This is a genomic window from Gemmobacter fulvus, assembly GCF_018798885.1.
In the GTDB taxonomy this organism is placed as follows: domain Bacteria; phylum Pseudomonadota; class Alphaproteobacteria; order Rhodobacterales; family Rhodobacteraceae; genus Gemmobacter; species Gemmobacter fulvus.
Map to the genome: position 1 here is coordinate 734655 of NZ_CP076361.1, position 847846 is coordinate 1582500.

Annotated in this window: 832 protein-coding genes, 11 tRNA genes, 2 rRNA genes, 1 other RNA gene, 3 pseudogenes and 2 riboswitches (2 of these 851 only partly in view); of the genes and pseudogenes, 416 read left to right on the top strand and 433 right to left on the bottom strand. The window is 64.7% G+C overall.

The window, feature by feature from the left end:
- The 6 genes from KM031_RS03595 to KM031_RS03620 all read right to left on the bottom strand — a co-directional run.
- A protein-coding gene (locus tag KM031_RS03595; protein WP_215503191.1) for an Rne/Rng family ribonuclease crosses the window boundary here: on the bottom strand, positions 1-2257 show its 5' portion. 557 nt of this gene lie to the left of the window's left edge; the window shows 2257 of its 2814 coding nt (coding positions 1-2257); its start codon is at positions 2255-2257; its stop codon lies off the left edge, out of view.
- Positions 2258-2749: 492 nt separating this feature from the next.
- Positions 2750-4075 (bottom strand): sigma-54-dependent transcriptional regulator, encoded by a 1326-nt coding sequence (locus tag KM031_RS03600; protein WP_215503192.1) that lies wholly within the window; start codon positions 4073-4075, stop codon positions 2750-2752.
- 7 nt (positions 4076-4082) lie between these two features.
- Positions 4083-5870, bottom strand: coding sequence for a sensor histidine kinase (locus KM031_RS03605; protein WP_215503193.1), 1788 nt, complete (start codon positions 5868-5870; stop codon positions 4083-4085).
- A gap of 48 nt (positions 5871-5918) precedes the next feature.
- Complete coding sequence (gene purQ, locus KM031_RS03610) at positions 5919-6587, bottom strand: phosphoribosylformylglycinamidine synthase subunit PurQ (protein ID WP_215503194.1); 669 nt, start codon at positions 6585-6587, stop codon at positions 5919-5921.
- 171 nt (positions 6588-6758) lie between these two features.
- Positions 6759-6998, bottom strand: coding sequence for a phosphoribosylformylglycinamidine synthase subunit PurS (gene purS, locus KM031_RS03615; protein WP_215503195.1), 240 nt, complete (start codon positions 6996-6998; stop codon positions 6759-6761).
- A gap of 12 nt (positions 6999-7010) precedes the next feature.
- Entirely contained in the window at positions 7011-7772 is a 762-nt protein-coding gene (locus tag KM031_RS03620; RefSeq protein WP_215503196.1) for a phosphoribosylaminoimidazolesuccinocarboxamide synthase, read from the bottom strand.
- A 196-nt stretch (positions 7773-7968) separates the two neighbouring features.
- On the opposite strand from KM031_RS03620, the gene KM031_RS03625 reads away from it, so the two are divergent.
- Positions 7969-8283 carry a DUF1476 domain-containing protein gene (locus KM031_RS03625; RefSeq protein WP_215503197.1) on the top strand — a complete coding sequence of 105 codons (315 nt, stop codon included), beginning with the start codon at positions 7969-7971 and terminating at the stop codon, positions 8281-8283.
- 193 nt (positions 8284-8476) lie between these two features.
- Positions 8477-9487, top strand: coding sequence for a betaine--homocysteine S-methyltransferase (bmt, locus tag KM031_RS03630; RefSeq protein ID WP_215503198.1), 1011 nt, complete (start codon positions 8477-8479; stop codon positions 9485-9487).
- Positions 9488-9538: 51 nt separating this feature from the next.
- On the opposite strand, the gene KM031_RS03635 is transcribed toward bmt, so the two are convergent.
- A complete protein-coding gene (locus tag KM031_RS03635; protein ID WP_215503199.1) occupies positions 9539-11110 on the bottom strand; it encodes a bifunctional metallophosphatase/5'-nucleotidase in 1572 nt (523 codons plus the stop codon).
- A gap of 163 nt (positions 11111-11273) precedes the next feature.
- Here KM031_RS03635 and KM031_RS03640 point away from each other — a divergent pair, with 163 nt between their 5' ends.
- Entirely contained in the window at positions 11274-11612 is a 339-nt protein-coding gene (locus tag KM031_RS03640; protein WP_215503200.1) for a DUF952 domain-containing protein, read from the top strand.
- Entirely contained in the window at positions 11609-12670 is a 1062-nt protein-coding gene (locus tag KM031_RS03645) for a quinone-dependent dihydroorotate dehydrogenase (protein WP_215503201.1), read from the top strand. Before KM031_RS03640 ends, KM031_RS03645 begins: the two co-directional genes overlap by 4 nt.
- A 22-nt stretch (positions 12671-12692) precedes the next feature.
- Here the strand turns inward: KM031_RS03645 and KM031_RS03650 are convergent, their stop codons facing one another.
- Positions 12693-13247 carry a YqgE/AlgH family protein gene (locus KM031_RS03650; RefSeq protein WP_215503202.1) on the bottom strand — a complete coding sequence of 185 codons (555 nt, stop codon included), beginning with the start codon at positions 13245-13247 and terminating at the stop codon, positions 12693-12695.
- A 165-nt stretch (positions 13248-13412) separates the two neighbouring features.
- Between KM031_RS03650 and KM031_RS03655 the strand changes: the two genes are divergently transcribed.
- The gene (locus KM031_RS03655) at positions 13413-14207 is read left to right on the top strand and encodes a protein-disulfide reductase DsbD domain-containing protein (RefSeq protein ID WP_246566772.1); all 795 of its coding nucleotides are present in this window, start codon (positions 13413-13415) and stop codon (positions 14205-14207) included.
- Here KM031_RS03655 and coaBC read toward each other — a convergent pair.
- A complete protein-coding gene (coaBC, locus tag KM031_RS03660; RefSeq protein WP_215503204.1) occupies positions 14173-15384 on the bottom strand; it encodes a bifunctional phosphopantothenoylcysteine decarboxylase/phosphopantothenate--cysteine ligase CoaBC in 1212 nt (403 codons plus the stop codon). The two genes, KM031_RS03655 and coaBC, sit on opposite strands and share 35 nt — an antisense overlap.
- 81 nt (positions 15385-15465) lie before the next feature.
- Complete coding sequence (locus KM031_RS03665; protein WP_215503205.1) at positions 15466-16341, bottom strand: RNA polymerase factor sigma-32; 876 nt, start codon at positions 16339-16341, stop codon at positions 15466-15468.
- Positions 16342-16408: 67 nt separating this feature from the next.
- Between KM031_RS03665 and cobU the strand changes: the two genes are divergently transcribed.
- The 4 genes from cobU (at position 16409) to KM031_RS03685 (ending at position 20048) form a co-directional block, all read left to right on the top strand.
- Positions 16409-16972, top strand: coding sequence for a bifunctional adenosylcobinamide kinase/adenosylcobinamide-phosphate guanylyltransferase (gene cobU, locus KM031_RS03670; protein WP_260692100.1), 564 nt, complete (start codon positions 16409-16411; stop codon positions 16970-16972).
- Positions 16969-17529, top strand: coding sequence for a histidine phosphatase family protein (locus KM031_RS03675; protein WP_215503207.1), 561 nt, complete (start codon positions 16969-16971; stop codon positions 17527-17529). The genes cobU and KM031_RS03675 overlap by 4 nt, the downstream gene beginning before the upstream one ends.
- Positions 17530-17601: 72 nt before the next feature.
- Positions 17602-18471: a glutathione S-transferase gene (locus KM031_RS03680; RefSeq protein ID WP_215503208.1), complete on the top strand. Its 870-nt coding sequence runs from the start codon at positions 17602-17604 to the stop codon at positions 18469-18471.
- Positions 18472-18533: 62 nt separating this feature from the next.
- On the top strand, positions 18534-20048 hold the full coding sequence (locus tag KM031_RS03685; RefSeq protein WP_215503209.1) for a YifB family Mg chelatase-like AAA ATPase: 1515 nt from the start codon (positions 18534-18536) through the stop codon (positions 20046-20048).
- On the opposite strand, the gene gshB is transcribed toward KM031_RS03685, so the two are convergent.
- The 3 genes from gshB to rsmI are packed head-to-tail and all read right to left on the bottom strand — an operon-like array spanning position 20045 to position 22268.
- Complete coding sequence (gene gshB / locus KM031_RS03690; protein ID WP_215503210.1) at positions 20045-20986, bottom strand: glutathione synthase; 942 nt, start codon at positions 20984-20986, stop codon at positions 20045-20047. The two genes, KM031_RS03685 and gshB, sit on opposite strands and share 4 nt — an antisense overlap.
- A 53-nt stretch (positions 20987-21039) precedes the next feature.
- Positions 21040-21393 carry a YraN family protein gene (locus tag KM031_RS03695; protein ID WP_215503923.1) on the bottom strand — a complete coding sequence of 118 codons (354 nt, stop codon included), beginning with the start codon at positions 21391-21393 and terminating at the stop codon, positions 21040-21042.
- A gap of 8 nt (positions 21394-21401) precedes the next feature.
- A complete protein-coding gene (rsmI, locus tag KM031_RS03700) occupies positions 21402-22268 on the bottom strand; it encodes a 16S rRNA (cytidine(1402)-2'-O)-methyltransferase (protein WP_215503211.1) in 867 nt (288 codons plus the stop codon).
- 109 nt (positions 22269-22377) lie between these two features.
- Between rsmI and KM031_RS03705 the strand changes: the two genes are divergently transcribed.
- The 3 genes from KM031_RS03705 to murJ are packed head-to-tail and all read left to right on the top strand — an operon-like array spanning position 22378 to position 27880.
- The gene (locus KM031_RS03705) at positions 22378-23559 is read left to right on the top strand and encodes a penicillin-binding protein activator (RefSeq protein ID WP_215503212.1); all 1182 of its coding nucleotides are present in this window, start codon (positions 22378-22380) and stop codon (positions 23557-23559) included.
- 24 nt (positions 23560-23583) lie between these two features.
- Positions 23584-26328 carry a [protein-PII] uridylyltransferase gene (locus KM031_RS03710; RefSeq protein WP_215503213.1) on the top strand — a complete coding sequence of 915 codons (2745 nt, stop codon included), beginning with the start codon at positions 23584-23586 and terminating at the stop codon, positions 26326-26328.
- Between the two features lie 10 nt (positions 26329-26338).
- Positions 26339-27880 (top strand): murein biosynthesis integral membrane protein MurJ, encoded by a 1542-nt coding sequence (gene murJ / locus KM031_RS03715; RefSeq protein ID WP_215503214.1) that lies wholly within the window; start codon positions 26339-26341, stop codon positions 27878-27880.
- A 9-nt stretch (positions 27881-27889) separates the two neighbouring features.
- On the opposite strand, the gene KM031_RS03720 is transcribed toward murJ, so the two are convergent.
- On the bottom strand, positions 27890-28576 hold the full coding sequence (locus KM031_RS03720) for a rhomboid family intramembrane serine protease (RefSeq protein WP_215503215.1): 687 nt from the start codon (positions 28574-28576) through the stop codon (positions 27890-27892).
- Between the two features lie 103 nt (positions 28577-28679).
- On the opposite strand from KM031_RS03720, the gene trpS reads away from it, so the two are divergent.
- The 17 genes from trpS (at position 28680) to KM031_RS03805 (ending at position 42915) form a co-directional block, all read left to right on the top strand.
- The gene (gene trpS / locus KM031_RS03725) at positions 28680-29723 is read left to right on the top strand and encodes a tryptophan--tRNA ligase (protein ID WP_215503216.1); all 1044 of its coding nucleotides are present in this window, start codon (positions 28680-28682) and stop codon (positions 29721-29723) included.
- Complete coding sequence (locus KM031_RS03730) at positions 29723-30787, top strand: hypothetical protein (protein ID WP_215503217.1); 1065 nt, start codon at positions 29723-29725, stop codon at positions 30785-30787. The genes trpS and KM031_RS03730 overlap by 1 nt, the downstream gene beginning before the upstream one ends.
- A gap of 251 nt (positions 30788-31038) precedes the next feature.
- Positions 31039-31539, top strand: a complete 501-nt coding sequence (locus KM031_RS03735; protein WP_215503218.1) for a VOC family protein — start codon at positions 31039-31041, stop codon at positions 31537-31539.
- A gap of 94 nt (positions 31540-31633) precedes the next feature.
- A complete protein-coding gene (locus KM031_RS03740) occupies positions 31634-32497 on the top strand; it encodes a branched-chain amino acid aminotransferase (RefSeq protein ID WP_215503219.1) in 864 nt (287 codons plus the stop codon).
- A gap of 60 nt (positions 32498-32557) precedes the next feature.
- Positions 32558-33013, top strand: a complete 456-nt coding sequence (locus KM031_RS03745; RefSeq protein WP_215503220.1) for a universal stress protein — start codon at positions 32558-32560, stop codon at positions 33011-33013.
- Positions 33014-33088: 75 nt separating this feature from the next.
- Positions 33089-33592: a DUF2867 domain-containing protein gene (locus tag KM031_RS03750; protein ID WP_215503221.1), complete on the top strand. Its 504-nt coding sequence runs from the start codon at positions 33089-33091 to the stop codon at positions 33590-33592.
- Between the two features lie 95 nt (positions 33593-33687).
- A complete protein-coding gene (locus KM031_RS03755) occupies positions 33688-33858 on the top strand; it encodes a hypothetical protein (RefSeq protein ID WP_215503222.1) in 171 nt (56 codons plus the stop codon).
- Between the two features lie 74 nt (positions 33859-33932).
- A complete protein-coding gene (locus KM031_RS03760) occupies positions 33933-34496 on the top strand; it encodes a NifU family protein (RefSeq protein ID WP_215503223.1) in 564 nt (187 codons plus the stop codon).
- On the top strand, positions 34486-35106 hold the full coding sequence (gene tsaB / locus KM031_RS03765; RefSeq protein WP_215503224.1) for a tRNA (adenosine(37)-N6)-threonylcarbamoyltransferase complex dimerization subunit type 1 TsaB: 621 nt from the start codon (positions 34486-34488) through the stop codon (positions 35104-35106). The genes KM031_RS03760 and tsaB overlap by 11 nt, the downstream gene beginning before the upstream one ends.
- The gene (locus tag KM031_RS03770; protein ID WP_215503225.1) at positions 35103-35528 is read left to right on the top strand and encodes a GNAT family N-acetyltransferase; all 426 of its coding nucleotides are present in this window, start codon (positions 35103-35105) and stop codon (positions 35526-35528) included. The genes tsaB and KM031_RS03770 overlap by 4 nt, the downstream gene beginning before the upstream one ends.
- Before the next feature lie 174 nt (positions 35529-35702).
- Positions 35703-36698, top strand: coding sequence for a BMP family lipoprotein (locus tag KM031_RS03775; RefSeq protein ID WP_215503226.1), 996 nt, complete (start codon positions 35703-35705; stop codon positions 36696-36698).
- Positions 36699-36703: 5 nt separating this feature from the next.
- Positions 36704-38272 carry an ABC transporter ATP-binding protein gene (locus KM031_RS03780; RefSeq protein ID WP_215503227.1) on the top strand — a complete coding sequence of 523 codons (1569 nt, stop codon included), beginning with the start codon at positions 36704-36706 and terminating at the stop codon, positions 38270-38272.
- Entirely contained in the window at positions 38272-39366 is a 1095-nt protein-coding gene (locus KM031_RS03785; protein ID WP_215503228.1) for an ABC transporter permease, read from the top strand. Before KM031_RS03780 ends, KM031_RS03785 begins: the two co-directional genes overlap by 1 nt.
- Positions 39366-40331 carry an ABC transporter permease gene (locus KM031_RS03790; protein WP_215503229.1) on the top strand — a complete coding sequence of 322 codons (966 nt, stop codon included), beginning with the start codon at positions 39366-39368 and terminating at the stop codon, positions 40329-40331. Before KM031_RS03785 ends, KM031_RS03790 begins: the two co-directional genes overlap by 1 nt.
- Position 40332: 1 nt before the next feature.
- The gene (locus KM031_RS03795) at positions 40333-41130 is read left to right on the top strand and encodes a purine-nucleoside phosphorylase (RefSeq protein WP_215503230.1); all 798 of its coding nucleotides are present in this window, start codon (positions 40333-40335) and stop codon (positions 41128-41130) included.
- A 91-nt stretch (positions 41131-41221) separates the two neighbouring features.
- Positions 41222-42142, top strand: a complete 921-nt coding sequence (locus KM031_RS03800) for a sulfite exporter TauE/SafE family protein (RefSeq protein ID WP_215503231.1) — start codon at positions 41222-41224, stop codon at positions 42140-42142.
- On the top strand, positions 42139-42915 hold the full coding sequence (locus KM031_RS03805; protein ID WP_215503232.1) for a TIGR02186 family protein: 777 nt from the start codon (positions 42139-42141) through the stop codon (positions 42913-42915). Before KM031_RS03800 ends, KM031_RS03805 begins: the two co-directional genes overlap by 4 nt.
- Here KM031_RS03805 and KM031_RS03810 read toward each other — a convergent pair.
- The 3 genes from KM031_RS03810 to KM031_RS03820 are packed head-to-tail and all read right to left on the bottom strand — an operon-like array spanning position 42905 to position 45164.
- The gene (locus KM031_RS03810; RefSeq protein ID WP_215503233.1) at positions 42905-44224 is read right to left on the bottom strand and encodes an MATE family efflux transporter; all 1320 of its coding nucleotides are present in this window, start codon (positions 44222-44224) and stop codon (positions 42905-42907) included. The genes KM031_RS03805 and KM031_RS03810 overlap by 11 nt on opposite strands.
- A 1-nt stretch (position 44225) precedes the next feature.
- Complete coding sequence (locus KM031_RS03815; RefSeq protein WP_215503234.1) at positions 44226-44738, bottom strand: PaaI family thioesterase; 513 nt, start codon at positions 44736-44738, stop codon at positions 44226-44228.
- A 3-nt stretch (positions 44739-44741) separates the two neighbouring features.
- On the bottom strand, positions 44742-45164 hold the full coding sequence (locus tag KM031_RS03820; RefSeq protein ID WP_215503235.1) for a PaaI family thioesterase: 423 nt from the start codon (positions 45162-45164) through the stop codon (positions 44742-44744).
- A gap of 181 nt (positions 45165-45345) precedes the next feature.
- Here KM031_RS03820 and KM031_RS03825 point away from each other — a divergent pair, with 181 nt between their 5' ends.
- From KM031_RS03825 to KM031_RS03860, 8 genes are all read left to right on the top strand, one after another.
- Positions 45346-45711 carry a MerR family transcriptional regulator gene (locus KM031_RS03825; protein ID WP_215503236.1) on the top strand — a complete coding sequence of 122 codons (366 nt, stop codon included), beginning with the start codon at positions 45346-45348 and terminating at the stop codon, positions 45709-45711.
- A 225-nt stretch (positions 45712-45936) separates the two neighbouring features.
- Positions 45937-46353, top strand: coding sequence for a MerR family transcriptional regulator (locus tag KM031_RS03830; RefSeq protein WP_215503237.1), 417 nt, complete (start codon positions 45937-45939; stop codon positions 46351-46353).
- Positions 46354-46378: 25 nt separating this feature from the next.
- On the top strand, positions 46379-48154 hold the full coding sequence (locus KM031_RS03835; protein ID WP_215503238.1) for an acyl-CoA dehydrogenase C-terminal domain-containing protein: 1776 nt from the start codon (positions 46379-46381) through the stop codon (positions 48152-48154).
- A gap of 59 nt (positions 48155-48213) precedes the next feature.
- Entirely contained in the window at positions 48214-48426 is a 213-nt protein-coding gene (locus tag KM031_RS03840; RefSeq protein WP_215503239.1) for a hypothetical protein, read from the top strand.
- Positions 48427-48555: 129 nt separating this feature from the next.
- Positions 48556-49191: a glutathione S-transferase family protein gene (locus tag KM031_RS03845; protein ID WP_215503240.1), complete on the top strand. Its 636-nt coding sequence runs from the start codon at positions 48556-48558 to the stop codon at positions 49189-49191.
- 134 nt (positions 49192-49325) lie between these two features.
- Positions 49326-50537 (top strand): acetyl-CoA C-acetyltransferase, encoded by a 1212-nt coding sequence (locus KM031_RS03850; RefSeq protein ID WP_215503241.1) that lies wholly within the window; start codon positions 49326-49328, stop codon positions 50535-50537.
- Complete coding sequence (locus KM031_RS03855) at positions 50537-51016, top strand: cupin domain-containing protein (RefSeq protein ID WP_215503242.1); 480 nt, start codon at positions 50537-50539, stop codon at positions 51014-51016. The genes KM031_RS03850 and KM031_RS03855 overlap by 1 nt, the downstream gene beginning before the upstream one ends.
- 87 nt (positions 51017-51103) lie before the next feature.
- Positions 51104-53290 (top strand): 3-hydroxyacyl-CoA dehydrogenase NAD-binding domain-containing protein, encoded by a 2187-nt coding sequence (locus KM031_RS03860; RefSeq protein WP_215503243.1) that lies wholly within the window; start codon positions 51104-51106, stop codon positions 53288-53290.
- Positions 53291-53340: 50 nt separating this feature from the next.
- Here KM031_RS03860 and KM031_RS03865 read toward each other — a convergent pair whose 3' ends face one another.
- From KM031_RS03865 to KM031_RS03880, 4 genes are all read right to left on the bottom strand, one after another.
- Positions 53341-53658: a ribonuclease E inhibitor RraB gene (locus KM031_RS03865; RefSeq protein WP_215503244.1), complete on the bottom strand. Its 318-nt coding sequence runs from the start codon at positions 53656-53658 to the stop codon at positions 53341-53343.
- 51 nt (positions 53659-53709) lie between these two features.
- Complete coding sequence (locus KM031_RS03870; RefSeq protein ID WP_215503245.1) at positions 53710-55047, bottom strand: 8-oxoguanine deaminase; 1338 nt, start codon at positions 55045-55047, stop codon at positions 53710-53712.
- A 222-nt stretch (positions 55048-55269) separates the two neighbouring features.
- Entirely contained in the window at positions 55270-56073 is an 804-nt protein-coding gene (locus KM031_RS03875; RefSeq protein WP_215503246.1) for an inositol monophosphatase family protein, read from the bottom strand.
- Between the two features lie 101 nt (positions 56074-56174).
- The gene (locus KM031_RS03880; RefSeq protein ID WP_215503247.1) at positions 56175-56537 is read right to left on the bottom strand and encodes a helix-turn-helix domain-containing protein; all 363 of its coding nucleotides are present in this window, start codon (positions 56535-56537) and stop codon (positions 56175-56177) included.
- A 352-nt stretch (positions 56538-56889) separates the two neighbouring features.
- Here KM031_RS03880 and KM031_RS03885 point away from each other — a divergent pair, with 352 nt between their 5' ends.
- Positions 56890-57861: an NADPH:quinone oxidoreductase family protein gene (locus KM031_RS03885; protein WP_215503248.1), complete on the top strand. Its 972-nt coding sequence runs from the start codon at positions 56890-56892 to the stop codon at positions 57859-57861.
- 14 nt (positions 57862-57875) lie between these two features.
- Here KM031_RS03885 and KM031_RS03890 read toward each other — a convergent pair whose 3' ends face one another.
- The 6 genes from KM031_RS03890 to KM031_RS03915 form a co-directional block, all read right to left on the bottom strand.
- Complete coding sequence (locus KM031_RS03890) at positions 57876-58856, bottom strand: Gfo/Idh/MocA family protein (RefSeq protein WP_215503249.1); 981 nt, start codon at positions 58854-58856, stop codon at positions 57876-57878.
- A 123-nt stretch (positions 58857-58979) separates the two neighbouring features.
- Positions 58980-59600: a class I SAM-dependent methyltransferase gene (locus KM031_RS03895; RefSeq protein ID WP_215503250.1), complete on the bottom strand. Its 621-nt coding sequence runs from the start codon at positions 59598-59600 to the stop codon at positions 58980-58982.
- Complete coding sequence (locus tag KM031_RS03900) at positions 59590-60360, bottom strand: CDP-alcohol phosphatidyltransferase family protein (RefSeq protein ID WP_215503251.1); 771 nt, start codon at positions 60358-60360, stop codon at positions 59590-59592. The genes KM031_RS03895 and KM031_RS03900 overlap by 11 nt, the downstream gene beginning before the upstream one ends.
- Positions 60361-60363: 3 nt before the next feature.
- Positions 60364-61056, bottom strand: coding sequence for a phosphatidylserine decarboxylase (locus KM031_RS03905; protein WP_215503252.1), 693 nt, complete (start codon positions 61054-61056; stop codon positions 60364-60366).
- Positions 61057-61245: 189 nt separating this feature from the next.
- On the bottom strand, positions 61246-62142 hold the full coding sequence (gene rpoH / locus KM031_RS03910) for an RNA polymerase sigma factor RpoH (RefSeq protein WP_215503253.1): 897 nt from the start codon (positions 62140-62142) through the stop codon (positions 61246-61248).
- 222 nt (positions 62143-62364) lie between these two features.
- Positions 62365-63426, bottom strand: a complete 1062-nt coding sequence (locus KM031_RS03915) for an RluA family pseudouridine synthase (RefSeq protein ID WP_215503254.1) — start codon at positions 63424-63426, stop codon at positions 62365-62367.
- On the opposite strand from KM031_RS03915, the gene KM031_RS03920 reads away from it, so the two are divergent.
- The 7 genes from KM031_RS03920 (at position 63425) to KM031_RS03950 (ending at position 70718) form a co-directional block, all read left to right on the top strand.
- Complete coding sequence (locus tag KM031_RS03920) at positions 63425-63724, top strand: DUF6476 family protein (protein ID WP_215503255.1); 300 nt, start codon at positions 63425-63427, stop codon at positions 63722-63724. The genes KM031_RS03915 and KM031_RS03920 overlap by 2 nt on opposite strands.
- Before the next feature lie 86 nt (positions 63725-63810).
- Positions 63811-65262, top strand: coding sequence for an amidase (locus KM031_RS03925; protein ID WP_215503256.1), 1452 nt, complete (start codon positions 63811-63813; stop codon positions 65260-65262).
- Positions 65263-65341: 79 nt separating this feature from the next.
- Positions 65342-66409 (top strand): ABC transporter ATP-binding protein, encoded by a 1068-nt coding sequence (locus KM031_RS03930; RefSeq protein WP_215503257.1) that lies wholly within the window; start codon positions 65342-65344, stop codon positions 66407-66409.
- A 2-nt stretch (positions 66410-66411) separates the two neighbouring features.
- Entirely contained in the window at positions 66412-67320 is a 909-nt protein-coding gene (locus KM031_RS03935; RefSeq protein ID WP_215503258.1) for an ABC transporter permease, read from the top strand.
- Entirely contained in the window at positions 67313-68116 is an 804-nt protein-coding gene (locus KM031_RS03940) for an ABC transporter permease (protein WP_215503259.1), read from the top strand. Before KM031_RS03935 ends, KM031_RS03940 begins: the two co-directional genes overlap by 8 nt.
- A gap of 59 nt (positions 68117-68175) precedes the next feature.
- The gene (locus KM031_RS03945) at positions 68176-69201 is read left to right on the top strand and encodes an extracellular solute-binding protein (RefSeq protein WP_215503260.1); all 1026 of its coding nucleotides are present in this window, start codon (positions 68176-68178) and stop codon (positions 69199-69201) included.
- Between the two features lie 89 nt (positions 69202-69290).
- Entirely contained in the window at positions 69291-70718 is a 1428-nt protein-coding gene (locus KM031_RS03950; protein WP_215503261.1) for an amidase, read from the top strand.
- Here KM031_RS03950 and KM031_RS03955 read toward each other — a convergent pair.
- A complete protein-coding gene (locus tag KM031_RS03955) occupies positions 70696-71205 on the bottom strand; it encodes a hypothetical protein (protein ID WP_215503262.1) in 510 nt (169 codons plus the stop codon). The genes KM031_RS03950 and KM031_RS03955 overlap by 23 nt on opposite strands.
- Before the next feature lie 147 nt (positions 71206-71352).
- On the opposite strand from KM031_RS03955, the gene KM031_RS03960 reads away from it, so the two are divergent.
- Positions 71353-72606, top strand: a complete 1254-nt coding sequence (locus KM031_RS03960) for a 3-deoxy-D-manno-octulosonic acid transferase (RefSeq protein WP_215503263.1) — start codon at positions 71353-71355, stop codon at positions 72604-72606.
- Here the strand turns inward: KM031_RS03960 and thpR are convergent.
- From thpR to KM031_RS03975, 3 genes are read right to left on the bottom strand one after another with little or no spacing between them, the layout of a single operon-like run.
- Positions 72591-73133 (bottom strand): RNA 2',3'-cyclic phosphodiesterase, encoded by a 543-nt coding sequence (thpR, locus tag KM031_RS03965; protein ID WP_215503264.1) that lies wholly within the window; start codon positions 73131-73133, stop codon positions 72591-72593. The two genes, KM031_RS03960 and thpR, sit on opposite strands and share 16 nt — an antisense overlap.
- Positions 73130-74287 carry an arginase family protein gene (locus KM031_RS03970; protein WP_215503265.1) on the bottom strand — a complete coding sequence of 386 codons (1158 nt, stop codon included), beginning with the start codon at positions 74285-74287 and terminating at the stop codon, positions 73130-73132. Before KM031_RS03970 ends, thpR begins: the two co-directional genes overlap by 4 nt.
- Positions 74271-74789, bottom strand: coding sequence for a glutathione peroxidase (locus KM031_RS03975; protein ID WP_215503924.1), 519 nt, complete (start codon positions 74787-74789; stop codon positions 74271-74273). The genes KM031_RS03970 and KM031_RS03975 overlap by 17 nt, the downstream gene beginning before the upstream one ends.
- Positions 74790-75030: 241 nt before the next feature.
- Here KM031_RS03975 and KM031_RS03980 point away from each other — a divergent pair, with 241 nt between their 5' ends.
- From KM031_RS03980 to KM031_RS03990, 3 genes are all read left to right on the top strand, one after another.
- Positions 75031-75561, top strand: coding sequence for an NUDIX hydrolase (locus KM031_RS03980; RefSeq protein ID WP_260692101.1), 531 nt, complete (start codon positions 75031-75033; stop codon positions 75559-75561).
- 77 nt (positions 75562-75638) lie between these two features.
- Positions 75639-76061, top strand: a complete 423-nt coding sequence (locus KM031_RS03985; protein ID WP_215503266.1) for a DUF1178 family protein — start codon at positions 75639-75641, stop codon at positions 76059-76061.
- 1 nt (position 76062) lies between these two features.
- On the top strand, positions 76063-76728 hold the full coding sequence (locus tag KM031_RS03990; RefSeq protein WP_215503267.1) for an SDR family NAD(P)-dependent oxidoreductase: 666 nt from the start codon (positions 76063-76065) through the stop codon (positions 76726-76728).
- A 56-nt stretch (positions 76729-76784) separates the two neighbouring features.
- On the opposite strand, the gene KM031_RS03995 is transcribed toward KM031_RS03990, so the two are convergent.
- Complete coding sequence (locus KM031_RS03995) at positions 76785-77108, bottom strand: 2Fe-2S iron-sulfur cluster-binding protein (protein ID WP_215503268.1); 324 nt, start codon at positions 77106-77108, stop codon at positions 76785-76787.
- 174 nt (positions 77109-77282) lie between these two features.
- Here KM031_RS03995 and KM031_RS04000 point away from each other — a divergent pair, with 174 nt between their 5' ends.
- Both KM031_RS04000 and KM031_RS04005 read left to right on the top strand, forming a co-directional pair.
- Entirely contained in the window at positions 77283-77822 is a 540-nt protein-coding gene (locus KM031_RS04000; RefSeq protein WP_215503269.1) for a peptidoglycan-binding domain-containing protein, read from the top strand.
- A gap of 3 nt (positions 77823-77825) precedes the next feature.
- Complete coding sequence (locus KM031_RS04005; protein ID WP_215503270.1) at positions 77826-78464, top strand: HD domain-containing protein; 639 nt, start codon at positions 77826-77828, stop codon at positions 78462-78464.
- 63 nt (positions 78465-78527) lie between these two features.
- Here KM031_RS04005 and KM031_RS04010 read toward each other — a convergent pair whose 3' ends face one another.
- The 3 genes from KM031_RS04010 to hflK all read right to left on the bottom strand — a co-directional run bounded on the left by KM031_RS04010 (position 78528) and on the right by hflK (position 82271).
- Positions 78528-79976, bottom strand: coding sequence for a Do family serine endopeptidase (locus tag KM031_RS04010; protein WP_215503271.1), 1449 nt, complete (start codon positions 79974-79976; stop codon positions 78528-78530).
- A gap of 233 nt (positions 79977-80209) precedes the next feature.
- On the bottom strand, positions 80210-81097 hold the full coding sequence (gene hflC / locus KM031_RS04015) for a protease modulator HflC (protein WP_215503272.1): 888 nt from the start codon (positions 81095-81097) through the stop codon (positions 80210-80212).
- A gap of 1 nt (position 81098) precedes the next feature.
- Positions 81099-82271 (bottom strand): FtsH protease activity modulator HflK, encoded by a 1173-nt coding sequence (gene hflK / locus KM031_RS04020; protein ID WP_215503273.1) that lies wholly within the window; start codon positions 82269-82271, stop codon positions 81099-81101.
- A 223-nt stretch (positions 82272-82494) separates the two neighbouring features.
- Between hflK and KM031_RS04025 the strand changes: the two genes are divergently transcribed.
- A complete protein-coding gene (locus KM031_RS04025) occupies positions 82495-83949 on the top strand; it encodes a calcium-binding protein (protein ID WP_215503274.1) in 1455 nt (484 codons plus the stop codon).
- Positions 83950-83996: 47 nt separating this feature from the next.
- Here the strand turns inward: KM031_RS04025 and gor are convergent, their stop codons facing one another.
- On the bottom strand, positions 83997-85355 hold the full coding sequence (gene gor, locus KM031_RS04030; RefSeq protein WP_215503275.1) for a glutathione-disulfide reductase: 1359 nt from the start codon (positions 85353-85355) through the stop codon (positions 83997-83999).
- Between the two features lies 1 nt (position 85356).
- A complete protein-coding gene (rpiA, locus tag KM031_RS04035; RefSeq protein ID WP_215503276.1) occupies positions 85357-86145 on the bottom strand; it encodes a ribose-5-phosphate isomerase RpiA in 789 nt (262 codons plus the stop codon).
- A 245-nt stretch (positions 86146-86390) separates the two neighbouring features.
- On the opposite strand from rpiA, the gene KM031_RS04040 reads away from it, so the two are divergent.
- Together KM031_RS04040 and KM031_RS04045 are read left to right on the top strand one after the other, a co-directional pair.
- On the top strand, positions 86391-87764 hold the full coding sequence (locus tag KM031_RS04040; protein WP_215503277.1) for an L-serine ammonia-lyase: 1374 nt from the start codon (positions 86391-86393) through the stop codon (positions 87762-87764).
- Between the two features lie 30 nt (positions 87765-87794).
- Positions 87795-88724, top strand: a complete 930-nt coding sequence (locus tag KM031_RS04045; RefSeq protein ID WP_246566776.1) for a DMT family transporter — start codon at positions 87795-87797, stop codon at positions 88722-88724.
- Here KM031_RS04045 and KM031_RS04050 read toward each other — a convergent pair.
- Positions 88704-89417, bottom strand: coding sequence for a thiamine diphosphokinase (locus KM031_RS04050; RefSeq protein WP_215503278.1), 714 nt, complete (start codon positions 89415-89417; stop codon positions 88704-88706). The two genes, KM031_RS04045 and KM031_RS04050, sit on opposite strands and share 21 nt — an antisense overlap.
- A gap of 138 nt (positions 89418-89555) precedes the next feature.
- On the opposite strand from KM031_RS04050, the gene KM031_RS04055 reads away from it, so the two are divergent.
- Positions 89556-91886: a hypothetical protein gene (locus KM031_RS04055; protein WP_215503279.1), complete on the top strand. Its 2331-nt coding sequence runs from the start codon at positions 89556-89558 to the stop codon at positions 91884-91886.
- A gap of 111 nt (positions 91887-91997) precedes the next feature.
- On the opposite strand, the gene KM031_RS04060 is transcribed toward KM031_RS04055, so the two are convergent.
- Positions 91998-92243, bottom strand: coding sequence for a DUF2842 domain-containing protein (locus KM031_RS04060; protein WP_215503280.1), 246 nt, complete (start codon positions 92241-92243; stop codon positions 91998-92000).
- Between the two features lie 4 nt (positions 92244-92247).
- Positions 92248-93540 carry an adenylosuccinate synthase gene (locus tag KM031_RS04065; RefSeq protein WP_215503281.1) on the bottom strand — a complete coding sequence of 431 codons (1293 nt, stop codon included), beginning with the start codon at positions 93538-93540 and terminating at the stop codon, positions 92248-92250.
- Positions 93541-93683: 143 nt separating this feature from the next.
- Here KM031_RS04065 and KM031_RS04070 point away from each other — a divergent pair, with 143 nt between their 5' ends.
- A complete protein-coding gene (locus tag KM031_RS04070; protein ID WP_215503282.1) occupies positions 93684-94079 on the top strand; it encodes a DUF6524 family protein in 396 nt (131 codons plus the stop codon).
- On the opposite strand, the gene pdxR is transcribed toward KM031_RS04070, so the two are convergent.
- Positions 94064-95476, bottom strand: coding sequence for a MocR-like pyridoxine biosynthesis transcription factor PdxR (gene pdxR / locus KM031_RS04075; RefSeq protein WP_215503283.1), 1413 nt, complete (start codon positions 95474-95476; stop codon positions 94064-94066). The genes KM031_RS04070 and pdxR overlap by 16 nt on opposite strands.
- 61 nt (positions 95477-95537) lie before the next feature.
- Here pdxR and KM031_RS04080 point away from each other — a divergent pair, with 61 nt between their 5' ends.
- The 16 genes from KM031_RS04080 (at position 95538) to KM031_RS04155 (ending at position 111482) form a co-directional block, all read left to right on the top strand.
- Positions 95538-96248, top strand: a complete 711-nt coding sequence (locus KM031_RS04080; RefSeq protein ID WP_215503284.1) for a pyridoxamine 5'-phosphate oxidase family protein — start codon at positions 95538-95540, stop codon at positions 96246-96248.
- A gap of 115 nt (positions 96249-96363) precedes the next feature.
- Positions 96364-96825, top strand: coding sequence for a preprotein translocase subunit SecG (gene secG, locus KM031_RS04085; protein WP_215503285.1), 462 nt, complete (start codon positions 96364-96366; stop codon positions 96823-96825).
- Positions 96826-96985: 160 nt separating this feature from the next.
- Complete coding sequence (pyrG, locus tag KM031_RS04090; RefSeq protein WP_215503286.1) at positions 96986-98629, top strand: CTP synthase; 1644 nt, start codon at positions 96986-96988, stop codon at positions 98627-98629.
- A gap of 80 nt (positions 98630-98709) precedes the next feature.
- On the top strand, positions 98710-99489 hold the full coding sequence (locus KM031_RS04095) for a 23S rRNA (adenine(2030)-N(6))-methyltransferase RlmJ (protein WP_215503287.1): 780 nt from the start codon (positions 98710-98712) through the stop codon (positions 99487-99489).
- The gene (locus KM031_RS04100) at positions 99486-100385 is read left to right on the top strand and encodes a PhzF family phenazine biosynthesis protein (protein WP_215503288.1); all 900 of its coding nucleotides are present in this window, start codon (positions 99486-99488) and stop codon (positions 100383-100385) included. The genes KM031_RS04095 and KM031_RS04100 overlap by 4 nt, the downstream gene beginning before the upstream one ends.
- Positions 100386-100474: 89 nt before the next feature.
- Positions 100475-100915, top strand: a complete 441-nt coding sequence (locus KM031_RS04105) for a tellurite resistance TerB family protein (protein WP_215503289.1) — start codon at positions 100475-100477, stop codon at positions 100913-100915.
- On the top strand, positions 100912-101679 hold the full coding sequence (locus tag KM031_RS04110) for a phosphate/phosphite/phosphonate ABC transporter substrate-binding protein (protein ID WP_215503290.1): 768 nt from the start codon (positions 100912-100914) through the stop codon (positions 101677-101679). The genes KM031_RS04105 and KM031_RS04110 overlap by 4 nt, the downstream gene beginning before the upstream one ends.
- Before the next feature lie 136 nt (positions 101680-101815).
- Entirely contained in the window at positions 101816-102616 is an 801-nt protein-coding gene (locus KM031_RS04115; RefSeq protein ID WP_305798388.1) for an ABC transporter ATP-binding protein, read from the top strand.
- A gap of 52 nt (positions 102617-102668) precedes the next feature.
- Positions 102669-103391, top strand: a complete 723-nt coding sequence (locus KM031_RS04120; protein WP_215503291.1) for a transporter substrate-binding domain-containing protein — start codon at positions 102669-102671, stop codon at positions 103389-103391.
- Positions 103392-103450: 59 nt separating this feature from the next.
- The gene (locus KM031_RS04125) at positions 103451-104332 is read left to right on the top strand and encodes an ABC transporter permease (RefSeq protein WP_215503292.1); all 882 of its coding nucleotides are present in this window, start codon (positions 103451-103453) and stop codon (positions 104330-104332) included.
- On the top strand, positions 104329-105156 hold the full coding sequence (locus tag KM031_RS04130) for an ABC transporter permease (RefSeq protein WP_215503293.1): 828 nt from the start codon (positions 104329-104331) through the stop codon (positions 105154-105156). The genes KM031_RS04125 and KM031_RS04130 overlap by 4 nt, the downstream gene beginning before the upstream one ends.
- A gap of 204 nt (positions 105157-105360) precedes the next feature.
- Positions 105361-106698: a glutamine synthetase family protein gene (locus tag KM031_RS04135; protein WP_215503928.1), complete on the top strand. Its 1338-nt coding sequence runs from the start codon at positions 105361-105363 to the stop codon at positions 106696-106698.
- Positions 106699-106770: 72 nt separating this feature from the next.
- The gene (locus KM031_RS04140) at positions 106771-107451 is read left to right on the top strand and encodes a type 1 glutamine amidotransferase (protein WP_215503294.1); all 681 of its coding nucleotides are present in this window, start codon (positions 106771-106773) and stop codon (positions 107449-107451) included.
- A gap of 53 nt (positions 107452-107504) precedes the next feature.
- Positions 107505-108860, top strand: coding sequence for a glutamine synthetase family protein (locus KM031_RS04145; RefSeq protein WP_215503295.1), 1356 nt, complete (start codon positions 107505-107507; stop codon positions 108858-108860).
- A gap of 7 nt (positions 108861-108867) precedes the next feature.
- Positions 108868-110169: an NAD(P)/FAD-dependent oxidoreductase gene (locus KM031_RS04150; RefSeq protein WP_215503296.1), complete on the top strand. Its 1302-nt coding sequence runs from the start codon at positions 108868-108870 to the stop codon at positions 110167-110169.
- A gap of 116 nt (positions 110170-110285) precedes the next feature.
- Positions 110286-111482 (top strand): DegT/DnrJ/EryC1/StrS family aminotransferase, encoded by a 1197-nt coding sequence (locus tag KM031_RS04155; protein WP_215503297.1) that lies wholly within the window; start codon positions 110286-110288, stop codon positions 111480-111482.
- Here KM031_RS04155 and KM031_RS04160 read toward each other — a convergent pair.
- From KM031_RS04160 to phaC, 4 genes are all read right to left on the bottom strand, one after another.
- A complete protein-coding gene (locus tag KM031_RS04160) occupies positions 111469-112431 on the bottom strand; it encodes a LysR family transcriptional regulator (RefSeq protein WP_215503298.1) in 963 nt (320 codons plus the stop codon). The genes KM031_RS04155 and KM031_RS04160 overlap by 14 nt on opposite strands.
- 28 nt (positions 112432-112459) lie before the next feature.
- On the bottom strand, positions 112460-113020 hold the full coding sequence (gene phaR / locus KM031_RS04165) for a polyhydroxyalkanoate synthesis repressor PhaR (RefSeq protein WP_215503299.1): 561 nt from the start codon (positions 113018-113020) through the stop codon (positions 112460-112462).
- 159 nt (positions 113021-113179) lie between these two features.
- On the bottom strand, positions 113180-113638 hold the full coding sequence (locus KM031_RS04170; protein WP_215503300.1) for a Phasin: 459 nt from the start codon (positions 113636-113638) through the stop codon (positions 113180-113182).
- A 157-nt stretch (positions 113639-113795) separates the two neighbouring features.
- A complete protein-coding gene (gene phaC / locus KM031_RS04175; protein WP_215503301.1) occupies positions 113796-115589 on the bottom strand; it encodes a class I poly(R)-hydroxyalkanoic acid synthase in 1794 nt (597 codons plus the stop codon).
- 109 nt (positions 115590-115698) lie between these two features.
- Here phaC and phaZ point away from each other — a divergent pair, with 109 nt between their 5' ends.
- Entirely contained in the window at positions 115699-116985 is a 1287-nt protein-coding gene (gene phaZ, locus KM031_RS04180) for a polyhydroxyalkanoate depolymerase (protein ID WP_215503302.1), read from the top strand.
- Here phaZ and KM031_RS04185 read toward each other — a convergent pair.
- Both KM031_RS04185 and KM031_RS04190 read right to left on the bottom strand, forming a co-directional pair.
- Positions 116977-117678 carry an alpha/beta fold hydrolase gene (locus tag KM031_RS04185; protein WP_215503303.1) on the bottom strand — a complete coding sequence of 234 codons (702 nt, stop codon included), beginning with the start codon at positions 117676-117678 and terminating at the stop codon, positions 116977-116979. The two genes, phaZ and KM031_RS04185, sit on opposite strands and share 9 nt — an antisense overlap.
- A 134-nt stretch (positions 117679-117812) precedes the next feature.
- Positions 117813-118577 carry an alpha/beta hydrolase gene (locus KM031_RS04190; RefSeq protein ID WP_215503304.1) on the bottom strand — a complete coding sequence of 255 codons (765 nt, stop codon included), beginning with the start codon at positions 118575-118577 and terminating at the stop codon, positions 117813-117815.
- Positions 118578-118727: 150 nt separating this feature from the next.
- Between KM031_RS04190 and thrS the strand changes: the two genes are divergently transcribed.
- On the top strand, positions 118728-120674 hold the full coding sequence (gene thrS / locus KM031_RS04195) for a threonine--tRNA ligase (RefSeq protein WP_215503305.1): 1947 nt from the start codon (positions 118728-118730) through the stop codon (positions 120672-120674).
- 211 nt (positions 120675-120885) lie between these two features.
- A complete protein-coding gene (locus KM031_RS04200; protein WP_091300087.1) occupies positions 120886-121092 on the top strand; it encodes a cold-shock protein in 207 nt (68 codons plus the stop codon).
- 57 nt (positions 121093-121149) lie between these two features.
- Here KM031_RS04200 and KM031_RS04205 read toward each other — a convergent pair whose 3' ends face one another.
- The 4 genes from KM031_RS04205 to thyX form a co-directional block, all read right to left on the bottom strand.
- The gene (locus tag KM031_RS04205; protein ID WP_215503929.1) at positions 121150-121476 is read right to left on the bottom strand and encodes an arsenate reductase family protein; all 327 of its coding nucleotides are present in this window, start codon (positions 121474-121476) and stop codon (positions 121150-121152) included.
- Positions 121477-121515: 39 nt separating this feature from the next.
- Positions 121516-121914, bottom strand: coding sequence for a DUF2177 family protein (locus tag KM031_RS04210; RefSeq protein WP_215503306.1), 399 nt, complete (start codon positions 121912-121914; stop codon positions 121516-121518).
- A gap of 229 nt (positions 121915-122143) precedes the next feature.
- On the bottom strand, positions 122144-122641 hold the full coding sequence (locus KM031_RS04215; protein ID WP_215503307.1) for a PLAT/LH2 domain-containing protein: 498 nt from the start codon (positions 122639-122641) through the stop codon (positions 122144-122146).
- 32 nt (positions 122642-122673) lie between these two features.
- Positions 122674-123579, bottom strand: coding sequence for an FAD-dependent thymidylate synthase (thyX, locus tag KM031_RS04220; protein WP_215503308.1), 906 nt, complete (start codon positions 123577-123579; stop codon positions 122674-122676).
- Positions 123580-123771: 192 nt separating this feature from the next.
- On the opposite strand from thyX, the gene KM031_RS04225 reads away from it, so the two are divergent.
- From KM031_RS04225 to KM031_RS04250, 6 genes are all read left to right on the top strand, one after another.
- On the top strand, positions 123772-124713 hold the full coding sequence (locus KM031_RS04225) for a thymidylate synthase (protein ID WP_215503309.1): 942 nt from the start codon (positions 123772-123774) through the stop codon (positions 124711-124713).
- Between the two features lie 16 nt (positions 124714-124729).
- Complete coding sequence (locus KM031_RS04230; protein WP_215503310.1) at positions 124730-126124, top strand: hypothetical protein; 1395 nt, start codon at positions 124730-124732, stop codon at positions 126122-126124.
- A gap of 66 nt (positions 126125-126190) precedes the next feature.
- A complete protein-coding gene (locus tag KM031_RS04235; protein ID WP_215503311.1) occupies positions 126191-126619 on the top strand; it encodes a VOC family protein in 429 nt (142 codons plus the stop codon).
- A gap of 117 nt (positions 126620-126736) precedes the next feature.
- Positions 126737-128482 (top strand): single-stranded-DNA-specific exonuclease RecJ, encoded by a 1746-nt coding sequence (recJ, locus tag KM031_RS04240; protein ID WP_215503312.1) that lies wholly within the window; start codon positions 126737-126739, stop codon positions 128480-128482.
- A 66-nt stretch (positions 128483-128548) separates the two neighbouring features.
- Positions 128549-128623 (top strand) — tRNA-Glu (locus KM031_RS04245).
- A 183-nt stretch (positions 128624-128806) separates the two neighbouring features.
- Positions 128807-129535: a hypothetical protein gene (locus tag KM031_RS04250; protein ID WP_215503313.1), complete on the top strand. Its 729-nt coding sequence runs from the start codon at positions 128807-128809 to the stop codon at positions 129533-129535.
- Positions 129536-129555: 20 nt separating this feature from the next.
- On the opposite strand, the gene irrA is transcribed toward KM031_RS04250, so the two are convergent.
- Positions 129556-129972, bottom strand: a complete 417-nt coding sequence (irrA, locus tag KM031_RS04255) for an iron response transcriptional regulator IrrA (protein WP_215503314.1) — start codon at positions 129970-129972, stop codon at positions 129556-129558.
- 196 nt (positions 129973-130168) lie between these two features.
- On the opposite strand from irrA, the gene fabA reads away from it, so the two are divergent.
- The 4 genes from fabA to KM031_RS04275 all read left to right on the top strand — a co-directional run bounded on the left by fabA (position 130169) and on the right by KM031_RS04275 (position 134098).
- Entirely contained in the window at positions 130169-130678 is a 510-nt protein-coding gene (fabA, locus tag KM031_RS04260) for a bifunctional 3-hydroxydecanoyl-ACP dehydratase/trans-2-decenoyl-ACP isomerase (RefSeq protein ID WP_215503930.1), read from the top strand.
- Positions 130679-130700: 22 nt separating this feature from the next.
- On the top strand, positions 130701-131930 hold the full coding sequence (fabB, locus tag KM031_RS04265) for a beta-ketoacyl-ACP synthase I (RefSeq protein WP_215503315.1): 1230 nt from the start codon (positions 130701-130703) through the stop codon (positions 131928-131930).
- 40 nt (positions 131931-131970) lie between these two features.
- Positions 131971-132759 carry an enoyl-ACP reductase FabI gene (locus tag KM031_RS04270; RefSeq protein ID WP_215503316.1) on the top strand — a complete coding sequence of 263 codons (789 nt, stop codon included), beginning with the start codon at positions 131971-131973 and terminating at the stop codon, positions 132757-132759.
- 253 nt (positions 132760-133012) lie between these two features.
- Complete coding sequence (locus tag KM031_RS04275; protein WP_246566778.1) at positions 133013-134098, top strand: calcium-binding protein; 1086 nt, start codon at positions 133013-133015, stop codon at positions 134096-134098.
- 30 nt (positions 134099-134128) lie between these two features.
- Here the strand turns inward: KM031_RS04275 and KM031_RS04280 are convergent, their stop codons facing one another.
- Complete coding sequence (locus KM031_RS04280) at positions 134129-135352, bottom strand: DegT/DnrJ/EryC1/StrS family aminotransferase (RefSeq protein WP_215503317.1); 1224 nt, start codon at positions 135350-135352, stop codon at positions 134129-134131.
- 109 nt (positions 135353-135461) lie between these two features.
- Here KM031_RS04280 and KM031_RS04285 point away from each other — a divergent pair, with 109 nt between their 5' ends.
- The gene (locus tag KM031_RS04285) at positions 135462-135812 is read left to right on the top strand and encodes a hypothetical protein (RefSeq protein ID WP_215503318.1); all 351 of its coding nucleotides are present in this window, start codon (positions 135462-135464) and stop codon (positions 135810-135812) included.
- Here the strand turns inward: KM031_RS04285 and KM031_RS04290 are convergent.
- Positions 135805-136467, bottom strand: coding sequence for an HAD-IA family hydrolase (locus KM031_RS04290; RefSeq protein WP_215503319.1), 663 nt, complete (start codon positions 136465-136467; stop codon positions 135805-135807). The two genes, KM031_RS04285 and KM031_RS04290, sit on opposite strands and share 8 nt — an antisense overlap.
- Before the next feature lie 96 nt (positions 136468-136563).
- Between KM031_RS04290 and glmU the strand changes: the two genes are divergently transcribed.
- From glmU to KM031_RS04310, 4 genes are read left to right on the top strand one after another with little or no spacing between them, the layout of a single operon-like run.
- On the top strand, positions 136564-137916 hold the full coding sequence (gene glmU, locus KM031_RS04295) for a bifunctional UDP-N-acetylglucosamine diphosphorylase/glucosamine-1-phosphate N-acetyltransferase GlmU (protein WP_215503320.1): 1353 nt from the start codon (positions 136564-136566) through the stop codon (positions 137914-137916).
- Between the two features lies 1 nt (position 137917).
- Complete coding sequence (glmS, locus tag KM031_RS04300) at positions 137918-139747, top strand: glutamine--fructose-6-phosphate transaminase (isomerizing) (protein WP_215503321.1); 1830 nt, start codon at positions 137918-137920, stop codon at positions 139745-139747.
- Positions 139747-140307, top strand: coding sequence for a pyridoxamine 5'-phosphate oxidase family protein (locus KM031_RS04305; protein ID WP_215503322.1), 561 nt, complete (start codon positions 139747-139749; stop codon positions 140305-140307). Before glmS ends, KM031_RS04305 begins: the two co-directional genes overlap by 1 nt.
- A complete protein-coding gene (locus tag KM031_RS04310) occupies positions 140304-140999 on the top strand; it encodes a DNA alkylation repair protein (protein WP_215503323.1) in 696 nt (231 codons plus the stop codon). Before KM031_RS04305 ends, KM031_RS04310 begins: the two co-directional genes overlap by 4 nt.
- Before the next feature lie 42 nt (positions 141000-141041).
- Here KM031_RS04310 and KM031_RS04315 read toward each other — a convergent pair whose 3' ends face one another.
- A complete protein-coding gene (locus tag KM031_RS04315) occupies positions 141042-141509 on the bottom strand; it encodes a hypothetical protein (protein ID WP_246566779.1) in 468 nt (155 codons plus the stop codon).
- Positions 141510-141615: 106 nt separating this feature from the next.
- Between KM031_RS04315 and moaA the strand changes: the two genes are divergently transcribed.
- Positions 141616-142620: a GTP 3',8-cyclase MoaA gene (moaA, locus tag KM031_RS04320; RefSeq protein WP_215503324.1), complete on the top strand. Its 1005-nt coding sequence runs from the start codon at positions 141616-141618 to the stop codon at positions 142618-142620.
- Between the two features lie 90 nt (positions 142621-142710).
- The gene (locus tag KM031_RS04325; RefSeq protein ID WP_215503325.1) at positions 142711-143433 is read left to right on the top strand and encodes an HPP family protein; all 723 of its coding nucleotides are present in this window, start codon (positions 142711-142713) and stop codon (positions 143431-143433) included.
- Between the two features lie 4 nt (positions 143434-143437).
- On the opposite strand, the gene KM031_RS04330 is transcribed toward KM031_RS04325, so the two are convergent.
- Positions 143438-143806 carry a response regulator gene (locus tag KM031_RS04330; protein WP_215503326.1) on the bottom strand — a complete coding sequence of 123 codons (369 nt, stop codon included), beginning with the start codon at positions 143804-143806 and terminating at the stop codon, positions 143438-143440.
- A 109-nt stretch (positions 143807-143915) separates the two neighbouring features.
- Between KM031_RS04330 and KM031_RS04335 the strand changes: the two genes are divergently transcribed.
- Positions 143916-144644, top strand: a complete 729-nt coding sequence (locus KM031_RS04335; protein ID WP_215503327.1) for a Crp/Fnr family transcriptional regulator — start codon at positions 143916-143918, stop codon at positions 144642-144644.
- 29 nt (positions 144645-144673) lie between these two features.
- Here the strand turns inward: KM031_RS04335 and KM031_RS04340 are convergent.
- The 4 genes from KM031_RS04340 to pdxH all read right to left on the bottom strand — a co-directional run bounded on the left by KM031_RS04340 (position 144674) and on the right by pdxH (position 146526).
- Positions 144674-144750 (bottom strand) — tRNA-Pro (locus KM031_RS04340).
- Positions 144751-144791: 41 nt separating this feature from the next.
- Entirely contained in the window at positions 144792-145292 is a 501-nt protein-coding gene (locus KM031_RS04345; protein WP_215503328.1) for a DUF192 domain-containing protein, read from the bottom strand.
- The gene (locus KM031_RS04350) at positions 145259-145798 is read right to left on the bottom strand and encodes a cold-shock protein (RefSeq protein ID WP_215503329.1); all 540 of its coding nucleotides are present in this window, start codon (positions 145796-145798) and stop codon (positions 145259-145261) included. The genes KM031_RS04345 and KM031_RS04350 overlap by 34 nt, the downstream gene beginning before the upstream one ends.
- Positions 145799-145914: 116 nt before the next feature.
- Entirely contained in the window at positions 145915-146526 is a 612-nt protein-coding gene (pdxH, locus tag KM031_RS04355) for a pyridoxamine 5'-phosphate oxidase (RefSeq protein WP_215503330.1), read from the bottom strand.
- A 203-nt stretch (positions 146527-146729) separates the two neighbouring features.
- On the opposite strand from pdxH, the gene fabI reads away from it, so the two are divergent.
- The 6 genes from fabI to trpE all read left to right on the top strand — a co-directional run bounded on the left by fabI (position 146730) and on the right by trpE (position 153402).
- Positions 146730-147551, top strand: a complete 822-nt coding sequence (fabI, locus tag KM031_RS04360; RefSeq protein ID WP_215503331.1) for an enoyl-ACP reductase FabI — start codon at positions 146730-146732, stop codon at positions 147549-147551.
- Positions 147548-148162, top strand: a complete 615-nt coding sequence (locus KM031_RS04365) for a LysE family translocator (RefSeq protein WP_215503332.1) — start codon at positions 147548-147550, stop codon at positions 148160-148162. Before fabI ends, KM031_RS04365 begins: the two co-directional genes overlap by 4 nt.
- 11 nt (positions 148163-148173) lie before the next feature.
- A complete protein-coding gene (gpt, locus tag KM031_RS04370) occupies positions 148174-148677 on the top strand; it encodes a xanthine phosphoribosyltransferase (protein ID WP_215503333.1) in 504 nt (167 codons plus the stop codon).
- A 47-nt stretch (positions 148678-148724) separates the two neighbouring features.
- Positions 148725-149918, top strand: coding sequence for an aminotransferase (locus KM031_RS04375; protein WP_215503334.1), 1194 nt, complete (start codon positions 148725-148727; stop codon positions 149916-149918).
- A gap of 100 nt (positions 149919-150018) precedes the next feature.
- Positions 150019-151884, top strand: a complete 1866-nt coding sequence (locus KM031_RS04380) for a peptidyl-prolyl cis-trans isomerase (RefSeq protein WP_215503335.1) — start codon at positions 150019-150021, stop codon at positions 151882-151884.
- A 9-nt stretch (positions 151885-151893) separates the two neighbouring features.
- Positions 151894-153402 (top strand): anthranilate synthase component I, encoded by a 1509-nt coding sequence (gene trpE, locus KM031_RS04385; protein WP_215503336.1) that lies wholly within the window; start codon positions 151894-151896, stop codon positions 153400-153402.
- 45 nt (positions 153403-153447) lie between these two features.
- Here trpE and KM031_RS04390 read toward each other — a convergent pair whose 3' ends face one another.
- From KM031_RS04390 to KM031_RS04410, 5 genes are all read right to left on the bottom strand, one after another.
- On the bottom strand, positions 153448-153684 hold the full coding sequence (locus KM031_RS04390) for an Lrp/AsnC family transcriptional regulator (RefSeq protein ID WP_215503337.1): 237 nt from the start codon (positions 153682-153684) through the stop codon (positions 153448-153450).
- 52 nt (positions 153685-153736) lie between these two features.
- Positions 153737-155281, bottom strand: a complete 1545-nt coding sequence (locus KM031_RS04395) for an ATP-dependent DNA helicase (protein WP_260692103.1) — start codon at positions 155279-155281, stop codon at positions 153737-153739.
- A gap of 45 nt (positions 155282-155326) precedes the next feature.
- Positions 155327-155518 carry a hypothetical protein gene (locus KM031_RS04400; protein WP_215503339.1) on the bottom strand — a complete coding sequence of 64 codons (192 nt, stop codon included), beginning with the start codon at positions 155516-155518 and terminating at the stop codon, positions 155327-155329.
- 165 nt (positions 155519-155683) lie between these two features.
- The gene (gene ccrA, locus KM031_RS04405; protein WP_215503340.1) at positions 155684-156976 is read right to left on the bottom strand and encodes a crotonyl-CoA carboxylase/reductase; all 1293 of its coding nucleotides are present in this window, start codon (positions 156974-156976) and stop codon (positions 155684-155686) included.
- Between the two features lie 132 nt (positions 156977-157108).
- Positions 157109-157636 carry a PhnA domain-containing protein gene (locus tag KM031_RS04410; protein WP_215503341.1) on the bottom strand — a complete coding sequence of 176 codons (528 nt, stop codon included), beginning with the start codon at positions 157634-157636 and terminating at the stop codon, positions 157109-157111.
- Between the two features lie 238 nt (positions 157637-157874).
- Between KM031_RS04410 and KM031_RS04415 the strand changes: the two genes are divergently transcribed.
- On the top strand, positions 157875-158081 hold the full coding sequence (locus tag KM031_RS04415; protein ID WP_107663139.1) for a cold-shock protein: 207 nt from the start codon (positions 157875-157877) through the stop codon (positions 158079-158081).
- A 100-nt stretch (positions 158082-158181) separates the two neighbouring features.
- Here KM031_RS04415 and KM031_RS04420 read toward each other — a convergent pair whose 3' ends face one another.
- Positions 158182-158619 carry a hypothetical protein gene (locus KM031_RS04420; protein ID WP_215503342.1) on the bottom strand — a complete coding sequence of 146 codons (438 nt, stop codon included), beginning with the start codon at positions 158617-158619 and terminating at the stop codon, positions 158182-158184.
- Between the two features lie 177 nt (positions 158620-158796).
- On the opposite strand from KM031_RS04420, the gene KM031_RS04425 reads away from it, so the two are divergent.
- On the top strand, positions 158797-159708 hold the full coding sequence (locus KM031_RS04425) for an alpha/beta hydrolase (protein ID WP_215503343.1): 912 nt from the start codon (positions 158797-158799) through the stop codon (positions 159706-159708).
- 37 nt (positions 159709-159745) lie between these two features.
- Here the strand turns inward: KM031_RS04425 and KM031_RS04430 are convergent, their stop codons facing one another.
- The 5 genes from KM031_RS04430 to KM031_RS04450 all read right to left on the bottom strand — a co-directional run bounded on the left by KM031_RS04430 (position 159746) and on the right by KM031_RS04450 (position 166856).
- The gene (locus tag KM031_RS04430) at positions 159746-161371 is read right to left on the bottom strand and encodes an ABC transporter ATP-binding protein (protein WP_215503933.1); all 1626 of its coding nucleotides are present in this window, start codon (positions 161369-161371) and stop codon (positions 159746-159748) included.
- Between the two features lie 19 nt (positions 161372-161390).
- Positions 161391-162209 (bottom strand): ABC transporter permease, encoded by an 819-nt coding sequence (locus KM031_RS04435; protein WP_215503344.1) that lies wholly within the window; start codon positions 162207-162209, stop codon positions 161391-161393.
- On the bottom strand, positions 162206-163162 hold the full coding sequence (locus KM031_RS04440; protein ID WP_215503934.1) for an ABC transporter permease: 957 nt from the start codon (positions 163160-163162) through the stop codon (positions 162206-162208). The genes KM031_RS04435 and KM031_RS04440 overlap by 4 nt, the downstream gene beginning before the upstream one ends.
- 8 nt (positions 163163-163170) lie before the next feature.
- Positions 163171-164757 (bottom strand): ABC transporter substrate-binding protein, encoded by a 1587-nt coding sequence (locus tag KM031_RS04445; protein ID WP_215503345.1) that lies wholly within the window; start codon positions 164755-164757, stop codon positions 163171-163173.
- 101 nt (positions 164758-164858) lie between these two features.
- Positions 164859-166856, bottom strand: a complete 1998-nt coding sequence (locus tag KM031_RS04450; RefSeq protein WP_215503346.1) for a CocE/NonD family hydrolase — start codon at positions 166854-166856, stop codon at positions 164859-164861.
- A gap of 96 nt (positions 166857-166952) precedes the next feature.
- Between KM031_RS04450 and betC the strand changes: the two genes are divergently transcribed.
- Complete coding sequence (betC, locus tag KM031_RS04455) at positions 166953-168485, top strand: choline-sulfatase (RefSeq protein ID WP_215503347.1); 1533 nt, start codon at positions 166953-166955, stop codon at positions 168483-168485.
- Positions 168486-168611: 126 nt separating this feature from the next.
- Here betC and metK read toward each other — a convergent pair whose 3' ends face one another.
- The 8 genes from metK to miaB all read right to left on the bottom strand — a co-directional run bounded on the left by metK (position 168612) and on the right by miaB (position 176696).
- Positions 168612-169778 (bottom strand): methionine adenosyltransferase, encoded by a 1167-nt coding sequence (gene metK / locus KM031_RS04460; RefSeq protein ID WP_215503348.1) that lies wholly within the window; start codon positions 169776-169778, stop codon positions 168612-168614.
- Positions 169779-169785: 7 nt separating this feature from the next.
- A riboswitch (SAM-SAH riboswitch) is annotated at positions 169786-169834 on the bottom strand.
- Between the two features lie 12 nt (positions 169835-169846).
- Entirely contained in the window at positions 169847-171355 is a 1509-nt protein-coding gene (gene lnt / locus KM031_RS04465; protein WP_215503349.1) for an apolipoprotein N-acyltransferase, read from the bottom strand.
- A gap of 2 nt (positions 171356-171357) precedes the next feature.
- Positions 171358-172293 carry a transporter associated domain-containing protein gene (locus KM031_RS04470; protein ID WP_215503350.1) on the bottom strand — a complete coding sequence of 312 codons (936 nt, stop codon included), beginning with the start codon at positions 172291-172293 and terminating at the stop codon, positions 171358-171360.
- A gap of 65 nt (positions 172294-172358) precedes the next feature.
- Complete coding sequence (gene ybeY / locus KM031_RS04475; protein ID WP_215503351.1) at positions 172359-172862, bottom strand: rRNA maturation RNase YbeY; 504 nt, start codon at positions 172860-172862, stop codon at positions 172359-172361.
- A gap of 129 nt (positions 172863-172991) precedes the next feature.
- The gene (locus tag KM031_RS04480; RefSeq protein WP_215503352.1) at positions 172992-174065 is read right to left on the bottom strand and encodes a PhoH family protein; all 1074 of its coding nucleotides are present in this window, start codon (positions 174063-174065) and stop codon (positions 172992-172994) included.
- A 192-nt stretch (positions 174066-174257) separates the two neighbouring features.
- Positions 174258-174620, bottom strand: a complete 363-nt coding sequence (locus KM031_RS04485) for a hypothetical protein (protein WP_215503353.1) — start codon at positions 174618-174620, stop codon at positions 174258-174260.
- 5 nt (positions 174621-174625) lie between these two features.
- Positions 174626-175162: an OmpA family protein gene (locus tag KM031_RS04490; protein WP_215503354.1), complete on the bottom strand. Its 537-nt coding sequence runs from the start codon at positions 175160-175162 to the stop codon at positions 174626-174628.
- 208 nt (positions 175163-175370) lie between these two features.
- Positions 175371-176696 (bottom strand): tRNA (N6-isopentenyl adenosine(37)-C2)-methylthiotransferase MiaB, encoded by a 1326-nt coding sequence (miaB, locus tag KM031_RS04495; protein WP_215503355.1) that lies wholly within the window; start codon positions 176694-176696, stop codon positions 175371-175373.
- A gap of 154 nt (positions 176697-176850) precedes the next feature.
- Here miaB and KM031_RS04500 point away from each other — a divergent pair, with 154 nt between their 5' ends.
- From KM031_RS04500 to KM031_RS04515, 4 genes are all read left to right on the top strand, one after another.
- Positions 176851-177723 (top strand): hypothetical protein, encoded by an 873-nt coding sequence (locus KM031_RS04500; protein WP_215503356.1) that lies wholly within the window; start codon positions 176851-176853, stop codon positions 177721-177723.
- A 98-nt stretch (positions 177724-177821) separates the two neighbouring features.
- Positions 177822-179240 (top strand): FAD-binding domain-containing protein, encoded by a 1419-nt coding sequence (locus KM031_RS04505; RefSeq protein ID WP_215503357.1) that lies wholly within the window; start codon positions 177822-177824, stop codon positions 179238-179240.
- On the top strand, positions 179241-179411 hold the full coding sequence (locus tag KM031_RS04510; protein ID WP_215503358.1) for a DUF2256 domain-containing protein: 171 nt from the start codon (positions 179241-179243) through the stop codon (positions 179409-179411).
- 112 nt (positions 179412-179523) lie between these two features.
- A complete protein-coding gene (locus tag KM031_RS04515) occupies positions 179524-181680 on the top strand; it encodes a malate synthase G (protein WP_215503359.1) in 2157 nt (718 codons plus the stop codon).
- A gap of 152 nt (positions 181681-181832) precedes the next feature.
- Here KM031_RS04515 and KM031_RS04520 read toward each other — a convergent pair whose 3' ends face one another.
- Entirely contained in the window at positions 181833-182084 is a 252-nt protein-coding gene (locus tag KM031_RS04520; protein ID WP_215503360.1) for a BolA family protein, read from the bottom strand.
- Between the two features lie 73 nt (positions 182085-182157).
- Here KM031_RS04520 and KM031_RS04525 point away from each other — a divergent pair, with 73 nt between their 5' ends.
- Positions 182158-182787: a J domain-containing protein gene (locus KM031_RS04525; RefSeq protein WP_215503361.1), complete on the top strand. Its 630-nt coding sequence runs from the start codon at positions 182158-182160 to the stop codon at positions 182785-182787.
- Between the two features lie 54 nt (positions 182788-182841).
- Here KM031_RS04525 and msrB read toward each other — a convergent pair whose 3' ends face one another.
- Entirely contained in the window at positions 182842-183300 is a 459-nt protein-coding gene (gene msrB / locus KM031_RS04530) for a peptide-methionine (R)-S-oxide reductase MsrB (protein WP_215503362.1), read from the bottom strand.
- A gap of 196 nt (positions 183301-183496) precedes the next feature.
- On the opposite strand from msrB, the gene cobS reads away from it, so the two are divergent.
- From cobS to KM031_RS04545, 3 genes are all read left to right on the top strand, one after another.
- Positions 183497-184483, top strand: a complete 987-nt coding sequence (gene cobS / locus KM031_RS04535; protein ID WP_215503363.1) for a cobaltochelatase subunit CobS — start codon at positions 183497-183499, stop codon at positions 184481-184483.
- Positions 184484-184636: 153 nt separating this feature from the next.
- Complete coding sequence (gene cobT, locus KM031_RS04540) at positions 184637-186511, top strand: cobaltochelatase subunit CobT (protein ID WP_215503364.1); 1875 nt, start codon at positions 184637-184639, stop codon at positions 186509-186511.
- 76 nt (positions 186512-186587) lie between these two features.
- Positions 186588-188399, top strand: a complete 1812-nt coding sequence (locus KM031_RS04545) for an aminopeptidase P family protein (protein WP_215503365.1) — start codon at positions 186588-186590, stop codon at positions 188397-188399.
- 82 nt (positions 188400-188481) lie between these two features.
- Here the strand turns inward: KM031_RS04545 and KM031_RS04550 are convergent, their stop codons facing one another.
- A complete protein-coding gene (locus tag KM031_RS04550; protein ID WP_215503366.1) occupies positions 188482-188901 on the bottom strand; it encodes a SufE family protein in 420 nt (139 codons plus the stop codon).
- Between the two features lie 125 nt (positions 188902-189026).
- On the opposite strand from KM031_RS04550, the gene KM031_RS04555 reads away from it, so the two are divergent.
- Entirely contained in the window at positions 189027-189482 is a 456-nt protein-coding gene (locus KM031_RS04555) for a hypothetical protein (protein ID WP_215503367.1), read from the top strand.
- A 66-nt stretch (positions 189483-189548) separates the two neighbouring features.
- Here KM031_RS04555 and KM031_RS04560 read toward each other — a convergent pair whose 3' ends face one another.
- The 3 genes from KM031_RS04560 to KM031_RS04570 all read right to left on the bottom strand — a co-directional run bounded on the left by KM031_RS04560 (position 189549) and on the right by KM031_RS04570 (position 192431).
- Complete coding sequence (locus KM031_RS04560; protein ID WP_260692104.1) at positions 189549-190031, bottom strand: gluconokinase; 483 nt, start codon at positions 190029-190031, stop codon at positions 189549-189551.
- On the bottom strand, positions 190028-191188 hold the full coding sequence (rnd, locus tag KM031_RS04565) for a ribonuclease D (protein ID WP_215503368.1): 1161 nt from the start codon (positions 191186-191188) through the stop codon (positions 190028-190030). Before rnd ends, KM031_RS04560 begins: the two co-directional genes overlap by 4 nt.
- A gap of 130 nt (positions 191189-191318) precedes the next feature.
- Positions 191319-192431 (bottom strand): NADH:flavin oxidoreductase, encoded by a 1113-nt coding sequence (locus KM031_RS04570; protein ID WP_215503369.1) that lies wholly within the window; start codon positions 192429-192431, stop codon positions 191319-191321.
- Positions 192432-192560: 129 nt separating this feature from the next.
- Here KM031_RS04570 and KM031_RS04575 point away from each other — a divergent pair, with 129 nt between their 5' ends.
- Entirely contained in the window at positions 192561-192965 is a 405-nt protein-coding gene (locus tag KM031_RS04575; protein WP_215503370.1) for a winged helix-turn-helix transcriptional regulator, read from the top strand.
- Between the two features lie 6 nt (positions 192966-192971).
- Here KM031_RS04575 and purN read toward each other — a convergent pair whose 3' ends face one another.
- Positions 192972-193562, bottom strand: coding sequence for a phosphoribosylglycinamide formyltransferase (gene purN, locus KM031_RS04580; protein WP_215503371.1), 591 nt, complete (start codon positions 193560-193562; stop codon positions 192972-192974).
- Positions 193559-194605, bottom strand: a complete 1047-nt coding sequence (gene purM / locus KM031_RS04585) for a phosphoribosylformylglycinamidine cyclo-ligase (protein WP_215503372.1) — start codon at positions 194603-194605, stop codon at positions 193559-193561. Before purM ends, purN begins: the two co-directional genes overlap by 4 nt.
- A 159-nt stretch (positions 194606-194764) precedes the next feature.
- Between purM and KM031_RS04590 the strand changes: the two genes are divergently transcribed.
- Together KM031_RS04590 and KM031_RS04595 are read left to right on the top strand one after the other, a co-directional pair.
- Positions 194765-194840: transfer RNA gene (locus KM031_RS04590), tRNA-Ile, on the top strand.
- A gap of 239 nt (positions 194841-195079) precedes the next feature.
- Positions 195080-195472 carry a GFA family protein gene (locus KM031_RS04595; protein WP_215503373.1) on the top strand — a complete coding sequence of 131 codons (393 nt, stop codon included), beginning with the start codon at positions 195080-195082 and terminating at the stop codon, positions 195470-195472.
- Between the two features lie 28 nt (positions 195473-195500).
- Here KM031_RS04595 and rimO read toward each other — a convergent pair whose 3' ends face one another.
- A complete protein-coding gene (rimO, locus tag KM031_RS04600; protein WP_215503936.1) occupies positions 195501-196901 on the bottom strand; it encodes a 30S ribosomal protein S12 methylthiotransferase RimO in 1401 nt (466 codons plus the stop codon).
- Between the two features lie 162 nt (positions 196902-197063).
- On the opposite strand from rimO, the gene KM031_RS04605 reads away from it, so the two are divergent.
- Both KM031_RS04605 and KM031_RS04610 read left to right on the top strand, forming a co-directional pair.
- Entirely contained in the window at positions 197064-199037 is a 1974-nt protein-coding gene (locus tag KM031_RS04605; RefSeq protein ID WP_215503374.1) for an AsmA family protein, read from the top strand.
- 139 nt (positions 199038-199176) lie between these two features.
- Positions 199177-200775, top strand: coding sequence for a GMC family oxidoreductase (locus KM031_RS04610; protein ID WP_215503375.1), 1599 nt, complete (start codon positions 199177-199179; stop codon positions 200773-200775).
- Between the two features lie 24 nt (positions 200776-200799).
- Here KM031_RS04610 and ribD read toward each other — a convergent pair whose 3' ends face one another.
- The 11 genes from ribD to KM031_RS04665 all read right to left on the bottom strand — a co-directional run bounded on the left by ribD (position 200800) and on the right by KM031_RS04665 (position 214114).
- Positions 200800-201885: a bifunctional diaminohydroxyphosphoribosylaminopyrimidine deaminase/5-amino-6-(5-phosphoribosylamino)uracil reductase RibD gene (gene ribD / locus KM031_RS04615; protein ID WP_215503937.1), complete on the bottom strand. Its 1086-nt coding sequence runs from the start codon at positions 201883-201885 to the stop codon at positions 200800-200802.
- A gap of 14 nt (positions 201886-201899) precedes the next feature.
- Positions 201900-202370 (bottom strand): transcriptional regulator NrdR, encoded by a 471-nt coding sequence (gene nrdR, locus KM031_RS04620; RefSeq protein WP_215503376.1) that lies wholly within the window; start codon positions 202368-202370, stop codon positions 201900-201902.
- Positions 202371-202545: 175 nt separating this feature from the next.
- Positions 202546-202926: a hypothetical protein gene (locus tag KM031_RS04625; RefSeq protein WP_215503377.1), complete on the bottom strand. Its 381-nt coding sequence runs from the start codon at positions 202924-202926 to the stop codon at positions 202546-202548.
- Between the two features lie 203 nt (positions 202927-203129).
- Positions 203130-205121: an RNA polymerase sigma factor RpoD gene (rpoD, locus tag KM031_RS04630; protein ID WP_215503378.1), complete on the bottom strand. Its 1992-nt coding sequence runs from the start codon at positions 205119-205121 to the stop codon at positions 203130-203132.
- A 91-nt stretch (positions 205122-205212) separates the two neighbouring features.
- Positions 205213-207153: a DNA primase gene (gene dnaG, locus KM031_RS04635; protein WP_215503379.1), complete on the bottom strand. Its 1941-nt coding sequence runs from the start codon at positions 207151-207153 to the stop codon at positions 205213-205215.
- 104 nt (positions 207154-207257) lie between these two features.
- Positions 207258-208403, bottom strand: coding sequence for an amidohydrolase (locus KM031_RS04640; protein WP_215503380.1), 1146 nt, complete (start codon positions 208401-208403; stop codon positions 207258-207260).
- On the bottom strand, positions 208403-208942 hold the full coding sequence (locus KM031_RS04645) for a sarcosine oxidase subunit gamma (protein WP_215503381.1): 540 nt from the start codon (positions 208940-208942) through the stop codon (positions 208403-208405). Before KM031_RS04645 ends, KM031_RS04640 begins: the two co-directional genes overlap by 1 nt.
- Positions 208935-211865, bottom strand: a complete 2931-nt coding sequence (locus tag KM031_RS04650) for a sarcosine oxidase subunit alpha family protein (protein WP_215503382.1) — start codon at positions 211863-211865, stop codon at positions 208935-208937. Before KM031_RS04650 ends, KM031_RS04645 begins: the two co-directional genes overlap by 8 nt.
- The gene (locus KM031_RS04655; protein ID WP_215503383.1) at positions 211862-212131 is read right to left on the bottom strand and encodes a sarcosine oxidase subunit delta; all 270 of its coding nucleotides are present in this window, start codon (positions 212129-212131) and stop codon (positions 211862-211864) included. Before KM031_RS04655 ends, KM031_RS04650 begins: the two co-directional genes overlap by 4 nt.
- Positions 212132-212318: 187 nt before the next feature.
- Positions 212319-213569 carry a sarcosine oxidase subunit beta family protein gene (locus tag KM031_RS04660; protein ID WP_215503384.1) on the bottom strand — a complete coding sequence of 417 codons (1251 nt, stop codon included), beginning with the start codon at positions 213567-213569 and terminating at the stop codon, positions 212319-212321.
- A gap of 116 nt (positions 213570-213685) precedes the next feature.
- On the bottom strand, positions 213686-214114 hold the full coding sequence (locus tag KM031_RS04665) for a MerR family transcriptional regulator (RefSeq protein WP_215503385.1): 429 nt from the start codon (positions 214112-214114) through the stop codon (positions 213686-213688).
- A gap of 86 nt (positions 214115-214200) precedes the next feature.
- Between KM031_RS04665 and KM031_RS04670 the strand changes: the two genes are divergently transcribed.
- Positions 214201-214839 (top strand): cation efflux transmembrane domain-containing protein, encoded by a 639-nt coding sequence (locus tag KM031_RS04670; RefSeq protein WP_215503386.1) that lies wholly within the window; start codon positions 214201-214203, stop codon positions 214837-214839.
- On the opposite strand, the gene KM031_RS04675 is transcribed toward KM031_RS04670, so the two are convergent.
- The gene (locus tag KM031_RS04675; RefSeq protein ID WP_215503387.1) at positions 214830-215234 is read right to left on the bottom strand and encodes a hypothetical protein; all 405 of its coding nucleotides are present in this window, start codon (positions 215232-215234) and stop codon (positions 214830-214832) included. The two genes, KM031_RS04670 and KM031_RS04675, sit on opposite strands and share 10 nt — an antisense overlap.
- 80 nt (positions 215235-215314) lie before the next feature.
- Entirely contained in the window at positions 215315-216745 is a 1431-nt protein-coding gene (locus KM031_RS04680; RefSeq protein WP_370879083.1) for a Glu/Leu/Phe/Val family dehydrogenase, read from the bottom strand.
- Positions 216746-217180: 435 nt separating this feature from the next.
- On the opposite strand from KM031_RS04680, the gene KM031_RS04685 reads away from it, so the two are divergent.
- The 3 genes from KM031_RS04685 to KM031_RS04695 are packed head-to-tail and all read left to right on the top strand — an operon-like array spanning position 217181 to position 219877.
- Positions 217181-218728, top strand: a complete 1548-nt coding sequence (locus KM031_RS04685; protein WP_215503388.1) for a VWA domain-containing protein — start codon at positions 217181-217183, stop codon at positions 218726-218728.
- Positions 218725-219276, top strand: a complete 552-nt coding sequence (locus KM031_RS04690) for a TadE/TadG family type IV pilus assembly protein (protein ID WP_215503389.1) — start codon at positions 218725-218727, stop codon at positions 219274-219276. The genes KM031_RS04685 and KM031_RS04690 overlap by 4 nt, the downstream gene beginning before the upstream one ends.
- Positions 219277-219283: 7 nt before the next feature.
- Positions 219284-219877, top strand: a complete 594-nt coding sequence (locus KM031_RS04695; RefSeq protein ID WP_215503390.1) for a TadE/TadG family type IV pilus assembly protein — start codon at positions 219284-219286, stop codon at positions 219875-219877.
- 12 nt (positions 219878-219889) lie between these two features.
- On the opposite strand, the gene KM031_RS04700 is transcribed toward KM031_RS04695, so the two are convergent.
- Positions 219890-220489: a TetR/AcrR family transcriptional regulator gene (locus tag KM031_RS04700; RefSeq protein ID WP_215503391.1), complete on the bottom strand. Its 600-nt coding sequence runs from the start codon at positions 220487-220489 to the stop codon at positions 219890-219892.
- A 123-nt stretch (positions 220490-220612) separates the two neighbouring features.
- On the opposite strand from KM031_RS04700, the gene KM031_RS04705 reads away from it, so the two are divergent.
- The 3 genes from KM031_RS04705 to glpX all read left to right on the top strand — a co-directional run bounded on the left by KM031_RS04705 (position 220613) and on the right by glpX (position 223394).
- A complete protein-coding gene (locus tag KM031_RS04705) occupies positions 220613-220903 on the top strand; it encodes a hypothetical protein (RefSeq protein ID WP_215503392.1) in 291 nt (96 codons plus the stop codon).
- A gap of 86 nt (positions 220904-220989) precedes the next feature.
- Positions 220990-222285, top strand: coding sequence for a homoserine dehydrogenase (locus KM031_RS04710; protein ID WP_215503393.1), 1296 nt, complete (start codon positions 220990-220992; stop codon positions 222283-222285).
- Between the two features lie 143 nt (positions 222286-222428).
- Positions 222429-223394, top strand: a complete 966-nt coding sequence (glpX, locus tag KM031_RS04715; RefSeq protein ID WP_215503394.1) for a class II fructose-bisphosphatase — start codon at positions 222429-222431, stop codon at positions 223392-223394.
- Between the two features lie 130 nt (positions 223395-223524).
- On the opposite strand, the gene KM031_RS04720 is transcribed toward glpX, so the two are convergent.
- The 3 genes from KM031_RS04720 to KM031_RS04730 form a co-directional block, all read right to left on the bottom strand.
- Positions 223525-224148: a GcrA family cell cycle regulator gene (locus tag KM031_RS04720; protein WP_215503395.1), complete on the bottom strand. Its 624-nt coding sequence runs from the start codon at positions 224146-224148 to the stop codon at positions 223525-223527.
- A 118-nt stretch (positions 224149-224266) separates the two neighbouring features.
- Positions 224267-224530: a DUF167 domain-containing protein gene (locus KM031_RS04725; RefSeq protein ID WP_215503396.1), complete on the bottom strand. Its 264-nt coding sequence runs from the start codon at positions 224528-224530 to the stop codon at positions 224267-224269.
- 3 nt (positions 224531-224533) lie between these two features.
- Complete coding sequence (locus tag KM031_RS04730) at positions 224534-224998, bottom strand: transglycosylase SLT domain-containing protein (RefSeq protein ID WP_215503397.1); 465 nt, start codon at positions 224996-224998, stop codon at positions 224534-224536.
- 199 nt (positions 224999-225197) lie between these two features.
- Here KM031_RS04730 and KM031_RS04735 point away from each other — a divergent pair, with 199 nt between their 5' ends.
- A complete protein-coding gene (locus tag KM031_RS04735) occupies positions 225198-225776 on the top strand; it encodes a nitroreductase family protein (protein ID WP_215503398.1) in 579 nt (192 codons plus the stop codon).
- Between the two features lie 7 nt (positions 225777-225783).
- Positions 225784-226476 carry an EI24 domain-containing protein gene (locus tag KM031_RS04740; protein WP_215503939.1) on the top strand — a complete coding sequence of 231 codons (693 nt, stop codon included), beginning with the start codon at positions 225784-225786 and terminating at the stop codon, positions 226474-226476.
- Between the two features lie 26 nt (positions 226477-226502).
- On the opposite strand, the gene KM031_RS04745 is transcribed toward KM031_RS04740, so the two are convergent.
- The gene (locus tag KM031_RS04745; RefSeq protein WP_215503399.1) at positions 226503-226793 is read right to left on the bottom strand and encodes a DUF1467 family protein; all 291 of its coding nucleotides are present in this window, start codon (positions 226791-226793) and stop codon (positions 226503-226505) included.
- 3 nt (positions 226794-226796) lie between these two features.
- Positions 226797-227201, bottom strand: a complete 405-nt coding sequence (gene mce, locus KM031_RS04750) for a methylmalonyl-CoA epimerase (RefSeq protein ID WP_215503400.1) — start codon at positions 227199-227201, stop codon at positions 226797-226799.
- A gap of 198 nt (positions 227202-227399) precedes the next feature.
- Here mce and KM031_RS04755 point away from each other — a divergent pair, with 198 nt between their 5' ends.
- On the top strand, positions 227400-228116 hold the full coding sequence (locus KM031_RS04755) for a response regulator (protein ID WP_215503401.1): 717 nt from the start codon (positions 227400-227402) through the stop codon (positions 228114-228116).
- A gap of 18 nt (positions 228117-228134) precedes the next feature.
- Here KM031_RS04755 and KM031_RS04760 read toward each other — a convergent pair whose 3' ends face one another.
- From KM031_RS04760 to KM031_RS04795, 8 genes are all read right to left on the bottom strand, one after another.
- Complete coding sequence (locus KM031_RS04760; RefSeq protein WP_215503402.1) at positions 228135-228488, bottom strand: MliC family protein; 354 nt, start codon at positions 228486-228488, stop codon at positions 228135-228137.
- An 81-nt stretch (positions 228489-228569) separates the two neighbouring features.
- Positions 228570-229280, bottom strand: a complete 711-nt coding sequence (locus tag KM031_RS04765; RefSeq protein WP_215503403.1) for a GNAT family N-acetyltransferase — start codon at positions 229278-229280, stop codon at positions 228570-228572.
- Between the two features lie 63 nt (positions 229281-229343).
- Positions 229344-230567 (bottom strand): DUF1501 domain-containing protein, encoded by a 1224-nt coding sequence (locus KM031_RS04770; RefSeq protein WP_215503404.1) that lies wholly within the window; start codon positions 230565-230567, stop codon positions 229344-229346.
- 10 nt (positions 230568-230577) lie between these two features.
- Positions 230578-231945: a DUF1800 domain-containing protein gene (locus tag KM031_RS04775; RefSeq protein WP_215503405.1), complete on the bottom strand. Its 1368-nt coding sequence runs from the start codon at positions 231943-231945 to the stop codon at positions 230578-230580.
- 136 nt (positions 231946-232081) lie between these two features.
- Entirely contained in the window at positions 232082-232588 is a 507-nt protein-coding gene (locus KM031_RS04780; RefSeq protein WP_215503406.1) for a DUF1993 family protein, read from the bottom strand.
- Positions 232585-234555, bottom strand: a complete 1971-nt coding sequence (gene aspS, locus KM031_RS04785) for an aspartate--tRNA ligase (protein WP_215503407.1) — start codon at positions 234553-234555, stop codon at positions 232585-232587. The genes KM031_RS04780 and aspS overlap by 4 nt, the downstream gene beginning before the upstream one ends.
- A 106-nt stretch (positions 234556-234661) precedes the next feature.
- On the bottom strand, positions 234662-235285 hold the full coding sequence (locus tag KM031_RS04790; RefSeq protein WP_246566782.1) for an aminotransferase class IV family protein: 624 nt from the start codon (positions 235283-235285) through the stop codon (positions 234662-234664).
- Complete coding sequence (locus KM031_RS04795; protein ID WP_215503409.1) at positions 235243-236379, bottom strand: aminodeoxychorismate synthase component I; 1137 nt, start codon at positions 236377-236379, stop codon at positions 235243-235245. The genes KM031_RS04790 and KM031_RS04795 overlap by 43 nt, the downstream gene beginning before the upstream one ends.
- A 224-nt stretch (positions 236380-236603) precedes the next feature.
- Here KM031_RS04795 and carB point away from each other — a divergent pair, with 224 nt between their 5' ends.
- The 3 genes from carB to murD all read left to right on the top strand — a co-directional run bounded on the left by carB (position 236604) and on the right by murD (position 242770).
- Positions 236604-239933, top strand: a complete 3330-nt coding sequence (carB, locus tag KM031_RS04800; protein ID WP_215503410.1) for a carbamoyl-phosphate synthase large subunit — start codon at positions 236604-236606, stop codon at positions 239931-239933.
- A 308-nt stretch (positions 239934-240241) separates the two neighbouring features.
- Positions 240242-241282 carry a fatty acid desaturase gene (locus KM031_RS04805; protein WP_215503411.1) on the top strand — a complete coding sequence of 347 codons (1041 nt, stop codon included), beginning with the start codon at positions 240242-240244 and terminating at the stop codon, positions 241280-241282.
- A gap of 87 nt (positions 241283-241369) precedes the next feature.
- Positions 241370-242770 carry a UDP-N-acetylmuramoyl-L-alanine--D-glutamate ligase gene (gene murD, locus KM031_RS04810; protein WP_215503412.1) on the top strand — a complete coding sequence of 467 codons (1401 nt, stop codon included), beginning with the start codon at positions 241370-241372 and terminating at the stop codon, positions 242768-242770.
- 150 nt (positions 242771-242920) lie between these two features.
- On the opposite strand, the gene mraY is transcribed toward murD, so the two are convergent.
- The 8 genes from mraY to KM031_RS04850 all read right to left on the bottom strand — a co-directional run bounded on the left by mraY (position 242921) and on the right by KM031_RS04850 (position 252384).
- Entirely contained in the window at positions 242921-244003 is a 1083-nt protein-coding gene (mraY, locus tag KM031_RS04815; protein ID WP_215503413.1) for a phospho-N-acetylmuramoyl-pentapeptide-transferase, read from the bottom strand.
- Complete coding sequence (locus KM031_RS04820; protein ID WP_215503414.1) at positions 244003-245448, bottom strand: UDP-N-acetylmuramoyl-tripeptide--D-alanyl-D-alanine ligase; 1446 nt, start codon at positions 245446-245448, stop codon at positions 244003-244005. The genes mraY and KM031_RS04820 overlap by 1 nt, the downstream gene beginning before the upstream one ends.
- Positions 245448-246929 carry a UDP-N-acetylmuramoyl-L-alanyl-D-glutamate--2,6-diaminopimelate ligase gene (locus KM031_RS04825; protein WP_215503415.1) on the bottom strand — a complete coding sequence of 494 codons (1482 nt, stop codon included), beginning with the start codon at positions 246927-246929 and terminating at the stop codon, positions 245448-245450. Before KM031_RS04825 ends, KM031_RS04820 begins: the two co-directional genes overlap by 1 nt.
- Before the next feature lie 15 nt (positions 246930-246944).
- Entirely contained in the window at positions 246945-248735 is a 1791-nt protein-coding gene (locus KM031_RS04830; RefSeq protein ID WP_215503940.1) for a peptidoglycan D,D-transpeptidase FtsI family protein, read from the bottom strand.
- A gap of 11 nt (positions 248736-248746) precedes the next feature.
- Positions 248747-249094 (bottom strand): cell division protein FtsL, encoded by a 348-nt coding sequence (gene ftsL / locus KM031_RS04835; protein WP_215503416.1) that lies wholly within the window; start codon positions 249092-249094, stop codon positions 248747-248749.
- Positions 249094-250092: a 16S rRNA (cytosine(1402)-N(4))-methyltransferase RsmH gene (gene rsmH / locus KM031_RS04840; protein ID WP_215503417.1), complete on the bottom strand. Its 999-nt coding sequence runs from the start codon at positions 250090-250092 to the stop codon at positions 249094-249096. Before rsmH ends, ftsL begins: the two co-directional genes overlap by 1 nt.
- 3 nt (positions 250093-250095) lie before the next feature.
- Positions 250096-250623 (bottom strand): division/cell wall cluster transcriptional repressor MraZ, encoded by a 528-nt coding sequence (gene mraZ, locus KM031_RS04845; RefSeq protein WP_215503418.1) that lies wholly within the window; start codon positions 250621-250623, stop codon positions 250096-250098.
- Between the two features lie 687 nt (positions 250624-251310).
- On the bottom strand, positions 251311-252384 hold the full coding sequence (locus tag KM031_RS04850; protein WP_215503419.1) for an Mrp/NBP35 family ATP-binding protein: 1074 nt from the start codon (positions 252382-252384) through the stop codon (positions 251311-251313).
- A 269-nt stretch (positions 252385-252653) separates the two neighbouring features.
- Here KM031_RS04850 and KM031_RS04855 point away from each other — a divergent pair, with 269 nt between their 5' ends.
- Positions 252654-252869 carry a DUF1127 domain-containing protein gene (locus tag KM031_RS04855; protein ID WP_215503420.1) on the top strand — a complete coding sequence of 72 codons (216 nt, stop codon included), beginning with the start codon at positions 252654-252656 and terminating at the stop codon, positions 252867-252869.
- Between the two features lie 548 nt (positions 252870-253417).
- Positions 253418-254569, top strand: coding sequence for a benzoate/H(+) symporter BenE family transporter (locus KM031_RS04860; RefSeq protein WP_215503421.1), 1152 nt, complete (start codon positions 253418-253420; stop codon positions 254567-254569).
- Positions 254570-254577: 8 nt separating this feature from the next.
- Here the strand turns inward: KM031_RS04860 and KM031_RS04865 are convergent, their stop codons facing one another.
- Complete coding sequence (locus tag KM031_RS04865; RefSeq protein ID WP_215503422.1) at positions 254578-256998, bottom strand: ATP-dependent helicase; 2421 nt, start codon at positions 256996-256998, stop codon at positions 254578-254580.
- Positions 256999-257210: 212 nt separating this feature from the next.
- On the opposite strand from KM031_RS04865, the gene KM031_RS04870 reads away from it, so the two are divergent.
- The 10 genes from KM031_RS04870 (at position 257211) to KM031_RS04915 (ending at position 267038) form a co-directional block, all read left to right on the top strand.
- Positions 257211-260651 (top strand): pyruvate carboxylase, encoded by a 3441-nt coding sequence (locus KM031_RS04870; RefSeq protein WP_215503423.1) that lies wholly within the window; start codon positions 257211-257213, stop codon positions 260649-260651.
- A 149-nt stretch (positions 260652-260800) separates the two neighbouring features.
- Positions 260801-260875: transfer RNA gene (locus KM031_RS04875), tRNA-Gly, on the top strand.
- Positions 260876-260998: 123 nt separating this feature from the next.
- A tRNA-Gly gene (locus KM031_RS04880) sits at positions 260999-261073 on the top strand.
- A gap of 223 nt (positions 261074-261296) precedes the next feature.
- The gene (locus KM031_RS04885) at positions 261297-262262 is read left to right on the top strand and encodes a metal ABC transporter solute-binding protein, Zn/Mn family (protein ID WP_215503424.1); all 966 of its coding nucleotides are present in this window, start codon (positions 261297-261299) and stop codon (positions 262260-262262) included.
- Positions 262259-262978 (top strand): metal ABC transporter ATP-binding protein, encoded by a 720-nt coding sequence (locus KM031_RS04890; protein WP_215503425.1) that lies wholly within the window; start codon positions 262259-262261, stop codon positions 262976-262978. The genes KM031_RS04885 and KM031_RS04890 overlap by 4 nt, the downstream gene beginning before the upstream one ends.
- Position 262979: 1 nt before the next feature.
- Complete coding sequence (locus tag KM031_RS04895) at positions 262980-263849, top strand: metal ABC transporter permease (RefSeq protein WP_215503426.1); 870 nt, start codon at positions 262980-262982, stop codon at positions 263847-263849.
- Positions 263846-264757, top strand: a complete 912-nt coding sequence (locus KM031_RS04900; RefSeq protein WP_215503427.1) for a metal ABC transporter permease — start codon at positions 263846-263848, stop codon at positions 264755-264757. Before KM031_RS04895 ends, KM031_RS04900 begins: the two co-directional genes overlap by 4 nt.
- Positions 264758-264817: 60 nt before the next feature.
- Positions 264818-265405, top strand: a complete 588-nt coding sequence (gene hisB, locus KM031_RS04905) for an imidazoleglycerol-phosphate dehydratase HisB (protein WP_215503428.1) — start codon at positions 264818-264820, stop codon at positions 265403-265405.
- Between the two features lie 80 nt (positions 265406-265485).
- The gene (gene hisH / locus KM031_RS04910; RefSeq protein WP_215503429.1) at positions 265486-266127 is read left to right on the top strand and encodes an imidazole glycerol phosphate synthase subunit HisH; all 642 of its coding nucleotides are present in this window, start codon (positions 265486-265488) and stop codon (positions 266125-266127) included.
- Positions 266127-267038 carry a glutaminase gene (locus KM031_RS04915; protein WP_215503430.1) on the top strand — a complete coding sequence of 304 codons (912 nt, stop codon included), beginning with the start codon at positions 266127-266129 and terminating at the stop codon, positions 267036-267038. Before hisH ends, KM031_RS04915 begins: the two co-directional genes overlap by 1 nt.
- A gap of 33 nt (positions 267039-267071) precedes the next feature.
- On the opposite strand, the gene KM031_RS04920 is transcribed toward KM031_RS04915, so the two are convergent.
- Positions 267072-267470, bottom strand: coding sequence for a DUF2147 domain-containing protein (locus KM031_RS04920; RefSeq protein ID WP_215503431.1), 399 nt, complete (start codon positions 267468-267470; stop codon positions 267072-267074).
- A 135-nt stretch (positions 267471-267605) separates the two neighbouring features.
- On the opposite strand from KM031_RS04920, the gene hisA reads away from it, so the two are divergent.
- The 3 genes from hisA to KM031_RS04935 all read left to right on the top strand — a co-directional run bounded on the left by hisA (position 267606) and on the right by KM031_RS04935 (position 269490).
- Positions 267606-268325 carry a 1-(5-phosphoribosyl)-5-[(5-phosphoribosylamino)methylideneamino]imidazole-4-carboxamide isomerase gene (gene hisA / locus KM031_RS04925; protein ID WP_215503432.1) on the top strand — a complete coding sequence of 240 codons (720 nt, stop codon included), beginning with the start codon at positions 267606-267608 and terminating at the stop codon, positions 268323-268325.
- 95 nt (positions 268326-268420) lie between these two features.
- Positions 268421-269182 (top strand): imidazole glycerol phosphate synthase subunit HisF, encoded by a 762-nt coding sequence (gene hisF / locus KM031_RS04930; protein WP_215503433.1) that lies wholly within the window; start codon positions 268421-268423, stop codon positions 269180-269182.
- Entirely contained in the window at positions 269179-269490 is a 312-nt protein-coding gene (locus KM031_RS04935; protein WP_215503434.1) for a phosphoribosyl-ATP diphosphatase, read from the top strand. The genes hisF and KM031_RS04935 overlap by 4 nt, the downstream gene beginning before the upstream one ends.
- Before the next feature lie 289 nt (positions 269491-269779).
- Here the strand turns inward: KM031_RS04935 and KM031_RS04940 are convergent, their stop codons facing one another.
- Entirely contained in the window at positions 269780-270922 is a 1143-nt protein-coding gene (locus KM031_RS04940; protein WP_215503435.1) for an alpha-D-ribose 1-methylphosphonate 5-triphosphate diphosphatase, read from the bottom strand.
- Positions 270923-271015: 93 nt separating this feature from the next.
- Here KM031_RS04940 and KM031_RS04945 point away from each other — a divergent pair, with 93 nt between their 5' ends.
- Complete coding sequence (locus KM031_RS04945) at positions 271016-271702, top strand: DUF1045 domain-containing protein (RefSeq protein ID WP_215503436.1); 687 nt, start codon at positions 271016-271018, stop codon at positions 271700-271702.
- On the opposite strand, the gene phnN is transcribed toward KM031_RS04945, so the two are convergent.
- The 8 genes from phnN to phnG form a co-directional block, all read right to left on the bottom strand.
- Positions 271684-272226: a phosphonate metabolism protein/1,5-bisphosphokinase (PRPP-forming) PhnN gene (phnN, locus tag KM031_RS04950; protein WP_215503437.1), complete on the bottom strand. Its 543-nt coding sequence runs from the start codon at positions 272224-272226 to the stop codon at positions 271684-271686. The two genes, KM031_RS04945 and phnN, sit on opposite strands and share 19 nt — an antisense overlap.
- Positions 272223-272906, bottom strand: coding sequence for a phosphonate C-P lyase system protein PhnL (phnL, locus tag KM031_RS04955; RefSeq protein ID WP_215503438.1), 684 nt, complete (start codon positions 272904-272906; stop codon positions 272223-272225). The genes phnN and phnL overlap by 4 nt, the downstream gene beginning before the upstream one ends.
- Positions 272903-273865 carry a magnesium transporter CorA family protein gene (locus KM031_RS04960; protein WP_215503439.1) on the bottom strand — a complete coding sequence of 321 codons (963 nt, stop codon included), beginning with the start codon at positions 273863-273865 and terminating at the stop codon, positions 272903-272905. Before KM031_RS04960 ends, phnL begins: the two co-directional genes overlap by 4 nt.
- A 1-nt stretch (position 273866) precedes the next feature.
- On the bottom strand, positions 273867-274634 hold the full coding sequence (gene phnK / locus KM031_RS04965) for a phosphonate C-P lyase system protein PhnK (protein WP_215503941.1): 768 nt from the start codon (positions 274632-274634) through the stop codon (positions 273867-273869).
- 65 nt (positions 274635-274699) lie between these two features.
- Positions 274700-275575 carry an alpha-D-ribose 1-methylphosphonate 5-phosphate C-P-lyase PhnJ gene (locus KM031_RS04970; protein ID WP_215503440.1) on the bottom strand — a complete coding sequence of 292 codons (876 nt, stop codon included), beginning with the start codon at positions 275573-275575 and terminating at the stop codon, positions 274700-274702.
- A gap of 93 nt (positions 275576-275668) precedes the next feature.
- On the bottom strand, positions 275669-276751 hold the full coding sequence (locus tag KM031_RS04975; RefSeq protein WP_215503441.1) for a carbon-phosphorus lyase complex subunit: 1083 nt from the start codon (positions 276749-276751) through the stop codon (positions 275669-275671).
- On the bottom strand, positions 276751-277320 hold the full coding sequence (gene phnH, locus KM031_RS04980; protein WP_215503442.1) for a phosphonate C-P lyase system protein PhnH: 570 nt from the start codon (positions 277318-277320) through the stop codon (positions 276751-276753). The genes KM031_RS04975 and phnH overlap by 1 nt, the downstream gene beginning before the upstream one ends.
- Positions 277317-277757, bottom strand: a complete 441-nt coding sequence (gene phnG, locus KM031_RS04985) for a phosphonate C-P lyase system protein PhnG (protein ID WP_215503443.1) — start codon at positions 277755-277757, stop codon at positions 277317-277319. Before phnG ends, phnH begins: the two co-directional genes overlap by 4 nt.
- A 132-nt stretch (positions 277758-277889) precedes the next feature.
- Between phnG and phnF the strand changes: the two genes are divergently transcribed.
- Together phnF and KM031_RS04995 are read left to right on the top strand one after the other, a co-directional pair.
- Positions 277890-278615, top strand: coding sequence for a phosphonate metabolism transcriptional regulator PhnF (gene phnF, locus KM031_RS04990; RefSeq protein WP_215503444.1), 726 nt, complete (start codon positions 277890-277892; stop codon positions 278613-278615).
- Between the two features lie 148 nt (positions 278616-278763).
- Positions 278764-279915 (top strand): alpha-D-ribose 1-methylphosphonate 5-triphosphate diphosphatase, encoded by a 1152-nt coding sequence (locus KM031_RS04995; protein ID WP_215503942.1) that lies wholly within the window; start codon positions 278764-278766, stop codon positions 279913-279915.
- Between the two features lie 60 nt (positions 279916-279975).
- Here the strand turns inward: KM031_RS04995 and KM031_RS05000 are convergent.
- Positions 279976-280059: transfer RNA gene (locus tag KM031_RS05000), tRNA-Tyr, on the bottom strand.
- A gap of 120 nt (positions 280060-280179) precedes the next feature.
- Between KM031_RS05000 and rlmB the strand changes: the two genes are divergently transcribed.
- The 3 genes from rlmB to KM031_RS05015 all read left to right on the top strand — a co-directional run bounded on the left by rlmB (position 280180) and on the right by KM031_RS05015 (position 282473).
- A complete protein-coding gene (gene rlmB, locus KM031_RS05005) occupies positions 280180-280968 on the top strand; it encodes a 23S rRNA (guanosine(2251)-2'-O)-methyltransferase RlmB (RefSeq protein WP_215503445.1) in 789 nt (262 codons plus the stop codon).
- 188 nt (positions 280969-281156) lie between these two features.
- Positions 281157-281588, top strand: coding sequence for a CoA-binding protein (locus KM031_RS05010; protein ID WP_215503446.1), 432 nt, complete (start codon positions 281157-281159; stop codon positions 281586-281588).
- Between the two features lie 90 nt (positions 281589-281678).
- On the top strand, positions 281679-282473 hold the full coding sequence (locus KM031_RS05015; RefSeq protein ID WP_371879011.1) for a dimethylarginine dimethylaminohydrolase: 795 nt from the start codon (positions 281679-281681) through the stop codon (positions 282471-282473).
- A gap of 7 nt (positions 282474-282480) precedes the next feature.
- On the opposite strand, the gene KM031_RS05020 is transcribed toward KM031_RS05015, so the two are convergent.
- Complete coding sequence (locus KM031_RS05020) at positions 282481-282888, bottom strand: hypothetical protein (RefSeq protein ID WP_246566784.1); 408 nt, start codon at positions 282886-282888, stop codon at positions 282481-282483.
- Between the two features lie 87 nt (positions 282889-282975).
- Between KM031_RS05020 and KM031_RS05025 the strand changes: the two genes are divergently transcribed.
- Complete coding sequence (locus KM031_RS05025; protein WP_215503448.1) at positions 282976-283977, top strand: GT-B fold glycosyltransferase domain-containing protein; 1002 nt, start codon at positions 282976-282978, stop codon at positions 283975-283977.
- Here the strand turns inward: KM031_RS05025 and KM031_RS05030 are convergent, their stop codons facing one another.
- Positions 283978-284571, bottom strand: coding sequence for a LysE family translocator (locus KM031_RS05030; RefSeq protein WP_215503944.1), 594 nt, complete (start codon positions 284569-284571; stop codon positions 283978-283980).
- Positions 284572-284647: 76 nt separating this feature from the next.
- Here KM031_RS05030 and KM031_RS05035 point away from each other — a divergent pair, with 76 nt between their 5' ends.
- The 3 genes from KM031_RS05035 (at position 284648) to KM031_RS05045 (ending at position 288151) form a co-directional block, all read left to right on the top strand.
- A complete protein-coding gene (locus tag KM031_RS05035) occupies positions 284648-285100 on the top strand; it encodes an Lrp/AsnC family transcriptional regulator (RefSeq protein WP_215503449.1) in 453 nt (150 codons plus the stop codon).
- Between the two features lie 7 nt (positions 285101-285107).
- On the top strand, positions 285108-286772 hold the full coding sequence (locus KM031_RS05040) for a prenyltransferase/squalene oxidase repeat-containing protein (RefSeq protein ID WP_215503450.1): 1665 nt from the start codon (positions 285108-285110) through the stop codon (positions 286770-286772).
- 86 nt (positions 286773-286858) lie between these two features.
- Positions 286859-288151 (top strand): O-acetylhomoserine aminocarboxypropyltransferase/cysteine synthase family protein, encoded by a 1293-nt coding sequence (locus KM031_RS05045; protein ID WP_215503451.1) that lies wholly within the window; start codon positions 286859-286861, stop codon positions 288149-288151.
- A 136-nt stretch (positions 288152-288287) separates the two neighbouring features.
- On the opposite strand, the gene KM031_RS05050 is transcribed toward KM031_RS05045, so the two are convergent.
- The gene (locus KM031_RS05050) at positions 288288-288992 is read right to left on the bottom strand and encodes an SIMPL domain-containing protein (protein WP_215503452.1); all 705 of its coding nucleotides are present in this window, start codon (positions 288990-288992) and stop codon (positions 288288-288290) included.
- 176 nt (positions 288993-289168) lie between these two features.
- Between KM031_RS05050 and KM031_RS05055 the strand changes: the two genes are divergently transcribed.
- The gene (locus KM031_RS05055; protein ID WP_215503453.1) at positions 289169-292237 is read left to right on the top strand and encodes a translation initiation factor 2; all 3069 of its coding nucleotides are present in this window, start codon (positions 289169-289171) and stop codon (positions 292235-292237) included.
- A 93-nt stretch (positions 292238-292330) separates the two neighbouring features.
- Positions 292331-294184 carry a monovalent cation:proton antiporter-2 (CPA2) family protein gene (locus KM031_RS05060; protein ID WP_215503945.1) on the top strand — a complete coding sequence of 618 codons (1854 nt, stop codon included), beginning with the start codon at positions 292331-292333 and terminating at the stop codon, positions 294182-294184.
- 6 nt (positions 294185-294190) lie between these two features.
- Here the strand turns inward: KM031_RS05060 and cobT (KM031_RS05065) are convergent, their stop codons facing one another.
- Entirely contained in the window at positions 294191-295201 is a 1011-nt protein-coding gene (gene cobT / locus KM031_RS05065) for a nicotinate-nucleotide--dimethylbenzimidazole phosphoribosyltransferase (protein WP_371879005.1), read from the bottom strand.
- An 81-nt stretch (positions 295202-295282) separates the two neighbouring features.
- On the opposite strand from cobT (KM031_RS05065), the gene KM031_RS05070 reads away from it, so the two are divergent.
- Complete coding sequence (locus tag KM031_RS05070) at positions 295283-296056, top strand: adenosylcobinamide-GDP ribazoletransferase (protein WP_215503455.1); 774 nt, start codon at positions 295283-295285, stop codon at positions 296054-296056.
- Between the two features lie 46 nt (positions 296057-296102).
- Here KM031_RS05070 and KM031_RS05075 read toward each other — a convergent pair whose 3' ends face one another.
- From KM031_RS05075 to KM031_RS05095, 5 genes are all read right to left on the bottom strand, one after another.
- Entirely contained in the window at positions 296103-296612 is a 510-nt protein-coding gene (locus KM031_RS05075) for a CarD family transcriptional regulator (protein WP_215503456.1), read from the bottom strand.
- A 302-nt stretch (positions 296613-296914) separates the two neighbouring features.
- Entirely contained in the window at positions 296915-297253 is a 339-nt protein-coding gene (fdxA, locus tag KM031_RS05080; RefSeq protein WP_215503457.1) for a ferredoxin FdxA, read from the bottom strand.
- Positions 297254-297305: 52 nt separating this feature from the next.
- Complete coding sequence (locus KM031_RS05085) at positions 297306-297632, bottom strand: RNA-binding S4 domain-containing protein (RefSeq protein WP_246566785.1); 327 nt, start codon at positions 297630-297632, stop codon at positions 297306-297308.
- A 21-nt stretch (positions 297633-297653) separates the two neighbouring features.
- Positions 297654-300590, bottom strand: coding sequence for a helicase-related protein (locus KM031_RS05090; RefSeq protein WP_215503458.1), 2937 nt, complete (start codon positions 300588-300590; stop codon positions 297654-297656).
- 12 nt (positions 300591-300602) lie between these two features.
- Positions 300603-301160, bottom strand: coding sequence for a tetratricopeptide repeat protein (locus KM031_RS05095; RefSeq protein WP_371879006.1), 558 nt, complete (start codon positions 301158-301160; stop codon positions 300603-300605).
- 89 nt (positions 301161-301249) lie between these two features.
- Between KM031_RS05095 and KM031_RS05100 the strand changes: the two genes are divergently transcribed.
- Both KM031_RS05100 and KM031_RS05105 read left to right on the top strand, forming a co-directional pair.
- Positions 301250-301534 carry an SCP2 sterol-binding domain-containing protein gene (locus KM031_RS05100; RefSeq protein WP_215503460.1) on the top strand — a complete coding sequence of 95 codons (285 nt, stop codon included), beginning with the start codon at positions 301250-301252 and terminating at the stop codon, positions 301532-301534.
- Positions 301534-302472, top strand: coding sequence for an alpha/beta fold hydrolase (locus tag KM031_RS05105; RefSeq protein WP_215503461.1), 939 nt, complete (start codon positions 301534-301536; stop codon positions 302470-302472). Before KM031_RS05100 ends, KM031_RS05105 begins: the two co-directional genes overlap by 1 nt.
- A 135-nt stretch (positions 302473-302607) precedes the next feature.
- On the opposite strand, the gene KM031_RS05110 is transcribed toward KM031_RS05105, so the two are convergent.
- From KM031_RS05110 to KM031_RS05125, 4 genes are read right to left on the bottom strand one after another with little or no spacing between them, the layout of a single operon-like run.
- The gene (locus KM031_RS05110; protein ID WP_215503462.1) at positions 302608-303333 is read right to left on the bottom strand and encodes a proteasome-type protease; all 726 of its coding nucleotides are present in this window, start codon (positions 303331-303333) and stop codon (positions 302608-302610) included.
- A gap of 33 nt (positions 303334-303366) precedes the next feature.
- On the bottom strand, positions 303367-304176 hold the full coding sequence (locus KM031_RS05115; protein WP_215503463.1) for a transglutaminase family protein: 810 nt from the start codon (positions 304174-304176) through the stop codon (positions 303367-303369).
- Positions 304176-305126, bottom strand: coding sequence for an alpha-E domain-containing protein (locus KM031_RS05120; protein WP_215503464.1), 951 nt, complete (start codon positions 305124-305126; stop codon positions 304176-304178). Before KM031_RS05120 ends, KM031_RS05115 begins: the two co-directional genes overlap by 1 nt.
- 4 nt (positions 305127-305130) lie before the next feature.
- Entirely contained in the window at positions 305131-306522 is a 1392-nt protein-coding gene (locus KM031_RS05125) for a circularly permuted type 2 ATP-grasp protein (RefSeq protein WP_215503947.1), read from the bottom strand.
- A 349-nt stretch (positions 306523-306871) separates the two neighbouring features.
- Here KM031_RS05125 and KM031_RS05130 point away from each other — a divergent pair, with 349 nt between their 5' ends.
- The 3 genes from KM031_RS05130 to KM031_RS05140 all read left to right on the top strand — a co-directional run bounded on the left by KM031_RS05130 (position 306872) and on the right by KM031_RS05140 (position 311431).
- Positions 306872-307882, top strand: coding sequence for a ligase-associated DNA damage response exonuclease (locus KM031_RS05130; RefSeq protein WP_215503465.1), 1011 nt, complete (start codon positions 306872-306874; stop codon positions 307880-307882).
- Positions 307883-307925: 43 nt separating this feature from the next.
- Positions 307926-309521, top strand: a complete 1596-nt coding sequence (locus KM031_RS05135) for an ATP-dependent DNA ligase (RefSeq protein ID WP_215503466.1) — start codon at positions 307926-307928, stop codon at positions 309519-309521.
- An 83-nt stretch (positions 309522-309604) separates the two neighbouring features.
- The gene (locus tag KM031_RS05140) at positions 309605-311431 is read left to right on the top strand and encodes a M3 family oligoendopeptidase (protein WP_215503467.1); all 1827 of its coding nucleotides are present in this window, start codon (positions 309605-309607) and stop codon (positions 311429-311431) included.
- A gap of 8 nt (positions 311432-311439) precedes the next feature.
- Here the strand turns inward: KM031_RS05140 and KM031_RS05145 are convergent, their stop codons facing one another.
- Complete coding sequence (locus KM031_RS05145) at positions 311440-312291, bottom strand: LysR family transcriptional regulator (protein ID WP_215503468.1); 852 nt, start codon at positions 312289-312291, stop codon at positions 311440-311442.
- A gap of 119 nt (positions 312292-312410) precedes the next feature.
- Here KM031_RS05145 and KM031_RS05150 point away from each other — a divergent pair, with 119 nt between their 5' ends.
- Positions 312411-312626, top strand: coding sequence for a YjiS-like domain-containing protein (locus KM031_RS05150; protein WP_215503469.1), 216 nt, complete (start codon positions 312411-312413; stop codon positions 312624-312626).
- A gap of 145 nt (positions 312627-312771) precedes the next feature.
- On the top strand, positions 312772-313494 hold the full coding sequence (locus KM031_RS05155; RefSeq protein ID WP_215503470.1) for a Bax inhibitor-1/YccA family protein: 723 nt from the start codon (positions 312772-312774) through the stop codon (positions 313492-313494).
- A 146-nt stretch (positions 313495-313640) separates the two neighbouring features.
- On the opposite strand, the gene rpmG is transcribed toward KM031_RS05155, so the two are convergent.
- The 7 genes from rpmG to gatC form a co-directional block, all read right to left on the bottom strand.
- The gene (rpmG, locus tag KM031_RS05160; RefSeq protein WP_008027883.1) at positions 313641-313808 is read right to left on the bottom strand and encodes a 50S ribosomal protein L33; all 168 of its coding nucleotides are present in this window, start codon (positions 313806-313808) and stop codon (positions 313641-313643) included.
- Positions 313809-313938: 130 nt separating this feature from the next.
- Positions 313939-314649, bottom strand: a complete 711-nt coding sequence (locus KM031_RS05165; RefSeq protein WP_215503471.1) for a DUF533 domain-containing protein — start codon at positions 314647-314649, stop codon at positions 313939-313941.
- A 230-nt stretch (positions 314650-314879) separates the two neighbouring features.
- An RNA gene (gene rnpB, locus KM031_RS05170) (RNase P RNA component class A) lies at positions 314880-315286 on the bottom strand.
- Between the two features lie 12 nt (positions 315287-315298).
- Entirely contained in the window at positions 315299-315976 is a 678-nt protein-coding gene (locus KM031_RS05175; protein ID WP_215503472.1) for an N-acetylmuramoyl-L-alanine amidase, read from the bottom strand.
- Positions 315977-315985: 9 nt separating this feature from the next.
- Positions 315986-316672: a hypothetical protein gene (locus tag KM031_RS05180; RefSeq protein WP_246566786.1), complete on the bottom strand. Its 687-nt coding sequence runs from the start codon at positions 316670-316672 to the stop codon at positions 315986-315988.
- A gap of 64 nt (positions 316673-316736) precedes the next feature.
- Positions 316737-318227, bottom strand: coding sequence for an Asp-tRNA(Asn)/Glu-tRNA(Gln) amidotransferase subunit GatA (gene gatA, locus KM031_RS05185; RefSeq protein ID WP_215503473.1), 1491 nt, complete (start codon positions 318225-318227; stop codon positions 316737-316739).
- A 2-nt stretch (positions 318228-318229) separates the two neighbouring features.
- Positions 318230-318517, bottom strand: coding sequence for an Asp-tRNA(Asn)/Glu-tRNA(Gln) amidotransferase subunit GatC (gatC, locus tag KM031_RS05190; protein ID WP_215503474.1), 288 nt, complete (start codon positions 318515-318517; stop codon positions 318230-318232).
- Positions 318518-318654: 137 nt separating this feature from the next.
- On the opposite strand from gatC, the gene KM031_RS05195 reads away from it, so the two are divergent.
- Positions 318655-319350, top strand: a complete 696-nt coding sequence (locus tag KM031_RS05195) for a metal-dependent hydrolase (RefSeq protein ID WP_215503475.1) — start codon at positions 318655-318657, stop codon at positions 319348-319350.
- On the opposite strand, the gene KM031_RS05200 is transcribed toward KM031_RS05195, so the two are convergent.
- A complete protein-coding gene (locus tag KM031_RS05200) occupies positions 319340-319789 on the bottom strand; it encodes a nucleoside deaminase (protein ID WP_215503949.1) in 450 nt (149 codons plus the stop codon). The two genes, KM031_RS05195 and KM031_RS05200, sit on opposite strands and share 11 nt — an antisense overlap.
- A 126-nt stretch (positions 319790-319915) precedes the next feature.
- Between KM031_RS05200 and KM031_RS05205 the strand changes: the two genes are divergently transcribed.
- The 9 genes from KM031_RS05205 to dtd all read left to right on the top strand — a co-directional run bounded on the left by KM031_RS05205 (position 319916) and on the right by dtd (position 329194).
- Complete coding sequence (locus tag KM031_RS05205) at positions 319916-321034, top strand: pseudouridine synthase (protein ID WP_215503476.1); 1119 nt, start codon at positions 319916-319918, stop codon at positions 321032-321034.
- Between the two features lie 208 nt (positions 321035-321242).
- Positions 321243-322142, top strand: a complete 900-nt coding sequence (locus KM031_RS05210) for a 5-bromo-4-chloroindolyl phosphate hydrolysis family protein (RefSeq protein ID WP_215503477.1) — start codon at positions 321243-321245, stop codon at positions 322140-322142.
- Between the two features lie 41 nt (positions 322143-322183).
- Positions 322184-323368, top strand: a complete 1185-nt coding sequence (locus tag KM031_RS05215; RefSeq protein ID WP_215503478.1) for a toxic anion resistance protein — start codon at positions 322184-322186, stop codon at positions 323366-323368.
- Positions 323369-323380: 12 nt separating this feature from the next.
- Positions 323381-324349, top strand: a complete 969-nt coding sequence (locus KM031_RS05220) for a DUF2927 domain-containing protein (protein WP_215503479.1) — start codon at positions 323381-323383, stop codon at positions 324347-324349.
- Positions 324350-324507: 158 nt separating this feature from the next.
- Positions 324508-325620, top strand: a complete 1113-nt coding sequence (locus KM031_RS05225; RefSeq protein WP_215503480.1) for an SPFH domain-containing protein — start codon at positions 324508-324510, stop codon at positions 325618-325620.
- Between the two features lie 3 nt (positions 325621-325623).
- The gene (locus KM031_RS05230) at positions 325624-326709 is read left to right on the top strand and encodes a TFIIB-type zinc ribbon-containing protein (protein WP_215503481.1); all 1086 of its coding nucleotides are present in this window, start codon (positions 325624-325626) and stop codon (positions 326707-326709) included.
- Between the two features lie 99 nt (positions 326710-326808).
- Entirely contained in the window at positions 326809-327774 is a 966-nt protein-coding gene (locus KM031_RS05235; RefSeq protein ID WP_215503482.1) for a phosphoribosylaminoimidazolesuccinocarboxamide synthase, read from the top strand.
- Positions 327775-327836: 62 nt separating this feature from the next.
- Positions 327837-328757, top strand: coding sequence for a carbohydrate kinase family protein (locus tag KM031_RS05240; protein ID WP_215503483.1), 921 nt, complete (start codon positions 327837-327839; stop codon positions 328755-328757).
- Complete coding sequence (dtd, locus tag KM031_RS05245) at positions 328754-329194, top strand: D-aminoacyl-tRNA deacylase (RefSeq protein ID WP_215503484.1); 441 nt, start codon at positions 328754-328756, stop codon at positions 329192-329194. Before KM031_RS05240 ends, dtd begins: the two co-directional genes overlap by 4 nt.
- Before the next feature lie 23 nt (positions 329195-329217).
- Here dtd and KM031_RS05250 read toward each other — a convergent pair whose 3' ends face one another.
- The 4 genes from KM031_RS05250 to KM031_RS05265 form a co-directional block, all read right to left on the bottom strand.
- A complete protein-coding gene (locus KM031_RS05250; protein WP_215503485.1) occupies positions 329218-329751 on the bottom strand; it encodes a hypothetical protein in 534 nt (177 codons plus the stop codon).
- Between the two features lie 77 nt (positions 329752-329828).
- Positions 329829-331721: an acyl-CoA synthetase gene (locus KM031_RS05255; protein WP_215503486.1), complete on the bottom strand. Its 1893-nt coding sequence runs from the start codon at positions 331719-331721 to the stop codon at positions 329829-329831.
- A 210-nt stretch (positions 331722-331931) separates the two neighbouring features.
- The gene (gene lysM, locus KM031_RS05260) at positions 331932-332384 is read right to left on the bottom strand and encodes a peptidoglycan-binding protein LysM (protein ID WP_215503487.1); all 453 of its coding nucleotides are present in this window, start codon (positions 332382-332384) and stop codon (positions 331932-331934) included.
- Between the two features lie 129 nt (positions 332385-332513).
- Positions 332514-334298, bottom strand: a complete 1785-nt coding sequence (locus KM031_RS05265; protein ID WP_215503488.1) for an ABC transporter transmembrane domain-containing protein — start codon at positions 334296-334298, stop codon at positions 332514-332516.
- Between the two features lie 369 nt (positions 334299-334667).
- Between KM031_RS05265 and KM031_RS05270 the strand changes: the two genes are divergently transcribed.
- The 8 genes from KM031_RS05270 (at position 334668) to KM031_RS05305 (ending at position 342456) form a co-directional block, all read left to right on the top strand.
- A complete protein-coding gene (locus KM031_RS05270) occupies positions 334668-335492 on the top strand; it encodes an alpha/beta fold hydrolase (protein ID WP_215503489.1) in 825 nt (274 codons plus the stop codon).
- Positions 335489-336466, top strand: a complete 978-nt coding sequence (locus KM031_RS05275; RefSeq protein WP_215503490.1) for a threonine ammonia-lyase — start codon at positions 335489-335491, stop codon at positions 336464-336466. The genes KM031_RS05270 and KM031_RS05275 overlap by 4 nt, the downstream gene beginning before the upstream one ends.
- A gap of 3 nt (positions 336467-336469) precedes the next feature.
- Complete coding sequence (pcaD, locus tag KM031_RS05280; protein WP_215503491.1) at positions 336470-337258, top strand: 3-oxoadipate enol-lactonase; 789 nt, start codon at positions 336470-336472, stop codon at positions 337256-337258.
- A gap of 69 nt (positions 337259-337327) precedes the next feature.
- Positions 337328-337999: an alpha/beta fold hydrolase gene (locus KM031_RS05285; protein ID WP_215503492.1), complete on the top strand. Its 672-nt coding sequence runs from the start codon at positions 337328-337330 to the stop codon at positions 337997-337999.
- A gap of 27 nt (positions 338000-338026) precedes the next feature.
- Positions 338027-339244 (top strand): TCR/Tet family MFS transporter, encoded by a 1218-nt coding sequence (locus KM031_RS05290; protein WP_215503493.1) that lies wholly within the window; start codon positions 338027-338029, stop codon positions 339242-339244.
- 77 nt (positions 339245-339321) lie between these two features.
- Positions 339322-340566 (top strand): mandelate racemase/muconate lactonizing enzyme family protein, encoded by a 1245-nt coding sequence (locus KM031_RS05295; RefSeq protein WP_215503494.1) that lies wholly within the window; start codon positions 339322-339324, stop codon positions 340564-340566.
- 78 nt (positions 340567-340644) lie between these two features.
- On the top strand, positions 340645-341532 hold the full coding sequence (locus KM031_RS05300) for a DMT family transporter (RefSeq protein WP_215503495.1): 888 nt from the start codon (positions 340645-340647) through the stop codon (positions 341530-341532).
- Positions 341533-341595: 63 nt separating this feature from the next.
- A complete protein-coding gene (locus KM031_RS05305; protein WP_246566787.1) occupies positions 341596-342456 on the top strand; it encodes a calcium-binding protein in 861 nt (286 codons plus the stop codon).
- A gap of 7 nt (positions 342457-342463) precedes the next feature.
- Here KM031_RS05305 and KM031_RS05310 read toward each other — a convergent pair whose 3' ends face one another.
- Positions 342464-343327 (bottom strand): MurR/RpiR family transcriptional regulator, encoded by an 864-nt coding sequence (locus KM031_RS05310; protein ID WP_215503496.1) that lies wholly within the window; start codon positions 343325-343327, stop codon positions 342464-342466.
- 160 nt (positions 343328-343487) lie between these two features.
- Here KM031_RS05310 and KM031_RS05315 point away from each other — a divergent pair, with 160 nt between their 5' ends.
- From KM031_RS05315 to KM031_RS05355, 9 genes are all read left to right on the top strand, one after another.
- On the top strand, positions 343488-344264 hold the full coding sequence (locus tag KM031_RS05315; RefSeq protein ID WP_215503497.1) for an N-formylglutamate amidohydrolase: 777 nt from the start codon (positions 343488-343490) through the stop codon (positions 344262-344264).
- 2 nt (positions 344265-344266) lie between these two features.
- Positions 344267-344824 carry a TRAP transporter small permease subunit gene (locus tag KM031_RS05320; protein ID WP_215503498.1) on the top strand — a complete coding sequence of 186 codons (558 nt, stop codon included), beginning with the start codon at positions 344267-344269 and terminating at the stop codon, positions 344822-344824.
- Positions 344824-346149: a TRAP transporter large permease gene (locus KM031_RS05325; protein ID WP_215503499.1), complete on the top strand. Its 1326-nt coding sequence runs from the start codon at positions 344824-344826 to the stop codon at positions 346147-346149. The genes KM031_RS05320 and KM031_RS05325 overlap by 1 nt, the downstream gene beginning before the upstream one ends.
- A gap of 59 nt (positions 346150-346208) precedes the next feature.
- A complete protein-coding gene (locus tag KM031_RS05330; RefSeq protein WP_215503500.1) occupies positions 346209-347246 on the top strand; it encodes a TRAP transporter substrate-binding protein in 1038 nt (345 codons plus the stop codon).
- A 217-nt stretch (positions 347247-347463) separates the two neighbouring features.
- Entirely contained in the window at positions 347464-348828 is a 1365-nt protein-coding gene (locus KM031_RS05335; RefSeq protein WP_215503501.1) for a glutamine synthetase family protein, read from the top strand.
- Positions 348829-348905: 77 nt separating this feature from the next.
- Positions 348906-350291 (top strand): aldehyde dehydrogenase family protein, encoded by a 1386-nt coding sequence (locus KM031_RS05340; protein WP_215503502.1) that lies wholly within the window; start codon positions 348906-348908, stop codon positions 350289-350291.
- The gene (locus tag KM031_RS05345; protein ID WP_215503503.1) at positions 350288-351448 is read left to right on the top strand and encodes an iron-containing alcohol dehydrogenase; all 1161 of its coding nucleotides are present in this window, start codon (positions 350288-350290) and stop codon (positions 351446-351448) included. Before KM031_RS05340 ends, KM031_RS05345 begins: the two co-directional genes overlap by 4 nt.
- 47 nt (positions 351449-351495) lie before the next feature.
- Positions 351496-352740 (top strand): NAD(P)/FAD-dependent oxidoreductase, encoded by a 1245-nt coding sequence (locus KM031_RS05350; RefSeq protein ID WP_215503504.1) that lies wholly within the window; start codon positions 351496-351498, stop codon positions 352738-352740.
- A gap of 67 nt (positions 352741-352807) precedes the next feature.
- Entirely contained in the window at positions 352808-353809 is a 1002-nt protein-coding gene (locus KM031_RS05355) for an NAD-dependent epimerase/dehydratase family protein (RefSeq protein WP_215503505.1), read from the top strand.
- Between the two features lie 59 nt (positions 353810-353868).
- Here the strand turns inward: KM031_RS05355 and KM031_RS05360 are convergent, their stop codons facing one another.
- Complete coding sequence (locus KM031_RS05360) at positions 353869-354855, bottom strand: 2-hydroxyacid dehydrogenase (RefSeq protein ID WP_215503506.1); 987 nt, start codon at positions 354853-354855, stop codon at positions 353869-353871.
- Between the two features lie 186 nt (positions 354856-355041).
- Between KM031_RS05360 and KM031_RS05365 the strand changes: the two genes are divergently transcribed.
- The 3 genes from KM031_RS05365 to KM031_RS05375 are packed head-to-tail and all read left to right on the top strand — an operon-like array spanning position 355042 to position 357235.
- Positions 355042-355677 carry an SH3 domain-containing protein gene (locus KM031_RS05365; protein WP_370879065.1) on the top strand — a complete coding sequence of 212 codons (636 nt, stop codon included), beginning with the start codon at positions 355042-355044 and terminating at the stop codon, positions 355675-355677.
- A 46-nt stretch (positions 355678-355723) separates the two neighbouring features.
- A complete protein-coding gene (locus tag KM031_RS05370; protein WP_215503507.1) occupies positions 355724-356617 on the top strand; it encodes a cation diffusion facilitator family transporter in 894 nt (297 codons plus the stop codon).
- Positions 356618-356620: 3 nt separating this feature from the next.
- Positions 356621-357235, top strand: coding sequence for a flavin reductase family protein (locus KM031_RS05375; protein ID WP_215503508.1), 615 nt, complete (start codon positions 356621-356623; stop codon positions 357233-357235).
- Here the strand turns inward: KM031_RS05375 and KM031_RS05380 are convergent.
- The 8 genes from KM031_RS05380 to bcoG all read right to left on the bottom strand — a co-directional run bounded on the left by KM031_RS05380 (position 357232) and on the right by bcoG (position 366357).
- Positions 357232-358845: a GMC family oxidoreductase gene (locus KM031_RS05380; protein ID WP_215503509.1), complete on the bottom strand. Its 1614-nt coding sequence runs from the start codon at positions 358843-358845 to the stop codon at positions 357232-357234. The genes KM031_RS05375 and KM031_RS05380 overlap by 4 nt on opposite strands.
- Positions 358846-358964: 119 nt before the next feature.
- Positions 358965-359435, bottom strand: a complete 471-nt coding sequence (locus KM031_RS05385) for an OsmC family protein (RefSeq protein WP_215503510.1) — start codon at positions 359433-359435, stop codon at positions 358965-358967.
- A gap of 18 nt (positions 359436-359453) precedes the next feature.
- Positions 359454-360254, bottom strand: a complete 801-nt coding sequence (locus tag KM031_RS05390; protein ID WP_246566788.1) for a carnitinyl-CoA dehydratase — start codon at positions 360252-360254, stop codon at positions 359454-359456.
- Complete coding sequence (locus KM031_RS05395; protein WP_215503511.1) at positions 360251-362239, bottom strand: acetate--CoA ligase family protein; 1989 nt, start codon at positions 362237-362239, stop codon at positions 360251-360253. The genes KM031_RS05390 and KM031_RS05395 overlap by 4 nt, the downstream gene beginning before the upstream one ends.
- 123 nt (positions 362240-362362) lie before the next feature.
- Positions 362363-362662, bottom strand: a complete 300-nt coding sequence (locus tag KM031_RS05400) for an Rdx family protein (protein WP_215503512.1) — start codon at positions 362660-362662, stop codon at positions 362363-362365.
- 39 nt (positions 362663-362701) lie between these two features.
- The gene (locus KM031_RS05405; RefSeq protein ID WP_215503513.1) at positions 362702-363865 is read right to left on the bottom strand and encodes an acyl-CoA dehydrogenase family protein; all 1164 of its coding nucleotides are present in this window, start codon (positions 363863-363865) and stop codon (positions 362702-362704) included.
- A 1-nt stretch (position 363866) separates the two neighbouring features.
- Positions 363867-365330, bottom strand: a complete 1464-nt coding sequence (locus tag KM031_RS05410; RefSeq protein ID WP_215503514.1) for a carnitine 3-dehydrogenase — start codon at positions 365328-365330, stop codon at positions 363867-363869.
- A gap of 112 nt (positions 365331-365442) precedes the next feature.
- Positions 365443-366357 (bottom strand): 3-dehydrocarnitine:acetyl-CoA trimethylamine transferase BcoG, encoded by a 915-nt coding sequence (bcoG, locus tag KM031_RS05415; protein ID WP_215503515.1) that lies wholly within the window; start codon positions 366355-366357, stop codon positions 365443-365445.
- A gap of 72 nt (positions 366358-366429) precedes the next feature.
- On the opposite strand from bcoG, the gene KM031_RS05420 reads away from it, so the two are divergent.
- The 3 genes from KM031_RS05420 to KM031_RS05430 all read left to right on the top strand — a co-directional run bounded on the left by KM031_RS05420 (position 366430) and on the right by KM031_RS05430 (position 368811).
- A complete protein-coding gene (locus KM031_RS05420; protein WP_215503516.1) occupies positions 366430-367401 on the top strand; it encodes a GlxA family transcriptional regulator in 972 nt (323 codons plus the stop codon).
- Between the two features lie 184 nt (positions 367402-367585).
- Complete coding sequence (locus tag KM031_RS05425; RefSeq protein ID WP_215503517.1) at positions 367586-368122, top strand: hypothetical protein; 537 nt, start codon at positions 367586-367588, stop codon at positions 368120-368122.
- Between the two features lie 53 nt (positions 368123-368175).
- Complete coding sequence (locus KM031_RS05430; protein ID WP_215503518.1) at positions 368176-368811, top strand: hypothetical protein; 636 nt, start codon at positions 368176-368178, stop codon at positions 368809-368811.
- Positions 368812-368814: 3 nt separating this feature from the next.
- Here the strand turns inward: KM031_RS05430 and KM031_RS05435 are convergent, their stop codons facing one another.
- Genes KM031_RS05435 through KM031_RS05445 form a run of 3 tightly spaced genes read right to left on the bottom strand, consistent with a single transcriptional unit; the run spans position 368815 to position 371203 of the window.
- Positions 368815-369459, bottom strand: a complete 645-nt coding sequence (locus KM031_RS05435; protein ID WP_215503519.1) for a response regulator — start codon at positions 369457-369459, stop codon at positions 368815-368817.
- 14 nt (positions 369460-369473) lie between these two features.
- Positions 369474-370898, bottom strand: a complete 1425-nt coding sequence (locus tag KM031_RS05440; protein WP_215503520.1) for a sensor histidine kinase — start codon at positions 370896-370898, stop codon at positions 369474-369476.
- Positions 370899-370957: 59 nt separating this feature from the next.
- Positions 370958-371203: an accessory factor UbiK family protein gene (locus tag KM031_RS05445; RefSeq protein ID WP_215503521.1), complete on the bottom strand. Its 246-nt coding sequence runs from the start codon at positions 371201-371203 to the stop codon at positions 370958-370960.
- A gap of 147 nt (positions 371204-371350) precedes the next feature.
- Between KM031_RS05445 and lgt the strand changes: the two genes are divergently transcribed.
- The 4 genes from lgt to KM031_RS05465 all read left to right on the top strand — a co-directional run bounded on the left by lgt (position 371351) and on the right by KM031_RS05465 (position 374451).
- A complete protein-coding gene (gene lgt / locus KM031_RS05450) occupies positions 371351-372235 on the top strand; it encodes a prolipoprotein diacylglyceryl transferase (protein WP_215503522.1) in 885 nt (294 codons plus the stop codon).
- Positions 372222-373292 (top strand): class I SAM-dependent methyltransferase, encoded by a 1071-nt coding sequence (locus KM031_RS05455; RefSeq protein ID WP_215503523.1) that lies wholly within the window; start codon positions 372222-372224, stop codon positions 373290-373292. Before lgt ends, KM031_RS05455 begins: the two co-directional genes overlap by 14 nt.
- 8 nt (positions 373293-373300) lie before the next feature.
- A complete protein-coding gene (gene pgeF, locus KM031_RS05460) occupies positions 373301-374056 on the top strand; it encodes a peptidoglycan editing factor PgeF (protein ID WP_215503524.1) in 756 nt (251 codons plus the stop codon).
- Between the two features lie 251 nt (positions 374057-374307).
- Positions 374308-374451, top strand: a complete 144-nt coding sequence (locus tag KM031_RS05465) for a hypothetical protein (protein ID WP_215503525.1) — start codon at positions 374308-374310, stop codon at positions 374449-374451.
- Positions 374452-374878: 427 nt separating this feature from the next.
- On the opposite strand, the gene KM031_RS05470 is transcribed toward KM031_RS05465, so the two are convergent.
- Positions 374879-375379: an Lrp/AsnC family transcriptional regulator gene (locus KM031_RS05470; protein ID WP_215503526.1), complete on the bottom strand. Its 501-nt coding sequence runs from the start codon at positions 375377-375379 to the stop codon at positions 374879-374881.
- Between the two features lie 207 nt (positions 375380-375586).
- Here KM031_RS05470 and trxB point away from each other — a divergent pair, with 207 nt between their 5' ends.
- The 3 genes from trxB to KM031_RS05485 all read left to right on the top strand — a co-directional run bounded on the left by trxB (position 375587) and on the right by KM031_RS05485 (position 379653).
- The gene (gene trxB / locus KM031_RS05475) at positions 375587-376525 is read left to right on the top strand and encodes a thioredoxin-disulfide reductase (RefSeq protein WP_215503527.1); all 939 of its coding nucleotides are present in this window, start codon (positions 375587-375589) and stop codon (positions 376523-376525) included.
- A 194-nt stretch (positions 376526-376719) separates the two neighbouring features.
- Positions 376720-378426, top strand: a complete 1707-nt coding sequence (locus tag KM031_RS05480; protein WP_215503528.1) for a bifunctional sulfate adenylyltransferase/adenylylsulfate kinase — start codon at positions 376720-376722, stop codon at positions 378424-378426.
- A 210-nt stretch (positions 378427-378636) separates the two neighbouring features.
- Positions 378637-379653 carry a Hint domain-containing protein gene (locus KM031_RS05485; RefSeq protein ID WP_215503529.1) on the top strand — a complete coding sequence of 339 codons (1017 nt, stop codon included), beginning with the start codon at positions 378637-378639 and terminating at the stop codon, positions 379651-379653.
- A 19-nt stretch (positions 379654-379672) separates the two neighbouring features.
- Here the strand turns inward: KM031_RS05485 and KM031_RS05490 are convergent, their stop codons facing one another.
- Together KM031_RS05490 and KM031_RS05495 are read right to left on the bottom strand one after the other, a co-directional pair.
- Positions 379673-379900, bottom strand: a complete 228-nt coding sequence (locus tag KM031_RS05490) for a DUF1150 family protein (protein ID WP_215503530.1) — start codon at positions 379898-379900, stop codon at positions 379673-379675.
- Between the two features lie 13 nt (positions 379901-379913).
- Positions 379914-380375 carry an Hsp20 family protein gene (locus KM031_RS05495; protein WP_215503531.1) on the bottom strand — a complete coding sequence of 154 codons (462 nt, stop codon included), beginning with the start codon at positions 380373-380375 and terminating at the stop codon, positions 379914-379916.
- Between the two features lie 222 nt (positions 380376-380597).
- Here KM031_RS05495 and KM031_RS05500 point away from each other — a divergent pair, with 222 nt between their 5' ends.
- The 3 genes from KM031_RS05500 to KM031_RS05510 all read left to right on the top strand — a co-directional run bounded on the left by KM031_RS05500 (position 380598) and on the right by KM031_RS05510 (position 382445).
- Positions 380598-380816 (top strand): YdcH family protein, encoded by a 219-nt coding sequence (locus KM031_RS05500; protein WP_215503532.1) that lies wholly within the window; start codon positions 380598-380600, stop codon positions 380814-380816.
- A gap of 80 nt (positions 380817-380896) precedes the next feature.
- Entirely contained in the window at positions 380897-381382 is a 486-nt protein-coding gene (gene purE, locus KM031_RS05505; protein ID WP_215503533.1) for a 5-(carboxyamino)imidazole ribonucleotide mutase, read from the top strand.
- The gene (locus tag KM031_RS05510; protein WP_215503534.1) at positions 381375-382445 is read left to right on the top strand and encodes a 5-(carboxyamino)imidazole ribonucleotide synthase; all 1071 of its coding nucleotides are present in this window, start codon (positions 381375-381377) and stop codon (positions 382443-382445) included. The genes purE and KM031_RS05510 overlap by 8 nt, the downstream gene beginning before the upstream one ends.
- A gap of 8 nt (positions 382446-382453) precedes the next feature.
- Here KM031_RS05510 and KM031_RS05515 read toward each other — a convergent pair whose 3' ends face one another.
- The 3 genes from KM031_RS05515 to KM031_RS05525 form a co-directional block, all read right to left on the bottom strand.
- Positions 382454-382858, bottom strand: a complete 405-nt coding sequence (locus tag KM031_RS05515; protein WP_215503535.1) for a low affinity iron permease family protein — start codon at positions 382856-382858, stop codon at positions 382454-382456.
- A gap of 116 nt (positions 382859-382974) precedes the next feature.
- Positions 382975-384618, bottom strand: a complete 1644-nt coding sequence (groL, locus tag KM031_RS05520) for a chaperonin GroEL (RefSeq protein WP_215503536.1) — start codon at positions 384616-384618, stop codon at positions 382975-382977.
- 81 nt (positions 384619-384699) lie between these two features.
- The gene (locus KM031_RS05525) at positions 384700-384987 is read right to left on the bottom strand and encodes a co-chaperone GroES (protein ID WP_215503537.1); all 288 of its coding nucleotides are present in this window, start codon (positions 384985-384987) and stop codon (positions 384700-384702) included.
- A gap of 215 nt (positions 384988-385202) precedes the next feature.
- On the opposite strand from KM031_RS05525, the gene KM031_RS05530 reads away from it, so the two are divergent.
- Entirely contained in the window at positions 385203-386246 is a 1044-nt protein-coding gene (locus KM031_RS05530; RefSeq protein WP_215503538.1) for a TraB/GumN family protein, read from the top strand.
- 111 nt (positions 386247-386357) lie between these two features.
- Positions 386358-387275 carry a manganese-dependent inorganic pyrophosphatase gene (locus KM031_RS05535; RefSeq protein ID WP_215503539.1) on the top strand — a complete coding sequence of 306 codons (918 nt, stop codon included), beginning with the start codon at positions 386358-386360 and terminating at the stop codon, positions 387273-387275.
- A gap of 59 nt (positions 387276-387334) precedes the next feature.
- On the opposite strand, the gene KM031_RS05540 is transcribed toward KM031_RS05535, so the two are convergent.
- From KM031_RS05540 to KM031_RS05565, 6 genes are all read right to left on the bottom strand, one after another.
- Entirely contained in the window at positions 387335-388351 is a 1017-nt protein-coding gene (locus tag KM031_RS05540; RefSeq protein ID WP_215503540.1) for a GGDEF domain-containing protein, read from the bottom strand.
- Positions 388351-388944, bottom strand: coding sequence for a heme NO-binding domain-containing protein (locus KM031_RS05545; protein WP_215503541.1), 594 nt, complete (start codon positions 388942-388944; stop codon positions 388351-388353). The genes KM031_RS05540 and KM031_RS05545 overlap by 1 nt, the downstream gene beginning before the upstream one ends.
- 58 nt (positions 388945-389002) lie before the next feature.
- Complete coding sequence (locus KM031_RS05550) at positions 389003-390739, bottom strand: DUF4153 domain-containing protein (protein WP_215503542.1); 1737 nt, start codon at positions 390737-390739, stop codon at positions 389003-389005.
- Positions 390740-390814: 75 nt separating this feature from the next.
- The gene (locus KM031_RS05555) at positions 390815-392374 is read right to left on the bottom strand and encodes a trimethylamine methyltransferase family protein (protein ID WP_215503543.1); all 1560 of its coding nucleotides are present in this window, start codon (positions 392372-392374) and stop codon (positions 390815-390817) included.
- A 136-nt stretch (positions 392375-392510) separates the two neighbouring features.
- Entirely contained in the window at positions 392511-393206 is a 696-nt protein-coding gene (locus tag KM031_RS05560; RefSeq protein ID WP_215503544.1) for an HAD family hydrolase, read from the bottom strand.
- An 80-nt stretch (positions 393207-393286) separates the two neighbouring features.
- On the bottom strand, positions 393287-393568 hold the full coding sequence (locus KM031_RS05565) for a DUF3572 domain-containing protein (RefSeq protein WP_215503545.1): 282 nt from the start codon (positions 393566-393568) through the stop codon (positions 393287-393289).
- A 130-nt stretch (positions 393569-393698) separates the two neighbouring features.
- Here KM031_RS05565 and KM031_RS05570 point away from each other — a divergent pair, with 130 nt between their 5' ends.
- Positions 393699-395084: a diguanylate cyclase gene (locus KM031_RS05570; protein ID WP_215503546.1), complete on the top strand. Its 1386-nt coding sequence runs from the start codon at positions 393699-393701 to the stop codon at positions 395082-395084.
- 12 nt (positions 395085-395096) lie between these two features.
- Here KM031_RS05570 and KM031_RS05575 read toward each other — a convergent pair whose 3' ends face one another.
- The 4 genes from KM031_RS05575 to KM031_RS05590 form a co-directional block, all read right to left on the bottom strand.
- Positions 395097-395582, bottom strand: coding sequence for a periplasmic heavy metal sensor (locus KM031_RS05575; protein ID WP_215503547.1), 486 nt, complete (start codon positions 395580-395582; stop codon positions 395097-395099).
- Between the two features lie 3 nt (positions 395583-395585).
- Positions 395586-395930 carry a dihydroorotate dehydrogenase gene (locus KM031_RS05580; RefSeq protein ID WP_215503548.1) on the bottom strand — a complete coding sequence of 115 codons (345 nt, stop codon included), beginning with the start codon at positions 395928-395930 and terminating at the stop codon, positions 395586-395588.
- Positions 395931-396033: 103 nt separating this feature from the next.
- The gene (locus tag KM031_RS05585; RefSeq protein ID WP_215503953.1) at positions 396034-396639 is read right to left on the bottom strand and encodes an RNA polymerase sigma factor; all 606 of its coding nucleotides are present in this window, start codon (positions 396637-396639) and stop codon (positions 396034-396036) included.
- 132 nt (positions 396640-396771) lie between these two features.
- The gene (locus tag KM031_RS05590) at positions 396772-397335 is read right to left on the bottom strand and encodes an EF-hand domain-containing protein (protein WP_246566789.1); all 564 of its coding nucleotides are present in this window, start codon (positions 397333-397335) and stop codon (positions 396772-396774) included.
- A gap of 233 nt (positions 397336-397568) precedes the next feature.
- Here KM031_RS05590 and KM031_RS05595 point away from each other — a divergent pair, with 233 nt between their 5' ends.
- On the top strand, positions 397569-397958 hold the full coding sequence (locus tag KM031_RS05595; RefSeq protein WP_215503549.1) for a DUF983 domain-containing protein: 390 nt from the start codon (positions 397569-397571) through the stop codon (positions 397956-397958).
- On the top strand, positions 397936-398622 hold the full coding sequence (locus KM031_RS05600; RefSeq protein ID WP_215503550.1) for an NUDIX hydrolase: 687 nt from the start codon (positions 397936-397938) through the stop codon (positions 398620-398622). The genes KM031_RS05595 and KM031_RS05600 overlap by 23 nt, the downstream gene beginning before the upstream one ends.
- 59 nt (positions 398623-398681) lie before the next feature.
- Here the strand turns inward: KM031_RS05600 and KM031_RS05605 are convergent, their stop codons facing one another.
- Positions 398682-399581, bottom strand: a complete 900-nt coding sequence (locus KM031_RS05605; protein WP_215503551.1) for a fatty acid desaturase — start codon at positions 399579-399581, stop codon at positions 398682-398684.
- A gap of 109 nt (positions 399582-399690) precedes the next feature.
- On the opposite strand from KM031_RS05605, the gene KM031_RS05610 reads away from it, so the two are divergent.
- Positions 399691-400539: a helix-turn-helix domain-containing protein gene (locus tag KM031_RS05610; protein WP_246566790.1), complete on the top strand. Its 849-nt coding sequence runs from the start codon at positions 399691-399693 to the stop codon at positions 400537-400539.
- Here KM031_RS05610 and KM031_RS05615 read toward each other — a convergent pair.
- The 3 genes from KM031_RS05615 to KM031_RS05625 all read right to left on the bottom strand — a co-directional run bounded on the left by KM031_RS05615 (position 400536) and on the right by KM031_RS05625 (position 402647).
- Positions 400536-401057, bottom strand: coding sequence for a lipocalin family protein (locus KM031_RS05615; protein WP_215503553.1), 522 nt, complete (start codon positions 401055-401057; stop codon positions 400536-400538). The two genes, KM031_RS05610 and KM031_RS05615, sit on opposite strands and share 4 nt — an antisense overlap.
- Positions 401045-401527 (bottom strand): hypothetical protein, encoded by a 483-nt coding sequence (locus KM031_RS05620; protein WP_215503554.1) that lies wholly within the window; start codon positions 401525-401527, stop codon positions 401045-401047. The genes KM031_RS05615 and KM031_RS05620 overlap by 13 nt, the downstream gene beginning before the upstream one ends.
- 85 nt (positions 401528-401612) lie before the next feature.
- Positions 401613-402647, bottom strand: coding sequence for an aldo/keto reductase (locus KM031_RS05625; protein ID WP_215503555.1), 1035 nt, complete (start codon positions 402645-402647; stop codon positions 401613-401615).
- 155 nt (positions 402648-402802) lie between these two features.
- Here KM031_RS05625 and KM031_RS05630 point away from each other — a divergent pair, with 155 nt between their 5' ends.
- The 10 genes from KM031_RS05630 (at position 402803) to phoB (ending at position 413543) form a co-directional block, all read left to right on the top strand.
- Positions 402803-403318 carry a ClbS/DfsB family four-helix bundle protein gene (locus KM031_RS05630; protein WP_215503556.1) on the top strand — a complete coding sequence of 172 codons (516 nt, stop codon included), beginning with the start codon at positions 402803-402805 and terminating at the stop codon, positions 403316-403318.
- Between the two features lie 117 nt (positions 403319-403435).
- The gene (locus KM031_RS05635) at positions 403436-404665 is read left to right on the top strand and encodes an MFS transporter (protein ID WP_215503557.1); all 1230 of its coding nucleotides are present in this window, start codon (positions 403436-403438) and stop codon (positions 404663-404665) included.
- Positions 404666-404811: 146 nt separating this feature from the next.
- Positions 404812-406530 carry a methionine--tRNA ligase gene (gene metG, locus KM031_RS05640; RefSeq protein ID WP_215503558.1) on the top strand — a complete coding sequence of 573 codons (1719 nt, stop codon included), beginning with the start codon at positions 404812-404814 and terminating at the stop codon, positions 406528-406530.
- Positions 406531-406573: 43 nt separating this feature from the next.
- Positions 406574-407158, top strand: coding sequence for a L,D-transpeptidase family protein (locus tag KM031_RS05645; RefSeq protein WP_246566791.1), 585 nt, complete (start codon positions 406574-406576; stop codon positions 407156-407158).
- A gap of 248 nt (positions 407159-407406) precedes the next feature.
- Positions 407407-408447, top strand: a complete 1041-nt coding sequence (locus KM031_RS05650; RefSeq protein ID WP_215503559.1) for a substrate-binding domain-containing protein — start codon at positions 407407-407409, stop codon at positions 408445-408447.
- Positions 408448-408510: 63 nt separating this feature from the next.
- On the top strand, positions 408511-409971 hold the full coding sequence (gene pstC, locus KM031_RS05655; protein ID WP_215503560.1) for a phosphate ABC transporter permease subunit PstC: 1461 nt from the start codon (positions 408511-408513) through the stop codon (positions 409969-409971).
- The gene (pstA, locus tag KM031_RS05660) at positions 409968-411296 is read left to right on the top strand and encodes a phosphate ABC transporter permease PstA (protein WP_215503561.1); all 1329 of its coding nucleotides are present in this window, start codon (positions 409968-409970) and stop codon (positions 411294-411296) included. Before pstC ends, pstA begins: the two co-directional genes overlap by 4 nt.
- Positions 411297-411308: 12 nt before the next feature.
- Positions 411309-412106: a phosphate ABC transporter ATP-binding protein PstB gene (gene pstB / locus KM031_RS05665; protein ID WP_215503562.1), complete on the top strand. Its 798-nt coding sequence runs from the start codon at positions 411309-411311 to the stop codon at positions 412104-412106.
- A gap of 12 nt (positions 412107-412118) precedes the next feature.
- Positions 412119-412847, top strand: coding sequence for a phosphate signaling complex protein PhoU (phoU, locus tag KM031_RS05670; protein ID WP_215503563.1), 729 nt, complete (start codon positions 412119-412121; stop codon positions 412845-412847).
- A 3-nt stretch (positions 412848-412850) separates the two neighbouring features.
- On the top strand, positions 412851-413543 hold the full coding sequence (gene phoB / locus KM031_RS05675) for a phosphate regulon transcriptional regulator PhoB (RefSeq protein ID WP_215503564.1): 693 nt from the start codon (positions 412851-412853) through the stop codon (positions 413541-413543).
- A gap of 30 nt (positions 413544-413573) precedes the next feature.
- Here phoB and KM031_RS05680 read toward each other — a convergent pair whose 3' ends face one another.
- Positions 413574-413885 (bottom strand): DUF2218 domain-containing protein, encoded by a 312-nt coding sequence (locus KM031_RS05680; protein ID WP_215503565.1) that lies wholly within the window; start codon positions 413883-413885, stop codon positions 413574-413576.
- A 172-nt stretch (positions 413886-414057) separates the two neighbouring features.
- Here KM031_RS05680 and KM031_RS05685 point away from each other — a divergent pair, with 172 nt between their 5' ends.
- From KM031_RS05685 to KM031_RS05705, 5 genes are all read left to right on the top strand, one after another.
- Positions 414058-414525: an Rrf2 family transcriptional regulator gene (locus KM031_RS05685; RefSeq protein ID WP_215503566.1), complete on the top strand. Its 468-nt coding sequence runs from the start codon at positions 414058-414060 to the stop codon at positions 414523-414525.
- Positions 414526-414596: 71 nt separating this feature from the next.
- The gene (locus tag KM031_RS05690) at positions 414597-415385 is read left to right on the top strand and encodes a hormone-sensitive lipase (RefSeq protein ID WP_215503567.1); all 789 of its coding nucleotides are present in this window, start codon (positions 414597-414599) and stop codon (positions 415383-415385) included.
- 62 nt (positions 415386-415447) lie between these two features.
- Positions 415448-416404 carry an efflux RND transporter periplasmic adaptor subunit gene (locus KM031_RS05695; RefSeq protein ID WP_215503568.1) on the top strand — a complete coding sequence of 319 codons (957 nt, stop codon included), beginning with the start codon at positions 415448-415450 and terminating at the stop codon, positions 416402-416404.
- Positions 416401-419589: an efflux RND transporter permease subunit gene (locus tag KM031_RS05700; protein ID WP_215503569.1), complete on the top strand. Its 3189-nt coding sequence runs from the start codon at positions 416401-416403 to the stop codon at positions 419587-419589. Before KM031_RS05695 ends, KM031_RS05700 begins: the two co-directional genes overlap by 4 nt.
- A gap of 77 nt (positions 419590-419666) precedes the next feature.
- Positions 419667-421427 (top strand): M10 family metallopeptidase C-terminal domain-containing protein, encoded by a 1761-nt coding sequence (locus tag KM031_RS05705; RefSeq protein ID WP_215503570.1) that lies wholly within the window; start codon positions 419667-419669, stop codon positions 421425-421427.
- A gap of 9 nt (positions 421428-421436) precedes the next feature.
- On the opposite strand, the gene KM031_RS05710 is transcribed toward KM031_RS05705, so the two are convergent.
- The 4 genes from KM031_RS05710 to KM031_RS05725 form a co-directional block, all read right to left on the bottom strand.
- Positions 421437-424928, bottom strand: a complete 3492-nt coding sequence (locus KM031_RS05710) for a calcium-binding protein (RefSeq protein ID WP_260692113.1) — start codon at positions 424926-424928, stop codon at positions 421437-421439.
- Positions 424929-425160: 232 nt separating this feature from the next.
- Positions 425161-426465: a UDP-glucose dehydrogenase family protein gene (locus tag KM031_RS05715; RefSeq protein WP_215503572.1), complete on the bottom strand. Its 1305-nt coding sequence runs from the start codon at positions 426463-426465 to the stop codon at positions 425161-425163.
- A gap of 119 nt (positions 426466-426584) precedes the next feature.
- Positions 426585-427445, bottom strand: coding sequence for a DMT family transporter (locus KM031_RS05720; RefSeq protein ID WP_215503956.1), 861 nt, complete (start codon positions 427443-427445; stop codon positions 426585-426587).
- A 110-nt stretch (positions 427446-427555) separates the two neighbouring features.
- The gene (locus KM031_RS05725) at positions 427556-428158 is read right to left on the bottom strand and encodes a LysE/ArgO family amino acid transporter (protein ID WP_215503573.1); all 603 of its coding nucleotides are present in this window, start codon (positions 428156-428158) and stop codon (positions 427556-427558) included.
- 87 nt (positions 428159-428245) lie between these two features.
- On the opposite strand from KM031_RS05725, the gene KM031_RS05730 reads away from it, so the two are divergent.
- Together KM031_RS05730 and KM031_RS05735 are read left to right on the top strand one after the other, a co-directional pair.
- A complete protein-coding gene (locus KM031_RS05730; protein WP_215503574.1) occupies positions 428246-429142 on the top strand; it encodes a LysR family transcriptional regulator ArgP in 897 nt (298 codons plus the stop codon).
- Between the two features lie 70 nt (positions 429143-429212).
- The gene (locus KM031_RS05735) at positions 429213-430187 is read left to right on the top strand and encodes a calcium-binding protein (RefSeq protein ID WP_246566793.1); all 975 of its coding nucleotides are present in this window, start codon (positions 429213-429215) and stop codon (positions 430185-430187) included.
- 62 nt (positions 430188-430249) lie between these two features.
- Here the strand turns inward: KM031_RS05735 and KM031_RS05740 are convergent, their stop codons facing one another.
- From KM031_RS05740 to KM031_RS05750, 3 genes are all read right to left on the bottom strand, one after another.
- The gene (locus KM031_RS05740; protein WP_215503575.1) at positions 430250-430993 is read right to left on the bottom strand and encodes a YebC/PmpR family DNA-binding transcriptional regulator; all 744 of its coding nucleotides are present in this window, start codon (positions 430991-430993) and stop codon (positions 430250-430252) included.
- Positions 430994-431083: 90 nt separating this feature from the next.
- On the bottom strand, positions 431084-432868 hold the full coding sequence (locus KM031_RS05745; RefSeq protein WP_215503576.1) for an SLC13 family permease: 1785 nt from the start codon (positions 432866-432868) through the stop codon (positions 431084-431086).
- 258 nt (positions 432869-433126) lie between these two features.
- The gene (locus KM031_RS05750) at positions 433127-433939 is read right to left on the bottom strand and encodes a TIGR00282 family metallophosphoesterase (RefSeq protein WP_215503577.1); all 813 of its coding nucleotides are present in this window, start codon (positions 433937-433939) and stop codon (positions 433127-433129) included.
- Positions 433940-434055: 116 nt separating this feature from the next.
- Between KM031_RS05750 and KM031_RS05755 the strand changes: the two genes are divergently transcribed.
- The 3 genes from KM031_RS05755 to pdeM are packed head-to-tail and all read left to right on the top strand — an operon-like array spanning position 434056 to position 437613.
- Positions 434056-436449, top strand: a complete 2394-nt coding sequence (locus KM031_RS05755) for a ligase-associated DNA damage response DEXH box helicase (protein WP_215503578.1) — start codon at positions 434056-434058, stop codon at positions 436447-436449.
- 13 nt (positions 436450-436462) lie between these two features.
- Positions 436463-436876, top strand: a complete 414-nt coding sequence (locus tag KM031_RS05760; RefSeq protein WP_215503579.1) for a PaaI family thioesterase — start codon at positions 436463-436465, stop codon at positions 436874-436876.
- Between the two features lie 47 nt (positions 436877-436923).
- On the top strand, positions 436924-437613 hold the full coding sequence (pdeM, locus tag KM031_RS05765) for a ligase-associated DNA damage response endonuclease PdeM (RefSeq protein WP_215503580.1): 690 nt from the start codon (positions 436924-436926) through the stop codon (positions 437611-437613).
- Here pdeM and KM031_RS05770 read toward each other — a convergent pair.
- The 21 genes from KM031_RS05770 to KM031_RS05870 all read right to left on the bottom strand — a co-directional run bounded on the left by KM031_RS05770 (position 437577) and on the right by KM031_RS05870 (position 456672).
- Positions 437577-438374 (bottom strand): LytTR family DNA-binding domain-containing protein, encoded by a 798-nt coding sequence (locus KM031_RS05770; protein ID WP_215503581.1) that lies wholly within the window; start codon positions 438372-438374, stop codon positions 437577-437579. The two genes, pdeM and KM031_RS05770, sit on opposite strands and share 37 nt — an antisense overlap.
- A 111-nt stretch (positions 438375-438485) precedes the next feature.
- Complete coding sequence (gene folD / locus KM031_RS05775) at positions 438486-439376, bottom strand: bifunctional methylenetetrahydrofolate dehydrogenase/methenyltetrahydrofolate cyclohydrolase FolD (RefSeq protein ID WP_215503582.1); 891 nt, start codon at positions 439374-439376, stop codon at positions 438486-438488.
- Between the two features lie 12 nt (positions 439377-439388).
- Complete coding sequence (locus KM031_RS05780) at positions 439389-440267, bottom strand: bifunctional 5,10-methylenetetrahydrofolate dehydrogenase/5,10-methenyltetrahydrofolate cyclohydrolase (RefSeq protein ID WP_215503583.1); 879 nt, start codon at positions 440265-440267, stop codon at positions 439389-439391.
- A 19-nt stretch (positions 440268-440286) separates the two neighbouring features.
- Positions 440287-440580 carry a chorismate mutase gene (locus tag KM031_RS05785; protein WP_215503584.1) on the bottom strand — a complete coding sequence of 98 codons (294 nt, stop codon included), beginning with the start codon at positions 440578-440580 and terminating at the stop codon, positions 440287-440289.
- 76 nt (positions 440581-440656) lie between these two features.
- Positions 440657-442333 carry a formate--tetrahydrofolate ligase gene (locus tag KM031_RS05790; RefSeq protein ID WP_215503585.1) on the bottom strand — a complete coding sequence of 559 codons (1677 nt, stop codon included), beginning with the start codon at positions 442331-442333 and terminating at the stop codon, positions 440657-440659.
- Positions 442334-442603: 270 nt separating this feature from the next.
- Entirely contained in the window at positions 442604-443329 is a 726-nt protein-coding gene (locus KM031_RS05795) for a methyltransferase domain-containing protein (RefSeq protein ID WP_260692114.1), read from the bottom strand.
- Positions 443330-443386: 57 nt separating this feature from the next.
- On the bottom strand, positions 443387-445303 hold the full coding sequence (ftsH, locus tag KM031_RS05800; RefSeq protein ID WP_215503586.1) for an ATP-dependent zinc metalloprotease FtsH: 1917 nt from the start codon (positions 445301-445303) through the stop codon (positions 443387-443389).
- Positions 445304-445383: 80 nt separating this feature from the next.
- Positions 445384-446577 carry a tRNA lysidine(34) synthetase TilS gene (gene tilS, locus KM031_RS05805; RefSeq protein ID WP_260692115.1) on the bottom strand — a complete coding sequence of 398 codons (1194 nt, stop codon included), beginning with the start codon at positions 446575-446577 and terminating at the stop codon, positions 445384-445386.
- 76 nt (positions 446578-446653) lie between these two features.
- Positions 446654-447475 (bottom strand): tol-pal system protein YbgF, encoded by an 822-nt coding sequence (ybgF, locus tag KM031_RS05810; protein WP_215503960.1) that lies wholly within the window; start codon positions 447473-447475, stop codon positions 446654-446656.
- A gap of 5 nt (positions 447476-447480) precedes the next feature.
- Positions 447481-448014 (bottom strand): peptidoglycan-associated lipoprotein Pal, encoded by a 534-nt coding sequence (gene pal / locus KM031_RS05815; protein WP_215503587.1) that lies wholly within the window; start codon positions 448012-448014, stop codon positions 447481-447483.
- Between the two features lie 86 nt (positions 448015-448100).
- Positions 448101-449432: a Tol-Pal system beta propeller repeat protein TolB gene (tolB, locus tag KM031_RS05820; protein ID WP_215503588.1), complete on the bottom strand. Its 1332-nt coding sequence runs from the start codon at positions 449430-449432 to the stop codon at positions 448101-448103.
- 112 nt (positions 449433-449544) lie between these two features.
- Complete coding sequence (tolA, locus tag KM031_RS05825; protein WP_215503589.1) at positions 449545-449949, bottom strand: cell envelope integrity protein TolA; 405 nt, start codon at positions 449947-449949, stop codon at positions 449545-449547.
- On the bottom strand, positions 449946-451142 hold the full coding sequence (gene tolA / locus KM031_RS05830; protein WP_215503590.1) for a cell envelope integrity protein TolA: 1197 nt from the start codon (positions 451140-451142) through the stop codon (positions 449946-449948). Before tolA (KM031_RS05830) ends, tolA (KM031_RS05825) begins: the two co-directional genes overlap by 4 nt.
- Before the next feature lie 11 nt (positions 451143-451153).
- Entirely contained in the window at positions 451154-451669 is a 516-nt protein-coding gene (gene tolR, locus KM031_RS05835) for a protein TolR (RefSeq protein ID WP_215503591.1), read from the bottom strand.
- A 3-nt stretch (positions 451670-451672) separates the two neighbouring features.
- Positions 451673-452368 (bottom strand): protein TolQ, encoded by a 696-nt coding sequence (gene tolQ, locus KM031_RS05840; protein ID WP_215503592.1) that lies wholly within the window; start codon positions 452366-452368, stop codon positions 451673-451675.
- Between the two features lie 133 nt (positions 452369-452501).
- Entirely contained in the window at positions 452502-452900 is a 399-nt protein-coding gene (gene ybgC / locus KM031_RS05845; RefSeq protein ID WP_215503593.1) for a tol-pal system-associated acyl-CoA thioesterase, read from the bottom strand.
- Positions 452887-453528 carry a hypothetical protein gene (locus KM031_RS05850; RefSeq protein WP_215503594.1) on the bottom strand — a complete coding sequence of 214 codons (642 nt, stop codon included), beginning with the start codon at positions 453526-453528 and terminating at the stop codon, positions 452887-452889. The genes ybgC and KM031_RS05850 overlap by 14 nt, the downstream gene beginning before the upstream one ends.
- A gap of 502 nt (positions 453529-454030) precedes the next feature.
- Positions 454031-455056 carry a Holliday junction branch migration DNA helicase RuvB gene (ruvB, locus tag KM031_RS05855; RefSeq protein WP_215503595.1) on the bottom strand — a complete coding sequence of 342 codons (1026 nt, stop codon included), beginning with the start codon at positions 455054-455056 and terminating at the stop codon, positions 454031-454033.
- Between the two features lie 102 nt (positions 455057-455158).
- On the bottom strand, positions 455159-455836 hold the full coding sequence (ruvA, locus tag KM031_RS05860) for a Holliday junction branch migration protein RuvA (protein ID WP_215503596.1): 678 nt from the start codon (positions 455834-455836) through the stop codon (positions 455159-455161).
- Complete coding sequence (gene ruvC, locus KM031_RS05865; RefSeq protein ID WP_215503597.1) at positions 455833-456351, bottom strand: crossover junction endodeoxyribonuclease RuvC; 519 nt, start codon at positions 456349-456351, stop codon at positions 455833-455835. Before ruvC ends, ruvA begins: the two co-directional genes overlap by 4 nt.
- 93 nt (positions 456352-456444) lie before the next feature.
- Positions 456445-456672, bottom strand: coding sequence for a hypothetical protein (locus tag KM031_RS05870; protein ID WP_215503598.1), 228 nt, complete (start codon positions 456670-456672; stop codon positions 456445-456447).
- Here KM031_RS05870 and KM031_RS05875 point away from each other — a divergent pair.
- Positions 456671-456886 (top strand): DUF1127 domain-containing protein, encoded by a 216-nt coding sequence (locus KM031_RS05875; RefSeq protein ID WP_215503599.1) that lies wholly within the window; start codon positions 456671-456673, stop codon positions 456884-456886. The genes KM031_RS05870 and KM031_RS05875 overlap by 2 nt on opposite strands.
- A 123-nt stretch (positions 456887-457009) precedes the next feature.
- Here KM031_RS05875 and KM031_RS05880 read toward each other — a convergent pair whose 3' ends face one another.
- From KM031_RS05880 to KM031_RS05900, 5 genes are all read right to left on the bottom strand, one after another.
- Positions 457010-457351 (bottom strand): hypothetical protein, encoded by a 342-nt coding sequence (locus KM031_RS05880; protein WP_215503600.1) that lies wholly within the window; start codon positions 457349-457351, stop codon positions 457010-457012.
- An 82-nt stretch (positions 457352-457433) separates the two neighbouring features.
- A complete protein-coding gene (locus KM031_RS05885; RefSeq protein WP_215503961.1) occupies positions 457434-458321 on the bottom strand; it encodes a 50S ribosomal protein L11 methyltransferase in 888 nt (295 codons plus the stop codon).
- A gap of 376 nt (positions 458322-458697) precedes the next feature.
- Positions 458698-459357, bottom strand: coding sequence for a peptide-methionine (S)-S-oxide reductase MsrA (gene msrA / locus KM031_RS05890; protein WP_215503601.1), 660 nt, complete (start codon positions 459355-459357; stop codon positions 458698-458700).
- Positions 459358-459426: 69 nt separating this feature from the next.
- Positions 459427-460671: an MFS transporter gene (locus KM031_RS05895; protein WP_215503602.1), complete on the bottom strand. Its 1245-nt coding sequence runs from the start codon at positions 460669-460671 to the stop codon at positions 459427-459429.
- Positions 460672-460754: 83 nt separating this feature from the next.
- On the bottom strand, positions 460755-462944 hold the full coding sequence (locus tag KM031_RS05900) for a primosomal protein N' (protein WP_215503603.1): 2190 nt from the start codon (positions 462942-462944) through the stop codon (positions 460755-460757).
- Positions 462945-463035: 91 nt separating this feature from the next.
- Here KM031_RS05900 and fsa point away from each other — a divergent pair, with 91 nt between their 5' ends.
- Positions 463036-463689, top strand: a complete 654-nt coding sequence (fsa, locus tag KM031_RS05905) for a fructose-6-phosphate aldolase (RefSeq protein WP_215503604.1) — start codon at positions 463036-463038, stop codon at positions 463687-463689.
- Between the two features lie 24 nt (positions 463690-463713).
- Here the strand turns inward: fsa and KM031_RS05910 are convergent, their stop codons facing one another.
- Complete coding sequence (locus KM031_RS05910) at positions 463714-464592, bottom strand: asparaginase domain-containing protein (RefSeq protein ID WP_215503605.1); 879 nt, start codon at positions 464590-464592, stop codon at positions 463714-463716.
- 147 nt (positions 464593-464739) lie between these two features.
- Between KM031_RS05910 and KM031_RS05915 the strand changes: the two genes are divergently transcribed.
- The 3 genes from KM031_RS05915 to KM031_RS05925 are packed head-to-tail and all read left to right on the top strand — an operon-like array spanning position 464740 to position 467120.
- Positions 464740-465432: a DUF484 family protein gene (locus KM031_RS05915; RefSeq protein WP_215503606.1), complete on the top strand. Its 693-nt coding sequence runs from the start codon at positions 464740-464742 to the stop codon at positions 465430-465432.
- Positions 465429-466376 (top strand): tyrosine recombinase XerC, encoded by a 948-nt coding sequence (locus KM031_RS05920; RefSeq protein ID WP_215503607.1) that lies wholly within the window; start codon positions 465429-465431, stop codon positions 466374-466376. The genes KM031_RS05915 and KM031_RS05920 overlap by 4 nt, the downstream gene beginning before the upstream one ends.
- 39 nt (positions 466377-466415) lie before the next feature.
- Complete coding sequence (locus tag KM031_RS05925; RefSeq protein ID WP_215503608.1) at positions 466416-467120, top strand: CDP-alcohol phosphatidyltransferase family protein; 705 nt, start codon at positions 466416-466418, stop codon at positions 467118-467120.
- Positions 467121-467135: 15 nt separating this feature from the next.
- Here the strand turns inward: KM031_RS05925 and KM031_RS05930 are convergent, their stop codons facing one another.
- The 3 genes from KM031_RS05930 to ileS form a co-directional block, all read right to left on the bottom strand.
- Positions 467136-467972 carry a DMT family transporter gene (locus tag KM031_RS05930; protein ID WP_215503609.1) on the bottom strand — a complete coding sequence of 279 codons (837 nt, stop codon included), beginning with the start codon at positions 467970-467972 and terminating at the stop codon, positions 467136-467138.
- A gap of 100 nt (positions 467973-468072) precedes the next feature.
- Entirely contained in the window at positions 468073-468519 is a 447-nt protein-coding gene (locus KM031_RS05935) for a methylated-DNA--[protein]-cysteine S-methyltransferase (RefSeq protein WP_215503610.1), read from the bottom strand.
- 57 nt (positions 468520-468576) lie between these two features.
- Positions 468577-471492, bottom strand: coding sequence for an isoleucine--tRNA ligase (gene ileS, locus KM031_RS05940; protein ID WP_215503611.1), 2916 nt, complete (start codon positions 471490-471492; stop codon positions 468577-468579).
- 246 nt (positions 471493-471738) lie between these two features.
- On the opposite strand from ileS, the gene KM031_RS05945 reads away from it, so the two are divergent.
- The gene (locus tag KM031_RS05945; protein ID WP_215503612.1) at positions 471739-472920 is read left to right on the top strand and encodes an FAD-dependent oxidoreductase; all 1182 of its coding nucleotides are present in this window, start codon (positions 471739-471741) and stop codon (positions 472918-472920) included.
- Positions 472921-472989: 69 nt separating this feature from the next.
- On the top strand, positions 472990-473394 hold the full coding sequence (locus tag KM031_RS05950; protein WP_215503613.1) for a group III truncated hemoglobin: 405 nt from the start codon (positions 472990-472992) through the stop codon (positions 473392-473394).
- On the opposite strand, the gene KM031_RS05955 is transcribed toward KM031_RS05950, so the two are convergent.
- The 8 genes from KM031_RS05955 to gltX all read right to left on the bottom strand — a co-directional run bounded on the left by KM031_RS05955 (position 473371) and on the right by gltX (position 486244).
- Entirely contained in the window at positions 473371-476091 is a 2721-nt protein-coding gene (locus tag KM031_RS05955; RefSeq protein WP_215503614.1) for a DUF2339 domain-containing protein, read from the bottom strand. The two genes, KM031_RS05950 and KM031_RS05955, sit on opposite strands and share 24 nt — an antisense overlap.
- A gap of 58 nt (positions 476092-476149) precedes the next feature.
- Positions 476150-477187: a YcjF family protein gene (locus KM031_RS05960; RefSeq protein WP_260692116.1), complete on the bottom strand. Its 1038-nt coding sequence runs from the start codon at positions 477185-477187 to the stop codon at positions 476150-476152.
- The gene (locus KM031_RS05965) at positions 477184-478599 is read right to left on the bottom strand and encodes a YcjX family GTP-binding protein (protein WP_371879007.1); all 1416 of its coding nucleotides are present in this window, start codon (positions 478597-478599) and stop codon (positions 477184-477186) included. The genes KM031_RS05960 and KM031_RS05965 overlap by 4 nt, the downstream gene beginning before the upstream one ends.
- Before the next feature lie 140 nt (positions 478600-478739).
- Entirely contained in the window at positions 478740-481580 is a 2841-nt protein-coding gene (gcvP, locus tag KM031_RS05970) for an aminomethyl-transferring glycine dehydrogenase (RefSeq protein ID WP_215503615.1), read from the bottom strand.
- 80 nt (positions 481581-481660) lie between these two features.
- Positions 481661-482020, bottom strand: coding sequence for a glycine cleavage system protein GcvH (gene gcvH, locus KM031_RS05975; protein ID WP_215503616.1), 360 nt, complete (start codon positions 482018-482020; stop codon positions 481661-481663).
- Between the two features lie 15 nt (positions 482021-482035).
- A complete protein-coding gene (gcvT, locus tag KM031_RS05980; protein ID WP_215503617.1) occupies positions 482036-483157 on the bottom strand; it encodes a glycine cleavage system aminomethyltransferase GcvT in 1122 nt (373 codons plus the stop codon).
- 150 nt (positions 483158-483307) lie between these two features.
- Positions 483308-483411: riboswitch (glycine riboswitch) on the bottom strand.
- Between the two features lie 78 nt (positions 483412-483489).
- A complete protein-coding gene (locus KM031_RS05985) occupies positions 483490-484815 on the bottom strand; it encodes an MATE family efflux transporter (protein ID WP_246566794.1) in 1326 nt (441 codons plus the stop codon).
- Between the two features lie 103 nt (positions 484816-484918).
- Positions 484919-486244 carry a glutamate--tRNA ligase gene (gene gltX / locus KM031_RS05990; RefSeq protein WP_215503618.1) on the bottom strand — a complete coding sequence of 442 codons (1326 nt, stop codon included), beginning with the start codon at positions 486242-486244 and terminating at the stop codon, positions 484919-484921.
- Positions 486245-486343: 99 nt separating this feature from the next.
- On the opposite strand from gltX, the gene KM031_RS05995 reads away from it, so the two are divergent.
- Both KM031_RS05995 and KM031_RS06000 read left to right on the top strand, forming a co-directional pair.
- Positions 486344-486754, top strand: coding sequence for a metallopeptidase family protein (locus tag KM031_RS05995; RefSeq protein ID WP_215503619.1), 411 nt, complete (start codon positions 486344-486346; stop codon positions 486752-486754).
- A 71-nt stretch (positions 486755-486825) separates the two neighbouring features.
- Complete coding sequence (locus tag KM031_RS06000) at positions 486826-487755, top strand: MBL fold metallo-hydrolase (RefSeq protein ID WP_215503620.1); 930 nt, start codon at positions 486826-486828, stop codon at positions 487753-487755.
- 61 nt (positions 487756-487816) lie between these two features.
- Here the strand turns inward: KM031_RS06000 and wrbA are convergent, their stop codons facing one another.
- On the bottom strand, positions 487817-488413 hold the full coding sequence (gene wrbA / locus KM031_RS06005) for an NAD(P)H:quinone oxidoreductase type IV (protein ID WP_215503621.1): 597 nt from the start codon (positions 488411-488413) through the stop codon (positions 487817-487819).
- Between the two features lie 175 nt (positions 488414-488588).
- Here wrbA and KM031_RS06010 point away from each other — a divergent pair, with 175 nt between their 5' ends.
- Together KM031_RS06010 and KM031_RS06015 are read left to right on the top strand one after the other, a co-directional pair.
- Positions 488589-489545: a 1-phosphofructokinase family hexose kinase gene (locus KM031_RS06010; protein ID WP_215503622.1), complete on the top strand. Its 957-nt coding sequence runs from the start codon at positions 488589-488591 to the stop codon at positions 489543-489545.
- Positions 489546-489556: 11 nt separating this feature from the next.
- A complete protein-coding gene (locus KM031_RS06015; protein ID WP_215503623.1) occupies positions 489557-490201 on the top strand; it encodes an alpha/beta hydrolase in 645 nt (214 codons plus the stop codon).
- Here the strand turns inward: KM031_RS06015 and KM031_RS06020 are convergent.
- Positions 490198-490533 carry a YnfA family protein gene (locus tag KM031_RS06020; RefSeq protein WP_246566850.1) on the bottom strand — a complete coding sequence of 112 codons (336 nt, stop codon included), beginning with the start codon at positions 490531-490533 and terminating at the stop codon, positions 490198-490200. The genes KM031_RS06015 and KM031_RS06020 overlap by 4 nt on opposite strands.
- Complete coding sequence (locus KM031_RS06025) at positions 490515-492173, bottom strand: NAD+ synthase (RefSeq protein ID WP_215503625.1); 1659 nt, start codon at positions 492171-492173, stop codon at positions 490515-490517. The genes KM031_RS06020 and KM031_RS06025 overlap by 19 nt, the downstream gene beginning before the upstream one ends.
- A 102-nt stretch (positions 492174-492275) precedes the next feature.
- On the opposite strand from KM031_RS06025, the gene KM031_RS06030 reads away from it, so the two are divergent.
- Entirely contained in the window at positions 492276-493781 is a 1506-nt protein-coding gene (locus KM031_RS06030) for an MORN repeat-containing protein (protein ID WP_215503626.1), read from the top strand.
- A gap of 7 nt (positions 493782-493788) precedes the next feature.
- Here the strand turns inward: KM031_RS06030 and KM031_RS06035 are convergent, their stop codons facing one another.
- Positions 493789-495135, bottom strand: coding sequence for an ATP-binding protein (locus KM031_RS06035; RefSeq protein ID WP_215503627.1), 1347 nt, complete (start codon positions 495133-495135; stop codon positions 493789-493791).
- Complete coding sequence (locus KM031_RS06040; protein ID WP_215503628.1) at positions 495132-495680, bottom strand: heme NO-binding domain-containing protein; 549 nt, start codon at positions 495678-495680, stop codon at positions 495132-495134. Before KM031_RS06040 ends, KM031_RS06035 begins: the two co-directional genes overlap by 4 nt.
- A 145-nt stretch (positions 495681-495825) precedes the next feature.
- Between KM031_RS06040 and KM031_RS06045 the strand changes: the two genes are divergently transcribed.
- The gene (locus tag KM031_RS06045; protein ID WP_215503629.1) at positions 495826-496860 is read left to right on the top strand and encodes a lysine-2,3-aminomutase-like protein; all 1035 of its coding nucleotides are present in this window, start codon (positions 495826-495828) and stop codon (positions 496858-496860) included.
- 6 nt (positions 496861-496866) lie between these two features.
- Here KM031_RS06045 and KM031_RS06050 read toward each other — a convergent pair whose 3' ends face one another.
- The 3 genes from KM031_RS06050 to KM031_RS06060 form a co-directional block, all read right to left on the bottom strand.
- The gene (locus KM031_RS06050; RefSeq protein ID WP_215503630.1) at positions 496867-497331 is read right to left on the bottom strand and encodes a copper chaperone PCu(A)C; all 465 of its coding nucleotides are present in this window, start codon (positions 497329-497331) and stop codon (positions 496867-496869) included.
- A gap of 73 nt (positions 497332-497404) precedes the next feature.
- Positions 497405-497752, bottom strand: a complete 348-nt coding sequence (locus tag KM031_RS06055; protein ID WP_215503631.1) for a hypothetical protein — start codon at positions 497750-497752, stop codon at positions 497405-497407.
- 106 nt (positions 497753-497858) lie between these two features.
- Positions 497859-498533 (bottom strand): SDR family NAD(P)-dependent oxidoreductase, encoded by a 675-nt coding sequence (locus KM031_RS06060; protein WP_215503632.1) that lies wholly within the window; start codon positions 498531-498533, stop codon positions 497859-497861.
- Between the two features lie 273 nt (positions 498534-498806).
- Between KM031_RS06060 and KM031_RS06065 the strand changes: the two genes are divergently transcribed.
- The 8 genes from KM031_RS06065 (at position 498807) to KM031_RS06100 (ending at position 508265) form a co-directional block, all read left to right on the top strand.
- Positions 498807-500384, top strand: coding sequence for a 2-isopropylmalate synthase (locus KM031_RS06065; RefSeq protein WP_215503633.1), 1578 nt, complete (start codon positions 498807-498809; stop codon positions 500382-500384).
- Between the two features lie 341 nt (positions 500385-500725).
- On the top strand, positions 500726-501763 hold the full coding sequence (locus KM031_RS06070) for a rod shape-determining protein (protein ID WP_215503634.1): 1038 nt from the start codon (positions 500726-500728) through the stop codon (positions 501761-501763).
- Between the two features lie 35 nt (positions 501764-501798).
- A complete protein-coding gene (gene mreC, locus KM031_RS06075; protein ID WP_215503635.1) occupies positions 501799-502737 on the top strand; it encodes a rod shape-determining protein MreC in 939 nt (312 codons plus the stop codon).
- A complete protein-coding gene (locus tag KM031_RS06080; protein WP_215503636.1) occupies positions 502730-503269 on the top strand; it encodes a rod shape-determining protein MreD in 540 nt (179 codons plus the stop codon). The genes mreC and KM031_RS06080 overlap by 8 nt, the downstream gene beginning before the upstream one ends.
- The gene (mrdA, locus tag KM031_RS06085; protein WP_215503637.1) at positions 503266-505209 is read left to right on the top strand and encodes a penicillin-binding protein 2; all 1944 of its coding nucleotides are present in this window, start codon (positions 503266-503268) and stop codon (positions 505207-505209) included. Before KM031_RS06080 ends, mrdA begins: the two co-directional genes overlap by 4 nt.
- Positions 505210-505221: 12 nt before the next feature.
- Positions 505222-506361: a rod shape-determining protein RodA gene (gene rodA, locus KM031_RS06090; RefSeq protein ID WP_215503638.1), complete on the top strand. Its 1140-nt coding sequence runs from the start codon at positions 505222-505224 to the stop codon at positions 506359-506361.
- Between the two features lie 40 nt (positions 506362-506401).
- Complete coding sequence (locus KM031_RS06095) at positions 506402-507328, top strand: 2-hydroxyacid dehydrogenase (RefSeq protein WP_215503639.1); 927 nt, start codon at positions 506402-506404, stop codon at positions 507326-507328.
- Positions 507329-507395: 67 nt separating this feature from the next.
- A complete protein-coding gene (locus KM031_RS06100) occupies positions 507396-508265 on the top strand; it encodes an urea carboxylase-associated family protein (RefSeq protein WP_215503640.1) in 870 nt (289 codons plus the stop codon).
- Here KM031_RS06100 and KM031_RS06105 read toward each other — a convergent pair.
- Positions 508262-509242 carry an aldo/keto reductase gene (locus KM031_RS06105; protein ID WP_215503641.1) on the bottom strand — a complete coding sequence of 327 codons (981 nt, stop codon included), beginning with the start codon at positions 509240-509242 and terminating at the stop codon, positions 508262-508264. The two genes, KM031_RS06100 and KM031_RS06105, sit on opposite strands and share 4 nt — an antisense overlap.
- Positions 509243-509322: 80 nt before the next feature.
- Positions 509323-510642 carry a serine hydroxymethyltransferase gene (glyA, locus tag KM031_RS06110; RefSeq protein WP_215503642.1) on the bottom strand — a complete coding sequence of 440 codons (1320 nt, stop codon included), beginning with the start codon at positions 510640-510642 and terminating at the stop codon, positions 509323-509325.
- 91 nt (positions 510643-510733) lie between these two features.
- Between glyA and KM031_RS06115 the strand changes: the two genes are divergently transcribed.
- Positions 510734-511606 carry a LysR family transcriptional regulator gene (locus KM031_RS06115; RefSeq protein ID WP_215503643.1) on the top strand — a complete coding sequence of 291 codons (873 nt, stop codon included), beginning with the start codon at positions 510734-510736 and terminating at the stop codon, positions 511604-511606.
- On the opposite strand, the gene KM031_RS06120 is transcribed toward KM031_RS06115, so the two are convergent.
- The 5 genes from KM031_RS06120 to KM031_RS06140 form a co-directional block, all read right to left on the bottom strand.
- The gene (locus KM031_RS06120) at positions 511603-512352 is read right to left on the bottom strand and encodes an amino acid ABC transporter ATP-binding protein (RefSeq protein ID WP_215503644.1); all 750 of its coding nucleotides are present in this window, start codon (positions 512350-512352) and stop codon (positions 511603-511605) included. The two genes, KM031_RS06115 and KM031_RS06120, sit on opposite strands and share 4 nt — an antisense overlap.
- Positions 512349-513023 (bottom strand): amino acid ABC transporter permease, encoded by a 675-nt coding sequence (locus KM031_RS06125; protein ID WP_215503645.1) that lies wholly within the window; start codon positions 513021-513023, stop codon positions 512349-512351. The genes KM031_RS06120 and KM031_RS06125 overlap by 4 nt, the downstream gene beginning before the upstream one ends.
- A gap of 4 nt (positions 513024-513027) precedes the next feature.
- Complete coding sequence (locus KM031_RS06130; RefSeq protein WP_215503646.1) at positions 513028-513780, bottom strand: amino acid ABC transporter substrate-binding protein; 753 nt, start codon at positions 513778-513780, stop codon at positions 513028-513030.
- Between the two features lie 178 nt (positions 513781-513958).
- Positions 513959-514603, bottom strand: a complete 645-nt coding sequence (locus KM031_RS06135) for a GntR family transcriptional regulator (RefSeq protein WP_215503647.1) — start codon at positions 514601-514603, stop codon at positions 513959-513961.
- Between the two features lie 33 nt (positions 514604-514636).
- A complete protein-coding gene (locus KM031_RS06140; protein ID WP_370879071.1) occupies positions 514637-515326 on the bottom strand; it encodes a M48 family metallopeptidase in 690 nt (229 codons plus the stop codon).
- 163 nt (positions 515327-515489) lie between these two features.
- On the opposite strand from KM031_RS06140, the gene KM031_RS06145 reads away from it, so the two are divergent.
- Both KM031_RS06145 and KM031_RS06150 read left to right on the top strand, forming a co-directional pair.
- Positions 515490-515822 (top strand): TIGR02300 family protein, encoded by a 333-nt coding sequence (locus tag KM031_RS06145; protein ID WP_215503649.1) that lies wholly within the window; start codon positions 515490-515492, stop codon positions 515820-515822.
- Positions 515823-515945: 123 nt separating this feature from the next.
- Positions 515946-516021, top strand: a tRNA-Ala gene (locus KM031_RS06150).
- 83 nt (positions 516022-516104) lie between these two features.
- On the opposite strand, the gene KM031_RS06155 is transcribed toward KM031_RS06150, so the two are convergent.
- Entirely contained in the window at positions 516105-516875 is a 771-nt protein-coding gene (locus tag KM031_RS06155; protein WP_215503650.1) for a DeoR/GlpR family DNA-binding transcription regulator, read from the bottom strand.
- Positions 516876-517093: 218 nt separating this feature from the next.
- Between KM031_RS06155 and KM031_RS06160 the strand changes: the two genes are divergently transcribed.
- The 5 genes from KM031_RS06160 to KM031_RS06180 are packed head-to-tail and all read left to right on the top strand — an operon-like array spanning position 517094 to position 524406.
- On the top strand, positions 517094-518035 hold the full coding sequence (locus tag KM031_RS06160; protein ID WP_215503651.1) for an ABC transporter substrate-binding protein: 942 nt from the start codon (positions 517094-517096) through the stop codon (positions 518033-518035).
- Between the two features lie 60 nt (positions 518036-518095).
- Positions 518096-519124: a quaternary amine ABC transporter ATP-binding protein gene (locus KM031_RS06165; RefSeq protein WP_215503652.1), complete on the top strand. Its 1029-nt coding sequence runs from the start codon at positions 518096-518098 to the stop codon at positions 519122-519124.
- Positions 519121-521082, top strand: coding sequence for an ABC transporter permease (locus tag KM031_RS06170; protein ID WP_215503653.1), 1962 nt, complete (start codon positions 519121-519123; stop codon positions 521080-521082). Before KM031_RS06165 ends, KM031_RS06170 begins: the two co-directional genes overlap by 4 nt.
- Entirely contained in the window at positions 521079-521960 is an 882-nt protein-coding gene (locus KM031_RS06175; RefSeq protein WP_215503654.1) for a choline/ethanolamine kinase family protein, read from the top strand. The genes KM031_RS06170 and KM031_RS06175 overlap by 4 nt, the downstream gene beginning before the upstream one ends.
- Positions 521961-521967: 7 nt before the next feature.
- On the top strand, positions 521968-524406 hold the full coding sequence (locus tag KM031_RS06180) for a GcvT family protein (protein WP_215503655.1): 2439 nt from the start codon (positions 521968-521970) through the stop codon (positions 524404-524406).
- 40 nt (positions 524407-524446) lie between these two features.
- Here the strand turns inward: KM031_RS06180 and ade are convergent, their stop codons facing one another.
- Positions 524447-526147, bottom strand: coding sequence for an adenine deaminase (gene ade, locus KM031_RS06185; RefSeq protein WP_215503656.1), 1701 nt, complete (start codon positions 526145-526147; stop codon positions 524447-524449).
- A gap of 117 nt (positions 526148-526264) precedes the next feature.
- Here ade and KM031_RS06190 point away from each other — a divergent pair, with 117 nt between their 5' ends.
- Positions 526265-527194: a DMT family transporter gene (locus KM031_RS06190; protein WP_215503657.1), complete on the top strand. Its 930-nt coding sequence runs from the start codon at positions 526265-526267 to the stop codon at positions 527192-527194.
- A gap of 133 nt (positions 527195-527327) precedes the next feature.
- Here KM031_RS06190 and KM031_RS06195 read toward each other — a convergent pair whose 3' ends face one another.
- Positions 527328-528137, bottom strand: coding sequence for a uracil-DNA glycosylase (locus KM031_RS06195; protein WP_215503658.1), 810 nt, complete (start codon positions 528135-528137; stop codon positions 527328-527330).
- A 140-nt stretch (positions 528138-528277) separates the two neighbouring features.
- On the opposite strand from KM031_RS06195, the gene KM031_RS06200 reads away from it, so the two are divergent.
- Genes KM031_RS06200 through plsY form a run of 4 tightly spaced genes read left to right on the top strand, consistent with a single transcriptional unit; the run spans position 528278 to position 531632 of the window.
- Complete coding sequence (locus KM031_RS06200; protein ID WP_215503659.1) at positions 528278-529240, top strand: aspartate carbamoyltransferase catalytic subunit; 963 nt, start codon at positions 528278-528280, stop codon at positions 529238-529240.
- Positions 529237-529746, top strand: coding sequence for a hypothetical protein (locus KM031_RS06205; RefSeq protein WP_215503660.1), 510 nt, complete (start codon positions 529237-529239; stop codon positions 529744-529746). Before KM031_RS06200 ends, KM031_RS06205 begins: the two co-directional genes overlap by 4 nt.
- The gene (pyrC, locus tag KM031_RS06210) at positions 529743-531017 is read left to right on the top strand and encodes a dihydroorotase (RefSeq protein ID WP_215503661.1); all 1275 of its coding nucleotides are present in this window, start codon (positions 529743-529745) and stop codon (positions 531015-531017) included. Before KM031_RS06205 ends, pyrC begins: the two co-directional genes overlap by 4 nt.
- A 3-nt stretch (positions 531018-531020) precedes the next feature.
- The gene (plsY, locus tag KM031_RS06215) at positions 531021-531632 is read left to right on the top strand and encodes a glycerol-3-phosphate 1-O-acyltransferase PlsY (RefSeq protein ID WP_215503662.1); all 612 of its coding nucleotides are present in this window, start codon (positions 531021-531023) and stop codon (positions 531630-531632) included.
- A 74-nt stretch (positions 531633-531706) separates the two neighbouring features.
- Here plsY and KM031_RS06220 read toward each other — a convergent pair whose 3' ends face one another.
- The 3 genes from KM031_RS06220 to KM031_RS06230 all read right to left on the bottom strand — a co-directional run bounded on the left by KM031_RS06220 (position 531707) and on the right by KM031_RS06230 (position 534388).
- Positions 531707-533053 (bottom strand): glutamate--cysteine ligase, encoded by a 1347-nt coding sequence (locus KM031_RS06220; RefSeq protein WP_215503663.1) that lies wholly within the window; start codon positions 533051-533053, stop codon positions 531707-531709.
- 61 nt (positions 533054-533114) lie between these two features.
- A complete protein-coding gene (locus KM031_RS06225) occupies positions 533115-533663 on the bottom strand; it encodes a hypothetical protein (RefSeq protein WP_215503664.1) in 549 nt (182 codons plus the stop codon).
- Positions 533660-534388 carry a 16S rRNA (uracil(1498)-N(3))-methyltransferase gene (locus KM031_RS06230; RefSeq protein ID WP_215503665.1) on the bottom strand — a complete coding sequence of 243 codons (729 nt, stop codon included), beginning with the start codon at positions 534386-534388 and terminating at the stop codon, positions 533660-533662. Before KM031_RS06230 ends, KM031_RS06225 begins: the two co-directional genes overlap by 4 nt.
- A 15-nt stretch (positions 534389-534403) precedes the next feature.
- On the opposite strand from KM031_RS06230, the gene ubiA reads away from it, so the two are divergent.
- The 4 genes from ubiA (at position 534404) to KM031_RS06250 (ending at position 539363) form a co-directional block, all read left to right on the top strand.
- On the top strand, positions 534404-535378 hold the full coding sequence (gene ubiA, locus KM031_RS06235; protein ID WP_246566795.1) for a 4-hydroxybenzoate octaprenyltransferase: 975 nt from the start codon (positions 534404-534406) through the stop codon (positions 535376-535378).
- A 61-nt stretch (positions 535379-535439) separates the two neighbouring features.
- Complete coding sequence (locus KM031_RS06240; RefSeq protein WP_215503667.1) at positions 535440-537401, top strand: OmpA family protein; 1962 nt, start codon at positions 535440-535442, stop codon at positions 537399-537401.
- Positions 537402-537437: 36 nt separating this feature from the next.
- The gene (locus KM031_RS06245) at positions 537438-537767 is read left to right on the top strand and encodes a hypothetical protein (RefSeq protein WP_215503668.1); all 330 of its coding nucleotides are present in this window, start codon (positions 537438-537440) and stop codon (positions 537765-537767) included.
- A gap of 117 nt (positions 537768-537884) precedes the next feature.
- Positions 537885-539363 carry an NAD-dependent succinate-semialdehyde dehydrogenase gene (locus KM031_RS06250; protein ID WP_215503669.1) on the top strand — a complete coding sequence of 493 codons (1479 nt, stop codon included), beginning with the start codon at positions 537885-537887 and terminating at the stop codon, positions 539361-539363.
- Between the two features lie 110 nt (positions 539364-539473).
- Here KM031_RS06250 and KM031_RS06255 read toward each other — a convergent pair whose 3' ends face one another.
- A complete protein-coding gene (locus KM031_RS06255) occupies positions 539474-540040 on the bottom strand; it encodes a DUF1190 domain-containing protein (protein ID WP_215503670.1) in 567 nt (188 codons plus the stop codon).
- Positions 540041-540044: 4 nt separating this feature from the next.
- A complete protein-coding gene (locus KM031_RS06260; RefSeq protein ID WP_215503671.1) occupies positions 540045-541232 on the bottom strand; it encodes a glutathionylspermidine synthase family protein in 1188 nt (395 codons plus the stop codon).
- Positions 541233-541340: 108 nt separating this feature from the next.
- Between KM031_RS06260 and KM031_RS06265 the strand changes: the two genes are divergently transcribed.
- Together KM031_RS06265 and KM031_RS06270 are read left to right on the top strand one after the other, a co-directional pair.
- Positions 541341-541880, top strand: a complete 540-nt coding sequence (locus KM031_RS06265; RefSeq protein WP_215503672.1) for an RNA polymerase sigma factor — start codon at positions 541341-541343, stop codon at positions 541878-541880.
- Positions 541877-542683, top strand: a complete 807-nt coding sequence (locus KM031_RS06270; RefSeq protein WP_215503673.1) for a hypothetical protein — start codon at positions 541877-541879, stop codon at positions 542681-542683. The genes KM031_RS06265 and KM031_RS06270 overlap by 4 nt, the downstream gene beginning before the upstream one ends.
- Positions 542684-542742: 59 nt before the next feature.
- Here KM031_RS06270 and KM031_RS06275 read toward each other — a convergent pair whose 3' ends face one another.
- The 5 genes from KM031_RS06275 to KM031_RS06295 all read right to left on the bottom strand — a co-directional run bounded on the left by KM031_RS06275 (position 542743) and on the right by KM031_RS06295 (position 548125).
- Positions 542743-543222 carry an Hsp20 family protein gene (locus tag KM031_RS06275; RefSeq protein ID WP_215503674.1) on the bottom strand — a complete coding sequence of 160 codons (480 nt, stop codon included), beginning with the start codon at positions 543220-543222 and terminating at the stop codon, positions 542743-542745.
- Positions 543223-543356: 134 nt separating this feature from the next.
- Positions 543357-544166 (bottom strand): trypsin-like serine peptidase, encoded by an 810-nt coding sequence (locus tag KM031_RS06280; RefSeq protein ID WP_215503675.1) that lies wholly within the window; start codon positions 544164-544166, stop codon positions 543357-543359.
- Positions 544167-544225: 59 nt separating this feature from the next.
- Positions 544226-545509, bottom strand: coding sequence for a glycolate oxidase subunit GlcF (gene glcF, locus KM031_RS06285; RefSeq protein ID WP_215503676.1), 1284 nt, complete (start codon positions 545507-545509; stop codon positions 544226-544228).
- 42 nt (positions 545510-545551) lie between these two features.
- Positions 545552-546625, bottom strand: a complete 1074-nt coding sequence (locus tag KM031_RS06290; RefSeq protein ID WP_215503677.1) for an FAD-binding protein — start codon at positions 546623-546625, stop codon at positions 545552-545554.
- Positions 546626-546691: 66 nt separating this feature from the next.
- Positions 546692-548125 (bottom strand): FAD-linked oxidase C-terminal domain-containing protein, encoded by a 1434-nt coding sequence (locus tag KM031_RS06295; RefSeq protein WP_215503678.1) that lies wholly within the window; start codon positions 548123-548125, stop codon positions 546692-546694.
- A gap of 103 nt (positions 548126-548228) precedes the next feature.
- Between KM031_RS06295 and KM031_RS06300 the strand changes: the two genes are divergently transcribed.
- The gene (locus tag KM031_RS06300) at positions 548229-548936 is read left to right on the top strand and encodes a DUF599 domain-containing protein (RefSeq protein ID WP_215503679.1); all 708 of its coding nucleotides are present in this window, start codon (positions 548229-548231) and stop codon (positions 548934-548936) included.
- Here KM031_RS06300 and KM031_RS06305 read toward each other — a convergent pair.
- The 5 genes from KM031_RS06305 to KM031_RS06325 all read right to left on the bottom strand — a co-directional run bounded on the left by KM031_RS06305 (position 548922) and on the right by KM031_RS06325 (position 556921).
- Complete coding sequence (locus KM031_RS06305; protein ID WP_215503680.1) at positions 548922-550151, bottom strand: flavin monoamine oxidase family protein; 1230 nt, start codon at positions 550149-550151, stop codon at positions 548922-548924. The two genes, KM031_RS06300 and KM031_RS06305, sit on opposite strands and share 15 nt — an antisense overlap.
- 71 nt (positions 550152-550222) lie before the next feature.
- Positions 550223-552307, bottom strand: coding sequence for a glutamine amidotransferase (locus KM031_RS06310; RefSeq protein WP_215503681.1), 2085 nt, complete (start codon positions 552305-552307; stop codon positions 550223-550225).
- Positions 552304-555054, bottom strand: coding sequence for a DUF4159 domain-containing protein (locus tag KM031_RS06315; protein WP_215503682.1), 2751 nt, complete (start codon positions 555052-555054; stop codon positions 552304-552306). The genes KM031_RS06310 and KM031_RS06315 overlap by 4 nt, the downstream gene beginning before the upstream one ends.
- A complete protein-coding gene (locus tag KM031_RS06320) occupies positions 555054-555926 on the bottom strand; it encodes a DUF58 domain-containing protein (protein WP_215503683.1) in 873 nt (290 codons plus the stop codon). The genes KM031_RS06315 and KM031_RS06320 overlap by 1 nt, the downstream gene beginning before the upstream one ends.
- A complete protein-coding gene (locus tag KM031_RS06325) occupies positions 555923-556921 on the bottom strand; it encodes an AAA family ATPase (protein ID WP_215503684.1) in 999 nt (332 codons plus the stop codon). The genes KM031_RS06320 and KM031_RS06325 overlap by 4 nt, the downstream gene beginning before the upstream one ends.
- 84 nt (positions 556922-557005) lie before the next feature.
- Between KM031_RS06325 and KM031_RS06330 the strand changes: the two genes are divergently transcribed.
- The 4 genes from KM031_RS06330 (at position 557006) to KM031_RS06345 (ending at position 558893) form a co-directional block, all read left to right on the top strand.
- A complete protein-coding gene (locus tag KM031_RS06330) occupies positions 557006-557575 on the top strand; it encodes a DUF1285 domain-containing protein (RefSeq protein ID WP_215503685.1) in 570 nt (189 codons plus the stop codon).
- A gap of 118 nt (positions 557576-557693) precedes the next feature.
- Entirely contained in the window at positions 557694-557930 is a 237-nt protein-coding gene (locus KM031_RS06335) for a DUF2798 domain-containing protein (protein ID WP_215503686.1), read from the top strand.
- Positions 557931-558005: 75 nt separating this feature from the next.
- Positions 558006-558191, top strand: a complete 186-nt coding sequence (locus KM031_RS06340) for a zinc-finger domain-containing protein (protein WP_215503687.1) — start codon at positions 558006-558008, stop codon at positions 558189-558191.
- Positions 558192-558233: 42 nt separating this feature from the next.
- Positions 558234-558893 (top strand): DUF2459 domain-containing protein, encoded by a 660-nt coding sequence (locus tag KM031_RS06345; protein ID WP_215503688.1) that lies wholly within the window; start codon positions 558234-558236, stop codon positions 558891-558893.
- On the opposite strand, the gene KM031_RS06350 is transcribed toward KM031_RS06345, so the two are convergent.
- Positions 558890-559087 (bottom strand): hypothetical protein, encoded by a 198-nt coding sequence (locus KM031_RS06350; protein WP_215503689.1) that lies wholly within the window; start codon positions 559085-559087, stop codon positions 558890-558892. The genes KM031_RS06345 and KM031_RS06350 overlap by 4 nt on opposite strands.
- 91 nt (positions 559088-559178) lie before the next feature.
- On the opposite strand from KM031_RS06350, the gene polA reads away from it, so the two are divergent.
- Both polA and KM031_RS06360 read left to right on the top strand, forming a co-directional pair.
- Positions 559179-561992 carry a DNA polymerase I gene (polA, locus tag KM031_RS06355; RefSeq protein WP_215503690.1) on the top strand — a complete coding sequence of 938 codons (2814 nt, stop codon included), beginning with the start codon at positions 559179-559181 and terminating at the stop codon, positions 561990-561992.
- A gap of 14 nt (positions 561993-562006) precedes the next feature.
- Entirely contained in the window at positions 562007-562375 is a 369-nt protein-coding gene (locus KM031_RS06360; RefSeq protein WP_215503691.1) for an MmcQ/YjbR family DNA-binding protein, read from the top strand.
- 6 nt (positions 562376-562381) lie between these two features.
- Here KM031_RS06360 and KM031_RS06365 read toward each other — a convergent pair whose 3' ends face one another.
- Together KM031_RS06365 and KM031_RS06370 are read right to left on the bottom strand one after the other, a co-directional pair.
- On the bottom strand, positions 562382-562765 hold the full coding sequence (locus KM031_RS06365) for an HIT domain-containing protein (protein WP_215503692.1): 384 nt from the start codon (positions 562763-562765) through the stop codon (positions 562382-562384).
- Between the two features lie 5 nt (positions 562766-562770).
- A complete protein-coding gene (locus tag KM031_RS06370; RefSeq protein ID WP_215503693.1) occupies positions 562771-564348 on the bottom strand; it encodes a DUF5928 domain-containing protein in 1578 nt (525 codons plus the stop codon).
- A 148-nt stretch (positions 564349-564496) separates the two neighbouring features.
- Between KM031_RS06370 and KM031_RS06375 the strand changes: the two genes are divergently transcribed.
- Positions 564497-565315, top strand: coding sequence for a sulfotransferase family protein (locus KM031_RS06375; RefSeq protein WP_215503694.1), 819 nt, complete (start codon positions 564497-564499; stop codon positions 565313-565315).
- A 40-nt stretch (positions 565316-565355) separates the two neighbouring features.
- Here KM031_RS06375 and KM031_RS06380 read toward each other — a convergent pair whose 3' ends face one another.
- Both KM031_RS06380 and KM031_RS06385 read right to left on the bottom strand, forming a co-directional pair.
- On the bottom strand, positions 565356-567584 hold the full coding sequence (locus KM031_RS06380; protein ID WP_215503695.1) for a Hint domain-containing protein: 2229 nt from the start codon (positions 567582-567584) through the stop codon (positions 565356-565358).
- Between the two features lie 222 nt (positions 567585-567806).
- Positions 567807-568556 carry a DUF1013 domain-containing protein gene (locus tag KM031_RS06385; RefSeq protein ID WP_215503696.1) on the bottom strand — a complete coding sequence of 250 codons (750 nt, stop codon included), beginning with the start codon at positions 568554-568556 and terminating at the stop codon, positions 567807-567809.
- 125 nt (positions 568557-568681) lie between these two features.
- Here KM031_RS06385 and KM031_RS06390 point away from each other — a divergent pair, with 125 nt between their 5' ends.
- Complete coding sequence (locus KM031_RS06390; RefSeq protein WP_215503697.1) at positions 568682-569320, top strand: ribonuclease T2 family protein; 639 nt, start codon at positions 568682-568684, stop codon at positions 569318-569320.
- A gap of 166 nt (positions 569321-569486) precedes the next feature.
- On the opposite strand, the gene KM031_RS06395 is transcribed toward KM031_RS06390, so the two are convergent.
- Positions 569487-570470 (bottom strand): adenosine kinase, encoded by a 984-nt coding sequence (locus KM031_RS06395; RefSeq protein ID WP_215503698.1) that lies wholly within the window; start codon positions 570468-570470, stop codon positions 569487-569489.
- Positions 570467-571111, bottom strand: a complete 645-nt coding sequence (nth, locus tag KM031_RS06400; RefSeq protein ID WP_215503699.1) for an endonuclease III — start codon at positions 571109-571111, stop codon at positions 570467-570469. The genes KM031_RS06395 and nth overlap by 4 nt, the downstream gene beginning before the upstream one ends.
- A gap of 102 nt (positions 571112-571213) precedes the next feature.
- Here nth and KM031_RS06405 point away from each other — a divergent pair, with 102 nt between their 5' ends.
- From KM031_RS06405 to KM031_RS06415, 3 genes are all read left to right on the top strand, one after another.
- A complete protein-coding gene (locus KM031_RS06405; RefSeq protein ID WP_215503700.1) occupies positions 571214-572101 on the top strand; it encodes a methylated-DNA--[protein]-cysteine S-methyltransferase in 888 nt (295 codons plus the stop codon).
- 118 nt (positions 572102-572219) lie between these two features.
- Positions 572220-572873 (top strand): YiaD family glycine zipper/OmpA-like lipoprotein, encoded by a 654-nt coding sequence (locus KM031_RS06410; protein ID WP_215503701.1) that lies wholly within the window; start codon positions 572220-572222, stop codon positions 572871-572873.
- Positions 572874-572990: 117 nt separating this feature from the next.
- Positions 572991-573758 (top strand): FCD domain-containing protein, encoded by a 768-nt coding sequence (locus tag KM031_RS06415; RefSeq protein WP_215503702.1) that lies wholly within the window; start codon positions 572991-572993, stop codon positions 573756-573758.
- A 59-nt stretch (positions 573759-573817) separates the two neighbouring features.
- Here the strand turns inward: KM031_RS06415 and KM031_RS06420 are convergent, their stop codons facing one another.
- The 5 genes from KM031_RS06420 to KM031_RS06440 form a co-directional block, all read right to left on the bottom strand.
- Positions 573818-574375, bottom strand: a complete 558-nt coding sequence (locus KM031_RS06420; RefSeq protein ID WP_215503703.1) for a F0F1 ATP synthase subunit B — start codon at positions 574373-574375, stop codon at positions 573818-573820.
- A 4-nt stretch (positions 574376-574379) separates the two neighbouring features.
- Positions 574380-574919, bottom strand: a complete 540-nt coding sequence (locus KM031_RS06425; RefSeq protein WP_215503704.1) for a F0F1 ATP synthase subunit B' — start codon at positions 574917-574919, stop codon at positions 574380-574382.
- 78 nt (positions 574920-574997) lie between these two features.
- On the bottom strand, positions 574998-575243 hold the full coding sequence (locus KM031_RS06430) for a F0F1 ATP synthase subunit C (protein ID WP_091296151.1): 246 nt from the start codon (positions 575241-575243) through the stop codon (positions 574998-575000).
- Between the two features lie 47 nt (positions 575244-575290).
- Positions 575291-576082 (bottom strand): F0F1 ATP synthase subunit A, encoded by a 792-nt coding sequence (locus tag KM031_RS06435; protein WP_246566796.1) that lies wholly within the window; start codon positions 576080-576082, stop codon positions 575291-575293.
- Positions 576079-576429 (bottom strand): AtpZ/AtpI family protein, encoded by a 351-nt coding sequence (locus KM031_RS06440; RefSeq protein ID WP_215503706.1) that lies wholly within the window; start codon positions 576427-576429, stop codon positions 576079-576081. The genes KM031_RS06435 and KM031_RS06440 overlap by 4 nt, the downstream gene beginning before the upstream one ends.
- 227 nt (positions 576430-576656) lie before the next feature.
- On the opposite strand from KM031_RS06440, the gene KM031_RS06445 reads away from it, so the two are divergent.
- The gene (locus KM031_RS06445; protein ID WP_215503707.1) at positions 576657-577034 is read left to right on the top strand and encodes an ArsR/SmtB family transcription factor; all 378 of its coding nucleotides are present in this window, start codon (positions 576657-576659) and stop codon (positions 577032-577034) included.
- Between the two features lie 20 nt (positions 577035-577054).
- Here KM031_RS06445 and KM031_RS06450 read toward each other — a convergent pair whose 3' ends face one another.
- Complete coding sequence (locus KM031_RS06450) at positions 577055-578563, bottom strand: malonate--CoA ligase (protein WP_215503708.1); 1509 nt, start codon at positions 578561-578563, stop codon at positions 577055-577057.
- A gap of 186 nt (positions 578564-578749) precedes the next feature.
- Here KM031_RS06450 and KM031_RS06455 point away from each other — a divergent pair, with 186 nt between their 5' ends.
- Positions 578750-578917, top strand: a complete 168-nt coding sequence (locus tag KM031_RS06455; RefSeq protein ID WP_215503709.1) for a hypothetical protein — start codon at positions 578750-578752, stop codon at positions 578915-578917.
- Here the strand turns inward: KM031_RS06455 and KM031_RS06460 are convergent.
- From KM031_RS06460 to KM031_RS06520, 13 genes are all read right to left on the bottom strand, one after another.
- A complete protein-coding gene (locus KM031_RS06460) occupies positions 578886-579695 on the bottom strand; it encodes a division plane positioning ATPase MipZ (RefSeq protein ID WP_215503710.1) in 810 nt (269 codons plus the stop codon). The genes KM031_RS06455 and KM031_RS06460 overlap by 32 nt on opposite strands.
- 183 nt (positions 579696-579878) lie before the next feature.
- Positions 579879-580100, bottom strand: a complete 222-nt coding sequence (gene rpmE, locus KM031_RS06465) for a 50S ribosomal protein L31 (protein WP_215503711.1) — start codon at positions 580098-580100, stop codon at positions 579879-579881.
- Between the two features lie 11 nt (positions 580101-580111).
- Entirely contained in the window at positions 580112-580486 is a 375-nt protein-coding gene (gene rplS, locus KM031_RS06470; RefSeq protein WP_215503712.1) for a 50S ribosomal protein L19, read from the bottom strand.
- A 49-nt stretch (positions 580487-580535) separates the two neighbouring features.
- The gene (gene trmD / locus KM031_RS06475) at positions 580536-581399 is read right to left on the bottom strand and encodes a tRNA (guanosine(37)-N1)-methyltransferase TrmD (RefSeq protein WP_215503713.1); all 864 of its coding nucleotides are present in this window, start codon (positions 581397-581399) and stop codon (positions 580536-580538) included.
- Positions 581400-581407: 8 nt separating this feature from the next.
- Positions 581408-582253: a sulfotransferase gene (locus KM031_RS06480; protein WP_215503714.1), complete on the bottom strand. Its 846-nt coding sequence runs from the start codon at positions 582251-582253 to the stop codon at positions 581408-581410.
- Entirely contained in the window at positions 582231-583169 is a 939-nt protein-coding gene (locus KM031_RS06485; RefSeq protein WP_215503715.1) for a hypothetical protein, read from the bottom strand. The genes KM031_RS06480 and KM031_RS06485 overlap by 23 nt, the downstream gene beginning before the upstream one ends.
- Before the next feature lie 62 nt (positions 583170-583231).
- Entirely contained in the window at positions 583232-583735 is a 504-nt protein-coding gene (gene rimM, locus KM031_RS06490) for a ribosome maturation factor RimM (RefSeq protein WP_215503716.1), read from the bottom strand.
- The gene (gene bluB, locus KM031_RS06495) at positions 583735-584367 is read right to left on the bottom strand and encodes a 5,6-dimethylbenzimidazole synthase (protein WP_215503717.1); all 633 of its coding nucleotides are present in this window, start codon (positions 584365-584367) and stop codon (positions 583735-583737) included. The genes rimM and bluB overlap by 1 nt, the downstream gene beginning before the upstream one ends.
- Before the next feature lie 13 nt (positions 584368-584380).
- A complete protein-coding gene (gene rpsP / locus KM031_RS06500; RefSeq protein ID WP_215503718.1) occupies positions 584381-584734 on the bottom strand; it encodes a 30S ribosomal protein S16 in 354 nt (117 codons plus the stop codon).
- A gap of 59 nt (positions 584735-584793) precedes the next feature.
- Positions 584794-585090 (bottom strand): chorismate mutase, encoded by a 297-nt coding sequence (locus tag KM031_RS06505; RefSeq protein WP_215503719.1) that lies wholly within the window; start codon positions 585088-585090, stop codon positions 584794-584796.
- A complete protein-coding gene (locus KM031_RS06510; RefSeq protein WP_246566797.1) occupies positions 585087-585668 on the bottom strand; it encodes a GNAT family N-acetyltransferase in 582 nt (193 codons plus the stop codon). The genes KM031_RS06505 and KM031_RS06510 overlap by 4 nt, the downstream gene beginning before the upstream one ends.
- 29 nt (positions 585669-585697) lie before the next feature.
- Positions 585698-587203 carry a signal recognition particle protein gene (ffh, locus tag KM031_RS06515; RefSeq protein WP_215503720.1) on the bottom strand — a complete coding sequence of 502 codons (1506 nt, stop codon included), beginning with the start codon at positions 587201-587203 and terminating at the stop codon, positions 585698-585700.
- A gap of 182 nt (positions 587204-587385) precedes the next feature.
- Positions 587386-589050, bottom strand: coding sequence for an alpha/beta hydrolase (locus KM031_RS06520; protein WP_246566798.1), 1665 nt, complete (start codon positions 589048-589050; stop codon positions 587386-587388).
- 128 nt (positions 589051-589178) lie between these two features.
- Here KM031_RS06520 and KM031_RS06525 point away from each other — a divergent pair, with 128 nt between their 5' ends.
- The 3 genes from KM031_RS06525 to KM031_RS06535 all read left to right on the top strand — a co-directional run bounded on the left by KM031_RS06525 (position 589179) and on the right by KM031_RS06535 (position 592090).
- The gene (locus KM031_RS06525) at positions 589179-590060 is read left to right on the top strand and encodes a LysR family transcriptional regulator (protein ID WP_215503721.1); all 882 of its coding nucleotides are present in this window, start codon (positions 589179-589181) and stop codon (positions 590058-590060) included.
- Positions 590057-590956 (top strand): DMT family transporter, encoded by a 900-nt coding sequence (locus KM031_RS06530; protein WP_215503722.1) that lies wholly within the window; start codon positions 590057-590059, stop codon positions 590954-590956. Before KM031_RS06525 ends, KM031_RS06530 begins: the two co-directional genes overlap by 4 nt.
- A 93-nt stretch (positions 590957-591049) precedes the next feature.
- Positions 591050-592090: an LLM class flavin-dependent oxidoreductase gene (locus tag KM031_RS06535; RefSeq protein ID WP_215503723.1), complete on the top strand. Its 1041-nt coding sequence runs from the start codon at positions 591050-591052 to the stop codon at positions 592088-592090.
- Between the two features lie 108 nt (positions 592091-592198).
- On the opposite strand, the gene KM031_RS06540 is transcribed toward KM031_RS06535, so the two are convergent.
- Positions 592199-592275: transfer RNA gene (locus KM031_RS06540), tRNA-Arg, on the bottom strand.
- Between the two features lie 68 nt (positions 592276-592343).
- Positions 592344-593228: a LysR substrate-binding domain-containing protein gene (locus KM031_RS06545; RefSeq protein ID WP_215503724.1), complete on the bottom strand. Its 885-nt coding sequence runs from the start codon at positions 593226-593228 to the stop codon at positions 592344-592346.
- Positions 593229-593333: 105 nt separating this feature from the next.
- Between KM031_RS06545 and KM031_RS06550 the strand changes: the two genes are divergently transcribed.
- Positions 593334-594038: an SDR family oxidoreductase gene (locus KM031_RS06550; protein WP_215503725.1), complete on the top strand. Its 705-nt coding sequence runs from the start codon at positions 593334-593336 to the stop codon at positions 594036-594038.
- Here KM031_RS06550 and KM031_RS06555 read toward each other — a convergent pair whose 3' ends face one another.
- From KM031_RS06555 to KM031_RS06565, 3 genes are all read right to left on the bottom strand, one after another.
- Complete coding sequence (locus KM031_RS06555; protein WP_215503967.1) at positions 594039-595391, bottom strand: sensor histidine kinase; 1353 nt, start codon at positions 595389-595391, stop codon at positions 594039-594041. It abuts the gene before it with no gap.
- Positions 595392-595546: 155 nt separating this feature from the next.
- A complete protein-coding gene (locus KM031_RS06560; RefSeq protein WP_215503726.1) occupies positions 595547-596962 on the bottom strand; it encodes a dihydrolipoyl dehydrogenase family protein in 1416 nt (471 codons plus the stop codon).
- The gene (locus KM031_RS06565; RefSeq protein WP_215503727.1) at positions 596959-597687 is read right to left on the bottom strand and encodes a TVP38/TMEM64 family protein; all 729 of its coding nucleotides are present in this window, start codon (positions 597685-597687) and stop codon (positions 596959-596961) included. Before KM031_RS06565 ends, KM031_RS06560 begins: the two co-directional genes overlap by 4 nt.
- Before the next feature lie 290 nt (positions 597688-597977).
- Between KM031_RS06565 and rpmH the strand changes: the two genes are divergently transcribed.
- From rpmH to yidD, 3 genes are read left to right on the top strand one after another with little or no spacing between them, the layout of a single operon-like run.
- On the top strand, positions 597978-598112 hold the full coding sequence (gene rpmH / locus KM031_RS06570; protein WP_215503728.1) for a 50S ribosomal protein L34: 135 nt from the start codon (positions 597978-597980) through the stop codon (positions 598110-598112).
- A gap of 38 nt (positions 598113-598150) precedes the next feature.
- A complete protein-coding gene (gene rnpA, locus KM031_RS06575) occupies positions 598151-598606 on the top strand; it encodes a ribonuclease P protein component (RefSeq protein ID WP_215503729.1) in 456 nt (151 codons plus the stop codon).
- Positions 598603-598857, top strand: a complete 255-nt coding sequence (gene yidD, locus KM031_RS06580; RefSeq protein WP_215503730.1) for a membrane protein insertion efficiency factor YidD — start codon at positions 598603-598605, stop codon at positions 598855-598857. Before rnpA ends, yidD begins: the two co-directional genes overlap by 4 nt.
- An 8-nt stretch (positions 598858-598865) precedes the next feature.
- On the opposite strand, the gene KM031_RS06585 is transcribed toward yidD, so the two are convergent.
- On the bottom strand, positions 598866-599816 hold the full coding sequence (locus KM031_RS06585; protein ID WP_215503968.1) for an L-threonylcarbamoyladenylate synthase: 951 nt from the start codon (positions 599814-599816) through the stop codon (positions 598866-598868).
- A gap of 114 nt (positions 599817-599930) precedes the next feature.
- On the opposite strand from KM031_RS06585, the gene KM031_RS06590 reads away from it, so the two are divergent.
- The 5 genes from KM031_RS06590 to KM031_RS06610 all read left to right on the top strand — a co-directional run bounded on the left by KM031_RS06590 (position 599931) and on the right by KM031_RS06610 (position 604012).
- Positions 599931-601631, top strand: coding sequence for an acyl-CoA dehydrogenase (locus KM031_RS06590; RefSeq protein WP_215503731.1), 1701 nt, complete (start codon positions 599931-599933; stop codon positions 601629-601631).
- The gene (locus KM031_RS06595) at positions 601628-602653 is read left to right on the top strand and encodes an MBL fold metallo-hydrolase (RefSeq protein ID WP_215503732.1); all 1026 of its coding nucleotides are present in this window, start codon (positions 601628-601630) and stop codon (positions 602651-602653) included. The genes KM031_RS06590 and KM031_RS06595 overlap by 4 nt, the downstream gene beginning before the upstream one ends.
- Entirely contained in the window at positions 602650-603138 is a 489-nt protein-coding gene (locus KM031_RS06600; protein ID WP_215503733.1) for a DUF6173 family protein, read from the top strand. Before KM031_RS06595 ends, KM031_RS06600 begins: the two co-directional genes overlap by 4 nt.
- A gap of 47 nt (positions 603139-603185) precedes the next feature.
- Complete coding sequence (locus KM031_RS06605) at positions 603186-603320, top strand: aa3-type cytochrome c oxidase subunit IV (protein WP_215503734.1); 135 nt, start codon at positions 603186-603188, stop codon at positions 603318-603320.
- 62 nt (positions 603321-603382) lie between these two features.
- Positions 603383-604012 carry a hypothetical protein gene (locus KM031_RS06610; protein ID WP_215503735.1) on the top strand — a complete coding sequence of 210 codons (630 nt, stop codon included), beginning with the start codon at positions 603383-603385 and terminating at the stop codon, positions 604010-604012.
- On the opposite strand, the gene KM031_RS06615 is transcribed toward KM031_RS06610, so the two are convergent.
- Entirely contained in the window at positions 604013-604342 is a 330-nt protein-coding gene (locus KM031_RS06615; protein ID WP_215503969.1) for an AzlD domain-containing protein, read from the bottom strand.
- A gap of 15 nt (positions 604343-604357) precedes the next feature.
- Complete coding sequence (locus tag KM031_RS06620) at positions 604358-605056, bottom strand: AzlC family ABC transporter permease (protein WP_215503736.1); 699 nt, start codon at positions 605054-605056, stop codon at positions 604358-604360.
- A gap of 93 nt (positions 605057-605149) precedes the next feature.
- Here KM031_RS06620 and mobA point away from each other — a divergent pair, with 93 nt between their 5' ends.
- From mobA to pheT, 4 genes are all read left to right on the top strand, one after another.
- Positions 605150-605746 carry a molybdenum cofactor guanylyltransferase MobA gene (mobA, locus tag KM031_RS06625; protein ID WP_215503737.1) on the top strand — a complete coding sequence of 199 codons (597 nt, stop codon included), beginning with the start codon at positions 605150-605152 and terminating at the stop codon, positions 605744-605746.
- The gene (locus KM031_RS06630; protein ID WP_215503738.1) at positions 605743-606591 is read left to right on the top strand and encodes a molybdopterin guanine dinucleotide synthesis; all 849 of its coding nucleotides are present in this window, start codon (positions 605743-605745) and stop codon (positions 606589-606591) included. The genes mobA and KM031_RS06630 overlap by 4 nt, the downstream gene beginning before the upstream one ends.
- A complete protein-coding gene (locus KM031_RS06635; RefSeq protein ID WP_215503739.1) occupies positions 606588-607190 on the top strand; it encodes a GNAT family N-acetyltransferase in 603 nt (200 codons plus the stop codon). The genes KM031_RS06630 and KM031_RS06635 overlap by 4 nt, the downstream gene beginning before the upstream one ends.
- A gap of 304 nt (positions 607191-607494) precedes the next feature.
- Positions 607495-609912 (top strand): phenylalanine--tRNA ligase subunit beta, encoded by a 2418-nt coding sequence (gene pheT, locus KM031_RS06640; protein ID WP_215503740.1) that lies wholly within the window; start codon positions 607495-607497, stop codon positions 609910-609912.
- A gap of 213 nt (positions 609913-610125) precedes the next feature.
- Here pheT and KM031_RS06645 read toward each other — a convergent pair whose 3' ends face one another.
- From KM031_RS06645 to KM031_RS06670, 6 genes are read right to left on the bottom strand one after another with little or no spacing between them, the layout of a single operon-like run.
- On the bottom strand, positions 610126-610782 hold the full coding sequence (locus KM031_RS06645) for a DUF1523 family protein (RefSeq protein WP_215503741.1): 657 nt from the start codon (positions 610780-610782) through the stop codon (positions 610126-610128).
- An 11-nt stretch (positions 610783-610793) separates the two neighbouring features.
- On the bottom strand, positions 610794-611060 hold the full coding sequence (locus KM031_RS06650; RefSeq protein ID WP_215503742.1) for a hypothetical protein: 267 nt from the start codon (positions 611058-611060) through the stop codon (positions 610794-610796).
- The gene (locus KM031_RS06655) at positions 611057-612427 is read right to left on the bottom strand and encodes a DUF6638 family protein (protein WP_215503743.1); all 1371 of its coding nucleotides are present in this window, start codon (positions 612425-612427) and stop codon (positions 611057-611059) included. The genes KM031_RS06650 and KM031_RS06655 overlap by 4 nt, the downstream gene beginning before the upstream one ends.
- A complete protein-coding gene (locus KM031_RS06660; protein WP_215503744.1) occupies positions 612424-614349 on the bottom strand; it encodes an AAA family ATPase in 1926 nt (641 codons plus the stop codon). Before KM031_RS06660 ends, KM031_RS06655 begins: the two co-directional genes overlap by 4 nt.
- Positions 614350-614351: 2 nt before the next feature.
- Positions 614352-615497, bottom strand: coding sequence for a hypothetical protein (locus KM031_RS06665; protein WP_260692121.1), 1146 nt, complete (start codon positions 615495-615497; stop codon positions 614352-614354).
- Complete coding sequence (locus tag KM031_RS06670; protein WP_215503745.1) at positions 615498-616571, bottom strand: coiled-coil domain-containing protein; 1074 nt, start codon at positions 616569-616571, stop codon at positions 615498-615500.
- 167 nt (positions 616572-616738) lie between these two features.
- Here KM031_RS06670 and KM031_RS06675 point away from each other — a divergent pair, with 167 nt between their 5' ends.
- Positions 616739-618031: an acetylornithine deacetylase/succinyl-diaminopimelate desuccinylase family protein gene (locus KM031_RS06675; RefSeq protein WP_215503746.1), complete on the top strand. Its 1293-nt coding sequence runs from the start codon at positions 616739-616741 to the stop codon at positions 618029-618031.
- A gap of 12 nt (positions 618032-618043) precedes the next feature.
- Here the strand turns inward: KM031_RS06675 and panC are convergent, their stop codons facing one another.
- Positions 618044-618883 carry a pantoate--beta-alanine ligase gene (gene panC / locus KM031_RS06680; protein ID WP_215503971.1) on the bottom strand — a complete coding sequence of 280 codons (840 nt, stop codon included), beginning with the start codon at positions 618881-618883 and terminating at the stop codon, positions 618044-618046.
- On the bottom strand, positions 618880-619719 hold the full coding sequence (gene panB, locus KM031_RS06685) for a 3-methyl-2-oxobutanoate hydroxymethyltransferase (RefSeq protein ID WP_215503747.1): 840 nt from the start codon (positions 619717-619719) through the stop codon (positions 618880-618882). Before panB ends, panC begins: the two co-directional genes overlap by 4 nt.
- A gap of 177 nt (positions 619720-619896) precedes the next feature.
- Here panB and KM031_RS06690 point away from each other — a divergent pair, with 177 nt between their 5' ends.
- The gene (locus KM031_RS06690; protein ID WP_215503748.1) at positions 619897-620238 is read left to right on the top strand and encodes a cupin domain-containing protein; all 342 of its coding nucleotides are present in this window, start codon (positions 619897-619899) and stop codon (positions 620236-620238) included.
- Positions 620239-620315: 77 nt separating this feature from the next.
- Here KM031_RS06690 and KM031_RS06695 read toward each other — a convergent pair whose 3' ends face one another.
- A complete protein-coding gene (locus KM031_RS06695; protein ID WP_215503749.1) occupies positions 620316-621125 on the bottom strand; it encodes a L,D-transpeptidase in 810 nt (269 codons plus the stop codon).
- Between the two features lie 160 nt (positions 621126-621285).
- Positions 621286-623448: an esterase-like activity of phytase family protein gene (locus tag KM031_RS06700; protein WP_215503750.1), complete on the bottom strand. Its 2163-nt coding sequence runs from the start codon at positions 623446-623448 to the stop codon at positions 621286-621288.
- 159 nt (positions 623449-623607) lie between these two features.
- Between KM031_RS06700 and KM031_RS06705 the strand changes: the two genes are divergently transcribed.
- On the top strand, positions 623608-623967 hold the full coding sequence (locus tag KM031_RS06705) for a hypothetical protein (RefSeq protein ID WP_215503751.1): 360 nt from the start codon (positions 623608-623610) through the stop codon (positions 623965-623967).
- A 58-nt stretch (positions 623968-624025) separates the two neighbouring features.
- Positions 624026-624718 (top strand): L,D-transpeptidase, encoded by a 693-nt coding sequence (locus KM031_RS06710; protein ID WP_215503752.1) that lies wholly within the window; start codon positions 624026-624028, stop codon positions 624716-624718.
- A 54-nt stretch (positions 624719-624772) separates the two neighbouring features.
- Here the strand turns inward: KM031_RS06710 and KM031_RS06715 are convergent, their stop codons facing one another.
- Entirely contained in the window at positions 624773-625978 is a 1206-nt protein-coding gene (locus tag KM031_RS06715; protein ID WP_215503753.1) for an aminopeptidase P family protein, read from the bottom strand.
- Positions 625979-626305: 327 nt separating this feature from the next.
- Here KM031_RS06715 and KM031_RS06720 point away from each other — a divergent pair, with 327 nt between their 5' ends.
- The 3 genes from KM031_RS06720 (at position 626306) to KM031_RS06730 (ending at position 628827) form a co-directional block, all read left to right on the top strand.
- Positions 626306-627304, top strand: coding sequence for a Hint domain-containing protein (locus KM031_RS06720; protein ID WP_215503754.1), 999 nt, complete (start codon positions 626306-626308; stop codon positions 627302-627304).
- Positions 627305-627399: 95 nt separating this feature from the next.
- Entirely contained in the window at positions 627400-627735 is a 336-nt protein-coding gene (locus KM031_RS06725; RefSeq protein ID WP_215503755.1) for a TFIIB-type zinc ribbon-containing protein, read from the top strand.
- Between the two features lie 93 nt (positions 627736-627828).
- Positions 627829-628827, top strand: coding sequence for a P1 family peptidase (locus KM031_RS06730; protein ID WP_215503756.1), 999 nt, complete (start codon positions 627829-627831; stop codon positions 628825-628827).
- A gap of 7 nt (positions 628828-628834) precedes the next feature.
- Here KM031_RS06730 and KM031_RS06735 read toward each other — a convergent pair whose 3' ends face one another.
- The 4 genes from KM031_RS06735 to pgsA form a co-directional block, all read right to left on the bottom strand.
- Complete coding sequence (locus KM031_RS06735) at positions 628835-629635, bottom strand: hypothetical protein (protein ID WP_215503757.1); 801 nt, start codon at positions 629633-629635, stop codon at positions 628835-628837.
- A gap of 113 nt (positions 629636-629748) precedes the next feature.
- Positions 629749-630189 (bottom strand): molybdenum cofactor biosynthesis protein MoaE, encoded by a 441-nt coding sequence (locus KM031_RS06740; protein WP_215503758.1) that lies wholly within the window; start codon positions 630187-630189, stop codon positions 629749-629751.
- A gap of 1 nt (position 630190) precedes the next feature.
- A complete protein-coding gene (moaD, locus tag KM031_RS06745; RefSeq protein WP_215503759.1) occupies positions 630191-630442 on the bottom strand; it encodes a molybdopterin converting factor subunit 1 in 252 nt (83 codons plus the stop codon).
- Positions 630439-631107 carry a CDP-diacylglycerol--glycerol-3-phosphate 3-phosphatidyltransferase gene (pgsA, locus tag KM031_RS06750; RefSeq protein ID WP_215503760.1) on the bottom strand — a complete coding sequence of 223 codons (669 nt, stop codon included), beginning with the start codon at positions 631105-631107 and terminating at the stop codon, positions 630439-630441. The genes moaD and pgsA overlap by 4 nt, the downstream gene beginning before the upstream one ends.
- Before the next feature lie 122 nt (positions 631108-631229).
- On the opposite strand from pgsA, the gene KM031_RS06755 reads away from it, so the two are divergent.
- A complete protein-coding gene (locus KM031_RS06755; RefSeq protein WP_215503761.1) occupies positions 631230-632474 on the top strand; it encodes an Hsp70 family protein in 1245 nt (414 codons plus the stop codon).
- Positions 632475-632478: 4 nt separating this feature from the next.
- On the opposite strand, the gene KM031_RS06760 is transcribed toward KM031_RS06755, so the two are convergent.
- The 6 genes from KM031_RS06760 to KM031_RS06785 all read right to left on the bottom strand — a co-directional run bounded on the left by KM031_RS06760 (position 632479) and on the right by KM031_RS06785 (position 639379).
- Positions 632479-632718, bottom strand: a complete 240-nt coding sequence (locus KM031_RS06760) for a formate dehydrogenase subunit delta (protein ID WP_215503762.1) — start codon at positions 632716-632718, stop codon at positions 632479-632481.
- A complete protein-coding gene (fdhD, locus tag KM031_RS06765; protein WP_371879008.1) occupies positions 632708-633529 on the bottom strand; it encodes a formate dehydrogenase accessory sulfurtransferase FdhD in 822 nt (273 codons plus the stop codon). Before fdhD ends, KM031_RS06760 begins: the two co-directional genes overlap by 11 nt.
- Positions 633526-636408: a formate dehydrogenase subunit alpha gene (fdhF, locus tag KM031_RS06770; RefSeq protein ID WP_215503764.1), complete on the bottom strand. Its 2883-nt coding sequence runs from the start codon at positions 636406-636408 to the stop codon at positions 633526-633528. The genes fdhD and fdhF overlap by 4 nt, the downstream gene beginning before the upstream one ends.
- Entirely contained in the window at positions 636405-637928 is a 1524-nt protein-coding gene (locus KM031_RS06775; protein ID WP_215503765.1) for a formate dehydrogenase beta subunit, read from the bottom strand. Before KM031_RS06775 ends, fdhF begins: the two co-directional genes overlap by 4 nt.
- Complete coding sequence (locus KM031_RS06780) at positions 637928-638398, bottom strand: formate dehydrogenase subunit gamma (RefSeq protein ID WP_215503766.1); 471 nt, start codon at positions 638396-638398, stop codon at positions 637928-637930. The genes KM031_RS06775 and KM031_RS06780 overlap by 1 nt, the downstream gene beginning before the upstream one ends.
- 87 nt (positions 638399-638485) lie before the next feature.
- Positions 638486-639379, bottom strand: coding sequence for a LysR family transcriptional regulator (locus tag KM031_RS06785; RefSeq protein WP_215503767.1), 894 nt, complete (start codon positions 639377-639379; stop codon positions 638486-638488).
- 85 nt (positions 639380-639464) lie between these two features.
- On the opposite strand from KM031_RS06785, the gene KM031_RS06790 reads away from it, so the two are divergent.
- The 5 genes from KM031_RS06790 (at position 639465) to uvrC (ending at position 644351) form a co-directional block, all read left to right on the top strand.
- On the top strand, positions 639465-640265 hold the full coding sequence (locus KM031_RS06790; protein ID WP_215503768.1) for a S49 family peptidase: 801 nt from the start codon (positions 639465-639467) through the stop codon (positions 640263-640265).
- A 1-nt stretch (position 640266) separates the two neighbouring features.
- Positions 640267-640446 (top strand): hypothetical protein, encoded by a 180-nt coding sequence (locus KM031_RS06795; protein WP_215503769.1) that lies wholly within the window; start codon positions 640267-640269, stop codon positions 640444-640446.
- A gap of 12 nt (positions 640447-640458) precedes the next feature.
- Positions 640459-641391 (top strand): calcium/sodium antiporter, encoded by a 933-nt coding sequence (locus KM031_RS06800; protein WP_215503972.1) that lies wholly within the window; start codon positions 640459-640461, stop codon positions 641389-641391.
- Positions 641388-642167 carry an SDR family oxidoreductase gene (locus KM031_RS06805; RefSeq protein ID WP_215503770.1) on the top strand — a complete coding sequence of 260 codons (780 nt, stop codon included), beginning with the start codon at positions 641388-641390 and terminating at the stop codon, positions 642165-642167. The genes KM031_RS06800 and KM031_RS06805 overlap by 4 nt, the downstream gene beginning before the upstream one ends.
- Positions 642168-642476: 309 nt before the next feature.
- A complete protein-coding gene (gene uvrC, locus KM031_RS06810) occupies positions 642477-644351 on the top strand; it encodes an excinuclease ABC subunit UvrC (RefSeq protein ID WP_215503973.1) in 1875 nt (624 codons plus the stop codon).
- 11 nt (positions 644352-644362) lie between these two features.
- On the opposite strand, the gene KM031_RS06815 is transcribed toward uvrC, so the two are convergent.
- The 4 genes from KM031_RS06815 to mnmC2 all read right to left on the bottom strand — a co-directional run bounded on the left by KM031_RS06815 (position 644363) and on the right by mnmC2 (position 647397).
- Positions 644363-644845 (bottom strand): GNAT family N-acetyltransferase, encoded by a 483-nt coding sequence (locus KM031_RS06815; RefSeq protein WP_215503771.1) that lies wholly within the window; start codon positions 644843-644845, stop codon positions 644363-644365.
- Positions 644846-644913: 68 nt separating this feature from the next.
- Positions 644914-645810 carry a DMT family transporter gene (locus KM031_RS06820; protein WP_215503772.1) on the bottom strand — a complete coding sequence of 299 codons (897 nt, stop codon included), beginning with the start codon at positions 645808-645810 and terminating at the stop codon, positions 644914-644916.
- The gene (locus tag KM031_RS06825) at positions 645807-646709 is read right to left on the bottom strand and encodes a DMT family transporter (protein ID WP_215503773.1); all 903 of its coding nucleotides are present in this window, start codon (positions 646707-646709) and stop codon (positions 645807-645809) included. The genes KM031_RS06820 and KM031_RS06825 overlap by 4 nt, the downstream gene beginning before the upstream one ends.
- A gap of 13 nt (positions 646710-646722) precedes the next feature.
- Positions 646723-647397, bottom strand: a complete 675-nt coding sequence (gene mnmC2, locus KM031_RS06830; protein WP_215503774.1) for a tRNA (5-methylaminomethyl-2-thiouridine)(34)-methyltransferase MnmC2 — start codon at positions 647395-647397, stop codon at positions 646723-646725.
- 50 nt (positions 647398-647447) lie between these two features.
- Here mnmC2 and KM031_RS06835 point away from each other — a divergent pair, with 50 nt between their 5' ends.
- Positions 647448-648488: an NAD(P)/FAD-dependent oxidoreductase gene (locus KM031_RS06835; RefSeq protein ID WP_215503775.1), complete on the top strand. Its 1041-nt coding sequence runs from the start codon at positions 647448-647450 to the stop codon at positions 648486-648488.
- Between the two features lie 66 nt (positions 648489-648554).
- Here the strand turns inward: KM031_RS06835 and KM031_RS06840 are convergent, their stop codons facing one another.
- Both KM031_RS06840 and KM031_RS06845 read right to left on the bottom strand, forming a co-directional pair.
- Positions 648555-649175: an MlaC/ttg2D family ABC transporter substrate-binding protein gene (locus KM031_RS06840; protein ID WP_215503776.1), complete on the bottom strand. Its 621-nt coding sequence runs from the start codon at positions 649173-649175 to the stop codon at positions 648555-648557.
- A 1-nt stretch (position 649176) separates the two neighbouring features.
- Positions 649177-649917 (bottom strand): MlaA family lipoprotein, encoded by a 741-nt coding sequence (locus tag KM031_RS06845; protein ID WP_215503777.1) that lies wholly within the window; start codon positions 649915-649917, stop codon positions 649177-649179.
- A gap of 218 nt (positions 649918-650135) precedes the next feature.
- Here KM031_RS06845 and KM031_RS06850 point away from each other — a divergent pair, with 218 nt between their 5' ends.
- The 7 genes from KM031_RS06850 (at position 650136) to KM031_RS06880 (ending at position 656941) form a co-directional block, all read left to right on the top strand.
- On the top strand, positions 650136-651884 hold the full coding sequence (locus KM031_RS06850; RefSeq protein ID WP_215503778.1) for a type I secretion system permease/ATPase: 1749 nt from the start codon (positions 650136-650138) through the stop codon (positions 651882-651884).
- Positions 651885-652063: 179 nt separating this feature from the next.
- Positions 652064-653335 carry an HlyD family type I secretion periplasmic adaptor subunit gene (locus KM031_RS06855; RefSeq protein WP_246566863.1) on the top strand — a complete coding sequence of 424 codons (1272 nt, stop codon included), beginning with the start codon at positions 652064-652066 and terminating at the stop codon, positions 653333-653335.
- 83 nt (positions 653336-653418) lie between these two features.
- Complete coding sequence (locus KM031_RS06860; RefSeq protein ID WP_215503780.1) at positions 653419-653877, top strand: RidA family protein; 459 nt, start codon at positions 653419-653421, stop codon at positions 653875-653877.
- Between the two features lie 4 nt (positions 653878-653881).
- The gene (locus KM031_RS06865) at positions 653882-654649 is read left to right on the top strand and encodes a glycerophosphodiester phosphodiesterase family protein (RefSeq protein WP_215503974.1); all 768 of its coding nucleotides are present in this window, start codon (positions 653882-653884) and stop codon (positions 654647-654649) included.
- Between the two features lie 129 nt (positions 654650-654778).
- Positions 654779-655930: a GNAT family N-acetyltransferase gene (locus tag KM031_RS06870; RefSeq protein ID WP_215503975.1), complete on the top strand. Its 1152-nt coding sequence runs from the start codon at positions 654779-654781 to the stop codon at positions 655928-655930.
- A gap of 46 nt (positions 655931-655976) precedes the next feature.
- Positions 655977-656588, top strand: coding sequence for a glutathione S-transferase family protein (locus KM031_RS06875; protein WP_215503781.1), 612 nt, complete (start codon positions 655977-655979; stop codon positions 656586-656588).
- On the top strand, positions 656585-656941 hold the full coding sequence (locus KM031_RS06880) for a 4a-hydroxytetrahydrobiopterin dehydratase (protein ID WP_215503782.1): 357 nt from the start codon (positions 656585-656587) through the stop codon (positions 656939-656941). Before KM031_RS06875 ends, KM031_RS06880 begins: the two co-directional genes overlap by 4 nt.
- A gap of 3 nt (positions 656942-656944) precedes the next feature.
- On the opposite strand, the gene KM031_RS06885 is transcribed toward KM031_RS06880, so the two are convergent.
- The gene (locus tag KM031_RS06885; RefSeq protein WP_215503783.1) at positions 656945-657799 is read right to left on the bottom strand and encodes a fumarylacetoacetate hydrolase family protein; all 855 of its coding nucleotides are present in this window, start codon (positions 657797-657799) and stop codon (positions 656945-656947) included.
- Between the two features lie 118 nt (positions 657800-657917).
- On the bottom strand, positions 657918-658406 hold the full coding sequence (locus KM031_RS06890; protein ID WP_215503784.1) for a peroxiredoxin: 489 nt from the start codon (positions 658404-658406) through the stop codon (positions 657918-657920).
- 114 nt (positions 658407-658520) lie between these two features.
- Here KM031_RS06890 and KM031_RS06895 point away from each other — a divergent pair, with 114 nt between their 5' ends.
- The 4 genes from KM031_RS06895 to KM031_RS06910 all read left to right on the top strand — a co-directional run bounded on the left by KM031_RS06895 (position 658521) and on the right by KM031_RS06910 (position 663047).
- The gene (locus KM031_RS06895; protein ID WP_215503785.1) at positions 658521-659729 is read left to right on the top strand and encodes an NAD(P)/FAD-dependent oxidoreductase; all 1209 of its coding nucleotides are present in this window, start codon (positions 658521-658523) and stop codon (positions 659727-659729) included.
- The gene (gene rsmD / locus KM031_RS06900; protein WP_215503786.1) at positions 659726-660298 is read left to right on the top strand and encodes a 16S rRNA (guanine(966)-N(2))-methyltransferase RsmD; all 573 of its coding nucleotides are present in this window, start codon (positions 659726-659728) and stop codon (positions 660296-660298) included. Before KM031_RS06895 ends, rsmD begins: the two co-directional genes overlap by 4 nt.
- Positions 660295-660942: an HAD family hydrolase gene (locus KM031_RS06905; RefSeq protein ID WP_215503787.1), complete on the top strand. Its 648-nt coding sequence runs from the start codon at positions 660295-660297 to the stop codon at positions 660940-660942. The genes rsmD and KM031_RS06905 overlap by 4 nt, the downstream gene beginning before the upstream one ends.
- A gap of 95 nt (positions 660943-661037) precedes the next feature.
- Entirely contained in the window at positions 661038-663047 is a 2010-nt protein-coding gene (locus KM031_RS06910; protein WP_215503788.1) for an NADPH-dependent 2,4-dienoyl-CoA reductase, read from the top strand.
- Between the two features lie 16 nt (positions 663048-663063).
- On the opposite strand, the gene KM031_RS06915 is transcribed toward KM031_RS06910, so the two are convergent.
- Entirely contained in the window at positions 663064-663705 is a 642-nt protein-coding gene (locus tag KM031_RS06915; protein WP_215503789.1) for a TetR/AcrR family transcriptional regulator, read from the bottom strand.
- A gap of 171 nt (positions 663706-663876) precedes the next feature.
- Here KM031_RS06915 and KM031_RS06920 point away from each other — a divergent pair, with 171 nt between their 5' ends.
- From KM031_RS06920 to KM031_RS06945, 6 genes are all read left to right on the top strand, one after another.
- On the top strand, positions 663877-665460 hold the full coding sequence (locus tag KM031_RS06920; protein ID WP_215503790.1) for an ABC transporter substrate-binding protein: 1584 nt from the start codon (positions 663877-663879) through the stop codon (positions 665458-665460).
- Between the two features lie 36 nt (positions 665461-665496).
- Positions 665497-666534 (top strand): flavin reductase, encoded by a 1038-nt coding sequence (locus KM031_RS06925; RefSeq protein ID WP_215503791.1) that lies wholly within the window; start codon positions 665497-665499, stop codon positions 666532-666534.
- A gap of 15 nt (positions 666535-666549) precedes the next feature.
- Positions 666550-667581, top strand: a complete 1032-nt coding sequence (locus KM031_RS06930; RefSeq protein WP_215503792.1) for an LLM class flavin-dependent oxidoreductase — start codon at positions 666550-666552, stop codon at positions 667579-667581.
- A 36-nt stretch (positions 667582-667617) separates the two neighbouring features.
- Entirely contained in the window at positions 667618-667815 is a 198-nt protein-coding gene (gene thmT / locus KM031_RS06935; protein ID WP_215503793.1) for a 2-hydroxymuconate tautomerase, read from the top strand.
- 1 nt (position 667816) lies between these two features.
- The gene (locus KM031_RS06940) at positions 667817-668587 is read left to right on the top strand and encodes an alpha/beta fold hydrolase (protein WP_215503794.1); all 771 of its coding nucleotides are present in this window, start codon (positions 667817-667819) and stop codon (positions 668585-668587) included.
- Positions 668588-668774: 187 nt separating this feature from the next.
- On the top strand, positions 668775-669680 hold the full coding sequence (locus KM031_RS06945; RefSeq protein ID WP_215503795.1) for a LysR family transcriptional regulator: 906 nt from the start codon (positions 668775-668777) through the stop codon (positions 669678-669680).
- A gap of 24 nt (positions 669681-669704) precedes the next feature.
- Here KM031_RS06945 and KM031_RS06950 read toward each other — a convergent pair whose 3' ends face one another.
- The 3 genes from KM031_RS06950 to KM031_RS06960 all read right to left on the bottom strand — a co-directional run bounded on the left by KM031_RS06950 (position 669705) and on the right by KM031_RS06960 (position 672101).
- The gene (locus KM031_RS06950) at positions 669705-670571 is read right to left on the bottom strand and encodes an OmpA family protein (protein WP_215503796.1); all 867 of its coding nucleotides are present in this window, start codon (positions 670569-670571) and stop codon (positions 669705-669707) included.
- A gap of 106 nt (positions 670572-670677) precedes the next feature.
- Entirely contained in the window at positions 670678-671385 is a 708-nt protein-coding gene (locus KM031_RS06955; RefSeq protein WP_215503797.1) for a GNAT family N-acetyltransferase, read from the bottom strand.
- Entirely contained in the window at positions 671382-672101 is a 720-nt protein-coding gene (locus KM031_RS06960) for a competence/damage-inducible protein A (RefSeq protein ID WP_215503798.1), read from the bottom strand. The genes KM031_RS06955 and KM031_RS06960 overlap by 4 nt, the downstream gene beginning before the upstream one ends.
- A 124-nt stretch (positions 672102-672225) precedes the next feature.
- On the opposite strand from KM031_RS06960, the gene map reads away from it, so the two are divergent.
- A complete protein-coding gene (gene map, locus KM031_RS06965; protein WP_260692122.1) occupies positions 672226-673035 on the top strand; it encodes a type I methionyl aminopeptidase in 810 nt (269 codons plus the stop codon).
- Between the two features lie 32 nt (positions 673036-673067).
- Here the strand turns inward: map and KM031_RS06970 are convergent, their stop codons facing one another.
- The 4 genes from KM031_RS06970 to ilvD form a co-directional block, all read right to left on the bottom strand.
- Entirely contained in the window at positions 673068-673442 is a 375-nt protein-coding gene (locus KM031_RS06970; RefSeq protein WP_215503799.1) for a hypothetical protein, read from the bottom strand.
- A 9-nt stretch (positions 673443-673451) separates the two neighbouring features.
- Positions 673452-674225: a DUF6478 family protein gene (locus tag KM031_RS06975; protein ID WP_215503800.1), complete on the bottom strand. Its 774-nt coding sequence runs from the start codon at positions 674223-674225 to the stop codon at positions 673452-673454.
- A gap of 131 nt (positions 674226-674356) precedes the next feature.
- On the bottom strand, positions 674357-675007 hold the full coding sequence (locus KM031_RS06980) for a cation transport ATPase (RefSeq protein ID WP_215503801.1): 651 nt from the start codon (positions 675005-675007) through the stop codon (positions 674357-674359).
- Positions 674988-676721, bottom strand: coding sequence for a dihydroxy-acid dehydratase (gene ilvD, locus KM031_RS06985; RefSeq protein WP_215503977.1), 1734 nt, complete (start codon positions 676719-676721; stop codon positions 674988-674990). The genes KM031_RS06980 and ilvD overlap by 20 nt, the downstream gene beginning before the upstream one ends.
- Positions 676722-676952: 231 nt before the next feature.
- On the opposite strand from ilvD, the gene accD reads away from it, so the two are divergent.
- Both accD and KM031_RS06995 read left to right on the top strand, forming a co-directional pair.
- Positions 676953-677867 carry an acetyl-CoA carboxylase, carboxyltransferase subunit beta gene (accD, locus tag KM031_RS06990; RefSeq protein WP_215503978.1) on the top strand — a complete coding sequence of 305 codons (915 nt, stop codon included), beginning with the start codon at positions 676953-676955 and terminating at the stop codon, positions 677865-677867.
- Complete coding sequence (locus KM031_RS06995; protein ID WP_215503802.1) at positions 677864-679138, top strand: bifunctional folylpolyglutamate synthase/dihydrofolate synthase; 1275 nt, start codon at positions 677864-677866, stop codon at positions 679136-679138. The genes accD and KM031_RS06995 overlap by 4 nt, the downstream gene beginning before the upstream one ends.
- Positions 679139-679195: 57 nt before the next feature.
- Here the strand turns inward: KM031_RS06995 and KM031_RS07000 are convergent, their stop codons facing one another.
- The 6 genes from KM031_RS07000 to rsfS all read right to left on the bottom strand — a co-directional run bounded on the left by KM031_RS07000 (position 679196) and on the right by rsfS (position 684670).
- Positions 679196-679681 carry an RNA pyrophosphohydrolase gene (locus tag KM031_RS07000; RefSeq protein WP_370879055.1) on the bottom strand — a complete coding sequence of 162 codons (486 nt, stop codon included), beginning with the start codon at positions 679679-679681 and terminating at the stop codon, positions 679196-679198.
- A gap of 57 nt (positions 679682-679738) precedes the next feature.
- The gene (locus KM031_RS07005; RefSeq protein WP_215503980.1) at positions 679739-681079 is read right to left on the bottom strand and encodes a S41 family peptidase; all 1341 of its coding nucleotides are present in this window, start codon (positions 681077-681079) and stop codon (positions 679739-679741) included.
- Positions 681080-681098: 19 nt separating this feature from the next.
- Positions 681099-682253, bottom strand: a complete 1155-nt coding sequence (locus tag KM031_RS07010) for a murein hydrolase activator EnvC family protein (protein ID WP_215503803.1) — start codon at positions 682251-682253, stop codon at positions 681099-681101.
- The gene (gene gpmI, locus KM031_RS07015; RefSeq protein WP_215503804.1) at positions 682250-683770 is read right to left on the bottom strand and encodes a 2,3-bisphosphoglycerate-independent phosphoglycerate mutase; all 1521 of its coding nucleotides are present in this window, start codon (positions 683768-683770) and stop codon (positions 682250-682252) included. Before gpmI ends, KM031_RS07010 begins: the two co-directional genes overlap by 4 nt.
- A gap of 96 nt (positions 683771-683866) precedes the next feature.
- Entirely contained in the window at positions 683867-684337 is a 471-nt protein-coding gene (gene rlmH, locus KM031_RS07020; RefSeq protein ID WP_215503805.1) for a 23S rRNA (pseudouridine(1915)-N(3))-methyltransferase RlmH, read from the bottom strand.
- 3 nt (positions 684338-684340) lie between these two features.
- Positions 684341-684670: a ribosome silencing factor gene (gene rsfS, locus KM031_RS07025; RefSeq protein ID WP_215503981.1), complete on the bottom strand. Its 330-nt coding sequence runs from the start codon at positions 684668-684670 to the stop codon at positions 684341-684343.
- Between the two features lie 489 nt (positions 684671-685159).
- Here rsfS and leuC point away from each other — a divergent pair, with 489 nt between their 5' ends.
- The 8 genes from leuC to KM031_RS07065 all read left to right on the top strand — a co-directional run bounded on the left by leuC (position 685160) and on the right by KM031_RS07065 (position 692554).
- Positions 685160-686581 (top strand): 3-isopropylmalate dehydratase large subunit, encoded by a 1422-nt coding sequence (leuC, locus tag KM031_RS07030; protein WP_215503806.1) that lies wholly within the window; start codon positions 685160-685162, stop codon positions 686579-686581.
- 12 nt (positions 686582-686593) lie between these two features.
- The gene (gene leuD, locus KM031_RS07035; RefSeq protein WP_215503807.1) at positions 686594-687199 is read left to right on the top strand and encodes a 3-isopropylmalate dehydratase small subunit; all 606 of its coding nucleotides are present in this window, start codon (positions 686594-686596) and stop codon (positions 687197-687199) included.
- 423 nt (positions 687200-687622) lie between these two features.
- The gene (locus tag KM031_RS07040) at positions 687623-688459 is read left to right on the top strand and encodes a hypothetical protein (RefSeq protein WP_260692124.1); all 837 of its coding nucleotides are present in this window, start codon (positions 687623-687625) and stop codon (positions 688457-688459) included.
- Positions 688459-689493: an endonuclease/exonuclease/phosphatase family protein gene (locus KM031_RS07045; protein ID WP_260692134.1), complete on the top strand. Its 1035-nt coding sequence runs from the start codon at positions 688459-688461 to the stop codon at positions 689491-689493. The genes KM031_RS07040 and KM031_RS07045 overlap by 1 nt, the downstream gene beginning before the upstream one ends.
- A gap of 78 nt (positions 689494-689571) precedes the next feature.
- Positions 689572-690678, top strand: a complete 1107-nt coding sequence (leuB, locus tag KM031_RS07050) for a 3-isopropylmalate dehydrogenase (protein WP_215503809.1) — start codon at positions 689572-689574, stop codon at positions 690676-690678.
- Between the two features lie 147 nt (positions 690679-690825).
- Positions 690826-691791, top strand: a complete 966-nt coding sequence (locus KM031_RS07055; protein ID WP_215503810.1) for a DMT family transporter — start codon at positions 690826-690828, stop codon at positions 691789-691791.
- 93 nt (positions 691792-691884) lie between these two features.
- A tRNA-Pro gene (locus KM031_RS07060) sits at positions 691885-691961 on the top strand.
- A 158-nt stretch (positions 691962-692119) separates the two neighbouring features.
- The gene (locus KM031_RS07065; RefSeq protein WP_215503811.1) at positions 692120-692554 is read left to right on the top strand and encodes a c-type cytochrome; all 435 of its coding nucleotides are present in this window, start codon (positions 692120-692122) and stop codon (positions 692552-692554) included.
- A 44-nt stretch (positions 692555-692598) separates the two neighbouring features.
- On the opposite strand, the gene KM031_RS07070 is transcribed toward KM031_RS07065, so the two are convergent.
- The 3 genes from KM031_RS07070 to KM031_RS07080 all read right to left on the bottom strand — a co-directional run bounded on the left by KM031_RS07070 (position 692599) and on the right by KM031_RS07080 (position 693669).
- Positions 692599-692904, bottom strand: a complete 306-nt coding sequence (locus KM031_RS07070) for an I78 family peptidase inhibitor (protein WP_246566802.1) — start codon at positions 692902-692904, stop codon at positions 692599-692601.
- 28 nt (positions 692905-692932) lie between these two features.
- A complete protein-coding gene (locus KM031_RS07075; protein ID WP_215503812.1) occupies positions 692933-693211 on the bottom strand; it encodes an I78 family peptidase inhibitor in 279 nt (92 codons plus the stop codon).
- 98 nt (positions 693212-693309) lie between these two features.
- Entirely contained in the window at positions 693310-693669 is a 360-nt protein-coding gene (locus KM031_RS07080; protein WP_246566803.1) for an I78 family peptidase inhibitor, read from the bottom strand.
- A 73-nt stretch (positions 693670-693742) separates the two neighbouring features.
- On the opposite strand from KM031_RS07080, the gene KM031_RS07085 reads away from it, so the two are divergent.
- Positions 693743-694873, top strand: coding sequence for an S-(hydroxymethyl)glutathione dehydrogenase/class III alcohol dehydrogenase (locus KM031_RS07085; RefSeq protein WP_215503813.1), 1131 nt, complete (start codon positions 693743-693745; stop codon positions 694871-694873).
- A gap of 46 nt (positions 694874-694919) precedes the next feature.
- Positions 694920-695390: a YbaK/EbsC family protein gene (locus KM031_RS07090; RefSeq protein WP_215503814.1), complete on the top strand. Its 471-nt coding sequence runs from the start codon at positions 694920-694922 to the stop codon at positions 695388-695390.
- A 7-nt stretch (positions 695391-695397) separates the two neighbouring features.
- Here KM031_RS07090 and KM031_RS07095 read toward each other — a convergent pair whose 3' ends face one another.
- Together KM031_RS07095 and KM031_RS07100 are read right to left on the bottom strand one after the other, a co-directional pair.
- On the bottom strand, positions 695398-695829 hold the full coding sequence (locus KM031_RS07095) for a PACE efflux transporter (RefSeq protein ID WP_215503815.1): 432 nt from the start codon (positions 695827-695829) through the stop codon (positions 695398-695400).
- Positions 695830-695950: 121 nt separating this feature from the next.
- The gene (locus tag KM031_RS07100; protein ID WP_215503816.1) at positions 695951-696844 is read right to left on the bottom strand and encodes a DMT family transporter; all 894 of its coding nucleotides are present in this window, start codon (positions 696842-696844) and stop codon (positions 695951-695953) included.
- Between the two features lie 180 nt (positions 696845-697024).
- On the opposite strand from KM031_RS07100, the gene KM031_RS07105 reads away from it, so the two are divergent.
- Complete coding sequence (locus tag KM031_RS07105; RefSeq protein WP_215503817.1) at positions 697025-697783, top strand: NYN domain-containing protein; 759 nt, start codon at positions 697025-697027, stop codon at positions 697781-697783.
- A 95-nt stretch (positions 697784-697878) separates the two neighbouring features.
- Positions 697879-698595, top strand: a complete 717-nt coding sequence (locus tag KM031_RS07110) for an NYN domain-containing protein (RefSeq protein WP_215503818.1) — start codon at positions 697879-697881, stop codon at positions 698593-698595.
- Here KM031_RS07110 and KM031_RS07115 read toward each other — a convergent pair.
- Together KM031_RS07115 and KM031_RS07120 are read right to left on the bottom strand one after the other, a co-directional pair.
- Positions 698567-699193 (bottom strand): TetR/AcrR family transcriptional regulator, encoded by a 627-nt coding sequence (locus tag KM031_RS07115; RefSeq protein ID WP_215503819.1) that lies wholly within the window; start codon positions 699191-699193, stop codon positions 698567-698569. The genes KM031_RS07110 and KM031_RS07115 overlap by 29 nt on opposite strands.
- Before the next feature lie 63 nt (positions 699194-699256).
- A complete protein-coding gene (locus KM031_RS07120) occupies positions 699257-699427 on the bottom strand; it encodes a hypothetical protein (protein WP_215503820.1) in 171 nt (56 codons plus the stop codon).
- A 152-nt stretch (positions 699428-699579) separates the two neighbouring features.
- Here KM031_RS07120 and mbfA point away from each other — a divergent pair, with 152 nt between their 5' ends.
- From mbfA to KM031_RS07155, 7 genes are all read left to right on the top strand, one after another.
- A complete protein-coding gene (gene mbfA, locus KM031_RS07125) occupies positions 699580-700557 on the top strand; it encodes an iron exporter MbfA (RefSeq protein ID WP_215503821.1) in 978 nt (325 codons plus the stop codon).
- A gap of 101 nt (positions 700558-700658) precedes the next feature.
- On the top strand, positions 700659-701585 hold the full coding sequence (locus KM031_RS07130) for an AEC family transporter (protein WP_215503822.1): 927 nt from the start codon (positions 700659-700661) through the stop codon (positions 701583-701585).
- Positions 701586-701594: 9 nt separating this feature from the next.
- The gene (fghA, locus tag KM031_RS07135; RefSeq protein ID WP_215503823.1) at positions 701595-702425 is read left to right on the top strand and encodes an S-formylglutathione hydrolase; all 831 of its coding nucleotides are present in this window, start codon (positions 701595-701597) and stop codon (positions 702423-702425) included.
- Positions 702418-702879: a YaiI/YqxD family protein gene (locus KM031_RS07140; protein ID WP_215503824.1), complete on the top strand. Its 462-nt coding sequence runs from the start codon at positions 702418-702420 to the stop codon at positions 702877-702879. The genes fghA and KM031_RS07140 overlap by 8 nt, the downstream gene beginning before the upstream one ends.
- 49 nt (positions 702880-702928) lie before the next feature.
- Positions 702929-703870, top strand: coding sequence for a DMT family transporter (locus KM031_RS07145; RefSeq protein WP_215503825.1), 942 nt, complete (start codon positions 702929-702931; stop codon positions 703868-703870).
- A complete protein-coding gene (locus KM031_RS07150; protein WP_215503826.1) occupies positions 703867-704490 on the top strand; it encodes an HAD family hydrolase in 624 nt (207 codons plus the stop codon). Before KM031_RS07145 ends, KM031_RS07150 begins: the two co-directional genes overlap by 4 nt.
- Positions 704487-705401, top strand: a complete 915-nt coding sequence (locus tag KM031_RS07155; RefSeq protein ID WP_215503827.1) for an ornithine cyclodeaminase family protein — start codon at positions 704487-704489, stop codon at positions 705399-705401. Before KM031_RS07150 ends, KM031_RS07155 begins: the two co-directional genes overlap by 4 nt.
- Before the next feature lie 263 nt (positions 705402-705664).
- On the opposite strand, the gene KM031_RS07160 is transcribed toward KM031_RS07155, so the two are convergent.
- From KM031_RS07160 to dapE, 4 genes are all read right to left on the bottom strand, one after another.
- Complete coding sequence (locus KM031_RS07160; RefSeq protein WP_215503828.1) at positions 705665-706927, bottom strand: lytic murein transglycosylase; 1263 nt, start codon at positions 706925-706927, stop codon at positions 705665-705667.
- A 105-nt stretch (positions 706928-707032) separates the two neighbouring features.
- On the bottom strand, positions 707033-709282 hold the full coding sequence (gene rnr / locus KM031_RS07165; protein WP_215503829.1) for a ribonuclease R: 2250 nt from the start codon (positions 709280-709282) through the stop codon (positions 707033-707035).
- Between the two features lie 129 nt (positions 709283-709411).
- Positions 709412-709846 (bottom strand): GNAT family N-acetyltransferase, encoded by a 435-nt coding sequence (locus KM031_RS07170; protein WP_215503830.1) that lies wholly within the window; start codon positions 709844-709846, stop codon positions 709412-709414.
- Positions 709843-710985, bottom strand: a complete 1143-nt coding sequence (dapE, locus tag KM031_RS07175) for a succinyl-diaminopimelate desuccinylase (protein WP_215503984.1) — start codon at positions 710983-710985, stop codon at positions 709843-709845. Before dapE ends, KM031_RS07170 begins: the two co-directional genes overlap by 4 nt.
- 363 nt (positions 710986-711348) lie before the next feature.
- Between dapE and KM031_RS07180 the strand changes: the two genes are divergently transcribed.
- Together KM031_RS07180 and KM031_RS07185 are read left to right on the top strand one after the other, a co-directional pair.
- A complete protein-coding gene (locus KM031_RS07180) occupies positions 711349-712944 on the top strand; it encodes a Hint domain-containing protein (protein WP_246566804.1) in 1596 nt (531 codons plus the stop codon).
- Positions 712945-712955: 11 nt separating this feature from the next.
- Complete coding sequence (locus tag KM031_RS07185) at positions 712956-713969, top strand: Hint domain-containing protein (RefSeq protein ID WP_215503832.1); 1014 nt, start codon at positions 712956-712958, stop codon at positions 713967-713969.
- A gap of 3 nt (positions 713970-713972) precedes the next feature.
- Here KM031_RS07185 and KM031_RS07190 read toward each other — a convergent pair whose 3' ends face one another.
- The 13 genes from KM031_RS07190 to KM031_RS07250 all read right to left on the bottom strand — a co-directional run bounded on the left by KM031_RS07190 (position 713973) and on the right by KM031_RS07250 (position 725644).
- Positions 713973-714347 (bottom strand): DUF8846 family protein, encoded by a 375-nt coding sequence (locus KM031_RS07190; RefSeq protein ID WP_215503833.1) that lies wholly within the window; start codon positions 714345-714347, stop codon positions 713973-713975.
- 59 nt (positions 714348-714406) lie between these two features.
- Complete coding sequence (locus KM031_RS07195; protein ID WP_215503834.1) at positions 714407-715102, bottom strand: DUF421 domain-containing protein; 696 nt, start codon at positions 715100-715102, stop codon at positions 714407-714409.
- 66 nt (positions 715103-715168) lie between these two features.
- A complete protein-coding gene (gene lpxK, locus KM031_RS07200; RefSeq protein WP_215503835.1) occupies positions 715169-716131 on the bottom strand; it encodes a tetraacyldisaccharide 4'-kinase in 963 nt (320 codons plus the stop codon).
- Entirely contained in the window at positions 716131-717255 is a 1125-nt protein-coding gene (locus KM031_RS07205) for a 3-deoxy-D-manno-octulosonic acid transferase (RefSeq protein ID WP_260692125.1), read from the bottom strand. The genes lpxK and KM031_RS07205 overlap by 1 nt, the downstream gene beginning before the upstream one ends.
- Before the next feature lie 72 nt (positions 717256-717327).
- The gene (locus KM031_RS07210) at positions 717328-717573 is read right to left on the bottom strand and encodes a DUF4170 domain-containing protein (RefSeq protein ID WP_215503837.1); all 246 of its coding nucleotides are present in this window, start codon (positions 717571-717573) and stop codon (positions 717328-717330) included.
- A 109-nt stretch (positions 717574-717682) separates the two neighbouring features.
- Positions 717683-718843, bottom strand: a complete 1161-nt coding sequence (locus tag KM031_RS07215) for a CaiB/BaiF CoA transferase family protein (RefSeq protein ID WP_215503838.1) — start codon at positions 718841-718843, stop codon at positions 717683-717685.
- A 1-nt stretch (position 718844) separates the two neighbouring features.
- Positions 718845-719483, bottom strand: a complete 639-nt coding sequence (locus tag KM031_RS07220; protein ID WP_246566805.1) for a DsbA family protein — start codon at positions 719481-719483, stop codon at positions 718845-718847.
- 11 nt (positions 719484-719494) lie between these two features.
- On the bottom strand, positions 719495-719980 hold the full coding sequence (locus tag KM031_RS07225) for a DUF721 domain-containing protein (protein ID WP_215503840.1): 486 nt from the start codon (positions 719978-719980) through the stop codon (positions 719495-719497).
- Between the two features lie 159 nt (positions 719981-720139).
- Positions 720140-721327, bottom strand: a complete 1188-nt coding sequence (locus KM031_RS07230) for an MFS transporter (protein WP_215503841.1) — start codon at positions 721325-721327, stop codon at positions 720140-720142.
- A 2-nt stretch (positions 721328-721329) separates the two neighbouring features.
- Positions 721330-722799, bottom strand: coding sequence for a carboxypeptidase M32 (locus KM031_RS07235; RefSeq protein WP_215503842.1), 1470 nt, complete (start codon positions 722797-722799; stop codon positions 721330-721332).
- Entirely contained in the window at positions 722799-723953 is a 1155-nt protein-coding gene (gene ctaA, locus KM031_RS07240) for a heme A synthase (protein ID WP_215503843.1), read from the bottom strand. The genes KM031_RS07235 and ctaA overlap by 1 nt, the downstream gene beginning before the upstream one ends.
- A gap of 110 nt (positions 723954-724063) precedes the next feature.
- Positions 724064-724801 (bottom strand): calcium-binding protein, encoded by a 738-nt coding sequence (locus KM031_RS07245; protein ID WP_215503844.1) that lies wholly within the window; start codon positions 724799-724801, stop codon positions 724064-724066.
- A 72-nt stretch (positions 724802-724873) separates the two neighbouring features.
- Positions 724874-725644 (bottom strand): RNA methyltransferase, encoded by a 771-nt coding sequence (locus tag KM031_RS07250; protein WP_215503845.1) that lies wholly within the window; start codon positions 725642-725644, stop codon positions 724874-724876.
- A gap of 153 nt (positions 725645-725797) precedes the next feature.
- Between KM031_RS07250 and KM031_RS07255 the strand changes: the two genes are divergently transcribed.
- The 4 genes from KM031_RS07255 (at position 725798) to KM031_RS07270 (ending at position 733246) form a co-directional block, all read left to right on the top strand.
- The gene (locus tag KM031_RS07255; RefSeq protein ID WP_215503846.1) at positions 725798-726418 is read left to right on the top strand and encodes a thiamine phosphate synthase; all 621 of its coding nucleotides are present in this window, start codon (positions 725798-725800) and stop codon (positions 726416-726418) included.
- A 161-nt stretch (positions 726419-726579) separates the two neighbouring features.
- Complete coding sequence (locus KM031_RS07260) at positions 726580-729996, top strand: transglutaminase family protein (RefSeq protein WP_215503847.1); 3417 nt, start codon at positions 726580-726582, stop codon at positions 729994-729996.
- 3 nt (positions 729997-729999) lie between these two features.
- The gene (locus KM031_RS07265; RefSeq protein WP_215503848.1) at positions 730000-732363 is read left to right on the top strand and encodes a circularly permuted type 2 ATP-grasp protein; all 2364 of its coding nucleotides are present in this window, start codon (positions 730000-730002) and stop codon (positions 732361-732363) included.
- Positions 732364-732373: 10 nt separating this feature from the next.
- Positions 732374-733246: a transglutaminase family protein gene (locus KM031_RS07270; protein ID WP_215503849.1), complete on the top strand. Its 873-nt coding sequence runs from the start codon at positions 732374-732376 to the stop codon at positions 733244-733246.
- 72 nt (positions 733247-733318) lie between these two features.
- Here KM031_RS07270 and KM031_RS07275 read toward each other — a convergent pair whose 3' ends face one another.
- Genes KM031_RS07275 through KM031_RS07295 form a run of 5 tightly spaced genes read right to left on the bottom strand, consistent with a single transcriptional unit; the run spans position 733319 to position 739002 of the window.
- Entirely contained in the window at positions 733319-734278 is a 960-nt protein-coding gene (locus tag KM031_RS07275; protein WP_215503850.1) for an ABC transporter substrate-binding protein, read from the bottom strand.
- Positions 734279-734317: 39 nt separating this feature from the next.
- Positions 734318-735319: an ABC transporter permease gene (locus KM031_RS07280; RefSeq protein ID WP_246566806.1), complete on the bottom strand. Its 1002-nt coding sequence runs from the start codon at positions 735317-735319 to the stop codon at positions 734318-734320.
- Positions 735312-736808: a sugar ABC transporter ATP-binding protein gene (locus KM031_RS07285; RefSeq protein ID WP_215503851.1), complete on the bottom strand. Its 1497-nt coding sequence runs from the start codon at positions 736806-736808 to the stop codon at positions 735312-735314. Before KM031_RS07285 ends, KM031_RS07280 begins: the two co-directional genes overlap by 8 nt.
- A complete protein-coding gene (locus KM031_RS07290; protein ID WP_246566807.1) occupies positions 736805-737947 on the bottom strand; it encodes a Gfo/Idh/MocA family protein in 1143 nt (380 codons plus the stop codon). The genes KM031_RS07285 and KM031_RS07290 overlap by 4 nt, the downstream gene beginning before the upstream one ends.
- On the bottom strand, positions 737944-739002 hold the full coding sequence (locus KM031_RS07295) for a sugar phosphate isomerase/epimerase family protein (protein ID WP_215503852.1): 1059 nt from the start codon (positions 739000-739002) through the stop codon (positions 737944-737946). Before KM031_RS07295 ends, KM031_RS07290 begins: the two co-directional genes overlap by 4 nt.
- 139 nt (positions 739003-739141) lie before the next feature.
- Between KM031_RS07295 and KM031_RS07300 the strand changes: the two genes are divergently transcribed.
- Complete coding sequence (locus KM031_RS07300) at positions 739142-740143, top strand: LacI family DNA-binding transcriptional regulator (RefSeq protein ID WP_215503853.1); 1002 nt, start codon at positions 739142-739144, stop codon at positions 740141-740143.
- A gap of 31 nt (positions 740144-740174) precedes the next feature.
- On the opposite strand, the gene clpB is transcribed toward KM031_RS07300, so the two are convergent.
- Complete coding sequence (gene clpB / locus KM031_RS07305; protein ID WP_215503854.1) at positions 740175-742790, bottom strand: ATP-dependent chaperone ClpB; 2616 nt, start codon at positions 742788-742790, stop codon at positions 740175-740177.
- Positions 742791-743103: 313 nt separating this feature from the next.
- On the opposite strand from clpB, the gene KM031_RS07310 reads away from it, so the two are divergent.
- Complete coding sequence (locus tag KM031_RS07310; protein ID WP_215503855.1) at positions 743104-743481, top strand: hypothetical protein; 378 nt, start codon at positions 743104-743106, stop codon at positions 743479-743481.
- A 6-nt stretch (positions 743482-743487) separates the two neighbouring features.
- Here the strand turns inward: KM031_RS07310 and KM031_RS07315 are convergent, their stop codons facing one another.
- Genes KM031_RS07315 through KM031_RS07330 form a run of 4 tightly spaced genes read right to left on the bottom strand, consistent with a single transcriptional unit; the run spans position 743488 to position 746761 of the window.
- Positions 743488-744330: a TolB family protein gene (locus tag KM031_RS07315; protein WP_246566808.1), complete on the bottom strand. Its 843-nt coding sequence runs from the start codon at positions 744328-744330 to the stop codon at positions 743488-743490.
- 9 nt (positions 744331-744339) lie between these two features.
- A complete protein-coding gene (locus tag KM031_RS07320; RefSeq protein WP_215503856.1) occupies positions 744340-745113 on the bottom strand; it encodes a hypothetical protein in 774 nt (257 codons plus the stop codon).
- A gap of 50 nt (positions 745114-745163) precedes the next feature.
- Entirely contained in the window at positions 745164-745871 is a 708-nt protein-coding gene (locus KM031_RS07325) for a copper homeostasis protein CutC (RefSeq protein ID WP_215503857.1), read from the bottom strand.
- Positions 745865-746761: an ROK family protein gene (locus KM031_RS07330; protein WP_215503858.1), complete on the bottom strand. Its 897-nt coding sequence runs from the start codon at positions 746759-746761 to the stop codon at positions 745865-745867. The genes KM031_RS07325 and KM031_RS07330 overlap by 7 nt, the downstream gene beginning before the upstream one ends.
- Positions 746762-746893: 132 nt before the next feature.
- Between KM031_RS07330 and pyrF the strand changes: the two genes are divergently transcribed.
- Entirely contained in the window at positions 746894-747598 is a 705-nt protein-coding gene (pyrF, locus tag KM031_RS07335; protein ID WP_215503859.1) for an orotidine-5'-phosphate decarboxylase, read from the top strand.
- Positions 747599-748087: 489 nt separating this feature from the next.
- Here the strand turns inward: pyrF and KM031_RS07340 are convergent.
- The 10 genes from KM031_RS07340 to KM031_RS07385 form a co-directional block, all read right to left on the bottom strand.
- Positions 748088-748163: transfer RNA gene (locus KM031_RS07340), tRNA-Thr, on the bottom strand.
- Between the two features lie 320 nt (positions 748164-748483).
- The gene (locus tag KM031_RS07345) at positions 748484-748945 is read right to left on the bottom strand and encodes a flagellar basal body-associated FliL family protein (RefSeq protein WP_215503860.1); all 462 of its coding nucleotides are present in this window, start codon (positions 748943-748945) and stop codon (positions 748484-748486) included.
- A 5-nt stretch (positions 748946-748950) separates the two neighbouring features.
- The gene (gene flgH, locus KM031_RS07350) at positions 748951-749670 is read right to left on the bottom strand and encodes a flagellar basal body L-ring protein FlgH (protein ID WP_215503861.1); all 720 of its coding nucleotides are present in this window, start codon (positions 749668-749670) and stop codon (positions 748951-748953) included.
- Between the two features lie 11 nt (positions 749671-749681).
- Entirely contained in the window at positions 749682-750101 is a 420-nt protein-coding gene (gene flgA, locus KM031_RS07355; protein WP_215503862.1) for a flagellar basal body P-ring formation chaperone FlgA, read from the bottom strand.
- On the bottom strand, positions 750101-750886 hold the full coding sequence (gene flgG / locus KM031_RS07360; RefSeq protein ID WP_215503863.1) for a flagellar basal-body rod protein FlgG: 786 nt from the start codon (positions 750884-750886) through the stop codon (positions 750101-750103). Before flgG ends, flgA begins: the two co-directional genes overlap by 1 nt.
- A gap of 9 nt (positions 750887-750895) precedes the next feature.
- The gene (locus tag KM031_RS07365) at positions 750896-751609 is read right to left on the bottom strand and encodes a flagellar hook-basal body complex protein (protein ID WP_215503864.1); all 714 of its coding nucleotides are present in this window, start codon (positions 751607-751609) and stop codon (positions 750896-750898) included.
- Between the two features lies 1 nt (position 751610).
- Positions 751611-751877, bottom strand: a complete 267-nt coding sequence (locus KM031_RS07370) for a flagellar biosynthetic protein FliQ (protein ID WP_215503865.1) — start codon at positions 751875-751877, stop codon at positions 751611-751613.
- Positions 751874-752164 (bottom strand): flagellar hook-basal body complex protein FliE, encoded by a 291-nt coding sequence (gene fliE, locus KM031_RS07375; protein ID WP_215503866.1) that lies wholly within the window; start codon positions 752162-752164, stop codon positions 751874-751876. Before fliE ends, KM031_RS07370 begins: the two co-directional genes overlap by 4 nt.
- Before the next feature lie 11 nt (positions 752165-752175).
- Positions 752176-752556 (bottom strand): flagellar basal body rod protein FlgC, encoded by a 381-nt coding sequence (flgC, locus tag KM031_RS07380; RefSeq protein ID WP_215503867.1) that lies wholly within the window; start codon positions 752554-752556, stop codon positions 752176-752178.
- 2 nt (positions 752557-752558) lie between these two features.
- Complete coding sequence (locus KM031_RS07385; RefSeq protein WP_215503868.1) at positions 752559-752948, bottom strand: FlgB family protein; 390 nt, start codon at positions 752946-752948, stop codon at positions 752559-752561.
- 83 nt (positions 752949-753031) lie between these two features.
- Here KM031_RS07385 and KM031_RS07390 point away from each other — a divergent pair, with 83 nt between their 5' ends.
- The gene (locus KM031_RS07390) at positions 753032-754342 is read left to right on the top strand and encodes a FliI/YscN family ATPase (RefSeq protein WP_215503869.1); all 1311 of its coding nucleotides are present in this window, start codon (positions 753032-753034) and stop codon (positions 754340-754342) included.
- Positions 754343-754347: 5 nt separating this feature from the next.
- On the opposite strand, the gene KM031_RS07395 is transcribed toward KM031_RS07390, so the two are convergent.
- Positions 754348-755316: a LysR family transcriptional regulator gene (locus KM031_RS07395; protein ID WP_307742830.1), complete on the bottom strand. Its 969-nt coding sequence runs from the start codon at positions 755314-755316 to the stop codon at positions 754348-754350.
- A gap of 45 nt (positions 755317-755361) precedes the next feature.
- Between KM031_RS07395 and KM031_RS07400 the strand changes: the two genes are divergently transcribed.
- The 4 genes from KM031_RS07400 (at position 755362) to KM031_RS07415 (ending at position 759504) form a co-directional block, all read left to right on the top strand.
- Positions 755362-756432, top strand: a complete 1071-nt coding sequence (locus KM031_RS07400; protein WP_215503871.1) for a 4-oxalomesaconate tautomerase — start codon at positions 755362-755364, stop codon at positions 756430-756432.
- A gap of 71 nt (positions 756433-756503) precedes the next feature.
- The gene (locus tag KM031_RS07405) at positions 756504-757475 is read left to right on the top strand and encodes a Bug family tripartite tricarboxylate transporter substrate binding protein (RefSeq protein WP_246566809.1); all 972 of its coding nucleotides are present in this window, start codon (positions 756504-756506) and stop codon (positions 757473-757475) included.
- 3 nt (positions 757476-757478) lie between these two features.
- Positions 757479-757997, top strand: coding sequence for a tripartite tricarboxylate transporter TctB family protein (locus KM031_RS07410; protein WP_215503872.1), 519 nt, complete (start codon positions 757479-757481; stop codon positions 757995-757997).
- 1 nt (position 757998) lies between these two features.
- Positions 757999-759504: a tripartite tricarboxylate transporter permease gene (locus tag KM031_RS07415; RefSeq protein ID WP_215503873.1), complete on the top strand. Its 1506-nt coding sequence runs from the start codon at positions 757999-758001 to the stop codon at positions 759502-759504.
- A 91-nt stretch (positions 759505-759595) separates the two neighbouring features.
- Here KM031_RS07415 and KM031_RS07420 read toward each other — a convergent pair whose 3' ends face one another.
- The 4 genes and pseudogenes from KM031_RS07420 to KM031_RS22680 all read right to left on the bottom strand — a co-directional run bounded on the left by KM031_RS07420 (position 759596) and on the right by KM031_RS22680 (position 761043).
- A complete protein-coding gene (locus KM031_RS07420) occupies positions 759596-760057 on the bottom strand; it encodes an RbsD/FucU family protein (RefSeq protein WP_215503874.1) in 462 nt (153 codons plus the stop codon).
- A gap of 139 nt (positions 760058-760196) precedes the next feature.
- Positions 760197-760406: a hypothetical protein gene (locus KM031_RS07425; RefSeq protein ID WP_215503875.1), complete on the bottom strand. Its 210-nt coding sequence runs from the start codon at positions 760404-760406 to the stop codon at positions 760197-760199.
- A gap of 4 nt (positions 760407-760410) precedes the next feature.
- Positions 760411-760844 (bottom strand): annotated as a pseudogene (locus tag KM031_RS07430) (deoxyribose-phosphate aldolase); the annotation flags it as partial.
- Positions 760816-761043 (bottom strand): hypothetical protein, encoded by a 228-nt coding sequence (locus tag KM031_RS22680; RefSeq protein ID WP_371879010.1) that lies wholly within the window; start codon positions 761041-761043, stop codon positions 760816-760818. The pseudogene KM031_RS07430 and the gene KM031_RS22680, both read right to left, overlap by 29 nt.
- 28 nt (positions 761044-761071) lie before the next feature.
- On the opposite strand from KM031_RS22680, the gene KM031_RS07435 reads away from it, so the two are divergent.
- Entirely contained in the window at positions 761072-762106 is a 1035-nt protein-coding gene (locus KM031_RS07435; protein ID WP_215503876.1) for an AbrB family transcriptional regulator, read from the top strand.
- Between the two features lie 16 nt (positions 762107-762122).
- Here the strand turns inward: KM031_RS07435 and KM031_RS07440 are convergent, their stop codons facing one another.
- The gene (locus KM031_RS07440) at positions 762123-763343 is read right to left on the bottom strand and encodes an acyl-CoA dehydrogenase family protein (protein ID WP_215503877.1); all 1221 of its coding nucleotides are present in this window, start codon (positions 763341-763343) and stop codon (positions 762123-762125) included.
- 435 nt (positions 763344-763778) lie between these two features.
- On the opposite strand from KM031_RS07440, the gene KM031_RS07445 reads away from it, so the two are divergent.
- The 8 genes from KM031_RS07445 to KM031_RS07480 all read left to right on the top strand — a co-directional run bounded on the left by KM031_RS07445 (position 763779) and on the right by KM031_RS07480 (position 771951).
- Entirely contained in the window at positions 763779-765047 is a 1269-nt protein-coding gene (locus KM031_RS07445; protein WP_215503878.1) for an SfnB family sulfur acquisition oxidoreductase, read from the top strand.
- A gap of 247 nt (positions 765048-765294) precedes the next feature.
- Positions 765295-765855: an NAD(P)H-dependent oxidoreductase gene (locus tag KM031_RS07450; protein ID WP_215503879.1), complete on the top strand. Its 561-nt coding sequence runs from the start codon at positions 765295-765297 to the stop codon at positions 765853-765855.
- Between the two features lie 30 nt (positions 765856-765885).
- Positions 765886-766980 carry a dimethylsulfone monooxygenase SfnG gene (gene sfnG, locus KM031_RS07455; RefSeq protein ID WP_215503880.1) on the top strand — a complete coding sequence of 365 codons (1095 nt, stop codon included), beginning with the start codon at positions 765886-765888 and terminating at the stop codon, positions 766978-766980.
- A 31-nt stretch (positions 766981-767011) separates the two neighbouring features.
- Positions 767012-767863, top strand: coding sequence for an ABC transporter ATP-binding protein (locus tag KM031_RS07460; protein WP_246566810.1), 852 nt, complete (start codon positions 767012-767014; stop codon positions 767861-767863).
- A complete protein-coding gene (locus tag KM031_RS07465) occupies positions 767863-768759 on the top strand; it encodes a branched-chain amino acid ABC transporter permease (protein WP_215503881.1) in 897 nt (298 codons plus the stop codon). Before KM031_RS07460 ends, KM031_RS07465 begins: the two co-directional genes overlap by 1 nt.
- A 1-nt stretch (position 768760) precedes the next feature.
- Entirely contained in the window at positions 768761-769792 is a 1032-nt protein-coding gene (locus KM031_RS07470) for a branched-chain amino acid ABC transporter permease (protein WP_215503882.1), read from the top strand.
- 27 nt (positions 769793-769819) lie between these two features.
- Complete coding sequence (locus tag KM031_RS07475; RefSeq protein WP_215503883.1) at positions 769820-771145, top strand: ABC transporter substrate-binding protein; 1326 nt, start codon at positions 769820-769822, stop codon at positions 771143-771145.
- Between the two features lie 53 nt (positions 771146-771198).
- Entirely contained in the window at positions 771199-771951 is a 753-nt protein-coding gene (locus KM031_RS07480) for an ABC transporter ATP-binding protein (RefSeq protein ID WP_215503884.1), read from the top strand.
- A 67-nt stretch (positions 771952-772018) separates the two neighbouring features.
- On the opposite strand, the gene KM031_RS07485 is transcribed toward KM031_RS07480, so the two are convergent.
- From KM031_RS07485 to gabT, 4 genes are all read right to left on the bottom strand, one after another.
- Positions 772019-772948, bottom strand: coding sequence for a phosphate acyltransferase (locus tag KM031_RS07485; RefSeq protein ID WP_215503885.1), 930 nt, complete (start codon positions 772946-772948; stop codon positions 772019-772021).
- On the bottom strand, positions 772927-774018 hold the full coding sequence (buk, locus tag KM031_RS07490; RefSeq protein WP_215503886.1) for a butyrate kinase: 1092 nt from the start codon (positions 774016-774018) through the stop codon (positions 772927-772929). Before buk ends, KM031_RS07485 begins: the two co-directional genes overlap by 22 nt.
- Before the next feature lie 4 nt (positions 774019-774022).
- Positions 774023-775456, bottom strand: coding sequence for an aldehyde dehydrogenase family protein (locus KM031_RS07495; RefSeq protein WP_215503887.1), 1434 nt, complete (start codon positions 775454-775456; stop codon positions 774023-774025).
- Positions 775457-775529: 73 nt separating this feature from the next.
- Positions 775530-776828, bottom strand: coding sequence for a 4-aminobutyrate--2-oxoglutarate transaminase (gene gabT, locus KM031_RS07500; protein ID WP_215503888.1), 1299 nt, complete (start codon positions 776826-776828; stop codon positions 775530-775532).
- A 122-nt stretch (positions 776829-776950) separates the two neighbouring features.
- Here gabT and KM031_RS07505 point away from each other — a divergent pair, with 122 nt between their 5' ends.
- The gene (locus KM031_RS07505; protein ID WP_215503889.1) at positions 776951-777532 is read left to right on the top strand and encodes a cupin domain-containing protein; all 582 of its coding nucleotides are present in this window, start codon (positions 776951-776953) and stop codon (positions 777530-777532) included.
- 45 nt (positions 777533-777577) lie between these two features.
- Here the strand turns inward: KM031_RS07505 and KM031_RS07510 are convergent, their stop codons facing one another.
- From KM031_RS07510 to capB, 7 genes are all read right to left on the bottom strand, one after another.
- Complete coding sequence (locus KM031_RS07510) at positions 777578-778753, bottom strand: ABC transporter substrate-binding protein (protein ID WP_215503890.1); 1176 nt, start codon at positions 778751-778753, stop codon at positions 777578-777580.
- 28 nt (positions 778754-778781) lie between these two features.
- Positions 778782-779831: a branched-chain amino acid ABC transporter permease gene (locus tag KM031_RS07515; protein ID WP_215503891.1), complete on the bottom strand. Its 1050-nt coding sequence runs from the start codon at positions 779829-779831 to the stop codon at positions 778782-778784.
- A gap of 1 nt (position 779832) precedes the next feature.
- On the bottom strand, positions 779833-780744 hold the full coding sequence (locus tag KM031_RS07520; protein WP_215503892.1) for a branched-chain amino acid ABC transporter permease: 912 nt from the start codon (positions 780742-780744) through the stop codon (positions 779833-779835).
- The gene (locus tag KM031_RS07525) at positions 780738-781463 is read right to left on the bottom strand and encodes an ABC transporter ATP-binding protein (RefSeq protein ID WP_215503893.1); all 726 of its coding nucleotides are present in this window, start codon (positions 781461-781463) and stop codon (positions 780738-780740) included. Before KM031_RS07525 ends, KM031_RS07520 begins: the two co-directional genes overlap by 7 nt.
- Positions 781463-782191: an ABC transporter ATP-binding protein gene (locus tag KM031_RS07530; RefSeq protein WP_215503894.1), complete on the bottom strand. Its 729-nt coding sequence runs from the start codon at positions 782189-782191 to the stop codon at positions 781463-781465. The genes KM031_RS07525 and KM031_RS07530 overlap by 1 nt, the downstream gene beginning before the upstream one ends.
- Before the next feature lies 1 nt (position 782192).
- Positions 782193-784277 (bottom strand): caprolactamase subunit alpha, encoded by a 2085-nt coding sequence (capA, locus tag KM031_RS07535; RefSeq protein ID WP_215503895.1) that lies wholly within the window; start codon positions 784275-784277, stop codon positions 782193-782195.
- Positions 784278-784364: 87 nt separating this feature from the next.
- Positions 784365-786113, bottom strand: a complete 1749-nt coding sequence (capB, locus tag KM031_RS07540) for a caprolactamase subunit beta (protein WP_215503896.1) — start codon at positions 786111-786113, stop codon at positions 784365-784367.
- Between the two features lie 332 nt (positions 786114-786445).
- Here capB and KM031_RS07545 point away from each other — a divergent pair, with 332 nt between their 5' ends.
- The 8 genes and pseudogenes from KM031_RS07545 to KM031_RS07580 form a co-directional block, all read left to right on the top strand.
- Complete coding sequence (locus KM031_RS07545; protein ID WP_215503897.1) at positions 786446-787411, top strand: AraC-like ligand-binding domain-containing protein; 966 nt, start codon at positions 786446-786448, stop codon at positions 787409-787411.
- A 160-nt stretch (positions 787412-787571) separates the two neighbouring features.
- Entirely contained in the window at positions 787572-788531 is a 960-nt protein-coding gene (locus KM031_RS07550; RefSeq protein ID WP_215503898.1) for a DNA cytosine methyltransferase, read from the top strand.
- 65 nt (positions 788532-788596) lie between these two features.
- Positions 788597-789496, top strand: coding sequence for a NaeI family type II restriction endonuclease (locus tag KM031_RS07555; protein ID WP_215503899.1), 900 nt, complete (start codon positions 788597-788599; stop codon positions 789494-789496).
- A gap of 122 nt (positions 789497-789618) precedes the next feature.
- Entirely contained in the window at positions 789619-790296 is a 678-nt protein-coding gene (locus KM031_RS07560) for an SOS response-associated peptidase (RefSeq protein ID WP_215503900.1), read from the top strand.
- Positions 790286-790873 (top strand): ImuA family protein, encoded by a 588-nt coding sequence (locus tag KM031_RS07565; protein WP_215503901.1) that lies wholly within the window; start codon positions 790286-790288, stop codon positions 790871-790873. Before KM031_RS07560 ends, KM031_RS07565 begins: the two co-directional genes overlap by 11 nt.
- On the top strand, positions 790800-792260 hold the full coding sequence (locus KM031_RS07570) for a Y-family DNA polymerase (protein ID WP_215503902.1): 1461 nt from the start codon (positions 790800-790802) through the stop codon (positions 792258-792260). Before KM031_RS07565 ends, KM031_RS07570 begins: the two co-directional genes overlap by 74 nt.
- Positions 792260-795694, top strand: a complete 3435-nt coding sequence (locus tag KM031_RS07575) for an error-prone DNA polymerase (protein ID WP_215503903.1) — start codon at positions 792260-792262, stop codon at positions 795692-795694. The genes KM031_RS07570 and KM031_RS07575 overlap by 1 nt, the downstream gene beginning before the upstream one ends.
- A 73-nt stretch (positions 795695-795767) precedes the next feature.
- Positions 795768-796130, top strand: a pseudogene (locus KM031_RS07580) (transposase domain-containing protein); the annotation flags it as partial.
- Between the two features lie 267 nt (positions 796131-796397).
- On the opposite strand, the gene KM031_RS07585 reads toward KM031_RS07580, so the two are convergent.
- A complete protein-coding gene (locus KM031_RS07585) occupies positions 796398-797018 on the bottom strand; it encodes a WYL domain-containing protein (protein WP_260692126.1) in 621 nt (206 codons plus the stop codon).
- Positions 797019-797336: 318 nt separating this feature from the next.
- Between KM031_RS07585 and KM031_RS07590 the strand changes: the two are divergent.
- Positions 797337-797577, top strand: a pseudogene (locus KM031_RS07590) (ParB/Srx family N-terminal domain-containing protein); the annotation flags it as partial.
- Positions 797578-797683: 106 nt separating this feature from the next.
- Here KM031_RS07590 and KM031_RS07595 read toward each other — a convergent pair.
- The 9 genes from KM031_RS07595 to KM031_RS07635 form a co-directional block, all read right to left on the bottom strand.
- Positions 797684-798873, bottom strand: a protein-coding gene (locus KM031_RS07595) for an IS3 family transposase (RefSeq protein ID WP_260691981.1) whose coding sequence is annotated in 2 segments (ribosomal slippage) — positions 797684-798615 and positions 798615-798873 — 1191 coding nt in all. Because the reading frame shifts where the segments join, the coding sequence is not laid out codon by codon here.
- A 51-nt stretch (positions 798874-798924) separates the two neighbouring features.
- Positions 798925-800493, bottom strand: coding sequence for an IS66 family transposase (tnpC, locus tag KM031_RS07600; protein WP_215502983.1), 1569 nt, complete (start codon positions 800491-800493; stop codon positions 798925-798927).
- 54 nt (positions 800494-800547) lie between these two features.
- On the bottom strand, positions 800548-800742 hold the full coding sequence (gene tnpB, locus KM031_RS07605; RefSeq protein ID WP_260692135.1) for an IS66 family insertion sequence element accessory protein TnpB: 195 nt from the start codon (positions 800740-800742) through the stop codon (positions 800548-800550).
- Positions 800743-800780: 38 nt separating this feature from the next.
- Positions 800781-802871: a recombinase family protein gene (locus KM031_RS07610; RefSeq protein WP_035714956.1), complete on the bottom strand. Its 2091-nt coding sequence runs from the start codon at positions 802869-802871 to the stop codon at positions 800781-800783.
- The gene (locus KM031_RS07615) at positions 802849-803052 is read right to left on the bottom strand and encodes a hypothetical protein (protein ID WP_035714909.1); all 204 of its coding nucleotides are present in this window, start codon (positions 803050-803052) and stop codon (positions 802849-802851) included. The genes KM031_RS07610 and KM031_RS07615 overlap by 23 nt, the downstream gene beginning before the upstream one ends.
- Before the next feature lie 284 nt (positions 803053-803336).
- Complete coding sequence (gene tnpB, locus KM031_RS07620; protein WP_215507579.1) at positions 803337-803522, bottom strand: IS66 family insertion sequence element accessory protein TnpB; 186 nt, start codon at positions 803520-803522, stop codon at positions 803337-803339.
- Positions 803519-803929: a transposase gene (locus KM031_RS07625; protein WP_260692076.1), complete on the bottom strand. Its 411-nt coding sequence runs from the start codon at positions 803927-803929 to the stop codon at positions 803519-803521. The genes tnpB (KM031_RS07620) and KM031_RS07625 overlap by 4 nt, the downstream gene beginning before the upstream one ends.
- A 631-nt stretch (positions 803930-804560) precedes the next feature.
- The gene (locus tag KM031_RS07630) at positions 804561-805466 is read right to left on the bottom strand and encodes a reverse transcriptase family protein (RefSeq protein WP_215507711.1); all 906 of its coding nucleotides are present in this window, start codon (positions 805464-805466) and stop codon (positions 804561-804563) included.
- Between the two features lie 112 nt (positions 805467-805578).
- Positions 805579-805905 carry a helix-turn-helix domain-containing protein gene (locus KM031_RS07635; RefSeq protein WP_089386176.1) on the bottom strand — a complete coding sequence of 109 codons (327 nt, stop codon included), beginning with the start codon at positions 805903-805905 and terminating at the stop codon, positions 805579-805581.
- Positions 805906-806496: 591 nt separating this feature from the next.
- Here KM031_RS07635 and KM031_RS07640 point away from each other — a divergent pair.
- A complete protein-coding gene (locus KM031_RS07640) occupies positions 806497-807438 on the top strand; it encodes a lysozyme inhibitor LprI family protein (RefSeq protein ID WP_089386175.1) in 942 nt (313 codons plus the stop codon).
- A 39-nt stretch (positions 807439-807477) separates the two neighbouring features.
- On the opposite strand, the gene KM031_RS07645 is transcribed toward KM031_RS07640, so the two are convergent.
- Positions 807478-808074, bottom strand: a complete 597-nt coding sequence (locus tag KM031_RS07645; protein WP_089386174.1) for a hypothetical protein — start codon at positions 808072-808074, stop codon at positions 807478-807480.
- Positions 808075-808381: 307 nt separating this feature from the next.
- Between KM031_RS07645 and KM031_RS07650 the strand changes: the two genes are divergently transcribed.
- Positions 808382-809653 carry a tyrosine-type recombinase/integrase gene (locus tag KM031_RS07650; RefSeq protein ID WP_215507737.1) on the top strand — a complete coding sequence of 424 codons (1272 nt, stop codon included), beginning with the start codon at positions 808382-808384 and terminating at the stop codon, positions 809651-809653.
- 3 nt (positions 809654-809656) lie between these two features.
- On the opposite strand, the gene KM031_RS07655 is transcribed toward KM031_RS07650, so the two are convergent.
- Positions 809657-810214 carry a hypothetical protein gene (locus tag KM031_RS07655; protein ID WP_260692127.1) on the bottom strand — a complete coding sequence of 186 codons (558 nt, stop codon included), beginning with the start codon at positions 810212-810214 and terminating at the stop codon, positions 809657-809659.
- A 670-nt stretch (positions 810215-810884) separates the two neighbouring features.
- Between KM031_RS07655 and KM031_RS07660 the strand changes: the two genes are divergently transcribed.
- The 11 genes from KM031_RS07660 to KM031_RS07710 all read left to right on the top strand — a co-directional run bounded on the left by KM031_RS07660 (position 810885) and on the right by KM031_RS07710 (position 819970).
- Positions 810885-811133, top strand: coding sequence for a helix-turn-helix transcriptional regulator (locus KM031_RS07660; protein WP_074556286.1), 249 nt, complete (start codon positions 810885-810887; stop codon positions 811131-811133).
- Positions 811130-811369 carry a hypothetical protein gene (locus KM031_RS07665; protein ID WP_215507713.1) on the top strand — a complete coding sequence of 80 codons (240 nt, stop codon included), beginning with the start codon at positions 811130-811132 and terminating at the stop codon, positions 811367-811369. Before KM031_RS07660 ends, KM031_RS07665 begins: the two co-directional genes overlap by 4 nt.
- On the top strand, positions 811366-811761 hold the full coding sequence (locus tag KM031_RS07670; protein WP_215507715.1) for a VRR-NUC domain-containing protein: 396 nt from the start codon (positions 811366-811368) through the stop codon (positions 811759-811761). The genes KM031_RS07665 and KM031_RS07670 overlap by 4 nt, the downstream gene beginning before the upstream one ends.
- A complete protein-coding gene (locus tag KM031_RS07675; protein ID WP_215507717.1) occupies positions 811758-812765 on the top strand; it encodes a helix-turn-helix domain-containing protein in 1008 nt (335 codons plus the stop codon). Before KM031_RS07670 ends, KM031_RS07675 begins: the two co-directional genes overlap by 4 nt.
- Positions 812762-813430 (top strand): hypothetical protein, encoded by a 669-nt coding sequence (locus tag KM031_RS07680; RefSeq protein ID WP_215507719.1) that lies wholly within the window; start codon positions 812762-812764, stop codon positions 813428-813430. The genes KM031_RS07675 and KM031_RS07680 overlap by 4 nt, the downstream gene beginning before the upstream one ends.
- 247 nt (positions 813431-813677) lie before the next feature.
- Entirely contained in the window at positions 813678-814751 is a 1074-nt protein-coding gene (gene dcm / locus KM031_RS07685) for a DNA (cytosine-5-)-methyltransferase (RefSeq protein ID WP_215507721.1), read from the top strand.
- Positions 814744-815253, top strand: coding sequence for a very short patch repair endonuclease (locus tag KM031_RS07690; RefSeq protein ID WP_246567418.1), 510 nt, complete (start codon positions 814744-814746; stop codon positions 815251-815253). Before dcm ends, KM031_RS07690 begins: the two co-directional genes overlap by 8 nt.
- The gene (locus tag KM031_RS07695) at positions 815250-816878 is read left to right on the top strand and encodes an ATP-binding protein (protein WP_215507722.1); all 1629 of its coding nucleotides are present in this window, start codon (positions 815250-815252) and stop codon (positions 816876-816878) included. The genes KM031_RS07690 and KM031_RS07695 overlap by 4 nt, the downstream gene beginning before the upstream one ends.
- Before the next feature lies 1 nt (position 816879).
- Entirely contained in the window at positions 816880-817716 is an 837-nt protein-coding gene (locus tag KM031_RS07700) for an HNH endonuclease (protein ID WP_215507724.1), read from the top strand.
- On the top strand, positions 817713-819533 hold the full coding sequence (locus KM031_RS07705) for a DEAD/DEAH box helicase (protein ID WP_215507726.1): 1821 nt from the start codon (positions 817713-817715) through the stop codon (positions 819531-819533). The genes KM031_RS07700 and KM031_RS07705 overlap by 4 nt, the downstream gene beginning before the upstream one ends.
- Entirely contained in the window at positions 819530-819970 is a 441-nt protein-coding gene (locus tag KM031_RS07710; RefSeq protein WP_215507727.1) for an EcoRII N-terminal effector-binding domain-containing protein, read from the top strand. The genes KM031_RS07705 and KM031_RS07710 overlap by 4 nt, the downstream gene beginning before the upstream one ends.
- 133 nt (positions 819971-820103) lie before the next feature.
- On the opposite strand, the gene KM031_RS07715 is transcribed toward KM031_RS07710, so the two are convergent.
- Positions 820104-822218, bottom strand: a complete 2115-nt coding sequence (locus KM031_RS07715) for an AIPR family protein (protein ID WP_215507729.1) — start codon at positions 822216-822218, stop codon at positions 820104-820106.
- Between the two features lie 553 nt (positions 822219-822771).
- Here KM031_RS07715 and KM031_RS07720 point away from each other — a divergent pair.
- From KM031_RS07720 to KM031_RS07730, 3 genes are all read left to right on the top strand, one after another.
- On the top strand, positions 822772-824034 hold the full coding sequence (locus tag KM031_RS07720; protein WP_215507731.1) for a DNA methyltransferase: 1263 nt from the start codon (positions 822772-822774) through the stop codon (positions 824032-824034).
- A complete protein-coding gene (locus tag KM031_RS07725) occupies positions 824031-825362 on the top strand; it encodes a site-specific DNA-methyltransferase (RefSeq protein WP_215507733.1) in 1332 nt (443 codons plus the stop codon). The genes KM031_RS07720 and KM031_RS07725 overlap by 4 nt, the downstream gene beginning before the upstream one ends.
- A 68-nt stretch (positions 825363-825430) precedes the next feature.
- Positions 825431-825949, top strand: a complete 519-nt coding sequence (locus tag KM031_RS07730) for a hypothetical protein (RefSeq protein ID WP_215507735.1) — start codon at positions 825431-825433, stop codon at positions 825947-825949.
- A 177-nt stretch (positions 825950-826126) separates the two neighbouring features.
- Here KM031_RS07730 and KM031_RS07735 read toward each other — a convergent pair whose 3' ends face one another.
- From KM031_RS07735 to KM031_RS07745, 3 genes are all read right to left on the bottom strand, one after another.
- Positions 826127-826948, bottom strand: a complete 822-nt coding sequence (locus KM031_RS07735) for an IS3 family transposase (RefSeq protein WP_260691892.1) — start codon at positions 826946-826948, stop codon at positions 826127-826129.
- The gene (locus KM031_RS07740; RefSeq protein WP_246567524.1) at positions 826945-827250 is read right to left on the bottom strand and encodes a DUF1153 domain-containing protein; all 306 of its coding nucleotides are present in this window, start codon (positions 827248-827250) and stop codon (positions 826945-826947) included. The genes KM031_RS07735 and KM031_RS07740 overlap by 4 nt, the downstream gene beginning before the upstream one ends.
- A gap of 209 nt (positions 827251-827459) precedes the next feature.
- Positions 827460-828026 carry a thermonuclease family protein gene (locus KM031_RS07745; RefSeq protein ID WP_215508069.1) on the bottom strand — a complete coding sequence of 189 codons (567 nt, stop codon included), beginning with the start codon at positions 828024-828026 and terminating at the stop codon, positions 827460-827462.
- A gap of 917 nt (positions 828027-828943) precedes the next feature.
- On the opposite strand from KM031_RS07745, the gene KM031_RS07750 reads away from it, so the two are divergent.
- A complete protein-coding gene (locus tag KM031_RS07750) occupies positions 828944-830650 on the top strand; it encodes a hypothetical protein (RefSeq protein ID WP_215507836.1) in 1707 nt (568 codons plus the stop codon).
- A gap of 122 nt (positions 830651-830772) precedes the next feature.
- On the opposite strand, the gene KM031_RS07755 is transcribed toward KM031_RS07750, so the two are convergent.
- Complete coding sequence (locus KM031_RS07755; RefSeq protein ID WP_215507843.1) at positions 830773-831876, bottom strand: site-specific integrase; 1104 nt, start codon at positions 831874-831876, stop codon at positions 830773-830775.
- 133 nt (positions 831877-832009) lie between these two features.
- On the opposite strand from KM031_RS07755, the gene KM031_RS07760 reads away from it, so the two are divergent.
- The 5 genes from KM031_RS07760 to KM031_RS07780 all read left to right on the top strand — a co-directional run bounded on the left by KM031_RS07760 (position 832010) and on the right by KM031_RS07780 (position 837672).
- Positions 832010-832465: a MerR family transcriptional regulator gene (locus KM031_RS07760; protein ID WP_215507844.1), complete on the top strand. Its 456-nt coding sequence runs from the start codon at positions 832010-832012 to the stop codon at positions 832463-832465.
- 25 nt (positions 832466-832490) lie between these two features.
- Positions 832491-832736: a hypothetical protein gene (locus tag KM031_RS07765; RefSeq protein WP_050525695.1), complete on the top strand. Its 246-nt coding sequence runs from the start codon at positions 832491-832493 to the stop codon at positions 832734-832736.
- Entirely contained in the window at positions 832733-834946 is a 2214-nt protein-coding gene (locus KM031_RS07770; RefSeq protein ID WP_215507853.1) for a virulence-associated E family protein, read from the top strand. Before KM031_RS07765 ends, KM031_RS07770 begins: the two co-directional genes overlap by 4 nt.
- Before the next feature lie 421 nt (positions 834947-835367).
- A complete protein-coding gene (locus tag KM031_RS07775) occupies positions 835368-835889 on the top strand; it encodes a hypothetical protein (protein ID WP_215507855.1) in 522 nt (173 codons plus the stop codon).
- On the top strand, positions 835879-837672 hold the full coding sequence (locus KM031_RS07780) for a phage terminase large subunit family protein (RefSeq protein ID WP_215507857.1): 1794 nt from the start codon (positions 835879-835881) through the stop codon (positions 837670-837672). Before KM031_RS07775 ends, KM031_RS07780 begins: the two co-directional genes overlap by 11 nt.
- Position 837673: 1 nt before the next feature.
- Here KM031_RS07780 and KM031_RS07785 read toward each other — a convergent pair whose 3' ends face one another.
- A complete protein-coding gene (locus KM031_RS07785) occupies positions 837674-840007 on the bottom strand; it encodes a YecA family protein (protein ID WP_215507859.1) in 2334 nt (777 codons plus the stop codon).
- 280 nt (positions 840008-840287) lie between these two features.
- Between KM031_RS07785 and KM031_RS07790 the strand changes: the two genes are divergently transcribed.
- The 5 genes from KM031_RS07790 (at position 840288) to KM031_RS07810 (ending at position 845202) form a co-directional block, all read left to right on the top strand.
- Positions 840288-841697 carry a phage portal protein gene (locus KM031_RS07790; protein WP_246567455.1) on the top strand — a complete coding sequence of 470 codons (1410 nt, stop codon included), beginning with the start codon at positions 840288-840290 and terminating at the stop codon, positions 841695-841697.
- Complete coding sequence (locus tag KM031_RS07795) at positions 841690-843492, top strand: prohead protease/major capsid protein fusion protein (RefSeq protein WP_215507867.1); 1803 nt, start codon at positions 841690-841692, stop codon at positions 843490-843492. Before KM031_RS07790 ends, KM031_RS07795 begins: the two co-directional genes overlap by 8 nt.
- A complete protein-coding gene (locus KM031_RS07800; RefSeq protein WP_104493564.1) occupies positions 843492-843701 on the top strand; it encodes a phage head-tail joining protein in 210 nt (69 codons plus the stop codon). The genes KM031_RS07795 and KM031_RS07800 overlap by 1 nt, the downstream gene beginning before the upstream one ends.
- A 2-nt stretch (positions 843702-843703) precedes the next feature.
- On the top strand, positions 843704-844048 hold the full coding sequence (locus tag KM031_RS07805; protein WP_215507869.1) for a DUF2190 family protein: 345 nt from the start codon (positions 843704-843706) through the stop codon (positions 844046-844048).
- Between the two features lie 107 nt (positions 844049-844155).
- A complete protein-coding gene (locus KM031_RS07810) occupies positions 844156-845202 on the top strand; it encodes a hypothetical protein (protein WP_260692128.1) in 1047 nt (348 codons plus the stop codon).
- Positions 845203-845311: 109 nt separating this feature from the next.
- Here the strand turns inward: KM031_RS07810 and KM031_RS07815 are convergent, their stop codons facing one another.
- From KM031_RS07815 to KM031_RS07830, 4 genes are all read right to left on the bottom strand, one after another.
- Entirely contained in the window at positions 845312-845527 is a 216-nt protein-coding gene (locus KM031_RS07815) for a hypothetical protein (protein ID WP_215507873.1), read from the bottom strand.
- A 247-nt stretch (positions 845528-845774) separates the two neighbouring features.
- A tRNA-Met gene (locus tag KM031_RS07820) sits at positions 845775-845851 on the bottom strand.
- A gap of 73 nt (positions 845852-845924) precedes the next feature.
- Positions 845925-846039: ribosomal RNA gene (gene rrf / locus KM031_RS07825) — 5S ribosomal RNA — on the bottom strand.
- Positions 846040-846145: 106 nt separating this feature from the next.
- Positions 846146-847846 (bottom strand): 23S ribosomal RNA (locus KM031_RS07830); it runs 1143 nt beyond the window's last position.

Consider the following 847846-nt stretch of genomic DNA (forward strand, 5'->3'; position numbering starts at 1 on the left):
GCGCAGTCACGGCATCGGCTGCGGGGGCCTCCACGGCCTCTGCCTCGTCCTCTTCCCCGTCCAGATCGTCTTCGTCCTCGTCGTCCGATCCGGTTTCATTGCCATTCTCGTCCCGATACTTGGACGAACCACCGCGGCCCCGACGGCGACGGCGACGTTTTTTCTTCGATCCGTTGCCGCCTTCGCCGTTGCCCTCACCGTCGGCATCACCCCGGGCTTCGGCCTCGGCCTCGTCAGCCTCGTCTTCTTCCTCGTCCAGCGGCAGATCGGGATCTTCCTCTTCTTCCGCCACAGGTGCGCCCATCAGCGCCGCATTGCCGGAAATCACCGCCGACATATCCGGCACAACCCGCACCGCCGTCTTGAACTTCTCGATGCTGAAATCGGGGCTGATCATATGCGGATCGGCCTCCAGCCGCACCGCCATGCCATAACGCGCCTCGATCAGCGCGATATGTTCGCGCTTGTTGTTGATCAGATAGTTGATCACCGCAACCGGCGCTTTCAGCAGCACCTCTTTGGAGCGTTTGCGCGTGCCCTCTTCTTCCAGCGCGCGCAGGATTTGCAGCGCGAGACTGTCATCCGAGCGGATCAGGCCAGTGCCATGGCAATGCGGGCAAGGCTGCGTGGTGCTTTCCAACATGCCGGGGCGCAGGCGCTGGCGGCTCATCTCCATCAGGCCAAAGCCCGAGATGCGCCCCACCTGAATCCGCGCACGGTCGGTTTTCAGCTTGTCTTTCAACCGCTTCTCGACCGAGGCATTGTTGCGGCGCTCTTCCATGTCGATGAAGTCGATCACGATCAGGCCGGCCAGATCGCGCAGGCGCAACTGGCGCGCCACCTCATCCGCCGCTTCAAGGTTGGTCTTGAGCGCGGTTTCTTCGATCGAGCCTTCCTTGGTGGCCCGACCCGAGTTCACGTCGATCGCCACCAGCGCCTCGGTCACACCGATCACGATGTAACCACCGGATTTGAGCTGCACTACCGGGTTGAACATGCCTGCCAGATAGCTCTCCACCTGATAGCGCGCGAACAGCGGCATAGGCTCGGCATAGCGCTGCACCACCTTGGCGTGGCTGGGCATGATCATGCGCATGAAGTCCTTGGCGGTGCGGTAGCCGCCCTCGCCTTCGACCAGCACTTCGTCAATCTCGCGGTTATAAAGGTCGCGGATCGAGCGTTTGATCAGATCGCCTTCCTCATAGATCGGCGCGGGCGCGATGGAGCGCAGCGTCAATTCGCGGATCTGTTCCCACAGGCGCATGAGGTATTCATAGTCGCGCTTGATTTCCGGCTTGGTGCGTTTGGCCCCGGCCGTGCGGATGATCAGGCCGGCACCTTCCGGCACCTCCATCTCGCCCGCGATTTCCTTCAGCTTCTTGCGATCCGCCGCCTGGGTGATCTTGCGCGAAATGCCGCCCCCGCGCGCGGTGTTCGGCATCAGCACGCAATAGCGCCCGGCCAGCGACAGATAGGTGGTCAGGGCCGCACCCTTGTTGCCACGCTCTTCCTTCACCACCTGCACCAGCATGATCTGGCGCATCTTGATGACTTCCTGGATCTTGTAGCGCCGGGCGCGCGGCTTGCGCGGGGCCCGGATTTCTTCGGCCACATCCTCTTCGGCGACGGATTCGATCTCGTCATCGACATCGGCGGCGTGATCGACCGCTTCGTAATGCGCTTCGGACTGGCTGCGCTCCGAGGCGATTTCGGCACGGTCGGCGTTGCGGCTGACAAACAGCGCATCGGCGCCGGTTTCTTCACCCAGATCAACGACATCCATGCCCTTGATTTCGGGCGCTTCTGCGTCCGCCACCTCGGCGCTGATCACCGCATCATCAGAGGCCACCGCCTCGGCCTGAGCATCGGACCGGCCATTGCCATTGCCGTTCGGGCGCGGTTTCTGCCCGTTGCGATTGCCGCCCGACCGCGAACGCGAACGGTTGTCCTCGTCCTCTTCGGCGCGTGCCAAGGCCCGCTCTTCATCCAGCAGGGCTTTGCGATCCGCGACGGGGATCTGGTAATAATCGGGGTGAATTTCGGCAAAGGCGAGAAAACCGTGGCGGTTGCCGCCGTAATCGACAAAGGCCGCCTGAAGCGAAGGCTCCACGCGGGTCACTTTGGCGAGGTAGATATTTCCTTGCAGTTGCCGTTTGTTTACGGTCTCGAAATCGAATTCCTCGACCTTGTTTCCGTCGACCACGACCACCCGAGTTTCCTCGGCGTGGGTGGCATCAATAAGCATTTTCTTGGCCATTGTGTTCCATTGCGCCACGGCAATCCGCGCCCGTCGGGGCAAGCCCCGATGCGTGTGCAGCGTTGCGGTTGGCGGCTTGTTCGGGCGAGGCTGCGGGATGCAGACAGTGCAGCGCGGGCCAGAAGCCCCCTGTCACCTGTCTTCACATCTGTCACGCGGCTCATCGCGGTTCTATATCCCAGGCACCAAGGGTACCTATCCTGAACGCCAGCACTCCTGAGGGCTTACCCCCGGCTTGACGGCAAAATTGCGGCCTCGCGGCCAGTGAAATCTGCGGCAGGCGCTGCTTTCGGACCAGTGGTCCGTTCCGCGCGCCCGGCAGCGAAACTGATGCACGCGGTGCGGTTTTGTAACCGCAATACCCACGTCTGATGACAATAAGGGCAGCGGGCGCGAAAACACAATGACTAATTGGCGGTCCGCAGGGGGCCAGAGGCCTGCAAGGGCCGCCCCAGCCAGCCAAACCGGCGTAGCGGGCGGCCCTTGCGCTGTTTAAACGTAGTCAGACCGGCTCAGGCCGTATTTCGCCATCTTTTCGTTCAGCGTGCGGCGCGGCAGGCACAATTCTTCCATCACCGCGACAATGCTGCCCTTGTGGCGGCGCATCGTGTTGTCGATCAACATGCGCTCAAACGCATCCACATAGTCTTTCAGCGGCTTGCCTTCGGTGGTCAGCGCCGGCCCCGAGGCCTCGTTATCCGCCATCAGCAGCGAGGCGATGGAGCCGGAGCCACGGCGGTTTTGCAGCACGGCGCGTTCGGCGATATTGACCAGCTGGCGCACATTGCCGGGCCAGGGGGCTTGCAGCAGTTGCGCCGCCTCCTGTGCCGTAACGGCCGGGGCGTCACAGCCATATTCTTCGGAAAACTGCTCTGACATGCGGGTGAACAACGTCAGGATGTCTTCACCGCGCGACCGCAGCGGCGGCAGCAGGATCATCATCGCGCCCAGCCGGTAATACAGATCCGGGCGCAGAATATCCTCCAGCGTCTTGTCAGGCGCGTGTTCGTTGACAATGGCGATGATGCGGGTTTCCGGCGGCGTGCCCTGATCGTTGATCAGCGTCAGCAACCGCGATTGCAGCGCATGCGACAGGCTTTCGATATCCTCAAGGCAAAGCGTGCCGCCCCGCGCCTCTTCCACCAGCGGCACACCGTCTTCGGTCGGGCCAAACAGCTTGGCGGCCAGTTGATCCTCCGACCAGGCGGCGCAGGAGATCGTCACGAATTTCTTCGACGCGCGCGGCCCCACGGCATGCAGCGCATGGGCGACCAGCGTCTTGCCGGTGCCGGTTTCGCCGTCAATCAGCACATGGCTGTCGGCCTGCCCGAGATCGAGAATATCCTCGCGCAGCCGTTCCATCACCGGGCTGGTGCCGATCAGCTTTTTCATCAGGATCGAGCCATCGCTCAGCTCGCGGCGCAGGGCGCGGTTGTCCAGCGTCAGGCGGCGCGCATTGGTGGCGCGTTTGGCAAGTTCGGTCATCCGGTCAGGGTTGAACGGCTTTTCCAGAAAATCGAAGGCGCCGATCCGCATCGCCTCCACCGCCATCGGCACATCGCCATGGCCGGTGATCATGATCACCGGCAGGCCGGAATCCATGCTCATCAACCGTTTCAGGAACGCCATGCCATCCATACCCGGCATCTTGATGTCACTGACGACGACGCCCGGAAATTCGGCGGTGATACCGGCCAGGGCCTCTTCGGCGCTGCCATAGGTTTCCGTATCGAAGCCGGACAATGCCAGCCACTGGCTGATGGATTGCCGCATATCCGCCTCGTCATCGACGATGGCGACTTTCATAGCTCGGGCCATGTGGTCCTCATTCTGCTGCTTTGGCTGCTGCCGTGTCGGTGGTGCCCGCCGTTGCGCCCAATATGGGGAGCTGCACTTCAAATACAGCCCCGCCCCCTTCGGCATTGCGCGCGGTCAGACGGCCACCCAGATCGGTGACGATGCCGGACGAGATGGCAAGGCCAAGCCCGATCCCCTCGCCCGGCTTCTTTGTGGTGTAGAAAGGTTCAAAAAGATTATCGAGATCAATGATGCCATGGCCGTTGTCGCGCACCGTCAGCGTCGCGGTTTCACCCGCCGACAAGATCAGGTCGATCTGCGGCTTGATGGTGTCTTTGGTGGCGTCGAGTGCGTTGCGCAGCAAGTTGATGATCACCTGTTCCAGCCGGATGCGATCCGCCATCACCATCACCGGCTGGCGGGGCAAGGCCCGTGTGATACGCACAACGCGCGCCTTGAGCTGCGGTTCCATCATCGACAGCGCGGTCGAGACCGAGGCGCGCACATCCACCGGCTCGAACGCCTCGCCGCCCTTGCGGGCATAGGATTTCAGCTGCCGGGTGATCGCGCCCATCCGTTCGATCAGATCGTCGATCCGCTGGAACGACGACAGCGCCTCTTCGGGACGTTTGCGCTGCAACAGCAGCCGCGCGCCCGCCAGATAGGTTTTCATCGCGGCAAGCGGTTGGTTCAGCTCGTGGCTGACCGCTGCCGACATTTCGCCCAAAGCGGCCAGCTTGGACGATTGCGCCAGCGTCAGCTCGGCCACTTCCAGGTTTTTCTGCACCTTTTCGCGCTCGGCAATCTCGCGTTGCAGCCTTGCGTTCAGCAGGCGCAACTCGGCACTCTCGCGCTGAAAGCTGACACTTTGCGACCAGGCGCGCCGCGACAACAGATAGAAGGTCACGGCCAGCAGGATGGCAAAGCCCATGATTTCCAGCGCCAGCACGCCGTTCACCCGCTCGCGCACCGAATCATAGGCGGTGAAAGTCACCATGCGCCAGCCGCGAAACGCCACGCGGCTTTCGGTTTTCATCACCGCCTCGCCGCTCACATAGGCATCGGGCGGTTCCTGCGCCCAGTCGGCAGCCCCCTGCAAGGCCCGGCGGATCGCCGAAGGCGCATCGCGCGCCTCCAGCGCCGCGCCCAGCGGCAGGCCACGCCAGCGCGGCTCGGTTGCCAGAAGCACCAGCCCTTCGCTGTCGGTCACCAGCACGGCATCCTGCAACCCCGCCCAGGCGCGTTCGTATTTCATCAGATCAACGGCCACGACGATCACGCCAAGCAGCTGATTCTCCACCCGGATTGCGCGGGAATAGGTAAAATCGAATCCCATCGCCTGTTTGGGCGCCACGGTAAAGATGGTGTCATTCAACCGCTGCGCATCAATGAATTGCGGCGCATTGCGCAGGTTGCTGCCCAGCTGCGTGCGGTTCGTCGCACCAACAATGCGCCCCTCGCCATCCAGCAGGATGATCGAGGCCGCGCCGATTTCGGCCTGAAACGAAATCAGCCGCGCCGAGGTGGTGGAATACTCCTTGCGCTCCAGCGCGCCGATCAGCTCGGGGTCGCGCGCCAGCAGCAGCGGCACCACCGAAGTGCGCTGCAATTCCGAGATCATGTTGCCCGAATAAAGCGCCAGCCGCAGTTCGGCGCGGTTGCGGGTCACTTCGGTAAACCGCTCTGACAGCCAGCGGTTGGTGACCAGAACCACCCCGATGGCCAGCAGCACCAGCAGGGCCACAACAAGCTTCACCCGCCAGGTGATGCCCGGCTCACGGGGGTCGGTGTCGGAAAGGGGCGGCGCGTGCTGCATGCGCTGCAGTCTAGGCTGCGCGCCCTGCCGCCTCAAGGGCTGCGCGGCTCAGGCCAGCGCCATCTTGCCGATCAGCCCGGCAAACAGCGTGGCCCCGTCGGTGCCGCCCTGCACCGGATCCACCACCCGCTCGGGATGCGGCATCATGCCCAGCACCCGACGGTTTTCCGACAGGATGCCCGCAATATCGGCCATGGAGCCATTGGGGTTGGCGGCATAACGGAAGGCGATACGGTCTTCGCCCGCCAGACGCGCCAGCGTGTCAGCATCGGCGGTGTAATTGCCATCGTGATGCGCCACCGGCACCCGGATCACCTGCCCCTTGGCATAGCCCGAGGTATAATCCGATCCGGTCGAGGCCACTTGCAGATCCACCGATTTGCAGATGAACTTCAGCCCGGCATTGCGCATCAGCGCGCCCGGCAGCAGCCGCATCTCGGTCAGCACCTGAAAGCCGTTGCAGATACCCAGAACATACCCGCCGCGTTCGGCATGGGCCTTGACCGCCGCACCGATGGGCGATTGCGCGGCAATCGCGCCGCAGCGCAGGTAATCGCCGAACGAAAACCCGCCCGGAACCCCAACGATATCGGTGCCTTCAGGCAGGGCCGAATCCTTGTGCCAGACCCGGACCACCTCGGCCCCCGCACGTTCAAAGGCAACGGCAAGATCGCGGTCGCAATTGGAACCGGGAAAGGTGATGACGGCGGCTTTCATGGGTGATCCTTTCAGGGCGCTGAGGATGCCCCGCCCTTAGCGCAAAGCCCGCGCCGCTTCCAGCCCCCAGCGTCACCTGAACCGGATTTTCCGCATAACCGCCCGCCGCAGCGCATATGAAAACGCCGCCGGTTTTCACCAGCGGCGCATCCTCTGACAGCCGCGTGGGCGTCAGGCGATTTCGACGGTGTATTTTTCGATCACCGTATTGGCCAGCAGCTTTTCGCACATGGCCTTGACCTCGGCCTCGACCGCTGCCGCGTCGGTTGCGGTCAGATCCAGCTCGATCACCTTGCCCTGACGCACAGCGGCCACACCGGCAAAGCCCAGCGTGCCAAGGGCATGGCGCACCGCTTCGCCCTGCGGATCGAGAACGCCGTCTTTCAGCATCACATGCACACGCGCTTTCATGGGTCTGGCCTTTCAGTTGATCAGGGTCGGCTTGGTGGTATGGGTGACATTCGAGGGCAGCACCCCAAGGCGCCGCGCCAATTCGGTATAGACATCGGCCAGCGGGCCCGGCTCGCGCACCAGACCTTCGCGGTCCGGGGCCTCAAGCCCGCGCATGTCCCACAGGCGGCAGCTGTCCGGGCTGATCTCGTCGGCCACGATCAGGCGCATGAAATCGCCCTCCCAGATCCGGCCCACCTCGATGCGGAAATCGACGAGCCGGATGCCCACGCCCATCATCACGCCGCTGAGAAAATCATTCACCCGCAGCGCCAGCGCCACCATATCATCCAGATCCTGCTGGTTGGCCCAGCCAAAGGCGATGATATGCTCTTCCGCGACCAGCGGATTGCCCAGCTTGTCGTCCTTGTAATAATATTCGACGATCGGGCGCGGCAGCGGCGTGCCTTCGGGGATGCCCAGCCGTTCGGTGATGCCGCCGGCGGCAAAGTTGCGCACGACAACCTCGACCGGGATGATTTCGGCCATGCGCACCAGCTGTTCGCGCATGTTGATGCGGCGGATGAAATGCGTCGGCACCCCGATGGCATTCAGCCCGGCCATGAAGAATTCGGACAGGCGGTTGTTCAGCACCCCCTTGCCTTCCACCGCAGCCTGCGGCGGCGTGACAGAGGTGGAGCCGTCGTCTTTGAAATACTGGATCAGCGTGCCTGGCTCCGGCCCTTCGTACAGGATCTTCGCCTTGCCTTCGTAGACCTTCTTGCGACGTGCCATGAACTTTCCCGAATCACGATGAGGACGGGAAGCCTGCGGCATCCGTCCTGTTAGCGCGGCTATAGTCCAAGCCCGGCCCTGCTGCAAGGTCGGCCCCTTGCCGCGCTTTCCCGCGCGCATGCTGCCGAAACCCTTGCAGGGCGGAACGCGGGCGGGCATATGGAGGGAAACCGGAACCAGCTTTGGGGGCCTTGCCATGACCAGCTTCGACGACCGCGAAAAAGCGTTTGAATCCAAATTCGCGCATGATGCCGAGATGCAGTTCCGGGCCGAAGCCCGCCGCAACAAACTGGCAGGTCTCTGGGCCGCCGATCTGCTGGGCAAGACCGGCGATGCGGCTGCCGCCTATGCGATGACCGTGGTCGAAGCCGATTTTGAAGAGGCAGGCATCGAGGATGTGGTGCGCAAGCTTTCCGCCGATCTGGGCGACAAGGCCTCGGCCGATGCGATCCGCGCCAAGCTGATCGAGCTGCTGCCGATTGCCAAAGCCCAGCTGATGACGGAAATCTGATCCGCAACGGCGGCGATGTGTCCTGCAGGGCCGCCCCTTCGGGCGGCCTTTTGCTTAGGGGCTGCGCAATCCCCCCGCAGGTCGCCCACAGGCGACCCCATGACGATTAAGAATTTGCCTGATCCTGCCACCCATGGCACAGGTGGACAAAGCAAAAGGGCCGCATGTGCAGCCCGTTTCCCCGTGAGGCGATATGACCGACGCACTTTCCAAACTGCTTGCCACCCGCGACTGGGTTATGGCCGATGGCGCAACCGGCACCAATCTGTTCAACATGGGCCTGTCCTCGGGTGACGCACCGGAATTCTGGAATGTCGATGAGCCCGACAATATCCGTGCCCTCTATCGCGGCGCGGTGGATGCGGGATCGGACATCTTCTTGACCAACACCTTTGGCGGCAATGCCAGCCGGTTGAAGTTGCATGGCGCGCAGGGCCGCGTGCATGAGCTGAACCGCGTCGGCGCGGCGCTGGGGCGCGAGATTGCGGATGCGGCAGGCCGCACCGTGGTGGTGGCTGGCTCGGTTGGCCCGACGGGCGAGATCATGGCCCCAATGGGCACGCTGACCCATGAAATCGCCGTCGAGATGTTTCACGAACAGGCCGAAGGTCTGAAGGCGGGCGGGGCCGATGTGCTGTGGGTGGAGACCATCTCTGCCCCCGAGGAATTCCGCGCCGCCGCCGAAGCCGCGCGTCTGGCCGATATGCCCTGGTGCGGCACCATGAGCTTTGACACCGCCGGGCGCACGATGATGGGCGTGACCTCTGCCGATCTGGCGACGCTGGTTGAAAAGCTGCCGAACCCGCCGCTGGCCTTTGGCGCGAATTGCGGCGTCGGCTCGTCCGATCTGCTGCGCACCGTGCTCGGCTTCTTTGCCCAGGGTTCGGAGCGTCCGGTGATCGCAAAGGGCAATGCGGGCATCCCGAAATACAAGGATGGGGCCATCCACTATGATGGCACGCCGGAACTGATGGGCGATTACGCCGTGCTGGCCCGCGATGCCGGAGTGCGTATCATCGGCGGCTGCTGCGGCACCATGCCTGAACATCTGCGCGCCATGCGCCACGCGCTGGAAACCCGCCCGAAAGGCGCGCGCCCCTCGCTGGAGGATATCTCGGGTCAGTTGGGGGCGTTTTCTTCGGCCTCGGATGGCACTGGTGACGATAGCGGGGCACCGCGCCGCGAACGCCGTCGCGGGCGGTAACTCTCTGATCTGAAAACGGGGCGCGGGACAAATCTCCCGCGCCCCTTTTGGTTATTTGCGGGTGATGCGCCCGTCCACGAAGGGCGTATACGGTGCGTTTGCCGCCAGATACTCGGCCGTCACATCCGCCAGATCCGGGCCGAAGTCATAGGCATTCCTGGCGTCGACAAACATCTTGAACCCGTCGCCGCCGCCCCGGACATAGTTGTTGGACACGGCAAGATACTCTTTCGCCGGGTCCAGCGGCACGAAGGCCCCGCCCTCTTGCACCATCACGTCGGAAATCCGGCTGCCCACCGCCGCTGCAGGATCAAAGCTGTATTTCAGCCCCGCCACCTGCGCGAACCGCCCGGCGTTTTCCTCGATCTGGCTGACGCCGTTTTCCAGCGCGGCCTGCACCTGCGCGCCGGTGACGGTAAAGGTGGACAGCGTGTTCTGGAACGGCAGCACCGTCAGCACCTCGCCCATGGTCACCGGCCCCGCGTCGATCGAGGCGCGCAGGCCGCCGCCATTGGTCAGCGCGATGGTCACACCCTGATCCTTGACGCGGGCCAGCATTGCCTCGGCCACCAGCGTGCCCATCGCACATTCCTGGACCCGGCAGGTTTCGCGCGATCCGTCGATGGCATCGGTGGTTTCGGCCACCACCTTCTGCCGGATCTCTTCCAGCGGTTTGGCCAGATCCGCGATCCGTGCCACCGTTTCGGCATCTTCGGCCACGGCGGCATCCATGATCAGCGGCTCGCCCACCGCCGAGACCACTTCGCCCGCGTCGTTGAAGGTCACGTTCAACTCGCCCAGAAACTTGCCATAGGCATAGGCCGAAACGATGGCCACCTGCCCCACCATGGTCGGATAAGGGCCTTCGGCATCCTCGCCGCTGTTGGACAGATAGGTGTTGGTATGGCCGCCGACGATCACATCCACGCCGGTCGTCTCTGCGGCCACCCGCTTGTCGACGCCATAGCCGGAATGGCTCAGCACGATGATCTTGTTGACGCCTTCGGCAGTCAGCCGGTCCACCTCGGCCTGCACCGCCCCGACCGGATCGGTGAAGATGATGTTCTTGCCGGGGCTGGCCAGTTCATCGGTATCCTGCGGCGTCAGCCCGATCAGGCCAAGCTTTTCGCCGCCCCGCTCGATCACCACCGATTTCGCCAGCTTGTCCTTCAACAGCGGCTCGCCCGACACATCGGCATTGGACATCAGCACCGGAAACTGCACCGCGTCCATGAAGCCGCGCAGCACCTCTGGCCCGTCGTCGAATTCGTGGTTGCCCACGGTCATCGCATCATAGCCCAGCTTGTTCATGAACTCGGCCGACATCGCGCCCTTGTAATAGGTGTAGAATAACGTGCCCTGAAACTGGTCGCCGCCATCCACCAGAATGGAGTTGTTCGACCGCGCCCGCGCCTCGGCCAGCGCACTGACCAGCCGGGCGGTGCCGCCGAAACATTCGCCCTTGCCGCTTTCTTCGGCGGAACAGCCGCTGTCGAACTTGTTGATCGGCTCGAAGCGCGCGTGGAAATCATTGGTGTGCAGAATGGTCAGCGCATAGTCCGCCGCCGCCGCCCCGCTCAGCAAGGCAAGGGCTGCCGCCGATTGCAACAAACGTGCGATCATCTGAAAACTCCCTTTCTGGTTGATCCTGCCAGAGTGCGGCGCGCCGCCGCACCTGTCAAAGACAGGCTGGTGCCCTGTCGTAACGTCAGTGTGACCTTGCGCAATCTTCCGCCGATCCTCGCAAACCATTGACCAAAACGCTTGCACGGTGCATGGAAGCCTCATGCTGATCTATAAGATCTTCCGCCGCCCCGAATGGGATGCGTTCCGCGCCGCTGGGGAAACCGAGGGCGCCCCGATTGATGTGGCCGATGGCTACATCCATTTTTCCACCGCAGCACAGGTCACCGAAACGGCCGCGAAATGGTTCGCCACCGAAAGTGATCTGGTGCTGGTCGCCGTGCGCTCTGCCCCGCTGGGCAGCGCACTGAAATGGGAGGCGTCGCGCGGCGGGGCCTTGTTCCCGCATCTTTATCGCCGCCTGCACATGGCCGATGTGGTCTGGGACAAATCCCTGCCGCTTGGCGTCAGCGGCCATATCTTCCCCGAGGGCGTGATTTGAGCCTGACTGAATCTCTGGGCCTGTGGGCCCTGCACAAATGTGATCCCGAGCGGGCGCATGGCCTGTCGCTGGCGGCGCTGCGCGCCGGGCTGGTGCCGCTGCCGGGGGTGATCACCTCGCCGCGTCTGGCCTGCACGCTAGCCGGGATGGCGCTGCCCAACCCGGTGGGCCTTGCCGCAGGTTTTGACAAGAACGCCGTGGCGCTTGGCCCGCTGATGCGGTCGGGCTTCGGTTTTCTGGAGGTGGGGGCCGCGACGCCGCGCCCCCAGCCGGGCAATCCGCAGCCGCGGCTGTTCCGCCTGACCGAAGACCGCGCGGCGATCAACCGCTTCGGCTTCAACAACGAAGGGGCCTGTGCGATTTCGGCCCGGCTGGCGCTGCGCCCGAAAGGCCCGGTGCCGGTGGGGCTGAACCTTGGGGCCAACAAGGATTCGACCGACCGCTCTGCCGATTTTGCCGAGGTGCTGGCCACCTGCGGCCCGCATATCGACTTTGCGACGGTCAATGTCAGCTCGCCCAATACCGAAAAGCTGCGCGATCTTCAGGGTCGCGCCGCGCTGACGGCGCTGCTGTCGCGGGTGATGGAGGTGCGCGCCGGGCTGGAGCGTCCGGTGCCGGTGTTCCTGAAGATCGCGCCTGATCTGACCGAAGCCGATCTGGCGGATGTGGCCGAAGTGGCGCTTGCCTCGGGCATTTCGGGCGTCATCACCACCAACACCACACTGTCCCGCGAAGGTTTGAAATCTGCACATAAAGGCGAAATGGGCGGGCTTTCGGGTGCGCCATTGTTCGAAAAGTCCACACGCGTTCTGGCGCGTCTGTCGCAGCTGACCGATGGCAGGCTGCCGCTGATCGGGGTCGGCGGCATTTCTGACGCCGATCAGGCCTGGCAAAAGATCCGGGCCGGGGCTTCGGTTGTGCAGATCTATACCGCCATGGTCTATCAGGGCCTGTCGCTGGCCGCCCGCATCGTCGAGGGGCTGGAGGCGATTGCGGCGCGGGAAGGCTTTGCCACGGTCAGCGATGCCACCGGCACCGGCCGGGGCGACTGGCTGTAAGACGGCACATCAAGATCGGCCCTCAAGCCCTTCCAGATGTTGGAGAAAGCGTCAACGGATCTATGCCCATGCCGCGCAGGGCAGCGCCCCATTTGGTGCTATCCTGCGCGCCAAAGATCAGATCCTGCGCCGGGGTTGCGGTCAGCCAGTCATTGCGCGCGATTTCGGATTCAAGCTGCCCCGGCCCCCATCCGGCATAACCCAGCGCCAGCAGCGCATCGCGCGGCCCGGCCCCCAGCGCCAGCGCTTGCAGAATATCAAGCGTGGCGGTCATGCCATAGCCGCCCGCCACCTCCATCGTGCCGCCTTGGGCATGGTAATCGCCGGAATGCAGCACAAAGCCGCGCCCCCGCTCCACCGGCCCGCCCAGATGCACGCGGATGTCACGGCCCTGCGGCGCGCGCGGAATCTCCAGATGCTCCAGCAGGCCGGAAAAGCTCAGCTCCGTCGAGGGCTTGTTGATGATCAGCCCCATCGCCCCCTCGGGCGAATGGGCACAGATCAGAATCACGCTTTTTTCAAAGCGCGGGTCGCCCATGCCGGGCATGGAAATGAGGATCGAGCCGCCAAGGTCCATGTTGCGCTCCTTCATGGGGCAAATATGGCATGGGTCAAATATGGCGTGGCGGGCGCTGCGCCTCAAGGGCAGGCGTGCAACATCACGAAACCGCAGGCGGCGCTTCGCTTGAATGTGATTTTGCATTTCCGCCCATCTGCCTATTTTGCAGCCATGACCCGATATTTGCTTGCCCTTCTTCTGCTGCCCCTGCCCGTCACCGCGCAACCTGTGACTCAGGCCGATGTGTTACAGGCCGAACTGCGCTCCGGTTGGCGCGCGGCGGATGGCAGCCATGTGGCGGCGCTGCATCTGCAACTGGCGCCAGAGTGGAAAACCTATTGGCGCGCGCCGGGCGATGCGGGCATCCCGCCGGAGTTTGACTGGACCGGATCGGAAAATCTGGGCCAGATCACCGTGCATTGGCCGCGCCCCGATGTGTTCGATTTTCAGGGGATGCAGACGATCGGCTACAAGCAGGATGTGGTGCTGCCGCTGACCGTGACGCCGCTGGACCCGTCGCGGCCGGTGATTCTTCGCACCTCTGTGTCAATGGGCGTGTGCAAGGACATCTGCATGCCCGCCAGCCTGACCCTGTCTGCCGATCTGGCCGATCAGGGCGCGCCCGATGCGCTGATTTCGGCGGCACTCGCGGATCAGCCGAAGGTCGGCCTTGCCGCCGGGCTGACCGCGATTTCCTGTGATCTGACGCCGCTCAAGGATGGCACCCGCGTCACCGCCCGCCTGATGCTGCCGACCGAGATCGGTGCCGAAACCGTGGTGATGGAGCCGGACGCGCCAGTCTGGGTATCGGACAGCATGGTCAGCCGCGACGGCGCGGTGCTGACCGCGATTGCCGATATGGTGCCCTCGCCCGGCACCGATTTCACGCTGGATCCGGCCAGCCTGCGCCTGACCGTGCTGGCGGGCGATCAGGCGATGGAGGTCACGGGCTGTCCGCTGCGCCAAGCGTCGCGCTGATCCGGGCGGCAAGCTGCCGCGCCACCGCATCCTTGCCCATGCGCGGCCAGTGCTCTGCCCCCTCGGCGGTGATCAGCGTCACCGCATTTTCGCTGCCGCCCATGATGCCGGTGGCCGGGCTGACATCATTCGCCACGATCCAGTCACAGCCTTTGCGGGCACGTTTCGCCGTGGCATGGGCCTCGACCTGTTCGGTTTCGGCGGCAAACCCCACCACCAGCGCCGGGCGCCCCACCGCCATCCGTGATACGGTTGCCAGAATGTCGGGGTTTTCGGCAAATGACAGCGCCGGGGCCTGACCGCTGCCATCCTTCTTCATCTTCTGCCCTGCCGCATTGGCCACCCGCCAATCGGCCACAGCGGCGGCAAACACCGCCACATCGGCGGGCAGCGCGGCCTGCACCGCCACCAGCATCTGTTGCGCCGTCTCCACCCGCACCACCGTCACGCCTGCGGGCGGCGGCACGCTGGCCGGGCCGGTCACAAAGGTGACATTGGCCCCCAGATCGCGCAAGGCGATGGCCAGCGCCGTGCCCTGCGCCCCGGAGGAGCGGTTGGCGATATAACGCACCGGGTCGATCGGTTCATGCGTCGGGCCAGAGGTCACCAGCACATGCCGCCCGGCCAGCGGCCCCTGCGTCAGTGCCCCCTGCACCGCCGCCACGATCTCCAGCGGTTCGGCCATGCGGCCCGGACCGAATTCGCCGCAGGCCATATCGCCGTCATTGGGGCCGACAAACAGCACGTCATCGGCGCGCAGTTGGGCAAGGTTGCGTTGTGTCGCGGCATGGGTCCACATGCGCACATTCATCGCCGGGGCGACCAGAACGCGGGTGTCGGTCGCCAGCAACAGGGTCGAGGCCAGATCATCCGCCCGCCCCTGCGCCATCTTTGCCAGAAGATCCGCCGTCGCCGGGGCCACCACGATCAGATCCGCCACCCGGCTGAGCTGGATATGGCCCATTTCGGCCTCGGCGGTCAGATCGAACAGATCGGAATGCACCGTCTCACCGGCCAGTGCGGCCACCGACAACGGAGTGACAAATTCCGCAGCCGCCCGCGTCATCACCGGCGTCACCGAAGCGCCGCGTTCGCGCAGCCGACGGATCAGATCAAGCGCCTTGTAGGCGGCAATGCCACCACCGATGATCAACAGAATACGCTTGCCCGCCAGCATGACACCCTCTTTGCAACCTGTCACAGGTGTAAGGGCCGGACTGCGGCAACGCAACGCCCCGCCCGCATTGCGGCGGGGGCGTTACAGGAAGTGCCGCACCTCGGGGGCCTGGGTTTCCAGATTGCGGCGCAGTTTGGTAAAGGCCGCGGCCTCCAGCTGTCGCACGCGTTCTTTCGACAGGCCAAGCTCGGTGCCCAGGCTTTCCAGTGTGCGCCCCTCGCCGCGCAGTTTGCGTTCGGTCACGATATAGCGTTCGCGCGGGTTCAGCCCGGCCATCGCCTGCACCAGCCAGCCGCGCAATTGCGCACCGTCATGGCTGCCCTCGACCTGTTCCGCCGCCTGTGGTCCATCATCCTCCAGCGCGTCGATCCATTCGCGGCCCTCATCTTCGGAGGATTGCGTGGCATTGAGCGAAAAGTCAGAGCCGGACAGCCGCCCCTCCATCATCTCCACATCCGCCAGCGGCACGCCCACTTCGGTGGCAATGCGGGCGCGCAGCTGGTGCTGGTCCAGCCGCTCTCCCGCCGCCTCAGCCTCGCGCTCCAGCTTGGCCTGCACCCGGCGCATGTTGAAAAACAGCGCCTTCTGGCTGCTGGTCGATCCGGTCCGCACCATCGACCAGTTGCGCATCACATAGTCCTGGATGCTCGCCTTGATCCACCACACCGCATAGGTCGAAAAGCGCACACCGCGATCCGGGTCGAACTTGTCGGCGGCCTTCATCAACCCCAGTGACGCTTCTTGGATCAGATCGTTCATCGGTGCGCCATAACGGCGGAACTTGGCCGCCATCGAAATCGCCAGCCGCATATAGGCGGTGATCAGGCGGTGCAGCGCCACCTCGTCGCGCTGGTCGCGCCAGGCATAGGCCAGCCGCGCCTCGGTTTCCGCATCCAGCAATTCTGCCTTCATCGCTTGGCGTGACATGCGTTGATCGTTATATCCATCGAGCGCCATGAGACTCCCCATCTGCCTGTTGGCCGTCTGTCAGTCGGTGCTGTTGATCGGAATACGAGGCAAAGCCGTGGCTGGATCACTGAAAAATACCGAACGGCCAAAAGCTGACTCTTTACCACAGGTTTCAGTGGTGATCGGCGGGGCGCGTTCGGGCAAATCACGATTTGCTGAGGGCCTGCTGCGCCAGACAGCCCGCCCGCGCAGCTATATTGCCACGGCACAGGCCTGGGATGACGAGATGCGCGCCCGGATTTCGGCGCATCAAAGCGACCGGGGCGCGGATTGGCACACGCTGGAAGCGCCGCATGATCTGTGCGGGGCCTTGGCGCAGATTCCGGCAGGCCATGTTGTGCTGCTGGATTGTGCGACGCTCTGGCTGACCAACCGGATGCTGGCCGAGGCCGATCTGGAGACGGAAAGCGCCGCAATGATCGCCGCGCTGCAAAGCTGCGCCGCCCCGGTGGTGGTGGTGACGAACGAACTCGGCTGGTCCATCGTGCCGGAAAACGCGCTGGCGCGGCGTTTCCGCGATGCGCAGGGGCGGCTCAACCAGCAGCTTGCGGCAGCGGCAGGGCTGGTGGTCACCGTCATCGCGGGCCTGCCCCTTGTGCTGAAGGGCCGTCTGCCATGACCCGGCTGTGGCTGGTGCGCCATGGCCCCACCCATGCGCGCGAGATGATCGGCTGGACCGACCGCGCCGCCGACCTGTCTGACCGCGCAAAGATCGCCCGGCTTGCCGCCGCCCTGCCCGGCGGGGCGCGGCTGGTGTCTTCGGATCTCAGCCGCGCGGTACAGACCGCCGACACCCTGCCGGGCCAGCGCCTGCCCCATGACGCCCGGCTGCGCGAAATCCATTTCGGGGCCTGGGAAGGGCGGCGCTTTGCCGAAGTCGAGGCCGATACCCCCGATCTGATCCGCGCCTTCTGGGAACAGGCGGGCGACGTGGCGGCCCCCGGTGGCGAAAGCTGGAACGCCATGGCCGCGCGGGTCTGTCAGGCCGTCGACGGGCTGTTGACGGGCGGCGACCTGATCATCGTGGCGCATTTCGGGCCGATCCTTGCCCTGCTGCAACGCGCGCAAGGCGTGGATGTGCAGACGGTTTTTGCCCAGAAGATCGAGCCTTTGTCCCTTACGCAGCTGCGCTTTGATGGCACATGGCAGGTTGGTCCGATCAATCACGATCCGTGATGGATGTCCCGACAAAACGCTGTTTTGCATTCCGGCGCCCGCCCGCTAGCCTGCGGTCAAAAGGAGTGTCCCATGACCTATGACCTTGTGATCGGTGACCGTGGCTATTCCAGCTGGAGCCTGCGCGGCTGGCTGCTGCTTGATGCCTTCGGTATCCCGGTGCGCACGATTTCGGCCCGGCTTTATACCGACGAATTGCCCAATCTTCTGAAAGACTTCCACCCGGCCAGAACCGCGCCAACCCTGCGCACCCCGGATGGCGTGGTGGTGCCCGAAAGCCTTGCCATTGCCGAGGAGCTCGCCTCGCGCCACCCCGAGGCCGAGATCTGGCCGACCGATCCGAAAGCCCGCGCGATTGCCCGTGTTCTGGCGGCAGAAATGCACGCAGGCTTTGGCGCGCTGCGCAGCTATTGCCCGATGAACCTGCGCGTCAGCTATACCGACTGCAGCCCGCCGCCCGAGGTTCTGGCCGATCTGGACCGGCTGCAAGTGATCTGGGATTGGGCGCGGGCGCAAACCGGGGCCGAGGGTGACTGGCTTTGCGGTGCCTATTCGGCGGCGGATGTGTTCTTTGCTCCGGTTGCGGCCCGGATTGCAGGCTACAACCTGCCGGTGGGGGCCGCCGCACAGGCCTATGTTGCCGCACATCTGGCGCACCCGTCCTTCCGGCGCTGGCGGGCGATGGGTCTGGTGGATGGTGCCGATCAGGAGTTTTACCGCCGCGACTATCCGCAACGCCCCTGGCCCGGCCCTGCCCCCTTGCCCGCCCGGGCCGTTGACGGCAGCGCCACAGAAAACGCCGCCTGCCCCTATTCCGGCAAACCCGTCACGCATGTGCTGGAACTGGCAGGCCGCCGCTTTGGCTTTTGCAACGCCTTTTGCCGCGACAAGACCGCGGCAGACCCCGAGGCCTGGCCGAAATTCCGCGCGCTTTTGGCGTAAGCCTTTACCAATCATAAACCATTCCCCTGCTACCCCGTTAACAATGATAAACGGGGGCGGGGATGGTCGCGCGGGCCTATACGGTGGCGTTTGAAGGGATCGAGGCCCGTCTGGTCGAGGTGCAATGCGCCGTCGCGGCGGGCCTTCCGGCCTTTGCCGTTGTGGGCCTGCCCGACAAGGCGGTGTCCGAGGCGAAAGAGCGGGTGCGCGCGGCGCTTGCCGCCATGTCGATCGCCCTGCCCTCCAAACGTATCACGGTGAATCTTTCCCCTGCGGATCTGCCGAAAGAGGGATCCCATTTCGATCTGCCGATCGCGCTGGCCTTGCTGGCGGCCTTGGAGATTATCCCGAAAGACGAGGTGGAGGCGACGGTGGCCCTGGGCGAGCTGTCGCTTGACGGGCGGCTGATGCCGGTCATCGGCGCGCTGCCCGCCGCGATGGCCGCCGCCGAGGCGGACCGGGCGCTGCTCTGCCCCAAGGCCTGCGGGGCCGAAGCGGCCTGGGTCGGGGCCACGCAGGTGCTGGCCGCCGCCTCGCTGGATCAGGTGGTGCGCCACTACACCGGGCAGGCCCCGATCACCCCCGCCGAGGCGGGCGAAGTGACCCGCGCGCGCCTGACCAAAGACCTGCGCGAGGTGAAGGGGCAGGAACGGGCAAAACGCGCGTTGGAGATTGCCGCTGCTGGCAGGCACCATCTGTTCCTGGTGGGCACGCCCGGTTCGGGCAAATCCATGCTGGCGGCGCGGCTGCCCGGCATCCTGCCGCCGCTTTCGGCGGCAGAAGCTCTTGAAACCTCGATGATCCATTCGCTCGCGGGTCTGCTGTCCGAAGGCGGCATCTCACGCGACAGGCCCTTCCGCGAACCGCATCACACCGCCTCGATGGCGGCGATTGTCGGGGGCGGTCGCGGCGCGAAACCGGGCGAGATCAGCCTGGCCCATCATGGCGTGCTGTTTATGGATGAATTCCCAGAATTTCCCCGCGCCGTGCTGGAAACCCTGCGCCAACCGATTGAAACCGGCGATGTGGTGGTGGCGCGTGCCAATGCGCATGTGCGCTATCCTTGCCGGTTTTTGCTGGTGGCAGCCGCAAACCCCTGCAAATGCGGCTATATGACCGATCCGGCCCGCGCCTGCGCCAAGGTGCCCATCTGTGGCGAGGATTATCTCAGCCGGATTTCCGGCCCGCTGATGGACAGGTTCGACCTGCGGGTGGATGTGCCGCCCGTTGCCTATACCGACCTCGATCTCCCGCCCTCCGGCGACAGGTCGGCCACGGTGGCGGCGCGGGTGATCGCGGCCCGCGCGGTGCAGACGCAGCGCTTTGCCGCCCATCCCGGCCTGCGGGTGAATGCCGATGCTGAAGGCGCCATTCTGGACGAGATCGCCAGCCCCGATGCCGAAGGGCGCGCGCTGATTTCCCGCGTGGCCGACCGCTTTGGCCTGTCGGCGCGCGGCTATCACCGGGTCTTGCGGGTGGCCCGCACCATCGCCGATCTGGCCGGATCCGCCGAGGTGCGCAGCCCGCATATTGCCGAAGCGGTCAGCTTCCGTATCAACCTGGGCCAGCGCGCCTAGGCGCGCTTGGCTTCGATCACCTCCCAGATCCGGGCGGCAGTATTGGTGCCGTCAAACCGCTCCAGCTCCTGAATCCCGGTGGGCGAGGTGACGTTGATCTCGGTCAGGTAATCACCGATCACATCAATGCCGACAAAGATCTGGCCCTTTTCCTTCAGGACAGGCCCGATGGTGGCACAGATCTCCAGATCGCGCTCGGTCAGCCCGATCTTTTCTGGCCGCCCGCCCACATGCATGTTGGACCGGGTCTCACCCGCCTGTGGCACGCGATTGATCGCGCCGACCGCTTCACCATCCACCAGAATCACCCGCTTGTCGCCCTTGGCCACATCCGGCAGGAATTTCTGCACAATCAGCGGCTCACGGCTCATCGAGGTGAACAGCTCATGCAGAGATGACAGGTTGCGGTCATTCGGATCCAGCCGGAACACCCCAGCCCCCCCATTGCCATAGAGCGGCTTGAGGATGATGTCGCCATGCCGCGCCTTGAAGTCGCGGATGGTCTGCAAATCGCGCGCAATCGCCGTGGGCGGAATCAGCTGCGGGAAGCGCAGCACCAACAGCTTTTCAGGGCTGTTGCGCACCCAGAACGGATCATTCACCACCAGAACCTTCGGGTGAATCATCTCCAGAAGATGCGTCGTGGTGATATACCCCATGTCGAAGGGCGGATCCTGACGCAACCAGATCACATCGAAATCACCCAGATCCACCTCGACCTCGGCACCATAGCTGACGTGATTGCCCTGCTCGCGCCGCACTTCGATGGGCCAGCCCCGCGCAATCACCCGCCCTTCGACGAAGGCCAGACGGTCGGGTGTGTAAAAGAACAGCTCATGCCCCCGCGCCTGCGCTTCAAGCGCAATGCGGAACGTGCTGTCGGCATTGATATTCACGGCCCCGATCGGGTCCATCTGCAAGGCAACCTTGAGGCGCATCGGAAATCCTCCTGCTATGCTCCCTCAATGCCCGAGCCTCCCGTCCGATGCAATCAGGCGGCAAAGGCGTTTTCAAGAATCTCGATCCGGCCCTGCTCATCGACCAGCGCCACATCGAAGCGCGACGGGGTCAATTGCCCCAACGGCTCCCCGGCAAGGAACTCGGCTGCGGCGTGATAGATGCGGGCCATCTGCCGCACCGTCAGATGCTCAGCGGCCTGCGCATGGCTGCGGCTTTGCTTCACTTCGATGAAGATCACATCCGCCCCGTCCCGCGCGATCAGATCAATTTCCCCGGATTGGCCGCGCCAGCGCCGGGCCGCAATGCTGCGCCCGCCCCCTTCATAAGCACGTGCCACGGCGGCTTCGGCGGCACAGCCGGCGTGATATGCAACCGCTCCCTTGATCTTGCGCATCATTCCTCCGACAGGCGCAGGGCCCGTTGATATACATCCCGCTTCGGCAGGCCGAAGGATTCGGCCACCATCGTTGCCGCATCCTTGACCCGGTTGTCGACCAGCGCCCGGCGCAGCGCTGCATCCAGATCCACCACACTTGCCACCACATCGGGAGCCCGATCCAGCAGCACGACAATCTCACCCTTCACCTCGCGTTCCGCGAAGGCCGCCTGAAGTTCCGCCAGCGTGCCGCGCGTGGTTTCTTCGAATCGTTTGGTCAGTTCCCGGCACACCACCGCTTTGCGTTCTGCTCCGAAGCTTGCCACCAGATCCCCTAATAATTTCTGAAGACGTTTGGGCGATTCATACAGGATCACCGTCGCGCTCATCGGTGCCAGATCCTGCAGGAAGCGCAGCCGGGCGGCGGCGGTGGCCGGGGCAAACCCGGCAAACAGGAAGCGGTCGCTCGGCAAGCCCGAGACGGTCAGTGCCGCCAGCACCGCCGAGGGGCCGGGGGCGGCCAGCACAGTATGCCCCGCCTCGATGGCCGCGCGGCCCAGCTGAAACCCCGGATCGGCCACCAGCGGCGTTCCCGCCTCCGAGGCATAGGCGACGGATTTGCCCTCTGCCAGCGCCGCCAGCAGCTTGGGCCGCGCCGTCTCGCCATTATGGTCATGATAGGCGATCAGCGGCCGCCCTCCGAGGGCGACGCCGTGAATTTCCATCAGATGCCGCAGGGTGCGGGTGTCTTCGGCGGCCAGCACATCGGCGCTGGCCAGAATATCGAGGGCGCGCAAGGTGATATCGCGCGCGGCGCCGATCGGCGTTGCGATGAAATGCAGGCCCGGTGGCACCTGCCCCCTCTGCGGCTTGGTTTCGCTCATGGGCTGGTCCGCTCCTGCACGCAAGTTTACTTCCCGGACGCCGCGCCCTATTCTGCGGGCAGATTTCTGCGCCCCGGTCTGCTGCGCCCCTGAGAAAGAGGAAGCCTGTATGTTGTCTGTTTTCGATCTGGCCCGCAAGTCACTGGCGCGCGCCGCGGCCGTGCTGGCCACCGTGGCGCTGAGCGCCTGTGTGCCCTCCGCCGGTCCGGGCGGCGGCTCCGGCCCCAAGATCGACCCCGGTGCCCCGGTGCCGGTGGCGCTGCTGGTGCCCTCGGGATCGGGGCAGGCAAGTGACGAATTGCTGGCGCGCAGTCTGCAGAATGCTGCGCGGCTGGCGATTTCCGATCTGGGCAATGTGAAGATCGACCTGCGCGTCTATCCGACCGCTGGCCAGCCTGCGCAGGCCGGGGCGATGGCGACCAAGGCGGTGGATGAAGGCGCCAAGATCATCCTCGGCCCGGTCTATGCGCAAGAAGCCAATGCGGCCGGTCTGGCCGTGGCCGGGCGGGGCATCAATGTGCTGTCCTTCTCGAACAACACCGACATTGCGGGCGGCAATGTCTTTGTTCTGGGACCGACGTTCCAGAATACCGGCGACCGGCTGGGCCGCTATGCGGTGCGGGCCGGCAAATCGCGCGTGATGATCGTGCATGACCAGAACCTTGGCGGCGAGGCCGGGCGCAATGCGATTCAGCGCGGCGTGTCGGCGGCAGGCGGCCAGGTAGTGGGCATCCAGTCCTACGAGTTTTCACAGAATGGCATCGTTGCCGCCGTGCCGGCGATTGCCGCCGCCGCGCGCAACACCAATGCGCAAGCCGTGTTCCTGACCGCCGATACCGCAGGTGCCCTGCCGCTGGTCACCCAGTTGTTGCGTGACAATGGTGTCAGCCCCCCCAACACCGCCTTCATCGGCCTGACCCGCTGGGATATTCCTTCGGCCACCCTTGGCCTGCCCGGCGTGCAGGGCGGCTGGTTCGCGATGCCCGATCCCGCGCTTTATAACCAGTTCCAGTCGCGCTATCAGGCCGCGTTCGGCGAGCCGCCGCTGCCGATCTCTGGTCTGGCCTATGATGGCATTGCGGCCATCGGCGCGCTGGTCAAACAGGGCAAGAGCAATGCCCTGTCCACCTCGGGTCTGACGCAGGGCTCCGGCTTCGTCGGCGTCGGCGGCATCTTCCGGCTGCGCCCCGATGGCACAAACGAACGTGGCTTGGCCGTCGCCTCGATCCAGAACAACCAGCTTGTCGTGCTGGATCCGGCACCGCGCAGCTTTTCCGGGGCAGGATCCTGACATTTGCACCGCGCGGCCATTTCCATGCAAGACATGCTGCTGCCGGGGGTCGAGATCATCGACCCCCGCGCCCTTTCCGCCGCCATCAGCGCCGATCTGACGACAGAGCCTGATCCGCGGGCCGCCCGAGCCCTGGTGGTGCGCCATCTGGCCGAGGCCAAGGCGGCAGGCAACGCCGCCCTCGCCGCCGCCTTTGCCGCCCGCCCGATGGAGGCCCGCGCGCTGACACGGGCGCAGAGCCATCTGACCGACGGGCTGGTGAGCGTGGCCTTCGATCTGGCGCGCAATCATTTCCATCCGGCCCATAATCCGACCGAATCCGAACGGCTGACCGTTCTGGCCGTTGGTGGCTATGGCCGCGCCGAAATGGCACCCCATTCCGATGTCGACCTGCTGTTCCTGACCCCGTGGAAGATCACCCCCTGGGCGGAAAGCGTGATCGAATCAATGCTTTACATGCTGTGGGATCTGAAGCTGAAGGTCGGCCATTCGTCGCGCACCGTCCGCGATTGCCTGCGGCTGGCGCGCGACGATATCACCATCCGCACCGCCCTGCTGGAGCATCGGTATATCACCGGCGATGCCGCTTTGGCGCGCGAGCTGGATGACGCGCTCTGGTCGGATCTGTTCCGCAATTCGGGGCCGGAATTCATCGAGGCCAAGCTGGCCGAACGCGCCGAACGGCACAAACGCCAGGGCGGGCAGCGCTATGTGCTGGAGCCGAACATCAAGGAAGGTAAAGGCGGGCTGCGCGATCTGCAAACCCTGTATTGGATCGGCAAATATCTGCACCGGGTGCCGGATGCCGCCGGTCTGGTGGCGGCAGGGCTGCTGACACAGGAGGAATATGCCACTTTCAACCGCGCCGAAAACTTTCTCTGGGCCGTGCGCAGCCATCTGCATTACATCGGCAAACGCGCCGTCGATCAGCTGACCTTCGACATGCAGGTCGAGGTGGCCGCCCGCATGGGCTATGCCGACAGTGGCGGCAGGCGCGCGGTCGAGGTGTTCATGCAGGATTACTTTCGCCACGCCACCCGCGTGGGAGAGCTGACCCGCGTGTTCCTGACCCAGCTTGAAGCGCGCCACGCCAAACCCGAAGCCGCAATCATCGGCCTGTTCCGCCGCCGCAAGAAGGTGCGCGCCGGGTTCAAGCTGGTTCAGGGCCGGATTGACGCGCTCGACCCGAAACGGTTTCTGGCCGACAAGCTGAACATGCTGCGCGTGTTCGAAGAGGCACTGCGCACGGGCTATCTGCTGCATCCCAATGTGATGCGCCTGATTGCCGCCAACCTGCATCTGATCGACGACGAGATGCGCGACGATCCCGAAGCCAAGCAGATCTTCCTGGATCTGCTGCTGAAACACGGCAATCCCGAACGCTCGCTGCGTCGGATGAACGAGCTGGGCGTGCTGGGGGCCTTTATCCCGGAATTCGAGCCCATCGTCGCGATGATGCAGTTCAACGTCTATCACCACTACACGGTGGACGAGCATATCATCCAGTGCATCTCCACCCTCGCCCAGATCGAACGGGGCGAGCTGGTCGAGGAATTACCGCTGTCCTCGTCGATTCTGGATGCCGGGATCAGCCGCCGGGTGATCTATGTCGCGCTGCTGCTGCATGACATCGGCAAGGGCCGCCCCGAAGATCATTCGATCCTGGGCGCGCAGATCGCGCGGCGGGTCTGCCCGCGGCTGGGGCTGAATGACGAGGAATGTGAAACCGTCGAATGGTTGGTGCGCTATCACCTGCTGATGTCCGACATGGCGCAGAAGCGTGACATCGGCGATCCGCGCACGGTGCGCGATTTTGCCAAGGCGGTCAAAACCCGCAAGCGGCTGGATCTGCTGACGGTGCTGACGGTCTGTGACATTCGCGGCGTTGGCCCCGGCACCTGGAACAACTGGAAGGCCATGCTGCTGCGCCAGTTGCACCGCGACACCACCGAGGCGCTGGAAGGCGGTCTGGAAAACGTCAACCGCGAACGCCGGGCCGACGAGGCCAAACGCCAGCTGCGCGAGGCGCTGCCCGATTGGGACGCGCGCGAGGTGCGGGCCGAACTCGCCCGCCATTACCCGCCCTACTGGCAGGGCCTGCTGACCGAAACCCATCTGGTCTTTGCGCATCTGCTGCGCGATCTGCCCGATCACGAAATCCGCATCGACCTGCATCCCGATCCCGGCCGCGATGCCACCCGCGCTGCCTTTGCGCTGGAGGATCATCCGGGCATCTTTTCGCGGCTGGCGGGGGCGCTGGCGCTGGTCGGGGCGAATGTGGTCGATGCGCGCACCTATACCTCGAAGGATGGGTATGCGACGGCGGTGTTCTGGGTGCAGGACAGCGATGGCCACCCCTATGAGGTCGCCCGCCTGCCCCGGCTGCGCCAGATGATCGAAAAAACCCTGCGCGGCGAGGTTCTGCCGCGCGAGGCGCTGGCCGACCGCGACAAGGTGAAGAAGCGCGAACGCGAATTCCGCTTTCCGACCCATATCACCTTCGACAACGAAGGCTCTGAAATCTATACGATTGTCGAGGTGGATACGCGCGACAGGCCCGGCCTGCTGTATGATCTGACCCGCACGCTGGCGGCCAACAACATCTATATCGCCAGCGCCGTGATTGCGACTTTCGGGGCGCAGGTGGTGGATACCTTCTATGTGAAGGATATGTTCGGCTTGAAGCTGCATACGAAACCAAAGCAGGACGCCTTGGAAAAGAAGCTGCGTCAGGCGATTGCCGAAGGCGCGGAACGGGCGCAGGCATAGAGGCAGAGCAATGGGTATCCGGCTGGTAAAGAGCTTCCTCACCGTGGGCGGCTGGACGCTGGGCAGCCGCGTCGTGGGCTTTGTGCGCGACGTGATGATGGCGGCCTATCTGGGCGCGGGGCCGGTGGCCGAGGCGTTTCTGATCGCCTTTTCTCTGCCCAACATGTTCCGCCGCTTCTTTGCCGAAGGCGCCTTCAACATGGCCTTCGTGCCCATGTTCTCCAAGAAGCTGGAGGGAGGCGAGGATGCGACCGAATTTGCCCGCGATGCCTTCAACGGGCTGGCGGCAGTGCTGCTGGTGTTCACGCTGATCGGCACACTGGCGATGCCCTGGCTGGTCTGGGCGATGGCCTCGGGCTTTGTTGGCGATGCGCGCTTTGATCTGGCGGTGCTGTTCGGGCGGATCTCGTTTTCCTATATCCTGTTCATCAGTCTGGTCGCGCTGCTGTCGGGCGTGCTCAATGCCTTTGGCCGCTTTACCGAAGCCTCTTTCGTGCCGGTGCTGATGAACCTGATGTTCATCGCCGCCATGCTGATGGCCGACCGGGCCGGATGGGATATGGGGCTGACCCTGGCCTGGACGGTGCCTGCGACCGGCATCGCGCAACTGGCCTTCACCTGGTGGTCCGCTGACCGCGCCGGGGTGAAGATCCGCCCCCGGATGCCAAAACTGACGCCCGAGCTGAAACGCCTGGCCATCATCGCAGGCCCTGCCGTGCTGGCGGGCGGGGTGGTGCAGATCAATCTGCTGGTCGGGCGACAGGTGGCCAGTTTCACCGAAGGTGCCGTGGCATGGCTTTCCTATGCCGACCGGCTCTATCAGTTGCCGCTGGGCGTGGTGGGCATTGCCATCGGCACCGTGCTGCTGCCCGAATTATCGCGGCGGCTGCGCGCAGGCGATCTGGCGGGCGGGCAAAGCGCCTTCAACCGGGGTGCGGAATTTGCGCTGGCGCTGACCATCCCGGCGGCGGTGGCGCTGGTGGTGATTGCCATGCCGCTGACCCAGGTGCTGTTTCAGCGCGGCGAATTCGGTGCGGATGATACCGCCAATACCGCGCTGGCGCTGGCGGCCTATGGGCTGGGGCTGCCCGCCTTCGTGCTGCATAAGGTGTTGCAGCCGCTGTATTATGCGCGCGAAGACACCCGCAGCCCGTTCCGGTTTGCCCTGTGGTCGATGCTGGTGAATGTCGCCTTCGCCGTGGGCATGATGCCGGTCATCGGCTTTCTGGCCGCCGCCCTCGCCACCACCGTGTCGGGCTGGGTCATGGTCTGGCAACTGTGGTATGGCTCGCGCCGCATGGGCGAGGCGGCGCAGTTCGACGCCCGCTTCAAAAGCCGCCTGCCCCGGATCCTGCTGGCCGCTGCGGTGATGGGCGGGGTGCTCTGGGCCATGGCGGTGGCACTTGGCCCGGCGCTTGATGCCCGCGCCTGGCGCTGGCTGGCGCTGAGCGCGCTGGTCGGGGCCGGGATCGTCAGCTATTTCGGCGCAGGCGCGCTCATCGGCGCGTTCCGGCTGGGCGAGTTCAAGGCCGCGCTGCGCCGCAAGGCGTGAGGCGGGCGCTCAGCGCGTCCGCAGCCGCGCCAAGGCCCGCCCGATGCCACCGGGGCTGACCACGAAGCTGAGCAGAAAGCCGGTGGCAAATCCGGCAATATCGGCAACCCATTCGGTGCCGCCGCCAAACAGCAGCCCGAACAGCAATTGCGCGCCGAGCAGGAAGCCGATCATCGTGAAGGCGCGCCATTGGTTGTCGCCGCTGCCGGTCAGCCGCACCCAGAGCAGGAAGGTAAAGGCACCGATCAGCCCATAGGTCGCGGGATAGCCGCCGACCAGCGGAGCCTGCATCATCGGGATGGCCGAATAGACCAGCGCCGCCACGATGCCGGAGCCAAAGAACACCAGCGCCACCGCCCACCAGCGGAAGATCTCGCCCACCATCTTGCCCAGGGCCAGCAGGATCACCACCACGAACAGCGCATGGGTAAAGCTGCCATGCACAAACGGATAGGTGATCAGCCGCAGCATCGCCTCGGGCGGGTAGATGCCGTTTTCCACCATATAGCGCATCAGCTCGGGCGAGAACGCCATCCGCTCCATCGCATCCAGCCGCCAGCCGATCGCCGTGGGGCCGCCGACGACCCCGCGCGCGCCAAGGCTCACCACCACCTCAAGCGCTATGATCGGCAGGGCGATGGCCCAGACGATCCAGGGCAAAGGGTTCACGGGCGGGGCGTTCAGGTTGTCTCGCATGGCTGCCTCTGGTTTGGGGCCGCTTGATTGACGCCCCTTTGCGGCAAGGGTAAGCGAGTGGGGCTGGCTTTTCCAGCCTTACCCTTTCCAGACGGAGTTCCCCATGTCCGAGCCGGTCCAAACGCCTCAGACCTTCACCAAACGGATCTTTTCCGGCATCCAGCCCTCGGGTGGGCTGACGCTGGGCAATTATCTGGGCGCGCTGAAACGATTTGTCGAAAAGCAGGAGGATGGTATCGACACCATCTATTGCCTGGTCGACATGCACGCGATCACCGTCTGGCAAGACCCGGCCAAACTGCGCCATCAGACGCGCGAAATGGCGGCGGGTTTCATCGCGGCGGGCATTGATCCGGTGCGTTCCGTGCTGTTCAACCAGAGCCAGGTCAGCGCCCATGCCGAACTGGCCTGGATCCTGAACTGCGTCGCGCGCATGGGCTGGATGAGCCGGATGACCCAGTTCAAGGACAAGGCCGGCAAGAACAGCGAGAATGTCTCGCTCGGGCTTTATGCCTATCCCGCGCTGATGGCTGCCGATATTCTGGCCTACAAGGCCACGCATGTGCCGGTGGGCGAAGATCAGAAACAGCATCTGGAGCTGACCCGCGACATCGCGGCGAAGTTCAACAATGATTACGGCGTGACCTATTTCCCGATCACCGAGCCGGTGATCGAAGGGGCCGCCGCCCGGGTGATGAGCCTGCGTGACGGCACCAAGAAGATGTCGAAATCCGATCCCTCGGATGCCAGCCGCATCAACCTGACCGATGATGCCGACACCATCGCCAGCAAGATCCGCAAGGCCAAGACCGACCCCGAGCCGCTGCCCGACAGCATCGAGGGCCTGAAAGACCGCCCGGATGCCCGCAATCTGGTGAACATCTTCGCCGCGCTGTCGGACCGCACGGTCGAAAGTGTGATCACCGAATATGCCGGGGCGCAGTTCGGCACGTTCAAACCGGCGCTGGCGGAACTGGCCGTGTCGAAACTGTCTCCGATCACCACCGAGATGTCGCGTCTGATGCAGGATCCGGCCGAGATTGACCGCATCCTCGGGGCCGGGGCTGAACGGGCCAATACCATCGCGCGGCCCATCGTCGATCAGGTCTATGACATCGTGGGGATGATCCGCTCGCGGCAGGTCTGATGCTGCGCCGCCTGCGCCTGCTGGGGCTGATGACCCTGCTGCTGGCCTCGCTGGCGGCAACCTGGCAGGCGGCACGCGAGATCCATGACAACCCGGCGCTGCGCCCGATCATCGCGCGCAGCGCCGCAGAATACCGCGCCGCAACCGACCGCGCGCTGGCGCAGACCGCCACCACCGGCCACATGGCCGGGTTGCTGAGCGCCCGTCTGGCCGAAAGCCCACGCAACTGGCTGGCGCTGGATGCCCTGCTGTCGGTGGCCGCCGAGCGGGGCCTGCCGCTGCACCCCACCGTGATCGGGCGGATCGAGGCGGCGCGGGTCGCCGACACCAGCTATCTCGCCCTCGCCACCGAATGTGCGCAGTGTGTGGTGGATGCGGCCAGCTGTTCGCTCAACACCGCGCTGATCTGCAACGCCCCGGTCACGCTGTCGCCGGTGGGGGATGTGATCGGGCTGGGGCGGCAGGGCGTCAATTATCTGACCGGGACCGAGGTGGATGACCTTGATCTTGCGCTGTCGGCCATCGGGCTGGGGGCAACGGCGCTCGCGCTGGCCTCGGGTGGCAGTTCGGTGCCGTTGAAGCTCGGGGCTTCACTGCTGCGCCTGTCGCGCAAGATGGGGGTGATGACCCCGGCGCTTGCCCGCTCGCTGACCCATATGGGCGCTGCGGCCTTTGACCTGCGCGCCCTGCGCAGCGGCAAGATCAGCGATCTGCGCCATGTGCTGCGCGTCGATGCGTTCCGCCCGCTGGGCGCGATGGTGCAGGATCTGGCGACGGTGCAGACCCGTGTCGGCACCAAGGGCGCGCTGCATCTGCTGACCCATGTCGATGACGCCACCGATGCCCGCCGCCTTGCCCGCAGCGCCGAGGTGCTGGGCGCGAAAACCATTGGCCGGGCCGAGGTGTTGGGCAAGACTCGGCTGTTCCGGCTGGGGCTGCGCCTGTCGGATCTGACGCTGCATCTGTTTGCCGGGCTGGCCGGGCTGCTGGCCGCCGTCACCGCGCTGGCCGCCGGGCTGGCGCAATCGCTGGCACTGCGCATGGCGCGGGGCCTGTTGCGCTGACCGTCACGCGGCTGTTGCGCAGCGCCGCTTAACTGGCCGGGCGTGCTAAACGCGATTCGGGGCTGCCTGTCCCCCAGACATCCTGCGCGTGCCTTCTCCGCTTGCGCCCGTGGCCCCTGCCTTGCCTCCCGGATCGGTCCCCTCTCGGTCCGGGAGGTTTCTGACAGTTTCGCGCAGACCCTGTGCGGCGCTGCGCCTTATCGACGGCGGCCTTCCTGCGTATCTTTGCTGCAAAGGAAAGGACATCTCCCATGACCAATGCCGCTGCAAAACCCGTCTTGCCCGCCGAAACCCGGATCGGCCACGTTCACCTGAAAGTCTCGGATCTGGATCGCGCCATTGCGTTCTATTCCGGCGTTCTGGGGTTCGAGATCACCCAGCGCTATGGGCCGCAGGCCGCGTTTCTGAGCGCGGGTGGCTATCACCACCATATCGGGCTGAACACCTGGGAAAGCAAAGGCGGCAAGCCGCCCGCCCCCGGCACCACCGGCCTCTATCACACCGCCATCCTGTTTCCTGACCGGGCCAGCCTTGGCGCCGTGCTGAAACGGGTGATCGAAGCGGGCATCCCGCTGGACGGTGCCGCCGATCACGGCGTCAGCGAGGCGCTGTATCTGCGCGATCCCGATGGCAATGGCGTGGAGTTGTACCGCGACCGCCCCGAAGCGGAATGGCCCCGCGATGCGCAGGGCAATCTGGCCATGGTCAATGCGCCGGTGGATCTGCACGCGCTGCTGGCCGAAGCGGCCTGAGCGGGCAGAGGCGGGCGGGCCGGTGCGGGCCCGCCCGCTCTGGACCCTACCCCGGAGCTGTGGTTGAGTGCCCGGAACATCGGAGGGCAAAGCCATGGCATTCGGCAAGAATATCCGCACCTGGTTTGAAGGGCGCTGGCATGAAGGCGATGTGGCCGTCATGCGCGCGGCAGATCACGGCATCTGGCAGGGCACATCGGTCTTTGACGGCGCGCGCCTGTTCGATGGCCTGACCCCCGATCTCGATCTGCATTGCGCGCGGGTCAACCGTTCGGCCGAGGCGCTGATGATCACCCCGACGATGGACGCCGCCACCATGGTCGATATCGCGCGCGACGGGCTTGCCGCCTATGGCCCCGATCAGGCGGTCTATATCCGCCCGATGTATTGGGCCGTCGACGGCTCGGATCTGGGGGTTGCCCCGATGGAAAACTCCACCCGCTTTGCGCTCTGCCTGGAAGAGGTGCCGATGCCACCCGCCTCGGGGGCGACGACGCTGACCCGGACCCGTTTCCGCCGCCCGGTGCTGGAGGACAACGTCTGCAACGCCAAGGCGGGCTGCCTCTATCCCAACAACGCCCGGATGCTGGTCGAGGCGAAATCCAAGGGCTTTGGCAATGCGCTCGTTGCCGATGCGATGGGCAATGTGGCCGAAAGCGCCACGGCCAATGTGTTCATGGTCAAGGATGGCGTGGTGTTCACCCCCATCGCCAATGGTACCTTCCTGTCGGGCATCACCCGCGCCCGCCACATCGCCAATCTGCGCGCCGATGGCGTGGAGGTGCGCGAGGCCGTGCTGAGCTTTGACGATTTTCATGCGGCGGATGAGGTGTTCCTGTCGGGCAACTTTGCCAAGGTCACGTCGGTCAGTGCCTTTGACGACACCCGCTATGCCAGCCGCAAGATGACGGATCATGTGCGCAGCCTGTATATGGACTGGGCACATTCGGCCCGCTAAGCCCCCCTTGCCAGCCGGGGGTGGGATCGGGGATGATCGCCCGCCACTGGAGGATATGTGATGCGCAAGTTTCTGGTTGTGCTGGATGAGAGCCGCGAATGTCTGAACGCGATGCGCTATGCCGCATTGCGGGCCGCCCATACCGGCGCGGGGGTGCAGATCCTGTCGATCATCCCGCCCGAAGAATATCAGCACTGGATGGGTGTGGCCGATCTGATGCGGCAAGAGGCCCGCGAACGGATCGAGGCGCATTTCGAGGTTTTCGCGAAATGGATGCGCGACAAACAGGGGGTGAACCCTGAGCTGGTGATCCGCGAAGGCGATCCCGCTGCCGAAATTCTGGCGCAGGTGCGCGAGGATGGCCAGATCGGCGTTCTGGTGCTGGGGGCCGGCACCGAAAAATCCGGTCCCGGTCCGCTTGTTACCTCAATGAGCCGCAACTCCGGCAACTTGCCGATCCCGATCACCATCGTGCCCGGCGACATGTCGAAAGAGCGGTTGGAAGCGATCACCTGAGCACTGCGACAAAACGGCGGCTGTTGCGCGGCGGGCGGCTGTCCTAGGCAGGGCGGGACAGAGGAGACAGGCCGGATGACAGCCATCGACCGTTCAGGCGCAACCCTAGTTGCGCCGCGTGCTGCGCTGAATTTCTTTGATGCGCAAACTGTTGCGCTGCCCCGGCCCGTGACGCCGCTGGCCGCCTGGAATCACCTTATGGCGCATCCGCTGCCACTCATGGCCACCGCGTTCCGGCTGCGCGATGCGATTTCGGCCCGGTTCGGGGTGAAACGCATTGGCGGCTTTTCCGGCGCGCCGCGTGACCATGTGCAACCGGGGGACATGCTGGATTTCTTCCGGGTCGAGGCGGTGTCGGATCACGAACTGGTGCTGACCGAGCGGGACCGGCATCTGGATGTGATGACTTCGGTCATGGTGCGGCAGAACCGGCTGTGTATCACCTCGTCTGTTGTCACCCACAATCTGTTCGGAAAACTCTATATGTTGCCGGTCGGCCCGGCACATCGGCTGATCGTCCACCAGATGTTGCGCCGTCTGAGCCGTAGCCTTGCCGCCGCTGCCCCGCCTGTGCAGTAACGTCATATCGGCATTGCCTGCTGTGGAGGGTGGCATTTTGCTGCAATGCAGCATATATAGGATGCGGGGAGGATGACGTTGCAAAGGTAAAACCGATGTTCATGCGCTTCAAAAAACCGCAGTCCCCCCTGCCCGCCACCCCGGCCCCTGTGGCCGCCCCGGACGAGACTATGGCGTATTATGTGCCTGATACTGCATCGAAAAGCACGGACACGCCCAGCCCGCTGGATCAGATGTATGAATATTACAGCTATGATCCCGCCTAAGATTTAGAATAGTTCCAAACTTGACTTTCCGCCCCGCAAGGCGCATATCCGACGACAACTGTCGGAGATACCAGATGTTCATCCAGACCGAATCCACACCAAACCCCGCCACGCTGAAATTCCTGCCCGGCCAGACCGTGCTCGATCTTGGCACTGCCGATTTTCCCAGTGCTGACGCGGCCTCGGCCTCGCCGCTGGCAAGCCGCATCTTCACGGTGCCGGGCGTGCAGGCCGTGTTCTTCGGCACGGATTTCGTGACGGTGACCAAGGCCGATACCGCCAATTGGGATCACATCAAACCGGCCATTCTGGGCGCGGTGATGGAACATTACCAATCCGGCGCGCCGGTGATGGCGGGCGAAGGCAAGGCTGCGGGCGGCCATGCCGAACACAGCGGCGAAGATGCCGATATCGTCAAACAGATCAAAGAGTTGCTGGATACCCGCGTGCGGCCTGCCGTGGCGCAGGATGGTGGCGACATCACCTTCCACGGCTTTGATCGCGGTGTGGTTTACCTGCATATGCAGGGTGCCTGCGCCGGATGCCCCTCGTCGACGCTGACCCTGAAAATGGGTATCGAAAACCTGCTGCGCCACTATATCCCCGAAGTCACCGAGGTTCGCCCTGTTGCGGCCTGAGACGGTTCTGGGATTCGACACATCGGCCGCGCATTGCGCGGCCGCTTTGCTTTTGCCGGATGGCCGTGTGATCCAGCGGCAGGAGGCGATGGACAAAGGTCAGGCCGAACGCCTGATGCCGCTGCTGGAAGAGCTGCTGGCCGAGGCGGGCCTTGTCTGGGGCGACCTGACGGCGCTGGGGGTCGGCACCGGCCCCGGCAATTTTACCGGGGTGCGCATTTCCGTGGCGGCGGCGCGCGGGCTGGCACTGGGGCTCGCGATCCCCGCCCATGGGGTGACCCGGCTGGAGGCGCTGGCCCATGGCCTGCCCCGGCCCGTGCTGGTGGCAGAAGATGCCCGGCGGGGCGAGGCCTATGTGCAGGGTTTCGGCATTTCGGCACAGGCAGAGCCGCATCTGGCCTTGGTGGCCGAGCTGCCGTCGCTGCCCCCCGGCACGCATCTGACCGGCAGCGCGTTTGCGGCCGCCCTGCCCCCCGCCATGCCGATTGCCGAAGCGATTGCGCGCATTGCCGCGACGCGCCCCCCCACGCCACAGCGCCCTGCCCCCTTCTATCTGCGCAGCGCCGATGCGGCCCCGCCCGCCGATCCGCCGCCCGTGATCCTGCCATGACACCCGAGGCGATGGCGGCCCTGCATGCCGCCTGCTTCACCACGCCAAGACCCTGGACGCCTGCGGAATTTGCGGGCTTTCTGGCCGATCCGCTGTGTTTTGCCGTGCAGGCCCCTGCGGGCGTGCTGATCGGGCGCGCCGTCGCGGGCGAGGCCGAATTGCTGACGCTGGCCGTCGCGCCCGCGGCCCGCCGCGCCGGGCTGGGCAGGCATCTGGTGGCGGGCTTTCTGACCGAGGCGCGCGCCCGCCATGCCGACAGTGCGTTTCTGGAGGTGAGCGCCGAAAATGCCGCCGCCATCGCACTTTACACCGCCACCGGCTTTGCTGTCGCAGGCCGCCGCAAGGGCTATTACCAGCATCCCGATGGCCACAGGGCCGACGCCCTGCTGATGGCGCAGGCGCTTTCCGCAACGTCGCCCTGACGTCATGGCGAAGATTTGATCGAAAGATCAAACCGCTTCGGGCGCTGCCGCGATTCCATCTTGACCGAATGGTCCAAACCCGCCCTAAATCGGTCAGGAGCGGCCCGGCACCCTCCACCGAATCCGGTGGAAAAGACTGGCGCATAAAAACTTAACGATAACCGGGAGATTTCCATGACCCTGATGAAAACCCTGCTCGGCGCGGCAGCCACGCTCGCCCTGTCGACGGCACTGGCCACGGCCGAGCCTGCGGTCATCTATGACATGGGCGGCAAATTCGACAAATCCTTCAACGAGGCGGCTTTCAACGGTGCCGAACGCTGGGCCAAGGAAACCGGCGGCACCTACAAGGAACTGGAAATCACCGCCGAAGCACAGCGCGAACAGGCGCTGCGCCGTCTGGCGGAATCGGGCGCCAACCCGGTTGTGACCACCGGCTTTGCCATGAGCGACCCGATTGCCGCCGTCGCGCCGGACTTCCCGGATACGAAATTCGTCACCATCGACGGTTATGTCGAGGCGCCGAACGTGCTGACCATCGGCTTTACCGAACATGAAGGCTCGTATCTGGTGGGCATGATGGCCGGTCTCGCCTCGAAAACCAACACCGTGGGCTTTATCGGCGGGATGGACGTGCCGCTGATCCGCAAGTTCGGCTGCGGGTATGCGCAGGGCGTCAAGGCCGTGAAACCGGATGCCACCGTGATCCTGAACATGACGGGCACCACCCCCGCCGCCTGGAATGACCCGACCAAGGGGGCCGAGATCGCCAAGGCGCAGAAATCGCAGGGCGCGGATGTGATCTTTGCCGCAGCGGGCGGCACCGGCATGGGTGTGCTGCAAGCGGCAGCGGATGAAGGCATCCTGTCGATCGGCGTCGACAGCAACCAGAACCACCTGCATCCGGGCAAGGTGCTGACCTCGATGCTGAAACGCGTCGATGTGGCCGTCTACAATGCCTTCACCGCCGGCGCCGGGCTTGAGCCGGGCATTCAGACGCTCGATCTGACCGCCGAAGGCGTGGGCTATGCGCTGGACGACAACAACGCAGCGCTGGTGACGGCAGACATGAAGGCGGCAGTGGATGCGGCGGCCGAACAGATCAAGGCCGGCACCCTGAAAGTGCATGATTACATGGCAGATGATACCTGCCCGGCGGCGACGTTCTGATCCCGATGACCGGGGCAAGTGATCCGGGGCGGCAGGTTTCTGCCGCCCCCTTCGCCATCGAACTCAAAGGCATTTCCAAGGCCTTTGGTCCGGTTCAGGCCAACAAGGACATCTCGATCCAGGTTGCCAAAGGCTCGATCCACGGGATCATCGGCGAAAACGGCGCCGGCAAATCGACGCTGATGTCGATCCTCTATGGCTTTTACAAAGCCGATAGCGGCGAAATCCTGATCAATGGCAAAGTGACCGCCATCCCCGACAGCCAGAGCGCGATCCGCGCGGGCATCGGCATGGTGTTCCAGCATTTCAAGCTGGTGCAGAATTTCACAGTGCTGGAGAATATCATTCTCGGTGCCGAAGAGGGGCGGCTTCTGGCCCCGTCGCTGTCCAAGGCGCGCAAGGTGCTGAACGGGCTGGCGAAAGAATACGAGCTGGATGTGGACCCGGATGCGCTGATCGAGGATCTGAGCGTGGGCCATCAACAGCGGGTCGAAATCCTCAAGGCGCTGTATCGGCAGGCCGATATCCTGATCCTGGATGAACCCACCGGCGTGCTGACGCCCGCCGAGGCCGATCACCTGTTCCGCATCCTGCGCGGGCTGAAGGATCAGGGCAAGACCGTGATCCTGATCACCCACAAGCTGCGCGAGATCATGGAAATCACCGATACGGTCAGCGTGATGCGCCGGGGCCAGATGACCGCGACGGTCAAGACCGCCGAAACCAGCCCCGAGCAACTGGCCGAGCTGATGGTGGGCCGCAAGGTGCTGTTGCAGGTCGAAAAGACCCCCGCCACGCCAGGTCGCACCATTCTGGAAGTGGAAAACCTGCGCGTTCGCGATGAACACGGGGTGGAGCGGTTGAAGGGCATCAGCCTGACCATCCGCGCCGGTGAGATTCTGGGCATCGCGGGCGTGGCCGGCAATGGCCAGTCGGAACTGCTGGAGGTGCTGGGCGGCATTGCGCGCGGCACCGGGGCCGTGCGCATGAATGGCGTGGCGCTGGATCTGACCGGCAAGTCCTCGGATGGTCAGAGCCGCCGCACCCAGGGCATTGCCCATGTGCCGGAAGACCGGCAGGTGCTGGGGCTGATCATGGATTTCACCGCCTGGGAAAACGTCGCCTTCGGCTATCACCATGCGCCGGAATTTCAGAAATCCGCCCTGCTGATGGACAATGCCGCGATCAAGGCGGATACCGAGGCGAAGATGGCCCGCTTCGACGTGCGCCCGCCGATCCCGACGCTGGCCGCCAAGAATTTTTCGGGTGGCAATCAGCAGAAGATCGTGGTCGCGCGCGAGATCGAGCGCAATCCCGACCTGCTGCTGATCGGCCAGCCGACGCGCGGGGTGGATATCGGGGCGATTGAATTCATTCACAAACAGATCGTTGCCCTGCGCGATGCGGGCAAGGCCGTGCTGCTGGTGTCGGTCGAGCTGGACGAGATCATGTCGCTGTCCGACCGCATCGCCGTGATGTTCGATGGCCGGATCATGGGCGAACGCGATCCCGCCACCACCAATGAACGCGAGCTGGGCCTGCTGATGGCCGGTGTCAGCGGGGAGAACGCGTGATGGGCAAGATGCCGACCTGGGCCGATGCGATCCTCGTGCCGCTGATCAGCCTGCTGATCGCCTTTGTCATTTCCGGTCTGGTGATCCTGGCCATTGGCGAAGACCCGATTGCGGCGCTGAACATCATGGTCACTGGCGCGCTGGGGTCGACCTATGGCTGGGGCTACACGCTCTATTATGCCACCAATTTCATGTTCACCGGGCTGGGCGTGGCCATCGCCTTTCATGCCGGCCTGTTCAACATCGGCGGCGAGGGACAGGCCACGTTGGGCGGTCTGGGCGTGGCGTTGGCCTGCCTCCTGGTGCCCTGGCCGCATTGGAGCCTGGCGGTGCTCGCGTCGGTCGTGATGTCGGCGGCTTTTGGCGCGGCCTGGGCGGCAGCGCCCGCCTGGCTTCAGGCCAAACGCGGCAGCCATATCGTGATCACCACGATCATGTTCAACTTCATCGCGGCGGCGGCGCTGAACTATCTTCTGGTCAATGTGCTGCGCCCGCGCGGCCAGATGGATCCGGCCTCGGCCCGGTTTCCGGTGGAAACCAACCTGCCCGACCTGCATGCCATGCTGGGCTGGATCGGTATTCCCTTTGCCAAGGGCACGCCCGCCAATGTCAGCCTGTTCATCGCGCTGGCGGCCTGTGTGCTGGTCTGGGGCCTGATCTGGCACACCCGGCTGGGCTATCAGATCCGCGCCTTTGGCAAATCGGAAAAGGCCGCCGTCTATGCCGGCATCTCGCCCGTGCGCATCACCATGTATGCCATGCTGATCTCGGGCGCACTGTCGGGCATGATGGCGATCAATTCGGTGCAGGGCGAGGCGAACCGGCTGCTGTTGAACAGCGTCGAGGGCGCAGGCTTCATCGGCATCGCCGTGGCGCTGATGGGGCGCAGCCATCCGGTTGGCGTGTTTTTCGCCGCGATCCTGTTCGGCTTTCTGTATCAGGGCGGGGCGGAACTGGCACTGTGGACCAAGATCCCGCGCGAATTGATCGTGGTCATTCAGGCGCTGGTGATCCTGTTCACCGGGGCGCTGGACGATATGGTGCGCCGCCCGGTGCAGCGTGTGTTCAACCTGCTGGGCAAGGGGGCGAAGTGATGGATTTCGCAACGATCATCCAGCTGCTCGATTCCACCGTGCGACTGGCCACGCCACTGCTGTTTGCCTGCCTTGCGGGGCTGTATTCCGAACGCTCGGGCGTGTTCGACATCGGGCTGGAAGGCAAGATGCTGATAGCCGCCTTCGCCTCGGCCTCGATTGCGGCGGTCAGCGGTTCGGTCTGGGTCGGGCTGCTGGCGGGCATTGCCGCCTCGGTGGCCTTCGCGGGCATTCACGGGCTGGCCTCGATCACCTTTCGCGGCAATCAGCTGATTTCCGGGGTGGCGATCAACTTTCTCGCCTCGGGGCTGACGGTGCTGCTGGGCCAGAAATGGTTCAATCTGGGCGGGCGCACCCCGTCGCTGGAAGGGGCGGCGCGGTTCGAGCCGATCACCCTGCCCTTTGCCACCGCGCTGGCCGATGTGCCGGTGCTGGGCCCCATCTATGCCGAGCTGATTTCCGGCCATTCGATCCTTGTCTATGTGGCGGCGGCCTGTGTGCCGACCTCGGCCTGGCTTCTGTATCGCACCCGCTTTGGCCTGCGGCTGCGCGCGGTGGGTGAAAACCCGGCGGCGGTCGATACGGCGGGCGTGTCGGTTGTCGGCATCCGCTTTGCCGCCGTGGCGATCACCGGCGTCTTGTGCGGGCTGGCCGGGGCCTATCTGGCCACCGCCCTGTCAGCCGGGTTCGGGCGCGAGATGACGGCAGGCAAGGGCTTCATCGCGCTGGCCGCGCTGATCTTTGCCAAATGGCGGCCCTGGTATGCGCTGGGGGCCTGTCTGCTGTTCGGCCTGCTGGAGGCCATCGCCATCCGCTATCAGAACATCGACCTCGGGGTTCTGGTGATCCCGGTGCAGTTCACCCAGGCCCTGCCCTATATCCTGACCGTCGTTATCCTTGCGGGTTTTGTCGGCAAGGCGATCCCGCCGCGGGCGGGCGGTCAACCCTATGTGAAGGAACGCTGATATGGCCCCGGATGTTTTGTCGCTGGTGCAGGCGCGGGCAGGAGCGGCCCCGGTGCGGCTGGGCCTGATCCTCGGTTCGGGGCTTGGCCATCTGGCGCAGGCGGTGGATGGCGTGGCGATCCCCTATGAGGATCTGCCGGGCTTTCCCCATGCCAGCGTGTCGGGTCACAATCCCAATCTGGTGATCGGCACGCTGGAAGGCGTGCGGGTCGCGGTGTTCGGCGCGCGCGAACATTATTATGAAAAGGGCAATCCGGCAGCGATGCGCCCGGCTCTGACCCTGCTCAAGGCGCTCGGGGCCGAGGCGCTGATTGCCACCAATGCCGCAGGCAGCCTGCGCGCGGATATTCCGCCCGGCAATCTGATGCTGCTGAACGACCACATCAACTTCTCGGGCCTGAACCCGCTGATCGGCGAGCCGACGGATGCGCGCTTCGTGCCGATGACCGATGCGCATGACCCCGATCTGCGCAACGGCCTGAAGGCGGCGGCGGCGGCAGAGGGCGTGGCCCTGCCGGAAGGCGTCTATACGTGGTATTCCGGCCCGTCGTTTGAAACCCCGGCAGAAATCCGTGCCATCAGGATCCTGGGCGGCGATGCGGTTGGCATGTCCACCGTGCCCGAGGTGATCCTGGCGCGGTTTCTGGGGCTGAAAGTGGCGGCAATCTCGACCATCACCAATATGGCGGCGGGCATGTCGGACGAGCAGATCAGCCACGAACATACCAAAGCCATGGCCCCGCTGGGCGCGGCCAAGCTGGAACGGGTGCTGCGCGCCTTCCTGCGGGGGCTGAAATAGCCCCCGACGGCCCAAGCCGGGGACAAGCGTTTGACAAGCCAAGCGGAACCGCGCAAGTCTTGAAGCCCGAACCGCTTTTCAGACGGCCCCCATGCAGTTGTTCCTTCCCATTGCCGAAGTCTCGGTCAACGCCTTCCTGCTGATCGGGATTGGCGGGGTTGTGGGATTCCTGTCGGGCCTATTCGGCGTCGGCGGCGGGTTTCTGATCACGCCTTTGCTGTTCTTCATCGGTATTCCGCCTGCGGTCGCCGTGGCGACAGGGGCCAATCAGGTTGTGGCCTCCTCCGTCTCGGGTGTTCTGGCACAGCTGAAACGCAAGGCGGTGGATTTCCGCATGGGGCTGGTGCTGCTGGCGGGCGGTATGGCCGGATCGGGTGTGGGCATCTGGGTCTTTGCGCTGCTGAGCGCGGCGGGGCAGATCGACCTCTTCGTGCAACTGTCCTATGTGCTGTTTCTGGGCCTTGTCGGCGCGCTGATGTTGCAGGAAAGCCTACGCGCCATGCTGCGCGCGCGCAAGCCGGGGGCGGCCGTGCGCCGGTCGCATGTCCATACATGGGTGCATAAACTGCCGCTGAAGATGAAGTTCCGCGCCTCGGGCCTCTATATCAGCGTCTTGCCGCCCCTGCTGGTCGGGGCCTTTGTCGGCTTTCTGGCAGCGGTGATGGGGGTCGGCGGCGGCTTCATCATGGTGCCCGCGATGATCTATCTGCTGGGCATGCCGACCAAGGTGGTGATCGGCACCTCTCTGTTCCAGATCATCTTTGTCACCGCCTTCACCACGGTGATGCACGCCGTCTCCAGCCAGACCGTCGATATGATGCTGGCGCTGCTGCTGATCCTCGGCGGAGTGATCGGCGCGCAGATCGGCGCGCGTGTGGGGGTGCGGCTGCGGGCCGACCAGCTGCGCATCCTGCTAGCGCTGATGGTGCTGGCGGTGTGCCTGCGCGTGGCGCTGGACCTGCTGCTGACCCCGCAGGAGTTTTATTCGATCACGGCGGGGCGCCTGCCATGAGGGGTGTCGCCGCCATCGCGCTGGTAATCAGCGGCCTGCTGACAGCGCCGCCCGCCTTTGCGGCGGCGGAAAAGATCGTGGCCGGGTTGAGCCAGTCTTCGGTATCGATCACCGCCGATTTCGACGGGTCTGAGATACTGATCTACGGCGCGGTCAAGCGTGATGCGCCGATCCCCTCGGGGCCGCCGCTGCGGGTGATCATCACCGTGCAGGGGCCGGATACCGCGCTGACCGTCTGGCGCAAGGACCGGCGTTTTGGCATCTGGCTGAACAATGCCGCCGTGCTGATTGATCGCGCGCCCAGCTTCTATGCCGTGGCCAGTTCTGGCGTGATGGCCGAAAGCCTGACTGAGACCGAAGATCTGCGCCACCGCATCACCCTGCCCCGCGCCATCCGCGCCGTGGGCATCGCCGCCGAGGCGGATGGTGCGCCGCTGTTTGTGGAGGCGCTGCGCCGGGTGCGCGAAACCGAGGGGCGTTATTCGCTGCGTGAAGGCTCCGTCTCGCTGACGCAGGAAACGCTTTTCCGCGCCGATGTGGCGCTGCCCGCCGCGCTGACCGAAGGCGATTACAAGGTGCGCATTTTCCTGACCCGCGAAGGTCAGGTGATCGACGCGCTGGAACGCCGCATCTGGGTGCGCAAGGCCGGGCTGGAGCGGTTCTTCTATCAATCCGCCCATGAACAGCCGCTGCTTTATGGCCTCGCCTCTCTGGTGCTGGCGGCACTGGCCGGCTGGGGGGCCTCGGTGATCTTCGCCCGCGTCAGGTGGTGATGCGGGCGGCGATGGCAGGCCAGCGCCACGCAAGTGTCAGCCCCCGCGCCGCGTTCAGCACCATCAGCGCCGCCCACAGGCCATGGTTGCCAAAGGCGGGCAGCAGAATGGCCAGCGATAGCACATAGATCGCCACGGCCAGGATCATCGCCTGCCGCATGTCGCGCGTCGCCGTCGCCCCGATATAGATGCCGTCATACATCCAGCTTGCCACACCGATCAGCGGGGCCGCGACCAGCCACCAAAGATAGCTGTGCGCCATGGCCCGCACTTCGGGGGCCGTGGTCATCAGATCAATGATGGCAGGCCCCGCCAGCGCAAAGATCAGCGACAGGCCGACAGCCCCGCCCACCCCCCATTTCGCTGCAATCACCGCCGAGCGATGCAGCGCCGGGCGCGACCGCGCCCCGACCGCCTGCCCCACCAGCGCCTCGGCGGCAAAGGCAAACCCGTCCAGCGCATAGGCGGTGATTTCCAGAAACTGCAACAGCACCTGATTGGCGGCCAGCGTCACATCGCCCAGCCCCGCGCCAAAGAACAGGAAGGCGGTGAAGCTGCCTTGCAGCAGCACCGAGCGCAGCATGATGTCGGAATTGACCGAGGCCATGCGGCGCAGCGCCACGCTGTCCCAGATCCGCGCGCGGGCGGCGGCCAGCGCCGCGCCAAAGGCATCGCGGCAGAGCCAGAGCCCCAGCGCCAGCCCGGTCCATTCCGCGATCAGCGTGGCCACGGCCACGCCGGGCACGCCCCAGCCAAGGCCGATCACGAACCACAGATCCAGCCCGATGTTCAGCCCGTTCATCCACAGTTGCAACACCAGCACGCCGCGCGTGCGCTCCAGCGCGATCAGCCAGCCGGTCACGGCGTAAAGCGCGATGGTGGCCGGTGCCCCCCAGATCCGCAGCGCCAGATAGCTGCGGGCCAGTGTCTCGACCTCGGCGCTGGCCGGGGCCACGCGGAACGCCGCCCAGAACAGCGCGCCCTGCATCAGGATCAGCGCAAAGCCCGCGCCAAAGGCGATCAGCAGCGCGCGCAGCAGCACCGCCGTCCGCTCTGCCGTGTCGCCCGCGCCATGGGCCTGCGCGGCAAGCCCGCTGGTGCCCATGCGCAGAAAGCTGAAAATCCAGTAAAAGCTGACCAACACCACCGCGCCCAGCCCCACCGCGCCAATGGGGGCCGCCTGCCCCAACTGCCCGACCACGCCGGTATCCACCGCGCCCAAGAGCGGCACCGTGGCATTGGACAGCACGATCGGCAGCGCGATCTTCAGCACCCGCCGATGCGTCACGGGAACGGCCGCAGCCTGCATGTCAGCCCGCACGCTCGGGCATCAGGAAATGCCCGGTGGCCTGCGCAAACAGCCGCGACCGGTTGTCCTGCCATGCCTCGACATGCACCGAGGCATAGCGCCGCCCCGAACGGTTGACCCGCGCCCGCGCATAGGCATCGCGCGGCAGGCCGGAGCGCAGATAATCCACCGTGAAATCAATCGTCTTGGGCAGGCGCGGCAAATGCGCGGCATCCACCGCCGCCGGATCGAGCCTGCCGCTTTCCATATCTTCCCATAGCAGCGACCAGCTAAGCTCGATGATCGCCGTCACCTCCAGAAAGGCCGCCGTCGCCCCGCCATGCAGCGCGGGCAGGAAGGGATTGCCGATCAGCCGCTCCTGATAGGGCATGAGCGCCGTCAGCTCATCCCCCCGGCGGTCGAATTCAATGCCCAGAAAGCTGATATAGGGCACCCCTTCCACCAACCGGCGCAGGGCACTGTCGCGGCGCTGTTTCACCACCTGAACGGGTTCGGGTTTGGGACGGGTCGCCATGGCTCAGGCCCCTTTCGGCTGTTCAACGGTGAATGCGCCGGTGGCGGTGGCCACCGGGCGGGATTCGTCTTCGTCGGTGGCTGTGACGCGCACGAAGGCGACCGACCGGGTGACGTGGTAACATTCCGCCCGCGCGCGGATGCGCTGGCCGGGGGTGGCCGCGCGCATGTAGTCGATCCGCAGATCCAGCGTGGCCGTCGCCGCCGCCGACAGGGTGATCACCGCAGCCCCGCTGGCCGTATCCATCAGCGCCGACACCGCGCCACCATGGATGACCCCGGTCGCGGGATCGCCCACGAACCGCGTGTCATAGGGCATGGAGATGGTGGCCGTGCCATCGCCCATGCTTTCCAGCTCCATCCCCAGGGCGCGGCTGTGGGGGATTGCTTCGATGAATTGCCGCGCCTGTTTCAGTGCATCGTTCATGGCATCCTCGGTCGCCCCGCCGGGGCTGTTAACGCCCCGCCATGTGACACTGCCGCCGCCGCAGCCGCAACCCCCGAAGCGGCAGCGCTGCGTCACTTGGCCCAGCCGTGCTGCGATGCCGCGCAGGATGATTGCACCCGCCGCCGCTTTCCCCTTAGGGTAAGCCGCAGGAGGACCACACATGACCGAGACGAAACTGACCTTCAAGGAAATGTGTGCAAGGTTCGATGTGACCCCCCGCACCCTGCGCTATTACGAATATATCGAACTGCTGTCGCCCGAGAAGGAAGGCCGCGCCCGGTTTTATGGCCCGCGCGAGATTGCCCGCATGACACTGGTGCTGCGCGGGCGGCGTTTCGGCTTTTCACTGGAAGAGATCCGGCAATGGCTGCTGATCTATCAGCAGAAGGGCACCAAACCGCAGCTGGAGGCCTGGATCGCCATGGCCGACCGGCAGCTGGACGCGCTGGCGCAGCAAAGGGCGGAGCTTGATACCGCCATCGAAGATCTGCGGGCGCTGCGCGAAACCGCCGCGCGCGAGCTGTGACGCGCGGCCGCTGACATCTCCGAATCTGGCTTCCGATCCTGCGTTGCGCGCCCCGACGCGGCTGACGCCGGGTCATATTATTGCGTTTCCCTTGCGTCATTCGCACTGACATTACGTCATGGTTTTTCTGACGTGACGTTACATTTACGTTAACGTCACCTACTCTGGTATCACTGGGTCAGACCTCACATCTATCTTGCAGACCCCGTTCTGCGAGAGACCCACATGACCCTGAACCCGACCCCGGATAAGACGGAGCTGCTGACCATCCGCGAGATGTGCGAAGCCTATGAGGTGACGCCGCGCACCCTGCGCTTTTATGAACAGAAGGAACTTCTGTTCCCGAAACGCCAGGGCACCAAACGCCTGTTCACCCGCCGCGATCAGGCACGGCTGAAGCTGATCCTGCGGGGCAAGCGCTTTGGCTTCTCGCTCGAAGACATCCGCCAGCTTCTGGATATGTATGACCGCGAGGATACGAAAGAAGCGCAGCTGAAGCGCACCTACGAACTGGCCCGCGCCCGCCTGTCCGAAATGGAACAGCAGCGCGACGAGCTGAACGAAGCGATTACCGACCTCAAGGCCCAGATGGCCTGGGGAGAAGACATGCTGGCGAGCTTCCGCAAACAGGCCGCCAAATAACCGAACCCATCAGAGGGAGAGACTGATGCCCGCCTATACCGCCCCCGTCAAAGACATGCAGTTCCTGTTGCAGGATGTGCTGAACGTCACCGCAACCGGCGTGCCGGGTTATGAGGATCTGGACGCGGGCTTTACGGCGGCGGTGCTGGAAGAGGCGGGCAAGGTGGCCTCGGATGTGTTGGCCCCGCTGAACGCGGTGGGTGACCGCATCGGCTGCGTGCTGGAAAACGGCGTGGTGCGCACGCCTGACGGGTTCAAGGCGGCCTTCGCGGCGATGAAGGAAGGCGGCTGGACCGCGCTGGATTGCGACCCCGACTATGGCGGGCAGGGCCTGCCCTATCTGATGGGCACGGCGGTGGGCGAGATCTTCGTGTCGGCCAACATGGCCTTCAACATGTATCAGGGCCTGACCCATGGCGCCTATTCCGCGATCCATGCCCATGGCACCGAGGCGCAGAAGGCGATGTATCTGCCGAAGATGGTCTCGTGCGACTGGACCGGCACGATGAACCTGACGGAACCGCATTGCGGCACCGATCTGGGGCTGATGCGCACCAAGGCCGAACCGCAGGCCGATGGCAGCTATCTGATCACCGGGCAGAAGATCTTCATTTCGGCGGGCGATCACGATCTGGCGGAAAACATCATCCATCTGGTGCTGGCCAAGGCCCCCGGCGGCGGCGAGGGCACCAAGGGTGTGTCGCTGTTCATCGTTCCCAAGCTTCTGGTGCAGGAGGATGGCAGCCTTGGCGCCCGCAATGCGGTGTCGGTCGGCAAGATCGAAGACAAGATGGGCATTCACGGCAATGCCACCTGCGTGATGAATTACGATGGTGCGAAAGGTTGGCTCCTCGGCGATCTGCACAAGGGCATGCGCGCCATGTTCACCATGATGAACGAGGCGCGTCTGGGCGTGGGCCTGCAAGGCTATGCCGTGGCCGAAGCCGCCTATCAGAATGCCGTCGCCTATGCCAAGGACCGCCTTCAGGGCCGCGCCGTGACCGGGGTTGCGAACCCTGCGGGCCCGGCAGACCCGCTGATCGTGCATCCAGACATCCGCCGCAATCTGATGGAGCAGAAAAGCTTTGTCGAAGGCGCGCGCGCGCTGACCTTCTGGGGCGCGCAACTGATCGACCGCTCTGTCCGGCAGGGCGATGCGGCGGCGGAGGGGCTGATCTCGTTGCTGACGCCGGTGATCAAGGGTTTCCAGACCGACAAGGGCTTCGAGATGGCGGTGCAGGCCCAGCAGATCTATGGCGGGCACGGCTATATCGAAGAACAGGGCATGAGCCAGTTCGCCCGCGATGCGCGCATTGCCATGATCTATGAAGGGGCCAATGGCGTGCAGGCGCTGGATCTGGTGGGGCGCAAGCTGGCACAGGACGGCGGCAAACACGTCATGGCCTTCTTCGAGATGGTGAAGGCCGAATGCAAGGCGCATGACGGGGACGCCCGCATGGCAGGCTTTGTGGAGCCGCTGAAACAGGCGTCGAAACAGCTTCAGGCGGCGGGCATGTTCTTCATGCAGAACGGCATGAAGAACCCCAATGCCGCGCTGTCCGGCTCGTATGATTTCATGCACCTGATGGGCCATGTCTGCCTTGGTCTGATGTGGACGCGCATGGCAAAGGCCGCTTATCTGGCGCTGGAGGCGGGGGCCTCCGACACCGGCTTCTACGAGACGAAGATCGCCACCGGGCGCTATTACATGGCGCGACAATTGCCCGCCTGCGGCATGCACCTTGCCCGGATCGAAACCGGGGCCGATACGGTGATGGCATTGGCGGCAGAGGCGTTCTAAGCTGGGCAGGATCGCGGTTTTTCACCGGAAAAACCGCCCCCGCCGTCAAGGACTGCCCGATGCCCAAACGCTTTCGCCTGACCCGCCGCTTTCCCGTCGCGATGACAGAAGACGGCTATCGCCGCCTGAAACGCTTTGCACAGAAGGCGGGTCTGGACGAGGGCGAGGCGCTGTCGTTCCTGTTTGAAAACTGGTCCAGCGTGATCGACGCCGAAAATCTGACCCATCGTTTGCGGCTGTTCAATTCTGAAATCGACAGCCGCAAACGCTGACCCAAACGGCTTCGGCCGGGGGCAGCAAAAGACGGCTCCCGCCCCCTTGCCGCGTGACGAGCCTACCCCGCCCCGGGCGGGGGCGCGCAGCCCCCACGGGTTGCGGCACACACAGGAAGGAAAGCCCGAATGACCGCGAAACTTTACTGCTTTGGCGAAAGCGGCAATGCCTACAAGGCGGCGCTCACCCTGACGCTTGCCCAGATGGAATGGGTGCCGGTGTTTGTCGATTTCTTCAACGGCGAAACCCGCCAGCCTCCTTTCCGGGCGCTGAATGAAATGGGCGAGGTGCCGGTGCTGGTCGATGGCGACACCGTGCTGACCCAATCGGCGGTGATCCAGGATTATGTCAGCTCCAAGACCGGCAAGCTGGGCGGGCGCTCGGCGGCGGAACGGCGCGAGGTGCTGCGCTGGATGTTCTGGGACAATCACAAACTGTCCGGGCAGGTGGGGGCCACGCGGTTCCTGATGAACTTCCTGCCGCCCGAAAAGCGCCCCGCCGAGGTGATCGCCTTTCAGCAGGGCCGCCTGAAGGCCACCTATACCGTGCTGAACGATCATCTGGCCAGCCGTGACTGGATGGTGGGCGATCAGGTCAGCCTCGCCGATACCGCCTGCTGCGGGTATCTGTTCTACCCCGAGCCGTTCGGCTTTGACCGCAAGGACTGGCCGCATGTCGACCGCTGGCTGGACCGCATCGCCGCCCTGCCCGGCTGGCAGCCCCCCTATGACATGATGCCCGGCAACCCGTCCGACCGGGCCTGACGCAGCGTCGTGACGCACCGCCGACGTGACGGCACAGCGGAAATCTGCGGGACAGGCTGCTAGGCTTTCGCAAAGACATCCGGCGCAGGGCGGCATCAGCCCCGCGCCGCAGCAAGACCGACCGGAGGAGAGACATGACCGAGGCCTATATCTATGACGCGATCCGCAGCCCGCGTGGCAAGGGCCGTCCCGATGGCGCGCTGCATGAGGTGACGGCCGTCAACCTCTCGGCGCAGATGCTGAATGCCGTGCAGGCCCGCAACGGGCTGACGGGGCACGCGGTCGAGGATGTGATCTGGGGCAATGTCACCCAGGTCGGCGAACAGGGCGGCTGCCTTGCGCGCAGCGCGGTTCTTGCGTCCGAGCTGGATCAGTCGATCCCAGGGCTTGCCATCAACCGTTTCTGCGCCTCGGGCATCGAGGCGGTGAACCTTGCCGCCAATCAGGTGAAGGGCGGTGCCGGACAGGCCTATATCGCGGGCGGGGTCGAGATGATGAGCCGCGTTGCCATGGGCAGCGACGGCGCTGCGATTGCGGTCGACCCGACGCTGGCGATGCGCAGCTATTTCGTGCCGCAGGGCATCAGCGCCGATATCATCGCCACCGAATATGGCTTTAGCCGTGAACAGGCCGATGCGCTGGCGGTGGAAAGCCAGCGCCGTGCGGTTCAGGCCTGGCAGGAAGGCCGCTTTGCCCGATCCATCGTGCCGGTGCGGGATCGCAACGGCCTGACCATTCTGGACCATGACGAATATATCCGCCCCGGCACCGATCTGGCGGCGCTGGGCGCGCTCAAACCCGCGTTCAAGGAGATGGGCGAGGTGATGCCCGGCTTCGACAAGGTGGCGTTGATGAAATATCCGCATCTGGAGCGGATCGCGCATATCCACCACGCGGGCAATTCCTCGGGCATCGTCGATGGCGCGGCGGCCATTCTGATCGGCAGCAAGGAGTTTGGCGTGGCGCATGGCCTGACGCCCCGCGCGCGCATCCGCGCCACCGCCAAGATCGGCACCGATCCCACCATCATGCTGACCGGGCCGGTGCCGGTGACGGAAAAGATCCTGCACGACAGCGGCATGGCCATCACCGATATCGACCTGTTCGAGGTGAACGAGGCCTTTGCCAGCGTCGTGCTGCGCTTCCAGCAGGCCTTCGACATTGATCCGGCGCGGGTCAACGTCAATGGCGGCGCCATCGCCATGGGGCACCCGCTGGGCGCGACCGGCGCAATCATCATCGGCACCCTGCTGGACGAGCTGGAACGCAGCGGAAAATCCACCGGGCTTGCGACGCTCTGCATCGCCAGCGGCATGGGCGTGGCCACCATCATCGAGAGGGTCTGATGCCGGTCATTGATCTTGCAGGATGCCCGGTCAAGACCGGCTCCATCTATCCCGAACCCTATGCCACCATGATGGCAGGGCGGTCGTCGCTGCGGCTGGGCGATGCGGGCGGGCTGACGCAGTTCGGCGTCAATCTGGTGACGCTGCAACCGGGTGCGCTGTCCTCGCTCCGCCACTGGCATATGGCCGAGGATGAGTTTGTGATGGTCACGCTGGGCGAATGTGTGCTGGTGCAGGACGCGGGCGAGACGGTGATGCGGGCGGGCGATTGCGCCGCCTTTCCGGCGGGCGATCCCGACGGGCATCACTTCCTCAACCGCTCGGGCAGCGTGGCGCAGTTTCTGGTGGTGGGCAGCAAGGCCCCGCGCGAAGTGGCCACCTATTCCGACGTGGATCTGCGGATCGAGATCAAGGCAGGCCGCGCACGCTTTACCTACAAGGATGGCACCAATTGGGCGGGGGTGCGCGATGAACCCTGACACCACTCCCCTTCCCCACAAGACCGGCAGCGCCCGGCGCGATCAGCGCCGCGATGGCAGGGCTGCCCAAACCGACAGGAGAACCGCATGACCGATTTCACCTATGCCGTTGACGCCGATGGCGTGGCCACCATCACCTGGGATGTGGTGGCAAAATCCATGAACGTGATGTCGCTGGCCGGATTTGCCGAGCTCAGCGCCCATATTGATACCGCGCTTGCCGATCCGGCGGTGAAAGGCGTGATCCTGACCTCGGGCAAGAAGGACTTTGCCGGGGGCATGGATCTGAACGTCATTGCCCGCATGAAGGAAGACGGCGGTGCGCAGGGCATCTTTGATGGCGTGATGATGATGCACGGCGTGCTGCGCAAGATCGAACGTGCCGGGATGGATCCGAAAACCCTGAAAGGCGGCAAGCCGATTGTCGCCGCCCTGCCCGGCACCGCGCTGGGGATCGGGCTGGAGCTGCCGCTGTCCTGCCACCGCATCATTGCCGCCGACAATCCGAAGGCGAAGATCGGCCTGCCGGAAATCATGGTCGGCATCTTCCCCGGCGCAGGCGGCACCACCCGGCTGGTGCGCAAACTGGGGGCGATGATGGCCGCGCCCTTCCTGCTGGAAGGCAAGTTGTCGGATCCGAAGGCGGCAAAGGCGGCGGGCATCATCGACGAGGTGGTCGCACCCGATGATCTGCTCTCCCGCGCGAAAGACTGGGTTCTGGCGGCGAAAGAGGCCGATCTGGTGAAACCCTGGGATGCCAAGGGCTACAAGATGCCCGGCGGCAGCCCCTATCAGCCTGCTGGGTTTATGACCTTTGTCGGCGCCTCGGCCATGGTGCATGGCAAGACGATGGGCGTTTACCCGGCCGCCAAGGCGCTGCTGGCCGCCGTCTATGAAGGCGCGCTGGTGCCGTTTGATACCGCGCTGAAGATCGAGGCGCGGCAGTTCACCTCGGTGCTGATGAACCCCTCGTCCGGCGCGATGATCCGCAGCCTGTTCATCAACAAGGAAGCGCTGGAAAAGGGCGCGAACCGGCCCAAGGTCGCTGACCAGACCGTGCGCAAGCTCGGCGTGATCGGCGCGGGCATGATGGGGGCAGGAATCGCTTATGTCGCGGCCAATGCGGGCATCGAGGTGGTGCTGATTGATGCCGCCCAAGACGCCGCAGACCGGGGCCGCGCCTATTCGGAAGGCTTGCTCGACAAGGGCATCCAGCGCCGCAAGGTGACGCCCGAGAAGAAGGCCGAAGTGCTGGCCCGCATCACCGCGACCACCGATTACGCCGCCCTTGCCGGGTGTGACCTGATCGTGGAGGCGGTGTTCGAGGATCCGAAGGTCAAGGCCGAGGTGACAGCGAAGGTCGAGGCCGCCGTCGGCCCCGATTGCATCTTTGCCACCAATACCTCGACCCTGCCGATCACGGCCCTGGCCCGCGCCAGCGCCCGGCCCGCACAGTTCATCGGCATCCACTTCTTCAGCCCGGTTGACAAGATGATGCTGGTCGAGATCATCCGTGGCAAGGAGACCGGCGATGTGGCTGTGGCCAAGGCGCTGGATTTCGTGCGCCAGATCCGCAAGACGCCAATCGTGGTCAATGATGCGCGGTTCTTCTATGCCAACCGCTGCATCATCCCCTATATCAACGAAGGCATCCGCATGGTGGCCGAAGGCGTGGAACCGGCGCTGATCGAAAACGCCGCCAAGCTGGTCGGCATGCCGCTGGGGCCGTTGCAGCTGGTGGATGAAACCTCGATTGATCTGGGTGTCAAGATCGCCAAGGCCACCAAGGCGGCGATGGGCGATGCCTACCCGGACGGCGCGGTGGATGAGGTGATCTTCTGGATGGCCGATCAGGGGCGACTGGGTAAAAAGGCCAATGCCGGGTTCTATGCCTATGATGCGGCGGGCAAACGCGAGGGCCTGTGGTCTGGCCTTGCCGCGCAATATCCGGTGGCCGACACCCAGCCCAGCCTGACCGAGGTGCAGCACCGCCTGCTGATGGCACAGGTGCTGGAGGCCGTGCGCGCGCTGGAGGACGGCGTGCTGACCGACATCCGCGAAGGCGATGTGGGGGCGATTCTGGGCTGGGGTTTTGCGCCCTGGTCGGGCGGGCCGTTCTCGTGGCTGGACATCATCGGCGCCCCCCGCGCGGTAGAGATCTGCGAGGCGCTGACAGCGGCGCATGGCGCGCGCTTTGCCACCCCGGCGCTGCTGCGCGAAATGGCCACCACCGGCGCAGGCTTCTACGGCCGTGCTGCGGCGCAGGCCGCCTGAGGCACCAGAACCGCCGCCTGAAAGGGCGGCGGTTCTCCGGCAGAGGGCGCTCAGTCCTCCAGCAGCCCCCAGCCATCCGGGGTGAATTCAAAGGTCAGCGCGATTTCGGTGGCCATCTTCTCATAGGTCCAGATCGTGTCGGGCGTCACCTTCACCGGGCCGATCATCGCATCCAGCAATTCCGCCTCGTCATCGCGCGCCGTGCGAAAGCCTTTGGCCTGCAAGGCTTTCTCCAACCCATCCCAATCCGCATCCACCTCTTCGGGATAGAATTGATAGGTGATAGTGGCCGTGGCCGGCGCGTCTTTGGCGAAAGCCTCGAAGCTTTCAAAGGTTTCCGCTTTCTGGGCTTTGTAATCGTGGCTCATCGCACCCTCCGTTTTCTGTGTGATGCCTTACTGCGCGGCGCGGAGCAAGCCTCAGCCCCCGGCCAGACGCTGCGCCAGCCGGTTTTGCCGGGCGATCACCGCAGGCAGATCCAGCGTGACCATCTGCCCGCCAGCGACCACGCGCCGCCCCTCAACGAACAGATCCCGCACCCGCGTCGGGCCACAGAGCAACAGCGCCGCCACCGGATCCCAATTGCCCGCCGCCTCGATGCCGCGCATGTCCCAGATGGCGATATCCGCGCGTTTGCCGGGGGCAAGGCTGCCGCAATCGTCGCGGCCCAGCACCTGCGCGCCGCCCAGCGTGGCAATCTCCAGCGCTTCACGCACGCTCATCGCATCGGCCCCCCGCGCCACGCGCTGCAATAGCAGGGCCTGACGCGCCTCTGCCACCAGATTGCCCGCGTCATTCGAAGCCGATCCATCCACCCCCAGCCCGACCTTGCCACCCGCATCGCGCAGCGCACGCACCGGTGCTATGCCCGATCCGAGGCGGCAGTTGGAACAGGGGCAATGCGCAACCCCGGTGCCCGAGCGCGCAAACAGATCAATCTCTGCCCCGTCCAGCTTGACGCAATGCGCGTGCCAGACATCAGCGCCGGTCCAGCCCAGATCCTCGGCATATTGGCCCGGACGGCAGCCGAAGGTCGCCAGGGAATAGGCCACATCCTCGTCATTCTCGGCCAGATGGGTGTGCAGCATCACGCCCTTGTCACGGGCCAGCAGCGCCGCCTCGCGCATCAGATCGCGGCTGACCGAAAACGGCGAACAGGGCGCGATGCCCACCCGCACCATCGCCCCGGGGCGCGGATCGTGAAAGGCATCCACCACCCGGATGCAATCCTCGAGAATCGCCGCCTCCGGCTCGACCAGGCTGTCGGGCGGCAGGCCGCCCGACGTCTCACCAATGCTCATCGCGCCGCGCGTGGGATGAAAGCGCAGCCCGACCTCCGCCGCAGCAGCAATCGTGTCATCCAGCCGCGCGCCATTGGGGTAAAGATAGAGATGATCCGAGGTCAGGCTACAGCCCGACAGCGCCAGTTCTGCCAGACCGACCTGCGCCGAGGTAAAGATCTCCTCCGGCCCAAAGCGCGCCCAGATCGGATAGAGGGTTTTCAGCCAGCCGAACAGCAGCGCATCCTGACCGCCCGGCACCGCGCGGGTCAGCGTCTGATACAGGTGGTGATGAGTGTTCACCAAGCCGGGTGTGACCACACATCCCGCCGCCTCCAGCACCGTGCCGGTGGTTGTCAGCCCCTGCCCGACCGCGACAATCTCGCCCTGCCGGATCAGCACATCGCCGCCCGCAATCTCGCGCCGCGCCCCGTCCATCGTCACCACGACAGCGGCGCCCCGGATCAATGTTTCCATGCCAATAGCCCCCATGTTCCACACCCCTTCGGTGGAACCCATGGACGCGCGACAGAAGGGGGAAGGACTCGGCAGCGTCGCCTGTCAGCATAGCCTTGCCCGGCACGGTCCGGCAAGCCGATTTGCCGCTGCCGCATTAGACTGGCTGGGGGGTGCCTGACGCCACCGCCCGCCATGGCAATGCCGCCCGAGGGGGCTCGATGCCTCCGAGGGCGGCCCGTCTCAGGCCAGAGCCAGCACCGCCAGCGCCGCCGCATGAACCTCGGGGCTGGAGGCGGCCAGAACCCGCCCGCCCTGATGCGCAGGCGCGCCGGTCCAATCGGTCACGATGCCGCCTGCCGCCTCGATCACCGCAATCGGTGCCTGCACGTCATAGGCTTGCAGCCCCGCCTCCACCACCAGATCGACATGGCCCGCTGCCAGCAGCGCATAGGCATAGCAATCGGTGCCATAGCGGGTCAGGCGGCATTGCTTGGCCAGACGGTGAAAGGCCGCGCCCTCTTCGGCGGTACCCACTTCGGGGAAGGTCGACAGGATCAGACAGTCTGCCATCGGCCGCGCCGCCCGCGTCTGCAATGCCCGTTCCCACTGTGGGCCGACCATGCGGGCGATGCCAAACCCGCCCTCGAACCGCTCGCCGATATAGGGTTGGTCGATCAGCCCATAAAGCGGCCCCGTCGCATCCGCGACCGAGATCAGCACCCCCCAGGTGGGCGTGCCCGCCAGAAAGGACCGCGTGCCGTCAATCGGATCCAGCACCCAGGTCAACCCACTGGTGCCCGGCTGTGCGCCCATTTCCTCGCCCAGAATGGCGTCCTGCGGGCGGCGACGCGCCAGAATCTCGCGCATCCGCTGTTCCGACAGCCGGTCGGCCACGGTCACCGGATCAAAGCGGGCGACTTCCTTGTTATCCGCCGTCAGATCCGCCGAACGGAAATGCGCGAGAGTTGCCTCCCGCGCAGCCTGAGCAAGGTCATGTGCGACAGAAATCAGTTCTGCCTGCGTCTGTGCCGAAAGCTCCGCCATCATTCACCTGTTTAAGCTGCCATTCCAACGCGCTACCGCGCGCGGCGCAAGGCGTCAAGCAAGGTGACGGTCCCCGCAGGGTCCGCCGGGCGGTGTCTCTTTCAGGCGACGTCGCTCAGCACGCGCGCCAGATCGAACAGGCGGCGGCGCTGCGCTTCGGGAATGGCGTAGTAGGACCGCACCAGCTCCAGCGCTTCTTTATCCGCCAGAATATCCCCTTCGACCGGGGTCGGGGCTTCACGGGCCTCGTCGATGCCTTCAAAGAAAAAGGCGATATTCACGCCCAGCGTGTCGGCAATGTCCCACAGGCGCGAGGCGCTGACCCGGTTCATCCCCGTTTCATACTTCTGGATCTGCTGGAACTTGATGCCCACCTGATCCGCAAGTTGTTGTTGGGTCATACCAACCATCCAGCGCCGGTGCCGGATCCGCTTGCCAACATGCGCATCAACGGGGTGCTTCATTTCCGTATTCCCTCTCAAAAACTACAATCGCCTCTGCCGGGCGTGGCCTTACGCAGCCATGACGCGAAACATTAGGGCAGGTTACACTTCTTTTCCATGCCACATATAATCGGGAAAGCTGTCTTTTTGTATATGTCCTATTATACGAGCGTAGAATTCATGCCAAACTGGCAACACTCACCCCAAGGATGTGCCGATTATTCCGGTTCCGCTCCCGGCTGCGATGCAGCAATGCCACGGGCTTCGCACAAAAAACAGGCAAATTCGTTTCGCACCTGCAGCAATGTCTGGACAGGAGAATCAGTGCCGCTAGGTTAGCCGCGACAGAACGCCCCCGAACAGGACGAAACCGATGCGCGCCTTTCAGCTTTCCACCCTCGGTCAGGCCCCCGCCTTTCAGGATGTCACCCTGCCGCCGCCCGGTCCGGGCGAGGTGCGGCTGGCCATTGCCGCCTGCGGGCTGAACTTTGCCGATCTGTTGATGGTGGATGGCAAATATCAGGAAAAACCGGCCCTGCCCTTCACCATGGGCATGGAGCTTGCCGGGCGGATCACCGCAGTGGGGGCCGGGGTCAGCGGCTTTGCCCCCGGAGACCGGGTTGCGGTGTTTGCCGGGCAAGGCGGGCTTGCCGCTGAGGGCAATTTTGTGGCCAACCGCTGTCTCAAGCTGCCCGATGGCATGGATTTCCGTCAGGCGGCGGCCTTCCAGATTGCCTATGGCACCTCGCATCTGGCGCTGGATCACAAGGCGCGGCTGCAACCGGGCGAGACCCTGTTTGTCAGCGGGGCCGCCGGGGGCGTTGGCCTGACGGCGGTAGAGATCGGCAAACGCATGGGCGCCCGGGTGATCGCTTCGGTGCGCGGGCCGGCAAAGATGACGGTCGCCACAGCCGCTGGCGCCGATCATGTGATCGACAGCGATGCGCCGGATCTGCGCGGCCAGTTGAAGGCACTGGGGGGCGTGGATGTGGTATATGACACCATCGGCGGCCCGGGATTCCTGGACGCCCTGCGCGCCACCAAACCCGAAGGGCGACTGCTGGCCATCGGCTTTGCCGGGGGCGAGGTGCCGCAGGTGCCCGCCAATCTGCTGCTGGTCAAGAACCTGAGCGTGATGGGCCTTTATTGGGGCGGCTATCTGGCCTTCCGCCCCGAGGTACTGACGGCCAGCCTTGCCACGCTGGCAGGCTGGATCGCAGAGGGCGCACTGACCCCGCATATCAGCCACAGCTTCCCGCTCGATCAGGTGGCCGAGGCCATGGCCTGCCTGCGCGAGCGGCGCTCCACCGGCAAGGTGATCGTGGAGATGCCGGAGGCGGGCTGAGCCCGCCTGCCGGTTCAGATTTCTGTCGCCACCGAAAAGATCGTGTCGATCATCGCCTGCGTGCCCTTGGAAAACTCCAGCGGGCAGCCAAACGGCACGCCATCGCGCAACGAGCGCCCGAAGGCCTCGACCTGCAGGACATATTGGTTCACCGCCGGAAAGCGCAGGATTTCGGCCAGCGCGCCCTTGCGGTGCAGCTCGATCGTGGCCTCGCCGAACAGCCCGGCATTGAAGGGCGCTGTCAGGCGCAGCAGGCCGGTTTCGCCCTGAAACACCACCTCCTGCCGGGCGATCAGCCGCATCGAGGTCATGGCCGAATAGGTAAAGCGGCCCATCGGCCCGGCCATTTCGCCCACCACCTGCGCCCAGGTGTCCACGCCGTTTTCGCGGCGGAGGCGGGCCTCAAGCTGCAGCGGTTCGGCCCCGGCGGCAAAGCGCACCGAGCCATAGGTATAGACGCCGATGTCGCGGATGCCGCCGCCGCCGGTTTCGGGGCGGTTGCGGATATTTCCCGGATCGGCGCGGTTGTCATAGCTGAACGCTGTGTCGACATGCTCCAGCCGCCCGATGGCCCCCAGCGCGATCAGATCCCGCGCCTTGATCCATTGCGGGTGATGCACGATCATATAGGCCTCGGCCACCAGCAGGCCCGCGGCATCGCGGGCGGCGATCAGGCGGTCGAACTCCGGGGCGGCCATGGTCATCGGCTTTTCTGTCAGCACATGCTTGCCGGCGGCAATCGCCTTCAGCGACCATTCCAGATGCAGATGATTGGGCAGCGGGATGTAGACGGCATCAATCGCCGGATCGGCCAGAAGCGCCTCGTAACTGTCGTGCAGGCGCAACTTGGGACAAAAGGCCTGAAACGGTGCCGCCTTGTCGGGGCTGGAGGTGGCCAGCGCCACAAGTTCCGCGCCCTGTGCCGCGTGGATTGCGGGGGCCATATGTTCGGCGGCAAATTTCGCCGCGCCCAGAATTCCCCAACCAATTGTCATGCAGACCTCCCCTTGCGGCATCTGGCAAGACGCTAGTCCGCAGGGGGCTTGGGTGCAATGGCCGATGTTCGCGCTAACGGCACGCCCCCGCCCGGTCAGGGGCAGGGTTTGGCCTGCGCGGGATCAGCCGACGCGGCGCAGACGCAGATAGGTCATCAGGCCCAGCGGCGGCAGCGCATCCTCTTCCACCAGCTTGAGCCGGGCATCGCCCAGCACGCGGCTGCGGGCAAAATCGCTGTGCCAACCCAGAAGATCCGACAGCGGCGCAAACAGCCGCTCCATGCGCGCCAAGGCACCAGTGCCCTCCGCCGCGAAATGGTTGACGATCACCACATGCCCGCCCACCCGGCAGACGCGCGCCATTTCGGCCAGCACCTGTTCGGGTTCCGGCACCACCGACATGATGTGCATGGCACAAACCGTGTCAAAGGTGCCCGCACTGAAATCAAGGCTGCGGGCATCCATCTGGCGCAGTGCCCGCACATGGGTCAGCTGTTGCTCGCTGACCTTTTCGCGGGCCTTGGCCAGCATTTCTTCAGAAAAGTCGATGCCTGTCACCGCCATATGCGGCGCATAGAACGGCAGCGCCAGCCCGGTGCCGACCCCCACTTCCAGCACCTCACCCCCCACGTGATTGGCAAACCCGGTGGCGCGCCTGCGGCCCGCATTGGTCACGGCACCAAAAGTGCGGTCGTATACCGGCGCCCAGCGCGCATAACTTTTGGCAACGGCTTCAAGCTCCATCCGATGGCTCCTCTTCCACTTCGGGGGCGCGCCGGGCAGAGCGTAGCAAGCTCACCACCACGACACAGGCATAGATCAGGTCCAGCACGACCAGCGTGACCCAAGGATAGGCCAGCAACGCGGCAATCAGCGCGACAAAGCCCAGAAAGATGTAACGGACATATTCGGCCTGAAAGCTGATCTTCTTGAACGACGGGGTGCGAAACCGCCCGATCATCAGCGCGCCGACAAAGGCCATGTAAAGCGCCACCAGCCCAGCCGGAAACGGCTGCGCCGCATCCATGGTGAAGGCCGCGAACATCGGCAGGAAACACAGCATCGCCCCGGCGGGGGACGGCACGCCCTGAAAGCCGGTCTTTTCGGCGGTGGTATCAATCGCGCGGTTGCCAAGGTTGAACCGCGCCAGACGCAGCAGGCAGGATACAGTATAGATCAGCACGGCAATCCAGCCCGCCGCCTTCATGTCCTGCAAGGCCCACAGCCAGATGATCAGGCCCGGGGCCACGCCGAAATTGACGAAATCACAGAGGCTGTCGAGCTCGGCCCCGATCTGGCTTTCGCTTTGCAGCAGCCGCGCCAGACGGCCATCCAGCCCGTCCAGCACCGCCGCCAGCAGGATCAACCCGATGGCCAGCTTGAAATGCCCTTCAACCGCAAAGCGAATCGCGGTGACACCGGCACAGAGCGCCGCAACGGTCAGGAAGTTCGGCAACAGCCGGGCGAGAGGAAGCTTGCGCCCTGTGGGTTTCTCTGCCGCCATCCGTCACACCAGCTTGGCAAAGCGTTGCGGCAGATCGCGGCCCAGTTCCGCGATGACGGTTTCCCCCGCCACCATGGTCTGACCCAGCGCCACCAGCGGCACCACGCCGTCGGGCAGATAGACATCGACGCGGCTGCCAAAGCGGATCAGGCCAAAGCGTTCGCCGGTTTTCAGCCCCTGCCCTTCGCTGACAAACGGCACGATGCGGCGCGCGACCAGCCCGGCAATCTGCACCACCGCAATCTGGCGACCATCGGCCAGCTCAAGACACAGGCTGTTGCGTTCATTGTCCACGCTGGCCTTGTCGAGCGAGGCATTGAGGAATTTGCCCGGACGATAGGCCATTTTCACCAGCCGCCCGGCGATGGGCGCGCGGTTCACATGGCAGTTCCAGACCGACATGAACACCGACACTCGCAGCAGCGCCTCCGGGCCCATGCCCAATTCGGCGGGCGGCACGGCGCGTTCGATCAGCGAAATCACCCCATCCGCAGGCGAGACCATCAGCCCGTCGCCCTGCGGCACGGCGCGTTTGGCGTCGCGGAAGAAATAATAACACCAGACGGTCAGGCCGGTGCCGATCCAGCCCAGCGGCGTCCACAGCCAGAACAGCAGCAGCGTGATCGCGGCAAAGATGCCGACGAATTTATAGCCTTCGGGGTGCATCGGTTTGAGGAAAGTGCCCAGCATCGTCATCTTCGGTCGTCCTTCAAAAAGCGTTGCACCGTAGGTAACGACAGCAGCCCGCAGGATCAACCGAAGCGGCGCCGGAATACGACGCTTTGGACAGCAGAAGCGACGCAAAGTAAAGAGGCGGCGCGCATTTCCTGCGCACCGCCTGCAATTTCATCAGCCGAAAGCTGCCGGTCGGGTCACGTCGTCGGGTCAGGCCGGAACCAACATGCCCTTGCCTTTGGCCAGATCGCGCATCCGGGCCTGAAGCTTTTCAAAGGCGCGCACTTCGATCTGGCGGATGCGTTCGCGCGACACGCCATAGGATTCCGAAAGGTCCTCCAGCGTCACAGGCTCGTCCGACAGGCGGCGCTGCACGAGGATGTCTTTCTCGCGGTCATTCAGCACGCCCATGGCCTGCATCAGCAATTCGCGGCGGATGTCCAACTCGTCGCGTTCGGCGTAAGCCCCGGCCTGATCGCTGTCTTCATCTTCCAGCCAGTCCTGCCATTGCGTCGTGCCCTCGCCATCGCTGCCCACCGTGGCATTGAGCGAGGCATCCGAACCGGAGAGGCGGCGATTCATCGCGATCACCTCGTCTTCCGACACCGACAGATCCTTGGCGATGCGGGCGACGTTTTCAGGGCGCAGATCGCCTTCTTCCAACGCGCCGACCTTGGCCTTGGCCTTGCGCAGATTGAAGAACAGCTTTTTCTGTGCCGAGGTCGTGCCCAGCTTCACCAGACTCCACGACCGCAGGATATATTCCTGGATCGAGGCGCGGATCCACCACATCGCATAGGTGGCCAGACGGAAGCCCTTTTCGGGATCAAAGCGTTTCACCGCCTGCATCAGACCGACATTCGCCTCAGAGATCACTTCGGCCTGCGGCAGGCCATATCCGCGATAGCCCATGGCGATCTTGGCCGCCAGACGCAGGTGCGAGGTGACAAGCTTGTGGGCCGCAGGCGCATCCTGATGGTCGACCCAGCGTTTGGCCAGCATGTATTCCTGTTCCGGCTCCAGCAGCGGAAACTTGCGGATTTCCTGCATATAGCGGTTCAGCCCCTGTTCCGGGCTCGGTGCGGGAAGATTGGTATAGGTGCTCATTGTCTGACCCCCTTCTGCGCCCTGCGGATGTTCCCCCGCGCGGGCCATTGTTCTATCAAGCGTATCGGCGTGCCGCACCCTCGTGCTGCGCTACCACAAAAGACTTAACGTCAAATGGCGATGATCCGTCGCCGTTACGAGATTTATGTCACTACACTCACACAACTGTGTGGTGGCGCTAACGGTTCCCTCCGATTGTCGCCTCAGGCGTGGTGCTGCGGCTCAGCCCACAGCGCGCAGGGCATCGACCAGCGCCTGCATGTCGGCGGGCAAAGGTGCCTCGAATTGCAGCTCTTCCCCGCTCAGCGGATGGATGAAGCCCAGTGTCGCGGCATGAAGCGCCTGACGCGGGAAGCCATTGGCCAGATCGGCAGCAGCCTCGCCCACCGCCTTGGGGGCCACCTTGCGTTTGCCGCCATAGGTCTGATCGCCGATCAACCCGTGCCCGGCATGGGCCATATGCACGCGGATCTGATGGGTGCGCCCGGTTTCCAGCCAGCAATCGACCAGGCTCGCCACCGGCGGCGTGCCATATTCCTCGACCACGCGGGCGCGGGTGATGGCATGGCGGCCTTCGTTCCAGACCACGGCCTGCCGCTGCCGGTCGGTCTTGTGGCGGGCCAGATGGGTGGCGATGCGCAGGATGCCCCCGGTCTCGAAGCTCGCCCCCTTGACGCCGCGCAGACGCGGATCCGCCGCCGAGGGCGCGCCATGCACCAGCGCGATGTAATGGCGGTTCACGGTATGCGCCTCGAACTGCGCGGCCAGCCCGTGATGCGCACGGTCGGATTTGGCCACCACCAGCAGGCCCGAGGTGTCCTTGTCGATCCGATGCACGATGCCGGGGCGCTTTTCGCCGCCCACGCCCGACAGGGTATCGCCGCAATGATACAGCAGCGCATTGACCAGCGTGCCGGTATAGCTGCCCGGTGCCGGATGCACGACCATGCCCACCGCCTTGTTGACCACGATCAGGTCGGCATCTTCCCAGATCACCTCCAGCGGGATGTTTTCCGGCAGCGTGTCCACCTCGACTGCCTGCCCGATCACCAGATCGAACACCTCGCCTTCGCTGACTTTGGTCTTGGGGTCGGTGACGGCGGTGCCGTCGCGCAGCACCTTGCCCTCGGCAATCATCTTCATCAGCCGCGACCGCGACAGCGCCGCTTCCTCTGGCACCTCGCGCGTCAGCGCCTTATCAAGGCGGTCAGGCGGGGCCTCGCCGATCACCACACGCAGGGTGCCTTCGGGCAGGTCATCATCATCAGAAGGCAGGTGCGGCATGGACGATACTCCCGAACAGATCGAGCTGCCGCCCGGCCTGCGCTGGCTGAAAACGCTGGTGACGATCCTGACCGCCACCTTGATAATTGGCGTCATAACCATCGTAGGCCTGCTTGTCACGCGGCTGCCGGGGGCAAGTGGCGTGGTGTTCCCCGAGGCGCTGGCGTTGCCCGCAGGCGTCACCGCTGAGGCGATCACCCATGGCAAGGGCTGGATCGGCGTGGTGTCCACCGATGGCCGCCTGTTCATCTTTGCCCCTGACGGCAGCTTGCGGCAGGAAATTTTGATCAAACCTTAAGGCGTTTGCGCCATGCGCATGGCGTATTCAGCACAGCCCTTTCGGCGCGGCCCGGTCAGCATGGCGAAAACCCGAAAGGATGTGCCATGCTTGAAACCTATGGGGCGCAAGACGCCACGGATCTGGCCGCGCTGGTGGCTTGCGGCGCGGTGACGCCCACCGAATTGCTGGATGCCGCCCTTGACGCCTGCGCGACGCTCAACCCGCAGATCAATGCCGTGGTGCTGCCGCAGGAGGCTGTAGCCCGGCAGGCAATCTCGGCGGGTCTGCCGCGCGGCCCGTTTCACGGCCTGCCCTTCCTGCTGAAGGATCTGGGCTGCGAGGCGGTGGCCTTTCCGTCGCACAATGGCTCTCGCCTGCTGGCCAATACCACCTATGACCGTGACAGCGCGATCTATGACCGTATCCGCGCGACGGGGGTGGTGACATGGGGCCGCACCACCAGCCCCGAAGGTGGCGTCGGTGCCGCCACCGAAGCGGCGGTCTATGGCGGGCCGACGCGCAACCCCTGGCATCTGGACCATACGCCGGGCGGATCGTCGGGCGGGGCCGGGGCGGCGGTGGCCGCCGGGATCGTGCCCTTTGCGCATGGCTCGGATGGCGGCGGCTCGGTGCGGATCCCGGCAAGCTGCTGCGGCCTGTTCGGGTTCAAACCCACACGGGCGCGGCTGCCGGACGGGCCCTATGTCGGCGAAGGCTGGGCCGGCATGGCGATTGACGGCTTTCTGACCCATTCGGTGCGCGATACCGCCACGCTGCTGGATGCCTGTGCCGGGGCCGATGCAGGCGCGCCCTATCATGCACCGCCGCTGCTGCGCAGCCATGCCGATGCCATCAGCCGCCCGCCACGCCGGTTGCGGGTGATGCTGGTGGAGGGCACCTTTACCGGCCAGGCGATTCACCCCGAGGTGGCGCAGGCGGTGCGCGAGGCCGCGCATCTGCTGGAACGCCTCGGCCATCAGGTGACGCCCGCCCTGCCCCAGGCCGATGTAGCGATGATGATGCGTGCCTGGACCGATATCGTCGGCGTCGGCACCGCCCTTGGCATCCGCAAGGCGCTCAAGGGGCGGGCACTGACCGAGGATCTGGTCGAAGGCATCGGACGCGGGGCCTGCGCCCATGCCGAAACGCTGCACCCGACCCGCTATCTGGAGGCGGTCGGCCAGATCCACAGTTTTGGCCGCCAGATGGCGGCGGTGTTCGATCCCGAACAGGGCGCAGGGTTTGACATCCTCCTGTCGGCCACGCTGGCCGAGCCGCCCGCCCGCATCGGGCGCTTTGCCCATCACAGCGACGATTACGTTGCTTATCGCACCGGGCCGGGCGGCATCTTTGAATATTCGCCCTTCTGCGCGGTGTTCAACGCCTCGGGACAGCCCGCCGCCTCGGTGCCGCTGGGCATGAGCGCCGCAGGCCTGCCGATCGGCGTGCATCTGGCCGCCCGCTTTGGCGCGGATGAGGAATTGATCGCGCTTTGTGCAGAACTGGAAAAAGCCGCCCCCTGGACCGCCCGCAAAGCACCGCTTCGGGTAAAATGACTTGCTTCGCAGGAATAAGCCGGAAAATATGATCAAAAATAGCCTGTGAATCACCACAGCGCAGCAAGGGGGACCGGCTTTGACGGAAATCGCGATTGAGGCCCGCAATGCGGTAAAGGCCTTTGGTCAGGGTGGCGTGGCGGTGCGGGCGCTGGATGATGTGTCGGTGCAGATCCGCAAGGGCGAGTTCTTTACCCTGCTCGGCCCCTCGGGCTGCGGCAAGACCACGCTCTTGCGGCTGATCGCCGGGTTTGAAACCCCGACCTCGGGGCAGATCCTGCTCGACGGGCAAGACATCACCCATCTGCCGCCGAACAGGCGCCCGGTGAACACGGTGTTTCAAAGCTATGCGCTGTTTCCGCATCTGACCGTGGCGCAAAATATCGGCTTTGGTCTGGAAATGCAGGGCAAACCCCGCGCCGAGGTGAAGGCCACCGTGGCGCGGATGCTGGCGCTGGTACGGCTGGAGCCGATGGCCGAGCGCAAGACCTCGCAGCTGTCGGGCGGGCAACAACAGCGTGTGGCGCTGGCCCGCGCGCTGGCCCCGCAACCGAAGGTGCTGCTGCTGGACGAACCGCTGTCGGCGCTGGATCTGAAGCTGCGCAAGGAAATGCAGGTGGAGCTGAAGCGCCTGCAAACCGAAACCGGCATCACCTTCATCTTCGTGACCCATGATCAGGAAGAAGCCCTGACGATGAGCGACCGTATCGGCGTGATGAGCGCGGGCAAGATCCAGCAGATCGGTGCCCCGCGCGAAATCTATACCCGCCCCACCAACCGCTTTGTCGCTAGTTTCATCGGCGAGACCAACTTCCTGCCCGCCACCGTGTCGCATGGGCATGTGACCCTGAAGGCCGGCAGCCGGATCCACGCCGGCAATGCCCATCGCCACAGCGGTGATTTCACGGTGGCCGTGCGCCCGGAGCATGTGCGCATCGTCGCCGCCCATACCGAGGGCGCGATCCCGGCGACCATCCGCAATCTGGTCTATTTCGGCACCGACACGCATTACCACATGGAGCTGAGCGACGGTTCCGAAGTGGTGGCGCGGCTGCAAAGCCAGAGCGCGGACGAGGCCGGGCTGTCGCCGGGCAGCGCAGTGGGGCTGACCTTTGCCGAAGGCTCGGCCCGCGTGCTGGAGCATTGAGCATGAGCGCAGAATCCGACGCCCGCGCGGCGAAAACCCGCAATGCCTGGGCGCTATCGGCCCCGGCGCTGATCCTGCTGACGGTTGCCGCCGCCGGGCCGCTGCTGATCGTTCTGACCTATTCGTTTCTCAGCCCCGGCAAATACGGCAATGTGGAATGGGTGTTCAGCCTCGATGGCTGGCGCGGCATCCTCTATACCAAGGACATCTTCGACGAGACGCTGAAACTCGCCGATGCGCATCTCACGATTTTCTGGCGCTCGGTCAAACTGTCGCTGCTGACCACGCTCATCACCTTTGCCGTCGGCTTTCCAACCGCCTGGTTCATCGCCACCCGCCCGCCAAAGGCCCGCGCGCTGTGGCTGTTTCTGATCACCATCCCGTTCTGGACCAATCTGCTGATCCGCACCTTCGCGATCAACGAGGTGATCCGCAACGAAGGGCTGATGAACACCGTTCTGATCTGGTCGGGTCTGATCGACCGGCCCATCGCCATCATCTATACCGATGTCGCGGTGCTGATCGGCATGGCCTATGTCTATCTGCCGCTGATGGTGCTGCCGCTGTTCGCCGCGATTGACCGCTTCGACATGCGGCTGCTGGAGGCAGGCTATGATCTGTATGCCAGCCGTCTGGCCGTGCTGCGCCGGGTGATCCTGCCGATTGTGAAGCCCGGTATCGTGGCCGGGTCGATCCTCGTGTTTGTGCCCAGCCTCGGGGCCTATGTCACCCCGCGGGTTCTGGGGGGTGGCAAGAACATGATGATCGGCAATTTCATCGAATTGCAGTTCGGGCAGGGGCGCAACTGGCCCTTGGGGGCGGCGCTGTCGATGACGCTGCTGATGATCGTGATGGTGGCGCTGCTGGTCTATGTGCGCGCGGCGAACAAGGGGAGCAACCCGCATGGCTGAGCGCAATTTTTCGGCCACGCGCCTGCCCGGCTTTGGCCTGATCGCCGTCATGGCCTTTGTGGCGCTCTATCTGCCGATCTTCACCCTGGTGGCCTATGCTTTCAACTCCGGCACCTCGATCGCTGTCTGGGAAGGCGTGTCGCTGCACTGGTTCAGCAAGGCCTGGGAGAATGAGGCGGTCAAGGCGGCGACGCTGCGCTCGCTGGGCATTGCCTTCTGTGCCAGCGTGATCGCCACCTCTGCCGCCACGATGGCCGCCCTTGGCACCACCCGGCGCGCCGCCTTCAAGGGGCAGACCTTCATCTATGTGATGATCAACCAACCGCTGATGGTGCCCGAAATCGTCACCGCCGTGGCGCTGCTGATCTTTTTCGGCGTGGTCAAGGCCTGGACCGGCTATCAGGGGCTTGGGTATCTGATCCTCGCCCATTCGGCCTTCTGCATCCCCTTTGCCTATCTGCCGATCCGCGCGCGGCTGGAGGGGATGGACCTGAGCCTCGAGACGGCCGCCGCCGATCTTTACGCAGGCAGCTGGCAGACCTTCCGGTTTGTCACCCTGCCCTTGCTGCTGCCGGGTATTCTGGCAGGGGCGATGCTGGCCTTCGTGATCAGCCTTGATGATGTGGTGATCACCGAATTCGTGAAGTCCGGCGGGCAGGATACCTTGCCCACCTATATGCTGGGCCAGATGCGCCGGGCCATCACCCCCGAGGTCAACGCCATCTCCACCGGCCTGCTGGCGCTGACCGTGCTGTTGCTGACCGCCTTTTTCCTGCTGACCCGCAAGAAGGGCTGACCCCGATCCTACCCAAAAAGACTGCCACCAAAGACAACAAAACCAACAAGGAGAGTATGATGAAACATCTGTTGAGTGCCGCCGCCGTGCTGCTGGCCACCACCAGCCTCGGCCATGCCGAAGGCACGCTGCAACTGTTCAACTGGGGCAATTACACCAGCCCGGAACTGCTGGCGAAATTCGAAAAAGAGACCGGGATCAAGGTCACTGTCACCGATTACGACAGCAATGATACCGCGCTGGCCAAGATCGAGGCGGGCGGGCATGGGTTCGACATCGTGGTGCCCTCGGCCAATTATGTGCCGATCTTTGTCGAAAAGGGCCTGCTGCAAGAGCTGGATCTGACCAAGCTGCCCAATCACGGCAATATCGCGCCGGAATGGCAGAACGTCGATTGGGACGCCGGGCGCAAATTCACCATTCCGTGGCAATGGGGCTCGACCGGGATTGCCGTCAACACCAAGGTCTATGGCGGCGACATCCACACCTCGGCGGTGTTTCTGGAGGTTCCGGCAGAGTTGAAGGGCAAGATCAACGTCGTGCCCGAAATGAACGATATCGTGAACCTTGCGGTGATGTATGCGGGCGGGCAGCCCTGTTCTGAAGATACCGAAGTGCTGAAAAAGGCGCGGGATCTGCTGCTGGCGGCCAAGCCCGACTGGATCAGCATGGATTACGGTGCCACCGAGAAACTGTCGAACAATGACTGGGCGGCCTCGGTCAACTGGAACGGATCGACCATGCGTGCCCGCCTTGCCAATGCGGATGTGGCCTATGGCTATCCGAAAGAGGGTTATCCGCTGTTCATGGATTCGGCAGGCATCCTGAAAGACGCGCAGAATGTGGAAGAGGCCTACAAGTTCCTCGACTTCGTGATGGTGCCGGAAAATGCCGCCATGATTTCGGCCTTTGCGCGCTATGCCAATGGCATTGCCGGATCGGAAGCCTTCATGCCGGAAGACATGAAGACCGCGCCCGAAGTGGTGATCCCCGAGGAATTCAAGGCCTCGGGCGTGTTCCTGCCCACCTGTGCGGGCAAATCGCAGGAATACATCACTGCGATCTGGACCGAGTTGCAGAAGTAAGTGGCACAGGGTCGCGTCACGGACGCGGCCCTTGGGCGGGGGGCATTGCCCCCTACCCCCCAAATATCCCGATCAGAGGCAAGGGCACTATGGCAGAGCTTTCGGACCTGAGCGCCTCTGATCTGGCGCGCAAGATTGCGGCCCGGCAGGTTTCGCCGGTGGAGGTGATGGTAACCTGTCTGGCGCGGATCGCTGAGGTGAATGGTGCAGTGAATGCGGTGGTCAGCCTGCGCGATACCGAAGCGCTGATGGCCGAGGCGCGCGCCGCAGAGGCCGCCCCGGCACAGGGCTGGTTGCACGGCATACCCTTCGCGGTGAAGGATCTGGTTGCGGTCAAAGGGCTGCGCAGCACCTATGGCTCGCCGCTGTTTGCCGATTTCGTGCCTGCGGCAGATGATCTGGTGGCTGCCCGGCTGCGGGCCGCCGGGGCGATTTTCATCGGCAAGACCAATACACCGGAATGGGGCCATGGCAGCCATTCCTTCAATCCGCTGTTCGGGGTGACGCGCAACCCCTATGACCTGACGCGCACCGCAGGCGGATCGTCGGGCGGGGCGGCGGCGGCGCTGGCCGCGCGCATGGTGCCGGTGGCCGATGGCAGCGACATGATGGGCAGCCTGCGCAACCCGGCGGCCTTCTGCAACATCTATGGCTTCCGCCCGACCTGGGGCCTCGTGCCCGGCGATGCGGTCGGCGACACCTTTCTGGCGACGCTCGCCACCGAAGGGCCGATGGGCCGCACGGTGGAGGATGTGGCGCGGCTGCTGACGGTGCTGGCGGGTGAAAATCCCGAAGTGCCGTTCGGGCGCCCGGCGGAGGACTATGCCAGCCAGCTCCACACGGATCTGCGCGGCAAGCGCATCGGCTGGCTGGGCGACTGGGGCGGCGCCTATCCTTGCGAGCCGGGCATTCTGGCGCAATGCGAGGCGGGCCTGCGGGTGCTGGAGGATCAGGGCGCGGTGGTGGAACCGCTCGCCCCGCCCTTCCCGGCGGAAAAGCTGTGGGAGGCCTGGGTGACGCTGCGCGCCATGCTGAACGCCGGGGCCAAGGGCATGTGGCGCGACGATCCGGCAAAATGGGCGCTGCTTAAACCGGAAACCCAGTGGGAAATCGAACAGGGCATGGGGCTGTCGGCGGTGGCGGTCCATGCGGCCAGCGGGATCCGGTCACGCTGGTATGCCCGTGCGGCCAAGCTGTTCCGGCAGTATGACGCGCTGGTGATGCCCGCAGCGCAGGTCTGGCCCTTTGCCGCAGACTGGCGCTGGCCCGAGACGATCAATGGCCGGGCGATGGACAGCTATCACCGCTGGATGGAGGTTGTCGTGCCGGTCAGCCTGATCGGCCTGCCCAGCCTTGCCGTGCCCTGCGGCTTTGGCCCGCAAGGCCTGCCGATGGGGATGCAGATCATCGGCCCGACCGGCGCGGACGCGCGGATTCTGGCGATGGGCCAATGTTATCATCAGGCAACCGACTGGCCGGGCCAGCGCCCGCCGCCTAGCCCTGCGGCGCGCAGGTGAAGGTGGTGAACAGGTTCGGCCCCGACAGGATCAGCCCCGTGCCATCCAGCTGTGCCTGCGCAGAATTGAGCGGGCCTTGGGTAAAGCTGATCACATCGGCACTGTGGCGCAGCCAGGTGCCGCTGATGCCATATTGATCGCGGTAGGTGCCGCCTTCGGTGATCTCCACCGGGAAACCATCCGCCACGCCTTGCGGATCGGTGCAGGCATAGGTGCCCAGCGCCACCATCTCGCCCGCCCCGCCCGCATCGCTGGCCCGCGTCAGGATCTCGACCGGGGCCACCGTCATATCGCCATCCGGCAGGCGCACGATGCACATGCCTGCCGCATCAGCCTCGATCACGCCCGGCTGCGGCGTGCCGCCCGCCACGATCACCTCGACTCCGACCTCGCAGGCGGTCAGCGGCCCGATGCCGGGGGTTGCAAGCCCAGGCAGCGGCAGCAGGCCAAGGGTCAGCGCAAACGCGCAATGGCGATACAACGTCATGAAAAAGGCTCCGTCCCTACTCTATACGCGGAAAGGATGCCAAGCAGGCCCGCGTTTGACCAGAGCAAAACCGCCAGTCGGGCGACCGGGCTTGCCTGCCTGCGCAGCCGGGCCTATGCACATGCGCAGAATGTGAAAGGATGATCCGTGAAGCTGTACCGCACCGCCCTGCGGCTTGCCTTGCCCCTGCTGGTGGGAATGACCGTCTGGCACCGCTGGCGCGGGCGACAGGGGCCGGGGGCCGTGGCAGAGCGGCTTGGGCTGGCGGCAGGCACCGACGCCGATCTGTGGCTGCATGGCGCATCGAATGGCGAGCTGACCTCGGCCCGCTGGCTGATCGCGCAGATATTGGCGGCAAGGCCGGCGCTGCGCCTCATCATCACCTGCAACACCGCCTCGGCGCGGGCGATGGTGGCGGGCTGGGGGCTGGAAAGGGTGCAGGCCCGGCTGGCCCCGTTTGACAGCAAGGGCAGCGTCGCGCGGTTTCTGGCGCGCTGGCAGCCCCGCGCGCTGATCATGCTGGAAAACGAGCTGTGGCCGGAGCGGATCGCCCAGGCCGCCGCACGGGGGCCAGTAATCTGCCTTGGTGCGCGGCTGTCCGAAGGATCGGCCCGCAACTGGGCGCGGGTCGCCCCCCGGCTGATCGGCGACACGCTGCGTCGCTTTGCACTGATCTCGGCACAGGATGCCGGATCCGAGGCGCGGCTGGTCGGACTGGGCCTGCCACAAACCCGGCTTGGCCCCCGCCTGATGCTCAAATCAAGGGCGGCCACGATGGAGGCACCCACCGCCGCCGTGCCGCCCTTTGCCGCCCCGGTGGCGCGGGCGCGCATCCTGCTGGCCGCTTCGACCCATGAGGGCGAAGAGGCGGTGATCCTTGCCGGCTTTGCGGCAGCCCGCGCGGCGGGGGCGTTTGATCTGCTGATCCTCGCGCCGCGCCACCCGCGCCGCAGCGCGCAGGTGGCCGCCCTGATCGCCGCCGAAGGCCTGCCCTGCGCCATCCGATCGACCGGCGCGGTGCCGGGGCCGGAGGTGGCGGTCTATCTGGCCGATACGCTTGGCGAGATGGCGCATTGGTATGCGATGGCCGGGGCGACGGTGATCGGCGGCACCTTCAGCGATGCGGGCGGGCACACGCCGTTTGAGCCTGCCGCCTTTGGATCGGCCCTGCTGCACGGGCCTTCGGTCGCCAATTTTGCCGAGGTGTTTGCCGCCCTAGATGCGGCCGGGGCGGCGGTGCCCGTGGCGGATGCGGCGGGGCTGGCCACGGCGCTCTGCGGGCTTGATGCAGCCGAACAGGCCCGCCGCGCCGCGCTGGCCAGCGATGTGCTGCGCCCGCAAGAGGATGAAGCCGCGCTCTGGCAGGTGCTGGAGCCGCTGCTGCCTCAGCCCAGCGGGTAACTGGCCAGCAGATCATAGCGCGGACCCTCCGCGCCCGGCATCGAGGCGTAAAGCCCGATCTCCTCCACCAGCCATGGCCCGGCGTGAAAGCCCTGGTCCGCCACCACCGCGCGTTCCAGCCGCATCGCCTGTTCGGGCGGCGGCGGCGCAAACCGGCCCAGCGTGACATGCGGGGTAAAGCCGCGCGCCGCCACCGGCACCCCTGCCACCGCAGCCACCCGCGCCACCTTGGCCTGAAGATGGATCAGCGCGGGGGCTTCGGCCACAGCGGCCCAGACCGCGCGCGGCTTGTCGCCACCAAACAGGCCCAGGCCCCGCAGCGACAGCGCAAAGGGCGCGGCGTGCAGCGCCATCATGCCATCATCCACCGCCTCCAGCACCGCGTCGGGCTGCGTGTCCAGAAAGGCCAGCGTCAGATGAAAGCTGTCGGGCGGCACGCGGCGGGGCAGCGGCAACAGGAATTGCAGCAGGCGCAGGCGGCTTTGCACCTGTTCCGGGATCGGCAGGGCCAGAAAGGCGCGGATCATCGGGCGGCCAGACGGGCAAGGCGGTCGCGGATCTCCGGGCGGACCGGGCCGTCGCGCGGGGCATCCAGCAATGTGGTCAGCAGGTGTTCCGCAGGGGGCGGGCGGCTGCCGCCGTTCCAGCTCAGCCCGCGCAGCACCGCCTGTGCCGGGCGCGGCAGAACATCGGGCAGATCCTGCCCCGACAACAGCCCCCAGATCGCCGTCCAGAGCCGCCCCACCGACCACGGGTTATAACCACCGCCGCCGGTGACGATGAGCCGGGGCGCCAGCGGGCGCAGCGCCGCCACCACCGCCAGATGCGCCCGGTTGGACAGCGCCAGCCGCGACAGCGGATCTTCCTCCAGCGCATCCGCGCCACATTGCAGCACGATCGCTTCGGGCCGGTGGGCGGCCACGCGCGGCAGGATCAGTTGATCGCGCACCAGCGCCATTTCGCTGTCATTGAAGCCGCGCGGCACCGGCAGGTTGAAGCCATTGCCCCCCGCATCATCCTGCACCGCGCCGGTATGCGGCCAGCGCGCCTCTTCATGGACCGAGATCATCAGCACATCGGGCTGGCTTGCAAAGGCCACCTCCACCCCGTCGCTGTGATGGGCGTCAATGTCGATATAGGCAAGGCGGCGCAGCCCGGCCCGCTGCAACGCCTTCAGCCCCAGTACCACGTCGTTCAGGTAACAGAACCCGTTGGCGCGCCCAGCCATGCCGTGATGCGTGCCGCCGCCCGGCACATGCAGCACCCCGGCGGGAGCTGCCGCCAGCGCCTCTGCCGCCCAGAGCATACCGCCTGCCCCGGTGGCGGGGCGGCAGAACATCTCGGGGAACAGCGGGTTGGACAGCGTGCCCAGCCCGTAAAGCTGCGGCCAAGCCGCCGGGGCGGGCAAACCGGCCTGCGCCAGACGCTCTGCCTCGATCAGTGCCGCGATATAGTCCGGCCTGTGCCACAGGTGCAGCGCCGGGGCCTTGGCGCGGGGACTGGTGCGATACCGCTCGGGCGGCAGCCAGCCCAAGGCGCGGCCCAGGTCGATCACGGTCGACACACGCGGCACCCGCAACGGATGCAGCCCGCCATAGGACGAGCCGCGATAGATGTCGGATCCCAGAAACAGCGGACCGATGGCCGCGCCGGATACGGGCCGGTCAGCCAAGGGCGGCATCAATCGCGCCGGTGATCCTGTCCGACAGCGGATTGACCGGCGCGCCCCAGGTGCCGCGTGGCTGGCCATCGCCGCCCAGCAGCACCTTGTTGAAATTCCAGCCGGGCCGGAAGCCATGCGCCTCGGCCATCCAGCGGTAGAACGGATGGGCCTTGGCCCCCTTCACATGGCTGATTTCGGTCATGCGCAGCGTGAGGTCGAAGTTGATCGCGCAATATTCCTTTACCGCCGCCGCATCGGCCAGCTCTTGCGCGAAATCATCCGAAGGCACGGCCAGCACGATCAGGCCGCGCGGCGCATACCGATCCTGCACCGCCTGCAAATCATCGAACTGTGCGGCAAACCCACAGAGCGACGCGGTATTGACGATCAGCACAGGCTTGCCGCGCCAGTCGGCGGTATCATAGCGGCCCCCGTCAATGCCCGCGAAGGTGAAGCTGGGCACGGCAGCCGCCCGCGCCCCGCCCGTGCCTGCCAGCAATGCCGCCATGCTGCCCACCATCATCCGGCGTCGCCCGATCTGCATGGATTGCTTCTCCCTGTTGCCTCATGAACAGATAACGCAGCGGCAGCTGTCGTCAATTGCCGCGCAACTGCCGCTTTCCCCCGCCGGATCTTCGGTTTTGCAGTAGCCAGAGGGCGTTTGCGACCCTATCATTGGACTGTGATCTTTCTGTGCCAGTGTCGACCTTTCACCGGCCCGGCGCAGAGGATCGCGCGGCGATGGGGACCGCAGAAACAGCGTGGCACAGAACCACGCCGGAGTGACGGGCAGACAGGGTGTGACGATCGAAGCCGACATCAGTGCCGCCCCCCTTCAGGGCGATGAACTGCGCACCCAATACGGGGCGCTGTGCTGGCGCGCTGCGGGTGACGGCATTGAGGTTCTGCTGATCACCAGCCGCGATACCGGGCGCTGGGTCATCCCGAAGGGCTGGCCGATCAAGGGTCTGCCGCCCGAAGCCTCTGCCGCGCGCGAGGCCTGGGAAGAGGCCGGGGTCGAAGGTCAGGCCGATCCGCATTGCATCGGGCTTTATTCCTATGACAAGGGCCTGGGTGTCGCTCCCGGCCCAAGGGTGTTCGTGCCCTGTGTGGTCGCGGTCTATCCGCTGCATGTGGAGGGGCTGGCACAGCGCTTCCCCGAGGTGAAACAGCGCCGCCGCAAGTGGTTTGCGCCGCGCAAGGCCGCCCGCAAGGTGGCAGAGCCGGAATTGCGCGCGCTGCTGGCCGGGCTGGAAGATCGCAGCAGCGCCACATTGATCCCGGGCGCGTGACGCCGCTCTCTTGATTTCCGGGCCGCTGCGGGCCATGTCTGACAGAGTGTTCCCGTTTCGCTGCCATGGGCAATCCGATGATCCGCTTCTCGCTCCACTGTGCGCAAGGCCATGATTTCGACAGCTGGTTCGCCTCTGGCACCGCTTTCGACGATCTGAAACTGCGCGGATTGGTTGCCTGCGCGATCTGCGGCGACACCTCGGTGGAAAAGGCGCTGATGGCCCCGGCCGTCGCCCACAAGGCGCAGGCGGCACCCGGCGCGCTCAGCACCCCCGCCTCACCGATGGAAGAGGCGATGGCGGCGCTGCGCCGCGAGGTCGAGGCGAATTCCGAATATGTCGGCATGAATTTCGTGACCGAGGCGCGCCGCATCCATGCCGGAAACGCCCCCGAACGCGCCATTCACGGCGAGGCGAAGGCGGATGAGGCGCGCAAGCTGATCGAGGATGGCGTGCCGGTGGCGCCGCTGCCGTTCATGCCCAGCCGCAAGGCGAACTGACATGCCGCATCTGCTGATCACCGGGGCGGGCCGGGGCATCGGTCTGGCCCTGGCGCAGGCCGCGCACGATGCAGGCTGGCGCGTCACAGGCACAACGCGCGGCCCTGCCCCCGCGATTGATGGCATAAGCTGGCAGCATCTGGAAGTGACCGATCCTGCCGCGCAGGCGGCGCTTGCCGCGCGTCTGGCGCATGATCCGGTCGATGCGGTGATCTGCAATGCCGGTGTGCTGCTGGACCGGGGGCAGGATCTGGCAACCGGCTATGCCCCGGCGCTCTGGGCCGAAAGTTTTGCAGTGAATGTCACCGGATGTTTTCTGACCGTGCAGGCGCTTCTGCCGCAATTGCGTGCGGCCCGCCGGGGTCGGGTGATGATCCTGTCATCGCAGATGGCCTCGCATCAGCGCGCGCCCGGCGGCAGTTATGCCTATCGCGCCTCGAAGGCGGCGGCGCTCAATCTCGGGCGCAATCTGGCCACCGATCTGCGCGCAGACGGCATCGCCGTCGGCATCTATCATCCCGGCTGGGTGCAAACCGAAATGGGCGGGGCCGGGGCCGAAATCAGCGCCGAAACCGCCGCGTCAGGCCTGCTGGACCGGCTGGAAGCCTTGACACTGAACACCACCGGCTGTTTCGAGACATGGGATGGGCATCCCCATCCCTACTGACAGCACCGTCAGGGCCGAACCGGCGACACGCGCGGTGCGGCCTGACGGCACCCGGATCAGATCTGTTTTTCCGGCATCTGCACGACAAGCCCGTCCAGCGCATCGCTGACTTTCAGTTGGCAGGTCAGCCGCGAGCGGACCGGATCGGGCTTCCATGCGAAATCAAGCATGTCCTCTTCCATCGCGTCTTTCTTCGGCAGCTTTTCCACCCAGTCGGGTGCGACATAGACATGGCAGGTGGAACAGGCGCAGGCCCCGCCGCAATCGGCCTCGATCCCCGGCACGCCATTGTCGCGCGCGCCTTCCATGACCGTCAGGCCGTTTGCGACCTCGACGACATGCTGTTTGCCATTATGCTCCACATAGGTGATTTTTGCCATTTGCCGGGCCTCATAAATCCATCGCTGCGGCAGACATAGGCGAAATCCGGGCGCGCTTCCAGTGCAACAGCGACATGGGGCTTAGCCCCTTCCGCCACACGCGCTTTGCCGCTATGCTGCACACGCACACCGGGTAAGCCGGTGGCAGAAGCCAAGGCAGAACCGGCAGGCAGGATGATCAGACCCCTCGCATTTTGCAGCGCGCTGATGCTCGCAGCCTGCCAGCAGGCCTATACGCCCGAAGCCCCTACCACCGCCAATCTGGCCGCCGGTCTGATCCGTGCCAAATCGCCGGATGCACCACCGCCAAAAGGCGGGCCGGGCAAATGCTGGGCCACCGACATCACCCCCGCCGTGATCGAGACCACCTCGGAACAGGTGATCGTCACGCCGGAGCAACGCGATGCCACGGGCCGGGTGATCGCGCCTGCCAGCTATCGCAGCGACACCCATCAGAAGATCATCAAGGATCGGCAGGCCGTGCATTTCCGCACCCCCTGCCCCGAGGCGATGACGGTCGATTTCATCGCCACGCTGCAACGCGCGCTCAAGGCGCGGGGCTATTATCTGCTGCCGGTCAATGGCGCGCTGGATGCCCCGACCCGTGACGCCATCCGCCGCTTTCAGGAACCGCTGGGCCTGGACAGCCCGGTGATCTCGTTGGGTGGCGCGCGGGCGCTGGGGATTGTCGCCGCCGATCTGGAGGATCTCTGACCCATGTCTGCCCATCGTCAGGCGGCCTACGAGGCCGAAGTGCTGCGCCATTGGCACGGCAACCCGGATGGCGCGCATGATCTGGCGCATCTGCGCCGGGTCTGGCGCAATTGCCAGAAGATCGCCCGTGCCGAAGGTGGCGCGGATCTGGAGGTGCTGCTGGCGGCGGCCATCTTCCATGATGTCGTGAACCTGCCGAAGGATGCGCCGAACCGCGCCGAGGCCTCGCGCCTGTCGGCGGAACTGGCCGCGCGCTATCTGGCGCAGACCGATTTCCCGGCTGACAAGATCGCCGCCGTCGCCCATGCCATCACCGCGCACAGCTTTTCGGCGGGCATCGCCCCGGAAACACCCGAGGCGCGCATCCTTCAGGATGCCGACCGGCTGGAGGCTCTGGGTGCGCTGGGGCTGGCGCGCATGTTTTATGTGGCAGGGGCTTTGGGCGGCGGGCTGTTCGATGCGCAAGACCCGCTCGGGCAGAACCGCCCGCTGGATGACCGCGCCTTTGCGCTGGACCATCTGGAGGTCAAGCTGTTCCGCATTGCCGAAACGATGCAGACCGCCGAGGGCCGGGCGCTGGCCGAAGAAGGGGCAGACTGGATGGCCTCGTTCCGCACCCGGCTGCTGCGCGAAATCGGCTGACGACCATGCAAAAAGCGCGCAGCTCTCGCTGCGCGCTTTTCGGTCATACGGACTCCGCCCCGCTTATTCGATGCTCAGCGCCACGAAGCGCGGATCGCCACCGCGACGGATCAGCAGCAGGATGGATTTGCGCCCTGCGTCTTTCGCCTCGGTCACGCGGTCTTTCAGATCCTGAACCCGCACCACCTTTTGCTGGCCGGCTTCGGTGATCACATCGCCTTCGCGCAGACCTTTGGTGAAGGCCTCCGAAGTGCCATCGACCTTGGTCACTACCAGACCTTCGGCCCCCACCGGCAGGCCAAGCTGTTCGGCCTGCTCTGCCGTCACCGGGGCGACGGTCAGGCCCATCAGCTGGGCTTCGGCGGGTTCATTCGCGCCGGGTTTTGCGGCAGTTTCAATCGCCTCGGCCTCTTCGCGACGGCCCAGCGTCACCGACAGGGTTTCGGTCTTGCCTTCGCGCAGCACCAGAACCTTGACCGCCTGCCCCACAGGCGCATCGGCCACACGGCGGGTCAGATCGCGCACATCCTTGATTTCCTTGCCATCAAAGCTGGTGATCACATCGCCTGCCAGCATGCCGCTGTCCTTGGCCGGGCCATCCGGCACATCGGTGATCAGCGCGCCCTTCACATTGCCAAGGCTCATCGCTTCGGCCACATCCGGTGTCACGTCCTGAATCCGCACACCCAGCCAGCCGCGCCGGGTTTCGCCGAATTCGCGCAGTTGCGCCACAACCTTGGTCACCACATTCGACGCCATCGAAAAGCCGATGCCGATGGAGCCGCCGGTGGGCGACAGGATCGCGGTATTCACGCCGATCACCTGACCATCCATGTTGAACAGCGGACCACCCGAGTTGCCCTTGTTGATCGCCGCATCGGTTTGCAGATAGTCGTCATAGGTGCCCGACAGCGCCCGGTTGCGCGCCGACACGATGCCCGCGCTGACCGAGAAGCCCTGCCCCAGCGGGTTGCCCATCGCCACGACCCAATCGCCCACGCGCATCAGATCGCTGTCGCCGAAATTCACGAAGGCGAGCGGCTTTTCGCTTTCCACCTTCAACAGAGCGATGTCGGTTTTCGGGTCGGTGCCGACCAGTTTCGCGGGCAGACGGTCACCCGAGAAGAACTCGATCTCGATCTGATCTGCGCCTTCGATGACGTGATTGTTGGTGACGATATAGCCGTCTTCCGAGATCACGAAGCCCGAGCCCAGCGCCTCGGACCGGCGCGGCTCGCCATTGCCATCGGGATTGGAGAACTGGTCGAAGAAATCCTGAAAGGGCGAGCCTTCCGGCAGGCGTGGCACGTCATCGGTCGCGGCCTCGACCACCGCCGATGTGGTGATATTGACCACTGCCGGGCTGATCTGTTCGGCAAGATCGGCAAAACTTTCAGGCGCGCCCCGCGCCTCCAGCATCGCTGCCGGGCCGATGGCCACCGCCAGCCCCAACAGCATCGCACCCATCAGCCGCAGCGCGCCGTGACGCGCCCCCAGTGGCTGAGCTTCCATGGAAATGGCTCTCGATTGCACCGCAAGACTCCTTTTCGGTCGCAACACTCCCGCCCGGATCTTGACCGGGCCCGGATCACACAGAAACAGGTAAGCATCGCACTGCGCAATGCAAACCCTGTCGCGGCGCGTCAACAGGATGTGATTCATTGTAGCAAAAGGGGATTGGAAAAACCGCAGGGCCGCTGTCCGGCCAGAGGGGGGTGCGCGACAGGCGCGCACCCCTTGATGGCTCAGGGCTGCGGTGCGGCGACCGGGGCCTGTTCGCTGCGCAGATAGGTGAAGAAATCGCTGTCGGGGTTCATCACGATGGACGAATTGCCCTCTTTCAGCGATCGTTCATAGGCCGTCAGAGACCGGGTGAAAGCAAAGAACTCCGGGTCGCGGCCAAAGGCCTCGGCATAGATGCCGTTGCGGGCCGCGTCGGCCTCACCGCGGATCACTTCGGCCTGTTTGCGCGCCTCGGAGGTCACTTCGACCACCGTCCGGTCGGCGCTCGCGCGCACCCGGCTGGCTGCCTCGTTACCGCGCGCCACCTCGTCCGCCGCCTCGCGTTCGCGCTCTGCCCGCATCCGGGCGAAGGTGGCCGCAAGGTTCTGTTCGGGCAGATCGGTCCGGGTCAGCCGCACGTCGATCACATCCACGCCCAGGCTTGCCGCCTCGGCCTTGGCCAGATCGCGGATGCGGTTCATCAGGCCGGTGCGGTCTTCGGACAGCACAGCGCCCGAGGGCACCGAGCCCAGCACCTGACGGATGGCGGTATTGATGATCCGGTCCAGCCGCGCCTGCGCGCTTTCGGTGCCACCGGCCCCGACAGCTTCGCGGAAGTCGACCAGATTGACGATGCGCCAACGGGCAAAGGCATCCACCACAAGGCGGCGGTCATCCAGCGGCGTCACCTCGATCGGCTGCGTCGGCAGGCCCAGAATACGGTCGTCATAGCGCACCACATCCTGAATCAGCGGAATCTTGAAGCCGAGACCGGGGGTGTTGATCTCTTGCTTCACCTGACCGAATTGCAGCACCAGCACCTTTTCGCGTTCATCCACGATGAACACCGACGACAGGGCAACCGCCCCCGCCACGAACAGGACGGGAAGGATAAATCCAGCTTTGGCCATCTCAGTTGCCTCCCTGGCTTGCGGCGGCGGCAGGTGCCGGTGTCATGCGGTTCAGCTCGTTCAGCGGCAGGAAGGGCACCACGCCCTGACCGCCCTCGCCCGAGCTGACGCCATCAAGGATCACTTTGTTGATCCGGCCCAGCACGCCCTCCATGGTTTCCAGATACATGCGCTTGCGCGTCACTTCGGGGGCTTTCACATATTCGGTATAGACGGCGAGGAAGCGGCTGGCTTCACCCTGGGCGGCGTTCACCACCTGGGCGCGATAGGCCTCGGAATCCTCGACCAGACGCGCGGCTTCACCGCGTGCGCCTGCCGTCACCCGGTTGGCATAGGCATCGGCCTCTTTCTCCAGCCGGTCACGTTCCTGCTGGGCGGCCTGCACTTCGCGGAAGGCGTCGATCACGTCGCGCGGCGGGTCGGCACGGTCAAAGTTGACACGGACGACATTGATGCCCGCTTGATAGCTGTCCAGCGTCGATTGCACATTCGCCCGCAGATCCGAGGCAATGGCACCCCGGTCGCGGTTCAGAATGGGCGAGAGTTCAGACCGGGCGATGATGTCGCGCATCGCGGATTCCGACACGGCGCGCATGGTGTCGCTGGGGTCGGCCAGGTTGAACAGATATTGCGCCGGATCCGACACGTTCCAGACCACCTGGAATTCGATGTCCACGATGTTCTGATCGCGGGTCAGCATCAGCCCGCTGTCCATCTCGCCATTGCGGCCAGTGCCGATGTCGGTGGTCCGTTCGCCCGTCACCTGCACGATTTCGGCGGTCACGAAGGGCCAGGGCGCAAAATTCAGGCCCGGATTTCCGACGGTCGAGAATTCACCCAGAAACAGCTCGACCGAGCGTTCTTCGGGTTTCACCGTGTAGAAGGACATGAAGGCCCAAAGACCCACCGCCGCAACCGCGCCGATCAGCAGACCCTGACGGGAAAACAGCGGCCCCATCGGGTTGCCACCGCCACCGCCGCCGCCACCATTGCCGGTGCGCCCACGCCCGCCCATCAGCACGCGCAGCTGCTCTTGCCCTTTTTTCACGATCTCGTCGATCTCAGGGATCTGGGGCCCCTCACCGCCCGGCTTGCGCGGGCCGCGCCCATCGTTGCGACCATCGCGGCCATCATTGCCGCCTCCGCCGCCGCCCCAAGGACCTCCATTCGACATCGACTTTTCCCTATCTTGTTATCCCACAAGCTAACTGGTGATTTTTGCGCGAAAATCAAGCCTGATCCGGCACAAGTGACGCCGTGCCGCGCAGGGTTTTGGCCGAATATCCGAAATGACGGCGGCACCCGGCTTTCGGACCTTTCTCCCTCATTCGGGGGATAGCTCTGCGCCCCCCGCCATGGTGATAACAGATATTCCCTGCCCCGACCCGAGGATCCCCATGCCACGTCGCATCACGATTGCCCAGTTTCAGGCCGATTTCAACATTTTCGACCTGTCCCGAAGCGCCGGGGATACGCTGGTCACGCTTGTGTCAGAGGCGCTGCGCCAGCCGGGATCGACGGCGCAAAAGGCGATCCTTGTGGTTGCGGATGGCGACTTCGAGGGTTATCGCGTCACCCTCACCGGCACGGGGCTGCGCTTTGACGCCGCAGGTCTGCTGACCGGCGGCACGATTGCCGCGATCAGCTTTCACACCGATGCGGGCGTGCTTGCGGGCCGGATCACCGGCCCCGGCAGTGCGGGCATAGGCCTGGCCGCGGCGGCGCTGGTGGCGCCCGGAGCCGATCCGGCGGCGCTGTTCGCAGACTGGCAGACCCGGTATTCCGCCGCCAGCGTGCCCGGCAGCCCCCTGCCCTTCGTGATCGGCGTAACCGCCGAAACCGGCAGCGGCGCAGACCAGCTGACCGGCAGCGTGCTGGCCGATTTTCTGGATGGCGGTGACGGCCATGATCTGTTGCGCGGCGGCGATGGCGCGGATCAGCTGCGCGGCGATCACGTCGGGCCGCAGATCAACGACATCAGTCAGGGCCGCGACACCCTGCATGGCGAGGCGGGGTCGGATTCGCTGCTGGGCAATGGCGGGGATGACCGGCTCTATGGCGGGCGGGATGCCGATGTGCTGCGCGGCGATGACATCATCAACAGCGGCAATGACCTGCTTTATGGTGGCGCGGGCAGCGACATCCTGACCGGCGGGCGGGGCCGTGACAGCCTATATGGCGGCGCGGGCGATGACCGGGTGGAGATGCAGGATGTGCAAGACACCACTGAGCGGTTCACGATCAACCTGCTGACCGGCCACACGACGGGCTATGGCAATGACCGGCTATTTTCCATCGAACATGCGACCGGCGGGCGCTGGCACCGCACCGAGATCACCGGATCGGGCCGCGCCAACAGCCTGCTGGGGGGCGAACGGGCCGATACGATCCGGGGTGGCGGCGGCAATGACCGGGTTCACGCCGGGGGCGATGCCGACCGGGTGGAGGGCGGCGCGGGCCACGATCTGATCGGGGGAGGCGAGGGCCGGGATGTGCTGCGCGGCGGCGCGGGCCGCGACACCTTTGTGTTTGAATATGCCGGGGCCGAGGATGCCGACCGGATCAGCGATTTCCGCGCGACGGATGACACGATCTATCTGACCGGCGCGGCGATGTCGGGGCTGTTCCTGTCCGGCGCTCTGGCCGCCTCGGCCTTCCACCGCCTTGGCACCGGCGCGCTGGATGCCGATGACCGTATTCTTTACAACAGCCGCAGCGGGCAGGTGTTTCTGGACAGCGACGGGTCGGGCAGCGACGAAGCCGAGCTGCTGTTCACCCTGTCGCGCGGCACGGCGCTGAGCCATGCCGATTTCGAGGTGCAGCCGTTTTTCAGCATCTTCAGCTTTTACTGAGCGCGGGTTGCGGCGGGGGCCGCCTGCGCCGCCCCCGGCCTATCGGATCAGTCGCGCCGCACCGGGTTGCGCATCGTTACCAGCTCTTCCGAAATGGTGGGATGCACCGCAACGGTGCGGTCGAAATCTTCCTTGGTCGCGCCCATCTTCACCGCAATCGCGGCAAGCTGGATCATCTCTCCGGCACCGGGGCCGACGATATGGCAGCCCAGAACCTTGCGGCTCGCCTGACTGACCACCAGTTTCATCAGCACGCGGTCCTGCCGTCCGGCAAACAGCGACTGCATCGGGCGGAAGCTGGCGGCATAGACCTCGATCGGTTCCTGCGCCCGCGCCGCCTCTTCACCAAGGCCCACTGTGCCAAGCTCCGGCTGGGTGAATACCGCACTGGCCACCAGGTCGTGATCGGCCTGACGTGGCAGGCCCCGGAACACGGTATCCGCGAAGGCATGTCCCTCGCGGATCGCCACCGGCGTCAGGTTGATCCGGTCGGTCACATCGCCCACGGCATAGATCGAGGGCACCGCCGTCTGGCTCCAGCCATCCACCAGAATCTCGCCATTGCGGCCAAATCCCACGCCCAGCGGCTCCAGCCCCAGACCGGCGCTGTTGGGTTTGCGCCCGGTGGCATACATCACCAGATCGAATTCGCGCACCGTGCCATCCTGCGCCACCACGCTGATGCCGGTTTCGCCCTGCTCCAGCCGCTGCACATCGGTGCCGCAATGGATGGCGATGCCATTGGCCTGCATCGCCGTCGCCACAAGGCCGCGCGCCTCGTCATCAAAGCCGCGCAGGATCTGCGCGCCCCGGTAATATTGCGCAACTTCGGCCCCGAGGCCCTTGAGGATACAGGCAAATTCCGATGCGATATAACCGCCGCCCACCACCAGCGCGCGTTTGGGCAAGGCGGCCAGATGGAAAATGTCATTCGAGGTGATGGCAAGCTCTGCCCCCGGCACGTCGGGCACGAAGGGCCGCCCCCCGGTGGCGATCAGGATGTGTTTCGTCGTCACCTGCCGACCGTCGGCCAGCGCCACGGTATGCGCATCCACCACCGTCGCGCGCATGTCGAACACCTCGACGCCCGCCGATTTCAGCGTGCCGCGATAGGCATTTTCCAGCCGCGTCAGCTCCACCTCCAACTGGCCCCGGAACTGCGCCCAGTCAAAGGCCCCCGGCTGCACCTGCCAGCCATAGGCGCGCGCATCCGCGATCAGGCCCGGATATTCCGACGCATAGACCATCAGCTTTTTCGGCACGCAGCCCCGAATCACACAGGTGCCGCCCATGCGGTATTCTTCGGCCAGCGCCACTTTCGCCCCGCCTTCGGCACTGGCGATCCGCGCAGCGCGCACGCCGCCAGAGCCGCCGCCGATCACGAACAGATCATAGTCAAAGGTCATGTCAGTCATCCAGATCGGCAAAGATGTTGTCCGTAGCGGCAAACTCGATCCGCTCGTCCGAGGTTTCGCCCGAGTTGATGTCGCGCAGCACCACGCGGCCATCGCCATGGCCAATCACCACCTTGTCGCAAATGTCGATGAACAGCCCGTTTTCCACCACGCCGGGGATCTGGTTCAGCACCAGCGCCAGTTGCCGCGGGTTGCCGATCCGTTTCAGATGCAGGTCGATGATGTAATTCGCCTCATCCGTCACCAGCGGCGCATCGCCGTTCATGCGCAGCGTGCAATCGCGGCCCAGCACATCGAGGCTGACCAGCATTTCCTCGATCAGCGCCTTGCTGGTCTGCCAGCCAAAGGGGATCACCTCGACCGGCAGCGGAAACGCTCCCAGCTGCGCCACATCCTTGGCGGCATCCGCGATCACGATCATCTGGTCGGAAGCGGTTGCCACGATCTTTTCCTGCAACAGGGCCGCGCCGCCGCCCTTGATCAGGTTCAGCTGCGGGTCGATCTCGTCGGCGCCATCAATCGTCAGATCCAGCCATTTCGCCTCGTCCAGCGACATGATCGGCACGCCCACCTGCCGCGCCAGCTCTGCCGTGCGGGTCGAGGTCGGGACACCAACGACCTTCAGCCCCTCTTCGCGGATCCGCTCACCCAGACAGCGCACCATCCATGCGGCGGTGGAGCCGGTGCCAAGGCCCAGCTTCATCCCCGATTCCACGAACTCCACCGCACGTTTGGCGGCAACGAATTTGGCCTTGTCGATGGGCGACAGATCGGCGGGCATCGGCATCTCCTTGAACTGGATGCGAGGATTGGAATGCCTGCGCTTATAGGCAAAGCCTTGCTGCTCTGTAAGGGCGAAATGTGCGCGGGGCTTTGGTCCAGCCCTGTGGATTTCGTTGCTCTGTCCTCTTTCGGGCGCATCCCGTCGCATTTCGTCTGGCCTGTGCCCATTTCCGCGCCATAGTGGGCCCGCGACAGGAGAGCCAAAATGACCCAGCCCACATCCCATCACGGTCGGATCTGACCATGTTCCTTTCCGTTTTCGACATGTTCAAACTAGGCATCGGCCCGTCATCCTCGCATACGATGGGGCCGATGGTCGCCGCCGCGCGCTTTCTGGACACGCTGCGCGGCAGCCCGTTCCACGCCCATGGGCTGCGCGCCTCGCTGCATGGCAGTCTGGCCTTTACCGGCGTCGGCCATGCGACCGACCGCGCCACCATTCTGGGTCTGGCCGGGTTCGAGCCCGCCACCTTTGACAATGACCGCGCCGAAGCCGCGATGGCCGAGATCATCGCGACCAAGGTCATCACCCCGCCGGGCCTTGGCCCGCTGCGCTTTGATCCGAAAACCGACATGCTGTTCGATTTCGGCCCGCCGCTGCCCGGCCATGCCAATGGTATGGTGCTGCGCGCCACCGATGCGCAGGGCGACGTGATCCTTGAAGAAACCTATTATTCCATCGGTGGCGGCTTTGTTCTGACTGCAGCCGAACTTGCGGCTGGCGACAGCGCCAAGGCCAAGGCCAACTGCCCCTACCCGTTCGAGACGGCCGAGGCGATGCTGGCCATGGCCAAGGCCTCGGGCCTGTCGATTGCGCAGATGAAACGTGCGAACGAGCTGTGTTTCCGCAGCGCCGCCGAGCTGGATCAGGGCATTGCCCGGATCTGGGAGGTGATGAACAACTGCATCAATCGCGGCATGGCGGGCACGGGCATCCTGCCCGGCGGGCTGAAGGTGCGCCGCCGCGCCAAGGGCATCCATGATGCGCTGATCGCCGAACGCGGCCTGAACATGACCGCGCCGCATACGATCAATGACTGGATGAGCCTCTACGCCATGGCGGTGAACGAGGAAAACGCGGCGGGGGGGCAGGTCGTCACCGCGCCCACCAATGGTGCGGCGGGTGTGGTGCCGGCGGTGCTGCGCTATTACCTCGACCATGTGCCGGGGGCCTCGGTGTCGAAGATCCCCGACTTTCTGCTGACGGCGGCGGCGGTTGGCGGGCTGGTCAAACACAATGCCTCGATCTCGGGCGCGGAATGTGGCTGTCAGGCCGAGGTGGGCTCTGCCGCAGCGATGGCGGCGGCGGCCATGGCCGCCGTGCTGGGCGGCACGGTGGAACAGGTGGAAAACGCGGCGGAAATCGCGCTGGAACACCATCTTGGCATGACCTGCGATCCGGTGAAGGGTCTGGTGCAGGTGCCCTGCATCGAACGCAACGGTCTGGGCGCGATCAAGGCGGTTTCGGCGGCCAGCCTCGCGCTGCGCGGCGATGGCATCCATCTGGTCAGTCTGGACGCCTGTATCGAAACCATGCGCCAGACCGGCCAGGACATGCACGAGAAATACAAGGAAACCTCGCTCGGGGGGCTTGCCGTCAACGTGCCGAACTGCTGAATGGCCTGAGTCCGCACAAAGAAAAGCCCGATGACCCAAGACCGTATCCTGCCCGGCGTGCTGTTGATGCTTGCCTTTTGTGTGCTTGCGCCCTTGCTGGACGTGGCCTCGAAACTGGCTACCGCAACGATCCCTGTCGGGCAGGTGACGCTGGCGCGGTTTGTGGTGCAGGGCGCCCTGATGCTGCCCATCGCCCTGGCCCTGCGTAGCGAGTGGCGGATGAGCGGGCGCATGGCGGGGCTTGTCACGCTGCGCGCGCTGTTTCTGGTGCTGTCGACCTATTGTTTCATCGCGGCCATCGCGGTGATGCCCATCGCCGATGCCCTGGCGATCGTGTTTGTCGAGCCGTTCATCCTGCTGATTCTGGGCCGCTTCCTGTTCGGCGACGAGGTGGGGCCGCGCCGCATCGCCGCCTCTTGCGTCGGGTTTGCCGGGGCGCTGCTGGTGATCCAGCCCGCCTTTGCCACCTTTGGGCTGGTCACGCTTTATCCGCTGGGCACGGCGTTCTTGTTTGCCTTCTACATGCTGGTCACGCGTGCCATGTCGGCGCAGATGCACCCGGTGGCGATGCAATTGCACACCTCGCTCGCCGGGATTGCGCTGTGCCTGCCGGTGATCTGGCTGGCTGACGGTTCGGGCATCACCGAGCTTGACCCGGTCATGCCGCAGGGACGGGCCTGGCTCTGGCTGTTCGGGGGCGGCTTTTGGGCGGGCGTCAGCCATATGTGCATGACCTATGCGCTGAAATTCGCCCCCTCGGCCACGCTGGCCCCGCTGCATTACAGCGAGATCGTGGTGGCGGTGGCGCTGGGGTATCTGGTGTTCAGCGATTTCCCCAATGCGATGACCTGGGCCGGGATCGGCGTGATCACCGCCTCGGGGCTTTATGTGATCTGGCGCGAACAGATCACCGCCCGCCGCCGCCGCGCGACCGAGTCGCTAACGGATGCCAGCTTCTGACCGTCTGGGCAGGCGAAACCCCGGCACCAGTGCGCGCAGCGCCGCATCCAGACGGGCGCGCGGCAGCATCACCAGCATGTTCGGCGCATCAAAGCGCAGCTGCACCTCGGCCTGCGTCACCGTGTTCGAGGTGCCGATCCGCCCGTCCGGCGCGAAATTCAGGCCGGTGATCGGCCAGCGCAGCCCGACACTGTCGCCCGTCACCCGGCCCATAGGAAACAGCGACAGCCGATCCCCGACGCGCAGGCGCAGCGTCAGTTCGGGCGGTGCGGCAAAGATCACATCCTGCACCCCGATCAGCAGGCAGGGCACCGCCCGCCCCGCCGCCTGATGCTGCACCAGCGCGTTCAGCACCGCCAGTTCGTGATCAATCCGCCCGCCCGCCACGCCCAGCGCCAGCACGAAGGGCGCGGCCACCGAGCGCAGCGCCTTGTCGAAATCGGTCGTTTCCTGTTCGGCAATCCGGTGCAGCCGCGCCGGGCCCAGCCGCTGCCGCGCCGCCTCTGACAGGGAATCGAAATCGCCGATCACCGCCACTGGCTCTGCCCCCAGCGCCAGCGCCCGGTCCGCGCCGCCATCCACCGCAACGATCACAGGGGCGCGACGCCGGGCCAGCGCCAGATCCGCGCGGGTGCAGGGGCCTCCGGCGATCAGGGTAATCGCATCGCAGGATTCGACAATCGGGTGATTCATGGGGATACTGTTCTCGAATTAAGGCAAACCACCCTGCCACGGGCCATAATCAATCCTTCAAATTACCCCTATCTGTCCACGGAATTGATCCGCCAAGGGGTAAAGTAGCAGTGTGGTTTTGTAGAAGGCGAGCATCCGATGATCGGAGCCAGTAAAATTCTTACGGTGTCCTACGGCACATTCTCCTGCACCTTGGAGGGGTTTGACGACCCTTTCAACACGATGAAGGCGATTGCCGAGTATTTCCGGGATCTGGCGGCTGAAGATCGCTACTTCGGGGCGGAACCTCCGACGCCGGATGCGGCGATGTTGCACAAGATTGCGGAACGCGAGATCCAGCGCCGGGTCGAAGCGAAGATACAGGATAACGGGGTGATTCTGCGGGCGGGCGAGGCCAGGGAGCAGGCGCCCCGCAGCCAGATTGCGCCACCCGCGCAGACGGAAACGCCCGCCGTTGCGGCGCAGCCCGTGGCCGCCCCAGCCCCCATTGCCGCCCCAGCCATGCCGATGCCCGAAACCACATCGGACAGCGTGGCGGCAAAGCTGATGCGGATCCGCAGCGCGGTGGCCCAGACCACCGCCTCGCAGGCCAAGCCTGCCCCTCTGCCCGTGTCGGCGGTGCAGGATTACAGCGAGGATGACGAGGCCGAGGCCCTGCCGACCGCTGTGGCCGCCCCCGTGCAGGACGACAGCGCAGACCACAGCCCGAGCGCACCTGCGCCGACCATGATCGACGAGCCCTTGGCAGAGGCGGAAACCGCTCTGACCGAGGAAGAGCCGGTTCTGGCCGAGCCGGAAGCCGATTTCGGTGCGGAAATCGTGCTGGCCGACACCGTGGAAACCGTCGCAGAAGCGGAACCCGTTGCAGAGACCGACGCAGTTGCGTTTGACGATGATGCGCTTCTGGCCAGCCTCGCCACGCTTGAGGCCGATCAGGATGCCGTCGCGGAGTTGCCCCCTGCCGACGCGGCAGCCGCCGCGCTGCCCGAAGCAGAGGTAGTGACCGGCCCACCCCCGGCAGATGATGAGGATACACTGACCTCGCTTCTGGCCAGCCTGACGGCCGATCCCGTGCCCGTGGCCGTGGCCGATCCCGCGCCCGTGGCCGAGGAAATTGCCGCTGAAGAGACCGAGGCCAGCGACGCCGATCTGATGGCCGATATTGCCGAAGCCGAGGCCCTGCCGCCCGCCGATCTGGCCGGGCTGGACATGGCCGATGCGGCGCTGGCCACGCTGGAAGAAACCGCCAGTGCGCCCGAGGATTTCGCAGCGGACCTGGACGAGGCGGCAGAGGCGGCATTGCAGGACAGCCTTGCCGAAGACGCCCCCGCAGCGGCGGCAGAACCGGAAATGGCCGACAAGGCGCAGCGCGCCCGCGCCCGCGTGATCCGTATTCGCCGCGCCCCCGCCGCCCCTGCCGAACTGGCGGAAACCCTGCCCGCGCTGGACCATGTGGCGACCGAAGCGCTGGCCGACCCGGCACCCGAAACGGTTCTGTCGCCCGAGGCCGAAGCCGATCTGATGCGCGAGCTGGCCGAAGTGCAGGCCGAGGCAGAGCTGACGCCTGCCGCCCCGGTGCGCCCGCAACGCCCCGTGCGCCCGGTGCGCAGCCTGCGCCCGACAGCGGCTCCCGCCGCCGAGGCCCCGGCGGCACCGCAGCCCGAACCGGAAGTGCAGCCCGAGCCAGAGCCTGTGGCCGAGCCGCGCAACCGCCTGCCCGAAGCGGAAGGCGAAGCTGCCGTCTCGCGCCTGCTGGCAGAGACCAACACCCAGATGCAGGGGCCGGAAAACCGCCGCCGCCTGTCGGCCATCGCCCATCTGAAAGCTGCCGTTGCCGCCACCGTGGCGGACCGCCGGATCGGGGCGAAACCGCCGCAATCGGAAACTGAACGCACCGACCCTTATCGCGCCGATCTGTCGCGCATGGTGCGCCCGGCCAGTTCTGCCCCGCGCTCGGCCCCGCTGGTGCTGGTGTCCGAACAGAGGGTGGACCGCCCGGCGGAGCCCGCGCCGATGACAGCGCCCGCCGCCATGGCCCCGGCACGCAGCATCGACACCGGCCCGGTGCGCCCGCGCCGGGTATCGGGCAACGGTGCCGCCGCGGCCGCCGTGCCGCAGGACTTCGAGGATGATGTCGAAGATGACAGCGACGTTGACGAGAATATCTTCAACGACAGCAAGGGCTTTGCCGAATTTGCCGAACGGCTGGGCGCCGAGGGCCTGCCCGCCCTGCTGGAGGCCGCCGCCGCCTATGCAGCCTGTGTCGAAGGGCGTCCGCATTTCTCGCGCCCGCAACTGCTGCGCCAGGTCGTGCCGCTGACCGAACACAGCGATCTGTCGCGCGAAGACAGCCTGCGCAGCTTTGGCACGCTGTTGCGCAATGGCAAGATCGTGAAGGTCAAGCGCGGTCAGTATACGCTGACCGACGCGTCGCATTACCTGTCGGAAGCGCGCAAACTCGTGGGGTAAGGCTGCCACCTGACCCCGATGGCCGGGTCGCAGGGCTGCCACCCGCCCCGGCATGAAAAAGGCGGAAGGGATCTCCCTTCCGCCTTTTTCCTATATGATGTCCCGCGCGGCTCAGTCGGTGCTGTCGCGCCGGGCCGCCGGATCCGCTTGGCCCACGCCCTTGAACAGGCGTTTGAACGGCAGCGCCCACAGGAAGCCCAGCCCGACATAGACCGCGAATTCCGCCCAGATCGGCAAGCGGCCAAAGCGGCCATCGGCCCAGTTCACCAGACTGACCGCCGCCACGATGTAAAGCGGCATCCCGATGATCAGCACCAGAAGCGACAGCCGCCTGCGGGCCTTGTAGCTCAGCGCCATCCGATCAATCCGCGAAGGGATCGGTGACGAGAATGGTATCGTCCCGTTCCGGGCTGGTGGACAATAGGGCGACCGGGCACTGGATCAGCTCTTCGATCCGGCGCACATATTTGATCGCGGCCCCGGGCAGATCGGCCCAGCTGCGCGCGCCGGCGGTCGATTCGCTCCAGCCTTCCATCTCTTCATAGATCGGGATGCAACGGGCCTGAGCATCCGCCGCCGTCGGCAGATAATCCAGCCGCGTCCCGTCGAGTTCATAGCCGACACAGATCTTCAGCACCGGGAACCCGTCCAGCACGTCGAGCTTGGTCAGCGCGATACCCGACACGCCCGAGGTGGCGCAGGTCTGGCGCACCAGCACCGCATCGAACCAGCCGCAGCGGCGCTTGCGTCCGGTGACGGTGCCAAACTCATGGCCGCGCTCGCCCAGACGGTCGCCATCGGCATCGAACAGTTCCGCCGGGAACGGGCCTTCACCGACGCGGGTGGTATAGGCCTTCACGATGCCCAGCACGAAATCAATCGCCGTCGGGCCAAGGCCCACGCCCGTCGCGGCCTGACCGGCGATCACGTTGGACGAGGTAACGAAGGGATAGGTGCCGAAATCAATGTCGAGCAGCGCGCCCTGCGCCCCTTCGAACAGGATGCGTTTGCCCGCGCGGCGGGCCTCGGTCATCACTTTCCACACCGGCGCGGCATAGGGCAGCACCTGCGGCGCAATCTCTTTCAGTTGCGCCAGCAGCGCCGCACGGTCCAGCGGCTCCATGCCCAGCCCGCGACGCAGCGCATCGTGATGCGCCATCAGCCGGTCGATCCGCAGCTCCAGCGTTTTCTCATCGGCCAGATCGGCCACACGAATCGCGCGACGACCGACTTTATCCTCATAGGCCGGGCCGATGCCGCGCCCGGTGGTGCCGATCTTGGCCACGCCGGTATTGCCTTCGCGCGCGCGATCCAGCTCGCCATGCAGCGGCAGGATCAGCGGGGCGTTTTCGGCGATCATCAGGTTTTCGGGCGAAATATCGACCCCCTGCCCGCGCAGCTTTTCGATCTCGGTCACCAGATGCCAGGGATCCAGCACCACACCATTGCCGATCACGCTCAGCTTGCCACCGCGCACGATGCCCGAGGGCAGCAGCGACAGCTTGTAAACCTTGCCGTCAATGACCAGCGTATGGCCTGCATTGTGACCGCCCTGAAAGCGCGCGATCACATCGGCGCGTTCGCTGAGCCAGTCAACGATCTTGCCCTTCCCCTCATCGCCCCATTGGGCGCCGACGACGACGACATTGGCCATGTCCGATCCTTTGGCAGAGTTCAAACCCGCGTCCGTATAGCGATGCCCCGCCGCCGGGGATAGCAGAAAATCACCGCGACCGCCGCGCGGCACTGGACAGGATGCGCGCGGCAGGGCACCAAGATCCCAAAACGGGGGCGATCATGGGTATCTTTCTGCGCTGGCTCGGGGCGTTTGTGCTGCTGTCGGCCACCTTCAATCCGACCGACTGGAACTATATCCGCTGGGCCGAGGCGAATTTTGCCAGCCAGATGCCGCTGGCCATCCTGCTCGGGTTGCTGCTGGCGCTGGGATACATGATCTATATCGCCGCCACGCTGCGGTCGATCGGCGTGATAGGCATTGCCTTCATCGCCGCGATCTTTGGCGTGGCGGTGTGGTTTTTCAGCGATCTGGGCTTTCTGACGCTGAGCAACCGCGATCTGAACCTGTGGTTGGGTATTCTTGCGCTGTCGCTGATCCTCGGGGTCGGGCTGAGCTGGTCTATCCTGCGGCAGAAGCTGTCGGGGCAGGCCACCGTCGATCAGGTGGATGAATAGGGCGCAACGCCCCAGACCGCACTGCCGCGCCGGGCCGCCTGTGCCATAACCTCGGGCGCAAAGCCGGAAAAGCCGATCACCAGCCCGCTTTGCGCCGCCGCCAGATACATCGGAGACAGCGCCCGCACACCGAACCCCTGCAGCCGCGCCGCCTGTGCCATCGCGCGGTCATCGCAGCCGTCAGGCAGCGGCAGCAGCAGATGCAGCCCCTGCTCCGGTGGCTGCACCGCAAACCCGGCCCCGTCCAGCGCCGCCACAAGTGCGTCCCGCGCCGCCCGCACGCCGCGCCGCGCCCGGCGCAGGTGGCTGGCAAAATGGCCTTCGCGCAGAAATTCGGCCAGCGTCGCCTCGGCCAGCACCGGCGGATAGCGGTCCACCCGACGCCGCAGCGCGATCACCGGCGCCAGCAGCGCCTCGGGCAGCACCAGATAACCAATGCGCAAACCGGGGAACAGCGCCTTGGAAAAGGTGCCGACATAGATCACCCGTCCTTGCCCATCCATGCCTTGCAGCGCCGTCAGCGGTGGCCCGGCATGGCGGAACTCGCTGTCATAATCATCCTCGATGATCCAGGCCCCGGCCTGCGCCGCCCAGTCGAGCAGCGCCAGACGGCGTGGCATCGACAGAGCCACCCCGGTCGGAAACTGGTGTGACGGCGTGACATAAGCGGCCCGCGCGCCCGCACAGGCGATGATCCCCGCCGCGACATCCAGCCCCTGCGCATCCACCGGCACCGGGATCAGACGCATCTCGCACAGTGCCGCCTTGGCCATCGGATAGCCCGGATCCTCGACCCAGACCGCATCGCCCGGCCCCAGCACCACCCGCGCGATCAGGTCCAGCGCGCCCTGCGTGCCATTGGTCAGCAGGATCTGGTCGGCATGGCAGCGCACCCCGCGCGCCATGCGCAGATACTCTGCCACCTCGGCCCGCAGACCGGCATCGCCGCGCGCATCGCCATAGGCGAATTGAGCGGCGGGCGGGCGGGCCATCTGCCGGTGCAGGATGGCGCGGAACTGATCCAGCGTGCGCCGGTCGGCCAGCGCCAGCCCCAGATCGCCGGGCAAGGCGGCGGGTTCCGGCAGGGGCGCCGCCACCGGCCCCACCACCGGCACATGTGGCACCGCCCCGGCCACGAAGGTACCCGCCCCCACCCGCGCCTCGGCAAACCCATCCGCCACCAGCATCTCGAAGGCCGCAACCACCGCACCGCGTGCCAGCCCAAGCCGTGTCGCTAGGTCGCGTGACGGTGGCAGTTTGGCCCCCGGCGGCAGGGCCCCGCTTTCGATCAGTCGCCGCAGTTCAGCATAAAGCGCCCGCCGCCGTGGCCCGCCCTGCGGCAAGACCGGGATCAGCGCCGACCAATCCGGCACATTGGTCTGATTTATCTGCGCCATATTGGACCTCTTTCAAACCAATATTCTGCGATAGGCAGGCCGGACACAAGCGAGAACAGCCATGACCGATGCAAGCTACCCCGTTTCCCCCCGCAACCGCGCCAAGCGCCGCCACGACCGGGCGCAATATGATCACGAGGCCGTCCATGCCGTGCTGGACGCCGGGTTTCTGTGCCACGTCGCCTATGTGATCGACGGCCAGCCCTATTGCACCCCCACGATCCATTGGCGCGAGGGCGACATGCTGTATTGGCACGGCTCCTCGGCCAGCCGGATGCTGCGCAATCAGAAAGGCGGCACGCCGGTCTGTGTGACAGTCAGCCATCTGGACGGGCTGGTGCTGGCGCGCTCCGGCTTCAACCATTCGGCCAATTACCGATCGGCCATGTGTTTCGGCACGGCGCAGATGGTCGATGATCCGGCCGAAAAGATGCAGCAACTGCATGCCGTCACCGACCGCTTCTTTCCCAACCGGGCCAGATCGCTGCGCGCCATCACGCCGCAAGAGGCAAAGGCCACCATGGTCATCAAGATGAGGATCGAGGAGGCCAGCGCCAAGGTCCGCGATGCGGGCGTGGGCGATGAAGACGAAGACCTCGGCCTGCCGATCTGGGCCGGGGTGATCCCGGTGGAGACGGTGATCCGCGCCGCCACCGACAGCCCGCATCTGCCCGCAGGCGTGACGCGCCCCGCCGAGCTGGATCTTTACGCCCCCGGCAGCCGTCTGGACGTGGCACTGCTGGCCGCCCAAAAGCTCTATCAGCCCGAGTGACAGCGCCGCTTGCGCAGGGGCCATCTTGCGCAAGCGCCCGGATCTGGTGGCAATGGGCTTGCGCCCCTGCCCCCATCCGCCTAGATAGGCGCGTCAGCACATATACGGCGGCCCCATGGAAAACGTCATTCTCACCATCCACCTGATCCTCGCGCTTCTGCTCATCGGCGTCGTGCTGTTGCAGCGCTCCGAAGGCGGCGGTCTCGGCATGGGGGGCGGCGGTGGCGGCAATGGCGTGATGTCCGGCCGTGCGGCAGCGACCGCGCTGACCAAGCTGACCTGGATCTTTGCCGCCGGTTTCATCGTGACCTCGGTCACGCTGACGATCATCGCGGCCCGCAGCGCCGATGGCGGCTCGGTCGTCGATCAGTTCGGCGGCACCGCACCGGCAGCCCAGCAGCCCGCAGCGCCGCTTGGGTCGGATCTGCTGCCGCCCACAGGCACCGATGCCCCGCTGGCCCCGCCGCGCGCCGATCAGGGCACCGCCCCTGCACAGGGCACGGCCCCGGCAGAAGGCACGGCTCCGGTCGAAGGCACTGCCCCGGCAGCGCCCGCAGCCCCCGCGACCAACAACTGATCTGACCACAAAAACTTGTTTGCCTGTCGCGGACAGCGACAGCATCTAGCGGGTCTGTTGCGCTTTGCCGAAAACTCGGCTAAGGCTCAACTCCCGTGATGCTGCGTTGCCTGAAGGGCGAATCGACAGCTTGATTTCGACATTCACGGGGGTCCACCGCATGGCACGTTATATCTTCATCACCGGCGGCGTGGTGTCCTCCCTCGGCAAGGGGCTTGCCTCTGCCGCCTTGGGTGCCCTGCTGCAAGCGCGGGGTTATTCGGTGCGGCTGCGCAAGCTTGACCCCTATCTGAACGTCGACCCCGGCACGATGTCGCCCTTTGAACATGGCGAAGTCTTTGTGACAGATGACGGCGCGGAAACCGATCTCGACCTTGGCCATTACGAACGCTTCACCGGCGTGTCCGCCCGCAAGACCGACAGCGTGTCCTCGGGCCGCATCTATTCCACCGTGCTGGAAAAGGAACGCCGGGGCGACTATCTGGGCAAGACCATTCAGGTCATCCCGCATGTGACCAATGAAATCAAAGACTTCCTGCGCATTGGCGAACAAGAGGTCGATTTCATGCTGTGCGAGATCGGCGGCACCGTCGGCGATATCGAAGGCCTGCCCTTCTTCGAGGCAATCCGCCAGTTCATTCACGAACGCCCGCGCGGCGAATGTATCCTGATGCACCTGACGCTGTTGCCCTATCTGGCGGCGAGCGGAGAGTTGAAAACCAAACCCACCCAGCATTCGGTCAAGGAATTGCAGAGCATCGGCCTTGCCCCTGACGTGCTGCTGCTGCGGTCGGAACATCCGATCCCGGAAAAAGAGCGCGAAAAGATCGCGCTGTTCTGCAATGTACGCAAGGATGCGGTGATTGCGGCCTATGACCTGAAAACCATCTACGAGGCCCCGCTCGCCTATCATCGCGAAGGTCTGGATCAGGCGGTGCTGAACGCCTTTGGCATCGAACCCGCGCCCAAGCCGAACATGGCGCGCTGGGAAGATGTGATGGACCGGCTGGTCCACGCCGAAGGCGAAGTGCGGGTGGCGATTGTCGGCAAATACACCCAGCTGGAAGATGCCTATAAATCCATTGCCGAAGCGCTGACCCATGGCGGCATGGCCAACCGCACCCGCGTGAAGGCCGAATGGATCGACGCCGAGATCTTTGAACGCGAAGACCCCGCGCCGCTTCTGGAACGCTTTCACGCCATTCTGGTGCCGGGCGGTTTTGGCGAACGCGGCACCGAAGGCAAGATCAAGGCGGCACAATATGCCCGCGAAAAAGGCATCCCCTATCTGGGCATCTGCCTCGGGATGCAGATGGCAGTGATCGAGGCTGCCCGCAATCTGGCCGGTCTGACCGATGCGGGATCGGAGGAGTTCGACCACGAATCCGGCGCGAAGCGCTTTACGCCGGTGGTCTATCACCTGAAGGAATGGATTCAGGGCAATCACGTCGTCGCGCGCAAACTCGGTGACGACAAGGGCGGCACGATGCGGCTGGGCGCGTATAACGCCACGCTCACCCCCGGATCGCGGGTGGCGCAGGTCTATGGCAGCACCCAGATCGAGGAACGCCACCGTCACCGCTATGAGGTCGACACCCGCTACAAGGCACAGCTTGAAAGCTGCGGCCTGATCTTTTCCGGCATGAGCCCCGATGGCCGCCTGCCGGAAATCGTCGAGGTGAAGGACCATCCGTGGTATATCGGCGTGCAGTTCCACCCCGAGCTTAAATCCAAACCCTTCGCCCCGCATCCGCTGTTCGCCGATTTTGTGCGCGCCGCGCTGGAAGTGTCGCGCCTGGTGTAAGGGCGCGACAAACAGGCACAGGAAAACCGGCGTAAGAACAGGCTCTTGCGCCGCCGCCTGTGCCTCGTTACGCCTATGCCATGCTGTCGTATCAACATATTTATCACGCCGGAAATCTCGCAGATGTGCAAAAGCATGCGTTGCTTTGCCAGGTGCTTGATTACCTTACGCAAAAAGACAAGCCGCTCAGCTATATCGAAACCCATTCGGGGCGCGGCCTCTATGATCTGGGATCAGACGAGGCGCTGAAAACCGGCGAGGCGGAGTCGGGTATTTCGGTGCTGGAGCGGGCTTTCGCACCGGGGCATCCCTATCGCCAGCGCCTGTCGGAAGTGCGCGCCCGCTATGGCGATGCCGCCTATCCCGGCTCGCCGCTGCTGGCGGCGCTGTGCCTGCGGCCGCAGGACACGCTGCATCTGGCCGAGTTGCATCCGCAGGAACACAAGGCGCTGGCCGAAACGCTGTCGGACTGGGGCGCGCATGTCTACAAGCAGGACGGATTTCAGACCGCCCTCGCCCTCACCCCGCCGACCCCGCGGCGCGGGCTGATGCTGGTGGATCCGTCCTATGAGGTGAAAGAGGATTACGTCACCATTCCCAAGCACCTGCTGGCCGTGTCGCGCAAGTGGAACGTCGGCATCCTGGCGCTGTGGTATCCGATCCTGACCTCGGGCGCGCATGTGCAGATGCTGGAGACGCTGGAAGGCAATCACCCGGATCACCTGCGCCACGAAGTGCGCTTTCCGCCGGTGCGCGACGGGCATCGCATGATCGGATCGGGCATGTTCATCGTGAACCCGCCCTGGGGCACGGCAGAGGCGGCGGCAGACATCACCCGTATTTTCAAAGGCTTGAAATGACATCGCTTCAATTTCATACGCTTGATGTCTTTACCGCCACGCCCTATTGCGGCAATCCGCTTGCGGTGGTTCTGGGGGCCGATGATCTTTCGGCGCAGGACATGCAGACCATGGCCCGCGAATTCAACCTGTCGGAAACGATCTTTGTGCAGGCGCCGGTCAATCCGGCCCATACCGCCCGCGTGCGCATCTTTTTTCCGACAGCCGAGATCCCCTTTGCCGGCCATCCCACCATCGGCTGCGCCATTCTGCTGGCCACCTCGACCCAGCCCGAGGGCGATTTTTCCACCGAGATCCTGCTGGAAGAAGAGGCCGGACTGGTGCCGGTGCGCGTGGTGCGGCGGCGCGAGGAGATCGAGGCCGAGTTCACCGCCCCGGTTCTGCCCAGCGCGGCCCCGGGCACGGCAGCGCCAGAGCTGATCGCGCAGGCACTGGATCTGGTGCCGCAAGACCTTGGCTTTGCCAGCCATCAGCCCGGCATCTGGCAGGGCGGGCCGTCGTTCCTGTATGTGCCCGTCGCGGATCTTGAGGTGCTGGCCCGCGCCCGCCCGATCGAACCCTTCTGGTCCGAACTGATGGACCGCGCTGGGGTGGACAGCGCCTATCTTTACACGCCCGGGGTGGAGTGTGACTTTCAGGCGCGGATGTTTTCGCCCACGGCGGGCATTCCCGAAGATCCGGCCACCGGCTCTGCCACCGCGATTCTGGCCGCGCAGTTGCGCGCGGCCCGTGTGCTGCGGCCCGGCACGCAAAGCTTCACGCTGCATCAGGGGGTCGAGATGGGGCGCCCGTCCACCCTGACCTTGACGGTGGATTACGCGGCGGAGGGCATTACCGCGATGCGGATCCGTGGAACAGCAGTGCATATCTCGCAAGGGCAGATGCGCCGCCCCTGACTGGGCTGCGCGGGGCTCCTGTCCTGTTCACGGCAAGATGAGGTCGCCGCCGGTTGGACAGACCTGCCGCTGCGGGTTAGGCTGCGGCCATGTTTGACGCATTGCTCCGCCGTTTGCTGGCCCCCGCCCCCACCGCCCTTGCCGCCCCCGAGGCGCATCTGGCCCTTGCCGCGCTTCTGGTGCGCGTGGCCCGTGCCGATGGCACCTATGATCCCACCGAGGCGCTGCGGATCGACCGTGTTCTGGCGGCTCTGTATCAGCTGTCGCCCTTTGCCGCCGCGCAGCTGCGCGCCGAGGCCGAACAGCTGGAGACCGAGGCCCCCGATACCGTCCGCTTCACCCGCGCCTTGAAAGAGGCGGTGCCGCTGGACCAGCGGGCCGCCCTGATGGAGGGCCTGTGGTCGGTGGCGCTGGCCGATGGTGGCCGGGGCGATGAAGAGGATCAGATCATCCGGCTGGTCGCCAATCTGCTGGGCCTCACCGACCGCGACTCGGCCCTGGCCCGGCAAAGGGTGGAGCGCGGCGCATGATTGCCGCGCTTGGCATGTATGACCGGGCCGAACTGACCGCGACCACTGACCGGTATTGGGCGTTGATCCGGGATCACCTGCGCGCCGATGGCATTGCCGCGCCCGACGGGCTGACCCGCGATGCCCGCGCCTGGTGGGACGGTTGGCAATCGCCCGATCTGCTGCTGTCGCAGACCTGCGGATTTCCCTATCGCGCGCGGCTGCATGGGCAGGTGACGCTGATCGGCACCCCGGATTATGGCATCGAAGGCTGCCCGCCCGGCCATTATTACAGCGTCTTCATCGCCCGGCGCGATGATCCGCGCAGCGGTCTGGCGGCCTTTGCGCAGACGGGCTTTGCCTTCAACGAAGACCTGTCGCAATCGGGCTGGGCGGCGGCGGCGAATCATGTGGCGGCGCTTGGCCTGCCGCTGACCCCGGTGCTGCGCAGTGGCGGCCATGTGCTGTCGGCGCAGGCGGTGGCCGCCGGGCGGGCCGATTGGGCCGCGCTGGATGCGGTGACATGGCGGTTGCTCTGCGCCCATGATCCGGCCCTTGCCACGCAGCTGCGCGTGATCGGGCACAGCGCACCGACGCCCGGCCTGCCCTATATCACCGCAAGATCGCGCGACCCGGCCCCGCTGTTCACCGCCATTCAGGCCGCCATTGCAGCCCTGCGGCCAGCGGACAGGGCTGCCCTTGGCCTGCGTGGATTGGTGGCGATTCCGCCCGACGCCTATCTTGCCATTCCGATCCCGCCTGCGCCCGTTCTGGCAGCCGATTGATCACTTTGCGCAAGGTCACTGCTCGTTTTGCAGGCAGCGCTGATTGTTTCGACACAAATGCCGTTGCAAAGCGCCGGAATTTCGTCCCTACTTCGTCGTCAGGGAGCCTTCTGAGGCCAACGATAAGCGAGAAACCGTGACTGCCGACCGTATTGCCAGAACCCCGGACTCCGACGTGCCGGTGATTGAAATTCGTGACCTCCACAAGAGCTATGGCCAGTTGGAAGTGTTGAAGGGCGTGGACCTGAAGGCACCGAAGGGGAATGTGATTTCCCTCATCGGCTCGTCCGGGTCCGGCAAATCGACCTTGCTGCGCTGCTGCAACCTGCTGGAGGACAGCCAGCAGGGCGAGATCCTGTTTGAAGGCGAAGCGGTGCATTGGAAGGGCAGCGGCCTTCACCGGCACCCTGCCGACAAGGCGCAGGTCTTGCGGATCCGCACCAATCTGTCGATGGTGTTCCAGCAGTTCAACCTGTGGTCCCACCTGACCATCCTGCAAAATGTGATGGAGGCGCCGGTGACCGTTCTGAAACGCGATCCCGCCGAAGTGGAAGCCAAGGCGCGCGAATATCTGGCCAAAGTGGGCATTGTCGAAAAATGCGATGCTTGGCCCGCCCAACTGTCGGGTGGCCAGCAGCAACGCGCGGCAATTGCGCGTGCCCTGTGCATGGAACCCCGTGCCCTGCTGTTTGATGAACCGACCTCTGCGCTTGACCCCGAGCTGGAACAAGAGGTGGTCAAGGTGATCAAGGCGCTGGCCGAAGAGGGGCGCACCATGATCATCGTGACCCATGACATGAAACTGGCGGCGGATGTATCCGATCACACGATCTTCCTGCATCAGGGCAGGATCGAAGAGGAAGGCCCGCCAGGAACCCTGTTCGGAAACCCGCAGACCGAGCGTCTGCGCGGCTTCCTGTCTGCGACGATGGCCTGAAACAGGCTCCAAAATACCACAGCCACCAACAGCTATCCAACGGGAGACCATAATGAAAAAGCTGATCCTGGCCACCGCGCTCATGGCTTTGTCCACCGGCATGGCGGCGGCGCAGACCGTGCGTCTGGGCACCGAAGGCGCCTACCCCCCCTTCAACTTCATCGACGATGCCGGCAATGTGGCGGGCTTTGAGCGTGAAGTGGGCGACGAGCTGTGCAAACGCGCCGGGCTGACCTGCGAATGGGTCACCAACGAATGGGATTCGATCATCCCGAACCTGCAATCGGGCAATTATGATGTGATCATCGCCGGGATGAGCATCACCGACGAGCGTGAAGAAGTGCTTGATTTTTCGGAAAACTACTTCCCGCCGGCCGCTTCGGCCTATGTCGGGCTGACGGCTGATGCCGATATCAAGGGCGGCGTCGTCTCGGCGCAGACCGGCACGATTCAGGCAGGGTATGTGGCTGAATCCGGGGCCACGCTGCTGGAATTCGCCACCCCCGATGAAACCATCGCCGCCGTGCGCAATGGCGAATCCGTGGCGGTGTTTGCCGACAAGGACTTCCTGAAACCCTATGTCGACCAGTCGAATGGCGAGCTGACCTTCGTGGGCGAAGAAGTCGCTCTGGGCGGCGGCGTCGGCATGGGCTTCCGTGACAGCGATGACGAGCTGCGCGGCAAGTTCGACGAAGCGATCAAATCCATGAAGGCCGATGGCACGCTCAATGCCGCCATCGAAAAACACTTCGGCGCAGAAACCAAGAAGTTCTGATGCTTTGACCCGCCCCTGCCGTATTGTCGGCAGGGGCATTTTATATCCCCGGACCGCCCATGTTCAGCTCCTGCGCCGACCCCAAGACACTTGAGGGCCTATCCTGGCTCATATGCTATCTGACCACCGGAAAACACATTGATTTCTATTGGTCTTTCCTGACGGTGCTGACGCTGCTGGCGGTCACGGCCCCCGTGGCCATGGCCTTCGGCTTTGGCGGGGCGATGGCGGCGCGCAGCCATGTGCTGCCGATCCGGCTGTTCGGCAAGGGCTATACCGCGATGGTGCGCGGTGTGCCCGATATCGTGTTTTTCCTGTTTTTCGTCATCGCGCTCGATCAGGGGATCGAGTGGATGAAACATCAGGTGGTCTGCCCGGACTGGACGCAACCGATCCGTCAGGGCATGGAATTCCGCGTCTGCCCCGAAGCCAAGGTGCCCTTGGGCAATTCGGCGCAGATCTGGCATCAGCTCTATGGTTTTGCGCTGGCGGTGTTCACCTTTGCCATCGTGTTCGGTGCCTTTGCCGCCAATGTGCTGTATGGTGCGATGGGGGCTGTGCCGCGGGCGCAGCTTGAAACCGCCGAAAGCTATGGCATGACGCCCCGGCAGGTGTTCCGCCGCATCCTTGTGCCGCAGATGTGGGTCTATGCCCTGCCCGGCCTGTCGAATCTGTGGATGATCCTGATCAAGGCCACGCCGCTGCTGTTCCTGCTGGGGGTCAAGGACATCGTTTACTGGGCGCGCGAGCTGGGCAGCGCCAAGACGCAGGCCTATGCCTTTCCGCACCCGGACTGGCGCCTGTGGTATTTTCTGTTCCTGCTCGCGGTCTATCTGGTGATGACGCGCTGTTCGGAAATCGTGCTGGGGCGGCTGTCCGCCCGGCTCAGCAAAGGACAGGCCACCGCCGCCGGTGAAGCCCAGCGGAGGGTCGTGCAATGAGCTGCCTTGAAACCATCGGTCAATATGCCTTCCGAAGCCTCGGTTATGGCGAAAAGCTGTTGCCGCGCACGGACTTCACCCTGTGCCAGCAATTCACGCTCATCGGATCGGGCCTGATCTGGAACATCTATTTCGGCGTGCTGGCGCTGACCTTCGGCTTCTTTCTGGCCAATGCGCTGGCCATGGCCAAGGCGGCGCAGAATCCGTGGATCCGCAAGCCTGCGGAGTGGTTCATCTTCGTGTTCCGCGGCTCGCCCTTGTTCATCCAGTTCTTTCTGGCCTATGCGGCGCTGGTGATGCTGCCACGCGGCGGCATCGACCTGTTCGGCCTGCATATTCCCACGGCCTGGCTCACCTCGGCCTGGGCCGGGGCGCTGATCGTGCTGTTCCTGAATACCGCCGCCTATACCGCCGAAATCTTCTATGGCGCGCTGCGCTCGATCCCGAAGGGCGATCTTGAGGCGGCCGAGGCATACGGGCTGACCGGCTGGGCCAAATATCGCCGGATCCAGTGGCCCACCATGCTGAGGCTGGGCTGGCCCGCCTATACCAACGAGGCGATCTTCCTGTTCCACGCCACCACATTGGTATTCTTTTCCGGCTTTCCGGCGTTCCAGCAGCGGGGTGACGCGCTCTATTACGCCAATTACTTTGCGGACAAGACCTTCAACCCCTTTGTGCCCTATCCGATCGTCGCCTTTTATTTCATCCTTCTGACCTTCGCGCTGATCGGTGTGTTCGGTTTTGTGAACAGACGGCTGAACCGGCACCTGCCAAGCAACACCCGCAGCAAAATTCGCTTGCGTCCACAGCTGATCCGATAGTAGGCTATATTTGATCAAATTCTTCGGGCCGTCGCCCGGACCACACCACGTGGCGTCCCCTGCCCCAACGGGCGGGTGCGGACGGAGACAGGATCGAAAAAGGGAGAAAGGACCAAGGGCATGGTCCTCATACCCGCCCCGTTTCAGGCTGATGGCCTGCTGTGGCGCGGTGTGATCCGTGCCAAGGCCTTCACGTGTGAGAGAATGAAAGACTGGCTGAGAAAGCACCCCGAGGTGCGCACGATCCGTGTGGCGGCTGCCGATCTGAATGGGCAGGCGCGCGGCAAGCGCATCCCGGCACGCTTTGCCGAAAATGTGGTCAAGAACGGGACGCGCTTCCCCTTCTCTGTCCTCAACCTCGATATCTGGGGCGAAGACATCGACGACAGCCCGTTGGTGTTCGAACAGGGCGACCAAGATGGCGTGCTGAAACCCACCGAACGCGGCTTCATGCCGATGCCCTGGCTGGAAGCGCCAACCGCGCTGCTGCCGATCTGGATGTTCCGCGAAAACGGCACCCCCTATGAAGGCGACCCGCGCCATGCGCTGCGCGCCGTGGTGGACCGCTACAAGGCCAAGGGGCTGACCCCGGTCTGCGCCATGGAGCTGGAGTTCTTCCTGATCGACGATTCGGGCAAATCGCTGCAAGTGCCGCCCTCGCCCCGGTCGGGCAAGCGGCGCAAGGCGTCGGAAACCCTGTCGATCCGGGCGCTGGACGCCTTTGATACTTTCTTTACCGATCTCTATGACGCCTGCGAGGCGATGGACATTCCGGCCGATACTTCCACATCGGAAACCGGCCTGGGCCAGTTCGAGGTCAATCTGATGCATTGCGACGACGCCCTGCGCGCCGCCGATGATGCCTGGCTGTTCAAGATGCTGGTGAAGGGTCTGGCGCGGCGCCATGGCTTTGCCGCCAGCTTCATGGCGAAACCCTATCCGGAATATTCCGGCTCTGGCCTGCACACGCATTTTTCGGTGCTGGATGCCAAGGGCGAGAACATCTTTGACAGCGGTGGGCCGAAAGGCACGGCGGTGCTGCGTCATGCGGTGGCGGGCTGCCTGAATGCGATGCACGATTCCACGCTGATCTTCGCGCCCCATGCCAACAGCTATGAACGGCTGGTTCCGGGCAAACACGCGCCCACCGCGATCAGCTGGGGTTATGAGAACCGCACCGCCTCGATCCGCATCCCGGCGGGCAGCCCTTCGGCGCGGCGGATCGAACACCGGATCGCGGGCGGCGATGTGAACCCCTATCTGATGCTGGCCGCCATTCTGGGTGCGGCGCTGAACGGCATCGAGGATGCGCAGGAACCGGCGGCCCCGATCACCGGCAATGCCTATGCGATGGAGGGTCTGCCGCAGATCCCCGAAAGCTGGGAAGCCGCAATCGAGGCCTTCGATTCCTCGGATACGCTGTCGCGGTTCCTGCCCAAAGAGCTGATCCGCAACTATGTGCTGACCAAGCGGCAGGAGCTGCATTATCTGGCCGAACTGACGCCGGAAGAACAGGTCGAGCTTTATCTCGACACCGTGTGACGCGACACCGCCCCCCTTGCCGACAAGGGGGGCGGGTTGCTACATTTTCCCTGCATCAATAGCGGACCTTCCATGCTGATCGGCATCCTGCAAACCGGCCTCGCGCCCGACACTCTGGCAGCAGAGATGGGCGATTACCCCGATATGTTTGCGCGCCTGCTGCGCGACGAGGGGTTCACCTTCCGCACGTATCGTGTGGTGGACATGGAATTTCCCGCCGATGTGCATGAATGCGACGGCTGGCTGATCACCGGCTCGCGCCATGGGGTCTACGAAGATCACCCTTTCATCAAGCCGCTGGAAGCGCTGATCCGCACGGCCTATGCCGAGGCGGTGCCGCTGGTCGGCATCTGCTTTGGCCATCAGATCATTGCGCAGGCTTTGGGTGGCAAGGTGGAGCGCTATGAAAAAGGCTGGTCGGTTGGCCCGACCGACTATGATTTCAACGGCGAAACCCTTACGCTGAATGCGTGGCACCGCGATCAGGTGGTGGAAAAACCCGCCATGGCCGATGTGGTGGCGACAAACGGCTTTTGTGAAAATGCGGCGCTGGTCTATGGCGACCGTGCATTCACAGTGCAGGCCCACCCTGAATTCAAGGATGAATTCGTGGACGGGCTGATCAAGACGCGGGGCAAGGGCGTTGTCCCCGATGCGGTGATGCAGGCGGCCGGCGCGCGTCTGGGCACACCGATCCATGACCAGACGATTGCGCGCCGGATTGCGGACTTTTTCAGAACCCCGCGCGGGTAGCTTCCGCGCTGGACATCCCTCATGGCCATTGGCCAAAACCAAGAGTGTGACTCATGTCCGATTGGACAAGCAAGCTGCCCGAGGCAGCCCGGACCTATATTGCCAGCCGCCGTGTGGATGAGGTTGAATGCGTGATCGGCGACATTGCCGGTGTGGCGCGGGGCAAGGCGATGCCCGCCGCGAAATTCGGCAAGCAGACCAGCTATTTCCTGCCGAATTCGATCTTCCTGCAAACCATCACCGGCGAATGGGCCGATAACCCGTTTGATGCCTTTACCGAACCGGACATGATCCTTGTGCCGGATTTCAGCACCGCAACCGCCGCGCCCTGGACCGCGGATGTGACGTTGCAGGTGATCCATGACGCCGAGGATCAGCAGGGCAATCCGGTGCCGTTCAGCCCGCGCAACGTGCTGCGCCGGGTGGTCGATCTGTTCAAGGCTCAGGGCTGGACCCCGGTTGTTGCCCCGGAAATGGAATTTTTCCTGACCGCCCGCAACATCGACCCCAATATGCCGATCGAACCGCCGATGGGCCGCACCGGGCGGCGCGCTGCCGCGAAACAGGCTTATTCAATGTCGGCCATTGATGAATATGGCAAGGTGATCGACGATATCTATGACTTTGCCGAAGCGCAGGGGCTGGAGATCGACGGTATCCTGCAAGAAGGCGGCGCGGGCCAGATCGAGCTGAACCTCGCCCATGGCGATCCGGTGCGGCTGGCGGATGAGGTTTTCTTCTTCAAGCGGCTGATCCGCGAGGCGGCACTGCGCCACGATTGTTTTGCCACCTTCATGGCGAAACCGATTGCGGGCGAACCCGGATCGGCCATGCACATTCACCATTCGGTGGTGGACAGCAAGACCGGCAAGAACATCTTTTCCGACAAGAAGGGCGGCGAGACCGAGGCGTTTCTGCACTTCATCGCAGGGATGCAGAACCACTTGCCCGCCGCCATCGCGCTGCTGGCCCCCTATGTGAACAGCTATCGCCGCTACGTTCCCGATTTTGCCGCACCGATCAATCTGGAATGGGGCCGCGACAACCGCACCACCGGCCTGCGCGTGCCGATTTCCGGCCCCGAGGCGCGGCGGGTGGAAAACCGCCTGCCCGGCATGGATTGCAACCCCTATCTGGGCATCGCAGCCAGCCTTGCCTGCGGGTATCTGGGCCTGATGGAAGGCAAGTTGCCGCGCGCCGAATGCACGGTGAACGCCTATATCGACAGCGACGACATCCCCTATAACCTCGGTGATGCGCTGGACCTGCTGGAAGAGGACAGCGCCTTCCGCGGTGTGCTGGGCGAGACCTTCTGTGGCGTCTACAATTCGGTCAAGCGCAACGAATACAAAGAGTTCCTGCAAGTCATCAGCCCGTGGGAGCGTCAGCATCTGTTGCTGAACGTCTGATACCCTCATGAATTTGCTGTTTGCCAATGACAGGCCGGGGGAATACCCGGCCTCCTATTATGCCGCAACGGCTGCGCCGCTGGCCGAGTTTGCGCCGCTGCAAGGCGATACACGCGCCGATGTCTGCGTGATCGGCGGCGGTTATACCGGCCTTTCGGCGGCGCTCCATCTGGCGCAGGCCGGGCGCCGGGTGCTGCTGCTGGAGGCGCATCGCGTCGGCTTTGGCGCCTCGGGGCGCAATGGCGGGCAGGTCGGCTCGGGTCAGCGGCTGGATCAGGATGCGATGGAACGCATCGCCGGGGTTGAAAATGCCCGGCGCTACTGGGCTCTGGCCGAAGAGGCCAAGGCTCTGGTGCGCACGCTGATCACCGATCACGCCATGCCGGTGCGCTTTCATCCCGGTGTGGCCCATGCCTGTTGGTCGGCGCGGGAAGTGCGCGATGCCCATGCCTATGCCGAAAAGCTCCACCGCGAGTATGGCTACGATCAACTGGAACCGCTGGACCGAAACGGCATCCGCGATCTGATCGGATCCGAAGCCTATCATGGCGGCGAGATCGACTGGGGCGCCGGCCATGTCCATCCGCTCAATTACGCCATCGGGCTGGCGCAGGCGGCGACCGGCGCCGGGGCGGTGATCCACGAGCGCAGCCTTGTGCACAGCATCACCCATGGCACCAAGGTTGTGGTGCAGACCGATCAGGGCCGGGTGACGGCGGATCAGGTGATCCTGGCCTGCAACGGCTATCTGGGCGGGCTGGAGCCGAAAGTGGCTGCCAAGGTGATGCCGATCAACAATTTTATCGTGGCAACCGAACCTCTGGGTGATCGCGCCGCCGACCTTCTGGCACAGCCGGTGGCGGTGGCCGATACCAAATTCGTGGTGAATTACTGGCGGCTGTCCGAGGATAACCGGCTGCTGTTCGGCGGCGGTGAAAGCTATGGCTGGGCCTTCCCCGACATCGTTAAAACCGTGCGCAAACCGATGCTAGAGGTCTATCCGCAACTGCGCGACGCCCGCATTGATTACGCCTGGGGCGGCACCCTGGCGATCACCATGAACCGCCTGCCCTGCTTTACCCGTGTGGCACCGAATGTCCTGTCGGCCTCGGGTTATTCCGGGCATGGGGTGGCGATGGCGACATTGGCGGGCAAGCTGATGGCCGAGGCGATGCGCGGCCAGTCGGAGCGGTTCGATCTGATGGCCGCCCTGCCGCAACCGCGTTTCCCGGGCGGCGTGGCGCTGCGCTGGCCGCTGCTGGTGCTGGCGATGACGTGGTTTTCTCTGCGCGACCGTCTGGGGGTCTGACCCCGTTGCAGCGGGCGGAAATCCCCGCTGCGACGCTCCGTCATGAACTTGTTGCTGGAAAATCGGGCAGCGGGCGCTTACAGCTTTCCTGAAGAGACTTTTCAGGAAAGCCGAAAATGGCCGCTGACGGACCGATCACCGCCCCCAATGTCTATGATGCCGAACCGATCCCCGAGGCCGCACGGGCCGAGATTGACCGGCTGCTCGCCTCGGGCGATCTGTTCCGCTACACCGCCCCCGAAGGCGCACCCGTCGCGCTGCTGGAGGCCGAATTTGCTGAACTTCTGGGCGCGCGTTATGCGCTGGCTGTCAGCTCCTGTTCGGCTGCGCTGTTCCTGTCGCTGAAGGCGCTGGACCTGCCGCGCGATGCGCGGGTGCTGATCCCGGCCTTTACCTTTGCCGCCGTGCCCTCGGCGGTGATCCATGCCGATTGCGTGCCGGTTCTGGTCGAGGTCGGCGCGAATTACCGGGTGGATATGGCGGATTTCGCCGCCAAGCTGCCCGGGGCTGCCTGTGTGCTGATCAGCCATATGCGCGGCCATACTTCGGATATGGATGCGATCATGGCGGCCTGCGATGCCGCAGGCGTGCCGGTGGTTGAAGATGCGGCCCATTCGCTTGGCACCACATGGCATGGCCGCAATATCGGCACGGTCGGGAAGATCGGCTGTTTCAGCTTTCAGTCCTACAAGATGATCAATGCGGGCGAAGGCGGCATCCTGATCACCGATGATCCCGAACTGGCCGCCCGCGCCGTCATCATGTCGGGCGCCTATGAGCATAACTGGAAAAAACATGCCGGGCTGCAAAACAGCTATATGCTGTGGCAGAACCGGCTGCCGCTCTACAACATGCGGATGCAGAACCTGTCGGCGGCGGTGATCCGCCCGCAATTGCCGGAACTCGCGCGGCGCGTGGCGCAGGGCCGGTTCAACCACGATCATGTCGCAGCCCGGCTGAACAGCAGCCCCTGGCTGGAGGTGCCCGCTCCGCTGGCCCCGGAACAGCGCGCCCCGGATTCGATCCAGTTCAATCTGACAGGCTTTGCCTCGGATGATCAGGCCCGTGCCTATCAGGCCGCCGCCAAGGCGCGCGGCGTGTCGGTGCAGATCTTCGGGCTGAACGATGACAACGCCCGCGCCTTCTGGAACTGGCAGTTCCTCGGGCCGCAAGCGGATCTGCCGCAGACCCGGGCGATGCTGATGCGCGCCTGCGACGTGCGGCTGCCCACCCGGCTGACGCTGGCGGAACTGGATTTCATCGCCACCGCTCTGGTCGCCGCCGCCACTGATGTGCAGGCTATCGCAGCCTGATCTGCCCCGAAAGCCAGGGCCAGCTGGCGCAGGCGGGGGTGACAACCTGCGCCTGCAACAGCCCACGCAGCCGGTCGGCCACCTGAGCAGGCATATCCTGCAAGGCACCGGCCCGCGCGCTGAGCGTGATGACCCGATCCAGCGCGCCGAATGGCAGGGGCAGCACCTGCACCGCATCGCGGAACCGCGCCGCGTGATGCAGCGCCAGCGGCGTGAGGATCGACCAGCCCTGCCCCGCCGCCACCATGGCCAGAATGGCATGATAGCTGTCCAACTCGAACCGGGTCGACAGCACGAGGTTTTGCCCCGCCAGATGCGCCGCGACCTGCCGCCCCATGAAATGCCGCGCCGAATAGCGGATCAGCGGCAGCGCCCGCAGCGCCGCAGCGGTGCCTCCCACCCCCGGTGGTGCGACCACCACAAAGGGTTCGGTCAGCAATGGATGGATTTCCAGCCCCGCCTCGCTGGGCTGCGCCGCCCCCAGATCGGCGGCCACTACCATGTCCAGCGCCCGCGCCTCCAGCAGATCATGCAGACGATGGCTGGCCCCAGTTTCCAGCAGAAAGCGGCAACTGCGCAGATCCTGCGCCAAAGCTTCGAGCAGGCGCGGGGTGACATCGGCATCCAGATCCTCGATCACGCCCAGACGCAGCGTGGTCAGGCCTGACAGATCGGCCATTGCCAGTTCCGCCTGCGCCTCTTGCGCCGCATCGCGGATGGTCTGGGCATGGCGCAGGAACATCGCCCCTGCAGGCGTCACCCGGATCGGGCGCGCACCCCGGTCCAGGAGGGTTGTGCCCAAGGCCGCCTCCAGCCCGGACAGCTGCTGGCTGACCGCCGAAGGGCTGGCCCCCAGCCGCCGCGCTGCAGCGGAAATCGCGCCCTCCCCGACGGTGGCGAGGAAAACTTCGATCCCCCAGAGCGTGACCCGCCCCGAAGGCTCCGTCATGGTGCGGGCCGCATGGTCTGCGCCCGGATCAGAGCTTGGAAAGTTTGGATTGCAGATCGGCGAGCTGTTTCTTGATCTGCGCCAACTCGTCCCCCTTGGCGGCGGGTTTGTCGCCCTCTTCCTTTTCGGGACCAGAGCCGGACCAGCCCGGCAGGCCGCCCATCATGGTTTTCATGAAAACTTCCTGCTGCTTGCGCATCGCCTCGAACCCCGGCACGGCGGCAATCGGGTTCGGGAAAGTTGTCAAGTTTTCCAACATCTTGGATTGCCCGTCGCGCAGCATTTCAAACGACGCGGCCAGAAACTGCGGCACCACGCTCTGCATTTCGGTGGTGTAGCTGCGCACCAGATCGGTCAACACGCCGATCGGCAAGACATTCTCGCCCTTGCTTTCATGCTCTGCCACGATCTGCAGCAGATACTGGCGCGTCAGATCATCGCCGGATTTCAGATCGACAATCTGCACCTCGCGCCCGGCGCGGATGAAGCCTGCAATATCCTCCAGCGTGACATAATCACTGGTTTCGGTGTTGTAGAGACGGCGGCTGGCATAGCGTTTGATCAGCAGCGGCTTGTCGGTATTGGCCATGGCGGCGCCCTCCCAATTCTTTGCGCTTGCAGAGAAGCTTAGGGCAGCAGCGCAGCAAAAGGAAAGCAAAAAGAAAGGGCGGACCAAAGGCCCGCCCCACGCATCCATCCTTCAGGGAGGAGGAAGACAGATGCGTCCGTCTCCGGTTCCGGTCTCAGCTCACTTCGCAGCGGTCGCAGCGGTGGTGGCTTTTTTCGCAGCGGTGGTCACGTCGGCGGTCGCTTTTTTCACGGCAGCCTGGGCTTCTTCCGAAACGTCCTTGCCAGCGGCAAGCATCAGCTCGACGGTTTCCATCTGAACTTTTTTGGCGATTTCAGCGAAAGCAGCCAGGTTTTCAGCGGCCATTTCAGCAGCAGCCGAAGCGAAATCGGTGGCAGCTTTGGTGTATTCGGTCGGCTCGGCCTTGGCTTTCGACGCATCTGCCAGCTTGGAGATAGTGTCTTTTGCCCATTTCGACGAGATCTCGGTCGATTTTTCAGCAGCTTCCAGAGCCACTTTCGACAGTTTCTCGCCCATGGCAGCCTGGGTCTTGAATGCGTTCTGGAACGCCGAAGCGTCAACCGGGAAGGACGCCATCATATCTTGCATGACTTTGGCAAAGTCGGGGGTCTTGGTCATTTCAATTCGCTCCATCTGACAGGCGACTGAGGTATCTATCCGCCCGTTTCCTATGAAGGGAATATAGATGCTGCAGTGCAGCAAATCAAGTGAAATTTCTGCGACGCAGCAAAACTCGAGGTTGAGCAAGCTGCGTCGCAGAAATTGTCACAACGGATCAAACGCTTGGCACGGCGGTCACATAAGTGCCCGGTGCAGGTGCCAGAACCGGATTGGTCGAATCACCCGGAACCCGCGCCGTCACCTGCTTGCCGGACCGCTCTGCCAGCCATTCGCCCCAGCGCGGCCACCAGCTTGCCTTGGTAAAGGTGGCCCCCGCCATCCACTCTTCCGGCGAGGTCATCGGGCCGTCATTGGTGTAATGGCCATACTTGCCTTTGGCCGGCGGATTGACGATGCCCGCAATGTGGCCGCTTTGCGAAACGATGAAGGTCTTGTTCTTGGACCCCATCTGCCGCACGCCGTTGAAGCTGCCCTTCCAGGCGGCGATATGATCGGTTTCGCAGGCAACGGCACAGACCGGCACCTTCAGATCGTTCAGGCTGACCGGCTCGCCAAACACGCGGAATTCGCCCTTGGCCAGCCCGTCGCCCTGACACAGGCCGCGCAGATATTCGACCGCCATCTTTGCAGGCAGGTTGGTGCCGTCGCCATTCCAATACAGCAGATCAAAGGCGGGCGGCGCCTCGCCCATCATGTAGCTTTTGATCGCGGGCTGATAGATCAGGTCGTTGGAGCGCAGAAAGCTGAAGGTGCGCGACATGAAGGATTTGTCGAGCACACCATCCACGGCGACCTGCCGTTCGATCCCGTCCACGAAATCATCATTCAGGAACACCCCCACTTCGCCCTGATCCGAAAAATCGGTCAGGGTGGTGAAGAAGGTCGCGGATTTCACCGACGTGTCACCCGCCTTCTGCAAATGTGCCAGCGTCAGCGACAGGGTGGTGCCCGCGATGCAATATCCCACGGCATTGATCTGCTTTTCGCCGGTGATGCGACGCACCTCGGCCATCGCCCGGATATACCCGTCGCGGATATAGTCATCCATGCCGACATCGGCATAGCTCGCATCCGGGTTGACCCAGCTGACCACGAACAGCGTGAAGCCCTGATCGACGATCCATTTGATCAGGCTGTTTTGCGGCTTCAGATCGAGGATGTAGAATTTGTTGATCCACGGCGGAAAGATCAGGATCGGCGTCTGATGCACGGTGGGTGTCGTCGGCATGTACTGGATCAGTTCCAGCATCTTGTTGCGATAGACCACAGCCCCCGGCGTGGTGGCGATGTTTTCGCCCACCCGGAACGCCTGTTTGTCGGCCAGCGTCACCATCAGGTCGCCCCGGTTCGCCTCGATGTCGCGCACCAGATTTTCCAGCCCCAGCACCAGGCTTTCGCCATCCGTTTCCACCGCGCGTTCCAGCGCATCGGGATTGGTGCCCAGAAAATTCGTCGGCGAAAACATGTCGACGATCTGGCGCGAAAAATACTCGACCCGCTTCTTGTCGCCGGGGTCCAGCGTCTCCAGACCGGACACCGCATCCGTGATCGCGGCCGAATTCAGCAGATACTGTTGCTTGAGGTAATTGAAGAAAGGATGGGTTTCCCAAAGCGGGTTTGCGAATCGCTTGTCAGAGGGGCCGGGATCCGGCGGGGCCTTCAATTCGCCCTTCGACAGGGCCTGCTGGGCCTCGACATAGTGCTTGAGGCTCTTGCCCCAGTAGCTGATCTGGTGTTCCAGAATTTTCGACGGGTTCTGCATCATTTCGGCCACATAGGCCGCCGCAGCCTTCAAATAAACGTCCTGAGAGGGGCCATGCAGGGCCGGATCGGCCGTTTTGCGCTGTGTTAGCGCCGCCGTCAGCCTTTTTGACAACTCCTCTACCTTGACCAGATTGGCATTCAGGCGGTCGAGACGCACATCCGAGTCCTTGGTCTCAGTTGTCATGTTAATAAATCCCCCCTACAATTTTCGCAGATGCAGCATTCCGCCTCCCCCTCCGAATGCCGGGCCGGGTGCGCAGCATGGCCACGGCCCCGACGGGCAAGGAGACGCAATGAAGTATATGGCGACTTATGACCTGATGGAAACTGCCCGCAATACAAATGAGTGGCTTGGTGCCACCGCGCGGGCAATGGCGTCTTATCCGGCTTTCGCCCTGTCGATGAATCCGCTGCTGCAAGTGACCGCAGCCTGGGGCGAAGTCACCGAACGCACGTTCGGACGCATGGTTGCAAAACCCGATTGGGGCATCCGTTCCATCGTCGGCCCCGATGGTCAGGACCATCTGGTGGATGTGGTCCCGGTGGTGCAGCGCCCCTTCGGCGATCTGGTGCAGTTTTCCGTCCGCCGTCGCGCACCGATGGCCCGCAAGATCATGGTCGTGGCACCGATGTCCGGCCATTATGCAACGCTGCTTCGCTCGACTGTGGCCAGCCTACTGCCCGATGCTGACGTTTATGTGACAGACTGGCACAACGCCCGCGACATCCCGGTCAGCGCTGGCAAATTCGATGTCGAGGATTACACGCTTTACCTCGTCGATTTCATGCGCGCCCTTGGCCCCGAGGTGAACGTGATCGCGGTGTGCCAGCCGGTGCCGCTGACGCTGGCCGCCACTGCCTATCTGGCGGGTGAGGATCCTTCGGCGCAGCCCCGCTCGCTCACCCTGATCGGTGGCCCGGTTGACCCGGACGCCGCTGATACCGAAGTCACCGATTTCGGCCGCCGCGTGACCATGGGCCAGCTGGAGCAATGGGCGATCCAGCGCGTCGGCTTCAAATACAAGGGCGCGGGGCGTCTGGTCTATCCGGGGCTGTTGCAGCTGCAAAGCTTCATCTCGATGAATGCGGAACGCCACAGCAAGGCCTTCTCGGATCAGATCATGCGCGTGGCGCGGGGCGAGGCCTCGGATCACGATGCGCATAACCGCTTTTACGACGAATACCTTGCCGTGATGGACATGACGGCAGAATTCTACCTGTCGACCGTCGAGCGCATCTTCAAGAACCGCGAGATTGCCCGCAACGAATTTGTGGTGGCGGGCAAGAAGGTTGATTTCGGCGCGATCACGCAGGTGGCGGTGAAGATCGTCGAAGGCGCGAATGACGATATCTCGGCCCCCGGCCAATGCCTTGCCGCGCTGGATCTGCTGACCAACCTGCCCGACAGCAAGAAGGCGGCTCATCTGGAGCCGGGTGCAGGCCATTACGGCATCTTTGCCGGGAAAAGCTGGCGCCTGAACATCCGTCCGCTGGTGTTGAACTTCATCGACGCCAATTCCGGTGCGCCGAAGAAAAGCGCAACGCCGATCAAGCTGGCAACGTCGCAAGCGTCAGCGTAACAGCATCGGGCCGCGCAGGAAGGTTTCCAGCGCGGCCGTCACCGCCTCTGGCTGCTCCAGCGGCAGCAGATGGCCAGCCCCCTCCTGCATGTGCAGCGTTGCAAAGGGCATCAGCCCCGCCACGAAGTCATGCCGACGCCGGGGCACCAGCGTATCCTGCATCCCGCCCATGATCAGCGCCGGCACATTGGCCCGGCGCATCGTCTTTTGCTGATCCGGGCGGCGCTGCATCGCCCGCGAGTGCGCCAGATACACGCCCTCGCCCAGATGATCGGCCATGCCGCGCAGGGTCGTTTCAATCTCGGCCCGGCGCGGCCCCATGTCGGCAGCGGGGTATTCCCCGGCCACGGCCTGAAACAGCCGCCCGCTGCGCGCCGCCACCATACGCGCCTCGCGGGCGGCGGCCACGGCGGGGGCCTCGGTCATCGGATCGGTAGACAGCAGCGCGATGCGCGTCACCCGGTCCATCGCCCGGCGCAGCAGATCCAGCGCCACATCGCCGCCAAGCCCCATGCCAATCAGCGCGAATTTCGGCGGGGCATGGGCCAGCAGCGCCGCTGACATCTCTTCGACGGTTGCGCCCTTGGGCTGGGCCAGCATCACCGGGCGGTGCAGCGACAGATGCAGGATCTGATGCGCAAACAGCCGTGCATCACAGCACAGCCCCGGAATGAGTATCACCGGCTCGTTCATCCTGCCCCCGCCTTCCGCCTGCCCTGCCCTGGGCCGGTCTTGATTGCGGGCAGCCTAGCCCGCCGCGCCGGATCATGCCAGCAAGCCCCGGCGCGCCACGCGCGGAGCGGGCCTTTTCGCCACAGCGGGGCGGGTCAGCCCGCCTGCCCGGTGCCCTCGGCCCGCGCCAGCACCTCTGCGATGCTGGCCGCGATCAGCGCCAGACAGTCCGGCGTCGAAAAGCGGTGATCGGCGTCCTTGACCAGCGTCAGTCGCAGATCCGGGCCAGTCGCATGATCGAGCAGGCGCAGCGCAACAGCGGGCGGCACATCCACATCCGCCGTGCCCTGCAACAGCCGCACCGGAAACGGCAAGGACAGCGGGCTGCGCAGGACCAGCTGTTGCCGCCCGTCGTCGATCAATCTGCGGGTGATGACATAGGGGCTGTCGGCGTAGTCAGAGGGCAAGGCGACCTGCCCCTGCGCCAGTTCCGCGCGCTGCGCATCGGTGAACTGCGCCCACATGCTGTCTTCGGTGAAATCCGGGGCCGCCGCGATGCCGACCAGCCCCGCCACCCGCGCAGGCAAGGCCCGCGCCACCAGCAGCGCGATCCAGCCGCCCATGGACGAGCCGACCAGAACCTGCGGCCCCTCGGTCAGCGCCGCAATCGCCGCGATGGCATCCGCCGCCCAATCCCCGATGGCCCCGTCCAGAAAATCCCCGGACGACTGGCCATGGCCCGAATAATCAAAGCGCAGAAAGGCCCGCCCCTGCGCCTCGGCCCAGTCTTGCAGATACAGCGCCTTGGTGCCGGTCATGTCGGATTTGAACCCGCCCAGAAACACCACGCCCGGCCCCTGCCCCGGCGTCCGGTGATAGGCAATGCGGCGGCCTTGCGGTGTTTCCATGTAGTCTGGCATCAGCGTCCCCCATTTTGCGCCTGTTCTAGCGCAGAGGCGGCGCTTTGTGCCAGCCCCGGTTGACTTTCACGCAAGCGCCGCGCAAAACGCCCTCGCATATAACCCGCAACCGGGCGTTCCGTGGGCGCCAAACTGACGAGGAGGACAGCCATGTCCCAGATTTCCCTCACCTTTCCCGATGGTTCGGCACGCAGCTATGCGGCGGGCATCACCCCTGCCGAAGTGGCATCCGCCATTTCCACCAGCCTTGCCAAGAAGGCGATCTCTGCCACGGTGAACGGCGCGCATTGGGATCTGCAATGGCCGATCCCCGCAGATGCGACGATTGCCATTCACACCATGGCCGATGACGCGCAGGCGCTGGAACTGATCCGCCATGACCTTGCACATATCATGGCGCGGGCCGTGCAAGAGATCTGGCCGGATGTGAAAGTGACCATCGGCCCGGTGCGCGACCATGGTTGGTTCTATGATTTCGACCGCAGCGAACCCTTCACCCCCGAAGATCTGGGCGCGATCGAAGCCAGGATGAAGCAGATCATCAACGCCCGTGACCCGGTGAAAACCGAAGTCTGGGATCGTGCCCGCGCCATCGCCTATTACGAAGAGCGCGGCGAGCCGTTCAAGGTGGAGCTGATCAACCGCATCCCCGAAGGCGAAGACCTGCGCATGTATTGGCATGGTGCCTGGCTGGACATGTGCCGCGGGCCGCATCTGCAACACACCGGGCAGGTGCCCGCCGATGCCTTCAAGCTGACGCATGTGGCCGGGGCCTATTGGCTGGGCGATGCCACCCGCCCGATGTTGCAGCGCATCTATGGCGTGGCCTTCAAGAACCGCGATGACCTCAAGGCGCATATGACCATGCTGGAAGAGGCCGCCAAGCGCGACCACCGCAAGCTGGGCCGCGAGATGGACCTGTTCCACCTGCAGGAAGAAGCGCCCGGCATGGTGTTCTGGCACCCGAATGGCTGGATGATCTACCGCACGCTGGAAGATTACATGCGCGGGCGGCTTCAGGCGGCGGATTACAAGGAAATCAAGACACCGCAGGTGGTTGACCGGGTGTTGTGGGAAAAGTCCGGCCATTGGGAGGCCTACCGCGAGAACATGTTCATCGTGGAGGTCGACGAGGATGGGGCCAAGGAAAAGCGCATCAACGCCCTGAAACCGATGAACTGCCCCTGCCATGTGCAGGTGTATAATCAGGGGCTGAAAAGCTACCGTGACCTGCCGCTGCGTCTGGCGGAATTCGGCTCGTGCCACCGCTATGAATCCTCGGGCTCCATGCACGGGCTGATGCGGGTGCGCGGCTTCACGCAGGACGATGCGCATATCTTCTGCACCGAGGATCAGATCGAGGCGGAATGCGCGGGCTTCATCGCGCTGCTGTCCAGCGTCTACAAGGATCTTGGCTTCGAGAAGTTCGACATCAAGCTATCCACCCGCCCTGACGTGCGGGTCGGATCGGACGAGGTGTGGGACAAGGCCGAAACCGCGCTGCAAAAGGCCATCGAAGGTCTGGGCCTGCCCTATGAGATCAACGAAGGCGACGGCGCCTTTTATGGCCCCAAGCTGGATTTCAAGCTGACCGACGCGATTGGCCGCGAATGGCAATGCGGCACCTTCCAGGCCGATTTCAACCTGCCGGTCCGGCTGGATGCAGAATATGTCGGTGAGGATGGCATGAAGCACCGCCCCGTCATGCTGCACCGCGCCGTGCTGGGCTCGTTTGAACGCTTTATCGGCATCCTGATCGAAAACTACGCAGGCAAGCTGCCGTTCTGGCTTGCGCCGCGTCAGGTGGTCGTCGCCTCCATCGTGTCGGATGCGGATGGCTATGTGCAGGAGGTTGTGTCGGACCTGCGCAAGATCGGCGTGCGGGCCGAGGCGGATGTGCGCAACGAGAAGATCAATTACAAGGTCCGCGAACATTCGGTCGGCAAGGTGCCGGTGATCCTCGCCATCGGCATGAAAGAGGTCGAAGAGCGCACGGTTTCGGTGCGCCGGCTGGGCGAAAACCGCACCGAAACGGCCACTCTGGACGCCATTCTGGCACAGCTTTCGGCCGAAGCGCGGATGCCCGACGGGCAATAAATCCAGAAGTTCCTTGCGAAAACAATTGGTTGAACAGGCGCCCCCTGTTCAACCAATTTTCTTGCTTTTTGCAAAAGCCATGGCATGATTTTCGATGTGACAACAGACTTTCGACCGCCTCCTGTTCCCAGGCAGCCGGACTAAATGGAAGACCCTGGCTGCACGGCCCGTGGCAATCGCGCCACGGGAGGACTGATGAAGGAGTGGCGGAATGCCGACGGGCACCGTGAAGTGGTTTAATGCGACCAAAGGCTTTGGCTTCATTGCGCCGGATGACGGCGGCAAGGATGTCTTCGTGCATATCTCGGCGGTGGAACGCGCCGGGCTCAAAGGGCTGAATGACAATCAGAAAATCGGCTACGAACTGCAATCGGGCCGCGACGGTCGCGCCTCGGCCAGCGATCTGCGGCTTCTGTAACGCCGTCCATCCGGCAAGAACGGCCCCTTCGGGGGCCGTTTTTCATGGCGGTAGGGCTCAGGCCAGCACCGCCGCCTGCGTCGCCTCGTCCCACCCAAGGAAAAAGCGCCCCTCCGCCTCGATCACCGGGCGTTTCATCACCGTGGGCTGCGCCGCGATCTGATCCTCGGTATCCGAGGCTTTCAGAAAATCATTGAAGGCGCGGTAGGTGGTGGATTGTTTGTTGATCAGGCGATCCCCGAATTCGCCCACCAGCCGGGCAATCTCGGCCTCGCTCAGCGGGGTCTTGCGCACGTCACGGAAAGTAACGGGTTTTCCAGCCGCCTCAAGCGCCTTCAGCGCCTTCTTGCAGGTGTCACAGGTGGGAATACCATAGAGGATCATCAGCTTGCCTTTCATGTCCGCGCGCGCAGGATAGCTGCCTCAGCCGTCAAGGCCAAGCGCGCGCGTGGCGGCAACTCCGGCCCAGGCGGCCACAGCCGTCAGGCAGGTGCCCCAGATCACATCGGTGGCCACCATCGACCAATGCCAGTTGCGCATCACGGCATAGCTGGTGAATTCATAGGTGCCATAGGCCATGAAACCGATGACCGCCGCAGGCAGCAGCAGCGGCCCGCCCCGTAGCGCAGGCCACGACACCAGATAAACCAGCCCGGCGATATAGGCCGCATAGAACAGCACCGCAGGCGCCAGCCGGATCCCCTCCAGCAAGGCCCCGCCAAGGTGACGCTGGAACAGCGGCTGCATGACAAAGCGCAGCATCAGCGCATCCAGCGCCAGAAAGGTGATTGCGGTGATGATGTAGAGGCTGAGAATGGGCATGGCGGCTCCTTTTACCACAGATAGGACGCAACACACCTTCGGGAAGGGCAGAACAGTTCTGAGAGGCGAGAGGGGGGGCGCGGGCAAAGCGCCCAAACCGGCCAAAGGCACCAAAATCCGTGTAAAGATCAGAGGAAGGAAAAAGGGGCAGATCAAACCTGCCCCTCTTTCAACTGAAAACCTCACTCCCGCATATGGCCAGAAACTGCAAAATCGGAAGGATTGATGGTCACTTGCATTTCGCCAAATCTAGGGACTTGGGAACGATTCTGCTTCGTGCCCGGTTATGGCTCAACCAATCGCCGTCGCCCCCGAACTGAAAGCAGAAAACTTCACCCGTTTGTCTATTCTTGATAGTTACCCATTCAGGCAACCATCCAGGCTTACGCCCTTCTGGAATGAACTGAAGCTCCAAGCTCACAACATCGCCCGACAGAACTTCCGAGAAATACTCTTCCGTCTTTAGCCCTCGTTCAAGACGTTTATCACTCTCGCCAGCCCCACCCGAGACCATCACCCGATCAGATCGGCCGTCAAAGTTGTTGATAATGAGAGTAAGGCTGCCATCCGTACCGGCGTCTTGCTTTGCTGAGGTCTTAATGACCACATCAATATCTGCCCTTACCGGCGGCAAGTTCAACCAGTATGTAAAAAGCGCCACAATCACACCAGATACAAGCCCGATTGCGACGCCCTCAACGATTTTGAGCTTCAAAATTTCACGCACCATTTTACCCTATAAGTTAATATACGATGGCACTATCGCCAAATCCCTTCAAACTCCCGCCATTCGCCCTTGCTCATGCCGGATTGCTCCTGCGTCACCACTTCCCCGGCCAGACGGCGCTTCAGCACGTCGATTGCCTTTGCGCTCAGCGTCACGCCGCCCATGCGGTAATCCTCGAAGGCGCCAAAGGCGATGGGCAGCCAGTCGGCCACGACCTTGGCGATAGCTTCGGCATAGACGCGGATTTCGTATTGGGCGTGGGGGTCGGCGCGCAGGCGCAGGAAGTGGAACAGGTTGTGCAGATCCACCTTCCAATACCATTGGGTATAGATATTGGCGGGCAGGTTCATCCGCGCCAATTCGCGGGCAAGGCCCTGCTGGCCATCCTGGCTCAGCATCGCTTCGTAATTGTCATAGCTGCGGCTGGCGTCGGATTTCAGCATTTCCAGCACGCGGGCGGCCTCGGCGCCTTCCAGAACGGCCCCCCGCCCCTGATTGTTCACCGTCGATTGCGCGGCCAGATGTTCGGGCTGCGGAATATAGAATTCGCGGTCCATGATCGAATAACGCGCAGAGTATTCGTTCACATTGGCGGTGCGGTGGCGGATCCACTGGCGGGCCACGAAGATCGGCAATTTTACGTGCAGCTTGATTTCGCACATCTCGAACGGGGTCGAGTGCCAATGGCGCATCAGATAGCGGATCAGGCCTTCATCGTTCTGAACATGTTTGGTGCCGGCACCATAGCTGACCCGGGCGGCCTGCACGATGGCGGCATCATCGCCCATATAGTCGATCACCCGGATAAAGCCGTGATCCAGCACCTCATGCGCGCGATAGAGATGTGCCTCCATGCCTTCGGACACGGCGCGCAGCGTCGGGCGCGGGGTGGCCCGCAGGGCTTCGATCTCGGCTTTCTGGTCGGGGGTAAGCGGCATGGCGTCATCCTTATGAGTCGGGGCGACTATATCTTGCGGCGCGCGCCCATGCACCTGCGAGATGCAGGGCGATGCCCGGCGGGGCGCGGCATCGGGGCCACGCAGCCGCAGATTAACCGGCAATCCGTTGACTTGTGGGGCCAGAGCGCGGACACTTGCCCGCAACAAAAAAGCAAAATTGCGGGCAGTCTCATGGATTTCAGGTTGGCAATGACGGCAGCGCTGCTGCTTGCGGCATGCAGCGGCAACCCCTTTGTCGAAGGCGAGGGGGATGGTGGCGGCGGCGGTGGCGAGGGTGAAACGATCACCGTGCCGGAAAATCTCGCGGTCAATGTCAAGGGCGCGGCCTATGACGCCGACAAAGAGGTGTTGCAGCTCGCCCTGTCGGGGATCGACACCACGCCGGTTCTGGCCACCTATCAGCGCTATAAGAAACTGGATGTGCCCGGCTACAAGGCCTTCAAGGCGCAGGAAGATCCGCTGGACCGGATGTTCGTGGCCCTGGCCGCCGAAAGCAAGGATGGCTCGGTGCGCGCGGTGACGGCGGCGGATGGCGGGCAGTTCACCGTTGCATTTGGTGGCGGCCATTACGAGCGGGACGGCAAGTTTGACCGCCCGACCATCGGCAAGGGGCCGGGCGCAGGCCAGGTGACCTATGCCGGACGGTATGGTGGTGTGACGAACATCGACGCGCCCGGCAACCCGGACATTCTTCCCGTGCCCGACGGCACCGATCCGGTCCTGCTGCCAAGCCAGCCCAGCCGGGTGAAGGGCGATGCCTTCCTCAACGTGAACTTCGCCGACAATCTGGTGAACGGGGTGATCTACAACCGGGTTCTGGTCGATCACAAGATGTCGCTGGACGACGTGATCCTTGTGCCCACCAGCATTGCCGAGGACGGCACCTTTGCCGGAAACGTATCCGAGGATATCCGCAACGAGGATACCACCACGGTCAGCGGCAGCTATGGCGGCATCTTCGGCGGCAAGGATTCGGCGGCGGTTGCGGGTCTTGTCCATCTCGACAGCTTTGATGACAACGTCGATCTTGAAGAAGAGCATGGCGTCTTTGTGCTGACGCAATGCGGCAAACCGGGTGATGCCAAGATCTGCGATGGCGTGGCACCGAACTGACGCAGGCGGTGGCGCGATGCGGCATCGCCTGAGCGGCGGCTGGCGGGCGGGGCTGTTCAGCCTCGCCGTCGCCTTGTGCCTGTATACGCCGCTGCGCGCCGAACAGGGCGTTGCGATCCCGGTGGATCAGGCCCGTGCGGCGGCGGTTCTGGCCTGGCAGCACGGCGATCTGGAAACGGCACAGGCGCTGACCACGCGCCTGCTCGCCGCCGATGCGCAGGATCCGCTGGCCCATCATCTGACGGCGCTGATGGCGCTGGCAGAGGGCGATCTTGGCACCGCGCAACAGGCGGCACGCCGGGCCTATGGCGCGGCGCGCAGCGATCTGCAACGGCGCAATGCCGCTCTGGTGGCTGCCAATATCGCGGCCCGGCAGGAACGCGGCGTGGCGCTGCGCTATTGGTTGCGGCAGGCGACCGAGGCCGCAACCACCCCCGAAGACCGGCAGAGCGGCCAGCGCGCCTTGGCCCAACTGCGCCAGATCAGCCCGTGGACGGCGACCCTGCGCTTTTCAGCCAGCCCCTCGAACAACGTCAACGGTGGCGCAGACAGCCCGTTCAACGAAATTGATGGCGTGCCGGGTTTTGGCACGCTGGACGGCGATCTGCAGGCGCTGTCGGGCTTTGTCGCCGTCGCCAATGCCGATCTGAGCTATCGGCTCCGGCAAAGCGCGCAATCGGAAACGCGGCTGACCGCCGGGCTGTATCTGAAACGGGTCAAGCTGAGCGATGCGGCAGAGCGGCAGGCCGTCACCCTGTCCGGCAGTGATCTGGCGTCAAACGCGCTGGATCTGGGCCTGTCTCATGCAATGCGCCCCGCAGGATTGCCCGGCACGCTTGATGTCGATCTGGGCTTTGGTCTGGGCGAGGATGGCGACAGCGGCACCCGCACGACGCGGATCGGCCTGCGCCACAGCCTGCCGGTCAGCGATGCCACCGAACTCAGCTTCGGCATGGGCTGGGACATGGAGGAGGAAACCATCGCGCGGGGCCGCACGCAGCGGATGCCGCAGATCAATCTGTCGGCCAGCCATCTGCGGGCCAACGGGGATCGCATCGGGGCCTCCGCCTCGGCCTACAAGGTGGACAGCGTGAATGGCCAGCAACGGCGCAGCGGCGGCATGTTGCGCGCCAGCTATGCCCTCGGCGCGCCGGTCGGGCCGTTCCGGCTGAGCGGCAGTCTGGGCGGCAGTCTCGCCCATTACGAGGATTACATGGTCGGCCTGATACAGCCCCCCGGCGGGCGACGCGACCAGACCTTGTTCGGAGAGGTCAACCTGATGATGCCAGAGGTCAGTTGGGCCGGTTTCGCGCCGCAGATGACGGTGCGCGCCAGCCGGACGGATTCGAATATCTCGGCCTTTGACAGCACGCAGGTCGGCATCGTCTTTGGCCTGAAATCCCTGTTCTGAGCCGCAGCCCCCCTCGCCTTTCCCCCACCACTGCCTATGTTGGAGGGAACCGCGAAGGAGACTGCAATGACGATCCGTTATCTTCACACCATGGTCCGCGTGCTGGATCTTGAAAAATCCATGGCCTTCTACCGCCTGCTCGGGCTGGAAGAGACCCGGCGCCATGACAGTGAAAAGGGCCGGTTCTCGCTGGTGTTCATGGCCCCGCCCGGCCAGCCTGAGTGCCCGGTGGAGCTGACATGGAACTGGGATGGCGACAGCGGCCTGCCCAGCGACAGCCGCCATTTCGGCCATCTGGCCTATGCGGTGGATGACATCTACGCCACCTGCGCCGCCTTGCAGGCACAAGGCGTGGTGATCAACCGCCCACCGCGCGATGGCCACATGGCCTTTGTGCGCAGCCCCGACAATGTGTCGGTGGAGTTGTTGCAGGCAGGCGAGGCCCTGCCCCCGGCAGAGCCCTGGGCCTCGATGCCCAATACCGGCCATTGGTAAGCCGATGGGCCGGAGGCGAGCCCCGTCCTCTGGCCCGCGCTGCCGAATGGCGCATTTCATCCCCCGCACATGGATCGTGTGCTTGCGTCTGCGCGCAGGCTGCGGCATCCCGAAGGAATGATTGAAAGAGCTTTCCTGAATGTCGAGGCCTCGCTGACCGGGCGGCGCTGGGTGGGGCCGGGCCTCGAAGCAGAACGCCTGTCCGAGGCGATGGCGCAGATGACGCGCCTGCCGCTGGCGCTGTGTCATACGCTGGTCAAGCGCGGCGTCGCCCCGGCCGAGGCGCAGGCCTATCTCGCGCCCGCGCTGCGCGATCTGCTGCCCGATCCGATGGGGCTGCGCGACATGGGTCCGGCGGCTGACAGGTTTCTGGCGGCGGTCAAACGCCGCGAACGTATCGCGGTCTTTGCCGATTACGACGTGGATGGCGGCGCCTCGGCGGCCCTGCTGCTGATCTGGCTGCGCGCGATGGGGCGGCAGGCCACGCTCTATATCCCCGACCGCATCGACGAGGGCTATGGCCCCAATGTGCCCGCCATGCAGGCGCTGGCCGCAGCGCATGACCTGATTATCTGCGTCGATTGCGGCACCCTGAGCCATGAGCCGATCGCCGCCGCAAAGGGCGCTGATGTGGTGGTGCTGGATCACCATCTGGGCGGCGAAACCCTGCCTGACGCGCTGGCGGTGGTGAACCCGAACCGGCAGGACGAGGATGGATCTCTGGCGCATCTCTGTGCCGCATCGGTGGTGTTTCTGATGCTGGTCGAGGCCAACCGCCGCCTGCGGGCCGAGGGCGTGGCCGGGCCGGATCTGATGGCGCTGCTCGATCTCGTGGCGCTGGCCACCGTGGCCGATGTTGCTCCCCTGCTCGGGGTCAACCGCGCTTTCGTGCGGCAGGGGCTGAAGGTGATGGCGCGGCGCGAGCGGATCGGCCTGCGCGCGCTGGCCGATGTGGCGCGCATGGACAGCGCCCCCACCCCCTATGCGCTGGGATTCCTGCTGGGGCCACGCGTCAATGCCGGCGGGCGGATCGGACAGGCCGATCTGGGCGCGCGGCTGCTGGCCACCGAGGATGCCGCGGAGGCGGCAGCCCTGGCGGAACGGCTGGACCAGCTGAACACCGAACGCCGCGACATCGAGGCCGCCGTGCGCGCCGCAGCCCTTGCGCAGGCCGAAGCGCGCGGGTTGGACGGGCCGCTGGTCTGGGCTGCCGGGGAAGGCTGGCATCCGGGTGTGGTCGGCATTGTCGCCGCGCGGCTGAAAGAGGCGACCCATCGCCCGGCTGTGGTGATCGGGCTGGAGGGCGGCATCGGCAAAGGCTCTGCCCGCTCGGTCAGCGGTGTGGATCTCGGCGCGGCGGTGCAGCGGGTGGCGGCAGAAGGGCTGCTGCTGAAAGGCGGCGGGCACAAGATGGCCGCTGGCCTGACCGTGGCCGAAGATCAGCTGGAGGCGGCCATGGCCCGGCTGGGCGAATTGCTGGCCAAACAGGGAGCGGGCCTTGGCGGGCCGGGTGATCTGCGGCTGGATGGCCTGCTGTCGCCAGCGGCGGCCACGCTGGCGCTGGTGGAGCAACTGGAAGAGGCCGGCCCCTTCGGCGCCGCCTCGCCCGCGCCGCGCTTTGCCTTTGCCGATCAAGCTGCGCAGGGGCGGCGGATCGGCGAAAACCATCTGCGGATCAGCTTTGGCGACGGCATGGGGGCCAAGCTGGAGGCGGTGGCCTTTGGTGCCTTCGACGGACCACTCGGCCCGGCGCTGGAGACTCCGGGCCATCAGCGCTTCCATCTGGCGGGCAGGCTGGAGCTGAACACCTATGGCGGCCGCACCAAGGTACAGCTGCGGCTGGAAGATGCGGCACGCGCATGAAAGATTTGTGCATTTTTCCTCTTGCGCATCAGATACCTGCCCGTTAGATACCGCCGCACTGACCACGGCCCGTTCGTCTATCGGTTAGGACACCAGGTTTTCAACCTGGGAAGAGGGGTTCGACTCCCCTACGGGCTGCCAGTTCTCCCTGTAGATCTGATGTGAATTCAAAGGCCTAGGCCTTTGATCGCCTGCAGCTTCCTGCACACAAGGCTTCCCCCTTTACCTGCCCGCCCGCGCTCTGTTAACTTTGCCGCCATAAGGGCCGCAAAGGCCCGGCAGAGCAGTAAGGGGCCGCGGCCCGTCATGTATCAGGAGCCAGTCATGTTCACCCCCCACCCGGCGGGCGCGCTTTGCGCCGTGGTTTCGATGATCTGTGGCGCGGCGCTTAGCCCCGCTCAGGCCGAGGTTCTGGGCGGGCGGCTGTCGCTGGCGCATTCGGCCTTTGTCGATGACACAAGCATGGCAAAATCCGCCGCTGTCGGCTCCATCGAACTGCCGATGGGCGAGCGGTTTTCGATGCAGTCGGATCTGGGTCTGGCCGGGCTGCATGCGCTGGATGACAAGACGGTCAATATCACCACCCATGCCATCCTGCATTTCGGCGCGGACTCGGCGGCGGGGCTGTTTTATGGCGTCGACATGATGAATGGCGGCAGCGACGATTTTCTCGGGCTGGAATATGGCCGCAACCTCGGTGCGGCGCAGGTCGAGGCCTATGTGGCCGGGATCGATTCTGCCGAAGGCAGCGCCACCCTTCTGGGGCTTGCGGGGGAAATGCCGCTGTCGGGCGGGCCGTTCAGCCTGGGTGCCGCGCTGGATCATGCCTCGGTGGGTGGCGGGCGCTCTGCGACGCGCTTTGGCCTGACCGGCGGCTATGCAGTGGGGGAAAGCACCCGGCTGGTGGCCGAGATCGGCACGCTGGGCGGCGGCATCGGCGTCGATGACACCTCGGGTGGCTATGTCAAAGTGGGGGTGGATTTCACCTTTGGCCGCAATGCCGGAACCACTTTCGGGCAGCGTTCGGTGTTCAACAGCATTCCGGGCCTTTAGGCCCGGCGACCCAAAGCGCCTCAGCGGCGGCGCAGCCGGATCACCACATCTACCTTGGCAATCTCCATCCCATCCGGCGCATCGGGCAGGCGCAAGATTTCCAGCTGTTCGGCAGGCGCATCGGTCAGGCTGGCGCTGTCTTCCCAATAGAAATGCGGATGGTCATCCATGCGGGTGTCGAAATAGCTTTTCGACCCGTCCACCACCACTTCCTGCATCAGCCCCGCTTCGCAAAAGGCGCGCAGCGTGTTGTAGACGGTGGCAAGGCTGACTTTCTCTTCGCCGCTGACAGAGGCGGCATAAAGGCTTTCCGCCGTCACATGGCGGTTCTCGCCATCCCCGACCAGCAGCGCTGCCAGCGCAACACGTTGCCGCGTCGGGCGCAATCCGCCCCGCGCCAGCCATTCCGTGCCGCGTTCTGTTTCTGTCTGAGCCATGGGCCTGCGTTTATCCCCGTGATCTGATCCCTGACCTGCAATAATAGGGTGCAGACCTGTCGGTTTCAAACGCAATCGCAAATCAATTGTATTTGCCCTCCCTTCTGCGGCCCCGCCAGCCCCCTTGCCCGCCCTTGCCATGCCCAAGACCGGGATGTTACAGGGAGCAAAATGGATGCGGGGGAGCGAAAGCCTGATGGCGGCATATCCGACGAGTTTCGACCGGGAAGACCTTCTGAAATGCGCGCGCGGCGAGCTGTTCGGCCCCGGCAATGCGCAGCTTCCTGAGCCGCCGATGCTGATGATGGATCGCATCACCGAAATTTCCGAAGATGGCGGCGCCCATGGCAAGGGCCATGTGGTGGCCGAATTCGACATCACGCCCGATCTGTGGTTCTTTTCCTGCCACTTCCCGGGCAATCCGATCATGCCCGGCTGCCTTGGCCTTGATGGCCTGTGGCAGCTGACCGGCTTCAATCTGGGCTGGCGCGGCTGGCAGGGGCGCGGCTACGCACTCGGTGTGGGCGAAGTCAAGCTGACGGGCATGGTGCGCCCCGATCGCAAGATGCTGCGCTATACCGTCGATTTCACCAAAGCCGTGCAGACCCGCCGCCTGACCATGGGCGTGGCCGATGGCCGCGTCGAGGCGGATGGCGAGGTCATCTATCTGGTCAAGGACATGAAGGTCGCGCTCTCCGCGAGCTGATCTGGATTTAGGAGGAACGCCCATGCGTCGCGTCGTCATCACCGGGATCGGCATCGTCTCCCCCATTGGCAATACCGCAACCGAAGTCGAAGCCTCGCTGCGCGCCGGGCGCTCGGGTATCGTGTTTTCGCCCGAATATGCCGAACATGGCTTCCGCAGCCAGGTTCACGGCATGCCGCAGATCAAGCTGGAAGACGAGATCGACAAACGCGATCTGCGCTTCATGGGGCCGGGGGCTGCCTATAACTTCATCGCCATGCGGCAGGCCATCGCGGATGCGGGCCTGACCGAGGCCGAAGTCTCGAACGAACGCGCGGGCCTGATCATGGGCTCGGGCGGGCCATCGACCTCCAACTTCTTCCTCGCGCATCAGACCGTGATCGAAAAGGGCGCACCCAAGCGCATGGGGCCGTTCATGGTGACGCGCTGCATGTCCTCGACCAATTCGGCCTGCCTTGCCACGCCGTTCAAGATCAAGGGCGTGAACTACTCGATCACCTCTGCCTGCTCCACCAGCGCCCATTGCATCGGCAATGGCACCGAGCTGATCCAGATGGGCAAGCAGGACATCGTGTTTGCCGGCGGTGGCGAGGAACTGGACTGGACTCTGTCCTGCCTGTTCGACGCGATGGGGGCCATGTCGTCGAAATACAATGACGCACCGGCCACGGCGAGCCGTGCCTTTGATGCCACCCGCGACGGGTTCGTGATTGCAGGCGGCGGCGGTGTGGTGGTTCTGGAAGAGCTGAATCACGCGCTGGCGCGCGGGGCCAAGATCTATGCCGAAGTCACCGGCTATGGCGCGACCTCGGACGGGCATGACATGGTGGCCCCCTCGGGCGAGGGCGGCGAACGGTCGATGCGGCTGGCGGTCTCCACCCTGCCCGCAGATCGCAAGATCAGCTATATCAACGCCCATGGCACCTCGACCCCCGCGGGCGACGTGACCGAGGTGAAAGCCATCCGCCGCGTGTTCGGCGAGGGCAGCGTGCCGCCGATCTCGTCGACAAAATCGCTGACCGGGCACAGCCTGGGTGCCACCGGCGTGCATGAGGCGATCTATTCGCTGCTGATGCTCCAGGGTGATTTCATCACCGCTTCGGCCAATGTGACCACGCTGGACCCGGAGCTGAAGCCCGAAGAAATCGCCACCACCTACCGCGAGAATGTCGGCATGGATTCGGTGCTGTCCAACAGCTTCGGCTTCGGTGGCACCAATGCGACACTGGTGATGAGCAAATACCGGGGCTGAACCGCCCCGGCCTTCCACTGACATTTCAAGGAGAGCCCGTATGGCCGATCTGATGAAGGGCAAACGCGGCCTCGTGATGGGCGTGGCCAATGAACGCTCGATTGCCTGGGGCATTGCCAAGGCGCTGGCCGATGAAGGGGCAGAGCTTGCCTTCTCGTATCAGGGCGAGGCCTTCGGCAAACGGGTGGAGCCGCTGGCCGCCTCGGTCGGCAGCGATTTCCTCGTCGATGTCGATGTGACCAATGATGACAGTCTGGATGGCTGCTTTGCCGCGCTGAAAGACCGCTGGGGCACGCTCGACTTTCTGGTTCATGCCATCGCGTTTTCCGACAAGAACGAGCTGACCGGCCGGTTCATCAACACCAGCCGTGGCAATTTCAGCCATTCGCTGAACATCTCGTGTTTCAGCTTCATTGACGTCAGCCGCCGCGCGGCAGAGATGATGCCCGATGGCGGCAGCCTGATCACCCTGACCTTCCAGGGGTCCAACCGTGTCACCCCCAATTACAACGTGATGGGCGTGGCCAAGGCGGCACTGGAAAGCGCCACGCGCTATCTGGCGAATGATCTGGGGCCGCAGAAGATCCGCGTGAACGCGATTTCCCCCGGCCCGATGAAAACGCTGGCCGGTGCGGCCATCGGTGGTGCCCGCGCCACCTATCGCCACACCGAGGCCAATGCACCGCTGCGCTCCAACGCGACGCTTGAGGCTGTCGGCGGCACGGCGGTCTGGCTCTGCTCGGATTACGGTGCCTTCACCACCGGCGAAGTGGTCCGCGTCGATGGCGGCTTTCATGTGCTGGGCATGCCGCAGGCCGACAACCTCTGAGGCCCCTTTACGCCTGATCCCTGCACAAGCCCCGGCCCCGCACCGGGGCTTTGTCATATAGACCGATGGTTTAGACAGGCCCGCCTGTGCCGCTCTGGTATAAACCAATCGGTCAAAATCCGCCTAAACCTCGGGCAGGTAAGGATTTACTTACTTTGAAACTCAGATTTGCCTTCTTAGGGTTTCCCCCGTCCCTGCCCCGACGGTGCCGCCCCGGCCCTGAGAGGCATCCGTGATATTGTGAGGAGCGAAGATGCGCATCATTACCGAAACCCCCCGGCGCGATACCAGCGGCAACAGCGGCACCTACGACCACATCGACGACCTGCTGACCATTCCCGGCGCGCAGATCAGCACCATCAAGATCGGCGGCACGGCGCAGGGCTTTGCCCATGTGGGCGGCTCCACCTTCACTGACTATGACACCTTCCGCACCAATCTGACGGCAGGCGAGAAATACCGTCTGGTCTTTACCCCCGAGAATCCCGAAAAATTCTATTCCAACGCGATCATCTGGTCGCAGAACCCCAATGGCGACGACACCGAGCTGCTGATGAACGCCATCGGCGCGCCCAATACCTATATCCGGGGCTCGCTCTATTCCGATATTTTCGAGGTCGGCGCCTCGGGCACGCAGTATTTTTCGTTCCAGATGGGCGTGTCGGGCAATGTGATCCTCAACCCGAACATTTCGCAGCTGGGTTATACCCTGACGCTGGAGCGGATCGGGCCGTCGATCATCAATGGCACCGCCCGCAACGACAACCGCAGCGGCGACAGCGGGTCGAACAAGATGTTCGGCTTTGGCGGCAATGACACGCTGAATGGCCTCGGCGGCACCGATACGCTGGAAGGCGGCACCGGGCAGGATGTGCTGTCGGGCGGCAAGGGCAATGATCAGCTGCTGGGCGGCAGCGGCAATGACCGGCTGACCGGCGATTCCGGCGCGGATCGTCTGGATGGCGGGGCCGGCAAGGATACGCTCAGCGGTGGCACCGGCAAGGATACCCTGATCGGTGGCGCGGGCGACGATGTGTTCCAGTTCAAGGATCGCCCCGGCAAGACCACTGCCGATACGATCCGCGATTTTGGTCAGGGCAATGACCGGATCGCGCTGGATGACGCCGTGTTCACCGGCTTTGACGACACCGGGCGGCTGGATGCCGATGCCTTTGTGATCGGCAAATCGGCCCAGACCGAAGATCACCGCATCATCTATGCCCGCTCCAGCGGCGAGATCTACTACGATGCTGACGGGGTTGGCGGCGCAAGCCGCGTGCTGATCGCCCGCGTCGAGCCGGGCCTGACGCTGAGCGCCGACGATTTCATGGTGTTCTGAGGCCGTCTTGGCCCTTGGCCTGCGCGGCGGTCAGTCCGCGCGGGCCTGCCCCTCAGGGGCGCTCAGATCGCCCTGAAACACCGCCGAGACTTCGGCGCGGATGATGCGGGCAATCTGCGCACAATCGTCAAGGCTGAAGGTCAGCGGCAGCCGCATGTCCAGAATGGCATGCAGCACCCTGTCACTCGCGGGCATCGGTTCTGACGGGGCATAGGCCCAGTTTTCATAACGCGAGGTGAAGGCGACCGGATCGGGCGCGCCGAACCATTTAAGCTCCACCCCCCGCGCGGCACAGCGCGCCACCACGGCGCGGATCGCCTCGGGTGCCCAATCCAGCAGCAGGAACTGATAGGACGAGGCCACGAACCCTTCGGCCTCGGGGCGGGCAATCCGGGTCAGGCCGGGGGTCTGCGCCAGCCCGTCATCCACCACCTGATAGCGCGCATTCCAGCGGGCGCATTGCGTCGCCAGATCCGCCAGTTGCGGGCGCAGGATCGCCGCGCGCAGATTGTCCATCCGGCCCGAAATATTCGGCGTGACCAGCCGCAGATCGGCAAAGGCCTCGGGCGGCGGGGCGGCGCGGTGCCGGTCATAGAGCATGTAGCTGCCCGACAGCAGGATCGCCCGCGCCATCGCCTGCGCATCATCCGAAATCAGCAGACCGCCCTCGCCGGAATTGGCGTGTTTGTATGTCTGCGTCGAATAGCAGCCCATCGCGCCCCAGCGCCCGGTCAGGCGGCCCTGCCAGGCCGCGCCCATAGTATGCGCGCAATCCTCGATCACCGTGATGCCCCGCGCGTCACACAGCCGCATCAGGGCCGCCATGTCGCAGATATGGCCGCGCATATGGCTCAGCATCAGCACCCGCGCCTGCCCGGCCTTGGCGGCCAGATCGTCGAGGTCGATCACCAGCCCTTCGGTGACACCGACAAACACCGGCACCGCCCCCACGCTGGCAATCGCGCCGGGCACCGGGGCCAGCGTGAAGGCATTGGTCAACACCCGGTCGCCCGGCCCCACGCCGTAGGCGCGCAGGGCACAGGCCAGCGCATACCCGCCCGAGGCCACGGCGAGGCAATAACGCGCGCCGGTCTGGGCGGCGAATTCCTCTTCCAGAAGCGCCGCCTCGGCGACTTCGCCCGCTGCGGTGTTGTAACGATGCAAACGCCCCGATTGCATCACCCGCAGGGCTGCGGCAATCGCGGCCTCGGGGATCGGGTCTTGCTGGGTGAAGCTGCCGGTAAATCGTTCCATGCCGGATACATGATGCGCAGGCGCGCGCCTGTCAACGCAGCGGCGCAACAAGGCCTTGGCACCGCCCGGTCAACATGCAACCAAGGGATGTCCCAGCCGGAGCTTTGCCATGCGTCTGACCGCCCTGTTGTTTGCCGCCGCGCTTGCGGCATTTGCCCCCGGCAGCGCCCGCGCCGATCTGGTGATCACTGGGCGCGATGCCCAGAAACTGCATTGCGCGGGCCTGCTCTGGGTCGTGTCGGAACGGCTGGATCGCGGCGGTTTGCTGCCGCCGGAAAGCCTGATGCAGGCGCGCACGGCGGCGCTGATGATCCTGTCGCAGTTGCCGGGCAGCGAACGGGATCGCGCGCGGGCTTTGGCCCAGCGGGCGGCGCGGATCGGCCAGAACCGCGACACCGTGGCACTGATGGAGGAATTTGACCGCAACGCGGCCTGGTGTCAGCGCAATTTCCTCAACTGAGCATCTGCGCGGCAAGGCCCGGCAGATCGGCAAACCGGTGCAGCAGCGCCTCGGGGGCCAGACGCGCCACATCCGACCCTTCGGGGCCAAAGCTGACCAGCACGCAGGGCACGCCCACGGCGGCGGCAGTCTTGCGGTCAGTCTCGGTATCACCGATCAGCATGGACCGCCTGACCACGCCCCCCGCCTGCTCCACCGCCGCAACATAGGGGGCCGGATCTGGCTTGCGGGTCGGCAAGGTATCGGCGCCGATCAGACTGCCGAACAGCCCGCGGATGCCCAGCCGCTGCACCAGCATTTCAGCCAGCGCTTCGGGTTTGTTGGTACAGATGGCGGTGGCAAAGCCCGCCGCGCGCAACGCCTCCACCGCCGCCGCCGCGCCGGGATACAACCGGGTATGCGTGTCGATCCCCTCGGCATAGGCCGCCAGCAGAACCGGATATTGCGCGGCGACCAGTTCCGGATCCTGTTGCCCCAGCCGCGCCAGACCCGCCGTCAGCATCGCCCGCCCGCCCTGAAAGGCGATCAGCGCATCCTGCACCGGATCCAGCACATCGCCATGGCCCAGCCCGCGAAAGCAGGCATTCGCCGCCGCGATCAGATCAGCCGAAGTATCGGCCAGCGTGCCGTCGAGATCAAAAACAACTGTGCGCATCTTGATGAAACCTGCCGTAAGGATGTGTGAAGCCGCATGGCTTGCGCCCCGCCCGATCCCGGTTAAAACGGGCGCAACAAGAAGGAAAGGGGCACCATGCCTGTCTCGCTCGTCATTCTGGCCGCCGGTCAGGGCACGCGGATGAACTCCGAACGGCCCAAAGTGCTGCATCACATCGCAGCCGCCCCGATGCTGCACCACGCCATGCAGGCGGGGCAAGCCCTGTCGCCCGACCGGGTGGTGGTGGTGGCGGGCCATGGGGCCGAGGCGGTGCGCAAGGCGGCACTGGCCTTTGATGACAACTGCGAGGTGGTGGTGCAGGCCGAACAGCTGGGCACCGGCCATGCCGTGGCGCAGGCGGCCCCGCTGCTGGCGGGGGCGGCGGGCGATACCGTGGTTCTTTACGGCGACACGCCCTTCATCCGCGCCGAGACGCTGGAGGCGATGCTACTGGCGCGGGCGCGGCACGCCGTGGTGGTGCTGGGCTTCGAGGCGCGTGACCCGGGCCGTTATGGCCGCCTGATTGCCGAGGGCGACGCCTTGCAGCGCATCGTGGAATACAAGGATGCAACAGATGAAGAACGCGCGATAACGCTTTGTAACTCTGGCGTTATCTGCGCCGACAGCGCCACGCTGTTCGATCTGGTCGCGGCGCTTGGCAATGACAATGCGGCGGGCGAATATTACCTGACCGATATTGTGGAGCTGGCCCGCGCGCGCGGCCTCTCGGCCGGTGTCGTCACCTGCCCCGAGGCCGAAACCATGGGTATCAACACCCGCGCGCAACTGGCCGAGGCGGAAGCCGCCTTCCAGAGCCGCGCCCGCGCCGAGGCGTTGGAAAACGGCGTGACGCTGACCGCGCCGGACACCGTGTTTTTCGCGCTGGATACCCATATCGGGCGCGATGCGATCATCGGAGCCAATGTGGTGTTCGGCCCCGGTGTGACCATTGAAAGCGAGGCGGAAATCCTTTCCTTCTGCCATCTGACCGGCTGTCATGTGTCGCGCGGCGCCAGCGTCGGCCCCTTTGCCCGGCTGCGCCCCGGCGCCGAGCTGGCCGAGGATGTGCATGTCGGCAATTTCGTCGAAATCAAGAATGCCATTCTGGATGAAGGCGTGAAGGTTGGCCATCTGACCTATCTGGGCGATGCCGATGTGGGCGAGTTCACCAATATCGGCGCGGGTACCGTGACCTGCAATTATGACGGCGTGAACAAGCACCGCACCCGCATCGGCAAACGTGCCTTCATCGGATCGGACACGATGCTGGTGGCGCCGGTTTCGGTTGGCGATGGCGCGATGACCGGCTCTGGCTCGGTCATCACCCAGGACGTGCCGGGGGATGCGGTGGCGCTGGGGCGGGCCAAACAGGTGAACAAACCCGGCCTCGCCCCGAAATTGTTCGATATGTACAAAGAGATTAAGGCAAAACGCCAGAAAGGCGCGTAAAATGTGCGGTATTGTTGGGGTTCTGGGCAACAACCAGGTCGCGCCGCTTTTGGTTGAGGCGCTGAAACGGCTGGAATATCGCGGCTATGACAGCGCAGGCATCGCCACGGTGAACGACGGCGCGCTGGATCGCCGCCGCGCCATCGGCAAGCTGGTGAACCTGTCCGACCTTCTGGTGCATGAACCGCTGGCCGGACGTGCCGGGATCGGCCATACCCGCTGGGCCACGCATGGGGCGGCCACGGTGGCCAATGCCCATCCGCATCGCGCCGGCAGTGTGGCCGTGGTGCATAATGGCATCATCGAAAACTTCCGCGAGTTGCGGGCCGAACTGACCGGCGCTGGCTATCACTTTGAATCCGAGACCGATACCGAAGTGGTGGCCCTTCTGCTGCGCCACGAGCTGGCGCAAGGCAAATCGCCGCGGGATGCCGCCGAAACCGTGCTGCCGCGGCTGCATGGCGCCTTTGCGCTGTGCTTCCTGTTTGAGGGCGAGGATGATCTGCTGATCTGTGCCCGCAAAGGCTCGCCGCTTGCCATCGGCCATGGTGACGGCGAGATGTTCGTGGGCTCGGATGCCATTGCGCTGGCCCCGATGACCGACCGCATCACCTATCTCGAAGAGGGCGACTGGGCCGTTGTCACCCGCGCCGGGGCCGAGATCTTTGATGTGGCCAACCGTCGGGCCAACCGCGCCGTGCAGCGGATCCAGGTCGATGCGACCCGCATCGAAAAGGGCGGCTACAAACATTTCATGGCCAAGGAAATTGCCGAACAGCCGGTGGTTCTGGCCGATGCGCTGAAACATTATGTGGAAAACAGCGGCGGCGCGCATCCGACCCTGCGCCTGCCCGAAGGCGTGGATTTCACCGGCGTCGACCGTCTGACGCTGGTGGCCTGTGGCACCGCCTCTTATGCCTGCCATGTGGCGAAATACTGGTTCGAGCAACTGGCGGGCCTGCCCTGCGACATCGACATCGCGTCAGAGTTCCGCTACCGCGAACCGCCGCTGTCAGACAGGTCCTGGGCGCTGTTTGTCAGCCAGTCGGGCGAAACCGCCGATACGCTGGCCGCCCTGCGCTATGCCAAGGACAAGGTGGCGAAGGTGCTGTCGGTGGTCAATGTGCCCACCTCCTCCATCGCGCGGGAATCCGATCTGGCGCTGCCGATCCTGGCCGGGATCGAGGTCGGCGTGGCCTCGACCAAGGCCTTCACCTGCCAATTGGCCGTGCTGGCGCTGTTGGCGCTGAAAGCCGCGCAGGATCGCGGGCGGCTCACCCCGGCAGAGCTGGCCGCACATCTGGCGCAGTTCCGGCTGCTGCCCGGCCTGATGAACCACGCGCTTGGCCTTGCCGGTGACATCGAAAAACTGTCAGAGCAACTGGCCGAGGCGCAGGACGTGCTGTTCCTTGGCCGGGGCCCGATGTTCCCACTGGCCCTGGAAGGGGCGCTGAAGCTCAAGGAAATCAGCTATATCCACGCTGAAGGCTATGCCTCGGGCGAGCTGAAACACGGCCCCATCGCGCTGATCGACGCCCGCGTGCCGGTGATCGTGCTGGCCCCGCGCGACCATCTGTTTGAAAAGACCGTCTCCAATATGCAGGAGGTCATGGCCCGCCATGGCAAGGTGCTGCTGATGTCGGATGCGGCGGGGGTGGCCGAGGCGGGCATGGGCTGCTGGAAAACCCTGACCCTGCCGCAGGTGCCCGATCTGTTTGCGCCGATCCTCTATGCGATCCCGGCGCAGCTGCTGGCCTATCACACCGCGATTGCCAAAGGCACCGATGTGGATCAGCCGCGCAATCTGGCCAAATCCGTGACGGTGGAGTGATGGCAAAACAGTTTGACGCCTTCAGCGACGATCACCGCAGCTTCATCGCGGCCCAGCCGATCTATTTTGTGGCCACCGCCGCGCCCGATGCCCGCATCAACCTCAGCCCCAAGGGCATGGACAGCCTGCGCGTGATCGGCCCCAACCGGCTGATCTGGCTGAATGTCACCGGATCGGGCAATGAAACGGCGGCGCATCTGGCGCAGGATGCGCGCATGACGGTGATGTGGTGCAGCTTCTCGCAGCGCCCGCTGATCCTGCGCGCCTATGGCACGGCGCGCGTGCTGCATCTTGCCGATGCCGACTGGCCAGAGCTTGCGGCGCTGCTGCCCGATCTGCCGGGTGCCCGGCAGATTTACGATCTGACGGTCGATCTGGTGCAGACCTCTTGCGGCTACGCCGTGCCCTTCATGGAGTTCAGCGCCGAACGCCCGGTGCTGCGCAACTGGGCCGAAGGCAAGGGCCCTGACGGGCTGCGCGACTATTGGTCGGACCGGAACCGCCAATCCATCGACGGGCTGCCCACCGGCATCGCCGCCAATCTCGGAGAGACAGAATGACCCCGACCGAGGCTCTGGCCCAGATCGAAGCCGCCGCCCTGCCCGGAAAAGCCGCCGAAATGGCCGCCTATCACAAGGCCGAACGTCGGTATCTGGGCACCGCAAACCCCGAGATCGACGCACTGACCAAAGCCTGGCGGGCGGAACTGACGCTTGAGGATCGCCTTGCGCTGGCCGAGGCCCTGTGGGTCAGCAATATCCATGAAGGCCGCATCGCCGCCGCCAAATTGTTGACGCAAGCCCGCATCCGCCCGGATGACAGCGCCGCCTGGCAGCTGATTCAAGGCTGGGTGCCGGACTTTGACGCCTGGGCCATTGCCGATCATGCCACCATTGCGGGGCAGAAGCGCGTGATGGCCGACCCAGAGCGGCTGGACGCGGTCGAAGCCTGGATCACCGCCCCGAATATGTGGGTGCGCCGTGCCGCGCTGGTCATCACCCTGCCCTTCGCAAAGCTCGCCTTTCCGAAACCGGCAGAGCTTGCGGCACGCGAACGCGCCTTGGGCTGGGCCGCCGCTTATGTGGGCGATCGGGACTGGTTCATCCAGAAGGCCATCGCAAGCTGGCTGCGCGATCTGTCAAAGCATGATGCCGCCCGCGCCGCGCAGTTTCTGGCCGAACATGGGCCTTACCTGAAATCCTTTGCCCGCAAGGAAGCGGCGCAATACCTGCCCGCCTCCGACGCGTCGTGACCGTGCCGCCGGGAGGGCTTTTGCCCTCCCGGCGCATGGGGATCAGCGCGGGAATACCTCGACCTGCGGCAGATCGGTCAGGCCAAGACCGGCCGCCCGAAACGCCGCGAGCGACAGTTGCGCCGCCCCGTCGCCCGGCAACAGATCCACCTGCACCGTCTGCCCGCCTGCGGTCTTGACAAGCCCCGGCACCGGCGCGCTAACCAGCGACGATTTCAGCCAGAAGCCCGGCACCGTCACATCCCCCAGACTGACCACCACCTTGCCCAAAGGCGCCACCTGCACCGGAACCGTGGCCGCTGTGGCCGCCGCCCGTTGTGCTTCGGTTGTGGTATCCAGCGTCTCGGCGGTTCTGGCCCCGGCGCTGGGGCGCGGTGCCGTCAGCGCAGGGCTGGGGGCGGCAGCGACGGGCGCAGCCGTCCGCGTCTCCTCGCGTTTCAGAAAATCCGGCATCGCCCCGCAGCCCGCCAGCAGCGCGGCGCATAGCCCAAAACCCATCCAGCGCAGCATGATATTCTCCTCTGCAATCTTGGGGATACGATAGTCGGGGGGGAACGGCGCAGCAACCGTCGCTTTCGCGCTTGCTGCACCGGGGGCAAAGGCTTAGAATCATTCCATGAACGCTCCATTGATCGACCCCTTCGCCCGCGCGATCAGTTACTTGCGCGTCTCGGTCACTGACCGCTGCGATTTCCGCTGCGTCTATTGCATGTCGGAAAATATGACCTTCCTGCCCAAGGCCGACCTTCTGACGCTGGAAGAGCTGGACCGCATGTGTTCCACCTTCATCGGGCTTGGCGTCGAAAAGCTGCGCATCACCGGCGGCGAGCCTTTGGTGCGCAAGGGCATCCTGACCTTCTTTCAGGCGATGAAACGGCATCTGGACCGTGGCGCGCTGAAAGAGCTGACGCTGACCACCAATGGCAGCCAGCTTGCCCGCTATGCGGCGGATCTGGCCGCCTGTGGCGTGCGGCGGATCAATGTCTCGCTCGATACGCTGGATGCGACGAAGTTCGCGCAGATCACCCGCTGGGGGCGGCTGCCGCAGGTTCTGGAGGGCATAACTGCCGCCAAGGCTGCGGGCTTGCGCGTCAAGATCAACACCGTGGCGCTGAAAGGCTTCAACGAAGATGAACTGTTCACGCTGGTCGACTGGTGTGCGCAGGAAGGCCATGACCTGACCTTCATCGAGGTGATGCCGATGGGCGATCTGGGCAATGAGGATCGGCTGGACCAGTATTGGCCGCTGTCCGACCTGCGCGCCCGCTTGGCCACGCGCTTTACCGTCACCGATCTGGCCGAGCGCACGGGTGGCCCCGCCCGCTATCTGCGGCTGGAACAGACCGGGCAGAAGATCGGCTTTATCACGCCCCTGACCCATAATTTCTGCGAAAGCTGCAACCGCGTGCGGCTGACCTGCACCGGCGAATTGTATATGTGCCTTGGGCAAGAGGATATGGCCGACCTGCGCGCGCCGCTGCGGGCCAGTGCCGATGATGCCGTGCTGGTGCAGGCCATCCGCGATGCGATCCTGAAAAAGCCGAAAGGGCATGATTTCGATTATTCCCGCCAGAAAGTCGCGGGGCAGATGACCCGCCACATGAGCCATACGGGTGGCTGAGCGGGATCAGAACAGGATCCGCAGGGGTCTTTCTGATGGCGGAGCCCTGCGGCTGTCTTTTGAAAACTGTGTCATGCAGGGCCGATCCGAATGAATATCTCGTCTGACTCCGGCCTGTTTCTGCGGGCGCTTGCGCATCTTCTGCCCGCCATGGCCCGCCCGCCGCTGCGCGAGGCGCTGCGCGCCGGGTTGGGAGGGGCCTTGGCGCTCGGGCTGATGGCCGTGCTGCTGGAACGGTTCCGCCCCGAGACGGCCGGCATGATGCTGATCGCGCCGCTGGGGGCGACCGCGTTTTTGCTGTTTGCCGTGCCGAACAGCCCGCTCGCCCAGCCCTGGCCCGCTCTGGTCGGCAATATGCTGTCGGCCCTTGTCGCCACAGCGGTGGTGATGGCGGGCCTACCGCAACCGATTGATATCATTCTGGCAATTGGTGGATCCTTTGTCGCCATGGCGCTCGCCCGTGCCATGCACCCGCCCGGTGCTGCCGTGGCGCTCTGGGCTGTGCTGACAGCCCCGGTCATTCAGGAGATCGGTTATGCCTTTGTCCTGACCCCGGTGGCGGTCGACACCGCGCTGTTGATTCTGGCGGCAACGATCTGGAACCGCGCGACGGGCCGCGCCTATCCGTTCCGCCTGCCGATCGACGCGCCAAGCCCGCCCGCCCCGATCCGCCGCGCCCTGCCGCCACCGGAAGAGCTGGAAACGCTGCTGGAAAGCCTGCGTCTGACGGCGAATATCGGGGTGGAGGATCTGACGCGCCTGCTTGAAGAACTCGAACGCCGCCACCCACATTCTGCGCCGCCGCCGCGCTGATCGCTCAGCCCAGCCTGCCCAGCACCGAGTGCAGGCTTTCGGCCGAAAACGGCAGATCCAGCACGAACCAGCGCCCCGCCCCGATGGGGCGATCCCCCCACAGCGACACCACCGCCCCGCCCAAAGCTTCGATCCGTGCAGGTAAATCGGCCTTCGCCAGATCCTCGGCACAAAGATTGACAAAGGCCGCCGTCAGCCCCGGCAATTCTGCCAGCCAGGCCACGGCCTGAGACGCGGTTGAGGCCAGCACCACATCGGCCCCCGGATGCGCCTCGCGCAGCAATTCCGCCAGATCCTCGGCGACCAAGGGCATGGGATCCACCACCAGAAACCGGGGGGCCTCCTGCACGACATCGTTCCCTTGCACCGTCATACCGTTTTACCTCGCACCCGATTCCTTCGGGATAGCGGCTGACCATGGAACCTTTCACAGGTTCACGCATTAAACTGTGACATAGCAAAAGCCAGAAAGGCGCCCCCGGATGACAACCGCCTGTCAAGCCTGCCCCTTGCGCAAGAAACCGCTGTTCCAGCAGATGAGCGATGACGAGCTGGTTTTCATGCAGAAGTTCAAGAAGGGCGAATTGTCGGTGCAGGCGGGCACCACGATCCTGCTGGAGGGGGCGGCCAGTCCGCAATTGTTCACTGTGCTGCGCGGTCAGGGCCTGCGGTATAAAACACTGGAAGATGGTCGGCGGCAGGTGGTCAACTTCGTGTTTGCCGGTGATTTTCTGGGTCTGCAATCGGCGCTGATGGGCGAGATGAAACACACGACCGAGGCGACGACCGACATGGTGTTATGTGTCTTTGATCGCAACGAATTGTGGAACCTGTTCCGCACCCATCCGGGGCGCGGTTATGATCTGACATTTCTGGGCGCGACCGAAGAGCATTTTCTGGGCGATGCGCTGGCGACGCTGGGCCAACGCGAGGCCATCGAACGCGTCGCCTGGGCCCTGATGCGCATGTGGCGGCGGGCCGAAGGTCTGGGGTTGACCGGCTCTGGCACAGCGCCCTTGCCATGGAAACAACAGGATCTGGCCGATGCGGTGGGCCTGTCGCTGGTGCATACCAACAAGACGCTTGCCCGACTGAAACGCGAAGGCATCGCGGTCTGGCAAGACGGTCGGCTGGCCCTGCCGAACCGCGCCCGACTGGCCGAAATCGCCATGTATGACGATGGCGACATCGTGCAACGCCCGCTGTTCTGAGGGTTGGGTTCAGTTGTGCTTTTGTGAAATGGTCGGGGCGAGAAGATTCGAACTTCCGACCTACGGTACCCAAAACCGTCGCGCTACCAGGCTGCGCTACGCCCCGACTGCGCGCTTCCTACTAAGCTTGCGCCGGGTTGGAAAGCCCTATTCTGCCGCGCAGGGCCAGATCGCCGCAGTCTGTGCGATGGCGGGGTGGCGCAGCTCTGCGCCGGGGGCAATGCCCAGCCGGGCGGCCAGACCGCCACGGATTTCCAGCACGAGTGTCACATCCGTGCCGCCATCAATCGGGGTTTCATCCTGCGGCACAGCATTGGAATGCACATGCGTCACCCGCCCCGTTGCATCGGCAAACACCATGTCCAACGGGATCAGGGTGTTTTTCATCCAGAACACCGCATGTTGCGGATATTCATAGACAAACAGCATCCCGGCCGAAGCGGCCAGCTCTTCGCGGAACATCAGGCCCTGCGCACGTTCGTCCGCATCATCGGCCAGTTCAACGGAAAACTGCGCCTGCCCGAAGGGCCCGCGCAACTGCACTTGCGCCGGATCGCAGCTCTGCGCCCGTGCCAAGGATGGCACGAGCCCTGAAACCAGAACCAGAGCGGCAATCAGCCGTCCTGACCACGCGCTGCTGCTTCCCATGATACCACCTGTACCGCCATACGCCCGCGCTTGCCGTCGATGATGCGCAGGCACACCGCCTCGCCCGCCGCAAGATCGGCAAAGCCGGACAGGCGCAACACCTCGACATGCACGAAAACATCTTCGGGCCGTCCAAACACATTGGCAAAGCCAAAGCCCTTGGATTTGTCGAACCATTTCACCCGCGCCGGTTCCAGCGGGCGGGCTGCGATCTCTTCGGGCGTGGCAAGGCCATGCTCCTCGCCCAGCGGGAAGGCCATTCCAGCGGGCGGCTCGATCTTCAGAACCTCCACCGCCTGCACCCCACGCTGCGTATTCTGCACCATGACGCTGATGTTCGTTCCGTCGGCGACGGAACTCTGCCCGTAATTGCGCAGCACATTTGCATGCAGCAATATGTCCGATCCGCCTTCATCCGCGAGGATGAAACCGAACCCCTTGGCAGGGTCGAACCACTTTACTTTGCCATGCACCATTCGTGGTGTGGCGACGTTCTCTTCAGTCATCGCAGAGCCGTTTCCCCAGATTAAGCCCCTCGGGTATAGTCAATCGGGCAAAGCTTCGGCGTGTTCAAGTGAAAAACCGACCCAATTATGCCGCTGCATTTCACGAAGCGTGAAATTCAAGGGTTCAGACGGTCGATTTTCCACTGGCTCTCCAAGCTGTCACGCTGCCAACGGAAGCGGTCGTGCAACCGGAAGGCACCATCGGCCCAGAACTCTATTTCCAGAGGCCGAATGCGCACACCGCCCCAGAACGGCGGGCGGGCAGGATTCGGACCCTTGAGCGCTGTCACCTTGGCCACTTCGGCCATCAGCGCGCCGCGCGACGACAGCGGCTGCGACTGCGCGCTGGCCCAGGCCCCCAGACGAGATTTCAGGCTGCGGCTGTGATAATAGTCATCGGCCTGCGGGCCCTCTTCGCGTTCGGTCAGGCCGCGCACCCGGATCTGGCGGCGCAGCGACTTCCAATGCAGCACAAAGGCCGCCTTGCCAGTTGCGGCGATCTCCTGCCCCTTCACGCTGCCGTAGTTGGTGTAGAACACAAACCCGCCCGCGCCTGTCGTTTCGATCTCTTTCAGCAACACCATCCGCACATTGGGCAGGCCGTCGGCATCCACGGTGCCCAAGGCAATGGCGTTCGGGTCATTCGGCTCCTGCCCTTCGGCGTCCTGCAACCAGCTTTGCGCGAGCGCAAAGGGGTTGTCGCCCGCGAAGATCCCCGTCCTGTCCATCACCATGCTCCGTCTGTGCCAATTCCGCCTCCTGCGTTACATTCCGCGTCGCAAGATTCAAGCACAGCTGTCGCGGAAATTAGCCCGGGCCTGCGGGCTTTCAAGCCTTGTCGGGCGGGCTTCTCCGCATAGCCGCCCTTGATGCGGCCCACCGGATCGCCTACACGTCGGGATCAGCCAAAAATAACGCGACGAGGGAACGAATGGCGACTGGACTTCTGGCCGGAAAGCGCGGGCTCATCATGGGCCTCGCCAATGACAAGTCGATCGCCTGGGGCATCGCCAAAGCCTGTGCCGATCAGGGGGCCGAACTGGCCTTCTCGTATCAGGGCGACGCTCTGAAAAAGCGGGTCGAGCCGCTGGCCGCCTCGATCGGATCAGATTTTCTGGCCGAATGCGATGTGTCGGACGAAGCCTCGCTGGACGGGCTGTTTGCCGCGATCAAGACCCGCTGGGACAGCCTTGATTTCGTGGTTCATGCCATCGGCTTTTCCGACAAGAACGAATTGCGCGGCCGCTATGTCGATACCTCGCCTGCGAACTTCCGCATGACGATGGACATTTCGGTCTACAGCTTTACCGCCGTCTGCCAACGCGCCTCGGCGATGATGGGGCCCGGCGGCAGCCTGCTGACGCTGACCTATTACGGTGCCGAAAAGGTCATGCCGCATTACAATGTGATGGGTGTGGCCAAGGCCGCATTGGAGGCATCGGTCAAATATCTGGCCGAGGATCTGGGCAAGGATGGCATCCGCGTCAACGCCATTTCCGCCGGGCCGATCAAGACGCTGGCCGCCAGCGGCATCGGCGATTTCCGTTATATCATGAAGTGGAACGAGCTGAACTCGCCGCTGCGCCGCAATGTGACGCAGGAAGAGGTGGGCAAGGCCTCGCTCTATCTGCTGTCGGACCTTGGGTCGGGCACCACCGGCGAAAACCTGCATGTCGATGCGGGCTATCATGTCGTTGGCATGAAGGCCGTGGATGCGCCGGATATCGACGTGGTGACGGGGCGCAAGGAATGACGCTGGCGGCCTTTCTCGCGGTTGCGCTGCTGCATCTGATGGCCGCCATCAGCCCCGGCCCTGCCGTGCTGATGGCCGCGCGCACCGGCGTGACCGAAGGGCTGCGCACCGGCGCGTTTCTGGCGGCGGGCATCGGCCTTGGCGGCGTCATCTGGGCGGCGGCAGCGCTGTTCGGCCTCAATCTCGTGTTCGAGGCCGCGCCTGCCCTGCTCTGGGCGCTGAAGCTGCTGGGCGGTGCCTATTTGATCTGGATGGCATGGGGCATGTGGCGCGATGCCACCACGCCGCTGGATCTGGATCAGGCCAGCCGCCTGCCCCGCTCGCCCGCCTCGGCTTTCCGGCTGGGGGTTCTGACCCAGCTTGCCAATCCGAAACCGGCGGTGCTGTTCTCGGCCATCTTCATCGGCACCGTGCCGCAGGGCACCGCGCCCTTGGTCTATGTCGCGCTGCTGGTCGTGGTTTTCCTGAACGAAACCGTCTGGAACATACTTGTCGCCCGCATCTTCTCGTTCGAGCGGACCCGCGCGGGCTATATCAGCCTGAAAACCGTGATTGATCGCAGCTTTGGCGGATTGCTCGCCCTGCTGGGCGTCAAGATCGCCGCCACCTGAGGAGCCTTCAGATGATCGACCGCCTGCCGCATGAAAAGGGCTTTCACGTCAGCTGGGACCAGATCCACCGCGATGCCCGCGCGTTGGCCTGGCGGCTGGATGGCAAGGGGCCGGATGGCGGCGCCTGGCGGGCCGTGGTCGGGATCACGCGCGGCGGGCTGGTGCCGGCGATGATCGTCTCGCGCGAGTTGGACATCCGCGTGGTCGATACGATTTCGGTGAAAAGCTACAGCCACCAGTCGCAGACCGAAGCGCAGGTGACCAAAAGCCCGCAGTCAGAGCTGATGGGCGATGGCACCGGCATCCTGATCGTCGATGATCTGGTGGATTCCGGCAAGACGCTGGAACTGGTGCGCAAGCTCTATCCCCGCGCGCATTTTGCCACGGTCTATGCCAAGCCGAGCGGCAAGCCGCAGGTCGATACCTATATCACCGAGGTCAGCCAGGACACCTGGATCTTCTTCCCCTGGGATATGGCGCTGCAATATGTGCAGCCGTTCCGCGGCACGGATTGATCTGTGCGGCCTGTCCGCCGCACCGCCCCCAAACCTTCGAGGCCCCGATGACCCTGCCGCTGAACCCCGCCATGGCCGCCACCTTCCCGCCCCCGGTGATGGAGGCGCGGCGCTGGCTGTCTGGTGTGGTCTTCACGCCGGAGCGGCCGCTGATCAATGTCAGTCAGGCAGCGCCGGTGGACAGCCCGCCCCTTGGCCTGCGTCAGGCGCTGGCCGAGGCGGCACTGCATGATCCGCAGGCGCATCTTTATGGCCCGGTTCTGGGCCTGCCCGCCCTGCGCGAAGAGATTGCGGCGCAATGGTCCGCCGCCTATGGCGGCAGCATCCGGGACGATCAGGTGGCGATCACCCAGGGCTGCAATCAGGCCTTCACCGCCGTGATGTCGACCCTCGCCGGGGCGGGGGACGAGGTGATCCTGCCGACGCCATGGTATTTCAATCACAAGATGTGGCTGGATATGCAGGGCGTGACCACGGTGCCGATGGCGACCGGAAGCGACCTGCTGCCCGATCCTGACAAGGCCGCCAGTCTGATTACCCCGCGCACCCGCGCCATCGTGCTGGTCAGCCCGAACAATCCGGGCGGCGTGGAATATCCCGCCGAGTTGATTGGCCGCTTCCGCGATCTGTGCCGGGGCCGCGGGCTGGCGCTGATCGTCGACGAAACCTACCGCGACTTCGACAGCCGCCATGGCCGCGACATTGGCGGCAGGCCACATGATCTGTTCACCGATCCCGATTGGGACGATGTGCTGATCCAGCTGTATTCCTTTTCCAAGGCCTATCGGCTGACCGGGCATCGCGTGGGGGCCATCGTGGCCGCCGCTGCCCGGCTGGCCGAGGTGGAGAAGTTTCTGGACACGGTGGCGATCTGCCCGTCGCAACTAGGCCAGATCGGCGCGCTGTGGGGGATGCAGAACCTTGGCGCATGGGTCGCGGGCGAGCGGGCCGAAATTCTGGCCCGGCGCGCCGCGATGCTGAACGGGTTCAAGGCCTTGCCCGCCTGGCGTCTGCTGGGCTGCGGCGCCTATTTTGCCTATGTCGAACACCCGTTTGACGCCAGCTCGGCCGATCTGGCGAAACAGCTGGTGCAGGATCAGGCGATCCTGATGTTGCCCGGCACCATGTTCCAGCCCGACAGCCATGCCGAAGGCAAACGCCAGTTCCGCATTGCCTTTGCCAATGTCGATGCGGGCGGGATTGCGGAAATGTTCAACCGGCTCAGCGACTTCCGCCCCTGAGCGTTTCTGCGCAGTTTGACAGGGGCCGATACCCGGCCCTTGCCGCGCAGGCCGCCAGCGCATAGAACCTCTGCCAAACCCAAGCAAAGCAGGCCCCAACATGGCACAAGACAGCGAAACCGACAGCCCGAAACGCAAGCGCCGGGGGACTTCGCTGATGGTCTGGCTGTTGATGGCCATGCTGATTGCGGGATTGGGGGGCTTTGGCGTCACCAATTACGGCACCGGCGTCACCGCCATCGGCAGCGTGGGCGGGCGCGAGATTGACGTGAACCAATATGCCCGCGCGTTGCAAAGCGAGATCAGCGCCTTTGGCGCACAGGTCGGCACGCAGATCGGTGTGCAGGAGGCACTGACGCTGGGGCTGGATGGCAAGGTGCGTCAGCAACTGGTGACGGCGGCGGCGCTGGATGACGAGGCGGATCGCATCGGCCTGTCGGTCGGCGATGCGCGCGTGGCCAAAGAACTGACCTCGATGCCCGCCTTCAAGGGCACCTCGGGCAATTTCGATCCAGAAACCTACAGCTTCACGCTGGAGCGCAACAATCTGACCAAGGCGGAGTTCGAAGCGACGCTGCGCGATGATCTGGCGCGCGCGCTGCTGCAAGGGGCGGTTGCGGGCGGCTTTGCCTCGCCCGCGCCGCTGACCGACACACTTTATGCCTATATCGCGGAACGTCGGGGCCTGACCCTGCTGGCCCTGGGCGAGGCGGATCTGCCCGCCCCCCTGCCCGAGCCGGCCGACGCCGAATTGCAGGCGCATTATGACGCCAATATCGCGGCTTTCACCAAACCCGAAGCCAAGCGCATCACCTATGCGGCGCTGCTGCCGGAGACGCTGGCCGCCACCATGCCGGTGGACGAGGCGGAGCTGCGCAAGCTGTATGATGAACGGATCGACGAATTCGTAAAGCCGGAGCGGCGGCTGGTCGAACGGCTGGTCTTTGCCACCGAGGACGAGGCAAAGACCGCCAAGGCCCGGATCGACGCGGGCGAAGGCTTCGAGGCGATCGTGGCCGAACGCGGGCTCAAGCTGATCGACATTGATCTGGGCGATGTATCGCAGGCCGATCTGGGGGCTGCGGCAGAGCCGGTCTTTGCGCTGACCGAACCGGGTGTCGTCGGCCCGCTGCCGTCGGAATTCGGCCCGGCGCTGTTCCGCATGAACGGGATTCTCGCCGCGCAGGAAACCAGCTTTGACGATGTGAAAACTGATCTGACGCTGGAATATCAGCAGGATGCCGCCCGCCGCACCATCGGTGACCGGCTGGAGGCGATTGACGATGCGCTGGCCGGTGGGGCCACGCTGGAAGAACTCGCCGCCGAGCAGAAGATGGAACTGGGCACGCTGGACTTCTCGGCGCAGTCCGATGCCAAGATCGCAGGCTACCCCGCCTTCCGCGAGGCCGCAGCCGCGGTACAGGCCGGTGACTTTGCCGAAGCGGTGCAACTGGACGATGGCGGCCTTGTGGCGCTGCGGCTGGACGAGATCGTGCCCGCAGCCCCCATCCCCTTTGCCGAAACGCGCGACGCCGTGGCCGAAAGCTGGCGCAAGGAGGCGCTGCGCAAGGCGCTGTCGGCCCGTGCCACCACCATCAAGACCGAAGTCGAGGGCGGGGCCAATCTCGGGTCTTACGGCATCCTCAGCGTGACGCCGGAAATTGCCCGCGACGGGTTCATCGAAAAGGCCCCGGAAAGCCTGCTGCCGACGGTGTTCAAAATGGCCGAAGGTGAGATTCAGGTAATCGAAACCCCGGATTTCGTCGGCCTCGTGCGGCTGGACCGGATTCAGGCCCCGGCGTCCGAAGGAGAATCCGCAATTGCGCTGAAAGGGGCCATCACCGCGCAGGTCGAACAGGCGCTGTCGCAGGATGCCTTTGCGCTGTTCTCGGCGGGGCTGGCGTCCAAGGCGGGTATCACGCTCAATCAATCCGCCATTGATGCGGTTCACGCGCAATTCCAGTAAGGGCCTGAAATGTCTCTCATTCCTTCATTCGAGACGTTCGAGCGCGGCTGGAATGCCGGGCAAAACCAACTGGTCTATGCCCGCCTTGCCGCCGATCTGGATACGCCGGTCAGCCTGATGCTGAAACTGGCCGAGGCGCGCACGGATACCTTCATGCTGGAAAGCGTGACGGGTGGCGAGGTGCGGGGCCGCTATTCGGTGGTCGGCATGAAGCCGGATCTGATCTGGCGTTGCCGGGGCGAGGCATCCGAGATCAACCGCGAAGCGCGCTTTGACCCGCAGGCCTTCAAACCGCTGGATGGCCATCCGCTGACCACCTTGCGGGCGCTGATCGCCGAAAGCCGGATCGAGATGCCTGCCGATCTGCCCGCGATTGCCTCAGGGCTGTTTGGCTATCTGGGTTATGACATGATCCGGCTGGTGGAACATCTGCCGGATGTGAACCCCGATCCGCTGGGCCTGCCCGATGCGGTGCTGATGCGCCCGTCGGTGGTGGCCGTGCTGGACGGGGTGAAGGGCGAGGTGACGGTGGTGGCCCCGGCCTGGGTCGGATCGGGCCTGTCGGCCCGCGCCGCCTATGCGCAGGCCGCCGAGCGGGTGATGGACGCGCTGCGCGATCTGGAACGCGCCCCAGCGGTGCAGCGCGATCTGGGCGAAGTGGCCCCGGTCGGCGAGATGGTGTCGAACTTCAGCCATGACGGGTACAAACAGGCTGTGGAGCGGGCGAAGGATTACATCCGCGCGGGCGACATCTTTCAGGTGGTGCCCAGCCAGCGCTGGACCCAGCGGTTCGAGCTGCCGCCCTTTGCGCTTTATCGCAGCCTGCGACGCACCAACCCCTCGCCCTTCCTGTTCTTCTTCAACTTCGGCGGCTTTCAGGTGATCGGGGCCAGCCCCGAAATCCTCGTGCGACTGCGCGAAGGCGAAGTGACGGTTCGCCCGATTGCAGGCACGCGCAAACGCGGCGCCACGCCCGAAGAGGACAAGGCGCTGGAACTGGATCTGCTGTCCGACAAGAAAGAACTGGCCGAACATCTGATGCTGCTGGATCTGGGTCGCAACGACGTGGGTCGCGTGGCCAAGATCGGCACGGTGAAACCAACCGAGAAGTTCATCATCGAACGCTATTCGCACGTCATGCACATCGTGTCGAACGTGGTGGGTGAGATTGCCGAGGGCGAGGATGCGCTGTCGGCGCTGCTGGCGGGTCTGCCTGCGGGCACGGTGTCGGGCGCGCCCAAGGTCCGCGCCATGCAGATCATCGACGAGCTGGAGCCGGAAAAGCGCGGCGTCTATGGCGGCGGCGTCGGTTATTTTGCCGCGAATGGCGAGATGGATTTCTGCATCGCGCTGCGCACTGCCGTGCTGAAGGACGAGCAGCTGTATATTCAGGCCGGGGGGGGCGTGGTCTATGACAGCGACCCCGAGGCGGAATTTCAGGAAACCGTCAACAAATCCAAGGCGCTGCGCCGTGCCGCCGAAGATGCGGGCCTGTTCTCCCGCACGCGCAACAGCTAATCCCTGCGGGGCGCCCGAGCGGCGCCCCTGCCCCGCGTGACGGGCTCAGAACGCCTTGAAGGTCATCGTCGTCAGGGTGCGCACGATGCCCGGAATGTCGAACAGCCGCTCTGACAGGTAATGGCCGACATCCGCGTCCTCCGGGATATAGACCTTGGCAATCAGGTCATATTCGCCCGAGGTGGAATAAAGTTCGCTCACCACCTCGCGGTCATAGATGGCGGTGGCCACCGCATAGGTCTGGCCGGGGGTGCAGCGGAACTGGACGAAAACGCAGATCATGGGCAGGCTCCTTTGGCGGCAGATTAGGCGGCTGGCTGCGGCTTGCCAAGGGTCACGGATCAGGCTCGGTCGCGCGCAGCGCCAGCGGGGCTGCCGCCTTGGGCAGATCGTCAATGCCCAGCGGCACCTGTGGCCGACCCAGCCGGTTGCGGATCACCCACATCAGCCGCTTTTCGGCCCGGGTGATCGCCACATAGGCCAGCCGTTTCCACAGCGGGATGCCGGCCTCGGTCCGCCCGGCCTGTGCCGCGGCCCAAAGATCCGGCGCGAAAACCTGCACCGTATCCCATTGCGAGCCCTGCGCCTTGTGAATGGTGACGGCAGAGCCATGCAGGAACGCCGCCCCCATCGTGGCCGCCGACGGAATGAACGGCTCTTCCTCGTCGGGGCGTTCGATCTTGATGATCGAGGCCGCCGACAGTTGCGGCTCTTCGGCGCCAATCACATGCAGCTTGGCAAAGCCGCTGCGCGCGCCCGGCCCGAGGTAGATCACCTGCGCGCCCTTGATCAGACCGCGCGCTTCCAGATCAATGCGTTTCTTGCGGTGTTTCAGCGGCAGTTCGATCCCGTCGCAGATCAGCGGCTCGCCGGGGATCAGCGCATCCACCGGCGCGCCTTGCGCCGCCCGGAACGCTGTGATCAGCCGGATGCGCGTGGCATTGCGCCAGACCAGCACCGGGCTGCGCGCCATCAGATCGCTGTCCACCCGTTCGGCCATGACCACCCGGTCATCATCACGCGCCGCACGTTCCACCATGCGTTCGAACTGGTCAAAGCTCAGATCCGGGTCCGCAAGCGCATGGGCCAGATCGAGGATCGGGTTGCCCTCGGCCTGCCGGTGAATCCTGCTGAGGATCAGCTTGCGGGTATCGCCCAGCCGGTCAAACACCATCTCGCCCGATTGCCCCACCGGGGCCAACTGCGCCGGATCGCCAAACAGCACCAGCGTCGGGAAAATGGCGCGCAGATCATCGAACTGCCGTTCATCCAGCATCGAGGATTCGTCGACAAAGCCCACATCCAGTGGCTCTTCACGCCGCTTCCAGCCCTTGATGAAATCGCTGCCGCGCAGACCCGCCGCCGCCAGCGCGCCGGGGATCGAGGCGACCTGATCGTAAAACGCCTTCGCCCGGTCCAGCGCCAGTTCGGTCAGACCTTCCACCTCGGGCCGCTTGCCCGTGCCCGCCAGCCATTCGGCGATCAGTTCATATTGTGGATCATAAACCGGCGTATACAGGATCCGGTGGATCGTGGTCGCCGGAACTCCACGCATCCGCAGCACCGAGGCCGCCTTGTTGGTGGGGGCCAGAATCGCCAGAGTGCGCCGATCCTTGCGCTTTTTGCCTTCGTAATCACCCGACACGATCTCGACGCCCGCGCCCAGCATCGCCTTGTAAAGCTGTGCCAGAAGCATGGTCTTGCCCGATCCGGCCTTGCCCACAACGGCCAGAACCGAAGATTTCTCTTCGATGGGCGGCTGGAGGGTGCCGTCGTGCAGATCAATGCCCATCCCACGCAACTGGTCGGCAACACGGTCCCAGGCCTCGGCCTGATCGTCAGAGAAGGGAAGGGCTGGGCTTTGCATCGCGCGGACCATAAAGCAGCCGCGCCGCGGTGGCGAGGGGGTGCGTTCGGGCGCTGCTCAGTTCGGACGACCGCTGCGCGACAGGCCGATCATACCGCTGCCACTGCCCCCCTCACCGCCCTGCGCCGCAAGCTCTGCCTCGGCCACCCGCATCGCGGCATCGACCTGCGCCGCCAGCGCCGGAAGCCCGTTGGTCAATGCAAACCCTTTCAGATCCGCCAGAACGTCAAAAATCCAGTCATGGTGCATGTGGCCACCGCCTTTCGATTGCCAAAGCATGGAAATGAGGGATTCCACCTACCGTGACATTATCAGGTCAGAGGTCAATAGACTGTCACTAAACCAAATGTATCCAAGCATAAAAACGCCGCCCCCGAAGGGACGGCGCAAATATTCGCTCTGGTTGTGCGCAACTCAACCCTGACGGCTGGCCTCCAGCGTGTCTTCGAAGGTGCGCAGGCCGGTGCGCGGGGCCTGCACCAGCACCGCCATATTGCCCGGCTTGTGTTCGTTGCGCCGCATCTTGATATGCGCCGCAGGAATATCGGCCCAGGGGAAGACTTCGGACATGCACGGGTCGATCCGGCGCTCCAACATCATCTTGTTGGCGGCGGCGGCCTGTTTCAGATGCGCGAAGTGGCTGCCTTGCAGGCGCTTCTGGTGCATCCACATATAACGCACGTCAAAGGTGCAGTTGAAACCCGAGGTGCCGGCACAGATCACCACCATGCCGCCCTTCTTGCACACCAGCGACGAGACGGGGAACGTGGCCTCGCCCGGGTGTTCAAACACCATGTCGACGCTGACGCCCTTGCCGGTGATATCCCAGATCGCCTTGCCAAAGCGGCGGGCCTCTTTCAGCCACTCATTGTATTCGGGCGTGTTGACCGTGGGCAACTGGCCCCAGCACTTGAATTCCTTGCGGTTGATCACGCCCTTGGCGCCAAGGCTCATCACGAAGTCGCGCTTGTCCTCTTCGGAAATCACGCCGATCGCGTTGGCCCCGGCGGCATTGATCAGCTGGATCGCAAACGAACCCAGACCGCCCGATGCGCCCCAGACCAGCACGTTCTGGCCCGGCTTCAGGTCATGCGGTTCATGCCCGAACAGCATCCGGTACGCGGTGGCCAGCGTCAGCGTGTAGCAGGCCGCTTCTTCCCAGGTCAGGTGTTTCGGCCGCGGCATCAGTTGCTGCGCCTGCACGCGGGTGAACTGCGCGAAAGAGCCGTCCTGGGTCTCATAGCCCCAGATGCGCTGGCTGGGCGAAAACATCGGGTCGCCGCCATTGCACTCTTCATCGTCGCCGTCGTCCTGGTTGCAGTGGATGACAACCTCATCGCCCACTTTCCAGCGCTTCACCTTGTCACCCACCGCCCAGACGATGCCCGAGGCATCGGAGCCTGCGATGTGATAGGGGGCCTTGTGCACGTCGAAGGGCGAGATCGGCACGCCCAGACCCGCCCAGACGCCGTTGTAATTGACGCCTGCCGCCATCACCAGCACCAGCACTTCATGGCTGTCGATGGCCCAGGTGTCGACCACCTCCACCTGCATTGCCACGTCGGGTTCGCCGTGCCGCTCGCGGCGGATGGCCCAAGCATACATCTGCTTGGGCACATGGCCGAGCGGCGGCATTTCGCCAACCTCATACAGGTCTTTGATCGGCGCGTCATAGGCGACGATGTTCTGATGCGTATCCAGAGCCATGGGGGCCTCCTGCCAAAGTTATGCCGCGCCGCAGAATCGACGCGGTTATGGAGGCAAGGAATACCGCGACCACGCAACATTGCAATAGGTCAAAGGTATATTTTGTAATTTTATGTCTGCCGCGTTGCAGCGTCAGCTCTTCTTTTTGACGAACTCGGTCAGGATCACGATGCGCTGCCCTTCAACGCGGCCTTCGATATGCCCGGCATTGTCGGCCACAAGGCTGATGCCACGCACCGCCGTGCCGCGCTTGGCGGTAAAGCCCGCGCCCTTCACCGGCAGATCCTTGATCAGCACCACGGTATCGCCCTGTGCGAGCAGCGCGCCGTTGCTGTCACGATGCTCCAGCCCCGCCACAGGTGCCGCACCGGCCCAGGCTTCGGCCTCGGTGGACAGAACCATGCCCTCGCGCGCCTCGACCGCCCAAGGCGCGTCCAGCGTGCCCAGCTTGCGCCAGACCGCGAATTGCACCACCGGCTCGGCAGACCATGCAGCGCCTTCCAGACAGCGCCAGTGATCTGCCGCAGCCGGGCGTTCCTCGCGGCAGAGCGCACAGAGCAGCACCGGCCCGGCAGGCGGCACCTCATGCGCAGCCAGCGCCTCGGCATCGCCGCAAAACTCGCAAACGCCGCCTGCGCGGGTGATCAGTTCATCTGCCATGATCGGTCCTTTCCGGCCAGAAATCGGCACCTACCCTTTCCCTTAGTCGCCGCCTGCCGTCACGACAATCGCCAGTGCCCCGATTGTGCTTGCTTTTTTGGCCCTGCGGCTCCATATAAAGACAGCGACGTTATCTCTATCGACCACTGTCTCCCTTACCGGCACAGCATTCGATCTTCAGCTGACCGAGCCGGGCCGCCGCACTTTCGCGGGCGGCATATCTAGAGGAGACATCACGATGGCTAAAGGCACCGTGAAATGGTTCAACGCCACCAAAGGTTTCGGCTTCATTGCACCGGAAGGCGGCAAGAAAGACGTGTTCGTTCACATCACCGCTCTTGAGCGCGCTGGCATCCGTTCGCTGGCCGACGGTCAAGCTGTGACCTTCGACATCGAAGCAGGCCGTGACGGCCGCGAATCGGCAACCAACCTGTCGATCGCATGATCTGACGCGGGCAACCGCGCAGACAGAATTGAAAAGGGCGAGCTTTAAGCTCGCCCTTTTTCATTGCAGCAGGGTCAATGCGGCAGAGCCGCCTGCGTGATCAGGCCGCACGCCAGAGCAGACGATCACGCAGGGCATGTTCAAAGCCCACGCGCATCGACACCGCCGACAGAGGCGAGCGCAGCAGAATCGGTTCGCTGCGATCTTCGGGGAAGCTTTGCGCGACACATTCGCCGGAAATCAGGATCACCGGCAGTTGCGCATGCGCGCCGCGCAGCAGGGTAAAGGCCTTGCGCCCGGCACTCAGCCCGCCAAAGGCGTCACAATCCATCACGAACAGCCCGTAGCCGGAGGGATCGTCGATCAGCGCCTCAAGTGCTGCGAACAGCTCCTCTTGCGTCTCGACCCGCCCGCCAAAGCCCGCCAGGCGCCGCGTGGCCGCTTCGGCCCCCGGCGATCCGACCTGCGCCAGCATCAGAACCCGCACGCCCCACCCCACCAGAGCGGCCTCATGATCCATCGGGCGAAACATCTGCATGGGAACCTCCACTGATCGCAACATACTGTTCCAGATTTCAGGCTAGTGAGGGTTCGTGGCAGGATTGTGGAAACAACAGGGCGACTCTTCTCTCAGGCGGCCCAATTGTGGCAAACAATGCCATATTGTGATCTGCCGCCGCCTCGCGCAGCATCGGCCAAACGGCATGGATCCATGATGACAAACCCCGATTATCAGACGCTTATCGACGCCCCGACCTGGGCCTTCATCCGCGAAACCGAAAGCTGGTATCCGCCGGATGCGGTTGGCCTGACCATCGCGCAGCAGCGCGCGGTTTATGACCGGATGTGCGCCGCGTTCCACGCCCCGCATCCCGCGGGTGTGGCCGTGCGGGATCTGGCCTTCGGCAGTGTGCCCTGCCGCCTGTATGAAAGCGGCCAAGCCCTTGTCACCGTGATGTATTTTCATGGCGGCGGCTTTGTTGTCGGCGGGCTCGACAGCCATGATGATGTCTGTGCCGAGATCTGCGCCGCCACCGGCTTCCGGGTGATCAGCGCCGATTACCGGCTGGCCCCCGAACACAAACACCCCGCCGCCTATGAGGATTGCCTTGCCGCCACCCGCGCGGCGGCAGCGGCCTATCCCGGCCCGATGCTTCTGGTGGGCGATTCGGCGGGCGGGGCACTGGCGGCGTCGGTCTGCCACCGGCTGCGCCATGATCTGCCGCTGCGCGGGCAGGTGCTGATCTATCCGGGGCTGGGCGGCGACCGCGACCGGGGCAGCTATCTGACCCATGCGCAGGCGCCGATGCTGTCACGCGACGATGTGCTCTATTACGCCCGGATGCGCCATGACGGCCCGGAACCGCAGAACGATGCCAGTGCTGCCGTGCTGCAGGACCGCGATTTCAGCGCCCTGCCCCCGACGGTGGTGATTGCGGCGCAATGTGATCCGCTGGCCGATGACGGGCGCGACTACCGCGATGCCATCCGCGCGGCCGGTGGCCGGGCCGAATGGATCGTGGAGCCGGGGCTGGTGCATGGCTATCTGCGCGCGCGCCATACGGTGCCGCGCGCTGCCGAAAGCTTTGCCCGTATCTGCGCGCATCTGCGTATTCTGGCAGAGTGATTGGCGAAGGGCGGCGGGGAGCCCCGCCGCCCTGTTCTCAGTTGCCCGCGCTTTCCATGCGGCGGCTTTCGATCACCTGCTCCAGCCAGCCCAGTTTCATTTCCGGCACGGAGGACAGCAGAAGATCGGTGTAATCATCAAACGGCGGCGCCAGCACATCGGATTTCGGCCCATAGCGCTGCACCTGCCCCTTGTACATCACCGCGATCCGATCGGCGATGGCGCGCACCGTGGCCAGATCATGGGTGATGAACAGATAGGCCACGCCCGCCTCGGCCTGAAGGTTCAAAAGCAGCTTCAGAATCCCATCCGCCACCAGCGGATCGAGCGCCGAAGTCACCTCGTCGCAGATGATCAGCTTGGGCTGCGCGGCCAGAGCGCGCGCGATGCAGACCCGCTGCTTTTGCCCGCCCGACAGCTCTGCCGGATAGCGGTCGGCAAACCCGCGCCCCATTTCGATCTGATCCAGCAATTGCTGGATGCGGATGCGCTTCGCCTCGCCGGTCAGGCCGAAATAGAACTCCAGCGGTCGCCCGATGATGGTGCCAACGGTCTGGCGCGGGTTCATCGCCACATCGGCCATCTGATAGATCATCTGCAATTCGCGCAGATCATCGCGCGACCGGCCCGCCAGATCGGCAGACAAGGTGCGCCCGGCAAAGGTGATGCGCCCCTGCGAGGCGGGCAGAAGGCCGGTGATCACCCGCGCCAGCGTCGATTTGCCCGACCCGCTTTCGCCCACCACCGCCAGCGTCTGCCCGGCAGGCAGATCGACGGTCACGTTTTTCAGCACGTCGAAATGCGTGCCCTTGTAGCGGGCGGTGACGCCCTGCACGCTCAGCACCGGGGCCGCCCCCGGCGGCTTTTCGGCATGGTCGATGGAGCGGACAGTGACCAGCGCGCGGGTATAATCCTCGTGCGGCTCTTCGATGATCTGCTGCACGGTGCCATATTCCACCGTCCGGCCATGGCGCAGCACCATGATGTGATCGCTGACCTGTGCCACCACCGCAAGATCATGGGTGATATAGAGGGCAGCAACGCCGGTTTCCTGAATCGCCTCCTTGATCGCCGCCAGCACGTCGATCTGGGTTGTCACATCCAGCGCGGTGGTCGGTTCGTCAAAGATCACCAGATCGGGCTTCGGGCACAGCGCCATCGCCGTCATCACCCGCTGCAACTGCCCGCCTGACACCTGATGCGGAAAGCGCTTGCCGATGGTTTCGGGGTTGGGCAAGCCCAGCTTGCCGAACAGCATGACCGCCCGCGCCTCGGCCTCGGCCCGGGTCAGCTGACCATGCGACAGCGTGGTTTCGATCACCTGCTCCATCAGCTGCTTGGCCGGGTTGAAGGCCGCCGCCGCCGATTGCGCGACATAGGTCACTTCCTTGCCGCGCAAGGCCCGCAGACCACCCGCGCCACCTTTCAGGATGTCGCGGCCATTCAGGATCACCTCTCCACCGGTGATGCGCACCCCGCCGCGGCCATAGGCCATGGAGGACAGGCCGATAGTGGATTTGCCGGCCCCGGATTCCCCGATCAAGCCCAGAACCTTGCCCTTTTCCAGCCGCAAAGACACATCATGCACCAGCACCACATCGCGCGGCGGCTCGCCCGGCGGATACGAGGTTGCCTCGATCCGCAGATTGCGGATCTCCAGCATGGCTGTTGTTTCGGAAGGGTTACGCACCACGGCCTCCTTTCAGGCTGGAGGTGCGGTTCAGCACCCAATCCGCCACGAGGTTGACCGAGATGGCCAATGTGGCGATGGCAAAGGCCGGGATCAGCGCGGCGGGGATGCCGTAAACGATCCCCTCCTTGTTTTCCTTCACGATGCCGCCCCAATCGGCCATCGGCGGTTGCACGCCAAGGCCAAGGAAGCTGAGTGTCGAGATGAACAGCACCGCAAAGATGAAGCGCAGGCCCATTTCCGCCACCAGCGGCGACAGCGCATTGGGCAGGATTTCGCGAAAAATGATCCAGGCCTGTTTTTCGCCGCGCAGACGCGCCGCCTCGACGTAATCCATCACCGTGATGTCCACCGCGACGGCCCGCGACAGGCGGAACACGCGGGTGCTGTCCAGAATGCCCATCACGAGGATCAGAACCGGCAGCGTCACCGGCATCACCGACAGCACCACCAGCGCCGAGATCAGCGAAGGGATGGACATCATCAGATCGACCAGCCGCGACAGCACCTGATCGACCCAGCCGCCCTTGACGGCGGCGAACAGGCCCAGCACCGAGCCGAGCGTGAAGGATAGAAGCGTGGAACAGGCGGCCACGAAGATCGTGGTCTGCCCGCCCCAGATCATCCGGCTCAGCAGATCGCGGCCAATGCTGTCGGTGCCCAGCCAATGGGCAGCCGACCACGGCTCCCAGCTGTCACCGACCACTTCGGCCATGCCATAGGGGGCGATAAGCGGGGCAAAGATGGCAGCGAAGAAATACGCGCCGGTGAAGACAAGACCGATCAGGGCGGCCAGCGGGATGCGGCTCATTTCGGGTGCCTCAGTCGCGGATTTGCAAGGATGGAGACAACATCGGCCACAAGATTCAGCCCGATATAGACCCCCGCGAACACAAGCCCGCAGGCCTGCACCACCGGAACGTCACGTTTACTGACGTGATCGACCAGATATTGCCCCATGCCGGGATAGACGAACACCACCTCGACCACGACCACACCGACCACCAGATAGGCGAGGTTGATCATCACCACATTGACCACCGGCGCAATCGCGTTGGGCAGTGCATGTTTGGCGATGATGCTGAACGGGCGCAGGCCCTTGAGTTCGGCGGTTTCGATATAGGCGGATTGCATCACGTTCAGGATGGCTGCGCGTGTCATCCGCATCATATGGCCCAGCACCGCCAGCACCAGCACGAGGATCGGCAGCGAAATCGCATAAAGCTTCTCGCTCAGCGCCATGCCGTCATAGACGGTGGAAAGCGACGGAAACACCCGGAACTGCACCGACAGAAAGTAGACCGCGATATACCCCAGCAGAAATTCCGGCACCGAAATCGTGGCCAGCGTCACGGTAGAAATCAGTTTGTCGGGCCAGCGGTTGCGATAACGCACCGACAAAAGCCCAAGCAGGATCGCCAGCGGCACGGCAATCACGGCGGCACAGAAGGCCAGGAACAGCGTGTTGCCCAGACGTTTGCCCAAGGCGGGGGCAATCGGTTGGCCATTCGACAGCGCATTGCCCAGATCGCCCTGCACCACGCCGCCCAGCCAACCGAAATAGCGGCTGATTGCGGGTTCATTCAGCCCCAGCTCTGCCCGCAGGTTGGCCAAGGTTTCGGGCGTGGCCGATTGGCCCAGAATGCTTTGCGCCACATCTCCGGGCAGAACCTGCGTGCCGACAAAAATCAGCACCGACGCCGCCCACAACAAAATGAGTCCCAGCGCAAGGCGCTGGGAAACCAGTTTCACGACCGGATGCACCATCCGGTTCACGCCATCCAAGTCTTGGCCGAGGCAAAGCCGTTCATCAGCTCTTGCGCCGGGTCATCAAACCAACCTGCGACCGCTTCGGTATGCGCCTCGACCCAGTCGTTGAACATCGGGCAGATCAGCCCGCCTTCTTCCCACAGGATCGTCGCAATCTGGGTATACAGCGCCTTGCGCTTGTCCTGATCGCTTTCGCTGCGGGCTTGCAGCACCAGCGCGTCAAATTCCGGGTTGAAGAACTTGGTGTCGTTCCAGTCCGCCGTGGAAAGATAGGCGGTGGAATACATCTGGTCCTGCACCGGACGCCCGCCCCAATAGCTGGCGCAGAAGGGTTTGACGTTCCAGACATCCGACCAATAGCCATCATCCGGCACGCGCTTGATTTCCAGCGGGATGCCCGCCGCCTTGGCGGTCTGCTGGAACAGCGCGGCTGCGTCGACCGCGCCGGGGAAGGCCCCGTCGGCCACGATCATTTCGATCGGGCTGCCATCATGGCCCGAGGCCTTGTAATGTTCGGCGGCCTTTTCCAGCGAGAATTCACGCTGCGGCAGGGTTTCGTCAAACAGCGGATAGGCCTTGTTCACCGGCAGGTCATTGCCGATGGAGCCGTAGCCATCCAGAATCTTGTCGACCATTTCCTGACGGTTGATCGCGTATTTCAGCGCCAGCCGCAGATCCTTGTTGTCGAACGGCGCGGTGTTGCAGTGCATGATGAACACATAGTGCCCGCGACCGGCAACGTTGGTGACCTTGACGCCCGGCGCGCGTGCCAGAAGCTTGGCCACCTTCGGGTCGACCCGGTTGATGATCTGCACCTGCCCCGATTGCAGCGCCGAGGTGCGTGCGGTGGTGTCGTTGATCACGATGATCTCGACGCCATCGTAATGGCCGCGCGTCGTATCCCAGTCGTCCTTGTTCTTCTCGAAGGCATAACGCACGCCCGGCTCGGCGGCGGTCAGCTTGTAGGGGCCGGTTCCGATGCCCTTGTTCGGGTCTTCGACGCCGCCCTTGGGCTGCACGATCAGGTGGTAATCGGCCAGCAGATACGGAAGGTCGGCATTGCCTGCCGACAGGGTGAACACCACATTGCCGCCATCGGCCTTGATGTCGGAAATGCCCTGCATGATGCCGAAGGCACCCGATTTGGCATTCTCGTCCGAGTGGCGCTTCATGCTGGCGACCACATCATCAACCGTCATGTCGGTGCCGTCGTGGAACTTCACGCCTTCGCGGATCTTGAAGGTCCAGACCGAGCCATCCTCGTTCGAAGCAACGGTTTCGGCCAGACGCGGCTCGATGGTGCCATCAGGCAGCACGTTGACGATGGTATCACCCCACTGGCGGTTGACGTTAAAGGCAACCGGCCCGTCCGCCAGCCCCGGATCCAGCGCATCGGTGCTTTCACCGCCACCCAGACCCATCTTCAGCACGCCGCCCTTCTTGGGCTCTTCCGCACGCGCCATGCCCGGCAGCAGCGAGGTGCCGAGTGCCGCCGTCAGCCCGAAGGCAGCGGTTCGGCTGAGGAACGAGCGGCGGCTCAACCCCGAAGTGTCGATGAAATCCAGCAGCTTGCTGAGGTCGTCTTTCATCCGAGTCTCCCTGACAGTCTTGTTGATTATTTGCTCAAGCATGGAGCATATGGCCGCCATGCGTAAACGATTTTCTTTCCCCTCAAAGCGTCGGTTTTTTGCTAGACTTGGTCGCGTTTGACGATCTCGGAAAAATCGCGATCAAAGACCCTGGTTTCACCGTCCCAGGCCTCCAGACGGGCCGTCATCACAAAACCCGTGGCGGTTGCGCGCATTTTCGCCTCGGCCCGCGTCAAAATCGACCAATCGCCCCGCGCCAGCCGCTGTTCATAGCTGATCTCCACCTGCGCCGAGAGCGGATCCTGCGGCCGGATCTGCCAGACCTCGCGCATGGTTTCGCCAAAGATCAGACCATGCGGGATGTTCTCGGCCTCGCCGCTGTCATCCTCGATCACCAGCGCCACCGTGCCGGTCAGCAGATCCTGTTCGATCCGCCGACTGGCCGCGCCCTTGCGGATCTGCCGGTATTTTCCGGGTGCCGCCGCCTCGGGCTGGGGTGGCTGCCATTCGTCGCCGCTGCTGCCGGAATGGCGCGGCAGGTCCAGATGGCCCGCCTCCAGCACCAGCGTCGCCGCCTCGGGCGAGGGCCAGACGAAGGGCCAATAGGTGGTCGACAGCGCCAGCCGAAGCCGGTGCCCCGGTGCCAGGCGATAGCCCATCTGATCCAGCGTCAGCGCAATCTCGAACGGCGCATCCACTGGCACCGGTGTCGGATGTTCCATGCTGTCGCGGTGCCGCAGGTTCAGGATACCATGGCAGATCCGCACCGAGGCACCGTCCGGCGCCACATCACACAGCCGCGCCGCGATCAGCGCAAAGGGCTTGTCGCAGCGCAACCGCAGATGCAGCACCGCCTGTCCCAGCAGGTCCAACCCTCTCGGCAGTGGGTCAGTGTCGAAACAGACTGACATCGCATCATCAAAACGCTGATCCCCCGGCATTTCGGCGTTCAGGCCCATCGGAAAGAACTCGCCCGTATGCAGGCCCAGATGCTGCGGCGTGTTCACCCGTTGCTCCAGCGCCGCCCCGGCCCCGCCCAGCCGCCCCGGCGAGAGGGCCAGAACCTCGCGCTGCACGCGCGGGCTGGGCCACTGGCTTTCGCAGATCCAATGGCCCTTGCGATGCGCGGCCGAGGCATCAGGCGGCGCGGAATGCAGCATATAGGCGCGATAGGCCGGATCCTCTGCCACGCCATTGTCCACGCCTTTCAGCCAGCAATCCCACCAGCGGATCGCCTCTTGCAGAAAGCCGATCTGCGGGCCGGGCACCGCCGTATGCGGGTATTGATGCACCCAAGGCCCCATCAGCCCCTTCACCACCCCCTGTTGCCGTTCCATCAGATGACCCAGCGTGTTCATGTAATTGTCGGCCCAGCCGCCCACGATCATCACCGGCACCTTGATCCGGCCCCAATCCTCGCAGATCGAGCCGTGCTTCCAATAGGCATCACGGCTTTGATGGCTGGCCCAGCGCGGGGCGAGGAACGGCTCATGCTCCAGCCGCCGCAGCCAGTCTGCGCGCCAGTCGGGCCGGTGCACCGGATCGGCGGGGCGCGAGCTGAACGACAGCATCACCGCCCCCCAGCCGATATTCTCGCCCAGCAGGCAACCGCCCTTGAAATGCACATCATCAGCAAAACGGTCCGAGGTCGAACAGACCGAAATCACCGCTTTCAGCGCGGGCGGCTGGTTGAACGCCGCTTGCAGGCAGTTGAAGCCGCCCCAGCTTTTGCCCATCATGCCCACCGCGCCCGAACACCAGGGCTGGCGCGACAGCCAGTCGATCACCGCCAGCGCATCATCCATTTCCTGCTGGGTATATTCATCCTCCATCAGGCCTTCGCTGTCGCCATTGCCGCGCATGTCCACCCGCACACAGGCATAGCCATGGCCCGCGACATAGGGGTGCATCAGTTCGTCGCGATACAACGTGCCATCCTTCTTGCGATAGGGAATATATTCCAGCACCGCAGGCACCGGCCGGGCCACTGCATCCTCGGGCATCCAGATCCGCGCCGACAGGCGCACGCCATCCGGCATCATGATCCCCACATCCGGCTGGTCGATCACGGCATGGGGAAAATCGGTGATGGTTTTCATGGGCGTTCTCCGGGTCTTTGGCGTGCGTGGCCGCGATAGGTCGCGCTTGGGCAAGACGTTACGGCGCAAGCGCAGAAACTCTGGCCCAAAGCCGACATGCCTCAGCCAAAGGACGCCGCAGTGACATCCCACCCGAATATCCTCATCCTGATGGTGGACCAATTGACCGGGACACTGTTCCCTGATGGCCCTGCCGACTGGCTGCACACGCCAAACCTGCGCAAACTGGCGGAAAAATCGGTGCGCTTTGCCAATACCTACACCGCCTCGCCGCTCTGCGCCCCGGCGCGGGCCAGCTTCATGTCGGGCCAGCTGCCGCGCCGCACGCGGGTCTATGACAATGCGGCAGAGTTCTGCTCCGATGTGCCGACCTTTGCCCATCACCTGCGCCGCGCGGGCTATCAGACGTCGCTTTCCGGCAAGATGCACTTTGTCGGCCCCGATCAGTTGCACGGGTTCGAGGAACGGCTGACCACCGATATCTACCCCGCCGATTTCGGCTGGACCCCGGATTACCGCAAACCCGGCGAGCGGATCGACTGGTGGTATCACAATCTGGGCAGCGTCACCGGCGCAGGCGTGGCCGAAATCACCAATCAGCTGGAATATGATGATGATGTCTGCCACCAGGCGGTGCAGAAGATCTATGATCTGTCGCGCGGCATGGATGCCCGGCCCTGGTGCCTGACCGCCAGTTTTACCCATCCACATGATCCCTTTGTGGCGCGACGCAAATACTGGGATCTGTATGAGGGCTGCGACCAGCTGACCCCACCCGAGGCCATCGCCTTTGAGGATCAGGATCCCCATGCGCAGCGCCTGATGGAGGCCTGTGATTTCCGCGGGCTGGAGATCACCGACACCCATATCCGCCGCGCCCGGCAGGGCTATTTCGCCAATGTCTCCTATGTCGATGCCAAGATCGGCGAGATTCTTGAGGCGCTGGAGGCCACACGTCAGGAGGCGATCATCGTCTTTGTCTCGGATCACGGCGAAATGCTGGGGCGGCGCGGGCTGTGGTTCAAGATGAACTTCTTCGAAGGCTCTGCCCGCGTGCCGATGATGATCGCCGCGCCCGGACTTGCGCCGGGCCGGATCGACACGCCGGTCTGCACCATCGACCTGCTACCCACGCTGTGCGATCTGGCCGGCGTGTCGCTGGCCGAGGTGATGCCCTGGACCGATGGTGAAAGCCTGGTGCCGCTGGCCAAGGGCACGCCGCGCCACACGCCCGTCGCCATGGAATATGCCGCCGAAGGCACCATCACCCCGATGGTGGCACTGCGCGATGCCCGGTTCAAATATATCCGCTGCGCCGCCGATCCCGAACTGCTGTTCGATCTGGCCGCCGATCCCGAGGAGCGTTGCAACCTCGCCACCGATCCCGCCCATGCCGATACGCTGGCGCAGTTCCGCGTGCTGGCCGATGCCCGCTGGGATCTGACCCGCTATGATGCCGAGGTGCGCGAAAGCCAGGCCCGGCGCTGGGTGGTCTATGAGGCGCTGCGCAATGGCAACTATTTCCCCTGGGACCACCAGCCGCTGCGCGCCGCATCCGAGCGTTACATGCGCAACCACATGGATCTGAACGTGCTGGAAGAAAACAAACGCTTCCCGCGCGGCGAGTAAGCGCCGCTCCGACGCCGCCCCGCCGCAAAAGCAAAGGCCCGGTCAGCGCGACCGGGCCCTCGTTTTCCGTGGCAACGCCTTTGACGGGGGCTCGATGCCCGCGTCAAAGGCCCCTGTGATCCGGGATCAGACCGCCTTTTTCAGCGCTTCGATCAGGTCGATACGTTCCCAGCTGAAACCGCCATCGGCCTCCGGCTCACGCCCGAAATGGCCATAGGCACTGGTGCGGGCATAGATCGGGCGATTCAGGCCCAGATGCTCGCGGATGCCGCGCGGCGTCAGGTCCATCACCTCGGCCACGGCCCGTTCAATCGCGGCTTCATCCGCCTGGCCGGTGCCATGGGTATCGACATAGATCGACAGCGGCTTGGCCACACCGATGGCATAGCTGACCTGAAGGGTGCAGCGATCCGCCAGACCGGCTGCCACCACGTTCTTGGCCAGATAGCGCGCGGCATAGGCGGCCGAACGGTCCACCTTGGTCGGATCCTTGCCCGAGAACGCGCCGCCGCCATGCGGAGCCGCGCCACCATAGGTGTCCACGATGATCTTGCGCCCGGTCAGGCCCGCATCGCCATCCGGCCCGCCGATCACGAAGGTGCCGGTCGGGTTGACCCACCATTCGGTTTTTTCGGTAATCCAGCCCGAGGGCAGCACTTCGCGGATATAGGGTTCCACGATGGCGCGGATGTCATCCGAGGTCTGGCTTTCCAGCGCGTGCTGGGTCGACAGCACGATGGAAGTCACTTCGACCGGCTTGCCGCCTTCATAGCGCAGGCTGAGCTGCGATTTGGCGTCGGGGCGCAGCGTCGGTTCCTGCCCGGATTTGCGCACCTCGGCCAGACGGCGCAGGATGGCATGGGCATATTGAATCGGCGCCGGCATCAGTTCCGGCGTCTCGCGGCAGGCATACCCGAACATGATGCCCTGATCGCCGGCCCCATCCTTGTCGACGCCCTGCGCGATATGCGCGCTTTGTTTGTGCAGGTGGTTTTTCACCTTCAACGTATTCCAGTGGAATTCGTCCTGCTCGTAGCCGATATCCTTCACGCAGCCGCGCACGATATCTTCCACGCTGTCGATCATGGTTTTCAGCACTTTCTTGTCGCTGAGTCCCACTTCCCCGCCGACGACCACGCGATTGGTGGTGGCAAAGGTTTCACAGGCAACACGGGCATTGGGCTCTTCCGTCAGGAAGGCATCCAGAACCGCATCGGAAATGCGGTCGCACACCTTGTCGGGGTGCCCTTCGGAAACGGATTCCGAAGTAAAAACGTAATCAAGTCTGCTCATGGGGAAGTGCTCCGTTGATATATCCCCGTCACGCCAGGAAGCCGTTGTGACAGTTCGATGTCTCTCCGTTACGCCCCATGCTGCGGCGCGTCAAGCGGGGGTTGTTTCCGGAACCGAAACACCATCAGCGCGAGCCCGGCCAGCAACAGCAAGAGCGGCACCTCGCCCCAGCGCGCAAAAGGCGTGATCGGCAGCGGCCCCGGCAGATCGGCATCCAGATAGGCGGCAATGCCGAATTCCAGCCCCGCCACCACCCGTCCGCGCGCATCGACGATCTGGGTCACGCCGGTATTGGCCACCCGAACCAGCGGCAATCCCTGCTCCACCGCGCGCAGCCGCGCCTGCGCGGCATGTTGAAACGGCCCGGTCCAAGTGCCGAACCAGGCGTCATTGGTGATATGCAGCAGCCAGTCCGGGCGCCCAGGTGCCGCGCGCAGATCCTGTGGGAACACCGCCTCATAGCAGATCAGCGGCAGCACCTTGCCAAGCCCCGCCAGATCCAGAACGGCGGCACCGGGCCCGGCGCTATAGCCATATCCGCGCTGTGCGGCAAAAGCACGCAGACCGAACAGCCGATAGGCCCATTCCCCCAAGGGCACATATTCACCGAAGGGCACGAGGTGGTGTTTGTCATAGACTGCCTGCGGTTGCCCCGCGTCACCGATCACCACGAGGCTGTTATAGGCGGCCTCGCCCTCCAGCCGTTGCACCCCCAGCGCGACCGGCACGCCCTTGGCCGCATCGGCAATCGCCTGCGCCGCACTGCCCCCCGCTTCGTAAAGATAGGGCAGCGCGGTTTCCGGCCAGATCACCAGATCGGGGCGCGGCAGCGCGGCGGTGTAATCCAGTTGCAACTGGAACAGCCGCTCGGCCTGAAGCGGATCCCATTTCAGATGTTGCTCGGCATTGGGCTGCACCAGACGCAGGCGCAGGCCCGGGGACTCCGGCTCCGGCTGGGCCAGCCGCCATGCCCCCGCCCCGAACGACAGGCCCAGCAGCAGCGCCGCCAGCCCCGAGGCCAACACGCGCCGCCGCCCCGCCCAGGCCACCGGCAGCGCCGCAAGCCCCAGCGTCAGCAGGGTCAGCCCGTTTGGCCCGATATAGGCCGCCAGTTGTGCCACCGGCGTATCAATCCAGATATGGCCCGGCAGCGCCCAGGGAAACCCCGTCAGCACCCAGCCACGCGCGGTCTCGGCCAGGGTCAGCGCCAGCGCAAAGCCCAAGGCCCGCCGCGCCCTGCCCGCTTGCCGCCCGGCCAGATAGGCCGCCGCAGCCCAGAACAGCGCCAGCCCGAACCCCATCAGCAGCAGCGCAAACGGGGCCATCCAGCCATAGCGCGCGGCATCGACCAGAAACGGCTGCACGATCCAGTTGAGCGCCGCACAGAAATACCCCGCCCCGGCGATCCAGCCGATGCGGCAGGCCTGACGTGCATCCGCTGCCCCGGCCACCCGCGCCACAATCGCCGCAAAGGCTGGCAGCGCCAGCCACCATGCGGCGAAGGGGGCCTGCCCGCTGGCCGCCACCATACCCAGCGCAAAGCTGATGCCCGCCCCGCGCCAATCCGGTCTTGCCATGCTCAGCCTTCGGATTTTGTCATCGCCTGCGTCGCCGCCTCGGGCAGGCGCAACCGCAACCGCTTGATCCGGCGGGGATCCGCATCGACGATCTCGAACTCCACGCCACTTTCATGCGGCACGATTTCGCCCCGCGCCGGCACGCGCCCGGTGCGCAGGAACACCAGCCCGCCGAGCGTGTCGATATCCTCGTCATCCTCGCCGATGCGCAGGCCTTGACCGATCTCGGCCTCTACCTCGTCCAGCGGCGCGGTGGACTGGATCAGCCAGACACCCGGCTTTTCCAGCTTCCACAACGCGCCTTCGGCCTCGTCATGTTCATCCTCGATCTCGCCGATCACCGTCTCGATCAGATCCTCGATGGTCACAAGCCCGTCGACACCGCCATATTCGTCGATCACCAGTGCCATATGGACCCGTTCTTTCTGCATTTTCTGCAACAGAACGTTCAGCGGCATCGAGGGCGGCGCATAGAGGATCGGGCGCAGCAGCTTTTTCAGGCTGAACCGCCCGCCCGCGCCAAACCCGTGCTGAAGCGCCATGTCTTTCAGCAGCACCAGACCCTGCGGATGGTCCAGCGTGCCCTTGTAGACCGGCAGGCGCGAAAATCCTTGCTGGCGGAACACCTCGACAAGTTCATCCTTGCCGATATCCAGCGGCACCGCCGCGATTTCCACCTTGGGAATGGCCACATCATCCACGCGCAGCTTGCGCAGATTGGCGATACCGGGCAATTGCCCCGCCGTCGCTGTGGCCGCAGCCGCCTGCGCCTGCTGCGCATCCGGCGAGGGTTCGGGCGTGGGGGTCAGCGCAGACAGAAGGCGGCCGAAAAAGCCTTTCTGCGCGGGATCTGACGGAGGTTCAGAGGCCTCGGAGGAAATATTGTCATCTGTCGACGCATTCTGCGCCACCGTCGATCCGTCGTAACTACTGCCCATCGGTCCTTGTCCAGATATCACGCACACTCTGCGCCTTGATTGGTCGGCACCGTTGTTGCGGCACCTTAATAGGGGTCGGCAATGCCGAGCCGCGCCAGTATGCGCACCTCGGTCGCCTCCATCAACTCTGCATCTGCATCGTCAATGTGATCATAGCCCAGCAGATGCAATATGCCATGCACGATCAGATGCACCACATGATCTTCCATCGGCTTGCCCTGTTCGGCAGCTTCCCGCGCGCAGGTCTCCCAGGCGATGGCGATATCGCCCAGATGCGCCGGGTCATCCACACTGCCCGGCTCTGGCAGGTCCGGCGCCTCGCCTGCAAATTCCGAGCCGCGCTCTTCCGAAGGCCAGCTCAGCACATTGGTCGGCACCGGCTTGTCGCGGAACTCGGTATTCAGGCCCGCGATGCGCGCATCGTCGCAGCCCATGATGACCATCTGATAAAGGTCAGGCTCCAACCCCAGCTCTGCCACCACGGCCAGGGCTGCGCGTTCTGACGCCGCCTGCAACCCGAAGGTCTGCCAGCGCGCATCTTCAATGACATGGTCCACAATCGCGTTCATGCCGCCCTCATAGCGGGTGTGCGGTCGGTCTTCAAATCGCTAAATCGCCTCACCTGATCGCCGCAACGCAGATCCCCCGGCGCAGGGCCGGGGGAAAGTCTGTGTGCGGGTATGACCGCAAGGCGCGGCTCAGGCTTTGTGGCTTTCATCCGCCTCATAGGCCTCGATGATGCGCGCCACCAGCGGGTGCCGCACCACATCCTTGGCGGTGAAGTAGTTGAACGTCACCCCTTTCACGCCCTTCAGGATGCGCTCTGCCTCTTGCAGGCCCGAGGGCACGCCGCGCGGCAGGTCAACCTGCGTGCGGTCGCCGGTGATCACCATACGCGAGCCCTGCCCCAGACGCGTCAGGAACATCTTCATCTGCATGGTGGTCGCGTTCTGCGCCTCATCCAGCACCACAAAGGCATTGGACAGCGTGCGCCCGCGCATGAAGGCCAGCGGCGCGATTTCGATCCGCTTTTCCTCGATCAGCTTCTGCACCTGCTTTTGCGGCAAGAAGTCGTTCAGCGCATCGTAAAGCGGCTGCATATAGGGGTCGATCTTTTCCTTCATGTCGCCGGGCAGAAACCCGAGCCGCTCGCCCGCCTCGACCGCAGGGCGGCTGAGGATGATCTTTTCCACCATGCCGCCGATGAACATGGTCACGCCGACCGCCACGGCCAGATAGGTCTTGCCGGTGCCCGCAGGCCCGATGCCAAAGCCCAGCTCATTGGCGAACAGATTGGCGACATAGGCCTTCTGCGCCTCAGTGCGGGGTTCGATCGGTTTCTTGCGGGTGCGCAGCTCCACCGAGCCCGGGGTGAACATCTCGATCTGTTCGGATCCGGCCACATTGCGCAGCGCGTCCGGCATCGGTTGCCCCATGCGGATGGCGGCCTCGATATCGCCCGCACTCACCGCACGACCGGCTTCCAGTCGCGCATAAAGCGCACGCAGCACCGCCGCTGCCTGCTCCCGCGCGCCCTTGTCCCCGATCACTGCCAGACGGTTGCCCCGCCGCAGGATATGAACCCCCATCTGATGTTCGACCTGCGCCAGATTGCGGTCATATTCGCCGCACAGATCAATCAGAAGGCGGTTGTCGGGAAATTCCAGAAGCGTTTCCACAACGTCATCCGAACGGGTCGGGGGGGTCAGCGCGCTGATGCCCAATGGCTGTTCCTTTACTGCTAGAGGCCATGATCCGAGTCTGCGCCTCATTGGTAAATGAAACAAGACAATGCTGCGCGATCCGGTTCCCAAACTGAGGATTTGCCCAAAAAATGCGCATTTGCGCCACAGTGCCCACACCAGAGTTTGTGGCGATGCCCCGTCGCACCACCGCCCATGGGGCAATGCAAAAGGCCGCAGAAATCTCTGCGGCCTTTTGGTAAAATTCAGGCGATCCTGGGATCAGTTGGTGCGCCGCCCCGCATAGGGCACATAGTCGCGCAGGCCCGCATCGCGGGTTTGGTAGTTGCGCACCACGGTTCCCGGCGGGAAGTGGTTGTTGCATACCGGGAGGCCCGACACGGGGTCGAAGCGGCGGCCCGAATAGCCTTCGACACCATCGTCGATGATCCAGCCCTGACAGCCATCGGGATCATAGGCAATCGCGCCGCCCCCCGGGGCCAGCGGAACATTGTCGCGCCCGCGGTCCTGATTGGTGGCGATCACGGTATCGGGGCTTTGCACATAGGGCGACAGCCCGTCAGAGCAGGCCCCGAGCGTCAGGACGGCAAGAAGGGCAAGGCCCGGAACAAAACGGTTGGTCATCTGGATTACCACCTGTAGCAAACGACTTCGACGCGGCGGTTCTTCTGCATGTTGGCAGCGGAATCATTCGGCGCAACGGGCTGGCGTTCCCCGTAACCGATTTCCCGCTCCACCATGGCACCGACCGAACGGGCCACATCCGCCACCGATTTTGCGCGGCGCTGCGACAGCGACATATTGTATTCATCCGACGCGCGGCTGTCGGTATGGCCGTAAACGGCATATCCGAACGCGCCCGCCTGCTGGAAGAACTGGGTCAGGTACGATCGGCCATAAGAGGTCAGCCGATGGCTGTCCGTGGCGAACAGCGTATCGGTGTTCTGGACCAGACAGGTGTTGCGCTTGAGGCAGACCGGCTTGCCGGTTTTCGGGTTCACCCGATCCAGCATATAGCCTTCCAGCCCGCCATCCGCCCACCAGTGCATGCAGCCGTCATCGTCGACCCACACACCCCACTCGATCTTGCCGGCGATTTCAGGGGCGGATTGCGCGCTGGCAGCGCCCGCAAGCCCGGCACCAATCGCCAGCCCCCCAATCATCATACGCACTGCTTTGGAAATACGTTCCACTATCGCAGCTCCCCTTCGTTCCACCCAAGTGACTTGATATTATGGGATTCAGGATTGCCGTCCCTAAATTGCGAAGTAAAGCAAAATCTATGCGCTACAGAGGGTTGATCCAACCAATTGTTGCGTGTGGCGGCGATATTCGGAACGAATCGGGATATTGGCGCAGCAATCGAAACAGCGATCAGGAATCGAGTCTTTCCCCCGCCAGCGAATTGGTCGACGAGGCGGTAATGCGCACCCGCACCAGATCACCCACCTTTGCCGTGGGATCAATAACGTGAACAGCATGAAGATGGTCGGATTTTCCCATCATCTGCCCGTCAAGCCTGCCGGGCTTTTCATACAGAACCCCCACCTCGCGCCCGACCATCGCCTCTTGTGCGGCGCGCTGCTGCGTGGTGATCAGCGCCTGCAAGGCCTGAAGCCGGGCGTCGCTGACCTCGGCAGGCAGTTCCGGCTTTTCCGCCGCAGGCGTGCCGGGACGCGCGGAATATTTGAACGAGAACGCCGCCCCGAACCCCACGGAGCGGATCAGATCCATCGTATCTTCGAAATCGCGGTCGCTTTCGCCCGGAAAGCCGACAATGAAATCAGAGCTGAGCAGAATATCCGGGCGCACGGCGCGAATACGCTCGATCAGGCGCAGATAATGTTCTGCCGTATGTTTGCGATTCATCGCTTTCAGAATGCGGTCGCTGCCCGATTGCACCGGCAAATGCAGATAGGGCATCAATTGCGGCAAATCGCCATGCGCGGCCACAAGATCGTCGTCCATGTCATTGGGATGGCTGGTGGTATAGCGCAGCCGCTCCAGCCCGTCGATATCGGCCAGGGCGCGCAACAGCCGCGCCAGACCCCAGCTGCCCCCCGCGCCCTCGCCGTGATAGCCGTTCACATTCTGCCCCAGCAGCGTGATCTCTTTCACGCCGCGCGACACCAGATCACGCGCTTCGGCCAGCAGCCGCGCCACCGGGCGGCTGACTTCGGCGCCGCGCGTATAGGGCACCACACAGAAGGCACAGAACTTGTCGCACCCCTCCTGCACCGTCAGGAAGGCGGTCGGCCCGCGCAGTGCCCGGCGGGTGGGCAGATGGTCGAACTTGTCCTCGGCCGGAAACTCGGTATCGACCACCTTGCCCTTGGCCTCCACCATCTCGGGCAGGCGGTGATAGCTTTGCGGCCCCACCACCAGATCGACCAGCGGCATGCGCCGCAGGATCTCGGCCCCTTCGGCCTGTGCCACACAGCCCGCAACGCCGATCTTCAGATCCGGCTTCGCGGTTTTCAGCGCCTTGAGGCGTCCCAGATCGGAGTAAAGCTTTTCCGACGCCTTTTCGCGGATGTGGCAGGTGTTCAGCAGGACCATGTCGGCCTCGTCCTGCACCTCTGTCGTGACATAGCCCTTGGTGCCCAGCGCCTCGGCCATGCGCTCGCTGTCATAGACGTTCATCTGGCACCCGTAGGTCTTGATGAAAAGCTTCTTCGGCGTGGCGCTGTGGTCGGTCATCTGGCGGCCCTGACTGTCTGGACAAGGGTTGCCTTCTAGCGAAAAGACCGGGCCTGCGCAACGCAGGCTCCAATCGCGGCGGGGAAGGCTTGCAATAGGTAGCACATTCACCGAGTCTGCGCCAAAAGGCATGACGGCAGCAAGGCAGAGGCGAATGCGCTACAACAGTCTGGCGGAATTCAGGGTCAAGGGCGCAACGGCACTGGCGAAAGGGCCGGTTGCCATGATTTTCGTGGAAGATCAGGTCGAGGTAGACACGACGATCCGCCACCATTTCGACACCGGCTTTCGCGAAATCGTGCTGCTTGCCGATGACGAGATCACCTGCCCGCCCGAGCTGGAGGCGCGGCTTCACCGCATCCGCTATGATGTTCATGCCGATGATGCGGTGATCCTGGCGGTGAACAGCCTGATTGGTGCCACGCCCGAAGGCATCTGGCTCTATTACTGCTTCAATGCCGAATACCTGTTCTTCCCCTTCTGTGAAACGCGCACAGTGCGCGATCTGCTCACCTTCCAGACGGAAGAGCGCCGCGATGCCATGCTCAGCTATGTCATTGATCTTTATGCCGGGGATCTGAACAAATACCCCAATGCCGTCTGCCTTGAGGATGCGCATCTGGACAGGTCGGGCTATTACGCACTGGGGCGCGAGGATCCGGACAACAATTTCGCCAAGAAGGAACGGCAGCTTGATTTCTTCGGCGGCCTGCGCTGGCGGTTTGAAGAGCATGTGACCTGGACCAAACGCAAGATCGACCGCATCTCGCTGTTCAAGGCGAAACGCGGGCTGACGCTGCGCCCGGATTTCACCTTCAATGATGAAGAATACAATACCTATGCTTGCCCCTGGCACAACAACCTGACGGCCGCCATCTGTTCGTTCCGCACGGCCAAGGCGTTGAAATCGAACCCCGGTTCAAAATTCGACATCCACAATTTCCGGTGGCACAACTCCACCGAATTTCAGTGGCACAGCCAGCAGCTCATGGATCTGGGCCTGATGGAGCCGGGCCAGTGGTTCTGACCAACCGTGGCTAAACGCGCACCATAAGCCGGGCGCAAAAGCCACTTGCCCGCAAAGCGGTCTTTACGAATCTGCGCAGATCGCTAGATGTATGTTCCATGAATGTTCTCATCTGGTTCAAACGCGATCTGCGGGCAGAGGATCACCCGGCGCTGGCGATGGCCGCCAGCAAGGGCCCGGTCCTGCCCGTCTATATCGTGGACCCGGAGGACTGGGCGCAGGGGGACAGATCGGGGCGGCATTGGTGTTTCACCGCCGAATGTCTGGCCGAATTGCGCGAGGCGCTGGCACTGCTGGGCCTGCCGCTGATCGTGCGCAGCGGTGACAGCGTGACGGTGCTGGACCGCCTCGTGCGGGCGCATGGCATCACCGAAATGGTCAGCCATACCGACAGCGGCAGCCGGTGGTCGCGGCAGCGCGACAGCCGCGTTGCGGACTGGGCCCGCAGCTGCGGCCTGCGCTGGACGCAACTGCCAGACTCCAGCCTGTGCCCCGCAGACCAGCCCCCCGACCTGCGCGACCTGCGGGCCGTGCCGGGCGTCGAGCCGGGGGCGATCCCCACCGCGCGGGCGCTGCGGCTGGCCGAGGATGCCTGCCCGCACCGTCAGCCCGGCGGGCGGGTCGCAGGGCTGGCGGCGCTCGACAGCTTTCTGACCCTGCGCGGTGCCTCCTACCGCACCGCCATGGCCGCGCCGCCGTCGGCGGAGCGGGCCTGTTCGCGCCTGTCCGCGCATCTGTCCCATGGCACTCTCAGCCTGCAATCGGTGGTGCAGGCCACTGCCGCCCGTCAGGCCGAGCGTCAGGGCGGGCCGTGGACCGGCAGCCTGCGCGCCTTCCAGACCCGCCTCGCCCTGCGCGAGACGGCGATGCAGGCACCAACGCTGCCCGCCCCGCAGATGCGCGCCGACAGGCTGCCCGAAGATCACGCCGCCCGTCTGTCGGCATGGGAGCGGGGCGAGACCGGCCTGCCCTATCTTGATGCCTGCCTGCGCTATCTGCGCGCCACCGGCTGGCTGCCCTTTCGCGCCCGCGCCATGGTGATGGCCAGTGCGGCCCAGCATCTGGCACTTGATCCGCGGGCCACCGGCACCCTGCTCGCCCGCCGCTTCACCGATTACGAACCGGCGCTGCACTGGCCGCAGGTCCATCAGCTGAGCCACCCTGATACGATGGCGACCCCGCGCCTCTATGATCCGGTCAAACAGGGGCTGGCGCAGGATCCGACCGGGGCCTTCACCCGGCGCTGGGTGCCGGAACTGGCCGCCGTGCCGGATGCGCTGCTGCAAGAGCCGTGGAAATGGTCGGGCGCAGCGCGGCTGCTGGGGCAGCGCTATCCCGAACCTCTGGTCGATGTCGGGGCCAGCACCCGCGCCGCCCGTGCCGCCCTGTGCCTGTTGCGCCGCCAGACGGGCCAGCCGCCCCGGCTCAGCCCCCGCCTTACGCCACACCCGGCGCAGGATCGCCCATTGCCCCGACCGCGACAGGGCTTCACCGCACAACTGAGCCTGGATCTCTAGATGCCCCGGATGCGCCGCAAGGCAGACCTACCGCAAAAGATCTGCGCCACCTGTGGCCGACCCTTCATCTGGCGCAAGGCCTGGGCAAAGGTCTGGGAGGAGGTGCGCTATTGCTCGGATCGCTGCCGCGCGACGCGCAAGGCCGACGGCCCTCCGCCCCCGAGACCCTGATTTTTCAGAAAGGTGTTTTCAGCTTTCTCCATCAAATCAACCGCCCTGTTTTGTTGCCACTGACAGGCTTTTTGCTCATGCTGGCGCAGGTTACTGCAAACAGGAGACAGCCATGCCGGAGCGGATCACGAAACACGGGTTGCAGGTCGATGCCCGGCTGGTCGATTTCGTGGAAGCGCGCGCCCTGCCCGGCACCGGGGTGACGGCGGATCGGTTCTGGCAGGGGTTTGCCGAGGCCGTAGCCCGTTTTGGCCCGCAGAACCGCGCCCTGCTGGCGGAACGTGACCGCCTGCAAACCGCCATCGACGCCTGGCACAAGGCCCGGCGCGGCCAGCCGCAGGACGCTGATGCCTATGAGGCCTTCTTGCGCGAGATCGGCTATCTTCTGCCGGAAGGCCCGGATTTCACCGTGCAGACCCAAGGGGTTGACCCTGAAATCGCGCTGACGCCCGGCCCGCAGCTGGTGGTGCCGGTGATGAACGCGCGTTATGCGCTCAATGCCGCCAATGCCCGCTGGGGCAGCCTCTATGACGCGCTTTATGGCACCGATGCGCTGGGGGATCTCCCGCAGGGCAAAGCCTATGATCCGGCGCGCGGTGCCCGGGTGATCGACTGGGCGCGCGGCTTTCTGGACACGGCCTCCCCGCTGGACGGCGCAAGCTGGCGCGACGTGCGGCGGCTGACGCTGCGCGACGGCGCGTTGCGCGTGGCGCTGGCCTCGGGCGAAACCGGCCTCGCCCAGCCGCACCAATGCGTCGGCTATCAGGGCAGCGCGGAGGCCCCGACCGCCATCGTGCTGAAAAACAACCACCTGCATATCGAAATCCTGATCGACGCCAGCACCGAAATCGGCGCGGCAGACCCGGCGCATATCTCGGATGTCTGGCTCGAAGCGGCACTCTCCGCGATCATGGATTGCGAAGACAGCGTGGCGGCGGTGGATGCCGAAGACAAGGTTGTGGCCTATGGCAACTGGCTGGGCCTGATGACCGGCGATCTGACCGAACAGGTGACCAAGGGCGGCAAGACGCTCACCCGCCGCCTGAACCCCGATGCCATCTACACCGCTGCCGATGGCGGCACGCTGACGCTGAAATGCCGCGCGCTGATGCTGGTGCGCAATGTCGGCCATCTGATGACCAATCCCGCCGTGCTGGACAGCGACGGGCGCGAGGTCGGCGAAGGCCTGATGGATGCTTTCGTGACCACGCTCTGCGCCCTGCATGACCTGCAGAAAAGCGACGGGCCGCGCAACTCGGTCACCGGATCGGTCTATGTGGTGAAACCCAAGATGCACGGCCCCGAGGAAGTGGCCCTCGCCTGCGCCATTTTCGATCATGTCGAAGACACGCTGGGCCTGCCGCGCCATACCGTGAAACTGGGCATCATGGACGAAGAGCGCCGCACCTCGGCCAATCTCAAGGCCTGTATCCGCGCAGCACAACACCGGGTCGCCTTCATCAACACCGGCTTTCTGGATCGCACCGGCGACGAAATCCACACCTCGATGGAAGCCGGCCCGATGCTGCGCAAGGGCGACATGAAGGGGGCCCCGTGGATCCGGTCCTACGAGGATCGTAATGTGGATATCGGGCTGGCCTGCGGGCTGAAGGGCCGCGCGCAGATCGGCAAGGGCATGTGGGCGGCACCCGATCTGATGGCGGCCATGCTGGACCAGAAGATCGCCCACCCCAGCGCGGGCGCCACCTGCGCCTGGGTGCCCTCGCCCACCGCCGCCACCCTGCACGCCACCCATTACCACCGGGTCGATGTGCTGGCCCGTCAGGATGCGCTTGCCGCCGCAGGCCCACGCGGCACGCTGCGCGACCTGCTGACCCTGCCGCTGGCCCAGGGGGCCAACTGGTCCGAAGCCGAAGTGCAGGCCGAACTCGACAACAACGCCCAAGGCATCCTCGGCTATGTGGTCCGCTGGGTCGATCAGGGGGTCGGCTGCTCCAAGGTGCCGGACATCCATGATGTCGGCCTGATGGAAGACCGCGCCACCTGCCGCATCTCGGCACAGGCCCTGGCCAACTGGCTGCATCACGGCGTCATCACCCCCGATCAGACCCTGGCCGCGCTGCGGAAGATGGCCGCGGTGGTGGACCGCCAGAATGCGGATGACCCGGCCTATCGGCCCATGGCCCCCGGCTTCGACGGCCCGGCCTTCCGCGCCGCCTGCGCATTGGTGCTCGAAGGGCGCAGCCAACCCTCGGGTTATACCGAACCCCTGCTGCACCGCCACCGGCAGGAGGCAAAAGCCCGCTGACACGGCAAGGGGGGCACGCGCTGCCCCCCTTGTCTTGCATTTTGCAAAAATACTCACCCGCCACGGTGCCGCTGGCACAGCCTCGGGCAATATCCATGGCAATGCCGTCCAAGGGGCTCGATGCCCCGCCGGACGGCCCCCGTTGTGCCGCCTCAGCCGATATCCAGCGCCAGCGCATGAATGCGCGGCACCACATCGCCCAGCGCCGCGTTCACTGCGCGGTGGCGGGCAAGGCGGCTCATCGGACCAAAAGCCTCGGCGCGGATCAGCACCCGGAAATGGCTCTCGCCAGAGCCGTCATCGCCGGAATGTCCCGCATGTCGGTGGCTTTCATTCTCCACTTCCAGCCGGTCCGGCGCGAAGGCCTGGGTCAGACGTTGAGCAATCTCATCCTCAATCCGCATTTTTCCCCCGCGCCCCCTTCTCTCTGGCGAACAAATCCCTAAACTCTCGCCTCCGAGTCGGAAAGGCCCCTGCATGACGAAACCGCCCTTTGAATTCGATATCCGCGTCTCTTCTGACAAGAAGCGCCGCAAGACCGGGCGTCGCGGCATGTCTGGCGCGTTCGAAACATCGCAGAAAAACTGCGATTATCCCGGCTGCGCCGAGCCGGGCCTGTATCGTGCGCCCAAATCGCCCGACCTGCTGGATGATTTCTTCTGGTTCTGCAAAGACCATGTGCGCGAATACAATCTGAAATGGAATTTCTTCAACGGCACCTCGGACGAGGAGTTCCAGAAATATCTCGACAAGGCCCGCGTCTGGGAGCGCGAGACCAAACCCTTCAGCCAGAAGGATGATGGCCGGGCCTGGGCGCGGCTGGGCGTGAATGACCCGATGGCGATTCTGGGCGAAAAGGCCACGCAGAATCCCGGCAAGGTGGTCAGCAATGTCACCCGCAAACTGCCGCCGACTGAACGCAAGGCGCTGGATATCCTCGAGGCGCGCGACACCTGGACGCGCACCGAAATCCGCAAACAATACAAAAGTCTGGTGAAAGACCTGCACCCCGACATGAACGGCGGCAACCGCGATGACGAAAGCCGGTTGCAAGAGGTGGTCTGGGCCTGGGAGCAGATCAAGGAAAGCCGCTATTTCCGCGACTGACGCGAGGCATGGCTGGCCCCCGCTTGCCGGGGCCAGCCATGATTTTTGCGGCGCTCAGGCCGGTTTGAACACCATCGCCACGCCGTTCATGCAATAGCGCTTGCCGGTGGGCTGCGGGCCGTCGTCAAACACATGGCCCAGATGCCCGCCGCAGCGGCGGCAATGCACTTCGGTCCTTGTGGCAAAGAAGGTATTGTCCTCCTTGGTGCCGATGGCATTGGGCAAGGGCTGCCAGAACGATGGCCAGCCGGTGCCGCTGTCGTATTTCTGCGCCGCATCATACAGCGGCAGATCACAGCCCGCGCAATGGAAGACCCCTGCGCGCTTTTCGGTATCCAGCGGCGAGGTGAAGGCGCGCTCGGTATCTTCCTCGCGCAGCACGGCATAGGCTTCGGGCGACAGGCGCGCGCGCCATTCCGCTTCGGTCAGGGTGAATTCAAAGCTGCCCTCGGCCAAGGCGGGGCGCAGGGCGATCATCGCAAGCGCGCTGGCAAGCAAAGTGCGGCGGTGCATCGGTGTTCTCCTCATGCTGTCTGCCTGTCTATACGCGGTGCTGCGGCGTTTGTTTCACCGCTCACGCAAAAGAGACCGCCCGCCCCACCGGCGATGCGGTGTATTGTGTCGGGAACAGCCTTCCTCTTGCAGCCCCCCGCGATATGTTCCACAAAACCCCTGAAGAACCGCGCCCGCCTGACGGGTGCCCGAGCCTGTGGCGGATGGAATGCTGGACCAGATTGCAAAACCCACCGAAGAGATCTCTGTGCGGGATGTTTTCGGAATTGATACCGACATGAAGGTCAAGGGCTTTGCCGACCGCACCGACCGCGTGCCTGACATCGACCCCACCTACAAGTTCGACCCCGACACCACGTTGGCGATTCTGGCGGGCTTTGCCTATAACCGCCGCGTCATGGTGCAGGGCTATCACGGCACAGGCAAATCGACGCATATCGAACAGGTGGCGGCGCGGCTGAACTGGCCCGCGGTGCGCGTGAACCTTGACAGCCACATCAGCCGGATCGACCTGATCGGCAAGGATGCGATCAAGCTGCGCGACGGCAAACAGGTGACCGAATTCCACGAAGGCATCCTGCCCTGGGCGCTGCGCAACCCCGTGGCCATCGTGTTCGACGAATATGATGCAGGCCGGGCGGATGTGATGTTTGTGATCCAGCGCGTGCTGGAGCATGATGGCAAGCTGACCTTGCTGGACCAGAACGAGATCATCACGCCGAACCCCTATTTCCGGCTGTTCGCCACTGCGAATACCGTGGGGCTGGGCGACACGACCGGCCTCTATCACGGCACGCAGCAGATCAACCAGGCCCAGATGGACCGCTGGAGCCTTGTCGCGACGCTGAACTATCTGAGCCATGATGCCGAAGCCGCCATCGTGCTGGCCAAGAACCCGCATTACAACACCGAAAAAGGCCGCAAGCAGATCAACCAGATGGTGACGGTTGCCGATCTGACCCGCACCGCCTTCATGAATGGTGATCTGTCCACCGTGATGTCGCCGCGCACCGTGATCACCTGGGCGCAGAACGCCGAGATCTTCCGAAATCTCGGTTATGCGTTCCGGCTGACCTTCCTGAACAAATGCGATGAGCTGGAACGGCAGACCGTGGCCGAATTCTATCAGCGCTGCTTTGGCGAAGAACTGCCGGAAAGCGCTGCTAGCATGGCGATGAAGTAACCCCTTCCCGGAGCTGCCGCTTCCGCCACAGGACGCGGCAGGCCCGGACCGGGGCGGCGCCATCATACGACTCTCCGGCGGGGGCGCCTCCTCACCCTGCCTGAGAAAGAGGGGAGGAGGGACCAGGGTGCGCGGCACCTTGCCGGGCAAGACATGACCAAACCCACCGACAACCCCGCCGATCCGTTCAAGAAAGCCCTGGCCGAGGCCACCAAGACCATGGCCGATGATCCGGAGATGACGGTCACCTATTCGGTGGATCCGGCAGGCATGACCAAGGATGGCGTGCGCCTGCCGCAGGTCAGCCGCCGGATGACGCGCGACGAGGTGATGCTGGCGCGCGGCACGGCGGATGCCTTTGCCATGCGGCGCAAATACCATGATGACACGGTGGCGGCCAAATATGCCCCGACCGGCAACCTCGCCCGTGAAATCTATGAGGCGATGGAGATTGCCCGGGCCGAGGCTGTCGGTGCCCGGGCCATGCCCGGCACCGCCGTCAACATTGCCCACAAGATCGGCCATGAGGCGGATCGCAAGGGCTATGGCCAGATCACCCAGGCTGCGGATGCACCGCTGGCAGTCGCCGCAGGTTATCTGGTGCGGCATCTGGCCACCGGGCAGGCCCTGCCCGCCGCCGCCGACAATGTGATGAACCTGTGGCGCGGCTTCATCGAAGAACAGGCCGGCGGCACGCTGGAGGGGATCGGCGAGGCGCTGGCCGATCAGGCCGCCTTCGCCCGGCTTGCCCGCAAGATGATCTCGGATCTCGGCTATGGCGACCAGCTGGGCGATGACCCGGATATGGATGACATGGACGACAGCGCCGACGATCAGGCGCAAGAGGATGAGGACAGCCCCGAAAGCGCCGGTGACGAGCAGCAGCAGGAAGAGGATGCCGAAGCCTCGCCCGAGCGCAGCCAGGAGGATCAGCAGGATCAGTCGCAGGCGCAAGTCACCATGGAAGACAGCGCCGACATGGAACAGGGCGACGAAGCAGAGCTGCCCGAGGGCGAAGCCCCGCTGGAGCCGCCGCCACCCGCACCCTATTCCGACGCCGATCCGCTCTACAGCGTCTATAGCACGGAGTTCGACGAGGAAATCCGCGCCGAGGATCTGGCCGAAGCAGCGGAACTGGAGCGCCTGCGCGCCTATCTCGATCAGCAGCTGGAGCCGCTGAAAGGCGCGGTGTCGCGGCTGGCCAACAAGCTGCAACGCCGTCTTCAGGCGCAGCAGAACCGCAGCTGGCTGTTCGATCTGGAGGAAGGCACGCTGGATGCCGGGCGTCTGGCCCGGGTGGTGGCCAACCCGACCACGCCACTGTCGTTCAAGCAGGAAAAGGATACCGAATTCCGCGACACCTGCGTGACGTTGCTTCTGGACAATTCCGGCTCGATGCGCGGGCGGCCGATTTCGATTGCCGCGATCTGCGCCGATGTGCTGGCGCGCACGCTGGAACGCTGTTCGGTGAAGGTGGAAATTCTGGGCTTCACCACCCGCGCCTGGAAGGGCGGGCAAAGCCGCGAAAAATGGCTGGCCTCGGGGCGCAGCCAGCAGCCGGGGCGGCTGAATGATCTGCGCCACATCATCTACAAAGGCGCCGATGCGCCCTGGCGGCGCAGCCGCGCCAATCTTGGCCTGATGATGAAAGAAGGCCTGCTGAAGGAAAACATCGACGGCGAGGCGCTGGAATGGGCGCACCGGCGGCTGGCCGGGCGGCGCGAGGCGCGCAAGATCCTGATGGTGATTTCGGACGGCGCGCCGGTCGATGATTCGACGCTCTCGGTCAATCCGGCGTCCTATCTGGAGAAACACCTGCGCGACGTGATCGCCATGGTGGAAAAGCGGCGGCTGGTCGAACTGATCGCCATCGGCATCGGCCATGACGTGACCCGCTATTACAACCGCGCTGTCACCATCACCGATGTGGAGCAATTGGCCGGAGCGATGACCGAGCAACTCGCCGGGCTGTTTGACAGCGACCCCCGCAAGCTGGCCCGCACGCTGGGCATGCGGAAACTGGGGTAAGGGGGCTTCCGCCCCCCTGCGCCCTGGCGGGCGCCGTCCCCCGAGGATATTTGACCCAAGATGAAAGGGGTTTGCGGTGTTTCAGACCTTCACATCCTCCGCAGATCCGGGCAAGGGCGCAGAGCGGCTGGCCGCCTTGCGGGCACGGCTCGCGGCGGAGGGGCTGGCGGGGTTTCTGATCCCGCGCGCGGATGCCCATCAGGGCGAATATGTCGCCGAGCGCGACGAGCGGCTGGCCTGGCTGACCGGGTTCACCGGCTCGGCCGGCTTTGCCATCGTGCTGCCCGAAGTGGCGGGCGTGTTCATCGACGGGCGCTACCGGGTGCAGGTGCGCGCGCAGGTGGATCTGGCGGCGTTCACGCCGGTACCCTGGCCCGAGGTGCAGCCCGGCCCGTGGATTGCAGAGCATCTGGCGGCGGACGAGATCGGGTTTGATCCCTGGTTGCACACCGCCGATGAGATTGCCCGGCTGGAGACGGCGTTGGCCGACACGGCGATCCGCCTGCGCAGCACGGCCAATCTGGTGGATGCAGTCTGGCGCGATCAACCTGCCGCGCCGCTGGGCATGGCCTTTGCGCATCCGCAGGCGCTGGCCGGGCTCAGCAGTCTGGAAAAACGCGAGGCGCTTGCCGCCGCGCTGCGGGCGGCGGGGCAGACCGCCGCCATCCTCACCCTGCCCGACAGCCTGTGCTGGCTGCTGAACATCCGGGGCGCCGATGTACCGCGCAATCCGATCCTGCATGGCTTTGCCGTGCTGCATGACGATGCGCGGGTGACGCTTTATGCCGAACCGGCAAAATTCGATGCGAGCGTCCGCGCTCATATGGGACCGCATGTAACCCTGCGCCCACCCTCGGCGCTGGTGCCCGGACTGCATACGCTACAAGGGCCGGTGCGGCTGGATCGCAGCTCTGCCCCGCTCGCCCTCGCGCAGGAGTTGGACGAGGCAGGCGTGGCCTATGTCTGGGGCGAGGATCCCTGCCGCTTGCCAAAGGCCTGCAAGACCGGGGCCGAGATTGCCGCCACCCGCGCGGCGCATCTGCGGGACGGCGCGGCGATGGTGCAGTTTCTGCACTGGCTCGATACCGAAAGCCCGAAAGGCACCCTGACCGAGATTGATGTGGTGACGGCGCTGGAAGGCTTTCGCCGGGCGACCAATGCGCTGCATGACCTCAGCTTTGATACGATCTGCGGGGCGGGGCCGAATGGGGCGATCATCCATTATCGCGTCACCCAAGACACCAACCGCCGTGTGCAGCAGGGGCAATTGCTGCTGGTTGACAGCGGCGGCCAGTATCAGGATGGCACAACCGACATCACCCGCACTCTGGCGATCGGCGATCCGGGGGCCGAAGCGCGCGCCTGCTATACCCGCGTGTTACAGGGTATGATCGCCATCTCGCGCGCCCGCTTCCCCAAAGGGCTGGCCGGGCGCGATCTGGATGCGCTGGCCCGCGCGCCGCTCTGGATGGCGGGGCAGGATTATGACCATGGCACCGGCCATGGCGTCGGTGCTTTCCTGTCGGTGCATGAAGGACCACAGCGCCTGTCGCGCCTGTCCGAAGTGCCGCTGGCCCCCGGCATGATCCTGTCAAACGAGCCGGGTTACTACCGCGAAGGGGTCTTCGGGATCCGGCTGGAGAACCTGATCGTGGTGACCGAGGCCCCCGCCCTGCCCGGCGGCGATCAGCGCGCGCAGTTTGCGTTTGAAACCCTGACCTTCGTGCCCTTCGACCGCCACCTGATTGACGTTGCCCTGCTTGCCCCCGGCGAACGCGTCTGGCTGGACGCCTATCATGCCGAGGTTCTGGCCAGGATCGGCCCCCTGATCAGCGGCCCTGCCGCCGATTGGCTGCACAGAGCCTGCGCGCCGCTGCCCGCAGCCTGACATCCGGGCGCGCCCTCCCCTATTTGCACTCTGTCCAAATACTCACCTGTTTCCCGCCCGCCACCCCGCGACGGGCCGGGGATCAGGCGGCTGCGGCCACCTGCCGGATCCGCTCCACCATCGCCCGCAGCCCGTTGGAGCGTTGCGACGACAGATGTTCATTCAAACCAAGCCGGCCCAACTCGGCCACCGCGTCAATCTGGCCCACCTCTGCCACCGTGCGCCCGGCATAGAGCGTGTGTAGGATGGCAATCAGCCCGCGCACGATCATCGCATCCGAACTGCCCTCGAAATCGAACAGGGCCCCGGCCCCCGCGCCGGTCAGAACCGGCCGCAACCAGACCTGCGAGGCACAACCCTGCACCTTGAAGGCCGCCACCTGAAAGGCAGGGTCCAGCGGCGGGAAGGCCTTGCCCAGGTCGATCACATGGCGATAGCGGTCCTCCCAATCGTCCAGAAAGGCGAAGGTTTCTACAAGCTCTTCAAATGCGGGGCTGGCCATGGCAATCTCCTGTTCTTGTGCCAGAGCTATGCCGCAGGCTGCAAAAGGTCCAGAGGGACGCTTTTCAAACGCCGCGCCATGCGCTACGCCCTAGGGGCGCCAAAAGGGGCGCGAAAGGGTGAGGCATGAAAAAACCGCTGCTGGCCGCGCTGACGCTGGTGATGTTCGTTTCCGCCTGCGGGGCGATCAGGACGTCCCGGCTCAATCCGTTCAATTGGTTCGGCCGTGCCGAAGCCACTGCACCGGCGCCGCTGGCCGCAAAACCATCCGATCCCCGGCTGCTGGCCGCCCAGATCATCGACCTGAAGATCGAACCGATGCCGGGCGGGGCCATCGTGCGCGCCACGGCGCTGCTGCCCAATCAGGGCTGGTGGGAGGCCGAACTGGTCAGTGGCGATCCGGGCCCGGATGGCGTGCTGACCTATGATTTCCGGCTGTTCCCGCCGCTGACGCAAACCGCCGTCTCCACCCCGCGCTCGCGCCAGATCACGGCTGCCGCCTATCTGTCCGACATCCAGCTTGGCAAAGTGTCGGCGATCACCGTGCAGGGCCAGGGCAACGCCCTGACAAGCCGCCGCTGACGCTGTCCATGGCAATCGCTGGGACGGGGGCTCGATGCCCCCGGCGCGGCGTCCGCCAGGGCAAGATCACAGGTGGCGCAGAACCGCGTCCAGCAGCTGATCCAGCGGCGCCATCGCATCCAGCTCCAGCGCCTCATCCGCTGTCGGCACTTCCAGCACCGCATATTGGCTTGCCAGCAGGCTCTGCGGCATGAAATGCCCCTGCCGCTGCACCAGACGCGCTGCAAGCACCGCCTGTGGGGCCGCCAGATGCACAAAGCGCAAATCGGGCACCACCGCGCGCAACTGATCTCGGTAGGCCCGGCGCAGCGCGGAACAGGCCAGCACAACCTTCGGCTCTGCCCGCAGTGCCGCGCCGCAAGACTGCAGCCACGGCCCCCGGTCGGCATCAGTCAGCGCCTCACCCCGCGCCATTTTGGCGATGTTTTCTGCTGGATGCAGATCATCGGCATCGCAGAACCGCGCGTCGATGGCGCTTGCAAGCGCCGCAGCCACGGTGCTTTTGCCGCAGCCAGAGACGCCCATCACGACAATCCGAAGATCGCTCACCCGATCCGCACCACCCGCACTTCGTTGCCCTTGGCCGACAGGGCAATCTCGCCCCGGCACAGGCGCAACGCATCTTCCCCGAAGGCTTCGGCCCGCCAGCCCTTCAAGGACGGCAGATCACGTTCGCCCGCCGCAATCGCATCCAGCTCCGATGCCGAGGCGATCAGTTTGGCGGCCACACCCAGACTTTCGGATTTCGCCTTGAGCAGCACCCGCAGCAGATCGGCCAGTGCCGGATTCACCTGCAATTGTTCGCGCGACAGATCGGGTTTGGGCATGTCTTCCGGCTTCATCTCCAGCCCGGCCTTCACCGCCGCCAGAATCCCGTCGGCAATATCGCCGCGCCGCCCCTCACGCAGCAGCAGCCGCGACCGGCCCAGCTCGTCATGATTGGTGGGCCGGGTCGAGGCCAGCTCCAGCAAGGCGTCATCCTTCATCACCCGGCTGCGCGGCACATTGTTCTTTTGCGCGTAATCCTCGCGGAACTGCGCCAAAGCCTTGACCAGGGCCAGAAACCGCCCGGAGGTGGTGCGGGTCTTGACCCGTTCCCAGGCCTCGGCCGGGCGGATCGTGTAGGTTTCGGGATCGGTCAGGATCGACAGTTCCTCGGCGACCCAGCGGTCGCGGCCCGATTTCTCGATCTGTTTCGCCAGGCTTTCATAAACCACGCGCAGATGGGTCACATCCGCCAGCGCATATTCCTTCTGCGCCTCCGACAGCGGGCGGCGTGACCAGTCGGTGAAACGCGAGGTCTTGTCGAGGCTTTCGCGGGCGATCTTCTTCACCAGCGTCTCATAGCCCACCTGCTCGCCATACCCGCAGACCATGGCCGCAACCTGGGTGTCGAACAGCGGCACCGGGAAGCAGTTGCCCTCGACAAAGAAGATCTCCAGATCCTGCCGGGCGGCGTGAAACACCTTCACCGTGGCCTCGTGCCGGAACAGATCATAAAGCGGCTCAAGGCTCATCTCGGCGCCGTCGATCGGATCCACCAGCACCGCTTCGCCGGTCTTGCCGGGCAGCGCCATCTGGATCAGGCAGAGCTTTGACCAATAGGTCCGCTCGCGCAGGAATTCCGTGTCGATGGTGACATAGGCTTCGGATTTCGCAGCCTCGCAAAATGCGGCGAGGTCTTCGGTGGTGGTGATGGTGCGCATCGGCGTCTTTCGGTCAGGTGCGCGGGGGCATCCCGCTTTTTCCGCTATAGGCGGCAGGGATCACGAAGGAAACCCTTTTTGCACTGGCCGGACGGGTGCAAGGCCCCCATCCGGCCATTTCAGGCTGATTTTACACCAGTTCCGCAAGATCTTTCGCATCAAAGCCCTTGAGCACGCCCGGCTGTGCGTCGCGGATATGCGACACCCAGGCCGGATCCGAGATCAGGGCGCGGCCCACCGCGATCAGGTCGAACTCGTCGCGTTCCATGCGTTGCACCAGTTGATCCAGCGGCGTCACGTCAGAGCTTTTGCCGCCAAAGGCACCGAAGAAATCGCCCGACAGCCCGACGGAGCCGACGCTGATGGTGGCCGCCCCGGTCAGCTTCTTGGCCCAGCCTGCAAAGTTCAGGCCCTGTGCGCCATCCAGCTCGGCAAATTCCGGCTCCCAGAAGCGGCGCTGCGAGCAATGCAGGATATCCACCCCGGCTTCGACCAGCGGCAGCAACCAATCGGTCATTTCGGCGGGCGTCTCGGCCAGACGGGCGCTGTAATCCTGCTGTTTCCACTGGCTGACCCGCAGGATGAGCGGGAAATCCGGCCCGAGCGCGGCGCGGGTTGCCTTGACCACTTCGGCGGCAAAGCGCGAACGGTCGCGGATCGTGGCGCCGCCGAACCGGTCATCGCGCAGATTGGTGCCACCCCAGAAGAACTGGTCGATCAGATAGCCATGCGCACCGTGCAGTTCCACAACGTCAAAGCCCAGCTTTTTCGCATCCAGCGCCGCCGAGGCAAAGGCGGCAATCGCATCGGCAATATCCTCTTCGCTCATTGCCTTGCCGCGCGGCTCGTCCGGCCCCACCAGACCCGAGGGGCTTTCCACCGGGGCGACGGGTTCCCACTCGCTCGCGCGGGTCGATCCGGTGTGCCAGATCTGCGGGCCCATCTTGCCGCCTGCCGCATGAACGCCGTCAATCACCTCTTTCCAGCCGGCCAGCGCATCCTTGCCATGAAAGAACGGGATGCCCGGCAGGTTGCGCGCTGCCGGACGGTCGATCACCGTGCCTTCCGACAGGATCAGCCCGACGCCACCTTCCGCCCGGCGGCGATAATACGCGGCCTGTTTGCGGCCCGGCACGCCCTCGTCGGCCATGCCCCGCGTCATCGGGGCCATCACGATCCGGTTGGCCAGATCGAGACCCTTCAGATGGAAGGGCCGAAACAGGGCATCGGTTGCTTGCGTCATGATTTCTCTCCTATGCAATCTGGGGCAATAGGTATATTCTGGATACTTGGTGTCAATGAGGCACCTGAATTTCACTAGGTTACCTGAAGGGAACCTGCCGCAGCCCTGAGATCCAAGCAGAGATCCAAGATGAATGACATTGGCTTGCCACCTGCCCCCGCGTCGCAATTCGCCTGCGCGATGGGGCATTTTTCGGCGGATTGTCCGTCACGCGTGCTGTTCGACCAGATCGCCGACAAATGGTCGATGATGATCCTGACCGTGCTGGATGGCGGCCCGCGTCGCTTCAATGCCATCAAGCGCTTGCTGGAGGGGGTGTCGCAGAAATCGCTGACCCAGACGCTGCGGCGGCTGGAGCGGAACGGGCTGATCCTGCGCCGGGTGATCGTGGCCTCGCCGGTTGCGGTGGAATATGAGCTCAGCCCGCTGGGCCAGACGCTGCTGCCGCCGTTCCGCGCGCTTTATCGCTGGACCAAGGAGTTCATGCCGCAGGTCGAACAGGCCCGCGCGAAATTTGATGCAGCGGCCGATTGAGGCGGGTCAGGGCAGCAGGATCGGCGTCCGATCGCCCGCAGCGTAGCGACGCAAGACCGCAGGATAGAGCCGATGCTCCTGCACCAGCACGCGTGCGGCCAAGCTGTCTGCGGTATCGCCCGGCAGCACCGGCACCTGCGCCTGCCCCAGCAGCGGGCCGTCATCCAGCACCGCCGTCACCTCATGCACGGTGCAGCCCGCCTGCGTATCGCCCGCATCAAGGGCCCGCTGATGCGTGTGCAGCCCCGGGTATTTCGGCAGCAACGACGGGTGGATGTTCAGCATCCGCCCCTCGAACTGCGCGACGAAACCGGCGGTCAGCACCCGCATGAACCCTGCAAGGCACAGGATATCCGGCCTGGCAGCAAGGATATGGCGCAGCAGCTCGGCCTCGAACCCGGCGCGGTCCTTGCCGAAGCGGCGGTGATCCACCGCCGCCGTGGCAATGCCCATGGCCTCGGCCCGGCGCAACCCCGAGGCTTCGGGGTCGTTCGAGGCGACCAGAACAGGCCGTGCCGGATGATCGCCGGTCATCGAATTGACCAGCGCCAGCATATTGGAGCCACCCCCCGAAATCAGGATGGCGACGCGTTTCACAGCAGCTTGCCCGAATAGATCACGCCTTCGCCTGCCACCACCCGGCCCAGACGGCACACGGTTTCGCCCTCGGCCTCCAGCAGTGCGGCAATCGCATCGGCACGGTCTGCCGCCACCACGACCATCATGCCGATGCCGCAGTTGAAGGTCTTGAGCAGTTCCGGCTCGCTCATGCCTGCGGTTTCCGCCAGCCAGCGGAACACCGGCGGCAGATCCCAGGCCGAAAGATCAATCGCGCAGGCCAGCCCCTCGGGCAGCACACGCGGCGGGTTTTCCGTCAGCCCGCCGCCGGTGATATGCGCCAGCGCATGAACGCCGCCCGCCCGCACCGCCGCCAGCGCCTGTTTGACATACAGCCGCGTCGGGGCCAGCAGCGCCGCCCCCAGCGTGCCGTCCGAGAAGGGCGAATCTGCGGCCCAGTCCAGCCCCGAAAGCTCCACCACCTTGCGCACGAAGCTGTAGCCGTTGGAGTGAACGCCGTTCGAGGCGAGGCCCAGAAGAACATCGCCCTCCTGCACGCCTGCCGGAAGCTCTGCCCCCCGTTCCATCGCGCCGACGGCAAAGCCCGCCAGATCGAAATCGCCCTTGTGATACATGCCCGGCATTTCGGCGGTCTCGCCGCCGATCAGCGCACAGCCCGATTGCACGCAGCCTTCGGCAATGCCTTCGACGATGCGCGCGGCCTCGGCCACATCAAGCTTGCCCGTCGCAAAATAATCGAGGAAAAACAGCGGCTCCGCCCCTTGGCAGACCAGATCGTTGACACACATCGCCACAAGGTCGATGCCGATCGTATCAACATTGCCGGTATCAATCGCGATGCGCAGCTTGGTGCCGACGCCATCGGTGGCCGCCACCAGAACCGGGTCGCTGTAACCCGCCGCCTTCAGATCAAACAGCGCGCCAAAACCGCCCAGACCGGACATCGTGCCGCTGCGCGTCGTGCGTTTGGCCGCGGGCTTGATCCGCTCCACCAGCGCATTTCCCGCATCAATATCCACGCCTGCATCGGCATAAGTCAGTCCATTCTTCGGCGTGGTCATGGCGAGGCCCCCAGAAAGCAGCAATTCATCAGCAGGATTTTGCGCCCGCATAGACGATTCACGCCACAGGCGCAACGCGCCGCCTGCATCGGCCGCCCAAGCCCCGCCCATCGCTTGACCCGCCCGCGCGCGCACCGTAAGCCTGTGGCGCGTAGGTCTGGGCCTGTAGCTCAATGGTCAGAGCAGGGCGCTCATAACGCCTTGGTTGGGGGTTCGAGTCCCTCCGGGCCTACCAAATATAATTTTATCATTATAATACAAATACTTATCGAAGATGCGCCGACGCTTGGCAGGTATTGGCCATATTCGAACAGCCCCACACACCTGCCTGACAGATGCCGCCGACCTTGAAACAAATGCGATTCCACGCAGCCTTTGGTTGACCACGGAGCGCGACCTGAAACGTCTTTGCCGCTTGCCGCACCAGCAGCCGCCTGACACCATGCGCCAAAGGGTCAGAACGCGAGGTGCGGCATGGAGCGGTTCAATGGCGGATGCCTGTGTGGCGATATCCGCTTTTTGGCCTCAGGCCCTCCCTATCGGGTTGGCCTGTGTCACTGTCTGGATTGCCGCAAGCATCATGGGGCCTTGTTCCATGCCTCGGCCATCTTCCCGCAAGAGGCGGTCACGATTTCGGGCGAGCCCCGCGCCTATGCCGGGCGCTTTTTCTGCCCGCGCTGCGGCTCGTCGGTGTTTTCGCGCAGTGCCGATGAAATCGAAGTGAACCTCGGCGCGCTGGATGCGCCCGATCAACTGCGCCCGACCTATGAGCTGTGGACGCGCCGCCGCGAGGGCTGGTTGCCGCCCTTCCCGCTGGCGCATCACTATGTGCAGGACCGCGACGGTAGCGGTCGGCGCGAAGACTAGCCCCCCGGGCGCGGCAGTCGAGCGTGGATCAGACCAGCCGCCCCCACAGATCATATTCCCCGGCTTCTTCCACCTCGACCGTCACCAGATCGCCGGGCGCGAGCGCCTCAAAGCCTTCGTCGATGAACAGATTGCCGTCGATTTCCGGCGCATCGGCCTTGGTGCGGCAGGTGGCGCCTTCGGCGTCGACCTCATCCACCAGCACCTGCATCACCTGCCCCACCTTGGCGGCAAGCTTGGCTTCGGAAATGGCCTGCGCCTTTTCCATGAAACGGTCCCAACGGTCCTGCTTCACCTCGGCTGGCACATGGTCGGGCAGGTCATTGCTGCGCGCACCCGCGACGTTTTCATATTGGAAGCAGCCGACACGATCCAGTTGCGCCTCATCCAGCCAATCCAGCAGGGTCTGGAATTCGGCCTCGGTCTCGCCCGGATAGCCCACGATGAAGGTGGAGCGCAGGGTGATCTCGGGGCAGGCGGCGCGCCAGGCGGCGATCTCGTCAAGCGTTTTGGCGGCCGCCGCGGGCCGCGCCATGCGGCGCAGCACATCGGGATGCGCGTGCTGGAACGGGATGTCGAGGTAAGGCAGCACCAGCCCTTCGGCCATCAGCGGGATCAGGTCCCGCACATGCGGGTAAGGATAGACGTAATGCAGCCGCACCCAGAGGTCATCGCCCGCGCCCAAACGCCCCAGCTCGCGCGCCAGATCGGTGATATGCGCCCGCACTTCGCCGCCCTTCCACGGGCTGAGATCATGCTTGCGGTCCACCCCATACGCCGAGGTATCCTGACTGATCACCAGCAATTCGCGCACACCCGCATCCACCAGCTTTTCCGCCTCGCGCAGCACGGCATGGGCCGGACGGCTGACCAGACGGCCCCGCATGTCAGGGATGATGCAGAACTTGCACTTGTGATTGCAGCCCTCGGAAATCTTCAGATAGCTGTAATGGCGCGGCGTCAGCTTGACCCCGCTGGCGGGCAGCAGGTCGATGAACGGATCGGGCGACGGCGGCACCGCCTTGTGCACCGCATCCAGAACCGCCTCGTATTGATGCGGGCCGGTGACGGCCATTACCTTGGGATGCGCGCCGGTGATATATTCGGGGTCTGCACCAAGGCAGCCAGTCACCAGCACCTTGCCATTTTCGCGCAACGCCTCGCCGATCGCATCCAGACTTTCAGCCTTGGCACTGTCCAGAAAACCGCAGGTGTTCACGATCACCGCATCGGCGCCCTTGTAATCGGGGCTGATCGCATAACCTTCGGCGCGCAGGCGCGTGAGGATGCGTTCGCTGTCGACCAGCGCCTTGGGGCAGCCAAGGCTGACCATGCCGATGGTCGGTTGGCCAAGGCGGCGCTCGTCAGGAACGAGGGCGCGGGCAAGATCGGGGCGGAGGCTGGGCGGATTTTGCGACATCCGCCCCATATAGCGGCAGGCGCGGCTGCCGCAAAGGGGGGCCACAGTGCCAATGCGGGCCAATTGGCGGCAGATCACGCCTTGGCGAGGCCCCGCCGATGCCCTGCGGCAGGGATTGTTGCCTTTGGGCAAGGGGGCTACGATTCGGGCAGAACGGTAAGGGAGTAGGCAATGCGGTGGCTTGTGCGGTTGATCGGATCGGTTCTGGTGCTGATCTTTCTGCTTGGCCTGATGGTGGTGCTGATGCCGAAAGACCGGGTGGCACAGATGGCGGCAGACCGCTTTGCCAGCGCCACCGGGCGAAAGCTGACCATTGAAGGCTCGGTCCGGCCTTCGATCTGGCCGGTTCTCGGCGTGAAAACCGGCCCGGTCCGGCTGGCCAATGCCGATTGGGGCACAGAGCCTGACATGCTGCGCGCCGAACGGCTGGATATCGGGCTGGATCTGGCGGCACTGCTGAGCGGCGTGGTAAAAATCACCGGGATCGAAGTGGTCGGCCCCGATCTGCTGCTGGAGCGGCACAAGGATGGCCGGGTGAACTGGGACTTGTCGCCCACGGCGAAAGCTGCGGCAGAAGGCAGCGCGCCTGCGCAAGCCGCACCGGGCTATGACACCTTCACGCTGGACCATGGCCGCATCCGCGACGGGCGGCTGCGTTATGTCGACCGGGCGGCGGGTCAGGCGATCACGCTGGAGGATGTGGCGCTGGAAAGTGCCATCCCCGATTATACCGGCCCGGTCTCGCTACAGGGGTCGGCGCAGATAAATGGCCAGCGCGTTGCCCTGTCTGCAACGGTGGCAGCGCTGGGCGCTTTTCTTGACGGCAAGACCACGGGGCTGGATCTGGGTCTGGTGACGGGCCGCTCGCGGCTCAGCCTTGTCGGCACCGCCGGGTTCGATCCGGTGCAGGTCGAAGGCCGGCTGAGCGCCGATCTGTCCGACAAAGCCGCGCTTGCCGCCGTGGCGGGCCAGCCGCTGCCCGATCTGCCGCAGGGCTTCGGACGCGAGTCTCTGGCGCTGGAGGCGGGGTTGCAGCTGGATGCCAAGGGCGCGGTGCGGCTGCGCGATCTTGCGGTACAGGCCGATGGCGGGCAGATCACCGGGCGACTTGACTGGCTGCCGGGCAAGGACCGCCCGCTGCTGCGCGGTGATCTGGCGATGGGCGCGGTGGCCCTGCCCCGCACCTCCGAAGACAGCGCGCCCAAGGCCGCCGAAGGCAGCGGCTGGCCCAAGGAGGAGATCGACGTCTCGGCGCTTGGTGCCTTTGACGCCGATCTGACCCTTGCCGCGCAGAGCATTGATCTGGGATCAGCCAAGCTGGGCCAGACCCGCGCCACCGTCGTGCTGGACCGCGCCCGCGCGGTGATCACCCTGCTGGATGCCGCAGGCTATGGCGGCAAGATCAACGGCGAATTTGTCGTGAATGGCCGCAAGGGCCTGTCGGTCGGCGGGGATCTGAGCTTTGCGGGCCTGTCGATGCAGCCCCTGCTGGCCGATGTTGCGGGATTTGACCGTTTGCTGGCCAGCGGCGATCTGCGGGTGAAGTTTCTGGGCGTCGGCAATTCGCTGGATGCCATCCTGCGCGGCCTGTCGGGCGAAGCGCAGATGCACGTCGGCAAGGGCGAATTGCGCGGTCTGGATGTGGCGGGCATGCTGCGCACGCTGGACCCCGGTTATGTCGGCGAAGGGGCCAAGACCATCTTCGATACCATGTCGATTGGCGTGATGATCACCGACGGCGTGGCGGTCAGCGAGGATCTGGCGATCAGCGCCCCGCTGTTTGCCGCCACCGGGGCAGGCAAGGTCGATCTCGGCGGGCAGAAGCTGGATTACCGGCTGATGCCGCGCCTGCTGCCCAAATCCGATGGCACGGGCGGCGTGGAAATCCCGATCCTGATTTCGGGCGCCTGGGCCGACCCCAAGATCCGGCTGGATCTGGAATGGCTGGCCCGGCAGCGACTGACCGAAGAAAAGGCCCGTGCCGAAGCCGCCGCCAAGGCCCGGCTGGAAGAGCTGGCCCGCGAAAAGCTGGGGGTCGAGGCGCTGGAGGGCGAAAATCTGGAAGGGGCCGCCAAACGTCGCGCGAAACAGGCGCTGGAGGATGAGGCCGCCCGCGCCCTGGGCAGGCTGCTGGGCAATGACTGACCGCCGCCTCAGCCCTTGAAAACCTGCGCACCAAGGCCCGGCTTCGGCTTTTCCGAAGCCGGGCCTTGGGCATTTGTTGTTTCGGTGCCGACGCTTGCGTGATCCGGTCGCCCCGGACAGATCAGCACCGGGGGCGCAAATGACAAGCGATGTCTTTGATTATATCATCATTGGCGCAGGCTCTGCCGGATCGGTGCTGGCAAACCGCCTGTCCGCCGATCCGCGCCACCGCGTCTGCCTGGTCGAGGCGGGCGGGCCTGCGCGCTCTGCCAAGGTGCGCGTGCCTGCGGGCATATTGGCGCTTTATGGCCACCCGACTTATGACTGGGGCTTTACCGGGGTGCCGCAACCCGAACTCAACGGGCGGCGGATTCCGGTGAACCGCGGCAAGGGGCTGGGTGGGTCGTCGCTGCTCAATTCCATGGTCTATATCCGGGGGGCTGCGCGCGATTATGACGAATGGGCCGAGCTGGGCTGCGCAGGCTGGGCCTGGGCGGATGTGCTGCCGGTGTTCAAGGCGCTGGAGCGCAATCGCGCCGGGCAGGATGCCGCCTTCCATGGCTTTGACGGCGCGCTGACTGTGGAACGCCCGCAAGACCCCTCGCCCACCTCGCGGCGCTTCGTCCGGGCCGGGCAAGAGATCGGGCTGACGGAATCCCTCGATTTCAACGGCCCGTCACAAGAAGGTCTTGGCATCTATTGCGTGACGCAGGACCGCGCCACCCGCTTTTCCGCCGCCCGCGCCTTTCTGGATCCGGTGCGGTCGCGCCCCAATCTGCAGGTGCTGACCGGGGCCGAGGTGATGCGGCTGGATCTGGCGGCGGCCCGGGCGGTGGGCGTCTGGCTGCGCGACAGCGCCGGGCTGCGGCGCATTGCCTGCCGGGGCGAGGTGGTGCTGTCTGCCGGGGCCATCGGCTCGCCGCAGATCCTGCTCGCCTCGGGCATCGGGGCGGGGGCCGCCCTGCGCGCCGCCGGGCTGGAGGTGCAGCACGATCTGCCGGGCGTCGGCCAGAACCTGCGCGACCATATCGACGGCATGATCACCGTGCGCTCGTCCAGCCGCGAGACTCTGGGCCTGTCGGTCGGCAATCTTCCCGCGATGCTGGCCGCCCCCTTCCGCTATCTGGGCCAGCGCAAGGGCATGCTGACCACCAACTATGTCGAGGCAGGCGGCTTTGCCCGCACCCCACTGGCCGATGCAGAACCCGATGTGCAGTTCCACTTCGTGCCCGGCTATCGCAGCCATCGCGGACGGCTGGTCGAATATGGCCATGGCTATGCGATCCATACCTGCGTGCTGCGCCCCAGATCGGTGGGCGAGGTTCGGCTGGCACGGCAGGGAGATGCGCTGACGCTGGAGATTGACCATCGGTTTTTCAGCGACATGCAGGATGCGCGGGTGCTGGTTGAAGGCATCAAGCTCGCGCGCCGCATCTTTGCAGCCCCCGCCTTTGCCGAGATCCGGGGCAAGGAGATGTTGCCGGGCGCCGCCGTGCAAAGCGATGAAGACATCCTCGCCTATCTGCGGGCCGAGGCGCTAACCGTCTATCACCCCGTTGGCACCTGCAAGATGGGGGTGGATGCGCAGGCGGTGGTGGATCCGGCAAGGTTGCGGGTGCAGGGGGTGGCGGGGCTGCGGGTGGCAGATGCCTCGGTGATGCCGACGCTGATTGCGGGCAATACCAATGCGCCGGCCATGATGATCGGGGAACGCTGCGCGCGGGCGATGCTGGGCTGAGGCGGACGCGCAGCCCCGGCCTGCTCAGCCGGGGAAGGACCAGCGCGTCAGCACATCGGCCCCCACCGGCGTGGCCGACAGAAGTGTCAGGCGCGGCGCATCCGCCAATGCGGCACAGCCGAGCGGGCCAAGCGCCGCGCGGCCTTCGGCCCCGATCAGCGCACCTGCGCTGAATTGCGCGAGCTCATCCACCAGCCCGGCGCGGATCAGACCCGCCGCCAGATCGGCCCCGCCTTCGCAGAAGATGCGGGTCAGGCCCTCGGCGGCCAGTGCCTGCATCGCCGCCCGCAGATCGACATGCCCGCCATCCGACGGCACCGCGATCAGCCGCGCCCCGGTTGCAGACCAGCCCTGGCGCGCCGCAAGCGGGGCCGCATCGGTATGCACCAGCCAGACCGGATGTTGCCCCGCCGTGCGGCCAAGGCGGCTGTCCAGCGCATGGCTGAGGCGGCTGTCGATCACGATGCGGACGGGCTGGCGCACAGCGCCCATGTCGCGCACCGTCAGATCGGGGTCATCGGCGCGGGCGGTGCCCGACCCGACCAGAACCGCATCATGGGCCAGACGCATCGCATGCACCGCCCGGCGCGCCGCAGGCCCGGTGATCCAGCGGCTTTCGCCGCTGTGCGTGGCGATGCGGCCATCGAGTGTGCTGGCCAGCTTCAGCGTGACAAAGGGCAGGCCCTGCTCGACCCGCTTCAGAAAGCCTGCATTCAACGCCCGCGCCTCGGCGGCCATCACCTGTTCGACCACCTCGATCCCGGCCGCGCGCAGCATGGCATGGCCGCGCCCGCCCACACGCGGATCGGGATCGGTCAGCGCCGAGACAACGCGCGCAACCCCCGCCGCAATCAGCCCTTCGGCGCAGGGGGGGGTGTGGCCGTGATGGGCACAGGGTTCCAGCGTGACATAGGCGGTCGCACCGCGCGCCACCGCGCCTGCCTGATCCAGCGCCCGGCGTTCGGCGTGGGGGCGGCCACCCGGTTGGGTCCAGCCGCGCCCCACTATGCGGCCCGCATCGGAGCCGCGTGTGACGATGACACAACCCACTGCCGGGTTGGGCCATGTATTCCCCAGCCCCCGCGCCGCCAGCGCAAGGGCCGTTCGCATATGGGCAAGATCGCTCACTCGTCCGGGCTGCCAGTCATCGGGCGCAGTTCCGACACGAATTTATCGAAGTCGTCCGCTGCCTGGAAGTTCTTGTAAACGCTGGCAAACCGCACATAGGCGACCGTGTCGATCCGGGCCAGGCTTTCCATCACGATCTCACCGATGGAGCGCGAGGGAATATCCGTCTCGCCCAAGGATTCCAGCCGCCGCACGATGCCCGAGATCATCTGGTCGATCCGTTCGGGGTCGATCGGGCGTTTCTGCATGGCAATGCGGATGGAGCGTTCCAGCTTGTCGCGGTCAAAATCCTCGCGCTTGCCCGAGGATTTGATCACGATCAGATCGCGCAGCTGAACCCGTTCATAGGTGGTGAAGCGCCCGCCGCAGGCCGGGCAAAAGCGGCGACGGCGGATCGAGACGTGATCCTCGGCCGGGCGGCTGTCTTTCACTTGCGTGTCGATATTACCGCAGAATGGGCAGCGCATTGGCCGTCCCCCTTTGTTTCTTGTTGGTCCTGCCTCTGGTCTGGGTTTTGGCTCCCAGTTATCCACAGACCCTAGCGCAAGGCCGCAAGTTTTGCATAGCGCCAATTGCCACCTACTGCATCTAGGGGCAAAAAGTGTGGCGTGGGGGACTCAGGGGGGACAGGGGAGGGGCGCATCAGAAGCGCGGCAGATCCAGATCATAGCAGAACGAGTTGACCGCCACCGCCACCGACATCGAGCCGTCCTGCCGCCCGCCAAAGGTGGTGATCCCGGTCGTGCCCGCACTGCGGGCGGCGTCGAGCGTGAAGCGGATCCCCTGCCCCGCCCCGCGCGGCGGCGGTGACTGCCGGTAGATGCGCGCCCGGTCCGACAGCCCGAGGTCACGCCGCGCATAGAGACCCGCCGCGCACCAGTAATCGGTCAGCCGCGCCTGCGCGTGATACTGCACGGTGAAATCACCACCGTCCTCAGAGGTCACCTGCATCTGATGCAGCATTGGAAGGGCAAGGGCGGGCACGGCGGCGATCATCGCAGCCAACAGGATGAGGATACGCATGGGGCCTCCGACAGCGGGTGAACACAGCCTGGCCATGATGCACGATACACCCCCGGTATTCACGTCACCTTTTTGAGATTTGCGGCGGCACCAACGCTTTCGTTCGGAAAAATTTTCCGTGAAAACAGCGCCTTGAGGCTGAACCCCAACAATGGCCGCCCATCGGAGCCCAGAAAAAAGGCGCCCCGCGGGGCGCCTTGTCATCACTGATCCAAGAAACTGCGCAGTTTGCGGCTGCGGCTCGGGTGCTTCAGCTTGCGCAAAGCCTTTGCCTCGATCTGGCGGATACGTTCGCGGGTCACGCTGAACTGCTGGCCTACCTCCTCCAGCGTGTGATCGGTGTTCATGCCGATGCCGAAGCGCATCCGCAGAACGCGTTCCTCGCGCGGGGTCAGGCTGGCCAGCACGCGGGTCGTGGTTTCCTTCAGGTTTTCCTGAATGGCGGAATCCAGCGGCAGGATCGCGTTCTTGTCCTCGATGAAATCGCCCAGCTGGCTGTCTTCCTCGTCCCCGATCGGGGTTTCAAGGCTGATCGGCTCCTTGGCGATTTTCATCACCTTGCGAACCTTCTCCAGCGGCATCTGCAGCTTTTCGGCCAGTTCTTCCGGCGTCGGCTCGCGGCCGATTTCATGCAGCATCTGACGGCCGGTGCGCACCAGCTTGTTGATCGTCTCGATCATATGCACCGGAATACGGATGGTGCGGGCCTGATCGGCGATGGAGCGGGTGATTGCCTGACGGATCCACCAGGTCGCATAGGTCGAGAACTTGTAGCCGCGACGGTATTCGAACTTGTCGACGGCCTTCATCAACCCGATGTTGCCTTCCTGAATAAGATCCAGGAATTGCAGACCGCGGTTGGTGTATTTCTTGGCAATCGAGATCACCAGACGCAGGTTGGCCTCGACCATTTCCTTCTTGGCCTGACGTGCCTCTTTTTCGCCTTTCTGCACCTGATTGACGATGCGGCGGAATTCGGAAATGTCGACGCCGACATATTGGCCGACCTGCGCCATATCGGCGCGCAGCTCGTCCACCTTGTCGCGGCTTTTCTCCATCAGCGCTTGCCAGCCCCGGCCCGCCTTGGCCGCCATGCGGTCGGCCCAGCCGGGATCGAGCTCGTAGCCCTGATATTCGTCGATGAATTCGCGGCGGTTGATCCGCGCGGCATCGGCCAGTTTCACCATGGCCGAGTTGATCGACATGATCTTGCGGTTGATGCCATAAAGCTGGTCGATCAGCGCTTCGATCCGGTTGTTGTGCAGATGCAGTTCGTTCACCAGCAGCACGATTTCCGAGCGCAGCTTCTGATAGATCGCCTCGTCATCCGATGTGAAGCGGCGACCGCCGCTGTTCATCGTGGCGTGCATCCGGCGATCCTGCATTTCGGCAAGGGTCTCGTAATCGCGGGCGATGACTTCCAGCGTTTCCAGCACTTTCGGGCGCAGGGCGCTTTCCATCGCGGCCAGCGACATATTGGTCGCCTCGTCATCCTCTTCGTCATCGTCGACGCGGCTGATCGGATTGCCATCGGCATCCAGCTCCGGCTCGGACGAGGCCGTGCGGCGCGGCGCGGCGCTGGCCGCTGCGGTCACATCCACCTCTTCCAGCCCGCCCAGTTCGTCATCGCCATCCAGCGACCGCCCGAAGGTCGCCTCGAGGTCGATCACGTCACGCAGCAGGATGTCTTCGTTCAGAAGTTCGTCGCGCCAGATGGTGATGGCCTGAAAGGTCAGCGGGCTTTCGCACAGGCCCGCGATCATCGTATTGCGCCCGGCCTCGATCCGCTTGGCGATGGCAATCTCGCCCTCGCGGCTCAGCAGTTCGACAGAGCCCATCTCGCGCAGATACATCCGCACCGGATCATCGGTGCGGTCCAGCGTTTCGGACGTGCCGCCCGAAACAGCCAGCTCGCGCGAGGTCGACACTTCGACCAGCTCGCCCGCGCTTTCGCCCTCTTCGGCCTCTTCACCATCGACCACATTGATGCCCATCTCGGACAGCATGGCCATGACATCCTCGATCTGTTCCGAGGACACCTGTTCCGGCGGCAGCACCGCGTTCAGCTGATCATAGGTGATGTAACCACGTTCGCGGGCGTCCGCGATCATGCGTTTCACGGCAGCCTGGCTCATGTCGAGCGAGACCTCGGCCTCCTGATCCTCGGTTTTGCCGTCGTCGGTGTCTTTAACCATGGGTACTCCTGGGCCGAATCAGTCGGGCGGTTTACGAATCAATAGCGCGAATCACGGGAGGGGGAAGGGGGCAGCGTGCGTTGCCTGTGCCTCAGCCCTTCCGCTTGACCCATATTTGGCCATCGATCAGCGATTGCAGGTGTTTTGAAAGCGCAGCACGGTCCTCTCCCATATCGCTGCTATCCTCCATATTCGATTTTTCGGCGCGTTGCTGGGCGGCAACCGCCTGCGAAACGCGCCATGTCAGGCCTTCGTCGGCCAGACCTTCCACATCCTCCATCGCCTCGGCGATTTCCTGTTCATGCCCGCGCCGCGCTTCCAGTTTGGCGAATTCTTCGGCGAGGCACATCAGCGCCAGCTCGTCATCGTCACGATTGCGGATCGGTGGGGCGATCTGGACATGGGATTGCAGCAGCAGGGTTTCAAGGGCGGGCCCGGCAGCCTGCGCCAACCTTTGGCCGCAGGTCTCGGGATCGGGATCATGGGCATGGGTCAGGATCACCTGCCGCAGCGTGACATGCAGATCATCGGTCAGGTGCAGCCGTTCCAACTGCGCCTCGAACCGGTCGATCAGGCGCGGGTGCAGCGCCAGCGTCGCCATCACCACCGACAGGCGCAGCTGTTCGGTGCTGCCCGCATCCGCCCCGGCCAGAATGGAAGCGCGCGCGCTGCCGGTCGGGCCTTCGGGGGCCGCCTTCTGGCCGCGCACGAAGGGGCCGGAGGCGCGCGATTGCGGCGGGCGGCGGCCCTGCTGGCCGAACAGCTCCCAGCGCAGGCGCTTGATGTCCTCGCCGTAATGAGCGCGGATCGACGGGTCTGCGATCCGCTTCAGCGCGGCGCGCAGCACCTTGTCCAACGCCGCCTTGCGTTCGGGGCTGTCAAACACCTTGCCTTCGGTTTCGCGCCGCCACAGCAGGTTGACCATGGGCTGCGCCTCGTCCAGCACCCGCTGCATCGCAGGCGCGCCCTGCGCCTTGATCAGGTCATCCGGGTCGAGCCCCTGCGGCAGCACCGCAAAGCGCAGCCCCTGCCCCGCCTCCAGCAGCGGCAGCGCGAGGTCGATGACCCGCAGCGCCGCACGGATACCCGCCGTATCGCCATCCAGCGCGATGATCGGCTCGGGCGCGATGCGCCACATCAGGCGCAGCTGATCCTCGGTCACTGCCGTGCCCAAAGGGGCCACCGTGGCGGTGAACCCCGCCTCGGACAGTGCGATCACATCCATATAACCTTCGGCCACCACCAGAGGCTTGCCCTTGCCCGCCGCCTCGCGCGCGGGGGCGTGGTTGAACAGGTTGCGGCCCTTGTCAAACAGCTCAGTTTCCGGCCCGTTCAGATATTTCGCCCGCGCATTGGGATCGAGCGAGCGGCCACCAAGGCTGATCGCGCGCCCACGGCCATCGCGTATCGGAAAGATGATGCGGGCGCGGAACCGGTCATATAGACTGCCATCGTCGCCCTTGGCGATCAGCCCGGTGGCCACCATCAGATCCGGCGGCACGCCCTTGGCCTTGAGCGCCGTCAGCAGCGCCACGCGGCTGTCCGGGGCCCAGCCGATTTCCCAGCGGGCCTGCGCCTCGGGCGATAGTTTGCGCCGCGCCAGATAGTCGCGCGCCGGGGCCGCATGGCCGGTTTGCAGGTTGAGCCGGAAAAACCTCACGGCCTCCTCCATCACGTCGGCCAACTGGCTGCGACGGTCGGCCTTCTGTGCCGCCTGCGGATCGCGGGCGGGCATCGGCATCCCGGCTTCGCGCGCCAGAATCTCCACCGCCTCCATGAAACCGACGTTTTCGGATTCCTTCACGAAGGTGACGGCATCGCCTTTAGCATGGCAGCCAAAACAGTAATAAAACCCTTTGCGATCATCCACATGGAACGAGGCGGACTTTTCCTGATGGAAGGGGCATGGTGCCCAGAAATCACCCTTGCCCTGATTGGACTTGCGCATATCCCACGTGACCTTGCGGCCCACGACGCCAGACAGCGAGACGCGGTTGCGCAGTTCATCGAGGAATCCGGGCGGGAGCGACATTTGTCTTATATCGGCCCTGGGGGCGGCAGAGTCCAGTGTCTGCGCAGGGCGGCAGGACTGGGGGCTTGCCCCCAGACCCCCAGGATATTTGGGCCAAGATGAAATCAGCCGAGCAGGGTATGGATCAGACGGTGGAAGGCGCGGATGCCCGGCGCAATGAGCGCATCGGGGAAATCATAATCGGGATTGTGCAGGGCGGGGGTGTGTTCGCCCGCGCCGAAATAGGCCATGGCGGCATGGGCCGCGGCACCGAAACGCCCGAAATCCTCGGAGGCGCGCAACGGCATGTCACCTGCGATCAGCGGGATGTCTTCGGCCATCAGCGCCGCACGGAACAGGCCTGTCGCGACAGGATCGTTGGTGCAGGCGGCGAAATCATCGTGCCAGCTGTGATCGAGGGTCAGGCCCTGCGCGGTGGCGATCTGCTGTGCCAGGGTGAGCGCCTCGGCGCGCAGGGCCGCCATGCCCGCATCGGTCAGCGTGCGCAGGGTGGCCCAGATTTCGGCATGGCCGGGGCTGATGCCGAAGGCGGGCGCGCCCATCTGCGCATGGGTCAGCGTCACCATCCGGAACTCCGGGGTCAGCGCCCCGCCCTGCCCCAGAGCCATCAGGCCGGGGATCAGCTGCGCCAGCGCCTGTGCCGGGCTGATGCCCTTGTGCGGCTCTGCCGCATGCGAGGTTTTGCCGGTCAGCGCCAGTTTCAGCCCGACACTGGCGCAATTGGCCGGACCTTGCTCCAGCACGACATGGCCAAGGGGCAGGCCCGGCAGATTGTGCAGGGCGAAGGCGTAATCCGGCGTGATCTGTGCAAAGCGGGGATCGGCCAGCACCGCCGCCGCCCCCGAGCCATCCTCTTCGGCGGGTTGGAACAGCAGCACCACGCGGCCCGAGGCCGGACGCTGGCGACCCAAAAGGCGGGCCAGCCCGGCCAGAATGGTGCTGTGGCCATCATGGCCGCAGAGATGCCCGGTGCCGGGGATCTGTGATCGGTGCGGCACGTCGGACAGTTCGGCAATCGGCAGCGCGTCCAGTTCCGAGCGGATCAACACCGTGGGGCCGGGCGTGGTCCCGCGATAGACCAGCGCCACGCCGTGCCCGCCGAGGTCGGTGAGGCGGTCATCCGGCTGGCTGTCGGCGGTAAAGGCCAGCACGGCGCGGGCGGTTTGCGCCTCGTGCCCCGACACTTCGGGTTGGCGGTGCAGCGCGTGGCGGAAGGCAATCAGTTCTGCCAGATCGGACGCGGCCAGCATCAGGCGATCGCCGTTCTGGCAGCGAGGCGCTGCATCGGCCCGGCAATCTCGTGCCAGGCGCTCTGCGCCATCGAGCGGAACACCATGATCTCGAAGGCCGTCTCGGTCCGCATCAGGATCGAGGCCATATGGTTGAGCGGAGCCCGCGCCGCCCTTCCCGGCGGGAAGGCGCTTTCGCGCAGATCGAGCGGGTAGAGCCGCATCAGGGCCGCGTCCGCCCCCGCCCCTTCCAGCCGCAGGCAGGCCCAGCCATCCGACTGATCAGTCAGGGCGGCGGCGGGCGTTTCCAGCACGGCATTGATCAGGAAGGCCTGATCGCGGCCCGTCCAGACGATGCGCAGATGGCCCTTGTCGGCAAAGGTATTGGGCGCGGGAAAGGCCAGGCCAAGGGGCTTCAGCGCCTTGGCCACCGCCTTGTCCTGCCCCCGGAACGGCGCAAGCGACAGCACGCTGTCCAGCACCACCTCCGACAGTGACAGCGCGCCATGGGTGATCGGCCAAAGACCGGCCAGCGGGGTTTTGGCAATGAGCTTAGGCACGCAGTTTCACCCCTTCCTTGTCATGGAACACCGGATCACAGACTTCGCAGAGCACGTCGATGCCGCGCAGATGATCCACCACGCGGATCGCCTCGCCCAGCCGCGACCGGCCGTTTTTCAGAAAGCTCAGGCCCAGCCAGGCGCCGAGCGTGGGCGAATAGCAGACCGAGGTGATATAACCCTGATCCTGCGCCCGTTCGACCGCATCGCCGGGCGTGAACAGATGCGCCCCCGCCGTAAGCGCCGCATCCGAATGGGGCTTCAACCCGACCAGCTGCTCCCGCGCGGGGCCGATCAGGCCGGAACGGGCAGCGGCGGCCTTGCCGATACAGTCTTTCTTGCCGCTGACCATCTTTTCCATGCCGATGTCATAGGCGGTCACGCGGCCATGAATCTCGGCATGGGTGATGAAACCCTTTTCGATGCGCAGCACATTCAGCGCCTCCATCCCGTAGGGGCCGCCGCCGATGGTTTCGGCCCGCGCCAGCAAATCGCGGAACAGGGCCTCGCCATAGCGGGCGGGCACCGCGATCTCATACCCTTCCTCACCCGAGAAGGAGATGCGGAACAGCCGCCCCTGCACGCCCTGCACCGTCACCTTGGCGCAGCCCATGAAGGGCAGATCGGGGTCGGGATCGAGGATGGTGTTCAGCAGCGCCCGCGCCTTCGGCCCGGCAATGGCAAATTGCGCCCAGGTTTCGGTGACCGAGATGAAGCGCAGATCCCAATCGGCACAGAAGGCCTGATGCACGAAATCCAGATGCCGCATGACCAGACCGGCAGCCGCAGTGGTGGTGGTCATCAGGAAATGCGTCTCGCCCAGCCGGGCGGTGGTGCCATCATCCAGCACCATGCCATCCTCGCGCAGCATCAGCCCATAACGCACCCGCCCCACCGGCAGGGTGCTGAAGGTGTTGCAATAGACCAGATCCAGAAAGCGCGCCGCATCCGCGCCCTGAATGTCGATCTTGCCAAGGGTAGAGACATCCGCCACGCCCACTGAACTACGCACCATGCGCACCTCCCGGTCGCAGGCCTCCCGCCATGTCGTCTCGCCGGGGCGCGGGAAATAGCTGGGGCGATACCACAGCCCCGCTTCGATCATCGGCGCGCCGCGTTCGACCGTGGCGGAATGCGAGGTCAGGAACCGCTGCGGGGCAAAGCCGCTGCCCTTGCCGCCTGCCCCCAGCGCCGCGATGGAAACCGGAGTATAGGGCGGGCGGAAGGTGGTGGTGCCGGTGCCGGGGATACTGCGCCCCGTGGCATCGGCCAGCACCGCCAGCGCCGCCACATTCGAACTCTTGCCCTGATCCGGTGCCATGCCCTGCGTGGTATAGCGTTTCATATGCTCGACACTGGCAAAGTTTTCCTGCGCGGCGAGCCGCACGTCCTTCACCGTCACATCATTGGCAAAATCGAGCCAGGCACGGCCCCAGAGGCTTTTCGCATGCGGCACCTGCCACAGCGGCTGGATCGCATAGGGCGCATCTTCGGCCACCGGCAGGCGCAGACCGGGGGCCTTGCGGCCCAGCGCCTCCAGCGCCTCGCGCGCCGCCCGCTGCCCCGAGGCAAGGCAGGCGGCAGTGGACATCAGACCCGCCGCCGATCCGGCCGGGGCCAGCCCCGGAACCGCGCCGGGGGCGGGGACAAAAGCCGACTGCGCCTCGTTCCAGACCGGGCGGCCATTCATGTGGCAGGTCAGATGCAGCGTCGGGTTCCACCCGCCCGAGATGGCAAGGCAATCGGTCTCGATCACCGCCTCGCCACCGCCATGGCGCACCGTGATATGGGTCAGCCCCTTGCGGCCACGGGTGCCGATCACCACGGCCCCGGTATAGACCGGGCAATCCTCGACCGCGCTGGCATGAGGGCGCGCGTCGATGATGGCGGCCACCTGAACCCCGGCGGCCATCAGATCCCGTGCGGTGCGGCGGGCATCCTCGTTATTGGTGAATACCGTGACACGCTTGCCGGGCGCCACCCCATAACGGTTCAGATAGCTGCGCACCGCCGAGGCCATCATGATGCCGGGCCGGTCGTTGTTTTCAAACGCCACCGGACGCTCCAGCGCCCCTGCCGCCAGAATCGCCCGTTTGGCCACGATGCGCCAGAAACATTCGCGCGGCAGATGCGGGCGGGTGGGCAGATGCAGGCCCGCGCGCTCCAAAGCGCCATAGGTGCCATGGTCATAGGCGCCGGTCACGCTGGTGCGCGGCATCAGCCGGACATTGGGCAGGTTGGCAAGTTCGGCCAGAACCTGCGCCGCCCAGTCCGCGCCGGATAGGCCGTCCAGCAGCGCAGTCTCTGCCAGCGCCCGCCCGCCCATTCGGGCATCCTCATCGGCCAGAATGACATCGGCCCCGGCGCGGCCCGCCTCCAGCGCCGCCATCAACCCGGTCGGCCCCGCGCCGATCACCAGAAGATCGCAGAAGGCAAAGGCCTTTTCATACTCCCCTTCATCCTGCTGCCGCGACAGGCTGCCCAAACCGGCCGCGCGGCGGATCAGCGGCTCATACAGGCCTTCCCAGAACGCCCGCGGCCACATGAAGGTCTTGTAATAAAAGCCCGCACTCAGGAACGGCGAGACCAGATCATTCACCGCCAGCAGATCGAAATTCAGTGACGGAAAACGGTTCTGACTGCGCGCCGCCAGCCCCTGATACAATTCCTGCACCGTGGCGCGCACATTCGGGGTGCGCTGGCGCTCCTCCAGCACTTCGACCAGCGCATTGGGCTCTTCGCTGCCCGCCGTCAGAACGCCGCGCGGGCGGTGATACTTGAAACTGCGCCCGACCAGTTTGACCCCATTGGCCAACAGCGCCGAGGCGAGCGTATCGCCGGGATGGCCAATATAGTCGCGCCCGTCAAACCGAAAGCCCAACGGGATCGTCCGGTCGATCAGACCCTTGCCTTCGATCCTCATTTGCCCCCCCCTTTCGCAGCGACCAGTTCCACCTTCATAATGTCATGGGTCACGGTGTTGCGGGTGACGGCCAGCCACTGGGCGCAGCCGCTTTCGTGATACCACAGATCGCGCGTCACCCCGGCGGGGTTGTCGCGGTTGTGCAGATACTCATCCCAGGCCTGAAGCGGTGCTTGCGGATCCGGACGGCGCAGATAGTCATCCGCACCGTAATAATAGAATTCGCGCCGGTCACGCGGGCCACAAAGGGGGCAGGTCAGACGCATGAAACGGACTCCGCTGCGGAAGGAAAAAAGGAAGATAGGGGCGCTGCCCCTCGGCCTGCGGCCTCACCCCGGGATATTTCTGCCAAGATGAATAGGCGGCTGGATTTCATCTTGGTCAAAATATCCCCGCCGGAGGCAGCAGCGGCGGGATGCGGGCGGAGGGTCAGAGGGAGGCGCATACCGGCACTCAATGCAGGTTGTGTTGGCTGCCGGTGCCTTCTTCATCCAGAAGATGGCCGGTGGCAAAACGGTCCAGGCGGAAGGCGCGTACCACCTCATGCGGCTGATCGGTGGCCATCAGATGCGCCATGCAGAAGCCTGAGGCCGGCACGGCCTTGAAGCCGCCGTAGTTCCAGCCGCAATCCAGATACAGGCCCTCGACATGGGTCCTGTCGATCACCGGAGAGCCGTCGGGTGTCATATCCATGATACCGCCCCAGGAGCGCAGCACCTTGGCACGACCGATCATCGGCATCAGCGTCATACCTGCCTCCATCACATGTTCCACCATCGGCAGGTTGCCGCGCGCGGCATAGCTGGCGTAGAAATCCAGATCGCCGCCGAAGACCAGACCGCCCTTGTCGGACTGGCTGATATAGAAATGGCCCATGCCGAAGCTGATCACATGGTCGATCACCGGCTTCAGCCCTTCGGTCACGAAGGCTTGCAGGATGTGGCTTTCGATCGGCAGGCGCAGCCCGGCCATGGCCGCGACCTGCGACGACCGGCCCGCCACCACGATGCCGACCTTTTTCGCCCGGATCGCGCCGCGCGTCGTCTGCACCCCGCGCACCACCCCGTTTTCGATGTCGATGCCGGTCACTTCGCAATTCTGGATCAGGTCCACACCGCGCTGATCGGCGGCGCGGGCATAGCCCCAGGCCACGGCATCATGCCGCGCAGTGCCGCCGCGCCGGTGCAGCAGGCCGCCGTAGATAGGAAAGCGCGTCTGCTCGAAATCGAGATAGGGCAGCAGTTTGCGCACGCCGTCGCGGTCAAGCAGTTCGGCATCATCGCCCTGATTGATCATCGCATTGCCGCGCCGGGCAAAGGCGTCGCGCTGGCCATCGGAGTGGAACAGGTTGATCAGGCCGCGCTGGCTGTGCATCACGTTGTAATTGAGATCGGCCTCCAGCCCTTCCCACAGCTTCAACGAATGGCTGTAGAATTCGCTGTTGCCGGGCAGGAAGTAATTGGCGCGCACGATCGTGGTATTGCGCCCCACATTGCCGCCGCCGAGATAGCCCTTTTCCAGCACCGCGATATTGGTCAGCCCGTGGTTCTTTGCCAGGTAATAGGCGGTCGACAGGCCATGGCCGCCGCCGCCGATGATGATCGCATCATACTCGGCTTTGGGCGCGGGGTTGCGCCAGGCAGGCCGCCAGCCGGTATTGCCGAACAGCCCCTCGGTGATGACCTTCAGCCCGGAATATCGCATGGTGCAGCCTTTTGCTTGCCGATCCGCAGGATCAGGGCCAGAGAAACGGGGATACCGACAAATATCAAGCCCTTCTGACGAAAACCTTGCCCCTGCGCGACAAATTGCGTCGCAAATCAGGGTTCGTCATGCGGACCGGCACAATGAGCGTGATCCGCCAGGCTTTCGATCACCCGGCAATCGGCGACGGCACCGCCGCCGCCGCAGTCCAGCATCCGCAGCAGCTCGGCCCGCAGCGCCGTCAGATGGAGGATGCGGCGCTCCACCTCGGCCAGCTGCGCCTGCGCGATGGCATCCGCATCGGCACAGGCTGCCTGCGGGTGGCCCGCAAGCTCCAGCAGATCGGCAATCGCGGGCAGGCCGAAGCCCAGATCCCGCGCATGGCGGATGAAGCGCAGCCGCGCCACCGCCGCCGTATCATAGAGCCGCTGATTGCCACCCGAGCGCGGTGGCACGGCCAGCAGCCCCCGCTCTTCGTAAAAGCGGATCGTGTTGACCTTCACACCGCTGTCCCGCGCCGCTTCGCCGATTGTGTAGTCGCGCATGGAAAAACCTCTTGCAGCTCCAGCGACTGTAGATGTTACGCCCCTTTGCGACAGAGACAAGTCAGACAGAGACGAGGAGCAAAGATATGTCGGCATCCTGCCACAGCCATGATGTGCGCTTTGACGGCACCAGCCCCGCCTATAGGCGGGCGCTGGTTGCGGTGATCGTGCTGAATGCCGCGATGTTCGCGGTGGAAATGACAGCAGGCGCGCTGTCGGGCAGTCGCGCGCTGCAGGCGGATGCGCTGGATTTCTGCGCCGATGCCGTGACCTATGGGCTGAGCCTTGCGGTGATCGGCATGCCACTGGCCCGGCGCGCGCGCGTGGCGCAGCTCAAGGGGCTGTCGCTGGCGGCGATGGGGCTTTGGGTGTTCGGGGCGACGCTCTGGCAGGCGCTGGCGCCCGGCCTGCCCCGCGCCGAGGTGATGGGCGCGGTGGGCCTGTTGGCGCTGGCCGCCAATCTGGCCTCGGTGCTGATCCTGATGCGCTGGCGCGACGGCGATGCCAATGTGCGCTCGGTCTGGCTGTGTTCGCGCAATGATGCGGTGGGCAATATCGCGGTGATGGGGGCGGCCGGTCTGGTGGCGCTGACCGGATCGGGCTGGCCTGACCTGATCGTGGCGGCGCTGATGGCGGGGCTGTTTCTCAGCTCAGCGGTGCAGATCCTGCGCCGCGCCGCACATGAGCGCACGGCCCCGGCCTGCGCCCATCCGCCTCATGGCTGAGGTGCGGCGGTGCGGCGGCTGATGGTCAGGACGGGTTCTACCCGCCCCTGCGGGACTGCGGCGGCGCGCGCCGGGGCCGCCGTGACGCGGGTTGCCACCAGCGACGGGCCCTTGTCTTCGGCCATCGCCGCGGCTGCCACCTGCGGCATGCCGCGCGGCGTGGTTTCCACCGCCGTCGCAATCCGGTGCAGCAGTTGGTTGTTCTCGATCATCAGGGCAACCATTCCAAACAGCGCGATCAGTAGCGCCACCCCGACCAACGCCAGAACCGTGGCGGTCAGCCCATTGCCGGTGGTGACGTAATAGGCCCCCGCGCCGACCAGAACGATCAGGGCCAGGGTCACGATCATGGCAGGAAACAGCGCGCAGAACAGGCGGGCGAAGGAAGAGGACATGGGGGCGCTCCGATGGCGGACGCGGGCGGTTAAACACCGTCCCGCGCCAAAGTCAACGCAAGCCCCCGTGACAGGGAGCCTTACAGACCCTTGGACTTGTAGGTCTGTGCCACGCGGCTGATCGACACGATATAGGCGGCCACCCGCAGATCCTCGACATCGCCGCGCCCGTGCCACACCTCGCGCATCGCCTGATAGGCGGTGCGCATCGTGTCATCGAGACCGGAGCGGACCAGTGCCAGTTCGTCAGAGCCTTGCAGAAACTTTTCCTTGAAGCCGTCACCCAGCGACCAGCCCAGATGCTGATCCGCCGACAGCCGCTCCAGTTCCTCCACCAGCAAGCGCGAGCGCGCCTCTTCGGCGCGGCGCTGCATCCGGCCAAAGCGGATATGGCTGAGGTTCTTGACCCATTCGAAATAGGACACCGTCACCCCGCCCGCATTGGCATACATGTCGGGGATGATCACCACGCCCTTCTGGCGCAGGATTTCATCGGCGCCAAAGGTGATCGGGCCATTCGCCGCCTCGACGATCAGCGGGGCCTTGATCCGGGCGGCATTTCCCTTGTGAATCACGCCCTCCATCGCCGCCGGGATCAGGATGTCACAGGCCAGTTCAAGCGCCGCCGCGCCATCCTCGGTGAACTCTGCCCCCGGATAGCCTTTGACCGTGCCGTGTTTGGCGATCCACTGGCGCACCTCTTCGACGGCCAGGCCCTTGTCATCCAGCAAGGCCCCGTCGCGTTCGATGATGGCGATGACCTTGGCACCGTCTTCTTCGCTCAGGAACTTGGCGGCATGATAGCCCACATTGCCCAGCCCCTGCACGACGATGCGCTTGCCGTCGATGTCGCCCGCAAGGCCGGCCTTGGCCTTGTCGTCCTTGTGGCGGAAGAATTCGCGCAGGGCATATTGCACGCCGCGCCCGGTGGCCTCCACCCGGCCCTGAATCCCGCCCGCATGTGGCGGCTTGCCGGTCACGCAGGCCTTGGCATTGATGTCGGTGGTGTTCATCCGGGCATATTGGTCGGCGATCCACGCCATTTCCCGTTCACCCGTGCCCATGTCGGGGGCGGGCACGTTCTGCGCCGGGTGGATCAGGTCGCGCTTGATCAACTCATAGGCAAAGCGGCGGGTGATCTGTTCCAGTTCGTGTTCGTCCCATTGCCGCGGGTCGATGCACAATCCGCCCTTGGAGCCACCAAACGGCGTTTCGACCAGCGCGCATTTATAGGTCATCAGCGCCGCCAGCGCCTCCACCTCGTCCTGATTGACGCTCATCGCATAGCGGATCCCGCCCTTGACCGGCTCCATATGTTCGGAATGGACCGAGCGATAGCCGGTGAAGGTTTCGATCTTGCCGCGCAACCGCACCCCGAATCGCACGGTATAGGTGGAGTTGCAGACCCGGATCTTCTGCTCCAGCCCGGGGCTAAGATCCATCAGGCGCACGGCCCGGTTGAACATCAGATCCACGGACTCACGGAAACTCGGCTCATTCTGCGCCAGCATTCGCATTCTCCCACAAAGGTGACGACCCTTGATCGGGTCGTTTCTCAGGCAAGCTTAGAACCGACTGCTAAAAATTTCACCACACAATGCGCGAAGCCGCCGCAGCCGTGCTGACGGTTTGGCACTGATTCGTTATCATTGTGTGAAACTGCGCGGTTCCTGCCGTATCTTTGCCGTAGTTTGACCATCTTTGGCCGGGAAACTGATTTGGTTGTTGCGACTGCGCCGACAATCCCCAGACCAGCCCGCCGCCTGTTTCCAGCATGGTCTGATTTTCCCCTAACCCTCCGTCTTGGTGCCACATTTCCGCCCTAAGTACGAATATATCATGCGCGATGATCAAGACCCGTAGCTGCCCCACAGGGATCAGCGGCCGGGCCTGTAACGAGCATTGCCACACGAGTTGCCAGGGTGGTCCGCAGAAAGGACTGAGGGATGAACACGCAAGCCAAGGGCGGCGCTGCCGCCACGGGCAGACACCATGCCATGACGCGCTTCTGGCGCCAGGAGGACGGCACCTTGCTGCCCCTCGGCATGATCATGCTGATGCTGATGGTGCTGATCGGTGGCCTTGCCATCGACATCATGCGCCACGAGGAAAAGCGGGTGCTGTTGCAGCAGACGCTGGACCGCAGCGTTCTGGCCGCAGCCAACCTCAACCAGACCCTCGATGCAACCGCCGTCGTCGAAGATTACTTCGACAAGGCCGGCATTTCTGAATACCTCTCGGGCGTTACCGTCGACGAAGGCATCAACTTTCGCGTGGTGAATGCCGAGGCCAAGGCCGATACCAACCCCTTCTTCATGCACCTGATGGGCATTGATGAATTCAACGTCGCGGCCGACAGCGGCGCAGAAGAGCGTATCTCCAACGTCGAAGTGTCGCTGGTGCTGGATATCTCCGGCTCCATGGATGGCTCGCGCATCAACAACCTGCGGCCTGCGGCCCGCGACTTCGTCGATACCATCCTTGCCAATTCCGAACCTGGCAAAGCCACCATCTCGATCATTCCCTACAGCGCGCAGGTCAATCTGGGCAAACCGCTGATGGATCAGTTCAATGTGGCTGATCTGCACACCAACTCTTATTGCATGGAACTGCCGGACAGTGCCTTTACCACCACCGGCCTGTCCCGCACCACGGCCTATATCCACAACGGCCACTTCGATCCCTTCGCGGGCACAAGCACCGCGCCGTCGACCTTCAACTGCACCCATCACGCTGCCAATCAGGTGCTTGCGCTGAGCGACAGTGCAACCGCGCTGAAAGGCAAGATCAACGGGCTTGTAGTAGGCGGCAACACCTCGATCGACCTTGGCGTGAAATGGGGCGCGCTGCTTCTGGATCCGACGGCAGGTCCGGTGATTGACGGCTTGATCAATCAGGGAAAGGTATCCGCCGCATATTCCGACCGGCCGTTGCAGCGTGACACCGGCGACACGCTGAAGGTTCTGGTGGTGATGACTGACGGTGAAAACACCACGGAATATACCCTGACCTCCGCCTATCGCTCTGGCAGTTCCAACGTGTGGCGGTCGTCGGGTGGCACTTTCTATGCCTTCCATGACCGGTCGAATACGAGCTCGGATTATTACAACATATCAACCGGCAACTGGTCCACCAAACCGTCGGGCGTCAGCAACTGGACGTGGCCGCAAGTGTTTACCACCTATTCGGTCAACTACGTCGCCTATAACTTCTTTGCCCGCCCGCTCGGCCAAAGCACGTCGACATGGTTCAACAATATCACCGACTCGGTTTCTTCGACCAAGAACAGCCGGATGCAGCAGGTCTGCACCGCGGCCAAGTCTGCGGGCATCGTGGTCTATGGCATCGCCTTCGAGGCGCCGTCGAACGGCCGGGTGCAGATTCAGAACTGCGCCACCTCGGATGCGCATTACTTTTCGGCCACCGGGCTTGAAATCCAGACCGTGTTCCGCTCCATCGCCAACCAGATCAGCTATCTGAGGCTCACGCAATGATACGTGCAGTGCGGGCGTTCTGTGCCGCCCGCCTCCGCCGCTTCCGGCGCGAGGATGGAACGGCAAGTATCGAATTTGTCCTGATGATCCCGGTGTTCATGTCGGTATTCATGGCCTCGTTTGAAACCGGGGTGATGATGGTGCGGCAAACCATGCTGGACCGCGCGCTGGATATTGCCATGCGCGATCTGCGTCTGGGCCATCTGGGCGAAACGCCCACCCATGACGAGCTGAAGGCCGCCATCTGCGACCGCGTGGTGTTCCTGACCGAATGCAGCAGCACCCTGAAGGTGGACATGCAGCAGGTGGATACAACGACCTGGATCATGCCTGCGGGCGGGGTGGTCTGCCGTGACCGGGCCGAACCGATTGACCTGCCGCTGGCCATCAACCCCGAGTCCGGTGCCCGCAGCGAAATGATGATCGTGCGCGCCTGCGCACGGGCCGACGCGCTGTTCCCTTCGACCGGCGTTGCCCTTGGCCTGTCGCAAGACGGCATGGGCGGCTATCGTCTGGTCGCGGCCTCGGCCTTCGTGAATGAACCGTGAGGCAGATATGAGCACGCCCGCCCGGCACATCGCCCGCCTGTCCCCCCTTCGCCTGTTGCGCCGGTTTCTGCGCCGCGAGGATGGATCGGTGCTGGTGGAGGGTTTGCTGATCCTGCCCATGCTGCTTTGGGCGGCCTTCGGCCTCTATGTCTATTGGGATGCTTACAAAAGCATCAATCAGGTGCAGAAAACCACCTTCACGGTGGCCGATGCCTTTTCGCGGCTTCAGGTCAATGCCGACGTGACCTATGCCAATGGCATGGAAACGCTGATGGCCTTCCTGCTGCCCGGCGATGAACAGCCACGCCTGCGCTTTACCAGCGTGATGTGGGTCGCGGCCAGAAACCGCTTCGAGGTGCAATGGTCCTGCTCGCTCGATCAGGCGGCCCTGCCCCGGCTGACCACGACAACCGTGCAGGACTATGCCGACAAGATGCCCACCACCGCCAATGCCGACACCTTGCTGCTGGTGGAAAGCGAAGTGGATTTCACGCCGGTGTTCGATGTGGGCATCAATGACCTGACGATCCGGCAGTTCGTGGCCACCCGCCCGCGTTTTGTGACGGCGGTGAACTTCAACAATCCGGGCGGCTGCACCTGATCAGGCACAGCCTCAGGGCTGCGCCAGCGCCCCCACCGATTTCAGCGCCATATCGGCATAGATCGCCTCGACATCGTGGCGGCGCAGACGCCCCCCCTCGCGATACCAGTTCGTCACCCCGGTCAGCATGGCAATCAGCGCCATGGTCGCAAGTTTGCTGTCGGGGATGCTGAACTGCCCGGCGCGGTGGCCTGCGCGCAGAATATCCTCCAGCACATCCTCATAGCGCCGCCGCAGGGCCTCGATCTCGGCGAATTGCGCCGGTTCAAGGTTGCGCAATTCCATATAGGCGATGAACACCGCGTCGGGCCGTTCGATGTGATAGCCGATGTGAAACCGGGCAAACTGCGCCAGCCGATCTGCCGGGCTGGGCTGCGGCGGCAGGGCGGCCGTTGCCGCCAGCAGGCTTTCCAGATGGTCGCGCATCAGATCGGCCAGCAGGCTCTGCTTGTCGGGGGTGTAAAGATACAGCGCCCCCGCCTGCACCCCCACCTCGGCGGCGATCTGGCGCATCGAGACGGCGGCATAGCCGTGCCGGGCGAACAGATGCTGGGCCGCGGCGCGGATGCGCGGGCCGGTGATTTCGGAATGAGAGCCGGTCTTGCGTGCCATGGGCCCATGCTATCTGAACAGGCGTTCAGTTCAACCCCATGCGCTTGCAACCGCATCTTGCCGGGGGCGCGATGCTGGCTGTATGGTCGGCCACGCCCCGCGCGCGCCCCAAGCGAGAGATCAATGCCGCACCGTTTTGCCATGCTGTTCTGCCTCGCCCTTGCGGCCTGCGCCGAAATGCCCGATCTCGCCCTGCCTGCGGCCCCGGCCAGTGGCGCGGCGCCGCGCATCCTGCCGCTGGATGATCTGGTGGCGCAGGCGCGTCTGGATCCGCCGGGAACCGCCGTTGCCGCCCCTGCCCCGCTGATGGGCCGGGCGGCAGCCCTGCGCGCCCGTGCCGCCGCCATGCGCGGCCCGGTCAATGATCCGGCCACCCGCGCCCGGCTGGCCGCCGCCATCGACGCGCGCGGCTGAGCCTGTAGCCGCCAGCCCTGCCTGTGGCTGATTGCACCGCGCGCGCAGGCAGGCTAACAGACTTGCAAGCAAAAACGGAGATTATCATGGTTGCGCCTCTGCGTCTCGGGCTGGCCGGTCTTGGCACCGTCGGCATCGGAGTGGTGAAGATTGTCCAGCGTCATGCGGACCTCATCACCACCCGCACCGGGCGTCCTGTGGTGATTACCGCCGTCTCTGCCCGCGACCGCCAGAAAAACCGCGATGCGGATCTGTCTGCCTATGCCTGGGAAACTGATCCTGTCGCTTTGGCGCAGCGCGACGACGTGGATGTGTTCATTGAGGTGATGGGCGGCCATGACGGCCCGGCCCGGGCCGCAACCGAAGCCGCGATTGCGGCGGGCAAGGATGTGGTTACCGCGAACAAGGCGCTGCTAGCGCATCACGGTCAGGCCCTTGCCGAAGCCGCCGAAGCCGCAGGCCGGGTGATCCGCTTCGAGGCCGCCGTGGCCGGCGGTATCCCCGTCATCAAGGCGCTGACCGAAGGCCTTGCCGCCAATGGCATCAAACGCGTGATGGGCGTGATGAACGGCACCTGCAACTACATCCTGACCCGGATGCAAAGCGCGGGCCTGCCCTATGAGGTGGTGTTCGAGGAGGCCCGGCAACTGGGCTATCTGGAGGCCGATCCCAACCTTGACGTGGGGGGCATCGACGCGGGCCACAAGCTCAGCCTGTTGGCCGCCATCGCCTTTGGCACCAAGGTCAGCTTTGACGCGGTAGAGCTGGAGGGCATCGGTGCCGTGTCGATCGACGACATCCGCCATGCCGAGGACATGGGCTATCGCATCAAGCTGCTGGGTGTGGCGCAACTGTCTGGCCGTGGACTGGAACAGCGCATGACCCCCTGCCTTGTGCCCAGCGCCAGCCCCTTGGGCCAGTTGCAGGGTGGCACCAATATGGTGGTGCTGGAAGGCGATTCCGTCGGCCAGATCGTGCTGCGCGGCCCCGGCGCCGGGGAAGGCCCGACCGCCAGCGCCGTGATGGCAGATGTGCTGGACATTGCGCGCGGCATCCGCCTGCCGACCTTTGGCCAACCCGCCGCCACGCTGGCGACGCCGATTGCCGCGAAATCGGCAACGCCCGCGCCCTATTACCTGCGCATGACCCTGCTGGACAAACCCGGCGCGCTGGCCAAGATCGCCACCTGTCTGGGCGAGGCGGGCATCTCCATCGACCAGATGCGCCAGATCAACCAGCCGGGCGACGAGGATGATGACGCCATCGTGCTGTTCGTCACCCACAAGGCCGCCCCCGCCGACATCAGCCATGCCCTGTCGCATTTCGCGGCGACCGGGGTTCTGGTCGGCGATCCTGTCGCCATCCGCATCGAAGAGGTCTGATCCAGACCCGCTTGAAGGCTTGGCCAGATCGTTTCGCAGCCGAAACGGTTTGGCCTGGCCCTGTTAGCGCCAACATACTTGTTGCCCCCGCCTGCCCCCGATATGGGAAGGGGCAAAGCCATTCACCGGACAGGGACAATATCATGGCCGACGCCAAGGAATTTCAGGATCGTATGCTTTCGCTGGGCCTTGCCCGCGTATCCGAGGCGGCAGCCCTTGCCTCGGCCAAGCTGATCGGTCGCGGCAATGAAAAAGCCGCCGATCAGGCCGCCGTCAATGCGATGCGCGACCAGCTCAACCTGCTCGACATCGCCGGTGTGGTGGTGATCGGTGAAGGCGAGCGGGACGAGGCCCCGATGCTGTTCATCGGTGAAGAGGTCGGCACCGGCAAAGGCCCGGCGGTCGACATCGCGCTGGACCCGCTGGAAGGCACCACGCTGACCGCGAAAGACATGCCGAACGCGCTGACCGTGATCGCCATGGCCCCGCGCGGCACCATGCTGCACGCGCCGGATGTGTATATGGAAAAGCTGGCCATCGGGCCGGGCTTTGCCCCCGATACCGTGACGATGGAAATGTCTCCGGCAGAGCGGGTTCACGCGCTGGCCAAGGCCAAGGGCTGCGAGGCCGCGGACATCACCGTGTGTATTCTGGAACGTCCGCGCCACGAGGATCTGATTGCCGAAGTCCGCTCCACCGGGGCGGCGATCCGGCTGATCACCGATGGTGATGTGGCGGGCGTCATCCACTGCGCTGAAAGCGAAACCACCGGGATCGACATGTATATGGGCTCGGGCGGCGCGCCCGAGGGCGTGCTGGCGGCAGCGGCGCTGAAGTGCATGGGCGGTCAGATCTATGGCAAGCTGCTGTTCCGCAACGATGACGAACGTGGCCGCGCCGCCAAGGCGGGGATCACCGATCTGAACCGCGTCTATACTCGCGACGAAATGGTCACCGCCGATGTAATCTTTGCCGCAACCGGCGTGACGCAAGGCTCGATCCTGAAAGGCATCCAGACCGAGCCGGGCTGGATGACCACCGAAACCCTGCTGATGCGGTCGAAAACCGGATCCGTGCGGCGGATGAGCTATCGCAGCCCGGTGAAGTGACCCTGCACTCACCGCAGCCAAAGGCCCCCGGCGACGGGGGCTTTTTTATGCCCGCTCCCCTGCCCGCCCCAAAAGCAAACGGCCCGGAGCAGAAACTCCGGGCCGGGATCAGATCCGATATACAAGCGGTTCAGCGCCGACGGTCGCGCCGCGCGCTCATCGGCTGGAACGCCACCCCGACATGCGCGTCGCAATAGGGTTTGCCCGCCTGCGACGGCAGGCCACAGAACCAGAAATCCTCGGTCGCAGGATCGCCGATCGGCCATTTGCAGGTGCGTTCGGTCAGTTCCATCAGCGTCAGCCGCTTGGCGCGCTTTTCCACTTCGCGCACCGAGGCCAGCGCCTCGGGGCTGATCTCATTGGCCGAAGGCTGCGGCGGCAGCGGCTGGCCTGCCGGAATGATCGCCTTGCGCAGCGGGATCGGCGCGACACCCGTGTTGCTGGCCACGGTCGCAGCGGGTTGCGACGGCGCACGGTCCGGCACCACGCGCGGCTCGGGCGCACGCGGGGCGGCGGCAACGGGTTCGGGCGTGGGTTTCACCGGCTCGGCGCGGGCTGCCGGGGCCTCCATCACCTCGTCTTCGTCTTCCTTGCCGCCCGTGCCGCCGACGCGGTTCGACAGACCCAGACGATGCACCTTGCCGATCACGGCGTTGCGCGTCACACCGCCAAGCTCTTTGGCGATCTGGCTTGCGCTCTGGCCTTCGGCCCACATCTTCTTGAGCGTCTCGACGCGCTCGTCGGTCCAGGACATGCTACTCTCCGGCTAGGATTTCCCGCAGGCCATCGGGGCCGGGGTTGGGCGCTATTTTACCTGCCCCTGCCGCAGATACAAGCGCCGAGCGTGACCTGTCGCGCAGCGGCAGCGCAGTTCAGTCCAGCCGGAACAGCTTGTCGCGCGCCGTGGCCCCGCGCAGCAGGGTCAGCCGGGTTTTCGCCACCCCCAGCGCCTCGGCCAGCAGATCCTGCACGGCGCGGTTGGCGCGGCCATCCTCGGGCACCACCGTCACATAGGCGCGCAGCCCATCCGCATCACGGATCAACGCATTGCGCGAGGCGCGCGGCGTCACCCGCAACGCAAATTCCGCCCCCGGCAACGCCAGCGCGCGCAGATCGGTCAGCGGCGGCTTGGCCATGGCTCAGCTGCGCAGCCCGGTCTCTTCCAGCAGACCCATGCGCTTTGCCTCGTAATAATAGCCGCGCGAATACCAGCCGACCGCGCGGTCATGGTGCCCGCGCGATACCAGATAGGCCCCGCGCAGATATTTCACCCCGTATTTCAGGTTGGTCTCGGCATCCAGAAGGCTTTCGGGCGATCCACGATGGCCCATGGTCCGCGCCGTCTGCGGCAGGATCTGCATCAATCCGTAATAGGGGCCATTGCGCGCCCCCGGATTGTAGCCGCTTTCACGTTTGACGACCCGATGCACCAGCTTTTCCGGCACATCATATTCCTGCGCATATTTGCGGATCAGCCGGTTCACCTCGGCCGAGCCTTCCGGCCCGCTGGGGCGCTTGGCCTCGGGGGTGCGCTTGCGGCCACAGGCGGCCACAAGCGCCACGAACGACAGGCCCATCAGGCTGCGGCGGGTAAGAAGGGTCATGGGGCAGGCTCCGATCCGATTTCCCCTGTGATAGCCAGTTGCGCGCAGGTGCGAAAGCCCCCGGCATGGCGCGGATGCAGGCTGCCGCCTATGGCGCAACCCTGCCCCGCGATTTCCGGCGGCACGGGCTTCCCCCGGGCCGCGCCCGCGCCTATCTTGCGGCGGCGGCACGCAATGCCGTGCCGCCAAGGACTGACCGATGCCCAACCCGAACCCTGCCGCGCTGGACTTTCTGCTGACCCGCCGCTCCCGCCCGGCCAAGACCCTGTCACTGCCGGTGCCCACCCCGGCAGAGCTGACCCCGATCCTGACCGCCGCCCTGCGGGTGCCCGATCATGGCAAGCTGGAACCCTGGCGGCTACTGGTGCTGACGCGCCCGGCAATGATCCGGCTGGCCGATCTGGCCGAAGCCCGCGCCCGCGCCACCGGCGGCACCGAGGAACGGATCGCCAAGGGCCGGGGGCAGTTCGATCAGGGCAATCTGGCGGTTGTGGTGATCGCCAGCCCCAAGGCGCAGGACAAGGTGCCCGAAATTGAACAGATCCTGTCGGCGGGGGCGGCCTGCCTTGGCCTTGTGAACGCCGCGCTGGCGGCAGGCTGGGGCGCGTGCTGGCTGACAGGCTGGGTCAGCCATGATCGCGGCTTTGCAGAACCCGCCTTTGGCCTTGCGCCGCAGGAAACCGTGGCGGGCATCGTGCATATCGGCACCGAAACCACGCCACCGCCAGACCGGCCCCGCCCAGACATTGCCCGCCTGACCCAATGGATCACGGAGTAAGCCGATGATTTTCAGTGATTTTGGCAAGGCGCTTGGCCAGATCGGCGACCCGCGCTTTCGCCGGGTGCTGTTGCTGGGTCTGGCCCTGACCATTGCCCTGCTGATCGGGGTCTATGCCGGAACGCTGGCGCTGATCGAATGGTTCGCGCCAGCTTCGGTCGAGATCCCGTTTGTCGGGCCGGTGGGCGGTCTGGACACGTTGCTGTCCATCGGATCGGTGCTGCTGATCACCGGCCTGTCGGTGTTCCTGATGATGCCGGTGGCCGCGCTGTTTTCAGGGCTGTTCATGGAGGATGTGGTGCAGGCGGTCGAGGATCGCCATTATGCCGCCCTGCCCCCCGCGCCGCGCCTGAAACTGTCAGACAGCCTAATCGACGCGCTGAACTTCTTTGGCCTGCTGATCGCGGCCAACCTGTTTGCGCTGGCGCTTTATCCCTTTGCCGGGCCGTTGATCCCGGTGGTGTTCTGGGCGGTGAACGGCTTTCTGCTGGGCCGTGAATATTTCACGCTGGTGGCCATGCGCAGGCTCGGGCGTCAGGGGGCAAAGGCGCTGCGCCGCCGTCACAGCGCCGCCATCTGGATCGCAGGCACGCTGATGGCGGCCCCGCTGTCCATTCCGCTGCTCAATCTGGTGATCCCGGTGCTGGGAGTTGCCACCTTCACCCATATGTTCCACCGCCTGAACCGCGCGCAGGGCTGAGACGGGCAAAGGGGGCACCTGCCCCCTTAGTCTACCTGCCCCAGCGGGGCCGGGCCCATGCGCCCCATGAAATCAATGTCGCGCACGCTCAGGATGCCGCTGGTGATGAACCAGATCAGCCCGACCCAGACCACCAGCGTGATCAGCGTGGTAATCCTGGCCTTCTTGCCCACCAGATGATCCGCAGGCGCCGATTTCGGCGTGCCCGGCACCACATCGCCATGATCCGCCTGCGCGGTGAACCGGATGGGAAGCACAACAAAAAACACCATGAACCAGGTCACGGCAAACAGGATGAGGGCGGCGGTGATGGTCATGGCTCAGACCTGTTCCAGTTCCACCAGACAGCCATTGAAATCCTTGGGATGCAGGAACAACACCGGCTTGCCATGCGCGCCGATCTTCGGCTCGCCCGAACCAAGCACCCGCGCGCCCGAGGCTTTCAGCGTGTCGCGCGCCGCCAGGATGTCATCGACCTCATAGCAGATGTGATGGATGCCGCCTGCCGGGTTCTTGTCCAGAAACCCTTGGATCGGCGAGTTTTCTCCCAGCGGATACAGCAGTTCGATCTTGGTGTTCGGCAGGTCGATGAACACCACGGTCACGCCATGATCCGGCTCGTGCTGCGGCTCACGCACCGAAGCGCCCAGCGTGTTGCGGTATTGCGCACTTGCCGCCTCAAGATCCGGCACGGCAATTGCCACATGGTTCAAACGTCCGATCATTTCTGCGCTCTCCTCTGCCGGGTCCGAGTTGGGTCTGTCTGCGGCAAGGCGGGCCAAAGCCTTGCGCGCATTGCTTATGCGGTGTCGGGCCTGATCCCGCAAGAGGGGCTTCGGTCGCAGGCCCTGCCACAGGTCTGCGGGCATTAGCGGGTCGTTAGGGGTTTTCTGCGCTACTGATGCGACAGCCAAGGAGGCCTTATGCCAGCGCCAACCGCATCCGCCGTTCACCTGCCGCCGGCTCTGCCGATCACCGATATGGCCCTGATGGCCCGATCACCGCTGCGCGGGTTGACCATTCTTGCGGTGGAGGACAGCCGTTTCGCCTGCGACGCGCTGCGCCTGCTGTGCCAGCGCTCCGGTGCACGGCTCCGGCGGGCCGAGACATTGCAGGCCGCACGGGCGCATCTGCGGCTCTACCGGCCCGATGTGGTGCTGGCGGATATGGGCCTGCCCGACGGGCGCGGCGAGGATCTGATCCGGGATCTGGCGGCGCTGGCGCGACCGCGCCCGGTGATTCTGGGCATCAGCGGCGCGCCAGAGCGTTGCGCCACCGCGATGGCGGCGGGGGCCGACGGGTTTCTGGGCAAGCCGTTTCCCGGCCCTGCGGCGTTTCAGGCCAGCCTGCTGGCGCTGCTGCCAGGTCGCAACGGAAGGGCCTGCATGGACGATGGCGATGCGCCTGCCGCCGATCCGCTGGCGCTGCGCGACGATCTGGCCCATGCCGCCGCCCTGCTGGCCGCACACCCGACCGGCAGCGTGGCGGACTATGTCAGCTGCTTTGTGCTGGGTGTGGCACGCACGGCAGGGGATGTGCCGCTGGCAACTGCCGTCGACAAGGCAGATCTTGCCGAGTTGCTGGCGGCGCGGCTGGCCACACCGCCTGCCCAGCTGATTGCCCCGCGCCCCGCAGATTAGCCCCGTGACATGGGTGGTTCAGCGCAGCACACATTCGGCATAGATCATCGCCTCGTCATCGCCGCTGCCATACAGCATCATGGCGGTGTCACCCTTGGTCCACCACACAAAGGGCAGTGCCGGATCGACCGACAGATAACGCGCGCCCGACGCGCTTTGTGCAATCGAAAACCCGATCTGCCGCCCCTCGAAGCCCAGCACGGCGAAGCTGTCGGCCCCAATGTTGATATAGGTGGCCAAGACCTGCGCACCACGATCACAGTGATAGGTCTGTGTCAGCAGATCGGTCGCTGGTTGTGCAGGCTCTGGCGCGGTATCGGCCAGAACCGGCAGGGCAAAGGACAGGGCGATGGGCGTGATCAGGCGCAGCATAGGATCCTCCGGCGAGCTCTGCGGCAGACTACCGGCGCGCCGTCGTCCCCGCAACGCCATGGCCCCGCCCCTGCCCTGACGTTACAGCGCCGGATCGCTGCCGCTGCGCACCAGCCCGGTCAGATCGCCCAGTTTTTCACGCTGCCGTCCCTCGGGGCTGAAGTTCTCGGGGGCCAGCCACGCCCGGAACGCCTCGCGCAGGCCCGGCCATTCGCTGTCGATCACCGAAAACCATGCCGTATCACGGTTGCAGCCCTTGGTGATCATATGCTGCCGGAAGATGCCTTCAAAGCTGAACCCCAGCCGCTGTGCGGCCCGGCGCGACGGCATGTTGAGCGCGTTGCACTTCCATTCATACCGGCGATACCCCGCATCAAAGGCCCATTGCATCATCAGGAACATCGCCTCGGTCGTGGCGCAGGTCTTTTGCAGTTCGGGGGCGAAACACAGATGCCCGACCTCGATCACGCCATGGCCCTGATCAATCCGCAGGAACGAGGCCTGCCCGGCGGCATGGCCCGTGGCCAGATCGCGCAGCGCGAAAAACACCGGATCGCGGCTCGCCTCATGGTCCTTCACCCAGCGATGATAGGCGGCGGTCGAGGTGAAGGGGCCATAACCAAGGTAATCCCACACCGCATCATCCGCCGCAAAGGCACGGTGCAGATCGGCGGCGTGCAACTCGGCCTCCAGCGGTTCAAGCTGCACATGCGCCCCGCGCAACAGCACACCGGACGGATGCGGCGGTGCCTTGAACCCATCCAGCCGTGCCCCGATATCCCGCGCCTGCATCCCGCTCTCTCCCGCATTTTCGCCACGTTAGGCGGCAAAGATGCAAAGCGCAACGGGCCGCGCTCAGCGCAGAAGGCCGGGGTCGTCCTGCATGCTCAGCCCCGGAAAGACCGCGTTTTCCAGAACCGAGCGGTCCAGCCCATAGAGCCCGCGCATCGCCCAGGCGGCCCAGTGGCGCACATCGGTCGTGGGCATCAGGTCGCGCCGGTCATAAAGATCGGCTTCGGCCAGCCCGGGCCAGCGGCCCATCACCCGCCCGCCTTTCAGCGCCCCCCCCGCCAGAAGCATCGCGCCGCCCGTGCCATGGTCGGTGCCGCGCGTGCCGTTTTCGGCGACGGTGCGCCCGAATTCCGTCATCGCCAGCACCAGCGTGCGGTCCCAATCGCCCGCCAGCCCACTGCGCAATTGCAGCACCAGCCGCTCCAGCCCGGTCAGGCTTTGCCCCAGAGACCCGCGCTGCGCACGATGCGTATCCCAGCCCGACAGCGAAAACGCCGCGATGCGGGTTTCTCCGCGCAGCCGCTCTGCCGCGAACTGCGCCAGTTTGTCGAGATCGGCCAGCCGCTTCGGGGCCTTGGCCGCGCCCGCCTGCATCGTCTCGCCCGACATCCGGTCCAGATCCATCTCGGCGGCCAGTTCCATCGCCTCCTGCGCCGCATCACGGAACAGATCGTCGTCGTGATAGATATGTTCCAGCAGCAGGCGGCTTTGTGGCGTCAGCGCCAGTTTCAGATCGGGGGTCCAGTTGCGAACGGTGGCCGCGCCCGTCAGCAGCGGCAAAGCCTCGCGCCCCACGGCATAGGCGGTTTCGGCGGTCAGGCCCGGCACCACCTGCAACATACGGTTCAGCCAGCCATCGCGCACTTCGGCCTGCGGCACATCCAGCCCGGTGCCCGCCTCCAGAATATCCTGCCCGTCAAAATGGCTGCGTTTGTCGCGGTAAGGGGTGGAGGTCGCATGCACAAAGCCCAACTCGCCCTTCTGCCACAGTGGCAGCAGCGCGGCGAGATTGGGGTGCAGGCCGAAATAGCCGTCCAGTGTCTGTGCCCCGGTCTGCACGCCAAGGGTGGGGCGATAGCGGGTGAACAGCGGATCGCCCAGCGGCTGCACCGCATCCAGCCCGTCCATCGCCCCGCGCAGGATCACCACCACCAGCCGGTTTTCGCCCAAGGCCGGGGCCCCGGCGGCCAGCGTGACCGTGGTCAGCAGCGGATGCGCCGCCGCCGAACAGCCAAGCAAGGTGGCAGCGCTGCCGCGCAGAAACAGTCTCCGGTTCAGATCTGTCATCTTCGCCTCCTCAGCGCCGGTTGAATTCGGGCGAGGCGAGCACAAGCCCCACCCCTTCGCGGATGGATTCCGATCGGGCCGCCGCAATGCGCAGCGGCTCTCCTGCCAGACCGCCCAGACATTGATCCAGCAGGGCGCGCGGATCAGGCATACCGCCTTCGACCAGCAGCCCCGGCACCTCCATCGCCCAGGAGATACGCGCCGCCAGACCCTGCGGAGAAATCCACGCGGCAGCAGCTTCGGGCCAGCCATCGGGGCCACGCGGGCGCGCCCAGGGCTGGCCCATCGCCGCCAGCGGATCGCGCAACAGCCGTTGAAACGGCTTGGGGGCCATCCGCATCACCTGCGCCCCGCCCAAGTTCAGCGCCCGCAGGCTGGCCACCAGAAACTCACCCGGTTGCCGCGCCTTCACGCGCGGCTCAGCAAAGGCGGATGCGTCGGTCAGCATCACCTCATAAACCGGCAGAAGCGCCGTATCGTGGCGCAGATAGGCCTCGGCCATCCGCTCCACCAGTTGCTCATCCGGCGTGTCGGTCAGGAAATGCACCGCCAGCTTGCGCGCAAGATGGCGGGCGGTATCGGGCCTGCGCGCCAGATCATCCAGCGCCGCCAGAACAGGCGCCATGCCCTCGCCCGCATACCGGGTGCCCAGCACGGTTTCCGGCCCCGGCTCGGCCTGACGCGGGTGGAACACCTGCCCGACGCCCGGCTCGAAGGCCACGCCGGTCAGCAGCTCTGCCAACTGCCGCACATCCTCTTGCGCGTAATCTGCCCCGACGCCCAGCGTGTGCAGTTCCACCAATTCGCGCGCGAGGTTTTCGTTCAGCCCGGTCTTGCGGCGCTTGCCCGCAGGCGACCCCGGGCCCATTGAGGTCGACTGGTCCAGATAGAGCAGCATTGCCGGATGCAGCACGGCGGCGCGCAACAGCGCGCTGAACCGCCCGGCCAGATGCGGCCGCAGTGCGTGATCGGTCATTCCGCCCGGAAAACCGCGATCCTGCCGCGACTTGGCCATGGTGGTGAAATGATCACTCCAGAACCACGACAAGCGTTCGCGAAAGGCATCGGGTGAATCCAGCGCGCGGGCAAAGAACAGCCGGGCATGTTGCGCTTCCTGCCGGTCGACCTGTCTGGCCAGACCATTATAGGCTTCGCGCAACACCTTGTCGTTGCCGGATTTTCGCACGGCCCGGCGGGCAATCAGCGCCTCATGGTGCAGCGACAGGATCTCGTCTTCGCTGGGACCGGGCCAGAGCGCCATACCCTGATCGGGGCCGGACAGCGCCGCCAGAATCGCCTCGGGCGTAGTGGCGGCGGACCGGGCCTGCGGCAGGCCAAACCCAAATCGGAACGCGGCAATTTCGGAAGGATCAGGCATCGGGCTCTCCGTCGGGGCAAGCGCGCAGGCGCCCGCACAAGCGTCTGTCCCCTAGATAACCCTCGGCCTGCCAGATGTAAGCCCTTGCGCCATCACCGCCCTGTGCGGCGGCGGCTTTTTGCCCGGCCCGATCAGGTCAGAACCGGAAGCCGTGCGGGTAATCATGCAGCCCGTCAAAATCGGCCTTGCCGATCTCCAGCCCCTGCGCGCGCAGCACGGCAAAGGCCATGCTGGCATGGAACAGGAAATTGGGCATGCCGAACAGATGCAGGAAGGTCGCGCCGTCCTGATGCAATTCGGCAAAACCGGCGCGATGGCGGATCATGCGCGCCTCGGCGCCGGTGAAATCCGCCGGGTCCAGCGCGGCGAGTGCGGCCCGGGTTGCCACGATCCGGCGCAGCAGGCCGATACGGTCCATACCGTGATCGGCATCGGCGGGCACCGCTTGCCCCGCCAGCGGACAGGCCACCCGCAGCGCAAAGCCCGCCGCCGTGGCAATCTGCTGCCCGGCGGTGAACATATCGGGGGCAAGCCGCGCCCCCAATATCGCCTCACGGCCTTTGGTGCGCTCCACCATGGCCTCCATCTGCCCAAGATAATGGGCAAAGACCGGAACCGAGGCAGAGAACAGCGGCGGTGTCACTCTTTGGGCACCACCCGCAGGTTCAGCTCGCGCAGCTGCGCGTTCATCGGCTCGGACGGCGCGCCCATCAGCAGGTCTTCGGCGCGCTGGTTCATCGGGAACATGATGACTTCGCGGATATTCGCCTCATCCGCCAGCAGCATCACGATCCGGTCGATGCCCGCCGCACAGCCACCATGGGGCGGCGCGCCGTATTTGAACGCCTTGACCATACCGCCAAAGCGCTTTTCGACTTCGGAGTTAGGATACCCGGCCAGCTCGAACGCCTTGAACATGATTTCCGGCTTGTGGTTGCGGATGCCGCCGGAAATCAGCTCATAGCCGTTGCAGGCCAGATCATATTGATAGGCATAGACATTCAGCGGGTCGCCGTTCAGCGCCTCCATCCCGCCCTGCGGCATCGAGAAGGGGTTGTGGCTGAAGTCGATCTTGCCGTCGTCGGTTTTCTCATACATCGGGAAATCGACGATCCAGGCGAATTTGAAGCAATTCTGCTCGGTCAGGCCCAGCTCACGCCCGATCTCGTTGCGGGCACGGCCTGCGACCGCCTCGAACTGCTCGGCCTTGCCACCGAGGAAGAAGGCGGCGTCGCCGACGCCAAGGCCGAGTTGCTGGCGGATCGCTTCGGTGCGCACTGGGCCAATGTTTTTCGCAAGTGGACCGGCTGCTTCAAATTCACCAAAATATGCCTGCGTCAAGAAACGGACACGCTCCAGATCGTTAGCTTCCAAAGCCGCAACGATTTCTGCAATGCCCAGTTTATCGGTCAAAACACTCAGCTTATCTAGAAGGCTATTGTGAGCAATTCTATCCTCTTCAGATATGCCCATTAGCGCAGCGATAACAGGAGACATATGGTCATCGTCGACCGCAATCTCTTCCCGCTTGCGCCAGAAGATATACCCCATGCCCGGCAGGCCCTCTTTCTGGGCGTAGGCGTTCATGCGGTCACAGAACTTGCGGCTGCCGCCGGTCGGGGCCGGAATGGCGCGCACTTCGGTGCCCTCCTGCTCCAGCAGCTTGGCGAAGATCGCAAAGCCCGAACCCCGGAAATGTTCCGAGACATCCTGCATCTTGATCGGGTTGCGCAGGTCGGGCTTGTCCGATCCATACCATTTCAGGCTGTCGCGATAGGCGATGCGGGTCCAGTCGGAATAGACCTTCTTGCCCGGCGCGAATTCCTCGAAAATGCCCTGAATCACCGGCTGCACGGCGGCGAACACGTCTTCCTGCTCGACAAAGCTCATTTCGATGTCGAGCTGATAGAAGTCGGTCGGGCTGCGGTCGGCGCGCGGGTCTTCGTCGCGGAAGCAGGGCGCGATCTGGAAATAGCGGTCAAAGCCCGCCACCATGATCAGCTGCTTGAACTGCTGCGGCGCCTGCGGCAGGGCATAGAACTTGCCGGGATGCAGGCGCGACGGCACCAGAAAATCGCGCGCGCCCTCGGGCGAGGAGGCGGTGATGATCGGCGTCTGAAATTCGTTGAAGCCCTGATCCCACATCCGGTTGCGGATGGAGCGCACGACATTGGAGCGCAGCATCATGTTGCTGTGCAGCTTGTCGCGGCGCAGGTCGAGGAAGCGATAGGTCAGCCGGGTTTCCTCTGGGTAATCCACTTCGCCAAACACCGGCATCGGCAGTTCGGCGGCCTCGCCCAGCACGCGCATCTCGCGGGCATAGACCTCGATCTGCCCGGTGGGCAGCTTGGGGTTCACCAGCGACGGGTCGCGCGCCTTCACCAGCCCGTCGATGCAGATCACCCATTCCGCGCGCACGGTGTTCAGACCGGCAAAGGCGGGGCTGTCGGCATCGGCGATGACCTGGGTGATGCCATAATGGTCGCGCAGGTCGATGAACAACACGCCACCATGATCGCGCACCCGATGCACCCAGCCTGCCAGCCGGATATTCTGGCCCACATGGTCCGAGTTCAGTTGCGCACAAGTATGGCTGCGATAGGCGTGCATCACGCTCCCCTTCCCGAGGCTTCAAATCCTGATGCGCCGATACACACCGGGGCAAGCCTCAAGTCAACCCCACCGCCTTAGTGGCTCGCGTCCTTAGTGGTTCGCGTCAGCCCAGCCAGCGCGCCTCCATGCGCCCGCGCAGCGCATTGCCGACCCAGAGCCGCACCTGCCCCAGATCCTCGGCGCGCAGCACCGCCTCGCGGCAGCCCTGCGCGATCATCTCGGCCCGCAGCACACCGGGCAGCAATCCGCAGGCAAGGGGCGGGGTGCAGAGCCCCTGTCCCCGGTCAAAGAAGATATTGGTGATCGTGCCTTCACAAATCTCGTCCCGGGTATTGCGGAAGATCAACTCCTCCACCCCCTCGGGCAAGGCGGCGCGGGCGCTGTCATAGACCGCGCGGCGGGTGGATTTCACGGCCAACCAGGGATCATCCGGGGTCAGCACCGCCTGCGCCAGTGCCAGACGCCAGACCGGCTGCGCCGCAGGCAGGGCCGCCGCCGTCACTGCCACATCGCCCGCAGCGCCCAGCGTCAGCCGCACCCGCGCCGCGCATTCGGGCGCAGGCAGGGCGGCGCGCACCGTCGTCATATCACAAGCAAAGCCCAGCCGCCGCGCCGAGGCCGACAGCCGCGCCAGATGCCCCCCCAGCCGGGGATAGGCCGTACCATCCCACAGCAGGGTTTCGATCAGGCGGACCGGGTCAGCCCCGCCGCATAGCGTGCTTTCCAATGCGCTTCCTCCCATTCGCCCGAGGCGGTGCTGTCATAGACAACGCCGCCGCCGACATTCAGCACCACTTGGCTGCCGGTGATCGACAGCGTGCGGATCCCCACATTGAAGGCCGAGGCCCCGTCCGGCCCCATCCAGCCGATTGCGCCGCAATAAACGCCGCGCGGATGCGGCTCGACCTCGCGGATGATCTCCATCGCGCGGATCTTCGGCGCGCCGGTGATCGAGCCGCAGGGGAACAGCGCGGGCATCAGCCGCGCCATCGCCGGCGGTTCCAGCAACTGCCCGACAACACGGCTGCTCATCTGATGCAGTGTGGCAAAGGCCTCAACCGCGAACAGCTCCGGCACCCGGACCGAGCCGACTTCGGCCAGCCGCGAGATGTCATTGCGCAACAGATCCACGATCATCAGGTTCTCGGCGCGGGTCTTTTCCGAGTGATAGAGCTCTGCCGCAAGCTCGGCATCCTCTTGCGGATCGGCCCCGCGCGGGGCGGTGCCCTTCATCGGCCGCGCCTCGATCCGACCCGCAGCCGAACAACTGAAGAACAGCTCGGGGCTGCGCGACACGATCACCGGCCCGGTGCCGAGATCCAGATAGGCCCCCAGTCCCACGCTTTGCCGCGCCCGCAGCGCGCCATAAAGACCCAGCGGCGTGCCGGTCAGCGAGGTCTGCATCGGAAAGGTGAGGTTGATCTGATAACAGTCCCCGGCGGCGATATAGGCGGCCACCGTCTCGAAGGCCGCCCCATAAGCGTCGCGGCTGACCATCGGCTGCAAGGGGGCCAGATAAACGCCGGGGGCCGCCGCTGCCGCCGTGGCCAGGGCCGCCGCCGCATCCTGCGGCGCGTCATAGATGCCAAAGGCCAGCAGCGGATGCGCCCGCTCCGCCGGCATCAGTGCGGCCAGCTTGTCCTCCAGCGCATAGCCCGCTTCATAACTGACATAGCCCGCCACCCAGGCCCCGGCTGCGCGGGCCGCATCCAGCCGGGCCAGCGCGGGCAGCACCGCGTCGGCGGCCTCGGCCACCACCACCTCACGCGGGGCATCGAACAGCGCAGGCCGCCCCGAAGGGCCATGTTCAAGCAGGATCACCGCAGCACGCTCCGATCTGGTTTCTGCCCCTGATCTAGCATCGCCCCCCGTCCCCTGCCAGCCCACAGGCGGCGCGTCGGCGCGGCAAGCCGTCATTCGCCCTTGCGCCCCGGTGCGTCCTGATTATAACGCCGTCAATTTGCGCTTCGCCATCGAATCCAGATTGCCGCCGCCCAGACGGGTTGCGGCCTGCACGCACACACGACGTACACACGGGGTCCGCCATGCCGAAAAGAACCGATATCTCCTCCATCATGATCATCGGCGCGGGCCCTATTGTCATCGGGCAGGCCTGCGAGTTCGACTATTCCGGCGCACAGGCCTGCAAGGCGCTGCGCGAGGAAGGGTACCGGGTTGTGCTGGTCAACTCCAACCCCGCCACGATCATGACGGATCCGGGTCTGGCCGACGCCACCTACATCGAACCGATCACCCCCGAAGTGGTGGCCAAGATCATTGAAAAAGAGCGCCCCGACGCGCTGCTGCCCACCATGGGGGGCCAGACCGGGCTGAACACCGCGCTGGCGCTGGCCGATATGGGCGTGCTGGAAAAGTTCAATGTGCAGCTGATCGGTGCCAACCGCGACGCCATCGAAATGGCCGAGGACCGTAAGCTGTTCCGCGAGGCGATGGACCGCATCGGGCTTGAAAACCCCAAGGCCACCATCATCGCGGCCCCCAAGCTTGCCTCGGGCAAATATGACATCGCCTCGGGCGTGGCCGAAGCCATGCGCGCGCTGGAATATGTGGGCCTGCCCGCCATCATCCGCCCCGCCTTCACGCTTGGCGGCACCGGCGGCGGCGTGGCCTATAACCGCGACGATTACGAGGCGATCTGCCGGTCGGGGCTGGAAGCCTCGCCCATGGCACAGATCCTGGTCGATGAATCGCTGCTGGGCTGGAAGGAATACGAGATGGAGGTGGTCCGCGACAAAGCGGATAACGCCATCATCGTCTGCGCCATTGAAAACATCGACCCGATGGGCGTGCATACCGGCGACAGCATCACCGTGGCCCCGGCCCTGACGCTGACCGACAAGGAATATCAGATCATGCGCAACGGCTCCATCGCCGTGCTGCGCGAGATCGGCGTGGAAACCGGCGGGTCAAACGTGCAATGGGCGATCAACCCCGCCGATGGCCGCATGGTGGTGATCGAGATGAACCCGCGCGTGTCGCGGTCTTCGGCGCTGGCCTCCAAGGCAACCGGCTTCCCGATTGCGAAAATTGCGGCGAAACTGGCGGTGGGCTATACGCTCGACGAGTTGGACAATGACATCACCAAAGTCACCCCCGCCTCGTTCGAGCCGTCGATCGACTATGTTGTCACCAAGATCCCGCGCTTTGCGTTTGAAAAATTCCCCGGCTCGGAACCCCATCTGACCACCGCGATGAAATCGGTGGGCGAGGTGATGGCGATTGGCCGCACCATCCACGAATCGCTGCAAAAGGCGCTGGCCAGCCTGGAAACCGGGCTGAGCGGCTTTGACGAGATCGAGATTGTCGGCGCACCGGACCGCGCGGCGATCTTCAAGGCGCTGTCCCTGCAAACCCCTGACCGGATCCGTGTGATTGCCCAGGCGATGCGCCACGGGCTTTCGGATGCCGACATCAATCAGGCCACCGCCTTTGACCCGTGGTTCCTCGCGCGTATCCGCGAGATCATCGAGGCCGAGGCCGAGATCCGCAAATCCGGCCTGCCCGTCACCGCCGAAGGCCTGCGCGATCTGAAAATGCTGGGCTTCACCGATGCCCGTCTGGCCAAGCTGACCGGACGGGACGAGGCGCAGGTGCGCCGCGCCCGCCGCAATCTGGGCGTGAAGGCGGTGTTCAAACGCATCGACACCTGTGCGGCCGAGTTCGAGGCGCAGACCCCCTATATGTATTCCACCTATGAAGCCCCGGCGATGGGTGATGTGGAATGTGAATCCCGCCCCTCGACCGCCAAGAAAGTCGTCATCCTTGGCGGCGGCCCGAACCGGATCGGGCAAGGTATCGAATTCGACTATTGCTGCTGCCATGCCTGCTACGCGCTGACGGCGGCGGGTTATGAGACCATCATGGTCAACTGCAACCCGGAAACCGTGTCGACCGACTATGACACCTCGGACCGGCTGTATTTCGAACCGCTGACGCTGGAACATGTGCTGGAAATCCTGCGGGTGGAGCAGGAAAACGGCACCCTGCATGGCGTGATCGTCCAATTCGGCGGCCAGACCCCGCTGAAACTGGCCAATGCGCTACATGAAGAAGGCATCCCGATCCTTGGCACCACGCCGGATGCGATTGATCTGGCCGAGGACCGCGAGCGGTTCCAGAAACTGCTGAACGATCTGGGCCTGAAACAGCCGGTGAACGGCACGGCCCGCTCGCGCGATGAGGCGTTCGGTATTGCGGCGCAGGTCGGCTATCCGCTGGTGATCCGCCCGTCCTTCGTGCTGGGCGGCCGCGCCATGGAAATCGTGCGCGACGATACCCAGCTGGAACGCTATATCCGCACCGCCGTGCAGGTCTCGGGCGACAGCCCGGTGCTGCTGGACAGCTATCTCTCCGGCGCCATCGAGGTGGATGTCGATGCGCTCTGTGATGGCGAGGCCGTGCATGTGGCCGGCATCATGGAACATATCGAAGAAGCGGGCGTGCATTCGGGCGACAGCGCCTGCTGCCTGCCGCCGCACAGCCTGTCGGCAGAAACCGTCGAAGAGCTGAAGCGCCAGACCGTGCTGATGGCCCGCGCGCTGCATGTGGTCGGGCTGATGAACGTGCAATTCGCCATCAAGGACGGCGTGATCTTCGTGCTGGAGGTGAACCCGCGCGCCAGCCGCACCGTGCCCTTCGTGGCCAAGGCGACCGACAGCGCGATTGCCGCGATTGCCGCCCGCCTGATGGCCGGCGAGCCGCTGTCGAACTTCCCCGAACGCGCCCCCTATGCGCAGGGCGTCGGCCCCGACACGCCGCTGCCGCTGGCCGATGCCTTCACGCTGGCCAATCCGATCACGCCCTGGTTCAGCGTGAAAGAGGCGGTGCTGCCCTTCGCCCGCTTCCCCGGCGTCGATCCGCTGCTTGGCCCGGAAATGCGCTCCACCGGCGAGGTGATGGGCTGGGACCGCACCTTCGCGCTGGCCTTCCTCAAGGCGCAGATGGGCGCGGGCATGACCCTGCCGGAAACCGGCCGGGTGTTCCTGTCGGTGAAGGACATGGACAAGACCGAAGCGCTGGCCGAAGCCGCCCGCGACCTGATCGCCATGGGCTTTGACATCACCGCAACGCGCGGCACCGCCAGCTGGCTGACCGGGCTTGGCATCAAGGCCAGCACGGTGAACAAGGTCTATGAAGGCCGCCCGAACATCGTGGACGCGCTGAAGAATGGCGATATCGCGCTGGTGATGAACACGACCGAAGGCAATCAAGCCGTGACCGACAGCCGCGACATCCGCCGCGTCGCGCTGATGGACAAGATCCCCTACTTCACCACCGCTGCGGCCAGCATTGCCGCCGTCGCCGCCATGAAGGCGCGCGGCGAAGGCTATGGCGTGCGCACGCTGCAAGGCTGACCGCCCGTCCAAGACCTTGCAAGACCCGTCGCACCCCGCGGCGGGCCTTGTGGACAAATCGCCGCACTCCGCCCCCTGCGGCAGTCCGCCGCCCGCGCCTGCCGCTGCCGCAGCGCCATTCTGCCCGGATTTATCGCCCGACGCCCCTGCCCCACAGCCCTTTTCCGCCTGTATCGGGCCGCAGCGCCACCACAGGCCCGCAACAGTGCCTTGCCCAAACACCCGCCACGCCCTAAACAGCGCAGCACAGGGGAGAGCGCCAGAACAAGCCGCCGCGGCAGATCTCAGACAAGGGCGTCAGGTTGCATATGAAGACATCATCGGAAACGGCACCCGCCGGGCGCGTGCGTCAGGCAAAGGATTGGGTTCAGGTTCTTGCGAAATACCGCGAACCCTCCACCCGGCGCAGCATCCTGGAACTGGTGGCCACGGTGGTGCCCTTCCTGCTGCTCTGGACGCTGGCCTGGCTGTCGATGATGATCAGCTATTGGCTAACCCTCGGCATCGCAGTTCTGAATGGCCTGTTTCTGGTGCGCCTGTTCTGCATCCAGCACGATTGCGGCCATGGCTCGTTCTTCAAAAGCCGGACGGTGCAGGATTGGGTGGGCCGCTGCCTGGGCGTGCTGACGCTGACCCCCTATGATGTCTGGCGGCGCACCCATTCCATCCATCATGCCCAGCATGGCAATCTCGATCAGCGCGGGATCGGCGATGTGCTGACCCTCACGGTCGAGGAATACCGCGCCCGGGGCCGCTTTGGCCGCCTGATGTACCGGCTCTACCGCAACCCGCTGGTGCTGTTCGTGCTGGGACCAAGCTATCTGTTCATCCTGCAGAACCGGCTGCCGCTCGGTCTGATGACCTCGGGCTGGCGCTACTGGCTGTCGGCCATGGGCACCAATGCGGTGCTGGCCATCATTCTGGGGCTGATGATCTGGCTCGGCGGGCTGATGCCGCTGCTGCTGATCTATCTGCCCACCTCGATGATCGCGGGCACCATTGGCGTCTGGCTGTTCTATGTGCAGCACCAGTTCGAAGAAACCCATTGGGCGAAGGGCGATGACTGGCAGCTGCACGAGGCGGCGCTGGCTGGATCGTCGCATTATGTGCTGCCGCAACCGCTGCGCTGGCTGTCCGCGAATATCGGCATCCACCATGTGCACCACCTCTACAGCCGGATCCCCTTCTACCGCCTGCCGGAAATCCTGCGCGATTATGCCGAACTGGCCGAGGCACAGCGCCTGACCCCGCTGGAAAGCCTGCGCTCGGTCAATATGCACCTGTGGGACGAAAAGCTGGGCCGCCTGCTGTCCTTCCGCGAGGTGCGCAGCCTTTACGGCGTCGCCTGAGACCCCTTCGGGCGCAAGGGACAACCCGGCTTGCAGCTGCCGCAACGCGCGCCCATTCTGCGCAGCAACAAGGACATGGGGTAGCAGATGATTCCGGTGCAGGGTTTTGCAGGACAAAAGGTTGCGGTTCTGGGGCTGGGCCGCTCAGGTCTGGCCACCGCACGGGCGCTGGTGGCAGGTGGCGCAGAGCCGCTGCTCTGGGATGACAGCGCCGAGGCGCGCGGCAAGGCCGAAGCCGAAGGCTTTACCTGCACCGACCTGCTGCGCCATGGCGCGATGGACGGCGTGGCCTGCCTGATCACCTCTCCGGGCATCCCGCACCTTTACCCAAGCCCCAACAAGGTGATTGCCCGGGCGATGGCGCTCGGCATCCCGGTCGACAATGACATCGGCCTGTTCTTCCGCAGCTTCGCAACCGAGGTCTGGGGCGATTTCGACACCGCCCCGCGCGTGGTCTGCGTCACCGGCTCCAACGGTAAATCCACCACCACGGCGCTGATCCACCATATCCTCCAGGTCGCCGGACGGCCCACCCAGATGGCGGGCAATATCGGGCGCGGCGTGCTCGACATCGACCCGCCGCAGGATGGCGAGGTGATCGTGCTGGAGCTTTCCAGCTATCAGACCGATCTGGCGCGTGCCCTGACCCCGGATGTGGCAGTGTTCACCAATCTGTCACCCGATCATCTGGACCGGCACAATGGCATGGGCGGCTATTTCGCGGCCAAGCGGCGGCTGTTTGCCGAAGGTGGCCCCGACCGCGCGGTGATCGGCATGGACGAGCCCGAAGGCCAGTATCTCGCCAATCAGATGGGCGAAGGTCCGGCGGATGACCGGGTGATCCGCATCTCCTCGGGCAGCAAGCTCGAGGGTTTCGGCTGGTCTGTCTTTGCCCGCAAGGGCTTCTTGTCCGAATGGCGCAAGGGCAAACAGATGGCGAGCCTGGATCTGCGCACTGTGGCAGGCCTGCCCGGTGCCCATAACCACCAGAACGCCTGCGCCGCCTATGCTGCCTGCCGCGCGCTGGGGGTGGCCCCGAAACTGATCGAACAGGCCTTCCACGCCTTCGCGGGCCTGCCCCACCGCAGCCAACTGGTGGGCGAACGGGGTGGCGTGCGCTTCATCAATGACAGCAAGGCCACCAATGTCGATGCGGCGGCCAAGGCGCTGCAAGCCTTCCCCAAGATCCGCTGGATCGCAGGCGGCATGGGCAAGGACGGCGGCATAGCCGCCCTCGGGCCGCATCTGGGGTCGGTGGTGAAGGCCTATCTCATCGGCCATTCCGCCCGCGATTTCGCGTTGCAACTTGGCACCGTGCCCGCCGAGATCTGCGAAACCATGGCGCAGGCCGTGGCACAGGCCGCCGCCGAGGCCGAGCCCGGCGAGGTGGTGCTGCTGGCCCCAGCCGCTGCCAGCTTTGACCAATATCCGAATTTCGAAAAACGCGGCGAGGATTTCACCGCACGGGTCAAAGCCCTGCTGGGCTGACCTTCTGCCATTTGCAATTTGCCCAAATACTCCCGCCGGAGGCCCCTGAGGGGGGCCGCCGCAAGGCGGGGGCCCGAGGCAAAAGCAATGCGGGGCCCACTGGGCCCCGCTCCTTCAAATCACCGCTGTAGCGATGCGCAGACTGCCCGGTCAGCGCACCTTCAGCGTCGCCAGACCAATCAGCGCAAGGATCAGCGAGATGATCCAGAACCGGATCACGATCTGCGGTTCGGCCCAGCCCTTCTTCTCGAAATGGTGATGGATCGGTGCCATCAGGAACACCCGCCGCCCGGTGCGCTTGAAATAGAGCACCTGAATGATCACTGACAGCGCCTCGACCACGAACAGCCCGCCGACGATGGCCAGCACGATTTCATGTTTGGTGCAGACCGCAATCGCCCCCAGCGCGCCCCCCAGCGCCAGACTGCCGGTATCGCCCATGAAAACGGCGGCCGGCGGGGCGTTGTACCACAGGAAGCCCAGCCCCCCGCCGAACAGCGCCGAGGCGAAGATCAGCAACTCCCCCGTGCCCGGCACGAAATGCACGCCCAGATATTCGGTGAAGTTGAAGTTGCCCACCACATAGGCAATCGTGCCCAGCGTGCCTGCCGCGATCATCACCGGCATGATTGCCAGCCCGTCCAGACCGTCGGTCAGGTTCACCGCATTGGCGGCCCCCACGATCACGATCATGCCAAAGGGCACGAACAGGATGCCCAGATTGATCAGCGCATCCTTGAACAGCGGCAAGGCCAGCTGATTGGTCAGCGGTTCGGGATGAAAGCGCGCCGCCGCATAGGCCGCCAGCGCCGCAATGATCAGGCCCAGCCCCATGCGCACCCGGCCCGAAACACCCTTGGTGTTCTGCTTGGTGACCTTGGCATAATCATCGGCAAAGCCGATCAGGCCAAAACCCACCGTCACCAAGAGCACGATCCAGACATAGGGGTTGTCCAGCCGCGCCCAGAGCAGGGTCGAGACCAGCAGCGCCGACAGGATCAACAGCCCGCCCATCGTGGGCGTGCCCGCCTTGGCAAAATGCGTGGCCGGGCCATCATCGCGGATCGGCTGGCCCTTGCCCTGCTTGCGGCGCAGCAGGTTGATCAGGGGCCGCCCGAACAGGAAGCCGAAGATCAGCGCCGTGGCAAAGGCCGCGCCCGCGCGGAAGGTGATATAGCGGAACAGGTTGAACACATCCCCGCCATCGGAGAATTCTGTGAGCAGATACAGCATTACTCTGTCCCTTTGGTTTTCTGCGCGCCGGGTTGCCCCAATTTGCGCAGGGCGTCAACGATCAGGCTGACCTTGATGCCTTTCGATCCCTTCACGAGCGCGACATCGCCCGCATCCACCAGCAGATGCGCGCGATGCACCAGTTCGGCGGCCGTTTCCACCCATTCGCCGCGCTGCCGTTCGGGCAGCGCCATGTGCAGCGCCCGCATCCGCGGGCCGACGCAATGGACCAGCGCAATCTGCGCCATGGCCGGGTGGCGGGCAATCTCGGCGTGCAGGGCCAGTTCGGTGTCGCCCAGTTCCAGCATATCGCCCAGAATGGCGATGCGGCGGCCCTTTTCGATGCGCCCTACCCCGTCGCGCGGCGGCATGATCGCCAGCACGTCAAGGCTTGCGGCCATCGAGGCCGGGTTGGCGTTGAACGCGTCGTCGATCAGCTCGAACCCGATGTCCTCTACCGCGTCCAGATGGATGCGCTCGCGCATCCCGCGCCCGGCAGGCGGCTGCCAGCGGCCCAGATCATGCGCGGCAATGGTCGGATCCAGCCCCAGCGCATCGCCCACCGCCAGCACAGCCAGCGCATTGACGGCAAAATGACGGCCCGGTGATTGCACCCGGAACAGGCGGCGGTTGCCCGCGTGAACCGCCTGCGCCACCGTGGCATCGGGGGTCAGCTGCGCCTGTATCAACCGGTAATCGGCCCCGGCGCTGTCGCCAAAGGTCAGAACCCGGGCGCCGACCGCCTGTGCCTTCGCCAGCAGCAGCGGCGTCACGGCCAGATCGGCGGGCAGGATCGCGGTGCCACCGGGGCGCAGCCCGTCGCAGATCGCGGCCTTTTCGGCGGCAATCTCGGTCACATCGGCAAAGGCAAACAGATGCGCCGCCGCCACCGTGGTGATCAGCGCCACATCCAGATCGGCCATGCGCGCCAGCGGCGCAATCTCGCCGGGGTGGTTCATGCCGATCTCGATCACCGCGAAATCGGTCGCCACAGGCATCCGTGCCAGTGTCAGCGGCACACCCCAGTGGTTGTTGTAGCTTGCCTCTGCCGCATGGACACGACCCTGCCCCCCCAGCAGGCTGCGCAGCATTTCCTTGGTCGAGGTCTTGCCGACCGAGCCGGTGACGCCGATCACCTTGGCCTGCGTCCGGGCACGCGCGGCCCGCCCCAGCGCCTCCAGCCCCTGCAATACTTCCGGCACGATCAGCAGCGGCGCATCGGCGGCCACGCCGTCGGGCACATGCGACACCAGTGCCGCCGCAGCCCCCTTGGCCAAGGCCGCCGCCACAAACTCATGCCCGTCGCGCACATCCTTCAGCGCCACGAACAGATCGCCGGGTTGCAGGGTGCGGGTGTCGATCGACACGCCGCTGGCCTGCCATGTCACCGCGCTGTGCCCGCCCGTGGCGGCGCAGGCGTCCTCAGAGGTCCAGAGCGGCGCCATCAGATCACCCCATCCAGTGCGGCCACGGCAATCGAGGCCTGTTCCACATCATCGAAAGGGAAGATGTCACCCTTGATCACCTGCCCGCTTTCATGGCCCTTGCCTGCGACCAGCAGCGCATCGCCCGGCTGCAAGGCATCGACGCCGCGCAGGATCGCCTCGGCGCGGTCGCCCACCTCATTGGCTTCGGGGCAGGCGGCCATCACCTCGGCGCGGATCGCGGCGGGGTCTTCGGATCGCGGGTTGTCATCGGTGACGAACAGCACATCGGCATGGGCCTGCGCCGCCGCCCCCATCAGCGGGCGTTTGGTCCGGTCACGGTCGCCGCCCGCGCCAAAGACCACGATCAGCCGCCCCATCACATGCGGGCGCAGCGCCTTCAGCGCCGTGGCAATGGCATCCGGCGTATGCGCGTAATCGACAAAGACCGACGCCCCGTTGGTGCGCGTCGCGGCCAGTTGCATCCGCCCGCGCACACCGCTGAGCTGCGGCAAGGCGCGGAACACATCCGCTGCCGCTTCGCCCGCCCCGATCACGAGGCCCGCCGCCAGTGCGACGTTTTCGGCCTGAAAGCCGCCGATCAGATTGAGCCGCACCTGATGCGGCGCCCCCTGCCACAGATAACGCACATCCTGCCCGCTGGCATCGAACCGCTGTGCTGCGATGCACAGATCATTGCCCGCATCATGGCCGACCGTGATCACCCGCTGCCCCTTGGCCCGCGCAAGCGCCGCCATATCCGCGCCTTTGGCGTCGTTCATGTTGATCACCGCCGCCGCATCGGGCGGCAGAACACGGTCGAACAGGCCGGCCTTGGCGGTGAAATAGGCCTCGAACGTGCCGTGATAATCCAGATGGTCCTGGGTGAAATTGGTAAAGCCCCCGGCCCGCAGCCGCACCCCATCCATGCGGTGCTGATCGAGCCCGTGGCTGGAGGCCTCCATCGCGGCATGGGTCACACCTGCGCCAGCGGCCTGAGCCAGCATCGCATGCAGGGTGATCGGATCCGGTGTGGTATGCGCCGAGGGCGCGGCCCAGGCCCCTTCGACCCCGGTGGTGCCGATATTGATCGCAGCATGGCCAAGCGCCATCCAGATCTGCCGGGTAAAGGTGGCAACGCTGGTCTTGCCATTGGTGCCGGTGACGGCAACCATGCAGTCGGGCTGTGCCCCGAACCACAGCGCTGCCGCACAGGCCAGCGCCTCGCGCGGGTCCGAGGCCACAACGAGCGCCGCACCGCTGGCGGCCAGTTCGGCTGCCGCAATCCGCGCGCCTTCGGCATCGGTCAGGATCGCCCCCGCGCCCATGCGCAGCGCATATTGGATGAACTCGCCGCCATGCACCTTGCTGCCCGGCAGCGCCGCAAACAGGAAGCCGGGCTTGACGGCCCGGCTGTCCACGGCAAGCCCGGTGATGCTGGCCTCGCGCCCGCTTTTGGCGGTCAGTCCCAGCTCTGCCAGCGTTGCGTTACGTTCTGCCATTGCGCGCCTCTCGCCTCAGTTATGAACGACGGCTGTTAGCGCATCCGGCATGGGAAGTTCAATCTCGGGTCGCAGACCCAGCAACGGCGCGGCGCGGCGCACCACCTCGGCGGCAATCGGCACGGCGGTATAGCCCGCCGTCCGGCGCGGCTCGGGGCCAGAGGTATCCACCGGCTCGTCCAGCGTGACGATGATCACATAGCGTGGGTCATTGGCCGGGAAGGTGCCCGCAAAGGTGTTGATCACCTTGTCCTTGTAATAACCGCCTGTTCTCTTGGGCTTGTCGGCGGTGCCGGTCTTGCCGCCAATGGCATAGCCCGGCACATTGGCATAAGAGGCGGTGCCGCGTGTCACCACCTGCCGCAGCATCGACACGGCCGCATCCGACACGGGTTCCGACAGCACCCGCACACCTTCCGGCGCGGTCGAACGGCGCAGCAGGGTGGGTTTCACCGCGATGCCGCCATTTGCAATCGCGGCATAGGCCGAGGCGAGGTGCATCGGGCTGGCGCTCATGCCGTGGCCATAGCTGGCGGTGATGGTCACGATATCGGGCCATTTCGCGGGAATCAGCGGTTTCGCCCCGGGCGCCTCAATCAGCTCCAGCGGGGTCGCGTCAAAAAAGCCCAGCGTCTTGAAGAAGGCCTGCTGCCGCAGCCCGCCGATCAACAGCGCGATATGCGCTGTGCCGACGTTCGACGATTTCACGATGACATCGGTGACCGACAACAGCGGGCCGTAATTCTTGCCCTGAAATTCCTTGATGCGGTGCTTGCCCCAGACCATCGGCGCATTGGCATCGACCATGGATTCCGGGTTCACCAGCCCCAGTTCCATCGCCTGTGCCGCTGCAAAGATCTTGAAGGTGGAGCCAAGCTCATACACGCCCTGCACCGCGCGGTTGAACAGCGGGCTGTCGCCCGGATCGCCCTTGACCAGCGGGTTGGGCCGGTCATTGGGATCAAAATCCGGCAAGGAGACAAGGCTGATGATCTCGCCGGTGCGCACATCCAGCAGGATCGCGGCAGCGCCTTTGGCGTTCATCATCTTCATGCCGGCGTCCAGCACTTCGGTCACGGTCGCCTGCACCGTCATGTCAATGGACAGGGCCACCGGCTCGGCCACCTGCGCCGGATCGCGCAGCCGCGCATCCAGCGCCTTTTCGATGCCCGCCGTGCCGATCACCTCGGCGCTGTGCACACCTTCCGCCCCGAAGGAGGCGCCGCCCAGAATATGCGCGGCCAGCCGCCCGTTCGGGTAAAGGCGCATCTCGCGCGGACCGAACAACAGGCCGGGGTCGCCGATCTCGTGCACTTTCTGCATCTGTTCGGGCGAGAGTTTCTTCTTGATCCACAGGAAGCTGCGGCCATCGGTCAGGCGGCGCTTGAGGTCTTCTTCCTTCAGATCGGGGAAGATGACCGCCAGTTCCTTGGCCACACGGGCCGGATCAACCATGTCTTTCGGCTGCGCATAAAGCGCATGGGTCACCAGATTGGTGGCCATAACCCGGCCATTGCGGTCGGTGATATCGGCGCGCTGCGCCAGAATGGCAGCACCCGGCGCGGCAGAGCGCGGCTCCATCGGTTCGGCGGCGGCCAGCAGACCCATGCGCGCGCCGATCACGGTAAAGGCCATGAAAAACGCCAGCCCCATGAACAAAAGCCGCCCCTCGGCACGGTGGCGGGCCTTGTCGCGCATCGCTTCGTGACGGAGGCGGATATTCTCGCGCTCGATCGTGTCGGGGTTTTCCCCGGCCGCGCGGGCTTGCAGGATGCGGGCCAGCGGGCGAAGGGGGGTGCGGGTCATGGGAGGTTCGGTCACGGGAAAGGCTCCTGATCGCCGATCACATCGACAGGTTGCGAAATCTCAGGCAGCTTGGGCGCGGGATAGGACACCTGGCTGGCCTGCCCGAACTGTTCGGGCTCCAGCGGCAGCAGGCCGAGGCGGTCAAAGTTGATGGTCGACAATTCGCGCAGCCGGTCCGGGCGGTTGAGATAGGCCCATTCCGCACGCTGGATCGACAGGGCCTCGCGCAGATCCGCGATTTCGGAGTTCAGCCGCGATACGTCTTTCAGGGCCTGCTGCGTGGCGTAATTTTCGGAATAGGCCCAGAACCCTAGGCCGATCACGGCAAGAAACGTCAGCAGATAGGCAAGTGCGCGCATCAACGGCGTCCTTTCTGGCGGATCATCGGCACATCCAGCGCCGCAAGATCAAGCGGCTGGGCCGGGGCGGTGGTGCGGATGCCGATCCGCAGCTTGGCAGAGCGGGCACGCGGGTTCTGCGCCAGTTCCTCGTCATCGGGCGCGATGGCGCGGCGCGTGGTCAGAGTGAAGCTCGGGGTCGTGTCAGCCTTGGCCGGGGCATAGCGGTTGGCGTTTGAATCATGGCCCGAACGCAATTGAAAGAACCGCTTGGCGATGCGGTCCTCAAGGCTGTGGAACGTCACCACAGCCAGCTTGCCACCGGGGCGCAAGGCACGCTCTGCCGCAGCAAGCCCTTCGGCCAGTTCGGAAAATTCGGTGTTTACCGCGATGCGGATCGCCTGAAAGCTGCGCGTCGCCGGGTGGCTCTGGCCGGGTTTCGGGCGCGGCAGACAGCCCGCCACGATCTCGGCCAGCCGCAAGGTACCGGTGATCGGCTCTTGCTCGCGCGCTTTCACGATGGCGCGGGCAATCCGGCGCGAGGCGCGTTCTTCGCCGTAAACATAGAGAATATCCGCCAGCGCGCCTTCTTCGGCGGTGTTCACCAGATCGGCGGCGCTTTCGCCCTCCTGGCTCATCCGCATGTCCAGCGGACCATCACGCAGGAACGAAAAGCCGCGCTCTGCCAGATCAAGCTGCATCGACGACACGCCCAGATCCAGCACCACGCCGTCCAGCCCTTCGGCATAGGTATCCAGCAGCGAAAACGTGCCCGCGACAAGGCGCAGGCGGTCGCCATATGCACCTGCCCAGGGCTGCGCCATCTGCAAGGCCAGCGGATCGCGGTCCACGCCGATCACCTGCGCGGCCCCGGCGGCCAGCAGGCCCTTGGTATAGCCCCCTGCCCCGAAGGTGCCATCCAGCCAAACGCCCTCGATGGGCGCACAGGCAGCAAGGATCGGGCGCAGCAGCACCGGGATGTGCGGTTGGCGATCAGGGTCGGGATCGCGATGCGCCACGGCCTATTCCTCCGGGTCGTGCGGCAGAAGCGACAGAAGATCCGCCCCCAGCGGCAGGATTTCAAGATCAGCTTCCAGCTGGGTGGCGATTTCCGCCTCATATGCGTCACGCTGCCAGATCTGGAAGGTTTCCAGCGCCCCGGCAAAGGTGGCCTCGGCCCCGTCTTTCAGAACATCGGCGGACAGGTCGATCTTTTCGCGCACCTTGGGCGGCAGCACGATGCGGCCATCCTCGTCCACCTCGACGATCTGCGACAGGGTGATGAAGTTGCGCTCCAGCGCGCGGCGTTGCGGCGAACCGGCAGCAACGCGGCGGATCCGCGCTTCCAGCCGTTTCATCTCGGCGATGGTGTAACATTCCACATATTGCCGACCGGGGCCGCCACCATAGACCATCACGAATTTCGGGCGGTTGCCGTCGCCGAAAGAGGGGTCGCCCGCTTCGAGGACGCGCCGGAACGGTGCAGGGATCGAGACCCGCGCCTTTCCGTCAACCTTCTGGTTGAACTCGCCTCTGAATGCTTCTGACACGACCTGCTGTCCCTAACGGTCTTTTTTGTGTTGCCGCAGATTCGTCGCTGCGGCATGATTCGCTTTTCGTGTGGCCCAGAAACGAAAGCGGCGGATCGAGCGGCTGCCACTGCTCGATCCGCCGACTGTCCCATCGCTGGGTCGTACCGGTTGCGCGAACCACCTGGGGGAGATGTCTGCTCGCCCGCGCGCCGGTCGTATTGGGATGAGGGAGGGGCCTGTATGAAACCTGCTTATCGCCTGTGGGGTCTTTAGCGCCCCTTTGTGTTCATTCCCGCCGTCATCCGGTAAGCAAAGGGATGCCATGGGAAATCATGGGAAGCAATGGAAATCTTCGGGCAGAGCCGGGCAGATTTTGCGCAGCAGGGCCTTCAAACACAGCATCTAGTGGCTGTTTTTGGCGCGGCGCTGCTAACTCTGGCGAAACACGACTTCGTGAGACACAAGATATAGCTGGGCCAGAAAATCCCACCTGCCCCGGAATTTTTCGGCTGCGGCTACATGAAGTTTTTATGCCAAGCCCCGGAATGTGCTGAAAAAGCAGAAAACCCGGGGTTTCCCCCAGGTTTTCCCAGATTTGTCACGGTCGGGTGATTCGGCGTGTGCGTCTGTCCCGTTAGATTCCATGCGATCCCGGACCGGTGTGCCGCTGTGCCCCGTGGCGTCCCATGCGATCCCGTTCGGGGATCAGGCGACGCCTCCGTCAATCAGACGGCGGGCGAGACGGCCATAGGCCTCTGCAATCGGGCCGTCTCCGGCGGCAATCGGGGTTCCGGCATCGCCCGCCAACCGCACCGAAAGATCGAGCGGCAATTCCCCCAAAAACGGCAAGCCCAGCCGCTTGGCATCCGCCGCCACCCCGCCATGCCCGAAGATATGCGCCTCATGCCCGCAGTTGGGGCATATATAAGAGGACATGTTTTCGATCAGGCCCAGCACCGGCGTCTTGAGCTTCACGAACATATCAAGCGCCTTGCGCGCATCCAGCAGCGCCACATCCTGCGGCGTGCTGACCACAATCGCGCCGCTGACGGCAAAGCGCTGGCTCAGCGTCAGCTGAATATCCCCGGTGCCCGGCGGCAGGTCGATCAGCAGCACATCCAACTCGCCCCAGGCCGTCTGCTCGATGAGCTGTTGCAGCGCGCCCATCAGCATCGGGCCGCGCCAGACCACCGCCTCGTCCTCTTTCAGCATGAAACCGATCGACATGACCGTGACCCCATGCGCCTGCAACGGGATCATGGTTTTGCCATCCGGCGAGGCGGGGCGCTTGTTCACCCCCATCATGCGCGGCTGGCTGGGGCCATAGATATCGGCATCCAGCAGGCCGACCCGTCGGCCCTGCCGGGCCAAGGCCACCGCAAGGTTGGACGAGACGGTCGATTTGCCCACCCCGCCCTTGCCCGAGCCGATGGCGACAATGTGGTTGATGCCGGAGACGCGTTTCGGCCCGCCCTGATGCGGTGTGGCATGGCCGCCGATCTTCAGGCTTGGCGCAGCGGGTTTTGCGGCGGGGCCATGCGCCGTCATCACCACCTGCACCTTGTCGACCCCCGGCAGCGCCCGCAGCGCCGCCTCGGCCGCCGTCTGCACCGGACCAAAGGCACGGGCATCCTCGGGCGTCGGTGCCTCGATCACAAAGCTGATCAGACCGCCTTCAACCCGCAGCGCCCGAATCAAATCGCGCGAGACAAGATCCCCGCCGCCCGGCACCGCAATATGGGCCAAAGCGCCCAGAACCTGTTCTCGTGACAGAGCCATGCAAAATCCTCCGCATTTTGGCGTGCAGCCTTGTTCAGCTTGCATGGAAGAGCAAGGTCTGCTTTACCAACTGCTCAAAATTCATGCGAAGCGCCTGTTTACGTTAGGGAAAACCTCATCCTCAGCCATGCGGCACCCGCATAGCTGCAATGCAGCAGAGCGGGATTGTGCAAGTGCAGCAATTGGCCCATGTTATCCCTAACAGCACGGCAGAGACCGAAAGGGATCACGAAAGACCGCGCTTTACGAGATAACCTGAGGCTGATGAAATGGCATATGTAAATTCCACCCGCGTTGCTCAAATGAGCTTTGCAGACCGTCTGTCGGCTGCATTCGACGGTGTGAAGCAGGCAATCGCCCGCCGCGCCATCTACAAACAGACCGTGCGGGAGCTGAACGCGCTTTCGGCCCGTGAGCTGGCCGATCTTGGCATCCATCGCTCCATGATCACCCGTCTGGCCCGCGAAGCGGCCTACGGCAAATAAGTTTCTTTGCGAGGCTCCACCTCCTCCCGGGGCCTGTAGCAAAAGCGGCGGCACTTCTCCTCCTCCCTGGTGCCGTCGCCCTTTATACCGGAAGCCCTTGCTTCCTTTCGCATTGCTCGGCCCCTCCTCCTCCCTGGGCCTGATGCAAAAGCGGCGGTCCCCTCCTCCTCCCTGGGATCGTCGCACCCTTTCCGGGCCATCTGGCCCAAACGAGATCCTCGGCCCCTCCTCCTCCCTGGGCCAAGGGTTCCGCGGCGGCCCCCTCCTCCTCCCTGGGGTCGCCGCATCCATTCCGGGCCATCTGGCCCAAACGAGATCCTTGGCCCCTCCTCCTCCCTGGGCCTTGGGACAGGCGGTAGCCCCCTCCTCCTCCCTGGGGCGTGCCGCAACCATAGCAACCGCCCCTCCTCCTCCCTGGGCGGTTGTTCACAGAGCGGCGGCACCCCTCCTCCTCCCTGGGTGTCGCCGTTTTTGTTTGAAATCCTCCCCTTGCATCCCCCGATCCCGGCGCGCATCGTCCGCAGCACTCGCAGCTTGCCGGAATGATCATGCGCGCCTCCCTGTTTTCTGCCGCCCTTGTTGCCGCCCTTGTCGGCTATGGCTCCACCATTGCCCTGGTGCTGGCCGCCGCTGCCGCCGTCGGGGCCAGCCCGGCGCAGACCGGATCCTGGGTGCTGGCCATCTGCCTGGGCAAGGCGGCGGGGTCGGCGCTGCTGTCCGTCTCGTCGCGGGTGCCGGTGGTGCTGGCCTGGTCCACCCCCGGGGCCGCACTGATTGCCGCCACCGAAGGCGTGACGATGCCGCAAGCCGTGGGGGCCTTTGTGCTGACCGGCCTGCTGATTGCGCTCACCGGCACGCTGAAACCGTTGGGGCGGCTGGTGGCGCGCATCCCGGACAGCATCGCCGCCGGAATGTTGGCCGGGGTGCTGCTGCCGTTCTGCCTGAAGCTGCCTGCTGCGACGCAAGGGATTCCGGCGCTGATTCTGCCGGTGATCGGGCTCTTTGCGCTGGTGCGGCTGCGCAATCCGGCGCTGGCCGTTCTGGCCGCACTTGCGCTGGGGCTGGCCGCGGCCTTTGCCAGCGGGCTTGCCACGCTGCCGCCGCTGCGCCTGCCACTGCCGCGGCTGACGTTCATCTGGCCCGAATTCGATCCGATGGTGCTGATCGGGTTGGCGCTGCCGCTGTATCTTGTGACGATGGCCTCACAGAACCTGCCCGGTTTCGCCACCCTGCGCGCGGCGGGATACGAGCCGCCGGTGCGCGCGGGCCTGACGGTGACGGGCGGGATTTCGGCGCTGATCGGGCTGTTCGGGGCACATACGATTTCAATGGCCGCCATCACAGCCGCCATTTGCCTCGGCGATGACGTGCATCCCGACCGCAACCGCCGCTGGCAGGTGGGTCTGGTCTATGCCGCGATCTGGGTGGGGCTGGGCTTGCTGGGGCCGCTGATCCTGTCGCTGCTCGCGGCGCTGCCGCCCGAGTTGATCACCGCAATTGTGGCGCTGGCGCTGCTTGGCCCGTTCATGGGGGCGGCAACGGCGGCGTTTCAAGCCCCTGAAACCCGCTTCGCAGCCGCGATCACGCTGGTCGTCACCGCCTCGGGCGCGCCTGCGCTTGGCATTGGCGCGGCCTTCTGGGGCTTGCTGGCCGGGCTGGCCTTTCACGCGGCAGAGCAGTTGCGCCGCCCCACCGCGTGAGGCCGCCGTCAGAACGGCACGTCATCCGCCTCATGCGCGGGCACCACAAAGCGCGCGATGATCTTTTTGACCCCGGCCTTGTCAAAGGCGATGTCGAGCTTGTCGCCCTCGATCGCGGCAACAGTGCCATAGCCGAATTTGGTGTGAAACACCCGGTCGCCTTCGGTAAAGCTCGACACCGCATCAAGGTCAATCACCTGCTGCTTTGACTCGCGCGGTTGCGAGATCGGTCGTGTGGCGCTGCGATCCTGCAAGCGCCGCCAGCCCGGCGAGTTATAGACATCGGCCTTGGTCGCCCGCTCTTCGATGCGCGAGCCGCCGCCCATGCCCGCCGCACCATAGCCGCCGCCGTAAAGACCGGGCGGCGTCAGCACATCCACATGCGGCACCGGCAATTCATCAATGAAGCGCGACGGAAGCTGGCTTTGCCACTGGCCATAGACCCGTCGATTCGCGGCAAAGGAAATCGTGCACAGCCGTTCGGCCCGCGTAATGCCGACATAGGCCAGCCGCCGCTCTTCCTCCAGGCCCTTCTGGCCGGATTCGTTCATGCTGCGCTGCGACGGGAAAAGCCCGTCCTCCCAGCCGGGCAGAAACACCACCGGAAATTCCAACCCCTTGGCGCCATGCAGCGTCATGATCGTGACCTTCTCTGCCGCCTCCTCGGTGTCATTTTCCATGATCAGCGAGACGTGTTCGAGGAAGCCTTGCAGGCTGTCGAACTGTTCCAGCGCCTTGACCAGTTCCTTGAGGTTCTCCAGCCGCCCCGCCGCCTCGGGCGTCTTGTCGTTCTGCCACATCGAGGTATAGCCGGATTCCTCCAGAATCACCTCGGCCAGCCGCACATGGCCCATGTCGCTTTGCGGCACGGCATCGGGCACCATCGGTTCGATCACGGCATCGGCCACTTCGGGACGCGCATTCAGAATCGCGGCATGCCAGCGGTCCACGCCGTCGACAAAGGCGCGCAACTGCCCTGCCCCCTTGCCGCCGATGCCACCGCGCGCCAGCAATTCCCGCGCGCCTTCCAAAAGGCTCATGCCCGAGGCGCGCGCGGTTTTCTGGATCTCTTGCTGCGCCTTGTCACCCAATCCGCGCTTGGGGGTATTGACCACCCGTTCGAACGCCAGATCGTCATCGGGCGAGACGGCAAGCCGGAAATAGGCCATCGCATCGCGGATCTCTAGCCGCTCGTAAAAGCGCGGGCCGCCGATGACCCGATAAGGCAGGCCGATGGTCAGAAAGCGGTCCTCAAAGGCGCGCATCTGATGGCTGGCGCGCACCAGAATCGCCATGTGATCAAGGCTCTGCGCCTCCATGCTGCGGCTGCCGCGTTGCAGCGCCTCGACCTCGTCACCGATCCAGCGCGCCTCTTCCTCGCCATCCCAATGGCCGATCAGGCGCACCTTCTCGCCGCCCTTGGCCTCGGTCCACAGCGTCTTGCCCAGGCGATCCGAATTGCCCGAAATCACACCTGAGGCGGCGGCAAGGATATGTTCGGTCGAGCGGTAATTCTGTTCCAGCCGGACCACCTCGGCCCCTGGAAAATCCTTTTCAAACCGCAGGATATTGCCCACCTCGGCCCCGCGCCAGCCATAGATCGACTGGTCATCATCGCCCACGCAACAGATGTTGCGATGCGCCTGCGCCAGAAGCCGCAGCCACAGATATTGCGCGACGTTGGTATCCTGATATTCGTCGACGAGGATGTATTTCAGCCAGCGCTGATACTGCGCCAGAATATCCGGGTGCGCCTGAAACAGCGTCACCACATGCAGCAGCAGATCCCCGAAATCGCAGGCGTTCAGCGCGCGCAGCCGATCCTGATACTGCTGATAAAGCTCGGTGCCGCGATTGTTATAGGCCGAGGCTTCGGACGAGGGCACCTTGGCCGGCGTCCAAGCCCGGTTCTTCCAGGAATCGATCAGCCCCGCCAGCATCCGCGCAGGCCAGCGCTTTTCGTCGATATTCGCGGCCACGATCAACTGCTTCATCAGGCGCAGTTGGTCGTCGGTGTCCAGAATGGTGAAATTCGACTTCAGCCCGGCGAGTTCGGCATGGCGACGCAGGATCTTGACGCTGATCGAATGGAAGGTGCCCATCCAGGGCATCCCCTCCACCGATTGGCCCAACATGCGCGCCACCCGCTCTTTCATCTCGCGCGCGGCCTTGTTGGTGAAGGTCACCGCCAGAATCTCGTTCGGGCGGGCCTTGCCGGTGGCCAGAAGATGCACGATGCGGCTGGTCAGCGCCTTGGTTTTGCCTGTGCCTGCCCCGGCCAGCATCAGCACCGGCCCGTCCAGCGCCAGCACCGCCGCGCGCTGCGCGGGGTTCAGATCATCCAGATAGGGCTGTGGCCGCGCGGCCATGGCACGTTGGCTCAGCGGGATCGCGGCCTCGAAAGCGTCGGTTTCATCAAATCCGTTCATTCTCCCAACATAGCGCCTCTGCCGCGCGAGGAAAAGCAGTGTTCTTTGATTGTTCCAGTGCTATTTACCCTACCCGCACGCGAAACTTTGCAGTCGCAAATCCGTTCTGAATATTTCGCAAAACTTTGCAATTTGGTCGGGTCCTGCACTTGCGCTGCAATGCAGCACCCCTAAAGTGACCCAGCTTCGGATTGCACCGCTGGGGGAGCCTTATGACCGAATTCCGTAAAATCCTTGTCGCCAACCGGGGCGAAATCGCCATCCGCGTCATGCGCGCCGCCAACGAGATGGGCAAAAAGACCGTCGCCGTCTATGCCGAAGAGGACAAGCTCTCGTTGCACCGCTTCAAGGCGGACGAGGCCTATCGCATCGGCGAAGGGCTGTCGCCGGTTGGGGCCTATCTGAGCATCCCCGAAATCATCCGGGTGGCCAAGGCGGCCGGAGCGGATGCGATCCATCCGGGCTATGGCCTGCTGTCGGAAAACCCCGATTTCGTCGAGGCTTGCGCCGCGAATGGCATCACCTTCATCGGCCCGCGCGCCGAAACCATGCGCGCACTGGGGGACAAGGCCAGTGCGCGGCGGGTGGCGATGGCGGCGGGTGTGCCGGTCATTCCGGCCACCGAAGTGCTTGGCGAGGATTTTGCCGCCATCAAGGCCGAGGCGGCAGCGGTGGGGTATCCGCTGATGCTCAAGGCCTCGTGGGGCGGCGGCGGGCGCGGTATGCGCCCGATCCTTGGCCCGGACGAGCTGGAGGCCAAGGTTCTGGAAGGCCGGCGCGAGGCCGAGGCCGCGTTTGGGAATGGCGAAGGTTATCTGGAAAAGATGATCCTGCGTGCCCGCCACGTCGAGGTGCAGATCCTTGGCGACAAACATGGCGAGATCTATCACCTGTTCGAGCGCGACTGCACCGTGCAGCGCCGCAACCAGAAGGTCGTCGAACGCGCGCCTGCCCCCTACCTGACCGAAGCGCAGCGCGCCGAGGTCTGCGATCTGGGCCGCCGCATCTGTGCCCATGTCGGGTATGAATGTGCGGGCACTGTCGAATTCCTGATGGATATGGACAGCCAGCAGTTCTACTTCATCGAGGTGAACCCGCGCGTGCAGGTGGAACATACTGTCACCGAACAGGTGACTGGCATCGACATCGTGCAGGCGCAGATCCTGATTGCGGAAGGCAAATCGCTGGCCGAGGCCACCGGCATGGCGCAGCAATCGGATATCAAGCTGCATGGCCATGCGCTGCAATGCCGCGTGACCACCGAAGACCCGCAGAACAACTTCATCCCCGATTATGGCCGGATCACCGCCTATCGCTCGGCCACCGGCATGGGCATCCGTCTGGATGGCGGCACCGCCTATTCCGGCTCGGTCATCACCCGCTATTACGATTCGCTGCTGGTGAAGGTCACGGCCTGGGCGCAGACGCCGGAACAGGCGATTGCCCGGATGGACCGCGCGCTGCGCGAATTCCGCATCCGTGGCGTGTCGACCAACATCGCCTTTGTCGAAAACCTGCTGAAACACCCGACCTTCCTCGACAATACCTATACGACGAAGTTCATCGACACGACGCCCGACCTGTTCCTCTTCAAGAAGCGCCGCGACCGGGCCACCAAGATCCTGACCTATATCGCCGACATCACGGTGAACGGGCATCCCGAAACCGCAGGTCGCGCCAAGCCCGCCGCCGAGCTGCGCACACCCAAGGCCCCGGCCCCGCTTGCCGATCCGGCACCGGGCACCCGCAACCTGCTGGAGGCGAAGGGCCCGCAGGCTGTGGCAGACTGGATGGCGGCGCAAAAGCAGGTGCTGATCACCGATACCACCATGCGCGACGGCCACCAGTCGCTGCTTGCCACCCGCATGCGCTCGATCGACATGATCCGCGTCGCCCCCACCTATGCTGCCAACCTGCCGCAACTGTTCAGCGTGGAATGCTGGGGCGGGGCCACCTTCGATGTGGCCTACCGCTTCTTGCAGGAATGTCCGTGGCAGCGCCTGCGCGACCTGCGCGCCGCGATGCCGAATCTGATGACGCAGATGCTGCTGCGCGCCTCCAACGGCGTGGGTTATACCAACTATCCCGACAATGTGGTGCAGGCCTTTGTCAAACAGGCCGCCGCGACCGGGGTCGATGTCTTCCGCGTGTTCGACAGCCTGAACTGGGTTGAAAACATGCGCGTCGCCATGGATGCGGTGATTGAGGCCAACAAGGTCTGCGAAGGCACGATCTGCTATACCGGCGATCTGCTGGATCCGAACCGTGCCAAATACGATCTGTCCTATTATGTCGCGATGGGCCGCGATCTGAAGGCGGCGGGGGCGCATGTCCTTGGGCTGAAAGACATGGCGGGGCTGCTGAAACCCGCCTCGGCCCGCATCCTGATCAAGGCGCTGAAGGAAGAGGTCGGGCTGCCGATCCACTTCCATACCCATGACACCAGCGGCATTGCCGGGGCGACGGTTCTGGCCGCCTGCGAGGCCGGGGTGGATGCGGTGGATGCGGCGATGGATGCGTTTTCGGGCGGCACCTCGCAGCCCTGCCTCGGCTCCATCGTCGAGGCGCTGCGCCACACCGACCGCGATACCGGACTGGACATGGCCGCCGTGCGGCAGGTGTCGAACTATTGGGAACAGGTGCGCGCGCAATATGCCGCGTTCGAATCCGGCATTCCGGCCCCTGCCTCGGAAGTCTATCTGCATGAAATGCCCGGCGGGCAGTTCACCAACCTCAAGGCGCAGGCCCGCTCGCTCGGGCTGGAAGAGCGCTGGCACGAGGTGGCGCAGGCCTATGCCGATGCCAACCAGATGTTCGGCGACATCGTGAAGGTCACGCCTTCGTCCAAGGTGGTGGGCGACATGGCGCTGATGATGGTGGCGCAGAACCTGAGCCGGGCGCAGGTGGAAGATCCCGCCGTCGATGTGGCCTTCCCCGATTCGGTGGCCGACATGCTGAAAGGCAATCTGGGGCAGCCTCCGGGTGGCTGGCCGGAAGGCATCTCGAAAAAGGTGCTGAAGGGCGAGACTGCGCTGACCAGTCGTCCCGGTGCGGGCATGGCCCCGGTGGACCTGGAAGAGACGCGCACCAAGCTGAGCGCCGAGTTGAACGGCTTCCGCGTCGATGACGAGGATCTGAACGGCTATCTGATGTATCCCAAGGTCTATCTCGATTACATGGGCCGCCACCGCCTTTATGGCCCGGTGCGCACGCTGCCGACGCGGACCTTCTTCTACGGGATGCAGCCGGGCGAAGAGATCACCGCCGAGATCGACCCCGGCAAGACGCTGGAAATCCGCCTGCAAGCGGTGGGGGAAACCACCGAAGAGGGCGATGCCAAGGTGTTCTTCGAGCTGAACGGCCAGCCGCGGGTGATCCGCGTGCCGAACCGCGCGATCAAGGCGAAAACCGCCGCCAAACCCAAGGCGCAGGAAGGCAATGTGAACCATATCGGCGCGCCGATGCCCGGCTCCATCGCCAGCGTGGCGGTAACGGCGGGCCAGAAGGTGCGGGCAGGCGATCTGCTGCTGACCATTGAGGCGATGAAGATGGAGACCGGACTGCACGCCGACCGCGAAGCCACGATCAAGGCAATCCACGTCACGCCGTCGAGCCAGATCGACGCGAAAGACTTGCTGATCGAGTTGGAGTGACCCCTCCCCCATATCTCGGAAACGCCGCCCCTTTCGGGCGGCGTTTTTGTATCCGGCGGCGCGGCGGCAAAGAAATTTCGTGCCGCCTTGCGTTTTCCCCTTGCGGCCCGGCGCGGGCTTTTATACATCCCCGCTCACCGAAACGGAGTGCGGGCGTAGCTCAGGGGTAGAGCATAACCTTGCCAAGGTTAGGGTCGTGAGTTCGAATCTCATCGCCCGCTCCAATCGGAACCAGCAAGGGGCGCCGCAAGGCGCCCTTTTGCATTTCCAGCCAAGCACATGAAATTTCTTGTGAAATTCCCTCTTGCAGCCCCGCCGCACATTGGCTAGAAGCCCGGATATGGAGTGCGGGCGTAGCTCAGGGGTAGAGCATAACCTTGCCAAGGTTAGGGTCGTGAGTTCGAATCTCATCGCCCGCTCCAATATGACGAGACCGCAGAAGATGCGGACAAGGATCGCCGCGGCGGTCCTTTTTTGTTTTTCCCTCCCCCTGCAAACCATCGCGCGGCATCGCCATATGCCTGTCATACCGCCCTGCCCCCACCGCAGGCCGCGCCATTGGAGGATTCTGCACCTTCCCAAACAAACTTGCGAACCATTCTCAATTCATTTGACATTGCGAATAATTCGCATAACTCTGAGCCCATGACACACGCATCCTTTCTCAACCGTCGCTCCCTTATGACACTGATGGCCTCGGCGCTTGTGGCGCCGATGGCTGCGGCCAGCCCGGCCCCGCGCATCCTGGCCACCACCGGGATGATCGCCGATGCCGCGCGGCGCCTGACCGGGCTGGAGGTCACCGCGCTTATGGGTCCGGGCATGGACCCGCATGGCTACCGCCAGACCCGATCCGATATTGCCGCCATGGCCCGCGCCGATCTGGTGCTGTGGCATGGGCTGTATCTGGAAGCACAGATGGAAGATTTCCTGACCGAACTGGCGCGCAACCGACCTGTGGTCGCGGTGGCCGATGCGCTGCCGAAACAGATGCTGCGCGCACATGACATCTATCCCGACCGCTATGACCCCCATGTCTGGATGGACCCGACCCTCTGGGCCGATGTGGTCGATATCATTGCGGCGACGCTGGGCAAGACCTTCCCGGCCCTGGCAGACAAGGCGCAGACCGAAGCGGCCGTCATGCGCGCCGATATCACCGGGCTGCAAACCTATGCGCAGCAGGTGCTGGCCTCGGTGCCCGCCGAACGGCGGCTGCTGGTGACGGCCCATGATGCCTTCGGTTACTTCGGACGCGCCTATGGCTTCGAGGTGCAGGGGATTCAGGGCCTGTCGACCGAAAGCGAAGCCGGGCTGGCGCGGGTGACCGAACTGGTCGATCTGCTGGTGGATCGCAAAATTCCGGCGGTGTTCGTGGAAACCTCGGTTTCGGACCGCTCGATCCGCGCGCTGATCGAAGGGGCTGCGGCACAGGGGCATGAGGTGCGCATCGGTGGCGCGCTCTATTCCGATGCGATGGGGCCGGATGGCACCTATGAGGGCACCTGGCTGGGCATGATCGACCATAATGTGACGACCATCGCCCGCGCCCTTGGCGGGGCCGCCCCGGAACGCGGGCGCATGGATCAACTGGCGCAGGTGGCGGGATGATCGCGCTGGCGCTGGAGGGGCTGACGGTGCGCTATGGCGAGGGCCTGGCCCTTGAAAGCGCCAGCGCACAGATCGCGGAAGGCGCGATGACGGCCATCATCGGGCCGAACGGGGCGGGCAAATCCACCCTGCTGAAAGCCGCACTTGGCCTGCTGCCCTCCGACGGCACGGCGCTGTTCTTTGGGCAGTCTCTGGCCGAGGCGCGGGCGCGTGTCGCCTATGTGCCGCAGCGGGCCTCGGTGGATTGGGATTTCCCGGTGCGGGTGATCGACGTGGTGATGCAGGGCCTGTATCGCGAGCTGGGCCTGCTGGGCCGGGTGCGGCTGGGCCATCGCCGCCGTGCGATGAGCTGTCTGGCGCGGGTGGGCATGGAAGCCTTTGCCACCCGCCAGATCGGTGCGCTGTCGGGCGGGCAGCAACAGCGGGTGTTTCTGGCCCGCGCGCTGGCGCAGGGGGCGGATCTCTATCTGCTGGACGAACCCTTTGCCGGGGTCGATGCCGCCACCGAATCCGCCATCATCGCCGTGCTGAAGGGCCTGCGCGATCAGGGCAAGACGGTGGTTGCGGTGCATCATGATCTGGCAACCGTCGCTGCCTATTTCGACCGGGTTCTGCTGCTCAATCGCCGGGTTCTGGCCGAAGGCACCGTGGCGCAAGTCTTTACCCCCGAAGCGCTGAGCCGCACCTATGGCGGCCTGTTGCCGCTGGCGGCCTAGGATGTGGCCGGAATTCGTGGCGGCGCTGACGCTGCGCGCGGGGCCGAATGCCGCCCTTGTGGCCTCGGGTGCCGCGGCGCTGGGATTTGCCGCCGGGGTGATCGGCACCTTTCTGAGCCTGCGTAAACGCGCGCTGGTGTCGGATGCGCTGGCCCATGCCACGCTGCCCGGCGTGGGGCTGGCCTTTCTGGCCATGCTGGCACTGGGCATCGGGCGCAACCTGCCGGGCCTGCTGATCGGGGCGGCGCTGTCGGCACTGGCAGGGCTTTGGGTCTTGCAGGCGCTGACCCGCCACACCCGCCTGTCCCAGGATGCTGCCATCGGCGCGGTTCTGTCCACCTTCTATGGTGCGGGCATCGTCATCCTGACGCTGATCCAGGGCCTGCGCACCGGGCAACAGGCAGGGCTTGAGGGCTTCCTGCTTGGCTCGACCTCGGGCATGTTGCGCGCCGATGTGGCGCTGATCCTGATCGGCGGGGCGCTGGCGCTGACACTGATCTTTGCGCTGCGCCGCCCGCTGACGCTGATCGCCTTTGATGAATGGGCCGCGACGGTGATGGGCCTGCGCATTGCCGCCTATGACATGGCGCTGATGGCGCTGGCGCTGGCGGTGGTTCTGCTCGGGCTGCGGGTGGTCGGGCTGATCCTGATCGTGGCGCTGCTGATCACCCCCGCCGCCGCCGCCCGGCTCTGGACCCACCGTGTCGGCGTGATGGCGCTGCTGGCGGGGGGTATTGGCGCGGCCTCGGGCTGGATCGGGGCAGCGCTGTCGGCCAGCCTGCCCGATCTGCCCACCGGACCCGCCATCGTGTTGCTGAGCTTTGGCGTGCTGATCGTTTCCATCCCCCTCACCGCAAGGCGGCGCCGATGAACGGTATTGATTTTCTGGCCTTTTCCGCCCCGCCCATGCTGATTGCGCTGTTTGCCGCGATGGCCTGCGCCCTGCCCGGCAATTTTCTGCTGCTGCGGCGGCAGGCGCTGCTGGGGGATGCGATCAGCCATGTGGTGCTGCCGGGCATCGTGCTGGGCTTTCTGGCCACCGGCACCGCCTCCACCCCGGCGATGATGGGCGGCGCGGCCCTTGCCGCCCTTGCCGCCGTCGCCCTGATCGAGGGGCTGCAACGCATCGCCCGGATCGAGCCGGGGGCGGCCATGGGCGTCACCTTCACCGCCATGTTCGCGGCAGGCGTGCTGGCGCTGGAGCTTTCGGGCGCGGGCTCGGTGCATCTGGATGTGGAACATGCACTTTATGGCAATCTGGAAAGCCTGATCTGGTTCGCCGCAACCGATTGGAGCGCGCTGACCGATCCCGCAGCGCTTGCGGCCTTACCGCCCGAACTGCCGCGCATGGTGCTGACCTTCGCGCTGCTTGCCGGTCTGCTGTGGCTGGTGTGGCGGCCCCTCGCGCTGATGACCTTTGACGAAGGCTTTGCCCGCAGCCTCGGCCTGCCGGTGCGGGCGCTGTCGATGGGCCTGATTGCGGCGGCGGCGATGGCGGCAGTGGCGGCCTTCGCCGCGGTCGGCTCCATACTCACCATTGCCATGCTGATCTGCCCGCCTGCCGCCGCGCGGCTTTGCACCAACCGGCTGGCAACGCAGATCTGGCTGTCGCTCGGCTTTGCCGCGCTGTCGGCGGTGCTGGGTTATGTGCTGGGGGGTTATGGCCCGCTCTGGCTGGGCCTTTCCGCCTCGGTCTCGGCGGCCGGCATGATCGCCGTCGTCTCGGGCCTGATCCTTGCGCTTTGTGCGGTGTTTGGCCCGGCGCGGCGGCGCGCGTAACGCCTTCCCTCAGGCCAGCCACCGCCCTATAAGGCGGGCAAGCAACCAGCGGAGAGCCCCATGCGCAAGGCCGAGATCACCCGCCGCACCGCCGAAACCGACATCGCGCTCAGCGTGAATCTGGATGGCAGCGGTATCTATGACATGCAATCGGGCGTGGGCTTTTTTGACCATATGATGGATCAGCTGTCGCGCCATTCGCTGATCGACATGAGCCTGCGCGCCAAGGGGGATCTGCACATCGACGATCACCACACGGTCGAGGATACCGGCATCGCGCTCGGGCAGGCACTGGTGCAGGCGCTGGGCGACAAGCGCGGCATCCGCCGCTATGGCGAATGCAGCCTTGCCATGGATGATGCGCAGGTGCATTGCGCGCTTGATCTGTCGGGGCGGCCCTTTCTGGTGTGGAACGTGCCCTTCCCAACCCAGAAGATCGGCACTTTCGATACTGAACTGGTGCGCGAATTCTTTCAGGCGCTGGCGACGCATGGCGGCATCACCCTGCATATTGATCTGCGCCATGGCGTGAACAGCCACCACATTGCCGAAGCCGCCTTCAAGGCCGTGGCCCGCGCCCTGCGCATGGCGGTCGAGCTGGACCCGCGCAAGGCGGATGCCATTCCCTCCACCAAAGGCATGCTGTGATCCGCCTGCCGGATCAGCCCCTTTCCCGAAGCCTTTGCCCCGGATCTCTGCGGAACTCCGATTGCGAAAAAGGATGAGCCATGGCCCTGACGGTTCTGGTCGATTACGACAGCGGCAACCTGCATTCCGCTGAAAAGGCGTTTCAGCGCATGGCGGCCGAAGTGGGCGGCGGTGCGGTGCTGGTCAGCGACAAACCCGAAGACGTGGCGCGCGCCGACCGGATCGTGCTGCCGGGCGATGGGGCCTTTCCGGCCTGCCGCCGCGCGCTGGGGGCCTATGGCGGCCTGTTCGAAGCGATCGAAGAGGCGGTGCGGGTGAAGGCCCGGCCGTTTCTGGGCATCTGCGTCGGCATGCAGATGATGGCGAGCTGGGGCCGCGAATACGAGGATACAGCGGGGTTCGACTGGATCGGCGGCGAAGTGACCCGGATCCTCCCGGCGGACCCGGCGCTGAAAGTGCCGCATATGGGCTGGAACGATCTGGTAATCGACCACCCCCACCCGGTGCTGGACGGGATCCGGACCGGCGATCACGCCTATTTCGTGCACAGCTATCATTTCCGCGTCGCAAACCCCGCCGAACGGCTGGCGCATGTGGATTACGCAGGCGACATCACCGCGATCATCGGCACGGGCACCATGGTCGGAACGCAGTTCCACCCCGAGAAATCACAGGCCACCGGGTTGCGGCTGATCGGCAATTTCCTGCGCTGGGCCCCCTGATGGATCTGGCGGCGATCCTTGCCCGGATCGGGGCCGAAATGGCGGCGGCACCGGACCGGGGGCGCGTCGCGGATTACATTCCCGAACTGGCGCGCATCTCGACCGAGCCCTTTGCCATGGCCGTCTGCACCGCCGAGGGCGAGACCTTCACCACCGGCGCGGCAGAAACCGCCTTCTCGATCCAGTCAGTCTCGAAGCTGTTCACCCTTGCCATTGCTCTGGGGCGCCTCGGCGACCAGCTCTGGACGCGGGTCGGGCGCGAACCCTCGGGCCTTGCGTTCAATTCGATCCTGCAACTGGAACATGAACGCGGCATCCCACGCAATCCCTTCATCAATGCCGGGGCCATCGTGGTCACCGATGCGATCCTGGCCGGCCATCAGCCCCGCGAAGTGCTGGGCGAGTTGCTGCGCTTCCTGCGCGAAGCGGCGGGCGAGGATGACATCCATATCAACAAGGCCGTCGCCGCCTCGGAACAGGCGACCGGCGACCGCAATCTGGCGCTGGCCCATTTCATGCGCGCGCAAGGCAATCTGCTGCATGACCCCGTGCTGACCTGCGGCACCTATTTCCACCAATGCGCCATCGAGATGAGCACGCGGCAACTGGCCCGCGCGGGCCGTTTTCTGATGAACGCGCCGACCATGCCGCGCATGCTTGCCCCCGGTCGGGTGCGGCGCATCAATGCGCTGATGATGACCTGCGGCCATTACGACGGCTCGGGCGATTTCGCCTATCGCGTCGGCCTGCCCGGCAAATCCGGGGTGGGTGGCGGTATTCTCGTCATCGCGCCGGGCCGGGCCTCCATCGCCGTCTGGTCGCCGGGGCTGAACGATCAGGGCAATTCCAAACTCGGCACGCTTGCTGTTGAACGGCTGGCCCGCGCGACCGGCTGGTCGGTGTTCGGCTGAGAGGCCCCCGCCCGGCGGGAGCCTGAGGCGCGCCTATTTCACCCGGCTCCAGGTGCCACCATCACGGCAGATGCCCAGCACGCAGCCCTTCACCGCGAGACCATTGCCCGACAGCTGCATCTTGGAATTATAGGTCTTGTTCCGGTCGGGTGACCAGACCTTGCCCTCCGCATAGGCCCCACCGCCCTGCGCCACCATGTCCCAGATGATGCGCTTGCCCACATTCGGGCTTTCGATCTGCGCGCCCGAGCCGTCAAATGCCTTGATCAAGGTGCCGCAAAAGGCCGGGCCGCAGGGCTTCACCTGCACATGGCCGAAATTGCCGTTGTCATCGGGTTTGGTCTTCCAGATGCCCTCCACCGGATCGGCATGGGCCATGCCCGCCACCAGCATCAGCATCGCCGTCAGTGCGGCCAGGTTCGTTTTTATCATGGGGGTCCTCCTCCCAAAGGATGTGCCGATGTTCCGCACAGGCCGCAGATTCCCGCAAGCGTGACGTTGCGGCCCTTGCCCCACGCCGCCCGCCATGCCAAACCGCCGCGCAAGCGCAACCCCCCGGAGCCTGCCATGATCCTCTATCCCGCCATCGACCTGAAAGACGGCCAATGCGTGCGCCTGCTGCGCGGCGAAATGTCGGCGGCCACCGTGTTCGGCGATGATCCCGCCGCGCAGGCCGCCAAGTTCGAGACGGCGGGCTGCGAATGGCTCCACCTGGTCGATCTCAACGGCGCCTTCGCAGGCGCGCCGGTGAATGGCGCGGCGGTCGAGGCGATCCTCGCGCGCTGCACCGTCCCCGCCCAGCTCGGCGGCGGCATCCGCGACATGGCCACCATCGAGATGTGGCTCTCCAAAGGCCTCGCCCGCGTGATCCTCGGCACCGTCGCCGTCGAAAACCCCGCCCTCGTGCGCGAAGCGGCAAAGGCCTTCCCCGGCAAGGTCGCCGTCGGCATCGACGCCCGCAAAGGGTTCGTCGCCACCAAGGGCTGGGCGCATGAAACCACCGTGCAGGCCACCGATCTCGCCCGCAGCTTCGAGGACGCAGGCGTCGCCGCGATCATCTATACCGACATCGACCGCGACGGCGCCATGCAAGGTCCAAATATCGAGGCGACCGAAGCCCTCGCCCGCGCCGTCACCATCCCGGTCATCGCCTCCGGCGGCGTCTCGCGCATGGCAGACCTGATCACGCTGCGCGACACCGGCGTCATCGCCGGCGCCATTTCGGGCCGCGCCCTCTATGACGGCGCGATCGACCTCACCACCGCCCTGCACGCCCTGAAGTCCTGATTTCATCTTGGTCCCAATATCCTGGGGGTGAGCCGCCTGCGGCGAGGGGGCAAAGCCCCCTTCCCCCCTGCACCGCCCCGCGCTAAGGTCATCACATGCTGAAAACCCGCATCATCCCCTGCCTCGATGTTGCCGATGGCCGCGTGGTCAAGGGCGTCAATTTCGTCAATCTGATCGACGCGGGCGATCCGGTCGCTGCGGCCCGCGCCTATGACGCGGCGGGCGCCGACGAGCTGTGTTTCCTCGACATTCACGCCACCCATGAAAACCGTGGCACCATGTTCGATCTGGTCACCCGCACCGCCGAGCAATGTTTCATGCCACTGACGGTGGGCGGCGGGGTGCGCACGCATCACGATGTGCGCGCATTGCTGCTGGCGGGGGCCGACAAGGTCTCGTTCAACTCTGCCGCCGTCGCCAATCCCGATGTGGTGGCCGAGGCGGCGGACCGTTTTGGCAGCCAGTGTATTGTCGTGGCCATCGACGCCAAGACCGTCAGCCCCGGAAAATGGGAGATTTTCACCCATGGCGGGCGCAAGGCGACCGGCATTGATGCGGTGGACTTTGCCCGCACCGTGGCCGCCAAGGGGGCGGGCGAGATCCTGCTCACCTCGATGGACCGCGACGGCACGCGCTCGGGCTTCAATCTGCCACTGACCCGCGCGATTTCCGATGCGGTCAGCGTCCCGGTCATAGCCTCGGGCGGGGTCGGCACGCTGGATCATCTGGTGGAAGGTGTCACCAAGGGCGGTGCCTCTGCGGTGCTGGCGGCCTCGATCTTCCATTTCGGCGAATTCACCATCGGTCAGGCCAAGGCGCATATGGCCGCCGCCGGAATCCCGGTGCGGCTGTCATGAGCGTGCTGCACGATCTCTTCGCCACGATCCAGTCGCGCAAGACCGCTGACCCCGACAGCAGCTGGACCGCCAAGCTTCTGGCCAAGGGCCCCGAAAAATGCGCCGAGAAATTCGGCGAGGAAGCCATCGAGGCGATCATCGAGGCGGTGAAGGGTGATCAAGCCAAACTCACCTCCGAAGCCGCGGATGTTTTGTATCATCTGCTGGTGATGCTGGCCGCCCGCGACGTGACCCTGACCGAGGTGGAGGCAGAGCTTGCCCGCCGCGACGGCACCTCGGGTATCGCCGAAAAAGCCGCGCGCCGCTGAAAGCGGCAGCGCAGGCCGGATCGCCCGCAACCCGGCGTTGCACGCAACCCACAACCTTACGTCAATGTCGGATATGATCTATGCCGACTTCGTATTTTGATTAGAAACTCAAGCGAATCCGTATATTGGGGCGCGACGGGGGTTGATCGACAACCCCCGCGCGTTGAGTAACGAGTGCCCCGGCACCGCCCGCTGTCTGAACCCAGAGGATTACGGTGCCGGGGGTTTTCTGCCCTGCGCAAACAGAGGTCAAGCTTATCTAAAGTATAGGCGACCTGCTGACCGGTTTTCATCCCACTCGGTTGCCCTGAACCCAGGTGCCCCGCAACACCCCGGCCTGCCCGATCCGCGCCACCCGGATCAGATCGGCCCGCGCGCCAAGGGCGATCTGCCCCCGGTCGGTCAGCCCTGCCGCCGCTGCAGGGGCCGCCGTCACCGTGGCGATGCCGCGCGCCAGATTGCCCCAGAGATCGCCCAGCAACAGCCCCGCCGACAGCAGCGCCGCCGGCACATAATCGGACGACACGATGTCCAACAGCCCCGCCTCGGCCAGTGCGCCTGCCGCCACATTGCCGGAATGGGATCCCCCCCGGATCAGGTTCGGCGCGCCCATCATCACCGCGATGCCTTGGGCACGACAGGCGGCGGCGGCCTCTTCCGTCGTCGGGAATTCGGCAAAGCCCACGCCATGCCGGGCCGAAACCGCAACCTGCGCCGCCGTGGTATCATCATGGCTGGCCAGCACCGCCCCATAGCGCCGCGCCTCGGCCACCGCCGCCGCCTCGTGCAGCGCCCCCAGCCGGTCGCGCAGCGCCCGCTGATCGGCGACATGGCCTTCAAACTCATCCGCGCTCAGCCCGTGTTTGCCACAGACATAATCGCGCAGCTTGCTGACATCGCGGAACTGCCGCTCGCCGGGGGTGTGATCCATCAGGCTGACAATGCCCACCCGGTCACCCGGACCAAACTTGGCCATTTCCGCCACCAGCGTTTCCGAACAGATCTCGGCGCGCAGATGCAGGAAATGGCTGATCCGCAGCGCCCCCCGCGCCCGCAGATCCAGAATTTCATCCGCCAGCGCGCGGGCATATTCGCCGTAATTGGCCTTCTTGTTCGAGGTGACAGACCCAACCCGCAGCGCATCGAAGACCGTGGTGATGCCCACGCTGGCCAGTTCGGCATCATGCGCGATGATCGCGGCGGCATGGGGCCAGTTCACCTTGGGGCGCGGTTCGATATGGCGTTCCAGATTGTCGGTATGCAGCTCGATCAACCCCGGCATCAGCAGATCACCGCCGCAATCCACCGCCCCTGCGGGCACGGCGGCGCCTGTGTGGATTTCGGCAATCCGCCCGTCGCGCAGGCGCAGCCCGCCGGTCACGGTTTCGGTGGGCAGAACAAGCTGGGCATTGGCAAGAATAGTCTCGGACATGGTTCAGGCTTTCTGGTCGAACATGCAGGAAAGGGCATAGACTGGCCGCAAGGCGTCACACCGATGTGACAAACCCACGCTAGGCCCGCGCCCATGGAACAGATGAAACGCTTCGCTTTGTATTACGCACCCGATGCCGGGGCCTTTGCCGATCACGCCGCTGCGTGGCTGGGCTGGGATGCAATCACCGGCACCGCCCGGCCGCAGCCACAACTGCCCGGCCTGCGCGATGTGGCGCAGCTGACGGCAGAGCCGCGTAAATACGGCTTTCACGGCACGATCAAGCCGCCCTTCCGGCGCGCCCCCGGTGTGACCGTGGCGGATCTTCAGGCGGCGGTGGCCGATCTGGCCGCCGGGCTTGCGCCGGTCGTGCTGGACGGTCTGGCGCTGACCCGGCTGGGCCGGTTTCTGGCGCTTTGCCCCACCGGGGATCTGACGGCGCTGGAAAGCCTCGCCGCCGCAGCGGTGCGCAGGCTCGATCCGCTTCGCGCCGCACTGACGGCAGAAGAAATCGCCCGCCGCCGCCCCGAAAGGCTGACACCGCGCCAACGCGATCTGCTGGATCTTTGGGGCTATCCCTTCGTGATGGAAGAATTTCGCTTTCACCTGACCCTCACCGGCCCGCTGCCCGACCACGAGATCGACAGCACCGAGGCCGCGCTGGAGGCCTATTTCGCCCCGGTGCTGCCGCAGCCGTTTCAGATCCGCGATCTGTGCATGTTCGGCGAGGCGCAGGATGGCCGCTTTCATCTGCTGCATCGCTATGCCCTGACCGGCTGAAACACGGCCAGAAAGGCGGCCAGCCCGGCCGCCAGATCGCCGCCATTGTCGACAAGGTGCAGGCTGAACCCGGCAGGGGCCGGGTCGGTGGCGCGCGCCAGACGAGCGGCAATATCCACCTCCGCCTCGCGCCCCCGCGCCGCCAGCCGCTGCGCCAGAACCGCAGGCGGGGCGCTCACCACGATCACCTCCAGCCCGGCAATGCGCCCCTGCGCCGCTGCCAGCGCCTTGCGCGAGCCGTTGAACAGCACATCCTTGCCGTGGTCGCGCAGCGCCAGCGCCGCTGCGGGGATGCCATAGTCCAGCCCATGCGCCTGCCAGTGCAGGGCAAATTCGCCCGCCTCCCGCCGCGCCGCAAAGGCCGCCGCACTCACCCCCTCGAACACCTCACCGCCTGCGGTCGCCGGGCGTGAAATCACCCGCCGCACCACATGCAGATCGGGCAAGACCGCCTGCGCCGCCGCAATCAGCGTGTCCTTGCCCGCGCCCGAAGGCCCGACCACGGCGAACAGCCGCCCCGTCACGCCGCCACCTGCGGGGTGAAATCGCGCACATCCACCAGCCGGTCACAAAGCCGGTCGCGCGCGCCCTCGTCGTGAAAAATGCCCAGAATGGCCGCGCCACCGGCCTTTGCCTCTTCAATCAGGGCCAGAACCACTTCGCGGTTCGCCGCATCAAGGCTGGCCGTCGGCTCATCCAGCAGCAGGGCCGGATAGGCATGGGCAAAGCCGCGCGCGATATTGACCCGCTGCTGTTCGCCGCCCGAAAAGGTGGTGGGCGACAGGGGCCACAGCCGTTCGGGAATGTTCAGCCGTGCCAGCAGCTCTGCCGCCCGCGCCAGCGCCACTGCACGCGCCTGCCCCAGCACCAGCAGCGGCTCTGCCACCACCTCGATCGTCGGCACCCGCGGCACCACCCGCAGGAACTGGCTGACATACCCCAGACCTTCGCGGCGCAGCGCAATGATCTCGCGCGGGGCGGCCTGCGCCACATCCACATCGCCCACCCGGATCACACCGCCATTGGCCAGGTAATTGCCATAGACCATCCGCATCAGCGTGCTTTTGCCCGCGCCCGACCGGCCCACCAGCCCGACACATTCGCCCCGCGCCACCGACAGCGCGCCCCCCGCCATCACCGGGATCACCGCGCCGCCCTGATTGTGCAGGGTGAACGCCTTGGAAAGATTGGAAATCTCGATCATAGCCACCGCTTCCATTTGAAGAAAAGATAGGTGCCCAGCGCCGACAGCAGCATCAGCCCCAAAGCCAGAGGATAACCGAACGACAGCGCCAGCTCCGGCATATGCACAAAGTTCATGCCATAGATGCTGGCGATCAGGGTCGGCGGCAGAAACAGCGCCGCCACCACCGACACGATCCGCACCGTGGCATTCTGCGCCAGATTGATCATGCCCAGCGTCGCATCCGAGGCCAGCGCAACCCGCGCCGCCAGAAAATCGGCATGAACCTCCAGCGCCTGAATGTCGCGCATCAACCCCTTGACCACCGGGCGCAGGGCTCCGCCGCCCTCCCGTTCCGCCAGGGTCTGACCAAAGAAGCTGACCGCCCGCTCCACCGTCAGCAGCGCCAGCCGCACCCGGCCCAGCAATTCGCCCTCCTGCCCCGCCTGCTCCAGCGCCATTTGCAGCACATCTGGCCGGGCCGGGCCATGGGCGCGGCGGTAAACCGACCCCGCCACCTGATCAAGACCGCGCCCGACGCCCTCCAAAAGATCCGCCAAGCGGCCGATGATCTCTTCGATCAGCCCCAGAAACACCCGCTCGGGCCGGTCACAGCCGGGGCCGGATTTGTCGGCGCGTTCGGGATAGGTTTCGAACGGCCGCGGCGCATGGTGGCGCACCGTCACCAGCCGCTCAGGCGACAGGATGAAGGTCACCGGGCCGGATTGCGGCTCCTTGCTTTGCGACAGGCCGGGCAGAACCACCGTCATGTAATCCACCCCCGCCTCGCGATACAGACGGTTCGAAATCTCGATCTCTTCCATATCGGCCAGAGTAGGCACGGTCAGGCCCAGCGCCGCCACATCCGCCACCTGCGTCGGCAAGGGACGATAGAGGTCGATCCATAGCGCCTCTGTCAACATCACCGGCGGCAGGATCCGCTCCAGCCGCCCGGCGCGGGGAATATAGGCAAACTGCATGTCAGACCTGCAAGACCGAAGAGACCAGCAGCTGCGTATAGCCATGCTGCGGATCGTCCAAAACCTGATCGGTCAGCCCCTGCTCCACCACCCCGCCCGATTTCATCACCATCAGCCGGTCGGCCAGCAACCGCACCACCGCCAGATCATGGGTGACGATGATGACCGACAGGCCCATTTCCCGCACCAGCCCGCGCAGCAGATCCAGAAGCCGCGCCTGCACCGAGACATCCAGCCCCCCTGTCGGCTCATCCATGAACACCAGCCGCGGCCCGGTCACCAGATTGCGGGCAATCTGCAACCGCTGCTGCATCCCGCCGGAAAAGGCCGATGGCCGGTCATCCACCCGATCTGCCGCAATCTCCACCCGGCCCAGCCAGTCGACCGCCGCCGCGCGGATCGCACCATAGTTGCGCGCCCCAACCGCCATCAGCCGCTCGCCGACATTGCCACCCGCACTCACCCCCATGCGCAGCCCGTCGCGGGCATGCTGATGCACAAAGGCCCAATCGGTGCGCGACAGCCGCCGCCGCTCCGGCTCCGACATGGTCACCGTATCGCGCAGCCCCTGCCCGGTCTGGAACAGCACCCGCCCGCGATCCGGCGCAAGATGCCCGGCCAGACAGGACAACAGCGTCGATTTGCCCGATCCGCTTTCCCCAACAATGCCCAGAACCTCGCCGGGATAGAGGTCAAAGGCCACATCGGCACAGCCGATCCGCGCGCCGTAACTCTTGCCCAACCCCTCGACCCGCAGCAGCGGCCCCACCGGATCCGGCACAGACTGCACCTGTGCTTTCATCTTGGCACAAATATCCATTCCTGCGGCCCCCATCACAGCGCCCCCTCTGCCATGGGCGACAACCGCCCGCGCGCGCCCGAAGCCTGCCGCCCGGCGCAGAAATCGGTGTCGGAACAGACGAACATCCGCCCGCCCGCATCATCCACGATCACCTCATCCAGATAACTTGCCGCCGATCCGCACAGATCGCAGGCGTGATCGGCCTTGCTGGGCACAAAGGGATGGTCCTCGAAATCAAGGCTGACCACCGCGGTATAGGGCGGCAGTGCATAGATGCGCTGTTCGCGCCCCGCGCCGAACAGCTGGATCGCGGGATTGCCCGACAGTTTCGGGTTGTCGAATTTCGGAATGGGCGACGGGTCCATCACATAACGCCCCTCCACCTTCACCGGATAGGCATAGGCGGTGGCAATCGCGCCATGGCGGGCGATGTCTTCATACAGCTTCACATGCATCAGCCCGTATTCCTCCAGCTCATGCATCTTGCGGGTCTCGGTCTCGCGCGGTTCCAGAAAGCGCAGCGGCTCCGGGATCGGCACCTGATAGACAAGGATCTGGCCTTCGGTCAGCGGCACTTCAGGGATGCGGTGGCGGGTCTGGATCAGCGTGGCGCAGGCGGTTTCACCCGTCACCGCCACCCCGGCCACCCGTTGAAAGAACTTGCGGATCGACACGGCATTGGTCGTGTCATCCGCGCCCTGATCAATCACCTTGAGCCGGTCTTCGGGCACCAGACAGGCCGCCGTCACCTGCACCCCGCCGGTACCCCAGCCATAGGGCATCGGCATTTCGCGGCTGGCGAAGGGCACCTGATAGCCGGGCACCGCGATGCCTTTCAGCAGCGCGCGCCGGATCATACGTTTGGTCTGCTCGTCCAGATAGGCAAAGTTGTAAGCTTGGTCAGTCATCTTGCGCCTCTTCGGCCATGCGCTGCAAAACACCGGAATGCGACTCCGGCAGGTCTGGCCCCAAAGCCGCCGATGGTGACAGGAAGGCCCCGCTCATTCCGCCGCCTCCTGCCGGGCAAAAGCCTCGGCCCGCAGCTGCCGCACCAGCTCCAGCTCGGCCTGAAAATCGACGTAATGGGGCAGTTTGATATGTTCCAGAAAGCCGGTGGCCTGAATGTTGTCGCAATGCGCCAGCACGAATTCTTCATCCTGCGCCGGGGCCCCGACAAAATCTTCGCCCAACTCGCGCCAACGCAGGCTGCGATCCACCAAGGACATGGCAATCGCCTTGCGCTCGCTTTGCCCCAGCACCAGCCCGTAACCACGGGTGAATTGCGCCGGTTCAGTCTTGGATCCCTTGAACTGGTTCACCGTTTCACATTCGGTCAGCTCGATCTCGCCGATCTCCACCGCGAAACCCAGCTCGGGCACCTCGACCTCGACCGCCACCGTCCCGATGCGCAGCTCTCCGACAAAGGCATGGGTGCGCCCGTAGCCGCGCTGCGTGGAATAGGCGAGCGACAGCACAAAACCTTCATCCCCACGGGTCAGCGCCTGCAACCGCAAGGCACGGCAGGCGGGCAGCGCCAGCGGTTCGCGCGTCAGATCGGGCGGCACGGCATCGCTGACCGGCTCTGCCTCGATCAGTCCGTCGCGGTCGAGCATGGCCATCACATGCGGCACGCGGGCCGGATCGGCGGGCGCGGTGGGGGCAGCCTCCACCGCCCCCTCGGCCGCCAGTTTGAAATCCAGCAGCCGGTGCGTGTAATCAAAGGTCGGGCCCAGCACCTGCCCGCCGGGCAGATCCTTGAACGTGGCCGAAACCCGGCGCAGCACCGCCATCGCCGCCGTATCCACCGGCACCGACCCGGCAAAGCGCGGCAGCGTGGTGCGATAGGCGCGGATCAGGAACACTGCCTCGATCAGATCACCGCGCGCCTGCTTGATCGCCAGCGCCGCCAGATCGGGATCGTATAAAGACCCTTCGGCCATCACCCGGTTCACCGCCAGCCGCAACTGCTCGCGGATCTGCGGCACCGACAGCTCGGCCACGCCCGGATCGCCCCGGCGCTCTTCGGCCAGAAAGGCATGGGCATTGTCGATGGCGCGCTCGCCACCCTTGACGGCAACATACATCAGACGGCCTCCACGAAGGTGGACCGGGGCAGCCCGGCAAGCTGGCTGCCACAGGTGAAGAATGTATCGAAGCCCAGCGGAAACTGCGCACGATTGGCCTGAAACGCCGCCAGTCCCGGCAGCGACAGCGCCGCCCGGTCGGCAATGCCGGGGCCGCGCAGTTGCGCGCCCTGCGGCTCCAGCCGGTCCAGCTCCACGATCAGCGTGGCGCTGCGGTCGGGATATTCCGCATCGCCGATGGCAAAGCGGCTGACCGGCTGCAACGCGTCCCAGCGCCCGACGGCAAACATCGCCTGCGCCGCACCCACCAAGGGCGCACCGCTGTGAAAGGTCACCCAGTCGCGCACCGCCGGGCAATCGCAGGCCCCGGCCAGATGCAGCGGCGTGGTGGCGTCGGTCAGCGTCAGGATCAGCACGCCCGCCGCCACCGACAGCGGCGCGGGTGGCGCGGCACCGGCCACCGGATACAGTGTGCCGGGCCGGGCCATCGCCTCCAGCGCCGCGCGAAACGCCTGCGCCGATTGCACCGGCGCGGCGGAAAATCCGCCTGTCAAAGCCTCTGGCGTCATTGGTCCTCTCCCCGCACCATAGTGAAAAATTCGACCTTGGTCGCCGCCGCCTTGGCCGCCCGCGTGGCGCGCCGCGCCGCTTCGGCCTGTGCCAGCGGGGCCAGCACCGCCGCGTCGATCCGCGCCGCCTGATCGGTCTGCATCAGTGCGTCAACCACCGCCGCACGCACCGCATGGCGCTTGTCGCGCCCCTGCACATGGGCATGACCCACCGCGCCACAGGCCAGCCGCAGCACACAGCGCGTGACGGTCATTTCCCCCAGATTGAACGGCGCGCCGGTGCCGCCAACCCGGCCCCGCACCATCACCGCCCCCACTTCGGGCGGGCGCAGCATGTCGTGCCCCGGCACCTCCGGCAGCAGATCCGCCAGCCGCGCCGCATCGGCCCGCGCCAGCACCCCCATCCAATCGCGCCTTGCCTGTGTCGTCCGGCCCATCGCCTCTCCTCTCAAGTCTGGCAAAACAGACATCTTGCAGACTTGTCTATATTACTATACAACTAGACAAATGCTTACCCGAACCCCCGACCCGCCGCAATTGACATTGGGTGAATTTTTGATGACAGCCGCATGACGACCGCGCCAAAACCGGCCCGCAACCCGATCTGGCGGTCCATCGCCGCGACCCTGACCGACGAAATTGCCCGTGCCCATTACGCGCCAGGCGACAAGCTGCCGACCGAGGCAGAGCTGGCGGCGCGCTTTGGCGTGAACCGCCATACCGTGCGGCACGCGCTGGCGGCGCTGGCCGATCAGGGGCTGACGCATGCCCGGCGCGGCGCGGGTGTGTTTGTCGCCTCGCGCCCCGCCGATTATCCGCTAGGGCGGCGTGTGCGCTTTCATCAGACACTGGCGGCGCTGGGGCGCAGCCCGGGCCGCAGCATCACCCGGCGCGAAACGCGGCCCGCCGATGCGACCGAGGCCGATCTGCTGAGCCTGCGCCCCGGTGATCCGGTGCATGTGGTCGAAGGGATCTCCAGCGCGGATGGGCAGCCGATGGCCGCCTTTCGCTCGCTGTTTCCGGCGCAGCGCCTGCCCCGCCTGCTCGACCATCTGGACACAACCGCCTCGATCACCGCCGCACTCGCCGCCGAAGGCATTGCCGATTACACCCGCGCCTCGACGCGGCTGACCGCGAAAAGCGCCTCGGCCACGCTGGCACTCGCCCTGCGTCTGCCCGAAGGTGCGCCGATCCTGCGCAGCCAGGCCGTGAATATCGACGCGCAGGGCGTGCCCATCGAATATGGCACCACCTGGTTTGCCGGGGATCGCGTGACCCTGACCGTGACACCGTAATACCGTCGGAGTTTTACACAGTTGTTGCCTGCACCCGCTAGATCTTGGGCAAATCACCCTGTGTCCGAGGCTGTCTGCCGTGTTTGCCCCCATCCCCTTCCTGCCGCCGTTGCGGTTGACCGGCGCCCAGATCCTGCGCGATGGCGAAATGCAGGCCCGCTCGGTCGCGCTGGCCGAGGGGCGGATCACCCGTGGGCCGCTGCCTGCGGTGGATCTGTCGGGGTATCTGATCCTGCCCGGCATCATAGATCTGCATGGTGACGGGTTTGAGCGGCACATCGCCCCCCGCCCCTCGGCACCGTTCCCGCTGGAAACCGGGTTGGCCTCGGCGGACCGCGAGGCGGCGGCGCATGGCGTGACCACCGCCTATCTGGCGCAGGGCTGGAGCTGGGAGGGCGGTCACCGTGGCCCCGATGCCGCCGAAGCCGTGATGGCGGCACTTGCCGCCTACCGCACCCGCGCCCTGACCGATCTGCGCCTGCAACTGCGCGCCGAAACCCATCTGGTCGAGGCGGAAGAGCGGCTTCTGCGCGCCGTCACCGCGCATCGAATCGGCTATGTCGTGTTCAACGACCATCTGGAGGAAGGCTTTCGCATGAGCCGCGCCGCCCCGGCCGATTTCGGCCTGTGGGCGCGCAAGCTGCGGCTGACCCCGGAAGAACTGCTGTCCCGGATGGAATCGGCGCGCAGCCGGGCGCGTGCCGTGCCCCGCCACCTCTGCCGTCTGGCCGAAGCCTTTGATGCGCTGGGTGTGAATTACGGCAGCCATGATGATCCGAATGGCGAAACGCGCGAGTTCTATACGATGATCGGGGCCCGCATCGCGGAATTCCCGCTGACCCGCGCCGCCGCCGCCGCCGCCCATGCGATGATGAACCCGGTGGTGATGGGCGCGCCCAATGTGGTGCGCGGTGGCAGCCAGTCGGGCAATATTGCCGCCATCGACCTGATCGCGCAGGGGCTTTGTGATGCGCTGGTGTCGGATTACCATATCCCTGCCCTGCCGCTGGCGGCCTTTGCGCTGGTGGATCAGGGGGTGCTGAGCCTGCCCAAGGCCTGGGCAATGATCTCGACCGCGCCCGCCGAAATCCTGCGCCTGCCCGACCGGGGCCGTATCAGCCCCGGCCTGCGTGCCGATCTGGTGGTGATGAACGCGACCAGCCGCGTGATCGAGGCCACGATTTGCGGTGGCCGGCTGACCTATCTTGCGGGTGCAGCGGCGGGGCGGTTTCTGGACCAGACCGATCTGCGCCAGCCCGACATTGCGCCGCTGTCTGCCGCGCGGCTCGCCGCCGAATAATCACATCCTGTTGGCCACAAAGACCAACGGATTGATTCTTCGACATTTCTATCAGGAAGATGGTGGGCGACCCTGGAATCGAACCAGGCACGAGTCGCCTCGGCGGAGTTACAGTCCGCTGCCGCACCTTGCAGCACGTCGCCCACTGGGGGCGGATTTACCCAAGGGGGCGGGGGGCGTCAAGGGAGAAAGTTGCAGGTTTTTCACTTGCACCGCTCTGGCCGCTCGGCGCATTGTCCGCGCCACATCAAAGAGGTGCAGACTATGAGCGGCGGCGCGACAAAACCGACCTGGGTGATCGACAAGGAAAAGGCAAAGCGCGCGGCGGCGAATGAAACCGTCTGGCTGTTCGGGCTGCATGCGGTGCGCGATGCGCTGGTGAACCCCGACCGGGTGAAGCTGCGCCTTGTCGTCACCAAAAATGCCTATGACAAGCTGGCCGATGCCGTTGCGCAGGCCGGGATCACGCCCGAGATCGTTGATCCGCGCAAGTTTGACGTGCCGATTGACGAAGCCTCGGTGCATCAGGGCGCGGCGCTTGAGGTCAAGCCGCTGAACTGGGGCAAACTGGCCGATGTCTGTATCGGCGGCAAGGGCGCGCCGCTTGTGGTGCTGCTGGACCGGGTGACAGATCCGCATAACGTGGGCGCGGTGCTGCGTTCCGCCGAAGTGTTCGGCGCGCGCGCGGTGATCGCGCCGCAGCGCCATTCGGCCCCCGAAACCGGCGCTTTGGCGAAAACCGCCAGCGGCGCGCTGGAACGGCAGCCCTATCTGCGGGTGGTCAATCTGGCCGATGCGATGGAAGAGCTGAAAGCCATGGGCTATGTGCTGCTCGGCCTTGATGGCGAAGCCGAGGTGACGCTGGCACAGGCCGTGGCCGAGGCGGGCACCCGCCCGATCGGTCTGGTCATGGGGGCAGAAGGGCCGGGCCTGCGCGACAAGACGCGCGACACCTGCGACCGTCTGGTCAAGATCCCCTTCACCGGCGAGTTCGGCTCGCTGAACGTGTCGAACGCGGCGGCAGTGGCGCTTTATGCCGTTTCGGCCCGTTGAAGAGTATCCCCTGGCAAAGGCACGGCGTTTTCACAGTTTTGCGACTGTGCCTTTAACCGTTCTTCAACATCCCCATATGACAGTAACGAAGAACGGGTCGGAACCCCCGTCCTTTCTTGTTACTGTCCCTCGTTCCACACCTTGCGCCCGGGCAATGCCACGGGCGCTTTTTTTGGGAAGGCGCCTTGATGAGCCCCGGTAACACCGACCTCCGCGATGACGACATCCGCTCCATTCTGACCACAACCCGGGTGATCGCCCTCGTCGGCTGGTCGCCCAATCCTGACCGGCCCAGCCACCGGGTTGCTGCCTTTCTCGCGGCACGCGGCTATCGGGTGATCCCGGTCAATCCCGGTCAGGCCGGGCAGCAGGCCCTGGGCGAAACCGTGCGCGCCTCGCTGGCCGAAATTCACGACCCCGTGGACATGGTGGATATCTTCCGCCGCTCAGAAGACGTGCCGGGCGTGGTGGATGCGGCGCTTGCCCTGCCGGGAGTTAAGGTGATCTGGATGCAGCTTGGCGTCACCCATGCCGCAGCGGCGGCCAAGGCCGAGGCACAGGGCCTGCGCGTGGTGCAGGATCGCTGCCCGGTGATCGAGATTGGCCGTCTCGGGCTGTAATCCACCGGAACCCGACGGAAAAACGTCGCCTAATGGCACATGGCCTGCGCCTTGCCGCGCTATCACGCGGGAAATGAGGAGTTTTCGATGATGGCGCGTTCCCACAGCTTTACCCATGCAATCACCCGCAAGCCTTCGGTCTCGATCACGGCGGGTCTGCGCGCGGTGGATATCGGCACCCCGGATCTGGCGCTGATGCAGGCGCATCATGCCGATTACATCGCCGCCCTGCGCAGCACCGGAGCCGAGGTGATCGAACTTGCCGCGCTGGAGGCCTATCCCGATTCGGTGTTTGTCGAGGATACCGCGCTCTGCCTGCCCGAAGGTGCGGTGATCATGCGCCCCGGTGCGCCCTCGCGGCTGGGCGAGGCTGCCGAAATGGCCCCGCATCTGCGCGCACTCTATGGCAATGTGGTGCAGATCGTCGGCGCCGACAGCTTTATAGAGGGTGGCGACATCCTGATGACCGAAACCGAAATCCTTGTCGGCCGCTCGGCCCGCACCAATGCGGCAGGCATTGCCGAACTCACCCACCGCGTCGCCCCCTGGGGGGAAACCGTGCGCGAGGTGTTCACCCCGCCCGGAGTGCTGCATTTCAAGACCGACTGTTCGCTGCTGGACGCCGAAACGATCCTGTCGACCACCCGCCTGTCCGCCTCGGGCTGCTTCAAGGCCTACCGCGTGATCAACGTGGCCGAGGGCGAAGAGGCCTGCGCCAATGCCATCCGCTTCAATGACCTTGTGCTGATGCCCGCAGGCTTCCCGCGCACCCGCGACAGCCTGCTGACGGCGGGCTACCACATCCACGAAATCGGCAACAGCGAATGTGCCAAGCTGGACGGCGGCATGTCCTGCCTCAGCCTGCGGTTCACCCCAAAGCCCTGACGCGCCCTTAGGGCATCAGCACCGCCGCCCGCGCATATGTAGCGCTGTCGGCGGTGCCATCATCGAACACCACCATCACATCGACCTGCTGCACCGATCCCAAAGGCAGCGCCGTATAGGGTTTGCGATCCGCACCGATGGCATTGGGCTGCGCCGTGCCTTCGAAACACGGATCCATTGGCCAGGGCTGCACCACCCCGCCATTCACCACATAAACCACACTGGTCAGCCCGCAGCGCCAGCTTTCCAGATGGGTGAAGTAGATCAGATCCTGCCCGTCCCATTCGCGCACCGCGATCCAGTTGGCCTTGGTCGCGGCCAGTATCGGCTTCACCTCTGCCGCCGTGGTGAAAGCCTGTGCATGGGCGGCCGGGGCCGCCGCCAGAAAACCCATCGCAAGAACCGCCCGCAACATGCTGAAATCCTTTTCGCATTGACGCTTTTGCCAGATCACGTTCCCGCCTATAGTCCCGCCTGAAGGCAAGACGCAGGCCAAACCATCATGTCAAATATTCCGGCCTCCGGGCAATCGTTCAATGTTCTGGCCATCCTTCAGGGGGGGCGCCTGCAATATGAGGCCGTCTTGCTGGCCGCCTCGTTGCGCCACAGCAGCCCCGGCTTCACCGGCACGCTCTATCTGGCCGAACCGCAGCCCGGTCCGCGCTGGTCCGGCGATCCGCGCGTGGTGGATCCGGCCACACGCGAGTTGCTGACGCAGTTGGGCGCGCAGATCATTCCGTTTGAAAACAAGGTGTTTGGCGAAAACTACCCCTATGGCAACAAGATCGAGGCGATCACCGCCCTGCCCGAAGCGCCGTTCCTGTTTCTGGATACCGACACCCTGATCACCGGCGAATTGCAGACCATCGCCTTTAATTTCAACCGCCCCTCGGCCTCGATGAAACGCGAGGGCACCTGGCCGCAGATCGAACTTTACGGGCCGGGCTATGCCGCGATCTGGCAATCGCTGTATGACAAGTTCGGGCTGGAGTTCGAAAGCTCGCTCGATCACAGCCAGCCGGATGAATACTGGCAGCGCTATCTTTATTTCAACGCCGGCTGGTTTTTCCATGCCAGCCCGCAGGCCTTTGGCACGCGCTTTCTCGATTACGCCCGCGCGATACGCGACAGCCGCCCCGAGGCGCTGGTCTGTCAGGAGTTGAACCCCTGGCTGGATCAGGTGGCGCTGCCGCTGGTGATCCATTCCTTTGGTGGTGGACGGCCGGGGCCGGAACTGGACGGGCTGGACGGCGATATCACCTGCCACTGGCGCAGCCTGCCGCTGCTCTATGCGCGGGAAAGCGATCTGGCGGTGCAGGTGCTGGAAACCGTCTGCGCGCCCAACCCGATCAAGAAGGTGTTGAAGGAATACGAGCCGTTCAAGCGGCTGGTCTATCAGCCCAAGGGCCAGAAGGCGCGCGCGCTGTTTGACCGCAGCGACCTGCCCAAACGCGAACAGGTGATCCGCAACACGCTCAAGCGCGAAGGGCTGTGGTTCCGCTGATCACATCTGCAACACCGGCCAGAGCGAGGCGATGAGCAGCGCCGCCATGGTCCAGTTGAAGGCGCGCAGCCGCGCCGGATTGGTCAGAAAATGCCGCAGCCCCTGCCCGATCACCGTCCAGACGCTGACCGAAGGCAGGTTCACCGCGCCAAACACCAGCGCCACCAGCGCCAGCGCCCAGAGGCTGCGGTCCGGGGCATAAAGCGCCGTCGCACTCAGCGCCATCGCCCAGGCCTTCGGATTGACCCATTGAAAGGCGGCGGCTTGCAGAAAGCTCATCGGGCGCCCCTTGGCCGCCCCCTCTTGCGGCGCGGCGGAGCCTGCGATTTTCCAAGCCAGCCACAGCATATAGACGACAGATGCGGCTTTCAGCCCCCATTCCGCCACAGGCAGCGCAAACACCACCCCGGCCAGTCCAAGCCCGACCAGAAAACACATCGCCACAAAGCCGATCCCGATGCCCAGCATATGCGGCACCGTGCGGACAAAGCCGAAATTGGCCCCCGAGGCCATCAGCATGAGGTTGTTCGGCCCCGGTGTGATCGAGGTGACGAAGGCAAAACCGAGCAGGGCAATAAAGCTGTCATGGGTCATCATGCCGACCATCCTGCCGCAAAACGCACCGTGACGGATTGCAAAGATTGCAATACTCAATCACAATTCACAACAAATGGCGAAGATTGACCTTACAGACCAGAAAATATTGCAAAATCTGTCCCGCGAGGGTCGGCTGAGCAATCTGGAACTGGCCGAACGCATCGGCCTGTCGCCCTCGGCCTGCCTGCGCCGCGTGCAAGAGCTGGAACGGATGGGCGTGATCAAGGGCTACCGCGCAGTCTTGGATCCGGCCAAGATGGGGCTGGGCTTCATCGCCTATCTGACCGTCGGCCTGAATAGCCATACCAAGGCCAGCCAGGAGGCGTTTGAACGCGCCATTTCCCGCGCGCCCGAGGTGGTGGAGTGCCACAACATCACCGGCACCGTGGAATATCTGCTGCGGGTCGAGGCGGGCGATCTGGCCAGCTACAAACATTTTCACACCGAAGTGCTGGGCGTGCTGCCGCAGGTCCATGCGATTACCAGTTATGTGGTCATGGGCTCGCCCAAAGACCTGCGTGCATGAGGGTGCCATGCCTGAGCTTCCGCTGATCCCGCGCCGTGATGCGCAGTGCCTGCTGCCGCTGGTTCAGGCGGCCCTTGCCGGAACCCCGGCCCCGGCTGTGGCCCTGCCCGCCCGCTGTGCCGGGCTGCGGCTGGTGCATCTGACGCTGCGCCGTCGCGGCAAACGGCTGGACAGCCGCTGGGCGCAAGGCGCCGATCTGGCCGATGCGCTGCGACATGGGCTGACGCAGGCACGCAGCGCGCTGGCGGCGCAGGGCCTGCCCGACCCCGAAACGCTGGAGCTGACCCTGCCGCGCGACTGGCAGGTACTGGACCCGGAGGATCTGCGCCGCAGCCGCTGCAATGCCATCCGCGGGCTTTTCGGGCTGGAGTTGCGCGGCGGCGGGCGGCTGGAACGGATCGGCCCACTGGAGATGATTGCCCGCAACCTCGGCCCCAACCGCGCGCTGGAGCGGCTTTCAGCGCAACTTGATCTGCCGCCGGGCACGCCGGTCGAGGCCTTCCGGTTTGCCGCCGATCAGATCCTGTTCGAACTGCCGCAAGCCCGTGCCCGCCCCCTGCTGCGCGGCCAGCCGGTTGTGCCGCAATCGGCCATCACCCGCGCAAAAGTGGCCGAGATGGCCGCGCTGATGACCGGCTGGATGGTGCGGGCCGTGGGGCCGGACGGGGCGACGGTCTATAAATACTGGCCCTCGTCAGGGCAGTATTCGCAGGCGAACAACATGATCCGGCAATTCATGGGCTCGGCCTGTCTGGCGCAGGCAGCGCAGCGCGCGCCACAGGATCTGGCGCTGCAAAACGCCTGCACCCGCAATTTCGCTTATAATTTCCGGGCGTTCTATCAGGATGAGGGCGATGTCGGCATCATCGACGAATTCGGCAAGGTGAAACTGGGGGCCGCCGCCGTTGCGGTGATGGCGATCCTCAACCGGGCTGACCCTGCCCCCTTTGCCCGCGAAGCGAGTCGGCTCCAGAAATTCCTGCTGCAGATGCAGCGCCCCGATGGCAGCTTTCGCACCTTTCTGCGCCCCGCCGTCCGCGACGATTGCCAGAACTTCTATCCGGGCGAGGCCCTGCTTGCGCTGATGCGCTGCCATGATCACAGCGGCGATGCCACGCTCCTGCCCCAAGTGACGGCGGGCTTTCATCACTACCGCGACTGGCACCGGCAACAGCGCAACCCCGCCTTTGTGCCCTGGCACGCCATGGCGCTGTGCCGCTATCACGCGGCAACCGGCGACAGTGCCGCCGCCGATTTCGTGTTCGAGATCTGCGACTGGCTGCTCGGGATGCAGCAGGGCAGCACCGCCCCCGCCGATGTGCAGGGCGAGTTTTTCGACCCCGCCCGCCCAGGCTTCGGCCCGCCCCATGCCTCGGCCACCGGCGTCTATCTGGAAGGGCTGATCGAGGCCTTTGCGCTGGCGGAGCGTCTGGGCGATGTGCCGCGCCGCACCGCCTATCGCCGCGCCATTCTGGCGGGGCTGCGCGCGTTGCGGCAGATGCAATTCCGCCATGCCAGCGACATGTGGTATATCGCCCGCCGCCCCGCCGTGCTGGGTGGCCTGCGCAGTTCTGGCTTCGACAACACGCTGCGGATCGACAATGTGCAACACGGGCTGATGGCAATTCATCGCATTCTCGACCTGTTTCACGACGATGATTTTCTGTTCTGACCCTGCGCGCCTGCGCCGCGCCGCTGGCCTGTTGTGCCCCGGCCCCGGCTCGCCTAACGTCGGCGCATCTTTTCGGGAGGACGACCATGACTGATGCACGCCCGCAGGGCTTTGATACGCTGGCCATTCATGCCGGGGCCAAGCCCGATCCGGCAACCGGCGCGCGCAATGTGCCGATTTACCAGACCACGGCCTATGTGTTCCGCGATGCCGATCACGCCGCGCGGCTCTTCAACCTGCAAGAGGTGGGGTATATCTATTCTCGCCTGACCAACCCGACCGTGATGGCGCTGGCCGAACGCGTCGCCGCCCTTGAAGGCGGGGCCGGGGCGATCTGCTGTTCGTCGGGCCATGCGGCGCAGATCATGGCACTGTTCCCGCTGATGGCCCCGGGGCGCAATGTGGTCGCCTCCACCCGGCTCTATGGCGGCACCATCCAGCAGTTTTCCAACACGATCCGCAAATTCGGCTGGTCGGCCAAATTCGTCGACTTCGATGATCTGGAGGCGCTGAAGGCCGCAATCGACGGCGATACCCGCGCGGTATTCTGTGAAACCATCGCCAATCCCGGCGGATATATCACCGATCTGGATGCCGTCTCGGCGGTCTGTGACGCGGCGGGGCTGCCCCTGATCGTCGACAATACCACCGCAACGCCCTGGCTCTGCAAGCCGATCGAACATGGCGCGACGCTGGTGGTGCATTCGGCCACCAAATACCTGACCGGCAATGGCACGGTCACTGGCGGCGTGGTGGTTGATTCGGGCAAGTTCGACTGGTCCGCCTCGGACAAGTTCCCCTCGCTCAGCCAGCCCGAACCCGCCTATCACGGCCTGAATTTCCATGCCGCCCTCGGGGCGATGGCCTTCACCTTCCACTCCATCGCAGTGGGCCTGCGCGATCTGGGCATGACGATGAACCCGCAGGGCGCGCATTACACCCTGATGGGGATCGAGACGCTGGGCCTGCGCATGGCGCGGCATGTGGAAAACGCCAAAAAGGTCGCCGAATGGCTGGAGGCCGATCCGCGCGTCGATTACGTCACTTGGCCGGGGCTTAAATCTTCGCCCTATCATGACCGCGTGGCGCGGATCGTGCCCAAAGGCGCCGGGGCGCTGTTCACCTTTGCGGTGAAGGGCGGCTACGAGGCCTGCGTGCGTCTGGTCGACAGCCTGGCGCTGTTCAGCCATGTGGCCAATCTGGGGGATACCCGCTCGCTGATCATCCACCCGGCCTCGACCACGCACCGACAACTGGACGAAGCGGCGCAGATCCGCGCCGGGGCGGCACCGAATGTGGTGCGCCTGTCCATCGGGATCGAGGATGCCGCCGACATCATCGCCGATCTGGATCAGGCGCTGGCCAAAGCCACGGCCTGACCGGCAAAAACACAGCGAGGTGCAAAGGCCACAGATGGTCTTTGCACCTTGCAAAAATACTCATCTGCCCGTAGTGCCGCGCGCCCCGCGTGGGGATCACGCGGGGGCGCTGCAATCGCGCCCCCGCGCAGGGTTCTTATTCGCCCAAGGCCCAGACGATGGTGACATTGGCCGAGACTGACACTTCGCCCGCCGCGACCGGCACCGCACCGCCCGCCGCATCCGCAGCCATGCGCATCATCGGCATCGGCGGCTGATACCCGCCGCTTTCGCTGATCGACACGATCTTGCCCAGCGTCACACCTGCCGCCTCGGCCAGCAGCGTTGCCCGGCCGCGCGCATCGGCCACGGCGCGTTTGCGCGCCTCGTCCATCGCCGGGGCCGGATCGGCCAGACCGAATTCCACGCCGTTCAGCGTATTCGCCCCGTCCTTCACCGCCGCATCCAGCACCGAGCCCAGCCCTTCCAGCGCCCGCACCCGCACCGTCAGCATGTTCGACGCGATATAGCCCGCAATGCGCGGTGCCGTGGCGCCAGAGCTGTCATTCTGCCAGTTGGGATTGATCGACAGGCCAGTGGTCTGCACGTCTTTGGCCGCGATGCCCGCCATGGTCAGATTGCCCATCACGCGGGCAAGCTCGGCACTGTTGGCCGCCATGGCCTCTGCCGCCGTCGCCCCTTCGGTCGTGACACCAAGCGAGATGGTGGCCAGATCCGGCGCGCCGTTCACCTGGCCTTCTCCGGTTACGGTGATCTGCGGCGCGGGATCTGCCGCCACCGCCATTCCCGCCCCGGCCAAACCCAGAGCCGTCGTCATCACCAGCACGTTCCACAGACGCATTATAAAAGTCCTCCTTGACCAAACGCGACATTTCTCTTCTCTGACGCAGATCGCAAGTCCGTCCTTGGGGCCCTCACGGGTGTTTTTCTTTCATTCGGCGGAAAGCTGCTATAGTGCATGGGTCGCGCCGCGCGAGCGACTCCCCGCGCCTCCCCAAGCTGTGCTAGACCTGTGCAATGAAACCCAATTTCGCCCTGAACATCACCTCCGACAGCATCGGCCTGTTGCACCGCACGGCGCGGGGCTGGCTGGAAATCGGGGCCACCGGCCTTGATGCGCCCGATCTGCCCGATGCGCTGAGTTATCTGCGCCGCTCGGCCCTTGGCCTTGCGCCGCATGGCATGACCGCGAAGGTGATCATTCCCAATGATCAGATCCTTTACCTGACGCTCGAGGCCCCGGGGCCGGATGATCAGCGCCGCGACGAACAGATCCGCCGCGCGCTGGAAGGGCGCACGCCCTATGCGGTCGACGATCTGGTGTTCGACTGGTCTGGCGACGGACCGGATGTGCAGGTGGCGGTGGTCGCGCGTGAAACGCTGGCCGAGGCCGAGGGTTTTGCCACCGAATACCGGCTGAACCCGGTGTCCTTTGTGGCGCAGCCTGATCCGGCGCAGTTTGCGGGTGAACCCTGGTTCGGCCCCTCTGCCCTGGCCGCAACCCTGCTGCCGCCCGGTGACATCGTGGAACGCGACCACGAACCGGTGCAGGTCATCAGCCGCGACGCCCCCCATCGCACCGACCGGCCCGCGCCGGACATGAGTGTGCCGGAAATGGTTGCGCCAGATCCTGTGATGCCGGATCCTGTGGCCGCCGCAATCGCCGCGCCGGAACTGCCCGAGGCCGTGCTGCCCGAGATTGCCCCCGTTGTGGAGCCTGAGCCTGCCCCCCCGGTCGCAGACCACGCCGCGCCATATGACACCGCGATTGCCGCCCCCGAAGCGGAGCCGATGCCCGAGGCGACGGCGGCGCGCGCCGATGATACGCAAGCGGCTTTGGCCTTCGACACGCCCCCTGAAGGCATCCTGCCCGATCCCGCCTTTGCGCCTGCTGTGGCCCCGGAACCTCCAGCGCCTGTGCTGCCGCCGCCAGTCCTGCAAGCGCCGGTGGTCATTCCGCCGGTGCCGCCCGCCCCTGCCGTGGCAGAGCCGCCCGTTGAAGCCGCCCCGCCCGCCTTCAACTCGCGCCGCCGGTCCGAGCCGGAGGCTCCGCCGCCGCTGACACCGCCGCCCGCGCCACCGCGCCGCAGCCGGGTGCAGCCGCCGATGGAAGCAGCGCCCGAAATGCCGCCCGTGGCCCCGCCTGCGCCGCCACCGTCACAAGCCGAATTGCCCTTGGCCGAATTGCCGCCAGAGCCTCCGGCAGCGCCGGTCGCGCCGAAAGTCGCCATGACCTCGGTGACGGCGCATCGCAAGGCCCCGCCTGCGCCGCTGTCGCCGCCGCCGCTGGCCAGTGCCGCCGCCGCGCCGCAGACCTATGACCCGATTCTGGCCGACGATCCGGCGCTGGATAGCGAATTACCGCCGCCGATCGCGCCTGCGTTTCAGGCCGCCCGCGCTGCTGCCCGCAACGGGGCTGCCACTCTGGGTGCCGCCCCGGCAAGCCGGGCCAGCAAACCCGCTTCGGCGGCCAAACCGGCCAAACCGATGGTCACCGCGCCGACGATCCCCGGATTGGGCGGCAAACGCGCCAAATCGGTGCCCACGCCCACCAAAGCTGCGCAGACTCTGGTGGCCCCCCCGCCGCCGGGCGCGGAAACCTCGGTGCCGTTCCGGGCTAAAACCCTGTCGCAGCGCGGCAAGCCCCGTTACCTTGGGCTAATCCTGACCATTGGACTACTGCTGTTGTTGGCGGCGCTTGCCGCCTGGTCCTCGTTCTACATCGCGCGCGGCAATGCCCCCGAGGCCGCTGAGGTGGCGGGCGTTGCGGCCACGCCCGAAACCAGCGCCGAGCCGACCCCCGATGTCATCGACGAGGCGGCGGCCGATGGCGTGACGCTGCCCGAGGATGAGGCGCTGGCCGATGGTCAGATGCCCGCCCCCGTCGAAGATACCGCGATGGCGCTGCCTACACCCGAAGCGGGCAGCGCAACCGGGGCCGCCCCTGTGCTGCTGCCCGGTGCGCAGGATGAAATCATCCTCTCCACCATGGACACGCCGCCGCCTGCGGTGGATGCGCTGGCGCTGACCGCGCCGCAGACCACGGCGGATGCGCTGCCGCAGCCACCCGCGCCGCCACCGCCCTTTGGCACCCAGTATGAATTCGATGCACAGGGGCTGATCAAACCCACCGCCGAAGGCATCGTGACGCCCGATGGCGTGCGCCTTGTGGCCGGGCCGCCGCCCGTGGTGCCGCCGCAGCGCCCGGCCAGCATCGCGGCGCTTGCCGCCGCCCCGGCGGCCACGCCGACGACCGATGCTGCAGCCAGTGCCCCCGCCGAGGGTGCGGCCCCCGCCCCCTATGCCGATCCGGCACTGGCCGGGTTCCGCCCGCGCGCGCGCCCGGAGGGGCTTGCCCCCGCCGCCCCCGATGCCGCTACGGCACCGGCGGATGATGCGGCGCTGGCCATCCCCGAAGCCAGCCGCATGGTCAGCCTGAAACCCCGCGCCCGCCCCGCCGCCATCACGGCACAAGCCGAACAACGCCGCCTTGATGAAGAAGCCCGGCTTGTGGCCGAAGCCGCCTCCCTTTCCGCCGCCGCCGCCGCCGAAGCGCTGGCCGCCGCGCCGCAAGGGGAGGCCAGCGTGCAAAATGCCGTGCAGGCCGGGCCGATCAGCCCGCTGGCCATTGCCGTATCGCGCCGCCCGCCGCAACGGCCCAAGGATTTCTCGCGCGCGGTCGAAGCCGCCGTGGCCGCCGCCGTGCGCCCGCCCAAGGCCGAACCGGCCCCGGAACCCGAACCGGAGCCGGAACCCGCCGCCCGCCCGACCAAACGCAGCGCCCCCGAAGCGGATGACGAACCCGAGGTTGCCGCCGCCGCCAAGGCGCCCAAGATCCCCACCAAAGCCTCGGTCGCCAAGAACGCGACCTTCGTGAATGCCATCGACCTTGGCAAAACCAACCTGATCGGCGTCTATGGCACGGCGTCGAAGCGTTATGCGCTGATCCGCACCTCCTCGGGCCAATACAAGAAGGTGCGCGTGGGCGACCGCGTGGATGGTGGCACGGTTGCCGCAATCACCGACAGCGAGTTGCGCTACAAGAAGGGCAACCGCATGGTCGCCCTGCAAATGCCCAAGGGCTGATCCCCCACACGCTTTGTTTCAAAGCCGCTGCGGATGTTCACGACCGCAGCTTCCCCGATTGCCATGCGGCCCGCAGTTCCCAATAGTGCCGCGATGGAAAGCTTTCTGCTGCAAGCCTCGCTTTATCTTGGCGCTGCGGTCCTGATCGTGCCGTTGACGGTGCGCGCAGGGCTGGGTTCGGTGCTGGGCTATCTGGCGGCGGGGCTGGTGCTTGGCCCGGCGCTGGGGCTGGCCGGATCCGAAACCCATGATCTTCAGCATTTTGCCGAATTCGGCGTGGTGATGATGCTGTTCCTGATCGGGCTGGAGCTGGAGCCACGCACCCTGTGGGACATGCGGCACCGGCTGCTGGGGCTTGGGGGCTTGCAGGTGGTGCTGACTGCGCTGCTGATCGCCGGCTTGCTGATGGCGATGCGGGAAAGCTGGCAGGTGGCGCTGACACTGGGCCTGCTGCTGTCGCTCTCCTCCACTGCCATTGTGGTGCAAACGCTGTCTGAAAAGAACCTGTTGCGCAGTGGCGGGGGCCGCTCTGCCTTTGCGGTGCTGCTGTCGCAGGACATGGCCGTGGTGCCCATGCTGGCGCTGATACCTCTGATGGCGGCGCGGGCCACGCCACAGCCCGCTGCCGAAGGCGCGGCAGAGCCGCTGCTGTCGCTGGTGCAATCGCAGCCCGGCTGGGTGGTCACCGGCCTCACGCTGGGCAGCGTGCTGGCAATTGTGCTGGCCGGGCATTTCCTGTCGCGCCCGGTGTTCCGCTTTGTCCATGCTTCGCGCCTGCCGGAAATGAGCACGTTCATTTCGTTGCTGATGGTGCTGGGCATTGCCTTTCTGATGATCCTCGTTGGCCTTTCGCCTGCGCTTGGCACCTTCATTGCCGGGGTCGTGCTGGCCAATTCGGAGTTTCGCCACCAGATCGAGGCGGATATCAAACCGTTCAAGGGCATCCTGCTCGGCGTGTTTTTCATGACCGTTGGGGTCAGCATGGATGTCTCGCTGCTGCTGGCGCAGCCGCTGCGCATTGTCGCGCTGACCCTCGCGCTGATCGCCGCCAAGGCGCTGGTGCTGTATGCGCTGGCGCTGGCGTTCCGGTTGAAAGGCCGCGACCGCATGCTGTTCACCCTGTCACTGGCACAGGCGGGCGAGTTCGGCTTTCTGATTGTCAGCTTTGCCGTGACACAAGGCATCCTGCCAGACGCGCAGGCGCAGCGGGCTTTGCTGGTCATCAGCCTGTCCATGCTGCTGACGCCGCTGCTGTTCATCCTTTATGGCAGGCTTGCCCATCACCATGCCAGCCGCATCAGCGATGCCCCGCCGGACGAGATCGACGAGACCGGCCCGGTGATCATTGCCGGGATCGGGCGCTTTGGTCAGGTGGTGAACCGGCTGGCACGCTCTGCCGGGCTGACGACGGTGGTGCTGGATGCCGATGCCGCCGCAATCGACCGGATGCGCCGCTTTGGCGTGAAGGGCTATTTCGGCGATCCCTCGCGCCCCGAGCTGTTGCAGGCCGCCGGGCTGGCCGAGGCGCAGGTGCTGGTGGTGGCGGTGGACGATCCGGCCAATGCCATCCGCATCATCCAGTTTGCCCGCAAGTCCCGGCCCGATCTGCATATTGTCGCCCGCGCCCGCGACCGGGTTCACACCTATGAGCTGTATCAGGCGGGCGCGAATGACATCGTGCGCGAAACTTTTGACAGTTCGGTGCGCGCCGGGCGTTATGTGCTGGAAAACATGGGCTTCACCGAATACGAGGCCGCCAAGCTCAGCCAGATCTATTACAAGATGGACCGCGCGGCGATGCGGGATCTGGCGGCGCTCTGGGTGCCGGGCCAGCCCACGCATCTGAACGCGGCCTATATTGCCCGCGCCCGGCAGCTTGACGCCGATCTGCAAACCGCGCTGCTGGACGATCAGGATGAATTGCGCGCGCCAAAGGCTGCCGAATAGGCCGCCTCAGCCGTCAGACACCCCGGCCTCGGCAAAGGTGGCCATGCCGGAATGGCAGGCAATCGCCCCTTTCAGCACACCGATGGCCAGCGCAGCACCAGAGCCTTCGCCCAGCCGCAGCCCCAGATCCAGCAGCGGCGCCTTGCCAAGCTTGGACAGCAGCGCCCGATGCGCGCCTTCGGCACTGGCATGGCCCGCCACGCAATGATCCAGCGCCCCCGAGGCCGACAGCGCCAGAACCGCTGCCGCCGCCGTGCAGATAAACCCATCCAGAATCACCGGAATCCGCTCGGCATGGGCGCGGGCAATGGCCCCCGCCATCGCGGCAATCTCGCGCCCGCCAAGGCAGCGCAGCACTTCCAGTGGGTCGCGCGAGGGGTGGCGGGCCAGCCCTTCGGCCACAACCTGGGTCTTGAGCGCCAGCCCCGCGTCATCGACCCCGGTGCCCCGCCCCGTCCATTCACCCGCCGTGCCGCCGAACAGCGCACAGGCCATGGCGGCTGCGGGCGTGGTGTTGCCAATGCCCATTTCACCCACCACCAGCAGATCGGCCTCAACATCCACCGCCTGCCAGCCCACGGCCAGCGCCGCCAGCAGCTCTGCCTCGCTCATCGCCGGGGCGGTGGTGAAATCTGCGGTCGGGCGCTCCAGCTCCAGCTCATGCACCGACATGCTGGCCCCAAAGGCCTTGGCCAGTTGATTGACCGCCGCCCCGCCTGCGCGGAAATTGGCAACCATCTGCACCGTGACCTCGGCCGGAAAGGCCGACACGCCGCGCGCCGTCACCCCATGATTGCCCGCAAACACGATGACCTGAGGCCGCAGGAGGCTCGGCCGCGCCACGCCCCGCCAGCCCGCATACCAGATCGCCAGATCCTCCAGCCGTCCCAGGGCACCGGGCGGTTTGGTCAATTGCCCATTGCGCGCGCGGGCCGCGGCCTCGGCTTCGGCATCGGGTCGCGGCAGCGCCTGCAACAGCGCGCGAAAGTCGGACAACGTAGAGAAAGGCGCAGGCATCATCATATCCTCGATTGAACCCCGGTTGCGCCTTGGCTACCGATTGTTCTGGCTGAAAACCATCCCGGAAAGGGCATCCCGATGCGCAACACCGACTCCGGCGACAGGCTGTCGCAGTTGCTGGACGATCTGCGCGCGGCCTTTGCCCTGCTCAGCCGCCTGCCACTGCCGCCGCCCCGCCATTTTGCCACCCCGCCTGCGGTCTGGGCCTGGCCGCTGGCCGGGCTTGGTATGGGCGCCCTGTCGACCGCCGCTGCCCTGCTAGCGCTGGTCGTCGGCCTTGGCCCCGGCCTTGCCGCAGCGCTTGCGCTGGCCTGTGCGGCGTTGACCACCGGGGCGATGCACGAAGACGGGCTGGCCGATACGGCGGATGGCCTCTGGGGCGGCTGGGAGAAGGCGCGGCGGCTGGAGATCATGAAGGACAGCCATATCGGCACCTATGGCGTCATGGCGCTGCTGCTGACCACGCTGGCGCGCTGGTCTGCCGTGGCGGCCCTTCTGGCGGCGGGGCATTGGCCAGTGCTGCTGGCGATCGCCGCCCTCAGCCGTGCGCCGATGGCGGTGCTGCTGGCGTTGCTGCCCAATGCGCGCGGCCAAGGCCTGTCGCACAGCGTGGGCCGCCCGACGGCGCGCGCCGCTGCGCTGAGCTGCGCTGTGGCCCTGATTGGTGCCGGGCTTTGCACCGGCACGGTGGCCCTGCCGATGGCGCTGGCGGTGGCGGGCAGCAGCCTGATCCTGGCGCGGGTGGCGGTGGCCAAGATCGGCGGGCAGACCGGCGATATTCTGGGCGCGTCACAACAGCTTGCAGAGCTGGCGGCGCTGGCAACCGCCACGGCCCTGCTCATCCCGGCATGAAAAAGCCGCCCCGAAGGGCGGCTTGTCTCTGGTCAGATCGCGGTGATCAGGCGGCGCGCGAAGTCAGCACCGAATCAACGGTTTTCTGCGCCTGCGCTTCATCCGCGCCCGAAACCGCCGCGACTTCGCGGGTCAGGCGTTCCAGCGCCGCTTCATACAGCTGACGCTCGGAATAGCTTTGTTCGCGCTGATCGTCGGTGCGGTGCAGGTCGCGCACCACTTCGGCAATCGACAGAAGATCGCCCGAGTTGATCTTCTGTTCATATTCCTGCGCGCGGCGCGACCACATCGCCCGTTTGACGCGGGCCTTGCCCTTCAGGGTATCCAGCGCCTTGTTCACGACATCCGGGGTGGACAACTGACGCATCCCGATTTCCGTCGCCTTGTGCGTCGGCACCCGCAGGGTCATCTTGTCCTTCTCGAACGAGATGACAAAGAGTTCGAGATGCAGCCCGGCAATCTCCTGCTCTTCGATCGAGATGATCTTGCCCACGCCATGGGCCGGATAGACAACGAACTCGTTCGGGCGAAAGTCAGGCTTTTTGGTCTTGGTCATTCCAGCGGCTTCCTCATGCGCAGGGACCCCGATTCCGACAACAAATCCCCCGACCGGAAGCTTTCGCTCCGGCGCCGAGGGCGTTTTGTCACAAGAAATCACGTCTCAGGCGAGCAGTCCTGAGGCGTTGGTCAGGCATCCATGCTTGGTTTTATGACTATTGCATAACACAAAATTGGCCTGATTCCAACTGCGGCAAACTCTACCGCCGCAGTCCTGCCATGCAAAAAATGCAAGTTTCTTACGCAACTGCCGCTGCGTCACCCAAAAACCGCTCGAATCAGGCCATGATCCGGCGCAGATCAGCTGCCTTCACCGGGATTTTCGGAAAAGTATTTCGTCAGCTTGTCTTTTTCGCCATCGCGCTCGGTCGCCTCGGGCAGCGGATCGCGCTTTTGGGTGATCACCGGCCAGAGTTCGGCATATTTGCGATTGAACTCCACCCATTTGTCCATATCCGGCTCGGTGTCCGGGCGGATGGCATCGGCGGGGCATTCCGGTTCGCACACGCCGCAGTCGATACATTCATCAGGATGAATGACCAGCGTGTTTTCGCCCTCGTAGAAGCAGTCCACCGGGCATACTTCGACGCAATCGGTATATTTGCAGGCGATGCAGTTGTCGGTCACGACATAGGTCATGGGCAAGCCCCGGAATTGAGTGTTCGGGGTCTAGCTAGAGCAAGCCGCCCGATCATTCAAGCGGCGAAGCGTTGCCTTCTGGCGCATCCAGATCACGATAGAGCCGCAGGGCCTCGGCCGAGGGGCCGCGCCGCGTGCCGACATCCAGCACCCGGATCACCCGGATCCGGCCATCCAGCGGAAAGGTAAGTGTATCCCCTGCCCCGACCGAATGGCCCGGCTTCATCATGCGATTGCCGTTCAGCCGCACATGGCCTTCGGCAATCTCTTCAATCGCCATGCGGCGCGATTTGAAAAACCGCGCCTGCCACAGCCATTTGTCCAGTCGGATGGTGGCGCGGGCAGGGGCGGCCTGCCCGGCCATCTGACGATCCAGCATATCAGGCCGATACTTCGCCAATCAGACTTTGCCCTTCAGCGCCAGCAATGCGGCAAAGGGGTTGTCGGGGTCGATGGGTTTTTCGCTGCGCGGGGGCCGGGCCTCATAGGTCTTGCCGCCCTTGCCGTGATCCTTGCCACCGCGATCCGGTTTGCCGCCTTTCGGGCCGCGATGATCCGGCTTGCCGCCGTCGTGGCGCGGCTTGCCCTCATGGCGCGGCTTGCCGCCTTCGGGACGCGGGCCACGGTCGCCCTGCGGACGCTCGCCACCCTCGGCCGGTTTGGCATCGCGCGGGCTGCGATTCGGACGCTCGCCCCGGTTTTCGTTGCGCGGAGCACCTTCGGGGCGCGGGCCACGATTGCCCTGCCCGTCACGCGGCGCACCCTCGCGGCGCGGACCACGGCCTTCGCCGCCCCGCGGGCGCGGGGCCCAAGTGAAGGTGTAGAAGCTTTCCATCTCGGGCGCCGGGGCAGTTTCATCCGCTACGGCGGCCTCGTCGACCGGCGGCGGCGCCAGAACCGAAACCTCTTCGGGAATCGGGGCCGGAACCTCGCCTTCGGCCAGCTTCGGCGGCTCGACCAGACGCTGTTTCACGCGCTCGGCCTTGTCGCCCTTGTAGCCCAGCCCGGCCATAAGATCGGCAAACTGTTCCAGCGTCATGCCGGTGATCGACAGCATGTCGGGCGTCGCCTCGAACCCGGCGCGGCTGTCCTTGGCGCGCAGCAGATCGGCCAGACGTTCCAGCATGTCGATGCGGATCGCCCGCGCCCCTGCCGGACGATAGCCCGCCAGTGTGTAATGATCCTTCGGCACATCCGGGATGTTCGGAATGGTCACGAGGCCCGGAGGCGGGCTTTCGGGGAATTCCTGCAACCCATGCGCCAGCGACCACAGCACCAGCCGCAGCCGGGTCGGCGCGGGTTTCAACAGCAGCGGCATGAAGATCGTATACTGGCCGAAGCGCACCCCATGCTTGCGCAGGGCCGAGCGCGCATCCTGATCCAGCGCTTTCACATCATCGGCCACGCTTTCGCGCGTCACGATGCCCAGACCTTCGGCCAGACGGAACGCGAAACCGCGCGCCAGACCTTGCAACGTCTCGTCGCGGCCCAGGGCCAGCAGCGGCTCGAAATGCGCAGCAATCTTACGGTCGATGAAGTGTTGCAGGCGGCGGCGCACCTTTTCGAACACCTCCGGCCCGGCGTCTTCATCGACGAAAGGTTCGACCGCCGGTTTCAGCGCCTCGGATCCGGCAATCAGCTTGCCCACCGCCGTGCCGCCCCACATCAGGCCGCCCTGTTCGGTAAAATCCATTTCCGTATCGGGGGCATTGTAGAACTTGTCTGCCCGCAGATGGAATTCGGGACGCAGCGCCTGAACGGCAGCCTGCCGCATCACCCGCGCCTCTTCGCCCGAGGCCGAAGCATCCTGACGGAAGCGGAATCCCTCCAGACGGCCGACGAATTCGCCCTCGACCATCACGTCACCCTTGTCATTCACCTCAGCCACAAGGCTCTCCTTCTGTTTCAACCGGCGCATCAGCACAGACGTGCGCCGGTCGACAAATCGTTGCGTCAGACGTGCGTGCAGCGCATCCGACAGTCGGTCTTCTACAGCGCGCGTTTCGTCGCGCCAATGGCTTTCGTCGTCAACCCAGCCTTTGCGCTGCGCAACGTAGGTCCATGTGCGGATATAGGCCAGACGTTTCGAGATGGCGTCAATATCCCCATCGCTGCGATCAATGCGCGCGATCGCCCGCGCCAGCCAGTCGGCGGGCACCCGCCCATCCTGCAAGAAGCCGAAGATCCGCTGCAACAGCTGCACATGGTCGCCGCCGCCGGTGTTGCGAAAATCCGGAATGCGGCACACATCCCACAGCAACCGCACCGCCTGCGGGCTGCCTAGACGGCCCCGCAGTTCCGGCAGATCGGACAGCGCCTTGAGCGCCTCCAGATCATCCGACTCGCGGGTGCGGGTCAGCCATTCGTTTTCGGTCGATGCCTCCAGCGAGGCAATCAGCCGCGGCACCGAGCCGAACTCCAGCTGTTCGTTGCGCCACATCAGCTTGCGCACCGGGGCAAAGCGATGTTCCTCGATCGCAGAGACCAGATCCTCGTCCAGCGGCGCGGTATCGCCGGTCACACCAAAGGTGCCCGGTTCCAGATGCCGCCCCGCCCGGCCCGCGATCTGGCCCAGCTCATGCGGGAACAGCGGGCGCATCCGCCGCCCGTCAAATTTGTGAGTCGCCGAAAAGGCCACATGTTTGATGTCAAGGTTCAGGCCCATGCCGATGGCATCGGTCGCCACCAGATAATCCACATCGCCATTCTGATAGAGTGCCACCTGCGCATTGCGGGTGCGCGGCGACAGCGCGCCCATCACCACGGCGCAGCCGCCCTTCTGACGGCGGATCAGCTCGGCAATCGCGTAAACCTCATCCACCGAAAACCCGACGATGGCCGAGCGCGCAGGCATCCGGCTGATCTTCTTCGATCCCGAATAGGTCAGCGTCGAAAACCGCTCGCGCCGCACGAATTGCGTGCCGGGCACCAGCGCGGCTATGGCCGGACGCATGGAATCGGAGCCGAGAAACATGGTTTCCAGCAGGCCCCGCGCCCGCAACAGCCGGTCGGTGAAGACATGGCCGCGATCCGGGTCGCCACAGAGCTGGATTTCGTCAATCGCCACAAAATCCGCGCCGATTTCCTGCGGCATCGCCTCGACGGTGCAGACCCAGTATTGCGTACGCTCCGGCACGATGCGCTCTTCGCCGGTGACCAGCGCCACCACCGAGGGGCCGCGCGCCTTCACGATGCGGTCATAGACCTCGCGCGCCAGCAGACGCAGCGGAAAGCCGATGACCCCGGTGCGGTGCCCCAGCATCCTGTCGATGGCGTAATGAGTTTTGCCGGTGTTCGTCGGCCCGAGAACCGCCGTCACCCGTCCTTGCGCTGCCATGTCTGCCGCCGATCAGAGTTCCTGCCCGGCGATCTCGGCCTCCAGGCGCTTCACCGCGTCCAATACCCCCTGCATCTGCGGATGTATAGCAAGGGCGGCGCGGTAAACCTCAAGCGCCTGCGGTTTACGCTCCAGTTGTTCAAGAATTGCGCCAAATCCCGCCAGCGCCCCGAAATGGCGCGGGTTCAACACCAGCGTGCGCTGAATGTCGGCCACCGATTGCCCATAGCGCCCGGCGTGAAAAAACACCGTCGCCCGCGCGTTCCAGCCTTCGGCAAACTCGGGGGCGTGATCGGTCAGTGCGGTCAGGTGATCGGTCGCGGCCTCGATATCGCCCTGCTCCATCGCCTTGCGCCCACGCTCCAGCAGCAGATCCATCGCGGGCGAACCGGAGCGCGACCAGATGCGCCAGATGTCATCCTCGATCCGCCCGGCCTGCTGTGCGTCAGCCTGCTGCAATTCGGCAAAAAGCCGATCCAGCGCAGCCTTGTCCTCGGCCTCGCCCGCCATCGCCGCAGCGTAACTGCCAAAGATCAGCAGAAATGCCGCTACGACAATATTGTGTAACATAAACGCCGCTTTCATGATTTCCACTGTAGCTGAGCCCGGAGGAAATGCCATAACCCTCTGCTCACGTTTCGGGGAAGAAGGAGACTACCATGAGTGAAGTGATCAGCGCCGCCGTAACCGCCCTGTCGGCCAAAGTGCCCAGCTTTGACGGTGTGGCGAAATTCGTGATCCCCGGCGAAGGGGCCATCATGATCGACAGCGCCGGGGTGCGCGCCGCCGATGAGGCCGCCGATGTGACCCTGACCGCCGAAGCCGAGGTGTTCCGCGCGATTCTGGACGGCGAAATGAACCCGACCATGGCCTTCATGACCGGCAAACTGTCGGTGGATGGCAATATGGGTCTGGCAATGCAGCTTGGGGCTGCACTCGGCTGATGCAATCCGCACCGCTTTTTGCGGAGATTGCGCGCGGGCCTGAGGGCGGAAGCGCCTTCTGGATCACCGCGCGCGATGGCCTGCGCCTGCGCGCGGGCCATTGGCCGCCGCCGGGGGCAGCGCGCGGCACCGTGCTGCTGCTGCCGGGCCGGTCGGAATATATCGAGAAATACGGCCCGACCGCCGCCGCCCTTGGCGCGCAGGGCTGGCATCTGCTGGTGATCGACTGGCGGGGCCAGGGCCTGTCGGACCGGCTGCACCCCGATCCGTTGCGCGGCCATGTGGCAGATTTTCGGGACTATCAGCAGGATGTGCAGGCGCTGCTGGCGCTGGCGCGGAATCTGGATCTGCCCGAGCCGCTGCATCTGATCAGTCATTCCATGGGCGGCTGCATCGCGCTGCGCGCCCTGCACGAGGGGCTGCCGGTGCGCAGCGCCGTATTTTCGGCGCCGATGTGGGGCATCCAGCTGCTCCCGACCTTGCAGCCGCTGGCCGCCACCGTGTCACGTCTGGCGCATGACCGTGGACTGGGGCATCGGCTGACCCCGACCACCTCGCGCCAGAGTTACATCAGCCATGTCAGCTTTCGCCGCAATCTGCTGACCCGCGATGCCGAGATGTTCCAGTGGCTGCGCCAGCATGTGACCGCCCATCCCGAACTGGCGCTGGGGGGGCCGTCGCTAAGTTGGCTGCATGCCGCGCTGAGTGAATGCAAGGCGCTGGCGATGCTGGCCTCGCCCGCCCTGCCCGCCGTGACGGCGCTGGGAACGCGCGAGCGCATCATCTGCCCGCGCAGCATCCGCCGCCGCATGGCAAGCTGGCCTGGAGGCCGGTTGGACCTGTATCTGCGGGCGGAACATGAGGTGATCATGGAAACGGCACCGCACCGCGACCGCTTTCACCACAGCGCCGCCGCGCTGTTCGAGGCCCATGCCTGAGATGGGCGCCGTCCGGCGGGGCATCGAGCCCCTTGGACGGCATTGCCATGGATGCGCCCCCACCGGCGGAATGGCGGATCCGGCGCGAGGTGAGTATTTGGGCAAAATGCAAGAGGGGGCGGGGGCCCTGCTTGATCAGAGGGCGATCTGCACGAAGCCATCACGCAGCGCCTTAGACCAGGCCTCGCTCATGGCGCGGAACTGTTCGTCGCCTGCCTCAATCCGGCGGCGGCTGGTGACCTGGCAGGCATCGCGTTCGATCACCACCAGATCCAGCGGCATGCCGACCGACAGATTGGAGCGCAGCGTCGAATCCATCGACAGCAGCACCGCTTTCTGGGCATCGGCCAGGCTGGTATCGGGCCGCACCACCCGGTCGAGAATCGGTTTGCCGTATTTATGTTCGCCGATTTGCAGGAAGGGCGTGTCTTCCGTCGCCTCGATGAAATTGCCTTCGGGATAGATCAGGAACAGCCGCATCGCGCCGCCCTTGCGCTGCCCTGCCACGATCATCGCCGCCGAGGCGCTTTGCTTCATGGCATTCATCTTGTCGCTGATTTCCTGCCCGACGGCGGCCAGCATATTGCCGACGATTTCGGCCACCTTCAGCAGGGTGGGCGCTTTCAGGATCGAGGTTTCGCCATCGGCATCCGGCTCTTCGATCGCCTCGCGCAGCCGGGCGATGGTTGTCTGGGTCACCGAGAGGCTGCCCGCCGTCAGGATGGTGATCACCCGTTCGCCGGGGTCTTCGAAGATGAACATCTTGCGATAGGTCGAGATATTGTCGAGCCCGGCATTCGTCCGCGTATCGGACAGAAGCACCATGCCCTCGTTCAGCAAAAGGCCTACGCAATAGGTCATATCTGGTTCCGTATCAGCTGTGTGGCGGCAACATTATTGCTGTGCTGACAGAACCGCAACCGTCACATCCAGGCTTTCCACGCCCGGACCGCGGGTTGTGCCGCGGATCGGGGCTGCGTCCTGTGCATCCATACCGGAACCGAGCCGGATATAGCGCGCGTCCGGGCAACAGCGGTTGGCCGCATCGAACCCGACCCAGCCCAGACCCGGCACCCAGATTTCCGCCCAGGCATGGGCGGCCTCATGCGGCACGCCGTCTTCGGTGGCGTGAAGATAACCCGAGACATAACGCGCGGGCATGCCGCGATGGCGGGCCACGGCGATCAGCGCATGAGCGTGATCCTGACACACCCCTTCGCCCTGCCCCAGCGCCTCGGCCGCCGTCGTGCGCGCCGTGGTCACGCCGGGTTTGTAGGCAATCGCCTCGGCCACGGCGGCGGCCAGCGCATGGGCGGCGTCCAGCGGGTTTTCGATGCCTTCGGCGGCCTCCGACAGGGTGACCAGCGCCCCGTCCACCCGTGTGGGCAGGGTATCGCACAGATAGACCTCGGGGCGCACCAACTCGCGGTGGCCGCGCAGCACGCCTGCCATATCGCGCGTCTCGACAATGCCGCGCACCCGCACGGTGATCTCGCTCACCGGGCCCTGCACCGACCAGCACTGGATCCGGTCGCCTGCGCCATCGCGGAAGGTACCGCCGACCAGCCCGTCGCTGACCTCGACCTGCCACTCCAGCACGTTTTGCCCCTCGTAGCTGGCCGGGGAAAGCCTGTGGCTTTGCACCACGCCGCGCACGGGCTGATCATAGGTGTATCGGGTCACATGATCGACGATCAGCTGCATCAACGCACATCCCCGCTCAGATAACATTCATGCACCATATGCCCCAGAACCGCAGATTCGCCAATGAAGCGTGACAGGAACTCGTGCAGGCCCTCGTCGAAAATCGCCTCGACACTGGTGGTTTCCAACTCGGCCAGCATCGCCTGCGCCTTGCCCTGTGCCGTGGTCTGCCGACCATAGAGCTTGCCCAGACGCATCAGGTGATTGTTCACGCCGGCCACACAGGTGATCAGCGAGCGCGGGCTCTGGCTGTTCAGGATCAGGAAATCCGCGATCTTGGCCGCCGTCACGTCGCCGCCATAGGCCCAGTGGAAGGCGCGTTGTGCCCCCATGGCGCGCAGCAGCGTCGTCCATTGGTAATTGTCAAAGCCCGAGCCAACAAAATCCAGCCGGGGCAGCAGGACGTAATATTTCACGTCCAGCAGGCGCGCGGTATTGTCGCCCCGTTCCAGATAATAGCCGATATTCAGGAAGTTATAGCCATCGTTGCGCAGCAGCGTGGCGTCGATGGCGCCGCGCACCATGGCGGCGTGGCGCATCACCCAATCGGTCAGGCGGCTCAGGTCGAGTTCGCTGCGCGGGGTGCGCTCCAGCTGGCGCAGTTCCTGAAAGGCGGTATTCAGCGCATCCCACACCTGCGAGGTGAGCGCGGTGCGCACGATGCGGCCATTTTCCCGCGCCGAGGTGATGCAACTGGCCACGGACGAGGGGTTGTCGCGGTCAAAGAACAGATAGCTTTCGATATTGCGCTGCACCGGGTCGCCATATTTCTTGGCAAACCCGTCTGCCGTGCCCGACGATTGCAGCAAGCTGTCCCATTCGCTGCGATAGCCCTGCACCGAGGGCAGCAGCGAAATGCGCGATCCCACTTCCAGCAGGCGCGCGGCGATATCGGCGCGCTCCATATAGCGGGCAATCCAGTAGAGGTTGTCGGCCGTTCTGCTCAGCATGGTCTTACTCCGCCAACACCCAGGTATCCTTGACCCCGCCACCCTGCGACGAGTTCACCACAAGGCTGCCCTCTTTCAACGCCACCCGCGTCAGCCCGCCGGGCACAAGGTCGATGCTTTCGCCGACAAGGCAATAGGGCCGCAGATCGACATGGCGCGGTGCGATGCCTTCGGCCACGAAGGTTGGGGTGGTCGACAGCGCCAGAGTCGGCTGCGCGATATAATTGCCGGGATCCGACTGGATCAGATGCCGGAATTGCTCAATCTGTTCCTTGCTGGATTTCGGCCCGACCAGCATGCCGTAGCCGCCCGATCCATGCACCTCTTTCACGACCAGATCGTCCAGCTTGTCGAGGACATATTTCAGATCGTCCTCCTTGGCGCATTGCCAGGTGGGCACGTTTTTGAGGATCGGCTCTTCGCCCAGATAAAAGCGGATCATTTCCGGCACATAGGTATAGACGGCCTTGTCATCGGCCACCCCTGCCCCCGGCGCGGAACAGATGCTGACCCCGCCCGAGCGGTAAACATCCATCAGCCCCGGAATCCCCAGCATGGAATCGGGGCGGAAGCACAGCGGATCAATGAAGGCATCATCAATGCGGCGGTAGATCACATCCACCCGGCGCGGGCCTTCGGTGGTGCGCATATAAACAAATTCGCCCTCCACGAACAGATCCTGCCCTTCCACCAGTTCGACCCCCATCAGGTCAGCAAGGAAGGAATGTTCGTAATAGGCACTGTTGAAATGCCCAGGCGTCAGCAGGACCACGGTGGGTTCGCTGTTGCATTTGGCGGGCGCGACGCTGGCCAGCGTGCGGCGCAGCCGTTCGGAATAGCTGTCGACCGGCTGGATGCGGTTTTCGCGGAACAGATCGGGGAACATGCGCATCATGATCTCGCGGTTCTCCAGCATATAGGAGACCCCCGAGGGCGTGCGGCAATTGTCCTCCAGCACAAAGAAATCATCGGGGCCGGTGCGCACCAGATCAATACCGACGATATGCGAATAGACACCTTTCGGCGGCACAAAGCCGACCACGGCCTTCTCATAGGCCTCGTTCTGATAGACCAGCCGCGCCGGGATGCGCCCGGCCTTCACAATCTCGCCCCGCCCGTAAACATCGACCAGAAACGCGTTCAGCGCACGGGCCCGCTGTTTGATGCCCCGCTCCAGCCGCGCCCATTCCAACGCGGTGAACACACGGGGAAACATATCGAACGGGATCAGGCGGTCCGGGTCGCCGCCTTCGCCGTAAACGGCAAAGGTGATGCCGATCCTGCGGAACAGCGCCTCTGCCTCGGCTTGTTTCATCTGCCTGAGCTCCGCAGGCATCATGCGCATCCAGTCTTCAAGGCGCATATACGGGGGGCGCACGGCCCCGCTGTCATACATTTCGTTAAAATAGCTCGTCACTGGAAGCCACCCCCCGGCTTTACGTCCGTTCAGTTAAGCAGCGGGATTCCGGGGTGGGAAGATACAAAGATGGCTTTGACGGCATTGTCCGGGTTTCTTCGCAAAGATTCCGCGCGTCTGCACATTTTTTGTGCAAAACTTGGCACCAAATCCACCCCAAAGCCCTTTGAAGCGGCGATGTGGTGCCAGTTTCGGCAATTTGCGCCAAATGTCGGCACAGGCTTGCGCCCAAGGCCGCGCAGCGCACAGGATGGGCCGAGGCGGCGGCCCCCGGAACCACCGGGCGCGCGCCGCGTTGCCCTGCCGTGGCAGACAGGAAAGGCCCACCATGCCCACCGCGCCTTTGCTGACCTTCACCGACAAGGGGATCTATTGCGCGGAAGGTGATTTTTTCATCGACCCCTGGCGTCCGGTGCCGCGCGCGGTCATCACCCACGCCCATTCCGATCACGCCCGCCCCGGACATGGCCAGTATCTTTGCACCATCGGCACCGCCCCGGTGATGCAGCACCGGCTGGGCGAGATTGCGGTGCAAACCGCCGCTTATGGCGAGGCCGTCCAGATCAATGGCATCCGGGTCAGCTTTCACCCGGCAGGCCATTTGCCGGGATCGGCGCAGGTCCGGCTGGAACGGGGCGGCGAGGTCTGGGTCGTGTCGGGTGATTACAAGGTTGAACCCGACGGGCTGGCCGAGCCGTTCGAGCCGGTCCCCTGCCATGCCTTCATCACCGAAACCACCTTTGGTCTGCCGGTGTTCCGCTGGCAGAACCAGGAGGCGGTTGCGGCGCAAATCATGGGCTGGTGGGCGCAGAACGCCCGCGAAGGCCGGGTTTCTGTGATCGGGGCTTATGCGCTTGGCAAGGCGCAGCGGCTGATGGCGGCGCTGACGCCGATCGGCCCGATCCTGACCCACGGCGCGGTGGAGGCGACGACGCGCATCCTGCGCCAGCAAGGTTATGCCCTGCCCGAGACGCTGCATGCCACCGGCGATGTCAGTGGCAAGACCCATCCCGGCGCGCTGGTCATAGCACCACCTTCGGCGCTTGGCAGCGCATGGGCGGCGCGGTTCGGGCCAAGGTCCGAAGCTTTTGCCTCGGGCTGGATGGCAATCCGCGGCATCCGCCGACGCAGGGGCAATGCCACCGGCTTTGTGCTGTCGGATCATGCCGATTGGCCCGGCTTGAATACAGCGATCCGCGCCACCGGGGCCAGCCGGGTCTTCGTCACCCATGGCTATACTTCGGCCTTCTGCACATGGCTGCTGGAACAGGGCTATGATGCGCAGATCGTGGCAACCCCGATGCCGCCCTCTGCCGACACCGAAGATGGGGCCGCATGATGTGCGCTGTGTTTTGCCCGGTCCTGCTGGCGGAGGGCTTGCGATGAACCGCTTTGCCGCCCTGTTCGCAGCACTGGATGGCACGACCAGAACCAGCGCCAAGATCGCCGCCCTCACCGCCTATTTTCAGGAGGCCCCCGACGCCGACCGGGTGCAGACCATCGCCCTTCTGTCAGGCCGCCGCCCCAAACGCGCGGCGACCGCCACCGAATTGCGGCTCTGGGCCGCCGAGGCGGCAGGGCTGCCGCTGTGGCTGTTCGAGGAAAGTTATCATGTGGTGGGGGATCTGGCGGAAACCATCGCGCTGGTGCTGCCGCCGCCCGCCGCGCACAGCCGGGCCAGCCTGTCTGACACCATCACCGCGCTGTCAGCCCTTGCCGGTCAGACCGCAGACACACGCCGCGCGGCGGTGCTGGCGATCTGGGACAGCCTGCCGACCGAAGAGCGTCTGCTGTTCAACAAGCTGATCACCGGCGGCTTTCGCATGGGGGTCAGCCGGGGCCTGATGACCAAGGCGCTATCGGCGGCAACCGGGGTGGACGAGGCCACGCTGGCGCATCGCCTGATGGGCGACTGGCGGCCGGAAACCACCCGCTTTGCCGATCTGGTTGCAGGCAGCGATACGCCGGGCGCGCAGCCCTATCCTTTCGCGCTGGCCTCGGGGCTTGAGGGCGATCCCGCCGATCTTGGCCCGCCCGAGGACTGGCGTGCCGAATGGAAATGGGATGGCATCCGTGGTCAGATCCTGCATCGCCCTGGCCATTTCGCCCTGTGGTCGCGCGGGGAAGAGCTGATCACCGACCGCTTTCCCGAATTTGCCCCGCTTGCCGATTTTCTGCCCGAAGGCACGGTGATGGATGGTGAAATCATCGCCATGCGCGCGGGCAAACCGCTGCCCTTTGCCGCGCTGCAAACCCGCATCGCGCGCAAGACCCTGTCGAAAGCGCATCTCACGGCCGCGCCGGCGCATCTGCTGGCCTATGATCTGCTGGAGGAGGCGGGTCAGGATCTGCGCGACCAGCCCTTTAGCCTGCGCCGCGCCCGGCTGGAGGCGCTGCTGGCAGCCCTGCCGCCCGGCCTTGCCATCAGCGCCCCGCCGCTGATCCCGATTGCCGATTGGGCGGGCCTTGCCGAGATCAGGGCCGGCGCGCGCGGCCAGATGGCCGAGGGGCTGATGCTGAAACGCGCCGCCTCGCCCTATTTCACCGGGCGCAAGCGGGGGGACTGGTGGAAATGGAAGCTCGATCCCTATAGCGTCGATGCGGTGATGATCTATGCGCAGGCAGGCCATGGCCGTCGTGCAAACCTTTATACCGATTACACATTTGCCGTGCGCGACGGCAATGCGCTTGTGCCCTTCACCAAAGCCTATTCCGGCCTGACCGATGCCGAATTTGCCGCCATCACCCAATGGGTCAACCGCAACACGCTGGAACGCTTTGGCCCGGTGCGCCGGGTGCCGCCCGATCTGGTGTTCGAGATCGGGTTTGAAGGCATCCAGGCCAGCCCGCGCCACAAATCCGGCATCGCCCTGCGCTTTCCGCGCATGTTGCGCTGGCGGCAGGACAAGACCGCTGCCGAGATCGACACGCTGGACAGCCTGACCGCGCTGCTGCGGCAAACGCAGATGGATATTTGAACCAAGATGAAAGCAGCAAGGGTTGCGCTTGGGGGGAGCGCAGACCTAGATGTCAGGCAAAGACATGCACAAGGGTTTCCCCGATGACGCTTCCGCTGCCCCGCCCGGTTTTCGATGCTCATGCCGCCTCTGGCGGTCTTGGATCCCTGCCCGATTGGGATCTGACCGACCTCTATCCGGCCCCGGACGCGCCTGAGCTGGAGCGCGACATGGCCTGGCTGGAAACCGCCTGCGCCGATTTCGCTGCGCGCTATGAAGGCAAGCTGGCCGATCTGGATGCCGCAGCACTGCTGGTGTGTGTGCAGACCTATGAGCAGATCGACGTGATTGCCGGGCGCATCATGTCCTATGCCGGGCTGCGCTATTACCAGAACACGATGGACAGCGAGCGCGCCAAATTCATGGCCGATGCGCAGGATGCCATCACCAGCTTCACCACGCCGCTGGTATTTTTCAGCCTGGAATTCAACCGACTGGACGAGGCGGCGCTGAGCGGCTTGCTGGCGGCCAATGCCGATCTGGCGCGCTACAAGCCGGTGTTCGACCGGATGCGCGCGATGCGCCCCTATCAATTGTCGGACGAGCTGGAAAAATTCCTGCATGATCAAAGCACGGTGGGGGCGGCAGCCTGGAACCGGCTGTTTGACGAGACCATGGCCGGGCTGACCTTCACCGTGGCGGGCGAGGACGAGCCGCTGAACCTTGAAGCAACGCTGAACCTGCTGACCGACCCGGAGCGCAGCAAGCGCGAGGCGGCGTCGCGGGCATTGGCGGCGGTGTTTGACAAGAACATCAAGCTGTTCGCGCGGATCACCAATACGCTGGCCAAGGAAAAGGAGATCCATGACCGCTGGCGCAAGATGCCAACGCCGCAGACCGGGCGGCATCTGTCGAACCATGTGGAGCCGGAGGTGGTGGAGGCCTTGCGCAATGCCGTGGTTGCCGCCTATCCGAAGCTGAGCCATCGGTATTACCGGCTGAAGGCCAAATGGCTGGGGCTGGAGACCTTGCAGGTCTGGGACCGCAACGCGCCGCTGCCCGCCGAAAGCCCGAAGCTGGTGGATTGGGACAGCGCGCGCCGCACGGTGACTGGGGCCTATGCCGCCTTCTCGCCCAAGCTGGCCGAGCTGGCCGAGCCGTTCTTCACCAAGGGCTGGATCGACGCGGGCGTGAAGCCGGGCAAGGCGCCGGGGGCCTTTGCGCACCCGACCGTGACCACCGTGCATCCCTATGTCATGCTCAACTACCTTGGCAAACCGCGCGATGTGATGACGCTGGCGCATGAGCTGGGCCACGGCGTGCATCAGGTTCTGGCTGCCGGGCAAGGCGAGCTGCTGTCCTCGACCCCGTTGACGCTGGCGGAAACGGCTTCGGTCTTTGGCGAGATGCTGACTTTCCGCAAGCTGCTGGACGGGGCGAAAACCCCGGCAGAGCGCAAGACCCTGCTGGCGGGCAAGGTGGAGGACATGATCAACACCGTGGTCCGCCAGATCGCCTTCTATGACTTTGAATGCAAGCTGCACGCGGCCCGCGCCGAAGGCGAGCTGACCCCGGATGACATCAACGCCCTGTGGATGAGCGTGCAGGCGCAGAGCCTTGGCGATGCGTTTGAATTCATGGACGGGTATGAAACCTTCTGGGCCTATATCCCGCACTTCATCCATTCGCCCTTCTACGTCTATGCCTATGCCTTTGGTGACGGGTTGGTGAATGCGCTTTATGCCGTTTACGCCTCGGGCCTGCCGGGTTTCGAGGAGAAGTATTTTGACATGCTGAAGGCGGGCGGGTCCAAACACCACAAGGAATTGCTGGCGCCCTTTGGCCTTGACGCCTCTGACCCCGCCTTCTGGGACAAGGGGCTGAGCATGATTGCGGGCTTCATCGACGAGCTGGAGGCAATGGAGGACTGAGCGCCCGATCAGGAGCCATAGGCGAGGCGCAGCTCGGACAGCAGCGCCTCTGCCGCCTCGCCCTTCACCGTGGGCGCGACATACAGACAGACCGACAGCCCGCCCAGATCCGGCAGGCCACAACGTTCCACGATCTCGGCCGTGCCATCCGGGAAGCGCCCGCGCAGCCGCGCTGAAATCGCAAGATCGGCGGCGACGATCGCCTCAACCGCCTGTTCGCTTTCACCGTCGATCGCCATTTCCCAGGGCAGGCCCGCCGCATCCAGCGCCGCCTGTGCGGTGGGCCGGAAGATGCAGGTATCCTTGAAGCCCAGCCGCAGCGGCTGTCGGCACCAGGCCGTGCCTTCGGGCGCGCCGATCCAGACCAGATCCTGACGCGACAATTCCTCGCCGCCGGTGCCCGGACGCTCTTCGGTGGTCAGGATCACATCCATCTCGCCCTTGGCGAAGGCGTCTTTCAGCAACAGCGTGAAGGACGAGGCCAGATTGATCCGCAGCCGCGGATATTGCGCGGCAAGGCGTTTCAGAATGCCGGGGATCGCTGGATAAACGATGTCATGCGGCACACCGAGCCGGATTTCGCCCTCGAAGGTCGATGAGGTCAGGCGCGATAGCGCCTCGTCATTGATCGCCAGCATCCGCCGCGCAAAGCCCATCAGCTGTTCGCCCTCTGCGGTCAGCGTCAGCTTGCGCGCGGCACGCAGAAACAGCCCCTGCCCCAGACTGTCCTCCAGCCGCTTCAGCTGCATCGACACAGCGCTCTGGGTCAGGTTCAGCAGCCCCGCCGCACGGGTCACACCGCCCGCATCGGCCACCGCCACAAAGGCCCGCAGCGCAGTCAGGTCGAGGTTTCTCGGCATATCAACACCTGTGATGGTTTGGCACACAATCATTCATTTCCATAATTCTGCATCATCCGGCAATTTGCATCAAGAGATGAAATGCACACTGCGCCATCCATCACCAAAAGGAGGTTCAAATGGCCCATTCCCTGCCCGTCGCCCAACCCCGCATCTCGCCGCGCCGCCGCCCCCTGATGCTGCGCCTGCTGGATCTGATGTCGCTGCGCCGCCAGCGCCGCGCCCTGACCGAGATGGAGCCGCATCTGCTTGCCGATATCGGCCTCAGCGCCGCCGAGGCCGACGCCGAAGCGCGCCGCCCGATCTGGGATGCCCCGGCCCATTGGCGGCTGTAACCGCGCCGCGTCAAAAATCCGGCGCGCATGAGTCATGTTTTACACGAGAAATCCTTGAAATGGCGGGCAACACTTCCGATATTGCAAGCATAAGGCGGGGCCGGACGGCATGGCCCCGCTCATCAGACACATTCGGAGGCATCAGATGGCTGAATTTGACACGATCCGCTCGGTGGGCACCGGCGCCCACGCGGCCCGGATCGACGAGGGCCTGCGCGCCCATATGAACAAGGTCTATGGCCTGATGTCGGTGGCCATGCTGATCACCGCAGGTGTGGCATGGGCCGTCGGCACCAATGAGGCGATGCTGAACGCGATCTACGGCACGCCGCTGAAATGGGTGGTGATGTTCCTGCCGCTAGTGATGGTCTTCGCCTTCGGCGCGCTGATCAACCGCCTGTCGGCCCCGGCCGCGCAGCTGTTCTTCTATGTCTATGCTGCCGCCATGGGCCTGTCGCTGGCCTATATCTTCGCGGTGTTCACCGGCACCTCGATTGCCACCACCTTCCTCGTGACTGCCATCTCTTTCGCGTCGCTCAGCCTCTATGGCTACACGACGAAGAAAGATCTCAGCGGCATGGGCACCTTCCTGATGATGGGCCTGATCGGCCTGTTCGTCGCGATGATCGTGAACATGTTCATCGGCTCGGACGCGCTGCAATTCGCCATCTCGGTGATCGGTGTGCTGATCTTTGCTGGTCTGACCGCCTATGACACGCAGAACATCAAGAACACCTATGTGCAACATGCCGCGATGGGCGATCAGGAATGGCTGGCGAAATCCGCGATCATGGGCGCGCTGACCCTGTATCTCGACTTCATCAACCTGTTCATGTTCTTGCTGCAATTCATGGGCAACCGCGAATAAGCAGGGCTGCTACACCAGATGACACAGGGCCGGGGCATTCCCCGGCCCTTTTGTTTTAAGCGGCACAGGAAGGCATCCACCCACCACCGCAAATGAAAAAAGCCGCGCCCAAGGGGCACGGCTCTGTGGGTCAGGTCAGGCAGATCTTACTTGATCTTGCCTTCCTTGTATTCCACATGCTCCCGCTTCACGGGGTCATATTTCTTCACCACCATCTTCTCGGTCATGGTGCGGGCATTCTTCTTGGTCACATAGAAGTGCCCGGTGCCCGCCGTCGAGTTCAGACGGATCTTGATCGTCGCCGGCTTCGCCATAGTCGTCTCTCCTAGAGCCGGGAAAGCGGACCTTCCCGTTAAATCCTTGAAGCCTGCCTTTTAAGGATGGCGGCGGCAGAGTCAACAGCGAAACGCCCTTTCGCCGCCATGTTTTGCAGGGCGGCCCGGCTCAGGCCAGCGGTTTGCCCATATCGCGGTGAATCCCCGCCACTGCTGCCGGATCCAGCGCCAAGGCCTGCGCCAGACCGCGCAGATAGGCGCGTTCCGCCTCGGTATCCACCGCAATCGCCATGAGCGAGGCCGCATAGACCTGCGCCTTCACCGTGTCGCCTACCCCGGCTGCAAACCCCGCCAGATCCAGTGGTGCGTCCAGCTCCGCCTCGACAAAGGCGATCTCCGCCTCGGAGGCATCGCCCAGATGGCCCAGAATCGCCGCCCGCTCGGCGGGGTCGATGGCCCCATCCGCCTTGGCCGCCTGAATCATCGCCCGGATCATCAGACGCGCGTTTTCTTCGGCCAGCGGCCCGGCGGGCGTCGCCCCGGTCAGCGCACCCATCATGTCGCCCATGCTGCGCGCCCCGGCGGTGGCCGCCCCGGTCATCGCCGCCATCAGGCTGCCCAGACCGGCCTCTGCCGTCTCGGTCGCCCCGGCGGCCGTGGTGCCGAACTGCCCCACCATGTTGCGCACCGCCTCCTTGCCGCCGGGCAGGCCCAGCTTCTCGGCCATGGCCCCCATCTGATCGGCCATCCCGCCGGGCGCAGAGGCCCCGCGCAGGGCCTCTTTCATCGTCTCCATGCCACCTGCCTTGCGAAACTTGTCAACGCCCCGCGCTGCGGCAAATCCCACGGCAAGCGTGGCCAGTGTCTTGATGAAACTCATGCGACTCTCCCTTTGCTCAGGCCAGCATACCCCGGTTTGCCCTTTGCGCGAGAGACTTCGCACCGGCCCCCATCCTTCGCGCCGCCCCCCTGCCCTTGCACTTTGTCCAAATACTCAGACCCGGCCCGCCACAGCGCGCCACCCCCTCGGCCATGGGTGCCCCGGCCGCCGCTGCGGCCCGCGCCTGAGGGGGGCTCGATGCCCCCGAAGGCGCGGCCTGCTGTGATAGATTGCGCGGATGGCCTGTAAGCCGGATTCTGTCCAAGGGGTTGCCCCCTCTGGATGACCATTCCTCTGCCCCCGCCGTTACCGACGGGGTCTAGCTGCCAACCCGGGCCTTCTCAGGCTGAAGTGTCCCTGTGGAGGTCTCCGCGCCAGATGGCAGCGAACCTTTCCACGCGAGGCCCCTATTCGGCATTGCTCCGGGTGGGGCTTGCCGTGCCGTCCTTGTTGCCAAGTCCGCGGTGGGCTCTTACCCCACCGTTTCACCCTGACCATCGTGTGACCGATGGCAGACTCTTCTCTGTGGCGCTTTCCCTGGGGTTGCCCCCGCCGGGCGTTACCCGGCACCCTTCCTTCATGGAGTCCGGACTTTCCTCGCAGGGGTCGCCCCCCACGCGGTCATCCAGCCATCCGCGCGAGGGGCGGCTTACGCGGCGAAGGCCACCGCGTCAACGGGAAAGCGCGCCGCCAGATCCGCCGCCCATACGGCATCCACCGCATCCAGCGGCCCCTGCGCCATCGGACGAAAGCGCAGCCGGAACGCAGCCAGCAGCAGATCATCGGCCACATCGGGATAGCCGAAGCGCCGCGCATCGGCGCGAAAATCGCCCGGCTCCGCGCCCGGCTCGGGCCAGACCGACAGCCCGCGCCGCGCCAGACGCTGCCAATCGAATCGCGGCCCCGGATCGGCCTTGCGCCCCGGCGCCATGTCGCTATGCCCGATCACCCGCGCCGCAGGGATCTGCCAGCGCGCCATCACATCGGCCAGCACGCCCTCCAGCGCCGCCATCTGCGGCTCGGAAAACGGTGCATCGCCCGGATTGGCCAGTTCGATGCCGATGGACCGCGAGTTCACATCCTGCGCCCCGCCCCAGCCACCTGCCCCGGCGTGCCAGGCGCGCAGTTCTTCGGGCACAAGCGCCTGAACCGCGCCGCGTTCCGAAATCAGGTAATGCGCCGAGACTTCGGCAGCAGCATCACACAGCCGCGCCGCAGCCTCGGCACAGCTGGGCATCGCGGTGTAATGCAGCACGATCAGATCCGGCAGCACGCCATTGCGGCGCGGCCCGAAATTCGGCGAGGGAAACTCCGCACGCATCGGCATGATCGCGCCTTATTGCACGGCGTTGCGGAAGGGCGACGGATCCCAGCTGCAGGCGAAGCCATCGCCATCCGGGTCCAGCCCCTTGCGGTCCTTGTCCGGGCCACCGGCCTCAAGGAACGCGGTCTGCGCCAGATCGGCGGAAGCAAAGGCGGCACAGGCGCTTTCGGCGCTGCGCAATTGCAACGACGACCGTGAATAGACCGGTGTGCCCACCGGGTTCGAGGTCTTGAGCGCGAAATCCACGATATTCGGGCCCGAACTGCTGCGCGGTGCCAAAGGCACAGCCGGTGCTGGCATCACCGGCGTCACTGCGGTCATCGGGCTGGCGGCCAAGGGCGCAGCAGCGGGCGCGGTGCTGCCGATCACGGCCCCTGCGTTGGGGCTGCCGATCACCACCGGCACTGGCGGCACCGCACCGCCCCCGGCGGCGCGGTCAATCGCGGCGCCCAGACGTTCGGTTGAAAACCCGTTGGCGGGCGGGGTGCCCAGCGGCTGCGCGGCAACACCGCCCGGCACGATCGGCTGTGCGCCCGGGGCCAGCACCGGCGCGCCATTGCGCAAGGCGGCCTCGCGCTGTGCTTCATAGCTGCCATATTCCCCGAACCCGACCCCGGAGGCCGAATCCGGCACCGGTGCCGAACAGGCCGCAAGGGCAAGCGGCGACAAAAGCATCAAAGGCAGCATTACGCGACGCATGACAGTCTTCCCAAAGCTGAACCGGCCCCGCAGGGCCGGTTGTGACAGTCGATCTGGTGGCCGATTACCACCATTTCTGCGGCTTGGCCACAAAGCCCGCCGCACGTTCCAGAACATAAGCGTGATTCAGCAGATCACCCTCTTCCCAAGGCCGCCCGATCAGTTGCAGCCCCAGCGGCAGGCCATCCGGGTCCAGCCCGACCGGCACCGAAACCCCCGGCAACCCGGCCAGGTTCAGCGTCACGGTGAACACATCGTTCAGATACATGTCCACCGGATCGGCACTTGCCATCTCGCCCAGACCAAAGGCGGGGGTCGGCGTCGCGGGTGTCAGGATCGCATCGACCCCCGCCGCGAAAGCCTGTTCGAAATCCCGCTTGATCAACGCGCGCACCTTGCGGGCCCGGTTGTAATAAGCGTCATAGAACCCTGCCGACAGCACATAGGTGCCGATCATGATGCGGCGCTGCACCTCGGCCCCGAAGCCTTCGGCGCGGGTCTTTTCATACATCTCGGTGATGCCATCGCCCGCCGCCAGCTTGGCGCGGTGACCATAGCGCACCCCGTCATAGCGGGCGAGGTTGCTCGACGCTTCGGCGGGCGCGATGACGTAATAGGCGGGCAGCGCATATTTGGTATGCGGCAGCGAGACATCGACGATCTCGGCCCCGGCATCGCGCAGCATGTCGGTGCCCAGCGCCCAGATCCGGTCAATCTCGGGGCGCAGGCCCGCCACCCGATATTCGCGCGGAATCCCGATCTTCTTGCCGCGGATGTCGCCGGTCAGCGCCGCTTCGAAATCCGGCACCGCCATATCGGCGCTGGTGCTGTCTTTCGGGTCATGCCCGGCCATGGTGCCCAGCATGATCGCCGCATCGCGCACCGATTTGGTCATCGGCCCGGCCTGATCCAGCGACGAGGCATAGGCGATGATACCCCAGCGGCTGACCCGGCCATAGGTCGGCTTGATGCCGACGATGCCACAGAAGGCCGCAGGCTGACGGATCGACCCGCCCGTATCGGTGCCGGTCGCCGCAATGCACAGATCGCCCGCAACGGCAGAAGCCGAGCCGCCCGACGACCCGCCCGGGGTCAGCTCGCGGTCATCACTGCGCCAGGGGTTCACCGCCGGACCATAGCAGGACGACTCGTTCGACGAACCCATGGCGAATTCGTCCATGTTCAGCTTGCCCAGCATCACAGCGCCGGCATCGAACAGCTTGGCGGTCACGGTCGATTCATATTCGGGCCGGAAGCCTTCCAGAATGTTCGAGGCGGCCTGCGACGGCACGCCCTTGGTGCAGAACAGATCCTTGATGCCCAGCGGGATCCCGCAGAGATCCGGCGCATCGCCCGCCTTCAGCCGCGCATCCGCCGCCCGCGCCTGATCCAGCGCGATTTCGGGGGTTTTGTGCACATAGGCCGATAGCGCATCGCCCGCATCCATCGCCGTCAGGCAAGACATGGTCAGATCCACCGCCGACAGATCGCCCTTGCGCAGCGCATCGCGGGCTTCGGCCAGTGTCAGGCGGTTCGCCCCGCTTGTATCAGACATGCTCATTCCACCACCTTCGGCACGGCAAAGAACCCCTCGCGGGCATCGGGGGCGTTTTTCAGGACCAGAGCCTGAATATTGCCATCCGTCACCACATCCTCGCGGCGTTTCAGCCGCATCGGCGTGACCGAGGTCATCGGCTCGATGCCGGTCACATCCACTTCGTTCAGCTGTTCCATGAAGCCGAGGATATTGGACAGCTCGCCCGCCAGCGCCGGCAGGTCTCCCTCATCCACCTGGATACGGGCGAGTTTCGCCACCCGGCGTGCGGTTTCAACGTCGATCGACATGGGTCTGAACCCCCTTACAGATTTGCCTTCCGTTTAACGGCGCGGCGGCTGCGGTGCAAGCCGGGCGCGGCGGGGGGCTGTCATTTCCCGGTCACAGCCCTAGGTTAGGCGCGAAGAACCTATGGAAAGGATGTTACATGAAGATCATCTGGCTTGGCCATTCCGGCTTCCGCATCGAGATCGAACAGGCCGTTCTGCTGGTCGACCCCTGGCTGACCGGCAATCCGATGTTCCCCGAAGATCAGCGTGACGCCGCCCTGAACGGCGCGACCCATGTGCTGCTGACCCATGGCCATGGCGATCACGCAGGCGATGCCCTGGCCATTTCCAAACAGCTCGACATTCCTCTGGTGGGCAGTTTCGATATGATCTCGTTCTGGGAAGCCGATCAGGAGATCAAAGGCATCGGCTTCAACAAGGGCGGCACGGTGCTGCTGGATGGGGCCAAGGTGACCATGGTCAACGCCACCCATTCCTCGTCGATCCAGGGGCAGCAGGGGCCGATCTATGCCGGGGGCGAGGCGGGCTTCATGATCTCGGGCGAGGGTCAGACCATCTATCTGTCGGGTGATACCGATGTCATGGCCGATATGGGCTGGATGGCCGAATATCACCAACCCAATATCGGCATCCTGTCGGCAGGCGGGCATTTCACCATGGATATGGCCCGCGCCGCCTTTGCCGCGCGCAAATATTTCAACTTCTCGACCGTGATCCCCTGCCATTACCGCACCTTCCCGATCCTAGAACAGGATGCCAGCGCGCTGAAAGCGGGTCTGCCGCCGAATGTTCAGGTGATCGAGCCGCAGGTGATGGAGGCGATCATCCTCTGACCATCGGAGGCCGCCGCCCCGCGAAAAAGTCGCGCAGCAGGGTGGCGGCCTCTGCCTCGCTCAGCCCGTCATAGATTTCGGGCGCATGATGGCATTGCGGGTGGCTGAACACCCGCGCCCCCACCGCCACCCCTCCCGATTTCGGATCCGCCGCGCCATAATACAGCCGCGCGATGCGGGCCGCCGAGATGGCGGCGGCACACATCGGGCAGGGTTCCAGCGTCACATAAAGGTCATGCCCGGTCAGCCGCTCCTGCCCCAAGGCAGCACAGGCGGCGCGGATGGCCAGCATTTCGGCATGGGCGGTCGGGTCATGCAATTCGCGCGTGCGGTTCCCGGCCTGCGCCACCACCTGCCCGCCCGGCGCCACGATCACCGCCCCCACCGGCACCTCGCCGCGCGTCGCGGCCGCCCGCGCCTCGTCCAGCGCGATATCCATGTAACTGCGGAACCGGCTCACGCATTGCCCTTTCAACCTGAATAAAATACCCTCGGGGGTCCGGGGGCAGATGGCCTTCGGCGTCTGCTGCCTCAAAGTGGCCTCCTCATACATGCCGGACATCCCATGACAGAACAAGCCAAGCCGAAAGCTGCCACCCCGGAGGGAGAGCGCATCGCCAAGGTGCTGTCCCGCGCCGGTGTCGCCTCGCGCCGCGAGGCGGAACGGATGATCCAGCTGGGCGAAGTGTCGGTGAACGGCAAGGTGATCGACAGCCCGGCACTGAACGTCACCGCCAAGGACCGCATCACCGTGCGCGGCGAGCCGCTGGCGGCGCGGGAACCGGCGCGGCTGTGGCTGTATTACAAACCCGAAGGGCTGGTGACTTCGGCCTCGGATGAAAAGGGCCGCGACACGGTGTTCGACCACCTGCCCGAAGATCTGCCACGGGTGATGAGCGTGGGCCGCCTTGACCTCAATTCCGAGGGGCTGCTGCTGCTGACCAATGATGGCGAGCTGAAGCGGCGGCTGGAACTGCCCTCGACCGGCTGGCTGCGCAAATACCGGGTGCGGATCAAGGGCAACCCGACCGACCCCGAACTGGAGCCGCTGCGGGCGGGCATCGTGGTGGATGGCGAGCGCTTCCAGCCGATGATCGTCAGCCTTGACCGGATTCAGGGGGCGAATGCCTGGCTGACCGTGGGCCTGCGCGAAGGCAAGAATCGCGAGATCCGCCGCGCCATGACCCAGATCGGGCTGACCGTGAACCGGCTGATCCGGGTGTCTTACGGCCCGTTCCGTCTGGGTGATCTGGAACCGAATGGCGTGGAAGAGGTCAAGGGCCGGGTGTTGCGCGATCAGCTTGGCTTTGATCCCGATACCGGCGAAGAGCCCGAGGCGCGCCGACCGGCCAGCGCCCGCCCGGCACGCACCCGCGCCCCGCGCGAGGCAGGGCCTTCGCCCACCAAACCGCAGCGCAGTGCCGAGGCCCCGGCCAAGGCTGCACCGCGCAGCCGCACCGGCGGCAAACCGGCCAGCAGCAAAGGTGCTTTCCTTGCCCAATCGGCGCAGGGCTATCTGGAGGGCGTTGCCAAAGGCGGCAAACGCCCCTCTCCCGCCGCAAAACCGGGCGGCGGCAAACCCAGCGCGCCCCGCCCCACTTCGGCAGGGCGCGGCCCGTCCGGCACTGGCCCGCGTGGCGGGGCAAGTGGCGGCCCGCGCGGCGGCAAACCGGGGCGCGGCTGACCGCGAGGGGGAAATCCGTGTGGATTTTCCACTCGTTCCGCCTCTGGTATGGGGGCAATACCTCGCCTATAGTCTGAAAGCGGAATGAATTCTGCCGCGCCCCCTTTGCCCGTTGGAGGCCCGATGTCCGGCTCAAGCCTGCGAAACCTGAGCTTTGTCCTGCTTCTCGGGCTGATTCTCTATGTCGCCTTCTATGGAGGGGCCTGAGATGGCACAGCGGTTTGGCGGCAAATATTCGCCCGATGGATCGGTGAGCCGCAGCCATGATGCGGCCCCCGGCCCGACGCCCCCCAATCGGTTTGACGGCCAGCGCCCGGTGCGCGCCGGGGCCAGATCCAATCTGCTGTTCGTGGTGCCGCTGGTGTTTGGCCTGCGCGCGTTTCAGCAACCGCCTGCGGGCATGGCCTTCGGACTGGCCGCACTGGGGCTTTTGTTGCTGTCGGCCTGGCTGACGCGCGAAGGCATCCGGGCGCAGGACGCCTATGAGCAACGCCGCGTGGCCAAACGCCCCGCGATTCCGCGCAAGATCTTTGGCGCGGTTCTGATGGGGCTGGGCCTTGCCGCTGGTGGCATAATGAGCGACGGCGGCCCCGTCGCCGCGATCCTGTTCGGGGTCATCGGTGCGGCGCTGCATCTGTTCAGCTTTGGCCCCGATCCGCTGTCCGACAAGGGCGTGGCAGGGATCGACAGTTTCCAGACCGATCGTGTCGCCCGCGCGGTGGATGAGGCCGAAGCCTATCTGGGCGCGATGAAAGACGCGATCCTGCGCGCCGGGGACCGGGCACTGGAAACCCGGGTCGAGCGGTTCAGCACCGCCGCGCGCCAGCTGTTCCGCACCATCGAGGGCGACCCCGGCGATCTGACCGCCGCGCGCAAGTATCTGTCGGTCTATTTGATGGGTGCCCGCGATGCGACGGTGAAATTCGTCGATTTCTATGCCCAAAGCCGCGACGCCAAGGCCCGCGCCGACTATGAGGCGCTGCTGACCGATCTGGAAACCACCTTTGCCGCACGGTCGCAGGCGCTTCTGGCCAGCAATTCCGGGGATCTGGATGTCGAAATCCAGGTCCTGCGCGAGCGTCTTCGGTACGAGACGCCGCATCTTTGATGATCTGCGCGCATCTGCGCCCCAGTTGAGAGTATTGCCCGATGAGCACCGCCGTATCCCAATCTGCCGCCTCTGCCCTTGCCGAAGTGGAAAAAGTGACCGCCGTGATCCTGCCCGAACCCGGGAAGGACGTGGTGTCGCTGGCCGCCGCCCCCGCTCCGCTGGCTGATGACATCCGCAAGCGCATGGCAGAGCTGGACATGGGCAATACGCAGTCGATCATCTCGTTCGGGTCTGCCGCGCAGGCCGAATTGCAGGTGATCAGCCAGCAGATGCTGGCCGATGTGAAGAACAAGGATGTGGGCCCGGCAGGTGACAGCCTGCGTTCGATGGTCTCGACCATCCGGGGCTTTTCGGTCAGCGAACTCGATGTGCGCCGCAAGCGCAGCTGGTGGGAAAAGCTGCTGGGCCGCGCAGCGCCCTTCGCCAAATTCGTCGCCAAATACGAAGAGGTGCAGGCGCAGATCGACCGCGTGACCGCCACCCTGCTGGAACATGAACACAAGCTGTTGAAAGACATCAAAAGTCTGGATCAGCTTTATGCCAAGACGCTGGATTTCTATAACGAGCTGGCGCTGTACATCGCGGCGGGCGAGGCCAAGCTGGCCGAGCTGGATGCCAGCGTGATCCCGGCCAAAGAGGCCGAAGTGACCGCAGCCCCCAAAACCGAACAGGTGATGAAGGCGCAGGAGTTGCGCGATGTGCGCGCCGCCCGTGATGATCTGGAACGCCGGGTGCATGACCTGAAGCTGACGCGTCAGGTGACGATGCAATCGCTGCCCTCGATCCGTCTGGTGCAGGAAAACGACAAATCGCTGGTGACCAAGATCAACTCGACGCTGGTCAACACCGTGCCGCTTTGGGAAACCCAGCTGGCGCAGGCGGTGACGATCCAGCGCTCGCGCGAGGCGGCCGAATCGATCCGGGCGGCGAATGACCTGACGAATGAGCTGCTCACCTCCAACGCCAAGAACCTGCAAGAGACGAACCGCATCGTGCGCACCGAGATGGAGCGTGGCGTGTTCGATATCGAGGCGGTGAAACAGGCAAATGCCACATTGATCGCCACCATCAACGAAAGCCTCGCGATTGCCGATGATGGCAAGGCCAAACGCGCCGCCGCCGAGGCCGATCTGGTGAAGATGGAACTGGAACTGCGAGACACGCTGGCATCGGCCAAGGCCCGGCGTGACGGGGTTGGCACCAATGCCGGCACGGCTGTCTGACCGGAGGATATCGTGACCCAAAGCCAGCGCCGCGACCCGGCCCGCAAGGCCATTCTTGCCGCGCTGGCCTGTGCGGCGCTGGCGTCATGTGCCACGGCGCCGCCTGCGCCTCAGGCCGCCCTGCCGCGCCCGGTGGCCCGGCCCGCCGTGCCGGTGCCGCCGCCGGTGGCCCCTTCGGCGGAAAGTCAGGCGCTGGCGCTTTATTACGCGCAGGTGCAGGCCGATCTTCTGACGCAAGGGCTGCTGCGCACCGATGGCGGCGGCAAGGATGCGCCCTTCACCGATACGATGCTGACGGAAAACTTCATCCGCATCGCGCTCTATGACGAATATCGCCGCACCGGCGGTGGGTTGGTGGCGCAGGAAACGCAAAGCCGCCTGCGCCGCTGGGCTGCGCCGGTGCGGGTCAAGGTGGCGTTCGGGGCCTCTGTCTCGCCCGAGCGGCGGGCGACCGACCGGGCGCGCATCGCCTCGTATCTTGCCCGCCTCAGCAGCATCACCGGCCATTCGATCTCGCTCGCCGAAACCGGCGCGAATTTCTTCCTGCATATGGTGAACGAGGATGAGCGCCGCGCACTTGGCCCGGTGATTTCGGCCACGCTGCCGGATCTGTCGATGGCCGAAGTTTCGGGGCTGACCAATCTGCCGCGCTCGACCTATTGCATTGTCTATGCGCTGTCCGAAGGCAGTTCGTCGACCTATGCCCGCGCCTTTGCGGTGATCCGCGCCGAACACCCGGATCTGCTGCGCTTGTCGTGCATCCATGAAGAGATCGCGCAGGGTCTTGGCCTTGCCAATGACAGCCCGCTGGCCCGCCCGTCGATCTTCAACGATGACGAGGAATTTGCGCTGCTGACGCGGCAGGACGAGCTGATGCTGAAGATGCTTTATGACCCTGCGCTGCATCCCGGCATGGGCGCCGCCGAGGCCCGGCCCATCGCGCGCAGCATCGCGGCCCGGCTGATCGGTGGCGACAGCTGATCCCGGCACAGGCAAGCAACCGAGATTTGAACACGGGAGCCGAAACCGACGCGCGAAAAGGCTTCAAACCTGCCACGCCTCGGCTATGTTACCCGACAACGGGGCAGCCGCCCTCTCTTGATGGCACGACGTGGTGCCCAGTGTGAAAGGCCAAGGCCATGGTGTTCGATTTCCTCAAAGGCGAATTCATTGATGTCATCAGCTGGCTGGATGACAGCCGCGATACGATGGTCTGGCGGTTCGAACGGCGCGGTCAGGCGATCAAATACGGCGCCAAACTGACGGTGCGCGAGGGGCAGGCGGCGGTTTTCGTGCATGAGGGGCAGTTGGCCGATGTGTTCGGCCCCGGTCTCTACATGCTTGAGACCAACAACATGCCGATCATGACCACCTTGCAGCATTGGGATCACGGCTTTGATTCGCCGTTCAAGTCCGAGGTCTATTTCGTCAACACCACCCGCTTCAACGATCTGAAATGGGGCACCAAGAATCCGATCATGTGCCGCGACCCGGAATTCGGCCCGGTGCGCCTGCGCGCCTTCGGCACCTATTCGATGCGGGTATCGGACCCCGGTAAGTTCCTGCAAGAGGTGGTGGGCACCGATGGCGAATTCACCGCCGATGAAATCAGCTTTCAGATCCGCAATGTGATCGTGCAGGAAATGAGCCGGGTTCTGGCCGGATCCGGGATTCCCGTGCTCGACATGGCGGCGAATACCGCCGATCTGGGCAAGCTGATCGCAACGGCGATTGCGCCCAAGATTGCCGATTACGGGCTGACCCTGCCGGAATTCTACATCGAGAATATCAGCCTGCCCGAAGAGGTGGAAAAGGTGCTGGACAAGCGCACCTCCATCGGCATCGCGGGGGATCTGAACAAATACATGCAGTTCAATGCCGCCGAGGCGATGAATGCCCCCGGCGGGGCGATGGGCGGCGCAATCGGCGCGGGCATGGGGGCCGCGATGGGCCTTGGCATGGCACAGCAGATGCAGCCCGGCCCCTGGGGCGCGGCCCCCGCCGCCCCTGCGGCAGCCGCACCGCCGCCGCCCCCGCCGCCGCCTGCCGGTGCAAGACAATGGCATGTCGCCGAAAACGGTGCGACCAAAGGCCCGTTCTCCGAGGCCGACTTGCAGGCCATGGTGGCCTCGGGCGCGCTCAGCCGGAGCAGCCATGTGTGGTCTGCCGGGCAGGATGGCTGGCGCACTGCTGCCGAAACCGAGCTTGCACGGCTGTTCAGCATGGTGCCGCCCCCGCCCCCCGGAGCCTGACCCGTGAGCGAAACTGAAACGCGCTTTCCCTGCTCCAGCTGCGGGGCGGATCTGCGCTTTGCGCCGGGCCAGACCTCGTTGCGCTGCGATCACTGCGGCCATGTGCAGGAAATCCCCGCCGCCGGTCCGCGCGCCAAGGCGCGCCGCATGGGCGAGCTGGATCTGCATCAGGCGCTGGCCAATACCCTGCCGCCCGGCGCGATGGAGGAGGTGCGCACCACGCCCTGCCCGTCCTGTGGATCACTGGTGGAGTTTCAGGGGGCGCAACACGCCACCGAATGTCCGTTCTGCGCCACCCCGGTTGTCATCGGCACCGGCACCAACCGCCAGATCAAGCCGCAAGCCGTGCTGCCCTTCGCACTGGAGGAACGGGCAGCGCGCGCGGCGATGGTTTCGTGGCTGGGCCGGTTGTGGTTTGCGCCGAACGGGCTGGTCGATTATGCCCGCAAGGGCCGGGCGCTGAACGGGCTGTATGTGCCCTACTGGACCTTCGATGCCCGCACCCGCAGCGAGTACAGCGGCCAGCGCGGCGAATACTACTATGAAACCCGCACCGTCACCGTGGATGGCAAACAACGTCAGGAGCAGGTGCGCAAAACCCGCTGGTATGCCGCAAGGGGCCGGGTGGCCCGCGTCTTTGACGATGTTCTGGTGCTGGCCAGCCAGTCGCTGCCCCGGCGGTATACCGATGCGCTGGCGCCCTGGGATCTGACGCAGCTCACCCCCTATGCCGCCGATTATCTGGCAGGCTTCACCGCCGAAGGCTACACCATCGGGCTGGAGGAAGGCTGGGCGCGCGGGCAAGAGGTGATGGCCGGTGTCATCCATCAGGACGTGCGCGCCGATATCGGCGGCGATGAACAGCGCGTCAGCAGCATTGATACCGAATATTCGGCGGAAACCTTCAAGCACATCCTGCTGCCGGTCTGGATGGCGGCCTATAAATACAACGGCAAGACCTATCGGTTCGTGGTGAATGGCCAGACCGGCAAGGTGCAGGGCGAACGGCCCTATTCCGCGTGGAAGATTGCCTTTGCCGTGCTCGTGGCGCTGATCCTCGCCGGGGCGGCGGCCTATTTCAGCAAATAGCCGATCATCGCTGGCCCCCGCTACCCGGCGCGGGGCCAGCAAGATTGACTCCGCCCCGCCCTCGGGCGATAGCCAGCCATCCCGAACCCGGAGTGCCCCATGCGCGTTCTCGACCAAGCCCGTATCCCGGAACTGCCCAATCCCTATTTCGGGAAAGTGCGCGACTGCTATGATCTGCCGCCAAGCGCCGATCAGCCAGAGGGGCGGCGCATCCTGATCTCGTCCGACCGGATCAGCGCATTTGACCGGATTCTGGCCGCGATCCCGTTCAAGGGTCAGGTGCTGACACAGACCGCGCGCTTCTGGTTCGATCACACGCAGGACATCTGCCCCAATCACGTTCTGACCTATCCCGATCCGAATGTGGTGATCGGCAAGCGGCTGACCATTCTGCCGGTGGAAATCGTGGTGCGCGGTTATCTGGCGGGCACCACCGGCACCTCGGTTCTGACCCTGTATAAAAAGGGCCAGCGCGCGATGTATGGCCACACCCTGCCCGACGGGCTGCGCGACAATCAGGCGCTGCCGCAAGCCATCATCACCCCGACCTCCAAGGCGTTCGACGGCGGCCATGACGAGCCGCTGACCGCCGCCGAAATCGTGCAGCAAGGTCTGCTGACGCAAGCACAATGGGATGACGTGTCGGCCAAGGCCTTGGCACTGTTTGCCCGTGGACAGGCGATGGCCGCCGTGCGCGGCCTGATCCTTGTGGATACCAAATACGAATTCGGCACCGATGCCGCGGGCAATATCCTGCTCGCGGACGAGATCCATACGCCCGACAGCAGCCGTTATTGGCTGGCCGATGGGTATGAGGCGGCGCTGCGCGACGGCAGCCGCCCGCCCAGCTTTGACAAGGACGTGATCCGCGCCTGGGTCGCCGCCCGCTGCGACCCCTATCAGGACGACATCCCCGAAATCCCCGCCGAGATGATCGAGGCAACCTCGAAAGTCTATATTCAGGCCTATGAGGCGATCACCGGCACAGCCTTTGTGCCCGATCTGTCTGGCCCCACCGTTCTGGACCGCGTGCGCAGCAATCTGGCGCCATTCTTCACCGCCTGAGCAAATGTTTGCGCTAACATCGCGCAATCGGGTATAAGCGCCAAAACACCGGGGAGGTTGAAATGATTCTGAGCTGTGGTGAGGCGCTCATTGACATGCTGCCGCGCGAAAGCACGCTGGGCGAGGCCGCCTTTGCCCCCTATGCGGGTGGGGCGGTGTTCAACACGGCGATGGCGCTGGGGCGGCTGGGCGCGCCTTCGGCGTTTTTCTCGGGCCTGTCCACCGACATGCTGGGGCAGATCCTGATTGACACGCTGACCGCCTCCAAGGTCGATACCGGCTTTGCCGCTCGCTCGGCCCGCCCGACCACCGTTGCCTTTGTCAAACTGGTGGATGGTCAGGCGACCTATGCCTTTTACGATGAAAACACGGCGGGCCGGATGCTGGCGATTGCCGACCTGCCTGCCCTGCCCTCCGACTGCGACGCGCTGTTCTTCGGCGGCATCTCTTTGGTCAATGACCCTGCCGCCGCCACCTATGAGGCGCTGCAAATGCGCGAGGCCCCGACCCGCGTGACGATGATCGACCCCAATATCCGCCCCGGCTTCATCACCGATGAGACAGGTTATCGCGCCCGCATCGGCCGGATGATCGTCCGCGCCGATATCGTCAAACTTTCGGACGAAGATCTGCATTGGCTGATGGGCAAGGGCGATGTGACCGAACTGGCCCGCAGCCTTGTGGCACAGGGGCCGAAAGTGGTGTTCATCACCGAAGGTGCGGCGGGCGCGCGGGCCGTCACCGCCACGCAGGACCGCTTTGTCGCCGCTACCAAGGTCACCGTGGCCGATACCGTGGGCGCGGGCGATACGTTCAACGCGGGCGTGCTGGCGGCGCTGCATGACGCGGGCGCGCTGACCAAAGCCGCCGTGGCGGCGCTGCCCGATGCGGTTCTGGATGCCGCGCTGACCCTTGGCACCCGCGCCGCCGCCATCACCGTCAGCCGCGCCGGGGCCAATCCGCCCTGGCGGCACGAGCTGTGAGGGCGGTTGTCCAACGCGTCAGCCGGGCCTCGGTCACGGTGGACGGGCAGATCACCGGCGAGATTGGCGCGGGGCTGCTGATCCTCGTCTGTGCCATGCAGGGCGATGCCGAGGCGCAGGCCGATCACCTGGCCTCCAAGATTGCCAAACTGCGAATCTTCAAGGATGAGGCAGGCAAGATGAACCGCTCGGTCCGCGATATCGGCGGGGCCTGCCTGATCGTCAGCCAGTTCACGCTGGCCGCCGATCTGCGCGGCAACCGCCCCGGCTTTTCGACCGCCGCCGCCCCCGAGGACGGCAATCGGCTTTATGCCTATTTCACCAAACGTATGCAGGCCGAGGGCCTGCCCACCGCCAATGGTATTTTCGGGGCCGATATGGCGGTGGAACTGGTGAATGACGGGCCGGTGACCATCTGGATGGACACCGCCCTATAACGGCGCAGTGGCCCAATCGCAGCTCAATTGAACGGATTGCCGTCGCCCTCATCCGCCAGCGCATCCACACATTCCGTCAGCGCCCGGATCGACGCCGAAGACCCGGCGAGCGAATAGCTTTGAACCTTTGATCCGCTGTCATTGCTCAGATGCAGGGTGCTGCCGCCGACGACCTCCATCAGAAACCGAGTGGAGGCATCGCCTTCGGGCAGGTTGAACAGCACCGAATTCTGATACAGCTCCGCATCGCTCAGCGACCAGGGCGACCGCCGGTCCACCTGCACGCCCAGATCGGCGCTGCCGCCATCCGAAAAATCCCAGCTGGTGGAATAGAACTGCAATTTCACCGGGTTCCACGGATCAGCCCAGACCGAGAACGTGTCATCGCCATCGGAAACCTGCGCCACACAGGAAAACGAGCCATCGTCAAACCCGACGATCTCCACCATCCAGTGTTTGTGGGTGAACAGCCGCTCCGACACCGGATCGGCCATCCCACCCTGAGCCGCAACAAGGCCCGCCACCAGAACTGCACCTGCAAACACGCCGCGTGCCATCAGTATTCTCCCACAACCCACGCCATCAACTTTTGGCGAGGCCGCAGATTTCCGCAAGCCTGTTTGTTGACGCAACGTTAGGCTTTTGCCTGCCACTCCCATGCCTGGGTGAACTGGCCCAACACCGCCTGCACCGCCGCCGTATCGCCCTGCGGCGACAGACGGGCCACCAGCCCGCGTTTCTTGTCCTCGACCACCTCGACCACGCGCGGGGCAAGACCGGCTTCGGCCAAGGCGGCGTTGTAGATGCGGATGATGGCCCGGCGGCGCAGATCCGGCTTGAAGACCTTGCCGACGGCGGTCTTGGGCAGTTCCGACAGGATCTCGATATGTTTCGGCACGGCAGCGCGTTCATGGATATGCGCCTTGGCATAGTCCAGCAACGCCGCCTCGGTGACTGTCGCCCCGGCCACCAGTTCCACATAGGCGCAGGGCAATTCGCCCGAATGGGCGTCGGGCTGGCCGATGGCCCCGACAAAACTGACCGCCTCATGGCCCATCAGCGCCTCTTCGATCACGGCGGGGTCGATGTTGTGGCCGCCCCGGATGATCAGATCCTTGGCGCGGCCGGTGATGAACAGATAACCGTCGCCATCCAGCCGCCCCAGATCGCCGGTGCGCAGATAGCGGCCTTCGGCAAACAGCGTGCGATTCTTGTCGACCTCGGTATAGGTCGAGCCTTCAAACACGCCGGGATTGGCGACACAGATTTCGCCCACCTCATCCACCCCCGCCTCGCGGAACCCGCCCGTGCCATCGGTGTTCAGGATCCGCACATGGGTATAGGGGAAGGGAATCCCGACCGAGCCGATTTTCTTGTTGCCATCCGGCGGGTTGACCGACACGAGGCAGGTGCATTCCGTCAGGCCGTAGCCCTCCACGATCTGCACGCCGGTCGCCTTTTCAAAGCGGTTGAACAGTTCGATCGGCAGCGGGGCCGAGCCAGAAAACGCCCCGCGCAGCGTGCTGACATCTGCGTTGATCGGGCGCTGCATCAGCGCGGCCAGCGCCGTGGGCACCGTGACCATATAGGTCACTTTCCAACGTTCGATCAGCTTCCAGAAATTGTCGAACACACCATCGCCGCGATAGCCCGCCGGTGTCGGAAACACGACATGCGCGCCGCTGGCGATCATCGACATCAGAATGGGATAGACCGCGAACACATGGAACAGCGGCAGCGGGCACAGGACAATATCGGTTTCACGGAACAGCAGGCGATGCCCCAGCCAGCCGTTATAGACCATGCCCGATACCTTGTGCTGGGCCACCTTGGGCATTCCGGTGGTGCCGCCGGTGTGGAAATAGGCCGCCACCCGGTCAGCGGTCTGATCGGTGAAGGTCAGCCGGTCTGCGGGCTGGCGTTTCAGTTCGGCATGAAAGCTTTTGACATTGGCGCTATGGCTCACTGTGCCCTTGGGCCGCAGGAAATGCGCAATCCATTTTTTCGGCGGTTTAAGGTAACGCAGCAGATCAATTTCCAGCACGGTCTTGACCGATGGCGCATGTTTCACCGCCTCGGCCACCTTGGCCGACAGTTCCGTCTTGGGAAAGGCGCGCAAGGTGACAACGACCTTGGCCTTGGTTTCGCGCAGGATGGCGCTGATCTGCTCGGCCTCCAGCAGCGGATTGATCGGGTTGGCAATGCCCGCCACCATGCCGCCCAACAGCGTGAACACGGTTTCGGAACAATTGGGCAGCACATAGGCCACCACATCGCGCTCGCCCACCCCAAGGCTGCGGAACAGATTGGCGGCCTGCGTGGTGCGCGCGTGCAAGTCGGCCCAGGTCAGGGTTTCCGAGGCATCCTGCGGGCCGGAGGTCAGCTGATAGGACACCGCAGGCCGGGCACCATGCGCCGCCTTCGCCCGGCTGAGAAATTCATGGATGCTGCGCGCCGCGCCGCGCGCTTCCCATGTCTTTTCCGCCTCGATGGCCTTGATATCGGCCAGATTGGCAAAGCTTCCCATCGCAGTCTCCTCCCCTGCTCCCGGTGCGCCGGGATCTGTTCTTTCTGCGAAAATGCGGGGTTTACGCCCCTCTCGCAAGACATCGCTGTGGCGACAACGCAACGTCAGAGCCGAAGTGTAGGGCCAAACGCCGCGTCACGTCCCGCCTGTCTGTCGTCCTCGGGATAAAAAACGCAGCGACCGGAGGAGGCGGCCGCCGCGTCTGTGCCGTCAGGCCTGCGGGATGCGCAGCATCTGCCCCGGATAGATCTTGTCGGGATGCGACAGCATCGGCTTGTTGGCCTCGAAGATCTCGGTATAGCGGTTGGCATTGCCCAGCGTTGCCTTGGCAATGGCCGACAGCGTGTCGCCCTTCTTCACGGTGTGGAACACGGGGGCCGCGGCATCCAGGTGGTCTTCGGCCTCGACCTCGGCCACGCCAGCCACATTACCCACCGCAAGGATCACCTTTTCCTGTGCTTCCGGCGTGGCGGCCTTGCCCGAAAGCACCACCTTGTCGCCCTGCACCTTGATCTCGACGCCCTTGGCATCCAGGCCCAGCTTTTCAACCTCGGCCTTCAGCGCCGCCTCTTTGGCGGCTGCCGCCTCGGGGGCCTCTGCCGCTTCGGCCTTGGACCCGAAGAGCGAGCTGCCCGCGTCTTTCACAAATGACCACAAACCCATGATGATACTCCTTGTTCACCAGCTCCGGCAGCCTCATGCTGCCACAGCCGGAGCGTTGCACAGGAACAATGTCGCAGGCGCGACAGTGGTTCCAGCGGAGAAATGCGCCGAAATTCCCCCTGCGCGGGATCAGGCCTGCCCATCGGTGAATTGCAGCCGGGCAAGGCGGGCATAAAGGCCGCCCTCTGCCACCAGCGCCTCATGCGTGCCCTGCGCCACGATGCGGCCCTGATCAAAGACCACGATGCGATCGGCGCGTTTCACGGTGGCAAGGCGGTGCGCCACGACAAGCGTGGTGCGGCCTTCGGCCAACCGCTCCACCGCCGCCTGCACGGCGCGTTCGCTTTCGGCATCCAGCGCAGAGGTCGCCTCGTCCAGCAGCAGCACCGGGGCATCGCGCAGAATGGCGCGGGCAATCGCCACCCGCTGCCGCTGCCCGCCCGACAGCATCACGCCCCGCTCGCCCAGCGCGGTGTCATAGCCTTCGGGCAGCGCGGTCAGGAAGTCATGCGCGGCGGCGGCACGGGCGGCGGCCTCTACTTCGGCATCGCTGGCCTCGGGGCGACCAAAGCGGATATTGTCCCGCGCCGTTGCAGCAAAGATCACCGGATCCTGCGGCACAAGCGCCAGCGCCCGGCGGAAATCGCCGCGCGCCATATCGCGCAGGTCGATCCCGTCCAGCGTGACGCGCCCCTGCTGCGGATCGTAGAACCGTTGCAGCAATTGCAGGATGGTGGTCTTGCCCGCCCCCGACGGGCCGACCAGCGCCACGGTTTCACCAGGCAGCACATGCAGATCAACGCCGTTCAGCGCCGAGGTATCGGGCCGCGCCGGATAGGCGAAATGCAGCCCCTCGAAGCGGATCTCACCGCGCACCGGGCGCGGCAGTGCCTGCGGCTGCGCCGGATCCTGCACCGTGTCGGTGGTGTGCAGCAGCTCCACCAACCGCTCGGTCGCGCCTGCCGCCCGCTGCAATTCGCCCCAGATTTCCGACAAGGCCCCGACAGCCCCGGCCACCATCACCGCATAGATGACGAATTGCACCAGCTCGCCCGCGCTCATCGCCCCCGCGCGCACGTCCCGCGCGCCGATCCACAGCACCCCGACAATGCCGGTGAACACCAGAAAGATCACGATCACCGTCATCACGGCGCGGGTGCCGATGCGGGTGCGGGCCGAAGCGAAGGATTTTTCGGTCACATCGGCAAAGGCCGCGCGGGTGCGCGCCTCATGGGTATAGGCCTGCACGGTCTGCACCGCTGACAGCGCCTCGGCGGCGGCACCGGACGAGGCGGCAATCCAATCCTGATTGTCGCGGCTCAGCGCGCGCAGGCGGCGGCCCAGCAGCACGATGGGCACGATCACTACCGGCACGATCAGCAGCACCAGCCCGGTCAGCTTGGCCGAGGTGAAGAACAGGAACACCAGCCCGCCCAGCAGCAGCAGCACGTTGCGCAAGGCGACAGAGACCGACGAGCCGATCACCGACAGGATCAGCGTGGTGTCGGTCGTCAAGCGCGACAGCACCTCGCCGGTCAGGATCCGTTCAAAAAACGCAGGCGACAGGCCCGAGATCCGGTCGAACAGCGCCCGGCGAATGTCCGCCACCACGCGTTCGCCCAAGCGGGTGACAAGGTAATACCGCGCCCCCGTGCCCAGCGCCAGGGCGGCTGCAATCAGCAGGGCCGCGCCAAAATACTGGTCCAGCAGCTCGGCCGAGCCGGTGTTGAAATTGTCCACCACCCGCCGCACCGCCAGCGGCAGGATCAGGCTGACCGTCGCGGTCAGCGTCAACGCCGCCAAGGCCGCGAGCACCATGATCCGATAGGGCGCAAGGAAGGGCCGCAGCCCGGCCAGGGCACCTACACGTTTCGATGCCGCCCGGTCGGGCAGGGATGACGGTCCTCGGGCCATGGCGTTCTCCTGTCTTGCGTGCCGGGTTTAGGGGGTCTGCCTGCGCGGAGCAAGCGCGACGAATGGACGCCGCCCCGCCGCACAGGGGGTTTAACCTGCCGCCGCGCTGTGACAGGCTGGCGGCAGGAGACGAACCATGACCTGCCGCCCTCTTGCATCTGTGACCTGCGGCCTGCGGGCCCGACCGGCGCGTGTTCGCAGATATGGTCCTGTTCCTGAGCGGTTTTTCGCAAAGCGCACCCCGCCTCGGTTTGTATCTTGCGCGGGCGGCGCTATGTCCAGGCAGCGCCGGACCGGGTCCGAAAGGCCCGCGCCGCACAGCCCCACGGGCCTACCCCCAATTTCTGCCTCACACAGGGATGCCATCGCATGACCCAATTTTTCACCAGTTCCGACGGGGCACAGATCGCCTATTCCGATACCGGCGACGGACTGCCGCTGCTGTGCCTTGCCGGGTTGACGCGCACGATGGCGGATTTTGACTATCTTGCCCCACATCTGCCACCGTTGCGCCTGATCCGCATGGATTATCGCGGGCGCGGCGCCAGCGCATGGACCGGGGCCACCACCTATACCGTGCCGCAAGAGGGGAGCGATGCGCTGGAATTGCTGGATCATCTGGGCGTCGCGCAGGCGGCGGTGCTGGGCACCTCGCGCGGCGGGCTGATTGCGATGCTGCTGGCGGCGGTCGCCAAACCGCGCCTTCTGGGCATCTGCCTCAATGACATCGGCCCGGTGATCGACCGGCCGGGGCTGGAGCGGATCTTTGACTACGTCGGGCGCAATCCCAATGCCAAAACCCATGCGGCGCTGGCCGCCGCCCTGCCCCGCAACATGCCGGGTTTTGCCAATGTGCCCGAGGCGCGCTGGCTGGAAGAGGCGCAAAAGCACTATACCCAATCGGAGCGTGGGCTGCGCATCACCTATGATCCCGCCCTGCGCGACGCCTTCCTTGCGGCCTTCCAAGGCCCCGAGGTCGATGCCTGGCCGCTGTTCGATGCCTGTGTCGGCCTTCCTCTGGCGCTGATCCGGGGCGCGAATTCCGATCTGCTGTCGCCCGCAACGGTCGCGGAAATGCAGCGCCGCGCCCCCGACATGCTGGTGGCCGAGGTGCCCGACCGCGCCCATATCCCCTTTCTGGATGAACCGCCGGCTCTGGCCGTCATCCGCCGCTGGCTGGAGACCATGACATGAGCGATATCGCACGGATCGAAGCCGCCAGTTTCCGTCTGGCCGGGCATGCCGTCCGCACACCGCTGCTCGGCTCGTCCTTTCTGAACGAGATTGCCGGGCGGCGCGTCTGGGTGAAGGCCGAATGTCTGCAACATACCGGATCATTCAAATTCCGTGGCGGCTGGGCGGCGGTGTCGGCTCTGACACCAGACCAGCGCGCGGCGGGGGTCATCGCCTATTCCTCGGGCAATCATGCGCAGGGGGTGGCACTGGCCGCCGCCCGGCACGAAGCGCCCTGCGTCATCATCATGCCCTCGGACGCGCCGCGTCTCAAGATCGCCAATACGAGGGCCTATGGGGCCGAGGTCGTGCTTTATGACCGCGTGCGCGAAAACCGCGATGCCATCGGGGCGCGGCTTGCGGCGGCGCGCGGGCTGACCCTGATCCGCCCCTATGACGAGCCAGAGGTGATTGCCGGGCAGGGCACAACCGGGCTGGAGATTGCCGAACAGGCAGTGGAACTGGGCATCCGACATGCCGATGTGCTGGTATGCTGCGGCGGTGGTGGCCTGACGGCCGGCATTGCGCTGGCGCTGGAAAGCCGCGCCCCCGCCCTGCGCCCGCGCCCCTGCGAACCCGAAGGCTTTGACGATACCGCCCGCAGCCTGGCCAGCGGATCGGTGCAGCGCAATGCGCGGGCGGCAGGGTCGCTTTGTGATGCGATCGTGACCCCTGCCCCCGGCGCGATCACCTTTCCAATCAACCAGCGGCTCTGCGGCCCCGGGTTGGTGGTCAGTGATGAAGAGGCGATGCGCGCCATCGCCCTCGCCTTCACCCGGCTGAAACTGGTGCTGGAGCCGGGCGGCGCCGTGGCGCTGGCTGCCGCCCTGTTCCGCCGTGACCAGATCGAAGGTGAAGACGTGATCGCCGTGGCGACAGGCGGCAATATCGACGCCGATCTGTTCCAGACCGCCCTGACCCATTACGCAGGCTGACCGATGAGCATTGCCTATCTGCCCGATCTGCGGCTGCATTACCGGGAGGACGGCCCGAAATCCGGCCCGGCGGTGGTGTTTGCCCATGCGCTTGGTCTGGATCTGACGCTCTGGGATGCGGTGCTGCCGCTGCTGCCGCCGGGCCTGCGGTTGATCCGCTATGACCTGCGTGGCCATGGCGGATCGGATGTGCCGACGCCCCCCTATGCCATGGGGGCGCTGGTGCGCGATGCCGAACGGCTGCTGGATCATCTGGCGGTCAAGGACTGCGTTTTTGTCGGCCTGTCGCTCGGCGGGCTGGTGACGCAGGGGCTGGCGGTCAAGCGGCTGGATCTGGTCCGCGCCATGGTACTCAGCAATACCGCCCCCCGGATCGGCATTGCCACGCAATGGCACGACCGGATCGCCGCCGTGGCCGCACAGGGCATGGAGGCGGTCGCCCAGCCCACGATGGAGCGGTGGTTTTCGCGCCGGTTCCGTGCCGAAGGCCACGATGCAGCCTGGCGCGACCGGCTGCTGGCCTGCCCCCCTGCCGGATATATGGGCTGCTGCGCCGCGATTGCGGGCGCGGATTTCTATACCCCGACCGCCAGCCTGACCCTGCCCACACTGGTCATCGCGGGCAGCGAGGATGGCTCCACCCCGCCCGATCTGGTGCGCGAAACCGCCGGTCTGGTGCGGGGGTCCGAATATCACCTGCTGCGCGGCGCAGGCCATCTGCCCCCCGTCGATCAGCCCGCCGCCTTCGCCACCCTGCTCGGCACCTTTCTCGACCGGATCGGCCATATCTGAATCGAACATTCAGCCGCCCGCCCCATACCCTCGCCCGATGTGAAGATTGACCCGGAAAGACCTGAGAACATGCGCTTTCTTTTCGTTCACGGCTCCTGCCATGGCGCATGGTGCTGGCGCGATGTCTTGCCGTTTTTCAACATGGCCACCGCCATAGACCTGCCGCGCAGCCCACCCGCGCAGGTCACGCTCGATCACTATGCGCGGACGATCTGTGGCCAGCTGACCGAACCCACCATCCTCGTCGGCCATTCCGCAGGCGGCTTTGCCATCACCGCCGCCGCCGAACAGGCACCGCATCTGGTGCGTGGCCTGATCCATGTCTGCGCCTATGTGCCGGTGTCGGGCCAGAGCCTGGCACAGATGCGCCGCGCCGGGCCGTCACAGCCGCTGGCAGGCACGCTGCGCCTCAGCGCCGACCGCGCGGCGTTTGACTTTGATCCGGCCCGGGTCAGCGATATCCTCTATCACGACTGCCCGCCCGACCGCATCGCCTTTGCCAGACAGCACCTCAGCCCCGAGCCGGTCCAGCCGCAGGAAACCGCGCTGACGCTGCACCACGCGCCGCATCTGCCGCGCGCCTATGTCGCCTGTGAGACAGACCGCGCCATACCGCCCGCGTATCAGGTCACCATGGCAGGCCGGATGCCGCGCCGCGATCTGCCCTCCGGCCATTCACCCTTCTTTGCCATGCCAGACCGCCTTGCCGACGCGCTGCACCACCTTGCCGCTGCGATGTAACCCTGCCCCTTCCGCGTCGAGCCTCTCATGCGCCCCAATCTTGCCCTCACCTTCATCCTGCTGACCGTCCTGCTGGATGCCATCGGCATCGGCCTCATCTTTCCTGTGATGCCGGATCTGATGATCGAGGTGACCGGGCGCAGCCTCGCAGATGCCGCCCTCTGGGGCGGGGTGCTGACCGCCGCCTTTGCGGTGATGCAGTTTCTGTGCGGACCGATCGTCGGCAATCTCTCCGACAGATTCGGGCGCAGGTCGGTGCTGCTCACCTCGCTGGCGGTGATGGCGCTGGATTATGTGCTGATGGCCCTTGCCCATACGGTCTGGCTGCTGCTGATCGGGCGCATCATCGCAGGCATGGCAGCGGCCACCCACAGCACGGCCAATGCCTATGTGGCCGATATCACCGCCCCGGACGACCGCGCCAAACGCTTTGGCCTGATCGGGGCCGCCTTCGGCGCGGGCTTCGTCGCCGGGCCGATGATCGGCGGCCTGCTGGCCGGGATCGACAGCCGCGCCCCCTTCTGGGCCGCCGCCCTGCTGGCGGCTGGCAATTTCGCCTTTGGCCTGCTGATCCTGCCCGAAAGCCTGCGCCCGGATCTGCGCCGCCCCTTCACCCTGGCCCGCGCCAATCCGCTCTCCTCCTTTGCCGCCATCCGCCGCCTGCCCGGGCTCAAGCCGCTGCTGCTGGTCAGCTTTATCTACGCCGTCACCTTCAACGTCTGGCCCGCGATCTGGAGCTATTACGGCAAGGCCGCCTTCGGCTGGGATGCTTGGTGGATCGGCCTGTCGCTGGCGATCTTCGGCATTTGCATGGCCGTATCACAGGCCACGCTGATGCAGCCGATGATCACACGCTTTGGCGAACGCCGCACCGCCCTGATCGGCATGGCTGCCGAAGTCACCACCTATGGCTTCTACGCCTTTGTCAGCTCCGGCCTGCTGGCCCTGCTGTTCACCCCGATCTCGGCCTTTGGCGGCGTCACCGGCCCGGCCTTGCATGCGATGATGTCGCGCGCCACCCCGGAAACCCAGCAGGGCGAATTGCAGGGCATCGCCACCTCGCTCAACGCCCTCTCGATGATCCTGGCCCCGCTGGTGATGACCTGGATCTTCGGCATCTTCACGCGCGACGCCGCGCCCTTCCATTGGCCCGGCGCGCCTTTCCTGCTCTCCGCCCTGCTGATGGTCGCTGCCGTCGTGGTCTTTGTCGTGAAAACGCGCGAGCCCGGCACACCTGCCGCCTAGGTTCATCTTGGCAAAAATATCCTGCGGGGGTCCGGGGGCGCAAAGCCCCCGGTGCTCCGGTGTGAAAGGGCGCTGACATGAAGCTGCAAGACCTCGAGATTTTCGTCGTGGCCCCCCCCGCGCCCGGCTGGGGCGGGCGCTACTGGATCTTCCCGAAACTGACCACCGCCTGCGGCATTGTCGGCTACGGCGAATGTTACGCATCGACCGTCGGCCCCAAGGCCATGCGCGCGGTGATCGAGGATGTGTTCAGCCGCCACATGCAGGGCGAAAACCCCGAAAACATCGAGCTGATGTTCCGCCGCGCCTATTCGGCGGGTTTCACCCAGCGCCCCGATCCGACGGTGATGGGCGCGTTTTCCGGGCTGGAGATTGCCTGCTGGGATATCCTGGGCAAGGCGCGCAACCGCCCGGTCTGGGCCCTGCTGGGCGGCCGGATGAATGACCGGATCCGCAGTTATACCTATCTTTACCCCGAACCCGGCAAGGAAACCGCGCAGTTCTGGGTCGATCCCGATGCTGCCGCCGAGGCCGCCTTGCGCTTTGTCGATCTGGGCTTCACAGCGGTGAAATTCGATCCCGCGGGCCCCTATACCCTCCGTGGTGGGCATGAGCCAGCCATGTCCGACATCAGCCGCTCGGTCGCCTTCTGCAAGGCGATCCGCGCCGCGGTCGGGGATCGGGCCGATCTGCTGTTCGGCACCCATGGCCAGTTCACCACCCCCGGCGCAATCCGTCTGGGGCGCGAGCTGGAGCCCTATAACCCGCTCTGGTATGAAGAACCGATCCCGCCCGACAATCTGCTGGAATTTGCCGAAGTGGCACGATCGGTGCGGGTGCCGCTGGCCACGGGCGAGCGGCTGACCACCAAGGCCGAATTCGGCACCCTGCTGCGGGCGGGCGGTGTGAAGATCCTGCAACCCGCGCTCGGGCGTGTCGGTGGCATCTGGGAGGCCAAGAAGATCGCGGCCATGGCCGAAGTGTTCAATGCCGAAATGGCCCCTCATCTTTATGCCGGTCCGGTGGAATGGGCGGCCAATGTGCATTTCGCCGCCTCGATCCCCAATCTGCTGATTGCCGAAACCATCGAGACCGGCGGGGCCTTCCACCAGAAGCTGATCAAACAGTCGATCCGCTGGGAAGAGGGCTATATCCTGCCGCCCGAGGCCCCCGGCCTCGGCATCGACTTTGACGAGGATGTCGCCCGCGCGCATCCCTATACCGGCAATCTGCTGCATCTCCAGATGCAGGAAGCGCCCTGCGATTACGCCCGCCCGAATCTGTTCGAAGGCGGTGCGCCCAGCACGGTCGCGCCCCGCTGACAGCGGCAGGGGCGGCATAGACACCGGATCCGCGCCGCTGGGGCGCGGGTCTGTGACAAGGCCATATGGGGGCGGGCGATGCGATACGGAACGGGCGTGGCACTGGTGGTTCTGGCTGGCATCCTGTGGTCGGTGCAGGGCCTGATCATCCGCAATATCACCGAGGCAGGCACCTGGGCGGTGCTGGTCTGGCGCTCGGTCGGCATGGTTCCGGTTCTGCTGGGCTTTGTCGCCTGGCGCTCGGGCGGGCAGGTGCTGGCAAGGCTGCGCGCGGTGGGGGTGGCCGGGGTTCTGGGTGGCCTCGGGCTGGTCTTTGCCTTTGCGGGCGCGATCTTCGCCTTTCAGACCACAAGCGTCGCCATGGCGGTCTTTCTGTTTTCCGCCTCGCCGTTCTTTGCGGCGGTTCTGGGCTGGCTGGTGCTGCGCGAGCCGGTGCGCAATGCGACCTGGGCCGCCATCGGGCTTGCCGCCATCGGCATCTTCCTGATGGTGCGCGAAGGCTTTGCCATCGGTGCCATGGCGGGCAATATCGCGGCGCTGCTGTCTGCCTTCGGCTTTGCCGCCTTCACCGTCAGCCTGCGCTGGGGCAAGCTGGCCGATATGATGCCTGCCGTGGCCCTGGGCGGTGTGTTCTCCATCGTGACCGGGGCGGCAATGCTGGTGCTGACCGGGGCCGGAACGCTGGCCGTGCCACTGGTTGACATTGCGCTGTCGGCGGGCATGGGGGCCGTCACACTCGCCGGGGGCATGGTGCTTTATACGCTGGGCAGCCGGGTGATCCCTGCTGCCGAACTCACGCTGCTCAGTCTGGTCGAGGTGATGCTGGCCCCGGTCTGGGTCTGGCTTGCCCTGGGCGAGACGGCGAGTGCGGGCACCCTGACAGGGGGCGCGGTTCTGATGGCGGCGGTGGCGGTCAATGCGGGGTCGGGCCTGCGGCGCAGCGCGGTCGCGGGGGCGGTGCCATAAGCCCGTTTACAGCGCGATTGCGCTGCTTTACCGCTGATCCTCGTGCAGTTACCCGAGGATGACATGGTTACGATGACCGCCCGCCGTGCGACAACCGGCATGGATTTCCGAATTCCCGAGCTGGACCTGAGCGAGTTGGTCTACAACGCCGACAGTCTGACCATCGAAGACCGCCGGGGCAGCAGCCTGTCCGGTGTGGCCTTGGGCGATGTGATCAATATCGCCTATGAACAGGGCCCCGCCATCGTCGCGCACCTGTTCTGGAACAGCCCCGACCTGACGCTGGACCGGCAGGGCAATCTGCGGCGCGGCACCATCACCGATCTGTTTGACGTGACCGAAACCGTTCCGGGCGGCGATCTGCATGTGAACATGGTCATGCGCGGCCTGTCGATTGATGCCGCCGCCCTGCGCGCCGCATCGCAAAGCCGCGATGACCAGTCGGATGATGTGGCGCTGATGGCCAAGGCGTTCAGCGGCGCGGATGTGATGCTGCTGACCAATTACCGCGATCAGGTCACCGGAATGGCGGGCAATGACCGGATGCTGGGGTTTGGCGGCAACGACCGGCTCTGGGGCGGGTCGGGGGCCGATACGCTGGACGGGGGCACCGGGGCCGACAGCCTCTATGGCGGGGCGGGGCGCGATACGCTGCGGGGCAGCAAGGGCAACGATATGCTCTCGGGCGGATCCGCGGCGGATGTGTTTGTGTTTGGCGCCGCCGATGGTAGCGATGTGCTGACGGATTTCCGCGATGGCCAGGACCGGATCCGCATCACGAAAGGCGCGGCGGAGTTTGACGACATCCGCATCCTGATCCCGGTTCAGGGCGATGCCGTGGTCCTGCAATTCGCGGGAACGACGCTGCGGGTGATCGGCGCGGATGCCGAGACCTTTGACGCGGGTGATTTCCTCTTCGCCTGAGCGCAGATCAGCGGTGGCGGCGGAAAAAGCGGGACCGGTCATATAGCTGTTCCAGCCGCTTCAGCCGCCCCTCGGTCTGTGCCCAGCTGAGCGTCTGCACCGAGGCAAGCAGGGTTTCCACCAGCACCGTGATCGACACCGTGCTGTCCCAGGCGCTGGGGGCCTCCACATGGCAGGCCAGCGTGTGCCGGGCATGGGCGGCAGCGGGTGAGACCCAGCGGTCGGTGATCAGGATCACCTCGGCCCCCTGCTCCACCGCCAGTTCCACCAGTTGCAGCACCGAGTTTTCATAGCGGCGAATATCGAACACCAGCAGCACATCGCCACGCCGCATATCCAGCAAGGCCGGCGGCCAAGTGTTGGACATATCGGACAACAGCGTCACATCCGGCCGCACCACCTTCATCAGGGTGACAAAGTAATCCGCCAGCGCATGGGTGATCCGCCCGCCCATGGCAAACACACTGCGCGAGGGCGCGGCCAGCAATTCTGCTGCCGCATCGAATTCGGCATGGTCAATCTGGCCCAGCGTCGCTTGCAGGTTGGCCACCACCGCATCGGCAAAACGGTTGAGGATATGGGTATCGGGCACACCGCCTGCCCAGCGATCATGCTTGGCCAGCGGTGAAAGCAGCATCGCCTCCACCTCGCCGCGCAGCGCCCCCTGATAATCGGGATAGCCCTTGTAGCCCAGCTTCTGGCACAGCCGCACCACCGTCGGGGTCGAAACTTCGGCGGCCTTGGCCAGCGCGGTGATCGAGCCGAGCGCCGCCACCGGGTAATTGCGCAGGATATGCGTGGCCAGTTGCCGCTCGGCCCGTGTCAGATCCGGCAAGGCGCTGCGCATCCGATCTTCGACGCTGATCTCCATCCCGCTCTCCTGCCCTGCCGCCGCCGTGATTGCCCTGCGATGGATGCAGTCTGCACCGATTTGGAAAACATTGTAACAGAAAATCAGCGGAAGAAAAATTCTTGACAGAGACGCCTCGCGCAGAGGACGCTGAGGGCAACAACAGGGATGACTCGCAGCAATGACTGCACTGACACCAGACAGCAGCGGGCGGTTCTTGCCCGTGATCGAGAACATGCACGCAAGCGGGGATGTGATCCTGGTCTGCGAACATGCGTCCAATGCCTTTCCGGCACCCTGGGGCAATCTGGGCCTGTCCGAGGCGCAGCAGCAGGCGCATATCGCCTGGGATCCCGGGGCGCTGGGGCTGATGCGGGCGCTGGCAGCGCGGCTGGATGCCACCACAATCCATGCCACGGTCAGCCGCCTGATCTATGATTGCAACCGCGCGCCCGACATGCCGGGGGCGATGCCCGCGCGGTCCGAACTGCATGATATTCCGGGCAATGCGCAGATCACGACAGAGGACCGCGCCGCCCGCACCGCCGCGATCTACCTGCCGTTCCACGATGCCCTGCATGGGCTGATTGCCCAGCGCATCGCCTTGGGGCGGCGACCGGTGATCGTGACGGTCCACAGCTTTACGCCCATCTATTTCGGCCAGCCGCGCGCGGTTGAATTCGGGGTGATTCATGATGCCGATCCGGCGCTGCCCCGCGCCATCCTTGCGGCAGCCGAGGCGCAGAGCGGGCTCGTCTGCGGGCTGAACGCGCCCTATTCCGCGGCGGATGATGTGACCCATACGCTGCGCCTGCACGCCACGCCTTATGGATTGGCCAATGCGATGCTGGAAATCCGCAATGATCTGATTGCCACGGCTGCGGCAGAAGAAGCCATGGCCGACCGGCTGGCGCCCTGTCTGGCCGCCGCCCTGACCGCCCTTACACAGACGGGATGACCATGCCACGCTGGAGCATAATTTTTGTCCGCATCGTTGACCGGCTGAACTACGGCGTCGGGCGTTTTGCGATGTATCTGCTGTTCGTCCTGATGGCGATCCTGATGTGGTCGGCCATTTCCAAGACCTTCTTCAACCCCTCGCTCTGGACGCTGGAGGCGGCGCAGTTTGCCATGGTGGCCTATTACATCCTCGGCGGACCCTATTCGATGCAGATGGGCAGCCATGTGCGCATGGACCTGTTCTATGCCCGCTGGAGCGACCGGCAACGCGCCTGGACCGATGCCTTCACCGTGCTGGCCCTGATCTTCTATCTGGGGGTCATGCTCTGGGGGGCGTTTGACAGCTTTGGTTATTCCCTCGGCCTGAAATGGACCGAACCGGGGGCGCTGGGGCTGAGCTGGCCCGAGATCGGTCGGCTGGAGCGCAGCCCGACCGCCTGGCGGCCCTATCTCTGGCCCATCAAGCTGGTGCTGTGCCTGGGCTTTTTCCTGATGCTTCTGCAATCCATCGCTTACCTGATCCGCGATATTGCCACCATTCGCGGGGAGACGATCTGATGGCCTATGAGATGATTGCGGCACTCATGTTCTCGACCATGCTGCTGATGATGATCACCGGGCAGCGGGTGTTCGGCGTGATCGGCTTTGTCGCCGTGGTGGCCGCGCTGACGCTCTGGGGCACCGGGGCGCAGACCATGGGCTTTTCGGCCTCGATGAAGCTGATGAAATGGTATCCGATGCTGACGCTGCCCATGTTCGTGTTCATGGGCTATGTGATGAGCGAAACCCGGCTGGCCGAAGATCTCTACAAGATGTTCCACGTCTGGTTCGGCCCGATTCCCGGCGGGCTGGCGATTGGCACGATCCTGTTGATGGTGCTGATTTCCGCAATGAACGGCCTGTCGGTGGCGGGCATGGCCATCGGCTCGACCATCGCCCTGCCCGAGCTGTTGCGGCGGCGTTATGACAAGCTGATGGTGACCGGCGTCATTCAGGCCGGATCGTCGCTGGGCATCCTGATCCCGCCGTCGGTGGTGCTGGTGCTTTATGCGATGATCGCCCGCGCCCCGGTGTCAGAGCTGTGGTTGGCGGGCATCATTCCGGGCCTGATGATGGCCGCAATGTTCATCGCCTATATCTGGATCCGTTGCTGGTTTCAGCCCCATCTTGGTCCGGCATTGGACGAAGAGGAACGCGCGCAGATCACCATGGCCGAAAAGCTGCGCCTGCTGCGGGCCGGGTTGCTGCCACTGGTGATCTTTGCCGCGATGATGATCCCCTTCATCAAGGGCTGGACCAGCCTTGTCGAAAGCTCGGTGATCGGGGTTGCAGCCACGGTGGTTGCCGCCGTCGTCAAGCGCCGATTTACCGCCGAAGTGTTCGAGGTGGCCACCCGTTCCACCCTCGCGATTTCCTGCATGTTCATGTGGATCATCCTTGCCGCCCTGTCGTTCGGCGCGGTGTTTGACGGGTTGGGCGCCGTCAAGGCCATCGAAGGGCTGTTTGTCGATCAGCTGCACATGGGCCCCTGGACGATCCTGATCCTGATGCAGTTGTCCTTCCTTGTGATGGGCATGTTTCTGGACGACACCGCCATGCTGGTCATCGTCGCCCCACTTTATGTACCGCTGGTGGGGGCCCTCGGCTTCGATCTGATCTGGTATGGCGTGCTTTATACCATCACCTGCCAGATCGCCTATCTGACCCCGCCCTTCGGCTACAACCTGTTCCTGATGCGCGCCTTTGCCCCGCCCGAAATCAGCATGGGCGACATCTACCGCTCGGTCGTGCCGTTTGTGGTGTTGATGGTGCTCATGCTGATCACGGTGATGGTGTTCCCCGGCGTGGCGCTGTGGCTGCCGGACACGATTTACGGAAACTGAACAGATGAGGGGCGGCCAAACCGCCCCCGCGCAACATCCCATCCCAACGGAGGTTACCCATGACCACAAGACGCAAGTTTCTGACCACCGGCGCACTCGCAGGTGCCGCCTCGCTGGCCACCCCTGCCGTGGTGCGGGCGCAGGCGCCGATCAAATGGCGGATGCAGACCTATGCCGGTGCCGCCCTGGGCGAGCATGTGGTGAAACCGGCGGTCGATGCCTTCAACGCCATCGCCAATGGCCAGATGGAGATCGAGCTGTTCTTTGCCGACCAGATCGTGCCAACGGGCGAACTGTTTCAGGCGATGCAGTCGGGCACCATCGACTGCGTGCAATCGGATGATGACAGCATGGCCTCGCCGACCGAAGTGACCGTGTTCGGCGGCTACTTCCCGCTGGGTCTGCGCTACAGCCTTGATGTGCCTGCGCTGTTCACCAAATACGGGCTGAAGGCGATCTGGGAAGAAGAATATGCCAAGGTCGGCGTCAAGCATATCTCGGCCGGGTCGTGGGATCCCTGCCATTTCTCGACCAAGGATCCGATCAATAGCCTGAAGGATCTGGAAGGCAAACGCATCTTCACCTTCCCGACGGCGGGCCGTTTCCTCACGCAGTTCGGCGTGGTGCCAGTCACCCTGCCGTGGGAAGACATCGAAGTGGCGATGCAGACGGGCGAGCTGGACGGCATCGCATGGTCCGGCATCACCGAGGTCTATACTGTCGGCTGGTCCAACGTGACCAACTACTTCCTGACCAACAATATCTCGGGCGCGTGGATCGGGCATTTCTTTGCCAATATGGACCGCTGGAACGAAGTGCCGCCGCATCTGCAAAAGCTGCTGGAAACCTGTTTCGAGCAGTCGCACTACTATCGCCAGCACTGGTATTGGGCAGGCGAGGCCGATCTGCGCATCAATGGCGGCAAGCTGCAACTGACCACCATTCCTGATGCCGAATGGGCCACCGTCGAGGCCGCCGCACAGACCTTCTGGGATGAAATCGCCGCCGAAAGCGAAGTCAAGGCCAAGGTGGTCGAGATCATCAAGAAGTATAATGACGTGCAGGTGAAGGCCGGCCGCCCTTACCGCTATACCTGATCCTAGGGGCAAGACCCCGAAGGGTGCGCAGCGATTGCGCACCCTTCCTCCGCGATATATGATCAAATTATGATGGCCGCAGCGCCACAGGGAGCGTCGATCATGACCGCAGATATTCGCCCGGCCTCCTGGCCGCGAAAGCCGGAATTCGGCGGGGGCCACCCGCTGTTCCGCCTGCGCTGATCCCTTTCCCCTGACCAAAGAGACGAGGCCCAAGATGCCTGCCAACCTGAGTTTTGATGCCCTGAAGGCCGCCGTTGCCGCGGGCGAGATCGACACCGTCGTCACCTGCATCGTGGATATGCAGGGCCGCCTGATGGGCAAACGCTTTCACGCCCAGCATTTCCTCGACAGTGCCCATGAGGAAACCCATTGCTGCAACTACCTGCTGGCCACCGATATGGAGATGGTCACCGTGCCCGGCTACAAGGCGACCGGCTGGGAGGCGGGCTATGGCGATTATGTGATGAAACCCGATCTCGCCACGCTGCGCCGCATCCCCTGGGCTGCGGGCACGGCGCTGGTGATGTGTGATGTGCTGGATCACCACAGCCACAAACCGGTGCCCCATGCGCCCCGTTCGATTCTGAAAGCTCAGGTCGACCGCGCCCGCGCCATGGGCTTTGATGTGATGATGGCGACCGAACTGGAATTTTTCCTGTTTGAAGAAAGCTTTGCCGGGCTCTTCGACTCTGGCTACCGCCAGATGACCCCGATGGCGCGGCACAATGTCGATTATTCGATTTGGGGAACCTCGCGCGATGAGCCCGTGATGCGCGACATCCGCTGCAAGCTGTGGGATGCCGGGATTCCGATCGAATGTTCCAAGGGCGAGGCCGATGCCGGGCAGGAAGAGGTGAATGCCCGCTATTCCGACGCGCTGGATACCGCAGATATGCACGCCCTGATCAAGCTGGGCTGCAAACAGATTGCAGACCAGCATGGCGCCTCGGTCACCTTCATGGCGAAATACCATCACAGCAAGGCCGGTTCCTCCAGCCATGTGCATCAATCGCTGTGGAAGGATGGCAAACCCGCCTTCCGCGACGACGCTGATGCCCATGGCATGAGTGATCTGATGAAACACTACATGGCCGGGCAATTGGCCCATGCGGCGGAAATCACCTATTTCCTCGCCCCCTACGTCAACAGCTACAAACGCTTCGTGGTCGGCATGTTCGCCCCCACCAAGGCGGTCTGGTCGCTGGACAACCGGACGGCGGGCTTCCGCGTCTGTGGCGAGGGCACCAAGGCCGTGCGGGTGGAATGTCGCATTGGCGGGGCCGATCTGAACCCCTATCTCGCCTGTGCGGCTCTGCTGGCGGCGGGGCTGGACGGTATCGACAAGAAGATGGCGCTGGAACCCGCCATTTCCGGCGACATCTATCAGGCGGGCAATGTGCGGGAAATTCCGCGCACGCTGGGGGCCGCCGCCGCCGCGCTGCACGGATCGGCGATGCTGCGCGCCGCCTTTGGCGATGATGTGGTCGAACATTATCACCACGCCGCGCAATGGGAACTGTCGGAACAGAACCGCGTGGTGACGGATTGGGAACTGGCGCGCAGCTTTGACCGCGCATGAGAATGTCGGGTGGGGCCGCGTCCCCACCCCCGCAGGGACCGGCGGGCCGATGCCCGCCCTACGAAGGACGAAACACGATGAAACCCATTCAACTGATCTCGCCGGTGGATGGCTCGGTCTATGCCGAACGCCAGCCGCTGAGCCGCGAGGCGGCAGTTGCCGTTACGAAGGCGGCCAAGGCCGCCCAAAAGGGCTGGGCCGCGCGCCCGCTGGAAGAGCGTATCGCGCTGGTCAAGGCCGGTGTCGCCAAGCTCTTGGAAAGCAAGGAAACGCTGGTTGAAGAACTGGCGTGGCAGATGGGTCGCCCGACCCGCTTTGGCGGCGAATGGGGCGGCGTGAACGACCGCACCAATTATATGGCCGGGATCGCGGCAGACACGCTCGCGCCGCAGGTGGTCGAGGATGGCGCGACATTCAAACGCTATCTGGCCCGCGAGGCCGTGGGCGTGGTGTTCATCGTCGCCCCATGGAACTACCCCTATCTCACCACCATAAACACGCTGGCCCCGGCCCTGATCGCGGGCAACAGCGTGGTGCTGAAACATGCCAGCCAGACCATGCTGGTGGGAGAACGTCTGGCGGCGGCCTTCCACGCCGCAGGCGTGCCCGCCGATGTGTTCCAGAATGTCGTTCTGGATCATGCCACGACCGAACACCTGATCCAGTCGCGCGCGTTCAATTTCGTGAACTTCACCGGCTCGGTGGGCGGGGGGGCTGCGATGGAAAAGGCGGCGGCAGGCACCTTTACCGGCCTCGGGCTGGAACTGGGCGGCAAGGATCCCGGCTATGTGCGCGCCGATGCCGATCTGGACGCGGCGGTGGACAGCCTGATGGATGGCGCGATGTACAATGCGGGCCAGTGCTGCTGCGGCATCGAGCGTATCTATGTGCATGAAAGCCTGTATGACGCCTTTGTTGAAAAGGCGGTGGCCTGGGTCAATGCCCTGAAACTGGGCAATCCTTTCGATCAGGCCTCCACCCTCGGGCCGATGGCCAACAAACGCTTTGCCGCCGTGGTGCGCGCCCAGGTGGCCGAGGCGATTGCCGCCGGGGCAAAGCCGCTGATCGACCCGGCCCATTTCCCTGCCGATGACGGTGGGGCCTATCTGGCGCCGCAGATCCTCGTGAATGTCGATCACTCCATGCGCGTGATGATGGAAGAAAGCTTTGGCCCGGTCGTTGGCATCATGAAGGTTTCGGGCGACGACGAGGCACTGGCGCTGATGAACGACTCGCCCTATGGGCTGACCGCCTCGATCTGGACGGCGGATGCCGACAAGGCCGCCGAGATCGGCGCGCAGATCGAAACCGGCACCGTGTTCATGAACCGCTGCGATTACCTTGACCCGGCGCTGTGCTGGACCGGCTGCAAGGATACCGGGCGCGGCGGCTCGCTGTCTTATCTCGGTTTCCATTCGGTCACCCGACCGAAATCCTACCATCTGAAAAAGGTGACGAAATGACCCATAACGTTCCGAACCGGAACTGGTCTTACCCGACCGCGATCAAATTCGGCGTGGGCCGGATTGCCGAACTGGCCGAGCATTGCAAGGCCAGCGGCATCCAGCGCCCGCTGCTGGTGACCGACAAGGCGCTGGCCGCCCTGCCGATCACCGCCGAGGCGCGCGGCATTCTCAAAGCCGCCGGGCTGGGCGATGCGGTGTTCTCCGAGGTCGACCCCAACCCGAACGAGGCCAATATGGCCGACGGCATCAAGGTCTATCTGGCCGGGAACCATGATGGCGTGATCTGTTTCGGCGGCGGCTCGGCGCTCGACCTTGGCAAGATGATCGCCCTGATGGCACATCAGAAACCGGGCCTCAGCGTCTGGGATCTGGAGGATGTCGACGATTGGTATACCCGCGCCGATGCCGACAAGATCGCCCCGATCATTGCCGTGCCGACCACCGCTGGCACTGGCTCCGAAGTGGGCCGCGCCGGCGTGCTGACCAACAGTGCCACGCACAAGAAAAAGATCATCTTCCACCCCAAGCTGATGCCGGTGGTCACGCTGTGTGATCCGGGTCTGACCGTGGGCATGCCGCGCTTCATCACCGCAGGCACCGGCATGGATGCGCTGGCGCATTGCCTTGAGGCCTATTGCAGCCCGTTCTACCATCCGATGTCGCAGGGCATCGCACTGGAAGGCATGCGGCTGGTGTTTGAAAACCTGCCGGTCGTCTATGACAACCCGAACGATCTCGACGCACGGGCGCATATGATGTCGGCCGCCGCCATGGGGGCCGTGGCCTTCCAGAAGGGGCTGGGGGCCATCCACTCGCTGTCGCACCCGATCGGCGCGGTCTACAATACGCATCACGGCACCACCAATGCCGTGGTGATGCCGATGGTGCTGGATTACAACCGCGCCGCCATTGAAGACCGGATCGAAAAGGCAGCGGCCTATCTGGGCATCGCCGGGGGCTTCGACGGCTTCCGCGCCGCCGTGATGACGCTGCGCAGCAAGCTGAACATCCCGGCCAATCTGACCGCGCTCGGCGTTGATCCGGCTCGGCTGGACGAGTTGACCGAGATGGCGCTGGAAGATCCGAGCTGTGGCGGCAATCCGATTGAAATGACGCGCGAAAATACCCGTGCGCTTTTCGCGGCCTGCATGTAAAGCGCAAGTCGGGTGCCCTTGCGGCACCCGGCCATGCTGGACATAGAATGACACACCACCTCAGTACCGAAATCGCGGTTGTCGGCGCGGGCGTCATTGGCATGGCGGTGGCCCTGCGTCTGCGCGCGCAGGGGCATGAGGTGGTGATGATCGACCCGAATGACCCCGGGGCGGGAGCCTCCTATGGCAATGCGGGCACGATTGCCGATTATGCGGTGCTGCCGGTCGGCACGCCGGATGTGCTGAAAAACCTGCCGTCGTTGCTGTTCGACCGCAACTCGCCGCTGGCCATCCGCCATGCGGCGCTGCCGACGCTGGCGCCCTGGCTGCTGCGCTTTGCCCGGCAGAGCCTGCCTGCGGCAGCAGCGCGCAATGCGCAGGCGATTGCGGCGCTGCTGGCCAATGCGACCCGCAGTTGGGAGGATTTCGCCACCGAGATCGGCGGCGCGGCCCTGCTGCAACGGCGCGGTTGCCTGTATCTGTATGAAACCGCCCGCGCCTTTCGCGCCGCCGAGGCGGATATGGCGCAGCGCCGCCGCCTTGGCATTACGGTGGAGTTGATCCGCCCCGAAGCGCTGGCGGCGATGGAGCCCGGCCTGCCCGCCGTGGAAGGCGGGGCGGCTTACTTTCCGCAAGCGGTGTTCCTGTCGGATCCGGGGCGGATGATGGCTTATCTGGCAGACGCGGTCAGCCGTGCGGGTGTGCCGCATCTGCGCCATGCCATCACCCGGCTGTCACGCCAATTGGACGGGGTGGTGCTGGAAGGGCAAGGCCTGCGCCTGCACGCCCGCCGCGTGATCCTCGCCGCCGGGGCGCATTCCCGCCCGCTGGCGGCCCAGGCGGGGGACGTGGTGCCGCTGGACACCGAACGCGGCTACCATGTGGAATGGGCGATGGAGCGGCCGCTGCTGTCACGCCCCACCTGCCCCACCACGCGCGGGTTCTATCTGTGCCCGATGTCGGGGCGGCTGCGGGTGGCGGGCACGGTGGAGCTGGGCGGGCTGACCGCCCCGCCCGCCGCGCATCGCATCGCCCGGCTGGTTGCCGGGGCGCGGGCGATCTTTCCCGATCTGGGCGCGCCGACCCGCAGTTGGATGGGCTTTCGCCCCTCGATGCCCGACAGCCTGCCGGTGATCGCCGCCTCGGCCAGAGGGCCGGAGGTCATCCATGCTTATGGCCATGGTCATATCGGGCTGACCCTGGCCCCGATCACCGCCCGGATCGTGGCCGATCTGGTGGCCGGGCGCCCGCCGGAACTGGACATTGCGCCCTATTCGGCGCGGCGGTTCTGACGGCCGCGCCGGGGGCCAGCCCCCGGACCCCCGGGATATTTTTGCCAAGATGAAATGGAACAAAGACATGACACGCAAGGCCTTCGTCACGGGATCGGCAGGGTTCATCGGCTTTCATCTGTGTCAGCGGTTGCTGGCCGAGGGCTGGCAGGTGCTGGGTCTGGACGGGATGAGCGATTATTATGATGTCACGCTGAAACAGCGCCGCCATCAGATGCTGTTGCAATCGCAGGCGTTCCGGGCGGTGGAAGGGTTGCTGGAGACGCCGGGGCTGGTGCGCGGGCTGGTGGAGGAGTTTCGCCCGGATGTGATCGTGCATCTGGCAGCCCAAGCCGGGGTGCGCTATTCGATTGATGCGCCGCGTTCCTATGTGGATGCCAATCTGATCGGCACCTTCGAGGTGCTGGAAGCTGCGCGCGCCGTGCCGCCGGCCCATATGTTGTTGGCCTCTACCTCCTCGGTGTTTGGGGCGAATGCGCAGATGCCCTATGCCGAAGTGCATCAGGCCGATCATCAGATGAGCTTTTACGCCGCCACCAAGAAGGCGACCGAAGCGATGGCGCATAGCTATGCGCATCTTTACACGTTGCCCACCACGATGTTCCGGTTTTTCACTGTCTATGGCCCCTGGGGCCGCCCCGACATGGCGCTGTTCAAATTCGTCAAGGCGATCCTCGAAGGCACGCCGATTGACGTTTACAACCATGGCGACATGCGCCGTGATTTTACCTATGTCGATGATCTGGTGACGGGCATCCTGCGCCTGATCGACGCGGTGCCGGAGGAGCGGGTTGGTGACTTCGACAGCCTGTCGCCGGTGGCCCCCTGGCGGGTGGTGAATATCGGCAATGGGGCGCCGGTGCCGCTGCTGGCCTTTATTGCCGCCATCGAAGCAGCACTCGGGCGCATCGCAGAAAAGAACATGCTGCCGATGCAGCCCGGCGATGTGCCCGCCACCTGGGCCGATGCGACCTTGATCGAGGCGCTGATCGGCCCGCTGCCGCGCACCGAGATCGGCGCAGGGGTGCAGCGGTTTGTTGACTGGTATCGCGACTATTATCAGGTCTGACGGCCCACAGCGCCTGTCAGACTGACGGAGACGGGGGCACACGGCCCCCGTTTTTGTGGTTACAGCATGCCGGGCACCACCTGATCCGGCGGACGGTGGCCATCGGCGAAGGTCTTGATATTGATGATGACCTTTTCGCCCATCTCCACCCGGCCCTCTTGTGTGGCAGAGCCCATATGCGGCAGCAGCACGACATTGGGCAATTCGCGCAGGCGCGGGTTGATCTCGTGGCCATGTTCGAACACGTCGAGCCCGGCCCCGGCGATTTCACCGGCGCGGATGCCACGGGTCAGCGCGTTTTCGTCGATCACCTCGCCGCGCGAGGTGTTCACCACCACCGCCGAGGGTTTCAGCAGCTTCAGCCGCCGCGCGTTCAGCAGGTGGAAGGTCGAGGGCGTGTGCGGGCAGTTCACGCTGATGATATCCATCCGCGCGATCATCTGATCCAGGCTTTCCCAATAGGTCGCCTCCAGATCACCTTCGATTTCGGGGCGCAGGCGGCGGCGGTTGTGATAGTGGATCTGCATGCCGAAGGCGCGGGCACGCCGCGCCACCGCCTGCCCGATCCGGCCCATGCCGAGGATGCCCAGACGGCGCCCGCCGATTCGGCCCCCCAGATGCCCCATCGGCGACCAGCCCTGCCAGCGGCCTGCCTGCATTTCGGCCATGCCCTCGGGCAGGCGCCGCACCACCCCCAGGATCAGCGCCATCACCATGTCGGCGGTATCCTCGGCCCCCACGCCCGGCGTGTTCGACACCAGAATGCCGCGCGACCGTGCGGTGGACACGTCGATATGGTCGACCCCGGCCCCGTAATTGGCGATCAGCTTCAGCCGGGGCCCGGCCTGCGCCAGCAGGGCGGCGTCGATCTGATCGGTCACGCAGGGCACCAGCACGTCACAGCGTTTCACCGCATCTGCCAGATCCTCGCGGGTCATGCGCGTATCCGGGTCGCGCAATTCGACATCGAACAGCTCTTTCATGCGTGTCTCGACGATTTCGGGCAAGCGGCGCGTCACCACCACACTCAGACGCTGTGTCGGCATGGTCTTCCTCCCTGAACTTGCGACCGGCACTTCCAAATCGGTCGACTTGCTGGCAAAGTGCCGCCTCACGCGGGCAGGCACAAGCCCCGGTAACAAAGTTGCGGCGCAAACAGTCGCGCGCAGGAGCAGATTGCCGATGTGAAACCGGGCGCGGCCCCGGTTTGGCGCGGATAGGGATGTGAGAGCATGGTGAAAAGCTGGGCAATAGCACGGGCGGCGCTGGCTGTGGCGCTGGTCATCGGGGCCGGTGCGGCAATCGGGCAGACCGAACCGCCGGTGACCGATGCCGAAACGGGCGGCATGAAAACGGATGGCACGCCGCCCCCCGCGGAGCCGATCATCCCGGCGGTGATCGACATGCCGCCGCCCGCGGATGCCGCCCCGCGCGATCCGGGCCGCGGTCAGGTGACCAATCTGCCGCTGCCGCGCTATGTCACGCTCAAGACCAACGAGGGCAATGCCCGCCGGGGGCCGGGGCTGACCCATCGCATCGACTGGGTGTTCAAACGCGCCGGGATGCCGTTGAAAGTCACCGCAGAATACGAGAACTGGCGCCGGATCGAGGATCAGGAGGGTCTGGGCGGCTGGGTGCATTATTCGCTGCTCTCGGGCGTGCGCTCCGTGCTCATTCAGGCCGAACTGGCCGAATTCCGCGCCGCCCCCGACAGCGAGGCCGAAATCGTGCTGCGCGCCGAACGCGGTGTGCTGGCGCGGGTGATCGAATGTTCGCCCGACTGGTGCCGCCTGAATGTCGAGGGCGAAAAGGGCTGGGTGATCAAGGCCGCGCTCTGGGGTGTGGAGCCGGGGGAAATGATCGAGTAAGCCTGCCTCAGCGCCCGCGACTCGGCGCCGCAGAATGGAGACGGCCATGGCGCTGACTGATCAAACCGGGCTGAAGCTCTCGGCGGGGCTTGCCTCGGTGGCCGTGGCAGGCGTGCTGGTGGCACTGAAACTCTGGGCGCTGGGGCAGACGCAGGCGCTGTCTATCGCGGCCTCGCTGACCGACAGCGCCATGGATCTGATGATGAGCCTGGGCGCGATGGGCGCGCTGATCTATGCCGCCAAACCCGCCGACGAGGATCACAATTTCGGCCATAGCTCGGTCGAGGATCTGGCGGCCCTGGCGCAGGCGCTGGTGGTCGGCATTTCCGGCGTGGTGATCGGCTGGGCGGCGGTGATGCGCCTGCTGAACCCCGCCCCTGAGGCTTTGGCCGATGAAGCCAGCGGCATTGTCGTCATGGTCGTGTCGATGGTGCTGACTGTGGCGCTGGTGCTGTGGCAGGGCCGGGTGGCCCGGCGCACCGGCAGCCGCGTGGTGGCGGCGGACCGGCTGCATTATCTGGGCGATCTGGTGCCCGCAATGGGGGCGATTGTCTCGCTCTGGGCCTCCAGCCGCTATGGGATCGGCCAGATCGACAGCATCGTGGCGCTGGCGGCGGCGGCCATGTTGGGCTTCGGGGCCATCCGCATCGGCAAGGGGGCTTGGGATGCGCTGATGGACCGGCAGGCCGACCCCGAAGTGATTGCGGGCATCGAAACGCTCACCCGCAACTGGCCCGAGGTGCGTGGCTTTCACGATCTGAAAACCCGCACGGCGGGCAGCCGGGTGTTCGTGCACCTGCATATCGAACTGGATGGCGATCTGTCGTTGCGCGCCGCGCATGACATCGGCGCGGGCCTGCGCCGCACCATTCTGCTTGCCTATCCGCAGACCGATGTGATCATCCACAAGGATGTGGCGCAAACCCCGGAAAGGCCCTGACCGATGTTTTTCGACCTCGCCCAGATCGACCCTGCAATTGGTTACAAGCTGCTGACGGCGACCATCGTGCCGCGCCCGATTGCCTGGGTCAGCACGCTGGATGCAGAGGGCAGGCTGAATGCCGCGCCGTTCAGCTTTTTCAATGCCCTGGGCGACGCGCCGCCGACCATCGCGCTTGGCATCACCGGGCTCGGTGCGAACGGCTTGAAGGATACGGCGCAGAATATCCTCGATACCGGCGAATTCGTCGTCAATCTGGTGCCTGCCGCGCTGGCCGAGCAGATGAACACCACCTCGATCAATGCGCCGCGCGGCGTGAACGAGCTGGAGCTGGCGGGGCTGACGACCGCCCCCGCCACCCATGTCAAACCGCCGCGCATCGCGCAAAGCCCTGTCAGCTTTGAATGTGTGACCCACACCGCCATCCTGACCGGGCCGCATCAGCTTGCCGTCATCGGCCGGGTGCTGGCGGTGCATGTGGCGGATGCCTTTGTGCTGAATGCCGAGCGCGGGCATATTGATACGCCGGGGCTGAACCTGATCGGGCGCGGCTTTGGCGCCACCTATATCCGCACTGGCGACACGTTCGACATGGTGCGCCCGCGCTGGCAGGATTAAGGCGCGGCCCCGAGGATCTTGTCTGCGCCCATCCAGCCCATCAGGATCGACGGGGCATTGGTGTTTCCGGCAATCAGATTGGGAAAGCTGGAGGCATCAATCACCCTGAGCCCGGTAACACCGCGCACCCGCAGCAGCGGATCCAGCACGGTTGTGGCCGCATCCTGCCCCATGCGGCAGGTGCAGGACGGGTGATAAACGGTGCCGCTGCGCTGGCGGAAATCGGCGATCAGATCGGCATCCTGCGTCACGCTCGGCCCCGGGCGCAATTCTTCGGCAATCACCCGCGCCATCGCGGGCTGTGCCGTGATCCGGCGCAGGAACTTCACCGCCAGCAGCATTTCCTGCACATCATGGTCGGTGGAAAAGGCATTGGCGGTGATCACCGGATGCGCCAGCGGATCGGCCGAGCGCAGCCGGATATGCCCACGCGAGGTGGGCCGACAGTTGGACAGCCCGATCGACAGGCCCGGAAACGGGTCGGGCGTCAGGATCGGGCGCTCGCCCTCACGCGGCAGCAGGGTTGAAAACGCCTGCATATACAATTGCATGTTCGGACGGGGCTGATCGGCTGAGGTGCGGAAGAAACCGCCCGCATGGTTGATGGATTTCGCCAGCGGCCCGCCGCCACCCAAGACATAGTGCATCCCGGCCCAGAGCTTGCCCCACCACGGGCGCAGCGCGTCGTTATAGGTGGGCACCCGCATCCGCCAGGTGTAGTTGATGCCCTGATGGTCGCTCAGATGAGCGCCGACATTTGGGTTATCATGCAGAACCGGGATGCCCAGCCCCTGCAACAGCGCCCCCGGCCCGATACCCGACAATTGCAGCAGTTGCGGCGAGTTGATGGCCCCGCCCGACAGTATCACCTCGCCGCGCGCGCGCAGCGTCCGGGTCTGACCGCCCTGCCGATATTCCACCCCCACCGCGCGCCGCCCGTCAAACAGCACCCGCGTCACTTGCGCCTGTGTGATCACATGCAGGTTCGGGCGTTTCATCGCCGGGCGCAGAAACGCCCGGGCGGTGGAATTGCGCCGCGCACCCTTGATGGTCATCTGATAGACGCCCGCCCCCTCTTGCTGCGCACCGTTGAAATCAGCGGTTTCCGGCAATCCGGCTTCGGCACAGGCGGCGATATAATTGTTGACCAGAGGATGCAGGCCCTTGCGATTGGCCGAAATGAACAAGGGGCCGCCCTGCCCCCGCCAGGCATCCGCCCCGGCCTCGTTATCTTCCAGCGCGCGATAGGCAGGCAGCACATCCTGCCAGCCCCAGCCGGTTGCCGCCTGCCCCCATTCGGCGTAATCCTCGGCATGGCCCCGGATCCAGACCATTGCATTGATGGATGAGGAGCCGCCGAGGATCCTGCCGCGCGGCCAGTGGTCGCGCTGCCCGGCCAAACCGGGGTCAGGTTCGGTTTTATAAAGCCAGTTCACCGCCGGGTCATAGAACAACTTGCCGTAACCCAACGGAAGATTGACGTAAAAGCGCCGGTCGCTTCCGCCAGCCTCAATCAGTGTGACGCGGTATTTACCGGATTCCGACAAGCGGTTGGCCAGCACACAGCCCGCCGACCCTGCCCCCACGATGATGTAGTCGCTGTCGTCCATCGCCGCCCTCTGCCCTGCATCCGGCAAACTCTACCGGCAGCGCGGATGAAAGCCTCTGCCTTCCGCGACAGTCCGTGTCGGCTTTCGCTCAGCCCCGGACAATCTCGGCTGCCACGATCTCAGGCCGCGATGATGAACCGCCCGGCATAGGACACCGGAAAATTCACCGATCTTGCGATGAAACAGACGCTGTGGATGCGGTGATGGATCGCCTCTGCCGCCACCAGATCGGTGCCCGCCGCAACCGTGATCACAGGCTGCAAGGTGGCAGACAGAAACCGCCCGGCACCGCCCGGCCCAATCTCGCCCCGCCCCACCGGCACATCCTCATAACCGGTCACCACGACCCCGGCTTCCGAAGCGTAATGCAGATACCACAGCATGTGACAGGCCGACAAAGCCGACAGCAGCAGGTCTTCGGGGTTCATCTTGGCCGGATCGCCGCCCAGCAGCGGATCATTGGAACAGGGCACCACCGGCTTGCCCGGCACGGCAATATCCCATGTGCGGTCATAGGCCCGGTAATGCGCGGTGCCTTCGCCCCGATTGCCGGTCCAGATCACGCGGCTGCTGTAGTCATGCCCGGCCATACCCCGTCTCCTTCTGTGTCAGCGGCCCTTCCAGACCGGATCGCGCTTTTCCGCAAAGGCGCGCGCGCCCTCCAGCTGATCCTCGGAGGAATACAGCCGGTCCACCGTGGCAAGCTGGCGTTTGGTGATCCGATTCAGCGCATCCTGAAACCGCAGCGCCTCGGCCTCGCGCACCACTTCCTTGATCGCGGCATAGACCAAAGGCGGCCCGCTTTCCAGCAGCCGCGCCAGATCCCAGGCTTTGGCCAGCAGATCTTCGGGCGCGCAGATTTCCTTCAGCAGCCCCCAGCGCAGCGCCTCTTCGGCATCGAACCAGCGCCCGGTGAGCAAGAGGTCCATCGCCACATGATAGGGGATGCGCTTCGGCAGCTTGATCGAAGCCGCATCCGCCACCGTGCCCGACCGGATTTCCGGCAGCGCAAATGTGGCCGTCTGCGACGCAAGGATCAGATCGCAGGACAGCGCCAGTTCAAGCCCGCCGCCGCAGCAGATGCCGTTCACTGCCGCAATCACCGGCTTGTTGAGGTTGGGCAGCTCCTGCAAGCCGCCAAAGCCGCCAACGCCGTAATCGCCATCCACCGCATCGCCATCCGCCGCCGCCTTCAGATCCCAGCCGGGGCAGAAGAACTTCTCGCCCTCGGCCCGCAGGATGCAGATGCGCAGGCTGTCATCATCGCGGAACGCCCGAAAGGTCAGCCCCATGATCCGGCTGGTGGCCAGATCAATCGCATTGGCCTTTGGCCTGTCCAGCGTCACTTCCAGAATGGACCCTTCGCGCCGGGTGCGGATCGGGCCTTCGGTCAGCATCTGCATGGTCATATCGCTCTCCTCACCAATGCGTCCACGGCCACTGCACCGCTTTCGCGCAGCAGGACCGGGTTGATTTCGATTTCCTCAAGACCGGGATCGGCGCTCATCAACGCGCCCAGCCGCAGCGCCATATCGGCCAGCGCCGTCACATCGGCACGGGGCCGCCCGCGATAGCCGTCCAGCAGCGGCCAGAGCTTCAACCGCCGCAGCGCGCCCTGCACCTCTGCCTCTGTCACCGGCCAGATCAGCGTGACGGTATCGGCCAGAACCTCGGCCGTCACTCCACCCATGCCGAGGGTCAGGCTCAGCCCGTAGACCGGATCACGGCGCAGGCCCAGCAAAACCTCGGCCACCGCACCGCTGACCATCTCCTCCAGCAGATACCCCGATGCGCCGGGCATTTCGGCCTGCCCGTCCAGCGAGGTAACGCCCAGCCGCACCGCGCCCGCCTCGGTCTTGTGGGCAAAGCCCAGACCTTTCAGCGCGAAGGGCGGCACAAGCTGCGCCGCATCCAGCCCCGACAGGGTGGGGGCCGAAACCCCGCGCGGCACCGCAACCCCGGAGGCTGCCAGCAGCGCCTTGGCCTCTACCTCGGACAGCAAAGCCGTCTCGCGCGCAGGGGTGGCCTGCACCGGACGCCAGCCCGCCTGCCCCGCCGCCGTCTGCGCCGCGCGCAGTGCCGCCAGCGCCGTTTCCAGCCCCATCAAAGGCGTGATGCCCTGCTGCATCAGGCTCTGGGCCAGCGGCTCGTCAAAATTCTCGGGCAGGGACGACACCGGGAAGGCCGGTTTGCACGTGGCTTTTGCCGCAGCCACAATCGCATCCAGTGCCGGCTGGAAGCTGGACGGATCGCAACGATCCGGGCGCGGCGGGTCGATGATGAACAGCCCCGCATCATAATCCGCCAGCATGGTGCGGAACACATCGGTGGTGCGCGGCCCGTCGCCCCAAATGAAGGTGTGATAATCCAGCGGGTTGGAGATGGTGACGATCGGGCCCAGAATCTCGCCCAGGCTTGCCGCGACCGAAGGCGCCACTTCGGGAAAGTCGATGCCATGCGGGGCCGCCAGATCGGCCACCAGCCCCGCCTCGCCGCCCGAACAGGACAGCGAACACAGCCTCGGCCCGATCTGCGGGCCATGGGTGTGGAAAATCTTCAGCACTTCCACCAGCTCGGCCAACGTATTGACCTCGGCCACCCCGGCCTGCCGCAGAAAGGCCGATGAGGCCGCCCCGCCCCCCGCCAGCGAGGCGGTATGTGAGGCCGCCGTGGCCTGTGACAGCGCTGTCTTGCCGGATTTGATGCAGACCACGCCTTTGCCCGCCGCCCGCGCCGCTTCGGCAAGCGCTGCAAAGCCCGGCGCATCGTCGATCCCCTCGACATACATGCCAATGGCCGTCACCCGCGGATCCGCCAGCAGCGCCCCGGCAAGCTCGGCCAGACCAACCTGCGCCGCATTGCCCAGACAGGCGACATAGGCCACCGGCAAGGCCCGCGCCTGCATCGTCAGGTTCAGGATGATGTTGGAGCTTTGCGACAGCAGCGCCACGCCCCGCGCCACCCGCTGCCCGCCATGCTGATCGGGCCAGAGCAGCGCGCCGTCCAGATAATTGATCACGCCATAACAATTCGGCCCGAGGATCGGCATCTCCCCCGCTGCCGCCACCAGATCGGCCTGCAACCCTGCCTCGCCCGCCTCGGTCCAGCCCGACGCGAAACAGATGCCGCCACCCGCGCCCATCGCCGCCAGATCGCGCACCACATCGACAGTGGCATGACGGTTCACCCCGATGAAAGTGGCATCCGGCACGCCCGGCAGATCGGCCAGCGACGCATAGGCCCTGAGCCCGCCCACCTGATCGCGCTTCGGATGCACCGGCCAGATCGGCCCGTCAAAGCCCATCTTCTGGCATTGCAGGATCACGTTTTCGGCCCAGCCGGATCCCAGAACCGCAATCGACTGCGGCCGCAGCAGACGCCCCAGATCTTTCATGCCCGGCCTCCCGCGCAGATGCGGCAGGGCTGGGGGGGACGGTTCAGGGGCAACGGGGTCAGGAAGCTGTTGTGCATCATCGGCTTTCGCGCTGATAAAAATACTCTCCCGCCGAAAGGGGTTTCAGGCGGGATCGGTGCTGCGGTCGATATGGCCCAGGTCACGCTCGGGCCAGACGTGATCGCGCACCATCTGTTTAAGCTGTTTCACATCTGGAAAGCCGCCCTGCGCCTTGCGGTCCCAGATAAGCGCGCCATCCAGCGTGATCTGGAAAATGCCACCCGTGCCGGGGATCAGCGTCACCGAGGCCAGATCCTGACCAAAGGTCGACAACAGCTCCTGTGCCATCCAGGCGCTGCGCAACAACCAGTTGCATTGGGTGCAATAGGTCAGCGTGATCACGGGGCGGCGGGGGTCTGTCATGGTCGGCTCCGGCTGTTCGGGGGGGATGCGGCTGCCGGATCAGCCACCGACCGCGCGCAAAAGCTCGCGGCTGATGATATGGCGCTGGATCTCGGATGTCCCCTCCCAGATCCGCTCCACCCGCGCATCGCGCCAGATCCGTTCCAGCGGCAGATCGTCCATCAGGCCCATGCCGCCGTGAATCTGGATCGCCTCATCCGCGACCATGGCCAGCATTTCGCTGGCCTTCAGCTTGGCCATGCTCATGTCGGCCTCGGTCACGCTGCCCTGATCGAACTTCCAGGCGGCCTCCCATGTCAACAGTTCTGCCGCTTTCAGCTCCATCGCCATATCGGCCAGTTTGAAGCTGACGCCCTGAAACTTGCCGATCTGCTGGCCGAACTGCTTGCGCTCTGCCGCATAGCCGATGGCATGACCCAAGGCACGGTCGGCCCGGCCAAGGCAGGTTGCGGCCACCTGCAACCGGGTCGCCCCCAGCCAGGTATTTGCCACCTCGAAGCCCTTGTGCGCCTCGCCCAGCATCTGGCTGGCGGGAATACGACATTCGTCAAACTCCAGCACCGCATTGGTATAGCCACGATGGCTGACATTGCGATAGCCGTCACGGACGCTGAAGCCCGGCGTGCCCTTGTCGACGAAAAACGCGGTGATCAGCTTTTTCTTGCCGCGCGGCGTGTCTTCCTCGCCGCTGGCCATGAAGACGATGGCGAAATCGGCAATATCGGCATGGCTGATGAAATGTTTGGTGCCATTCAGCACCCAATCGCCGCCCTCTTGCCGCGCGCTGGCCCGCATGCCGCGCAGGTCCGATCCGGCACCCGGTTCGGTCATCGCCAGACAATCCCATTTCTCGCCCCGGATGCAGGGAAACAGGTATTTCTCGCGCTGCTCTGCCGTGCCCGCCAGCAAGATATTCGAGGGCCGTGCCACGCAGGTCCAGTGCAGCGCATAATTCGCGCGGCCCAGCTCGCGCTCATACAGCAGCCAGGACAGGGTATCGAGCCCGGCCCCGCCCACCTCTTCGGGCATATTGGCCGCATAAAGCCCGGCCTCGATCGCCTTGGCCTGCACTTCGCGGATCAGGTCCATGCGCAGATGGCCGGTGCGCTCCACCTCGGCCTCATGCGGATAAAGCTCGTTCTCCACAAAAGACCGCGTGGTCTCCACGATCATCTTCTGTTCGTCGGTCAGCCCAAACTGCATCTCAGGATTTCCTTTGACCAACATGGCGGCCCACCGCTTCGGGGCGCGGCAGGGCCTTGTGCGCCTCGGCAATCGGCATCAGCTTGGCCAGAACCTCGGGTGCCGCCGGGCAGGATTTGCCGGCCTTCATGTCCACATGCAGCAGGATCTGCTCCACCGTCGCCACTGGGGCACCATCTTTCAGGATGCTCAGGAACAGATGCAGGCGCTTTTCATCCGCGCCCAGCACCTGCACCGTGCCGGTCAGCGCATCGCCCAGCTTTGCCTCGTCAAGGTGCATCACATGGCTTTCTGCGGTGTAATAGCTGTGACCGCCCGCCACATAATCCATATCCGCGCCGATCAGCCGCAGGAAATTGTCGCAGGTTTCCGACCCGGCAAACAGATAGCGGCTTTCGGTCATATGGCCGTTATAGTCGATCCAGCCGGGCAAAACGCGCAGATGCGCCATCACCAGCGGCGCGCCATCGCCGATCTTGCCCTCGGCATGCAGGGCCGCCTTGCGCTTGTCATCATGCGCCCGCAGCACCTTTCCGGCGCCCCAGTTGCGGTCCTTCAGGGCGCGCAGAAAACCGATCAGGTTGCTGTCGCGGATGCGCTCCAGCTCGCGGATGGTGTGATGCCCCGATTGCGCATCGGATTGCCCGGCGATGAGGTCAACAAGCCCGTCGTTGAATTCCGGCACATCGGTCAGCTTGGTCCACGGCCATTGCAGGCAGGGGCCGAACTGCGCCATGAAATGTTTCATGCCCGCCTCGCCGCCCGCCACGCGATAGGTTTCAAACAGGCCCATCTGGCCCCAGCGCAGGCCAAAGCCCATGCGGATCGCCTCGTCGATCTCCTCGGTCGTGGCGATGCCGTCCTTCACCAGCCACAGCGCTTCGCGCCAGACTGCCTCAAGGAAACGGTCCGCGATATGCGCGTCGATTTCCTTGCGCACATGCAGGGGGAACATGCCGATGTCGCGCAGGATGTCCTTTGCCCGCTCGACCGCTTCGGGCGGGTTTCGCGGCGAGGGCACAACCTCGGCCAGTGGCAGAAGATAGACCGGGTTGAACGGATGGGCCACAAAGATGCTGCCCGGATTGGCGGCACGCTCTTGCAGCTCGGATGGCTTGAAACCACTGGTGGACGAGCCGATCAGCACATTCGGGGCGGATTGTTGGATTTGTGCAAAGACCCGGTGTTTCAGTTCCAGCCGTTCCGAGACGGATTCCTGAACATAGTCAGCGCCTTCCACGGCTTCGGTGATGGTTCCGGCAAAACTCAGAACGCCCTCGGAAGGCATCGGAATGTCAGACAGGGCCGGAAGGCTGGCCCGGGCATTGGCCAGAACCTCGCTGATTTTCCGCTCGGCCTGCGGATCGGGGTCGAACACCGCCACATCCCACCCGTTCAGCAGGAACCGCGCCGCCCAGCCGCCGCCAATAACCCCGCCCCCGATGATCGCCGCTTTCCGTGCCATTCTCTCTCCTGTGGGGTCTGCGCCCCTCATCCTGCCCGTGCCGCAACAGGCGCCGGTGCATCAGTCTGCATGATTGCTGCCCCCGCCCCTTGTGCGGCGGGGGTCGGGCCGGTCACTTCGGCAGCGGCGCGCGTTTTTCCAGCTTCAGCTTGGCGCGCACTTCGGCCGGGGTCAGCACCCGCGCCCCCAGGTTCGAGATGATCGAGACCGCCCGCTCCACCAGCTGCGCATTGGTAGCCAGAACGCCCTTGTCGAGCCAGAGATTGTCTTCCAGCCCCACCCGCACATTGCCCCCTGCCAGCACGGCAGCGGCCACATAAGGCATCTGGTGGCGGCCAATGGCAAAGGCGCTCCAGAACCAGTCGGCGGGCACATTGTTGACCATCGCCATGAAGGTGTTCAGATCATCCGGCGCGCCCCATGGCACGCCCATGCACAGCTGCACCAGCGTCGGGGAGGGGATCACCCCTTCGCGCGCCAGTTCCTTGGCCAGCCACAGATGGCCGGTGTCAAAGGCCTCGATCTCGATCCGCACCCCGGCTGCGACCATGCGTTTTGCCATGTCGCGCAGCATGCCGGGCGTGTTGACCATCACATAATCGGCCTCGTTGAAATTCATCGTGCCGCAATCGAGCGTGCAGATTTCCGGGCGGCATTCCACCACATGCGCCACCCGCTCGGCGGCACCCGCCATGTCAGACCGGGGGCCCATGCGGCCCATATCCTCGGTGCCTTCAAAATAGATGTCGCCGCCCATGCCCGCCGTCAGGTTCAGCACCACATCGGTGGCGCTGTCGCGGATGCGTTCCGTCACCTCGCGATACAGCGCCGGGTCGCGGGCCGGTTTGCCGGTTTCGGGGTCGCGCACATGACAATGCACCACCGCCGCCCCCGCCTTGGCCGCCGCTATGGCGCTTTCGGCGATCTGCGCCGGGCTGCGCGGCACATGCGGGCTGCGGTCCTGCGTGCCGCCCGATCCGGTCACGGCACAGGTGATGAAAACTTCGCGGTTCATGGCCAAAGGCATCGGGCTACTCCTGTTCTTTGACGGCAGTTTAGCGGTCTTGCGCCGCCACGCTTTGCGATTTACGAAATGAACATGGCAAAATCCGCATCAATTTTCGCCCCCGCGCAGCAGCCGCTCAGCCTCGCCCTGCTGGTGCTGCCGCAGTGTTCGATCCTGGAGGTCGCCTCGACCCTCGATCCACTGCGCGCCGCCAACCGGCATCTGGGGACGGAGGCGTTTCGCTGGCGCGTGGTGTCGCCCGATGGTCAGGCGGTGCCGCTGACCTGCGGGATCGAGCTGCCCTCGTCCGGTCCGCTGGCCATGGCCGAAGGTGCGGATGTGCTGATCGTGATTGCGGGCTATCGCCAGTCCGAGGTGGCCACGGCGCGGCTGATCCGCGATCTGCGCCGCATCGCGCCGCGCTTTGCCGCGATTGGCGGCATTGATGCGGGCGGCTGGGTTCTGGCCCGCGCCGGTCTGCTGGATGGCCGCCGCGCCACGGTGCATTGGGAGGATCTGGAGGATTTTGCCGCCAGCCATCCGCAGATCGACGTGGTGGCGGATCGGTTCGTGCTGGCGGCCAACCGCTTTACTGCGGGTGGGGCCGCGCCTGCCGCCGATCTGATGCTGCACCTGATCCGCACCCGCCATGGGCCTGCGCTTGCCTTGCAGGTGGCGGCCAGTTTTCTGACCACGGCGCGCGACGGGGCCGAGCCGCAGATTGCCCCGCATGCCCCCGATCCCCGGCTTGACCCGCGCGTCGCGGCTGCCATCGCCCGGATGGAGGCGCGGCTCGACAGCCCCGAAACCACCGCGCAGACCGCCCGCGCGCTTGGCCTGTCGGCCCGCCGTCTGGAACAGCTGTTTGACGCGGCGCTGGGTCGCAGCCCCGCCGCCCATGCGCTGTCGCTGCGGCTTGCCGCCGCGCGCCGCCTGATCACCGATACCCGGCACCCGCTGGCCGAGATTGCGCTGCGCACCGGGTTTTCCAGTGCCGCCACGCTGAGCCGGGCGTTCCGCAACAGCTTTGGCACCCCGCCCAGCGCTTTGCGCAAGCGGCCCTGACCGTCTTTTCTGCCGCCCGCCCGACCTTGGTCCGATGAAATCACCGGCCTTTCGGCCTATGACCAGACGGCAAAGGGCGGATGCGGCGGCGCAGTGGTCTGACCCCGATGGGCCACAGGCGCGGCAGCAGGCAGAACGAGGGCATCCCGCCACGATGGCCGGGTGTCCAGATGGAGAGACTGACATGACCGGACAACGCTTTTCCGCCCTGCCGCGCCGCCTGCCGATGGTGGCCCTTGCCGCCCTGTTTGTGGCCATGCCGCTTGGCCTGCAGTTCAACCCCGCAACTGGCGGCCTGACGGTGACGGATTCCGTCGCCCATGCCCGGCGCGGCGCGGATGATACCCATATCGACGATCACGGCGGGCGCGGGCGCGGCCGTGACGACCGGGGCGGCCACCATGGCCGGGGCCATGATGACAGCCGCGACGATGACCATGACGACCACGGTCGCCGGGGCCACAGTGTCGATGACGACGGCGATGACGATCACCGGGGCCATGGCAAACGCCGGGGCGGGCGCGGCACCGGCACGCCGGGGGGCACGCCGACCGTGACCAAGGTCGAAAGCGCGGGCCGCAGCATCGAGGTCAGCTATTCCGATGGCAGCCGCGAAGAGATTGAGCATGGCCGCTATGAACGCAAGAATGCCGCGGGCCGCACGGTCGAGGAACGCCGCGCCACGGCGGCAGACCGCGCCCGCCTGTCGGCGCTGCGCTGACCCACGCGGCGCGCGCGACAGCCGCGCGCGCCCGTTTTGACAAAGGACCCGGGATGAAACGCCAGCTGTCTTGCCTTGTGATTGCGGCCCTGCTGCTCGCCACCGGCGTGCCGCAGCTGTTGCTGCCGGTCACGGCGGCACAGGGCATCGCCCATGCCCGGGGCGGCGGAGATGATGGCGACGACGGGGGGGACGACGACGGGGGCGGCGGTGACAATAGCGGCCGGGGCGGCGGGCACGATGACGATCACGACGAAGGCCGGGACGACGACCGGGATGATGACAATTCGGGCCGCGGTCGTGGCCGGGGGCGCGGCGGTTCGGATGGCAAGGCCGACAGCGGCGACCTGGCCGCCGAAGGGCTGCGGCGGATCTATGACGATGGCCGGGTGGAGCGGATCAGCGCCGGTCTTTATGAACGGCTGGACGCGCGCGGGCGCGTCACCGAACGCCGCCCCGCCACCACCGCCGACCGGCGCCGTCTGGCCGATCCGAAAGCCGCCAAAGGCATCACCAGCGTGATCGACATCGGCCAGAACCGCGTCACGATCACCGACCGCGCCGGCTGGCGTGAAACGCTGGACGGTCGCACCTATCAGTTGACCGATCCGCGCGGCAATCTGGTGACGCGCCGCCCGGCGACAGCCGATGATCTGGGCCGGTTTCGCGGCGCGCTGGATCTGCGCTGACACTCACCGCCGCAGGTGATCGCGCGCCAGAACCGCCGCCTCGACCCGGTTGCGTAGATGCAGCTTTTGCAGGATCGACGTCATGTAATGTTTCACCGTCTTTTCCTGCAGGTCGAGTGACAGCCCGATTTCCTTGTTGCTTTTGCCTTCGGCCACCAGCGCCAGAATATCCTCTTCGCGTTTGGACAGATCCTCCAGCGGGTTCGCGGGTTTGGCTTTTGCCCCGCCCCGCATCGCCGTCAGCAACCGGCTGGCCAGCAGCGGCGACACATAGGTCTGCCCGCGCGCCAGATCCTTCACCACCCCCACCAGATCGCGCGCGCTGACCCCCTTCAGGATATAGCCCAGCGCCCCGGCCTTCAGCGCCTGCATCACGATGTCATCCTCTTCCGAGGCGGTGAGCATCGCCACCTTCGGCGGCTCAGGCCAGTCCATCACCGCCCGCAGCGCCGCCAGACCACCGCCTTCGGGCATGGAAATATCCAGCAGCAGCACATCGGGGCGCAGCCGCGCCGCCAGTTCCACCGCCGCCTTCGCATCCTGCGCCTGCCCCACAACCAGCAGTCCCGGATCCTCCGACAGGCTGCGCGCCACTCCGTCCCGATAAAGCGGGTGGTCATCCGCAATCACGATCCGCAGCTGTTCCATCGTCTCTGCCCTTTTCATCCCCGCACGGTCGTCAGGACCATGCGCACCTCTGCCCCGCCTTCGGGCCGGTTAATCGTCTCGAAACTGCCGCCCAGCGCCTCGACCCGGTCGCGCAATCCGGCGAGGCCAAGGCCGGAGCCACCCCCATCGGGTTCCGCCCCTGTTTCGGCCTTGGCGGGCGCGAAGCCCGGCCCGCTGTCCAGCACGCGCAGCACCAGCGCACCGGCTTCGGTACCCAGCCGCACTTGCTGGCCCTGCCCCTGCGCATGGCGCCAGGCATTGTTCAGCCCTTCCTGCACAAAGCGGTAAAGGCAGGTTTTCACCGGCGCGGCCAGCGGTGGCAGGCTGTCGGCATCACAGGTCACCGCAACCTCGGTGCCGGTGCGGGCGCGATGCGCCTCGGCCAGCCCCGCCACGATGTCACAGGGATTGCGCGCCGCAATATCGGGCAGCGACACCCCGCGCGAGATGGCCCGGATTTCGCGGATCGCATCGCTGACCGCCCCGGCGACCTCGGTCAGTTCGGCCTGCCGCACCGCGGCCACCGCCGGGCGCAGGCCATCCAGACGCAGCGCGGCAAAGCCCAGAAGCTGCGCCGGGCCATCATGCAGATCGGCCCCGACCTGCCGCAGCGCCTGATCGTGCATCTCTGCCGAGCGCGCCGCAGCCCCCTGCACCCTGAGCCGCAAAGCCATGTTGTGTCGCGACAGATCCGACAGATCGCGCAACTGCCGCTGCATGGCCGCCCGCTGGCTTTCTATGGTGCGGCTACCCTTCAGCACGATGCCCCACAGCACCGCGCCAATCGCCAGCAGCACCGCCGCGACCGTGGCCCAACTGCGCCGCTTGGCCTCCCACAGATCGGCCTCCAGCCCCGTGGCCAGCTCATAGAACTCCACCACGCCGATGATCCGGCCCGACCACACTTCGCGGATCGGGCTGTAGATTTCCAGCAAGGGCACACCCAAGGCGGCTTCGGCGGCATTCTCGGCCTCGTGCAGATCGGCAAAGCTGGCGGCAACTTCGCCCTTCCACGCCCGTGCCAGATCACCATCCACCGCAAAGCGCCGCCCCAGCAGGCTGTGGTCCGAGGCATCGACGACCAGCCCGCCATCCTTCCAGATCTTGTAGGATTTGACCCGCGCGCCCAGCGCGGTCGAGGTGAACACCTCGTCCAGCGCCTTGTGCGCCAGCGGCGACAGATCATCCGATGCAGCAAGATCCTGGCTCAGCGGCGATATGAAACTTTCCATATAAAGCGCTGTCGCATTGGCCCAGTTGCGCACCACAACCTGCTCGATCCGCGCGGCCATCCATTGCCCGGTGATCAGCATGGCGACCAGCATGACAATGCCGCCCGCCACGGCGAATTGCGTGGCAAGCGACCAATCGGTCCAGCGTGATCTGTGCGGCAGATGCCGTGAAACCCAATGCCTCATGCCCCGGTTCTACCCGCCTGCGCTGCCTGCGCAAACGGGCCAAGGTCTGATGGCCGGGTTTATTTCAGCTTTTCTTCCAGCGCGGCAATGCGCGCCTCAAGGGCGATGTTTTCTTCGCGCGCCTTCACCGCCATGGCGCGGACGGCATCAAACTCTTCGCGCGTCACGAAATCGCGCTCGGCCATCCAGCGGTCGATGAAGCCTTTCATCGCGGTTTCCGCCTCGGTCTTGGCCCCCTGTGCGACGCCCATGGCATTGGTCATCAACTGCGACATATCGTCGAAAAACTTGTTGCGCGTCTGCATGGGCACGGCCTCCTGTCACCTGTGCCCTATATGAGGTCTGCAACGGCGGCCTGCAAGATCCGCAGGATGTGAACAGGCGGTCCGGTTGACAATGCCGCAGCCGCACCGGACAAGCGAGGGGCCGGACGCCCCCATGAGCTGCACCCCATGAGCTACATCCCCTTCCCGAACCTCTCGCCCGAACTGTTTTCCATCGACCTGTTCGGCGTGACCTTCGCCCTGCGCTGGTATGCGCTGGCCTATATCGCCGGCCTGCTGATCGGCTGGCGTCTGGTGCTGCGGGCGATCCGATCACCTGCGCTGTGGCGTGCGGGGCAGGCCCCGCTGAACGCCGAACAGCTTGACCGGCTGCTGACCTGGATCATTGTCGGCGTCGTGCTGGGCGGGCGGCTCGGCTATGCGTTTTTCTACAATGCCAGCTATTATATGGCGCATCCGGCGCAGATCCTGAAGGTGTGGGAAGGCGGCATGTCCTTCCATGGCGGGTTTCTGGGGGTTGTGGTGGCAACGCTGATCTTCTGCCGCCGCGAAAAGATCGCGCTGCTACCCATGGCCGATCTCTTGGCACTGGCCACGCCGCCCGGCCTGCTGCTGGGCCGCATCGCCAATTTCATCAATGCCGAACTCTGGGGCCGCGCCACCACGATGCCCTGGGGCGTGGCTTTCCCCGGCGAGGCGGCGCAGGCCTGTGCCACTGCCACCCTGCCCTGCATCCGCCATCCGAGCCAGTTGTACGAAGCCGGGCTGGAGGGGCTGCTGCTGGGGGCGCTGCTGCTCTGGCTCGCGTTCCGCAGCCCCGCCTTCAAGGCTCCGGGCCGCATCGCCGGTGTGTTCTTTGCCGGATATGGCCTGTCGCGCTTTGTCGTTGAGTTCATGCGCCAGCCCGATGCGCAATTCATCAGCCCCGGCAATCCTTTGGGCCTTGCGCTGCACCTGAACGGCTATGGCCTGACCATGGGGCAGATCCTGTCGCTGCCGATGATCGTGCTGGGGCTGGTGTTCCTGCTGCGGGCGCGCCGTGACCCCGCTTGAAGATCTGCTGATCCGGCGGATCGCGCTCAGCGGTCCGATCACGCTGGCCGACTATATGGCCGAATGTCTGCTGCACCCCGAGCATGGCTATTACACCACCGGCACGCCCTTTGGCGCGGCGGGCGATTTTACCACCGCGCCGGAAATCTCGCAGATGTTCGGGGAGTTGCTAGGGCTGTGCCTTGCGCAATACTGGCTGGATCTGGGTTGCCCCGCGCCGTTCACGCTGGCCGAGATCGGCCCCGGGCGCGGCACGCTGATGGCCGATCTTCTGCGCGCCACCCGCGCCGTGTCGGGCTTTCATCAGGCGGCGCGCATCACCCTGATCGAGGCCTCGCCCAGGCTGCGGGATCAGCAGCGCAGCACCTTGGCCGGGTATCAGGTTGAATGGCTGGGCGATATTGGCGGCCTGCCCGATACGCCGCTGTTCCTGATCGCCAACGAGTTTTTTGATGCCCTGCCGATCCGCCAGTTTTGCCGCGATGCAGCGGGCTGGCGCGAAACCGTGGTCACGGTGCAGGATGGCCGCCTTGGCTTTGCCCGCTCTGACGCCGCGCCGATTGCGGCGCTGGATCACCGGCTGGACGACACGACAGCGGGCGAGATTGTGGAACTTTGCCCCGCCGCTGCCCCGATTGTGGCCGAAGCTGCCCGGCGCATCGCCCGCCATGGCGGGGCGGCGCTGATCCTCGATTATGGCGGCTGGCAATCGCGCGGCGATACGGTGCAGGCACTACGCGCGCATCAGTTCGTGTCGCCGCTGGCCGAACCGGGGCTGGCCGATCTGACCGCGCATGTGGATTTTGCCGCGCTCGCCACCGCCGCCCATCCCTGTGCCACCGCCTTCATCCCGCAGGGCACGCTGTTGCTGCGCCTTGGCATTGCGCAGCGCAGTGCCGCGCTTGCCCGCAATCTGCACGGCGCGGCGCTGGAAAACCACCTTGCCGCAACTCGCCGCTTGACCGACCCCGCCGAAATGGGAACGCTGTTTAAAGCCCTTGCGCTGCACCCCCCCGGCACACCCGCGCCGCCGGGGTTTGCGCCGGGCCAGACCTGAGGACCGGAATGCTCGAAATCATCACCTCCGACGCGCTCGCCCCGGTGCGGCATGGCTTTTTCACCCGCAAGGGCGGGGCCTCCTCGGGCATTTTTGCCGGATTGAACTGCGGCACCGGCTCGTCGGATCTGTCCGAGGTGGTGGCGATCAACCGGGCCCGGGTGGCGCAGGCCATGGGCGCCGCCCCCGAGGCGCTGGTGACGGTGCATCAGGTGCATTCCGCCGATGTGCTGACCGTGACCGCCCCGCATACAGGGGCCCCGCCGCAGGCCGATGCCATGGTGACGGCAACACCGGGGCTGGTGCTGGGCGTGCTGACCGCCGATTGTCAGCCGGTGCTGTTTTCCGACCCCGAGGCGCAGGTGATCGGTGCCGCCCATGCTGGCTGGCGCGGGGCGAAGGAAGGGATCCTTGAGGCGGTGCTGACCGCGATGGAGCGGCTGGGCGCGGCCCGCGCGCGCATTTCCGCCGTGATCGGTCCGACGATTTCGCAGGCCTCCTATGAGGTTGGCCCCGAATTCGTAGAGGCTTTTCTGGATGATGACCGCGACAGCGCGCGGTTCTTCGCGCAAGGCACCGGCGACCGGGCGCTGTTCGATCTGCCCGGCTATGCGCTGTGGCGGCTGCGCGCCGCAGGCGTCGGCCATGCCGAATGGACGCGCCATTGCACCTATCGCGACCCGGCCCGCTTTTATTCGTTCCGTCGCACCACCCATCACGGTGAAGCCGATTACGGGCGACTCATCTCCTGCATCCGGCTGTAAGGATCGCGCGGCCACAGGTGATTGCGGCAAAGGCTCGCCAAGGTCTTGCCGCAATCCGCGAAACAGTTGCGACCCTTGCGCAGAATTGTGCCGCAAAACAGGTCAAATCCACGCATCTTGCCGCCTCCGGCACAAGCTTCGGCAAAACCCGATTTGCCACAATCGCGGTCAAAACCCTGCCGCAATGACAGGGCAATCTGCACCCAAGGCCAAAGAGGCCATGAGCAGCCCAGACCACGAAGGAACCCGACATGAAAAAAGAACGCCGCTGGTTGAAATCCGTCCTCGCCGCCTCGGAAACCGTCGAGGTCCGCCTGCCCTGGCAGCGCAGTGCCCGCAGCAAACCCGAAGCCGTCACGTCGCAGGCCGCCCCGAAGGCGCTGGCCGCGCGCTGATCCTTCCTGCCTCAGATACTCCAAGACGGGCCGCGCCATGCAGAGGGCGCGGCCTTTTTCATGGCGATTCGCCCGATTCCGCCCCGACAGGGGAAAATGTTGCGGCTTTTCCCCCATGATCTTCGGTCATCGTGGAAACAATCGGCCATGGTCCTGCCCGACTGCCCGCGCTGCCGCCACAAAGATGATTAAACTTTGACAGGGCGCCGCAGAAGCGCCATCTTCTGCCTTACAGATGTCCTTCTGTAAACGGACGGCAGGCGCGGTAAGACCAAAGCCCCTTTGGCGCCCCTTCGTCCCCCGGTCCGCAAAAGCCGGGTAGGTTGTGAAGCTCAGTGCGGGCGGCCCGCTGCGAACCTCTGCGCAGCACTATGGGCCGCCTGTATTGCTTTTTGCACAGGACGGCCACAATTTTCGGAAAACCGGATCAGGCGTTGCGGGTCAGCCGCGCTTCCAGCACGTCGAACGGCAGGCCGGGTTCATCCTTGGCGCAACGGATCACGAGGCTGGTTTTCACACTCGCCACATTGTCTGCCGCCGTCAGCTCTGCCGTCAGGAAACTCTGGAACGTCGACAGATCGGGGGCGACGCATTTCAGGATGAAGTCGATCTCGCCATTCAGCATATGACATTCGCGCACCAGCGGCCAGGCGCGGCAGCGTTTCTCGAAGGCGCTCAGATCCGACTCGGCCTGGCTTTGCAGCCGCACCATGGCAAAGACCTGCACTTCAAAGCCCAGTTCCCGCGCGTCGATATCGGCGTGATAGCCGCGGATATAACCCGCCTCCTCCAACGTGCGCACCCGGCGCAGGCAAGGTGGCGCGGAAATGCCCACCCTTTTGGCAAGCTCCACATTGGTCATGCGGCCATCGGCCTGCAATTCCGCAAGAATGTGACGGTCGATGGGGTCCAGCTTGGAACCGGCCATTGCGTGAATTCCTTTCTCGCGCCCCTGCCTGTGGCAGCAAAGGCGTCTTCTTCGCGCGGACATTAGGATTTTGCCGCCCGTAGCGCAATATTCTTTCGTGAGATGCCGGGTTTTCGTCAGGGGATCCGGCTCACAGCGCGGTGAACAGGGGTTTGCGCCGCCCTGCGCTGCCGCCTATATGGAGCGGACATCGCATATGAGGGCAATATGAGCGACGCGCGCCACACCAAGGTTCTGATCATCGGCTCCGGCCCGGCGGGGTATACCGCCGCCGTCTATGCCGCGCGCGCCATGCTGGAGCCGATCCTGGTGCAGGGGATGCAGCCGGGCGGCCAGCTGACCATCACCACCGAGGTCGAAAACTGGCCCGGCGATACCCATGTGCAGGGCCCCGATCTGATGGTGCGGATGGAAAGCCATGCGCAGGCCATGGGGGCCGAGGTCATCGGGGATTATATCCTGAGCCTGGACCTGCAATCGCGCCCCTTCATCGCCAAGGGCGATTCCGGCACCACCTATACGGCCGATGCCGTGATCCTTGCCACCGGCGCGCAGGCGAAATGGCTGGGCCTGCCCTCGGAAGAAAAGTTCAAGGGCTTTGGCGTCTCGGCCTGTGCCACCTGTGACGGCTTTTTCTATCGCGGCAAAGAGGTGGTGGTGATCGGCGGCGGCAATACCGCTGTGGAAGAAGCGCTGTTCCTGACCAATTTCGCCACCAAGGTCACGCTGATCCACCGCCGCGATACGCTGCGCGCCGAAAAGATCCTGCAGGACCGGCTGTTCAAGCACCCCAAGGTCGAACTGCTGTGGCACCATGAGGTGACCGAGGTTCTGGGCACCGAAGCCCCGCTTGGCGTGACCGCCGTGCGCGCGCGCAATGTGCAGACCGGCGAGACGACCGATGTGCCCTGCGCCGGGTTCTTTGTGGCCATCGGCCATGCCCCGGCCTCGGAACTGGTGAAAGACCAGCTGCCGCTGCACAATGGCGGCTATGTGCAGGTTGAGGCAGGCTCGACCCGCACCGCCATTCCGGGCGTGTTTGCGGCGGGCGATCTGACCGACCATGTGTATCGGCAGGCGATCACCTCTGCGGGTATGGGCTGTATGGCCGCCCTTGATGCCGAACGCTGGCTGGCCGGTCATTAAGCCCGCCGGAACCACGTTCCACCGCCAGCCCTTGCGGCAAAACGCTGTTCCGGGCTGGCGGAATTTCGCGCCATTTTAGCACTATTGCCTCAAAAACCGTCAAGCCAGCTTGAATTTCAACCCGTCACCGGGCTAAACGCCCGGCGCAAGGGCCGCTGACTGCGCAGGCCCTATTCAACCGAAAGCGAAACCCGATGACCCTTTCCAACCACGCCCCGATCCCAGAGCTTTATGTCTCTGCCGATGCGGCCCTGACGCTGAAACATGATGCGGGCAATCTGCCCTCCTGGGATCTGACGCCGCGTCAGATGTGCGACCTTGAATTGCTGATGAATGGTGGTTTCCACCCGCTGAAGGGGTTCCAGTCGGAAGCCGATTACAACGGCGTTGTTGAAAATATGCGCACCGCAGATGGCGCATTGTGGCCAATGCCGATCACGCTGGACGTATCGGAGGCCTTTGCCGACAAGCTTGAGCCCGGTCAGGACATTGCGCTGCGCGATGCCGAAGGCGTCATCCTTGCCATCCTGTCGGTCACCGACAAGTGGATCCCGAACAAGTCGCGCGAAGCCGAAAAGGTGTTCGGCGCTGACGATCTGGCGCATCCTGCGGTGAACTACCTGCACAATGTGGCGGGCAAGGTTTATCTGGGCGGCCCGGTGAAGGGCCTGCAAGCGCCCGTGCACTATGATTTCAAATCGCGCCGCGACACGCCGAATGAATTGCGCGCCCTGTTCCGCAAGCTGAACTGGGCCAAGGTCGTGGCCTTCCAGACCCGCAACCCGCTGCACCGCGCGCACCAGGAGCTGACGTTCCGCGCCGCGAAAGAGGCACAGGCCAACCTGCTGATCCATCCGGTTGTCGGCATGACCAAGCCGGGCGATGTGGACCACTTCACCCGCGTGCGCTGCTATGAGGCGGTACTGGACAAATATCCGCAATCGACCACCACCATGTCGCTGCTCAATCTGGCGATGCGCATGGCCGGCCCGCGCGAAGCGGTGTGGCACGGGCTGATCCGCCGCAACCATGGCGTCACCCATTTCATCGTCGGTCGCGACCACGCCGGCCCCGGCAAGAACAGCCAGGGCAAGGATTTCTACGGCCCCTATGACGCGCAGACCCTGTTCAAGGAACATGAGGCCGAAATCGGCGTGACCATGGTCGACTTCAAGCACATGGTCTATGTGCAGGAAAAGGCTCAGTATTACCCGGCGAACGAAGTGCCGGAAGGCACGACCGTTCTGGATATTTCGGGCACCGAACTGCGCCGCCGCCTGCGCGAAGGCATCGACATCCCGGAATGGTTCTCGTTCCCCGAAGTGGTGGCGCAACTGCGCAAAACCTCGCCCGCGCGGGACAAGCAGGGGTTCACCGTGTTCTTCACCGGCCTGTCCGGTTCGGGCAAATCCACCATCGCCAATGCGTTGATGGTCAAGCTGATGGAAATGGGCGGCCGCCCGGTGACGCTGCTGGACGGCGATGTGGTGCGCAAGCATCTGTCGTCGGAGCTCGGCTTCTCCAAGGAACACCGCGACATCAACATCAAGCGCATCGGCTATGTGGCGTCGGAGATCACCAAGAATGGCGGTATCGCCATCTGTGCCCCGATCGCGCCCTATACCGCGACCCGCCGCGCCGTGCGCGACATGGTGGAATCCTACGGTGCCTTCCTTGAGGTGCATGTGGCGACCAGCGTCGAAGAATGTGAACGCCGCGACCGCAAGGGGCTCTACAAGCTGGCCCGTGAAGGCAAGATCAAAGAGTTCACCGGCATTTCCGACCCCTATGAAATGCCGGAAACGCCCGAACTGCGCGTGGAAACCGAAGGCACCGATGTGGACAGCTGCGCCCATCAGGTGATCCTGAAACTGGAATCGATGGGCCTGATCAAAGCCTGATCCTGATTTCGCACAGATTCAAAGGGGCGCCTGTTTCGGGCGCCCCTTTTGCATGGCGACCTAAGGCGGCTCAGCCGCGAACAATCCCCCGCCAGAGCCGGGCTTGTCGCCAAATCACCCACAATCCCCCGTATCTCTGCCGCATTCCCACGCCATACCACCGGCCAACACGGACACCGCGCCCTGCGGCCCGGAGGATGGAGGGGAAAGATGGCAGATATCGCGTCTTGGGCCTGGACCGGCACCGGCACCTGGCCCAGCTTCAGCGTCTCGAACCAGAACAATGGCCGCGCCCTTGGCAATGGCCTGAACATCTCGCCGGGCAATTACACGTCGATCCTGTGGCGTGATGCCAATAACAACGGGGTCATCGCCGATAATGACAGCGATGACGGCAGCGGCTCGGGCACCGACCGCGTGGTGGTGAATGGCGTGGTGAAACGCGTCCATGAAACCGCGACCTACAACAACTCGCCCTTCACGGTGCGGGGCGTGAGCTATACCGCACCCATAGATGTGTGGATCTTTACCGACGGCACCTACATGGTGCGGCTGCGCGATGTGAACATCCCCGCCGCCCATTGGAAAAAGGTGACGGCGATCAGGCTGGGCACCTGGGATGGCGCCGAATATTCCGGCTCCAACATCGCCACGCGCGACAATCCCTTTGTCTGTTTCACCGCTGGCACCTGTGTCGAAACCCCTGACGGCCCCCGCCCGGTCGAAGGTCTGCGCGCCGGGGATCTGGTCTTGACGCTGGACCATGGCCCACAACCGTTGCTCTGGAGCGGAAAACGGCTTGTGCGCGGCACCGGCGCTGCCGCCCCGGTGCTGTTCCAGCCGGGTGCCCTGGGCAACAGCGATGCGGTGCGGGTGTCACCGCATCATCGGGTGCTGCTGACCGGCTGGAAGGCCGAACTGTTCGCGGGCACGTCCGAGGTTCTGGTGACGGCGCATCACCTTGTGGATGGCAAAACCATCCTCCGGGATCCCTGCGATCTGGTGCTTTATGTGCATCTGCTGTTCATGCGGCACGAGCTGCTCGACACAGCGGGCCTGCTCAGCGAAAGCTTCCATCCGACGCGCTATGCGCTGGATCAGCTGGCAGATCAGGAACGGCAGGATCTGCTGACGCGGATCCCGCAACTGGCACAGGATCCGCGCCACTATGGTGCAACGGCGCGGCGCTGCGTCACCAGTTGGGAAGCCCGCGCCATCGCCGCCTGATCGCCTCGGGCGCCTGCCCTCAGTGCGCGTTCACCGGGGCCAGATCATTCTGCCGCGCCAGCGCAAAGGCCAGATTGCGGTCGCGCACCAGCGCCAGCCGCTCGCCATCCGGGCGATGCACGGCATACAGCGTCTCGATGCCTTCGGCCTGATTGCGGATCTCTTCCGGCAGATCTGCCACCGCAACGGGCCGCACATAGACAATCTGCGCAGCGCCATCGGGCAGGGCGTCAAATTTCACATCCATGACCTTGATCCTTTCACTTCGCTTCGATGCGCTTCACCGGCGGGGGCGCGGCTTCTGCCGTGCGTCCGGACCGGATCGGGATGGTTTGCACGACGGCCTCGGGCAGAACGCGGTGCAGATCGACATGCAGCAAGCCATGCTCCATATGCGCGCCCGCAACTTCCACCCCATCCGCCAGCACGAACGAACGCTGGAACGCCCGCGCCGCAATGCCCCGGTGCAAGAACACCCGCCCGCTCTCGTCCTCGACCTGCCGTCCGCGGATCACCAACTGGCGATCTTCGACCGTGATCACCAGTTCTTCCTCGCGGAAGCCGGCGACGGCCAGGGTGATGCGGTAGGAATTGTCGGCCACGGCCTCGATATTGAACGGCGGATAGCCGTCACCAGAGCCTTTGGCGGTGCGTTCAACCAGCCGTTCAAGCTGCTCGAACCCGAGAAGATAGGGATGTGATCCGAAACTGATCTTGGTCATCGACTTGTCCTTGCAAAAGCGACATATCGTGCCGGACCCCATGGGGCATCCGGCCTTGGGTAGAATATGGGGTGCGGGCCGCTGCCACGCAAGCCCCTGCTGCCGCTGTGGCGCCTTGGTAAATTCTGCGCAGATTTCTTCCCAAAGCACGGAAAAATCGCTATATTTGGAAAACCAAACGCCAACGACTCAAGAAACAGAGCGCCGCCAGGAACCCGCACCATGAATGCTTCGATGGAACTCAATCTCGAAGAGATGCTGCGCATCCGGCTTGAAGTGCTGCGCCGGGAACATCGTGATCTTGACGCCGCCATTCATGCTTTGGAACTTTCGGGCCGCCCCGATCAGCTGACGCTGCGGCGGCTGAAAAAGCAGAAACTCGCCTTCAAGGATCAGATCGTGAAGATCGAGGATCAGCTGATCCCCGATATCATCGCCTGAAAAGCCGCAGGGCCGCTTGCCCCGCCCCCCATCCCGCGCTAAACGCCCAAGAAAATATAGACCGAACCATGGGGGCGCATATGTCGGTTGAGGTCGGGATCATCATGGGCAGCCAGTCTGACTGGCCGACCATGCGCGAAGCGGCGGCCATCCTTGATGCGCTGCAAATTCCCTATGAGGCGAAGATCGTCTCGGCGCATCGCACCCCTGACCGGCTCTGGACCTATGGCAAGACGGCGGTGGACCGTGGCCTGAAGGTGATCATCGCGGGCGCAGGCGGTGCCGCGCATCTGCCGGGCATGATGGCCTCGAAAACCCGTGTGCCGGTGATCGGCGTGCCGGTGCAGACCAAGGCCCTGTCCGGCGTCGACAGCCTCTATTCCATTCTTCAGATGCCCAAGGGCTATCCGGTGGCCACCATGGCGATCGGGGCTGCGGGTGCGGCCAATGCCGGGCTGATGGCCGCCGGGATCCTGGCCCTGGGCGATGCCGCCCTTGCCGCCCGTCTGGATGCCTGGCGCGCAGCGCTGACCGCCTCCATCCCCGAGGAGCCGAAAGATGAGTGATCCCCTGCCGCAAGGCGCCACCATCGGTATTCTGGGCGGCGGGCAACTGGGCCGGATGCTGTCTGTCGCGGCGGCCCGGCTTGGCTTCCGCTGCCATGTCTACGAGCCGATGGCAAACCCGCCCGCCGCGCATGTGGCCGATGTGGTGACAACGGCGGGCTATGACGATGCCGAAGCGCTGCGTGCCTTTGCCGCCTCGGTCGATGTCATCACCTATGAATTCGAGAATATCCCCACCGCCGCGCTGGATCTGCTGGAATCGCTGCGCCCGATCCGGCCCAACCGCCGCGCTCTGGCCATCAGCCAGGATCGCATCGCGGAGAAGGATTTCCTCACCGACCTCGGCCTGACCACCGCCCCCTATGCAGCGGTCAGCACTCTGGCGGATCTGGAGGCGGCGATGGCGCGGATCGGCACGCCTGCCATCCTGAAAACCACCCGGCTGGGCTATGATGGCAAGGGCCAGGCACGGCTGCGCAGCGGCAAGGATGCGGCAACCGCACTGTCGGCGATGAACGGGGCCGATGCGGTTCTGGAAGGTTTTGTCAATTTCAGCCACGAAGTTTCGGTGATCGCGGCACGCGGGCTTGACGGCTCGGTCGCCTGCTATGATCCGGGCGAGAATGTCCACCGCGACGGTATCCTACACACCACCACCATTCCTGCCCGGCTGACCAATGCGCAGCGCACCGATGCCGTGTTGCTGGCGGCACGCATCCTCAATGCGCTGGATTACGTCGGCGTCATGGGGGTGGAGCTGTTCGTGACCGCCGAGGGGCTGCTGGTGAACGAGATTGCGCCGCGCGTCCACAATTCGGGCCACTGGACCCAGAATGGCTGCGCGGTGGATCAGTTTGAACAGCATATCCGCGCGGTGGCGGGCTGGCCGCTGGGCGATGGCGGCCGTTATGCCGATGTCACGATGGAAAACCTGATCGGTGATGATGTGCTGCGCCTGCCCGAGATTGCCCGCGAACCGCAGGCCGCGCTGCATCTCTATGGCAAGACCGAGGCGCGCCCCGGCCGCAAGATGGGCCATGTGAACCGCATCACCCGGCGCTAGGCCCCGTACTAGGCATCGGGCGTGCCGGTATCCGGCCTGCCCTCCTCCAGCCCGCTGCGCGCCTCTGCGGCCAGATGCTCATAGCGCGCGCGGAACATTTCCAGCCGCCGCTCGTCCAGTTCTTCCAGATCCAGCAGGGCATTGTGCGCGCCCTGCGTGGCCCGGATCAATTCGTCCAGCTTCAGTTGGATCGCCGCCGTATCGCGGTTCTGCGTGCTCTGGATCAGAAACACCATCAGAAAGGTCACGATGGTGGTGCCGGTATTGATGATCAGTTGCCAGGTATTGGAAAAGCCGAACAGCGGCCCCGTCACCAGCCAGATCATGATCACCCCAGCCGCCAGCGCGAAGGTCGAAGGCCGCCCGCACCATTGCGATACCTTCTTGGCCAGACTGGCATAAACACGCGCCATACGCCTCTCCCCTCATGGTTCTACGCCATTTCAGGCGCGATTGGCCGCCACCGCAAGCCCGGCCATGAAAAAGGGCGCCCGAAGGCGCCCTTTTCCGTGATGACCTTTCGGTCAGATCACATCATGCCGTCCATGCCGCCCATGCCGCCCATGCCGCCGCCGGCCGATGCGCCTTTCGGCTCCGGACGATCTGCGATCATGGCTTCGGTGGTGATCAGCAAGGATGCAACCGAAGCTGCATCTTCCAGCGCGGTGCGGGTCACTTTTGCCGGGTCGATCACGCCGAACTTGAACATGTCACCATATTCTTCGGTCTGTGCGTTGAAGCCGAAGGTCAGGTCCGACGATTCGCGGACTTTGCCAGCCACGACAGCGCCATCGACGCCAGCGTTTTCAGCGATCTGACGCAGCGGTGCTTCCAGCGCGCGGCGCACGATGGCGATACCGGCGTTCTGGTCGGAGTTTGCCCCGGTCAGACCGTCGAGCGATTTGCCAGCCTGCACCAGCGCCACGCCGCCGCCGACCACGATGCCTTCTTGCACGGCAGCGCGGGTTGCGTTCAGCGCGTCATCAACGCGGTCTTTGCGCTCTTTCACTTCGATTTCGGTCATGCCGCCAACGCGGATCACTGCCACGCCGCCAGCCAGTTTGGCCACGCGCTCTTGCAGTTTTTCCTTGTCGTAGTCCGAAGTGGTTTCTTCGATCTGCGCGCGGATCTGGCTGACGCGGGCTGCGATTTCAGCCTTGTCACCAGCGCCGTCCACGATCGTGGTGTTGTCTTTGGTGATCGACACTTTCTTGGCGCGGCCGAGCATGTCGATGGTGACATTCTCCAGTTTCATGCCCAGATCGTCCGAGATTACCTGACCGCCGGTCAGGATCGCGAGGTCTTGCAGCATCGCCTTGCGACGATCACCGAAGCCCGGCGCCTTCACAGCAGCGATTTTCAAACCACCACGCAGCTTGTTGACGACGAGCGTGGCCAGAGCCTCGCCTTCCACGTCTTCGGCCACGATGATCAGCGGCTTCTGGCTTTGGATCACGGCTTCCAGCAGCGGGACCATCGGCTGCAGCGACGACAGTTTCTTTTCGTGCAGCAGGATCAGCGCGTCTTCCAGATCAGCAACCATCTTGTCGGGGTTGGTGACAAAGTAGGGCGACAGGTAGCCGCGGTCGAACTGCATGCCTTCGACGACTTCGGTTTCCGTTTCCAGACCCTTGTTCTCTTCGACGGTGATCACGCCCTCGTTGCCGACTTTCTGCATCGCATCCGCGATCTGGCGGCCGATTTCGGCTTCGCCATTGGCGGAAATGGTGCCGACCTGTGCAACTTCAGCCGAATCCGAAACCGGACGGGCTGCTGCCTTGATCGCGGCAACCACTTTGGCGGTCGCCAGATCGATGCCGCGCTTCAGGTCCATCGGGTTCATCCCGGCGGCCACGGCTTTCATGCCGTCCTTGATGATGGCTTGGGCCAGCACGGTGGCGGTGGTGGTGCCGTCGCCGGCTTCGTCATTGGTGCGGGAAGCGACTTCCTTCACCATCTGAGCGCCCATGTTCTCGAACTTGTCGGCCAGTTCGATTTCCTTGGCAACCGTCACACCGTCTTTGGTGATGCGCGGGGCGCCGAAGGATTTGTCGATCACGACGTTCCGGCCTTTCGGGCCGAGGGTCACTTTGACCGCATCCGCAAGGATGTTCACGCCACGCAGCATACGATCGCGGGCATCGGTGTCGAATTTGACGTCTTTAGCAGCCATTTTGCTTGCTCCAGTGTCTAAAATTTCAGGGTCAGGGTCAGCGTTTCCGCAGGTGCGCCCTCAGGCGCGCCGCTACGGTCCTCAGGCGATAATGCCCAGGATGTCGCTTTCCTTCATGATCAGCAGTTCTTTGCCATCAAGGGTCACTTCGGTGCCGGACCATTTGCCGAACAGCACGCGGTCGCCCACGGCCACCGACGGTGCGATCAGCTCGCCCGAATCCTTGCGTGCGCCAGCGCCGATAGCGATCACTTCGCCTTCAGCGGGCTTTTCTTTCGCGGTATCGGGGATGATCAGGCCGCCCTTGGTTTTTTCTTCGCCTTCGATGCGGCGAACCAGTACACGGTCATGCAGCGGTTTGAATGCCATCTGAGAACACTCCCTAGGTTCCAGGTTTGAATTCGATTAGCACTCACTCATGTTGAGTGCCAACGGCGCACAGTTAGGCACACGGCGCGCGCCTGTCAACAACCTTGCCGGAAAATTCCGCAGCCCCCGCACGCCCCGGCAAGAGATTGCCCGGCCCCTCTGGCCCGCACCGCTTGCCCCTTGGCCCGGCGCGCGGGGCGTGTCAGGCTGCGCCCATGTTGACCCAACCGCCTCTGGCTCCCGCCCGTCTTGTTGCCTGTTGCCGCCGTGCCGCCCGGACCGTCGCCACAGCCCTGATCCTTGTTGCGACACCTTTGGTTGCGGGGGCGAAATGCTCTGGCATCAACCTGTTGTCGCAACTGCCCGCCACCGAGACCGCAGCACTGGAGGCCGCCACGGCGGCGCAACCCCATGCGCGCGGCAATCTGTGGCGCGCCAGCAAGGCCGGGCAAAGCCTGCATATCATCGGCACCTATCATCTGGCCGATGCGCGCCATGCGCCGATCATGGCCCGGCTCGCGCCGATTCTGGCAGCGGCCCCCGTCCTGCTGGTGGAGGCTGGCCCCGAAGAGGAACGCGCGCTGAAGCGCGACATTGCCGCCGATCCGGGGCTTTTGTTTCTGACCGAAGGCCCGAGCCTCAAACAACAGCTGTCGCCGGAAGATTGGCAAATGCTGTCGGCCGCCATGGCCCGGCGCAACATGCCCGCCATGATGGCGGCCAAGATGCGGCCCTGGTATCTGGCGGTCACCCTCGCCATCCCGCCCTGCGGCATGCCCGAGATGACGACGGGCAGCGGGCTTGACCATCAGCTGATCGCGCAGGCGCAGGCCCAGGACATCCCGATCCGCGCGCTGGAGCCGCATACGACGCTGTTCCGCCTGTTCGACACCATCCCGCCCGAGGATCAGCTGGGCCTGATCCGCACCACCCTGCTGATGGAGGACCGGATCACCGACTATTCGGTAACGCTGGCCGACAGCTATTTCGCCGGCGAAAGCCGCCTCATGTGGGAATATATGCGCCTCGAATCGGCCAAGATCCCCGGCTATTCGCCCGAAAAGGCCGATGCCGAATATGCGCGGCTGGAAGCGGCCCTGATGTCGAGCCGCAACCGTGCCTGGATCGAGCGGCTGGAACAGGCCGCCGCCGAAGGCGCCGCCCTTGCCGCTGTCGGTGCGCTGCATCTGTCGGGCGAGGCCGGGGTTCTGCAACTTCTGGCCGACCGCGGCTGGCAGATCGAAGCGCTGCCGCTCTGATCCGGTGCTGCCGCGCAGCATTTTCCCGCCGGGCGCGACCTTGCGCCGCGTGACAATGGCACGCGTCGCGCCTATAAGGCGCGCGAACCCTTACAGCCCACGGATTGCAAAATGATCAAGGTTTTCGGCCACAAGGCACCCGACACTGATTCAACCGGCTCGCCCATCATCTGGGCCTGGTATCTGACCGATGTCAAAGGCACCCCCGCCAAAGCCGTCCTGCTGGGAGAGCCGAACACCGAAGCCGCCTTCGTGCTCAAGCACTGGGGTTTTGACCAGCCCGAGATCATCAGCGATGTCACCGCCGACGATTCCGTGGTGATCGTGGACACCAACAACCCGGCAGAACTGCCGCCCTCGATCAATGACAGCAAGATCCTGGCGATCATCGATCACCACATGCTGGTCGGCGGCATCAAGACCAAGACCCCGATCGACATCACGATCCGCCCGCTGGCCTGCACCGCCACCCTGATGCACGACCTGATCGGCGACGATCTGGCCCGCGCCCCGCGCGGCGTCAAAGGCGCGATGCTGTCCTGCATCCTGTCCGACACGCTGGAATTCCGCTCGCCCACCACCACCCCGCATGACCGGGCGGTGGCCGAAAAGCTCGCCGCAGATCTGGGTGTGTCGATCCCGGACTTTGCCGCCGAAATGTTCGCCGCCAAATCCGATGTTTCGGCCTTCTCCGACGCGGCGCTGCTGCGCATGGATTCGAAAGAATACAATGTCGCGGGCAAAGAGCTGCGCGTCTCGGTGCTGGAAACCACGGCGCCGCAGGTTCTGCTGGACCGCAAGGCCAGCCTGATGGCTTCGATGGTCGATGTCGCCAAGGAAGACGGGGCCGATCAGGTTCTGCTGTTCGTGATCGACATTCTGAACGAAGAAGCCACGCTGCTGGTGCCGAATGATCTGGTCAAGCAACTGGCCGAAGCCTCGTTCGGCTGCACTGTGACCGGCGATACCGTGGTTCTGCCGGGCATCATGTCGCGCAAGAAGCAGATCATCCCCTCGCTCAAACTCTGAGCCGCAGTCCGCAGCGCGGGCCCATCTGACATCCGGCCGGGGGCACGCCCCCGGCTTTTTCATGTGCCCCCCCCTTCCGCATCCGGTTGCGCAAAGCGCACACAGCCGCGCCCGGCATGTTTGGCGGCATAGAGCGCCAGATCGGCATCGCGCAGCATATGGTCAGCCATCGGCGCGGCGTAAGCGCGCGACACCGTCAGCCCCGCCGAAGCAGAAATCCGGCAGGCCTGGCCATTGTACAGGATCGGCTGCGCCAGCCCGCTGATGATGCGCTGCGCGATCTGCGCCAAGCGCCCGGCATCGGACAGGCTGGGCAACAGGATCACGAATTCATCGCCCCCCACCCGCGCCACCAGATCATTGCTGCGCGTCTCGGCCGACAGGATCTGCGCCACCGCGCGCAGCACATGATCGCCCGCCGCATGGCCCAGCGTGTCATTGACCGCCTTGAAATAATCCAGATCAAGATGGATCAGGCCAAAGGGCACGCCGCCGGTGATCACACTGTCCAGCGCCAGATCCAGCGCCCGGCGATTGCGCAGCCCGGTCAGCGTATCGGTCAGCGCCTGTTCCTCTGCCATGATTTTCGCCCCCTGCAAGCGCAGGTTCAGATCGCGCAATTCATCCATCACGGCAGATTTCGCCTCGACAACATACAGAAGCTCCACCGCCAGATCGGTGGCCGCGAAATCGGCATCTGTCAGTTGGTGGTCGCGCACCGCATCCATGATCCCGATGCCAAAGGACAGGTTGAGCAGCAAGCCACCACCGCAAGACACCGGCACCGCCATGCCGCGAAACCCGGTGCCGGGCAGATCCCGCGCCGCAAGATAAAGCCGCTGCCCGGCATGGGCACAGAGCGCCGCCAGATCGGTCAGGCCAGAGGGGCGGCGCAGATCGAACACCTCGAAGAACGGGGCCCCCAGCAGTGGCAGGCCGCGAAACAGCTTGGCCATGGTCGGGCCACAGCCCCGGATATGGCCAGCGCCACACAGCGCCAGATACATCGGCATCAATGCACCCAACGCCCCTGCCCCAAGCCCCAGTTCCTCACGGTCCTCGGCCAGATCGCGCATCACGCCCCCGCGACCCGCAGCGCAAGGTCAAAACGGCGGCCCGCACTGAAACTGGTTTCCGCCAGGGTGATCGCCACCGCCTCGCCGCCCTGACAGGTGCCGCGATGTTCGACAAGGCTCAGAACGCCATAATCATCTGCCATCGCCCGCAGCACGCCGACGACAACATGCCCGATCCCGGCCAGCGGCGAATGGCAGATCAGCGTGAAATCGGTCGGTGAATGATCGACAAGGGTCATCACAGGCAGGTCGATATCGGGCAAGGCCAGCCGGGCGCGATCCGGCAGATCCTCCAGCGAATGCAGGAAATCGGCATAGCGCACGCCGCCAAACCGCAGCAAACGCCGGAGCGCCTGCACATTCGGATGTGACACAAGATAGATGCCCAGATCTTCCAGCACGCTGTCGCGCGGCCTGCCCAGCACTTGCGTCGCCGCCGTGATCACGGCCTCGGTCAGCGCTGCGTCATAGGTCAGCATCGTCTCGAAACTGTCGAAACCAAGGCGCGCCTCGCGGGCGATGGCGGCCCAGGTGGCGGCGCCATAGGTGTCGCGCAGGAAACATTGTATCGACCTGTTGATAAGACCGTGCATCGGAAAACCCTTTGATTCCCGATCAGGTTAGGCCGTCAGGTTTAACAAATCGCTTAGATCAGGGCAGCAGGATCAGCTCTGCCCCACCCAGATGCAGCGCATTGAGCGCCGCCGGTTTCATCGGCGGGGCCGTGCCCGCCTGTGCCGCGCGCAACATCGCCTCGGCCTCGGCCGGATCGGGCATCTGCCCGGACAGCGGCGTCACGCTGCGGCGGGTGATCAGCCCCTGTTGCCAGCCGAACCCCTCGCTGCGCAGATAGCCGCCCGCGTCGCGCAGCAGAACAATGACCTCTTCACCTGCGGTATCGGGCCAGAACTCTCCGGCCAGAAGCACACAGCCCGCACCGCCTTCGGGCAAGGGGGTGCGGCACATGGTCAGCCAATCGGCCAGCTCGCCCGTATCCAGACTGGCAAGGATGGCATCGCGCGCGACGGTTGCAGTCTCGGGGCGCAGTGGCATCACCGCTGCCAGATCCCGGCGCAGCGTCTCGGCATCGCCGGTGGCAGGCAGCGGGGTTGCGGCCCGCGCAGCCAGACGGGCGGCCAGCGCCTCTTGCCCCGGCTGGGCGGCGCGGGCCTCAAGTTCGGCCAGAGCCGCCTCGCCCGCGCGGCCCCAGTCTGCCAGCCCGGCCAGATCAAGGACATCGGGGCTGAGCCGCCCATCCTCCAGCCGCGCCAGCTGGCTTTGCGCCGACAGCCGCTGCGGATCCAGCAGCGGCGTCAGCAACAGCGCCGAGACCAGCAGCAAGGCCAGCGCCATGGTGATATTGCCTTGCCGGACGCGGGCCTCCCAGCCCCGGCCCCGCAGCACCGCCAGCGCGTAAAGCGCGCCATAACCAAGGCCAAGCCCGGCCACGGTGGCGGCAAACACCCGGTCGGGCGTCCAGCCATACTGATCGACCCGCAGCCAGACCGCCCAGGCCGCCAGTACCGCCGGGGCGGGCAGCAGCAGCGCCATCGCCTGCGCAGCGCGGCGGATCACCGGGCTGCGGCTGGCCTCGGCATCCGATTGGTCGATGGCCGATGTGACCAGAGTTGCCCCCATCGCGGCGATGGTCAGCAGGGTCGCGGCGGCGGAGAGGCTGCCGAACAGCTTGCCCAGCCCCTCGAACGGCAGCACCGCCAGAAACACCAGCAGCACCAGCAGCACCGCCGGCAACAGCAGGCGCAACAGCCGCAGCACCAGATAGGGCGAGACGACATCGGCCATCTCGTCCACCACGGCAATGCCAAGGCCCAGCATCGCCCCGGTGATCACCATCGCCACCAGAGGATTGCCGACCAGCGCCCCGATCACCGTCACCCCCACCATCGACAGCAACAGATCCGACAGGAAGATCACTGCCCAGACCACGCCGACAAACAGCCAGGCCGCTGCATAGCGCACAACGATGGTCCAGGCCTCCAGGAACAGCAGCGGATAGTCGCGCCAATGGCTTTGCTGTGCCGCCACCAGAAAGGGCAGCGGCACAAAGCCCAGCACCAGCATGGCCAGCACCGGAATGGCCGAGCCGAATACCGCCCCCGCCGTGTGAAACCGCAGGCTCGCCAGCGCCAACAGGCCCGAGACGACCAGCGCCAGCCCCGCCGCGCTCAGCGCCGCACGGCGCAGCGGCAAGGGGCCCGCCATCCCCAGAAGCGCCGTGAAGAACACCACCGCAAAAGCCGCCAGCGCCATGGCCGGGCGTTCCGCCAGCCACTCCCGCTCCAGCACCAGATGCAGCACATGGAAGGACAGACCAGCGAAGGCCCCGGTCAGCGCCATGCCGATCCTCTGCCGCAATTGCGCGTCCATATCCTGCCCCTTGTTGTGCGGTTCCCGCTGACGGCGCGAGACTAACCGCCGATGCGGGCAGAGGCCAGAGGCGGGTCAGAAATCGGTGGGCGCGCCGCCCTCCTGTTTGCGGCGGGCAACAAAGCGCGTCAGTTCTTCCAGATGGTCGCCCGGCATCTCGGGCGCCTCGAATTCGGCAAGGATCTGTTTGTAGAGCCGGTGCGCGCGTTCCGATGTCCAGACCGCCCCATCCTGCTGCCATGCCTCGTAATTGCGCCAATCGCTGACGAAGGGCGCATAAAAGGCGGTGGAATAGCGATCCTGTGTGTGCTGGCAGCCGAAGTAATGGCCGCCGGGGCCGACCTCGCGGATGGCATCAAAGGCCAGATCGTCGTCACTTGTGGCAAAGGTCTGCGTCTCGCAATAGCGCTGGATCATTTGCAGCACTTCGCAATCCATCACGAATTTCTCGGGGCTGGCGATCAGCCCGCCCTCCAGCCAGCCTGCCGCGTGATAGACCATATTGGTGCCCGATTGCACGGCGGCCCACAGGCTGTTCGAGGTTTCCCACATGCTCTGCCCATCCGGCACATTCGCCGCACAGACCCCGGACGAGCGCATCGGCAACCCGTAAAAGCGCACCAGTTGCCCCGTCATCTGCGTGGCGCGCATGTATTCGGGCGTGCCAAAGGCCGGGGCGCCCGATTTCATATCGACATTGGAGGTGAAGGTGCCAATGGCCACCGGGCAGCCGGGCTTGATATATTGCAGCAGCGCAATGGCCGACAGCGCCTCGGCCAGAGACAGCGCCACCGCCCCCGCCATCGTCACCGGGGCCATCGCCCCGGCCAGCGTGAAGGGCGTCACCACCACCGGCTGGCCGCGCCGGGCCAGACGCATCGCGCCATCCAGCATCGGATAATCATGCTTCAGCGGGCTGACCGAGTTGATATTGGTATACATGCGCGGCTGCGCATCGAATTCGGCATGGCTCAGCCCGCCTGCCAGCCGCGTCATCTCCATCACATCCTCGACCCGCTCTGCCCCCAGCGAATAGGCATGCACCACCTTGTCGGTCAGGGTCAGTTTTTCAAACAGACAGTCCAGATGCCGGATCGACGGATGGATGTCGATCGGCTCCACCGGATAGCCGCCCGCGATATGGATGCAGTTGAAATACTGCGTCAGCTTCATGAATTCCTTGAACGTCTCGAAATCGCCCGAGCGTTTGCCGCGTTCCAGATCCCAGGCATTGGGCGGGCTGGACACATTGACAAAGACCATGTGCTTGCCGCCGATGATGACCTCGCGCGCCGGATTGCGCGGGGTGATGGTGAATTGCGCGGGCGCATGGCCCAGCATCTCCATCACGAAATCCTCGTCCATCTTCACATTGGTGCCGCTGACCTTGCAGCCCGCCTGTTTCAGGATCGCCACCGCCTCGGGGTTCAGCATCTCGATGCCCAGTTCCGACAGGATGCGCATGGCGGTGCGATGCACCCGCTGCACGCCATCGGCGTCCAGCGGCTCGACCGGGCGGTCCGGGTTCACCGGAATCCGCCATGGCATCTGGTCGATCACCGCCGAGCCGGCCCGCGCCTTGTTGCCCGCCCGGCCCCCGGCGCGGCTCCGCTTGCGGCTGTGATCGTCGCTCATGCTGTCTCTCCGTTGCCCGGTGCGGCTGGTCTGTCTTGCAACAGGATGGCGGAAAGCAGATTGTAATGCAGACAATATCTGCGACATGATTATGTCGCATTTCGCCGATCATTGCGATGAAACGGGGCTCGGGGCCTCAGGCAGGCACAAAAGCATCCAGCCAGTCGGGCAGCCCGCCAATGTCGGGTAGCACCACATCGGCATGCGGGGCCAGCTCTGCCGCCCCCGCCACGCCGGTCAGCACCGCCACGCAGACCATGCCCGCGGCGCGCCCGGCCTCAAGGTCATGGCGGCTGTCGCCCACCATGGCAATACGCGCAGGGTCCAGCCCGGTCTGGCGCGCAAAGGCCTGCAACTGCCCCGGAGCGGGTTTGCCGCCATAGCCGGAATCATAGCCCGCAATGAAATCGAACAGGTCAAGAATCGCATGATTGCCCAGATGCGCGCGCGCCGGGCGTTCGGTGTCATTGGTGGCCAGCCCGATCTTCAGCCCGCGCCCGCGCAGCACTGTAAACAGCGGGCGCAGCGGCACGGCCTCGACCGTAGGGGCATCAACCGCCAGCGCATTCATCCGGTCGGTCAGGCGTTGCAGCCCCATGCCCGGCAGATGCGGCAGCATCACTGCGGCAATCTCGGGGGCGGTGGCGGCGATCACCGGGCTGTGCGGCGCGAAATCCACGGTTTCGGGGTGAAAGCCGATGGCCTCCGCCAGCACCGCGCGTTGTGCCGGGCTGTCGGCCAATTCATCAAGCAGCGACAGCGCCCAGCCGCCCCAGCTGCGGCGGAAATCGAACAGCGTGCCGTCCTTGTCGAAAATCAGCCCCTGGATCATTCACGCCCCCTGCCCTTGTGCTGGCGGCAGGATACGGCGCGACGGGCGCTTGGCAAGGGGCATGCGTGGCACATCCGCGCTCAGGTCCAGTGCGGCCCCGGGCCGCCCGGCAAGGCGGCGCGCGCCTGCATCGGGCTGTCATAGCGCAGTCCCATCGCATCGCAAAACGCGATCACCGTGGCATCTTCCATCAACAGAAAGTCAAGCACCGCCCCCAGAAACTCGGGGTCGGCGGCCTGTGCGGGCAGGGTCAGGGCATTGGCCCCGGTGGCCGCAAAGAATTGCGGCAGCAATTCATCCTGCGCTACCAGCCAGCCCAGCGCCTGCAAGGCCAGCGTTTCGGCGGATTCTTGCCCAGCCATGACATCCTCCCGGAATTTGATCGAAATCTTGGCCCTTCTGATCCCATGGTAAACGGATCGAAAGCTTTTTTTAACCTTATGCCTGAAAACTATCTTAGAACAGAGTCAGGTAACGCAGGCGGATGTAGCCATGGTCGGCAAGATCCTCATCGTGGATGATGTGGCCACCAACCGCATCGTTCTTAAGGCCAAGCTTGCGATGGCCTGCTATCAGCCGATGCTCGCGGCGGATGGGCGCAGCTGCCTGCGCCTTGCGCGCGAGGCATTGCCTGATCTGATCGTGCTGAACGTGCGGCTGCCCGACCTGCCGGGGATCGAGGTGGTGCAGGCCCTGCGCGCCGATCCGCTGACCGCCGATATTCCTGTGCTGATGCTGGCCGACACCGGCGATGCGGCCACACGTCTGGCAGCACTGCGGGCCGGGGCCGATGATGTGCTGGTCAGGCCGGTGGAGGACGTGATCCTGATGGCCCGGCTGCGCAACCTGTCGCGCACGCGTGAAGCTATGGCCGAGTTGGGCCAGCGCGGGGCAACGCTGCAAGCGCTGGGTCTCGCGGAGGCGCAGGCAGCGTTTGAGTTTCCGGGCGCGATTGCGCTGGTGGCCGACCGGGCCGAAACCACGATGCGCTGGCGCAAGGATCTGGCCGCCGGGCTGGGCGACCGGGTGATCCTGATGTCACGCGAAGAGGCGCTGGCCGATCCGGTGCCGGGGCAAGCCGCCGACATCTTCGTGGTGGATGGCACCCTCGGCGGCAGCGGCGGTGGCCTGCGGCTGATGTCCGATCTGCGGTCGCGCAGCGCGACCCGGCATGCGGCGGTGGTGCTGATCCAGCCGCAGCCGAATCCGGCCGAAATTGCCATGGCCTTTGACATGGGCGCCAATGACGTGCAGCCAGCAGGCCTGCCGGGGGCCGAGCTTGCCTTGCGGCTGCGCCGCCTGATGCGCCGCAAACAGACCGCCGACCGGCTGCGCGCCTCGGTGCAGGATGGGCTGCGCCTTGCCGTGATCGACCCGCTGACCGGGCTGTACAACCGCCGCTATGCCCTGCCCCGGCTGGCCGCCATTGCCGAACGCGCCCGGCGTGCCCATGGCAGCTTTGCCGTCATGGTCATTGATCTCGACCGCTTCAAAAGCGTGAATGATCACTGGGGCCATGCTGCAGGCGATGCGGTTCTGGTCGAGGTGGCGCACCGGCTGGGCGACAATCTGCGCGCATCGGATCTGGTGGCGCGGATCGGCGGTGAAGAGTTTCTGGTGGCCCTGCCCGATGCGGCGCAAGCCGACGCGCGGGCCATGGCGGAACGCCTGTGCCGGGTGATGCGGGATCAGCCGATCCTGCTGCCCGATGGCAGTGCGCTGTCGGTCACGGTCTCCATTGGTCTGGCCATGTCAGACGGGTGTGGCCCAGCGCAGGACGAGGCCGTGTCGCAGGTGATGGAACGGGCCGACCGCGCGCTGCTGGCCGCGAAATCCGAAGGCCGCAATCAGGTGATGGTCAACCACAGCCACGCCTGACCCCTGCGCGCGTCAGGGCTTGTGTTTGCGCCGGGTCAGACTGGCCTCCAGCCGGTCGGCAAAGGCGCGGCGCGCGTCCACCGTCATCTCGGCCAGCCGGTCGCGCAGCAATTGCTGACCCAGCGCCAGACGTTCGGCACTGCGGACGCTCTGCCGCGCCAGCGCCGCCTCCAGCGCCGCCGGATCAAACGGATCCGCCCGCAGCGCCGCCAGCAGCGCCTCGAAATCCGCCCGCATCGTGTGGCGTGCCGCGCGCAGATCGGGCGCACGGTCCTTGAACGCCTTGCGCAGCGCAGCGCGGTCACCCTCATCCAGCGCCTCGGTGAAGGGGCCAAAGCCAAGATCACGCACCATATCGGGGCGCATATGCGGCGGACCCTTGATCAGCGCGCCCCCCACCACCCCAAGGATCAGCAGGTTCAGCGCCAGCGAGGCAAAAAAGGCAATCCGCCAGCCGCGCGCGACGGGACGACCGGGCGGGTTCGGGGTTTCGGCCATCACTCAGCCCTCCGTGATCCAGCCGTCAAGGCTGGGTATGAGTTCCACCAGATCGAGAGGCTCGCTTTGCCACAGCGCATCCGACAGCGCTGTCACCGGCGCGGGTTGCGCAAAGCCGATCCAGAGCCCCGCCAGCGTGGCGGTGGCCAATCCGCCCAGCGCCGCGCTGCCGCCAAACACCGCGGCCAGCTTGGCCCACAGGTGCCGCTGCGGGCGTGGGGCCGTAGCCGCCTGCACCGGCTGCGCCGCGTAGGCATCGGCCAGAACCTGCGCAATCAGCGCCGGGGGGGCTGCCGCTTGCGTGCGGCGCGCCTCGGCAAAAAGGTCGTCCAGATCCTGCGGTGTCATGCCAGACCTCCTGCATCCGGGTGGCGTTCCGGCGAAACGTCAAGCGGTTCTGATAAATCCACGGTTGTGGAACAGCTGTGCCCGGGCGGCGTGTCGATGCGGCTCATGGCTCTGTCCCCTCATCCTCATATCCCAATGCGGCGCGCTGCCCTGACAGCAACGCGGCGAGCGCGCGTTTGCCCCGCGCTGTCAGGCTTTCCACCGCCTCGACCCCGATCTCCATGATCGCCGCGATCTCCGGGTTCGCAAGCCCTTCCAGATGGCGCAGCACCACAGCCTGCCGTTGCCGGTCGGGCAGAAGGGCCAGTGCGGCATCCAGCGCCGCCATGCGATCCGCCTCGATCAGCCCGGCCACCGCCCCGCGCGCGCCATCGGCCAGTTCGGGCGCCTCGTCGAGGGCCGCCTGCGGGCGGCGCATCCGGGCGCGCTGCCGGTCGGTCACCAGATTGGTCACCACACGATACAGCCATGTCGTCACCTGCGCCTCGCCGCTGCGCCAGTCGGGCGCGATGCGCCACAGGCGCAGCATCGCTTCCTGCGTCACATCCTCGGCCTCGGCCCGGTCAGCCAGAAGCCGCGTCGCATAACCGAGCACCCGCGGCGTAAACCGTAGGGTCAAGGCGCGCGCCGCCGACCTGTCACCGACAGCGTAACGCGCGAGCAGCGCCTCGTCGGGCACATCGGAAAGATCGTCCAGCGGCATCGGCATCCTGACCGAAGGGGTAACGGGGAAACCAGAGCCCGGCAACCGCCGATGCCACCCCGACCGGCGGGGAAGGCACTGGGGATGGCGGCTGCCGGGCCCCTGCCGCAGGTCAAACCCCTGCGGCAGGGTCTTGGATCAGTTGTCGTCCTGCTCCATGTCCGGGCCGTGACCAGGTTTACCATGGCCCTTGCCGTGGCGTTTGCCCTTCCACTCGGCCATGCGGGCCTGCGCGGCCTCCATCTCGGCCTTGCTGATCGCGCCGTCGCCATCGGTGTCGACCCGTTCCATCATCTTGGGGCCGGGGCCGGGCATGGCCAGCAGTTCGGCGGCACTCAGCGCACCATCGCCGTCACTGTCCATATGCGTGATCATCTGCGCCACGTGATCCTTGGCGCGCGCTTCGGCGGCCTTCATGTGCATGGCGGTCAGCTCATCGGCGCTGATCTTGCCATCCTTGTTGGCGTCGATCTCTGCCACGCGGGCGGCGCGATGTGCCGTCATTTCCTCGGGCGTGATCTTGCCATCCTTGTCGGCGTCGATCGCATCGAAGTCGAACATCGGGCCGGGGCCGCCCATCATTCCCATCATGCCGGGCATGCCGTGGCCGCCGCCCATCCGGTCGGCCATGGCGGCAGAGCCAAGACCGGCTGCCGTGATGGTGGCAAGCGTGAGCGTGTAGACGAGGGTGCGTTTCTGCATCGAGGTAACTCCTGTTTTTCTGCGACGGCCCGCCTCTGCATGGCGCCGTCATGTATTTCTAACGCCGGGGGCGCAGGCTTCCGTCGCGCGGGGCGCAGATTTTTGCAGCAGGCCGCCACATCCGCACCGGGCGGGGAATTGCGACTTTCCAGCGCATGTTATCCGCACCCCCTTTCCGGGCCCGGGCAAAACACCTTATGTTGGTGTATTGTGCCCGGACCGAGGATGACGCGATGAGCGATGTGGCCCCGATGGAAGTAGACCGCCCCCTGCGCCCCGCCCTGTTGCGCGGCTGGCAGCGGCGTTGCCCCAATTGCGGCTCGGGGCCGATGCTGCGCAGCTATCTGAAAGTGCGCGAAAGCTGCCCCGTCTGTGGCGAGGCGCTGCATCACCAACGTGCGGATGACGGCCCGGCCTATGTCACCATCCTGATCGTCGGGCATATTCTGGGCCCGATGATCCTGTGGGCTTTCGTCAAGTGGCGGCCCGATCCTCTGGTGCTGACAGCGGTGTTTTCGGTGGGCACGGTGGCGCTGTCGCTGTGGCTGCTGCCGCGCATCAAGGGCGCGTTTGTGGCGCTGCAATGGTCGCGGCGGATGCATGGGTTCGGCTCCGGTGAGTGAGGCCGCCGCTCCCCAGCCCATCCGCCCGGCGGCCACCATCATCCTGACCCGGCAAGGCCCCGGCGGCCCCGAGGTGCTGATGGGGCAACGCGGCGCAGGGGCCGCGTTCATGCCGTCGAAATACGTGTTCCCGGGCGGGGCTGTGGATGCCAGCGATGCGCAGGTGCCGCTGGCAACGCCGCTGGATCCGCTGTGCCAGGCGCGGCTGCGCGGCGACATCGCCGCCGAGGCGCTGGCAGCCGCCGCCCTGCGCGAATTGTTCGAGGAAACCGGCCTTGCGCTGGGTGTGCCGGGCACCTGGCCCGTAGCGCCGCCCGAGGGCTGGGCCGGTTTTGCCGCGCGCGGACTGCGCCCGGTCGCAGACGGCCTGCGCTTCGTGTTCCGCGCCATCACCCCGCCCGGCCGCCCCCGCCGCTTTGACGCGCGGTTCTTTCTGGCCGATGCCGCGCAGGTGGCGGGCGATGCCGAGGATTTTTCAGCCGCCTGCGACGAGCTTTCGCATCTGCACTGGATCTCGCTGACCGAGGTGCGCAGCCTTGATCTGCCCTTCATCACCGAGGTCGTTCTGTCGGAAGTAACCCTGCTGATGCAGGGCGGTGTGCAGCCCGGCGTGCCGTTCTTTGACAATTCCGGCACGGTGCCCACCTTCCGGCGGATCGACTGACGGCAGGTATCGGAGCCTCCGGCGGGGATATTTTTGCCAAGATGAATGGGGGGGGACAGTCAGTCCTTGAAGGGCCAGTGCGGGTGCGGCACCGGATCCTTGGCACGGATCAGGTGTTTGCGAAAAATCTCGGCATAGCTGCGATAGACATAGCCGTCATTGCGGCGTTGGTAGTGATCCTTGTGCGCGCGGTAGAGGGCGGGCAGATCGTACCAGGGCACATTCGGGTGCATGTGATGCACCACATGCAGATTGTTGTTCAGGAACAGCAGCGCCAGCGGGCCGCGATCCTCGATGATCACGGTGCGGGCGCGGGCGGCCTCATGCGCGCGATGTTCCAGAAAGGTGCGGATTTTCAGCAGGGCATGGCCAAGATAGGCGGTGGCAAGATAGGCCCATCCGGTCATCGGGGCCGCCGAGACCCACCAGATCACCAGAGCGACGCCGAGCCCATGCAGCAGCCAGTCGCGGATCACCGCCCGGTTGCCCGCCGCGATCAGGGCAGCCTCGCTGCGCAGCCAGAGCAGATTGCCAAGGACCGGGCCCAGTGTGATCCGCCCCAGCAGGGTGTTGTTGAGCCGCATCATCGCCTGCGCGCCCCGGGGCAGCGCCGCCCAGACCGCCGGGTCGCAATAATTGGATTCGGGGTCATCATAGGGGTCGGTCAGGATCGGGTCATGGTGATGCGCCAGATGGGTATCGCGGAAGCGGCCATAGGGCACGGTCAGCAGCAGCGCCGGGAACACCGCCGCCTCGTTCAGCCAACGCTGGCGGAACGGGTGGCCGTGCAGCGCCTCGTGCTGCAGGGAGGCGAATTGCGCGATGGCGAGCGCCGTGAGGATCACGCCCAGACCGGGTGACAGTGTATAGGCCGTGGTCGTGCCCAATATCCAGACCGCATAGGTGCTGCCCAGAAGGCCAAGGGTGATCCATTCAATCGCGGGTTTCGGCCTGTGCATCTGCGGACTTTCGTTTTGCCCGAGTATTATCACTGGACAGAACAGGCGGGTATTCCGAATATACGCATGGGCAAGTCAACTTTGGTGACTTTAATCACGGAGCATGACTATGATCGACAAGCGCGACCGGGCCAGCCTGTTCCGCATCCGGCTGGCCGAGGCGATGGGCTGGCGCAAGATGACGCAATCGGCGCTGGCGCGGGCCACGGGAGCGGATCGGTCGACCATCTCGCAATTGCTGGCGGATGGGGTGCGCCTGCCCAATGCGCAACTGGCGGCGGATTGTGCGCAGGCGCTGGGGATCAGCGCCGACTGGCTGCTGGGATTGAGCGACCGGCCCGAGCCACTGGCCGATATTCTGGCCGCCGAGCTGACCATGCGCGAGGCACCGCGCGCGCTGTTTGACGAGGCGATTTTCGGCTGGCATCAGGAGGCGGCGGGTTACAAGATCCGGCATGTGCCCGCCACGCTGCCCGATATGTTGAAAACCCGCGCCATGGTGGAATGGGAATACCGGCCGCAGCTGGGCCGCACCGCCGAACAGGCCTTTGGTGCGTTCGAGGATCAGCTGGACTGGATGCGCGGCGCGCGGTCGGATTACGAGATCGCCCTGCCTCTGCATGAGCTGGAGGCCTTTGCCACCGGCACCGGCTATTATGCCGGGTTGCCGCTGGCGGTGCGTCTGGGCCAGATCGACCGGCTGGAGACGCTGGCGGCGCAGCTTTATCCGTCGTTGCGGCTGTATCTTTTTGATGCGCGAAGGGTGTTTTCGGCCCCGGTCACGGTGTTTGGCCCTTTGCTCGCGGTCGTCTACCTTGGGCGGCATTACATCGCCTTCCGCGATTCCGCCCGTGTGGCCACGATCAGCGCGCATTTCGACTGGCTGGTGCGTGAGGCCAGTCTGGGTGCGCGCGATTTCACCGGCCATCTGAAGCTGCTGCGGGCGCAGATCGCCTAGAACAGCTTGAGCCGGGTCAGATCGTAGCCGTTCCAGTCGAGGATCTCACGCGCGGCGGTCAGCCGGTCGGCGGGCAAGGGGCCGCCGCGATTGAGGATGAAGCCCATCTCGCCGCTGGGTGTGCCGATCACAAGCGTGCGCATGTCGACATCCGCCCAGATGATCCACCAGGGCTGGCCGATGCCCCGCGCCTCGGTGCCCAAGGGCTGCAAGCGGCCCGGCCCGTCAAGCTGTGCGGCCCCGGCAAAGCGCTGCATCTTGCCGCCTAGGCAGAGCGTCGCATCCAGCGGGATCGTGCCGCCTTGCACATCGCCGAACTGCACCGCACCGGGGGCGCAACCGCCCGGTTTGGCAGCGAAGCTCGCGACCTGCTGCCAGGCCCCGCCCAGCCGCGCCGGATCCAGCACGGCATTGGAATAGATCTGGGTGCCACGATCGCGGTAGGTGCTGCGCTGATCGGGGGTGCGGTCGGCACAGGCGGCGAGCAGCAGCAGCGCCGCGAAGATCAATCGAGACATAGCGTCACCTGCCGTCCATCGGCCTGAAGGATGTCATTGCAGCCGAACATCGGCTCGACCGGGGCGCAGGTGCGCGAGCGGGCGAGGCACAGCCCCTCGCAATCGGTTTCCTTGCTGCATTGCTGGCCGGAATCGCGGGTGCGGCGGATGCAGGATTTGGTATTGGCGAGGCCTGCGGCAGACCATGCCCCTCCGGATTTTTCACAGGCCAGTTGCATCGGGGTTTTCGGTGGCGCTGCGGGCGTGGGCGGTTTGGCTGCATCGGGTGCCACGGCGGGCGGTGCGGCATCCGCCTGCGGGCCTGCGGCAAGTGGCGTCACGGCAATCGGCCCGCCGGCGATGGTGCCCGGTGCTGCCGTGACCCCGGCCACCGGCGCTGCCTTTGCCGCATCAGAGCTGCCCCTGCCTGGCAGGACAAGCTGGCAGGCGGCCAGCGTCAGCATCAACAGCAGCGAAAGGAAAATACGCATGAGGCCCCCGGACACTCCCCGCCCGGCGCCGGGCTGGTTGGCCCCACTTGGCCTGAACCGCTGGCCCGGCGCAAGGTGCAGATCATCAATAGGGGGCGGGATGTTCGCGGTGCAGCGCGTCAATCGCGGCCAGCACATCATCGCCCAGAACCACCTCCGCCGCGCCGATATTCACCGCCAGTTGCTCCAGGGTTGTGGCCCCAAGGATCGGGATCACCGGGAACGGGCGCTGGCGGGTAAAGGCCAGCGCCATCTGGCACGGGTCCAGCCCGGCATCCCGCGCAAGCCCCAGATAGGCCGAGATCGCCGGAAACACCTGCGGCGTCACCCGCCCGCCCAGTTGCGGCGTCTGTTCGCGGCGCGTGCGTTCGGGCACCACATCGCCCGCATATTTGCCCGAGAGCAAGCCGCAGGCCAGCGGCGAGAAGGCCAGCAGCGGCATATCCTCCATCGCGGCAAGCTCGGCCCAGTCACTGTCGAACTGGCGGCAGAGCAGCGAATATTCGTTCTGCACCGTGGCCATGCGCGGCAGGCGGTGTTCATCGGCCAGCCGCAGCCACTGCGCCGCCCCCCAGACGGTTTCATTCGACAGGCCAATGGCGCGGATCTTGCCCGCCGCCATCGCCGCTTCTGCGGCGCGCAGCACATCCTGCATATGATCCAGCGTCTCGGCCCGGCTGACTGGCGGGCGATAGCTCCAGATCTGGCGGAAGTGATACGAGCCCCGGTTGGGCCAGTGCAGTTGATAGAGGTCGATGTAATCGGTGTTCAGACGCCGCAACGAGCCGTCCAGCGCCGCGGTAAAGCTCGCGCCGGTGATCGGCTGGCCGCTGCGCAGCGTGTCGCCCTTGCCGGTGACTTTGGTGGCCAGCACCACGCGGTCGCGCCCGCCCTTGGCAAACCAGCTGCCGATGATCGCCTCGGTCGCGCCCACCGTTTCGGCGCGCACCGGGTTGGTGGGATACATTTCCGCCGTATCCCAGAAATTCACTCCATGATCGAGCGCATAGCCGATCTGGTCATGCGCCTCGGCCTCGGTGTTCTGGGTGCCCCAGGTCATCGTGCCAAGGCAATATTCGGATACGGTCAGGCCGGTCTGGCCCAGCGGCAGCTGTTTCATCGCAGTCTCCTTTGCCAGAAGCCTAGCCGGATGCCGCGCGATGACAAGGGCAGGGCTTTGGCAAAACCGCGCGGCGCGCGGCCTGTGACACCGGCACAGCTTCCATGCCTCAGGCGTTTCAGGCTAGGGGTCAGCCATCACGAAAGGGATCCGCCATGGCCGTGCCCACCTGCAAAGCCGAGCTTCTTACCGCAATTGGCACAAGCTTTGGCAAACTGCTCCGCGATCTTGAACGGGTGCCCCTGTCGCGCGTGCGCGAGACCACGCTTCCGGGCCATGTGGCCGGAGACAGCATGAGCCCGGCCGATCTGGTGTCCTATCTGATCGGCTGGAACAGCCTTGTCCTGAAATGGCTGGAGCAGGACGACCGGGGCGCGGCGGTGGATTTTCCCGCAACCGGCTTCAAATGGACCCAGCTTGGGCCTTTGGCACAGAAGTTTTACGCCGATTATCAGGGGCTGGACTGGGCCGACCTCATTGCTTTGCTGGTGTCGGTCAATGCCCGGCTGGTTGACACCGTGTCAGCACGGCCAGAGCCAGAGCTTTACGGGCAGGCCTGGTATGGCAAATGGACCAAGGGCCGGATGATCCAGTTCAACTCCTCGTCGCCCTATGCAAATGCCCGGGGACGCCTGCACAAATGGCTCAGGGCGCGGGCCCCTGCCACCTGATCGCGCGCACCCTGCCCACTGTCACAAACCGTGATCGGCGGGGCGGCGCTATCCGCTGTCATCTGCCGCTGTTCCGGGCAAATGTGACGCAAGCGCGACTGAACAGGCCCATTTCCCATGCGATTGCTCATTTCCTTTGCAGCCCTGTTTCTGTCGGTCGTGCTGCTGCAACTGGGATCGGGCGGCGTGGCGCCGCTGGATGCGATTTCCGGCGCGAGCCTTGGCTTTACCACCGCCGAGATCGGCATTCTGGGGTCGGCGCATTTCTTCGGGTTTTTCATCGGCTGCTGGTGGGCACCGCGCCTGATGGGCGAGGTGGGCCACAGCCGCGCCTTTGCCGCCTTCACGGCGGCGGGCACCATCGGCATTCTGGCGCATATGCTGATCATCAACCCGGTCGCCTGGTCGATCATGCGCATGGCCTCGGGGCTTTGCGTTGCCGGGTGTTACACGATCATCGAGGCCTGGTTGCAGGACAAAGTGACCAATGACACCCGCGCCCGCGCCATGGGCGTCTACCGGATCGTCGACATTGCGGGCAGCCTTGGCGCGCAACTGATGATCGGCATTCTCGCCCCGGCCTCCTATGTCTCGTATAATCTGCTGGCGCTGCTGTGTTGCGCGGCAATCTTCCCGCTGACCCTGACCAAAGTGGAAGCCCCGGCAACCCCACTGGCCCCGCGCCTGCGCCCGGCGATGGCCTGGCAGAAATCGCCGCTCGCAGCGGCGGGCGTCGTAGTCTCGGGCATCACCGGCGCAGCCTTCCGCATGGTGGGGCCGGTTTACGGGCTCGAGGTCGGGCTGGGCCCGGATCTGATTGCGTTGTTTCTGGCGGCCTATGTGCTGGGCGGGGCGGTGGCGCAATTGCCGGTGGGCTGGCTGGCCGACAGATATGACCGCCGCGCCGTGCTGATCTGGATTTCCATCGCCGGCATATTCGCCTGTGTCGCCACCATCTTTCTGGCGGGCACCGGTACGGCGGGGGTGTTTGCCGCCGCTGCGCTGTTCGGCTTTGCCACTCTGCCGGTCTATTCCATATCGACCGCCCATGCCCATGATTACGCCGAACCGATGGAGCGGGTAGAGCTGTCGGCAGCACTGATGTTCCTCTATGCGGTGGGCGCGATTGCCAGCCCCTTCATCGCCTCGGTGGTGATCGAACAGTTCGGCCCGGCGGCGATGTTCTGGATGATTGGCGGTGCCCATGCCGGGCTGATCGTGTTTGGTCTGGCCCGGATGCGGGCGCGCCCCCGCCGCGAGGCCCGCACCGCCTATACCTATGAGCCGCGCACCTCGTTCCTGATCGGGCGGCTGCTGAAACGCGACCGGGATCGCCCCTCTGATTAATACGCCGCAAGGCATCGCCGCGATGCTGCCGGGTCACTCCGGGATGACATCCTCTGGCGGATGCGGGGGCTGACGCGCCCAAAGGCTCTGGCCCTCTTGCGCAACCGGCGCTAAACCAGCCCCGGTACGGACGAGAGGCATGGGCCATGGCACGGATTCTGATCACATCTGCGATTCCCTATATCAACGGGATCAAGCATCTGGGCAATCTGGTGGGCAGCCAACTGCCTGCCGATCTGTTCGCGCGCTACAACCGGGCGCGCGGCCATGAGGTGATGTTCATCTGCGCCACCGATGAACATGGCACCCCGGCCGAGCTTGCCGCCGCCAAGGCGGGCAAACCCGTCGCCGAATATTGCGCCGAAATGCACGCGGTGCAGGCCGAGATCGCGCGCGGCTTCCGCCTGTCCTTCGATCACTTCGGGCGGTCGTCCTCGGAGCGGAACCACAAGCTGACCCAGCATTTTGCCGGCAAATTGGCCGAAAACGGCTTGATCCGCGAAGTGGTGGAAAGTCAGGTCTATTCGGTCGATGACGGGCGCTTCCTCCCCGACCGCTATATCGAGGGCACCTGCCCCAATTGCGGCTATGACTCGGCGCGCGGCGACCAGTGCGACAACTGCACCAAGCAGCTCGATCCCACCGACCTGATCAATCCCCATTCCACCATTTCCGGCTCCACCAATCTGGAAGTGCGCGAAACCAAGCACCTGTATCTGATGCAGCGCGCGCTGAAGGACAAGATCGCCGCCTGGATCGACAGCAAGACCGACTGGCCGCTGCTGACCACCTCGATTGCGCGCAAATGGCTGAACGATGGTGATGGCCTGCAGGATCGCGGCATCACCCGCGACCTGCACTGGGGCATCCCGGTGATGAAGGGCGATCAGCCCTGGCCGGGCATGGAAGGCAAGGTGTTCTACGTCTGGTTCGATGCGCCCATCGAATATATCGCAGGCACCGCCGAATGGGCCGATGCCAACGGCAAGACCGATGCCGATTGGGAACGCTGGTGGCGCACCGACAAGGGTGCTTCGGACGTGACGTATTATCAGTTCATGGGCAAGGATAACGTGCCCTTCCACACGCTCAGCTTCCCCGCCACCATTCTGGGCTCGGGCGAGCCGTGGAAGATGGTCGATTACCTCAAGTCCTTCAATTACCTGAATTATGATGGCGGCCAGTTCAGCACCTCGCGCGGGCGCGGTGTGTTCATGGATCAGGCGCTGTCGATCCTGCCCGCCGATTACTGGCGCTGGTGGCTGCTGAGCCATGCGCCCGAAAGCAGCGATTCCGAATTCACATGGGAGAATTTCCAGACCTCGGTGAACAAGGATCTGGCCGATGTGCTGGGCAACCTCGTCAGCCGCGTGACCAAATTCGCCAAGGCGAAATTCGGCGACGTGATTCCGGCAGGCGGCAGCTTCGGGCCGCAAGAGGCCGCGCTGATTGCCGATCTGGGCGCGCGCATCCGCGACTATGAAGGTTACATGGAAGCGATGGAGGTGCGCAAAGCCGCCACCGAACTGCGCGCCATCTGGGTGATCGGCAACGAATATCTGCAATCCGCCGCGCCGTGGACGGTGGTGAAAACCGATCCCGATCAGGCGCAGGCGATGATCCGGCTCAGCCTGAACCTGATCCGCATCTATGCGATCCTGTCGCAGCCCTTCATCCCCGATGCCAGTGCGGCGATGATGGCGGCGATGAACAGCGATGACTGGACGTGGCCCACCGATATGCCAGAGGCCATGCGCACCCTGCCCGCAGGCCATGCCTTCACCGTGCCGGACAATCTGTTCCGCAAGATCACCGATGAAGAGCGCGCCGATTGGCAGCAAAGGTTCGCCGGGATCCGCAGCTGACCCCACCGGCCCGCCTTGCAGGAATGTCAGGCGGGCGGCGGGCATGATGGGAGAATCCAGCTTGCGCTATCGGTCGCTTATCCTTGTTCCTGCCGCTCTGGCCTGCCTTGCGCTTGGGGCCTTTGGCTATACCAAGGTGATGGCGCGGATCGGCTCGGGCGCAGCCCCTGCCGCAGCGCCCGCCGAGCATCAGGCCGACAGCATCGTTGTATCCAAACAGGACAAGCGGCTTTATCTGCTGCGCGGCGGGGCGGTTCTCAGAACCTATGCAATTTCCATGGGTTCCCAATGGGATCAGGGCCACAAGCAACGCGAGGGCGATGAGCGGACACCCGAAGGCCGCTACCTGATCGACTGGCGCAATCCGCGATCCATGGCGCATCTGAGCCTGCATATTTCCTACCCCGATGCCGATGACAGCGCCTGGGCCGCTTCGGCAGGTGTCAGCCCCGGTGGCAATATCATGATCCATGGCCTGCCCAATGGCTGGGGCGCGTTGGGCGGGCTGCATCGTCTGGTCGACTGGACCGATGGCTGCATCGCCGTGACCAATGCCGAGATGCGCGAGATCTGGTCTTTGACCCCGGATGGCACGCCGATCACCATTCACGCCACCTGGACGCCCTGACGAATCCCCCCTCCGATTCCGGGGCGTGATCCGCGCGCCGACAGCACTTCCAAAGTCAGGCAGGCATGATTCCCGCTGGCCGCACGGCAAAACGCAGGGTCCAGCCGCATCAGGCCAAGATTCTGCACTGCGGCACAGCCTCTTTTACATAACTGTCACACGAATCTTACATAGCAGACACATCGCGCGGCTACGTCCTGCCCCAAGGACGCCGACGCGTCCGGGACCGGACTTTTCAGGAGCTAACCATGACCGTCATGAAACTCACCGTCTCGACGCTGGCCATTGCCGCCGTCTCGGCCACCGCTGCCATGGCACGCGACAATGTGCAGGTTGCCGGGTCGTCGACCGTGCTGCCCTATGCCACCATCGTGGCCGAAGCCTTTGGCGAAAACTTCGACTTCCCGACCCCGGTCGTGGAAGGTGGCGGTTCGGGTGCCGGCCGCAAGAAGCTGTGCGAAGGCGTGGGCGAAAACACCATCGACGTGGCAAACTCCTCGTCGCGCATCAAACAATCCGACATCGACCTCTGCACCGCCAATGGCGTGACCGAGATCATGGAAGTGCGTTTCGGCTATGACGGCATCGTGTTCGCCTCCGACATCAATGGCCCGGAATTCGCCTATACCCCGGCAGACTGGTTCAACGCGCTGGCCAAGGACGTGGTGAAGGACGGCAAGGTTGTCGCCAACCCGCACAAGACCTGGGCCGACGTGAATGCCGCCCTGCCCGCCCAGAACATCCTGGCCTTCATCCCCGGCACCAAACACGGCACCCGCGAAGTGTTCGACGAAAAGGTGCTGGTGCAGGGCTGTGAAGACAGCGGCGCCTATGAAGTGTTCAAAACCGCCAATGCCGGTGACGAAGACAAGGCCCATGACGCCTGCATGGCGCTGCGCACCGATGGCGCGTCGGTCGACATCGACGGCGACTACACCGAAACGCTGGCCCGGATCGACGCGAACAAGGCTGCCATCGGCGTGTTCGGCCTGTCGTTCTACCAGAACAACACCGACAAGCTGCGCGTCGCCACCATCAACGGCATCGTGCCGACCGTGGAAAGCATCGCTGCCGGGGATTATCCGGTGTCGCGTCCGCTGTATTTCTACGTCAAGAAAGCGCATATCGGCGTGATCCCCGGCCTGAAGGAATACCTCGAATTCTTCGTGTCGGACGATATGGCAGGCCCGGATGGCCCGCTGGCCGCCTATGGCCTCGTGTCGGACCCGGAACTGGCCGCAACCCAGGAAGCCGTGGCCAATGAAGTGCCGATGGGCCCGCTGAACTAAGCAGACCCTTCCGGGGTGGCGCCGCTCCCGCGCCACCCCTTTCCCTTTTCAAGCGGAACCACCATGAGCGTTGGTCTTCTTTCCCTGATCGTGCTGGGCCTTGCGGTCCTTGGCTTCATCCTCGGGCGGCAGCGGGCGCTGGCCGCCGTGAAGGGCGACCCGCGCGATCTTCATTCCCTGCCTGCCTATTATGGATATTCCGTCGCCCTGTTCACCGCTGTTCCGGCCCTGCTGGTTCTGGCGGTCTGGTTGTTTGTGCAGCCCATTCTGCTGCAAAGCAGCGTCTCGGCGCTGATCCCCGCCAGCGATATTGCCGAAGGCGCAAGCATTGATCTGGTGATGTCGGACGTGCGCCGCATCGCCGATGGTCTGGATGCCGTCGCCGCCAAGGCTGGCCTGAGCCCGGCAGCGCTGGAAGCGATGCGCGCCGACATGACCGACATGCGCGGTCGTCTGGCCGAAGTCGGGGTGGCGCTGGGGGCCGACGTGAAACCCTCGGCGCTGGAGGCTGCAAAGGCCTGGCGCAATGGCGAGGCCACGGGACGTCTGGCCATGAGCGGTGTCGTGCTGGTGCTGGCCCTGATCGGGTTGGCAATCGCGCTGCTGCGCGTCAAACCCGAAGAACGCGCCCGCAATATCGTCGAGGAATTCGTGAAAGTGCTGCTGATCGGCTGTTCGCTGATCGCGGTGGCCACCACCTTCGGCATCGTGTTTTCGCTGGTCTTTGAAAGCTGGCATTTCTTCAAACTCTACTCCTTCAAGGATTTCTTCTTCTCTGCCACCTGGAACCCCCAGTTCCGCGGTGGCTCGTCGCTGGGCCTGTGGCCACTGGTCTGGGGCACGCTCTATGTTTCGTTCATCGCGCTGCTGGTGGCGGTGCCGGTCGGTGTGATGGCCGCCATCTACCTGTCGGAATATGCCAGCCCGCGCATGCGCACGGTGGCAAAGCCGCTGCTGGAAGTGCTGGCCGGTATCCCCTCGATCGTCTACGGCCTGTTCGCGCTGGTGACTGTGGGGCCGCTGCTGCGCGATTACTTCGCCATGCCGCTGGGCCTGGGTGACAGTTCGTCCTCGGTGATGACGGCGGGCCTGGTGATGGGCCTGATGCTGATCCCCTATGTGTCGTCGCTGTCGGATGACATCATCAACGCGGTCCCGCAATCGCTGCGCGATGGGTCGTTCGGTCTGGGGGCCACGCAATCGGAAACCATCAAGCAGGTGGTGATCCCCGCCGCCCTGCCCGGCATTGTCGGTGCAATCCTGCTGGCCGCCAGCCGCGCCATCGGCGAGACGATGATCGTGGTGATGGGGGCCGGGGCTGCCGCGCAGCTGAGCCTCAACCCGTTCGAAGCGATGACCACGGTCACGGTGAAGATCGTCAGCCAGCTGACCGGCGATACCGAATTTGCCAGCCCCGAAACGCTGGTGGCCTTTGCCCTTGGCCTGACGCTGTTCTGCCTGACGCTCGGCCTGAACGTCCTCGCGCTCGTGATCGTGCGCAAGTATCGGGAACAATACGAATGACCGACGCAACCCAACACGCAAGCCTGCTTGAGGCCGATCCCCGCACGCGCCGCCGCAATGCCGCCGAGATGCGCTTCCGCCTCTATGGGCTGATTGCGGTCGGCATCGGCATCGCCGCCCTGATCGCCCTGCTCACCTCGGTTCTGGGCAATGGCTCCAGCGCCTTCCGGCAGACCTTTGTCGAAATCCCGGTGCTGCTGGACGAGGCGGTGCTGGACAAATCCGGCACCCGCGATGTCGAGGTGATGAAAAAAGTCACCACGGTCGGTTATACCAAGCTGATCCAGACCGCGCTGATGGCCGAACTGGCCGAAAAGGGCATCGCCCTGGGCGAGATGACGCCCAAGGACGTGATGGGCCTGATGTCGAAAGAGGCCCCGGCCGATCTGCGCAAGCAGGTGCTGGAAGATCCCAGCCTGATCGGCCAGACCATCACCTTCCCGGCCTTTGCCAATGGCCGCGTCGATGGTTTCTTCAAGGGCCGCGTCTCGATGGAAAGCGCGAAGCTTGACAGCAACATCTCGCCCGAACAGCTGCAACTGGCCGAAGCGATGAAAGAGGCGGGCCTGATCTCCACCCGCTTCAACCTGGGCTTCCTGACCATGCCTGACGCCTCGGAACTGCGCCCCGAGGCTGCGGGTCTGGGTGTGGCCATCCTCGGTTCCGCCTACATGATGCTGATCGTGCTGGTGCTGTCGCTGCCCATCGGCGTGGCCGCCTCGATCTATCTTGAGGAATTCGCACCGAAAAACAGGTGGACCGACCTGATCGAGGTGAATATCGCCAATCTGGCCGCCGTGCCGTCCATCGTGTTCGGTATCCTTGGCCTTGCCATCTTCATCAACTTCGCCGGCATGCCGCAATCGGCGCCGCTGGTCGGTGGTCTGGTGCTGACGCTGATGACCCTGCCCACCATCATCATCGCCACCCGCGCGAGCCTGAAGGCGGTGCCGCCGTCGATCCGCGATGCGGCGCTGGGGGTCGGGGCCTCCAAGATGCAGGCAATCTTCCACCATGTGCTGCCGCTGGCCATGCCCGGTATCCTCACCGGCACCATCATCGGTCTGGCCCATGCGCTTGGCGAAACCGCCCCGCTGCTGCTGATCGGCATGGTGGCCTTTGTGCGCGATTACCCCTCGGCGCCGCCGGAAGGGTTTCTGGATCCCGCCTCGGCGCTGCCGGTGCAGGTCTATCAATGGACACAACGCGCCGATCCTGCTTTCGTGGAACGTGCATCGGGGGCAATCATTGTCCTGCTCGTCTTCCTTCTTATGATGAACGCGGTCGCCATCGTGCTGCGCCGCCGCTTTGAACGCCGCTGGTAAGGGGCCAAAACCATGAACGATATGCGAATCCTGGAACGTGACGTCAGCGCGAATACCGCGAAGATCACCGCGCGCGGCGTGCAGGTCTATTACGGCGAATCCCATGCGCTGAAGGACGTGGATGTCGACATCCTCTCGGGCACCGTCACCGCTTTCATCGGCCCGTCAGGCTGCGGCAAATCCACCTTCCTGCGCTGCCTGAACCGGATGAACGACACCATCGCCATCTGCAAGGTCAAGGGCGAGATCCGGCTGGACGGCGCCGACATCTATGACAAGCGCGTCGATCCGGTGGTGCTGCGCGCCAAGGTGGGCATGGTGTTCCAGAAGCCGAACCCCTTCCCCAAGTCGATCTATGACAATGTTGCCTATGGCCCCAAGATCCATGGGCTGACGCGCTCCAAGACCGATCTGGACGAGATCGTCGAAAGCTCGCTGCGCAAGGCCGCGCTGTGGAACGAGGTGAAAGACCGCCTGCACGCCCCCGGCACCGGCCTGTCGGGCGGGCAGCAACAGCGGCTCTGCATTGCCCGCGCCATTGCCACCTCGCCCGAGGTGCTGCTGATGGACGAGCCCTGCTCGGCGCTTGACCCCATCGCCACCGCGCAGGTCGAGGAACTGATCGACGAATTGCGCTCGCAATTCTCGGTGGTGATCGTCACCCACTCGATGCAGCAGGCCGCCCGTGTCAGCCAGCGCACCGCGTTTTTCCATATGGGCCATCTCGTCGAATACGGCGAAACCGGCCAGATTTTCACCAATCCCAAGGATCCGCGTACGGAATCCTACATCACCGGCCGGATCGGCTGAGGAGCGCACGTCATGTTCAACAACGAACCGCATATCCGTTCGGCCTTTGACCACGATCTTGAAGGCGTGCAGGCCATGGTGATGAAGATGGGCGGGCTGGTGGAAACCGCCATGCTCGACGCCGCACAGGCACTGGACACCCGCGACGAAGAGCTGGCGCAGCGCGTGCGCCAAGGCGACAAGGTGATTGATGCGCTGGAAGAACAGATCCACACCGAATGCGCGCGCCTGATCGCGCTGCGTTCGCCCACCGCGACCGATCTGCGTACCGTGCTGACGGTGATGCGCATGGCTGCCAATCTGGAACGCTGCGGCGACTATGCCAAGAATCTGGCCAAGCGCGGCACGATCCTGGCGCAGATGTCGCCCATTGAAGGTGCCACCGGCTCCATCCGCCGGATGACCAAGGTCGTGGTGCTGATGCTGAAAGACGCGCTGGACGCCTATATCGCCCGCGACCCCGAACTGGCCTCGGATGTGCGCCAGCGCGACCGCGAGGTGGACCAGATGTATAACGCGCTGTTCCGCGAATTCCTGACGCATATGCTGGAAGATGCGCGCAACATCACCGCCTGCATGCACCTGCATTTCATCGCCAAGAACATCGAGCGTGTGGGCGACCATGCCACCGGCATTGCCGAACAGGTGATCTATCTGGTGCAGGGCAAACTGCCCGAGGATGACCGCCCGAAGGACTCGGGCATCACCGCGCTGTCCGCCGCCTCTGTCAGCGGGTCATAACCGATGGCAGCACAGGAACAGCCGACGGTGCTTCTGGTCGAGGATGAACCGGCACAGCGCGAGGTTCTGGCCTATAACCTCGAAGCCGAAGGCTTTGCCGTGACGATGGCCGCCGACGGCGAAGAAGCGATGATGCTGATCGACGAAGCGGCGCCGGACATCATCATTCTGGACTGGATGATGCCGAACCTGTCGGGGATCGAGGTCTGCCGTCGTCTGAAGATGCGCCCTGAAACGCGTGGCATCCCGATCATCCTGCTGTCGGCCCGCGCCGAAGAGGTGGACCGGGTGCGCGGGCTGGAAACCGGCGCGGATGACTATGTCATCAAGCCCTATTCGGTGCTGGAGCTGATGGCGCGGGCGCGGGCGCAGTTGCGCCGCGTCCGTCCCTCCACGGCGGGGGTGGTGCTGGAATACAGCGACATCCGGCTGGACCCGGAAACCCACCGGGTCTACCGCAGCAACAACGTGCTGAAACTGGGCCCGACCGAGTTCCGTCTGCTGACCACCTTCATGGAAAAGCCGGGCCGGGTCTGGAGCCGCGAGGCCCTGCTGGACCGGGTCTGGGGCCGCGACATCTATGTCGATACCCGCACGGTGGATGTGCATATCGGGCGGCTGCGCAAGGCGCTCTGCCAGTTCGGCGGCGATGATCCGCTGCGCACGGTGCGCGGGGCGGGCTACGCGCTCGGCTGACGTTCCGGCGCGCGCCCTGCCCTGCGCAGATCAGGCCGGGGGCGTGCCGCCGTCATCCTCCATCCGCCAGGCGCATCCGGTAAAACCTTCGCGCCAGGCGAAATTCACCAGATGCTTGTCGATCATGTAGCGCAGGTCGATCAGGCCTTTCGTATCCTCGGCGGTCAATTGCACGGTCAGCCCCTTGGCATCGGCCCGCAGATGCGCCGTGCCGGTTTCGGTGGCAAAGCGCCCCTCTTCTGCATCAAATCTGACCGTGATCTTGTGCTGAAAGTGTTTGCACAGCTGTTGCAGGTATTTCGATCCGTTCTCGCTGGCGTAATATCCTGTTGTGATCCGCATGCCGAAGCCTTTCCTGACTATTTCACACAGGATTATAGATCGACCCGGCCCTCGGCAAGATCCTCATGGGATCGCTCGCAGGGCTGTGATCCCGGCCCGCTGCGGCCCGATCCCGCTTGTGTCGACACAGCAAGTCGATTGATCCCCCCGGCAGGCACGGCTAGGATGGCGTATGATCACGCAGCGGATGAAATACGCGCTCAAGGCGCTTCTGGTTCTGGCCGATGAAAAGGCCGGTGCGGGCGCACCTTTGCGCATCGAGGAAATCGCGCGCCGGGCCTCTACGCCCAAGCGGTTTCTGGAACATATCCTGCTGGATATCCGCAATGCCGGGGTCATCGCCTCGATCCGCGGACGGTCGGGCGGTTATGTGCTGGTCAAGGATCCGGCGCTGGTGTCCATTTCCGAGCTGTTGCGCCTGATCGACGGGCCTATTGCGCCGCTGCAATGCCTGTCGCGCCATTCCTATCAGCGCTGTGAAGACTGCGCCGACGAGGAAAGCTGCCGTATCCGCCGGGTTTTTGCCGAAATCTTTTGGTCTTATCTGGTGCTGATCGAAAGCCTGACCTTGGCCGATATGCTGCGCTCTGACGCCACGGCCGCCGCAGTGCTGCAAGAGGCGGCTACGGCGGCGCAATAACGCCGCTTCTGCCCTTGACCCATCGCCGCTGTCCCTGAAAACTGCGCCCGCAGAACATCGGGGAAAAACAGATGGATATGGACCGCGCTTATGCCAATGGGGCTTTCATCCCCAATTCAGAGGCCTATCTGCCCCGCTGGCAGGCCGACGCCGAGGCGTTTCGCAGCAGCCTTGGCGCAAGGGCCGAATTGAACCTGCCCTATGGACCGGGCGCGCGGCAGAAGGTCGATCTGTTTCACCCCGAAGGCCCGGCCAAGGGGCTGCTGGTGTTCCTGCATGGCGGCTATTGGATGGCCACCGGGCGCGAGGTCTGGTCGCATCTGGCGGCGGGTGCCGTGGCGCGCGGCTGGGCCTGCGCCCTGCCCTCCTACACGCTGGCCCCCGAGGCCCGGATTGCCGCAATGACACAGGAAGCCGCGCAGGCGGTGGCTGCGACAAGTGCCCGCCTGCCCGGCCTGCCGGTTGTGGTGGCGGGCCATTCCGCCGGCGGCCATCTGTCCGCCCGTATGGGCTGCGCCGATCTGGACTTGCCGATGGTGCGCCGGGTGGTGCCGATCTCGCCCCTGTCGGATCTGGAACCGCTGATGCAGACGGCGATGAATACCACATTGCGGCTGGATGCAGACGAGGCTGCGGTAGAAAGCCCGGCCCATCTGCCGCGCCGTGCCGGTGTGGATGCGCATGTCTGGGTGGGTGGGCAAGAGCGGCCCGCGTTTTTGTGGCAGGCCCGGCTGCTGTCCGAAAATTGGGATTGCGGCTGGACGGTTGCGCCCGGTCGCCACCATTTTGACGTGCTGGATGCGCTGACGGATCCACATTCCGCGCTATGCGAGGCCTGTCTGGGCGATCTGCCCGGATAAAGGTTGCATAGAGCCTCGCGATATTATATTCATATTAATGAATGTGAATATCCGAGGCTCCCATGCTGCGCATCCTGATTCTGGCGACCGCTCTGGCGACCCCTCTTGCCGCCGAGCCGCTGGCGCTGACCCAATTGACAGAGTGGAAGGCGGTCTATGGCCGGATCGAGGCGCGCGACCGTCTGCCTGCCCGCGCCCGGATCGGCGGCACCCTCGTCACGCTGACCGTGGCCGAAGGCGACAGCGTAACCGCCGGGCAGGAACTGGGCCGGATTGTCGATGACAAGCTGGGGTTTCAACTGTCAGCGGTGGATGCGCAGATCGAGGCGCTGACCGCGCAGCTGACCAATGCGCAGACCGAATTGCAGCGCGGCGAAGACCTGCTCAAACGCGGCGTCTCTACCGCGCAGCGGCTGGATGCGCTGCGCACGCAGGTGGATGTGGTCAGCGGCCAGATCGCGGCCCAGACCGCACAGCGCAAAGTGCTGGAGCAACAGGCCGCCGAAGGCCGGGTGATTGCCCCGGTGGCGGGCCGGGTGCTGGATGTGCCGCAGGCGGCAGGCGCGGTGGTTCTGCCGGGCGAGGCGGTGGCGCTGATCGGCGGCGGTGGCTTCTTTCTGCGCCTCGCCGTGCCGGAACGCCATGCGACGCATCTGCATCAGGGCGACATCATCCAGATCGAGACGCCCACCGGCCCGGCGCAGGGCACCCTCGCCCGGCTTTATCCGCTGATCGAAAATGGCCGCGTTCTGGCCGATGTCGATGTGCCCGGCCTGCCGGACGGTTTTGTCGATGCGCGGGTGGTGGTGCGCCTGCCGGTGGCGCAGCGTTCGGCGCTGCTGGTGCCAGCGCACGCGATCACCAGCCGCGCGGGGCTGGACTTTGTGACGCTCACCACGCCCGACGGCCCGGTGGCACGGGTGGTCGTGCCCGGCCAGCGTCAGGACATAAACGGCGCGACCATGGTCGAGATCCTGTCCGGCCTGCAAGAAGGTGACGAGATCGGAGCGGTGGAATGAGCGGGAAACTCGGCATCGCGGGAGGGCTGACCCGCGCCTTCATCGGCTCGGCCCTGACGCCGCTGTTCATTCTGGCGGCCTTGGCGATGGGGCTGGTCGCGCTGGTGTCATTGCCGCGCGAGGAAGAGCCGCAGATTTCGGTGCCGATGATCGACATTCACGTCACCGCGCAAGGGTTGCAGGCCGAAGACGGCGTGAAACTGGTCACCGAGCCACTGGAAACCATTGTCAAAGCCATCAGTGGTGTCGAGCATGTCTATAGCCAGACGCGCGACGATGGCGCGATGGTTACGGCGCGTTTTGTCACCGGCACCCCGTCGGATGCCGCCATCCTGCGCGTGCATGAAAAGCTGCGCGCCAATATGGACCGCATCCCGGTGGGAATACCCGAACCGCTGATCGTCGGGCGTGGCATTGATGATGTGGCCATCGTGGCGCTGACACTGGCCCCCAAGCCGGGGCAGGATGTCAGCCCCGCCGATCTGACCCGCATTGCCCGCGAATTGCGCTCCGAAGTGGCCAAGACCGAGGATGTCGGCCTGACCTATCTGGTGGGCGAGGCGACCGAGGCGATCCGCATCACCCCCGACCCGGACCGGCTTGCGCTCTATGGTGTCACGCTTCAGCAACTGGCGGGCAAGCTGCAGGCCGCGAACCGGGCGATGAACTCCGGGCATCTGCGCGATGACGGGCAGGAAATCGCGCTGGTCGCGGGCGAGACGCTGACCGCCCCGGCGCAGGTGGCAAACCTGCTGCTGACCACGCGCGACGGGCGGCCCGTCTATGTGGCCGATGTGGCCGAGGTGGGATATGTCGCCAATACCGCCGATGCCATCGTGGCGCATGTCACGCGCAATGCCGATGGCAGCCTGAACCGCGCCCCGGCGGTGACATTGGCGGTGGCCAAACGCGCCGGAGCCAATGCCGTGGTGGTGGCCGAGGCGATCCTGCACCGGGTCCACGGCCTTGAGGGCCACCTGATCCCCGACAGCATCGCCGTCACCGTCACCCGCGACTATGGCGAGACGGCGAATGAAAAGGCCAATGAGCTGCTGTTCCACCTTGGCCTTGCCACGCTGTCGATCATCGGGCTGGTGCTGCTGGCGATCGGCTGGCGCGAAAGCCTTGTGGTGGCCATCGTGATCCCCGTCACCATCCTGCTCACGCTGTTTGCCGCCTGGATCATGGGCTACACGCTCAACCGGGTGTCGCTGTTCGCGCTGATCTTTTCCATCGGCATTCTGGTCGATGATGCCATCGTGGTGATCGAGAATATCGCACGGCACTGGGGCATGGGCGATGACCGCCCCCGGCCTCAGGCGGCGATTGATGCGGTGGCAGAGGTGGGCAATCCAACCATTGTCGCCACGCTGACCGTGGTTGCGGCGCTGCTGCCGATGCTGTTCGTCAGCGGGCTGATGGGCCCCTATATGTCCCCGATCCCGGCCAATGCCTCGGCGGCGATGATCTTTTCCTTCTTTGTCGCGGTGATCATCACCCCCTGGCTGATGGTGAAAATCGCCGGGCGTGCACCGTCGCATGGGCATGACAGCCATGGCCCGGCGGGTGGACGGCTGGGCGCGGCCTTTACCCGTGTCGCCCGGCCCCTGCTGGCCAGCAAGGCGCGCGCCCTGGGCTTTCTGCTGATCACCGCCCTGCTGTCATTCGGCTCGCTTGGCTTGCTGTATACCCAGCATGTCACGGTCAAGCTGCTGCCCTTCGACAATAAATCCGAACTCTCAGTGACGATTGATCTGCCCGAAGGTGCCAGCCACGAGGCGACGGACCGTGTGGCGCAGGATGTGGCGCGGGTGGTGATGGATCTGCCCGAGGTGATCTCGGTCGAAACCCATGCCGGGGCGGCCGCGCCGTTCAACTTCAACGGGCTGGTGCGGCACAGCTACATGCGCACCGAACCGCATCTGGGCGAGGTGCAGATCCTGCTGGCCCCCAAGACCGACCGCGCCCGCGCCAGCCATGACATTGCGCTGGAACTGCGCGCCCGGCTGACCGCGCTTGCCCTGCCCGAGGGCACGGTGCTGAAAACGGTGGAGCCGCCGCCCGGCCCGCCGGTGATGGCAACCCTGCTGGCCGAGGTCTATGGCCCGACCGCCGATGCCCGGCGCGCGGCGGCGGCGCAGATCCGCCGCGCCTTTGACCAGATCCCCTTCATCGTCGATGTCGATGACAGTTTCGGCACCGCCCCGCGCCGCCTGCGCGCAACGATTTCCACCGATGATCTGGAATTCTTCGCGGTGGAAGAGGCGGATGTGTTCGACACCATTGCCCTGCTCAATGCCGGGCAGACCGTCGGTTATTCGCATCGTGGCGAAGGGCGGCAGGCGCTGCCGCTGGTGATCGCCCGCGACAAGGCAGACCGGGTGCTGGATGAACGATTTCTGGCAACCCCGATCCCGGCCAATACCCTGCCCGGGGCGCGGGGGGTGGTGGAACTGGGCGATGTGCTTCGCATTACCGAAGAAACCGCCTCTTTCCCGATCTTTCGCCACAATGGCCGCGCCGCCGAAATGGTCACCGCCGAGCTTGCAGGGGATTTCGAGGCACCGCTCTATGGCATGATCGCCGTCGCCGATGCGCTGGAGGCGATGGACTGGCCGGACGGCATGAAACCCGCGATTGCCTTCCACGGCCAGCCCGAGGATGAAAGCACCGTTACCCTGCTGTGGGATGGCGAATGGGAAGTGACCTTCGTCACCTTCCGCGACATGGGCGCCGCCTTTGGCGTGGCGCTGCTGGGCATCTATATCCTTGTGGTCGCGCAATTCGGCAGCTTCCGCCTGCCGCTGGTGATCCTGACGCCGATCCCGCTGACCTTTCTGGGCATCATGGCCGGGCATTGGCTGTTTGACGCGCCGTTTTCGGCCACTTCGATGATCGGCTTCATCGCGCTGGCGGGCATCATCGTGCGCAACTCGATCCTGCTGGTGGATTTCATCCGCCACGCGCCGCCTGGCACCGGCCCGGTAGAGCTGCTGATCGAAGCCGGGGCGATCCGGTTCAAGCCGATCCTGCTGACCGCCATTGCTGCCATGATCGGTGCAGTGGTGATCCTGGCCGACCCGATCTTTCAGGGGCTGGCGATTTCGCTGCTGTTCGGCCTGCTCAGCTCTACCCTGCTGACGGTGCTGGTCATTCCGGCGATCTATCGGGTGTTCAAGACCTGAAACGGTGGCTTCCAGCGCCGCAGAATCGGTGCTAGCGATGGGCGGTGTTGCAACCCTGAGATGTCCAAGGTTTTGTTATGTGTACCCTTTGTGCTGCCCTTCGCCCGGATGATGCCACCGCCGCCGCCGATCTGCACCTGCCCGCCACCACCAGCCGCCTGCCCACCTATTCGCTGCACGCGATTGCCGATCAACTGACCAACGGGTTCTGGTCATGGGCCGAAAATAACGACGCCAAGCGTGCCTTTGACCTCGGCCCGGAGGGCGTTCTGCACTATGACATGACCGCCCTGTCGGAAGACGAGGCCTTTGTGGCCCGCGCGGCGCTGGATGCCTGGGCCGATGTGACAGAGATCGAGTTTCGCCCCTTTGTCGCGCCCGATCTGGCCGAACGGCAAGAAGGCACCGATGCCGCCGCCGGGCGCCATACCAAAGTCACCCTCGCCGACAATCAGCAACTGCATGGCGATATCCGCCGGGGTGGCGATGTGGACTGGATCAAGCTCGATCTGGTGGCGGGGCGGACCTACACCATGAACCTGCGGTCCGAGGGCGATGTGACGGGGCTGTCCGATCCGCTGCTGATCCTGCGCAACGCGGCCGGCAAGATGATCGACAGCAACGATGATGCCACAGACAGCACGCAGGACAGCCGCATCACCTTTACCGCCGACCGCAGCGGCACCTATTACCTGAGCGCAAAGAGTTCTGATGGCTGGGATACCGGCGATTACACCCTGACGCTGACCCGCAACCGTGCCATCGACCCCGATCTGACCTTCGACAACAGTCAGGACGGCGCGTTTGCCAGATTTGCCCTGATCGACGGGGCCATTGATACGTCTTACATCAATGTGGCGAAGTACTGGAATTCCAGTCTGGTATCGCTGAACAGCTACTGGCTTCAGACCTATATCCACGAGATCGGCCATGCGCTTGGCCTTGGCCATGCCGGGAATTACAATGGCAGCGCCAGTTGGCGCGATGACAGCCATTATGCCAATGACAGTGTGCTGTTCACCGTGATGTCGTATTTTTCACAGCTGGAGAATCCGAACTATCGCGGCGATGCGGGCGATCTGGCGACGGTGATGCCCGCCGACATCGTGGCCATCCAGTCGCTTTACCACACCACGGTCAGCACCCGCGCCGGAGACACGACCTATGGCGCCAACAACACCGTGGGCGGCTATCTGGGTGACATGATGGCAGCAATGTTTGAAGGTGCGGCAATGCCCGACCGCACGTTCCTCGGCGACAACATGGTGTTCACCCTTTTTGACACCGGCGGGCTGGACCGGCTGGATGTCAGCACGATCCGCGCCGATCAGACGATCAGCCTTGTGCCGAACACGCTGTCCTCGGTGGGAGGCTATCAGCTCAACATGAACATCGCACGCGGCACGCGGATCGAAGAGGTGGTCAGCGGCTCGGGGAATGACCGGATCACCGGAAACCACGCCGCCAACCTGCTGGCGGGCGGGCAAGGGGCCGACAGGATCGCTGGCGGGTCGGGGCAAGACAGCCTGCGCGGCGGTCACGGCAATGACAGGCTGAATGGCGGTCGGGGCGACGACCGACTGACCGGCGGCACCGGGTCTGATGAATTCCTCTTTGCGGCGGGCCGCGACCGGGTGCTGGATTTCCGCGAAGATGTTGACAGCCTGGGCTTTGCCAGCACCCTCTGGGGCGGTGGCGCGCGCAGTGGAGCGGAAATTCTGGACGCGGCGCGCGTGGTCGGTGGCAGCATCGTCTTTGCCTTTGGCGGCAGCAACAGTCTGGTGCTGCGCGGTGTCTCGGATCTGGCCGCGCTGGCGGATGACGTGTTCAGCTATTGAAGCGGACGGTCACAGGATCTCGATAACCTGGGTCAGGGCGGCAAGGCTGGCCACGCCTTCCAGCACAACGCGGCCCGCCCCGCCGAAGTCCAGTGCCACATCCCGCCCCAGATCGTCGCCCCAACGGGCGACGATGGCCGCCGCGCCAAGCCCGCGGATCTGCGGCAGCAGTGCTGCATCCAGATAGAGCCGGTCCCCGGCAAACCGGTCGAGGTCGCTCACCCTGTCGTACCCGCTGCCGAACACGAACCGATCCGCGCCGCGCCCGCCGGTCAGCCGGTCATTGCCTGCGCTGCCGAACAGCCAGTCATTGCCCCCATTGCCGATCAGCCGATCCGCCCCGCCACCGCCAAACAGGCGGTTGGCCCCCTCATGGCCGATCAGCACATCATGGCCCGAGCCGCTGCGGATGCCCTCGATCCCGCTCAGTTGATCCGAACCGCGCCCGGTGGCCTGCGCGCCCGCGATGCGCAGATCAATCCGCACGGCAGTTTTGCCCTCATACAGCGCCCAGTCAAAGCCGCGCCCGCCCGCGATCACATCCGCGCCGCCATTGCCGGTCAGCACATCCGCCCCAGCGCCGCCGCGCAGCGTATCATTGCCCGCCCCGCCGCGCAGGGTGTCGCCCCCGCCCCGCCCGATCAGCAGATTGTCGCGGCTGTTGCCCGACAGGCGGTCATCGCCACCGCCGCTTTTGATCCCTTCGATGCTGACCAGTGTATCGCGCCCCTCCGGCGTCTGCTGCGCCGCTTTCACCGTCAGCGACAGGTGCAGCGCCGCGCCGCCGCCATAGACCACCACATCACGCCCCGCGCCGCCCACCAGCCGGTCATCGCTACTGCCGCCATTCAGCCAGTCATTACCTGCCCCGCCTTGCAGCGTGTCCTTGCCAGCGCGGCCCAGCAGCGTATCGTTACCGGCAAAGGCCAGCAACCGGTTCGCCCCCGTCGTGCCCGCCAGCCAGTCCGATGCCGTGCCGCTGTGCAGCGCCTCGATCCCGTCCAGCCGGTCACGGCCCTGCCCTGTCGCCTGCGCCCCGCCGAGCGCCAGATCGACACGCACCGCCGCGCTGCCGCGATAGAGCGCGACATCAAAGCCGCTGCCACCCGACAGCACATCGTTGCCAAGACCGCCCTGCAAGGTATCGTTGCCGCCACCGCCCGACAGGCGGTCATTGCCTTCGCCCGACCAGAGCTGATTGGCGGCCTCTGATCCCGCCAGGGTATCATCGCCCCAGCCGGACAGCAGGTTTTCAATGTCGCGCAACAGATCGCGTCCACGGCCCCCGGTGTCTTGCACGCCGGTCAGTGACAGATTGATGCGCACCGGCGCGCGGCCTTCATAATAAGCCCAATCCAGCCCGGCCCCGCCCTCCAGCGTGTCATCGCCGCCAGCGCCAGACAGGGTATCGGCCCCGGCATCGCCACGCAGCAGGTTGGCCGCATCATCCCCGGTCAGCCGGTCGGCAAAGCGGCTGCCCCAGACCCCTTCCAGATCGCGCCAGACATCGCCCGCAGCGCCGCCCGCCGCCAGATCCGGCTGCGCAAGATCGACGCGCACTCCGGAACCCGACTTGCGGTAATCGGCCAGATCAAAGCCGCTGCCCCCCTCCAGCCGGTCAGCGCCCGCGCCCCCGGCCAGCACATCATTGCCCGCGCCGCCCAGCAGCGTATCGGCACCGCCGCGCCCGTCCAGCCGATCATCCCCGCTTTGCCCCGACAACAGATTGCCGCCGTCATCGCCGCGCAGGGTGTCGGCAAAGGCACCGCCGCCCAGATCCTCGATCCCGGCATAGCGGTCGCCCGCCGCCATGCCCTGATTGCTGTCGGGCGCTTGCAGATCGGCCAGCACCCCGGCTGGGGCCGCGCCATAATCCACCATATCCCGGCCACCGCCCCCTTGCAGAAGATCGCCACCGGGCGAAGCGACAAGCGTATCATCGCCGCCCGAACCGCTGAGCGTATCCCGGGCGGGCGAGCCTTCGATCCGGGTGCCGGGCGTCACCACCGGGGCCACCACATGCCACAGCCCGAAAAAATCCCCCGAAGAAAACACATCCGGGTCAATGTCACGGCCATCGGCGCTATAGACATACAGCGCCTCCTGCCCGAAGCGGATCACCACGCAGCCGCGCCGCCCGACCATCGGCAAAGCCTCGACCGCATAGATCCGCCCCCAGCCCGACAGATCGAGCCGGTCTTCGCCCAGCGTGAAATCGCGGATCACATCATCCTCGCCATCACCTGCCAGCACAAAGACATCCGCGCCCGCCCCACCCCACATCACATCCGACCCGCTGCCGTCAAACAGCACATCCTGCCCGGCCCCCCCCAGCAACAGGTCATTGCCACCAAACCCGGCCAGCAGATCTTCGTATGCGCCGCCAGTCAGGGTTTCGGCCCCGCCATTGCCGCGCTGTTCCGCCGCCGGTCGCCCCGGATCGAAGATCAGCCGATGCAGACCCACGCCTTCGCAGGCCACGATCAACTCGATCTTGCCCGCCCGGACCACTGCCTCGATTGCGGTGACATTGTCGAGTGCAAGCCCCGCCGTCTGCAGTTGCGCGCCCATCGCCAGCAACCTGCCATCGGGCAGCAGCATGAAGGCCGACAGCCCCTGATCGCCGCCGCCCGCAAACAGGAACACGCGGTCCCCTACCACGGCTGTGGCCAGCGCCTGCACACCCTGAAACCGCGTGTCCAGCGTGTCGATCACATGGTCGGTCAGGCTGATGCCGCCATCGCCCGTCAGCCTCAGCACCGAAAGCGAGGACGAACCCGCCGCCGCGACAAAGACCCAGGTCTTGCCCGCCACCTGCACCACCTCCAGCGCCGAGGGGGTGGTGATGCCAAGGCCGCCCGCCGCGCCGATCTTGGCCGTCACGGTCAGCCGACCGGCGGCGGACAGCTCATAGACCGTCACCGCATCCTGCGCCGCCGACAGCGACACGACAAAACTGCCAGTACCGATGCGCGCCATGTGCAGCGCGGTGATGTCGATCCCTGCCGCCGCATCTGGCAGCGCGATCTGATGCGCCAGCGCCATGCGCCCGCTGTCGGCCATGCGCCAGACCTGAAGTTCTCCGCCGCCCGCAGGGGCAAGCACCGCATAGGCCGTGCCGCCCGCCACACCAAGCGCCTGCGCCGTCATCACCCCTGACGGCCCGCCGCCCAGCGTGAACGCCGCCCCGATCCGACCCTGATCATCCAGCCGGAAGCCGCCCAGCCCAGTGGCCCAGCCGCCGGTCCAGACCAGCGCGGCCCCGGCCCCCAGACCCACCACCGACATCTGCGCCGGGGCCGAGAGGACAGACCCGGCCGCAATCCCCTGCTGGTCGATCAGCCGCAGCCCATCGGCACTGCTGTCCAGCTCAAACGCGATCAGGCCGCCGCCACTGCGTGTTGTTGTGAAAACCTGAACAACGCCGTCCACAACCCGCGTGCAAATATCGGTAATACCCGCCAGCATATGCCGGGCCGCACCCGTAAAGGTGCCCAACACCCTGAAGCCACCCACCCTGAAACCCCACGAACCACCACAGAACACCCGGTTCCAGAATGGCGAGTCGTGCTTTTCGGGCGCTTAACAAAGCGTGGCAGCCCCCGTCGGGACCGATGGCAAGATTGTGGCATTTCCTGTTAATGCGGCGCAAACCTGTGTTGCATAGCCGTAAATGACAGCGCGCGCCGGAAACAATGCCCGGCGCGCGCCCATCTTTCAGCGAAGCCTGTGATCAGCGTCCGACGCCGACATAGGCCTCGAATCCGGCGGCCAGAACCTCGTCCCGGTCATAGACATTGCGCAGATCGGCCAGACGCGGCGTGGCCATCTTGCGCGCCAGTTTGCCAAGATCGAGCGCGCGGAACTCGTTCCATTCCGTCAGCAGCACCACCAGATCGGCGCCCTGCGCCGCGCCATAGGCACTGTCCATCCATTTTGCGCCCGGCAGCAGCGCCTCGCCCTCGCGCTTGCCCTCCGGGTCGACCACACGCACCTTCGCCCCCGCGCCGACCAGCGCCGGCACGATGGTCAGCGAGGGCGCATCGCGCATGTCATCGGTATTGGGCTTGAAGGTCACGCCCAGCACCGCGATCACCTTGTCGCGCAATTGCCCGCCACACAGATCCTCGATCTTGTCGATCATGCGGCGCTTGATTTCCTCATTCACCTTGATGACGGTTTCGGTGATCTGCATCGGCACCGCATGTTCCTGGCCAATCCGCGCCAGCGCCTTGGTATCCTTGGGGAAACAACTGCCGCCATAGCCCGGCCCGGCATGCAGGAACTTCGCGCCGATCCGGCCGTCCATGCCGATGCCCTTGCTGACCGCCTTCACATCGGCCCCGACCCGTTCACACAGGGCCGCGATTTCGTTGATGAAGGTGATCTTGGTCGCCAGAAACGCATTGGCGGCATATTTGATCATCTCGGCGGATTCGAGATTGGTATAGACCACCGGAAAATCGCGCAGCGACAGCGGGCGATAGATATCCTGCATCACCTTGCGCGCACGATCACTTTCCACGCCCACCACCACCCGATCCGGGCGCATGAAATCGTCGATGGCAGCGCCTTCGCGCAGAAACTCGGGGTTGGAGGCCACATCGAAGGCCTTGCCGCCCGCCGTTTCGGCCACCGCCGCCGCCACCTTGCGATTGGTGCCCAGCGGCACGGTGGATTTGGTGACGATCACCGCATAATCCGTCAGCGCCGCGCCGATCTCACGCGCGGCGGCCATCACATAGGTCAGATCGGCATGGCCATCACCGCGCCGGGTGGGCGTGCCCACCGCAATGAACACGGCATCGGCCCCCGCCACCGCTTCGGCCAGATCCAGCGTGAAGGACAGCCGCCCCGCCGCCACGTTCTTGGCCATCAGCGCCTCGAGACCCGGCTCGAAGATCGGCACATGGCCGGCGCGCAGCTTTTCGACCTTGGCCGGATCCTTGTCGACACAGACAACATCATGGCCAAAATCCGAAAAACATACGCCGGATACCAATCCGACATAGCCCGTCCCAATCATCGCAATCTTCATATGATTCAACCTGTATGGTGCGCCCGGCCATTCTGGCTTGCGAGGCGTTTCCGCGATGTAAACAATCGGCCTTACCGATGTCAAACACCCGCATGGGGCCCGCGTTCTGACAGCAGGCTTCAGACCCGCGTTGCAACATCCGTCGGCGTCACGATACGCCGTTTCACCACCGCCTCGCGCCAGGTGATATAGCTGATGGCGGCGATGATGATGCCGCCGCCCAGCAGCACGAACGCGTCCACGCCCTCGTGAAAGACCAGCGCGCCCATCAGGGTGGCCCAGACAAGTTGCAGGAAGGTCACAGGCTGGGTGACGGTCAGCGGGGCCACGGCAAAGGCCCGGCTCATGCAATAATGCCCCGAGGTGGCAAATCCGGCCACCAGCGCCAGCGCGCCCAGTTGCACCGGCGTCACCGGCACCCAGACCCAGAGCGCAAACGGCAACAGGCCCAGCGTCACACACAGGCTCAGCATCGCCACCACTTGCCCGGCCCCGGCCATGCCGGTCAGGCGCTTGGCAAAGAGATACGATCCGGCAAAGAAGAACGCGGCGGCCATCTGCGCCAGATGCCCGTCTGTCACCTCGCGCAGCCCCGGACGCAGCACGATCGCCGCGCCGCAGACGGCCACAATCACCGCGAGGATCCGGCGCAGGGCCAAAGTCTCGCCGAACACCAACGCCGCGCCCAGCGTGACAAGTACTGGCGTCAGATAGCCGATGGCCGTCACCTCGGCTACCGGCAGCCGCGCCATCGCATAAAACCAGCACAGCACCGCCCCGGTATGGATCACCCCCCGCAGGCCAAACAGCCGCAGCGCCGCAGGCGGAAAGCCTGCCCGCAGCATGGGCAGGATCGTGGGCAGCAGGAACAGCACGCCAAAGCCAAAGCGGATAAAGGCCGATTGCGCGGCAGGCAGATCGGTGCCCAGCGCCCGCACGATACCGTTGACGCAGACAAAACTCAGCCCCGAGGCCAGCATCCACATCACACCCTGCACCGGGCGCATTTCGGTCATTTGCGCATCACCCATGGCCAGACCTGATCCCATGCGCCGGGCGGCTGCAACCCCGGCTTTGTGATGGTGACAAATCAGCCCAGCGCCAGCCCTGCCGCCAGCGCCCACATCACGCAGCCCACGATGATCTCCAGCACCACCCAGGCCTGCGGGCGGGCGAACACCGGGGCCAGCAGCCGCGCCCCATAGCCCAGCGCCCCAAAGAAGCTGAGCGAGGCCAGCGCCGCCGCGATGCCGAAGGCCAGACCATGCGGCGCATATTGCGCCGAAACCGACCCGATCAACACCAGCGTATCCAGATAGACATGCGGATTGGCCCAGGTGAACAGCAGGCACATCATCAACACCCGGCGCAGCGGCACTGCATCGGTCGTGGCGGGCACAAGCGCCTCGCCCCCGCGCAGCGCGGCGCGGAACCGCAGCGCGCCATAGACCAGCAGGAACGCCACGCCCAGCCAGCGCATCGCCAGGCCGAACCACGGGATCTGCGCTGAAATCGCACCAAACCCCGCAACCCCTGCTGCAATCAGCACGGCATCCGACAGCGCGCAGACCAGCACCACCGGCAACACATGCTCGCGCCGCAGGCCCTGCCGCAGCACAAAAGCATTCTGCGCCCCGATGGCCGCAATCAGGCTGATCGAGATCAGATAACCCGCAACTGCCGCTTCCCACATGATGCTCTCCCTGCTGTTGCGCTTGACATAGGCGGGAAGGGTTGGCTCACTCCAGTTAATGTTTCTCTCAGTGATTAAGAATATCTAATGCTCGACTATCCGCATCTGCAAGCCTTGGCGGCCGTGCACCGGCGTGGCAGCTTTGATCTGGCTGCGGCACAGCTTGGCTTGACGCCCTCGGCCGTGTCGCAACGGATCAAGACGCTGGAAGAACGCATGGGCAGCCTGTTGATCCGCCGCGCGCAGCCCTGCACCGCCACCGACGCCGGGCTGCGGCTGATCCGGCATTTCGATGATGTCTCGCTCTTGGAGGCCGGTCTGGCGGCAGAGCTGGCGCAGCCGGAGGTCGGCCTCGCCATCATCCGCATCGCCGTCAATGCCGACAGCCTTGCCACCTGGGTGATCCCGGCACTGGCCACCACACAGGGCTTGCTGTTCGACATCGTGATTGACGATCAGGACCACAGTCAGGACTGGCTGCGCCGGGGCGAGGTGGCAGGGGCCATCACCGCGCATCCCGGCCCCTTGCAGGGCTGCGACACCTTGCCTCTGGGCATCCTGCGCTATCACGCGACCGCAAGCCCGGCCTATCTCGCGCGCTGGATGCCGCAGGGGGCCAGCCGCGCCGCCATGGCGCAGGCCCCGGCCTTGACCTTTTCCGACAAGGACCGGCTGCAATCGGCGTGGATCAGCCGGGAATTCGGCCCCGGTCTTGCCTTTCCCACGCATCGGCTGGCGTCCAGTCAGGGCTTTGTCGATGCCGCTGTGGCGGGCCTTGGATGGGGGATGAACCCCGAACCGCTGATCCGGGCCGAGCGGGCGGCGGGACAGTTGGTGGATCTGCGGCCCGGCACCCCGCTGGATGTGCCGCTGCATTGGCAATTCGCCCGGCTTGCCGCATCTGCCATCTTTCCGCTCACCCGTGCCCTGCGCGAGGCAGCACGGCAGGCGCTGCACCCTTTGCCCGCCCCGCCTGCGGCGTGAAGGCTTGACGTGCCGGGGGCACCACGTCAATTTGCCGGAAATTTGATTTCAAATCCCACAGGATCATACAATGGCCTTTCTGACATTGACCCAACGGGGCTTCAGCCCCGACAGCCCTGCCCTTTGGAACACACGCCCGTTTGCCGGTCTGGAGCCCGACATGCTGCGCCCGCATGGGCCAACCGATCTGGGCGACTGGTGGATTTCGCTGCATGGCAACCGCTTCGATTTTGCCGATATCAGCCTTGGCAATACCGGGCGCATCACGGCTCTGGGCGCGTCGGGCGATGTGTGGCGGCTGTCGGGCAATGATCTGGTGGTGGATGCGGCAGGCAAGCTTTCGGGCGGCACGGTGACCGCCCTGTCACACGAAACCGGCGCGGGCACGTTTCAACTGGCCGGATTTGCGTTGGCCGCCACCGACATTGCCGCCGCGGCCACCACGCGGCTGCGTCCCGATGACGAGGCCCTGCTGCGCAGCGCCCTGCGCGGCAATGACCTGATGATCCTGTCGGATCGCGGCGACCGGATCGCCGCCTCGGGCGGGCGGGATCTGGTGATCGGCAATGGCGGCAATGACCGCCTGTGGGGCGAAGCCGGGGCGGATGCGCTGATTGGCGGGCTGGGAGCGGATACGCTGAACGGCGGGCGCGGCGCGGATCTGCTGATCGGCAATGAACAGGATGACTGGCTGGTCGGCGGCGCGGGCAATGATACGCTGGATGGTGGCGTGGGGGCCGATGTGCTGTTCGGCGGCGCCGGGCGCGATACGTTCGAGTTCCGCACCGGCGACGGGCTGGCCGAGATCCGCGATTTTCAACTGGGTGTGGACAAGCTCAATTTCCACGTCGGGGCCGACTCGGTCCGCCAGATCACCCTGCGGGCCGAGGGCCATGATACACGCCTGATTGCAGGCGATGTGCAGGTGTTGCTGACAGGGATCACCCTGTCCAGCTTCAACGCCACCCGCCACATCACGCTGCGCGAAGAGATCTCAGTCGCGGCGCTGACCGATTTTCTGGACGACTGGACCTTCATGATCTGACCCGCCCCCATGAAAAAGCCCCCGCACAGCGGGGGCTTTGCTCCGATCCGGCGCGCCGTGGCTCAGGCCAGTTGTGCGGCGACATCATCCGGGATGTCGAAATTATGGGTGACGGTCTGCACATCGTCATCCTCTTCCAGCATGTCGATCAGCCGCATCAGCTTTTGCGCCGTTTCCAGATCCACCTCGGTGCGGGTCTGCGGTTTGAAGATCAGCTTGGATTCATCGGATTCGCCCAGCGCTTTTTCCAGCGCATCCGACACTTCCGACAGGGCCTCGACCGAACAATAGACCCAATGGCCCTCGTCATCCGATTCCACATCATCGGCACCGGCCTCCAGAGCGGCCATCATCACCGTATCGGCATCGCCCGCCGAAGCCGGATAGGAGATTTCGCCGACGCGATCAAAGCTGTGCGCGACCGAACCGCTTTGCCCCAGATTGCCGCCGCATTTGGTGAAATAGCTGCGCACATTGCTGGCGGTGCGGTTCAGGTTGTCGGTCATCGCTTCGACGATGATCGCAATGCCGTTCACGCCATAGCCTTCATAACGGATTTCGGTGTAATCCGCCGCATCGCCGCCCTGCGATTTCTTGATCGCGCGCTCGATCACGTCCTTTGGCATCGACACCGATTTGGCGGCCTTCACGGCCAGACGCAGGCGCGGGTTCTTGTCGGGGTCAGGATCGCCCATCTTGGCTGCGACGGTGATTTCCTTCGCCAGCTTCGAAAACATCTTGGAGCGCAGTTTGTCCTGCTTGCCCTTGCGATGCTGGATATTCGCCCATTTAGAATGGCCTGCCATGACCCAACTCCGGTCCGTGTTACGGTGATGGGCTCCTCTACACCACGCGCAAGGGGCGCGGCAACCCCTGAGCCCGCCGCCCCCGGTTTCTCAGGGGTAAAGCGGCCAGATCAGCGGAATGAGCGCCGAACACAGCAGCCAGGTGATGATGTTCATCGGCACGCCGATCCGGGTGAAATCGAGGAACTTGTAGCCACCCGGGCCATAGACCATCATATTGGTCTGATAGCCAATCGGGGTTGCAAAGGCCAGGGTCGCCGAAAACATCACCGCAACCACAAAGGGGCGCGGATCGACGCCAAGCTGATGCGCCAGCTGAATCGCAATCGGGGTATACAGCACCGCGACGGCATTGTTCGACAGGAACTCTGTCAGGATCAGCCCCAGCAGATAAATCGCCATGATCATCAGGAACGGCGGCAGCCCTTCCATCCAGGGTTTCACCTGCGTCACGATGATGGTCACCGCACCCGACCGATCCAGCCCCTCGCCCACCGCCAGCATGGCAAAGATCATCGCCAGCAAACGCCCGTCGACAAAGCTCAGCGCCTCGTCGCTGTCGATGCAGCGGGTGATCAGGATCAGTGTCACGGCGATGAAGCCCAGCACATAGATCGGGGCCACGTCGAACGAGGACAGCAGCACCACCAGAAACAGCGCTCCAAGCGCAATCGGCGCCTTGCCGCGGCGATAGGCGCGCTGTTTCGGATGGCTGACATCCACCATATCCATGTCATCAGCCAGCCGCTTGATATCGGCCGAGGCCCCTTCCAGCAGCAGCGTATCGCCCACCTGCACCACCAGTTCGTCCAACTGACGGCCGATGTTCTGGCTTTTGCGATGCGCGGCTAGCACATAGACGCCATAGCGCCGCCGCAGCCGCAATTCGCCCAAGGTGCGGCCGATCATGCGGCAGCCGGGCGTGATCAGGACTTCGACCGTTTCGGTTTCCACCGACGACAGTTTGTCGGCGATGCGCATATCGGTGCGGTTCTGCATCCCCAGCAATTCCGACATCTCGGTGCGCAGCACCACGCGGTCGCCCGCGGCCAGCACCGCCGACTGCAAGGCGCGGCGCAGCGATTCATCGCCGCGCAGCACGTCGATCACCCGCACCCCGTTGCGCTTGAACTGCTGCACCTCCAGCACCGGCACGCCGATCAGCACGGAATCTTCAGGAATGGCGACTTCGGTGAAATATTTCATGCGTTTGCGGTCGCCTAGCATCGACGCCATCGACTGCCGCTCGGGCAGAAGACGGTCCGCGAACAGCGCCAGATACAGCCCGCCCACCAGCGTCACCGCAATCCCGAGCGGGGCGATTTCAAACAGGCCGAAATGCTCCAACCCGGCATCATGCGCCGATCCGTCCACCAGCAGGTTGGTGGAGGTGCCGATCAACGAGATCATGCCGCCCAGCACCGTCATATGGCTGAGCGGGATCAGCAGTTTCGAAGGCGCCTTGCCGATCCGGGCGGCCATCTGGATCACCACGGGGATCATCACCGCCACCAGAGGCGTGTTGTTCATCACCGAAGAGGCCACGGCAACAAAGCCGAACAGCACCGCAATCGTGGTCTTGGGCCGGTTGCCGACATGCCGTTCGGCCAGCCCGATCATCATTTCCACCGATCCGGTGCGCACCAGACCACCCATCACCATGAACATCAGGGCGATGGTCCAGGGCGCATTGTTTGACAGAACTTTCAACGCCTCCTTCTCGGGCAGGATGCCCAGAAGGATCATCGTTGCCGCGCCGGCAATCGCGGTCACTTCAACAGGGAACGTCTCTTTCACGAACAGAACGAACATAACCAGCAGGATACCTATCGCGACCAGGGCCTGCGTTGATTGCGCCATTTCGATTCCGAGCATGGTCACTCCGCGTTCAAACTCGACAAAGCCAGTAGAGTATTATTCTCCGCAGCGCAAAGGTTTCATGCAAGATAATCTCTGAACGGCACCGCCGGGGGTCATCTGTTCTCCGCCCTGCGCCTTCACGGTCACACTGCCGCCTTGCGCGAATTGACCCGCGCGCCCGGAACAACCGTGCTGATGACCACCGGCCCGAAGGGCTGGGTCATGCGCAGGTGATGGCCCGCACCAGCCAGACGGCCAGCGCGCGCAGGCCTGTCACGGGCGCGCCTCTTCCAGCGTGCCCCCGACGCGGATCATCCGCACCCGCGTGGCCTTGCCGCTGCGGTCGTCGGTTTCAACATAGACACCAGACAGCGTGGCCGGGCCATTGGCCGGCTGAAACCGCTCTTTCGGCATCCCGGTGACAAAGCGGCGCATCGGCTCCAGCTTTTCCATGCCGATGACCGAATTGTAATCGCCGCACATGCCCGCATCGGTCAGATAGGCCGTGCCCCCGCCAAGGATCTGCGCATCGCCGGTGGGCACATGGGTATGGGTGCCCACGACAAGGCTGGCGCGGCCATCACACCAATGGCCCATCGCCATCTTCTCCGATGTCGCCTCGCAATGCACATCCACGATCACCGCCTGCGCCATGCCGCCCAGCGGATGCGCCTTCAGCACGGTATCAATCGCCGAGAACGGATCATCGAACGGGCGTTTCATGAACACCTGCCCCAGAACCTGCGCCACCAGCACCTTGCGGCCCCGCACATCCGAGAACAGCTTGGCGCCCTTGCCCGGTGCCATCTTGGCAAAGTTCAGCGGGCGCAGGATGCGGTTTTCCTGTTCGATGAAGGGCAGCATGTCCTTCTGATCGAAGGCATGATCACCCAGCGTCAGGCAATCGACGCCCGCCGCCAGCAGATTGCGCGCGTGTTCGGCGGTCAGCCCGGCCCCGGACGAGGCGTTTTCGCCATTCACCACCACAAAATCCAGCCCCCATTCGGTCCGCAGACCGGGAAGCCGCTCCACGATGGCCGCGCGCCCGGCACGCCCCATCACATCGCCTAGGAAAAGAAGTTTCATGCCCCATGGATAGGCAGCGCGCTTTGCCCCTGCAAGCAGAAAGCTTGCCCCGCCGCAGGGGCGGCACATGCACGGGTGGGCTGGTTCTTTGCCGCGCGGCGCTTATCTTGCAGGGCATGACCCAACTGACCGCCCCCCTGACCGATTGGTTCGATGCCCAAGGCTGGGCGCTGCATCCGCATCAAACCGCGATGCTGGATCGGGCGCAGGCGACCTCGACCCTGCTGATCGCCCCCACGGGCGGCGGCAAGACACTTGCCGGATTCCTGCCAACACTGGCCGAACTGGGGCCAAAACCGGGACCGGGCTTGCACACGCTCTACATTTCACCGCTCAAGGCGCTGTCCGCCGATATTCGCCGCAACCTGCGCCGCCCGGTCGAAGGGGCCGGGCTTGCCATCCGCATCGAGGACCGCAGCGGCGACACCACCTATACGCAGCGCCGCCGTCAGCGCGCCGATCCGCCGCATATCCTGCTCACCACGCCGGAAAGTCTGGCGCTGCTGCTGAGCTACGAGGACGCGCCGCGCATCTTCGCCGGGCTGCAACGGGTGATCGTGGACGAGATTCACGCGCTGGCCGAAAGCAAACGCGGCGATCAGCTCATGCTCGGCCTCGCGCGCCTTGCCACGCTTGCCCCCGACTTGCGCCGCGTCGGGCTGTCGGCCACCGTCGAGGATCCGCCCGCGCTCGCCCGGTTTCTCGGGGCCGGAACGCAGGTGTTGCAGGCCGATCCGGGGCCGGAGCCGGATATCGCCATGCTGCTGACCGAGACGGCACCGCCCTGGGCGGGCGGCGGCGGGCGTTATGCGATCCCGGCCATTCTCGAACAGGTCAAACACCACCGCACGACCCTGATCTTTCACAACACCCGCGCGCAGGCTGAGCTGTTTTTCCATGACCTCTGGCTGGCCAATACCGATGATCTGCCGATCGGCATCCATCATGGCAGCCTGTCGCGCGAGGCGCGGGAACGGGTGGAACAGGCGATGGCCGCAGGGCAGCTGCGCGCCGTGGTCTGCACCGGCAGCCTTGATCTGGGGATCGACTGGGGCGATGTCGATCTGGTGATTCAGGTCGGCGCGCCCAAGAACGTCAAACGGCTGGTGCAGCGGATCGGGCGGGCCAATCACCGCTACAACACGCCGTCAAAGGCGCTGCTGGTGCCCGCAAACCGCTGGGAGGTGGTGGAATGTCAGGCGGCGCTGGAGGCGGTGCGTGCCCGCGATCTGGATGGCGAGCCGCGCGGGCCGGGGCCACGCGATGTGCTGTGCCAGCATATCCTTGCAACCGCCTGCGCCGCGCCTTTTGATGCGGATGCGCTTTACGCCGAAGTCATCACCGCCGGGCCTTACACCCACCTGACCCGGCCCGAGTTCGACGCCTGCCTCGATTTCGCGGCGACCGGCGGCTATGCGTTGCGCGCCTATGACCGCTGGCAACGGCTGATGCTGCGGGGCGGGCGGTGGCAGTTGCGTGATCCGCGCAGCGCCGCCGTGATCCGGCAGAACCTTGGCACCATCATCGACACCGAAACCCTGAAGGTCCGGCTGAAGGGGCGCATGGGTGGCCTGCCGCTGGGCGAGGTGGAAGAGGCTTTCGCCGCCACCCTGACACAGGGCGACACCTTTCTGATCGGCGGGCAGGTGGTTCGGTATGAAGGATTGAACGAACTGACCGTGGAGGTCACCCGCCAGCCGGGGCGCGACCCCAAGGTGGCCGTGTTCAATGGCACAAAATTCGCCACCTCCACTCTGCTTGGAGACCGGATTCTTGCCATTCTGCAACAATCCGGCTGGCCGGAGCTGCCGCTTCACACCGCCCGCTGGCTGGGCCTGCAACGCGATGTGTCGCGCCTGCCCGAACCGGGCCGCCTGCTGTGCGAAAGCTTTCCCTATGAAGGGCGCGAACATCTCTGCGTCTATGGCTTTGCCGGGCGCAACGCGCAGCAGACGCTGGGCCTGCTGCTGACCAAACGGATGGAGGATCTGGGCCTTGGGCCGCTGGGGTTTGTGGCCACCGATTACGCCACGCTGATCTGGGGGCTGGATCCCGTGCTGGATGCGGCGCCGCTGTTCGACCCGGCAACGCTGCGCGACGGGCTGGAACATTGGCTGGGCGGCAATGCGGTGATGAAGCGCACCTTCCGCAGCAGCGCCATCATCGCCGGGCTGATCGAGCGGCAGCATCAGGGGCGGCGCAAATCCGGGCGGCAGGCGACGTTTTCGTCGGACATCCTCTATGACACGCTGCGCCGCTTTGACCCCGATCACCTGATGCTGGCAATCACCCGCGAAGAGGCGATGCGCGGTCTGGTCGATTTTGCCCGGATCGAGGAGATGCTTGCCCGCGTCGGCGGCCGGATTGACCTGCTGCGGTTACGCAGCGTCACACCTTTGGCCGCCCCGCTGTTTCTTGAGCCGGGCCGCATCCCCGTGCAGGGTGAAGGCCGTGACCGCCTTGCCGAGGCAGCCGCGGCCCGCCTGATGGCCGAGGCAGGCCTTGCCTGAACAGGAGCCGACCATGCCCGACGCCCGTATCCGCGACAGCTTTGCCCGGCAAAGCCTGATGGCCACATTCGGGGCCGAAATCACCGATATTGGCCCCGGACGGGTGGAAATTTCGGCCCCGATCCTGCCGCTGGCGCATCAGCAACACGGGGTAGGCCATGCCGGGCTGACCTTTGCGCTGGCCGATAGTGCGGCAGGCTATGCCGCGCTGACCCTGATGCCGGAGGGGCGCGAGGTGATGACGGCAGAGGCCAAGATCAACCTGCTGGCCCCGGCCAGGGGCGAGCGGCTGATTGCGCGGGGCGAAGTGGCCAAGGCGGGCCGCCGCCTGACCGTGACCCGCGCCGAGGTGTTTGCGCTGGATCAGGGCCGGGAAACCTGCATCGCGCTGCTGCAAGCGACGATGATCCCGGTGGATCCGGTTTGACCCACGCGCCCCTTGCCTGCGCGGGCGGGCTGCGGCAGAGACAGGCGATGACGGCTTACAGCTTTGCCTTTGCGGATGCGGATCTGCGCGCCCTGCCTTCAGGTGCGCTGCATTGGCCTGCGCAACAGATGCTGGTCGTATCGGATCTGCATTTCGGCAAATCGGCCCGACTGGCGCGGCGCGGCGGCGGGCTTTTGCCGCCCTATGAAACCCGCGCCACCTTGCAACGGCTGGAGGCGGATCTGACGCAGACACAGGCCGCGCAGGTGATCTGCCTTGGCGACAGTTTCGATGATCTGACCGCCGAGACCGAGCTGGATACGGCAGACCGCGCTACGCTGCTGCGCCTGATGGCCGGGCGGCACTGGATCTGGGTCGAGGGCAATCACGATCCCGGCCCGGCCCAACTGGGCGGCAGGCATCTAACCACGCATGTCGAGGCTGGAATCACCTTCCGCCACATCGCAGAGGCCGGGGCCAGTGCCGAGGTTTCGGGCCATTATCACCCGAAGGCGCGGTTGGCGGGGCAAAGCCGCCCCTGCTTTCTGCTGTCGCTGCCGGATCGGCTGATCCTGCCCGCCTATGGCAGTTACACCGGCGGTCTGGCCTGCGGTGCCCCGGCGCTGGATGCGCTGATGGGCCCAAAGGCGCTGGCCATTCTGACCGGGCAGACCGCCCGCGCCCTGCCCTATGCGGCGGCCTATAGCAGACCGCGCTCTTCCAGCTTGGCGCGATGAGATTTGCTGACTGGCAGGCGCATGTCCTGCGCCAGCGTCACCCAGACCTTGCCCTCCGCCTTGTCGACGCCAGTCACCGCCCACCACGCCACCCAATGCGAGCGGTGGATCTGGATGCCGCTTTCTTCGGTCGCCTCGGCCATGGCATCGGCAAACCGCATCAGGATGCTGCCCTGCCCCGCCGTGGTGGTCACATCGACATAGTGGTTGCGCACGGTCATCGCGATCAGGCGGCCCTGCAACGCGGGATCGAGCCGCGACACCACGCGCGGCAGCGGCGGGGCCGGCATCTCTGGCGGCGCGTCCTGCTCTGCCACTTCGGCAAAGGCGCGGCCCTCCAGCGGGTTGGGCATCAGACCCAGCGAATGACGGAACGCGCCGACGCACAGCGAGGTGGCAAAGATGAACAGCGCGATTTCGAAATGATCGGGGGCCAGCGCCTTTTCCTGATCGAACATATGATCGGCCAGCGCATAAAGCGGCCATGTCAGGATCACGGCAGACAGCATCGCGGTCAGAAACGCGCCCCGGCGGAAATCCCGCAGCCCCAGCAGTTCATGCACGGCAGCCCGGCAGATTGTTCCGGCCAGAATGCCGAGGGCCATCAACACGCCCCAGAATACAAGCCGCTGCGGCAGATCCAAGCCGACATAGCTGCCGAACGGGCCCGCCAAAGCCACAACAACGGTCAACACGGCCCAAACGACATAGGGCACGGCACTGCGGAAATCCGCTTTCAGAACAGCAAAAAAGGCGTGCATCTGCCCCGGCACCATCAACACAATCTGTCTACCGGATAGCCGTAAAATTCCTTTGCTACAATGTATGTTAGACAGAAAGGCCGGGTCTGTTGCCAGCCCGGCCCGCCTGTGTCACGCCGTCAGGCCTGCCGGTTCCGGCAGACCATGCGCCCGGCAGCAGGCGGTCAGCGTATTCGCCAGCAGACAGGCGATGGTCATCGGCCCCACACCGCCCGGCACGGGGGTGATCGCCCCGGCCACGGCGGCGGCGCTGGCGAATTCCACATCGCCGACCAGCTTGGTCTTGCCATCGCGTTCGATGCGGTTGATGCCCACGTCGATCACCGTCGCCCCCGGCTTCACGTAATCGCCGGTCAGCATCTCGGGCCGGCCGACGGCCGCCACCAGAATATCGGCGCTGCGGCAGACGGCGGCCAGATCCTTGGTGCGGCTATGTGCGATGGTCACGGTGCAGCTGTCGCCCAGCAGCAGCTGCGCCATCGGTTTGCCGACGATGTTCGACCGCCCGACCACAACCGCATTCATTCCGGCCAGCTTACCATGATGATCGCGCAGCATCATCAGGCAGCCCAGCGGCGTGCAGGGCACCATCGACTTCTGCCCGGTGCCCAGCAGACCCACATTGGAGATATGGAACCCGTCCACATCCTTGGCCGGATCAATCGAGTTGATCACGAGTTCCGAGTTCAGATGCCCGGGCAGCGGCAATTGCACCAGAATCCCGTGGATCGAGGGATCGGCGTTCAGCCGGGCAATCAGCGCCAGCAGATCCGCCTCGGACGTATCGGCCTCCAGCTTGTGTTCGATGGACTTCATGCCCACCTCGACCGTCTGCTTGCCCTTGGACGACACATAGACCTGGCTTGCCGGATCTTCGCCCACCAGCACCACGGCCAGACCGGGTTGCAGCCCGTGTTCTTCCTTCAGCCGTGCCACATGCGCCGCTACTTCGCCGCGCACCTTGGCCGCAAAGGCCTTGCCGTCAATGATTGCCGCCGTCATCGCCATACTCCCTCAAGCTTCCACCGCAAACGCGGTCGCGTAATGTTCCATCTGCATCCGGGTTGCCAGCACGGCATTCTTCATCAGCGTGGCCACCGTCACCGGCCCGACGCCGCCGGGCACCGGGGTGATCCAACCCGCCACGCGGGCACAACTGTCGAAATCGGCATCGCCCACCGTGCGGCCATCCACCCGGTTGATGCCGATGTCGATCAGCGCCGCCCCCGGTTTCAGCATCTCGCCCGTCACCAGCCCGGGCTTGCCGACCGCCACGAACACCGCATCGGCGGCGCGGCTATGCACTGCCACCTGCCGCGTCATGTGGTGGCACACTGTGACAGTGGCCCCCAGCCCCATCATCAGAAAGGCGATGGGTTTGCCGACGATTTCGGAATGGCCGATCACGCAGACATCCAGCCCTTCGATGTTCAGCGGCAGGGTTTTCAGGATCTCCACCGCCGCAACGGCGGTGCAGGGGCCAAGCGCCAGATCGTTATAGACGATATTTCCGATGCTCGACGGGTGCATGCCCTCGACATCCTTCAACGGATGCACCGCCTTTTGCAGTGTCTTTACCGGGATATGCGCGGGTAAGGGGCGCTGGATGATGATACCATTCACGCGCGGATCGGCGTTCAGGCCGATCATCACGCCGGTCAACTGTTCCAGACTGATCGTTGCGGGATAGTTGCGCGCCTCGAAGGCCACACCGGCGGCCTCGGCCTGCCGTTGCTGGTTGCGCACATACAGCTCTGCGGCGGCCACGTCCCCGACCGAGATCGACACAAGACGCGGGGTCCAGCCCTTCGCGGCAAGCTCTGCCGCATCGCTGCGAACCTCTGCGACCATGCGCGCCGCAATGGCGCGCCCGTCAATCCATGTTGCCGTCATGCCATGACCCTTTCCGGGGTCAGGCCCCCAGCACCTTTTCTTCGCGGGCAATCGACCAGTCGATCATCAGCCGCCAGATCGCTTCGACCAGCGCAGGGTCCAGACCTTCGATTTCGGCCCGGGCGCGCACATTGTCCACGACCTCTTCCACACGATCCGCAATCCGGGCCGGAAGCCCCTCTGCGGGTTTGAGTTCGGCGGCCCGGTCGATGTAACCCGCCCGCCGTTTCAGCATCGCCACGATCTGACCATCCAGCGCGTCGATCTCGACACGGAGTTCGGTCATGTTCTGGCATTCTGCCGGAGCTTTCATCACGCTCTCCTTCACTTCCTGCCCGCGAGGTAAATCTTCGCGGGCAGGAGCGCAAGGTGACGTGCTGTCGCCGGGATCAGAACAGCCCTTCGACAAAGCCTTCGTCATTCAGCCGGATCACTTCGGCAGAAGGCACCTTGGGCAGGCCCGGCATGGTCATGATTTCACCGCAGATGACCACGATGAAGCCCGCCCCTGCCGACAGGCGCACTTCGCGCACCGGCACCGAATGGCCCGTGGGCGCGCCACGCACGTTCGGATCGGTGGTGAAGCTGTATTGGGTTTTCGCCATGCAGATCGGCAGATGGCCATAACCAGCGGCTTCCCAGGATTTCAGCTGATCGCGGATCGACTTGTCGGCCAGAACCTCGTCAGCGTGATAGATGCGCTTGGCGATGGTTTCGACCTTCTGGAACAGCGGCATGTCATCCGGGTAGATCGGCGAGAAGTTGGCAGCGCCGCTTTCGGCCAGCGCGACAACCTTTTTCGCCAGATCCTCGATGCCTTCCGAGCCTTTCGCCCAGTGCTTGCACAGGATCGCCTCGGCGCCCTGTTCTGCCACATAGGCTTTCACGGCTTCGACTTCGGCATCGGTGTCGCTGAAGAAGTGGTTGATCGCCACAACCACCGGCACGCCGAAGGATTTGACGTTGGCAATGTGACGGCCAAGGTTCGGGCAGCCTTTCTTGACGGCCTCGACATTCTCGGCCCCCAGATCGGCTTTGGCGACGCCGCCGTTCATCTTCATCGCGCGCACAGTGGCCACGATGACTGCAGCCGAAGGCTTCAGGCCCGCCTTGCGGCACTTGATGTCGAAGAACTTCTCGGCCCCGAGGTCAGCGCCGAAACCGGCTTCGGTCACAACATATTCGCCCAGTTTCAGCGCGGTCTTGGTGGCGATGACCGAGTTGCAGCCATGCGCGATATTGGCAAACGGGCCACCATGCACGAAGGCCGGGTTGTTTTCCAGCGTCTGCACCAGGTTCGGCTGCATCGCGTCTTTCAGCAGCACGGTCATGGCACCATCGGCCTTGATGTCGCGGCAATAGATCGGGGTCTTTTCGCGGGTATAGGCCACCACGATGTCGCCCAGACGTTTTTGCAGGTCTTCCAGATCGTTCGACAGGCAGAGGATCGCCATGACTTCGGAGGCCACGGTGATGTCAAAGCCGGTCTGACGGGGGAAGCCGTTGGACACGCCGCCAAGGTTGACCACGATGTCGCGCAGCGCGCGGTCGTTCATATCCATCACCCGGCGCCACACGATGCGGCGCTGGTCGATCTGCAGGCTGTTGCCCCAGTAGATATGGTTGTCGATCATCGCGGACAGCAGGTTATGCGCCGAGGTGATCGCGTGGAAGTCGCCGGTGAAGTGAAGGTTCATCTCTTCCATCGGCACGACCTGAGCCATGCCGCCACCCGCAGCGCCGCCCTTCATGCCGAAATTCGGCCCTAGGCTGGCTTCGCGGATACAGATCACGGCCTTTTTGCCGATGCGGTTCAGGCCATCGCCCAGACCGACGGTGGTCGTGGTCTTGCCTTCGCCCGCCGGGGTCGGGTTGATCGCGGTCACGAGGATCAGTTTGCCATTCGGACGGTCGGCCAGCGATTTGATGAAGTCCTGGCTGACCTTGGCCTTGTCATGGCCATAGGGCAGCAGATGTTCCGACGGGATACCGAGCTTTGCGCCGATCTCCATGATCGGCTTCTTCTTGGCTTCGCGTGCAATTTCGATATCGGTCTTGAAGGCCATGCGTATCTCCCTGGGGGTGTGACTGCCCAATCTCTTGGTTGACCTCACGATACCGACACGCAGAGCCCACCACAGGACCGATTCCGACCTAAGCCCACGCAAAATCGCCAGTTCCGGTTTCCGATCGGAAAGTTTGGAATGGCACGGCGAAATATTTCCATAAACAGAACATACATTCCATTTTGAGGAATCAGCCACCAGACCGAAGCGCACAGCCGCGAATCTGTGGGCGGCGCGGCCCGGCCTGCCGAATGATACCGCGACCCGTAATCAGACCGGCAGGGTCAGGGTGAAAAACACCCGCCGAAACGGCATCAGCACCGCCCCATCGGCTTCGGCCGGATAGGCATGGGCCAAGGCTTCGTCATAGGCCGCGCGGAAATGGTCGGCCTCCTCGGCGGTCAGCTGTGCCAGAAACGGGCGCATCGCCGTGCTTTCGGTAAAGCGGCGCACCGGATGCGCGCCATCCGCCGGATCGAGCCGGTGCATGTAATCAGTTTGCCACGCCTCGACCGTGCCCAGCGGGGCCAGCAGCCGCCAATAGGTTTGTGCAGGCCAGACCGGCGGCTCGTAGCCGGAAAAATCAAAGCGGTCGGGGAACAGCGCCGCTGCAATATCGCGCATGAAGCGGTGCGACGGGGCAAGCGACTGGCGCGGCATCTGCACCGCCAGAATACCACCGGGGGCCAAAAGCCCGGCCAGATGCAGCATCAGCTGCGCGTGATCGGGCAGCCATTGCAGCACGGCATTGGAAAAGATCAGCGCGGGCCGCGTGTCGGGCTGCCATTGGGCGATGTCCGCCTCGGCGGTCGCATCGTAACCACGCGCCTGCGCCAGCATGGCGGGCGAGGCATCGACCCCGACCAGCCGCCGCTTGGGAAAGCGCGCCCGCAGCGCCGCCGCCATCGCACCATCGCCACAGCCCAGATCAATGATGTCGCCCGCAGGCGGCGTTCCGGTCTGCATCAGCAGATCCAGCGCAGGCCGCAAACGCAAACCCCGGAACCTTGAATAGGCCCCGGGGTTCCAATCTGTGAGGCTGGCAGTCACCCGTCAGGCCAGAGGTTCGGGTTCAAGCCCGGCATCCGGCTTGGCCGATTTCGGCTTGGTCTTGGGAATGGCGATCACCGAAGCGGCAGAACCACCATCGTTGGAGCCGCCCGCATCATCATCGCTGCCCAGAACCTCGCCCGCCACAACCTTGCGGATTTCATCGCCGGTCAGAGTTTCGTATTCCAGCAGACCCTTGGCGAGCCGTTCAAACTCTTCCGACTTTTCGGTCAGCACCCGGTAGGCGGTTTCATAGCCTTCGTCGATCAGGCGCTTCACTTCCGCCTCGATCAGTTTCTTGGTTTCCGCCGAAACCGAGAAGCCGCCCGTATTGCCCTGATAGCCTTCATGCGCTTCGGCATAGTCGATATTGCCGATCACATCCGACATGCCCCACCGCATAACCATCGCGCGTGCCAGGCTGCTGGCCTGCTGAATATCGCCGGCCGGGCCAGAGGACACACCCTCTTCGCCGTATTTGATGATTTCGGCGGCCTTGCCTGCCATCGTCATCGCGATCTTCTGCTTGCCTTCATCCTTGTGCATGTTCAGCCGGTCCATCTCCGGCAGGCTGACCACCATGCCAAGGGCACCGCCGCGCGGGATGATCGTGGCTTTGTAGACCGGATCACATTTCGGCATGTTCATGCCGACAATCGCATGGCCTGCCTCGTGATAGGCAGTCTTTTCCTTCTGATCGGCGGTCAGCACCATCGAGCGGCGCTCTGCCCCCATCATCACCTTGTCCTTGGCCTGCTCGAAATCATCCATGGTCACAAAGCGGCGGCCGACACGGGCGGCCATCAGGGCGGCCTCGTTCACGAGGTTGGCAAGGTCGGCACCCGAGAAGCCGGGGCAACCACGGGCTATGATGCGCAGATCGACATCGGGGCCGACCGGCACCTTGCGGGCGTGAACGGTCAGGATCTTTTCGCGACCCTTGATGTCGGGGTTCGGCACATGGATCTGGCGGTCAAAACGGCCCGGGCGCAGCAGCGCCGGGTCCAGCACGTCCTTGCGGTTGGTGGCGGCGACGATGATCACGCCCTCATTCGCCTCGAACCCGTCCATTTCGACCAGAAGCTGGTTCAGCGTCTGTTCGCGTTCGTCATTGCCACCGCCGATGCCCACACCCCGGGCGCGGCCCACGGCGTCGATCTCGTCGATGAACACGATACAGGGCGCGTTTTTCTTGGCCTGTTCGAACATGTCACGCACACGGGATGCGCCGACGCCCACGAACATCTCCACGAAGTCAGAGCCGGAGATGGTGAAGAAGGGCACGCCCGCCTCGCCCGCAATCGCACGCGCCAGCAGGGTTTTCCCCGTGCCGGGCGGGCCGACCAGCAGCGCGCCTTTCGGGATCTTGCCGCCAAGCCGCGAGAATTTCTGCGGGTTGCGCAGGAATTCAACGATCTCTTCCAGCTCTTCCTTGGCCTCGTCGATGCCTGCCACGTCATCAAAGGTCACACGGCCATGCTTTTCCGTCAGCAGCTTGGCCCGGCTTTTGCCAAAGCCCATCGCGCCGCCGCGTCCGCCGCCCTGCATCCGGTTCATGAAGAAGATCCAGATGCCGATCAGCACGAGGAACGGCAGCCAGAGCGATATCAGCGACAGGAAGCCCGATTGCTCCTGCGCCTCGGCCCGCACTTCGACGCCTTTGGAAATCAGCCGGTCGGTGATGTTTTCATCCTGCGGCTTGATCGTGGCATAGGTATTGCCATCTTTCCCCCGCACCAGAACGCGTTCGCCATCCAGCGTGACGCTGGACACCTGTCCTTCATCCACCCGGGCAATAAACTCCGAATACGACAGGTTGCGCGAGGCGCTGGTCGTCTGCCCCCCACTGAACATATTGAACAGCGCGAGGATCAGCAGAAACAGAACGACCCAGAATGCGATATTTCGTGCATTACCCACGAAGGAACTCCTTGGAAGCAGGCGCGCAGAGGCAGGCCGCGCGCGGCGTTGCTTCTAAAATAGACATAAGTCGGGTGGGTTCAATGCGATAAGATGAACATTCCGAAACTCGGGCCGAGTTTGGCCTGCCAATCGTCGGATTTTTGCGCCAGCGGGGCGGCGACAAGGCGGTCGCCGTGCCAGATCGCCGGGCTGACCAGCAGCGCGTCGCGGTTGTGGCCGGTGCTGCGCCAGTCCTTGCACAGGCGCAGGCCCGCCGCGCCAAGGGCGGCCACCGTCAAACCCGAATGATGCGGGCCTGTCATCTGCCAGCGATGATCCCAGAGTGCGTCCGTCGCCATTGCCCCCATGACGGCGCGGGGTTCGCGGCTGATCTGCAGGCGGTCTGCGGCAAAACGGAAGCGCACGCCGCCCAGCATCGCCGCCTGTTTCTGAGCCAGATTGTCCCCCAACCGACCAAGCTGGCTTTCGCGCGGCGCATAGTCGGCCCCTGCCATCCAACGGATCGCGGCACTCAGCAGCCGCCGCCGCAGATCGGGCGGCAAATCGTCAAAGATCTGCACCGGCATCAGCAGCGCCCCTGCGGCCTCTGTCACATGCGCGGCCACCACATCGGACAAAGTCCGGGTCAGGGCCGCGCGCGCCTGAGACAGATTCGCAATCGTGCCTGCCAGCGTCTTGACACTGATGCCCAACCGGGCCAAAGCGGCCAGCGCCTGCCGTGCCTTGATACGGGTAAAGCGGTCATTGTCGTTGCTCGGGTCGTCAATCCACGCGACGCCGTTGCGGCGTAGATAGTCGCGCAGGTCCGCCCGGCCCTGCCCCAGCAAGGGACGCTGCCACAGAATCCCTTGCGCTTGCCACTGCGGGCGCATCCCCGACAGCCCGTCCAGCCCGGCCACCCGGCCCAGATTCATCAAAAAGCTTTCGGCCTGATCATCCGCCGTATGGCCCAGCAGCACCCGGCCAATTCCCCGGCCTCTGGCCCAATCGGAGATCAGCGCAAACCGGGCGCGGCGGGCCTGATCCATCAGATTGCCGGTTGCCGTGCGGTCCTGCCACAGCAGCGTTGCATGGGGAAGGCCCTGCGCGGCACAGAGTGCCGCGACCTGTGCCGCCTCCGCGGCACTTTCGGGCCGCAATCCGTGATCGACAGTGACAGCTTCAACGGCGAAGCCCAGCCCCGGCGCGACCCGCAGCGCCAGATGCAGCAGGGCCGTCGAATCACCACCGCCCGAAACGGCAATGCCGATCCGGGCGGATGTGTCGCGCAACAGCGCTGTTCTGATCGTTTGCAGCAGGCCCGCGTCCGCCTCTGCGCCCAAAGGCCGCTGCGTCACGCCGGGCCGCTCATTGGCAGGCCAGACCCGCCATCGCGGCGCCCGCCTCGGTTGCGGCGGCCGAACCGGGGAAGCGCACGCCCACCTCGGCTAGGGTCACGCAGGCCTCGGGCACCTGACCCAGATCGGCCAGCGACTGCCCCAGCTTGACCAGCGCCTGCCCCGCCATAGGCCCATCCGGCTTGCCGGAAAACGCCTCAAGGTAAGAGCGTGCGGCATTGGCCGCATCGCCTGCCTGTTTCAGCGCATCCCCCCGCAGGATCTGCGCCTCGGCCATCAGGGGGCTGCCCGGGTAGGCCGCGGCAAAGGCCGCAAGCTGGTCCGCGGCGGCACGAAAGTCACCTTGACCGAGCACCCCCTTGGCCCGGTCAAACTGCTCCTGTTCGCCGATGGCAAGCTCGGCTCCCCCAGGGGCTGGGGCGGTTTCAACGGGGCGGGGCGGTGTTGCAGCCGCAGCCTCGCCCCCCAGCGGGGTTGTCGGCGGCAGCGACCCGATATCGCCGCCTTCCAGTTCCACCACCCGGAACTCCAGATCGCCGATCCGGTTGGTGCCATCACTGACCACCCGGTTCAGGCGCAGTTCCACCTCTTCGTTCTTGGCGGTCAGGCGCACCAGCGCGGCTTCGATGGCATCCAGCCGTTGCAGCGCCGATCCGCCCGCCGCGCCGGACTGCACAGCGCCCGTGGTGACAAGCTCTTGCTTCAACGCCGAAAATTCGGCGTTGAGCGCGGCGATTTCAGATTTGATATCCGCCAGCGTCTGCGCCCGGTCCTGACCAAAGGCCAGTCCGGGCAGCAGGATCAATGCCAGCGCAACGGCGCGCAAGCCCATCAAGATCAGGCCCCCGCGCCCATCGACAGCACCGTCACCGAACGACGGTTCTTCGAGAAGCACGCCTCGGACGAGCACACCTCGATCGGGCGTTCTTTGCCGTAGGACACAGTGCGCATGCGGCCTGCCGAAATCCCCTGCGAGATCAGATAGTTCTGCACAGCCGAGGCACGACGCGCGCCAAGTGCGAGGTTGTATTCACGGGTGCCCTGCTCGTCGGCATGGCCTTCGACGATGATGGCGTAATCGGCGTTCTGTTGCAGCCACTGGGCCTGACGGCTCAGGATGCCGCGCGCTTCGTCCGACAGGCTGGACTGGTCGATGGCAAAGAACACGCGGTCGCCCAGCGTCTGCTGGAAATAGGCGACCGAGGTCGGATCGTTCGGGCCGCCAAGGCCGCCCGCGCCGATGCCACCGGCACCGCCTGCGCCGCCCGCACCACCGGCACCCGCACCGCCTGCGCCGTAACGGTCCGGGTTATTACAGGCCGCGAGGCCGAGTACTGCCACCAGAAGCAGCGCCTTGGAAACATACGCCATGGGAAATTCCTTCTTCATCCTGGCTCGATTGACCAGAGTCTAACAGGTTTGCGCCGCCGAGGGAATCGACGGCGCCGTGATCTTTGTTACGGCAGCAAAGGCGACCATGCCGGGTCGGATGCGGCGGTATCGGTGCTGATCTGACGCAGCACCCGGCCCGTCGTATCCACCGTATAGAGCACCGGATTGCCTTCGCCGGGCGGTTGGCGGGTGAACATGATCACCCGGCCATTCGGCGCCCAGGTCGGGCCTTCATCCAGATAAGACGAGGTGAGCAGCTTTTCTTCGGTGCCATCGGCCAGCATCACCCCGATGTGGAAGCGCCCGGCATTCTGCTTGGTGAAAGCGATATAGTCACCGCGCGGCGACCAGACCGGCGTGCCATAGCGCCCCGCCCCCCCCGAGATCCGCCGCGGCTCGCCGCCGCCCGCGCTCATCACATAGAGTTGCTGGCCGCCCGAACGGTCGCTTTCAAACACGATCTGACTGCCATCCGGGCTGAAGGACGGCGCGGTTTCGATGGCGGGCGAATTGGTCAGCTGGCTGAGCGCACCGGACGAGATGTTCAGCGAATAGATATCGGTATTGCCGCCCTGTTCCAGACTGAACACCACCGTGCCGCCATCCGGCGAAAAGCGCGGTGCAAACGTCATGGTGCCCGGCTGTTCGCCAAGGCTGCGCACCGACAGGCTGCTCACATCCATGATGTAGATTTGCGGGAAACCCGACGAGTACGAGGTGAACAGGATCCGGTCGCCCGAGGGCGAAAAGCGCGGGGCCAGCACGATGGACGAGCTGTCGGTCAGATACGAGGTGTTCGCCCCATCATAATCCATCACCGCCAGCCGCTTCTGCCGCTGGTTCTTCGGGCCGCTTTCGGCCACGAACACGATGCGGCTGTCGAAATAGCCGGTCTCGCCGGTGATGCGGCTATAGACGGCATCGGCCACCTTATGCGCCATCCGGCGCCAGCTGTCGGTGGTGCCAACGAATTGCAGGCCTTCGCCCAGCTCGCCATTGGCAAACACGTCATGCAGGCGGAATTTCACCACGATCTGCCCACCCGAGGCCTGCACCGCGCCGGTGATCAGCGCCTGCGCATTGATCGCCTGCCAGTCGGCATAGGACACTGGCGCGCCGAACGAAGTGATGCGCTGGATGTGCGCGCTGTCGGGGATCTGTTCAAACAGCCCGGTGCTGATCAGATCAGCCGCCACCACTGCCGAAATATTCGCCGCCAGTTCACCCGCGCCGCCTTCATCCGCGAAGTTCGGCAGCGCAAAGGGCATCGGCTCGATCACCGGCTGGCCCAGCACGATGCGCAGCGGTTCGGCCTGTGCCATTTGCGGCGACACAAGCCCCCCCGTCAGAGTGGCCACCGCAAGCGCGGCAGAGAGAAGGTAGCGGAGACAGCTCATCTGGCCCTCATTCCTGTTCTGATCGGCTGGGGTCGCACCACAGCCTGCACGTTCATACCATAAGGGGAGTGACAGTCTGCCCTTCCCCGCGTTCACTCCGGGCGCACCCGGTCTATTTCGTTCGCCCGCTGTTGCCGAAGGACATCTCAAGCTCTCGCCAGGTCGCATATTTGTCGAGCGGCACCGGCAAGCCGGTCTTGCCACACACCAGCAATGCGCGGTGGGCGGCGTCATAGGCCTGCGCCACCGCCTCGTCATCACCGCTCCTGCTTTTGATCAGCGCAATGCTGTCCTCGATCACCGTGCCATCGGGCCGCAGCCACACGGCGACCACAATATCGGCCTCCAGCGCCGCACGGCTCAGCTTGGCCGTGTTCCAGCACCGTTCCACGCCCTGCCGCAAGGCCTTGATCTCCGCCCGCGTCAAGGGATCGAACGGCGGGCTGGTCTGCGCGACCAGCGGGACCGGCAGCAACAGGGCAAGCGCCAGAGCAGGCATCACAAAAGACACACTCACAACCCCACCCCGCGTGAATCGAACACCAGTTCCAGCTCTTTCCAGGTCTCGTATTTCTCCGGCGGCAGCGGGAAGCCTTGGCTGCCGCAGCGCAGGATCGCGCGCCGTGCGGCCTCATAGGACTGCCGTGCCGCAGCATCCGACCCACCGCTGGAGCTGACCATGCGGATCGAGGTGGAGACCGGCTTGCCATCCTGCCCGACCGACACGCCGACGACCACGGTGGTCCGGCTCGCTTCGGTCGACAGGGTTGCCACGTTCCAGCACCGCTCCACCGCCACGCGCATCGCGTCGATCTCGCCCGCCGACATCGGCGGACCATTGGCGGCGATAGAGCCGCCCTGCGCCGCCGGGGCTTCCGCCGCCGACTCTGACGGGGCGGCAGCGGCCAGTTCTGCGGCCAGCGCCTCGGCCACGGCATCATTCGTCGCCTGCGTATCCACCTGCGGTGCGGGCGTCTCTTCGACGGCTTCGCTGCTGGCCGATTGCGTCTCGGACGGCTGCTCCACCGGGGTTTCCGCGCGGCGCGGCCGCGATTGTGGCCGACGGCTGGATGTCGGGGCCAAAGCCGGGGCCTGTTCCGTCTCGGTCGCTTCGGTCACGATTTCGGTCGTCGCCTCTTCCGGGGCGGCGGCTTCCTGCTCTTCCTCGACCACCGGGGCCTCGGGGGCGGCCTCTTCGCTGACGGCCTGCTGCACCTCTTCGGCCACTGGCACATCCTCGGGCGGGGCTTCCTGCGGCACCGGGGCCACACGCGGCGACGGGCGCGGACGCGGCACGATCGAGCTTTGCGGCACCGGGATCGGCTGTTCGATCTCGGCCAGCGGGGCCACCGGCTCGGGCGCTTCCAGGGGTTGCGGCACGGCTTCTTCCGGCAGGGTCTCGGGCAGCGGTTCTGCCTCGGCCTCGGGCGCCGGTTCCGGCGGCGGCGCAGGTTCTTCCGGCGCTTCGGTCTGTTCCGGCTCCGGCGGCGGCTCCACAGCGGCCTCTGTCGGGCTGTCGGTCTGTTCGGGCGCAGGCGGGGCGGTAGGAGAAGCTGCCACCAGCGCATCAAATTCCGCCGAGGACATCAGCGACACTTCGGTCACCGCCATCTCAGGCGGCTCCGGCGGGCTGAACAGGATGTCGCCCAAAAGCACCCAAAGGATCAGGCTCACATGCCCGACGCCAGAGATGATGTTCGCCTTATCCATCGCGCGAGGCCTTAGCCGCCGTCATTGGCGGGGGCGGCAGCGCCACCCACAGCGCCACCCACAGCACCACCCATCAGCGGCCCGTTCGCATCGGTCACCAGACCGATATTGCGGAAATTCCCGGCATTCAGCGCGCCCATCACCTGCGCCACCCGCTCATAGGGGATCGCCCCATCCGCGCGCAAAAACACCTTGTCCGAGGTGCGCTCGGCAGAGATTGCCATCAGCTTGGGGATCAGCTCTTCGTCTGACACTTCGGTCGACATGATGAACAGGGTGCCATCGGCGGCAATGGTCACGGCCAGCGGCTCTTCCTGTTCGGTCGGCAGGCTTGCCGCAGCGGTTTCCGGCAATTCCACCGGAACCCCCACCGTCAGCATCGGCGCGGCCACCATGAAGATGATCAAAAGCACCAACATCACGTCCACGAAGGGCGTGATGTTGATTTCCGACATCGAGGCCGACGACCCGCGCCGCCGTCCACGCCGACCGCCGCCACCCGATTTCTTGGCTACCCCCGCCCCCATGGCTCAGGCGTCCAGCTGGCGCGACAGGATGGTGGCGAATTCATCGGCAAAGGCCTCATAGCCGCCCAGGATCCGCTCGCTGTCCGCATTCAGCTTGTTGTAGAACACCACTGCCGGGATGGCGGCGACAAGCCCGATGCCGGTCGCCATCAGCGCCTCGGCGATGCCGGGTGCCACAGTGGCCAGATCGGTGTTTTTGGTCGCGGCAATCTCGGTGAAGGCGTGCATGATACCATACACCGTGCCGAACAGCCCGATGAACGGCGCGGTAGAGCCGACGGTGGCCAGAAAGCTCAGCCCGCTGTTCAGCGTCTCGCTCTCGCGGGCAATCGCCACATCCATCGCCCGGTCGATGCGCGATTGCGCCCCGGCGATCAGCCCACCATCCTGCCGGTGGCTGCGCCGCCATTCCAGCATCCCGGCAGCAAAGATCTTTTCGCTCTGCCCGTCCGGCTGCGGCCCGATCTTTTCAAACAGCTCGTCCAGCGGCTCGCCCGACCAGAAAGACCGGTCGAACACCTCGGCCTCCTGCCGCGCGGCGCGAAACAGCAGATGTTTGCGGATGATGATGGCCCAAGACCAGAAAGACATGATCAAAAGTCCGATCATGACGAATTTCACAGTGATCGTTGCGCGTGCGAAAAGGGCGAGCAGGGAGAAATCAATCTCCTGCGCCATCGCAAGGGTTTCCGTTTCCATTACGCCTGCTCTTTTATACCGGGCCGTGTCTCCGGCCGTTCTTACACCTGATTCTATCCTGATTTTAAGGGGATTGCCAACACATCCTTGTCAGAATGCGCAATGGCGCCCATGCGCCCGGCGCAGATCGCCCTCAGATCCCGGCGGCCTCCAGCAGGGCGCGGATGTCGGCAGGCAATCGCACCGCCCGGCCTGTGCCGCTTAGACAGACCAGTGTCACCTTCGCCGCAAACAGGCAGATGTCGCCCCGCAGCACGTTCTGTCCCAACTCGATCCGGCTGCCGCCCAAAGCGATCAGCCGCGTCTCGACCGACAGAACATCATCAAATACCGCCGGACGCAGATAATCCGCCTCGACGCGCCGCACGGCAAAGACAATGCCCGCCTCCTGCCGCAGCCGCACCTGATCCACGCCGAGACTGCGCACCCATTCGCTGCGGCCCCGCTCGATGAACTTCAGATAATTGGCGTAATAGACGATGCCCGCAAGATCGGTATCCTCGTAATAGACCCGCAGCTTAAACCGATGCATCGCCGCCTCCGCCCTGCCCGATCCGCGCCGCAAGACGCAGGGCGTGGCTGGGATCACGCGCCACGGCGGGCATCATCCGGTCATAAGAGGCGCGGATCACCGCGCCGATCTCGGGCCGCAGGATGACAGTCTCACCGGCCAGTGCCAGCGGTGAGTGCTCCCGAAACGCCCGGTCAGACCAGAGGCAAATCACCTGCGCCGCCTGATTGAGCGCCAGCGCATCCGCGGGCATGCCACTCAGATCCTCATCCATCCGCACAAACACAAAGGCCGCCTTGATGCGGCCCTCCGCATCAAAGCGGAAACTGCGATATTGATTGGCGCCTGCCTGCGTGAGGCGTTCGCACAGCGGCCCCAGATCGGGGATCATGCGCGCAAGGTTCGGAACCTCCGGCAATTCCGCCCAGTCGCGCAGGAAAAACACCATGAGATTGGCCCCGAGCTCGGGATCCGTCTCGGCCATCTGATGCCCGGCCAGAGCCACAATCGCCTCGATGGCCCCTTTGACGACCGCCAGCGTGGCATCCTCCACCCCGAACACCACCGGCGCAATCGGTCGCCCCCAGCGCGCAAACAGATAGTCGCCGGTGCTGCGCGTGAACAGCGCTTCGATGTCCAATGGGGTCATGGTGCTCTCCTGTGCGAAAATCAGCCGAGCGGAGCCATAAGGACTTTTCCTCGCCGCCTCAACAGCGGGCAACACCAGCGCGACATTTCACACCACAGAGCCTTTGGCCGGGGCATCGAGCCCCGGACAAAGGCATTGCCATGGTCGGCGTTGCCCGCCCGCGCCTGCCCAGCCTGAGGTCTGGTGACCACGTGCTGTGAGTATTTTTGCAAAGTGCAAATACATAAGGGATTTCTTACCCCTCTGCCGCAACACTGTGCTTGCGGTACAGGGAGGAGTCCCGATGACCGTCAAACTGCAAGTCGCCCCGGTCGCGTGTGAAGCTCTCACATGGGTTGGACCGACCCCGTGGGCCGGGGCGCATCCTTGTATATTTGCACTTTGCAAAAATACTCATCTTCCTCCACCGCCATGAGCACGCAGGGCAGATGTACCGCCGGTGCCGCATTCCATGGCAATGCCGGTCGAGGGGCCTCAATGGGCCCGAGAGCGGCACCACCGTTCAGTTGTCGAACAAACCGCTTTGCGCTGCGCTGCGGGGTTGCTCCAGCCCGATATGGCGCCAAGCTTTTGCCGCTAGCATCCGGCCGCGCGGTGTGCGCTGGATCAGGCCCTGTTGCAGCAGATAGGGCTCGATCACTTCTTCGATCGCATCGCGGCTTTCCGACAGCGCGGCGGCGATGGTTTCAACCCCGACCGGCCCGCCGCCGTAATTCTCGGCCAAAAGCAGCATGTACCGCCGGTCGGCACCATCGAGCCCGAGGTGATCCACGCCCATGCGGGTCAGGGCGTGATCGGCAATGGCGCGGGTCAGTCGGCCCGTGCCTTCGACTGTCACAAAATCCACCACGCGCCGCAGCAGGCGCCCGGCGATGCGCGGTGTGCCGCGCGCGCGGCGGGCGATTTCGCGGGTGCCTTCGGCGTCGGCCTCTATGCCCAGCAAGCGCGCGCCACGGGTGACGATCAGGTCCAGTTCATCCTCGGTGTAGAATTGCAGGCGGGTCGGGATACCGAAGCGGTCGCGCAGCGGCGTGGTCAGCAGGCCAAGCCGGGTGGTGGCCCCGACCAGCGTGAAAGGTTGCAGCTCGATGCGCACCGTGCGGGCCGCGGGGCCCTCGCCGATCACCAGATCCAGCGCAAAATCCTCCATCGCCGGATAGAGCACCTCTTCCACCACCGCGGACAGGCGGTGGATCTCGTCGATGAACAGCACGTCGCGCGGTTCCAGATTGGTCAGGATCGCCGCCAGATCCCCCGCCTTGGCCAGCACCGGGCCCGAGGTCATGCGAAACCCAACCCCCAGTTCCCGCGCCATGATCTGCGCCAGCGTGGTCTTGCCCAGACCGGGCGGGCCGTGGAACAGCGTGTGGTCCATCGCCTCGCCGCGCATCTTGGCGCTTTCGATGAACACGCTCAGATTGGCGCGCGCCTCGGCCTGGCCGACAAAATCCGCCAGTACCTGCGGACGCAGCGCGCGGTCTGCATCTTCCGGCAGGCGATCAGGGCGAAGGGTCGGATCAGAGGTCATGGCGGTTCATTCCAGGGCGATGCTGCGCGCGATGCGCCGTGCGGTTCTGTTCTACCGCGCCTTCCGCGCAAACGGAATGGATCGGCGCGGGACGCCAGTTCCTCAGGTTCTGGGCATCAGCAGCTTCAGCGCCTGACGGATCAGCGTCGCCGTATCCGCCTCGGGCGTGCTGCCCGCCACTTCGGCCACGGCCTGTGCCGCATCGCCCTGCCCATAACCAAGATTGACCAGCGCCGACAGCGCATCCGCACTATAGGCGGCGCGGCTGGGGCCGGGTTGCGGCGCGGCCTTCGCAGGTTTGGCGGCAGGCGCGGGGGCTGCTTCGACATGGGTGTCGACCAGAGGTTCCGACATCAGCGCCGCCCCCATCGCCATCACGCCCGGCGCCTTGGATTTCAGCTCCAGCACCACACGCTGTGCGATTTTCGGCCCGATGCCGGGGGCGGCCTGAATGGCGCGTGCATCGCCGAGCATGATGGCGCGTGCGGCCCCCTCGGCACCCAGCGCGCCCAGAATGGCCATGGCCGCCTTGGCCCCCACGCCCTGCACCGTCATCAGCAGCCGGTGCCATTCCTTTTCCAGCAGCGTCGGAAAGCCGAACAGCTGCAACAGATCTTCCCGCACCAGCAGTTCGGTATAAAGCGCGCAGGCCTCGCCCACGCCGGGCAATCCGGCCAGGGTACGATCCGAGACATGCACGATGTAACCCACCCCGCGCACGTCGATCAGCACATGATCCGCCGCGCGATAGTCAATCCGGCCCGAAATCTTGCCGATCATCCTGCCGCCCTCCTCAGCGCGTCCTGCAACCGCGTGCTGCTTTGCACGTGATGCGAATGGCAAATGGCGATGGCCAGCGCATCCGCCGCATCCGGCCCGGCAATCCTGACCCCCGGCAGATGAAGCCTGACCATGTGATCCACCTGCACCTTTGCCGCATGGCCGACCCCGACCACGGTCTTTTTCACCGCATTGGGGGCATATTCCCCGACGCTGAGGCCAAATTGTGCAGGCACCAGCAAGGCGATGCCCCGCGCCTGACCAAGCTTCAGCGTCGCCACGGCATCCTTGTTGACAAAGGTATGTTCCACGGCGGCCGTGTCCGGCTGCCATTGGCGCAACACTTCGGTCAGCTGGGCATGCAGTGACAACAGGCGGTGCGCCAGATCGCCCTCACCGGCGCCCGGTGCAGAATGGCAGATACCATTGGCGACATGGGTGAGTCGCGCGCCCGCCACGTCGATCACCCCCCAGCCGAGGTTGCGCAACCCCGGATCAATGCCCAGAACCCGCATCACCGCCCCTTTTGTTCTCTCTTTTCCCCGAAATAGCACGAAAGGCGAACATTGGCCAAGCCCATTTCCGGCGCGCCTTCCCCAGCGGCACTATTATGCAGGTGCAGAAAGAACGGCATTTGACATGTCAAAGGCGACAAATTCGGCATTTAAGGCAGATAATCCTGACGATTTTGTCAAAATCGCGCTTTTGAGCCATGCGATTTCTGCATGAGGGCCATGCTTAGACGTTGATTGCTTTGCACATGCAGCACGATTATGTGTCACCTCGAAGGAAAGAACGCCTTCGCAATGAGCAGTTTTGAAAAGGACAACCGCCATGGCCGCTTATGAGACGACCCGTACCGCGCCCTTTGGCGCCATCTCCACCTACCGCTTCATCCAGTTCGTGAGCACCTTCTTTGCAGCAATCGCTGACTGGAACGATGCCCGCGTGACCCGCAACGCACTGGGCAAGCTGTCGGACCGCGAGCTTGACGATATTGGGCTGTGCCGTGGTGACATTGATCTGATTGGCGCACAGTCGCGCGTCTGATCTGTCACCCGACTTGGGGCAAATCGCCCCGCTGTTATGCCGAAGGCCGCTCCCATGGGACGCGGCCTTTTTGGTGCGCGGAGCGTGGAGGATATGACAGGCCGCAGCCTGCCATTCCGTGCGTCAGTTCAGATAATGGCGGATCTGGTCGGATAGCCAGAGCGTGACCGGATCGGCCTGCATCAGCACGCCCCCCAGACGCTCGAACCCGTCCGAAGCCTGCATCGCCATCACGCGGTCATGATAGGCAGAATCGCCGACCTGATGATGCATGGCCGCCTTGAGCCCGAAGCCGCAGGCCAGCACGATCAGCAGCGGGCCAAGAATGCGCCGACGCCTGGAGACAGGTTTGAAATAGTAGGATCGGCCCAATGTGCCGTCAGCCTCGAAACCATAGCCAAGGGCGCGCGCCTTTTCGACCCGCGCCACTCTGTCATAGAACTCGGACAGATTCTGTTCGGCCATACCGTTTACTCCCGGTTACGGCCCCCACCGCCATTCATTCCTAAGGCTAAATTGTGGCAAAACTTTGGCGCATCACCGCAATTCAGCCACGTTTCAGCACGAGCGTCGACCATTCACCAATGTCTTCACGGGCTTCCAGCGCAAAACCCGCCGCCACATAGGCCGCGGTGACCGCTTCGGCCTGAACCACCAACAGGCCAGACAGAATCGCCAATCCGCCCTTGCAAACATGGGCCGACATCGGCGGGGCCAGCTCGATCAACGGGCCTTTCAGGATATTGGCAAAGACCAGATCATAGGGCGCAGCCTCGCCCAGACGCGGATGTTCGAACCCGGCGGCTTCAAGGCACTCCACCCGGCCTTGCAGACCGTTGATTGCCACATTTGCCTGCGCCACATCGACCGCCACCTGATCAATATCCGAAGCGATGATCAGCGCATCCGGCAAGACCGCAGCGGCGGCGATGGCCAGAACGGCGGTGCCACAGCCGATGTCGGCCACTTTTGCCGGGCGCAGCCCCGCCGTGAACAGGCGGTCAAATGCACGCAGGCAGCCCAGTGTGGTGCCGTGGTGGCCGGTGCCGAAGGCCACCGTTGCCTCGATCTGCAGGGCGATACGGCCCTCGGGCACCTTGTCGGCATCATGGCTGCCATAGACGAAAAACCGCCCCGCCTCGACCGGCGACAATTCGCGCCGCACTTTGGCGACCCAATCCACATCCGGCACTTCCGAAATCACGAAGGCCTTGGCGCCATGCGGCTTGCCCAAGGCGTTCAGGGCTTCGGCATCCGGTGCGCTGTGGAAATAGGTGCCCACTTCCCAGAGGCCCGAATCGTCCTCGATCTCGAACGCGCCGACGCCGTAGGGGGCAGGCTCCATCGCCTCGATAGCTTCGGCCAGCGCACGGGCGGCCCCCTCGCCTTCCAGCGTGGTCAGGGCGGAATAGGTGGTCTGCGACACGGCGGTCATGGTGAAGGCCGGCGCGCCGAAGGCTTCGGCCAGCAGATCCAGCACCGCCGCATTGGGCGTGACCGAGAAGGTCGCCACCACCTGCACCATGCCCGGATGACCTTCGGCATCATAACATTCCGCCTCAAGCGGGGCGGGTGCCATACGGTCCAGCGCATCTGCAAGCGCGAAAGCGGCGTCATCACCTTCGACGATGGTGGATGCGAGAAACAAGGGCATGATGACCTCCAATCAGGGTTGAGGTCGCATAGGCGCTTGGCTGGCGCGGGTCAAGCCGGGCCCGCGCCTCATGGCCGCCACAAGCACCCAGGCCGGGCGGCGGCGCGGGCGCGCGGTGGTCACAGGCGGCACGCCGGGCGCGCCGCCTGATCGCAGATCAGGAGGTCACGCCAAGGCCGATCGGACAGGTGACGCCAGTGCCGCCGATGCCGCAATAACCATCCGGGTTCTTCGCCAGATATTGCTGATGATAATCCTCGGCATAATAGAACACCAGCGCGGGCAGGATTTCGGTGGTGATCGCGCCCTTGCCCGCCGCTGTCAGCGCCTGCTGATAGGCCGATTTCGAGGCAACTGCCGCCTCCGCCTGCGCGTCGCTATAGGTATAGATGCCGGAGCGGTAGGTGGAGCCGACATCATTGCCCTGCCGCATGCCCTGCGTCGGGTCATGGTTTTCCCAGAACAGTTTCAGCAGCGCGTCATAGCTGATGATCGCCGGATCATAGATCACCCGCACCACCTCGTTATGGCCGGTCAGCTGGGTGCAGGTCTCTTTATAGGTCGGATTGGGGGTTATTCCCGCCGCATAACCGACCATGGTCAGCCAGACGCCCTCGCGCTGCCAGAACTTGCGCTCAACGCCCCAGAAGCAGCCCATGCCGAACATGGCCTGTTCCATCCCCGCAGGCACCGGCGCTTTCAGGTCGCGCCCCGTGATGAAATGCGGCTCGGTCAGCGGCATCGGCTCGGGTCGCCCCGGCAGGGCCTTGTCGGCATCGACCATCTTCATCTTGTCGGAACTGAACATCTGGAACATCCGCGTCTCCTCGCCTGTCGCACCGCTGGGCATGACCCAGTATATAGGCGGGACGGGCGCGGTTTCCAGTCACTCTGCCGGGACCACGCTCCAGCCATCGCCGCCCGACAGCCGCGTCTCGTTGCCCGCCGAGGGATGGCGCGGGATCAGCAGCGCCAGCAGGAACGAGGTCGCGGCCATGCCTGCCGCCAGCCCGAAGACCGCACCGGGCGACGTCACCCACAGATAGCCCAGCCCCGCCGGCAGAAACACCGCCGCGATATGGTTGATGGTAAAGGCCACCGCCGCCGTGGGGGCCATATCTGCCGGATCCGCGATCTTCTGGAAATAGGTTTTCTGCGCGAAGGACATCGCGAAGAACAGGTGATCCACCACATAAAGCGTTGCCGCCAGCCAGACACCCCAGTCGAACCAATACAGCCCGCCATACAACACGAACACACAAAACAGCCCGCCATATTCCACCAGCATCGAGGCCTGTTCGCCAAAACGCGAGATGAAGCGGCCGAGATAGGGCGCAATCAGCATATTGGCGAGGAAGTTGATCAGCATCAGCGCCGTCACCTGTTCCACACCGAAGCCGAATTTCTCCACCATCATGAAGGCGGCGAAGACCACGAAAATCTGCCGCCGCGCCCCTGCCATGAATTGCAGCGCATAATACAGCCAATAGCGGCGGCGCAGCACCAGATGGCGGTTCTGCGGATGCGGGGCTTCAAACTGCGGATAGGCGAACAGGCAGAACAGCGCGATCAGCACACAGGCCCCGCCCGAGGCCAGATAGACGGTGTTATAGCTCAGTTCGAACGCCCGCCATGTCAGCACGATCAGCGCATAGGCCACCAGCGAGGCCGCCGAGCCGATGGCCACGATCCAGCCGATCACGCGTGGGGCGCGGGCACGGTCGATCCATTGCAGTTGCAGCGACTGGTTGACCGTTTCGAAATAATGAAACCCGATCGAGGACAGCAGCGTGATCACCATGATGCCGCCCAGGCTCGGGAACCAGGCCGTGACAGCGGTGGCAGCGCCCAGCAGGATCAGCATCACTGCCGCCAGCACCTGTTCGCGGAACAGCAGCAGGATGGCGATCACCACCACCGCCAGCAGCCCCGGAATCTCGCGCACCGTATGGAGCCAGCCGATCTCGACGCCGGTAAAACCGGCGCGTTCGATCACGAAATTGTTCAGCAGTGCCGACCAGGTGGAAAACGCCAGCGGCATCGCGGCGGCCATCAGGAACAACAGGAACACGGGCCTGCGCCAGACGGGCAGGGTTTGTGCGGCAGCGAGAGGGATTGTGCGCAGGGTCATGGCAAAGTTCTACGCCTGTGCCCGAGATCGGGCGAGGACAGAATTGTTCCCGGCACAATTCCCCGTTGTGCAGCCCGCCGCGCTCAGAAAAAGCTCTGCGGATCAATGTCCACCGCCACCCGCAGATTGGCGGGCGGTTTCAGCTGGCCCACCCATTCGGCCAGCGCCGCCTGCAAGGGCACGCCCTTGTCGGCCTTGACCAGCAGCCGCACCCGATGCCGTCCGCGCACCCGCGCGATGGGGGCCGGGGCCGGGCCAAAGACCTGCGCGCCGATCCGGCGCAGCGGGCCGTCGCGGCGGGCAAGCTCGCCGCCGAAATCGAACACCTTCTGCACATCCGGCCCCGACAGGATGACGCCTGCCATCCGGCCATAGGGCGGCACACCTGCCGCGCGCCGCTCTGCCGCCTCGGCCCGCCAGAACGCCTCTTCATCGCCGCCCAGAATGGCACGGATCACCGGATGCTCGGGCTGGTGACTTTGCAGCAGCGCCACGCCACGCCGCTCGCCGCTGCGCCCGGCCCGCCCGGCCACCTGCCGCATCAGTTGAAAGGTGCGCTCTGCCGCGCGCAGATCGGAGCCTTGCAGGCCCAGATCGGCGTCAATCACCCCGACCAGCGTCAGCAGCGGAAAGTTATGGCCCTTGGCCACGATCTGCGTGCCGATGATGATATCCGCCCCGCCCTGCGCGATGGTTTCGATCTGCGCCTTCAGCGCGCGCGCCGATCCGAACAGATCCGAGGACAAGACCGCCACACGGGCTTCCGGAAAGCGCGCCGTCACCTCTTCGGCCAGCCGCTCCACCCCCGGCCCGACCGGGGCCATCCGGCCTTCGACCTTGCAGTCCGGGCAGGCGGTGGGCACGGGTTTGGTGGCCCCGCATTGGTGGCAGACCAGCCGCTTCAGAAAACGATGCTCCACCATGCGCGCGTCGCAATGGTCGCAGCCCACCTGATGCCCACAGGCGCGGCAGATGGTGACCGGGGCAAACCCCCGGCGGTTGAGGAACAACAGCGCCTGCTCCCCCGCCGCCACCCGCGCCGTCACCGCCTTGGCCAAAGGCTCTGAAATCCAGCGGTCGGCGGCCAGACGTTCGGCACGCATGTCGATGGCGCGCATCTCGGGCAGTTCTGCCGCGCCATAGCGCGCGCCCAGATCCAGCCGGGTATATTTTCCCTGATCGGCATTGACCCAGGATTCCAGCGAAGGCGTGGCCGAGGCCAGCACCACCTGACAGCCACAGATCGCCGCCCGCAGCACCGCCATGTCGCGCGCATTGTAAAGCACGCCCTCTTCCTGCTTGTAGGAGGTGTCGTGTTCCTCATCGACCACGATCAGACCCAGGTGTTGAAACGGCAGGAACAGCGCCGATCTTGCGCCGACCACCATCTGCGCGGCACCCTGCCCCACCATTTTCCACACGCGGCGGCGTTCGGTCATGGTGACGCCGCTGTGCCATTCGGCAGGGCGCGCGCCGAAGCGCGCCTCGACCCGGGTCAGGAACTCGGCCGTCAGCGCGATTTCCGGCAGCAGCACCAGCGCCTGCCGCCCATGGCGCAGACATTCGGCCACCGCCTCCAGATAGACTTCGGTCTTGCCGGAGCCGGTGACGCCTTTCAGCAGCGTGGTGCCATAGCCGCCCTGCGCCACCGCCGCCACCAGCGCATCGCCCGCCGCCACCTGATCGCCCATCAGCCGCGCCGTGCCCGCCGGGTTCAGCGATGGAAACGGCAGATCGCGCGGGGCGTCCTCTTCGGCAATCACCCCGAGCGTGACCAGCCCCTTGACCACCGATGCCGTGCAGGACGCCGCCTCGCACAATTCGGCCAGCGTCACCGAAGCCCCGCCATAATCGCGCAGCGCCTCGATCACGCGCAGCCGCGCATCGGTCAGCTTGTTCGGCGCAGGCCCGGCAAGGCGGTAGATGCGCCGCGTGCCCGGTGCCGCCCCCAGCCCCGGCGTGCGGGTGGCAAGGCGCAGCATCGCGGACAAGGGGGTCAGCGTGTAATCGGCAGCGCGCGTCAGGAAGCTGCGCAATTCATCGCGCATCGGCGGAGCGTCCAGCACGCGGCTGATACTGCGCAGCTTGGCCATGTCAAAGCTGCCATCGCCTTGCCCCCAGACAACCCCCAGCACCTTGCGGGGCCCCAGCGGCACTTCGACAAAATCGCCGCTGCCACAGCCGCCCTCCGGCGCACGGTAATCCAGCACCCGCCCCAAAGGCTCGGCTGTCAGCACGCCGACCCGCTCCCCTGCGCCAAACACCCGATCCACCCTGCCGCCTCTCTTTCACTACGCACACTCTTGGGCTAATACGACCGCGAGAGCGCCTGCAACCCTGCATCGAACCCAGAGGACAGCCCAGATGAAATTCTTCGTCGATACCGCCGATGTCGCGGCAATTTCCGAACTCAACGACCTTGGCATGGTCGATGGTGTCACCACCAACCCGTCGATCATCCTGAAATCCGGCCGTGACATTCTGGAAGTCACCAAAGAAATCTGCTCCATCGTGTCTGGCCCGGTGTCGGCCGAAGTGGTGGCGATGGAAGCCGATGCCATGATCGCCGAAGGCCGCAAACTGGCCGAGATCGCGCCGAACATCACCGTGAAAGTGCCGCTGACCTGGGACGGGCTGAAGGCCTGCAAGGTGCTGTCGGGCGAAGGCAAGATGGTCAATGTCACCCTGTGCTTCAGCGTCAATCAGGCACTGATCGCCGCCAAGGCCGGCGCCACCTTCATTTCGCCCTTCATCGGCCGTCTGGACGACATCAACCTCGATGGGATGGAGCTGATTTCCGACATCCGTCAGGTCTATGACAATTACGGGTTCGAAACGCAGATCCTCGCCGCTTCGGTGCGGACCGCCAACCATGTCACGCAATGCGCCTTGGTCGGGGCCGATGTGATGACCGCACCGCCTGCGGTCATCAAGGCGCTGGCCAGCCATGTGCTGACCGACAAGGGTCTGGACCAGTTCGCCAAGGATTGGGCGAAAACCGGCCAGAAGATCCTGTAACTGAAAGACGTTCCGGGTGCGGCCTCAGCCGCGCCCGGCCCTCTGGTCCGACAGCGCCAGCCACAGGCGCACCAGCGCCACTTCGGCGGTCTCGGCACCGCCATTGCCCACGCCCGCGCGCCACAGCGCCTCGCCCGCCGCATAGGCTCCTTCGGCAAGTCCGCCCGCCTCGCATTGGCTGACCGCGCGCAGCGCGCACCCCCGCGCAACCGCCGCCGTCAGCACCGCCGCCATCGCCGGATCCCCCATCATCGTGCCCGCGCCGAACACGCGCAGCACCGCGCCGTCCAGTTCAGCCAGCATCGCGGCCAGCGCCGACGCTGGCAGGCCCGGCGTCAGCGTGAGGATCGCCAGCCGCAGATCGGCAAAATGGCGCGGGCGGAACGGGCCCGGATCGGACTGTTGCGGCACCACCCGAAACGCATCGGCCTCCGAGGCATGATGTTTCACCAGCCCCGATGCAGGCATCAGCCGCCCGGCAAAGGCCAGCCAGACCCCAGCCTGCCCCCCTTGCACCGCCTGCAAGGCCAGCGCCAGATTGGCTTCGGCATCGCCGCCCATGCCCAGCGGCGTCATCGACCCGCACAGGACCACCGGCATGGCAATGCCCGCCAGAGCCGCCGACAGCGCCGCGCCGGTGAAGGCCATCGTATCGGTGCCATGCGTCACAAGCACGCCATCGCCCTGCCAGTCTGCCACAGCATCGGTGATCCGGTTCCAGTCGGCAGGGCCGATGTCGGCGCTGTCCACCAGCGGATCAAAGGCCAATACCTCGACCGTCAGCGCCTCGGGTGCCAGCGCCTGCAACGCCGCCTCGACCAACCCCGCTGCCGGGCGCAGCCCCTCCGGGCCGGGCGCCATGCCGATTGTTCCCCCGGTATGCACCACCAGAATCCGTGCCATCTGCCCCTCCCCTGCGCCCGATTGACGGGGCCGGGATTTAGCAGCAAATCAGCGCCACGCAAACCCGCCAGACCCGTTACAGAATTTTGGGGCAATCCCCCGCAAAGCCTGCTAGGCTTGTGGGCAAAAGAAAGAGGCAGAGACGGCATGATCGAACCCGACCTGCGCGACCGCATCCTGGCGGAGCCGGAAGTCATCCTTGAGGACCGCGACCTGATGCGCGCCCTGATCGCCGCGAATGAACGCGCGATGGGCAGCAATATCGTCGACCTGCGCGGCATTGCGATGGAGCGGCTGGAAAACCGGCTGGACCGGCTGGAGGACACCCACCGCACGGTGATCGCCGCCGCCTATGAAAACCTTGCAGGCACCAATCAGGTGCATCGCGCCATTCTGCAAATGCTCGACCCGCTGAGCTTTGAGGAATTCCTCAAAAGCCTTGCCGGGGATGTCGCGCAGACGCTGCGGGTGGATTGCATCCGCCTTGTGCTGGAATCGGTGCAAGAAGCCGATGACCCGGCGCTGCGCCGCCTGGGCGAGGTGCTGTTCGTGGCCGAGCCGGGCTTTATCGCGGAATATCTGAGCGCGGGGCGCAATGTCAGCCTGCGCCCGGTGACGCTGCGCCAGACGGTGCCGACCTCGGATCTGATCTATGGTGACCGCGCGGGCTGGATCCGGTCCGAAGCGCTGATGCGGCTGGATTTCGGCAAGGGCCGCCTGCCGGGGCTACTGGTGATGGGATCGGAAGACCCGCATCACTTCAAGCCGATCCATGGCACCGATCTGCTGGCGTTTTTCGCCGGCGTGTTCGAGCGGACGATGCGCCGCTGGCTGTCTTGAGCGCCGCCAATACATTGGCAATCTCGCCTGCGGCCCGTGACGCGCTGCAAGGCTGGCTGACCCATATCCGCGCACTGGATGGCCGCGCCGCCCAGACGGTCACGGCCTATGCGGGCGATGTGTCGGGCTATCTGGCCTTTCTGGCGCAGCACCGCGGTGGCACCGAAGGGCTTGCGGCGCTGACCAGCGTGCCATTGTCAGATCTGCGGGCCTGGATGGCCCATGAACGCGGGCGGGGCGTATCGGCCCGGTCGCTTGCGCGCGCGCTGTCGGCGGTGAAGGGCTTCACTGCCTGGCTTGCGGATCGGCAGGGTGCGGATGCCACGGCCGTCCTGTCAGCCCGCGCGCCGAAATTTCAACGCAAACTGCCCCGCCCGCTGAGTGTGGATGCCGCAAGCGACGTGCTGGACACGGTGGGCGATGACGCGCGCGAACCCTGGGTGGCCGCGCGTGACATGGCAGTGGTCACGCTGCTTTATGGCTGCGGCTTGCGGATTTCCGAGGCGCTGGGGCTGACCGGGGCCGATCACCCGCTGCCCGAGGTGCTGCGCATTCTGGGCAAGGGCGGCAAGGAACGGCTGGTGCCGGTACTGCCCGCCGCCCGGCAGGCGGTCAGCCGCTATGCCGCACTCTGCCCGTTTGACCTGACGGCGGAGGCGACGCTGTTTCGCGGCACGCGCGGCGGCCCGTTGAACCCGCGCCTGATTGCCGCCGCGATGGAACGCACGCGCAACCGGCTGGGCCTGCCCTCCACCGCCACGCCCCATGCGCTGCGCCACAGCTTTGCCACTCATCTGCTCAGCGCCGGGGGCGATCTGCGCGCGATCCAGGAATTGCTGGGCCATGCCTCGCTGTCGACCACGCAGGCCTATACGGCTGTCGACGCGGCCCGGCTGATGGAGGTCTATGAAAAGGCGCATCCGCGCGCCGGAACACGCGCCTGAACGGTTGCTTTTTGAGTCGGGATGAAGGATCACAATTCAATGTCATTGCGTCTCAAAGCCCTGTCCGTCCATTTGTTCACCGCCACCGGCGCCGTTCTGGCCATGCTCGCCATGCTCGCCGCTGTCGATGGCAAATGGGATATGATGTTCCTGTGGCTGGTGGTGGCCCTGGTGGTTGACGGGCTGGATGGCCCGCTGGCTCGCCGCTATGACGTCAAGGCGAACTGGCCCACCTATGACGGCGTGCTGCTGGATCTGATCATCGACTATCTGACCTATGTGTTCATCCCGGCCTTTGCGCTGTTTCAATCAGGCTTGCTGCCCGGCTGGACCGGCTGGGCCGCGATCATCGTGATCACCTATGGGTCTGCCGTATATTTCGTCGATACCCGCATGAAAACCAAAGACAATTCCTTTGCGGGCTTCCCGGCCTGCTGGAACATGTTCGTGCTGGTGATGTTTGCGCTGCGCCCGGACGAGACGATCATTCTGGCCTTTGTCGCGCTGCTGACGGTGACGATGTTCACCAATTTCAAGTTCATCCATCCGGTGCGCACCGAACGCTGGCGCGAGATCAGCCTGCCGGTCGCTCTGGCCTGGACGTTCTTTGCCGGCTGGGCCGCATGGGTGGATTTTCATCCGGCAAGCTGGGCGCATTGGGGGCTGGTGCTGACCTCGCTCTACCTGACCTTCGCAGGGATCGTGCAGGAGATGCTGCCGCAGCGGCCCAAACGGATTTCCTGAACCTAGGCGTGCCGCTCACAGCCGGGTGGTGATGACCCCCGCCACGATCATCACTGCCGCCAGCGCCTTGTCGCGCGTCATCCGCTCGCCGAACCACAGCCATCCGATCAGCACCGCAAACAGGATCGAGGTTTCGCGCAGCGCCGCCACCACGGCAATCGGCGCGATGGTCATCGCCCAGATCGAAATCGCATAAGCGCCATAGGAGGCCAGCGAGGCAAAACTGCCCATCGCCCAGGCCTTCGGGCTGGAGGGATAGACGCTGCGCCCGCGCAGCGCCGTCATGCCAAGCGTGAAGATCAGCCCATCCACCACAAAGACCCAGGCGACATAGGCCACCGCATCGCCCGACACCCGCGCGCCCAGCCCGTCGATCAGGGTATAGGCGGCGGTCGCCACCGCCGATCCCAGCGCGAAAGGCAGCAGCTTGCGGCTTTCCCCATCGGTGAACACGCCCCGCGCCATCAGGGCGATACCCGCCGCCAGCAGCCCGATCCCGGCATATTGCATGGTGGTGATGGCATCGCTCAGCAGGGCGGCCCCGACCAGCGCCACGATCATCGGCGCCGCCCCCCGCGCAATGGGATAGACCCGGCTCAGATCACCGCGATCATAGGCAAAGGTCAGGAAGGTCTTGTAAAAGAAATGCGTGCAGCCCGCCGCGATGACCCAGGGCCAGACTTCGGCTGCGGGCAGTGGGCGGCTGGCGGCAATGGCAAGGCCGATCGGGATTTCGGCCACCGACAGGATCACCATCGCCCCGATCTTGGAGGTGCCCAGCTTGATCAGCGCATTCCACAGCGCATGAAGAAAGGCCGCGCCCAGAACCGCCAACAGAACCCAGAAACTCACGCTTGCGCCCTCCGCCTGATCGGTCTTGCCTAGGCGGTGACGCAGGCGGCTGCAATGCGGTTTGCGACAGATCTGTCCCGAACAGACCGGCCGCGGCGGATCAGATCAACAGCCCCGCCGCCCCTTCGTGGCGCAGCAGCGCCACTTTGGTTTCCACCCCGCCCGGCGCGGAAAATCCGCCCAGACCAGCGCGGCCCAGCACCCGATGACAGGGGATCAGGATCGGCAGCGGATTGGCACCGCAGGCCTGCCCCACCGCCTGCGCGGGACTCCCTACGATCCTGGCAAGGTCACCATAGCTGCGGGTTTCGCCCAGCGGAATCGCGGCCATGGCACGGCGCACCGGCGCATGGATGCCCTGCCCCCAGTCCAGCGGCAGATCAAATTCGGTCAGACACTTGTCGAAATAGGCGGCGATCTGGCGCAGCGCCTCGGTGAGCAGCGGTGTGGCGGCCCCCTGCCCCGGATGCCAGTCCAGATGGGTCAGAACGCCATCGCATTCGCGCAGCGACACCGGGCCGAACGGGGTGATCAGGGTCGCGCTCACATCCGCACTCCGGCCCAGAGGGGACCGGGCGGACAATCCCGCCCGGCCATTTCAGCCTCAGCCCAGCGCCGCGTTGCAGCGGGCGCAGGTATGCGGATGTTTGTGGCTGTTCACATCCGGCAGGATCTGCCAGCAGCGCTGGCATTTTTCGCCCTCGGCCAGTTCGAACACCACCGCAACCCCCGGCACTTCCGGCAGGCGGAACGCCTCGGCAGGTTCGGGATCTGCGGTGATCTGGATGCCGGAGGTGATGCAGAGATTGGCGAAATCGACCGATTTCAGGGCTTTCACCGTCTCGGCATCCTGCACATGTACCACGGGCGCGGCTTCCAGCGAAGCCCCGATCACCTTGGCCGTGCGCTGCACCTCCAGCGCTGCCGTCACCACCCGGCGCACCTGCCGGATCTGCGCCCATTTCGCCGCCAGCGGCTCGTCGAGCCAGTCTTTCGGCGTGTCGGGCATGTCTTGCAGATGCACCGACGACCCGGCTTCGGGGAAGCGGCAGAGCCAGACCTCTTCCATCGTGAACACCAGCACCGGCGCAAGCCAGGTGGTCAGCCGGTGGAACAGGATGTCCAGCACGGTGCGCGCAGCGCGGCGGCGCAGGCTGTCGGGCGCGTCACAATACAGGCTGTCCTTGCGGATGTCGAAATACACCGCCGACAGATCGACCGTGCAGAAGGTGAACAGCTTCTGGAACACGCCCTGGAAATCATAGGCGGCGTAGCCCTTGCGCACCTCGGTATCCAGTTCGGCCAGCCGGTGCAGAACCCAGCGCTCCAGCTCCGGCATATCCGCCGGGGCGACCTTTTCCGACTCGGTGAAGCCCGCAAGGTTGCCGAGGATGAAGCGCACCGAATTGCGCAGACGGCGATAGCTGTCGGCCACGCCTTTCAGGATCTCTTTGCCGATGCGCAGATCGACGGTGTAATCGGCCTGCGCCACCCAGAGCCGCAGGATGTCGGCGCCGTATTCGTCGATCACCTGCTGCGGGGCCACGGTATTGCCCAGCGACTTGGACATTTTCATGCCCTTCTCGTCGAGCGTGAAGCCATGGGTCAGCACACCGCGATAGGGCGCGCGGCCCTTGGTGCCGCAGGCTTGCAGCATCGAGGAATGGAACCAGCCGCGATGCTGGTCGGTGCCTTCCAGATAGAGGTCGGCAAGGCCGTCCTCGCTGCCATCCGCGCGGTCACGCAGCACGAAGGCATGGGTCGAACCAGAGTCGAACCACACGTCCAGCACGTCAAAGACCTGTTCATAATCCGACGGATCGACGATGCCATCCAGCATCCGTTCCTTGAATCCTTGCACATACCAGACATCCGCGCCCTCGGCCTCGAAGGCGGCGCTGATGCGGGCATTGACCTCGGCATTGCGCAGCAGGAAATCCGCGTCGGTGGGTTTTGCACCCTTCTTGGTGAAGCAGGTCAGCGGCACACCCCAGGCGCGCTGGCGCGACAGCACCCAGTCGGGCCGCGCCTCGATCATCGAATGCAGGCGGTTGCGCCCGGTCACCGGCGTCCATTGCACCAGCTGGTTGATCGAATTCAGCGCCCGTTTGCGGATCGTATCGCCATAGGTGTTCATGCCGTCGTCCAGCGGCTTGTCGATGGCGACAAACCATTGCGGCGTGTTGCGATAGATCAGCGGTGCCTTGGACCGCCAGCTGTGCGGATAGCTGTGCTTGAGCTTGCCCTTGGCAAACAGCGCCCCCGCGCCATGCAGCGCCTTGATGTTGGAGACGTTGGCCGGGCCTTCCTTGCCATCCGGGTTGATGATCGCCTGCCCGCCGAACAGCGGCAGATCGGCGCGATAGGATCCGTCCGCCTCGACGTTATAGGTCATCGGCAGGCCGAATTTCAGACCCATCTGATAGTCGTCATCGCCATGGCTGGGCGCGGTATGCACAAAGCCGGTGCCCGCATCATCGGTGACATGATCGCCGGGCAGCATGGGAACGTCGAAATCCCATTCCTTGTTTTCGGCAAGACCACGGTAAGGGTGTGCCAGCGCCACGCCTTCAAAGGCCGAGGTCGGTACATCGCCCACACGCGTGAACCCGGAGACCTTGGCCGCCCCCATCACGGCTTCGGCCAGCTTGTCGGCCAACACCAGAACTTCACCGACAAGGGCCGTCGCGTTTTCCGCCACAGCATCAACACGATAGGCACCATAGGCGATGGTGGGGTTATAGGAGACAGCGCGGTTTTGCGGGATCGTCCACGGGGTCGTGGTCCAGATCACAACGCTTGCCCCCTCCAAAGCGCCATCCTGCGGCTTGAACCGCACCCAGATCGTGTGGCTGGTATGGTCGTGATACTCTACCTCGGCCTCGGCCAGTGCGGTCTTTTCCACAGGCGACCACATGACCGGCTTCGAGCCCTGATAGAGCGAGCCGTTCATCAGGAATTTCATGAATTCCTCGGCGATCACCGTTTCGGCGTGGTAATTCATCGTCAGATAGGGGTCGGCCCAATTGCCGGTCACGCCCAGACGTTTGAACTCCTCGCGCTGGATGTCGATCCAGCCTTCGGCAAACTTGCGGCATTCCTGCCGGAAGGCGACAACATCCACATCGTCCTTGTCCAGCCCCTTGGCGCGGTATTGCTCTTCGATCTTCCATTCGATCGGCAGGCCGTGGCAATCCCAGCCGGGCACATAGCGCGCATCGCGGCCCATCATCTGCTGGCTGCGCACGACCATATCCTTCAGCACCTTGTTCAGGGCATGGCCGATATGCAGATGGCCATTGGCATAGGGGGGGCCGTCATGCAGGGTAAAGGGTGCCCGCGCCCCGGGCTGGGCCGCGGCCTTTTCGCGCAGACGGTCATAGATGCCGATCTCGGCCCAGCGGGCCAGCCATGCCGGTTCGCGGGCGGGCAGGCCTGCGCGCATCGGGAATTCGGTTTCGGGCAGAAAGACGGAATTGCGGTAATCGGGAGCAGTGGTTTCAGGCGTATCGGCGCACATCTTGGGCGATCCTTGAACTTCGGCTTGCGGCGCTGCGGGCCGCGGGAATGGCTCGTAACCCGGCGGCTGAGGTCAGCGCGCCGGGCCGATAATTCGGTGACTCAATCTGGGCCCGGCCTGGCGGGCGATCTGCGCGTCTCGCGGTGTCATGGCGGCCTTATACGCGGGGGCGCAGCGCGGGTCCAGCCTTGCGCCTTATGGAAAAACGGGCTTGCAGCGCGGGTCAAGGCATAGCAGCAAGCGGGTATGAACATCACGATTGCGATCATCGGTGCCGGCATTGGCGGGCTTGGCTTTGCGGCACTGGCGGCGGCGGCGGGCCACAGGGTGCAGTTGTTTGAACGCTTTGCGCAGGCGGCGCCGGTCGGGTCTGGCCTTGTGGTGCAGCCGGTCGGGCTGGCGGTGCTGGACCGGATCGGCGCGGGCGCCGAGGCGCGCAGTCTTGGCACGCCGCTGCACCGGATGCTGGGCCATGCGCAGGGTCTGCGCCGCCCGGTGCTGGATGTCAGCTACCGCGCCGATGCGGCCGGTCTGGCGATGCACCGCGCCAGCCTGTTCCATGTGCTGTGGCAGGCCGCGATGGCATCGGGGGCCGAGGTGATCACCGGGGCCACCGTCAGCGCAGCGCCCCTGCACGGCAGCGGGCGGCGGGTGGTTCTGGCCGATGGGCGCAGCTTTGGCCCCTTCGATCTGTTGGTCGATGCCTCGGGCGCGGGGTCAGTTCTGTCGCCGCTCAGGCCGCGCAGTCTGGGCTATGGCGCGATCTGGGGCACCGTGCCCTGGCCCGAGGCAACGCCCCTGCCGCCGGATCAGCTGCGCCAACGCTATCGCGGGGCGGCGCAGATGATGGGGGTGCTGCCGGTCGGGCAGATGCCGCAGGATCCGCAGCGCCGCGCCGCCGTGTTCTGGTCTTTGCCGCTGGGCCAGATTGCCGCCTGGCAGGCCGCGCCGCTGGACGACTGGAAGGTGGAGGCCGAGCGGCTCTGGCCCGAGGTCGCGCCGTTTCTGACGACGATCACCCGCCATGACCAGATGACCCCGGCGCGCTATAGCCATGGCAGCCTGCGCCGCCCCTACGCGACAGCCCTTGCCTTCCTTGGCGATGCCGCCCACCGCGCCAGCCCGCAACTGGGACAGGGGGCGAATATGGCCCTGCTGGATGCCATGGCGCTGGCACAGGCGCTGCGGATGCAGCCGCTGGCCGATGCCCTGCCCGCCTATGCCGCGATGCGCCGCTGGCACCTGCGGCTGTATCAGGGCATGAGCGCGCTGTTCACCCCGATGTATCAAAGCGGCAGCACCCTGTTGCCGCCGATGCGCGACCATCTTCTTGCGCCGTTTTCCCGCGCGCCGCTGGTGCGCGGGATCCTGACGCGGCTGGTCTCGGGCGATCTGATCCCGCCACTGGCGGGCCAGATCTTTCCCTGAGACATCCCGCCGCCTTGCCCCCCGCCCGCAAAAGGCGCATCGCTGGGGCGCGCAACCAGAGGCCCCCCCATGACCGCCTTCCCCCCACGCTTTTTTGTCACCGCCGATCAGATCGACGCACAGGTTGCCGCCTTTTATGCCGCCGTGCGCACCCATCCGCAGCTTGGCCCGGTCTTTGCCGGGCATGTGACCGACTGGCCAGAACATGAGGCGAAAATCGCGCGGTTCTGGCGCAATGCCATCCTGCGCGAAGGCGTTTATGACGGATCACCGATGATGGCGCATCGGCAGGCAGGGGATGTGAAGTCGGCGCACTTCCCGCTCTGGCTCGATCTGTTCGACGCCACGTTGCAGCGCACCCTGCCGCCTGAGGCCGCAGCGGCATGGTCGGCCATGGCGCATCGCATCGGGCGGGCGCTGGCGATGGGAGTGGAAGAGGCGCGCCGCCCCTCAGGTGCCGTCCCGCGGTTCTGACATCGCCCCCTTGGCCCAGCGGTTCAGCCAGGCCAGCCCCGCCAGCGACAGGCCAAGCCCGGCGAAACTGACCACGCGGGTCAACCCGGTCAGCCCCGCCGCATCCAGCAGGAACACCTTGGCCACCGTCAGCGCAATCACCGCCATGGCGATGCGCTGCAACCGAAGGTCGCGCCGCGCCAGCGCCTGCCACAGCAGCGCCGCCCCGGTCAGAAGCATCGCGACGGTATAGCTGTAAAGCTCGCCCTGCTTCACGCCCGGCGCGCCCAGCCAGTCGCCCTGCCACAGTCGCCGGATCTCCAGCCCGGCATACAGCGTGACCAGCGCCGCACCGAGGCCGAGGAACAGCAGCCGCAGCTGACGCGGCAATGCCAGCTTGTGCGCGGCGATCAGCAGCATCAGCCCCGGCACCGCATAGGCCAGCGCAAGGCTGTCCAGCACCAGCGGCCCGCGCACAAGCATTGCGGCATCTTCGGCCCAGGTGCTGAACAGCGGATTGACCGGCCCGACCGCCAGCGCAAATCCCCCCGCCGCCAGCAGCCCCGCCAGCGCGGCAAGGCCCAGCCGCAGCGGGCGCAACAGCCCGCCCAGCGCGGCGCGGTGCAGTTGCGTCAGCATCAGGATCAGCCAGGGCAGCGCGTTCAGCGCCAGCCCCCAGTGGCTCTGCGTCCAGTCGGGGTGCAGGCTCGGATCCTCGGGCAGCAGGGCACGGGTCAGCGCCACATTCGCCGTCAGCGCGGCAAAGGCGAAACCGGCGCTTTCCAGCACGCCGCGCGGCAAAATACGCGCCTCAGGCAGCAGGCGCAGCGCGACAAAGGCAGCCAGCGCCGCACCACCATAGGCCAGTAGCGCCGGTGTCAGCGGCGCATAGAGCGCCCAGTCCAGCCCCGGATCGGCGATCAGCCGATAGGAGATCAGCGCCGAACCGGCTTGCAGGAACCAGCCCATCTCCGGCAGATTAAACCGCCGGTCCAGCGCCGCCGCCACGATCAGCAGCACGGCCAACGCCAAAGTCAGCGCCGCAGCCGAGGTGATGAGAAACAGCGCCAGCGCCATCAGGGACAGGGCCGACAGCGTGGCCCAGGCGGCGCGGCGATGGTTGCCCGCATCCAGCCCGGCAAAGCGCAGCGCAAAGCCGACCATCAGCCCGGCCAGCGCAATCACCTGCAAAGCCCAGGGGTAGGCCCCGATCACCGCGGCAGGCTGCCAAAGCAGCTCCAGCAGCAACGCCGCCACCGGGGCCACCAGAACCGCCCCCAGCGCCATCGGCAAGGCCATGACCCCGCCCCGGAACGCGCGCAGCGCAGCGCCAAGGCTGATGACCGTCGCCAGCCCCAGCAGGATCGTCACGGTCCAAGGCGCGTCGGTTTCCAGCGGGCGCAGCGCAATGGCCTGCGCGGCGAACTCCCAGATCAGCCCTTCAGCCACGGCCAGTTTGGCCAGAAAAGCCAGCGCCGGAACCCCGGCCAGATCGGCCAGCCCCTCGGCCCGGTCGGCCCAGAGCAGCAGGAGCAGGCAAAGCCCGGCCAGCAACGCAAAGGCCAAGAGCGCCAGCGTGCCCTCGGCCCCGACCAGTGTCAGCCCCACCGATGTCGCCGCGACCGCACCCGCCGCCAGCCGCACCGGAAAGCCCGGCCAGATGCCATCGCGTCGCCACAGCGCCATGGCAACGCAAGGCCCTTCGTGGTCGGGGATCAGGCTGCGCTGCGGCACGGTGATCGCCAGCAGCGCCAGTGCCAGCAGCGCGGCAAGCCAGCCCGCATCCCCCGCCCCCAACTGCGCCATCAGCGCCGTGCCGACATAACCCAGCCCCAGCGCCAGCACCGAAACCCAGGCCCAGCGCCGGATCGCATCCACCGCCAGCCCGGTTGCGGCAATCAGCAGGTAATAGCCGTAAAGCCAGGGCGCCGCGTCGCCGCCCCCCGCCACCAGAAACGGCGTGACCGCCGCACCGATCAGCCCGATCGCTACCAAAAGCGGCCCATGCCGCCAGCCAAGGCCGATCGCGCCCAGTGCCGTCAGCACCAGCCCGGCAAAGGTCAGGCCGGGGCCATAAAGCCCATACATCAGACGCCCCGCCGTGATGCCCGCGAACACCGCCACCAGCCCGGCCCCGCTGAACACCGAAGGCAGATAGGCAGTGGCCGTGCCCGCCGCATCGCCCCAGCGGCGGCGCAGCCATTCGCCCGCGCCGATCAGCGCCAGCCCGAACAGGATCGCGGCGGCCACACGGGCCGGGGGCGGCAGCAGACCGCGCTCCACCCCATATTGCACAAAAAACACCCCGGCGAGGGCGAGTGACAGGGCCGACACCGCATAGACCCAGTTCTCGCGCAGCCAGACCATCAGCCGCGCCGCCGTTTCGGCGCGGATCACCAGCGGGCGGTTCTGATCGGGGGGGGCCATGTCGGGCAGCGGCGGCGCGTCTGCCTGCACCATCGCCGCAACCGGGGCGACAGCCGCCTTCGCCCGATCCCAGGGCGAAGGGATGGCGGGCTGTTCAACGGGCAGCGGCGCGGGGGGGGCCGCGTCCGCTGGCATCTGCGGATGCAGGGCGCGGCCGGCCAGCGCCTCGGCCAAACGCATCTCCAGCTCGGCCACGCGACGGCGCAGATTGGCCTGCCCGATCCAGAGCAGGATCACACCAATGGGCACCGCCAGCAGGGCAAGCCCCAGCAAAACAAGCAAAGTTTCCACGGCCCAGCCCTCCACCACTCTGCCGGATACTGTGCCCGAGCCGTGTGCAGAACACCAGTCAGGACTTCCCGACCCCTTCACCGCCGCTGCGGAAGGTGTCGCGGTCGAACAACCCCGCCAAGGCTCGGCCCATCAGATTGGTCACTTTGGGGCGCGCGGCGGCATGGAACGGCAGCGGGCGGCACAACTCCATCGCGGCGAGACCGACCCGCGCCGTCAGCGCCCCATTCACCACCCCTTCGCCAAAGCGGCGCGAGACCTTGGACAGAAGCCCGCCCCCGGCAACCGAGCCGATCAGATCATCGGTCAAGGCCACCGCCCCGGTCGCCACCAGATAGGTGAACACCCGGCGCAGCAGGCCCCAGCTGGCAAACCCACCCGACCGACCGCCGTAAATCTCCGCAATGCGGCGGATCATGCGCAGATTGGCGAAAAGCGCCGCCGCCACATCGGCCAGCGCCATCGGCACCAGGGCCGTCACCGTGGCCACCTGCCGCGCCGCGCCCTCGATCTCGCGGCGCACCCGGTCATCCAGCGGCTGCAAGAGCGCCTGTTCGGTCAGATCGAGCATCCCGTCGGCGTCGAACAGATCGCCCTTGCGCGCGGCGATGCGCGCCACCGCCTCGGCCAGTTCGGGGCGGTGGCGATAGAGGGCGACCACACCGTCGCTGACGCTGCGTGCCGCCGCCAGATCCTGCGCCCCGCGCGCCGCCAGCGCCCGTTCGCGCAGGCTGTCCAGCCGGGCAAGCCGCAGATAGGCCCCCCATTCGCGCAGCGCCAAGGCCAGCGCCAGCGCCACAAACACCACCGTCAGCCCCAGCGCGATGCTGCCCAGCATCGGGTTGCGCGCCATCAATTGTGCCACGAAATCATAGGCCGCCACCGACAGCACAAAGCTGAACAACGCGCCAAAGGCCCAAAGCACCGCCTTCAGCAAGGGCGAGGCGCGGCGGCGGGTGATCTGCGCTGCCGCCAGCATGGCGCGCCCCTCGGGCGAGGCTTCGGGCACCGGCGGGGCCAGCCCCGGGTCGGCGGCAGCCGCGCTGTCAAGATCAATCAACACCGGGCGGCGCAGGGGAGGCAGATCATCGGTCACAGCCGGTCTCCGATCAGAAATTCCGCCGCCCGATCCAGCCGGATATGCGGCGGGCCATCGCCTTGGCTCAGGGTGATGCGGGCGGGGGCAAAGCTCATCAGCGCGAAATCGGCATCCAGCCAGCGCGCCGCCCCTTCGCGGGCGGGCGACAGCAGCCGTGCCGGATCGGCGGGCAATTCGCCCGGATACATCGCCGCCTGCTTGCCCGTCGACATCAGCCGCCCGCGCACGACATCCAGCGCCTGCCCGTCCCGCTCCACCCGGTCTTCCACCGTGGCACGCAGGCCCGCCAGCGACATCGCCGCCACCTCGGCCCCCGCAAAGGCGGCGCGGTCGCGCGCATCGCGCACCATCGCCTGCATGATGGCGGTCAACTGCCCATGCTGGCTGTGATGCAGATGGTCGGCCTTGGTCGCGGCAAACAGGATCTTTTCCACCCGTTTGCCCAGCAGGATCTCGGACAGAAAGCCGTTGCGACCGGGCCGGAACGACCCCAGAATTTCGGCCATGGTGCGGCGCAGATCCTCCAGCGCCCGTGGCCCGGCATGAATCGCCCCCAGCACATCGACCAGCACAACCTGCCGGTCGATGCGCGAAAAATGGTCGCGGAAAAACGGCTTCACCACCTTGATCTTATAGGCCTCGTAGCGGCGCTCCATCTCGCGCCACAAGCTGCCCCGGCCATGGCTTGCGGGCAGCGGCAAAGGTGCAAAGGTCAGCACCGGACTGCCCGCCAGCTCGCCCGGCAGCAGGAACCGCCCCGGCGTGCAATCAGACCAGCCCGCCGCCCGCGCCGCCTGCAAATAGGCGGTAAAGGCCGCCGCCAGCGCCTGTGCGCGCGGCTCGTCCAGCGGCAAGGCCCCGTCTTCGGCGCGGGCAATGGCCAGAAATTCGGCCCCTTCGGCCCGTTTGGCCAGCCGCGTCAGCGTGTCTTCGGCCCAGTCGGCATAGGTTTTGTCCAGCAGCGCCAGATCCAGCAGCCATTCGCCCGGATAATCGACAATATCCAGATGCACGGTCTGCGCCGACATCAGCCCGGCAAACATGCCCTGCGGTTTCACCCGGAACGACAGGCGCAGTTCCGACACCGCGCGCGTGCTGTCAGGCCAGCGCGGATCATCGCCGGTCAGCGCCGCCAGATGCCCCTCCACGTCAAAGCGCGGCAGGGTGTCATCGGGTTGCGGCTGCAAATAGGCGGCCTCGATCCGCCCCGCTGCTTCAGCCTGCAATTGCGGCATCCGGCCCCGGTCCAGCAGATTGGCCACCAGCCCGGTGATGAACACCGTCTTGCCCGCGCGCGACAGGCCAGTCACCCCCAGACGCACCACCGGATCGGTGAACGGGTCGGTGACGGTGGCGACAAGCCCTTCCAGACTGCGGCTGAGTTGATCGGTAAAATCGCTGATCGCCAAAACGCGCCCCTTATGCTGTCCGGTGAACATAAGCACCGGCAGCGGCCTTGGGTAGGGCCTCTGCCCGTCCTCGCGGCGCGCGGGTCATGCAAAGGGCCGGAGAATGCTCTCCGGCCCTGAGGTCATGTGGTTCGGATCACTCACTCCGCCGCTTCGGCATAGCTTTCAAGCGGCGGGCAGGTGCAGATCAGGTTGCGATCGCCATAGACATTGTCGACCCGGCCCACGGGCGGCCAGTATTTGTCCACCCGGAAAGCCCCCGGCGGGAAACAGCCCTGTTCGCGCGAGTATTTGCGCGTCCAGTCGGCCACCAGATCGTTCACCGTATGCGGGGCGTGGCGCAGCGGGCTGTCTTCGGCGCTGATCTCGCCCGCCTCGACCGCCTTGATCTCGGCCCGGATCGCCAGAAGTGCGGTGATGAAACGGTCGATCTCGGCCTTGGTTTCGCTTTCGGTCGGCTCCACCATCAGCGTGCCTGCCACCGGCCAGCTCATCGTCGGGGCGTGGAAGCCGTTGTCGATCAGGCGTTTGGCAATGTCATCCACCGTCACGCCCGCTTCGGCGAAGGGGCGGGTATCGAGGATGCACTCATGCGCCACGCGGCCCCGGTTGCCCATGAACAGCACCTCATACGCGCCACGCAAGCGTGCGGCGATGTAATTGGCGTTCAGGATGGCCACGCGCGTCGCCTGGGTCAGCCCCGGCCCGCCCATCATCAGGCAATAGGCCCAGGAGATCAGCAGGATCGATGCCGAGCCATATGGCGCCGCAGACACCGGGCCTTCGGCCCCGCCGGTTTCCGGGTGGCCGGGCAGATAGGGTGCCAGATGCGCCTTCACGCCGATCGGACCCATGCCGGGACCACCGCCGCCATGCGGGATGGCAAAGGTCTTGTGCAGGTTGAGGTGGCTGACATCGCCGCCGATCTCGCCCGGTTTCACCAGCCCGACCATGGCATTCATGTTCGCGCCGTCGATATACACCTGCCCGCCGTGGCTGTGGGTGATGTCACAGATTTCGCGGACGGTTTCTTCGAACACCCCATGGGTCGAGGGATAGGTGATCATGCACGCGGCCAGATTGGCCCCTGCCGCCGCCGCCTTGTCGCGGAAATCCTCCAGATCCACATCGCCATTGGGCGCGGATTTCACCACCACCACCTTCAGCCCGACCATCTGCGCCGAAGCCGGGTTGGTGCCATGTGCCGACACCGGGATCAGACAGATGTCGCGATGCCCTTCGCCGCGCGCGCGGTGATAGGCCTGAATGGTCAGCAGCCCGGCATATTCGCCCTGCGCACCCGAGTTGGGCTGCATTGACATGGCATCATAGCCGGTGATCTCGCAGAGCTTCGCCGCCAGATCGTCAATCGCCTCCTTATACCCCAGCGCCTGATCGAACGGCGCGAAAGGATGCAGAGAGCCGAACTCGGGCCAGGTGATCGGCATCATTTCGGCGGCGGCGTTCAGCTTCATGGTGCAGGAGCCCAGCGGGATCATCGCCCGGTCCAGCGCCAGATCGCGGTCGGACAGGCGGCGCATGTAGCGCATCATTTCCGATTCCGCCCGGTTCATGTGGAACACCGGATGCGTCAGCACCTCGGACCGGCGCAGCATCTCGGCGGGGAAACCCAGATCGCCCTCGGCGGGCGGCGCTTCGTGAATGCCAAAGGCGCGCAGCACGCGGCGCAGCACATCTTCGTCCGTCGTCTCGTCGAGGCTGATGCCGACGTGATCCTGCCCCACCTTGCGGAAGTTCAGCCCCTCCAGCCGCGCGGCGGCCAGAATTCCAGCCTGCCCCACGCCCACCTCGACGGTGATCGTGTCAAAGAAGGCCTTGGGCGGCAGCGTGGCCCCGGCGTCGCGCAGCGCCTTGGCCAGCCGGATGGTATAGCTGTGCACCCGTTCGGCAATGGCGCGCAGGCCTTTCGGCCCATGGAAAACCGCATAGAAGCTGGCCATCACCGCCAACAGGGCCTGTGCGGTGCAAACGTTCGAAGTGGCCTTTTCGCGGCGGATATGCTGCTCGCGGGTTTGCAGGCTCAGCCGGTAGGCCTTGTTGCCATGCGCATCAATCGACACACCGACAATCCGCCCCGGCATCGCGCGTTTCAGATCGTCGCGGCAGGACATGAAGGCGGCATGCGGCCCGCCATAGCCCATCGGCACGCCAAAGCGCTGCGCCGAGCCGACGGCGATATCCGCCCCCATCTCGCCCGGTGCTTTCAGCATCATCAGCGCCAGCAGATCGCTCGCGACCACGGCGATGGCCTTGGCGGCATGGAGTTTTTCAATCCACGGCGTCAGGTCGCGCACATGGCCCCAGGTGCCCGGATACTGGAAGATCGCGCCAAATACCGAGGCGGGATCCATGTCATCCGGGTCGCCCACGACAATCTCGATCCCCAGCGGCAGGGCGCGGGTGCGGATCACGGCGATGGTCTGCGGGTGGCAATGTTCATCGACAAAGAAGGCGCGCGCCTTCGATTTGGCGCTGCGCTCGGCCATGGTCATCGCCTCGGCGGCGGCAGTCGCCTCGTCCAGCAGGCTGGCATTGGCCACCGGCAGCCCGGTCAGATCGGCCACCATGGTCTGATAGTTCAGCAGCGCCTCAAGCCGTCCCTGCGCGATTTCCGGCTGATAGGGGGTATAGGCGGTATACCAGGCCGGGTTTTCCAGAATATTGCGCTGGATCGCGGGCGGGGTGACGGTGCCGTAATAGCCCTGCCCGATCAGCGAGGTCATCACCTTGTTCTTCGCCGCCACAGCCCGCATCTTGGCCAGCAACTCATGCTCGGCCAGCGGGGCCCAGGTCAGCGGCTTGCCTTGCCGGATGGTCGCGGGAATGGTTTCTTCGATCAGCTGATCCAGCGTGGCCACCCCCACCGCTTTCAGCATCTCGTCCATTTCGGCCGGCGACGGGCCGATATGGCGACGATTGGCAAAATCATAGGGATCATAGTCGGTCGGGGTAAAGCTCATGGCATCCTCCGGGTGTGACAAACCGGGCGGGCGCAGAACGCCCGCCGATCTTTATCATAAAATCAAAGCCTTGTCGGCGATTAGCCAATCAGCTCGTTATACTCGTCTTCATCCATGAAGTCGTCGAGCACGCTGAGGTCATCCAGCTTCATCTTGAAGAACCACGCCTCGCCGGTGGCATCCTCGTTCACCAGACCCGGATTGTCGGCCAGCTTGTCATTCACCATGACAATCTCGCCATCCACCGGGGCCAGAATATCCGAGGCCGCCTTGACGCTTTCGATCACCACAACTTCGTCGCCCGCGGCAACCATTGTTTCGATTTCGGGCAGTTCAACAAAGACCACATCGCCCAATTGCGTCGCGGCATGTTCGGTGATGCCGACCACGACCAGATCGCCCTCGACGCGCAGCCATTCATGTTCCTGGGTGTATTTCATCGGGAGATCCTCATCTCAGCGTTTGTAGGTTGTCGGGTTGAACGGCATCGGGGCCACCGTCACCGGCAGCGCCTTGCCCCGCACGTCGCCGGTCAGCGCCGTGCCAATCTCTGAAAAGGCGCGGGCCACATAGCCCATCGCCACCGGCGCCTCGACCGAAGGGCCGAACCCGCCCGAGGTCACCTGCCCAACGGGGGTGCCATCCGGGGTGGCGAGCGCAACACCTTCGCGCATCGGGGCCCGCCCATCGGGGCGCAGGCCAACGCGCACCCGCTCTGGCCCCTCCGCCAGTTCGTGCAGAATGCGCGCGGCACCGGGGAAGCCGCCTTCGCGGGCGCCACCCGCGCGGCGCGCCTTCTGGATCGCCCAGGTCAGCCCCGCCTCGACCGGGCTGGTGGTCGTGTCAATGTCATGGCCATACAGGCAGAGCCCCGCTTCCAGCCGCAGACTGTCGCGCGCGCCAAGCCCGATCGGTGCCACCGCCGCCTGCGCCAGCAGCGCCCGGGCAAAGCCCTCGGCCCCGCCCTGCGGCACCGAAATCTCGAACCCGTCCTCGCCGGTATAGCCAGAGCGCGAGATCCACAGCGCCCCGAACACCGTGTCGATCACCGCCACATCCATGAACCGCATCGCAGCGGCCTGCGGCACCAGAGCGGCCAGCGCCGCCTCGGCGCCCGGGCCCTGCAACGCCAGAAGCGCGCGGTCCGTTACCGGCACCACCTCGGTCGTGTCCGACAGATTCGCCTGCATATGGGCAATGTCCGCCGCCTTGCAGGCCGCATTGACCACAACAAACAGATGGTCGCCGCGGTTGGCAAACATCAGATCATCCAGAATCCCGCCGGTGTCATTGGTGAACAGCCCATAGCGTTGCCGCCCTTCGGCCAGCCCCAGCACATCCACCGGCATCAGCGCCTCAAGCGCCCGCGCCGTGGCCTCATAGCTGCCTTTGGGCCGCAGGATCACCTGCCCCATATGGCTCACGTCGAACAGCCCGGCCTGCGCGCGGGTGTGCAGATGTTCCTTCATCACGCCAGACGGATATTGCACGGGCATTTCATAGCCCGCAAAGGGCACCATCTTGCCCCCGAGTTCCACATGCAGGTCATGCAGACCCAAGCGTAAAAGGTCGCTCACGCGCCCCTCCTCTTCCGCCGGCCGTAACGCAATCCGGCACCGATCAGACAGGCCAATCCCTGTCCCACGATGCCCCCTCTGTCCTTACCCTTGCGGGTGCCTGAGATCGTTATCCCTTCGGCGGGCGCGAACGCCACTCTCCAGAGTTCCACAGCCAGAACGGTCCCTTGTGCCTGAGAGTTTACCGGGGCGGTTGCTCCTTCGGCACCGGCCAAAGGGCAAGAGCCCCCGCCGGATTCTCCCGATCCTGACGGGCATAGGGTTAGCCTGCGGCCCCGCAGAATGGCAAGCGAAAAAATGAAATCCGACGCAATGCCAAGAGAATCCGACATTCACCCCAGGGCGACACGCTGCCGGATCACCCGCAGCGCCAGCCAGATCGCCAGAAGGCCAAAGACGATGCCGCCCAGCGCCTGCCCGATCAGCACCCCCTGCGGCCCATAGGTCTGGCCCAGCCACCAGGCAAAGGGCACCGTGCCCAGGGTATGCCGCGCCCAGTTGACCAGGGTAGACTGGAACGCCGCCCCCAGATTGTTGCAGGTGGCATTGGCGATGAAGATCAACCCGTTGAAAAAGAACAACAGGCTGAGCGGCCCGCAAAACAGATAGACCAGATCGCGGGTCAAGCCCTGCGCATGAAACAGATCGGCAATTGGCGCCCGGGCCAGAAACAGCAGCGCCGACATCGCGGCAATCACCAGCGCACAGAACAGCACCGCATCCCAGAAACTGCGCCGCACCCGGTCCAGCCGCCCCGCGCCGAGGTTCTGGCCGATGATCGGCCCGATGGCCCCCGACAGCGCAAAGATCACCCCGAAGGCCACCGGCGTCAGCCGACCGGCAATCGCCATGCCCGCCACCGCCGCCTCGCCGTATCCCGCCACCATCCGCGTGACAAAGGCCTGCCCCACCGGCGTGGCCAATTGCGTCAGCACGGCCGGGGCGGCAATCGTCGACAAGGGCGCCAGATCCGCGTGCAGGATCCGCAGGCTCAGCGGCGAAAAGCCGCCATAATGCCGCCAGACCGGCCACAGCGCCATCGCGGCAATCACCAGCCGCGACCCCCATCCCGCCAGCGCCGCCCCGGTCAGTCCCAGATCGGCCCAGAGGATCAGGATCGGGTCCAGAATGGCCAGCGCCACCGCGCCCCAGACCGTGACCATCATCGCCCGCCGGGCATCACCATGGCTGCGCAACACCCCGCCACCGATCATGCCGATCATCAGCAAGGGCTGCGATGGGATCAGCAGCCGCAAGAACCACAGCGTCTGCACCGCCGTCTCGCCGGTGGCCCCCAGCAGCGCCACGATCTGCGGCAGGGCCAGCCAGACCAGCGCCGCAAACACGGCTCCGAACAGCGCGCCAATGGCAAAACCACTGGTCGTCCGCTCCCGCGCCAGCGCCATGTCACGCGCCCCCACCGCCCGCGCCACCAGTGCCGAGACCCCGATCGACAGGCCAATACCAAAGGCGGTGGTGAAAAACAGGATCGCACCGGCATAGCCGATGGCCGCCGTCGCCGTCTCATCCTGCAACCAGCTGATATAAATCATGTTGATCAGATCAACGACAAAGATCGCCATCAGACCGACCGAAGATGTCAAGGACATCACCGCCACATGCCGGAACAGATTGCCGTCCACAAATTTCGCCTGCATCGCCCCTGCCCTCACCAGCAAAAAAGGGGCGCAACCCGACGCCCCTTTCATCTTGGTCCAAATATCCCGGGGGGTGCGGGGGGCTGGCCCCCCCCGCTGCGGCTCACAGCCCGCGCACCGTTTGCAGCAGGGGCATCACATCCGCCATCTCCGGCCCATGTGCCTGCCCGGTCAGCGCCTTGCGCAGCGGCATGAACAGCCCCTTGCCCTTGCGCCCGGTCGCCTCTTTCACGGCGGCGGTCCACTCGGCCCAGGTGCTCTGCGTCCAGGGCTGCGCGGGCAGCAGGGTCAGCGCCTGCGCGATGAAGTCGCGGTCCTCGTCGTCGATCATCGGCTCTGCGCCATCGCGGAACAGGCTCCACCAGCCCGCCAGATCGTCCAGCACGGTGATATTGTCCTTGGCCACCCGCCAGAACGCCTCGGCCTTGTCGGCAGGCACACCCAGCGCCGCGATGCGCGCGGCCACGGCCTCCAGCGGCAGGCCCTGCACATAGGCCCGCGTCAGCGGGAACAGGTCTTCGGCATCGAACTTGGTCGGTGCCGCGCCGAAGCTGCCGGGATCGAACCCCTCGGCCAGTTCGTCCAGCGAGGTGACCAGTTCCACCGGCTTGGACGAGCCGAGCCGCGCCATCAGGCTCAGCAGCGCCGCAGGCTCCACGCCCCGGGCGCGCAGATCGCGCAGCGACAGCGTGCCCAGCCGCTTCGACAGCGCCTCGCCCTGCGGGCCGGTCAGCAGGCTGTGATGCGCAAAGGCGGGCGGCGTGCCGCCCATCGCTTCCATGATCTGGATCTGCGTTGCGGTATTGGTCACATGGTCCGCGCCGCGCACGATCGAGGTGACGCCCATGTCAATGTCATCCACCGACGAGGCAAAGGTATAAAGCACCTGCCCATCGGCCCGGATCAGCACCGGATCCGACACCGAGGCGGCATCAATCGAGATCGGCCCCAGAATGCCATCGGCCCATTCGATGCGGTTCTGGTTCAGCAGGAAACGCCAGTAGCCCTCGCGCCCCTCGGCCCGCATCCGGGCCTTTTCATCGTCGGACAGATGCAGCGAGGTGCGGTCATAGACCGGCGGCTTGCCCATGTTCAGCTGTTTCTTGCGCTTCAGGTCCAACTCGACCGGCGATTCAAAACATTCGTAGAACCGGCCCTTGGCCTTCAGATCCTCGGCGGCCTCGCGATAGCGGTCCAGCCGCAGCGACTGCTTTTCGACCCGGTCCCAATGCAGGCCCAGCCAGTCGAGATCGGCCATGATGCCATCGGCATATTCCTGCTTCGAGCGTTCCTGATCCGTGTCATCCAGACGCAGGATGAACTGACCGCCGCTTTTGCGGGCAATCAGGTAATTCATCAGCGCGGTGCGCAGATTGCCGACATGGATATAACCTGTCGGCGAAGGGGCGAAGCGGGTCACGACTGTCATTGGGGTATTCTCCTGAACGCGGCACCTGTGGCACAGGGGGGCGAATTTGTCCATATCGCGCACCTTTCGCACCGCGTATCCCTGCCTTATCTTGACCGCATGACCCATGCCAGCGCCCAGACCATCGCCCCCGACCTCGCCCTGATCGAACAGCTTGCCCATGAGGCGGTGATGCAACTGCCCGAACCCTGGCGCACGGCGGCGGCGCAGGTCCGGCTCAGGATCGAGGATTTCGCCCCGGCCGAGATTCTGGAGGCGATGCAGATCGCCGATCCGTTCGAGCTGACCGGGCTTTATGAAGGCACGCCACTGACCGAAAAGTCGGTCATGGATCAACCGCTTGGCCCGGATGTGATCTGGCTGTTCCGCCGCCCGATGCTGGATGAATGGCTGGACCGGGGCGATGTGTCGCTGGCCGAGATGGTGACGCATGTGATGGTGCACGAACTGGCGCATCACTTCGGCTGGTCCGATGCCGAGATCGCGGCGATTGATCCCTGGTGGGAATGATCACCCATCCGTGATTGGGGCGCGGGCCCCTGCGCCCTAGATTGCCGTCAAAGCAACCAAGGGAGATCCGCATGTCCACATTCCGCCTGTCGCGCCGCACTGCCCTTTTTGCCGGGGCCAGCCTGCCCTTTGCCGCAGCCCTGCCGCCCATGGCCCATGCCGCAGCCGAAATGAAGGGCAGCGCGCTGCCGCTGTTCAACCGCTTCAAGCTGGGTGATTTCGAGGTGACGGCCCTGCTGGCAGGCACCCGCACCACCGAAAAGCCGCAAGAGACCTTTGGCCTTGATGCCACGCCCGAGGATTTCGCCGCCCTCGCCGCCGCGAATTTCCTGCCCGCCGACAAGACGCAGAACTTCTTTACCCCGACGCTGATCAATACCGGCAGCGAATTGGTGCTGTTCGATACCGGCCTTGCCCCCGAGGGTATCACGGTAGCGCTGGCGGCGGCAGGCTATAGCCCGGATCAGGTCGATGTGGTGGTGCTGACCCATATGCACGGCGATCACATCGGCGGTTTGTCGGGCGAGGCCGGGCCAACCTTCGCCAAGGCGCGGTATGTCACCGGCAGCGTGGAGCACAACCACTGGTCCGGCGCGGCGAATGAAGGGTTTGACGGCAAGGTCAAACCGCTGAATGACAAGATGACCATGCTGGAGGGTGGCGGCACTGTCGCGCCCGGCATCACCGCGCTGGAGGCCTTTGGCCATAGCCCCGGCCATATGGCCTATATGATCGAAAGCGGCGGGCAGCGGCTGGCGATCACCGCCGATACCGTCAACCACTATGTGTTTTCGATGCAGCGCCCGGATTGGGAGGTGCGGTTCGACATGGACAAGGCGGCGGGGGCGGCCACCCGCAAGACCCTGCTGGGCATGTTGGCCGCCGACCGGATCCCGTTCATCGGCTATCATATGCCCTTTCCGGCCCTTGGCTTTGTCGAGGCGCAGGCTGAAGGCTTCCGCTTTGTGCCGGTCAGCTATCAGATGTTGCTGAACGGCTGACACGATATGAAAACAGGGGCAGCGGAGGCTGCCCCTGTGCATCATCTCGATCTTGCCCGGATCATGCGGCCAGTTTGGCCGCGATGCTGACCAGACGTTTGGCCTGATGGCTGATGGCCGCCGTTTCGGCCTCGCCGAATTCCTTGCCCTGAGTGTGGCTGTAGCCATAGGGGTTGCCGCCAGCAGCGGCAACTGCCGCGTCGGTAAAGCCGGGGGCGACGATCACCGAGCCCCAGTGCATGAAGGTGGTGTAAAGGCCCAGCAGGGTAGCCTCTTGCCCGCCATGCGGGTTCGCCGCCGAGGTCATCGCGGTCACGGCCTTGTTGGCCAGCGCGCCAGTGGACCATTTGCCGCCCAGCGTGTCGATGAAGGCGCGCAGCTGCGACGGGGCTTGACCAAAGCGGGTCGGGGCCGAGAACAGGTAGGCATTTGCCCATTCCATGTCTTCGGGCGTGGCCACCGGAATATCGGCCGTGGCGGCCACCGTGGCTTTCCAGCCATCCTGGCTGTTCACTGCCGCTTCGGGGGCGGTTTCGGCCACGCGCAGCAGGCGCACGTCGGCCCCGGCCGCCTTTGCCGCCTCGGCGGCGATTTTGGCCATCTGGAAGTTGGTCGAATAGGTGGAATAGAAGATGACGGCGAGTTTGACGTTGGACATTTTTGAAGTTCCCTGAAGATCGCGGTGGTGTTCCGGTTGCCTGTTGAAAATAGGCGGGGCGCCGATCTGGTTCCATTCGGCACCGGCGCGAATGACTTGTGCGCTGATGCACAGCGCGCCGTTGTGGCATTGCGGCGCGTGGCGGGCTCTGGCAGTCTGGCCGCAGAGGTGCCGCATGACCCCGATCCTGACCATCACCCTGAACCCGGCACTGGATGTGGCCACCAGCACGCCCGAGGTGCGGCCCGGCCCCAAGCTGCGCTGTACTGCGCCGCAGATGGATCCGGGCGGCGGCGGCATCAATGTGGCCCGCGCCATTCAGCAGTTGGGCGGGGCGGCGCAGGCGCTGGTGGCGCTTGGCGGCGCAACCGGCGCACAGCTGGCCGAGGCGCTGCGCCGCCATGCCATCCCCTGTGTTGCCGTCGCCGCCCCCGGCGAAACCCGGCAAAGCCTGTCGGTGACCGACAGCCGCAGCGGCGCGCAATATCGCTTTGTGTTGCCCGGCGCAGAATGGAACGCGCCCCATGCGCAGCAAATCCTTGATGCGCTGGCGAAAATATCGCCGCCACCGCTCTGGGCGGTGCTGAGTGGCAGCCAGCCGCCTGGCCTTGCCGACCGCTTTGCCGCCGCTGTACAGGCGGCTTTGCCCAGCGGCACGCGGCTGATCCTCGATACATCAGGGGCTGCCCTGCGCGCGGTGGTGGCAGATCCGGTGCCAGGTCTGGCGGTGCTGCGCATGGATGATGCCGAAGCAGAGGATCTGGCCGGACAGCGCTTTGCCGACCGGCAGGCCTCGGCGGCCTATGCCGCCACATTGGTGGCGCGCGGCGTGGCGCAGACGGTCATCATCGCGCGCGGGGCCGAAGGATCGGTGCTGGCGGATGGCGCGGGCATGGTATTTGCCGACGCCCCGCCGGTGCAGGTGGTCAGTGCCGTGGGTGCGGGGGATACCTTCGTCGCGGCACTGGTGCTGGCGCTGGCCGGCGGTGCAGAGCGCGACTGTGCGCTGGCGCAGGCCGTGGCTGCCGCTGCCGCGGCCTGCCTGACCCCGGCGACCGAGCTGTGCCGCGCCGAAGATGTGGCCCGGCTGTTGCCGCTGGTCAGGGTCACGCCGCTGCCCGGCCCGCGGTGACGCGGTGATCTATGGCCCCCCTTCAGGAGATGGATGTGACAGCAGAGGCTTTGGTGGTGATCCTTCATGGTGTGGGCGGGCGTGGTGCGCATCTGGCCGCTCTGGCCGATATGATCGGCGCCGGGCTGCCGGGCCTCGCCTTTGCCCTGCCCGATGCCCCGGCGCGCTATGACTGGGACGATACCGGGCGGCAATGGTTCAGCGTGGCAGAGATCACCGCCGAAAACCGCCCCGAACGGTTGGTGGCGGCGCGGGCCAGTTTTGACCGGGTGCTGGATCGGGCGATCACGGAACAGGGCTTTGCCGGGCGGCTGAACCGGGTGGCGCTGGTCGGCTTTTCCCAAGGGGCGATCATGGCGCTGGATGCGGTGATGGGCGGGCGCTGGCCGGTGGCCGGGCTGGCGTGCCTGTCGGGCCGCTGCGTCTTGCCGGGGCCGGTGCTGGCCCCCGCCACGCCGGTGATGCTGTCACATGGGCTGGAAGATCCGGTGATCCCCGCCGCAGATGCGGTGCGGGCGGCAGACCATCTGGCCGGGCTGGGCAAACCCGTGGACCTGCATCTGTGGACCGGGCTGGGCCACTGGTTCGATGCGCGCGTGGCCGAGGTGACGGCGGGCTTTCTGCGCCGTACCCTGACCCCTGCCCCGCAAAGCTAGGCGCGCGGGGAAAACAGGATCACCGCCGTGCCCGCCAGCGCCAGCGCCGCCCCGGCCAGATCAAAGCGGTCCGGGCGCATCCCTTCGGCGGCCCACATCCAGATCAGGCTGGCCAGGATATAGATGCCGCCATAGGCCGCGAAACTGCGCCCCGCGCTGTCCGGCGGGGTCAGTGCCAGCAGAACGGCAAACGCGGCCAGCGCCGCCCCGCCGGGGATGAGCCACCACGCCGACGCCCCGGCCCGCCACCACATCCAGACCGCATAGCAGCCCGCGATTTCGGCCAGTGCGGCAGCGGCGTAAAGGCCCAGCGTCACCCCTCGTCCCGCCAGCGCATCGCAATCGGATAGCGCCGGTCCAGCCAGAAGGCGCGCGGCGTCAGGCGGGTGCCGGGGGCAGACTGGAAGCGCTTGTATTCGCTGATGTAAAGCAGATGCTCGATCTTCTTGACCGTGGCCTGGTCAAAGCCTTGGGCGACCAGTTCGGCCACCGAAAGCTCGCGGTCCACCAATCCGTCCAGAATGGCGTCCAGCACCTCATAGGGCGGCAGGCTGTCCTGATCGGTCTGATCGGGGCGCAACTCGGCACTCGGCGGTTTGGTGATGACCCGCTCGGGGATCACCGCCCCGGCAGGGCCCTTCATCCACGGGCGGTGATTGTCGTTGCGCCAGCGACAGGTGGCAAAGACACGGGTTTTATACATGTCCTTGATCGGGTTGTAGCCGCCATTCATGTCGCCATAGATGGTGCAATAGCCCACCGCCACTTCGGATTTGTTGCCGGTGGTCAGCAGCATTTCGCCGAACTTGTTCGACAGCGCCATCAGCATCAGCCCGCGCAACCGGCTCTGGATATTTTCTTCGGTGATGCCCGGCTCCGTGCCCGCAAACAGCGGTGCCAGCGCCGCCCCCACCGCCTCCTGCGCGCCGCCGATCGGCACGGTGTCCAGACGGCAACCCAGATTGCGCGCCACCTCGCCCGCATCCTCCAGCGAATGATCCGAAGTATAGGCCGAGGGCAGCATCACGCAGCGCACGTTCTCCGGCCCCAGCGCATCTGCGGCGATGGTGGCGACAATCGCGGAATCGATGCCGCCCGACAGGCCCAGCAAGACCTTCTTGAAGCCGGTCTTGGCCATGTAATCGGCCAGCGCCATCACACAGGCGCGATAATCCGCCTCCCAGATCTTCGGAATTTCGGCCATCAGCCCCGGTTTTGCCCGCCACCCGTCCGGCCCCTGCACGAAATCGACATGGGTGATGCAATCGTCGAACTGCGGCATCTGCACCGCCAGCTCTCCGCCCGGATTGAGCACCATCGACGATCCGTCAAACACCTGATCATCCTGCCCGCCGACCATGTTGAGATAGACCAGCGGCAGCCCGGTTTCGACCACGCGCGACACCATGAGGTTCAGCCGCAGATCCGGCTTGCCACGATGATAGGGCGAGCCATTGGGCACCAGCAGGATCTCGGCCCCGGTTTCGGCAAGGGTTTCGGCCACATCCGGGTGCCAGGCATCTTCGCAGATCGGCGTACCGATGCGCAGCGGGCCGACGCGGTAGGGGCCATTCACCTCGGCCGCCGAAAAGATGCGCTTTTCGTCAAACACATCGCTGTTGGGCAGGTGATGTTTCAGCACCGTCGCCGTCACCTCGCCCGCTTGCAGGATGTAATAGGCATTGTGCAGCTTGCCGGACACCATCGCCGGACCGCCGATGCCGATGGCCGGGCCATCGGCGCAATCGCGCGCCAGTTGCCGGATTGCGGCAATGGCGGCATGGGTGAAGGCGGGTTTCAGGATCAGATCCTGGGTCTGATAGCCGGTGATGAACATCTCGGTCAGCGCCAGCATATCGGACCCCGCCGCGCGGGCCTCTTCCCAGGCCGCGCGCGCCAATGCGGCATTGGCCGCCAAGGCGCCGACCGTCGGGTTCAGTTGCGCAAGCGTAAGGCGGAAACTTTGGGCCATGGGCGGATCTCCGGTGGCTGCGGGCGCGGCGTCCCGAGGATTTGTCTTGCTTTCTAGCAGACTGACGGCCAAGGAAAAGACGTCAAGCGGTGGGAGGCGGCGATGCAGCGGCGCAGCGAACGGAAGATCCTCTGGGGGCAGAATATCATCGGCATGGCAGGGCTTGTGCTGACATTGGCCGCACCGCCGCTGATGGCGCAGCAAAGCGACGGCGATGTTCTCGTCAAACAATATGACGACGGCTCGGTCTATGAGGGCACCTTCCGCAATGGCGTGCAGCATGGCACCGGCACCTACAGCCTGCCCAACGGCTTTGAATATGCCGGGGAATGGGTTGATGGCGAAATCCGCGGCAAGGGCATTGCGCGCTATCCGAATGGCTCGGTCTATGAGGGCGATTTTCTGGCGGGCAAACCCTTTGGCACCGGCAAGATCACCTATGCCGATGGCGGCACGTACGAGGGCGACTGGCTGGATGGCCAGATCACCGGCAAGGGCGTGGCGCGTTATGCCGATGGCACTGTCTATGAAGGCACGTTTGAAAACGCGGTGCATGAAGGTCAGGGCAAGCTGACCGCACCGGGCGGCGCGGTTTATGAGGGCGGCTGGGTCAAAGGCCTGAAAGAGGGTTCAGGGCGGCTGAGCTATGCCGATGGCACGCTCTATGACGGCACGATGAAGGCTGGGATGCGCGATGGCAAGGGCAAGCTGACCATGCCGGACGGACTGATCTATGAGGGGGATTGGGCCAAGGGGCAGATCAATGGTCTGGGCAAGCTGACCCAGCCCAATGGCGATGTCTATGAGGGCGCTTTTGCCGAAGGCGAACGGCAGGGCAAGGGCCGGATGACCTACAAGGATGGCTCGGTCTATGATGGCGCGTTCAAGGCCGATCAGCGCGAGGGCAAAGGCACGTTCCGCACGGCGGATGGCTATGCCTATGACGGCGATTGGGTGGCGGGTCGGATGCAGGGTCAGGGCAAGCTGACCTATTCCGATGGTTCGGTCTATCAGGGCGCGTTCAAGGCCGATCTGCCGGATGGAACCGGCAAGATCACCTATCCCGATGGCAGCACCTATGACGGGCTCTGGGTCGCAGGCGAGATCGAGGGCACCGGACGGGCAACCTACAAGGATGGTGCCGCCTATGCGGGCAGCTTCAAGGCCGGGCAGGCCGAAGGGCGCGGCGTGCTGACCCGGCCCGATGGCTATCGGTATGAGGGCGATTGGGTGGCGGGCAAACGCACCGGCAGCGGCACCGCCACCTATCCCGATGGCGCGATTTATACCGGGGCCTTTGTCGATGGGGTGCGGCAGGGCCAGGGCGAGATCGTGATGCCCGATGGCTTCCGCTACAACGGCCAATGGGACAAGGGCGAGATTGCGGGCAAGGGCGTGGCCACCTATGCCACGGGCGATGTCTACGAAGGGGCCTTCGTCAGCGGCAAGCGGCAGGGTGCAGGCGTGCTGCGCTATGCCAATGGTCAGGAAAGCGCCGGGGAATGGCTGAACGGCATCCTTGTCGCCGCCCCCGAAGCCCCGCCTGCCGCCGCAGGGGATGCGCCAGCCCCTGATGCAGCCGCGCCCGAGGGAACTCCCGCCCCCTGAACCACCGTCACCGATTCGCCACGCCAGCCAGATCGCAGATCACTTCCAGCAGGCGTTGGCGGGAAAACGGTTTGCTGACATGGGCGTGAAAGCCTGTGGCCAGATATTCGGCAACCTGATGGCGCATCGCATTGGCGGTGATGGCAACCGCAGGTGGCGGCGCGGTGCCGCGCGCGGCATGGCCCGCGCGAATCGCCCGCAGCGCGGCAATGCCATCCACCAGCGGCATCGAAATATCCAGCAGCAGCAGATCAAAGCTCTGCGCCGCGCTCAGCGCAATCGCCTCGCGCCCGTCGGCCACCAGCACCACCTCCATGCCGCTATGCGCCAGCATCGCCGACAGGATCTTGCGGTTGGTGGCATTGTCATCCGCCGCGAGAATCCGCAGCCCGGCCAGCCGGTCCAGCGGCAGGGCCACCGAGGGCGGCGCGGCAGCGGGGCGGATTTCGTCCACCCCGGCCTCGGGCAGCGGCAGGGTCACCCGGATGCGGGTGCCTGCGCCCGGCTGCGACAGGGCAACAATCTCGCCCCCCATCATATCGACCAGCTTTTTCACAATCGACATGCCCAGCCCGGTGCCGCCAAAGCGCCGTGTCACCGTGGTATCGGCCTGTTCGAAATCCTCGAACATGCGGGCCACCTGCGCAGTTGTCATGCCAATGCCGGTGTCGATCACGTCGATCACGATGGGACGGCCCGGCGGGCAGGTCAGCAGCACGCGGATCTCGCCCGTTTCGGTGAACTTGATCGCATTGCCCAGCAGGTTGTGCAGGATCTGCGCAACCCGGTGCGGATCGCCGATCCGGCGACGCTGCGCATCGGCGCTGGCCAGAATCGCAAAGGACAGCCCTTTTTCCTGCGCGCGCAGCGAATGCAGCGCCTCGACCTTGGCCACCACATCCGAGGGGCAGAATGCCGTCGCCTCCAGCTCCAGCCGCCCGGCGTCAATCTTCGACAGATCGAGGATGTCATTCAGCACCCGCAACAGCATTTCGCCCGAATCGCGGATCGTGGCGATCATCAGCCGGTGTTCGGGATCGACGAGCAGCCCGTCCAGCAGCTCTGCCATGCCCAGAACCCCGTTCAGCGGCGTGCGGATCTCATGGCTCATATTGGCCAGAAACATGCTTTTGGCATGGCTTGCGGCCTCGGCCTGATGGCGGGCCTTTTCCAGATCCGCCGTGCGCAGATGCACCTCATGTTCCAGATTGCGGGCCTGATGTTCCAGCGCGCGATTGGCATCGAACAGCTCACGGCTTTTCAGCTCCAGCAATTGCTCCGCCTCTTCGCGCGCCCGCCTTTCGCGGTCATAGCGGCGGCGCGACACCGCATCGGGGGGGGCCAGATCGTTCATTGCGGATCGTATCGGATGGTGAATTCGGCGCGGGCCGCCTCAGGTGTCGAAAAATCCCGCGCGGCGACGCTGGCCGCCACACCGAAATGGCCGACACAGCCTTCAATCAGCCCCTGACAGAACGGCACCAGCGGCCGGGACGAGCTGTAATCCATCCGCAGTGCATCCGGCGCGATGCGTTCGGTGGCAAAGGTGGGCAATTCGGCATTGGGATAGATCTTGCGCACCTCGACATGTACTTCGCCCTCGATGGCCTCCAGCATCGCCATCACATCGGGTTTGGTTTCAAAAAAACCCGGATAATAGGTCTTGAACGCATCCATCATCCAATGGCCGAAGCGGCGCTGTAATTCATCGCCCGGCACGGTGGTCGCCCGACTGAAGGCCTGCACCAGCGCCATCAGATCGCTGCACGGATAATCGCCCACCGCCGTAAACGCCCCGCCCGAGGACAAGGGCGTGCTGTCCAGCACCGCATCAACCGCCGCCTCGCCCACCAGATCCTCTGCCATTTTCAGCAGCTCGACAAATACGATACCCTTCATGCCTGCGCGTCTCCCTTTTGCCGTCTGCGGCTGATCTGCCCGCTCAGGCGTCGCACAGGAAGTTTAACAAACCGCTAGCGGCGGCAGGCTTCCGTAGCGGCGCCATCTGGCTTATCTGCACCGCTTGCCAGACCGGAGCCCAGCCTTGCCCCCTGCCCTGACCACCGTTCAAGACCTGCTGCACAGCGGCCTTGCCACTGTCGATGACGCGCCCGCGCTGGCCGAGGTTGCGCAAGAGTTCCGCATCCGCATTTCGCCGCAGATGCGGGCGGCGATGGAACAGGGCGATGGTCTGGCGGCGCAATTCGTGCCGACCGTGGCCGAAAGCACGATCCGCCCCGAAGAGCTGGCCGATCCGATTGGCGATGCCCGCTTTTCGCCCGCGCCCGGCCTGACCCACCGTTATCCCGACCGGGTGATTCTGGCGGCGACGCAGACCTGCGAGGTCTATTGCCGGTTCTGTTTCCGCCGCGAAACCGTGGGGGCAGCCGGGGCCTTGCCCGAGGCGGATCTGGTGCAGGCGCTGGATCACATCCGCCACCACCCCGCCATCCGCGAGGTGATCCTGACCGGGGGCGACCCGCTGTCGCTGTCGCCGCGCCGGGTGGCGGCGCTGCTGACGCGGATCGCGGCGATTGACCATGTGGAGGTGGTGCGCTTTCACACCCGCGTGCCGATGGTGGCACCAGAGCGGATCACCGATGACCTGCTGGCCGCCCTCGACGTGCGGCCTGCTGTTTACGTCGTGGTGCATACCAACCACCCGAACGAGCTGACCGAGGCGGCGAAGCTGGCGTTGCGGCGGCTGACCCGTGCAGGCGTGCCGCTGCTGGCCCAGACCGTGCTGTTGCGCGGAGTGAATGATGATGCCGCCGTGCTGGAGGCGCTGTTTCGTGGCCTGATCGCGCAGCGGGTGAAGCCCTATTACTTGCACCACTGCGATCTGGCCAAGGGCACCAGCCATTTCCGCACCACGATTGCCGAGGGTCAGGCCATCATGGCCGCGCTGCGCGGGCGGCTGTCGGGCCTCGCCTTGCCGACCTATGTGCTGGATATTCCGGGCGGGGCGGGCAAGGTGCCGATCGGGCCCGGCTATCTGCACCCGGGCGATGTGCCCGGTCGGCATCTGGTCACGGATTGGCAGGGCGGGGTGCATCCCTATGACGACCCCGCCCGCTAAAAGGCCTCAATGCTTGGAATGATCTGTGCTGCCGGGCGGATCGACCATGAATTCGATCTGCACCTTGCCTGCCTTCTCGAAGGTCAGGGTAGCGGGGATCATGCCACCCTCGGGCAGGGCGCCGGTCAGACCCATCAGCATGATGTGATAGCCGCCCGGCTCCAGCACCGCCACATCGCCTGCGGGGATCACCAGTTCGGGCACATGGCGCATCGTCGCCACGCCTTCGGGCGAGGTGGCAGACAGATGCAGCATGGCCGAGGCGGCGACGGGGGTTTCCACGGACAGCAGGCGGTCATCCGCACTGCCGCTGTTGGCAATCACCATATAGCCGGCTGCGGCCTTGGCAGTGGCGGCAGGGCGCGGAATGGCGGGATGGATGATTTGCAGATCGCCTTGTGTCACCTCATGGCCAAGGCTGGCGGTGGCGGTGGTGATCAGCAGGGCGGCAAGCGAAAAGATGCGTTTCATCGCATATCCTTCACGTCGGACTATCAGGAAAGCGCCGCAAGGTTGCGGCAGGTTTGGCAAAACGGGCGCGGGCTCACACCCGTGGTGGTGCCCGCGCCGATGCCATACCCGGGCGACGGGCAGCCAGACCCAGTGCCTCGCCCTGCCCCTGCACCGTTCCGACAAGCTGCCAGTCCACCGCCTGCACCGCGCCCCCCGAGGGCGGTAGAACGGCGGCTGACATCAGTCGGCAGGCCTCGCAGCGCGGGGTGGCGCGCGCCTCATCCTCGCCGCAGATGCGGGCCACCTCGCCCACCGCCAGCAAGACCGCTTGCCAGCCCGCATCCGCCCGGGGGGCCGTATGGGCAAACCCGCCTGCCAGCGTGGCAAAGCCAAGCAGGACCACCAGAAACAGCCGGGGCATGGGATGGGGCACAGTCATGCGCGCATGATTGGCGCAGCGTTGCGGGCGGGGCAAGGCTCTGGCCGCTGACAGCCGTGCAACTTTGCGTGCGTGATCCACGTCCTTCGGGGCCGCACAGACGGGATCACCAGGGAATCGCCTTGCCAGCCCAATCATAGAAGCCACCGCTCTGCGCCGGGGTCAGCCCGTCCAGAACCGCGATCAGATGCGCCGCCGCCACCGCCGGGGCAACCGTGGCATGGCCGGATTGGTAGTCCGCCGTAAAGGCGGTGGCCACTGTGCCGGGGTGCAGGGCGGCAATCACGGCGCGGGGATGGCTGCGCGCCAGCTCAATTGCCGCCGTGTGCAGCATCTGGTTCAGCGCCGCCTTTGCCGCCCGATAGCCATACCAGCCGCCCAGATGGTTGTCGCCGATAGATCCGACCCGCGCCGACAAGGCCGCAAAGCGGCAGTCGGCATCGCGCGGCATCAGATGGCGCGCATGTTTCAGCACCAGCAACGGCCCGATGGCGTTCAGTGCGAATTGCGCGGCCAGCGCCGCCGGATCCACGGCGCGCAGGGTCTTTTCGGGCCGCCAGGCCGCCTGCCCCGGACGTGTGATCTGCAACGCGCCGGTCGCCACGAAGATCCGGTCAAAGGCCCCCTCAAGCCCGGCCATATGCGCCGCAATGCTGGTTTCGTCGGTGAGGTCCAGCCCGTTGACGCTGCGCGACAGGCCCACCACCTCGCCCCGCCCGGCCAATGCCGCACAAAGCGCCGCCCCGATACCGCCGCTGGCCCCGATCACCAATGCCCGCATATGCCCCTCCTGTTTGCGATCATCTAGGGCGCGGGGTGCCGATTGCCAAACCGCATCCCGCCGCATTTTTGCGCTTTTCTTTTCCCTCCCGGTTCTTATAGTTTGCCCCCATGAACACGGGTCATCATATCGCCACGACTGCGCGCCGCCTGCGTGCCTCGGCCACCCGTGGTCTGCTTCTCCTTAGCTGCCTCTGAGCGTGCCCTCGGGTGCGACCGCTCGGAGGTGACCAGCGCCCAAGGATGATGCAAAAGATCTAAGGAATTCAGAGACATGACTGACAAAAGCGCCCAACCCCGCGTAATCATTTTCGACACCACATTGCGTGATGGCGAACAGTCGCCCGGTGCGACGATGACCCATTCCGAAAAGCTGGAGATCGCAACCCTGCTCGACGAGATGGGCGTGGACGTGATCGAGGCGGGCTTTCCCATCGCCTCGGAAGGCGATTTCGCCGCCGTGAGCGAGATTGCCCGACTGGCGAAAACCTCCACCATCTGCGGGCTGGCGCGGGCGAATTTCAAGGACATCGATCGCTGCTGGGAGGCGGTGAAACATGCGCGCAGCCCGCGCATCCACACTTTCATCGGCACCTCGCCGCTGCACCGCGCCATCCCCAATCTGGATATGGACCAGATGGCAGAGCGGATCCATGACACGGTCAGCCACGCGCGCAACCTGTGCGACAATGTGCAATGGTCACCGATGGATGCAACGCGCACCGAACATGATTACCTGTGCCGCGTGGTGGAAATCGCCATCAAGGCCGGGGCCACCACGATCAATATTCCCGATACCGTGGGTTACACCGCGCCGCGCGAAAGCGCCGACCTGATCCGCATGTTGCTGGAGCGGGTGCCCGGCGCCGACAGCATCATTTTCGCGACGCATTGCCACAATGACCTCGGCATGGCGACGGCCAATTCGCTGGCGGCGGTCGAGGCGGGCGCGCGGCAGATCGAGTGCACGATCAACGGCCTGGGCGAGCGCGCGGGCAATACCGCGCTGGAAGAGGTGGTGATGGCGATGCGCGTGCGCAATGACATCATGCCGTTCCAGACCCGGATCGACACGACCAAGATCATGAACCTGAGCCGCAAGGTCGCCACCGTGTCGGGCTTTCCGGTGCAGTTCAACAAGGCCATCGTCGGCAAGAACGCCTTCCTGCATGAATCCGGCATCCATCAGGATGGCGTGCTGAAGAATGTCGAGACATTCGAGATCATGCGCCCCGAAGACATCGGCCTGACCGCGAAAAACATCGCGATGGGCAAACATTCGGGCCGGGCGGCGCTGCGGGCCAAGCTGAAAGAGTTGGGCTATGATCTGGCCGACAACCAGCTGAATGATGTCTTTGTGCGGTTCAAGGCTTTGGCCGACCGCAAGAAAGAGGTCTATGACGACGATCTGGTGGCGCTGGTGCAGGATCAGGGCACGTCCGAGGCGCATGACACCTTGCAGGTCAAACGGCTGCGCGTGGTCTGCGGCACCGATGGCCCGCGCGAGGCGGAGCTGACGTTGAGCATCGACGGCGTGGACCACACGACCGACGCCACCGGCGATGGCCCGGTGGATGCGGCGTTCAACGCGGTGGACATGCTCTATCCGCATCAGGCGCGGTTGCAGCTCTATCAGGTGCATGCCGTGACCGAAGGCACCGATGCGCAGGCAACGGTGTCGGTGCGGATCGAAGAGGATGGCCGCATCGCCACTGGCCAGTCGGCAGATACCGATACTGTGGTGGCCAGTGTGAAGGCCTATGTGAACGCCCTGAACCGCCTGATCGAACGGCGCAAGAAGGGCAATCCGGGCGATGATCTGAAATCGGTCAACTATCGCGACGCCTCGTAACCGCCCTGCGGCGGGGCTCGCCCCACCTGCAAAGCGGTTTGGAATGTGGGGGCCTTCGGGCCCCCATTTGCGTCAGTGGGGAGGCTGTTTTCACCCGCTTCACTGGGTAAAAACTGATCAAATGTTGCAAAATGAAAAACTTTATCTTGAAGTCCCGGAATTTTAACGGCCAGATATTGCAGGAAGATAAGCCCCTGACGGACACGCGGAATTGTGCCGCCCATGCGGGCTATGGGGTTTCTCTTGCCCGCCCCTGTCTTTATATGAAGGCGCCCGCGTCAGGCATGGCCTGAGTCGCGGGGCTGATCGTTTGTTTCTGAAACCAAAGGGCGCACCCCAGCATGTCTCTCCTTACCGGTCTCTTCTCGTCGGATATGGCGATCGACCTCGGCACCGCGAATACGCTTGTCTATATTCGTGGCAAGGGGATCGTGCTGAATGAGCCGTCGGTGGTGGCCTATCACGTCAAGGACGGCAAGAAGCAGGTTCTGGCGGTGGGCGAGGATGCCAAGCTGATGCTGGGCCGTACCCCCGGCAGCATCGAGGCGATCCGCCCGATGCGCGATGGCGTCATTGCCGATTTCGATTCTGCGGAAGAGATGATCAAACATTTCATCCGCAAGGTGCACAAGCGCACGACTTTCAGCAAACCGAAGATCATCGTCTGTGTGCCGCATGGGGCGACGCCGGTGGAAAAACGTGCGATCCGCAATTCGGTGCTGCAAGCCGGGGCGCGCCGCGCCGGGCTGATTGCCGAGCCGATTGCGGCGGCCATCGGGGCCGGGATGCCGATCACCGAACCCACCGGCAGCATGGTGGTGGATATTGGTGGCGGCACCACCGAAGTCGCGGTGCTGAGCCTTGGTGACATCGTTTATGCGCGCTCTGTGCGCGTGGGCGGGGATCGTATGGATGAGGCGATCATCAGCTATCTGCGCCGCCATCAGAATCTGCTGATCGGTGAATCCACCGCAGAACGCATCAAGACCTCCATCGGCACCGCGCGGATGCCCGACGACGGGCGTGGCAGCTCCATGCAGATCCGTGGCCGCGACCTGCTGAACGGCGTGCCCAAAGAAACCGAAATCAATCAGGCACAGGTGGCCGAGGCTCTGGCCGAACCCGTGCAGCAGATCTGCGATGCGGTGATGCAGGCGCTGGAAACCACGCCGCCGGATCTGGCCGCCGATATCGTCGACCGCGGCGTGATGCTGACCGGCGGCGGCGCTTTACTGGGCGATCTGGATCTGGCGCTGCGCGAACAGACCGGCCTGTCGATCTCGGTGGCGAACGAGCCGCTGAACTGCGTTGCTCTGGGCACCGGCAAGGCGCTGGAATATGAAAAACAACTGCGCCATGTGATCGACTACGACAGCTGATCCCGGACGCAACCCAGATCGTGTGAGGCCCGCCCGTGGCAAGCAACCGGACATCGCCGGAGGATTTTGCCCGCCCGATCAGGCGTATTCTGATCGGGCTTCTGGTTGTGCTGTTGCTGGCGGTGTTCCTGCTGTGGCGGATCGACAGCCCGCGCGTGGAACGCTTTCGCACCGCTTTGGTGGATCGGGTTGTGCCCAGTTTTGACTGGGTGATGCTGCCGGTGACCAAGGCCGCCGATATGGCCAAGGGCTTTCAGTCCTACACCAAACTTTATGAACAGAATCAGGATCTGCGGCAGGAGTTGCAGCAGATGCGGGTGTGGAAAGAGGCCGCGCTGCGGCTGGAACAGCAGAACGCCCGGCTGCTCGACCTCAATCAGGTGCGGCTTGACCCCAAGCTGACCCATATCACAGGCGTCGTGCTGGCCGACAGCGGCAGCCCGTTCCGGCAATCGGTGCTGCTGAATGTGGGCGCGCGCGATGGTGTGCGCGATGGCTGGGCCGCGATGGATGGCATCGGGCTGGTCGGGCGGATTTCGGGGGTTGGCAAACGCACGGCGCGGGTGATCCTGCTGACCGACAGCAATTCGCGCATTCCGGTTGTGGCGCAGCCCTCGGGGCAGAAGGCGATGCTGTCGGGGGACAATTCGCCGCTGCCGCCGCTGGATTATCTGGAAAAGGATGATCTGGTGCGCCCCGGCGATCAGGTGGTCACGTCGGGCGATGGCGGCGTGTTCCCGGCGGGGCTGCTGGTCGGCACAGTGGCGCAGGGCACAGACCGGCGTCTGCGCGTGTTGCTGGCGGCAGATTACGAGCGGCTGGAGTTTCTGCGCGTGTTGCGCAGCCATGATCTGGAACCGCTGACCGATCCGGGCGGCCTTGTCACCCCGCCCGTCGCGCGCGAGGTGATCGGCCCCCTGCCCCCCGCCGAAGCCGAGGTGGACGCCGAAACCGTCGAGGGCAGCAATGGTTGATCCGCTGCGCCGTGACGTTCTGGTCCATCGCAGCATCTTCGTCGGCGTGGCGCTTGCCCTGATCTTTCTGCGGCTGCTGCCGATGGGCAGTGCGGCGGGCAGCCTGCCGGGGCCGGACATCCTGCTGTGCCTGATCCTCGCCTGGGTGCAGCGCCGCCCCGATTACCTGCCCGCCCTGCTGATTGCCGCCGTCGTGCTGCTGGAAGACCTGCTGCTGATGCGTCCGCCGGGCCTGTGGACCGCCCTTGTGGTGCTGGGAACCGAGATCCTGCGGTCGCGCATCGCACTGACCCGTGAATTGAGTTTTGCGGTGGAATGGCTATTCATGGCGGTGCTGATGATGGCATTGTTTCTGGGCTACCGCATGGCCTTTGCAATCACCTTTCTGCCGCAGACCAGCTTTGGCTATGCCATGACGCAGGTCGTGGCCTCGATCCTTGTCTATCCGGGGGTTGTCTGGCTGTCGCACCTCACGCTCGGCGTGCACAAGCCCGGCATGGGCGAAGTGGACGATAAGGGAAGACGACTATGAGACGCACCGCCCGCGATACCGAAGAAAGCGCCCGGATGATCCGCAGGCGGGCGTTTCTGCTGGGCGGCGCAATGTCGGCCTTTGTCGCCGTTCTGGGCGCGCGGATGCGGTATCTTCAGGTCGATCAGGCCGATGAATTCCGCCTGTTGGCCGAAGAAAACCGCATCAACATCCGGCTGATCCCGCCGGCACGCGGCCTGATCCAGGATCGCAATGGCAAGCTGATCGCGGGCAACGAACAGAATTACCGCGTGGTCATCACGCGCGAGGATGCGGGCGATGTGGATCTGGTGATGCAGCGGCTGGCGCAGATCGTGCCGCTGTCGCCGGAGGACATCGAAAAGACGCTGCAAGAGGTGGAGCGACGCTCGCCCTTCGTGCCGATCACCGTGGCCGACCGGCTGAGCTGGGAAGATTTCTCCAAGATCGCGCTCAACGCCCCGTCGCTGCCCGGTGTGACGCCCGAAGTGGGGCTGAGCCGCGCCTATCCGCTGGACAGCGATTTTGCGCATATCGTGGGTTATGTCGGCCCGGTGTCGGAAAAGGATCTGGAAGGGCTGGAGAACCCGGACCCGGTGTTGCAGATCCCGAAATTCCAGATCGGCAAGATCGGCGTGGAACGCTGGACCGAGGACAAGCTGCGCGGCAAGGCCGGGCAGAAGCGCATCGAGGTGAACTCGGTCGGGCGCGTGATGCGCGAGCTGGAGCGGCAGGAAGGTGTGCCGGGCGCCGACCTGCGGCTGACCATCGACGCCGATATCCAGAATTTCGTGCAGGTGCGGCTGGGCGATGAAAGTGCGGCCGTGGTCGCCATGGATGTCGAAAGCGGCGATATTCTCGCCATCGCCTCGGCCCCGTCCTTTGATCCGAACCTGTTCGTGCGCGGCATCAGTCAGGCGGATTATTCGACACTGACCGAAAACGACCACCGGCCCCTGGCCAACAAATGCGTGCAGGGGGCCTATCCGCCGGGGTCGACCTTCAAGATGGTCACGGCGCTGGCCGCCTTGCAGGCGGGCGTGATCAATTCCGGCACCGGCGTCTATTGCCCCGGCCATTACGAAATGGGCGGGCGGCGGTTCCACTGCTGGAAACGCGGCGGGCATGGCACTGTCTCGCTCAATTCCGCCCTGGCCGAAAGCTGCGACGTGTATTTCTATGACATTGCGCAGCGGGTGGGCATCGACAAGATTGCCGAGATGGGCCGCCATCTCGGGCTCGGGATGCGCCACGATCTGCCGATGTCGGCCATCACCGAAGGCGTGATGCCCGACAAGGCCTGGAAACAGCAACGTTATGGTCAGGAATGGCGCATCGGCGATACGATCAACGCCTCGATCGGGCAGGGCTATGTGCTGACCTCGCCGCTGCAGCTCGCGGTAATGACAGCGCGGCTGGCAAGCGGGCGGGCAGTCGTGCCGCGCCTTCTGCACATGATTGACAACGAACCCCTGCCGCTGGCCGAACAACCCGTGCTGCCGGTGGATCCCGCCTATCTGGAGGCGGCCCGGCGCGGCATGTTCGAGGTGATGAACGGCCAGCGGGGCACCGCGAAATCGTCGCGCATCGCCGACGATTCGATGCTGATGGCGGGCAAGACCGGCACGGCGCAGGTGCGCAACATCAGTGCCGCGGAACGCGCCTCGGGGGTGGTGTCGAACGATCAATTGCCATGGGAGCGGCGCGACCACGCGCTGTTCGTCTGTTTCGCCCCCTATGACCGGCCCAAGGTTGCGGTCTCGGTGGTGGTGGAACATGGCGGCGGCGGCTCGACCGTGGCCGCGCCGATTGCGCGCGACGTGCTGCTGCGCTGCCTGACCGGGGGCATTCCGCCGCTGACCGCCTATCCTTCAGCCCAGCGGGGCCGGATCGAGACGCAGTTCAAGGAAATGAAACTGCGCGACACCGGCGTGGCAGCCCCCGCGAAATCGCGGGCCTGAGGAGCGGCGGGCATGAGCTTTCTGGAATACCGCATCAAGACGGCGCCCACCGGGCTGCGCAAGGTGCTGCACCTGAACTGGCCGCTGATCCTGCTGATCACCGCCGTGGCGGCGGTCGGCTGGCTGATGCTCTATTCCGTCGCGGGCGGCCGGATGGAGGTCTGGGCCGAACCGCAGATGAAACGCTTCGGCGTCGGCTTCGTCCTGATGCTGATCGTGGCCTTCACCCCGATCTGGCTCTGGCGCAACCTGTCGGCGCTGGCCTATCTCACCTCGATCATATTGCTGCTGGTAGTCGAATTTTTCGGCACTGTCGGCATGGGCGCACAGCGCTGGATCGAGCTGGGCCCGGTGGTGATCCAGCCCTCCGAAATGATGAAATTCACGCTCGTGATGGTTCTGGCCGCCTATTATGACTGGCTGGACCCGAAAAAGACCTCGCGCCCGATGTGGGTGCTGCTGCCGGTGGTGCTGATCGTGCTGCCCACCATTCTGGTGCTGATGCAGCCCAACCTCGGCACCTCGCTGATGCTGCTGATGGCCGGGGCTGCGGTGATGTTCTGCGCGGGCGTCAGCTGGTGGTATTTCATCGGCGTCGCCATGCTGGCGGGTGGCGCGGTGGCCGGGGTGTTCCTGTCGCGCGGCACGCCATGGCAGTTCCTGCATGATTACCAGTATCGCCGCATCGACACCTTTCTGGATCCGACCGCCGATCCGCTGGGCGCGGGCTACAACATCATTCAGGCCAAGATCGCGCTGGGGTCGGGCGGCTGGGCGGGCAAGGGCTTCATGCAGGGCACGCAAAGCCGCCTGAACTTCCTGCCCGAAAAACACACCGACTTCATCTTCACCACGCTGGCCGAGGAATTCGGCTTTGTCGGGGCGTTTTCGTTGCTGTCGCTTTATGGCCTGATCATCGCCTTTTGCGTGATCTCCGCGTTGCAGAACCGCGACCGCTTTTCGCAGCTTCTGATCCTTGGCGTGGCAGCGAACCTGTTCTTCTACATCGCGGTGAACCTGTCGATGGTGATGGGCATGGCCCCGGTGGTGGGGGTGCCGCTGCCCTTGCTGTCTTATGGCGGCTCCGCCATGCTAGTGCTGCTGGTGGGATTCGGGCTGGTGCAAAGCGCCCATGTCCATCGGCCCCGCTGAGCGTGCGGGCAGATTTCAGGGCATTGGATCAGGGTAAGGCATGACAGTGATTTTGTTCGCGGCGGGTGATGCGCTCTGGCCGGAATATGAGGGGCCGTTGCGCAGGGCGCTGGAACAGGCGGGCATCACGGCAGATCTGGTCTGCACGGCGGCGCCTGAGGATGTGGATTACATCATCTATGCGCCGGGCAGCCCCTTGCAGGATTTTACCCCCTATACAAGCTGCCGCGCGGTGCTGAACCTCTGGGCCGGGGTTGAGCGGATCGTCGGCAATGCCACCCTGACCCAGCCGCTGTGCCGCATGGTGGATCCGGGGCTGACCGAAGGCATGGTGGAATATGTGGTGGGCCATGTGCTGCGCCATCATCTGGGCATGGACCGTTACATCCTGCGTGCGAAAGGCTGGCAGCAGATCGTGCCGCCGCTGGCGCGTGAACGCCGGGTGTTGGTGCTGGGGCTGGGCGAACTGGGACTGGCCTGCGCCCGCGCACTGGCGGCGCTGAACTTCGATGTGCAGGGCTGGAGCCGGACGGAAAAGCCGGGGCTCGACATTCCGGCCCACCATGGCGCGGCAGGGCTGGAGACGGCGCTGCGCCGGGCCGAGATCGTGGTCACGCTGCTGCCCCGCACCGCCGAAACCGAAAACCTTCTGGATGCAGAGCGGCTGTCCTGGCTGCCTGCGGGGGCTGTGATCATCAATCCGGGGCGTGGGGCGCTGATTGACGATACCGCCCTTCTGGCGGCGCTGGATGCGGGGCGTCTGGCCCATGCGACGCTGGATGTGTTCCGGGTGGAGCCGCTGCCCGAGGATCACCCGTTCCGCAGCCATCCGCGCGTGACGGTGACGCCGCATATCGCCGCCGACACCCGGGCCTCTTCGGCTGCGCGGGTGGTGGCCGACAACATCCGCCGCGATCTGGCCCGCCTGCCATTGCTGCATGTGGTGGACCGGCAGCGCGGCTATTGATCCCCGCTTGACCTTGCAGACACGCTCCACCACCCTGCCCTGACGAGCAACAGGGCAGGCCCATCCCATGAAACCCAGTCATCCCGAACATGCCGCCCCCGCCCATGGCGCGGCGATGCAACAGATTGCCCCGGTGATCTGCTATCCGGTGGACGGCTTGCCCCGGCCCGATCTGGCCCCGTTCCGCGCGGCGCGGGCGGGCTGGCAGAAACTGTCGGAAACACTGGTGCCCGCCCGCGATGCGCGCTGCTTTGACCTGCCCGCGGGGCATTTTTTCCGCATCACCTCGGTCGAGGGGCCGCAGGTCGGGGATCTGAACCTGTGGAATGCGCAGGATCTGCACGAACGCTTTTATTCCGGCAAGACCCGCGCCCTGCATGGCACGCATCTGTCCACCGGCGACCGAATGTGGACCGCGCATCCCTATCTGCGCCCGATGGCGCTGATCACCGATGACAGTCTGGACTGGTATGGGTTCGATGCCTTTGGCGGTGCGGTGCATGATGTGATCGGCACCCGCTGCGACCCCTATACCCACAATCTGCTCAGCAAGGGCGGGCAGTATCATCACTGCTGCCATTCCAACCTGACCCGCGCGCTGGCCGATGCCCGGGCGCTGCCGCTGGCGGAGGCAGAGCGCCATGTGCATGATGTGCTGAACGTGTTCATGTGCACCGGCTTTACCCGCGACACCGGCCAGTATTTCATGAAAGCCTCGCCGGTGCGGCCCGGCGATTATCTTGAATTCTTTGCCGAAATTGATCTGTTAGGTGCGCTGTCGGCCTGCCCCGGCGGCGATTGTTCGTCTGAACATTCCTCGGACAGCGCCGCCTGCCATCCGCTGCTGGTCGAGGTGTTCCGCCCGCTGGCCCCGCCTGCGGGCTGGGTGTCGCCCATGGTCAACGGCTATGACCGCAGCCATGGGCGGAACGGTTAACAATAGCGTTCAATCGCCATCAGCTGATGATCGCCATATCTGTCGCCTGCGGCAAAGCCCGGTGGCAACAGGCGGTCAATCTCGGCCAGATCCGCCGCATCCAGACGGATGGCATCGGCCTGCGCCCAGTGCCGCAGATGGGCGGCGCTGCGCGTGCCGGGAATCGGGATCAGATGGTCCCAGCGCTGCAATAACCAGGCCAGCGCCAGCGCCGGGGTTGACCAGCCGCGCTGCGCCGCAAAGGCACGAAAGCCGTCGATCGCGGCGATATTGGCGCTGAAATTCGGCTCGGTGAAGCGCGGGTTGCTGCTGCGAAAGCCGTCCTGCACCTCATCCAGCCGCAAGGGCCGGTCGCCCAGCATCCCGCGCGCCAGCGGCGAGAAGGCAACGAAGGTCACGCCCAGCGCCTTGCAGGCCTGTATCAACCCCAGTTCAGGCTGGCGGGTCCAGAGCGAATATTCGTTCTGCACCGCCCGGCAGGGATGCAGCGCATGCGCCGCACGCAGCGTGGCAGGCGCGATTTCCGACAGGCCATAACCGCCAATCTTGCCCTCCCGTTCCAGGTCTTGCATTGTGCCGATCACCTCGGCCAGGGGCGTGCCAGGGTCACGGCGGTGAATGTAGAACAGCTCCACATGATCGCGGCCAAGGCGGCGCAACGAGGCCTCCAGTTCTGCGCGCAGATATGCGGCGGAGTTGTCGATGCAGCGGGGCGGGCCACTCACGATGCTGGCCTTGGTGGCCAGCGTCACCTGCGGCTTGCGGCGGGCCAGCCAGTTGCCGATCACGGTTTCCGAAACGCCCATGCCATAGATATTCGCGGTATCAATCAGGGTAATGCCCGCCTCCAGCATGGCATCGAGGCAGGCATGGCTGTCCGCCTCGGTCGTGGGGCCGAATATCCCGCCAAAGGACATGGCACCAAGGCCGATGGCCGAAACCATCGGCCCAGTGGACCCGAGTTGTCGTTGTTGCATGAGATGCGGTCCTTTTCTGGGAGGCCCGTTGACGGGGGGACTCCGGGGGGATCGCATCAAAGCCCGGCGAATCGGATCGTTCAACCCCGAATATAGTGCATCCCGGTAAATTTTCGGCGCAGCGCCGCCGTGCGCGGTGCCACCGATTCCGGCGCGTTCGAGCGCAGGCCCTCGGCAATCAGCGCCGCCAGTGCCGGGGCATCGGCAGGGGTCACACCCCGGCGCACCAATTCGGGCGTGCCGATCCGCAAGCCGTTCAGATCGCCCGCAACCTCGGCCACCGGCAAGCCGATGCCACAGGCCAGAAACCCGGCCTTGCGCAGGGTCTTCGAGGCCGCCTGCCCGCCGCCGAACCCAGCCGCCTCGATGGCGAACTGATGGCTCTGCGTCATGCCGCGCGCCGCGCCGAACACCGGCAGGCCCAGCGTCGCCAACTCGCGCGCCAGCGCCTGCGCCAGATCCACCATCGCCTGCGCATAGGCCGCGCCATGGTCGCGCCAATCCAGCAGGCTGATCGCCAGAGCCGCCGATTTCGCCGCATCGAAATTCGCGGTCATGCCCGGAAAGGCGATGCGGTCCAGCGCCTCGGCAATCGCGGCGTCATTGGTCACGATCAAGCCGCCCGCCGGGCCGCCCAGCGATTTATAGGTGCTCATCGTCATCAGATGCGCGCCTTCGGCCAGCGGATTGGCCCAAACGCCGCCCCCGATGATGCCGCATTGATGGGCGGCGTCGAACAACAGCTTGGCCCCCACGGCATCGGCAATCGCCCGGATCTCGCGCACCGGATGCGGGAACAAGTTCAGGCTGCCGCCAATGGTGATCAGCTTGGGCCGCACCCGCTGTGCCAGATCGGCCAGCGCCGCCAGATCGACGGTATAACCATCGGCATTGACCGGGGCGGGATGGGTGTGCAGCCCGTAAAGCCCGGCACAGCCCGCCGCGTGATGGGTGACATGCCCGCCCACCGCACCGGGCGGCGCAATGATCGCATCGCCCGGTTTCGTCAGCGCCATGAAGCCATAAAGATTGGCCAGCGCGCCAGAGGCCACGCGGATCTCGGCATAGGCCGCGCCAAAGACCTCGGCGGCAAGCGCGGCGGCAATCACCTCGATCTCTTCGATTGCCTCCAGCCCCATTTCGTATTTGTCGCCCGGATAGCCCAGCGACGGGCGGCTGCCCAGACCGCGCGCCAGTGCCGCCTCGGCCTTCGGGTTCATCACATTGGTCGCCGGGTTCAGGTTGAAACATTCGGCGTCATGGATCGCGGTGTTGCGCTTCATCAGCGCCTCGATCCGGTCCGCCACGGCGGCAGAGGGCGCATCGGCATCGCGGGCAATCTGCTGCACACGGGTTTCACAGGCGGCGGGCACCCAGGGGCGCGGGGCAAGATGGGTCATGGCTGTCTCCTTTTGCCCCATAGGGCGGCAAAGGGGGCTTGCCCGCAAACCAGATTTGCGAAAATCTAGGGTCAGAAAATCTGAGGCTCATATGGCTGTTGCCCCACCCCGCGCCAAAGACCTGCCGCTGACCGCCCTGCGCGCCTTCGAGGCGGCGGCGCGGCTGGGCGGGTTTGCCGCCGCCGCCACCGAACTGGGCGTAACCCCCGGCGCGGTCACGGCGCATGTAAAGGCGCTGGAGGCAGCACTGGGCGCTGCGCTGTTTGACCGGATCGCCAAAGGCGTACGGCTGACACCGCTGGGGCAGCGGGTGCTGCCAGAATTCACGCAGGCCTTCGATGCGCTGGGGCTGGCCGTTCATGCCCTGCGGCTGGAGGCCGCGCCGCGCGTTGTGCATATCGCCACCCTGCCCGCGATTGCGCAGCTGTTCCTGTCACCGCGCCTGCCTGCCCTGCGCGCGCAGATGCCCGAGGTGGTGATTTCCATCACCGCGATGGAGGCCCCGCCCAACCTGAAACGCGCGCCCTATGATCTGAGCCTGTTTTACGGCGACCATGGCCAGATCCTGGCCGAGGACGAGATTTTTCCGGTCTGCGCCCCGGCCCTTGCAGCGCGGCTGCATCAGCCCGCCGATCTGGCGCAGGTGCCCTGCCTGACCGATTCCGCCTGGGCCGGGGATTGGGCGCTCTGGGCCGCGCTCGCCCTGCCGGGCCAGAGCTTCGCGCCACGCGGGCCGGTTTTTTCGCTTTATGCACTGGCGTTAGAGGAGGCGGCAGGCGGGGCCGGGGTCTTGATGGGGCATGGCGCGCTGGTGGCGGGCCATCTGGCGCGCGGTGCCTTGGTCGCGCCCTTTGCGCAACGGCTGCGCCTGCCCCATGCGCTGCGGCTGTGGTCCGCCCGCCCGCTGCGCAGCGGCCACCCGGTGGAGCGGGTGGCGCGCTGGCTGCATGGCGTTGGCGGTTAGCCCGTCACCCGGCGCAGGAAATCGGCGGTGCGCGGATCTTGCGGCGCGGTGAAGATCTGCGCGGGCGGGCCTTGCTCCACGATGCGCCCACCCTCCATGAACAGCACCCGGTCGGCAATCTCGCGGGCAAACTGCATCTCGTGGGTGACGATCAGCATGGTCTGGCGGCTTTCGGCCAGGCGGCGCATCAGGTCCAGCACCTCGCCCACCCATTCGGGATCCAGCGCCGAGGTCGGCTCGTCAAACAGCATCAGCGGTGCATCCAGTGCCATGGCGCGGCCAATGCCCACCCGCTGCTGCTGCCCGCCCGACAGCGCGGCGGGATAGCTGTCGGCCTTGTCGGCCAGCCCGGTGTCGCGCAGGATGGCATCGGCGCGGGCATTGGCCTCGGGCTTTGGCAGCCCCTTCACGGTGATCAGCGCCTCGGTGATGTTCTGGCGCGCGGTCTTGTTGGCAAACAGTGCATAGTTCTGGAACACAAAGGCAGTGCGGCGGCGCAGGGCCAGAATATCCGCTGCCCGCGCATGGGCCGCATCCACTGTCAGATCACCGATGCGGATCTGGCCCGCATCCGGCCGGTCCAGATAGTTCAGGCACCGCAGCAAGGTGGATTTGCCGGTACCCGACGGGCCGATGATCACGATCCGCTCACCCGGCGCGATGTCGAGGTCGATGCCGTTCAGCACCGTCGTTGCGCCAAAGCGTTTGGTCAGGCCGGAAATACGGATCGCAGAACTGTTGGTCATCGCGCAAACGCCTTGTTCAAGCGGGTTTCAAGGCGGCGTTGCAGGAAGGACAGTGCCTCGACGATGATCCAGTAGAGCACGGCCACCACCAGAAACGCCTCGAAATAGCGAAAGCTGCCCGCCGCCTCTTTTTGCGCGGCCCCCATCATCTCGGTCACGCCAAGGGTGAAGGCCAGCGAGGTGCTTTTGATCATGTCGATGAAATAATTCACCAGAGTCGGCGCGGCGATACGTGCCGCCTGCGGCAGGATGATGCGCCGCATCATCTGGCCCCGCGTCATGCCGATGGATTGCGAGGCCTCCCACTGGCTGCGGTCGATGCCCAGAATCGCGGCCCGGATGCTTTCGGCCATATAGGCCGAAAAATGAAGGGTCAGCCCCATGATCGCCGCCGTGACGCCATTGATGCTCGTCAGCGCCGAAAACACCTGCGGCAGGCCGTAATAGAACAGGAACAACTGCACCAGCAGCGGCGTGCCCCTGAAAAAGCTGATGAACAGCGCCACCGCCGGGTCGATCACCGGCAGGCGCAGCACGCGGATTACCGCAAAACCGCTCGCCAGCGCCAGAGCGCAGACCATGCCCGCAAGCGCCATGGCCAGCGTCAGCGGCAGATACCCCAGAAGGATGGGCACCAGACCCAGCATGTAAGACAGGTCCAGTGCCCCCATGATGTTACTCCGCAGCAGAGGTGATGTCGGCGGCGAACCATTTCTCGGAAATCGCCTTCAAGGTGCCGTCCGCCTTCAGCTCGGTGATCGCAGCATCAATCTGCGCCTGCAGGGCGGTGCCTGCCTCGTCCTTGCGGAAGGGCAGCGCGTTGTGGATCTCGCTGAACGGGGCCCCGGCAAGGGCCAGTGGCAGCGGGCTTTCCTTGATCACCTGCGCCGAGGACACGCGGTCCATCACGAAGGCATCTACCCGGCCCAGAGCGGTATCTTGTTCGATATTGCTCTCATAGGTCTTGATGGTGATCTCGGACGCAAAGGGAAGTTCGCGAAGCAATTGTTCGAAATTGGACCCAAGGTTCACGGCAACGGTGCGGCCTTTCAGATCGTCCACGCCCTTGATCGTGTCATTGCCCTCTTTCACCACCACCTGCGCACCATCATAGACATAGGGCTGCGAGAACAGGAATTTCGCCTCGCGTTCCGGGGTGATGGTGATCTGGTTGGCCACGGTATCGATCCGCCCGGATTCCAGCGCGCCGATCAGGCCGGAAAACGACATGGTGACAAATTCCACCTCATGCCCGGTCTTTTCAGCGACGGCATTGATGAAATCCACCTCGAAGCCTTGCAGCACGTCCTGCTTGACGAAAGTGAACGGGAAATAGCCACCCGACATGCCGACCTTGAGCGTATCAGCCTGCACCGCAGACAGGGTGAGGGTGGCGAGGGCGGCGGCGAGAGCTGCGGATTTGAACATCGGTCTTCTCCTGTATCAAGGCAGCTTAGATGAGCTTTGGCGCGGCTGCGGTCAATTGGCCCGCAGAAACAAGAACCCGGGTCTGGAGCCGGACGAAAATTCCGAAAAATCGCCCTGCCTCTGGCAGCATACAGAACAACATTCGCCCACCCCGCCACGCGGCGGGCAGACTTTCCGTTCAGCCGGCCAGATGGCGCAGCCCTTGGGTCACATCCGTGCGCACCGCCAGCCGCAGCCCCGGCTCGTCCCCCGCCCGCAGCGCCGCAAGGATCATGCGGTGATGCTGGGGCGGCTCGTTCCGGCGCAGCCGGGAATAGAGCGCCCGCATGGTCGGCCCAAGCTGCAACCAGACGGTTTCCAGAATGGCCAGCATCGCCGGGGCCTGCGCGCGCAGATAGAGCGTGCGGTGAAATTCCAGATTGGTGCGGATATAGGCCACCGAATCCTGCCGCGCCACCGCCTCGGCATTGGCGGCATTGATGGCGGTCAGCCGGTCGATCAGCGCGAAATGGGCGCGGGGCAGCGCCCGCGACGCCAGTTCCGGCTCCAGCAGCGCGCGGATCGCCGCCAATTCCTCGATCCGGTCCGAGGTCAGCTCGGGCGTCGCCACCCGCCCCGAGGAAGACAGCGTCAGCGCCCCCTCGGCCACCAGCCGCCGCACCGCCTCGCGCGCGGGGGTCATCGAGACGCCATATTGTTTGCCCAGTCCCCGCAGCGTCAGCGCCTGACCGGGCGCCAGTTCGCCATGCATCACCTGCGACCTCAGGGTGCGATACAGCCGTTCATGCGCGGCAGTCGTGTCATTGGGGCGTGTGGTCAACATGACTTGCAGCGAAACACCCGCAGCCACGCAGGGTCAAGGCCCATCAAAGCGCCAGGCGTGCAGGCTTTGCCCCTGCGCCTTCAACCAGCGGCGCGGCACCTCATATCCGGGGTAAAGCCGCGCCACCTCGGCCCAGAAGGCAGGCGAGTGGTTCATCTGCGCCAGATGCGCCACCTCATGCGCCGCAACGTAATTCAGCACGGGCGGCGGGGCCATGATCAGCCGCCAGGAATACATCAATGCGCCGTCATGGGTGCAGCTGCCCCAGCGCGACCGGGTATCGCGCAGGGTCAGGCTTTTGTAGCCCAGCCCCAGCAGGCTTGCATAATGATCCGAGGCCGCCGCCAGCCGATCCCGCGCCCGCAGCCGCAGAAACGTGGCAAGCCTGCGCGGCAACTGCGCCTCGGCCCCCGGCAGCAGGAGCGAATCGCCCTGCAACAGGATGGAGCGCCCCTGCCCCGGCACCAGCCGGACCATATGCCCCTCCAGCGGAATCTCGGCGCCAAAGGCCAGATTGGCGACCTGCGGCACCGCCTCCAGGGCGCGGCGGATCCAGCTTTCCTGCTCGCGCGCGAAGGCCAGCGCATCGGCCTCGCGCGCCCGCGGCGGCAAGGAGAGCGTGACCCGCCCGTCAAGCCGTGACACCCGCAACGAAAAGCGCCGCGCCCGTGCCGAACGGCGCAACGTGATCTCGATCGGCGGGTGATCGGCATGTGTCGGCAGAAGGATCGGCATGAGCGGCTCTTGAACTCCGGCACCAGAATAGCCAGATGGCCGCATATCGCAACCACAGGCAAAACACTTTGACAGCAGGGCGCTGCTGTGGCATGGGCCTGCTTTCACCGGACCTGCCAGCCTGTTTTAGGCCTGTTTCAAGGGAACCACCATGCCCAAGGAAGAATGGGGTACGAAGCGTATTTGCCCGACCACCGGCAAACGCTTCTACGACCTGAACAAGACCCCGATCGTCAGCCCCTACACGGGCGAGATCGTGGATATCGAAAGCGCGCGCCGCAAGATGGCTGCCGCTGTGATCTCGCGCGCGCCGGAAAAGGATGACGACGTTCTGGTTGACGATCTGGACACCGATGATGACCTGCTGGAACCGGGCGTCGCCGATGATACCGAACTGGACGATGATCTGCTGGAAGACGATGCCGACGACAATGTGTCGCTCGACGATCTGGCCGATGTGCCCGGCGACGAAGAAGACGTGTAAAAATCAGGCGCGGGGAAAAATCGCGCAAGAAGGATCACTTTTCCGCTTGCAGCCCCCCGCGCCCTCCCCTAAATAGCCCGCATCGAAGCGTTGATGGTAACAGAAAGCGCCGAGAGACCCGGTGGGGTCATAGCTCAGATGGGAGAGCGCTTGAATGGCATTCAAGAGGTCGGGAGTTCGATCCTCCCTGGCTCCACCAATTTCCTCCTTGTGAGGTAACTGAAAAACCCGCGCCTCGGCGCGGGTTTTCTGTTTTGGCTCCCCTTGGACAGGCCCGCAGGATCAGGGCGCAAGCTTGATCCGCGTGCCCCAGTGTTTCGCCGCCTCGATCACCGCGGCCGGCGGGCTGTCATCGGTCACAAGCACCGAGACCCGCGCCGGATCCCCGACCACGATCGGCGCGCTGCGCCCGAACTTGCGGCTATCGGCGGCCACAATGGTGCTGCGCGCCTGCGCCATGATCGCGCGGGCAAAGCGCGCTTCCTCCAGATCGAACAGCAGAAACCCCTGTTCGGCATTGATGGCTGTGGCCGACATCACGGCAAAATCCGTCTGGAAATTGGCGATGAACTGCAACGCATCCACCCCGAAGCTGCCGCCATCATGGGCGCGCAATTCGCCGCCCGCAAAAAACACGCGGTTGCCGTTGCGGGTGGCCAGCTTGGCCGCCACCGTCACCGAATTGGTGACAACGGTCAGCGTGCGGTGATCGCGCAGCGCATCGGCGATGAAAGCCGTGGTCGACCCCACATCCAGAAACAGCGAGGCCCCGTCCGGAATCAGCCCCGCCACGCAATCGGCAATGCGGCGCTTGGCCTCGGGCTGTTCGCGCACCCGCGATTGCAGATCGCCTTCGGCCAAAGGCTCGGTCAGCCGCGCGCCGCCATGCAGCTTTTCCACCAGCCCTTCCGCCTCCAGCCGCCGGATGTTGCGGCGCACGGTTTCATCGGTGACCGCCAGCGCCGTGGCCAGCGCCTGAATCCGTGCGGATCCGCCCGCCCGACGCAGCGCCGCCAGAATTTCGCCCTGCCGATGTGTCGCGGCTGTTTCCATGCTCTGCCCGTGTTTTGATCAGGGTGGAAACACCACATTCCCACATTTCCCCACAATCTATAGATTAATACATTGAAATCCACATGAAAGGCGGATGATGCGCCCGCTTTCGTGGAATTTTCGTTGCCAGATGTGGGATCGGTGTTACGCTTTTTACATGGTCAGGCCCCGAATCCGGGGGGCGAGAACCCAAAGCAAAGAAATTCAGGGAGTTAGACATGACGCGCCGCTTGAGCCTTTCGGTCACTCTGACCGCTGCCCTTCTCGCCACCACCGCACTGGCCGAGGTGGAAAGCCCCGACCCGATCAAACTGACGACGCATGACTGGTCTGGTCAGGTCATCACCACGACGATCATGGGCGAGGTGCTGAAAAAGGCAGGCTACAATGTGGAATATGTGCAGGCCGATTATCTGGCGCAGTTTGCGGGCCTGAAAACCGGCGATCTGCATGTGGCGATGGAATTGTGGGAAACCACGGCGCGCGAGGCGATGGACGAGGCCTTTGCCACCGGCGATGTGGTCAGCATGGGCGAAACCGGCATGCAGGCCATCGAGGAATGGTGGTATCCGACCTATATGGAGGAAAAATGCCCCGGCCTGCCCGATTGGACCGCGCTGCAATCCTGCGCCGAGGCGTTTTCCACCGCCGAAACCGCGCCGAAAGGCCGCTATCTGGGTGGCCCCGTCACATGGGGCGGGTTTGACGAGGAACGGGTCGAGGCGCTGGGGCTGGATTTCGAGGTTGTCCATGCGGGCACCGACGCCGCCCTGTTTGCCGAGCTGGAGGCCGCCTATCAGCGCAAGGATCCGATCATCCTCTGGATCTATGCCCCACATTGGGCGCCCGCGAAATACGAAGGCAAATTCGTGCAGTTCCCGCCCTATTCCAAGGAATGTTACGAAGACCCGGCCGTGGGCCTGAACCCGGATGCGACGCATGATTGTGGCAAGCCCACCGGGCCGATCTGGAAGGCGGGCTGGAAAGGTGTTGCCGACAAATGGCCGGGGGCGGCAAAGGCCATCGAAGCATTCAAGATATCCAATGAAGATATGGGGGGTCTGGTCTCCAAGGTCGATCTGGAAGGTGTGGCGATTGACGCGGCTGTGGCCGAATGGATGACCGCGAACGAGGCCGTCTGGTCCGCCTGGATCAAATGAGCCTCACGGGTGGCGGGTCCGTCCCCTCGGCCCGCCACCCGACTGCCCCTTAGCCCGGATATGATCATGGACAGACCTGTCATTCTCCAATGTGAGGATGTGTGGAAGCTATACGGCCCCGGTGCCGAAAGCTTTCTTGCCAACCGCGCCCGCCCGACACCCGATACCCTGCGCGCGGCCCATCTGGTCGGGGCGGTGCGGGGTGCTGCGCTGACGGTGCGCAAGGGCGAGATTTTCGTGATCATGGGCCTGTCCGGCTCTGGCAAATCCACCCTGTTGCGCTGTCTGGCCCGGCTGATCGACGCCTCTGCGGGCCGCGTGCAGTTTGAAGGCCGCGACCTTCTGGCGATGTCCGAGGCCGAGCTGATCGAGCTGCGCCGCCGCAAGATGGGCATGGTGTTTCAGCATTTCGCCCTGCTGCCGCATCTGACCGTGCTGGAAAATGCCGCCTTCCCGCTGGAGGTGCAGGGCGTGGACCGCGCCACCCGCGAGGCCCGTGCCCGCGATGTGCTGGCGCTGGTCGGTCTGGCCGGGCGCGAAGGCCATTATCCGCGCCAGTTGTCGGGCGGGCAGCAACAGCGCGTCGGCATCGCCCGGTCCTTGGTGGTGGAGCCGGATCTGTGGTTTCTGGATGAACCCTTCTCGGCGCTGGATCCGCTGATCCGCCGCGAGATGCAGGATGAATTGCTGCGCCTGCAAGCCCGGCTGCAAAAGACCATCCTGTTCATCACCCATGATTTTGACGAGGCGATCCGTCTGGCCGACCGCATTGCCGTGATGAAGGATGGCGAGATCGTGCAGACCGCCACGCCCGAGGATCTGGTGCTGCATCCCGCCACCGCCTATGTGGCGGAATTCACGCAGCATATTCCGCGGGCGAAGGTGATCCGTCTGGCCACAGTGGCGCAGCCGCTGGGGGCAGGCCCCTTTGCGGGCGATCTGGCGGCGGATCTGCGGGTGGCCGATGTGGCGGACCGTGTGGAAGCCTCCGCCCTGCCGCACCGGGTTCTGGCCGATGGCAAACCCATCGGACAGATCAGCGCCCGCGAGGTTGTGGATGTGCTGATCGGGCGGGAGAGCGCCGCATGATCCCGTCCCGCCTGTTCTGGCCGCTGCTGCTGGCCCTGACTCTGGCGGTGTCACTCTGGTCGGGGCCGATGGCCAAGGCACTGGGCTGGGGCTGGGGCTGGCTTGGCAAATTTCCCAAGGCGTGGGAACTGGAGACCGACAAACAGATATCTGCCGCGCTGAAATGGCTGGTAGAGGATGCCACCCTCGGGCCGATCCGCTTTCAGCAGGTCACACGGGCGGTGTCTGCCGCCATCGAGGCCCCTTATCAGGCGATGCGCGCGCTGTTGATCGAAGGGCTACACAGCGGTCAGGGCCAACAGGCGACCGAGGTTCTGCCGTCGCTGAGCTGGCTTGCGATCCTCGCAGGCTTTGCCGCACTGGCCTATCATGCCGGTGGTGCGCGCCTCGCGCTGCTGGTGGCCGGGTGTTTCCTGTATCTGGCGATGTTCGGGCAGTGGCACAGCGCGATGATCACGCTGGCCTCGGTGGCGATTGCCGTGCCAATGGGGGTGATCGGCGGCGCGGCATTGGGCATTGCCGCCTGGCGCACACCGCTGGTGGACCGGCTGCTGCGCCCCATGCTGGATCTGATGCAGACAGTGCCGGTCTTTGCCTATCTGGTGCCGATCCTGTTCCTGTTCGGGTTCGGCCCGGTCTCGGCGCTGGTGGCGACGATCATCTATGCCATGCCACCCATGGTGCGCATCACCACGCTGGCACTGCGGGAAGTGCCGCCCGAAGTGGTGGAGGCCGGCCGCATGGCGGGCTGCACCAGACGGCAATTGCTGTGGAAGGTGCAACTGCCCAGCGCCCGGCCCGCGCTGATGGTCGGTGTCAATCAGGTGATCATGCTGTCGCTGAACATGGTGATCATCGCCTCGATGATCGGCGCGGGTGGGTTGGGTTATGATGTGCTGACCGCGCTGCGGCGGCTGGACATCGGCGCCGGGGTCGAGGCGGGCGTAGCCATCGTGGTGATGGCGATTGCGCTGGACCGGCTGAGCCAGGCCTTTGCGCAGCGGGTGCCGGGGCAGCATGGTGCCGCGCGCCTGATCTGGCTGGTGCTGGGCATCACCCTTGTCACCGCGCTGGCCGGGCGCGTCCTGCCTTGGCTGCAAACCTATCCCGCGCCTTGGATCCTGTCTTCGGGGGCGCTGTGGGAGAATGCCATCGGCTGGATCAACCTGCATCTTTACGACAGTATCGAGGCGGTGAAGATCCTTGTTCTGAAAGGGCTTTTGCTGCCGGTCAAACAGTTCTTCACCGGTATTCCCTGGCCTTGGGGCATCGCCGCCGTCACCGCAATGGCCTGGCGGCTGGCGGGCTGGAGGCTGGGTGTGACGGGCGCGGCGATGACCAGCTTCGTCGCCGCCAGCGGCCTCTGGCCCGAGGCGATGGTGACGCTGTATCTGTGTGGTGTGTCGGTGCTGATCGCGATGGCCATCGGCGTGCCGCTTGGCCTTTGGGCGGCCTCGGCCCCCCGCGCCGGGCGGGTGATCGGGGCCTTTATCGACACGCTGCAAACCCTGCCAAGCTTTGTCTATCTGATCCCGGTGGTGATGCTGTTCCGGGTGGGCGACGTGGCGGCGGTGATCGCGGTGGTGCTGTATGCGCTGGCCCCGGCGGTGCGCTATGCGGCACATGGGATGCGCGAGATCGACCCGCAGCTGGTCGAGGCGGGGATCGTATCGGGCTGCACCCCGCGGCAATTGCTGTGGAAGGTGAAGCTGCCGCTGGCCCTGCCCGCGCTGCTGCTCGGCCTCAACCAGACCATTATGCTGGCACTGTCGATGCTGGTGATCACCGCGCTGGTCGGCACCCGCGACCTTGGGCAGCAGGTCTATATCGCGCTGACCAAGGCCAATACCGGGCAGGGCGTGGTGGCGGGTCTGGCGGTGGCCTTCATCGCCATTCTGGCTGATCGGATGCTGACGGCGCTGGCGGGTGACGCGCGCAGAAAACGGGGGGCCGCATGACCGGGATCATAGAGGCACTGCAAAGGGCCCTTGCCCTGCCCTGCTTTACCGCGCCCGAGGCGGCACGGCCCCTGGGCGGCGGCAAGACCAATGTGAATATCTGGCTGAAAGATCAGGGCCGCGCCTATGTGGTCCGGCTAGGCCATGACATTATCGAACATGGCATCCTGCGCTGGCATGAACTGGCGGTCAGCCGCGCCGCCCATGCCACAGGCGTGTCGCCCCGCGTGGTCCATTCCGAACCCGGCGCGCTGGTGCTGGAGTATATCGACGCCGAACCGCTGACCGAGGCCGATATCCGCGCGCCAGAAACCCTGCCTGCGCTGGTGAATCTGCTGCATCGCACCCATCGGCAGATCCCCCGGCATCTGCGTGGCCCGATCCTCAGCTTCCATGTGTTCCACATCCTGCACGATTACGCCGCCACCCTGCACGAAACCGGCTCGCCGCATTGCGCCAAGCTGCCCGAGCTGCTTGCACAGGCCGAACATCTGGCCAGCATGATCGGCCCGCAACCCTTGGTTCTGGGCCATAACGACCTGTTGCCATCGAACATCCTGCGCGGTGAGGGGCGGCTTTGGCTGATAGATTGGGAATATGCGGGCTTCACCAGCCCGCTGTTCGATCTGGGCGGGCTTGCCTCCAATGCAGGCATGGATCGGGCGGCCGAAATCGCCCTGCTGACCGGCTATTTCGGCACGCCGCCCGACGCCGATCTGCTGCGCCGATATGATGCGATGAAATGTGCCTCGCTGCTGCGCGAAACCTTCTGGAGCATGGTCTCTGAACAGACCTCGGCGCTGGATTTCGACTATGCCGCCTATACCAACATGAATTTGGCCGCCTATCGCGCGGCTTTTGCACAGCTTTCCCTGTGAGGACCCCATGACCGACCTGCCCGGCACATCCAAGATCATCATCATCGGCGGCGGCATCATCGGCTGTTCCACCGCCTATCATCTGGCCAAGATGGGGCTGGAGGTCACGCTGCTGGAACGCAAGAAGCTGACCTCGGGCACCACCTTTCACGCCGCAGGGTTGGTGGGGCAATTGCGCACCTCGGCCAATATCACGCAGCTTCTGGGCTATTCGGTCGATCTCTACAAACGGCTGGAGGCCGAGACCGGGCAGGCAACCGGCTGGAAGATGAACGGTGGCCTGCGCCTTGCCTGCAACGCCGAACGCTGGACCGAGGTGAAACGTCAGGCCACCACGGCGCATAGCTTCGGGCTGGACATGCACCTTCTGACCCCGCAGGAGGCGTTTGATCTCTGGCCGATCATGGCCATCGACGATCTGGTCGGCGCGGCGCTCCTGCCCACCGACGGGCAGGCCAACCCCTCGGACATCACGCTCAGCCTTGCCAAGGGCGCGCGCATGGCCGGGGCGCGCATCATCGAGGATTGCAAGGTGCTCTCGGTCGAGATCGACCGGGGCATCATCACCGGCGTTGTCACCGAACAGGGCCGTATCGGCTGTGAAAAGCTGGTCTGCTGCGCCGGGCAATGGACCCGCAATTTTGCCGCCACCGTCGGTGTCAATGTGCCCTTGGTGCCGGTGGAACATCAATATCTGATCACCGAACGCATCGAGGGTCTGCCCGCCAACCTGCCCACCCTGCGCGACCCCGACCGGCTGACCTATTACAAGGAAGAGGTCGGCGGCCTTGTGATGGGCGGGTATGAGCCGAACCCGATCCTCTGGCGCGATGGCACCATCCCGCAGGGCTTTCACTATACCCTGCTGGAAAACCGCCTTGACCATTTTGAACCGCTGATGGAGCTGGCGCTGGGCCGGGTGCCCGCACTGGAAACTGCCGGGATCAAGCAGATGATCAACGGCCCTGAAAGCTTTACCCCGGATGGCATGTTCATTCTGGGAGAGGCACCGGAGCTGCGCAATTTCTTCGTCGGGGCGGGCTTCAATGCCTTTGGCATCGCCTCGGGTGGCGGCGCGGGCATGGCGCTGGCCGAATGGGTGGCAAAGGGCGAAGCGCCGTTCGACCTTTGGCCCGCCGACATTCGCCGCTTTGGCCGCCCACATTTCGATACCGACTGGATCCGCGCCCGCACTTACGAGGCTTATGGCAAACATTACACCATGGCCTGGCCGGGCGAAGAGCATCACTCGGCCCGGCCCAGCCGCCGCTCGCCGCTCTATGACACGCTGCTGGCGGCAGGGGCGGTGTTCGGGGAAAAGCTGGGGTGGGAGCGGCCGAACTGGTTCGCAGCCCCGGGCGAACTGGCGCAGGATGTCTATACCTATCAGCGCCCGAACTGGCACAGCGCCGTGGCCCGCGAACATCAGGCGGGGCGCAGGGCCGCCATGCTGATCGACCAGAGCTCTTTCGCCAAATTCACCCTGAAAGGCCCCGATGCCTGCGCCGCCCTGCAATGGATTGCCGCTGCCAATGTGGATCGCCCGGCAGGCAGCCTGATCTATACCCAGATGCTGAACGACAAGGCCGGTATCGAATGTGATCTGACGGTCACCCGCATCGCAGAAGACGAATATTACATCACCACCGGCACCGGCTTTGCCACCCATGATTTCGACTGGATCGCGCGCAATATCCCTGCCGGGATGAATGCACAGCTGGTGGATGTGACCTCGGGCTATGCCGTTCTCAGCCTGATGGGGCCAGAGGCGCGCCGCATCCTGCAAACGGTGACCCGCGCCGATCTGTCCAATACCGCCTTTCCCTTTGCCACGGCCCGGACCATCGGCATCGCGGGCGCGCCGGTCCGCGCCCTGCGTGTCACCTATGTCGGTGAACTGGGGTGGGAGCTGCATATTCCCACCGAATATGCCCATGCCGTCTATGCCGCCCTGCACAGCGCCGGGGCGGCGCATGGGCTGGTCAACGCGGGCTATCGCGCGATCGAGTCGATGCGGCTGGAAAAGGGCTATCGCGCCTGGGGGGCCGACATCGGCCCCGATCACACACCCGATGAGGCGGGGCTGGGCTGGGCGGTCAAGTTCAAATCCGGCATCCCGTTCCGCGGGCGCGCGGCGGTCGCGGCCCAACGCACGGACGGCGTGAAAAAGCTGCTCGCCAGCTTCACCGCCGCACCCGAGGTGATCCTTTATGGCCGCGAAACCATCTACCGTGACGGCGCGCGGGTCGGCTGGCTGTCCTCGGGCGGCTATGGCCACACGCTCGGCCTGTCCATCGGCATGGGCTATGTGCGCAATGCGGCGGGGGTGACGCCGGACCATGTGCTGTCCGGCCAGTATGAGCTGGAGGTGGCGGGCGAGCGCCTGCCCTGCACCGTCAGCCTGTCGCCGCTTTACGATCCGCACATGGCAAGGGTGAAGGGCTGACCCCCGTTGCGCCGCCGGAGATGCCCTGCTGATCTGAGCGTCAGGGCATTACCTCGAACCGATCCACATCCACCATGCCGTGATCGGTGATCTTCAGATGCGGGATCACCGGCAGCGCCAGAAACGCCAGTTGCAGGAAGGGTTCCTCCAGCACCACGCCCAAGGATTTTGCCGCCGCCCGCAGCGCGATCAGATCATCGCGCACCACCTCGAACGGCTCAAGGCTCATCAGACCAGCCACCGGCAGCGCCAGTTCGGCCAGAACCTTGCCGCCCTCCACCACCACGAACCCGCCCTCGATCTCGCCCAGACGGTTCGCTGCCAGCGCCATATCGGCATAGTCCGCACCCACCACGGCGATATTGTGATGGTCATGGCAGACGGTCGAGGCAATCGCGCCGCGCTGCAAGCCAAAGCCTTTCACGAACCCCGTGGCCTTGTTGCCATTGACGCCATGCCGTTCGATCACCGCGATCTTGACCAGATCCCGGGCAATGTCAGGCCGCTTGTCGCCGCCTTCGGGCGCAATGTCATAGGTCAGATGTTCGGTGATGATCTTGCCCGGCAGGATCCCGATCACCGGCGTCTCCACCCGGTTGCCGCCGGTGCGGAAATCCTGCGTCGCAACGCGCGCCGCTTTCACCGAATGGCGCGCGACGGGGGGCACGATCTCGCGCGCGGCAAAGGCCGCCTCGCCCACCCGCACACCGCCGGTAAACACCATCTCGGGGCGGCACTCTGCCAGATCCGGCAGCACCACGATATCGGCGCGTTTGCCCGGCGCGATCAGCCCCCGGTCCTTCAGCCCGAACGCCTCCGCCGCCGACAGCGACGCGGCGCGATACACCGCCAGCGGCGGGCAGCCCAGCGCAATCGCCGTGCGGATCATGTAATCCAGATGGCCATGTTCCGCGATGTCCAGCGGGTTGCGGTCATCGGTGCACAGGCACAGATAGGGCGAATGGCGCTCGGTCAGCAGCGGCGCCAAGGCGTGCAAATCCTTGGAGACAGAGCCCTCGCGGATCAGCACCCGCATCCCCTTGCGCAGCTTTTCCAGCGCCTCATCGGCGGTTGTCGCCTCATGTTCGGTGCGGATCCCCGCCGCAATATAGCCGTTCAGATCACGCCCGCGCAGCAGCGGCGCATGGCCGTCGATATGCCGCCCACGAAACGCCTCCAGCTTGGCCATGCAGCCGGGGTCTTTCATCAGTACGCCCGGATAATTCATGAACTCCGCCAGACCGATCACCCGCGGATGATCCATCAGCGGCGCAATATCGCCCGCCTCAAGCCGCGCGCCGGTGGTTTCCATATGGGTCGAGGGCACGCAAGAACTCAGCTGGACCCGGATATCCATCACCGTCCGCGCCGAGGCTTCCAGAAAATAACCGATCCCCTCCAGCCCGCAGACATTGGCGATCTCATGCGGATCACAGATCGCCGTCGTCACCCCATGCGGCGATACACAGCGGTCGAACTCATAGGGCGTCACCAGACTGCTTTCGATGTGCAGATGCGTGTCGATGAAACCGGGAACAAGGATTTTCCCGGTCACATCCACCACCTCGCGCCCCTCATAGTGATCGAACACCCCGACGATCACCCCGCCACAGATCGCCACATCCCCGGCGATCAGCGCGCCCGAAATCAGGTCGAACACCTGCCCGCCGCGCAAGACCAGATCGGCGGGGGTCAGACCGCGCCCTTGGTCGATCAGATCGGAAAGCTGCGGCTGCGCCATGGGGAAACTCCTTTTCCGCCAGTCAAGCCCAAGCGCCGCACCGCCGCAAGCGCCGTTTCACCCTTGCACCCGGGCGGTCAGGATGCCACCCCTAGGGCGAACAACCGGAGCCTGCCCATGCCCGCCCTTCGTGGCCCCCTCCGTGGCATCGCCCTCAAGGTGATGTCGGTCGTGGTGTTCATCGCCATGTCAGCCCTGATCAAATCCACATCGCAACATGTGCCGGCGGGCGAGGCGGTGTTCTTCCGCTCGCTCTTTGCCATGCCGGTGATCGTGGTCTGGCTGATCCTGCGCGCCGAACTGGCAACCGGCCTGCGCACGGTGAACCCGATGGGCCATGTCTGGCGCGGCGTGGTCGGCACCTGCGCGATGGGGCTGGGCTTTGCCGGGCTGGCCTATCTGCCCCTGCCGGAAGTGACCGCCATCGGATATGCCGCGCCGCTGCTGACCGTCATCTTCGCCGCGATGTTTCTGGGCGAAGAGGTCCGCATCTTCCGCATTTCCGCCGTGGCGCTCGGCATGGCCGGGGTGATGATCGTGCTCTGGCCACGCCTGACCATCGTGCAGGGCGAGGCTCTGGGCCATGCCGAGGCGCTGGGGGCCATGCTTGTGCTGGGCGGCGCGGTTTTTGCCGCACTGGCGCAGGTCTTCGTGCGCAAGCTGGTCACAACCGAAAAAACCCCCGCCATCGTGTTCTGGTTCTCGCTGACCGCCACCCTGCTGTCCTTCGTGACCCTGCCCTTCGGCTGGGTCATCCCCTCTGCCACCGAGGCCGCCGTGCTGATTTTCGCCGGGCTGCTCGGCGGGATCGGCCAGATCCTGCTGACCTCCAGCTACCGCGAGGCGGATGCCTCGGTCATCGCACCATTCGATTACGCCTCGATGCTGTTCGCGCTCGCCTTTGGTTATTTCTTCTTTGATGAAGTGCCCACTCTCACCATGCTGGCCGGGGCGGCACTCATCATCACCGCAGGCATCCTGATCATCTGGCGCGAACGCCGCTTGGGCCTGGAACGCGCCCGCCAACGCAAGGCGATGACGCCGTAACCCCAGCTAACTTGCATTTTGCAAAAATACTCAACACCGGCTGCCGTGCCTCCGCCCTGCGGCAAGGGCGCACCAGCCGACCCTGCGGCTGCAGGGGGCTCGATGCCCGCTGCACCCGCCCCGCCGGTCTCCGTTACCCCCTCAGCCGCGCCTGCAAGGCCAGCAGATCGGCCCAGGCCTCACGCTTCGCCGCCGGGTTGCGCAGCAGATAGGCCGGGTGCAGCATCGGCAGCACCGGCTTGCCCCAGGCCTGCGCCCAGCTGCCGCGCAGCCGGGTGATGCCCCGGCTGCCCAGCACCGCCTGCGCGGGCGTATTGCCCATGACCACGATCACCTCCGGGTCGATCAGCGCGGCATGTCGGGCCAGAAACGGCCCCATCATCGCCATTTCCTCCGCCGTCGGCTCGCGGTTGGAGGGCGGACGCCAGGGCATCACATTGGTGATGTAAAGCCCGGTTGCCGCATCGGCACTGTCGCGCCGCAGCCCGATGGCCGCAAACATCCGGTCCAGCAATTGCCCGGCCCGGCCCACGAAGGGCCGCCCTTCGATATCCTCGTCGCGGCCCGGCGCCTCGCCGATCACCATGACCCGCGCCTGTGGCAGCCCGTCACAAAACACCGTGCTCTTGGCCCCGCGCTTCAGCTCGCAATGGCCATAGGCGCTGATCGCCGCACGCAATTCTTCCAGCGTGGTGGCGGCAGCGGCGGCGCGGCGCGCCTCGGCCACCGCATCGACGCGCGGCGCGGCCACCGGCTCTGGCGCAGGTGCAGCACTGCGGCGCGGCGCGGCGGCAGGGGCCGCAGGTTCGCGCACCGGCTCTGCCAGCTCATAGCGGTTGAGCGGCGCATCCCCCACGGGATCAAAGCCGCCCAATTCCTGTTGCCAGACCAGCGCCGCATATGCCGCGTGCCAATCGCCCAGAATGTCGGTTTCGATTCCCATGCAGCACAGCCTAGGCGCTTGGCCGGTGTGCCGCAACCAGATGGCTTGTCGCCTCGCCCGGCTCTGCCTATAACCGCGCGAACCGCCGCCACCCGATCCGCCTGCCCGATCACGCCCCATCACCCCGCAGGGAGAGCCCCATGAGTTTCCGCGCCCGCCACCTTCTCGGGATCGAACATCTGGCCCCCGATGAAATCCGCTCGGTGCTCGATCTCGCCGACCGATATGTCGATCTGAACCGCCGCACCGTCAAAAGCTCTGACGCACTGGCAGGCATGACCCAGATCAACATGTTCTTCGAAAACTCCACCCGCACACAGGCGAGTTTTGAACTTGCCGGCAAACGGCTGGGGGCGGATGTGATGAACATGTCGGTCGCACAATCCTCGGTGAAGAAAGGCGAAACGCTGATCGACACCGCGATGACGCTGAACGCGATGCACCCCGATCTGCTGGTGGTGCGGCATCCCAGCTCCGGTGCGGTCAACCTCTTGGCCAGCAAGGTGAATTGCGCCGTGCTGAACGCCGGCGACGGGCGGCATGAGCACCCGACCCAGGCGCTGCTGGATGCGCTGACCATCCGCCGCGCCAAGGGCCGGATCCAGCGCCTGACCGTGGCAATCTGCGGCGACATCGCGCATAGCCGGGTGGCGCGGTCGAACCTGATCTTGCTGGGCAAGATGGAAAACCGCATCCGCCTGATCGCGCCGCCCACCCTTATGCCCTCGGGCGTGAACGAATTCGGCTGCGAGGTGTTCGACGACATGCGCGAAGGCCTGCGCGGCGCGGATGTGGTGATGATGCTGCGGCTTCAGAAAGAGCGGATGGATGGCGGGTTCATTCCGTCGGAACGCGAATATTACCACCGCTATGGCCTTGATGCCGAAAAGCTGGCCCATGCCAATCCCGAAGCCATCGTGATGCACCCCGGCCCGATGAACCGCGGGGTCGAGATTGACGGCGAGATTGCCGATGACATCAACCGGTCGGTGATTCAGGAACAAGTGGAAATGGGTGTGGCCGTGCGCATGGCCTGCATGGACCTGCTGGCCCGCAACCTGCGCCGCGAGCGCGGCGCGAAGGCCGTGGGGGCCATGGTGTGACGCCCCGACCCGATCCGGCGCAGGGCGAGCTGATCCTGTGGCAGGGCCGCCCCGAAGGTCGCGCGCCGCTGGATGTTGCGCGCCCGGCTGAAATCCTGTTCGGCTTTGCCTTCCTGCTGTTTTCGGTGTTCTGGATGCAGAAGGCGATGGAAAGCGGCAATATCCTGTGGATGGCCGGGCTGATCTTCTTTGGTCTGGGCCTGCGTTTCGCGGTGATCCGGCCCTATCTGCCGCGCCTGCGCGCCCGCTTTGCCCGGTATACGCTGACCAACCGCCGCGCCGTGGTGGCGCTGCACTGGCCGGTGATCGGGATGCGGCAGCAGGCGCTGATCGTCACCCCCGCGACGATTGTTGATACCGACAGTCAGGATCCGGCGACGATCACGCTGCGCCAGATCCTCACCGGGCGCGAGGGTGCCCGCCCGGCCACGCTGCAATTCGAACGGATCAGCGAGGCCCGGCATGTGCTGGACCTGATCCGCACTGTCCAGAAAGGGGCCGCATGATGCTGCACTTCACCAATGCCCGACTGATCAACCCGGAAACCGGCAGCGATGACCTTGGCAGCCTGACCATCGCGGATGGCGTGATCACGGCGCTGGATGGCCCCCTGCCCGAAGGCACGGTTTCGGTCGATTGTGGTGGCAAATGTCTGGCCCCCGGCATCGTCGACATCGGTGTGAAGATCGGCGAGCCGGGCGAGCGGCACCGCGAAAGCTTCAAATCCGCAGGTCTGGCGGCGGCGGCGGGCGGCGTGACGACGCTGATCGCCCGCCCCGACACCACCCCCGCCATCGACACGCCCGAAGTGCTGGAATTCGTGACACGCCGCGCCGCCGAAGCCAGCCCGGTGCGCATCCGCCATATGGCCGCGCTGACCAAGGGGCGGCAGGGGCACGAGATGACCGAGATCGGCTTTCTGCTCGATGCCGGGGCGATTGCATTCACCGATGCCGATGCGGTCAGCACCGACACCAAGGCGTTGTCACGCGCCTTCACCTATGCCCGCAGCCTTGGCGCGCTGGTGATCTGCCATCCGCAGGAACCCGCGCTGTCCAAGGGGGCGGCGGTTACATCGGGCAAGTTCGCCTCGCTGCGCGGGCTGCCCGGCGTGCATCCGATGGCCGAACGCATGGGATTTGACCGCGACATGGCGCTGGTGGAAATGACCGGCGTTGCCTATCACGCCGATCAGATCACCTGCGCCCGCAGCCTGCCCGCGCTGGAGCGCGCCAAGCGCAACGGGTTGAACGTCAGCGCCGGTGTGTCGATCCATCACCTGACGCTGAACGACATCGACGTGGGCGATTACCGCACCTTCTTCAAGCTGACGCCGCCGCTGCGCCCCGAAGAGGACCGGCTGGCGGTGGTGGCGGCGGTGGCCGACGGGCTGATCGACGTGATCTGTTCGATGCACACCCCGGCCGATGAAGAAAGCAAACGCCTGCCGTTTGAAGAAGCGGCCTCGGGTGCGGTGGCGCTGGAAACCTTTCTGCCCGCCGCGATGCGGCTCTATCATGCGGGCAGCCTGACCCTGCCGCAACTGTGGCGTGCCATGGCGCTGAACCCGGCGCGACGGCTCGGCCTGCCGCAGGGGCGGCTGGCGGTGGGGGCGCCTGCCGATCTGGTGCTGTTCGACCCGGATGCGCCCTTCCTGCTGGACCGTTTCAAGCTTCAGTCCAAATCCAAGAACACCCCCTTTGACGGACAGCGCATGGAGGGTAAGGTTCTGGCAACCTATGTCGGCGGCAAGCGCGTTTTCGCGGCAGGAGAATGATGGATGCCTCACTTCACCAGTGATCCCATGACCTTGGCCGTCGTGGCCTTTCTGTCTTATCTGCTGGGCTCGGTGCCGTTCGGGCTGGTGATCACCCGCGCGCTTGGCCTTGGCGATCTGCGCCAGATCGGCTCGGGCAATATCGGGGCCACGAATGTGCTGCGCACCGGCAACAAGGGGGCGGCGTTTGCGACGCTGATCCTTGATGCCGCCAAGGGCGGGGTGGCGGTGCTGATCGCGCGGGCCGTGGCCGGGCCGGATGCCGCGCAGGTTGCGGCGCTGGCGGCCTTTCTGGGCCATCTGTTTCCGCTGTTCCTGAACTTCAAGGGCGGCAAGGGCGTGGCCACCTTTCTGGGCACGCTGCTGGCCCTGTCCTGGCCTGTCGGGCTGGCGGTCTGTGCCAGCTGGCTGGTGGCCGCGCTGATCTTCCGCATCTCGTCGCTCGCGGCGCTGATTGCGGCGGCCTCGTCGACCTTCTGGATGATCGGCTTTGGCGAAGGGCGGATGCTGCTGCTGGGCATGGTGCTGACGCTGCTGGTGTTTTACCGCCACGCCGCCAATATCGCCCGCCTGAAAGCCGGGACCGAGCCGAAGATCGGCAAGAAACAGGCCTGACGACGCGCTAACGCCCCTTCGCAAGGACATTCTGGCGCGGGGCCGCGCCAGAAACTGTTCGGCAATCGCGGCGGTTACAGCCGCGCGGCGCTATAGAGCGGCGCAAGGCTGCCCTTCCACGCACCGTGATAGGCGGCAACAAAGCGGTCAGCCTGTGTCTGCTCCGTCTCCAGATTGGTCACCAGCGGGGCCAGCAGGCGCTCTTCGCCCTGCCCCCGCGCGGCCAGCCCGGCATGCGACAGACCCACCGCCGCCCGTGCCAGATCCATCAGCTTCACGCCGCCTGCCTCGCCCGCCAGCGCCGAGACAGAGGCCGCCACCCGCAGCCCTTCACGGGTTTCGGCATCAAATCCCTTGACCAGATCCCAGGCGGCATCCAGTGCGGCATCGTCATACATCAGCCCGACCCAGAAGGCTGGCAGCGCCACGATATGCGCCTGATCACCGCAATCCGCGCCGCGCATCTCGATGTATTTCTTCACCCGCGCCTCAGGGAACACCGTGGTCATGTGATCGGCCCAATCCGACAGCGTGGGCTTTTCGCCGGGCAGCGCAGGCAGTTCGCCCTTCAGGAAGGCCCGGAAGCTTTGCCCCAGCGCATTGATATAGCGCCCGTCGCGGTAGACGAAATACATCGGCACATCCAGCACCCAGTCGACATAGCGCTGAAAGCCCATGCCGCTGTCAAAAACGAAGGGCAGCATCCCGGTGCGCGAATTGTCGAGCCCGCGCCAGATGCGCGACCGCCAGCTGCGGTGGCCATTCAGCTTGCCCTCGAAGAACGGGCTGGAGGCAAAAAGCGCCGTCGCCACCGGCTGCAACGCCAGCGAGACGCGCAGCTTCTTGACCATATCCGCCTCGGAGGCGTAATCGAGATTCACCTGCACCGTCGAGGTGCGATACATCATCTGGGTGCCATGCGTGCCCACACGCCCCATATAATCCGTCATCAACCGATAGCGCCCCTTGGGCATCACCGGCATTTCCGCGTGCTGCCAATCCGGCGCGGCACCAAGGCCCAGAAAGCCCACGCCCCAGCCTTCGGTGACGGCGCGCACTTCATCAAAGTGGTTTTGCAGCTCGGCGGCGGTCTCATGGACGCTGGACACCGGCGCGCCCGACAGCTCAAACTGCCCGCCCGGCTCCAGCGAGACATTGGCACCATTGCGGGTCAGGCCGATGATCTTGTCCTGCTCCAGCACGGGTTCCCAGTTGAACCTGTCGCGCAGGCCTTCCAGCAGCGCCTTGATCGAGCGGTTGCCCTCATAGGGCAGCGGCGCGCGGCTGTCGGTCAGAAAGCCGAATTTCTCGTGTTCGGTGCCGATCCGCCAATCGGATTTCGGCTTGCAGCCCGACTCCATGTATTCGGCAAGTTGTTCGAACCGCTCGATCGGGCCGCCGCCGGACTGGGGAATGGACATGGGGATGGCTCCGTCTTCTGCGCTTCGGTTTCGGGCGATAACTGGTGGCGCTCCGCGCGGCTCAAGTCAAGGCTGGCTGAACAGCCCGACGCCAGATCACCGGGCCAAGCGTGTCTTGTGGCACAGCGGGCAGACCCGCCGCACCGGGGGTGACGGGCGGGTCCAGCGCCTGCAGCAGGCCCTGCATATCCATGCCCGGCAGGGCGGCAAAGGCATCGAACAGGCCATTCGCCCCCGCCGCATCCACCGGCACCAGCAGCGCCTGCCCGTCTGCCTGTTTCAACCGCCAGAAGCGCTGCCCGCCCCGCGCCAACAGGCGCAGCTCCACCAATTCGCGCAGCGACACGAATCCGCCGGAGACCGGGCCGAAATAGCTGATCTGGCCCTCGTCCAGATCCACCAGCCCCGGTGCGGCGGCCCGTTGCACAAAGCGCAAGCGGCGCAGCGCGATCACCGCCAGCGCCGCCGCCAGCGCCAGAAGCCCCGCGCCCAGCGGGATCAGCAGCCAGCCGCCCAATGCCATCAGCCACAGGCCGACAAGCGCCACCGCCGCTGCCACCATCGCCTCGCGCCAGCGCGCCAGCGCGGCCAGCGCCTCGGGTCGGATCATGCCCAATCCCCCAGCACGGCCTGCCATAGCGTCAGCGCCGCCACCGCGGCGGTATCCGCCCGCAGGATGCGCGGGCCAAGGCTGACCGGCGTGACCTGTGGCATCTGCGCCAGTCTGGTCTTTTCGCGTTCGGAAAATCCGCCCTCGGGCCCGACGAGAATCGCCCAGGGGCCGCGTGTGCCCTCGCTTAGCAGCGCCGCGCGCGCGCCCAGCAGCGATTCATTGCACCACAATATGCGCCGCTCGGCGGGCCAGGCGGCCAGCAGCCGGTCGAGCGGGACCAGCTCGGCCACCTCGGGCACGAAGGTGCTGCCGCATTGCTCTGCCGCCTCGACCGCATGGGCTTGCAGCCGGTCCTGCCGGATGCGTTCGGAATTGGTGTGCTGGGTCTGAACCGGCTGTATCCGCGCGGCCCCCATCTCGGTCGCCTTTTCCACGATGAAATCGGTGCGCGCCTTCTTGATCGGCGCAAACAGCAGCCACAGGTCGGGCGGCAGCTGCAAGGGGCGCATCTGCGCCGTGCAGAGCAGGATCCCGCCGCGCTTGCCCGCCTCGATCACCTCGGCCCGCCATTCGCCATCGCGCCCGTTGAACAGCGCGACGGCCGCACCCTTGCCCAGCCGCATCACCGCGAACAGATAATGTGCCTGATCCGCCGTCAGCGGAACCGATTGCCCCGGCCCGAGGGGCTGGTCTACATAGAGCCTGATTTTTGCATCCGTCATGATGAGGCAGAGCCTATGCCCGAGCGCGCCGAAACGCCAGAGGCCGACCAAACGGTCGCCGATGCCCCGCACGGCAATTGGGTGGACCGTTTTGCCCCCCCGCTGACGCGCCCCTATCTGCGGCTGAGCCGCGCGGATCGGCCGATCGGCACCTGGTTGCTGCTGATTCCCTGTTTCTGGGGCGTGGCGCTGGCGGCGGCGGCCGATCCGGGCGGGTTCCGGCTGTGGGATCTGTGGATCGCGCTGGGGTGCACCCTGGGCGCGGGCCTGATGCGCGGCGCGGGCTGCACCTGGAATGACATCACCGACCGCGACTTTGACGCGCAGGTGGCGCGCACCCGGTCGCGCCCGATTCCCTCGGGGCAGGTGTCGGTGCGCGGCGCGGTGATCTGGATGGCGGTGCAATCGCTGGCCGGGGCGGCGATCCTGTTCAGCTACAACAGCACGGCGATTGCGCTGGGGGTGGCCTCGCTGGTGCTGGTGGCGATCTATCCCTTTGCCAAGCGCTTCACCTGGTGGCCGCAGGTGTTTCTGGGGCTGGCCTTCAACTGGGGCGCGCTGGTGGCCTGGGCCGCCCATGCGGGCAGCCTGTCGCTGGCCCCGGTGGTGCTGTGGCTGGCCGGAATCGCCTGGACGCTGTTCTACGACACGATCTATGCCCATCAGGACAAGGAGGATGATGCGCTGATTGGCGTGAAATCCACCGCGCGCCTGTTCGGCGATGCGGGCACGGTGCCGGCGCTGCGGCTGTTTCTGGCGGTGGCGGTGCTGCTGGCGGCGCTTGCCGTGCTGCTCGCCCTGCTGCCACAGGCCGGGCCACTGCCGCTTGTGGTGGCGCTGTGCGGCGTCTGGGCCTTTGGCTGGCATCTGGCCTGGCAACTGGGGCGGCTGGATACCAAGGACACCGCGCGTTGTCTGATGCTGTTCCGGTCGAACCGCGATGCCGGGCTGATCCTTGCGCTGTTTCTTGCCGGTGCGGCAATGGTTTGATTGATCCGGGGCCGCGCGCGTCCTAATGAGACGCTGTTGTCCCGGTTGCAAAGGCGCTGCAATGCGAATCCCGCCCTCTCTGCTCAGCACGGCTGCCTTTGTCGGCGGGGGGCTGGTGGCCATCGTGACGGCCTGGGTCGGCGTGACGGTGATCGAGAACCGCTCTGAATCCGTGGTCCGGTCGCGGCTGCTGACCGAAGGCATCACCTGGGCCGAGGTGCGGGCCTCGGGCTTGCAGGTGCGGCTGATCGGCACTGCCCCGAATGAAGCGGCGCGGTTTCGCGTCGTCAACCTTGCCGGATCGGTGGTTGACAGTGCGCGGGTGCGCGACCGTCTGGATGTGACGCCAATGCGCGCCATTGAGGCACCGCGCTTTTCGGTCGAAATGTTGCGCAACACCGATGGCATCTCGCTGATCGGCCTGCTGCCCGATGCCACCGTGGTGGAAGGTCAGGCGACGCTGGCCGATGAGGTCACGGCGCTGGCCAGTGGCGCGCCCGTCTCCGACATGCTGGAAACCGCCGCCTTCCCCGCCCCCGAGGGCTGGGATGCCGCGCTGAAATTCGGCACAGAGGCGCTGAAACTGCTGCCGCGCTCCAAGATCTCGGTCGCGGCGGACAAGGTGTCGATCACCGCGATTTCCGACAGCGATGCGCAGAAACGGCGGCTGGAAGGAGAATTGTCCAAGATCCGGCCGCAGGGGCTGGAAATTGCCATCGACATTTCAGCCCCGCGCCCGGTGCTGACGCCGTTCACCCTGCGTTTTCTCAAGGACGCCGAAGGCGCGCGTTTCGATGCCTGTTCCGCCGATACCGACAAGGCGCGCGACAAGATCATGGCGGCGGGCACCGCCGCCGGGATCGAAGGCTCGATCATCTGCACTGTCGGCCTTGGCGTGCCGACCCCAAGCTGGGCGGATGCGACCAGCGCGGGCATCAGGGCCGTGGCGGAACTGGGCGCAGGCTCCATCACCTTTTCGGATGCCGATGTGACCCTGCTGGCCGAGGCGGGCACGCCGCAGGCCACGTTCGACCGGGTGGTGGGCGAATTGCAGGCCGCCCTGCCGCCGGTGTTTTCGCTGCAATCCACCCTGCCGCCCAAACCCAGCGCCGTGCAGGAAGGCCCTGCCGAATTCACCGCCCGTCTGGCCGAAGACGGGCAGGTGCAACTGCGCGGGCGTCTGACCGATGATCTGCTGAAATCCGCGGTCGACAGCTATGCCAAGGCGCGGTTCGGCGCGTCCAAGGTCTATACCGCCACCCGGTTTGACCCCGATCTGCCCGATGGCTGGCCCGTGCGGGTTCTGGCCGGACTGGAGGCCCTGTCAGAGCTGCATGACGGCACGCTGACAGTGCGCGCCGATACCGTCGAGGTGGCCGGTGTCACCGGCAAGCCGAACGGGCGGGCGCGGGTGGCACAGATCCTGTCGGACAAGCTGGGTCAGGGCAAACCCTTCAAGGTCAGCGTGCGCTATGACGAGGCGTTTGACCCGTTTGCCGCCCTGCCCTCGCCGCAGGAATGTGCCGACAATCTGAATGCCGTTGTCACCAAAACCAAGATCAGCTTCGCGCCCGGCTCTGCCGAAATTGCTGGCGAAGCCGGAGCGACGATGGATGAGCTTGCCAAGATCCTGCAAAACTGCCCGGCGCTGAAGCTGGAAATTGCCGGCCATACCGATGCGCAAGGATCGACCGAGGGCAATCTGGCGCTGAGCCAAGCCCGCGCCGAAGCGGTGCTGCTGTCCTTGCAGGGGCGGCGTGCCCCGGTGTCGGGTCTTGTGGCCAAGGGCTACGGCGAAGGCGTGCCCGTTGCCGACAATGGCTCGGCCGAGGGGCGCGAGGCAAACCGGCGGATCGAATTCACCCTGCTTGATGCCGGGCCTGCCCGCCAGAAACCCGCCGATGACGCCGCAGAGGCCACGCAATCGCCGTCGGATGCCCCGGATTTTGCAGCCGATACCAGCCCTTCGGTTGCCCCGACCGAAATCACCAAACGCCCGAAACCGCGCCCGGCGCGCAATTGATCCGCGCTTGCGCGTAAAGCCACAGGACCGCATCGCATGAATCGCAATGAATTTGTCGTCGCTACGGCCATCGTGCTGATGCTGGCCTTCACGCTGGGCTGGTTTGCCAATTGGCTGGTGCATCGGTTCCGCCGCGTCTCGGCCGGGGATATGGGGGAGCTGGAGCGGCTGGCGCAATCGCTGCACGAGGCGGAAGAAACGCGCGATCAGGCGATTCTCTATCTGGAAAGCCGCGAGGCCGAACTGGGCAACCAGATCGCCCAGACCGAAGCCGAATTGCGCGCCGCCATGGAAGGTCTGCGCGACGCCCGGCAAGAGGCCGAAGAGATGCGCGCCTATATCGAGCGGATGCATTCCAACAGCTGACCGCCCGGCCTGTTTGATCAAACAGGCCGGAATCCGCCCGCCGATGCCGGTGCTGAACTGGACAGAGCCGCGGGCGCGTGCTTTCCATGCAGACAACTGCTTTTGGAGGGCCCCCCCATGCTTGATACCGTCACCGACCTGCGGTCGCTGTTGAAAGATCCGTCGCTGCTGGCGACCAAAGCCTATGTCGCGGGCGAATGGATCGACGCCGATGATGGCAGCACCTTCACCGTCACCAACCCGGCGCGCGGCGATGTGATCTGCACCGTGCCGAACCTTGGTCGCGCCGAAACCGCCCGTGCCATCGCCGCCGCCGATCTGGCCCGCAAGGATTGGGCCGCGCGCACCGGCAAGGAACGCGCGCAGGTGATGCGCAAATGGTTTGACCTGATGATGGCCAATCAGGACGATCTGGGCGCAATCCTGACTGCCGAAATGGGCAAACCGCTGGCCGAGGCCAAGGGCGAGATTGCCTATGGTGCCAGCTTCATCGAGTGGTTCGGCGAAGAGGCCAAACGCGTCTACGGCGAAACCATTCCGGGCCATATGCGGGACAAACGCATCACCGTGATCAAACAGCCCATCGGTGTTGTCGGCTCGATCACGCCCTGGAACTTCCCCAATGCGATGATCACCCGCAAATGCGGCCCGGCGATTGCCGTGGGCTGCGGTTTTGTCGCCCGGCCCGCGGCCGAAACCCCGCTGTCGGCGCTGGCGCTGGCGGTGCTGGCCGAACGCGCGGGCCTGCCTGCCGGGATCTTCTCGGTCATCACCTCCAAACGCTCGTCCGACATCGGCAAGGAATTCTGCGAAAACCCGGTGGTGCGCAAACTGACCTTCACCGGCTCCACCGAAGTGGGGCGGATCCTGCTGCGGCAGGCGGCGGATCAGGTGATGAAATGCTCGATGGAGCTGGGCGGCAATGCGCCCTTCATCGTGTTTGACGATGCCGATCTGGATGCGGCGGTCGAAGGCGCGATGGCCTCCAAGTTCCGCAACAATGGCCAGACCTGCGTCTGTGCCAACCGCATCTATGTGCAGGCCGGGGTCTATGATGCCTTTGCCGAAAAGCTGTCGGCGGCGGTGGCCAAGCTGAACGTGGGCGATGGCCTGACTGTCGGCGTCACCACCGGGCCGCTGGTCAATATGGCCGCCGTCGAAAAGGTCGAGGAGCATATCGCCGATGCGCTGGCCAAGGGTGGCAGCATCGTGACCGGCGGCAAACGCCATGCGCTTGGCGGATCGTTCTTCGAGCCGACCGTGGTGGCGAATGTGACCGATGCGATGCTGGTCACCAATGAAGAAACCTTTGGCCCGCTGGCCCCGCTGTTCAAGTTCGACACCGAGGCCGAGGTGGTGGAAAAGGCCAATGCCACGATCTTTGGCCTCGCCTCGTATTTCTATGCCCGCGATGTGGGCCGCATCACCCGTGTGCAAGAGGCGCTGGAATACGGCATCGTTGGCGTGAACACCGGCATCATCTCCACCGAGGTGGCGCCGTTCGGCGGCGTCAAACAATCCGGGCTGGGCCGCGAAGGCAGCCATCACGGCATGGAGGATTATCTGGAGATGAAATACATCTGCCTGAGCATCTAAGATTGCCAAGGGCGGGGGCAATGTCCCCCGCCTTGCTCCCCTCATCGGGAAGGGCATGAGTATTTTTGCAAAATGCAAGTCACATCGGGCGGCGCGAAGCCCCCTGCCGGTCAGCCGCTGACGCTACGGGTGCCTGCCGTGCCGCCAAAGCCGCCCTTCGATTGCACCTGCGCCTTGGTCATCGGCGGCAGGCCCTTGGTCACAGGGGCCTTGTCGAAGGCCGCAGCAGACACAGGCCCCGCGCCGCCGATCCGGCTGATGCCGGTGCCGGCGGGGGTGGTGAAGCCGCCACCCGCCTTGGGCACCACCGGCTGCGCCATCGGGCGACCACCGCCCAGCGCCTGCCCGATCATGTAACCGACCAGCAGTGGCATGAAGCTGAAGCCGCCACCGCCCGAGCCCGCCACGCTGTCTTCGCCACAGGCGCCTGCGCCATGCTCTGCCTCGCAGACCTCGCGGCTTTCATAACGCGGCGCGGTTTCTTCGTGCAGTTTCTGCGCCTCGGAGAAGGTGGCCTCGCAATCGGATTTGGTGAACCAGCCGCCATCCGTCGCCGCAGCAAGGCAGCTGTCCAGATCGGCAAAGGAGGCGGCCTCGGTCGCCTCCTCCTGACACCCGGCAAGACCGAAGGCCGCAGCCCCCAGAATGGATAGCGCCACTGTGCGCGAACGTTTCATCGGTTTACCCTTCAATGAAATGCGGCTTGAACCGCGACAGATCCTGCGTGATCCGGCTGGCATCTTCGCGCAGGCCCATGCCAACGCAAGCCTCGCCCACCACCCAGGCCCCGATCACCGGGCGCATTCCGCCCAGCACCGGCAGCGGGTGATAGGCCTGCACGATTTTCGGGTGGTCGTCATAGGCGGCATTGCCGGAGGCTTCGGTTTCCACGCCGCCTTCGATGATGCGGATGGACGCCCCCTCGCGCGAAAACAGCGGTTTGATGACCGAGCCCGCCGCCAGCGCCTCGGCCGCGCCGGGCACGATCCCGGCGGCAAGATCGGCGGCGAAATAGGCGGGCAGCAGATTGGGGTGGCCGGGGAACATCTGCCACAGCACCGGCAGGATCGCCTTGTTGGACAACAGCGCCTTCCATGGCGGTTCGATCAACCGGCACTGCGCCTGTGCCAGATGCGCCGCGAAAGGATCGTTCAGCAGATCTTCCCAGGGGTAGAGCTTGAACAGCGCCCCGATCACCCGGCTGTCGCCATCGGTGAACTGCCCCGCCGCCGTGACGCCGATCTGCTCCAGATCGGTGTAATGCGCGCCCAGCCCGGCCTCGCGCGCGGCCCAGGCCATCGCCTCGACCGTGGCATAGTCTTCGGCATTGCCCGCCATCGCGGCGAAATGCACATCCGTATCGGGGGCGAAGATCTCGGCGAATCGGGCGACCAACGCCTCGTGGATGCCGTTGAACTGATCGGCGCCGGGCGGCAGCACCCGCGCCTCAAGCTGCTGTTCCAGCCAGAGCCATTGGAACGACGCGCTTTCATACAGCGAGGTCGGGGTATCGGCATTGTATTCCAGCAGCTTGGCCGGGCCGGTGCCGTCATAGGCCAGATCGAAGCGTCCATAAAGCTCTGGTTCGCCTGCCAGCCAGCTGTTCGCGATCAGATCCCAATGGGTCTGCGGCAGGCCCATGCGCGCCATCAGCGACTCTGATCCGACGATATGCGCCACCGCCTCGCGGCACATGGCGTGAAGGGCTGTGGCCGGATCTTCGAGATCGTCTTCGATCTGGCGCAGCGTAAAACGGTAGGCAGAGGTTTCATCCCAGTAGGGTTCGCCGTGCATATCGGCAAATGTGAAACCCAGCCTTTCGGCTTCGGCCCGCCAATCGGGGCGTTCCGGCATACGTATACGGTCCAAACCAATCTCCTCCACAGTCTTTTTCCATATCGGCGCTGTGGCCGGGCGGTGCAAGTGCCTCTGTCCAAGGATTGCGTTCCGGCCTGCGTCTCACCTATCGTGATGCGGATGGACAGACCCGATGAAATGCTTGCCACAGCCGCCGCAGGGGGCGACCGCGCCGCCTTTGCGGCGCTGGTGACGCGGCATTACGACCGGATTTACAGGCTGGGCTGGCGGCTGACCGGATCGGTGGCCGACGCGCAGGATCTGGCGCAGGACATCTGCGCCGCCCTGCCCGCCAAACTGGCAGGCTGGCGCGGCGAGGCGCGGTTCACTACCTGGCTTTACCGGGTCGTGGTCAATGCCGCGCAGGATCTGCGCCGCCGCCATGCCAGCCGCGCCCGCGCGGCGGATGGCTGGGGCGATTGGGAGCTGGCCCGGCAGGACCAGATCAGCGAGGACCGCGCCGCCCTTCAGTGGCTGGAAAGCGCCATGGCGCGGCTCAGCCCCGAATTGCAGGACACCGTGGCGCTGGTGCTGGGCGAGGAGATGACACAGGCCGAAGCGGGCGAGGTTCTGGGCCTGTCGGAAGGCACGGTTGCGTGGCGTATGTCCGAGGTCAAGAAGCGGCTTCGGCGTATCGCGGCAGAGGAGGCACGGGCATGACTGCGACCCCTGAGGAGCTTGACCGCCTGCGCCATGGCCTGCGCGCCGCGCCGATTGCGCCACAGGCGGCGCGGCTGGCCGCGCTGGAGGCAGCACTTGCGGCGTTTGATGCGGTGGCCGCGCATGTTCCGGCCCCCAAGCCAGCCCCCGTGCCGATCTGGAAAACATGGCTGGCGCGTCTGCGAGGCCCCATCGGCTTTGCCGGGGCGGCGGCCGCCGTGGCAGTGACCATGTTTGCCATCGCCCCGGCGCTGCGCGCGCCGGAACCCACCGCGCCTCAGGTGACCGCCGCCGCCCCCGCGCCGATGGCGACCGAGATGGCCGCCCCGGAGGCCGCCGTCCCCGCCGCCCGCCACATGGCCAAAGGGACCGCAGCGCCCGTGCCCGCGTGGGAGCAATTGCGCCTTGCCCTTGATGCCGGGCACAGACCCGATCTCGCCGCGATCAACCCGGCAGAGCTGCTGACCGAACTCTGGCAAGGCAAGCCGCTGCCCGACCGCTGGGCGCTGCCTCTGCCGGGGACCGATGCCGAACACCTGCTGCTGGTCGCGGCCCCGCTGCCCGACAGTGGCCCCGAACTGGCGCGCAGCGCGGGCGGCGCGCGCTTGCTGCGCCTGCCGGGGCCAGCGCCCGACGCCGCTCCCTTGGCGCAGTTTGGCGGCGCGGTGGTGGCGCTGGTGCTGGCGCTGCGGGGCAATGCGGTGCCGCCCGACCGGGCGCTTGCCATCGCCAGCAAAACCGCCCCGGCGGATGAGGCCGACAAGCTGGCGCTGTTGCGGGCGCTGGTGGCACGGGTCCGCTGACCCGCCATGACAAAGGCGCGCCGGTTTTCCGACGCGCCCCAGACTTCGATGGACTGACCTCAGATGACGCTGGTTTCCACCGGCTTGGCATCCACCACCTGCGCGGGGGTGGCCGCGCCGCGACCGATCTCGATCCGGCGCGGCTTCAACGCTTCGGGCGTTTCGCGCAGCAGGTCGATATGCAGCATCCCGTGTTCATGGCTGGCCCCGGTGACGCGCACATGATCGGCCAGCGCAAAGCGGCGTTCAAAGGCGCGGGTTGCGATGCCGCGATGCAGGAAGTTGCGCGTGCCCTCTTCGGTAGCCTTGCGGGCGGTCACGAACAGCGCACCCTCCTTCACCTCGACATTCAGCTCGTCAGGCGCAAAGCCTGCAACGGCGATCGAGATGCGATAGGCATTCTCTTCGGTCTTTTCGATATTGTAGGGCGGATAGGTCGGCTGGGCGACATCGGCGTTCAGGGCGCGGTCCACCAGATCGGCAACGCGGTCAAAGCCGACAGTGGCACGATAGAGCGGAGCAAAGTCAAAGTTACGCATGATCATCCTCGAAAAAGCGATGTGTCAGGTCTGCCCCCCGTTGCCGGGCGGGCGGTTGGTCCGGGCCCGTCTTGGCACCCGGTGACATCTATCTGGGAAAGACCGGTCCGCCTTTCAAGAGGGCGCGCGCGCCTTCAGGGCCGGGTTTCGGGGCGCAGAAATTTGGCGCCGCCCCCCTGCCCGCCCATGCGCCGCACCGATGCCGTGCCGCCCGGCATCGTGCCCGAGGTTTCCGCCATCTCGGCCCGCAGATCGGCCAGCGGCCCCTCAAGCGAGGTGCCCAGCGCCACCGGCTTGCCCTCCACTTCAGCCTTGGCCGACACGACCGAAACAACCCGCGCCACCCCACCGCGCAACGAAAACACCGGCGAGCCGGAGGCCCCGAAATCCACATCACAGGACAGGATCAGCATTTCCGGCTTCTGGGCCAGAACCTCGCACATTTCCTGCAAGGACGGGGCCTCGGCCCGATCCTTTGCATAAGACACCACTCCGACTGAAGATCCGGTCAGCGGCTGGCTGTCCGTCTCGAACGGCAGGATCGACGGCAGGCGGATCGGCTGATCCAGTTGCAACAGCGCCAGATCATGCGTCACGCGTTCCAGCTTTTCCTGCCCGCCAAAGACAAAATCCGGATGCGCCACCGCCCGTTTCACATGACGATAGGCCGCCGCCCGGCCATTGCGCCAGCCCGCGAGAAATTCGATTTCGGCCGGGTCGATCCGCGCGCCGGTCTCCTTGTCGAACAGGCAATGCCCGGCGGTCAGCACAAGATCCGGCGCAATCAGCGCCCCGGTGCAAAACCCCTTGCGCCCGAGGTTGAGCCGCCCCACCGCATCCCAGCCCCGGCTGTCATCACCGGTCTGAAGGCTGCGCAACCGCGCATCCTGCGCCAGGGCGGGCAGACACATCAGCATCAGGGCAAGGGTGGCAATCAGGCGCATCAATCCTCCTGCGCCGGGCATAGTCCGGCACTCCGGCAGGAATGTGGCAAATCCCCGGTTCAGGCAAGGGCGCGCGGTCGCGGCCCGCCCGTGGCCCAGTCCAAAAGCTCCACCGTATGCACAATGGGCACAGTCGTGCCGGACCCGATCTGCATCATGCAGCCGATATTGCCCGCCGCAATCACCTGCGGCGCCTTCGCCTCCAGCGTTTTTACCTTGCGCGCCTTCAGCTCTGCCGAAATCTCGGGCTGCAACAGGTTGTAGGTGCCCGCAGAGCCACAGCACAGATGGCTGTCGGCGGGCTCCACCACTTCGAACCCGACCCGTTTCAGCAGGTCTTTCGGCGCAGATTTCACCTGTTGCCCATGTTGCAGCGAACAGGCGGCGTGATAGGCGACGCGCAGGCCCTTCGGCGCACCCTCCGGCAGGCCCAGCCTGACCAGAAGCTCACTCACATCCAGCGCCAGCGCCGAGACTTCGGCAGCCTCTGCCGCCAGTGGATCATTGCGCAACATATGGCCGTAATCCTTGACGGTGGTGCCGCAGCCCGAGGTGTTGATCACCACGGCATCCAGCCCCCCGGCCCGCTTTTCCGCCATCCAGGCCGCAATATTGGCCGCCGCCTGCGCATGGCTTTCGCCGGTGCGCCCCATGTGATGCGTCAGCGCACCACAACAGCCCATGCCGCGCGCCACCACCACCTCGCAGCCCAGCCGCCGCAACAGGCGGATGGTGGCATCATTGATATCGGTGTTCAGCGCCTTTTGCGCACAGCCGGTCAGCAGTGCCACCCGCATCCGGCGCGCGCCGAGGGGGGCAAACACCTGCGGATCGTCATTGCGGCTGACGGCGGGCACCTGTTTCGGGGCCATCGCCACCATCGCCCGCAACCGCCGGTCCGGCAACAACCGCGCAAAGGGCCGCGCCATCTTGGCCCCCAGCAAGGCCAGACGGAACCGCCCCGGATAGGGGATGATACGCGACAGAACCCAGCGCAGCAGCCGGTCGGTGACAGGGCGCTTGTAGGTCTGTTCGATATATTCCCGCGCCTGATCCACCAGATGCATGTAATGCACGCCGCTGGGGCAGGTGGTCATGCAGGACAGACAGCTCAGACAGCGGTCAATATGCTTGACCGTTTTCGCATCCGCCGGGCGGCCCGTCTCCAGCATCTCCTTGATCAGGTAGATCCGTCCGCGCGGGCTGTCCAGCTCATCGCCCAGAACCTGATAGGTCGGGCATGTGGCGGTGCAGAAGCCGCAATGCACACAGGTCCGCAGGATCTCATTGGCGCGGGCAAGGTTTGGGTCGCGCAGCTGTTCCGGGGTGAAATGGGTCTGCATGTCAAACTCCCGCAAACAGGGTGGCCGCGGTGGATCGGGCGCTCATGCCGTTGCCGCCGCAAAAATTCCGCGCGGATCGAACTGCGCCCGCAAACCGCGCGTCAGCGCCGCCAGTGGCGCAGGCTCCGGCGGCAAGGCCGCAAGCCCCGCCGCACCGCGCAGCCGCGTCGCATGGCCGCGAAACGCACCCAGCCGCGCCCGCAGATCCTCCCCCGGCGCCATCAGCGCCCAGATCAGCCCGCCGCCCCAATCATAGATCACCGCCTCGGCCCCCAGCCGCGCCACCAGTCCCGGCGCCTCCGAAGGCACGACCGACAGCCGCCACACATCCCCGGCCTGCCCGGCAAAGGCCGTCACATCGCGGATCGCCTCCCAGGGCGACGGCACCTCGCTCACCGCGCCAAACGGGGCCAGCAGATGCGCCAGCCGCCCGGCCCGATACCGCACCGACTCGCTGAACCCTTCCAGCCGCAGATAGGTGCCCTGCCCCGGCAGATGCGCCGCCCCCGTCACCTCATAGGGCGAGCCGAGCGCCGCCGACAGCGCGGCCACCGCCTGCCCATCCGCCAATCCCGGTATCTCCAGCGTCGCGCAATCCTCCGGCACCGGCAAGACCTTCAGCGCCACCTCGGTCAGCACGCCAAGACTGCCCCGGCTGCCCGCCATCAGCTTGACCAGATCATAGCCGGTCACATTCTTCATCACCCGCCCGCCATTGCGGATCACACCGCCCCGGCCATCGACAAAGCGCACACCCAGCAGAAAATCACGACACGCGCCAACCTGCACCCGCCGCGGCCCCGAGGCGTTCTCCGCCACCACCCCGCCCAGCGTCGAAAGGCCCTCGCGCCCCAGCACCCGCCGCAGGTCGGGCACTTCAAAAGCCAACCGCTGCCCCTCGGCGGCCAGAAGATCCGCCACCTCCGCCACCGGCGTGCCCGCCGCCGCCACCAGCGTCAACGCCCCCGGCTCATAAAGCCGCACACCCGACAGCCCCGCCGTCTCCAGTACCGCGCCCGCCCCCTGCTGCCCGCGCGTGCCGCCGCCCCGCACCGCCAGCGGCGCTTGCGCGGCACGGATCATCTCGGCCAGCTCTGCCTCGGTCTCTGGGCGCATCTCATGCTCTTTCATCTTGGCAAAAATATCCTGCGGGAGTCCGGGGGCGCACAGCCCCCGGCGCGGTCAACCAGCGCGGCGACTGGCGGTGATCTGCAACGGAAACACCTTGGCCGGGTTCAGCAACCAGCGCGGGTCGAACACATCCTTGATCCACAGCTGCGCCTCCAGATCCTCGGGCGCATATTGCACCGTCATCAGATCGCGCTTCTCGATCCCCACACCATGCTCGCCGGTCAGACAACCGCCGACCTCGACACAGAGCTTCAGGATCTCGGCGCCCAGGGCTTCGCATTTTTCCTGATCGCCGGGCAGGTTGGCGTCATACAGGATCAGCGGGTGCATATTGCCATCGCCGGCATGAAACACATTGGCCACATCCAGCCCGAAGGTGCGGCTCAGCTCACCGATGCGGCGCAGCACGAAGGGCAGGCTCGATACCGGGATCGTGCCATCAAGGCACATATAGTCATTGATCTGCCCCATCGCGCCAAAGGCCGATTTGCGGCCCAGCCAGATGCGCTTGGCCTGATCCTCATCCGCCGCCTCGCGCAGCGCCACCGGATTGTGACGGCGCGCAATCGCCATGATCAGGTCAAGCTGGTGCCTGATTTCGGCGGCCGATCCCTCCACCTCGACGATCAGCAGCGCCTCGCACATCGGATAGCCCGCCTTGGCAAAGGCCTCGCAGGCCTCGATACAAGGGCGATCCATGAACTCGATCGCCACCGGCAGCACACCCGCCTTGATGATGTCGGTGACACAGGCCCCTGCCACTTCCGAACTGTCGAACCCCATCAGCACCGGCAGCGCGCCTTCCGGTTTGGGCAGGATGCGCAGCGTCGCCTCGGTCACCACGCCCAACTGCCCTTCCGAGCCGCAGATCACCCCCAGCAGGTCCAGCCCGCCCGCATCCATCCACGGGCCGCCAACCTCGATCACCGTGCCATCCATCAGCACCATGGTCACGCCCAGCAGATTGTTGGTCGTAACACCGTATTTCAGGCAATGCGCCCCGCCCGAATTCATCGCGATATTGCCGGAAATCGCACAAGCCAGCTGGCTGGACGGATCGGGCGCATAAAAGAAGCCTTCGGCCTCGACCGCGCCGGTCACCGCCAGATTGGTGCGCCCGGCCTGCACCCGGATAAAGCGGTTGGGGTAATCCACCTCCAGCACTGCGTTCATCCGGGCCACCCCCAGAATCACGCTGTCCGCCGTCGGCAGTGCGCCTCCGGCAAGGCTGGTGCCCGCCCCGCGCGGCACCACCGGCACGCCTTCGGCATGACAGACCTTCAGCGCCGCCGCGACCTCTGCCGTCGTACGCGGCAGAACGGCGGCCAGCGGCGGGCAGCGATAGGCCGACAGCGCATCACATTCATAAGCGCACACCTCATGGGGATCATGCACCACCGCATCCTGCGGCAGAACCTCCAGCAGCCGGTCGACAATGCGCGCCTTGCGCGCAAGGATCGCCGGGTCGGGCAGGGGCATGTCCATGCGGGCCTCACTCTCTTGGATTGTCGGCTCTCGGATTATTGGTAAAGTAATATAACCAATTTCACGCTTTGGCAAGCGCGACCTTTGTCGTTAGTCTGACCACATGAATGCCCTGAGCCTGCTTGCCCTTTTCACGCCGCTCGATCTTGCCGCCGTGGCCTATACGCTGCTGGGCGCCTGGGCCTTGCAGCTGCTGATCGAACACCCGACCCTGCGCCGCCCGTCGGTTTCGGTCATCATGACGCATTACCGCCGCGACTGGATGCGCGAATTCGTCACCCGCCAGCCGCGCATCTTTGATGCCAATATTCTGGACGGGCTGCGGCAAGGCATCACCTTCTATGCCTCCACCTGCATGCTGGCACTGGGCGGCGGGCTGGCCTTGCTGGGCGATACCGCGCCCTTGCAGGGGCTGGCGCAAAGCTTTGCGCTGGTCGCCGATCCGGTGCTGGTGATCAAGGCCAAGATCCTGTTCATTCTGGCCTTCGTGGTGAATGCCTTTCTGAAATTCGTCTGGTCGCATCGGCTGTTTGGCTATTGTTCGCTGCTGATGGCCTCGGTCCCGAATGACGCCAGCCACCCGCAGGCCTTTCCGCGTGCGGCCCGCGCTGCCGAGGTGAACATCACCGCCGCGCGCAATTACAACCGGGGTCTGCGCTCGGTCTATTTCGCCATCGGGGCCTTGGGTTGGCTGGTCGGCCCCTGGGGGCTGCTGATCACCATGACCGCCACCTTTGCCACGCTGATCCGGCGCGAATTCGCCTCGCAATCTCGCGCCGCCATGCTGGACCGGTTGTCAGAGACAGAGTGAGACCGCCTGCGCCACCGCGGCCCCCGACAGCCGCGCCCCGGCGGCGGTCTGCATCAGCCCGCCCGCCAGCGCCTCGCCCGCGAACCAGATCTTCCCGGCCACCGGCTCGGCCAGAACCGCCCGCGCCTGTGCCTTGCCGGGCCGGGCAGCGGCATAGGCACCGCGCATCCAGCGTTCACCGCCCCAGCGCGTCATCATGCCATGGCCCAGATGGCGGCGGGTGTCGGATCCGAACAGATCAATCAGCCGGTCGCGGGCAAAATCCACCGAGGCTTCCGGCCCTGCCGCCTCCAGCTCCCATGCGAAATCGCCGCCGACGAAACCGACCATCAGGTTGAGGTCGAACGGAAAACACAGAAAGAACAGGTCGTGCCGCGCGTGGCGCTCCATCAGCAGATCGTCGAAGGGCGACAGGCCAAGCCGGGTGCCCGATACCGCAATCGGGATCTTGGTCAGCAGGCCCATCGGCAGATCAAAGATCGCCTCCTGATGCCGCTCGGGCAAGGCGGGCGCAAAGGTGATACCGTCAAATTGCAGCACGCCGGTGGAGACGGTGACAATCACCGCCCGTGCGGCCTGTGTGCCCTGATCGGTATCCACCGCCACGCCCGGCCCGTCCCAGCGGATGCGACGCACCGGCGTATTGAGGCAAACCGGCACATCCGCGCCCCAGCGGTGGATCAGCGCGCCAAAACCTTCGCGGGTAAAATAATTCGGTTCCAGATCCGCGGCGGCGAGAAAATCCGCGATGGAGATTTCGTCATCATCCGCGCCAAAATCCATCGGGCCGCTGAAGGTGGCACTGGCACGCAGATAGTGACAATCGGCCAGAACCGCAGCCAGCCGGTCCTCGGCCCCGTGATCCGCCGCCAGACAGGCGGCCATAGCGGCCTCTGCTGCGCGCATCCGGTCCAGATCCCCAGCATCGGCCCGGCGCGCCCCGAAGTAAAGGTGATCCAGCGCCATGTCGTGATGATAGAGCGTCCAGCCCGCCGCCTGTGCCTCGGGGTAAAACGGGTTGCGGTCTGCCGCATGCAGCCAGGCACAGCCGATGTCAAAGGGCACACCGAAATCCGTATCGGTGGTCAGCGCGCGCCCGCCGATACGGCCCATCGCCTCCATCACCACAAAACTGCGCCCGGCCGCGCGCAGGCTCTTGGCGGCAGACAGGCCCGCCGCGCCCGCGCCCACGATGACCACATCCACATCGCCCATGATCCCCTCCGCGAAAGGCCGATGACGCGGCGGGCAGTGCCGCCATGCCATCATCGCATTGCGTGGGTGGATTACAAAGCCCTATGCCGTCCCATGGCAAACCGCCCCTCGCGCAGCCAGGCGGTCAGCGCCAGCGCCGCCGCCAGCAGCAGATAGGCCCAGCCCGGCAGCAGCGCCGCCACGCGGATGTCCTGCGTGACATAGGCCCCGCGCGGCGTGATGCCGATCCAGCCCCGACCCGCCGCCGCGCGCCCTTCGCCCACGGCGCGCACATCCGGCGTGCCCGCCTCGATCCGCAGGATGCCGCCATTGCTGGCCGCCACGATGGGGGCGAGCTTCTCGCCGCTGGCAATCGTTTCCTCGAACTCTTTCGGAGCGGGCGGGCCGACCGCGACCACGGTTTCCAGCGTGCCCTGTTGCAGCCGGTACAGCCCGACCATCGGCGCGGCAAATTCGGCGGCGTAATGGCCGGGGCCGATCTGCGGCAGGACGAGAGGGGTGGTCGTCCCATCCGGCAGGGTGATCGTCACCGGGCCGGGGTCCAGCTCTGATACGGTGCGCCGGGTGATGGCCAGCGTCTGATCCTCGGGCAGTGCCGTCAGGATCTCTTCTTCCAGATCGGGTTCCTTCAGCATCCAATGGGCCAGACGGCGCAGCAATTCCAGTTGCGGCCCGCCGCCCTCATAGCCCCGGCCCCAGAGCCAGGCATGATCCGAGGCCAGCACCGCCACCCGGCCCTCGCCCTCGCGCGCCAGCACCAGCAGCGGCTTGCCCTCAGCCCCCTGCATCACCACCTGCCCTGCGCCGCGCGCGGAAATCTCGATCTGCCGGAACCAGCGGCCCCAGCCGTCTTTCGGCCCCAGTGCCTCAAGCCCCTGGGTGACCGGATGGCGCTGCCCCAGATCGGTCAGCTTGGGCCGGAACCCGCCTTCCAGAACCCGGCTTGTGGTGTCGACCGGCAGAATATCGGCCAGAGGTGAGCGCCAGAGGCTATCTGCCGTGCCAAACTCAGGCCCCGCCGCCACCAGAACCGTGCCGCCCTGCGTGACGTAGTCGCGCACGTTTTCCAGATAGGAGGTGGGCAAGATGCCGCGCAGGCGATAGCGGTCAAAGATGATCAGGTCGAATTCGTCGATCTTTTCCACGAACAGTTCACGCGTGGGAAAGGCGATCAGCGACAGTTCCTCGACCGGGATGCCATCCTGCTTTTCCGGTGGGCGCAGAATGGTGAAATGCACCAGATCGACCGAAGGGTCGGATTTCAGCAGATTGCGCCAGACCCGCTCGCCCGCATGGGGCTCGCCCGAGACCAGCAGCACGCGCAGCCGGTCGCGCACGCCGTTGATTGCCGTCACCGAGGCATTGTTGCGATCTGTCAATTCGCCATCCGTCACGGCAACCTGAAACTGGATGATGTTCTGCCCGCCATGCGGCAGCGTGACCGGCAGTTCCAGATCCTCACCCACCGGCACATCATACCAGTCGGGCGGGCCGCCATCCACCGCGATGGACAATTGCGCCGTGCCGCCGACGCCTTCGGGCACCTGCCCCTGATCCTCGACCCGGAGAGTCAGCGCCACCGGCTCGCCCAGAATGGCGAAGGCGGGCGCGTTGCGGATGATCAGGCGGCGGTCCCAATCCGCCGTCTCGCCGGTCAGCAGCACATGCAGCGGCGCGGGCATTTGTGGTGCCAGATCAAGGTCATGCACCTGCCCATCGGTGATCAGCACCGCCCCCGCCACCCGGGCGCGCGGCTCTTCCGCCAGCGCCTCGGCCAAAGCGGCCATGAGCGGCGTGCCCCCATCGCCCGGCGCATCCTGCGCCGTCACTTCGCGCAGCTCGGTATTGGGCAAGGACGCAACCTCGGCCCGCAGCCGCGCCAGCGCCGCTGCCGTTTGCGCAGGCCGGGTACCGACGGTCTGGCTGGAGCTTTCGTCCACCACCGCAATCACGATATCGGTCAGCGGCGCGCGGTCCTCTTGCTGCAACGACGGATTGGCCAGCGCCACCAGCAGGATGAACGCCGCCGCCGCGCGCGGCAACCAGCCCGCCAGCCCGCGCCACAGCGCATAACCAGTCAGCAGCACCGCCAGCATGGCCAGACCGGCAATCACCAGCAGCGGCAGATGCGGATCAAGGATCACCGCGCCGGTCATTGCCCCAGCCTTTCCAGAAGCGCAGGCACATGAACCTGATCGGATTTATAGTTGCCGGTCAGCACATACATGATGAGATTGACCCCGAAGCGATACGAAATCTCGCGCTGGCGCTCCCCGCCAGAACCACGCCCGACCGGGAACATCGGGCTGCCATCCGCATCGACAGCCCAGGCCGAGGCCCAGTCATTGCCGCCCACCACAACCGGCGTCACGCCATCATTGAGGTTGCGGAACGGCATCCCTTCTGCCTGTTCGGCATCGGCGGGTGCCGCCTCGACCCAGATCCCTGCGGCATAGCGGCCCGGGAAATCCTGCAACAGATAGAAGGTCCGGGTCAGCACATGATCCGCCGCAACCGGCTCCAGCGGCGGAATGTCCAGCGCCGAGGCGATCAGTTGCAACCGCTTGCTTTCCGGGCTGCTGCCGCCCGACAGGCCCGCATCGCGGGTATCGAACAGGATCATGCCGCCGGTGCGCAGATACTGGTTCAGCTTCTGATAGGCCGCGACCGACGGCAGGGGCTGATCCGCCGTCACCGGCCAATAGAGAAAGGGAAAGAACGCCAGCTCATCGCGTTCTATATCCACCGCCATCGCATCGGCAGGCTCGATCGTCGTGCGCTCGAACAGGCGCAGGCCAAGGCCGCGCAGACCCGCCGCCGCCACCTCATCCACCCGGGCATCGCCGGTGACGACATGCGCCAGCCGCACTTCGGAGGTGGCGGCCCGTGCAAAGGCATCGTCCTGCGCCCGCGCCTCGGGTGCCGCAAGCCCAAAGGCCAGCACCGCCACCGCCAGCCGCGCGGCAAGACGCCCCGACAGCCGCCCCGAAATCCACAGCGCCGCCACGATATCGGCCAACAGCAGCAGCAGTGCCGCCGCCAGAAAACCGCCCTTCAGCGCCTGTTCCTGCCGTGCCTCCATACCCTCGATGCGGATACGCTCGGGCCAGACCGCTGCCTGCAACTCGGTGTCGGCGCTGATCACGTTCAGCGCGATGCGACGCTCCTCTCCGGCATAAAGGCCGGGCAGCAGCGTGGGGCCCAACAGGCCTGCGGCCAGATCCTCGCCCGCAACACCGGGCAGGCTGCCCGGATCACCGGCGGTGCCAAAGGCATCCAGCACCCGTTCCGGCACAAAGGTCTGCCCCGCCAGATCCGCCGCTTCGGGCTGGGTCGGGCGGGTCGAAACCGCCAGCCGCTCCAGCATCTGCACGAACAGGCCCGACAGCGGCAGGTTCGACCATTCGGCATTGGCGGTAACGTGGAACAGCACCACCTGCCCCTGCCCCACCGCCTTGCGGGTGACCAAAGGCGTGCCATCGGCCAGCGCCGCAATCGTGCGCTGCGACAGATCGGGGTCAGGCTGGGCCAGAACCTGCGCCGTCACCGCAACCTCGGGCGGCACCGGCAGGCCGAAGAAGGGACTGGTTTCGGCAAAGGGGGCCAGCGTCTTGGGATCGCCCCAGCTCATCGCGCCGCCCAGCGCCCGCCCGCCCTCGCGCAGACGCACCGGCAGCAGCGGATCGGTGGCACTGCGCGCAATGTCGGAGGCGGCCAGTTTCGGCCCGGCAAAGCGCAGCAGCAGACCGCCATTGTCCAGCCAATCCAGCAAACTGTCGCTTTCGGCCTGCGTCAGCCGCGCCACATCGGTCAGCACGATCACATCGGGGCTGGCCAGCAGGACATCGCTCAACCCGCCGTCGATCAGTTCGGCCACCGGGGCCAGCGCCTGCCGCAGGTAATGCGTGGGCGACAGCAGCAGCAGCCCTTCCGCATCCGCGCCGCCGCCGATCAGCGCCACCTTGCGCCGTTTCAGGCTGTCATCGGTCAGCGTCACCGCCCCGGCAGAGCGGATGCCCGCAATCTCGAACCGGGTCAGACGGTTGCGCAGTTCCGGCGGCAGCGCAAGCGCAGTTTCGGCACGGTTGGCCCCGGCGGCAAAGCTGAGCGTGGCGCGCACCAGTTCGCGGTCGATCCCGGCAGGGTCCAGCCCGCGGGCCGAAACCTCCAGTTCCTGCGCGCCGCCTGCGGGCAGGCGCAGCGCGGCGATCTGCACCGCGCCATCCTTGAAGGTGATGGGTTGCAGCGCCAGCACCGCGCGCGGGCTTTCAAACACCGTCACCGGCCCGCCCTGTTCCAGCGCCGCCAGCAGATCGGCGCGGCCAGGATGCGCCAGACCATCTGACAGCCAATAGGTTTCCATCGCGGCCCCCTGGGGCATCGCCGCCGCCCATCCGGCCAGATCGGTCGGGGCATAGGGCTGCGGCTGCACCCCGGACAGGCGGCTGACGGCAACGCCCGCGGCCTGAAACACCGGCGCCTCCGGCGGATCGGTCAGCCGGATCAGGGCCACGGTGCGGCCCGCCCGCCCGGCAGCCTCGGCCAGCACCTTGGCCCGTTCGATCCGGCGCGGCCAGTCGCGGGCATCGGCCCAGCCCGCGTCCATCACGATCAGCAGCGGCGCGTCCGAGGCGGTGTTGCCCCGTTCGGGGTTCAGAACCGGGCCTGCAAAGGCGATGATCGCGGCGGCGATGGCGCAGGCACGCAGCAGCAAGAGCCAGAGCGGCGTCTTGTCCGCCTCGGCATCCTCGTCGCGCAGGCCCAGCAGCAGCGCCACCCCCGGAAAGCGGCGGCGGATCGGTGCGGGCGGGATGGCGCGCAGCAGAAACCACAGCACCGGCAGCGCAATCAGCGCCGTCAGGATCAGCGGGGCGGTAAAGCCAAGGGGCCCGATCATCCACATCAGAGTGCCGCCCCCAAGGCCCGGTAAAGCCAGAGCAAGGCCGGCTGCGGCGCATCCCCGGTATGATGGGTGCTGACATGCCAGCCCGAAGCCCGCGCCAGCAGCGCCAGCCGGTCCTTGCGTTCGGCCAGCCGCGCCAGATAGCGGCCGCGCAGGTCCGAGGCACGCAGGGTCTCGTGGCGCAGACTGCCGCTCATCGATTCAAAGATCGTGCGGCCATCAAAGGGAAAATCTTCCTCTGCCGGGTCCAGCACCTGCAGGATGACCCCGCGCACATTGCGATCCGACGCCGCGGCAATCGCCGCCTCGACCCCGGCCATATCGCCCAGAAAATCCGAAATCAGCACGGCGCGGCCATGCGGGATCAGGCCGCTGGTCTGCGGGGTGCCGTAATCCTCGCCGCTGTCCTGGCTCAGTGACAGCGCCAGCCGTTCGGCCTGCGCGCGCCCCGACCGGGGCGGCAGATCGGGCCCCATCAGCCCCACTCTTTCGCCGCCGCGCAGCAGCAGCACCGCCAGCGCCAGCGCCAACAGGCGGGCGCGGTCGGCCTTGGGCCCGCGGGTCTTGGCACCGGAAAACCGCATCGAGGCCGAAGGATCAACCCAGAGCGACACGCTTTGCGCCGCCTGCCATTCGCGTTCGCGCACGAAATGCGCATCCGACCGGGCCGAGCGCCGCCAATCCAGCATTCGCGCCGAATCGCCCGCATGGGCAGGGCGGTATTGCCAGAATTCATCGCCCATTCCCGCCCGACGGCGGCCATGTTCGCCCAGAATCACCGCGCCCGCCAGATGATCCGCCGCCGCCAGCAAGGGCGGCAGCGACTGACCAAGAGCATCAGACCGGGCGCGCAGATCGGGCGAAAGGCTCACGCTGCCGCCTCAAGGCGCAGGCTGCGGGCGGTGACGCGGGCGATTACGGTGGCCAGATTGTCGCCACGCGCACGGGCGGCGAAATTCAGCGCCATACGGTGCGACAGCACCGGCCGCGCCAAAGCCGCCACATCCGCCACCGAAGGGGCCAGCCGCCCGTCCAGCAAGGCGCGGGCGCGGCAGGTCAGCATCAGGGCCTGCGCTGCGCGCGGGCCGGGGCCCCAGCTGAGCGTGTCGGCCAGAGCGGCCCCTTCCGGCTCACCGGGGCGGCAGGCGCGCACCAGATCCAGAATGGCCTCGACCACCGACTCGCCGACCGGCATCCGGCGGATCACCTCTTGCGCTTCCAGCAGCTCGGCGGCGCTGAACACCTGATGCACCTGCGCATCGTCCACCCCCGTGGTTGCCAGCAGGATGTCCCGCTCGGTCGCGCGGTCGGGATAATCCACGTCGATCTGCACCAGAAAGCGGTCCAGCTGCGCTTCGGGCAGCGGATAGGTGCCTTCCTGTTCGATCGGGTTCTGCGTTGCCAGCACATGAAAGGGGCGGCCCAGCGGGCGGTGTTCGCCCGCAATCGTCACCTCGCGCTCCTGCATCGCTTGCAGCAGCGCCGATTGTGTGCGCGGGCTGGCCCGGTTGATCTCGTCCGCCATCAGCAACTGGCAGAAGATCGGCCCTTCGATGAAGCGGAAGGCGCGCCCGCCCGCCGCCGTGGTTTCCAGCACTTCAGAGCCCAGAATATCGGCGGGCATCAGGTCGGGCGTGAACTGGATGCGGCTGCCTTTCAGCCCCATCACGGTCGACAGCGTATCGACCAGCCGGGTCTTGCCCAGACCCGGCAGACCCACCAGCAACGCATGGCCGCCACAGAGCATCGAGGCCAGAACCAGATCCACCACCTTTTCCTGCCCGATGAACCGCTTGTTGATCGACGCTTTCGCCTCGGCCAGTTTGGCCCCCAAAGCCTCGATCCGGTCCACCAATGCTTCTGCCATGACTTCTACCCCTGAGAGTTATATCCTGTGTATTAGACCGAATTGCGGGGCCGGGCACAAATGACAAAAGCGAAAGAGCCACAAATGGTTGTGAAACCCGGAATAGTCGAAGCCGTGCAGGCGGTTGCCAAGAAAGGCCCGCCGCCGGTGCATCTGTGGAACCCGCCCTATTGCGGCGAGATGGATATGCGGATCGCGCGCGACGGCACGTGGTTTCACGAGGGCACGCCGATTGGACGCGCGCCGTTGGTCAAGATGTTTTCCTCAATCCTCAAGCGCGAGGGCGACAAGTTTTTTCTGGTGACGCCGGTGGAAAAGCTGGGCATCGTGGTCGAGGATGCGCCCTTTGTCGCCACCGATTTTTCGGTGGCAGGCGAAGGCGCGGCGCAGGTCATCACCTTCACGACCCATGTCGGCGATACGGTGGCCGCCGGGCCGGAGGCGCCGATCCGGGTGGTGCGCGATGCGGGCACCGATGAACCGGCCCCCTATGTGATCGTGCGCGCAGGGCTGGAGGCGCGGATCGACCGCAAAAGCTTTTACCGGCTGGTGGAGATCGGCGTGACCGAGCGCCATGACGGCGCGGAATGGTTCGGCCTGTGGTCGGGCGGACAGTTCTTCCCGATGATCCCGGCGGCAGATCTGGCGGGGTGATCACAGGGGGCGGATCCGGGCCGCCATGGCGGGATTGCACAGCCGCCATGCGCCTGCGCAGGGTGACGCGCCGGGCAAAACAGTCTAGGTCAGCCCCACCCTGCCGGAGACTGTGCCCATGATCCCTGCCCGCTTTGCCCCCATTCTGTTCGGCCTGATCCTGTCGGGCCTGATGTCCTGCATCGTCAGCGGCATTGCCACGCTGCGCGCCTTGGGCGCGGTGGACGGTTTCGTCGCGGCCTGGATGGGCAGCTGGATGGTGGCCTGGGCGATTGCCTTTCCCACCGTGCTGCTGGTCGCACCGCTGACGCGGCGGATCGTGGCGCGGCTGACGGCTGCGCCGCAGCGCGGCTAAGGCCTTGCCGCGCGGGCGGGGATTGCTAGAATGGCGCAAAGGGCAGCAGGCCCTGCCACTCCAGAAGGATCAGCCATGACCATTGCCGCGCCGGAAACCCAGATTGTGACCAAATGGAAAGTGGCCTGTGATGGGGGCGACGGTGCGCTGGGGCATCCGCGTGTCTGGCTGACCATTCCGCAGGATACCGGCTTTGTGGAATGTGGGTATTGCGACAAGCGCTATGTGATCGACCGCGACCATGCGCATGACGATCACTGATCACCGGCACCGGCTGTGAAACGATGGGGGTGGCGGTTGGGCATGGCTCTGGCCACGCCCTTTTTGCTCATTGCCCTGTGGCTTCTGGCCGGGTTTGCCGGGGCCCTAATCCCGGCGCAGGTGGCCCGGCATGACGGGCCTGCGGTAGTGGAGATCGGGCTGATTGCCACGCCCATTCACTATGACCTCTTGCTGCCGCTGACCCCGGCCCTGCGCCGCCGCTTTGGCTTTGCCGCCGCCTCAGGGGTGGCGGTGGACGGGCCGGAGGCGGGCTGGCTGCTGGTGGGATGGGGCGCACAAGGCTTTTACACCAGCGCGGGCCGCTATGCCGATGTGCCAGCCGGGGCTGTGGCGCAGGGCATCATTGGCGACGGGTCGGTGGTGCGGCTGGAGGCCTGGGGGCAGTTTGCCCTGACCGATCTGCCCGATGCACAGGTGCTGCGCCTGACCGCGTCGGGCTATGAGGCGGTGCTGACCCGGATCGAGGCAGAGCTGGGCACGCCCCGCCTTGTGAAAGCCCCCGGCCTGACGCCGCAGGATGCGTTTTTCGCAGGCTCCACCGGCTTTTCGATCCTGCGCACCTGCAATGTCTGGATGGGCGAGACGCTGCGTGCGGCGGGGGTCAGGCTGGGCGGCTGGACGCCCACGCCGCAATCCCTGCGCTTTTCGCTGTGGGCCTGGGGTGAGCGCGCCGCACCCTAGCGGCGTCTGGCCATCACCACCCCCAGAACTGCCCCGGCTATCGCGCCTGCGGGCACCCAAAAAAACGCAACCCCCATCGCATAGGCACCCTCGGCCTGCGAAATCGAGACGACCGAGGGCAGCAGGATGCCGATGGCCCCGGCCAGCACCCCGCCCGCCAGAAACCCGGCCACGGCCCACAGCCCTGTTTTCATGCCCTCTCCCCTTCCCGCGCCCTGCAACGGGTGGAAGCCCGCAGCGCTTCGTGGCAATACTGCCATGAAACCGGGCGAAGGGGTGATGGAAATGACATTCGGAAAAGGCTGCCACCTGCACCTGATCGACGGCTCTGCCTTCATCTTTCGCGCCTATCACGCGCTGCCGCCGCTGACGCGCAAATCCGATGGCCTGCCGATCGGGGCGGTGGCGGGCTTTTGCAACATGCTGTTCCGCTATGTCGAAAACAACAAGGGCCCGGATGCCCCGACCCACGTGGCCGTGATTTTCGACCATTCGTCGAAAACCTTCCGCAACGAGATCTACCCGGCCTACAAGGCCAACCGGCCAGAGCTGCCGGAAGACCTGCGCCCGCAATTCCCCCTGACGCGCGAGGCGACGCGGGCCTTCAACATCGCCTGTATCGAAACCGAAGGCTACGAGGCCGATGACATCATCGCCGCCATGTCCTGCAAGGCGCGCAATGCGGGCGGGCGGGTGACGATCATCAGTTCTGACAAGGATCTGATGCAGTTGATCGGCGACGGCGTGGTGATGTTCGACGCGATGAAGAACAAGACCATCGACCGCGACGAGGTCTTCGAGAAATTCGGCGTCGGCCCGGACCGGGTGGTGGATGTGCAGGCGCTGGCGGGCGATTCGGTCGACAATGTGCCGGGCGCGCCGGGCATCGGCATCAAGACCGCGGCCCTGCTCATTCAGGAATATGGCGATCTGGAAACGCTGCTGGCGCGCGCCGGCGAGATCAAGCAGCCCAAACGCCGCGAGGCGCTGGTGAACAATGCAGAGTTGATCCGCATTTCCAAACGTCTGGTGCAGCTGGATTGCGACACGCCGCTGGATTTCAGCCTTGAAAGCCTTGAGGTCAGGGTGCCGGATGCCGAGGTGATCCTGCCCTTCCTGAACGTGATGGAATTCCGCACGCTGACAAAACGTGTGGCCGACAGCCTGAAAGTGGCGGCCCCCGTCGCGGCCCTGTTGACCGAGACGGCAGCCCCTGTGGCCACCCCCGCCGAGGCGCTGACATTCGATCATGCCAGCTATGAGGCCGTCACCACGCCCGAAGCACTGGCGGTCTGGGTCGCCCGCATCCGCGAACGTGGCTATGTGGCCTTTGACACCGAAACCACCAGCCTTGACGAGATGCGCGCCGATCTGGTGGGCATCTCGCTTTGCGTCGACGCCGGAGTGGCCTGTTACATCCCGATTGGCCATCGGCAGGGCGGCGGCGATCTGTTCGCCTCTGACAGCCTGACCGAGGGGCAATTGCCGCTGGCCGAGGTTCTGGCGCAGCTGAAGCCTGTGCTGGAGGATGACGCCATCCTCAAGATCGCGCAGAACATGAAATACGATGCCAAGATCATGGCGCGGCTTGGCGTGCAGGTGGCCCCCATCGCCGACACCATGCTGATGAGCTATGCCATGCACGGCGGCCTGCACAATCACGGCATGGACGAACTGTCGGAACGCTATCTGTCCCATACGCCGATCCCGATCAAACCGCTGCTCGGCTCGGGCAAATCGGCAGTCACCTTTGATCGCGTGGGCATTGCCGATGCGGTAAAATATGCCGCCGAGGACGCCGATGTCACGCTGCGCCTATGGCAGAAGTTCCAGCCGATGCTGCACCGCGTGGGCGTGACCACAGTGTACGAGACGCTGGAGCGTCCGCTGGTGCCGGTGCTGATGCAGATGGAAATGGCGGGCGTGCAGGTGGATCGCAACACGCTGTCGCGCATGTCCAGCGCCTTTGCGCAGAAAATGGCAGCACTGGAAGCCGAGATTCACGAGCTGGCGGGCGGGCCATTCAACGTCGGCAGCCCGAAACAGCTGGGCGAGATCCTGTTTGACCGGCTGGGCCTGCCGGGCGGTGAAAAGGGTAAGACCGGGGCCTATGCCACCGGCGCCGATGTGCTGGAAGACATTGCCGCCGAAGGCGTGGTGGAGGCGGGCCGCACTCTGGCGGCGCGGGTGCTGGACTGGCGGCAGCTGAGCAAGCTGAAATCCACCTATACCGACGCGCTGCAAACCCATATCCACCCCGACACCGGGCGGGTGCATACCTCTTATTCCATCGCCGGGGCCAATACCGGGCGGCTGGCCTCGACCGATCCGAACCTGCAAAACATTCCCGTCCGCTCTGAAGAGGGCCGCCGCATCCGCGAGGCTTTTGTTGCCCCGGTAGGCCGGGTGCTGGTGAGCCTGGACTACAGCCAGATCGAGCTGCGGATTCTGGCGCATATGGCCAATATCCCGGCGCTGAAACAGGCCTTTACCGATGGGCTGGACATCCACGCCATGACCGCCTCGGAAATGTTCAACGTGCCGATGGCGCAGATGACCTCGGATATCCGCCGTCAGGCCAAGGCGATCAATTTTGGCGTGATCTATGGCATTTCCGGCTTTGGCCTTGCCCGCAACCTGCGCATCCCGCGCGCCGAGGCGCAGGGCTTCATCGACCGCTATTTTGAGCGTTTCCCCGGCATCCGCGCCTATATGGATGACACGATTGCCTTCGCAAAAGCCAATGGCCATGTGCAGACGCTGTTCGGGCGCAAGATCCACACGCCCGAGATCAACGCCAAGGGCCCCGGTGCGGGCTTTGCCAAACGCGCCGCGATCAATGCGCCGATTCAGGGCACCGCCGCCGATGTGATCCGCCGCGCCATGATCCGCATGCCCGCCGCCATCGCCGGGCTGGATGCAAAGATGCTGCTGCAAGTGCATGACGAATTGCTGTTCGAAGTGGCCGAGACGGATGTGGAGCGTCTGATCACCGCCGCCAAGCACACGATGGAAACCGCCGCCGACCCTGCGGTGAAGCTGTCGGTGCATCTGACGGTCGAGGCCGGGCAAGGGCCGAACTGGGCAGCGGCCCATTAAGCCGGGAGGCGGCAATGATTGCGACCTGGCCCGAATTGCGCGACACCGCACTCGGGCTGGGCCTGCCCTGCATCACCCACGCCACCCCCTGGGGCCATGAGGCGCTGAAGGCGCATGGCAAGCTGTGGTGCTATTGGTCGTTCTACGAGGATGCGGCGGTCTTCAAGGCCGACCGCGACGAACGCGAGATGTTGATGCAGGCCGATCCGCAGACCTTTTTCCTGCATCCGCATTACGCGCCGCATGCGCTGGTTCTGGTGCGCGCAGGCCGGATCGACCCCGACTGGGCCCGCGCAAGGCTGATCCGGCAATGGCGCGATGCCGCGCCGAAACGCTGGTTGAAGGCATGGGATGCCGCACAGGGCGGCCCCCCGCCCCTCTGATCGGGATCAGTCGGCCTTCGCCAGCATCCGCCCCAGAACACGACCGCCCAGAATATGCAGGTGGAAATGCGGCACTTCCTGCACCCCGGCCTCGCCCGCATTGGTGATGGCGCGGAAGCCTTGCCCGCCCTCGCCCGGCTGCACCCCGGTCATTTCACAGACCTGCGCCACCGCCCGGTGAAAATCGACGATCTCGGCATCCGGCGCATCGCGCAGAAAATGGTCGTAGGTGACATAGGGCCCCTTCGGGATCACCAGAACATGCACCGGTGCCTGCGGATAAAGGTCGTGGAAGGCCAGCGTATGCGTGGTTTCCAGCAAGGTTTTGTTCGGAATCTCACCGCGCAGGATACGGGCAAAGATGTTCTGCGGATCGTAGGTATAGGCCATCTGTCTCAGTCCACGAAAAGGTAATGGGTGTCGGCAATCTCGCGCGCCTTTTCCAGAGAGATCCCCAGAAACGCGGCCAGAGGGCCGGTGTTCTCTTCCACCGTGGCAGATTGCCGGATGCGGTGGAAGCCCTCGAAATCGGCATCGCGGATTCTGTCGCTTTCAAACTTCACGTCATAGCGGATGGTGGGCAGCAGCTTGTCGATGGTTTCCTGCGGAGTCTTTTCGCCCGCCAGCCCCACGCGGCGGGCATGGCCGATCAGATATTCATCGGTGAATTCACACTCCACCTCCAGCAGGCGGATGTTCGATCTGTCCGCATAGAAATCCTGCATCAGCTCCACATTGCCCGGATCAATGCAGACCACCAGCTTTTCGGTGTTCCAATAATCGAACAACATCCGCACCAGCGCGCGGCGATGGCGTGTTCGCTTTTCGATGGTGGTCTGGATTCCGCCCAGATCGGGCAGCGGGGTGGAGCCTTCGTTGAACAGGTAATCCACCGCCGGCAGGCCGGTCACATGGCGCACCCGCTCCACCAGACGTTTCGCCACATGCCATTTCTTGCAGGTCACGATCAGCAGGGTGCGTTCGCGGCCAAGGCTGGTTTCCGCCTCCCAGAACCGCGGGGCGAAGCGGCGCCCGATCCGGCCCCGCCCGGTCAGAAACTTGTAAAGGCTGCGCCCCTCGCCCGAAATCGGGAAAGACACCCCTTCGGCGGTATACAGATCGCCCAGCCGCTGCTTCAGCGCCTTTGCATCCGCCGAGATCTTGCGGGCGAACAGATAATCCTGCGAAATCAGCAGATCATATTGATCGTTGTAAAAATTCACCGGCATCCCGTAATCGGTGAACATCAGAAAGGTCAGCGTGCGGCTGCGAATTTCGTCCTGGGGCACCAGATGGCGCACCAGCGTCTGAAAGAAGGTTTCATCCGGGATCCAGGTGGTGCGGAAGAACCGCATCACATCGCGCCGCTTGCGGCAGAACTCCAACACCCATTCCACCGTGCGGCGGCGCAGGCACCACCATTGCGAGCCGATCTGGATCGCCAGATCCTCGGGCACGGGCCGCGCCAGCCCGAACTTCTGCTGGAGGTCGAGCGAGGTATAGAACAGCCATTTATGGGTGCGTTCGTTGAAATAGTGGCGATAGATCAGCCGCTCACCCTTGATCCCAGTCTTGATCCAGTCCGAGCGGAAGAAATCGAAGCTTTCGATGTAATCCACATCGTCCTTTTCCAGAAAGTCATGGGCATATTCCGCCGATTTGATCGGCATGCAGTCGCCCGACAGCATGTAGAAATGCGTGGCTCTGGGAAAGCTGTCGACCGCCGCGCGCACCGCCTGCAGGGTGGCATCGACCAGACTCCACCCGCCCCAGCCGCATTTCAGCCGCTTGGCGGCAAAGGCGACAGAGCGGTTTCCGGCAAGGGCGGTGCGAATCTTGTCGTAATCCTCGCGCCGGGCACGGGCATCGAAATGGATGGCAATGTAATCACCGGCCGCCGTGAGCCGCTGCGCCTGGGCGATGATCCCCTCGGGGTCTTTGTGACACAGAAGAATATAGGCGATTTTTGCCATCCAGAAAACTCTGACCCTCTTTTCCTCGTCACTGTTTCCATAAAGTGCTTTATGGGTCATTGAAAAGACAGAGTTTGTTTGCTTTTTGTGACGATAACGACAGAAGCCCGCATGACCGGCGGGACTTCGAGCTTTGGAGGCGAGGCAGATGGGGTTTCCCGGCACCTGGATGACCGAGAGTGAGAGCGTTGTGTACCGTGTGGTGCCGAAATGTGCCTGTTCGACGATTGGCCAGATCATGTTCTATGCGGATCACGGCAAGTTTTTTGACGGTGACATTCACGATTCGACCACCGGCCTGCACAAATGGAGCCAGGAGATCAGCCAGCCGCTGATCGAACGCAATGTGAAGAAGCACAAAAGCTATGCCTTCACCTGCGTGCGTAATCCCTATACGCGCATCCTGTCATCGTTCTTCGACAAGATCTGCGGCATCCAGCGTAATGGCAAACGCTATCGCGGCAATCTGGTGCCGCTCTTGACCCAGAAATACGGGATCGAGGTCGGCGGCGATGACGGCAAACAGGAGTTTGACCAGATCGCCAGCTTCCGGCGCTTTCTGCTGTTCGCGCGCGACACCATCCGCTTTCGCAAACCGATGGAGCCTGACATCCATTGGTCGGCCATGTCGGGCCATGTGTCCACCTTCATCGTGAACGGTGGCCGCTATGACCACATCTTTTTCACCGAACGGTTCAATGACGGCATGCAGGTCGTGCTGGACAACATCAAGACCAAGCACAAGGTGAACCTGAAGAAGATCCCCAAGTTCAACGAAAGCGAAGGCCACGGGCCGAAACGCCTGCATCCGGTTGAAGATTACTTCGACGATCTGTCCCGCCATCTGGTGTGGGAGATCTACAAGCGCGACTTCCAGCTGTTCAAATATGATTTCGACAATCCGGCCAACAAGATGCCGCTGTCCGAGGTCGATCTTGACGAGGTGCACGCCAAACTCGGCGAGTGATCCGAGTGCCCCCCTGCCGGGGGCACGTCAGATATCGGTGTCAGGCCGACAGCAAGACCCGCGCCTCATGCGATTTCAGAGTCATGCGGGCGGATTCGAACCGGGCAGGCATCTGCTGGCCTGCCAGTTCGGGGAACAGCTTGAGCAATTCATCCCGTTCCGGGCTGTCCATGCCCGCCATACAGCGATCCCCCGGCTGAAAGCTTTCACTCCAGGCGCCATCGGCCATGACCAGTTCGTGCCGGTCAAACAGCAGATGGATATAGGTCACGGTATTCAGCGTCACCGCCTCGATCCCCGGACGGCCCAGCAGATGCACGGCGCGCACCAGCACCTCATCCGAGCCGAACATCAGCTCGGCCCAGGGTCCGGTGATCAACATGCGGTGCTGGCGCGATACCATCATGTCCCGCTCCGGCACCCCGGCCCCCAGCGCACCGGCGCGGATGCGGATCGGCTGCAACGCCGGATCGACGATCAGCTCGCCAATCGACAGACGCCGCGTGCCGATCCAGCGGATCGGCTGCATGCCGCTGTCACGCGTCAGCACCCGGTCGCCCGGCTGCAACCGCTCCACCGCCACTTCGCCCGCTTCGGTGGCAATCAGGCTGCCCGGCGTGAAACAGGCAATGACCGTTTCGATGTTGAAGAAGGTGATGGTGCCGGTGACGGCACCGAACATATCCAGAAACTGGATGACTCCGTTTTCCGGGTTCAGCGGATCGCGCACAATCCGGTGCGGCCCCAGCCCCGTCAGGTCGATCACGTCGATCTCGTCGCCGGATTCGTCGCCGTTGATGGTGTCGCCCAGCCCGGCATAGAAGATGTCTGACCCGTCGCCGCCTGTCAGCAGATCACCGCCCGCACCGCCATAGAGGATATCGTTGCCCTGCCCGCCATAGAGAGAATCCGACCCGTCGCCGCCATAAAGCTGATCCACGCCATCGCCGCCGAACAGCCGGTCATTGCCCAGATCTCCCGACAGCGTATCGTCCCCGATGCCGCCCTCCAGGCTGTCATTGCCATCGCCCCCGGCAAGACTGTCATTGCCGCTGCCGCCATACAGCGAATCGGTGCCGCTGCCGCCCAGAAGCGTGTCATTGCCTGCGCCGCCATCCACACTGTCATTGTCGGCCCCGCCATCGAGGCTGTCATTGCCATCGCCGCCAAACAGGCTGTCGGCCCCGGCCTCGCCCAGCACGGTATCGTTCCCGGCCCCGCCCGAGGCGCTGTCATTGCCGCTGCCGCCATAGACAAGGTCGTTGCCGTCATCGCCGCTGACCGTGTCATTGCCTGCGCCGCCCAGCACGGTGTCATTGTCGGCCCCGCCGAAAATGCTGTCATCCGCGCCCATGCCGTCAATGTAGTCATTGCCGGCCGCGCCATAGAAAATATTGGTGTAGACGTCGCCCGACAGGCCCTGCTGGTCAAAGCCGATCAGGGTGTCATTGAAGGCAGATCCGATAACCCCATCGATGCCCTGAAGCACATCGCCCGCAGCATCGCCGCCCGAGGTGACATAGGTGCCAAGGTTGACCGCGACCCCCGCCCCCGAGGTGGAGTAATCGGCAAAGTCCATGTCTTCGCCGCCGTTCAGCGTATCCGCACCCGCCCCCCCGGCCAGCGTATCATTGCCGGTGCTGCCGCTCAGGCTGTCATTGCCCGCCGCGCCTGACAGGAAATTGTCGCCGCTGTCGCCGGTCAGCGTATCGGCAAAAGCACTGCCGATCAGATACTCGATGCCGCTCAGCGTATCGTTATTGGCATCGCCGTTGTCCCCTTCGCCCGTCTCAAGCGAGACATCGACCCCCGAGGTCGACCCGGTGTAATCGGCGGTATCAATCCCCGCCCCGCCGGAAATGAGATCAGCACCGCTGCCGCCCAGCAGCGTATCATTGCCATCCCCGCCATAGAGGGAATCGTTGCCCGCCCCACCTGACAGCAGATCGGCCCCTGCCCCGCCGGTCAGCGTATTGGCGCTGCTGTTGCCGGTCAGCGTATCGTCATAGGCGGAGCCGCTGAGGTTTTCGATACTGCTGTAAATATCGCCCTGCGCATCACCGCCGCTGCCGGTGCCGGTGGTCAGGTTGGCATTCACCCCGCTGGCAGAGCTGCCATAGGCCGCCGTATCCGTGCCGGTGCCGCCATAAAGCGAATCTGCGCCACCATTGCCGGTCAGGGTATCATTGCCCCCCCCGCCATAAATCTGGTCCGCCGAACTGGTGCCATTAAGGGAATTGCTTCCCGAAGTGCCATTGATCGTTGCCACGTCTGCCTGCCTGCGTTGCCCGGGGTTGTCCCCGGTGCGTTACTGCTCACTGCGGCAATTAAGACGAGATTGTGGCGGAATTGAGCCAAATTTTACAGATCGTGAACAATGCGCGCCAATCGGGCGTTCCTGCATCAGGGACGGGAAAATGCGCGCGCCCATGCCAAAGAAAAAACCCCGGCACCAGGCCGGGGTCCGGGTCGTTTCAAGTCAGGCAGACGATCAGTTGTCGTCCTCCTCCTCATCCTCGTCATCATCGCCATGCGGCAGGTTGAAGAAGCTGTCCGCATCCGAAAAATCGGCCGGGCTTTCTTCTTTTTCCACCTTGCCAAAGGCCTCCAGCCCGGCCAGCGCGCCCGGCAGCTTCGGCTCGGTGCCCATGCCCAGCGACTGTTCGGTGCTGACCAGCTTGCGCCGCTCGTCATCCGACATCACGCCGCCCTCGGCTGCCCGCTTGCGTGCAGCGGCCTGCACAGCCGTATCCAGTTCCGACTGGCGGCACAGGCCCAAGGCCACCGGATCAATCGGCGCGATGTTCTGGATGTTCCAATGCGTGCGCTCGCGGATCGAGGCGATGGTCGGCTTGGTGGTCCCGACCAGCTTGCCGATCGCACCATCCGACAGTTCCGGGTGGAACTTCACCAGCCACAGGATGGCCGCCGGACGGTCCTGCCGCTTGGACAGCGGGGTGTAACGCGGGCCGCGACGTTTTTCCTCGCCCACGGCTGCGGCGTTGAACTTCAGGCGCAGCTTGTAGAACGGATCCTTCTGGCCCTTCTCGATTTCAATCGCATCCAGCTGGTTGTTGGCCACCGGATCAAAGCCCTTGACCCCGGTCGCCACATCGCCATCCGCAATGCCCTGCACTTCCAGCTCGTGCATCCCGCAGAAATCCGCCACCTGCTTGAAGGTGAGCGTCGTATTGTCCACCAGCCAAACGGCGGTGGCCTTGGCCATAAGCGGTCTCGACATAGGATCTCTCCTTTACAAATCTCTCCCGGGCCGGGAAAACGGCTGCGGGCGGGGCCCGCGACTTCCACATTTTCAGGGAATTCAGACGGGCTTATAGGCGCAAATCCGGCAAGAGGAAAGAGAAAATGCGTGTGTTTGCTGGGGCAGCTCTCGCGGCTTTGATCGGTACGGCCTGTGCCGCCGAGGGCGAACGTGCCGGGGATTTTGACTATTACGTGATGGCGCTCAGCTGGTCGCCCGGCTGGTGCGCGGCAGAGGGCGATGCCCGTGGCGCCCCGGAATGTCAGACAGGGGCTGCCCTTGCCTTCACCCTGCACGGCCTCTGGCCGCAGCACGAGTCCGGTTGGCCCAGCTATTGCCGCACCACCGAACGGGATCCCAGCCGCCACGAAAGCGCCGCCATGGCCGATATCATGGGCGGATCGGGGCTCGCCTGGTATCAATGGAAAAAGCACGGGCGCTGCGCGGGCCTGCCCGCGAAAACCTATTACAGCACCATGCGCCGCGCCTATGCGACGATCCGCGTGCCAGAGCTGTTCCGCAAGATCACCAAACGGCTGACCCTGCCCGCCAAAGTGGTGGAAAGCGCATTTCTGGAGGCCAATCCCGGCCTGAGCGCAGATCAGATCACCATCACCTGCGATGCGGGCCGGATCCAGGAGGTGCGCCTCTGCCTCACCAAGGATCTGCACCCCCGCCGCTGTGGCGCCGATGTGATCCGCGATTGCCGGATGACCGATGCCGTGCTGGAGCCGCTGCGCTGACCCGAATCCTCCGGCCTCGGACTTGCATTTTATCCAAATACTCACCCTTCCGCCGCCGCGCCGCGCGGCTGCCCCGGCTCGCCGCCCGCGCCGCCCGCCATGGCAATGCCGCCCGCCGAGCGCCCCAGCGGGACCCGAGGCGGGCGGCGCCCCGGTCAGATCAGGGTCAGATCAGCGACTGCGCCGCAAACAGCGCGCGCAGATCCGCCTCGGGCCGCGCGCCGAAATGGCTGATCACCTCGGCTGCTGCCACACAGCCCATGCGGCCCGACACTTCAAGGCTTCGCCCCGTCGCCATGCCATAGATGAACCCTGCGGCAAACTGGTCGCCCGCGCCGGTGGCATCCACCGGCACCACCCGCTTGACCGGCACCACCGCGCGTTCATCCCCGCGCAGCACGATCACCTCTTCACCCGACCGGGTGCAGGCGACAAGCCCGCAATCGGCGGCGGCCTGGGTCAGGGCGCTGTCGAGATCTGTCTCATACAGGCTTTCCCATTCGTGCTGATTGCCAATCACATAGTCCAGATCCCGCACCAGACGGCGGAAATCGGCACGGTGGCGGTTCACGCAAAACGGGTCCGACAGCGCGATCCCGGCACGGCCCCCGGCCTGGCGGCACAGCTTTGCCGCCCGCTCGAACGCCCTTTTGCCCTTGGGCTTGTCATAAAGATAGCCTTCAAGGAACAGCACCTCGGCCTCGCCCGCAACCGCACCCGCAACATCCTCCGGCCCCAGCTCGGACGAGATGCCCAGATAGGTGTTCATCGAGCGTTCACCATCCGGGGCCACGAAGATCATCGACCGCGATGTCGGCAACTCGCCTCCCGGCACCGGCGCATTGACAAAATCGGTGCCGCCCTCGGCCATGCTGGCCGCATAGAACCGCCCCAGCGCATCATCATGCACCCGACCGATGAACGCGGTTTTCAGGCCCAGATTGCCCAGCCCGGCCAGCGTATTGGCCACCGATCCGCCCGGTGCCTGCACCCGGTCTTTCATCGAGGCATAAAGCAGCTCGCCCCGCTCGCGCTCCACCAGCTGCATGATGCCTTTTTCAATGCCCATCAGTTCCAGAAAGGAATCGTCGGCCTGCGCGAACACATCGACAATCGCATTGCCGATGCCGACAACTTGGTACTTTTTCATTCGGTCTTTTCCTCAAAAAGGCACAGATCGCGGATCAGGCAATCACCGCAACGGGGTTTTCTGGCGACGCAGATATATCGCCCATGCAAGATCATCCAGTGATGCGCATGTTGCTGAAACTCGGCGGGAATGTGATCCTCGATCGCCCGCTCCACCACATCGACATCCTTGCCGGGGCAGATGCCGCTGCGGTTGCCCAGCCGGAAGATATGGGTATCGACCGCCTGCGCGGGCACGTGCCACCACATGTTCAGCACCACATTGGCGGTCTTGCGGCCCACACCGGGCAGCGATTGCAGCGCCGCGCGGCTCGATGGCACCTCGCCGCCGAACTGCTCCACCAGAATCTCTGACAGGCGGATCACGTTCTTGGCCTTCTGGCGGAACAGGCCGATGGTCTTGATCGCCTCGGTCACGCCCTCCAGCCCCAGCGCCAGCATTTTCTGCGGTGTATCGGCAATCGCAAACAGCGGCCGCGTCGCCTTGTTCACCCCGGCATCGGTGGCCTGCGCCGACAGCGCCACCGCCACCACCAGCGTATAGGCATTGACGTGATACAATTCACCCTGCGGTTCCGGCTCTTGCGCGCGGAAGCGGGTGAAAATCTCGTGGATCGTGTGATAATCGAGTTGCCGTGCCATCCGCGCCTCATGCCAAAACCACGACAGTCACGCAAGCAAAGCCGCAACATCCGGGTCGCTGTGCGCAAATTTGCCTCTTAATGTGGCGCAAAGGAGATCGCTATGACCCCAGAGCCCCGCCCCGCCTATCATTACGCCGTTATCGCCCGCGCGCTGGATCTGATTGATGCTGGCGGGCCGGGCCTGACGCTGGAGGCGCTGGCCGCGCAGATGAACATGAGCCCCGCCCATTTCCAGCGGGTGTTTTCGCAATGGGTCGGGGTCAGCCCGAAACGCTATCAGCAATACCTGACGCTGGATCATGCCAAGCGCCTGCTGGCCGACCGCCACACCGTGCTGGAGGCCACACTGGCCAGCGGCTTGTCGGGCGGCGGGCGACTGCATGATCTGTTCCTGCGCTGGGAGGCGATGACACCCGGCGAATTTGCGCGCGGCGGCGCAGGCCTGACGGTGATCTGGGGCTGGTTCGACAGCCCCTTTGGCCCGGCGCTGGTGATGGGCACCGACAAGGGCATCTGCGGCATCGGCTTTGCGGCGGAGAGCGGTGCCGAGGCGACGATGCAGGATCTGCGCGCGCGCTGGCCGAAAGCCACCTTCGTCGAAGATGCCGCCCGGCTGCGCCCTTGGGCACAGGCCGCCTTTGGCGCAGGGGATGCAGAAGCCCCTGCCCCACTGTATCTGATCGGTGCGCCGTTCCAGATCAAGGTATGGGAGGCGCTGCTGCGCATCCCTTCGGGTCATGTCACCACCTATTCCGATATTGCACAGGCCATCGGCCATCCGCATGCAGTGCGGGCAGTGGGCACGGCGGTCGGGCGCAATCCGGTCAGCTGGCTGATTCCCTGCCACCGGGCGCTGCGCAAATCCGGGGGGCTCGGGGGGTATCACTGGGGCATGCCGGTCAAACGCGCGATGCTGGCCTGGGAATCCGCGCGCGACGATGCCGCACAGCCGGATCTGGATCCGGCTTATCTGGCCACAGGAACGTGATGGGCAAAAAATTGCGCAACACCATGCAACGATTTCCGCTCTGCTGCGTTGCTGGTATATGCTGACACAATGCCCCGCATCACAGCATGGTGGGGGCCGTATTTTATGAGGCACAGATATGACCCTGAAATCCCCCCTGATCCTTGGCGCACTCGGGCTGACCCTGCTGGCGGGCTGCGTGAGCGATCCCTACCGCTATGAGGATCCGAATGCGCGCACCAAAGGGGCTGCGGCCACCGGCGCTGTGATCGGCGGCCTTCTGGGCGCGAAATCCGGCGGGGACGACCGTCTTGCCAAGGCCGTTCTGGGCGCTGCGGCAGGGGCGGCCATCGGCGGGGCCATCGGCAGCTCGCTTGATGCGCAGGCGGCAGAACTGCGCCAGCAGATGAGCAACAGCTCCACCGTCACCAATACCGGCAATGCGCTGGTCGTCACCATGCCGCAGGACATCCTGTTCGCCACCGACAGCGCCAGCCTGCGCCCGGATCTGCAAGGCGACATTCGCGCCGTTGCGGCCAACCTCGTGCGCTATCCGAACAGCCGTGTCGAGGTGATCGGCCATACCGACAATACCGGCGAGGCCTCCTACAATCAGGATCTGTCGGAACGTCGCGCCCGTTCTGTGGCGGGCGTGCTGATCGGCGGCGGTGTGCCCTCGTCGCGCGTCGCGGCCTTTGGCCGGGGCGAAGATCAACCGCTCGCGTCCAACCTGACGCCCGAGGGCCGGTCGCAGAACCGCCGCGTCGAAATCGTGATCCGTCCGACCAAATAAGATCCCCCTTTCCGGGATCCGGGGCAGGCCGTCTGGCCTGCCCTTTTTCATGGCGCGGTTTGCCATTGCTCCGCGCCGCTGTTGGTCATATTTTCTGACCAGTCAGGCGAGGATCCCATGCCGTTCGAAAAAGTCACCTCTGAAAAGCTGTCGCAGAATGTTGCCCGCCAGATCGAACTGCTGATCCTGCGCGGCATCCTGCGCCCCGGCGAACGCCTGCCGGCCGAACGCGAACTGGCCGAGCGGATGGGCGTATCGCGCCCGTCGCTGCGTGAGGCGCTGGAGGGGCTGGAGGCAAAGGGCCTTGTCACCAGCCGCCCCGGATCGGGCGTGTTCATCGCGGATGTGCTGGGATCGGCCTTTTCGCCGGCGCTGATCGAATTGTTCGCGGCGCATGACGAGGCGGTGTTCGACTATCTGGATTTTCGCCGCGATCTTGAGGGGCTGGCGGCAGACCGCGCCGCACGGCTCGGCTCTGACACCGATCTGGAGGTGATTGCCACGATCTACGCCAAGATGGAGGCCGCCCATCAGAAGCGCGACCCCACGGATGAGGCCGGGCTGGATGCGCAGTTCCACATGGCGATCATCGAGGCGAGCCATAATGTGGTGATGCTGCACATGATGCGGTCGATGTTCGAACTGCTGATGCAGGGCGTGTTCTACAATCGTCAGATGATGTTCAAGAACCGCATGACCCGCGACATGCTGCTGGATCAGCACCGGGCGATCAATGCGGGGATTCAGGCGCGCGATCCCAAGGCCGCCCGCGCCGCCATCGTCGCACATCTCGATTATGTCGAACTGGCGCTGACGGAACAGGCCAAGGCCGAACGGAACGAGGCCGTGGCCCGGCAGCGCATCGAACACGAGCGCCGCCGCTGACAGAAAAGCCCCCGGCGCAGGCGCACCGGGGGCTTTCTGATGTCACACGAACAAACCGCTCAGTGCAGTTTGGCATCGACCTGTGCAATCGCGGCGTCGATCGAATGCGCAGCCGCATCTGCCGTCATCTGACGCGACAGCACATCGGCTGCGGCGGCGATGGCAACATCCACGGCGCGTTCGCGCACTTCACGAATGGCACCGGCTTCAGCCGAGGCAATCCGCTCTTCCGCAGCGGCCAGACGGCGCGCGATGGAGACCTTCAGGTCTTCCTTCGCCTGCACGGCAGCGGCTTGTGCCGCTTCCTTGGCAGCAACAACGATCCGCTCGGATTGCTCCAGCATCTCTTTTTGCTTGCGCTCGTAGGATGCGAGGATCGACTTCGCTTCTTCGCGCAGGGCGCGGGCTTCTTCCAGTTCCGCCTTGATCTGGACTGCACGCGCATCCAGCAGACCGGCGATCTTGGCAGGCACCTTCGCATAAAGCAGGATGCCGACAAACAGGATGAAAGCCAGCAGCACGATGAAGTTCGTGTTGCGCAGCGACAGGAAGGGGCCGGAGGCCGCAAAGGCCGGGCTTGCCATCACGGCTGCGGCAATCAGGATCAGCTTCTGCATGGGCTTATCCTTTCAGCCGGGCGGAAACCGCCTCGGTTACGCTCGACGCATCGGCCTTGCCACCCAGGGCGGCCACAAGCTCATATGCCGTATCGCGGGCAACTTCGGTTACGCTGTCCAGAGCGCCGGCACGGATGTCTCCGATACGGCCTTCGGATTCGGCAACTTTGGCTGCAATCTCGGCATCGGCCTTGGCGGTGGCACGGTCCAGATCGGCCTGAATTTCGGCCTTGGCTTGCGCCACGATCTTTGCCGCATCCGCACGCGCACGGGTCAATGCGTCGTTATAGATTTTCTCAGCCTCGACCGCCTTCTGCTTCAGCTCTTCAGCCGCCGCAAGGTCGTTGGTGATGGTGCCGCTGCGCTCGGCCAGAACCGCCCCGATCCGGGGCAGCGCCACGCGCGACAGCACGAAATAGATCACGACAAGCGCGACAAGCAGCCAGAAGATCTGGTTTGCCCATGTCGAGATGTCGAGCTGCGGCATACCGGCAGACCCGTGGGCCGCCGCACCTGCCGCCGCGTCATGCGCTTCGGTTGCCATGTTGTTTCCTCACGTCCGTCAAACACTTGGCCGGGGGGCGTTATGCCCCACCGGCCGAGAAGGTCAGGCGCGTCAGGATCAGACGGCGAACATCAGCAGCAGGGCGATCAGGAACGAGAAGATGCCCAGAGCTTCGGCAAATGCGATGCCGACGAAGAGGTTGGCGGTCTGCGATGCAGCGGCCGACGGGTTGCGCAGGGCACCGGCAAGGAAATTGCCAGCGATGTTGCCCACGCCGATACCAGCGCCGCCGAGGCCGATGGCTGCGAGGCCAGCGCCGATGTATTTGCCCATGAGCGCGAGTTGTGCGACTTCAGCTTCCATAGTTCGTCTCCTTTGGAATAGCGATAAGGTTGGTTAGGGTTAGGACCTTAGTGGTGGGCGCCGCCCACCGCGTCTTTCAGGTAGACGCAGGTCAGAATGGTGAAGACATAGGCCTGAACCACTGCCACCAGCAGCTCCAGCCCATAGATTGCGGTTACGGCACCCACGGCCACCGGCGAGATCACCGCCATGGAGGCGAAGCCCGCGAACACTTTCATCACGGCGTGGCCAGCCATCAGGTTGCCCGCAAGACGAATGGAGTGGCTGACCGGGCGTACGAAGTAGGAAATCACTTCGATGATGGCCAGAACCGGGCGCAGGGCCAGCGGTGCCGACGATACCCAGAACATGCCCAGAAAGCCGATGCCGTTTTTCACAAGGCCCAGGATGGTCACACCCAGGAACACCAGAAGCGCCAGCGTCACAGTGACGGCGACATGGCTGGTGGTGGTGAAGCTGCCCGGGATCAGGCCCAGCAGGTTGGCAAACAGGATGAACAGGAACAGCGTCATCACGTAGGGGAAGTATTTCACCCCGTCATGGCCGGTCACATCCTCGACCATCTTGTAGATGAAGCCATAGATCATCTCGCCGATCGACTGGATCCGCGACGGGATGATGGCACGACCGCGCGAGCCAAAGGCCATCAGCGCGATGATCGCCAGAACCGTGATCGCCATCCAGACGGTGACGTTGGTGATCTCGTACCACTTGATGTCCGCAGTACATTCATTGATCGCCGTTCCGGCGTCATCGTGGCAGAACCACCGCGAGACGATGAACTGGTCCATCGGGTGAATTGCAAAACCGGTTTCCGCTTCCGCTGCCACGTCTCTCATCCTTCGGTTTCGGCGGATCTCTCCGCCTGCGTCTGTGCCCCTTGGGCCTTCGCCTGTGTCGCGGCCATGTCGCGGGCGGTGCCCATCATGGTCTTGATCCCGGCGATGAAGCCCAGCAAGGCGAAGATCAGGAGGAAGATGGGCATCGTGCCGAACAACCAGTCCAGCCCGTAGCCAATGGCCAGCCCCAGCACCATGCCGGACACCAGCTCGATCACCATCCGCCAGGCCATTTCGCCCTGCGAGAAATCCTTGCCTGCGTCAGAGGGTTTGGCTGCTGCCCCCTTCACCTTCGCCAGCTTTGCGTCAAGGGCGCGCAGCCGCTCTGGATCGGGTTCATCCACCATGGTTTGGCCCTTCTGATCAGTCGGGCGGAACCTACGCAGGGGGCCTGTCTGAGTCAAGGAGCTTGGGCGGTGAAGTCCAGCATACAACCCGCTGTAATTGCAATGATTTTCAAATTAGCCATCCCGGCGTCGCCGCTGTTTGCGCTGTCACGCCCGCGTGAGGCATATTCAACCGATCAGTTGATGATCCGATTGACGCCCCTGCCCGCCTGCGCCAAACATGGGCGATGCCAGATCCTCTCAGCATCACCTTCGCCGCTTTGGCCGATCCGACCCGCCGCGCGATCCTGGCAATGCTGCTGGAGGATGACATGGCCGTCACCGATGTGGCCGAGCCGTTCCAGATGTCGCTGGCGGCGATTTCCAAACATCTGGCGGTGCTGGCCGAAGCCGGGCTGATCAGCCGCGAGAAACGCGGGCGGGTGATCTGGTGCAAACTGGAGCCGGATGCCATGCGCGGCGCCTCGGTCTGGATGCAGGGCTTTGGCCTGTTCGAGCCGGTCGATCTGGATGCGCTGGAACGCTTTCTCGCGGTCGAACTGGCAGAGGCCCCGGTGCCGCCCGCCATGGCAATGCCGCCGGACGAGGGCCCCGGCGGGGCCTGAGGACGGCGGCCCCTGCCCGGTTAGACCGCGAACCAGCCCTTGAACTGCTCGCGCAGCAGGTTCTTTCGCACCTTGCCCATGGTATTGCGCGGCAGGTCAGGCAGGATCGCCGCCGCCTTCGGCTGTTTATAACGCGCCAGCCGGTCGTGCAGTTGTGCAAGGCAGGCCTCGGCCTCCAGCGTGGCCCCTGGCTTTGGCACCAGAACCGCAAACACCGCCTCGCCGAAATCGGGATGCGGCACACCGATCACCGCAGTTTCCAGCACCCCCGGCACCGCGTCCAGCAGCAGCTCCACCTCTTTCGGATAGACATTGAACCCGCCCGAAATCACCAGATCCTTCTGCCGCCCGACGATCTGCACATAACCATCCGCATCGACGCAGCCCAGATCGCCAGTGATGAACCAGCCGTCCGCGCGCAGCTCTTCGCGGGTCTTCTCCGGCATCTGCCAATAGCCCTTGAACACATTCGGCCCGCGCACCTCAATCACGCCCACCGCCCCCGGCGCAACCTCCTGCCCGTCGGCCATGATGCGCAGCTCCACCCCCGGCAGTGGAAAGCCCACCGTGCCTGCCCGCCGGTCGCCGTCATAGGGGTTGGAGGTGTTCATATTGGTTTCGGTCATGCCATAGCGTTCCAGAATCCGGTGGCCGCAGCGCGCCTCGAAGGCCAGATGCGTTTCCGCCAGCAGCGGGGCCGAGCCTGACACGAACAGGCGCATATGCGCCGTCAGATCTCGGGTAAACGCCGCACTGTCCAGCAGCCGGGTGTAAAAGGTCGGCACGCCCATCATGGCTGTGGCGCGCGGCATCATCCGCAGCACCGTCGCCGCATCAAAGCCCGGCAGAAAGATCATCGCACCGCCGGTCAGCAGGCTGATATTGGAGGCGACGAACAATCCATGCGTGTGGAAGATCGGCAGGGCGTGCAGCAGCACATCCTCTGCCGTAAAGCGCCACAGATCGGCCAGCACCTCGGCATTGGACAAGAGGTTGCCATGGGTCAGCATCGCCCCCTTGGACCGGCCCGTGGTGCCCGAGGTATAAAGGAACGCCGCCAGATCGTCTGGCCCGCGATCCACTGGCGTGATCGTTGCGGGCAGGCCTGCGGCGGCGGTGGTCAAACTGCCGGTGCCATCGGCGTCCAGCGTCATCACCTGCGCGCCATGCACCGCCGCCACTGGAGCCAGCGCCGCCAGTTTCGCGCTGTCGCACAGGAAGATCTTCGGCGTGGCATTGCCAAGAAAATAACCAACCTCTTCCGCCGTATAGGCGGTGTTCAGCGGCAGAAAAATCGCCCCCAGCGCCACCGCCGCCCCATAAACCGCCAATGCCTGTGGGCTTTTTGCGATCTGCACCGCAATCCGGTCCCCCGGTTCCAGCCCCGCCGCGCGCAGCGCATGGGCCTGCCGCGCGACCATAGCAAGAAAATCCGCACCGCTGATCGTGGCCCCGTCGGGCAGGATCAGGAACGGGCTGTCGCGGTGGCGCAGCGGCGCAAAAAGCGCATCAAACAAGGTATTGGGCATGGCACGGCGTCCTTGGAACTTTCGCCCTTCCTGCCATGGCGGCCCCATCGGCTCAAGCCCGGCGTTTCCGCTGCGGAAACGCGGCGTTTCGCGCGTTTGGACCAACGGCACCTGCGAACCGTGCAGGCGCCACATTTTCGCCGTGCTTCACCGCCAAGGTCACTCTACCCAGAGAGGAGAACCACCATGCGTTTCGTTTCCCGCCTGTTCGACCGTTTCCGCAAGCCCGTCGCAGCCGAGGTCATGGTGGAGGATGACGTTTTCGCCATCCGCCTGCGCAAGATGCAGGGCCGCCAGCGGCACAAGCCGAAGGCGACGCCGTTCAGAAGTTCACGGCAACATTCGGCAGTCTGAGCTCTGCCATCAGATCCCGCACTTCCTGCCGCGCGGCGATATTGGACAGATTGAGCTGATCCACACCGGTATCCTTCAGATCCAGCAGGGTCAGGCCGCGCGGAAACAATTCCCGGAAAATCACGCGCTCGGTAAAGCCGGGCGCCACCCGGAAGCCGATCCGCTTGGACAGATCTTCCAGCGCCGCCCCGACCTTTTTCTTGTTGTGCATCTGCTGCGCGCCAAGACGGTTGCGCAGCACGATCCAGTCAATCGGCTTCAGCCCGGCCTGTGCCCGCAACTGCCGGGCGTTCCACACCATTTCGGAATAGATCGACGGGCCTTTGACCTTGCTGGTTTCCGGGTCGATCCGGGCGAGCAGGTCAAAATCGACGAAACTGTCATTCAGCGGCGTGATCAGCGTGTCGGCCAGGCTATGCGCCACCTGGCTCAGCCGGGTATGCGATCCGGGGCAGTCGATCACGATGAAATCGCTGATCGGCTCCAGCGCCGAAACGGCCACCGACAGGCGATGGTCAAACGCATTCTCGCCCGGGGCCAGCGTTGCCGCATCCACCTCGGGCAATTCGCGGTAATCCGGGGTCGGCAGATCCTTTTCGGCGCGGGCCATCCAGGCCCGACGATTCTCGATATAACGACCAAAGCTGCGCTGGCGCAGATCGAGGTCCAGCGCGCCGACCCGGAACCCCATGCGCGCCAGGGCCGTGCCCACATGCATACAGGTGGTGGATTTGCCCGACCCGCCCTTTTCGTTGCCGACAACGATGATATGCGCCATGAAACCCGTCCCCGCCTTGCCGTTAGGCCGCCTTCATAAGCGGCGGCACGCCGAGAGGGAAGCGGGAACGCGCGCAGCGGCAGACTTGCCGCATCGCAGCGCCTTTCGCCAGCGAACTGCCCCGCCCCAAATGCAAAATGCCCCGGTTTCCCGAGGCATTCTGGTAACAATCGGCAGGTTGGATCAGAAACCCAGGCCGGCGTATTTGTTCTTGAACTTCGACACGCGGCCGCCGGTGTCCATCAGCTTGGCGTTGCCGCCAGTCCAGGCCGGGTGCGCCAGCGGGTCGATGTCCAGCGCCATCTGGTCGCCTTCTTTGCCCCAGGTGGAGCGGGTCTGGAACACAGTGCCGTCCGTCATCTTGACGTCGATCATGTGGTAGTCGGGGTGAATGCCCTGTTTCATGTCGCCGCTCCTTACTCAGCTTTTTCTTTGTAATTCACAACTTCCGCGATCCGCGCGGATTTGCCGCGACGCGCACGGAGGTAGTAGAGTTTCGCGCGACGCACACGGCCACGACGGACCACTTCGATCGAATCGATGTTGGTCGAATAGAGCGGGAAGACGCGCTCGACGCCCTCGCCGAAGGAGATCTTGCGCACGGTGAACGATGCCGAGATGGTCGCGCCGCCCTTGCGGCCGATCACGACGCCTTCATAGTTCTGCACGCGCGAACGGGTGCCTTCGGTCACTTTATAGCCGACGCGCACGGTGTCGCCAGCTTTGAAATCCGGGATGGTCTTGCCGAGGGCGGCGATTTGTTCCGCCTCGATTTGTGCGATCAGATTCATCGCAAATCCTTTCTGTGCTTGCGGTTTTTTCCGCAAAGATGATGCCGCCCTATAGCTCTTGGTCTTCCATCGGGTCCCTACCGGCTTTCGCACAGTAAGCCCGCCAGAGGTCAGGCCTGCGTTCCTTGGTCAGCCTTTCGGCCATTCTCTGCCGCCAGTCAGCAATCTTGCCATGATGCCCGGACAGAAGCACGTCCGGGATGGCATGGCCCTGCCAGTCGGTAGGTCTCGTGTATTGCGGAAATTCAAGAAGTCCCGCCGAGAAAGACTCTTCCTCGGTGGACGCGTGATTCCCAAGCACGCGGGGTATAAGCCGCACGGTTGCATCAATCAAGGCCTGTGCCGCAATCTCGCCTCCGGTCAAGACGAAATCGCCCAAAGACACTTCTTCGATGCCATAGGCGTCGATCACCCGCTGATCCACGCCTTCAAACCGGCCACACAGCAGGGTCAGGCCATCGGCATCGGCCCATTCCTGCGCCTTGGCCTGCGTGAAAGGTTTTCCGCGCGGCGACAGGAACACCACCGGCCAGCGGCGGCGATCCGGCGGCGTGCCAATCGCGGCCTGATCCAGCGCGCGGGCCACCACATCGGCGCGCAGCACCATGCCCGCGCCGCCGCCTGCCGGGTTGTCATCGACATTCTTGTGCCGCCCCTCGCCAAAGGGACGCAGGTCAATCGTCTCCAGCCCCCACAGGCCCAGGTTCAGCGCCTTGCCCGTCAATGACAGACCCAGCGTGCCGGGGAAGGCCTCCGGGAACAGGGTGATGATCTTGGCAAGCCACGCCCCCTTCACCCGCTGCGGCTCCATCAGGTCGCGCGGCTTGAGCGAGGCGGAAATGGTCAGCCGACCATGGCTCTTGAGCGGGGCAGGCGGCTCTGGCGGTGCGGGGGGAACGGGTGTTTCGGTCATTCGGCCTTTTAACGCGGCGCAGGCGGCAGGCAAACCGGATTCCGCGCCGGATGCAGCAATGCCGCCTTCGCCGCCTGCCGCGCCTCGGGTGGCATGTCCTGCCGGTTCAGCGCAACGAAGGCCTGCGCCAGATCACCGGGCGGTGCTGTATTGGCGGCGGCCAGCACGGGCAGTGCCGCGCACAGCTGCGGCGGCAGGCCTGCGGCATCATAAAGCGCCGCAACCGGCCCCAGCCGACAGCGCGCCTGCGCCTCCAGCGGTGCGATATGCAGCGGCGCATCGGTTGCCTGCCGCAATGCGGTCAGCACCGGCGCCATCCGCGCGGCGGGGGCATAGAGCCGGGCAAATTCTGCAGCATCCAGCGTCATGTGATGGTGTTTTGCCAGTTGCCAATGCACCGAGCGCAACCACGGCGCAGGCGCGCGCGTGGTGCAGACAAAGCGCACCTCAGCCGCCGGAAAGCGCTGCCGCAGCGCCTCGGCCAGGGTGGCGGCAATGGCAGGGGCGGCGGCATAGCTCTGCACGCCGCGATTGCCCGGCATATGCCCCGCGAAATCCTCGGACGACAGCAGCAGCCCCTGCCCCGGGTCCAGCGCCAGCCCCTCGGCCCAGAGCCGGAGCATCAGGCGCAGGCGGCGAAGGGTCACGCCGCCCGGTCGCGCCGAATACTGCCGTGCCGCCTGTGCCGCATCGCGCAGCGCGGACGGGCCGCCTGCCAGCACCTGCACCGCCATATGGGCGGAGAGTTGCGACGCATGCGCCTGCAAGGCGGCCTGAATACTGGTGGTTCCGGTTTTGTGAAAACCGGCATGGATCACAAGGCGCGGCGCGTTACAGCGCGTCACCGCTGCCATCGCCATTCAGCGGCGCAAGGCGCAGGTTCAGCGCCATCAGATCGGCCAGCGCCCGCGCCGCCGCGCCGGATGTGCCCACCTGGGCCGCGTCCAGGGCAGCATTGTTGGGACAATCGCCCCAGGCGTCGATATCCTCTTGCAGCAGCGCGGCACAGCGGCGCGCAAACAGTTCCAGTAACTCGGCATCGCCCGTCGCCAGTTTCAGCGCCTTGACCGGGGCGGCATGGCCCTGACACTGCTCGGCCACCACTGGCGATGTGGCATGCAGAACATAGGCCCGCGCAACGCTGCGGGGCTGCGGCAGCTGTTGCGCCCGGTCGTGCAGCGCCTCCAGCAACAGGATATGCGGCACATGCGGGGCCAGCGCGCGCAGATGTGCCTCCAGTTCCGAAACCGGCACCACGTCGGACAGATCGGCGATGGGCTGGATCAGCCGGTCGGCCAGTTGTCTTTGCGCGGCCCTTTGGGCAGGCGTATGGGCGGAAATCGCATCTGCGGTGCCCTGAAGACGCAGCAAGGCATCATCCAGAAAGCTTTCCATCTCTTGCGCCTTCATCGGATCCCATACCAACCGGCCCAGCGGGATGGCCAGAAACGACAGACCGATCGGCAGCAGCACCGACATCACCGGATGCACCCCCGTCACCCCGCCGATGCCCCAGCCGATGCCGAAACAGATCGTCACCAGCAACAATTGCACCGCCCCGCGCGCGGCAAGGCCGACGAAAGCCTCGGGGCGCTGCCAGTCTGCGACGGTGGTGGGCCATTCCTGTGGCCGCAGGATCACCAGCCACAGCAGGAAGATCGCCGCAAAAACCGGCACGACCGACCAGCCAAACCCGGCCAGCCCCGCCAGCAAGGGGCCGAGATACAACAGGGCCGCCGCCCCTTGCAGCACCCTGACCCGGTAGGTCATGTCTTGCCCCCTGCTACGGCCTTTGCCATTCTTGCCAGATCTGCCCGCTGCTTTACCTGACGTTATTCCAGCCCTTCGGGCAGATCAACAATCACGCGCCCGCTTGCCAGATCGACGGTCGGCACCAGCGCCAGCGTAAAGGGCAGCAGCACCGGCGCTTGCAGCCCCGCGCCCGCGATTTCCAGAATGTCGCCGGCACCGTGGTTATGCACCGCACTCACCCGGCCCAGCACCGCGCCGCCGGTGTCGCGCACCTCCAGCCCGATCAGATCGGCGTGGTAATATTCGTCATCCGGCAGTTTCGGCAGCTTGTCCTTGTCGACATAGAGGTTCACGCCCTTCAGCGCGTCGGCCTCTTCTTTCGTCTCGACCCCGGTGATGCGCGCGCCCAGACCACCCGCAACCGGGCGCGTCAGCTTCACCTTGAAGCTGCGCGCGCCATCCTCGGTGAACAGCGGGCCGTAATCGGCAATGGCGGAGGGTTCGGCACAAAAGCTTTTCAGCCGCACTTCGCCCCGCACCCCGAAGGATCCGGCAATCGCGCCTACACAGATACGGTCAGTCATCAGCGGCTCTCCATGATTAGCGCGGGCGCGCGGGTTTCCCAACCGGCGCGCTCCAGTTCGGGGGTGTCGCAACTTTCTTCCGGCCAGCCGATACACAGATAACCGATCAGACGCCATGTGTGTGGCACGTCCAGATCGCGGCAGAGCTGCACCGGATCCAGGATCGACACCCAGCCCAGACCAAGGCCTTCGGCCCGCGCCGCCAGCCAGAATTGCGTGATCGCCCCCACCACCGAATAGGCGCGGGTTTCGGCCATGGTGGCCGCCCCGAGGCCAGCCCCCTTGGGCGTTTCCTCGTCGCAGAACACCGCCAGATGGATCGGTGCCTCACGCATGCCCGACAGTTTGAGATTGGCGTAAAGCTGAGCCTTTTCATCGGCATAGCGGCCCAGCGCCTGCGCATTCGCCACCTCGAAATTGCGGATTGCCGCCGCGCGGGCGTCAGCACTCTCCACCCGGATCAGGCGCCAGGGTTCAGACAGGCCGACAGAAGGGGACAGCGAAAATGCCAAAAGGCAGCGGTTCAGAACCGCTGCCTCGACAGGGGTGGTGCGGAAGCGGCGCACATCGCGCCGCCACCGCATCAGATCCCAGAGTTCCGCCCTGAATTCAGGGCCATAGCTGCCTTGCATGGCAGCCGCCGGATCACTCTTCCGCCGGGGCGGCAGCGCGGGCGGCTTTCTTGGCGGCGCGCTCTGCCATGGCTTTGCCCGGCACAGCCGCTTTCGGGTTGTTGCGCACGGTCTTTTCCACAACGCCAGCCGCTTCCAGCATACGTGCCAGACGGTCGGTCGGCTGTGCGCCTTGCGACAGCCAGTATTTCACGCGCTCGATGTTCATCTTCACGCGCTCTTCGTTGTCCTTGGCCAGCAGCGGGTTATAGGTGCCCAGCTTTTCCAGGAAGCGGCCATCGCGCGGCATACGCGAGTCGGTTGCCACGATGGCATAGTGCGGGCGCTTCTTGGAGCCGCCGCGGGCAAGACGGATTTTCATCGACATGGGGTAGTCTCCTTGGTTTTGTAGAAAGGGTGCGACGTGATGTGCAGCCTTGTTTTCGGTTATTTCTGCATTTTCTCGTGATGCCTGATGACTTCGGAGATGATGAAGGTCAGGAATTTCTTGGCAAATTCAGGGTCCAAATCGGCCTCTGTCGAAAGCCACTCCAGCCGCTCGATCTGGCGCGCTTCGCGGGCCGGATCCGAGGGCGGAAGGTCGTGTTCAGCCTTGAGCCTGCCCACCGCCTTGGTGTGCTTGAAGCGTTCGGCCAATGTATAGACGAGGATCGCATCCAGACGGTCGATCGACTCGCGGTGTTCTTTCAACACTTCGGACGCGCGGGCGATGGCATCAGTCATGCGGCAATCTCCGAAGGGGCCGGGTGGCGATAGACAAGGCAGGGCTCGGTGCCCATGGGGGTGGCGTCGGTATCAAGCTGCGCGCCCAGACGGGTGGCCAGCGCGATGGACCGGGCGTTGTCGGGGTGGATATAACTCACCGCGGTCTGCCAGCCGAGCGTGTCATAGGCAAAGCGGCGCGTGGCAATGGCCGCCTCATGTGCATAGCCCTTGCCTTCCGCCGCCGCAGACCAGACGGTCCAGCCGATTTCCTGCTCGGGCCAGGTTTCGGGAAACCACGGGCCGGTCATGCCCAGCGGCGTCGGATCGGTTTTCAGGTGCCAGATGAACATCCCATAGCCGCGATGCACCCAATGGCCGGTCAGATGGCACAGGCTGCGCCAGGCCTGCTGCGCATCCAGCGGCCCGCCGATATAGCGGGCACGGTCGGACATGGCGCAGGCTTCCCAATAGGGCATGTCGCCCCGCTGCGGCGCGCGCAGGATCAGCCGTTCGGTTTCCAGCACCGGGGTCGGGGTCAGCGCGATGGCCATGCCACCGCCCGCCGCCTGCCCGCGCGGGACAGGCCGGTCAACCATACCCGGATCCCTGTTTGCACCTGGCAGCGTCATTTCTTTTTCATCAGCCCCGACAGGCCCGACGGCAGGCTCATGCCGCGCGGCAAACCGCCGCCCATGCCCATGCCACCCATTCCGCCCATGCCCGATTTCATCGCCTTGGCGGCCTCTTCCAACTGCGCCGGGTCCATGTTCTTCAGGTCGGGCATGCCGCCCTTGCCCATCATGGCCTTGACGGCTTGTTTCATCATGCCGCCCTTGCCCATTTTCTTCATCATGTCGGCCATCTGCTTGTGCTGTTTCAGCAGACGGTTCAGCTCGGCCACATCCAGACCGGCCCCGGCGGCAATACGCTTCTTGCGGCTGGCTTGCAGCATGTCCGGGTTGGCGCGCTCTTTCTTGGTCATCGCCTGAATCAGCGCGATCTGGCGGCGCAGCATCTTGTCGTCAAAGCCCGCATCTTCGGCGGCCTTGGCCATCTTGCCCATGCCCGGCAACATGCCCATCACGCCTTGCATCCCGCCCATCTTGAGCATCTGCTCCAACTGGCTGCGCAGGTCGTTCATGTTGAACAGGCCCTTGGCAAAGCGGCGCGCCATACGTTCGGCCTGCTCGGCCTCGAAGGTCTCGCGCGCCTTTTCGACCAGCGCCACGATGTCGCCCATGCCCAGAATCCGGCCCGCAACGCGATCCGGTTCAAAGGTTTCCAGCGCATCCATCTTTTCGCCAAGGCCGACAAAGCGGATCGGCTTGCCGGTGACGGCGCGCATCGACAGGGCGGCCCCGCCGCGCCCGTCGCCATCCATCCGCGTCAGCACGACGCCGGTGATGCCCACCTTGCCATCGAATTCGGTCGCGACATTCACCGCGTCCTGCCCGGTCAGGCCATCGACAACCAGCAGCGTTTCGCGCGGCTGTGCGATGTCGCGCACCGACTGGACTTCATCCATCAGCACTTCGTCGATGTGCAGGCGGCCGGCAGTGTCAAGGAACACCACGTCATAGCCGCCCATCGCCGCCTGCGTCTTGGCGCGTTTGGCGATCTGCACCGCCGTCTCACCCTTGACGATCGGCAGGCTGTCCACGCCGATCTGCCCGGCCAGAATCGCCAGCTGCTCCATGGCGGCAGGGCGGTTGGTATCTAGCGAGGCGAGCAGCACGCGCTTGCCGCTTTTTTCCTTCAGCCGCTTGGCCAGCTTGGCGGTGGTCGTCGTCTTGCCCGACCCTTGCAAACCCACCATCAGGATGGTCGCGGGCGGATTGTCGATTTTCAGCGCATCGGCGGGGCCGTCCCCGGCCAGCGTGCGCACCAGTTCGTCATGGACGATCTTGACCACTTGCTGGCCCGGCGTCACCGATTTGGTCACCGCCTGCCCGGTGGCCTTGCCCTTGACCGCCTTGACAAAATCGCGCGCCACAGCCAGCGAGACATCGGCCTCCAGCAGGGCCACGCGCACTTCGCGCAGTGCAGTGTCGACATCAGCCTCGGTCAGCGCGCCTTGCTTGGTCAGGCGATCAAAGACGCTGCCAAGGCGTTCTGAGAGGGACTCGAACATGCGTCTTCTCCTGCGTGGCCACAGCGGGCCGGGTTCGGCAAAGCAAGGCGGCACCCGTGGGCGCAACGCGCTGACGGATGGCGATCCCTGCAAAAGCAATGGGACCGGAAGCGACAGCCTCCGGGGAATTCCCTTAGCCGATACGCCTGTCCGCCGCCGGAGTCAAGCCTGCTGCCCGGCGCTTACAACCCTTGGGCGCGCAGTTCGGCGCGCAGCCGGTCCAGTTCCGGCGCGGTCCAGCCTTCGGGCGCAGTGACGGCCAGCCACCCCGTCAGGTAGTCGCCCGCCGCATAGACATGGCCATAGCCCGCCGGGGTGGAGGTGGCCGTCATCATGTCGAACACCAGCTGGAAGAACGTCACCACCGGCACCCAGGCCAGCGAGGGCGACACATCCGGCCCGCGCGGGGCCACCATCCAGTCGGGCCTGCGCCACAGCGTCGCCGGGCTGAAGAACACGATCGGGTCCGAGGCATATTGCAGATAAACAATGCGGATCGGCCCCCAGGACGCATCGGCCTCTGCCGTATGGTCGGTCTGGGTGGTGAACCGCACCAGACTGCCATCCCGAAAGCGCGGTGCCCAGGCCGGACTGCCCGCCGCCCGCCCCGCCGTGATCTGCGGCCAGGTGCGCGAGGCGAAGGGCGGCCCAGCCCAAAGCGCGCCCTGATAGGGGTCGCCCAGCACATCATAGATGTCGGCAGACAGGTCACTGTTGAGCGAGCCGAGCGAAAGGCCGAACAGATAGAGCTTGGGTCGCGTGTCTTTCGGCAGACCTGTCCAATGACCATAGACCGCCCGGAACACCGCCTGCGCGGTTTCGGCCCCGTATTCCGGTTCGACCAGCAGCGACAACCAGCTGGGCAGATAGGAATATTGCACCGATACCGAGGCGATATCGCCCTGCATCAGATATTCCACCGGCTGCATCGCCGCAGGGTCCACCCAGCCGGTGCCCGTCGGCGTGGCGATCACCAGAACCGCGCGGTCAAAGGCACCGATCCGCCGCAGTTCTGCCAATGCGAGCGCCGCACGCGCCTTGGGCGTATCGGCATTGTTCAGGCCGACGAACACACGCAGCGGCTCTTGCGCGGGCTGGCCGCGCAGCGCGGCAATGGCGGCGGCATCCGGGCCACCCAGCACCCGGTTGCGCCCCTCGGCCCCCAGCCCCTGCCAGCCGATCAGCGAGGCCGGGCTGCCGCTTTTCAGCGGATCGACCGGGGCCGCCATATCGGCCGGGTCCAGCGCATCCATCTTTGCATAGGCCTGATCCAGCGCGCGCAGCACGCCATCCAGCAATACGCCCGAGCCGATGGCCCAGAACAGCCAGCAGGCCGCAACAAAGCCGGTCAGCAACGCCAGACGGCGCGGCAGGATCGGCTCTGCCTGCGCCGCAATCACCCGCATCGCCCGGCGAAACAGCCGCCCCAGCAGCAGCAGGGCCGCCGCCAGCGCCCCGGCGATGGCTGCGATGGTGAAGGGGCGCGCCGTTTCCACCGGCGGCAATGCCATCACGCTGCGAATGTCGTTTTGCCATGCCGTCGCCTGCCACAAGGCCCAGGCGATGATCACCGCCGCCAGCACCGCCGCCCCGCGCAGATTGCGCCGCAGCGTTCGGGGCGCGGCGGGGGCAGGCTCCACCGCCCACAACCACAGCGCGGTCAGCCCGGCCCCTGCCCCATATCCGCAGGCAAAACACAGCCCCGCCAACACGCCCTGAATCGGGCCACTGCGCGGAATCAGGCTGGGCGACAGCGCCGCCGCAAAGGCCAGTGCCCCCAACAGCAGCCCCAGAGGCGCAAGTCGCCCCAGCAACGGCCCGTCCGAGGACCGACGATAGACTATCATGGTGTGGCCTCCAGCCCGGTCTTGCGGGTGCAGCGTTTCCGCCCTGCCTGCCGCCGTCAAGCCCGAAGCGCCTTGTCGCCGCAGATCAGGTGGTTAAGCTGGCCCGATGCAAGAGGGAGTGCCGCCACATGGAAAACTGGGACGAAATCCGCACCGCCTTTCAGGTGGCGCGTCTCGGCACGGTTTCGGGCGCGGCCGAAGTGCTGGGCGTGCATCATGCCACGGTGATCCGCCATATTGATGCGCTTGAAAAGCGGCTGGGCACCCGGCTGTTCCAGCGCCATGCGCGGGGCTATACCCCGACCGAAGCGGGCCGAGATCTGCTGGGTGTGGCGCAGGCCACGGAGGAACAGTTCAGCCAGCTTGCCAGCCGCATCAAGGGTCAGGGCGAAACGGTGACGGGGGAATTGGTCGTCACCTCCATTGCCGGGCTGGCAGGGCTGCTGACCCCGGTTCTCGCCTCGTTTCAGGCGGCGCATCCGGGGCTTGTGGTGCGCTTCCTGACCGATATGCGGCTGTTCCGGCTGGATTATGGCGAGGCGCATGTGGCGATCCGCGCCGGGGCGATCCCGGAAGAGCCGGACAATGTGGTGCAGCCGCTGATCCGGCTGCGCACCGGGCTTTATGCCGCGCGCAGCTATGTTGCCGCCCATGGCCTGCCCAAGGGACCGGAGGATTTTGCCGGTCATCACTTCATCGGGGCCGACAGCGCCATGAGCCGCGCGCCGTTCCATCGCTGGCTGCGCGACACCGTGCCGCTGGAACAGATTGCCTTTCGCGCCACCGAACCCGCCGCTCTGGAGGCGGCGGTGCGCTCTGGCGCGGGGATCGGCTTCATCTCGCATTACCTGGCGGTGGATGACCCCGATCTGGTCGAGGTGATGGCCCCGCGCGATGACTGGGCGCCGCCGCTTTGGCTGGTCACCCATGTCGATCTGCACCGCACGGTAAAGGTGCAAAGCTTCCTCGCCCATCTGAAGGCGGCTGTGGCGGGCTGGGCGGCAGTATGATCGGCTGGACCGGCCTGACTGCGCCGCAACGCGGCCATGTTGCCATGCTTGCCTTTTCCGCACTGGTCGCGGGATCGTTTTCACTTGGCGCGATGGCCGCCCCGCATATCTCGCCCGCAGCGCTGACCGTGCCGCGCTTTGCGCTGGCCGGGGCGCTGGTCGGGGCGGCGGCCTTTGCCACCACCGGCGTGCCCCGTCAGGCCTTTCGCGCCCCCTGGCGGTATGTGTTCCTGGGGGCCTTGCTCGCCGCCTATTTCGTGCTGATGTTCGAGGGGCTGAAAACCGCCGCCGCCGTGCCCGCCGCCGCCGTGTTCACCCTGACGCCGCTGATGGCTGCAGGCTTTGGCTGGATAGTGCTGCGGCAGGTCACCACCGCGCGCATGGCGCTGGCGCTGACCATCGGGGCGTTGGGTGCGGTCTGGGTGATCTTTCGCGGCGATCCGGCGGCGGCCCTGCGCATGGAGATCGGACGCGGCGAGGCGATCTATTTCGTGGGCTGTATCGCCCATGCCCTCTATGCGCCACTGGTGCGCAAGCTGAACCGGGGCGAGCCGCCAGTGGTCTTTACCTTCGTGATGATGCTGGCGGGGTTTGCGCTGCTCTGTGTTTACGGCTGGCGCGATGTGATGGCGACGGATTGGGCCGCCCTGCCCGCCATCGTCTGGATCTGCCTTGTCTATGTCGCGGTGGCCGCCTCGGCCATGACGTTCGTGCTACTGCAATATGCGACGCTCAGCCTGCCGTCGGCAAAGGTGATGGCCTATACCTATCTGGTGCCCAGTTGGGTGCTGTTGTGGGAAATCGCGCTTGGCCGCCCGGTGCCGCCCGCCATCGTGCTGGGGGGCGTGGGCCTGACCGTGCTGGCCCTGCTGCTGCTGTTGAAGGACGAACACTGACGGCGCTTTTGCGCAGGTCACTGTGCCCGGATGCAGGGCGACAAGCGCGGCAAGGATGCCTAGATTCCCGGCAACGGAACAGGAGAGCAGATCATGGAATTCGGTCTTGATACCTTTGGCGATGTCACCCGCGATGCGTCAGGCACCCTGCAATCACAGGATCAGGTGTTGCGCGATGTGGTGGCGCAGGCGGTGCTGGCCGATCAGGCAGGGGTCGATGTGATCGCGCTGGGTGAACATCACCGCGATGATTTTGCGATTTCCGCACCCGAAATCCTGCTGGCCCATATCGCGGCCAAAACCGCGCGCATCAAGCTCGGCACCGCCGTCACCGTGCTGTCGACCGATGATCCGGTCCGGCTGTATCAGCGCTTCACCACGCTCAACGCGCTGTCGGGCGGACGGGGCGAGGTGATCCTTGGCCGGGGGTCGTTCAGCGAAAGCTATCCGCTGTTCGGCTATGAGATGAAGGATTACGAAACGCTGTTCGAGGAAAAGCTGGATCTGTTTGCCGCGCTGAACCGGGGAGGCCGGGTCAAATGGCAGGGCAGCCATCGCGCGGCCCTGAACGTGGCCGCCGTCTATCCGCCCGCCGGGCCCGGGGGCGTGGCGGCATGGATCGGTGTCGGCGGCAGCCCCGAATCGGTGGTGCGGGCAGTGCGCTATGACATGCCGATGATGCTGGCCATCATCGGGGGCGATGCCCGGCGTTTCCGGCCCTTTGTCGATCTCTATCATGATGCCTATACGCAGACCGGCGGCACTGCAAAACCGCTGGGCGTTCATTCGCCGGGCCTGATCGCCGAGACGGACGAGGCCGCCCGCGAAGCCGCCTTCACCGGCTACAAGGCCCTGCATGACCGCATCGGGCGCGAACGTGGCTGGCCGCCGATCACCCGCGAGGCGTTTCTGCGCGAGGTCGAGTCGGGCAGCCAATATGTCGGCAGCCCGCAGACCGTGGCGAAAAAGATCGTAGCCACCGTGCAGGCGCTGGGGCTGAGCCGGTTCAACATGAAATATTCGGCGGGCACCACCGGCCACAGCCATCTGATGCGCTCGGTCGAGCTTTACGGGACCAAGGTGATCCCGCTGGTGCGGGAAATGCTGGCAGACCGTCAGAAGGTCGCGGTCTGACACAACGGCGCGCCGCAACTCTGCGGCGCCGCCCACACCGGCACGCGGCAAACAGGCGTCGCTCCCCGAGGGGAAATTTCTAAGCCGTTGTTTTGCAATGAAAGAAAGTGGCGGACCCGGAGCGATTCGAACGCCCGACCCTCAGATTCGTAGTCTGATGCTCTATCCAGCTGAGCTACGGGTCCGTCTTGAGGGGGGATTTAGCGATAGCCCCGGGGGGATGCAAGGGAGAAAGTGCAGGAGGATGAAAACTTTATGCACCCACCTCTTGTCGCGCCTCGGCCAGCAGCCAATCGCGCAGGGCGCGCACCGGCTCTGGCAGATGCGCCAGACGCTGGCTCACCACATAAAAGTCGCGCCCGGTCTGCAGAACCTGCGCCGACACCTGCACCAGCCGCGCTGAGGCAAGTGCGTCGGCGACCAGACACCGGCTCGCCAACGCGATCCCCTGCCCGGCGATGGCGGCATCAATCGCGAGGGCGGTCTGATTGAACCGCAGCGCCGCCGTCACCGGGCGCACATCTGGCCCAAGAAATGCAGGCCAATGGCCATGGGCATCGTCGAGCAAGGCGAAGGCGGCAAATTCCCCCTGCGCCAGCGGCAGGACCCGCCCGCGCATCAGATCGGGGCTGGCCACCGCGATCACCTGCCCGGCAAACAGCAGATCCGCCCGCAGCCCGCCCGTCAGCGGCCCCGACAATTGCCGCACCGCCAGATCCACCCCGCCTGCCCCCAAGGGCGATACCGCCTCGCTGGCATGGATGTGCAGATCCATACCCGGATGGCTTTCGGCAAAGCTCGGCAGGCGCGGCAACAGCCATTTCGAGGCAAAGCTGGGGGTGACGCTCAACCGCAGCGCCTGCGGGTGCTGCCGCAGATCTGCCGTCGCCCGGCGAATCGTCTCGAACGCGCCCTGCACCTCGGCCAGATAGCGCACACCCGCATCGGTCAGCGACAGGCCCTTGGGGAGCCGGTGGAACAGCGCAAGGCCCAGTTGCGCCTCCAGCCCCCGCACCTGCTGTGCCACAGCGCCCTGCGTGACGCCCAGCGCATCGGCAGCGGCGCGAAAGCTGAGGCCACGCCCCGCCGCCTCAAAGGCACGCAGCGCATTCAGCGACGGCAGCCCCGGATCCTGCATATAGATTTTCTCCTGTCAGAGACGCGGTATTCTGCCGCGCATTTCCTGAAACTACAGGGTAATCTTCGGTGCAACACAACAGTTTTTCCCGAAAGGAATCCACACGTGGCACAGAACAAGGTGGCGCTGATCACGGCAGGCGGCAGCGGTATGGGGGCCGCAGCGGCGCGCAGGCTGGCCCGGGACGGCTATGCGGTGGCGATCCTGTCCTCCTCTGGCAAGGGATCGGCACTTGCGGCAGAGCTTGGCGGTCTGGGCGTCACCGGCTCCAACCAATCGAACGACGATCTGCAACAGCTTGCCGATCTGGCGCTGGCGCGTTGGGGCCGGATCGACGTGCTGGTGAACAGCGCAGGCCACGGGCCGCGCGCCGCCCTGCTGGAGATCACGGATGACCAATGGCACACCGGCCTTGATGTCTATCTGATGAATGTGATCCGCGCGGCGCGGATCGTGACCCCGGTGATGCAGCAGCAAAAGGCGGGGGCGATCATCAATATCTCCACCGCCTGGGCCTTTGAGCCGAGCGCGATGTTCCCCACTTCGGCGGTGTTCCGGGCCGGTCTGGCCGCCTATACCAAGCTGTTCGCCGATCAATATGCGGCAGAGAATATCCGCATGAACAACATACTGCCCGGCTGGATCGACAGCCTGCCGCAGACCGACAGCCGGAGGGACTCGGTGCCGATGGGGCGCTATGGCACCTCGGAGGAAATCGCGGCGACGGTGGCTTTTCTCGCGTCCGAGGGGGCGGGTTACATCACCGGGCAGAACCTGCGCGTGGATGGCGGGCTGATGCGCGCGCTGTGATCACGCGGGATCGGCGGGCAGATCCAGCCCGCCCCCCTTGGGCAGGCGGATCATGAATTCGGTGCCATCCTCATCGCTGCGCACCAGTTCCAGCCGCCCACCATGGCCGCGCACCAGCTCTGCCGAAATCGCCAGACCCAGACCCGAACCGCCTTTGCGCACCGATCCCTGAAAGGCCATGAACAGGTGTTCCCGCGCCTTGGGAGGCAGGCCCGGCCCGGTATCGCCGACCCTGATCCACCAATCCCGCTCATCCTCGCCAGCCGACAGTTCGATGGTGCCGCCGCGCCCGGTGGCGTCGATCGCCTGCCGCGCATTGCGCACCAGATTGGCCAGCACCCGCTGCACCTGTTCGGCATCGGCGCGGATCATCAGCCCCGGTGCCACATCCACAAGGCAGGCAGGGTCGCTGGTGGCAGACAGCCCCTCACCCTCGGCCACATCCTCCAGCATCGGGCGCATTGCGATGCGGGCCAGCCGGGGCGGATGTTCCTCGGCCTTGCCAAAGGCCAGCGTCGATTCGCACAGATTGACGGCGCGGCTGATCGAGGCCACCAGCTTGGGCACTGCCCGCGCCACCGCCGGATCCGCGCTTGTCTCGATCCGGTCGGCAAAGAGTTGCGCCGTGGTCAGGATGTTGCGCAGATCATGGCTGATCTTGGCCACCGCCCCGCCCAGCTGCGCCAACCGCTCTTTCTGACGCAGGGCCGAGGTGAGTTCGGTCTGCATCAGTTGCAGGGCCTCTTCCGCGCCGCGCAGCTCCACCACCCGCGCCGTGGGCGTGATCACAAACCGCGCATCCTCGGGCGCTTCGGCATAGGCCTGCATATGGCGCACCACGCGGCGGATCGGCACCACCAGCAGTCGGCGCACCGCAAAGAACAGCATCGCTGCCGTGATGATCGAAATCAGCGCCGACAGGAACAGGATGCGCAGGCCGTAATCCAGCATCTCTCGGCGCAGCGGGCTTTGCTTGAGCGTGATCTCGATCAGCAGACCCGCCTCCTGCACCGGATTGCCGATCACCCGGATGATGCGCTCTTGCGGATCGGCCAGCACGGCCATCGCGTCGCGGATCAGCACATAAGGCCCGCTCATCCGCAGGTCATAGGTTGCGGCCACCGGCTGTGGAATTTCGGAGGACAGCACCAGTTGCCGGATCTCGTCGCGGCGGAGCACCACGTTGAACACCCCGGCATTGGCCAGCAGTTCCGTCTCCAGTTCGGGGGTGATCATGCCGTCAGTGGCCAGCAGCGCCAGAGAGGCGATCTGCGCCTTTTCCAGCCGCAATTGCAGGTAATCCACCCGGAACCGCGCGATGGAGGGCACGAAGATCAGCACCTCGGCCAGCATCACAAAGGCAACGGTCAGCAGCAGGAAGCGCCCCGACAAGGTGTTCAAGATCCGCGCCGCCAGCCGCCCCAACACTTTGCCCTGCCCTTCACCCTGATCGCGTCATGCACGACGGCGGGGCAGACGGCCCCCGCCCGCGGGCCAGTGATCCGGCCTCAGGGAAGAAGACGCTGCACCAGCCGCACGCCCCGTTTCACCCAAGGATTATCAAAGAGTTTCGGGGAAAAATAGGCTCCTGCCGCGCGTTTCGATACGTCATTCAATGTCGGATAGGGCACGACCATGCCCGCCATGCTGCTCATCTTCAGACCCGAGGCCAGCGCCAGCGCCCAGAGGCCGATCAATTCGCCCGCCTGCGGCCCGATGATCGAGGCCCCGACCGGCCGCCCACCCACCACCATCACCTTCACCAGCCCGGTGGTGCGGGCCTCGGCCTGCGCGCGGTCGTTATGGGCAAACTCGGTGCGCAGCACGGTCAGCGCCGCGCCATGGGCGGCCCGCGCCTCGGCCTCGGTCAGGCCGACCTGCGCCAGTTCGGGGTCGCAGAAGGTGACACGCGGAATGTGATGCGTCCGCGCCCTGGAGGGCAGGCCAAACAGAATCGCGCGGATCACCACCCCCGCATGATAGCCCGCAACATGGGTGAATTGCAGCCCGCCCGCCGCATCGCCGATGGCATAGACCCGGCGATTGCTGACAGAGCGCAGATCCGCCCCCACCGTCACGCCGCGCGCCGTGGCCTCCACCCCGGCTGCCGCAAGGTTCAGCCGGTCCAGCGCCACCTTGCGTCCGGTGGCGACCAGCAGATGCGACCCTTCCACCTGCCGCCCGTCTTTCAGCGTGGCGACAATCGCCCCCGGCTCGCCGGACAGCGCCGTCACGGGTGCATCCTCAAGGATCTCCACCCCTTCGGCGCGCAGCGTGGCCAGCGCAATTGCCGCAAGCTCCGGGTCTTCGCGCCCCAGCGCGCGCGCCGCCTCGATCACCGTCACCGGCACGCCGAGCCGACGGTGCGCCTGCGCCATCTCGATCCCGATGGGGCCACCGCCCAGAATGATCAGATGGCGCGGTGCCGCGCGCAGCGCAAAGATCGTCTCATTGGTCAGATAGGGCACGCTGTCGATGCCGGGGATCGGGGGTACCGCCGCCGTCGATCCTGTGGCAATCACAAAGCGGCGCGCGCGGATGCGCTGACCGTCTGCCTCCACCTCGTCCGCCGCAGTAAAGCGGGCATAGGCGCGGATGACCTGCACCCCGAAGCCCTCGAACCGTTCCTGGCTGTCCATCGGCGCAATGGTGGCGATGGTGCGCGCCACATGATCCTTGACCGCCGCAAAATCCACCTTCGGCACCACCGGCGCAATGCCGAATGTTGCGCCCGAGGTCATCGCATGGGCCTGCTTTGCCGCCGCCAGCAGCGCCTTTGACGGCACACAGCCATGGTTCAGGCAATCGCCCCCCATCGCCGCGCCTTCGATCAGCACCACACGCGCGCCCATCTGCGCCGCGCCTGCGGCAAGCGACAAGCCGCCCGAGCCTGCGCCGATGATACACAGATCCGTCTCGATCATGGCAGGCTCCGATAACGTTTGAGGAGGATGGGCAGCGCGGCCAGCGCCGCCAGCCCGAGGATCGGGCCAAGGATATGCGGCGCGAAGATCACCGAAAGGTCCGGCGTCTCTCCCCGCGCGAAAACCTCGGACAGGCCCGCCCCGATCGAGGTGAACACCAGCGCGCCGGGTATGATGCCCAGGAATGTGGTCAGCGCAAAGCGCGACAGCCGCACCCCCAGAAAGGCCGGGATCAGATTGGCCAGCACAAAGGGCACCACCGGCACCAGCCGCATCAGGAACAGCACCGACAGTTCATTGTCCCGCAGCCCGGCCTGCAACCGCGCCACCTGCCCGCCCCTTTCCTGCATCTGCGCCGCAAACCGCGCGCCAAAGCCGCTGCGCGCCGCCAGAAAGATGCCCACCGCCCCAACCGTGGCCGCCGTCACATTGAACAGCACCCCCGGAAACACCCCGAACAGAAAGCCCCCGGTCAGCGTGGCAATCGTGGCCCCCGGCAAGGACAGCGCCACAATCGCCGCATAGGCCAGCCCGAAGCCCAGCGCCGTCAGCACGAAATGCGCATCGCGCCAGCCGATCAGGGTTTCGCGGTGGCGGGCCAGCGCCTCAAAGCTCAGATGGTCGCGCAGCGTGAACGCCCCCAGCGCCGCCACGCAGAGAATCAGCAGGATCGGAACCTTGGCAAGAATCCCCGAAGCGGGGCGCGGATCTGGAGTTTGGGGCACGGTTTGTCCTGTCTGTTCACCTGACACAGCATGTGCGATGCCGGGCCCCGACGGAAAGCCGCCTCACGCGGGGTTGATGCCACGCGACGCCAGACCGGGTTTGCGGGCCGGTTTTGTAACAAATCCTGGCCCGGCCATGGCAAAAGCCGAAATGAGCCCTGAAATGTTGCAGGAAAACCCGTGCAGGCGAATTGACTTGCGCCCTCCCCCCCCGTAAAGGACGGGCTTCAAGTTGCAGCGGCCCTCGAATCCGACAGGGTTTGGGCTGCAAAGTCTGATGGAGAGCCGCAATGAAGCGCACATACCAACCGTCCAACCTGGTTCGCAAGCGCCGCCATGGTTTCCGCGCCCGTATGGCCACCAAAGGTGGCCGTCTGGTTCTGGCAGCCCGCCGGTCCAAGGGCCGTGCGAAACTGTCGGCCTGATCTTGGCTGGCCTTTCGGGGCCGTCTGAGGGACGTGACATGACACCGCCGCTGGCTGAAGAAGCGCTCCGCATTGCGGAAGCTTCGGAAAGCCTCGCGGCGGTTTCGTCATGCCCGGTCAAGGGCAGCACCGCCAAACCCTATGTGATCCTGGCAAAACGCGCGGATTTCCTGCGCGCGGCTTCGGCCCGGCGTCAGGGCACCGGCGGTTTTCTGTTGCAGGCCCGGCGGCGCGGCGATGACAGCCCGGTGGTGCGCGTGGGGTTCACCTGCTCCAAGAAGATCGGCAATGCCGTGGCGCGCAACCGTGCCAAACGGCGGCTGCGCGAAGTGGTGCGCGCGGTTCTGCCCGCGCTGGCGCAGCCCGGCTGGGATTATGTGCTAGTCGGTAAACCCGGCGCGACGCTGACCCGCGATTTCGCGCTGTTGCTGACCGATCTGTCGGGTGCGCTGGTGCAAATTCACCGCGACCGCCCCGCGAAGGCCACGCCATGACGCCGCTGGCGCATCTGCTGGCCCTGCCGGTGCGCGCCTATCGCCTGCTGCTGTCGCCTTGGGTCGGGCATGGCTGCCGGTTTCAACCCACCTGTTCCGTCTATGCGCTGGAGGCCTTGCAGCGTCATGGCGGGGTAAAGGGCGGCTATCTGACCGCGCATCGCCTGTGCCGCTGCCATCCCTGGGGTGGGTCAGGTTATGATCCGGTGCCGGACACAGGTGACACCGCTCCGGACGACAAGACCGCCTGACCCCCTGATCAGGGCCGGGGCGCCGCTGCCCGGCGCAGCCGGTCATTGATCGCGCGGCCCAGCCCGGTTTCGGGAACAGGGGCAAAGGCAATGCTGCCACCCGGCCCGGCCAACGCATCGGCGGCGCGCAGCAGATGAAACAGGTTCGCCGCCGCCTCGGTCAGATCGCCGTCTGGCGACAGCGACAGATCCGCCGCACCGGGACCAAAGCCCACGAAGATCTCGCCCGGCTGCGGCACCGGCACATTCAACCGCACCCGCGCCTCGGGGGCGTAATGCGAGGCGAGTTGCCCAGGGGCCTTGGGGGTTGCCGGATCGTTCGGCAGCGCCAGTGCCGCCCCCAGAACCGCCTCGATGGCCTCGACCGGCACGCCGCCGGGGCGCAGCAAGGCGGGCTGGCCATCGAGCGCGAGGATGGTGCTTTCCACCCCCACCGCGCAGGCCCCACCATCCAGCACCGCCGCAATCCGGCCCGACAGACCCGCCAGCACATGATCGGCACGGGTGGGCGACACCCGGCCCGAAGGATTGGCCGAGGGGGCCGCCAGCGGGCCGTCAAATTCCGCCAGCAGGCGCTGCGCCAGCGGATGCGCCGGAACCCGGATCGCCACCGTGGTCAACCCCGCCGTCACCAGCGGTGACAGGGCCGCATCGTCGCGCAGCGGCAGCACCATCGTCAGCGGGCCGGGCCAGAAGGCTGCGGCCAGCCGCGCCGCCTCGGGCGTCAGCACCGCATATTGCGCAACAGCGGCCAGATCCGGCAGATGCACGATCAAAGGGTTGAAGGTAGGGCGGTTCTTCGCGGCAAAGATCGCTGCCACCGCCCGGTCATTGCGCGCATCCCCCGCCAGCCCATAGACGGTTTCCGTCGGCATCGCGACCAGCCCCCCCGCCCTCAGCAGGGCGACGGCGTCATGGATGCCTTCGGATGTGGCGGGCAGCAGGCGGGTTTGCATGATTCGTGACGTAGCGTTGACCTTGAGCATGGCTGACCTTGCGTTACTCTCGCAGCCAGAATTGCAGATCACATACGCCCGCGCCGCCCCAAAGCCAAGCGCGGCCAAGGAGGTTTCATGGCCTATCGCGCCCCCGTTTCCGAGTTCCGCTTTGTGTTTGACCACGTTGTCGGCATAGACAGGGTTTCGGCGACCGAAACCTTTGCCGAGGCAACCCCCGAAACGGTGGAGGCGATTCTGCTTGAGGCGGGTAAGCTGTGCGAAACCGTGCTCGCTCCGCTGAACCGCGAGGGCGACAAGGTGCCCGCGCGGCTGGAAAACGGTGTGGTGCGCACCTCGCCCGGCTATGCCGAAGGTTATCGCGCGATTGTCGAGGGAGGCTGGGTCGGCATGGCGGCAGACCCCGAATTCGGCGGCATGGGCCTGCCGATGGCCCTGACCACCGCCGTCAACGAGATGATGGGCGCGGCCTGTCTGGCGCTGCAACTGAACCCCCTGATGACTCAGGGCCAGATCGAGGCGCTAGAGCATCACGCCTCGGACGCGATCAAGGCGCTGTATATCCCCAAGCTGATTTCGGGCGAATGGTGCGGCACGATGAACCTGACCGAACCGCAGGCGGGCAGTGACGTGGGCGCCCTGCGCAGCCGCGCAGAGCCAAAGGGCGACGGAACTTATGCCGTGACCGGGCAGAAGATCTTCATCACCTGGGGCGACAATGACTTTACCGAAAACGTCTGCCATCTGGTTCTGGCGCGTCTGCCCGATGCGGCACCGGGCACCAAGGGCATCAGCCTGTTCATGGTGCCCAAGGTGATCCCGCGTGAGGATGGCAGCCTTGGCGCGCGCAACAGCCTGCAAGTGGTCAGTCTGGAGCATAAGCTGGGCCTGCACGGCTCGCCCACGGCGGTGATGCAGTTCGACGGCGCGACCGGCTGGCTGATCGGTCAGGAAAACAAGGGCATGGCCGCGATGTTCACCATGATGAACAACGCACGTCTGGGCGTGGGCATGCAGGGCGTGGCGGTGGCCGAAGCGGCGTTCCAGCACGCATTGGCCTACGCGTCCGAGCGCAAGCAGGGCCGCACACCGCTGGGGGCGGGCGCGATCATTGATCATGCCGATGTGCGCCGGATGCTGGCACAGATGAAGGCCGAAGTGTTCAGCGCCCGCGCCATCGCGCTGGCCTGCGCCGTGGCAATCGACATGGGCCGCGCCACCGGCAGCACCGACTGGCAGGCCCGTGCCGCGCTGCTGACCCCGATTGCCAAGGCCTATGGCACCGATATCGGCAACGAAGTGGCGCAGATGGGCATTCAGGTGCATGGCGGCATGGGCTTCATCGAAGAAACCGGCGCGGCGCAATTTGCCCGCGATGTGCGTGTAACCTCGATCTACGAAGGCACCAATGGCATTCAGGCGATGGATCTGGTCGGGCGCAAGCTGATGGACGGTGGCGAGGCCGCCTACCGCCTGCTGCAAGAGGTGGAAGACCACGCCGAAACCGCCCGTAGCCGCCAGCCCGATCTGGCCAATGATCTGTGGAACGCCGCCGAAGCCCTGCGCGAAGGCACGGAATGGCTGGTCGCCCAAGGCGCCGATGACCGCAACGCCGGGGCGGTGCCTTATCTGCGCGCCTTTGCGCGGGTTCTGGGCGCGCATTATCACCTGAAGGCCGCTCTGGCAGACGAAGCCCGCCTGCCGCTGGCGCGGGTGGCGATCAAGCGGCTGTTGCCGGAACATACCGGCCTTCTGGCACAAATGCGCGAGGGGTCGGCCGGGCTTTACGCCCTGACCCCCGAGGCGCTGGCATCTTGAGCGAGCCGCTCCGCTTTCCGTTCGAGCCGCCTGCCCCCGGCACTGCGGTGCAGGTAGCCGAGGGCGTGTTGTGGCTGCGCCTGCCGCTGCCGATGGTGCTGGATCACGTCAATGTCTTTGCACTGGACGAGGGCGATGGCTGGACCGTGGTCGATACCGGCTTTGACAGCCGCAAAAGTCGGGGCCTGTGGCAGGATCTGCTGGCGGGCCCCTTGGGCGGGCGCCCGGTGCGGCGCGTCGTGGTCACGCATCACCACCCCGACCATATCGGGCTGGCGGGCTGGTTTCAGGCGCAGGGGGCCGAACTTGCTATCCCACGCACCGCTTGGCTATACGCCCGCATGCTGACTCTGGATGTGCAGGACCGGCCCCGCCCCGAACAGATGGCCTTCTGGCGCAGCGCCGGCATGGATCCGGCGCTGCTGTCCAAACGCGCCGACGAACGGCCCTTCAACTTTGCCGATGTGGTGCATCCGCTGCCATTGGGCTTTACCCGGCTGGCAGAGGGCGGCGAGATCACCATGGGCGGGCGGCGCTGGCAGATCGCCATGGGCAATGGCCACGCCCCCGAACACGCGACATTCTGGAGCCTTGATGACGATCTGGTGATTGGCGGCGATCAGCTGCTGCCCTCCATCTCGGCCAATATCGGCGTTTATCCGACCGAACCGGAGGCGGATCCGCTGGGGGAATGGATCCTCGCCTGCGACAAGTTCTCGGCCATGGCAGATGACCGGCACCTCGTGCTGCCCGGCCACAAACTGCCCTTTACCGGCCTGCCGCTGCGCCTGCGCCAGATGGTTGAAAACCATGAAAACGCGCTGGCACGGCTGTTTGAACACCTGACCACGCCGCGCACGGCGACAGGCTGTTTTCCGGCGCTGTTCAAACGCGAGATTGGCGACAGCGAATACGGGCTGGCGCTGGTCGAGGCGGTGGCGCATCTCAATTACCTCTTGCAGCGCGGGCTCGCCCGGCGTTTTCTGAACGCCGAGGGCATCTGGCTGTGGGAGAGGGCATGACAGACGAGATATTCACCACCGCCGACGCGCTGGAGGCCAGCATCCTGCCCTGTGCCCGCGTGGTGCATTCCGATCCCAATATGCCCGCCACGGCGGAACAGCAGCCCTTGCCCGCTGCGGTGTCGAAAAAGCCGGTCGATCAGAAAAGCCCGGCGGAATGGGCCTATGAGCGGCTGATCCTCTATATCCGCAACTTTGAAGGCCAGCTCGACACCAAACATGAAATCGCCATGGGCTTTGCCGGGGGCGATGCCGGGGTGCTGCGGATCGAGGGGCTTGGCTATTTCGACCCCGATATGATCACCTTTTATGGCCGCGATGATGACGGGGCCAAGACGCAGCTGGTGCAGCACGTCACCCAGCTGAACGTCATGCTGCGCGCCATTCCCCGCGCCGAGCCGGATACACCGCCCCGCCGCATCGGCTTCCGCCTTGCGAAAGACTGGGACGAGCCGCCCGCGCCGGGGCGTGACAGCGCCGTGTGAATCAGCTATGGGGCAGGAAACGCGACCATTTACGGGAGAGACAGGCAATGGCCGAACATAAACATGGCAGCATGGACATCCAGGTTCAGGAAAAGACCTTTGAAGGTTTCATCAAGCTAGTCACCTGGGGGGCCGCGCTGTCGATAGGCGTGCTGATTTTCCTCGCGCTGGCAAATTCCTGATCTCTGCCCGCCCGGGCCGAGTTCTGCCCCTTCCTGTTTTGCCCTGACCTGAGGAGCGCCCGATGCGCCGCCATTTCCTGTGCCTTGCCGCTGTTGCGGCGCTGTCTGCCTGCGGGGCGGCAGAACCGCTCTGGGCACCGCAAGAGGCGGTCAATGCCGCGCGTTATGTGCATCCCGGCCCGCCCGCGATCACCTTGTTCACCGTGATCAGCAACCGCAACGGTTCGGGCGTGCATTCGGGGCTGATGATCAACGGCTCGCAGCGCATCATGTTCGACCCGGCCGGAAGCTGGCAATTGCCGCGCCTGGCCGAACGCAATGACGTGCATTTCGGCATCACCGACAAGATGGTCGATTTCTACATCGACTATCATGCGCGTGAGACGTTCCATATGGTCGAGCAGACCAAGATCGTCTCGCCCGAGGTGGCCGAACTGGTGCTGCAACGCGCCATGGCGTATGGCGCGGTGGCCAAGGCCAATTGCACCAACTCGATCTCCGACATTCTGGCAGGCGTGCCCGGCTTTGAAACCCTGCCGCAGACCTATTTCCCGAAGAAATACATGGAAGCCTTCCGCACCCTGCCCGGTGTGACCGAACGCAAAATCACCGATGACGATGCCGATGACAATCACGGCGTGCTTCTGGTGCAGAAGGGCGATCCGCGACTGGACGAACAGCCGCCGCTCTGATCAGCCGATCAACAGCGGCAAGCCGAACAGGGTGATGGCCCCCGCCGCAATCGCGGCGAGGGTGTTGCGTGTCACAACCCCCACCAGCACCGTGGCGCAGGCCGCCGCAAGGCGCGCGGCATCGGTCTCGCCGCCGGTTGCGGCAGGCCAGAGCGTTGCGGGCGCAACAAGGCCCGGGATCACCGCCATCGGCGTATAACGCAGCAGTTTCAGCACGATAGGCGGCAGATTGCGATTGCCGATCAGGCCCAGAAACGAAAAGCGCAGCAGAAACGTGCCCAGGCCAAGGCCAAAGATCACTGTCCAGAGTTGCCATTTCGTTGCGATCATCTCGGGGATCATGGCTCAGGCCTTTTCCGTCAGCGTTTCAACAAGCGCGCCCGTGGCCATCGCCGCCGCCGCCGCCACCAGCAGACCGCTGGAATAGGGCATCCACCACAGCGCCAGCGTGACGCCGACCGAGACCGCCGCCGCCGCCATATGCGCCGAGGTGCGCAGCATCGGCGCGATCATGGCCAGAAAGGCGATGGGGACCGCGAAATCCAGCGCATATTCCGGCGGAATGGCCCGCCCGAAGGTCGCCCCCGCCCAGGTTGCCACATACCAGAGCGGGCAAACCGGCACGACCGCGCCAAAGAAAAACGCAAGCTTTTCGGGCAGACTTTGTTGCGGGTTCCGCTCAAACTCTGCCGCCGCCGCGACATAACTCTGATCCACCAGAAAGTAGGAGATCAGCGCCCGCTGCCACAGCTTTGACGCGCCCAGATGCGGGGTCAGCGCGGCGGAATACATCGCCATGCGCAGATTGACCGCCGTGGCCGTCAGGATCACGATCAGCAACGGCGCCCCGTCCTGCATCAGCTGCACGGCGGCGAACTGCGCCGCCCCCGCGATGACGATGACGGAAAACGCCATGGTTTCCGCAACGCTCATGCCCGCGTTGGTGGCCACAACGCCGAACAGCGCGCCGAACGGCAGAATGACAATCGCAAAGGGCAGCGAGGCGAGATTGCCGCGCAAAAAGGCGGCACGGGTCAGGGACATGGACTGCTCCGGCAGGGGAAGGGTGTTCCGGCTTTACGGACGGGCCTGCAAGGCTTAGGCCTTTGACACGGGGGATGCAATCAGGAGCGGTGCGTGCAGATCTTCGGAGTGATCCTTGCCGGCGGTGCGGGGCGGCGCATGGGCGGGGCGGATGGCACGGGGGCCGACAAGGCGCTGCTGCGACTGGCCGGGCAGCCCCTTGTGCTGAATGCGCGCGACCGGCTTGAGCCGCAGGTGGCGGCGCTGGCGATTTCGGCCAATGGCGATCCGGCGCGTTTTGCCTTTACCGGCCTGCCGGTGCTGGCAGATGACGTGTCGCAAGGCCCGCTGTCCGGCGTTCTGACCGCGCTGGACTGGGCGGCGGCGCAGGGCGCGGATGCGGTGGTCTCTGTCGCGGTCGACACGCCGTTCTTTCCCGGTGATCTGGTGCCGCGCCTTTGGCTGGCGGGCAATGGCGCGCTGGCGGTGGCGGAATGTGGCGGGCGTCAGCACCCGACCTTCGCCTTGTGGCCGGTGGCGCTGCGCGATGATCTGCGGGCATGGCTGGCAGAGGGGCAGGCCCGGCTGATGGCCTTTGCGGCGCGCCACGCGGCGGCGCAGGCGGTGTTTCCAACCGGCACCCCGGATCCTTTCAGCAATATCAACACGCCCGCCGATCTGGCGCAGGCCGAAGCGGCCCTGCGCGCATGACCCCCTTCCCCCATATCGCGGTGGTGGATTGGTCGGCGGCGTCACAGCCCTCGCCCGCGCGCGAAGCGGCCGATGCGATCTGGATCGGCATCTGTGGCCCCGACGGCGAAACCACGCAGTATCACCGCACCCGCGCCGGGGCCGAAGCGGCTCTTACGGCCCTTTGCGCAACCGGGCGCTGGTTGATCGGCTTTGATTTTCCGATGGGCTATCCAGCCGGTTTTGCCGCGCGCCTGACGGGCCACGCTGCGGCAAGCGCGGTCTGGCACTGGCTGGCAGACCAGATCAGTGATGGCCCGGACAACCGCAACAACCGCTTTGCCATTGCCGCCGCGATCAACCGGCAGTTTGGCGGCGGCCCGTTCTGGGGCCGTCCGGCAACGCTGGACCTGCCCGACCTGCCGCCGCGCAAGACGGTCGATTACGCGCGGCTCGGCCTGCCGGAACGGCGTCGGGTGGAACAGGCGGTGCCACGGGCACAGCCGGTGTGGAAGCTGTTCACCACCGGCTCTGTCGGATCGCAAAGCCTGATGGGCCTGCCGATGATCGCACGTCTGGCCCCCCGGCCGGGGATCAGCGTCTGGCCGTTTCACCCCCCGGCCCGTGTGGTGCTGACCGAAGTCTATCCATCACTGCTGGGCCACCGCATTACCGAGGCGATGGCACAGGGAGAAACGATCAAGGACCGCGCACAGGTGCGGCTTCTGGCGCGCGCGCTGTGGCAGCTGTCACACTCCGGGCAGCTGGCCGCCCTGCTGGCCGATGCCCCTGATTCTGTCTGTCAGGAAGAGGGCTGGATCCTCGGCGCAGGCCATGCCGCCGCCTTGCAACGGGCCGCCGCATGAATGTGACCCTGCATCTGGGCCTGCCCAACTCTCACCGCAAGACTGCCGCATTGCTGTATTGGGAGGCCTTCGGCGGCAAGCTGGGCCGTGTCATGGGCCCCGAGGCCAAGGCGCTCGCCTATCTGGAACGCGTGATCCAGGCCGACCATGTGATCATCGCGCTGGAGGGCGAGGCCATGATCGGCATGGCCGGGTTCAAGACCCCAAATGGCGCATTTGCCGACGGCGGCTGGAAAGACATGAGGCAAATTTATGGCACAATTGGCGCAATCTGGCGCTTAGGACTTCTCGCACTACTCAACCGGGAGGTTGATAACCACCGCTTTCTGGTGGATGGCATCTGCGTCTCACACAACCATCGCGGGCATGGTGTGGGGGCCGCATTGGTGCAAGCCCTGTGCGCCGAAGCCGCCGCGCGCGGCTATTCCGTCGTGCGGCTGGAGGTGATCGACACCAACCTGCGCGCGCGAAAACTATATGAAAGATTAGGGTTTACGGTGTTGCGGCGCGATGAACTGGGCATTTTGCGCCATGCGTTCGGCTTTGCATCCGCCACAACGATGATCCGCGAGCTGGATCAGACCGACGGCGCGGATTAGACGCCGCCAACCAGTTTCAGATACATCAAGGCCATCAGCCCCATCATCAGCGCGAGGCGCTGGGGTTGCGGTTGCAGCCGGTCTTGCGGGATGTCGAGCCAATGTTCCATAGGCCGCTTTTACAACACAATTTGACCTTAATGGTTAAGTTTCTGTTAATAACTTCCGCAACAGCCCGTTTCCCGGTTGGAAACTGCGCTGCCCCAAAGCGCCCCCGAACCAGCCCGCCCTGCCCTTCCCCTTTCCGCCCCGATGCGCTAAGGCCAAGGCGCTGACTGCTGCTGCAATTCCCGAGGGCCATGCCATGAAATTCACCCTGTCCTGGTTGAAGGATCATCTCGATACCACCGCACCGCTGGACGAGATCCTCTATGCACTGACCGACCTTGGCCACGAGGTCGAAGAGGTGCAGAACCCCGAGGACAGCCTGGGTGCCTTTCGCATCTGTCGGGTGATCGAAGCGGTGCAGCACCCCAATGCCGACCGGCTGCGCGTCTGCCGCGTGGCAACCTGGCCGAACGGGCCGGATGGCGCGATGGAAGAAATTCAGGTGGTCTGCGGCGCGCCCAATGCCCGCACCGGGCTGGTGGGTGTGTTCGCCCCCACCGGCACCCATGTGCCCGGAACCGGGGTCGACTTGAAACCCGGCAATATCCGCGGCGTCGACAGCAACGGCATGCTCTGCTCGGAACGCGAGCTGGAGCTGTCAGACGATCACAACGGCATCATTGATCTGCCCGAAGATGCGCCGGTGGGCGTGCGCTTCATTGACTACAAGGGTCTGAATGACCCGATGATCTATGTGAAGATCACCCCTAACCGCCCCGATGGTCTGGGCGTGCGCGGTCTGGCCCGCGATCTGGCAGCGCGCGGTCTTGGCACACTGAAACCGCTGGAAGTGCCGCAGATCACCGCCGCCTTCCCGGCACCGATCAAGGTGACAATCGACCCGGCGCTCAAGACCAAGGGCTGCCCGGTTTTCGCAGGCCGGGTGATCCGGGGCGTGAAGAACGGCCCCTCGCCGGACTGGCTGGCCGCGCGGCTGAAAGCCATCGGCCTGCGCCCGATTTCCACGCTGGTGGACATCACCAACTACTTCACCTTCGGGCTCAACCGCCCGCTGCATGTGTTCGACATGGCCAAGGTGCAGGGCGATCTGCGCATTCATCCGGCCGAAGGCGGCGAAACGCTGCTGGCGCTGGATGGCAAGACCTATACGCTCGCCCCCGGCATGATGCTGATCTCGGATGATACCGGGCCGGAAAGCTTGGCTGGCATCATGGGTGGCGAGACGACCGGCTGTGACGAAACCACCGTGGATGTGTTCCTGGAATCCGCCTTCTGGGATCCGATCACCATTGCCACCACGGGCCGCGCCCTGCGGATCAATTCCGATGCGCGCTACCGCTTTGAACGCGGCGTCGATCCGGCCTTCACCCTGCCGGGGCTGGATCTGGCAACGCAGATGGTGCTGGAGCTGTGCGGCGGCGAAGCCTCCGATCTGGTGGTGGATGGCACCGTGCCCGACACGACGCGCAGCTACACGCTCGATCCCGCGCGTGTGGTCAGCCTCGTCGGCATGGACATCCCCGAAGCCGAGCAACGCGCCACCCTTGCGGCACTGGGCTTCACACTGGAGGGCAATCAGGTGACACCGCCGACCTGGCGCCCCGATGTGCTGGGCAGCGCCGATCTGGTGGAAGAGGTGGCCCGCGTCGCATCGCTGTCGAAATTGGTCGGCAAACCGATGGCCCGCGCGCTGCCGGGCGTGCCGCGCCCGATCCTGACGCCGCTGCAAACCCGCGAAAGGGCGGCGCGGCGGCAGATTGCGGCGCTGGGATACAATGAATGTGTCACCTACAGCTTCATCGACCAGACCGCCGCCACCCTGTTCGGCGGCGGCAGTGATGCTGTGCGCATCGACAATCCGATCTCGTCGGAAATGTCGCATCTGCGCCCCGATCTGCTGCCCGGCCTGCTGCGCGCCGCGGCCCGCAATCAGGCACGCGGCTTTGCCGATCTCGCCCTGTTCGAGGTCGGCCCGGTCTTTGTCGGCGGCGAGCCGGGCGAACAGGCGCTGCAAGCCACCGGCCTGCTGATCGGCGCCTCTGCCGCGCGCGATCCCTATGGCTCGCGCCGCCCTGTCGATCTGTTCGACGCCAAGGCCGATGCCGAAGCGGTGCTGGCCGCCCTCGGCGCCCCCGCCAAAGTGCAGATCACCCGCAAGGTCGCGGGCTGGTGGCATCCCGGCCGGTCGGGCGTGATCGGCCTCGGGCCGAATGTCATGGCCAGCTTTGGCGAGGTTCACCCGCGCGTTCTGGCAGCGCTGGATGTGAAAGGCCCGGCCGTGGCCTTCACTGTGCTTGTCGCCAATGTGCCGATGCCCAAGGTGAAAACCCCGACGCGCCCCGCGCTGACCCTGTCGGATCTGCAAGCGGTGGACCGCGATTTCTCCTTTGTCGTGGATGCCCAGGTCGAAGCTCTGACTCTGGTCAACGCAGCCCAGGGCGCGGACAAGGCGCTGATCGCCGCCGTGCGGGTGTTCGATCAGTTTACCGGCGACAAGGCCGAGGCGCAGATGGGTGTCGGCAAGAAATCCATCGCCATCACCCTGCGCCTGCAACCGCAGGACAAGACGCTGACCGAGGCCGAGATCGAGGCCGTGTCCGCCAAGGTGGTCGAAAAGGTCAGCAAGGCCACCGGCGGCAGCCTGCGCAAATAAGCAAAGGGGGGCGACAGCGCCCCCCTCATCCGTTGCCCATCCGGCAAGGTCACGGTTTGAGTATTTGGACAAAATGCAAATCCCTGCAACTTGCACTTTGTTCAAATACTCATCTGCAAGCAGCCGCCGCACCACATTCTGACATAAGCGCCAAGGCCGCCGCTGCGGCCGCGTTTGCCGGGGGCTCGATGCCCACGGCAAACGCTTCCCGTCTCAGGGTTTGCGCCCGAACATCCGCCCCCAGAAGCCACGCGCCTTGTCGCGCGCAGCATCGGCGCGGGCATCCACCGCATCCAGTGTATTGTTCAGATCATCCACTGCAGGGTCGATCATCCGCTCGCGGAATTGCAGCCACATGCGCCGCAGCATCAACAGCGCCAGCCCCAGCATGCCCAGCACGATGATGCTCACCCAGGGGATCAGCCGCACATCCGGCCCTTCGACCGCACGCACTTTTACCGCGTTGGGGTAAATCGAGAAAATCGGCATACGCCAGCCATAATGGGTCACGGCAACCCATTGCGGTGTCTCTTTCGGGCTTTCAAGGTTCTTCGCCTCGGCCTGAAGGTTGGAACTGTCATATTTGAAATAGGGCGGCCAGATCCAGCCGGTATCCTCGTTGCGATAGACCATCACGTCACCATCGGGAAACACCGCCTCGATGAACCGGATATCCCGACGGTCCACCGTCGTTGTTGTGGTGCCGCTGTCGGGCGAGGCGTAAAAGATGGAATTCGCCCCCACCTCGGTCAGCCGGTTATAGGTGCCGGTGATCCGCACGATATCGCGCTGCGGCAGGGTATAGTGCAGGAAGGCCAGCACCACCGCCAACACTGTCAGCCGGATACCCCATTTGATATAGGTCCACATCGGGACACTCCTCAGTCGTAATTCACAAAATAGATCGTCACAGCGATTGCCGTCATCGGCAGGATGTAAACAAGCCAGATCAGTTTCAGTTTCAGGCTTTTTCCGTAATCGCGCATCCCTGCTTCGATATAGGCATCCCGCGGCCCCTCCACACCCCCGGCATCATAGCGTTTTTCCAGTGCCTCGCGGCGGGTCGAGCGGAAATAGATGCGCAGCAACCAATAAAGCAATGTCAGCAGCACAAAGGCCAGCGCCCAGGCCCGCAGGATCGCAATCATCGCCGCCCCCTGACCGCGCCCCATGGGCCAACGGCCTGCACAAGATCATGCGCGGGCCTTGGCCCGTCGCGCAGTTCCGGTCTGTGGGTTTCGTCCATGGCAGGCTCCGGTCCGAACAGGGCCTCGCGCGCGCCCTGCCGGTCCACCATATACTCCCGCTCCAGAAAATCCGCGACATATTGGCGTTTGCGCTCTGACCAGCGGGCATAGCTGGCGTAAAACAGCTCTTTATGCGTGATATACATCTGCCGCACATCCAGCGGCGCCAGCTCTGCCAGCAGCATGTTCACCAGATCGCGGTCCTTGCCCGCCCGCGCCCGCAGCGTGTAAAAATACGCCGGATGTTCCGAGGTGATGCGCGGCCATTCGCCCGCCCCTTCCACCCAGCGCAGCAGGGCGGCAAGGCCCAGAAATTCCTCCGGCAGCCCTGCGCCCAGCCGGTGCGCAATCTTGCGCAGGTCGCTGCGCGTGGCCGAGCCGAGATCAAGGTTCAGCGCATCCGCCGCATCGACCAGAATGAAATCCATCTTCTGCCGCAGGATCGCCGCCACATCGGTGCCGCGCGCCTGCACGATGGGTTCCGCCAACTCGTTGCGCTCCAGCCAGTCGGCGATTTCGTTGCGGTCGCGCAGGTCCATCACCGGCGCAACCGGCACCGCCCCGAGGCTCTGTTTCGGCAGCGTGGCAATCACCCCCGGATAGCGCAACGCCCGAAAGATGTAGATGCCGCCAAAATGCGAGGTCCAGAAATTCGGCTGTTCGAACCCCATGGCGGGCAAGGCAATCGGCACCCGCGTCACATCGCCGGTCTTTTTGGCAAGTCCGATCATCTCGGCAATCAGCAGATCATCGCGCCAGGCGTCCGGCTCGCGCCGGAAGCGGTCGATCAGCCCGGCGAGTTTGGTGGCATCGCGCACATGCGCGCCGATCGTATCCGCCTCGACCGTGATCTTGCGGATGTCAAACAGCTTGGCCGGGGTCGAGACCTCATAGACGCTGTTCGCCAGTTCCCCTGCAACCGCATCGCGGGCGGTCAGCGCAAACAGCTGTGCCTCGTTGGCGGTGATGAACTGCTCCAGAATCCCGCGCGAGGTAGAGAATTTGATATGCAGCAGCGGCGCAGTTTTCTGCGCCGTGGTCAGCAGGATGAACTGCCGGTTGCAGCCATTCGGGTTGAGATACAGATCATCGCCCAGCTCATCCCCGACTTCCGGTGAATAACCGGAAATGTCGATGTGAAAATCACTGAGCGTGGTGGTCTTGCCCGTCAGATGTTGCAGCGCGCGGTTATAACGCTCCACCAGCGCGGGTGACGAGACCTCGATCAGATTGCCGAACATCAGGCCTTTGGTGATAAGGCGTTTCACCCGCGCCCCTCCACAAACCGCCGCTTGGCCGCTTCCATCCGGCCCATATCGCGCACCATGCCTGCAATCGCCACTTCGTCCGATTTATCGGCATAGCGGAATTCGGAATCCGCATAGCGGTTGATTTCCTGCACCACCATATCCACGGTGATCGGCGTCATCAGGCTGCGGATCATCGCCAGCTTGTCATCATAGGGTTTGAACAGGAACAGGTCGGGCTGGTCCATCCACTCATCCGGCAGTTCGAAATCCATCGCGCGCACCTTCACCGCATCGGTGATGTTCTTGATCGCGCGCCCGGTAAAGCGGTCGTCGGCCTGCTGGATCGCCTTGAGATAGGCGCCGAGCTTCGCAATCGTATCCAGCGGACCAAGGTCGCGGGCGGTCTGATCCCAGACCTTCACCAGCCCCTCTTCCTGCGGGCGGGCGTGGCTTTCAAAGCTGGCCGCAACTGCGCGCTTGATTTCCTGCGCGGCAAAAAGATCGTGGTCTCCCAGCGGGATGGTGTGGTTCTTGCCCAGCAGCAGCGACAGGATGTCGATGTAATCCTCGCGGCTTTGCGGGCCATCCACCAGAAAGCGCGCGCCCGCCCTCTGGCGCAGCGCATCATCCACATTTTCCGGGAAGTTGGAGAACATGCCGAAGGTGCAATTGCCGCGCACCACGGTATTCGCCCCGGCAAAGGCCTCCATGAACACCGCCGTCACCTCTTGCTGCCCGGCGCTGGACTGGCGGTCGCCGCGTTTGCCGGCGATCTGGTCGATGTCGTCAATCGTGCCAAAGGCAATCACCGCCGGGTCGATGATATTGGTGATGAAGGCCTTGGCGTTCTGCCCCGATTTGCCCTGATAACTGTCAATCTGATCAATCGAGAAGTTCTGATAGCGGAAGGGATAACCCGCAGTCTGGCAATAGCCATGCAGCAAACCCGCCATCATCTGGATCAGGGTGGTTTTGCCGGTGCCCGGCTTGCCATCGCCCATGAAGGTGAAGATGAAGCCGCCCAATTCGGCAAAGGGGTTCAGCTTCCGGTCAAAATCATAGGCCATCAGCATCTTGGCCAGCCGCATCGCCTGATATTTGGCGATGTGATTGCCGACCACCTCGGTCGGTTTCTTGAACTGCATGGTCAGGGTGCTGCCTTTGGCCGCGCGCGCCGGCGCAAAGCCCGACAGCGTCAGGCCATCCGCCTCGATCCGCCAGCTGGCCCCGGCATAGGGCGCTGTGGCGGGTGTGGTTTCGGCGCGGGCGGCGATGCGGATCATCAGCGCCTCGGCAAAGGCGGCGAGCGTGGCAATCAGGCGCGGCTCGTCGGTGGCATGGCGCGCGATGTCCTGATCCAGTTCCCACAGCGCCCCTTGCAGGGCGAGCGGGGCGTTGTCGGTCAGGATTTCGTCCACCGTGCCGATCTCCACACTCGTCTCGCCCAGATGTGGGGCCAGCAGAAATGCGGTGGCATTGCCAAAGGCATGTAGCACGATCAGCGCCTCGGCCGCCAGCAGATCGGAAAATTCGGCCCGGCGCGGTTCGGGCAAACGCGCTTCGAGATTGGCCTTTTTCAGCTCGGCCAGCGCGGTGGCCTGTGCAAAACTTTCGCCCATCGCCAGCGCAATCGCCAGCGCGCGGCGCAGCGCCCCCATGGCCTGCGCCTGAAGCGGCGTCACCAGCCCGTCGCCCAGAGCGCCGATCCGCTCCATCAGCCGCACCCCGCCGGGCCGGGCGGTGGAGCGGGTGACAAGGCCGGGCGTGGTGGAGCGGAAACGCGGCCGGGTGCCGATGCCGGGCGAGGCTTCGGCCTGTGGCGCGGCACTGGCGGTGCCAAGGCGGGGCGCATGATCAAAGCCGGTCAACAGGCCCAGCGCCGCCGCGTAATGGCTGCGGATCGCCTCTTCCTTCAGTTCCATCGTGTCGCGTGTGGTCATGGCTACCTCGCCGGAATCAGGCGCCCGCCCGCGCCTACAACAAATTTTCGCACCGAGGCAAAGCCGGGTGGGTCAAGTTCGGCCAGCGCCTGATAGGGGCGTTCGGGCAGAATGATCATCCGTTCGGTGCGGGTGGTGCCACTGTCGGCCCCGCCCACGGAGGCGAGTTGATAGATCTGCCGCTCCGCACTGGAAAACCAGCCGTCCTTGACCTGCTCCACCCGGTCGGACACCAGATCTTCCACTGTCCAGACCAAGGCCCAATCCTCGCCCGCCGGGGCCTTGGCATTGGCCAGCACCGCCGAGATCGGGCCGGATTGCAGCGTGTATTCATGCGAATACATCGGCCCCAGCGTGATGCGGCGCAGGCGTTTCGGGTGCAGATCGTCGAAATCGGTGTCAAACCCCTGCGCCACCGTCAGCAGTTTCAACCCGGCAAGGCTCTGCGCCATCAGATGCGCCTGCGCCTGTGGCCAGCGGTTCGCATCATTGGGCAAGGGACGTTTGCCGCTGTCCTCCAGCTCCAGCAGATAGACAATCGGCAGATTGGCCTGCGTGTCATAGACCGCCCAATGCACCAGATAACGACGGCGGGTGCCCGCATCCGCGATCCATTGCGCATCGGGATCGTTGCGCGCCCAGAACAGCCCGCCCGCCTGCAAGGCCTGATAATAGAGCCGCTGCGACAGCGCGAATTGCAATTTGCCCGGAATGGTCAGATCACCCACGATCTGCCGCACCATGCGGTCTTTCAGCTCGGTTTCCGAGGCCATGCCCGCCAGATGTTTGTCGGCCTGCTGCGCATCCACCGCCATCACCATCAGCTCTTGCGCGATGGGAAAGCCGCTTTCGTGCCGGTCAAAGGTCGGCTGTCCGGGCAAAGGCCCCTCCACCCGGCCGGTCATCAGGTATTTGTAGCTGAGCGCGCGAAACGTGGCCGACAGCCGGGTGACATAAGACCCCAGCACCCGCGCCTCCAGCCGCGACAGCCGCCCCTCGACCTCGAATTCCGCGGCAACCCGCGCCAGATGGCCGGTGATCCGGTCGAACTTGGCGAAATAGCGCCGCGCGATGAAGCTGTCCGACAGCGGCGCGTGGTCATTCACCAGCGCCTGCTTCACCCCATCCGCATTGTCCGGCCCGGCCACTTATGCCCCATACTGGTTCTTGTCGTGTTTCTCGACGATGGTGGCAAAGCGGCGGGCAAAGCGTTCATCGGCCTTGGCCTTGGCCTCCAGAATCTGGCGGGCAAAGACCATGTGGCCTTCGTGCGCCTCCAGCATATCGGCCATCTTGTCATTGGTTGCGGCCCCGATGGCGGCCATGGCGGCCTGCGCCTCCTGATCGGTTTTCACGCCGATTTCGTTGATCCGGTGCGCCACATCCTGCTGCTGCGCGGTTTTCAGGCTGGAGGTCAGCGCATCATACAGCACCACACGCTGCTTGGTGTCGGTTTGCAGCTTGTTGATCAGCACCATCTGGGTCGCCGCCTGATTTTGCAGACTGTCGACCCAGGTCTTGCCCTTTTCGATATACCGCTCCAGCGTCTGGCTTTTCGCCAGTTTGACCTGCTCATCCTGCACCAGCGCATTATAGCGCGTGTTCAAATTGGCCAGTTCGGTTTCAAGCTTGGTGCGGGCGGCGGCGTCCTGTTCCACCGCGATCTTGTTTTCCAACTCGATCACTTTCGGATCCAGCGCGATGATCTCGGCGCGCACGGATTCCAGCGCGGCAACCGTGGCCTCGCGTTCATCCAGCGTCGAGACCAGATTGGTTTCGACCTTGGTTTTCTGCGTGTTCAACAGATCAAGCTGGCTTTGCAGCAGCTTGACGATCACATCGGACTTGGCAATCAGATCCTGCAACTTGTCGTCGATCGAAGCGCCGCGCAGCCGTTCCTGCCGCATCGATTCCGATTTGGCCGAGGAAAAGAAGCCGATCACGCTTTCCATCGTGGTTTTTGACCGAAGCTCGTTGAAATCCTCGGTAAATCCCGCCGTCACATCATCCAGACCCATGATGAGTTCGGCGATATTCGCATTCATCAGATCGGTGTGTTTGTGCACATCTTCCAAAGTGGCATTTTCAATGTCGATGGCGGTTTCGCCTGCCGCGATCTTTTCGCGCGCCGTCTCGATCCGGTTGGTCACCGCCGAAATGCGCGCCTGCGCCTCGGCCACCTGTTTCTGGCTTTCGGCAATCTGGGTTTCAAAGTCGGACATTGCTTCCCCCGAAGTAAATTCTATTCACATATGTGCGCGGTATTGGCATCGTGCCAGTGCGCCAACCGAAAAAAAGCGCGCCTCTGCCGCGCCGGATGGGGCAAGCCTGCGACGGTCGCGCCGAAAATGCAATTTCATTCTGGGGGCGGTGACGTTAGGCTTGCGGCATGGACATCACCGCCCGTCTGACCGCCGAAATCCGCGCCCGCCGCGACAGCCTGATCGCGCTGACGCAAGACCTGATCCGCATCCCGACGCTGAACCCGCCGGGGCTGAACTACCGCGAGATCTGCGACTATCTGGCAGATCGCCTGTCGGCGCAGGGCTTTGTCGTGGCGCTGGTCCGGGCCGAAGGCGCGCCGGGCGACAGTGACGCTCATCCGCGCTGGAACATGGTGGCGCGGCGTGAGGGCACCGCCCCCGGCGACTGTGTGCATTTCAACAGCCACCATGATGTGGTCGAGGTCGGCCATGGCTGGACCCGCGCGCCGTTCGGTGGTGCGCTGGAGGATGGCCGCATCTATGGCCGTGGCGCCTGTGACATGAAGGGCGGGCTGGCCGCCTCGGTCATCGCGGCTGAGGCGTTTCTGGCCAGCTGCCCCGAATTTTCCGGTGCCATCGAGATCAGCGCCACGGCGGATGAAGAATCGGGCGGTTTTGGCGGCGTTGCCTATCTGGCGCAGCAGGGCTGGTTCGACCCCGACCGGGTGCAGCATGTCATTATCCCCGAACCGCTGCACAAGGACCGCATCTGCCTTGGCCATCGCGGCGTCTGGTGGGCCGAGGTGGAAACCAAGGGCCGCATTGCGCATGGGTCGATGCCCTTTCTGGGCGACAGCGCCATCCGCCACATGGGCGCGGTGCTGGCCGAAATCGAGGACAGGCTTTACCCGCATCTCGCCACCAAACGCACCGCCATGCCAGTGGTGCCCGAGGGCGCGCGGCAATCGACGCTGAACATCAATTCGATCCATGGCGGCGAGCCGGAGCCGGAACCGGGCTATACCGGCCTGCCCGCCCCCTGCGTGGCAGACCGCTGCCGGATCATTCTGGACCGGCGTTATCTGATCGAAGAGGATATTGCCGAGGTGAAGGCCGAAGTCACCGGCCTGCTCGACGGGCTGAAGGCCCAGCGCGCGGGCTTTGACTATGCCATTCGCGATCTGTTCGAGGTGCAGCCGACAATGACCGCACAGGATGCGCCGATTGTCCGCTCTACCGCTGCGGCCATCGAGCGGGTGCTGGGACAAGTGGCGGATTTTGTGGTCTCGCCCGGCACTTATGACCAGAAGCATATCGACCGGATCGGGCGGTTGAAGAACTGCATCGCCTATGGTCCTGGCCTGCTGCATCTGGCGCATCAGCCCGATGAATGGGTGGGGGTGCAGGATATGGAAGACAGCGCCCTGGTGATGGCGCTGGTCCTGGCCGATCTGTTGCCGCCGGTCGCTGCCCGCTAGGCGCGCCGCGGATCAGACCGGGATATTGTCGATCAGGCGCACGCCACCGATCCAGGCCGCCACCAGCAGCCTCGCCGGGGCGTCAAGCCGGGCCATCGGCTCCAGCAGCGCTGCGGACCGCAGGTCGAGATATTCGACCTCGGTGAAGCCCGCCGCGCGCAGATCGGCGCGGGCCGTCTCCAGCACCGTCGCCACATCGCCGCTGTCGCGGATCGCGGTCGCCGCGCGGGTCAGGATGCGGTGCAGCGCCGGGGCCTGCGCCCGCGACAGCGGATCCAGCCGCACATTGCGCGAGGACATGGCCAGCCCGTCCTGTTCGCGGATGGTATCGCAGCCGACTACCTCGATGGGGATGTTCAGATCCGCGACCATGCGCTTGACCACCTGCAATTGCTGCCAGTCCTTCTGGCCGAAATAGGCGCGGTCGGCCTGCGTCATGCCGAACAGCTTGGCCACAACCGTGGCCACGCCTTCAAAATGGCCGGGGCGCATGGTGCCCTCCAGCGGCTCGCTGATCCCGGCCACGGTGATGCTGGTGGCAAAGCTTTTGGGATAGACCTCATCCGGGGTGGGGGCAAAGATGATGTCCACGCCCTCGCGCGCCAGCAGGGCGGCATCGCTGTCCTCGGTACGCGGGTATTTGGTCAGATCATCCGGGTTGTTGAACTGCATCGGGTTCACAAAGATGGTGACGATCACCCGGTCGCAGCCCCGCTGGGCCGCGCGCACAAGGCTCATATGCCCTTCATGCAGCGCGCCCATGGTCGGCACGACACCCACCTGTTTGCCATCCGCCTTCCAGCCGCGCACCCGCGTGCGCAATTCGGCCACCGTCCTGAGGATCTGCATCAGCTTTTCGGCCCCTTCGTGGGCAAGACATCGGCAAAGGCATGTTCCGGTGCCGGGAAGGCGCGGCTGCGCACCTCGGCGGCATAGGCAGCAATCGCCTCATCCGCCGCGCGGCCCAGCTCGCCATAGCGTTTCACGAATTTCGGGCGGAATTCGGTGAACAGGCCCAGCATGTCATCCACCACAAGGATCTGGCCATCGCAGCGCAGCCCCGCGCCAATGCCGATCGTCGGGATCGACAGGCGCTGCGTGATGCGCGACGCAAGTCCTTCGGGCACCTTTTCCAGCACCACCGAAAACGCGCCTGCCGCCTGCACCGCTTCGGCATCGGCCATCACGCTGTCGGCCTCTCCATCGCGGCCCACCACCTTGTAGCCGCCGAGCGTGTTCACCGATTGCGGCGTCAGCCCGATATGCGCCATCACCGGCACACCGCGTTTGGTCAGGAAGGCAATCGTCTCGGCCATATGCGCGCCGCCCTCCAGCTTGACCGCCGGGGCGCCGCTTTCGGCCATCAGCCGGGCCGCATTGCGATAGGCCTGTGCCGGGCCTTCCTCGTAAGATCCGAACGGCATGTCGATCACCGGCATGGACTTCTGACAGCCCCGCACCACCGCGCGGCCATGCAGGATCATCATCTCCATCGTGACGCCCAGCGTCGAAGGCATGCCGTGCAGCACCATCCCGACGGAATCGCCGACAAGCGCGATGTCGCAATGGGCATCCACGATCCGGGCGACGGGTGTGGTATAGGCGGTCAGGCAAACGATGGGGGTGCCGCCCTTGCGCGCCAGAATATCGGCGGGCAATACGGACCGGACAGGGCTGGATGCGCTCATGTCGCTCTTGCTCTCCCTCAAGAGGAATGGTTGGCCCTGTATAACGGCGGCCACCTTGCCGCACCAGCGAAACTTGACCGCCGCGCCGCAGCGGAAAACCGGCGGCGAAACGGGCTTGACCGCGCGCGCCACGTTGCGGCGAATGGGGTAGCCACACGTTTACAACAGGATCAAAGCATGCGCCTTCTGCACCGTATCGACCGCAGCACCACCCCCGCCGAGGAGGCCCGCCCCGACCCCGCACTGGTGCTGGCGGGCGATCCTGTCCACACCACCTGGAACATGGAGGACCGGGACGGGCTCTATTGCGGCATATGGCAATCGACGCCCGGCAAGTGGAAGGTCAGCTACGCGGAATGGGAATATGTCCATATCCACGCAGGCGTCTCGATCCTGACCGATACGGCGGGGGTCGCCACCACGCTGAAGGCGGGTGACAGCTGGATCATCCGCCCCGGATTTGCGGGCACCTGGGAAGTGGTGGAAACCACGCTGAAGGACTACGTCATTCTGAACTGACGGATCACAGCCCCACCAATGCAAAACGGCCCCGGATCATCCGGGGCCGTTTTTGGATCTGACAACAGGCACGCGGCTCAGTTGCTGGCCTGAACACCCAGTTCGCGCTTGGCCGCTTCGGCCTCGGCTGCGATTTGCGCTTTCAGCTTTTCTTCATTGATGGCGCGTTTTGCGGCGATTTCATCGACGCGGGCGGCGTCATAGGGGATCAGCAGGCCCCATTCGTCTTCCATCATCTTGCCCTCCAGCCGCTCGGATTCCTCCTGCGTGCGGGCCTTGACCACCGTGCCAAGCCGGACCCGGTTATAGAGGTCGATCGCATCCTGATTGAACAGGCGGATACATCCGGCCGAGGTGGCCCGCCCGATGGAGCGGTTGTCGATGGTGCCATGGATGCGGAAATAGGTGTCGCGGCCACCGCGATAGAGATACAGCGCCCGTGCGCCCAGCGGGTTTTCCAGACCGCCCGGCAGACCGCCCGCATATTCGGCATAGAACTCCGGCATGGTGCGGATCATGTTCGCGGTCGGCGTCCAGGACGGCCATTCTTCCTTGCGGTTGATCACGGCGCTGCCCCGGAAGCCAAGACCCACACGCCCGACCGCGATGGAATAGCGCATCGCGCGACCGCCATCGAGAATGTAGTAAAGCTTGCGGGCAAAGGGATCGACCACAATGGTGCCCGGCCCTTCGCTGCCGTTATAGGCAACTTCCTCGCGCGGAGGCGAGCCGACGAACTGCCGCTCCTGAACGGCAGGGATCAGAAACCCGCCATCCTCGACGGCTTCATATCCCGGCACCGTGTTCGGTGCCTTTTGTTCCGGTGGTGCCGCCGCGCAGGCGGCGAGCGTCACGAATGACAGAAGGGCAAAAAGGCGGGAGAACATGGGGGGCACGTTGGACTCGGGGCTCGGGGTGAATTCCCTGACAAAAGCGCCAGCCAGGCCCGGCAGGTCAACCCCTTCCTCGTGGTCCGGAAAACAAATCCCCCGGCCATGGCAGCCGGGGGACACATTTCAGGCCATATCGGCCGGGATTGCAGCAGGATCAGCGCATCGCGCCAATCTGCCAGAACAGCGTCTCGCCCGAGCTGTCATCGGTGCCATCATTGTCGGTCACAACCCAGCCGGTGCCCGCCGCGTCGATGGCAAAGCCTTCGACCTTTTCGGCGGTATAGCCGTTCAGCACGCCCAGATCGGGGATCAGGTCGCGCACCACCTCTTTCGTGACCACCGGCAGCGGACCGCCAAGGGCTGCGGGTTTCAGATCGGCCAGCGCCACGCGGGTCAGCGATTTCACCTGTGCCGCAGCGCCGGTGCCATTGTCGCGTTCGATCAGATAGGCCCAATCCCCATCAATGGTGATTTCCGACAGGCCCATCCAGCGGCCTTCGCCTGCGGGATCCAGCGGGTAATGCACGGCACCCCAGCTTTCCTCTTCGGTGTCATAGGCCAGAAGCTTGGTCATGCCCTTGGGATCATCTTTCCATTCGCGCTGCATGGCAATCCACAGGGTCTTGCCCTGCACGGCGATGCCTTCGGCCCCGAAGCGGATCTCATGCGCCAGCAGTTCGGCGGGCAGCGCGATTTCTTGATCAATCGCCCCCTCGGCATCCACATGATAGATGCCATGCGGGATCAGCCGGTCGCTGCGCCCTTCGGAGGCCAGCCAGAACCCGCCTTCGCCATCGCTGGCAATGCCTTCCAGATCCAGCTTCTGCGCCGGATTGCCATCGCGCGTGACCGGCAGGGCTGCGGTGATCCGCGCCGGGGTCTGCGTGGCGTCCAGCGTGTAGATCATCGGGGCCGCGCCATAAACGCTGTCCGACACGGCATAAAGCTTGCCCGCCTGCGCCGGATCGGCAGCCAGACCCGACAGCGCGCCCCAGCCCAACAGCTCTGCCGTGCCTTCGGAAGTGATCATCGGATAGGCCGCCGTGCCTTCGGCCAGTTCATACAGCATGACATGCGCCCGCACGCCGCCATCCTCGATCAGGTCCACCTCATTGGCGCTGGCCAGCAGGTTGCGCTGCGGAATCGCCACCATGCCTTCGGGGCTGACGCCCGAGGGCAGAAGCTGTTTCAGAACCGGATTGGCCGCATCCGTCATGTCATAGACACCGATCAGCGAGGCGCGTTCCGACGCGACAAAGGCCATCGGCACGCCGCCAAAGGTGGCAAGCTCCACCGTTTCCAGCTCTGCACCCTTCTTGTTGCGCTTGTCCGGGTAGTGACCGGCGGCCGCAATCGCGTGCTCAAGGCTGGCCCCGCTTTCATAGGCAACCGCGCCGTCACGCTTGAACACGGTCCAGCTGCGCGAGCCGCCTTCCCAATCGCCTTCATTGGCGGTGACGATGTGATCGGCATCCAGCCACTTCACCCCGTCAGGCTCCCGCAGCACACCATCTTTTTTGCCGGTAAAGCGCAGGGCGCCATCCTTTTTGGTGTCGATCCCGTCCAGATCCACGCTGCCCGCGCTGAAGTGGCTGGTCACGCTGCCATCGGCCCCGATGATGACGATGTGGTTGTTTTCCTGAAGCGTCACGACGATTTCGCCCGCCGCGTTCACATCCACATATTCCGGCTCGGGGTCATCCGCGCCGATGGCGGCAAGGCCGGTCAGCTCGATCTTTTGCAGTCCCGCACAGTCGATGGCCCCATCCTTGACCGGCAGTTTTACCACAAACCCGGCAGGCATCTGCGGGATTGCACCGTCATTCACCTCTTCATCGCGCTCATTCTCGATGGCGATGGCGACAAAGCTGCCGTCTTTGGCGCGGGCCACCGAATCCGGCTGCCCCCCCAGATCACATTCGGCGGTCACGGCTTTGCTGGCCAGATCGACGGTGACGAGCTTGCCCGACGGATTGGTAAAGCTTTCCGAGGTATCGACGCCGACAAACACCTTGCCGCCGATTTCCTGTGCGGTGGTCGGCTCGCCGCCCATGGCAATATTGCCCAGGGGCTTCGGGGCCTTCGGATCGGTGATGTCGATCAGGCCAATCCCCCCCAGCGGGCTGTCGGTATAGATCAGCGTCATGCCATCTTCGGTGGCAGTGATGATCTCGGCGCTGGTCGGGCGCATCTGATCTTCGCCCGAGGCCATGTTCAGCGGCGTGGCAAAGCTGGACACACGGTTGAACACCGGCTCGGACAGGGCGGGGCTGGCTGCCACAAGGGCAAGCGCGGAAGTGAAGGTCAGAAAACGCATCGGGCATCCTCAAGCTATGATGGCGGAGGCATGACCGCTGCGGGTAACGTGCGGATAACACGCGGATTACCGTTTTGTGACGGCAGGGCCGCCCCTGCTCGCAGCCTTGTGTTCGGACGCCGCGTCGACACCTGCGGCGGGATTTGTTAGCAGGCCAGCATGGCTTTGTTGCGGTCTGTCTTCCTTGCGCTGCTGGTGCTTGCGGTTCTGCCGTGGGGTGCCTATGCGGCTGCGCGGATGCAGGCAGTGCGCGGTGAAAGCAGCCAGCCATCCACGCCACCCGCGACAGGAATGGCGGCGCAGACGGCAGGCGCGCCGCCCGCCGATGCCGCACTGACCCTGCACCGATGTGGCACCTTCCTGCTGACGGGATCGTCCTGCGCGCCCGAGCTTGTCGCGCTGCCCGTCACCCTGCCGCCGCCGCCGCTGTCGGAACAGCACACCGGCTGGACGCTCGACGGTGGCTGGCGCACCGGGGTCATTCCGCCCGTCAAGAAAAAGCCGCCGCGCCTGATGTGAAGCCGGTCGCTGCCGCCGTGGGTGCAGCTTTCCCGTTTTGCATCAGAAGGACCGAGACATGATCTCTCGCCGCATGTTCGTTGCTGCGGGCGCCTCCGCCGCCCTGTCGGCCTGCGCCGCCCTGACGCCGCCCGCCCCGCCCCCGCCGGAAAAGCCGGTCTACCCGCCGCTGCCCGCCCATTACGGTGCCATCACCGACGAGCCCTATCCGGTGCCCGCCGTGCCCGAAGGCATCGTGCCGCCGCATCTGTGGCGACAGCAGGTGGCCAATCCTTACCCGGATCAGCCGGTCGGCACGATCATCGTCGATCCTTCGGCGGGGCAGCTGCATCTTGTCGAAAGCGCCGAGACGGCGATGCGTTACGGGGCCGGCACCGGCGCGGATGCCTATTCCTGGAGCGGCGATGCGAGACTGCAATTCTGGCGCGAATGGCCGGTGTGGAAGGCCCCGGATTCGATGATCGCGCGCCGCCCGGAATTTGCCCCCTATTCGGTGGCCAATGGCGGTATGCCACCGGGGCCGGGCAATCCGCTGGGCGCGCGGGCATTTTATCTGTTCCAGAACGGGAAAGACACGCTGTATCGCATCCACGGCGCCTGCGAGCCGAAATATCTGGGCAAGGCGGTGTCGTCCGGCTGTATCCGGTTGCTGGATCAGGACGTGATCGACCTGCACCGCCGCGCCCGCCACGGCGCAAGGGTGCGGGTGCTGCCTGCGGTGGCCCCCGCCGCGATTCTTGGGCTTTATTGACCCGGAGGCACACCTTGCGCGGGCAGGCTGTCTGCCCGCGCAAGGTGCCACATCTCAGGCCACCACGTTGAAATCCGGGCCATAGGGATATTTGGTGATATCCTCGGCCCCGTCTTCGGTGATGAACAGGATGTCATGTTCACGGTAGCCCCCGGCCCCCGGCTGGCCTTCGGGGATGGTCAGCATCGGCTCCATGCTGATCACCATGCCCGGTTCCAGCACCGTGTCGATATCCTCGCGCAGCTCCAGCCCGGCTTCGCGCCCGTAGTAATGCGACAGAATGCCAAAGCTGTGGCCATAGCCGAAGGTGCGGTATTGCAGCAGCTGGCGTTCCTCGAAGAAGGCGTTGATCTTGGCCGTCACCTCCGAACACACCGCACCCGGCACCAGCAGGCTCATGCCATATTCATGCGCGGCGATATTCGCCTCCCAGATCCGCAGGCTGGCGGCATCCACAGCCCCCATGAACATCGTGCGTTCCAGCGCCGTGTAATAGCCCGAGATCATCGGGAAGGTGTTCAGGCTGAGAATGTCGCCGTGCTGCAAGGCGCGCGATGTCACCGGATTGTGGGCCCCGTCGGTATTGATGCCCGACTGGAACCAGACCCAGCTGTCGCGATATTCCGCATCGGGAAAGCGCTTGGCAATCTCCAGCTCCATCGCGTCGCGGCCTGCCATGGCCACGTCGATCTCGCGCGCGCCGATCCGCACCGCCTCGCGGATGGCAAAGCCGCCCACATCGGCCACACCCGCACCATGGCGGATCAGATCCAGCTCGGCCTGCGATTTGCGCATCCGCTGCTGCATGGTGGCGGGGGCAATATCGAACCCCTTGGTCGGGCGCAGAAACGCCGTCAGCTTTTCGGATTGCAGCATGGTCAGGTGATCCGCCTCGCAGCCGATCACCTTGCCGGTGCCCGTCACCGACAGGATCGCGCGCCAGTAATTGTCGCGCTGCCAGTCGGTATAGGTGATCGCATCGCCGTGGCAGCGCCGCCAGGGCTGCGCCGCGTCAATGCCCGCACTGATCGTGACGCTTTCGCCCGGTGTCACCACAAGCGCATAGGGCCGCCCGAAGGAACAATACAGAAAGCCCGAGTAATAGGCGATATTGTGCATCGAAGTGAAAACGCAGGCCTCCACCCCGTTATCCTGCATGATCTGGCGCAGCCCGGCCAGACGAGTCTCATATTCAGATGCCGCAAAGGGCAGCACCCGGTCACCTTGGTGAAAGCGATAGAATTGTGGACGTTCCGTCATAACAGACCTCATCGCAGGGGTCTGGCCTGATCGCGCCACAAGACCCCGAAAGGTCCCGGCGTACAGGACTTGGGCAGGGTTTACGGCCCTGCGAGCGGAAAGGCCTGAAAGCCCCTGCGGCGACGCCATCGCCACGACTCTGCCACAACATTGCAGAAAATGACGCAGCGTTCAACTGCCGCAAAATAAATGCCCGCAATTCAATATTTACCCATCCGCCACAAAATTGCCCCAATCAGAACACCTCAGGGCAACATTCGTCAGTGACCCTCTCCTTTGGGTTGAGCCGCATTGGTTGAACAAAACACCGAAAGACAAGGAGGCATCATGCCTGACTTTGCCGTTCAGGGACGAGTTTACAACGGGTCACTGCTTGCAGCGAATCTGCTGTCGCAACAACAAACGCTGGTGCTGTCTGACTTCGGTACAACGACATCCAGCACGCTTACTGACGAGAATGACAAGATCACCGTCGGCGAGACTGTGACGCTGGACGGAGTCGAGTTCACCATGATCGGCACCGGCACCGCCCAGCCGGGAATCAACGTCCTTGGCGTGACGGTGCCGACCGGCACGCCGGTCGATCTGATCGTGATGCAATCCTCGGTCACGGGCGACTTTCACTTCATCTTTCCCGATGGTCTGCCCAATGCCTTGGGCATGATCGCGCTTGTGGTGGATGTCGATGCGGTCGGTTATGATTTTGGAACCGATGCGCCGCTGTGTTTTGCGGCGGGCACGCTGATTCAGACGATGAGGGGTCTGGTGCCGGTCGAGGCGCTGCGCCCCGGAACGGCCCTGAAAAGCGCTGATGGCACGCCTTTGATCGTGCGCGCGGTTCTGGAAACAACTGCGCCGGAAGGCCCGGCGGTGCGCCACCTGCCGGTGCGGATCGAAGCGAACACCTTTGGCCCCGGCATGCCGAAGCGGACCCTGCGGGTCAGCCAGCAACACCGCCTGCCGATCAGCGGCGGCCTGCTGGAAACCTGCTTTGCCATGACCGCCGCCCTTGCCCCTGCCGTCGCATTCATCAACTTTGACGGTGTTCGGCTGGACATCGGCGGCGTGGCCCCCCGGTTCCATCACCTGCTCTGTGACCGCCATGGCCTTGTGTTTGCCGAAGGTCTGGCGGCGGAAACGCTGCTGGCCTCGGCAGAGGATGCCCCGGTCGCGCTGAAGGACGAAACGGCCCTGCCCTGCCTGCCGGTGCTGACCGTGCGCGAAACCCGCATGTTGCTGCGGGCGGCGGGCGCACCGCGCAGCGGATCGCTGCGGATCGGCTGCGGATCGGCGCTTGCCGAAACGGATCTGCGTATGTTCGCCTGATGCACCACCGAACCGCAGCGGTTGCCTTGCATGACGCGGAACGATCCCCATCTAACCGGGTGAGGTTCCGCTTTATGCCCTGAAGGAGACTGCCGATGCGCTGCCCCGTGGACAATGAAACCCTGGTGATGACTGATCGCAATGGGGTCGAGATCGACTATTGCCCCAAATGCCGGGGCGTCTGGCTGGATCGCGGCGAATTGGACAAGATCATCGAACGTGGTGCTGCGGTCCCCGCTCCGCAAGCCGCAGCCCCCCGCCCGCTCTATCAACCCGAACCGCCGCGCGGCGAGGCTTTCGCCCCGCCCCCGCATCGGGATCAGGGCTATCGCGAACCTTCGCGCGACGGCTATCGCGGCTCGGATGACGACTATCGCGGCCACAGGAAAAAGAAGCGTGAAGGCTTCTTGTCCGATCTGTTCGATTTCTGATCTCCGAACAGGGCCTTGCCCCCGGCACGGCCTTGGCGCAGCCTTGACGCGCGGCAGAACACGGATCTGCCGCGCGGAACAGGGATGGCACAGATGAAACCCGGGGTGCGCAATCTGATCACCGATGTGGCGGGGCTGCGGGTCGGCCATGCACAGGATGCCACGCTGCGCAGTGGCGCAACCGTTCTGCTGGCCGATACGCCCTTTGTGGCGGCGGTCAATGTCATGGGCGGCGCGCCCGGCACGCGCGAGACGGATCTTCTGGCCCCCGACCGGCTGGTGCAGCAAGTGGATGCTCTTGTGCTGTCAGGCGGATCGGCCTTCGGGCTCGATGCCGCGTCGGGCGTGGCGGACGGCCTGCGCCGCATGGGCCGGGGCTTTGCCGTGGGCACGCAGCGGGTACCGATCGTGCCGGGGGCCATCCTGTTCGATCTGCTGAATGGCGGCAACAAGGATTGGGACGAGAACCCCTATAAACAACTCGGACGCCGCGCCCTTGCCGAAGCGGGAACGGATTTCCTGCTGGGCACCATCGGCGCAGGGTATGGCGCGGCCACCGGCAGATGGAAAGGCGGGCTCGGCTCGGCCTCTTGTGTGCTGGACAGCGGTATCACCGTGGGCGCGCTGGTGGCCGTGAACGCGCTTGGCAGCGTGACCATCGGCGATGGTCCACAGTTCTGGGCCGCCCCCTGGGAGCTGGATGGCGAGTTTGGCGGGCTGGGCCTGCCGACGCATTTCCCTGCCGAGACCGATCCGCTGCCGATGAAACGCATGGGCGAGGCCACTACCATCGCCATCGTCGCCACCGATGCCGCCCTGACGCAGGCCGAGGCGCAGCGCATCGCCACAGCCGCGCAGGATGGCATGGCGCGGGCCATCGTGCCCGCGCACACGCTGCTGGACGGCGATCTGGTCTTTGCCGCCGCCACCGGCAGCTGGCACATGGCTGATCCGCTGCGCGATCTGTTCCAGATCGGCCACGCCGCCGCCTGCTGTCTGGCGCGGGCGATTGCGCGCGGGGTTCATGCCGCCCGACCCATGCCGGGCGACCTGCAACCCTGCTGGCAAAGCCACCCTTTCGCGCCGCGCTGATCCGCCCTCATCGGGCCATGGCAGGCTCGCGCGCCTCTGCGTAAAAGGCGCGGTGGCGGGTTTCGGCCAGAGCAGCCGCCCGGTCGAACAGCCCCGGATTGACCGCGATGCGCTGCCGCCGCCCCGAGGCCAGCAGATCAAAGTCACGCCACGCCGCCTGTCGGGTAAAGGCGGGAGTGGCGATGAAGCGCCGGCACGCCTCGACGATCTGCGTGATCTGGATCCGCTCTTCCGGGGTGATCGGCTGTTCCCGCATCGGATCAACCCCGGCAGGCGACGGCGACACCCGCGCCATGCCGTCGGGTACGCAATCCGCAAGACCGGCATGCAGGCTCTGGCTGATCAGGAACAATTGCCGGATGCGCAGCCGCGCCATGCCCGACCGCTCGATCTTGGCCAGTTCGGGCAGATAACCTGCCCCCATCGCATGCACCGCCCCTGCCATATAACGCGCATGGGCGCGCAACACCGGATAGGGCGTATCGACCTGTTCGACATGGATGAAGTAATCCTGCGGCGTCAGTTCCGGCAGCAGCGGAATCGCCCCCAACCGGCGCGAGCCGATCACCGCGACCCGCGCATGGATCTCGGGCCAATTGCTGCGCAGATGGGCCAGCAGCCGGTGCAGCAGCGCCTGTTCGGTCACAAACTCGGACCGGAAATACAGGTAGAACCGGGCGACCTGCCGCGCGGCCACCGCAGGGGCGCCCAGCAGTTCGAACCCGAAGGGAGAGACGACATCCAGCGGCGGCAAAGACCGGAATGCCGCCTGCGTGATGTCATGCCAATGGAAGGGAGAAAGGGTCATGGTGATGCCTCCTGAAAGTTTGCACATTCAAGTGGCACATCAGAGATGATGAATAATCTCTTAACCTGATGCGGAAAACTGCGGATACGCGGAAAAGTGCCGCCCGGAGCCGGTTACCAGCGGTTCAGCGCCGCCTCATCCTCGGCTTTGGCGGCGACCCAGACCGCCCCGTCATGGCCGATTTCCTTCTTCCAGAACGGCGCGCGGGATTTGAGGTAATCCATCAGGAACTCTGCCGCGGCGAAGGCATCGGCGCGATGCCGGGCCGCCGTCGCCACCATCATGATCGGCTCGTTCGGGCCAAGCCGCCCATGGCGATGGATCACCAGCGCATCGGCAAGCTGCCATCTGGCGCAGGCCTCGTCGATGATTGCGGCAATGGCGCGTTCGGTCATGCCGGGATAATGCTCGATCTCCATCGCGGCCAGTTGGCCGCCATTGTCGCGCACCAGCCCGGTAAAGGTGACCACCGCCCCTGCCCCGTCGACCCCGGCAATGAACGCCTCGGTTTCGCGCCCGATGTTGAAGGCCGCCTCTTGCACCAGCAGCAGCATGTCAGCCCCCGGTCATCGGCGGAAAGAAGGCCACTTCGCGCACGCCGGCCAAGGGGGCGTCAAAGCTCGACAGCTCCTGATCCAGCGCCACCCGCAGCGCCGGAAGGTCGGCAAAGGCATAGGCATAGCGCTCTTCCCGCGCCGACAGTTCGGTGATCAGATCGGCCACGGTTGCCGCCGATGTCTCCACCTTTTCCCGGGGCAGACCGATGCGTTCCCGCACCCATGCGAAATACATCACCTCGACGATCATCGCTTTTCATCCCGCAGATAGGGCAAGGCCTTGCGGAAATAATCCCAGCCGGTGACGAATGTCAGCAGAGCCGCGATCCAGATCAGCACCAACCCGACATTCGTGGCATAGGCGGCGCAATCGCGCCCGCCACAGGTGCGGATCGGATCGGCAAGCCCCTGCGACACCGCTTCGGCATATTGCTCGGGCGTCAGCCCGCGCAGGGCGATGCCTTCCAGATATTCCAGCCCAGTGCCCAGAAACAGCACGGCAATCGCCACCATCTGCGCCGTGGTTTTCCACTTGGCCAGTCTGGTGACTTTCAGCAAGCCCGCCTTGGCCCCCAGAAATTCGCGCAGACCCGACACGCAGACTTCGCGGAACAGGATCAGCGTGGCGGGCAGGATCAGCCAGGGATTCATACCGGAATAGCCGGTGATTACCATGATGGCGATGACCACCATCGCCTTGTCGGCAATCGGATCCAGCATCGTTCCGAACTTCGATTCCTGCTTCCAGAGCCGGGCCAGATAGCCATCGAACCAATCGGTGACCGCCGCGCCGATGAACAGCGTCAGGGCGAACCAATCGGCCCAGGGCCGCTGGAAATACAGGAACATCACTGCCACGCCAGGCGCGGCGAGCAGGCGCAGCACAGTGAGGATATTGGGTATGTTCCACGTCATATCGAAGTCGTAGCGGAAGGGGCGCGCGGGGGGAAGGGGGCCGCTGATTTTATCCGCAGCGCAGGCTTTACAGCCGTGCAGCGGAACGTTAGGTCAGCCGCTTTGCGACGAAAGGGAACGCCATGCAGGCCTGCGGGATCGACTTTGGAACCTCGAACTCCACCGTGGGCGTGGCATCCGTCAGCGGCGCAGACCTGCTGGCACTGGAGGGCGATGCCGTCACCCTGCCCTCGGCGGTGTTCTGGCACGAGGATGGCGTGGCAGAGTTCGGGCGCGCGGCGATTGCCGCCTATGTCAACCGCGAGGATGGCCGCCTGATGCGCGGGCTGAAAAGCACGCTCGGGTCGTCGCTGATCACCGAACGCACCCGGGTCGGCAACAAGGCCCTCAGCTTCCGCGAGGTTCTGGCGCGCTATATCGGCCATCTGCGCGCGCGTCTGGTGGCCAGCGCTGGGGATGTGCCCGCCGTGGTGATGGGGCGTCCGGTGCATTTCGTCGAGGATGATGCCGACGGCGATGCCCGCGCCGAGGCGGTGCTGGGCGAGATTGCCCGCGAGGTCGGCTTCCGCGAGGTGGCCTTTCAATACGAACCGATTGCGGCAGCGCTGCATTACGAATCCAGCGTGGCCACCGAAGAGCTGGTGCTGATCGTCGACATCGGCGGCGGCACCTCGGATGTGTCGCTGGTGCGGGTGGGGCCGAACCTGCGCGCCAAGGCCGACCGCGCGGCGGATATTCTTGGCAATGACGGGATCCGGGTCGGCGGCACCGATTTTGACCGGCTGCTGAGCCTGGCCGAGGTGATGCCGCATCTGGGCTTTGGCACACCGACCGGCGGCGGGCGCGGAATCATGCCGCGCCATTATTACCTGGACCTGGCCACCTGGCATCGCATCAACTTTCTTTACACGCAGCGGGTCGCCGCCGATCTGAAGGCCTTGCGGCACACGGCGGACCGGCCCGAATTGCTGGATCGCCTGATCCGCGTGGTGTCGGACCGTCAGGGTCATGCGCTGGCAATGGAGGTAGAGGCCGCGAAAATCGCCCTGTCCGAGGCTGAGGCGGTGCGCCTGATGCTGGCGCGGCTGACCGGCGGGCCGAACCCGATGGCCAGCCGGGCCGGGTTTGAAACCGCCGTCGCGGCACCGCTGGCGCGCATCGCAGATCTGCTGCGCGCCGTGCTGGCACAGGGCGGCGTGGCCCCCGATCAGGTCGGCACCGTGTTCCTGACCGGCGGCTCCAGCCAGTTGCCCATTCTGCACGCGGTGGTGCAGCAGGTGCTGCCGGGCGTGCGTCTGGCGACCGGCGACATGCTGGGCAGCGTCGGCACCGGCCTTGCGCTGGACGCGGCGCGCAAATTCGCCTGACGGGTCAGGCGGCTTCGGCGGGCCTGCGGATCTGCGTGGCGGCATCCAGCACCAGCGGGCGCAGACCTGCGCCCCCGGCATCCAGCATTTCAAACAGGTGCCGCCGCATCCGGGGCTCCCAGAAATCATTGATATGATTGGCCAGGCCCGACACGCCCTCGTCATGGGGTTTGCTTTCCATGAACTTGGCGATCTGGTTCGCCATGGTGATCAGCTTGGAATGGGGTGTTTTTTCAAGCGACATGGGCAGCCTCTTCAGGTGCGATACGATGGGGATGGGTAAAACAATCAAAGCGGTCGGGGCGGGCCAGCCCGATCAGCGTCAGCCCGGCCTGATCGGCCATGCGCACAGCGGCAGTGGTGGGGGCCGACACCGCGATCAGTACCGGCGATCCCAGCGCACAGGCCTTCTGCACCATGTCGATCGACACGCGGCAGGTCAGGATCAGCGCACCGTTTGCAGCCAGCAGGTCGCCGCCGGGCCGCGACAGCGCCCCGACCAGCTTATCGAGCGCATTGTGCCGCCCCACATCCTCGCGCGACAGCTGGATGCCTTCAGGCGTCCAGAAAGCGGCGCAATGGGCGGCGCGGCTGGCATCATGCAGCGGCTGATGCGCGGGCAGTTCGGCCACGGCCTGCATCACCTGTGACGGCGTGAGGCGAAAGCCCGTATCCACCACCGGGCGCGCCACACGCACCGCCTCGGCCAGACTGTCGATCCCGCACAGGCCGCAGCCCACCGGCCCCGCCATGGTGCGGCGGCGGTTGGCCTGCCGTGCTTCGGCCTCGGGTTTCAGCCAGATCTGCAGATCAAGGCCCAGATCGGTTGCCACCGTCTCGACCGTGTCGATCTCGTCCGGTGTGGCAATACCTTCGGTCAGCGAAAACCCATAGGCGAAATCCACCAGATCGGCAGGCGTTGCCATCATCACCGCATGGGTCGAGCCGTTATACGACAGGGCCACGGCCACCTCTTCAGGCAAAACGCGGCTGTCGTCAGAGGCGCGGCCCGCCGTGAAGGCGAGCCGCCGGAGCGGGCGATGCGTCTGCATCACTCGGCAGCGGGCAGGATGCGGCGCGACAGGTTGGCCTGCGCGGTGTAATCATCCTGCCAGTCGGTTGTCGGGCCGTTCGACGGGCTGACCTGAACCGCCGTCACCTTGTATTCCGGGCAGTTGGTTGCCCAGTCCGAAAAATCGGTGGTGATCACGTTGGCCTGCGTCGTAGGGTGGTGGAAGGTGGTGTAGACCACGCCGGGCGACACCCGATCCGTGATCTGCGCCCGCAGCGCCGTTTCGCCCGACCGCGAGGCCAGACGCACCCAATCGCCCTCTTTCACGCCGCGCACCTCGGCATCATGCGGATGGATTTCCAGCACATCCTCGGCGTGCCAGACCACATTCGCCGTGCGCCGCGTTTGCGCACCGACGTTGTACTGCGACAGGATCCGCCCGGTGGTCAGCAAGAGCGGGAAGCGCGGCCCGGTCTTTTCATCCGTCGCCACATATTCGGTGCGGATGAACTTGCCCCGCCCGCGCACGAAACCGTCTATATGCATCAGCGGCGTGCCTTCGGGGGCCTTTTCGTTGCAGGGCCATTGGACAGAGCCCATGGTTTCCAGCTTTTCATAGCTCACACCGGCAAAGCTCGGCGTGGTCAGCGCGATTTCTTCCATGATCTGCGACGGGTGGGTGTAGGTCCAGCCCGCGCCCATCGCATTGGCGAAAAGCTGCGTCACTTCCCAATCGGCATATCCCTGTTTCGGGGCCATCACCTTGCGCACGCGGTTGATGCGACGCTCGGCATTGGTGAACGTGCCGTCCTTTTCCAGGAAGGTGGAGCCGGGGAAGAACACATGCGCGTAATTCGCCGTCTCGTTCAGGAACAGGTCATGCACGATGACACAGTCCATTGCAGCCAGACCGGCGGCAACGTGTTTGGTGTCGGGATCCGATTGCAGGATGTCCTCACCCTGGCAATAGAGGCCCTTGAACGTGCCCTCGACCGCCGCGTCCAGCATGTTGGGAATGCGCAGACCCGGCTCGTTGTCGATCTTGGCGCCCCAGACCTTTTCAAAGATCGCGCGCACATCGTCATTCTTCACATGGCGATAGCCCGGCAGCTCGTGCGGGAACGACCCCATATCACAGCTGCCCTGCACGTTGTTCTGGCCGCGCAGCGGGTTCACGCCCACGCCGGGACGGCCGATATTGCCGGTCAGCATGGCAAGGTTGGCAATACCGATCACGGTGGTCGATCCCTGGCTGTGTTCGGTCACGCCCAGCCCGTAATAGATCGCGCCATTGCCGCCCTTGGCAAACAGACGCGCCGCGGCGCGCAGCTCTTCCGGCGGCACGCCGGTGAGCAGATGCACCGCTTCGGGGCTGTGCTTCGGATCGGCAACGAATTCCGCATAGTCCAGGAACTCGTCCCAGTCGCAGCGGTTGCGGATGAACTCTTCATCCATCAGCCCTTCGGTCACGATCACATGCGCCAGCGCCGTCACCACGGCCACATTGGTGCCGGGGGTCAGCGCCAGGTGATGCGCCGCCTTGATATGCGGGCTTTCCACCATTTCGGTGCGGCGCGGGTCGATAACGATCAGCTTGGCCCCCTTGCGCAGGCGCTTTTTCAGGCGGCTGGCAAAGACCGGGTGCCCGGAAACCGGGTTGGCCCCGATCACGATGACCACATCGGTTTCTTCGACCGAGTCGAAATCCTGCGTGCCCGCAGAGGTGCCGAAGGTCTGGCCCAGACCATAGCCGGTGGGCGAATGGCAGACGCGGGCGCAGGTGTCGGTGTTGTTGTTGCCAAACACCGCACGGGTCAGTTTCTGCACCAGATAGGCTTCTTCATTGGTGCAGCGGCTGGAGGTGATCACCCCGACCGAGTGCCGCCCGTGTTGCGCCTGAATTCCGCGCATCCGGTTGGCGGCAAATTCCATCGCCTCGGCCCAGGACACTTCCTGCCAGGGATCGTTGATGCTGTCGCGGATCATAGGGTTGAGGATGCGGTCCTTGTGGCTGGCATAACCATAGGCAAAGCGGCCTTTGACGCAGCTGTGCCCCCGGTTCGCCTTGCCGTGCTTGTACGGCACCATGCGCACCAGCTCATCGCCGCGCATTTCAGCCTTGAAGCTGCACCCGACGCCGCAATAGGCGCAGGTGGTGATGACCGAACGCTCCGGCGTGCCGATCTCGATCACGCTTTTTTCCTGCAGCGTCGCAGTCGGGCAGGCCTGCACGCAGGCGCCGCACGATACGCAATCCGAGGTCAGCGCCGTATCGGTCTTGGCCCCGAACGAGACACGGCTGTCAAAGCCCCGGCCTTCGATGGTCAGCGCGAACGTGCCCTGCACTTCTTCGCAGGCCCGCACGCAGCGCGAGCAGACGATACATTTCGCAGGGTCATAGCTGAAATACGGGTTGCTGTCGTCTTTCGGCAGATATTGCGGATTGACCTGACCGGAATTGTCCTTGGCCTTGAAATGGGTGTCCACGGCCTCGTAGCGCACATCGCGCAGACCGACGGCCCCGGCCATATCCTGCAATTCGCAATCGCCATTGGCCGAACAGGTCAGGCAATCCAGCGGGTGATCGCTGATATACAGCTCCATCACGCCGCGGCGCAGCTGCTTGAGCTTGCCATTCTGCGTCTGCACCTTGATGCCCGGCGCAACCGGCGTGGTGCAGGAGGCGGGCGTGCCGTTGCGGCCTTCGATCTCCACCAGACACAGACGGCACGAGCCGAAGGCATCAATGCTGTCGGTGGCGCAGAGCTTTGGCACGCTGATGCCGATCTCGGCGGCGGCGCGCATGATGCTGGTGCCTTCCGGCACGGTCACATCAAAGCCGTCAATGGTCAGCGTGACCATGGTTTTCGATTTGGATGCCGGGGTGCCGAAATCGCGATCCGGGATGATGAAGTCTTTCATTCGGCGGCCTCCTTGGCGGTCGCGTGGAAGTCATCGGGGAAATGGGTCAGGGCCGACATGACGGGATAGGGGGTAAAGCCGCCCAGCGCGCAGAGCGAGCCGGATTTCATCGTGTCGCAAAGGTCGGTCAGCAGCGGAATCGCGGCGGTATCGCCGCGCGCGATGCGGTCCACGGTTTCGACGCCGCGCACAGCGCCGATGCGGCAGGGGGTGCATTTGCCACAGGATTCGATCGCGCAGAATTCCATCGCGAACCGCGCCTGTTTCAGCATATCGGCGCTGTCATCAAAGACGGTGATGCCCGCATGGCCGATCAGGCCGCCCTTGCCGGCATATTCCTCGTATCCGAACGGCGTGTCGAACAGGGCGCGCGGGAAATAGGCACCCAGCGGCCCGCCGACCTGCACCGCCTTGACCGGGCGGCCCGAGGAGGTGCCCCCGGCAATGCCGTCGATGATCTCGCCAAGGGTCAGACCAAAGGCGATCTCGTAAAGGCCACCATATTTCACATTGCCCGCGATTTGCAGCGGGATGGTGCCGCGCGACCGGCCAAGGCCGAAGTTCTGATAAAACGCCGCACCCTTCTCGAAGATCACCGGGATGGTGGCAAGCGAGATCACGTTGTTGACCACGGTCGGCTTGCCAAGGAACCCTTCCAGCGCGGGCAGCGGCGGTTTGGCCCGCACCACGCCCCGCTTGCCTTCCAGGCTGTTGAGCAGGCTGGTTTCCTCGCCGCAGACATAGGCCCCGGCACCCGAGCGGATCTCCATGTCAAAGGCAAAGCCGGACCCGGCCACCGATGCGCCCAGCAGGCCCGCAGTCCGGGCGATCCGGACAGCCTGTTCCATCACCGCAATCGCATCGGGGTATTCGGAGCGCAGATAGACATAGCCTTTGGTCGCGCCACAAGCGATGCCCGCGATGGTCATGCCTTCGATCAGCGTGAAGGGGTCGCCTTCCATGATCATCCGGTCGGCAAAGGTGCCGGAGTCGCCCTCGTCCGCATTGCAGACGATGTATTTCTGATCGGCCTTCGCCTCGGCAACGGTTTTCCATTTGATGCCGGTCGGGAACCCGGCCCCGCCGCGTCCGCGCAGACCCGAGGCCGACACTTCGGCCACGATCTCGGCCCCGGTCATCGTCAGCGCCCGGGTGAGGCCCGCATAGCCGCCGTGGGCCTTGTAATCGTCAAGCGACAGCGGGTCGATCACGCCACAGCGCGCGAAGGTCAACCGGGTCTGCGCCCGCAGCCAGGGCAGATCGTCGGTGCGGCCAAGCGCCTTGGCACTGCTACCGTCGAACACGCCTGCCACATCGGCCACCGTCATCGGGCCATAGGCCATGCGGCCTTCGGGGGTCTCGACCTCCAGCAGCGGCTCCAGCCAGACCATGCCGCGCGAGCCGTTGCGCACCAGCGTCAGGTCAATGCCCCGCTTCGCCGCCTCGGCCTGCACGGCTTTCGCCACGTCATCGGCACCCAGTGCCTTGGCCGCCGCATCAAGGGGAAGGTAAATCTTCATCAGCGCACCTCTGCCAACAGGGCGTCAAACCGCGCCTCATCCACCCGGCCCACCACGCGGCCATCCACCAGAGCCGCAGGCGCACAGGCGCACAGGCCAAGACAGAACACCGGCTCCAGCGTCACCGCGCCATCGGCCGTGGTTTCATGCCATTCGATTCCCAGCCGCTTTTGCGCATGGGCTGCCACCCGGTCTGCCCCCATCGCCTGACAGGCCTCGGCCCGGCACAGCTTGAGCACATGGCGCCCGGCAGGCTCTTCGCGGAAATCGTGATAGAAGCTCATCACGCCATGCACTTCGGCGCGGCTGAGCGTCAGATTCTGCGCGATCACCGGCAAAGCCGCCTGGGGCACATGGCCGAATTCGGCCTGAATGGCGTGCAGAATGGGCAGAAGCGGCCCTTCCATCCCGTCATGCGCGGCCAGTATCTCACTGACGCGGGTAAGGGTGGCGGCATCACTTGGCTGCATGGCTGACCTCCGGCTGGCTTTTGCACAGCTTCTACGCCGGTCGATAGATGATTCAATAGTGAAATACCGTCATTCGATAGACGCCATCTATCGAACCTTCACCTCGGCCCCGCGTTTTGCCGCATCCAGCAGGGCTGCGATCAAGGGGGTATGGGGTTCGCGGTGCGCGGCGATCAGGCCCACCAGATGCTCTGCCTCCGGTGCCACGATCGGGATCGCGCAGACCCGCCCCGATTGCGCGAACAGATCCGCCAGCTTCTTGGGCAGAACCGAGGCCCAATGCCCGGTCATCACATGCGACAGCAGGGTGATGGTGGAGTTTGATTCGACCGTCGGGATGACGGCGGCCCCGGCCTCGGCGAGATGCTGGTTCACGATGCGCCGGTTCTGCATGTCGCCGGTCAGCAGGCACAGCGGCAGACCTGACAACTCGCCCCATGTCACCTGCGCGCGGTCGGCCAGCGGGGTGCCGGGGGCACAGAGCAGGCGGTAAAATTCGGCATAAAGCGGCACCTGCGTCACCCGGCCCAGCGGTTCATTGTCCAGATAGGTGATGCCCGCATCCAGATCGAGCCGTTCGATCCCGGTCAGGATTTCGGCGCTGGTGCGCGACAGGATGGTGACACGCACATTGGGATGGCGGCGGGTGAACGGTGTGGTCAGATCGGCCACCATCGGCAGCGCGGTCGGAATGACACCGATCCGCAGATTGCCGGCAAGCCCGGCGCGGATGCTGCGCATTTCATCCTTCAGCGCGCGGGTGTCACTGACAATCCGCCGCGCCCGGTCCAGCACCCGCTGCCCCTCGGGCGTCAGCCCCTGATAACGCGAGCCGCGATAGACCAGTTGCACGCCAAGCTGCTCTTCCAGCTGCTTGATGGCCGAAGACAGGGTCGGCTGCGTCACGCGGCACGCCTCGGCGGCACGGCCGAAATGGCCCTCATTGGCCAGCGCGATGAACATTTCCAGCTTGTCGATCATGCCTTGTCATCGCAGCAAAGGGCAGATCGCGCAAGAAACACCGGCAAGGCTTGTTCCGCATCGCCGACAGGCCTACATCCTTGGCATGAAAATCCGCATCCCCTTTCTGAACAAACCGCCCCTTGTTCCGGTCATCCGCCTGCAAGGGGCCATCGGCAGTGGCGGGCGCTTTGGCGCGGGCCTGAATGATGCCGCCCTCGCCCCGCTGATCGAGCGGGCCTTCAAAGGCAAACCTGCCGCCGTTGCGCTGGCGATCAACTCGCCCGGCGGATCGGCGGCGCAATCCTCGCTGATTGCCGCGCGCATTCGGCGGCTGGCGGATGAAAAGGGCGTGAAGGTCCACGCCTTTGTCGAGGATGTGGCGGCCTCGGGCGGCTATTGGCTGGCCTGTGCGGCGGATGACATCTGGGTGGATGACAGCTCGCTTGTCGGGTCCATCGGGGTGATCTTCGCGGGCTTTGGCTTTCACGAATTGCTGGCCCGGCAGGGGATCGAGCGGCGGGTGATCACCGCCGGACGGTCCAAATCGCTGGCCGATCCGTTCCTGCCCGAAAAGCCCGAGGATGTGGCGCGGCTGAAAGCCCTGCAAGAGCCGATCCACCGGGCCTTCATCGCCCATGTGCAGGCCCGGCGCGGCACGCGGCTGTCGCAATCCGCCGATCTGTTCAATGCCGATATCTGGGTGGGGCAGCAGGCGGTCGATCTGGGGCTGGCCGATGGCGTTGCGCATCTGGTGCCCCGGATGAAGGCGCTTTACGGCGACAAGGTGCGCCTTGCGCCGATGGGCCAACGCCGCAGCCTTGTGCAGCGTCTGACCGGCAGCGCCATGGGGGCCGCGATGGCCGAAATGGAGGACCGCGCCGCCTTTGCACGGTTCGGGTTGTGACATGCTGATCAAGATCGTCACCCTGTTCCTGATCGCCATGGGCGGGATGGCCGTCTATTTCAAAATGCGCATGGGCGGCAAGCGTCGCAGGCTTGCAAAGCCTGCCACCTGCCCTAAATGCGGTCGGCACAGAATAGGAACCGGGCCCTGCCCCTGCGGCGCGCCGGAAAAAAAGGGATAACTCCGCGTGACGATGGATCTGGTCTATGTGGCAGCGGGGCTTGTCCTGCTGGTGTTCGGGGGTGATGCGCTGGTGCGGGGGGCGGTGTCACTGGCCCTCAGGCTTGGCATCCCGGCGCTGATCGTCGGGCTGACCGTGGTGGCCTTCGGCACCTCGGCGCCAGAGCTGATCGTTTCGGTCAATGCCGCGCTGGATGGTCAGGCCGGGATCGCGCTTGGCAATGTTGTCGGCTCCAACATCGTGAACATTCTGGTCATCCTCGGCCTGCCTGCGCTGATCGCCACCATCCATTCCAGCCAGATCGACACGCGCCGCAGCTATCTGGTGATGCTGGCGACCACGCTGCTGTTCATCGTGCTGAGCTTTTTTGGCCCGCTCACCTGGTGGCATGGCCTGATCCTGCTGGCCGGGCTGGCGCTGACGCTGTGGGACAATATCCGACAGGCGCAGGCGCATCGTGCCAGCGCCGAACCCGAACTGGCCGGGGCCGAACCCTTCATGCCGGTGTGGAAGATTACCGCCTTCATCGTCGCAGGGCTTGTGGCGCTTGGCTTCGGGGCGAGCCTGCTGGTGGATGGTGCCGTGAACATCGCCCGGTCGATCGGCGTTAGCGAAACGGTGATCGGCCTGACGCTGGTCGCCATCGGCACATCCCTGCCCGAACTTGTCACCAGCGTCATGGCCGCCTTTCGCAAGCAGGCCGATGTGGCGATGGGCAATGTGATCGGATCGAACACCTTCAACATTCTGGCGATTCTGGGCATCACCGGCCTGATCGCCCCGATGGAGGTGCCCAGCCAGATTCTGACCTTTGACAATTGGGTGATGCTGGCTGCATCGCTGCTGCTGGTGCCCTTCGTGTTCCTGCGGCAGGACATCGGCAAGGTCGTGGGTCTTGGCCTGATGGCCGCCTATGGCGCCTATGCCGTAGCGCTGGTGGCATGATGCGGGCGCTGGTCACAGGGGCGGGCAAGCGGCTTGGGCAGGCGATGGCGGTCTATCTGGCCGGGCGCGGCCTTGATGTTGCGGTCCATTATGCAGGCTCTGCCGAGGGTGCCGCCGAAACCGTGGCGCAGATCGAAGCCTTGGGCCGACGCGCGGTGGCGCTGCAAGCCGATCTGACCGACGAGGCACAGACGCAGGCCCTGCTGCCGCGCGCCACAGAGGCGCTGGGAGGCCCCTTCACCGTTCTGGTGAACAATGCCTCGATCTTCGACTATGACACCCTGAGCAGCGCCACGCGTGCCAGCTGGGACCGGCATATGGAAAGCAACCTGCGCGCGCCCTTCGTGCTGACGCAGGCCTTCGCCGCACAGGCCCCCGCCGCCGCGCGTGACGCGATGGGCGAGCCGCTGGCGACCGGCCTTGTGGTGAACATGATCGACCAGCGGGTTCAAAAGTTGACGCCGGAGTTCATGACCTACACGCTGGCCAAGATGGGCCTCTGGGCGCTGACCCGCACGGCGGCACAGGCGCTGGCCCCCAGCATCCGGGTGAATGCCATCGGGCCGGGGCCGACCCTGCAAGGCGCGCGGCAAAGCCTGGATCACTTCACCCGCCAGCGCAGCAACACCGTTCTGGGCCGCGGGGCCAACCCTGCCGACATCACCGCAGCGCTTGGCTTTTTCATGGATTCCCCCGGCGTGACCGGCCAGTTGATCTGCGTCGATGGCGGACAACATCTGGGCTGGAAAACTCCTGACATTCTGGGCGTCGAGTGACCTTGCGTCAGCCCCCTGCGGCGACTTGTCCACTTTTCGCATTTCGGTCACGGAACTGTTAGGAAATCCTTGATTTTTCAGGTGTTTGCCAAGCGTGTAATTATTTATCCTGCAATATCAATATCTTAAAAAACGGCCTATTTTTTAGGCAAGTGAACGAAATGGGCCAAATACAAGGGAAATTCGCCGGGTTTCAGATTTTCTCCGCAGAGTTATCCACAGAAACGGTGGACAGGTTTTCTCTTGCCCCCACCCGGATATCATTGCAGCGATGGCGGGGAATCGTTGCGCCGGAAGGGAAGCGTTGCAGTGCAGGATGACGGGCCGAAAACCGCGCCGGACAAGACCGGACATGACCTGATTCAGGACTATCTGAGAACGCTGGATGGCTCTCCGGGCGTGTATCGGATGCTGAACGGCAGCAACGAGGTGCTGTATGTCGGCAAGGCGCGCAACCTGCGGGCGCGGGTGTCGAACTATGCCCGCCCCTCGGGCCATTCGGGCCGCATCGCCCGGATGATCCTTGAAACCGCTTCGATGATGTTTCTGACCACACGCACCGAAACCGAGGCGCTGCTGCTGGAACAGAACCTGATCAAGCAGTTGAAGCCGCGCTACAACGTGCTGCTGCGCGATGACAAAAGCTTTCCCAATATCCTGATCGGGGCGGATCACGCCTTTCCGATGATCAAGAAACACCGCGGCAAGCGGTCGGAAAAGGGCGCCTATTTCGGGCCTTTCGCCAGTGCCGGGGCGGTGAACCGCACGCTGAACCAGTTGCAGCGGGTGTTTCTGCTGCGCACCTGCACCGATGCGATGTTTGCAGGCCGCACCCGCCCCTGCCTGCTGTTCCAGATCAAGCGCTGCGCTGGCCCCTGCGTGGGCCGCGTGTCGCAAGAGGATTACGCCCGGCTTGTGCAGGACGCGACGCGCTTTCTGGAAGGCAAGACCACCACCGTTCAGGCCGATCTGGCCGCCTCGATGGCCGAGGCCGCCGAGGCGATGGAATATGAACGCGCCGCCGCCCTGCGTGACCGGATCAAGGCGCTGACACAGGTGCAAAGCGCGCAGGGCATCAATCCGCGCGGCGTGGCCGAGGCGGATGTGGTGGCACTGCATCTGGAGGGCGGGCAGGCCTGCGTGCAGGTGTTTTTCATCCGCGCCAACCAAAGCTGGGGCAACCGCGACTTCTATCCGAAAACCGGCGCGGGCGCGGAAGAACCGGAAATTCTGGAGGCCTTTCTCAGCCAGTTCTATGATGACAAGGAGCCACCCCGCCTGATCCTGCTGTCACATCCCGTCGACAACGAAGATCTGGTGACGCAGCTGCTGTCTGATCGCGCCGGGCGGAAGGTGGAGCTTGCCGTGCCACAACGGGGCGAGAAGGCCGAGCTGGTGGAGAATGCCGCGCGCAATGCCCGCGAAAGCCTTGCCCGCAAGATGGCCGAAAGTTCCACCCAGAACAAATTGCTGGCCGGTCTGGCCGAAGCCTTTGATCTGGACGCCCCGCCCAAGCGGATCGAGGTCTACGACAACTCGCATATCCAAGGCACCAATGCCGTCGGTGGCATGATCGTGGCCGGGGCCGAAGGCTTTCTCAAATCGCAATACCGCAAGTTCAACATTAAATCCGATGCCGGGGCCAACAGCGACGATTTCGGCATGATGAAAGAGGTGCTGACCCGCCGCTTTGAACGGCTGCTGAAAGAGGATCCCGAGCGCGCGTCCGAAGCCTGGCCAGATCTGCTGCTGATCGACGGCGGCGCGGGGCAGGTGTCGGCGGTGGCGGGCATCATGGCCGAGCTGGGGGTGGATGACATCCCGATGGTCGGTGTCGCCAAGGGCGTGGACCGCGATCACGGCAAGGAAGAGTTCCACCGCCCCGGCGAGCCGCCGTTTGCCCTGCGCATGAACGACCCGGTGCTGTATTTCGTGCAGCGCCTGCGCGACGAGGCGCACCGCTGGGCCATCGGGGCCCATCGCGCCAAACGCGCCAAGGCGGTCAGCGCCACGCCGCTGGACGATATTCCGGGGGTTGGGGCCACCCGCAAACGTGCGCTGCTGGCGCATTTCGGCAGTGCCAAGGCGGTCAGCCGCGCCGCGACCGAGGATCTTATGGCTGTCACCGGGATTTCCGAGGCGATGGCACGGCAGATCCACGATTTCTTTCACGACCGGGGCTAGGCGCGGATCGGTCAGCCGCGGTGGAACTCCTGCTCCACCACGCGGCTGCCCCAGGCCTCGCCCTCTGCTTCGACGGCCAGCCGGAAGCCTGCGCTTTCATAAAGATGCCGCGCCGCATCCAGCCCGGCGAAGGTGGTCAGCCAGGCCTTGCCACTGCTTTGCGCATCGGCATGGCGCATCGCCTGCGCCAGCATCTTGCGCCCGATGCCACTGCCCCTGCAGCGGTCTGATACGATGAACCAGCGCAGATGCGCCCCGCGCGGGCCAGAGGCCGGATCGTTCAGATCGAGGATCAATGAGGCGGCAAGCCCCGCGTCATCCCGCCCCAGCAACACCAGATCCCCGGGCGCTTGCCGACAGGCAAAGACGGCCAGCTCTGCCGCGACCTTGGCCTCGAAGACCGTGCCAAAGCCCCAGTGCCGCGCATAATGCGCGCCATGCAGGGCAGCGATGCCGCCCAAGGCACCGGGAAAGAACTGGTCTGCGAGGATCATCGGCTCACCTGTGCGGGGTGCATCTGCCGCAGCATAGCCCGCCCGGCAGCACAGTAAAACCCTGAGGATCAGCCGGCCGTCGCCGCCCGTTTGGCCGCCAGACGCGCGCGCCACAGAGTGAACACCGCCGCCCCGGCCACCAGCGCCGCCCCCAGCATCACATTCAGCTTCAGCTCTTCGTCGAACAGCGTCAGGCCCAGAATGGCGATGAACACCAGTTGCAGCAGCGCAAAGGGCTGCACATCGCTGGCCTCGGCCACTTCATAGGCCTTGATCATCATGTAATGCGCGCCTGCGCCAGTCAGGCACAGCACGCCCATCCAGCCCCAGTCGCCCGCCGTCATCGGCTGCCAGAACCACAGGCCCAGCGGCGAGATCGCCACGGCGGCCACAATCCCCGTCCACAGGAAACTGGTGCCCGCCATGTCACCCCGCGCCACATAGCGCGTCAGCAGCGCATAAAGCGCGAACATGAAGGCCGCGAGCAAGGGCACCGCCGCCCAGGGCGAAAAGACCGCGACCCCCGGTTGCAGGATGATCAGAACGCCGATGAAGCCCACGCCGATCGCCGTCCAGCGCCGCCAGCCGACGCTTTCACCCAGCACCACACCCGACAGGGCCGCGACGATCAGCGGATAGCTGACAAACACCGCATGGCTGGCAATCAGCCCCAGTTGCACAAAGGCGAGGATCATCACGCAGACCTCGACGATCAGCAGCAGGCCGCGCGTCAGTTGCACCCAAGGGTGGCGCGAGCGGATCTGCGCCACGATGCCACCCGGCTGCCGCGCCGAAAGCGCCAGCGCGAACAGGGCAAAGACCCAGAAGCGGATCATCACCACCATATAGACGTTGTATTCCTGTGCCAGATGGCTGGAAATCCCGTCCTGCAAGGCAAAGACCAGCGAGGTCGCGCTCATCAGCAGGATGCCGAGGCCGGTGTTCTGTTTCGCGCGGGGGATCATGTCTGCGGCTCCGGCAGCGGTTGGGATTGGGGTTGCGCCTTGCCGCGCCCTTGCCACAGCATCCACAGCCCGGCGGCCACGATGACAGCCGTGCCGATCAGCACATTGGGGCGCAGCACCTCGTCATAGACCGTGATGCCGATCAGGCTGACAAAGGCGATTTGCAGATAGGCGAAGGGTTGCACCGCGCTGGCCTCGGCGGTGGCATAGCATCGGATCAGCAGCCAATGCGCGAAGGTGGCCAGCCCGGCATAGATGGCGGTCAGGCCCCAGTCGGCCAGCGTCATCCGCTCCCAGAACGGCAGGCCGATCACGGTCATCATCGCCGCCCCCAAGGTGCCGGTCCAGAACATGTTCACAAAGCTGGAATCGGCATGGCTCGTCATCCGGGTCAGCAGGCTGTAAAGCGCGAACATCAACGCGGCGGCAAAGGGCAGCAGGGCCGCCGCAGTGAACACACCCGATCCCGGTTGCAGGATCACCACGACCCCTGCCAGACCGACACCGATGGCCAGCCAGCGCCGCCAGCCCACCTGCTCGCCCAGCACCGGGCCGGACAGCGCCGCGATCAACAGCGGACAGACGGCAAACACCGCATGGCTTTCGATCAGCCCGATCAGCGTATACCCCCAGATGATGATGCACACCTCGCCGATCAGCAGCGTCGCGCGCGCCAGTTGCAGCCACGGATGGCGGGTGACGATGGCCGCGCGCAGGCCCTCGGGGCGGCGGGCGGCCTGCACCAGCGTAAACCCGGCATAGGCCCAGTAGCGGATCATCACGATCATCAGCACCGAATAGGTGCTGGCAAGATGGCGTGAAAACCCATCCTGTGCGGCAAAGACCGCGACGGCGGCGATCATCAGCCAGATGCCCTTGCGGGTGTTCTGTTCGGTCATGGCTCTGTATGGTTTATTGCTGGCGCGTTCCGGCGGTCATGTGGCGCTTGCGCCCATGCCCCGGCAGCCGGTCTACCTGAAAGCCCGCCGCCTGCAAGGCCCGGCGCACCCCACCTGCGGCAGAATATGTCGCAAAGCTGCCATGCAGTTTTGTATGGGCTGCCACCTCGGCCATCAGATCATCGGACCAGAGTTCGGGATTCTTGGCCGGGGAAAACCCGTCCAGAAACCACGCATCCGCCTGCCCCGCCCAGCCGGGCAAGGTGGCGCGCGCATCCCCCAGCACCACCTCGGCGGTGATGCCCGGCAAGGTCAGCCGGGTCGCGCCCGCCGCCCATTGCGCCAGAAACGGCTCTGCCACCGCCCGCGCCTCGGGGAAGTGATCCAGCGCACGGGCAATATCGGCAGCTTCCATCGGGAAGGCCTCGAAACTGGTGAAATGCAGCGTGCCGGGCGCACCCATCTGCGCCCAGAGGATCTGCACCGCCAGCAGATTGAGCCCGGTGCCAAAGCCCAGTTCGGCAATCTGGAACCCGTCGCACAGCCGCTCGGCCAGACGATTGCCCTGCAAGAACACATGGCGGGTTTCCGACAGCCCGTCATTCAGGCTGAAATAGGGGTCGTCGAATTGGGTGGATACCGGGATCACCCCGTCGCGCCAGTCCAGCGCCGCCCTCTGGTCTGCCATGGCCGTTTGCCCTAGTGGTTGCGGCGCGACACTGGGCAAAGGGCGGCGGAATGGCAAGGTGCGATCTGACGGTGCGTGGCGGCGGCGTGTTCGGCCTGAGCATCGCCTATACGCTCGCCCGGCGCGGCGCGAAGGTGCGGCTGATCGAAGCGGTACAGATCGGCGCGGGGGCCAGCGGCGGGCTGGTCGGTGCGCTCAGCCCGCATGTGCCGGAAAACTGGAACCCGAAAAAGGCCTTCCAATTGGACAGCCTGCTGATGGCCGAGGCCTTCTGGGCCGGGGTGAGTGCGGCCTCGGGTCTGCCCACCGGCTATGCCCGGCTGGGACGGCTGCAACCGCTTGCCGATGCGCAGGCGGTGCAGACGGCCACGGCACGCGGGGTTTCGGCGCAGACCCTTTGGCAGCAGCACGCGCAGTGGCAGGTGGTGCCTGCCAGCGGCAGCGCGTGGGAACCCGCCTCGCCAACCGGGCTGTTGATCCATGACACGCTGTCGGCCAGGCTGCATCCCAGACAGGCGGCAGCGGCTCTAGCAGCCGCCCTGACCGCCTTGGGCGGCGAGGTGGTTCTGGGCGCGGCAGAGGACTGCGGCCCGGTGATCCACGCGACCGGCGCAGCGGGCTTGCAGGCGCTGTCAGACGCGCTGGGACGGCCCGTGGGGGGCGGGGTGAAGGGGCAGGCGCTCAGCCTGCGCCATGAGGCCCGCGACCAGCCGCAGCTGTTTGTCGATGGCCTGCACATCGTGCCCCATGCGGATGGCAGCGTTGCCATCGGCTCCACCTCCGAACGGGTCTGGACCGAGGCCACAAGCACCGACGCCCAGCTTGACGCGCTGCACGCCCGCGCTGTGGCCGCCCTGCCCTGCCTTGCCGGTGCCCCGGTGCTGGCGCGATGGGCGGGCCTGCGCCCCCGGGCAAAATCCCGCGCCCCCATGCTGGGCGCATGGCCAGACCGGCCCGGACATTTCATCGCCAATGGCGGGTTCAAGATCGGCTTCGGCATGGCCCCGAAAGTGGCCGAGGTGATGGCCGATCTGGTGCTGGACGGGCGCGACACGATCCCGCAGGGGTTCCGGGTGGAAGACAGCCTCTGAAACCCGCCAAATACAAAGGGCCGCACATCGCTGTGCAGCCCTTGTAATGTCAGATCCGTGAAAGCCTCAGGCCGATTTCAGATCGGCAATCAGCGCATCAATATCGCCGCCACGCTTCTTGAGCATCGCGCCAACCTCTTCGCGCTCCGACGCCAGCATGTTCACGCCTTCGATGATGATGTTGAAGAACAGATCGCGCCCCGATTTGTTCGACACATGCCAGCGCAGGTCAAACGGCGCTTCCCCTTGCAGATGCGCGACCGAGATCACCTCGAAATAGCTTTTCAGCGGCTTTGCATCCACGACCTCGATCCGGCCACCGATGAATTCGCGGAACCGGCGGCCATATTTGCGGCCGATATAGCCCTGATAGGCGGTGGTGAAGGCCTTCATCTGGCCGGGCGAGGCCGAGCGCGAGGCCGGGCCAAGCGCCGAACGGGCAATGGCGGCAACATCGGCGTAGCGGGCAAAGATCGCCTCGAAGTCGCGGAACATGCCCGCTTCGGCCTTGCCCGAATTGATCACCTTGTTCACATCGGCAATCGCCTTGTCGATCAGGGCCCGCGCCGAGGCCAGATCAAGCGCCTGCGCCGGACGCGGGAGAACCGACAGCGCGGCCCCTGCCAGAAGGGTGGTGCCGAACACACGACGCGTGAGCCGGGGGCTGGTGAACTGGGAATGAGCCATATCAGTCCTCGTAGGGATCAATGAAATCGTCGCTGCCGCCGCTTGTTTCCTGACCCAGCTCGAACCGGCGGTTTTGCAGGTAGAGCAGGCGGGTCTGGGAATAGCTGTCGGCACTGTCATATAGGACAGAGTCGATGGTTTCGGAATAGCGGTCCCGATCACCAAGTTTTGAACCGACCTTCGCGCCGGTGGCATAATATTTCTCGGGCGCGGGCAGCAGCGCGCTGACCGGGTTGGCCGCGATGTCAACCGCCGTGCCCACCGCATCCCGCGTGGTCGAGGGGCCAAGGCCCGGGAATTCCAGATAGGGGCCTTCACCGACACCCCAGACATGCAGCGTTTCACCGAAATCGGTCTTGTCATGGGTCAGGCCCAGCACGGTCGCCGGATCGAACAGACCCGCCAGACCGATGGTGGAGTTGATCGCAAAGCGGAAGGTGTTCTGCACCACCCGTTCCGGGTTGCCTTGCAGCGCGCCGTTCACCACATCGCCCGGCAGATCGAGGTTCGAGGCGAAGTTCGACACGCCCTGCCGCACCGGCACCGGCACCAGCGTGCCATAGGTCTTTGCCGTGGGCCGCAACAACGCCCGGTCCAGCCCGCGGTTGAAGCCGTGGAAGGCGCGGTTGGTCGACTCGTAGGGGTCATAAGGGGCAGAGGGTGGCGGCGGGGCGGCACAGGCAGCCAGTGCCAGCGCCGTAAGGCCCAGTGCCACCATGGCCTTGCCATTTTTTTGCAACATTCCAAAATTCAATGGAAAAGAGAACGCCATCTGCCTACTGTCCCGCTCAATTGATCGGCTAACGATAGTTTTTCACGCCGGATGGCAAGGGCATAAGGCGACCTACCGGGGATGACAACTGACAAGCGTGGCATCCCGGCTACGAAATGGTATGAGCCGGTGACGAAATGGGTATTCGCTGCGTCTGTCAGGGCACAGTGCAGGGGGAGTAGGCAGAAATGAGCCGAAACGAAGCGGGCTTCAACGTCACGCAGGGGGTTTCAGAGCTTCGGGCGGCACGACGTGAGTCGAACGCGTTGATCCTGACAGTGTTCCTGTTCAGCGTCGTGGTGAACGTGCTGATGCTGACCGGGCCGCTCTATATGCTTCAGGTCTATGACCGCGTGCTGGGCAGCCGGTCCGAGGCGACGCTGATCGCCCTGTCGGTTCTGGTGGTCTTTCTGTTCATCGCCATGGGTCTGCTGGACCATGCGCGCGGGCGCATCATGGCGCGGATCGGCGCGGCATTTCAGGCCAAGCTCGATCGGCGCGTGTTCGAGGCGGCGCTGCGGCGCAGCCAGCTTGCGCCCTCGGACCCCGCTGCCACCGCCGCACAGCGCGATCTTGAGGCGATCCAGCGGTTGTGGGCCTCGCCGGTGCTGCTGGCGGTGTTCGACATTCCGTGGACACCGCTGTTCGTCGCCGCGATCTTCATCTTCCATCCGTGGATGGGCTGGCTGGCGGTTCTGGGCGGGGTGGTGCTGATCATCGTCACCATCCTGAACCAGCGCATCACCAAAGTGCCGCTGACCCGCGCCAACAGCGCCACCATCGTGGCAGAGCGCATGTCCGACAACCTCAAGGCCGAGGCCGAGCTGGTGCAGGCGCTGGGGATGCAATCCGCCGGATTCGACCGCTGGCAGCGCGCCCGCGGCGCGGCCCTGACCGAAAGCATCGCCGCCGCCGATCTGGGCGGCACCTTTTCGGTGCTGACCAAGACCTTCCGCCTGTTCCTGCAATCGGCCATGCTCGGGCTTGGCGCCTGGCTGGTGCTGAAGGGTGAATTGTCGTCGGGTGCGATGATTGCAGGCTCCATCCTGATGGGCCGCGCACTGTCACCGATCGAGATGGCGGTGGGGCAATGGGCCGTGGTGCAGCGCGCGCAAGAGGGCTGGGCCCGGCTGTCGGAACTGTTCACCCGGATGCCGAAAGAGCCCGCACGCACGCAATTGCCGCGCCCCAAGGCGCTGCTGGAGGCGCAGAACCTGACCGTGGTGCCGCCGGGCGAAAGCCATGCCACGCTGCGCATGGTGAATTTCCGGCTGGAACCGGGGCAGGCACTGGGGGTCATCGGGCCATCGGGGTCGGGCAAATCCACGCTGGCGCGCGCGCTGATCGGCGCATGGCGTCCGGCGGGCGGCAAGGTGCGGCTGGATGGTGCGGCGTTGGATCAATATGACCCGGATGTGCTGGGCAGCTATGTCGGCTATCTGCCGCAACGCGTGACACTGTTCGAAGGCACCATTGCCGAAAACATCGCCCGCTTGCAGGCCAATCCCGATGGGCTGAAAGTGGTCGAGGCGGCCCGCAAGGCGGCGGCGCATGACATGATCGTCAAGCTGCCGGATGGCTATGATACCCGCGTCTCGGCGCTTGGCGGGCGGTTGTCAGGTGGGCAGATCCAACGGATCGGCCTTGCCCGCGCCATGTATGGCAATCCGGTGATCATGGTGCTGGACGAGCCGAACTCCAATCTCGACAACGAAGGGTCGATGGCGCTCAACATCGCCATCCGCTCAATGAAAGAGGCGGGCTGTTCGATCCTCATCATGGCGCACCGCCCCGCCGCCATTCAGGAATGTGACCTTCTGATGGTGATGGAGGAAGGCACCCGCCGCGCCTTTGGGCCGCGCGATCAGGTGCTGCGCGAGATGGTGAAAAACCATACCGAAATCGTGAAGAATGCTGGCCCCGGAGGCGTGACATGAGCGAACCGACAGCCAAAGACGGGCCGAAGGACGACGCTTTGCCCGCCGCCACCCCGGCACAGACCCCGCCCGCCCCGCGCCCCGATCCGACCCCGCCTGCCCTTGCCGCAAGCGGACCGCCCGCAACGGTGGCCACAGCGGCCGCCGCGGCCGACGGGCCATTGCCCTGGTCGGCACGGATGCCGGTGACGCTGGGCTTCATCACCCTTGCCGTGCTGTTCGGCGGCTTCGGCTTCTGGAGCGTCAGCACCAATATCTCCGGGGCCGTGGTCGCCTCGGGGCAGATCGAGGTCGAAAGCCATCGCCAGGTCGTGCAGCACCCGGATGGCGGCGTGGTGAAATCCATCGCCGTGCAGGAAGGCGATACCGTGGCGGCGGGGGATCTGCTGATCACGCTGGATGGCGCGGTGATCCATTCCGAACTGGCCATCGTCGAGGGCCAGTTGTTTGAGATCATGGCCCGCCGCGCCCGGCTGTCTGCCGAACGCGATGATCTGACCGTGGTCACCTTCCCGCCCGATCTGATCGAGATGGGCAAGGCCCGGCCCGAAGTGACCGAACAGATGGAGGGGCAGGTTCATCTGTTTGCCGCCCGCGCCGACACGCTGGCCAAACAGACGGCGCAATTGTCGGAGCGCCGCGCCCAGATCGAAAGCCAGATTGACGGCATCGCCGCGCAATCCGAGGCTTTGGTGACACAGCTTGACCTGATCCGCCGCGAATTGGCCGATCAGCAATCGCTGCTCGACAAGGGGCTGGCGCAATCCAGCCGGGTTCTGGGCCTGCAACGCGAAGAGGCCCGGCTGCGCGGTCAGGTTGGCGAGTTGATCGCGTCAAAGGCGCAGTCGCAGGAAAGCATCTCCGAGACCGAGCTGGAAATCCTGCGCCTGGCCGCCTCGCGCCGGGAAGAGGCAAATACCCAGCTGCGCGACATCGGTTATCAGGAACTGGAACTGGCCGAACGCCGCCGCGCCCTGGTCGAGCAGGTGGCCCGGCTGGAAATCCGCGCGCCGGTTTCGGGCATCGTGCTGGGGCTGCAAGTCACCACGCCGCGTTCGGTGCTGCGGCCTGCCGATCCGGTGCTGTATCTGATTCCGCAGGACCGCCCGCTGGTGATCGCGGCCCAAGTGTCGCCGATCCATGTGGATCAGGTCTATGCCGGCCAAGAGGCGCGACTGCATTTCTCGGCCTTCTCGTCGCGCACCACGCCCGAACTGAACGGCCATGTGATCATGGTCTCTGCCGATGCGTTGACGGATCAGCGCAATCAGGCCTCGTATTACCGGGCCGAAATCGTGCTGGACCCGGGCGAGATCGACAAGCTGAAAGGGCTGACCCTGCTGCCCGGCATGCCGGTCGAGGCCTTCATCAAGACCGAAGACCGCACGCCGCTGGCCTATCTGCTCAAGCCCTTCACCGATTATTTCGGGCGGGCCTTCCGCGAAAGCTGAGACAGACCGTCGGGGCGCGCGCCCTCTTGCCGCCCCGACGCCAAGCCGCTAGCCTCCGCCCGATTGGTTCAACGGAGGTTCCCATGTCGATCGAAGCCCGCCTTGCCGAACTTGGCGTCACCCTGCCCGATGCCCCGGCCCCGGTCGCCAACTATGTCTCCTTCGTCATCGCGGACAAGCTGGTGCATGTGTCGGGCCAGATCAGCCAGAACGCGGCCGGTGTGATCCGTGGCAAGCTGGGCGCCGACATGAGCATCGAGGATGGGGCCGAGGCGGCGAAATGCTGTGCCATCTCGTTGCTGGCGCAGCTGAAAAAGGCCTGTGACGGCGATCTGTCAAAGCTCAAGCGCGTGGTCAAACTGGGCGGTTTCGTCAATTCCACCCCCGATTTCATCGATCAGCCGAAAGTCATCAACGGCGCGTCCGATTTCATGGTTGCCGCCCTTGGCGATGCCGGACGCCATGCCCGCGCCGCTGTCTCTGCCGCCTCGCTGCCGCTGGGCGCTGCGGTGGAAATCGACGCCATCTTTGAACTGGTCTGATCCGATGCGCGTGGCCCTGCCCCCCGCCTTTCTGCACATCCCGCTGGCGCATCGTGCCCTGCACGACCGCGCGGCGGGCCGCCCCGAAAACAGCCGGGCCGCGGTGCAGGCGGCGGTGGCGGCGGGCTATGGCATCGAGATTGATCTGCAACTGTCTTCGGATGGTGTGGCGATGGTGTTTCACGATGAAACGCTGGACCGCCTCACCGCTGAGACCGGCTGGGTCAACCGCCGGACGGCGGCGGATCTGGGCCAGATCCGGCTGCGCGACGCCACGGATGGCATCCCCACGCTGGCCGAGGTGCTGGCGCTGGTCGCGGGGCGGGTGCCGCTGCTGATCGAGATCAAGGACCAGACGCTGACGCCCGACGGTCGCATCGGCCCGCTGGAGATGGCCACCGTTGCGGCGCTGGCGGGCTATGACGGCCCGGTGGCGCTGATGTCGTTCAACCCCGACAGCGTGGCCGAACTGGCGCGGCTGGCACCGCATCTGCCGCGCGGGCTGACCACCGGCTCCTATGATCCTGAAGGCTATGCGCCCCTGCCCGCCGATCTGTGCGACCGCCTGCGCGAGATCCCGGATTACGACCGCACCGAGGCCAGCTTCCTCAGCCATGAAGCCGCCGATCTGGCCCGCCCACGGGTGGCCGATCTGAAACGGCAGGGCGCCGCCATCCTGTGCTGGACCATCCGCTCGCCACTGGCCGAGGCCGAGGCCCGCCGCCATGCGCAGAACATCACCTTCGAAGGGTATCTGGCGGCGCAGCCTTGACGCGGCGGTGCAGCATCCCATGTTCAGCCTGACCCGCCCCCCGACCGGGGGCAAGGACAGACACCGCCCCTCCCCGCCGCAAGACCGGATGCCGGATTGACAGAGCTGACCGTCACCCTTGCCGACAGCATGCACGCCATTCCGGCGCAGCTTTGGGATGCGCTGGCCTGCCCCGAAGCCGCGACAGGCCGCCCCGCCGATCCGTTCACCACCCACCGCTTCCTGTCGGCACTGGAACGCTCCGGCTCTACCGGGCGGGGCACCGGCTGGCAGGCGCGCCCCCTGACCGTGACGCGGCAGGGCCAGATCATCGCCGCGATGCCGCTGTATGTGAAAAGCCACAGTCAGGGCGAATATATCTTCGATCACGGCTGGGCCGAGGCCTATGAACGCGCGGGCGGGCGCTATTACCCCAAGTTGCAGGTGGCGGTGCCCTTTACCCCCGTCACCGGGCGGCGCTTCCTGACCCTGCCGGGGGACGAAGCCCAGGGGCGCGCCGCGCTGATCGACGGGGCCACCCGGATTGCAGAACAGAACGGCCTGTCCTCGCTGCACATCACCTTCTGCACCGAAGCCGAGGCCGAAGCGGGCCGCGCGCAGGGTCTGATGCACCGGGTCAGCCAGCAATTCCACTGGCAGAATGACGGTTATGCCAGCTATGAGGATTTCCTCGGCACCATGGCGTCGCGCAAACGCAAGGCGCTGCGCAAGGAACGCGAGACCGCCAACAGCCACGGCCTGACCATCCGCGCGCTGACCGGCACCGAGATCGAGCCCGCGCATTGGCAGGCCTTCTGGGCGTTTTATCAGGATACCGGCAACCGCAAATGGGGCACGCCCTACCTGACGCGTGGCTTTTTCAATGCGCTGCATGACACAATGCGCGACGACGTGCTGCTGGTGCTGGCCTTTGATGGCGCGCAGGCGGTGGCCGGGGCGCTGAACTTCATCGGGCGCGACTGCCTTTATGGAAGGTATTGGGGCTGTCTGGCCGATTACCCCTGCCTGCACTTTGAACTCTGCTATCACCGGGCCATCGACTATGCGATTGCCCATGGTCTTGCGCGGGTCGAGGCCGGGGCGCAGGGCGAACACAAGCTGGCGCGGGGGTATCTGCCGGTTGAAACCCATTCGCTGCACTGGATCGCCGATCCCGGCTTTGCCCGCGCCGTGGCGCAATACCTCGCCGCCGAACGCGCGGCGGTTGATGAAGAGATCGAAGTCTTGACCGGCTATGGCCCGTTCCGGCGTGGCCCGCTGCAATCCGCACAGCAGGACTGACAAACCGCGCCCCGCGTGCCACAGTGCCTGACATGCGGAGGAAGCCATGGACAGCCTGACCCTATATACAAACCCAATGTCGCGCGGCCGGATCGCGCGCTGGATGCTGGAGGAGACCGGCCAGCCCTATACGGCGGTGCCGCTGGATTACGCCACCCGCATGAAGGCCCCGGAGTTTCTGGCAATCAACCCGATGGGCAAGGTGCCCGCCCTGACCCATGGCCGCCATGTGGTGACGGAATGTGCCGCCATCTGCACCTATCTGGCCCATACCTTCCCCGAAGCCGGGTTGATGCCGGAAGAGCGCAGCGATTTCTATCGCTGGATGTTCTTTGGCGCAGGCCCGCTGGAGGCGGCGGCAGTGAACGCCGCCTTGCAAGTGACCGTGCCCGCCGAAAAGCGCGGCATGGTGGGTTATGGCAGTCTGGATCAGGTGATTGCCGCGCTGGCCGGACGGCTGGCCGACGTGCCCTATTTCTGCGGCCATGCCTTTACGGCGGTCGATGTTTATGTCGGCGCGCAGATCGGCTGGGGGATGCGTTTCGGCACGCTGCCCTCCATCCCGGTGTTTCTGGGTTACTGGGACCGGATCAGCCAGCGCCCCGCCGCCCTGCGCGCCATTGCCGCCGATGATGCCCTGATGGAGCCTCGCCCATGACCAATACCCTGCTGTCGGACACAGACCGCGCCACCGCCCTGCCCGCCCTTGGCGAAACCGGATGGCGGGCGCAGCCGGATCGCGACGCGCTGCGCAAGATCTGGAAATTCCGCACCTTCTCAGAGGCATGGGGCTTCATGTCGCGCGTCGCGCTGGCCTGCGAAAAGGCCAATCACCACCCGGTATGGACCAATATCTTCAATGTGGTGGATGTGGTGCTGACAACGCATGACTGCGACGGGCTGTCGGCGCTGGACATTCAGCTGGCCCAGAAGATGGACAAGCTGGCGGGCAATGCGCAGGTGCAGACCGACCATTCGGAGCCTGTCACCTGCCTGTGCAAAACCCGCTGACGATCAGCTTTTGACCACACGCTGCGTCTGCACGCCCAAGCCCTCGACGCCGAGCCGCATCACCTCGCCGCCGCGCAGAAAGACCGGCGGTTTCTGCCCCAGCCCGACACCGGGCGGGGTGCCGGTGGTGATCACATCGCCCGGTTGCAGCGACAGGAACTGCGACAGATAGGCGATGATATGCGCCACGCCAAAGATCATCGTGGCGGTGCTGCCGGTCTGGCGGCGCTGCCCGTCCAGATCGAGCCAGAGGCCCAGATTGCCGATATCGCCCGCCTCGTCGGGCGTGACCAGCCAGGGGCCGATCGGGCCGAAGGTATCAAACCCCTTGCCCTTGTCCCAGGTGCCGCCGCGTTCGGCCTGCCATTCCCGTTCCGACACGTCATTGACCACGCAATACCCCGCCACATGCGACAGCGCCTCGGCCTCATCTATATAGGTGCCGCCGGTGCCGATCACGATGCCCAACTCCACCTCCCAATCGGTTTTCACCGATCCGCGCGGCAGGATCACATCATCATCGGGGCCGGAAATGCACGAGGTCCATTTGTTGAACACCACCGGCTCGCTCGGGATCTTTGCGCCGGTTTCTGCCGCGTGATCGGCATAGTTCAGTCCAATGGCGATGAATTTGCCCACACCGCCCACGCAAGGCCCCAGCCGCAGATCCTGCTGCGGCATACCGGGCACCAACGGCAGGCTGTCGGGATCCAGCGCGCGCAACCGGGCCAGACTGTCCGGCAGCAGCGCCGCCCCGGCAATATCGGTCACATGCGCCGACAGATCACGCACCCGCCCTGCCGCATCCAGCAGCCCCGGTTTTTCCTGCCCCTTGGGGCCATGGCGCAGCAGTTTCATCGCAGTCCTTTCAGCGGGTCACAGGGCAATCCCGCGAAGGCTAACCGCAGCGCCGGTGCCGCGCAAGCAAAGGCCCCCGGCAAGCACACCGGGGGTCTTTGCAGCATATCTCACCGGATCAAATGGCCGCCAGCAGCGCCTCGCCGCCCGAAATCTCGCAGGTGCCGGGGCTTTCTTCCAGATGCAGCACCTTCACCACGCCGTCCTGCGCATAAAGCGCATAGCGTTTGGAGCGGTCAATCAGGCCGACCGGCGGCGCGGTGAAGGTCAGGCCGATGGCCTTGGTAAAGCTGGCATCGGCATCACCCAGAAAGGTGATCCCCGCCGCCGTGGCCCCGGTGCTGTCGCCCCAGGCCTTCATCACGAAGGGATCGTTGACCGAGACGCAGATGATCTCATCCACGCCCTTGGCCGCGAACCCGTCCTTGGTGCGCATGAAGCTGGGCACATGCGCCGTGGTGCAGGTGCCGGTATAGGCGCCCGGCAGTCCGAAGATCACCACATTGCGGCCCTTGAGCTTGTCGGCCAGCGTCACCGCCTCCGGCCCGTTTGCGCCCATGTGCAGCAGCGTGGCTTCGGGCAGGCTTTGCCCCTCAGAAATCGTCATGGTTGTCTCCTCGCGCGTTGCGTTTCCGTCCCTCCCGGTTATAGGGTCCGCACCAGCGCAGGACCAGAGGCAGGGCGCATCAGAGACGCCGCCTGCCACAGAAGGAGAAAAGACATGGCTCATTTCGTGGTGGTCGGGGCCGGTCAGGCCGGGGCCTCGCTGGTAGCAAAACTGCGCGCCGACGGTTTTGCGGGCCAGATCACCCTGATCGGGGCCGAAGCCGCCACGCCCTATCAGCGCCCGCCGCTGTCCAAGGCCTATCTGCTGGGCGAGATTACGGCAGACCGCCTCGCCCTGCGCGCAGACAGTTTCTATGCCGAACAGGACATCACGCTGAAACTGGGCCAGCCGGTGACGGTGGTTGATGCGGCCGCCCGCACGGTGACGGTGGGCGGCGAAACCATCGCTTATGACGAGCTGGCGCTGACCACCGGATCGGTTCCGCGCCGCCTGCCTGCCGCCATCGGCGGTGATCTGGCCGGTGTGCATACCGTGCGCACACTGGCGGATGTGGATGCGATGCGCGACGAATTCGTGGCGGGGCGGCATCTTGTCATCATCGGCGGCGGCTATATCGGGCTGGAGGCGGCGGCCGTCGCCGCCAAGCTGGGCCTGATCGTCAGCGTGGTAGAAATGGCCCCGCGTATCCTGCAACGGGTCGCCTCGGCAGAAACCTCGGCCTATTTCCGCAAGCTGCATGGCGATCATGGGGTGGCGGTTCTGGAAGGCGTCGGGCTGGAGCAATTGCTGGGCGATGGCCGTGTGACCACGGCACAGCTGACCGACGGGCGCGCGCTGCGGGCCGATTTCGTGATCGTCGGCGTGGGCATCCTGCCCGTCACCGATCTGGCCGAACTGGCGGGCTGTCAGTTGGACAACGGGATCCGCACCGATGCCCATGGCCGAACCTCGGTGCCGCATATCTGGGCAGCGGGGGATTGCGCCTCGTTCCCGTGGCAGGGCGGGAGGCTGCGGCTGGAATCGGTCGGCAATGCGATTGATCAGGCCGAGCTTGTGGCCGAAAACATGCTGGGCGCGGGCAAGGAATATGTGGCGCAGCCGTGGTTCTGGTCCGATCAATATGACTGCAAATTGCAGATTGCCGGTCTGAACACCGGCTATGACCAGATCGTGACCCGTGGCCCCGAGGGCGAGGCGGTGAGCTTCTGGTATTATCGCGGCGCGCAGCTTCTGGCGGTGGACGCGATGAATGATCCGCGCGCCTATATGGTGGGCAAACGCCTGATCGAGATGGGCCGCAGCCCGGATCCGGCCCTGATCGCGGATCCCGCCACCAATCTGAAGGCGCTGTTGAAGGCATGAGGATAATCGGCGGCAGCGCGCGGGGCCTGCATCTGGCCCCGGTCGGGGCGGGTGACGCGGCGGCGCATCTGCGCCCCACCTCTGACCGCGTGCGCGAAGCAATCTTCAATCTGCTGATCAATGGCCGCGTGGCGCAATCCGGCAATCCGGTCAGTGATGCGCGGGTGCTGGATCTGTTTGCGGGCACCGGCGCGCTGGGGCTGGAGGCGCTGTCGCGTGGCGCCGCACGGGCGGTGTTTGTGGAGGATGGCACCACCGCCCGCAGCTTGCTGCGCCGCAATATCACGCTGATGCGCGCAACTGACGACACCGAGTTGCTGGCGCGCGATGCCACGTCCCTCGGTCGCAATCCCGGCGCGGCATTCTCTCTGATCTTTCTGGATCCGCCCTATGGCAAAGGTCTGGGCGAACGCGCACTGGCCGCCTGCGTCGCGGGGGGCTGGCTCGCCCCCGGCGCGCTGATCGTGTGGGAGGAGAGCCGCCCGCCCACCGTCCCGCCCGGATTTGACGAGATCGACCAACGCAAATATGGCGACACCCTGATCACCTTGCTGAAAGCCCCGACATGAAGCTGCAAGCCGTTTTGTTCGATTGTGATGGGGTGGTGGTCGACAGCGAACCCGCCACCTTTGATCTGCTGGCCGAAAACCTCGGGCAGCACCGCCTGATCCTCAGCCATGCCGAGATGGAGCATCATTTTCTGGGTGGCACGATTGCCGGTGTCTATGACAAGGCCCGCGCGATGGGCGCGCCGCTGCCTGCAAGCTGGGTCAGCGATTTCTATGAGGCGCTGTATGAGCGGCTGGCGGCTGGCACGCCGCTGGTTCCCGGCATTGCCACGGTGCTGTCGGCGCTGGATGCGGCGGGGATTGCCTATGCGATGGGGTCGAACGGCACCCTGCGCAAGATGCAGATCACGCTGGGCCAGCACCCGCAGATCCTTGCCCATTTCGCAGGTCGGCTGTTTTCGGGGCAGGATCTGGGCATGTTGAAACCCGCGCCCGACCTCTATCTGCATGCGGCACAGGTGCTGGGCGCCGATCCCCGCGCCTGCGTCGTGATCGAAGACAGTGGCACCGGCGCGCGCGCGGCCCGCAGCGCCGGAATGCGCTGTTTTGGCTATGCGCCGGGCGGGGCGGACCCCAGCCTGACCGATGCCGGGGCCACGCTCTTCAGCGATATGGCGGATCTGCCCGCCCTTCTGGGCCTGTGACCGCCAGCGGCTGCCGTATCCGTGACGCAGCGTAGCCGATGACAGCGGCCCGCCCCGCTGCCACTCTGCCCGCAGCCACAGCAGCAGAGCAGCCCATGACCTTCCCCCACCTTCTGTCCCCGCTTTCCCTTGGTCCGATCACCCTGAAGAACCGGGTGATGATGGGGTCGATGCACACCGGGCTGGAAGAAACCGGCGACTGGAACCGCGTTGCCGAATTCTATGCCACCCGCGCGCGCGGCGGCGTGGCGCTGATGGTCACCGGCGGCATGGCCCCAAACCGCGAAGGCGGCGTGTTTCCGGGGGCTGCCGGGCTTTATACCGCACAAGACATTGCCAATCACCGCAGCGTCACTGACCGCGTTCACGCGGCAGGCGGGCGGATTGCGATGCAGATCCTGCATGCCGGGCGCTATGCCTATGGCAAGGATTGTGTTTCGGCCTCGGCGCTCAAATCCCCGATCTCGCCCTTTGTGCCGACCGCGCTGGACGAGGATGGCATCGAAAAGCAGGTCTCCGACATCGCAACCGCCGCCGCCCGCGCCATGGAGGCCGGGTATGACGGGGTGGAGGTAATGGGGTCCGAGGGCTATTTCCTCAACCAGTTCCTGGTGCGCCACACCAACCGCCGCGACGATCGCTGGGGCGGCAGCTATGAAAACCGGATGCGCCTGCCGCTGGAGGTGGTGCGCCGGGTGCGGGCCGCGATTGGTGACGGCATCCTGATCTACCGGCTGTCGCTGATCGACCTGATCCCCGACGGCTCGACCTGGGACGAGGTGATCACCCTGGCCAAAGCGATCGAGACGGCGGGCGCCAGCCTGATCAACACCGGAATCGGCTGGCACGAGGCCCGCGTGCCCACCATCGCCACCTCGGTGCCCCGCGCCGCCTTTGCGCATCTGACGGCCCGGTTGCGGCCCGAAGTGGGGATTCCGGTCATCACCTCCAACCGTATCAACACCCCGGAAGTGGCAGAGGCGCTGCTGGCCGAAGGCTGTGCTGATATGGTGTCGATGGCGCGGCCGTTTCTGGCCGACCCCGATTTTGTCGCCAAGGCCGCATCCGGGCGCGCGGGCGAAATCGCGCCCTGCATCGCCTGCAATCAGGCCTGTCTGGACCATACCTTTTCGGGCAAGCTGACCAGCTGTCTGGTCAATCCCCGCGCCTGTCACGAAACCGAACTGGTCATTACCCCGACCGATGCGCCCAAACGGATTGCGGTGGTGGGGGCCGGACCGGCGGGCCTGTCTGCCGCGCTCACGGCGGCGGCGCGCGGCCATGCGGTGACGCTGTTCGACCGCAGCCCGCAGGCGGGTGGGCAGCTGCATCTGGCGGCCAGCATCCCCGGCAAGGAAGAGTTCAAGGGCCTGATCACATGGTTCCAGACCCTGCTGGCGGGCAGCACCGTCACTTGCCGTCTGGGGCATCTGGCAAGGGTGCAGGATCTGACCGGGTTTGATGCGGTGATTCTGGCCACGGGCATCACGCCCCGCCCCGCCGGGATCCCGGGCGAGGACGGCCCGCAGGTGCTGGGCTACCGCGAGGTGTTGCAAGGGGCATCGGTCGGCCCGCGCGTGGCGGTGATCGGTGCCGGCGGCATCGGTTTCGACGTGGCCGAATACCTGACCCATCAGGGCGACAGCCCGACCCTGCACCCTGCGGCGTGGCGGCGCGAATGGGGGGTGGGCGACCCAGCGCAGACCGCAGGCGGGCTGGCCCCGGAAGGGCCGCAGCCCGAAGCCTCGCCGCGCGAGGTCTGGCTGTTGCAGCGCAAACCCGAAAAGCCGGGCCGAAAGCTGGGGAAGACAACCGGCTGGATCCACCGCGCCGCCTTGCAGATGAAAGGCGTGAAGATGCTGGGCGGGGTCAGCTATGACGCAATCACGCCAGACGGGTTGCAGGTGACGATCCAGGGCCAGCCGCAGCTTCTGCCGGTGGATACGGTGGTGATCTGCGCAGGCCAGACGCCGGAACGCAGCCTGCATGACGCCTTGCAGGCCGAGGGCATTGCCGCCCATCTGATCGGCGGCGCGGATCTTGCGACCGAACTGGACGCCAAACGCGCGATTGATCAGGGCACGCGGCTGGCCGCCAGCCTGTGAGAACCGGGACCTAGGGTCATTCCGGCTGTGGCCCGCCCCGCCGTTCGGACAGCACTGTGCGCGCCAGCAGAACGCAGGCCGCAAGGCCGTTGCGCACCGCCGTCGAATCGCGCCGCCGCACCCAATCGAGCCACAGCCCGTCCAGCGTCGCCATGATGGCATCGGTGACAAAGCCGACCTCTGCCTGCCCTGCCCCGCTGCCCTCGGCCAGTTTGTCCAGCATCTCTGCCAGACTGCGGCGATAGCGGTCGTAAAGCGCGCGTTCCGTCTGCGCCAGTTCCTCATGCGCCAGTGCCGCCGACCACAGGTCGATCCGCACGCGCAGATAATCGGGTTTCAGGAATTCCGGGGCGAAGCCTGCCCCGAGGAACGCGGCCAGCCGTTCCAGCGGATCGGGCGATGAGCGGTCCACATCCTCCAGCGTCGCCGCCAGCAACAGGCTGGAGGCATGGCGATAGGTTTCGATCAGCACCTCTTTCATGTCGCGAAAATGATAGGTGATGTGACCCAGCGAAATCTGCGACCGTTCGGCGATCAGCCGGGCGGTCAGCCGGGCATAGCCCACCTCCTGCAAGCATTCGAGCGCCGCTGCGACAATCTCGGCCCGCCGCTCTTCTGTGGTGCGCACCACCCGTGTCTTGCGCTCTTTCGCTGCCATCACCTGCCTGCACCGCATCGTATTGCCCGCCATTGTGCCGGGTTCCGGCCCAAGGTGCCAGCGCGCAAATCTGTGTTTGACAGATGTACAATACACGCCTATGCCTTTCAAATGCACATCCGTACAATACGGATGCCGCAACGCCGATGCAGCCCATAGGAGGGGTTACAGATGACGACCGGACAGAATGGTTTCGGATCCAGCCTGACGCGCCGCACGGCGCTGCTGGGGCTTGCCGCCGCAGGTGCCGCCACGCTGGGCGGCTTTGCCCGCCCCGGCATCGCCCGCGCCGCAACGCCGGTTCGCGGGGGCACCCTGCGCTTCGGTCTGGCAGGGGCCAATACGACCGACAGCCTTGATCCCGGTCTGGCCTGGGACGATTTCATGATGCTGCTGACCAATGGGGGCTTGCGCAACAATCTGGTGGAACTGGCCCCCGATGGCAGCCCGGTGCCGGAACTGGCCGAAAGCTGGGAAGCAAGCCCCGATGCGCGGGTCTGGCTGTTCCGCCTGCGCCGGGGCGTCGAATTCCACAACGGCCAGAGCTTTACCGCCAATGATGCGCTGGCCTCGATCCGCCACCACATCCGCGACGATGCCACCTCGCTGTCGAAAAGCGTTCTGAGCCAGATTTCCGAGGTGGTGGCAGAGGATAGCCACACGCTGCGCATCACATTGGCGCAGGGCAATGCCGATCTGGCGATATTGCTGAGCGATTATCACCTCGGCATGATGCCCGCCCTGCCCGATGGCAGCGTGGATTGGCAATCCGGCATCGGCACAGGCGGCTACAAGCTCGAGATGTTCGAGCCGGGCGTCAAAGCCATGGGCACGCGCTTTGCGAATTACTGGAAAACTGGCCGCGCCCATGCCGACAGTGTGGAGTTGATCGCCATCAACGACGCCAGCGCCCGGCAGGCCGCACTGATGAGCGGCGCGGTAGATGTGATCAACCGAGTCGACCTCAAGACGCTGGAGTTTTTTAGCCGCGCGCCGAATGTCCGCATCGACGAGGTGCAGGGCTATCAACATGCTACGCTGCCGATGCGCGTCACCTCTGCGCCGTTTTCGGATGTCAACGTCCGGCTGGCGCTGAAACACGCGGTGAACCGTGAGCAATGGGTGAAGGCGATCTTGCAGGGCCATGGCTCTGTCGGCAACGATCACCCGATCGGCCGCACCCAGAAATACTTCAACGCCGATCTGGAACAGCGCAGCCATGATCCCGACAAGGCGCGGTATCACCTGAAACAGGCCGGGCTTGACCGGCTGGCGGTGGATCTCAGCACCTCGGATGCGGCTTTTGCCGGGGCGGTGGATGCGGCGGTTCTGATGCAGAACTCGGCGGCAGAGGCGGGCATCGACATCACCGCCATCCGCGAGCCTTCGGATGGCTACTGGAGCAGCGTCTGGGCGAAAAAGCCGTTCTGCGCCTGCTATTGGGCCGGTCGTCCCACCGCTGACGGCATCTTCTCGCTGATCTATGCCAAGGGCGCGTCCTTCGGTGATACCGATTGGGACAATGCCCGCTTCAACAGCATTCTGACCGAGGCGCGCGGCACGCTGGACGAGGCGTTGCGCGCCGAGATGTATGGCGAATTGCAGGCCATCGTGCGCGACGATGCCGGAACCATCGTGCCGATGTTCATGAACTTCGTGAATGGCACCAGTGACCGCGTGGGCATGCCCGAGGCGCGCAATGCCGAACTGGCTCTGGATGGCATGAAGGCGCTGGAACGCTGGTGGATTTCCTGACCCGCCGCCCCTCTCTCACCTGCTCGGAGCGCCATGATGATGCCCAACCTTCCCGCCTCTCCGCCCTGGACCAATGCCGCGCAGGCAGATCGACGTGATCTGCGCGGCATGTTCGGCACGTTCCTGACCGGTGTGACCGTGGTTGCCACCCGCGATGATCAGGGCACGACCCGCGCCTTCACCGCAAATTCCTTCACTTCGGTGTCGCTGGATCCGGCGCTTGTGCTGATCTGTCTGGCCAAGGGCGCAGGCAGTCTGGAGGCGTTCTGCACGGCGGCGCAGTTCAGCATCAACATCCTGACCGACGATCAGCGCGATCTGTCGTCGGCCTGCGCAACGGCGGGTCCGGCAAAGGCGGCGGCGCTGGCACAACTGGTGCCGGACCCGGTGCCGCATGTCGCCGATGCGCTGGCCACGATGATCTGCACCACCGAACAGCTGGTGGACGCGGGCGACCATGTGATCCTGCTGGGCGCGGTGCAAAAGTATCGCTGCGGGTCTGGCCGGCCGCTGGGCTATTTCCGGGGGCGCTATGTCGGCTTCGGGCTGGCCCTTGAGCATCTGGAGGATATGGGCGCGCCGCTTGTGGTGGGCGGACTGGTGGACTGGCAAGGCAAGGTGCTGCTGTGCCGCCGCCCCGGCAGCCCGCATTGGGCGCTGCCACAGACCGCGCTGCCGCCACGCAGCGGCCATGCCGAGGCGTTGCGCCTGCTGTTTGCCCGGCTGGGCATCGCGGCAGCCCCGGCCTTTCTCTATTCGGTCTATCAAGAGCCGGGGGCCGCCACCACAACGATGATCTTCACGGCACCGCTGGCCCACCCCCTGCCCACCGGCGCAACTGCCGAGGGGGTGGAGCTTGGCTTCTTTGATGCCGATAGCCTGCCCTGGCCGCAGATCGCGGGCGACATGGCGCGCGGCCTGTTGCGGCGCTTTTTTCAGGAACGGCAGGTCGGTCGCCTTGGCCTTTACTGCGACAGCGCCGAGGGCGGCAGCGTGATCGCCGTCACCTGGCCGCCGCAGCCGTGGGAACGCTGGTCCGACAGCCTTCCGGCCCCCCAACCCCAATCCGTATAACCCCCGGAGCCTCCAATGGATTTCAACCATTTTCTGTCCAGCTATCTGCCCAATCCCGTGACGGGGGGCATCCGGCTTTATGCCGATATGATCGAACAGGCCCAACATGCCGAGGCACTGGGGTATCGCGGCATCACCATTCCCGAACATCACCTGATCAATATCCTGCTGGTGCCCTCGCCCTTGCAGCTTGCCGCGCATCTGGCGGCAAAAACCAAGACAATCGAGCTGGTGACGTCCATCGCCGTGCTGCCGATCCGCGACATGCGGGTGTTTGCGGGTGAGGTGGTTCAGGCCAGCATCCTGACCGAAGGGCGGTTGGTGCTGGGCGTCGGGCGCGGGGCCTTTGGCTATGAGGTAGAACGCCTTGGCGTGCCGCGCGGCGAGCTGAAACCACGGTTCGAGGAATCGCTGGCCGTGCTGGAGGCGCTGCTGTCGCGCGAAGACGTGGCCTGGGATGGCACCTATTACAAGTTCGACCCGCTGACCGTGATGCCCCGGCCGGAATATCCGATCCCGCTGTCTCTGGCGGTCATGGCACCCGAGGGCATCGAGGCGGTGGCGCGGCAGGGCTATCATGTGCAGACCACGCCGCTGGGGGCCGATCACGCCACGCTGCTGGCGCAGGTGAACGCCTTCACGCGCGGCAAGGCCGCAGGCAAGGCGGGGGCCAGCAACCGGCTGGCCCTGCAACGCGGCATCTTTCTGGCGCGCAATGCCGCCGATGCCCATGACAAGCTGACCCTCGCGCAGGATTACTACAGCCGTTTCGACAATGTCTGGTCCGGCCCCGGTCTGGTGGACAAGGGCAGCATCCGCCCGCTGCCGCGCAGCCAGAGCAAGGAAGAGCTGGGCTGCAACCTTCTGATCTGCACCCGCGACGAAATGATCGACCGGCTGTCCGCCTATGCCGAAGCGGGCATTGACGAGGTGATCTCCACCTCGAACTACGGCCAGTCGCAGGCAGAAACGCTCGACATGATGGCGCGCTTTGCCAGCGAGGTCATGCCTCACCTGAAGGGTCTGCGGCAGCGCGCCGTGGCCTGACCCCACCTCAAATCCATCTCAAGGAAAGGAAATCCCATGCCGATGATCCGTGTCGAAATGTTCGAAGGCCGCACGCCCGAACAGAAATCCGCCTTTGCCCGCGCCATGACCGAGGCCTTTGTCACCACCTGTGGCGGCACCGCGCAATCCGTGCATGTGGTCTTTGCCGATGTCGCCAAAGGCGACTGGGCGGTGGCGGGCCGCCTGTGCAGCGAACCTGCCGAGGCGAAGTGACATGGCGATCGACTGTGCCTACACGATCGAGGGGCAAGGCCCGGCGCTGTTTCTGATCCACGGCATCGGCGCGCGCAAGACCGGCTTTGCCAAGGTGGTCGCAGCCCTGAAAGATCGCTTTACCTGCATCAGCTATGACCTGCGCGGCCATGGCGACAGCCCGCTGCCCGAAGGCCGCTTCGGGCTGGAAGACCTGGTGGATGATCTGGAGGCTCTGCGTGACCGGCTGGGCATCGCCCAGGCGCATTTTGCCGGGCACTCGCTTGGCGGCATGATCGGCCCGGCCTATGCCCACCGCTATCCCGACCGGGTGCTGTCTCTGGGCCTTTTGTCCACGGCGGCCTTCCGCACCGAGGATGACAGCGCCAAGGTCAAGGCCGTGGTGGCGCAGATGCGCGACAAGGGCATCGGGCAGGTTCTGGATACGCTGACCGCGCGCTGGTTCACCGATGCCTTTGCCGCAGCCCACCCCGAGGTGATCGCCTGGCGCAAACAGCAGGTGCTGGACACCCCGGCCGAGGTGTTCCTGACTGTGTTCGACATCTATGCCGAAACGGAAATGGCCCCGTGGCTGCACGAGGTTGCGGCTCCGGCACTGGTTCTGACCGGCGAGCTGGATGGCGGCTGCAATCCGCGTCTGAACCAGCAGATTGCGGCGGCCCTGCCGAAGGCCGATCTGGTGATTCTGGAGGGCCTGAAACACGCGATCCTGATCGAGGCATCCGAGCGGGTGGTGCCGCCCCTGCGCCAGTTCCTGCTGCGCCAGAGCTGACCCTTCCGGCAAAGGCGGTTGTCCGATCCGGCCCCCGCCTTTGCCCACCCCACACCGGCGCGCGGTGTTTCCCTGCCTTCAACGATCCCACACAATACCCCGGACTTGTCGCGCCCTCGCCCCTATCTCGCCCGATTTCGGGGTCAATACATCCTCAGCAACCCGCATAAGTCGCATGGGGAATACAATGGATCGATTGACCGAAATGGAAGCCTTCGCCACCGTGGTGGATCAAGGCGGCTTTACGGACGCTGCCAAGAAGATGGGTATTTCCAAATCGGCAGTGTCAAAACACGTCTCGGCACTGGAGGCCCGGCTTGGGGCGCGTCTGCTGAACCGCACCACACGCCGGGTCAGCCCGACGGAAATCGGCCTTGCCTATTACGACCGCGCCCGCCGCGTGCTGAATGACGCAGGCGAAGCCGATGCCTTGGTCACCTCGATGCAATCCGCGCCTTCGGGTCTGCTGCGCATCAGCGTCGCCACCGATTTCGGCGTCAATCTTCTGTCGCCCATTCTGGGGGACTTCCTGCTGGAATATCCCGACATCACCGTCAACATGGTGCTGAACAACCGCTATGTGGAGCTGATTTCCGAAGGGTTCGACATGGCGATCCGTGTGGGCGATCTGGAGGACAGCAGTCTGCGCGCCCGCAAGCTGACCGAAACCACCAAACGCATGATCGGCGCGCCCGGCTATTTCCAGAAATTCGGTCGTCCGATGAAGATCGACGATCTGAACGACCACAAGCTGCTGCATTATTCGAATCAGGCCAATGGCAACGTCTGGAAAGTGACCGCTCCGTCTGGCGAAAAACGTCAGGTGCGCTCGGTCGGCTGGCTGACGGTGAATGACGGGCAATCGCTTCTGAATGCCGCCATTTCGGGGCTTGGCATCGCCTATCTGCCCTCGTTCCTCTATGCCGATGCGATGAAACAGGGCCAGGTGGAAGAGGCGATCTCGGGCCTGCCGGTGGAAACGCTGGGCATCTATGCGGTCTATCCGCCGGGGCGGTTTACCCAGCCCAAGGTGCGCGCCTTCATCGACTTTCTGGCCCGGCGTTATATGGACAAGGGGCCCGACAACTGGTGACCCAACAGGTTTAAGGTGCGGCGACTACTGGGTCGAGGTCAGCATGACCTCGACCCTTCTGTTTTGCGTCTGCCCTTCGGGGGTCAGGTTGCTGGCGCGCGGGGCGAGGTAGCCCACGCCCTTGGCCTCGATCCGGTCCCCGGCGACACCCAGCGCAATCAGAGCCTTGCGCACGGATGACGCCCGCGCCTCGGACAGGGCGATATTGCCCGGCAGACCGCCCGAAGCATCGGTATGGCCCACCAGCGCGATCCGCCGTGCCGGATGATCCGACAGATAGCCCGCCAGCGCCACGAGAGAGGCATAATCGCCCGCCGCCAGTTCCCCTGCCCCAGAGGCAAACACCAGATCCTCCAGCACCAGACTGCCCGCGCGTTCCAGCCGGACGGCAAAATCGCCCTGCGCAGGCGTCGGGTACAAGGCCGGGCCACCCGGCACGGGATCCGCAGGCTGTGGCGGCACCACCGCGCCCCCGGAGGGTTCCGGCGACACGCGCGTCATCTGCACAAAGCCCGACACCTGCGACCGGCTGACCATCAGGCTCAGCACTTCCGCACCCTTGCCTGCCGCCAGATAGCGGAAATCCCCCAGATCGACATGCATGTCGGGTTCGGTCATCAGCGGCAGGGAATAGCGGAAATCATAGCCGCCGCAGGCCGCCGTTTCGCAATCATAGATCACCTGCCAGCCTTCGGCCTGCAATTGCCGCCGTAGCGGTGCCATCAGATCCAGCGTGGACAGCGGCGCCGCGATGCGCCAAGCGGTCTGTTCCACCGTTCCTTCGACCAGCCGCGACGGCACGCCCTCCGGGCCCCAAGGGCCAATCGGCAACCGGTAGCTCGCCATCGGTTCCAGACTGCTGGCCGTGGCATTGGCGGGTGCCGGGAACATCAGCTCAGGCGTTTGCGCCCTGCCCGGCAGGGGGAGGCCCAGTGGCAGGCAGATCAGGCAGAGGCGAAGCAGAACAGATGGCAGGGCGGGCCTCATGGACAGCAGATCATTGCAGACGGTAGTGATACTGCCCCACTGCTACCATCCCCTGCGCCTCATACAAGGCGCGCGCGGCGGCGTTGGCCTCAGTGACCACCAGCGCAAAGGTCTCTGCCCCCTGATCCTGCGCCCAAGACGCCGCAGCCCGCAACATATTGTGGGCAGAACCCCGCCGACGCATCGCGGGTGTCACCTCCAGCGCATGCAACATCGCGCTTTTGCCATGGCAGGCCACAAAGGCCGCGCCTGCCGGGCGATCCTCGGTGCGGCCAAGAATGGCGCATTTCGGCCCGGTCACCCGATCCATCACCGCAAGCCGCGCAGTCCCGATGCCGCCCTCGGCCCAGAGATCACAGGCGATGGCCAAAGGCGGCCAGTGGCGAAAGGCGGCCATGCTGCTGACCGGCTGTGCCAGTTGCGCGACCGGGGCCGCATAGGCCACCACCGGATCGTTGATGCGATAGCCGCGCGCCGCAAGGGCAGCATCCAGATCGGCCTCGCCCGCGCGGATCAGAAACAGGCGCTTCTGGCCCAGCCTGTCCATCTCGGCCTCGGCCTGCGCCAGATCGGCCTCGCGCCAGGCCCCCTGCGCCGTGGTGGCCGACACGCGCTGCCCGCCGCCCTGCCCGTCGCGGACCCGCCATGGCCCCACCTCGATACAGCGCACGGCGGGCCATGTGGCCTCCATCAAGGCGGCAAGCGATTCGGGCGTCATGCGAACAGCCCGCAAAGCTTGGTCATCGCGGCATCCAGCCGCGCCGGATCGCTGCCGCGGATCACAAGATTGGTGCCGAATGCACCGTTCTGGGTGAACGGATAAGACCCCATCGACAGATCGGGAAATTCGGCGGCCAGCGCCCCGAAGGGGCCTGCAATCTCACCCTCGCCCCGGTTCACCCGCAGCGACTGGCTCAGCAAGGGCGCACCGCCGGTCAGCGTGGGCAGCACACTGGCCACCATCGCGGCAAAGATGTTCGGAACCCCCGCCATCACATGCACATTGCCGATGGTGAAGCCCGGCGCGATGCTGACCGGGTTGTCGATCAGCGCCGCGCCATCCGGGATGCGGGCCATGCGGCGGCGGGCCTCGTTGAACTCCAGCCCCGAGCGGTCGTAATGCGCCTGAAGCAGCGCCAGCGCATCGGCGCGCTGGCTGATCCCGACACCAAAGGCGGCCGCAATCGCCTCGGCCGTGATGTCATCATGGGTCGGGCCGATGCCGCCGCTGGTGAACACCGTATCCCACCGGACGCGCAGGGCATTGACCGCCTCGATGATCGCCTCGGCCTCGTCGGCCACCACCCGCACCTCCATCAGGCGGATGCCGATCTGGGTCAGTTGTCCGGCAAGGTAATGCGTATTGCCGTCGCGCGTGCGCCCGGACAGGATTTCGTCGCCAATGACCAGCATGGCGGCGGTGGGATTCGTCATCGCGGCTCTCCTTCCAGCTTGGGCTTAGGTATAGGGCCTGCCCCTGCTGTTTCAAACCCCTGCCTCTGGCCATTTCCGCCCCGAGCCGTTATCAAAGCGCCGTTCGATCAGGAAAGGATGCCCCGTGAACGATCTGCGCGGTCGCATGACCAAGGATGGCATCCGCATCTATGAAGATGCGGATTTCGCAGGCATGCGCACTGCAGGGCGTGTGGCGGCAGGGATTCTGGATGCGGTGATCCCGCTGGTGGTGCCGGGCACCACCACGGCGGCGATTGATGATTTCATCACCGAAGAGATCAAGCGCCTTGGGGTGACCTCTGCCACCATCGGCTACAAGGGCTATCAGCACGCGTCGTGCATCAGCGTGAACCATGTGGTCTGCCACGGGATTCCCGGGGCCAAGGTGCTGGCGGATGGCGATATTCTGAACATCGACGTGACGGTGATCGTCGATGGCTGGTTTGGCGACACCTCGCGCATGTATGTAGCAGGCACCCTGCCCCGCAAGGCCGAGCGTCTGATCGAGATCACCCATGAAAGCCTGATGCGCGGCATTGCGGCGGTGAAACCCGGCAATACCTTCGGCGACATCGGCTTTGCCATCCAGAGCTTTGTCGAAGCCAACCGCATGTCGGTGGTGCGTGATTTCTGCGGCCATGGCCTTGGCCGCGTGTTCCATTCGCCGCCGAACGTGCTGCATTATGGCCGGGCGGGTAGCGGGGCCGTGCTGGAAGAAGGCATGTTCTTCACCATCGAACCCATGGTCAATCTGGGTCGCCCGGAAACCAAGGTTCTGGCCGATGACTGGACCGCCGTCACCCGCGACAAATCACTGAGCGCGCAATACGAACATTCGGTGGGTGTGACGGCGACGGGCTGCGAGATCTTCACGCTGTCGCCCGCCGACAAATTCTTCCGCACCTGGGAATAAGCGGCGCAGGCCGGGGCCAGCCCCGGCCCCGTTTATCCCATCGTTTCCAGGCAATGCCGCCGGAAGGCGCGCTTCAGCATGTCCAGTTCGGCGCGTAGCAGATCCACTTCGGCGCGCAGGTCATCCTCCATCGCGACGCCGGTCACGATGGTGAAATGCGTCAGGGTTTCGCCGGTGCTGCTGTCGCGGAACAGGAAGGTCTGCACGCCTTCGTTCAGCACCGAGGCCGGGATCGGCAGGCGCACGGCAAAGGTGCCGCTGGCCCCCGGCATCTCAGTCACCACTAGGCCGGGCAGTTTCTGTTCCAGATGCAGCACATCCAGCGTTGGTTTCGCGCCGCCGGTGGACAGAATGCCCTCCCAGACACCGGCCCGCACCCGCGTTTTCGTCAGCTTCACATCCGCCATGCCGCCCCCTTACAGATCTGCGCGCGGGCGGCGCGACAGCGTCACATCCCGCAGGATGATCTGGTTCATCTCCGGCCCTTCGAAGATCAGATCAATCCAGAGCCGCTCGACCCGTTTTTCATTCATCTTGGTATAGGCGAGGTCAAATTCCACCATCACCTCTTCCGCCGCCAAAGGCAGTTCGCGCACGATCTGTTCGACATTCGGGCCGTGTTTGATGTTCAGCCGGGCAAAGATTTCCAGCGGCTTTTCCATTTCGACAATGGCATCCAGCCGGATCAGATGGCGCTGTTTCAGCCCCTGCACCGCTTCGGGCGGCAGATCGACGACCAGCGACAGGAACGAGCCGTCAAACCGGAACACGTCCATGCGCACGCCAAAGGGCGCAAGATCGGCTTCGCGGCCATTGCGGATCTGGCGCACCGTCAGCTCTGATCGACGGCAATCATGGAACACCGTCGCCCCGTCACAGATGCTGGCCTTGCCAGGCACCGACGAAAACCCCGGCACCGGAATTTCGCCCTTCCACAATTCGGGACGCCACACCCAGTCCGACCCCATCGGGCGGCGCAGCGCGTTGGAGCCGATGACCGGCAGCGCCAGCCGGTGTTCCGCAATATGGATAACCTGGTCCAGCTGCCGCCGGGCCAGACGCGCCCGCCCCCGCAATTCGCGCAGCCGCTCCAGGCTCATGCCATTCGCGGCATCGGCCCAGCGTTCCCAACGTTGCAGAAACCGGCGCTGCAACAACCGGTCGAGGAAGGTATCGATCTTGTTGCCCATACGACTGCTGACGCTACGCCTGTCTCAAATTTCGGGATGATCCACACCGGTTGTTGCCGATATGGAAACGAATCGTTTATCACCGCAATTGGTTAAAAACGCTAGCCCTCTCAAGGGTTAGCGGTGTTTTCTCAGGGGGTGGCGGTGCTTTTTGCGGTGGTGCCGCGATTGGCAGCCCGCGTTGCGACCACGAAGGCCTCGATCAGCTTGCGCCCGGTCGCGCGGTCCAGTGGGGCCGCAGCGGTTCCGGCCACGGTCAGGCTGACCAGCCGCCCGCCCAAGGGCAGCACCGCGCGCCAGCTTTGCGCCTGCACCAGTGTGCCCTTGCCCGGCCCGGTATCGGTCAGCCGCAGCAGGAAAGCACCGTTGATGCCAAGCGCCTCGTGCAGCACCACATCGCGCGCCCGGCCCCGACGGCTGAGTGCCGCGCGCCCGCGTTCCGACCGGAAGAAGGCGGCAAGCTCCGGCCCGCCCCCGGCAATATCCACACCTGCGCCCGAACCCGCCGCGCCCACCGTGCCGGTCAGCACCGCAGGCGCGCGGTCTGCGGCACCATCACAGCGCCCCATCAGCAGGATGGCGGTATCTTCGCGTTCCAGCCGCGAGGCCGGTTCGATGCAATAGCCCGGCGGGGCCGCCAGCGTGACGGCACCGCCCAGAACGGCCTGACGCCCCGGCTGTGCACCGGAGTTTGCGCCGCCCCCCGGAGGGACGACGCAGCCGCTCAGAACCGCACAGCAGAGCAGCGCCGCAGCGCCGCCCTTACTGGTCCATATAGACATGGCGTTCGGCCTTGGCGCCCGGATGCGTGACAGCGCCCTGACGGGCCCCACCAACCAGACGGGCGTATTTGTAGAGCGCACCGCTTTCATACTGCGTCTGACGCGGGCCTTTCCATTCGGCCTTGCGCGCGGCCAGTTCGGCATCGGTCAGCGCCACCGACAATTCGCCCGTGACCGCGTTCAGGGTGATCATGTCGCCATTTTTCAGCAGCGCGATCGGCCCGCCATGCGCCGCTTCCGGCCCGACATGGCCCACGCAGAAGCCGCGCGTCGCCCCCGAGAACCGGCCATCGGTGATCAGCGCCACCTTCTTGCCCATGCCCTGCCCCGACAGCGCCGCGGTGGTGGCCAGCATTTCGCGCATCCCCGGCCCGCCTGCGGGGCCTTCGTTGCGGATGACGATGACTTCGCCTTCTTTGTATTCGCGCTTCTGCACCGCTTCGAAGGCGTCCTCTTCACATTCGAACACGCGCGCCGGGCCTGCAAAGACCTGCTCGGCTTCGGACATGCCGGCCACTTTCACGATGGCCCCATCGGGGGCAAGATTGCCCTTCAGGCCGACCACACCGCCGGTTTTCGAGATTGGCGCCGACACCGGATAGATCACGCGGCCATCGGCCTCGCGTTCGATCAGGTCAAGCTCTTCGCCCATGCTGCGGCCCGATGCGGTGATGCAATCCTCGTGCATCAGCCCGGCCTTGCGCAGCTCTTTCATCACCACCGGCACGCCGCCTGCCTCATAGAGGTCTTTCGCCACAAAGCTGCCGCCCGGACGAAGCGAGACGAAATAGGGCGTGTCGCGGAAAATCTCGCAGACATCGAACAGGTCAAAGTCGATCCCGGCCTCATGCGCGATGGCGGGCAGGTGCAGACCGGCATTGGTCGACCCGCCGGTGCAGGCCACCACACGTGCCGCATTTTCCAGCGCCTTGCGGGTCACGATGTCACGCGCGCGGATGTTCTTTTCGATCAGGTTCATCACGGCCACGCCCGAGGCGTCGCCATATTGGTCGCGGCTTTCATAGGGCGCTGGCGCACCCGACGAATTCATCAGCGCCAGACCGATGGCCTCGGACACGCAGGCCATCGTATTGGCGGTATACTGGCCGCCGCAGGCCCCGGCGCTGGGGCATGCAACGCGTTCCAGAATGGCAAGCTCGGCGTCCGACATATTGCCGGCCTGATGCTGCCCCACCGCTTCGAACACGTCCTGCACCACCACGTCCTTGCCATTCAACCGGCCCGGCAGGATGGAGCCGCCATAGATGAACACCGACGGCACGTTGAGCCGGACCATCGCCATCATCATGCCCGGCAGAGATTTGTCGCAGCCTGCCAGACCCACGATGGCGTCATAGCAATGGCCGCGCATCGTCAGCTCGACCGTATCGGCGATTGCATCGCGCGACGCGAGGCTGGAGCGCATGCCCTCATGGCCCATGGCGATGCCGTCGGTGACGGTGATGGTGGTGAATTCGCGCGGCGTGCCGCCGCCCTTCTTCACGCCCATCTTCACGCTTTGCGCCTGACGGTTCAGGGCGATGTTGCAGGGCGCTGCCTCGTTCCAGCAGGTTGCCACCCCGACCCAGGGCTGATGGATCTCTTCCTCGGTGATGCCCATGGCATAGAAATAGCTGCGATGGGGCGCACGGGACGGGCCTTCGGTCACATGGCGGCTCGGCAGTTTCGATTTGTCGAAACGGGAGTTTTTCATCGGGCTGGTCATGGGGGCTTGTCCTCCGGGAATTGGCTTGCGCCTTGGAATAAAGGCCGCAACGCGGCGCGGCAAGACGGGAATGTGCAAGCATGGTCCGCAAAGCGGCCCTGCCGCGCCGCGTTGGCGGTCAATCCGCCCCCTCGCGCCGTCCCGGCCAAGCATATGATTGCAATTCTGCCCCCCGCGCCTTATTTCGGGGGCCAAGCAATGACCAAAGGGCCAGCCCGCATGAACTGGATCTCCAACTACGTCCGCCCCAAGATCAACTCGCTCTTCTCGCGCCGGGAAGTGCCGGAAAACCTGTGGACGAAGTGCCCCGAATGCGGGACCATGCTGTTTCACCGCGAATTGGCAGACAATCTGAACGTCTGCACCCATTGCGATCACCATATGGCGATCACCCCGCGCGACCGGTTCACCGCGCTGTTTGACGGCGGCGTGTTCATCGAGGTGAAGGTGCCGGAGCCGGTGGCCGACCCGCTGCATTTCCGCGATCAGAAAAAATACCCCGACCGGATGAAAGCCGCGCAGAAAGCCACGGGCGAGCGTGATGCGATGCTGGTGGCCGAAGGCGAGGTGCTGCGCACCCCCATTGTGGCCGTGGGGCAGGATTTCGCCTTCATGGGCGGCTCCATGGGTATGTATGTCGGCAATGCCATCGTGGCGGCGGCAGAGCGTGCCGTGGTGCTGAAACGCCCGCTGGTGCTGTTTTCCGCCGCAGGTGGTGCGCGGATGCAAGAAGGTATCCTGTCGCTGATGCAGATGCCGCGGTCCACCGTGGCGGTGCAGATGCTGAAAGAGGCGGGCCTGCCCTATATCGTGGTGCTGACCCATCCGACCACCGGCGGCGTCACCGCCAGCTATGCCATGCTGGGCGATGTGCAGATTGCCGAACCGAATGCGCTGATCTGCTTTGCCGGGCCGCGCGTGATCGAACAGACCATCCGCGAAAAGCTGCCCGAAGGCTTTCAGCGCGCCGAATATCTGCTGGACCATGGCATGCTGGACCGTGTGACCCATCGCAAGGCGATGAAGGACGAGCTGGTGACGATCATCCGCATGCTGACCCGGCAATCCCCGGCGATCAAGGGCGACCTGCCTGCCCCGACAGACGCCCCCCCCGCCAAACCCGGCCTGAAATGAACACCGCCGGTTCCGACGCGATCCTCGCCCGGATGATGGCATTTCATCCGAAGATCATCGACCTGACGCTGGACCGCGTGCATCGCATGCTGGCCGCCCTTGGCCACCCCGAACGCCGCCTGCCGCCGGTGATCCATCTGGCAGGCACCAATGGCAAGGGCAGCACGCAGGCGATGATCCGCGCCGGGCTCGAGGCGGCGGGCAAGACCGCCCATGCCTATACCTCGCCGCATCTGGCCTATTTTCACGAACGTATCCGGCTGGCGGGCGAATTGATTTCGGAACCCGCGCTGATGGCCTTGCTGGATGAATGTGTGGCGGCGAATGGCGGCGAGGAGATCACGTTTTTCGAGATCACCACCTGTGCGGCCTTTCTGGCCTTTTCGCGCACGCCTGCGGATTACACACTGCTGGAAGTGGGTCTGGGAGGGCGGCTGGATGCCACCAATGTGGTGGACCGCCCGGCGCTGACCATCATCACCCCGGTATCTATCGACCATCAGCAATATCTGGGCGACACCCTGCCCGAGATCGCAGGCGAAAAGGCCGGGATCCTGAAGCGCGGCGTGCCCTGTGTGGTCGGGCCGCAGGAAGACGAGGGCCTCGCGGTGATCGAGGCGCGGGCCGAACGGCTGGGCGCGCCGCTGCTGGCCTATGGCCAGCACTGGCATGTGAGCGCGGATCGCGGGCGGCTGATCTATCAGGACGAGCGCGGCCTGCTGGACCTGCCGCTGCCCAATCTGCCCGGACCGCATCAGATTCAGAACGCCGGGGCCGCGCTGGCCGCCCTGCGCTATCTGGGGCTGGACGAGGCCGCCTGCGAAGCCGCCGTCAGCCGTGCCTCCTGGCCTGCCCGCATGCAGCGTCTGCGCCGGGGGCCGCTGGTGGACAGCGCGCCGCAGGTCGAGCTTTGGCTGGATGGCGGGCACAACCCGGCAGGCGGTGCTGCGATTGCCGCAACGCTGGCGGCCATGCCTACCCGCCCGACCCATGCGATTTGTGGCATGTTGAACACCAAGGACATCGCGGGCTACCTGCGCCCGCTGCAACCGCATCTGCAGGCCCTGCATGCGGTGTCGATCCCCGGCGAGGCCAATACCCTGCCTGCCGCCACCACGGCGGCGGCGGCGGCAGCGGTGGCGATCCCGGCGCAGGAAGCCGCCTCGGTGCAGGCGGCCTTGCAGCAGATCGCGGCGCAGGATCCCACGGCACGGGTGCTGATCTGCGGCTCGCTTTATCTTGCGGGCACGATCCTGCGCGAGAACGGCTGAGCGGAGGGGGCCTTGCCCCCTCGGATATTTTTGCCAAGATGAAAGGACAAGCGCCGCCTAGCGCAGATGCGGGCGGAAGGCCGCGACCACCTGTTCATAGACCGCACGTTTGAACGGCACGATATTGGCGACCATGGCGTCCGCCTCGCTCCATTGCCAGCGGTCAAACTCCGGGTGGTCGGTGTCAATCGTGACCTGATCATCGCGCCCGAGGTAGCGGAACAGGAACCATTTCTGTTTCTGGCCGCGATATTTGCCGCCCCAGACCTTGCCCAGCAGTTCCGGCGGCAGGTCATAGGTCAGCCAGTCTTCGGTCTTGGCGATGAATTCGACCAGATCCTCAGTCACGCCGGTTTCTTCCCATAATTCGCGCAGGGCGGCCTTGCGGGGCTTTTCGCCGTCATCAATGCCGCCCTGCGGCATCTGCCAGGCCGCAACGGCGCTGTCCTTGCGGTTGCCGGTGAAGATCAGCCCTTCGGCATTGATCAGCACGACCCCGACGCAGGGGCGGTAGGGCAGCGTGTCAGGCGAGTGCGGCATCATGCGGGACCAATGAGAGGGGAAAGGCAGGGGCCGGACGCACCGGCCCCCGCATCGGCATCAGGGTTTGACGGCAATCGCTGCCGCGCCGCGCAGGATATCCACGGCATAGGCCAGTTGGTAATCCTCGTCGCGCATCTTGGCGGCTTCGGCGGCCTTGGCCTGTTCTTCTTCGTACTGGCGCTTTTCGTCCTCGGTCATCGAATCGTTGGAGAGCACGCCGCGCAGATCGGCCTCTGACCGTGCATTGGCCTCAGCGGCCTGTTCTTCGGTGCCTGCCTCGCCGGTTTTCTTCACCGGCTGGTTGACCACGATGTCGGGCGAAATGCCGAGCGCCTGGATGGAGCGGCCCGAGGGGGTATAATAGCGCGCCGTCGTCAGGCGCATCGCGCCTTCGCCGCGCAGCGGCACCACGGTCTGCACCGAGCCCTTGCCGAAGCTCTTGGTGCCGACCACGATGGCGCGGCGGTGATCCTGCAAGGCCCCTGCGACGATTTCAGACGCCGAGGCAGAGCCGCCATTGATCAGCACCACCATCGGTTTGCCACCGACCACATCGCCGGTTTCGGCATTGAACCGTTCGCCATCCGTTGTCGCACGCCCCCGGGTGGAGACGATCTCGCCTTTTTCGAGGAAGGCATCCGACACCTTGATCGCCTGGGTCAGCAGGCCGCCCGGGTTGTTGCGCAGATCCAGCACCACCCCGTTCACCTTGTCCATGCCGCCGATTTCCTTGGCGGCCTTGTTCAGCTCTTCTTCCAGGCCCGGATAGGTCTGATCATTGAAGGTGGTCAGGCGCAGCACCACGGTATTGCCCACCACGCGGCCCTTCACCGCCGTCAGCTTGATCGTGTCGCGGATGATCGACACATCGAACGGCTCTTCGACGCCTTCGCGCACGACGGTGATGATGATTTCCGAACCCACCTCGCCGCGCATCATCTCCACCGCGTCATCCAGCGCCAGACCCAGCACGCTTTCGCCGTTCACATGGGTGATGAAATCGCCCGCCTGAATCCCGGCCTTATCTGCCGGGGTGTCATCCATCGGCGAGACGACCTTGACGAAGCCTTCTTCCTGCGTGACCTCGATGCCCAGCCCGCCGAATTCGCCGCGGGTCTGTTCCTGCATATTGTCGAAATCCTTGGGCGGCAGATAGCTGGAATGGGGATCCAGCGAGGTCAGCATGCCGTTGATCGCCGCCTCGATCAGATCCTTGCTGTCCACCTCTTCGACATATTGGCCGCGAATGCGTTCAAAGATATCGCCGAACAGATCCAACTGTTCGTAGACCGAGGCGTTTTTGGCCGCCTCCTGTGCGACGAGAGGCCCGGCAATCTGCGTCGTCAGCAACACACCAGCCACGGTGCCGCCCAGGGCGGCCATCACGAATTTCTTCATCGCCTTCGTCATTCCCCTATCAAGGCTCCTGCTGGGCCTCTGCGAGCGGCGCTGTGGCCGCAAACCATGGCATCGGGTCCACCGGCTCGGACCCTTGCCGCAACTCTACATAAAGCGTTTCCGTATCGCGCGCGCCACCACCATCCTGTGCAGAGACAAGAAACTCGTCCATTCCCGGTTCCCCGCCGCCCATCAGGCCCAGCGGCGCGCCGCTGGCAATCACCTCGCCCACCTCGCCATAAACGGTTTCCAGCCCCGCCAACACCAGAAGATAGCCTGCGCCCGGTTCAAGGATAATCACGTTTCCGAAATTGAGCAGCGGCCCGCGATAGCGGATTGTGCCCGACCAGGGGGCCGTGACCAGCGCCTGTTTGCGGGTGGCCAGCACCATGCCCGGGCGGCGCACGCCTGCACCATCGGCCTCGTCCGGGCGGCGCAGCAGCGTGCCCAGCACCGGCAGCGGCAGCATGCCCCGGCCAAAGCCGAAGTCCGCCATGCCGTCGCTTTCCGTCTCGTTCAGCGCCAGACCACCGGCAAAGGCATCCAGCGTATCGGCGCTTTCCAGCAGGCCGCGCAGCACCTCGGGGTCTTCGGTAAAGCGGCGCGGCAGTTCGGTGCGATCGGAAATGGCCTTTGACAGCGCGGTCCGCGCCTCTTGCGCCACGCGCAACCCATCGCTGAGCGTCTTGCCTGCCGAAACCTGCAAGGCGCGCAGGTCGCGCACCTCTTGCAACTGCACCCGCATCGCCTCGGCCTCGGCCTGAAGCGCGGGGGTGACATCGGCAATCATCATGCCCGACCGCACGGTGCCCAAAGGCCCGGACGGGTGCAGCAGCAACAGCGGCGCGGGATCGGCCTCCATCCGGCTCAGAACGCCGACCAGCTGCGCCACGCGGTCGCGCTTGGCCTCGAACTGCAAGACCAGCGTCGCCTCGCGGATCGAGGCTTGCCGCAGGTTTTCGCGCAGCGCGCCCAGACCCAGCTCATAGGCGCCGATGGTCTGCGTCAGCGCCTGCACGCGGTCCCGCGCCTCGCGGGCGGCATCCAGCGCCTGCACCGCCTTTTGCAGATCGACAGCCGCCGCCTGTGCCTGTTCGGCCACCGTGACGGCATGGGCCGCCCCGCCAAAGACAAGGCAAAGGGCAAAGGCAAGGGCGGTGCTGCGACGGATCATGCGATCAGGCTTTTGCCTGTCATTTCGGCAGGTTGCGGCAGACCCATCAGCGCCAGAAGCGTGGGGGCCAGATCAGCCAGCCGTCCGCCGCTGCGCAGGCTAGCCCCGGCAGGGCCACCCACCAGAATGACCGGCACCGGGTTGGTGGTATGCGCCGTATGCGGGCCACCCGTCACCGGATCGACCATAACTTCACAATTGCCATGATCCGCCGTCACGATCATCGCGCCGCCCACCTGCGCCAGCGCCGCAAGCGCGCGGCCCAGCCCGGCATCGACCGCTTCACAGGCGGCCATCGCTGCCGCCAGATCGCCGGTATGTCCGACCATATCGGGGTTGGCAAAGTTCACGACAATCAGGTCATAGCCATGCCGGATCGCGCCGACGAGCTGATCCGACACTTCGGGCGCGCTCATTTCCGGTTGCAGATCATAGGTCGCCACTTTGGGCGATTTCGGCATGAAGCGATCTTCGCCGGGCGAGGCGACTTCCTTGCCGCCGTTCAGGAAGAAGGTGACATGCGGGTATTTTTCGGTCTCGGCCAGTCGGAACTGCGTGCGGCCCTGCTTGGCCACCCATTCGCCCAGCGTATTGGTGATATTCTGCTTGGGATAGGCCGTGGTCATAAAGGCGTTATGCGCCGTCGAATAATCCACCATGCCCAGCATCGCCGCCCACGCCGGGCGGACACCGGCATCAAAGCCGTCAAACGACGCATCACCCAGCGCCGACAGGATCTCGCGCGCACGGTCGGCCCGGAAGTTCAGGCAGAACACGCCATCGCCACTGCGCGCGCCCGCATAACCGCCGATCACCGTGGGGGCGATGAATTCATCCGTCTCGCCCCGCACATAGGCGGAATCCACAGCCGTCACCGCATCCGGGGCGGCCTCGCCCTGCCCCTGCACCATGGCGCGGAAGGCACGCTCCACCCGCTCCCAGCGGGTATCGCGGTCCATCGCCCAATAGCGGCCGATCACGGTGCCGACCCGCGCGCCCGCAGGCAGCCCGTCAACAAGTTCGCGCATGAAGCCCAGGGCCGAAGACGGCGCCACATCGCGCCCGTCGGTGATCGCATGCAGCACCACCGGAACCCCGGCCTGCGCCACCGCCCGTGCCGCCGCCAGCACATGCACGATATGCCCATGCACGCCGCCATCCGACACCACACCGATCAGATGCGCGGTGCCGCCGGTCGCTTTCAGCCGGGCGATAAAGGCCAGAAGTGCCTCATTCTGGAAGAAGGATCCGGTTTCGATCGCCAGATCAATCGCGCCCAGATCCATCGCCACCACGCGGCCCGCGCCGATATTGGTATGCCCCACCTCTGAATTGCCCATCTGCCCGGTGGGCAGGCCAACATCCGGCCCATGGGTGATCAGCAGGTTGTGCGGGCACTCCGCCCAGATCCGGTCGAAATTCGGCGTATGAGCCAGGGCAGGCGCATTGGCCGTGCTGTCCTCGCGATAGCCCCAGCCATCCAGAATACACAGAACGACAGGTTTCGGAGTGGTCATGCGCGGCCCTTTCCTTGCGTTGCAGGGGTTTTACGCCGCGCGGCGGGGGCGTGCAACGGGCTTTGGCCCGCCCGGCTGCGCCTTTGCGCCTGCGGATCACACCCGGTGATAGGGCGCCCCCGACAGGATCGACGCGGCGCGATACAGCTGTTCGGCCAGCATCACCCGCACCAGCATATGCGGCCAGACCATCCGCCCGAAGGACAGCGCGAAATCGGCGCGGTCGCGCAGCACCGGGGCGATGCCATCGGCACCGCCGATCACGAAGGCCACATCCTGCCGCCCGCCAGCGCGCCAGCGCGCCAGCTGATCGGCGAATTCGGGGCTGCTCAGCACCTTGCCGCGCTCATCCATCACGCAGATCAGCGCGCCATTCGGCACGGCGCGGGCCAGCAATTCGGCCTCGGCCTCCATGCCGCCGCCGCGCTTGTCCTCGACCTCATGCTCAGCAAAAGGGCCAAGCCTCAAGGCCCGGCCCGTGCGGTCAAACCGCGTCACATAGTCCTGCACCAGATCGCGTTCGGGGCCGGCCCGCAGCCGCCCCACCGCACACAGATGCACCCGCATCGATCAGACCGGATCGGGCCGGTGCTGGCCGCCCGGCAGCCACATCTTTTCGAGCTGATAGAATTCGCGCACTTCGGGGCGGAACACATGCACGATGACATCGGCCGAATCGATCAGAACCCAATCGCCGGTTTCCTTGCCTTCGATCTTGGACAGACGGCCGAATTCCTGTTTCAGCCGGTCGACCAGCTTTTCCGAAATGGCCGCCACCTGCCGGGTCGAACGCCCGGAACAGATCACCATGTAATCCGCCATGTCGGACCGGCCACGCAGGTCGATCTGCACGATGTCTTCGGCTTTGTCATCTTCCAGCGAGGCGATGACACGCTCCAGCAGAAGTTCGCTCGACGGGTCGGCGTCGGTCACGCGCGCGGCCCTCGGCCCGACCGGAAGCCCGGTCGCAGGATCAGAATGAGACAGGACTTCGTCCTCCAGATAGCGCGCCGCCACAGTCCCCGGCGCTGGGATGCTCTACATAAGTAACATCGCAGCAGGCCAAACTCAACAATCTGGCCGCGATGCAAGCCCGTGCCCTTAGCCGGAACCGCCGCCGCCGTCCAGTGCGGAACCGGATAGGCCCCACCCCGCCGCGCTGCATTGCCCGCAAAACTTGCACAGGCCGCGATTCGGGCGTATCAAACGCCCCATGCAAGGGTTCGTCTATTTCAACATCACCGATCATGCCCGGCTTCCCGCCCGGTTCTTTGGTGATACCCGCAACATCCTCGCGCAGCTTTGATGCGGCGGGGTGCGCTGTTGCGCGCCCGCTGCCGCTGCGCCTGATCCCCTTCAAAGCCATCCCATCAGATTAAGGTGAGAGCCATGACCGCTCCGCGTACCCTCTATGACAAGATCTGGGACGATCACGTCGTCCATCAGGCCGAAGACGGCACCTGCCTGCTGTATATCGACCGCCATCTGGTGCATGAAGTCACCAGCCCGCAGGCGTTTGAAGGCCTGCGCATGACCGGCCGCAAGGTCCGCGCCCCGGAAAAGACCATCGCGGTACCGGATCACAACGTGCCCACCACGCTGGATCGTGCCAATGCGGCCACCATGACCGAAGACAGCCGGATTCAGGTCGAGGCGCTGGACAAGAACGCCCGCGATTTCGGTGTGAACTACTATCCGGTGTCCGATGTGCGTCAGGGCATCGTGCATATCGTCGGCCCCGAACAGGGCTGGACGCTGCCGGGCATGACCGTGGTCTGTGGTGACAGCCACACCGCGACGCATGGCGCCTTCGGCTCGCTCGCCCATGGCATCGGCACCTCGGAAGTGGAGCATGTTCTGGCGACGCAGACGCTGATCCAGAAGAAATCCAAGAACATGAAGGTGGAAATCACCGGCTCGCTGCGCCCCGGCGTGACGGCGAAAGACATCACCCTGTCGGTGATCGGCGCAACCGGCACCGCAGGCGGCACCGGCTATGTGATCGAATATTGCGGCCAGGCCATTCGCGAACTGTCGATGGAAGGCCGGATGACCGTGTGCAACATGGCCATCGAAGGCGGCGCCCGCGCCGGTCTGATCGCCCCAGATGAAAAGACCTTTGCCTATTGCATGGGCCGTCCGCACGCGCCGAAAGGTGCTGCATGGGAAGCCGCCGTCGCCTATTGGAAAACGCTCTTCACCGATGAAGGTGCGCATTTCGACAAGGTTCTGGTCATCAAGGGCGAAGACATCGCCCCGGTCGTCACCTGGGGCACCTCGCCCGAGGATGTGCTGCCGATCAACGGTGTGGTGCCCTCGCCCAGCCAGTTTGAAGGCGGCAAGGTCGAAGCGGTGCAGCGCTCGCTGGATTACATGGGCCTGACCCCCGGCCAGAAGCTGACCGACATCAAGATCGACACCGTGTTCATCGGGTCTTGCACCAATGGCCGGATCGAGGATCTGCGCGCCGCTGCCGCGATCCTGAAGGGCAAGAAGATCAAGGACGGGATGCGCGCAATGGTCGTGCCCGGATCGGGCCTCGTGCGCGCCCAGGCCGAAGAAGAGGGTCTGGCCCAGATCTTCCTCGACGCGGGCTTTGAATGGCGTCTGGCAGGCTGCTCCATGTGCCTTGCCATGAACCCCGATCAACTGTCGCCCGGAGAGCGTTGCGCCGCCACCAGCAACCGCAACTTCGAAGGCCGTCAGGGCCGCGGCGGGCGCACCCACCTGCTGTCCCCCGCGATGGCAGCGGCAGCGGCGGTGACAGGTCATCTGACCGACGTGCGCGAGTTCATGGCGGAAACGGTCTGAGGAGCGGACAAGATGGATAAATTCACCACACTCACCGGGATCGCGGCGCCCATGCCGCTGGTCAATATCGACACCGACATGATCATCCCGAAACAGTTCCTCAAGACGATCCAGCGGTCGGGCCTTGGCAAGAACCTGTTCGACGAGATGCGCTATACGCAGGACGGGGCGGAAATCCCGGATTTCGTGCTGAACCAGCCCGCCTATCGGTCGGCCGAGATCATCGTGGCCGGTGACAATTTCGGCTGCGGCTCGTCGCGCGAACATGCGCCCTGGGCGCTTCTGGACTTCGGCATCCGCTGCGTGATCTCCACCAGCTTTGCCGACATCTTCTACAACAACTGCTTCAAGAACGGCATCCTGCCGATCGTGATGCCGCAAGAGGTGGTCGATGTGCTGATGGCCGATGCCCGCAAGGGGGCCAATGCGCGCGTCACCGTCGATCTGGAGGCGCAGACCCTCACCACCTCGGACGGGCAGAGCTTTGCCTTTGACGTAGACAGCCACCGCAAGCATTGCCTGCTGAACGGGCTGGACGACATCGGGCTGACGCTGGAAAAGGCGGCGGCCATCGACGGGTTCGAGGCCAAGGCCAAAACCCTGCGCCCCTGGGCCTGAGCCGCAATCTGATCTGACACAAACGGGGCGAGGCGCAGGCTTCGCCCCGTTTTCATGGCCGATCACAGGACAGCGGCGATTTTGGCGCGTTGCCACGCATTTTATGGAAAAAATCCGCCACGCCGATTTTTGCCACCCGCCTACGAGATGCTGTTCTGACTCCGCGTCGCACCACAAAACCTGCCCCGCCTCGGGCCGTGGCCGCAACTCCGCCACAATTGCTTCCCGCAAATGATGCAATCGGGCGACACATTCTCCGCAGTTTTGCCTTATTAACCGTGCCTTATCGTTCGGACCGTTGCGGCTGGGAACGAAAGAAGGCACAATTTGGGCAAGATTGAGGCAGCCCGCCACAATGTGCGGGAAATAGGGATAAGGACGCGGCAAAGAATCGCGTCCGTCCGGGTCGAGGAAGGCAGAGCAGTGGTTTCGCGGCTGACAGGCGCAGCGTGTCGTGCATTTCTGGTGATGGCGCTGGTTGCCACGCCCTCTGTGCTGTTGCCCGGCACGGGGTCGGATGGCAAACAGATGGTTGCTCTGGTCGCTCTGTTCGCCGGTGCGCTGACCTTTGCCGAATACAAGACCACCTATCCCGGCCTGATCGAGTTCCGCGACGCGCCGCCCTTCAACCGGGTGCGCTTCCTGATCCTGTTCTTCACCGTGTTCCTGCTGACCATCATTGCGAAAAGCGCGATTTCGCCGACCTCGCTGACCCTGCTGGTCAATGCCGTGGGTCTGCTGATCGGCAATGCACTGGATTTCCCTTATTCCCCGGTGCGCCTTGCCACGCTGATGATGGCCAATGGCGCGTCAGAGGCGCAGGTGATCGCCGTGCGCACCGCTGCGGGCATGGCCTATCTGACCTCGCTGATCGGCCTGTCGTTCTTCGTCGTCCTGCTGAAGATGAAAGGCTGGCCGTCACGCACCGATGTTTTCAATGTCTGGGTCAACCTGCCCACCTTCGATCCGACAGCGGGCGGCGATGTGGTGGCGCGGCTGGAACGCGATGCCCGCATCAACATCGCCTTCGGCTTCCTGCTGCCATTCCTGATCCCCGCCGTGGTCAAGATCGGCTCTGCCGGGTTCGAGCCGCTGACCCTGACCACCCCGCAAACCCTGATCTGGACAATGACCGCATGGTCCTTCCTTCCCGCCAGCCTGTTCATGCGCGGCATCGCCATGGGCAAGATTGCCGCGATGATCCGCGAAAAGCGCCGCCTGTCCGGTCTGGTCGATCAGTCTGGCTATATTCCGGCCTGATCCTGCTGGCGGCCCCGGCTGCCGCCGATACGCTGCGCATTGCCACCTGGAATGCCGATCTGTCACGCGACGGGCCGGGGCTGCTGCTGGCCGAGATCCTGCGGGACGACAGCCCGCAGATTGCCGCCGTGTTGCAAGGCATCGTGGCGCTGGATGCCGATCTGCTGCTGCTGACCGGCATCGACCATGACACGCGGCTGGTGGCGCTCTCGGCGCTCGCCGACCGGCTGACTGCCGCTGGTGCCCCCTATCCCTACCGCTTTGCCCTTCGTCCCAATACCGGCGTGCCGACCGGGCTGGATCTGGATCGCAACGGCCGCCTTGGTGATCCGCGCGATGCGATGGGATATGGCCGCTTTGCGGGCGAAAGCGGCATGGCGCTGCTGTCGCGGCTACCGATCCGGGCCGAGGCTGCGGTGGATCATACCGGCTTTCTCTGGGCCGATCTGCCGGGTGCGCTGCTGCCCCCCGACATGACCGAGGCCGAACGCGCGGTACAACGCCTGTCCACCACCAACCACTGGCAGGTGCCCGTCACCCTGCCGGATGGCACGGCGCTGACCGTCATGGGGTTTCTGGCCACGCCGCCGGTGTTTGACGGGCCAGAGGATCGCAATGGCCGCCGCAACCATGACGAGGCAGCCTTTTGGCTGCGGCTGCTGGATGGTGCCTTGCCAAGCCCCGCCCCCGCAGCGCCTTTCGTGCTGCTGGGCGATGCCAATCTTGATCCCGTCGATGGCGATGGCCGGGTGGCAGGCATCCGCGCGCTGCTGGCCGATCCGCGCCTGCAAGATCCCGCCCCGCGCGGCCGCCATGGCCGCAGCGAACCGGCCCACAAGGGCGACCCGGCGCTGGATACCGCCCTTTATCCGCAAGGCCCCGGCGGGCTGCGGGTCGATTACGTCCTGCCCTCCGCCGGGCTGACCGTCAGCGGTGCAGGGGTGCTCTGGCCCCCGACCACCGATCCGCTGGCGCAAACCCTTGCCACCGCCTCGCGCCATGCGCCAGTCTGGGTCGATATCACCCTGCCCTGAGCCCTGCGTGGCTTGACCCAATTGCCACAAGGGGCTAGGCCTCCCGCAGCCTATTTTCAGGAAAAGCAGGAGCCCGCCTTGGCCAATCCCTCCATCCTCATTCTTGCCGGCGACGGCATCGGCCCCGAAGTCATGGCCGAGGTCAAAAAGATCATCGGCTGGTTCGGTGACAAACGCGGCATCACCTTTGACGTCAGCGAAGATCTGGTCGGCGGCTGCGCCTATGACAAGCATGGCACCCCGCTGCATGACGATACCATGGCCAAGGCACAGGCGGTTGACGCTGTGCTGCTGGGCGCGGTGGGCGGGCCGAAATATGACGTGCTGGATTTCAGCGTGAAACCGGAGCGCGGCTTGCTGCGCCTGCGCAAGGAAATGGACCTGTTTTCAAACCTGCGCCCAGCCCAGTGCTTTGATGCGCTGGCCGATTTCTCGTCGTTGAAAAAAGACGTGGTGGCGGGCCTTGATATCGTCATCGTGCGCGAACTGACCTCGGGCGTCTATTTCGGCGAACCGCGCGGCATCTTCACCGAAGGCAACGAGCGTGTGGGCATCAACACCCAGCGCTACACCGAATCCGAGATTGCTCGTGTGGCACGGTCGGCCTTCGAACTGGCGCGCCGCCGCAACAATAAGGTCTGCTCGATGGAGAAGGCCAATGTGATGGAATCCGGCATCCTGTGGCGCGAAGTTGTGCAGGAGATCCATGACAAGGAATACCCGGATGTGCAGCTTTCGCATATGTATGCCGATGCCGGCGCGATGCAGCTGTGTCGCTGGCCCAAACAGTTCGACGTGATCCTGACCGACAACCTGTTCGGCGACCTGCTGTCGGACATGGCCGCGATGCTGACCGGCAGCCTTGGCATGTTGCCCTCGGCCTCGCTGGGGGCACCGATGGCCAATGGCCGCCCCAAGGCGCTGTATGAGCCGGTGCATGGCTCTGCCCCCGATATCGCCGGTCAGGGCAAAGCCAACCCCATCGCATGCATCCTGTCGTTTGCGATGGCACTGCGCTACAGCTTCGATCTGGGCGACGAGGCGACCCGCGTGGAAAAAGCCGTCGAAAAGGTGCTGGCCGATGGCGTGCGCACCGGCGATCTGATGGGCCCCGAAGGCGGCACCCCGGTGTCGACCGCCGCCATGGGCGATGCGGTGATTGCGGCGCTTGACGCCAGCCTCTGAACTTTCGGCAAAATCTTGCAAAAGGCCCGCCCCCGCGCGGGCCTTTTGTCTGTTTGGCAGGCAGTCCTCATTGAGCCTGCACGGATTCTCTGCGACAGTTGATAGCGCAAACACCGGGCATGCCCGCCCCGCTTCAGGTCCGACCCAATGAGCCCCAATGTTCAGGGCGCGCTCTGCGCGCTCCTCGCTTTTGCGATTTATGCCACGCATGACGTGGTGGTGAAGTTTCTGGGCGAGGACTATTCCGCCATCCAGATCATCTTCTTCGCGGGCCTGCTCAGCTTCCCTTTGGTGACGCTGATGCTGATGGGGGATCGCAGCGACGGCCATCTGCGCCCGAAACACCCGTGGTGGACGGCACTGCGCGCGGCCTCTACCGTGATCACCGGGGTGACAGCGTTTTACGCATTTTCGGTGCTGCCGCTGGCCGAAACCTATGCGATTCTGTTCGCCGCCCCACTGCTGATCACGCTTCTGGCGATTCCGGTGCTGGGCGAAAAGGTCGGGCTGCGGCGCGGGCTTGCGGTGCTGGTCGGGCTGGTGGGCGTGCTGATCGTGCTGCGCCCCGGCTCTGCCCCGATGAGCCTCGGCCATATGGCAGCGCTGGCGGCGGCGGTGTTTTCCTCGCTGGCCTCGGTGGTGGTGCGCAAGATCGGTGCGGCGGAACGCTCGGTCGTGCTGCTGCTCTATCCGATGGTGGCGAACTTCATCGTGCTGGGCTGCGCCCTGCCCTTCGTTTACGTGCCGATGCCGATCGAGCATCTGGGCATGCTGGGTATCATCGCCGCTTTCAGCTTTGTGGCGATGCTGCTGATCATCATGGCCTATCGCCGGGCCGAGGCGGTCATCGTGGCCCCCATGCAATATTCCCAGATGATCTGGGCGGCGATCTTTGGCTATCTGATCTTTGACGAATCCCCCGACACCTATACCCTTGTCGGCGCGGGCGTCATCATCGCCTCGGGCCTGTATATCGTGATGCGCGAGGGGCGCGCCGAAGTGTCCGAAAACCAGCCCGTGCTCGAATCCCGCTCGCGCCCGGAAACCGGCATCATGCCCCGCATCTCGGTGCTGCTGCGCCGCCGCGACGCCCGCGACCGCAGCGAAGGCTGACCGTCCTCGCGCCGGGAAATCGACGCGCCGCGAAGTTTTCGCAGCCGCCCCCTTGCAAAGCCCCGCAAGACGGTTTAACCCCCACGCCACGGTCGGAGCGTAGCGCAGCCTGGTAGCGCACCTGCTTCGGGAGCAGGGGGTCGGAGGTTCGAATCCTCTCGCTCCGACCAGTTAAATCCCCCTGCATTGTCAAAACTCCCGCGGATTGCGCCCACCATGGCGCAGGATGACAATCGCGTGATTTGCAGCCCGTCAGACTTAAGACCGTATCGGCATCGCATTTGGCCATCCTATAGTGCCCGGAGTATGTTCAGCCCGGAGCCAGAATATGAAAACACTGTCCAAATTGCTTGTTGCCGGTCTCGTCCTTGCGGGCGGCGTGGCCTTTGCCGAAGGCGAAGCTGCCGATCCCACGGTCAAGGCCCGTCAGGAATTGATGAAAACCATTGGCATGAACACCAAGACTCTGGGGGACATGGCCGGGGGCAAGGCCGCATTTGATGCGGCGGCGGCCGAGGCGGCGAAGGCTGCGATCATCGCGGCATCGTCTGAAATCGCCGCGAAATTCGAGCCGCAGGCCACCGATCCCGCCACGGAAGCCAAACCGGAAATCTGGACCAACTGGGATGATTTTGTCAGCAAGGGGGCCGCGCTCAAGACCGCAGCCGAGGCGCTGGATGCCACCTCGCTGGATACCGTCAAGGCCGGAATGGCCGGGGTTGGCGGTGCCTGCAAGGCCTGCCACACCGCCTATCGGCTGTAATCGCTCCGTGTGGCCCCGGCGCAGTTGTGCCGGGGCCACAGGTCTTAGCCGCAGGCGACGCGGATGATCGTGTCTGCCGCATCCAGCTCGATGTTCAGCCGGTTGGGTGCATAATCCATCGTCACAGCCATGCCGGGTTTCAGCACGCGCAGCGGCTGTGAAAAGCGCATGGTGGTCAGCACCCGCGCCTTCTGCCCCAACAGATATTGCAGGTCGGCTGCGCCACAATCGCCGCCCATCACCGGCGGCATGCCCGGTTCTGCGCCCGGCCCGGTGGCGGGCGGTGCAACGCAACCCGCCAAAGCCAGAACACCGCCCATGAGCGCGCCCCTGATCGCCAGTTTTGTCATTGCTGATCCTTCCTTGCTATATCCGGCTTTATCCACACCAGAAGCCGGTGATCTGATCGGCACGGTCGAGCGTGACATTCAGGCGGCTGGGGCTGAAATCCTCGGTCACCGCATCGCCGGGCCGGATGAAACGCACCGTCTGCGGCAGATATTGCTCATCCAGCGCAAGGCGCGGCTGGCCGACATAGCCCCCCAGACGCGCCGCACCGCAGCTGGCCTGATCCGCACCGCCTGAGACCGGCCCCTGTGGCGCGGCCACGCACCCCGCCAGCCCCAGAGCCGCCGCCCAGATATAGACCCAATTCATCATCACACTCCTGCACCTTGCGGCCAAACGTGACGAAACCGCCCGCCCCCCGCAAGGGGGCAGGCGGCGTCAGGGCATAAACCGGCGTTTATACGCCGTCAGCCGCAGTTGATACGGACGATGGTGCCAGTCGCATCGAGCTGGAAATTGATGCGGAAGGAATTGTATTCCTCCTGGCTGACAATTCCGCCCAGCGACACCATGCGCGTGGGCCGGGTGATGCCTGCGGCCTGCACCGCCGCTTCGGTCTGGCCGACCAGATACTGATAATCCGCCGCATGGCAGGTATCCGGCTCGCGGTCATTCAGGCCGGGCGTCAGATCCACCGGCAGACCCGTCACCGGGTCGATGCCCGGCACGACGACGACGGGCGCCACCGGCTCGGGTTCCGGTGCCGGGGCACAGGCCGTCATCAGAAGCATCAGAATAAAGGCAGAGGATTTCGCAAGACCTGTCATAAGTGCCGTTTCCCGCGTTGCAATTAACGCCTGTTTCGCACAGCTTGTGGCAAATTGACAGAGGGAGGAGCCTATGCGCACCCGTGCAGCCGTGGCCGTTGCCGCCGGACAACCGCTTGAAATCATGGAGGTGAACCTCGAAGGCCCGAAATGGGGCGAGGTTCTGGTGGAAATCAAGGCAACCGGCATTTGCCACACCGACGAATTCACCCTGTCGGGCGCCGATCCCGAAGGCCTGTTCCCGGCGATTCTCGGGCATGAGGGCGCGGGCGTGGTGCTTGAGGTCGGCCCCGGCGTTACCTCGCTGAAACCCGGCGATCACGTCATTCCGCTTTACACCCCGGAATGTCGGCAATGCCCGTCCTGCCTCAGCCAGAAGACCAACCTCTGCACCGCGATCCGCGCAACGCAGGGTCAGGGGTTGATGCCCGATGGCACCACGCGGTTCTCGATGCTCGACGGCACGCCGATCCATCACTACATGGGTTGCTCGACCTTTGCGAACCACACCGTCCTGCCAGAAATCGCGCTGGCCAAGGTGCGGGAAGACGCGCCGTTCGACAAGATCTGCTATATCGGCTGCGGCGTGACCACCGGCATCGGCGCGGTGATCAACACGGCGAAGGTGGAGATCGGCGCAAAGGCCGTGGTCTTTGGTCTGGGCGGCATCGGCCTGAACGTGCTGCAAGGCCTGAAACTGGCCGGGGCCGACATGATCATCGGCGTCGACATCAACAATGACCGCAAGGCCTGGGGCGAACGCTTCGGCATGACCCATTTCGTCAACCCGAAAGAGATTGACGGCTCGGTCGTGCAGCATATCGTCAACCTGACCAAGACCCCGTTCGACCAGATCGGCGGCGCGGATTATTCGTTCGACTGCACCGGCAACGTCAAGGTGATGCGCGATGCACTGGAATGCACCCATCGCGGCTGGGGTGTGTCGGTGGTGATCGGCGTGGCCCCGGCGGGCGCGGAAATCGCCACCAGGCCGTTCCAGCTGGTGACGGGCCGGGTGTGGAAAGGCACGGCCTTTGGCGGCGCGCGTGGCCGCACCGATGTGCCGAAGATCGTCGATTGGTACATGGATGGCAAAATCCAGATCGACCCGATGATCACGCACACCATGGGTCTGGAAGACATCAACAAGGGCTTCGATCTGATGCACAAGGGCGAAAGCATCCGCTCGGTCGTGCTGTATTGACAATGCCGGGCGGGGGCCTCCCCCGCCCCGTGACTGCGGACGGATCATGGCGGCAACACCGGGATTGCGGGTTCTGGAACAGGCAGGGGTGCCGGTAACGCTGCACCCCTATGCCTATGATGCGCAGGCCGAACAGATCGGCCTTGCCGCCGCATTGGCGCTTGGCCTTGATCCGGCGCTGACGCTCAAGACCCTGATGGTCGAGGTCGATGGCAAGCCTGCCTGCTGCGTCATTCCTGCCGATGCCAGCCTGTCGATGAAACGGGTGGCGGCGGCGTTTGGCGGCAAATCCGCCGCGATGATGCCGCCGGCCAAGGCTGAACGCCTGACCCGCTACCACGTGGGCGGCATCAGCCCGTTTGGCCAAAAAAAACCCGTGCCGACCGCGCTTGAAGCGGCGGCCTGCACGGCGGCAAAGGTGTGGATCAATGCCGGCGCGCGCGGGTTGTTGCTGGGCATCGCCCCGGCCGATGCGCTGCGCGTCCTGTCGGCCCGCGCGCTGACGCTCTGCGCCTGAACGCCGGTCAGGAGCGTTCTGCCTGCCATTCCGGCAGCGGGAACACCCGGTCATAGCCCCAGTTGAACACAAAGGCATAGACCATGTAAAAGGCCGCGAAAGCCATATCCATCACCAGCGCCTGCCACAGGCTGATCTCCAGCCACCAGGCGATGAACGGCAGCAGCACCAGCAGCAGCCCCAGCTCGAACAGCACGGCATGCAGCACCCGCAGCGGCACCGTCTTTTGCGTGCCGCCGGTCAGCCGCTGCATCGCCTGATCAAAGCCCCAGTTGTAGACATAGGTCCACAGCATCGCGAGCGTGGCACTGCCCACCGTCACCACGCCCAGATGTTCCAGCGGCATGTCAAAGACCAGCACGCCCAGCGGTGTGACGATCAGCAGACCCAGAATTTCAAAGCAGAGTGCGTGACGCAGACGATCCGGGAATGTGCGCATGATTGCCTCCTGTGGCAAAAGCGCGGGCCGTCCCGCCATGGTCCCGGATTGGGGAGGTCGTCCTCACAGCCCGCTATGTAACCGCCCCGGCCCCGATTGCAAGATGGCGGGTCAATGCGGGTTACACATGTGGACTTTCGGCAACCACCCGCCGTTCCCGCACCGAGATATACAGCGCGCAACCGATCAGCACCGCAACGCCGACAAAGGTCCAGGCATCGGGAAAATCGCCAAAGAACCACCAGCCCACCGCCACGGCCATGATCATTTCGATATAGGCCAACGGGGCCAGCAGGCTCGCCTCGGCCCGGTCATAGGCCATGACGATCAGGTAATGACCGAAGGTGGCAATGAACCCCAGCGCCACGAACAGCCCCCATTGCGCCGGGGTCGGTGTCTGCCAGACCACCCAAACGCCAAGGCTCACCATCGCCGTGCCAATGGCACTGGTCTGAAAGGTGGTGACCATCGCATGATCCCGCCCCGCCATGCGCCGCGTCATCAGCATGTAAAGCGCCAGCGCCGTGCCCGCCGCCAAGGCCAGCAGCATCCCCGGATTGATCTGCTGAAAGCCGGGGCGGATGATGATCAGTGTGCCGATGAAACCGACCGCCACCGCCGCCCAGCGGCGCGGTCCGACCCTTTCACCCAGGATCAGCGGCGACAGCGCGGTGACGACAAGCGGCTGCACGAAAAAGATCGCCAGCGCATCGGCAATCGGCAGGAATTTCAGGGCAAAGAAAAAGCAGAAGGTGGCGGCAATCAGGAAGATCGCCCGCAAGCCATGCTGCGCGGGCCGGTCCGGGCGCAACCCACCCGGCCCCGCAATGCGCCAGGCAAAGGGCAGCGTCATCACCATGCCCATCGCCATGCGCGCCCAGACGATTTGCAGGATCGGCACGCCCTGCTGGCCCAGAAACTTTGCCACCACATCCAGAAACGGCAGCACCGCCATTGCGGCGGTCATCAGCCCCACCCCGATCAAGGGCGTGCGCGCCTTGCCTTGTGCCATCATCCGGTCCTCCGGCCACACCACCGAATGGCGAAACGGCACATTCACGGGGGCAGCCCCGAGCGAATATCAGAAAAAACAAGGCGTTCCAGCCTGTTGGCGACCAAAGCCGCAGCTTTTCAGCAAATTCGCTTCCCCCCTGCCCCGGAACCTGAAACAATGCCCCAAAAGCAAGAGGATAAAATGCCCGAACCCCGCGCCCCCCGCCTGTGTGTCCTGATCGACGCCGACAATGTGCCCGCCGGCTATGCCGATGCGATCTTTGAAGAGATTGCGAGCCTGGGCGAAGCCTCCGTCCGTCGCATCTATGGCGACTGGTCTGCCCAGCGGCTCGGGGGTTGGGCCAAGAAGGTGGCCGCTCTGGGCCTTGTCGCGGATCAGCAGTTTTCCAATACCAAGGGCAAGAATGCCTCTGACATCGGCCTTGTGATTGCCGCGATGGATTTCCTGCATTCCGGCCTGTTCGACGGCTTTGTTCTGGTCAGCTCGGACAGCGATTTCACCCGCCTTGCCGCGCGCATCCGCGAACAGGGGCTGGATGTCTATGGCATTGGCGAGAAAAAGACACCCGAAGCCTTCCGCATGGCCTGCAAGCGCTTCATCTATGTGGAAAACCTCGGCAGCGACGACACGCCCGAAGACGTGCCACAACCCGATCTGCGCAGCAGCGTGTCGGCGCAGGATCCCAAACCGCAGACCCGCGGCGCCAAAGAGCCGCCGCAGAAAGCCATCCCGCTGATCATCGCCGCGATGCGCGCGATTGATCCCGAAGGCGAATGGTATTCTCTGGGTCAGGTCGGCCAGTATATCACCCAGGCCAATCCCGATTTCGACACCCGGACCTATGGCTCTGCCAAACTGTCCGATCTGGTGCGCAAGATCAGCCGGTTCGAGGTGAAATCCGGCCCCGGCGGGCAATTGCTGGCGCGCGACGTGGCCTGAGCGGGCGGCCCGCCGCACCGCTTTTCCATACCAGCGCCTCAAACCCGCCTGAATTGAATGGGTAATTTCAGCCATTGATTGTAGTGGCGAGTGACATGACCCTTTCTTTTCAAGACTTTGCAACAGAGCAGCGCCAGATGAAACGCGTGGCCGTGCTTGTGGATGGCGAGAATCTGAGTGCGACGCGGGCGGGCCATATCATCATGGGGGCCGCCCATTTTGGTAGCCTGACGATCCGGCGTGTTTACGGCAATGCCGCGCGATTGCCGCAATGGGATGCGGCTCCGGGCTTTCACCTGATCCACTCGGGCAGCGGCAAGAATGCGACCGACCTCTTGCTGACGGTCGAGGCGATGGCTCTGATCCATGACCGCCTGGCTGACATGCTCGTCATTGCGTCGTCCGACCGGGATTTCAGCCATCTGGCGACCCATCTGCGCGAACGCGGCACAGAGGTTGTCGGCATGGGCGAAGCCACGGCGAGCCCGGTCTTTCGCAAGGCCTGCACGAAGTTCATCGAGCTGAAACCGCCGGTTGCAGCGCCAGTGGTGCCACCGCCCAAGGCCCCGTCCTTTGACGAGATCGTGCAGGCGGTGGTGCGCGCCGGGCCACAGGCAGGCCTGCCTTTTACGGCGGTCAATGCGGCCATTCAAAAAGAATGCAAGTTTCGCATCGGCACCACGCCAGACAAGACTTGGCACGCCTATTTCACCCGCAACGCCGCGATTTTCGACTGTGACCCGAAGGGGCCGAATGCCCGCGTCCGTCTGCGCAAGCCCGACGCTAGCGCTTCACCCCGTAGCGGGCCATGAACATCTCCACCGCGCCGCGGATCACGCGCTCGGCGTCCTTCGGCGCACAGCAGGGAGTCACGCCAAAAATCGCCTGTTCATGGATCGTCGCCTTGCACAGTTCAGAGAACTGATCCGCCGCGAGGTCGATATCCTCGATCACCAACTCGCCCCGCGCGACGGCTTTCGCCATGTAATCCGCCAGCCTTTGCCGCACCAGCAAGGGGCCGGAGTGGTAAAACTGGTGGCCCAGTTCAGGAAAGCGGTCACTTTCGGCCACGCAGATGCGGAACACCCGGCGACCGAATTCCGACATCAGAAAGGCCACGATACGCCGCGCCGCTTCGGTCAGCACATCTTCGGGCCGCGACATCTGGTCGATCAGCTTGACCGCCTCATCGGCCTGACGGGCACATTCGGTCTTTGCCACCTCCAGAAACAGAAGGCGCTTGTCGGGGAAATAGCTGTAAAGCGTCGCTTTGCTGACCCCGGCTTCGCGCGCGATGTCATCCACCGACGCGCCCTCAAACCCATGATCCAGAAAGACTTTCCGGGCGCCGTCAAGCACCTGATCATATTTCCGGCCTTTGCGGATCTGTGCAGGCTCTGCCACGGTCATGTCTCTTCCCCCTGCGGGAAGCTTAGTGCGAAGGCAGGGCCGGGGGCAAGGCCGCAGCCGCCCTCAGCGCTCCGCCCCGCAGGTCGGTGACACGGTTGCGGGCGACTGGCAGCCCTGTGTGACCGGCTCGGCGGGTGTCTCTGGCCAGGTCAGGCGCGGCAGATCAAAGGTGATGCCGGTGGCCGCAGCAGGCGCGGCCGCACAAAGCATGAGCAGGGTCAACAGGCGGGTCATGGCGTTCTCTCCAGAACTGAACTCACTGGTTCAGATTTATGAACCGATCAGTTCAGTTTGCAAACAGAATTTGAACCAATCGGTTCAGAATTTTCACCTTGCAGTCGCCAGATCCCGCGAATAGATTAGAATTATTCTAAACAAGGTGCGCCATGCTTTCCGCCCTCTCTGCCCGCCGCCGTTTTTCAGACCTGTCAGAGCAAGAGGTTCTGGCGCTCGCCATCTCGTCGGAAGAGGATGATGGTCGCATCTATCGCAGCTATGCGCAGCGCCTGCGCAGCGAGTATCCCGCCACCGCCGCCGTGTTCGATGGCATGGCGGTGGAAGAGGATCTGCACCGGCAACAGTTGATCGACCTGCATCGCAGCCGCTTTGGCGAGGTAATTCCCCTGATCCGGCGCGAGCATGTCGCGGGTTTCTATGCGCGCAGGCCGGTCTGGCTGATGGAGAACCTGAGCCTCACCACCATTCGCGCCGAAGCCGGGGCGATGGAGGCGCAGGCCGAAGCCTTTTACCTGCGCGCCGCGCAGGCAACGCAGGACGCCGCGACCCGCAAGCTTCTGGGCGATCTGGCCGCCGCCGAGGCAGGCCATCAGAAATCCGCCGAAGGGCTGGAACAGAACATGCTGTCGGACGATGGCCGCAGTGACGAAGACCGCTCGGCCCATCGCCAGTTCATCCTGACATGGGTGCAGCCGGGGCTTGCCGGGCTGATGGATGGCTCGGTGTCCACACTGGCGCCGATCTTTGCCACCGCCTTTGCCACGCAAGACACCTGGACCACGTTTCTGGTCGGCACTGCAGCTTCGGTCGGGGCGGGCATCTCCATGGGCTTCACCGAGGCCGCACATGATGACGGCGTGCTATCCGGGCGGGGCAGCCCGTGGAAACGCGGGCTGGCCTCGGGGGTGATGACCACGCTGGGCGGCATGGGTCATGCCCTGCCCTATCTGATCCCCGATTTCTGGACCGCCACCACGCTGGCGATGATCGTGGTGTTCGTCGAGCTTTGGGCCATCGCCTGGATCCAGAACCGCTATATGGAAACGCCGTTCCTGCGCGCGGCGCTGCAAGTGGTGCTGGGCGGCGCATTGGTCTTTGCGGCCGGGGCCCTGATCGGCGGCGGCTAGGCCACGGCCCCGCGCGAAACTGCGGTGCGGCGGCCTATCGGCTTGCATGTCTGACCGCTGCATGAAACCCTTGGCCGATCCCAGACCGAGACTGCGCCAACATGCTGCCGATCCTTCTGAAAACACTTCCGTTTTTTGCGCTGATCGGGGTCGGCTACTGGGCGGGCCGCGTACGGATCTTCCCACCCGAGGCCGTGGCCTGGCTGACCAAGTTCGTGTTCTATTTCGCGCTGTCGGCCATGCTGTTCCGCTTTGCCGCCAATCTGAGCCTGGCCGAGATCTTTGATCTGCCCTTCGTGCTGGCCTATCTGTCGGCCACGACGCTGGTCTATCTGATCGCCATGGGCGTTGCGCTGTTTCGCAAGCGCGGGCTGGAAGAGGCCGCGATGGAGGCGCAATGCGCCACCTCGGGCAATACCGGATTTCTGGGCGTGCCGATGCTGGTCGTGCTGCTGGGCCCTGCCGCCGCCGGGCCGGTGCTGATGGTGCTGACCGTTGACATGGTGGTGTTTTCCTCGCTCATCACCCTGATCATCACCGGCGCGCGCGGCGGGGCGCTTGGCCTGCACACCCTGCGCACGCTGGCGGTTGGCTGGTTCAGGAACCCGATGGTCGTGTCGATCGTGCTGGGGCTGATCTGGTCCGGGCTGGCCTTGCCGGTGCCTGCCCCGGTCAATGAATTTCTGGCGCTGCTGGGCGGGGCTGCCACGCCCGGCGCGCTGTTTGCCATCGGCGCATCGCTGGCAGGGCGTGGGGCCGAGCGGCTGGGCGTCGCGGGCTGGCTGTCCTTTGCCAAGCTGGTGCTGCACCCGCTGGCCGTGGCCATCGCCGCCCTGTGGCTGTTTCCGGTGGACCGTGCCGCCGCAGGTGTGATGATTGCCGCAGCAAGCCTTCCCGTCGCCGGGAATGTCTATATTCTGGCGCAGCATTACGGCGTGGCCCCGCAACGGGTGTCCACCGCCATTCTGATCTCAACCGCGGTCAGCATCCTGACCGTGACAGCCGTGATCGCCTGGATAACAGGCTGAGGAGGACCGATGAAAACCCTATCCGAAAACCGCGCCTTCGGTGGCGTGCAGGGAGTCTATACCCATGCCTCCGAGGCTTGCGGCTGCGACATGACCTTTGGCCTGTTCCTGCCCGAAGAGGCAGAGCGCGGCGCCGTGCCGGTGATCTGGTATCTGTCCGGCCTGACCTGCACCCATGAAAACGCGATGGTGAAGGCTGGCGCGCAGAAATGGGCCGCCGAAGCGGGCGTGGCGCTGGTGTTCCCCGATACCAGCCCGCGCGGCGCAGGCGTGGCCAATGACGAGGCCTATGACCTGGGTCAGGGCGCGGGGTTTTACGTCAACGCCACCGAAAAGCCCTGGGCACCGCATTTCCGCATGTGGGATTATGTCACAGAAGAGCTGCCGCGCCTGCTGTTCAATGCCTTCCCCGTCGCCGAAGAGCGTCAGTCGATCATGGGACATTCGATGGGCGGCCATGGCGCCCTGACCATCGCGATGAGCTTTCCGGGCCGCTTCCAGTCGGCCTCGGCCTTTGCGCCGATTGCCAACCCCACCGCAAGCGACTGGGGCCGCAAGCAGTTCAGCGCCTATCTGGGCAAAGACGAAGCGAAATGGGCACAATATGACGCGACCCTGCTGATGAAAAAGCGTGGCTTTGACGGTCCGATCCTGATCGACCAGGGCGGATCGGATCAGTTTCTGGATCTGCTGAAACCCGAAGCGTTGGCCGAAGCGATGGCCGCCCGGCGGCAGGGCGGCATCTTCCGCATGCAGAAAGGCTATGACCACAGCTATTTCTTCGTCTCGACCTTTATCGAAGATCACATCGGCTTCCACGCGGCGGCGCTGTATGACTGACACCGGCGCGATCTACATCGACGCCGATGCCTGCCCGGTGAAGGCCGAGGCAGAACGTGTGGCCACCCGCCACGCCATGCGCATGGTGCTTGTGTCGAATGGCGGAATCCGCCCTTCGGCCAACCCGCTGGTGGAAAGCGTCTTTGTCAGCGCCGGGCCGGATGAGGCCGACAAGTGGATTGCCGATCACGCAGGCCCGCGCGACATCGTGGTGACCGGGGATATTCCGCTGGCGGCCAAATGTGTCGAGGCCGGAGCGCAGGTGATCAAGCACAATGGCGAAACGCTGACCCCCGCCAATATCGGCATGGCGCTGGCCACCCGCGATCTGATGCAGGATCTGCGCAGCGCCGACCCGTTCCGGCAAGGCGGCGGCCGCCCGTTCAGCAAGGCTGACCGCTCGCGCTTTCTGGAGGTGCTGGAACGTCTGGTCCGGGCCGCGAAAACGCGCTGATGTCGCAGGCGGAACAGACAGCGACGGGGCGCGCGCCGATCTTCCCGGCATGACCGTAGATACCGCCTCCCGCACCACGCTTCTGGGCATTCTTGCCGCCCTTGGTGGCAGTGCCACCCTGTCGATCAACGATGTGGCGATCAAATCGCTGTCGGGCGATTACGCCCTGCATCAGGTGATCCTGACCCGATCCGCCATCAGCCTGTTGTTTTTGCTGGGCTTCATGGCCCTGACCGGATCGGGCCTGCGCCAGTTGCGCACCACCCGCCCGCGCGGCCACCTGCTGCGCGTCTGTTTTGTGATGCTGTCGAACATCACCTATTTCCTCGGCCTCGCCGCCCTTCCGCTGGCCGATGCCGTGGCCATCGCCTTTGTCAGCCCGCTGGTGGTGACGATGCTGTCCACCCTCGTGCTGGGCGAACGGGTCGGCCCGCGCCGCTGGGCCGCCGTGGTGGCGGGCATGTTGGGGGTGATCGTGATGCTGCGCCCCGGCGCGGGGTCACTGCAACCCGCCGCCGTTCTGGTGTTCATCTCGGCCTTCACCTATGCCTCCACCCATATGATGACACGGCGGATGAAAGATACCGAAAGCGCCGCCACCCTGAACTTCTATGTGCAGCTCGGGTTCATCCTGGTCAGCAGCACCATGGGCCTGATGGTGGGGGACGGCCATCTTGCGGGGTCCGATCACCCCTCCATCGCCTTCCTGTTCCGCGCCTGGGTCTGGCCGCCCGTAGCCGACTGGCCTGCCTTCCTCGCAACCGGCCTGTCGGTGGCGATAGGCGGGCTGATGGTGAGCCAGGCCTATCGCCTGTGCGAAGCCGCGTTGGTCGCCCCGTTTGAATATGCCGCCATGCCGCTGGCCATCGTCTGGGGCGTGGTGATCTTTCATCAATGGCCGGATGCAACGGCATGGATCGGCATTGCACTGATCTGCGGTGCCGGTCTTTATACGCTCTGGCGGGAAACCATCACAAGGACGCGGGCATGACCATCGAGGCGGTGATCTTCGACATCGGCAATGTGCTGATCGAATGGAATCCGGAGCGGTTCTACGATTGGGCCATCGGGCGCGCCCAGCGCGAGGCCCTGTTTGCCGAAGTCGATCTGCACAGCATGAACGACGCCATCGACGCAGGCGGCCTGTTCCGCGAAACCATCTATGACTGGGCCGACCGGCACCCCGACTGGTCTGCCGAAATCCGCATGTGGCATGACAACTGGATCGACATGGCCTCGCCCCGCATCGAAGGTTCCATCGCCCTGCTGCGCGCCCTGCGGCTGCGCGGCGTGCCGGTCTTTGCACTGACCAATTTCGGCATCCACAGCTTTGCCTATGCCCAGACCCAATATGATTTCCTGAGCGAGTTCGACCGCGCCTATGTGTCTGGCCAGATGGGCGTGATCAAGCCCGATCCCCGGATCTATGAACTGGTCGAGGCCGATTGCGGCCTTGCCCCGGCGCGGCTGCTGTTCACCGATGACCGCGCCGACAATATCGCCGCCGCACAGGCCCGGGGCTGGCAGACCCATCCGTTTCAAGGCTGGCAGGGCTGGGCGCAGCGGCTGGTGGCCGAAGACCTGTTGACAGAAAAGGAGGCCGGGCTATGAGCGTGGCAATGATCGGGCCAGAGGCCGAAGCACATCTGAACTGGCTGACCCTCTGCGAGGCGCTGGAGGCCGGGCACCGCCTGCCCGCTGCCGAAATCGCGGATACGCTGCTCTATCGCGGCAAGGATACCCTGCTCAATCGCGCGGCCTGGATCGACGGCCTGGGCCAGTTGGTCAAATGCGCCACGATCTTTCCGGGCAATGCCACACAGGGCAAACCCACCATCAACGGTGCCGTGACGCTCTATTCCGATCTGACCGGCGAATTGGATGCCGTGGTGGATTTCCATCTGGTGACCAAATGGAAAACCGCAGGCGACAGCCTGCTGTCCGCGCGCCATCTGGCCCGCCCCGACAGCCGCGCGATCCTGCTGGTGGGCGCAGGCACCGTGGCGCGTTCGATGATCTCGGCCTATGGTGCCTGCTTCCCCGAGGCACGGTTCACCGTCTGGAACCGCAGCCCGGCGGCCGCCGAAGTCATGGCGAGAGAAGGCAATGTGACCGCCACAACCGATCTGGAAGCCGCCGTGCGCGCTGCCGACATCATCTGCACCTGCACCATGAGCCAGTCGCCGCTGATCCAGGGCGACTGGCTGCGCCCCGGCCAGCATCTTGACCTGATCGGCGCCTACCGTCCCGACATGCGTGAGGTGGATGACACGGCCCTGCTGCGCGCCAGCCTGTTTGTCGACAGCCGCAAGACCACCATCGCCCATATCGGAGAGCTGAAAGACCCGATTGCCCGCGGCGTGATCTCCGAGGCCGATGTTCAGGCCGATTTCTATGACCTGCCCGCAGGGCTGTATCGGCGGCGATCCGAGGATGAAATCACCATCGCCAAGAATGGCGGCGGCGCGCATCTGGATCTGATGACAGCCGCCTATATCCTCGCCGCCTGGCGCGGACGATAACCAAACAAGGCGGCGCCCCGAGGTGCCGCCGCTGACACCCGCCCGCCCACGCCGCCGCCCGGCCTAGGTGCCCGTGGTGGCGTGCCGCTCCTCCATCGCTGCGCCCGTATGACAGCGGAAGAATGGGTATTTTTGCAAAATGCAAATCCATCCCGATTGCAGTTTGCCCAAATACTCATCTTGCCCGAGGCGGCGGCCCAAGGCCGCCTCCGAGACAAAAGCCGTGTGCGCCGCAAGGCGCACGCCTTTGGATCCGGGTTTGATCAGGAGCGGCGCAGCAGCGCCAGCAGCTCTGCGTTGGGATATCCGTCGGGCACAAGACCGCGCGATTGCTGGAACGCCTTGATTGCGGCAATCGTCTTGGCACCGACATTGCCATCGGCACCGCCGGTATCAAAGCCGAGCGCCGTCAGCCGTTCCTGCACTTCCATCCGCTCCACAAGCCGCAGCGTGGCATCACCTGCAGGCCAGGGCGTGCGCAGCGGGCCGCCGCCTTTCAGCCGGTCGGACAGATGGCCTACCGCGATCACATAGGAATCGGCCTGATTGTACCGCTCGATTGCATGAAAATTGCGATAGATCAGGAAGGCGGCGCCCTTGATGCCCGAGGGCAGCAACAGCGCCGCCTGCCCATCCGGCACCGCACCGCCACCCGCGCGGGTGATGCCCATCGCGCGCCATTCCGACCCGGCGCGTTTCGCGCTCTTGCCCGAAACCGCCGCGCCAAAGCCGGGCGGCAAGGTGACTTCCATGCCCCAGGGTTGCCCCTTCTGCCAGCCAGATTTCGCCAGATAGGCTGCGGTTGACGCCAGCGCATCGGTCGGATCTTCCGACCAGATATCGCGCTTGCCATCGCCGGTGAAATCCACCGCAAAGGCCAGGTAAGAGGTCGGGATGAACTGGGTATGCCCCATCGCCCCGGCCCAGCTTCCCGTCATGTTGCGCGGGGCCACATCGCCATGTTCCAGGATTTTCAGCGCGCCAATCAGCTGCTGCTGGAAAAACTCCGCCCGCCGCCCGTCATAGGACAGCGTGGCCAGCGCTTCGATCAGCGGCAGGTCGCCGCGCTTTTCGCCGTAGGAGCTTTCCATGCCCCAGACCGCCACCACCACCTCTTTGTCGACGCCATAAGTGGCCTCGATCTGGTTCAGCACCCCGGCATGGCGGGCCAGCATCGCGCGGCCATTGGTGATGCGCTTTTCCGATACCGCGGTTTCCAGATATTCCCAGAGCGACTTGGTGAATTCCGCCTGATTTTGCGATCTGCGGATCACCTCGGGGTTATAGACCACATCGCGGAAAGCCGCATCGAAGGTGCTGTTGGAAATGCCCGAGGCATTGGCCCGGGCGCGGAAGCCCTGCACCCATTGCGACAGCCCCGCCACCTTGGCGGGATCCGGGCTCATGTCGCGGCCATATTTGATCACGGTCGGGCTGCTCCCTGATTGTGACACCGGCCCGCCACCGACACAGGCGGCAAGCGACAGGCTGAGGGCACCAATGGCCAATGCTGCGGAAAAACGCATGATCCTACCCCTTTGGGCTTATGCAAACTGCTCTGCCGGTCAGTCTAGCCCGAAGGGGCGCGCCGGGGAAGCCATCGCTTGATGCCCCGGCATATCCCCGCGCGTCTAGCGCCGCTTGCGCACCAGCTTGCGTTTCAGCGCCGCATCCTTGGCCGCCTGTTTGCCCGGCTTGCGCGGGGTGGACCGCCCGCGCCGGCCCTGCGATGCGGGCAAGGCACCGCCGTCGATCTCCAGCAATTCCAGCATCAGCCCGCCGGTCACCGGCACCGCCTCGGCCAGGCGCACGGTCACCCGCTGGCCGATGCCGATGGTCAGCCCGGTATCGGCCCCCATCAGGGTCTGGCTGTCGGCATCGAAATGGAAGAACTCGCGCCCCACACTGCGGATCGGGATTAGCCCATCCGCGCCGGTTTCATCCAGCTTCACGAACAGCCCGAACCGCTGCACCCCGGAGATCCGCCCGCTGAAGGTCTGCCCCACGCGGTCGGCCAGATAGGCGGCCAGATACCTGTCCACCGTATCACGCTCCGCCGCCATCGACCGGCGTTCGGCATCCGAGATCAGCTTTGCGGTTTCATCCAGCATCTCGATGTCCTGCCCGCTCAGCCCGTCCTTGCCCCAGCCATGGCCGAGGATCAGCGCGCGATGCACGATCAGATCGGAATACCGCCGGATCGGCGAGGTGAAATGCGCATAGTTCAGCAGCGCCAGCCCGAAATGCCCGAAGTTCTGCGCATTGTAATAGGCCTGTGTCATCGACCGCAGGGTCGAGATGTTCAGCAGCTCGTCGAATTCCGTGCCCTGCGCCTGCGCCAGCAGCCGGTTGAGATGCGAGGTTTTCAGCACCTGCCCTTTGGCCAGCGTAAAGCCCGAGGCCTCGGCCACCTCGCGCAGGCTGTCCAGCTTTTCGGGGCTGGGCTCTTCATGCACCCGGAACAGCAGCGGGCGCTTCAGCCGCACCAGCTCTTCCGCCGCAGCGACATTGGCGAGGATCATGAACTCCTCGATCAGCCGGTGCGCATCGAGCCGGTCGCGGAAGGCAACCGAATCCACCTTGCCATCCTCGGTCAGTACGATCTTGCGCTCTGGCAGATCAAGGTCAAGCGGCTGTCGCTGCGCCCGGGCCAGCTTGGTCGCGGCATAGGCGGCATAGAGCGGCTGGAGCACCGGCTCCAGCAAGGGCGCGGTCTTGTCATTGGCCGCACCGTCAATGGCCGCCTGCACCTCGCCATAATGCAGCGATCCCTGACTGCGCATCAAGCCGCGGGTGAAGCGATGGCTGAGCTTGTGGCCCTGCGCATCCAGCTTCATGCACACCGCCATGCAGGGCCGGTCCACATGCTCGTGCAAAGAACACAGATCGCCCGACAGGATATCCGGCAGCATCGGCACCACCCGGTCGGGGAAATAGGTGGAATTGCCGCGTTTGCGCGCCTCGCGGTCCAGCGCCGAGCCGGGCCGCACATAATGCGCCACATCGGCAATCGCCACCCAGACGATGAACCCACCCGGATTGGCGGTATCGTCATCGGCATGGGCATGCACCGCATCATCGCGGTCGCGCGCATCCGCAGGGTCGATGGTGACCAGCGGCAGGTGCCGCAGATCTTCCCGCACGCCCAGTTCGACCGGCAGGGCGGCATCCGCTTCGGCGATCACCGCATCGGGGAACTGGTCGGGAATGCCATGCTGGTGAATCGCAATCAGGCTGACCGCCTTCGGGCCCGAGGGATCGCCCAGCCGCGCCACGATACGCGCCGTCGGCAGGCCCAGCCGCTTCGGCCCGCTCTGCTCGGCCTCGACCAACTCGCCATCCTCGGCGCCCAGCGTGGCATCCTGCGGCACACGCCATTCCTTGTCCGCGCCCTTGTCGATCGGCACGATGCGACCGCCTTCATGGCTGGCGCGAAACACCCCCAAAAGCCGCACGGCGTTGGAGCCGAGCTTGCGGATCAGCCGCGCCTCATAGCTGTGATCGGTGCCCTCGACCGGGCTGAGCCGCGCCAGGATCTTGTCGCCCTGCCCCAGCGCCGGATCACCCGCCCGCGCCACCACATGAATCCGGGGCACCAGACCGGCATCCCCCTCCAGCGGCACCGCGAACAGATCGCCCGCCGCATCCGGGGCCAGAACCTGAAGGATGCTGACCGGCGGCAGGCTGCCCGCCTCGCGGTAACTGCGCTGCCGCTTGGACAGCGCGCCCTCCGCTTCCATTTCTTTCAGCACGCGCTTCAATTCGATGCGCAATTGCCCGCCCTTGATGCCAAAGGCCTTGGCAATATCGCGCTTCGAGGCAAGCGTCGGATTCTCTGCGATCCATTGGCGGATCTGGTCTTTCGAAGGTATCTGGTCCATGCGCCTGCGTAACACGCCGCGCGCGCGCCCGCAAAGCCGTTCAACATCCCCTTAAGGACGGCCTCATTTGCACTTTGTCCAAATACTCAAATCTGCCGCCACCACCCGACACCGCGCCGGGCGAGGGCGTCACAGCGACAGCACCATGTCGCGATGCGCAATGCCCGCATCGTCATATTCCGGGCCATAGGCGGTGAAACCCAGCTTTTCATAAAAGCCCAGCGCATGGATCTGCGCGCCCAGCTTGACCTTACGGATGCCGGGCCGGGTGGCAAATTCCGCCACCGCCGCCCGGATCAGCGCCGCCCCCAGCCCGGTGCCACGCTGATCGGCCAGCACGCAGACCCGGCCGATCTTGCCCACCTCGCCCTGCTCCAGCAGCCGCGCCGATCCGACCGGACGCCCCGCAACCGTCGCCAGCAGATGCGTGGCCACGCCGTCCAGATCATCCACCTCATCGGCTTCGCTGACGCCCTGTTCCTCGATGAACACGGCCCGGCGCAAGGCGCGGCAGGCCGCGATGTCGCGGGTGACGGCAATCACGGCGGCAGCTCTGTCCGTCATGCAAAGTAATCCCGCAGCACCCGGCTGTAGATCGCCTTCAGCTGATGGATCTGCGCCACCTCCACCCGCTCATCCACCTGATGCATGGTCTTGCCCACCAGACCGAATTCCACCACCGGGCAGTGATCCTTGACAAAGCGCGCATCCGACGTGCCGCCCGAGGTGGAATATTCCGGCGTCACCCCGGTTTCCGCCGCCACCGACCGCGCCACCAGTGCCGAAAACTCGCCCGGCGGCGTCAGGAAGCTTTCGCCCGAGATTTGCAGCCTGAGGTCGATCTGCACCCCGGTTTCGGCCTGAACCGCCGCAGCATGGCCCTGCAACCACGCGGTCAGGCTCGCGCCGGAATGGGCATCGTTGAAGCGGATGTTCACGGTGGCATGACCCTTGGCCGGGATCACATTGGTCGCCGGGTTGCCGCAATCAATCGTGGTGATCGCCAATGTGGAGGCATCGAAATGGTCGGTCCCGGTATCCAGCGGTTCCTCCTCCAGCCGCGCCAGCAGGTTTACCAGCGCCGACATCGGGTTCCTGGCCCGGTGCGGATAGGCGCTGTGCCCCTGCACCCCTGTCGCGGTGAACCAGCAGGTCATCGAGCCGCGACGACCGATCTTCATCATCTCGCCCATCACATTCGGGCAGGTGGGCTCGCCGACAAGGCAATGGCTCATCCGTTCGCCATTCTGTGCCATCCAGTCCAGCAGGGCCACGGTGCCATCCACCGCATCGCCCTCTTCATCGCCAGTGATCGCCAGGATCACCGCACCATCGGGCGGCGTGCTCCGCACGAAATCCACCGCCGCTGCCGCAAAGGCCGCGACGCCGGTTTTCATGTCGGTGGCCCCGCGCCCCCACAGCACCCCATCCACCACCTCGCCACCAAAGGGATCGCGGCTCCATGCGGCGGCATCGCCCACCGGCACCACATCGGTATGGCCGTTGAAGCCAAAGCTCTTGTTCGCGCCGCGCTGCCCCCAGCGCGCATAAAGGTTCGACACCCCTCCACGATCCACCCGCGTGCAGGTGAATCCGGCCCCAGCCAGCAGCCGCTCCAGCAACACCAGCGCCCCGCCCTCATCCGGCGTCACAGAGGCACAGCGGATCAGTTCGGCGCTCAGGTGCACCGGATCAACCGGCAGGGCAGAGGCGGACGGGCTTTGCATGGAAACTCTCCTCAGGGTCTTGCGCCCACAGGGATACTGCCCGCAGGCGCGCCCCGCAACCTCTGCGGCACTGTGGCCCCTGCGCAACCGGCACGGCCTGGGGGCGCATGAAACAAGGAATATGGGTGACATCCGGCAAAAATCCGCCTTACCTGCCAGTCATAACAATTCCCGAGGCAGGGCAAACAGCGGGATCAACGCATCCCACCAGAGCAGCGACCGAAAGCCAGAGGGCACAAGCCCCAGCGACCCGGCAATGTTTGGCCTGCCCCAAAGGCAAGGGGCAGCAGCAGCATGGCGACAGGCGCCGAACTGACGTATACGACCGGGATCTCGGCAATGTCCGCCGCGAACACCATCTTTGGGGCAGGCACGACGGTCACGGGGGCCAGCTGGTCACAGAGCGGCGGGCTTTTGGGCGGTCTTCTGGGCAATGGCAATGGCGTCGGCACTTCGGCGGCGCTTTACAGCAACGGCCAGCTGTCGCCCGGTGTCTTGCCCGGCAATGAAGGCCTGATCCTGTCCACCGGCAATGCCCGGGATTTCACCCAGAGCAGTGGCGACCCGAACCGCGTAGCGGGCACCAGCACCGACAGCAACGGCGTGAACAACAACAGCCAGTTCAACGCCATCGCGGGCAGCAATACCTATGATGCGGTCTGGCTGGATGTCGATTTCATCCCCTCCGGCGATATGATGACGATGAAATTCGTCTTCGCCTCCGAGGAATATCCCGAATACATCAGCTCGCAGTTCAATGATGTGGTCGGCGTCTGGGTGAACGGCACCCATGTGCCGGTATCGGTCGGCAATGGCAGCACCGCCGTCAACAACATCAATGCCAATACCCAGCCCAACCTGTTCCGCTCCAACACCGGCGACGCCTACAACACCGAAATGGACGGGTTCACCCTCACCTTGTCGCTCGACATGGTGGTCAATCGGGGGGTGGTCAATTCCATCCGCATCGGCATCAGCGATACCTCGGATGCGCAATATGACAGCAACCTGCTGATCGCGGCGGATTCGGTGCAGACGGCGCTGGTCGCCCGCGATGACGCCTATACGATCAATGCCTATGGCACGACGACGATCACCCCCTTGGCCAATGACCACGGGCCAGGCGGCGGCACGCTGCGCATCACCCATATCAATGGCGTTGCGGTCAGTGCAGGGCAGACTGTGACGCTGCCTTCGGGCCAGCAGGTCACGCTCAATGCCGATGGCACCTTTACCGTGCTGGGCGATGGCCAGACGGAAAACGTCGCCTTCACCTATACGGCGGGCAACGGGGGCGGCGTGTCCGACACCGCGCTTGTCACGCTGAACTCCATCCCCTGTTTTGTCGCGGGCACCCGGATCCTGACCCCCGAGGGCGAACGCCGGGTCGAAGATCTGCTGCCCGGTGATCTGGTGATGACCCATGATGACGGGCCGCAGCCGCTGCGCTGGAGCGGGCAGCGCAGTGTCGCAGCACAGGGCAAGCTGGCACCGATCCGCATTGCGGCGGGCACCTTCGGCACGCATCGCACGCTCTGGGTTTCGCCGCAGCACCGCGTCCTGCTGCGCGACAGGCTGGCCGAATTGCTGTTTGGCGAGCCGGAGGTGCTGATCGCCGCCAAGGATCTGGTCAATGGCCGCAGCGTCACGGTGCAGCCGGGCGGCACGGTGACCTATGTGCATCTGCTGTTCGACTGCCATCAGGTGATCTATTCCGAGGGGCTGGCGACCGAAAGCTTCCTGCCCGGCCCGCAGACGACCCGCAGTTTCGAGCAAGAGATCGTGGCCGAAATCCGCAGCCTGTTTCCGGCACTGGATCCCGACACCGGGTTTGGCTACAGCCCCGCCGCCCGCCGCACCCTGCGCAGCTTTGAAGCACAGGTGCTGATCGCCGCCGCCAAGGCCCCGCCCGCCGCCACGGCCCGCGCGGCCTGAACGGAGACAGGATGTCCGGCTGGATCGCCCTTTCCGACAGGGACACCCTGCTAGATCCGGCAGAGGATGGCGGCTTGCTGGATCGTGGGCAACTGGTTCTGGAACTGGCGATGCCGTTGCAGGAACCGCAAGTCTTGCTGGATTACCGCAGTGATCAGGGCGGCTGGCAGCGGGCGTTTTCGCTGCTCTATGATCCCGCGCATGGCATCGGCATCCTGCACAGGCAGGGCCAGACGCTGCGGCGGCACCGATTGCCCGGCCCCTTGCCGAACGGCCCCGGTCTGGCGCGGCTGATCTTCCGCTGGGACGGCCCGGCCCGGCACTGGGGCCTGCGCTTTGATCCCTTGGACGGGGCTGCGCCTCTGCCCGAGGCGACCGGCATCGACCCACTGCCGCTGCCGCTGTCCGATCTGCTTCAGCTCTGCCGGGGTGGGCCCGACGTGCAGCGCCACCCTGCCGTGCAATGGTTCGGCGCGACGCGCGGCGCGCTGCCGCCGCCCCATGCGCCCTGGGTCGGCCAGCGCACCCCCGTCGCCACCCCCACCGGCTTTCGCGCGGCGGGCAGCCTTGCGGCGGGTGATATGGTGATGACACGGGGCGGCGCGGCCCGGATGCTGCAATCGGTGCGCCGGATCGACCTGCCCAGCCGGGGCTGCCATGCGCCGGTGCTGCTGCGCGCGCCCTATTTCATCCGCAACCGCGACCTGCTGGTCAGCGCCGATCAACAGATCCTGCTGACCGGCGCCGAAGTGGAATATCTGTTTTCCGAAGATGAGGTGCTGGTCGAGGCGCAGCACCTGACCGACAACCGCTCGGCCCTGTTCGACACACGCCGGGCCGTCACCGCCACCGTGTCGCTGGACATCGGCCCGGTTGGCCTGATCCAGAGTGACGGGCTGGCTTTCGCCTCGGCCCGCCATAACACGGCCCCGGCCAGCGCGCCGCCCGTCCGTCTGCTGCGCAGCTATGAGGCGGTGCCGCTGCTGGCCCTGTTGGGGCGCGGCAATGGCAGCCGCGCAGCCTGAGCCTCAGTCGAAGAACGGCGTCATCTGCGCCACGACCACCGAGTTTTCATCCAGCGCGCGCTGCATCAGGGCCCGTTCGTCGCCGTCGATCTCGTCCCCCGCCGCTTCGCGCTCTTCCAGCGTGCCATAACCCGAGACATCCAGCGGCGCGAGATCGGCCTGTTTCAGGATCGCCACGGTTTCGCGCACGGCTTCGGCCTCGTCCACGCCGCTGGCATAGATCATCAGGGCCGCGCCGGTGGCCTTGTCGGGCAGGCCGTCGCCATCCTTGCGACCCACTTCCACCACCAGCGTATAAACCTGCTGCGGCCGTTTGGGCTTGCCGCTTTCGGGACGCCCGCCTTCAGGACGCTGATCCTCGTGTTCTTCGCTGCTCATGTCATACCCCGCATCTGTTCGCCGCTCACCTATGCCGGAAACACCCCTGCGGGCAAGACTCAGCCTGCGCCCGGACTGGCTTCGGCCTCGACCCAGTCGTAGCGCCCGCAGGCGGAACAGCGCGGGGCGGGCTGCGGCGCGAGCCTGCCGCAATAGGCGCAACAGATCGGTGCATCGGGCCGCGCGGGGCGCAGCGGGAGGATTTCGGGTGGCGGTTCGATCCGCAGACCATGCTCTGCCACCGCGCCCTTGTGGCAGAACACCGACAACTGGCCCATCGGCTCCAGATAGGCAGCGCGCACCTCGGCCAGATTGCGCACGCCCTGCAAACGCAGAAAAGCCGCCAGTTCCGGTGGCCCCATGTCACGCGCCTTAAGTCCGGCCACCACCAGCGCGCCCTCACGCACCACCTGCACCGGCTCGCCATCCAGCGCCCGTTTCGCCCGGCGAAAGCGCAGGGTCAGATGGTCCAGCCCCTTGGACAGGCAGACCACGACAAACACCACCAGCAGCGCATGCAGCAGCGGCACATCGGGGTAGAACATGCCGTCGCCCACTGCCGAACCAAGCGCCACCACCAGCAGGAATTCGACAATCGACATCTGCGCGACGCTGCGCCCGCCGATCCAGCGCAACAGCAGCAGGGTAAAGAGATAGATCACCACCACCCGCAACAGGATTTCCGCCAGAAACAGCGGCGGCGCGGCGCCAAGGATCATCCGGCCCAGTTCAAAGGGCACCACATCGCCTGCCATCTCCGCCCCCTGCGCCAGCCTTGCCCGCGTCAACGCGCGGGCTTCGGCGTGGTTCCGGCCTGCGGGTTACAGACCCAGACGCCGGAAGGCCGCCTCCAGCGGCGCCCATTCCTGCAAGCGCAGCCGCACCGGCAGGGTCAGCACCTTGGGGCGAAATGCAGCGGGCAGGCGCACCGCGTCCTTTTCCGTCGTCACCAGTTGCGCATTCAGCAGCAGCGCTTCGGCCTCCAGCCGGGCCAGCAATGCAGGCGACAGCGGCTGGTGATCCTCCAGCCCCTCTCCGCGCACCACGATGGCCCCTTCGCCGCGCAGGGTGGCAAAGAACTTTTCGGGGTGGCCGATGCCCGCAAAGGCCAGAACCCGTTCACCCTGCCAGCCCATGCCCATCGGCAGAACCTCCAGCCGCCCGCGCAGATGCGGCACCGGGCTGGTAAACCCGCTGTCAAACGCGGCCTGCGCCGCCGCATCCCCGATCGACAGCAGGAAATCGGCGCGGCGCAGACCGGCCACCACCGGCTCGCGCAGCGGGCCCGCAGGCAGGCACAGCCCGTTGCCAAAGCCGCGCGCGGCATCCACCACCACAATGCTCAGATCCTTGGTGACTTCGGGGTTCTGGAAGCCGTCATCCAGCAGGATCACCCGCGCCCCCGCCGCCTCGGCGGCCCGCACCCCCGCCGCGCGGTCCTTCGCCACCCAGACAGGGGCGAAGGCGGCCAGCAGCAACGGCTCGTCGCCCACCTCTTCGGCCAGATGGCGCGGCTGCACCTGCACCGGCCCGGCCAGCCGCCCGCCATAGCCGCGTGTCACCACATGCACGCCGGGCAAACGTTCGATCAGCGCCATGGCGGTCGGCGTCTTGCCGGTGCCACCCACATTCAGATTGCCGACGCAGATGACCGGCACCTTGGCGCGATAGCCGGGCCGGGCCACCCGCCGCGCCGTGGCACGGGCATAGAACGCACCCAGCGGCTGCAACAGCCGGGCAAGGCCGCCCGGTCGCGCCGCATACCAGAATCCGGGCTGTCGCATCACGCCTCTCCCAGCATACGCCGCACCAGCACCAGCACGCGGTCGGTCACATCCACCCCATCCGACACCACAGTCCAGGCGGCCTGTGCCAGCCGCGCGGCGCGGTCGGGGGCCAGCAATTCGCCCAGGGCCTCGGACAGATCGGCGCTCGATGCGACCGAGCGTGCGGCCCGCGCCGCCCCCAACCGCCCGAAGGCCATGCCATGCAGGCCGGGGCGCGGGCCATGCACCAGCGCCGAGCCCAGCGCCGCCGCCTCCATCGGATTACGCAGACACCCGGTGCCGGACAAGGATCCGCCCAGAAAAGTGACTGGCGACAGCCGATACCACAGGCCATATTCGGCACTGTCGACGATGAACACCTCGGTTTCCGCCTCCGGCTCCTGCTCAAGGCTGCGCCGGGCCACCAGCCAGCCCTCGTCCGCCTCCATCCGCGCGGCCATCGCCTCGGCCCGCGCGGGATCCTGCGGCACGACGATCAGCAACAGCCGATGCGCCAGCCGCAGCCCGGCACGATGCGCCTCGATCAGCGCGGATTCTTCCGCCTCGGGCACATCCGCCGCCAGCCAGACCGGCCGCGTCGCCAGCAGCCGGGCCAGCGCCGCGCGCTCCGGCTCGTTGCAGGGCAGAACCGCGCTCGGCTCTTCCATGCGGCCGGCGACGGTGGCCTTGCCCCCGGCCTTGCGCATGGCGCGCGCCGCCATCTCGTCCAGCACGAACACATCGCCCGCCAGCGCCAGTGTCGCCTTGATCAGCCCCGGAAACCAGCCCTCGCGGCCTTTGGGCAGATGCGGGGCCGCCGCCTCGACCAGCGCCATCGGCACATGGCGGCTTGCCGCCTCGTGCATCATCGCCGGGCGCAACTCGCCCCCGGCGAACAGGATCGCCGCCGGTTGCCAGTGATCCAGAAAGGCGCGCACCTCGGCCTGCCCGTCGCCCGGCACCGGCTGCCAGATCACCCCGTGCAACCCGTCGGCCTGCATCGGCGCGGTGATCAGGATCGGATGACCGTCCTCATCCTGAATCCGCTGCGCCAGCTCGCACAGCCCGCGCAGATGGTCCGCCCCCGGCGCATGCAGCCAGATCAAGCGCCCGCGCGGGCGCTCGGGCCGTGCTTCGCGCACGACCGCCTCTCGCCGCGCGGCAAGATGGTAAAGCGTCAGACCAAGCGGCGCCATGCGGCGGGACGGGGGCGATCAGGCCCCCAGTTCCTCGGTGGCCGAACCGGGCTGGGCCTCATCGCGCAGCCGGTGAATATGCGCGATGAAATAGCGCATATGGGCATCATCCACCGTGCGTTGCGCCTCGGCCTTCCATGCGTTGAAGGCGGTTGCGTAATCGGGAAACATGCCAACCATGTGGATCTTCGACACATCCTTGAACACGTTCTTGGTGGGGCTGACCAACTCGCCGCCAAAGACGAGATGCAGACGCTGCGCCATGGGTTCACTCCGCTTTGAATTCTACGCCAAACTAACGGATGGCATGAGAAAGTAAAAGGCGCGTGCCACCCGGGGCACGCGCCATGTTCGGCCTGCCGGAATTGAAGGCTCAATCCGCCTGCGCCGCCTTGCCCAGCACCGCATCCTGATGTTCGCCCAGCTTGGGCGCGGCGCGGCCCAGGGCCAGCTCTGCCCCGGAGAAGGTGAAGGGCGACCGCACACCCGGCACGCCATCGGCCCTGATCTGCATACCGCGCGCCACGATCTGCGGATCGGCAAACACCTCGCCCATGTCGTTGATCGGCCCGGCGGGCACGCCCTCGGCCTCACAAGCCGCCAGAAGCTCGGCCTTTGTCAGGCTGCGGGTCGCCGTTGTCAGCCGCGCCGTCATTGAGACCCGGTTGGCAATCCGGTCGGCATTGGTGGCAAATTCCGCCGCCGTTGCCATGTCGGGCAGGCCAAGCAGGCCGCAAAGCTTGCGATATTGCCCGTCATTGCCGGTGGCGATGATGATCCAGCCATCCGCACAATCGAACACCGCATAGGGTGCCAGATTGGGATGGGCATTGCCCATCTTCTGCGGTGCCACGCCAGTGGCCAGATAGTTCATCGCCTGATTGGCCATGATCCCTGCCGCCACATCCATCAGCGCCATGTCGATCTGCTGGCCCTCGCCCGTGCGCCCGCGCTGCACCAGTGCCGCGAGGATCGCGGTGGCCGCATAGACGCCGGTGAACACATCCGTCACCGCCACGCCCACCTTCTGCGGCTGGCCCTCCGGCTCGCCGGTGACGCTCATCAGCCCGGCCATGCCCTGAATGATGAAGTCATAGCCCGCGCGATGCGCGTAAGGGCCGGTCTGGCCGAAGCCGGTGATCGAGCAGTAGATCAGCCGCGGGTTCACCCCGCGCAGGCTGGCATAGTCCAGCCCGTATTTCGCCAGCCCGCCAACCTTGAAATTCTCGATCACCACATCGGCGTCGGCCACCAGCTGTCGCACCACCGCCTGCCCTTCGGGCGTGCGGAAATCGCAGGTGATGCCGCGCTTGCCCCGGTTGGTGGCATGGAAATACGCCGCACTGCGGTCGGTCGTGCCATCCGCATTGTCACGGTCAATGAAGGGCGGGCCCCAGCGGCGGGTGTCATCGCCCTCCGGTGCCTCGACCTTGATCACATCCGCGCCCAGATCGGCCAGCGTCTGCCCGGCCCATGGCCCGGCGAGGATCCGGGCCAGTTCGATCACACGGATCCCCTCCAGCGGTGCCATCATGTTACTTTGCCAGCTCTGCGTCGATCAGCGCCTTGAGGTCGGCATAGGCCATGTTGGCATGTTTCACACCATTGATGAACAGGGTCGGCGTGCCCTCCACCTTGTCGGCCTCCATGTTCTTCTGGAACTGCGCGACCATGGCCTCGGCCATCTTTTCATCCTTGAAACAGGCGTCCAGTGCGGCGCTGTCCAGCCCTGCGGTGCGGCCGATGGTTTTCAGGTTTTCAACCACAACCGCCGGATCGTCCGAGGCGGCCCATTCCTGCTGCTTTTCAAACAGGATGCTGGAAATGCCGAAATAACGCATATCGCCGCCGCAGCGCGCCATGATCGAGGCCCAGAGCCCGTAGCGGTCGAAATAGACCTCGCGGTAGACGAATTTCACCTTGCCGGTGTCGATGTATTCCGCCTTCAGCGGCTTGAACACCGCCGCGTGGAAACTGGCGCAATGCGGGCAGGTGTAGGACGCATATTCCATGATCGTCACCTTGGCATCCGCCGCGCCCAGCACCAGTTCCGGCACTTCGGGCAGGGCTGCCGCATCGGCTTCGCCTTCGGCAAAGGCAGGCAGGCCCATCACGGCCACAAGGGCGGTGGTCGCAGCAAGCCCGAGAAGGCTGCGCCGGGTCAGTTCGATCATGTGGAAACCTCTCATGTATTTCTGCGAGTTAAGATGTTTTGCGCCAGCGTTTCAAGCGCGGCGCGCAGCCCTTCGTCGCGCACGCCTTCGGCGGTTTCATGCGCCTTGGCCAGAACGGCGGGATCGGCGGGTTTGGGCGGGGCCTTGGGGGCGGGCGCGAATTGCGCCTGCCCTTCGGCAAAGCCCATCGGCGCGGTCTGGGTGATCATCACCCGCGAAATGGCCGCATAGCCATAACAGGCATTCACCTTTTCCTTGATCATCGGCAGCTGCATCTGCACCATCGGCGCTTCGGTGGCGCGCACCAGCACCGTCAGCGTCGCCCCGAACGCGCCTTTGGAATAGCCGACCTTCACCGGGCGGGTCGCACGGGCCAGATCTTCGCCCACGATTTCGGCCCAATGCGTCAACAGGCGGGTAACGGCAAAGCCCCGGCTTTCGCCCGCGCTGCGGATACGGTCTTTCAGCAGCCCGGAGGCCGCCTCGAAACCGCGCATCCTGCGCCCGCGCGGCGACCACCCAGCTTTTTCGCCCTGATCCGCCATACGGCCCGTCCCAAACGCGGCCCATCCGCTTGGATATATCCTAGCGCCAGCCCTGCCCCTCTGCCAGCACCCACGCACTGCACGCGGCATAAAGATTGCGTGACGAGGGCGCTAGCCCTGCTCTGGTGCCGGGCACCGCACCAGCAGCACCCCCAACCCGAAGCCCAGCAGACCAAGGCCAAGGCAGGTGGCATAGACCGCCGTCGCCCCGCCCCACCCCAGCAGCAAGGCCCCTAACGACGGCCCTGCCGCCGTGGCCAGAATGGGGGCGACGGCCACGGCCCCCGAAATCGCGCCAAAGCCGCGCCGCCCCAGCTTTTCCGCCAGCAACACCGGGCGCAGGATCGACAGCAGCCCCGCCCCGGCCCCCTGCATCAGGGCAAAGCCAAAGATCAGACCCGGTGCCAGACCCGCCGCCCACAGCAGCCCCGCCGCCAGCACAATACAGATCAGCGACAGCAAAAGCGCCGCGCGATTGTCCACCCGCGTTTCATTCAGCATCAGCAGCACGCGCCCCGCCACCTGTGCCGGACCGATGCAGCTTGCCGCCAGAACGGCCAGCGCCGCCCCTGCGCCGCGATCGGCAAACAGCGTCAGGGCATAGGTGATCAGCAGCGCATGATTCAGCCAGACGGCCCCGAACACCGCCGCAACCAGCCAGAAGGCCGGTCGCCGCAAGGCCGCGCGCAGCGCATCGGGTTCTGGCGGCGGTCGCCTGTTGTCCGCGCGCTCCATCCGTCGCAAGCGGCGCACGCCCCACAGATTTGCAGGCACCGCCCCCGCCACCACGATGGCGGCAAAGGCGATCAGAGCGCCGCGCCCGCCGAAGGCCCGCCCCAGCATATCGCCCAACGGAAAGGCCAGCGTCGAGGCAAAGCCGGCAACCAGCGTTACCCGCGTGATCGCGGCCCGCGCGCCATCGCCCAGACGGCGGGTCAGAAAGGCAAAACAGGTCTCATAAAGGCTGCCCGATTGCGCAACGCCGATCAGCGCCCACAGCAGCAGCCAGACGCCGGGCGTCGGCGCAAAGGCCAGCCCGGCCAGCGCGACCGCCCCGATCAGCGGCAACAGGGTCAGCATCTCGCCGCCCCAGCCGCGATCCACCAGCCGCCCGGTCACGGGGGTGAGCACTGCCGTGATCAGAAAGGCCAGCGTCGGCCCGGCGGCAAGCTGCGCCTTGCTCCAGCCGGTTGCCACCTCCAGATCGGGCAGCAGGGCGGCGAAACTGTAATAGAGCGCGGCATAGGTGAGGGTCTGGCCCACGGCCAGCAACCAGACGGCCAGCCCTTCACCGCGCAAGATTACAGCCCGTAGAGCGCGCCGAACTTGGCGTCGAGGTAATCCAGCAGCGGCGCCTCGGTCGGGGCAAAACCACAGGCCTGCGTGATCACGTCGCGCGGAGCCATCAACCCGCCATGGCGCTGCACATTCTCACGCAGCCAGCCGGTTGCCGCCGTCACATCGCCGCGCGCCAGCTGATCATCCAGATCGGGCAGGGCCGCGCGCAGGGCCTGATGCAGACAGCCCGCATAGACATTGCCCAGCGTATAGGTCGGGAAATAGCCGAACAGACCACAGGACCAATGCACGTCCTGCAAGACACCATGCGCCGGCCGATCCACCGCCACGCCGAAATCGGCGGCGAAACGGTCATTCCACGCCGCCTCCAGATCGGCCACTTGCAGATCACCCCGGATCAGCGCGCGTTCCAGATCGAAACGCATCATCACATGCAGGTTGTAATGTACCTCATCGGCCTCGGTGCGGATGAAGCCGGGCTGCACGCGGTTGACGATGCGGGTGAACTCTTCCGGGCTCGACACGCCGAAATCCCCGAACCTGTCCAGCATCTGCCGGAACATCCAGCCGGTGAAGGCCGGGCTGCGGCCCAGCTGGTTTTCATAGATCCGGCTCTGGCTTTCATGCACGCCCATCGACGCGCCATTGCCCAGCGGCGTCAGCAGGTAATCGGGGTCGATGCCCAGTTCGTAACAGGCGTGGCCGACCTCGTGGATGGTGGAGTAGAAGCAGTTGAACGGATCGGTTTCCACCACCCGCGTGGTGATGCGCACATCATTGCCCGAGCCAGAGCTGAACGGATGCACCGCCAGATCGAGCCTGCCGCGGGTAAAATCATACCCAAAGCGGGCGGCCAGATCGCGCGAAAACCGCAGCTGCGCCGGTTCGCCGAAATGCCCGTTGAGCGGCGCGGGGGCGGGCTTGTCCAGCACCGCCGCGCGCAGCCGCACCAGACGCGGGCGCATCCGATCAAACATCGCCGCCGTGCTGGCCGCCGTCGCCCCCGGTTCGTAATCATCCATCAGCGCATCATAAAGATCGCCGCCCTGCGCCAGCGCCGCCGCTTCTTGCTGCTTCAGCGCAATCACCTCGGCCAGCGTCGGCAGGAAATCCCCGATCTTTTCGGCCGCCCGCGCCTCGGCCCAGATGCCCTGTGCGGTCGAGGTCACGCGCGCCAGCGCCTGCGCCAGATCGGCGGGCACCTTGGTTGCCCGATCAAAGCTGCGGCGGATCAGCCGCAATTGCGCATGGGCCTCGTCATCCTCCGGCTCTGCCGCTTCCAGCCAGTCGGCAAGGCGCGGATCGGTGCGTCGGGCGTGCAGCACACCTTCCATCGCGCCCATTTCCTCGCCGCGCTGATCGGCGGCACCGCGCGGCATCATGGTTTCCTGATCCCAGCCCAGACGGCCGGCAATCTGCGCCAGCGCCTCGGTTTCACGCTGGAACGCCATCAGATCATCATAGGCCGTCATCACTGGGTTCCTTTGCGGATCGACCCGGCCACCGGGTATTGCGACAGATAACGCGCGCGCAGGATCAGCACCCACAGCAGGATCGCGCCGATCTGATGGGTGATGGCCACATGCGGATGCGCGGCGGTCAGCACCGTGGCAATGCCCAGCGCCATCTGCGCCACCAGCATGGCAAACAGCGCATGGAACGCCGCGCGGGTGGTGCCATGGGCAGAGGCGCGGCCCCGCAGCCAGACCACCACCCCAAAGGCAAACAGCAGATAACCGGACATCCGGTGAATGAACTGCACAAGGCCCGGATTTTCAAAGAACGCAGCCCAGGTCGGGCGGCCCGGCACATAAAAGGCGTCCGCCGGGAAAAACTGGCCGTTCATCAGCGGCCAGGTGGGAAAGCCCCGGCCCGCGTCAATGCCTGCGACCAGCGCGCCCAGCAGGATCTGCAGAAACGCGAAATGCATCAAGCCGGTCGACAGGCTGAACAGCTTGGCCTCGCGGTTGCGCCGCGCCTGCAACAGCGCGCTTTCACTGCGGCCCAGCAGCAGCACATACCAGGCAATCAGCCCGAAGATCAGGAAGGCAAGGCCCAGATGCACCGCCAGCCGATAGGAGGCGACATCAACCCGGTCGCCCTCCAGCCCCGAGGACACCATCCACCAGCCGATCGCGCCCTGCGCGCCGCCCAGCGCGCCCAGCACCAGCAAGCGGCCCGTCCAGCCTGCCGGGATTTTCTTCGTCACCAGAAAGCCCAGGAACCCCAGCGCCCAGACCAGCCCGATCACCCGGCCAAGCTGGCGATGCCCCCATTCCCACCAGAAGATGGATTTGAAGGCTTCAAGGCTCATGCCCTTGTTCTGAAGCTGATATTCCGGGCTGGCCTGATATTTGGCGAATTCCGCCGCCCAGGCCGCATCATCCAGCGGCGGCAGGGCCCCGGTCACGGGTTTCCATTCGGTGATCGACAAGCCGCTGTCGGTCAGCCGGGTCATGCCGCCGACCACGATCATCACCGCCACCAGTGCAAAGATCACCACCAGCCAGATGCGGATGGCACCGCGCGCGCCGGCGGTGCCCCTGTCGATCAGCCCCGGTTGTGGCAGGGGGGCGGCCTTGCCGCTGCTGCCGACCTCCTCAAAAATGCTGCGCTTTTGTGCCATCGGCGTCTCCTTCATCGCGGCGGAGACTAGGGCCGCAGCGGTCAGGGTTCAAGGGAGCGCCTTGCCACAAAGGCAACAAGCGGTGTCGGCGCTCCCCGCCGTGCGGCGGATCAGAACAGGAAGTCTTCGCCCTCCAGCGACGACATCCGGGTATCGTCGATCCGCAGGCTGTGGCTGCCCAGTGTCAGCACCACGTCATCGCCCTGCTGCACCATCCGGGCGCGGATGTCCGAGAAATCGTCCAGCGCAGTAAAGCTGCGCAGGTTGATCTGGTCATCGCCGCTTTCAAAATCGGTGATGCGGTCGCGGCCAGCGGTGAACACGAAAGTATCTGCGCCTTCGCCGCCCGACATGAGATCATTGCCCGACCCGCCGTTCAGCGTATCATTGCCCTCGCCGCCGATCAGGCGGTCTGTGCCATCCTCGCCCAGCATCAGGTCGTCGCCCTCGCCGCCCAGCACCGTATCATTGCCGGTGCCTGCGGTAATGCGGTCATTGCCGGACCCGGCATCAAGGGAATCGGCCCCGGTGCCGCCGCCCAGCGTGTCATTGCCTTCGCCCGCGCGGATCGTGTCATTGCCCGCACCGCCATAGAGCGCGTCATTGCCGCTTTCATCGGTCAGCAGGTCATCACCCGCGTCGCCCCACAGCCGGTCCTCGCCCTTGCCGCCGATCACCGTATCACGGCCATCGCCGCCATACAGCCGGTCCTCGTCATCATTGCCTTCGACACGATCATTGCCGCCATAACCATAGATCGTGTCCGCGCCATCTAGCCCGCGCAGAATATCGTCCTGAGCCGTGCCAGTCAGACGGTTTGCCGAATCGTTGCCGTTTTTGCGTACCATTGGGTCACTCTCCTGTGCCGATCTCCACCCCTGCATGGGGGTGTCACAGGAAGAACGCGCCCGGCTCCGGTTTTATTCCGTCTGATCCGGATTTCTTTTCGAGGCCCGCTGCCCGCCCTCGCCCAGCTTGTAGGCAATCTGGCGCAGCATGCCGTGAAAGGTGCGCACTTCGGCCTGTGTCAGCGGCAGCCGCGACCACATATTGCGCAGCGACACCTTCATGCCGGGGGCCTTGGCCTCGGGGTAGAAAAAGCCCGCGAGGTCCAACCGCTCTTCAAAATGTTCGGCCAGTTTTTCGATCTCGTGCAGCCCGGCAAATTCGGTGCGGGCAAAGCTCTGCACTTCGGGCGGCACCTCGTTTTTCTGGCGCTGCCATTCATAGCCCATCAGCAACACACATTGCGCAAGGTTGAGCGAGGCAAACTCAGGGTTCACCGGCACGGTGACGATGGCATTTGCCAGCACCACATCCTCGTTCTCCAGCCCTGCGCGTTCGGGGCCAAACAGGATGCCCACCTTCTTGCCTTCGGCGGCAAGGGCGCGGGTCATCTCCATCGCGCGTTCGGGGGTGACGATGGGTTTGGTCAGCTCGCGCCCGCGGGCGGTGGTGGCAAAGACGAAATCGCAATCGGCAATCGCCCGCGCCACATCGGGAAACAGGCCCGCATTGTCCAGCACCCGGCCCGCGCCGCTGGCCATCGCCGCCGCTTTCGGGTTGGGCCAGCCATCGCGCGGGGCCACGATGCGCATCCGGGTCAGCCCGAAATTCAGCATCGCCCGCGCCGCGCCGCCGATATTCTCGCCCATCTGCGGGCGGACAAGGATCATGGCGGGTTCGATCATGCTGGCTTCCGTCTGGCGTTTCGGTCGCGGCCTGATACGCTGTCGGGGCCAAGGAAACAAGGTTGGCGCATATCTGCGGTTTCCGCCCCGCCGAAAGTAGCCAAAGCCCGGAAAACCCGGTAAAGGGCAGCAAAACCGTTGTCAGGAAACAGCATGTCCGAAGCCGAGCGCCCGCAGATCTATCTTGTCACCCCGCCGGAATTTGATCTGGAGGTCTTTCCGCAACGGCTTGCCGCCGTGCTGGACAGCACCGAGGTTGCCTGCGTGCGTCTGGCGCTGGCCAGCCGCGACGAAGACCGCGTGGCCCGCGCCGCCGATGCGCTGCGCGATGTGGCCCATGCCCGCGACGTGGCGCTGGTGATCGAAAAGCATGTGCTGCTGGTCGAACGGCTGGGGCTGGACGGTGTGCATCTGACCGATGGCGCGCGCGGCCTACGCAATCTGCGCAAGGATCTGGGCGAAGAGGCGATCATCGGTGCCTTCTGCGGCGTCACCCGGCATGAAGGTATCGCCGCAGCGGAATCGGGGGCCGACTACGTCGCCTTTGGTCCGGTCGGTGCCACGCCGCTGGGCGACGGTAGCGTGGCCGACACCGATCTGTTCCAGTGGTGGTCGGAAATGATCGAGGTGCCGGTGGTGGCCGAAGGCGCCGTTTCGGTGGAACTGGTCGAAAAGCTGGGGCCTTTCACCGATTTCTTCGGCATCGGCGAAGAAATCTGGGGCAGCGACGATCCGGCCAAGGCGCTGGCGGTGCTGCTGGCCCCGCTGGGCTGATCTGCCTGATTTTTAGGCATACAGCCGCCATCCGCACAGCCCGCAGGCAGATTTCCCCGCATAATCTGCCAATTCCTGCGTCTCGCACAGAGGTTTTCCCTTGCGTGACGCGGGCGGCTACGGTCTGCCGATAACAGGCAACCTACAACTTCGGGGACACCATGGCGATTTATGCAAGCATCCACCACCTGACGCATTACCGCTATGACAGGCCGGTGGTGCTGGGCCCGCAGATCATCCGCCTGCGCCCCGCGCCGCAATCGCGGACCAAGGTGATTTCGCACAGCCTCAAGGTCTCGCCGGGCGGGCATTTCGTGAACCACCAGCAGGATCCCTATGGCAACTGGCTGGCGCGCTTCGTCTTTCCCGAACCCGTGACCGAATTCAAGATCGAGGTCGATCTGGTGGCCGACATGTCGGTCTACAACCCGTTCGACTTTTTCGTGGAAGACAGCGCCGAAACCTTCCCGTTCGAATATCCCGCCGATCTTGCCGAAGATCTGGTGATCTACCGCACGCCGGAACCGGCAGGGCCGATGCTGGCGGCATTTCTCGCCACCATTCCGCGCACACCGATGCGCAGCATTGATTTCCTTGTCGGGCTGAATGCGCGCATCGCGGGCGACATCAATTATACCATCCGCATGGAACCGGGGGTGCAGACCCCCGAAGAAACGCTGGACAAGGGCTTTGCATCCTGCCGCGATTCAAGCTGGCTGCTGGTGCAGGCGCTGCGCCATCTAGGCATCGCGGCGCGGTTCGTCTCGGGCTATCTGATCCAACTGAAACCCGATGTGAAGGCACTTGACGGTCCCTCGGGCACCGAGGTTGATTTTACCGATCTGCACGCCTGGGTCGAAGCCTATCTGCCCGGCGCGGGCTGGATCGGGCTGGATCCGACCTCGGGCCTGCTGACCGGCGAAAGCCATATCCCGCTGGCCGCAACCCCCCATTACCGCAATGCCGCACCGATTTCGGGCCTGGCCAGCTTTGCCGAGGTGGAGTTCGGCTTTGACATGAAGGTGAGGCGCGTGTCGGAACACCCGCGCATCACCAAGCCCTTCAGCGACGAGGCCTGGGACAATCTGAACGCCGTGGGCCGCAAGGTGGATGCGGCGCTGGCCGAAGGCGATGTGCGGCTGACCATGGGCGGCGAGCCGACCTTCGTGTCGATCGACGATTTCGAGGCCGAGGAATGGAACACCGGGGCGGTTGGCCCGATGAAGCGCGATCTGGCGGATCAGCTGATCCGGCGCATCCGCACCCGTTTTGCCCCCGGCGGCTTCCTGCATTACGGGCAGGGCAAATGGTATCCGGGCGAGACGCTGCCGCGCTGGACGTTCTCGCTTTACTGGCGGCGCGACGGGCTGCCGGTGTGGAAGAACCCCGAACTGGTGGCGCAGGAAGCGCAGGATTACAAGGTCACCGCCGAGGATGCCGGGCGGTTCATGGAAACCTTTGCCACCCGGCTGGGCATCCCTGCCGAGATGGCCCGCCCCGCCTTTGAAGATCCGGCAGAATGGATCCTGCGCGAGGCACAACTGCCCGCCAATGTCAGCCCGGAAAACAGCAAGCTGAAGGATGCTGAAGAACGCGCGCGTCTGGCGCGGGTGTTCAGCCGGGGGCTGGATCAGCCTGCGGGCTATGTGCTGCCGATCCAGCGCTGGCAAACCAAGGCCGAGGCCCCGCGCTGGCTTTCTGAACTCTGGGCACCCCGGCGCGGCCATATCTACCTTGTGCCGGGCGACAGCCCGGTCGGCTTCCGGCTGCCACTGGCCGCGCTGCCGCATGTGCCGCCCTCGCAATATCCCTATACCTATACCACCGACCCCTCGGTGGCGCTGCCGCCGCTGCCCGATTACCACACGCCTGCCGAACTGGCCCGACGCCGCGCCACGCAGGCCGAGATCGACCGCTTTGCGCAGGAAGAGGCCGAACGCGCTGCGATGACACCGGGCGTATCGCCCGGCCATACCCAGAAAGTGACCGTGCCCGAGGCAGAAACGCCGCGCCAGAAGATCAATCCGCAGGGCGGTGTCGATCCGGCGGGCGGCCATGTGCGCACGGCAATCGCGATGGAGCCGCGCGACGGCAGGCTCTGCCTGTTCATGCCGCCGGTCGAGGCGCTGGAAGATTACCTCGATCTGCTGGCCACCGCCGAGGATACCGCCGCCGAACTGGGTCTGCCGATCCATATCGAAGGCTATGCCCCGCCGCATGACCCGCGCCTGAACGTGATCCGCGTCGCCCCCGATCCGGGTGTAATCGAGGTGAACATCCATCCGGCCCATAGCTGGGAGGATTGCGTCGCCACCACCGAGGCCATCTATGAAGAGGCGCGGCTGTGCCGTCTTGGCGCGGATAAATTCATGATCGACGGCCGCCATACCGGCACCGGCGGCGGCAATCATGTGGTGGTCGGTGGCGCGACGATGGAAGACAGCCCCTTCCTGCGCCGCCCCGATCTGCTCAAATCGCTGATCCTGATCTGGCAGCGCCACCCCTCGCTCAGCTATCTGTTCTCGGGCCTGTTCATCGGCCCGACCAGCCAGGCACCGCGCATCGACGAGGCCCGGCATGACACGCTGTATGAGCTGGAAATCGCTTTGGCGCAGATCGGCGATCCGCAGCGCGGCGGGCCGCTGCCGCCGCCTTGGCTCTTGGACCGGCTGCTGCGCAACATGCTCACCGATGTCACCGGCAACACCCACCGGGCCGAGATCTGCATCGACAAGCTGTTTTCGCCCGATGGCCCGACCGGGCGACTGGGTCTGGTGGAGTTCCGTGGCTTCGAGATGCCGCCGCATCCGCGCATGAACCTTGCCCAGCAACTGCTGATCCGCGCCATCATCGCGCGCTGCTGGCAGGCCCCGGTGCAGGGCAAGCCGGTGCGCTGGGGCACGGTGCTGCATGACCGCTTCATGCTGCCGCATTTCCTGTGGCAGGACTTCCTGTCGCTGCTGGATGATCTGGGGCAGCACGGCTTCAAGCTCGACCCGGTGTGGTATGAGGCCCAGGCCGAATTCCGCTTTCCGTTCTGTGGCCAGATCGACGTGCAGGGCGTGCATCTGGAATTGCGTCAGGCGCTGGAGCCGTGGCATGTTCTGGGGGAAACCGGCGCCATTGGCGGCACCGTGCGGTATACCGACAGTTCGGTCGAGCGTTTGCAGGTGAAGATGACGAGTCTGGCGCAGGATCGCTATCGGGTGATGTGCAACCAGCGGCCGGTGCCCATGGCACGCAGCGGCACCTCCGGCGCATCGGTGGGGGCGGTGCGGTTCAAGGCCTGGCAGCCCGCCAATGCGCTGCACCCGGTCTTGCCGGTCAATGCGCCGCTGACCTTCGACATCTATGATGACTGGACCGGGCGGGCCATCGGCGGCTGTGTCTATCATGTCGCCCATCCCGGCGGGCGCAACTACGACACCTTCCCGATCAATGGCAACGAGGCCGAGGCCCGCCGTCTGTCGCGGTTCGAGGCGCATGGCCATACCGCCGGGGCCTATACCCCGGCCACCGAAGTGCCGCATCCCGAATTCCCGATGACGCTGGATCTGCGTCGGGCTCCGGGGCTGTGACCGATGAGCGTCGCGGCGGCCAGTGCCTCTCTGCCTGCCCTGCTGGCGCGATATGCGCCACAACCGGGCGTGGCCGACGAACTGTTCGACCGCGACGGGCGGATGCGCCCGGTCTGGGTGCCGTTCATCACCCAGCTTGCAGCGCTGTCACCCGATGAGGTGGCGGCGCGCTTTGCCCGGGGCAATCAGTATCTGCGCGATGCGGGCGTCTATTTCCGCCAATATTCCCGTGGCCCGACGCAGGAACGCGACTGGCCGCTGAGCCATGTGCCGGTGCTGATGGCCGAAGCGGAATGGGATGGCATCTGTGGCGGCCTTGCGCAACGGGCCGATCTGCTGGAACGGGTGATGGCCGATCTTTATGGCCCGGCCACACTGGTGCGCGACGGGCATCTGCCCGCCAGCCTTGTGGCGCGCAATCCGCAATGGCTGCGCCCGCTGGTCGGGGTGCAGCCACGCTCGGGCCATTTTCTGCACCATATCGCCTTCGAGATCGGGCGCTCGCCCGATGGATCGTGGTTCGTGCTGGGCGACCGGACGCAGGCGCCCTCCGGCTCCGGCTTCGCGCTGGAAAACCGCATGGCGACGACGCGCATCTTTTCCGACCCGTTCCCCCGCGCCAATGTGCGGCGGCTGGCCGGGTTCTTCCGCGCCTTCCGCGAGGCAATGGTGGGCCTGTCGGGCGAAAGCGGACGGCGCATGGCGATGCTGACGCCCGGCCCTAACAACGACACCTATTACGAACATACCTATATCGCGCGTTATCTGGGGCTGACCCTGCTGGAGGGCGAAGACCTGATCTTGCGCGATGGCGAGGCGATGGTGCGCACCGTGCGCGGGCTGGAGCCGCTGGGCCTGCTGTGGCGGCGGATCGACAGCGAATTTGCCGATCCGCTGGAGCTGAACGAAGGGTCGCAGATCGGCACGCCCGGCCTGATCGAAGCCTTGCGCGGCGGTTCGCTGACCCTGATCAACGCGCTTGGCACCGGCGTGCTGGAAGCCCGCGCCATGATGGCCTTCCTGCCGAAAATCGCGCAGGTCTTGTTGGGCGAGCCGCTGAAGATGCCCAATATCGCAACCTGGTGGTGCGGGCAGCAGGCAGAACGCGCCTATGTCGAGGCGAATGCCGCCCGCATGATGATTGGCCGGGCGCTGGACTATGATCTGCCCTTTGCCATGGGCGCGGAGACCGCGATGGGGCATACCACCCCTGCGGCCCCGGATCATGCGGCCTTGGTCGGGCAAGAGGCGGTCACACTCTCTACCACCCCGGTCTGGCACGAAGGGCATCTGGTGCCGCGCCCGATGACGGTGCGGGTGTTCGCGGCCCGCACCGAAAGCGGCTGGACCTTCATGCCCGGCGGCTATGCCCGGATCGGCCTCAGCCCTGATGTGACGGCCCTTGCCATGCAGGCGGGCGGCTCGGTTGCCGATGTCTGGGTGGTGGCCGCCAAGCCGGTGCCGCAGGATTCGCTGGTGATGCAGGGCAGTTTTGAACGCGCGCCGCCCGGCATTCTGCCATCGCGCGCCGCCGACAACCTCTATTGGCTGGGGCGTTATGTAGAGCGGACCGAAGGCGCGATCCGGCTGCTGCGCGCCTATCACCTGCGGCTGGCCGAAACCGACGATGCGCAGGATCCGCGCCTGATCGAACTTGCGGGCTTTCTGGCCGGGCTGGGCATGCCGCTGGAAGACCGCGCCGTGCCCGATGCGCTGATGGGGCTGATCTGGGCCGCGCAAGGGTCGGCGGCCAAGGTGCGCGACCGCTTTTCACCGGATGGCTGGGGCGCGCTGGCCGATATGGCAAAGTCGGCGCAGAAACTGTCTGACAAGGTGGCGGCGGGCGCGGATGCCGCCCATGCCATGAGCATCCTGCTGCGCAAGATCAGCGGATTTTCCGGGCTTGTGCATGAAAACATGTATCATTTCGCAGGCTGGCGCTTCCTGAGCCTTGGCCGCGCCCAGGAACGCGCCGATGGGCTGCTGCTGATGCTGGCAACCTTTGCCGATGCCGATGCCGCCCCCGGTGCGCTGGATATTGCCATCGAGGTGGGCGACAGCGTGATGACGCATCAGCGGCGCTATCGCTTTGGTCCCAGCCGCGACACCGTGCTGGATCTGCTGGTGCTGGATGAAAACAATCCGCGCGCGGTGCTGTATCAGATCGCCGCGATGCGCGACCATCTGGACAAGCTGCCCCAGGCGGGCCGGGGTGGGCGGCTGACCCCACTGGAACGGGCGCTGCTGACGCTGGACACCGAATTGCGCGTGGCCGGGCCGTCGGATCTGGGCACCGATCAGATCGCGGCGCTGCGGCTGCGGCTGGGCGAGGTGTTCGATCTGCTGACCGCCACCTATCTGCGGTAAGGGGGGACCGATGCTGTATGACATCCGCCTGACCATCGACTACAGCTATCAGAGCGCGTCGGATCATGTGCGCAACAGCCTGCGCCTGCTGCCCTCTGACGGGCCGAACCAGCGCATCCTGTCGCGCCTGCTGACCATCACCCCCGCCCCGGACGAGCGGCGCGATGGCGTGGATTTCTTCGGCAATGCCACCACGGCGATTGCCTGGCATGACCCGATCGACACGATCAGCCTGCATCTGCGCGCCCGCGCCGAGCGGCAGAGCGCCGAGGCACCGGATGTCTCGCCGCCGCGCGCGGCCTTGGCCGAGGAACTGGCGCAGGTGCAGGATATCGGCCCGGCCTCGCCGCTGCATTTCCTTGGCCCCTCGCCGCGCATCGCGCCGGATGCCGCGATCAGCGGCTTTGCGGTGGCCGCGGTGGCGCAGGCCCAGACAACCCGCGCCACGGTCGAGGTGCTGGGGCAGGCGCTGTTCAAGGCGATGGTCTATGACGCCGAGGCCACCGATGTGAACACCCCACCCGCCGAGGCTTTTGCCGAACGGCATGGCGTGTGCCAGGATTTTGCGCAGGTGATGATTGCCGGGCTGCGGCATCTGGGCGTGCCTGCGGGCTATGTGTCGGGCTTTCTGCGCACCTATCCGCCCGAAGGCCAGCCCCGGCTGGAAGGCGTGGATGCGATGCACGCCTGGGTGACGGCCTGGTGCGGCGCGGCGCAGGGCTGGTGCGAATATGATCCGACCAATGGCCAGTTTGCCGGAACCGATTACATCAGCGTGGCCTATGGTCGCGACTATGGCGATGTGGCCCCGGTCAAGGGCGCGATCCGCACGGCGGGCGGGCAGGACAGCACCCAAAGCGTCGATGTGATCCCGCTGACATGACAAGGCCCGCATCCGGGGGATGCGGGCCACAGGTTGCCCTGTAGGGATCAGGGCCGCCCGGCGCAGTTGCCCTTAGAACGGGCTGTCGGGGAAGTAGAACCGCTCGGCGTTTTCAGGCGTGATCAGCGTGGAGCCGATGATGAAGCGCCCATAGACCGGCGTATCCGACACAAAGCGCAGCGCCGTCATTTCGATGGCCGAAGAGATCAGCGCCGGCGGATAGGTGACGTTGGCCGGCAGCTGCGGATCCTTGTCCATGATGCGTTTGATGATTTCCTTCATCCCCGCACCGCCGACGACCCACATTTCCTTTTCGCGGCCCGACTGGGCGATGGCTTCCAGCACACCCACAGCCATATCGTCATCCGCCGCCCAGACCGCATCAATCTGCGGGTATTTCGACAGGTAATCCTGCATCACGGTAAAGGCGTCGTCGCGGTTCCAGTTGCCGTGCTGCTTGTCGAGGATTTCCACGCCCGAGCCTTCCAGCGCCGCCTCGAACGCCTCGACCCGCTCATTGTCGAGCGTGGTGGGGATGCCGCGCAGCACGACGATCTTGGCCCCGCTTTTCAGATTGCCCTTGAAGAATTCACCGGCAACGCGGCCAAAGGCGGTGTTGTCGCCCGCGACATACAGATCTTCGATGCCTTCCTGGGCCAGCCCGCGGTCCACCACCGTGACCCATTTGCCCGCATCCTTCACCGCCTTGACCGGGCTGGTCAGCGGTTCGGATTCGAACGGCAGCACCACCAGCCCGTCGATGTTGCGGGTGGCCAGCATATCCTCGATGTCATCGACCTGCTTGCCCGGCTCCCCCGCCGTGGCCAGCACGAAATCGAGCTGCGGATAGGCCGCTTCCAGACGGTCGATGGTCTGTTGCGCGTGCCAGTTCAGCCCGCCCATGAAACCATGCGTGGCCGAGGGGATCGACACGCCGATCACATAGGTCTTGTCCTGTGCCATGGCAGCGGTGCCAAGGCTGGCGGCCATGGCAAGGGCTGCGGTTGCGCCAAAGAAATGCCTGCGTTTCATCTGTAGTTCCTCCCTGAAAACCGCCGGACGGCGGGACTTTTACCGCCCGTCGGCGGATGATTTCTCGCGCTGCAACACAACGGCGAGGACGATGATGACCCCTTGGATGGCGCCATTCAGATAGGGCGACACCAGGTCGGCTAGATTGAGGATATTGTCGATGAGGCTGAGGATGATCACGCCGACCACCGTCCCCCAGACCCGGCCATAGCCACCCTTCAGCGCGGTGCCGCCGATGATCACGGCGGCAATCGCCTCCAGCTCCCACAGGGTGCCGGTGGACCCCGAGGCCGAGCCGAGGCGGGGCACATACATGATGGTGGCAAGGCCAACCAGCAGCCCGAGCGCCACATAGGTGTAAAGCTGCATCCGTTCGACCTTGACCGCCGAATAGCGCGCCACCTTGTCGTTCGAGCCGATCGCCTCGCAATAGCGGCCAAAACGGGTGTGCCGCATGGCCAACTCGCCCAGCACCGCCACCAGCGCAAACACAAGGATCGGCCAGGCGATGCCGAACAAGCCGCTGTAATAGACCGGGCGATACAGCTCGCGCGCCTCGAAGTTGAGGCTGAGCGTTCCGCCATCGGCCAGCCAGGTCACGAGCGAGCGGAAGATCCCCATGGTGCCCAGCGTCACGATGAACGGCTCGATCCGCGCGCGGGTGATCAGCAGGCCATTGCCCAGCCCGGCCAGCAGGCCGCAGACCAGCGCCACCACCATGCCCGCCAGGATCAGCGGCACGCCGATGCCCATCAGCGGGATCAGCGCGTTCATCGCCATGATCATCATGCCCGCGATGAAGGCCGCCATCGACCCGACCGACAGATCCAGCCCGCCCGAGGTGATGACGAAGGTCATGCCCACCGCGATCATGCCGATGAAGGCCGACCGCGCCAGCACATTGGTGATATTGCCCGAGGACAGGAAATTGTCGTTCAGAAAGGCCCCCAGCACCACCAGCACGATCAGCGCGGCCAAGGGCCCAAGGGTGGAAAGCGAAAGTTTGCGCGTCTGCGCAGTGGGCATTGCGGTGTCAGACATGAGCCGGGGCCTCTTCACTGGTGCCCATCACAAGGCGGACAATGGCGGTTTCGGAAATGGCGGCACCGTCAAGGATGCCTGCGACGCGGCCCTGCCGCATGACCAGCACCCGGTCCGACAGGCCCAGCACTTCGGGCATGTCGGACGAGATCACGATGACGCTGCGCCCTTCGCGGGCAAGCCGGTCGATAAAGGCGTAGATCTGGCTTTTGGTGCCGATGTCGATGCCGCGGGTCGGCTCGTCGATGATCACCACCTCTGGGTCGGGCAACATGGTCTTGGCCAGCAGCAGCTTTTGCTGATTGCCGCCCGACAGGTTGCCCACTGCCAGATCGCGCTTGGGCGCGCGGATGTCAAAGGCGCGGATCGCGGTATCCAGCGCCGCCTCTTCCGCCGCGCGGGAAATGAGGGGGCTGCCAAAGCGCGGCAGCGTCGACAGGGTAAGGTTTTCGCGCAGCGTCTTGTCGAGCAGCAGGCCGCGTTCCTTGCGGTCTTCGGTCAGATAGGCCAGCCCATGCCGCGCCGCCTCGGAGACCGAGCCGATATGCAGCACCTGCCCGTTGCGCCGCAGCGTGCCCTGATGCGCGCGCAGCCCCACCAGCCCTTCGGCAAGTTCGGTGCGCCCTGAACCGACAAGGCCGGAAATGCCCAGCACCTCGCCCTTGCGCAGGGCAAAGCTGACATCCTGCACCACCGTGCCTACGCTGAACCCCTGCACTTCCAGCGCGATGTCGCCGAACTGGTGGCGGCGGACCGGAAAGATGTCGGACAGATCGCGCCCGACCATCGCCGTGGCCATGCCATCCTCGGACAGCTCGCCGCGCAGCGCCTGCCGCACCACCGCGCCATCGCGCAGCACCGTGATCCGGTCGGCCAGATGGCTGACCTCATCCAGCCGGTGCGAGGTATAAAGCAGGGCCACGCCCGCCGCGCGCAACCGCTCGATCTGGCGGAACAGGATCTGCACCTCGCGATGCGTCAGCACCGCCGAAGGTTCATCCATGATCAGCACCCGCGCATTGCGCGACAGGGCCTTGGCCAGTTCCACCATCTGCCGGTCGGAAACCGGCAGATCCCGGATCCGCGCATCCGGGCTGATCCGGCTTTCCAGCGTATCCAGAAGCTCTTGCGTGCCTTGCCGCATCGCTTTGTGATCCAGAAACAGCCCACCCAATTCGCGGCCCAGCCAGATGTTTTCCGACACGGTCAGATCGGCGGCCAGATTGAATTCCTGATGGATCACCACCACGCCCGCCGCCTCGGCCTCCGCCCCTGACCGGAACGGGGCGGCGCGCCCCTCCAGCAGCACCGCACCCGAGGTGGGGGCCAGAAAACCGCCGAGGATCTTCATGATGGTGGATTTGCCCGCACCATTCTCGCCGATCAGGGCATGAACCTCGCCCGGGTACAGCGCGAAGTCGATGCCATGCAGAATCTCGATCGGACCAAAGCTTTTCCGAATGTCGGACAGCGCCAGAACCGGGGTCATAGCGTCACCCAGGCGGCATTGCGGCGCGCGGATTGCACGCAGGCCTCGACAAAGCGCATCCCAGCCAGACCATCGGCCAGCGTGGGAAAATGCACCCCGGCAGGCAGCGCCTGCCCGGCCTGATGCGCGCGGATGGCCTGTGCCGCCTCGCTGTAAATGGTGGCGAAAGCCTCCAGATAACCTTCAGGGTGGCCTGCGGGCACCCGGCTGACGCGGTTGTTTTCCGGCAACGCGCCCGCACCGTTGCGGGTCAGCAACTGGCGCGGCTGGCCAAACGGGGTGAACCACAGCCGGTTCGGATCCTCCTGCCCCCAGTCCAGCCCGCCCTTGTCGCCATAGATGCGCAGCCGCAGCCCGTTTTCATTGCCCGGCGCCACCTGACTGGCCCAGAGCGTGCCTTTGGCCCCATCCGCATAGCGCAGCATCACATGGGCATTGTCATCCAACTGCCGCCCCGGCACGAAACTGGCCAGATCGGCGGCCAGCGCCTGCGGTTCCATGCCCGCCACAAAGGCCGCGAGGTTATAGGCATGGGTGCCGATATCCCCCAAAGCCCCGCCCGCCCCCGAACGCGCCGGGTCGGTGCGCCATTCCGCCTGTTTCGAGCCGGTGGCCTCCACCGCTTCGGTCAGCCAGTCCTGCACATATTCCACCTGCACCAGCCGGATACGGCCCAGATCGCCCCGCGCCACCATCGCACGGGCCTGCCGCACCATCGGGTAGCCGGTGTAATTATGGGTCAGGATGAACAGCGCCTTGCTTTCGGCGGCCACCCTGGCCAGCTTTTTCGCCTCGGCCATGGTGGCCGTCAGCGGCTTGTCGCAGATCACATGAATGCCACGCTTCAGAAATTCGATGGCGGGGCCTGCGTGCATATGGTTGGGCGTGACAATCGCCACCGCCTCGACCCCGTCTTTCCGCCGGGCCTCGCGCTGCGCCATGGCGCGGAAATCCGCATAGCAACGCGCCGGGTCCAGCCCCAGCTCTGCCCCCGAAGCGCGGGATTTTTCGGGGGTGGACGACAGCGCCCCCGCCACCAGCGCAAACGCGCCATCGAGACGCGCCGCAATGCGATGCACGCCGCCGATGAAGGCGCCCTGCCCGCCGCCCACCATGCCAAGGCGCAGCGGCGCGCTCATGCCTCCAGCCCCAGCAGGCGGCGATTCGCGGCGCGGTCCGCCCCAGAGGCGGCAAAATCGTCAAAGGCGCGGTCTGTCACCCGGATGATATGGTCTTTCACAAAAGCAGCCCCCTCGCGTGCGCCATCTTCGGGATGTTTCAGGCAACATTCCCACTCGACCACGGCCCAGCCGGCGAAATCCATCGCCGCCAGTTTGGAAAACACCGCAGCAAAATCCACCTGCCCGTCGCCAAGGCTGCGGAAGCGCCCGGCCCGGTTCAGCCAGCTTTGATAACCGCCGTAAACGCCCTTGCGCCCGGTCGGATTGAATTCGGCATCCTTGGCGTGGAACATGCGGATGCGGCTGGCGTAAATATCGAGATTGTCGAGGTAATCCAGCGCCTGAAGCACATAATGCGACGGGTCATAGAGCATGCAGGCCCGGGCATGGTTGCCAACGCGGTCCAGAAACATCTCGTAGCTGTCGCCATCATGCAGGTCTTCGCCCGGGTGGATCTCATAGCAGATGTCCACGCCACAGGCTTCGGCATGATCGAGGATCGGGCGCCAGCGGCGCGCCAGTTCGTCAAATGCCTCTTCGATCAGACCGGCGGGGCGCTGCGGCCAAGGATACACAAAGGGCCAGGCCAGTGCGCCGGAAAAGCTCGCCATCGCCGTCAGGCCCAGATGGCTGGACACGGTGAGGGATTTCTTCACCTGATCCACCGCCCAAAGCTGCCGCTCTGCGGGTTTGCCACGCAGCGCCTCGGGGGCGAAACCATCGAACATCGCATCATAGGCGGGATGCACCGCCACCAGTTGCCCTTGAAGATGGGTCGACAATTCGGTGATAGCCACGCCATTCGCCAAGGCCTGCCCGGCCCAGTCTTCGCAATAGCCCTTCGAGGCCGCCGCCGCGTCCAGATCAATCAGCCGCGCATCCAGCGTGGGCACCTGCACACCCTGATAGCCGCAATCCGCAGCCCAGCGCGTGATCTCTGCCCATGTGTTGAACGGCGCAGCCTCACCTGCGAATTGCGCAAGGAAAAGGCCGGGGCCCTTGATCGTTCGCATGAAGCTCCTCCCAAAGCCACCGACAGCTTACACTGAAATCGGTTGCAGCAACGATAAAACCAGAATGTAATCGGTTTCAAGATGATTCTTACCCTGTTTTGGCAATTGAGTGGCCACAGGAGGCAGCGTAAGAGAGGACATGAAGCAGGACAGGCCGAAAATCAGCGATGTGGCGCGGCTCGCGGGGGTATCCACCGCGACGGTCAGCCGTGTGATCAGCAACCCCGGACTGGTGAGCGAGGACACCCGCGCCACAGTGCAAGAGGCGATCCGGGCCAGCGGCTATCGCCTCAATCAAGCCGCGCGCAATCTGCGCCACCGGCGGACCGGCGGTATCGTCGCGCTGGTGCCGAACCTTGCCAACCCGTTCTTTTCGCAGATCCTGTCCGGCATCGCCTCGGTGCTTGGGCCGGCAGGCTACAATCTGCTGGTCGCCGATACCCGCAGCGCCGGGGCCGACATGCTGCTGGACTATGCCGAACCCAGCCGCGCCGACGGGCTGATCGTGCTGGATGGCACGCTGCCTGCGGCGGCGCTGGCCGGTCGGGTGCCGGTGGTGCTGGCCTGCGAATGGGTGCCGGGCCTGTCTGCGCCGCGTGTCAAGATCGACAACCGCGCGGCAGCGGCCATGGCGGTCAACCATCTGGCCGATCTGGGGCATCGGCGCATTGGCCATGTGACGGGGCCACAGGGCAATGTGCTGTCGGATGCGCGCCAGTCCGGCACCGCCGAGGCGCTGGCCGCACGGGGCCTGACGCTGGCACCGGATGCGGTCTATCCGGGGGATTTCAGTCTGGATTCGGGCCAGCGCGCGGCGGCGCAATGGCTAGCGCAGCCTGTCGAGCAGCGGCCGACAGCGGTGTTTCTGGCCTCGGATGAAATGGCCTGCGGGTTTATCGGCGAAGTGCAGCGCCACGGCCTGCATGTGCCGCAGGATGTTTCGGTGATCGGCTTTGATGATATCGAGTTGATCGCCCATATCTCACCGCCGCTGACCACGATCCGCCAGCCGCGCGCCGCGATTGGGCGCCTTGCGGCAGAGCGGCTGCTGGCGCAGCTGAATGGCCAGGTGGAGCCGGACGACACGATCCTGCCGGTGGAGTTGGTGCTGCGGGCCAGCACCGCCGCGCTACTGCTGTGAAAAAGGGGGCCGAAGCCCCCTTTCCCGCCTGTCAATGCACCACGGCTTCGGTCGGTTTCGCCCGACGCGAGGCGCTGATGCGATCTCCAATGATCAGGCCTTCGGCCCCGGCGCTGATGGTGACCATGGCCCCGTCCATCACATCGCCGCTCAGGATCATCTCGGCCAGCGGATCCTGCAGATGGCGCTGGATCACCCGTTTCAGCGGACGCGCGCCGAACACCGGATCATAGCCTTCATCTGCAAGCCAGGCTTTCGCCTCGTCATCCAGAACCAGCGTGATCTTGCGGGCCGCCAGACGTTTCTCCAGCCGTTTCAGCTGGATCTCGACAATCGCGCCCATATCGCTGCGGTTCAGCCGGTCAAAGATGATCTGCTCGTCCAGCCGGTTGAGGAATTCGGGGCGGAAATGCGCCCGCACCGCCTCTTCGACCTGCCGCCGCGCCCCCGCCCCGTCTGCGCCTTCGGGCAGCTCGCTCAGCGCGCGCGCGCCAAGGTTGGAGGTCAGGATGATCAGCGTCTGCTTGAAGTCCACGGTGCGGCCCTGACCATCGGTCAGCACGCCGTCATCCAGCACCTGCAACAGCACGTTGAACACATCCGGGTGGGCCTTTTCCACCTCGTCGAACAGCACGACCTGATAGGGACGACGCCGGACCGCTTCGGTCAGCACCCCGCCCTCGTCATACCCGACATAGCCGGGCGGCGCGCCGATCAGGCGGCTGACGGAATGTTTTTCCATGAATTCCGACATGTCGATGCGCACCATCGCATTGTCATCATCAAACAGATATTCCGCCACGGCCTTGGTCAGTTCGGTCTTGCCCACGCCCGTCGGGCCAAGGAACAGGAAACTGCCCAGAGGCCGCCCCTCGTCGTTCAGACCCGCCCGGGCGCGGCGCACGGCATTGGCCACGGCCACCAGCGCCGGGCGCTGGCCGATCACGCGTTTGCCAAGCTCTTCTTCCATGCGCAGCAGCTTTTCGCGCTCGCCCTCCAGCATCTTGCTGGTGGGGATGCCGGTCCAGCGTTCCACCACTTCGGCGATCTGTTCGGGCCGCACGGCCTCGCTCACCAATTGGTCGCCTTCGCGGGCTTCGGCATCGGCAAGCTGCTTTTCCAGCCCCGGTATGATGCCATAGCTCAGCTCACCGGCGCGGCCCAGATTGCCCTCGCGCTTGGCCTGATCCAGCTCGGCGCGGGCCCGGTCCAGCTGCTCCTTCACATCGCGCGAGGCTTCCAGCCGGTCGCGCTCCGCCTGCCATTGCGCGGTCATTTCCGACGACCGGTCCAGCAGATCGGCCAGCTCTTTTTCCAGCTTTTCAAGCCGGTCCTTGCTGGCAACGTCATCTTCCTTCTTCAGCGCCTCGGCTTCGATCTGCAATTGCAGGATCTGGCGGTCAAGCTGATCCAGCTCTTCGGGTTTGCTGTCCACCTCCATGCGCAAGCGGCTGGCGGCCTCGTCCATCAGGTCGATCGCCTTGTCGGGCAGGAAGCGGTCGGTGATGTAGCGATGCGACAGCGTGGCTGCGGCCACAAGCGCCGAGTCGCTGATCCGCACGCCGTGGTGCAGTTCGTATTTTTCCTTGATGCCGCGCAGAATGGAGATCGTGTCTTCCACCGTCGGTTCCGACACCATCACGGGCTGGAAGCGGCGGGCAAGGGCTGCGTCCTTTTCCACATATTTGCGGTATTCATCCAGCGTGGTCGCGCCGATGCAGTGCAACTCGCCGCGCGCCAAGGCCGGTTTGATCAGGTTGGCCGCGTCCATCGCGCCATCGGATTTGCCGGCACCGACCAGCGTGTGCATCTCGTCGATGAACAGGATGATCTCGCCCGAGGCCGCCTCGATCTCTTTCAGGATGGCTTTCAGCCGCTCCTCGAATTCGCCGCGATATTTGGCCCCCGCAATCAACGCGCCCATATCCAGCGCCATCAGCTTCTTGTTGCGCAGCGATTCCGGCACATCGCCATCGACGATGCGCAGGGCAAGACCTTCCGCAATCGCCGTTTTACCGACGCCGGGTTCCCCGATCAGCACCGGGTTGTTCTTGGTGCGGCGCGACAGAACCTGCATGGCGCGGCGGATTTCTTCATCGCGGCCAATGATCGGGTCAATCTTGCCCTCGGCAGCGGCCTCGGTCAGATCGCGCGCATATTTCTTCAGCGCGTCAAAGCCCTCTTCGGCGCTGGCGCTATCGGCGGTGCGGCCCTTGCGCACCTCGTTGATGGCGGTGTTCAGCGCCTGTGCGGTCACCGCCCCGGCCACCAGCGCATCCTTGGCGCGGGTGTTCACCAAGGCGAGCGCGGTCAGCAGGCGTTCCACCGGCACAAAGCTGTCGCCCGCCTTCTTGGCCACGGTCTCGGCTTCGTCCAGCACCCGCACCAGCGAGGGGTCGATATAGGTTTGTCCGTCGGCGCCAGAGACTTTGGGCAGTTTGCCAATCGCCAGATCAATCGCCTCGATCACCCGGGCCGGTTCGCCCCCCGCCTTGCGGATCAGGTTCGAGGCCAGCCCCTGATCGTCATCCATCAGGGCTTTCAACAAATGGTCGGGCAGCACACGCTGGTGGCCTTCGCGCATCGCAATGGTTTGCGCCGCTTGCAGGAACCCGCGCGACCGCTCCGTGAATTTCTCCAAATTCATCGGGTCTTCTCCTCTCAGAAGCGCCCGCCTTCGGGATGCCCATCATGGCACATCCCCGTGGCTTGGGCCTTGATCAGAATGTGGTGTGGCTTTCGCGCCGCTGCAAGGCCGCCAGATTGTCACAGGGATGATTTTTGGCGCGGCGGCTTTCCGCCTTGGCCCGCGCCTGATCCTTTCTCCGCCGATCCGCGTGGCTGTTACCGGCGGCTTCCAGCGCAGCCCCGGCGCTGCGCTGCGGCATGGCTTGTGGCGGGCGTCAAACTCTCCAATGCTGTCCCATCATCCCTCCGACAGAAGAGAGAATTGGGCAGACATGCAGCATGTCATTCAACCGCTGATCCACAAGGCACAGGTCATGGGTCTGGCCGTCAACGTGGCGCGCACCGGGCTGTGCCTGAACGACCCCGCCGAACTGCGCATGCTGGAAGAAGGGCGCATCGGTGTGTTCGCCGTGATCCGCCGTCCGTTTCTGGGGGTGATCCCGCGCAACAGCCGCCTGTATCTGGGACATCTTGGCCCGGCGGCGGCCGGGCTTGTGGCCCCGCACATGATGCGCGAACAGCCGCTGCGCGTGCGCATCGTCGGGCTGACACCGGAACATCTGGCGGGCGAGGCTGCCGCCGAAATCCATGTGTCCGTCTGGGGTGAACTGGATCAGGTGATCCGCGCCGCGCCGCGCGACACGGCCTGATCTGCCTCAGGCCCGGGCATAGCGCATGAAGGCGAAGGCATGGCCATCGGGGGCCCAGCAGGGCACATTGATGCTGCCCTGCCCGCCGAACAGGTCAACCACCTTGCGCCGCTGCCCGCCCTGCACATCCATCAGCCACAGCGCCACCGACAGATCGCGCGGATGGCCGGTGGTGCCGGGCGGATAGGCCAGATACAGCACATGCGCGCCACAGGGGGACGGGTGCGGGAACCAGTTCACCTGCGCATCGGCAAAGACCTGCGCCGCGCCAGAGCCATCCTGCCGCATCCGCCAGATCTGCGCATGGCCGCCCAGATCGCAATTGAACCAGATGTGCTGACCACAGGCCGAATAATCCGGCCCGTCATGATGCACCTCGGCACCGTCCCGGTCGCAAAGATCGGCCGTCAGGATCTGTTCCACCCCGGTGGTCAGATCCATCCGGCAAATGCGCACGCCCCTGCCGCCCCGCGCCGCCGCATAGGTGATCTGCGTGCCCGTGGCCCCGTGCCACCAGCTTGGGCGGTCGCGGACCAGAGGCTCCGGCCCGTCCGGCCCGAGCGCATAGATCGCCGCCCCCGCCCCGGTATGATGCGTCAGCACGATGCGGCCATCCGGCAAGAAGCCGTGGTCATTGTTGCAACGGTCACAGAAGCCGGTGTCGATCGGCACAAGCTCCGGTGCCGCCAGCGGCACCCGCCACAGCCGCCCGTCGCCATTGACCATCAGCCAGCCATCGGGATGCCAGTTCGGGGCCTCGATCAGCCGGTCCGTTTGCAACACCACCCGCAGATCACCGCGCCGAAGATCGTAAATCTCCAGCGACGAGCGCCAGTTTTCCACCGCCATCGCCCGGTGTCACTCGCGGGTTTTCGGGGTCAGCAGGCGCTGCGGGCGCAGCGCCTCGGCGGCCTTGAACAACCCGAAGGTCTGGTTGACGTAGTTCACCACGCCGCCGATCTGATCCATATAGGTCTGCAATTCCGGCGTGCGCTCGGCCTCGACCATCTGCACCGGACGTTCCGGCCCATCGCCCTCGAACTGGCAATAGAACAGCGGCTCGCCGCGTTTCAGGATGATGTCCTTTTCCGGCTCGTGCCATTCAAACGCCCACATCAGCGGGCGGGGCCAGACATTGACCGGGAAGCGCCCGCCAAAGATGGTGCCGGGCAAGGGATCGCGGCGGTAGTGCATGAAGGCCGAAAGCTGCGTCACGAACACCAGCTCATCCGCGATGAAGCAATAGGGCAGCGACAGCTGAATGGTCGGGCGGTCAGGATAGCGCCATTCCGCCTCGTTCACCAAAGTCAGCGCCTCGCCCAGCTTGTTGGCGCGAATGGGCGAGGCGGCCCCGGCGCGATTGATCAGCACCGCCTTGCCCTTGTCATCGCGGCCAAAGCCGATGTGGATGTCAAAGGGGCATTTGACCATGAAATAACGGCTTTCCAGCTGGATCACACTGGGGCAGCGGCTTGCCGATTTGGCATGGGTCTTGTTGGTCTGGCGAAAGCTGACCCGTTCCGGCGGATCATACAGCACCGCGTTCTTGTCGGTGGTGCGGAACCAGCCAACGCTGATCGGGCCAGAGCGGGGACCATCTTCGGGACGGTCAATCGTGACGGTAATCTGCATTCTGGCCTCTTTCACCTGTTGCGGAATCGTTTCCGCATGGCGATGCAAAGTCAATGCGTGACTGCGGCGCAGAGCGCCTGCACCGCCGCAACCTGGGTCTGGCGCAGCCCCGGCCCGGCAAAGCCCAGACGCGCGACCGCCCCCTGCACAGGCACCGGCGCGGAGCAGGAGGCGTGCAGCTCTGTCACCCCCAGCGCCACGAAGCGCGCGGCATTGGCGGCACTGATCCCCGCGCCGGGCATGATGGAAAGACGCCCCACCGCCAGCTCCACCAGCCGCGCCAGCACTGCCAGCCCGTCTTCGGCGCGCACCGCCTGCCCCGAGCTGAGGATACGCGCAAAGCCCAATTCCACCGCCAGTTCCACCGCTTCGGCCAGATCGGGCACCAGATCCACCGCGCGGTGCAGGGTCAGGCCCATGCCCTCAGCCGCGGTGACCAGACGGTGCAAGGCGGGGCCATCCAGCCTGCCATCAGTGGCCGAGGCCCCCAGCACCACCCCCGCCAGCCCGGCCTGACGCGCCTGCGCAATATCGGCCTGCATCAGCGCCAGTTCCGCTGCCGAATACACAAAATCCCCGGCGCGCGGGCGGATCATCGCAAAGACCGGCACGCCACAGCCCGCCGCCAGTTGCATCAGCCCGGCAGAGGGGGTCAGCCCGCCCACCTCCAGCGCCGCGCACAGCTCGATCCGCCCCGCGCCACCCGCCACGGCGGCGGCAAGGCCTGCGGCACTGTCGACGCAGACTTCGATCAGCATGGCAGCGCCCCCCAGCCCGCAAGCGAAGCCCCGATCAGCCCCGGCTCGATCCGGTGTCGCGCCGGAACCACCACCGGATCCGTGCAGCGGCGCAGCACCCGCGCCCGCACCGCCGCATCCAGCCCGGCAATCAGAGGCTGTGCATTGGACAGCCCACCACCCACCGGCACGATACTGGCCCCCACGACATTCAGCACCATCGCCAGCGGCCCGGCCATGATCTCGGTCCAGACGGCCACAGTTTCCGCCGCCTTGGAGTCGCCGTCCTGCCATGCCGCGACAATGGCGATCGAGCTGGCCTGCTGCCCCGACAGATGCAGGTGCAGTTTCTCCATGCCCCGTGCCGATCCCACGGCATCCAGACAGCCGACCAGACCACAGCCGCAACGGAACCGCGGCACATCCCGCCCCAGCGGCCGGCTGTCGGCCACCGGGCCATGCCCCCATTCGCCCGCAAACCCGCCCGCGCCGGTCACGATACGCCCGTCGATCACCAGCCCGCCACCAACGCCGGTACCCAGAATGATGCCGAACACGTTGCGATGACCCTGACCCGCGCCGCTACCAGCCTCGGCCAGCGCAAAACAATCCGCGTCATTGCCGATCCAGACCGGCAGGCCCAGCCCCACCGACAGGTCAGCCGCAAGGCTGCGCCCATCCAGGCAGGGGATATTGGCGATGCGGATATGCCCGGTATCAGGGTCGACGCAGCCCGCAATCGAGATGGCCACGCCCCGCGCGCCCTGTGGCACAAACCGGGCCAGCGTCGCGGTGAAGGCCGCGAAATCGTGCAGCGGGGTCGCCGCCTCGCCCAGCCCGGCCACCATGCCCGCACTGTCCGAGACCGCCGCCCGGATCCGCGTGCCCCCAATGTCAAATACCGCCAGCATGCTGCCCCCTGCCTTTGCCCTGCTTTAACAGCGAAAAGCCGCGGCTGTGTAGCCCCCTGCCGCCCTCGCCAGCTTGACAGCGCAGCCCCCCCGCCGCAAAGGAACGCCATCCCAACCCGAGAGGAGCGCCCCATGAGCCTTGCCCCCGCTGACGACCGCCTGATCGTGGCGCTGGATGTGCCGAATGTGGTGCAGGGACTGGATCTCGCCGGGAAGATCGGCGATGCGGTCAGCTTTTACAAGATCGGTCTGGGGATGCTGACCGGCGGCGGCTTCGCGCTGGCCAATGAGTTGAAGCACGAACAGGGCAAGCGCGTGTTTCTGGACATGAAGCTGTTCGACATCGGCGCCACGGTCGAGGCTGCGGTGCGCGGCATCGCGCAGCATGGGCTGGACTTTCTGACCGTGCATGGCGACCCGCAGGTGGTGCGCGCCGCTGCCGAAGGCAAGGTCGGCACCGACCTGAAAATTCTGGCGGTGACGGTGCTGACCTCGCTGGACCGGGCCGATCTGGACGCCAATCTGATCGTGCCGGGCGACATTCACCAGATCACGCTGGAACGTGCAGCCCGCGCGCTGGATGCCGGGGCGGATGGTGTGATTGCCAGCCCGCAGGAGGCTGCGATGATCCGCGCGCTGCCGCAGGCGGCGGGCAAGCTGATCGTCACCCCCGGCGTGCGCCCGGCAGGAGCGGCGCTGGGGGATCAGAAACGCGTGGCCACCCCGGCACAGGCGATTGCCGATGGCGTGAACCACATCGTTGTCGGCCGCCCGATCTGGCAAGCCGCCGACCCCCGCCGCGCCGCGCAAGCCGTGGTGTCAGAACTGCGCGGGTAAGCCCACGCGGTCTGCTCAGCCTGTCGGGTGACCGGGGCGGAAGCAGCGCAGTGGGGGGATGCGGCTGCAATCGAGCTCAGGGTTTTCCAAGGCACCGCCCCCGATGGGGTCAAGCCGCTTGCCTGGAGGCGAAGCCAAGCTCATCAATCGCTTTCGACAAACGGAAGACGCTCTGACTGCCGCCCCATCAAGGCCTTTGGGTCTGTTAAGCTGGTAGCCACATGCACCCCGCCCCTTTCAGGATCGCCCCGCAACGTGAGCCGCTCTCAAAGGCATGGCGAGGGGGGCGCACCTGCCGAACGCATCGTACAAACTCGCGACGGGCTGATTTCTAAACCCTTATGAGATATAGAAATACGCCTGCATTCCGGCATGCGCACAGTTCCCCGTCTGGATTTTGCCAACCCGATTGCGCATCGTCGCACAAAAGCTCTTCAAACGACAGTCCTGTGCGAAGGTCATTCGGTCGTGAAGGACGGAATTGTAAAATGGTGCCCCAGGAGGGACTCGAACCCCCGACCTCCTCATTACGAATGAGGCGCACTACCAGCTGTGCTACTGGGGCCGCGCGGGCTTGCGTATAACTGCCCCAAGAGATCTTTTCAAGACACCAAACGCATCTTGGAAGATCATTGTCGCCCATGACCTGTTTTTCGTTCAACCACTTACAATAAAACCGTTTTTCTCATGGCGACGCTGAGTGCAAGGGGTCTGCGCAGCTTGCCGGAGTGCCACGATTTATCGTACGCCCGCCTAAACGGTCGGGCTGACTCGTGCAAGGATCCCATCACCCTCCGCCCCCGTTTCCGCAGGCCGCGCCGCACATGGTCAACCGGCACATCACCTCTCAACCCTGATCAGCAGCGGGTAAAACGATTGCCGGTCTCAGGCATCTTGCCGCGCGATATCCGTGATCAAGACATCGCTGACGGTTTCAGCCATCACCTTCTGTGCGGCCTCCAACAGCGCCTTGCGCAGGTGGATCAGAGTCGTGCCCTCGGTGAACGATCCACGAAACCCACCACTGTTCGCGTGATCAAACAGGATCTGCAAAAAGCTGTCGCGCAGCTTTGGTTCCTTGGCAAAGACCGACTCGGACGCGCCGGGGGTTACCTCCAGGCTCAGCGCCAGCACGACCATCGCACTCACCCGCCCTTCGGTCACAAGCGGCACGATGAATTGATGGCTCATCTTCACATATTCATGCTCCGTCACTTCTGCTTCGGCATCAGGCGGCACCTCTGCGCCGTGAGGAGCCTCAGGTGTCGGGCGCAGGAACCAGCCTGCCGCCAGACCACCGCCGATGCCAACCAGACAGAACACAAGCACAAGAAGGATGTTTTTCATGGCGGTCAGAAGGGCAGCAGGATGTCGGCAACCTGCTGACCATAGCGGGGTTGCTGAACATCGGTGATCTGGCCGCGCCCGCCATAGGACACGCGCGCACCCGCGATCTTGTCATAGGTAATCTCGTTCTGACGCGAGATATCGGCCGGGCGCACATACCCGGACACTACCAGTTCGCGCAGCTCGTAATTCACCCGGACCTCCTGCTGCCCCTCGATACGCAAAACGCCATTCGGCAATTCCTCGACCACTGTCGCCGCCACCCGCAGCGTCAGCTTTTCGGTGCGCGCCACCGATCCGCTGCCCTCATAGCTGGAGCTTGTCGTGGTATTGACCGCCTCTGCCATGCTGGCCCCCTCTGGCAATTGCGCGTTCAAACGCTCTGGAATGCCGAACAGCGCCGGGATGCCCATCGCATCACTGCCCGCGCGGCTGCGGTCCGAGGAATTGGAAATCTCGGCCTTGTCATTGATTTCAACCACCACGGTCAGGATATCGCCGCGCCGTTCGGCCCGCCGCTCGCCAAACAGCGAGTCGCGGCTGCTGGTCCAGAGCGAAGAGGTCTCGGCGGGGCCGCTGGGCGGGATATCCTTCGGCATGGGGGTCGAATACATCGCGTGATGTTGATAACTGCCCTCCAGCGGTGAAAAGGCCGGGGCCTTGCCGACAGCATCAAGCCGGGCGCAGGCGGTGAGGCAGAGACTGGCAAGGATCAGGCGGCTCATCGGGGGATACCTCATGGGGCAAGGCCAACGATCACCATGCCCTGTGCGGTGATCTCGCCTGCAACCGTGGTGCGGGAGGACAGGTTCATGACACGGATCACATCGCCCAGCCCGCCGCGGGACAGCGCCCGCCCTTCGGTGACGATCTGCACCGGGCCCGCGCTATAGGCCAGCGCCACGGCCTGATTGCGATCGACAAGCGCTGGAGGACCAAGATCCGCAGGGGCGATCGGGCGGTTGGCATAGAGCGCGCGGCGCGCCTCTTGCCCAATGGCGTCCGCCGGATCCGACACGGCGCCCGGAACCGTCTTGTCCAGCACCATCACATCTTCGGGCGCAATAATTTGCTGCGCCCGGATGGTGCGGACCGGCACGATGATCTCTGCGGCAGCAAGGCCCGGCAGCAGCGACAGGACCAGACACAACCGCATCACCGCACCTGCGTGGTTGCGGACAGCATCTGATCGGCGGCGGTGATGACCTTGGCATTCAGCTCATACCCGCGCTGCGCCTTGATCAGTTCCGTCACCTCGCGCACCGCATCGACAGAGCTTTCTTCCAGATAGCCCTGCCGCAGCGTGCCCAAACCGTCCTGCCCGGGCGCGCCGATCAGCGGCGGGCCAGAGCCTGCCGTTTCCAGAAACAGGTTGCCGCCAATCGCTTCCAGCCCCTTTTCATTGGTGAATCCGGCCAGGCTGAGCTGGCCCAGCATCTGCGGCTGCACCTGATCCATGAAATGGGCATAAACCTCGCCATCGGCATTGATGGTGATGCTGCGCGCATCAGAGGGGATGGTGATGCCGGGTGCCACCTGATGGCCTGCCGAGGTGACGATCAGCCCATCGCCCGTGCGTTTCAGCCCGCCATCGCGGGTATAGGCCGCAGCCCCGGAGGGCAGCGTGACTTCCAGATACCCTTTGCCCTCGATGGCGAGATCGAGGTCACCGCCGGTCTGGCTCAGCGCGCCTTGCGCCAGCACCACCGACACCGAGGCGGGCCGCACGCCCAGCCCGATCTGCACGCCGCTGGGCAACAGCGTGCCATCCTGCGCCGAGATCGTTCCGGGCCGTGCATCCTGCTGATAATGCAGGTCCGCGAATTCGGCCCGGCGGGCGTTGTAGCCCGTGGTCGACATATTGGCGAGGTTGTTGGAGACGACATCGACCCGCATCTGCTGCGCGGCCATGCCACTTGCGGCGATCTGTAAGGCTTTCATCCCGGTTTCCTATCGTCCCAATGTCTGGATGACACCGCGCATCCGTTGATCTTCACTGTCCAGAAAGCTCTGCCCCATCTCATAGGCGCGCTGCACCTCGATCATGCGCGAGATTTCCGAAAGCGCGTTCACATTGCTGTCTTCCAGCTGGCCCTGCTTGATCACGCCGCCGTCCAAGGGCACTTCGCCGCCCGAGGTTGCAAACAATGTGCCGCCCATATGGCGAAGATCGGTCGGATCCTGCGGTGCCCAGAGCCCGATCCGGGCCAGCGGCTGCCCCTGCGCCGAGAGGGTGCCATCGGCGGCCAGGGCGACGGCCCCGGCGTCGGGCGGCACAAAGACCGGCGCGCCGCCCTCATCCAGCAGGCGATAGCCATCAGGATTGACCAGTTCCCCTTCGGCAGAGGGGCTGAAACTGCCGGCCCGCGTCAACCGGTTGCCGTCCGGCGCTTCCAGCAGGAAAAATCCTTCGCCCTGAATGGCAAAATCAAACTGCCCCCCCGTCATCGACAGGCCACCTTGCGACAGGTCGATGTTGCGGGCCGAGGCGCGGGCCATCGACAGCGAGGGCGCATCGTCCAGACGGCTGACATATTCCGAAAAGATTACCCCTTCGCGGCGAAAGCCGGTGGTCGCGCTATTGGCGATATTATTGGCGATGGCCTGCATTTCGCGCATCAATCCGCCCTGACGCGTCAATGTGGTATAGCCTGATGCGTCCATCTCAGCCTCCGGCGATCTGGGGAAGAATACGGTCGTTGAAAAAGCTGACGAGGGTCGAGGTCATGAAGCTCATCGACACCCAGAACACGATGAGCATCGCCCCCACCTTGGGCACGAAGGTCAGCGTCATTTCCTGAATGGAGGTCAGCGCCTGAAACAGCCCGACGGCGATGCCCGCAATCAGCGCCACGGCCAGCAGCGGGGCCGAGATGGTGACGGCAATCCACAAACCCTGGCGCAGCGTGTCATAGAGCTGTTCTTCGCTCATACCGGCATCCTCAGGATTTCCTGATAGGCCTCCACCACCTTGTCACGCACGGTCACGGCGGTTTCGACCGCCAGTTCCGTGGCCGCCAGCGCCTGCACAAGCGCATGCGGATCCGCGCCACCGATCATCGCATTGCGCGCCGCGGACTCCCCAGAGGCGAGCACGTTGGAAAAGCTGTCCGCCGCAGCCCCGAAGGCGCTTTCGGCCTCGGGCGGGCGCGGCTGGGCGGCTGCGGCAGTCTTGGCATGGGCATAGGTCTGGGCGGCAATGGTCGTGCGCATATCCATTCTGGATCTCCTTATCTGCGCAGAAGGTCGAACAGGCTTTGCGTCATCTGCCGCGCCTGATCGAACATCCTGAGGTTTGCTTCGTAGCTGCGCTGCGCCTCGCGGGCGTCAGCCATTTCGATCACCAGATCGACGTTCGAGCCATCGTAATGGCCGCTGTCATCGGCCAGCGGGTGGCCCGGATCATAGATCCGCACCAGCGCAGACCGATCCAGCCGCACCGGCCCCGCCTGCACCGCCGCGCCATCCATCGCAGCGTGGAAGCTGATGGTCTTGCGCTGGTAGCCCGGCGTATCGGCATTAGCGATATTTTCCGACACATGCCGCAGGCGCGCGGCCTGCGCCTCCATACCAGAGGCGGCGAGCGAGAGTGAGGTGCGCAGATCGGCCATGGCTAACGCTGCCGCCCGAGGCTGATGCGCAGGATGTCGCTGCTGCTGCGATAGATCGCCAAGGCCATCTCATGCTGCTGGCGCACCTCGACCGCGCGGACCATTTCGCCCTCCAGCGACACGGTGTTGCCATTCGGGCTGGCGGCCCCCGTGGTCTGGCGGGCAACCGGCGCAGAGGCCGCTTCGGCCACCGAAGCGCCGTGCAGGGCGCGGGTGCGGCGCATCCCGCTGCCTGATCCACTGTCATACAGATCGGCAAAATCCGGCAAGGCCTGCGCCTTGAAACCGGGCGTATCGGCATTGGCAATGTTGCGCGCAATTTCGCCCTGTTGCGCGCCGGCATGGCTGGCCATCGCCTGCGCCATTCTGACAATTTCAAGTTTTTCAAACACCGGGGCTTCTCCCTCGATCACCTTCACCAAGGCTTAAGGGTGATTCCTTTAGAAACCGTAATCAGGAACAAAGGGAGAATGGCATGGCGGGAATTTTCGATGCACTGCGGGCCGAGATCACCGCCGTGTCGGTGGCAAACCGGATTGGCCGGGTGGCTGACATTGGCAAGGGCGCGCTCCGCGTCCAAGGCTTTTCCCAGGGGGCGAGTCTGGGCGACCGGGTTCTGATCCATGGCAGCCAGGGCGACATCGGTGGTGAAATCGTGCGCCTGTCACGCGAGGGCGCCGGTATCCTGCCCGACAGCACGCCAGAGGGGGTGCGCATCGGCGATGCGGTGGCGATGATCGGCCATGCGGCCATCGCCCCGGATACCGGCTGGATTGGCCGGATCGTCGATCCCTATGGCCGCCCGCTGGACGGCAGGCCGCTGTTCCGGGGCGTGCATCCGCGCGCCTTGCGGGCAGCAGCCCCGCCCGCCGCGCAACGCCGCCCGATGGGTGGACGCCTTGCCACCGGCCTTGCCGTGTTCAACACCTTGCTGCCGATTGTGCGGGGCCAGCGCATCGGGTTGTTTGCGGGGTCCGGCGTTGGCAAATCCTCGCTGCTGGCCAGATTTGCGCGCAGGATCGAGGCGGATGTGGTGGTGATTGCGCTGATCGGGGAGCGAGGCCGCGAATTGCGCGATTTCACCGACCGGATTCTGGGGCCTGAAGGGATGCGGCGCAGCGTTGTGATTGCCGCCACCTCGGATCAATCCCCCCTGACGCGCCGCCGCTGCGCCTGGACTGCGATGGCGGTGGCGGAATATTTCCGCGATCAGGGCCTGCATGTGCTGTTTCTGGCAGATTCGATCACCCGTTTTGCCGAGGCGCACCGCGAGGTCGCCGTCGCCTCGGGGGAGGAGGCGAATTTGCGGGGCTTTCCGCCCTCGACCGCGCATACGATCATGGCGCTGGCAGAGCGGGCCGGGCCGGGCCCCGAGGGCGCGGGTGATATTACGGCGGTGTTTTCGGTGCTGGTGGCCGGATCGGATATGGACGAGCCGATTGCCGATATTCTGCGCGGGGTGCTGGATGGCCATGTGGTGCTGGACCGGGCGATTGCGGAACGGGGCCGGTTTCCGGCGATCAACCTGCTGCGCTCTGTTTCGCGCAGCCTGCCCGATGCGGCCAGCCCGGAAGAAAACGCCCTCATCACCGAGGCGCGGCACCTGCTGGGGGCCTATGAGCGCACGGAAATGATGATCCACGCCGGACTTTACGCAAAAGGCAGCGATCCTGTGGTGGATCTGGCGATCAAGGTCTGGCCCGCGCTGGATGCCTTTCTGTCAGACGAGGCGCAGGGCAGCATCGCCGCAAGCTTTCAGAATCTGGCGGCATGTCTGCGGCCATAGGCCCGTCAGGCATAGGCAGAGCCGCGCCATTCTTCGACAAGCATTTCCCGAAACCGGGTGGCTGCGGGGGAAAACCGCGCGCCGCGCCGTTCGACCATGCCGATGGTCCGTGTCACCACCGGATTTTCAAGTGCAACCGTGGCAATCAGCGGATGCTCCCGCTGTGGCGTCGCCAGTTGCGGCAGAACGGAAATGCCCAGCCCCGCCTCGACCAGCCCCAGCGAAGTCGACAGGTGGTTCACCTCATAAAACCAGTTCAGATCCAGCCGCTGATCCGCCATCGCCAGCGCATGATCCAGCACCGCCCGGTTGCCGGAGGTCTTGGACACCCCGATCAGCGGATGCCCCTCCAGCGCCGACCAGGACAGACGCGGCTCTTGGGCAAGTGCGTGGTCGCGGCGGCAGGCCAGCACGAAAGGATCCTCCAGCAGCGGCGTAAAGATCAGGTCGTCACGCGTGGCACCGGTGATGTTGATGCCAAACTCCACCTCGCCATTCGCCACGGCATCAAGACCTTCGTTTGCCGACAAGTCCATGATACGAAATCGGATTCCCGGGTATCGCTTGTTGAAGGCCTCGATCACGCGGGGCAGAAAGTAGAAGGCGGCGGTGGGCACAGAGGCCAGCGTGACCTGCGCCCGGTGCCGCCCCCGCAGATCCGAGATCGACAGGATCGATTCTTCGAATTCATCGACAAGCCTGCGCACCAGCGGCATCAGCTCGCGCCCGATCTGGGTCGGGGCGACGCGCCGTGTGGTGCGTTCGATCAACTGCGCGCCCACCGCCTCTTCCAGCCCACGGATGCGCCGCGACAAGGCGGGTTGCGACAGGTTGAGCAGCTTTGCGGCCTCGTTGAACGATGAAAGTTCAAGCACGGCGAGGAAAGCCTTGAGGTCGAGAAATTCAAAATTATTCCGCATACCGGAATAATAACCGAAATATTTGCATTTCACAACAAAGTCGTTTCGCGGCATTCCCAAGAACATCGCAGGGAAACCTGCAAAAAGGGGGAGACGTAGATGGACGACCTGATCCGCATTCCATGCGTGATGATGCGCGGCGGCACTTCCAAGGGTCCGTTCTTTCTGCGCAGCGATCTGCCGCATGATCCGGCACAGCGCGACGCGCTGCTGATCGAGCTGATGGGCTCCGGCCACCCGCTTCAGATCGACGGAATCGGCGGGGGCAACTCGCTGTCGTCCAAGGTGGCGATTGTCGGGCCTGCAACGCGGGACGGGGCTGACGTCGACTACCTCTTCGCGCAGGTCAAGGTCGAGGAACGGCTGGTGGATACCGCGCCGAACTGCGGCAACATGCTGTCCGCCGTCGGGGCCTTTGCCATTGAAAAAGGCCTAGTGACGGCGCAGCCGGGGGAAACCAAGGTCCGCGTCCACAACGTCAACACCGGCAAGATCATCGAGGCGCGGTTCCAGACCCCCGGCGGCGAATTGCGCTATCAGGGCGATGCGGCGATTGACGGTGTGCCGGGCACGGCGGCGCCGGTCTATCTCGCGTTTCTGGAGGCCATCGGTGCCAAGACGGGCCGCCTGCTGCCATCGGGCGCGCCGCAAGAGGTGATTGACGGCGTGCCCGTCTCGCTGATCGACGGGGCAACCCCGGTTGTCCTCGCCCGCGCCGAAACCTTCGGCCTGACCGGATCTGAAACCGCGCGAGACCTCGATGCCAATCGGGCCTTCATGGCGCGGCTGGAAACGGTTCGGATCGAGGCCGGGCGGCGCATGGGTCTGGGCGATGTGGCCGATTCGGTGCTGCCCAAGCCGGTTCTGATCGGTGTGCCCCGGCGCGGCGGCGATCTTGCGGTGCGCTATTTCACGCCGCATGCCTGCCATTCGTCGCTGGCCACCACCGGGGCCGTCTCGGTCGCCATTGCCGCGACCTTGCCTGACAGCATCGTCGGCACGGCCCTGCCCGACTTTCAGCTGCCGAACACCCTGACACTGGAACACCCGACCGGGCGCATGGCTGTGCGCGTGGACCGGGATAGCGCCACCGGCCAGCCCATCGTTTTCGTGATGCGCACCTGCCGGCGGCTTTTTGAAGGGGCGGCCCTGGTCCGCCGAACGAACTGAAGGAAGTCCGGGATGTGCATTGCGCACCGGCCCGGAGGTCACAGACACTGAACATGAGGGAGGAAACCAACATGACCAGAATTACACGCCGCTCCGCGATGGCGCTTGGACTTGCCGCGATGAGTCTGTCGGGCCTGCCGGCCTTTGCGCAGGATTATCCGTCAAAGCCCATCTCGCTTGTCGTCTCCTATGCGGCAGGCGGCGGGACCGACGCGATTGCCCGCGTTTTTGCCGCGCGTCTTGAAAAAGCGCTGAATGGCCGCGTCATCGTGGAAAACCGTCCCGGGGCCGCCGCCAATATCGGCACCGAGGTCGCCGCCGCCGCCGATCCCGATGGTTATACCCTGCTGATCGGCAATCAGGGGCCGATGGTGGTAAACCCGCATATCTTCAATCTGAAATACGATCCGGCAGAGGCGCTTGACCCCATTGCCATGATTGCCGACGCCTCGCTGGTGGTGGTGGTAGGGCCGCGCCTGCCGGTCAAATCCATGGGCGAGTTCATGGAGAAGGCTAAGGCTGGCGAGTTGGTCTATGGCTCGGCCGGCAATGCCTCGGCCAGCCATGTGGCAACGCTGCTGCTGGGGCAAAGCGCCGACATCAAGCTGAAGCATGTGCCCTACAAAGGCGCCGGTCCGGCGGTGAATGATCTGGTCGGCGGCCATATCGACTTCATGGTCACCACGATCCCGTCGGTGATCGGCCTTGTCGGGGATGGCACGCTGACCGCGCTGGCGGTGACCGGCAAAGACCGGTTCCCCGCGCTGCCCGACGTGCCGACCGCCAGCGAGGCCGGGGTGACCGGCTATACTGCCTCGGCCTGGTATGGCCTGCTTGGTCCGAAGGGCCTGCCCGAGGACGTCCGCACGAAACTGGCCGCCGCCACCGCCGAAACGCTGGCAGATCCTGATTTCATCGCCAAGCTCAGCAATGATGGCGGTGTGCCGTCGGATCTTTCCGGCCAGGGCTTTGCGGATTTCATGGCGGCAGAGCGCGCCCGTTGGGGTGAGGTGGTCAAGGCCGCCGACATCAAGGTGGAATAAGCCATGAGCCACGAAGCCGAGGCCCCCCCACCGCCGCATACCCCCCTGATCGGCCGCGAGCGGCTGGCGGGTCTGAGCCTTGTGGCGTTCGGGCTTTTCACCCTCTGGGCAGGCTCCGACCTGCCCTTCTTTACCGAAAGCGGCGTCGGCTCCGGCCTTTTGCCGCGCGCGCTTTCGGTGCTGATCACCTTGCTCGGTGCGGTGCAACTGTTTGTCACCCGCAACGAGCCTGCGGAATCCACCGGCACATGGCCGCTGCGCGATATGCTTCCGGTGCTGATCGGGGTGTTTCTGTTCGCGCTGACGGTGCGCGGATATGACTTCGGCGCGTTCCGCATCCCGCCACTTGGTCTGGCCGTGGCCACGCCGCTGGCCATCATCTGTTCGGGACTTGCGGCCAAGGATGCGCGCCCGGTCGAGCTGGCGATTTTTGCCACCATCCTGACGGCGGCCTGCATCGGCATGTTCAGATATGCGCTGGGGCTTTCGATCCCCGTGGCGCCCTGGCTGATCGGATACTGATATGTTTGAAGTCTTTCAAAACCTTGGCCTTGGGCTGGCCGTCGCTCTGACGCTCAAGAACGTGTTCTTCTGCTTCATCGGCTGCCTGATCGGCACGCTGGTGGGGGTATTGCCCGGCGTCGGGCCGGTCGCGACCATCTCGATCCTGTTGCCGGTCACGCTGGCGCTGGATCCGACCGGCGCGCTGATCATGCTGGCGGGCATCTATTACGGCGCGCAATATGGTGGCTCCACCACCGCCATTCTCGTCAATATCCCCGGCGAGGCGACGGCGGTCGTCACCGCCATCGACGGGCATGAAATGGCCAAGAAGGGCCAAGCGGGTCTGGCGCTCGGGCTGGCTGCCATCGGCTCGTTCATTGCAGGCACCTTTGCCACCATCGTGATCGCGGCGCTTGGCGTGCCGATGACCAAGCTGGGCCTGCTGTTCGGCCCGGCAGAGTATTTCTCGCTGATGATCATGGGGTTGGTCTTTGCGGTGGTGCTGGCGCATGGCTCGCTGGTGAAGGCGCTGGCGATGATCCTTGTCGGGGTGCTGCTGTCTTGCGTGGGTGCCGATATGGAAACCGGGCGCGAGCGGATGACCTTCGGCCTGCACATGCTGACCGATGGTATCGAATTCGTAGTGCTGGCGATGGGGATCTTCGGCTTTGCCGAAATCTTCAAGAACCTTGCAGACCCGGAAAAACGCGATGTGGTGCGCGGCAAGATCGGGCGGCTCTGGCCCACGCTGCGCGAATTGCGCGAGAATATGGGGCCGATCCTGCGCGGCACCGGGCTGGGGTCGGTGCTGGGGGTTCTGCCGGGCAATGGCGCCATTCTTGCCCCCTTTGCCAGCTATGCCGTGGAAAAACGCCTGTCCAAGCGCCCGCAGGATTTTGGCACCGGCGTTCCCGCGGCGGTGGCCGGGCCGGAATCCGCCAACAATGCCGGGGCACAGACCTCGTTCATCCCGCTGTTGACGCTGGGACTGCCGCCCAATGCGGTGATGGCGCTGATGGTCGGGGCAATGATGATCCAGGGCATCGTGCCGGGGCCGCAGGTGATCGAGCGCAATCCCGAACTGTTCTGGGGTCTGGTTGCCTCGATGTGGATCGGCAACCTGATGCTGGTCATCATCAACCTGCCGCTGATCGGTCTGTGGGTGAAGCTGCTTCAGGTGCCTTACCGCCTGCTGTTCCCGGCGATTGTCGCCTTCTGCTGCATCGGCCTGTTCTCGATCTCCAACGACCCGGCGCAGGTGATGATGGCAGGGGTTCTGGGGCTGGTCGGCTTTGCACTCTACAAGTTGCAGTTCGAGGCCGCCCCGCTGGCGCTGGGTTTCGTGCTGGGCCGTCTGCTGGAAGAAAAGCTGCGGCAGGCGCTGATCATCTCGGACGGCAGCATGATGACCTTCGTCACCTCGCCGCTGTCGGCCCTGCTGCTGGGTGTGGGCGCGGTGGCACTTGTGATCGCGGTTCTGCCCGCCATGCGGAAATCGCGCGAGGATGTATTCAAGGACGCCTGATCCTGCCGCGCTGCGTCATACCAGAAAGCCCGGCCCGAAAGGGCCGGGCTTTTTCACATCGCGCAGGGGCCCCTGGCAGCGCTGCCGGTGCTTATCCCAGATCGGCATCCGGGGCGATCACGCCCTTGGTGAACAGAAAGCAACCATAGAACCGCCGCTCGCCGGTGGAGATGACGCAATAGGCCTTCTTGGCCTCTTCATAAAAGGCAAAGCGTTCAATGCCATACATCGGCGCGGCGCGGCCCTCGGCGGCATCCACCTCGGCCTGAACCTCTTGCTGCACCGGCGGCACCTCGTTTGCGGCCCCCATCACCTCCATCCGGCCTGCGGAATTCTGCAGGGCGCTGTCCAGCGGCAGCACCGACAAGACGGCTTTCACCGCGCGGGCCGCACTGACATTGTCGATATGCAGCAGGCGGCCCAGCCGGGTCTGCCGCGCAATCGCGTCCGAAGGAAAGTTGGTATCCACGATCACCAGCGTATCGCCATGCCCCATCGCGCGCAGCGCATGCAGCACATCGGCCCCAAGGGCCGGATCAAGGTTCTTCAGCATTGTTTTCCTCGCGTTTTCATGGGCCACCCCGTCTTCCCCCGGGGCGGCAGATCTGGTCTCAGGCGCCGTATGAGATCCAGATATTCTTGACTTCGGTGGCGCGGCGCAACCAATCTTCACCTTCGGCGCTGGTATCGGCTCAATCGGTCAGGCAGTCATGATCGACAAAGCTGCGTTTCATGTTGCCTGCCGACAGACGCTCCACCGCCTCGGACTGGGCCTCGGTGCCAAAGGCCCAGACCGCATCCACATCCACCGCCGCGCCCCGCGCCAGCCAGCTGCGGGCCTCGGCATCGGATTCCGGGGAGGGACCATAGGACATGTCGTCGAAATACTTTGCGATGCTCATCGGTCTATCCGATCAGGTGCCGGTTGAAGGCGGAATAGCCGCCCGTGACATGGGGTTCGAGCTGGCATTCGATATCGGCCAGCAGGCTCGACGCACCGATGCGGAACAGATCGGGTTCGAGCCAGTCGCGCCCCAGCTCTTCCTTCATCAGGAACTGCTGCATCAGCACATCCTTGGTGGTGGCAATGCCGCCTGGGGGCTTGTAGCCGACCCGGTATCCCGTGCGGTCCAGATAGTCGCGGATGGTGCGGATCATGGTCAGCGTCACGGCAGGCGTGGCATTGACCGCCTCTTTCCCGGTGGAGGTCTGATGAAATCCGCCCCCGCCATCATGCAGACAAGGCTGGCCCGCGCCACATTGCGCAGCGTTTTCAACACGCCGGTGGCCGCCCAAAAATCGCGCATCTCATCATAGAGCGCCCGTCGGTGCCTCGACAGCCGTGGCGACAAAGCGGTGATAGACGCAGACAGCCCCCGTGGTCAGGCGGCGGTCGCCCATGCCAAGCGCCTCTTGCAGCGCGGGCGTCAGCGGCCGTCCCCACATTGGCACCGGACGTGCAGCGCATTTGCCACGCAGGGGAATGCGGCACTGCGAGGGCTTGCAGCCGCGCACGGTCAGGCGCATATTGTATACCATAGCATACCAATTGAGGCGGCCGAGACAGATGCCGGGCAACGTTCAGACAATCTTCGTTACGTTTCTGCTCGCCTCTGCCGGGGCGGCGCTGGCGCTGCTCTGCCACATTCCGCTGCCCTTCCTGTTCGGCCCGATGACCGCCTGTCTTGTTGCGGCGCTCTGTGGCCTGCGGCTCCGCGCGATGCCGGGCGTCCCGGTTCTGGCGCGCACCATCCTTGGCGTGGCGGTCGGCGCGTCGATCACCCCGCAGGTGCTGGCGCAGATTCCGCAGATGACCATCAGCCTTGCGGTGATGCCGGTCTATGTGGCGGTGATCGGTGCAATCGGGATACCGCTGTTCCTTCGTCTGGGGTTTGATCGGGTGACTGCCTATTATGCGGCGATGCCCGGCGGGCTTCAGGATATGGTGCTGTTCGGGCAAGAAGCGGGCGGCGATGTGCGCGCGCTGTCATTGATCCACGCCACGCGGGTTGCGGTGATCGTGACCATCGTGCCTTTTGTCGCGACATCGCTCTATGATGTCACGCTCAGCGGATCCATCGGGGCACCGATGATCGACCTGCCGCCGGTCGAACTGCTGCTCATGGCCGGTGCCGCCCTTCTGGGTTGGAAAGGCGGTGTGTGGCTGGGCCTGTTCGGGGCCTCTCTGCTGGGGCCGATGATCCTTGCGGCGGCGCTATCCTTGGGCGGCGTGATCCACAGCCGCCCCCCGTCTGAGGCCATCGTGGCGGCGCAGTTCTTCATCGGCATCGGCATTGGCGCGCAATATGTCGGCGTCACGCTATCAGAACTGCGGCGCATCGTGTCTGCCGGGCTGGTGTTTGTGATCGTGCTGGCCGTCCTAGCGGCGATCTTCACCGAACTGGCTACACTCGCGGGGCTGGGGCGGCCCATCGACATGTTCCTGTCTTTCGCACCTGGCGGTCAGGCCGAAATGGCCCTGCTGGCCATGGCGGCCGGTGCGGATGCAGGATTTGTGGTCCTCCACCATCTGACCCGCATGGTGATCGTCATTCTGGGCGCGCCGGTGATGGCGCGGCTGACCAAGGCGATGCCCCGCTAGGCCAGCCGCCCATGGTTTACATGGCAACCGCCCCGATCTGCCAGACATAGACAGGCTCGGTGCCGTTCACGAGGTGATCTCCGAGGATACGCTCCTTGTAGATCACCGGGTTATGGCTTGCCGCCGTGCGGGCATTGCGCCAGTGCCGGTCCAGCGCCAGAGCCTGATCGCTGGACGATGCCCCCAGCGCATTGAACACATCGCTGACGGCGCGCAGCGCCAGATCCACCGCCGCAACCTGTGCCGCTGCCGATTGCAGCTCTGCCTCGATATTGGCAGCGTCATCCGCGGCCTTGTCAGAGCCCTGCGATGTCTCATAGGCGCGCTCTGCGGCGCGCGCGGCCTCCAGCGTGGCGGCGCGGGCGGCATAGGCAAAGGCCCGCGCCTTGCCCAGAACCTGCAGGATCTGCGGATCATGGCGCACCAATCCACCACTGCCATGCGAGAAGGCGCGTTTGCGCGCTGCCACCTGCCGCCCGACATCGCGCACCGCCGCGAGCGCCGCTCCGGTCAGCACCGCGTTCAGCACCAGCTGATAAAACGCCGTCTGATAGCGGAAGCGGTTTTCAAACGGCACCAACCCCTCGGCGTCCAGCCGCGCCCCGTCGAACAGCGTGGTACCGGTCCCGGTCAGCTTTTGGCCAAATCCGGCCCAGTCATCGCGGATCGTGACCCCGGACTGATCGGTTTTCACAATCGCGATCACTGGCGCGCCGGTGTCAGAGCGGGTGGCATAGGTATCAATCCAATCCGCAAAGATTGTGCCGGTGGAATAGTATTTCTCGCCATCCACACGGAACCCCGCGCCATCCGGGGTAACTTTGGTCAGCGTGTCACCGATCTTCACCGCCCCGATCTCGGTCCAGCCATTGCCCGCGATCTGGCCCGCCGCAAACCGCCGCAACCAGACCTCGCCTTCTGCGCGCGGGGCGACAAGCCGGTCCTCCACCAGCGCCAGATGGCTGCGCAGGCCCTGCGCCAGATTGGTATCGGCCTCGGCCAGATCAATCAGCAGGTCGAACAGCTGCACCAGCGAGGCCCCGGCACCACCCAGGTCCGCGGGCACCCGCAACGCGGTGAAACCCGACTGCTTCAACAGCGCAATCTCTTCATGCGGCAAGATACGGCCCCGCTCGCGCGCCACGGAACCTTCTGCGATGCGGTCAAACACGGGGCGGAAGCGGGCTTTCAGATCTGCGGTGGCGGGATGGTCTGTCCAACGGTCGTGTTTGGTCATGGGCTGTTCCGATCATGGGAAGGGCGCAGGATGTGCGCGGCAAGGGGCCAGAAATCTGACGCGGCGTGGGCCGTCAGCATGGCATGACCTTAGCGGCAGGGCCGCCGCAAAACGATAGAAACATATATCAAAATCAGTGGCTTGAAGAGATTACCCTTCCCATTTCGCACCCGCCCGCAGCACAGTTCCCCGCATCCGCCGCTTTGGCCGCACAGAATCACGGTCAAATCAGGCGTCTTTTTTTGGCATCCGTCTCCAGCCTGCAGAACAAGGCCGCCGTGCCATTGACGTGGCAGAGAATTTTTACGCCGATCCCCGCCGAAGAAGAAAATCCCCCACAACTTGCCGTTGCACCTTGGGCCTGCAAGCCTTCGGGGGCTGGCACATGATGCCTTCCCCTGCGGCCTTTTCCCGGCCCGTAACAAAGGACACCCGATGGGCTCCCTGACCGAAACCCAGATCGACCATACCGTGCATCCCCGCGTCAATTCGGCCGATCCGGTGCCGCCGCGCCCCCGCCCTGCAACGCCTGCCCATATCCTGCGCGACGACGCGGATGCGCTGGCGGTGGCCAAAACCCTTGCCGAAGATTTCGCACAGGGGGCGGCCTTACGCGACCGCGAAGGGCTGTTGCCGCTGCGCGAACTGGATCTCTATTCCCAAAGCGGGATCTGGTCGCTGCTGGTGCCCGCCGCCTATGGCGGTCCCGGCCTGTCGCATGCCACGCTGGCCAAGGTGATCTCTATCGTGGCGACGGGAGACCCCGCGCTTGCCCAGATCGCGCAGAACCACCTGGCCATCCTTAGTCTGGTGGATCTGGACGCGACAGAGGCCCAGAAGAAGATGGTGTTTGACTGGGCGCTGCGCGGCCTGCGTTTCGGCAACGCCTTTTCCGAAACCGGCGGCAAGACCGTGGGGGATTTTCAGACCCGCATCGTGTTCGAGGATGACAGCGCCATCGTAAACGGTGAGAAATTCTACACCACGGGTGCGCTGCTGTCGCATATCGTGCCCATCGTCGCCATTGGCGAGGCAGGGGCCTATATCGCTTTTGCGGATCGGGACACACCCGGCCTGACCATCACCAACAACTGGTCGAGCTTTGGCCAGCGCACAACCGCATCGGGCAGCGTGAAGATCGAAAACCTGCGCCTGCCGCGCGAAAGGGCGGTTCTGCTGCGGGATACCTCGGTCACAACTTCGGTTCAGGGGCCGGTGTCGCAGATTATCCAGGCGGCGATTGATGCGGGCATCGCCCGGGCCGCGATTGAGGACACGATCAAATTCGTGAAAACACAAAGCCGACCTTGGGTGGACAGCGGCAAGGAGAGTGCGGGCGAAGATCCCTATACCATTGCCGCCATCGGCGACCTCAAGATCCGCCTTCATGCCGCCGAGGCGCTGCTGGAGATTGCAGGCCGGGCCATCGACACCGGTTATCACACGCCCTCGCTGCACAACGTCTCAGAGGCAACGATCAAGACCGGCGAGGCAAAGGTGCTGACCACGCAGATTGCCATCGAGGCCACAAACAAGCTGTTTGAGCTGGCCGGAACCCGGTCCACGCTGGGGCAATACGGGCTGGATCGGCATTGGCGCAATGCGCGGGTGCATACATTGCATGATCCGGTGCGATGGAAGTTTTTCCATGTCGGCAACTATTACCTGAACGGCACCCACCCGCCGCGCCACCCCTGGAACTAGGCCAGACAACCCGATCAGGGCCGGGCACACCTCTGCCCGGCCCTGATCGGCCGATTGGGCGGCGCTGCGGTTGCCACCGGCAGATTCCGCGCCGTCGCGGGGCAAAGCCGGGCTTGGCAGAAAATCCCGCTCTGCCCCGCCGCCGCAAACAGCGATTTTCTCCCCTTATCGCGGCGATCTTTGGAATGGGCCGAAGCGGTCAAGGCAGATAAATCTATTAATGAAGTCGTGATTTAGGAAACTCATAATGACCCACCTGTCCTTCGTCGGCCTGTCTGGCAATATCACCGCGCCGTCCAAAACCCGGGCGCTTGTGTCCACCGCGCTGGATCTGGTGCAAAACCGGATCGAAACGCAAAGACATCTTTTTGAAATCAATGACTTTGGTGACAGCCTCGGTCGGGCGCGGCGGCTTGAGGATCTGGACGCCGAGGCCCGCGCCAAGGTGGATGTGATCCTGAACGCCGATGCGCTGGTGATTGCGACACCAATCTACAAGGCCAGCTATCCGGGCCTGTTCAAACACCTGCTCGACCTGCTGGACCCGCAGGCGCTGCTGGGAAAACCCGTTCTGCTGGCGGCCACCGGGGGCGGTGAAAAGCACGCGCTGGCGGTGGAACACCAGCTGCGCCCGCTGCTCGCGTTTTTCGAGGCACAGAGTCTGGCGACAGCAGTCCATGTCTCGGACAAGGATTTTACCAACGGCACCCTGACGGGCGATGCCGCGCTCAACCGGCTGGCCCGCGCTGTCACCCAGTTTGATGCCTTCTTTCCGGCACAGCTGCGCCTGCAACGCGCCGCCGAATAACGCCACCCACCCCTTCCAAGGACCGATCACATGACCACCGATCCCGTCAAATTCGCCTATTGGGTGCCCAATGTCTCGGGCGGCCTGGTGATTTCCGACATCGAACAGCGCACCAGCTGGACCCCCGAATACAACCGCAAACTGGCGCAGATCGCCGAAGCGGCGGGGTTCGACTATGCGCTGAGCCAGATCCGCTTCACCGCCGGATATGGCGCCGACAATCAGCATGAATCTGTGGCCTTCAGCCAGGATCTTCTGGCCCATACCGAACGGCTGAAGGTCATCGCCGCCATCCTGCCGGGGCCGTGGGCGCCATCCGTGGTGGCCAAGCAGATTGCCACGATCAGCCACCTGAGCAATGCCCGCATCGCGGTGAACATCGTGTCCGGCTGGTTCCGTGGCGAGTTTTCGGCGATTGGCGAGCTCTGGCTCGACCATGACGAACGCTATCGCCGGTCAGAGGAATTCATCCGCGCGCTGAAAGGCATCTGGACGCAGGATGATTTTACCTTGCGTGGCGATTTCTACCGCTTTGCCAATTACACGATGAAGCCGAAGCCCCTTCACCCGCTGCCCGAAGTGTTCCAAGGCGGATCGAGCCGGGCCGCGCGCGACATGGCGGCGCGGGTGTCGGACTGGTATTTCACCAACGGCAATACGCCCGAGGGGCTGAAGGCGCAGGTGGATGACATTCAGGGCAAGTCGGCGGAAACCGGCAACCGGGTGAAGATCGGCATCAACGCCTTTGCCGTCATCCGCGATACCGAAGCCGAGGCCCGCGCCGTGGTTCATGAGATTGTCGCCAAGGCCAACCCCGAGGCCGTGCAGGGCTTTGCCCATGAGGTCAAGAACGCGGGCAAATCCAGCCCCGAGGGCGAGGGCAACTGGGCCACATCCAGCTTCACCGATCTGGTGCAGTACAACGATGGCTTCCGGTCGAACCTGATCGGCACGCCGCAACAGGTGGCCGAGCGCATCGTTGCGCTCAAGGACGCAGGCGCCGACCTGATCCTGCTGGGCTTTCTGCACTTTCAGGAAGAGGTCGAATATTTCGGCACGCATGTGATCCCGCTGGTGCGCCAGCTTGAGGCGCAGCGCGCCAAGGAACTGGTGGCGGCCGAATAAGGCCGCCCTCCCCCGCAATTCGGAGACAAAGATGTTCAGCGCCCTGACAAGCGGGGTGGAGGCGGCGCTGATCGCGCAGCCCCCTGCCGCCGTACGCGTGCCAGAAATGGCCCATGTGCCCCATATCGCCCTCGCCTTGACGGGGATCAGCCTCAGCTTCGGCGGGATTCATGCCCTGCGCGATGTCTCGTTCGATCTGCGACCCGGCGAGATCCGGGCGGTGATCGGGCCGAATGGTGCGGGCAAATCCTCGCTCGTCAATGTGATCAGCGGGCTCTACCGCCCCGATGCAGGGTGGATCCACCTGGCGGGCCAGCGCCTGACGCATGTGCGCCCCGAGGCGTTGCCGCGTCTGGGCGTGGCGCGCACCTTCCAGAACCTCGCGCTGTTTCCGGGGCTGAGCGTGGCACAGAACATCGCCGCCGGTCTGGTCTTCCGCCGCCGTCACGGACTTTTGTGGCAGTTGGCAGGGCTGCCCGGCGCGCGGGTCGAGGCGGCAGAGGTGGCCGAGAAAGTGCAGGAGGTGGCCGCGTTTCTGGGCATCACCGCGCATCTGGACCGGCCGGTCGCCACCCTGCCCTATGGACTGCAAAAACAGGTGGAACTGGCCCGTGCCCTGATTGCGGCCCCGAAGATCCTGCTGCTGGATGAACCGATGGCGGGCATGACTGCCACCGAAAAGGCCGCGATGGCCGCGCATGTGCGCGCCGCCCGAGACCGGCTGGGTCTGGCGGTGATCCTGATCGAACATGACATCGGCGTGGTCATGGGCCTGTCGGATCATGTCGTGGTGCTGGATCACGGCGTGAAGATCGCCGATGGCACCCCCGCCGTTGTGCGCCGCGACCCCGAGGTGATCCGCGCCTATCTGGGGGCCGCGTGATGGAGGGGTTTGACCTGCTGTTCGCCGCCGAGGTCGCCGTGGGCGGCCTGCTGTCGGGGGTGATGTATGCCCTTGTCGCCATCGGGTTCGTGCTGATCTACAAGACCTCGGGCGTGCTGAACTTTGCGCAAGGCGCGATGGTGCTGTTTGCCGCGCTGACCTTTGTCAGCCTTGTCGAACGCGGCGTGCCGTTCTGGGCCGCCATCGCCGCAACGCTGCTGGTGATGACCGCACTTGGCTTTGCCATCGAACGCACGGTGCTGCGCCCCTTGGCCAACCGGCCACCGATGACGCTGTTCATGGCCACCCTTGGCCTGTCCTATGTGATCGAGGGCGCGGCGCAGCTGATCTGGGGCACGCAGGTGCATCGGCTGGATCTGGGCATCTCCAACGCGCCCTTCGTGGTTTGGGGCATCTTCATCTCGACCTTCGATCTGGTGGCGGCGGCGATTGCAGCGGCCATGGTGGCGGCGCTGACGGCCTTCTTCCGCTTTACCCATACGGGGCTGGCCTTCCGCGCCGTGGCTGATGACCAGTTTGCCGCGCTTGCCGTAGGTCTGCGGCTGGGCCGGATCTGGGGCACGGTCTGGACCGCCGCCGGGGTGGTGGCGCTGGTGGCGGGCCTGTTGTGGGGTGCGCGGCTGGGGGTGCAATTCTCGCTGTCACTGATCGTGCTGAAGGCGCTGCCGGTGCTGGTGCTGGGCGGGTTCGATTCCATCCTTGGGGCCATTGTCGCAGGCCTTGTGATCGGCGCGACCGAGAAACTGGCCGAGGTTTATATCGGCCCGTTCTTCGGCGGCGGCATCGAGGGCTGGTTTGCCTATGCCGTGGCGCTGCTGGTGCTGCTGGTGCGGCCTTCGGGCCTGTTTGGCCAGAAAATCGTGGAAAGATACTGACATGACCGCCATTTCCGCTTTTGCCACCCGGGCAGGGTTTGCCACCGGGCTGTCGGTTCCTGCGCTGGTGCTGCTGGCTTTTGTTATCGTGCCGCTGACCGCCAGCCCCTATGTGCTGGAGGCGATCCTGCTGCCGTTCCTCGCCCTGTCGCTCGCCGGGCTGGGGCTGAATCTGCTGACCGGCTATGGCGGGCAGGTCTCGCTCGGATCGGCGGCCTTCATGGCGGTGGGGGCCTTTGCCGCCTATAATTTCGATCTGCGCACCGGCCTGCCGCTGCCGGTGTCGATCCTGCTGGCAGGGCTGACGGCGGCGACCATCGGGCTGCTGTTCGGTCTGCCCAGCCTGCGGCTGCGCGGCTTCTACCTCGCTGTCTCTACCCTTGCCGCGCAATTCTTCGTGCAATGGGCGCTGACGAAGTTCGCCTGGTTTTCCAATGGCAGCCCCTCGGGCATCATCGCCGCCCCGGTGATCGAGCTTGCGGGCCTGCGGCTGGACAGCGCGACCGGGCGTTACCTGTTCTCGCTGTCGATCGTGACCGCGATCACCCTGCTGGTGCATCGCATCGTCACCGGGCCAGAGGGCGTGAACCTGATCGCGGTGCGCGACAATGAAACCGCAGCACGCGTGATCGGCGTGCCGGTGCTGCGCACGAAACTGGTGGCCTTTGCGCTGTCTTCGGCCATCATCGGCGTCGCGGGGGTGCTGTGGGCCTTTACCTATCTGCGCACGGTGGAGCCTGCGGGCTTCAACCTCGACCGCTCGTTCCAGATCCTGTTCATCGTCATCATCGGCGGGCTGGCCACCATTCGCGGCACCTTTCTGGGGGCCGGGCTGATCGTGGTGTTCCCGCTGCTGCTGGGCCGTCTGTCGGCCTTCGCCTTTGACGGGCTGATCGACGCGGGCCTGATCAAGCTGATTGAGCGCATCGTGCTTGGCAGCACCATCATCCTTTTCCTCATCGCCGAGCCCAACGGGCTTTCGGCAATCCTCTCCCGCCTGACCGCGCGCCTGCGCGGCCTCTGGCGCGGCTGACCCATCCCAAAACCAGGAGCCCTTCCCATGTCTTTCATCACACGCATCGCCCCCATGGCTTTGGCCACCGCCTTGCTCGCCACCCCGGCGCTGACCGACGAACAGCATTTCCCACTGCAATCCTATCGCGTCGGCCCCTATGCCGCCGGCGGCACCGGCTTCTTCGGCGGCTTCATCGACTATCTGACCCTGATCAACACCCGCGATGGCGGGGTGAACGGGGTCAAGCTCAGCTGGTCAGAAGGCGAAACCGAATATGAGGTGGAAAAGGGGGTAGAGGTCTATCAGCGCCTGAAATCCAACCCCGGCATTGCCGCCTGGAACCCGCTGTCGGTGGGCATCGCCTATGCGATGATTGACGGCGTGGCGGCAGACAAGACCCCGCTGATCACCATCAACCATGGCCGCACCGACACGACCGATGGCCGCGTGTTCCCTTACGTCTTCCCGCTGCTGCTGAACCCCTATTCCGAAACCTCGGGCATCGTGAATTACATCGCGACCAAGGAAGGCGGGCATGAGGCGCTGAAGGGCAAGAAGATCGCCGTGCTGTATCACGGCTCGCCCTATGGCAAGGAAACCATCCCGATCTATGACCTTCTGGCCGAGAAATACGGCTTCGAGCTGGTGCAGATCGAGGTGCCGCATCCGGGCAATGAACAGGGCGCGCAATGGCTGCAAATCCGGCGCGAGCAGCCTGATTACGTGGTCCTGCGCGGCTGGGGCGTGATGAACCCGGTGGCGCTGACCACGGCGCAGCGCAATGGCTTCCCGGTGGATCGCATCATCGGCAATGTCTGGTCGAACTCCGAAGAAGACGTGCGCCCGGCTGGCGATGCCGCCATCGGTTATACTGCCATCACCACTCAGGCTTCGGGCAACCAATATCCCGTGCTGCAAGAGATCACCAAGACGGTCTATGATGCAGGCAAGGGCAACCTGTCCGATCCCACCCGCATCGGATCGGTCTACCACAACCTCGGCATCGTCAACGGCATCCTGAACGTGGAGGCCGTGCGCATCGCGCAGGCCAAATTCGGCAACCGCACCCTGACCGGCGACGAGGTGCGCTGGGGCTTTGAACACCTGCAACTCTCGCCCGCACGGGTGAAAGAGCTGGGGGCCGAAAACCTGTTCCATTCGATCAACGTCACCTGGGACAATCACGAGGGCGAAGGCTACGTCACCTTCCAGCAATGGGATGGCCAGAAATGGAACGTGGTATCGGACTGGATCGCGCCGGACTGGGCGCTGCTGCGTCCAATCATCGAGGCCTCGTCCGAAGCCTATGCCAAGGAAAAGGGCCTGCCGATCCGCACCCGCGCTGAGGCCGAGGCAGCCGTGAGCAACTGACGCCCTTGCGGGGGGCGGACACGCCTCCCGCATCCAACTTCAGGAAAAGGCCCATGTCCATGATCCTACTGCATATTCAGGATGTTTCTGCGGCCTATAATGGCTCCATTCAGGCGCTGCGCGGGGTCAATCTGACGCTGCGCAAGGGCGCGTTCGGGGCGATATTGGGCGCGAACGGGGCGGGCAAGACCACCCTGATGAAAGCCGTCTCGAACCTGCTGCCCGCCGAACGCGGGCGCATCACATCGGGGCAGATCCTGTTCGATGGTCTGGATGTGACGGCGCATAGCCCGGCGGATCATGTGCGCCGGGGCCTTGTGCCGGTGCTGGAGGGGCGGCGCTGTTTCAAGACGCTGAGCATCGAGGAAAACCTGATCACCGGCGCGCTTGGCCGGGGCCTTGGCCGCGCGGCGGTGGCACAGGGGCTGGAGCAGGTCTATGACCTGTTCCCCCGGCTGAAACAGCGCCGCAAGGTGGCGGCGGGCCTGACCTCGGGCGGCGAACAACAGATGGCGGCCATCGGGCGCGGGCTGATGGCGCAGCCGCGGCTGTTCGTGCTGGACGAGCCATCCATGGGCCTCGCCCCGCTGGTGGTGGCCGAGATCTTCGAGGCGCTGTCGCGGCTGAACCGCGATACCGGCCTCACGCTGCTGGTGGCGGAACAGAATTCGTCGGTCGCGCTGACACATGCCCATCATGCCACCGTCATCGAAAACGGTCGCAGCACCTTGCAGGGGCCCGCCGCCGAACTTGCCGCCCGCAGCGACATCCGCGACAGCTATCTGGGCGGGGCGCTGCCGGTCTGAGCAAGGCTCGCCAGATCATCCGCCCCCGGCCTTTTCCAAGCGCCGCGTCGGCGTCCCCACTGCCGGGTTACAGCCCCTGCCCCGCCCGGATGGCCTGCGCCATGATCAGCCCCAGCACCCGCTGCGCCGCCCCATCGGCACGCGAGTTCAACAGCACCGGCACCGTCGCGCCCAGCACGATGCTGCCGGTCTGCGCCCCCCCGTGCAGCTTCCACGCCTTCACCGTGGCATTTCCGGCCTCGATCGTCGGGAACAAGATCAGATCAGCCTGCCCCGCGACGGGCGAGCCTTGCAGCCCCTTCGCCGCAGCCGCCTGCGCCGACAGCGCCACATCATAACCGAAAGGCCCATCCACGATCAGCCCCTCCAGCGCCCCGGCCCGGCTCTCTGCCGCCAACTCCGCCGCATCGACGGTGGCGGGCTGCCGGGGCGATACCTTTTCCGAGGCGGCAATCGCCGCCACGCGCAGCGGATCCAGCCCCAGCCCCCGAAACAAGGCGCGGGCGTTGTGCAGAATCGCCCGCTTTTGATCCAGATCGGGCAGCGGAATGATTCCGTTGTCCGTCGCGCCGATCAGGCGCGGCACCGAGGGCATTTGCGCCAAAGTCAGGTTCGACAACACGCCCCCGGCCCGGATGCCGGTGGTCCGGTCAACGATGGCGCGCAAATAGGCGGCGGAATCGACTCGACCTTTCATCAGAACATCGGCGCGCCCGCCCCGCACCTCGGCCACCGCCAGCGCCGCCACCGCTTCGGGCGTCTCTGCCGCCAGCAGCCGCACCTGATCGCGCCATGCCAGCGGCAAAAGCGCCCGCAGTGCCGCCAGATCGCCAGTCAGACAGGCCGAACCGATCAGCCCGGCCTCGAACCCCGCCACCACGCCCGCCATCACGGCAAGATCATCCCCGCCCGCCACGGCAAGGCGCATCGGCGCACGGCCCTGCATCGCGGCGCGCAGGGCGTCAAAGCTGCGGATCACCATGGCGCCACCGGCCATGTCATCGCAGCCTCCTGCCCCGCCAGTACCCGCGCCGCGCCTTCGGCCAAGGCGCGGGATTCGTCCGATCCGGCATAGACATGCAGCGGCGCAAGCGCCGCGCAGCGGGCACGGATTGCCGCCACGACCCGTGCGCTATGCGCCATCCCGCCAGTCAGGATCACCCCATCCGGCGCAAAATCCAGCACCGCCGCCATGGCACCGATCGCGCGCCCCACCTGATACAGCATCGCCTCATGGATCAGCGCGGCTTTTTCATCGCCAGCGTCGATCATTGCCTCGACGCGGCGCATGTCCTTGGTGCCCAGATAGGCAAAGGCCCCGCCTTGCCCATAAAGCCGCGCCATCAAGGTGGCCTTGTCATAGCGGCCCGAATAACACAGCTCGATCAACGGGATCGGCGGCAGCCCCCCGGCCCGTTCCGGCGAAAACGGCGAGACCTCCATCCGGTTGGAACTGTCGACGATCCGCCCGCCCTTCAGCGCCGCAATCGAAAACCCCGCCCCCAGATGGGCGACAACCGCATTCAGCGTCTCGAACGGCTTGCCCAGTTCGGCGGCCAGCCTGCGACCGCAAGCCCGGATGCTCAGCGCATGGACAAAGCTGAAGCGCGGGATCTCGGGAAAGCCCGACACCCGCGCAACCGGCGGCAATTCATCGACCGACACCGGATCGACGATATAGGCCGGGCAGCCATGGCCGCCGGCAATCGCCGCCGCCAAGGGCGCGCCAAGATTTGACGCATGGTGATAGACCGGGCGATGCAGCGCAAAATCCACCAGATCGTCATTCACCGCGATCACCCCCGCAGGGACCGGGCTCAGCATCCCACCCCGCCCCGCAACCGCCGCCAGCCGCACGCCGCCGGGAACCGCATCCAGAAAGGCGCGCAACGCCGCCGCGCGATAGTCAAGCTGCGCGGCGATGCCCGCAAAGCCTGCCACCACCGCCTCGTCATGCTCCACCGTTTCTTCCAGCAGCCGCTGCACCTGCCCGGCCTGCGGCGCAAACAGACCGATCCGGGTGGTGGTCGTGCCGGGGTTGATGGTCAGGATCAGGTCTTTGGTCATCGCCTCACCCGGCATAGCTGTAGCTGGTTTTCACGGTGGTATAGAACTCCACCGCATGGCGGCCCTGTTCGCGCGCCCCGTGGCTGGAGCCTTTGGTGCCCCCAAAGGGCACATGGTAATCCACCCCCGCCGTGGGCAGGTTGACCATGACCATGCCCGCCTTGACCCCATGTTTGAAAGCGCGGGCATGGCGCAGCGATCCGGTGCAGATCCCTGCCGACAGGCCAAAGGCGCTGTCATTGGCCACCGTCAAGGCCTGATCGAAATCATCCACCTTGATGACCGCCGCGCAGGGGCCAAAAATCTCTTCCTGCGCCACCCGCATCGCCGGATCGGCCCCGAGGAACAGCGCAGGCGATTGGAAATAACCTGTCCCGCCAAGGGCATCGCCGCCGATTACCGTGCAGCCCTCGTCGCGGGCCAGCGCAACATAGCGCAGGTTTCCCTGCAATTGCGCCGCCGAAACCACCGGCCCGATCTGGCTGCCCTCGGCCAGCGCCGGGCCAACGCGCAGCGCCTGCATCTGGCGCGACAGTTCTGCGACAAAGGCATCATGGATCCCGGCCTGCACGATCAACCGGCTGGAGGCGGTGCAGCGCTGGCCGGTGGAGAAGAACGCGCCATTCAGGCAGGCGGCAACGGCCAGTGGCAGGTCGGCATCATCCAGCACCACCATCGGATTCTTGCCGCCCATTTCAAGCTGCACTTTCTTCATCGTCTCGGCCGCCGCGCGGGCGATGCCGCGCCCCGTTGGCACCGATCCGGTAAAGGAAATGCCCGAAATCTGCGGGTCGGCGACCAGCGTGGCCCCGACCCGCGCGCCCGAACCCATCACCAGATTGAACACGCCCGCCGGGCAGCCTGCCTGATGGATGATCTGTGCCAGCAGATGCGCGGTGCCGGGTGTCAGATCCGCCGGTTTGAACACGACCGCATTGCCATAGGCCAGCGCGGGCGCGATCTTCCAGGCCGGAATCGCAATCGGAAAGTTCCATGGCGTGATCAGCCCCACCACGCCCAGCGGCGCGCGCAGGATTTCGATATCCACCTGCGGACGGACCGAGGGCAAGGCCTCGCCCGCCACACGCAGCGCCTCGCCCGCGTAAAAGCGGAAGATCTGCGCGGCACGTCGGGTTTCGGCAAGGGCTTCGGGCAGGATCTTGCCCTCTTCCCGCGCCAGCATGGTACCGATCTCCTGTGCCCGCGCCTCGATCATGCTGGCAATCCGGTCCAGCAGATCCGCGCGGGGTTGCGGTCCGCCCTCAAACCAGGCCGTCTGGGCCGTTGCCGCCGCCGCCGCCGCGCGCGCCACATCATCAGCCCCGCCGCTGGCATAGACCCCGATCAGGTCAGACGGGTCGGAGGGGTTGCGGTTTTCGGACGTATCCTCGGCACCAACCCATTGGCCGGCAATCAGATTCAAATGCAGTTCAGACATGGCGGGCCCTTTGGAAAATGCGGGCCCGCACGCCCGGAAGGCGGTCATGCAGGCCCAGTCGGGGGTGCGGAACTCAGACCGTTTTCTGGATAGCTGCCTCGACCGAGGCTTCGATGATGTCCAGCGCTTCGGTCAGTTGATCCATCGGGATGGTCAGCGGTGGCAGCAGGCGGATGACGTTGTAACGCGTGCCGCAAGACAGCAGGATCAGGCCCCGCGCCTCGGCCTCGGCCACGATGGCGGCAGTCAGCGCCGCATCGGGGGCGCGGGTTTCGCGGTCCTTGACCAGCTCGAACGCATTCATCGCGCCCAGCCCGCGCACATCGCCGATGCAGGCCATGCCCTGACGGTCCGCCATGGCGGTCAGACGGTCGCGGATGATCTGGCCGATCTCGGTAGCGCGCGCGCACAGATCTTCGTCGGCAATCACATCCAGCACCGCATTGGCCGCCGCAATCGCCAGCGGGTTGCCCGCATAGGTGCCGCCCACGCCGCCGGGCAGCGGCGCATCTACGATCTCGGCCCGGCCTGTGACCGCCGACAGCGGAAAGCCTCCCGCCAGCCCCTTGGCCATCGTCACCAGATCCGGGGCGACGCCCGCATGGTCGAACCCGAACATCCGGCCCGTCCGCGCCATGCCTGCCTGCACCTCATCCGCGATGAAAACGATGCCGTGCTGATCGCAGAGCACCCGCAGAGCGCGCAGGAAACTGACCGGCGCGATATTGAATCCGCCTTCGCCCTGAACCGGCTCGATGATGATTGCGGCCACACGTTCGGGGTCCACCGAACTGGCGAACAGCCGCTCCAGCGCGCTGATCGCCTCGGCCTCGGACACGCCGTGGAAGTCATTCGGGAAGGGCGCATGGACAATCTCGGGCGGCATGGCGCCAAAGCCCTTCTTGTAAGGCGCAACCTTGCCGGTCAGCGCCATGCCCAGCAGGGTGCGGCCATGAAACGCCCCCGAGAACGAGATCACGCCCGACCGCCCGGTATAGGCCCGCGCCATCTTGATCGCGTTTTCCACCGCCTCGGCCCCGGTAGTTACCAGCATGGTTTTCTTAGAAAAATCGCCAGGGGTCAGCGCATTCAGACGCTCGGCCAGGGTCAGGTAGCTTTCATAGGGAGCGACGTGGAAACAGGTATGGGTAAAGGCCTGCGCCTGTTCGGCAACCGCCGCCATCACACGCGGATGGCGGTGGCCGGTATTGTTGACCGCGATGCCTGCGGCAAAGTCGATGAACCGGCGGCCATCGGCATCCCAAAGCTGGGCGTTTTCGGCGCGGGCGGCATAGATGCCGCGGGTTCCGACGCCGCGCGCCACAGCGGCGGTCTTGCGGGCGATCAGGGCGGCTGTGGCGGATTGGGTCATGTGGATGCTCCGATGATTCACTGCAAACAGCGCTATCATTGCTCAATATATTGAGCAATGATTTTGTGAATGTTGCACAAGATTCTCGTGCACCCTATGTTGCCTCCAGACAAGGAGGCGGCATGATTCAGGATTTCGACGTGGGCAGCCGGTTGAAGGAAATGCGTGTGGCCGCAGGCCTGTCGCAGCGACAGCTGGCCGAGGCTTCGGATGTGCCGCATGGCCAGATTTCGATGATCGAAACCAATCGCTCCAGCCCCTCGGTGGCGTCCTTGCGCAAGATTCTGGGCGGGCTGAAGGTCACCATGTCGGAATTCTTTGAACCCGACGCCACGCAGACCAGCGCCGTTTTCTTCAAGCCGCATGAATTGCGCGATCTGACGACGCGGCTTTACACCAAGATGGACGCGACCGGCGGACGGATCACGTTTCAGCAGGTCGGCGATGCCAAGGCGCATGGGCTGCAAATCTTGTATGAACGCTATGAGCCGGGCGCAGATACCGGCGAGGCGATGCTGGAACACATCGGCAATGAGGGCGGGGTGGTGATCTCGGGCGAGATCGAGCTGACGGTGGGCGAACAGACCGCCGTGCTGAAGGCGGGCGACAGCTATCTGTTCGATTCGACTGCGCCGCACCGCTTCCGCAACATCAGCGACCGCGAGGCGGTGGTCGTTTCGGCCTGCACACCCCCTTATCTGTAAGCTGCGCGCCCCTGCCCCGGAGGAAAACAGGGACGCGCGGGCGCCTTATTTCGCGATCAGAACGTCCATCGGGACGGGTTCGGAAATACGCCATTCGTCCACACGGGCGGGTTTGCCACTGGTGATTTCGATGATCTGCATCAGCGCGGTGTTCTGGTGGTGGAGTTGGGCGGAAAAGCTGCGCGGACCAAACGAGGTCGGCTCGTCGGTCATGGCCTCCAGCGCGGCTGTCACCGCCGCGCCCTCCACCGTGCCCGCGCGTTCCACCGCCTTGGCCCAGAGGTCGATCAGCACATAACCGGGATAGGCATATTGGCTGGCCGGACGCGCGCCGGTTGCCTTTTCATACGCCGCGTTGAAGGCCTCGACCTCGGGGCGCGGATCGTCGCCGTAGATGGAGCCCTGAACCGGCACCACAAAGCCCGACAGATCGGGCGTGGCGTCCAGCCAATAGCTGCCATCCACCGCCGATCCGTTCAGGATCAACGCGTTGATCCCCGCCGCCCGGATCTGCCGCACCGCCGCCGCAGCCCCCGGCATCACCGAACACAGCATGATGACATCGGGCTCTTCGTCCAGTTCCTTGATCCGGGTGATCTGGCTGGCGATCGAGGCATCGTCGTTCTTGAACGTATCGCGCCCGACAATGGCGGCCCCTTCAAGCCGGGGGAACATCCAGTCAAAGCCGGTGCAGATGCCCTTGTTATATTCGATGAACGTATCTTCCAGCACATAGGCCGCGCGGGCTTCACGTTTGGCATAGGCCCATTCGGCCATCGTGGCACCCTGCACCGGGGCCAGCACAGAGGCCGAAAAGGCGTTCGGCCCCACGCCCTGAATGCCCGCCTTCACATCCTCGGCACAGAGAAAGAACGAGTTCATGCCCTCGCCCTCGGCCACAAGCGCGGAGGGCGCGCCAAAGTCATAGTCGCAAGACACAACCAGCATCTGTGCGCCCTGATCGACGAGATCGAGACCGGCCTTGGCGGCTTCGGCGCGGTCTGTGCGGGTATCGGACTCAATCCACTTGATCTGGCCGCCGAGCAGCCCGCCCCCGGCATTGATCTCGTCGATGCGGATTTTTGCGGCGGTTGCGGCGGGGCTGTCATAGGCCTCCATCCAGCCGGATTTCGCGATGGCAAAGCCGACGGTGATGTCTTCGGCCATCACCGGGGCGGCAAGCGCTGCAAGCAGGGCGGTGCCAAGGGGCAGGTGTTTCATCAGTCTCTCCTGTTGGTTTTTTTATGGGTCAGTCGGTCGGATCTGCCCGCCCCGCGACCCAGGCGGCGGGCAAGCTCAGGTCGCGCCCGGCCAACAGACCGGCCGGGCGGAAAATCAGCACAAGGATCATGGCCAGGCCGATCAGGATTTCCTGGCTACCTGCGGGCAGGGCAAATTCCGTCGCCCCCAGCGTCACGCCCTTTTCCAGACGCACCAGCCCCTCGACCGCGATGGAGACGACAAGCACCCCCACCACCGCGCCCGACAGGCTGCCAATGCCGCCCATCACCAGCATGGCCAGCATCAGGAAGGTCAGGCCAAGGTAAAAGCCGTCCGGGTTGATGACACCGATGAAATGCCCCATCAGCGCGCCGCCGATCCCGCAGAAAAAGGCCGACAGCGTATAGGCCGCAAGGCGGTGGCGGTAACGGTCGATCCCGCTGGCGCTGGCGGCCACCTCGTCTTCGCGCGTGGCCCGCAAGGCAAGGCCCGACGCCGAAGCGGCATAGAGCGCCGCCACCCCAATGGCCAGCGCCGCCCAGCCCAGACCAACCCAGGGGCTGACATACCGCGCGAGCCCCACAACCGAGGATGTGCCGCCGGTGACGGGCGTCCAGTTCGACCAGATGGTGTTGACCATCGCCAGAAAGGCAAAGGTCGCGATGGAGGCCGCAATGCCCGACAGCCGCAGGATGGCCGCGCCGGTGATCAGCGCCAAGGCCGCCGCCACGCTGCCCGCAGCAAGGGCTGCGGGCAGCACATGCCATTCGGCCTGCGCCACCCAATCAGGCAGGCCGGTCAGCAGCAGCGATTTCATCTCGGGCTTCAGCGTGACCCAGGCCGAGACATAGGCCCCCACACAGGCAAAGGCTGCGTGGCCAAAGCTGATGACGCCGGAATTTCCGGCGAAGATCCAGAAGCCGACGACCAGCGTGACCCGGATCAGGGTTTCCGCCGCCATGCGCCCCAGCGACCTGTCGCCAAAGGCCAGAACCAGCAGCACAAAGCCGGCCAACAGCGCGATCAACAGCAGCGGCGTTGTCAGGCTGGCCAGTTTGCGGGCGTGATGTTGCGTCATGTCAGACCCTCGGTTTGGCGCTGGCAGTGGCAAACAGCCCCTGCGGACGCAGAAGAAGAACAAGGATTACAAGGCCGTAAAGAAAGGCGTCGCGGAACGGGCGCGCCTCGATCGGCAGGGTGGCCTGCAGCGCCACCGACACCGCACCCAGCACGAAACCCGCCGCCACCGCCCCCGGCAAACTGCCCATGCCGCCCACCACCGTGGCGATGAAGGCGATAAGCATGATCTGCCCGCCCATGCGCACATCGGCCACGCCGGTTTGCGCCACCAGCACCAGCGCCACGGCGGCGGCCAGCGCCCCCGACAGCGCGAAGGCCCCGGCAATCACCGCATTGGCGCGCACGCCCAGCAGGCGGGCCATGCCGAAATCCTCGGCGGCGGCGCGCATCTCCAGCCCCAGACGGCTGCGTTTGAGCATCAGCCCCAGCACACCTAGCAGCAAGAGCACCGCCCCGATGACGATGATCTGCAGCATCTGCACATCGGCCCCCATCAGGCGTACCGGCTTGCCCAGTTCGGGCCAGAGGCTGATGGCCTTGGGCCGACCGCCATAGGCCACCAGCAGGCTGTTCTGGATCACCACGCCCAGCGCGAAGCTGGCCACCATCAGCGCCACCGGCGAGGCGTTGCGCAGCGGGCGGAACACCAGATATTCCGACGCCACCGCCAGCCCCGCCCCTACTGCCAGCAGCGTCGGCACCAGAACCAGCGCCGGGGCGGCGCCCAGCCCCATCACCGCCACCGCATCGGTCGACGGCACGATCAGCGCGAACACCGCAAAGGCGATGAATTGGCCATGGGCAAAATTCACCAGCCTCATCACACCAAAGATCAGCGCGATGCCCAGCGCCGCCACGGCGTAAATGCCGCCCAGCGACAGCGCATCAAACACAAGTTGCAGGGTCAGCATGGCGCGGCCTCTCCGAAATAGGCTTCTTTCAGCAGGTCATCAGCGGCAAAGGCAGTGGCATCGCCATCCGCCACGATGCGCCCGCCGCGCAGCAGCAGCATCCGCCCGCCGACGCGCCCGGCCCTGGCCGAGCTTTGCTCCACAATCACCAGCGTCAGGCCGCGTTGGGCCTGAAGGCTGCACAGGCGGTCATAGACCTCGTCCACGACGCGCGGCGCCAGACCCAGCGAGGGTTCATCCACCAGCATCAGCTTGGGGTTGGTCATCAGCGCCCGCCCGATGGCCAGCATCTGCTGCTGCCCGCCCGACAGCGCCCCTGCATTGGCATGGCGGCGCGTGCCAAGGATCGGGAAGGCGGCATAGATCGCCTCCAGATCATCGGGCACCGCCGCCTTGTCACGGCGCAGGCCCACCCCGACCATCAGGTTTTCCTGCACGCTGAGCGCGCGAAAGATGCGCCGCCCCTCGGGCACCATCGACAGGCCGCGCCGGGCAATCGCCTCGGGGACACGGCCCGACAGGATGTCGCCATCCATTTCGATCCGGCCATGCGCCGCGCGCACCTCGCCCGCGATGGCCCCCAGCAACGAGGATTTTCCCGCCCCGTTCGGACCCGAGATGAACACCCGCTCGCCTTCCGCGATGGAGAACGAGACATCCTTGACCGCGGTCAGCTTGCCATAGCGCACCGACAGGTCGAACACTCCCAGCTTGGGCATCAGGCGGCCTCCTCATGGTCGGCGCCCAGATAGGCCTCGCGCACGGCGCGGCTGGACAGGATGGCGCGGCGGTCGCCCGCCTCGATCACGCGGCCACCATCGAGCACCACCACATGCGCGCAGACCGACAGCACCAGCCCGACATTGTGTTCGATCAGCAGCACACCCACGCCCAGTTCGGTCGCGATGCGCCGGATCAGCGCCGCCAGATCGGCGGCCTCGGGTTCCGACATGCCGGCGGCGGGTTCGTCCAGCAGCAGGAACGCCGGTTTGCCCATCAGAGCCCGCGCAATCGCCACGCGGCGCTCATCGGTATAGGGCAGCCCGGCGGCAGAGCGGCTTTGCATCCCCGCCAGCCCCATCCAGTCCAGCAGACGGATGGCCTCGACCTCGGCATGATGGCGCGACAGGCCGAGGCCCACCCCCGTCACCGCCAGATTGTCCAGCACATCCAGCCCGGTGAACAGGCGGCCCGCCTGAAAGGTGCGCGCCACGCCAAGGCGGCGCATCGCATGGGCCGTAGCGGCCGAGACATCGCGCCCGCCCAGCATCACCCGCCCGCCGGTCGGGCGCTGAAATCCGGTCAGGACATTGACGCAGGTGGTTTTGCCTGCACCATTCGGCCCGATCAAGCCCATCACCTGCCCCGGCTGCACCACCAGACTGACCCCGGCAAGCGCCTGGAAGCCGCCAAAGGCGACCCCCACCTGTTCCAGCGCCAGCGCCATCTTACACCGCCGCCGTCAGGGTCACGACATAGACGCCGGTTGCATCCAGATCGACCTTCCAGCCGGGTTCGATCACCAGCGTCGTCGTCACCTCTTGGATGACCGCCGGGCCGGTCAGCACATCGCCCGCGCCCAGCAGGGCACCATCATAGACCGGCGTATCCTGCACGATGCCCTCTGCATTGAAGATCATTGGCCGCGTGCCCTTCAGCGCCGCATGGGCCCCGGTGCCGGGCGCAACCGTCATGCGGGCCGGGCGATCCACCGCGCCGGAAATGGCGCTTTCGACATTCACCACCTCGACCGGGCTTTGCGGTTCGGAATAGGTGTAAAGCTCTTCGTGGCGGGCGTGGAAAGCGGCTTTCAGCCGTTCCAGAGCGGCCTCGTCGATGGTGAAGGCCTCGATGTCCACGGTGCATTCATGCACCTGCCCCACATACCGCATGTCAAGGCTGCGGCGGACCGAGATGCGGTCTTCGGTAAAGCTGTCGGCCTGCAGATCCTTGACGCCGCGCGCCTCAAGCCCGTTGAACAGCGCATCCAGCTTTGCCGCCGCCTCGGCCCCTTCCAGACGCACGGGGGCGGGGGCCATGTAGTTGTATTTCACATCCGACAGGATCTGACCAAAGGCGCAGAGCCCCGATGCCAGCTTGGAGATCAGCACCTTGGTGATGCCCATTTCCCGCGCCAGCGCCATGATATGTGCGCCCGTCGCCCCGCCCGCGCAGTTCAGCACGAAGTCGCGCGGATCATAGCCCCGCTCCACCGACACACGGCGGATGGCGTTGACCATGTTGTTGTTGACGATGGTGAACATGCCGAAGGCCGCTTGTTCCACCGTCAGGCCCAGCGGATCGGCCAGATGGGTCTTGATCGCGCGGCGGGCGTTTTCCACGTTCAACGGCAGCCGCCCACCCACCAGACCATCGGGATTGAGATAGCCGAGGATCAGGTTGGCATCGGTCGTCGTGGGCCGCTCGCCGCCCTGATCATAACAGGCAGGCCCCGGATCGGACCCTGCCGATTGCGGCCCCATCTGCAACAGGCCCATGCTGTCGATCCAGCCGATCGACCCGCCGCCCGCACCCAGTGTTTCCACCTGAATCATCGGAATACCGATGCGATAGCGCAAAAAGTCGATGTTCTTGGACACATTCGCCCGCCCGTCGCGGGTCAGCGTGATGTCGAACGAGGTGCCCCCCATATCAACTGTGATGATGTTTTTCAGATCCCAGGGTGCCCCGATATAAAGCGCAGCCTGCGGCGCCGATGCGGGGCCGGAGTTGATGGCATAGACCGACTGCTCGCTGACCACATTGCCCAGCGCCAACCCGCCGTTGGACTGGAAATACCGCACCGGGTGGCGCGCGCCCAGACTTTGGAAATAGGCGTCCACCGCCTCGACATAGCGTTGCAGGATGGGGGCCAGATAGGCGTTCACGATGGCGGTCGAGGTGCGGGTATATTCGCGCACCTGCGGATAGAGCTGGCTGCCGACGGTCAGCCGCACATCGGGCATCATCTCGCGCACGATCTCTGCGGCGCGCTGCTCATGCGCCGTATGCAGCACCGACCAGACAAAGCTGATGGCAACCGATTCCACTCCTTCACGCAGGAAATGGCGGCAGGCCTCGCGCACCTCCTCTTCGTTCAGCGCGGTATGCACCGCCCCGGTAGAGATCACCCGCTCTGACACACCCCGGCGCAGGTAGCGCGGCACCAGCATGGTTGCAGGCGGATATTCGGGGTCATAACGATATCCGTCCTCCTTGTGGCCCAGCCGGATTTCGATGCTGTCCTCGTGGCCCTTGGTGGCAATCAGCCCGGTCTTGGCACCGTTATGGGTGATCAGCGCATTCAGCCCGACGGTGGTGCCGTTGATGCACAGATCCGAATTCGACACGATGTCGCGCGGCGAGATGCCGGTTTCCTCTTCGATCAGCTTCAACCCGTTGCGGATGGCCAGCGTCGGGTCTTGCGGCGTGGACAGGGCCTTGAAAAGGCGCACCTCGCCCTTGCGGTCGGCCAGAATGAAATCGGTGAAGGTGCCGCCCGCGTCGATGCCAAGGCGATATTGGTTCTGCATGGTAGTGATCCTTTCAGGATGTGACAGGCCAGCGGGCGCAGCGCAGGGCGCGGCCAATCGGCAGGCGTATCGGTGTGGAATTCAGGCTCAGGCGGCGCGCAGCTTCGCGGTGGCGGCGGCGTCAACCGTCAGCGTGTCACGGTCGGTGATGACCACGCCGTAATCCAGGCGCGCGCCCTCAAGGCTGACCAGACCGTTGCGCACATCTTCGACCACCTTCTGCACCTCGCGTTCAAACGGGTTGCCAAAACCGCCGCCGCCCGGATTGCGGTTGGCCGCCCTCTGGCCGGGGTGGATGGTTTCGATCACGTTGTCGGTGATGATCTCGGTCGCGCCATTGCGGGTCAGCTCCAGCCGGCCAACCTTGGGCGCGATCATCGCAGATCTGGCCCCTGCCGCCCCCATCGCCGGAATACGCCGCCCCTCGCCAAAGGTGATCAGGGTCATTGGCGTGTCCAGCGGCTCCACCTCCCAGCAGGTGCCCGAGCCGCCACGGTTCCGCCCCGCCCCGCCGCTGTCCTCCATCAGGCCATAGCGGTGGATGATGATCGGATAGCTGTGTTCCAGCATTTCGATGTCACCGCTGGTCAGCGCGCCAAAGCAGCATTCCGGCCCCACCGCGTGCCAGCCATCCTGATTGGCGGTGGCCCCCGCCCCCGAGATGATTGAGGCCAGCACCATCGTCACATATTCCTCGTTGTGGCGATTGTCCCACCCGGCGATGTTGCAGCCATTGGCATGGCCCCAGCTGGCGCAGACCTTCTGCGGCGCGGCCTGTTCAAAGGCCAGACGCACCGCATCGGTCAGGGTTTCCATCGGCGTGGTGGTGCAGTTCATATGCGGTGCCGGGGATTGCGCGTTGCACAGTGTGCCCTTCGGCCCCATGTTCACCGTCACGCAGCGATACAGCCCTTCGTTATAGGGAGGCGGCAGCTGCGCGAACATCATCAGCCCCAGATAGACGCCGGAATAGCTGTTTCCTTCATAGCTGTTGATGAAATACGGGATCTGCGGCGGCGACGAGATGGTGATATGCACGCCATTGCCCTTGATCGTCACCTCGGCGCTGATCTCGAAATCGCCAAAGCCATGGCCCGCATCTTCCAGAATGGCGGTGCCGTTATAGGTGCCGTCCGGCACCTCGGAGATCAGCTTGCGCATATGCGCCTCTGCCATGTCGAGCAGTTCGGCGATACAATCCTGCACCGTCTCCTTGCCGTATTTGTCCATCAGATTGCGCAGATTGCGCGCGCCCACCTGACAGGCCCCGATCAGCGCGTTGAAATCGCCCTCCTGATCGCGGCGGGCGCGCATGTTGGTCAGCAGCAGGTTCATCACATCGTGGCGGGGTTTGCCCTTGTCCCACAGTTTGACCGGGGGGATGCGCAGCCCTTCGGCATAGATCTCTTTTGCCGCCGGGTTGTATCCAGCCGGAACCGGCCCGCCGATATCGGTCAGGTGGCCCTTGCAGACGGTCCAGAACACCAGCTCGCCCTGATAGAACACCGGGTAATACATGCAGGTGTCAATGATATGCGAGCCACCATAGGCCGGATCATTGTGCAGGATCAGATCGCCTTCGTGGATGTCGCCTTCAAAGAACCGCGCCACCGATTTCATCGCCGGGATCAGCGACCCCAGATGGATCGGAATATCCTGCCCTTGCAGGATCATCTCGGGGGTGTGGTTGAACAGCGCTGTCGAATAATCATGCGCAAGGTTGAACACCGAACTGCGCGCGGTTTGTTCCAGCGTCAGCGTCATCTCGCGCTGGGTCGTCTCCAGCACCCCGCGCACCACGGACAGCGTGATCGGGTCCACCTTGCGTTTGGTCATTCTCCGTCTCCCTTGATAGACGCCGCAGACAGGCAGCACGGCTCAGGGCACATGCCTTGTGGGCATGGCGCGGATGTCTCTCCCTGAAGCGTGCCGATTCTTCGGCCTCGTGTTTTTCTGCCTTCACCTTGCGCCACGGCGGGCCGTCCGTATTGCCGCCCAGTGTGCGATCTTTTGTCATTGCGTGCAGAACAGGCGCCGGTTTGTCACACAGCGCACAACTCTTTGTCACAAAGCGCAGCCCGCATCCGCCGCCACGAAATTTTCTTGCAAGAAAGGGGCGTGGTGATTACGCAAAACTACAGGCGAAGCGTTGGGAGGATGACGTTTCCATGACCGTGACCGCGCATAGCACCGACAGGATTGCCCCGGCGCAGCGGGCCGGGCACTGGAACACTGTCATTGCCGACACCTATTTTCCGCTGCAACTGACCTTCAGAGATGCCGCGACCTTTCAGGGCCATCTTGAGCGGCGCGAGATCGGCCCCGTCTCCGTGTCGCGCCTGCGCACCGAGCCGATGCAATACGAACGCCGCCCGCGCCATATTTCAGGTGCCAGCGACGAAGAATATCTGATCACCATCCCCCGGCGCAGCCCGGTGGAGTTTCGCCAGCTTGGCCGTGATGTGCGCTGTGATCCCGGCGGATTTCTGCTGGAGCGCGGCGACGAGCCTTACAAGTTTTCCTATGGCGCGCCGAATGACCTATGCGTTCTGAAGGTTTCAAAACCCGTTCTGTGCGAAAAGCTGCGCCACCCCGACCGCTTCTGCGCCAAGGTGTTTGACGGCAGCACGGGGGTCGGCGGGTTGTTCACGATGTATGCCCAGAATATCTTCCCGCAGGCCCCGCCTGACAGCAAAAGCGCGCAAGTGCTGGGCCGCCAGTTGATCGAGCTTCTGGCCCTGTCGCTGGATGCGCAAAGCGATGCCGATGACGGCGTGCGCTCTTCCGTGCGGGCAGCCCATCTGCGCCGCGCCGAAGACATGATCCGCGCCAGCCTCTCCAACCCGGCGCTATCGCCCGAGATGGTGTCGGACGCATGTGGCATCTCCAAACGCTACCTGCACGAATTGTTTTCCGGGGCGAATGTCACCGTCTCGCAATATATCCGCGAACAGCGCCTGATTGCCGCACGCAACATCCTGGAACTGCCCAACCCGCCACCCATCGCCGAAATCGCCTATCGCTACGGCTTTTCCGATCAGGCACAATTCTCGCGTCTGTTCAAAGCGATGTTCGGGCAAACTCCCTCGGGCTACCGCGCCAGACATGAAGGCGGGTTCCGGAAATCGGCCTGAAAATGCGTGGCAGCAATGCCGGGGCGTGGCTGCAGCTATGCGCCGACGCGACAGACGATCTGCGGCAAGAAGGGAACAAATTAAGAACAACAATGGCGATAGGCCATTGATTTCCCGCGGCTGTTCTAGATACTGTGTGCGCGAAATGAGGGCTGACAAGATGCTGACATCGGTAGAACTTTGCGCGGGCGCAGGCGGACAAGCCCTTGGGCTTGAGCAGGCTGGGTTTGCGCATACTGCCCTTGTGGAAATCGACAAGCACTGCTGCAACACACTGCGCCATAACCGGCCCGAATGGAACGTGCTCGAAGAAGACATGCGTATCTTCAAAGAGCGTTCGGCTGGTTTCAAAGGGATCGACCTTCTTGCCGGCGGCTTGCCCTGCCCGCCATTTTCGGTTGCTGGAAAACAACTTGGCGAGTTGGATGAACGCAATCTGTTCAATGATGCACTCGACATTGTGGATACCACACGACCGCAAGCCGTGATGATTGAAAACGTGCGCGGTTTTCTGGACGCGGTTTTTCACGACTATCGCGAGCGGCTGAAGGTCCAGCTCAAGAAGCTTGGGTACGAGACCGACTGGCGGCTGCTGAACGCTTCGGATTATGGCGTCCCGCAACTGCGCCCGCGTGTCGTGATCGTGGCAGTGCAGCAGGCCCGATCCGATCTTTTCAGCTGGCCTGATCCGAATCCACATAATCCGCCAACCGTCGGCGCGACGCTGTATGAACTTATGGCAGCGCGCGGATGGAAAGGGGCCGCCGCGTGGCGCGAGCAAGCCGACGAAATCGCGCCGACAATCGTCGGCGGATCCAAGAAACATGGGGGGCCAGACCTTGGCCCGACCCGGGCGCGGGCCGCTTGGGCAACTCTGGGTGTGGAGGGGCGCACACTCGCCCCCGAAGCCCCGGATCCTTTCCACAGCGGGATGCCCCGACTGACGGTGCCGATGGTTGCCCGCCTGCAGGGCTTTCCTGATGACTGGCACTTCACAGGGGCCAAGACCAACGCCTACAGGCAGGTCGGCAATGCCTTTCCACCGCCCGTGGCCCGCGCAGTGGCGACGCAAATTTCAAAGGCTCTGCGGCAACGGCACCTTCACGCCATACGTGCCTGACCTTCCGAACACCAAAGGCCTGTTACAGCGTTCCAAGGACTATATCTCTCAGAGGCATTCTGCGTTTGAAGCAAAGTCTTCCCACAAGCATCGTCCGCGATGGGCACCCTGACTTTCAGCTGCTCACATCGCTGGCGGCAGAGATCATTCAGCGTGCAGGCGGAGCAGAAGCCCTTTCAGATGGCTTTTCAATCCTGCTGCGTCACTGCGTTGATGATGTGATCATGACGCCGAAAACCGGCCGTCGTTCCTATGATGAGCTCGAAAAAACGGAGAAAACCTATATCGGCACGCGCGTCGAGATCGAACTTCGGGCCATGCTCAACCTGAAGAAGGGCAAGCTGGATACCGTCATTCTGGGTCACGACGTGGACATCAAGAATACGATGGGAAGCAACTGGATGATCCCGACCGAGGCCGTGGGTCATCCGTGCATATTGGTGGCCGCCGACGAGGCCCGTGCCGTCTGTTATCTTGGGCTGATTGTGGCCCGCCCGGAATATCTGACCACCGGTCAGAACAAGGATTCAAAGAAGTCGATTTCAGCACTGGGTTTCGCCAATATCCTTTGGCTGCTCAATGCGCATCCTTACCCGCCAAATTTCTGGCGGACCGTGCCTTCTGATGTGATTGATCGCATCTTTGCCGAGAAATCCGGAAATCGCCGCGTCATGTCGCTGTTCCGCGAGGTCCAGCGTGTACCGATCACGCGCGCCGTCATCGAGGCGGTGGCACAACAGCAAGACTTCATGCGGCGCATACGGGCGGACAATGGCAAGGGAACCCGCGATCATCTGGCACGGGAAGGGGTACTGCTCCTGTCGGGCCATTTCGATGCGCCGTTGATCCGGGCATTGGGGCTTCCCCTTTGCGGTGGCAGCGAATTTGTCTCCTACAAGCCCCGCACCCAAGCCGAGGTCGCAATCGCGGCCAGCGCGGGGATCGTTCTGGCGTGGAACGGATGAAGCGGAAGCCCCCCGCTTCCGTTTCGGCGGATGTTCATTGCGCGGCCCAGACCTCTGACACCCTACCACAGTGGAAAATGTTCCTGTAATGTTTCAGGGTAACGCACGGTCGGAGCCTTCTCATGTGCAACCTCTATTCCCAGACCAGAAGCCAGGATGAGATGCGGCATGTCTTCGAGGAAGTGTTGGAGGAGGACGTCGAGTTGATCGACACCACCGGCAACCTGCCTCCCATGGCCGGTATCTGGCCCGATTATTCGGCGCCGATCCTCCGGCATGGAGCCTCGGGCTTCCAGCTTTCGCTGGCCCGCTGGGGGATGCCAACGCCACCGCAGTTTCTGTTGGGCAAGCGCACTGATCCCGGCGTGACGAATATCCGCAACCTTGCCTCGCCACATTGGCAGCGCTGGCTTGGGGTGCCGCATCGCTGCCTCGTGCCCTTCACCAGCTTCGCCGAACCTGACAGCCGCCCCGGCCCGACCAAGGGCAAGCCCATCTGGTTCGCGCTTGGCCCCGATCGACCGCTGGCTTTCTTTGCGGGCATCCGCAGCGAATGGACCTCGGTGCGCAAGTTGAAAGAGGGTGTGGTGACGGTGGATGCCTTCGCCTTTCTGACCTGCGATCCGAACCGCGAGGTCGCCGCCATCCACCCCAAGGCCATGCCGGTGATCCTGACCCGCCCCGAAGAATGGCGGGATTGGCTGACGCTCCCGTTCGACCGCGCCCGCCACCTGCAACGCCCGTTGCCGGATGGCGAATTGCAGATCATGGCCGAAGGGGCGCTGGAAGATGCCGCCTGAACCGCCCGCCACCGATCCCTTTACCCTGTGCCCTGCCCGCGTGCATGAGGCCGGAGGCCGCGGCCGCCGCGCCTTCGCCCTGTTTCAGGCGGCGCGGCATCCCGGCCCGCTGATCTGGATCACAGCCGCCCATGTGCCAGACCTGCCGATGCTGCCGGGGCTGCCGCAGGGGGTGGGTGAACGGCTGCATCTGCTGCGCCCCATCGGCGAGACCGACCTTCTGTGGTGCATCGAAGAGACCCTCCGCGCCGCGCCGGTCGGGCTGGTGATTGCCGAACCCGAAAAACCGCTGTCCCTGACCGCAGGCCGCCGGTTGCAACTGGCAGCGGAAGCGGGGCGCACCACCGGGCTTTTGCTGATCCGCGAAGGGGCGGGCAGCAATGCCACCGAAACCCGCTGGCTCTGTGCCCCCCGCGCCAGCAACACGCCGGACTCGACTCTGCACCACTGGGCCCTTAATAAGAACAAAAAGGGAACTTACGGAAACTGGATCTTGAACTGGCATGGCACGTCGACTGCTTTCCATCTGGTTTCCGAGGCTGGCGAGCGACACCAGCCTCAGGCAACGGCCCGTTGAAGGGCCCTTCGCCCTGACCCATCGTGCGCGCAGTGCCGTTCACCTGCATTGCCTAAACCCGGCGGCTTCGGCACGCGGGCTGATGCGCGGCATGGCGCTGGCCGATGCCCGCGCCATTTGCCCCGATCTGGCCACCCGCCCGGCAGACCTCGCGCGCGAGGCCACAGCGCTTGCCACGCTGCGCCGTTGGGCCAGCCGCTATGCGCCGCTGGTGTCGGTCGATGGGGCCGATGCGCTGATGGCAGATATCTCGGGCGTGCCACATCTCTACGGCGGCGAAGATGCCCTGCGCGCCGATCTGCATGCCCGGCTGGAGCGTGCGGGGCTGCATGTCGCCAGCGCCATCGCGGGAACCCGTGGGGCGGCCCATGCGCTGGCCCGCCATGGCGGCGGTATCGTGGCCGAGGGCCGACTGCTGGAGGGTATCGGCCACCTGCCAGTCACCGCCCTGCGCATCGACCATACAAACGCCGAGGCCTTGGCCCGCATGGGCCTGACCCGCATCGCCGACCTCGCGCATCTGCCGCGCGCCCCGCTGGCCCGTCGCTTCGGCGCTGGCCTTGTGCTGCGGCTGGATCAGGCTCTCGGGGCTCAGGCCGAACCGGTTGCCGCCCCGCCGGAGGCCCCGCATTTCGGGGTGCGGATAACGCTGCCCGAGCCCATTGGCCTGCAATCCGATGTGATGGCCGCGCTCGACCGCCTGCTCGACCGGCTCTGCGCCCAGCTTGCCGCCAGCCACCGAGGCGCCCGCCGTCTGCGGCTCGACCTCCGCCGGGTGGACCGTCAGGCCAGCCAGATCGAGATTGGCCTTGCCCGCCCGATGCGCGATCCGGCGCGCATCAAACCCCTGTTCGTCAAGGGCATCGACGAGATCGACTCAGGCTTCGGTATCGACGCCCTGCGCCTCTCGGCCCCTCTCACCGACCCCCTTGCCCCCGCACAGATCGGCTCCTCCGCCACCCGTCACGAGGACGCGTTGGCCGACCTGCTGTCCTCGCTCGGCAACCGTATCGGCTTTGACCGCGTGCTGCGTATCCTGCCCAGCGACAGCCTGATCCCCGAGCGCAGCTTCACCCTCGTCCCCGCCGCCCATAGCCTGCCAGGATCATCCCGCCATACCCCAACCCGCCCAGCCACCCTGTTCCTGCCTGAACCTATCACCAGCAGCGGCACCCCACCCCTGCAATTCCGCTGGCGCCGCATGCCGTTCACCACCCTGCGCGCCACGGGGCCAGAGCGTATCACACCGGAATGGTGGTTCGACAACCCGGCCTGGCGCACCGGCCTGCGCGATTACTGGCGGATCGAAACGCAGGAAGGCCCACGCCTCTGGCTGTTCCACACCCCGCAAGCCCCCGCTTGGTATGTGCAGGGAGAATTTCCCTGATGTCCTTTCATCTTGGCGCAAATATCCCGGGGGGTGAATTGGCCGAAGGTCAAGAGGGGGGCAGCGCCCCCCTGCCTTATGCCGAGCTCTCCGTGACCTCGAATTTCACTTTCCTGCAGGGTGCCTCCCACCCCGAGGAACTGATGACCCGCGCCGCAGAACTCGGCCTCAGCGCCATCGCCATCACCGATCACAACTCGGTCGCGGGCGTGGTACGGGCCTATTCCGCGCTCAAGGAACTTGCCCGCCTGCGTGACGAGGACGCAGAGGCGGCCCCCACCATCCGCTCTCAAAAGGTCACCGATCACTCCAGTCGCCAGACCGTGCCGCATTTCACCGGTGCCACCGGCGCGCCGATACTGACACAGGCGCCTCTGCCGCGCCTCATCCCCGGCGCGCGGCTGGTGCTGACCGATAGCGCGGTGGAGTGGCTCGCCCTGCCGACCGATCTTGCCGCATGGTCGCGGCTCACACGGCTGCTCTCTCTGGGCAAGCGCCGTGCTCCCAAGGGCGAATGCCATATTACCCGCGCCGATCTGCGCGACTGGGGCAAGGGCATGATCCTCATCGCCCTGCCGCCCGATCCACTCGGCACCCCTGATCCGCCCGACCTGCATGCCATCGCACAGGCCTTCCCCGGCCAGTGTTTCCTTGGTGCCGCGCCGCGCTATGACGGGCGCGATCAGCCCCGGCTGGATCGTTTGGCCCGGCTGGCTCATACCGCCAACCTGCCCATGGTCGCGGTGGGCAATGTTCTGATGCACCGCGCCGCCCGTCGCCCGTTGGCCGATGTGCTGACCTGCCTGCGCCTTGGCCTCACCATCGACAGTATCGGCGTGCAACGCCTGCCCAATGGCGAGCGCCGCCTGAAATCCGGGGCCGAGATGGCGCGCATGTTCGCCCGCTACCCCGCCGCCATTCACCGCACCATTGAGATTGCGAACGCTTGCGCCTTTCGGATGGAGGATCTGCGCTATCAATACCCGGATGAGGCGCGGGATGGTGAACCCGCACAGATCCGGCTCGAACGCCTCAGCCGCGAAGGGCTGAACTGGCGATACCCCGATGGCCCGTCTGCCATGATCCTCCAGCGTGTGGAGAAGGAGCTGACCCTGATCCGCGAGGTTGGTTATGCACCTTATTTCCTGACCGTGCATGACATCGTGCAATTCGCCCGCTCGCAGGGCATCCTCTGCCAGGGGCGCGGCTCGGCGGCCAATTCGGTGGTCTGTTACCTGCTGGGCATCACCGAGGTTCCGCCGGAATCCATCACCCTGATCTTCGAGCGCTTCATCAGCAAGGAACGTGGCGAGCCGCCGGATATCGACGTGGATTTCGAACATGAACGGCGTGAAGAGGTGATCCAGTGGATCTACGCCCGCTATGGCCGCGAGCGGGCGGGGCTGACGGCTACGGTGATCCATTTCCGGTCCCGCGCAGCCATCCGCGAGGTGGGCAAGGTCATGGGCCTGTCGCAGGATGTGGTGGCGCGGCTGTCCGGCCAGATCTGGGGTTGGTCTTCCGCTGCCCCCGGCGAGGATCGGCTGCGCGATGCGGGCCTGTCCATTGCAGACCGTCGCGTGCAGCTGACCCTGCAACTGATCGGCGAGATCATCGGCTTTCCCCGCCACCTCAGCCAGCATGTCGGCGGGTTCGTCATCACCCGTGACCGTCTGGACGCGCTGTGCCCGATCGAGAATGCCGCGATGGAGGATCGCACCATCATCGAATGGGACAAGGACGATATCGACGCGCTTGGCCTGCTGAAGGTGGATGTGCTGGGGCTGGGCATGCTGACCTGCATCCGCAAGGCCTTTGGCCTGCTGGCAGAGCATCGCATGACCGAAATGGCGCTCGCCACCCTGAAACCCGATGCCCTGCAGGGGGAAAGCCCGCAGGCGCGGCATGAGCGGGAACAGGTCTATGACATGCTCTGTCGTGCCGATGCCATCGGCGTATTTCAGGTGGAAAGCCGGGCGCAGATGAACTTCCTGCCGCGGATGCGGCCCCGGCATTTCTACGATCTGGTCTGTGAGGTCGCCATCGTCCGCCCCGGCCCGATCCAGGGCGGGATGGTCAACCCGTTCATTCGGCGCCGCCAGGGGCTGGAACCCGTCGAAGACCTCGGCCCCGCGATGATGGAAGTTTTGGGCCGCACCTATGGCGTGCCGCTGTTCCAGGAACAGGCGATGCAGATCGCGGTCGTTGCCGCAGGTTTCACCCCCGCCGAGGCCGACCGGCTGCGCCGCTCCCTTGCCACCTTCAAGCGCATGGGCACCATCGGTTCGTTCCGCGAGCGTTTTGTTTCCGGCATGCTGGAACGCGGTTATGAGGCCGATTTCGCCGCCCGCTGTTTCGCGCAGATCGAAGGTTTCGGCAGCTATGGCTTCCCCGAAAGCCATGCCGCCAGTTTCGCCCGGCTGGTCTATGTCTCGGCCTGGCTGAAATGTCGTCACCCCGCCATATTTACCTGTGCGCTGCTGAACAGCCAGCCGATGGGATTCTATGCCCCCGCCCAGCTGGTGCGCGATGCCCGTGACCACAGGGTCGAGGTGCGGGGCGTCTCGGTCAACCATTCGTTCTGGGATTGCACATTGGAGCCGCGCCCCGATGGCGCGCTGGCGCTGCGTCTCGGTTTCCGCCAGATCAAGGGCCTGCGCGCCGAAGATGCGCAATGGATCGCCACCGCGCGCGGCAATGGCTATGCCGATGTCGAAAGCCTGTGGCGCCGGGCCGGTGTACATCCCGACATGCTGGAGCGGCTGGCCGAGGCTGATGCGTTCGCCCCCCTTGGCCTCAATCGCCGCGATGCACTCTGGGCCGCCAAGGCCCTGCGCGCGCCAAAGCCCCTGCCACTGTTCGGCGCAGATGGCGAAGGCGGCGCAGAGCCCGCCGTCACCCTGCCGCAGATGACCCTGGGCCAGGAGGTGATCGAGGATTACCTGTCGCTGCGTCTCAGCCTGCGCGCGCATCCGATGGAACTGCTGCGCCCACGCCTGCCGGAAAGCATCCGCCATGAACGTCTGCCACAAGCCAGAGGCCGTATCACCGTCACCGGCCTTGTCATCACGCGCCAACGCCCCGGCACCGCCTCCGGCGTGATCTTCCTGACGCTGGAGGATGAGACAGGCGTGGTAAATGTCGTGGTCTGGAAACGGGTCTATGAGACCTTCCGCAAGGCCGTGATCGCCGGTCGCCTGCTGCGCATCACCGGCCGCATCGAACGCGACGGCCCGGTGGTCCATCTGATCGCAGAGCGGATCGAAGACATGTCGCACCTTCTGGCCCTCGGGGATGGTTCAGCACAGATCGTCGCGAACGATGGCCGCGCCGATGAAACAAGGCGCCCCGCCAACGGCGCCATGCGCGGCAACACCGCCCGCCACCCGCGTGAACAGACGAAGAGGCTTTTTCCAAGTAGGGATTTCCACTGATAGGCATGACGCAACGCGCGGACACCCATGACCGCAACCACGCCCGCTGCCCACCCATGAGTTGCGGGCAGGGTGGCTGGTTCACCACCGCACCCGCGCATCAGCCAAATCCCCCTTGGGCGAGGCACTCGCCTACATCCCCAAATACCGCGATGGCCTTGGCCGCTTCCTGATCGATGGCCGCCTGGAAATCGACACCAACACCGTCAAACGCACTATCCGCCCCATCGCCCTGAACCGCGAGAGCGCCCTATTCGCCGGCCACGACGCCGGTGCCGAAAACTGCGCCGTCATCGCTTCACTCATCGAGACCTGCAAGATGAACGCAGCCGATCCACATACTTGGCTATCAGAAACGCTCACCGCCATCGTCCAAGGGCATAAGCAGAGCCAGATCGAAGAACTGTTACCGTGGAATTACACCGCCAAGGTGTGATCGGGACATGGTTCCTCCCCAGCCCTGTTTGTATGCGGGGGCGCGCTGCGTTTGGTTAGCGACAGGCACTTTTACCGGGGAATCCGCCTCCTGGGTGCTCATAGAAAAAGCGACTAATTGTCAAATGCTTGCGGAATCAAGATCTTGCCGTTCTGGATTCTTTTGTGGAATCCATTTGAGCCAGTTTTCGGAAGCCGCCCACGCAATAGGACAATCCGCGCCGCGAAAGTGCCGCGCCCATCGAGCGCAGCACCTGCATCGGGAAGGTCAGGCTCGACCGCTGTACTTGTCCAGCAACCCTTCCAAAAGGGCCATCCGGTCGCCGCTGAAATCGCCCGGCTGGGGCTTCGGGCCCTGCATCGAGCGCACGAAGAACTGGCGGAAGTCCTGGCGCGCGGCGTACCATGCCAGCAGCTTCACGCCCTGCGGCGGGTGAACGAGGGCCAGCGGCAGGACCGTGCGTGTGGTCTTGTTGCCGTCGAGGTCGGTGTAGCCGAAGGCGACCGGTTGGCAGGCACGGATCGCTGCATGCAGGACGCCAAGATCAGCTACCGCGGCGGCGGGGACATCGTCGGGCCAGTAGGCAGCGGGTCGAACGTCAAGCATCTGGTAGATGCGCCCAAGCAATCCTGCTTCGGGATCGGTTTCCACCAACCGCGCCAATGCCGCATTGGCGGCTGCCGCCGTGACCGGATCACCGCGATAGCCAGCCAGCGCAAGGCCGCGCAGCGCGGCATCCCGCAGATCAGGGTCCATCACCTGCATCGGGTTCGCCGCCCCACTGGCCGCAGCACCCTGCCCAGAGCCGATTGCCGCAGCAGCCCCGGCGAACCGGGTGCCGAATGCGCGGCGGGTCAGGGTCTGGCTCAGGGTGCGAGCGGGTCGCATTGCGAATCCTCCAAGGGATGAAAAGGTGCTCTCAATTGCATGTCTGGCGGCCTCCGGTCCAGTATTTTCACAGGTCGGGTATTGACGCGAAACACCGACCGTTCAGATTTCAGCCTCGCGCATTGAATCTCATTGATTCTGCTTCATTTTTTCATTTGATAAAGCTGCCCCCTTGACCCACCCCTTGATCATCGAAGAATTGCGCCCGGAGGAAACCCCTAGCGGGCGCTTCTCATTTGCGCCACATTGCGGATCCTGACACTGGCAGCGCCCAGCGCGCGTCGGCTTGCCCGCCCTGCCCCACATGGAAGCCACCTGATGGACTTGGCGTTTGCGCCGAGCCAGATGGAACTCTGGCCTCTCGACCGGCTGCGCCCCTATACCCGCAATGCCAAGATCCACGGCGCGGACCAAGTGGCAAAGATCGCCGCCAGCATGGCGAAGTTCGGTTGGACCGTTCCCTGCTTGGTGGCCGACGATGGCGGGCTGATCGCAGGACATGGCCGTGTGTTGGCCGCCATCATGCTGGGGGTTCAAGGATGTACCGGTGATCAGACTTGGGTGAGGTGCTGGCCGAGGTGGAACGCGACGGATCAGAAACGCCGTTCATCGTCGCGGCCTTCCGTCTGTTGATCCTGACGTTTCCCTGACGTTGCCCCCGACTTTTATCCAGCGTGAGCGAGACTCCGAGTTTGAGTTTGGCTGTTTTGGTCGGGTTGGGCAACGGGGGCTGGCGCGGAGCTTTGCGGGTTGCGCAGCGTCTGGCCCCGTTGCGGGGTGAAGGTTTGGGCGAACTCGGCAGGCGTCTGCCAGCCAAGGCGTGAATGCGGGCGTTCGGTGTTGTAGTCCTTGCGCCAGACGGCGAGCATGGCGCGGGCGTGGTTCAGGGACGGGAACAGGGTCTCGTTCAAAAGCTCGTCTCTCAGGCGACCGTTGAAGCTCTCGATGAAGGCGTTCTGGGTCGGCTTGCCGGGCGCGATGTAGTGCCAGTCGATCTTGCGGTTGTCAGCGAAGGTCAGGATGGCGTTCGACGTAAACTCGGTCCCGTTGTCGCTGACCACCGTGATCGGCTTGCCGCGGGCCTCGAACAGGGTCGCCAACTCCCGCGCTACCCTTGCGCCAGATAAAGACGTGTCGGCGATCAGGGCAAGGCACTCCCGCGTGCAGTCATCCACAACGGTCAGCACGCGGAAGCGGCGGCCGTCGGTCAGTTGGTCGGAGACGAGGTCGAGCGACCAGCGCTGGTTCGGCATCAGCGGCAGCGTCATTGGGGCTCGCGTCCCTATCGCCCGCTTGCGCCCACCGCGGCGACGCACGTGCAGCCGCTCCTCGCGGTAGATGCGGAACAGACGCTTGTGGTTCACCTCATGCCCCTCGCGCCGCAAGAACACATGCAGCCGCCGATAGCCGAACCGGCGGCGCACCCGCGCCAGTTCTTTCAGCCGCTCACGCAGCACCGGGTCATCCTGACGGATCGCCTCGTAGCGCATGGTCATCCGGCAACAACCGATCACCCGACACGCCCGCCGCTCGCTCATCCCGTGATCTGCCACCAGATGCGCGACCGCTTGTCGCTTTGCGGCGGGCGTCACCACTTTTTTCCCAGGAGATCCTTCAGCGCGGCATTGTCGAGCATCGCATCCGCCAGCAACCGCTTCAGCCGGGCGTTTTCGTCCTCGAGACCCTTCAGCCGCTTGGCCTCGATCACATCCATACCGCCATACTTGGCTTTCCACTTGTAGACCGTCGCATCACTGACGCCATGCTTGCGGCACAGATCGGCGACGGAAATCACGGCCTCGTGCTCCTTCAGAATGCCGATGATCTGATCTTCGGTGAACCTGCTGCGCTTCATCTCTGGTCCTTTCAGTTGGGCCGTAAGCGGTGCGTGATCCCCGTCAGGCTTTCAGCTTGACGGCTTTTGGAAGGCCCAGGGCATGAGGTCGTCGATGCGCGCTGCGGGGTGGCCGTTGGCGATGGCGGTCAGGGTTTCGCGCAAGTAGGCGTAGGGATCGATGGCGTTCAGCTTGCAGGTCTCAATAAGCGAGGCCAGGCGCGCCCAGGTTCGGCCGCCCTCGTCATGACCGGCGAACAGCGCGTTTTTACGATTGAGGGTTAGGGGTCTGATGGTATTTTCGACCGGGTTTGTATCCATCTCGACGCGGCCATCGGACAGGAAGATCTGCAGGCCATCCCAGTGCCGGTGGATATAGCCGAGCTTCTCGCCCAAGCGGGATTTGGCGGAGATCCGGCTGCGCTGGTGGGTCAGCCAAAGGCGGAAGTCGGCAATCAGCGGGGCCGATCGCGCTTGGCGGGCCGCTAGGCGCTCCTCGGGTGAGCGTCCCCGGACGCTGGCTTCGATCTTGTAGATCTGGGCGATGCGGCGCAGGCCTTCGGCGGCGATCTCGGAGCCGTCCTTTTGATAGATGTCATGCAGTTTGCGCCGGGAATGGGCCCAGCAGTAGGCCAGCGTCAGGGGCATGCCGCCCACGCGCTTTGGTTCGGCCAAGGCGTCATAGCCGGTATATCCATCGACCTGAAGAATGCCCTCGAAGCCTGTCAGGATGTCCATCGCATGGCGGCCATGGCGCCCGGGCGCATAGGTGAAGACGACCGCGGGCGGATCGCCTCCACCCCAGCCGCGATCATCGCGGGTCACCGCCCAAAGGTAGCCGGTTTTGGTTTTGCCCGCCTTGGGATCGAGGACCGGTGCCCGGGTCTCGTCCATGAACAGGCGGCCGGATCGCTTGAGGTGGACCAACATCCGGTCAACGACCGGGGCCAGATGATAGGCTGCTACGCCACACCACTTTGCCAGGGTTGACCGGTCCAGATCCACGCCGCCCCGGCCATAGATCTGGCATTGGCGATAAAGCGGCAAGTGATCCGCATATTTGGAGACGGCGACATGGGCGAGCGTGCCCTCGGTCGGCAAACCGCCTTCGATCAGCCAGTTGGGCGTGTCGGCCTGTATGATGCCTGCGTCGCAACGACGACAGGCATAGCGGGGGCGAATGGTGACGATGACCTGGAAGCGGGCAGGAACGATGTCGAGACGTTCGGCGCGGTCTTCGCCGATCGTCACCATGTCGGTGCAGCCGCAGGGACATATCTTCTGCGCGGGTTCGATCACCTGCTCGATGCGCGGTAGGTGATCTGGCAGATGGCCAAGGTTGCGTTTGGCTGCCGGACGCCTGGGCCTGCCATCGGCATTGCGCTCCGCCAGCGCTGCCCGCGCGGCCTCGGCTTCGGCGACCGCCGTTTCCAGATCCTCGAAAGCCAGCTGGCGCTCGTCGGGTGCCAACTGCTCGGACCGCTTGCCGTAAAGCGCATGGCGCAGCTCGGCGATCAGGTAATCCTGACGTTCGGTCTGCGCCTCCAGCCCGGTGACCTTGGCCTGCATGGTCGCAAACGCCTCACGCACGGCGGGCGGAAGGCTGTCCATATCAAAGGGGAGATCGGCGGGCGCAGGCATGGCTGTTTATACCGCGTGCCCCCAGGATTGCCCATATTTACAAGGCGATCCGAGTCACTCTGTCGCGGGGGGATGCGTCGGCCTGGGCGCATGGATGCGGCGCCAGTCAAGCCCTGCAAACAGCGCCTCGAACTGCACCCGCGACAGCCGCATGACCCCGTCGCCAACCTTTGGCCAGGCAAAGCCGCCCTGTTCCAGTCGCTTGTAGATCATCACGATCCCACTGCCGTCCCAAAACAGAACCTTGATCCTGTCGCCCGATCACGTTTCATAATGCATCTCCTCCTTCAGAATCCGGGTAGGGTCATGGACCTGTCTGCAATCTTATCAAGCGCTTGCCTTGGCCTGCGCGCGGCTATTTCCTGCAAGCCTATCCGAACCGCCTCGGTTTCGAGCGCGGCCAGCGGTATTTTCCATGGGGCGGAATACAGGATCTGTGTCGCGGGGAGGATCTGCGCGCGGATCAGTTTGTGGACAGATGCCACGCAGACGCCGAGCCGCTTGGCGGCAGCATCGACGCTCACGGTCTTCTCCTCCTCGGCCTCGGGATCATAGGGTGGGATCGCGAGCCTGTCGCGCAATTCAGCCACGCGGACGGTCGTCCATGTCTCGTCATCCTCAGTGCGGCAGCGCATCCGGTTGAGGGTCACGGCAAGTTCCCTGTCTGGCCAGTGCCCGCCAAGTTTGCGCAAGATGTCGGCAGCAGTGCGCTTTGGCCCCGGTGGGAAGCGACCGGTTCGGCGCCGGGCCAGCCTGACCTCGGTGTGGCGCCCGCCGATCCAGTGAATGAGCAGAACGAAGGCGTTCTCCGCCTGATCGATGTCGATCACCACTTCCTCGATCAGCAGGCGCACCAGTCGCTGCCGCGCGCGGGCATCGGTCCCGGCGGCATTCCATGCCGAGGGCAGGTCGGTGGCGAGCCGCAAGAGGACATCAGGATCGACCCCGGGCCTCGCGATGAGTTCTGCGCCCAAAGCGGCAAGTTTTTGCTCGACCGAGGCCACCCGCTCCAGGGCTGCGTTCCACCGCGCCTCCAGCGTGCGCGCAACATGCCGTTTGGCGGGATCGACATGCTCATATCGCCGCTCGGCCAGTTCCGCGGCGTATCGTGCCTCATCAAGCTCCTTCTCGACAGCAAGCCGCACCACCTCCTGTGCCCGGGTGGCCTGCTGTCCCGCCAATAGGGCAGCCTGCACGGCGCGGCCGGAGACCGCTTCGAGCAGTTGGCCGGTCACGGCCGCATCGATGCCGCCCCCGCCCGCACCGATGCAGAGCCCAGCCCCGACATGGCTGTCATCGCCCCGACATTGGTAACGATGGGACAGGTCGGTCCCGGTCTTGTAAAAGACCCGCATCATCCGGCCGCACCTTGCGCAACGCGCCATGCCGCTCAGCAGCGCCTGTCCGCCGCGCCCGGATTTGCGGGCCGTTCGCTTTTGCATATGCGCGTTCTCCCCCAGCAGGACGCGGTTCTCCTCATAGGCCTGCCAGTCGATGTATCCTTCGTGATTGCTCTTGATCAGCACGCCCCACTCCTCGATCGCCCGGTGATGGCCGCTGGTCTTGCGCGCCTCGCCCTCGACCACCGCCATCCGATTACCGGTCCGGCCGAAGGCATAGGCACCAGCGTAGACCGGATTATGCAGCACCTGCATCACGCTGTGATAGGCAGGCTTGCGCCAAGCGATCTTGCGCAGGGCACCGTTGCGCAGGACCACTGGCAGATGGACATCGGCCGCGCGCAGCCACAGGAACACCTGGCGACCGCTGCCAAGCTCGCGGAACTTGGCGAAGATCAGGTGGATGGCCTGCCGGACCCGCTCATCAGGATCCATCTCAATCCTGTCGTCCTCGCTCCAGCAGAACCCAGGCGGCAAGGTAAAGCGGAGTTCTCCCCGCTTCGCCTTCGCATCGCGGGCCGCCAGCCCACGTTGCCGCAGAAGACTGAGTTCGTATTCCGACATGGTGCCCTTCAGCCCCAGCAGCAGTCGATCATTCATTTGACGCGGATCGTAGACCCCCTCCGGGTCAACGACCAAGGCCCCCGTCAAGGCGCAGAGGTCAATCAGATGATGCCAGTCCCGGCCATTACGGGAAAGCCGCGAGGCTTCGATGCAATAGACCGCCCCCACCGTCCCGGCACAGACTTCCGCGACCAGACGCTGGAAGCCCGGGCGGGCAATCAGACCAGAGCCGGAGCGTCCCAGATCCTCATCGATGACCCGGACCTCGGCGAAGCCGGTGTCGCGGGCGGCTTCGGCCAGCTGGTATTGCCGCTTCTGGCTTTCGAGATTCCCGAGCACCTGAGCCATCGTCGACTGGCGAACGTAGACGAGTGCGCTGCGGGCAAGGTGCTCAGCGGTGATCTTTGCGTGCATCATGACCTGCGCCCTCCGCAATCTTGCCCGCCGCCATCAGCAGCAGGTCTGCCAATGCCTCCAGGATCGCCGGTGTCGCGGGCGCGGCCGGGGGGCGGTTCGGGCTGTCGTTCAGGTCCAGGCAGAGCTGACTCGGCGTCGCTTGCTTTTGTTGCGAGAGGGGTCGGGGTCGGCAGGGCATGCGTATCCTCCTCGGGAATCGATCCCCCACAGGATGACGCAAGCTGACCGTGACGCATTAGATCGAGTGTCTGTGCAAGCGACCGCAAGGCTTCGAGAGCAACAACCGGCGGGCCGCTTTCCATGCGTGCGCAATAGGCGGCATCGCACATCCAGGGGGGCAAAGTCCGGAAGAACCCCTGCCGTTCCTCGACCAGCACAGAGTCCGATCCGTGCCTGCGTCCCCCATCGCGCGCGCGTAGAACCCGCCCGTAAAGAGGGTGCCAAGGATATTCGATCCGCAAATCACGCAGTTGGTATGTGGAATGAAAGCCGATCACCACGTTTGGACCTGAAGACAACCATCACCCCCGCCTTGGGCGCAAAGCCCAACGCGGCATGCGCCATGGCCGCCAGCCCGTCATGTCCCTTGCGGAAGTCCACAGGCTTGGTCGCAATCACGATCCGGACGGCCTGATCCGGAAAGATCACAGCACCTTCCTCAACGCCGCCGCCAAGGCCGCCGCGCGGTCTGGACTGCAATCCGGCATCACATGCAGAACGACCCCACAGATCTCGACCCTGATCACGCCCGTGTCGGCCGACGCATCAGCCAATGGCTCGATCACCAGCGGCACGAAGGTCGGGGCCGTAGCGACCGGCACCACCAGTTCCCCTTTGCGCGCCTGACCACGCCATCCCGAAAGGTGCCGCGCAATCAACCCATACTTCGCCGCAACATCGCAGACCCGCGCGCCAGGCTGAAAACTCTCAGCCACAATCCGCGCCTTGAGATCATCCGGCCATCGCCGCCGCCCGGTCGGGCCATCAAGGATCTCGATCCGGGATACTTCCTTCGACCCACGCACCTCCATCCGGTGCTCGTTTTGGTGCTCCACGGCCAGCCTCCCGCAAACTCAGTTGCAGAACGGCATGCCCCAAGTCACATCAAGCCGAAACCACGGGGCCGGCGCACCGCTTACGTTGGGCCAGAGTCTACCTCAAACTGGATTAGGCGGAGGGGGAAACGTCAACCGATGTAGCACCTGCTGCTTCCACGTTGCTTCCACGTGTGGAATTGGAACGCGTAAGGCCCCGCGTGAACGAGGCGTAAGGTATTGATGTTGTTATAAGATTTTGGTTGCGGGGACAGGATTTGAACCTGTGACCTTCAGGTTATGAGCCGCAACCACGCCGATCCTGTAAAGTGAATCAAATCAATCACTTACACAGCATACCTTTGAATTCGTTGAGGTACTGACCGACACTCGGCGGAAATCAACTCATTTCAACGGAAGCGAACGCGGTGAAACTGAATTCAAGGGTTGACCAGACGTTGACAAGCCAAGCAGATTACCTTCCGACGAGCGAAGGCCACAAACCTGGCACCGAACTCGATGCGAGGAGAGGTTAACGCCTTTTGCCACTTCTTACCTAAGAATCAGCTAGGTGCAGGTAACCGCCGACGCAATCTTCGACCGGATGGCACTGACACAGTCGTGCTCAAAAAAACCTTAGCCCACGCCCGGATCAGAACGGTATGTCTTCATGCTCCATCGGCGCGGCCTCATCGGCGCTCTTTTTCGACGCTTCTTGGCTCGCCTCACTTATCCATTTGTCTCGCTTCTGCTTGAGCATGTTCATCTGGTCGGACGCTCGCTGCCCCACGTTAGACTTCGTTCCGACGATATGCCGGACGGTTCCGAGCTGGCTGAGGAGGCGTTGGGCGCATGAGGCCCGTTCCTCTGCCGTCATCGCATCATGCAGATCCTGCCAATACTGCTTAATGCGGAGGTTGAGCGAATTGGGCGCGAGAAGATCCCGGCCGACGACGCCGATCCCAGTTATCATGACTGGTCGGTTACCCGTGCGATATCGGATTTTGTGCGAGCGTAGACCGCGCTGTCGAATAACTTCCCGGATGCTCGTAACAACCTGTCCAGGCACAAATTTTCCAGAAATCGTCAAGTCGTCGACCCAAAGAGAATGGCGCAGTCCTCGATGGCCGCAGATATCGGAGATGCGGTCGAACAAAGGACGATGGACAAGGGTGCAGAGCACAGGTGTGAGCGGCGAGCCGAAGGATGCCTTGCCATCAATGGTACTCAGACGAGTGAGCAGACCGGCAACATCCTCGAACGGCCCGAGTTCGTCTACAAACCAGCGATACACCATTTCCTCCGTCGTCGACGGATAAAATTGCTTTACGTCCATCGTCAGGTACTGATCCTGGTCGAGATGCAGTGCCGCGTTGTCCCGCTGGCTCCGCTTCTTACGCGGGCTAAAGAGATAGCTGGGCTGTTGGACCTTGTTGAGATGGAACTTGAGGCGTTCATGCACGCCACGAAGCCGCGACACCGGATATGCGAAATCCCGATCCTTGCCGCCTATGTTTTCCCGGCGGCGCACGATGAACTGATCTTTGTAATTGGCCAAGCGGATAAGGTCAGCTTTGGTTTCGCCCAGAAGATCGGCGACCTCCCGTTGGGTAGGGCGCTGGGCAAACGGAGACCTCTCGAGACCATAAATCTCGTACGGGTGCGGCTTCCTACTGTGCCGCACCAGCAGGCTCCCTAGGGGAAAAGGACTCTAGGAGCTTCAACACGCGGTTCGCGACGATCAGCTTACCGCGCTTCTGCACAGGCTCGCCTTCCAACTCCTCGGCAAAGAACATGAGCTGCGACATCCGCACCCCGAGCTTTTGACTGTATCGCTCAAGAACCTCGATCGAGACTGGCTTGGCATTGCGCTCGATCTCCGAGATCATTGATTGCGACAGTCCAATCTCTTCGGCAAGTTCTGCTTGCGAAAACCCATGGTATAGGCGGATCAGGCGAAGGGCGTCGTTGATCATCGGTCGCTTCACATCAGACATCGTTCCCTCCAATCGGCTATTTTCGAGGTCGCCGCTCACTCTCGGTCCGAAAACCAGAACCAAAAACGAACAACGTAGAATGTTGCCTGGCCCAGCAGAACGATGACTCGCCAGAGCCACCCTTGGTTCCTGCCAGACCGGCGGCGCCGCCGCTGGTGACGATTTTTCCTGTCCATCCTGAAAGTCTCCTTCTTACCCACCGGCGAAAGTGCCGGTGCCCATCGGGAAGAAGGTCAGTTCAGCGACGTTTTACCTCGAACATGCCGCACCCGTGCCCAGCGGGTGCGGCGCTCGTCCGCGGTCCCTGCCAGCTACGGGATTGAGACGGAGACCATCGGCCTCCACAGGGCTCACGGCCCCAACTCAAGACGGGTTCTGCTCCTCGGATGAACAATCCTCACCACGCCATCATGAACGATTCGATGCATGCAGTCAAATAGATAATCACCAATGGTGATAATCCATTTATGCTAACGTGCGGCCAACCAAGCACCATGTCCGTCAGCGGCGCGAATAGCCAACCGTCCTTGAAGCCTGCCGCAACGAGTGACAAGTATCAGCCATTAGATCAGAAAGTATGTCGCAGAAACAATGCACCGCTCGCCCTATCAGCAGATCATCGAATGGAACGCCCGACGCGGGGAACATCGTCGCCTCGGACAGGAACTCGCTGCACAAATCGATGCGCTTAGAGCCGAGGTCAGTACCATTGCGGGATTGGCGCCTATGCACCTTCAGTTCGTGCCGATCCGATTGGTGACGATCCTTGAAGTCTTCCTCCGTGAGGTGATCGCCGAGCTGGTCGATGGCGACGAAGCCACCTTCCAACGCGCGGAAAAACTCGTCAAAGGCGCGAAGATCGATCTGACCTTCGCCGCACACGTGAATCGGCGCGAGCTGACGATCGGCGACTTCATCGCTCACTCCGTTTCCCTAAACGGGATTGATGGGATCTTAGCCATCTTGGACACCTTGATCCCCGGCTTCGCGCACAAACTCAAAGCGGCGCATCCGCGCTGGTCAGAGGAGTCGGACGATTGGCCACTTCCTCCCATCGTCACCAACTACAATGCGATGATGGTGGCTCTCTCACGCCTTTTCGAAGTTCGCCACGTCCTAACACATGAACTACCCGCTGATCCCGTATTCGACCTTTCAGACCTTACAGCCTTCATTGATGCCGCCCGAACGTTCGTCGACGGGGTGGATTGGGCCGTTGTCGAGGTTCTCCATGGCTCAGTACCTCGAACGCAGACTGCGATGAATGTCGCCGCTGGCGACAAACTGCGCGGCGAGGAGGAGGAACTGAACGCGCTATTGGAACGGGTTGCGGCTCTTCCTGGCATGGACGCCTCCATGCTTCGCGATGCTCACGCGGCTTGGTCCGACTTTGCCGACCAGCATGCCGCCCTGATCGCTTCGCAGGTTGAGGGTGGCTCTATGTATCCGCTCGTTTGGGCTGGAGAGAGATCCGCGTTGGTGCAGGATCGCATCATTCAGCTGAAGGGCGTCATCGAGGGCTGGATGGACTGACGAGCATGCTTAGGTGACCCGGGGCGGCCTGACCAAAGCTCAGGAAACCCGCGCGACCGTAGCCCGCCTGCCGTCGACGCTCACGCGGAGAAGCACGCCGTCGACCTCCATCTCGAAGAGATGCACCACGTACCCAAGGTTCAGGGTAGGTGGACTGTCTTCAATTCCGTTGCCTAGGTTTGCATCAAGGAGCGACGTATCCTCAGCCAGATGCCCGGCCCGGTAGCGAACCAGTCGGATTGTTTTTGGGATACCATTCATCTCGGCAAGCGCCGCTTCGATGGCGAGGACCGCTGCGCCGTGCCGTGCCAAAATCACAGGGCGATCGAAGAAGCTTCGGACGGCGCGGGCCATCTCAATCCAAGCCTCGAAGCTATCCTTAATGGACTTGCCCGCGAAGAACACAACCAACGCGGCGCTCCAGAGTGGGACTCTGGCGTTGATCAGATCAGTGAGAAAGGCTGGGATGTCGGCGCCGGGCCCAACGTTCGCCTCTTGGAAAGTTGTTCCAAACGCCCGCTCCAAATCACGCCGATACCGTTCGCTCTCGAATTCCCAAGTGTCCTCGTCCCCTCCATATGTCTCGTCGATGACGATCACGAATAGCTGGCCGGGGGCCTCGGTCGGTTGAAGCATTTTGTATCCTACTCCGTCATTATGCGGTCCGCTGGCGGTATCACTTAATCGCTGGGCTCGAAGGCCGCGAGTTCGCCTACCCCATGCGCGGGGTTCGATCAAACGGTCGATGCAAATGCCAGTAAGTTTCCCATCTCAGGCCACCCGGCGCGCTGGGCTTGCACGGCCAACTCCCTGTTTTCATTGTCCGGAATTGGCCGCCAGCGTTCAATTCCACCTTCCGCCTGTATTCCGGTCCCGGCCCCGTGGTCCGACTTGATAGTGGCGCGGGTCTACGCCTGTGTCGTCGGGCAAGGAGGCGGGATGCATGGTCAAGAGACTGAAACTCAATGAAAAAACCCTGCGCGAGGCGGAACCCAAGCCCGGCGTCAGCTATCAGATCTTCGACACGGAAGTGATCGGCTTCGCCGCCCGGGTTCAGGCCTCGGGCGCGCGGACCTTCACCATCGACTACCGGCACGCCGGGCGGCAGCGGCGGATGACCATCGGGCGCTGGCCGGAGTGGAGCGTCACGGCCGCGCGCGAACGCGCCAAGGAACTGCGCCGCGCCATCGACGAGGGGCAGGATCCTCTGGCGGCGCGCGACGAGTGGCGCGGGGCCCCGCGCGTCACGGACATGATCGACCGCTACATCGCCGAGCATCTGCCGAAACTCGCCAAGACCAATGCGGGCGACCAGGTTTCGATGTTGAAGAAGATGGTTGAACCGGCCTGGGGCAACCGGCTGGTGACGGAGATCACCAAGTCTGACGTGGCGAAGTTCCTCGATTTCGTGGCCGAGGGGCGGCCTCGCCCCTGCAAGGCAAAGCCCAACAACCGGGCTCGCAAACTGCAGGGTCACAAGCCCACCCCGATCCGCGCCAACCGCATGGGCGAGGTGCTGCGCAAGATGTTCACGCTGGCGGTGGAATGGGAATGGCGGACGGACAACCCCGCGCAGGGGTTCCATCGGCGCATTGAACATGCCCGCGAGCGCTTCCTGTCGCCCGAAGAGCTGACTCGACTGGCGGCCGTGCTGGATGGCGCCGAGGATCAGCGCGCCGCGGCGATCATCCGCATGTGCATGTTGACCGGCGCGCGGGTGGGCGAAGTGCGGACGGCCCGGTTCGAACAGTTCAACCTCGACTATGCCATCTGGTCGAAGCCTGCCTCAACCACCAAGCAGCGCAAGATCCACCGTGTGCCGATTTCGCAGGACGTCGCGGCCATCGTGCGCCTGCGCCAGCAAGCGGTACCGCGCGGGAACCCGTGGCTGTTCCCCGGCGACACTGTCGGCCAGCCGGTGCGGGAAATCCGTCGATTCTGGGCCAAGGTGCAGAAGGACGCCGGGCTGGCCGACGTTCGCATCCATGACCTGCGCCACACCTTTGCCTCGCTTCTGGTCAGCGGCGGCGCGTCGCTGGAAATGATCGGCAAGCTCTTGGGCCACAGCCAGATGCAGACCACCCAGCGCTACGCGCACCTGATGGATTCCCCCCTGCGGGCGGGCGTCGACACAGTGGCTAGCCTCCTGCGCCCGCGGCCGCGCCTTGTACATGATGCAGCGCAGGACGAGGCCGACCTGCCGAAATCGGCCTGAACCCTACGCGGCATCCTCGCCGCGCAACCTGCGCCACAGCGAGGACAGCCGCTTGCGGATTGTGCTTTCATCCGGCACCTCGCCCGACTTCGAATTCTGGACGAACCACTCCTGCACCAGCGAGACCAGCGCGGTCTGGGTGTCGGGCACCCCCTTTTCGAACAGGAACCACGTCAGCCAAGCATACATCGCGTCCCAATCGTAGCGCGGGCTGGCCCCGATGGTGGAAGCCGGGCGCCGAAGCAGATCCCGCTCTTCCTCGAAGGCCTGCAGTGTTCCGGAGTCCAGCAGCAGATCGGAGGACCGGACCAGCACCCCCTCGGCCGGATCGGTGATCTTGAGCCAGGTCTTGCTGCCGAGCGGCATGACCCGCCTGAGCCTGGCCTGTTCGTCGCTCGGGCCCATCCTCCGGAACATGCCCATCAGTTCCGCCATCGGCACCTGAACCATACCAGCCACCGTTTCGTCACCGCAGACGACCGGAGGAATGCCTGCCACCACATGCAGATGCCCCGCCGCCGCCCAGCCCGCCACATCGGCCGGAGGGCAACCCCAGCGCACGGCGATTTCCTAGATCGAGAAGAATGCGACAGGCGGCAGAGGCATTGGGAAACTCCTTTCAGACATGCGGCATCCTTCGGCCAGGGCCGTCGGCATGCAGGTTACAAATGACCCGCCGTGCCGAGCACGCGGGCTGACTCAGGGTTCAGAGCATGTCGTCGAGGAAAACCGCCTGTATGCCAGAGGCACACCGTGACCGGCGTGCGCATCCGACTGCGTTCGTCTTTTCGATTCTTATGGACTGCTCAGCCGTTAATCTACGCACCCAGAAGGCGAGCACGCAACCACAAACCTGTGATGCCCGCCTCGAACAAAGAAAGAACATGTGGATATCGTCGAGCGCCTGCGGAACCTGACCGGAACGCCCCATTCCGGCAATTCCGCTCCCCTCAATAGCGGCGAATCCGTCCGAAGGACGGTCAAACCGCCCTCCCCGTGGGGAACGGTGATGCACGCGCATGCATCGCCGCCCGGAACCGCCTTGGATGACGGGGGCGGAGGTATCTGCCTTGGGTGGCTCCGACTGGCAGGAGCCAAGAAAATCCAATGAAACAAGGGGCGGAATAGGTAGGCGGTCTACAATTCCACCTTCTGCCTGTCTTCCGGTCCTCGCGCTCTGCTTCGCTGAACCGACCCCCGCCAGAGGGGTGCCACGCGAATGGAGCAGCCGATGAAGGACATTCAGACCGATCCCGACGAGGACATCCCGGACCTGCTGGCCGACTGGATCAGCCGGGAGCAGTTGGCCCGCGCGCTGGGCCTGACGGCCGACACGCTATCCCGGTGGGAAGCCCGCCGCCAGGGGCCGCCCTGCACACGCATAGGTCGAAAGACCTTCTACCGCCGCGCCGCCATTCAGGAGTGGATCCGCGCGCAGGAACAGGCCCATCCGGTGCGCAAGACGCGGGGGCGGTCATGACCATCCAGCCCCGCAGTTCCGCATGGCCCGCTGACCGCGTGGCCGAGGCCCGCGCTGTAATCGCCGACGTCGCGCATCACAGCGATCTCCTGATCCGGCTCGCCTGCAATGTGCTTGTCCAGCATGGCGAGACCCCGGGCGAGCGTGCTGATGCCCGGCGGCTGCTGGTGGTGATCGACGCGCGGCGGCCGGTACGGCGTGCCCAGCGCGAAGACCAGGGGAGGGCCGCGCGATGATGCGCCGTGGCACCCCCGAGGCCGATCTGCAGCGTGCCGTGGTGCAGGCGCTGCGCATCGCTTTGCCCCGCACCGCCATCATCCATCACTGCGCCAACGAGGTGACGGAGGCTGGGCCCCGCGGGGCCAAGCGCCAGGCGATCCTTGTCGGCATGGGCGTCCATGCCGGGTTCGCCGACCTGATCGTGCTCTGCGACGGCCGCGTCCTGTTCCTCGAACTGAAGGCGCCGAAGGGGCGGCTGCGGCCGGAGCAGGAGGCGTTCCGCGATGCGGTGCAGGCGCAGGGCTTTGGCTGGGCCCTCGTGCGCTCGATCGACGACGCGCTGGGTGCGCTTGCCGATCACGGCTTCACCACGCGCATCGCCCCTTCCCCGCGGAGGGCCGCACCATGAGCCACGAGGCCACCAACTGGGCCATCAAGCAGCGCGGCTTGAAGCCCACGACCAAGATCGTGCTCTGGCACCTCTGCGACCGGTTCAACCCGGATTACGGCTGCTTCCCCTCGCAAGACCGGCTGGCGCATGACTGCGAGATCAGCCGATCCACGCTGAACGATCACCTTGGTCAGCTGGAAGCCGTCGGCCTGCTGCGGCGCGTGCCGCGGCTCGACCCTGTGACCAAGCGCCAGCTGCCCACCCGCTACATCCTGGGGTTCGAGCCTGGCTTCACACCTGTGGCTGTGGTCCCGTGTCCGGAAATCGGACACGGGGAGGATGGTGGCGCGGAAAGCCTCGACGGTGCCGATGGTTGTGGCGTCGATGCCGCCGCCGATGGCATGCCGTGTCCGGAATTCGGACACGGGAATGCGGCGGAAGCCGTGTCCGATATTTCGGCTGAGCCGTGTCCGGAAAATGCCGAAAGCCGTGTCCGGATTTCGGACACTAACCCTGTAAGGGAACCTCTAAGTAAACCAGTAAAGGAGGAGGAGGGCGCGCAGGCGCGCAAAGCGATTTCCGATGAGGTTTTCGGAGACCTGCTGGCAGCGCTGGGCCTCGACCCCGCCGCCCTGCCCGGCTGGTGGCAAGGCTGGCCGCCCCGGCTGCACGTCCAGCGCTGGCGCGACGAACTGGGCCTGACCGAGGCGGAGATCATCGCTGCGGCCGAGGCCAGCCGCGAGGAGCACCCCGAACCGCCCGATGGGCCGAAGGCACTGGACCGCGCCATGCAAAGGACCGCCCAGCGCAAGGTCGAGGATGCGGGCTGGAAGCGCCGAAAACCCAAGGCGGCCCCTGCCCCGGCCGCGAAACCCATCACGGACCTGCCCGCCTTCTACGCCGATCTGGTCAACTCCGACCGCTACCTGCCGGTCAGCGCGATCAGCAACACGATGCGCGACGCCATGCTCGCCCGGGGGCTGGTGACAGCAGAACGTCTGCGCGAGCGAGGTGTTCGATGACCCTGCAGCGAACGATCTCCCGTGCGGGCAGTCGATCCGTCAAACGCGCATTGAGCGTGCAGGCTGCGCTGGAATGGGCGTTCAGGATCGAACAGGCGCAGCTGGAACTGCCGCTGCCCCCGGACGTCACCGAGGAAGGCTTCGGTTTCGGCCTGGAATACGTCCTGCTGCAGCGTGCCGTGCTAGGCTGCAAGATCGACGGCGGCCAGCACAAGATCGGCGGCTACACCCACGAGGACGCCGAGGTCATCGCCGCCACCGTCGCCGGGATCCCCGGCAGCCTCGGCGGCAAGCGCATGGCGATCCGCGTCGCCGAACTGGCCCGCGCCGGGCTGACCCCGGACTGGATGCCGGGCGCCGTCCCGCGCTGCGTGCCCACCCTCGTCAAGCAGAACCAGCATGGCAGCCATGCGGGCACAATCGTCGTCGGCAGCGAGCGCATCCGCGTGCGTGGCGCGAACGCACGCGCCATGTGGAAGACCATCGACATCTTGGCCTGCCCGGTCACCTTCTCCCCCCACCCCCAACAGATCGAAGCCGCCCGGCGCGGCTATGACGACTGGTGCTGTGCGCTGGGCTGGGTACGGGACGGGCTGATCGCGGGCGGGATGCTGCGAGAGCTCGAGGTGACGACTGCGATGCCGAAAATCAGGCCGTGGGCTTGAGGACTTTGCCAAACGATCTGGTGTCCGACCAGGACCCGGGCATGTCTCGGCGGGTCGGGTGTCTCCGAACCGAAGACGAGGCCGTTTTCGAACCGATCTGTTAATGAACCAGCGATAGAACATCATGATCGCGGACCTTGCGGTAGCGCTCAACCCATCGACAGCGACGGCTGCCTAGCATAGCATCAGCTGATGGCTTGATCCCAAGGCCCAGGATATTGTGGCGACAAGCGAGCAGGAAGCATTCATGGAACACTCCGAAGCACCCTTCAAGTTCATCGATTTGTTCGCTGGAATCGGGGGCCTCCGGCGTGGCTTCGATGCAATTGGCGGACAGTGCGTCTTCACCTGCGAGATGAACAAGTATTCTCAGGAGACCTATCGCGCCAACTTTGGAAGCGACCATGCAATCGCCGGTGACATCACGCAGGTTGCCGCAACGGACATTCCTGAACATGATCTGCTTCTAGCCGGATTTCCCTGCCAGCCGTTCTCTTTGGCTGGCGTCAGCAAGAAGAACTCGCTCGGTCGAGCTCATGGGTTCGCGGACGAGACGCAGGGGACCCTGTTCTTCGACGTCGTCCGGATCTTGCGCCATCACCACCCCCGCGCCTTCTTGCTCGAGAACGTCAAGAACCTGCTCAGCCATGACAAAGGCAACACCATGCGGGTCATACTGCATGCCTTGGACGAACTCGGGTACGAGGTCGACTACCGTGTGATCGATGCCCGTTCTTGGGTGCCGCAGCATCGTGAGCGAATTTTCATTTCCGGGTTCCGGAGAGACTACAAGACGACCTTCTCTTTCAATGATGTGTTCGTTCCGTCGGGGCCCAACCCGACCCTCGCATCGATCCTCCACCCAGAGGACGGGTCGGAGGCCGCAGATGGGCGTTACACGACGGGCAGCTTCGGCAAGGTGAACGACCGTTACACGCTGACTGATGGCCTCTGGTCGTACCTGCAGCGATATGCCGAGAAGCATCGCAGAGCAGGCAACGGGTTCGGTTTCGGGCTGGTCGGCCCCGAGAACGTGGCCCGCACACTCAGCGCCCGGTATCACAAGGATGGGTCTGAAATCTTGGTCAAGCAGCCAGGAAAGAACCCACGCCGTCTGACCCCGCGGGAATGCGCGCGTCTCATGGGATTCGACCGTCCCGGCTCCAACGACCCTTGGAAGATCCCGGTAAGTGACACCCAAGCATATCGGCAGTTCGGCAACGCCGTTGCGGCACCCGTTTCGGTTGCGATCGCCGAAGCGATGGCTCCTTGGTTAACCAACACGGTTGCCATCCGGTCGCGAAGGGAACGTGTTGGCTGACAAGAAGGCGCCCCTGACAAGATCACAGATTATGGCGCGTGTCCGTTCGGCGGATACCAAGCCGGAACTGGTCCTGCGCAAGGCCCTTCACGCCAACGGCTTCCGGTTCAGGTTGCACGTCCGTTCCCTCCCGGGTTGTCCGGACATCGTCATGCGGAAGCACAGGTGCGCTATCTTCGTCAACGGCTGCTTTTGGCACGGTCACGCTGACTGCAAGCATTTTCGTATTCCCAAGACCCGGCCAGAATTCTGGTACGCAAAGATCGAAGCCAACCGGGTGCGGGACACACGCGCGATCGAAGCGCTGCTGGGCTACGGCTGGCGGGTTCTAGTCGTCTGGGAATGTGCGACGCGGTCGTTTCAGGTGGACAATTTGATCAGCATCATCGCCACATGGTTGCAGGGCACTGAAACAAGTGCAGAATTGTCATCGGATGGCCTGTCGACCAACAGGCCTACGAGGTCCGGAATTTCATCCGGCGAGCAGGAAACACGAAGATGAACGACCTTATCAACGACCCGAACGCATCGCGGCTGATTTATGGCCTGCGCGACACCGGCTACAACGTCAAGACCGCGGCTGCGGACATCATCGACAACTCGATCGCAGCAGGCGCAGAGAACATCAACATCGAAATCCAGCTCCTGCATGACGGACGGAAGGTCGTCTATTTCGGTGACGATGGTCACGGGATGAACCAAGAGGAAGTCCGGAACGCCATGCGGTACGGTGCGGACAGGCGCCCGGACGCAAAGAGCCTTGGAAAATTCGGCCTGGGCCTCAAGACCGCTTCCAGCTCGGTTTGCAAGCGCTACAGCGTGATCTCTCGTCGGTCTGAGGACCAACCCTTGGCGAAGCTTACATGGGACCTGGAGCACGTCGAACAGCGTAACGTATGGGAAATGTTGGCCGAGCCGGTAACGGCGGATCAGAACGAGATGTTCGACGAGTATTGTGGTCCAACGGGTACGCTTGTCATTTGGGAAAACTGCGACCGGTTGCTTTCGAAGGAATACACGCCAGGCACAAAGGAACAGGCCGCTGTCAAGCGGATGTCCGAGGCCCTGAGCAAGCACCTTTCCCTCGTTTTTCATCGGTTCCTCGATGAAAATGACAGCCGGGAAAGGAACGTGGTGATCCGGATCAACGGAACTCCGGTGAAGCCATGGAACCCTTTCTATCCAGAACGTTCCGAGCAAGTGCTTGCCCCGAACAAACAGAAGGTCGTCGTCGAACTCTTCGACGGGAGCGAAGAAGTCGCCGAAATGAAGGCGTGGATCCTTCCGCACCGCCGCGACATGACCAAGGAGGAGGAGGCCGAGTTCGCGCGGATTTCGAACAGGGCGCAAGGCTTCTATGTCTATCGCGAGGGCCGCCTAATTCAGGACGGTGGCTGGATGGATGTGTTCGGTGCGCCGGAACCGCACACTTCGCTGCTCAGAATCGAGTTCGATTTCGGCCACCAGTTGGACGAGGCCTTCCGGATCGATGTTAAGAAATCACGGATCCTATTCCATCCAGACCTTGAGGACGGCCTGCGCAAACTGCTTCAACCGGTCTATCGCGAAGCTGGAGCTCGCTATCGCCGCGAAAGCCGAGACGACGCCAACCAAAAGAAGACCGTCGACCACAGCAGCGCGAACAAGAATATCGCGGGCACGCCAAACACTACGAAACCCCAAGTGACTGCTGCGGACGTACGCACCCAAACTGCCGAAATCAGCAACAACCGCGGCCCGAAGATCAGGATCAAGGCGCCAGTCCAGAATTTCGTCAGCCCTGACAGCATTCACGTCGAAGCAGTTACAACGATAACAAATGGCCATCTCTGGGAACCCGCTTATCGCAGCGCGGGAAGCGCGGACCATGTACCGGGCGTTCAGCTCAACAAGCACCACGACTTTTATCAGAAGATCTACCAGCGCGCCGCCGCCAACGGCTACGCGGTCGAGGGGATGGACCTTCTGCTCTACGCTTTCGCAATGGCCGAGCAGAACAACACCGATCCCGAGCTCGAACCCGTCTTCGAGGATATCCGAGAAGAAATTTCGGCCAACCTCCGCAAGTTGCTGCGGCACATGCCGGATCCCGAACCCGCGGAACTGACCGAGGACGACGAGGAATGAGATGATCTCCGATCGGCAGGACATCATCCAAAGGGAGCTGGAGGCGGGAACCGGCGCCGCGATCGGCATGGCGGTCGACCAAAGCGGCACCAGGACCGGCCTGCGACTCTGGTTCGCCGATTTGGACGAGCGCCACGGCCCGATTGCTGAGCTGCGTCCCTACGGGATCCGGGGATATCGGGTAGCGCTCGGCTTCGGGAAGTTTGCGGGAGGGATCGTCCGCCAGATACTGGCCGCAGACGCAGAGGACGTCGGTTTGGCACGCGCCTTGGTGGCGTCGATCAGTCCAGCGGTGGATCTCCAACTTTCGGGCCAAAGCAGGGATGATTGGACTGTGGATTCCGGAGCTTTCAAGATCACAGCAACAGCCCGGGGTTTGCCAGACGATCAGGACGAGGCAGTTGCCAAAGTGTGCCGGGACGTGATCGTGCCATTAATGGCCGCAATGGCGGAACTCATAGGCTATGACGTTATCGAGGAGGAGGAAAAAGAGGGTGCGCACACCCATGAGGGCGCGATCCTAGTTTCGACAATCCGGCGACGTGAACGGAACCCTCGAAACCGCCTCCTCTGTATACGGCTGCACGGAGAGAAATGCGCATGCTGCGGCATCGAGCCGAGGTCGGCATACGGCGAAGCCGGGAGCATCATTGAAGTCCACCATCTCGAGGCCTTGTCCCTTCTGGCTGCGCCCCGCGCATACGATCCGGCGATCGATCTGGCACCGCTCTGTCCCAACTGCCACCGCGCCGTGCATACGAGACGCCCGATACCCTACTCCATTTCGGAATTGCGGGCGTTCATGTCACCGCACGTGGACGAGGCGGCCGTCCGATGAGCAACCTTGCTGCCCTGCCTCGAGATTTCGACGCTCTGCTCGCAAAGGTTCCTGAAGGATTTTCAGTCTCTGAGCGGGTAGTTGAGCCGGTAGCGATCCTCTCCCGGGTATCCGGAAAGATGTCCGTGGCGCTGTGCGGCAAGCGAATGGTTCGTGGGGAAGTTCGGCTGATCGAGGCGCCGTCGATTTCGCATGCTTGGATTGCGGACGGCGCAATCCTACGCCCCTTGCCCAAGGACGCTCCGGGATTGGTCGCAAAATGCCTTGGTGCCGAAGCCCCGGACGACATTTCATACGCCACGGCGATCAGGCTGCTGCGATCGCCGCCCGAGGGCTTCGAAATCGAGGCCGCACCCGATCTCTTGCACTCGGGCAAGATCACCGCCGAGGATTTGCCGCCCGAGATCCACATCCCCGGTCTACACGCCGACCTCTTCCCCTACCAGGCACGGGGCGTCCGATGGATGTGGGAAACGGTCAACAAGACTGGCGGCTTGATCCTTGCGGACGAGATGGGTCTCGGCAAGACGCTTCAGATCATTGCACTCCTGCTGATGGATCCACCGGAGAACACCGCACCGGCCCTGATCGTTTGCCCGACCAGCCTCATCGCGAACTGGGTGCGCGAGTTCGGCAAGTTCGCGCCCAGCCTTTCGCTGATGGTTCACAGGGGAGCCCATCGTGCCGGAATCTATCGTGACCTACAGGTCGCATCTGTGGTGATCACCACCTACGAGACGATGGTGAACGACATCTCGATCTTCTCGTCCTTTGAATGGGCCTGGGTTATCTGCGACGAGGCTCAGGCCATCAAGAACCCCCACTCCAACCGTCGGCAGGCAATCGTGACGATCCCTCGCCGCAAGTCGATCCCCATGACCGGCACACCGGTCGAGAATACCCTGATGGATTTGTGGTCGTTGGCCGATTTCGCAATCCCGGGCATGCTCGGGGACAGAACCGTCTTCGAAGTCGAGTTCCCCGACACGCTCGAGGCCGGACAGGCGCTGGGCAACCTGACCGATCCAATCATCCTGAAAAGGCGAGTGCGTGATGTCGCCGCTGATCTTCCAGATCGAATCGACATCGATCTGCCGTTGGAACTCGATGACCGTCTGGCTCGGCATTACGACAACGTCCGCGAGGCTACGCTGGAAAAGTATCCGGTCGCGGGCGCCCTCGTTGCGACCCTGCAGCTTCAGCTGGTCTGCGCGCATCCTTGGCTCAGGACTCCGGATGCGGCGCTGGTCGACTGGGACGACGCCAAGATCGTTGCCCGTGAGGAACTTCCGCTGCTTACGCCGAAGCTCGACCGAACTGTCGAACTCCTTCGGGAGGCATTTGCGAATGGCCGGAAGGTTATCGTCTTTGCCCTGTTCAATCGGATCGGTGACCTGATCCGGGCTGCCTGCAAAGACTTTGCCGAAACGTATTGGGGAGCGATCAACGGATCGACCCCGCAGGAGGACCGCCAGACCATCATCGACGAATTCTCAGCCCAAGATGGTGCCGCATGCCTGATCCTGAATCCGAAGGCGGCAGGGGCGGGCCTGAACATCACGGCAGCAACCGTCGTGGTCCATTTCACCCCAGTCTGGAACCCTGCCCTCGAAGCTCAGGCGAGCGCGAGGGCGCATCGGCGTGGCCAAACCGAACCAGTCACGGTCTACCGCCTCTTCTATAAGGACACGGTCGAGGAGGTGATGATCGAACGCTCCGCCTGGAAGAGCGACCTTGCCAACGAAACCGTCCCGGTTTCCAGCCGGGACGCACAGGACATTAGGCGCGCCCTCGCCATCAGCCCGGTAAAGCCATGACGATCAAAACCTTCATCAAGACCCTCAGCGCCAATGACGTCGGAACGACAGGTGGCCACATGGGGGGCATTCTGGTGCCGAAGGGTGATGGCGAGCTTCTCGCCTTCTTGCCCAAGCTTGATCCGGCAACCTTGAACCCTTCGGCGTGGATCGACTGCGAGACGCCAAGCGGTCAGGTTCTGCGCCTTCGCTTCGTGTACTACAACAACCGAATGCACGTGCCCAAAGGCACACGAAACGAATATCGGATCACCTATCTGACCAAGTTTCTCAGGGAGGAAATGGCCAACGCGGGCGATACCTTCGAGATTTCGAAGGCGGAAGGGGCTGCGCGGTACAAAATCAGGGTGATCCCGATAGGCGGCTGCTCCGACGCCTCAGAGGATGACGCCCCAGTCAGGATCAGACTGACGACCGGTTGGCGGCGGGTCCACTGAATGAAGCTTCCACCGCGGTAATCGTCGAGCGAAGGTTCAAAGGGCGGCCGGGGGCGGTTGTGAGCGCGTCGCCCCTTGTTCACAGTGAAAGGCGACGGCGTGATTCACACAACGGTGCCGCCGCAGCCCGACCTCAATGGGACCGCACTTTGCCGGATATCCTGATTCTGGGTGTCTCCTCATCGTCGACATAGCCCTCTTCGCGGGCACGGCCGAGGATTTCAATGGCGAGAATGCATTGCCGCTCGGACGGCAAGCGGCGCTCCTGCTGGCTGCAGGCCTTCAAGATGCCGTCGTCCTTCATTGAGAATGAACGGCTAGCAGAGGTCCACTCACGCAACCTTCCCCAGAAGGCGCTGCCAAGCGTAATCACCTTTGACTGTGCCTCAATCCCGGAAATCATCGCTTCTTCACGGCGACCGTCACGTTCGGCCGCTCTAGCGTCCTGAGGCTCTATGAGGAAGTCCTCAAGTCCGCCATCGTAGTCAACCTCGGCACGTGCGACAGAAGACCAGCATCCCTGTTTCTTCGCCCATTCTGAGATATTGCGGATGCCGCTGTCCGTAGCGGTGATCACGTCGGCCGCGGCCTCGCAGGCCATGAGGAAGCATTGCATCAACGTTTCCGGAACGGACTGGTCATTCCAGACCCGATCAAGATCCAGCACCTTCCCGCTCTCTTCGACGTCATAGACCAGCTTCGCAATGCCATAGGTTACGATGTTGGCCCTGTAACCGCCCGGGTACCACTCCTGTCGTGGGACAGCCTTCTCGAGGGCGCGGAATATGATCACCTTGGCGACGAGGCGTTTGAACCAGGTCTCGTCATACTTCCTGTCACTGGCCGCCCACGCTTCTCCTATCTCCGATGCGAAGGCTGCGAAGTTCTTCTGCGCCCCCTTGCTCACGGTGTCCGGTTTCATCCGGAACGAAAGTTCGACTTTGGCAAGGTCCGTCTTGGCGAAGAGCTGGGCCTTCGGATGTTCGGAATCGAAACGTTTCCGATCGGCCCCTCCCAGCTTCGCCTGCTCCACTTGGTACTGTCCCCGCGCCCTTTCGTAGAACCATTTGGTCTGCCGGTTCATGCCCGGCGCTGGAGGCGCGGATACACGGCGCGAGTATCCTTCCATCCGCATGTGGAATGGGTGGTTCGAGAAAAAATCGGCGGCACTGACCTTGTTTTGGCTGTTCGCATACTTCGAGATGTTCGGTACGACTTGCTCAGAACTTTCGGAAGGCACTACCGTCAGTTTGATCTGCACATGGACGCGGTCCAGGTTCTCGGGGCTGTGCTTCAATGCGGAATGCAGCGAAGCGGTCGTCTGGCCACCGTTGACGATCTGCAGGTTTTTCGCCGAAAGGATGCGGACACCTGCCCCGTCCATCTCGATGTCGACAGCGTCTGCGGTCGCGGACAGCCCGTTATTGTAGCTGAAGAACATCTCGGGTTCACCCTTGATGGTGTCCCGGATCCCTTCGTTGACCGACTTTCGGCGCGCCTGAATGAAACTGCGGATGTTCGACTCCAGCAGTCGTGCGCCCCACTTGTCATAAATGTCAGCCAGCTGTTTGCCGCGGATGACAGCCAGATAGGATGGCAGTTCCGCCTCAGGACCCGAAGCTCGAAGGGCTGGAAGGCCTCCGCCGAAGTCTTCGGCAAACTTGACGACGATCTTTTCCTTGGAGCCTGTGGTTTCAACCCGGTGCAGACGTGTCAGGTCCCAGATGTTATAGGTCACGGGGATGTCGGAAATACTTCCAGCGACGACGGCATCTGTCCGGGCGCTGTAGATCGCGTTCGTGACAAGGATCAATTTGACCTTGGTCACGCATGACCATGACTCGGCGATCATCGTAGCAACGCCGAATTCGGGTGATTCGATGTGCAGTTGGTCCCGAAACTCCCCCCGACGTGCGGCTGCGACGAAATTGATCAAGTGGCCAAAGAGCCTTTTGGCGTCGGCTGCGTTCAAAGTCGGCGGCTGTTCGTCGTCGAAGACTTCGCAGACAATGACGCTGAGGATGCCATCGGTTTCTCTGGGGTCACCCCCATGGCCATCGATCCGAAGGGACTTTCCGGATGCAGCCCCTCGATAAGCACATCTGTCGGACGTCTCGATCTCGCCTTCGGCTTCCAGGGTTTCGCAGAGCCGTTCGAATGCGACGTCCTCGAGTGGCAGGTCAGTTTCCGCACACTCTTCCCGCAGCTCGGCAACAAGATCTTGGTTGAATTCGACAAGCTGGTTCAAACGGGGCTCCGAAGCGCAAGGCACAGAAAAGGCGCGGGTTCTAGCTCCGCACGCGACAATAGCCTACGCGTGGAGGCAACGCCGACGCAATGCTGTTTCCCCTTGGGGCCGTGTCCTTTCAGGTCGTGCTGATCTTGGGTCTTATCAGGTACGACCGCCCCCCTCCTCTGGTTCCTCCCCGGCCCCGAACGTATGCGGGGGGGCGCAGCGCGGCGGCTCGCTAGCGTGAGGCAGTTTCACCGGGGAAGCCAGGCGGAAGCCACCTTGCGCGCTGACGCCGGAAATCTTCAGTCAGATCAGCGGCTTGCGGAATCACGATCTGGCCGGGGTGGATTCCCGGCGGGAAGCCAGGGAAGCCACCTTCGGGGAAGCCAGGTGGCCGGAAGCCACCCCGAAAAGCCAATTCGTTAGAAGCTGTTGAATCCGCTTCATTTTTCTGGTTGACAGACCTGCCCCCATTGACCTACCCCTTGATCATCGAAGAATTGCGCCCGGAGGAACCCCCTCGCGGGCGCTTTTCATTTCCCCTCCCCCACATCCCGAGCCCCATCCAATGGACCTCGTCTTCGCGCCGAGCCAGGTTGAATCTTGGCCGATTGCCCGGCTGCGCCCCTATGCCCGCAATGCCAAGATGCACGGCGACGACCAGGTGGCCAAGATCGCCGCCAGCATGGCCAAGTTCGGCTGGACCGTCCCCTGCATGGTGGCAGACGACGGCGAGCTGATCGCGGGCCATGGACGGGTGCTGGCTGCGACCATGCTCGGGTTGACCGAGGTGCCGGTGATCCGGCTCAGCCACCTCGACGAGGCGGAACGCCGAGCCTACCGGATCGCCGACAACAAGCTGACGGAGCTCGGCGAATGGGACGAAGCCCTGCTGCGCGACGAGATTGCGGGGCTGCTGGCCGAGGATTTCGACCTGACGCTGCTTGGCATCAGCGACGATGAGCTTGACGCGCTGCTGCGGGATCCCGACGCGCTGGGCGACGGTGGTCCGGTCGAGGGCGAGGACGATGTGCCCGAACTTCCGGTCACGCCAGTGTCGGTGCCGTGCGACCTCTGGCAGCTGGGCGCGCATCGTTTGATCTGCGGCGACAGCACTGCGGCCGATGTCGTTGGGCGGCTGCTCGGTGATGTCCGCCCCCTGCTGATGGTGACCGACCCGCCCTATGGCGTCGAATACGATCCCTCCTGGCGCAATCAGGCTGGCGCGGCCAAGACGAAACGCACAGGTAAGGTGCTGAACGACGACCGGGCCGACTGGCGCGAGGCTTGGGCGCTGTTTCCCGGCGACGTCGCCTATGTCTGGCACGGCGCGCTGCATGCCGCGACAGTGGCCGAGAGCCTGGTGGCCGCGGGTTTCGCCATCCGGTCGCAGATCATCTGGGCCAAGGACCGGCTGGTGCTCAGCCGGGGCGATTACCACTGGCAGCATGAACCCTGCTGGTATGCGGTGCGCGCCAAGGGCAAGGGTCACTGGGCGGGGGACCGCAAGCAGACGACGCTGTGGCAGATCGCCAACCGGGATCAGGATGCCGATACGGTCCACGGCACGCAGAAGCCGGTCGAATGCATGCGGCGGCCGATCCTGAACAACTCGAGCCCCGGCCAGGCGGTCTATGAACCCTTCATGGGATCCGGCACCACGCTGATCGCGGCCGAAACCACAGGGCGGGTCTGCTTCGGGATCGAGTTGAACCCGGCCTATGTCGATGTCGCCATCGAGCGCTGGCAGTCCTTCACCGGACTGGAGGCCGTTCTGGCGGAAACCGGCGAGACCTTCGCCGCCCTCAAGGCGAAGCGGCTCGCGGCATGAACGCGCCCCTCCTGCCCGGTCGGATCGAACACTGGCCGCTTGCGCGCCTTCGCCCCTATGCTCGCAATGCGAAAACCCACGATGCCGATCAGGTGGCAAAGATCGCCGCCAGCATGGCCGAATTCGGATGGACCGTTCCCTGCCTCGTCGCGGCCGACGGCGAATTGATCGCGGGCCATGGCCGCGTCCTGGCCTCGGCACAGCTCGGGCTGGCGGAGGCGCCGGTCATCGTGCTCGGCCACCTGACCGAGGCGCAACGTCGTGCTTATCGCATCGCCGACAACAAGCTGACCGAACTAGGCGGATGGGACGAGGCACTCCTGCTCGAGGAACTGCGCGGGCTGATGGCCGAGGATTTCGACCTCGGGCTGATCGGCATCCCCGAGGAGGAGCTGGACGCGCTGCTGCACGATGCCGACGACCGCGCACCGATTGACGATGACACCGCCGACTCCATCCCCGAGGCCCCGACCGAGCCGATCACCCGCCCCGGCGACATCTGGGCGCTGGGCGATCATCGCCTGATCTGCGGCGATGCAACCGACCCGGCCGTGGTGGCGCGTCTGATGGAAAGGGCGCAGGCCTCGCTCCTGTTCACCTCGCCGCCCTACGCGCAGCAGCGCGACTATGGCGCGGCGAAGGAGAAGGTCGGCGATTGGGATGCGCTGATGCAGGGCGTCTTCGCCGCGGCGCCCGTCACCGCCGATGCCCAACTGCTGGTCAACCTCGGCCTTGTTCACCGTGACGGCGAGTGGATCCCCTATTGGGAGGGCTGGGTCGACTGGATGCGCGCGCAGGGCTGGCGGCGCTTCGGCTGGTATGTCTGGGACCAGGGGCCCGGCCTGCCCGGCGACTGGAACGGGCGGCTGGCCCCCTCGCACGAGTTCATCTTCCACTTCAACCGCCAGCCGCGGAAGCCGAACAAGACGGTCGAGAGCAAGCACGCGGGCGAAACCCTCGGTGGCGGCGGCCTGCGTGGGGCCGACGGCACGGTCCATCGCAAGACCGGCACCGGCAACGCGATCCAGAGCCACCGCATCCCGGACAGCGTGTTCCGCATCATGCGCCACAAGGGCGGGCTTGGCGCGGCAGGATCGCACCCGGCCGTGTTCCCCGTGGCGCTGGTCGAGGCTGTGCTGGAGGCCTTCACCGATCCCGACGACCTGGTGTTCGAACCCTTCTGCGGCTCCGGCACCCAGCTGATCGCTGCGGAACGCACCGGGCGGCGCTGCTCCGCGGTGGAGCTGGACCCGGTCTACTGCGACGTTGTCGTGCGGCGGTGGGAGATGGCGACCGGGAGGAAGGCGAACCGCATCCAAGGCGATTAGCTTTCAACTTTCGAGGGCTTGGCCTATAAAGAGATTTGGTGCAAACGGAATTCGAAGCTGACCTGTAAATGGAAGATGACCACGCCATCAATCCTGTCTCCTTCGTAGAAATGAAGGCGAATGTCGGCTCGCTTCTTTTTCTTTGGTCGTCCATCGAACGTGAGATCACCAAGCGCATCGAACAACTGGACGACGGGACAAGCAGGGTCGCGCCGCATACCTTGGCGCAGAAGATCGCGCGTTGGGAAAGCCTGCAAGCCGCCGTCTGTGACGAACGCCCCGAACATCGCGAACTTCTCACCGAGGTGCGCGCCCGCCTCGTGATGGCGCTGGAACTGAGGAACCGCGTCACCCACGGCCTGGTCGGCATCACGGCCGACCCATTTGGCAATCGTGGGGACGCACATCTGGAGACGGAACTGAACGGCGAGACGCGCAAGCACGCACATTCCGACCTGGAGCAGGTGATGCGCATCCTCTCCCATATGGTCTGGGCCATTGGGGCGTTGAGCGATGCGGCCAGGCAAAAGGATCCCCGAAAGGCCGAAAGCGCCTATGTCGGGATCCGGTTGAACCATCTGCCTTGACCGCCTAGCCTTGCCTTATGTCCGAAGGCTGGCAGCACATCGAAATCAGCGATCACGGGACCATCGTCGTCCTGCGTCCGATCTCGGACGAAGGTAGGGCGTGGTTCGATGACAATGTGGGCGAGCCGGAGCCGGGTGGGATCTACACCTGTATCGACCCATCTGAATCTGCTCAGGTTAAGCCGCTAATCTGAATGCCTCGGCAGGCGTGCGCATGGCAAGCGCCTGATGCGGGCGGTGGTTGTTGTAGAAGCTGATCCAGTCGCCGATAGCGCGTGTTGCATGCTGGATGCTGTCGAAGCGTTGGCGATGGACGCATTGCTCTTTCAGTGTTCGGATCACGCGCTCGACCATGCCGTTCTGTTGCGGGCAGTGGGGCGTGATGAACTCCTGCTTCAACCCGTAGCTGCGGACCAGCGCCGTGAACTTGCGACTGGTAAAAACCAGCCCGTTGTCCGACCTCAGCAGGAACTCCTGCGTGACCCGGCCCAAGGTGCCGAACCTGGTGATCAGGGCATGCTCCAACGCGCTGGCGGCGGTGGTGGCCTTGCCGGATCGCGACAGATGCCAGCCCAACAGCTCGCGGGTGTGGCAGTCGATGACCAGGGCCAGCGTGGCCCAGCCATCTCGCCCCGCCCAGACCCGGCACATGTCGGTCGACCAGCGTTCGTTCGGGGCCTGGGCCACGGACGGGACGGCTTCGATGCGGGGACGCATGCCAATGGGCCGCTTGCGCACCTGCCAGCCTTTGAGCTGAAAGACACGCTGCACTGTGTTTTTGTTGAAGCCGAGCAGCCAGGCCACCGTCCTGTAGCCAAAGGACGGTTCCTGCTCGATCATGGCCTTGATCGGCTCAGCGAAACGCGGATCGACCTTCGGAACCGCCTTGGTTGGCCGGTAATAGACCGTCCGGCGGGGCACGCCAAACCAGGCGCAGAGCCTGGTCAGCGGCACCTTGATGCCCTCAGCGAGAAGGCCCTGATGGATGCTCTGGATCATTTGTCGTCCGCCGCATCCAGCAGGGCCTGGAATTTTTTTCGGGCGCGCAACTCCAGCATGGCCTCGCCGTAAGCCTCCTGCAGGTCCTTCAGCTGCTTCTCGTATTGCTCGCGGATGTCGAGCGGGTTCGCCCGCAGGGAATTCTCCATCCCCCGCTTCGCGTCTTCAACCCAACCCTCAATTTCGGAGGGCGAAAGGTCGAAGGACCGGCTGGCCTCCGCCACCGTGGTCTTGCCCTGAATGATCTCAATCACCAGCGCGGTTTTACGCTTCGCCGTCCAGCGTTTGATGCTGTCGTCCATGGTCACACTCATCGCTACCTTCTCCCTTGTAGCATGAGCAGGAATTCAGTGGGTCAATACAGATCTACATTAATTTAATCACAATTAATTATAATAACTAATAAATATTATTATCCACAGCCAGAAGATCCGCCACTCAAATTGGTTGACAGAAAAATAATTCTCCGACCTCTTGTTAAATACCAGTATATTCACGTCTTAGTCGGCCCTCACAGTTCAGTGTTACCGCCCCGCTTCTGCGCTGTATCTGGTGGCAGCATACGGCCCCTATGCTTTGCTTCGACACGCCAGAGCTTCTTGTGGAGGCCATCGGCTTCGAGGTGGCGGTATCGTCCGCCTGAGAACTTGCCCCAGTCCAGAGCGAAGCCGCATTTCACCATTTCCGCCGACAAGTCCCGTCCATCTTCGAGGGTGCAGGTTGCCACAGCCCGTTCATAAGATGAGCTACCATCTGTAACGGCTGTTACCACCTGCCCGCGACAAAGGGCCATCAACGCACGTTTGGCTAGTTGGCCGTAGGGGTGATCCAGCTCCGGCGCGTCGATTCCGGCGAGGCGGATATTCACCTTGTTGATGACGATGGTGTCGCCATCAACGACCCAACAGTGCCCCCGGATGATCTGTTGCCCAAGCTGTTCCTCAACCTGCCGCAATGGTTCGTTTGGAGGATGAGGGACCGGCGCTGGGATCGGGTGATAGCTACGGGCTGAGCGCCTATAACGATACCTTTGGCGCTTGGGCGCAAAGAGTTTCAACAGCAGACGAAGCAAACCCATTTCACGCCAAATCCAACAACCCTCGCGTGCAGTTTGTCCGCTGACATTGGCGCCAGCAAGCCCAATCTGCTGCCCCCTCACGGCCAGAGACCATCAAACGCTGCGCTCTTGCAGAAGTGTCGCTCCCAGGGCGCCCTGCCAGCCGTGAGAGGCTGCGCAGCATTTGCCTGTCATCTGTGGTCACGCCGTCGGCTTGCGATACTGCGCTGGTCTGGAGAGGAAAGACTTCACTTGGCCCCCGCGCTGCCCCCTGCCCTTCTGCGGTGTTCGAGGTGGCGCTGTGGTGGGGGGGCGGTGCGCTGTTGGGTACGCGAGATTGTTCTCTGCCGTAGCACCGTTGTAGCACCATGCTTCCAGAATGCAGAAGGCCGCCCCATGGGGCGCCGTGCATGTATTTGATATGTTTGTCTAAATTTGGTTGCGGGGACAGGATTTGAACCTGTGACCTTCAGGTTATGAGGGTCACCTCTGCGTCCAGAATAGCTCCGTTATTTCAGCTTGTTAGGCGATTTTCTAGGTCGAAACGTCGGCGTCGTGTCGCACGGAACTGCCGCAAACCGTTGTGAGAAAACGGTATGCCGATCTACCGAGCAACTTCGCCTCGACCATGGTCATACACTGCGGGTGGTCGGGCGATGGGAGCAAATGATCGAAAGGAACTTTGGACGAAGGGGTCGTTCGCTGCCGCTTCGCTGTGGCATACGTGGCTCGGACCAAGTTCTAGAAGTGGATGGAGACAGTCGCACAGCGGGTTCATCAAGCGCCCTGTCTGTGAAAAGTGACGGGGCTTTCAAAAATACTGCACGCATCGTCTGGATCCCCGGGCCTGAACCAACCGATACTCAAGCAGTGGCTACCTGAGTGACTGCTCGGGTGCTATCATTGCTCAAGCACAGAACCCTTTATGCGAGCGACAAATGATCTCAAGCCTTCGAATTGCATTGTCAGATTTAGCACGTATCCCCAACACTGATCGACCAGCATGGCTCGAGGGCGCAACTGCGAGCGTCGAATTTCTAAAAGACAACCTGCTCAAAGACGATGAGATTCTTCTTTACGCGTCTGGACCACACTTCTGGGTCCACTCAGTTCTGGCACCCAATTCATCAGTAAGCCCTCCTGATCACAACGACCTGTCAAATTCCCACCTTACGCCTGACGACTCGTGGTGCATTCAGAAGTCCTATGGCGGGGGCGAAGGCCACCGTGTCTATCTCGAGCCACCGTTAAGTCATCCCGGCTGCAAGTCACTTGTCGGAGGTGAAAAGCTAGTCTTTATTCGTGGGTTCGAGGGGATGAAGTCGTACGAGCCGCCAATCGAGATTAGCCAGAAGCTGGTTCATTCGTTGGGTGTGCATTTTGTCGACGAGCGTAGCGCATACTGTAGAATTAATAGTAAAGGAGACTTGGAGGATGTGATTTGTGTTCACACTGACAAGGATCATGATCCTTGGAAGAGCATCCGCGCCGTATCGATACGGCGGCACGATTTGGCAACCTACATGGCGCTCTCAGGCATGTCATTGGTTGCAAGATTCGACTTCACAAGATTTGTGCCAAGCGGCTTTTCGTCTTGGGACGGTGCAGCAGAACAATCTTTTGAAGCCAAAGATTTGTATTATCGGTATCGCATTCTGCCGACGTATGCGAGTTATGCACATGGTCACATTATCCTCCGAACCAAGTTGACTCCCGACGACTTGGTGGATGAGTGGAAAGCCGAAGAAGATGAGACGAATAGAAAGTATGCGGCATTCAAGATCATTGATCGAAAGAATAATGCCCTAGTTGAGACCTCGTGCGGCCCCGAGTACATTGTTAACTACTTTACGGAATCCGAACTGCCATGGGAAATATCGCCAGCCTTCTTTCGTGCCGAAGTTCTACAGAGATATAAAGCAGACCAAGAAAAGTATACGATCGAAGATCGGAGTATCAGCTGTCGTAACTCTTGGCATCTCAAGACATATGACATCAATGATGCCGGCCAGGTTCACACATATATTGGGTACTTGGCGCGCTTACCATATGAGGAGCAAATTTACTGGCAAGCATTCAATGAGTGGCCAAAAGAGAATATATCGAAGCGCGCTCATCAGACCGATATTCTTGGGCAGTTTTCCGATGATGACGAGCCCTTGGGAGAGTTGAAAGCCCAGATCGAGAGACTTGACCAAACCCCTCCAACTTGGTGGCAAATTCGCGGCAGGCCTTTAATAGAAAAGGTCCTTTATCCCGCAACAGACTCGGCTGATGAGTGGGGGAATGAAGTATTGGCGTTGGATCATATGATTGTCGAAGGGTTTCTGCCCAAGCCCCTCAGAGAAATCATAAAGGCCAATGGGGGATCGTTTGAGAAGGACTGGGGATCGCTCAAGCTACTTGAGACTGCACTTTCCCTGACTGGGCGGACTGCTGAGGAGGCCAGGGACCTAGTTTCCCCTCTTCGAGAGCTTCATTTGTTGAGGAATCCAGCGAAAGCGCACGGTGATACTAGCGGGCGAGTTGCTGTGGTGGCCGCTGCGAGGAAAGCGCACGGCACACTGCGCAATCATTTTCGTGACCTTGCTGGCCGGACACGCTCTGCATTTAAGCAGATAGTCCTTACTTTACCCAACGCATAATGCTTCCGAAAGCGCTCGACATTCCTTTCGCTAATGTATCGGTCCAAGATACTGCACGACATGCCCAAGCATGTCGCGCTTGACCACCATTTAAAACTGCTGCGTGAGGCCGGGGACACTCGTTACCCCAGCAGCTTCGCCTCGACCATGGCCATTGCCTTTTGGTGGTCGGGCGAGGGGAAAAGGTGGCCGTAGCGTTCCATGGTCATCTGGATGGAGGAATGGCCGGCGAAGGTCATGATCTCCTTGATCGAGAAGCCCTGCTCGATCCACAGCGACACGGCGAAATGGCGCAGGTCGTGCCAGCGCATCGTCACCTCGACCTTTTCCTGCAGCTTCCTAAACCGGTCCTGCGTGCGAGTGTGCTGCAGGATTCCGCCCTGCGGTGCGGGGAAAACCAGCCCCAACTCGCTTTTCGGGCAGCGCAGTTTCCAGCGGCGCAGGGCGTTCAGCACCATCGGGCCTGCCGGGATGTCACGGAACCCCGCCCGCGATTTCGGCTCGCCCATCTGGTTGTAGGCGTCGGCGCGCTGGCGGATGTGCAGGAAGCCCTTGTCGAAATCCACGTCCTGCCAGCGCAGGCCCCGCAGTTCTGAAGCGCGCAGACCGCCCAGCGCCGAGACGATCAGATGCGGTTTGAAACCCTCGTCCGCCGCCTCGATCAGCGCACGGATCGCTTCTTTGGATGGCACCGGGGCCTTATGCTCGATCCTGCTGGACTTGATCACCCGCACCCCGTGCGCCGCATTGGTGAACAACTGGCCGTTGTCGATGGCATGATCGAGGATCAGCTTTAGCACGGAAATCGCGCGACGGGTCAGGTGTTCGGACCGGCCATTCAGCAGCAGTCGGTCACGCAGTTCGTTGACGTGGCGGCGGGTCAGGTGAGCGATCAGCTTGTCCCCGATCCCGACCACCGGCGCGGTCAGGTGCAGCCGCACATAGTCGCTGTAACCGCGCAGGGTGGACCGCTCCATCCGCCGCCCGGTCTTGCAACGCACCTCGCAATGATCGAGCCAAGCCTTCGCGGCATCGGCCACCGTCGTGCTGTCGCTGTCGGCCAGATAGGTGTGGTTGGCGACCAGAGAGCGAACCTTGACCAGATAGACGTCCGCATCCTTGCGGCGCGGGAACAGCTTGGACCGCCGCTTTCCAGCCTGGTCGGTGAAGTCCACCTGCCACCGAACCAGTCCCGAAGGCAGCGTCCGTTTGCGAATGGTCGCCATCTTTCCCCCACTCCCATCCCAAGGACCAGAAACCCATGGGAAGAAAGGCGTTTGCCGAACATTCCCACTAGTATTGACAGTACGTTAGATGCCATATATCCACACATCAAACGTACTGTCAAAGGATAGTGAAGTGGCACAAGACATTACCATCCAGAAGCTGGCCGACGCCTTCAATATTGGCCGGTACCAAATCGACGCCTGGATTTCGCGCGGCTACCTTGTTCCGCAAAACGAGTGCGAACGTGGCAAAGCCCGGATTTTCACCATGCGGGACGCTATCGCGCTGGGCGCCATCGTGGACTTCGCACGTCTTGGGTTTGAGCCTGCGCGGGTCGCGCCGCACATTGGCAATCTGCACGGGGTTGCCGATGGCGACGCCTTGCTGGTGATCTACGAAGGCCCGATCCGGCTTTCGTCGCAGGAAGACGCAGCATTCATGGACTCGGATATTCCCGCCCCTGCGTCGAAGATCATCTCGCCCCAGCGTCTTCCGGAGATTGCGGCCGATCCAGAGGTTCGCTCTTTTGCGGTCGTGAACCTGAACGACATCGAGCGGCGGGTCACAAAAGCCCTCAGCGCCGACTGACCACCCAGCCATAACGGAGACAGCCATGAACATTCAAACGCGGGGCACTCCTGCGACCGCAGACGCTTGCCCAACGCTTGCCGACGACCTGCTGCATGGTGCCGAGGCCATCGCGATCTTTGTGTTTGGCAACGTGCGCCACCGCCGCAAGGTCTATTACTACGCCAGCGACGCCAAGGTGCGGATGCCGGTGTTCAGGATCGGCAATGTCATCTGCGCCCGCAAAAGCAAGCTGATCGAGTGGATCGAGGCGCAGGAGCGTGATCTTTGATCAGCAACCCAGCCTCGGTCGCCGACCTGGCTGCACGCGTCAACAAACGCATGGCCGATCTGGCGCAGTCGCTGATGGGCGATCCCAATCCGGGCTACTCGACAAAATGCCAGCTTCGCTACGGTACCAAGGGCAGCGTGGCCATCGAGATCGCAGGGCCACGCGCTGGGCGTTGGTATGACCACGAGGCGGGCGTCGGCGGCGATGGGCTGGAGTTGATCCGGCACCACAAAGGCCTGTCCGATGCAGAGGCCCGGCGCTGGGCGCGCGACTGGATCGGCGACATTCAACAACGGCCGCCCCAAACAGCGGCTGCGGCACCGAGCACCATGGACAGCAAGAAGGCCGTGGCCGAGATCATCGCTTGTCTGGAGGGTATCGCGGCAACTCCGGCAGAGACCTACCTGCGCAACCGCGGTATCACCGTCACGCCACCCGACTGCATCCGGTTTCGTCGGTTTGCCGCAGGAAAGCATGGCGCGCTGGTGGCGCTGGCGACAGACGAGGTCGGTAAGGCCTTGGCGGTGCAACAGGTCTATCTCACCGATGACGGACAAAAGGCTCCGGTGAAGGTCGTCAAGCGAACCAACAAAGCCGTCGATGGCTGGTCGGAACGCGCCGCCGTGCGCTTGCCCGGCACCGGACCACTGATCCTGTGCGAAGGCGTCGAGAACGCTCTTTCCATCTGGCAGGCCACTGGACGGGAGACTTGGGCCTGTCTCGGTATCGCCAATATCGCGCGGGCACCCGTGCCCTCTGGCAACCTCGTCGTGATCGCAGGCGACGGCGATGCACCAGGCAGCAAGGCCCATCATCAGCGCCAGAATGCCGTCACGTTGCTTCGCGGTCGGGGCCATTGCGTTGCTGTTGCGGATCCGCCCGAGGGCTCGGATTTCAACGATGTGCTGCGCGCCAATGGAGAGCAGGCCGTCCGTGATCTGATCAATCTTTCCAATGCTTCTGAAGCCAAGGCTAGCGACTGGCACCTTGACCTTCTGACCAACCGGGAGGGCGAACCTCGTCCCATTCTTGCCAATGCGATCCTGGCCTTGCGTACAGCGCCTGAATGGAGGGGCGTGCTCTGGCATGACGAATTTGCCGCCACCACTGTCGCACGCAAACCGCCACCATGGGTCACAGGCAATGGCAAATGGCACGATACAGAGTGGTCAGACCGCGATGACCTGCTGGTCGCTGACTGGCTCCAACACCAAGGCATCCTGGTGCCTGCCTCCATCGCCGGTCAGGCGGTGGAGGCGGTTGCGCGTGACCGGCTGTGCCATCCCGTCCGGGAATATCTCGACGCGATCCGCTGGGACGGCATGAAGCGGATCGACGCCTGGCTTTCGACCTATCTCGGGGCAACGGACAGCGCGTACGCCCGCGCTGTTGGCGCACGGTGGTTGATTTCAGCAGTGGCGCGCATTTATCGCCCCGGCGCGAAAGTGGATTGTGCCCTTATCCTGGAAGGCCCGCAGGGGATCAAGAAGTCCAGCGCCCTGCAGATCATGGGCCATCCATGGTTTACCGATCGCTTGTCCGACCTCGGCAGCAAGGATGCTGCAATGGAGATGCGAAGCGTCTGGATCATCGAGATTGCCGAACTGGACACGATGACCCGCGCCGAGGTGGGCACCATCAAAGCTTTCATCAGCCGAACCACTGACCGCTTCCGCCCCCCATATGGCAAGCGATTGGTGGACCTGCCGCGCCAATGCGTGTTTGCGGGCAGCGTCAATCCAGAGGGCGGCTATCTGAAAGATGCCACCGGCGGCCGCCGGTTCTGGCCCGTTGCCTGTGGCGCCATCGACATCTCTGCCCTTGAACAGGACCGCGACCAACTTTGGGCCGAGGCCTGCCTGCGGTTTCGCGCTGGCGACCCTTGGTGGCTGGACGATCAACGCCTCGAAGCGCTGGCTGCAGAGCAGCAGGCAGACCGATACCAAGGCGATGCATGGGACGATCCGATCCGCCGCTATCTCGAACACACCGCAGGACAGCAGGATGGTGTGTCCGTCGCGGAGATCCTTGAGAAAGCACTGGGCATGGAACGGGGGCGCTGGGCGCAGGCAGATCAGAACCGCGTCGTGCGCACCCTGACCAGCATGGGCTTCCGCCAGTTCCGCGCCCGCGTCGGTGGCCACGGCGATGGCGCCCAACGCGAACGTCGGTATCGGCGCGACAGCCTCGACAAGGAGCAGGAGGGATGAATGGGGCCGGGTCTGTCAGCTTTGGGTCCGGGTTGGGTCCGGGTCTGCACTTCTCAAATTCTTCAACAAAATCAGTGCTGGGTCCGGGTGGGTCCGGGTGGTCCGGGTCTTTTGCAGAAATCTTGTCAGGATGTGATCAACGCATGCGCTACGAAAAGGTAGCGAACAGACCCGGACCCACCCGGACCACCCGGACCCACTCAACGATTCCAGCGGGTTGCAGCGCACTCAAACCCGGACCCAACCCGGACCCAAAGCTGACAGACCCGGACCCACGGTTGTCTTCGCGCGGTGACGTTGCGATGCACGAGCACGTCAACCCAGACAGTTCGGCAAGGACCGGGATAGCGATGGTTCCTTTTGGGCCGATTTGTATGCGGGGGAGCACAGCGCATGACCCCGCCAGCGTCTGGGGGCGAAATTGACTAAACTCAACGCCTCTGAAACCAAGACCGCCTTCGCCACACGGGTCGGCCTGACCAAGGGCCGCATCTCGCAGTTGGTGGCCGATGGTCTGCCCGTGCGACCCGATGGTCAGATCGATGTGGCCGAGGGGCTGGCGTGGATCGAGGACAATCTCGATCCGTCGCGTCGCAACAAGGGTGGTGCTTTCGCCGCCCCTGCATCGCCAGCCCGGGTCTCGACCACGCTGGCCGAGGCCAAACGCCTGCATGAAATCGTCAAGGTCCAGCGTGCCAAGCTGGCATTTGAACGCGAACAGGGTCAGCTGATCGAAACCGTCGCGGCTACCCGCACGGTATTCGCCCGCGCCCGCGCCGAACGCGACGCCCATATGGCCTGGGTCCAACGCACAGCACCGCTCTTGGCCGCCGAGGTCGGGGCCGATCCGCGTGCCACCTTTGCCGCCCTTGACCGGATGATGCGCGAGCATCTGGAATACCTGGCCGACATGCCGTTGGGGAGCTTTGGCGATGGTGCCTGAAATTGATCTCGCCTGGCGGCGCGGCATCCGCCCCGAGCCGCCGATCCCCGTGTCGGACTGGGCCGACCGCCACCGCATCCTGCCGCCCACATCGGCGGAACCGGGGCGCTGGCGCACCGACCGCACACCCTATCTGCGCGCGGTGATGGACGCCCTGTCCACCTCCAGTCCCTATGAACGTGTTGTGCTGATGAAGGGTGCGCAAACAGGTGGGTCGGAGGCCGGGCTGAACTGGCTGGGTTACATCATCCAGAACGCACCAGGCATCGCGATGCTGGTCATGCCGTCGCTCGACATGGTGCGGCGCAACACCACCGTCCGGATCGATCCCCTGATCGAAGCCACCCCTGCCCTGCGCGACCTGGTATCAGCCCCGAGGTCGCGTGATGCCGGGAACAGCCTGTTCCGCAAGTCCTTCCCCGGCGGCCAGCTGGTGATGACCGGCGCGAACAGCGCCGTCGGCCTGCGGTCCACCCCAGTTCGATACCTGTTCCTGGACGAGGTAGACGGCTATCCGGGCGATGCCGATGGCGAGGGCGATCCCGTCGATCTGGCGATCCAGCGCACCACGACGTTTCGCGGGCGGCGCAAGATCTACATGGTCTCCACGCCCACCCTGAAAGGCCATTCCCGCATCGAGGCGGCCTATCTCGACAGCGACCAGCGATATTTCCATGTCCCTTGCCAGCACTGCGGCGACATGGCCCCGATCACATGGGCGCGCATCCGCTGGCCCGAAGGGCAGCGCGACGCCGCCTATCTGGTCTGTGAAATCTGTGGCGGCGTTCATCACGAACATGAAAAGCCGCGCATGATGTCTGCCGGTCAATGGCGCCCCTCAGCGCTGGGCGATGGCCGCACGGCAGGGTTCCATCTGTCATCGCTCTATTCGCCATGGGAAACTTGGGCCGAGATCGCGCAGGAACATGCGCGCGTCGCCAAGGATCCCGCGCGTCTGCAGGTTTGGGTCAATACCAAGCTGGGCGAGTCCTGGGAGGACCAGGCGGGCGACACCGTTCCCGCCGACCCCCTCATGGCGCGTCGCGAGGACTGGGGCAGCGACCTCGCCCCAGGCGTTGCCGTGATGACGGCGGGCGTAGACGTGCAGGGCGACCGCCTTGAAGTGCAGGTCGTTGGTTGGGGCCGTGACGAGGAAGCGTGGGTGATCGACTACCGCGTCCTATGGGGCGACCCGTCAGGGCCGCGCCTCTGGTCCGACCTGGATGGCGTTCTGAACGGCACCTATGGCGCCCTGCCCGTGCGCGCCGTCGCCGTGGATACCGGCGGCCATCATACCAAGATGGCCTATGAGTTCTGCCGCACCCGCCTTGCCCGCCGCATTTGGGCAATCAAGGGACGCGGCGGCCCTGGCATCCCGGTCTGGCCGCGCCGTCCCACCCGCAGCAACAAGGCAAAGATCCCGCTCTTCATCGTCGGCGTCGATGCCGTAAAGGATGCCGTCTACGCCCGGCTGAAGTTGACCGAACCCGGCCCCGGCGCCATCCACTTCCCGCGCCGCCTCGACGCCGACTACTTCCGCCAGCTGACCGCCGAACGCGTCGTCACCCGCTTCGAGAAGGGCCGCCCCATCCGCTCGTGGCAGCCCAAGCGCGACGGCGAACGCAACGAGGCGCTGGACACCTTCGTCTACGCCCACGCCGCCCTGCACGGGCTGATCAGCATGGGGATGCGATTGAACGAGGAGGCGGAAAGCGTGGCGGGACGCGCCGCGGCGGTGGAGCCTGTTCCAGGCAAGGTGATCCGGTCAGCGTGGATGGCGTAGATCAACGGCCATGACACTTCTTGTACTTTGCACCACTACCGCAGGGACACGGATCGTTCCGCCCCGGCTTTTGGGCCTTCGCAGCGGGGGCGAGTTTCTTCGAGTCGTTTAAATTCACCATTCGTGTGGGTTGGGCCATTCGCGCCGCGTCCTCGTAGATGTGGGAGTTATCTGCCGTTCGGGCCGATGGCTTGCGGGCCGCGAAAGCATGAGCTCCGACGAAGGCTCCTTCGGCATTAACTTCTGCCACAACTCCGATGACATTGGACGCTCTAACGGCCAATGCTGCTGCGCTGGCCTTGTCATTCACTGATGTCCAGTCAATTTTCTGGTCATGTCTTTGCAGCCAGACGAAGAGCGGCTCATCGTCACCGGCCAGAGTAAAGTAACGAGCGGGATGCTGCTTCAGGGACTGACGTAGGTCTGTCAGCACCTTGGCCAGATTCGTCCGGCCTTCCTCGCCCAGATTACGGATATGGCTCTCCGCAGAAAGCCATCCGCGTGTGCGGGTGGCATCAATCGCTACAAGCAGCTTCAGCACCTCCGCCGGGAACTCCTGTGACGGAAACGGTTTGCTTTCCCAATCTTCACCCTCGAAGCTCTTGTCGACGATGTCGCTCATGCCATCCCAGATGAGCATGCTCGCCTTGCCGCCCCTCAACTGATCGGCAATGTCGTGATCGAAGCGGTTTTTCGTCAGGTACGCACCTAAGTGGTCGAATTCGTCGAAGAGATGAGCGTGACGTATCCCTGCCACTGCCTGTCGAACCTCCATGTAGTGCGCAAACGAACCAGGGGTGGACAGGAACCGCTTCAGAACGAACAAGTCGTCAATCGATATCGACATAAATGCATGCTTCCCAAGGAGCGGCTTAATCTGCGGCAGTTCCTTGCAATATGTCGAAAAGGGAGAGAATGACTCAACTGTCAGCCCGATTGGCATCATCATGCGGTATTCTGAGCGGCGAACACGACCGCATTCTTTATATTTTCCGCCGACGCGGTGATAAAGCGGCACTTCTTCCGCAGAGTTCAGATAGTTGAAGAAGCGCTCGCACTGGTTATACGCCTTGACCACCAAATCTTGCACTGATTGGGCGTGGCGACCGAAGTCAAGCGCTGGCGATGCAATAGTGGCAGCTGCTCCGGCCTTGGCTTCAACTAGGAAAAGAACATCGTCGATCAGGATAAGCGTGTCGTTTTCGGACCACTGCTTGGTAGCAGGATCTTTGTAGTAGACCTCTTGGTAAACCGTGGCACCGGGAAGTTGGTCCGAAAGGATATCGGCGAAGGCAGACTCGCTCATCGACTTCTGCCGCTCTTCAAAGGTTTTCTTGTAGTCAGGCTTTCGCTGGAGAAGGTTGTAAAGAAGCGCACGATAGCCAGCATCGCGCGTGAAGCATGGGTCGATGGCATAGTAGTCCGATCCTAGCTGGATCAGGGGTTTTTTTCGAGCAGGCAGCGTCCGGTATGGTGTTCCCGCGAAGTCGCCGGCCGCGAAGAACTCGGTTTCTTCTCCGCGTCGGTATGCTAGGTCTGCCAGCAACTCCGGCGGCAGCGTTGTATGACGACTAACATTGGCGGTCCCGCCCCTGAACATGTCATCGAAGGCCAACCCAGCAGCTTTCGATTTTTCCGCATTGGCCGCAACCCAAGTCTCCATCACGTCTTCTAGTGGCTTGTCGCATGTGGCGGCAAATGCTTGAGCCGCCTCAAACTGCCTCATTATCTCGCCAATAGCATCGGCGTGACCAGAACGCGATGCGTTCGCCATGGCCTGGAACCCTTCGGCGATGTCAGCAGCGCCGTATCCGTACACTTCTCTCAAAACGTCATCATGCGGGGCAAGAACGTAGCTGTAAAACTCTCCTTCCAAAACTTGGTAGCGGTTTCCACGGAGTAAGACCCAATTGGATTTGGCACGAAATTCAATGTCAGCCGTGTCAGGGCCAAATAGTCCACTCTTGGTATCCGCCGATGAAGCCATAGCGTAGAACATGGCCTGTTCACGCAGTTTGCGACTGAGTTCAAACAGCTCCGCACACTGTGCTTCGTCGAATGTCAATTCCTCGGGACTGACATCTGACGCGAGAACCGCGTGCACGTACTCCAGCAGGAACTGGTTTTGGTCGATCAAGTCATCTGGGCCATCCGCTTCGCGTTGCTCCTCGGTGGCACTTTGGCCCGCCATCGCTTTCAGAATGTACTGGGCATAGATGTAGCCAAGCAGATCATGCGGAGGCATGGCGACGATCAGTTTGCGCATCCGGGCTGCCGTGGCTTCCATGTCTTTCAACAAGGAAGCCGCAAGCTCTTTCCGTTTTTTCTCATCCATCAATTTCTTTGCCAGGCATTTCCCATGCCCCAATACACCTTGATGAATGGGTCTTGTCCAGCCAACGCGTCACCTCCTAACGAAATGAATGTACTTTGGCATTCTGGCCGCACTAAGGGGCTTCACGCCTATCACAACCCATAGATTGACCGACATTCATCCAAAAACAGTTGAGTCCGTTTTTCAGCATGCGCGGGGCACATAGGCTGCCCTCACCAATTAGTGGTTTCCCAAACATTCCCAATGGCTTGCCTCGCTCCCGCCATGCGAGTGTTCCAAAATGCGCAACCTGCTGAACCGTTTATTCTCCCGCTCCGGCATGCGCAGCTTTGACGCTGCGGGTGGTGGTCGGCGTTGGGAGGGGGCGCGGACGGTCGATGGGCTGAACACGGCGATCCTGGCGGGCGCGACGACGGCGGCGCGGCGGGCCGGATGGTATGCCCGCAACAACCCGTGGGTGGCGGCGGCGGTGGACAGCCTGGTGGGCAATGTCGTCGGCGCAGGCATCAAACCGCAGTCCACCCATCCTGACCGGGCGGTGCGCGAGCGACTGCAGGTGCTGTGGCTTCGTTGGACCGATCAAGCCGATCCCGGTGGGCTGGCGGACTTCTATGGGCTGCAGGCCATGGCCGTGCGCGCGATGGTCGAGGGCGGCGAGAGTTTTGCCCGGCTGCGTGTGGTGTCCGATGCCTCTGCCGTTCCCCTGCACATCGACCTGTTGGACCGGGACCAGGTGCCGCTCGATCTGCACCGCGATATCGGTGGCGGCGCGCGCATCAGGGCCGGGATCGAGTTCAACGGCGCTGGGCAGCGCACCGCCTACTGGATGATGCGGGACCGGCCCGGCGATCCGCTGACCTCCCTTCGGCTGGAACCGCTGCGCTTGCCTGCCACGGATTGCCTGCATCTGTTCAAGCCTCTGGCCGCTGGCCAGTTGCGCGGGATCACATGGCTTGCCCCTGTACTGCTGCGGTTGCACGAGTTGGACCAGTTCGAGGATGCTGCACTGGTGAAAGCCAAGGTTGCGGCGCTGTTCACCGGCTTCATTACCGATCCGGATGGCTCGGCTGGCGGCCTGACCGGCACCAACTCGGGCGGCGCGCTGACCGTGGGCATGGAACCCGGCAGCCTGATCCCCCTGCCGCCTGGCACCGACATCCGGTTTTCCAACCCGACCGAGAGTGACGCCTACGGCCCTTTCGTCAAGAACCACCTCCGCGCCGTGGCCGCTGGCATGGGCCTGCCCTACGAACTGGTCTCGGGCGATCTAGAGGGTGTGACCTATTCCTCGATCCGCGCTGGGCTGATCGAGTTCCGCCGCCGCGTCGAGCAGTTGCAGCACAATGTCGTGGTACATCTGTTCTGCCGCCCGGTCTGGGACCGCTTCGTGCGACTGGCGGTGCTGTCGGGCGATCTGCCCGCCCGGGACTTCGACCGCGATCCTGCGGCGTATCTGGGCTGCGAGTGGCTGCCGCCGAAGTTCGACTACGTCGATCCCAAGAAGGACGTCGAGGCCGAAATCCTTGCCATCAACGCCGGGCTGAAGAGCAGGACGCAGGCGATTTCCGAACGGGGCTATGACGCCGAACAGGTCGATGCCGAGATTGCCGCCGACAAGGCGCGGACCGATGGGCTGGGCCTGAGCTTCGAGCCAAAGACTGCCGCCAAGGAGGACAGCCCCGATGAATGACACCGTCACCTTGCTGACCCGCCGCGCGGACCTGGCTCCGTCCAGCGCCAACCGCGATGATCGCACCGTCGAGGTGATCTGGTCCACCGGCGCGCCTGTGCGCCGCCGCGATATGGCTGGCCAATATGTCGAACGCCTCAGCCTTGCGCCGGAAGCGGTGGACCTGTCGCGCCTGCAAGGGGCCAGTGTGTTGGATGCCCACCGGCAATCCGCTGTCCGCGATGTGCTTGGCAGCGTGCAGTCTGCTGCCGTCGATGGCCAGCGCGGCACGGCGCTGATCCGCTTCTCGTCGCGCCCGGAGGTGGAACCGCTCTGGCAGGACGTGTTGTCCGGGATACTGCGGCACGTATCGGTTGGCTATTCGGTCGAGGAGTGGGCCGAGGCCACCGAGAACGGCGCACGGGTGCTGACCGCCGTACGCTGGACGCCGCACGAGATTTCCCTTGTCCCCACCCCGGCTGACCCGGGTGCCCACATTCGCATGGAGACCAACATGACCGAAACGACAATCACGCCTGCCCCGCCCGAGGCGCAAACCCGCGCCACGATCAACACGGAAATCCGCTCCATCGCCCGCATCGCCGGGCTGGACCAGTCCTGGATCGACGGCCAGATTGACGCCACTGCCGATGCTGACACCGCCCGCCGTGCGGCCTTCGAGGCGCTGGCGACCCGCAGCGCGCCAACAATCCGCACGGAACAGGTCCGCGTCGAGATGGGCGACAGCCAGGACGATCCTGCCCTGCGCGCACGCCAGATGGGTGAAGCCCTCTATGCACGCATCAACCCACGCCACGAACTTAGCGAACCGGCCCGCCGCTACGCCTATGCCACGCCCGTGGACATGGCCAAGGAACTGCTGACCCTGCGCAGCGAGTCCACGATGGCCCTGTCACCCGCCAGCCTGGTCACCCGCGCCCTGCACACGACGTCCGATTTCCCGATCATCCTCGGCAACACCGTGGGCCGCGTGCTGCGCGATGCCTACCAGGCCGCCCCATCCGGCATCCGTCGCCTAGGCCGCCAGACCTCGGCGCGGGACTTCCGGTCGGTGAACAAGATCATGCTGGGCGAGGCACCGCTGCTGGAAAAGCTGAACGAGCATGGCGAGATCAAGGCCGGGACGATGGCCGAGGCGCGCGAAGCCTACAAGATCGAGACTTGGGCCAAGAAGGTCGGGATCACTCGGCAGGTTTTGGTGAACGATGACCTCGGAGCCTTCTCGGACCTTGCCCGCCGCATGGGCCAGGGGGCCGCCGAGACCGAGGCGCGGATCCTCGTCACCCTGCTGGAAGCCAACAGCGGCAATGGCCCGACTCTATCGGACACCAAAGCGCTGTTTCATGTCGATCACGGCAACAAGGCTGGTGCTGGCGCGGTGATTTCCGATGCCACCCTGTCTGCAGCCCGGCTGGCGCTGCGCACACAGAAGGGGATCGATGGGCGCATCATCCGGGTGACGCCGAAGAACCTGCTGGTCCCGCCCGCGCTGGAAACCGTCGCCGAGAAGTGGCTGGCGACCATCGCACCCGCCACAGCAGCCGATGTGAACCCCTTCTCGGGGGCGATGTCGCTGGTGGTCGAACCCCGCCTTTCCAGTGCCACGCGCTGGTATGTGACGGCAGACCCGGGTGAGATCGACGGCCTTGAGTTTGCCTACCTGTCGGGCAACGAGGGGCCCCAGGTGGAAAGCCGGTCGGGCTGGGACGTGGACGGCGTGGAAATCAGGGTGATCCTGGACTTCGGCGCAGGCTTCATCGACCACCGCGGCTGGTTTCAGAACGCAGGCGCGTAATGGCCGACCTCGCCCAACTCACCGCCTGGCGCGATGCTCTAATGGCGGCCCGCTACCAGGGCATCCGCACCGTCGAATACGACGGCAAGCGGGTCACCTATGCGACCGACGCAGAAATGGCGGCCGCGCTGGGCGACCTCAACCGGCAAATCACCGGCACCACGGCACGCATCGCCGTGGTCCGCATCCAATCCTCGAAAGGGCTTTGACCATGAAGAACCATATTCAGAAAGGTGACGTCATCACCGTACCCGCTTCCGCAGGCGGCATCGCCTCTGGCGAGGGGGCGATCATCGGCAACATCTTCGGGATCGCCGCCTACTCTGCCGCCGTGGGCGAACCAGTCGAACTGGCCACCACTGGCGTTTATCAGCTGCCGAAAGCCACGGCTGCGGTTCTGACGGTCGGCGCACGCGTGGCGTGGGACAACACGGCCAAGAACATCAACGTGCCGGGCACTGGACGCTTCCCCGTGGGCGTTGCGACAGAGGCCGCCGGGAACGGCATCACCAGCGTCGCCGTGCGGCTGGATGGCGTGGGGACCGTGGCTGACTGACGAGTAACTTGCTCTCCGTCACTGCAAGCTGCACCCATTTTGCAATTGGTTTTTCGTCGGCACGCAGTCAGACTAGGTCCGATAAAGCGGTCGGCGGGGCGCGACTGATGACGGAGGGGCCGCATTTGGTACGTATTGTGTTCTGTGGCATTGGCTGGATGAGTCGATATCGAGGCTTGGCGGGCCAACCGGACAAAATAGTCGGCGGTGGTCGCTATGTTCGAGAGAACGAGACCGGCCACGAAGTCTGCAACTTCCTGCGTTGTGATGACGGCAACGTCTATGGCCACGTTGAGACGATCCGCGGCGAATTGGATCGTCAAATCCACGTCGAGAAATGGGGTGGCATCGCCGGGTCGTTGACCGGTGTCGACATCGTATGGATGGCCACACATCCGCAAGACGGAGGTCGGCGTGTGGTTGGCTGGTATAAAGATGCCACGATTTTTCGTGAACGACAGACCTTCGAACGCCCACCTTCCAAGCAACATCGCATCGACCACATAGACACCTACCGCACGATTGCGCTGTCAGGAAATGCCCATCTTCTCGACATTGACGAAAGAACGCTGGCCATGCCGCGTGGTCCTGGCTGGATGGGCCAAACGCAATGGTGGTCGCCACCTGATGACGCGGGCGGTCAGGTCCAAGATTTCATAGAGGAGGTTCGACATCTCCTCCTGACTCGTGCGGGCGCAAAGAAGACCGGACATGGGGATGGGGGCAGCGCCGACGCTGGCATCAAGAATAGCCCAGACACCGCCAGCGATCCGTACACACGCTACATCAAGGAAAACGAAATTCAGGTCAGTCCTCGGCACAATCAGCTGCAAGCGCAGTTTCAGGCTTTTCTTGCGACCACCGATGCGCAGGCGGTACGGGCCAATCTCGAAAGTGTGGATATTCGGTATCAGGATCCGAAACGAGGAACCGTGCTCGTAGAGTTGAAGCCATGTGACACGACGAACGTCCGCTATGCGATCCGAACAGCGATGGGACAGCTGCTCGACTATCGGCAGAGATCGAAAGGGGAAGCGGCATTGTTGATTGTGGCCGAGACGAAGCCCAACGAAGACGATCACGATCTCGCCCGCTCAAATGGCTTCGGGTTGGCCTATCCATCTGAAGGCACCTTCAACCTCATCTGGCCTTAATCGTGTGCGGTGTTTTCAGGGACGTGGACAATGAGGAGCTCGAATGAAGATCGTCGCGCTGACATCGGGCGATTTTTTGCTGGAGGAAAGGGCAGCAGCGACTGGCTTCTCATTCCCGCTCCTCGCCCTCGCGGAACGCCATGTCGGTGATCTCACGGAGGCAGGCGCGGTAGTGGTCCAGCGTTCCGACATGGCCCCAATTCAGCTCCTCGAAGCTGGATCCGAAATAGTCGGCGCTATGCGCCACCAGCCGCGCCAGCATCGCGTCAATCTCGTTCTTGGCGGCGAGGAAGGCGTCCAGGGCGGTGTCATTGGTCTTGGGCATGATGGTCCCCGAGTTGGTTACGAGGACATGACGGCTCTGGTTTGCCCGTTGGTAATGGTCAATCGAACACGGAACGTCCCGCGAGCATCCGGCATTTCTGTGTCGCATGGGTGTTGCACGGAAGAAATCGGAACTGTTGTAAGCCTTTGGAATCACGAAGAAACGTGTTGCTCTGCGTTGCAACGCAAAAAGCGCCCCGTGGAGCGCTCTGTCTTGGCCTAAGCCTTTGATATCTTGTTATATTTTTTGGTTGCGGGGACAGGATTTGAACCTGTGACCTTCAGGTTATGAGCCTGACGAGCTACCGGGCTGCTCCACCCCGCGTCCGTATCCCGAGGGCTTAGTGCTGCGATCGGGGATTTTTGTCATCGTTTTGAGAGGTTTGGGTTCTTGCTAGGTTTGGCGGTGACCTACTCTCCCACGTCTTAAGACGCAGTACCATTGGCGCGGCAGCACTTAACGGCCGAGTTCGGGAAGGGATCGGGTGTATTGCTTGCGCTATGACCACCAAACCGAGAAAGAACCCGCGCTGGATTTTCCAGCGCGTTACAACATCGTTTTGTTCCAAGTCTGTGTGCTTTTGACATGTCTCAGTAATCAGCCTTGCTGTTACTGGATCAAATCAAGCCTATCGGGCAATTAGTACCAGTCAGCTGAATGCATTGCTGCACTTACACCTCTGGCCTATCGACGTGGTGGTCTTCCACGGCCCTCAGGGAGACCTTGTTTTGAAGGGGGCTTCCCGCTTAGATGCCTTCAGCGGTTATCCTGTCCGAACATAGCTACCCAGCACTACCGTTGGCACGATAACTGGTCCACCAGTGGTTCGTTCACCCCGGTCCTCTCGTACTAGGGGCAACTCTTCTCAAGTCTCCTACACCCACGGCAGATAGGGACCGAACTGTCTCACGACGTTCTAAACCCAGCTCACGTACCTCTTTAAATGGCGAACAGCCATACCCTTGGGACCTGCTCCAGCCCCAGGATGAGATGAGCCGACATCGAGGTGCCAAACGATGCCGTCGATATGGACTCTTGGGCATCATCAGCCTGTTATCCCCAGCGTACCTTTTATCCGTTGAGCGATGGCCCTCCCACTTGGGACCACCGGATCACTATGACCGACTTTCGTCTCTGCTCGACTTGTCAGTCTTGCAGTCAGGCAGGCTTCTGCCATTGCACTCAACGACCGATTTCCGACCGGTCTGAGCCTACCTTCGCGCGCCTCCGTTACTGTTTGGGAGGCGACCGCCCCAGTCAAACTCCCCACCACGCAGGGTCCCGGATCCGGATAACGGACCGCGGTTAGATATCAAGAGTGCGAAGGGTGGTATCTCAAGGGAGGCTCCACGGGAACTGGCGTCCCCGCTTCGATGCCTACCACCTATCCTGCACATCACAATCCTGATACCAGTGCGAAGCTGGAGTAAAGGTGCATGGGGTCTTTCCGTCTAACCGCGGGAAGTGTGCATCTTGACACACAGTTCAATTTCGCTGAGTCCACATCAGAGACAGCGGGGAGATCGTTACGCCATTCGTGCAGGTCGGAACTTACCCGACAAGGAATTTCGCTACCTTAGGACCGTTATAGTTACGGCCGCCGTTTACTGGGGCTTCAATTCAGAGCTTGCACCCCTCCTTTTAACCTTCCAGCACCGGGCAGGCGTCAGACTGTATACGTCGCCTTACGGCTTCGCACAGCCCTGTGTTTTAAGTAAACAGTCGCCACCCCCTAGTTTGTGCCCCCCACCCATAGTTGCCTACAGATGGGGCCTCCTTCTCGCGAACTTACGGAGGCATTTTGCCGAGTTCCTTTGATGTGGTTCTCTCAAGCGCCTTGGTATACTCTACCAGTCCACCTGTGTCGGTTTAGGGTACGGTCTGATGAAGGGCTATTTCCAGGAACCTCTGAACGGCCCACCCAATCCGATAAGGGCAGACAATCTTTGAGATCCGTCACATCCTTCTGGCCCACGAATATTAACGTGGTTCCCATCGACTACGCCTTTCGGCCTCGCCTTAGGGGCCGGCTTACCCTGCTCAGATTAGCTTTAAGCAGGAACCCTTGGACTTACGGCGACAGGGTCTCTCACCCTGTTTGTCGCTACTCATGTCAACATTCTCGCTTCTGATCTCTCCACCGGATGCCTTACAGCCCGGCTTCACAGAAAGCACATTGCCTCCGTTATTCCCGAAGGAACAAAAGAGGCAGCGTCCTATATCACAGAACGCTCCGCTACCACGCATATTGCTATGCATCCTGAGCTTCGGCTCGTGGCTTGAGCCCCGTTACATCTTCGCCGCAGGACAGCTTATCTA

Excerpts from the sequence above, each read along its gene's own strand:
- KM031_RS03600 (WP_215503192.1), bottom strand. The coding sequence starts at position 4,075 with ATGGCCCGAGCTATGAAAGTCGCCATCGTCGATGACGAGGCGGATATG.
- KM031_RS03605 (WP_215503193.1), bottom strand. The coding sequence starts at position 5,870 with ATGCAGCACGCGCCGCCCCTTTCCGACACCGACCCCCGTGAGCCGGGC.
- purQ (WP_215503194.1), bottom strand. The coding sequence starts at position 6,587 with ATGAAAGCCGCCGTCATCACCTTTCCCGGTTCCAATTGCGACCGCGAT.
- purS (WP_215503195.1), bottom strand. The coding sequence starts at position 6,998 with ATGAAAGCGCGTGTGCATGTGATGCTGAAAGACGGCGTTCTCGATCCG.
- KM031_RS03620 (WP_215503196.1), bottom strand. The coding sequence starts at position 7,772 with ATGGCACGTCGCAAGAAGGTCTACGAAGGCAAGGCGAAGATCCTGTAC.
- KM031_RS03625 (WP_215503197.1), top strand. The coding sequence starts at position 7,969 with ATGACCAGCTTCGACGACCGCGAAAAAGCGTTTGAATCCAAATTCGCG.
- bmt (WP_215503198.1), top strand. The coding sequence starts at position 8,477 with ATGACCGACGCACTTTCCAAACTGCTTGCCACCCGCGACTGGGTTATG.
- KM031_RS03635 (WP_215503199.1), bottom strand. The coding sequence starts at position 11,110 with ATGATCGCACGTTTGTTGCAATCGGCGGCAGCCCTTGCCTTGCTGAGC.
- KM031_RS03640 (WP_215503200.1), top strand. The coding sequence starts at position 11,274 with ATGCTGATCTATAAGATCTTCCGCCGCCCCGAATGGGATGCGTTCCGC.
- KM031_RS03650 (WP_215503202.1), bottom strand. The coding sequence starts at position 13,247 with ATGGACCTTGGCGGCTCGATCCTCATTTCCATGCCCGGCATGGGCGAC.
- coaBC (WP_215503204.1), bottom strand. The coding sequence starts at position 15,384 with ATGCTGGCGGGCAAGCGTATTCTGTTGATCATCGGTGGTGGCATTGCC.
- KM031_RS03665 (WP_215503205.1), bottom strand. The coding sequence starts at position 16,341 with ATGGCGCTCGATGGATATAACGATCAACGCATGTCACGCCAAGCGATG.
- KM031_RS03675 (WP_215503207.1), top strand. The coding sequence starts at position 16,969 with ATGACCCGGCTGTGGCTGGTGCGCCATGGCCCCACCCATGCGCGCGAG.
- KM031_RS03680 (WP_215503208.1), top strand. The coding sequence starts at position 17,602 with ATGACCTATGACCTTGTGATCGGTGACCGTGGCTATTCCAGCTGGAGC.
- KM031_RS03685 (WP_215503209.1), top strand. The coding sequence starts at position 18,534 with ATGGTCGCGCGGGCCTATACGGTGGCGTTTGAAGGGATCGAGGCCCGT.
- gshB (WP_215503210.1), bottom strand. The coding sequence starts at position 20,986 with ATGCGCCTCAAGGTTGCCTTGCAGATGGACCCGATCGGGGCCGTGAAT.
- rsmI (WP_215503211.1), bottom strand. The coding sequence starts at position 22,268 with ATGAGCGAAACCAAGCCGCAGAGGGGGCAGGTGCCACCGGGCCTGCAT.
- KM031_RS03705 (WP_215503212.1), top strand. The coding sequence starts at position 22,378 with ATGTTGTCTGTTTTCGATCTGGCCCGCAAGTCACTGGCGCGCGCCGCG.
- KM031_RS03710 (WP_215503213.1), top strand. The coding sequence starts at position 23,584 with ATGCAAGACATGCTGCTGCCGGGGGTCGAGATCATCGACCCCCGCGCC.
- murJ (WP_215503214.1), top strand. The coding sequence starts at position 26,339 with ATGGGTATCCGGCTGGTAAAGAGCTTCCTCACCGTGGGCGGCTGGACG.
- KM031_RS03720 (WP_215503215.1), bottom strand. The coding sequence starts at position 28,576 with ATGCGAGACAACCTGAACGCCCCGCCCGTGAACCCTTTGCCCTGGATC.
- trpS (WP_215503216.1), top strand. The coding sequence starts at position 28,680 with ATGTCCGAGCCGGTCCAAACGCCTCAGACCTTCACCAAACGGATCTTT.
- KM031_RS03730 (WP_215503217.1), top strand. The coding sequence starts at position 29,723 with ATGCTGCGCCGCCTGCGCCTGCTGGGGCTGATGACCCTGCTGCTGGCC.
- KM031_RS03735 (WP_215503218.1), top strand. The coding sequence starts at position 31,039 with ATGACCAATGCCGCTGCAAAACCCGTCTTGCCCGCCGAAACCCGGATC.
- KM031_RS03740 (WP_215503219.1), top strand. The coding sequence starts at position 31,634 with ATGGCATTCGGCAAGAATATCCGCACCTGGTTTGAAGGGCGCTGGCAT.
- KM031_RS03745 (WP_215503220.1), top strand. The coding sequence starts at position 32,558 with ATGCGCAAGTTTCTGGTTGTGCTGGATGAGAGCCGCGAATGTCTGAAC.
- KM031_RS03750 (WP_215503221.1), top strand. The coding sequence starts at position 33,089 with ATGACAGCCATCGACCGTTCAGGCGCAACCCTAGTTGCGCCGCGTGCT.
- KM031_RS03755 (WP_215503222.1), top strand. The coding sequence starts at position 33,688 with ATGTTCATGCGCTTCAAAAAACCGCAGTCCCCCCTGCCCGCCACCCCG.
- KM031_RS03760 (WP_215503223.1), top strand. The coding sequence starts at position 33,933 with ATGTTCATCCAGACCGAATCCACACCAAACCCCGCCACGCTGAAATTC.
- KM031_RS03770 (WP_215503225.1), top strand. The coding sequence starts at position 35,103 with ATGACACCCGAGGCGATGGCGGCCCTGCATGCCGCCTGCTTCACCACG.
- KM031_RS03775 (WP_215503226.1), top strand. The coding sequence starts at position 35,703 with ATGACCCTGATGAAAACCCTGCTCGGCGCGGCAGCCACGCTCGCCCTG.
- KM031_RS03780 (WP_215503227.1), top strand. The coding sequence starts at position 36,704 with ATGACCGGGGCAAGTGATCCGGGGCGGCAGGTTTCTGCCGCCCCCTTC.
- KM031_RS03785 (WP_215503228.1), top strand. The coding sequence starts at position 38,272 with ATGGGCAAGATGCCGACCTGGGCCGATGCGATCCTCGTGCCGCTGATC.
- KM031_RS03790 (WP_215503229.1), top strand. The coding sequence starts at position 39,366 with ATGGATTTCGCAACGATCATCCAGCTGCTCGATTCCACCGTGCGACTG.
- KM031_RS03795 (WP_215503230.1), top strand. The coding sequence starts at position 40,333 with ATGGCCCCGGATGTTTTGTCGCTGGTGCAGGCGCGGGCAGGAGCGGCC.
- KM031_RS03800 (WP_215503231.1), top strand. The coding sequence starts at position 41,222 with ATGCAGTTGTTCCTTCCCATTGCCGAAGTCTCGGTCAACGCCTTCCTG.
- KM031_RS03805 (WP_215503232.1), top strand. The coding sequence starts at position 42,139 with ATGAGGGGTGTCGCCGCCATCGCGCTGGTAATCAGCGGCCTGCTGACA.
- KM031_RS03810 (WP_215503233.1), bottom strand. The coding sequence starts at position 44,224 with ATGCAGGCTGCGGCCGTTCCCGTGACGCATCGGCGGGTGCTGAAGATC.
- KM031_RS03815 (WP_215503234.1), bottom strand. The coding sequence starts at position 44,738 with ATGGCGACCCGTCCCAAACCCGAACCCGTTCAGGTGGTGAAACAGCGC.
- KM031_RS03820 (WP_215503235.1), bottom strand. The coding sequence starts at position 45,164 with ATGAACGATGCACTGAAACAGGCGCGGCAATTCATCGAAGCAATCCCC.
- KM031_RS03825 (WP_215503236.1), top strand. The coding sequence starts at position 45,346 with ATGACCGAGACGAAACTGACCTTCAAGGAAATGTGTGCAAGGTTCGAT.
- KM031_RS03830 (WP_215503237.1), top strand. The coding sequence starts at position 45,937 with ATGACCCTGAACCCGACCCCGGATAAGACGGAGCTGCTGACCATCCGC.
- KM031_RS03835 (WP_215503238.1), top strand. The coding sequence starts at position 46,379 with ATGCCCGCCTATACCGCCCCCGTCAAAGACATGCAGTTCCTGTTGCAG.
- KM031_RS03840 (WP_215503239.1), top strand. The coding sequence starts at position 48,214 with ATGCCCAAACGCTTTCGCCTGACCCGCCGCTTTCCCGTCGCGATGACA.
- KM031_RS03845 (WP_215503240.1), top strand. The coding sequence starts at position 48,556 with ATGACCGCGAAACTTTACTGCTTTGGCGAAAGCGGCAATGCCTACAAG.
- KM031_RS03850 (WP_215503241.1), top strand. The coding sequence starts at position 49,326 with ATGACCGAGGCCTATATCTATGACGCGATCCGCAGCCCGCGTGGCAAG.
- KM031_RS03855 (WP_215503242.1), top strand. The coding sequence starts at position 50,537 with ATGCCGGTCATTGATCTTGCAGGATGCCCGGTCAAGACCGGCTCCATC.
- KM031_RS03860 (WP_215503243.1), top strand. The coding sequence starts at position 51,104 with ATGACCGATTTCACCTATGCCGTTGACGCCGATGGCGTGGCCACCATC.
- KM031_RS03865 (WP_215503244.1), bottom strand. The coding sequence starts at position 53,658 with ATGAGCCACGATTACAAAGCCCAGAAAGCGGAAACCTTTGAAAGCTTC.
- KM031_RS03870 (WP_215503245.1), bottom strand. The coding sequence starts at position 55,047 with ATGGAAACATTGATCCGGGGCGCCGCTGTCGTGGTGACGATGGACGGG.
- KM031_RS03875 (WP_215503246.1), bottom strand. The coding sequence starts at position 56,073 with ATGGCGGAGCTTTCGGCACAGACGCAGGCAGAACTGATTTCTGTCGCA.
- KM031_RS03880 (WP_215503247.1), bottom strand. The coding sequence starts at position 56,537 with ATGAAGCACCCCGTTGATGCGCATGTTGGCAAGCGGATCCGGCACCGG.
- KM031_RS03885 (WP_215503248.1), top strand. The coding sequence starts at position 56,890 with ATGCGCGCCTTTCAGCTTTCCACCCTCGGTCAGGCCCCCGCCTTTCAG.
- KM031_RS03890 (WP_215503249.1), bottom strand. The coding sequence starts at position 58,856 with ATGACAATTGGTTGGGGAATTCTGGGCGCGGCGAAATTTGCCGCCGAA.
- KM031_RS03895 (WP_215503250.1), bottom strand. The coding sequence starts at position 59,600 with ATGGAGCTTGAAGCCGTTGCCAAAAGTTATGCGCGCTGGGCGCCGGTA.
- KM031_RS03900 (WP_215503251.1), bottom strand. The coding sequence starts at position 60,360 with ATGGCGGCAGAGAAACCCACAGGGCGCAAGCTTCCTCTCGCCCGGCTG.
- KM031_RS03905 (WP_215503252.1), bottom strand. The coding sequence starts at position 61,056 with ATGACGATGCTGGGCACTTTCCTCAAACCGATGCACCCCGAAGGCTAT.
- rpoH (WP_215503253.1), bottom strand. The coding sequence starts at position 62,142 with ATGAGCACCTATACCAATCTTCCCGCACCGAGCCCGGAACAGGGGCTG.
- KM031_RS03920 (WP_215503255.1), top strand. The coding sequence starts at position 63,425 with ATGGACGATACTCCCGAACAGATCGAGCTGCCGCCCGGCCTGCGCTGG.
- KM031_RS03915 (WP_215503254.1), bottom strand. The coding sequence starts at position 63,426 with ATGCCGCACCTGCCTTCTGATGATGATGACCTGCCCGAAGGCACCCTG.
- KM031_RS03925 (WP_215503256.1), top strand. The coding sequence starts at position 63,811 with ATGCTTGAAACCTATGGGGCGCAAGACGCCACGGATCTGGCCGCGCTG.
- KM031_RS03935 (WP_215503258.1), top strand. The coding sequence starts at position 66,412 with ATGAGCGCAGAATCCGACGCCCGCGCGGCGAAAACCCGCAATGCCTGG.
- KM031_RS03940 (WP_215503259.1), top strand. The coding sequence starts at position 67,313 with ATGGCTGAGCGCAATTTTTCGGCCACGCGCCTGCCCGGCTTTGGCCTG.
- KM031_RS03945 (WP_215503260.1), top strand. The coding sequence starts at position 68,176 with ATGAAACATCTGTTGAGTGCCGCCGCCGTGCTGCTGGCCACCACCAGC.
- KM031_RS03950 (WP_215503261.1), top strand. The coding sequence starts at position 69,291 with ATGGCAGAGCTTTCGGACCTGAGCGCCTCTGATCTGGCGCGCAAGATT.
- KM031_RS03955 (WP_215503262.1), bottom strand. The coding sequence starts at position 71,205 with ATGACGTTGTATCGCCATTGCGCGTTTGCGCTGACCCTTGGCCTGCTG.
- thpR (WP_215503264.1), bottom strand. The coding sequence starts at position 73,133 with ATGATCCGCGCCTTTCTGGCCCTGCCGATCCCGGAACAGGTGCAAAGC.
- KM031_RS03970 (WP_215503265.1), bottom strand. The coding sequence starts at position 74,287 with ATGCCGCCCTTGGCTGACCGGCCCGTATCCGGCGCGGCCATCGGTCCG.
- KM031_RS03975 (WP_215503924.1), bottom strand. The coding sequence starts at position 74,789 with ATGGTGGGCAGCATGGCGGCATTGCTGGCAGGCACGGGCGGGGCGCGG.
- KM031_RS03985 (WP_215503266.1), top strand. The coding sequence starts at position 75,639 with ATGATCCGCTTCTCGCTCCACTGTGCGCAAGGCCATGATTTCGACAGC.
- KM031_RS03990 (WP_215503267.1), top strand. The coding sequence starts at position 76,063 with ATGCCGCATCTGCTGATCACCGGGGCGGGCCGGGGCATCGGTCTGGCC.
- KM031_RS03995 (WP_215503268.1), bottom strand. The coding sequence starts at position 77,108 with ATGGCAAAAATCACCTATGTGGAGCATAATGGCAAACAGCATGTCGTC.
- KM031_RS04000 (WP_215503269.1), top strand. The coding sequence starts at position 77,283 with ATGATCAGACCCCTCGCATTTTGCAGCGCGCTGATGCTCGCAGCCTGC.
- KM031_RS04005 (WP_215503270.1), top strand. The coding sequence starts at position 77,826 with ATGTCTGCCCATCGTCAGGCGGCCTACGAGGCCGAAGTGCTGCGCCAT.
- KM031_RS04010 (WP_215503271.1), bottom strand. The coding sequence starts at position 79,976 with ATGGAAGCTCAGCCACTGGGGGCGCGTCACGGCGCGCTGCGGCTGATG.
- hflC (WP_215503272.1), bottom strand. The coding sequence starts at position 81,097 with ATGGCCAAAGCTGGATTTATCCTTCCCGTCCTGTTCGTGGCGGGGGCG.
- hflK (WP_215503273.1), bottom strand. The coding sequence starts at position 82,271 with ATGTCGAATGGAGGTCCTTGGGGCGGCGGCGGAGGCGGCAATGATGGC.
- KM031_RS04025 (WP_215503274.1), top strand. The coding sequence starts at position 82,495 with ATGCCACGTCGCATCACGATTGCCCAGTTTCAGGCCGATTTCAACATT.
- gor (WP_215503275.1), bottom strand. The coding sequence starts at position 85,355 with ATGACCTTTGACTATGATCTGTTCGTGATCGGCGGCGGCTCTGGCGGC.
- rpiA (WP_215503276.1), bottom strand. The coding sequence starts at position 86,145 with ATGCCCGCCGATCTGTCGCCCATCGACAAGGCCAAATTCGTTGCCGCC.
- KM031_RS04040 (WP_215503277.1), top strand. The coding sequence starts at position 86,391 with ATGTTCCTTTCCGTTTTCGACATGTTCAAACTAGGCATCGGCCCGTCA.
- KM031_RS04045 (WP_246566776.1), top strand. The coding sequence starts at position 87,795 with ATGACCCAAGACCGTATCCTGCCCGGCGTGCTGTTGATGCTTGCCTTT.
- KM031_RS04050 (WP_215503278.1), bottom strand. The coding sequence starts at position 89,417 with ATGAATCACCCGATTGTCGAATCCTGCGATGCGATTACCCTGATCGCC.
- KM031_RS04055 (WP_215503279.1), top strand. The coding sequence starts at position 89,556 with ATGATCGGAGCCAGTAAAATTCTTACGGTGTCCTACGGCACATTCTCC.
- KM031_RS04060 (WP_215503280.1), bottom strand. The coding sequence starts at position 92,243 with ATGGCGCTGAGCTACAAGGCCCGCAGGCGGCTGTCGCTTCTGGTGCTG.
- KM031_RS04065 (WP_215503281.1), bottom strand. The coding sequence starts at position 93,540 with ATGGCCAATGTCGTCGTCGTCGGCGCCCAATGGGGCGATGAGGGGAAG.
- KM031_RS04070 (WP_215503282.1), top strand. The coding sequence starts at position 93,684 with ATGGGTATCTTTCTGCGCTGGCTCGGGGCGTTTGTGCTGCTGTCGGCC.
- pdxR (WP_215503283.1), bottom strand. The coding sequence starts at position 95,476 with ATGGCGCAGATAAATCAGACCAATGTGCCGGATTGGTCGGCGCTGATC.
- KM031_RS04080 (WP_215503284.1), top strand. The coding sequence starts at position 95,538 with ATGACCGATGCAAGCTACCCCGTTTCCCCCCGCAACCGCGCCAAGCGC.
- secG (WP_215503285.1), top strand. The coding sequence starts at position 96,364 with ATGGAAAACGTCATTCTCACCATCCACCTGATCCTCGCGCTTCTGCTC.
- pyrG (WP_215503286.1), top strand. The coding sequence starts at position 96,986 with ATGGCACGTTATATCTTCATCACCGGCGGCGTGGTGTCCTCCCTCGGC.
- KM031_RS04095 (WP_215503287.1), top strand. The coding sequence starts at position 98,710 with ATGCTGTCGTATCAACATATTTATCACGCCGGAAATCTCGCAGATGTG.
- KM031_RS04100 (WP_215503288.1), top strand. The coding sequence starts at position 99,486 with ATGACATCGCTTCAATTTCATACGCTTGATGTCTTTACCGCCACGCCC.
- KM031_RS04105 (WP_215503289.1), top strand. The coding sequence starts at position 100,475 with ATGTTTGACGCATTGCTCCGCCGTTTGCTGGCCCCCGCCCCCACCGCC.
- KM031_RS04110 (WP_215503290.1), top strand. The coding sequence starts at position 100,912 with ATGATTGCCGCGCTTGGCATGTATGACCGGGCCGAACTGACCGCGACC.
- KM031_RS04120 (WP_215503291.1), top strand. The coding sequence starts at position 102,669 with ATGAAAAAGCTGATCCTGGCCACCGCGCTCATGGCTTTGTCCACCGGC.
- KM031_RS04125 (WP_215503292.1), top strand. The coding sequence starts at position 103,451 with ATGTTCAGCTCCTGCGCCGACCCCAAGACACTTGAGGGCCTATCCTGG.
- KM031_RS04130 (WP_215503293.1), top strand. The coding sequence starts at position 104,329 with ATGAGCTGCCTTGAAACCATCGGTCAATATGCCTTCCGAAGCCTCGGT.
- KM031_RS04135 (WP_215503928.1), top strand. The coding sequence starts at position 105,361 with ATGAAAGACTGGCTGAGAAAGCACCCCGAGGTGCGCACGATCCGTGTG.
- KM031_RS04140 (WP_215503294.1), top strand. The coding sequence starts at position 106,771 with ATGCTGATCGGCATCCTGCAAACCGGCCTCGCGCCCGACACTCTGGCA.
- KM031_RS04145 (WP_215503295.1), top strand. The coding sequence starts at position 107,505 with ATGTCCGATTGGACAAGCAAGCTGCCCGAGGCAGCCCGGACCTATATT.
- KM031_RS04150 (WP_215503296.1), top strand. The coding sequence starts at position 108,868 with ATGAATTTGCTGTTTGCCAATGACAGGCCGGGGGAATACCCGGCCTCC.
- KM031_RS04155 (WP_215503297.1), top strand. The coding sequence starts at position 110,286 with ATGGCCGCTGACGGACCGATCACCGCCCCCAATGTCTATGATGCCGAA.
- KM031_RS04160 (WP_215503298.1), bottom strand. The coding sequence starts at position 112,431 with ATGACGGAGCCTTCGGGGCGGGTCACGCTCTGGGGGATCGAAGTTTTC.
- phaR (WP_215503299.1), bottom strand. The coding sequence starts at position 113,020 with ATGGCCAATACCGACAAGCCGCTGCTGATCAAACGCTATGCCAGCCGC.
- KM031_RS04170 (WP_215503300.1), bottom strand. The coding sequence starts at position 113,638 with ATGACCAAGACCCCCGACTTTGCCAAAGTCATGCAAGATATGATGGCG.
- phaC (WP_215503301.1), bottom strand. The coding sequence starts at position 115,589 with ATGACAACTGAGACCAAGGACTCGGATGTGCGTCTCGACCGCCTGAAT.
- phaZ (WP_215503302.1), top strand. The coding sequence starts at position 115,699 with ATGAAGTATATGGCGACTTATGACCTGATGGAAACTGCCCGCAATACA.
- KM031_RS04185 (WP_215503303.1), bottom strand. The coding sequence starts at position 117,678 with ATGAACGAGCCGGTGATACTCATTCCGGGGCTGTGCTGTGATGCACGG.
- KM031_RS04190 (WP_215503304.1), bottom strand. The coding sequence starts at position 118,577 with ATGCCAGACTACATGGAAACACCGCAAGGCCGCCGCATTGCCTATCAC.
- thrS (WP_215503305.1), top strand. The coding sequence starts at position 118,728 with ATGTCCCAGATTTCCCTCACCTTTCCCGATGGTTCGGCACGCAGCTAT.
- KM031_RS04200 (WP_091300087.1), top strand. The coding sequence starts at position 120,886 with ATGCCGACGGGCACCGTGAAGTGGTTTAATGCGACCAAAGGCTTTGGC.
- KM031_RS04205 (WP_215503929.1), bottom strand. The coding sequence starts at position 121,476 with ATGATCCTCTATGGTATTCCCACCTGTGACACCTGCAAGAAGGCGCTG.
- KM031_RS04210 (WP_215503306.1), bottom strand. The coding sequence starts at position 121,914 with ATGCCCATTCTCAGCCTCTACATCATCACCGCAATCACCTTTCTGGCG.
- thyX (WP_215503308.1), bottom strand. The coding sequence starts at position 123,579 with ATGCCGCTTACCCCCGACCAGAAAGCCGAGATCGAAGCCCTGCGGGCC.
- KM031_RS04225 (WP_215503309.1), top strand. The coding sequence starts at position 123,772 with ATGGATTTCAGGTTGGCAATGACGGCAGCGCTGCTGCTTGCGGCATGC.
- KM031_RS04230 (WP_215503310.1), top strand. The coding sequence starts at position 124,730 with ATGCGGCATCGCCTGAGCGGCGGCTGGCGGGCGGGGCTGTTCAGCCTC.
- KM031_RS04235 (WP_215503311.1), top strand. The coding sequence starts at position 126,191 with ATGACGATCCGTTATCTTCACACCATGGTCCGCGTGCTGGATCTTGAA.
- recJ (WP_215503312.1), top strand. The coding sequence starts at position 126,737 with ATGATTGAAAGAGCTTTCCTGAATGTCGAGGCCTCGCTGACCGGGCGG.
- KM031_RS04250 (WP_215503313.1), top strand. The coding sequence starts at position 128,807 with ATGTTCACCCCCCACCCGGCGGGCGCGCTTTGCGCCGTGGTTTCGATG.
- irrA (WP_215503314.1), bottom strand. The coding sequence starts at position 129,972 with ATGGCTCAGACAGAAACAGAACGCGGCACGGAATGGCTGGCGCGGGGC.
- fabA (WP_215503930.1), top strand. The coding sequence starts at position 130,169 with ATGGCGGCATATCCGACGAGTTTCGACCGGGAAGACCTTCTGAAATGC.
- fabB (WP_215503315.1), top strand. The coding sequence starts at position 130,701 with ATGCGTCGCGTCGTCATCACCGGGATCGGCATCGTCTCCCCCATTGGC.
- KM031_RS04270 (WP_215503316.1), top strand. The coding sequence starts at position 131,971 with ATGGCCGATCTGATGAAGGGCAAACGCGGCCTCGTGATGGGCGTGGCC.
- KM031_RS04275 (WP_246566778.1), top strand. The coding sequence starts at position 133,013 with ATGCGCATCATTACCGAAACCCCCCGGCGCGATACCAGCGGCAACAGC.
- KM031_RS04280 (WP_215503317.1), bottom strand. The coding sequence starts at position 135,352 with ATGGAACGATTTACCGGCAGCTTCACCCAGCAAGACCCGATCCCCGAG.
- KM031_RS04285 (WP_215503318.1), top strand. The coding sequence starts at position 135,462 with ATGCGTCTGACCGCCCTGTTGTTTGCCGCCGCGCTTGCGGCATTTGCC.
- KM031_RS04290 (WP_215503319.1), bottom strand. The coding sequence starts at position 136,467 with ATGCGCACAGTTGTTTTTGATCTCGACGGCACGCTGGCCGATACTTCG.
- glmU (WP_215503320.1), top strand. The coding sequence starts at position 136,564 with ATGCCTGTCTCGCTCGTCATTCTGGCCGCCGGTCAGGGCACGCGGATG.
- glmS (WP_215503321.1), top strand. The coding sequence starts at position 137,918 with ATGTGCGGTATTGTTGGGGTTCTGGGCAACAACCAGGTCGCGCCGCTT.
- KM031_RS04305 (WP_215503322.1), top strand. The coding sequence starts at position 139,747 with ATGGCAAAACAGTTTGACGCCTTCAGCGACGATCACCGCAGCTTCATC.
- KM031_RS04310 (WP_215503323.1), top strand. The coding sequence starts at position 140,304 with ATGACCCCGACCGAGGCTCTGGCCCAGATCGAAGCCGCCGCCCTGCCC.
- KM031_RS04315 (WP_246566779.1), bottom strand. The coding sequence starts at position 141,509 with ATGCTGCGCTGGATGGGTTTTGGGCTATGCGCCGCGCTGCTGGCGGGC.
- moaA (WP_215503324.1), top strand. The coding sequence starts at position 141,616 with ATGAACGCTCCATTGATCGACCCCTTCGCCCGCGCGATCAGTTACTTG.
- KM031_RS04325 (WP_215503325.1), top strand. The coding sequence starts at position 142,711 with ATGAATATCTCGTCTGACTCCGGCCTGTTTCTGCGGGCGCTTGCGCAT.
- KM031_RS04330 (WP_215503326.1), bottom strand. The coding sequence starts at position 143,806 with ATGACGGTGCAAGGGAACGATGTCGTGCAGGAGGCCCCCCGGTTTCTG.
- KM031_RS04335 (WP_215503327.1), top strand. The coding sequence starts at position 143,916 with ATGACAACCGCCTGTCAAGCCTGCCCCTTGCGCAAGAAACCGCTGTTC.
- KM031_RS04345 (WP_215503328.1), bottom strand. The coding sequence starts at position 145,292 with ATGGGAAGCAGCAGCGCGTGGTCAGGACGGCTGATTGCCGCTCTGGTT.
- KM031_RS04350 (WP_215503329.1), bottom strand. The coding sequence starts at position 145,798 with ATGACTGAAGAGAACGTCGCCACACCACGAATGGTGCATGGCAAAGTA.
- pdxH (WP_215503330.1), bottom strand. The coding sequence starts at position 146,526 with ATGGACAGGACGGGGATCTTCGCGGGCGACAACCCCTTTGCGCTCGCG.
- fabI (WP_215503331.1), top strand. The coding sequence starts at position 146,730 with ATGGCGACTGGACTTCTGGCCGGAAAGCGCGGGCTCATCATGGGCCTC.
- KM031_RS04365 (WP_215503332.1), top strand. The coding sequence starts at position 147,548 with ATGACGCTGGCGGCCTTTCTCGCGGTTGCGCTGCTGCATCTGATGGCC.
- gpt (WP_215503333.1), top strand. The coding sequence starts at position 148,174 with ATGATCGACCGCCTGCCGCATGAAAAGGGCTTTCACGTCAGCTGGGAC.
- KM031_RS04375 (WP_215503334.1), top strand. The coding sequence starts at position 148,725 with ATGACCCTGCCGCTGAACCCCGCCATGGCCGCCACCTTCCCGCCCCCG.
- KM031_RS04380 (WP_215503335.1), top strand. The coding sequence starts at position 150,019 with ATGGCACAAGACAGCGAAACCGACAGCCCGAAACGCAAGCGCCGGGGG.
- trpE (WP_215503336.1), top strand. The coding sequence starts at position 151,894 with ATGTCTCTCATTCCTTCATTCGAGACGTTCGAGCGCGGCTGGAATGCC.
- KM031_RS04390 (WP_215503337.1), bottom strand. The coding sequence starts at position 153,684 with ATGATCTGCGTTTTCGTCCAGTTCCGCTGCACCCCCGGCCAGACCTAT.
- KM031_RS04395 (WP_260692103.1), bottom strand. The coding sequence starts at position 155,281 with ATGGTCCGCGCGATGCAAAGCCCAGCCCTTCCCTTCTCTGACGATCAG.
- KM031_RS04400 (WP_215503339.1), bottom strand. The coding sequence starts at position 155,518 with ATGCACCATGACTGGATTTTTGACGTTCTGGCGGATCTGAAAGGGTTT.
- ccrA (WP_215503340.1), bottom strand. The coding sequence starts at position 156,976 with ATGGCTCTGGATACGCATCAGAACATCGTCGCCTATGACGCGCCGATC.
- KM031_RS04410 (WP_215503341.1), bottom strand. The coding sequence starts at position 157,636 with ATGGCAGATGAACTGATCACCCGCGCAGGCGGCGTTTGCGAGTTTTGC.
- KM031_RS04415 (WP_107663139.1), top strand. The coding sequence starts at position 157,875 with ATGGCTAAAGGCACCGTGAAATGGTTCAACGCCACCAAAGGTTTCGGC.
- KM031_RS04420 (WP_215503342.1), bottom strand. The coding sequence starts at position 158,619 with ATGCAGATGTTTCGCCCGATGGATCATGAGGCCGCTCTGGTGGGGTGG.
- KM031_RS04425 (WP_215503343.1), top strand. The coding sequence starts at position 158,797 with ATGACAAACCCCGATTATCAGACGCTTATCGACGCCCCGACCTGGGCC.
- KM031_RS04430 (WP_215503933.1), bottom strand. The coding sequence starts at position 161,371 with ATGCTGGAGATCCGCAATCTGCGGATCGAGGCAACCTCGTATCCGCCG.
- KM031_RS04435 (WP_215503344.1), bottom strand. The coding sequence starts at position 162,209 with ATGAGCCGCATCCCGCTGGCCGCCCTGATCGGTCTTGTCTTCACCGGC.
- KM031_RS04445 (WP_215503345.1), bottom strand. The coding sequence starts at position 164,757 with ATGAAAGACGACCTCAGCAAGCTGCTGGATTTCATCGACACTTCGGGG.
- KM031_RS04450 (WP_215503346.1), bottom strand. The coding sequence starts at position 166,856 with ATGAAAACCATCACCGATTTTCCCCATGCCGTGATCGACCAGCCGGAT.
- betC (WP_215503347.1), top strand. The coding sequence starts at position 166,953 with ATGCCTCAGCCAAAGGACGCCGCAGTGACATCCCACCCGAATATCCTC.
- metK (WP_215503348.1), bottom strand. The coding sequence starts at position 169,778 with ATGAGCAGACTTGATTACGTTTTTACTTCGGAATCCGTTTCCGAAGGG.
- lnt (WP_215503349.1), bottom strand. The coding sequence starts at position 171,355 with ATGGCAAGACCGGATTGGCGCGGGGCGGGCATCAGCTTTGCGCTGGGT.
- KM031_RS04470 (WP_215503350.1), bottom strand. The coding sequence starts at position 172,293 with ATGGGCAGTAGTTACGACGGATCGACGGTGGCGCAGAATGCGTCGACA.
- ybeY (WP_215503351.1), bottom strand. The coding sequence starts at position 172,862 with ATGAACGCGATTGTGGACCATGTCATTGAAGATGCGCGCTGGCAGACC.
- KM031_RS04480 (WP_215503352.1), bottom strand. The coding sequence starts at position 174,065 with ATGAGGCGCAGACTCGGATCATGGCCTCTAGCAGTAAAGGAACAGCCA.
- KM031_RS04485 (WP_215503353.1), bottom strand. The coding sequence starts at position 174,620 with ATGACCAACCGTTTTGTTCCGGGCCTTGCCCTTCTTGCCGTCCTGACG.
- KM031_RS04490 (WP_215503354.1), bottom strand. The coding sequence starts at position 175,162 with ATGATGATTGGGGGGCTGGCGATTGGTGCCGGGCTTGCGGGCGCTGCC.
- miaB (WP_215503355.1), bottom strand. The coding sequence starts at position 176,696 with ATGACCGACCACAGCGCCACGCCGAAGAAGCTTTTCATCAAGACCTAC.
- KM031_RS04500 (WP_215503356.1), top strand. The coding sequence starts at position 176,851 with ATGCGCTACAACAGTCTGGCGGAATTCAGGGTCAAGGGCGCAACGGCA.
- KM031_RS04505 (WP_215503357.1), top strand. The coding sequence starts at position 177,822 with ATGAATGTTCTCATCTGGTTCAAACGCGATCTGCGGGCAGAGGATCAC.
- KM031_RS04510 (WP_215503358.1), top strand. The coding sequence starts at position 179,241 with ATGCCCCGGATGCGCCGCAAGGCAGACCTACCGCAAAAGATCTGCGCC.
- KM031_RS04515 (WP_215503359.1), top strand. The coding sequence starts at position 179,524 with ATGCCGGAGCGGATCACGAAACACGGGTTGCAGGTCGATGCCCGGCTG.
- KM031_RS04520 (WP_215503360.1), bottom strand. The coding sequence starts at position 182,084 with ATGCGGATTGAGGATGAGATTGCTCAACGTCTGACCCAGGCCTTCGCG.
- KM031_RS04525 (WP_215503361.1), top strand. The coding sequence starts at position 182,158 with ATGACGAAACCGCCCTTTGAATTCGATATCCGCGTCTCTTCTGACAAG.
- msrB (WP_215503362.1), bottom strand. The coding sequence starts at position 183,300 with ATGCACCGCCGCACTTTGCTTGCCAGCGCGCTTGCGATGATCGCCCTG.
- cobT (WP_215503364.1), top strand. The coding sequence starts at position 184,637 with ATGACCAAACCCACCGACAACCCCGCCGATCCGTTCAAGAAAGCCCTG.
- KM031_RS04550 (WP_215503366.1), bottom strand. The coding sequence starts at position 188,901 with ATGGCCAGCCCCGCATTTGAAGAGCTTGTAGAAACCTTCGCCTTTCTG.
- KM031_RS04555 (WP_215503367.1), top strand. The coding sequence starts at position 189,027 with ATGAAAAAACCGCTGCTGGCCGCGCTGACGCTGGTGATGTTCGTTTCC.
- rnd (WP_215503368.1), bottom strand. The coding sequence starts at position 191,188 with ATGCGCACCATCACCACCACCGAAGACCTCGCCGCATTTTGCGAGGCT.
- KM031_RS04570 (WP_215503369.1), bottom strand. The coding sequence starts at position 192,431 with ATGACGCAAGCAACCGATGCCCTGTTTCGGCCCTTCCATCTGAAGGGT.
- KM031_RS04575 (WP_215503370.1), top strand. The coding sequence starts at position 192,561 with ATGAATGACATTGGCTTGCCACCTGCCCCCGCGTCGCAATTCGCCTGC.
- purM (WP_215503372.1), bottom strand. The coding sequence starts at position 194,605 with ATGACCACGCCGAAGAATGGACTGACTTATGCCGATGCAGGCGTGGAT.
- KM031_RS04595 (WP_215503373.1), top strand. The coding sequence starts at position 195,080 with ATGGAGCGGTTCAATGGCGGATGCCTGTGTGGCGATATCCGCTTTTTG.
- rimO (WP_215503936.1), bottom strand. The coding sequence starts at position 196,901 with ATGGGGCGGATGTCGCAAAATCCGCCCAGCCTCCGCCCCGATCTTGCC.
- KM031_RS04605 (WP_215503374.1), top strand. The coding sequence starts at position 197,064 with ATGCGGTGGCTTGTGCGGTTGATCGGATCGGTTCTGGTGCTGATCTTT.
- KM031_RS04610 (WP_215503375.1), top strand. The coding sequence starts at position 199,177 with ATGACAAGCGATGTCTTTGATTATATCATCATTGGCGCAGGCTCTGCC.
- ribD (WP_215503937.1), bottom strand. The coding sequence starts at position 201,885 with ATGCGAACGGCCCTTGCGCTGGCGGCGCGGGGGCTGGGGAATACATGG.
- nrdR (WP_215503376.1), bottom strand. The coding sequence starts at position 202,370 with ATGCGCTGCCCATTCTGCGGTAATATCGACACGCAAGTGAAAGACAGC.
- KM031_RS04625 (WP_215503377.1), bottom strand. The coding sequence starts at position 202,926 with ATGCGTATCCTCATCCTGTTGGCTGCGATGATCGCCGCCGTGCCCGCC.
- rpoD (WP_215503378.1), bottom strand. The coding sequence starts at position 205,121 with ATGGTTAAAGACACCGACGACGGCAAAACCGAGGATCAGGAGGCCGAG.
- dnaG (WP_215503379.1), bottom strand. The coding sequence starts at position 207,153 with ATGTCGCTCCCGCCCGGATTCCTCGATGAACTGCGCAACCGCGTCTCG.
- KM031_RS04640 (WP_215503380.1), bottom strand. The coding sequence starts at position 208,403 with ATGCTGGCCGCGTCCGATCTGGCAGAACTGATTGCCTTCCGCCACGCG.
- KM031_RS04650 (WP_215503382.1), bottom strand. The coding sequence starts at position 211,865 with ATGAGGATCGAAGGCAAGGGTCTGATCGACCGGACGATCCCGTTGGGC.
- KM031_RS04655 (WP_215503383.1), bottom strand. The coding sequence starts at position 212,131 with ATGCGTCTGACCTGCCCCCTTTGTGGCCCGCGTGACCGGCGCGAATTC.
- KM031_RS04660 (WP_215503384.1), bottom strand. The coding sequence starts at position 213,569 with ATGCGATATTCCGGGCTGAAGGTCATCACCGAGGGGCTGTTCGGCAAT.
- KM031_RS04665 (WP_215503385.1), bottom strand. The coding sequence starts at position 214,114 with ATGCGCGACTACACAATCGGCGAAGCGGCGCGGGACAGCGGTGTGAAG.
- KM031_RS04670 (WP_215503386.1), top strand. The coding sequence starts at position 214,201 with ATGTCGGCATCCTGCCACAGCCATGATGTGCGCTTTGACGGCACCAGC.
- KM031_RS04675 (WP_215503387.1), bottom strand. The coding sequence starts at position 215,234 with ATGTCCTCTTCCTTCGCCCGCCTGTTCTGCGCGCTGTTTCCTGCCATG.
- KM031_RS04680 (WP_370879083.1), bottom strand. The coding sequence starts at position 216,745 with ATGCTGGCGCAGAATGAGCCGAGTTTCCGTGAGTCCGTGGATCTGATG.
- KM031_RS04685 (WP_215503388.1), top strand. The coding sequence starts at position 217,181 with ATGAACACGCAAGCCAAGGGCGGCGCTGCCGCCACGGGCAGACACCAT.
- KM031_RS04690 (WP_215503389.1), top strand. The coding sequence starts at position 218,725 with ATGATACGTGCAGTGCGGGCGTTCTGTGCCGCCCGCCTCCGCCGCTTC.
- KM031_RS04695 (WP_215503390.1), top strand. The coding sequence starts at position 219,284 with ATGAGCACGCCCGCCCGGCACATCGCCCGCCTGTCCCCCCTTCGCCTG.
- KM031_RS04700 (WP_215503391.1), bottom strand. The coding sequence starts at position 220,489 with ATGGCACGCAAGACCGGCTCTCATTCCGAAATCACCGGCCCGCGCATC.
- KM031_RS04705 (WP_215503392.1), top strand. The coding sequence starts at position 220,613 with ATGCCGCACCGTTTTGCCATGCTGTTCTGCCTCGCCCTTGCGGCCTGC.
- KM031_RS04710 (WP_215503393.1), top strand. The coding sequence starts at position 220,990 with ATGGTTGCGCCTCTGCGTCTCGGGCTGGCCGGTCTTGGCACCGTCGGC.
- glpX (WP_215503394.1), top strand. The coding sequence starts at position 222,429 with ATGGCCGACGCCAAGGAATTTCAGGATCGTATGCTTTCGCTGGGCCTT.
- KM031_RS04720 (WP_215503395.1), bottom strand. The coding sequence starts at position 224,148 with ATGTCCTGGACCGACGAGCGCGTCGAGACGCTCAAGAAGATGTGGGCC.
- KM031_RS04725 (WP_215503396.1), bottom strand. The coding sequence starts at position 224,530 with ATGGCCAAGCCGCCGCTGACCGATCTGCGCGCGCTGGCGTTGCCGGGG.
- KM031_RS04730 (WP_215503397.1), bottom strand. The coding sequence starts at position 224,998 with ATGACCCTTCTTACCCGCCGCAGCCTGATGGGCCTGTCGTTCGTGGCG.
- KM031_RS04735 (WP_215503398.1), top strand. The coding sequence starts at position 225,198 with ATGCCCAACCCGAACCCTGCCGCGCTGGACTTTCTGCTGACCCGCCGC.
- KM031_RS04745 (WP_215503399.1), bottom strand. The coding sequence starts at position 226,793 with ATGACCATCACCGCCGCCCTCATCCTGTTTGCCGTGACCTGGTTCATG.
- mce (WP_215503400.1), bottom strand. The coding sequence starts at position 227,201 with ATGATCGGACGTTTGAACCATGTGGCAATTGCCGTGCCGGATCTTGAG.
- KM031_RS04755 (WP_215503401.1), top strand. The coding sequence starts at position 227,400 with ATGCCAGCGCCAACCGCATCCGCCGTTCACCTGCCGCCGGCTCTGCCG.
- KM031_RS04760 (WP_215503402.1), bottom strand. The coding sequence starts at position 228,488 with ATGCTGCGCCTGATCACGCCCATCGCCCTGTCCTTTGCCCTGCCGGTT.
- KM031_RS04765 (WP_215503403.1), bottom strand. The coding sequence starts at position 229,280 with ATGCAGGCGCGGGATATCGGGGCACGGCTGGATGGGTTCAAGGCACCG.
- KM031_RS04770 (WP_215503404.1), bottom strand. The coding sequence starts at position 230,567 with ATGACAGATCTGAACCGGAGACTGTTTCTGCGCGGCAGCGCTGCCACC.
- KM031_RS04775 (WP_215503405.1), bottom strand. The coding sequence starts at position 231,945 with ATGCCTGATCCTTCCGAAATTGCCGCGTTCCGATTTGGGTTTGGCCTG.
- aspS (WP_215503407.1), bottom strand. The coding sequence starts at position 234,555 with ATGCACGCCTATCGCAGCCATACTTGTGCGCAACTGAACTCGGACCAT.
- carB (WP_215503410.1), top strand. The coding sequence starts at position 236,604 with ATGCCGAAAAGAACCGATATCTCCTCCATCATGATCATCGGCGCGGGC.
- KM031_RS04805 (WP_215503411.1), top strand. The coding sequence starts at position 240,242 with ATGAAGACATCATCGGAAACGGCACCCGCCGGGCGCGTGCGTCAGGCA.
- murD (WP_215503412.1), top strand. The coding sequence starts at position 241,370 with ATGATTCCGGTGCAGGGTTTTGCAGGACAAAAGGTTGCGGTTCTGGGG.
- mraY (WP_215503413.1), bottom strand. The coding sequence starts at position 244,003 with ATGCTGTATCTGCTCACAGAATTCTCCGATGGCGGGGATGTGTTCAAC.
- KM031_RS04820 (WP_215503414.1), bottom strand. The coding sequence starts at position 245,448 with ATGGCGCCGCTCTGGACCTCTGAGGACGCCTGCGCCGCCACGGGCGGG.
- KM031_RS04825 (WP_215503415.1), bottom strand. The coding sequence starts at position 246,929 with ATGGCAGAACGTAACGCAACGCTGGCAGAGCTGGGACTGACCGCCAAA.
- KM031_RS04830 (WP_215503940.1), bottom strand. The coding sequence starts at position 248,735 with ATGACCCGCACCCCCCTTCGCCCGCTGGCCCGCATCCTGCAAGCCCGC.
- ftsL (WP_215503416.1), bottom strand. The coding sequence starts at position 249,094 with ATGCGCGCACTTGCCTATCTGCTGACGTTTCTTGCCGTGATCGGCCTA.
- KM031_RS04850 (WP_215503419.1), bottom strand. The coding sequence starts at position 252,384 with ATGGCTCTGTCACGAGAACAGGTTCTGGGCGCTTTGGCCCATATTGCG.
- KM031_RS04855 (WP_215503420.1), top strand. The coding sequence starts at position 252,654 with ATGGCATATGTAAATTCCACCCGCGTTGCTCAAATGAGCTTTGCAGAC.
- KM031_RS04860 (WP_215503421.1), top strand. The coding sequence starts at position 253,418 with ATGCGCGCCTCCCTGTTTTCTGCCGCCCTTGTTGCCGCCCTTGTCGGC.
- KM031_RS04865 (WP_215503422.1), bottom strand. The coding sequence starts at position 256,998 with ATGAACGGATTTGATGAAACCGACGCTTTCGAGGCCGCGATCCCGCTG.
- KM031_RS04870 (WP_215503423.1), top strand. The coding sequence starts at position 257,211 with ATGACCGAATTCCGTAAAATCCTTGTCGCCAACCGGGGCGAAATCGCC.
- KM031_RS04885 (WP_215503424.1), top strand. The coding sequence starts at position 261,297 with ATGACACACGCATCCTTTCTCAACCGTCGCTCCCTTATGACACTGATG.
- KM031_RS04890 (WP_215503425.1), top strand. The coding sequence starts at position 262,259 with ATGATCGCGCTGGCGCTGGAGGGGCTGACGGTGCGCTATGGCGAGGGC.
- KM031_RS04895 (WP_215503426.1), top strand. The coding sequence starts at position 262,980 with ATGTGGCCGGAATTCGTGGCGGCGCTGACGCTGCGCGCGGGGCCGAAT.
- KM031_RS04900 (WP_215503427.1), top strand. The coding sequence starts at position 263,846 with ATGAACGGTATTGATTTTCTGGCCTTTTCCGCCCCGCCCATGCTGATT.
- hisB (WP_215503428.1), top strand. The coding sequence starts at position 264,818 with ATGCGCAAGGCCGAGATCACCCGCCGCACCGCCGAAACCGACATCGCG.
- hisH (WP_215503429.1), top strand. The coding sequence starts at position 265,486 with ATGGCCCTGACGGTTCTGGTCGATTACGACAGCGGCAACCTGCATTCC.
- KM031_RS04915 (WP_215503430.1), top strand. The coding sequence starts at position 266,127 with ATGGATCTGGCGGCGATCCTTGCCCGGATCGGGGCCGAAATGGCGGCG.
- KM031_RS04920 (WP_215503431.1), bottom strand. The coding sequence starts at position 267,470 with ATGATAAAAACGAACCTGGCCGCACTGACGGCGATGCTGATGCTGGTG.
- hisA (WP_215503432.1), top strand. The coding sequence starts at position 267,606 with ATGATCCTCTATCCCGCCATCGACCTGAAAGACGGCCAATGCGTGCGC.
- hisF (WP_215503433.1), top strand. The coding sequence starts at position 268,421 with ATGCTGAAAACCCGCATCATCCCCTGCCTCGATGTTGCCGATGGCCGC.
- KM031_RS04935 (WP_215503434.1), top strand. The coding sequence starts at position 269,179 with ATGAGCGTGCTGCACGATCTCTTCGCCACGATCCAGTCGCGCAAGACC.
- KM031_RS04940 (WP_215503435.1), bottom strand. The coding sequence starts at position 270,922 with ATGTCCGAGACTATTCTTGCCAATGCCCAGCTTGTTCTGCCCACCGAA.
- KM031_RS04945 (WP_215503436.1), top strand. The coding sequence starts at position 271,016 with ATGGAACAGATGAAACGCTTCGCTTTGTATTACGCACCCGATGCCGGG.
- phnL (WP_215503438.1), bottom strand. The coding sequence starts at position 272,906 with ATGATCGAGATTTCCAATCTTTCCAAGGCGTTCACCCTGCACAATCAG.
- KM031_RS04960 (WP_215503439.1), bottom strand. The coding sequence starts at position 273,865 with ATGCAGTTTGCCTATATTCCCCGCGCCGGGCGGCTGGAGCGGATCCTG.
- KM031_RS04970 (WP_215503440.1), bottom strand. The coding sequence starts at position 275,575 with ATGACTGACCAAGCTTACAACTTTGCCTATCTGGACGAGCAGACCAAA.
- KM031_RS04975 (WP_215503441.1), bottom strand. The coding sequence starts at position 276,751 with ATGTATGTTGCCGTCAAGGGTGGCGAGCGCGCCATCGACAATGCCCAT.
- phnH (WP_215503442.1), bottom strand. The coding sequence starts at position 277,320 with ATGACGCCAGAGGCTTTGACAGGCGGATTTTCCGCCGCGCCGGTGCAA.
- phnG (WP_215503443.1), bottom strand. The coding sequence starts at position 277,757 with ATGGGCCGGACGACACAGGCAAGGCGCGATTGGATGGGGGTGCTGGCG.
- phnF (WP_215503444.1), top strand. The coding sequence starts at position 277,890 with ATGACGACCGCGCCAAAACCGGCCCGCAACCCGATCTGGCGGTCCATC.
- KM031_RS04995 (WP_215503942.1), top strand. The coding sequence starts at position 278,764 with ATGCAGGCCCGCTCGGTCGCGCTGGCCGAGGGGCGGATCACCCGTGGG.
- rlmB (WP_215503445.1), top strand. The coding sequence starts at position 280,180 with ATGAGCGGCGGCGCGACAAAACCGACCTGGGTGATCGACAAGGAAAAG.
- KM031_RS05010 (WP_215503446.1), top strand. The coding sequence starts at position 281,157 with ATGAGCCCCGGTAACACCGACCTCCGCGATGACGACATCCGCTCCATT.
- KM031_RS05015 (WP_371879011.1), top strand. The coding sequence starts at position 281,679 with ATGGCGCGTTCCCACAGCTTTACCCATGCAATCACCCGCAAGCCTTCG.
- KM031_RS05020 (WP_246566784.1), bottom strand. The coding sequence starts at position 282,888 with ATGTTGCGGGCGGTTCTTGCGATGGGTTTTCTGGCGGCGGCCCCGGCC.
- KM031_RS05025 (WP_215503448.1), top strand. The coding sequence starts at position 282,976 with ATGTCAAATATTCCGGCCTCCGGGCAATCGTTCAATGTTCTGGCCATC.
- KM031_RS05030 (WP_215503944.1), bottom strand. The coding sequence starts at position 284,571 with ATGACCCATGACAGCTTTATTGCCCTGCTCGGTTTTGCCTTCGTCACC.
- KM031_RS05035 (WP_215503449.1), top strand. The coding sequence starts at position 284,648 with ATGGCGAAGATTGACCTTACAGACCAGAAAATATTGCAAAATCTGTCC.
- KM031_RS05040 (WP_215503450.1), top strand. The coding sequence starts at position 285,108 with ATGCCTGAGCTTCCGCTGATCCCGCGCCGTGATGCGCAGTGCCTGCTG.
- KM031_RS05045 (WP_215503451.1), top strand. The coding sequence starts at position 286,859 with ATGACTGATGCACGCCCGCAGGGCTTTGATACGCTGGCCATTCATGCC.
- KM031_RS05050 (WP_215503452.1), bottom strand. The coding sequence starts at position 288,992 with ATGCGTCTGTGGAACGTGCTGGTGATGACGACGGCTCTGGGTTTGGCC.
- KM031_RS05055 (WP_215503453.1), top strand. The coding sequence starts at position 289,169 with ATGAAACCCAATTTCGCCCTGAACATCACCTCCGACAGCATCGGCCTG.
- KM031_RS05060 (WP_215503945.1), top strand. The coding sequence starts at position 292,331 with ATGGAAAGCTTTCTGCTGCAAGCCTCGCTTTATCTTGGCGCTGCGGTC.
- cobT (WP_371879005.1), bottom strand. The coding sequence starts at position 295,201 with ATGCCTGCGCCTTTCTCTACGTTGTCCGACTTTCGCGCGCTGTTGCAG.
- KM031_RS05070 (WP_215503455.1), top strand. The coding sequence starts at position 295,283 with ATGCGCAACACCGACTCCGGCGACAGGCTGTCGCAGTTGCTGGACGAT.
- KM031_RS05075 (WP_215503456.1), bottom strand. The coding sequence starts at position 296,612 with ATGACCAAGACCAAAAAGCCTGACTTTCGCCCGAACGAGTTCGTTGTC.
- fdxA (WP_215503457.1), bottom strand. The coding sequence starts at position 297,253 with ATGACCTATGTCGTGACCGACAACTGCATCGCCTGCAAATATACCGAT.
- KM031_RS05085 (WP_246566785.1), bottom strand. The coding sequence starts at position 297,632 with ATGCTGGATCGTCAGATGGCCGGGCAGGCCGCCCCTGCCCGCGCCACC.
- KM031_RS05090 (WP_215503458.1), bottom strand. The coding sequence starts at position 300,590 with ATGGCAGCGCAAGGACGGGTGACGGCGGTTCTCGGGCCGACGAACACC.
- KM031_RS05095 (WP_371879006.1), bottom strand. The coding sequence starts at position 301,160 with ATGTTACACAATATTGTCGTAGCGGCATTTCTGCTGATCTTTGGCAGT.
- KM031_RS05100 (WP_215503460.1), top strand. The coding sequence starts at position 301,250 with ATGAGTGAAGTGATCAGCGCCGCCGTAACCGCCCTGTCGGCCAAAGTG.
- KM031_RS05105 (WP_215503461.1), top strand. The coding sequence starts at position 301,534 with ATGCAATCCGCACCGCTTTTTGCGGAGATTGCGCGCGGGCCTGAGGGC.
- KM031_RS05110 (WP_215503462.1), bottom strand. The coding sequence starts at position 303,333 with ATGACCTATTGCGTAGGCCTTTTGCTGAACGAGGGCATGGTGCTTCTG.
- KM031_RS05115 (WP_215503463.1), bottom strand. The coding sequence starts at position 304,176 with ATGCAGCTGATCGTCGATCATGTGACCCGATACACCTATGATCAGCCC.
- KM031_RS05120 (WP_215503464.1), bottom strand. The coding sequence starts at position 305,126 with ATGCTGAGCAGAACGGCCGACAACCTCTACTGGATTGCCCGCTATATG.
- KM031_RS05125 (WP_215503947.1), bottom strand. The coding sequence starts at position 306,522 with ATGTATGACAGCGGGGCCGTGCGCCCCCCGTATATGCGCCTTGAAGAC.
- KM031_RS05130 (WP_215503465.1), top strand. The coding sequence starts at position 306,872 with ATGCCCACCGCGCCTTTGCTGACCTTCACCGACAAGGGGATCTATTGC.
- KM031_RS05135 (WP_215503466.1), top strand. The coding sequence starts at position 307,926 with ATGAACCGCTTTGCCGCCCTGTTCGCAGCACTGGATGGCACGACCAGA.
- KM031_RS05140 (WP_215503467.1), top strand. The coding sequence starts at position 309,605 with ATGACGCTTCCGCTGCCCCGCCCGGTTTTCGATGCTCATGCCGCCTCT.
- KM031_RS05145 (WP_215503468.1), bottom strand. The coding sequence starts at position 312,291 with ATGCCGAGAAACCTCGACCTGACTGCGCTGCGGGCCTTTGTGGCGGTG.
- KM031_RS05150 (WP_215503469.1), top strand. The coding sequence starts at position 312,411 with ATGGCCCATTCCCTGCCCGTCGCCCAACCCCGCATCTCGCCGCGCCGC.
- KM031_RS05155 (WP_215503470.1), top strand. The coding sequence starts at position 312,772 with ATGGCTGAATTTGACACGATCCGCTCGGTGGGCACCGGCGCCCACGCG.
- rpmG (WP_008027883.1), bottom strand. The coding sequence starts at position 313,808 with ATGGCGAAGCCGGCGACGATCAAGATCCGTCTGAACTCGACGGCGGGC.
- KM031_RS05165 (WP_215503471.1), bottom strand. The coding sequence starts at position 314,649 with ATGAGTTTCATCAAGACACTGGCCACGCTTGCCGTGGGATTTGCCGCA.
- KM031_RS05175 (WP_215503472.1), bottom strand. The coding sequence starts at position 315,976 with ATGCCGATGCGTGCGGAGTTTCCCTCGCCGAATTTCGGGCCGCGCCGC.
- KM031_RS05180 (WP_246566786.1), bottom strand. The coding sequence starts at position 316,672 with ATGCGTCGCGTAATGCTGCCTTTGATGCTTTTGTCGCCGCTTGCCCTT.
- gatA (WP_215503473.1), bottom strand. The coding sequence starts at position 318,227 with ATGTCTGATACAAGCGGGGCGAACCGCCTGACACTGGCCGAAGCCCGC.
- gatC (WP_215503474.1), bottom strand. The coding sequence starts at position 318,517 with ATGTCGATCGACGTTGAAACCGCACGCCGGGTGGCGAAACTCGCCCGT.
- KM031_RS05195 (WP_215503475.1), top strand. The coding sequence starts at position 318,655 with ATGAAGATCATCTGGCTTGGCCATTCCGGCTTCCGCATCGAGATCGAA.
- KM031_RS05200 (WP_215503949.1), bottom strand. The coding sequence starts at position 319,789 with ATGGATATCGCGCTGGACGAGGCGCGGGCGGCCGCGACGCGCGGCGAG.
- KM031_RS05205 (WP_215503476.1), top strand. The coding sequence starts at position 319,916 with ATGACAGAACAAGCCAAGCCGAAAGCTGCCACCCCGGAGGGAGAGCGC.
- KM031_RS05210 (WP_215503477.1), top strand. The coding sequence starts at position 321,243 with ATGGCACAGCGGTTTGGCGGCAAATATTCGCCCGATGGATCGGTGAGC.
- KM031_RS05215 (WP_215503478.1), top strand. The coding sequence starts at position 322,184 with ATGAGCACCGCCGTATCCCAATCTGCCGCCTCTGCCCTTGCCGAAGTG.
- KM031_RS05225 (WP_215503480.1), top strand. The coding sequence starts at position 324,508 with ATGGTGTTCGATTTCCTCAAAGGCGAATTCATTGATGTCATCAGCTGG.
- KM031_RS05235 (WP_215503482.1), top strand. The coding sequence starts at position 326,809 with ATGCGCGTTCTCGACCAAGCCCGTATCCCGGAACTGCCCAATCCCTAT.
- KM031_RS05240 (WP_215503483.1), top strand. The coding sequence starts at position 327,837 with ATGATTCTGAGCTGTGGTGAGGCGCTCATTGACATGCTGCCGCGCGAA.
- KM031_RS05250 (WP_215503485.1), bottom strand. The coding sequence starts at position 329,751 with ATGGCACGCGGCGTGTTTGCAGGTGCAGTTCTGGTGGCGGGCCTTGTT.
- KM031_RS05255 (WP_215503486.1), bottom strand. The coding sequence starts at position 331,721 with ATGGGAAGCTTTGCCAATCTGGCCGATATCAAGGCCATCGAGGCGGAA.
- lysM (WP_215503487.1), bottom strand. The coding sequence starts at position 332,384 with ATGGGTTTGTGGTCATTTGTGAAAGACGCGGGCAGCTCGCTCTTCGGG.
- KM031_RS05265 (WP_215503488.1), bottom strand. The coding sequence starts at position 334,298 with ATGGCCCGAGGACCGTCATCCCTGCCCGACCGGGCGGCATCGAAACGT.
- KM031_RS05270 (WP_215503489.1), top strand. The coding sequence starts at position 334,668 with ATGACCCAATTTTTCACCAGTTCCGACGGGGCACAGATCGCCTATTCC.
- KM031_RS05275 (WP_215503490.1), top strand. The coding sequence starts at position 335,489 with ATGAGCGATATCGCACGGATCGAAGCCGCCAGTTTCCGTCTGGCCGGG.
- pcaD (WP_215503491.1), top strand. The coding sequence starts at position 336,470 with ATGAGCATTGCCTATCTGCCCGATCTGCGGCTGCATTACCGGGAGGAC.
- KM031_RS05285 (WP_215503492.1), top strand. The coding sequence starts at position 337,328 with ATGCGCTTTCTTTTCGTTCACGGCTCCTGCCATGGCGCATGGTGCTGG.
- KM031_RS05290 (WP_215503493.1), top strand. The coding sequence starts at position 338,027 with ATGCGCCCCAATCTTGCCCTCACCTTCATCCTGCTGACCGTCCTGCTG.
- KM031_RS05295 (WP_215503494.1), top strand. The coding sequence starts at position 339,322 with ATGAAGCTGCAAGACCTCGAGATTTTCGTCGTGGCCCCCCCCGCGCCC.
- KM031_RS05300 (WP_215503495.1), top strand. The coding sequence starts at position 340,645 with ATGCGATACGGAACGGGCGTGGCACTGGTGGTTCTGGCTGGCATCCTG.
- KM031_RS05305 (WP_246566787.1), top strand. The coding sequence starts at position 341,596 with ATGGTTACGATGACCGCCCGCCGTGCGACAACCGGCATGGATTTCCGA.
- KM031_RS05310 (WP_215503496.1), bottom strand. The coding sequence starts at position 343,327 with ATGGAGATCAGCGTCGAAGATCGGATGCGCAGCGCCTTGCCGGATCTG.
- KM031_RS05315 (WP_215503497.1), top strand. The coding sequence starts at position 343,488 with ATGACTGCACTGACACCAGACAGCAGCGGGCGGTTCTTGCCCGTGATC.
- KM031_RS05320 (WP_215503498.1), top strand. The coding sequence starts at position 344,267 with ATGCCACGCTGGAGCATAATTTTTGTCCGCATCGTTGACCGGCTGAAC.
- KM031_RS05325 (WP_215503499.1), top strand. The coding sequence starts at position 344,824 with ATGGCCTATGAGATGATTGCGGCACTCATGTTCTCGACCATGCTGCTG.
- KM031_RS05330 (WP_215503500.1), top strand. The coding sequence starts at position 346,209 with ATGACCACAAGACGCAAGTTTCTGACCACCGGCGCACTCGCAGGTGCC.
- KM031_RS05335 (WP_215503501.1), top strand. The coding sequence starts at position 347,464 with ATGCCTGCCAACCTGAGTTTTGATGCCCTGAAGGCCGCCGTTGCCGCG.
- KM031_RS05340 (WP_215503502.1), top strand. The coding sequence starts at position 348,906 with ATGAAACCCATTCAACTGATCTCGCCGGTGGATGGCTCGGTCTATGCC.
- KM031_RS05345 (WP_215503503.1), top strand. The coding sequence starts at position 350,288 with ATGACCCATAACGTTCCGAACCGGAACTGGTCTTACCCGACCGCGATC.
- KM031_RS05350 (WP_215503504.1), top strand. The coding sequence starts at position 351,496 with ATGACACACCACCTCAGTACCGAAATCGCGGTTGTCGGCGCGGGCGTC.
- KM031_RS05355 (WP_215503505.1), top strand. The coding sequence starts at position 352,808 with ATGACACGCAAGGCCTTCGTCACGGGATCGGCAGGGTTCATCGGCTTT.
- KM031_RS05360 (WP_215503506.1), bottom strand. The coding sequence starts at position 354,855 with ATGCCGACACAGCGTCTGAGTGTGGTGGTGACGCGCCGCTTGCCCGAA.
- KM031_RS05365 (WP_370879065.1), top strand. The coding sequence starts at position 355,042 with ATGGTGAAAAGCTGGGCAATAGCACGGGCGGCGCTGGCTGTGGCGCTG.
- KM031_RS05370 (WP_215503507.1), top strand. The coding sequence starts at position 355,724 with ATGGCGCTGACTGATCAAACCGGGCTGAAGCTCTCGGCGGGGCTTGCC.
- KM031_RS05375 (WP_215503508.1), top strand. The coding sequence starts at position 356,621 with ATGTTTTTCGACCTCGCCCAGATCGACCCTGCAATTGGTTACAAGCTG.
- KM031_RS05380 (WP_215503509.1), bottom strand. The coding sequence starts at position 358,845 with ATGGACGACAGCGACTACATCATCGTGGGGGCAGGGTCGGCGGGCTGT.
- KM031_RS05385 (WP_215503510.1), bottom strand. The coding sequence starts at position 359,435 with ATGGCCGGGCATGACTACAGCAGCCGCGTGATCTGGACCGGCAATCGG.
- KM031_RS05390 (WP_246566788.1), bottom strand. The coding sequence starts at position 360,254 with ATGACCATGCAGATGCTGACCGAAGGCCCGATCCGCACCCGGCGCGAA.
- KM031_RS05395 (WP_215503511.1), bottom strand. The coding sequence starts at position 362,239 with ATGAAAGATCTGGGGCGTCTGCTGCGGCCGCAGTCGATTGCGGTTCTG.
- KM031_RS05400 (WP_215503512.1), bottom strand. The coding sequence starts at position 362,662 with ATGACAGACCCCCGCCGCCCCGTGATCACGCTGACCTATTGCACCCAA.
- KM031_RS05405 (WP_215503513.1), bottom strand. The coding sequence starts at position 363,865 with ATGCAGTTTGGGCTGACCGACGAACAGAAGATGATCGTGGAGACCACG.
- KM031_RS05410 (WP_215503514.1), bottom strand. The coding sequence starts at position 365,330 with ATGGCACGGAAAGCGGCGATCATCGGGGGCGGGGTTATTGGCGGCGGC.
- bcoG (WP_215503515.1), bottom strand. The coding sequence starts at position 366,357 with ATGCCTTTGGCCATGAACCGCGAAGTTTTCATCACCTGTGCCGTGACC.
- KM031_RS05420 (WP_215503516.1), top strand. The coding sequence starts at position 366,430 with ATGGCAAAATCCGCATCAATTTTCGCCCCCGCGCAGCAGCCGCTCAGC.
- KM031_RS05425 (WP_215503517.1), top strand. The coding sequence starts at position 367,586 with ATGACCGGACAACGCTTTTCCGCCCTGCCGCGCCGCCTGCCGATGGTG.
- KM031_RS05430 (WP_215503518.1), top strand. The coding sequence starts at position 368,176 with ATGAAACGCCAGCTGTCTTGCCTTGTGATTGCGGCCCTGCTGCTCGCC.
- KM031_RS05435 (WP_215503519.1), bottom strand. The coding sequence starts at position 369,459 with ATGGAACAGCTGCGGATCGTGATTGCGGATGACCACCCGCTTTATCGG.
- KM031_RS05440 (WP_215503520.1), bottom strand. The coding sequence starts at position 370,898 with ATGAGGCATTGGGTTTCACGGCATCTGCCGCACAGATCACGCTGGACC.
- KM031_RS05445 (WP_215503521.1), bottom strand. The coding sequence starts at position 371,203 with ATGCAGACGCGCAACAAGTTTTTCGACGATATGTCGCAGTTGATGACC.
- lgt (WP_215503522.1), top strand. The coding sequence starts at position 371,351 with ATGAGCTACATCCCCTTCCCGAACCTCTCGCCCGAACTGTTTTCCATC.
- pgeF (WP_215503524.1), top strand. The coding sequence starts at position 373,301 with ATGCTCGAAATCATCACCTCCGACGCGCTCGCCCCGGTGCGGCATGGC.
- KM031_RS05465 (WP_215503525.1), top strand. The coding sequence starts at position 374,308 with ATGAAAAAAGAACGCCGCTGGTTGAAATCCGTCCTCGCCGCCTCGGAA.
- KM031_RS05470 (WP_215503526.1), bottom strand. The coding sequence starts at position 375,379 with ATGGCCGGTTCCAAGCTGGACCCCATCGACCGTCACATTCTTGCGGAA.
- trxB (WP_215503527.1), top strand. The coding sequence starts at position 375,587 with ATGAGCGACGCGCGCCACACCAAGGTTCTGATCATCGGCTCCGGCCCG.
- KM031_RS05480 (WP_215503528.1), top strand. The coding sequence starts at position 376,720 with ATGACCCTTTCCAACCACGCCCCGATCCCAGAGCTTTATGTCTCTGCC.
- KM031_RS05485 (WP_215503529.1), top strand. The coding sequence starts at position 378,637 with ATGGCAGATATCGCGTCTTGGGCCTGGACCGGCACCGGCACCTGGCCC.
- KM031_RS05490 (WP_215503530.1), bottom strand. The coding sequence starts at position 379,900 with ATGGATGTGAAATTTGACGCCCTGCCCGATGGCGCTGCGCAGATTGTC.
- KM031_RS05495 (WP_215503531.1), bottom strand. The coding sequence starts at position 380,375 with ATGACCAAGATCAGTTTCGGATCACATCCCTATCTTCTCGGGTTCGAG.
- KM031_RS05500 (WP_215503532.1), top strand. The coding sequence starts at position 380,598 with ATGAATGCTTCGATGGAACTCAATCTCGAAGAGATGCTGCGCATCCGG.
- purE (WP_215503533.1), top strand. The coding sequence starts at position 380,897 with ATGTCGGTTGAGGTCGGGATCATCATGGGCAGCCAGTCTGACTGGCCG.
- KM031_RS05510 (WP_215503534.1), top strand. The coding sequence starts at position 381,375 with ATGAGTGATCCCCTGCCGCAAGGCGCCACCATCGGTATTCTGGGCGGC.
- KM031_RS05515 (WP_215503535.1), bottom strand. The coding sequence starts at position 382,858 with ATGGCGCGTGTTTATGCCAGTCTGGCCAAGAAGGTATCGCAATGGTGC.
- groL (WP_215503536.1), bottom strand. The coding sequence starts at position 384,618 with ATGGCTGCTAAAGACGTCAAATTCGACACCGATGCCCGCGATCGTATG.
- KM031_RS05525 (WP_215503537.1), bottom strand. The coding sequence starts at position 384,987 with ATGGCATTCAAACCGCTGCATGACCGTGTACTGGTTCGCCGCATCGAA.
- KM031_RS05530 (WP_215503538.1), top strand. The coding sequence starts at position 385,203 with ATGTTGACCCAACCGCCTCTGGCTCCCGCCCGTCTTGTTGCCTGTTGC.
- KM031_RS05535 (WP_215503539.1), top strand. The coding sequence starts at position 386,358 with ATGATCAAGGTTTTCGGCCACAAGGCACCCGACACTGATTCAACCGGC.
- KM031_RS05540 (WP_215503540.1), bottom strand. The coding sequence starts at position 388,351 with ATGCGCGATCTGGCCGAGGACCGTGAGGAACTGGGGCTTGGGGCAGGG.
- KM031_RS05545 (WP_215503541.1), bottom strand. The coding sequence starts at position 388,944 with ATGCACGGTCTTATCAACAGGTCGATACAATGTTTCCTGCGCGACACC.
- KM031_RS05550 (WP_215503542.1), bottom strand. The coding sequence starts at position 390,739 with ATGGACGCGCAATTGCGGCAGAGGATCGGCATGGCGCTGACCGGGGCC.
- KM031_RS05555 (WP_215503543.1), bottom strand. The coding sequence starts at position 392,374 with ATGAGCGACGATCACAGCCGCAAGCGGAGCCGCGCCGGGGGCCGGGCG.
- KM031_RS05560 (WP_215503544.1), bottom strand. The coding sequence starts at position 393,206 with ATGATCCAGGGGCTGATTTTCGACAAGGACGGCACGCTGTTCGATTTC.
- KM031_RS05565 (WP_215503545.1), bottom strand. The coding sequence starts at position 393,568 with ATGGCTGGGCAAGAATCCGCCGAAACGCTGGCCTTGCAGGCGCTGGGC.
- KM031_RS05570 (WP_215503546.1), top strand. The coding sequence starts at position 393,699 with ATGGTCGGCAAGATCCTCATCGTGGATGATGTGGCCACCAACCGCATC.
- KM031_RS05575 (WP_215503547.1), bottom strand. The coding sequence starts at position 395,582 with ATGGCCGAAACCCCGAACCCGCCCGGTCGTCCCGTCGCGCGCGGCTGG.
- KM031_RS05580 (WP_215503548.1), bottom strand. The coding sequence starts at position 395,930 with ATGACACCGCAGGATCTGGACGACCTTTTTGCCGAGGCGCGCCGCACG.
- KM031_RS05585 (WP_215503953.1), bottom strand. The coding sequence starts at position 396,639 with ATGCCGATGCCGCTGGACGATCTTTCCGATGTGCCCGACGAGGCGCTG.
- KM031_RS05590 (WP_246566789.1), bottom strand. The coding sequence starts at position 397,335 with ATGCAGAAACGCACCCTCGTCTACACGCTCACGCTTGCCACCATCACG.
- KM031_RS05595 (WP_215503549.1), top strand. The coding sequence starts at position 397,569 with ATGAGCGATGTGGCCCCGATGGAAGTAGACCGCCCCCTGCGCCCCGCC.
- KM031_RS05600 (WP_215503550.1), top strand. The coding sequence starts at position 397,936 with ATGGGTTCGGCTCCGGTGAGTGAGGCCGCCGCTCCCCAGCCCATCCGC.
- KM031_RS05605 (WP_215503551.1), bottom strand. The coding sequence starts at position 399,581 with ATGCACAGGCCGAAACCCGCGATTGAATGGATCACCCTTGGCCTTCTG.
- KM031_RS05610 (WP_246566790.1), top strand. The coding sequence starts at position 399,691 with ATGATCGACAAGCGCGACCGGGCCAGCCTGTTCCGCATCCGGCTGGCC.
- KM031_RS05615 (WP_215503553.1), bottom strand. The coding sequence starts at position 401,057 with ATGTCTCGATTGATCTTCGCGGCGCTGCTGCTGCTCGCCGCCTGTGCC.
- KM031_RS05620 (WP_215503554.1), bottom strand. The coding sequence starts at position 401,527 with ATGCGTATTTTCCTTTCGCTGCTGTTGATGCTGACGCTGGCCGCCTGC.
- KM031_RS05625 (WP_215503555.1), bottom strand. The coding sequence starts at position 402,647 with ATGAAACAGCTGCCGCTGGGCCAGACCGGCCTGACCGTATCCGAATAT.
- KM031_RS05630 (WP_215503556.1), top strand. The coding sequence starts at position 402,803 with ATGGCCGTGCCCACCTGCAAAGCCGAGCTTCTTACCGCAATTGGCACA.
- KM031_RS05635 (WP_215503557.1), top strand. The coding sequence starts at position 403,436 with ATGCGATTGCTCATTTCCTTTGCAGCCCTGTTTCTGTCGGTCGTGCTG.
- metG (WP_215503558.1), top strand. The coding sequence starts at position 404,812 with ATGGCACGGATTCTGATCACATCTGCGATTCCCTATATCAACGGGATC.
- KM031_RS05645 (WP_246566791.1), top strand. The coding sequence starts at position 406,574 with ATGATGGGAGAATCCAGCTTGCGCTATCGGTCGCTTATCCTTGTTCCT.
- KM031_RS05650 (WP_215503559.1), top strand. The coding sequence starts at position 407,407 with ATGACCGTCATGAAACTCACCGTCTCGACGCTGGCCATTGCCGCCGTC.
- pstC (WP_215503560.1), top strand. The coding sequence starts at position 408,511 with ATGAGCGTTGGTCTTCTTTCCCTGATCGTGCTGGGCCTTGCGGTCCTT.
- pstA (WP_215503561.1), top strand. The coding sequence starts at position 409,968 with ATGACCGACGCAACCCAACACGCAAGCCTGCTTGAGGCCGATCCCCGC.
- pstB (WP_215503562.1), top strand. The coding sequence starts at position 411,309 with ATGAACGATATGCGAATCCTGGAACGTGACGTCAGCGCGAATACCGCG.
- phoU (WP_215503563.1), top strand. The coding sequence starts at position 412,119 with ATGTTCAACAACGAACCGCATATCCGTTCGGCCTTTGACCACGATCTT.
- phoB (WP_215503564.1), top strand. The coding sequence starts at position 412,851 with ATGGCAGCACAGGAACAGCCGACGGTGCTTCTGGTCGAGGATGAACCG.
- KM031_RS05680 (WP_215503565.1), bottom strand. The coding sequence starts at position 413,885 with ATGCGGATCACAACAGGATATTACGCCAGCGAGAACGGATCGAAATAC.
- KM031_RS05685 (WP_215503566.1), top strand. The coding sequence starts at position 414,058 with ATGATCACGCAGCGGATGAAATACGCGCTCAAGGCGCTTCTGGTTCTG.
- KM031_RS05690 (WP_215503567.1), top strand. The coding sequence starts at position 414,597 with ATGGATATGGACCGCGCTTATGCCAATGGGGCTTTCATCCCCAATTCA.
- KM031_RS05695 (WP_215503568.1), top strand. The coding sequence starts at position 415,448 with ATGCTGCGCATCCTGATTCTGGCGACCGCTCTGGCGACCCCTCTTGCC.
- KM031_RS05700 (WP_215503569.1), top strand. The coding sequence starts at position 416,401 with ATGAGCGGGAAACTCGGCATCGCGGGAGGGCTGACCCGCGCCTTCATC.
- KM031_RS05705 (WP_215503570.1), top strand. The coding sequence starts at position 419,667 with ATGTGTACCCTTTGTGCTGCCCTTCGCCCGGATGATGCCACCGCCGCC.
- KM031_RS05715 (WP_215503572.1), bottom strand. The coding sequence starts at position 426,465 with ATGAAGATTGCGATGATTGGGACGGGCTATGTCGGATTGGTATCCGGC.
- KM031_RS05720 (WP_215503956.1), bottom strand. The coding sequence starts at position 427,445 with ATGCTGGCCTCGGGGCTGAGTTTTGTCTGCGTCAACGGTATCGTGCGG.
- KM031_RS05725 (WP_215503573.1), bottom strand. The coding sequence starts at position 428,158 with ATGTGGGAAGCGGCAGTTGCGGGTTATCTGATCTCGATCAGCCTGATT.
- KM031_RS05730 (WP_215503574.1), top strand. The coding sequence starts at position 428,246 with ATGCTCGACTATCCGCATCTGCAAGCCTTGGCGGCCGTGCACCGGCGT.
- KM031_RS05735 (WP_246566793.1), top strand. The coding sequence starts at position 429,213 with ATGGCCTTTCTGACATTGACCCAACGGGGCTTCAGCCCCGACAGCCCT.
- KM031_RS05740 (WP_215503575.1), bottom strand. The coding sequence starts at position 430,993 with ATGGCAGGCCATTCTAAATGGGCGAATATCCAGCATCGCAAGGGCAAG.
- KM031_RS05745 (WP_215503576.1), bottom strand. The coding sequence starts at position 432,868 with ATGCTCGGAATCGAAATGGCGCAATCAACGCAGGCCCTGGTCGCGATA.
- KM031_RS05750 (WP_215503577.1), bottom strand. The coding sequence starts at position 433,939 with ATGAAACTTCTTTTCCTAGGCGATGTGATGGGGCGTGCCGGGCGCGCG.
- KM031_RS05755 (WP_215503578.1), top strand. The coding sequence starts at position 434,056 with ATGACCCAACTGACCGCCCCCCTGACCGATTGGTTCGATGCCCAAGGC.
- KM031_RS05760 (WP_215503579.1), top strand. The coding sequence starts at position 436,463 with ATGCCCGACGCCCGTATCCGCGACAGCTTTGCCCGGCAAAGCCTGATG.
- pdeM (WP_215503580.1), top strand. The coding sequence starts at position 436,924 with ATGACGGCTTACAGCTTTGCCTTTGCGGATGCGGATCTGCGCGCCCTG.
- KM031_RS05770 (WP_215503581.1), bottom strand. The coding sequence starts at position 438,374 with ATGCACGCCTTTTTTGCTGTTCTGAAAGCGGATTTCCGCAGTGCCGTG.
- folD (WP_215503582.1), bottom strand. The coding sequence starts at position 439,376 with ATGACGGCGGCAATCATTGACGGCAAGGCCTTTGCGGCCAAGGTGCGC.
- KM031_RS05780 (WP_215503583.1), bottom strand. The coding sequence starts at position 440,267 with ATGACGGCAACATGGATTGACGGGCGCGCCATTGCGGCGCGCATGGTC.
- KM031_RS05785 (WP_215503584.1), bottom strand. The coding sequence starts at position 440,580 with ATGAAAGCTCCGGCAGAATGCCAGAACATGACCGAACTCCGTGTCGAG.
- KM031_RS05790 (WP_215503585.1), bottom strand. The coding sequence starts at position 442,333 with ATGGCCTTCAAGACCGATATCGAAATTGCACGCGAAGCCAAGAAGAAG.
- ybgF (WP_215503960.1), bottom strand. The coding sequence starts at position 447,475 with ATGGGCTTGCGCGCCGTTGCGCTGGCATTGATCCTGCTGCCCGGACTG.
- pal (WP_215503587.1), bottom strand. The coding sequence starts at position 448,014 with ATGGCGTATGTTTCCAAGGCGCTGCTTCTGGTGGCAGTACTCGGCCTC.
- tolB (WP_215503588.1), bottom strand. The coding sequence starts at position 449,432 with ATGAGCTGTCTCCGCTACCTTCTCTCTGCCGCGCTTGCGGTGGCCACT.
- tolA (WP_215503590.1), bottom strand. The coding sequence starts at position 451,142 with ATGGATAAGGCGAACATCATCTCTGGCGTCGGGCATGTGAGCCTGATC.
- tolR (WP_215503591.1), bottom strand. The coding sequence starts at position 451,669 with ATGGGGGCGGGGGTAGCCAAGAAATCGGGTGGCGGCGGTCGGCGTGGA.
- tolQ (WP_215503592.1), bottom strand. The coding sequence starts at position 452,368 with ATGGAAACGGAAACCCTTGCGATGGCGCAGGAGATTGATTTCTCCCTG.
- ybgC (WP_215503593.1), bottom strand. The coding sequence starts at position 452,900 with ATGCATCGGTTTAAGCTGCGGGTCTATTACGAGGATACCGATCTTGCG.
- KM031_RS05850 (WP_215503594.1), bottom strand. The coding sequence starts at position 453,528 with ATGACCCCATTGGACATCGAAGCGCTGTTCACGCGCAGCACCGGCGAC.
- ruvB (WP_215503595.1), bottom strand. The coding sequence starts at position 455,056 with ATGACCTCTGATCCGACCCTTCGCCCTGATCGCCTGCCGGAAGATGCA.
- ruvA (WP_215503596.1), bottom strand. The coding sequence starts at position 455,836 with ATGATCGGCAAGATTTCGGGCCGGATTGACTATCGCGCGGCGGATCAT.
- ruvC (WP_215503597.1), bottom strand. The coding sequence starts at position 456,351 with ATGCGGGTTCTGGGCATTGATCCGGGGTTGCGCAACCTCGGCTGGGGG.
- KM031_RS05875 (WP_215503599.1), top strand. The coding sequence starts at position 456,671 with ATGGCCGCTTATGAGACGACCCGTACCGCGCCCTTTGGCGCCATCTCC.
- KM031_RS05870 (WP_215503598.1), bottom strand. The coding sequence starts at position 456,672 with ATGGCGGTTGTCCTTTTCAAAACTGCTCATTGCGAAGGCGTTCTTTCC.
- KM031_RS05880 (WP_215503600.1), bottom strand. The coding sequence starts at position 457,351 with ATGGCCGAACAGAATCTGTCCGAGTTCTATGACAGAGTGGCGCGGGTC.
- KM031_RS05885 (WP_215503961.1), bottom strand. The coding sequence starts at position 458,321 with ATGACCGCCGTGTCGCAGACCACCTATTCCGCCCTGACCACGCTGGAA.
- msrA (WP_215503601.1), bottom strand. The coding sequence starts at position 459,357 with ATGTTCCAGATGTTCAGTTCCGACAAGATGAAGATGGTCGATGCCGAC.
- KM031_RS05895 (WP_215503602.1), bottom strand. The coding sequence starts at position 460,671 with ATGACCCTGCGCACAATCCCTCTCGCTGCCGCACAAACCCTGCCCGTC.
- fsa (WP_215503604.1), top strand. The coding sequence starts at position 463,036 with ATGAAATTCTTCGTCGATACCGCCGATGTCGCGGCAATTTCCGAACTC.
- KM031_RS05910 (WP_215503605.1), bottom strand. The coding sequence starts at position 464,592 with ATGGCACGGATTCTGGTGGTGCATACCGGGGGAACAATCGGCATGGCG.
- KM031_RS05915 (WP_215503606.1), top strand. The coding sequence starts at position 464,740 with ATGATCGAACCCGACCTGCGCGACCGCATCCTGGCGGAGCCGGAAGTC.
- KM031_RS05925 (WP_215503608.1), top strand. The coding sequence starts at position 466,416 with ATGTCATTGCGTCTCAAAGCCCTGTCCGTCCATTTGTTCACCGCCACC.
- ileS (WP_215503611.1), bottom strand. The coding sequence starts at position 471,492 with ATGTGCGCCGATACGCCTGAAACCACTGCTCCCGATTACCGCAATTCC.
- KM031_RS05945 (WP_215503612.1), top strand. The coding sequence starts at position 471,739 with ATGAACATCACGATTGCGATCATCGGTGCCGGCATTGGCGGGCTTGGC.
- KM031_RS05950 (WP_215503613.1), top strand. The coding sequence starts at position 472,990 with ATGACCGCCTTCCCCCCACGCTTTTTTGTCACCGCCGATCAGATCGAC.
- gcvP (WP_215503615.1), bottom strand. The coding sequence starts at position 481,580 with ATGAGCTTTACCCCGACCGACTATGATCCCTATGATTTTGCCAATCGT.
- gcvH (WP_215503616.1), bottom strand. The coding sequence starts at position 482,020 with ATGAAATACACCCAGGAACATGAATGGCTGCGCGTCGAGGGCGATCTG.
- KM031_RS05985 (WP_246566794.1), bottom strand. The coding sequence starts at position 484,815 with ATGCAGGCGAAATTTGTGGACGGCAATCTGTTCCGGCATGTGGCGGTG.
- gltX (WP_215503618.1), bottom strand. The coding sequence starts at position 486,244 with ATGACAGTCGTGACCCGCTTCGCCCCTTCGCCGACAGGTTATATCCAT.
- KM031_RS05995 (WP_215503619.1), top strand. The coding sequence starts at position 486,344 with ATGACCCATGCCAGCGCCCAGACCATCGCCCCCGACCTCGCCCTGATC.
- KM031_RS06000 (WP_215503620.1), top strand. The coding sequence starts at position 486,826 with ATGTCCACATTCCGCCTGTCGCGCCGCACTGCCCTTTTTGCCGGGGCC.
- wrbA (WP_215503621.1), bottom strand. The coding sequence starts at position 488,413 with ATGTCCAACGTCAAACTCGCCGTCATCTTCTATTCCACCTATTCGACC.
- KM031_RS06010 (WP_215503622.1), top strand. The coding sequence starts at position 488,589 with ATGACCCCGATCCTGACCATCACCCTGAACCCGGCACTGGATGTGGCC.
- KM031_RS06015 (WP_215503623.1), top strand. The coding sequence starts at position 489,557 with ATGGCCCCCCTTCAGGAGATGGATGTGACAGCAGAGGCTTTGGTGGTG.
- KM031_RS06025 (WP_215503625.1), bottom strand. The coding sequence starts at position 492,173 with ATGGCCCAAAGTTTCCGCCTTACGCTTGCGCAACTGAACCCGACGGTC.
- KM031_RS06030 (WP_215503626.1), top strand. The coding sequence starts at position 492,276 with ATGCAGCGGCGCAGCGAACGGAAGATCCTCTGGGGGCAGAATATCATC.
- KM031_RS06035 (WP_215503627.1), bottom strand. The coding sequence starts at position 495,135 with ATGAACGATCTGGCCCCCCCCGATGCGGTGTCGCGCCGCCGCTATGAC.
- KM031_RS06040 (WP_215503628.1), bottom strand. The coding sequence starts at position 495,680 with ATGAAGGGTATCGTATTTGTCGAGCTGCTGAAAATGGCAGAGGATCTG.
- KM031_RS06050 (WP_215503630.1), bottom strand. The coding sequence starts at position 497,331 with ATGAAACGCATCTTTTCGCTTGCCGCCCTGCTGATCACCACCGCCACC.
- KM031_RS06055 (WP_215503631.1), bottom strand. The coding sequence starts at position 497,752 with ATGACTGTGCCCCATCCCATGCCCCGGCTGTTTCTGGTGGTCCTGCTT.
- KM031_RS06060 (WP_215503632.1), bottom strand. The coding sequence starts at position 498,533 with ATGCGGGCATTGGTGATCGGGGCCAGCGGCGGTATCGGGGCGGCGCTT.
- KM031_RS06065 (WP_215503633.1), top strand. The coding sequence starts at position 498,807 with ATGACTGACAAAAGCGCCCAACCCCGCGTAATCATTTTCGACACCACA.
- KM031_RS06070 (WP_215503634.1), top strand. The coding sequence starts at position 500,726 with ATGTCTCTCCTTACCGGTCTCTTCTCGTCGGATATGGCGATCGACCTC.
- KM031_RS06080 (WP_215503636.1), top strand. The coding sequence starts at position 502,730 with ATGGTTGATCCGCTGCGCCGTGACGTTCTGGTCCATCGCAGCATCTTC.
- mrdA (WP_215503637.1), top strand. The coding sequence starts at position 503,266 with ATGAGACGCACCGCCCGCGATACCGAAGAAAGCGCCCGGATGATCCGC.
- rodA (WP_215503638.1), top strand. The coding sequence starts at position 505,222 with ATGAGCTTTCTGGAATACCGCATCAAGACGGCGCCCACCGGGCTGCGC.
- KM031_RS06095 (WP_215503639.1), top strand. The coding sequence starts at position 506,402 with ATGACAGTGATTTTGTTCGCGGCGGGTGATGCGCTCTGGCCGGAATAT.
- KM031_RS06100 (WP_215503640.1), top strand. The coding sequence starts at position 507,396 with ATGAAACCCAGTCATCCCGAACATGCCGCCCCCGCCCATGGCGCGGCG.
- KM031_RS06105 (WP_215503641.1), bottom strand. The coding sequence starts at position 509,242 with ATGCAACAACGACAACTCGGGTCCACTGGGCCGATGGTTTCGGCCATC.
- glyA (WP_215503642.1), bottom strand. The coding sequence starts at position 510,642 with ATGACCCATCTTGCCCCGCGCCCCTGGGTGCCCGCCGCCTGTGAAACC.
- KM031_RS06115 (WP_215503643.1), top strand. The coding sequence starts at position 510,734 with ATGGCTGTTGCCCCACCCCGCGCCAAAGACCTGCCGCTGACCGCCCTG.
- KM031_RS06120 (WP_215503644.1), bottom strand. The coding sequence starts at position 512,352 with ATGACCAACAGTTCTGCGATCCGTATTTCCGGCCTGACCAAACGCTTT.
- KM031_RS06125 (WP_215503645.1), bottom strand. The coding sequence starts at position 513,023 with ATGGGGGCACTGGACCTGTCTTACATGCTGGGTCTGGTGCCCATCCTT.
- KM031_RS06130 (WP_215503646.1), bottom strand. The coding sequence starts at position 513,780 with ATGTTCAAATCCGCAGCTCTCGCCGCCGCCCTCGCCACCCTCACCCTG.
- KM031_RS06135 (WP_215503647.1), bottom strand. The coding sequence starts at position 514,603 with ATGTTGACCACACGCCCCAATGACACGACTGCCGCGCATGAACGGCTG.
- KM031_RS06145 (WP_215503649.1), top strand. The coding sequence starts at position 515,490 with ATGCCCAAGGAAGAATGGGGTACGAAGCGTATTTGCCCGACCACCGGC.
- KM031_RS06155 (WP_215503650.1), bottom strand. The coding sequence starts at position 516,875 with ATGGAAACAGCCGCGACACATCGGCAGGGCGAAATTCTGGCGGCGCTG.
- KM031_RS06160 (WP_215503651.1), top strand. The coding sequence starts at position 517,094 with ATGACGCGCCGCTTGAGCCTTTCGGTCACTCTGACCGCTGCCCTTCTC.
- KM031_RS06165 (WP_215503652.1), top strand. The coding sequence starts at position 518,096 with ATGATCATGGACAGACCTGTCATTCTCCAATGTGAGGATGTGTGGAAG.
- KM031_RS06170 (WP_215503653.1), top strand. The coding sequence starts at position 519,121 with ATGATCCCGTCCCGCCTGTTCTGGCCGCTGCTGCTGGCCCTGACTCTG.
- KM031_RS06175 (WP_215503654.1), top strand. The coding sequence starts at position 521,079 with ATGACCGGGATCATAGAGGCACTGCAAAGGGCCCTTGCCCTGCCCTGC.
- KM031_RS06180 (WP_215503655.1), top strand. The coding sequence starts at position 521,968 with ATGACCGACCTGCCCGGCACATCCAAGATCATCATCATCGGCGGCGGC.
- ade (WP_215503656.1), bottom strand. The coding sequence starts at position 526,147 with ATGGCGCAGCCGCAGCTTTCCGATCTGATCGACCAAGGGCGCGGTCTG.
- KM031_RS06190 (WP_215503657.1), top strand. The coding sequence starts at position 526,265 with ATGCCCGCCCTTCGTGGCCCCCTCCGTGGCATCGCCCTCAAGGTGATG.
- KM031_RS06195 (WP_215503658.1), bottom strand. The coding sequence starts at position 528,137 with ATGGGAATCGAAACCGACATTCTGGGCGATTGGCACGCGGCATATGCG.
- KM031_RS06200 (WP_215503659.1), top strand. The coding sequence starts at position 528,278 with ATGAGTTTCCGCGCCCGCCACCTTCTCGGGATCGAACATCTGGCCCCC.
- pyrC (WP_215503661.1), top strand. The coding sequence starts at position 529,743 with ATGATGCTGCACTTCACCAATGCCCGACTGATCAACCCGGAAACCGGC.
- plsY (WP_215503662.1), top strand. The coding sequence starts at position 531,021 with ATGCCTCACTTCACCAGTGATCCCATGACCTTGGCCGTCGTGGCCTTT.
- KM031_RS06220 (WP_215503663.1), bottom strand. The coding sequence starts at position 533,053 with ATGTCCATTCCCCAGTCCGGCGGCGGCCCGATCGAGCGGTTCGAACAA.
- KM031_RS06225 (WP_215503664.1), bottom strand. The coding sequence starts at position 533,663 with ATGATCCGACCCGAGGCGCTGGCCGCGCTGGCGCGCTGGCGCGAGGCG.
- KM031_RS06230 (WP_215503665.1), bottom strand. The coding sequence starts at position 534,388 with ATGACGGATGCAAAAATCAGGCTCTATGTAGACCAGCCCCTCGGGCCG.
- ubiA (WP_246566795.1), top strand. The coding sequence starts at position 534,404 with ATGCCCGAGCGCGCCGAAACGCCAGAGGCCGACCAAACGGTCGCCGAT.
- KM031_RS06240 (WP_215503667.1), top strand. The coding sequence starts at position 535,440 with ATGCGAATCCCGCCCTCTCTGCTCAGCACGGCTGCCTTTGTCGGCGGG.
- KM031_RS06245 (WP_215503668.1), top strand. The coding sequence starts at position 537,438 with ATGAATCGCAATGAATTTGTCGTCGCTACGGCCATCGTGCTGATGCTG.
- KM031_RS06250 (WP_215503669.1), top strand. The coding sequence starts at position 537,885 with ATGCTTGATACCGTCACCGACCTGCGGTCGCTGTTGAAAGATCCGTCG.
- KM031_RS06255 (WP_215503670.1), bottom strand. The coding sequence starts at position 540,040 with ATGAAACGTTCGCGCACAGTGGCGCTATCCATTCTGGGGGCTGCGGCC.
- KM031_RS06265 (WP_215503672.1), top strand. The coding sequence starts at position 541,341 with ATGGACAGACCCGATGAAATGCTTGCCACAGCCGCCGCAGGGGGCGAC.
- KM031_RS06270 (WP_215503673.1), top strand. The coding sequence starts at position 541,877 with ATGACTGCGACCCCTGAGGAGCTTGACCGCCTGCGCCATGGCCTGCGC.
- KM031_RS06275 (WP_215503674.1), bottom strand. The coding sequence starts at position 543,222 with ATGCGTAACTTTGACTTTGCTCCGCTCTATCGTGCCACTGTCGGCTTT.
- KM031_RS06280 (WP_215503675.1), bottom strand. The coding sequence starts at position 544,166 with ATGCGCCTGATTGCCACCCTTGCCCTGATGCTGATGTGTCTGCCCGCC.
- glcF (WP_215503676.1), bottom strand. The coding sequence starts at position 545,509 with ATGCAGACCCATTTCACCCCGGAACAGCTGCGCGACCCAAACCTTGCC.
- KM031_RS06290 (WP_215503677.1), bottom strand. The coding sequence starts at position 546,625 with ATGCGCCCAGAGACCGAGGCAGAGCTGGCCGAGATGATCCGTGCCGCG.
- KM031_RS06295 (WP_215503678.1), bottom strand. The coding sequence starts at position 548,125 with ATGGACATGCCCCTGCCCGACCCGGCGATCCTTGCGCGCAAGGCGCGC.
- KM031_RS06300 (WP_215503679.1), top strand. The coding sequence starts at position 548,229 with ATGAATGCCCTGAGCCTGCTTGCCCTTTTCACGCCGCTCGATCTTGCC.
- KM031_RS06305 (WP_215503680.1), bottom strand. The coding sequence starts at position 550,151 with ATGGGCGATGTGGATGTGGTCATCGTGGGCGCGGGCGCGGCGGGCCTG.
- KM031_RS06310 (WP_215503681.1), bottom strand. The coding sequence starts at position 552,307 with ATGACCGGCGCGGTGATCCTTGATCCGCATCTGCCGCTGCTGGTGATT.
- KM031_RS06315 (WP_215503682.1), bottom strand. The coding sequence starts at position 555,054 with ATGTGGATGATCGGGCCCCTTGGCTTTACCGCCCCGCTGATCCTGACG.
- KM031_RS06325 (WP_215503684.1), bottom strand. The coding sequence starts at position 556,921 with ATGGCAGAAGCATTGGTGGACCGGATCGAGGCTTTGGGGGCCAAACTG.
- KM031_RS06330 (WP_215503685.1), top strand. The coding sequence starts at position 557,006 with ATGGTTGTGAAACCCGGAATAGTCGAAGCCGTGCAGGCGGTTGCCAAG.
- KM031_RS06335 (WP_215503686.1), top strand. The coding sequence starts at position 557,694 with ATGATCCCTGCCCGCTTTGCCCCCATTCTGTTCGGCCTGATCCTGTCG.
- KM031_RS06340 (WP_215503687.1), top strand. The coding sequence starts at position 558,006 with ATGACCATTGCCGCGCCGGAAACCCAGATTGTGACCAAATGGAAAGTG.
- KM031_RS06345 (WP_215503688.1), top strand. The coding sequence starts at position 558,234 with ATGGCTCTGGCCACGCCCTTTTTGCTCATTGCCCTGTGGCTTCTGGCC.
- KM031_RS06350 (WP_215503689.1), bottom strand. The coding sequence starts at position 559,087 with ATGAAAACAGGGCTGTGGGCCGTGGCCGGGTTTCTGGCGGGCGGGGTG.
- polA (WP_215503690.1), top strand. The coding sequence starts at position 559,179 with ATGACATTCGGAAAAGGCTGCCACCTGCACCTGATCGACGGCTCTGCC.
- KM031_RS06360 (WP_215503691.1), top strand. The coding sequence starts at position 562,007 with ATGATTGCGACCTGGCCCGAATTGCGCGACACCGCACTCGGGCTGGGC.
- KM031_RS06365 (WP_215503692.1), bottom strand. The coding sequence starts at position 562,765 with ATGGCCTATACCTACGATCCGCAGAACATCTTTGCCCGTATCCTGCGC.
- KM031_RS06370 (WP_215503693.1), bottom strand. The coding sequence starts at position 564,348 with ATGGCAAAAATCGCCTATATTCTTCTGTGTCACAAAGACCCCGAGGGG.
- KM031_RS06375 (WP_215503694.1), top strand. The coding sequence starts at position 564,497 with ATGGGGTTTCCCGGCACCTGGATGACCGAGAGTGAGAGCGTTGTGTAC.
- KM031_RS06385 (WP_215503696.1), bottom strand. The coding sequence starts at position 568,556 with ATGTCGAGACCGCTTATGGCCAAGGCCACCGCCGTTTGGCTGGTGGAC.
- KM031_RS06390 (WP_215503697.1), top strand. The coding sequence starts at position 568,682 with ATGCGTGTGTTTGCTGGGGCAGCTCTCGCGGCTTTGATCGGTACGGCC.
- KM031_RS06395 (WP_215503698.1), bottom strand. The coding sequence starts at position 570,470 with ATGAAAAAGTACCAAGTTGTCGGCATCGGCAATGCGATTGTCGATGTG.
- nth (WP_215503699.1), bottom strand. The coding sequence starts at position 571,111 with ATGGCACGGCAACTCGATTATCACACGATCCACGAGATTTTCACCCGC.
- KM031_RS06405 (WP_215503700.1), top strand. The coding sequence starts at position 571,214 with ATGACCCCAGAGCCCCGCCCCGCCTATCATTACGCCGTTATCGCCCGC.
- KM031_RS06410 (WP_215503701.1), top strand. The coding sequence starts at position 572,220 with ATGACCCTGAAATCCCCCCTGATCCTTGGCGCACTCGGGCTGACCCTG.
- KM031_RS06415 (WP_215503702.1), top strand. The coding sequence starts at position 572,991 with ATGCCGTTCGAAAAAGTCACCTCTGAAAAGCTGTCGCAGAATGTTGCC.
- KM031_RS06420 (WP_215503703.1), bottom strand. The coding sequence starts at position 574,375 with ATGCAGAAGCTGATCCTGATTGCCGCAGCCGTGATGGCAAGCCCGGCC.
- KM031_RS06425 (WP_215503704.1), bottom strand. The coding sequence starts at position 574,919 with ATGGCAACCGAAGCGCATGACGCGGCGGCAGGTGCGGCGGCCCACGGG.
- KM031_RS06430 (WP_091296151.1), bottom strand. The coding sequence starts at position 575,243 with ATGGAAGCTGAAGTCGCACAACTCGCGCTCATGGGCAAATACATCGGC.
- KM031_RS06435 (WP_246566796.1), bottom strand. The coding sequence starts at position 576,082 with ATGAGAGACGTGGCAGCGGAAGCGGAAACCGGTTTTGCAATTCACCCG.
- KM031_RS06440 (WP_215503706.1), bottom strand. The coding sequence starts at position 576,429 with ATGGTGGATGAACCCGATCCAGAGCGGCTGCGCGCCCTTGACGCAAAG.
- KM031_RS06445 (WP_215503707.1), top strand. The coding sequence starts at position 576,657 with ATGCCAGATCCTCTCAGCATCACCTTCGCCGCTTTGGCCGATCCGACC.
- KM031_RS06450 (WP_215503708.1), bottom strand. The coding sequence starts at position 578,563 with ATGCCCAATACCTTGTTTGATGCGCTTTTTGCGCCGCTGCGCCACCGC.
- KM031_RS06455 (WP_215503709.1), top strand. The coding sequence starts at position 578,750 with ATGCGTTTCGTTTCCCGCCTGTTCGACCGTTTCCGCAAGCCCGTCGCA.
- KM031_RS06460 (WP_215503710.1), bottom strand. The coding sequence starts at position 579,695 with ATGGCGCATATCATCGTTGTCGGCAACGAAAAGGGCGGGTCGGGCAAA.
- rpmE (WP_215503711.1), bottom strand. The coding sequence starts at position 580,100 with ATGAAACAGGGCATTCACCCCGACTACCACATGATCGACGTCAAGATG.
- rplS (WP_215503712.1), bottom strand. The coding sequence starts at position 580,486 with ATGAATCTGATCGCACAAATCGAGGCGGAACAAATCGCCGCCCTCGGC.
- trmD (WP_215503713.1), bottom strand. The coding sequence starts at position 581,399 with ATGACCGAAACACCCGTTCCCCCCGCACCGCCAGAGCCGCCTGCCCCG.
- KM031_RS06480 (WP_215503714.1), bottom strand. The coding sequence starts at position 582,253 with ATGGCAGCGGTGACGCGCTGTAACGCGCCGCGCCTTGTGATCCATGCC.
- KM031_RS06485 (WP_215503715.1), bottom strand. The coding sequence starts at position 583,169 with ATGACCTACCGGGTCAGGGTGCTGCAAGGGGCGGCGGCCCTGTTGTAT.
- rimM (WP_215503716.1), bottom strand. The coding sequence starts at position 583,735 with ATGACTGACCGTATCTGTGTAGGCGCGATTGCCGGATCCTTCGGGGTG.
- bluB (WP_215503717.1), bottom strand. The coding sequence starts at position 584,367 with ATGCAAGGCAGCTATGGCCCTGAATTCAGGGCGGAACTCTGGGATCTG.
- rpsP (WP_215503718.1), bottom strand. The coding sequence starts at position 584,734 with ATGTCGATGAAAATCCGTCTTGCCCGCGGCGGCTCCAAGAAGCGCCCG.
- KM031_RS06505 (WP_215503719.1), bottom strand. The coding sequence starts at position 585,090 with ATGACTGATGCCATCGCCCGCGCGTCCGAAGTGTTGAAAGAACACCGC.
- KM031_RS06510 (WP_246566797.1), bottom strand. The coding sequence starts at position 585,668 with ATGGTTGACCGGCCTGTCCCGCGCGGGCAGGCGGCGGGCGGTGGCATG.
- ffh (WP_215503720.1), bottom strand. The coding sequence starts at position 587,203 with ATGTTCGAGTCCCTCTCAGAACGCCTTGGCAGCGTCTTTGATCGCCTG.
- KM031_RS06520 (WP_246566798.1), bottom strand. The coding sequence starts at position 589,050 with ATGATAGTCTATCGTCGGTCCTCGGACGGGCCGTTGCTGGGGCGACTT.
- KM031_RS06525 (WP_215503721.1), top strand. The coding sequence starts at position 589,179 with ATGGAAAACTGGGACGAAATCCGCACCGCCTTTCAGGTGGCGCGTCTC.
- KM031_RS06530 (WP_215503722.1), top strand. The coding sequence starts at position 590,057 with ATGATCGGCTGGACCGGCCTGACTGCGCCGCAACGCGGCCATGTTGCC.
- KM031_RS06535 (WP_215503723.1), top strand. The coding sequence starts at position 591,050 with ATGGAATTCGGTCTTGATACCTTTGGCGATGTCACCCGCGATGCGTCA.
- KM031_RS06545 (WP_215503724.1), bottom strand. The coding sequence starts at position 593,228 with ATGCAGGATCCGGGGCTGCCGTCGCTGAATGCGCTGCGTGCCTTTGAG.
- KM031_RS06555 (WP_215503967.1), bottom strand. The coding sequence starts at position 595,391 with ATGCTGGCCGAGGTGCTGATCTTCGTGCCCTCCATCGCGCGGTTCCGG.
- KM031_RS06560 (WP_215503726.1), bottom strand. The coding sequence starts at position 596,962 with ATGATCGAGACGGATCTGTGTATCATCGGCGCAGGCTCGGGCGGCTTG.
- rpmH (WP_215503728.1), top strand. The coding sequence starts at position 597,978 with ATGAAGCGCACATACCAACCGTCCAACCTGGTTCGCAAGCGCCGCCAT.
- rnpA (WP_215503729.1), top strand. The coding sequence starts at position 598,151 with ATGACACCGCCGCTGGCTGAAGAAGCGCTCCGCATTGCGGAAGCTTCG.
- yidD (WP_215503730.1), top strand. The coding sequence starts at position 598,603 with ATGACGCCGCTGGCGCATCTGCTGGCCCTGCCGGTGCGCGCCTATCGC.
- KM031_RS06590 (WP_215503731.1), top strand. The coding sequence starts at position 599,931 with ATGGCCTATCGCGCCCCCGTTTCCGAGTTCCGCTTTGTGTTTGACCAC.
- KM031_RS06600 (WP_215503733.1), top strand. The coding sequence starts at position 602,650 with ATGACAGACGAGATATTCACCACCGCCGACGCGCTGGAGGCCAGCATC.
- KM031_RS06605 (WP_215503734.1), top strand. The coding sequence starts at position 603,186 with ATGGCCGAACATAAACATGGCAGCATGGACATCCAGGTTCAGGAAAAG.
- KM031_RS06610 (WP_215503735.1), top strand. The coding sequence starts at position 603,383 with ATGCGCCGCCATTTCCTGTGCCTTGCCGCTGTTGCGGCGCTGTCTGCC.
- KM031_RS06615 (WP_215503969.1), bottom strand. The coding sequence starts at position 604,342 with ATGATCGCAACGAAATGGCAACTCTGGACAGTGATCTTTGGCCTTGGC.
- KM031_RS06620 (WP_215503736.1), bottom strand. The coding sequence starts at position 605,056 with ATGTCCCTGACCCGTGCCGCCTTTTTGCGCGGCAATCTCGCCTCGCTG.
- KM031_RS06630 (WP_215503738.1), top strand. The coding sequence starts at position 605,743 with ATGACCCCCTTCCCCCATATCGCGGTGGTGGATTGGTCGGCGGCGTCA.
- KM031_RS06635 (WP_215503739.1), top strand. The coding sequence starts at position 606,588 with ATGAATGTGACCCTGCATCTGGGCCTGCCCAACTCTCACCGCAAGACT.
- pheT (WP_215503740.1), top strand. The coding sequence starts at position 607,495 with ATGAAATTCACCCTGTCCTGGTTGAAGGATCATCTCGATACCACCGCA.
- KM031_RS06645 (WP_215503741.1), bottom strand. The coding sequence starts at position 610,782 with ATGTGGACCTATATCAAATGGGGTATCCGGCTGACAGTGTTGGCGGTG.
- KM031_RS06650 (WP_215503742.1), bottom strand. The coding sequence starts at position 611,060 with ATGATTGCGATCCTGCGGGCCTGGGCGCTGGCCTTTGTGCTGCTGACA.
- KM031_RS06660 (WP_215503744.1), bottom strand. The coding sequence starts at position 614,349 with ATGACCACACGCGACACGATGGAACTGAAGGAAGAGGCGATCCGCAGC.
- KM031_RS06670 (WP_215503745.1), bottom strand. The coding sequence starts at position 616,571 with ATGTCCGACTTTGAAACCCAGATTGCCGAAAGCCAGAAACAGGTGGCC.
- KM031_RS06675 (WP_215503746.1), top strand. The coding sequence starts at position 616,739 with ATGGACATCACCGCCCGTCTGACCGCCGAAATCCGCGCCCGCCGCGAC.
- panB (WP_215503747.1), bottom strand. The coding sequence starts at position 619,719 with ATGAGCGCATCCAGCCCTGTCCGGTCCGTATTGCCCGCCGATATTCTG.
- KM031_RS06690 (WP_215503748.1), top strand. The coding sequence starts at position 619,897 with ATGCGCCTTCTGCACCGTATCGACCGCAGCACCACCCCCGCCGAGGAG.
- KM031_RS06695 (WP_215503749.1), bottom strand. The coding sequence starts at position 621,125 with ATGTTCTCCCGCCTTTTTGCCCTTCTGTCATTCGTGACGCTCGCCGCC.
- KM031_RS06700 (WP_215503750.1), bottom strand. The coding sequence starts at position 623,448 with ATGCGTTTTCTGACCTTCACTTCCGCGCTTGCCCTTGTGGCAGCCAGC.
- KM031_RS06705 (WP_215503751.1), top strand. The coding sequence starts at position 623,608 with ATGGCTTTGTTGCGGTCTGTCTTCCTTGCGCTGCTGGTGCTTGCGGTT.
- KM031_RS06710 (WP_215503752.1), top strand. The coding sequence starts at position 624,026 with ATGATCTCTCGCCGCATGTTCGTTGCTGCGGGCGCCTCCGCCGCCCTG.
- KM031_RS06715 (WP_215503753.1), bottom strand. The coding sequence starts at position 625,978 with ATGACGGAACGTCCACAATTCTATCGCTTTCACCAAGGTGACCGGGTG.
- KM031_RS06720 (WP_215503754.1), top strand. The coding sequence starts at position 626,306 with ATGCCTGACTTTGCCGTTCAGGGACGAGTTTACAACGGGTCACTGCTT.
- KM031_RS06725 (WP_215503755.1), top strand. The coding sequence starts at position 627,400 with ATGCGCTGCCCCGTGGACAATGAAACCCTGGTGATGACTGATCGCAAT.
- KM031_RS06730 (WP_215503756.1), top strand. The coding sequence starts at position 627,829 with ATGAAACCCGGGGTGCGCAATCTGATCACCGATGTGGCGGGGCTGCGG.
- KM031_RS06735 (WP_215503757.1), bottom strand. The coding sequence starts at position 629,635 with ATGACCCTTTCTCCCTTCCATTGGCATGACATCACGCAGGCGGCATTC.
- KM031_RS06740 (WP_215503758.1), bottom strand. The coding sequence starts at position 630,189 with ATGCTGCTGCTGGTGCAAGAGGCGGCCTTCAACATCGGGCGCGAAACC.
- moaD (WP_215503759.1), bottom strand. The coding sequence starts at position 630,442 with ATGATCGTCGAGGTGATGTATTTCGCATGGGTGCGGGAACGCATCGGT.
- pgsA (WP_215503760.1), bottom strand. The coding sequence starts at position 631,107 with ATGACGTGGAACATACCCAATATCCTCACTGTGCTGCGCCTGCTCGCC.
- KM031_RS06755 (WP_215503761.1), top strand. The coding sequence starts at position 631,230 with ATGCAGGCCTGCGGGATCGACTTTGGAACCTCGAACTCCACCGTGGGC.
- KM031_RS06760 (WP_215503762.1), bottom strand. The coding sequence starts at position 632,718 with ATGTCGCTTGAAAAAACACCCCATTCCAAGCTGATCACCATGGCGAAC.
- fdhF (WP_215503764.1), bottom strand. The coding sequence starts at position 636,408 with ATGAAAGACTTCATCATCCCGGATCGCGATTTCGGCACCCCGGCATCC.
- KM031_RS06775 (WP_215503765.1), bottom strand. The coding sequence starts at position 637,928 with ATGAAGATTTACCTTCCCCTTGATGCGGCGGCCAAGGCACTGGGTGCC.
- KM031_RS06780 (WP_215503766.1), bottom strand. The coding sequence starts at position 638,398 with ATGCAGCCAAGTGATGCCGCCACCCTTACCCGCGTCAGTGAGATACTG.
- KM031_RS06785 (WP_215503767.1), bottom strand. The coding sequence starts at position 639,379 with ATGATCGACAAGCTGGAAATGTTCATCGCGCTGGCCAATGAGGGCCAT.
- KM031_RS06790 (WP_215503768.1), top strand. The coding sequence starts at position 639,465 with ATGAAAATCCGCATCCCCTTTCTGAACAAACCGCCCCTTGTTCCGGTC.
- KM031_RS06795 (WP_215503769.1), top strand. The coding sequence starts at position 640,267 with ATGCTGATCAAGATCGTCACCCTGTTCCTGATCGCCATGGGCGGGATG.
- KM031_RS06800 (WP_215503972.1), top strand. The coding sequence starts at position 640,459 with ATGGATCTGGTCTATGTGGCAGCGGGGCTTGTCCTGCTGGTGTTCGGG.
- KM031_RS06805 (WP_215503770.1), top strand. The coding sequence starts at position 641,388 with ATGATGCGGGCGCTGGTCACAGGGGCGGGCAAGCGGCTTGGGCAGGCG.
- KM031_RS06815 (WP_215503771.1), bottom strand. The coding sequence starts at position 644,845 with ATGATCCTCGCAGACCAGTTCTTTCCCGGTGCCTTGGGCGGCATCGCT.
- KM031_RS06820 (WP_215503772.1), bottom strand. The coding sequence starts at position 645,810 with ATGATCCCCCGCGCGAAACAGAACACCGGCCTCGGCATCCTGCTGATG.
- KM031_RS06825 (WP_215503773.1), bottom strand. The coding sequence starts at position 646,709 with ATGACCGAACAGAACACCCGCAAGGGCATCTGGCTGATGATCGCCGCC.
- mnmC2 (WP_215503774.1), bottom strand. The coding sequence starts at position 647,397 with ATGGCAGACCAGAGGGCGGCGCTGGACTGGCGCGACGGGGTGATCCCG.
- KM031_RS06835 (WP_215503775.1), top strand. The coding sequence starts at position 647,448 with ATGGCAAGGTGCGATCTGACGGTGCGTGGCGGCGGCGTGTTCGGCCTG.
- KM031_RS06840 (WP_215503776.1), bottom strand. The coding sequence starts at position 649,175 with ATGGCTCATTCCCAGTTCACCAGCCCCCGGCTCACGCGTCGTGTGTTC.
- KM031_RS06845 (WP_215503777.1), bottom strand. The coding sequence starts at position 649,917 with ATGTTGCAAAAAAATGGCAAGGCCATGGTGGCACTGGGCCTTACGGCG.
- KM031_RS06850 (WP_215503778.1), top strand. The coding sequence starts at position 650,136 with ATGAGCCGAAACGAAGCGGGCTTCAACGTCACGCAGGGGGTTTCAGAG.
- KM031_RS06855 (WP_246566863.1), top strand. The coding sequence starts at position 652,064 with ATGCCGGTGACGCTGGGCTTCATCACCCTTGCCGTGCTGTTCGGCGGC.
- KM031_RS06860 (WP_215503780.1), top strand. The coding sequence starts at position 653,419 with ATGTCGATCGAAGCCCGCCTTGCCGAACTTGGCGTCACCCTGCCCGAT.
- KM031_RS06865 (WP_215503974.1), top strand. The coding sequence starts at position 653,882 with ATGCGCGTGGCCCTGCCCCCCGCCTTTCTGCACATCCCGCTGGCGCAT.
- KM031_RS06870 (WP_215503975.1), top strand. The coding sequence starts at position 654,779 with ATGCACGCCATTCCGGCGCAGCTTTGGGATGCGCTGGCCTGCCCCGAA.
- KM031_RS06875 (WP_215503781.1), top strand. The coding sequence starts at position 655,977 with ATGGACAGCCTGACCCTATATACAAACCCAATGTCGCGCGGCCGGATC.
- KM031_RS06880 (WP_215503782.1), top strand. The coding sequence starts at position 656,585 with ATGACCAATACCCTGCTGTCGGACACAGACCGCGCCACCGCCCTGCCC.
- KM031_RS06885 (WP_215503783.1), bottom strand. The coding sequence starts at position 657,799 with ATGAAACTGCTGCGCCATGGCCCCAAGGGGCAGGAAAAACCGGGGCTG.
- KM031_RS06890 (WP_215503784.1), bottom strand. The coding sequence starts at position 658,406 with ATGACGATTTCTGAGGGGCAAAGCCTGCCCGAAGCCACGCTGCTGCAC.
- KM031_RS06895 (WP_215503785.1), top strand. The coding sequence starts at position 658,521 with ATGGCTCATTTCGTGGTGGTCGGGGCCGGTCAGGCCGGGGCCTCGCTG.
- rsmD (WP_215503786.1), top strand. The coding sequence starts at position 659,726 with ATGAGGATAATCGGCGGCAGCGCGCGGGGCCTGCATCTGGCCCCGGTC.
- KM031_RS06905 (WP_215503787.1), top strand. The coding sequence starts at position 660,295 with ATGAAGCTGCAAGCCGTTTTGTTCGATTGTGATGGGGTGGTGGTCGAC.
- KM031_RS06910 (WP_215503788.1), top strand. The coding sequence starts at position 661,038 with ATGACCTTCCCCCACCTTCTGTCCCCGCTTTCCCTTGGTCCGATCACC.
- KM031_RS06915 (WP_215503789.1), bottom strand. The coding sequence starts at position 663,705 with ATGGCAGCGAAAGAGCGCAAGACACGGGTGGTGCGCACCACAGAAGAG.
- KM031_RS06920 (WP_215503790.1), top strand. The coding sequence starts at position 663,877 with ATGACGACCGGACAGAATGGTTTCGGATCCAGCCTGACGCGCCGCACG.
- KM031_RS06925 (WP_215503791.1), top strand. The coding sequence starts at position 665,497 with ATGATGCCCAACCTTCCCGCCTCTCCGCCCTGGACCAATGCCGCGCAG.
- KM031_RS06930 (WP_215503792.1), top strand. The coding sequence starts at position 666,550 with ATGGATTTCAACCATTTTCTGTCCAGCTATCTGCCCAATCCCGTGACG.
- thmT (WP_215503793.1), top strand. The coding sequence starts at position 667,618 with ATGCCGATGATCCGTGTCGAAATGTTCGAAGGCCGCACGCCCGAACAG.
- KM031_RS06940 (WP_215503794.1), top strand. The coding sequence starts at position 667,817 with ATGGCGATCGACTGTGCCTACACGATCGAGGGGCAAGGCCCGGCGCTG.
- KM031_RS06945 (WP_215503795.1), top strand. The coding sequence starts at position 668,775 with ATGGATCGATTGACCGAAATGGAAGCCTTCGCCACCGTGGTGGATCAA.
- KM031_RS06950 (WP_215503796.1), bottom strand. The coding sequence starts at position 670,571 with ATGTTCCCGGCACCCGCCAATGCCACGGCCAGCAGTCTGGAACCGATG.
- KM031_RS06955 (WP_215503797.1), bottom strand. The coding sequence starts at position 671,385 with ATGACGCCCGAATCGCTTGCCGCCTTGATGGAGGCCACATGGCCCGCC.
- KM031_RS06960 (WP_215503798.1), bottom strand. The coding sequence starts at position 672,101 with ATGACGAATCCCACCGCCGCCATGCTGGTCATTGGCGACGAAATCCTG.
- KM031_RS06970 (WP_215503799.1), bottom strand. The coding sequence starts at position 673,442 with ATGGCGGATGTGAAGCTGACGAAAACGCGGGTGCGGGCCGGTGTCTGG.
- KM031_RS06975 (WP_215503800.1), bottom strand. The coding sequence starts at position 674,225 with ATGGGCAACAAGATCGATACCTTCCTCGACCGGTTGTTGCAGCGCCGG.
- KM031_RS06980 (WP_215503801.1), bottom strand. The coding sequence starts at position 675,007 with ATGTCTATATGGACCAGTAAGGGCGGCGCTGCGGCGCTGCTCTGCTGT.
- ilvD (WP_215503977.1), bottom strand. The coding sequence starts at position 676,721 with ATGAAAAACTCCCGTTTCGACAAATCGAAACTGCCGAGCCGCCATGTG.
- accD (WP_215503978.1), top strand. The coding sequence starts at position 676,953 with ATGAACTGGATCTCCAACTACGTCCGCCCCAAGATCAACTCGCTCTTC.
- KM031_RS06995 (WP_215503802.1), top strand. The coding sequence starts at position 677,864 with ATGAACACCGCCGGTTCCGACGCGATCCTCGCCCGGATGATGGCATTT.
- KM031_RS07000 (WP_370879055.1), bottom strand. The coding sequence starts at position 679,681 with ATGATGCCGCACTCGCCTGACACGCTGCCCTACCGCCCCTGCGTCGGG.
- KM031_RS07005 (WP_215503980.1), bottom strand. The coding sequence starts at position 681,079 with ATGAAGAAATTCGTGATGGCCGCCCTGGGCGGCACCGTGGCTGGTGTG.
- KM031_RS07010 (WP_215503803.1), bottom strand. The coding sequence starts at position 682,253 with ATGATCCGTCGCAGCACCGCCCTTGCCTTTGCCCTTTGCCTTGTCTTT.
- gpmI (WP_215503804.1), bottom strand. The coding sequence starts at position 683,770 with ATGACCACTCCGAAACCTGTCGTTCTGTGTATTCTGGATGGCTGGGGC.
- rlmH (WP_215503805.1), bottom strand. The coding sequence starts at position 684,337 with ATGCGGGTGCATCTGTGTGCGGTGGGGCGGCTGCGGGCCGGCCCCGAA.
- leuC (WP_215503806.1), top strand. The coding sequence starts at position 685,160 with ATGACCGCTCCGCGTACCCTCTATGACAAGATCTGGGACGATCACGTC.
- leuD (WP_215503807.1), top strand. The coding sequence starts at position 686,594 with ATGGATAAATTCACCACACTCACCGGGATCGCGGCGCCCATGCCGCTG.
- KM031_RS07055 (WP_215503810.1), top strand. The coding sequence starts at position 690,826 with ATGAGCCCCAATGTTCAGGGCGCGCTCTGCGCGCTCCTCGCTTTTGCG.
- KM031_RS07065 (WP_215503811.1), top strand. The coding sequence starts at position 692,120 with ATGAAAACACTGTCCAAATTGCTTGTTGCCGGTCTCGTCCTTGCGGGC.
- KM031_RS07070 (WP_246566802.1), bottom strand. The coding sequence starts at position 692,904 with ATGACAAAACTGGCGATCAGGGGCGCGCTCATGGGCGGTGTTCTGGCT.
- KM031_RS07075 (WP_215503812.1), bottom strand. The coding sequence starts at position 693,211 with ATGAATTGGGTCTATATCTGGGCGGCGGCTCTGGGGCTGGCGGGGTGC.
- KM031_RS07080 (WP_246566803.1), bottom strand. The coding sequence starts at position 693,669 with ATGACAGGTCTTGCGAAATCCTCTGCCTTTATTCTGATGCTTCTGATG.
- KM031_RS07085 (WP_215503813.1), top strand. The coding sequence starts at position 693,743 with ATGCGCACCCGTGCAGCCGTGGCCGTTGCCGCCGGACAACCGCTTGAA.
- KM031_RS07090 (WP_215503814.1), top strand. The coding sequence starts at position 694,920 with ATGGCGGCAACACCGGGATTGCGGGTTCTGGAACAGGCAGGGGTGCCG.
- KM031_RS07095 (WP_215503815.1), bottom strand. The coding sequence starts at position 695,829 with ATGCGCACATTCCCGGATCGTCTGCGTCACGCACTCTGCTTTGAAATT.
- KM031_RS07100 (WP_215503816.1), bottom strand. The coding sequence starts at position 696,844 with ATGATGGCACAAGGCAAGGCGCGCACGCCCTTGATCGGGGTGGGGCTG.
- KM031_RS07105 (WP_215503817.1), top strand. The coding sequence starts at position 697,025 with ATGCCCGAACCCCGCGCCCCCCGCCTGTGTGTCCTGATCGACGCCGAC.
- KM031_RS07110 (WP_215503818.1), top strand. The coding sequence starts at position 697,879 with ATGACCCTTTCTTTTCAAGACTTTGCAACAGAGCAGCGCCAGATGAAA.
- KM031_RS07115 (WP_215503819.1), bottom strand. The coding sequence starts at position 699,193 with ATGACCGTGGCAGAGCCTGCACAGATCCGCAAAGGCCGGAAATATGAT.
- KM031_RS07120 (WP_215503820.1), bottom strand. The coding sequence starts at position 699,427 with ATGACCCGCCTGTTGACCCTGCTCATGCTTTGTGCGGCCGCGCCTGCT.
- mbfA (WP_215503821.1), top strand. The coding sequence starts at position 699,580 with ATGCTTTCCGCCCTCTCTGCCCGCCGCCGTTTTTCAGACCTGTCAGAG.
- KM031_RS07130 (WP_215503822.1), top strand. The coding sequence starts at position 700,659 with ATGCTGCCGATCCTTCTGAAAACACTTCCGTTTTTTGCGCTGATCGGG.
- fghA (WP_215503823.1), top strand. The coding sequence starts at position 701,595 with ATGAAAACCCTATCCGAAAACCGCGCCTTCGGTGGCGTGCAGGGAGTC.
- KM031_RS07140 (WP_215503824.1), top strand. The coding sequence starts at position 702,418 with ATGACTGACACCGGCGCGATCTACATCGACGCCGATGCCTGCCCGGTG.
- KM031_RS07145 (WP_215503825.1), top strand. The coding sequence starts at position 702,929 with ATGACCGTAGATACCGCCTCCCGCACCACGCTTCTGGGCATTCTTGCC.
- KM031_RS07150 (WP_215503826.1), top strand. The coding sequence starts at position 703,867 with ATGACCATCGAGGCGGTGATCTTCGACATCGGCAATGTGCTGATCGAA.
- KM031_RS07155 (WP_215503827.1), top strand. The coding sequence starts at position 704,487 with ATGAGCGTGGCAATGATCGGGCCAGAGGCCGAAGCACATCTGAACTGG.
- KM031_RS07160 (WP_215503828.1), bottom strand. The coding sequence starts at position 706,927 with ATGCGTTTTTCCGCAGCATTGGCCATTGGTGCCCTCAGCCTGTCGCTT.
- rnr (WP_215503829.1), bottom strand. The coding sequence starts at position 709,282 with ATGGACCAGATACCTTCGAAAGACCAGATCCGCCAATGGATCGCAGAG.
- KM031_RS07170 (WP_215503830.1), bottom strand. The coding sequence starts at position 709,846 with ATGACGGACAGAGCTGCCGCCGTGATTGCCGTCACCCGCGACATCGCG.
- KM031_RS07180 (WP_246566804.1), top strand. The coding sequence starts at position 711,349 with ATGTCCGCCGCGAACACCATCTTTGGGGCAGGCACGACGGTCACGGGG.
- KM031_RS07185 (WP_215503832.1), top strand. The coding sequence starts at position 712,956 with ATGTCCGGCTGGATCGCCCTTTCCGACAGGGACACCCTGCTAGATCCG.
- KM031_RS07190 (WP_215503833.1), bottom strand. The coding sequence starts at position 714,347 with ATGAGCAGCGAAGAACACGAGGATCAGCGTCCTGAAGGCGGGCGTCCC.
- KM031_RS07195 (WP_215503834.1), bottom strand. The coding sequence starts at position 715,102 with ATGGCAGGCGATGTGGTGCCCTTTGAACTGGGCCGGATGATCCTTGGC.
- lpxK (WP_215503835.1), bottom strand. The coding sequence starts at position 716,131 with ATGCGACAGCCCGGATTCTGGTATGCGGCGCGACCGGGCGGCCTTGCC.
- KM031_RS07210 (WP_215503837.1), bottom strand. The coding sequence starts at position 717,573 with ATGGCGCAGCGTCTGCATCTCGTCTTTGGCGGCGAGTTGGTCAGCCCC.
- KM031_RS07215 (WP_215503838.1), bottom strand. The coding sequence starts at position 718,843 with ATGATGGCACCGCTGGAGGGGATCCGTGTGATCGAACTGGCCCGGATC.
- KM031_RS07220 (WP_246566805.1), bottom strand. The coding sequence starts at position 719,483 with ATGATCGAACTGACCCGGCGCAGCCTTCTCGGGCTTGCTGCGACCACC.
- KM031_RS07225 (WP_215503840.1), bottom strand. The coding sequence starts at position 719,980 with ATGCGCGGTTTCGAGGCGGCCTCCGGGCTGCTGAAAGACCGTATCCGC.
- KM031_RS07235 (WP_215503842.1), bottom strand. The coding sequence starts at position 722,799 with ATGACGGCCTATGATGATCTGATGGCGTTCCAGCGTGAAACCGAGGCG.
- ctaA (WP_215503843.1), bottom strand. The coding sequence starts at position 723,953 with ATGGCACAAAAGCGCAGCATTTTTGAGGAGGTCGGCAGCAGCGGCAAG.
- KM031_RS07245 (WP_215503844.1), bottom strand. The coding sequence starts at position 724,801 with ATGGTACGCAAAAACGGCAACGATTCGGCAAACCGTCTGACTGGCACG.
- KM031_RS07250 (WP_215503845.1), bottom strand. The coding sequence starts at position 725,644 with ATGATCGAACCCGCCATGATCCTTGTCCGCCCGCAGATGGGCGAGAAT.
- KM031_RS07255 (WP_215503846.1), top strand. The coding sequence starts at position 725,798 with ATGTCCGAAGCCGAGCGCCCGCAGATCTATCTTGTCACCCCGCCGGAA.
- KM031_RS07260 (WP_215503847.1), top strand. The coding sequence starts at position 726,580 with ATGGCGATTTATGCAAGCATCCACCACCTGACGCATTACCGCTATGAC.
- KM031_RS07265 (WP_215503848.1), top strand. The coding sequence starts at position 730,000 with ATGAGCGTCGCGGCGGCCAGTGCCTCTCTGCCTGCCCTGCTGGCGCGA.
- KM031_RS07270 (WP_215503849.1), top strand. The coding sequence starts at position 732,374 with ATGCTGTATGACATCCGCCTGACCATCGACTACAGCTATCAGAGCGCG.
- KM031_RS07275 (WP_215503850.1), bottom strand. The coding sequence starts at position 734,278 with ATGAAACGCAGGCATTTCTTTGGCGCAACCGCAGCCCTTGCCATGGCC.
- KM031_RS07280 (WP_246566806.1), bottom strand. The coding sequence starts at position 735,319 with ATGTCTGACACCGCAATGCCCACTGCGCAGACGCGCAAACTTTCGCTT.
- KM031_RS07285 (WP_215503851.1), bottom strand. The coding sequence starts at position 736,808 with ATGACCCCGGTTCTGGCGCTGTCCGACATTCGGAAAAGCTTTGGTCCG.
- KM031_RS07290 (WP_246566807.1), bottom strand. The coding sequence starts at position 737,947 with ATGAGCGCGCCGCTGCGCCTTGGCATGGTGGGCGGCGGGCAGGGCGCC.
- KM031_RS07295 (WP_215503852.1), bottom strand. The coding sequence starts at position 739,002 with ATGCGAACGATCAAGGGCCCCGGCCTTTTCCTTGCGCAATTCGCAGGT.
- KM031_RS07300 (WP_215503853.1), top strand. The coding sequence starts at position 739,142 with ATGAAGCAGGACAGGCCGAAAATCAGCGATGTGGCGCGGCTCGCGGGG.
- clpB (WP_215503854.1), bottom strand. The coding sequence starts at position 742,790 with ATGAATTTGGAGAAATTCACGGAGCGGTCGCGCGGGTTCCTGCAAGCG.
- KM031_RS07310 (WP_215503855.1), top strand. The coding sequence starts at position 743,104 with ATGCAGCATGTCATTCAACCGCTGATCCACAAGGCACAGGTCATGGGT.
- KM031_RS07315 (WP_246566808.1), bottom strand. The coding sequence starts at position 744,330 with ATGGCGGTGGAAAACTGGCGCTCGTCGCTGGAGATTTACGATCTTCGG.
- KM031_RS07320 (WP_215503856.1), bottom strand. The coding sequence starts at position 745,113 with ATGCAGATTACCGTCACGATTGACCGTCCCGAAGATGGTCCCCGCTCT.
- KM031_RS07325 (WP_215503857.1), bottom strand. The coding sequence starts at position 745,871 with ATGCTGATCGAAGTCTGCGTCGACAGTGCCGCAGGCCTTGCCGCCGCC.
- KM031_RS07330 (WP_215503858.1), bottom strand. The coding sequence starts at position 746,761 with ATGCTGGCGGTATTTGACATTGGGGGCACGCGGATCCGGGCGGCGGTC.
- pyrF (WP_215503859.1), top strand. The coding sequence starts at position 746,894 with ATGAGCCTTGCCCCCGCTGACGACCGCCTGATCGTGGCGCTGGATGTG.
- KM031_RS07345 (WP_215503860.1), bottom strand. The coding sequence starts at position 748,945 with ATGAAAAACATCCTTCTTGTGCTTGTGTTCTGTCTGGTTGGCATCGGC.
- flgH (WP_215503861.1), bottom strand. The coding sequence starts at position 749,670 with ATGAGCCGCCTGATCCTTGCCAGTCTCTGCCTCACCGCCTGCGCCCGG.
- flgA (WP_215503862.1), bottom strand. The coding sequence starts at position 750,101 with ATGCGGTTGTGTCTGGTCCTGTCGCTGCTGCCGGGCCTTGCTGCCGCA.
- flgG (WP_215503863.1), bottom strand. The coding sequence starts at position 750,886 with ATGAAAGCCTTACAGATCGCCGCAAGTGGCATGGCCGCGCAGCAGATG.
- KM031_RS07365 (WP_215503864.1), bottom strand. The coding sequence starts at position 751,609 with ATGGACGCATCAGGCTATACCACATTGACGCGTCAGGGCGGATTGATG.
- KM031_RS07370 (WP_215503865.1), bottom strand. The coding sequence starts at position 751,877 with ATGAGCGAAGAACAGCTCTATGACACGCTGCGCCAGGGTTTGTGGATT.
- fliE (WP_215503866.1), bottom strand. The coding sequence starts at position 752,164 with ATGGATATGCGCACGACCATTGCCGCCCAGACCTATGCCCATGCCAAG.
- flgC (WP_215503867.1), bottom strand. The coding sequence starts at position 752,556 with ATGGCCGATCTGCGCACCTCACTCTCGCTCGCCGCCTCTGGTATGGAG.
- KM031_RS07390 (WP_215503869.1), top strand. The coding sequence starts at position 753,032 with ATGGCGGGAATTTTCGATGCACTGCGGGCCGAGATCACCGCCGTGTCG.
- KM031_RS07395 (WP_307742830.1), bottom strand. The coding sequence starts at position 755,316 with ATGCCGCGAAACGACTTTGTTGTGAAATGCAAATATTTCGGTTATTAT.
- KM031_RS07400 (WP_215503871.1), top strand. The coding sequence starts at position 755,362 with ATGGACGACCTGATCCGCATTCCATGCGTGATGATGCGCGGCGGCACT.
- KM031_RS07405 (WP_246566809.1), top strand. The coding sequence starts at position 756,504 with ATGACCAGAATTACACGCCGCTCCGCGATGGCGCTTGGACTTGCCGCG.
- KM031_RS07410 (WP_215503872.1), top strand. The coding sequence starts at position 757,479 with ATGAGCCACGAAGCCGAGGCCCCCCCACCGCCGCATACCCCCCTGATC.
- KM031_RS07415 (WP_215503873.1), top strand. The coding sequence starts at position 757,999 with ATGTTTGAAGTCTTTCAAAACCTTGGCCTTGGGCTGGCCGTCGCTCTG.
- KM031_RS07420 (WP_215503874.1), bottom strand. The coding sequence starts at position 760,057 with ATGCTGAAGAACCTTGATCCGGCCCTTGGGGCCGATGTGCTGCATGCG.
- KM031_RS07425 (WP_215503875.1), bottom strand. The coding sequence starts at position 760,406 with ATGAGCATCGCAAAGTATTTCGACGACATGTCCTATGGTCCCTCCCCG.
- KM031_RS22680 (WP_371879010.1), bottom strand. The coding sequence starts at position 761,043 with ATGGTATACAATATGCGCCTGACCGTGCGCGGCTGCAAGCCCTCGCAG.
- KM031_RS07435 (WP_215503876.1), top strand. The coding sequence starts at position 761,072 with ATGCCGGGCAACGTTCAGACAATCTTCGTTACGTTTCTGCTCGCCTCT.
- KM031_RS07440 (WP_215503877.1), bottom strand. The coding sequence starts at position 763,343 with ATGACCAAACACGACCGTTGGACAGACCATCCCGCCACCGCAGATCTG.
- KM031_RS07445 (WP_215503878.1), top strand. The coding sequence starts at position 763,779 with ATGGGCTCCCTGACCGAAACCCAGATCGACCATACCGTGCATCCCCGC.
- KM031_RS07450 (WP_215503879.1), top strand. The coding sequence starts at position 765,295 with ATGACCCACCTGTCCTTCGTCGGCCTGTCTGGCAATATCACCGCGCCG.
- sfnG (WP_215503880.1), top strand. The coding sequence starts at position 765,886 with ATGACCACCGATCCCGTCAAATTCGCCTATTGGGTGCCCAATGTCTCG.
- KM031_RS07460 (WP_246566810.1), top strand. The coding sequence starts at position 767,012 with ATGTTCAGCGCCCTGACAAGCGGGGTGGAGGCGGCGCTGATCGCGCAG.
- KM031_RS07465 (WP_215503881.1), top strand. The coding sequence starts at position 767,863 with ATGGAGGGGTTTGACCTGCTGTTCGCCGCCGAGGTCGCCGTGGGCGGC.
- KM031_RS07470 (WP_215503882.1), top strand. The coding sequence starts at position 768,761 with ATGACCGCCATTTCCGCTTTTGCCACCCGGGCAGGGTTTGCCACCGGG.
- KM031_RS07475 (WP_215503883.1), top strand. The coding sequence starts at position 769,820 with ATGTCTTTCATCACACGCATCGCCCCCATGGCTTTGGCCACCGCCTTG.
- KM031_RS07480 (WP_215503884.1), top strand. The coding sequence starts at position 771,199 with ATGTCCATGATCCTACTGCATATTCAGGATGTTTCTGCGGCCTATAAT.
- KM031_RS07485 (WP_215503885.1), bottom strand. The coding sequence starts at position 772,948 with ATGGCCGGTGGCGCCATGGTGATCCGCAGCTTTGACGCCCTGCGCGCC.
- buk (WP_215503886.1), bottom strand. The coding sequence starts at position 774,018 with ATGACCAAAGACCTGATCCTGACCATCAACCCCGGCACGACCACCACC.
- KM031_RS07495 (WP_215503887.1), bottom strand. The coding sequence starts at position 775,456 with ATGTCTGAACTGCATTTGAATCTGATTGCCGGCCAATGGGTTGGTGCC.
- gabT (WP_215503888.1), bottom strand. The coding sequence starts at position 776,828 with ATGACCCAATCCGCCACAGCCGCCCTGATCGCCCGCAAGACCGCCGCT.
- KM031_RS07505 (WP_215503889.1), top strand. The coding sequence starts at position 776,951 with ATGATTCAGGATTTCGACGTGGGCAGCCGGTTGAAGGAAATGCGTGTG.
- KM031_RS07510 (WP_215503890.1), bottom strand. The coding sequence starts at position 778,753 with ATGAAACACCTGCCCCTTGGCACCGCCCTGCTTGCAGCGCTTGCCGCC.
- KM031_RS07515 (WP_215503891.1), bottom strand. The coding sequence starts at position 779,831 with ATGACGCAACATCACGCCCGCAAACTGGCCAGCCTGACAACGCCGCTG.
- KM031_RS07520 (WP_215503892.1), bottom strand. The coding sequence starts at position 780,744 with ATGCTGACCCTGCAACTTGTGTTTGATGCGCTGTCGCTGGGCGGCATT.
- KM031_RS07525 (WP_215503893.1), bottom strand. The coding sequence starts at position 781,463 with ATGCCCAAGCTGGGAGTGTTCGACCTGTCGGTGCGCTATGGCAAGCTG.
- KM031_RS07530 (WP_215503894.1), bottom strand. The coding sequence starts at position 782,191 with ATGGCGCTGGCGCTGGAACAGGTGGGGGTCGCCTTTGGCGGCTTCCAG.
- capA (WP_215503895.1), bottom strand. The coding sequence starts at position 784,277 with ATGCAGAACCAATATCGCCTTGGCATCGACGCGGGCGGCACCTTCACC.
- capB (WP_215503896.1), bottom strand. The coding sequence starts at position 786,113 with ATGACCAAACGCAAGGTGGACCCGATCACGCTGTCCGTGGTGCGCGGG.
- KM031_RS07545 (WP_215503897.1), top strand. The coding sequence starts at position 786,446 with ATGACCGTGACCGCGCATAGCACCGACAGGATTGCCCCGGCGCAGCGG.
- KM031_RS07550 (WP_215503898.1), top strand. The coding sequence starts at position 787,572 with ATGCTGACATCGGTAGAACTTTGCGCGGGCGCAGGCGGACAAGCCCTT.
- KM031_RS07560 (WP_215503900.1), top strand. The coding sequence starts at position 789,619 with ATGTGCAACCTCTATTCCCAGACCAGAAGCCAGGATGAGATGCGGCAT.
- KM031_RS07565 (WP_215503901.1), top strand. The coding sequence starts at position 790,286 with ATGCCGCCTGAACCGCCCGCCACCGATCCCTTTACCCTGTGCCCTGCC.
- KM031_RS07570 (WP_215503902.1), top strand. The coding sequence starts at position 790,800 with ATGGCACGTCGACTGCTTTCCATCTGGTTTCCGAGGCTGGCGAGCGAC.
- KM031_RS07575 (WP_215503903.1), top strand. The coding sequence starts at position 792,260 with ATGTCCTTTCATCTTGGCGCAAATATCCCGGGGGGTGAATTGGCCGAA.
- KM031_RS07585 (WP_260692126.1), bottom strand. The coding sequence starts at position 797,018 with ATGCGACCCGCTCGCACCCTGAGCCAGACCCTGACCCGCCGCGCATTC.
- tnpC (WP_215502983.1), bottom strand. The coding sequence starts at position 800,493 with ATGCCTGCGCCCGCCGATCTCCCCTTTGATATGGACAGCCTTCCGCCC.
- KM031_RS07610 (WP_035714956.1), bottom strand. The coding sequence starts at position 802,871 with ATGCACGCAAAGATCACCGCTGAGCACCTTGCCCGCAGCGCACTCGTC.
- KM031_RS07615 (WP_035714909.1), bottom strand. The coding sequence starts at position 803,052 with ATGCCCTGCCGACCCCGACCCCTCTCGCAACAAAAGCAAGCGACGCCG.
- KM031_RS07635 (WP_089386176.1), bottom strand. The coding sequence starts at position 805,905 with ATGTCTGATGTGAAGCGACCGATGATCAACGACGCCCTTCGCCTGATC.
- KM031_RS07640 (WP_089386175.1), top strand. The coding sequence starts at position 806,497 with ATGCACCGCTCGCCCTATCAGCAGATCATCGAATGGAACGCCCGACGC.
- KM031_RS07645 (WP_089386174.1), bottom strand. The coding sequence starts at position 808,074 with ATGCTTCAACCGACCGAGGCCCCCGGCCAGCTATTCGTGATCGTCATC.
- KM031_RS07650 (WP_215507737.1), top strand. The coding sequence starts at position 808,382 with ATGGTCAAGAGACTGAAACTCAATGAAAAAACCCTGCGCGAGGCGGAA.
- KM031_RS07660 (WP_074556286.1), top strand. The coding sequence starts at position 810,885 with ATGAAGGACATTCAGACCGATCCCGACGAGGACATCCCGGACCTGCTG.
- KM031_RS07665 (WP_215507713.1), top strand. The coding sequence starts at position 811,130 with ATGACCATCCAGCCCCGCAGTTCCGCATGGCCCGCTGACCGCGTGGCC.
- KM031_RS07670 (WP_215507715.1), top strand. The coding sequence starts at position 811,366 with ATGATGCGCCGTGGCACCCCCGAGGCCGATCTGCAGCGTGCCGTGGTG.
- KM031_RS07675 (WP_215507717.1), top strand. The coding sequence starts at position 811,758 with ATGAGCCACGAGGCCACCAACTGGGCCATCAAGCAGCGCGGCTTGAAG.
- KM031_RS07680 (WP_215507719.1), top strand. The coding sequence starts at position 812,762 with ATGACCCTGCAGCGAACGATCTCCCGTGCGGGCAGTCGATCCGTCAAA.
- dcm (WP_215507721.1), top strand. The coding sequence starts at position 813,678 with ATGGAACACTCCGAAGCACCCTTCAAGTTCATCGATTTGTTCGCTGGA.
- KM031_RS07695 (WP_215507722.1), top strand. The coding sequence starts at position 815,250 with ATGAACGACCTTATCAACGACCCGAACGCATCGCGGCTGATTTATGGC.
- KM031_RS07700 (WP_215507724.1), top strand. The coding sequence starts at position 816,880 with ATGATCTCCGATCGGCAGGACATCATCCAAAGGGAGCTGGAGGCGGGA.
- KM031_RS07705 (WP_215507726.1), top strand. The coding sequence starts at position 817,713 with ATGAGCAACCTTGCTGCCCTGCCTCGAGATTTCGACGCTCTGCTCGCA.
- KM031_RS07710 (WP_215507727.1), top strand. The coding sequence starts at position 819,530 with ATGACGATCAAAACCTTCATCAAGACCCTCAGCGCCAATGACGTCGGA.
- KM031_RS07720 (WP_215507731.1), top strand. The coding sequence starts at position 822,772 with ATGGACCTCGTCTTCGCGCCGAGCCAGGTTGAATCTTGGCCGATTGCC.
- KM031_RS07725 (WP_215507733.1), top strand. The coding sequence starts at position 824,031 with ATGAACGCGCCCCTCCTGCCCGGTCGGATCGAACACTGGCCGCTTGCG.
- KM031_RS07730 (WP_215507735.1), top strand. The coding sequence starts at position 825,431 with ATGGAAGATGACCACGCCATCAATCCTGTCTCCTTCGTAGAAATGAAG.
- KM031_RS07735 (WP_260691892.1), bottom strand. The coding sequence starts at position 826,948 with ATGATCCAGAGCATCCATCAGGGCCTTCTCGCTGAGGGCATCAAGGTG.
- KM031_RS07740 (WP_246567524.1), bottom strand. The coding sequence starts at position 827,250 with ATGGACGACAGCATCAAACGCTGGACGGCGAAGCGTAAAACCGCGCTG.
- KM031_RS07745 (WP_215508069.1), bottom strand. The coding sequence starts at position 828,026 with ATGGGTTTGCTTCGTCTGCTGTTGAAACTCTTTGCGCCCAAGCGCCAA.
- KM031_RS07750 (WP_215507836.1), top strand. The coding sequence starts at position 828,944 with ATGATCTCAAGCCTTCGAATTGCATTGTCAGATTTAGCACGTATCCCC.
- KM031_RS07755 (WP_215507843.1), bottom strand. The coding sequence starts at position 831,876 with ATGGCGACCATTCGCAAACGGACGCTGCCTTCGGGACTGGTTCGGTGG.
- KM031_RS07765 (WP_050525695.1), top strand. The coding sequence starts at position 832,491 with ATGAACATTCAAACGCGGGGCACTCCTGCGACCGCAGACGCTTGCCCA.
- KM031_RS07780 (WP_215507857.1), top strand. The coding sequence starts at position 835,879 with ATGGTGCCTGAAATTGATCTCGCCTGGCGGCGCGGCATCCGCCCCGAG.
- KM031_RS07785 (WP_215507859.1), bottom strand. The coding sequence starts at position 840,007 with ATGGATGAGAAAAAACGGAAAGAGCTTGCGGCTTCCTTGTTGAAAGAC.
- KM031_RS07790 (WP_246567455.1), top strand. The coding sequence starts at position 840,288 with ATGCGCAACCTGCTGAACCGTTTATTCTCCCGCTCCGGCATGCGCAGC.
- KM031_RS07795 (WP_215507867.1), top strand. The coding sequence starts at position 841,690 with ATGAATGACACCGTCACCTTGCTGACCCGCCGCGCGGACCTGGCTCCG.
- KM031_RS07800 (WP_104493564.1), top strand. The coding sequence starts at position 843,492 with ATGGCCGACCTCGCCCAACTCACCGCCTGGCGCGATGCTCTAATGGCG.
- KM031_RS07805 (WP_215507869.1), top strand. The coding sequence starts at position 843,704 with ATGAAGAACCATATTCAGAAAGGTGACGTCATCACCGTACCCGCTTCC.
- KM031_RS07810 (WP_260692128.1), top strand. The coding sequence starts at position 844,156 with ATGACGGAGGGGCCGCATTTGGTACGTATTGTGTTCTGTGGCATTGGC.
- KM031_RS07815 (WP_215507873.1), bottom strand. The coding sequence starts at position 845,527 with ATGCCCAAGACCAATGACACCGCCCTGGACGCCTTCCTCGCCGCCAAG.